Source organism: Streptomyces krungchingensis, assembly GCF_054729265.1.
In genome coordinates this window covers 8,513,370-9,366,663 of sequence record NZ_JBPUKY010000001.1, presented here as the reverse complement: position 1 = coordinate 9,366,663, position 853,294 = coordinate 8,513,370, and the positions used below count along the sequence as shown (strand labels likewise).

Sequence of the window (853,294 nt, the reverse complement as noted above, 5' to 3'; positions counted from 1 at the left end):
AGACACGTCGCACACTACCATGTCGACCTGTGCCTCGAAGATCTCCTGGAGCCGTTCCCGGATGGACTCGGTCTGGTTGCTCATCTCCAGCGTGAGGTTCCCGAACATGCAGCCCGACACGGTGCCGCAGCTCTGCTGACCGGCGCGCTGGGTGGCCTCCGTCTCCTCGAACAGCGTGCGGAGCCGTTGCAGCGGTTCCGCGTCGCTGCCGAGGATCCGCGTCCAGGCCTGCTTCTGCGCGGCCCAGTGCTCGTCGATCACGGCCAGGGCCAGGGCTTCCTTGGAATCGAAGAAGTAGTAGAAGCTGCCCTTCGGCACACCGGCCGCCTTGCAGATCTCGGCCACGCCCAGGGCCGAATAGCCGCGCAGCTCGATGAGCGTCTGCGCGGCACTGAGGATCTTGTTCCTGGCATCGCTGGTGCGTCCCATGAGAGCAGTGTACGACCGGTCGTCTATCACCGACCTGTCGTCCGTCGGTTTCCCGGGTCGCGCATGGTTTTCCCCGCTCGGGGCGCCGGGCCGTGCGGGGCGAGCTGCCGGGCGCAGGCGTCCCGTGCCGCGGTGGACAGCAAGGGGCCCGCGCCGTCGAACAACCGGTAGAGAGCGGGGCCGTACCGCTCGGCGAGCTCCTCGTTGTGGGCCAGTACGTCGAGCTCGTTGGCCGCGGTGATCTCCAGGAACGCGCGCAGGTCGGCGTCGTCGACGGTGTGCTCGCGACCGGTGAAACGATCACGGAAGGCGACGGGCCGGCCGGGGTCGATCCGGGGGTAGACGGTGCCGCGGTCGCAGCTCCCGTAGAGGTGGACCAGAGCCTCGGCGCGGTCGCCGATGACCTCGGCCAGGGTCGCTCGCTCGGCGACGGGCAGCAGGTGCCGGTCGAAGCCGTCGGTTCCGTAGGCCGCGTGGCACATCCCCGCGGCCTGGACCGCTTCGTCGGCCCCCCAGTCCGCCAGCAGTTCCCGGACACGGCACAGGTGTGCCAGCAGGGTGCCTCCCGGGTGGGGGATCCCGGCGGCCCCATGAGCGCGCAGGAAGGACTCGACGCGGGACCAGCGGGGTGCGGTCTCGGCGGGGTCGGCCGTGTCGGCGTGATGGGTCATGTCGGCCGCATCGGTCCTGTCGGCCGCATCGGTCCTGTCGGCCGCATCGGTCCTGTCGGCGGCATCGGTCCTGTCGGCCGCATCGGTCCTGTCGGCCGCATCGGTCCTGTCGGCGGCATCGGCGTCGTCGGTCACCTCATGAGTCTTAGTCGTGGCCCGGCCGCGGAGGCAACCCCTGCGCCAGTTGGGCGGCGGCGCTGTCCAGCAGCATGTCCAGGGCCGTCGGATAGGCGCTGGTGACCATGCGGGTGGCGAGCAGAGGTGCGGCCTCGGCGATACGGGGGTGAGTGGCGGCGGGCAGTCCGGCGTACGTGGAGCGCCACATGGCCTCGTCGGCGCGCAGCGCGGCGCTGGGCAGGGCGAGGGAGGCGGCGTCGAGCGCGGCGAAGGCGAGCGTCTGGTCGATGAAGGCGTGGTAGATCCGCACCGTGTCGGGCAGCGGGAACCCTGCGGTGCGCAGCACCTCCAGCACCGCCTCGTCGGCCGCCAGCTCGTTCGCCCGGCCACTGACACGGCTGGCGGTCAGCTGGGCGGCCTGAGGGTGGGCGACGTACGCGGCGTGGATGCGCAGTCCCACGGCGCGCAGGTCGGCCCGCCACTGCCCCGTCGGCCGCCAGCCCCGCAGGGCCCGCCCGATGAGGGCGTCGCCGATGGCGAGCGTCAGGTCGTCCATGCCCCGGAAGTAGCGGTAGAGCGTGCTCGGGTCGCAGTCGAGTGCCAGGCCGAGGCGGCGTGCGGTGAAGCCGGCGCTGCCGTGCTCGCGGAGCATGCGCAGCGCGGTCTCGACGATCAGCCGCTCGGACAGCACGGTGCCGCTCCGGGTGGGGCGGCGGCGTCGCCGCTTCTCCTCCGGCACCACGGGTTTCGCCACGGCGGCCTCCTCAGCGGACCTCTTATGCCAACGCCATTGACCTTACGGGACGCCGGGGCGTTGTATCTGCCGCGAGGGGCGCGCCTCGTTCTCCGTAGGACCGACAGGGAGTTCTTGCCATGCGTGTACTGCTCGTGGGCGCCGGTGGCGTGGGCACCGCGATCACCCGGATCGCGGCCCGGCGCACCTTCTTCGAGGCGATGGTGGTCGCCGACTACGACCCGGCCCGGGCCGAGGCCGCGGTCGCGGCCGTGGGCGACGACGGCCGGTTCGTGGCGGCCCGTGTCGACGCGGGTGACACCGCGGCGGTCGCGGAGCTGCTGGCACGGCACCGCTGCGACGTGCTGCTGAACGCCACCGACCCGCGCTTCGTCATGCCGCTGTTCCAGGCGGCACGGGCGGGCGGCGCGGCCTATCTCGACATGGCGATGTCGCTGTCCCGCCCGCACCCGGACCGGCCGTACGAGGAGTGCGGGGTCAAGCTCGGGGACGCCCAGTTCGCGGAGGCCGCCGACTGGGAGAAGGCGGGCGCGCTCGCACTCGTCGGCATGGGCGTCGAGCCGGGCCTGTCCGATGTGTTCGCACGGTACGCGGCCGACGAACTCTTCGACGAGATCGAGGAGATCGGCGTCCGCGACGGCGCGAACCTCACCGTGGACGGCTACGACTTCGCGCCGTCCTTCAGCATCTGGACCACCATCGAGGAGTGTCTGAACCCGCCCGTCGTGTACGAGGCCGGGCGCGGCTGGTTCACCACCGCGCCGTTCAGCGAACCCGAGGTGTTCGACTTCCCCGAGGGCATCGGTGAGGTCGAGTGCGTGAACGTGGAGCACGAGGAGGTGCTGCTCGTGCCGCGCTGGGTCGACGCCCGCCGCGTCACCTTCAAGTACGGCCTCGGGCGGGAGTTCATCGAGACGCTGAAGACACTCCACCTACTCGGGCTCGACCGCACGGAACCGGTGACGGTGCCGGGCGCCGACGGCCCGGTCTCCGTGTCGCCCCGGGACGTCGTCGCGGCCTGTCTGCCCGACCCGGCGACGCTGGGCGAGCGCATGCACGGCAAGACCTGTGCGGGCACCTGGGTGCGCGGCAGCAAGGACGGCGCACCGCGCGAGGTGTACCTGTACCACGTGGTCGACAACCAGTGGTCGATGGCGGAGTACGGCTGCCAGGCGGTGGTGTGGCAGACGGCGGTCAATCCGGTCGTCGCCCTCGAACTCGTCGCCACCGGCGCCTGGACCGGTTCGGGCGTCCTCGGTCCGGAGGCCTTCCCGGCCGCCCCCTTCCTGGACCTGCTGACGGCGTACGGCTCTCCGTGGGGCATGCGCGAGCAGTGACCCGTACCGGCGGTGGCAGCCGGCGGTCGGACGTCCGGCAGGGCCGGGCGTCCGGTGCGGTGGTGTCCCGGCAGGCCTCGGGGGTGACTCAGAGGTCCGCGGAGCGCGGGGTGTGCACCCAGGCGTCCGCCTCGACGGCGTCGCGGACGTCGGCGGGGCGTGCGGTGCGTACCCAGCCGTCCGGCGGGATCCGGCCCCGCCGCTTCAGGGCGTGACCGTGGCGGGCACGGGCGCCCGCCGAGGCCTCACGACGCGGTACGCGCGGCCCGCAGGTGCTGTGCCGTCTCCGCGGCCCGGTACCCGGGCGCGACACCGTCGACCAGCAGGAGGTCGCCGTCGATGTGCCGGGTGCGCAGGGGCAGCAGCTCCTGGTACGCGGGCGAGTCGTACCAGGCCCGCGCGTCGGCGAAGGAGGGGAAGACGAGGATGACGATCGCGTCCGGCCAGCTGCCTTCCCGGACCTCGCGCTCCGGTGCTCCGTGGACGAGGAACCGGCCGCCGAACGGGTCGAGGGTGTCCTGCACGCGCTCCATGTACGTCAGGACCTCTTCTTGGGGCTCGGCGGTCGGGCGCAGGTTGGCGATGGCGTAGGCGGGCATGCGCTGTCTCCTCTTGTTCGCGGCGCTCCGCACTCGAGCACCGAAGTCCGGTGCGGATCGCGGCACTTGGCTGCCGCTCCGCACGGACAACACTGCCGGGTCGTACCGCGACGGTCGATTACCCGGGGGGTAATGGGCGCCGGAGTCAGGCGGTCACCTTGGCGATGAACGCGGCCAGGTTCACCACCGTGCGCTCGATCTTCTCCTCCAGCGTGAGCGACTCGTGGAGCCTGGCGCCGAGTCCGGCGTCCTTCTTGCCCCGCACGTAGAGCGAGCAGCAGAGGTCGCTGCACATGTAGATGCCCACCGAATTGCCCTGTTGCCCGGCCTTGCCCGCCCTGGGGGCGACCATCAGGGAGACGCCTCCGGTGTGGGTGGTCAGGCATATCGAGCACATGCTGCGCCGCGTCTGCCCGAAGGCGGGGCTGCCGGCCCGCAGCCGGACGGCTCTCGGCCGGCCGTCGAGCTCGGTGACGAGGTAGGCGCGGTCGGGGGCCTGGGGGTCACGCCAGCCGAGGTGGTCGAGGTCGTCCCAGGGCGTCTCGGCCAGCTCACGGGGGACGGACAGGCGCTTCGCCTCGCCCTTGGTGCAGTTCACGAACGCGGCGCGGATCTCTTGCTCGGTGAGTGGCTTCATGAGACGTACGCTAATTTGCCTAAAGCTTTTAGGCAAATGCATAATGGCCTCAGGCTCGTGAAGGGATAGTCATGGCAGGACGTGTAGGACTGACCACCGAACGACTGGTCCGGGCAGGGGCCGAACTGGCCGACCGCGAAGGCTTCGACCAGGTGACGGTCTCGGCGCTGGCCAGGCAGTTCGACGTCAAGGTCGCGAGCCTGTACTCGCATGTGAAGAACTCGCAGGACCTCAGGACCAAGATCGCCCTGCTGGCCCTGGAGGAGCTGGCCGAACGGGGGGCCGATGCCCTGGCCGGGCGCGCCGGCCGGGAGGCGCTGGCCGCGTTCGCGAACGTCTACCGCGACTACGCCCGCGAGCACCCCGGCCGGTACGCCGCCGCCCAGCTGCGGCTCGACCCGGAGACGGCGGCGGCGAGCGCCGGGGTCAAGCACGCGCAGATGATGCGGGCGATCCTGCGCGGTTACGACCTGACGGAGCCGGAACAGACGCACGCGGTACGTCTGATGGGCAGCGTCTTCCACGGCTACGTCAGCCTGGAGACGGCCGGAGGGTTCAGCCACAGTGCTCCCGACTCGGAGGAGTCCTGGTCATGGGTGCTGGACCACCTCGACGGGCTGTTGCGGAGCCGGCCCGCGTCTTGAGCCGGCCTGTTTCTTGAGCCGGCCCGTTTCCTGAGCGGTCCCGGGGCCGGGCCGGAGTCCGCCCGCCCCTCGCCGTACCGCAGATCCCGACATCCGCACCACCGAGATCCACACCACCGGGCAGGAACGATGAACAGCAAGCACCACTGGATCAGCACGCCCATCACCGCGGAGATCGTGCGCGGCGCCCTAGAACTGGAGCACACCGCGCACGGTGTGCTGCCGCACCGGCTGCCGGGCTGGGCCCGTGCCCAGTGCTCCGACGGGCAGCTCGCCATGGCCGAGTCCCAGCCGTCCGGCGTACGGCTGGCCCTGCGCACCCGGGCCACCGCCCTGGAGCTGGACGTCCTGCCCACCAAGCGGGTCTACACCGGCGCCCCGGCCCGTCCGGACGGGGTGTACGACCTGCTCGTCGACGGACGTCTGACGAGCCAGGCGTCGGTGAGCGGCGGCAACGTCCTGACCATCGATCTGACCACCGGAACCGTCGATCACCGGCCCGGCGCGGCGGGAACGCTCGCCTTCACCGACCTGCCCGACGGCGTCAAGGACGTCGAGATCTGGCTCCCGCACAACGAGAGCACCGAACTCGTCGCGCTGCGCAGCGACGCCCCCGTCGAGCCGGCGCCGGACCCGGGCCGCAAGGTGTGGCTGCACCACGGCAGTTCGATCAGCCACGGCTCCGACGCGCAGAGCCCGACCGGCACGTGGCCCGCGCTCGCCGCCGCGCGCGGCAGGGTGGAACTGATCAACCTCGGTCTGGGCGGCAGCGCGCTGCTCGACCCCTTCACCGCCCGCACCCTGCGGGACACCCCGGCGGACCTGATCAGCGTCAAGATCGGCATCAACGTCGTCAACGCGGACCTGATGAGGCTGCGCGCGTTCACCCCGGCCGTGCACGGCTTCCTCGACACGATCCGGGACGGTCACCCCACTGCACCGCTCCTGGTCGTGTCGCCCATCCTCTGCCCCATCCACGAGGACACCCCCGGCCCGTGCGCCCCGGACCTCAGCACACTCGGTACCGGACGGCTCCGGTTCGCGGCCATGGGAGACCCGGCGGAGACGGCGAGCGGGAAGCTGACCCTCACCGTCATCCGCGCGGAACTCGCGCGGATCGTGCGGGAACGCTCGGCCGGCGACCCGCATCTGCACTACCTCGACGGCCGTGACCTCTACGGCGAGGCCGACTTCGCCGAACTGCCCCTGCCCGACCGGCTCCACCCGGACGCCGCCACGCATCGGCGCATCGGTGAGCGCTTCGCCCGGCTGGCCTTCACCGGCGACGGAGCCTTCGCGGACGGCACGACCTGACAACGGCGGGCCGTCGGTCGCGCGTTCCGCTACGCCGTCGGATCCGCGTCGCGCGCGGCGTCCCGTGCGCGCAGCCAGGTCTCGAACTCGCCGGCGACGATGCGCTCGTCGTGCACGCCGGTGGCGGCCTCGGACGCCAGCCAGACGATGGGCGGCCCCATCACCTCGGGCTCCAGGAACTGCCGTCCCTCGGGCACGGAGTCCAAGGGCAGCATCCCCGTCACGGTCGGCCCTCCGGGCAGCAGTTGGTTGACGGTGACACCCGTGCCGCGCAGGTCCGCCGCCATGATCCGGGACAGGGCCTCGCTGCCGGCGCGCGAGGGTCCGTAGGGGACAAATCCGGCCCGGTGCATGGTCGATTCGCTCACCGAGATGTTCACGATGCGGCCACCGCCGACGGCCAGCATCCGCGGGGTGACGTCGCGTGCCACGAGGAAGTAGCCGGTCAGATTGGTGTCGATCACCGCGCGGAAGCCGTCGGCCGACACGTCCCAGAAGCCCTGCGGGTGTGTCATGAAGCGCGGGTTGACCGTGCGCATGCCGATTCCGGCGTTGTTCACGAGCATGTCGATGCCGTCGAGCCGGGACCAGGCCAGGTCGACCGCCTCGGCCACCGAGGACTCGTCGCGCACGTCCATCTCGATGCCGATCGCCCCGGCGAGCCCGGCGGCGACCTCGTCCGCCCGCCTGCCGGACCGGCCGGTGAGCGCGACCGCCGCCCCGGCCTCGGCCAGGGCTGAGGCCATGGCACGTCCCAGCCCGCTCGTCCCGCCCGTCACCAGCACCTTCATCGGTTGGTCTCCGTCCCACGACCCGCGTGTCGGCCCGCGCGCCGCGGGCGCTCCGGCACCGTCGACGCGCTCGTGAAGGCGACGCTAGATCTTGGAGCGCCCTCCAAGTCAAGCGACGGCGCGGCGGGGGCCACACGCTCGTGCGCGCCCGCTCGGCCCCGGTCCCGTCGACCGGACCGGGGCGGCACGCACCACCGAGCCGACTTCCCCCGCCGAGACGGCGTCCCGTTCATCCGGACGGGCGGGAACAGGGCCAAGGTGTTCCGTCGAGGAGGGCCGCGCCCTCCGGCTCCGCGGCCGCCGCCTCCGACAGGGCCGGGTCCGTCCTCGGCCCGACCCCCTTCGCCGGTGTGCCGTCAGCACCCCGCTCGATCTTCGGCGGGACGAACAGGTAACCGACGTTGCGTACGGTGCCGATCAGCGACTCGTGCTCGGGTCCGAGCTTCGCGCGGAGCCTTCGTACGTGGACGTCGACCGTCCTCGTGCCGCCGAAGCAGTCTCACTCGCTTGCGTCCGCCCAGGACGTGGAACAGATACTCCCCCACCCCAAGAGATTCCTGCGGCACGGTCGAAAGCGTCGGACGAGGCCTCGCAGAGGCGAACACCCACGCGCCGGCGCCGCCCGGATGCGGCGCTCGTGTTTCAGCCGGAGACCCATGGGAAGTCGTGACGAGTCGGACATCAGGGTCACCAAGAGGGAGGTGCGACCCCATGTCAACAGGGACAATCCTCGCCATCGTCATTCCCGTGGTGGTGGTGATCGCCCTGCTCGCCGTGGTGGTGTCGATGCTCATGCGCCGCAACCGGCTGCGCGAGCGTTTCGGCCCGGAGTACGAACGCACGGTGGAGGAGGCCGACAGCCGCACGGCGGCCGAACGGGAGCTCAGGGCCCGCGAGAAGCGGCACGACTCGCTGGACATCAAGCCCCTGGACCGAAACGTCCGGGACCGGTACGCGCGGGACTGGACCAGCGTGCAGGAGGAGTTCGTGGACCGTCCCGAGGACTCCGTGCACGACGCCGACCGCCTGGTGACGTCCTTGATGCACGAACGCGGTTACCCCACCCAGGACTTCGACCAGCAGCTCAAGGACCTCTCGGTCGAACACGGCCGCACACTCGAGCACTACCGGGCCGCCCACGAGGTCGACGCGCTGAGCACCGAGCACAGGGCGACCACCGAACAACTGCGGGGCGCAATGGTCCACTATCGCGCCCTGTTCGAGGAGCTGCTCTCCGACGGCGGCGGCGCCCGCCACGCCCGGGTCTGAGTACCCGCCGCACGGACCGCCACCGTCCGAGACACCGAGGCTTCCGGAACGGAGAAGACATGCGACGCGCACGCACACCCGACAGCGCCCGAAAGAGCGGCCTGTCGACCGAGGATCTCGCCAGGCCCCGCGAAGAGAGCACCGAGGAGGCGACCGACGCCCGACGCGACGCGCCCATGTTCCCCGGCGAGAGCACGGGCTCGGCGGACAGCGCCCCGGTCACCCCGGCGGGCAGCTCCTCGGAGTCCCCGGCAGACAGGTCTTCGGAGCCACCTTCCGCCACGCGCTCGGACACACCTACGCGTACGCCCCCGGACACCGCGACGGACAGGACCCCGGACTCCGCGACGGACGCGGCGGACGCGGGGACCGCGCCCACGGCGACGGCCCCCGCCGCACACCCCGACACCCGCACGCGACCCGAAGAGGCACACGCTCCGCGGGAGAACGGCGACGCTCGGGGCGACGACGACGTACAGCTCCTCAGCCGGCAGGACGAGGAAGGGTTCCGCGCGCGCTGGCAGGAGACGCAGAGTCAGTTCGTCGACGACCCGCGCGATGCCGTGCACAGCGCGGACGCTCTCGTGGCCGACGTGATGCAGGAGCTGGCCTCGACGTTCGCCGATCACAAGCGGGAGCTCGAGGACCAGTGGAACCGGGGTGAACAGGCCGACACCGAGGATCTGCGGCTGGCCCTGCACCACTACCGCTCGTTCTTCAACCGTCTCCTCGCGGCCTGAAGCGTCCCGTCGCCTCAGCGTTGGGGGTGCTCCGTGGCCCCCGCGGCGCCGAGGCGACCCGCGCGAGGGGCACCGGTCCAGCGGGTGAGGGCGGCGGTGGCTTCGACACGGTCGGCCGGGGACAGTTCCGCGATGGTCGCGTGATGGTTGCCGCCGTCCGCCCACAGGACCCGGGAGTCGCGGGGGCCGGGGCGGAAGGCCTCCGCGACGGAGGGGTCCTGGGTGCCGTTGACGAAGAGCAGACGGGTGCCGTGACGGCGGACCCAGCGGTCGATGTCGGGCATGGCCTCGGCGTCGAAGGTCATGGGGATGTCGCGGGGGACGAAATTGCGGGGTTCGATGGCGCCCGGGTGGCGCAGGAGCCCGGCCAAGTGCCTCTGGGGGACGTCCAAGTACCCGAGTTGGGTGCCCAGTTGGTAGAAGTACGGGATGAAGTCCTGTGCGACCGTGTCCGTGTAGAGGGCCAGCCCGGCGACATCGTCCAGCCACGCGTACAACTCGTCGGTGGTCGCGGTCGCGGTGGGGATGACGGCCGCGTCCGGGGCCTCGGAGTACTGCCAGAACATGAACGGCGCCCGCAGGACGGCGGTTTCGAGGGCCTTGTCGGCGCTGCCGACGATACGGAAGGTCCTGCCGGTGGAGGCGGCCCAGGCCTCGTACCGGGCGACCATGCCCTCGCGGCGCAGCAGGATCTGCCGCTGCGCCTCCTTGAGGGCGTCGCGGCACTCGCGGGTGCCCACCGTCTCCAGGAAGCGGACGTACGCCGAGTCCTCGCGGTCGTCGACGTTGTTCGGGGCGGAATACACCACGCTGCCGTCCACGTCGTGGGGGTGGAACCGGCGGTGGTACACGGTGGCCATCCCTCCCTTGCTGCCACCGGTGGAGATCCACGCCCCGCGGTGCAGGCCGCGGAAGAGACGCACGACGCGGTGGTGGTCGTCAGCCGCCTGACGGATGGTCAGGAAATCGTAGCCGTGTGCCGCCGGGCGCGAGATGCCGAAGTACCGGTGCTCCACCTGGATCTGGTTGCCGCCGAGCAGCACGGCCGGCTCCGTCCGCCTGGGCTTGAGCACGGCCTCGTAGCCGGTGGTGAACAGCACGGTGGGCCGGTCCACGGAGGTGTGCAGGAGCGTGAGGCGCTGCTCGAACGAGCCTGCCGAGGGGTCCGTGTGGTCGACGGGCTGGCGCAGGCCGAGGACGAAGAAGCGGTAGCCCGGCTCCGCCCCGGCCAGTTCCTCGATCACCCTGAGTCCCGGCAGGGCCCGCAGGGCGTCCAGTACACCGTCGCCCGTGGGACCGGCCGGACGTGCGGCCGCGGCCGCCGGGTTCGCGGTCACGGTCGCCGCGGCGGTGAGGGCCGCCGCGGAAGCCGTCGAAGCGAGCAGATGCCGTCTCGTCCACGTACGCATCCTGAGTCCTTCCCGAGCGGGGCGGCGCCGGTGTCACCAACTCCCCGGCGCGGCACCACGGTCTGTGTCGCTGACCGCTTCAGTACATCCGCCGGACCGGTGCGCGAAGATCCCGCTCGTTGGGGAAGTGCCTCCCTCTGACGGGGGAGACGACGCTCCCGTTCCCCCGCTCCGTCGACACCGCTGCGCGGCTGTCAGCGGCATTCACTTGAGCGCACCGTCACCTCAACGCACGTTCGCTCGACGCCCGTTGGCCGGTCCCTCCGTGCCGACCCGGCCGTAAGGAGGGGCCGGTGGCGGTCGTGCCGAGAACGGCACCGTCTCAGGCGGCGACCCGCTCGGGCGAGATCAGCCACCGCCAGCGTGGACGCTCCGCCAGAAGCGTGGCCGCTGCCATCGCGCTCACCACGAGCGCGGCCCAGAGGGGCCAGGCCACCCAGGACGAGACCACGGCGGCGGCGAGTTGCAGGAGCACGAGCAGGATGGTGACCGGACCCGGCACCGCGACGATCACGTTCGCCTTGTCCCCCGGGGTGGAGAGGACCGTCGGAAGCCCGATCAGCACGACCACGGACAGCACAGCGAGAAGCCAGGAGTAATCCGCCAGCGCCCAGGGGGTCGCCACCCAGGCGACGATCTCCGTCGCGAAGCGCAGCACGGACGCCGTCCGGTCGTCCGGTCGCCCCGAGGTCGTTCCCCCACCCGCAGCATCGGTCACACCGGGACCCTCTCACGGCACACCGCCCACTGTCACCGGTCCGCCGAGCGCACACCCGGCTCCCGCCGCGGCGAGACACCTCGGGGTGCGCCACACCCCTCCCCGCCCAGCACACTCGCCACCGCCGACAGCCCCTCCCGCCCCACCGCACAGCAGCAGGTCACGACCGCCTCCGCCCTTGCCGACAAGGTGTACGCGCCTGCCGCGAATGCTCCCGCGGGCCGTGTCCGCACGCTTCCTGCGCGCCCTCCGCGCGGACACACTGGGGGGCTCGGAAGACGGTTCCGAGTGTGCAGGGGGGATACGACCGTGACCGATCCGAAGAAGCCCGCGCAGCAGCCGGCCGCCGAGAAGAAGGCGCAGGGAGCGAAACCGAAGCAGACGGCACCGCAGCGGAGCACCGCCGTGGAGAAGCATCCCGTCGCCGAGGGCCTGGTCGAGGCGCTCAGGAGGCAGGACGTCCTCCTCGCCGCGCAGGCCGCCGACCAGGAGGTCGCGGCGGAGTCCGACGTCACCGACGAACTGGCCAAGGGCGGGCCGGCGTTGGGGTCGTTCGTGGAGGCCGTCGGGCTCGCGGTCGCCAAGGCCCAGAGCGAGCTGGACAAGTCGCTCGTCAAGACGGCGCAGGCGCTGTCCGAACAGAAGATCCGTGTGATCTCGATCTACGAACAGGTCCTGAACGACGACGGCGTCATGACCCAGGGAAACGCCCTGGAGTCGGAACTGCCGCTCATCAACTTCCTGATGCCGACGGCGTACGCCTGGAAGCGGGTGTACCTCGAAGCGGACATGAGCGTCAGCGAGTTCAACGGCAAGAACGGCCTCAACATCCAGAGTTCCTCGCTGTACGCGTATGCCGCGGCCAACGCGAATTTCGGGCTGTTCAACGTCACCGGATCGGTCAGCGGCGGGTTCGGCTACAGCAACACCAACCTGAACGTCGGCTCCACCGTGAGTCGCGACACGGCGGCGGGCAGCCTGCACCTGGAGGCCACTCTGGAACCGCGCGCCGATGTGCAGCTGCCCCGGCCCTTCGTCATCCAGAAGGGGCCCCGGCTGGTCCTGTCCAGCGGCACGGTCACGGACATCGCCGGCAAGGATCCCGACAACAGGCCGGTCGTGATCGGACGGCAGACCACGCTGACCGTGGAGTGCAGGCGCCCGGACGGGTCCGCCAACTCCGGGAGGACGCTGAGCATCCGGGTCGATCCCGCGGGGCTCGCCTACGAGCTCAGCTCCACGACGACCGGGGCGGACGGCAAAATCACCGTCACGCTCAAGCGGACGGGCGCCCTGTACGACAACGGCGCACCCCCGGTGGACGCGACGATACGGGTGTCGCTCGGCCTGGTCTCCGAGTCGATGTCCCTGCGGTTCTGAGCCGTGGCGGCGACGAATCTGCTGGACTGGCACCGCCCGTTCGCCGACGGCGTGCGCTGGCGACTGACCGATCTGGGTGTGGAGGTCGAGGGTGCGGGTGTGGAACGCACCAAGGGCGAGCCCGCGACCGTGACCCGGGTGTGGAGACTGTTCGGCGCCGCCATCAACCAGACGACCCGCCGGCGCAGGTTCCCGGCGGAGCTGGTGGTGGCCACGATCTGCACCGAGTCCGGTGGCCGGGCCGATGCCGTGCGTCTCGAACCCGGTTACGTGAGCGACGAGCAGACACCCCACAAGGTCAGCCCGGGGCTGATGCAGACCCTCATCAGTACCGCGCGCGAGGCGTTGCGGACGACGGTGGACCGCGCCTGGCTGCTCGACGGCGCCCATTCGATCGAGGCGGGGTGCGCCTACCTGGCACGGCAGTCGGCGAAGACGTCGTACGATCCTCCGCTGGTCGCGGCCGCCTACAACTCCGGCGGAATCCACCACCAGACGGGCAGTCAGAATCGTTGGAAGCTCCGCCAGTTCCCCATCGGCACGGGCGAGCACTGCGACCGGTTCACCCGCTTCTACAACGACGCGGTGGTCGTCCTGGGAGGCTCGCCGCTGCGTCCGGCGATGTCACACCAGGACCTGCTGCGGGAGCAGGTGCGCCCATGACCGGACTTCCGGCCCTGCTGGGGGCGATCGCCGGCTCTCTCCGGCGCACACAGCGTGTCCTGGACGAGCACACCCGGGCGTCGCTGGAGGCGTTCGGGGAGACCGGACAGCCGCCGAACGGGCTTGCCCTGACCCGCACACGCATCGAAGTACACACGCGGGGAGCCCGGTTGACCGTGTCCGTGGTGTTCCGGCCCACGGCCCTGGTCGACTTCGCGGACGCGCTGGACGACGACGGCATGCCTCTCGGCGGTCCAGCGGCGGGGGTCCGCCGAGCGGGGCTCACCGGCGCGGCGGCCCCCGGCAACGCGGGGGCCCGCGGAGCGGGGTTCGTCGGCGCCGCGGTCGGTGGTGCGGCCGAGCACGGAGCGAGAGTCGGCGGCACGACGGTCGGTGGCGCGCTTGCGGGACCCCCGCGGTGATCGTCTCCGTACGGGGACAGGTGCGGATGCCCGGAGGCGCGTCCGCCGAAGGGTGCACCGCCTCGCTCTGGCAGCACCATGCGGGCGAACTGCTGGATCGGGGGCGTGCGGCCTGCTCCAGGGAGGGCGGCTTCAGCGCCGAGGTCTCCCTGCCGGACGACACCGTGTGGCCACCCGTCGTCCTCGTGCAACTCGACCGGGCCGGACGGGTTCTGCCGACGCGCCCGGCTCTCGTCCGCTTCCCGCCGCGCCCGACGGCAGGGCCCGGCGTCATCGACGTCAGCGTGACGGAGGCGTTCACGACCGAGCCGACCCTCGGTGAGGTCGCGGCGTCCGTCGCCACGGCCGCGGGGGCCATGCAGCGGGAGCTGTCGCACTATCCGGTACCGGGCGGCGCGTTCAACGCCGAGGTCGAGATCGCCCTGCCGGTCGCCACCGGGGTGGACGAGTTGGGCCGCTTCCGGGTGCGCGTCGTGGACGCGGCGGCCCCGGAGGGGCAGCCGCTGCGGCTGACCGTGCGGCCCGCCCCGGGCGCGCCGGCCGCGACGCCCGCGCCGCCACCGGTCGATCTGGAGCCACTCGGACTGCTCAACTCGTACCAGCTGCGCAGGCTTCGAGACCTGAGGATCCATGACCTGGCCGAGCTGGCGACGCTGCTGGGGCGTCCGGCGGCGCGGCTCGCCCTCGTCCCGCTGGACCTTCCCGAGACCCCGATCGCCGACTGCCACACCCTGTTGTTCGGGTCCGGTCTGCCGGTGGCCCTCGCGCTGGCCCTGGTCCAGGTCGGTGTGCGTTCCGTGGCGGTGTTCCTCGCCGCCGACCCGAAGGATCTTGCGGAGCGGATCAGGACGCGCTGGCCGACGGACGCGGAGGGTGTCGCCCGCTGGCAGGAGCGGGTCCGTGCCCTCATGCTTCCGCGCGGACCCGACTGAGCGGGCCACGGCCCCCACTCGGTCACCCCCGCACGACCCCGGTGATCCCGTCGGCCCCGCACGGCAGCGGCGATCCCGTCAGCCCCGCACGGCCCCTGCGATCAGGAGGTGAAGCTCCTCCGCCGTGTCGTCGAGGGGCTGTGTGCTGCGTTTGGCACGGCACATGGCCACGGTGCCCTCGACGGCCGCCACGACGAGGGTCGCGAGCCGTGCGGCCCGTGCGGGTTCGACGCCGTGCTCGCGCAGGGACGCGGCGAGGAGGCGCTCCCAGCTCTCGAAGACCTCCTCGGCCGCGGCGAGTGCGGGAGGGATCTCGGTGTCCGGGGGCTCCTCGATCGAGACGGCCGGCACCGGGCACCCTGCGTGCCTGCGGGCACTCACCGCGCACCGCACGAGGATCGCGCGCGGCTACGGCGCCACCACCGCCGAGGAGATCGAACCCGTACGGCACGGCTTCGACATCGCCGTCGAAGCCACCGGGCGCGTCGACCAACTCGCCCTCGCCGTACGGTCGCTGGTGCCGGAGGGTGTCTGCGAGTCGGCGGGCAATCACTTCCGCGCCGGCGAGCTGCCCGTGCTCGACATGTACCTCAGCGGCGTCACCCTGCGCATCGCGCGTGACAACGTACGCCACCACATCCCCGACGCCCTCGAACTGGCCCGCTCCGGACGCGTCGCTCCCGAGCGGGTCGTCTCGCACGTCCTCGACTGGGAGCAACTCCGCGACGCGCTGCCGGAGAAGCACCTCAAGCCCGTCTTCGTGCGCTCCTCCGTCTGACCGCCGGACGGACGGCGCTCGCGCCGGGCACGACGCCCGTCACGTTCCGGCGCGATGGGCGGAGTCCAGGAGGGCCAGATCGTCCTCGGACAGACGCAGCGCGCCGGCGGCCACGTTGTCGACGAGATGGCCGGGGTCGCCGGTGCCGGGGATGGCCAGCACGTGCGGCCCCCGGTGCAGCGTCCATGCGATGCGGACCTGTGCCGTGCTCACTCCGTGCGCGCGTGCGACGGCGCGCACCTCGTCGCTGTCGGTGCCGATCGCACCGGCCTGCCGTCCCGTGCCGGCGATGGCGTAGAAGGGCACGAACGCGATGTTCCGCCGCCCGCACGCGCGGAGGAGTTCGTCGTGTTCGGGCCCTACGCCGATGCCGTACATGTTCTGGACGCAGACCACCGGCGCGATCGCGCGGGCCTCGGCGAGGTGGTGCGGCTGGATGTTCGACAGGCCGAGGTGTCGGACGAGGCCCGCCCGGCGGAGTTCGGCCAGCGCGCCGAAGCGTTCGGCTATCGAGTCGTTTCCGATGATGCGCAGGTTCACCACGTCGAGGTGGTCCCGGCCGAGTTGACGCAGGTTCTCCTCGACCTGGCCGCGCAGGCGCTCGGGGGTGGCGGGTGGCAGCCAAGCACCCGACGGGTGACGGCCGGGACCCACCTTGGTGGTGATCACGAGATCGTCCGGGTACGGGGCCAGGGCCCGGTTGATCAGTTCGTTGGCGGAGCGCAGCGAGGAGAAGTAGAACGCGGCGGTGTCGATGTGGTTCACGCCGAGCTCCACCGCGCGGCGCAGCAGGCCGATGGCCTGGCCGCGGTCGCGGGGCACGGCGTCGTGGGTGAGGGCCGCACCGGTCTGTGTCAGGCGCATCGCGCCGAAGCCGATGCGGTTGACGGTGAGGTCGCCGAGGGTCCAACTGCCCGCTGCCGCAGCCGTGATGGTCGTCGAGGTCATGCCGGGATGTTCTCGGCGCTGTAGGCTCCGGGCCATTGATTAAGACATGGGTGAATCCTCGGAGTGGCCGTGCTGGCGGAGCTGGCGTTCTCGGTGGGCGATCTGGCGCGTGTGCGGTTCGTCGTCTCGCCGATGTGGGAGGTGGGGCCCAGCGTGCGGCTGCTGCGCTCCGGCAGCGCGCACCCCGTGCACCGGACCTGGGCCTGGCAGGTGGGACCACGGCTGGCCGCCGCCGGGCTCGACCGGGGATGGCTGGCCGCGCTGATCGCGCCGTCGGGGTACGTGCCCGACTTCCTCAACCCGGCACCGGACGGCCCTGCTCCCACACTTCACGAGGAACTGGCCGCGATCCGGGCCACGCCGGACGACCGGGTCCGCGAGGAGCTGGACCGGCTCCGTCAGGTCCGAGGCCGACTCGGGCCGCGGCTCGGCCACTTGTACGCAGAGCCGAGCGTCCACCTGGTCCGGGTGACGGAGGAGATCGCCGCGTACTGGGACCTGGCGCTGGCTCCCTACTGGGCGCGACTGCGCACCTGCCTCGACGCCGACGTCTACCACAGGACCCGCCTGGTCGCCGAGCACGGCGTCGGCCGCCTCTTCAACGACCTGCACCCCTCGCTCTGTTGGGACGACAGCGCGCTGCGGCTGTCCTCCCGGCCGCGTCCGCTCTCCCGGCGGACGGCCGGCGCCGGGCTGCTGCTGATCCCGTCGGTCTTCACCGGACCGGGACTGTTCACCAGGGTGACACCACCGGATCCGCCCCAGCTGGCCTATCCCGCCCGCGGCACGGGCACGCTGTGGGCATCGCGGCCCGTCGCCCGCACCGATGCCGTCGCCGCCGTGCTCGGCCGCTCACGAACCCTGCTGCTGGCCGAGCTGCAATCCCCCGCGTCCACGACCGAGCTCGCCCTGCGCACCGGGCTCTCGGCCCCGGCCGTCTCGCAGTGCCTCACCGCGCTGCGCGACGCCGGACTGGTCAGCGCGCACCGGGCGGGCCGGTCCGTGCTGTACGCGCGCACCTTCGCGGCCGAGACCCTGCTCACCGCGTCCTCCCCTTCTCCTCACCCCTGAAGCGCAGCCTCGGCGCATCTTCCGGCCGGGACGTCCCGTGTCCTGTCTCGCCGCATCTTCCGGCCGGGACGTCCCGTGTCCTGCCGACAGGACTACAGGTCACCGGCCCGGTTGCCGGCGCCGGCCGTCGTATTCGGACGACAAGTCCGGCCCCCGCTGGGATCATCGACCCCATGGAGACGCTCAGCACCCCGGCCGTCCTCGCCGCCGTCGCGGACGGACTCGGCGACTGGCGCAAGCTGGCCCAGTCCCTCACCACCCGTTATCCGGTCGCGGACATCGTCGCAGGAGCCGCGTTCGTGGCCGCCGTCGCGGAGGCCGCGGCGTCCGCGGGGCGCGACCCGGAGGTCCGGCTGGGCCACGGATGCGTCGACGTGGCCCTGTCGTCCGAGGACGACACCCGGGGCGGTCGGTGGATCACCGCGCAGGACCTCGATCTGGCCCGCACGATCAGCGGGATCGCCCGGGAGCACGACCTCACCGCCACCCCGGGTGCGGTGGCGCAGGTGGAGCTCGGCCTCGACACCGCCGACGACACGGCTGTCGGCCCGTTCTGGTCCGCGCTGCTGACCGGCGACCCGGGCAACACCGTGTTCGACACGGTCCTCGACCCGACGAACCGCGTACCCAACGTGTGGTTCCAGCGGACCGACGCGCACGACACGCCGCGCCAGCGCTGGCACATCGACCTGTGGCTGGCTCCGGAGGTCGCCGGGGAACGCATCGCGGCCGCCGTGGCCGCGGGTGGCACGGTGGTCGACGCCTCCGAAGCACCGTCCTTCACCGTGCTCGCCGACGCCGACGGCAACAAGGTGTGTGTCTGCACCGCCCTCGACCGCGGCTAGGGGGTTTCGTTCGGATCAGGTCGGATCAGGCCGCGGCGTCCGGTGCGGTGCATCGCACGGCGGAGGATCACCCGCGTACTGGGCGTACTCGGGTGGTCCGACAACGCGGCGAGGTGCCGTGCCGGGCGTCGCGGACCCGGGCTGATCCAAAACGAAACCCCCTAGGGCCCCGTGACGGGCGCGCGGGTGCCCGGGCCACTCGTCGCGCCGACCGTCGCGGTCACCCGGTACGGCGCCGGCCGGTGGGTAGAGTCGCCGCTCATGAGCGACGAGTGGCGCAAGGACCGGATCGGCAGCGCGCTGCGGGGTGAGAACCCCGCGGTGCTGCGGCGTCTGGACGCGGGGTTCGCGGTGATCGGGGACGTCCAGTTCCTGCCGGGGTACTCGGTGCTCCTGGCGGACGATCCCGCGGTGCAGCGGCTGTCGGACCTGCCGAAGGGCAGGCGGCTGGCCTTCCTCTGCGACATGGACCGTCTCGGCGAGGCCGTCGAGCGCGCCTGCCGACGGCTGGACCCGGCCTTCCGCCGGGTGAACCTGGAGATCCTCGGGAACACCGACGGATTCCTGCACGCTCACGTGTGGCCGCGGTTCGAGTGGGAGCCCGCGGACCTGGTGGGCCTGCCGGTGTGGCTCTACCCGCGGGAGATGTGGAGCGAGGAGGACTACGCCCTCGGACCGCGGCACGCCGACCTGCGCGAGGCGATCGGTGACGAACTCGACCATCTGGCACGGTCGCCGAGCTGAACACCGAGCCCGCGTCACCGGCCCCGCCGGACTGCCACAGGTCCACAGGTCCACAGCCGCCGGGCAGCCGCCGGTCCGCCGCCGTCAGGCAATGATCAGTTCCGACGCCGTCGGACGATGGCCACGTCCGACACCACCGGACGATGGCCACGTCAGACACCACCGGACGGAGATCACATCCGGCAACCCCGGACACCCTCCAGGTACGGCACCACCCGGCAGCGCTCGGTCCGGACCCCTGCCGGGCCTTCCTCACGCCCGTACCGCAGAGCCCCGCTCACTCATCCGTGGCGCGCACAGGATCCGCTTCCGGCGCACCCGTTTGCCCTCGATCGCCGCGACGGTCAGCCGTGCCGCCTCCGCGGCGATCTCGGCCAGCCCCCAGTCGACGGTGGTCAGCGGCGGTGTGAGCACGCGTGAGACGGGGTGGTCGTCGAAGCCGACCACGGAGACGTCCCGCCCGACCGTGAGCGAGGCCTCCGCCGCGGCCGCGTACACCCCGTAGGCCAGCGAGTCGGAGAAGCAGAAGACGGCGGTGGTGCGCCGTCCGCCGTCCAGGACGCCCCGCGCCACTGCCGTCGCCTCGCTCAACTCCTGTGGACACGGGACCAGTTCGGCCTCCAGGCCGAGCCGGTCGGCCGCCTCGCCGACATAAACGTCGGCGGGCCGGTCCGGTGTGCTCGGCCGAGTGGGCGTCAGCACCGTCACCCTGCGGTGGCCGAGCCGGTGCAGATACTCCAGTACGGCGTCGATGCCGGCCCTGTTGTCGAAGATGACCTGCCCCGCCGTGCGGGCCCGGTTCAGCGAGTCCCCCACGGCCACCACGGGCAGCGCGTCGGCGATCGCCGCCCAGTCCTCCGCCGAGGGGTTCACGGGAGACACGAGCAGCGCGTCCACCCGCTGGTCGCGCAGCTGTTTGGCGAGTGCGAGCTCCCGGTCGGGGTCGCCGCCCGCGTCCACGATGAGCGCGTACCGGTCGCCGACCAGCAGCTCTCGTCCGATGGCGGCCATCAACTGCTGCTGCCAGAGGTCCTGAAGGTCACCCGCGAGGACGCCGACCATGCTCGTACGGCCGCTCGCCAGGGCGCGCGCAATGGGGTCGGCCTCGTAACCCAGCTCGGCGGCGGCCCTGCGCACCCGTTCCTCGGTCTCCTTGGAGACGTGCTGGCCCCGCAGGGCGTAGGAGACGGCGGCGGTGGAGAGGCCCGTGGCCTCGGCCACCTCCCTGAGGGTGGTGCGTTTGTTGGGCCTGGCCATGCCGGGAAGCCTACCGGGACCTGTCCGATCCGTGGGCGAAGGCTTGACACGCCTTCTTGTTAAGCGGTTAAGTTAAACGCATCACTGAAGCGCTTAACCTCGCCTCTCCCCCAGCCCCCGCAAGGATTTTCCCGAGGATCCAGCGTGCTCATCGACGTCCACCAGCACTTCTGGCCGCCCGCCTTCGTCGAGCTGCTGCGGGCCCGCACCACGCCGCCGCGTCTCGACGGCTGGACCCTGCACCTGGCGGGAGAGCCGCCGTACGAGGTCGCCCCGGCCGATCACGACCTCGCGGCCCGCGCCGCTCTCGCCGCAGCCGACGGCCTCGATCTGGCGCTCGTCTCGCTCTCCAGCCCGCTGGGCATCGAGCTGCTGCCGGCGGCGGAGGCCACGCCACTGCTGGACGCCTTCCACGACGGCGCCCTCGCCCTCCCCGCACCCTTCGGCGTCTGGGCCTCGGCCTGTCTGTCCGAGCCGGACCCGGAAGCCGTCGAGCGCGCGCTGCGCCGCGGCTGCGTCGGCCTCCAGCTCCCCGCCACCGCACTGCTCGACGCGGCGGGCTGGCGGGAGTGCGCCCCGCTCCTGGACACCCTCGTCCGCCTGGACAAACCCCTGTTCGTCCACCCGGGCCAGGCTCCGCCCGGCGCCGAGGCCCCACCCTGGTGGCCCGCCCTGGTCCCGTACCTCCAGCAGCTGCACGCGTCCTGGTTCGCCTTCCGCGCCTTCGGCCGCGCGCGCCATCCGGGCCTGCGCGTCTGCTTCGCCGCACTGGCCGGTCTGGCGCCCCTGCACGGCGAACGGTTCGCGACGCGCGGGGGCGGGCGCGGCGAGGTCGACTTCGGCGTCTTCTACGAGACGTCCTCGTACGGGACGCGCGCCGTGGACGCCCTCGTCCGGGCCGTCGGCATCGACGTGATCGTCAACGGCAGCGACCGCCCCTACGCCGCGCCCGTCGTGCCCGACCTCGGCGCGGACGCCGCCCGGCACGCCCTGCGCACCACCAATCCCCTCCGTCTGCTGCACGGGAGCTCCTGAGCCCCGCGCGGGACGGACGACACCTCGAAGGAGGAACAGCATGACGTACGACTCCCTCCCGGACCGCACACTGGACAAGCGTGAGCTCCAGGAACTCGTCGACACCCTCGCGGCCCGCCCCGACCTCTGGCGCGAGCAGGTCGCCTTCTCCGACGAGGCACGGCACTACGCATCCCTGCACCGTGACGAGTACGTCGACGTGTGGCTGCTGTGCTGGACCCGGGCGAACGACACCGGCTGGCACGACCACGACATCTCGTCGGGCGCCGTCAACGTTGTGCAGGGCGCGCTGAGCGAGTCCAATCCGCGCATAGGCGGCAGTCATCTGTCCGTCACCGTCGGGGCCGGCGAGTCCTTCTGCTTCGGCCCCGAGCACATCCACCGGCTCACCGGGGCCACGGACGACGCGGTGTCCATCCACGCGTACTCGCCGCCGCTGTGGCGTCTGGGCCAGTACGACATCACCGAGGACGGCCTGATGCGCCGCATCTCCGTCTCGTACGCGGACGAACTGCGCCCCCTGGGCAACCCGGCCGCCTGACACCCGTCCGCGCCACGACGACCGGCGCGTCAGGGTGAAACACGCACGTTCGAACCGTGCCATTCGTCGAACACCGTGCGTGATTCATCAGACGCGCCGTCGGAATTCCCGCATATATCATGCCAAAAAGTGTGTTATTCACCCATGCACACACCTTCGCGCCGCACCGTGCTCGGTGCCTCGATCGCGGCCGCCACGTCGGGAGCCCTGGCCGCCTGTTCCGGGTCGGACTCACGCCCGCAGACCGTCGACCGTCCGAGGCCCGCGTCACCACCGAGGACCGTCGCCCGCCCGGGACCCACCTCACAGCCGGGAACCGGTGACGGCCATGGATCCGCCCAACGCGGCGGTGACGGTTTCGTCCCCGAGGGGCCACGCGGATACGTGAACCCGTCCGGTCCCGAGGTCATCGCCGCGGAGAAGCGGCGCGGGTCGGGTCCCGTCCGCACCTTCCGGCTGACCGCCACCGAGACCACCGTCGACCTGGGCGGACGATCGGTCAGAACATGGGCGTACGGAGACGATCTGCCGGGCAGAGAGGTGCGCATCAAGTCGGGCGACATCCTCGACCTCACCCTCGCCAACCACCTGCCGACCGAGACGACCCTGCACTCGCACGGCGTGCGCATGCGCTGCGACATGGACGGCGTGCCGGGGCTCACCCAGTACCCGATCCGGCCCGGCGCCGACTTCCGGTACCGCTTCGCCGTGGACCACCCGGGCACCTACTGGCTGCACTCCCACTCGGGCATGCAGCTCGACCGCGGCCTGTACGCCCCGCTCATCGTGGAGGACCCGCGAGAGCCCTTGTCCTACGACAAGGAATGGGTCGTCGTCCTGGACGACTGGCTCGACGGAGTGCAGGGCTCCACCCCGGACAAGGTGCTCAGGCAGTTGCACGGCAACGAGCGCCGGGCGCCGATGGACATGGGCACGGGCAACGGGGAGGAGCACTCGGGCCACGAAGGGGAGGGCGACCGGTCGAGCGGCCCCAACCGTGTCCTGCACGGCAGCCACAGCCGCATCCTGGAGAGCGAGGGCGGCAGCGTCGACTACCCGTTCTACCTGATCAACGGGCGTCTCCCCGGTGCCCCCTCGGTCTTCCGGGCCCGCCCCGGCGAGCGCATCCGCCTGCGGATCATCAACGCCGGGGCCGAGACCCCCTTCCGGGTGGCGCTCGGCGGCCACAAGATGACCATCACCCACACGGACGGCTACCCCGTCCAGCACACCACCACGGACGCCCTGCTGCTCGGCATGGCGGAACGGTACGACGTCCTGGTCACCGTCAAGGACGGGGTGTTCCCGCTGGTCGCGCTCGCGGAGGGCAAGAAGGCCAGGGCCCTGGCCGTGCTGCGCACCGGCCAGGGCAGGAAGTCCCTGCCGCAGGCCGACGTGCACCCGAAGGAACTCGACGGGCGGATCGTGCCCGCCCGCCGGCTCGTGCCCGACGACTCGGTCGCCCTCTGCCACCGCAAGCCGGACCGGGAGATGCGCGTCACGCTCACCGGCAACATGCGCCAGTTCAACTGGGGCTTCGACCACCACCCCTACTCGATCACGCAACGCCACCCCGTGCGTGAGGGCGAACGCGTCCGCATCACCATCATCAACGCGACGAACATGTGGCACCCGCTGCATCTGCACGGCCACACCTTCGCCGTCAGCGGCATCGACTCCGCCCGGGCCCGCAAGGACACCGCGATCGTGCACCCGCACCGCAAGCTCGTCGTGGACTTCAACGCCGACAACCCCGGCCTGTGGATGCTGCACTGCCACAACCAGTACCACTCCGAGAGCGGCATGATGACCATCCTCGGATACCGCACCTGACGACGGCGTCCCGGGCCGCCGAGGTGGCCCGGGACCGCCCCGCGCGACCCCGCCGGACGGAGCGGGGACGGCGGCCCGGCCCGGCCCCGCCCCCGGTGCCCGCGCAGACCCGCGCGGGCGCCCGGAGCGACGTGCCTCAGCCGTCGAGACCGTCGCGGATCAGCCGGCGGGCCACCGCGGTGCGCGCCGCGGCGAGTTCACTGGCGATCCTGCGGTCCCGGTCGTCGTCCGGCGCGACGGCCGCGTCCCGGGGCACGTCGGCGAGCAGGCGGGCGCGTCTGAGATGGGTCGGCGGGTGGGTCGCGTCGACACTGTGCCCGCGCAGGCTCCCGGCACGGCGCTGGCGTTCGTACTCGTGTTCCGGGATGGACGCCATGTGCGCGGTGAGCCGCTCCCACACCTCGTCGGCGCGGTGCTCGGCCTCGCGGGCGGAGCGCGGCCCCGACATGGCCAGGGCGTTGACCTCGCGTCGCAGCAGGATCTCGGCGGAGTCCACCACCAGCATCCGGTCCATGAGACCCACGGCGGCCTCGGAGGACCCGGCGTGGGCGGCCTCGCGGTCGGCGAGGTACTCGGCCCGCTGAGCGGCGCGCAGCGTCAGCTGGTCGAGGAGCATGAGCAGGCCCTGCACCAGCAGACCCGGCACGATGTAGACCACGTTGACGAGGATCTCGATCCCGGTCGGCTGCGGGACGGGGGCGAAGACGTAGCGCCAGGTGGTCAGCGACCGCAGGGCCGTGTGCACGACGGCGGCGTGGCGGACATCGCCGTTGCCGTAGTGGCCGAGTTCGTGGCCGAGCAGGGCGATCCGCTGTCGGGGGGTGAGGATCTCCCACAGGGGCAGTCCCAACGTCAGCAGCCGGCGCCCGCGCAGACCGTACGGCATGACGCTCGCGTTGATCTCCGTGTCGACCGCGATGGCGTGCACGCCCCGGGTCCCGGCCACCTGGGCGATCTCGTCGACGAGGGCGAAGAGGGCCGGTGCGTCGGCGCGGAGCAGTACGGGCTTGTTCTCGGGCAGCCGGGCGAAGCGGGGCCGGAGCGCCGTCGCCGCCAGGAGGAGGGGGATGCCGAGCAGCATTCCCGGCCCGCCCCAGTACCGTACGAGGAACCAGACACCGCCGAGCGCCGCCGCGAGGGTGACCCCGTGGACCGCGAGGGCGATGACGTGGGCGAGGATCGCGGCGGAGTCCCGCCGTGCGCGCAGCGTGCCCCCGCCCGTCACCTCCGCGAAGAGCTTCTCACCGTGTCGCCGGGCGAGAGCGCGTCGTGCCCGCTCCACCCTTCCCTCCTCGGCACGCGGTCCTTCCGGATCCACGTTCCAGTCGCAGGCGGCACACCAGACGGTGAACCGGCTGTCGCCGCGTATCCCGGCCCCGCACTCCGGGCACGGCTGTGTCGTCTCTCCTGCGGTGCTCCGCATGGAACGCCCCTCCCTCGCGCCCCCTCCCCAGAAGTCGCAGACATGACAAAGGGGAAGCTGATCATGCGGCCTTCTCCGGGTAAAGAGGATTTCCCCATGCGGTCCGCGAGGTGATCGAAACGCAACGTCCCAGGCCACCGCCGCGCTCAGACACGCGGACACGAAGCGAGCCACGGAAACGCTGCAGAAGGAAAAGGAACAATCTCCGACTTCCGGCACACCGGGTATTCCGGCCCTGAGACCATCCGCGCATGCGTCCCTTTCGTCCCTGGCATGCGGCCGTCATCCCCTGTGTCGCGATGGTGTCTCTCTCCGGCTGCGCCGGATCCTCGACCGGCCCGAAGGACGGGGCCTCCGCTGCGGGCCCCGCACACTCCGGCAGCGCTCTGCCGTCGGACACGGCGGGCGGCGGACGCGTGGTGGTCACCTTCACCGGGACGTCACCACTGAGCGCCGACGCGGTACGCCGGACCGCCGACCGCATGCGCAAGCGCGCCCGACACCTCGCCGGCGCCGAGGTCGAAGAGCGGGGCGACGCCGTCGTCGTCACCGGACGAGCAGCCGACAGGACACGTCTGGAAGCGCTGGGCGACACCGGTGAACTCCTCTTCCGCCCCGTCCTGGCCGTGGACGTCGCCGGCCCGCCTCAGCCGTCCGGCAGTCCGACACCCTCTCAGGGCCGGGCCCTCACCCGGGGGCTGGGGCTTCGCACCGATCCCTCGGCCGTCCCGAGCGCCGGAGCGGACGCGAGCGGCGCGGCCGACGCCGCGCTCCAGAAGCGGTTCACCGCACTCGACTGCTCCGGGAAGCAGGACCCGGTGGACCGGCAGGACCGCCCTCAGGACTCCGTCGTGGCCTGCGGTGACGAGGACGACGCCACCGGCCGGGATTCCAAGTACCTGCTCGGCCCCGCCGCGCTGGGCGGCTCCGACATCAAGTCGGCGAAGGCGGAGTTCGGCAAGAACGCGAGCGGATGGCTCGTACAGCTCGACTTCACCTCGGCCGGCAGCGCCAAGTTCGCCGACGTCACCGGCCGGCTCTCCGCCAACCAGTCACCGCAGAACCAGTTCGCGATCGTGCTCGACGGCACGGTGATGAGCGCCCCCTACGTCAACCAGAGCATCACGGGCGGCAAGGCCGAGATCGCCGGCAGCTTCGACCGACACTCGGCCGAGCAGCTCGCCGCCACGCTCGACACCGGCGCGCTGCCTGTCGACCTGAAGGTTTCCGAGGTGACCACCCTGCCCGCGGGCTGACACCCGAAGCGACCGGCCCCGGACCGATCCGCGAGCGCCGCGGGGCCCCGGGACACCCGTACTCGACGACGGCCGCGCAGCGCCTGACATGCCCTGATCTGGAGCAATCAAGGCGATGCGGCGGCCGGGCGCAGCAGGCTGGTCGCCCTGATCATTTCTCGCCGGGAGTCCGTGTGCACAGGCCGCAAGAGTGGAGCCTTCCCGGGTGTGGTGCACATGCGGGCCACGCCCGGACGGGCCCGACCGGTGCGGCGGTACCCCTTCTCGTCATGTCCGCCCCGTGCCGGAGCGGGCTGTGAGGTGGCCGGGACGCGCCGGGACCGCGGCGCCCGACGCGACACAGCCCGGCGGCATCGACCGGCTCCGGGTGCCCGCACCGCCGGCGTGGATGCGCTGGCTGCCCGCCCTCTACGTCGCGTTCGTCCTGATCCTCGAACCCCTCACGCCGGTGCAGTGGCCGGTGAGCTTCCTGATCATCGCCCTCCCGGTCATCGCCGCCTTCGCCCACGGCCCCACCGCCGTCGCCGCGATCACCTTGGCCGCGGTCGGACTGGAAGGGGTGCTGGCCGGCACTCCGTGCTGCGCGGGCCGCGAGGTGGGCTACCTGTGGGACCGCCACTACGTCGCCACCTACGTGTGCACCGCCGTCGTCGGCGTACTCGGCACGATCCTGGCCGCCCACCGGGAGCGACGGGAACGGACGCTCGCGACCGTGCGTTTCGTGGCCGAGATCGCGCAGCGGCTCCTGGTCAGGCCCGTCCCGCAGCGCATCGGACGCATTCTGGTCGACACCTTCTACCTGGCGGCCGCGGCCGAGGCACGGATCGGCGGCGACCTCTACGAGGCGGTCCCCACCCGGCACGGCCTCCGTCTCCTGATCGGCGACGTCCGCGGCAAGGGCCTGCTCGCCGTGGAGACGGCCGCCACGCTGCTCGGCGCCTTCCGCGAGGCCGCTCATGACGAAGCGGACCTCGCGGACCTCGCGCGCCGTGTCGAGACGAGCATGAGCCGCAGGGCCGCCGAGCTCCCCGGCAGCGACATGGCGGAGCGGTTCGTCACGGCGGTCTTCGCGGAGATCCCCGACGGCGACGCCGTGGTGCGCATCGTCAACTGCGGCCATCCGCCGCCCGTCCTCATCAGCGGCGACAAGGTCGTCGAACTGGAGACGAACGACCCGGCACCGCCCCTGAACCTGGGCATGCTGCTCGGGGACACCTACCACGTCGAGGAGCATCCGTTCGGTCCCGGGGACCAGTTGCTGCTCTACACCGACGGTGTCACCGAGGCCCGCGACCCGTCGGGAACCTTCTATCCCCTCGTCCATCGCATCCGCTCGTGGGGGCCGCTGCCGCCCCACCGACTCCTGGAGCGGCTGCACCGCGATCTGCTCATCTACAGCGACAACCACCTCCACGACGACACGGCCGCCCTCACCGCGTATCGCCTCCCGGACGATGCGGAGGCCGAGGACGGCACGCGCTCTCGGGAGTTTCGGGAGCGCTGACGGGGGCCGCCGGCCGTCCGGGCGATCGGGCTGCCGGGTTGCCCGGCCGCCGCCTCAGGAGGCAGCCGTGCTGTCGGGCCGCCGGGCTGTCAGGCCGCGAAGCCGATGTTCGTGACGTACTCGTACTGGCCCCACTGAGAGCCCAGGTCGACGACCACGTCACTGATCCAGGCCTCGTCGAGTGCGGCCTCGTCGCCCACGGCCCATGACTCGACGATGCGGTCCCAGCGCCGGACGTTGAGGGTGCGGTACTCGACCACGCGCTGCTGGGGGCGGGACACCTGGGACTGGTTGAGCGGGTGGAACTCGACGCGGGTGCCGCGGCCCTCGCGGTTCAGGCGGGCGAGCAGATAGCGGGCCACGTTGTGGCGGCGCACGGTCCGGTAGGCGGTCTCGATGCGTTCGAGGTTCCTCTTCGAGGGGCTGCGCCTGCCGTCCAGCCACGCCGTGAGCGTGCGGTCGGTGACCGTCAGACCGGCCGCGCGGGCCGCCTCGCGGGCGTGTGCGCTCCGGGTGAGGTAGTGCAGCCGTGCCGCCAGGCCGCGCCGGGCCGTGATCGGTGTGACGACGAAGCCCGCGAGCGCGTCGAGTTGACGGGCGACGGCCTCGTGGCCCTTGATGCCGCGAGCCCCGAACTTCCCGAACTCGATGTTCCTCTCCGGCACTTCTTCCCCTCACCACCCACCATGTAGGCCCTTGACGGATTTTCGGCAGAGCGCACGTCGGTGCGCGGACATGCTACAGGCCGGGGCCCAGCCGACCGTGAACGGCGCCGACCGGCCCCACCGGCGGCGTGACCTGCTCATTCTCCGACCATGTAGGTGTCCTTGACCTTGACCTCGGCGACTCCCCGGCCCTCCGGGAACACCGCGCGCCAGTCGCCGGTGACGTGCAGTTCGTCGGTGCCCATGGCACGGACGACCATCAGGCCCTCGTCGTACGCCTTGTACGCCTTCATCCAGAGATTGGCGAACGCCTGGGAGCGGATCAGGTGCATCCAGTCCGGCCGGTACAGCTCCCGGTTGTAGTTCGACTCCCCCATCGTCGAGACGAACTTGGAGTACATCGCCTTCACGTACTCCAGGGTCACCTCGTCGTCCTCGGCGATCGCCCGGTCGCGGGCGTCCTTCAGGGCGACGCGGAACTTCTCCAGCAGCCCTTCCGTCGCCCCCGAGGTGAACGACTCGTGGATCTCCGGCGGGTCGCACAGTGCGTACTTCGGTCCGGACAGCCGCAGCAGCAGCCGCAAGGTCGGCTCCGTGACCCACAGAGGGCCGGGCTCGTCGCGACTGCCGAGCGGGTTGGGCAGGACCGCCTCGTGGTCCCACGCGGGCGGCGTGATCAGATGCACGCCGGAGCGGCGGCGGTCGTGGTCCCCTCCCGTCGAGTGCTCCAACTGCCCGATCGGGAGATACGTCTTCAGCGCGGACAGATAGGCGCCGTTGATGTCGAGCGCGGTCACCTCGTGCGGGCCCGCGGGGAGTTCGGGGCGGGTCCACTTGGGACGGGCCTCCCAGATCCGGTCCGGGCCGCGTGCGGTCTGCTTGCGCAGGACGTCCGGGATCCAGGGGTGGGCGACGACGTCGTACCGCCCGCCCTTGCGTGTCTCGTCGAGCAGCGCCATGGCGTCCGGGATGGCCCGCTTCACGAGTGCCGCCGTGGCCGCCTCCGTGTCGCCCCGGTGCGTCGTGAGCGCCTCGGCGACGGCCGCGCCGATCGGATCGGGCGTGTCGGAGGCCGCCCGCACACGGCGGCCGACAGGGACGACCGCCACCGGCTCGCCCCGGCTGCCGGAAGCCGCGGCCCTCGGGGAACGGGCCGGCGGCTCCGTCGGCTCCGTCGGCTCCGCGGGCGCGGTTGCGGCCGTCCGCGCCTCCGCGGGCCCGGCCGATCGCGCCGGTGCAGGCCCGGCCGATCGCGCCGGTGCAGGCCCGGCCGATCGCGCCGACGCGGTGTTCGTCGGGTCCGCCGGTGCGTCCGGGGCGCACTCCGCGGGATCCAGGTGCTGCGGGAAACCCGCGACCTGATGGCGCGCGGGGCTGCCGCACAGGATGCAGGGCCTCGGCGTCGAGAGGACCTCGACCTCGTCCGCCGGGCCGTCGCCCGGCGCGTCCACGCCGTCACTGTCACCGGCGTCGGTACCCGTCCCGTCGGACGCCGCCGTGCCGGCCGCGGACGCGAGGGCCCGGGCCGCCTCCTCCTCGGCCCGGGCCCGAAGCCTGGCCCGCGCGCCTTCGAGGAAGTACGCGTACTTCTCGCGTACTTCGCCGCTCGGGTCCCGCCCCGACTCCCAGCCGCCGACCGTGGAGGGGCTGACGCCGAGGGCCTGCGCCACCTGGGTGCGCGAGAGGTTCAGCTCTTCGCGCAGGGGCCGCCGTGCCTCGGCGGGCGGCAGCGGAACCTCCTGCCTGGCGTTGGCCAGCAGCGCGTCGATCGCATCGAAGTCCGTCATCGTGCCACCTCTTTCGACCCGGCCGGAGCGGCGGCGGGGGCGCGGCGGCCGCTCGTACGGCGGCGGCCGACGGGCAGGCACTCGAAGGCCCGCGTCGGACCGGCCAGCAGGTCCAGTACGTCGATGCCGAAGTGCGCGGCCACCGCCTCGCAGTCCGCCAGGCTCCATGCGGCCGTGCCGGACTGACGACGGCTCACCTGGGCCTGGCTCACGCCCAGGGCCGTGGCGAGGTCGGTCTGCGACTCGCCGGTCGCGTGCAGGAGCGCGGCCACCGCCGATCGCGCGCGGTCCTCCAGACTCATCCCCATTCCGCCGAAGCTACCACCTGCAACCCATGAGATATGCGTAAGGCGCATGGAAGCTGGGTCGCGTGGCATCGGAGCGTGATCGCCGGGGCACATCGCGAGCGTCGCCGTACCGCGCCCCGTCCCGGTGCATCACGCCGGGACGGGGCGGTCCAGCTCACGCAGCCAGCATGGGCTGATGGATGTCCTCCACTGTATGAGGCGGCACTGACAACGCAGGTCCGCCGGCCTCCGGCGGCTCGCCTACGCTGGCCCGAGCGACGGCGACGTGCGGCCGTCGGGTCGCACGAGGTGAAGGGACCGCAGGTGGCAGCAGACCCGCAGGGACTGGGCGACGCGCAGCGACGGCACTGGCAGCGGACGTACAGCGATCATCCCGGCATGTACGGCGAGGCCCCGTCCGCACCCGCCGTCCACGCCGCCGCAGCGTTCCGGGCCTCGGGTGCCCGGGACGTGCTCGAACTGGGCGCGGGGCACGGCCGTGACACCTTGTACTTCGCCCGCGAAGGCTTCACCGTCCGCGCCACCGACTTCTCCGCCACCGGCCTGGAGCAGCTGCGCGCCGCCGCCCGGGGGCAGGGGGTGGAGGAACGCGTGACGACCATGCTGCACGACGTCCGAGAGCCGCTCCCCCTCCCCGATGCGTGTGTCGACGCCGTCTTCGCGCACATGCTGCTGTGCATGGCTCTGTCCACGAAGGAGATCCACGCCGTCGTCGACGAGGTACGCCGAGTGCTGCGGCCCGGCGGAGTCCTGGTCTACACGGTCCGCCACACCGGCGACGCACACTTCGGCGCCGGCACGGCCCACGGCGACGACGTCTTCGAACACGGCGGATTCGCCGTGCACTTCTTCGACTGGGCCCTCGTCGACGCCCTGGCCGACGGCTGGACCCTCGACGAGGTGCACGCCTTCGAGGAGGGCGACCTGCCGCGCCGTCTGTGGCGGGTCACCCAGACCGTCCGGACCGACGGAGCCTGACCCTCACGCGGCGTCACGCCGGGGTTACTCCGTACGAGTGGCGCATCACAGGACGTGGTCGTAGCGTCGACAAAGAGACGATCGCCGGCGAACGAGGGCGGCAGCGCTGCCCGGAGTCCGCCCCGCACGGTGGCCCGCACAGAGGTCGACGGGGCCGGCGACCGCGGGACCGGACACCGGCCAGGGGGCCGAGGACGAACGGCCGGGAGTGTACGGATGCGCAGACACACAGCAAGGACAGCGGCCACGCTCTGCGCCGCCGCGTCATTGGTGGCGGCTCTGGCGACGGCCTCCGCCGCCACACCTGAGCCGTCTCCGTCGGCGAGCACCACGGGCCGGCCGCCGACCCGGCCCGTCATCGTCGACTGCTTCTGGCAGGCCCAGGTGCGCCCCGCCGACTTCATGCTCGCCTGCGGTGACGGCAACAGCCGTCTCACCTCGCTCCGCTGGACCCAATGGGACGCGAACTCGGCGACGGCCTTGGGCGTCAACATGGTGAACGACTGCAAGCCGTACTGCGCGGCCGGCAAGTTCCATGCCTACGAGGTGATCGTGCGCCTGGAGAACCCGCAGTCGTGGAAGAAGCAGCCGGAGATGCAGCACTACACGAAGATGAGCCTGCACTACCCCGAGAGCCGGCCGGACGGCTACACGCAGGTGATGACGTACCCCCTGTGGAACTGACCCACGTGCCCCCGTGGGGCCGACCCCGCCAGGGCTGCGGTGGCGCCACCGGATTCCGTGCCGTCGCGGCACGGCCGGGCCGCCGTCCGGGCGACCGTGACGGGCAAGGCGACCGTGACGGGCAAAAAGGCGACTGTGACGGGCAAAAGGGGTGCCGGCCGTCGAGCGGGGTGTCAGCTGACGCCAGGGGTGTCAGCTGACGCCAGGGGTGTCCCCGGGCGGCCCGGCGTCACACCCGCCGACGCCCCGCACTTGTGCTTCCCCGTCCTTGTCCGCCGAGCCGTGCCACCCGCGCCGTGGCGTCCTCGGCACGCCGCCGGGCGTCGCGCAGGGCACGGTCGGCCGCGCGCGCCTCGTCCCGGGCCGTCCGTTCGGCGGCGCGGGCCTGGCGTTCCTCGTCTTTACGGCTCTTCAGCTCCGCCGTCAGTTCGGCGACGCGATGCCCGAGCCCGTCGGCGTGCGCTCCCGCCTCGTCCGCCGTGCGCGCCGCCGTGGCCGCTTCGCCCTCCAGGGCGCGCAGTTCCCGCTCGGCCGCCTCGGCCTCCTTCCGCGCCTCGGCGAGAAGGCGACGCGCCTCGGCACCGTCGCTGTCGTCCCCGGCCCGGTGGCGGGGCGCGGCAACAGGTCGGGCCGGGGGACGGGGTACGGCCGCGTCGTCGACGGCGGGGAAGCCGACGACCTGGCCGAAGGGTCTGACGAGCCGGCCCGTCCGCCACTCCTCGGCGGCCCGCGGATCGGCGAGGACGGCGTGCAGGATGTCCTCGACCTCGCGCCGGACGTCCTCGCCGACCGCGTGGCCCGCCCGCCCGGCCAACTGCTGCGCCTGCCGCGCCAGCTCGCCGACCAGGACCCGCTGCCGGCGGCTCGACTCGCGCAGCCGGGCACCGTCGAGTGCACGGTGCGCCTCCCGCAGCGTCTCGCCCAGCCGGAGCAGCGGCTCGATCTCGTCGGGGTGCTCGCGTACCAGGAGGTTGCTGGCCCAGGCCGACAGGCCGGGGCGGCGCAGTGCGCGGACCGCGTCCGCGAGGGCACGGTCTCCGGCCTTGCGCGCCTCGGCCGCGCGGGCATCGCGGGCGGCCACGAAATCCTCCGGCCGCAGCCCGTACAGCTCGTCGGCGATCGCGTCCAGCTCCACCGGCATCCCTCTCCACGCGCGGACGCCCCTGTTCGAGCGTGCCATGTCCCGGTCGTCGGGGCGCGTGTGCGTCGCAGCGCGTGTGCGTCGCAGCGCGTGTGCGTCGCAGCGCGTGTGCGTCGCAGCGCGTGTGCGTCGCAGCGCGTGTGCGTCGCAGCGAGCGTGAGGCGTGGCGCGTGGAGTCAGGGCGCGTGCGAGTCATGGCGCGTGGAGCGCCGGTCCCGGCCTGCCGCGCGGTCGGGTCGTCGCCCGCCGGGCCGTGCCCGCGTGATCGGCACGGCCCGCGCACCGTGGGGAGCACCGGTCCGGGCACGTGGTGCCGGTGTCACCCGGCGGTGGCGACGGGCCGTCGTACGCCGGTGCCCCGCCTGCCGCGTACCCGTCGTACGAGATCGTCGGCTGCCGGGCGCCACTCCGGATGGCCGAAGGTGAAGCCCGCGTCCACGAGGCGGCCCGGGACGACGCGCCGGCTCTTGAGCAGCAGTTCGGTGTCCGAGCGGAGCGCGAAGGCACCGATCTCGGCCATCCATCCGGTCGCGGGCAGGCCCACCGGGACACCCCAGGCGGTGCGCAGCGCGTGCATGAACAGGCGATGCGGCAGCGGGGCCGGGGCCGCGAGGTTCACCGGTCCGGCGATGTCCTCCCGGTCGGCCAGGAACTCGACCGCGCGCACGAAGTCGCGGTCGTGGATCCAGGACACGTACTGCGCGCCGCCTGCGACCGGTCCGCCCAGGCCGAGCCGTGCCAGCCGCAGCAGCACGTCGAAGACGCCGCCCGGATCGGGGCTCATCACCATGGCCGAGCGCAGGGCCACCTTGCGGGTGCCGGGGGTGTCGGCCCGTTCCTGCTCCCGCTCCCAGGACTTGGCGATGTCGACGCTGTAGGCCCAGTAACCGGGGACGCCGGGTTCCGCTCCGCCGATCACGCCGTGCCGCTCGTCGTTGGGTGCGTCGTGGCGGTGGGCGTAGATGGTGGCGGTGCTCATCTGCATCCAGACGCGGGGAGGTGCGGCGGCCGCGGCGATCGCCTCTCCCACGACACGGGCGGAGTCCACGCGCGAGTCCATCATGGCGCGCAGGTTGGGTGCGGTGTAGCGGCAGCTCACGCTGCGCCCGGCCAGGTTGACGACGAGGTCGCTGCCGTCGATCACCTCGGCCCAGGGGCCCAGGGTCCGTCCGTCCCACGGGACTTCGCCCCGGCGCGTCGGCCGTCGCGTCAGGACGACCACCTCGTGTCCCGCGGCGCTCAGCGCGCGCCGCAGGACCGTACCCAGCTGCCCGGTCCCACCGGGTATGACGACCTTCACGGGCCTCCCCCTCCCTGTACGGTGCGAGCCTACGCCCAAGACTTGAACGTGTTCAAATCTATCGTCGGGGGGCGCGCCGCGGGCCGACGAGGTCAGGCGTTGGGCAGCGGGATGCGCAGGGAGACCGCGCCGCGCAGGTCGAGCCAGGCCTCCTCGGGGCCACGGACCAGTCGGAGGACGACCTGTTCGCAGTGCGAGCAGCGGGCCACCAGGCCCGGGGCGGGCCCGTAGACCCGCAGCTCGGCGAGCGGGCCGGTGCTGCCGCAGCCGGCGCAGCGGCCGGTCGCGGCGGTCAGGTCCACGGTGAAGATCTCCGAGAGGGGCCCGGCCAGGACGTTTCCGTCCTGGTAGGCGTCGGAGCCGGGAAATGCGTCCATGTCAGCCTCCACTCGGGCCGAAGCGCTCGGTACGGATGCGCCCCGGGTCGTGGCCCAGGTCGACCAGCAGATCCGCGGCGTGCTCCACGAAGCCGGTGGGTCCGCAGACGTAGACGGCGGGTTCGAACTCGGCGGGCCAGCCCGCCGCGGCCAGGTCCTGGATGCCCAGCCGCCCGGGCGGGCGCCGCAGGCCGTCCGGCGCGCTGCGGGTGTAGACGTACGCGATGTCCAGTCCGGGATCGCCCCGGCGCAGCTCCTGCGCGTAGATCAGGTCCTCGGGAGTGCGCAGCGAGTAGACGAGCCGGAAGGGGACCCGGCTGCCCACGGCACGGCGGGCGCGGATCATCGCCATCAGCGGGACGATGCCGGAGCCGCCCGCCACCAGCAGGACGGGCTCCGTCCGGTCGGCGCGCCACACGAACCAGCCCCCGACGGGCCCGCGCAGTTCCACGGCGTCGCCGACGGCCCAGTCGTCGGCCAGATACGGCGAGACCTCTCCGTTCCGCACGCGTTGGACGGTGAGTTCGATGCGGCCGGTGTCCGACGCCGAGGCGAGCGAGTAGCTGCGCTGCGTGCTGTAGCCGTCCTCGGCGGTCAGCCGTACGTCCACGTGCTGACCCGGCAGATGGCCGGGCCAGCCGGGCACGTCCAGGACGAGGGTGCTCGCGGCGGGCGTCTCCGGCCGCCGTTCGACGAGTGTGCCCACGCGCCAGCGCAGACGGTCGCCTAGTCTCCCTGATACCGCTGTTCGCGCCATGGGTCTCCGTAGTCGTGGTAGCCGGCGCTCTCCCAGAAGCCCGGTTCGTCGTCGAGCAGCAGCTGGATGCCGCGCACCCATTTGGCGGACTTCCACAGGTACAGGTGCGGGACCAGCAGGCGGGCCGGGCCGCCGTGCTCCGGGTGCAGGTCGTCGCCGTCGTAGCCGTAGGCGATCCAGGCCTTCCCGTCGAGAAGGTCTTCCAGGGGCAGGTTGGTGGTGTAGCCGCCGTAGGAGTGGACCAGGGCATAGTCGGCGGCCGTCTCCACGTCCTCCAGCAGCAGGTCCAGTGACACGCCCTGCCAGGTGGTGTCGAACTTGGACCACTTGGTGACGCAGTGCAGGTCGACGGTCGGCCGCTCGGCCGGGAGCCCCATCAGGTCGGCCCAGCTCCACCGGTGCCGTTCACCGGCCTCCGTGGTGACCGTGAACTCCCACGCATCCCGCTCGATCCGGGGGGTCGGCCCCGCCGAGAGCACTGGGAAGTCGTACGTCTCGTACTGGCCCGGTGGCAGCCGCCCGGCCTGAGGTCTCGATCGTCCGTGAAAGCCGCGGGAGACGATGGCCACGTGCTTCCCCTTCCGTTCCGGGGCGGTACTCTGCCCCAATTGTCCACCCGCACCGTGCCGGGCTGCTTCCTGAGCACGCCACCGCGGTCCCCTCCGCGGAAGGGTGCGGTTGCCGCCCGCGTCGACAGTAGAAAGATCCGCACCGGCGCGGGATCCGTCAGGTGACTGGACGCGGGCGGTCACGGAGCGAGGGTCGTGGGGTCTGCTACCGGGCGAGGGGTCGGCCGGTGCTCCTGTGGCGTGTGAGGACCGCGGCGCCGATCTGTTCCACCGACACGCATTCCAGCTCCGCGGGCGGCCCGTCGGCGGGGAAGAGGCGTTGTCCGGTGCCGAGGACCACGGGGAAGGTCAACAGCCGGTATTCGTCGACGAGTCGGTGGGACATCAGCCGGCGCACGACGCCGAGACTGCCGGTGACGACGACGTCACGCCGTTCGCTCCGCACGGCGTCCGCCAGGTCGCCGTCGAGGACCCGCGAGTTCTGCCACGCGGAGACGTCGGTGAGCGTGCGGGTCGCGACCAGCTTCGGTACGGCGTTCATCCGGGCGGAGAACGGGTCGTCCCGGCCGGGCCACAGCCGGGAGAACAGTTCCCAGGTCCGGCGCCCGAGCATCAGGACCCCGTCGTCCAGCGCGCTGCCGAGACGGAACTTGTCCCCGGCGACGGATTGCGGGCCATATCGGAACGCCCAGCCGCCCGACGGCGTGCCCGCGGATCCGTCCGGGTCGGACACGACTCCGTCCAGGGTGATGAACTCGATGACGATGACGCTCATGATGCGAAGCCCTTCGATTCGGTGTCACCAGTACGTACCGGCGACACCGGCCCGATTCATCGCCGCGGACGCGATCAGCCGACGGGGAGGTGCGAGGGCAGGCCGAAGGAGTCCAGGACGCCCGGGTCGGCGAACACGACGTTGTGCGTGACGCGGCCCCCGGCGACGGTGAGGACCTGCATCGTGTGCAGCAGGTGTCCGCCGCCGGGGCGCGGGGCGTAGGCGGCGAGGGCGGGCTGCCCGTTGGCGGTCAACTGCCGCACGGTCCAGCTCTGGCCCCTCATCCGGAACACGCGCTCCATGAACCGGCCGTAGTCGCCGCTTCCCCGGAACCACAGCGGCACCGGCGGCATCTCCAGCACCGCGTCCTCGGCGAGCAGCCGTACGAGCGCGGGAACGTCGGCCGCCTCGAAGGCCTCCACGTATCGCTGGACCACCGCCCGCACCTCGGGGTCGGCCGGTTCGCCGACGGCGGCCGCGTCGTCGACGTCGCGGAGGGCGGCGCGGGCGCGTTGGAGCGCGCTGTTGACCGCGGCGGCCGTGGTGTCCAGTTGCCCGGCGACCTCGGCTGCCGTGAACTCCAGGACGTCACGGAGGACGAGGACGGCGCGCTGGCGCGGTGGCAGCAGTTGGGTCGCCGCGATCCAGGCCAGCCGCAGATCTGCCCGCGACTCGGTGTCGAACCGTCCGTCGGGGAACGGCTGGAGCCAGCGGATGTCGGTCGCGGGCGTGAGCGGCGCCTCCGGGTCGCCGTCCGGCGCGCCCAGCCCCGAGGGCAGCGGCCGCCGTCCGCGGCCCTCCAGGGAGGTCAGACAGACATTGGTCGCGATCCGGTACAGCCAGGTCCGCATCGAGGCGCGGCCGGGGTCGTACCGGTCCCGGGCCTTCCAGGCGCGCAGCAGTGTCTCCTGCACCATGTCCTCGGCCTCGTGGAACGAGCCCAGCATCCGGTAGCAGAACGCCACCAACTCACCCCGGTACGGTTCGAATTCCACGACGCTCATCATGCCCTGGGCCGGGCGCCGGAGGGCCGGCGACGGGCCGCCGGGGCGGCGACGGTGGCCGGGGGTGCCGCGTCCGTCGCCGCAACGCACACACCCCACCGTCCGGTCGGACGATGGGGTGTGTTCCGGAGCGCCGGGCAGGCCTTGCACCTGCATCTCCCCGCAGGAAGCGGGACGTCTTTCCTTGGACCACCAACGCATAGCCTGGCACCGACAGTTGCGGTGACCTGCTGTGGAACAATCATACCTCAAGCCGGAGGTGGCCCGAAGCGGCCTCCCGTCCGGTCGCGGCACTCGGGAGGTCAGCTCGGCGAGGGGCCGTTCTCCGGCTCCGCCGGATTCGCCGCGCTGACGAGCGGAACTCCCGTCGCCGGTCTCAGCCGGACACCTGTCCGCTGTCCCGGAAACCGCCCCAGCCGTGCCAGCGGTCGATCTCGATCCAGGCGCTGACGCGCTTGCGCCCCCGCTGCACGTACGGGTGTCCCACGTAGTGCTGCGACAACTGGTCGATGGCCGCCAGCCCTTCGTCGTCGCGCATCTCCACCACGCGTCCGATCAAGGTGACGTGCGTGTACCAGCTGTCGGCGTCGAGGATCGTCAGGGTGACGCGGGGGTCGTTGCGCAGGTGCTCCAGCCTCTTGCGGCCCTCGTCCATGTTGACGAGCACCCGGCCGTCGTCCCAGAGGTACCAGGTGGCGGCGGACACCGGCTGCCCGTCGGACCGTACCGTGGCGATGACGGCCGGATTGGGCTTCTTCAGCATCTCTACGGCACCCTCGGGCAAGGGGGGCTTCGACATGAGTCACCTCTTCGTCGTCGTGTTCCGGTCCCCGTGGTGGCGGATCGCCCCCCTGTGATCCACGGGGCGACGACCCCACGCTGCCACACTCCTGGCCCAACAGCCCCCTCCGCCACGGCTGTTGGGCATCCGGGCACACGCATTCCGTCACCTGCGCGCGCCGGGGCCGTGCAGTCGCCCGGTCCGCCGCCGGCTCAGTACCTCTTCGCACCCGCCACGATCGCCTCCCGAATGCGGTGGTAGGTGCCGCAGCGGCAGATGTTGCGGATCTCGTCCAGGTCCGCCTCCGAGATGTCGCGGCCCTCCTCCCTGGCCTGGCGGACCTTGGCGACGGCGGTCATGATCTGGCCGGGCTGGCAGTAGCCGCACTGCGCGACGTCGTACTCCAGCCAGGCCTCCTGCATCGGATGCAGGTCCTTGCCGACCGTGGCGGGCAGGCCTTCGATGGTGGTGATCTCGTCGTCCCGGCCGATGTCCTTCACCGGCACCGAACAGGGGTTGAACGCCTTGCCGTTGATGTGACTCGTACAGGCCTGGCACACGCCGAGACCGCATCCGTACTTGGGCCCGGTGACGCCCAGGACGTCGCGGAGCACCCACAGCAGGCGTACGTCGTCCTCGATGTCGACGGTCACGGGCTTGCCGTTGAGGATGAAGGTGCGTTCGGGCACGGGGGCTCCTAGAAGGCGCGGCTCAGGCCGTCGGTGGGGGACGCGGGGATCGGCGGTGTGGTGGGCAGCGGCTCGAATCCGAGCGGCCCCGCGTGGTTGACCGGGAAGACGGTCGGCATGGTGCCGGTCGCGCGGCCGTAGGCACAGGCCACCGCCGCCATCGCACCGGCGACGGCGAGTTCACCGGCGCCGCCGGGTTCACCGGTGGTCGGGGGCATCACGACGATCTCCAGCTGCGGAGGCGTGTTCCACTGACGGGTGTAGAAGTAGTTGTCCCAACTCCCCTCCTGGAAATGACCGTTCTCCAGGTGCAGTCCGGAGGTGAGGGTGATGGCGATGCCGTCCATGATGCCGCCCATCATCTGGGCCTCCAGGCCGCGGGGGTTGACGGCGAGACCCACGTCGACGGCGCACACGACCTTGGTGACGCGTGGTCCGGTGAAGGCGTCGGGGATCTGCCGGCCGGTCGTCTCCGGCCGGCAGTCGATCTCGGCGAGGACCGCGACGTAGGAGTGGTACTCGGGGTGGAGCGCGATGCCCTGCGCGGTGCCTGCGGGCATGCTCCGGCCCCAGCGCCCCACCTCGGCGACCTTGTCGAGGACCGCCCGCCCCCGCTCGTCCTTCAGGAGCCCCCGGCGGAACCGGTAGGGATCCTTGTCCATGCGTCTGGCCAGCTCGTCCACGACCAGTTCCTGCGCGCACCGCACATTGGGCGAGTAGATGTTGCGCATGGAGCCGGTGTTGAAACGCTTGTCGGTCTCGCTCAGCAACTGGGTCACGAGACCGAAGTGGTACGGGGTCTGCTGGGTCAGCGTGAAGATCGTCTCGGAGAAGGTGAGGTCGCCGACGGGCAGCCGGGCGGCCTCGGCGGTGATGATCTCGCCGACGCCGTGTCCGAAGTCGGTGGCCACGGAGGTGTGCCGCTGGTCGTAGGCGAGCACTTCTCCGAGCGCATACGTGGCGCGCACCCGGGACGTGGACATCGGGTGGGTGCGGCCCTGACGGAAGTCGTCGGTGCGGTGCCACATCAGCCTGACCGGCTTGCCCATCGCCCGGGAGATCTCGGCGGCCTCGGCGGCGGCGTCGTGGAAGAGTTTCCGCCCGAAGGACCCGCCGCCCTCGGTGACATGCACCTTGACCGCGGACACGGGCAGACCGAGCTTCAGCGCGATCTCCTCCTGGGCCACGATCGGGGACTTCAGGCTCGCCCAGATCTCCGCCGAGTCCGCGCGGACGTCGGCGACGGCGCAGTTGGGCTCCAGGGCGCTGTTGCTGGCGAAGTGGAAGGTGAAACGCGCGTCGACGGCCTTCGTGAGCAAGTTGAGCGCGGGCAGAGGCAGTTCGGCCCGGCGCAGCTCGTCGCGGACGCTGTCGTCGGAGGCGCCGTCGGCGGTACCCGGGCCCCAGTTCGCCCTGAGCGCGCGGACCGCGTCGATGCACTGGCCGAAGGTACGGCCGCGGACGGCGACACCGGTGGAGATCGTTACGACGTCGGTGATGCCGGGCATGGACCTGACCTCGTCGAGGTTGTCCACCGACCGGACCGTGCCGTTGATCGTCGGCGGCCGGCACACCATGGCCGGCAGGGCGCCGGGGACGTGCAGGTCCATGGCGAACTTCTTGCGTCCGGTGACCGCCTCCAGGGCGTCGATGCGCCGCTGCGCGGTCCCGACGACCTTGAACTCGGCGGGCTTCTTGAGCGCGACGGACACCTGACCGGTGCTCACCGAAGCTGCCTTCGCGGCCAGTTCGCCGTAGTCGAGACTCCTGCCCGTCACGGAGGAGACGACCGCCCCCGCCTTGGTGGTCAGAATGCCGACGGCCTCACCGAGTTCGAGTGCGGCGGCCTTCAGGAGCCGCTCGCGGGCGACGGCCGCGGCCACCCGGATCGGGGTGAACGTGGAGACGGTGGTGTTCGACCCGCCGGTGAGCTGGTTGAACAGCAGCTCGGGGCGCGCGTCGGCGAGCGTCACCCGGATCCGGTCCAGCGGCACGTCCAGTTCCTCGGCGATGAGCATCGCGCTGGACGTGGTGATGCCCTGCCCGACCTCGGCCCGGGGCAGGGCGAAGGACACCGTTCCGTCGGCCTCGACCCGTATCGTGATCAGGTTCGCCGTGGGCAGCGCCGCATGGGTGAGCATGTCGTTGAGGTCGTAGATCTCGGCCGGACCCGGCACCGAGGGGACCACCGCCGCGGCCTCGTCGGGGGCGAGGACCGACTCCCCGAGCTGGGCGGCGACGGTCAGCGTCGACGCGGCCACCACATAGCCCAGGAACCTTCGACGGCCGATCCCGTCCGCCACGGGCCCCGCCGCCTCCGCTGCCGCCCGCGCACGGTGGTGAGCTCCCATCAACAGTCCTCCCGACGAAGTCGCACACGCCGTTTCACGACGGCTCCCGACTGTGCACGGCCGGGGGGCGATGCGGAAGATCCCTCGCGTGTTTCCGCACGCAAGGACCATGAGGTGCCGCATACGTGAAGCTCCTGGAAGCACCCGGCATCCGAGGCCTCTCGGCCCCGGGTGCCGGGCTCCTCTCATCGCCAGGTCATGTTGATCTCGCCTCCGAAGTCGGCGTATCCGCCGCGCCGGAAGGCGTTCGCCATGGGGATGTTCCCGAGGTCCGTGGAGGCCCGGACGCGGGGGACGTCCTGCCCGGCGAGGATGCGGGTGCCCTCGGCGAGGATGTCGTCGATGTGGCCGCGCCCGCGGTGTTCGGGCAGGACGCCGAGGTAGGCGATGATCGGGTTGTACCCGTTGTGGGCCGGGACCACGAATCCCACGGGATCGCCCCCGGGCAGGGTCGCGACACGCCACCAGTCCCGCGGGCTGGCGTACTTGGCCAGTTCCCCTTCGTAGTGCGACACGGCGGCCTCGCGCGGGGACATCCGGGTCAGGTCGTCGCGGCTGTGCGCGTCGAGGGTGCCCTCCAGCACCGAGGTCATCAGGGCGAGCAGTTCCTCGCCGTCCCGGACCGGCCGGAACACGAGTCGTCCGCTCGGCTCGGGGACCGGGGTGCCCGGCCGCCACTCCAGGCGGAGCCGCTCGACGAAGAGCCGGGCACCGGCGCGTTCCAGGATGGTCATGCGGTCCTCGACGACGCGCCGGGCGTCGCCGTCGTCGCGCCAGCCGGGCGGGACGTAGCGCGCGTACTCGGGCGGGCGGGAGCCCTCGGGCAGGGTGGCGGCCGTCGCGGTGCGCAACAGCCGGACGCCGATGTCCACCCGGTCGGTGTCCGGGAGGCCGTCGTCGACGTCGACGAGGTCGAGAAGGAGCGGCGTGTCGCTCCCCGGGCGGCTCCACCAGGCGGCCCTGGCCAGCAACCGGTCGCCGCGCAGCGCGACCCACATCCACGCGGGCCGGCGGCGGCCGTGGGTCAGGTCGTCCGCCAGTTCGTCGTTGAGGGTGTAGGGAAGTCGGTTGAAGAGGTCGATCTCCTCGCGTCCGGTGATCGGGCGCATGGTCGGTTCGTTCGGTTCCACGGTCTCGGCACACTCCGGTGAAAGTGCCTGTCCCGTCCTGGGGTCAGCTGCGTCGCACGCCCCGGGAGACGACAAGCGCGACGGTCATGGGATTCATCGGCCTATCCCTCCTCTCGTCGTCACGGTCCTCGTCCCTGGTGGCCGGGATCCGGAGATCACTTGTAGCCGACGCCGGTCGTGTCCGCAACGGAGTATCGGCGGCCCGGTGAGCGGCCTCCGGTGCGCGCCGGCCGCTGTTCTCCGTGCCGCCGCGCCGCCCGGTCGCCCCGACACCCTGTCGTCCCTGCCGCCCCGGCACCGTGACGAGCGCCTACGCTGCCCTGTGGAGATCACTGTGGAAGGAGGCCGCGGACCGTGCTGAAGGACAGCGAACTGCCGTACCTGCGCCGTTGTGTGGAACTGGCGGCCGAGGCGCTGGAGGCCGGTGACGAGCCCTTCGGATCCGTCCTCGTGGGCGCGGACGGCACCGTCCTCGCCGAGGACCGCAACCGGGTGGCGGGCGGTGACCACACCCGCCACCCGGAGTTCGAACTGGCGCGTTGGTCCGCCGCGCACCTGACGCCCGAGGCGCGCGCCGCGGCGACCGTGTACACCTCCGGCGAACACTGCCCGATGTGTGCGGCCGCCCATGCGTGGGTGGGTCTCGGACGCATCGTGTACGTCGCCTCCTCCGAGCAACTTGCCACATGGCTCGCGGAGTTGGGGGTGCCCGCCGCTCCGGTGCGCCCTCTCCCGGTCAACGAGGTGGCCCCCGGGGTGATCGTCGAGGGCCCGGTGCCCGAGCTGACGGAGCAGGTGCACGCACTGCACCGTCGCCTGCACGCGGGCTGACTCCCGCCGGCCCGGGCCCGCTCCCCGCCGGCGGGCGCGTATTCGGTCGCGGTCGTCGATCCGGAGGACGGCGGGCTCGACGGACGGACACAATGCGGCCTTGGACGACCGTCCGCGGTTCACCTCGAGCGGCGGCGTCCCCGACACGCGGACCGCGACCGGTGCCGCGTTCCCCTCGTACGGGAGGTGCAGGACGGTGGACTCCGCGGCGGTCGACGCCGAAGCGGTCAATGCCGAGGCCTGGCAGGCCTATGGCACGCATCACCTGGGCCGGGCCACGGTCCTCGCGGAGGTGGACCGCATCGACTGGGGGATCGGCACGGACGCGGCTCCCGGGTCCGAGGTGCTCGGTGAACTCGCGGGCCGGCGTGTGCTCGATCTCGGGTGTGGTCCCGCCCGGCACGCGGCGCACCTCGTGCGTGCGCACGGAGCGCTCGTCGACGCGGTCGACGCCTCGGCCTCCCAGATCGACCGGGCCCGCGCCCGGTACGGCGAACTGCCGGGCCTGCGGCTGGTTCTCGGCGACGCCGTCGAGCACCTGCGCACGGCCGAGCCGTACGACGTGATCTACTCCATCCACGCCGTCCCGTACATCGATCCTCGTCGGCTGCTGCCCGCCCTGGCGGGGGCGCTCAAACCCGGCGGGAGGCTGTGCTTCACGGTGCTGCACACCAACTCCGCCGGAACGGGGCCCTCCACGGCGGTCGCCGCCCGTGCGGAGACCCTGCGGCCGGCGGGCGGCGCGGACCTCACCGTCCGGATGTGGGTCCTGACCCCACAGACCTGGGAGGACCTGCTCGTCGCGCACGGACTGCAGGTGGAGCGGGTCGACGTGTTCGACGTGCCCGGTGCCGACAACCACGCCTCCTCTCTGCTGTTCCAGGTACGCAGGCCCGCCCGCCGCACGTCCCGGCCCCGCACCGACAAGCCCCCGGTCGCGCACGCGGCGCTCGGTGTGGGCGCGATCCTGCACGGACCCGACGGCCTTCTGCTGGGCCGCCACCGGCACGGGACCTGGGAGCTGCCCGGCGGAACCGTGGAGCCCGGGGAATCCCTCGAGGAGACCGTCGTACGCGAACTCGCCGAGGAGACCGGACTGCGCGCGCCCCGCCGACGTGCGCCTGCTGGGCACACTCCTCGACCACGCCGGCGGAGTCCCGCGCGTCACCGTCGGCGCCGTGGTCTCGCACTGGCGCGGCGAACCGGCCGACCAGCCGGGGGAACGCGTCGGCGACTGGCGCTGGTGGGCCCTGGACGCGCTGCCGGACGGACTGTTCGTGTGCTCCGCCCAGATCCTCACGGCCTGGCGGCCCGGCCTGCCCGTCGACCACACACCGGCAAACTACACGGCGTACGCCGGCCCGGGCGGGCCCGTGGTCTGACGACGGAGCGGCCTGCCGGGGACGACGCCGGCCGCTTCGTCCGCGCACCGCAGGGGGCGGGGCCGGCCCGGTCGACCGGGTGCCTCGGTGCGTGCACCGCACCGTCACTCGTACGGTCGCACACCCGGTACGGGAAACGCCCGCCGTCGTCCCTCGCCGCGTGTGCGAATCATGTGTCGACCCCTCGCACAACTGTTGCCCTGCCGGTCGCGCTGTGACGTAATCGGAGAACCCGCAGGACGGATCTCGGCGGTGCCCTGCCGCGCCGGAAGGAGCGGCTGGGATGCACGGATATGCCACCGGTGAGGACGACGGGATCACCGCGGCGCCCGGCGGGCTGCTGGATCAGCTGCAGGTGGCGGCGGTGGTGCTCGACAGCGACGGCCGCATCGTGCTCTGGAGCCCGGAAGCGGAGCAACTGCTCGGCTACCGCGCGCACGAGGCCCTGGGCCACCGGGCCGACGACCTGCTGGTGTCGCCGGAGAACCGGCAGCGCGCCCGTGACCTGTTCGCACAGGTGCGCTCCGGAGCACGGTGGGCGGGTGTGTTCCCGCTCCAGCACCGGGACGGCAGCGAACGCTCGGTGGAGTTCCGCACCATGCGGCTGCGGGACAGTGAGGGCCAGGCCCATCTTCTGGGGCTGGCCGCGGACGCCACGACGGTACGGCGCGTGGAGCGGGACCTGGCCCTGTCGCACAGCCTCGTCCATCAGACCCCCGTCGGCATCGCCGTGTTCGACACCGATCTGCGCTGGGTGGGCGTCAACCCGGCGATGGAACGGATGAACGGCCTGCCGGAGGAGGCGGTCCTGGGCCGCCGCGTCCGGGAGATGCTGCCGGACCTGGACACGGAGGCCGTCGAGGCGCGCATGCGTCTGGTGCTGGCGAGCGGGAGGTCCCTGCTGGACGAACTGACCGTCGGCAGGACACCGGCGGACAAGGAGGACCGCGCCTACTCCGAGTCGTACCACCGCATCGAGGACGCCGACGGCCGCGTACTCGGACTGGCCATGGCCGTCATCGACGTGACCGAACGACAGCAGGCGGCCGCCGAGATCGCGCAGGCCCGGGAGCGGCTGTCCGTGATCGCGGACGCGGGCGTCCGCATCGGCACCACGCTGGACCTCCAGCAGACGGCCCGGGAACTGGCCGACGTGGCGGTGCCCCAACTGGCGGACCTGGCCGCGGTCGACGTGCTCGAATCCGTGGTCACCCACGGCACCACCGCCTCGGTCAGCCCCGACGCGTACGCCGAGTTCAGGGCACTGGCGGTGGCGGCCGGCTACCTCACGGACGCCATTCACGCCGCGGACCCGGTCGGGGAACTGGCCACCTACGGCTCCACCCGCATCATCACCGAGTGCGTACGGGAGGCCAGGCCCATCCTTGTGGAACACGTGGATTCCGGGATGATGCGCCGCATCGCCCGGGACTCGCACGCCGCGCAGACCCTGCGCACGGCCGGCGTCCACTCCTACCTGGCGGTCCCGCTCGTGGCACGCGGCGAAGTGCTGGGCACGCTCAGCCTGTACCGCACCGTCAACTCCCGGCCGTTCGACGAGCAGGACCGCGTCCTCGCCTCCGAACTCGCCGCGCGCGCCGCGATCAGCGTGGACAACGCCCGCCTCTACGGGCGCGAACGCAGCGCGGCCCTGACCCTGCAGCGCAGCCTGCTGCCGCCCGCGCCCGTGGACCACGAGGGGCTCGACATCGCGTTCCGGTATCTCCCGGCGCTGAGCGAGGTCGGCGGGGACTGGTACGACGTGCTGCACCTGAGCGGAGGCCGGACCGGCCTGATCGTCGGCGACGTGATGGGCAAGGGCGTCCAGGCCGCGGCCGTCATGGGGCAGTTGAGCACCGCGACCCGTGCGCTGGCCCGTCTGGACCCCTCGCCCGCCGAGCTGATGCACCATCTGGACGACATCGCGAGCTCCCTCGGCGACACCATCGCCACCTGCGTGTACGCGGTGTGCGATCCGCGCGAGGGCACCTGCGAACTCTCCAGCGCCGGGCATCTCCCGCCCGTCTTGATCCGCCCCGACGGCGGCGCGGAGCTCCTCGAAGTCCCCGGTGGCGTGCCCCTCGGTGTCGGCGGCATCCCCTTCGCCACCATGGAGCAGGAGATGCCGCCCGGATCCCTGCTCGCGCTCTACACGGACGGGCTGGTCGAGAACCGCGCCGAGTCCATCGACACCGCGCTGGACGCGATGACGCGGCTCCTCCAGCAGGCGCAGCGCTCCCGGCACTCCCTGGAGAAGACCAGCGACACCCTGATCAGCGCGCTGCACCCCGAGCCCGACGACGACGTGGCGCTCCTCCTCGTCCGTACGCTCGACCGCTCCCCGGCTCCCGGATGACCCGCGGTCCCGAGCCCGGGGCGCTGCCGCCACCGGCGGCGGCAGCGCCCCGGCCCGGGCACAGTGGAGCCATGGACGCAGACGAGCAGAACGGACTGGCCGGTGGACGCGTGGCGACCAGGCTGCCCGCCCGGGACCTCGACCGGGCGCGGCGCTTCTACGCCGAGAAACTCGGTCTGGAACCCGTGGACGAGCGTCCCGGCGGGCTGCTGTACCGGTGCGGCGGGACGCACTTCGTGGTGTTCCGGTCGACGGGCTCCTCACCCGGCACGTTCACCCAGATGGGGTGGGAGGTCGAGGACATCGAGGCCGTCGTGACCGAACTCAAGGGGCGGGGCGTGGTGTTCGAGGAGGTCGACGTGCCCGGGTTCCGTACCCGGGACGGCATCGCCGAGATCGAGGGGAACTATCCGAGCAAGGACGCCCGCGGGGAGCGCGGCGCCTGGTTCCGCGACAGCGAGGGGAACCTGCTGGGCGTCGGGCAGCCGGTCGTCTGAGAGAACTCCGCGCGCGGCTGTTCGCGGGTCCCGGAGCCGCGGCCGCCCGCGGCCGCGGTTCACCCGGCCCGGGGCCATCCCGCGCAGCGGCGGCGTTCGCGTGGCATGGTCGCTTGCGGGGGTGTTCACGTCCGCACCGGGCACGGGCGGACATGCCGGCGACGGGAGGTGTGCGGGGCGGTGCGGAGACCCGGCCGGATCCATCGCGACGGCTCGGCCGCTTCGTGGCTGCGTGCCCACGATCCCGAGCTCGCGGCGACGCGTCGCGCCGGGCGGGCCGCCCTCGTGATGCCCGCCCTGTTCGCGCTGTGCACCCAGGTCATCGGCTCGCCGACGATGGCGACGTACGCCGCCTTCGGCTCGCTGGCGATGCTCCTGTTCGTCGACTTCACCGGACCGATGACGCAGCGGCTGCGGGCGCACGTCGGCCTCGCCCTGGCCTGGGGGGTGCTCATCTGCCTCGGCAGCCTGGTGGCCTTCCAGATCTGGCTCTCGGTGACCGTCACGGTCGTGATCGGCTTCCTGGTGCTCTTCTCGGGCGTGGTCAGTTCCGTCCTCGCCGGCGCGTCGACCGCCCTCCTGCTGGCCTTCATCCTCCCGGTGACCTCGCCCGAGCCGCTGTCCGTGCTGCCCGCGCGGCTCGCCGGAGCCGGCATCGCGTCCGTCGCCGCCATGCTCGCGATCTCCCTGCTGTGGCCCCGGCCGGTCAGGGACCCGCTGGCCGAACCGGCCGCGCGGGTGTGCCGCGCCGCCGCCGAGCAACTGCGCACCGACGCGTCCCTGCTGGCCGGCGGGCCCGACGCGGCGAGCGGCCCGCGGTGCCGGGCCACCGCCGACCTGGCGGCCGCCGCGGCGGCCGACCTGCGGTCCGTCTTCGACGCCACGCCCTACCGGCCGACCGGCCTCTCGGCCGGCTCACGGGCCATCGTCCGCCTGGTCGACGAGCTGACCTGGCTCGGCGACATCCTGGCCGACAGCGTGCCGCCCGAGAAGGAACGGGTGCTCTGCGACGACGACGCCCATGCCGTACGGCGCGCCGCCGCCCGTCTGCTCGACGCATCGGCCGAGCTGCTCGACCGCCCGCGCGACTCGCCAGACCCCCTGCGCGCCGCCCAGGGAGATCTGCGCACGGCCATGAGCGACATGGAGACCAACGCCACCACCCGGCTGCCCGCGCACCACGACGGGACGGCCACCCGGACGCAGGTGCACCCCTTCATCGGCGTGCTGGATCTGTCGTTCCGGGCCCAGGAGCTCGGCTTCGCGACGCTGCAGATCGCCCGCAACGTGGACCTGGCCGCCGCCGCGGACCGGCGCAGCTGGCCGGAGGCACTCCTCGGCCGCGAGCCCGGGGCCCTGACGAAGCCACTGGCCGCGGCCCGGGAACGGGCCGCCGCCTACCTCCAGCCGCAGTCCGTGTGGCTGCACAACAGCCTCCGCGGCGCGCTCGGCCTCGGCATCGCGGTCAGCCTCGCCAAGGTGACGACGCTCCAGCACTCCTTCTGGGTGACCCTGGGCACCCTGTCGGTGCTGCGCTCGAACGCCCTCAACACCGGGCAGAACGCCGTTCGCGCCGTCGCCGGCACCATCGCGGGCTCGATCATCGGCGCGGGGCTGCTCCACCTCATCGGCCACCACGGCACCGTGCTCTGGTTCCTGCTGCCCGTGGCCGTACTGCTCGCGGGCATCGCCCCCTCGGCCATCTCCTTCGCCGCCGGCCAGGCGGCGTTCACCGTCACCCTGGTCATCCTGTTCAACATCGGCCACGACCCCAACTGGCGGATCGTGCTGCTGCGCATCCAGGACATCGGCCTCGGCTGCGCGGTGAGCGTGGTCATGGGCCTGTTCTTCTGGCCGCGTGGCGCCGCCGCCGCGGTCAGCCGCGCGCTCGCCGAGGCGTACACGGAGAGCGCCCGCTATCTGGCCGGGACCGTGGAGTACGCGGTCGGGCTGTGCGGCGCCGGGCCCGTCTCGGCGGACGCTCCCCTCAAGGAGCGGCGCGACGCGGCTGCCGCCGCCCGCCGGCTCGACGACACCTTCCGCAGCTACCTGGCCGAGCGCGGCCCGAAGCCGATGGCACTCTCCGACATGACCGCGCTGGTCACGGGCATCGTGGGTCTGCGGCTCGCCGCCGACGCCGTACTGGGTCTGTGGAAGCGGTCCGGCGGACAGGACACCGCCGCGGACCGGGCGGACGCGCGGCTCGTCATCGTGGGAGCGGCGGGCCGGATCACCGACTGGTACCGGGACCTCGCGGCCACCCTGAGCCGGGGCGCGGCCGTCCCGGACCCGCTGCCCCGCAGCCCGGCGGTGGAGGCACGGCTGGTCGACTGTCTGCGCCAGGACCTGTCCGACACGGGCGGCCGTGGCCCGGCCACCGCCGTCCGCATCATCTGGACCGCCGACCACCTCGATGTCGCCCGCCGCCTCCAGCCGAGCCTGGCGGAGGCCGCGCGGCCCCTGCGCCACCGCACCTGACGGCACGGGGGACCTGGCACGACCGGACCCCGGCCCGGGGGCCCTGCACGCGGTCCGGTCGGGTGCCCGTGCGACTCCCCCGCGGGCGAGAGCGTGGAGCCGGTGCGGGCAGGGCCGAACGGCCCCCGGAAGGGTCCGGGCGGCCCGTGGTACCCGGTCCCGCCCGGGCAGAGGCTGGGACCACGGGCACAGGCTGGGAGCAGCAGCCCTCCCCCACCCCCGAAGGGCACGACGCACTCACCGAACGGCTGCGGGCACAGGGAAGAAGGGAGCCGGAGCCATGACCTCCGCCACCACCATGACCGCGGCTCTCGGGACCGAGCACCGCGAACAGTTGATGCGTCTCGCCCGAGAGGTCTCGTTCCCGTCCGGCACGCGGCTCTTCGAGGAGGGCCGGCACGCCGACCGCTTCTGGATCATCCGCAGCGGGACCGTCGCGCTCGACCTGCACGTTCCGGGACGGCGCGCCGCCGTCATCGAGTCCCTCGGCCACGGCGAACTCGTCGGCTGGTCCTGGCACTTCGCGCCGTACGTGTGGCAGCTGGGCGCCGAGGCCGCGAGCCCGGTACGGGCGCACGAGTTCGACGCCGACTCGGTGCGGGCGATGTGCGCCCGCGATCCCGAGTTCGGGCGGGCGGTGGCGACCTGGGTCGGCCGGGTGGTCGCTCAGCGGCTCCAGGCCTCGCGCAACCGGCTCCTGGATCTCTACGCCCCGTACGGCAGCGGCGTCCGCGGCTGACCCGGGGCCGGTCTCGGCTCAGCCGGTCCCGGGGCGACGCGGCCGGTCCCGGGGCGACGCCGATCCCGGAACGCGGTCCGTCACCGGGACCGGGCCGTACCGGAACGCTTCCGTCACCGGGCGACGGCGGCCGGCTCGTACGGTCGGTCCCCGTACGGTCGGCCTCCGTACGGTCGGTCCCCGCACGGTCAGCCCTCCAGCTGCTCCCGTTCCGCCAGCGGTACGCGCCACACCAGCGTGCTCCCGCCACCCTCGGGCGTGCTCAACTCCAGCTTGCCGCCGAGCTGTTGCGCGCGCTCGGCCATGTTGCGCAGACCGCTGCGGCGGCCGCCCGCCGGGATGCCCACGCCGTTGTCGGTCACGGACAGCAGCACCTCGCGTCCGTCCGTCCTGAGGACCACGTCGGCACGGCCGGCTCGGGCGTGCCGGGCGATGTTCGTCAGGGCCTCGGAGAGCACGGCCACGACGTGGTCGGCGATCTCGCGCGGCACCTCGGTGTCCACCAGCCCTTCCATGCGCACGCCGGGGGCGAAGCCCAGCACCGGCGCGGCCTCGCCCGCGAGCCGCACGACTCGTGCCCGCAACCCGGATCCCGTGGTGGCCCCGTGCGTGCGCAGTCCGAAAATGGTCGAACGGATGATCTTGATGGTCTCGTCGAGGTCGTCCACGGCCCGCAGCACCCGCTCCGAGGCCTCCGGGTGCTCGATGAAGCGGCCCGCGCTCTGCAGCGTCATGCCGGTGGCGAAGAGCCGCTGGATCGCCAGGTCGTGCAGGTCCCTCGCGATCCGGTCGCGGTCCTGGAGCACCGCGATCTCCTCGGCGTCGCGACGGCGCTCCGCCAGCTCCATCGCGATCGCCGCCTGCGCCGCGAACACCTGGAGGGACTCGGTCTCCTTGGCCGAGAACGGCATGCCGTCGCTCTCCCTCACGAGGAGGACCACGCCCCGGACGCCGTCCGCGCCGGTGCCGATGGGAACGGCCACGGCCGGGCCGAGTCCGGTGGACCGCAGCGGCCCGGTCATGACCCGCTCCTCGTGGGTGACATCCGCGCTGGTGGCGGCGGTCCCGGTGGAGAACGCCTCGCCGATCAGGGTGTCGTCGGCCGGCAGCACCAGCCCTCGGAGCTCCTCCGCCTCGCGTCCGAGGGCGAGTTCGACGGTGAGCGAGCCGGTATCCGCCATGGGCATCGCGACGAGGGCCAGGGCGGCCCCGGTGATCTCCCGGGCCCGGTCGGCGATCAGCCCGAGGGTCTCCGTGCGCTCCGCCCCGGACATCAGGCTGTGGGTGATCTCCGCGTTGACCCGCAGCCACCGTTCGCGCAGCCGGGACTCCGCGTAGAGCCGGGCGTTGTCGATGGCGACGCCCGCGGCCACGGCCAGCGTCAGGGTGACCGAGACGTCCTCCTCGTCGAAGGGGCCGCCGCCGCGCTTCTCCGTCAGGTACAGGTTGCCGAAGACCTGGTCGCGCACCCGGATCGGGACGCCGAGGAACGTGTTCATCGGGGGGTGGTGGGGCGGGAAGCCGTAGGAGGCGGGGTGCTCGGAGATCTTCTCCAGGCGCAGCGGCTCGGGGTGGCGGATCAGCTCTCCCAGGATGCCGTGCCCCTCCGGATAGGCGCCGATCCGGGCGATCTGCTCCTCGGTGACGCCGACCGTGTGGAAGGCCGACAGCCTCCTGCCGTCGGGGCCGATGACACCGAGCGCGGCGTACTCGGCGTCGACGAGCGCCGCCGCGGCCTGGACGATGCTGCGCAGCGCCTGCTCCAGATCCAGCTCCCGCCCCACCGCGAGCACGGCCTCCAGGAGGCTGTGCACCCGGTCGCGCGTCCCACGGGCCGCGTCCAGCCGTGCCTGCAGCTCCTCCAGCAGTTCGTCCAGCCTCAGCTGAGGCAGCCGTACGCGGGCCTGTCGGGCCTCTTCGGGGCTTCCCACCTGCGCTCCTCCGGGTGCGCTCGACGCGCGGACGGTGATCCTCGCGGTATGTGCCACGGTAGTGGGAGGGGGCCGGGGGTGCCGAGGGCGCGTGGCCGGTTCCGGCCGTCCGCACGGAGCCCGGTGCCGGCCCTCACCTGGTGCCCGACACCGTCACGGCCGCCCACGCATGACCGGTGACGGCCGTGCCCGCGTGACCCGTGAGGGCCCGTGCCCGTACGACTGGTGACACCCCGTGTGAACAGTGACGGCCCCGCATGACCTGTGACCGCCGTTCACACGGTGAAGGGCACCCCCTCGGCCGTCTCGTCCCCGACGAGTTCACGCCCGGTGACCAGCTCCGCCGCGATGCGTACGAAGACCTCCCGCGGCGCCGACACCCAGGAGCGCGGCCCGGTCCGGACGAGCCGCGCGTGCTCGTCCGGATCCGTGACCACGGTGGCGGCCCCGGTGACGACGACGCTCCAGCCGGACCTGGCGGCCGGGTCGACCTGGTCGGCCTCGAAGGCGACGACCGAGTCGTCGATCGCGCGCACCAGCTCGGAGGACGCGGAGGTGCACAACAGCACCGCACCGTCGGTGTCCAGGCTGAAGTTCACCGGCAGGACGGCGGGCAGTGCCTGACGGGTGTGGACGATGCGTCCCACGGGCACCAGGGCCAGTCGGCGCAGGCACTCCGGCCGGTCGAGCTCGCGGAATCCGTCGTGTGGGTACATCGGCCCGTCCCGTCTCTCATGTCGTGCCGCCGCCCTGCGTGCCCCGGGCCGGTCTCAGGCCGCGCGAACGGCGAGCTCGTGCAGCTCCCCGCCGAGCACCACCTTGAGGGCGCCGGTGTCGGCGGCCCCGGCGAAGACGTCGTACGCCTCCTCGATGCGGTCGAGCGGGAAGGTGTGGGTGACGAGATCACCGGTCGGCAGCCGGCCGGCCGTCGCCATCCGCAGCAGGGTCGGCGTGGAGTAGGTGTCGACCAGACCGGTGGTGATGGTCACGTCCTTGATCCACAGGTCTTCGAGGTGCAGGGTCGCGGGTTTGCCGTGCACTCCGACGTTGGCCACGTGGCCGCCGGGCCGGACCATGCGGGTGCAGAGCTCGAAGCTCTCGGGCATCCCCACGGCCTCGATGACGACGTCGGCGCCCAGTCCGTCGGTCAGGTCGGCGATCAGTTGCTCGGGGTCCTCGCCGACGAGTGCCACGGCGTCCGCGCCGAGGCGCCTTGCCGCGTCGAGCCGGGTGGGGGCCAGGTCCACGGCGACGATCCGCTCGGGCGCGAACAGCCGGGCCGTGGCGATCGCCGCGAGTCCGATGGGACCCGCCCCGACGACGGCCACGGTGTCGCCTGGCCGGACCTGTCCGTTGAGCACACCCACCTCGTAGGAGGTGGGGAAGATGTCCGCCAGCAGCACGGCGTCCTGGCTCGCCATGGCGCCGGGCAGCGGATGCACGGAGAGGTCGGCGTACGGGACCCGCACGTACTCGGCCTGGGTGCCGTCGATCAGATGGCCGAGGATCCAGCCCCCGCCGCCCAGGCACTGGCCGTACATCGCCTCACGGCAGTAGCGGCAGCGTCCGCACGCGCTGATGCAGGAGACGAGCACGCGGTCGCCCGGCCGTACGGTCCCGACGTCGCCGCCGATCTCGACGACCACGCCGACGGCCTCGTGGCCGAGCACGGTGCCGGGGCGCACCTCGGGCACGTCGCCCTTGAGGATGTGCAGGTCCGTTCCGCAGATGGTGACGACGCCGACCTGCACGATCGCGTCGGTGGGTGCCTTGATGTCCGGGTCGGGGACGTCCTCCCAGGCGGACTGTCCGGGACCGTGGAAGACGAAGCCTTTCATGACGCTCCTACTGTCCTTGGTCGGCACGGAAGCCGGGGCCGGCGGCCTCTGCACGGCCGGTGCGGTCCGGGCTCCGGTGGGGCACCCGGACCGGCCCCACGGATCCAGTCTGGCCCGCTCTTCCGTCGCGCGCTTGGGCCGACCGGCCCCCGTGGCCCGCCGGGCGGCTCGCTCCGCGTCCCCGCGGACTGCCGACTCGGCCCGAGCGCGCTGCAATGGAAGGGGAACGGTTCCCGTGGGGTGCGGGCGCGAGGAGGTGCCGTATGCGATTCGAGGACCGTACGGATGCCGGGCGCCGTCTGGCCGAGGACCTGGAGCATCTGCGGAGCGAGAACACGGTGGTGCTCGGGCTGCCGCGGGGCGGCGTCCCGGTGGCCCATGTGGTGGCTGCGGCGCTGGGCGCGCCGCTGGACGTGCTGGTGGTGCGCAAGCTGGGCGTCCCGTGGCAGCCGGAGCTCGGTTTCGGCGCGATCGGCGAGCACGGCGTCCGCGTCCTGAACGAGCGGGTGATCCGCGCGACCGGGGTGGACTCCGCGCAGCTGGCCGCCGTGGAGGAGGCCGAGCGGGCCGAGCTGGCACGGCGCGTACGCCGTTACCGCGCCGACCGTGCGCCGGTGCCCCTGGCCGGGCGGACGGTCGTGGTCGTGGACGACGGCCTGGCCACCGGTGCCACCGCCGAGGCCGCCTGCCGGGTGGTGCGGGACCAGGGGGCCGCCCGGGTCGTGCTCGCCGTCCCGGTCGCGCCGGAGGAGACCCTTCCGCACCTGCTGACGGTGGCCGACGAGGTCGTGTGTCCCGCCCCCCAGCGCTGGTTCGGCTCGGTCGGCGCCTGGTACCACGACTTCGCCCAGACCACCGACGACGAGGTCACCGCGCTGCTGGCCGACCCGGCCCCGCCCGCGCCGGATCCGCCACCGCCGAACCGGGAGGTCGAGGTGCCGTCGGGCCGGGAGCGGCTGGCAGCGCGCTTCGTGCTCCCGGAGTCCGCCCGTGCCGTGGTCGCCTTCGCGCACGGCAGCGGCAGCGGCCGGCACAGCCCCCGCAATCGGTACGTCGCCGGCGTCCTCAACCGCGCCGGCCTCGGGACGCTGCTGCTCGACCTGCTCACCGAGGAGGAGGAGGGCGACCGGGACAACGTGTTCGACATCGCCCTGCTGGCCGGCCGCCTCCAGTCGGCGGCTGCCTGGCTGCGCCGTGAAGCCGCCCTGCCGGTGGGCTACTTCGGGGCGAGCACGGGCGCCGGGGCGGCGCTGGAGGCCGCGGCCGACGACCCCGCGATCGGTGCGGTCGTCTCCCGCGGCGGCCGCCCCGACCTGGCCTCCCCCGCGGCGCTGGCCCGCGTCCGGGCCCCGACCCTGCTCATCGTCGGCGGTCTCGACACGCAGGTGCTCAGCCTCAACCGGCTCGCCGCCGACCGGATGCGCTGCGAGCACCGCCTCGCCGTGGTCCCCGGAGCGGGCCACCTCTTCGCCGAGTCGGACACCCTGACCACGGTCGCCGAACTGGCCCGCGACTGGTTCACCACGCGCCTCGCCCCTCCGGAGGCCGGCACTCCGCCGCTCCGATCCGCCTGACCACCGCGGACCGCGGGCCCCTGAAGTCACTCCTCCGCTGCCGCAGCCGGACCCACGTGGCAGCGGAGTTGTCACCGTAGGCACCGCCGACGGCCGGTTTCGACCGTTGTGGGGTCACTAAGCGACATGTCCGTGTGGCGGGGCACGCGGTGCGCTGAGATGGCCGACTCATGATGAGCCGCGGATCGGGGATGGGCATGAGCGACTTGGCCGAATCAGTGGCGTCCGGTTCCGCCGGCATGGTGGACCGGCCGGGGTGCCGGTGCAACGACGGCACGGACACGAGCGCACCCCGTGCCGCGGAGGAACGGTTCCGCGGGCTTCTCGAGGCCGCGCCGGACGCCATGGTCATCGTCGACGACACCGGCACCATCAGACTCGTCAACGCCCAGACCGAAGCCCTCTTCGGCTACCACCGCGAAGAACTCCTCGGCCGCCCCGTCGAACTCCTCGTCCCCGGCCGCTTCCGCGCCCACCACACCGCCCACCGCAACGGCTACGCCCACAACCAGCAAGTACGCCCCATGGGCGCCGGACTCGACCTCTACGGCCTGCGCAAGGACGGCACCGAATTCCCCGTCGAGATCAGCCTCAGCCCCCTCGAGACAGCCGACGGCCTCCTCGTCTCCGCCGCCGTCCGCGACGTCAGCGAACGCAAGGCCGCCGAGGAACGGTTCCGCGGACTCCTCGAGGCCGCGCCGGACGCCATGGTCATCGTCGACGACACCGGCACCATCAGACTCGTCAACGCCCAGACCGAAGCCCTCTTCGGCTACCACCGCGAAGAACTCCTCGGCCGCCCCGTCGAACTCCTCGTCCCCGGCCGCTTCCGCGCCCACCACACCGCCCACCGCAACGGCTACGCCCACAACCAGCAAGTACGCCCCATGGGCGCCGGACTCGACCTCTACGGCCTGCGCAAGGACGGCACCGAATTCCCCGTCGAGATCAGCCTCAGCCCCCTCGAGACAGCCGACGGCCTCCTCGTCTCCGCCGCCGTCCGCGACGTCAGCGAACGCAAGGCCGCCGAGGAACGCATCAACGAACTGGCCGCGCTGGTCGAGTCCTCGCAGGACGCGATCCTCGCCAAGACCCTCGACGGTCGCATCACCTACTGGAACGCGGCGGCCCACCGGCTGTACGGCTACACCTCGGCGGAGGCGGTGGGCCAGCACGTGTCGATGCTGGCGCCCGGCGACCGGCACGACGAGATCGGCACGCTCCTCGACCGGCTCTGCCTGGGCGAGAAGGTCGAGCACTTCGAGACCCTGCGGCTCACGCGCAGCGGTGACATGCTCGACGTCGACGTGACCCTGTGGCCCACCCGCGCGCCGGACGGCACGGTCATCGGGGCGTGCGCGATCGTCCGCGACATCAGCGACCGCAAGCGCGCCGAGGCGGAACTGACGGAGCTGTACGAGCAGCAGCGCCACATCGCCCTGACCTTGCAACGCAGCCTGATGGGGACGCCGCCGGCCATACCCGGGCTGGTCACGGCGAGCCGCTATCTGCCCGCCACCCAGGGCGCGGGCGTGGGCGGCGACTGGTTCGACCTGATCCCGCTGGGCGCGGGCCGGGTCGGGGTGCTGATCGGTGACGTGATGGGGCGCGGCCTGGAGGCCGCCGCCGTGATGGGCCAACTGCGGTCCGCCGCCCACGCGCTGGCCAAGACCGGGATGCAGCCGCGACAGCTCATGCAGGCCCTGGACGCCGTGGTCGCCGACCTGGGCGTGCCCGATCAGCTCGTCACCTGCTGCTATCTGGTCGTCGCCGCCGACGCGGGAGAGGTGATGATCTGCTCCGCGGGCCATCTGCCCGTGCTCGTGACCGTCCCGGGGCAGGGCGCCCGGACGATTCCGGCCCCCGTGAACGCGCCGCTCGGCGTCGGCGACATGATCTACGAACAGTGCAGCACGACGATCCCGCCGGGCGCCACGCTCGTCCTCTACACCGACGGCCTGATCGAGACGCCCGGCAGCGACATCGAGGACCAGCTCTCCGAGCTCATCCGGACCCTGGACAAGCTCGCGGGCGACACGCCCGACCTCGAAGCCGCCGCCGACCATGTGCTGACGACCCTGCTGCCCGACGCCGACGGCCACGACGACGTCACGCTGCTGCTGACCCAGTTGCCGGCGGCGCCCCTGTCCACGGCCACGACCGATCTGCCCGCCCGGCCGGAGTCGGTACCGGCCGGGCGCGGCTTCCTCGGCGCCGCGCTGGACTCGTGGGGTCTCAAGGACAGGACGGACGACGCGTGTCTGCTGCTGTCCGAGATCCTCACCAACGCGGTGCAGCACGCGCAGGGCCCGATCGGGCTGCATGTGTGCCGCACGGACACCGAGCTGACCGTCGAGATCAGTGACCGCAGCACCCATCTGCCGCAGCCCCGCGTCGCGTCCGAGGACGCGGAGTCCGGGCGGGGCCTCCTGCTCGTCCGTGCCCTCGCCGACGCCTGGGGCGTGCGGCCCACCGACGAGGGCAAGACGACCTGGTTCAGTCTCAAGGGCAAGCCCCTGGACCCCCGGAAGGCGGCCGGGACGTGAGGTCAGGAACTCCAGGTCCAGTCGGCCACTTCGGGCAGGTCCGTGCCGTGCTCGCGGATCCAGGCGTGGTGGCGGGTGCGCGCGTCGGCCATCGTCTGGCGTACCGCCGCGGCCCGTACCGCGAGGCCGGGGACGCGGTCGATGACGTCCATGACCAGCCGGTAGCGGTCCAGGTCGTTGCGGACCACCATGTCGAAGGGCGTGGTCGTGGTGCCCGACTCCTTGTAGCCGCGCACATGCAGGTGCCGGTGGCCGGCGCGCCGGTAGGCGAGGCGGTGGATCAGCCAGGGGTAGCCGTGGTACGCGAAGATCACCGGCTTGTCCCGGGTGAACAGTCCGTCGTACTCGAAGTCGCTCATCCCGTGCGGATGTTCGTCACCCGGCAGGAGTCGGGTCATGTCGACGACGTTCACGACACGGACGGAGAGCTGCGGGAGGTGTCGTCGCAGCAGTTGTGCCGCCGCCAGCACTTCCTGGGTGGGCACGTCGCCGGCGCAGGCCAGGACGACGTCCGGTTCGGCGCCGTTCTCCGTGCCCGCCCAGTCCCAGATGCCCGCGCCGCGCGCGCAGTGGTTCCGGGCCTGGTCCATGGACAGCCAGTCGAAGCAGGGCTGCTTGCCCGCCACGATCACGTTGACGTAGTCGCGGCTGCGCAGGGTGTGGTCGGCGACGGACAGCAGCGTGTTGGCGTCCGGCGGCAGGTACACACGGACGACCTCGGGACTCTTGTTGAGGACGTGGTCGACGAATCCGGGGTCCTGGTGGGAGAAGCCGTTGTGGTCCTGGCGCCACACGTGCGAGGTCAGCAGATAGTTGAGGGAGGCGATGGGAGCACGCCACGTCAACTGCCGTGAGGTCCTGAGCCATTTGATGTGCTGGTTGACCATCGAGTCGACGATGTGCACGAACGCCTCGTAGCAGGAGAACAGCCCGTGCCGGCCGGTGAGGAGATAGCCCTCCAGCCAGCCCTGGCAGAGGTGCTCGGAGAGGATCTCCATCACGCGTCCGTGCCGGTCGAGGTGTTCGTCCACGGGCAGTCGGCGTTCCTGCCAGGCCTTGCCGCTGGCCTCGAAGACGGCCTGCAGCCGGTTGGAGGCCGTCTCGTCGGGGCCCACCAGACGGAAGTCCCGGCGCTGCGCCGTGTCCTGCATGATCCGTTCGAGGAAGTCGCCGAGCACCCGGGTGGGTTCGTGCAGTGTCGCCCCCGGCTTGTCGACGGGTACGGCGAAGTCGTCGAGCGGGGGGACCGGGAGGTCGCGGACGAGGACGCCGCCGTTGGCGTGCGGGTTGGCGCCGAGCCGCCGCGCCCCGTCGGGGACGCAGGCGAGCACGTCCGCGACGGGCCGGCCCTCGGCGTCGAACAGTTCCTCGGGCCGGTACGAACGCAGCCAGGCCTCCAGCTGCCGCAGATGGTCCGGGTTCTCCCGGACGCCGGGCAGCGGCACCTGGTGGGCACGCCAGGTACCCTCGACCGGCACGCCGTCCACCTCGGCGGGACCGGTCCACCCCTTCGGCGTGCGCAGCACGATGACGGGCCAGTGCGCGCGCTCGGTGACGCCTTCCTCGCGTGCCCCGCGCTGCACCTCGGCGATGCGCTCCAGCGCCTCGTCGAGGGCGGCGGCCATGTCCCGGTGCACCTGGGCGGGGTCGTCGCCGGTGACGTGGAGGGGCTCGTGACCGTATCCGCGCAGCAGTGCGTCGAGCTCGGCCTCCGGGAGTCGGGACAGCACCGTCGGGTTGGCGATCTTGTAGCCGTTGAGGTGCAGGATCGGCAGGACGGCGCCGTCGTACACCGGGTCGAGGAACTTGTTGGAGTGCCAGGAGGCGGCCAGCGGCCCGGTCTCCGCCTCGCCGTCACCGATCACACAGGCGACCAGCAGGCCGGGGTTGTCGAGGGCGGCGCCGTAGGCGTGGGCGAGCGAGTAGCCGAGCTCGCCGCCTTCGTGGATCGAGCCGGGGGTCTCCGGGGCGACGTGGCTGGGCACGCCGCCCGGGAACGAGAACTGCCGGAAGAGCCGTTCCATGCCCGGGGCGTCCCGCGACACGTCCGGGTAGGTCTCGCTGTAGCTGCCCTCCAGCCAGGAGTTGGCGACCACGGACGGTCCGCCGTGTCCCGGCCCCCACACGCACACCGCGTCCAGTCCGCGTTCCTTGATCACGCGGTTGAGGTGGGTGTGCACCAGGTTGAGGCCGGGCGAGGTACCCCAGTGCCCCAGCAGCCGCGGCTTGATGTGCTCCGGGCGCAGCGGCTCGCTCAGCAGCGGGTTGGCCAGCAGGTATATCTGTCCTGCCGCCAGGTAGTTGGCGGCGCGCCAGTGGGCGTCCAGGGTGCGCAGTTCCTCGTCGGAAAGTACGGTGGCGTCCTGGTGTTCGACCTTGGGCATGGGTGACCCTCCGGGAGTCATCGACTAGGTCATCGGGTGGTGGAGGCGGCATGGCCGACGATGAGGCGGCAAAGCTGCCGCGCAAGGTGTACGAGCGGGAACTGCTCCGTCTTCAGACGGAGTTGGTGAAGCTGCAGGAGTGGGTGCGGGCCGAGGGGGCCCGGCTGGTCGTGGTCTTCGAGGGGCGCGACGCGGCGGGCAAGGGCGGCACGATCAAGCGGGTGGCCGAGCACCTGAATCCGCGCTCGGCGCGGATCGCGGCGCTGCCCAAGCCGACCGAGCGCCAGCGCACGCAGTGGTACTTCCAGCGGTATGTGGAGCAGCTGCCGGCCGCCGGGGAGATCGTGCTGTTCGACCGGTCCTGGTACAACCGGGCCGGTGTCGAGCACGTGATGGGCTTCTGCACGAAGGAGGAGCACCAGCGCTTCCTGCGCCAGTGCCCGATCTTCGAGCGCATGCTGGTGGAGGACGGCATCCTGCTGCGCAAGTACTGGTTCTCGGTGAGCGACGCCGTGCAGCAGGAGCGCTTCCGGCGCCGGCTGGAGGATCCGGTGCGGCGCTGGAAGCTGTCGCCGATGGACCTGGAGTCGCTCACCCGCTGGGAGGCGTACTCGCGGGCCAAGGACGAGATGCTGGTGCACACCGACGTCATTGAGGCGCCCTGGTACGTCGTGGAGAGCGACGACAAGCGCCGGGCACGTCTGAACATGATCGCCCACCTGCTGGGTTCCCTGCCGTACCACGAGGTCCCGCCGCCGGTCCTCGAACTGCCGGAGCGGCCGGCGTCGACCGGGTACCAGCGCCCGCCGCGCGATCTGCAGACGTACGTGCCGGATCACACGGCGACCCTCTGAGGGGCCCGTCGCCGCGTTCACGACCGCTCGGGCACGACGGCCACGGGGCAGGCGGAGTGGTGCAGGACGCCGCGGGCGACGCGGCCCAGCCGGAGCCTCGCGTGTCCTCGCTCGCGCCGGGCGCCGACCACGAGCAGGTCCGCGTCCTGCGAGGCGGCCAGGAGCACGGGGCGCGGGGCGCCCTGCACGGCGTGCCGGTACACCTCCACGGCCTTCGGGACGTCGTGCACCGCCGCCTTCAGCGCCTCCACGGCCTGCTGCTCGTGCGTGGGTGCCGGACCCTCCTGGGGCGCCGAAGGAGCGGGCCGTGCGTGCCCGTGCGCGCGCCAGGCCCGTACGGCTTCCAGGGGCACTCCGCGCAGCTCCGCCTCCTGGAGCGCGAACCGCGCCGCCGCCGAGTCGGCCGCCGCCTCTTTGACTCCCAGGACGACGAGGCCGGGCTCGTCGGCGAGGTCCCGGTCGTCGGCGCTGCCGCGCAGCACGATCACCGGGCAGCTCGCCCGTTCGGCCACGCTCAGGCTGACGGAGCCGAGGAGCAGTTCGGCGAGGCCGCCGCGGCCGTGCGTGCCGAGCACGACGGCGGTGGCGTTCCGGCTCTCCCGCACGAGCGCGGAGGCCGGCTCCTCGGGCAGCACGTCGGTGGACGTGGGCACGCCGGCCTGGCGTCGGTGGGCGCGCTGCGCCGCTGCCTCGACGATGTTCTCGGCCATCACCTGCTCCGCCGGCTTCTCCGCCAGGCCGGCGGGCGCGGCACCCTCGAAGCGCTCCCACAGCGAGGCGTGCACCAGCCGCAGGGGCACCTTGCGGCGGGCGGCCTCGTCGGCCGCCCAGTCGACCGCCCACAGGGTGGCCTCGGAACCGTCGACACCGACCACGAGCGGGCGGGCCACCGTCCTCACCGCCCGGTGCGGACGGCGACACGGACGCCGCCTCGGCACGGGCCCGGGCGTGGTGCCTCGACCGGGTGCACGCCGACGGTTCGTACGACCGCTGCCTTCATCGGTGCCTTCTCCTCGTGGGTCGGTCAGCCGTGGGACACGACGGCGACGGGAGCGGTGGAGTGGTGCAGGACGGCGTGGGTGACGTGACCGATGTGGGCGCCGAAGGCGCTGCGGCGGGCCTGCCGTCCGACGACGACCAGCGAGGCCTCTCGGGAGGCCTCGACCAGGCACACCGCGGGGCTGCCGCAGCGGGACTCCTCGACGACGTCCACAGCCGGGAACTTCTGCCGCCACGGGCCGACGGTCTCGGCCAGGGCGGCGGACTCGTACGGCGCCGTGGCCGCGCGCGGACCGGCATCGGCCGACGTGCCGTAGGCGTGGTACGGCGCCGGCTTCCAGCATCGCACGATCCGCAGGGTCGTGGCGCGGCGGACGGCGGCGTCGAAGGCGAACCCGATCGGCGCCCCGTCGGGGTCCTCGGTGTCGACGCCGAGGACGACGGGCCGGAACGGTGCGGCGGTGGACGGTACTCCGGCCGGGTCCTTCTCGTGCTCGTCGGCGGCCTGTTCGCCGGACCGGACGAGCACCACGGGCCGTTCGGCGCGCGCCACGACGGCCATACCGACGGAGCCGAGCACGTGTCCGCCGGTCCCGCCGAGCCCGCGGGTGCCGAGGACGAGCAGGTCCGCCGTCGCGGCGGCCCCGCACAGTACGTGGACGGGGTGGCCGGTGACGTTCTCGCCGGTCACCTCGATGCCGGGGTGGCGCAGCCGGATGCCCTCGACGGAGTCCCGGGGGACGCGTTCGGCCCAGTGCTGATGTGTCTCCGCTCCGAGGAACGGGGCCCGGGCCATGGTGTGGGGTGCCGGCTCCGAGACGTGCAGGACCTTCAGCGGCAGGCCGCGCAGCCCGGCCTCGCGGGCCGCCCACTCGGCGGCGGCCCGGCTCTCCGGCGAGCCGTCGAGGCCCACGGTGACGGTGCGCGGCATGACCTCCACCTCCTGCGACGGGGGATCCGGCTCCAGCGTCACGTTCCGGGGGCCCGCGGGTGCAGGGGCCACTGGTCCCGGGCCGGGACCGTCCGGCCCATGGGCCTTGTGGACGGGGCCGGGCAGAGTCGGCCCGACGGGACCGTCCGGGGGACCGAACGGCCCGGTTGGCACGGCCTGTTGGTGCGGCGGTGCGGGCGGGATCGGCGCGCGTCTCGCGGTGCGGGGCACCTCGGTGGATGCTGATGTCACAGGACGGAAGGCGGCACATGACCCACGATGCGCCCGGGAGCGTTCGGGAGTGGAGACGTCTGCTGCCCGGCCTCGGCGTCCTCCTCGGCTACCGCCGCTCCTGGCTGAGGGGGGACCTGCTGGCCGGCGTGACCGTGGCCGCGTACCTCGTGCCGCAGGTCATGGCGTACGCGGGTGTCGCCGGGCTCTCTCCGGTCGCCGGGCTGTGGGCGATCCTGCCGGCCCTCGGGCTGTACGCGCTGCTCGGCTCCTCACGTCTGCTCTCGGTGGGGCCCGAGTCCACCACCGCCCTGATGACCGCCACCGTCGTCGGTCCGCTCACCGCCGGATCCCCCGGACGCTACGCCACGCTGGCCGCGGCCCTCGCGGTCACGGTCGGGCTGCTGTGTCTGGTGGCGCGGGCGGTGCGGCTCGGCTTCCTCGCCGATCTGCTCTCCCGGCCCGTCCTGATCGGCTATCTCGCGGGCGTTGCGCTGATCATGATGGTGGATCAGCTGCCGAAGCTGACCGGCGCGGGCACGACCGGCACCGAGTTCTTCCCGCAGCTGTGGTCCTTCCTCGGGAACCTGCCCGACGCCCGGCCGGCGACCGTCGTCCTGTCCGCGGCCACGCTCGTCTTCCTTTTCGTGGTGGCACCGCGGTTCCCCGCGGTGCCCGGACCGCTGCTCGCCGTCGTGCTCGGCACCGCCGCCGTGGTGGCCTTCGATCTCGACCACCGGTTCGACGTCCAGGTGATCGGCGAGGTTCCGTCGGGGCTGCCCGGCCTCGCCGTGCCGGACCTGGGCGAACTGCCCCAGCTGGTGCTGCCCGCCCTCGGTGTGCTTCTCGTCGGGTACACCGACTTCATCCTCACCGCCCGTGCCTTCGCCGACCGCGACGACGAGGGGCCCGGGCTGGACGCCGACCAGGAGTTCCTCGCGCTGGGCGCGGCGAACCTGGGTGCGGGGGTCGTGCACGGCTTCCCGGTCAGCAGCAGCGCCAGCCGCACCGCCCTCGCCTCCTCGGCGGGCGCCCGCAGCCAGGCGTACTCCCTGGTCGCCGGGGCGGTGGTGCTGGCCGTACTGCTCCTGCTCAGCCCGCTGCTCACCCGCACCCCGTCCGCCGTGCTCGGGGCGCTCGTGGTCTACGCGGCGATCCGCATGATCGATCTGGCGGGCTTTCGCCGGCTGGCCTCCTTCCGGCGGCGCGAACTCATGCTCGCGCTCGGCTGTCTCGCGGGCGTCCTCGCCCTGGACATCCTGTACGGGGTGCTGGTCGCCGTGGGGCTGTCCGTGGCGGAGCTGCTGACCCGGGTGGCACGCCCGCACGACGCGGTGGAGGGGCTGGTACCGGGGATGGCCGGCATGCACGACGTCGACGACTACCCGCAGGCGCGCACCGTTCCCGGCCTCCTCGTCTACCGCTACGACTCGCCCCTCTTCTTCGCCAACGCCGAGGACTTCCGCCGCCGGGCCCTGGCCGCCGTCGACGAACAGACCGAGCCCGTCCGCTGGTTCGTCCTCAACACCGAGGCCAATGTCGAGGTCGACATCACCGCGCTCGACGCCGTCGACGCCGTACGCCGCGAACTCACCGACCGGGGGATCGTGTTCGCCCTGGCCCGCGTCAAGCAGGACCTCCTCGACGATCTGACGGCGTACGGACTCGCGGAGTCCGTCGGGCCGGACCTCGTCTTCCCGACGCTGCCCACCGCGGTGGCCGCCTACCGGACATGGTGCGGCGACCGGTGAGCGCCCGGGGTCCGCGCTGCGGGTGGGGCCGGTCGGCCCTGGTGCATCCGGCCCACGCGAGCAATGATCGTGAGGGAGGGGCCACAGTCCGTCCGCCGTCGGGGAACCAGGGGTCGTCATGACCGAGCCAGGCACTTTCACGGAGCAGAACCCGATCCGCGTGTTCCTGCTGGACGACCACGAGGTCGTACGACGCGGACTCACCGACCTGCTGGACTCGGAGCCGGACATCTCGGTGGTCGGCGACGCCGACACCGTCGAGCACGCGCTCACCCGCGGGCCGGCGCTGCGCCCGGACGTCGCGGTGCTGGACGTGCGTCTCCCGGACGGCGACGGCATCACGGTCTGCCGCGAGCTGCGCAGCCGGATGCCGGACCTGGCCTGCCTGATGCTGACGTCGTTCGACGACGAGGACGCCCTGCTCGACGCGATCATGGCGGGGGCCGCGGGCTATGTCCTCAAGCAGATCAAGGGCTCCGACCTGGTCTCGGCGGTGCGCACCGTCGCCTCGGGACAGTCGATGCTGGATCCCGCGACGACGGCCCGCCTGATGCGCTCCCTGCGCGCCGATCCGGCCGAGAGCCCCGGTGTGCCGCCCGAGCTGGCGAGTCTGTCCCCGCGCGAGCGGGAGATCCTCGTCCTGATCGGTGACGGGCTCACCAACCGTGAGATCGGCGAGCGGCTCTTCCTGTCGGAGAAGACGGTCAAGAACCACATCTCCCGGCTGCTGGCCAAGCTGGGGGTGCAGCGCCGGGTCCAGGCCGCGGTGCTCGCCTCGCATCTGGAGCAGCAGCCGCACGCCGTCGACCGCCCGGCCAGGTGAGGCGGGACCGCCACGCACCCGCAGGCACCGTCACGTGACGTCCGCGGGGCGGTTGACGCGGTACACGTCGCGCACGCAGAGGTTGAGGACGGCGGCCACGACGACGAGTCCGGCGCACGCCACGAGGATCGTCCGGTTGTCCCACACGCCGGACGCGAGAGCGGTGATGAGGTAGCCGAGCGGGATGGCGAGGAGTTCGCCGACGCTGTTGAACGCGCTCATCCGGCCCTGCTCGGCCTGCGGCACGTGGTGCTGGAAGGCGGTGGTCCACGCGACGATCGCGACGTCGAGCCCGATCCCGGCGAGCAGGGCCGCCGACAGCACGAACGGCAGCGGCAGCCCCCATCCCAAGGCGAACAGCGGGACGGCGAGCACGGAGCTCGCCAGGACCGCCACGGTGAGCAGGCGGTACGGCTTCCAGCGCAGGCACACGAGCGTTCCGACGAGCAGGCCCGAGGCGAAGGCCGCCTGGACGAGTCCCCAGTCGCGGGCCCCGCCGTACCCTTCCGCCGCGACGAGCGGCCCGAGGAGCTGGAAACCGGCCAGCCAGGCGGCCACGAGGACCGTTCCGGCGGCCGTGTAGGTCCACAGCCAGGTACGCGACCAGAAACCGCGCCACCCCGCGCGCAGATCGTCCAGGGCGCTGTGCGCGGTCGGCGGCGCGTCCAGCCGCAGGCCGCGCAGGAGCAGGGCGGCGACGGCGAAGGTGAGCGCGTCCCACGCCAGGGCCCAGGCCGGTCCCGCCGTCGCGACGACGAGACCGCCGACGACGGGTCCGAGCACCTTGACCGCGTTGCTCGGCAGTCTGAGCAGGGCGTTCGCCTGCTGGAGGTGCTCCGCGGGGATGATCTGACCCACCGCGCCCTGGGCGGCCGGCCTGGTGAAGGCCACGGCGGTTCCGGACGCGAAGCCGCAGAGGGCGATGGACGTCGTGGTCGCGTGGCCGGTGGCGACGGTCGCGGCCAGTGCTCCCTGGGCCGCGGCGGCGAGCAGATTGCCGAGGAAGAGGATCCGGCTCCGGGACATCCGGTCCGCGAGGACTCCGCCGATCAGGAGGAAGGCGACGGTCGGAACGGTGTTCATGGCGAGCACGACGCCGAGGGCTCCGGCGCCGCCGCCCTGCTCGATCACGGAGTAGGCGAGCGCGAGGGGAGCCATCGCCGAGCCGGTGACGGAGATCAGGTTGGCGAGGACGAACCGCCGGAAGGCCGGGACCCTCAGTGGGGCGCTGCGGATCGTCGGTGAGTCTGCCGCGGTCTTCATGATCTCCCTCGTGCTCGGCGCGGCGAGCACCTTAGTGCAGCGCCTGGCCGACGGGACATCGCACCCCGGCAGGGACGACGGTATCCGGCCGCCCTCGGCGGACCGCGGGCACGGCTACGGCCCTCCGGCTCCCCTTCGGACCGCGAGCACGGCGACAGCCGTCCTTCCCCTTCGGACCGCGGACACGGCAACAGCCCTCCTTCCCCTTCGGACCGCGGACACGGCAACAGCCCTCCTTCCCCTTCGGACCGCGGACACGGCAACAGCCGTCCGGCCCCCATCGGACCGCGGGCACCACGACGGCCCTCCCGCCCCTTCGGTCCGCGCGGCCGGCATCCCCGTCCCGCCCCGCCGGGCATCCCGCCCCGAACAGGCGAGTCCCCGACGGGGATTCCGTCGGGGACTCGTCGTGCCACCGGACCGCGCCGTGCCGGGGACGCGGGGATGGGTGAGCCGGCCGGGTCGGCTATTCGACCGTGGCCCAGTCGAGCGTGCGCTCCACCGCCTTCTTCCAGTTGGCGTATCCCTCCGCCCGTTGTTCGTCCGACCACTGGGGCTCCCAGCGCTTGGACTCCTGCCAGTGGGTGCGCAGTTCGTCGGTGTCCCGCCAGAAACCGGTGGCGAGCCCCGCCGCGTAGGCGGCGCCGAGCGCCGTGGTCTCGGCCACCACGGGACGGCTGACCGGTACACCGAGGACGTCGGCCTGGATCTGCATGCACAGGTCGTTGGCCGTGACACCGCCGTCGACCTTGAGGACGTCCAGGTGGACTCCGGAGTCCTGCTCCATGGCCTCGACGACGTCGCGGCTCTGGTAGCAGATCGCCTCCAACGTGGCCCGCGCCAGATGGCCGTTGTCGTTGTAGCGGGCGAGCCCGACGATCGCGCCGCGGGCGTCGGAGCGCCAGTACGGGGCGAACAGGCCGGAGAACGCGGGCACGAAGTACACACCGCCGTTGTCCTCGACGGTGCGGGCCAGGGTCTCGCTGTCGGCCGCGTTCTTGATGATCTTCATCTGGTCGCGCAGCCACTGCACCGCGGACCCGGTGACCGCGATGGAGCCCTCCAGGGCGTAGACCGCCGGGCTGTCGCCGAACTGGTAGGCGACGGTGGTCAGCAGACCGTGCTGTGAACGGACCAGCTCCGTACCGGTGTTGAGCACCAGGAAGTTGCCGGTTCCGTAGGTGTTCTTGGCCTCGCCCGGCGAGTAGCAGACCTGTCCGACGGTGGCCGCCTGCTGGTCGCCGAGCACTCCGGTGATGGGGATGGCGGCCTGCAGCGGCCGGGTGGTCCGCGTCACGCCGTAGGCCTCGCGGTGGGACGAGGGGTTGATGGTCGGCAGCATCGAGCGCGGGACGCCGAAGAACCCCAGCAACTCGTCGTCCCAGTCGAGGGTTTCCAGGTCCATCAGCATGGTGCGGCTGGCGTTGGTCACGTCGGTCGCGTGGATGCCGCCGTGCGGGCCGCCGGTCAGGTTCCACAGCACCCAGCAGTCCGTGTTGCCGAACAGGGCGTGTCCCTGCTCCGCCGCCTTCCGGACGCCGTCGACGTTCTCCAGGATCCACTGGATCTTGCCGCCCGAGAAGTATGTCGCCGGCGGCAGCCCCGCCTTGCGGCGGATGACGTCGCCCTGGCCCGAGCGTTCCAGGGCCGCGGCGATGGAGTCGGTGCGGGTGTCCTGCCAGACGATGGCGTTGTAGTAGGGACGGCCGTTGCGCGGGTCCCAGACGACGGTGGTCTCGCGTTGGTTGGTGATGCCGATCGCCGCCAGGTCCTCCGGGGCGAGGTTTCCGTGCCGCAGGGCGTTCTGCATCACCGAGTTGGTGCGTTCCCAGATCTCCACCGGGTCGTGCTCCACCCATCCGGAGCGCGGAAGGATCTGGGCATGCTCCAGCTGGTGCTTCGCCACCTCGTTGCCGGCGTGGTCGAAGATCATGAATCGAGTGCTGGTGGTCCCTTGGTCCACCGCGCCCACGAAGTCCGCCATGGTGTGCCGCCTCTTGTGTGGGGGTCAGTCCTTGGAGGCCGGGACGCGTCCGGGGGGCTCCGGCTCAGCCGTGGGCAGGAACCTGCCGATGAAGAGCTTGTACACGCCCGCGCCGAGCAGGCCACCGATGAACGGACCGACGATCGGCACCCAGAAGTAGATGGCGCCGTACTGATCTCGCCAGGCTCCGCCGTATCCGGTGATGAAGCTGGCCAGCCGGGGACCGAAGTCACGCGCCGGGTTGATCGCGTAGCCCGCGAGGGTGCCCCAGGCCATACCGATGGCCACCACGACCAGGCCGATGATGAACGGGGCCATGTTCGCGCCGGGCGGCTGGTTGAGCAGGTCCGTGATCGCGAAGATCAGCAGCAGGAGGATGGCGGTGCCGATGACCTGGTCACGGAAGGCGCCCCACTCGTGGACCGGCAGGTTGGTGTTTCCGTTGGCGGGCAGCGTCGAGAACACGAACTGTGTTTTGACGGTGTGCCCGGGGTCCACCTTGGCCAGTGCCTCGGAGTAGTTCCAGCGCACGATGAGGGCGGCCACGAAGGCCCCGGCCGTCTGGGCGACCACGTAGGGCGCCACCTTCTTCCAGGGGAACCCCTTGAAGGTGGCCAGGGCCACGGTGACCGCCGGGTTGAGGTGCGCGCCGCTCAGCCGGGCCGCGACGTAGACACCCATCGTGACACCGATGCCCCACGCCCAGGCGATGCTGTCGTGATTGCCGAGGCCGCCCGGTGGCACGGTGAGCCCTCCACCGGCGACCACTTGGGCCACCACGCCGACGCCGAAGAGGATGAGGATCATGGTGCCGAGGAACTCGGCCGACATCTCGCCGACCAGCCCCAGCCTTTTAAGTCGATCAGCCATGGAAGCCCGCTTTCCCGCCGGCCACATGTGACCAGCCGTCGACTGCCGGAGCTCTGACGGCATCAGGATAGGGCGATTCATAATTAACCGCACAAGAGGTGAAATTCCTTCTAAAGCGGACGCCTGCGTGTGTGTGGCCGGTCCGGGGGCCTCCACCGCACCCGGAGCACCGGGAGTTGCACAACTCGACCGGAACCGCCGGTCGGCCGGCGGACCTCTCCATGCGTATACGCCAACCAGGTGACGACTCGGGCGGCAACCCGACCGGCCGGGGCACCGGCCCGCCTCGCGCCACACGCCGGTCCCCTCGTCCGCGCGGTGCGAGCTCCGGAGGTCCGCGCGCACCGCGTCGTACATCCGCGCCCGTGTCACCCGGAATGCACCCCGGGCCTGAGTGTCCGTCAGTACCTCTGCCTGTGCATCTGCCTGTGCCTCTGCCTGTGCCTCTGCCTCTGTCCGTAGGTGTGCCGTCAGGCAACCCCGCCGTCTCCGCTCCCGTCCTCGTGGGGCGGAGAGCGTCCCGCGATGTCCCCGGGACGCACGGGGAGCAGACCGACCACGAGGAGAAGCAATTGATCCGATTCCGGCGAACAGGGGTCGCGGCTGCCGGGTTACTAGCGGCGCTCGCGGGATCGCCCGGACCTGCACAGGCACAGGCGCAACAGCCGTCGGCCGGTTCCGTACGCCCCGCAGCCACCACGGCCACCACGGATTCCGGCCGACGGCTTCCGGACGGCTGGCGGATCATCGGGGAGGGTGCGGCGGCGCACCTCGTCTGGCGCGCGGACGCGCCGGTGCCGCCCAGCGACTCCGGTGTCATGTTCTACAGCGGCGACGAGACCCTCGGCAGGCCCCACGAGTCGCGGGACGGACGGACGTTCCGGCTCCCGCTGCGTGGCATCGGCACCGAGCGGCTGACCGACCTGCGGGCCAGATCCGGCGAACGCCGTCTGGACGCCCCGGAGGAGGCGAAGGGCGGGCACGACCGCCGGCCGGGCCTCGCGGCGACGCCGCCCGTCCGGCCTCCGGCCGACCCGGTCGACCCCGGCAGGCCGGGCGCGTACCGGACCGTGACGGGAGAGTACGCGCTCCACCCGATACGGCTGCCCGGATTCGCCGCGCCGGTGGAGATGCGCGCGGTGGTGGTCGCACCCACCGCGACGGCCCCGGGGCACCGCCCCCTCGCCCTGTTCCTGCACGGCCGCCACGGCACGTGCTTCACGGGCCGCGACGACATCACCGGCGACTGGCCGTGCCCCGCGGGTGCGAAACCGGTCCCCAGCCACCGCGGCTATCTGCGGGCGCAGAAACTGCTGGCCTCGCAGGGATACGTGACGGTGTCCGTCTCCGCCAACGGTGTCAACGGGCAGGACCACGTGGCGGAGGACGGTGGCGCGCAGGCCCGGTCGTCGCTCGTGCGGCAGCACCTGGCCCGCTGGGCGGACTGGGCCGCGCACCGGTCCTCGGCCCCGCGGATCGTGCGGAGCGCGGCGCCCGCCGATCTCTCACGCGTCCTGCTGGTGGGCCACTCGCGCGGCGGTGAGGGAGTGAACCGGGCGGCGACCGACAGCCTGTACCGCGCGCCGGCCGCCCAGGACGGCTACCGGGGCCCGGTGCGCTGGCACATCCGCGGCACCGTGTTGATCGGCCCCACCCTCTTCGGGCAGAACCCGGCCCCCGACGTCCCCTCGATGACGATATTGCCCGGCTGCGACGGCGACGTGTCCGACCTCCAGGGCGAGATGTACGTGGACGGCACGCGCGGTGTCGGTCGCGGCGCGGCCCTGCACAGCGCGGTCTACATGGTCGGCGCCAACCACAACTACTTCAACAGCGAGTGGACACCGGGCCAGGCGCAGGCACCGGCCGAGGACGACTTCTGGTCCGGGGACGAGCCGGACCGGGTGTGCTCGCGCTCCGCCTCGACCAGGCTGACGGCACGGCAGCAGCAGGCCGCCGGTGCCACGTATCTGGCCGCGGCGGCACGCGTGTTCGTCGCCGGTGACGACCGGGTGCGGCCGCTGCTCGACGGATCGAACCGGCGCGCACCCTCGGCCGGCCCCGCACGGGTGCTCACGCACGCGGTCGGCGGACGCCGCATACCGGCGTTCCTGCCGGACGCCGGGGTCACCGTGGACGGCGGACGCCTCTGCAACCAGGTGGACACCGACGTGGACACCGCCTGCCTCGGACCCGGCGCGCGGGGCGGCTCCCCGCACTTCGTGATGTGGGAGACCTCGAAGGAGCCCGGCCGGCACGCCGTGGCACTGCGCTGGACGGCGCCCGGCACCACGACACGCGTCCGTGCGGCGCGCGCCGTGGACGTGGCCGGGTCCGACGCGCTGGCGCTGCGGGTGATCGTGCCGCCCGACAGCAGGGACACCCGGCTCGACGTGGCGGTGGCCGACGCCTCGGGCCGCCGGGCCGTCCTGGGGCGGCTGGAGCTCGACGGACTGCCGGGGACGGACCGCACCGCCTCCCTCTGGGGGCAGGAGGCCCGCCTGCCGCTGGCCGCCGCCACCCGCGCCGGGCTCGATCTGCGCAGGGTCACGGTCCTGGAACTGGTGCCGCGCAGCCGGACGGGACGGGCGTGGCTGATGGACGCGTGGGGCTGGCGTGCCGGGCTGCCCGCCGTCAGGGCGGCCGAGATGCCCCGTGTCGACGTGGGCCGGCTGTCGGTCGCCGAGGGCGACTCGGGCACACTGACCTATCACGTGCCGGTGTCCGTGTCCGGGCACGGCAGGGGAACCGTCCGGCTGTTCGTCGCCGATCCGGCGACCGGCGAGACGAGCGCGCGCGAGGTGACCGTGCGGCCCGGCGGCCACGCCATCGACGTACGGGTCCGGATACGGGGCAACACCCGCTTCGGCTACGACGTCGCGCACGACGTGTTCGTGAAGGCGGTCCGGGGTGCGGTGGTCGGCGCGCACCTGGGCGGCGTCGTCGCGGTGAACGACGACCCGGCGCCCGCCGTCCGGGTGACTCCGGTCGCCGACCAGGTGACCGAGGGCCGGAGCCTGAGATGGAAGGTGTCCCTGTCCGAGGTGGCCGACACGGACGTCCAGGCCTCCTTCGCTGTCCTTCCGGTCGCGGGCGGCACCGAACTGTCCACCACGGACGTCGACCCGCGGTGGCTGCGGGACCACTCCGGCGCGGAACCTCTGCCGGCACGACCGTTGTCGTCGGTGGAGGAGCTGTACGTCTTCGTCGACGTGCCCGCGGGGCACACCGCCGCCGAGCTGACCCTTCCCACCGTCGTGGACCGGGTGGCCGAGCCGGAGGAGACGGTGCGTCTGCGGTCGACGGTCCACGACGACACCGGTGAGCCGCACGAGGGACCGCCGTTCACCGGGACGGTGCGCGACGCGTCGTAGGACCGCCGCCGCTCGCGCGGCCGGCCGGGCCGCACACCCGGGCCGGCCGGCCGCGCGAGGACACCTCGGTGTGCGGGCCCCGCGCCGGTCAGCTCGGCGTGCGGCGCAGGACCAGGCAGACGAACCCGAAGCAGTCCCGGTAGACACGCAGCCACTCGGTCCGTCGCTCGGTGGCCGTGGCCAGCGCCTGGGCGCTGTCCGGATCGGCGGGGTGGTCGAGGGCCCACGAGGCCAGCGAACCCCAGCAGGCCCACTCGTAGTCGTCCAGCTCCCGGCGGGTGCTGACGTGTCCGTGGACCGGGGTCCAGCCGTCGGCGACGACCCGGTCCACCGTGGTGGCCAGGTCGTCGTACTCCCCCAGCATCTCGACCGCTTCCGGGGAGGGCGCCCGGTCCCAGAAGGCATCGCCGATCAGCACCCGGCCGCCCGGCGCGAGGTGTTCGCGCGCCGCGGCCAGGGTGGGCAGCAGGCCGCCGAAGGCGTGGGTGGCGCCGACGCTGAGCACGAGGTCGAACGGGTGCGGCGAGGAGAAGTCCGAGGCCGGCAGGTGGTGGAGCGCCAGACGCTCCCCGACGTCCCGCGCGGTCGCACCCCGGCGCGCCTGGGCCAGTGCCTCCTCGGACGTGTCGACGCCCTCGGCACGCAGCCGCGGGTGGCCGGCCAGGGCGCGCAGCAGCCATTCGCCTCCGCCGCAGCCGAGGTCCAGCACGCGTTCGTCGCCGCGCGGCAGGGCTTGTTCCAGTAGTCGGCGCACGGATGCGTCGTCGAGGGGCGCCTTGATCGGGTGGTCGGTGTGGGCGATGCCGGACAGTTGTTCGCGATTCACCGGCGCAGCCTGTCAGCGGTCGGCGCCGCGCGCACCCGTATTTCCCGCACGTGCCGTACGCGGGGCGGCCTTTCCGCACGTGCCGTACGCGAGGCCGCTGTTGCGCACGTGCCGTACGCGGGGCCGCTGTTCCGCACATGCGGTACGCGAGGCCGCTGTTCCGCACGTGCCGTACGCGGGGCGGCGATCCGTCGACGGGAGCAGGCGACGGGCGCGGGAGTTCTACGGGGTCGGGGTCCTCGGGGCCACGACGGTTCCGGGCGGGGAGGACGGTTCGAGGGGGATCGCGAGGGTGAACGCCGTGCCACCCGGCCGGCTGACGAGTTCGAGGGTGCCGCCGTGGGCGGCGACGAGCGAACGCGCCACCGCGAGGCCCAGGCCGCTGCCGCCGCGATCGCGGCTGCGGGCCTTGTCGACGCGGTAGAAGCGGTCGAAGACGCGTTCCTGGTCGGCGGCCGGTATGCCGGGTCCCGCGTCGGAGACGCGCACCACCGCGGTGCCGGAGGAGACGGACAGTTCCAGGTGCACCTCCGTGCCGGCCGGGGTGTGCACGGCGGCGTTGGTGAGCAGGTTGTCCAGCACCTGCCGGACGCGCAGCGGGTCGAGTCTCAGCGGCACCGGGGCGGGGCCGACCACCGCGGTCAGCTTGTGGTCCGGGTGCCCGGCACGGAAGGTGTCCGCCGCCTCCCGGGTGAGCTCCGCCAGATCGGCCTCCTCCAGACGCAGCGGGGTCTCCACCTCGGCTGCGTCGAGGCGGGCGAGCAGCAGCAGGTCGTCGAGGAGCACGCCCATCCTGGCCGCCTCGGCGCGCAGCCGGGCCAGATGCCCGTCCCGTTCCTCGGGGGCGTTCGCGGCGGCGTACTGGAAGAGGTCGGCGTAGCCGCGCACCGACATGAGCGGGGTGCGCAGTTCGTGCGAGGCGTCGGCGACGAACCGGCGCAGCCGCTGTTCGGCCTCGGTGCGGACGGCGAGGGAGTCGTCGATGTGTTCGAGCATGGTGTTGAGGGCGGTGCGCAGCTCCTCGACCTCCGGGCCGCCCTTGCCGCCGCCGGCGCGCACCGGGAGACGGGCGGAGCCGGTCAGGTTGTGCGAGGTGATGGCGCGGGCCGTGTGCGCCATGTCGCTGATCGGCCTCAGTCCGCGGCGCAGCACCGCCCGGCCGAGGACGACGAGCGCCAGCAGCGCGAGCGCGAAGGCGACGACCTGGACGGCGATCAGCTGGCGCATGGTGCCCTGGAGGTCCGTCATGGGCGCCGCGGTGACCAGCACCACGCCGGGTTCGACCTCGCAGGCGCGCAGTTTGTAGGCGCCCTCCCCCGCCAGCCGCACGGTGCGGACGATGTGCTCGCTGCCCTTGGGCGGGAGCGACTGGGCGGCGGCGGCAAGTTCGGCGGTGTCGGCGGGCACGTCGGCGGGCCTGCGGAGGACGGCCGTACCGTCGGAGACGTCGTACACGGCGGTGAACCAGCCGTAGTAGGGGCGGCGCTGGACGGTGCCGTGGGCGGCGGCGTCCTTGGCCTGGGTGACCTGGACGAGCTGGAGCTGCTCGGCGAGCTGGCGTTCCAGGTAGTCGCTCATGTACGTCGTCAGGGCCGTGCCGACGACGGCGAACACCACGAGGGACAGCACGCCCATGCCCAGGGCGAGCCGGGTGCCGAGGCGCAGCCGGCGGTAGGTGTCGCGCAGCCGCCCGGCAGCACCGCGCCCGGGGCGGGTCACTCCGCGACCTGCCGCAGCACGTACCCGACGCCCCGCACGGTGTGGATGAGGGGCGCGCCGCTGTCGTCGAGCTTGCGGCGCAGCCGGCTGACGACCAGCTCGACCACGTTGGAGCGGCCGCCGAAGCCGTACTCCCAGACGTGGTCGAGGATCTGCGCCTTGGTCAGCACGGTCGGCGACTTGCGCATCAGATAGCGGAGCACCTCGTACTCGGTCGGGGTGAGGGTGAGCAGCCGGTCGCCGCGCCGCACCTCGCGGGTGTCCTCGTCCATCGTCAGGTCGGCGACCCGCAGCACGGAGCGCTGGAATCCGGGGCCCGCGCTGCGTCGCAGCACGGTCCGCAGCCGTGCCATGAGTTCCTCCACGGCGAACGGTTTGACCAGGTAGTCGTCGCCGCCGCGGGTGAGGCCGGCGACCCGGTCGGCGACTCCGTCGCGGGCGGTGAGGAAGACGACGGGCACCATCGTCCCCGACTGCCGGAGCCGGTCCAGGACGGCGAATCCGTCCAGGCCGGGCAGCATCAGGTCGAGGACCACGATGTCGGGGTGGAACTCGGCCGCCCTGCGCAGCGCGTCCTCGCCGGAGTACGCCGTGACGGCGTCCCATCCCTCGTAGCGGGCGACCGTCGCGACGAGGTCGGCGATGGGCGGGTCGTCGTCCACGACCAGGAGGCGCACTTTTTCCACCCGCTCATACTGCGTCACGCGTCCGGCGGCGCCATACCCCGGGCCTGCGGTGATCCACATCGATAAGGAGTTGAAAGTCGGCCGACAGGAAAACGACAGGGTACGCGCGGCAGGCTCGGTGTCTCCCCACCTGAACGAGGAGCTGCCCCGTGACCACGGTCGATCGTGTCCAGCCGCCGCCGACGGCGGTGCGCCCGAAGGCGGTGGCCCGCACCGGCCTGTACGCCCTGCTGGCGGTGAACGCGGTCGTGGTCGCCGTGTTCTTCGTCCGGGCCGGGTTCGCGTCGAACGCGCTGATCGTGCTGGGCCGGCTGGCCGGGCTGTACGGCGCGCTGCTGATGGCCTTCCAGCTGTTCCTCGTGGCCCGGCTGCCGTGGCTCGACCACCGCATCGGCATGGACCGTCTGACGTCCTGGCACCGCCGGATCGGCTTCGGGCTGGTGTGGACGCTGTCGGCGCACGTCGTGTTCATCGTCCACGGCTATGCGCGGCCCGCGTCGACGGGGCCGGTGGAGGAGCTGACGGAGCTGGCGACGACGGCCGAGGGCGTGCTGCGCGCGGTCGTCGCCCTGGTGCTGTTCCTGGTGGTCGGCGCGGTGTCCGCCCGTTTCGCGCGGCGCCGGCTCGCCTACGAGACATGGCACTTCGTCCACCTCTACACCTACGTGGCGGTGGTCCTGGCGTTCACGCACCAGGTCGCGGTGGGGACCACCTTCACCACCTCGTCCGTGGCGACCGCCTACTGGTGGGGGTTGTGGGGCGCGGCGCTCGGTTCGGTGTTCGTGGGGCGGCTGGTCCTCCCGGTGCGGCGGAACCTGCGGCACCGGTTGCGTGTCTCGGCCGTCGTGCCGGAGTCCGACGACGTGGTCTCCGTCTATGTCACGGGGCGGGATCTGGACCGGCTGCCCGCGCGGGCGGGCCAGTTCTTCCTGTGGCGGTTCCTCACCGAGGATCGCTGGTGGCAGGCCAATCCGTTCTCGCTGTCCGCCGCGCCCGACGGCAGGCAGTTGCGGCTGACCGTGAAGACGGCCGGGGACGGCACCGCGGCGCTGCGGGATCTGCGGGTCGGCACGCGGGTGTTCGCCGAGGGCCCGTACGGCGCGTTCACGACCCTGCACCGCACGCGTGCGGACACCCTGCTCGTCGCGGGCGGTGTGGGCATCACCCCGATACGGGCTCTGTTGGAGGAGTTGCACGGGCATGCCGTCCTCCTCTACCGGGTCGGCGCGGAGCGGGACGCGGTGCTCCTCGACGAACTGCGGGAGATCGCCGCCGCCAAGGGTGCCGAGCTGTATGTGATCAGCGGTCCGGCCACTCCGGACAAGCTGTCCGCGGAGACGATCGCGCGGCTCGTGCCCGATGTCCGCGACCGGGACGTCTTCGTGTGCGGCCCGCCCGGCATGACGGCCGCCGTCCTGCGCACCCTGCGCGAACTGCGGGTGCCCGGGCGGCAGATACACGCCGAGCGTTTCAGCCTGGCCGGATGAGGGAGACGTCGTGAAGCGAGCGGTATCCGCGGTGGTCCTGACCGTGGCGGGCCTGGTCCCGCTGTGGCGTTACGAACCGGGCGGCGGGGCGACGGCCGGTGAGGCGGCCGGGCCGGTCCCGTCGTCCTCGGCCCCCTCCTCCTCGTCCGCGCCGTCCTCGCCGTCCTCGTCGTCCGGCGGCGCGACGCGGGTCGTGCGGGGCTCCGTCGTCGACACGGAGAAGGGCGCCGTGCAGGTGGAGGTGACCTTCCGGGGCGACCGGATCAGCGCGGTGCGCATGCTGCGCCGGCCGAACCATCCGCAGACCGCGGCGGCCGTGCCGAAACTGATCGAGGAGACGCTCCAGGAACAGAGCGCCGACATCGACACGGTGACCGGAGCCACGGTCACCAGTGAGGGATACGTCCACTCCCTCCAGGCCGCGCTCGACGCGAAGGGGGCGTGAGGTGCGCCGCGTCGAACACGTCATGGGGTTCCCGGTCTCGGTCACGGTCGACGACGAGGGCGTCGGCGACGACGTCGCGGACCCGGTGTTCGCCTGGCTGCGCGAGGTCGACGCGCGGTTCAGCCCCTACCGGCCGGACAGCGAGGTGTGCCGGCTGGACCGGGGCGAGCCGGCCCCGCACGAACCGAGCGCGGATCTGGTGGAGATCCTCGACCTGTGCGAGCAGTACCGGGAGGCGAGCGGTGGAGCGTTCGACGTACGGCTGCCGGGGCGCGGCCTCGACCCCTGCGCGCTGGTCAAGGGCTGGTCGGTGCAGCGAGCCGCGGACCTGCTGAGGGCTGCGGGGGCCCGCCGGATCTGTCTCAACGCGGGGGGCGACGTGGTGACGGCCGGCGGACCGTGGCGGGTGGGGGTGCGCCATCCCGAGCGGGCCGACCGCCTGTGCACGGTGCTGGAGCTCACCGACGGCGCCGTGGCGACCTCCGCGCGCTACGAACGCGGCGATCACATCCTCGACGGCCGCACGGGCCGCCCCGCGACGGGGCTGCTGAGCGTCACGGTCGTGGCGCCGTCGCTCACCGAGGCGGACGCGACCGCCACGGCGGCCTTCGCGATGGGCGCGGAGGGCGTCGAGTGGGCCGCGGCGCGGGACGGCTGCGAGGTGTTCGCGGTCGACTCGGACCGTCGGGTCTTCCGCACCCCCGGGCTGCCGGTGGCCGGTCGACCGCCGCACGTGTGACGTGGGCGGCCGGAACCACGGTCCGCGCCGGGGCCGCCCGCCCTCGGCAGGGGCGGCTCCGGCGCGCCGGAGCTCAGAAGGGGTAGTGGGCGTGCTGGGTGGCGATGGTGACCCAGCGGGTGCTGGAGAAGGCCTCGATGCCCCAGCGTCCGCCGAAGCGCCCGTAGCCGGAGGCCTTGACGCCGCCGAAGGGCGCGTGCGGTTCGTCGGCCACGGACTGGTCGTTGATGTGCACGATGCCGGTGCGGACGCGACGGGCCACCGCCAGGCCGTGGGTGGCGTTCTCGGTGATGATGCCGCAGGTCAGGCCATTGTCGGTGTCGTTGGCGAGGGCGACCGCGGTGTCGTCGTCGGCGAACGTCTCGACCACGCAGACCGGGCCGAACGCCTCGGCGTAGTACAGGTCCGCCTCCTTCGGCACATCGGTCAGCACGGTCGCGGGGTGCACCGCCCCCTCGGGCGCACCGCCGCCGACGAGCGCCCTGGCGCCCCGGTCCACGGCTTCCCGGACCAGTCCGGCCACGCGCTCGGCCGCCGCGCGGGTGACGAGCGGCCCGACGACCGTGTGCGGGTCCGACGGGTCACCGGCCCGGAGCGCGGACACCTTCGCGGCCAGTTTGGCGGTGAACTCCTCGGCCAGCGACGCGTGGACGAGGATGCGGTCGCCGGACATGCAGATCTGCCCGGCGTTCATGAACACGCTGAAGGTGACGGCGTCGACCGCGTAGTCCACGTCGGCGTCCGCGAGCACGATGACGGCGTTCTTGCCGCCCAACTCCAGTACGGCGGGCTTGAGATGGCGTGCGGCCTGCTCGCCGATGATCCGGCCGACGCCGGTCGAGCCGGTGAAATCGACCGCCCGCACACGCGGGTCGGCGATCAGGGTCTCGGCGATCTCGGCGGCGTCCTCGGGGGCGTTGGTGACCACGTTCAGGACGCCGTCGGGCAGCCCGGCCTCGCGCAGTACGTCGGCGACGAGGAGCCCGCAGGCGATCGGGGCGTCCTCGCTGGGCTTGACGACGACGGTGTTGCCCGCAGCGAGCGGTGCCGCCACGGCCCGTACGCCGAGGATGACGGGCGCGTTCCAGGGGGCGAACGCGGCGACCACGCCCAGGGGTTCACGCACGGCAAGACCCAGCACGCCCTCCTCCTGGGCGCTGAGCACTTCGCCGCGCGGCGCGGTGATCGCGGCCGCGGCCTCGCGCAGGATGTTGGCCCCGAGCGCCACGTTGAAGTGCGCCCAGGGCCGGGTCCCGCCGGCCTCGCGGGCCATGATGTCGGCCACCTGCTCGCCGCGCGCGTCCAGCAGATCGGCGGCCCTGAGGAAGATCGCGCGACGTGCGAACGGATCGAGCGCGGCCCACTCGGGGAAGGCGGCGTCCGCCGCGTCCACGGCCCGCCGCACGTCCTCGGGTCCGGCGGCGGCCACGGACGCGTACACCTCGCCCGTGTAGGGGGCGACGTCGTCGGTGGTGCGGCCCGACGCGGCGGGCACGTCCTTGCCGCCGATCAGCAGGTCTCGGGTGATGCTCATGTGCGGGTTCCTTCGGTACGTGGCTTCGACGGCACGCGCTGGTCCGTGCGGCAGGTTCACCTGTCTGTTCGCTCAGTGAAATTTCATTCACGATTCTCCGACCCGGATTCTGCTACCGCACGGGCGGAGTATCAAGGGGTCCGGGCGGTTCGCCGTCCGGAGCCCGGAGCCGGGCCACCGCGCCCGGCGTCCCACCGTGGTCACCTGCCACAATGGCAACAAGGCAGATGTTCGGCGGAACCTGCCGCGGACGACGGAGGAGCCTCGTGCCACTGCCCTCACAGCCCTTGCGGAAGCTCGGATTCCTGACCATCGGGCTGTTCGACGCCGACGACCCTGCCCGCGGTCACGAGTCGACGCTCGGCATCATCGAACTGGGCGAGCGGCTGGGCCTCGACAGCGCCTGGCTGCGCCACCGCCACCTCCAGTACGGCATCTCCTCCCCCGTCGCCGTCCTGGCGGCGGCCTCCCAGCGCACCAGCCGCATCGAACTCGGCACCGCCGTCACCCCGCTGGGCTGGGAGAACCCGCTGCGGCTCGCGGAGGACCTGGCGACCGTCGACGTGCTGTCCGGGGGCCGGCTCAATCCGGGCATCAGCGTCGGCCCGCCGATGCACTACGACCAGGTCAAGGACGCGCTGTATCCCGGCACCGCCGACGCCCAGGACTTCGGCTACGAACGCGTGGCACGCCTGCTGGACTTCGTGCGCGGCAAGCCGGCCGGCGACTTCAGCGGAGTCGAGGGGTTCGAGGTGTTCACCGACCGCGTCCAGCCGCACTCCCCCGGCCTGGGCCGCCGCATGTGGTACGGCGGCGGCAGCCTGAGTTCGGCGCGCTGGGCGGGCGAGCACGGGATGAACTTCCTGACCAGCAGCGTGGTGAAGGCGGAGGAGTCCGAGGACTTCGCCGAGGTGCAGCTCTCCCATGTGCGGGCCTTCCGCGCCGCTCACCCCGACGGCGACCGCGCCCGGGTCTCGCAGGGGCTCGTCGTGATACCCACCGACAGCGCCTCTTCGGCGCAGCGGGCGAAGTACGAGGAGTACGCGCAGAAGCGGCTGCCGCGCACCGCCGCGCCGCAGGGTCCGGCCCGCCTGATGTTCGCGCCCGATCTCGTCGGGACGTCCGACGAGATCGCCGAACGGCTCTACGCCCAGGCCGCGTTCCGGGAGATCGACGAGGTCGCCTTCGCCCTGCCCTTCACGTTCGAGCACGAGGACTACGTCCAGATCCTCACCGACATGGGGACCCGGCTCGGCCCCGCACTCGGCTGGCGGCCGACGGCCTGATCACTCGTCAACCGGCCCTCGGCGTGCGCACATCGGCCTGCGCAGCGCCTGCGGACGATGCCGGGGGCGGCGACGGCCTGCCCCCTCCTCCCGCGCCCGGGAAGATCGTTGTTACCGTTCACCGATGTCCGACTCTTCACGCGACACCGCCCGGGGCGCCGGCTGGGGCACTCCGGAACCCGGCGACTACCGGCGCCTGATGCCCTCCCGCGTCGAGAAACTCTCGTGGCTCGACCCGAGGACTCTGTGGCCCGCGCGCAACGGCGTGCTCGCCTCGTGGTTCGGGGACCCCACGGGCCGTACCCGCGCCCGCTGGGTGGAGCAGCGCAGAAGCGCCGGCGCGCCCGCCGACGCGGTGGTGCGGCGCGACGATCCCGACCACTTCTCCTTCATGGTGATCGGGGACACCGGAGAGGGCGACGCGCCTCAATACGCCGTCGTCCCCGGCTTTCTGAAGGCCAGTCAGGGGTCGAGTTTCGCGGTCCTCGCCAGTGACGTGATCTATCCGGTCGGCAGCACCGACGACTACGGCACGAAGTTCCACGGTCCGTACCGGGACTACCCGGCCCCCATATACGCCATACCCGGCAATCACGACTGGTACGAGGACCTGCACGGCTTCATGCGGGTCTTCTGCGACGCGCCACCCCTCGCACCGGAAACCGGGCGGCGCCGGACGCTGCGGGCCCGGCTGCGTTCGCTGCTGTGGCACACGCCGCGCACAGTGGACGAGCAACGGCTCGCCGAGGCACGATCGTTGCACTCGGCACCGGCCCAACAGGCCGTCCAGCCGGGGCCGTACTGGGCCGTCGACGCCGGTCCGGTGCGGATCATCGGCATCGACACCGGTCTCCTCGGGACGATCGACGCCGAGCAGGGACGCTGGCTGCGCGAGGTGTCCGCGGGTGACACCCCCAAGATCCTGATCACCGGTTCGCCTCTTTACGTGGACGCGGAGCACCATCCGTGCGAGATCGAGGGCGGCGGCACCGTCGACGACATCGTGCGCGACCCCGCGCACCACTACGTCGCCGCGATAGGCGGCGACATCCACAACTACCAGCGCTATCCCGTACAGGTCGGCGACCGCACCCTGCAGTACGTGGTCGCCGGTGGCGGCGGGGCGTTCATGCACGCCACGCACACCATCCCGCGCGTCTCCGTCGCCCGGGTCACCGAAGCGGACTTCCGCTGCTACCCGCTGCGCGGCGACTCGCTCGCCTTCTACAGCAGGCTCTACGGGCGCCGGCTGCGGATGCGCCGCTTCTTCACCCTCACCGAGGAGCAGGCCATGACCGTCATGGCGGAGCGGCTCGGCATCCCGCCCACCCGGTCCGCGGGTGCGCCCGTCCGGGTCACCCGGCGCACCCGGCTGGTGGCTTCCCTGCTGGGAGCGGGCGGGCGCCCCGACCGCACCTCGCGTTTCCGCCTCCCGGTGCGCAAGGCGTACACCCAGCTCTTCTCGCCGGGTTCGGCGACCTACAGCCCGCCCTTCTTCAAGTCGTTCCTGCGTCTGGACGTCACCCCGTCCTCGGTCCGGTTGCGCTGCTTCGCCGCCACCGGCAACCGGGAGCAGGAGATCGACCCGCCGGTCGAGGACGAGGTGGTCATCCCGCTGCCCTGACCCGGTGCCGCCGGGCCAGGGTGTCCCGGGGCCCAGGGAGTGTCGTTCGGACCCGGGCCGATCCGGACGACGCCCCCTAGGGTCCGGGCGCGACCGTCGCCCCTGCGAGGACGCCCGCGCTCCCGGCGTGCAGTTCGGAGCGGACGAGTTCGAGGAGACGTCCGGTCCAGTTGCGGCCCCGGCCGCCCTGGTCGCCCCAGAACGCGGAGTCGCTGTCGTCGTAGACCAAGGTGGCGTCGCCCGTGGCCAGCAGGGCCCGGGCCAGGGCCGGGTGCTGCGCGTACTTGGCGCGCAGCAGAGCGGTCAGGACGGCCGTGCGGGCGTGCTCCCAGCCGTCGTGCAGCGGGGCGCCGACGGCCAGCTTCCGGGCCTCGAACACGCTGCTCTCCGCCGTGATCGCCGAGCCGACGGCCGCGTCGGCGATCGACAGTGCCCAGTACGCGTGGGCGACGGACGGGTAGGTGACGCCGTCGACCGTGATGGGGGCCGGATAGTCGTTGCGCAGCCCCTTGGTGCCGGGGTCGTCCGACGGCTTGAGCGGATAGCTCTGGTAGAGGTGGATCGCGGGCGCCACGGGCTCCGCGGGACCGTCGGCGAGGACCCGTGAGGGCCGTTCCGCGATCCACCGGTCGCGCTCCTCGAAGTAGGCGATCGCCTCGTCGTGGGCCTCCTGGGTGACCTCCACCTCGGGGCGTCTCTCCATGTGTCCGCCGACTCCGGCCACGAGGACCTGGAGCGGCCAGTCCTTGCGGTCCATGTCGCCGAGCGCGTAGTGGCGCTGCGTCGCGGGGATGGCGAGGTAGGCGGCACGGGCGGCGGCCCGCTTCTCCTCGGTCCGGTCGGCGAGGAAGGCGTCGACCGCGGCCAGGCACCGGTCCGTCGAGTCCGGACGCCCGTTGAGCTCGTCGATGGTGTCGCGCACCTCGGCGAGCAGCAGCTCCGGCGTGTGCCAGCTGCGCGGCTCGCCGAACTTCCAGGCGGCCAGCCCGAAGCCGGACGCCCGGGCGCCGTCCGGGAGTTCGGTGGCGACCCAGCCGCTGCGCAGTTTCTCCTCGAACTCCTCCAGGGTGACCAGGCCCCAGCAGTCGATGAGTCCGTCCGCGTAGATGAACAGGTCGGTGAGGTGGTAGTCGCCGTTGCGGATGAATGCGTGCCGCCAGGTGCCGGGTACGCGTATGCCGTCCGCCATGCGGTAGGTGGTCCGTCTGCCGATCATCCGGTCATTGTGGCGGACCCGCCCGGGCGGTGCCGCGACGGCCGCGGAAGGTGCGGCGCAGGTCGTCGACCCAGGCGTCGGGGACCTCCCAGGGGATGAAGTGGCCGCCCTCGTCGTGTGCCGTGAGGTAGACGTGGTGGTACCAGGCGGCACGGTCCGTGGCGAGCCAGTGCTCGACGCGCTGCCCGGTGGAGACGCCGGGCGGGTTCTCGTAGCCGACGAACGTGATGCCGGTGGGGGCCTCGACAGCCGGGGCACGGTCGTCGGAGGGCGCCCGCGTCGTCGGACCATCCGGTCAGCCGCAGGCGTGCCTTGAGGTCGTCGAGGACGGCGTCGGGGACATGGAGGGGCGCGGGTTCCAGCGGGAAGCGCGCGGTGGCTGCCATGGGTGGCCTTCCGGGGTGGTCCGGGCGGACAGGGGCCGACGCTCCCGGTGCCGCCCGGCAGGTCAGTCGGACAGTGCGGCGATACGGTCGAGGGCCTGCCGGATGTCGTCCCGCGAGACGTCGCGGTGCGTGATCAGGCGCAGGCGGCCGCCCAGGGAGAGGGCGAGCACACCGGCCCGGCGGAGCCGCCCGACCGCGCCCGCCGGGTCCGGCACCTCGGCCATGACGATGTTCGTCTCGGGTGCCGCGGCGTCCCAGCCCAGCTCGCGCAGCCCGCTCGCCAGGAACTGCGCGTTGTCGTGGTCCTCCGCGAGCCGGTCGACGCGCTCCAGCGCGACAAGTCCGGCCGCGGCCAGCACACCGCCCTGGCGCACTCCCCCGCCGAGCATCTTGCGCACCCGCCGGGCTTCGTGCACGAAGTCGGCGCTGCCGCCGACCACCGATCCGACGGGGGCGCCCAGCCCCTTGCTGAGGCACGCCTGGACGGTGTCCACACCGCGGGTGAGCTCGGCGGGTGCGGTCTTCAGCGCCACCGCCGCGTTCCAGACGCGGGCGCCGTCCAGATGGACCAGCAGTCCCGTCTCCCGGGCCGCGGAGACCAGTTCGGCGTGTTCCTGCGGCGAGGTGGTGGTACCGCCCGCCGCGTTGTGCGTGTTCTCCAGGCACAACAGCCGGTTGCGCAGGGCGAAGTACGCTCCGCCGCCGACCGCCGAGGCACGGATGTCCTCAGCGGTGATCCGCCCCGGACCCGCCGTCCAGGGCAGCGGCTGCGGCATGCCCCCGGCGAGCCAGGACGCCGTGCCGACCTCGCTGTCGAGCACGTGCGCGCGCTGCGGGGCGAAGAAGCGGTCGCCTCTGCGCAGGTGGAGGAAGAGCGCGACGAGGTTCCCCATGGAGCCGCTCGGCACCCACAAGGTCGCTTCCACGCCGAGGAGTTCGGCGGCCCGGTCCTCCAGGGCGCGCATCGTGGGGTCGCCGTCGAGGACGTCGTCGCCGACCTCGGCGGCGGCCATCGCGGCACGCATCTCGGCATCGGGCCGGGTCACGGTGTCGGATCGCAGGTCGATCGGTGCTGCGCTGCTCATCTCGGCTTTCTCCGGGCGGTGATCAGGGCGTCGGGGTGATGCGGGCGCGGCGGCCCGCTCAGTCCTTGAGGCGGTCGATCTGCCTGATCTTGTTGGTCGCGTCCAGGGCCGCGACCTTGTACGACTCGGCGAGCGTGGGGTAGTTGAAGACGGCGTCCACCAGGTAGTCGACGGTGCCGCCGCAGCCCATCACGGACTGGCCGATGTGGATGAGTTCGGTGGCACCGGTGCCGAAGCAGTGGACGCCGAGCAGCTTGCGGTCGTCGGGCGAGACCAGCAGCTTGAGCATGCCGTGCGAGTCTCCGATGATCTGCCCGCGGGCCAGTTCGCGATAGCGCGAGATGCCGACCTCGAACGGCACGCAGTCGTCGGTGAGCTGGTCCTCGGTCCGGCCGATGAAGCTGATCTCCGGGATGGTGTAGATGCCGATCGGCTGGAGGTCGTGCATCCGGCTCACCGGTTCGCCGAAGGCGTGGTACGCCGCCGTCCGTCCCTGCTCCATCGACGTCGCCGCCAGCGCGGGGAAGCCTATGACGTCGCCCACGGCGTAGATGTGGGGCACCTCGGTGCGGTAGTACTCGTCGACCTTGATCCGGCCGCGCGCGTCGGCGGTCAGGCCCGCCTTGTCGAGGTCGAGTTCGTCGGTGAGGCCCTGGCGGCCCGCCGAGTACATCACGGCGTCCGCGGGGATCTTCTTGCCGCTCTCCAGGACCGTGAGCGTGCCCCGCGGATGGCGCTCCACCGCGGCCACGGTCTCCCCGAACCGGAAGGTCACGGCCAGGTCCCGGAGGTGGTACTTCAGTGACTCGATGACCTCGACGTCGCAGAAGTCGAGCATCCCGGGCCGCTTCTCGACCACCGTGATCTTGCTGCCGAGGGCCGCGAACATGGAGGCGTACTCCATCCCGATCACGCCGGCCCCGACGATGACCATGGAGCGTGGCACCCGCTCCAGGTTCAGCACGTTGTCCGAGTCCAGGATCGTCCGGCCGTCGAACTCGACGCTCGCGGGCCTGGCCGGGCGGGTGCCGGTGGCGATGACGATGCGATCCGCGGTCAACTGCTTCTCGTCGCCGTTCGCTTCGCGCAGGCCGATGGTGTGGTCGTCCAGGAAGCTGCCGGTGCCGGCGAAGAGGGACACGTGGTTGCGTGACAACTGGCTGCGGATGACGTCGACTTCACGGCTGACCACGTGCTCGGTGCGCGAGGTCAGATCCGTGACGGTGATGTCCTCCTTGAGCCGGTAGCTCTGGCCGTACAGGTCGCGCTGGGTGAGGCCGGTCAGATAGAGGACCGCCTCGCGCAAGGTCTTCGAGGGGATGGTTCCGGTGTGGATGGAGACCCCGCCGACCATGTCGGGGCGGTCGATGACGGCGACCCGACGGCCGAGCTTGGCCGCGGCTATGGCGGCCTTCTGGCCGCCCGGGCCGGATCCGATGACGAGCATGTCGAAGTCGGGCACGCTCCGGAGTCTTGCAGCCCGAGGCCATCCCTCGGAAGGGTGAACGGAGGATCATTCACGTGACTTGACCCCGATGCCACCGCGCGCCGTCGTCCCGGCAGGTCATGGCACCCCGCGCGGCGCCGCCGTCCCGGCACGCCGCCCCGGTGCCCTGTCGCCGCCACGCTCCGGGTACGGCTGCCGTACCGCAGGAGTTGAAGCACCCTCGGCGAGGGAGGCCGGAGGGCAGTGGCATCATCGGAAGGGAGGGCCGCGCTCGCCGCGACCGGCCGGACCTCACGGAGGCGTTGATGCACACCGCCGCACTGCCCTACGTCGATGAGCACGCGACCGTCGTCGACGCGGAGACCGACGCCGTCTGGCGCGGACTCGACGCCGTGCTGAGCCGGACGTTCTCCCGTCCGGGGGCCGCCGGATACGCGAAGCTCGTGCGCTGCGCCGACAGCACCTCCCGCGGACCGCGCCCCCTCGCCGAGGGCTCGGCGTTCCCCGGCTTCCGGGTGGTCGCCGCGGTGCCGGGGCGCGAACTCGTGCTCGCCGGCCGCCATCGCTTCTCCTCGTACGCCCTGATCTTCCGCCTGGAGGACGCCGGCCCCGGACGGTCACGGCTGAGGGCCGAGACGCGGGCCGCGTTCCCCGGACTCGCCGGCGGGCTGTACCGACGGCTCGTCGTGGGGACCGGCGGCCATGCGGTGGGGGTGCGGCGCCTGCTCTCGGCCGTCCGCCACCGCTCGGAATGAGACGCCGGGGAATCCGCGCCCTCCCCGTCGCCGCCGGCCAACTGCGCACCGGTGTGGACGTGTTCGGCGGCCGCTCGCCGTCCGGGGCGCCGGGGGGCCGCTGCCGGGTGGACTGTCAGTGGCGCGTCGTAGTGTCCCGACCATGAGCATTCCCAGCATCGAGGACTCATGGGCACGGATCGACGCCTGGCTCGCCGCGCACGCCCCGGTGAGCCACGCCCGGCTCCGGCCTCCGGCGTCACAGGCCGACATCGAGGCCGCCCAGCGCACGCTCGATGTCGCGTTCCACCCCGACCTGAAGGCCTCGCTGCGCTGCCACGACGGCGTGGAGCCGGTGGACGGCACCCCCGTCCTCGCGTACTACGGACCGCTGTCCTCCGTCACCGACATCGTCCGCAGCACGGAGTTCCTGCGCGGCATCGGCGCGGACCTCGACGAAGACCTCGCCGAGGACGAGCCGCTCGACGAGGACGACGAGGACTACGACGAGCTGGCGTCGTACTGGCACAAGGACTGGCTGCTCATCACGCTCGGCATCGGCCGGCAGTCCTCCGACGGACTGTTCCTCACCTGTCACGCGGGCGCCCACTGGGGCCGTGTCGGGCGCTATTTCGACGAGGACGCACCGTCGTTCACCTCGTGGCCCAGCCTGCGGCACGTCCTCGCGGACTACGCCGACGCCCTGGAGCGGGGCAGCACGTTCGGCGGCCGCACACCGGTGGTGGCGGACGGCACGCTGCTGTGGGACGACGAGACGTCCGTCGTGCCGCAGCCGCGCTCGCCGCTCGCGCTCGCCGCCGCGGCCGGCGAACCCCGACCGGCGCCGCCCGCGCCCGCCGCGCCTCCCGCGGAGCCCCCGCAGGCGGACGGTCCGCGTCTCGTGTTCGTCCGGGTACGGCAGAGCGAACCGCCCGCGCCACCGCCGTACCAGCCCGACACGATCTTCGTCGAGGGCATCGGCGCGGACCAACTGCTGGAGAGGCTCGGCGCGGTGCCCGGGACGGTCCTCGCCCGCACCCGCGAGCACGCGGAGGAATCCGCCGAGTCCCTCTGGGCGGCGCACCGGCCGCTGGTCCGGGCGGGCACCGCCGGCGCATGGGCGTACGCGGTGCAGGAGGCCGGCGCCGCGCAGTTCGGCCGGCCCGAGGTGCTGCGCCGGGTCTCCGCGCGCACCCGGGCGGTGGCCCTGACGAAGCGGGGCCCGGAGGTGACCGTCACCCTGGCCGAGGACGGCATGGCGCGGCCGAAGGCCCTGCACCACGTCCTGTCGCCCCGCGAGGACCGGGTGGACATCCCCGGCACGGACCAGCCCGCCCGGCGGGTCGGTACCGACCCCTTCCCCGGCTCACAGGCCGCGTACGTCCGGGTACTGGCCGCGCTGGAAGGGGAGTTCGGCATCGTCCACCGGCCCGCCGACGTCGTTGCCGCGGAGCTGACGAGCGCACTGCTGCTGCCGGTGCTCGACGACATGCCCGAGACCGGCAGTCCGGTCACGTTCGTACGGGACTTCGATCTCGCGGCCCTCGTCGGGCGGACGCCCGCGGACCGGCTGCGCGCGGCCTTCGCCGCCCAGTTGGCGCGACTGGCCGCGGAGACCCACATCGACACCTACCCCGAGGTCGCCGACGCGCTGGAGCTGATCGGCCGGGGCGAGCGCGTACCGCTCACGGCGGACGACGCCCTGGACCTGCGTCTGCGCACCCTCGCCGCCGAGGCGTGGGCGGCCCGGCAGTCGGTCCGGCCCTCGTGGCGCGACGACGGATCGCCGCTGTCGCAGGACGACACGAACGCCTGGTGGATACGCCACGGCGCGGCCGGGGCGCTGCGCGCGTTCATCCTGCGACCGGTCCCCGAAGCGGCCGCGAGCATCATCCACCAGCGGACGACGGCGCATTGGAGGTCCGAACTCGCCGAGGACCTGGCCTCCTCGTGAGACGCGGCCGTGGTCGTCCCGCGGCAGCCGGACAGGGGGTCCGGTGAGCGGCGAACGCCGCTCCCGGCCGGGTGCCCGACCACCCGGCTCCGCGGCCGGTCCGTACTGCTGACCGAATCGCGCACGATGGCCGCCCGTGTCGGCTACATTCGGGATTCCTCGGCACCGGCGCCTGGGTGAGGCCACGTCGAGGAGAATTGCGGAGCGGCGAAATGCACCAGTCCGAAGTTTCTCCACCGGCCACGGCATTGATGCAGGGGGGACTCGCCGACAGTCTCTTCGACACGGCACGCCGTACGCCCGGCCTGCTGCAGATCGCGCGGCGCGCCGACTCGGCGTCCGGCGCGCAGTGGATCCCGTTCACCGCCGCCGAACTGCGCGACGAGGTCGTCGACCTCGCCCGTGGGCTCGTCACGTCCGGTATCCGTCCGGGCGACCGCGTGGCCATCATGGCGCGCACACGGTACGAGTGGACGGTGCTCAGCTTCGCGCTCTGGTCGGTGGGCGCCGAGATCGTGCCGATCTACCCGACCTCGTCGCACGAACAGGTCGCGTGGATCCTCAAGGACGCCCACTGCGTCGCCGTGGTCGTCGAGGACGAGCAGGGCGTCATGACGGTCGGCTCCGCGTGCGCGTCGCTCCCGTTCCTGCGCCATGTCTGGCAGTTGGACACCGGGGCGCTGGCGCAGCTCGCCGAGCGGGGCCAGGCGATACCGGCGACGACGGTCGACTCGCTCCGCCGGATCGTGCTGCCCGACTCGACCGCCGTGATCGCCTACACCTCGGGCACGACGGGACACGCCAAGGGCTGCGCCCTGACCCACCGCAGCCTGGCCAGCCCCTGCGACACACTCCTCGCGGGCTGGGGACACACGGCCGCTCCTCCCGGGGAACAGCCCGCCATCCTCGCCTTCCTGCCCTTCTCCCATGTGTACGGGCTGATGATCCAGGGGCTGTGTCTGCGCGGCGGCATCATGATGGGCCACGAGCCGGACCTGCACGAGGAGGCGCTCTCCGCCGCCCTCCTGTCCTTCAGGCCGACCTATCTGTACGCCGTCCCGTTCGTGTTCGAGAAGATCTTCAAGAACTTCCTGCGGACCGCCCAGCAGGCCGGCCGCGGCGCGCTGTTCGAGCGTGCCGTGCGCACCGCACAGGACTTCGCGCACGCCGAGGAGCGGCACCGGCTGGGCACGGGGCCCGGCCCCGGATTCGACCTGCGGCTGCAGCACTCCCTCTACGAGAAGACGGTGTACCGCAAGATGCGTGCCGCGCTCGGCGGACGCGTCTGCGGCGCGGTGTCGGGAGGCTCCCCCCTCAACCGCGAACTCGCCCTCTTCTACGCGGGGATCGGCATCTTCGTGCACGACGGATACGGGCTCACCGAGACCAGCGGCGGCATCACGGCCCAGCCGGTGGGACGGGAGAAGTTCGGCACGGTGGGACGCCCGATGCCGGGGGTGGAGGTCCAGGTCGCGGACGACGGGGAGATCCTCGTGTGGGGGCCTTCGGTGTTCCAGGGGTACATCAACGATCCGCACGCCACGCAGGCCTCGTTCCGCAACGGCTGGCTCGCCACGGGGGACATCGGCCGGATCGACGACGAGGGGTATCTGACCATCACCGGCCGCAAGAAGGACGTCATCATCACCAGCGGCGGGAAGAGCGTCGCGCCCGCCGCGCTGGAGGAGCGTCTCCGGGTCCACCCGCTCATCCACCAGGCCGTGGTCGTGGGGGACAACCGGCCCTGTGTCGGAGCCCTGATCACCCTGGACCCCGAATTCGTGGCGCACTGGCGGGGATCCCGGGCCGGGAGTGAGCCCTCGGCCCGGGACGCCCGCGAGGAGAACGAGCTCCGGGAGGAAGTCAGACGCGCGGTCGCGGCGGCCAACACCACCGTGTCCCGCTCGGAGTCCATTCGGGTGTTCCGCGTCCTCCCGGAGCCCTTCGACCTGGCCAACGGGCTGCTGACGCCGTCGATGAAACTGCGTCGCGACGCGATCGTCAGCCGCTTCGCCGCCGAGATCGACGCGATGTATCAGACGTCGTCGCGGGTTCCGCGGGAGTACGACTCGACCGAGCCGTCGATCTGGGAGGACTCGGACAACGTGTTCCGGTGAACCCGGAAGGGGCGGGCCCGGTCGCGGCCCGGGAGGTACGTGCCGCCCAGGAGGGACCTCAGAGGCGTCACTCGGCTCCTGACTGCCGGCTGCTTGGTGATCTGGTTCATGCGTACACCTTGCGCGATGCGCGTCACCGCAACCAGATCACTCCTGAGCGGGGGAACACCGGTCCTGGTACCAGAAACACCAGCCTCGCCGGGAATACGCGCCTCACGGGCCGCATCGGTCTCGCAGGCCCGGACTCGGCCAAGTGGCTGTCGGGGCCCGGACTCGGCCAAGTCGCAGCCGGGGCACGGAGCACAGGCTAACCGCTGCTCGTCCCCGGGCCCAAGGGGGGACGCTCCCGTTCCGGGCGCGGGCGGGACGCCCTCCGTCACCCGACGGCGACGCCGCCTGCGCGCGGACGTCCGCGCAGCCATGTCCACAGGGCCACCGAGCTCACCGCCGCGAACGCGCACCACGTCGAGACGAACTCCAGCCGCCACAGCGCCCAGCAGATCACCGCGCCGACGGCGACCACGGCGCCGAGCCGCAGCAGCCCGCGGTCCCCGGACACCAGCAGCGCGCCGACGGTGGCGACGAGATAGCCCGCGACGACGAGTTCCGCGTGGGGCAGGTGCACGGAGTACCCGACGGTGTGGCCACGGATCTCGGCCGTCACCGGCCGGGTGGCGAGGGCATGGGCGAGAACCACCGCCGTCGCCACTCCCGCCGCGAGCGGGACGGCCGCCCGTGGCCGGGCCTCGCGCGGCACCGCGCACACCACACCCAGCGGCACCCAGACCGCGAGCAGGGGAAGGGCCATCACGGCCCAGGCGAGTGCGGCGGGACCGCTTCCCCCTCCCGAGTCCCAGACCACGGACTCGACGATCTGATGGGCACCGAGCAGCAACGGCAGTGCCGCCAGCGGAAGATCGCCCCAGCGGCGCACCCGCGCCACGCACGCCACCCCCACGGCCGCCACACCGGTGCCCGCCACCAGGTCGGCCGTCGCACTCCAGCACATCGCGCCATCCCGGGTCCGTCGACATGAACCTGCCCACCGCACCCCAACGCTACGGGGCCGCGCGACGATGCCCACCGCGGACACGGAAGCCGCCGTACGGCCGAATGCTCCCCGCCTGCTCCGTACGGCGGGTCGGCACGGCCGTCCCCTGGCATGCTGCCCCCATGTCGACTCCCATGCAGCCGAGTCCACCCGTCACCGCGGACGGCCCCGCCCCCCGGGTCGAGGGCCTGCTCGTGCAGGCACGCCGGCTCGGCGTGGAGGTGCGCGGGGCGGGGCGTGTGCTGCACGACGTGTCGTGCGACGCGGCACCCGGACGGCTCACCGTGATCGCCGGCAGCAGCGGAGCGGGCAAGACGGTCCTGCTGCAGGCGCTCGCGGGACTGCGTGTCCCCGCCGACGGCGAGGTGCTGCACGACGGAGCGCGGCCCGGCCCGCCGGGGCCGGAGTTCGGGTTCGTGCCGCAGGAGGACATCATCCACCTGGACCTGCCGCTGCACCGCACACTGGCGTACGCGGCGGGCCTGCGCCTGCCCGCCGGTACGCCCGCCGAGGCGGTCGCCGCGCGGGTGGACGCGGTCCTGGAGACCCTGGGGCTCTCCCACCGGGCCGCGACCACGGTACGCGCGCTCAGCGGAGGAGAGCGCAAACGGGCCTGTGTGGCGGTCGAGTTGCTCACCCGGCCCCGGGTGCTCTTCCTCGACGAGCCGACGTCGGGCCTGGACCCGGTGACCGGGGCGGCGCTGCTGCGGACGCTGCGGGAGCTGGCCGAGGGCGGCACCACCGTGGTGCTCACCTCGCACGTCCCGGCCGATCTGCTCCGCTGCGACCACGTGGTGCTCCTCTCGCCCGGCGGCGAGGTGGCCTGCTCGGGCCCGCCGGGCTCCCTGTGCGAGGCGTTCGGCGTCGGGACGGTCGAGGACGTGTACGAGGCCGTGGCGGCCGGCGCGCGTGCCGAACCCGGCGTGCTCGGGGCGGTGCCGGCTCCCCGGCCCGACTCGGTGCCGGCTCCCGGAAAGCCGGGACGGATCGGGGCCGTACGCCAGTGGGCCCTGCTGACCTGCCGCGGTACGGCGCTGCTGCTGCACAACCGGCTCTCCGTCGCCGTACTGGCCGGTTCACCGGTGATGATCGTGGCGATGTTCGCGGTGCTGTTCCGCGCGGGCGCGTTCGACCCCGCGGCGCCGGACCCGGGCTCGACCGCGATGATCATGTTCTGGATCGCGTTCGGCGCGTTCTTCTTCGGGCTGACCTACGGGCTGCTCCAGATCTGCACCGAGCTGCCCGTACTGCGGCGCGAATGGCTGGCGGGCCTGCGCATCGGACCGTACGTCGCCTCCAAACTCACCACCATGCTCCCGGTGCTCGCCGCCGCGGACGCGCTGCTGCTCGTCGTGCTGCGCGCGCTGGACCGGCTGCCCCCGGCCGGCTGGGGCACCTACGGTTCGCTGTTCGTGTCGAGTCTGCTCGCGTCGGCGGCGGCGCTCGCGCTGGGACTGCTGGCGTCGGCGGCGGTGTCGGAGCCCGGTCAGGCCACGCTCATGCTGCCCCTGCTCTGCTTCCCCCAGGTGCTGTTCTCCGGAGCGTTCGTGCCGGTGCCCCGGATGGCCGCCGCCGGGGAGGCGATCAGCTGGGCGATGACCAACCGGTGGGCGTTCGAGGCCCTGGGCAGCGGGGTCGGCCTGGAGGCCCTGTGGCGCGGCGGCGGCTCCCCTCTCGGCCCGCCCCTGCTGGCCTCGTACGGGGACTCGTTCGCCCACCCGGCGAGCCGGGGCTGGCTGATCCTGGCGGGCTTCACGCTGGTGTTCATGGCGGTGACGTGGGCCGTGCTGGTGCGCAAGTGCCGTGAGGGAACGGCCCGGAGCCGCGACGGGCGCTGACGGGGTCCCGGTACGCGAGGCGCGGACTCCCGCCTCAGCAGCCCACCCGCGCGGCCAGCCCCGCGACCCCCGGCACCCGGTCCCGGTACGTCTCCGTCACGAAGTCCAGGAACGTCTCGATGTCCCTGGGCTGCGACGACACGCCCAGGGAGACCCGGACGGCGCCGGCCGTCGGCAGGCCGAGCAGGTCCAGGTAGTCCTCCAGCGAGCCGAGCCGCCGGCGGGCGGCCGAGCGCAGCCGGCGGAGCGGCAGGGCGAACGCCGCCTCCCCGGCACCCGGGTTGCAGAAACAGCCGGTGCGCAGGGAGATGCCGCGGGCGGCGCTGTCGCGGGTGACGATGCGTTCGTCGACGATCCGGCCGTCCGCCCCGAGCAGGTTCAGCGCGACCGTTCCACCGCGGGCCGCCACGCTCTCGGGGCCGTACACGCGGACCATCGGGGAGCCGTCGCTGTGCCGCAGCCCGCGCAGGCCGGCCAGCAGCCGGCCGGTCAGGGCGGTGACGTGGGCGTGCACACGGTCCATGCCGATGCGGTCGATCCACTCCAGCCCGGCCGTCACGTCGGGGATGGCGAGGAAGTTCACCGTGCCGTCCTCGAAGGCCGCCTCGTCGTCGGCGAGGACGTGCCACTGCGCCTGGGCGCTGACCGCGTAGATGGTGCCGCCGGAGAACCAGGGGCGGTGGAGCCGGGCGAGCGCCTCCCGGCGGGCGATCAGACTGCCGACACCGGTGGGATGCCCGAAGACCTTGTACCAGCTGACCACCGTGAAGTCCGGACGGAACCGGGCCAGGTCGAGGGTGTTGGCCGGGACGAAGGCGGCCGCGTCCAGGAGGACGTCGTAACCGCGCTCCTGGGCTCGTTCGATCCACTCCAGGGGATGCTGCACCCCGTTGAAGTTGCTCTGCGCCGGGTACGCGAACAGGCCGCGCGGGCGGGTGCCCTCCGCCCCGCCCCGCAGCGGCGGGCGCCGCCGGGTCCCGGCGCGTTCCCGCGACGGGCGGAGCCTGCCGGACGGTAAGCCGAGCCCGCGCCCCGCGGACAGGGCGGCCCGCATCCGCTTCTCGTCGAGCTGCATGCCGGGCCCGCTCACCGGCACGTACGTCGTCGCCGCGCCGCGCGCCCGCGCGTACTCCCGCAGCCCGTTCACCGAGTTGTGGTTGTCCAGCGACATCACGAGTCTGCTGCCGCGCGCGAAGGGATACGCCTCGCCGACCAGCCGCAGGGCCCCCGTCGCGTTGGGCGTGAAGATCACCGCGTACTCGGCGGGATCGGCGTTGAAGTGCCGCAGCACCGCTCGTCGGGCCTCGGCCAGCAGCCGGCCGGAGGCGCGCGAGGCCGGGCTCTCCGAATGCGGGTTGCCGAACAGCCCTCCGGTGATCCGCCGCGCGCTTCCCGTCACGACCGAACGCGGCGGGAGCCCGGCACCCGTGTGGTCGAGGTAGGTGTGCCCGCCTTCGTCGAGATAGCCGAACTCGCGCTCCCGCAGCCGGGCGAAGGTGCCGCTGCCGTCGTCGCCGGAGGCGGTCGTGGTGTCCGTGGTGCCCGGTGCGCGGCCGGGGCCGTCCCCGGCGTCATGTGTCCGTTCCGGGGTTCCCCCGGCGCCCGGTATGTGGCTGCTGGTCCGTGACTCTTCCATGTGTCCCCCTCGGTCAGGCCGGTCGGACGCGTGCCGCGGCCCGGCACCGCGTAAGGCTTCACCCAAGGTATGCGTGCGCGCCCGGTCCGGCTCTGTGCCACGGCGCGCAGGCGTGGTTGGGTGGGCCCGGTCATACCGCCCGACACGCAGGAGAACACCTCAGCCATGAGCAGCCCGTACACCTACGAGTACAAGGTCGTCACCTTCCGTGAGTCGCTGATCGGTGACGCGCTGGACAGCGACAAGCTGGAGAAGGTCCTGAACAAGCACGCCGGGGACGGGTGGGCGCTCAAGGCGATCACCTCCGCCGACGTCAAGGGCCGGATAGGTCCCGGCGCGGTCGAGGGGCTGCTCCTGACCTTCGAGCGGCCCCGCGGATAACGCCGCGTGGTGCGCGTGGAGCCGAGGCGGGGGATGCTGGAGTCGATGGGACAGCGGATCCGCAGGTGCTACTGACACAGTCGAGGCCTTCCGCGCGGAAGGCCTCTCACGGCTGGGCTGACGCCGCACGGCGCACCGAAGGCCTCGGCCGGCGCAGGCCGGGGACTTCGGCCCACGTGTGCCGGGGCCTCGGCCGGCACCGCCCGCGACCGCTGCCGGCCAGTGAGGTCAGGACGGTACGGCATGAAGAGCGACGGAACACTCAAGCGTGAGGTCGTCACCAGTCGGTCGGTGTTCGGCGCACCGTGCTGGGTCAGCCTGACCACACGCGATCTGCGGGCCGCCGAAGCCTTCTACCATGCCGTGCTGGGCTGGGAGTGGCGCTCCGGTACCCGGATGGGCGATCAGTACCGGGTGGCCCGGGTGAACGGGATTCCCGTGGCGGGCGTCTCCGAGGTCGACTTCGTGGCGAAGACGGCCGTCGCGTGGATCCCGTACTTCGCCGTGTCGAGCGCGGACGAGACGGTCTCCCGCAGCCAGGAACGCGGGGGTACGACCGCGGTGGGGCCGATCTCGCTGCCGCCCGGGCGGGCCGCGCTGCTGGCGGACCGGGACGGGGCGGTCTTCGGCATCTGGGAGGGCGAGCTCGTCTCGGGCTGGGAGGCCTGGCGCCACGCGGCTCCGGCCTTCGTACGGCTGCACACCAGGGACGCCTTCGACGCCGCGATCTTCTACGGGGAAGTACTGGGCTGGGCGTCCGCCTCCCCGGGTTGCTGCGAGGTCGACTACGAGGAGAACGAGGTCGTGCTGCGCAGTCGCGGCGACATCGTGGCGCGGATCCACTCGGGGGCGGTGGGCGCCGCACCCGATCCCACCATCCGGCCGCACTGGCAGATCCACTTCGCGGTCTCCGACGTGGAGGCGTGCGCGCGGGCGGCACGTGCCAACGGAGGCACGGCCCACCAGCAGGGCCTCGGCTCGACGGAGGCGGTCCTCACCGACCCGGACGGCGCGCACTTCACGGTGACGTTGCGGGGCAACGTCTAAGGGTTCGTCTAAGGGCTGTCCCGTGATCCCCGGTGGATCGGCGCGCGGCGTCGGATGCGGTGCATCGCGAGGCGGTGGGGGTCTCCCCGCCGACGTCAGGGGGCGGTCGTCCTCGTACCGGGCGTATGCGGGCGGCCCTCCGACGCGGCGAGGTGCCGTAGCTGTCGTCGTGCGCCCGCCGGGGATCACGGGACAGCCCTGAGGAGGTCGTGGCCTGCCGCGAGGGGTTCAGGCCCCGGCCGCCAGCGCCTCGCCGAGCGTGGTGCGCGCGTAGAGGACGTAGTAGCCCCGGCGGTGCGGCACCACGAGTCCCGCCTCCCGCAGGACCGACAGGTGGGCGGAGACGGACGAGGGCGCCAGCCCGTGCCGCCCGGCGAGGTCCGTCGTCGAGGCGGGCGTGGCGAGCCCGGCGAGGATCGCCGCCCGGTGCGGTCCCAGCAGCCGGGCCAGGGCGCGTGGTGCCTCGACGCCCGCCGGTCCGGGACCGGCCGCGCCGCGTGCCGGATAGATCACCGTGGGCTGCCAGGGCCGGGCGAAGCCGCTCACCACGTCGGGGCGCACGAACACGCTCGGCATCAGCAGGACGCCGCGGCCGTCGGCCCCCTGTGCCTCCGCGTGATCCGGGTAGGTGCGCAGCGTGAGGGTGTCGTCGGCCCAGCCGATCTCCGGGTGCAGGTCGCCGAAGAGCGCTTCGAGGCCGCCGTCGGCCCATTGCCGGGTGCGGTGGGCGATGTCGGCCTCCAGGAGGGCGCGGTGGCGTGCCCAGTGCGGTGCGAGCAGCGCCTGCCAGGCCCGTTCGGTGAGGTCGGCGAGCCGGCGTACGGCCGCCGCCGGGTCGTCCAGCGCCGCGCGTCCGTACGGGGTGCGGGCCGCGCCCGGCGTGCAGGCGAGGGACCGCGCCAGCTCCGTACGGGCCATGGCCGGGTCGGTGGCCCGCATCCGCGCCAGTTCCTCCTCGATGGACCCGTCCGGTGCCTCGGGCGGCGGTCCGAGGAAGTCCGGGGTGTAGCCGCCCTTGCGGGGGAAGTAGAGCCACAGCTCGGACAGGTCCAGGCCGGCGACGACGCCCCGTGCGCGCCGGAGCCAGTCCCGGTGGAAGGCGTGCCGCGCCGGCCGCCGCAGCAGGCGGAGCGCCTCATGGGTCTGGCAGAGCGGGGACACCGCGAACCGGCACCGGGTGAGGTCGTCGGTGCCCAGGCGCAGGGTCAACGGCAAGGGGGCCTCCCGTGTACCGGTGAGCCCCCTCGGCGGGGCTCGCGGATGCTTCGGCCGCCGTCCACGCGTGCGGCCCGCCCGCGCCCGGGGGAAGCGGGAGGCCGCATCCGGAAGAGGCGACACGGCGGCCTCCGGCAGGAGCGATTCGGCTGCACCCGAAACAGTAGAGGGCCGTGCGAGCGGCCCGCACGCTTGCCCTGGCCGCAACGGCCCCGGTCCTCGGCAGTCTCCCGCAGAAAGGCCCGTGGATGGCGAGCGCACGTCCCACCCCCCGGCGCAGGTCCGTCGTCGTCGCGGCGCTCATGCTGGCCGCCTTCACCTTCAACACCACGGAGAACCTGCCGGTCGGGCTGCTGACCCTCATCTCGGAGGACCTGCGGGTGCCGGCGGCGTCCGTCGGGCTGCTGGTCACCGGCTACGGACTGACCGTGGCCGTCGTCTCGCTGCCCGTCGCGCTCGCCACCCGTTCGCTGCCGCGCCGTCACGTGCTCGCGGGCCTGCTCGGGCTGCTCGTGCTGGCCAGCTGGGTGTCGGCGCTCGGTGCCGTCTCGTACGGAGTCCTGCTCACGGCCCGGGTCGCGACCGCGCTCGCCCAGGCGCTGTTCTGGGCGGTGATGGGCCCCGTCGCGGTGGGACTGTTCCCGCCGGAGCGGCGCGGCCGCGTCATCGGGCTGCTGTCCGTCGGCGGGTCCCTGGCCACCGTCCTCGGGGTTCCGGCGGGCACCTGGCTCGGCGGGCACAGCGGCTGGCGCGTGCCTTTCCTGGTCCTCGGCGCCCTCGGTCTCGCCTCGCTGGTGGCGATCGCCGTCGCGCTGCCCACCTCGCGCCCGGAGGAGGGGCACGCAGCGTACGGAGCCGCTCCCGACGCCCGGCGGTTCGCCGTGGTGCTGGCGACCACGGCGCTCTCCGTCACCGGGGCCTTCGCGGGCTTCACCTACGTCGCGGTCTTCCTGGACGACGTGGCCGGCTTCCCGGAGGGCTCGGTGGGCGCGCTGCTGCTGGTGTTCGGGGCGGCCGGGATCGTGGGGGTGACGGCGGCGGGGCCGCTGCTCGACCACTTCCCGCGCGCCACGCTGACCGTGCCGGTGGCGGCCCAGGCCGCGGCGCTGCTGGGCCTGTACGCGGGAGGCGGGCACAGCCGGGCGGTGACGGTCGGCATGCTGATGCTGCTCGGCGCGTCGGTGGGCCCCGCGTTCATGGCCACGCAGAGTCAGGTGCTGCGGTACGCGCCCGGGCGTACCGAACTCGCGCTGGCCGCGAACTCGGCCGCGTTCAACGCGGGCGTCGCCGCGGGCGCGCTGGCCGGCGGCGCCCTCCTCCCCCATGTCGGGGTGCGCGGAACGTTCCTGGTCGGCGGGGTGCTGACGCTCCTGGCACTCACGGTGCTGACGTGGCCGGTGCGGGCCCCTCACGACGGGTCCGCCGCCTCCACGGCGCGACGGAATCCGCGGATCGGGCTCCAATAGAGGGTGACGGGACACCACCGGTACGACACGGGCCGCCGCACCCGTCGGTCGCGCGGCGGCGCGATGGAGGTCCGCGATGCCCAGTGCTCTCCGGCTCCTGCCCGCCCTCTCCCCCGCCCATCGCGAACAGCTGATGGGGGTGGCCCGCGAGGTGTCGTTCCCCGCGGACGGGCGGATCTTCGAGGCAGGGGGAACCGCCGACCGTTTCTGGGTGGTCCGCTCCGGAACGGTCTCCCTCTTCCAGCAGGTCATCGCGGGCAGACGGATCTCGGTCGCGACCCTGGGCCCCGGTGACCTGCTCGGCTGGTCGTGGCTCTTCCCGCCGCACACCTGGGACTTCGGTGCCGAGGCCTTCAGCCCCGTACGCGCCTACGAGTTCGACGCGGCGGAGGTACGGGCCCTGTGCGACGCGGACCCGACGCTGGAGCTGTCCTTGACCCGGACGATCGGCGCGATCCTGGCCCACCGGCTGGAGACGACACGCGCGGCACTCATCGAGCACTACGCGCGCCACGGCGGCGGCCACTGAGCACGGCCGGGCGGGCGCGCGGTCCGATCGGGCCCGGCTCGGCCGGGGGGCGGGTCGGGCCGGGCCGCGCCGGGCCCGGCTGCGATAGGAATCTCGTATGAACGACACCCTGAGCACCTCGGACCCGACCGCCTCCCGCGGCACCCCGGCCCCCGCCCAGGGCCCGGACACACTGGACGCCCCGGCCCCCTTCGAGCTCCTGCCCGGCGCGGCCCACTCACCCGTGATCCTGCACGTGCCGCACTCCTCGCGGCGCGTTCCGGCGCAGGTGCGCGAGGGCATCGTCCTCGACGACGAGGCGCTGGAACGCGAGTTGGACCACATCACCGACGCGCACACCGCCGAACTGGCCGCCGCCGCGGCCGAGTCGGCGCAGCTGACGCCGTGGCGGTTCGTCAACCGGCTGTCCCGCCTGGTCGTCGACCCGGAGCGCTTCCCGGACGAGCGGGAGGAGATGCTGGCCGTCGGGATGGGCGCGGTCTACACCCGCACCACGCACCGGGCACCGCTGCGCCGCGCGGACGTCGATCCGCGGCCGCTGATCGACCGCTGCTTCCACCCGTACGCGCGGGCGATGACGGCGGCGGTGGCCGACCGGCTGGCCGCCACCGGACGCGCGGTGATCGTCGACGTCCACTCGTACCCGACCGCCCGGCTGCCGTACGAGCTGCACGGCGACGGCCCGCGCCCGCCGGTCTGTCTGGGCACCGACGCCTTCCACACGCCGCCGGAGCTGGTGGCCCTGGCGGAGAAGGCGTTCGCGGGCCTGGGCGGAGTGGGCATCGACAGCCCGTTCTCAGGCGCCTATGTGCCGCTGCGCCACTACGAGCGGGAGCCCGACGTCACCGCGCTGATGGTCGAGATCCGGCGGGACGTGTACATGAGCGAACCGGGAGGCCCGGCGGGCCCGGGGTTCGCCCGGGTGGCCTCGGCGCTGACGGCGCTCGTGGACGCCGTGGGGCGGTAGCCGGGAAGCGCGCCCGCCCCCTAGGGTCGGGGTGAGCAAACGCTTGGTCACGGATCGGGGAGGCACGGGACATGCCGGTCGTGGACGTGTGGATGCAGCACCCCACACTGCGTCACTCCAACCATGAGATGTTCGAGTCGCTGCGCCGCTGGACGGGCATGGAACGGCTGGCGGAGCCCCTGCCGGTCGAGGTGACGGTGGCCGCGATGGCGGCGGCCGACGTGGAGACCGGCCTGTCCGCGGCCTGGTACGGGCCGCAGGGTCCGCTGATCGACAACGACGAGGTGGCCGCCTTCGTGGCCAGCTCCGAGGGGCGGCTGCGCGGGGTCGCGGGCGCCGACCTGACCAGGCCGGTGGCGGCCGTCAGGGAGCTGCGCCGGGCGGTCGAGGAACTGGGCTTCGTGGCGCTGCGGATCGTCCCGTGGCTGTGGCAACTGCCGCCCACCGACCGGCTGTACTACCCGCTGTACACGGCGTGCGTGGAACTCGGCGTCCCGTTCTGCACCCAGGTCGGGCACACCGGGCCGCTGCGCCCCTCCGAGACCGGCCGGCCCATCCCGTACATCGACCAGGTCGCGCTCGACTTCCCCGAACTGGCCATCGTCTGCGGGCACATCGGCTACCCGTGGACCACGGAGATGATCGCGGTGGCCGACAAGCACGCCAACGTCTTCATCGACACCAGCGCGTACACCGCGCGCCGCTATCCGCCCGAGCTGGTGGAGTACCTGCGCGGCCGGGGGCGGCACAAGGTCCTCTTCGGCTCCAACTACCCCATGATCACGCCCGCTCGGGCACTGGAGCACCTCGCGGCCCTGGGACTGGACGACGAGACGACCGGGCTGTTCCTTTCGGGCAACGCCCGCTCCGTCTTCCGTCGCCTGGATCATTCGTAGATGCTGGGGCCGGAACAGTGTTCGACCGTGAGGTGAGGGCAGCCCAGCGATGGCTTTCCAGATCAGCGCCACCAATCCGGAGCACCCCGCGCTCCTGCTCGAACTGCCCTGGCAGCTCCCTCTGGAGGAGTGGCCCGAGCACCTCCTGGTGCCCCTGCCCCGCGGCATCTCCCGGCACGTCGTGCGCTACGCGCGCGCCGGGGACGAGGTGGTGGCCGTCAAGGAGCTCGCCGAGCGGCCGGCCGTGCGCGAGTACGGGCTGCTGCTCAGCCTGGACCGGCTCACGATCCCCGCGGTCGACCCGCTGGCCGTCGTCACGGGCCGCACCGACGCGGCGGGCGAGCCCCTGGAGTCCGTACTGATCACCCGGCACCTCGGCGGCTCGATGCCGTACCGGTCGATGTTCGAGACGACGATGCGGCCGGCGACCATGCACCGCCTGATGGACGCCCTCGCCGTGCTGCTCGTGCGGCTGCACCTGGCCGGATTCGCCTGGGGCGACTGCTCGCTGTCGAACACGCTGTTCCGGCGCGACGCCGGTGCGTACGCGGCGTACCTGGTGGACGCCGAGACCGGGGAGCTCCATCCGCAGCTCAGCGAGGGGCAGCGGGAGTACGACCTCGATCTCGCCCGCGTCAACATCAGCGGTGAGCTGCTGGACCTGGAGGCGGCCGGGGCGCTGCACCCGTCGGTGGACCCGATCGAGTTCGGCATGGAGATCTGCGCCCGCTACCGGGACCTGTGGCAGGAGCTGACCCGTACCTCCGTGTACCCGGCGGGCAAGCACCACTACATCGACCGGCGCATCCGCCGCCTGAACGACCTCGGGTTCGACGTCGCCGAGATGCAGATCGCGAGTTCCGGCAACGGCGACACCGTCACCTTCGTGCCCAAGGTCGTCGACGCGGGCCACCATCAGCGGCAGTTGCTGCGGCTGACCGGCCTCGACACCGAGGAGAACCAGGCGCGCCGGCTCCTGAACGACCTGGAGAGCTGGATGGCCACCCAGGACGACTACGCCCCCGGTGATCCCCTCGCGGCCCGGCCCGAGGTGCTCGCCCACCGCTGGGTGAGGGACGTGTTCCGCCCGACCGTGCGGGCCGTGCCGCCGGACCTGCGCGGCTCCATGGACGCGGCGGAGATCTACCACCAGCTCCTCGAACACCGCTGGTTCCTGTCCGAGCGCGCACAGCACGACATCGGCCTGGACACCGCGGTCGAGGACTACGTCACGAACATCCTGCCCAAGGTCCGCGAGGGGCTTCCGACGCAGGCGGACACCGCGCAGTCCGGCCACGCCCTCCCTGTTCCCGAGCAAAGGTGACCGATCGTACATACGATTGGGCGTGTATCGGCCACCGGCACCCCTGGGGCGTCCGCGCGGCCGGAGACATGGAACCTGCTCGGGGTGGGAGACGCATGGCACAGGCCGCCAGTCCAGCGCGGACCGTCATTATGACCGTCGATGACGATCCCGGGGTGTCGCGCGCCGTCGCCCGCGACCTGCGGCGCCGCTACGGCGAGACGCACCGTATCGTGCGCGCCGAGTCCGGGGACGCCGGTCTCGACGCGCTGCGGGAGCTCAAGCTGCGCGGCGACCAGGTGGCGGTGATCCTCGCCGACTACCGGATGCCGCAGATGAACGGGATCGAGTTCCTGGAACAGGCGCTCGACGTGTATCCCGGCGCACGCCGGGTGCTGCTGACCGCGTACGCCGACACGAACGCGGCGATCGACGCGATCAACGTGATCGATCTGGACCACTATCTGCTCAAGCCCTGGGACCCGCCGGAGGAGAAGCTCTACCCGGTCCTCGACGACCTGCTCGACGCCTGGCGGGCCAGTGACTACCGCCCCGTGGCGACCTGCAAGGTGGTCGGACACCGGTGGTCGGCGCGCACCTCCGGGGTCCGCGAGTTCCTCGCCCGCAACCAGGTGCCGTACCGCTGGTACTCGTCCGACACGCCGGAAGGGCAGCGGCTGCTGAGCGCGGCCGGGCAGAACGGGGACCGCCTGCCGCTCGTGATCACACCGGACGGCACGCCGCTGGTGGAGCCCGCGGACCCGGATCTCGCGGCACAGGTCGGGCTGGCCACGACACCGACCGCGGAGTTCTACGACCTCGTCGTCATCGGCGGTGGCCCGGCCGGGCTCGGCGCCGCCGTGTACGGCGCGTCCGAGGGACTGCGGACGGTCCTCGTGGAGCGTTCGGCGACCGGCGGCCAGGCGGGGCAGAGCTCCCGGATCGAGAACTATCTCGGCTTCCCCGACGGCGTGTCCGGTGCACAGCTCACCGACCGGGCGCGGCGGCAGGCGGCGAAGTTCGGCGCGGAGATCCTCACCGCGCGCGAGGTGACCGCCCTGGAGGTCACCGGGGCGTCGCGCACCATCCGGTTCTCGGACGGCTCCGCGATCTCCGCGCACTCGGTGATCCTCGCCACCGGCGTGTCCTACAAGCAGCTGGAGGCGCCGGGACTGGACGACCTGACGGGCTGTGGTGTCTTCTACGGTTCGGCGCTGACCGAGGCGGCCGCCTGCCAGGGCCACGACGTGTACATCGTGGGCGGCGCGAACTCGGCGGGCCAGGCCGCGATGTATCTGGCACGGGGCGCGAAGTCCGTGACGATCCTGGTGCGCGGCGACTCGCTGTCCGCGTCGATGTCGCACTACCTGATCCAGCAGATCGACGAGGCGCCCAACATCAGCGTGCGCACCGGCACGGTCGTCGAGGCGGCGCACGGCTCGGACCACCTGGAGCAGCTCACGCTGCGCGACGTGGCGAGCGGGCACACCGAACTCGTCGACGCCCAGTGGATGTTCGTGTTCATCGGCGCGGCCCCGCTCACCGACTGGCTGGAGGGGACCGTGCTCAGGGACGACCGCGGGTTCATCATGGCCGGCCCGGACATGACGCCCGACGGACAGCCGCCGCGGGGCTGGGAGCTGGACCGGCCGCCGTACCACCTGGAGACCAATGTGCCCGGCGTGTTCGTCGCGGGAGACGCCCGCGCCGAGTCCGCGAAGCGGGTCGCGTCCGCCGTCGGAGAGGGAGCCATGGCCGTCATGCTCGTCCACCGTTATCTGGAGCAGTCGTGAGCGGGCGGCCGCTGCCGTGCGACGCGGCGGAGCTGGGCACGCTCTTCCTGTTCGAGAAGCTGAGCCCGGAGCAGTTGGACCGGCTGTGCCGGGAGGGCCGGGTCGAGGAGTTCGAGCCCGGTTACGTCTACCGCGAGGGCGAGCCGGCCACCTGCTTCTTCGTGCTCCTCGAAGGCACCCTGGTGATGTCGCGCCGGGTCGGCGGCGACGACGTGGAGATCAACCGCAGTTCCCAGCGGGGTGCGTACTCGGGGGCCATGCAGGCCTATCTGACCGGCGGGGAACAGGCCCGGTACAAGGGCTCCGTGCGCGTCACGGAGCCCTCGCGGTTCTTCGTGCTGCCCGCGGAGACGTTCGCGGCGGTCCTGCGGGACTGGTTCCCGATGGCCGTCCATCTGCTGGAGGGGATGTTCTTCGGCACGCAGAACACCCAGCGGACCATCAATCAGCGTGAGCGGCTGCTGGCGCTCGGCTCACTGTCCGCCGGCCTCACGCACGAGCTCAACAACCCTGCCGCGGCGGCCGTGCGGGCCACCTCGGCGCTGCGGGACCGGGTCGCGCACATGCGGCACAAGCTCGGTGTCATCGCCGCCGGGCCCTACCAGCGCGACGCGCTGAAGACGCTCGTCGAGATCCAGGAGCGGACGGCCGAGCGGGTCGCCAAGGCGCCGTCCCTGAGCCCGCTGGAGGCCTCCGACCGGGAGGACGCGCTCACCGACTGGCTCGACGACCACGGTCTCACGGGCGGCTGGCAGATAGCCCCGACGTTCGTGCAGGGCGGCCTCGACGTCGACTGGCTGGAGCAGGTCGCCGCGGCCGTCGAGGAGGAGATCCTTCCCGGGGCCATCGGGTGGCTCAACTACACCGTCGAGACAGAGCTGTTGATGAACGAGATCGCGGACTCCACCACACGCATCTCGCACCTCGTCGACGCGGCCAAGCAGTACTCGCAGCTCGACCGGGCGCCCTACCAGGTCGCCGATGTGCACGAACTGCTCGACAGCACACTGATGATGCTGTCCGGGAAGATGGGTTCCGGCATCAAGGTCGTCAAGGAGTACGACCGCGGCGCGCCCAGGGTCCCGTCCTACCCCGGCGAGTTGAACCAGGTGTGGACCAACCTCATCGACAACGCCGTCTCGGCGATGGACGGCGAGGGCACGCTGACGGTGCGCACCGCGCACGACGCGGACCAGTTGCTCGTCGAGTTCGGCGACACCGGGCCCGGGGTGCCGGCGGAGATCCGTGACCGCATCTTCGACCCGTTCTTCACCACCAAGCCGGTGGGTGAGGGCACCGGGCTCGGCCTGGACATCTCGTGGCGGATCGTCGTGAACAAGCACCACGGGAGCCTTCAGGTGCAGTCCGTGCCCGGCGACACCCGCTTCCAGGTACGACTGCCGCTGACGGCATCGGACACCTCACAGGAGTCATCATGACCACGCCGAACGGAATCGACCCGTCCGTCCCGCCGAGCGGCACCGGCTGCGGCGACTGCGACGCCGTGGGCGGATGGTGGTTCCATCTGCGGCGCTGTGCCCAGTGCGGCCACATCGGCTGCTGCGACGACTCACCGTCCAAGCACGCCACCGCGCACGCGCAGGCCACCGGGCACCCCGTCATCCGCAGCTTCGAGCCGGGCGAGGGCTGGTTCTGGAACTACGACACGTCGGAGCTGTACGACTCGGGGCCCGAGCTCGCTCCCCCGGTGTGCCACCCGGCGGACCAGCCGACGCCCGGCCCCGCCGGACGCGTTCCCGCGAACTGGGCCGAGACGCTGCGCTGAGTCGGTGGTGTGCCGCGCTCCCCGGTAGAGCCGGGGCACGCGGCACACCGGAACCCGTCGCGCCTCAGAGGACCGAGGTGCCGTACATCTCGCCGAGCGGTTCGGCGAGCAGTTCGACGCGGACGCCGTCGGGGTCACGGAAGTAGACCGAGGTACTGCTCTCCTCGGCGTACTCGACCCCGGCGGCGTCCAGCCGCTCGCGCAGCTGCCGCCAGGTGGCGGGATCGACCGAGATCGCCAGGTGGTGGAGTCCGCCGAGCACCTCCTGGTACGGGCCGAGATCGAGACCGGGGAAGTCGAAGAAGGCCAGCAGATTGCCGTGGCCGAGGTCGAAGAAGAAGTGGGTGGAGCCCTTGTAGTCGCGGTTCTCGATCATCTCCGTGAGGGGGAAGCCGAGGACGCCCTGGTAGAACCGGACCGTCCGCTCGACGTCCGAGGAGAGCAGCGCGACGTGGTGCACGCCCCGGGCCGAGCTGGCGGGCCTGTCCTCCTTCAGATGCGCGTCCCTGATCCGTCGGCGTTCCGCCTCGATCGCTGCCAGGTCCACCGCGCTCATCGGAAGCTCCTCACACGGGAAGTAACCACGAGTTGTTGGGCAATTCAACCACTTTGCGCCTACTCTAGACCTCCGGCCCTCCCCGTCAAGAACGCGCCGCGGGGCGTGCTGAGGACTCCGTCCGGATGCGGGCGGCGGCGCACGGGACGATCCTGGAAACATGTCCGGACGGGCTCCTTTGATCGTGCACCCGGCCTTGGGTACCAGCGGCCGCCAGGTGACCGCGCGGGGCGAGAATCTGGGCGTGGCCTTCTCGGACGAGGACCTCATGGAACTGCTCGGCAGGGCCGGCCTGCCCGACGCGGAGGACGTCCTCGACGACCCGTCGTGGGTGCAGTGGCGCGGGGGCCAGGCCCACTACTACGGGGCCGCGTAGCGACTCGGCACCGCGAGGCAGCGGGGAAGCGCGCCGCTTTCCGATGGGCCGCGCACCGCCCGGGCCGGCGTGTCGCGTGACGGGTACGGCCGACAGGGTGGTCGCGTTGCTCCGAACGGGGGGCACGCTCACCCGACCCGGTGGGCGGTGCCACCGTCGCGTACCAACGGCGTGTACACGCGCGTTGCCCCCCACATGGACAGCACTCACACAGCCCTGCGGCGCGTCCCGACCGGTGGTCGCACGGCCCGCCCGTACGCCGAGGCGATCGACGACCAGCGCGGCCATCCGCCGATCTACGCCCAGCTCGTCGCGGAATGGCGGGCCGAGGGCCGGGGGGTGCCGGAGCGGCGTGCGATCCACCAGGTGGTGTGGGCCACCTTCGCCGCACCGGCCCCGGAGAAGGACGAGGCCGAGTCCGTGCCCGCGGTGGCCACCGTGCCCGCCGTGCCCGTCCCCCGGGGTCTGCCCGGCTGGTGACCCTAGTCCTGGCCGAGGGGCTCCAGTACGGCGAGGGTCCCGTTGGCCTGACGCAGCGCCAGCTCCAGCGGGACGGCGAGGTGCAGCGCGCCGGTCCCGTCCGGAGGAATGATCCACTCCAGCGGTCCCGCGGACCTGTACGGCGGTGGCACGGCGATCCACGAGCTGCGGCCGAGGTGGCGCAGCCCGTCCCCCACCCAGTGGCTGGCCGGATCGGGCGGCAGGAAGAAGCCGACCCGGCGGGCCGCGGAGTCCACCAGGGTGGGTCCCGGGACCCGCAGCGGTTCGCACCACAGGATGTCCAGGGCGAGCAGCCCCAGTGGTTCCGGCACGCTGACCACGTCCCAGAAGCGCCCGGCCTCCAGCAGCACGCCGCCGTTGCCCTGGTCCCACTCTCGTTTGCAGGCCCGGGGATCCGTGGCCGCCGCAGCAAGCCACTCCACACTCTGCATCCACATCGCGTTCGTCATGGACCACCCCCGGGACGTGCCGCCGCACTCGCGGAGCGCGACGGACCAACATGACCTGGCGGCCCGCGGTCGCCCATCAGGCCCTCGGCATATGCATGTTGGTAGATATTTCTACCTGGCGGAAGGGGTGGCGCGGCCTGGCGTTTTCGCCGGGCCGTCAGGGTGCGGTCACGGGGGCGCGCAGCGACCGCAGCCGGCCGCCGCCCAGCGGGGTGGTGTGCCAGCGCGCGGTGAAGGTCCGTTCGGGAAGCGAACAGGTCAGCGTCAGACGGTGCGGGGTCTCCAGGAACAGCACGTCGGCCACGAGGGTGTTCCGGTCGGCCCATCCCCCGCTCACCGCGGTGGGGACCCGGCCGGTCTCGACCCGCCAGCCGTCGGCACCGAGCCGCAGTCCGAGCGGCCTGTCCCCCTCGGACAACGTGAGGCACCAGTCGACCCCGTCACGCTCGACGGCGACGGCGGTCAGGCTCCACTGGGCCGCGCAGGTGCCGCCCGCCGGGGCGAACACCGTCCCCGCCCAGGCGTCCCGCTCCGGGGGTTCCGGATGCGCCTTCACCGGCGGCAGGGCGAGCCGCGCGAGGCGTCGCGTCAACCCGTCGTCCTCCCCGCCCGGAAGCGGGGCAGGGCCGAACGCGGGCAGCAGGTGCCGCCACATCAGGTTGAGCAGGTCCTGCATCTGCTCGGTCGCCGCGGTCGTCGCGATCACCACGTCGTGCTCCGGCAGGACGACACAGAACTGTCCGAACGCCCCGTCCCCGCGGTAGCCGTGCCGGGATCGCCAGAACTGGAACCCGTACCCCTGCTGCCAGTCGGACCGCGCCCCCTCGGCCGTACCGTCCGCGTTCGGGACGTGCGCGCGGGTGGCCTCGGCGATCCACGAGGCCGGGAGCAGCCTCCGCCCTTCCCAGACGCCGTCCTGCAGGTACAGCTGGCCGAGGCGGGCGATCGCGTCCGTCGTGGCGTGCAGGCCGCTGAAACCGAGGTCACGGCCCGCGGGGTGCTGCTGCCAGGCGACCTCGCCGATGCCGAGCGGGTCGAACAGCCGGGGCCGCAGGTATTCGGTCAGTGTCCGGCCGCTCACCCGCTGCACGATCGCGGCGAGCGTGTAGGTGGCGGGCTGGTTGTACGCGAAGACGGTGCCGGGGTCGCGGTCCGGCGGGATGCGCAGGAAACCGCGGACGATCTCCTGTCGGTCGTTCCGCACCGCCTCGTCGTGGGTCTCGGCCAGGTGGCCGCTGGCCATGGCCGCGACATGGCGCACGAGCATGGCCCGGCTGCGTGGGTCCGTGATCTCCGCCTCGAACTCGGGGAAATACGAGACGACCGGGGCGTCGAGGTTCAACAGCCCCTCGGCGACGGCGAATCCCGCGGCCGTGGACGTGAAGCTCTTGCTGACCGAGTAGAGCAGGTGGAGGCGGTCGGGCGTGAACGGCGCCCACCAGCCGGAGGCCACGACATGACCGTGGCGCAGGATCATCAGGCCGTGCGGCTCGATGTCCGGGGCGGCCTCGACGGCATCGAGGAACGCGTGGATGCCCGCCGGGTCGACTCCCTGTTCGGCGGGCGTGCTGACAGGCAGTGGACGGGCGCTCATACGGGCGGCCTCCGGTCTCGGGACGGTGGGCTGGGTCCAGGTGCGGGAACCGCGACATGATGAAGCGGCACCGCGTGCATGCCACATCTTTCCGGGGCGGGCTCGGACCTGTCCATGGCAGGCGAGGATCCCGCCGCCCCCGGCGCGAGCGCCGCCGAGGATCCCGTCACCGGCGCCGCAGGCCCCGCCGACGATCCGCCCACCCGCAGCGCGAGCCCCGCCGAGGATCCCCCCACCCGCGGGCGGGCGAGGCCGGACACGTCATCGTGTCAACTGGGGCCACCGCCCGGGGGGATGACGGCGCTTGACGGGCCACCGTCATAATGCTGGGGTGATTCCCCCCTCCCCCACATCCGTCACATCCGTCACATCCGTACAGAGCGTCCCCGTCGTCATCGTCGGCGCGGGACCGGCCGGACTCACCCTCGGCAACATCCTGCGCGCCGCCTCGGTCGACTGCGTGGTCCTGGAGACCGAGAGCCGTGAGTTCATCGAACAGCGGCCCCGGGCCGGCTTCATCGAGGAGTGGGCGGTCCGCGCCCTGCAGGAAAGAGGGCTCGCCGAACCGCTCGTGCAGCGGGCGCAGGCCCAGGGCGAGTGCGAGTTCCGCGTCGACGGCGAGCGCCACCGGTTCCGCTACGCCGAGCTGACCGGCGACCGCCACTTCGTGTACCCGCAGCCCCTGCTGGTGACCGACCTGGTGCGCGAGTACGCCGACGTGCGGGGCGGCGACATCCGCTTCGGCGTGCGGGACGTGGCCCTGCACGGCCTCGACGGCGACCGGCCCTCGGTGCTCTACACGGACCCGGAGACGGGCGAACGACGCCGCTTCGACTGCGAGTTCGTCGCCGGCTGCGACGGCGCACGCGGAGTGACCCGGGCCAGTGTGCCGCAGGAGCACGGATCGCTCGCCCGGTACGACTACGGCGTCGGGTGGCTGGCGCTGCTCGCCGAGGCGCCGCCGTCCTCCGACTGTGTCGTCTTCGGCATCCACCCGAACGGCTTCGCCGCCCACATGGCCCGCAGCCCCGAGGTGACCCGCTACTACCTGGAGGTCAGGCCCGGCGAGGATCCGGAGAACTGGCCGCACGCACGGGTGTGGTCGGAGCTGCGGACCCGGCTGTCGGTGGCGGGTGCGCCGGCGCTCACCGAGGGCCGGCTCATCGAGAAGCGGGTGCTGGACATGCACAGCTATGTCGTGGAACCCATGACGTACGGCCGGCTTTTCCTGGCGGGCGACGCCGCGCACCTGGTGGCACCGATCGCCGCGAAGGGCATGAACCTGGCGCTGCACGACGCCCTGCTCCTGGCGGACGCGTTCGTCGCCCATTTCACGGCGGGCGACGACAGCGGGCTGAGCGCGTACTCGGGTGCGAGCCTGCGGCGGGTCTGGGAGTACCAGGAATTCTCGCAGTGGTTCGCGGAGTTGCTCCACGGGCCGTCGTCCGGCGACGCCTACCGGGCCGGATCCGCGGGCGCGCGGCTGAAGCGGATCCTGGGCTCGCCCGCCGCCGCGACCACCTTCGCGAACTCCTACATCGGCAAGGGCGTGGCACGGTGAACCACCGTGCGGCGGTGGCCTGAACTCTTCGCACGCGCGGACGGCAGCACCGGTCCGCGGAAGAAACCGGGCTCCGAAGCCGCCCACCGTTGAACACTCCATGTCACACCCGCCGTACTTCCGGGAAAGGGACGGCCCGGTGTGCAGCGAGGGATGACGATGGTCGAGGTGCAGGACTCCACGGGCGACTTGGTCGCCGGACGGTACCGGCTGATCGAAGTCGCCCACGGGGAGGAGGGCCGCGTCGGCTGGCACGGCGAGGACGTCGAGTTCCGGCGGCCGGTCACCCTGACCCGGTCGCGGCTGCCGGAACACCGACGCGAGGAGGCGGAGCACCGCACCGCCCGTCGCGTCCTGCGCGAGTCCGAACTGCTGGCGACGGTCTGTCCGGGCCGGGTCGCCACGGTCCTCGACGTGTTCGAGGAGGACGACTGCGTGTGGACGGTCACCGAGCGCACCGAGGGCACCGTGCTGTCCGAGCTGCTCGGACACGGGCCCGTGAACTACGTCCGGGCGGCCCGCATCGGACTGAGCCTCCTCGACGTCCTCACGGCCGCCCACCGGGAGGGCGTGACGCACGGGGATCTCAGCCCCGGGCAGGTGTGCCTGCACGAGCGCGGCACCGTCACGCTCAGCGGGTTCGGGCTGATGGGCGCCACCGGCTCGCCGCGTGTCACGGCACCGTCGTACGCCTCTCCGGAGCAGGCTCGCGGTGAGGGCACCGGGCCGGCCGCGGACCTCTGGGCCCTGGGCGCGATCATGTACGCGCTGGTCGAGGGGCGGCCCGCGATCCGGGACCGGGGACGGCTCGAGGCCACGCTCCGTGCGGTGGACCGGCTCCCGATCAGGGCCCCGCTCAGTGCCGGCCCGCTCGGACCTGCCATCCAGGGGCTGCTGCGCAGGGATCCGCTGGAGCGGGTTCCCGAGCCGGTCGTACGCGAGTCCCTGACCCGCGTCCTCAAGGACGAGGGCGACACGGCGACGCAGTCGGTCCCGCCGCACGTCTTTTTCAGCCCACCGGGTCCGCTCCGCAGCAGTGCGGGATGGACGGTCCGCGGCCATCGGGTGAGCCGGCCGGTCCTGCTGGGCGCGGCGCTCGCCGTGACCGTCGCCTGCGTCGCCGCGCTGGCCGCGGCGGGCGGGCTGCCCGGCGGCGACACGTCGGCGTCCGGTGCCGCTCCCGCCCGGTCCGCGTCCGGCAACCCGTCGGGGCCACCCTCGGGAGGCTCCTCGTCCCCCGCCCGGCCGGCCTCGCCGTCCCCGTCCGCCACGGCCGGCGCGAAGACGCCGGCCGGCTTCGCCACGTACCGGGCGCCCCAGGGGTTCGCCGTCGATCTGCCCGAGGGGTGGAAGCCGCGCGGCACCGAGAAGTCCACCGACGGGTCCTACCGGGTCACCTTCGGAGCGAGCGGGGACCCGCGCACCCTGGCCGTCACCTACAGCACCCGCCTGGGCCCCGATCCCGTCGCGGTGTGGAGCGCGCTGGAGCCGTCGCTGCGCGGCGACTCCAGCGGCTACGCCCGGGTGGGTGACATCCGGGCCGTGGACTACCGCGGCCGAAGGGGCGCCGACATGGAGTGGTTCTCGGAGTCCGACGGGGTCCGCGAGCGCACGTTCGGCCGGGGCTTCCTCCTCGGCGGGCGCATGGGTTTCTCCCTGAGGTGGACGACCCCCGCGAACGACTGGGAGAGCAAGGCCAACCGGCGGGCGCTGGAGGTCTTCCTCCAGTCCTTCCGGCCGGCTTCACCGTGACCCGGGCACTCCGGCACGCTCCCGGCACACGTGCCCCGGCCGGGACTCCTCGGACGTGGGCCCTGCCCGAGGAGTCCCGGCCGGGGCCCACGGCCGAGGTGCGTCAACGCGCCTTGGACGTACGCGGATCGGGTCGTCGCTGCGACAGCCACAGCGCGACCTCCTCCGCGATGGGCTGACCGCTCTCCAGCTCGACGAAGCCGAACTGACCGCCCTGGTTGCACTCCAGGAACCACCAGACGCCGTCCTCGTCCTCGGCGAAGTCGAAGGCCGCGTAGGCGAGTCCGGTGAAGGCCAGGTAGTCGTGGACCGACCGGGCGATGCGCTCGGGTACCGCGGTGGTCTCCCAGGTGTGCCCGGTCTCGCCGAACCGCCCGTCGACCTGTCCCGGCACCGCCGCCTTGCGAGCGGCGAACAACCGGGTGCCCACACCGGTCAGCCGGATGTCGGCACGCTTGGGGATGTACTGCTGCAACAACGCCGGTCCCGCCGCGACTCCGGTGAAGTCCGCGCCGGGACCGACCAGGGTGGTCGGCAGCGCCACCGGCGGCTCGCCGGGAGGCGGGCCCGAGGCGGACTTCACCACCACGTCCCGGTACTCCTCGACGAACTGCTTCGCCACCTTCGGTGCCGTCGTGATGATGGTCGCCGGCACCGCGAAGCCGCTGCTGTGGGCGACCCTGAGCTGCCAGGGCTTGTGCCGGGCCTGCTCGGCCCGGCGCGGGTGGTTCATCCACCGGGTCGACGCGGAGTAGAGCATGCCGAACAGCGCCTGCCGCGTCTCCGCGGTGAGCCACGCCGAGGGTTCGGGCGCGTGCGCCGCCGGCTCGCCCGGCCTGCGCACCCACACCGACCGCAGGCCGCCCATGCTGAGCACGTGGCCGTTGACCGACAGATAGCCGTCGAAGTCGCCGTGGGCGTAGTCGGCCGACAGCACCGCCTTGCCGGGCACGTCGGCGGGGTCGAGGCGCACCATCGGCACGCCCCGTTCGTGCAGTCTGGCCACCACCATGTCGGCGGTGACGTCCTGCTCTGCCGTGAGAATGAGGACCGTCATGCGCGCGGGCGGCCGTCAGTCGTCGAAGTGAGTCTGTGAACCGGCCGTGGACGTGGTGGTTCCGGTGGCCATGAGGAGCGCGCGGTCGCTGACGGCGGGACGGCCGTCGGGCAGGACGTTCAACTGCAGGGACACGTCGAAGTGGTAGGGGGGCACTGCGGCCGACTGCCCTGTGGGCAAGGCGTAGTTGAGGGTGAACGGTCGCACGAAAGATCCTCCCGCCGTTTCACAATGCTCGACGCCCACCCGTACGTGTCATGACCGTAAGGAATTCATCACTTTCTGCCACATCGGGGTGAAGGCCATCACATCGCGTCGTTTCCGGCTTGCTCGTTTCCGTTTTGCTGGGTTTGCCGCTTGCTTGTCACTCGAGGGTCCGCCCGGATCCGGTCTGCGCGTGCGCTTCTCACACCCAAACCTTCGGCCAAAGCTTCATCCTCAGTGACATGAACGCAGCACCCTCCCAGAACAGTTCCCGCTTCGGGGAACTTTTCTTGAGTCCGGAAAATCAGCTGTCCATCGACATGTCCCGCTGTGTGATGGGGAGTTGGCGCACCGTCACACCGACTCGTGCCGGTACGAGTTCATCCGGGCGACGAGGGCCCGCGGGTTGTCCGGGCCGAAGCAGAGCGCGAGGTTCGCCGCGGACTCGTGGGCCGCCGACTCGGACCGCGGGAAGAGCTCCGCCTCGTACGCGGTCAGCGCCTTCTCGATGTCGCCGGGGTGGTCGCCGACGGCGCGGGCGAGTTCGGCGCCGTCGAGCATGGCGAGGTTGGCACCCTCTCCCGCGAACGGGGACATCAGGTGCGCGGCGTCGCCGAGCAGGGTGACACCGGGCACGCGGTCCCAGCGGTGACCGACGGGCAACGCGTGGATCGGCCGCGGGACGAGCGCGCCGTCCGCGTCCGCGACGAGCGCCCGCAGACGGTCGTCCCAGCCGTCGAAGTGCTCCAGCAGACCCTTCCTGGCCGCCGCGGGGTCGGCGAAGTCGAGGGCACCGGAGGCGGCCCAGTCGGCAGGCACCCTCAGAGCGGCGTAGACATGGAGCGAGCCGTCGGGATCGCGGTGGCCGAGGAAGCCCTTCTCGTCGCCGAGCGCGAAGAGCATGCCGCCTCCGACGACGGCGGCGCTCGCCGGGTGCCGGGTGTCGGCGTCGCGGAGGTGCAGTTCGACGAACGAGACCCCCGCGTACTCGGGGACGGCGTCCGAGAGCAGGGGGCGCACCCTCGACCACGCGCCGTCGGCGCCGACCAACAGGTCGGCGGTGAACGACTCGCCGTCGGCGAGCGTCACTTCGTGGCGGCCGTCGTCGAGCGTCCGGACGCCGGTGACCTTGGCGCCCCAGCGCACCGTGCCTTCCGGCAGGGAGTCGAGCAGCAGGTCGCGCAGGACGCCCCGGGAGACCTCGGGCCGCTCGCCCTGCGCACCGTCGTCCTCCATGTGGACGGTGGCGTTCTTGTCGAGGATGCGCATCGCCTCGCCGCCGGCGTGCACGGCCGCGAGGAACTGCTCGTGGAGACCCGCGGCCCGCAGTGCGGCCTGTCCGGATTCCTCGTGCATGTCCAGCATCCCGCCCTGCGTGCGGGCGGTGGGCGAGGCGTCGAGATCGAAGACGGCGGCGGCGATGCCGTACAGGTGCAGGACGCGGGCGAGCGTGAGACCGCCGAGACCGGCGCCGATCACGGCTATGGGGTGATGACGAAGTTCGGGCATGACAAAGCTCCTTGTGAGGGGTGACCGCCGGAACGAGGCGACGGTGAAGCGTGACGAATGGCGACGACGGCCGGGGGCGGCGCGGTCAGGGCGCGTCCGGCGTCCCGGGCCTGGACGTGTACAGGACGCCGTTGATCAGGACCTGGAAACCCCAGTCCAGGCGGGCCTCACCGGGCCCGGAGAGCAACTCGGCGCCGAGCGCGGCGACATGGGGGTGACGCTCTCCCGAGGCGCCGCGCAGCGCCGCGGCCAGCGCCGCCCATTCACCCTCCGCGTCCGCGGGGTCCTTCTCCCCCGGGGCGTGCTCGGCCGCCGTCGAGGTCGCGAACTGGAGCAGCAGATCGACCGCCCAGGCGGCCCGCTCGCCGGGGACTCCGCCCTCGCCGAGCAGGGCGAGCAGAGCGTCCAGCAGATCGAGGTAGCGCGCACCGGACGGGCGGGCCACCAGTGCCGAGCGGGCCAGGCCCGGGTGCTCGAACAGCACGTGCGTGTAGGAGGTGAGCACCCGCACGAGCCGGTCGCGCCAGTCACCGCTCGCGCCCACGGGGGTCAGGTCGACGGCGCCGAGCAGGTCGTCGAGGACCGCCGCGTGCAGCTCGGCGGTGTTGCGCACGTAGACGTAGAGCGAGGCCGGTCCGGTGTCGAGCTCCTGCGCCAGACGGCGCATGGTGACGCGCTGGAGGCCTTCGGCCCGCATCAGCGCGACGGCGGTCTCGATGATCCCGTCCCGGGTGAGGGCCGGTTTCGCCGGGCGCTCGCGACGGCTGGGGCGTGGGCTGTGCTGTCCTGTCACCCTTCCAAGGTACCGAACATGTTCGTCGCGAACAAGTACGTGACGAACATGTTCGTTCCGTTCTGGACAGCGCGTCCGCACCGTGTTCCCGCGGGGGTGCGGAGCGCCGGCGCCGGCGCTCCGCCGCACAGGTCCGTGCTGAGTAGCCGTACTCATGCCCCCGCCGCCGCGCTCGACCACCATGGGGCCACCTGGAACCCAAGGAGCCCACGCATGCCCGGTTCTCTTCTCGCCCTGCCCGCCCGCCGACCGGAATCCGGCGAACGCATGCCGCGCGGCACGCTCCCCGCCGTGCTCGTCGCGGTCGTCGTGGCCGGCCTGACCCTCTCCGGCCTGCGTCCGCACGACCGGACGACCTGGCTGCTGGAGACCGTGTGGGTGCTGGTCGGGCTGCCGCTGGTGGTACTGACCCGGCGCCGGTTCCCGCTGACGAACCTGCTGTGCTGCCTGCTCGCGGCGCATGCGCTGGTGCTCGCCGTGGGAGGCCACTACACCTACGCGCAGGTGCCGTTGGGCGACTGGGTCCGGGACGCGCTCGGCCTCGACCGCAACCCGTACGACCGGTTCGGGCACCTCATGCAGGGCTTCGTGCCGGCCGTCCTGGTGCGGGAGTTGCTCAGCCGGACCTCACCGCTGCGCGGGAGTCGCTGGCTGGCGCCGCTGACCGTGTGCGCCTGTCTCGCCTTCAGCGCGGTCTTCGAGATGTTCGAGTGGGCGGCGGCCGTGATCGGCGGGCACGCGGCCGACGACTTCCTGGCCACCCAGGGCGATGTGTGGGACACCCAGTGGGACATGTTCTGCGCCCTGGTCGGCGCCACCGTCTCGGTCCTGATGCTGAGCCGGCTGCACGACCGCCAGCTCACCGCCCTCGCGAAGCCGCGAGGACGGTGAGGGAGACGGGGTGGCCGGCTCGCCGCGCAAGGCCCTCAGGACGGTGAGCGCGGCCGGGCGTACGGCGGACCAGCGGTACGGCTACTTCTCGATGGGCTGGGTGAACCGCAGGAGGTTGCCGGCGGGGTCGCGGAACGCGCAGTCGCGGACGCCGTAGAACTGGTCCATCGGCTCCTGCAGCACCTCGCCGCCCGCGGCGCTGATCCGCTCGAAGGTGGCGTCGCAGTCGTCCGTCGCGAAGATGACGCCACGCAGCAGGCCCTTGGCCATCAGCTCGGCCATGGCCTGCTTGTCGGCCGGTGAGGCGTTCGGGTCGGCGACCGGCGGTTCCAGGACGATGTTCACGTCCGGCTGTGCGGGCGCCCCGACGGTCACCCAGCGCATCCCCTCGTACCCGACGTCGTTGCGCACCTCCAGCCCGAGCACGTCGCGGTAGAAGGCGATCGCCTTGTCGTGGTCGTCGACGGCGATGAAGCATTGGGAGAGCCTGATATCCATGGCGCTCACGCTACGGCCGGGCGGCGGGGCTCGCTTGTCCGTTCCTGACGGGCCTCGTGTGGATCTTGACCATGCACGCCGGGATGGGGGCCGCGTGGTCGTGGCTGCGGCCGCGGTAGGCGCTCGGGCTCTCGCCGACCAGCTGGGTGAAGCGCGTGCTGAACGACCCCAGCGAGGTACAGCCGACCGCGAAGCAGACCTCGGTCACCGTGAGGTCGCCGCGCCGCAGCAGCGCCTTGGCCCGCTCGATGCGGCGGGTCATCAGATAGCTGTACGGCGTCTCGCCGAAGGCGGCGCGGAAGCTGCGCGAGAAGTGGCCCGACGACATCAGGGCGTCGCGTGCGAGCGCGGGAACGTCGAGCGGCTCGGCATAGTCGCGGTCCATCCGGTCGCGCGCCCTGCGCAGCCGGACGAGGTCGTCGAGATCCTGCCGTTTCACCTGATGAGTGTGCCACAGCGCCCCGGTCGGCGACGGAGTCGTACGGACCACGCGGCGGGCGTGCGGGAGCAGCCGGCCGGACCGGTCAGGAATGGAGAAGCCCCGGTCACCGTGTTGCGGCTAGCGTGATCGCCATGGCCGTCGCGCACCACGACGACGTCTTCCGGCGGGTCCCGACCACCGGCCGGACCGGTCCAGGAGCCGACCGGGCAGCCGTACGGCGTCCGTGGCCGTGCCGCCCGCGACTGGGCGGGCGACCCGACGTGCTGCGGCGTGCCGGGCCGAGCCGCCCAGCGATCGCGGCCCGCCCGTAGCGCCCCCGCGGACGGCGCGGATCAGGTAGACAGGGGGACGTCGCCGCGACCACGCCGACGGAGGACGACCGGACGTGCTGCTCGAAGAGGGTCGGATCGAGCCGGGCGACGCCGACGGAGCCGCGCAGGCGGCTCCGCCCGACAGATGGAGACACCATGAGCAAGGCCACGAGGACGGACACGCCGTCGCCTGCCCAGCACACCGCCGACAGCCACGACGTGATCCGCGTGCACGGGGCGCGCGAGAACAACCTCAAGGACGTCAGTATCGAGATCCCGAAGCGCCGGCTGACGGTGTTCACCGGCGTCTCCGGCTCGGGCAAGAGCTCGCTGGTGTTCAACACGATCGCCGCCGAGTCGCAGCGGCTGATCAACGAGACCTACAGCGCCTTCGTGCAGGGCTTCATGCCGAACCTCGCGCGGCCCGAGGTCGACGTCCTCGACGGTCTGACCACGGCGATCACCGTGGACCAGCAGCGGATGGGCGGCGACCCCCGCTCCACGGTCGGCACCGCCACCGACGCCAACGCGATGCTGCGCATCCTCTTCAGCCGGCTCGGGAAGCCGCACATCGGGCCGCCCAGCGCGTACGCCTTCAACGTCCCCTCGGTCCGGGCGAGCGGTGCGATCACCGTGGAGCGCGGCGCGAAGAAGGCCGTGAAGGCCACCTTCACGCGCACCGGCGGCATGTGCCCACGCTGTGAGGGGCGGGGTTCGGTCACCGATCTCGACCTGACCCAGCTCTACGACGACTCCAAGTCGCTCAACGAGGGCGCGCTCACCATCCCCGGGTACACGACGGGCGGTTGGAACTACCGGCTCTACAGCGAGTCGGGCTTCGTCGACCCGGACAAGCCGATCAGCAAGTACACCAAGAAGGAGCTGCACGACTTCCTCCACCACGAGGCGACCCGGATGAAGATCGCGGGCATCAACATGACCTACGAGGGTCTGATCCCGCGGATCCAGAAGTCGATGCTCTCCAAGGACCAGGAGTCGATGCAGCCGCACATCCGGGCCTTCGTGGACCGGGCGGTCACCTTCACCACCTGCCCCGAGTGCGACGGCACCCGCCTCAGCGAGGGGGCCCGGGCGTCGAAGATCAAGAAGATCAGTATCGCCGACGCCTGCGCGATGGAGATCAGGGACCTCGCCGAATGGGTCCGCGCGCTGGAGGAGCCGTCGGTGGCGCCGCTGCTCACCGCGCTCGGGCACACCCTCGACTCGTTCGTGGAGATCGGACTCGGTTATCTCTCGCTCGACCGGCCGGCGGGCACCCTGTCGGGCGGTGAGGCGCAGCGCGTCAAGATGATCCGCCACCTCGGCTCCTCGCTCACCGACGTGACGTACGTGTTCGACGAGCCCACCGCGGGCCTGCACCCCCACGACATCCAGCGGATGAACGATCTGCTGCTCCGGCTGCGGGACAAGGGCAACACGGTGCTCGTCGTGGAGCACAAGCCGGAGGTCATCGCGATCGCCGACCACATCGTCGATCTCGGCCCCGGCGCCGGGACGGCGGGCGGCAGCGTCTGCTTCGAGGGCAGTGTCGAGGGGCTGCGGACCGGCGGCACCATCACCGGCCGGCACTTCGACGACCGGGCCGCGCTCAAGGAGTCGGTACGGACACCCTCCGGCAAGCTGGGCGTCCGCGGTGCGCGCACGAACAACCTGCGCGACGTCGACGTCGACATCCCGCTCGGGGTGCTCGCCGTCATCACCGGTGTCGCCGGATCCGGCAAGAGCTCGCTCGTGCACGGTTCGATCCCCGCCGAAGCGGGTGTGGTGTCGGTCGACCAGAGCCCGATCCGCGGCTCACGGCGGAGCAACCCGGCGACGTACACCGGACTGCTCGACCCGATCCGCAAGGCGTTCGCGAAGGCCAACGGCGTGAAGCCGGCCTTGTTCAGCGCGAACTCCGAGGGCGCCTGCCCGACCTGCAACGGCGCGGGCGTCATCTACACGGACCTGGCGATGATGGCCGGCGTCGCGACCACGTGCGAGGACTGCGAGGGCAAGCGGTTCGACGCCTCGGTGCTGGACTACCACCTCGGTGGCCGCGACATCAGCGAGGTCCTCGCGATGTCGGTGACCGAGGCCGAGGAGTTCTTCGGCAGCGGTGAGGGCCACACTCCGGCCGCGCACCGCATCCTGGAACGGCTCGTCGACGTCGGGCTCGGCTATCTCACCATCGGCCAGCCGCTGACCACACTGTCCGGAGGCGAGCGCCAGCGGCTCAAGCTGGCCACGCACATGGCGGACAAGGGCGGTGTCTACGTCCTCGACGAGCCGACCACCGGTCTGCATCTCGCCGACGTCGAGCAGCTGCTCGGTCTGCTCGACCGGCTCGTCGACTCCGGCAAGTCGGTCATCGTGATCGAGCACCACCAGGCGGTCATGGCCCATGCCGACTGGATCATCGACCTCGGCCCCGGTGCCGGCCACGACGGCGGGCAGGTCGTCTTCGAGGGCACGCCCACCGACCTGGTCGCCACGCGCTCCACCGTCACCGGTGAGCACCTCGCGGCCTACGTCAACAGCTGAGCGGGGAACGGCGGACACGGTGGGACGGGTTCCGGGCCGCCCGGCCCGTCCCACCGGACCGGGACGAGCCGAGTCCGACCGCGCGGCCCGTCCCACCGGATCGCGACCGGCACCGGGCCACCCGGCCGGTCCCCGATCGCCGGTCCCCGATCGCCGATCGCCGGTCGGCGGTCGGCGGTCGGCGGCGCTACCAGCGGCTCTCCACCTGGTCCTTGATCCGCCGCTCGTAGAGGTCGTCGATCGCCGCCAGCGTCTCGGCGGTCAGCTCCGGGAGCTTCGCGGCGGCCGCGTTCGCACGGGCCTGCTCGGGTGACCGGGCGCCCGGGATCACGGTGGTCACCCCGGGCTGCTGGATGATCCAGCGCAGCGCCAGCTGAGCGGGCGTGAAGCCCTCCGGGGCGAGCGCGGAGAACTCGGCCGCCGCCTCCACGCCGGTCACGAAGTCGACGCCGGAGAACGTCTCGCCCTGGTCGAAGGACTCCCCCTGGCGGTTGTACGTCCGGTGGTCGTCCGCGGCGAACACCGTGTCCTTGGTGTACTTGCCGGACAGCAGGCCGGAAGCCAGCGGTACGCGGGCGATGATGCCGACGCCCGCCTCCCGTGCGGCCGGGAGCACCTGCCGCAGGGGCTTCATGCGGAACGGGTTGAGGATGATCTGGACGCTCGCCACGTTCGGGCGGGCGATCGCCGTCAGTGCCTCCTCGCACGTCTCGACGCTCACACCGTACGCGGCGACGCGCTCCTCCTCGACGAGGGTGTCGAGGGCGTCGTACACCGCGTCAAAGGAGTAGACGGGGGTCGGCGGGCAGTGCAGCTGCACCAGGTCGAGGCGGTCGACGCCCAGGTTGCGCCGGGAACGGTCGTTCCACGCACGGAAGTTGTCGAGGACGTAGTTCTCCGGGATCTGTTCGACGCGGCGGCCCATCTTCGTCGCGATCTCCACATGGAGGTCGGGCCTGCTCTGCACGAACGTGGCGATGATCTCCTCGCTCCGCCCGTCGCCGTACACGTCGGCCGTGTCGAAGAAGGTGACGCCCGACTCGGCCGCCGTCTCCAGCACGGCCAGGGCGTCCCGTTCACTCACCTCGCCCCAGTCGGCCCCCAGCTGCCACGTGCCGAGGCCGATGACCGAAGCATGCTGACCCGACCTGCCGAATTCGCGCTCTTCCATGCCGCCAGTCTGACACCTCGTCCCTGGGACGCCGGAGCACCCACCCGGTCAGCGCGTCCGCGCGGTGGTGCGGGAAGGAGCCTGTGCGTCCGCGAAGCCTGCCGCCCTGCCTCGCCCCCGGCCTTCGTGCAGCGCCCGGGCAGGCGGCTGAATCGTGTCAACGCCTGACCGGCGGGCGGGCTCTGACCGATGTTCAAGAAGTGAATGGCATCTCCCCCTTCACTCCCCCACGCCTCCCACCGTTCGCCCGGACTCACGAGCATGACCCGCTGAGCAGGCCGTTCGCCCGAGCCGGAAGCGCGCCGTGACGAGGCCGCTCTTCAACTCCTTGCGCAAGTTCAGGAATTGAAGAGTGTTTCTGCTTCATGTCTTGACGTGTCTGGTTCAGACCTTTAGGTTCACCGATCACCAGCGCTCCATGAATACGCCCCACGTTCAAGAACATGAACGCTCGCGCCTCCCCGCGCGCCCACGGGCATGCGTGCGCATCCGCGTACGCATGCCCGTACACCCCCCCACCGCCACCCGTGAAGGGCTGTGATCCCGCTGATGGCCAGACGATCCCTCCTGCGCTCCACCGCGCTGCGCACCACCCTCACCACCGCAGCCCTCGCACTCTCCGCCGGCGCCCTGAGCGCGGCACCCGCCTCCGCCGCCACCGGCACCATCACCGGCCTGGGCGGCAAGTGCCTCGACGTGGCCGGGGCGAACTCCGCCAACGGCACCGCCGTCCAGCTCTACGACTGCAACGGCACCGCCGCCCAGCAGTGGACCGTGGGCTCCGACGGCACCGTCCGCGCGCTCGGCAAGTGCCTTGACGTCACGGGCAATTCGACCGCCAACGGCGCCAGGCTCCAGCTGTGGGACTGCACGGGCGGAGCGAACCAGAGGTGGACCGTCTCCGCGGCCCACGACCTCGTCAATCCGCAGGCCGACAAGTGTGCCGACGTCACCGGCAACACCTCTGCCAACGCCACGCCGGTGCAGCTGTGGACCTGTACCGGCGCCGCCAACCAGAAGTGGAACGCCCCCACCGGCGGCGGCCCCGCCCCCGCCGCGCCGATGGCCGTCGCCCCGTACCTGTACAACGGCTGGGGCAACCCGCCGAGCCCCACCACCGTCATGAACGCCACCGGCGTCAAGTGGTTCACCCTGGCCTTCGTGCTCAGCAACGGCTACTGCAACCCGCAGTGGGACGGGAGCCGTCCGCTCACCGGCGGCGTCGACCAGCAGACCGTGAACACCGTGCGGGCGAACGGCGGCGACGTCATCCCGTCCTTCGGCGGCTACAGCGGCAACAAGCTGGAGAGTTCGTGCTCCAGCGCCGGGGAGCTCGCGGCCGCCTACCAGAAGGTCATCAACGCCTACGGCCTCAAGGCGATCGACATCGACATCGAGGCCGACGCCTACAGCAACCCGACGGTCCAGCAGCGCACGGTGGACGCCCTCAAGACCGTCAAGGCGAGCAATCCGGGCCTCAAGGTGTACGTCACCATAGGCACCGGCCAGAGCGGGCCGGACACGAGCCTCATCAACCGCGCCGCCAACTCCGGTCTGTCCGTGGACAGCTGGACCATCATGCCGTTCGACTTCGGCGGCGCGGGCCAGAACATGGGGACCCTCACCACGCGAGCCGCGGAGGGCCTGAAGACGGCGCTCAAGAACGCCTACGGCTACAGCGACGACCAGGCGTACCGCGGCATGGGCATCTCCTCCATGAACGGTGTCACCGACCAGAACGAGACCGTCACCGTGGCCGACTTCCGCACCATCCTCGGCTACGCGCAGCAGCACCACCTGGCCCGGCTGACCTTCTGGTCCGTCAACCGCGACCGGCCCTGCACGGGCGGCGTCGCCGACAGCTGCTCCGGCGTGAGCCAGCAGAACTGGGACTACACGCGCGTGTTCGCCCAGTACACCGGCTGACCTTCCCACCCCCCACCAGCGCAGGAGAACACCCGTGTCCAGATCCAGCAGACACTCCGGCCGTCACCGTACGGCGAAGGTGCTGTCCGTCTTCGCCCTCCTGGCGACGACGGTGTCCGGTGTGGCGGTCGCCGCGCCGGGCGAGGCGACCGCCCGGGCCGCGGCGCTGCCCACCGGATGGGCCACCGTGGTCAGCGCCGCGAGCGGCAAGTGCGTCGACGCGCGTGCCGCCGGGACGGCGAACGGCACCGCGGTCCAGCAGTACGCGTGCAACGGCAGCCAGGCCCAGCAGTGGCGCGTCACCGCCACCTCGGGCGGCTACAGCCAGGTAGGCAACCGCGCCGACAGCACCAGGACCTGGGACGTCACCGACGTCTCGACGGCCGACAGCGCCCTCGTCCAGCTGTGGACGTACAGCGGCGGCCTCAACCAGCAGTGGCAGGCCGTGGCCGAGGCCGGCGGGACCTACCGCTTCGTGAACCGCAACAGCGGGAAGTGCCTCGACGTCCCGGGCGCCTCCACCGCGGACAGCGTGCAGCTCCAGCAGTACACCTGCAACGGCACGGCGGCCCAGTCCTTCCGCGTCGACGCGGTCGACGTGACGCCGCCGCCCGGTACCCCCGACCTCGGCCCGAACGTCACGGTCTTCGACCCCTCGACTCCGGCCGCAACCGTCCAGAGCAGCCTGAACGCGGCCTTCGCCCAGCAGGAGACCAACCAGTTCGGCACCGCGCGCAAGGCCTTCCTCTTCAAACCGGGCACCTACGACGCCAACGCCGACGTCGGCTTCTACACCCAGGTCGCGGGTCTCGGTCTCTCTCCGGACGACGTGACCGTCCGGGGAGCGGTGCACGCGGAGGCGGACTGGTTCCAGGGCAACGCGACCCAGAACTTCTGGCGTTCGGCGGAGAACCTGTCGGTGACCCCGACGAACGGCTCCGACCGCTGGGCGGTGTCGCAGGCGGCGCCGTACCGGCGTATGCATCTGCGCGGCAACCTCGCGCTGGACGACGGCGGTTGGTCCAGCGGCGGCTACATGGCCGACACGAAGATCGACGGCCAGGTCAACTCCGGTTCGCAGCAGCAGTGGCTGTCGCGGAACACCGAGTGGTCGAACTGGACCGGCTCCAACTGGAACATGGTCTTCGTCGGGGCGAGGAACGCTCCCGCCAACAGCTTCCCGAACCCGCCCTACACCACGGTCGCGCAGACACCGGTCTCCCGTGAGAAGCCGTTCCTGTACGTCGACACGGCCGGCGCCTGGAAGGTGTTCGTGCCCTCCGTGCGTACCGCCTCCTCCGGCACCACATGGAGCGGCGGCACACCGGCGGGGACGTCCCTGCCCCTGTCCGATTTCTTCATCGTGAAGCCGGGCGCGACGGCCGCGCAGATGAACGACGCGCTCGCCCAGGGGAAGAACCTGCTGGTGACGCCCGGTGTCTACCATCTCGACCAGACACTGCGGGTGACCCGTGCCGACACCGTGGTGCTGGGCCTCGGCCTGGCCACGCTCATCCCGGACAACGGCATCACCGCGATGACCGTCGCCGACGTCGACGGAGTGCAGCTGGCGGGACTGCTGATCGACGCCGGGACCACCAACTCGGCGCAGCTGCTGGAGATGGGACCGAGCGGCTCCTCCGCCGACCACAGTGCCGACCCCAGCTCGCTGCACGACGTGTTCTTCCGGATCGGCGGCGCGGGCGTCGGCAAGGCGACCACGAGCCTGACCGTCAACAGCGACGACGTCATCGGCGACCACCTGTGGCTGTGGCGCGCCGACCACGGCAGCGGCGTCGGCTGGACCAGCAACACCGCGGACACGGGCCTCGTCGTCAACGGTGACGACGTCACCATGTACGGCCTGTTCGTCGAGCACTACCAGAAGCACCAGACCATCTGGAACGGCAACGGCGGGCGGACGTACTTCTACCAGAACGAGATGCCCTACGACCCGCCCAACCAGGCGGCCTGGATGAACGGTTCGACCCAGGGCTACGCCGCCTACAAGGTCGCGAACTCGGTGACGAGTCACCAGGTGTACGGCTTCGGCAGCTACTGCTACTTCAACGTCAACTCCTCCGTCGCCGCCGAGCACGCCATCGAGGCGCCCGACAACGCGAACGTCCGCTTCAAGGACATGGTGACCGTGTCCCTGGGCGGCACCGGGACGATCCGGCACGTCGTCAACGACCGCGGCGGACCGTCGAACTCCGCCACCAATGTCGCCAACCTCGTCAGCTACCCCTGACGCGTACGGAAAGGACCGTCCGATGCGCATCAGCAGATCCGGGCCGGCACGCGCGGCCCTGCGGGTCCTCCTCCTGCTGGCGACGCTGCTCGGCCTCGCCGCTCCTCCCGCCGCCCACGCGGGCACCGCGGCCGCGCCGTTCAAGGTGCTCGCCCTCTACAACGGGACCTGGGACGCCGCGCACATCAGCTTCGTCCACGAGGCCAACGAGTGGTTCCCGCGGCAGGCCGCGCAGAACGGCTTCACCTACACGGCCAGCAACAACTGGAACCTCCTCGCCGACGGCGGCGTGAACGCCTACCAAGTGGTGCTGTTCCTCGACGACCTGCCGCAGACCGCCGCCCAGCGGGCCGGCTTCGAGCAGTACATGCGCGGGGGCGGCGCCTGGATGGGCTTCCACGTCTCCGCCTTCACCACCGACGCGCAGAGCTGGCCCTGGTACCACAACCAGTTCCTGGGCAGCGGCAACTTCAGGTCCAACACGTGGGGCCCCACCACGGCCGTCCTGAAGGTCGAGGACCGCACGCACGCCGCCACCAGGAACCTGCCCGCGACGTTCACCTCGTCGGTCAGCGAGTGGTACAGCTGGTCGAACGACCTGCGGCAGAACCCCGACATCAAGATCCTGGCCTCCGTCGACCCCAGCAGCTTCCCGCTGGGCACCGACCCGAACCAGACCTGGTACAGCGGCTACTACCCGATCCTGTGGACCAACACGAAGTACCGCATGCTGTACGCGAACTTCGGCCACAACGCCATGGACTACGCGACGAACACCACGCTGTCGTCCACGTTCGCGAGCGCGACGCAGAACCGGTTCCTGCTGGACGGCCTGAAGTGGCTGGGCGGGGCCGACGGCACGGTGCCACCGGCGGACCCGATCTCGGAGACGTCCTGGTACACACTGACCAGTGCCGCCAATGGCACCTGTGTGGACGCCCGTTCGGCCGCCACGGCGAACGGGACACCGATCCAGCAGTACGCCTGCAACGGCACCCAGGCACAGCAGTTCCAGTTCCGCTCGACGGACGGCGGCTTCTCGCGGATCGCCATCCGGGGCAATCCGCAGCAGGTCGTCGACGTGACCGACCGCTCGACCGCGGACAACGCGCTGCTCCAGCTGTGGAGTTGGTCGAACGGCCAGAACCAGCAGTGGCAGCCCGTACGGGAGAGCGGCGGGCGCTACCACTTCACGGCCCGGCACAGCGGCAAGTGCCTGAGCGCGGCCGGCTCCGGAGCAGGCGGTGTGCAGCTCACCCAGCGCGCCTGTGACGGTTCCCCGGCGCAGAGTTTCACGCTCACCGCGCAGCCCTGACCGGACTGTCCGAGGTGCCCCCGCGGCCTGCGCGCCGCGGGGGCACCTGTCCGTGCGGGTGGAGTCAGGAACGGGCGAGACGGGCGAGTTCGGTGCCCGCGAGCAGGAACGCGCCGACGCCGAAGTTCGCGGTGCTGTCGTAGGTGACGGGCTGACTGGACTCCGGGCGGTCGCCGACGTTCTGGACGTAGCCGAGGAAGCCGTCGGGGTGCACGGCGGTGGCGACGAGGCCGTTCCAGGCCCGGACCGCGACCGGGAGGTGGGTGTCCCGGCCGACCAGACCCGCGCCGATCGCATAGGCCGTGCCGTACAGGAAGAAGGAGGTGCCACTGGTCTCCGGACCGGGCAGATGGGTGTCGTCGGCGAGGTTGACGTTCCAGAAGCCGTCCGCACGCTGCACGGCGGCGACGGCCTGCACCAGGCGCACCAGCGTGTCGCGGTACTCGGCGGTGTGCCGCGCGCCGCGCGGAAGTGCCCTGAGGGTCTTGGCGTGCCCGCCCGCCACCCAGCCGTTGCCGCGGGACCACAGGACCGGCCTGCCCGCCGGCGACGTGATCCCTCCCGGGAGGAACCGCTTGTCGCGGTACCACAGGCCGGTCGCCGCGTCGTACAGGCCGGGGCCGCCCTCGGCTCGCTTGGTGTGGTCGTAGAGGGCGTACAGCTTCTCCCCGTACGCGGGGTCCCCGCGCAGGACGCCGATGCGGGCGAAGGGAGGCATCGCCATGTGGAGGGCGTCGTCCCACCACCAGTCGTCGTTCTTGTCCGGCTGGTCCTCGTGGATCATGCGGTGCAGGGAGGTCTCGATCGCGGCGAGCTTCTGTTCCTCGGGTTCCCTCTCGTACAGGTCGAGGTAGGCCTGCCCGGCGCAGTGGTTGTCGGCGTGCCGGGTGGTCACTCCGCCGTTGAGGCCGTAGGCGTGCTTCTCCGCCCAGCCGCGGGCGTAGGCGAGGTAGCGGGTGCTGCCCGTCAGCCGCTGGAGGGCGAGGAGTCCGCTGAAGAAGGTGGCGTTGGCCCAGCCGTTGTCGCCGGGGTCCGTGTGCGCGCCGATCCACTGGTCGGCCACGCGCCGCAGGACGGCCGTGATCTCGGCCCTCCGCGGAACGTCCGGGGGCACCGCGCGGGAGGCGGCCCGCGCGGTGCCCGGCAGGGTGGGGGTGAGGGCGGCCGCGGCGGTGAGCGCGGCAGCGCCGGAGAGCAGGCGTCGTCTATGCATATGAACAACTCCTACGGATGGGGAATCCTCATCCTCAACTCCCGTCTCCCGCACTGTCCATGGCGCATCGTCAAGTTGTCGCGAACTGGTAGGTGTTCACACTTCCGCTCCACAGTCAGGATGCGGAACGACGTGCATGGCTCGCCGGTCGCTCCGTCACACCTTGCGCCAGCGGGCCAGCGCCCAGGAGAACACCCCGAACAGGACGAGGCCGGCGGCGACGCAGGCCAGCAGCACCGGGCCCATGGGGGCGTCGGAGAACGCACGCAGCGTGTCGTCCAGCCCCTTCGCCTTGTCCGGGTCGTAGTCGACGGCGGCCCGCACCGCGAAGGCCCCGGCCGCGGCGAACACCACGCCGCGCGCCGTCCCGCCGCCGACTCCCGCGGTGTCGACCGCCCGGCGCACCCGGCGCGACATCTCGCCGAGCTTCAGATGCTTGTGGTACTTGCGCAGGACGGCCCGAGCGGCGATCCACACGCCCGCCACCGCCAGCCCCGAGCCGGCGACGGCCACGAGCCACTGACCGCCCGGCATCTTGAGCACCTGGGCCGTCACGTCGCGGGACTGCTCGTCGCTCGAACCACCACCGCCCGAGCCCGCGGCGAACCGGAGCACGGAGTAGGCGACGAACGCGTAGAACACGCAGCGCGCGGCCGACATGAGCCGCTTGCCCGCCTTGCCGCCGTCCTGCCCGGCCGCGCCGAAGACGGCCTCGGACAGGCGCCACAGCGCCATGCCGGCGACGCCGATGCCCAGCGCCCACAGCAGCGTGGCCCCGAAGGGCTTCGAGGCGATCTCCTCGAGCGCGCCGCCCCGGTCCGCCTGCCGTCCGCCGTCGCCGAACGCGATGCGCAGGGCCAGTACGCCGACCAGGGCGTAGATCACCCCGCGGGCGACCAGCCCCGCCCTCGCGGCCGTCTCCCGTACCGAACCCGTCGCCGCGCGGCGGGCACGGAGCCCGCCGTCACGGGCGACCGCCCCGGCGTTCACACCGGTCGCGTCTCGTGCGCAGCACCCGATTCCAGCCGCAGTTTCATCTGTACCTCCTGGTCTCCGGCTTCCACGCCCAACTCGTGCACGGTGAATGCGTCACCGAGGGCCTCGCGCAGGTGCCGCACCTCGCAGGGGCCGCCCTGTGCCTCGACCGTCGGTTGCCCCGAAAGTTCCGCGGCAGGCATGCCGCGGCCTGACGGAACACCGGAGGCGTCGAAGTCCGCCGTCCACACCGTCGGGCGGCCCGCACCGGACTCCCGGGGCTCGTCCCCGGCCTCCCGGTCGGCCTCGAAGGCGTCGGAAAGGACCGCGAGAACGCTCCGGGCATCGGCCGCCGAGCAGTCGCCGAGCATCACGTGGACCATGGACGCGGGCATCTGTTGCACGCTCATGAAAACCCTCTCCCGTCGCGTCGACGCACCGGCGTGCGCCTCGCGCGCGGCGATGAACCGGCACGTCGTGATGGTCTGGCGGGTACCCCGCGGGCGCCTGTGAAACAGAAACCGCACGCATCGCATGCGCCGATACACGCCCAGGTCAGCACGGTTGGTGAGCTATGTTGAGTTCTTGTGGGACAAGAAGGAGGCGCACCGGTGCCATCGCCGCAGCAGGCACGTGCACAGGCGTCAGCGATCACCTCGGGAAAGACCGCCCCGGAGGCGGGCGCGGCACCCACGTCCCAGCTCAGGGAGCTGTTCGACGGGCCGCGGCTCTCGCCGGGCCAGCGGCGCATCGCCCAGTACCTGATCGAGAACATCACCGAGGCCGCGTTCCTGTCGATCACCGACCTGGCCGAGCGGGTGGGCGTCAGCCAGCCCTCGGTGACCCGGTTCGCGGCGGCGGTGGGCTTCAGCGGTTACCCCGCGCTCCGCGAGAAGCTCCAGTCGATCGCGCTCAGCACCCTCGGCAGCACGCCGGGCACGCCCGCGGAGGTCACGAGCAACGAACTCCAGGCGGCGGTGGACGCCGAGATCGAGAACCTGGAGAACCTGCGGCGCGACTTCGCCGACCCGGACCAGATCATCCGCCTCGGCCGGGCGCTGTCGGAGTCGACGCCCCTGACGGTCCTGGGCCTGCGCATCTCCGTGTCGCTCGCCGAGTACTTCGCCTACGCCGCGCGCCGTATCCACCCCGACGTACGGCTGGTGACCCGGGGCGGCAGCGTCTCCTACGACGCGATCCTCCAGTCGCGTGAGGCGGGCGGCACCTGGGTGCTCGCCTTCGGGATGCCCCGGCACGCGCAGGAGACGCTCACCGCCATCCGGGTCGCGCACAGCGCGGGACTGCGGGTCGCGCTGATCACCGACCTGGCGCTCGGTCCGCTGGCCGACGAGGCCGACGTCACCTTCGCCACCGGCACCGGGTCACGGCTCGTCTTCGACTCGTACGCCGCGCCCGTCGTGCTGTCGGCGGCGCTGCTCCAGGCCATGACGGACGCCGATCCGGAGCGCACCCAGGCGCGCCTGGAGGAGTACGAGCAGGTCGCCGAGCAGCACCAGTTCTTCCTCAGGGACTGAGCCCCGGGGTTCTCCCGGGCCCGGTCGCGAGGAGACCCGGACGGAGCACGCCGCCCCGGAACGGCGCCGGATCAGGCACCGCGGGACCGGCCCGCGCCGGGTCCGGCGGCATCGGGACGGACCGCTCCGGGACCGGCCGGGACCGGGACCGGCGGTGCCCGAGCGGACCTGACGGGCCCCGTCCGGCGGACGGCGAGTCGTACCGACGGGCCGGTATCTCCGACGAAACGTGCAAACCGCTCTCACGCGCACCGCGCGTCACCACGGCATCACGGGATGATTCACATCAAAGCGCGCATGAATGTTTTCATGTTCTTGCGTATCCGGCGGTATATATAAATACTTCTCGCGGATCGTGACCGGGAGGACCCCGGCTCACGCACCAGGACCACCCGGGGCCGTCCGCTCCTACCCGCATCGGGCCCCGGGTGTACAAACGGGCCCCGCCTCGTGCGAGCGCCCGTGGTGGCGGCCCCGGCCATCCCCTAGACCGGGGCCGCCCCAGAACCCGCGACCCCTTACCGCCGACGTGACCCGGAAGCGATGAACATGGCCCTGACGTACTCCCCGATCACCTCGGACTGGCCGTGCCAGGTCAAGACCCCCGGCAGCTTCGACTGGGAACGCTCGGCGGTGAAGTGGCTGCGCGAGCTGGTGCCGGCCCGCTACGCCAGCTACCCCGTCCTGCTCAAGCACCCCGTCCTGCTGGCCCGTCACGCGCAGCTCCAGGTGCAGCACGAGATCCGGGTGGCCCGGACGGCCCTGCAGACCGCCCGCGCCGAACTCCCCGCCCTCGGCCTGCACGAGGGCGTCATCGAGCACACCATCAAGCTGTACGCCGCCGAGGTCATGCAGCTCCAGCACATCGCGCGCAGCATCCGCGCGGTGACCCAGGCCCTCGTGGACAGTCCCCCGCGGACCTGAACCCGGTCGGTGGACAAGGGCGGTACGTACGGCCCGGGCGGGAACACGTAGGGGGCAAAGGCCGCGCCGTGAGGCCGGCCGCCCTACCAGAGCCCTGGACGGACCGATGGATTCCACGACCTGGAAAGTGGTGCTCGTCGTCGCGGTCCTGGGCGCCGCCGCTCTCGGCGTGGCGGTCGCCCTGCTGCTCAGGCTCGTCCGCACCCGCCGCCGGCTGCAACGGGCCGGGCTTCCGGCCGGGTCACGCTGGGTCTTCTGGGGCGCCGTCGCCTACCTGGTGCTCCCCACCGACCTGCTGCCCGACCCCGTCTACCTGGACGACATCGGCGTCCTGCTGCTGGCACTGCGCTCCCTGCGCGCCGCCCCTGACGACCGGCCCGCCGACCGGTCCGCCGACCGGGGCGGGAACCCCCGCACACCGGCGGGCCGTTGACGGTCCGACGGCCCGCGGCGCGAAACCCGCGCCCGGCGCCGCCACGGACCACGACGTCGACGGGCGGCACATGAGCGAACTGGTTCCCGGGGGCAACATGCCTCTGCCGGACGGCACCCTGACCCTCAGGGTGCCGGGTCCCTTCGACGTGTCCGCCCTCGTCACCGACGACAGCGGACAGGTGCGCGGCGACGGCGACTTCGTCTTCTACAACCAGCCCACCGCGCCCGGCGCCCGCCTCGCGGGCGAGCGGCTCACCGTGGATCCCGCCGCGCTGAGGCCCGGGGCGAGCCGTGTCACCGTGGTGATCAGCCCCGCCGATCCCGCGACACCCCTGGGCCGGCTGCCCGTGCCCACCCTGCACATCACCGCCGCCGACGGCCGTCCGCTCGCCCGGTTCACCCCACCCCGCCCCGAGCGGGAGACGGTGCTGCTGCTCGCGGAGCTCTACCGACGCGGCACCGGCTGGAAACTGCGCGCCCTGGGCCAGGGATACGCCGACGGGCTGGCGGGCATCGCACGGGACTTCGGAATCGATGTCACCGACGACGGCACGGCACCCGGCGCGCCCGCGGCCGGCACGCCCTCCGGAGCGGCACCCCGCGCCTCCCGCTCGACGGCACCGGGCACCGCGGTCCGCGCCGCGGCGCCCGCAGCGACCCGGACGCAGGGGGTGCCCCCGGGGACGGCGCCCGACCCGCACGGCTTTCTCGGCCCGGTGAACGCGGCCCGCGCCGCGGCCGGTTCCCCGCCCGTGTCCCTCGACAGTCGCCTGACGGCGGCGGCTCACGCCCATGCCGGTGCCATGGCCGCGCTCGGACAGCTCGGTGCCGACGGCCCGGACGGCCTCTCCGTCTACCAGCGCGTCACAGCCGCCGGATATCCCTACCTCACCATCGGTGAACATCTGGTCTCCGGCCCGCGCACCCCGGCCGAGTTCGTGGAGTACTGCCTGTCCTCCGAACGGTCCCGGCGCACCCTGTGCGACCCCGCCTTCAGCCAGGCGGGCCTTGCCCGCGTCGCCGCGGAACGACCCGGCGGACCGTACTGGACGGCCTTGTGGGCACTGCCCTTCAGCCCCGCCGGCCTGGAGCGCACCGCGCGTGAGGTCATCACGCTCACCAACGCGGAACGGGCCGCGGCGGGACTGCGCCCGCTGTCCGGCGACGCCCCGCTCACCACGGCGGCCCAGGCGCACAGCGCCGACATGGTGGCCCGCGCCTTCTACTCCCACACCACTCCCGAGGGCGGACAGCCCTGGGACCGGGCCGCGGCCGCGGGCTCCTCCCGCCGCACCATCGGGGAGAACATCGCCTGCGGACAGCGCTCCCCCGCCGAGGTCGTCCGCGGCTGGATGAACAGCCCCGGCCACCGCGCGAACATCCTCAAGCCCGACTTCACCCACATAGGCATCGGCTTCGCGGGCGGCGGCCCGGCGGGCACGTACTGGACGCAACTGTTCGGCGGCTGACCGCCGGACCCCCGGCACGTACCCGACACAGCCGTTCCGCGCCCGTCCCGTGGGACGGCCGGATCGGGCCGTCCCACGGGCGGGATCAGGCCGTCACCCGGCCGCGATTCACCAATTCGGGTTCACCGTCGCCGGTTCACCCCCGGGCAATGCAACCCGCGCGCCCTCGCGGCGCGTAGAGATGGAGCCGACGTCCGCATCCGCGGCGTGCGGTTCGTGCCGGGCTTCCGCACCGGCGAGAGCACTCGGGAGAAGAATCAGATGGTCTCAGCAACGGTGGGCACGGGTACGGCGCTGGGCGCGGTCCTGGTGTCCCTCCTGGCAGCCCCGGCACAGGCCGCGACACCGACGCCCACGGGCGGCGCCACGGCGGGACGGGCCGTGGCGTCGGACGCGTCCCCCGCGCCCGACGACGCGGGGCTGCGCAAGGTGCTGCGCACGGCGATCAGCCAGGGAGCACCGGGCGCGATGGCACGGATCGACGACAACGGCACGGTGCACCGGATCGCCGAGGGCATCGCGAACCGGACCACCGGACGGGCCATCAGCACGAACGACCGCTTCCGCGTCGGCAGCGTCACCAAGACCTTCTCCGCGGTCGTGCTGCTCCAACTGGTCGACGAGGGAAAGCTGAAGCTCGACAAGTCGGTCAACACCTATCTGCCGGGCCTGCTCCCCGACGACCGCATCACGGTCCGTCATGTGCTCAGCCACCGCAGCGGTCTGTACGACTACACCAACGACATGTTCGCCCGCACCGTCCCGGGCTTCGAGGCCGTCCGCAACAAGGTGTTCGGCTACCGCGACCTGGTGAAGCTGTCCCTCCAGAAGCCGCGCACCAACGCGCCCGGGGCGGCCTACGCGTACTCGAACACCAACTTCGTCGTCGCGGGCATGCTGATCGAGAAGCTCACCGGACACGCCGTGGGCACGGAGTACCAGAAGCGCATCTTCGCGCCGCTCGACCTCACGGACACCCTGTACGTCCACCCCGGCACGACGATCCCCGGTTCCCACGCCCACGGCTATCTCACCCCCGACGAGGCAGGTGCGACCCTGGTCGACTCCACCGATCAGACGGCGTCCTGGGCGCAGAGCGCGGGAGCGATCATCTCCACCACGCACGACCTGGACACCTTCCTGTCGGCACTGCTGCGCGGGAAGCTCATGTCGTCCGGCTCGCTGACGCAGATGCGGAAGTGGACGCAGGTCAACAGCACCACGGCGTACGGACTCGGGCTGCGCCGCCGCGACCTGTCGTGCGGGGTGTCCGTGTACGGGCACACGGGCACCGTGCAGGGCTACTACACGTACGCGTTCACCTCCAAGGACGGCAAGCGCAGCGTCAGCGCGCTGGCGAACACCTCCAACAACTCGGCCGTGCTGAACACCATGGCCGGCACGCTCGAATCGGCGTTCTGCGGCAAGCCCGCGGCCAGGACGACGCTGCGCCGTGCCGCCCCGGTGGAGCGGCACGAGGACATCGCGCCGGCCGTCACCCGCGACTGACCGTGCGGGCCGCGCCTCACCCCTGACGGTTGGGCCGCCGGTGCGGCGGCTGGTCGGGGGCGGGGCGCAGTCTCGGCGCCGGTATGGCGAGGCGGTGGGGCTTGTCGCCGTCGACGGTGTACGGCTCGCGGTGGTGACGGATCTCCAGCGGTTCACCGGTCGCGAGCGTGTACGTGGCGGCGTCCGGCTCTATCTCCACGCGCAGGCGCCGGCCGAGGAGTTCCAGGGAGAACGCGAGGCGGCTGAACCTCTCCGGCAGCCGGGGGGCGAACTCCAGGGTGTCCCCGTGGTGGCGCAGGCCGCCGAACCCGGCGACCAGGGCCGTCCAGGTGCCGGCGAGCGAGGCGATGTGCAGGCCGTCGCGGGTGTTGTGCTCCAGATCCTCCAGGTCCATCAGGGCCGCTTCCACCAAGTAGTCGTAGGCGAGGCCCGGATGACCGGCCTCGGCCGCGATCACGGCCTGGCAGCAGGCGGACAGGGAGGAGTCGCGGACCGTGAGGGGCTCGTAGTACGCGAAGTTGCGTGCCTTGTGCTCCTCGTCGAAGTAGGGGCTGCACTTGTACATCGCGAGAACGAGGTCGGCCTGCTTGACGACCTGCTTGCGGTAGATGTCGAAGTACGGGAAGTGCAGCATCAGCGGGTACTGGTCGGGCCGGGTGGCCGCGAAGTCCCACCGCTGGTAGCGGGTGAAGCCGGCGTGCTGTTCGTGGACGCGGAGTTCGTGGTTGTAGGGGACGTGCATGGCGTCGGCGGCGTCGCGCCAGGCCGCGCTCTCCTCCTCGTCGACGCCGAGTTCGGCTGCCCGCGCGGGGTGGCGGTCGACCACGTCCGCGGCGGCCAGGAGGTTCGCGCGGGCCATGAGGTTGGTGTAGGTGTTGTCGTCCGCGACCGCGCTGTACTCGTCCGGCCCGGTCACCCCGTCGATGTGGAACTTGCCCTGGAAGTCGTGGTGTCCCAGCGAGCGCCACAGCCGTGCCGTCTCGACCAGCAGCTCGACGCCGGTGTCCCGTTCGAACCCTTCGTCACCGGTGACGGTGGTGTAGCGGACCACGGCGTCGGCGATGTCGGCGTTCACGTGGAACGCGGCGGTACCGGCCGGCCAGTAGGCCGAACCCTCCGAGCCGGCGATGGTCCGCCACGGGAAGGCAGCCCCCCTCAGGCCCAGTTGGGCCGCCCGCTCGCGCGCGGCGGGCAGGGTGTTGTGACGCCAGCGGAGCGCCTCGGCGACGGCTCCCGGAGAGGTGTAGGTGAGCAGCGGGAGAACGAAGGTCTCGGTGTCCCAGAAGGCGTGGCCGTCGTACCCGGAGCCGGTCAGCCCCTTCGCGGGTATCGCGCGCTGTTCGGCGCGGGCGCCCGCCTGGAGGACGTGGAAGAGGGCGAAGCGCACCGCCTGCTGGATCTCCTCGTCACCCTCCACCTCGACGTCGGCGCGCTCCCAGAAGTCGTCCAGGTAGGCGTGCTGTTCGTCGACGAGCGCCTGCCATCCGCCGTGCTCGGCGGCCGCGAGCGCCGCGTCGACCTGGTCGCGCACCGCCGGCAGCGACCGGGTGGCGGACCAGCCGTAGGAGACGAACTTCTCCAGGCGCAGCCGCTGTCCCGGGGTCAGCACGGAGGTGACGGTGAGCCGGGCGACGTCGTCGCTGCTCTCGCTGCTCGTGACGGTCCCGTCGGGTCCCACGACCGCGTGGTCGGCCGCCGCGGCGACCCGCAGTCCGCTCTCGCTCGTGCGGTGCACGAGCCGCAGCCGCCGGCCTGCCGCGAAGTGCTCCTCGGCCTTCAGCGGCGACTCCAGCGCGATCGCGGCACGCGGGTCGCCGTCCCGCCCCGGCAACTGCTCGTTCGCCACCAGCTCCGACTGGACGACGACACGGACCCGGCCGTCGACGGCCTCCACCTCGTAGGCGACGGCGGCGATCGCCCGCTGGGTGAAGGAGACGAGCCGGGTGGACCGCACCCGGACCGTGGATCCGGCCGGTGAGGTCCACTCGCAGGTCCGGGTGAGCAGCCCGGTGCGCAGATCGAGGACGCGTTCGTGGGAGCGCAGCCGGCCGTAGCGCAGGTCGAAGGGTTCGTCGTCGACGAGCAGTCGGACGATCTTGCCGTTGGTGACGTTGATGACCGTCTGCCCGGACTCCGGATAGCCGTATCCCGCCTCCGCGTAAGGCAACGGGTGCACCTCGTGGACGCCGTTGAGGTACGAGCCCGGCAGGCCGTGCGGTTCGCCCTCGTCGAGGTTGCCGCGCCAGCCGACGTGGCCGTTCGAGAGGGCGAACACGGACTCGCTCTGCGGCAGCAGATCCAGGTGGAGTTCGTGCTCGCGCAGGGTCCAGGGGTCGACGCCGTAGGAACTGTGGGTGATCATGCCTGCTCCCCCAGTTCCGACAGATCCTGTACGACCGTGTCCGCGCCGTGCGCGCGCAGGGCGGCGCCCTGTCCGACGCGGTCGACGCCGACGACGTACCCGAAGTGGCCCGAGCGGCCCGCGTCCATGCCGGCCAGCGCGTCCTCGAAGACGGCGGCCTCGGCGGCCTCGACGCCCAGGTCGCGCGCGGCGGCCAGGAAGGTGTCCGGCTTCGGCTTGCCGGGCAGACCGCGCTCCGCGGCGACGACCCCGTCGATCCGCACGTCGAACAGGTCCTCGGCGCCGACCGAGCGCAGGATGTCACGGCAGTTGGCGCTGGAGGAGACGACCGCGGTCCGCAGTCCGTGCGCGCGCACCGCCTCGACGTAGCGCAGGGTGCCGTCGTACGCCTCGACTCCGCCGGTGCGGATCATCTCCAGCAGCAGGTCGTTCTTGCGGTTGCCGAGGCCGTGCACGGTGGCCCGGTCCGGCGGGTCGTCCGGCGCTCCCTCGGGCAGATGGATGCCGCGGGAGGCGAGGAAGGTGCGGACGCCGTCGGCGCGCGGGAGTCCGTCGACGTACTCGGCGTAGTCGTGGGAGTCGTCGAACGGGCGGAAGTCCTCGCCGTCGCGCTGCCGCAGGAACGCGTCGAACGTCCGCTTCCAGGCGGCGGCGTGGACGACGGCGGTCTTGGTGATGACGCCGTCGAGGTCGAAGAGGCAGGCCACGATTTCTTTCGGAAGACCGAGCTCTGTCATGAGGGCAGTGTGCCCCGAGATCATCCGGCCAACGGGTGGCGAGCACCACACCGCGAGTAGTTCGTCGGGTCGGGCCCGCCGGACACCAGGTCGGCGGGGCCGGGCGCCGCGCCCTGCGCGGGCGCGCCGTGCTGCCCGCCCATCGTCGTCCACCGCTTCTCGCCCGCGGCTTCTCATCTGCGGCTTCTCATCTGCGGCTTCTCATCCGCGGCTTCTCATCCGCGGCCGGACACGGATACTGGGGCCATGGAACGCGCCGTCTTCACGCCCCTGACCGACCGGGTCGCCGGAACCGCCGCATGACCTTCGACGACCTGCTCGATCGCGCGGCCGCACTCGTCCGTCCCGGACGGCGCGCCCTGCTCGGCCTCGCCGGAAGCCCCGGGGCGGGCAAGACGACCCTCGCCGAGCGTCTGGTCCGGCGGCTGAACGGTGCCGGGCCCGACTGGGTCGCGCACGTGCCGATGGACGGCTTCCATCTCGCGGACGTCGAGCTGGACCGGCTGGGGCGCCGCGACCGCAAGGGCGCCCCGGACACCTTCGACGCGGCGGGCTACGCGGCGCTGCTGCGCAGGCTGCGCGCGGACGAGGACGAGCTGGTCTACGCGCCCGGCTTCGAGCGGACCCTGGAGCAGCCGCTCGCGGGTGCCGTGCCCGTGCCGCGGACCGCGCGGCTGATCGTCACCGAGGGCAACTACCTGCTGCTGCGCGACGACGCCTGGGCGCGCGCGAGGTCGCAGCTGGACGAGGTCTGGTTCTGCGAGCTGGACGAGGCCGCCCGGGTACGACGGCTGGTCGCCCGGCACGAGGAGTTCGGCAAGGACCACGACACGGCGGTGGCGTGGGTGCTGGGCACGGACCAGCGCAACGCCGACCTGGTGGCCGCCACCCGGGACCGGGCCGACCTGGTCGTCGGGCCGGAGATCACCGCGGACGCGGCTCCGGTGCGGGTGCCCGGCGCACATCGCCCGTCGGAGCGCTGATCCGCGCGGTCCCGCGCGGCCCGGCCGGGCGGTGCCGGATCCTGCGGTGGAGCGGCGGGCCGGGCGGTGGCCGCGTCCTCGGCCCGCGCAGCGAGGCGAGCAGTGCCGGCACCCTCCACCTGAGGCCCGAGCATCAGGCGTCAGGCGTCAGGCGTCAGGCGTCAGCCGTCAGCCGTCAGCCGTCAGCCGTCAGCCGTCAGCCGTCAGCCGTCAGCCGTCAGCCGTCAGCCGTCAGCCGTCAGCCGTCAGCCGTCAGCCGTCAGCCGTCAGCCGTCAGCCGTCAGCCGTCAGCCGTCAGCCGCGGACGGAACGTCCCGCGCGTGCGGTCGGTTCCCCGTCCGTGCGCTCGCAGGAGGGACCGAAGGGGCCCTGCGCAACGCGGCGCGCGGCTCACGCCCCGCTCCAGGTACGTGTCCGAATCCCGCCGGACCGTGCGCACGGCAGGCGGCAGAATTGCTGGTGAAGCGACGCCGGTACCGCTTGAGGCACACTCACGAAGGGACACTTCCGATGACGGTCTACACGACCCTCGACAGCCCACTGGGCGAGCTGCTGCTCGTGGGCGAGGAGTCGGCCACCGCGCACGGCGGCACGGCACTGGCCTCGCTCTCGATGCCCGGCCAGAAGAACGGCGCCGTCGTCCAGGACGGCTGGACCGAGGACACGGAGGCGTTCGCCGAGATCACCTCCCAGCTGCGCTCCTACTTCGACGGCCGGCTGACCCGCTTCGACATCGAGTACGTCACGAGCGGCAGCGACTTCCAGCGGCGGGTGTGGCAGGCCCTGGAGGACATCCCGTACGGGACCACGCTCAGTTACGGCGAGATCGCCTCCCGGATCGGCGCCTCGAGGGCGGCGGTACGGGCCGTGGGCACGGCGATCGGCGCCAATCCGCTGCTGGTCGTGCGGCCCTGCCACCGGGTGATCGGCGCGACCGGCGCCCTCACCGGATACGCCGCCGGCCTGGAACGCAAGCGCACGCTCCTGGACCTGGAGGACGAGGCGTCCTGACCTGCCGCCGGTGCCCCGCCGCGGCGTGCCGTCACACCCGCGCCGCGGGGCCCCGCAGGGCCGGCGCCGCGCCGAGCTCCTGCCCCGCGGGCGGCTCGTCGAGATCGACGACCGTGGCACGCTCGTCCCGCTGGACCGGGCGGAGGCCCTCGCGCGGGCCGTCGGGGAGTTCACGGCTACATCCCACGCCGGCTAGGGAAGTTGTCGGACCTCTGCGCTACGTTGCGAGCATGACGGAATTCGTACTGGTGGCAGGTGCGTGGCTGGGCTCCTGGGCGTGGGACGAGGTGGTGCCGGAGCTGCGAGCGGCCGGTCACGGCGCTCATGCGCTCACGCTCTCCGGCCTCGCGGACAGGCAGAGCACGCCGGTCGGACCGCAGACCCACGTCCGGGACATCGTGGGCGAGATCGAGCGACTCGATCTGCGTGACGTCGTCCTGGTCGGGCACAGCTACTCGGGCATCCCGGTCGGTCAGGCCGCCGCGCGGATCGGCGACCGGCTGTCCCGCGTGGTGTTCGTCGACGCCAATGTCCCGACGGACGGCGAGTCGTTCGTGTCCACGTGGTGGCAGGGGCCGGAACGGCTGGAGGAGGTGATCGAGGAGAACCAGGGCTTCTGGCCGCCGCTGACGGCCGCGGACTACGACGGGCAGGGGCTCACGGACGAGCAGATCTCACGGATCGCCGGCGGGTCGACGCCGCAGCCGGGCATCACGCTGACCGACGCGGCGGTGCTGGACCGTCCGCTCGACGAGCTGCCGACGACGTACGTCAAGTGCCTGATGGACGGCGAGGACCCCAATGACGACGTGGCCGAGCTGCTGAAGAGCGCGCGGTGGGACCTGGTCGAGATGGAGACCGGTCATTGGCCGATGTTCTCCCAGCCGCACGAGATGGCGCGGGTCCTGCTCAGGGCCGCGGCACGCTGAGGGCTGTCCCGCGATCCCTGGTGGATCGGCGCGCGGCGTCGGATGCGGTGCATCGCAAGGCGGAGGGGCGTCCTCGGACTGGGCGTGTTCGGGCGGTCCGACAACGCGGCGAGGTGCCGTAGCTGTCGTCGTGCGCCCGCCAGGGACTGCGGGACATCCCTCAGCGCGGCGTGCGGGATTCGAGGGCGGCGCGCGTGTCGTCGCCGTAGACGCCGGTCTCGTCGCCCCGGATCCCGTACCAGAGCTGGAAGCGGGCGACGGCCTCGGTGAGGGCCGCGTCGTAGCTGCCGCGGGCGCCTGAACCGTCGTACACGAGTACGGGTGTCCGGGCCCGGATGTTCAGTGCGCGCATCCATGCACCGAACGATCGATACGCTCAATTCGGTAAGAATTATTGAGCGTTTGAACGTGAGCGTGCTAGAAACCGCCGTCATGACGACTCGTTGGTCACGCCGTGGCTTCCTGGCCGCGGGCAGCGGCACCGCTCTCGCGCTCGGGGTGCACACCACCGCCGGCGCCTCCCCCCTCACCTCAGCCGGGATCACCGACACCGCCGAGGCCGCGGACGAGTTCGCGGCCCTGCGCGCGAAGTGGCGCACCCTGATCCTGGGTGACGGATTCAGCCCCACCGCCGAACCGTTCCGGACCCGCCTCGCCGACCTGGGCACGACGGCCTCCTCATGGCGGTCCACCATGGCCCCCGCCGCCGGCTCGCTGTGGCCGGACCTCGTGTACGCCGACCCGGAGCCCGACACCGACCAGGAGTCGTACGGCCACTCCGGAAACATGAACACCAGCTACAGCCGGCTCAACACCCTCGCCCAGGCGTACTGCCTGCCGGGCACCGGGCTGACCGGCGACACCGGGCTGCGCGACGACATCCTCACCGGCCTCGACCACCTCCACTCCGAGGTCTACAACGCGGACCAGACCCGCTACGGCAACTGGTACAGCTGGCAGATCGGCGCCCCGCAGGCCCTGCTCGACGTCTGCGTCCTCATGTACGACGCCCTGCCCGCGGCACGGATCGCCGACTACCTGGCCGCGGTCGACCACTTCGTGCCGGACTCGGCGGTCGCCGCCTACAGCGGGACGAGCACCGGCGCCAACCGGGTCGACCTGTGCCGGGTGCTGGCGCTGCGCGGCGTCGTGGGCGCGAACTCCGCCAAGGTGGCGCTGGCCCGGGACGCGCTCACCCCCGTCTTCCCGTACGTCACCACGGGCGACGGCCTGTACACCGACGGCTCGTTCATCCAGCACACCACCGTCCCGTACACGGGCTCGTACGGCTCGGTGATGCTCGGCGGGCTCGGCATGCTCTTCGCCCTGCTCGCCGGCTCGGCCTGGGAGGTCACCGACGCGGGCCGGCAGATCGTCTTCGACGCGGTGGAGAAGGCCTGGGCGCCGTTCCTCTACAACGGTCTGGTGATGGACGGCGTGTCCGGCCGGGCCGTCAGCCGGGGCCTGTCCGCGTCGGACGCCAAACACATCCAGCAGGACGACCATCTGCGGGGCCATCCGGTCCTCGCCTCGATCGTGCTGCTCGGACAGGGGGCGAGCAGCACCGAGAACGCGCGCTGGCGCGGGCTGGTGAAGGGCTGGATGCAGCGCGACTACTACAGCCCGCCGATGGACGATCCCGCACTGAGTCTGACAAGTCTGGCCCGGCTCAAGGGAGTCCTGGACGACACGACGGTCTCGCCGATCGCCGAGCCGACCGGGCACCGGCTGTTCACCAGCATGTCCCGGGCCACCCATCGCCGCCCCGGCTGGGCCGCCTCGATCAGCATGGCCGACCGCAGGATCACCTACTACGAGACGGGCAGCGGCGAGAACCTGCACGGCTGGCACACCGGCTCCGGGATGCTCTACTGGTGGGGCGACACCTTCTGCAACGGCCAGTACAGCGACGCCTTCTGGCCCACCGTCGACCCCTACCGGCTGCCCGGCACCACGGCCTCGCGCAAGGTGCTCGCGGACGCGGCGGGCGGCGACTGGGGTGCGTCCCTGCCCGACGTGAACTGGGTGGGCGGCGCGACGGACGGACAGCGGGCCGCGATCGGCCAGTACCTCAAGGGGCTGCAGAGCTCCCTGCTGGCGAAGAAGTCATGGTTCTGCCTGGACGACGCGATCGTCTGTCTGGGCGCGGGCATCCGGTGCGCCGACGGAGCGGCCGTGGAGTCGACCGTCGACAACCGCAATCTCGGGCCCACCGGCGGCGCGGCCCTCACCGTCGACGGTACGGCGAAGCCCACCGCGTACCCGTGGTCGCAGACGCTGACCGCCACCCGGTGGGCGCATCTCGCGGGCCACGGCGGCTACGTCTTCCCCGGCGGCGCCACCGTCAAGGCCTTGCGCGACAGCCGTGACGGCACGTGGAGCGCCGTCAACAAGGGCGGGGCAACGACGGTCCTGAACCGCAAGTACCTGACGCTGTACGTCGATCACGGCACAGATCCGGCGGACGCCACGTACGCCTATGTGCTGATGCCGGGCGCGAGCGCCGCCGCGACACAGGCCCGGGCCGACGCCGCGGGCTGGCTGACCGTGCTCGCCAACACCGACGACCAGCAGGGCGTGAGCGTTCCCTCGCTCGGTTTCACCGGGGTGAACTTCTGGTTCGGCGGCACGGTGGGCGCCCTCACGGCGAGCGACCCGTGCTGCGTGATGATCAGCGAGAAGGGCGACGGCAGCGCCGTGATCTGCGTCAGCGACCCGATGCGCATGCGGACCGGCCTGACCCTCACCTGGAACAGGGCCGTCGCCTCGGTGACGTCCAAGGCGTCGAGCGTCACCTCGGCGACCACCGGCTCCTCCCTCACCCTCACCTTCGGCGATCTGAGAACTCTGGCGGGGGTCACGCAGAAGGTCACGGTCAGGCTCGGCTGACCGCGGCACCGGTCACGCCGGCGCGAACGGCCGCCCGTCGAGCGACCAGTGCCGGTCGGCGGCGCCGCCCAGCGACGCGAACACCTGGGCGGCGACGTCGACATGGCGCGGCGCGGCCGGGGGTGTGGTGCCGACGCCGGGGCCGGCGGCGATCAGCCAGGCGGTCCGTTCCTCGGGGGAACGGCCGCCGTGGCCGCCCGCGTCGACGTGGCCGTGGTCGGTGACGACGAGGACCGTCCACCGCTCCGCCGAGTACGAGGCGCGTGAGCGCACGGCGTCCAGCAGGCGGCCGACCCGGGCGTCGGCACGCACCACCGCGGTCTCGTACGCGTCGCCGCAGCCGAGGACGTGCGCGGTCTCGTCGGGGGCGCCGAGGTACACGAACGAGGCGTCCGTGTCGTCGTCCGCCAGGACACGCGCCGCCTCCGCGGTGATGTGGTCGTCGCAGGTCTCCCAGGCCTCGGGGGTGTCGGCCACCGGCGAGACGTACGCCGTCCTCGACGGGGCCCGGAACAGGGGTCCGCCGTCCCGTACCTGCATGAGCGGCCGCCAGCCCGCGGCGACGAAGGTGCGGCGGCCGTACTGGTCGGCGAGGCGGGTCGCGAAGTCCGGGAAGACGTCGAGGCGGTGGCCGCCGAAGTCGTTGCTCCACACCCCGTGCTTGTCGACGCCCACGCCGGTGACGATCGTCGCCCAGCAGGGGCCCGACATGGTGGGGGTGCGGTCGTCGACCTCGACCGGGGCGAGGAAGCCGTCCGCCGCGAGCGCGTCCAGGTGCGGGGTGGGCAGGCGGCGCAGGGTGTCGAGGCGTACTCCGTCGATGCCGACGACCAGGACGCGGTGGACGGCGTCCGGCATGGGCGCTCCTCTCATGATGGGGCGGGGGCTGTCGTGCACGGCGGTGTCATGCCGAGCGGGTCAGCTCGTCGGGTCCGACGCCGTGGACGAAGGGAAGTCCCTGGGCGTAGCGGCGCACTTCGTCGACGGCCCAGTGCGTCATGCGGCCGAGTTCGTCGCCCAGGGACCCCGCGATGTGCGGGGTGAGCAGGACGTTGGGCAGCGTGTAGAGCGGCGAGGAGGCGGGCAGCACCTCCGGCTCGGTCACGTCGAGCACGGCGTGGATGCGTCCGGAGACCAGTCGCTCGGTCAGCGCGTCGGTGTCGACGAGCGAGCCACGTGCCGTGTTGACGAGTGTCGCGCCGTCCATGAGGAGCGCGATCCGGCGCGCGTCGAACATGTGCCGTGTCTCGGGCAGTTGGGGTGCGTGGATCGACACCACGTGGCTGCGCCGGACGAGTTCGTCGAGGCCGACCGCTTCGACGCCGAGGGCGCGGGCCTCGGACTCGTCCACGTACGGGTCGTGGAGGAGGACGTGCAGGTCGAAGGGGCGCAGCAGTTCGACGACCCGGCGGCCGACGCGCGAGGCCCCGACGATGCCGACGGTGCGGTGGTAGTTGCCGTGTCCGGTGAAGTACGGCAGCAGCTCGGGCTGTCGGCGGGTCCGCGCGTAGTCGTGGGCGATGTCGAGGACCCGCTTGTTGGCGAAGAGGATCGCGGCGAGGGTGAACTCCGCGACGGGCAGGGCGTTGGCCGCGGCGGCGGAGGAGACGCTGATGCCGCGGTTCCAGACGGACTCGGTGACGTGGTGCTTGACGGATCCCGCGGCGTGGACGACGGCGCGCAGCCGCGGCATGCGGCGCAGTACGTCCTCGGTCAGCCGCGGGGCGCCCCAGTGGGTGAACAGCACCTCGACGGCGGCGAGTTCGGTGGCGTCCGCCGTGGCGAAGTCGGTGATCGGGCCGGAGCCGTCCAACCGGGCGACCGTGCTCAGGCGGTCGAGTGCGCCGTCGGCGAGCAGGGAGCCGTGGATCTCGTGGCCCATGGCGAGGGCGGTGCGCGGGCGGCGGGTCCCGGCCGGTCGTGGCGAGCTGTTCAGGAGGGTGCCTTCCGGTACGGGCATGGTCACTTCACCGCGCCGGCGGTCAGCCCCGAGCGCCAGAAGCGCTGGAGGCAGACGAAGGCGGCGATCAGCGGGACGACGGCGACGAGGGAGCCGGTGATCACGAGCGAGTAGTACTCGGGCTGCTGCTGGGTGACGCTGTTCCACATGAACAGGCCGAGGTTGACGGGATAGAGCTTCTCGTCGTTCAGCATCACGAGGGCACCGAAGAAGTTGTTCCAGCTGGAGGTGAACGAGAACAGGAAGATGGTCATGAAGCCGGGGGCGAGCATCGGCAGGGCGATCCCGGCGAAGGTGCGCAGCTCGCCGGCGCCGTCGACACGGGCGGCCTCCAGGACCTCGTTCGGCACGTATCCCTCGGAGAAGACGCGGGCCAGGTAGACGCCGAAGGGGTTGACGAGTGCGGGCAGCAGCAGGGCCCAGTAGGTGTTGACCACCCCGGCTTCGGTGGCGAGCAGGTACATGGGCAGCTGGATCACCGTGGTGGGGACCAGGACTCCGCCGAGCACCGCGCCGAACAGCTTCTCCTTGCCCTTGAAGTCGTACTTGTCGAAGGCGTATCCGGTGGCGACGCACAGGAGGGTGGAGGCCGCCGAGCCGACGACCGAGTACAGGATGCTGTTGCCGAACCAGCGCAGGTAGATGCCGTCGTTGAAGGTGAACACGTGGTGCAGGTTGGCGAGGAGGCTGAAGTCGCCGAAGGAGAACCCGGACGTGCCGAACAGGTCGCGGTCGTTCTTGGTGGCGGCGACGACCAGCCAGGTGACGGGCATCAGGGTGTAGAACGCGGCGACGATCAGCAGGCCGTTGACGACGGCCTTGGAGAGCAGGGCGTCGGTCCGTGCGCGGGGCCGGACGGCGACCCGTGTGCCGCCCGGCGCGGCCGGTGTCCGCGGCGGGCTCGAAGGACGGGTGAGGATGCTCATGAGGCCGCCTTCCAGCGGTTGCCGAGCCGGGTGACGAGGTAGGACAGGACGACGCCCAGCAGGGCGAGCAGCAGGGAAGCGGCGGCGGCGAGCCCGTAGTCGTGCTGGACGAAGCCGGCCTTCCAGATGAACAGGGTCGGCGACCATTCGGTGTCGACGGAGGGCGCTCCGCGCTGGTTGAGCAGCTTGGGCTCGGTGAAGATCTGGATGGCGCCCACGCAGGTGAACAGCACGGTCATGACGAGCGCGGAGGCGATCAGCGGCACCTTGATCCGCAGGGCGGTGCGCAGGGCTCCCGCGCCGTCGACGACGGCCGCTTCGATCACTTCGCGCGGAACGGCCTGGAGCGCCGCGTAGAAGATGACCATGTTGTAGCCGATCCACTGCCAGGCACAGAGGTTGACCATGGACGACAGCACATGGTCGTTGCTGTAGAAGTCCCAGGAGCCGCCGAGCGCGCTGATCCCGTCGAGCACGGGGCTCAGGCCCGGGGTGTAGAGGTAGATCCAGATGAGCGAGGCGATCAGGCCCGGGATCGCGTGCGGCAGGAACAGCGCGAGCTGGAAGAACCGCTTGGCGCGGGCCATCGCGGAGTCCAGGAGCAGGGCCAGCAGCAGGGAGCCGCCGATCATGACGGGGATGTACAGGGCGCAGTAGAGCGCGATGTGTACGAAGGAGTCCCGGAACCCGGCGTCGGAGAGGGCCTTGGTGTAGTTGCCGATTCCGGAGAACACCCGTCGGGTGCCGCCGAAGCCGAGTCCCGAGGAGTGTTCCTGGAAGAGGCTCATCCAGACGGCGTAGCCGATGGGTGCCACCATGACCGCGGCGAACAGGACGAAGAACGGGACGACGAAGAGGGCCGCGGCACGGCGTTGACTGCGCCGCAGGGCAGAGGTGGCGGGCGGCTTCGTCGTGGGTCGGGGCCGGGTCTTCACGGCCGGGGCGGGAGGTGCTGCCACGGTGGCTCCTTGGCGGACTGGACGCTGCGGGGGGCGGGTGACGGGGTCCGGCCGCCGGGCGGCCGGACCCGGAGGGTCACCGGGCGAGCTTCAGTCCGCGCTCCGTGATGCCCGACTCGGCCTTGCGCTGGCCGGCCGTGACGCCGCCGCCGAAGCCGGACTTGGCCGTGGCGTCCTGGACGGCGGTGTAGACGTCCAGCTGGTTCGGTCCCCACGTCCAGCCGGGGACGATCGTGTCGACCTGCTCGGAGGCGAGCTTGTAGAGGTCCTGGCCGCCGAGGTACGCGGTGTCGAACTTCGCCGCCGCGACGGCACGCATCTGCGGGTCGGCCGGCAGGGCGCTGCTCGGCGACTCCAGGTCGGCGAGCCGGGCCTCGACGCCGGCGCGGTTCGTGGTGAGCCACTCGATGAACTCGGCCGCTGCCTCGGCATGCCTGCTGCCCTTGAGGACGCCGTAGGAGGTGCCGCCGTAGTTGCCGCTCGCCGCGGTGCCCCAGTTCGGGAGGGGGGCGACGGCCCACTTGCCCTTGAGGTCGGGCATGGCGGTCTTCATGCCTCCGGCGGACCAGGAGGCGCCGAGGAAGGAGAGGGTCCGGCCGGAGGCGCGGGCCTTGGTCTCCTCGGGGCTGTAGGCGGTGAAGGACTGCACCAGGTCGTCCTTGATCAGTCCGTCCCAGTAGGCGGCGACCTTCTTGCTGGGCGCGTCGTCGACGCCGGGCTTCCACGCGTCGCCCTCGGTGGTGAACCACTTGCCGCCGGCCTGCCAGGACAGGGCGGCGAGGAGCGCCGGGTCGGACTTCGGCATGGAGGCCAGCCGGACGTTCTTGTCGGCCTTCTTCACCGCGGCCGCGGCGGTCCTGAACTCGTCCCAGGTCTTGGGGACTTCGATGCCGTACTTCTTGAACAGGTCGGTTCGGTAGTAGTACAGCTGCGGCGCGACGTCGTAGGGGACCGTCCATGTCCTGCCGCCGAAGGTCACCAGGCTCTGGACGGACGCGGGGAACTTCGACTTGACCGTCTCACCGGCGTAGTCGGTCAGATCGATCAGGTTTCCCTGGCTCGCGAACTCCGGGACCATCTGGTACTCGATGGTGGCCACGTCGGGGGCGTTGCCGGCCTTCACGGCGTTGGCGAGCTTGCTGTAGCCCTCGGTCGAGCTGGGGATCTCGGTGAACTCGACCTTGATGTCCTTGTGCGTCCGGTTGAACGCCTCCACCGTCGACTTGGCCCCGAGCGTCCAGGTCCAGTACTTGATGGTGACCGGCTTTCCGTCCGATCGGGAGTCGGTCGAGCCGCCGTCGCCGCCGCACGCGGTGGCGAGCATGCCCAGGGCGGCGACGACGGCGATGGCGGCTGTGCGGAACGAACGTGAAGTGCGCGACATGGCACGGCTCCTACGAGACCTCGTACGGGCAGAGGCGGATGCAGGACATCTTTTGTGCGCACACGATCAGAGTCAAGAGCGTTCGACCAAATCAATCAAAACGATCGCTCAATGTTCAGGAAGTGAGTGACTCGCCGCCGCAGGACGACCGGACCCTGAGCTCGGGCAGGAGCTCCAGGTGCTGGCGGGGCGCGGCGCTCCGCCCGTCGGCGCGCTCCGCGAGCCGCTGGAGCAGCAGCTTCGCGGCCAGCTCCCCCACCGAGCGCTTGGGCGGGGCGACGGCCGTCAGGGGCACGTCCGCGAGGGCGGCGACCTCGTCGTCGTACGCGATCAGCGCGAGGTCCTCGGGCACCCTGATGCCGCGCGCCTGGAGCTTGGGCACCAGCACGATCGCGTCCTCGTCGCTGTGCACGAGCGCGGCCGTCACCCCGCGTTCCGCCACGGCCTGCGCCAGATAGTCGATGCTCGCCTCGTAGTCCCCGTGCTCGCGGACCGACGGCGCGCCGGAGTCGACGTCGAGCCCGAGCGACTGCACGGCCGCCAGGTATCCGGAGGAGATCTGTGCGGCGTGCGGCCCTTCCTGGAGCACCGCGGTGATGCGGCGGTGCCCGAGGGCGGCGAAATGGCCCACGGCCACGGCGGCCCCGTGCGCCCGGTCGGTGCGCACCCGGTCCAGACCGGCCGCCGGGTTCCCGGCCGGCGCGGACCGCTCGACCAGGACGGCCGGCACCGCGCAGTCCAGGAGCCACTTCTCCTGACCCCCGAGCGGCACGCCGCCGAACCAGCTGGGCGCGACGAGGAGACCCTGCGCGCCGCCCGCGATCAGGTGCTCCGCCTGCACGGCGTCCTCGGAGTCCACGTAGCCGGTCATCCCCAGGACCAGCCGGCCGCCCTGGGCGCCGACGGCCTCGCGGGCACCGCGGACGACGTCCGCGAAGATGGAACCGGTGGTCGGCACGATCATCCCGATCACGGCGCCCTCGGCGGCCTCGCGCCCGGGCCGGGGCTCGGCCGCGGTGTCGCCCGGCCAGACCACCGCGCCGTGCAGCCGGTGCACCCGCCCCTGGGCGGCCAGCGTCTCCACGTCGCGTCGCAAGGTCACCGCGGACACGCCGAGTTCGGCCGCGAGGTCGGACACCCGGAGGCTGCCACGCTCCCGGACGAGTTCGAGCACCCGCTCATGGCGCTGGTCGACGTGCAGTCGCATGGGCTCCCCCTGGGGCAAGGCCGGACGGACGAACTGAGGGCGGACGCGGAGCGTGATCCCCTGCGCCAACTGTACGCCCACAGTCGTATCGATCGTTTGCGATCGATACGGTCAGCCGGTTCGCCGAAACCGCGGCCCGGTCATGCGGCGTGAAGAATGGGCATGACGGGGTAAGACCACCTTCGGGAAGCGGAGAGGGTCGTAGTGGGTGCGAGCGAGGAACGGGACGTGTCGGCGCGGCGGCGCTTCGACATGGCGGACGCCGCGCCACTGCTGCTGGACGCCCGGATGACGGTGACCAGCTGGAGCGCCGACGCGGAACGGCTGCTGGGGTACCCCGCCACGGAGGTGCTGGGCCGCCGCGCGGCCGACCTGCTCCTCCCCGAGGACGCGGCGCGGGTCCGGGACCTCACCGAGCGGTGCGACGCGGACGGCGGCTGGTCGGGGCTGCTGTCCGCACGGCACCGCGACGGGCGCGCCCTCCGGCTGATGGTGCGGGTCGTTCCCGCGGAGCACCGCGACGGCCCGGCGCGGTGGGTGGTGCTGCTCGCGGATCTGGGCGACGGACCCGGCTGGGACATGAGCCGGCAGGTGCTGGAGAGGATGGCCGCGCACTCGCCGGTGGGCATCGCGATCGTGGACACGGACCTGCGGTACGTGTGGTCGAACACGGCACTGGAGCAGTTCGGCGGCGGTCCGGCCCGGCAGCGGCTCGGCCGGCGGCTCGCCGAGGTGCAGCCCGGTCTGGACGCCGAGCGGCTGGAGGCACAGATGCTGCGGGCGCTGACTACGGGCGAGCAGGTGGTCGGCTACGAGCACGTGGGCCGGGTCCGCTCCGCGCCGCACCGCCAGTCGGCCCACTCGATGTCGTTCATCCGGCTGGAGGACGATCTCGGTCGTCCCATCGGCGTCTACTACACCGTCGTCGACGTGTCGGAGAGCTACCGCGCCCGTCGGCGGCTCGCCCTGCTGGACCGGGCCGGCGAGTCCATCGGACGCAGCCTGGACGTCGTGCAGACCGCGCAGGAGCTGGCCGACGTCGCGGTCCCGGGACTCGCCGACTTCGTCACGGTCGACCTGCTGGAATCGGTCCTCAAGGGAGCGGAACCCGCACCCGGTCCGCGGGACGACGCGGACGCGGTGCCGCTGCGCCGGGCCGGCCAGCAGTCGGTCAGGGCCGGAGTGCCCGAGACCATGGTGCGGATCGGCGAGCCTGCCGCCTACCTCGCCGGGTCTCCCCCGGTCCGGTGCCTGGCGGACGGCCTGTCCTGGTCCGAGGAGCGCCTCGACCCGCTGTCCACCGTGTGGACGGCCGGCTCGCCCGGCGACCGCCCCACGTCCTTCCTCGACCTCGGGCTGCACAGCGTGATGATCGTGCCCGTCCGCGCCCGCGGCATCACCCTGGGCATCACCACGTTCTTCCGGCGCACCCGCGAGGACCCTTTCGACGAGGACGATCTGAGCCTCGCCGAGGAATTCGTGGCCCGGGCGGCCCTCTGCATCGACAACGCCCGCCGCTACAGCCGCGAGCGGGACGCGGCCCTCGTGCTCCAGCGCAATCTGCTCCCGCACCGCTTCCCCGAACTGGACGCCGTGCAGGTCGCGGCCTGCTACCGGCCCGCGGACGAGCTGACCGGCCTGGCCGGCGACTGGTTCGACGTCATCCCCCTGTCCGGGGCCCGCGTCGCCCTCGTCGTGGGAGAGGTCGCGGGTCACGGCATCGACGGGGCCGCGGCCATGGGACGGTTGCGGGCCGCCGTGCAGACCCTCGCGGATCTCGACCTGACCCCCGAGGAGGTGCTCGCCCATCTCGACGATCTCGTCAGCCGCACCGCCCGGGAGGAGGGCACCGGCGCCGACACCCGGACCAGCGGAATGCAGGCGCTCGGCGCGAGTTGTCTCTACGTGGTGTACGACCCGGTCAGCGGCGAGTGCGCCATGGCGGGCGCGGGCCATCCGGCGCCCGCGCTCATCTCCCCCGAAGGACAGGTGTCGTTCGTCGAGCTGCCCCGCGGTTCCGCGCTCGGCGTGGGTGGACTGCCCTTCGAGTCGGTCGAGTTGGAGCTCGCGGAGGGCACGGTGCTCGCGCTGCACACCGACGGGCTCCTCGCCACCCCCGGCGCGGCACGGGACCAGGAGGCCGGCCGGGAACGGCTGCGCCGCGCCCTGGAGGCGCGCGGGCAGCAGTTGGACGACCTGTGCCGCACCATCGTGGACGAACTCGTGCCGACGCGGCCGTACGACGACGTGGCGCTGCTGATGGCCCGTACCCGGCGGCTGGGTGCCGGTCAGGTCGCGACCTGGGAGCTGCCCGTCGACCCGGCGGTCGTGGCCGACGCCCGCAAGGCGGCGGCCCAGCAGCTGAACGCCTGGGGTCTGGACGAACTGACCTTCACCACCGAACTCGTCGTGAGCGAGCTCGTCACCAACGCCATCCGGCACGCGGCCGGGCCCCTCAAGCTGCGGCTCATCTCTGAACAGGCCCTGATCTGCGAGGTGTCCGACGGTGGCGCCACCGCTCCGCACCTGCGCCACCCGAAGACGACCGACGAGGGCGGCCGGGGGCTGTTCCTGATCTCCCAGTTCACCCAGCGCTGGGGCACCCGTTACACGGACGAGGGAAAGATCATCTGGGCGGAGCAGTCGCTCCGGGCGCCGCAGGTGTAGCGCCGCCCGACGGCCGTGCGCGCAGGCCGAGTTGGTGGAACGTTGACCAATTCTCTGGAGATCGCTGAATCACTCATCTATATCGTCGGCCGCATGCCCCCACACCCGCCGAGGACGCCGGCGCTCCCGGTTCTGCCCTACCGCAAACCCACCCGCGACCGGGACTACTGGGTCTTCGACGACGTGCTGCCCGACGTCGACGCGGTCCGGGCCCGGTGCGTCGCGAAGGACGACTGGGTCGAGGGTCATCCGTACACCTCGGAGAGCTGGCCCGGCCTGCGCACGATGCCCGGACTCGAACCGGACGAACTGACGCGCGTGGAACGCCTGGTGAAGAAGGCGACGGGCGCGCGGGAACTGTGGCAGCGGTCGACGCCGACGGGGGCCACCCTGAACCACAACTGCATCCAGGTGGTCGGCAAGGACGAGGGCGAACCGCGCCCGCACACGGACTCCCGCGCGCTGTGCCGTTACGCCGCCGTCCTCTATCTCAATCCGAACGTGCCCAAGGACTGCGGGACCAGCTTCTTCCGGCAGAACCTGCCCGGCGGCCGGCTCGGCGGGAACACGGTCGCCGCGCCGCACAACAACCTGGTCGAGGCCCTGGGCACGCGATTCGTCGCACCGGACTCCTTCGTGGAGGACGTCCGCGTACCGCACCGGTACAACCGCCTGCTGCTGTACCACGCCAATCTGATGCACAGCGCCACGGACTACTGCGGCAGCACGATGGAGGACAAGCGGATGACCGCGGTCTTCTTCTGGATGGCGTGATCCCCCGGAATCGCGCGGATCCCGTGCCACGACGGGGACGAGCCCCGGCACCTCGGTACGGACGACGGGTGCCGGGGCTCGTGGACGGGGACGCCGACGGCCGGTCTCGACGGGGCGGTGACCGGTCACCTCGGGGGAGTTGATGACCGGTCACCGCGGACCTGGCGCCGGCGCCCCGTCATCGGGGGGCGCTGACGGCGAGCGTCATGAGCGGGCGCCCGTGGAACGGCGACGCCGGGTGGCGACGGTGATCGCGGCGCCGGCCGCGAGGACGGCCGCGGCACCGGCCGCGATCGTCAGGGTGTTGCCGCCGCCGGTCTCGGCGAGGTCGCCCTCCTTCGGCGACGCACCGCCGTTCGGGGTGGCGGCAGGCGGGGCGGACTCGGGGGCGGTGGGGGTCGCGGACGTCTCGGGCGCCGACGGCGTCTCCGGGCCCGCCGACGTCGCGGGTGCCGACGGCGAGGGGGTGCCCGGCGTCCCGGCGGGCGGCGTGGAGGCCGGCGTCCCGGGGGTGGTCGGCTGCGCCGTGCAGTCCTTCTTGCCGCCGTTCCACGCCATGATCAGCTTGTCCTTGATGACCGCGTGGTCCGGTCCCGCGGGCAGGTCACCGTGCTCGAAGCCGTCCTCGGCGTCGTGCTTGCCGTCGAACTTCACGGCGCCCCGGTAGAGGTCGATCTGCGCGAAGCAGCCGGCGTCGGGCACCGAGATGTCGAGGGAGTCGGTGGCACCCGGCTTGACCGTCACGGAGTCGAAGTCGTGGAAGACCTGCACACCGGAGGTCTTGAAGGTGGCGCCGTGGGTCCGGTAGGCGGCGAGCGAAGCGGTGCAGGTGCCGGCGTCGTCGGCCGCGCGGACCTTGATGTGGACCTTGCCGTCGTCGGTGGGCTTGAGGCTCTCGTCGTCGACGCGGACCGAGTCGTAGAAGTTCGTCCCGTCCAGGGAGAACTGGCAGCGGTCGCTCGCGGTCGCCGTGCCGGCGCCCTGGCCCGGGGCGTAACCGCCCGCGGTCTTGTCCCAGCCGTCCCCGCCCGGCTCACCCGTCGCCCAGGCGGTGGTGGTGGCCGCGGAGAGGGCGAGCGCCGCCGCGCCCGTTCCCAGCAGGCAGCGCAGGGTGACACGTCTCGCTATGGACATGCGGATCCCGTCTCGATGGTGCGGTGCCCCGGTCGGCGGCAGCGGGCAGCACGAGGCAGCCGGGGGCCGCGCCGGGGGTGAGTGGTCGAAGAAACACCGGGCTCATCGGTCACATGGGCCACGGCGCGACCACATAGTCGATCACCGTGGAGAGGCTGTCAACCTCGTTGAACAGACAAGCACTTCATGCGTGATCACATTTCAGCCACATGAGGAATCACAGGGTCCGCCCCGATTTCGGAGGCTCTCCGGCACCCCTCGCCACACCATCGCACCATGGAACTCAGTTCCCTCTGGAGAGTGCACTCAGTGCCACATCACCCGGTTCGGTGTTAGTTTCCGTTCATGAACGACGGACCCCGGCGCCGCGAGCCCTCCGACGCGACGGCCGCGAAGCCGCCCATGCGGGACGCCCTGGTCGCGGCGGCCTTCCGGCTCTTCCTGGAGCACGGCTACGAACGGACCACGATCGACGACATCGTGACACTCGCCGGCGTCGGCCGCCGCTCGTTCTTCCGCTACTTCCCCTCCAAGGAGGACGTGGTCTTCCCGGACCACGAACGCTGCCTGGCGGACATGAGGGCGTTCCTCGACGACACCTCCGACGCGGACGACGACCCGGTGCAGCGGGTGTGCGACGCCGCCCGGCTGGTCCTGCGCATGTACGCCGAGAACCCGACGTTCTCGGTCCAGCGCTACCGCCTCACCAAAGAGGTCCCGGGCCTGCGCGCCTACGAGCTCTCGGTCGTCCGGCGTTACGAGCGGGCCCTGGCCGAGTATCTGCGCGGACGCCTGGCCGCCCGGCGCGACGGCACCCTGCGGGCCGAGGTCGTCGCCGCGGCCGTGGTCGCCGCACACAACAACGGCCTGCGGTCCTGGCTGCGTTCGGACGGACAGGGCGACGCGACCACGGCGGTCGACCATGCGCTCGGGTACGTGCGAGCGACGTTCGGCGACCCGCAGGAGTCCCCGCGCGGCGGCCCGAGGGCACAGGAGTACGACGACGTGGTGGTCGTGGTCTCCCGGCGCGACGCCCCGCTGTGGCGCGTGGTCCAGGAGATCGAGTCCACGCTCGGACGGGACTGACCGTCGCGGGGGCGGACCCCGGTCCGGCCATATTGAGGGTACCGAGTGCCTTTACCTGTGACACTCAGTGCCATACTCTGTCGTCGTGCACGGTGATCCGGGCACCTCAGATTCCGGCCGAGCGCAGGGAGATGACATCGTGTACCAGCCAGGAATCGCCCTTCATCCGGGGCCCGTTCCCGCGACGGACGTGCTCGGGACCGCCCGCGACGAGCAGCCCGGGGACATCCTCCTCTTCCAGCGCTGCCATTGGTGCGGCACGGCGATGTACCAACGCCTCCTCTGCCCGGTCTGCCAGGGCAGCGACCTGCGGACGGAGTCGAGCACGGGATCGGGCATCGTGCGTCATTCCACCGTGATCCACCGCAACACCCCCGCCGCCCGCAATGTCTCCCTCATCGAGATGACGGAGGGGTTCACCGTCCGGGGACGGGTCATGGGGTCGCCCGCCACCATCCACAGCGGCGACCGCGTGCAACTCTCCACCGCCCAGGACCCGGTGCGCAGGCAGCCGGTCTTCCAGCTCGTCGACGGCCCCTACGGCGGCTGGGGCTGAGGGCCGGGTCGGTCCGGCCGTCCCTGCCCACCGGACCGGCGCGAGGGCCCGATCGGCCCCGCCGGCAGACCGGACCGGAGAACGCGGTCGGCCCCCGCAGCCCGGCCGGGACGACATCCGCGCCCGTTCCGGCCGGCCCACGGGCGCGCCCTCAGCCGTAGGTGATGTCGGACGTCGCGTACTTGCAGTACGTGCCGTCCGGGCCGCTGCCGGTCTCCTTGGGCTCCGCACCGGTGTTGTTGCCCGTGTAGCGGACGCACGGCTTGATCTTCTTGCTGCTGTCGCCGTGGATGCGGATCTTGCTCAGCGTGGCCGTGTCGCCGTAGTTGGTGTTGATGCCGACGATCGACTTGCCGGGCGCCGTGACATCCACGTCGCTGACCACGATGGTGCGCTTGTACTGCGTCGAGCAGTTGCCGCAACTGCGCACCAGTTTGCCGAAGTCGGACACCTGGAAGCCGGTCACGGTGAGTTTTCCGGCGCCGTTGAACTGGAACACCTTGTCCGAGGCGGACTTGGCGCCGCCGCCGGTGACGGTGTACGTGGCGGACGACGACTTGCCCTTGAACGAGGCCGCGTCCTCGCCGACGTCCTCCCACCACACGTTCTGCAGGGTGCAACTGCCCGCGCAGTGGATGCCGTCGGCGCCCGGCGAGCCGATGACGACGTTCTTGAGGACGGCACCGTCCGCCAGGTTGAACAGGGGGTCCTGGTCCTCGGACTGACCGCCGTCACCGAGGTCACCGCTGCCGTAGAAGCGCTGGAGCTTGCCGTCGTAGGTGCCCGAGACCGAGATGGTCGAGCTGACGGGCACGCTGCTGGTGGGGGTCGGCCAGGCCGCGGCCGCGTCGGCGGTGCCCGCCAGCCCGCTCGCCAGGAACGTGGTGGAGGTGAGGCCGAGTGCGGCCAGGGTGCCGATGAGTGCGCGCCGACGGGCGCGCGGACGTACCGAGGGAGTCATGTCCCGATTCCTTCTTCCGGGTGTGGGGGTCAGAGCTTTCCGGTGCCGGTGCCGGCGCCCGCGGACTGCGGGAGGACCAGGACCGTGGCGGCGGCCAGTGCCGCCGCCGTGGCCGCCACGAGCACCGGCCGGCGGGAGCGACATCGTGGGGGGCGAGTACGCATGCGGGTGTGTCCCTTCAGGAATGCGAGGTCATACTTGTGTACGTCGTGCGCATTTCTGAACATCGTGCGGCGCGTGACATGTCCGTACGGGACTCACCGAAGGTCAAGTGCCCTCGACTTATGCAGGTGGTGCGCCTCGGAGATCTGATGTCTCGTATATGAGATGTCACGTGCGGGTCATGCTGCTGAACGGGAACGTATGGGGTAAGCGCTTTCTAGTCAACGCCTCACACAGAACACTTCCGGCCAACTCCCGCACCACGCACACCCGCACGAGCGCGACCGGGCCCAGGTGTTCGCGTCATGCACCTGTCAATTCTCTGACCGGTCGACGGCGGCTCCCGCCGTGTCGGGGGCCCGGGCCCCGCGCGAACGGCAACAGGCGTGGGGGCCCGGAGAGTGCGGGCCCCCACGCCTGTGAAGGTCAGGACGCCAGGGTGATGCGAATGCCGATCGTGCCGCTCTCGCCGCGGCGCAGCCGGCTGCCGAAGAGGGTGAGACGGCCGACGACACCGTACTTGCGGGCGATGAGCTGCCGGTAACGGACGGTCGCCTCGGCGTCGACGATCTCGGCCGTGGCGGGCACCTGGTCACCGGTCGGCCTGCCGCGCGCGTCGCAGGGGCCGACCAGGACGTCGCCCCGGTTGCGGATCCGCTTCACCTTCCAGGAGTCCGCGGCGGTCCACGCGCCCAGTGCCGTGCCGTCGCGCACCACCCACACGGGCGTCGCGACACCGGTCCCGTTCTTGCGGTAGCTGGTGATCAGCAGGTACTTGCCCGAACCGAGCTTGTCCAGCGAGGCCTCGTCCATGGGCGGCAGTCTATGCCGCCGCCACCGGGCAGCCCCCTCCGCGCGCGAACTGCCCGGCCCTCGGCGACCGCCCTTCGGCCGCGAGGTCAGGACAACTGACCGTCGTAGTCGGGGAGCTTGAACGTGCGCTCGGCGTGCCCGCCGACGAGGTCGGTGGTGTTGTTGCCGACGTTGGCGATGATCGTGTACCCGAGGGCCTCTATCTGTGCCCGCTTGCCGGTCTTGTAGGCGCTGACCTCGTCGAAGAGGTCCGGCAGATCGCGGACGTACAGACCGGAGACCGGGTAGCCGACGGCCTTCAGGTTCCACTTCGTCTCGCTCGCGATGATGCCGGGGCGCGCGGTGACGAAGAAGATGTCGACGCCCCGTGAGCGCGCGTAGCGGGCGAGTTCCAGCGAGGGCGCGACCGCCGGGGTGGGCAGCTGGTACCAGGGGTGGAAGTCGGTCTCCAGCGTGGTGTTGTCGATGTCGAAGACGATCGCGAGCTTCTGCCCGTCGGCGTGCGCGGTGCGCTGCTCGACGTACGGCACGGCCTGGTCGATGACGGCGCGGACGTCGCGCTGCCAGGTGGCGTAGTCGACCGACGCCGTCGTGGCCGCCGTCGTGCTCGCCGTCGCCCGGGCCGGCGCCGCGGTGGCGGATCCGGCCGCGGTGACGGTTCCGCCGATCCCCAGTGCCACGACCGCCGAGACCGCGACCGTCCTGCGCCCCACGCCACGTCCTGCCATGCCCGTCCCCTGACTCGTGTCGGAGCGGCGGGGATACCGGGACCCCCGCGCTGCTCGTGTCGGAACGGCGGGGGACCGCTGTCGCCCGCCGCTGCTGCCACGGTGGCGGGGTCACTGCCCCGTCGCCGCGGCAGTGATGATCGTGCCTGAGGATGTACGAAGGGGGAAGCGTCAGTTACTGATCGGTAGAGAATCGCGTGCGTCTCTTCTTCCCTCAGGGAGCACCGCCTCTCCCTCACGGATCGTCCGCCCCTCCCCCGCCGGTCGCCCCTGCCGCCCCACCGGTCCCGTGCGACGCGGGGTGGCATGTGCGGCCGCCGCGTGTGAGCCTGGGCTCGCGGTGTCCCCACAGGGAGAGAGGCGCTCGGATGGACACACCGAACATCGTCGTCGTCGGCGGAGGTTTCGCCGGTGTCGAGGCCGCGCGGGGACTGGAGCGGTCGCTCGCCCCAGGCGACGCCCGGATCACACTCGTCAGCCCGACCGACTACCAGCTCTATCTGCCCCTGCTCCCGCATGTCGCGGCCGGTGTCGTCACGCCGCAGTCCGTGGCGCCCTCGCTGCGCCGGATCCTGCGCCGCACCGCACTCCTGCCGGGCAGCGTGATCGGCGTCGACCCCGAGGCCAAGGTGTGCGTCGTCCGCAAGATCACCGGCGAGCTGGTCGACGTGTCGTACGACTACCTCCTCCTCACCCCCGGCAGTGTGACGCGCACCTTCGACATCCCGGGCCTGCTGGACGAAGCGCGCGGGATGAAGACACTCGCCCAGGCCGTGTGCCTCCGCGACCACGTCATCGGCCAACTCGACCTGGCGGCGGCCACGTCGGACGAGGCGGAGCGGACGGCACGGCTTCAGTTCGTGGTGGTCGGGGGCGGTTACGCGGGCACCGAGACCGCGGCCTGTCTGCAACGCCTCACCACCGCCGCGGCCAAGCGCTACCACCCACGTCTCGACCCCGGCCTCATCCAGTGGCATCTGGTCGACGTCGCCCCCAAGCTGCTGCCCGAACTCGGCGACCGGCTGGGCGCAAGTGCCCTGCGCATGCTGAGCGAACGCGGGGTGCGCATCTCCCTGGAGACGTCCGTCGCCTCCGTCACCGAGGACAAGGTCACCCTGACCGACGGCCGGGTGCTGCCCTCGCGCACCTTGGTGTGGACGGCCGGTGTCGCGGCGAGCCCCCTGGTCGACTCGCTGGGCGCGGAGACCGTGCGCGGACGGATCCTCGCCGGGCCCGACTTCAAGGTGCCGGGGCTGGACGGAGTGCTCGCGCTGGGCGACGCGGCGGCCGTGCCCGACCTCGCCAAGGGCGACGGCTCGTACTGCGTGCCGACCGCCCAGCACGCCGCACGGCAGGGCCGGCACGCGGCGAGGAACGTCACGGCGCTGCTGCGCGGACAGCCGACGACCCCGTACCGGCACAAGGACCTCGGGCTCGTCGTCGACCTCGGCGGGCACGACGCGGTGTCCAAGCCGCTCGGCATCGACCTGAAGGGCGTGCCCGCACAGGTCGTGGCCCGCGGGTACCACCTGTACGCCCTGCGCACCGGCACCGCCCGGTTCCGGACCGGGGTGAACTGGCTGCTCAACGCGGTCGCGGGCGACGACTTCGTGCGCACCGGGTTCCTCGACGACCGTGAGGGCACCCTGCAGGACTTCGAGCACACGGACATGTATCTGACGCGGGAGGAAGTGACCGCCCGCGTCCGCGGCTAGTGTCCTGAGTTGGGAATTCGCTGCGTAAGTCTGGGTGGGTTCGGCATGATGGCCGGGTGGCGAGGACGGGACGGCCGAAGGCCGAGCTGGTGCTGACCGATGACGAGCGTGAGACGTTGAGCCGCTGGGCCAGGCGTCGGACTTCTTCGCAGGCTCTGGCCCTGCGGTGCCGGATCGTGCTGGAGTGCGCAACTGGTGCCTCGAACAGAGACGTTGCCGCTCTGCTCGGCGTCGAGGAGCACACGGTGAGCAGGTGGCGGGCCCGCTTTGTGCGGGACCGGCTTGAGGGCCTGACCGACGAGCCACGCCCAGGTGGGCCCCGGAAGATCACCGACGCCCAGGTGGAAGAAGTGGTCGTCAAGACACTGGAGACCACGCCGAAGGACGCCACACACTGGTCGACGCGGTCGATGGCCAAGGAAGTGGGCCTCTCCCAGTCGGCCGTCACACGTATCTGGCGGACCTTCGGCCTCAAGCCGCACCTGGTGGACACCTTCAAGCTCTCGAAGGATCCGCAGTTCATCGAGAAGGTCCGCGATGTGGTCGGCCTGTATCTCGCCCCGCCCGAGCACGCGCTGGTGCTGTGCGTGGACGAGAAGACACAGATCCAGGCCCTGGACCGGTCAGCTCCGGTGCTGCCGATGATGCCGGGCATGCCAGAACGCCGTACTCACGACTACGTGCGCGGCGGCGTCACCACACTGTTCACGGCGCTCAATACCGCCACCGGCGAGGTGATCGGGCAGATCCATCGCCGGCACCGGGCCGTGGAGTTCAAGAAGTTCCTCGTCCGGATCGACAAGGAGGTGCCCGCAGACCTGGACGTGCATCTGATCTGCGACAACGCCTCGACGCACAAGACCCCGGCCATCCAGCGATGGCTGACCGCACACCCCCGCTTTCATGTGCACTTCACACCCACCAGCTCCTCCTGGCTCAACCAGGTCGAGCGGTGGTTCGCGCTACTGACGGACAAACAGATACGGCGAGGCGTCCACAGGAACGTCCAGACCCTGGAACGCGACATCCGCAACTGGATCAAGACTTGGAACGAAGAACCGAAACCCTTCGTCTGGACGAAGACCGCAGACGAGATCCTTGAACGCCTCGCCGGATATCTGAAGCGAATTCCCGACTCAGGACACCTGGGGGTTTCGTTCGGATCAGGTCGGATCCGGCCGCGGCGTCCGGTGCGGTGCATCGCAAGGCGGAGGACCACCCGCGTACCGGGCGTACTCGGGTGGTCCGACAACGCGGCGAGGTGCCACACCGCACTCGGCGGCCAGCCACCGATCAGCCGCGTGAACAACGCTGCGGGCCAATACACCTAGCGCCCGTCCGCGTCCTGGAGGAGGGTGAGGAACCGGCGGCCGAAGAGGTAGGCGTCCCCCGGCCAGCGGGCCGAGAGGTAGTGGCCGTCCCGGACGACGAAGGCGTGCGTGTCGTCGCCGGCGGTACCGCGTCGTGTCAGCGTGCGCGGGCCGCGCGCGAACTGGGTGCCGGGGTCGGTGAGCGCCGACCTGACCTCGTCCTCCACGTAGGCGGGGTAGGTGCGGTAGTAGCGGCCGAGGCGCCAGGCGGTGGTGAAGTAGGCCGTCCGTTCCATGTACTTGGGCAGACAGGTCGTGCGGCGGTCGGCCAGGACGCTGCGTCCGGTGGCGGGATCCTGGGCGCGGGCGAGCACGAGGACGCCGTGGCAGATCGCGCCGACAGGGCGCCGCAGCGCCCAGAAGTCGGCGATCCGCCGCTGGAGCACGGACGAGCCGAGGTACTGGCGCATGCCGGGCGCGTGTCCGCCGGGCAGGATCAGGCCGTCGAACTCCGCCACGTCCAGGTCCGCCCAGGAGACGGTGCGGCGGAACTCGGGCGCCTCGGTGAGCTGCCGGTAGAACGTCCGGGGTTCCGGTTCGGCGCCGAGCTGCCCGAACAGCACACCGGTGAGCAGTCGCGGGTCGGCCGCGGGACGGGTGCCCGCGTGCTCCGTCGCGAGGACGACGTCGTGTCCCGCCTCGGTCAACAACCGCCAGGGCACGGCGACTTCGGTGACGTCGAAGTCGTGGTCGGGGACCGGCATCAGCACGCGCATGGCCTCATCATGGCAGCGCGGCACCGGGTGTGGTGTGAAGGGCGGCGGGGCCGGGCCGGTGAGGGCCGGCCGGGTCGGTGCCCCGCCCGGGGTGCGCTCCGTGGTGAACACGCGGGCGTGCCCGCACGTATGAGGGGAGGGCTCTCGACCGGGGCCCTCGGCGGCGATGACGCCGTGCCGTTCGGCTTCGGGAGCCCATGGATGAGGCACGCACGACGACGGATCGTCCGACGGGGGGCGCGACTCGCGGCCGTCGGCGGGCTGCTCTGCGGAGGGCTGATGGTGACGCAAGCGATGGCGAGCGAACCCTCCGACACGTCGCGTGCCGCGGGAAGCCGGGCCCAGGCGGCCGTGGACACGGGCACCGCGCTGGTGTCACGGCTCGGCAGCTCGCGCACCGCGGGCAACTGGATCGGCTCCGACGGCCGGCCCGTCGTCGCGGTGACCGATCCGGGTGCGGCGGCCGAGGTCACGGAGGCAGGCGCCCGCGCGAAGCTCGTACGGCACAGCATGCAGGACCTCAAGTCGGCCACGCGGACGCTGAGTTCGGCGCCGCGGGTGGTGGGCACGGCGTGGGCCGTGGACTACACGACGAACGAGGTGGTGGTGCGGGCCGACAGCACGGTCTCCTCCTCCGACTGGTCACGCATGACGAAGGTGGCCGACGGGATCGGGGACGCCGTCCGCATGCAGCGCACCCAGGGCGCGTTCACCACCCGGATCAACGGCGCGCAGCCCATGTTCTCGACCGGCGGGCGCTGTTCGGCCGGCTTCAACGTGACCAACGGGCGCACCGAGTTCATCCTGACGGCGGGGCACTGCGGACCGGCCGGATCCGTCTGGTTCGCCGACAACTCGGGCCGGCAGCAGCTCGGACGCACCGTCACCACGGCGTTCCCCGGGAGCGACTTCTCGCTCGTGCAGTACGACGACGGGCAGCAGACCTCGGCGGGAGCCAATGTCGTCGCCATCGGCGGGGGCAACGGCGTCCGCATCACGGGTACCGCCGATCCGGCGGTCGGGCAGCGGGTGTTCCGCAGCGGCAGCACCAGCGGGCTGCACGACGGGAAGGTGACCGCGCTCAACGCGACGGTCAACTACCCCGAGGGCACGGTCACCGGGCTGGTCGAGACGACGGTGTGCGCCGAACCGGGCGACAGCGGCGGCCCGTTGTTCTCCGAGGGCATCGCGCTCGGTGTGACCTCGGGCGGCAACGGTGACTGCCGGACCGGCGGTACGACGTTCTTCCAGCCGGTCACCAAAGCGCTGACGGCGCTGGGGGTTCGGCTCGCGGGGCAGCCCCAGGCGTCGTCGGGCGCCCCTGCGTCTCCCTCGCCGACGGGTTCGACGGCGGCTTCCGGCGCACAGGGCGCGGCGGCCTCGCCGGGGTCGGCCGCACCGGGCGCCGTGGAACCGGTGGGCGGTGCCGCCGAGAACGCCGAGACGCTGGTGTCGCGTCTGACCGACCCGCAGAACGTCGGGCCGGGACTGCTGGTCATCGCGGGCAGTCTCGTCGCGCTGGTGGCGACGCGGTTCATCCGCACGGAACAGGACCGCAAGGCCTATCGGCGGCAGTACGCGCAGAGTTGGGGATGAGGCCCGAGGCGGTGGCTCCCCGGTGACTTCGGGGAGCCCCGTGCCGGGACGCGAACCGTCAGGCCGCCCGGGTGGGCGACGGCGGGGCGGCTTCCGCCCATTCGAGGACGAGCCGCTGGTACTCCCGCCGCTCCTCCATGCTCAACGTCCCGCCCGCCCGGAACCAGAGGGCCCGGATCTCCTCGTTGACCTCGGCGGCGGAGCGCCGAGTGTCGGCATCAGGAGTGGTGGACATGGTGTGAAGCATACGGTCCTTGACGTGAAGACGTTGTGAGTAAAGGTACAGCGAACGACATTACGGACCGTGAAGCTCATCACTCACGTGCCGGGCTTGCGGCCGTACACGAACACGTCGTCGCCGTTCTTCAGCAGCGACCAGTACTTCTTGGCCGTGGTCGTGGTCATGTTGACGCAGCCGTGCGAGCCCGGCGGGTTCCACATGCTGAGGCCGACCGAGTGGAAGGCCTGCCCGCCGTCGAAGAACTGGCTGTACGGCATCGGCACGTTGTAGATGCTGGAGACGTGGTCGATGTCCCGCCAGTAGATCTTCTTCAGACCGGTGCGGGTCTCGTACCCGTTGCGGCCCGTGCGCACCGGCACCGGCCCGTAGACCAGTCGGTCGCCGTCCTGGATCCAGCTGAGCTGGAGCGTCAGGTTCACACAGGCGATGCGCCCCTTGTTGACCGGGCACTTGCCGTCCCTGTTGGGGTTGCTCCCCACGGCCTTCTGCTTGTTCATGAGGTCCATCACGCCCCAGGTGACGGGCCCCGCGTAGCCGATGTTCGGGGTGATGCCGTGCTTGTTCTGGAAGGCCTGGATGGCCTTGCAGTCGGTGGTCGACTGCCGGCCGTCGACGGGCCGCCCGAGGAACTTCTCCACCTGCTTCTGGTACGGGCCGGTCTGCGTGGTGCAGCTCGCGGCCTGCGCGGGCGCGGCGCCCAGCGCGAGCGTCAGCGGCGCGACCAGTCCGGTGATCCCGAGCGCGACGGCGCCCCGTCTGCGTATGTCCCCCATGGCGGGCCTTCCTCTTCCTGTTCTCTCTTGTGTCGTCCGCCTGCTAGACCCTCGTCGGGGGGCCTACGTTGTGCGGCCGGCCGCACTGGGACCAAACGGTGACATTCCTCGTCGCCGCCCCGGCCCGTCGGGGGCGGCGGGCGCGTGCGGAACGTCGCGCGTCACACGTCACACGTCACACGTCACACGGAGCCGGAACGCGAAGGCGCGACACCGCGTCGCCACGGTCACCGGGTCACCGCGTCAGCAGCCGCACCGCCCGGGTGAGGACGTCCGGTGTCGCCGTGAACGGCAGCCGCAGGTGGTGCGCCAGGGTGGCGCGGTCCGCGGCGAACCACGGCCCGGGCGACACCGCCAGCCCTCGTCGCGCGGCCCGCGCCGCGAGCTCCGTGGCCAGGGTGTCGGGGCCGAGGTGCAGCCAGAGCGACAACCCGCCGTCCGGCACCGTGCACGACCAGCCCGTCCCGGTGAGGAGTTCCACGAGACGGTCGCGCTGGGTGCGCAGGCGGGCGCGCCGGTCGGCGAGCACCGCGGCGAGGCCGTCGGTGTCGCCCAGCAGCTCGGTGGCGATCAACTGCTCCAGGGGCGGCGGCGACAGCTGGGCCTGGAGCGGGTTGCGCGCCAGTTCGGCGACGAGTGCCGCGCGCGCCCTGATCCAGCCGACCCGCAGTCCGCTCCACAGCACCTTGCTCGTCGAACCGATCTGGATCGCCGCCGCGCCGCCGAGGTGCGGCTCCGGGCGCGGCGGCGTCCGCAGATCCAGGTCGCGCATGGTCTCGTCGACGACCACCGTCAGGGCGTGCCGCTCGGCGAGGGCGGCGATCTCCCCGCGGGTGTGGGCGTCCATGTGCGCGCCGGTGGGGTTGTGGAAGTCAGGGATCAGGTAGGCGAGCCGGGGGCCGCGGTCGCGTACGGTCCGCGCCAGCCGCTCGACGTCCCAGCCGTGCGCGGCCGTCACCGGCACGGGCAGCAGCCGTGCGCGTCGCCGGCGGAGGATCGCGAGCGCCCCCGGGTAGGTGGGGCTCTCCACCAGGACCGGGGACCTGCGGTCGGTGTGCAGGTGGTCGGTGAGCAGGGTCAGCGCGGCCTGGGCTCCGGAGGTGACGAGGATCTGCTCGGGGCGGGTGGCCAGTCCGGAGCGGGTGTAGCGCTCGGCGAGGAGTTCGCGCAGCCGGGGCAGGCCCGAGGTCGCCACGCCCGAGTCGACGAGCAGCGCCGCGCTGCGCTCGACGGCGCGGCCCAGCGCGGCGAGGTAGGCGTCGTGGGGTGCCGCCGTGACGGCCAGCCTCAGATCGAGGTCGGCGTCGCCCGCTCCGCCCCGGTCCAGGGACCACGGGGTGGTCCGTTCGGTGAGGTGGGCGGGGAGCCGGACGACGCTGCCGCTGCCGTGCCGGGTGTGCAGCCAGCCGTCGTCCCGCAGCAGGGTGAGGGCGGCGACGACGGTGCCCCGGCTGACGTCCAGCGTGCGGGCCAGTTCCCGTTCGGACGGCAGTCGGGCCCCCGCGGGCAGGCGGCCGTCGATCACCGCCTCGCGGACGGCCGCGGACAGCGACCCGGCGAGCGGGCCCCGCCGGTCGCGCCAGCCGGTGAGCGTCGCCGCGAACCCTGTGTCCATCGGTCCAGTTTTCCCCAAGTGGACCAGGACCTGCCGCCCGGGTCCTGCCTACGCTGCCGTCATGCACCGCATTCTCGCCGACGATCTCCAGCGGCTTCCCGATCTCCTCCAGTCCGCCCGCGACTTCGCCGCGCGGGAAGTGGGCGGGCTCGCCGAACGTCCTGTCGCCCGCCCCGACGCGGCACCCGCACGTGCGTCGCTTCCCGAGGTGGGCGTGGGCGCCGAAGGGGCGCTGACCCGGTTCGCGGACCGCTGGTCCGCGGGCTTCTCCGGCTCCGCGGGCCCGCGTTACCTCGGCTTCGTGACCGGTGGCGCCACGCCCGCCGCGCTGGCCGGGGACTGGCTGACGGCCGCCTACGACCAGAACGTGTCGGGCGGCGGCGACTCGTCGGCGACCGCTCTGGAGCGGGAGACGCTGAGCTGGCTGCGCGAGCTGTTCGGGCTGGGCGAGGACCATGCCGGAGCCTTCGTGAGCGGGGCGACGGCCTCCAACACGGTCGGGCTGGCCATCGCGCGGGAATGGCTCGGCGAACGTCTCGGGGTGTCCGTCTCGCGCGAGGGCGTCGGCGCGCTCGGTCCGGTCGAGGTGCTGTCGGGCAGCCCGCACTCCAGCATCGGCAAGGCGCTGTCCGTGCTGGGCATCGGACGGGACCGGCTGCGTACCGTGCCGGTGCTGCCGGGCAACCGCGAGGCCGTCGACGTCGACCGGCTCGCCGAAGCCCTCGACGCGCTCGGCGGGCGCCCCGCCGTCGTGGTGGCGAACGCGGGGACCGTCAACACCGTCGACTTCGACGACCTGCGGGCGATCGCCGCGCTCAGGGAGCGCTACGACTTCTGGCTGCACGTGGACGCGGCGTTCGGCGGTTTCGCCGCCCTGTCGCCGTCGTACGCCTCCCTGGTCGACGGGCTCGACGCGGCCGACTCCGTCTGCGTCGACCTGCACAAGTGGCTGAACGTCCCCTACGACGCGGCCGTCCAGTTCACGCGCCGGCAGGACCTCCAGGTCCGGGTCTTCCACAACGCGTCGCCCTACCTCGGACCGCCCACCGGTGACCCGGACTTCCTGCACCTCACACCGGAGAACTCCCGTCGACTGCGCGCCCTGCCCGCCTGGTTCTCGCTCACGGCGTACGGGCGCGAGGGTCACCGCGAGATCGTCGAACGCAACGTCGCACTCGCCGGGCGGCTGGGCGAGGGGATCGCACAGATCCCCCAGCTGCGGCTCCTGGCTCCGGTCCGGCTCAACGTCGTCTGCTTCACGCCGGCCGACGACCCCTCCGAGGAGCGGGTCCACGCGCTGGCGAAGGCGGTCGCCGCCTCCGGCGAGGCCTTCGTGACTCCGACGTCGTACGGCGGAACGCCCGCCCTGCGCGCGGCGTTCAGCAACTGGCGCACCACCGCGGGCGACGTCGACCGGGTGCTCGCCGCCCTGCGCCGCCATGGCGCCGACCTCGGGCCGCGGGGCTCCTGACACCCGGGCTCCCGCTACGGGGTGCCGTCGAGCAGGGTGAGGGCATGCCGGAAGCCGGTGTTGACCGCCAGCAGGCCGCCGTCCACGGGCAGCGTCGTACCGGTGATCCAGGCCGCGTCGCTGGAGGCGAGGAACGCGACGGCGGCGGCGATGTCCTCCGGCCTGCCGACCCGCTCCAGCGGATACAGCCGTGCCAGCGCGGCGAGATGGTCCTCCCGGCCCTCCCAGGCCGTGGTGTGCACGGTGCCCGGTGCCACCAGGTTGACGCGGACGCCCCGCGGCGCGGCGTGACCGGCGAGCGTGCGGGTCAGCGACATGAGGCCCGCCTTGGCGGCGCTGTAGGCGTGGTTGCCGAAGTCCTGGATGCCGTTGACGGAACCGATGGTGACGATGGCGCCCCGGCCGGAGGCCACGAGGTGCGGGAGGGCCGCCCGGGAGCAGCGGTAGGCGCCGGACAGGGTGATGTCGAGGTCGCGGTCCCAGACGTCGTCCGGCTCGTCCTCGAAGAGCGGGGCGTCGGGGGTGCAGTGGTAGGCGTTGTTGACCAGGACGTCGAGCGAGCCGAAGGCCTCCGCGGCGTGCGCGACGGCCGTCTCGACCGATGCCCGCTCCCCCACGTCGCAGCGGAACGCCTCGGCGTGACCGCCCGATTCACGCAGTGCGGCGGCGGTCTTCTCCGCCTCGACGACGTCCACGTCGGTGACGAGCACCCGGGCGCCTTCCTCGACGAAGCGGCGGGCGGTGGCGGCGCCGATGCCGCGCGCCGCGCCCGTGATCAGAACTCCGTGGCCCTCGAATCGCATCGTCGCAGTCATGGCAGGGAAGGTACTGCCATGATCGTCACGGCGACAGATACCGTGCGCGCATGTCCGCCTTCATACAACAACTCCCGGCGCTGATCGGCGTGGTGATCGGCGCGCTCGGCTCATACCTGGCGATCGTCCGGGGAGACCGGGCCCGCTTCCGCCGCGAGCAGACGGCGCGATGGGAGGAGCGGCGGCTGACGGTGTACGCGGACTACGCGCGCTGCCTGAAGAAGTCGGTCACGCTGACGTACCGGGTCGCGGCCCATCTCGGCAACGATCCGCATCCGCATCCGCTGTCGCCCGGCGAAGCGGCTCCCCTGCTGGCCGAGGCCGCGGAGGCCGGCGACCCGGCCGGTGAGGCCCTGCTGCTCCTGGGCACCCCGGTGGTGGTGGAGAAGGCCCGGGCGTGGGCCGTCGTGGTGATGGAGATGGAGCGGTTCCTGAACGACGGGACACATGACCCGGACGCCTGGCAGGCCCTGCTCGAACGCCAGCGCACCGTGCGCGAGGCGTACTACGTGGCGGTCCGCGCCGACCTGGCCCTCACGACGGCCCGTCCGGCCGGGTGGCAGGTCCCGCCGCTCCACGGGCGCCTCTGACCCCGCCGTCGGGGCGGCACCGCCGCCCGGACGACTCGGAGCCGGGCGGCAGGGCGCGGCTCACCGGTAGCCCGTGGTGTCGGCCGGCTTGTCCGCGTCCTGGACCTCGACGAGGTAGCGCCATGCGTCGGGGCGGCTGCCGTCGCGGTCGGTGAAGCCGTACACCTGGGCCAGTTGCCCGCTGGAGAGCGACTCACCGTTCCAGCGCGCCACGTCCGGGTCGGCGGCCAGGGCGGCGACCGCGCGGCCCACGTAGGACGGTGTCTCGGAGATGCCGAAGTGCGGGACGCGCTCCAGGGCGTCGCGCCAGTTGTCCTCGGTCACGCCGAAGGTGTCGAGCATGATCTCCGAGCGCAGCCACCCGGGCGTGAGTGCCACCGCGGTGGCACCGCGCGGCCCCAGCTCCTGCCCGAGGGCGAACGCCATGCGCAGCACTGAGGACTTGGCGAGGTCGTAGAAGAAGGACACGCGGTACCTGTCCCGGTTGTACTCGGCGGTGCCGTCGGTCATCTCCACGACGAGGCCGCCGGGCCGGCGCAGCAGCAGGGGCATCGCGAAGTGGCTGGTGACGGCGTGCGTCTCGACGGCCAGGCGCAGCAGCCGCAGGCCCTTGTCCAGGTCGTGCTCCCAGACCGGGGTGTCCCACTGGAAGAGGTGCTCGCCGCCCCAGATGTCGTTGACGAGGACGTCGAGACGGCCCTGCTCGTCCGCGATGCGGGCGACCAGGGCCTGGACCTCGGAGGGCACGAGGTGGTCGGTGGGGACGGCGATGCCCCGGCCGCCCGCGGCCGTCACCAGGTCCGCGGTGTCCTCCAGGGTCTCCGGGCGGTCGTACTCCGAGCGCCGCTGTCGGGTGCTGCGCCCGGTCACGTAGACGGTCGCGCCGGCCGCGCCCAGCTCCACCGCGATCCCCCGTCCCGCGCCCCGGGTCGCCCCGGCGACCAGGGCGATCCTGCCTCGCAGCGTGTCCTGCAGTGGCTCCGGCATGTCCGACCTCCGTACGCGTGGTTCCGGCGCCGCCTTTCGCGCCGGTGCTGCTCCGAGCGTCTCCCGGAAGCCGGACATCTCCTGTCTGGATTCGCCGGGACCTTTCGCCTGCCTCTGTGGGGAGGCGTCGGCGGCGGGCCACCGGCGTCGGTCCGGGCACCGGCGTCAGTGGCCGCGCGCGATCCACTCCTTCAGGTGCGGGGCCTCCGCCCCGATCGTGGTGGAGTCGCCGTGCCCGGTACGCACCACGGTGTCGGGCGGGAGGCCCAGGAGCCGTTCGCGGATGGACTCGACGATGGTCGGGAAGTGGGAGTAGGAGCGGCCGGTGGCGCCCGGGCCTCCCTGGAAGAGGGTGTCGCCGGTGAAGACGGTGCCCAGGCCTGGGTCGTACAGGCAGACCGCGCCCGGCGCGTGGCCCGGCGTGTGCAGGACCGTCAGATCGGCGCCGGCCGCCTCGATCACCTGGCCGTCCTGGAGCCAGGCGTCGGGGAGGCGGTCGGGATGGGTCAGCTTCCACAGCGGCAGGTCGTCCGGGTGCAGCCAGATGGTGGCGCCGGTGCGGTCGGCGAGGGCGGGGGCGGCGTCGATGTGGTCGTTGTGGGCGTGGGTGCAGACGATCGCGGTGAGCCGCCGGTCGCCGACGGCCTCGGCGATGGCGTCGGCGTCGTGGGCGGCGTCGATGACGATCGCCTCGTGGTCGTCGGCCACGATCCACACGTTGTTGTCGACGTCCCAGGTGCCGCCGTCGAGCGAGAAGGTGCCCGAGGTGACGAGGTGTTCGATGCGGGTGGTCATCACAGCATCACCACCGAGCGCAGCACGTCGCCCTGGTGCATCCGCTCGAAGGCCGCTTCCACCTCGTCCAGCGCGATCGTCTCGCTCACGAACGCGCCGAGGTCCAGGCGCCCTTGCAGGTGCAGGTCGATCAGCATGGGGAAGTCGCGCGAGGGCAGGCAGTCGCCGTACCAGGACGACTTGAGGGCGCCGCCGCGCCCGAAGACGTCGATCAGCGGCAGGTCCAGCTTCATGTCCGGGGTGGGCACTCCGACGAGGACGACGGTGCCCGCGAGGTCGCGGGCGTAGAAGGCCTGCCGGTACGTCTCCGGGCGGCCGACGGCCTCGATGACGACGTCGGCGCCGAAGCCGCCGGTGAGCTCCCGGATCGCCTCGACGGGGTCGGTCTCGCGGGAGTTGACGGTGTGCGTGGCGCCGATCTCGCGGGCGGTCGTCAGCTTCCGGTCGTCGATGTCCACGGCGATGATCTTCGCGGCGCCCGCGAGGCGGGACCCGGCGATCGCCGCGTCGCCGACGCCTCCGCAGCCGATGACCGCGACACTGTCGCCGCGGCCGACGTTCCCGGTGTTGATGGCCGCGCCGATGCCGGCCATCACGCCGCAGCCGAGCAGGCCGGCGACCGCCGGGGACACCGCGGGGTCGACCTTGGTGCACTGCCCCGCGGCGACCAGGGTCTTCTCCGCGAAGGCGCCGATGCCCAGGGCGGGCGAGAGCTCGGTGCCGTCCTTGAGCGTCATCCGCTGCTTCGCGTTGTGCGTGTTGAAGCAGTACCAGGGCCGGCCGCGCAGACACGCCCGGCACTGCCCGCACACCGCACGCCAGTTGAGGATGACGAAGTCGCCGGGCGCGACGTCCGTGACCCCGTCGCCCACCGACTCCACGATCCCGGCCGCCTCGTGGCCGAGCAGGAACGGGAAGTCGTCGTTGATGCCGCCCTGCTTGTAGTGGAGATCGGTGTGGCACACCCCGCAGGCCTGGATCTTCACCACGGCCTCGCCGGGCCCCGGATCCGGCACGACGACGGTCTCGACGCGCACCGGCTCGTTCTTGCCCGGTGCGATCACGCCCCGCACTTCCTGCGCCATGTGATTGAGCCCTTCCGTAGGTCGACGTTCCGTCAACCGACCCTACGGGGTGACCGACCGGTAGAAGACCAGGTGACGCACGTCCGCCTCGCTCCGGGGTCGCGCCGGGTGGGCCGCTGAGGCGAACCACGCCCGGGCCCGAGAGGGGCCGGATACCCCCGGGGGTACTTCTGCTACCGTGAATATACCCCCGGGGGTACTCACCCTGCGGGTTCACGAGGAAAGGAGTGCTGCCGTGTTCTTCGTCGACACCATCGAGGTGCCGGGCCTGGGCAACCGCGGCTATCTGGCGGGCGGCCCGCGGGGCGCCGTGGCGGTCGATCCGCCCAGGGACGTCGACCGGCTGATCGCGGCGGCGGCCCGACGGGACGTGCGCATCACCCACGTCGTGGAGACACACCTGCACAACGACTACGTGACCGGGGGGCTGGAACTGGCCCGGCTGACCGGCGCCGCCTATCTGGTGCCGGCCGGCGCACGGGTCGCCTTCGAGCGGGTCGCGGTGGCCGACGGTGACCGGTTCGACGTCGACGCCGGTCTGGTCCTGCGCGCCCTGGCCACCCCCGGTCACACCCCGCACCACACCTCCTACGTGCTGGAGGAGGGGGGACACGCGGTGGCGGCGTTCACCGGCGGCTCCCTGCTCATCGGCACGGTCGGGCGTCCCGACCTGGTCGAGCCACGGCTGACCGGGGAGCTGGCACGGGCCCAGCACGCCTCCGCGCACCGGCTCGCCACCGAGCTGCCCGACGACACCGCGGTGCTGCCCACCCACGGCTTCGGCAGCTTCTGCTCCGCCGGTGCCGCCACAGGCGAGGGCACGACCATCGGGCAGGAGCGCGCCGTCAACGAGGCGCTGGTCAAGGACGTCGACACCTTCGTGGCCGACCTGCTCGCCGGACTCGACGACGTGCCCGCGTACTACGCGCACATGGCTCCGGCCAACGCGCAAGGACCGGCGCCGGTCGACCTCACCCCGCCCGCACCCGCGGACGCCGGGGAGATCGCGGCGCGCCTCGCCGCCGGCGAGTGGGTCGTCGACCTGCGCAACCGCGTCGCGTTCGCGGCAGGGCACGTCGCCGGGTCCGTCAACTTCGAGGCCGACGGGCAGCTCGCGACGTACCTGGCCTGGCTGCTCCCGTGGGGCAAGCCGGTCACCCTGCTCGCCGAGTCACCGGAGCGGATCGCCGAAGCCCAGCGGGAACTCGTCCGCGTGGGCGTCGACCGTCCCGCCGCCGCGGCCGCCGGCACGCCCGCCGACTGGCTGCGCGAGGGGGAGGAACCTCGCTCCTTCCCGCGCGCCCGGTTCGCCGATCTGGCGGGGGCGTACGGCGGCGGGACGGTGGTCCTGGACGTGCGCCGGGCGTCCGAGCGGGCCCAGGGCCACATCGCCGGATCGGTGCACATCCCCGTCCACGAGATACGCGACCGGCTCGGCGAGATACCGGGCGGCACCGTCTGGGTGCACTGCGCCGGAGGCATGCGGGCCGCCATCGCCGCCTCCGTCCTCGACGCCGCCGGCCGTGACGTGGTCGCCGTGGACGACTCCTTCGCCGCCGCGGGCCCGGCCGGTCTGCCCATGGCGCGGATCGCCCCGGCGGAGGCGAGCGAGCGCACCGGCCCGGGGGCCGAGGCCGTCCTGCTGGACGTGCGCGAGGCGGACGAGTGGGCGCGGGGGCACGCACCGGGCGCGGTGAGCGCCCCGCTGTCCGCGCTCACCGCCGGAGGCGACCTGCCCGTGGCCGCGCGGCACCGCCCCCTCGTCGTGGTGTGCCGCTCGGGGGTGCGGTCCCGTGACGCCGTCGCGCTGCTCACGGCCCGCGGCCTCGACGCGGTCGACGTTGTCGGGGGCATGCGCGCCTGGGCGCGGGAAGGCCTGCCCTCGGTCCGGGAGCACGGGAACGGCGGCCCCACGGCGTGAGCGCTCTGATCCTCGCCCTGGCCGCCGGTGGCGTGATCGGGCTGGCGCTCGGGGCACTGGGCGGCGGAGGCAGTGTCCTCGCCGTCCCCGCCCTGATCTACCTGCTGGGCTTCACGCCCTCCGCGGCCACCACCGCGAGCCTGGTCATCGTCACGGTGACGTCGGCGACCGCGCTCGCCGCCCACGCCCGGCAGGGCACGGTCCGCTGGCGGGCCGGCGCGCTGTTCGCGGCGGCGGGGCTGCTGCCCGCCGCCGCGGGCGGGGCCGTCGCCGGACGGCTGCCGTCCTGGCTGCTGACGGCCGCCTTCGGGGTGGTCGCCGCGCTGGCGGCGGTGCGGATGCTGCGTCCGTCGTCGGGCGCACCGGACGCGCCGGCCCCGCGGCGCGGCCGGATCGCCGGGGCGGGCGCCGGCCTCGGTGCGGTGACCGGCGTCCTGGGCGTGGGCGGTGGCTTCCTCGCCGTACCGGCCCTGGTCGGTGTGGTGGGTCTGCGGATGCGGGCCGCCGTCGGTACGAGCCTGCTGGTGATCACCGTGAACTCGATGGCGGCACTGCTGGCGCGCGCCGGCACGGCGGAACGGCTCGACTGGGCGGTCGTCGCCCCCTTCGCGGGTGCGGCGGTCCTCGGCGCGTGGGACGGCAGACGGCTGGCGGCGAAGGTCCCGGGCGCCGCGCTGCGCCGGATCTTCGCCTGGGTCCTGCTGGCGGTGGCCGCGTGCATGCTGATCGACGCCGTCGCATGACCGGGGCCCGTCACGGGACGACCGGTTCGGCGGACCTCCGTACCGCCCGCGTCACCGCGGACCGCCGTACCACCGGCGTCGCCGCAGACCCCCGTACCGCGAGCGCCGCCGCGGGGCCCGCGGGTGGCGGCGAGGCCGCACGCCGGGCGGCGGACCGCCTCACGCCAGGGAGAGGAAGAGCTTCTCCAGCCGGGCACGCATCGCGTCCCTGTCCTCGCCGTTCTTCACGCCGTCCTCGACATCGGTCAGGCACTGCTGGAGACCGGTGGCGATGATCGCGAATCCGGCCCGGTCGAGAGCACGGGAGGCCGCGGCGAGCTGGGTGACCACGTCCTCGCAGTCGCGCCCCTCCTCGATCATCCTGATCACACCGGAGATCTGTCCCTGCGCACGACGCAGCCGGTTCAGCACCGACTTCAGCTCGGCACCCGCGAGATCCAAGTCCACGACAACACTCCTCCACCGATACCCCTAGGGGTATCGTACTCCGCCCTCCGGGGCACCCTCGAAGAGCAAGGATGACACCCGACATGACGACTTCCCCGGCCCTCGACGCCGACCAGGCCCGTACCCGCCTGTCCGAACTCACCGTCCTCGACGTCCGCACGCCCGGCGAGTACGCCTCCGGGCATCTGCCCGGCGCCCTGAACGTCCCCCTCGACCAGCTGCACCGCGCCCTGCCCGCCCTCAAGGAGATCACGTCCGGCCTGCTGGTCGTCTGCGCCTCCGGCGCGCGCTCCGACAGCGCCCGGAAGACGCTCGCCGAACACGGCGTGACGGCCGCGACCCTCACCGGCGGGACCAGCGCCTGGACCGCGCGGGGCCACGAACTGGACCGTCCCGCGACCGGGTCCCGCACCACCTGGTCCATGGAGCGCCAGGTCCGGTTCACCGCGGGCAGCGTGGTCCTGGCCGGGCTGGGACTCGGACTGCTGCACCCCGCCTGGCAGTTGCTCTCGGCGGGCATCGCCGGCGGCCTGGTCTTCTCCGCCCTGACCAACACCTGCGGCATGGCGGCCGTGCTGGCCAGGCTGCCGCACAACCGGCCCCGGGCCGCCGATCTGGACGCGACCCTCGCCGCGTTGGCGGCACGCTGACCGCGGTCTCCCGCAAGGCAGTTGGCCCGCTCCCGGTCCCGGCGGGCCCGGACGTAGCCTGAGTGCTCCGCACCGACTCACGCCAAGGAGCGCCGTGAGCCTCACCGACGCCCAGCCCGACGTGCCCGCGTGGCGCCTGCTGCTCGGCTACGTACGACCGCATCGATGGGCCCTGCTGGCCGGCGCGCTGCTGGCGCTCACGACCGGCGCCACCGGGCTGGTGCTGCCGCTGGTGGCGCGGGGCCTCATCGACGACCTGTCGCACGACCGGCCCATCGGGCAGGCGCTGCTCGGGATGGCGGCGCTGGTGGTCACCAACGCGGCGGTGGGGGCGACGGGTTCGTACGTCCTGCGGCGCACCGCGGAATCGGTGGTGCTGGGCGCGCGGCGCACCCTGTCCTCGTATCTGCTGCGGCTGCGCATACCGGCGGTGGACCGCAGCGAGCCGGGCGATCTGATGTCCCGCATCACCTCCGACACGACCCTGCTGCGCGAGGTGACGACCGACTCCCTGGTCGGCATCGGCACGGGCGGGCTCACCCTGGTCGCGACGGTGGTCATGATGGGCCTGGTCGACGCGGTGCTGCTCGGGGTCACCCTCGCCGTGATCCTGTGCGCGGGCACCGTGCTCGGGCTGATCGTGCCGCGCATCAACCGTGCCAGCAAGCAGGCCCAGGACGCCGTCGGGCTGATGGGCGCCGCTCTGGAGCGGATCCTCGGCGCGCTGCGCACCGTGAAGGCGTCCGGAGCCGAGCACCGCGAGGAGGCGGTCGTCCACGCGGCGGCCGAGGAGTCGTGGCGGCAGAGCGTCCGGGCCGCCAAGTGGTCGGCCGCGGCGGGCAACACGGCCGGGCTGGCGATGCAGATCGCCTTCATCACGGTGCTCGCGGTGGGCGGGGCCCGCGTCGCGACGGGCGCCGTGGACGTGGGCACCCTGGTGGCGTTCCTGCTCTACGTGTTCTATCTGATGTCGCCGATCCAGCAGGTGGTCGGCGCCGTCACCCAGTACCAGACGGGTGCCGCCGCGCTCGCCCGGATCCAGGAGGCGATGCGGCTGCCCGCCGAACCCGTGGGGCTGCCCGCGCCACTGCCCTCCCCCGGCGCCGAGCCCGCGTCGCTCGCCTTCGACGACGTCCGCTTCCGGTACGCCGACGACCTTCCGTACGTCCATCACGGTGTGACGTTCGCCGTCCCGGCGCGCGGCATGACCGCGTTCGTGGGACCCTCCGGAGCGGGGAAGACGACCGTGTTCTCGCTGATCGAGCGGTTCTACGACCCCGAGGCCGGGGTCATCACCGTGGACGGCCGGGAGCTGGACCGATGGGACCTGCCGCAGCTGCGGTCCGCCATCGGCTACGTGGAGCAGGACGCCCCGGTGCTCTCGGGCTCGCTGCGCGACAACCTGCTGCTCGGCAATCCACGGGCCGACGAGGCCGACATCGTCCGCGTGCTCAAGACGACACGTCTCGACGGGCTGGTCGCCCGGCTGCCGCGCGGTCTGGACACGCTGGTCGGCCACCGCGGCACCAAGCTGTCCGGCGGCGAGCGCCAGCGGGTCGCCATCGCCCGCGCGCTGCTGCGCCGTCCGCGGCTGCTGCTCCTCGACGAGGCGACGTCCCAGCTCGACGCCGTCAACGAGGCGGCACTGCGCGACACGGTCTCCGACGTGGCCCGGACGACGACGGTCCTGGTGGTCGCGCACCGGCTGTCCACCGTCACGATGGCCGACCGCATCGTCGTGATGGACGCGGGCCGCGTCCGCGCGGTGGGAACGCATCGCGAACTGGTGGCCGCGGACCCGCTGTACGCCGAACTCGCCGCCACACAGTTCCTCGCCACGGCCGGGTGACGCGGCGGGGCCCCGGGCACGAGAAAGAGGGCCGGCCGGTGGGCGAAGAGGCCTTCGCCCACCGAACCGGCCCTCAGTGCTCGTACGGGCCGGCCCCCGGTGCTCGTACGGGTAGGCCCTTGTTGCTCGTACCGGCCGGCCCTCGGCGCTCGTCTGGGCAGGCTCTCCGCCCGACTAGCCCTCGACGGCCGGGACGACGCCCATGACGGGCGCGGCGAGGTCGGTGAGCTGGTGCAGCTGGTTCAGGTCGTTCAGCCGGTTGAGGCCCGCGAGCTGGCGGGACGGCAGCGGCATGGCCGCCCGCTGCTCGGCGGGGACGGTGCTCAGGGCGAGGGCGTCGAGTTCGGCGACGGGGTTCAGCTTCCCCGCGTCCGCGGCCTCGGAGCCCGCCGCGCTCGCCATCGGCGCGGCGAGTCCGGTGACTCCGACGGCGAGACCAATGGCGGCGACCATACGTCGTGTTGAGATCATGCTTTCTGCAACGGCGCCGGTCCCCCGCGGACACGGCCGTCACGCTCCGCTCACCCGAGAGGCTCATCGGAGCGGCTGCGCTTGCCGAGGACCGTGCGGCGGAGGAGTCTCGGAGATGAGGCCCTTCGCGACCCGCTCCTCGACGGGCCGCGGCCTTCAAGGAGGTCATCATGGGCACCTCGCTAGGCCCCGCCTTCGACACCGAAGCGCTGCGCCGAGCCATTGAAGGACACACTGCGACGGATCTGCTGTCGCTCTACGCTGACGACGCGGAACTGCGCATCGTCGACCGCAACACCCAGCCCAGCCACCCGATGGTGAAACACGGTCGCGGCGAGATCGCCGAGATGCTCGACGACGTCTACAGCCGGGACATGACCCACAAGCTGGAGCAGTGCGTGGTCCAGGGCGACCACGTCGCCTTCTCCGAGTCCTGCGAGTACGCGGACGGCGTGAAGGTGCTGAGCACGTCGATGATGTCGCTGCGTGACGGCAAGATCGTCGACCAGACTCTGCTCCAGGCATGGGACGAGTAGAAAGGCACTGGCCGAAGGTCCAGATCACGTCGCGTCTGACCTGGACCTTCTCGGCGCGTGTGGGGATGGGCCGGTCGCGCCCCCGCCCCGCCCGGCTGCCGCGACCCGTCTCCGCGGCAGGTCTGCGGCTCTCCGCCTCACTGCTGGGCTCGGCCGTGCGCGCGGCCCGGTCCCGCCCGCGTCCTCCGGCACCGCGCGCCGTTCGAGGACTGCCCCTCCGGCGCCGGTGAGCCGCACCCGTATCCGGCGTGGGCCGCCCGCCTCACGGGCACGGGCGACGAGGCCCGCCTCCTCGGGCGGGCCGAACCGGCCGCGGGCGGATCACCCGCGGGAGTTGCCCTGGTCGGCGGGCCGTGACTGGCGCTGAGGTGGAGTACCACCGGGGAGCGGCCTGACGAACGGGTCTTTGCCGCGCGCCTGGGCGATCGTCAGCAGCGCTCAGGAGGAGCAGCTCATGTCCCAGGCCCAGCTCATGGACGGCACGGCTCTCGCGCGCCGGATCGTCGAGGACACCGCGAAGCGCGCCGCCGACCTGAAGGACCGCACGGGTGCGGCGCCGTGTCTGGCGACGGTGCTCGTCGGCGAGGACCCCGCCTCGGTCACCTACGTGCGGATGAAGCAGAACCGCTGCCGCAAGGCGGGGATCGAGTCCCGGCACGTCGCGCTGCCGGCCGCCACGACGACCGCCGAACTGGTCGGCACGCTCCGCGCGCTCTCCGAGGACCCGGCCGTGCACGGCATCCTGCTCCAGCACCCCGTCGGACCGCACATCGACGAGCGGGCGGCGTTCGAGGCCATCGACCCGCGCAAGGACGTCGACGGCGTGACGCTGAGCTCGTACTCGGCGATGAGCTTCGGCCTGCCCGGCTTCGTGTCCTGCACGCCCGGCGGCATCATGCGGCTCCTCGACGAGTACGACGTCGACCCGGCGGGCAAGCGGGCGGTCGTGGTGGGCCGCAGCGCGATCCTCGGCAGGCCGGTCGGCATGCTCCTCCTCGGACGGGACGCCACGGTGACGTACTGCCACTCGCGCACGAAGGACCTGGCGTCGGTCGTGCGCGAGGCGGACATCGTGGTGGCCGCGGTGGGCCGGCCCCGGCTGATCCGCGGCGAGGACGTCAAGCCGGGTGCCGTCGTGATCGACGCGGGCTACAACCCGGGCAACGTGGGCGACGTCGACTTCGACACGGCCGTCACACGGGCCGGGCTGATCACGCCCGTGCCGGGCGGCGTCGGCCCCATGACCATCGCGGTCCTGCTGGAGCAGACCGTGGCGGCGGCCGAACGCCGGCCGGGCGTCTGAGCGGCACGGTCAGCGCATCCACGCGCGGTAGGACAGCACGTCCCCGGACTTCACCCCGAACTCGGGGTCGTCCCGGGTGACGGTCTCCTCCAGGCCGAGGACGGCGCCGGTGTCCGGATCGAGCACCAGCATCCGCCGGACGGAGTGCGCCCGGTCGTCGTACACGTACGCCTGTCCCGCTCGGCCCAGCCGGTCGGTGACCGCACCGGCCGGGCGCAGGCCCTGCGCGTCGGCGAGGATCCGGACGAGCGCGGCGTTCTCCCGGGTGCCGAGCGTCCAGTTGTCCAGCAGTCCGGCGACGGCGTCGAGGAGTCCCGGGGTGTCCAGGGGGCCGGTGCGGTCGATCTCGTCCAGGTAGGCGCGCAGCCGTACGGCGTCGTGCGGCGGCCGGGCGACGGGCGGGGCGTCGCTCCAACTCGGCGGATAGGTCCGCCTGCTGAGGACGTGCCCGTCCTCGACGGTGCGGGGCACGGGGTCGGCGTCGGTGACGACCGGCTTTCCCGGGCGGCGCGGATCGGTGGCCACGACGAGTTCCGTGTGGCTGCCGTCGGCCTGCCAGCGGACGAGGCGTTCCTCGGGCAGGGTGACGGGCGGCCGGGCGCCGGGGCCGGACGTCATGGCGAGACTCCATGCCTGCAGATGGGTGCCCTGGACCAGCCGGAGGGAGTCCCCGGCGCCCGCCGCGCGATCGGCGATCCGGTCGAGCGGCACGGGGGCGGAGCCGGCCTCGACGACCAGCGGGCGCGGTGCGGCCACGGCGGGCGCGGTGGCCGAGCCCGAGAACATGAGGGTGAGGACGACCACGCAGGCCGCCGCCACGGACCCGAGGCCCCAGGTCCAGCCGCGCAGATGCCGGGGGCTCGGCCGGCGTTCGCCGCCGCGCGGGAGGCGGTCGAGCCGGCGTTCGCCGTCGTGCAGGAGCAGGTCGAGCCGGCGTTCGGCGTGCTGGTCGAGCGGGCGGTCGCCGAAGCGGGGGTCGGCGGACGGGACCGGGTTGGCGCGGCGCAGGAGTTCGAGTTCGTCAGCCACGGCCGGGCTCCTTCGGGATGTCGCGGCGGGGCGTTGCGGTGCCGGCGGCCACGGGGGTGATGTGCAGACGGTCGATCTCGGCTCTGAGCCGGCGGCGGGCCCGGTGCAGGCGCATCGCGGCGGCGCGGCTGCCGCAGCCGAGGACGACGGCGACCTCGTCGACGGCGAGTTCCTCCCAGGCCGTGAGGCGCAGTACTTCCTGGTCGGCCGGGGAGAGCCGGGCCAGGGCCTCGTGCACCCAGTCGCCCGGCGTGTCGGAGCCGGGGCCGGCCACCACCTGGGTGCCGTGCGCGCTCTCGTCGTTGCCGAGCCGGTCGAGCAGCCTGCGGCGGCGTCCGTATCCGCGTACCGCGTTGGCCAGGCAGCGGCGCGCCACCCCGTACAGCCAGGGAAGGGGGGAGGGCGGCAGGTCGGACCGGCGCCGCCAGGCGACGGTGAAGACCTCCGCCACCACCTCTTCGACATCACTGCCACGGCCGTCCAGTCGCCTCGCCACGTAGCGGCTGACCGCCCAGTAGTGCTCGCGATAGGCAGCGGCGAAGGTCTCGTCGTTGCTCATGATCCGTCTGTGTCCGGCAGGTGGGCGAACGTCACACCCTGCGGTGTGACGCTCGTCGCGTCGCTCCATTGTGACGGTGCGGCGAGGGCCGGACACAGGCGGGGCATGGAGAGCAACACGGTGACGGCGCCGCCCGCGTCCGCGGGCCCGCGCCCACGGCGTCCGGGACGGGCCGCGGTGAAGTGGCTGACGTCCACGGACCACAAGACAATCGGCACGCTGTATCTGGTGACCTCGTTCGCGCTGTTCTGCGTCGGTGGTGTCATGGCGCTGCTCATGCGCGCCGAGCTCGCCCGGCCCGGTCTGCAGATCATGTCGAACGAGCAGTTCAACCAGGCGTTCACGATGCACGGCACGATCATGCTGCTGATGTTCGCGACGCCGCTGTTCGCCGGCTTCGCGAACTGGATCATGCCGCTGCAGATCGGCGCGCCCGACGTGGCGTTCCCGCGGCTGAACATGTTCGCGTACTGGCTGTACCTCTTCGGCTCGCTGATCGCGGTGGGCGGATTCCTCACCCCGCAGGGCGCGGCCGACTTCGGCTGGTTCGCCTACTCCCCGCTGTCGGACGCGGTCCGCTCGCCGGGCGTCGGCGCCGACATGTGGATCATGGGTCTGACGTTGTCCGGCTTCGGCACCATCCTCGGCGCGGTCAACTTCATCACCACCATCATCTGCATGCGCGCTCCGGGCATGACGATGTTCCGCATGCCGATCTTCGTGTGGAACGTGCTGCTGACCGGTGTGCTGGTGCTGCTGGCCTTCCCCGTCCTCGCGGCGGCCCTGTTCGCGCTGGAGGCGGACCGTGCATTCGGTGCGCATGTCTTCGACGCGGCGAACGGGGGCGCGCTGCTGTGGCAGCACCTCTTCTGGTTCTTCGGGCATCCAGAGGTGTACATCATCGCGCTGCCGTTCTTCGGGATCATCTCCGAGGTCATCCCGGTCTTCTCGCGCAAGCCGATGTTCGGTTACATGGGCCTGATCGGTGCGACCATCGCGATTGCCGGTCTGTCCGTGACGGTGTGGGCCCACCACATGTACGTCACCGGCGGTGTGCTCCTCCCGTTCTTCTCCTTCATGACGTTCCTCATCGCCGTTCCGACGGGTGTGAAGTTCTTCAACTGGATCGGAACGATGTGGCAGGGCTCCTTGTCCTTCGAGACACCGATGCTGTGGGCGACCGGTTTCCTCGTCACGTTCGTCTTCGGTGGTCTGACCGGCGTGATGCTCGCCTCCCCGCCGATGGACTTCCCCCTGTCCGACTCGTATTTCGTGGTGGCGCACTTCCACTACGTCGTCTTCGGCACCGTGGTGTTCGCGATGTTCTCCGGCTTCCACTTCTGGTGGCCGAAGTTCACGGGGAAGATGCTCGACGAACGCCTCGGGAAGATCACCTTCTGGACGCTGTTCGCCGGCTTCCACGGCACGTTCCTGGTGCAGCACTGGCTGGGCGCCAATGGAATGCAGCGCCGGATCCCCGACTATCTGGCGGTGGAAGGACTCACGGCCCTGAACACGGTGTCGACCATCGCGTCCTTCCTGCTCGGACTCTCGTTCCTGCCGTTCTTCTACAACGTGTGGAGGACGGCCAAGTACGGCAAGCCGGTCGGCGTCGACGACCCGTGGGGCTACGGCCGTTCGCTGGAGTGGGCGACGTCCTGCCCGCCGCCGCGGCACAACTTCCTCACCCTGCCGCGCATCCGCAGTGAATCCCCGGCCTTCGACCTGCACCATCCCGGCACCGCGGCGGCGGACATGTCTCTGCCGTCGGCCGGGAGGGAACTCCGGTGACCGCCATGGACGACCAGCCGCTCGACGCGTCGCCGCTGATACGCGAGCTCGAAGGCCATCTGCTCGTCGAGGCCACCCGTGCCGAGGGGCGTGCCGAGGCGGAGCGTTTCGCCCGGTCGCTGCCCTGGCTGTCGGACACCCAGCGGACGGAGGTGCAGGAGCGCTACGCGGCGGAGCACGTGGTCCTCGCCCGGCGCTCCTGGCAGCACGTCGCGCGACGCGGTGGCGAGCTGCGGGCCGAGTACGAGGACAGATACCGCCGGCTGCGGCGGCGCTGGTGCGCGGGCGTCCTGACCTGCGCGGCCCTCGCCGTGGTGTCGCCGGCCGTCCTGCTGCTGACGGGGGCGAGGGGCTAGGGGGTTTGGTTCGGATCAGGTCGGATCAGGCCGCGGCGTCCGGTGCGGTGCATCGCAAGGCGGAGGATCACTCGCGTACCGGGCGCACTCGGGTGGTCCGACGACGCGGCGAGGTGCCGTGCCGGGCGTCGCGGACCCGGGCTGATCCGAACGAAACCCCTTAGAGGGCCATCGCGGTCCCGGTGAGGGCACGCGGCTGGAGCTGCATGACGGACGACCGGTCCACGAGGTCGCGCAGGACGGGCACGAAGGCCTGGTCGCCGCCCAGTTCGTCCAGAATGCGGTGGGCCCGGTGACGGAACTCGTCGATGTCCCGCGCGAAGCGGCGCAGCACGGCCGGCGCGAGCAGCACGTCGGTCAGTTCCGTCCGGGCCTGCGGCGATGTCCGCGCCGCGGTGTGCAACGCGAGGACGCGGGCGGTGGAATGCGGGGCGGTCTCTTCCAGCGCGCAGGCGAGCAGATAGGTCACGGTGCCGTTCAGGAGGTCCTCGTCGCGACCGGACAGGATGTCCTCCTGGTCGTTGAAGATCTGCCAGAGGATCCCGAAGACGTCGCCGAATTCGCGCCACAGCTCCACACGCGGCTTCGCGGCGCCGGCCAGCTCCGCGGCCATGGTGGTGATCATGCTGTAGGGGGCGCCGGACTTCCCCTGGTACGCCGCGGCCACCGACGCACGGGTGGCGGTGGCCGCGTCGCCGTGGAGGTCTCTCAACTGGCCCTCGGTCGCACCGATCCAGCACCGCACGACCTCCGCCGACAGGACCCCGCGCACCTGCTCCGGGATCCGCTCCGACCGGACGACGAGCAGGGGCAGCGGGATTCCGCCGATCACGGTGGCGAGCAGCGCGTCGCTCTCGTCGAGGTCGCCGGCGGCGAAGGTTCCCTGACCGTCGGCGAGGTCGTCGAGGCAGCAGGCCGAGGTCCACCACAGGTCATGGACGACGGCCAGCGGAAGGGCCGGTTCGAGCGCGCCGGTCTCGGCGGCGTGGACGATCAGCGGCAGCACCGACAGGGGGTACTTGAAGGTGCGGTGCCGCAGGAGCGCGGCCACGACGGCCCGGACGGAGGGGGCCGACGGGCCGAGCAGCCCGAGTGCCGCCTCCCGCTCCGCCTCGATCTCCGCGGCCATCCGCCGATGCACATCCACGTACGACACCGCAGTCACGCAAGCCCACCCCACCACTCTGTTCAATCGAGGACCGATTCGATCACCCGGTTCGCAGGGGAGCTAGAGCGATTTCGCGCCATGGCCGAATCAATTCATCACGTGACGGGTCGGCCGGGCCCGGCCGGCGGGCCGCGCCGGGGCCCTCCCGTTCGGCGTGCGTCGCGCTCGGACAGCCGCGCGCCGGGGCGCGTCGGGCGGCGTACGGTGCCGCATCGGGCGGGAAACGCCGCATCGGCCGGGAAGTGAGGGTCCATCGGCCTCGGACCCCGCCATACTGGCCGTCGTGCGAGTAGCGATCATGACCGCGGGGTCGCGGGGCGACGTGGCGCCCTACACCGGGCTCGGGCACGGACTGGCGCGCGCCGGACACGAGGTCACCCTGGTGACGCACGGGTGCTTCGAGTATCTGGTGGCCGGTTCGGGCGTGGGCTTCCATGCCCTGCCCGTCGATCCCCGCGCCGAGCTGGAATCCACCCGCGGACGGGGGCTGCACCGCAGCACCACGGGGGCCGGAAAGCTGATCCGGCTCGTCGGGATGGCGCGGGCGCTGGTCGGGCGGATGGCCGACGACCTCGTCGAGGCGGCCCGCGCCAGCGACGTGTTGCTGCTGTCCGGTTCGCTGGCTCCGCTCGGGCACACCGTCGCCGAGGGGCTGTCCTTGCCGAGCATGGGCGTCTACCTCCAGCCGCTGGCCCCCACGGGGGACTTCGCGCCTCCCGTGACCGGGGTCCGCTCGTGGGGCCCCGCGGTGAACCGGGCCGCGGGACACGGGGTGAACATGGCCGTGGAGCGGGTCTTCGCCGAGACCGTGCGCACCCTGCGGGGCCGGCTCGGCCTGCCGCGCCTCGGCCCCGGTGCCGTGCGCCGCGCCCGCGAACGGCAGAGCTGGCCCGTGCACCACGGCTTCAGCCCGCACGTCGTGCGCCGCCCGCGCGACTGGCGGGCCGGGCTCGACGTCGCCGGGTACTGGTGGCCGTACGACGGCGCCGACGCGCAACTGCCCGCCGCGCTGCTGGACTTCCTGGACGCCGGGCCTCCCCCGGTCTTCGTGGGCCTCGGCAGCGCGACGGTGCCCGACCCCGGCCGGCTGAGCGCACACGTCGTCCGCGCCCTGCGAGCGGCCGGGCTGCGCGGGGTGATCCAGCGGGGCTGGGGCGAACTGCACGCCACCGGCGACGACATGTTCACGGTCGGAGAGGTCCCGCACTCACGGCTCTTCCCCCGGATGGCCGCGGTGGTGCATCACGCCGGGGCGGGCACGACGGCGGCCGGTCTGCGGGCCGGGGTCCCGGCCGTGCCCGTGCCGATCCAGTTCGACGAGGGTTTCTGGGCCACGCGGCTCGTCTCACTCGGTGTGTCACCGGGCGCCCTGCCCATGCGGGGGTTCAGCGCGGCACGGCTCACGGCCGCGCTGGTGCGGGCCACCGGCGATCCGTCGTACCGGCGGCGCGCCACCGCGCTGGCCGCGCACATCGGCGCGGAGGACGGCGTGGGGCCGGTCGCCGACGCGATCGGCCGGCTGGCGCGCTGAGCGCCGGGTACGGCGACGGGCCCACCTCCTGAACCGACGGGTTCCTGGCCCGCACGGGCCGCGCGCGAGCGGTCTCCAGCGGGGAAGGGACTCCTCAGTCCTCGGTCGGCGGCCAGCCCGCCGGACGCAGGATGGCGAGGAGCTGTCGGACCAGCTCCTCGACCACCTCGTCGAGCGTGGCGTCCACCCAGCCCGCGCGCCAGTCGTGGAGCAGGCCGTTGACGCTTCCGATGAAGGCGGTGGCGGCGATGCGGTAGTCCCGCGCGGCCGCCTCCCCGCGTGCCGCGGCGGTGGCGGCCTCCGCGCAGATGAAGTCCACCCAGCGGGCGCGGCGGGCCAGTCGCTGCTCCTCCAGCCGCGGGCTCACACCGATGATCTCGACGAAGGTGATGCGGATACGGCGCGGGTCGCCCGTCACGTTCGCCGCGTACGCGCGGAAGATCGCGGTGGCCCGCTCGGCGAGCGGCAGGTCCCGGGCGTCGGCCAGCGCGGCCAGCGCCGCTTCCTCCGCCCAGTCGTTGACCTGGAGATGCAGGGCCGCCAGCACGTCCTCCAGGGTGCGGAACTCCTCGTAGAACTGGCGCGTGGACAGTCCCGCCGCCTCGCTCAGCGCGGCGACGGTGGTGGACCGGAAGCCGGGGCTGTCACCGAACAGCTGCAGTGCGGCGTCCATGAACCGGCGGCGCCGCTCGGCCTGCCGCTCGGCGGCGGTCCTGCCCCCGTAGCGGCCGGTCGGCTGTCTGAGCCTGCCCGTCATGCCCGCCTCCCAGCCGCTCCGGCACTCACAGCTCCAGCGTCCCCGCTCTCCGGCGCGCGGGTGCTCCCCTGTGCCGACGCGTCGTTCACTCTTGACGATTTTGTCGTGTACGGACCCTTGTGGAGAGAGCCGCCCCCTCCTTACTTTCCAGTAAGTCAACTCTGAACGCGGGCGTGTTCAGAATTTCCCTTGTCATGCCCAAGCCACCCGCACTCCCCACAACGACAAGGACCCAACCATGTCTGTCCTCAGACCCGGACACCTCTGTTCTCTGGCCGCCGCCCTCACGCTCACCTTCACGCTCGCCGGCTCGGCGACCGCCGCCGGCACGGACCCGGCCCAGGCGTCGGCCGCCGGCCTGCGTGAGGTGATGTTCGTCGGCAACAACTGGGACGGCACCGCCGACGTCATCCGCTCCACCGGCGACTTCGCGAAGATCGGCCGTGTCGACGTCATCCCGGACAAGGCCGAGCGGCTCGCGGCGATCAACGCCGACCCCATCAAGTGGATCTATTTCATGGCCATCCGCAACGGCGTCGGCGAGGGCCACGACCAGTTCGTCGACGACATGTACTCGACGCCCGACGGCAGGTCCGTGGTGGTCTCCCGCCCGAGCTTCGCCGACGTCGTCTCGATCGACCTGGCCAGCGGACGGATCAACTGGCGTTTCCCGGTGTCCGGTTACCGTTCCGACCACATGGCCGTCTCCCCCGACGGCACGCGCGTGGCGGTCTCGGCGTCGACCGCGAACACCGTGCACGTCCTCGACATCACCACCGGCAGGCAACTCGGCTCCTTCGCCACCGGGGACAAGCCGCACGAGAACATCTTCACGCGCGACGGCAAGTACATCTGGAACATGGCCATCGGCGACGTCAACACCGCTCTCGACGACCCGTGGCTGGACTGGACGAAGGGCGACCGGCGCATCACCGTCGTCGACGCGACCACGTTCCGGCAGGTCAAGGTCATCGACATGCGTGAGCGGCTCGACGCGATCGGGCTCAAGGACTACTCGGACGCGGTCCGCCCCGCGGTCTTCTCGCCCGACGAGTCCAAGCTCTACTTCCAGGTGTCGTTCTTCAACGGCTTCCTGGAGTACGACGTCGCCTCCGACCGGATCACCCGGGTGAAGACCCTCCCGAAGAACCCCGCCACCAGCGCGGACCGTACGACGTGGGTGAACGACTCCCGCCACCACGGCATCTCGATGAATCCCTCCGGCACCAGGCTGTGCGTCGCGGGCACGATGGACGACTACGCCACCGTCGTCGACCGCGACACCCTCCAGGAGGGCCCGCTCGTCACCGCGTCCAAGCCGTACTGGGCGACCGTCAGCGGCGACGGCAAGGACTGTGTCGTCTCCGAGAGCGGTGCCGACCAGGTCACCGCCATCGACTTCGCCACCGGGCAGAAGCGGGTGTCGGTGTCGGTCGGCGACCACCCGCAGCGCGTGCGCCTCGGCCATGTGGAGGCGCACTGGACCGGACCGTCGGCCGGTTGACCGTTCCGCCGGCCCCCGCACTCCTCATCCACCGACCCGGCGCGTCAGATTCAGCAGGTACTCCTTCCGGTCCAGCGGGTTGAGGTCGCTGCGCGGCCGGTCCGGGACCGCGCCGCGGGCGACCGGCGCGTAGTGGTCGAAGGCCGATTCCAGCTCGCCCTCGCCCCGTGTCAGACCCGGCAGTTGCTGCTCCAGTCCGTGCACCCGGGCGGCCGGGACGACGCCCTCCAGGACGCAGGCCGTACCGCGCACCTCCGTGGTCCGCGGGACGGCACGCCCGCTCGCCAACAGGGGCAGCACCGCCGCGAGCGTGTCCGCCGGGACCTCCAGGACGAACCGGTGCATCGGCTCGTACACCTGGCTGCCGGCCCGGCGCAGCGCGTTCATCAGCACCAGCGGGGTCACCCCGCGGAAGTCGGCGCCCGTGCTGGACATGCTCTTGTCGAAGCCCTGGTGTGCGTGGCTCTGCCGGGGCGAGTAGCCGCAGTGCGTCATGGTCACCGTGCAGTCGGTGACCTCCCAGCCGTGCAGTCCCTGCCCGAGCGTCTCGCGGACGGTGTCCTCGACCGCCTTGAAGAACGCGTAGGGCATGGCGCCGAGTTCGACCTCCAGGCCGAAGGAGACGCCGGAACCGACCGCCGCCGCGTCGATGCGCAGTCCGACGGTCGCGAGGAACGGATTGGGGTCCTTCTTGTTGAACTCGACGGCCGTGCCCGAGCCCACGGGCCGTTCGACGCACAGCGGCGTGGTCTCGCGGAACGTGACGTCGAGACCGAACTCGTCGGCCAGCGTGGCCTGGACGACCTCTTTCTGCACCTCCCCGTAGAGCGACACGGAGACCTCTGATCGCACCTCGTCGTGCCGCACGTCGATCAGCGGGTCCTGCTCGGCCAGCTGGGTGAGGGCGAGATGCAGTGCGCCGCGGTCGGCCGGGCTCGCCGGGACGACGACGGTCTCGAGCGTCGGCGGCGAGAAGTGGTGTCCGGCCGCCGTCGCGCGCGGCACGCCGATGGCGTCGCCGATCCGGACGCCACCGAGCCCCCACAGTTTGCCGATCCGGCCGGCGGCCACGGCGTCCTCACGGACCGCGGTCCCGTGGTCGAAGACACTGATGGCGGTGACCTTCGCCTCCGCGCCGCCGCCGACGGTCAGCCGGTCGCGGGTGCGCAGCGTCCCGGAGAACATCCGCGCGTACGCGATCTTCTCCCCGGCCGCTCCGCGTTCGACCTTGAAGACGGTGCCCGAGACCGGACCCCCGCCGTCGGCTTCGGCGGCGGGCAGCAACTCCTTGATCCCGCCGATCAGTTCACCGATGCCCGCGCCCGTCACGGCCGAGCCGAGGAACACCGGGTGGACCTGGGCCCGCCCGGTCTGCCGGACGAGATCGGCGCGCAGCCGGCCGGGCGTGACGTCGCCCTCGACATAGGCCGCGAGCAGGTCGTCGTCGTGCCGCGCCAGCAGGTCGAGCAGCGGGGTGCGCAGCCGGTCGTCGTCGAAGGGGGCGAAGCGGGCCGCGCGCGTGCCCGGGGCGACGGCCTCGCCCATCGGGACGATCGCCGGTGTGAGCCGCTCGGCGATCTGCTCCAGGACGTGCGCGCACCGTGCGCCGCTCCGGTCGATCTTGTTCACGAGGATCAGCGTCGGGATGCGCAGCCGCCGCAGCGTCCGCATCAGGACACGGGTCTGCGCCTGGACGCCCTCCACCGCCGAGACGACGAGGACGGCGCCGTCGAGGACGCCGAGCACCCGCTCCACCTCGGCGATGAAGTCCGGGTGACCGGGGGTGTCGATGAGATTGACGGTGACGTCGTCGATCGCGAAGGAGACGACGGCGGATCTGATCGTGATGCCGCGCTGTCGCTCCAGCGCGAGGGAATCGGTCTGGGTGCTGCCGTCGTCGACGCTGCCGATCTCGTCGATGACTCCGACCGAGTGCAGCAGCCGCTCGGTCAGGCTCGTCTTACCGGCGTCTACGTGCGCCAGAATTCCCAGGTTCAGCAAGTGCACCGGGTGTCATGTCCTTCGAAGTGGGAGTGATTCCTTCCTGGGTGGACATGAACGGTGTGCGCATCGCTGCTCCTCGATCCGGTGGACGCCTCCCCGGCAGTGCAGCAGGCGGCCGTGTGCGACGGCAACGGATTAACGCTCAACAAATGCCTGCCGCGACACTCCCCCGACCCGGAACACGGCCCTAGAGTGACGCCCATCACGTCGGCGGCCGATGTCCGCTCGGGCGGCTGCCGCCCCGCACCCATTCCCTCGCACGGTTCCCTGGGAGGGCACATGACCCGTATCTCGGTGAAGGTGGACGGCACGACGTACGAGGACGAGGTGGAACCCCGTCTCCTGCTGATCCACTATCTGCGTGACCGGCTGGGCCTGACCGGCACCCCGATCGGCTGCGACACCTCCAACTGCGGGGCCTGCACGGTGGACCTCGACGGGGAGACGGTCAAGAGCTGCTCCGTGCTCGCGGTCCAGGCCGACTCGGGCGAGGTGACCACCGTCCAGGGCCTGGCCCGGGACGGGGAGTGGCATCCGCTGCAGAAGGCGTTCCACGAGCGGCACGCGCTGCAGTGCGGCTACTGCACCCCCGGGATGATCATGGCCGCCCGCGATCTCCTGCGCGAGAACCCGGCGCCGGACCCGCAGGAGGTGCGGGAGGCCCTGGAGGGCAACCTCTGCCGGTGCACCGGCTACCAGAACATCGTGCGCGCGGTCCTCGCCGCCTCCGGACAGGAGGCCACGACATGAGCGACCAGGTCACCGAACGCGAGGTCGGCCGGTCCCGGCCGCGCAAGGAGGACGCCCACCTCGTCACGGGCCAGACCACCTGGACCGACAACATCGACGTCCACGGGCTGCTGCATCTGGCGATCCTGCGCAGTCCGATGGCACACGCCCGCATCCGGCGGATCGACGTCTCGCCCGCGCTCGAACAGCCCGGCGTCGTCGCCGCGTTCAGCGGCCGCGACGTCGCCGCGGGCCTCGGCTCGCTGCCCTGCGCCTGGCCCGTCACCGAGGACATGGTGCTGCCCGACCACCCGCCGATCGCGGTCGACGAGGTCCGCTACGCCGGTGACCCGGTGGCGGTCGTCGTGGCCCGGGACCGGTACGCCGCCGCCGACGCGCTGGAGGCCGTCGAGGTCGACTACGAGCACCTGCCGCCCGTCCTCGACCTGGAGGCCGCCCTCGCCGAGGACGCGCCGCTGGTCCACTCCGACAAGGGCACCAACCGCTGCTACGTGTGGCCGCTGGCCACCGGCGAGGAGTACCCGGCGGTGCGGCACCGCGCCGACGTCGTCCTGCGCCGGCGCTATGTGCAGCAGCGGCTCATCCCCAACGCGATGGAACCGCGGTCGGTCGTCGTCACGCCGCTCGCCGCGTCCGGCGAGTACACCGTCCACTCCGCCACCCAGATCCCGCACATCCTGCGGATCATGCTCGCCACGGTCACCGGGGTCCCCGAGCACAAACTGCGCGTGATCGCCCCGGACGTGGGCGGCGGCTTCGGCTCCAAACTCCAGGTGTACGGCGAGGAGGCCCTCGCCCTCGCCGTCGCCCGTCGCCTCGGACGGCCGGTGAAGTGGACCGAGTCGCGGTCCGAGGGCTATCTCGCCACCCACCACGGCCGCGGCATGATCCAGGACGTGGAGATCGCCGCCACCCGGGAGGGCAGGCTGCTCGGCCTCAAGGTCGATCTGCTCGCCGACATGGGTGCCTACCTGATGCTCGTCACTCCGGGCATCCCGATCCTCGGCGCGTTCATGTACCCCGCGATCTACAAGATGGACGCCTACGACTTCACGTGCACCGGCGTGTTCACCACCCGCACTCCGACGGACGCCTACCGTGGCGCGGGACGCCCCGAGGCGACGTACGCCATCGAGCGGATCATGGACGAGCTGGCCGTGGAACTCGGCCTGGATCCCGTCGAGTTGCGGCGCCGCAACTGGATCGGCCACGAGGAGTTCCCCTACACGGCGATCGCGGGGCTGACGTACGACAGCGGCAACTACGAGGCGGCCACGGACAAGGCGCTCGCGCTCTTCGGGTACGACGAACTGCGCGCCGAGCAGCGCAAGCGCAACGAGAGCGGCGAGACGGTGCGTCTGGGCATCGGAGTGTCCACCTACACCGAGATGTGCGGGCTCGCGCCGAGCCGGGTGCTCCGCGATCTGCGGTACGCGGCCGGGGGCTGGGAGGCGGCGAGCATCCGCATGCTGCCGACCGGCAAGGTCGAGGTGGTCACCGGCACCAGCCCGCACGGGCAGGGGCATGTGACCTGCTGGAGCCAGATCGCCTCCGACGTGCTGGGGGTGCCCTTCGAGGACGTCGAGGTGGTGCACGGCGACACCAGGGCGGCTCCGCAGGGCATGGACACCTACGGCTCCCGATCGCTCGTGGTGGGCGGGGCCGCCGTCCACCACGCCGCCGAGAAGGTGGTGGAGAAGGCGCGGAAGGTGGCCGCGCACCTCCTCGAAGCGAGCGAGGACGACCTGGAGTTCACGCACGGCGTGTTCTCGGTGAAGGGATCGCCCGAGGCGCGCAGGTCCATCCAGGAGATCGCCTTCGAGACGTTCTCCTCGCACGACCTGCCCGACGGCATGGAACCCACCATCAACGCCGAGCACCTCGTCGACCCGGACAACTTCTCCTACCCGCACGGCACGCACCTGTGCGCCGTCGAGGTCGACACCGAGACCGGGCGGACCACCATCCGTTCGTACGTCAGCGTCGACGACGTCGGGCGGGTCGTCAACCCGATGATCGTCGAAGGGCAGGTGCACGGAGGGATCGCGCAGGGCATCGCACAGGCCCTGTTCGAGGAGGCCGTCTACGACGACGAGGGCAACCTCGTCTCCGGCACGATGGCCGACTACCTCGTGCCCTCCGCGGCCGATCTGCCCGCCTTCGTGACGGACCGGACGGAGACGCCCGCGACGTCGAACCCCCTGGGCGCCAAGGGAGTCGGCGAGGCGGGCACCATCGCCTCGACGCCCGCCGTCGTCAACGCGATCGTGGACGCGCTGCGTCCGCTCGGGGTGAGCGAGGTGGCGATGCCCTGCACCCCGCAGCGGGTCTGGGAGGCCCTCCGTGCCGCGCGGTCCGACGGGCACTCCTCCGGCGGCCCCACAGCGTCCGCGGAGTCCGCGAAGGAGGCGTCGGCATGATTCCCCCGGCATTCGAGTACACGAGGCCCACGAGCGTCGACGAGGCGGTACGTACGCTCGCCGACGCGGGCGAGGACGCGAAGGTGCTGGCCGGCGGGCAGAGCCTGCTGCCCCTGCTGCGCCTGCGGCTGGCGTTCCCCGAACTCGTCGTCGACGTGGGGCGGATACCGGAACTGCGCGGGATCCGCGAGGACGAGGGCACCCTGGTCATCGGAGCGATGACCACCCACCACGAGGTCGTCCGCGACCCGCGGGTGCGCCGGCACGCCGGGCTGCTCGCCGCGGCCACCGCCACCGTCGCGGACCCGGCCGTGCGCCACCGCGGCACGCTCGGCGGATCCCTCGCGCACGCCGACCCGGCCGGCGACCTGCCGGCCGTGATCCTCGCGCTGGACGCGACCCTCGTCGCCGTGGGACCGGGCGGGCGGCGGTCCATCCCGGCCCGCGAGTTCTTCGTCGACTACCTCCAGACAGCGCTGCGGCCCGACGAACTGCTGCTGCAGGTGGAGATCCCGGCCCGCGACGGCTGGGGTTTCCACTACGAGAAGTTCCAGCGCGTCGCACAGGCGTGGGCGGTCGTGGGGGTGGCCGCGCTCGTGCGGCGGGACAACGGGCGGATCGCCGAGGCGCGGATCGGCCTGACCAACATGGGCTCGACGCCCCTGCGCGCCGAGGCCGCCGAGGAGGCGCTGGAGGGCGCCACCGCGGTGGGTGCGGTGCGTCGGGCGGCCGAGACGGCGGCGGACGGCACCCGTCCCTCGTCCGACCCGTCGGCATCCCCCGAGTACCGTGCGCACCTCGCCCGGGTGCTCACCCGGCGCGCGGTGCTCGCCGCCGCCGGGATGGGGTGAGGAGCCCATCGCCGCCATGACCACGGACGGCCCGAGCGGTCCGGACGAGGTACGGGCCCGCCTGGAGAAGACGGGGTATCTCGTCGACGACGGGCTGGCCGTGGCCTGCTTCCTGGCACTGCGGCTGCACCGGCCGCTGTTCTGCGAGGGCGACGCGGGCGTGGGCAAGACCGCGCTCGCGTCCGCCCTCGCCGAGGCGACCGGCGCCCCGCTGATCCGGCTCCAGTGCTACGAGGGCATCGACGCGTCCCAGGCGCTGTACGACTGGGACTTCCCGCGCCAGCTCCTCCATCTGCGGGCCGCCGAGACGGCGGGTGTCACGGACGCGGACCGGCTCGAAGCCGAGCTGTACGACCGGCGGTTCCTCCTCGCGCGGCCCCTCCTGCGGGCGCTGGAGACACAGCCGTCCGTACTGCTCGTCGACGAAGTCGACCGCGCGGACGACGAGTTCGAGGCGTTCCTGCTGGAGCTGCTGTCCGACTACACGGTCACCGTCCCCGAACTGGGCACGTTGCGCGCCGAGTCGCCGCCCGTCGTGGTCGTGACCTCCAACCGCACCCGCGAGGTGCACGACGCCCTGAAACGACGGTGCCTGTACCACTGGTTCGACCATCCCGGGTTCGCCCGCGAGCTCTCCATCGTCAGAAGGCGGCTCCCGGAGGTCACCGACCGGCTCGCCGAGCAGGTCACCGCGCTGGTGCAGGCGCTGCGCGCCGAGGACCTCCTCAAACCGCCCGGGGTCGCGGAGACGATCGACTGGGCACGGGCCCTGCACGCCCTCGGTGCGACCGAGGTGGACGCCGAACTGGCCGTCGTCACGCTGGGCTCCGCCCTCAAGTACCGCGAGGACGCGGACCGGGCACGGGGACTGGATCTCTCGGCGATCCTCGCGGCACGGGAGGGGTGAGACGGCGTGGACGGCACCGACCCGCGCTCCGGCCGCACCGGGATCCGACGGCAGGCCGTGCCGGGCTACGCCGCCGGCACACGGCCCCCGTACGCTCCCGGGGGCGGCGCCGGCTCCCCGCCGCCGTCCGCACCGGTCGGCGGTGCCGACGCCACCGCGGTGCTCGTGGGCTTCGCGCGGGCCCTGCGCGCGGCCGGGGTCGACGCGGGACCCGACCGTGTGCAGGCCCTGCTCGGCGCGCTCGCCCTCCTCGACCCGGCCGGCCGGTTCGACGTGTACTGGGCCGGGCGGCTCACCCTGTGCGGGAGCCGGGACGACCTGGAGCGCTACGACCGCGTCTTCGCCGCGTACTTCGCCGAGCGGGACACGAGCGGGCCGCCGCCTCGCCCCGTGCCGCCGGCCCGGCGACGGGCGTTCGTGCGGGCGCCCGGGGCCGTGCCGCGCGGGGCGACACGGTCCGGCCGGGACGCCGCCGTGCCCACACCCGTGCGGGCCGACCCGGCCGACGTGCTGCGCCATCGTGACATCGCCGGGCTGACGGCGGCCGAGCGGGACCAACTGCGCAGGCTGCTGGCCGCGTTCCGGCCCTGCGGCGAGACGCGGCGCTCCGCCCGGCGGCACCCGTCGCGGCGCGGCGACGTGGACCCGCGGCGCACGGTCCGGGAGCTGCTGCGACGCGGCGGCGAACCGGCCCGGCTGCTGCGGCACACCCGCCTGGAGCGCCCGCGGCGGATCGTCCTGCTCGTGGACGTCAGCGGTTCGATGGGCCCGTACGCGGACGCGCTGCTGAGGTTCGCGCACGCCGCCTCGCGCGGCACCCGCACGGAGGTGTTCACGATCGGCACCCGGCTGACCCGGGTGACACGGGAACTCGGGCACCGCGATCCCGACACCGCGATGGCGGCCCTCGCGGCGGCCGTGCCCGACTGGCGCGGCGGTACCCGGCTCGGTGAACTGCTGCGGGGCTTCCTCGATCGCTGGGGCAGCCGCGGCATGGCGCGCGGGGCGGTGGTGGTGCTGCTCTCGGACGGCTGGGAGCGTGGCGATCCGGCCCTGCTCGCGGGGCAGATGCGACGCTTGCACCGGCTCGCGCACCGGGTGATCTGGGCCAATCCGCGCAAGGCCCGCCCCGGTTACGCACCCCTGGCCGCCGGGATGGCGGCCGCGCTGCCGAGCGTGGACGCGTTCGTCGAGGGGCACAGCCTGGCCGCGCTGGAGCGTCTGGCGGCGGTGGTGAGAGGAGCGGACCCTTGAGGGAGACGTGTCCCACGGTGGAGGGAGCGCACGATGCGTGAGATCCTCCCGGCGCTGCACGAGTGGTACGCGGCCGGGTCACCCTTCGGACTCGCCACGGTGGTCGCGGTCAGCCGGAGCGCGCCCCGCGACCCCGGCGCGGCCATGGCGGTCGGCCCCGGCGACGAGGTCGTGGGCAGTGTGTCCGGCGGCTGTGTGGAGGGCGCGGTCTTCGAACTCGCGCGGGAGGTCGTCGCGTCGGGCGAGGCGCGGCTGGAGACCTTCGGATACAGCGACGAGGACGCGTTCGCCGTCGGGCTCACCTGCGGCGGCGAGATCACGGTGCTCGTACGCCGGGTGTCGCCGGCCGACGACCCGGCCTTCGCGGCGGTGGCCGAGTCGGTGGCCGCGGGCCGCCCCGTGACCGTCGCGACGGTGATCGACGGACCGGCGCCGCGCGGCGCCACGCTCGCCGTGTGGCCGGACCCCGAATCCGAACCGAGCCCGACGTCGGACTCGGACTCGGGCACGGGCGCGGGCGCGGGCACGGGCGCGGGCACGGGCGCGGCGGCGGGTGCGGGTTCAGGCACAGGCGCGGCGGCGGGCACGGGGTCGGGCGCGGGCGCGGCGGCGGGCGCGGGCGCGGCGGCGCAGGCTGGCGCGGCTACGCGGCCCGCCGAGGCGACGGCAGGGGCCGGCGGGGTGGCCGGCACGCTCGGCACGTCCGGCCTGGACGTCGCCGTCACCGCCGACGCGCGGGGCGAACTGGCCCTCGGCGCCACCGGACAGCGGCACTACGGCCCGCACGGCGAGCGCCGTGAGGATGCGGTGAGCGTCTTCCTCCACTCCTTCGCGCCGCCGCCGCGCATGCTGGTCTTCGGCGCGATCGACTACGCGGCGGCGGTCGCCCGCATCGGCGACTTCCTCGGCTACCGCGTCACCGTGTGCGACGCCCGCCCCGTCTTCGCCACGCCGAAGCGGTTCCCGCCGGGGGTCGAGGTCGTGGTCGACTGGCCGCACCGCTATCTGGGCGGGACGACGACCGACGCACGCACCGTGATCTGTGTCCTCACCCACGACCCGAAGTTCGACGTGCCCCTGCTGGAGGAGGCCCTGCGCCGGCCGGCCGCGTACATCGGGGCCATGGGCAGCCGCCGTACGCACGACGAACGCAGGGAACGGCTGGCCGAGGCCGGCCTGACCGAGCGTGAACTGTCCCGGCTGCGCTCACCCGTCGGTCTCGACCTCGGCGCGCGCACGCCCGAGGAAGTGGCCGTGTCCGTCGCCGCGGAGATCGTCGCGCTGCGCTGGGGCGGCACCGGGACGCCCCTCACGGCGACGGCCGGGGCGATTCATCCGAGGTAGCCGGGTCCCGGCGGGCTCCGCGCGATTCCGGTCCAGGAGGAAATGATGGAGCTGCACCACGAGTTCACGGTCCCCGTTCCGGTCGAGGAGGCGTGGCACGTGCTCCTCGACATCGAACGCGTCGCCCCCTGCATGCCGGGCACGACGGTGGAGGAGTACGACGGCAAGACCGTGACCGGCTCGGTGAAGGTCAAGGTCGGGCCGATCACCCTGACGTACCGGGGCAGCGCGGTCTTCGAGGAACAGGACGCGGAGGCCCACCGGTTGGTGCTGGTCGCCACCGGCAAGGAGACCCGCGGCCAGGGCACGGCACGGGCCCGGGTCACGGGCACGCTGGACGGACGGGCGGACGGCACGCTGGTGTCGGTCCGCACCGATCTGACGGTGACGGGGCGGCCGGCGCAGTTCGGGCGGGGCGTGATGGCAGAAGTGGGAGACAGGCTGGTCGGGCGGTTCGCCGACTGTCTCGCGGAACGGCTGGGCGGAGCCGAGCGGTCGCCGTTCGCGGGGCCGGCGGCCCCAGAGGCCGAGCTGAGCTCCGGGTCCGGGTCCGGGTCCGGGTCCGGGTCCGGGTCCGGGTCCGGGTCCGGGTCCGGGTCCGGGTCCGGCTCCGGGTCCGGCTCCGGGTCCGGGTCCGGGTCCGCGCCGCCCGCCGAGGCCGGGCGGCTCGACGGGCCGGCGGTGACGGCGCGTCCGGAGGCGGAGCCGATCGACCTGTTCGGCACGGCGGGGGTGCCGGTCGTCAAACGCCTCGCGCCCGTCGCCGCGGCCGTCGTGGCGGTCCTGGTGCTCCTGCGCGTACGACGGCGCGTGCGGCGCCGCTGACCGGTCGCCCGCCCTCACCCCGGGCGGTGCCGTCGGCCGGGTCGCACCCGGCATCCCGGCCCGCTCAACTCCCGGAGCCCGGCGTGCGCGGCGGCAGCCGGTGCAGGGTCACCTCATACAGCCGCCCGTCCGTGACCGTCGCGGTCATGTACGTGCACTCGGGCTGGCGGCGGCGGTCGGTCGGGGAGCCCGGGTTGAGCAGGCGCAGCCCCGTCGCGGCGGTCGTGTCCCACGGGATGTGGCTGTGTCCGAAGACCAGGACGTCGAGGTCGGGAAAGCGGTCCGCGCAGCGCTGCTCGCGGCCCTTGGCGGCGCCCGTCTCGTGGACCACTCCGAGGCGCAGGCCGCCCAGGTCGGCGCGGGCGACCTCGGGGAGGCGGGCGCGCAGGGCGGGTCCGTCGTTGTTGCCGTACACGCCGAGGAGGGTGCGGGAGCGGTCCTCCAGCAGGTCCAGGGTGGCGGTGTCCACCCAGTCGCCCGCGTGCACGACGACGTCGGCGCGCGGGAGTTCGGCCAGCAGGGCTGCGGGGAGTCGTCTCGCCCGCTTCGGGAGGTGGGTGTCGGACATCAGCAGGAGGCGCACGAAGCCAGGGTGTCACCCACCGGGAATCAGGCGCACACCGTCCACGGGTGACCCCACCCCGGGTCGAACGGCGGACCCGCCGTAAGGCACGCCCACGCCCACCACCTGCCGCCACCGGAAATCAGGCGCACACCGTCCACGGGTGACCCCACCCCGGGTCCGACGGCGGACCCGCCGTAAGGCACGCCCACGCCCACCACCTGCCGCCACCGGAAATCAGGCGCACACCGCCCGCGGGCCACCCACCGAGCTACAGGCGCACGCCCTCCGCCCGTCACTCGCCGAGCAGGATCTCGCTCCACACCTGTTTGCCGCCGCTCACCGGCACCGTCCCCCAGGCCGCCGACACGGCCTCGACCAGGAGGATGCCGCGGCCTCCGGTGGCCTCCCAGCCGATGCTGGTGGGCTTGATCGGGGTCCGCGGCGAGTTGTCGGCGACGGCGATCCGCAGCCGGTGGTTGATGAGGGTGAGGTCGAGTCTGACCTGACCGCCGGTGTGGACGAGCGCGTTGGTGACGAGTTCGGAGACGACGAGGAGCACGGCGTCGACCTCGTCGTCGACACCCCACGACCGCAGGGTCCGCTTGGTGAAGCGCCGGGCGTGCCGGACCGCTTCGGGGACGCGCCAGATGGTCCAGCTCTCGCGGAGCGGCCGCCGGGCCATGCCGTCGTAGCGCATCAGGAGCAGGGCGACGTCGTCGCTGCGGTTGGCGTGGGCCAGCAGTCCGTCGGCGACGAGCCCGAGGTGGCCGGGGTCGGACGCCGCGAGGCCGCCGGCCAGCCGGTCCAGGCCGTCCTCGATGTCGATCTCGACGGACTCCACGAGCCCGTCCGTGGTCAGCGCGACGATCGTGCCGGGCTGGAAGCGCAGCGGGCTCATCGGGAAGTCGGCCTGCGCGACGACGCCCAGCGGGGGCCCGGTCTCCGATTCGGGGACCTCGGTACTGCCGTCCGGGTGACGCAGCACCGGCGGGAGGTGTCCGGCGCGGACGTACCAGGCGGAGCCCTCCTCCATGTCGACGTCGACGTAGCAGCAGGTGGCGAAGAGGTCGGTCTCCAGGTCCATCAGGAGCCGGTTGGCGTGCGAGACGACGACGTCGGGGGGATGGCCCTCGACGGCGTAGGCGCGCAGGGCCGTGCGCATCTGGCCCATCAGGGTCGCGGCGGACGCGTTGTGCCCCTGGACGTCGCCAATGACCAGGGCGACGTGGTTGTCGGGCAGTGGGATCACGTCGTACCAGTCGCCGCCCACCTCCAGGCCCGCCGTGGTCGGCAGGTAGCGGGCGACGGCGACCGCCCCCGGCAGCCGTGGCAGACGGCGTGGGAGCAGGGTGCGCTGGAGCATGCCGATCAGTTCGTGCTCGGCGTCGAAGGCGTGGGCGCGCACCAGGGCCTGGCCGGCGAGGCCCGCGGACGCGGTGAGCAGGGCGCGCTCCTCGGGGCTGAACTCGTGCGGGGTGTCCCAGCCGATGAGGCAGGCTCCGGCCATGCGTCCGCCCGCGGGGAGCGGCAGCACGGCGAGGCCGCCGGGTCCGACCTCGGCGAGCGCGGGTTCCAGGGGTGCCCCGGCGGGCCAGACGGCGGGCCGGCCCTCGTTGAGGGCGGTCGCGAGCGTCGGCATCGCGCGGACCGGCGCGTCGGGCCACTCCGTGCGCCATTCGGTGCGCCACAGTTCGGGCCAGAACTCGGGCTCGGGCGGGTCGAGGACGGTGACGACGAGGCGGTCGCCCTCCAGCTCCGCGAGGGCGATCCGGTCTGCCTGGAGGGGTTTGCGCAGGGCCGCGACCACGGCCTTGCCGACGTCCCGGACGGTGCCGGCGGTCGCCAGGGCGGCGGCGAGCCGCTGGACGCGCGTCACGTCGCTGACGCCGGCCCGCAGTTTCGAGGCGTCGGAGACGGTGCCGACGAGGCGCGCGGAGCCGCCCTCGGCCGCGGGCAGCAGCCGTGCGCGCATCCGGAGCCACTTGTGCCCGCCGGAGGGCTGGAGGATGCGGAACTCCAGCTCCCGGTCGCCGATGGACATGTGGTCCGCCTCCACCGTGGACATCAGTGAGGGCAGGTCCTCGGGCACGGTCATCGACAGCAGCGTCTCGACCTTGCCGTCGAAGTCGGCGGGATCCAGTCCGAACAGGTGCAGCACGTCGTCGTCCACCTCGACGTGCCCGGTGTCCATGGAGAGGCTGAACTGGCTGGTCGGCAGTTCCTCGGCGCCCTCGGCCTCGGCGGGCGGCGGACAGACGGCGGCGTCCGCGACCAGGCCGAGGCAGTCGCGGTCCTCGCCGCCGAAGCCGTCCTGGTCCTCGGTGACGGCGATCAGACAGCCGCCGTCCCTCAGGGGGTGCGCGGCGAGCGAGATGTCCTGGGACGACAGCCGCGGAGCGTCGGCGCAGCGGGCGAGTTCCCCGGGCCCGAGGTGGCGGGGCCGGCCCGAGCGCAGGGCCTCGGCGGCCGGGGATCCGCCGGACAGGGGATAGCGGTCGCGCAGCCCGTACAGCGTCCTGGGCACGCCGGCGGACTCGGCGAGGTGCAGTTCGTCACCGCCCGGGCCCGGCGCGTAGACGGCGACGAAGGCCGCGGGGGTGAAGACGAGCGCCTGTTCGAGGACGCGGCGCAGCCGCTCCCGCGGGTCCAGGTCGGCGGCAAGCGTCTTGAGGGCAAGTTCGGCACGCGGCGTTCGCGTTCTGCGTCCCGTAGCGCCCTCACTGACCACGTCCGTCATTACAGCGCTTCCGGAGCGCTCGCGCAGCCCCTGTGACCGTTCCGGACCTGTCGGGCCTGCACGGGAACCCGGATGATCGAACGCGCTCGAACAGGTCTTGACGCATGCGTTCCGCACGGTGATCTGGTGACAGGCGTGACTGTCCGTGCCCCCCGGCCGGCTGGAAGGCTCGTCGGCACAGGGTCGAGGGGGACATGGCATGGACAAGAGGTACGAGGTCTACGCGCTGGCCGACAGACACTTCTACGAGACTCCGGACCGGATGGCGGGCGGCGAGAGCGCTCCTCCCGCGTACCGGACGGCGACGCGCGAGGTGCCGGAGGGCTGGCGCGCGGCGCGGATCGGCGACTGGCTGACGCTGACGCCGGTCGACCCGGACGGCGCTCCGCTGCCGGGGCCGGCCCAGGGCTGGAAGGTCCATGTCTCGGCCACCCGGGACAACGCGGAGAAGATCGCCCGGATCGTGTGGGACTACTGCGTGCCCCGGCTGATCCCTTTCAAGTTCGTGCCGGGTCCGCACCTGCTGCACCTGCGCAACGCCAAGTACGCCGCCCGTGACACGAGCGGGAAGTTCGTGACGGTCTATCCGGCGGACGACGAACAGCTCCACCGGGTGCTGCGCGAACTCGGCGACCTGCTGGAGGGCTTCGAGGGGCCGTACGTCCTGACCGACCTGCGCTGGAGCGAGGGGCCGCTCTACGTGCGGTACGGCGCCTTCGCGCGCTCCTTCGTCGTCGACGAGCGCGGCACGCTCGTCCCGGCCGTGCGCGACGGCGGAGGACGGCTCGTGCCGGACCGGCGGCAGCCCTCGTTCCAGGTACCGGAATGGGTGACCCTGCCCGCCTTCCTGGAGCCGCAGCTCGCGGCCCGGAACACGACGACCGTCGGCGAACTGCCGTACCGCATCGAGAAGGCCCTGCACTTCTCCAACGGTGGCGGGGTGTACGCCGGCACGGACACCCGTGACGGGCGCAAGGTCGTCCTGAAGGAGGGCCGGCCGCACGCCGGGCTCGCCGCGGACGGCGCCGACGCGATCGCCCGCCTGGAGCGGGAGAAGTACGCGCTGGAGCGGGTGTCCGGGCTGGGCGTGGTGCCGGAGGTACGGGACTGGTTCACCCTGGGCGACCACCGCTTCCTCGTCATGGACTTCGTCGAGGGGCGGCCCCTCAACGCGTACTTCGCCGAGCGGCACCCGCTGCTCACCCCGGAACCCGACCCGGCGGCCGTCGCCTCGTACACCGCGTGGGCGCTGCGCATCCACCGTGCCGTCGAGGAGGCCGTCGAGGCGGTGCACGGGCGCGGGATCGTCTTCAACGACCTGCATGTCTTCAACATCATGGTCGCGCCCGACGAGGAGTCCGTGCGCCTGCTGGACTTCGAGGCCGCGGCGCCGGTCGAGGAGAACGGCCGTCAGGTGGTCGCCCACCCGGGCTTCTTCGCGCCGCCGGACCGGACGGGCACGGCCGTCGACCGGTACGCGCTGGCGTGCCTGCGGCTCGCGCTGTTCATGCCGGTCACCACGCTCTTCGTGGTCGACCGTCACAAGGCCGCCCATCTGGCGGAGGTGATCGCCGGGCAGTTCCCGGACGTGCCCGAGGAGTTCCTGGCCGAGGCGGTCCGCGAGATCACCGGCGACGGTCACGGCCGTCGGGGCCCGGCGGAGGCCGTCTCCGGGATCACGGACGACGCTCGTGGCCGGCGCGCGCCGGGCGCGAGGAGCGGCGGTGGCCACGCCGGTCCGTCCACGCCGGTCCCCGGGGAGCAAGGGGCGGGCGCGCCTCCGTCCGCGGCCTCCCTCCGGGGACCGGTCTCCTCGCTCCCCGACCCCGGCGACTGGCCCCGCAGCCGTGACTCGATGGCCGCGGCGATCCTGGCGTCGGCCACTCCTGGGCGCGACGACCGGCTCTTCCCCGGCGACATCGCGCAGTTCTCCGACGGCGGCGGGCTGGGACTCGCGCACGGGGCCGCGGGCGTGCTGTACGCGCTGGCCGCTACAGGGGCCGGGCGCTACGAGGCGGGTGAGCGCTGGCTGCTCGACCACACCGATCCCCCGCCGGTCGGCACACCGCTCGGCCTGTACGACGGGCTCGCGGGCGTCGCGTACGTCCTGGAGGAGCTCGGCCACCGGCGGCGGGCGCTCGACCTGGTCGAGCGGATCCTCTCGGAGCGATGGCAGAACCTGTCGTCCGGCCTGCACGGCGGACTCGCCGGACTCGGCCTGGTCCTCGGCCATCTGGCCCGCGCGACCGGCGAACCGGAGCTGGGACGGCGCGCCGCCGAGGCCGCGGACCTGCTCGTCGGACGGCTCACCGAGGCACGGCCCGACGCTCCCCGCCGGCGCGCCGGACTGCTGCGCGGCGCGAGCGGCCCCGCGCTGTTCCTGCTGCGGCGGTACGAGGCCACCGGCGACCCCGGGCTCCTCGACGCGGCCGCCGCGGCGCTGCGGCTCGACCTGGACTGCTGTGTCGTCCAGAAGGGCGGCGGCCTGGAGGTCGACGAGGGCTGGCGCACGCTCCCCTATCTCGGGGACGGCAGCGCCGGGCTGGGGATGGTCCTCGACGACTACGCGGCGCTCGCGCCCGACGGGGCGCCACCGGAGTTCGAGCGGGCGCGCGCCGCCGTCCTGACCGCGGCGACCTCGCGGTTCTACGCGCAGCCGGGCCTCTTCCAGGGCCGCGCCGGGATGATCCTGCACCTCAGCCGCACCGACGTTCCGGGGGCCCGCCCCGAGCGGCTCGCCGAACAGGTGGCCGGGCTCGGCTGGTTCGCGATGGCGTACCGAGGCCGGCTGGCCTTCCCCGGACACCAGATGATGCGCCTCTCCATGGACCTGGGCACCGGAACGGCAGGGTGCCTGCTCGCACTGGGCGCGGCCCTGGGCGACGAGGTCCCCTCCGGACTGCCGTTCCTGCCGCCGCTCGACGGCGGCCCCCGCACGCGGCTCCGCGACACGACGGAGTCGTGAACCACACACGGCTGCGCGACATGGCGGAGCCGTGGCCCGACACCCCGTCCCCGACCAAGGGAAAGGACACGAGATGGCACTTCTCGACCTGCAGACGATGGAGTCCGACGAGCACACGGGCGGCGGCGGCGCGAGCACGGTGAGCCTGCTCTCCTGCGTCTCCGCCGCGAGCGTACTGCTCTGTCTCTGACGTCACTGCGCGGGCACGGCCCCGGGCGGCGCTCTCCCCTCCGCGGGGAGGGGCCGTCCGGGGTCCTTCGCCGCGCCGGAAACGGGAGGGGCTCCGCCGCGTGAGCACTCCGGACGACACCCGCACGACTCCGCCGGCCCAACTGCCGCGCGCGACGGTCCGGCAGAGCCGAGCCCGCTGCACGGCCCTCTTCCTCACGACCACGGCCGCCGCGGCCGCGAGCCTGCTGCTGCCGGCCGCGCTGGGCCGGGCCGTCGATCTCCTGCTCTCCGGACCGGGCGACGGCCGGGCCACCCCGTGGGTGCTCGTGTGTGCCGCCCTCGTCCTGCTGCTCGCCGTGCTCGACACCGTCGAGACCGTCCTCTCGGCGACCACGAACGCCCGCGGCACCGCTTGGCTGCGCAAACTGCTCACCGGGCACGTGCTGGCCGTCGGACCGCGGGCCGCGGGCCGGTTCGGGCCGGGTGATCTCGTGGCACGCCTGGTCGGCAACGCCGCCCACGCCGGGACGGCGCCCGCCACCGCCGCCGCGCTGCTGGCCGCGCTCGCCGCCCCCCTCGGTGCCGTCGTGGCGCTCTGGCTCGTCGATCCCCTGCTCGCCGCGGTGTTCCTCGCGGGAGCCCCGGTGCTCACGCTGCTGCTGCGCGCCTTCGCCCGCGACTCGTCGCGCTGCGTGGCTCGCTACCAGGAGGCCCAGGGCCGGATCGCGGCAGGTCTGGCCGAGGCGCTCGGCGGGTTCCGTACGATCGCCGCCGGCGGCACCGCCGGCCGGGAGACGGCCCGCGTCCTGCGCCCGCTGCCCGAACTCGCCCGGGAGGGCCGCCGGATGTGGCAGGTCCAGGGGCGCGCCGCCGCTCAGGCGGTCGCGGTCGCGCCGCTCCTGCAGATCGGGGTGCTGGCCGTCGCCGGTGTCCTGCTCGTACGCCACCGGCTGTCGGTCGGTGACGTCCTCGCCGCGTCCCGGTACGCGGTGCTCGCCACCGGAGTGGGCGTGCTGGTAGGGCAGTTGTCCGGGCTGATCCGTGCGCGCGCGGCCGCGCGACGGCTCGGTGAGCTGCTGGAGGAGCCGCCGATCCCGTACGGAAGCGGTGAACTGCCGTCGGGGGACGGCCGGCTGGAGCTGCGCGGGGTGAGCGTCCGGCGTGCCGGGCGTGTCGTGCTCGACGGGATCGACCTGGTCGTCCCCGGCGGGTCCACGCTGGCCGTGGTCGGTCGGTCCGGGTCCGGCAAGTCGCTGCTCGCGGCGCTCGCGGGCCGGCTGGCCGATCCGGACGACGGCGAGATCCTGCTCGACGGGGTGCCGCTGCGCGAACTGACCCGCGACGAACTGCGCGGAGCGGTCGGCCACGCCTTCGAACGCCCCGCCCTGCTCGGTGACACCGTCGCGGACACGATCGGCCTCGCGCTCTCCGCGCCGTCGCGGGAACAAGTGGTGGCGGCGGCGCGCACGGCCCGCGCGGACACCTTCGTGCGCCGGCTGCCCGAGGGGTACGCCACCCTCTGCGCCGATGCCCCGCTCTCCGGCGGCGAGGCCCAACGCCTCGGCCTGGCCCGGGCGTTCGCCCAGGACGCCCGCCTGATGATCCTCGACGACGCCCTGTCGAGCCTCGACACGGTCACCGAGCGCCACATCGCCGAGGTGCTGTTCCGGCCCGCGCCCGGGAGCAGCCGGCTGATCGTCGCGCACCGGGTGTCCACGGCCGCGCGGGCCGACGCGGTGGTGTGGCTGGACGGTGGCCGGGTCCGGGCGTGCGGGCCGCACGAGCGGCTGTGGCAACTGGCCGGATACCGGGCCCTGTTCGCGGCGGAACAGCAGCGCGACGGCGGTGCGCGCCGGACGTCCGTGGCGGCACGGGACGGGGAGGAGCGGCCGTGACCCCGTACTACCGGCGCGGGCTGCGGTTCCTGGGCGCCCGGTGGCCCGTGGTCGTGCGGCTGGCCGCCTGGTCGGTGGTGGAGACCGGACAGACCTTCCTCATGGGGTACGCGCCCGCACGGGCCCTGGACGACGGGTTCCTGGCGGGGCGCTCGGACGTCGGGCTCGGCTGGCTCGCGCTCGCCGTGCTCGCCGTGCTGGCCGGGGCGTACGGCACGAGCCGGGTGTACCGGGCCGTCGCCGCGCTCGTCGAACCCCTCCGGGACGCGCTCGTAGGGAACGTCGTCGGGCGGGGCGTGCGGGACGGGGACGGCGCGGCGCTGTCGGGGCTGACCCAGCAGGTGGAGATCGCCCGGGACACCTTCGCCGGTCTGGTGATGGTCTCGCGCTCGTTCCTGTTCACGTCCGCGGGGGCGCTGGTCGGGCTGTGCTCGCTCGACCCGTTGCTCCTGCTGATGGTCGCGCCGCCGCTGGCGGCCGGGGTGGCCCTGTTCGTGGTGACGCTGCGTCCGCTGGCGCGCCGGCAGCGGACGTTCCTCCTCGCGGACGAGGAGCTCGCGTCCCGGCTGGGCGTCGTGTGCGCGGGGCTGCGGGACGTCACGGCGGCCGGCGCGGAGGCCCGGGTGGGCGCCGAGTTGGGGGCGCGTGTCGACTCCGAGACGCGGGCGGCCCGTTCGCTGGCCCGCTGGGGCGTGCTGCGCGTGGCGTCCCTGACCGTCGGCGGGCAGCTTCCCCTCGTCCTGCTGCTCGTCACGGCACCGTGGCTGCTGGCGCACGGCGTCACCGCGGGCGCGCTCGTCGGCGCCCTCTCCTATGTCGCCCAGTCGCTGCTACCTGCGCTGCAGAATCTGGTCCACGGCCTGGGCACCAGCGGCTCCCGCCTGGCCGTCGTCCTCCAGCGCCTGGCCCCGCCGGCCGTGGCTGCGGAGCCCGAGCCCCCGGCCGCCCCGAACGCGACGTCCGCACCGGCCACCCCGGCGGCGCTCCCGCGGCCCCGCGGGCCCCGACCGGGCCCTGCCGAACCCACCGGGCCGGCGCGGCAGTGGCCGAGCCGCACCGCGCCCGCGCCCGCGCCGGAGGACACGAAGCGCGCCTGGTCCACGCGCATGGACACGAGCCGCACCGGGTCCGCGCCGGAGGCCACCACCGGGGCCGCCGCCCTCCACCTCACCGGAGTCACCTTCGCCTACGGTCCCGGCAGCGCCCCCGTCATCGAGAACCTCGACCTGCGGCTCCCCCACGGGGCGCATCTGGCCGTCGTGGGCCCCAGCGGAATCGGCAAGTCGACACTCGCCGGCCTCGTCGCGGGGCTCCTGCAGCCGGTGCGCGGCGAGATCCGGGTGCACGGCCACCGGGTGCCGGGCGAGGCGGCCACCGGGCGACGCGTCCTCATCCCCCAGGAGGCGTACGTCTTCACGGGCACACTGGCCGAGAACCTGGGGTACCTGCGGCCGGACCCGGTACCGGGCGCGGAGCTGCGGGCGGCGGCCCGGACCGTCGGGATGGAGCGGCTGCTGGACCGGCTGGGCGGTCCGTCGGCCGAGGTCGACCCGTCCGCCCTGTCCGCGGGCGAACGCCAGCTGATCGCGCTGACCAGGGCGTATCTCTCGTACGCACCGCTCGCGCTGCTGGACGAGGCGACCTGTCACCTCGATCCGGTGGCGGAGGAACGCGCGGAGCGCGCCTTCGCCGCGCGTCCCGGCGGCACGCTCGTGGTCGTCGCCCACCGTGTCAGCTCGGCGCGTCGCGCCGGGCGCGTGCTGGTCATGGACGGACGGCGCGTCGTCCTCGGGGCGCACGAGGACCTGCTGGAGCGCTCGTCGCTCTACCGCGACCTGATCGGCGGCGGGCCTGCGGGCTCACACCCACCCCTCGCCCCGCGAGATCCTGATGGCGTCGACGCGGTTGCGGGCCCCGGTCTTGCGCGTGATCGCCGCCATGTAGTTGCGCACGGTCCCGCGGGACAGATGGAGGCTGCCCGCGATCTCGGCGATGGAGGCTCCGGCGGCGGCGAGGGAGAGCACGCTCAGCTCGCGCCGGGTCAGCGGCATCTGTGCCGCCTTGAGGAACCCGAAGCCCAATGAGTCGTCGACGAAACGTTCCCCCTCGGCGACGCGGCGTATCCCCGACACCAGCCGCTCCGGCGAGCCCTCCTTGTCGACATAGCCGAGGGCGCCCGCCTCGGCGGCCCGCCTGAGCAGGCCGGGCCTGTTCGCACGGGCAAGCACGAGCAGCCGCGGCGCCGCGGGCCCCGCTCCCCGCCCGCACAGTTCGGCGAGCGGTGGTATGCCGTACGTGTCGGCGCAGTCCAGATCGGCGGCGCAGACGTCCGGCCCGAGCGAGCGGACGTGGCCGGGCGCGCTGCGCCACGGGGTGTCGTACACCCCGAGGTCGGGCGTTCGGCGCAGCCATTCCGCGAGTACCTGCCGCACCAGACACGCGTCGTGCACGAGTAGTACCCGGATCACGTCGGCTCCTCCAGGTGACCGATCGACGGCATTGTCGTCCTGAGCGCGTGCCCATTGTTGGCGTTCGCGACCGTTCATGGGCGCGAAGAACCGGCCAAGAGGGTGCGCGGGGGCGCATGGGGAGCACCCACGCGCCGCCTCCTGCTTCGAAGCAGGGGGCATGGCCGCGGCCGTCGTGGGTAGTGCCGCGCCCGCCCGCCGGGCACGCTCGCCGTGCGCGATACGGCGCCAGGAGAGAGCCTTGTGCCCTGAGCAGTCGTGCGGCCCCGCGAGGAGGTGGTCGGCGTGTCCGACTGGCAGGGGGCCAAGCAGGCACCGGCGAGCCGGCCGGCGCCGGTCGGACGCCCGCTGCTCTCGCTGACGCTGACCTCGATGCTGGACGACGTCCACGCGCACTCCGGAGCGGTGTACCTGCTCGCGGACCACGAGCCGGTGCTGGAGATGGCCGTGATGGCGGGACTGCCCCGGGCCTTCGCGGCGCCGTGGGAGCGGGTGGGGCTGAGCGCGCCGATCCCGGTGGCGGAGGCCGTGCGGAACCGGCGGCTGATCTGGGTGAGCGGCGAGGAGGAGATGGCCCGCCGCTATCCCCGGATCGCCGTGGTGCTCCCCTATCCCTTCGCGCTCGCCGCGATGCCGGTGGTGACCGAGCACACGGCGTACGGCGCGGTCTTCGTGACCTGGCCCGGCTCGCACCCGCCGGAGCTGTCCGACCGTGAGCGCGTCCAGCTCACCGCCGCCTGCGACCGGCTCGCCCTGCGTCTGGAGCGTGCCGCCGAGGAACGCCGGCCGGTGCCCCCCGAACCGGACCTGCTGACACCGTCCGCGGGAGCCACGGCCGGCACCCTGGGCACGCTGGAGGCGACCCGCATGGTGGCGCGGCTGCCGTACGGGCTGTGCGCGCTCGACCTGCACGGGCGGGTCAGCTACGCCAATCCGGCGACGGCGGAGCTGCTCGGCCTGCCGGTCGGCCGGCTGCTGGGCACCCAGCTGTGGGCGTCCGTGCCGTGGCTCAACGACCCCGTCTACGAGGACCGTTACCGTGCCGCGCTGCTCAGCCAGCAGGTGACCTCGTTCGTGGCGCTGCGGCCGCCGGGCGAATGGCTGTCGTTCCGGCTGTATCCGAGCACGACCGGTCTGAGCGTGCGGATCTCGCGGGCCCGCGCGGTGTCCGAGATGACCCGGGCCGGCCCGCAGCCCGGCGACGGCACACCGCGGCTGGTGACCATCTCCCACGTGCTGAGCCTGGCGAGCGCGCTCACCCAGGCGGCGGGCGTGCAGGACGTGGTGCAGCTGGTCGCGGACGAGATCGCGCCCGCGGTCGGCAGCCAGGCGCTGATCGTCCTCGCCGCACGGGCCGGGCGGCTGCACGTGCTCGGGCACCGGGGATACCCGGACCCGCGGGTCGTGGACCGTCTCGACGGGGTGCCGCTCACCGCCCCGACGCCGGGAACGCAGGCACTGAAGACCGGGGCTCCCGCGTTCTTCGGCTCGCGGGCGCAGCTGGAGCGCCTCTACCCGGCCCGGAGCAGGTCGCCCGACGGCATGGCCGCGTGGGCGTACCTGCCGCTGGTGGCCTCGGGGCGTCCGGTGGGCACCTGCGTCCTGGCGTACGCGCAGCCGCACCCCTTCGCCGCGGACGAGCGCGCCGTCCTGACCAGTCTCAGCAGTCTCGTCGCGCAGGCGCTGGAGCGTGCTCTCCTCTACGACGCCAAGCACCAGTTGGCCCACGGTCTGCAGGAGGCGCTGCTGCCGCACTCCCTGCCCGTGCTGCCCTCGATCGACGCGGCGGCCCGCTACCTCCCGGCGGCCCGGGGCATGGACATCGGCGGGGACTTCTACGACCTGGTGCCCTCGCAGGGGCGGGCCGCGGCGGTCATCGGCGACGTCCAGGGGCACAACGTGACCGCGGCGGGCCTGATGGGGCAGATCCGTACGGCCGTCCGCGCGTACACGACGGTGGGACAGCCGCCGGAGGAGGTGATGCGCAGCACCAACCGGCTGCTGATCGACCTGGGCGTCGACCTCTTCGCCAGCTGTCTCTACCTGAGCCTCGACCCCGCGCACGAGGTGGCCGTCATGGCGCGCGCGGGCCATCCGCCGCCCCTGCTGCGGCGGCCGGACGGGAAGGTGCGGGTGCTGGACCTGGCCGGCGGGCCCCTGCTCGGGATCGACGCCGACGCCAGGTACCCGACGACGGAGGTCCCCCTCGCACCCGGCTCGCTGCTCACGCTCTACACCGACGGGCTGATCGAGTCGCCCGGCGTCGACATCGAGGACGCCCTCGCCGACCTGGGCCGACGGCTCGGCGAGACCGGTGACCAGCCGCTCGACGCGCTCGCGGACAGCCTCGTACGGCACGGCGGGACGGAGTCCCGGGAACGGCTCGACGACGTGGCGCTGCTCCTGCTGCGGGCACGGGACCACGACTGAGGCGGCGGGCTCCGCGGGGTACCCGTACACGCGGCGGTCTGGCCCTCCCGCCGGAGGGCCGGACCGCTGTCACCGCCGGCCGGGACGGCTGTTCCCGGCCGGTCAGTGGTTCTCGTGTCCCCGGACGGTCAGGGGTGCCCGTGCTCCACGACCGTCGACCGTCAGGGGTTCTCGCGTTCCCGAACCGTCGGGGTTCTCGCGTTCCCGAACCGTCAGGGGTGCTCGCCGTCCGGGTCAGGGCTGCGAGCTCACCAGACCCGAGCCGTCGTCCATGCCGGTGCCGCTCTGGTCGGCGGCCCCGCCGGCGTGGTCACCCGCGCCGGCCTGTTCGCCGGCGCCCGTCTGGTCGGCCGCGCCGCCGGCCTCGTCACCGGCACCCGCCTGATCGCCGGCGCCCGCGCTCGGGTCCACCGCGCCGGCACCCGCGTCACCGGCACCCGCGTCGCCGGCACCGGCGTCACCGGCCCCGGCATCGCCCGCACCCGCGTCGCCCGCTCCGGCGCCGCCGGCGCCGAGGGTGGCGCCGACCGCCTGGAGCGCGGTCGTGACCGGCTGGAAGAAGGTCTCGCCGCCACTGGTGCAGTCGCCGCTGCCGCCCGAGGTCAGACCGATCGCGTTGCCGTCCTGGGTGAACAGGGAGCCGCCGCTGTCGCCCGGTTCGGCACAGACGTCGGTCTGGATGAGGCCGGTGACGGTGCCCTCCGGGTAGTTCACGGTGGCGTCCAGCCCCGTGACGTTGCCGTCGTTGAGACCGGTCGTGCTGCCCATCCGGAGGACCTGCTGCCCGACGGTGGCGTCGGCGGCCTGGGTGATCTCGACGGACTGGCCGTTGCCGACGTTGACCACGCTGTTGGCCTGCGTGTTGGGGTCGTCGTACTTGACGAGGGCGAAGTCTCCGTCGCCCGGGAACGTGGCCTGGTCCACGGTGGCGATCGGCGCGCCGTCCTGGGAGTCCGACCACTGGGCCGCGGCCACGCCGCAGTGGCCCGCGGTCAGGAAGGCCGGGCTGCCGTCGCCCGCGGTGACGTTGAAGCCGAGGGAGCAGCGCGCGCCGCCGCCGAAGATGGCGTCGCCGCCGTCGACGAACGTCTTGAAGGTGCCGGCGGACTTCTTGATGGTGGCGACGCCGGAGCCGAGACCCTTGACGGTCGACTCCAGGGTGTCCCACTTGCCGCCCGTGACGGTCGAGTCGGCGGTGACGCGGATCTCGTTGGTCTTCGGGTCGACGGCCCACGCGGTGCCGGGGATCGTCGCGTCCGCCTTGAGCGTTCTGGCGGCGGACTTCAGTTCGGCGGTGCTGTTCTGCACCTCGTTCGCGACCGCGCCGGCCTTCTCGATCCGGTTGACGACGTTGCTGTCGTTACCGACGACGTTGATGATGAGCTGCTGCTTGCCCGCGTCGTAGTACGAGCCCGCGAAGGACTGGCCCAGCTGCGCGGCGAGCTGCGAGGCGACGTCCGCGACGTCCCCCGCCTTGAACGTCTTCGGGGTGGCGTCGTCGCCGTTCGACTGGGACGCGTTGGCGTTGGGCAGCAGGAGGGCCGCAGCTCCGAGCGCCGCCACGCTTCCCGCCGCGATGGCGGCCTTGCGCTTGGGTATCCGTTTGTGACTCAACTCTTGACCTCCTGGGGACGGGGTCGATGCCGCCGTCCGGCAGCTGACTGGGGGGCGCCTGGATGGTGGTTGATACGCGTGTGCCGCCGGTGGCGTTCAACTGCCTTTGCAAATGGCAGGATCCAGACGACTCGATGGCGCGGAATGCCAGGCAAAGGGCCACTTCGGCCAGGGAGTCGGGGAACAATGCCCCGTATGACGCTGAACCTTGCCGAAGCCGACAAGATCCTCGACGACAACTTCGCCCCCTGGGTCCTGGATCTGGGCCTGTCCGTGGCGGAGCTGGGCGACCGCCGCGCCGTCCTGCGGCTGCCGTGGTCCGCACGGCTGTCCCGCGAGGGCGGTTCCCTGTCGGGGCAGGCGCTGATGGCCGCCGCCGACACGGCGACCGTGATCGCGGTGTCGGCGGCACGCGGCGCGTTCGTCCCGATGACGACGGTGCAGCAGTCCACGAGCTTCCAGCGGGCGGTGACGGACGCGGACGTCCTGGTCGAGGCGGTCCTCACCAAGCTCGGCCGCCGCATGGCCTTCGCCGACATCACGATGGCCGCCGAGGGGTCCGGGGAGGTCGCCGCACGCGCGAGCACGGTGTACGCACTGCTGGGCTGAGCACGCCGGCGGCCGGGAGCCCCGTCCGACACTCCGTCACGGGGCAGCCCGGCCGCCCTCGCAGAGTCACCCCCCTTCGCAGGGCAGCGCGATCCCTCTCACAGAGCCGTCCGTTGTCTCTCGCAGAGCCGCGTGGCACCCGTCAGGACGCTGCACGGCACACCGTCGCGAGGCCGCGCGACACACGCCCGTTCGCCCGGCCGAACGCGTCCGCGAGCCTGCTGACACGTTCCGCTACCGATCAGTAACGGATCGTCTTCGAGCACGAGCGGAATCCTGGCTTCAGCGAATCTGCACATCCATTACGCAACCAAGTCACCGTGTGCGAGGGATCTGCACAGCCGCGCGCCCCCCTCCGCGCCATTGCGACGGGACTGTCCCATTCGGCCCGTGGACGGCAAGCGCGTGCACGAATGGATGCCGCGCAGCATGTGAAGAAGTCGCCGCAAAGACGTGCGCACACCTGCACGGTTGAACCTGTCGTGCACTCAAGTTCCCAGGTGAGAGCCCTGGTTGATTGGAAGCGTGCCCCGCGGCCGTGCTTTGATCCGTTGCACCGCGGAGGTCGCATCACACGCCTGGAAACGGGTGTCGCAGCCCCGCGGCGGCGGCCGTCATCTGTCCCCAGAGGGGGCCGCTCCCCCCTTATGAAATATCCATACGAAGGGAAGTTCCACCATGAACTCCACCCCCCGTGTTGAGACCGCCGAGATCTCGGACGCCGACCTCGACAACGTCTCCGGCGGCCTGGCGCTGAACGCCGTCGGCACCGTCACCGGCCTGGTCGACGGCGTTGCCCCGGTCTCCGGCCTCGTGGGCACGGCCGTCGGCACCGTCGAGGGCGTGACCGGCCTGAACACCGCCCCGGTCACCGGCCTGGTCGCGGGTCTCTGATCCCGTTTCACACCGTTGAGTCCCGGAACCGCTTCCCGGTTCCGGGACTCTCGGATGCCGTGAACCTCTCGAACAGGTGAGGGAAGTCCCGTGCAGTTCCGCCAACAGGCCCTCGCCAAGCTGCAGTCGCCGGAGGAGCTCGACCTTCCGGTGCGCTTCGCCCGCCCGCAGGGCTGGCTCGTGCTCTCCGTGACCCTCGTCGCCATGGCGGCAGCCTCCGTGTGGGCCGTCACGGGCACCGTCACCTCCACGGTCGGCGCATCGGCCGTCCTCACGCACGGGCAGGGCAGTTACGTGCTGCAGAGCCCCGTCGCGGGCCAGGTCACCGCCGTCCTCGCCAAGGAGGGCGAACGGCTCCCCGCGAACGCCCCCGTGCTGAAGGTGCGCACCGCCCAGGGCGAGACGGCCGTCGTCCGCACCGTCGCCGCGGGCCGGATCACCGCGCTCGTCGCCACCATCGGAGCCATCATCTCGACCGGCGCGAACGTCGCGGCCGTCGAGAAGGTCGCCCACGCGGACGACCCGCTCTACGCGACGGTCTACGTCCCCGCCGAGAACGCCGCCACCATTCCCGCGGACGCCGCCGTCGACCTCACCGTCCAGTCGGTGCCGACCCAGCAGTACGGAGTGCTGCGCGGCCATGTGAAGTCCGTCGGCCGGACGGTGCAGACCCAGCAGCAGATCGCCGCCTACCTCGGCGACAGCCAGCTCGGCGAGCAGTTCACCAAGAAGGGCCGCCCGGTGGCCGTCCTGGTGCGTCTCGACCGTTCGTCCGCCACGAAGAGCGGCCTGAAGTGGTCCTCGGCGGACGGCCCGCCGTACGCGCTCACCTCCATGACCCTGGCCACGGGTTCGATCCGCATGGCCGATCAGCGACCCGTCGATTGGCTCCTGCCGTGACCGCTCCCCAGGACACGCTCCCCCCGCCGGTGCGGGGCAGACGCCGCGCGCCCGCGCCCAAGCGGCCGGTCCCCAAGGGGCGGCGCAAGACGGTGCGCACCCCCACCGTGCTCCAGATGGAGGCCGTGGAGTGCGGTGCGGCCTCCCTCGCCATGGTGCTCGGCCACTACGGCCGGCACATCCCGCTCGAAGAGCTGCGCATCGCGTGCGGTGTCTCACGCGACGGCTCGCGCGCCAGCAACCTCCTCAAGGCCGCCCGCAGTTACGGCCTGACGGCCAAGGGCATGCAGATGGACACGGCCGCGCTCGCCGAGGTGAAGGCGCCCGCGATCCTGTTCTGGGAGTTCAACCACTACGTCGTGTTCGACGGCATGGGGCGACGCTTCGGCCGGCGCGGCGTGCACATCAACGATCCCGGCAAGGGACGGCGTTTCGTCCCCATGGAGGACTTCGACACCAGCTTCACCGGTGTCGTCCTGGTCATGGAGCCGGGGCCCGACTTCCGCAGGGGCGGGCGCAGGCCCGGAGTGCTGGGCGCCATGCCGGCCCGACTGCGGGGCACCTCGGGCACGATGCCGGCGGCCGTGCTGGCCAGCCTCCTGCTGGTGGCGGTCGGCGCGGCGTTGCCCGCGCTCAGCCGGACCTACATCGACACGTATCTGATCGGCGGCCAGACCTCGCTGCTGGGCGTGCTGTTCGCGTCGATGGGCGCCTCGGTGCTGCTCACGGTGGTGCTGACCTGGCTGCAGCAGGCGAATCTGCTGCGCGGGCGCATCATCTCCTCGACGCTGAGCAGCGCCCGCTTCCTGCGGCACCTGCTGCGGCTGCCCGTCACCTTCTTCTCCCAGCGCAGTCCGGCCGACCTGGTGCAGCGGCTCCAGTCGAACGACGCGGTGTCCGAGACACTGGCCCGCGACCTCGCCGCGGCCGGCGTGGACGCGATCGTGGTCGTGCTCTACGCGGTGCTGCTCTACACGTACGACCCGCAGCTCACGGCCGTCGGGATCGGTGTCGCACTGCTCAACGTGGTGGCGATGCGCGTGGTGGTCCGGATGCGCGCGACCCGTACCGCGAAGCTGCGCGCGGACACCGCGCGGCTGACCAACACCGCCTACACCGGGCTCCAGCTCATCGAGACGATGAAGGCGACCGGCGGCGAGGACGGCTACTTCCGCAAGTGGGCCGGGCAGCACGCCACCACGCTGGAGGAGCAGCAGCGCCTCGGTGTGCCGAGCGCGTGGCTGGGCGTGGTCGCGCCGACGCTCGCGACGCTGAACTCCGCGCTGATCCTGTGGATCGGCGGGCTGCGCGCCGTCGAGGGACACATCTCCGTCGGCCTGCTCGTCGCCTTCCAGGCCCTGGTGACCCGCTTCACGGCGCCGATCACCCGGCTCAACGGTGTCGCGGGCCGCATCCAGGACTTCGCGGCCGACGTCGCCCGGCTCAAGGACGTGGAGAACTTCCAGGCCGACCCGCTCTACGCACGCCCCGGCACCGGTGAGTCCACCCGCCGGCTGCACGGCCACGTCGAACTGGAGAACATCACGTTCGGCTACAGCCCGCTCGACAAGCCGCTGCTCAGCGGATTCTCGCTGACGGTGGGGCCGGGCCAGCAGGTCGCGCTGGTCGGCGGCTCCGGGAGCGGCAAGTCGACGGTCTCCCGGCTGATCTCGGGCCTGTACGCCCCCTGGGAGGGCACGATCCGCATCGACGGGCAGCTGCTGGAGGACATCCCGCGCGGCGCGCTCGCCGCCTCCGTCTCCTTCGTCGACCAGGACGTCTTCCTCTTCGAGGGGACGGTGCGCGACAACATCGCGCTGTGGGACCCGTCGATCCCGGACGACGCGGTGGTGTCCGCCCTTCAGGACGCGGCGCTGTACGACGTCGTGACACGCCGGCCGGGCGGCATCCACAGCCGGGTCGAACAGGACGGGCACAACTTCTCCGGCGGCCAGCGCCAGCGTCTGGAGATCGCGCGGGCGCTGGTGCGCAGGCCCAGCATCCTGGTGCTCGACGAGGTGACCAGCGCCCTGGACGCGGAGACCGAGCAGCTCGTCATCGACAACCTGCGCAAGCGCGGCTGCGCCTGTGTGGTGATCGCGCACCGGCTGAGCACGGTGCGCGACAGCGACGAGATCGTGGTCCTCCAGCACGGCACGATCGTGGAACGCGGGCGGCACGACGCCCTGGTGGCGGCCGGCGGCCCGTACGCCGAGCTGGTCAAGGAGCGATGAGATGACCACGGTTCACGAGGGCGTCCACGAGGGGGACCTCGTCCTCGGCGCACTCGGCGGCATGGGTACGCCGATCGACTGCTCCGGTCTCAACCGGCTGGACCTGGAGGGTCCGCAGGTGCTGTGGCTGGTCGCGGCGGGCGCCATGGACCTGTTCGCGGTCGACGCGGTCCAGCAGGGTCACTGGCACCATCTGGGCCGGCTCGAAGCGGGCTCGCTGCTGCTCGGCCCGGTCGCGGGTCCCCAGCACACGCTCGTCGGACGGCCGTTGCGCGACTGCGTGGTGCACCGGATCGTGCTGCGCGAGCTGTACCAGCCCGTCAACACGGAGACCTGGTCCTACGACGAGTACGGCAACCCGCAGTACGTGCCTCCGACGTCCAGCCCGCTGGAGTACGCCCTCGCCCTCGGGGTCGGGCGCAGCCTGTCCATCCTCTTCCAGGCCCCGATGGCCACGGAGAACGCCGCCGCGCTCACGGACGAGGACGTCTTCTGGATGCAGGTGCCGCCCGGCAGCGTCCAGTACGGCTCGCTGTACGGCGCCGAGGCCGCGGCCGATCTGCTGATGGACCCCGGCGTGTGGCAGGGCATGGTCGACCAGCAGTACCGGCTGCTGGCCACGCTCGACCGCTGGATCGAGCAGCTGGAGGCGAGTCACGAGGACCGTACGGCGGCCGGCATCAAGGCCGGTGAGGCGGTCCGTGCCCAGGCCGACCGGACCCTGCTGGCCTCCATCGGCAAGTCGTCGGCGAAGCGTCCGACCGCCGCCGACGCGGACGCCACGTACACGGCGTGCAAGCTGGTCGCCCGCACCGCGGGCATCGACCTCGCGGAGCCCGCGCAGAGCGGCACCGAGAGCGACCGGCTCGACCCGGTCGAGCGGATCGCGCTCGCCTCGCGGATCCGCACGCGCGCAGTACGCCTGGACGGGCGCTGGTGGCGCGACAACATCGGCCCGCTGGTGGGCCACCGCGCCGTGTCCGGCGCGCCGGTCGCCCTGCTGTGGCGGCGCGGCGGCTATGTGGCCGTGCAGCCGTCCTCCGGGCGGGAGACCCCGGTCGAGAAGGCCAACGCGGCGGAGTTCGAGCCGCGGGCGGTGATGTTCTACCGGCCGCTGCCGGAGCGGACACCGAGCCCGTTCGGGCTGTTGCGGTTCTGTCTCCGCGGGACCGGCGGGGATCTGCGCGGCCTCGCGGTCAGCGGCCTGGTGACCGTCGCGATCGGTGCCCTGGTGCCGATCGCGACCGGCAAGGTGCTCGGCGAGTACGTGCCGAAGGCCCAGCACGATCTCATCGTGCAGGTGTGTCTGGCGTTGATGCTCACCAGCGTCGTGTCGGCGGCGTTCATGCTGCTGCAGAACCTCACGATCCTGCGGCTGGAGGGGCGGATCGAGGCGACGCTCCAGCCGGCGGTGTGGGACCGTCTGCTGCGCCTGCCGACGAAGTTCTTCACGTCCCGGTCGACCGGCGAACTCGCCAGCGCCGCCATGGGGATCAGCGGCATCCGCCGCCTGCTCGCGGGTGTCGGCCCGACGCTCACGCAGGCGGGCACGGTCGGCGCGATGAATCTGGGGCTGCTGCTCTGGTACAGCGTTCCCATGGCGCTGGCGGCGATCGCCATGCTCGTCGTCATCGCGGCCGGGTTCCTCGGCCTGGGGCTGTGGCAGGTGCGCTGGCAGCGCCGTCTGGTCGTGCTCGGCAACAAGCTCAACAACCAGGCCTTCCAGACCCTGCGGGGGCTGCCCAAGCTGCGGGTCGCGGCGGCGGAGAACTACGCGTACGCCGCCTGGGCCGGCGAGTTCGCGCGCAGCCGCGAGCTCCAGCAGAAGGTGGGCCGCATCAAGAACCTGAACACGGTGATGGGCGCGGTCTATCTGCCGCTGTGCACCCTGCTGATGTTCATGCTGCTCGCCGGCCCGGCTCGCGGCTCTCTGTCGGCGGCGGACTTCCTCACCTTCAGCACGTCGGTGACGATGCTGCTGACCTCGGTCACCCAGATCACCGGCGCGTTCGTCTCGGCGGCCGCCGCGCTGCCGATGTTCGAGGAGATCAAGCCGGTGCTCGAAGCGGCACCGGAGGTGCGCGCGGCGAACACGCGCCCGGGCGTCCTGTCCGGGGGCCTGGAGGCGCGGCGGCTCTCCTTCCGTTACGCCGACGACGGTCCGCTGGTCCTCGACGACGTGTCTTTCGAGATCCGGCCGGGCGAGTTCGTGGCGATCGTCGGCCCGAGCGGCTGCGGCAAGTCCACGCTGCTGCGCCTGCTCATCGGCTTCGACAGGCCGGTATCGGGCAGCGTCCTGTACGACGGGCAGGACCTGGCGGCTCTCGACCAGTCGGCCGTGCGGCGTCAGTGCGGTGTCGTGCTCCAGCACGCGCAGCCGTTCACCGGGTCGATCCTGGACTGCATCTGCGGCACCGAGCCGTACACGCCCGAGGAGGCGATGGCCGCGGCCGAGATGGCGGGTCTGGCCGAGGACATCAAGCGGATGCCGATGGGGCTGCACACGATCGTCTCCGGCGGCGGCGCGATCTCCGGCGGTCAGCGCCAGCGGCTGATGATCGCCCAGGCGTTGATCCGGCGTCCGAGGATCCTGTTCTTCGACGAGGCGACGAGCGCTCTCGACAACGAGACGCAGCGCACGGTCATCGAGAGCACCCGTGCGCTGCGGGCCACCCGTGTCGTGATCGCGCACCGTCTGTCGACCGTGATGGACGCGGACCGCGTCATCGTGATGGAGGACGGCCGGGTCGCCCAGCAGGGCCCGCCCGCGCAGCTGCTGGCGGACACCGGCGGGCGGCTGCACGAACTGGTGCGACGGCAGATGCAGTAGGCCGGGACGGCGCGGCTGCGGTGGCCCGCCCGTTCAGTCGAGCCCCGGGACGGGCGCGCCGGAGGGGACCCCGGCGTCGAGGTAGCCGCGGTAGAACTCCTTCCAGGGTGCTCCGGCGCCGGCATGCGGGCCCTCGGGGTGTTCACCGCGGGCCTTCGCGTCGAGGGCGGCGAGGCACACCTCCCAGCCGGCGCCGTTGCGCGCGGCGGTGTCCGCGGCCTCGAGGACGTCGGTGAGCGTGAAGCGGGTGCGCTTGTCGTCCAGGGCTTCGAGGTCGAAGTGGAGTTCGTCGCCGCCCCAGGCGAAGGAGAGGTGCCGGGGCGGGTCGACGGCGAGGACGCGGCCCTGGGAGTCCGCCGTGTTGGGGTCGCCGCTGAAGGTGACGGTGCCGCCCGGCCGCAGCTCGAACTCGGCGCGGGAGGGGAACCACCGGGCCAGTTCGTCGGGGTCGGTCACGAACTGCCAGACCCGGTCGACGGGGTGGTCGTAGGTCCTGCTGAAGCGGACGGCGGGGCGCCCGTCGTCCAGGGTGAGGTAGGTGCCGGTGAGGTCGGTGCGTTCGGCGGACATGGCGGTCAGTCCTTCGGGGAGAGTGTGTCGTGGTCGTCCGGTGGCTCCCCCGCCGCGGCGTCCAGGCGTCGGCCCAGGGCGTCGAGGCGCTCGTTCCACAGGGTGCGGTACGGGGCGAGCCAGGCGTCGAGTTCGGCGATCGGGGCGGGGTCGAGGGCGTAGACACGGCGTTGCGCGTCCTGGCGCGCCCGCACGAGCCCGGCGTCGCGGAGCACCCGAAGGTGCTTGGAGGTGCTGGGCTGGCTCAGACCGCATGCCTCGACGATCTCGCCGACGGCGCGCGGGCGCTCCAGGAGGAGCGCCACGATGGCGCGCCGGTGCGGGTCGGCGAGCGCGGCCCACAGGGATGCCTCGGACATGACCTCAATATGCCTCTTTGGTTATATGCCCGTCAAGGCATACGAGGGCGACCCAGGTCACTTAGCGAAACGTTGCCGTTTCGCTCGACGGGGTCTAGTCTCGGGATGTCGATGTGTACGAAACCGTTTCGTTTAGTGCACTCATCCCTGAGCGACCTTCCCCGGAGTGTTCTCCCATGTCTCAGACCGTGGCCGACGGCACCCGCGCGGGTGCCGTGGAAGCACCGCCCGCGCCCGCCTCGAACCGGCGCTGGTGGATCCTCGCGATCATCGGCATCGCGCAGCTGATGGTGGTGCTCGACGCGACCATCGTGAACATCGCCCTGCCGTCGGCCCAGGCCGACCTCGGCTTCTCGGACGGCAACCGGCAGTGGATCGTCACCGCCTACTCCCTGGCCTTCGCCTCCCTGCTGCTGCTCGGCGGACGCATCGCGGACCTGTTCGGCCGCAAGCCCGCCTTCCTCATCGGCGTCGCCGGCTTCGCCGCCGCCTCCGTACTCGGCGGCGCGGCGACCAGCTTCGGGATGCTCGTCACCGCCCGTGCCCTGCAGGGTGTCTTCGGCGCACTCCTCGCGCCCGCCGCGCTCTCGTTGCTGAACACGACGTTCACCGACGCCAAGGAACGCGCCAAGGCGTTCAGCGTGTACGGCGCCATCGCCGGCGCCGGCGGCGCGGTGGGCCTGCTGCTCGGCGGTGTGCTCACCGACACGCTCGACTGGCGCTGGACCCTGTTCGTCAACCTCGTCTTCGCGGTCGTCGCCTTCGCCGGCGGCTGGGTGCTGCTGGGCAACCACCGCGACGCGGCCGGGTCCAAGCTCGACCTGCCGGGCACGCTGCTGGTCTCCTCCGGTCTCTTCTCGCTGGTCTACGGCTTCTCCAACGCCGAGACGCACGACTGGAGCTCTCCCGCCACCTGGGGCTTCCTGGCCGCGGGCGTGGTCCTGCTGGCGGCGTTCGTCCGTCGGCAGAACGTCGCCGCGCACCCGCTGCTGCCGATGCGCGTCCTGCTCGACCGCAACCGTGCCGCCTCGTTCATCACCGTGCTCATCACCGGTGCCGGCATGTTCGGCGTGTTCCTCTTCCTCACCTACTACCTCCAGCTGAACCTGGGCTTCAGCCCGACGAAGACCGGTGTGGCGTTCCTGCCGATGATGGCGGCCCTGATGGTCATGGCCCAGGTCTCCACGACCGTGCTGGTGCCGCGCATCGGCCCGAAGGCCGTCATCCCCGCCGGCTTCGCGCTCGCCGCGCTCGGCATGGCCTGGCTGACCGGCATCGACATCGGCTCGTCCTTCTCGACCGCGGTCCTGCCGCAACTGCTGCTGATCGGCGCGGGCCTCGGCATGGTGATGCCGCCCGCCATGTCGCTGGCCACCAGCGGGATCGCCCCGGAGGACGCGGGAGTGGCCTCCGCCACCGTCAACACCATGCAGCAGGTGGGTGGTTCGATCGGTACGGCCCTGCTGAACACGCTCGCCGCGAGCGCCGCGACGAACTACCTGTCCGGCAAGGACGCCACCGACAAGCTGGTCCAGGCCCGGTCGACGATCGAGAGCTACACCACCGCCTTCTGGTGGTCGGCCGGATTCTTCGTCGCGGGCGCCGTCATCGCCTTCCTGCTCTACCGGCGCGGAAAGCCGGAGCAGGACCCGGAGGCCGCACCGGTCGTCCACATGTGATCGGTTGCCGACCGATCACCCCTGGTCCGAGGGGCCGCCGTCAGCAGGGAGACGGCGGCCCCTCGCGCGTCCGCCCCGGCCCGCCGTCCCGGCGGCCGGCCGCGCCTGCCGCGCCGCTTCGTCGTGCGACACCGCGGGCCGGTACACCACGAGCGCACCGGGTTCCTTCTCCAGGCTCAACGACGCCTCGGCCGCAGCGATTTCGCCGTCGAATGCGAGGGAGTCCGTACCCGTCACGTTCTCCAGCCGCACCCAGGGGACCTGCTCCGCGCCGTAGACCCGGGAGCGGTGCAGGGCCCCGGCGAGCGCGGAGAGGACGACGCGGGTGCGGGCGAGGCGGTGGTCGCCGTCCACCACGCGCAGGTCGAGCAGTCCGTCGTCCAGCCGCGGCCTGTAGGACGGGGCGAAGCCCTCGGGGACGTAGCGTCCGTTGCCCGCGAACAGCAGCCACAGGCGGCGCGGACGGCCGTTGAGGCTCAGCTCGACGGGGGTCGCGGTGCGCAACACCCTGACCAGGGCGACCGCGGCGGCGGGCCACTTGCCCCACCGCTCCTGCGCCCGCTCACGCATCCGGACGAGTTCGGGGTACAGGCCGATGCTGAAGGTGTTGAGGAACCGTACGTCCTCGCCGCCGGCCGAGCGTGCCACACCGATGTCCACGGACACCGCCTCGCCCCGGACCACGGCGTCCGCGGTGTCCTCGAAGTCCGGCACCCCCAGGTCCTGGGCGAAGTGGTTGAGGGTGCCGCCGGGGAACACCGCCAGCGCGAGGCCCCGTTCGGCCGCCGCGCGGGCTGCGGCATTCACGCTGCCGTCCCCGCCGCAGACGCCGAGGACTCCCCCGCTCCCCGCGGCCCGGCCGACGGCCTCGGCGAGCAGTGCGGCGAAGTCGTCGTCGGGGCCCCGCTCGATCAGCTCGGCCCCGGGAAGCAGCACGCGCAGCCGTTCGGCCGGGGGCCGGGACATGGCGGGGGCGTCGGAGCCGGCCCCGCTGTTGACGAACACGACCAGCCCCTCGCCCCGGGGCAGCGCGGGCGCGTCGGCGACCGGCCGCTGCCTCCCCGGCACGACCTGGCGGGGCGGCCACCAGCGGCAGGTGAGCGCCGCGGCGCCGACCCCGATCGCCACCCCGGCCAGCACGTCCCCGGGGTAGTGCACGCCCACATAGACACGGGAGAAGGCGACCGCGGCGGCGAAGGGCGCGACCAGGGCGCCGTACCGCGTGGACTCCAGGGCGACCCCGGTGGCGAAGGCCGCGGCGGAGGCGGAGTGCCCGGACGGGAAGGACGTGGTGTGCGGCTGGCTGCGCAGGTGACGGACCGTCGGCACCAGGTCGAGCAGCGGCCGGGGGCGGCGGGTGCTCCACTTCACGACCGTGTTGACGGTGAGCGAGGCGAGCGCGAGCGCGCCGACGCCCCGCAGGGCCGCACGCCGGGCGGTGCGTCCACCGGCGGCCGCGAGCCCGGCCGCCGTGCCGAACCAGAGCGCTCCGTGGTCGGCGGAGTGGCTCAGCCGCCGCAGCGCCGGATCGGCTCCGGGCATCCGCGCCCCCGCCACCCGTGTGAACAGCCGCTCGTCCAGCTCGCCCAGTGCACGCATGCTCCACCGCTACGGCGTCGCGTCCGTGCCGGCATCCCGGGCGACTCGGACCGGTGACGGAGCTGCGCCGTGCGGCGCAGCGGCTTCCCGGCGCGGGCCGCCGGGGCCATGGTGGGCGCGTGCGCAGATCCGCGGCGGCGGCCGGCAGTTCGTTCTTCCCGGCACTCGCGCCGGGCACCGTGGCCGCCCGAGAACCCGGGGAGATCCCGGGCACACGAAATGCCGAGGGCCGGCCGACGGCCCCACTCCGTCCGGCCGACCCTCGGTGCGAAATCGCGTGGTGTCCCCGCGACGTGGCCCGCACTCCCCAGTCACGGACCTCGGTCGCTCTTCACGGGGACTTCGCGATCCCGGTCTCTCAGAACGTGAAGACGGTCGTCCCGTAGGAGTTCTTCACGCACTCGTTGGCGAAGGTGCGTTCGTAGGAGACGCGCTTGCCCTGCCAGACACCCTCGACCGTGACCACCACGGGGTCGTATTGCCTGGTACAGAAGACGCCGTCTCTGAGCTTCAGGGCGCCCGGATCGCCGCCGGCGCCGCGCAGTTCGGCGCAGGCCTGCACGGCGGCGGGGTGGGTGCCGGAGGCCGTCGGGGCGCAGTTCAGCGTGACGGCCCGCTCCGGTGTGACGGTGGCCGCGGTGGCGCCGTGGCCCGTGGTGAGCACCAGGGCCGACGGGGCGTAGAGCCCGGACGGGCCGGCGGCGGGGGCGGCGTGGGCGGAACCGATGACGGGTCCGCAGACGGCGGTGGCCGTCAGAGTGAGAGTCGCTGCCCAACGCGCGGTGTTCGGCATTGTGTGCATCCTTCCGCTCGATCGAATCCGAAACCGGCTCGGTCGGGTGCCGGTTCGGCGAGCGCGAGTCTGCCGAGTCCTCACGAGAAACACACATCGACCCCACGCGTTTCAGTAACTTTGAGTGTTGAAGCAGTGGCGTGAAGTCACGGAATTCGAACGCCTGGGCCCCGCAATTGAGCCACCGTTGATCGCCCGCCGGGCCCTCATGGCCAGATTTCCGTGGCTCGGCAATAGGCCTGAAACATTCCGCTTCACCCCGCGCCGGAACCCCGCTGCGCCCCCGTGCACGCCCCCGGCGGGGCCGCGCACCGACCGCGCCTTCAGCCCACAGCGGACTTCGACCGGACCCTCTTGCCCATTTTTGCCCGCAGAGTAATGGTGATTACATGATTACATCGGAGCAACGCGACAAGCTGCGCGGCTGGTTCACCGGCCGCCTGCCCGACGATCTCTTCGAGAGCCTCGTGGAGGTCACGGTCGACCGGGAGGAGATCACGGTCGTCGGCCGTATCCCCGAACCCCGGCTCGGCGACGGCGCATCGGACGCCGAGAAGGAGGCTGCCGTCGAGGCACGCGTCCAGGAATTCAGGGAGCGCACCCGCGAGGACCGGATCGCGGTGGCGCGCGAGGCGGAGCACCGGTTCCGCAAGAAGGTGTCCTGGGGCGTGGAGTGCGGCGCCGAGCGCGCCCTGTTCACGCACGTCGCGGCGCCGGTCATGACACGGCTGCGCCAGCCCGAGCGCCAGGTGCTGGACACCCTGGTCGCCGCCGGGGTCGCCCGCAGCCGCAGCGACGCCCTCGCCTGGTGCGTGCGGCTGGTGCAGCGCCACACCGACGACTGGCTCGCGGAACTGCGCGAGTCGCTGGAGCATGTGCAGCGCGTACGGGCGCAGGGTCCGGACACCGGACCCGGGGAAACCGCCACCGACGAGGAGTGACCGGTTCTCCCTCCTCCCCCGCACGGACGGCCCCGCCTCGCGGCCGTCGCGCCACACTGGGAGCGGACACAAACGGACGTCCCCGTTCCGGCCGATCCGGCCGTTCCGACCGATCCGGGCGAGGGCATCCGGGCGAGGGCACGTCTGTACGCCGACGGCACGGCGGGCGTCGCCGGGACCCCGGGGATCTCGGGCACGCCGGGCCTTCGCCGGGACGTCGGGCCCCCGCCGGGGCATCGGGCCTTCGCCCGACAGGAAGGACCGGAGGCTCACCGTGCCGGACATGGACGAGACGGAGGCGCGACGCCGCTTCCTCACCGCGCGGGTGGCGCGGCTGGCCACCGTGGACGCCGAGGGGCGCCCGCATCTGGTGCCGGTCGTGTTCGCCGTACTCGGCGACGAGATCGTCACCGCGGTCGACGGGAAGCCCAAGCGGTCACCGCGGCTGAAGCGGCTGCGCAACATCGCGGCGCACCCGGCCGTCTGTCTGCTCGTGGACGCGTTCGACGAGGACTGGAGCCGCCTGTGGTGGGTCCGGGCGGACGGTGACGCACGCGTCGTGCCGCCCGCCGCACCGGAGGGGAGTGCGCGGGAGACGTACGGAACGGCGGTCGCCGCGTTGCGGGAGAAGTACGCCCAGTACCGCGGCGGGCCGCCGGACGGCCCGGTGATCGCGGTCGCCGTCCACCGCTGGCACGGATGGCTCGCCACTCAGGGCGAGGACCTGCCCGGCTGACCCGCGCTCCACGCCTCTGCCGACGGCGGCCGGCACGCAATGGACGAATGCTCCAGGGCGGCTGCGAGGGATGGATGATTCGCCCACTGGTGTGCACTTGACAGGCCGCCGTAGCGTCGGCACACCCCTTCAAGGAAGGCGTCCCCTCACGCCGCACACCCCAGCGGCGGCCACCGGCCTTCCTCTCACCGCGCCACAACGCGCTCCACCGCCCGTCCGGGTACAGGCACTTCGCTGGAGCACTCTTGTCCGACAACTCCCCGACCACTCCCCCGCCGTCCCTCACCGAGGTCGAGACCTACGGTGTCGAGCGCATCCCCGACGCGGACCGCACCGCGACGCCGCTCGACCTGTTCCGGGTCGCCTTCGGCGGTGCGAACACCTTCTCCACCTGCGTCCTCGGGGCCTTCCCCATCCTCTTCGGGCTCTCCTTCTGGCAAGGGCTCGCCGCGACGCTCCTCGGCGTGGTCGTCGGTGCGCTGATCCTCTGCCCGATGGCGGTGTTCGGGCCGACGAACGGCACGAACAACGCGGTCGCCTCGTCCGCCCACCTCGGCGTGCACGGGCGCGTCGTCGGCTCGTTCCTGTCGCTGCTGACGGCCGTCGCGTTCTTCTCCATCTCCGTGTGGAGCTCCGGCGACGCCCTGGTCGGCGGCGCGCACCGGCTGTTCGGCCTGGAACGCAGCACGCTCTCGTACTCCGTCGCCTACGCGCTCTTCGGCGGTCTGGTGCTCGCGGTGTGCGTGTACGGCTTCCGCTTCATGCTGTTCGTCAACAAGATCGCGGTGACCTCGGCGACCGTGCTGTTCCTGGTCGGCGCGATCGCCTTCGCCGGGGACTTCGACCCGTCGTACGCGGGTGTGTTCACGTCCTCGGCCGACTCGGCGACGCAGGCGCTGTTCTGGCCCTCCTTCATCGGCGCGGCGCTGATCGTGCTGTCGAACCCGGTGTCGTTCGGCGCCTTCCTCGGCGACTGGTCGCGCTACATCCCGGCGGCCACCCCGCGCCGCAAGGTCATAGGTGCCGCCTTCCTCTCCCAGCTGGCGACCCTGCTGCCGTTCGTCTTCGGACTCGCCACCGCCTCCATCATCGCGACCAAGGCGCCGAAGTACGTCGACCCGGCCGCCCCGGACTTCGTGGGCGGACTGCTCGCCATCTCGCCGAGCTGGTTCTTCCTGCCGGTCTGTCTGCTCGCGCTGATCGGCGGCATGTCGACGGGCACGACGTCCCTGTACGGCACCGGGCTCGACTTCTCGTCGGTCTTCCCCCGGCTGTCGCGGGTCCAGGCGACGTTCCTGGTCGGCGCGCTCTCCATCGCCTTCATCTTCATCGGTCGCTTCGGGTTCGACCTGGTGCAGTCGATCTCGACCTTCGCCACGATGATCATCACCTGCACCACCCCGTGGATGGTCGTGATGATCCTCGGCTTCCACACCCGGCGGGGCTGGTACGACCCCGACGCGCTCCAGGTCTTCAACCGCCGCCAGCGCGGCGGCCGCTACTGGTTCGCGCACGGCTGGAACTGGCGCGGCATGACGGCCTGGTGGGTCGCCGCGGTGGTCGGCGTGCTCTTCACCAACATCCCCGGCCAGTTCGTCGGCCCGCTCGGCGACCTGGCGAACGGCGTCGACATCAGCCTGCCGCTGTCGCTGGCCGTGGCCGCGGTGCTCTTCCTGGCCCTGCTGCGGATCTTCCCCGAGCCCAGGGCAGCGTACGGGCCCGAGGGCGCACGGTTCGCCCGTACCGTCGACGCCCCGGTGCCGCCGATCACCGGTCCGGGCGCGGAGGCGGCCGACCCGGCGCCGGCCCTCGCCGGCGAGGGCCGCTGATGGGGAGCTGGCTGGACCTGTCCGTCCCTCTGGTCACCGGGATGCCCGTGTATCCCGGTGACCCGGAGGTCGAGGTCTCGCAGGCCCTGCGGGCCTCGCGGGACGGGGTCAACGTCCAGCGCCTGCACCTGGGGTCGCAGTCCGGGACGCACGTGGACGCGCCCTACCACGTCGACGACGCCTGGCCCACGCTCGACGCACTGCCGCTGGACCGGTTCGCGGGCCGAGCCGTCGTGGCCGACGTCCGGGGGCTTCCGGCCCGGTCACCGATCACGCCGGAGCTGCTCACGCCCGCACTCAGCCGGCTGCGCCTGGAGCCCGGCTCGATCCTGCTGCTCGTCACCGGATGGTCGGCGCACTGGGGCACGGCCGGCTATCTGGACCATCCGTGGCTGACCCCGGCGGCGGCCGAGGCGATGGTGGAGGCGGGCGTCCGCACCGTGGCCGTCGACGCGCTCAGCGTCGACGCCACACCCCGGCCCGGCGACCCCGACGCGGACTTCGGCCTGCCTGCCCATCGCGTCCTGTGCGGCGCGGGAGGCGTCATCGCGGAGAACCTCACCGGCCTGGAGCAGCTGGTGGGCGCGCGGGAGGTCGAGGTCTTCCTCTTTCCGCTGCGGCTGCCCGCGGCCGACGGGGCGCCGGTGCGAGCGGTCGCGCGCGTCGGCTGACCGCACCACCCCGCGCGCCGGCCCTGCTCGCCGGCGCGCGGCTTCCCGGGTCAGGTCCGCGGCGCCGCGACGGTGCGCGCGACGTCGAGGGTCAGCCGGTGCCAGGGGTCGCGGGGGTCACGGGCCGTCAGTTCCCGGATGCGCCGCAGACGGTAGCGCAGTGACTGCGGGTGCAGGTGCAGGGCGCGGGCCGCGGCGCTCGCCGAACCCGTGTCGATGTACGCGGTGAGCGCCTCCAGGAGGTGGCGCTGGTCCGGGTCCGTGAGTGGACCGAGGACCAGGCGGGCGATGTGGTCGGAGGCGGCCGCGGGATGGCCGGCGAGCAGGGCGAGGACCTGTGCGTCGGCGTCCGTGAGGAGGCCGCCGGGACGGTGGGCGTGAGCGGGGGCGGTGTCCAGCGCGTCGGCGGCCAGACGGTGGGCGACGGCGACCCGGTCCAGGCCCTCGCCGGTGACGGCGCAGCCGCGCCAGGCCCGGCGCGCCAGCAGGGCGCCCGCCCGGCCGACGGCCGCGGCGGAGAACATCAGTACGGCGCGGGAGCCGCGGATCGTGGACAGTGAGGTGCCCGTGCCGCCGAGTTCGTCGAGCAGTCCCCTCGCCGCCTCGTACGACAGGTCCGGGCCGCCCGGGTCCTGTGTCTCCGCCACCAGCAGGCAGTAGGGCTCGGGGAGCTGGACGCCGAGCCGGGCCGACCGGTCCGTCAGCGCGCCCGCCGAGGCGTGCCGTCCGGCGATCAGGTCGTCGAGCAGCAGCCGCAGCGCCCGGTCACGGTCCCCCGCGAGGTCCTCGCTGGTCACGGCGTAGGCCGTGGCCATCTCCTCGGAGAGTGTGTCCAGGGCGGTCAGCAGCATGCGGGCGAGCGCGAACGCGTCGGCCGCCGCCAGCCCCGGAGCGCGGGCCGCGATCTCGTCCGTGAGGGCCGTCGCCGCGACGCGGTAGGCGCGCAGCACCGCCTGGACGGGACGCCCGTCCGCCGCGCGGGCCGCCGCGATGCCGCGAAAGCGCCGCAGGTCGGCGGGTTCCAGGGCGCCGTCGGTCACCCACAGGTGGAGCAGTCTGTCCACGCCCCAGGCCGCGATGGCGCGGACCTCCGGAAGCCGGCTGTCGTCCAGCGCCGCGTACACCGGGACCTGCGCGTGGACGGCCGCGACGACCGTCTCCACCACCCTCGGGTCGGCGACCATGTCGCGCCGGACCCGGGCCCGGGCCGCCGGGGACCCGCCCGTCGCGGTGTCCGGCCGCTCCTCGGACCCGGCCCCCGGCACGGGAGGGGAGCCGGCGTTCGTCCTGCTGTTTGTCACCTGGTGATAGTCCCAGTCGCGCGATGTGCGCACCATGGTGGACGGACCTTGTCACAGTCGCAAGGATCGTCGGCGTACAGCGCGGTCTCAGGGACGAGAGGCGGGACGTACGGATGGCGAAGCATTGGGCCGACTTCCAGTACGAGATCTATCTGAACGGAATGACGGGTGCCGTACCCCGGCTGCCCACCGATCTGACCCGGCTGGAGGAGCTCACCGAGCAGCGCCTCGGTCCCGGTCCGGTCGGCTATGTGGCGGGCAGCGCGGGCAGCGGCAGTACCGCACGCGCCAACCGGGAGGCTCTGGACCGGCGCCGGATCGTGCCGCGCATGCTGCGTGACGTGCACGAGCGCGACCTGTCCGTGGAGGTGTTGGGCCGCGCGCTGCCCGCGCCGCTGGCGCTCGCGCCGGTGGGCGTCCTGTCGATCATGCATCCGGGCGCCGAGCCGGCCGCCGCGCGGGCCGCCGCCGCGCAGGGCGTCCCGTACATCCTGTCGTCGGCCTCCAGTACCCCCATGGAGCAGGTCGCGGAGGCGATGGGCGACGGGGAGCGGTGGTTCCAGCTCTACTGGGCGAAGGACCGGGAGGTCACCCGGAGCTTCCTGGACCGGGCCAAGGCCTCGGGGTTCACCGCGCTGCTCGTCACCCTCGACACCCCCCTGCTGGCCTGGCGGCCGCGTGACCTCGATCAGGCGTACCTGCCGTTCCTGCACGGCGTGGGCACCGCCAACTACTTCTCCGACCCGGCGTTCCGGGCAGGTCTGGCGAAGCCGGTCCACGAGGACCCGAACGCGGCCGTGATGCACTTCGTGGGCATGTTCGCGGACCCCGGCAAGACCTGGCCCGACCTCGCCTTCCTGCGCGAGAACTGGGACGGTCCGATCGTCCTCAAGGGCATCCTGCACCCGGACGACGCGCGCCTCGCGGCCGACGCGGGGATGGACGGCGTGGTCGTCTCCAACCACGGTGGCCGGCAGGTGGCGGGGTCGGTGGCCGCCGCCGACGCGCTGCCCCGTGTCGTCGAAGCGGTGGGCGACCGGCTGACCGTCCTGTTCGACAGCGGCGTCCGCACGGGCGACGACATCTTCAAGGCGCTCGCGCTCGGCGCGCGGGCCGTGCTCGTCGGCCGCCCGTACGCCTACGGGCTGGGCCTCGACGGGCAGGCGGGCGTAGAGCACGTCATCCGCTGCCTGCTCGCCGAGTTCGACCTGACACTCGCCCTGTCCGGGCACGCATGCCCGGACACCATCGGCCCCGACGACCTGACCGAGGACAGCGCATGACCGACCCGAAGAACGTCCTCGCCGTCGTCTCGCCGCACGTGGGCGGACGGACGGCGGGCGCCGCGCTCGCCGGCGTCTTCCCCGGCGAGGCCCGGGTGACCGTGGTGGAGGCCACCGACGAGGACCCCGTCGCGCTCCGCGAGGCACATGTCGTCATCACCGGTCTGGCCCCGGTGACCGCCGAGCACATCGCCGCCGCACCGGCCCTGGAGCTGATCCAGTGCGCCAGTCACGGCTTCGACTACGTCGACCTGGACGCGGCGCGCGCCGAGGGCGTACCGGTCTGCAACATCGGCTCCAGCGGGGCCGAGAAGCAGAACGTGGCCGAGCAGACCTTCGCCCTGATGCTCGCCCTCGCCAAGCAGCTCGTCCCCGCGCACACCGCCCTCGTCGAGGCCGACTGGGCCCTGCCGCGGCTCCAGCAGTCGATCACCGAACTGTCCGGGAAGACGCTCGGCATCGTGGGGCTCGGGCACATCGGCGAGGAGGTCGCCCGCCGCGCCGTCGCCTTCGACATGACCATCGTGTACGCGGGTCCGCGGCCGCTCGACGCGGAGACGGCGGCCCGGCTCGGCGGGGCCCGCCATGTCGGGCTCGACGAACTGCTGCGGACCTCGGACTACGTCACGCTGCACGCACCCCTGACCGACGAGACCCGGCATCTGCTGAACGCCGAGCGGCTCGCGCTGCTCAAACCGACGGCGTTCCTGGTGAACACCGCGCGGGGCGCCCTGATCGACCAGGACGCCCTCGCGGACGCGCTGGAGGCGGGCGCCCTGGCCGGCGCGGGCCTCGACGTGTTCGACCCCGAACCGCCCACCCCGGCCCTGCGGTTGCTGAAGGCTCCGAACGTGGTGCTCTCCCCGCACGTCGCCGGTGTCACGCGCGAGACTCTGGTACGGATCGCGCTGGCGGCCGTCCAGAACGCGGCCGACTTCGTGGCGGGCAAACCGCCCCGGGACGTCGTCTCGTAGAGCTGTCGCCCCGGCACCGTGAGGCCGCGGCGCGGGATCCGGCACGGGGCCGGCGCGCCACGGCCCGACGCCGGCGTCGCGCCGCGACTCACGGTGTCGGCGCGCCGCGGCTTCGCGGTGCCGTCACTCCGCCGCTCTCACGGTGTCGTCATTCCGCCGCCCTCACGGTGCGGTCGCGCCGTCGCTCTCACGGTGCGGTCGCGGGCGCGGTTTCCCGGTCCTGGAGCCCCGTGTCGTCGACGAGTCCGGACAGGCCGAGGGGCAGCACGGGCTGCGGGTCCGCGTCGTCGTGGCCGTCGCCGACGGCCACCGCGCGCGGCTCCTGGTAGGGCTCCGCCGTGGTGGGCCCGGAGTCGGCCGACACCTCGGCGGACGGCTCGCCGTGTTCCTCGCCCGGCCGCGCGGGAGTGTCCCCGGCGGTGGGCTCGTCGCTCGCGGGCGGGGCCGACGGGCCGGACGTGCCCGCGACCGACAGCGACTTGGGGCGGTCCGACGGGGAGTCGGTGCGCCAGCGCTGCTCGTCGGAGCCGTCGCGGACCTTGACGACGACGTCGGTGTCGGGGTCGTCCGACGCCGGTGCGACGGCGAGCCCGTCACGTCGGCGGGGCAGCAACTCGCCCTGCACGGTGAGGTCGTAGCGCATGTCCTTGCCGCGCGCCGCGTTCTCGGCGACACAGCGCTGCAGCAGGACGACACCGTTGTCGGCGTGCGAGTCCAGGCACAGCCCGGGATCGGCGATGCTGCGCAGCAGTCCGTCGTACTCGTACGACCACTGCTGGGTCCAGGCCGACGAGCACACCGCGAGTTCGGTCTCTGCGCCGGGTCTCGCGCTGCCGCCCCTGATGTCCAGGCACAGGTCGGCGGCGAGGTTGCGCAGCCGGGTCTGCTCGATGCCCGTCGGCAGTCCCGCCGAGGTGGGCGGCGACGAGGCTGCGGGCGGGGTCCGGGAGCCGGGGGCCTCGGACAGGCTGTGGCTGCTGCCGGCGCCCGTGGAGGCCGTGGGGTCGGCGCCACCCTCGTCGTGCGGCCACAGGCCGGCCGCGAGGACCGTAGCGAGGAGGACGGCCGACAGTCCGGCGCCGGTCAGCAGGGCCTTGGGAGGGGCTTCGCCCTGCCGGGCCGCCCCGCGGCCCGGGGTGGGGAACTGTCCGAGCAGGCGGTGCCGCCCGCCGCTGCCCTGACGCCCGCCGGTTCCCGGCCGTCCGGCCGCGCCGTCCCCGCCGCGGCGGCCTCCGCCACCGGCACGCCCGCCGCTCGCCGGAAGCCGTCCGCCGAACGGGGTACCGCCACGGGGGCGCAAGCGCTGTCCCGCACGCCCGGGGCGTGAGTCGAGATAGCGCTGTGCGCCCCAGCCGAGCACGGCTTCGGCGATCAGTGTTCCCAACCTGCTCTCGAAATGGCCGAGTTGTTCTGCCGCGTGCCGGCAGTACGAGCACTCCGCCAGATGCTGCCGGACATCGGGAAGCAAGGCCCCGCCGCGGCGGATCGGCACGTCGAGGAGGCGGTTGTAGAAGCCGCATTCCTTGCTGGGCGCGAGTTCCCGGTGGGCGCGTACGCAGCCCTCGCGGAATTGCTCGCGGGCCTGCTCCAGGGCGGCCGACGCGATGTCGGTGTCCATGCCCGACAGACCGGCCGGTACGGATATGGGCTCCGCCTCGACCTCGGTGTGCCACAGAAGACACCGTGACAGTCCCGGCAGGGTATGGAAAGCACGTTCCGCCAGCTTGCGATTTTCGGCCGTCATGGACTTCGCGGCGCGCATGCCGCGGCCCCCCGCGGGTTTCCCCAGGTCCGGCAGAACTCCGGCTATCCGGTCGTCCGCGGACCACTCCCTGACGGTGTCGCGTACGTCCACGAGGAGTTCGGGCCGCAGGGCGATCGCGGAGTCGCCTTCCCCGAGGCGGTCGAGCGCCCGGTGGAAGGAGGTCGCCGTCACCATGGAGGCGGCGGGTGCCGAGGAGGCGAGGCAGATGACCGCGTAGTCGTACGCCGGCTGCCAGTGCCGGGCCATCAGCAGGGCTACGGGGTGGGCGGCGGCGTCCTGCGCCGCGCCACTCAGCCGGGCGGCGAGGCTCTCGTCGGATTCACCGGGAACGCCGCCGGGCGGATAAGGGGGACGAGGGGGGTGGGGGGTGCGCACGGAGCGGGTTCCTTCCGAGGTGCAAGGTGGCACACAGAATTCCTGACCGCCGAAAAGGAGCGTTGGTTGGTGCATACCTTTTTGACGGTGCGTCGGGAAAACGGCGAGGACGAAGGCCGTACGACGACCGCCGGTCAGGGGCTTTTCGAGCCCACCGACGACTCGGAATGGCGAACAGCGGTTCAGACCCGGCCATTGGCCCGGCGCAGGGACTTCACCCTCGCACAACACGCTCACGGCCAACAAGGCACTTGAGCAACATCAGACTCATTGAAATAAAGTCAGATCCTGCGGCAACTCGCCCCGCTCGCACCGGCTTTCGAAATTCGACGCGCCCCGTGTGAACCGGGCGCACGCGCCGGAGCCCCTCGCACGCTCCCGGCGCGCGGAACTCCGTAGTCCACTGGAATCGGCCCTTCTCGGAGGCCCCGCGCAGGACGGCGGCTCTCCCGCGCGAAACCGGCCGCCGGCCCCGATCCTCCCGCCCTCGGTCGGCGGCCCCGAGGGCGGGGCCCGGACCGGGCGGCGGCACCGGCCTCGCGGCCCCCTCGGGCACCGGAGTCTCAGATCTGCCAGGAGCGGAGGCGGTCGGCCGCGCCGTAGACGTCGGCCTTGCCGGAGATGAGGTCGCGGGTGAGATCGACGAGTGCGCCGTAGGGCGGGTCGATGCCGACGCCGCTGACGAACATGTACGCCACCGCCGCCGAGCAGGCGAAGCGGGCGTTGGCGGCCGGCAGCGGCTTGAGCAGCGCCAGGGTGTGCAGCAGCGCCGCGGCCCGCCAGGCCGGGTCGGAGTCGACGCCGAGGCGGGGCGGGTCCACGCGGTGCCGGGCGACGGCGGCGACGAGCGCGGAGAAGTCGTTGACCGTGGGCTGGTCGGGCAGTACCTCTTCGTGACGCTGGAGCAGCCAGGGCACGTCGATGTGGATGACGGGGGCCATCGGTCAGGCGACCCGTCCCTCACGTCCGGCGGGCGGCTCGTCCTCGGGGAAGGCCGCGGCGAACTCGTCCGCGTGCGCGGCGAAGAAGCGGCGGAACACCTCCGCGCCCTCCTGGAGCGCCCGGTACCGCACGATGTCGGCCGCGGCGGCCTCCCGGACGAGGGCCTTCATCGACGTACCGCGTTCCTTGGCGATCTGCCGCAGGTCCTCTAGCTCGCGGTCGCTGAACTCCACGTTGAGAGCTGGCATGCCATCACGGTACCGCTCGGGTACTTACTCGTAAATATCCCCTGGTCAGCGGCTATGGGCAGCGGTACCCGCAGGCCACCGGAACGGCGGGGCGCGGGCCGTGCTCGCGTGCCTCGTCCACGGCGTCGAAGCGGCGGGCGGCCGACGGTCCCGGCGCCGTCGGGCGCCCGCCCGTGAGGTCGTCGGGACGGGCGCCGGGCCCCTCAGGCGGCTTTCCGCCCGGTGAGGGCGAGCAGCCGCTCCAGTGGCGTCGCGTCGGGGGCGGCCTCGACCTCGGGGCCGAAGGCCCCGCCGGCGCGGGCACCGTCGGCGATCCGCGTGGCGACGGCCGTCGCGGTGGCGACCACGTCGTCGTCCGCGGCGAAGGGCTGACCGGTGGCGGTCGCCAGGTCCCAGCCGTGCACCGTCAGCTCCATGATGGTGATCATCCCGGCGAACGGGGCGGGGCAGCTGTCCGGGCCGAAGGGCGTCTCGCCCTGCCAGGCGTCCGGCTCGCTCCAGGCGGCGACGAGCCGGTCGACGAGCGGCGGGAACACCACCCAGGGCGGCTGGTTCAGCGTCGTCGGCGCGTCGGCGGGCAGCGGCTCCTTCGCCGCGGCGTGCTCGCCCATGACGAGCGCGCCGAGGAGGTGTTCGCCGAGCCGGTGGACGTCGAAGTCGGCGCAGGGCGTGGGCAGTTCGCGCTTGCCGTCCAGTGCGGGCCGCCCGGCGTGGGCCAGCAGTGCGCGGGCCGCGCGGGCGAGCTGGTCGCCGAGTACGGCGGGGTTCGCGTTCATGGGGTTGCTCCTGTTCGAAGGGTCGGCCGCCGGCGGGCTCGGCTCCGTCCGCATGACGGACCCGGGGCCGACGGCCGGACCGCCGGGAATCCGGACGGTCCTGCGCAGACGGACCGGGCTCGACCACAAATGGAATCGGACCCGCGCGAACGGGGCCACCGGGGGCCGCCCCGGGCGGGGGTGCCTGCCAAGCACAGGTCGCCGCCGGGCACGGACCCTGTCGGCCACCCGCCCCCCGTCACAGGGCGCCGCCGGCGCACACGGCCACCCGGCCCGCTGCGGCGGTCGCGGCAGACGCTCGGCGTGCGGAGCGTGCCCGGTGGCGGCCCCGCTGTTGGCGGTCGGAGGGAGCGGGCGTCCGACCGGGCCCGGCAGCTCGGGAGCCGGGGCCCGTCCGCCCCCGTGGGCCTCGGTCGGCACACGGTCCGGTCAGGTCTGCCACAGCCCGCGCCGGCGGTAACCGGCCTCCCAGAACAGGCGGTTGAGAACACGCACCGGTGGCGGCATGGTGCCGAAGAAGGCGGCGCGGTCGGCGGGCTGGGCGCCGTCGACGATCCAGGGCACGAAGAGGGCAGCCCCGCGCAGGCCCTGCGTCTGGCGGATGCGCCCGGTGAAGGCGCTCCAGTCGGCGGGGGTCAGCACCTCCTGGACGAGGGGCAGAGCGCTCCTCTCCTCGTGGGCCAGGTGATCGTCGAGGGTGATGGTCAACGCCCGTACGAGTTCAGGGAGTTCGTCCAGCCGGTCCATGAGGGCGGCGTCCACGGCGGCGAGCTGCGGGTCCAGCCGGCCGTGCTCCGCCTCCATCTCGGCGAGGAGCGCGAGGTCCTCGGGGCGCCCCTCGACCTTGCGCTGCACGCGCGGCCACAGGTCGCTGTCCTCGGCCGTGTGGTGGATGTGCAGCTGCTTCCTGAAGTTCTCCCAGCCGGCCCGGACCGGCGGCGAGAAGGCGGTGCCGTCCGCGGCCGCCTTGCCGAGCCGCTCCAGGTCGCGCCGGAAGGCGTCGTGCGCGGCGTACATCACGGTGAGGTCGATGCTCATGAGGTGGCTTCCTCCGGTTCGGGTGCGTACACGGGAAGGGCGTGCGGGTCGGCGGACGGCCCGCGATGACGGCGTACCGCCAGGCAGGAGAGCGCACCCGTCAGCAGGACTCCGGCGGAGACCAGGAGGGCCGGGCCCTGCGGCATGAGCAGCGCCGCGCCCAGCCCCTGGACCGCGCGGAACGCGATCAGTTGGGCGGGGTCCCGCGCGAGGGCGCAGGCCAGGCTGGCGAGCGTGAACACGGCGACGCCCGTCATGAACAGATTCCGCTTGCCGCGCAGATCGCCGAGCCGGCCCGCGGTGATCAGCAGGACGGCCAGCGCGAGGGTGTAGGCGTTGACGACCCACAGGATCTCGTCGAGGGAGGCGTCCAGGTCCTGGCCCATGTCGGGGATCGCGATGTTCACGATCGTGAGGTCGAGGAGGGTCATGAAGAACCCCAGGGAGAGCGTGACGAGGATCGCCCATGGGTTGCCGTGCCATTTCTTGAACACGATGTGTGTCTCCTTGTGCCGGAGCAGCGAACTCGCGTTCAAGAGGGCGCTGTCGCCGACGCGTGTGACGCCGGAGAGGCGTCCTGAGACATACGTCACGTTCGGCCCGTCGGGTGTCACATTCGGACCCCCTTCTCCCCTCGCAGTAGTGAGCACACCAAGGGAGGCGAGGCATGTCCGAGAGCCACCGAGCGGGGACCGGCGGCGTGGGGCCGGTCGCGGGTCGCGCGCCGGCCGGCGCCGTCGAAGAAGGGTCGCGTCCGCGTGGCGCGTCACCCGACGGCGCCGAAAGGTCCGGCACGCCCGACCGGGCGTCCCCGGGCCGCCGTTCGGGGACGCTCCCGGAGGACGGGCCGCGCGACACGAACGGCTGGGTGAGCGGCACGAACGGCGGGGCGGGCGGCACGCAGGACGGGGCGGGCGGCACGAAGGGCGGGCCGGACGCCGCAAACGGCGGGCCGAGCGACGCGGACGGCGCGACGCGGGTCTTCGTGGACCACCGCGAGCTGCTGTTCGCGATCGTCTACAACATGCTCGGCAGCGTCGCCGACACCGAGGACGTGCTCCAGGAGACCTGGCTGTCCTGGCAGGGCCGCGCCGGCCGCTCCCCGCTGGACGGGATCGCCAACCCGCGCGCCTACCTGGTCCGGATCGCCGTGAACCAGGCGCTGGCCCGGCGCGCCGCCATCACCCGCCGCCGGGAGACCTATGTGGGCCCCTGGCTGCCGGAGCCGCTGCTCGACGAGCCGGCCCCCGCCGGCGCCGCCGACGACCGGACCCTGCGCTCCGAGTCCGTGTCCCTGGCGATGCTCGTGGTGCTGGAGTCGCTGACCCCGCTGGAGCGCGCGGTCTTCGTGCTCAACGAGGTGTTCGGCTACGCGCACACCGAGATCGCCGGAGTCCTCGACCGCAGCCCCGCCGCGGTACGCCAGCTCGCCCACCGGGCCCGGCAGCACGTGCACGCGCGCCGGCCGCTGTACCGCGCCCACCCCCGGGTGCGCAGGCAGGCGACCGAACGCTTCGTGGAGGCCGCGCTGGGCGGTGACATCACCGCGCTGATGGAGATCCTGGCGCCGGACGTCACGGTGTGGACGGACGGCGGTGGCAAGACCCCGCGGGCCGGGCTGCGGCCGGTGCACGGGCGGGACAAGGTGGCGCGTCTGTTCGCCGGTTACGCGACCCGCCGCGCGACCGGTCTCGACATCCGCTACCGGCGGGTCAACGGCGACGACTCCGCCGTGATCTTCGAGGGCGATTCCCCGTACGCCGTGATGGTCATGAACCTCGCGCCCGACGGCGAGCACGTCTGCGACGTCTACATCGTCACCAACCCCGAGAAGCTCGCGCACGTGCGCCGCGAGGAGGAGACGATCACGCAGGAAGGCAGGCAGTCATGACGACCGGCGAACGGCACGGGACGGTCACCCGTGGACACGGAACAGCCGCGGACCCCGACGCCGGGCCCGCGGCACGCCCCGCGGGCCCGGCGTCGTCCGGCGAGCGCGTGGCGGACTGGTTCGACGGCCGGCTCGGCATCCACGCCTTCGGCGCCAAGTACCTGCGCAAGGTCTTCCCGGACCACTGGTCCTTCCTGCTCGGCGAGATCTGCCTCTACAGCTTCGTCGTGCTCGTCCTGACAGGGGTGTACCTGACGCTGTTCTTCCACCCGTCGATGAACGAGGTGGTCTACCACGGCAGTTACGTGCCGCTGAACGGCATCCGCATGTCGGAGGCGTACGCGTCGACCCTCGACATCAGCTTCGACGTGCGCGGCGGACTGCTGATCCGGCAGATCCACCACTGGGCGGCGCTGATCTTCCTGGCGGCGATGCTGACGCACATGATGCGGCACTTCTTCACGGGGTCGTTCCGCAGGCCCCGCGAGGTCAACTGGCTGTTCGGCTGGACGCTTCTGCTCCTCGGCATGTTCGAGGGGCTGTTCGGCTATTCGCTGCCGGACGACCTGCTGTCGGGCACCGGCATGCGGTTCGTGGACGGGGCGCTCCTGTCGGTGCCCGTCGTCGGCACGTATCTGTCGATGTTCCTCTTCGGCGGGGAGTTCCCGGGCCATGACATCGTGCCGCGCTTCTACTCGCTCCACGTGCTGGTGATCCCCGGCATCATGGCCGCGCTCGTGGTCGCGCACCTGATCCTGGTCGTCTACCACAAGCACACCCAGTTCGGCGGGCCGGGGAAGACCGAACGCAACGTCGTGGGAACGCCGTTCATGCCGGTGTACATGGCGAAGGCGGGCGGCTTCCTGTTCCTGGTGTCCGGTGTCATCGCGCTGATCGCGGCGGTCGCCAGTATCAACCCGGTCTGGGCGTACGGCCCCTACCGCGCCGACCAGGTGTCGACGGGCGCCCAGCCCGACTGGTACCTGGGCTTCGCCGAGGGCCTGGTGCGGGTCATGCCGGGCTGGGAGATCACGCTGTGGGGCCACACCCTCGTCCTCGGCGTGCTCATACCGATCGTCGTCTTCCCGCTGCTGCTGGTCCTCATCGGCGTCTACCCGTTCGTCGAGGCCCGGGTCACCGGGGACCGGCGCGAGCACCATCTGCTGGACCGGCCGCGCAACCGTCCGGTGCGCACCGCGCTGGGGGCAGCGTGGATCAGCCTCTATCTGGTCCTGCTCGCGGGCGGCGGCAACGACATCGTGGCGACGCGCTTCCACCTGTCGATCAACACCGTGACGTGGACGGTGCGGATCGCCCTGCTGGTGGTGCCGGCCGTCGTCTTCGTCGTGACCCGGCGCATCTGTCTGGGCCTGCAGCTGGGGGACCGTGAACTGGTCGCGCACGGCCGTGCGACAGGGGTCGTCAGACGCCTGCCGCACGGCGAGTACGTCGAGGTCCACCGGCCCCTCGACCGTGCCGAGCTCCACACGCTGACCGAGCACGAGCGCCGCGGGCTGCCGCCCGCTCACCCGGCCGGCCCGTCAGGCGGCGGGGACCTCCAGGCGGCTGATCCTGATCGCGCCGTCGGCCGCTCCCGGGTGGGCGCCGGTCATGACGAGACGCAGCCGTGAGCCGCGCACCGCGTCGAAGGTGATCACGGTCGGGGCGTCGGACGTGGTGGCGCGGTCGAGGACCGCCCCCTTCACGGGCACGTACCGTTCGCCGTCCCACACGGAGACCTCGACGGAGGCGGGCTGGGTGTGGGCCGCGTCGACGGTGAAGGACACTTCGACGCGGTCGACGGTGCGCGGGCGCGCCCAGGTGACCGAGACCCAGTCCTCGGCACGGGGGCCGTCGAAGGCGGGCAGCAGGGCCGTCGCCGACTTGTGGAAGGCGTTGGACCACCCGGTGGTGGCGTCGCCGTCGAGCATGGCGGCGGGCAGGGTGTCGGGGCGGCCCGAATAACTGGCGTCCGCGTACGGATAGTTCGGGGCCGCCGGATGGTCGGGCCCGAACACCGGCGCCGGAGTGGTCGCTCGCGACCCGGCCCGGGTGGTGCGCACACTCGTGGTCGCCCTGCGCAGGCCCTCCGCCCGGGCCGTCACCTTCAGGGTGCCCGTCTTCGTCCCGGACCGGAGGATGGCGAGCGCCTTGCCGTGGAAGGCGGTGCGCGTCGCGGCCTGGTAGCGCTCGGCGCTCTCCTGCCGGCCGTTGTCGAGTCCGGCGACCGAGCCGCCGTCGACGTCGAAGGCGATCCGGTGCTCCGCGTCCGGCACGACAACGCCATGGGCGTCGACGACCTCCGCGGTCACGAACACGAGGGAGCGCCCGTCGGCGGGCAGCGACGTGCGGTCCGGGGTGAGGCGTATCGCGTGCGGGGCTCCCGCGGTACGCAGGACGTCCGTCGCGACCACCTTGCCCGCGCGGCGGGCGACCGCCTTCAACTCGCCCGGCTCGTAGGCGACCTTCCAGGTGAGGTGGAGCTTGCCCGCGCTGCCGTTGGGGCTGGTGTAGCTGCCGGGGTAGGGGCCGTCGGTGAAGGTCTTGTCGTCGCCGGTCGCCTCGGTGGTCTCCAGGTACGTGCGGCCGTCGGTGGTCTTCTTGGTGTCGAACCGGCGTGTGCCGAGGGACCTGCCGTTGAGGAGGAGTTCGACGGTGTCGACGTTCGCGTAGGCCCAGACCTCGACCGTGTCGCCCGGCTCGTGGTTCCACGTCATGGGCACCAGATGGACCATGGGCTCGGTCGTCCACTGGCTCCTGAACAGGTGGTACATGTCCTTGGGGAAGCCCGCCGTGTCGACGGCGCCGAAGAAGGAGGCCTTCACCGGGAAGACGTCGTACGGGGTGGGCTCGCCGATGTAGTCGATGCCCGACCACAGGAACTCGCCCGCGAACCATTTGCGGTCCCGGTCCTTCTTGTGGCCGTACTCGCCGCTCATCGTCCAGGAGGCGAGGTTGTTGTCGTAGGAGGAGGTGGCCCGCCGGCCGGGGGTGTGGTTCTCCCCGGTGTTGAGGTGCTCGGGTTCCTGGTACTCGCCCCGGGTCGAGGTCTCGGAGGACGACTCGGACTCGAAGAGGAACAGGTGCGGGTAGGCGGCGTGCAGGTCGTCGACCGACTTGGCGGTGTTGTAGTTGAGGCCGAGCCCGTCCAGTTTGGCGAGCATGAGGTCGGCCGCCGAGCCCTTCGCCGGCAGGCGCCGGTACTTGTCCGAGCCGATCACCAGCGGCCGGGTGTCGTCGGCGGCCCTGACGGAGGCGATGATCCGGTCGGCCATGGCGAGTCCGGCCGTCGAGGTCGAGTCGGGGATCTCGTTTCCGATGGACCACAGAACCACCGCGGGTGAGTTGCGGGCGGCGAGGACCATCTCGGTGGCGTCCTTCTCGCACCACTCGTCGAAGAACCGCCCGTAGTCGTACTTCGTCTTCCCGGTGCGCCAGCAGTCGAAGGCCTCCACCATCATCACGATCCCCAGTTCCTCGCAGACCTGGATCATCTGCGGGGAGGGCGGATTGTGCGAGGTCCGGAAGGCGTTGACGCCCATCGACTTCATGACGGTCATCTGGCGGCGCACCGCGTCGAGGCTCACGGCCGCGCCGAGAGCGCCCTGGTCGTGGTGGAGGTCGACGCCCTTGATCTTGGCGTGGGTGCCGTTGAGGTGGAAGCCCTCGTCCGGGTCGAAGCGGAAGGACCGGATGCCGAAGGGGGTGCGGCAGGTGTCGACGGTCGTGCCGCCGGTGCGCAGTTCGGTCTCCAGGGTGTAGCGGTGCTGCGGCGTCGCGAAGTCCCACAACCTGGGGGCGGGCACGGAGAGTTCGTGGGTCTCGTCGGCCTGCTCGGTGACGGTCGCCGTGGTGGTCGTCCGGGCGGCCGTCCGGCCGTCGGGGTCGAGGATCCGGGAGATCACCTGGACCTCGGCCGGGGCGCCCGACGCGTTGACGACGGTCGTCCGCACCCGTACGAGCGCCCGCTCCTTCGTGATCTCCGGCGTGGTGACGTAGGTGCCCCACCGCTGGACGTGCACCGGTTCGGTGACGACCAGGCGTGCGTCGCGGTAGATGCCGCTGCCCGAGTACCAGCGGCTGCTGGGGAGTTGGTTCTGCACCTTCACGGCGATGACGTTCTCGGTCCTGCCGTCCGTGTGCAGCAGTCCGGTGAGGTCGAGGGCGAAGCCCGTGTAGCCGTAGGGGTGACGGCCGACCTCGGTGCCGTTGCAGTACACGTAGGAGTCCATGTACACGCCGTCGAACTCCACGGACACCCGCTTGCCGGCGTACCCGGGCGGCAGGGTGAACGAGGTGCGGTACCAGCCGAGCCCGCCGGGGAAGAATCCCGTCCCGCTGGTGGTGCCGTGCTCGGTGGTGGGCGTCTGCTCGATGCTCCAGTCGTGCGGTACGGCCACCTCGCGCCACGCCGAGTCGTCGTAGCCCGGCCGCGCGGCGTCCGCGTAGGCGCCGGTGGGGTCGGTGACGCCGCCCGGGTCGACCAGCGCGAAACGCCAGCCGTCGCGCAGTTCGACGGTGTGCCGCCCCGGAGTGTGCCCGGCCGCGGCGCGGGCGTCGGCGGCGCCCGCGAGTGCGCCGGCCGCGGGCACGGCCGTGCCCGCGATCAATACCGCTCTTCGTGTGACCGTCACGGCGGCTCTCCCTCATCAGGACCCAGAAGTCATCACAACTGATCGTGAACAAACAGATTCTGACGAGGCGACACACGCGGCCGTCAAGGGTGCGGAACTCACTTCCGACCCACCGAACACATCCGCCGGAAATACGCCCTCCGGATGTCGTCCCGTCGGCCCGTGTTCAGGGGTGCGCAGGGCGCCCACGCACTAGGCTGGAACCCGAGTGACGCGCTTGTTCACTGTGAGTGTGCGCAATGGAGTGGCGACGATGAGCCCGGTCCACCACCTCGACGAGGCAGCCACGGCACGGGCGGTCATCGACGAGCACGGAACCCTGATCCACTGGAGCGAGGGGGCCCGCCGACTGCTGGGGTACGCGCCCGAGGAGGTCGAGGGCCGAGCCGCGACGGCCCTGCTGGACCACGCCGTCGCCACCGCACCGTCAGTGCCCGCAGGCGACCGCTGGAGCGGCACCCTCCCGCTGCGCCACCGGGACGGACGCGTCCTGCCGGTCTGGCTGCTGGCGCACCGCCGCGACGAGGGCGACGGCTGGTTCGTCGTCACGCCCCTCACGGACGCGCAACCGCCGCCCCGGGACGACCCGCTGCTCCGGGCGGTCCTCTCCCAGTCGCCGTGCGCCACGGCCGTCTACGACACACGACTGCGGCTGCTCGGGATCAACGACGCGATGGCCGGCGTGCTCGGCCTCGTGGAGGACCGCATCCGGGGTCTGCGGATCTCCGAGATCGGCGGCAAACGGGCCGGCGAGCGGCTGGAGGAGGACATGTACGACGTCCTCGTCTCCGGACGGGGCCGTGATGTGGAGACCATCATGCGGACGGGCGGCGAGGGCCGCCCGCACGCCTGGCTGGCCCGGATGGCCCCGCTCACCGACGCCGACGGACAGGTGCGCGGCGTCTGTGTGGCCGCGCACGACTTCACCGAGCAGTACAAGGCCCGCGAGCGTCTGCAACTGGTCAACGAGGCGAGCGTGCGCATCGGCACCACCCTCGACGTCACCCGGACGGCCCAGGAGCTCGCCGATGTCTGTGTGCCCGTGCTCGCCGACTTCGTCCGCGTCGACCTGCTCGACCCCCCGGAACCGGGCACCGAGCCGCCGGCCGGCCGGCCGACCGCTCCGGTCACCCTGCGCCGGGCCGCCCACCAGTCGGTGCTCCCCGGCTCCCCCGAGGCGCTCGTCAAGCCCGGTGACCTCGACGTCTACCCCGCGTCCTCGCCCCAGGCGGACGCCGTGGTCACCGGCCGGACGGTCGTCACCGCGGACGTCGCGACGGCGTTGCGGACCTGGCTGTCCGAGGACGAACGGCGCGGGCGACGCGTCGCCGAGTACGGCATCCACGCCACGATGGCGGTGCCCATCCAGGCCCGCGGCCAGACGCTCGGCGTGGCCGTCCTGACCCGCTACCGGCGGCCCGACCCCTTCACCCCGGACGACGCCCTGCTCGCCGAGGAGGTGACCGCCAGGGCCGCCGTCTGCATCGACAACGCACGCCGGTTCTCCCGCGAGCGCGAGACCGCCCTCGCCCTGCAACGCAGCCTGCTGCCGCAGTCGTTGCCCCGTACCGCGGCCGTCGACGCGGCCTCGCGCTACCTTCCCGCGGCGCGCGCCGGTGTCGGCGGCGACTGGTTCGACGTGATCCCGCTGTCCGGGATGCGGGTCGCCATGGTCGTCGGCGACATCGTCGGCAACGGCATCCAGGCCTCGGCGACCATGGGGCGGCTGCGCACCGCCGTCCGCACGCTCGCCGACATCGACCTGGCCCCCGACGAACTGCTCACGCATCTGGACGACCTGGTCGTCCGGCTGTCCGTGGAGGCCGGGGCCGAGGGTGTCACCGGCGAGATGGGCGCCACCTGTCTGTACGCCGTGTACGACCCGGTGTCCCGGCGGTGCACGCTCGCGCGTGCCGGACATCCGCCGCCCGTCATCCTCCGCCCCGGCGGCCCGCCGCACCTCGTCGACCTCCCCGCCGGGCCGCCGCTCGGGCTGGGCGGACTGCCCTTCGAGGCGGTGGAACTCGACCTGCCGGAGGGCACGGTGCTCGCCCTCTACACCGACGGGCTGATCGAGGGCCGCGACCGGGACCACGACGCCGGACGACGGCTGCTGTTCCGGGCCCTGGAGCAGCCGTCGCAGTCCTTGGACGAGGCGTGCCACGCGATCCTCCAGTCCCTGCTGCCCGTCGGCGGCGCCACGGACGACGTGGCCCTGCTGCTCGCACGCACGCGCGGCCTGGCCGCGTCCCAGGTGGCCACCTGGGACATCCCGGCGGACCCCGCCCTCGTCGCCCCGATCCGCAAGCAGGTCGTCGAGCAGCTGGACCACTGGGGGCTGAGCGAAGTGACGTTCACCGCGGAGCTGGTGGTCAGCGAACTCGTCACCAACGCCATCCGGTACGGGGAACCGCCCATCAGGCTGCGCCTCATCCACGACCCCGACACGCTCATCTGCGAGGTCTCCGACAGCAGCCACACCGCGCCGCACCTGCGCCGGGCGAAGATCTTCGACGAAGGGGGTCGCGGGCTGCTGCTCGTCGCCCAGCTCACGCAGCGCTGGGGCAGTCGGCACACGCCGGAGGGCAAGACCATCTGGGCGGAGCTGACACTGCTCGGCGAGGAGTGACGGCCGCAGCGGGGCAGGTCACCGGGCGTTTGATGTGATGGTGGGGCGTCACGACCATCCTCGGAGGACCGAACTCTGAACAGCCCGCTCGGCCCGGGCGGCCCCGCCGCCGTCGGCACCCCGCTCGCCCAGGCCCTCTCCGCCCCTCTCGGCACCCCGCTCGCCCAGGCCCTCTCCGCCCCCCTCGGCAGCCCGTTCGCCGAGGCCCTCTCCGTCGCCCTGCTCGTCGTCGTCCTCGTCTGCGCGGTGGTCCGGCCCTTCGGCTGGCCCGAGGCCGTGGTGGCCGTGCCGGCCGCGGCGCTGGTGGTCGTCACGGGCGCGATCCCCCTGGACCACGTCTGCGCCGAGGCCGCCCATCTCGGGCCGGTGATCGGCTTCCTGGCGGCGGTGCTCGTGCTGGCCCGGTTCTGCGACGACGAGGGGCTCTTCCGGGCCTGCGGCGCCTGGACGGCGCGCTGGGCGAAGGCCCGTCCGGGGCGGCTGCTGACCGCCGTCTTCGCGCTCGCCTCCGCCATCACGGCCGTGCTCAGTCTCGACGCGACCATCGTGCTGCTCACCCCGGTCGTATTCGCGACGGCGGCCCGGATGGGAGCCCGCCCCAAGCCGCACGTGTACGCCTGCACCCATCTGTCGAACACGGCCTCGCTGCTCCTGCCGGTCTCCAACCTCACCAATCTGCTCGCGTTCACCACCAGCGGCCTCAGCTTCACCCGGTTCGCCGCGCTGATGGCCCTTCCCTGGCTGGTCGCGATCGGCGCCGAATACGTGGTCTTCCGGCGCTTCTTCGCCCACGACCTGGGCGCGGCGGCACCCGAGCCGCGTGCCGAGGAGCCGCCGGAGGTCCCGCTGTTCGCCCTGGTCACCGTGGGCTGCACCCTGGCGGGCTTCGTCGCCGCCTCCGCGCTCGGCATCGACCCGGCGTGGTCCGCGGCGGGGGGCGCGCTGGTGCTGGCCGGGCGCGCGCTCGCGCGGCGCCGGGCCACCCCGCTTTCCGTCGTGAAGGCCGCGGCGCCGTCGTTCCTCGCCTTCGTCCTCGCCCTGGGCGTCGTCGTCCGGGCGGTCGTCGACAACGGGTTGGCCGACGCGCTGGGCGGGCTCCTGCCGGACGGCAGCGACCTGCCCGCCCTGCTCGGCATCGCCGCGCTCGCCGCCGTACTGGCCAACCTGATCAACAATCTGCCCGCGGTCCTCGTCCTGCTGCCGCTGACCGCGGCGTCCGGCCCCGGCGCCGTGCTGGCCGTCCTCCTCGGCGTCAACATCGGGCCGAACCTGACCTACGCGGGTTCCCTCGCGACGCTGTTGTGGCGGCGTATCGTGCACCAGCACGAACACGGCGTCGATCTCAAGGAGTTCACGCGGCTGGGACTGATCGCCGTGCCCGCGGCGCTGGTGCCCGCCGTACTGGCACTGTGGTTGTCTCTCCAGGTCATCGGAGGCTGATGAGCATGCGGGTGGTCGTCTGGCTGGTCGAGGGGACGTGGCCGGCGTGCGTGGACGCCGTGCGCGGGCACGTGCCCGGCACCGCCGAGGTGGTCCTGCTGCACGTCTCGGAACCCGACGTGCCCGGTCTGGCGCACGGCGCGTTCGCCGGACTGCTCGGCCGCGCGCGCTCCGAGCCCGACCCGGGCGACCGGATGGAGACGCTCGGCTCCACCTCGGCCGCGCGGCTGCTCGACGCGGCGGCGCAGCGGCTGGACCGCCCGGCCACGAGGCTGGAACGCGCCGGGCGCGCCGAACGGGAGGTCGTGGCCGCCGCCGAGGGCGCCGACCTCCTGGTGCTGGCCCGCGACGGCGACCGGGCGCACCTCGGTCCGCGCAGTCTGGGACCGGCCGGACGATTTGTCGTCGACCACGCGCCCTGCCCGGTGCTGCTGGTGTGGCCCGAATCGCCGCCGGACGTCGCTACGTTGCCGCCGCCTCCCCCGCACCCGTGACCGCCGCGTTCCGGTAGGCGCCCGGCGGCATGCCGTAGCGCTGCCGGAAGACACGGTTGAAGTGGTAGGCGCTGGTGAAGCCGGAGGCCGCGGCCACGCGTCCCACGGGCAGTCCGGTGACTTCGAGGAGCCGGGCCGCGTGCAGCAGCCGCGCGTCGCGCAGCGCCCGCATCGGGGACCGGCCGAGCTGCTCCGTGAACAGGTGCGCGAAGCGGGACGGTGAGAGGGAGACCGCCGCGGCCAGCGACCGTACGGTGTGCGGCACGCTCGGGTCGGCGGCGATCAGGGACTCGGCGTGCCGGATCCGCGCGTCGACGCCGGGGCCGCGGTGCTCGGCCCGCGCCGTGACGAGCAGCACGATCTCCTCCAGCGAACAGAGCGTCAGCTCCCGTGCGGCGGTGCCGTGCGCCACCGCGACCGCGCCGGCGGCCGGACGCACCGGGCCAGGTGGCGGTCCGGCCCCCGTCCAGCGGGCGTCGGAGAACATCCGCCGGAAAGCAGCCTCGATACGGCTCCGACGCGGACCGGCGCCCGTCGCGTCCGGCCCACCGGGTCCCGCGCCGCCGGCGACCGGCCCACCGCTTTGCGCGCCGCCCGCGTCCTGCCCACCGGGTCCCGTACCGCCCGCCTCCGACCCGCCGGATTCCGTACCGCCGACGACCGGCCCACGCATGTCCGGGCCGCCGGGTCCCGGGCCACCGCCTTGCGCGCCGCCCGCGTCCGGCCCACCGGTATCCGTACCGCCCGCGACCTGCCCACCGGTGTCCGGCCCGCCGGGGCTCGTGCCTCCGGCGACCGACCCACGCCCGCCGAGTCCCGTGTCGTCCGTCTCCGGTCCGACCGCGTACAGCCCGTCGGTGAGCGCGTACGGCCGCAGTCGGGCCACCCAGGCGGGGCGGGCCTGGCAGTGCGCCCACCAGAACGCCCAGTGCCCGGCGCCCGGTTCAAGGGCGTAACGGTGCGCGGTGCCGGGCCCGAGAACCACCAGGTGCCCCGCACCGGCCACGGTCCGGGCCGCGCCCTGTTCGAGCAGCCCGTGTCCGCCGGTGGTCCAGGTGAACAGCCAGCTGTCCGAACCGCGCGGGCGGTCGACGCGGTAGCCGGGGCGCTGGTCGAAGCGGCCGATCGTCACCAGGCCGGGCGGCGGCGACGGGGCGGCAGCCCCGGACAACTCGTCAGCACGCACAGGCATCCTCCGGTGGAGCGCACCGGCCTAGCGTGGGGCACCTGGCACACCGGGCGGAAGGGGCGGTCGCATGGCAGTCGGGGACAACAGCGGGGTTCGGCGTTCCGCGAAGGCTTCCGGGCCGCGGCGGTGGGGGGCCGAGTTCGCGGAGCGGGGTTTCGTGGTGGAGCGCGGTCTGTTCGGCACCACCGAGATCGACGAACTGTGCGCCGAGTTCACCGCGCTGCACGCCGCGGGACCAGTCCCGGGGCATTTCGAACCCCGCGCCGCCGAGAGCGACGGCCCGGCCGACCCGCTGCACACCCATCCCCGCGTCATGCACCCGCACCGCATCAGCGCCCTGGCGCTGCGCCTCCTGCTCGACCCCCGGCTGCGCGAGGTGCTGGAGTCCCTGCTCGGCGAGGAGGTCCTTGCCGCGCAGAGCATGTTCTACTTCAAGCCGCCCGGCGCCCGCGGCCAGGCGCTTCATCAGGACAACTTCTATCTGCGGGTCGAGCCGGGCACCTGTGTGGCGGCCTGGATCGCCTGTGACGCGATCGACCGCGAGAACGGCGGTCTGGAGGTCGTGCCGGGCACCCACCGCATGGACCTGTTCTGTCCCGAGGAGGCGGACCCCGAGGTGTCCTTCGCGCGCGAGTACGTCGCGCCGCCGCCCGGCCTCGCCCCCGTACCCGTCGACATGGCCCCCGGCGACGTGCTGTTCTTCAACGGCAGCCTCGTGCACGGTTCCGGACCCAACCGCAGCACCGACCGCTTCCGCCGCTCCTTCATCGCCCACTACGCGGGCCGCTCCGCGCACCGCATCGGCCGCTTCTACCGGACGCTGACGATGAGCGGGTCCCCCGTCGCCCTGCCGGAGAGCGAGGGCGCGGGGCCCTGCGGCACCGAGTTCGCGCCGCCGGGCCCGCACTGACGGGTCAGGACGGCTCCTCGGGCAGCACGTCCCGCAGCTGCGCCCGCGCGGTGATGCCGAGCTTCGGGAAGATCCGGTAGAGATGGAAGCCGACCGTGCGCGGCGACAGGAAGATGCGTTCTCCGATCTCGCGGTTGGTCAGGCCCGCGGCCGCGAGGCGGGCGATCTGGATCTGCTGCGAACTCAGTTCGGCGAGCGCGTCGCGCGCCGTGGCCGACGGGGTGCCGGGGGTGACGCCCGCGGCACGCAGCTCCGCGCGGGCCCGCTCGGCCAACGGGCGGGTGCCGAGCCGTTCGAAGACCTCCAGGGCGGCCGTGTACAGCGGACGTGCCGCCGACGCGCGGCGCCGCCGGCGCAGCCACTCCGCGTAGTCGAGACGGACCTGGGCCCGTTCGAAGGGCCATCGGTCGCCCGCCGGATCCGCCAGCGCCGCGACGAAGTGCCGTTCGGCGTCGTCCGGTTCGGCGAGCAGGGCGCGGGCCCGGTGCACGATCGCGTCCAGCCGCGGGGACACCTCGCCCTCGGCGAGCCGCGTCAGCGTCGCGTCGAGGACCAGCCGCGCGTCCTCGGTGCGCCCCGTGCGCACGGCGGCGGCCGCGAGGTCGCCGAGGTAGTAGTCGGAGGCGTGGAAGTGCAGGGGAGCGGGCTGCGGGTCCTGGGTGTAGACGGCCCGGAAGCGGTCGTAGGCCGCAGCGTGGTCGCCCTCGGCGAGCGCGGCGGCGCCCAGCGCGTAGTGCGCGCGCACCTGGAGGCTGCGGCAGTGCGGCAGGTCGATGCCGTGCACGGCGCGCTGCACGGTGGCGCGGGCGGCCTCGGTGTCGCCGCTCAGCGCGAGGAGCGTGGCGCGCAGCAGCGGCGCTCCGACGGCCACGTTCTCCAGTCCGGCCTCCGCCGCCGTGCGGTACCCCTCGTCGAGCGCCGCGCGGCACTCCGCCCAGGCCCCGCTCTCGTGCAGGGCCAGCGCGAGCGCCTGGGCGACGGTCGCGTTGGCCCCGGAGGTCGGGGACCGGCGCAGGTGTTCCAGGGCTCCGCCGAGCAGGCGTACCGCCTCGGCGGTCTCGTCGAGCACCCAGGCTGCGCCGCCCGCGACGACCATGCGGGTCAGCGGGACGTCGACCTCGGCGCCCGCCTCGGGTTCGGGCAGGGGTTCGCTCCAGCCGTCGGCGAGCAGCGCGAGCGCCCGCCGCCGGTTGCGTACGGGGTCGCAGCCAGCGAGGACCCAGAGGCGGGCGGTCTCGTCCTGCTGGGCCGGCACCCGCTCCAGGGTGCGCAGGATCCGCTCACGGTGTTCGGGAGCGCCCGAGTTGTACGCGGGGGTGGTGGCGGTGCCGAGGGCGTCGAGGGCGAGGCCGGGATGCGTGTCGGCGGCCGCTTCGGCGACCGGCAGCAGGAAGCCCAGCGCGCTCGCGAACTGGGTAGTCACGGCGAGCGCCCAGCCCGCGCGCAGGGAGGCCTCGGCGAGCAGCTCGGGGTCGTCGGTGAGGGTGGCGACGCGGGCGCTGATCTCCCCCACCCAGCGGGGATGTCCGGCGTACATCGCCATGGTGGCGGCCCGTACCAGGCGGCGGGCGCGGACGGCGGGGTCGGGGCTGAGCCTGGCCGCGCGTTCCAGGGCCGTGGCGGCGGCCGCGTATCCGCCGCGGCGCTGCGCCCGCGCCGCGCTGTCCTCCAGTTCCCGGGCGGCGTCCTCGTCCACTCCGGACGCGGCGGCCGCGTGGTGCCAGGCGCGGCGGTCCGGGTCGCCCGCGAGCGCGTCGGCGAGCCTGCGGTGGGCGGTGTGGCGTTCGGCGTAGGTGGCGGCCTGGTAGACGGCGGAGCGGATCAGCGGGTGCCGGAAGCGTATGCGGCCGTCGTCGATGCGGACGAGTCCGGCGCGTTCGGCGGGGAGCCAGTCGTCCGGGGTGGCGGACTCCCCGGCGGCCGCGTGGATGGCGGGGAGTTCGGCGCTCTCCGCGGCGGCGGCGAGGAGCAGCAACCGCCGTGTGCTGTCGGGCAGTCCGGGCAGGTCGGCGGCGAAGATGGCTTCCAGCCGGTCGGTGAGGGGCAGCGCGCCGCCCTCGGCGGCCTCGGGGTCGCGCCCGACGGCCCGGGCGAGTTCGACGAGGGCCAGCGGTACGCCCGCCGCCTGTTCCAGGACGCGGGAGCGGGCCCGGCCGGACGGTGGACGCGGCTGGCGGTCGAGGAGCCGTCCGGCCGCCGCGCGGTCGAGCGGTTCCACCGTGACGCGGCGTATCTCGCGGGTGAACTGCGCGGGGACGAGGGTGTCGCGGGCGGCGACGAGCAGGGCGACCGGTTCGCCTTCCAGCCGCCTGGCCACGAACGCGAGGACGTCGAGCGTACCCACGTCCAGCCAGTGCGCGTCGTCGACCACGAGCAGCAGGGGACCGCGTTCGGCGGCGTCGGACAGCAGCGTCAGGGCGCCGAGCGCGGTCAGCATCGGATCGGACGCCGGGCCGGTGGCGTCGTCGAGTCCGAACACGCCGAGCAGTGCGGCCCGTTGGCGTACAGGCAGTCCGTCGGCCAGGTCGAGCACGGGCCGCAGCAGTTGGTGCAGTCCGGCGAAGGCGAGCTGCGACTCGCTCTCGCTGCCGCGGCAGCGCAGCACTCGTACGCCGGCCCGCCGGGCGAGCCGGGCGGCGGCGTCCAGCAGGACGCTCTTGCCCGCGCCCGGAGCGCCCGCGAGGGCCACGGAGGCCGTCCCGCCCGCCGCCAGCTCCTCCACCAGGCGGGTGAGCAGGCCGAGTTCGGGCTCGCGCCCGACGATCCATTCGTCACCGGCCGGCGTCATGCGGCACGCCCCGGGAACGTCTCGGAGGTGAAGCGGAGGACCGCGTCGGCGACCCCCCGGGGGTTCTCGAGGAGCATCGCGTGGGTGCCGTCGATGCCGGCCACGCGCACTCCGGGGCGCTCGGCGGCCAGGCGGTCGAGATCCCTGGCGAGCCCCCGGCCGTACGCGGCCATCAGCTCGTCGAACCAGTCCACGCCGGGGACCGGCGGTACGGGTCGCAGGGCGCGCCCCAGCAGCAGCGGTACGGGGACCCGCCGGAACAGGGCGAACAGGTCGAGCGACTCGATCGCGGCGAGCATCTCCAGTGCGCGGTCGCGTACCGGCCTCAACTCCAGTCGCCCGTCCGGCCGTTCGATGACGGAACGCCGGACGCCGGCCTCCAGCAGGTCGTAGGGGATGCCGAGCTGTCCGGACATCGTGCGCTGCCTGGCGAGTTCCTGCGCGAGTCCGTCGGCCGGCAGCGGACCGCGGGCCGACGCGGCCTCCGCCATCTGACGCACCTGGGCGAGCCGCTCCTCGACGTACGCCGGGTCGAGGCCCACGTACTGGTCGGGGCGGCCCCACGCGTAGCCGTCGAGGTTGACCGCGGCCGGTACGGCGTCCGGGTGGGCCAGCGCGTGCAGGACGGCGACCATCCCGCCGAGGGAGTGCCCGACCGGCAGCGCGTCCGGGATGTCGTGCTCCTCCAGCACCGCCTGGATGTCGGCGAGCACCCCGGGGAAGTTCCAGGGTCCGGAGGGCGAGAGACCGTGGCCGCGGAGGTCGACGGCGAGCACCCGGTGGTGACGGGCGAGCAGCGGGGCGGCGGCCGCCCAGTCCGCGAGGGTGCGCCCCGCGCCGTGCAGCAGGAGCAGGGGCGGCCCGTCGCCCCCGTGATCGTGTACGGCCAGTGAGATACGGTCTCCGGTCATGTCCTGACAATAAGCCCCGAATCAGGGCTCCATGACGAGGTGAAGGGTGGCCAGCGGGCCGCCGGGGACCTGCTGGAGCCGTCCGCCCTCGGCCAACGGGCCGAGATCCACGGCCGCCCAGCCCACCCGTCCGGCGATCCGCGCCACTCGGCCGTTGGCGCCCGGGTGGTTGCCGGAGAGAAAGATCACACGCCGTCCGGCCGGGGTCCGCGGGTCGGCGCCGAGGACGTCCGGCCGCAGCGTGTTGAACGCCTTCACCAGCCGGGATCCGGGCACCAGGCCGGCGACGACCTCGCTGGAGGTCCGGCCACCGGGGTCGTCGGGCCCGGAGCCGGGCGGACCGGGCGGGTGGCCGATCGGGGGGCCGGACGGGTTGGTGGTGTCGATGACGATCCGTTCCTGCCAGTCGGACACGGCGGCCGCGGCCACCGCCGCGCACAGCCGCCGCCACGGTACGGCGAGGACGACGACCTCCTCCTCGGCCGCCTCGGCGACGGTGCCGGCCAGCAGGCCCGGCCCCGTCGAGGAGACGAGCCCCCGCAACGACCTAGGCCCGCGGCTGTTGCTGATGACGACCTGCTCGCCCGCGGCGACGAACCGGCCGGCGAGGGCCCGGCCGACGGCTCCGGCACCGATGATTCCGATGGTCATGGTGTGCTTGCTCTCCTCGATGTGCCGCGTTCCGGTGAGGGGCGTCCCGGTCGCGAGGTGCGGCCAGCATCGGCCCCGGCGGCACCGCCGGGTATCCGTCGGGTGACCGGCGCGTTCCGATCGGCCGCCTTGACTCGGGCGCAATCACACGATTTGATCCTGCACGTGCCGTGGTGTCACCCGGCACACCAGAGGTGCGCCCAGCCGGTAGCGGACTCCGTTCAAGTCCGGCCCAAGTCGCCAGGATCGCGGGAAGCGTCCGAGGCGGGGTCGTACTCGCGAGTGCTGGAGCACCATGCCCGACACACGTGTTTCCCTCGTCAGGGGGACGGCCGCGGCTGCCCTGACGCTGGTGCTGGCGCTGGCCGGCTGCGGCGCGGGCGGGGACACCGATGCCTCCCCGAAGGGCTCCGCGCCGGCGGGGTCCGGCAAGGACGCGGTCGAACTCCCGCCGCTGCACGCGGACTTCGACTACCAGATCGGCGGCGCCTATCCCCCGCCCGCCGGGGTCCGTGTCGTCAGCCGGGACCGTGCCGCGTCCCCCGCACCGGGCCTCTACAACGTCTGCTACGTGAACGCCTTCCAGGCGCAGCCACAGGAGCGCGGGCAGTGGCCCGCCGACCTGCTGCTGCGGGACGCCCGGGGCAAGGTCGTCGTCGACGAGGACTGGGACGAGGCTCTGCTCGACATCCGTACGCCGGCCAAGCGCAAGCGGGTGGCCGAGCGGGTCGGCCGGTGGATCGACGACTGCGCCGACAAGGGCTTCGACGCCGTCGAGCCGGACAACTACGACAGCTACACGCGCTCGCACCGTCTGCTGACCGCCGGCGACGCGACCGCGTTCATCACGCTGCTGTCGGCCCGCGCGCACGCCCGGCACCTGGCCATCGGCCAGAAGAACACGGTGGAGCTGGCGGGCGTACGGGCACGCACCGGGCTCGACTTCGCGGTGGCGGAGGAGTGCGGCGAGTACGACGAGTGCGGGGAGTACGCGAAGGCGTTCCACGACCGGGTGCTGGTCGTCGAGTACACGGACAGCGGCCTGCGCAAGGCCCGTTCGGGCTACGGTGACCGGCTGAGCATCGTGCGCCGCGATGTGCTGGTGTCGACACCGGACAGCGCGGACTACGTACGCAGGACCCGCTGACGGAGGCCCGGGGCGAGGTACCTGATTCCTCGCCGGTCTCCGGCGCGCGGAGCGGCCCGTACGGAACCACCGTGTGCCGCACGCGCCCGGACGGGCCGCGGTGCATACTCGTCTCCCTGCCGTCCGTCCGGGCGGTCGTGGCAGGTCCGCGGACCGGTGCGCGCCCGAATCCGGGAGCTCCCGGATGAGCAGGCCCGTACGGAGCGGACGTAACCAAGGGCATGTCCACATTCTTGGCCGGCAGGCACGACGAGCAGCTCCCGGTGAGCGGTGCGGAGCTCCCTCGGCGACGGCGGCTGCCGCGGCGGCACCGGCGTCTGCTGTTCGTCCTGGCCGTGGTCGCGCTGCTGGCCCAGATGGCGGTGGCGATGGTCACGACGGCGGTGCAGCAGACCCCGACGATCGACGAGCCGGTCTACGTGGGTACGGCCGTGGTGTACACGCAGCAGCACAGCCTGCGCTACAACCCCGAGCACCCGCCGCTGGGCAAACTGATCATCGCGAGCGGGCTGGTCTTCGCCCACCCGCACCTGGACGAGGGGTTCACGGGTGATCAGACGGAGCTCGGGCGGCGCGTGCTGTACGAGTCGGGCAACGACCCCTGGCGGATGATGTTCTGGGCGCGGCTGCCGGTGATGGTGCTGACGCTGCTGTTCGGCCTGGTCGTTCTGGCGTTCGCCGGGGAACTCGTAGGCCCGGTGGGCGGGTTGACGGCGCTGGCGCTGTACGCCTTCTCGCCCGACGTGATCGCGCACGGCTCGCTGGCCACGCTCGACGTCCCCGCGTCGGGCTTTCTGCTGACCTCGGTGTGGCTGCTGTGGCGGGCCCGGCGGCGTCCGGTCCTCCACCTGCCGCTCGCGGGGGCGGCGCTGGGCGCGGCACTCGCCACCAAGATGAGCATGCTGCCCGCCGTCCCGGTGCTGCTGCTCCTGGCGGCATGGTCGGTGTGGCACGCGCGCCGGTCCGGCCCGCCGACCACCGGTCCGGCGGAGGACAGTGGGGCGGTCGACGGCCCGGCCGCGGACGGGCCGTCCGGCAGGCGGGGGTGGGTCCGGCTCCTCGGGTTCGGCGCGGCGGGCGCGGCCGGTACGGCGCTGGTGGCCGTCGCCGTGGTGTGGGCCGCCTATCTGGCGGTCGACCCGCGGCTGCGCTGGACGGCGCCCGCGGACCTGCCTCCGGTGCACGGCCTGCGCGCACTGCTCGTCGACGCGCTGCCGTTCCCTCGGCCGTACCGGGACGGCATGCGTGTGCAGTTCGGCTTCGAGAACGCGACCTGGCAGGGCTTCCTGTTCGGCCGTCTCTACGCGGGTTCGCTCTGGTACTACCTTCCGGCGGCGCTGCTGGTGAAGACGCCGCTCGGCATGCTCGCGCTGTGGGCGGCCGGGGCGGCCGCGCTGCTCATGGTGCCCCGGCTGCGGCCCACGGCCCCGTACGTCCTGATCCCCCCGGCGCTGCTGCTGGGCACGGCCATGCTGGGGTCCCGCGACCTCGGGGTGCGCTACGCCCTGTTCGTACCGGTGTTCCTCGCGGTCGCGGCGGCCTGCGTCGTGGCCTTCGGGCGTCGCTGGGCACGCGGGGTCACGGTGGCGCTGGTGCTGTTCGTCGCCGTCAGTTCGCTGGCGACCTACCCCTTCTATCTGCCGTACTCGAACGAGGCGTTCGGCGGGCCGTCGAAGACCCGGCTGCGCCTGCACGACTCGAACGTCGACTGGGGGCAGGACCTGGGGCGGCTCGCCGACCGGCTGCGCGAGCGGTACCCGCGGGAGAAGGTGTGGCTCGTCTACAAGGGTGCCGGCGTGCCGTCGGCGTACGGCATCCACGCGGCCGATCCCCGCACGGCGGACCCGGACGACGTGCACGGGCTGCTCGTCGTCTCGGACACCTCGGTCGCGAAGGCCGACGACCGGCTGGCGGCGCTGCTGGCCACCAGCCGGCCGATCGACGACGTCGGCCACTCGATCACCGTCTACCGCAGGCCCTGAGCCGCCGCGTTCTCGGGGGTGAGCAGGTCCAGCACCCGCTCCCAGCGGAACTCCGGGCGAGCGCCGTCCTGTCGGGGCTCACCGGAGTACGGGTCCCCGAAGCGGACACCCATCCCCCGCAGCCGCTCGACGCTCGCGCGGTAGGCGGGGTGTGACGCCAGCGCCTCGTTCACGCACGGGAGTACGGCGATCGGGACGCCGAGCCCGTACGCCTCGCACAGGGTGCCCAGGGCGAGGGTGTCCGATATGCCGACGGCCCACTTGTTCACGGTGTTGAAGGTGGCCGGGGCGACGGCCACCGCGTCGGGGGCCGGGAACGGACGCGGGTCGCCGGGGGCGCGCCAGGCGGAGCGGATCGGGCGGCCGGTCTGCTCCCGCACGGCGGTCGCGTCGATGAAGCCGAGGCCCTGCGGGGTGGCGATGACGCCGACCTCCCAGTCCCGCTCCTGTGCCGCGGTGATCAGGTCGCCGACGTCCTCGGCGATGCCGGCCGCGCAGACGACGACGTAGAGGAAGGGCTTTTCCGCGTGTTCGCTCACGCGGAAACCCTAAGGGCTGTCCCGTAGTCCTTGGCGGGCGCACGACGACAGCCACGGCACCTCGCCGCGTTGTCGGATCGCCCGAGTACGCCCAGTACGAGGACGGCCCTCCGCCTTGCGATGCACCGCATCCGACGCCACGCGCCGATCCACCAGGGACTACGGAACAGCCCTCAGTGAACGGGGAAGGACGCCCCGCGCTCCGCCTCCGGACGCGGACCGAGGATCCGGCGCTCCTTCTCCTCGATGCGCACGTCGTTGATGCTGGCCTCACGCCGCGTCATGAGTCCGTGCTCGTCGAACTCCCACAGCTCGTTCCCGTAGGAGCGCCACCACTGGCCCTCGGCGTCGCGCGCCTCGTACTGGAAGCGGACGGCGATGCGGTTGCCGTCGAAGGCCCAGAGGTCCTTGCGCAGGGCGTACTCGCGCTCGCGCGCCCACTTCGCGGTGAGCAGCTCCACGATCTCGGCGCGGCCGGTGACGAAGGTGTCGCGGTTGCGCCAGACCGAGTCCTGCGAGTAGGCGAGCGAGACCTTGTGCGGGTCCCGGGTGTTCCAGGCGTCCTCGGCGGCCTGGACCTTCTGGGCGGCGGTCTCCCGGGTGAAGGGCGGCAGGGGCGGGCGGTCCGTCATGGCGATTCCTCGGTTCGGTGTCGGGAACACGACTGAGAACGTCCGTTCTCACTCTGGCTGCTAACCTAGAGAACGACCGTTCTCACGTCAAGGAGACCTCCGCATGGACCGCACGACCGCCCGGGACCAGGCCCTCGCCCGCGCCCGGGAGCAGGCGCTCGACGCGGCCGAGGAGCTGTTCTACGGCCGTGGTGTGCAGAGCGTCGGGATGGACGACATCCGCGGCGCGTCAGGGGTCTCGCTCAAGCGGCTGTACCAGCTGTTCCCCGCCAAGGACCGGCTCGTGGAGGCGTACCTGGAACGGCGCGACCTGCGCTGGCGCGGGCGGCTGGCCGAGCACGTCGACCGCCACGAGCAGCCCGAGGAGCGCATCCTGGCCGTCTTCGAGTGGCTGGGACGGTGGTTCGCCGAGCCCGGCTTCCGCGGCTGCGCCTGGATCAACGCGTACGGCGAACTGGGCACCACCTCCCCCGGCGTCACCGACCGGGTCACGGCGCACAAGGAGGCGTTCAGGGACTACCTGGGCGGCCTCGTGTCCGACGCCGGGCTCCCCTCCGTGCTCACCGGCCGGCTCTTCCTGCTGGCCGAGGGGGCCATGGTGACCGCCGGCATCACCCGGAGCGCGGAGCCGGCGGGTCAGGCGGCGGACGCGGCGCGCGTGCTGCTGGCGGCCGGGCGGCAGGACGCCGCCGGCGGGGCACGGCACGGCGGCAGGGGATGAGGGTGCCGCTCAGGAGGCGAGTGCCGTGACCTCCGCCCGCGCCGCCGCGAGCGACGCCGCCGCGAGCCCCTCGAAGCCCGCGAGATGCGCTACCTCCCGCGCGCGGGTCAGCTCGGCGGCCACCGGAAGGAGCCGCTCGTCCGGCACTCCGAGACTGCGGAAGTAGGCCCGCAGGGAGGGCGTCTGGAAGTCGAGGCCCCCGCGGGGCGCGCCCGGTCCGTAGCCCCCGCCGCGCGCCATGACCACCACGACGCGCGTCTCCCGCAGCCCGATAGGTGTGTGCGTGAGCCGACCCCGTCACCGTGCCTGCCGGCACGGTGACGGTGGTCCGCGGCGCGCGGGCGGTCGCCGAGGAGACGGCGCTCCTGCGGGAGCGGGCGCGTCACGCGGCGACGGCGCTGGTCGACGGGACCGTGGGACTGGTCGTCGCCCCGCGCGGACGGCTGCTCATCGCCCTCACCCCGAGGGTCGAGGACGAACGGATCACGGCGTACGAGGTGATCGCCGATCCTGGACGCCAGCGCCGCCTGGAGCTCGCCCTCCTGGAGCGGTGACGGCCGGGGCGTCCGCCCTCAGGTCCCGGTCACCGTGATGGCGCCGACCGGGCAGGCCCGCGCCGCCTCCCGCACCATGGGGTCGCCGCCGCCGTCCTCGCGACCGGGCAGCAGCTCGCTGAATCCGTCGTCGTCCTGTGTGAAGACGTTCGGGGCGGCCAACGCGCACTGTCCGGCGCCGATGCACACGTTCTTGTCGATCGAGATCTCGATGCTCATGCCCGAAAGCCTCTTACCAGGTCACGGGGAGTTCCAGCATCCCCTGGATCGTGTCCCCGGGTTTGAACGCGATGGTGTCCGCCGGGGCGTCGAGCCGCAGCCCGGGGAAGCGGTCGAAGAGCGACAGCAGCGCGATCTCCATCTCGGCGCGCGCCAGGTTCTGGCCCAGGCACTGGTGGATGCCGAAGCCGAACGCGAGGTGCTGGCGGGTGGAACGGTGCCAGTCCAGGTCGTCCGGTTCCGGGAAGGTGTGCTCGTCGCGGTTGATGACCGAGGTGGAGAAGACGACGCCCTCGCCGGCACGGATGGTCGTCCCCGCCGTCTCGATGTCCTCGACGGCGACGCGCAGCAGACCGTCCGCGATGGACAAGAAGCGCAGCAACTCCTCGACGGCGGCGGGCATCAGGGCCGGATCGGCCCGCAGTTCGGCCAGCTGCTCGGGGTGCCTCAGCAGGGTGAACGTGCCGAGCGAGATCATGTTGGCCGTGGTCTCGTGCCCGGCGACGAGCAGGATCGTGGCCAGCGAGATCAGTTCCTCGCGGTCCAGCGCCCCCTCGCTCAGCCGCTCCCGGACGAGCTCGTCGAGGAGCCCGTCGCCCTGTCCGCCGTGCTTGCGGTCGATCAAGGTGCCGAAGTACGCGTCCAGGGCCTCGCGCGCCTTCTCGGTGTCGGCCGCGGTGGGCCCGCGCAGCAGCCTGCGGGACTGCTCCTCGAAGAAGTCGTGGTCTTCGTAGGGCACGCCGAGCAGGGCGCAGATGACCATGGACGGCACGGGCAGCGCGAAGGCGTCGACCAGCTCCGCGGGCGGGCCCTGCCGCTCCATCCGGTCCAGGAGGCGGTCGACGGTCTCCTGGATGCGCGGCCGGAGACCGGCGATCCGTTTGAGGGTGAAGCTCGGGACCAGCATCCGCCGCTGGGTGCGGTGCTCGGGGTCGTCGAGACCGAGCAGCGCGACACGGCGGTTGCGGACCTCGGCGAACCGTCGTGTCGGCGCCGGGAAGGCGGGCCGGGTGCGGTCCGACGACAGCCGCGGGTCGGCCAGCAGGTCGCGGGCGGCGCCGTGGCCCGTGACGACCCATACGGTCCTGCCGTCGAACAGGGAGACCCGTGAGAGCGGGCGAGCCTCACGCAGCGGGTCGTAGGCGGTGGGCGGGTGATAGGGACACGTGCGGTCCTGGGGGAAGGCAACCGGATCTGTCGTGAGGGGTTCTGTCATGGATGACCTCGCAAGCGCTGGTTCCCTCTTGCCGATCTTCATTAGATGCCCGGGGCATCTAGGCGGCCACGCGAAGTTCGGCCAGATGCCCCGGATCGGCGATCTGTCCGAAGCCCGTGCGGCGGACCTCCTGTTTCCTCGGACTTCCGGCCCGTGCGACGGGCCCGGCGCCTCCCGCGTGGCCTGATCTGCCTCGGCGCGGCCCCCGCGTAATTGGCTTGCGTGGGCGGATCCGGTGGCCCGAGGATCTGCCCATGCCCACGATCGAAGCCTTTCTGCCGCCGACTTCCGCCGCCGCTCGTCCGGTGCGGGTCCAGCAGCAGCCCGGCCGACCGCGGAGGCCCTCGCTCCCTCGGTCGTGACCGCCGCGCTCGTCGCGGGGCTCGTCGCGGGCTATGGCATCGCCATGCCCGTCGGGGCCGTCGCGACATATCTAGTGTCCCTCACCGCACGTACGTCCCTTCGGACGGGCGCCTGCGCGGCGCTCGGCGTCGCGACCGCGGACGGGCTGTACGCCTTGGTCGCCGCACTGGGCGGTGCGGCGCTCGCGGCCACGCTGCGGCCGGTCATGGTCCCGCTGCGGTGGGCCTCGGCGCTCGTCCTGGCCGTGCTCGCGGTCCGGGGTGCGACCGCCGCGGTCCGTCAGTACCGCGGGCGGCGATCGGCCGCCCGGACGGGACAGGACCCGCCCCGGCCGGCCCGCGCCTACCTGGCGCTGCTCGGCATCACGCTGCTCAACCCGACCACCGTCGTGTACTTCGCCGCGCTGGTGCTCGGCAGCGGCTCCGCCGAAGCGGCGGCTCCCCTGGAGCAGGGGGTGTTCGTGCTCGCCGCGTTCGCCGCGTCCGCGAGCTGGCAGCTCATGCTGGCCTGTGGCGGAGCGCTGCTCGGCCGCGCCCTGACCGGACACCGCGGACGGCTGGTGACGGCGCTCGCGTCCAGCGCGGTGATCACGGCGCTCGCCGTCCGCATGCTCCTGGCGGCACCGTGAACGGCCCGGGGCCGCCCGGCGACAGGACGCGCGGGGCGGCGTTGCGGACGATCGGCGTCCGCTCTGGTGTTGAATCGTGCCGACAGCACGACCCGGCTACGACACGACGATGGGACGGAAGCCATGCCGCTCGAGGGCGAGTACGAGCCCAGCCCGGCTCAGTGGGTGCGGGACCAGGTGGAGCTGTACGAGAGTTCCGGCGGGACCAAGGGGACGACGCTGCTCGACACGGGCCTGCCCGTCATCATCCTCACGACCCGTGGCGCCAAGAGCGGGAAGATCCGCAAGACGCCGCTGATGCGTGTCGAGCACGACGGGCGGTACGCCGTCGTCGCCTCGCAGGGCGGCGCCCCCAAGCACCCCGTCTGGTACCACAACGTCCTGTCCGATCCGCACGTGGAGCTCCAGGACGGCCCCGTGCGCCAGGACATGACGGCCCGTGAGCTCAGCGGCGACGAGAAGGCCCGGTGGTGGGAGCGGGCCGTCGCGGCGTACCCCCCGTACGCCGAGTACCAGGAGAAGACCGACCGGGTCATCCCCGTCTTCCTGCTGGAGCCGTCGGCCTGATCCCCACGTCTGCGGGGCCGGACCGCCGGGCCGTCACAGGGGTCCGTACCGCCGCCGGAAAATCTTGGAATCGGTGCGCATGATCCGCCGGGTGCCGGGCACCCGAGCGTCAGGCCCCGCCGCGCTCCCCCGTCGCGGCGGGGCTTTCCGCTGCCCGCGCGCCGCGTGCGGCCGCCCGTGCCGTCCGCGCGTCGGTGACGTCGAGGAAGATCTGGTCGGCATCCGGGAAGGTGTGGGCGACGGAGCGCTTGATGCGCACCGCGACGTCCTCCACCTCCTCGCTGTCGAGCCCGGGGACGAGGTCGATCCGCGCGGCGACCAGTGTCGAGTCCAGGCCCAGCTCCATGGTGAGCAGCGCCTCCACGCTGTCGATCTCGGGCTGCGCCTCCAGCAGGGCGCGGATCCTGCCGCGCTGCTCCTCGTCGGCTGCCCGGCCGATCAACTGGTCGCGTGCCTCGCGGCCCAGCCGGTGGGCGACGTACATGAGCAGCACCCCGATGCCGAGGGAGGCGGCGGCCTCCCACACGACCTGGCCGGTGACCATGTGCAGCGCCATGCCGGCCATGGCGAGGACCACGCCGAGCACCGCCGTGCCGTCCTCGGCGACGACCGTGCGCAGCGCGGGGTCCCGCATGCCGTCCGTGCCGCCCTGCCGGTGCGCCTGGTGGAGCGCCCGCCACAGGGAGGCGCCCTCGGCGAGGAAGGCCACCCCGAGGACCACGAGCCCGGCGCGGTAGCCCCCGAGGGACTCCTCGGCGCCGCTGCGCAGTGCCTCGATCCCCTGGAAGAAGGAGAAGCAGCCGCCCATGACGAAGATGCCGACCGCGGCCAGCAGGGACCAGAAGAACCGCTCCTTGCCGTAGCCGAAGGGGTGCCGGCTGTCGGCGGGGCGGCGGCTGCGGCGCAGGGCGGCGAGGAGGAACACCTCGTTCAGGCTGTCGGCCACGGAGTGCGCGGCCTCTGAGAGGAGGGCCGGTGAACCCGCGAGCAGGCCTCCTACCGCCTTGGCCGCGGCGATCAGTAGATTGGCACCCAGTGCCACCAGCACGGTGATCCGGGTCTTCCGGTCCGATCCGCCCGAGGAGGACGAACCGTCCGATGGAGCCGAGTGGTCCGGGGGAGCCGGATGGTCCGCAGGCGCCGGCCGGTCGGCGGAATCGGGGCGGCCCCGGGGGTCGGGGCGGTCCCGGTCTCGCGGAGGGGACGGCTGCTCCGGGCGGTCCTGGCCACGGGGAGGGGACGGCTGCTCCGGGCGGTCCTGGCCACGGGGAGGGGACGGCTGGTCCGGGTGGTCCGGGGGCGAGCCGTTCGGCCTGTTCGTCGGGTCGTTGCGCACCCCGTCCGGCTTCCCGGGTCCGCGTACCTCACACCGTGGTGGCGGCCTGAATCGAGCCCGTTCACCGGGGCACCCGTAGCAGGGCACAGCAGGGAGGCGAGACCCCATGGGCGAGAGCGCGGGCAACGCGAGTCTCGGCAAGAAGGCGTTCAAAAGGTCCCGGAGCCACTTCGCGGACCGCATCACGGCGGACGGCCGCGACGGCTGGCCGGTGGAGGCGGGGCGCTACCGGCTGGTCGTCAGCCGTGCCTGCCCCTGGGCGAGCCGCGCGCTGATCTCCCGGCGGCTGCTCGGTCTGGAGGGCGCCCTGTCGCTGGCGGTGGCCGATCCCGTCCAGGACGACCGGAGCTGGCGCTTCACCCTGGACCCGGACGGCCGGGACCCGGTGCTCGGCATCCGCTTCCTCGGCGAGGCCTACGACGCACGGGAGAAGGACTACCCCGGCGGTGTCAGCGTGCCGGCCGTGGTGGACGTGCCGAGCGGCAGGCTGGTCACCAACGACTACCAGCAGATCACGCTGGATCTCGCCACCGAGTGGACGGCCCTGCACCGGGAAGGGGCACCGGACCTCTACCCGGAACGGCTGCGGGGTGAGATCGACGACGTCATGGCGGGCGTCTACGAGGACGTCAACAACGGCGTGTACCGGGCGGGTTTCGCGACGGGACAGGAGGAGTACGAGGAAGCCTGCGCGGGGGTCTTCCGTCGGCTGGAGCAGCTGGCCGGGCGGCTGGCGGACCGCCGGTACCTGGTCGGCGACGCGATCAGCGAGGCGGACATCCGGCTGTTCACCACGCTCGTCCGCTTCGACGCCGTCTACCACGGCCACTTCAAGTGCAACCGCTGGAAACTGACGGAGAACCAGGTCCTGTGGGCGTACGCCCGTGACCTCTACCAGACGCCGGGATTCGGTGACACCGTCGACTTCGACCACATCAAACGGCACTACTACCAAGTCCACACCGGCATCAACCCGACCGGGATCGTCCCCCTCGGACCGGACCTGGCGGGCTGGCTGACGCCCCATCACCGCGAACGGCTCGGCGGGCGGCCCTTCGGAGAGGGAACCGCACCGGGCCCGGTGCCCGAGGACGAACGCGTCCCGGCACACGGACGTCCCTGACCGCACACGCAACGGAGAGACCCAGGTGTCCAGGAAGAAGCAGCAGAAGAAGCTCAAACTCGTCTACAAGCCGGTCGGCATGGCGCTGAGCTGGGCGGGCGGTGCCCTCGCCGGGCTCGCCTTCCAGCAGGCGTGGAAGGCGATACGGCACGAGGACGACGCTCCCGACGCCCTGGACAAGGACCGCGGCTGGGGCGAGATCCTGCTGGCCGCCGCGGTCCAGGGCGCGATCTTCGCCGTCGTGCGCAGCGCGGTGGACCGCACGGGCGCTAAGGCCATCGAGCGCTCCACCGGCGTGTGGCCGTCCGCGGACAAGGGCGGCCGGGACTGACACGCACCGGCCCGGCGGGGCGTGATCCGTGACGGAACTCCGTACGGACCACGCCCCGCCGGGCCGGCCCTGTGCGCCTCGGCGTTGCCCGCCTCAGCCCTGTTTGGGCGCCGTCGGGCGCGAGCAGCGCAGCGTGAAGGAGTGCCCGGCCGGGTCGGCATAGCCCCGCTCCTCGAAGGGGCCGGCCGCGTCCTTCGTCTCGATCGGCCGGCCGCCGAGGCCGATGATCCTGCGTTCGGCCTCGTCCAGGTCCTCCACGAGGAAGTCGAGGTGCACCTGGAGGGAGTTCTCGGGGCGCGGCCAGCTCGGCGGTGTCGCCGTCACGTCGCGGCGGAACGCCAGCCGGACGCCGTCGGCGCCGCGGATCTCCACGCGGTTCGCCGACGCGTCCGTCTCCTCGGCCTCGAGCAGTTGCTTGTAGAAGGCGGCGAGCTTCTCGGGCTCGACGCAGTCCAGCACCACGACGCCTGCCGTGACCAGTGCCATGTGTCCTCCGTAGGGTTCCGGGACGGCGCGGCGGCATCCGGCCGCCGCCGCGCCGTCTTCCCGGGTACCCCCGGATTCAGTCCGTCACGAGCCACTCGCCGTCGCGCATGAGGTCGCGGCCGGCGAGCTCCTCGACCTCGCGCCAGGCCTGGACGCGCTGCGGGGTGACGGTGAAGTACAGGTAGCGGGTGGTGAGTTCCCGCGGGTCGAAGCCGGTCTTGCGCGCGAAGGCGTCCCCGACTCCGTCCGGCAGCTCGGCGGCTTCCCGGGCCGTCACGGTGCCCTCGACGAGGACGACGTCGCGGGTCGCCCCGATGCCCAGGCGTGTCCTGCCGGTCGCCCGCAGGTTGCGGCCGGTGGGGCTCTCGGCCGGGGTGGCCACCAGCAGGGTCCTGCCGTCCCAGAGGTAGGACAGCGGGACCAGATACGGGGTTCCCCCCTCGCCGTCGGCCGTGGACACCCAGGCGTCGACGTCGTTCTCCAGCCGGTCGAGGGTGTCCTGCTTGCGCTGTTTCGCGGTGCGGGCGGGCGGGTTCATCGTCGGGCAGCCTCCTGGTGACGACGTGCGGAACGGTTCCGCGACCATCATGATCGAGCGCGGCGACGGGCACAGCTGTTCGCCCCTCTTTCCCGCTGTGCACGCCGGGTTCGCCCAGGGGGTGTCGTTTGGATCAGGTCGGATCAGGCCGCGGCGCATGGTGCGGTGCATCGCAAGGCGGAGCCTCACCCGCGTACTGGGCGTACTCGGGTGAGGCGACAACGCGGCGAGGTGCCGTGCCGGGCGTCGCGGACCCGAGCTGATCCAAACGACACCCCCTACGCCTTCGGCTGCCCCTCGATCTCCGCGAGCCGGGCCGCCGCGGCGGTCAGCAGCAGGTCCAGGGCGGCGGGGTAGGCGCTGCGCCGCATGTCCGCCACCAGATGACGGGCACTCGCCGCGATGTGCGGGTGGCTGTCGGCGGGCAGCCGGGCGTACGTCGCCCGCCACACGTCCGCCTCCGCCTCGCGGGCCGGCCGTGGCAGGGCGACGCTCGCCGCGTCGAGGGCGGCGAAGGCCAGGGCCTGGTCGACGAAGGCGTGGTAGGTCCGTACGGCCTCGGGGTCGGGGAAGCCGGCCCCGCGCAGGACGCCGAGGATCGTCTCCACCGCCTCGATCTCGTGGACGCGGCCCGTGACGCGGTAGGAGCTGAGCACCGCGGCCTGCGGGTGCGCGAGGTAGTCCGCGTGCATGCGCAGGCCCAGGTCGCGCAGGTCGGCGCGCCAGTCGCCGGTGGGCCGCCAGGTGCGCAGGGTACGGCCGATGAGTTCGTCGGCGATGGCGAGCAACAGGTCGTCGGTGTCACGGAAGTAGCGGTACAGGGCGGTGGGGTCGGCGCCGAGCGCGAGGCCGAGGCGGCGGACGGTGAGCGCGTCGGCCCCGTGCTCCTTGAGCAGCCGCAGCGCGGTCTCGACGATCAGCTCCTCGGAGAGCACGACCCCCGTCTTGGTGGGGCGTCGGCGCCGACGGGCGGCGGGCGGGACGACTCGGTCGTTCATGTGCTCTCCTTCCGGTGCCGGAACCTTATGTCAACAGCGTTGACCTGTTAAGTGCCCGAGCAGTTTCATTTCCGGTCATCGGGCCGGTCCCAGGCCCCGGGTGCGATCGGAGCAGGACATGTCGCAGCAGCCGTACGGCGGGGATCCCCCGTCCCTGCGCAGAACCCTCGGCGTCGTCGACGGCGTCGCCATCGCCGCCTCCAGCACGGCGGCGACCACCAGCATCGGCATCGGTCTCGGAGTGACCGCGGGAGTGGTCGGACTGCATCTGCCGGCCATCATGCTGCTGGCCTTCCTGCCCGTCCTCGGCATCGCCGGCGCGTACTCGCGGCTCAACCGGGTGGAGCCGAACGCGGGCAGCGGCTACACGTGGGTGGGCCGTTCGCTCACTCCCTGGCTGGGCTTCCTGGTCGGCTGGGTGAACATCGTGGCCACGGTGGCCTTCCTCGCGTACACCACGGCGGTCACGGGGTCGGCGATGCTCCAGCTCGCCGGTGACGCGGGGCTGCACGACCTGGGCGGTCTGCGGCTCGACCCGGGCTCCACCGCGCAGACCACCGCGGTCGGCATCGTGGTCCTGGCCGCCGTCACGCTCACCGCGGTCACCGGCGTGCGCACCGCGGCCCGGCTGCAGAGCGCGCTGCTGGTCTTCGAGTACGTGGTGCTGCTGGGCTTCTGCGGCTACGGCATCGTGACGGGACCGCATCCCTTCAGCCTGAGCTGGTTCGACCCGTTCGCCATCCCGTCCACGACCGCGCTCGCCCAGGGTCTGCTGCTGTCCGTCTTCTGCTACTGGGGCTTCGACGCGGCGTTCACGGTGAACGAGGAGGTGCGCGACCCGCGGGACGCCTCGCGGGCGGGGACGATCACGTTGGTGACGATGCTGGGGCTGTTCCTGCTGGGTTCCGTGGCCTTCCAGCGCGTCCTGAGCGAGCAGGAGCTGGCCGGGCACGGCGCGGAGGGGCTGGCGTTCTTCGGCGAACGGCTGGCCGCCCAGCCGCTGGCGGCGCTGCCTCTGGTGGCCCTGCTCTTCTCGGCCGTGGCCTCGCTGCAGTCCGGGGTGATCCCCACGGCGCGCGGGATGTTCGCGATGAGCCGGGACCGTACGCTCGGCCCCGTGTGGTCCAGGGTCAGCGCGCGGTACGGGACTCCGGCGACCGGCACCCTGCTGATCGGCGCGCTGGCGACGGCCGTGGCCGGGCTCGCCCTGGTGATCCCCCGGCTCGCCGACATGATCATGGCGACGGTCAACGCGGTCGGCATCGTCGTCGCGCTGTCGTACGCGCTCATCGCCCTCGCCGCCGCCGCGCGCTTTCGCGGGCTGCTGCGCGAGGACCTGCGGCAGGGCATACGGGCGGTGGTCCTGCCCACGGTGAGCGCGGTGGCGCTACTGGGGCTCGGCGGATACCTCGCGTACTCCTTCTACACCTCGGCCGACCATCTCGAAGTCAGCGCGGACAACGGCTGGTTCCTGCTGCTGACCCCCACTGTCATGATCGCCTCCGGCTTCGTGGCCGCCGCGTGGGCGAAGTGGGTGCGCAGGTCCCCCTACTTCGTCACGGGGCTCGGCACCGACGCCGACGCGCCCGGGCCGCTGATCCCGTCCGACCAAGGAACCGAACATGCACGCTGATCTCCTCTTCACCGGCGGCCCGGTCCTCACCCCCGAGGGCCGCACCGCCACGGCCGTCGCCGTGACCGGCGACCGGATCACCGCCGTCGGGAACGCGGAGGTCCACGACCTCGCGGGACCGGGGACCGAGGTCGTCGACCTCGCCGGACGCCTGCTCCTGCCGGGCTTCCAGGACGCACACGTCCACCCGGTCCCGGCGGGCCTGGAACTGACCCAGTGCGACCTCACGGAGGCGAAGACGGCCGAGGAGACGCTCGCCGCCGTCCGGGCGTACGCCGCCGCGCACCCCGACCGGGAGTGGATCACGGGCGGCGGCTGGTCCATGGAGGCCTTCGAGGGCGGTACGCCGACCAGGCAGCTGCTGGACGCGGTGGTGCCGGACCGGCCGGTGTACCTGCCCAACCGGGACCATCACGGCGCCTGGGTCAACAGCCTCGCGCTGGAGCTCGCGGGGGTCACCCGGGACACGCCGGATCCGGCCGACGGCCGGTTCGAGCGCGACGCCACGGGCGAGCCCACCGGCATGCTCCAGGAGGGGGCGATGCAGTCCGTCGGCCGGCTCACCCCGCCGGCCACCGCGGCGGACCGGCTCGCCGCGCTGCTGCACGCCCAGCGGCATCTGCACTCGCTCGGCATCACCGCGTGGCAGGACGCGCTCCTCGGGTCCTTCCTCGGCATGGACGATCCGTCCGAGGCGTATCTGACGGCGGCCCGGGACGGGTCGCTCACCGCTCGTGTGGTCGGCGCGCTGTGGTGGGACCGTGCGCGGGGCGCCGAGCAGATCCCCGAACTCGTGGAGCGGCGGGCCGCGTCGGCGCACGGCCGGTTCAGCGCCGGCAGCGTCAAGCTCATGCTGGACGGGGTCGCCGAGAACGGCACGGCCTCACTGCTCAGTCCCTATCTGGACAAGTGCGGTTGCGCGACGGCCAATCGCGGCACGAGCTTCATCGACCCGGACCGACTGCACGCGTACGTCACGGAGTTGGACGCGCTCGGCTTCCAGTGCCATTTCCACGCGCTCGGCGACCGGGCCGTGCGCGACGCCCTGGACGCCGTCGAGGCGGCCCGGAAGGCGAACGGCCCCAGCGACACACGTCCGCACCTGGCCCATCTCCAGGTCGTGCACCCGGACGACGTGCCCCGGTTCGCGCACCTGGGTGCCACGGCGAACATCCAGCCGTTGTGGGCGGCGCACGAGCCGCAGATGGACGAGCTGACGATCCCGTTCCTCGGCCCCGAACGCGCCTCCTGGCAGTACCCGTTCGGCGCGCTGCTGCGTTCCGGGGCACGGCTGGCGGCGGGCAGCGACTGGCCGGTGAGCAGCGCCGACCCGCTCCAGGGCATCCATGTCGCCGTCAACCGGGTGAGCCCCGACGAGCCCGGACCGGTGTTCCTGCCCGGCGAGCGCATCGGCCTGACGGACGCGCTGACGGCGTACACCGCGGGCTCGGCGTACGCCAACCACCTCGACGACACGGGCCGTGTGCGGGTGGGGGCGCTGGCGGATCTCGTGGTGCTGGACCGCGATCCGTACCAGGGCCCGCCGGAGGCGATCGGCGGGACCGGGGTGGCGCTCACCTATGTCGGCGGTGAGCGCGTGTACGCGGCACCGGACGCCTGATTCCGTACGGCCCGGCCCCCTGCCACACGGTGGGACGGGACGGGCGAGGGGCGCGTCACCTCTGCGGAGGGGCGCGCCCCTCGTCGTGAAGGGCGCGCCCCTCGTCGTGAGAGGCACGGCTCTCGCGTCATGAGGGGCGCGTCTCTGGTTTCACACCCGCATCACGCGTTACGGATGTCACACCATAGATCGTTTAGGCTCTGGGCAGTCTCGAAGCGCGCTTGAGTCGTCAACTACCGGCTCAAAAGGCACAGTTCGAGTCAGCGGGCGTCGAGAGCGATCGCCCGTGCACAGGGGCGGGGGCCTGTGAATCGCCTCAGGAAAGGACGCGAATGCCGCAGGACGTCAGGTTCGACCTCCCGTTCACGACCCCCGTCAGCGAGCACCTGGAGTACGCCCGAGAGCGCCACCTGCGCTGGGTGTGGGACATGGGGCTGGTGCGCAGCCAGGCCGGATTCGAGGAGTACCAGTCCTGGGACCTGCCCCAGGCGGCGGCACGGACCTATCCTCACGCCTCGGCCGACGACATGGTCGTCCTGATGAACTGGTTCTCGCTGGCCTTCCTGTTCGACGACCAGTTCGACACGGGACAACCGGACCGCGCGGACCGGATAGCCGAGGTCGCCAGGGAGTTGATAGCCACCCCGCTGCGTCCCGCGGGGACCGCTCCCCGCGTCAGCTGCCCGATCACCGTGGCCTGGGCGGAGGTCTGGGGCCATCTCTCGAATGGCATGTCCCTGACATGGCGGACCCGGTTCGCCGCCTCCTGGGGGCGCTTCCTGGTGGCCCACACCGAAGAGGTCGACCTCGCCGCGCGGGACCTGGCCGGCACACTGAGCCTCGCCGAGTACGCCGAGTTCCGGCGCCGGACGGTGGGCATCCACCACAGCATCGACGCCGGTGAGCGCAGCCGTGGCTTCGAGGTGCCGGCACAGGTCCAGGCCCATCCGCTGATGGTCCGGATGCGCGATCTCGCCGCCGACACCATCGGGTTCATGAACGACATCCACTCCTTCGAGCGCGAGAAGCGGCGGGGCGACGGGCACAACCTGATCGCCGTGCTGCACCGCGAGCGTGACTGCGGCTGGGAGGAGGCCGCCGCCGAGGCCTATCGGATGACCACCGACTGCCTCGACGAGTACCTCGCGCTGGAGGCGCGCGTGCCGGAGATGTGCGAGGAGCTCCGGCTGACCGCCGAGCAGCAGGCCCAGGTCCGGATGGGCGTAGAGGCCATCCAGCACTGGATCAACGGCAATTACGAGTGGGGCCTGACCTCGGGCCGCTACGCCGCTGCCAAGGAAGGCCCGGCGGCGACCGCCGAACTGGCGGGCAGGGGATCGCTGGACGACCTGCTCGCGGTCTGACGCGCCGCTGCCCGGCCGGAGCGGTCCGGCCGGGCAGCGCCGAGCGCGCGGTCAGACCGCCGTGGCCTGCGCGGCGAACTCGACCGGCAGCCGGTCGAGTCGGGCCTCCCAGGTGGAGGCGGTCGAGGTGAGCTCGTCGGCCGGCACGGCCAGGCGCAGGCCCGGCAGCCGGTGCAGGAGGACGTCGACGGCCGTCTCGATGATGGCCTGGCCGATGTTCTGGCCGGGGCACTCGTGGGCGCCACCGCTGAAGGCCAGGTGCGACTGGTTGCCCTGGACGGACACACCCGCGTCGGGCCGGATCTCCGGGTCGAGATTGCCGGCCGTGAGGCCGAGCACCAGGAGGTCGCCCTCCTTGATGTGGTGGCCGCCCAGTTCGAGGTCGACGGTGGCGAAGCGGCCCGGGAGGACGGCCAGCGGCGGGGTGTTCCACATGACCTCCTCCACGACCGCGGAGACGTTCAGCTGGCCGCTGACGAGTCCGGCGAGCCGGGAGGTGTCGGTGAGCACCAGCTGGAGCACCCGGGCCAGCAGGTTGCTGGTCGTGGTGTGCGCGGTGATCAGCACCAGCCGCAGATGGCTGAGGACCTCGTCGTCGTCGAGGTCCGCGTGGTGGCCGAGCAGTCCGGTGGTGAAGTCGGCGCCGGGCTCCTCCTTCTTGCGCTCGGCGAGCTCGGCGAGGATCTCCATGATGCGGTCGTTGTGCACCACGGCGTCCGCGCCGCCCTTGATGACCTGGGCGCAGGAGACGGCCAGATTGCGGCCCTCGCCCGCCGGCAGCCCGAAGAGCCGGGTGAGCACGAGCATCGGCAGGTACTCGGCGTAGTCGGCCACCAGATCGGCGCTGCCCTCGTCCGCGAACGCGTCGATCTGCTTGTTCGCGAAATGCGTGATGTGGCGCCGGATGCCGCGGCCTGCGACCGTCTGGAGGTTGTCGGTGACGGCTCCGCGCAGCCTGCGGTGCGGCTCGCCGTCCTGGGACACGCAGTCGGGGCGCCAGCCGAGCATCTGGATCAGCGGGGAGGTGGCCTCGATACGGCCGTCCTTCCAGTCCTGCCAGATGCGCGCGTCACGGCTGAACTGCCGTGCGTTGTCGAGCACCCGGCGGTTCTCCCGGTAGCCGAGGACCAGCCAGGCGGGGATGTCGCCCTCCAGGAGTACGGGTGCGACGGCCCCGTACTCCTTGCGCAGCCGCGCGTAGATCCCCTGCGGATCGAGAGCGGCGTCCGGGCCGTACAGACGGGTGGTGTCGCTCGCGCCGCCGTGCGCGACCGGGCAGCCGCGGGGGGCGTCGGGACCGTTTAAGGGCTGGTCGTTCATCGGGGCTCCATAGCGGCGGCAGAGCGTTCCTGCAGGTGGCGTATCAGGGCGATCAGCACGTCACGGCTGGAAGCACGGTCGCGGGCGTCGCAGGCCACGATCGGAGTGTGCGGCGAAATGTCCAGGGCGTCGCGGATCTCCTCGATCGGGTGGTCCTTGGAGTCCGGGAAGACGTTCAGGGCGATGACGAACGGCACGTTCTGCCGTTCCATCTCCTCGATGGCCCGGAAGCTGGAGGCCAGCCGCCGGGTGTCGACCAGGACCACCGCGCCGAGGGCACCCTTGAACAGGCCGTTCCACAGGAACCAGAAACGCTCCTGGCCCGGCGTCCCGAACAGGTAGAGCAGCAGCTGGTCGTTGATCCCGATCTTGCCGAAGTCGAGGCTGACGGTGGTCTCCTGCTTGTCCGCCACCCCGATCAGGTTGTCGACGTCCACGCTGGCCTGGGTCAGTGTCTCCTCGGTGGTCAGCGGCTTGATGTCGCTGACGGACCGCACCATGGTGGTCTTGCCGGTGCCGAAGCCGCCGGCGATCATCACCTTCACCGAGCGGGGGCCCCCGGCCGTCTGCCGGTCGGGGTGGTCAAAGCCTTTGAAGTCCACTGAGTACCTCCTCAAGGAGCGCGAGGTCGGGCCCGCTGCCGGCGCCTGACGCCGGGATGGGATGACGGGCTTCGACGCGGCCTGCGTCCAGCAGATCGGCCAGGAGCACCGCGAGAATGTTGAAGGGCAATCCGAGGTGGGCGCCGAGCTCGGCCACCGACAGCGGATCGCGGCAGCGCCGGATGATCTCCTCGTGCTCGTGCTGCATGCCGGGGACGGCAGCGGCGCGGGAGACGATCAGGGTCGCCACGTCGAGGCTCGACGCCGAACCGCCCGGTCCGCTGCGGCCCCCGGTGAGGACGTAGTAGCGCTCGAGACCGGACGGGTCCGTGGGCGGGCGGGGAGCACTCATCCAGAGTGCTCCTCCAGGCGCGGAGTGGTGCCCAGAAGCTCACCCATCCTGCGGGCCAGGTCTCTCATCTGGTGGCCGAGGAGACCCTGGTCGAGGCCTTCCTTGGCGAGCACTCCGAGGTACGTCTCCACGCCGGCGCGCACCACGAACAGGTGGCCGCCGTCGACCTCGATCATCGCGAGCCGCAACTGCCCCGCGTACTGGGGAAACTGCTCGGCCACGGGCTGGGCCAGCGCCTGGAGGCCGGCGACCACGGCGGCGAAACGGTCCACGTCGTCGGGGTCGTCGGCGCCGTAGGAGGTGATGGCCTTGCCGTCGCTCGATGCCACGAGGGCGAAGCGGATCTCCTGGATGCTCTCCGTCAGATCGCGGAGCGCCCAGCTCACGTCGGTTCCCTGTTGCGTCATGGGACTAGTCGCTCTCTTCAGTGCGGTGCTCGTTGAACTCGGGCCCGGCGGTCTGCTCGCCGCCGGCTGCCGGGTCCCGGTCCGCGGTCGTCTCGCGCGCCGGTTCGCTCTCGCGTCCGGCGGTGGCGAAGGCGGCGAGGCCGGCGAAGGACGCGTCCGGCGGTACGGCGGCCACGTTCTCCTCCGTACGTCCGGCAGGCCTCGGCCGGTCCACCGTCGTCGCGTCACTGCGCCTGCTCCTGCGCCGGGGCAGGCCGCCGGGAGTGGTGTCCATGTCCTCGGTGGTCGGTGCGGGCGTCGTGGACTCGGTGCTCGGCGCGGTCGCGGCGGCGGCCGGAGCCGGCTCGGTGACGGCGGCGGGCAGCGGGCTGAAGTACTTGTGCGGGACCACGACGACCACCGAGGTGCCGAGCCACGGCGAGTCCGCGAAGGTGACACGGATGCCGTAGCGGCGCGCCAGGGTGCCGACGACCCGCAGGCCGAGGTTGGCGTCCTCCGAGATGCCGCCGAGGCCGGGGCCCGCGGCGGTGCCCGTGAGGGACTGCTCGGCCTCGCGCTTCTTCTCCTCGCTCAGGCCCTTGCCCGAGTCCTGGATCTCGATGCCGACGCCGTTGGGGACCTCCTTGCCGGAGACGACCACGGGCTCGGTGGGCGGCGAGTAGCGCGCCGCGTTGTCGAGGAGGTGGGCGAAGATCAGCGTCAGATGGTCCACCAGGCCGCCGTCGACGCCCAGTTCGGGCAGGTGACGTACCTGGATCCGGTCGAAGTCCTTGATGCGGCCGATACCGCCGCGGACCACGCTGAGCAGCCGCTGCGGTTCCTGCCACTGGCGTCCGGGCCGGTCCGAGCCGCCGAGCACGCCGATGCTGGCGGCGAGACAGTCGGCCGGGCCGATCTCCTGGTCGAGCTCCATGAGGCCGCTGGCGACCGCGGGCAGCCGCCCGTGCTCGCCCTGCATCTCGTGCAGGCGTCCGCGCAGTTTGCTGGTCAGCACGTGGATGCGGCTGCCGATGCTGATGACGGCCTGTTCGGCCGAGGTGGAGCGGTCGAACTCCTCCTCCATGCCGATCAGTGCGGTGCGCAGGACCTTGCGCAGCTCGCCGCGCAGCTCGGGGCTCGCCTCGGACTCCCCGGCGAGCTCGGCCAGGATGTCGTCGATGGCTTCGCCCGAGCGCAGCCGCTTGAGCGCCTCGGGCAGCTGGACGTCGGCGAGTCGCGCCACGGCTGCCTGCTGGAGGGCGAGTTGCTCCTGCCAGACCTCGGCCTCGGTGGTGAGGCGTGCCTCGTAGCCCTGGCTCTCGGAGACGAGCCGGGTCTCGTACGCCTTCGCCTCTTCGGCCAGCCGGCTCTCGTAGGCCTGGGTCTCCTCGGTGAGCCGGGCCTCGAAGGCCTGGGCCTGCTCGGTCAGTCGGTGTTCGAGGCCGGATCGCTCGGCCGTGAACTTCCTTTCCAGACCGGCCACATGCTGCTGCCACTGCTGCGAGTGCTCGGCCTGCGAGGCGCGGAACTCACCGTTGGTGCGGCGCAGCTGGGACTGCGTGCGGACGAGGAGGCGTACACAGGCGGCGCCGGCCGCGGTGGCCGCGGCGCCGGCGAACGTGGCGGGTATCTGGACCTGGTCGGGGCCCGCGACGGCGGTGGCGACCGTGCCTGCACCTAAGGCGAGGGGCATCAGCCACCAGCTGTACCAGGCGACGGGTGCCCGCGCCGCCGGGGGCGGAGTGGCAAGTTCCATCTGCATCCTTCGAAAGCAACACGCTCGAACGGGGGGGTGTGCAGGCGCCGTACGCGTCAGGGAACGCCGGGCGAGACGACCGAGTGTGTTCGCGTCAACTCGCAGCGCCGCACGGGAGCTTATCGGGTTGGACACCTAAAGGATCAACTCCCCCACGTGGCACCCGTGAGTGTTCGGTCACGCTCCGGCAGGCACGTCCACGTCGACAAATCCCCACGCCGACAACGCGGTGGCAAACGGTACGGGGCGTCGAGGCCGCCGGATGTGACCGAGCACCAGGGATGCCGAGTGATCTTGATGGGCATGCATGCGGTGCTCGTCGCCTCACCGCCGCGCCCCCAGGCCGTCGTCACCGTCAAGCCGGACAGGCTGGAGATGACTCCGCTGCCGCGCGCGGCCTAGGCCGATGGCCTGTGCTCGCCGTCCGGGGCGGCGAGCACAGGGTCCCGCCCGGAGGCGGCGGAGGCCTGCTCACCGAACCAGTGACGGCGATGGCGCCAGCGGGGCGGCGGCACGTCCTCGATGCGGCCCGCGAGGCGTTCGCGCAGGTCCGGTACGCGGACGCCGTTGACGAGAAGGGTGGCCAGCGCGGTGCCGAAGGCGAGAGCGTCGTCGGTGTTCTCGCGCAGGGTGGGGACGACGAGCGTGCCGGCCGGCGGCTGCGGGCCCGCTGTGTCCGGGGTGACCTCCACGAAGACGCGGTGCCCGTCCTCGGCCGCCGCGCCGAGGGCCGCGGGCAGACGGGCGGGCCCGGTCAGGTTCGCCTCCCAGTGCGCGGTGTCGTACCGGGCGTTCCGGGGGTCGGCGAGCGAGGCCGAGTAGCGGGCGCAGCCCGGGGCGGCCGCCGGCAGTTCGCCCAGCTGTCGCGCGAACTCCCCTTCCATGCATGCGAGTCGGGGCTCAGACGTGCCGCTCGTGCCCCCTGTCGGCCGGCCGGACGTCGGGGTCGGTCCGTCGGACCTCGGCCCGGCGCGGAGCCGGGCGCGCGCGGCGACGATCCGCGCGCCGGTGACGGGGTCGACGGCCCCCGACACGACCGCCGCGGCGACCTCTCCCGCCGCGTGACCGATCACGGCCGCGGGTTCGAGCCCGAAGGAGCGCCACAGTGCGGCGAGGCCGAGCTGGAGACCGTAGAGGACGGGCATCGCGACGGCGGGTGAGGAGAGGTCGGCGTCCGCCCCCAGTCCCTCGGCCAGGGAGATGCCCGCGTGCCAGCGCAGCAGTGGTTCCAGGCGCTCGACGGCGTCCGCGAACGCCGGTTCCGTTTCCAGGAGTTCGTGGCCGGCGCCCGGCCATGGGCAGCCTTCGCCCGGGAAGATCCACACGGTCCCGGCGCCGTCGCGGGGATCCGCCGCTCCGGTCACCACGTGCGGGGACCTCTCGCCCCCGGCCAGACGGCCGAGCGCCTCCACGGTCGCGGCACGGCCCCGCGTCACCACGGCCGCGCGGTGGTGTCCGCGCCCGGTACGGCCGGCCAGGGTGCGGGACAGGTCGGCGTCACGCACCCCGGGTCCGGCACGGAGCCAGTCGGCGAGCTCACCGGCGTACGCACGCACGCGTTCCGCGCTCGGCGCGTCGAGCAGCAGCAGCGCGGGCCCGGTCCGGGGCCCCTCCGGCCGGGGGCGCGCGCGGTGCTCGGTGAGGACGACGTGTGCGTTCGTGCCGCTGAATCCGAAGGCCGACACGCCTGCGGTGGCCGTCCCCGAGTGGCGCGGCCACGGCTCGGCCGAGGTGACCACGCGCAGGCCCAGCGCCTCCAGGCCGCCGCCGGTGCCGGCCGGGGTGACGTGCGGGTGCGGCGGTATCTCACCGTGCTGGAGGGCCAGTACGGTCTTGATCAGCCCGGCGATGCCGGCCGCTGCCCTCAGGTGTCCCAGGTTCGCCCTGGCCGAACCGACGAGCAGCGGCCGGTCCGGGGTGCGCGCGGAGGCCAGCGCCGCGGCGAGGGCACACGCCTCGGCGGGATCGCCCTGCGGGGTGCCGACGCCGTGCGTCTCCACGTAGTCCACGTCCGCGGGGTCGGTGTGCGCCTCGGCGAGCAGGGCGCGCCGGGCGTCCGCGTTGGGGGCCGCCGGACCGCCGGTGCGCCCGTCGGAGTTGACGGCGGTCGACCGGACGACCGCCAGCACCCGGTCTCCGTCGCGTTCGGCGTCCGCGAGGCGCTTCAGCACGACGACACCGCAGCCCTCGCCTCGTACGGTCCCGTCGGCCCCGGCGGCGAACGCACCCCCGCGGCCGTCCGGCACGAGTGCTCCCGCACGGTGCGGGGCGCGGGGCGCGAGCAGCAGGCTCACACCGGCGGCGAGCGCGGTGTCGCTCTCCCCCGTCGCCAGACTCCGTACGGCGTGGTGCACGGCGACGAGCGCGGAGGAACAGGCCGTGTCGACGGCCAGGCTCGGGCCGCGCAGGTCCAGGGCGTGGGAGAGACGGGCCGCCGCGACGCCCGGCGCGGTGCCCGCCGCCGTCCAGGTGTCCGGCGCGCCCGCCGTGACCTGGGCGTACTCGCTGCCGCTGATGCCGACGAAGACCCCGGTGCGGCTGCCCGCGAGGCGGGTCACGGGCAGCGCCGCGTGGTCGAGGGCCTCGCGGGCGACTTCGAGGAGCACACGGTGCTGTGGGTCCATGGCGGCGGCCTCGTCCGCGCCTATACGGAAGAAGTCCGCGTCGAAACCCGCCATGTCGTCGAGGAAGCCGCCGTACGGCGGGCCCACGTGGGGCGTGCCGTCGTGGGGTGTGCCCACGTGGGGCGAGCCGTCGTCGGGCGGGCCCTCGTGCGGCGGGCCGTCGAGGGGTGTGCCGTCGTGGGCCGTGTCCTCGTGGGGCGGGCCGACGTGGGGCGCGTCCTCGTGCGGCGGGCCGTCGTGCGGCGAGCCCACGTGCGGCGGGCCCACGTGGGGCGAGCCGTCGGAGCGTGGTGCGGCGGCGAGGTGCGGGCCGGCGTCCCGGCGGTCGTCCGGGAGTGCGCCGACCGCGTCGCGGCCTTCCCTGAGCAGGCGCCAGTACGCGTCGGGGGTGTCGGCACCGCCGGGGAATCGGCAGCCCACACCGACGACGGCCACGGCGGCCCGGTCCATGTCCCGGTCCATGTCCCGGTCCGCTCGCGGGCCGTGCCACGGCGCCCCGTGTCCGTCGGGCCGTTCCCGCGTCAGCCGCTCCACGAGCGCGTCGATCGTCTGCGTGTCCCCCAGCAGGGTCTCCGGCAGCCGACGTCCGACGACCTCGCCGAGCAGGGCCGTCAGGGTCACCGCGTCGCGCGAGGTGAGACCCAGTTCGGCCAGCGGGCGGTCGTCGGCGATCTCGCCGGGATCGAGGGCGTACCAGGAGCGCAGCCGCCCGGCGACCACGGCCCGGATCTCGGTGCGCGAGGGACTCATCGGGGATCGAACCCCCCTTCCAGGAACCGTGCCCGGCCGGCCGCGCGCGCCGGCTTGCCGTTGCTGGTGCGCGGCACCGAGCCCGGGGGGACCAGGAGCAGCGACGCCAGGCGCAGCCCGTGGCGCGCCGACACGGCGGCACGCACGGTGTGTTCGGCTTCGCGCACTTCCTCCGGCGTGGGTTCGGTGTCCCGGTCGTACTCCGCGACGACGACGAGGTCCTCCCCGGTGCCATCCGCGCGGGGTGCCCCGAACGCGGCCAGCCGGTCCCGGCGTACGAGGTCCACGGTGGTGCGCACGGTCTCCTCGATGTCCTGGGGGTAGTGGTTGCGTCCGTCGACGACGATCACATCCTTGAGGCGTCCGGTGACCAGGAGCCGCCCGTCGTGCAGGGCGCCCAGATCGCCGGTGCGCAGGCGGCCCCGCGGGTCGAAGGGGGTGGGATCGGCCCGTTTCCAGTAGCCGCGCGCGATGTTGGGGCCGGCCAGGCGGATCTCGCCGACCTGGTCCTCCGGCAGCTCTTCGCCCTCGGGCCCGACGATCAGCAGTTCCTGTCCGGCCGGCGGGCCGCACGCGACGAGTTCGGCCACCGCGCCGTCGGCGGTCGGCCCTTCCGACGCCGCTTCGATGCGCCCCGCCGCGAGCGCTTCGGCGTCGCACCGCACCGTCGTGGGGGCCGTCGCGCGGGTGTCGGCCGTCACCAGCACGGTGGCCTCGGCGAGTCCGTACGCGGGCCGGTGGGTCGCCGGGTCGAGCCCCGCGGGCGCGAACGCCGCATGGAAGCGGTCGATGGTCCCCGGCCGTACCGGCTCCCCGCCGTTGATCAGGACGTGCACCCGGTCCAGCCGCAGCGTTTCGGCGGTGCCGGGACCGGAGCGGGCCACGCAGTAGTCGTACGCGAAGTTCGGCGCCGCGCTCACGGTGCCGTCGTACGAGCCGAGCAGGCGGAGCCAGCGTGCCGGGTCCTCCAGGAAAGCGACGGGGTCCATCAGGACGGACTGGAACCCGCCCATGACGGGAGCGACGACGCTGAGGACGAGGCCCATGTCGTGGAAGAGGGGCAGCCAGCCGACGGCCGTGGTGGCCCCGGGGTCGTCGACGAACGCGTGAAGGGCCGCGCGGGCGTTGGCGGCCAGGTTGGCATGGCTGATCATCACGCCGGCCGGGTCGCGGGTGGAACCGGAGGTGTACTGGAGGTAGGCGGTCTCGTCGGGATCCGGCACGGACTCGTACTCGTCGAACCCGAAACGCTGGATGGGCAGGTGGTCCACGGGCACGACCGGCACCGCGGGCAGGTCGTGGTCCAGCGCGAACGCCTCGACGGAGGTGAGGTCGGCGGAGTCGCAGAGCAGGACGGCGGGTTCGCAGTCGGCGAGCACGCCGGCCAGTCGGGCGTCGTGGCCCGCGAGTTGTGGCCTGGACAGCGGTACCGCGATCACCCGGGCGTAGAGACAGCCCAGGAAGGCGGCCGCGTAGTCGAGGCCCTGCGGCATGACCAGGGCGGCCCGGTCGCCGGGCGCCGCGAGGGTCACCAGACGGGCGGCGACGGCACGGGCGCGGGCGTCCATGGCACGCCAGCCCAGGGTCCGGTGCCGTCCCTCGAAGGCGGAGCCGGTGAACTCGACGTGCCGGAAGGCGCACTGCTGGGGGCGCCGGCGGGCCCAGTACCGCAGATGGTCCGTGAGCAAGGCGTCGGCCCCGGGCCGGGCTGCGGTCATGGTGGCTCCAACTCGTGGGTAGGGCAGTGCTGTTGCGCCCTGGAGGCGAGCGGTGGGTGGTCTCCCCCAGCCTCCGCCGACGGACGCCGGTCGAGTTAGACGGTCCGCTGACAGTTCGTCATGCCGCTTCTGTCAGCTCGCTGACAAAGGCGATGTGACGAACCGCACCCTTATGTCCGTCCGCGGCGGATGAGCCGGGACGGGTCGCCTGTCGTATCGTCTCGGAACCCCTGATCCCGTGCGCAGGAGGAGCCCGAGCCGTGGACGACGAGCCCAACGGTCCGTTCAAGGTGTTCCCTTCGGACCTGCACGACCACCTCAGGCCCTTCTTCGCCGACATCGCCGAAGAGGTCGTACGGGCCATCAGGACCGAGATCCCCGAGTACGCCCGGCCGACCGACGACACGTACATGCATGTCGTGCACCAGGGCGTGGAGCACGCGCTGCAGGGGTTCCTGGAGCGGATGGCGAAGCCGGACACCGACTGGGAGCCGGTGAAGGCGACGTACCTGAGGATCGGGCGGGGCGAGGCGGAGGAGGGGCGCAGTCTCGACTCGTTCCAGTCCGCGCTGCGCCTCGGCGCGCGGGTGACCTGGCGGCGGGTGAACGCGCTGGTCGACGCGGAGTTGCTGCCCCGCGAGGTGCTGGCCGCCCTCGGCGAGGCGCTGTTCCTGCACCTGGACGAGATGGCGGCCGCGACGACGGCGGGCTACACGGAGGCGCGGCTGCACGCGGCCGGGGAGCTGCAGCAGCGCCGCAGCCGGCTGATCGACCTGCTCACCGCGGATCCTCCCGCGTCGGCCGAGGCGATCAGCGATCTCGCGCACTCGGCGCGCTGGCCGGTGCCCCGGGCCCTCGCGGTCGTCGCCGTCGACCAGGGGTCACGGCCGGGGGCCGTACGGCCGATCGTGCCCGCGGAGTTCCTGGCACGGTTCGACGTCCAGCCCGCCGTCCTGGTCGTGCCCGACCCGGACGGACCGGGCAGGGCACGGGTGGTCGCCGGAGCGCTGCACGGACTGCGTGCGGCGATGGGTCCGACCGTGGCACTCCAGGAGGGCGCGCGGTCGTGGCGCTGGGCGACCGAGGCGCTGGATCTGGCGCGGCGCGGCATCCTGCCGGGCGCGGAACCGGTGCGCTGCCAGGACCATCTCGCGACGCTCCTGCTGTTCCGCGACGAAGCCCTGGTCGACGCGATGGCCGAGCGGCGGCTCGGGCCGCTGGTGGAGATGCGTTCGCCGCAGCGGGAGCGGCTGGCGGAGACGCTGCTCAGCTGGCTCCAGTGCGGGCACAACGCGAGCGAGGTGGCGGCACGGCTCGCCGTGCATCCGCAGACGGTGCGCTATCGGATGCGCCAGCTGGACGAGTTGTTCGGGGACCAACTGCACGATCCGGCAGCCCAGTTCGAGATGCAGCTCGCCCTTCGGGCACTGACCCTGCGCACCGCGGCCGAGTCCCGCTGAGCCGGGCGGTCACGGCGGCCGGGTCCCGCGTCTGCCGCGGTCGGCCGTCGCCGGCGCCCAGAAGCAGCGCCCCCGCGCGCAAGGTACCGATGCGTGAGGCGCCCGGTGGTCACGGCGACCGGGTCCCGCTCAGGCACGCGGGCCGTCACGCCCTGCGCAGGGTCCGGTTGGCGGCCGCCGCGGCCGTCGTCGCGAGCAGCCAGCCCAGGCACACGAGGACCACGGCCGCCCACTGGAGTCCGCCGCGCGGACTGAACCCCTGCTCCTGGCCGAAGTCGACGAGCGGCAGCACGAGGTCGAGGGTGTAGATCGCGGCCTGGAAGTGGGGCGGCTTGCCCGGGTCGACCGCCTGCGGGGGCCATCGGGTGAACAGCAGGCTGCCGCTGAGCATGATCGCGCACAGCCACCACACCGCCCGCATGGGCCGGTAGCCGTAGCCGAGGGTGATGTCCTGGAGGCCGCCCCACACCCGGCCCGGCCACGGCAGTGTGGTGTGCTGGCGCCGCTGTTTGGCGAGGAGCACGGTGCGGGCGTCGCCGTCGTGACCGTGCAGCCGGTAGGAGGCGGCCAGTTGCTCGTAGGGCTGCGGGGTGAACCCCTCGGGGTCGCGCGTGAGCAGCGGAAGCCGCTGTGCGGCCGGGAGTTGGGGCAGCAGGCTGTCGTAGACCACCCCCTCCATGCGCAGGGCCACGGGCCAGCGCGGCGGGGTGCCCTTCAGCACGGTGACCCGGGTGTGGCTGAGGTCGACGGTGCCCTTCACCGGCTCGCGGAAGCGCAGGTCGAGCTCGGAGGCGGTGGAGCGGCGGCTGATCAGGGCGGCCTGACCGGCGGGCGCCTCGATGAGGGCGTCCTTGAAGGACAGACGGCTGCGTACGGTGATGCTGCTCATGGAGACCCTGCCGCGCGCCGTGAACCCGTCGCACAGGTTGAACTCTGCGCCGACGTCTATGCCGTGGGCCCGCAGCGCGGGTCCGTGCGAGGAGTCGAGCTGGGCCTCCTGGAAGAGCGCGCCGCCGCCCACGCGGGCGTCGCACAGATCGACGGTGCCCTCGGCGACGAGGCCGCCCCGGCAGTTGAAGTCCCCTCCTATGTGCAGCCTGTTGGCCCTCAGGGCCGCGCCGGCCGGGTTGCGCAGTTCGGCGCGTTTGAGGACGACGCTGCCGCGGACGGAGGTGTCCCTGAGGTCGGTGCAGCCGTCGACGCGCAGCCCCGTGCCCGCCTGGACGTCGCCTCCGACGGTGGCGCACAGCAGTTGCAGGGCGCCCTCGCCCCGCCGCTCCCCGTGACCCGTCAGCCGGCTGCCCTCCAGGCGCAGGGTGCCGCCGATCGAGGCGCCGTAGAGGTCGATGGGCCCGCGCACCTCGCACCCGGCGATCTCGCACTTCCAGCCGATCGTGACGCCCACGGCCGACAGTCCGGGCAGCTCGCAGTCGCGCATCTCCAGCGCCCCGAGGGTGGCGCCGTCGAGGCAGGGAGCCTGCTCGAAGCGGCAGCCGTGCAGTCGCAGGGTCCCCGCGAGGACGGCCTCGGCCAGATCGAGCCGGCCGGAGATCGACACGTTCCTGAGCCGGAGCCGCGGCACGTGTCCCGCCTCGGCCTGCGGTGGCGCCAGCAGGAGTCTCCGCACGACGCGGGCCCGCACCTCACCCCGGTGCGTGAACCACTCCCCTCGCCGGAAGGCGGCCCACATCCTCCGCTCACTCCCGCTCCAGCCGGCCGGCGCGAGGCTGCCCGACACATCAACTCCCCCTCAGGTAACGGAAATCCCGTGCATCGCTACCCCGGCAGCGGACGCCACAACCGGAGGTGCCGTGTGACGTCCCCGGCATACTTCCTGGACGGTTGTCCAGCTATAGTGGACAGCTGTCCAAGAAATACGAGACGACGGAGCCCGCTGACGATGGAGACGGTCGCGAACGTGCTGGTGGGGCTGGCGGCCGCGCTGCACGCGTACATCCTGGTCCTGGAGATGTTCCTGTGGGAGCGCGCGCCGGGACGGGGCCTGCACGGGTTCGACCCCGGGATGGCCCGGGCCACCGCACCGCTGGCCGCCAACCAGGGGCTCTACAACGGATTCCTGGCGGCGGGGCTGGTGTGGGGGCTCGTCGCGGACGATCCGACCGGCTTCCGCGTCCAGGTCTTCTTCCTGGTGTGCGTCGTGGTCGCGGGCGTGTACGGAGCGGTCACCGCGAACCGCCGGATCCTCTTCGCACAGGCCCTGCCCGGCGCGCTCGCCCTGGCCGCGGTCCTGATCGCCCGGTGACGTCCGGGGACCCGCGGGCCGCCCGGACCCGCGCCAGACTGCGCCGGGCGCTGCTGGAGGAGTGCGCCGAGCGGCCGCTGACGGAGGTCGGCGTCGCGGCGCTGGTGCGCCGGGCCGGAGTCGGCCGGGCGACGTTCTACGTGCACTACGCGGACCTGGAGGCGCTCGCCGTCGACGCCTGCGCCGATGTCGTACGGGACGCCGTGGAGGCCTTGCACGCCTGGCGCGGGCGGCCCGATCCGGTGTCGGCGCCGCCCGCCCTGCTCGCTTTCTTCGCCGGCCTCGCCCCGCACGCCACTCTCTACCGTGCGCTGCTGAGTCCGGGCGGCGGCGGCCCGCTCGGCAGCGTGCTGCACCGCGACCTGCGGGCCCGCAGTCTGGCCGAACGCACCCTCGTGGGCGCCCCGGACGCCCCGCTCGTCGCGTCCGCCGTCGCGGCCACCTTCGCGGGGGTGCTCGCGGACTGGCTGCACGGGCTGCTGGAGGGCACCGCCGACGAGATCGCCCACCAGGTCTGGCAGTTGCTGGTCGCCCTGCACCGCAGCCGCTGACGGCTCACTTGCAGCCGACGCCCTCCTTCACCGCGGGCCACACCTCGACCCCGTCGGGTGTGCGGACGTACGCCTTCGACCCGCCGGCGGTCAGCCACAACTGCCAGTCGTGGAACCGGTAGCCGGTGTCGCGTGCCGCGGCCGGCAGGGTGCCGTCCGGGTCGTACGCGGAGGTGAGCATCCCGTCCAGGACCCTTCGGGATCGCGCGCGTAGAGCCTGCCGTCCTCGCCCCGGCCGATCGCGAGGAAGCGCGCGCTCTCCCAGTCGCAGTGCGCGGCTCCGACGGAGCTGTGCACCTTCGTGACCGGCACGCGCCGGCCGTCGCGGTCGGTCCAGATCTCGTACCAGGTCGAGTCGGTGAAGCTCGCGGGGAGTTCGGCCGGGTCGCAGGACGCGCTGGTCTCCGGGCCCCAGCCGGGGCGGTGCGGGCGGTCCAGCGCGACGACGACGGCGACCTTGGTGCGGCCGTCGACGTCGTACGAGAACAGCACACGTCCCTTCTCCTTGCGCTCCATCCGGTAGCCGGACTCGGGCAGTTCGGGCTGCTCCATGTCGAAGAAGGCCCGCAGGCCCTCCTCCGGCGTCGAGCCACCGTCACCCTTGCTCCACGGGTCGCTGCCGCCACCCGAGTAGATCTCCGCGTCGCACTCCAGGGCACGCCCGGCCGCACCCGACCGCGCCTGCACCGCACGGGGGCTGTCCTCGCCGTCGTCCTCGCCGGCCGCCTCCTTCACGGGCACGGTCAGCGGACCGGTGTACGGCGTCGCGGGCGGCGTCCCGGTGACCACGAGGCCGCCGCCGTTCCCGTCCCCGCAGCCCACCGCGGCCGCACCGAGCAGAACCATCGTCGCCGCGAGTCCCTTGCGCATGCCCACCCCTTGCCCTCCGGCTGCCGTCTCCCTCCTTCGACGCCGCGACGGCGCGGTTCGTTCGAGGGGCGACCTATCGGGTCGCCTGGAAGGTGCGCCGGTACGCCTGGGGCGAGACACCGATGGCCACGTGCAGGTGCTGGCGCAGCGAGGCGGCCGTCGCGAAGCCGACCTCGCCGGCGATCCGGTCCACCGAGAGGTCGCTGGACTCCAGCAGCCGGCGGGCGCGGGCCACGCGCTGCTGGATGAGCCAGCGGCCCGGGCTCATGCCCACCTCGTCGTTGAAGCGGCGGGCGAAGGTGCGCCGGCTCATCCGGGCGTGCTCGGCGAGTTCGGTGAGGGTCAGCGCGTCGCCGAGGCGGGTCAGGGCCCACGCGCGGGTGGCGGCGGTGCTCGTCGCGGCCGGGTCCGGCACGGGCTGCTCGATGTACTGGGCCTGGCCGCCCTCCCGCAGAGGCGGCACCACGCAGCACCGGGCGACCTTGTTGGCCAGCTCGCTGCCGTGGTCCTCGCGCAGGACGTGCAGGCAGGCGTCGATGCCGGAAGCGGCGCCCGCCGAGGTGAGGACGGTGCCGTCGTCGACGAAGAGCACGTCCGGGTCCAGCGGGACGTGCGGGAACATCTCGCGGAACCGGTCGACCAGCTGCCAGTGGGTGGTCGCCCGCCGCCCTTCGAGCAGGCCGGCCGCGGCCAGCACGAAGGCGCCCGTGCAGATCGACACGATGCGGGTGTCCGGGCCGATGAGCGCGAGCGCGGCGGACACCTCGCCGGAGAGCGACGCGGTGACGAACGCCGGGCCGATGGCGGGGATCACCACCGTGCCGGCCGTGCGCAGCACCTCGGGTCCGTGGTCGACGGTGACCGAGAAATCGGCGTTGGTGCGGACCGGCTGTCCGTCGACGGTGCAGGTCATCACCTCGTACCGGCCGTCCGCGGCGCCGAAGATCCGGCTGGGGATGCCCAGCTCGAAGGGGTACACGCCGTCGAGCGCGAGGACGACCACCCGCTCCGTACGGCCGCCGGCCCGCCGTCGCCGGTGTCCGGCGTCCTCGGCGCGTCCGGCACGGTCGTCCTGATGCCCGGCGAGGTCCCGCTCGCCACGGTGTCGCTCCACTGCCATGGCACGATTCTATCGATGATTGGCAATCGTGCCATTTTCCTGCCGCGCCGACCCCGGCACGCTGGGACACCATGAGCACTGTGAACACGATGCGAGCCATCAGCCAGGAGGTTCTCGGCGGTCCCGAGGTCCTCAAGGAAGTACGGGTGGAGCGCCCCGAACCCCGCGCCAACGAGGTACTGGTGCGGGTGCACGCCGCCGGCGTCAACCCGACCGACTGGAAGCACCGCGCCACGGGCGGCTTCCTCGGCGAGCCGCCCTTCGTCCTCGGCTGGGACGTCTCCGGCGTCGTCGAGGCGACCGGCGTCGGCGTCGCCCTCTTCAAGCCGGGGGACGAGGTCTTCGGCATGCTGTCCTACCCGTGGGGCCACGGCTCGCACGCCGAGTACGTGACCGCGCCGGCCCGCACCTTCGCGCACAAGCCGGCCGGCATCGACCACGTCCAGGCGGGGGCGCTCCCGCTGGTGTCCCTGACCGCGTGGCAGGCACTCGTGGAGACGGCGGACGTGCGGCCCGGACAGCGGGTGCTGATCCACGCCGCGGCCGGCGGCGTGGGGCACGTGGCCGTGCAGGTCGCCAAGGCGCGCGGCGCGTACGTGATCGGCACGGCGAGCGCGGGCAAGCACGACTTCGTGCGAGGCCTGGGCGCGGACGAGCTGATCGACTACCGGGACACCGACTTCGCCGAGGCGGTCCGGGACGTCGACGTCGTACTGGACACCATCGGCGGCGACTACGTGCAGCGTTCGCTGCGCACGCTGCGCGAGGGCGGAATCCTCGTGACGATCCTGCCGCGTGGCTCGAAGGAGCTCCCGGCCCAGGCCGAGAAGGCCGGGGTGCGCGCGACCGAGATGCTCGTCGACGCCGACCACGCCGGGATGAAGGCGGTCGCCGAGCTGGTGGAGGCGGGCAGGCTGCGCGCCTCGGTCGCCGAGACCTTCCCGCTGGCGGACGCCGCCGAGGCGCACGCGCTCGGTGACACCGGGCGGACGACGGGGAAGCTGGTGCTCGTCGTCGCCTGACCCAGGCCGGGCGAGCAGGTCGCGGTAGCGCGCCGCGCCCGCGACCTGCTCCTCCGGCACCAACGTCCGTGCCTTCAGGGCGACTTGGCAACCGTGGCGCGAGGGGCGGACGGAACCGCACCGTCCTCCCGCGCCACGCGTCCGCGGCGCGACTCGCCGATTAAATCGAAGACATATGTCAATCGAACATGCTGGAATTCACTCCATCGGGGGTAACTTGCAGAGCAAGGAAGAGCTCTGCAACCACCGGCGGCCCGGCAGCGTGTCCTCACGCGCCGGACGCCGTCGCCCGGCTCCCGGTCTCACTGGCCCCTGCCCTCGGCAGCGGGCCGGCTGCCGGTTGGAGGTGAAGTCTTCGTGCCGCACGACCCCGCACCCCCGACCCGGCATCTGCGTATCCACCAGGACCGCGGACATGTCGTCCTGGAGTTCCACGGGGAGATCGACATCCTCGCCGCGCTGGAGATCACCCCGGCCCTGGACGCCGTCACCGGCGGCCCGGCACCGCAGGTCGTCATCGACCTGCGGCCCGCCGACTTCTTCGACTGCTCGGGCCTGCGCCTGCTGTACCGCGCCAGGCGGCGCGTCCTCACCCGCGGCGGGCGGCTGCACCTCGTCTGCACCCAGCCGCTGACGCTGCGCGTCCTGCGGGCGACCGGTCTCGCACGCCTGCTGCCGCCCTCCCCGTCCCTCGACGAGGCGTTCAGCCGCGCGGAGGCTACTTCCGGATCCTTGTGACCTGCCCCGCGCCGACCGTACGGCCGCCCTCACGGATGGCGAACTTCAGCCCCTCCTCCATGGCGATCGGCTGGATCAACTGGACCTGCATGGTGGTGTTGTCGCCCGGCATGACCATCTCGGTGCCCTCGGGCAGCGTCACCACCCCGGTGACGTCCGTGGTGCGGAAGTAGAACTGCGGGCGGTAGTTGTCGAAGAAGGGCGTGTGCCGGCCGCCCTCGTCCTTCGAGAGGACGTAGGCCCGCGCCTCGAACTCCGTGTGCGGCGTGACCGATCCGGGCTTGATGACGACCTGCCCGCGCTCCACGTCCTCCCGCTTCACACCGCGCAGCAGCAGTCCCACGTTCTCCCCCGCACGCCCCTCGTCGAGGAGCTTGCGGAACATCTCGACGCCGGTCACCGTGGTCTTCGTCTTCTGCTCGTGGATACCGATGATCTCGACCTCGCTGTGCACCTTCAGCACGCCGCGCTCGATGCGGCCGGTGACGACCGTGCCGCGGCCCGTGATGGTGAAGACGTCCTCGATCGGCATCAGGAACGGCCGGTCCACATCGCGCACCGGCTCGGGCACGAACTCGTCCACGGCGGCAAGGAGTTCGAGGATGGAGACACTCCACTTCGGGTCGCCCTCAAGGGCCTTGAGCGCGGAGACCTGGACCACGGGCACGTCGTCGCCCGGGAATTCGTACTCGGTGAGGAGCTCGCGCACCTCCAGCTCGACGAGCTCCAGGATCTCCTCGTCGTCCACCATGTCCGTCTTGTTGAGCGCGACGACGATGTACGGAACACCGACCTGCCGTGCCAGCAGCACGTGCTCCTTGGTCTGCGGCATCGGCCCGTCGGTGGCCGCGACGACCAGGACCGCGCCGTCCATCTGCGCGGCGCCCGTGATCATGTTCTTGATGTAGTCCGCGTGGCCCGGACAGTCGACGTGCGCGTAGTGCCGGTGTTCCGTCTGGTACTCGACGTGGGCGATGGAGATCGTGATGCCGCGCTGGCGTTCCTCGGGGGCCTTGTCGATCTGGTCGAACGGCGTGAACGGGTTCAGGTCGGGGAACCGGTCGTGCAGCACCTTGGTGATGGCCGCGGTGAGCGTCGTCTTGCCGTGGTCGATGTGACCGATGGTGCCGATGTTGACGTGCGGCTTGGTCCGCTCGAATTTCGCCTTCGCCACTGCGAGCCCTCCTGATCACCTGGGTGACGCCGAGCGTTGCTCGCGGCTTCCCGGCCGGGCACCAGGCCGCTTCCCCGGCCCTGCGGACGGGCGGGAAGTTCCGCTCCCTCCTGTCTATTCGCTCTGGGGCGCGTCGAACAGGGCGCTGACGGACTCACCGTTGTGAATGCGCCGCACCGCCTCGGCGAGCGCCGGCGCGATCGACAGGACGCGGAGCTTCTCAGTGTGTTCCTCGACCGGGACCGGCACGGTGTTCGTGCACACGATCTCCAGGACGTCGCTCTGCTCGCTGAGCCGCTTGAGCGCGCCGGCCGCGAACAGCCCGTGGGTGCAGGCGACCCGGATCGACCGGGGGCCCAGTTCCCGCAGCCTGTCCAGGAGTTCGAGGACGGTGCTGCCCTTGGCGATCTCGTCGTCCAGCACGATCACATCGCGTCCGGCGATCTCTCCGATGACGGAACTGATGCGCACGCGGTCGTCGGCGAACCGCTGCTTGGCGCCGGCGGCCACCTGCGCCCCGAGCAGCCGCGCGAACGCCGCGGCCTCCTTGGCGTTGCCCAGGTCCGGCGACACCACGGTCGTACGCGACAGGTCGTGGCCGCGGAAGTGCGCCGCCAGCTCGCGCAGGGCGTGCAGATGGTCCACCGGGACCGAGAAGAAGCCGTGCACCTGCGGAGAGTGCAGCGTCATCGCGAGGACCCGGCTCGCCCCGGCCGCCACCAGCAGGTCCGCCACGAGCCGGCCGCCCATGGAGATCCGGGGCATGTCCTTCTTGTCCGAGCGGGCATACGAGTAGTGGGGCATGACCACGGTGATCCGGCCCGCCGACGCGCCCCGCGCCGCGTCGCACATCATCAGCAGCTCGACCAGGTGCTCCTGCACCGGCGAGACCAGCGGCTGCACGAGGAAGACGTCACGCTCACGACAGTTCGCCTGGAGCTGGACCTCCAGGCAGTCGTTGGCGAACCGGCTGACGCGGGTCGGGCTGAGGGGGACACCGAGATGGGCGCAGACCTCCGCGGCCAGCTCGGGATGGGCACTACCGCTGAACACGGCGATGTCACGCACGACCGCTCCTCGCATGATCGAACCGGGCCGTGGCGCCGTGCGGCAAGATCGGCCCGGGGTGCGTGTTTCATGCTACTGGGGACCTCCCGGTCACTCGACCGGGGCCAAATTCGGTTGCGGACGACCGCCCGGACCGCGCCATGATGACGGCGTCAGAGCCGCCCGGCCCCCAGGAGAACGACATGCGCCGATTCCTCGGAACACCTCAGCGCCCCCACCGGACGACTGTTCCCGAGGACTCGACCACACATGCACACCCTGAACATCGGAATTCTGGCCCACGTCGACGCGGGTAAGACCAGCCTCACGGAGCGGCTGCTGTTCGACGGCGGCTCCATCGACCGGCTCGGCAGCGTCGACGCCGGTGACACCCGTACGGACGACGGGGCGATCGAGCGGCAGCGCGGAATCACGATCCGCTCGGCCGTCGCCGCCTTCCGCGCCGGGGACGTCCAGATCAATCTGATCGACACCCCCGGACACTCCGACTTCATCGCCGAGGTCGAGCGCGCCCTGGAGGTCCTGGACGGGGCGGTGCTGCTGCTCTCCGCCGTCGAGGGCGTGCAGGCGCAGACGCGCGTCCTGATGAGGACGCTGCGGCGGCTCGGCCTGCCCACCCTGGTCTTCGTCAACAAGATCGACCGGGCGGGGGCGCGCGAAGGCACGCTCCTCGACGACGTACGGCGGCTCCTCACGCCGTACGTGGTCCCGCTCAGCCGTGTCAGCGCCCTCGGCACACCGGACGCCCGGGTCCTGCCCCGGCCGCTCGACGACGTCGCGGCCGGCACGCTCGCCGAGGTGGATCCCGGTGTGCTGGCGGCACTGGTCGACGGTCCGCCGCCGACCCCGGACGAGCTGGCGGCCGCCCTCGCCGCGCGGACCGTCGACGGCTCGGTCCATCCGGTCCTCTTCGGTTCGGCGATCGGCGGGCAGGGCGTGGCGGATCTGGTCGCGCAACTGATCCGGCTGGTCCCCGGCCCGACCGTGGTGCCGCCCTCCTCCGGTGAGCCGCGCGGCACGGTGTTCGCCGTACGGCCGGGGCCGGGCGGCGACCGCACGGCCTGGCTGCGCCTGTACGAGGGCGAGGTGACGCAGCGTCAGCGGCTCGTGTTCCGGCGGCGGGAGCCGGACGGCCGGACCGCGCAGGTGCCCGGCCGGGCGCTCGGCATGCAGGTGGTCGGACGGCCGGAGGCCGACCGCCTCACCCCGGGGAACATCGCCGTGCTCCGTGGTGCGGGCGCGCTCCGCGTCGGCGACCGGCTCGGCCCGTCCGGTGACCGGGCGCCGCAGTTCGCCGCCCCGACCCTGGAGACGCTGGTCCGGGCCAGGCGTCCCGAGCAGGCCGCCGCACTGCGCGCCGCGCTGCTGGCCCTCGCCGACCAGGACCCGCTGCTGCACGCCAGGCCCGCCGCGTCGGGCAGTACCGCGCTGCTGCTGTACGGGGAGGTCCAGAAGGAGGTCCTCGCGGCCACGCTCGCACAGGACTTCGGCATCGAGGCCGACTTCGAGCCGAGCCGGGTACGGCTGCTGGAGCGCCCGGTGGGCACCGGTGCGGCGTGCGAGGAGATCCAGCGACACGGGCACGTCGGGTTCTGGGCGACGATCGGGCTGCGGGTCGAACCGGGACCGCGCGGCTCCGGCGGAGTCTTCACGTACGAGACGGAACTCGGCGCGCTGCCCCGGGCGTTCCACCAGGCGATCGAGGACACGGTGCACGCCACGCTGCTGAGCGGCCCCCGCGGCCGGCCGGTGACGGACTACCGGGTCACGCTCGTCCGCTCCGGGTTCGCGGCGCCGATCAGCACGGCGGCCGACTTCCGGGGGCTGACCCCGGTCGTGCTGCACCGGGCCCTGGAACGGGCGGGGACCCGCGTCTACGAGCCGTACCACGCCTTCGAGGTGGAGATCCCGCTCGACGCCCTGGCCGCGGTGACGGCCCAGCTGGCGGCGTGCGGTGCGGAGTTCGGGGCCACGACCGGCGGCCGCACCTCGTGGCTGGTCACGGGTGAGCTGCCCGCCGGCAAGGTGCGGGACGTCGAGGTGCGGCTCCCGGGGCTGACGCACGGCGAAGGGGTCTGGTGGTCGCGTGTGTCCGGCGACCGTCCCGTCCGGGTCGCGCGCTGACCGATGCATCGTGCGGAGCGGGGGCTCCGGCCGGTGCCGTAGGTGGAGGCGGACACCGTGCGTCCGCGGCGTACGGCGAACCGCGGCGACGCCGGTTCCCGGCCCGACACGCGGGCCTGTCAAGGCAGTTGGGGGGTACCCGGGTCGTCGAAAGGAGGACCGTCGACATGACGACGTCCATCAAACGCATGCCCGGTTGGGCGAAGGTGGTCAGCGCCTTCGTGCTGGTGCTCGTGGTGCTGTTCGCCGGGGTGCGGCTGGCCCTTCTGCCGGGGCTGCACGACGTGTTCGGCACCGAGACCCACGACCGGTCGGGTCCCGCGCTGCTCAAGTCGATCCAGGACATCAGCCGTTACGACGCCGCGTCGGGCAACTTCCAGGTGGTCGTGGACCTGGAGAAGGACGCCAAGTATCTGCCCGACGCGATCCGCGGCACCCGCACGCTGTACGTGGGCGCCGGCACGGTCGACGCGTACGTCGACCTCGGCAAGCTCGGCGAGAAGGACGTGACGGTCGACAAGGACCGCACGTCGGCCACGCTCCGGCTTCCGCACGCCGCGCTGGGCAGGCCCGCGCTCGACCCCGACCACTCGTACGCCGTCTCCAAGCAGCGTGGCCTCCTCGACCGGCTCGGTGACGTCTTCTCGGACAACCCGAACGACGAGCGGGCGGTCCAGCGGCTCGCGGCCAAGCACATCGGTGAGGCGGCGAAGGACAGCCGCCTGACCGCGCGCGCCGAGGAGAACACCACCGGCATGCTCCAGGGCCTGCTGCGCTCCCTGGGCTTCGAGGAGGTGACGGTCACCTACGGCGCGTGAACCGGTCCTGCCGACGGCAGGCGGACGCCACGGCCTGGTCCGGCCTGGTCCGGAGGGCATCCTCTAGGAGAGGATGCCGGGCAGTGCCAGTGCGCCGATGAGGGTCGCGCCCGCCAGCGTCCAGGCCACGTAGTCACCGATGTGGCCCGACTGGAGGCGCCGCAGCGGCTCGGTCCACGGCTGCTCGCCGAACGGCTCCGGACGGGACACGGCGAGCGCGGCCAGGCCCAGCGCCAGCACGGTCGAGAGCAGTCCGAGGAGCGCACCGGCGGGTGTCCAGTGGGGCGAGGTGACCGCCCCGCCGGATCCCGCCTCGCTCACGGCGTGCCCCACCAGGCGCGCGACGCCCGGCACCGCGCCGACGGCGAGGGAACCGGCCAGCAGCAGAGCGGGAACCACGGTCATCGTGTCCGGTACCCGGCTCAGCCGGTGCCGGGTCTCCGGCTCCTCACGGATGCCGGTGGTCTCGTACGCGGACACGTCGCGGGGTTCGGGACCGGCCCCGAGGAACACGCGCGCGGCGACCCGCAGCACGGCGCCCGCGGTCACCGCCGACACGACGACGAACACCACGGTCAGCGGGCCGCCGACCGCCTCTTCCGTGACCGCCTTGCCCAGCCCGGTGCCGAAGGGCGGCAGTCCGGCGAGGCCGAGCGCGCCGAGGGCGAACAGCACGGCGACCCCGCGCAACGACCGGGCGCGGCCGTACAGCGCGTGCTCGTCGACGCTGCCGTACCGGTCGAGCAGGATGCCCGTGCAGGCGAAGAGGGCGGCCTTCACGCCGGCGTGCCCCAGGATGTACAGCGCGGTCCCGTCGTCGGCCTCGGGGGTGAGCGAACCGATGCCGATCACGAAGAGCCCCATGTGGGCGACGGTCGAGTAGGCCAGCAGTCGTTTGATGTGCCGCTGGTACCAGCACATGACGGCGCCGACCACCCCCGTGAGCACGCCGAGGACGACCAGTGCGCGTTCCACGTCGGCCGCCGGGATCCCGCCGGGTCCGTCGAACACCGTGCCGTACACCCGCCACACGCCGTACGCGCCCATTTCCACCAGCACCCCGGACAGCAGCATGCACACGGGCGTGGGGGCCACGGCGTGCGCGTCCGGCAGCCAGAAGTGGAAGGGCACGGCCGCGGCCTTGACCAGCAGGCCGGTCAGCACGAGCACGAAGGCGGCCAGGGTGAGGGCGTCCGGCCCTCCGTGCGCGTCGAGCCCCCGGCCGATCTTCACCATGGCGAGCTCGCCCGTGCGCGCGTAGAGCAGGGCGATGCCGAGCAGCATGGCGTACGCGCCCAGGGAGTTGACGACCCCGAAGGTCAGCGCGCCCTGCACGGCCTTCGCCTCCTCGACGCGATGTCCGGTGAGCGCGTAGGCCACGACGCTCATCAGCTCGAAGAAGACGAACGCGTCGAAGAGGTCGCCCGCGACGGCGAAGCCGCACATGCCGGTCTGGAACAGCAGCATCAGCGCGGGGAAGGAGCCCGCGTGGCGGCGCGGCGGTTCGTCGAAGTAGCGCCACGAGTACACCAGCGCCGCGAGGGTCAGCAGGGAGGCGAGCGCGGCCATGCCCAGCCCCGGTCCGTCCCCGACGAGGACGATGCCGACGCTCTCGCCGTCCTTCGGCGCCCAGCCGCCCACCCATTCGACCAGCGGGGGCGAGGAGTTGAGCAGCAGGACGATCGCGAGGGCCGCCGTGCCCGCGGAGACGAGACAGCCCACCGGTTCGGCGACGGGGCGCGGCAGCCGGCGGCCGCCCGCGACCAGCAGTGCGGCTCCGAGCAGCGGTGCCGCGACGAGCAGGGGAAGCAGGTGGTTCATCAGCCGCGCAGCTCCGAGAGCTCGTCGGGGTCGACGGTGCCGTGGCGTTTGGAGACCTGGATGACGAGGGCCAGCAGCAGCGCGGTGACGGTCGCACCGACGACGACGTCGGTGAGGGCGAGGGCCTGCACGACGGGGTCGACGACGGGGCGCGACCCCGGTTCGATGTCGGAGAAGACGGGCGCGGTGCCGCCGTCGCGATAGCCGACGGCGAGCAGCAGGACGTACGTGGCGGACTGGCAGACCGCGAGGCAGCCCACGGCGTGGATGAGGTTCCGGCTGGTGGCGATCCCGTAGCAGCCGATCAGGAAGATCCACACGGCGACGAGGTACGGCAGTACGGACATCACGAACCGCTCTCCTTCTCGATCTCCACGGCCTGGTCCAGGAAGCGGGCGAGCAGCACGACGACCGCGCAGGCGACCTCCATGCCGATGGCCGCGTTCAGGAGGGGGACGGTCCCGCCGGACGCCAGGGTGTTGAACGTGCCGTGCGGCAGGAGGGTGTTGGCGAGGAACGCCGTCCCGCCGAGCAGCCCCGCGAGGCCCGTGACGAGGTAGGCGGAGGCGGCGAGCGAGTCGCCCACCTCGTAGAGACCGATCGGGCGGAGGTTCTCCAGGGCGCGGTAGTCGGCTCCGAGGTACAGCAGATGCAGCGCGGTCGCGGCCACCACCCCGCCCTGGAAGCCGCCGCCGGGACTGAGTTGTCCGTGCGCGACGACGTACAGGCCGGTGAGCAGCGCGACGGGCAGCACGATCAGCGCGTACCGGCGCACCGGGAGGGCCACCGCGGCGGGTTCCGGTGCGGCGCGCCGCTCGTCGCGGGTCTGGCGCAGCAGGACGACCGTGCCGATCACGCAGGCGAACAGGATGCCCAGTTCGCCGAGGGTGTCGAAGGCACGCTGATCGAAGTTGACGGACGCGATGGTGTTGGCGGTCTGCCGGGCGAGCGACTCGCGGACCACCCGATCGCCGTACGGGTGCGTGGCACCGCCGAAGGGCGGCAGCGCCGGGCAGGCGGCGACGAGGAGCGCCGCCAGACCCGCGCCGCCGACGGCCAGGACCCACCGCCGCACGCGTCGCGTCACCGCGTCCTCCCCTTGCCGCGCTCGCGCCGTCGGACCTTGCGCACCGACAGCATCAGCAGCAGCGGTGTCAGCGCGGAGCCCACGGCCAGTTGCGAGAGGGCCACGTCGGGGGCCTGGAGCACGGTGAACAGGACGGCCAGGGCCGTACCGAGCACCGCGAGGACGAGGGCCTGGCGCTCGGGATCGCGCACGGCGACGGCCGCGGTGGCGCAGGCGGCGACGAGCAGCAGCGCCACCACGATCAGCGGGTCATCCATGACGGCTCCCGGGGAATCCGCCGGCCAGGGCTCGGGAGGCGACGAGGTTCCCGCCGACCAGCAGGGCGCCGGTCACCAGGAGCTTCAGCATCGCCCTGCCGGGCCCGGCGACCGCGCACAGGACGATCACGACGGCGGCCCCGAAGGCCGCGACCGCGTACGTCGCCGCCCGGGCGCCGGGCGGATCCGCTTCCAGGTCCTCGGCGAGCAGCCGGGCGAACACGAGGGTGCCGACGGGGCCGAGGAGGGCGAGGACCAGGGCGAGATCCACGTACGACGGCCTGCCGTACCCCTGGGCGAGGAGGAGAAGGACGGGGCAGGCCAGCGACGTGGACAGGTTCTGTGCCACGACCCGGCGGCCGAGCGGGCCCGTCGCGACGCCCCACACCGCGGCTCCGCCGCCCAGGGCGAGCACGGCCGTCGCCGTGGCCGTCCAGCCGTTCACCGGCCGCCCACCGCCCGGCGCGCGCCCCGGGCCGCGACCGCGCAGACGAGGGCCGCGGCGGCTCCCACGACCAGTTCGAGGGTGTCCACCGCGCCGATGAGGACCAGCCACAGCAGGAAGAGCACGGTCCACCAGGCCACGACTTCGAGCACGCCACGCAGCGCCGTACACGGCGTCACAGGTCACCTCCGCACTCCCTCGATCGCCCGTTTTTGGGTGGACATGTCCGCTGCGCCATCCAAGCATCGCCGCCCGTCCGGGCGGCGATGGCGCGCGAAGGGCCGACGCCCGAAGTGCCCCGGGAACACGGAAGGAAACCGGTCGCGTACGGGCCGGCGCACCGGCGCGCCCTCAGGGCCCGACCGTCCGCACGACGCTCCCCCCCGCGGCCCGGCATCGTTGCCGGGATCGCGGGTAACCGCGATTACCCAGAGGGCAGTTGAAAACGGGAGGATCGCATGGTCCGTACGGCATTTCTGACCGGTGCCGTCAGGTCCGGCAGGCGAGCGACGGCGTCGGCGTCCGGCTCCGCGCGCGGGAAGACGACGGCGAAATCGGACGGGAAGGCGTCGGCGAAGTCCGGCGGAGGGAAGGCGGCGAAGTCCGGCGGGGGAAAGGAGGGAAAGGCGGCGGCCAGGACCGGGCGCGGGAAGGCGGCCAGGACCGGCGACGCCACGTCCGGCCGGTCATCGAGGTCCGCCCGGTCCGGGGAGAAGGTCGATTCCTGGATGTGGGGGCGCAAGTCCGCGTCCAAGAAACCGAGTTCGGCCTCAGGCGGCCGGACACCGGCGGCGGCGCGGGACGCGAAGGTGCTGCCGCTGCCCGTGCGCCTGCTGGTCATGCTGCTGGCGTTCGCGGCCATGGTGGCCTTTGCCGCCGTGCTCGCCCGGCTGACCCTGGAGCCCTCCCCGGCCTCGGAGGCGCTGGTCCACAGCAATCTCCATCCGGGCCGCTCGCTGCACGCCTACCTCTCCCAGCCGGAGTTCCGCGACGCCGTGAAGCAGGTCGGCGGAAACCTGCTGCTCGGAGTGCCGTTCGGCATCCTGATGCCGACGCTGGCGCCGAAGACGCGGGGATTCCTGCGCGTACTGGTGCTCACCGCACTCGTCATGCTCCTGGTCGAACTGGCCCAGGGAGCGTTCGTCACGGGACGCGCCTTCGACATCGACGACGTCATCCTCAACACCTCGGGCGCGCTGGTGGGTTACCTGCTGCTCGGGCGGCGGCTCGGACGGGCGGTGCACCCCAAGCGCCGTCGCGCCTGAGAATCCGACCCCCCGACTATTGGTCCGGACCAGAGTCTTGACACGTCCTTACCTCACTTCTTAAATCAAGAGGCGAAGCATGCACCCCCCACCCCAGTCGGCCCACCCGTCACACGGGTCGCCGTACGGAAGGGAGAGTCATGGACTCCCCGCGCCTGCTCCGCAGATGTCTCCTCGCCGCCCTGTCGGGCGTGCTCGTCGCGTCCGCCGCCGTCGGCACCTCCGCGGCGGCGGACCCCGCCGCCGCCCCGGCGGCAGCCGCGGCGGCGGTGACGTTCCAGGACACCTTCGACGGCCCCGCCGGTTCGGCCGTCGACTCGTCCAAGTGGCAGATAGAGACCGGCGACAACGTCAACAACCACGAGCGGCAGTACTACACGTCCGGGAACAAGAACGCGGCACTGGACGGCCAGGGCCATCTGGTGATCACCGCCCGCAAGGAGAATCCGAGCAACTACCAGTGCTGGTACGGCACTTGCCAGTACACCTCGGCACGCCTCAACACCTCCGGGAAGTTCACCACGACGTACGGCCATGTCGAGGCCCGGATGAAGATCCCGCGCGGGCAGGGCATGTGGCCCGCGTTCTGGATGCTCGGCAACGACATCGGACAGGTGGGCTGGCCCGCCTCCGGCGAGATCGACGTCATGGAGAACGTCGGCTTCGAACCGTCGACCGTGCACGGCACCATCCACGGCCCCGGCTACTCCGGCTCCGGCGGCATCGGCGCGGGCTACTCCCTGCCGAACGGCCAGGCCTTCGCGGACGCCTTCCACACGTTCGCCGTCGACTGGGCACCCGACTCGATCACCTGGTCGGTCGACGGCACGGTCTACCAGCGCCGGACCCCCGCCGACCTGGGCGGCCGGACCTGGGTGTTCAACAAGCCGTTCTTCCTGATCCTCAATCTGGCCGTCGGCGGCTACTGGCCCGGCGATCCGGACGGCTCCACCGCCTTCCCGCAGCAACTCGTCGTGGACGAGGTGAAGGTGACCACCGGTGACAGTCCGGGCGGCGGCACCGGCGCTCCCATCAGGGGCCTCGCGGGCAAGTGCGTGGACGTCGCCGGGGCGAACTCCGCCAACGGCACCGCCGTCCAGCTCTACGACTGCAACGGCACCGCCGCCCAGAAGTGGACGGTCTCCTCGGACGGCACCCTGCGCGCACTGGGCAAGTGCCTGGACGTCACCGGCAACGGCACCGCGGACGGGACGACCGTCCAGCTGTGGGACTGCACCGGCGGCCCCAACCAGAAGTGGACCGTCACCGGGGCGCACGACATCGTGAACCCGCAGGCCGACAAGTGTCTGGACGTCAAGGACAACAACTCCGCCAACGGGGCCCGGCTGCAGATCTGGTCGTGTTCCGGCGCGGCCAACCAGAAGTGGACCGTGGGCTGACGGCCCGCCCGATTCTCGTCGCCTGTGCAGGGTGCGGCTTCCGGTGCCGATCACGGCACCGGAAGCCTCCGGGCTCACGGCGGACCCTTGGCGACTGCTTGCCACGGGTGAGCGGCAGCCCCTGATCAGTGCACGTGCGGCCCGGTCGGCCGAGGCCTGCCGCGCGGTACAAGGCCCAGGGCCACTACGGCGCCGGCGCCGGCCGCCACGGCGCACACCGTGAACGCGTCGCCGAAACCGCCCGCAGCGCCACGCTCGAAGCCGGAGGCGGCGACGGTGGAGACGACGGCGACACCGACCGAACCACCCACCTCGTGGAAGGTGTTGACGACGCCGGAGGCGAGCCCCGCCTCCTGGTTCTCCACCATGGCCAGTGCGGTCGTCGTGGCGGTGACGAAGACCGCACCGAGGCCGAGAGCGGCGACGGCGAAGCCCGGCAGCAGCCCGGCGTGGACGCTGCCGGTCTCCGACAGCCGAGTCAGCGGGATCGTTCCGGCGGCTGCGACGGCCATGCCGGCAGCGGCCGTAGGGCGGCTGCCGATCCGGCCGACGAGCCGGGACCCGAGGTGGGCGCCGATGCCGGTGGCCACGGCGACGGGCAGGAACACCAGACCTGTCTCCAACGGGCTGAAGCCGCGGATGTGCTGGAGATAGACGGACCCGAGGAAGAAGTACGCGATCAGCAGCGCGGTGGCGACGAGCATCAGGAACGCGCCCGCGAGCACCGGCCGCCGGGTGAACATCCTCAGGTCCATCAGCGGTGCCCGGCCGGTCCGTTCGACCACCGCGAAGGCCGTGTACGCGACCACCGCTCCGGCCAGCGGCAGCACGGTCGAGGCGTCCGCCCAGCCGCTGTCCCCCGCTTCCACAAGGCCGTAGATCAGTGCGGCGGTGCCCGCCGTCACGAGCAGTGCGCCGGGCACGTCGAGCCGTGCGGGCTGCGGGGTGCGGGCCGGGACGAAGGCGGGGAGTACGACCAGCAGGAGCAGCCCGACCGGCACATTGACGAAGAACACCCATGGCCAGCCGGGCCCGTCGGTCAGGGCTCCGCCGAGAAGCACCCCGGCCGCCGAGCCGATGCCGCCGATGGCCGCCCAGACGCCGAGGGCCTTGTTGCGTTCCGTGCCGTGGAAGGTCGTGGTGACGAGGGAGAGCGCGGCCGGGGACAGCAGGGCCGCTCCGACGCCCTGGCCGATCCGGCCGCCGAGCAGCGTCGTGGCGTTCTGGGCCAGACCGGTCAGCAGCGAGGCCGCGGTGAACAGGGCGAGTCCGGCGAGCAGGGTGCGGCGGGCACCGAGGGCGTCGGCGAGCCGGCCGCCGAGCAGCATCAGCCCGCCGAAGCAGAGGGTGTAGGCGGTGACCACCCAGGTCAGCGTCGACCGGCCGAGATCGAGGTCGGCAGCCATGTCGGGCAGGGCGACGTTCACGACGGTGACGTCGAGGACCAGCATGAACTGCGCGAGAGAGATGAGTGCGAGGGCTGCCCAGCGGCGAGGGTCGGCGGGCAGGGGGTGGTCATGTCGGTCCGTCTGCGGAGTACGGGCTGCGGAATGGGTCATGACGGGTCCTTCCGGCGTGTGTCGGAGGTCGGATCCGGCACCGCGGTCAGCAGGAGAAGGGAGGCAGCGGCGCGCCGGTCGCCACCCCAGCTGAACCGTACCGTTCAGTTCATATGAACTCAACAGTACAGTTCAGTTGGCTGCTAGGGTCGGCGCATGAGCGTGGACAGCGTCAAACAGCCCCCCAGCGGCCGCCGCGCGGAGATGAAGCGGCAGGCCATCGTCCGGGCCGCTCGCTCGTTGTTCCTGCGGGACGGCTTCGGCGTGGGGATGGACACCATCGCGGCCGAGGCGGGCGTGTCGAAAGTGACCGTCTACAACCACTTCGGCAGCAAGGAAGCCCTGTTCACAGAGGTCATCACGGACGCGCTCGACGAGCCGCTCGCCGGGGAATCGGCGGCCGCGCTGGAAGGCCTGACACAGGCCGAGGACCTGCGGACCGCGCTCGTCGACGCGGCCCGGACCTGGGTCCATGCCGTGCGTACGAACGACGAGGTCACCGCCTTGCGCCAGCTCGTCGCCGCGGAGGTCCACCGCTTCCCCGAACTGGGTGAGGCCTGGCGGCATCGCGGCGCGGAGAGCCACCACCCCGCTGTCGCGGGTGCGCTGCAGGGCCTGGCCGAGCAGGGTCGGCTGGAGATCCCCGACCTCCCGGTGGCGATCATCCAGTTCTACGGCCTGCTGGTCTTCCCCCACATGGTCTTCAGTTCCTATGGCACGCACATCGACGAGGACCTGACGGACCGTCTCATCGGTGACGGGGTCGCCATGTTCCTGGACCACTACAGCCCAGCGGGCACCTGACAGCGGGCACGGCAAAGGTGGGGCACCCTCGGCGCCCCACCCCTCGGTCCCACAGCCGGCAGGTCGGCCGCCCGCGAGGAGCGGCTCGCACATCGGGCTCCCTCCGGCCGGCCGCACGGCGGTCCGCAGGGGGCCGGGTCTCAGTGCGTATGCCCGGCCCCCTGCTCGGCGGGCTCGCCGTGCGAGGTCGCGGACTCGTCCGTCGCGCCGCCCACATGCACGGTGAAGGCCGCCGTGCGCACCTTGCCGTCGTGCCGGAAGTCCAGGAACAGGCGGTACGTGCCGGCACTGGGCGCCGTAGCGGTGAAGGAGACCTCCGGACCGGGCCTGGTCCTGCCGTCGCCGGGCCCGCCGTTGGGGTGGACGTGCAGGTAGGCGAGGTCACCGGAGCGCAGGGCGACCAGGTGGCCGTAGGAGCCCAGGTACGGCTGGAGGTCCCGGACCGGCTTGCCGTCCTTCGCCACCCTCAGCGTCAACTCCTCGGCCCGTCCCGGGACCAGGGTGCCGTCGAGCGTCACCTCGTAACCGTCGACCTCGGCGGTGGCGCTGCGTCGCGGCAGCTCGGCGGGCGCGTACGTTCCGGATGCCGCGAGGTCCGCGCCGAGCGTGAGCGCCTCGCCGCCCTCGGGCCTGAAGTCGGCGAACACGCGGTAGCCGCCGGCTTCGGGCAGTTCCACGGGTGTGGACCAGGTGCCGTCGGCGGCCCGGGTGGGATGCAGATGGCGGTAGACGGTGAGGTCGCGTGAGGCGAGGATCAGGTGAAGCTCCTTGCCGTGTTCACGCTGGTACGCGGTGACGTTGCGGCCGGTTCCGTCCCGCACCACGGCGAAGCGCAGAGCCGCCTTCTCGCCGGCTTCGACACGCGGGGTCCTCAGGTCGAGCGTGTAGCCGTTCTTCGAGACCTCGAGGCCCCCCGGGCCCGTCGCAGCAGGGCCGCCGCCGTGCTCCTCGTGACCGGCACCCGCGCGACCCTCATGCTCCTCGTGCGCACCGCCCTTCGGCTCGGGCGAGATCGCGTCGACCGCACCGCCCACGCCGTAGGCGGTGCCGAACGTCGCGGCGAGAGCGGCGGCGAAGACGGCGATCCGCAATCCGGTGTTCATGGCTCACTCCTCATCGTCGGGCCGCTCATGACGGACGGCCAACTCGCCTTCAACATACCCCCAGGGGGTATGAAGTCAAGCGTGATGAACGCTTGCCCTGAATACGGGTGGGGGGTATACATGGAGCCGTTGCCCGACATACCCCCGCGGGGTATACGACTCACCTACGTCCGCCAGTCCTGGAGAACCCATATGCCGAACTGCTGCACCCCTGACGGAAGCTGCCACACCGACGCGCAGGTCACGACCACCACCTACAAGGTCGTGGGCATCGGCAGCGCGCACTGCCAGGGCGTCGTCACCGACGCCGTGGGCGGCTTGGACGAAGTCACCGCGGTCGACGTCGAGATCGGCACCGGCCTGGTCACCGTGACGACGGCCGCCGAGCCCGACGAGGCGCTCGACGCCCTGATCGCCAAGACCGTCGACGAGGCCGGCTACGACTTCGCCGGACGCGTGACTGCCTGAGCAAGAGCCGGGAGGGGCTCCTGACTTCGTGGCCCCTCCCTGCCCCACCCCCTCGCACCGTCGAGGGTCCGTACGTTCCGAGGAGCAGACATGACCACCACCACGCCCGGTGCCGCCGCGGTCGAATTGGCCATCGGCGGCATGACCTGCGCCTCGTGCGCCGCCCGCATCGAGAAGAAGCTCAACCGTATGGACGGGGTCGAGGCCACCGTCAACTACGCCACCGAGAAGGCGAAGGTCACCTACCGCGAGGACGTCAGCGTGGGCGATCTGATCGCGACGGTGGAGGCCACCGGTTACACCGCGCGCGAGCCCGAACCCGTACGCACCGCACCGGAAGCGGACGGTGGCCCCGCACAGGACGACGCCGACGAGCTGCTTCCACTGCGCCGGCGGCTGACGGCCGCCGTGGTCCTGGCCGTACCGGTGATCGCGACGGCCATGATCCCGGCGCTGCAGTTCGAGTACTGGCAGTGGCTCTCGCTGACGCTGGCGGCGCCCGTCGTGACGTATGCCGCCTGGCCCTTCCACAAGGCGGCCTGGACCAACGCCAGACACGGCGCCGCCACCATGGACACGCTGATATCGGTCGGTACGTCAGCCGCATTCCTGTGGTCGGTGTGGGCGCTGTTCTTCGGTACGGCCGGCACGCCCGGCATGACGCACCCCTTCGAACTCACCATCGCCCGCACCGACGGTGCCGGGAACATCTACCTGGAGGCCGCGGCGGGTGTCACGGCCTTCATCCTGGCCGGCCGGTACTTCGAAGCGCGCTCCAAGCGCAAGGCCGGCGCGGCACTGAAGGCGCTGCTGGAGCTGGGCGCCAAGGACGTCACGGTGCTGCGTGGCGGCGGGGAGGAAATCGTCCCTGTCGGCGAACTGGCGGTCGGTGACCGGTTCCTCGTCCGGCCCGGCGAGAAGATCGCCACGGACGGCGTGGTGGTCGAGGGAGCGTCCGCCGTCGACGCCTCCATGCTGACGGGCGAGTCGGTCCCGGTCGAGGTCGGTACGGGGGACGCCGTCACCGGCGCCACACTGAACGCCGGGGGGCGCCTGGTCGTGGAGGCCACCCGGATCGGCACCGACACTCAGCTCGCCCGGATGGCGAAGCTGGTCGAGGACGCGCAGAACGGCAAGGCCGCCGCCCAGCGGCTCGCCGACAAGATCTCCGCGGTGTTCGTCCCTGTCGTGATCGCCCTGGCGCTCGGCACCCTGGGCTTCTGGCTCGGCAACGGCGCGGGCCTGACCGCAGCCTTCACCGCCGCGGTCGCAGTCCTGATCATCGCCTGCCCGTGCGCCCTGGGGCTCGCCACGCCGACCGCCCTCATGGTCGGCACCGGACGCGGCGCGCAGCTCGGCATCCTCATCAAGGGGCCCGAGGTGCTGGAGACCACGCGCAGGGTCGACACCATCGTCCTGGACAAGACCGGCACCGTGACCACCGGCAGGATGACGCTCCTCGCCGTGCACATCGCCGACGGCACGGACGAGACGGAGGTCCTGCGCCTGGCCGGTGCCCTGGAGCACGCCTCCGAGCACCCCGTCGCCCAGGCCGTCGCCTCCGGCGCCGTCGCCCGGGTGGGCACGCTCCCCGCCCCGGAGGACTTCGCGAATGTCGCCGGGCTCGGCGTCCAGGGCATCGTCGAGGGCCACGCCGTCCTCGTCGGCCGGGAGAAGCTGCTGGACGAGTGGGTCATCGCCCTGCCCGAGAAACTGCGGCGCGCCAAGGCCGGAGCCGAGGAAGCCGGACGTACCGCCGTCGCGGTCGCCTGGGACGGCGAGGCCCGTGCGGTCCTCGAGGTCGCCGACGCCGTCAAGGAGACCAGCCCGGAGGCCGTCGAGCGGCTGCGCGCCCTCGGCCTGACACCGATGCTGCTGACCGGCGACAACAAGGCGGTCGCCGAGGCGGTCGCGGCCGAGGTGGGCATCGCGCCCGGGCACGTGATCGCCGAGGTCATGCCTCAGGACAAGGTCGATGTGGTCAAGCGCCTGCAGAGCGAGGGCCGTTCGGTCGCCATGGTCGGCGACGGCGTCAACGACGCCGCCGCTCTGGCACAGGCCGACCTGGGTCTGGCGATGGGCACCGGCACGGACGCCGCGATCGAGGCCGGCGACCTGACGCTCGTGCGGGGCGACCTGCGGGTCGCGGCGGACGCCATGCGTCTCTCCCGCAGGACGCTGGCCACCATCAGGTCCAACCTCTTCTGGGCCTTCGCCTACAACGTCGCCGCCCTGCCGCTCGCGGCAGCCGGCCTGCTCAACCCGATGATCGCGGGAGCGGCCATGGCGTTCTCCTCGGTCTTCGTGGTCGGCAACAGCCTGCGACTGCGCGGCTTCCAGCCCGCCGACCGCTGAGGCGGTCGGCCCGGAGGAGGGGCGGCGAACGGGCCCGGGCGGACGTCTCCGAGGCGTCCCGGACCTTCACTCGGCTCGTACGGGTCCCACGACGAGTTCCGGGCCGGGCGGTTCGACCGCCCGGGCCCGGTTCTCTCCACGCCGGATCCGTCCCCCCTTCCCCCTTCCCCCTTCCCTCCTTTCGACCGCCCGCCCGCGGCCCCCACCGCGGGCGGACGGAGCCGGGTGGACCGGGTCAGCCGATCGAGCCGATCAGCCGATCAGCCGGTGAGCCGGTGAGCCGGTCAGCAGCTCATCGCCCAAGTGTGGGAGTCTCCACGGTCGTTGGCGACGCCGTTGTAGCCGACCTCCTCGCCGGGGGTGAGGCAGATCGTCATGTCACCGCCCTGATAGGCGTCCTCGTAGACCTTGACGTGGTCCTTGACCCCCGGAGCCGAGATGCCGTGATTGGCCCAGGAGGAGTCGGTGTCGGCGATCCAGCTCTCCCACCAGCCGTCGTCCCCCGACCAGTTGGCACGCTGGCCGGCGAAGTTGGCGTTCTCCCAGGCGCAGAACTCGCCGCTCGGGCAGTCCGCCGCGCCGGAGGGCGCGGCGAGGGCCAGTCCGCTGCCGAGGGCGAGAGCGACCGCGGCGGCGGAGGTGGCGAGGCGCTTCATGATCACGAGGTGGTACTGCCTTTCTGTCGGTTCACCGGGACGGTCCGCGCGGCGTACAGGGCCGCCGCGCGCTGCAGTGCGCGGGTGCGCAGCCGCTGGTAGGTGGTCAGCTGGTCGCGCCGGTCGGCGCGGACCTGGTTCAGCAGCGCCGGCTCCAGGCGGGCCCTGAGCCGGGCGAGGCCGCTCGCCCGGGCACAGCGCGCGGAGACGGCGGGGTCGGGCCGCTCGGGCCGGGGCCCGTCGGACGGAGTGACGCAGCGGGTCCAACGGGCCCGCGCCGCGTGGTAGTCGGGGTCGTGGTCCATGCGCTGCTGGGCCTCGGCACGGAGGTTGTTGACGACGACGCGGCTGCGGAACCAGAGCGGCTGGTCGCCGTACAGCTCGCGCTGCGCGGCGGCCAGGCATCCGTCGGTGTGACCGGTCACGGTGTATCCGGTGGCGAGGGTGACGGACAGCTCGGACCGGCCGGCGCCGAACAGGGCCGCCTGAAGCCGGCGGTCCCGCTCGGACGAGCCGTCGCGGCCGGACGGGACGTGACGCAGGGTCAGCCCCTGGCCGGCCAGGCAGCGTTCGACGAGGACCTGCTGGGCGGTGTCGATGAGGTCGTCCTTGCCGCGCTCGGTGGCCGGCAGCGTCAGCGCCCCGCGCGGGTCCTCGCCGGGTGCGGTCTCCGCGTCCGTGGCGCAGCCCGTCAGCGTCAGCGCCCCCAGCAACGCGAGGAGCACCGGCGTCGACGGCTTCGTGGTCCGTGGTGGGCTGGGACGGCTCACGTTTCAGCCGACCTCGCAGCCCATCGTCGTGTCCGCCACGCCGTCGAGGCGGGCTCCCCAGGGCCAGTTGTCGGCCAGGTCGCGGGCACGGATCAGCCGGTAGTGGCAGGTGTCGCGGCCCCAGTCGATGGCGTACACGGCGGTGTCCGCGGTGGAGCGGAAGGACGCGGCCTTGTCGTGCAGGAACTCGGGCACGTCCGTATAGCCCGGTGGTGTGTAGCACCAGGAACTGCCGTGCTGTCCGGCCGCGGTCCAGAAGCACACGTCTCCGGCGCGGCGGGCCTCGGAGGCGGTCGCGGACGGGGCCGCGAGGAGCGCCGAGGCCGCCAGGGCGGTGCCGGCGAGGGCGGCGGCGGGCACGGCGAAGCCACGGAACATGACGACTCCCGGTGGGACGAGGGGGCGCCGGGGTCGTCGTGATCACCCGGCGAGGTCAACGTGCCCTCGCGGGATCGGGGCCATGCACGGTTCCCACCGAATAATGATCTTTGGCGAGGTGTGGGGGCATTCGCGCTCCCCCGGCTCGCAACGGCGCGAAACCCGCAGGTCCGCGCGCTCCCCGCCGCCCTTCGGCCCGCCACGCCGCCCCGGCTCTCGGCCTGGGGGCCGCCTGGCCGGGGCGTGCCACCGCACGGCCGGTGCGTGCCGTCTCACGACTGGGGCGTGCCGTCTCACGGCCGGGCGGCGCTCTCGTCCCACGGCCGGGTGTCCCTGCCCGCTCGGCGTTTCCCGGTGCCCGATGCGCGAAGCCGGGTGCCGGGGCGGAGCTCGGGCGGCCTAGGTGTGCGGCGTCCAGGTGAGCTTGTCTCCGCCCACCCAGCGGACCACCTCGGGGTCGTCGAGATCATGGACGGTGATGCCGTAGGCCGCTGCGGTCTCCAGGACGTCGGTGATCGCCTTCGCCGAGCCGACGACCTCGCCGTCGATCTCCATGATCCGGAACGGCGGCGTTCCGGGCTGGACTCCGAGCACCATGATCCGCGGGTGGGAAATGTAGGGGCTCGCGATTTCGGTCATGAATAGAGCGTAGAGCGGTTCCGGCGGATCAGCGGCCGAGCGCCGCGGGCATCCGCGTCCGGACCGTACTCCCACGGGGCCACGGTGCGGCTCGGCGTGTTTCGCCCGGCCGGGTGAGCGGCCGGGCGATCAGCCGGTGAGCAGCCGGAGCGCCCACGGCGTACGGACGCCACGGCCGGCCGCACGCCCCGCCGTGCGGGGTCACGACGGCTGGGCAACGCTGGAGGAACCGCCCCGGGGGCGTGCGGCAGAGCCGGAGTGCGGATCAGGACCGGGGCTCGGACTGGACGCGCATCAAGGCCGATCCGGTGCGATCAGGAGCGAAGGAGGCGGCGAATGGACCCCTTGGAGGCCCTGGACCGCATCGCGTTCCTGCTGGAGCGGTCCCAGGCGCCCACCTATCGCGTCCGGGCTTTCCGGACCGCCGAGTCGGTACTCGCCGGCCTGCCTCCCGGGGGCGTGGCGGAGCGCGCGGCGACCGGGACGCTGGAGTCGCTCAAGGGCGTCGGCCCGAAGACCGCGCAGGTCGTGCGCGAGGCGCTCGCCGGTGAGGTGCCCGCCTACCTGGAACGTCTGGAGGGCGAGACCGAGCAGCCGCTCGTCCGGGGCGGCGAAGCACTGCGGGCACTGCTGCGCGGCGACTGTCATCTGCACTCCGACTGGTCGGACGGCGGCAGTCCGATCCGCGACATGGGCCGGACGGCGGCCCGGCTCGGCCACGAGTGGGCGGTCCTCACGGACCACTCCCCGCGACTGACCGTGGCCCGCGGACTCTCCCCGGAGCGGCTGCGCGAGCAGTTGGACGTGGTGGCGGAGCTGAACGAGCAGTGGGCGCCCTTCCGGCTGCTCACCGGCATCGAGTGCGACATCCTCGACGACGGATCGCTCGACCAGGAGCCGGAGTTGCTGGACCGGCTGGACGTCGTGGTCGTGTCGGTGCACTCCAAACTGCGCATGGACGCGCGCTCGATGACCCGGCGGATGGTGGCCGCCGTGCGCAATCCGCTGTCCGACGTGCTCGGACACTGCACGGGCCGTCTCGTCAGCGGGCGCGGCCGGCCCGAATCGGAGTTCGACGCGGACGCCGTATTCGCGGCCTGCGCCGAATCAGGGACGGCCGTGGAGATCAACAGCCGTCCCGAGCGGCTCGACCCGCCCCGCCGGCTGCTGCGCCGTGCGGTCGACGCGGGGGTGCTGTTCTCCGTGGACACCGACGCGCACGCGCCCGGGCAGCTGGACTGGCAGGGGTACGGCTGTGTGCGGGCCGAGGAGTGCGGGGTGCCCGCCGAGCGCGTGGTGACCACCTGGACCGTCGAGGAACTGCTGGCCTGGACCGGGGACCGGGTGACACCGGAGCGTGCGAGCCACGTCTGACGTGTGCTCCGGCGGCACCTGCGCCGGGCGTGGAGCCCGGCGGGGAGCGGTCCACCTGGACGGACCCCGCCCTGCGACCGGGCGCGGGCCATCGGGACGGAACCCGCCCTGAGACCGGGACGGGCCTCGCCTTGCGGCCGGACGCGGACCGCCGGGACGACCCCCCACTCTGCGATCGGGCACGGACCACCGGGACGACCCCGCCCTGCGACCGGGCGCGCGCCACCGGGACGGACCCGCCCTGCTGCCGGGCCCGCGTCCGGCAGCGGTCGCACTCCCCCGCGGTCCCCTGCCCCTGCCCCCGCCCGTCGATCCCTCGCGACCGGCCCCTCGGCCATGCACGACCGGCCCTTCGGCCTTGCACCACCGGCACTTCGGCCATGGACCACCGGCCCATCGGCGCTGCGCGACCGGCCCGTCGCTCCCTCGCGACCGGCCCCTCGGCCCCATGCGATCCGCCCGTCGAACGGGAGTACGTGCCGCATGCGCGGATTCCCGGGACGTCGTGATCACCGGGCGGCACAATGGCGGCGACGGTCGGGTGCCGCACGCGGCGGCCGGTCGGCGGCGACGGTCCGGTGCCGCCCACGGCGGCCGTACGCGCCCGGGAGGGACCGGGGCGCGCAGGGAGGAGAACGCGTGAGTGACAGCCAGAGCCCAACCGGCGGGTCCCCGCGACTGAACACCGGCGTGGCGCACAACGCCCGCGTCTGGAACTACTGGATCGGCGGCAAGGACCACTACGAGGTCGACCAGGCGGTGGGCGACCAGGTCGCGTCCATGTTCCCGGTGATCCGTGACGTGGCCCGGGCGGACCGGGCCTTCCTCGGCCGCGCCGTCACCCACCTGACGGCCGAGTGCGGGGTGCGGCAGTTCCTGGACATCGGCACCGGGCTGCCCACGCTGGACAACACCCATGAGATCGCGCAGCGCATCGCGCCGGAGGCGCGGATCGTGTACGTGGACAACGACCCGATCGTGCTGGTGCACGCCCGCTCGCTGCTGACGAGCACGCCCGAGGGAAGCACCGACTACATCGACGCGGACGTGCACCGTCCGGACACCATCGTCCAGGGGGCCGCCACGACCCTCGACCTCACCCGGCCCGTCGCCGTGATGATGCTCGGCATCCTCAACTTCGTCCTCGACACCGAGCAGGCGCGGGAGATCGTGCGCACGGTCATGGCCGCGGTCCCGTCCGGCAGCTGCCTGGTCCTGACGCACCCCACCACCGACTCGGACCTGGGCGGCGAGGGCAACGTCGAGGCGATGAAGTTCTGGAACGAGAACGCCACCCCGCCCATCACCGCGCGCAGCCGTGCGGAGATCGCCGCGTTCTTCGACGGCCTGGACCTGGTCGCGCCGGGACTCGTCTCGTGCTCGCGCTGGCACGCCGACGGGGACGCCGCGGCGGTCGTCCCCCAGTTCGGCGCGGTCGCGGTGAAACCGTGACGGTCCCGGAGACGGGGGCGCGTCCGGCAGCCGGGTCGGCGAGACACCGGCGCCGGTCCTGGGCGCGGTGAAACCGTGACAGGCCGGGCACCGGGCCCGTGACGTAGATCACCGCGGCCGGATTCGACCCCGGGGAACACTCGCGGGTAGTTTCCCGTTGAACGACTCGTGGGTGCGGATGGGACAGTGTCCCCGGGCCTCACCACATGCCCACAGGGACGATCGTTCGGCTGAAGCCCTGTGGAGCCTTTCGCCGAGAGGCGACCGCCATCCGGGCCCCCACATACGGCCCCGACCGAGATTCCCCCGTCCGGTCGGGGCCTTTCCCTTGCCCGGGCGGGCCGCGCTTGACTTCGAGTTCACTTCAATTCGTAGCGTGCGGAGCATGAGCACTGCACAGCACAAGATCGGTTCTGGTTTCGGCGCCCGGAGCACCGCCGACGACGTCCTGAACGGGATCGACCTCTCCGGAAAACTCGCGATCGTCACCGGCGGTTACTCGGGCCTCGGGCTGGAGACGACCCGCGCCCTCACCAAGGCGGGCGCCCGGGTCGTCGTCCCGGCCCGCCGCCCGGACACGGCGCGCGAGGCGCTGGACGGCATCGAGGCGGTCGAGGTGGAGGAGCTCGATCTCGGCGACCTGGAGAGCGTCCGCGCCTTCGCCGAGCGGTTCCTCGCCTCGGACCGCACCGTCGACCTGATGATCAACAACGCCGGGATCATGGCCTGCCCCGAGACGCGGGTGGGACCTGGCTGGGAGGCCCAGTTCGCGACCAATCACCTCGGGCACTACGCACTGGTGAACCGGCTCTGGCCGGCGATCGCACCGGGCGGCGCGCGCGTGGTGTCGGTGTCGTCCGCGGGTCACCACTTCTCCGGCATCCGCTGGGACGACGTGCACTGGGCGAACGGCTACGACAAGTGGGAGGCCTACGGGCAGGCGAAGACCGCGAACGTGCTGTTCGCGGTGCACCTGGACCGGCTCGGCCAGGAGTCCGGTGTACGGGCCTTCGCCCTGCACCCCGGCGGCATCCTCACACCGCTCCAGCGCCACCTCCCGCGCGAGGAGATGGTCGAGCGCGGCTGGATCGACGAGAACGGCGCCCCACTGAACCCCGAGGGCTTCAAGACGCCCGAGCAGGGCGCGGCCACCCAGGTGTGGGCCGCGACCTCGCCGCAGCTGGCCGGCATGGGCGGCGTGTACTGCGAGGACTGCGACATCGCCGAGCCCGCGCCGGAGGACGGCACCCGGGTCGGCGTGTGCGCCCACGCGACCGACCCCGAGCAGGCCGCGCGACTGTGGGAGCTGTCGGCGGAGCTGACCGGAGTGAACGCGTTCGCCTGATCTCCGTACGGCCGGGGCGCCCGGCCCGCCGGTCGGCGGGCCGCGCGCCCCGGAGGCTCAACGGCCTTCCGCGAACTCCTTGAGGTCCGCGGTCAGTCGGTCGCGGTGCGTGGCGAACAGCCCGTGGCCCGCGTTCTCGTAGACCTTGAAGGTGCTGTCGGGCGCGAGTTCCGCCGCACGGCGACCGGTCAGCTCGATGGGGGCCGACGCGTCGTGGGTGCCGTGGACGACGAGGACGGGCAGGTCGAGCTTGGCGATCTCGGGCGCCACGTTCAGGGTGACGACCAGGTCGCCCAGCGCCGCCCCGGCCCGGGCCGTCGCCCCGTGGCAGCGGTCGACCATCGACTGCACATAGGCCTCGGAGAGTTCGTTGCCGGGCAGGTCGAGGGCGAAGAACGCGCGGGCGCCGTCCGCGAAGAAGGCGGCCCGGTCGCGGCGGAACTCCGCGTTGCCGGCCTCGACGAGCGCGGGGTCCACGCCCGCCGGATGGTCGGCGGAGCGTGCGGGACCCGGCGCCATGCCCGCCACGAGCGCCACCCGGGCCACCCGCCCGGCGCCGTGCCGCGTCAGGCAGCGCACGACCTCGGCGGTGCCCAGGGAGTGCCCGACCAGCGTCACCTGCCGCAGGTCGAGATGGCGCAGCAGCCCGTCCACGTCGTCGGCGAGGCTGTCCAGGTCGAAGCCGCCCCACACGTCGTCGGACCGGCCGTGCCCGCGCCGGTCGAACCCGACGCACCGGAACCCGGCCTCGGCCAGCGGGAGCATCTGGTACTCCCACATCTCGGTGCCGAAGTAGGAGCTGTTGACGAAGACGATCACCTGTCCGGAGGCGGGACCGTAGTCGACGAAGTGCAGCCGGGTGCCATCGACGGGGCTCTCGAAGTACGGCATGGGAGTCCTCCCGGAGTCCAGGGGCGTGACGGGCGGTGCGCTGTGCCCTTCATGGTTCCGGGAGCGGGCGGGTGGGTCGATTACCTCACGGGTCATGGCCTTCGGGACACGGGGCTCCGTCGCCGGCGATCACTGCGGGGCGCGTTCCTCCAGGGCGGTGCGCCATGCGGGCGACGGGCCCTGCCGTACGGGCTCGGCGCGCCGTCCGCCCCGTGCGAAGAAGTCGGCGAGAGGCAGGATCGCGGCGCCGACCGTGACGGCGTCCGGGCCGAGTTTGCCGAGGTCGATGGTGACGCGTTCGGCGGGGTAGCGCAGGGAGTACGAGGCCGCGTACCGGCGGACGGCGGGCAGGAAGCGGGAACCGAGCTGGAGGCCGGCCCAGCCGCCGATGAGGATGCGCTCGGGCTGGAAGAGGTTGATCAGGTCCGAGAGACCGGCGCCGAGGTACTCGGCGGTCTCCTCCAGTACGGCGAGGGCCACGGGGTCGGGCGTGGTGTCCTCGGCGTCCTCGGGGGGATAGGCCGCGGCGAGCATCGCGGTGAGCGCGGTCTCCTCGTCGGTGTCCTCCGGCGGACGGCCGCCCTCCTCGCGCCAGCGGTCCAGGAGGGCCTCCGCACCCGCGTACGCCTCCAGACAGCCGAGGGCTCCGCAGCGGCAGCGGCGTCCCCGGACCCGTACGGTCAGATGACCCCATTCGACGGACCGGCCGTTGTCCACCTCTTCCGTGGCGAGGCAGGCGCCGACACCCGAGCCGAAGAGGACGACGACCGCGTTGCGGGCGCCGCGCCCGGCGCCGAACCACATCTCCGCCTGGCCCAGGGTCCTGGCTCCGTTGTCCGCGAAGTACGGGACGGTGTCGGGGAGTTCGCAGGTGGCGCGGAGCAGGGACTCGAGCGGGACGGCGTCCCAGCCGATCGTCTGGCCGTGCACCACGGCTCCGCGGTCCGGGGTGCGGGCGACGATGCCGGGGACGCCGATGCCGACGCCGAGGAGCTGCTCCGGCGCGATGTCCGTCGCGGCGAGCACCTCGGCGATGCCGTCGCGGATGTGACCGACGATGACCTCGACGTCGTAGCCCTGGCGCTCCAACGGTCTTTCGGTGCGCGCGAGTTCGGTGAGGGTGAGGTCGAAGAGCTCGACGCGGACGCGGGTCTCGCCGACGTCGACGCCGATCATGTGGCCGCTGCCGGGCGCGACGCGCAGCAGGGTCCTGGGACGGCCGCCGTCGGAGTCGACGCTGCCGGCCTCCTCGACCAGTCCGTCGGCGACGAGTTCGGCGACCACGTTGCTGATGGAACCGGAACTCAGTCCGGTGACCGGACCCAGTTCGTAGCGACTCATCGGCCCGTCGAAATACAACCGTTGTAGTACGGCGGTGCGATTGCCCCGCCGCAGGTCACGTACTGTGCGCCCGTTCCGCCCCGCCATGAGATTCCCTTCCGGCCTGCCCGACCTGCAAGATACCCCTGCGCGATCCCTTGACGCGACTTTCTTCCGGGTCTTAACTCACGTCCTAAATTAAGCCATGAGGGGCGTTCGAGAAGTGAACGCGGGCGCCCCTCGTGCCATCCCTCCGGGAAAGGGACACAAGCAGCCATGCGCAGAATCCGAGCCGCGGCCGCCGGTGCGGTCACCATCTCCCTGCTGACCGCCGCGACCGCCTGTGGCGGCGGCTCGTCGACGAGCGGCGGGTCCAACGACTCCCCCAAGACGCTCACCTACTGGGCCTCCAACCAGGGCGCCAGCATCGCGATCGACAAGAAGGTGCTCCAGCCCGAGCTCGACAAGTTCCAGAAGCAGACCGGGATCAAGGTGAAACTGGAGGTCGTCCCCTGGTCCGACCTGCTCAACCGCATCCTCACCGCGACCACCTCCGGTCAGGGCCCGGACGTCCTGAACATAGGCAACACCTGGAGCGCCTCCCTCCAGGCCACCGGAGCCCTGCTGCCGTGGGACGCGAAGAACTTCGGCAAGATCGGCGGCAAGGACCGCTTCGTCGACTCGGCCCTCGGCTCCACGGGTGCCCAGGGCAAGGACCCGGCCGCGGTGCCGCTGTACTCGATGGCATACGCCCTCTACTACAACAAGAAGATGTTCGCCGACGCGGGCATCGCCAAGCCGCCGGCCACCTGGGACGAGCTGATCGCCGACGGCAAGAAGCTCTCCAAGGGCGGCAAGTGGGGGCTGGGCGCCGAGGGCTCCAACCCCTCCGAGAACATCCACCACGCCTTCGTCTTCGCCAAGCAGCACGGCGCCGACTTCTTCACCGCGGACGGCAAGGCCGACTTCACCAACGACGGCGTGGTCGCGGCGGTCAAGCAGTACGTCGACCTGATGGCGAAGGACAAGATCATCGCCCCGGGCAACGCCGAGTACGCGCAGAACCAGTCCGTGGCCGACTTCGCCAAGGGCAAGAACGCGATGCTGCTGTGGCAGTCCGCCTCCGCCAACCTCAAGTCGCAGGGCATGAGCGAGGACTCGTACGGCATCGCCCCGGTGCCCGTGCAGTCCGGCACCCCCGGCACCGGCGCGAACGTCAACTCGATGGTCGCGGGCATCAACCTGGCCGTCTTCAAGAACACCGACAACCTCGACGGTGCCACGAAGTTCGTGAAGTTCATGACCAGCGACGCCGAGCAGAAGATCCTCAACACGGCGTACAGCTCCATCCCGCCGGTCAAGGCCGCCCAGTCCGACGCCACGTTCAACACCCCGTCGAACGCGGTCCTGAAGGACACCCTGGCGCAGAGTGCCGCCGCGCTGCCGCAGGTCGCCGACGAGTCCCAGTTCGAGACCGCCGTCGGCACGGCGATCAAGGAGCTGTTCGCCGACGCGGCCGCCGGCCGTCCGGTGACCGAGGCCTCGGTGAAGGCCAAGCTCGACAAGGCCCAGCAGCAGATGCCGAAGAAGTGAGTGCGAGCACCCACATGACCACCACGACCGCCACCGCAGAGGCGGCCGAGCGGACGGTGCGCAAGAACTCCCCCGGTGCGGCACGCGACCCGCGCCGCACCGGGCGGATCCGTCGCATCGGGCTGCCGTACCTGCTGCTCCTTCCCGCCCTGGTCCTCGAACTCCTGGTCCACCTGGTGCCGATGGTCATCGGCATCGTGATGAGCTTCAAGGAGCTCACGCAGTTCTACATCCGCGACTGGGGCACCGCGCCCTGGTCCGGCCTCGACAACTACAAGGTGTCGGTCGATTTCGACGCGCCCGTGGGCAAGGCGCTGCTCGACTCGTTCTTCGTCACCGTCACCTTCACGCTGCTGTCGGTGGGCCTGTGCTGGCTGATCGGCACGGCGGCCGCGATCTACATGCAGGGCACCTTCCGCGGCCGGGGGCTGCTGCGCGCGCTGTTCCTCATCCCGTACGCGCTGCCCGTGTACACGGCCGTGATCACCTGGGTGTTCATGTTCCAGCACGACAACGGCCTGGTGAACCACGTCCTGCACGACCAGCTGCACCTCACCGACAAGCCGTCCTTCTGGCTCATCGGCGACAACAGCTTCATCGCCCTGCTCACCGTGTCGGTGTGGAAGGGCTGGCCGTTCGCCTTCCTGATCGTGATGGCCGGCCTCCAGAACATCCCGCAGGAGCTCTACGAGGCGGCGGCCCTGGACGGCGCGGGCATGTGGCAGCAGATCCGCCGCATCACGCTGCCGTCGCTCCGCCCGGTCAACCAGGTGCTGGTGCTGGTGCTGTTCCTGTGGACGTTCAACGACTTCAACACGCCGTACGTGCTGTTCGGCAAGACCGCCCCGGAGGCAGCGGACCTCATATCGGTCCACATCTACCAGGCGTCGTTCGTCACCTGGAACTTCGGCACCGGCTCCGCCATGTCCGTCCTGCTGCTGCTGTTCCTGCTGGTCGTGACGGGTGTCTACCTCCTGCTGACCTCCCGAGGAAGGAAGACGGCCGATGTCTAGCACCGTGACCCGCAGCCGCTCCCCGATGGCGCCGCCCCGGTCCTTCCTCTGGTCCCGGCGGATCTTCCTCACGTTGCTCACCGGGTTCGTCCTGGTGCCGGTGTACGTGATGGTCTCCAGCTCGCTGAAGCCCCTCGCGGACGTCTCGGGGAAGTTCCGCTGGATCCCCAGCGGGCTGACGATCCGCCCGTACATCGACATCTGGTCGACGGTGCCGCTCGCGAAGTACTTCATGAACTCGCTGATCGTGGCGGGCGCCGCGACGGTGTGCTCGGTGGTGATCGCGGTCTTCTCCGCGTACGCCGTGAGCCGCTACTCGTTCCGCGGCAAGCGCGTCTTCACGGTCACCGTGCTGTCGACCCAGATGTTCCCCGGCATCCTGTTCCTGCTGCCGCTGTTCCTCCTCTACGTCAACATCGGCAACGCCACCGGCATCGCCCTGTTCGGGTCGCGCGGCGGGCTGATCCTGACGTACCTCACCTTCTCGCTGCCGTTCTCGATCTGGATGCTCATCGGGTACTTCGACTCGGTGCCGCGCGACCTCGACGAGGCGGCCCTGGTGGACGGCTGCGGACCGCTCGGGGCACTGTTCCGGGTCGTGGTGCCGGCCGCGATCCCCGGCATCGTCGCGGTCGCCGTCTACGCCTTCATGACCGCGTGGGGCGAAGTGCTGTTCGCCTCCGTGATGACCAATGACGCCACCCGCACGCTCGCCGTCGGGCTCCAGGGCTACTCCACGCTCAACGACGTGTACTGGAACCAGATCATGGCCGCCTCGCTGGTCGTCAGCGTCCCCGTGGTCGCCGGCTTCCTGCTCCTGCAGCGCTATCTCGTCGCGGGGCTGACGGCCGGTGCCGTCAAGTGACCGACTCCCCCCATTCCGAGAGGACTTCTGTGACCATCGACCTCGCCGCTCTCCCGCACGACTTCCTGTGGGGCACGGCCACATCGGCGTACCAGATCGAGGGAGCCGTGACGGAGGACGGCCGTTCGCCGTCGATCTGGGACACCTTCTCGCACACGCCCGGCAAGATCGACAACGGCGACGACGGGGACATCGCCTGCGACCACTACCACCGCTGGCGCGAGGACATCGAGCTGATGCGCCGGCTCGGCACCAACGCCTACCGGCTGTCCGTCGCCTGGCCGCGCGTGGTTCCGGGCGGTGACGGGCCCGTCAACCCGAAGGGCCTCGACTTCTACGACGCCCTGATCGACGGCCTGCTGGAGGCGGGCATCACCCCGTCGGTGACCCTCTACCACTGGGACCTGCCGCAGGTGCTCCAGGACCGGGGCGGCTGGCCCGCGCGGGACACGGCACAGCACTTCGCGTCGTACGCGGCTGTCGTCGCGGAGCGGCTGGGCGACCGCGTGAAGCACTGGACCACGCTCAACGAGCCGCTGTGCTCGGCCTGGATCGGGCACCTGGAGGGCCGGATGGCCCCGGGCCTGACCGACCTGGCGGTCGCGGTGCGGGCCTCGTACCACCTGCTGCTGGGCCACGGCCTCGCCACCCAGGCCGTCCGCGCCGCCGTCCCCGGCGCCGAGATCGGCATCGTCAACAACCTGGCGAGCGTCGAGCCGGCCACCGACCGTCCCGAGGACGTCGCGGCGGCACGCCGTCTGGACGGGCACACCAACCGCTGGTGGCTGGACCCGGTCCACGGCCGCGGCTTCCCCTCCGACATGCGCGAGGTGTACGGGGTCGAACTGCCCGAGCAGCCGGGCGACCTGGAGACGATGGCGGCGCCGCTGGACTGGCTGGGCCTCAACTACTACTTCCCGTCCACCGTCGCCGACGACCCCACCGGGCCGGCGCCGCGGGTCCGCACGGTCCGGCGTCTCGGCGTCAATCGCACGGGCATGGACTGGGAGGTCGAGGCCGACGGCATCGAGCGCCTGCTGCTCCGCCTGACGGAGGACTACGGCGCGCGCAAGCTGTACGTCACGGAGAACGGCTCCGCCTACCCCGACGTGGTGCGCCCCGACGGGACGGTCGACGACCCCGAGCGCGTCGCGTACCTGGAGCAGCACCTCGCCGCCTGCGCCTCAGCGGTCCGCAAGGGCGTTCCGCTCGCGGGCTACTTCGCCTGGTCGCTGCTCGACAACTTCGAGTGGGCGTACGGGTACGACAAGCGCTTCGGGCTCGTGCACGTCGACTACCAGACCCAGCGGCGCACGGTGAAGGGCAGCGGGCACCGCTACGCGGAGATCATCCGCGCGCACGGGGGAAGGGGGCGCAGCGCGGCGTAGGGCCTGTCCGTCCCGTGCCCGGCGTCTACCGCCGGCGGCCGGGACCGGTCACTGGGCCTGGCCCGCCTCGTCGAGGGCGGCGGTCAGCTGCGGCGCCACCACCTCGCGCACCCGGGCGACCTGTGCGTCACCGGGTGCGCGAGGCACCGTCTCCACGAGCATGATCAGGTAGAGGTAGCTGCGGTAGAGGGCCAGGCGCCGCCGCGTAACGGCGTCGAACACCACCTCACCGCCAGCTTCTTGATAGCCCGTCAGAAAATGCGGGTCGCGCTCGATGTCGTCGAGCAGGGCGAGGGAGACGAATTCGGCGAGCGGGTCGCCCCAGAACATGCGCTCCCCGTCGATCAGCCCGCCGACACGCGATCCGGAATCCGAGCGCTCCACGAGGATGTTGCCGCGCCACAGGTCGAAGTGGACGAGGCGGGGGACGGTGACCTCGTCCAGCAGGTCGTGGGCGGCCTTCGCCGTCCTGGCCACCTCGTCCACGGGCCGGGGCAGCCAGGCGCGAAAGCGGCGGGCGTCGTCGAGCACGGCCTCGTACATGGCGGTGAAGGCGGTGCGCCAGTCGCCGGCCAGGGGGCCGAGCGCGCCGGACGGGTAGCCGAACCCGGGGCCGGTCACCGTGTGCAGACGGGCCACCAGCCCGCCCAACTCCCCGCGCAGCTCGTTCTCTTCGCCCTCGGGGAAATCGCCCCACGCGGTACCCGGGCAGTGGGTGAGGAGGAGGTGGGCGTCGGAAAGGGGGCCGACGACACGGGGCACGGGAACACCGGTCGCCGCCGCGGCGCGGCAGAACTCCGCCTCGGAGACGACGAGCCGCCGTTCGTGGCTCAGGCCCGGTGCCGTGGCCGGCGGCGGGAACTTCACCACGTAGCGGCTGCCGTCGGTGAGACGCAGTTCCTCGACCTCGTTGTACGTCCCGCCCGTGAGGGTCCGGCGACCGGCGAGCAGGCCGGGCGCGAGGCCCGCCCCGTCGAGGACCTGCCGTGCCCGCTCCCAGCCGTCCACCACCGCCACCAGGGTCCCCCTCGTCGTCCGTGGGCCCCACTCTGCCAGGTGGGCCCGACGGCCTGAAACCCCTTTCTCCGGGGCCGGTCCGACGCCTCGCACCGGGCCACGGCGGTGTCGCCCGTCGTCAGCGCCGGTCGCCGGAACCCTCCGGCGCGCTCGCCTGCGCGGGGCCGGCCGACCGCACACCCGGCGCCCCGACAACCGGCGCACGGCCGTCCACCGCCGTGCCCGCGCCCTCCGGCGCACCGAAGCGGGCGAGGCAGTGCCACACCTTCTTCAGGTCCTGCGCCTCGTGGCGGCCCGAGCGGGCGGCGTCGCCGATGATCCGCGGATCGAGTCGTCCGTCCTCGGCGATGCGCGCGCCCAGTTCGACGAACTCCGGGCCGCGGAAGCCGGGGTGGCGCCGCAGTTCCTCGACGGTGAGCCGGTATCCGGGGTGGAACTCGACCGGGCACGGCAGCCGCCGGGCGGCCGCCTCGACGGGGGTGCCCCGGAAGGAGGCGTCGAGGACGAGTGCCTCCATGTCCCGGTCCAGCAGGACCTGACCGTGCACATGGGCCTCGATGTAGTCGTCGAGCGCGTCACGGCTGTCCGCCTCGGCCAGTTCGACGAGGTTCATGCCGGCCGCCACACCGAACGCCGCCGGTTCGGCCGCACTGTCGGGGTAGCAGAAGGTGGCGCGGCGCAGTGCTTCGCCGGTCATCCGGAAGTGCGAGGAGCCGAACCGGGGCGAGGCGCCGACCAGTTGGCGGCGGAAGTTCAGCCCGCCGTAGACCGGGCGCTCCCGCGGGGCCGCGGTGTCGTAGGCGCGGTCGAAGATCCTGCTCTCCCAGAGCCACCGGTCGCCGCCCGGGTGCGCGGTCAGGCCGCCGTTGCTGGTGCCGGTCACGAACTGCGAGCGGTACGAGCCGTCCCGGGCCATCGCGGCGAGGACCGGGACGCCGCCCACGAGCCGGTCCGGGTGGAAGTTCAGGGTCACCCGCAGCGCCGGGTCGACGGCCGGGCCGCTCGAACGGGCCGCGACATGGCGCAGGGCCCGTTCCTGCGGTGAGCGGCCGTTCTCGAAATGCATTGGTTCTCCCCCGCGCGACTAGGTAGCTTAGGGCTCTACCTAGTACCCCTAGGTTGTGTTTCCGCCCCGGAAGGCCTCCCCCATGAGATCACTCACCGAGCACGACATCCGCACCTCGTTCGTCAACTGCTCCAAGGGGGAGGCGAAGCGCCTCGCCACTCCGCGGAACCTCGACGAACTCCCCTGGGACGACCTGGACTTCCTGGGCTGGCGAGATCCCGGGGCGCCCGACCGCAGCCACCTCGTCACCGAGCGGGACGGGGCTCTCGTCGGCATCGCGCTGCGCCGCCCCGCCTCACGGCACGGATTCCTGCACCGCAGCATGTGCTCGCTGTGCCTGACGACCCATCCGGGCGGCGGCGTCTCGCTGATGACGGCCCGCAAGGCCGGCGCGGCGGGCCGCGAGGGCAATTCGGTCGGCGTCTACATCTGCACCGACCTGGCCTGCTCCCTCTACGTGCGCGGCAAGCGGCTCCCGCCGTCGGGGACCCGCCTGGAGGAGACCCTCACGGTTCCGGAGCAGATCGCCCGCACCGTGCACAACCTGTCGGCGTTCCTGGACCGGGTCACGGGCTGACGCGCCCTCACTCGGCGGTCTGCGCTCCCGTCGTCCCGTCGCCGCGGTGCGCGTCGTGCCGGGCCAGCAGGGCGAGCAGATCGGTCACGCTCAGGCCCGCGTCCGCGGGGTGACGCAGGATGGTCCCCGGTTCGATGCGGTAGATATTGGAGCGTCCCACACGGGTGCGGGAGAGATACCCCTCCTGCACCAGATCGGAAATGATCTTCTGGACGGCACGCTCGGTGAGCCGGCAGCGGGCGGCCATGTCGCGGATACGGGTCCGGGGGTTCTCGGCGATCGCGGCGAGCACGCGCGCATGGTTGGTGAGGAAGGTCCACCCCGAGTGCGCCTCCGGTGCTCCAGCCATGCCCCCAGGGTAGGACGACGCATTCACGTATACAAAAGGGTGAAACGCGTTTCCCGTATGCCGTGACAGGTGATGACGCGCCGCGACACCGGGCCCGGGGCGTGGGAGCGCGCCACGGAAGCCGACGGCTGCGAGGGCTCGCTCACGGAAGCCGGGGCCACGGGAGCACGCCACGGAAGTCGGCGGCCGCGGCGGCCCGGGACGTCCCTCCCGGGCCGCCGCGATCTCAGGACGCGGCGGGCGTCCAGTGCGGGTCCCGGCCCAGGAAGGCGAGCAGGGCCTCGGCCCGGCCGGAGCCCTCGGGCACCTCGCGCGCGGGGGCGAACACCCCGAACGAGTCGCGCAGGTGGTCGACGAGCCGCCGCGCGGCGAGCCAGATGCCGTCGGCCACCTCCTCGTCCAGCGGAGCGTCCTGCCCGGTGGCGACGGCGATGTCCCAGGCGTGCACGGCCGCGTCCATGGCGGCCGCCGCGGCGGCCAGGGGCAGCGGCAGCGGTCCCAGCGGGGTCGGCACCTCCGCGGCGTCGGCGGGCAGCTGCGCGTAGGCGTCCGCGACCCCGCGCAGGACCTTGTCCAGTTCCGCCTGCGCGTCGGCCGTCAGCCCGTCGACGGGCTGGAAGGGGTCCGACTCCGGCCGGCCGGCGCCGGTGATCGCGGCGCCGTAGGCCTGCTGGTCGAGCCGCGCGTGATTGAGGACCTGCCGGGCCGTCCACTCGCTGCACGGCGTGGGCGCTCCCCAGCCGCCGTCCGGCACGGCCGCGGCGACCTCCCGCAGGTAGGTGTGTGCCCGCGCGAGCAGTTCGACGCCCTGGACGTTGGTCATTCCGGTCCCCTCCTGGTCCCTCCGGCTGATGACACCAACCTAGGCTCGATTGCGGACAGGTTCGGTCCGCAATGAGGACGTTCGGCCCACCGGTGGAACGGGAACAGGCCAGAGATGCGAGAGGTACAGGGTGAGTGGGCGGCCGGCGTCGCCCGGATGGTGAAGCGGCGACGGGAGCCGGTGGTCCTGCAGACCTTGCGGTCGACCGCCGCGGCGACCATCGCGTACGTCGTGGCCGTGCACCTCAGTCCCGAGCCCGCGCCGCTCACCGCGCCCCTCACCGCGCTGCTGGTCGTCCAGGTGACCCTGTACTCCACGATCACCACCGGCGTCCGTCGGGTGAACTCCGTGGTGGCGGGCGTCGTCATCGCGATCGGCTTCAGCAGCCTGGTGGGGCTGACCTGGTGGAGCCTGGGCCTGATCATCCTCGCCTCGCTGATCGCCGGACACCTCGTCCGGGTCAGCGAGTTCGTGCCCGAGGTGGCGATCAGCGCGATGCTGGTCCTCGGCGTCACCAGAGTGGGCGACACCGCGTGGGCCCGCGTCGTCGAGACGCTGATCGGCGCCGTCGTGGGGCTCGGCGCCAACCTCGTCTTCCCGCCCCCGGTGTGGGTCGGCGCGGCCGGCGAGTCCATCGAGGACCTCGCGCGCCGGATGCGGCAGCTGATGCTGCGTGTCGGCGAGCAGGCGGCGGGCCGCACCCCCTTCCGGCTGGCCGCCGAGCGGCTGCACGAGGCGCGCCGCCTCGATCACGACATCGGCGGGGTGGACGCGGCGCTGCGGCAGGCCGAGGACAGCCTCAAGCTCAATCCGCGCGTGCGGGAGGGACTGCTGCACCGGGTCGTGCTGCGCACCGGTCTGGACACCCTGGAGATCTGCACCGTGGTCCTGCGGGTCATCGCGCGCAGCCTCACCGACCTCGCCAAGGAGCGTGAACCGGAGCCGCTGTTCGAGCCGCAGGCGGGAGCCGTCCTGGAGCAGTTGCTGGCCGAGGTCGCCGACGCCGTCGTCAGCTTCGCCGTGCTGGTGACCAGCGATGTGAGCCGCAGTGCCGCGTCCGCCGAGGAGCGGCTGAGCGCCGAGCTGACCACGGCCGCCTCCACCCGGGACAAGCTGGCGCAGCTGTTCCTGGAGGAGGTCCAGCGGGATGCCCGCCACTGGCAGCTGCGCGGCGCGCTCCTGGCCGAGGTCAACCGCCTCATCGACGAGCTGGACACCGAGCACCGCACCCGCAGGCTCCTGGAGGAGCTGGACCGCTGCGCACGCGAACAGCGTGAGCGCCGCCCCCGGCTCACTCGGCTGCGGCAGCGGCTGCGCGTGCCGCCGCGGCTGCGCCGCAAGCGGAACCGCCCCCCTGCTTCCGGACGTTCTAGCTGAGGACAGCGTGACGACGCCGGGGCGCTCCGGCGGCGGAGCGGTACGACGAGGAGGGGGCGGTCGAATGACCGAGGAAGCCGTACGGATCGACGGGAACACGCTGCGACTGCCGGGCGGGGTGCAGGTGCGGTTCATGCGGACCCTGCGACTGCCCGAGACCGGCACGCATGCCCTGCCGCCGGGGCTCGGCGAGTTCCCGGTGCGCCGCGTCGAGGACTATGCGGACACCGTGCCCGGCGCATGGCGGTCACGCGGCGGAGTGATGCTGCCGGTGTATCTGCGCGAGGCGATGTGGCTGAATTTCGCCGGCTCGTCGGAGCCCGCGGCGTTGCAGGTCGGCGTCGGCAAGGTGTGCGCGGTCTCGGGCAAGAAGTGGAGCTCCCGCCTCACGCGGAAGCCGCAGAACTACGTCGTACTGCCCCGCCAGCCGTGGCTGGACGGCATCAATTCCGGCAAGGGCACGGTCCGCCAGTTCGTGGCGGTGCCGCTGGGTCTGGGGGCCACGGTCGAGGGACAGGTCACCGGCGAGGAGGTGTGGGGCGGCGTCCAGCTCCAGTCCTTCCCGCTCAATGACGCGGAGCTGGCGGCGTGGCGCGAGGAGGAGCGCCGCCGGGCCCAGGAGCGCAGCTTCATGCCGCCGCCGCCCGGCGGTGCGTACGGCGCCGCCTACCCGATGGCCGCACCGGCGGCGCCGGGCGCGGCCCCCGCCCCCGCGGCGGCCCCGGCGGGGCGTGCGCGGAGCGCCCCGGCGATGGGGCTCGGCGTCGGCGGCTCGATGCGCCAGGAGGTCTACCGTGACGACCGGCCGCTCAAGGCCTGGGCCGAGGAACCGGCGGGGCGCGTCTTCGTCCACCTCGTGACGCCGCCCGAGTGGCGCCGGATCACCGGCGAGGCGGCCCCGACGTCCCCCGTCGACCGCGCCGCCTACACGCGCGCGGGGCTCCCCTGGTTCGACTACTACGACCAGGACGCTTCGGACCTGGCCCCGACGGACGCGCTGGGTTCGGTGCAGCCGGTGGGCGAGTGGCTGGGCGACGACCACGAGCCCTGGCAGCAGCCCTCGCCGCACCAGATCAAGCCGCTCGGGGACGCGCCGGGCAAGCCGGTCGAGGACGGCGACTGGTAGACGCCGCAAGGGACGGCCGCGCGTTGCGCAGTACGCAACGCTCATTGCCGGTCTTGCATGCGAAGGGTGCCGCACGCCAAGGTGGCTGTCACGGCCGAGGCAATCGACACCTGAGGTGCAGGCATGAGCAGTGACGCGCGACCGTCCCCGGGCCAGGGCGGCGGCTGGACCAGGCGCCGCTTCGTGGGCGTGCTCGCGGGAGCCGCCGCCGTGACGACGGTGCCGGCGCCGGCCGCCCCCGGGACAGGGACGACCGGCGCGGCGCCGGCTCCGGCCGCACCCGCGCCGACCGCCTCACGCTCCCCCTCGCACGGCTCCCGCCCCGGTCCGCGCCCGCTGTTCCTCGGCACCTACACCTCGGTCGACGGCGGGGGCACCGGGATCGGCATCGCCTCCTACGACCCGACGACGGGCCGTGTCACCGGCGCCGGCACCGTCACCGGCGTCGGCGATCCGTCGTACCTCGCACCGCACCCCGACGGCCGCACGCTGTACGCGGTCGACGAACGCGAGGACGGCGGCGTGACGGCCGTACGGCTGCGCGCCGGCGGCCAGAAACCCTCGGTGCTCGGCACGCGCTCCACCGGCGGTGCGGGCCCCTGCCACCTGTCCGTACATCCGAGCGGGCGCTGGCTGCTGAGCGCGAACTACCAGTCGGGCAGCGTGGCCGTGCACCCGATCGACGCCTCGGGCGCGCTCGGTGAGCGCACCGACCTGGTCACGCACTCCAGCCCGGCCCCCGGGCCGGGCCAACAGGGCCCGCACGCGCACCAGTTCATCACCGGACCGGACGGCGACCACGTGCTCGCCGTCGACCTCGGCACCGACACGGTCTACACCTACCGGCTGGACCGGTCGAAAGGCACGCTCACCGAGGTGTCGCAGGCACACACACGGCCGGGCGCGGGCCCGCGCCATCTCACCTTCCACCCCGACGGCCGTCACGCCTATCTGGCCAACGAGGTCGACAACACCGTCGCGGTCTGCGACTACGACCCGTCCACCGGGCGGCTCACGGTGGGCGATCCGCAGTCCACGGGCACGGGCGAGGGCACGAGTTACCCGGCCCAGATCCTGGTGACGGCGAACGGGGCGTACGCGTATCTCGCCAACCGCGGCCACAACAGCCTGACGCGCTACGCCGTCGAGGCGGACGGCGGCCGGCTGAGGATGCTGGACACGGTGCCGGTGGGCGGGGACTTCCCGCGCCACATCGCGTTCTCCCCGGACGGTCGGCTGCTGTTCGCGGCGAACCAGCGGTCGGGCACCGTCAGCGTGTTCCAGGTCGACGCCGCGGACGGCGCACTGCGGCTCGCGGGCGAGCCGTTCGCCTCACCGGTCGCCGTCTGCGCGCTGCCGCTGTAGGGGGCGCGGGCAGGAGGCCGAGCTCGCCTGTGTGAGCAGGACGTGCATGCGTTCGGTGAGCTCGGACACGTCGTCGGCGGGTGCGTGGAAGGGCAGGCGTACGTCGCCGTTGCCGCGCGCCCGCTCGATGCGCAGGGTCAGTCCGTGCCGGTCGACGGCGAGCGGCTGGACGCGCACCGCGCCGTGCAGGCTGTCCGGCTCGACCAGCCGGGTCAGCCGCTCGACCGCGTCCGGGTGGGCCTCGGCGAGGTGGGTGAGCAGCCGGGCCTCGGCGGTGGCGAGGGGGTCGGGGCGGGCGTCGGCGAACTCGTCGAGGTCGAGCACGACCGTCCCGGACGGGCGGCGCAGCACGGCGCGCGTCGGCCGGAAGGCCGGCTGCCCGTCCTCGGGGACGCACCATCCGGCGAGCCACAGCCGGGCGCGGATGCGGTTGCGCAGCGGTACGGGCGCGGCGTCGGCGAACTCCAGGACGGCGGACGGCTCGCCGCGCGGCGCGCAGACCGCGGCGGCGAGGAGTGCGCTGTCCTCCGGTACGTGCAGGAGCACCCGGCCGTCCGCGGCGACGGTGTGCGCGCCGACGAACTCCTCGCGGCCGCCGTGCGCGGTCACCGTGCAGGACCAGGCCGCGGCGAGCATCGACCGGGCACATTCCGCCGCGCTGGGCGCGGCCGTCCAGGCGTGACGGTCACCCATCAATTCCTCCTTAGGTAAGGCTTGCCTAACCTATCGAAGATCCGGGCGTACGCCAACCACGCCTCACCGTTCGTGGACCGCCCCTGTCCGGGCGCTGTCCCGTGAGGGCCGTACCGCCTCAGAGATCGATGGCGCCGAGCAGCGCCCGCGCGCACAGGTCGCGCACCTGCGCCCGGGTCAGATCCGCACCCCTCAGCCACTCCAGGCACACGGCCGTGGTGAAGGCCAGCCACCCGCGGACGGCGATCCGGAGTTCGGGGCGCTCCTCGGCCAGCCGGCCGAGCTCCGGGTCGGCGGCGAGCGCCTCCAGGATCTGCCGCTCCTGCGCGGCCAGCGCCTGCCGGTAGACCCTGCGCACCGCCTGGTCGCCCGCCGCGTCGGCACGGTGGAAGGCGCGGAAGCCGTGCGCGTGCTCCTCCACGTAGCCGAGGAAGGTGTCGAGGCCCGCGCCGAGCTGCTCGCGCACCGGAACCCCCGGCACGGCCGCGGTCATCCGCAGCATCCGGCCGCTCTCACGCTCGACGACGGCGGCGAAGAAGTCCCGCTTCGTCGGGAAGTAGTGGTACAGCAGTCCGCGCGACACGCCGGCGATCTCCGCGACCTGCTCGATCCACACGTCGTCGTACGGGCTCTCCGAGAACAGGCACGCCCCGACGGACAGGAGCTGCTCACGACGCTCCTCGGTGCTGAGCCGCCGCCGTGCGCGTTCCCCCTGTTTCCCCGCCATGCCCGCACTGTACTTGACGTCGGTTCAACAACGGGACCAGACTGAATTCCGCTATTGAACCCACGTACAACAGACTCAACCCGTCCCAGGCACAAGGGAGATGGCTGATGGCTCGGACGACGGAGGACGCGCTGCCCAGGGGGTTCCGCAGCGCTGAGCTGGGCTGGCCGGAGCTGCACCGCATCCCGCACCCGCCGCGCCGTGTCCCGCTGGCCGGCGACGTGCTGGGCGTGAGCCCGCGCTCCCCGGTCCAGGACTCCATGCGCTTCGGACACCTGCTCGGGCCGATCTTCCGGCGCAAGATCTTCGGCAAGGAGATCGTCTTCGTCTGGGGAGCGGACCTCGCCGCCGACCTGGCGGACGAGGCACGGTTCGCCAAGCACGTGGGTCTGGGCGTCGCGAACCTGCGCCCGGTGGCCGGGGACGGTCTGTTCACCGCCTACAACCACGAGCCCAACTGGCAGCTGGCGCACGACGTCCTCGCCCCCGGCTTCAGCCGCGACGCCATGGAGGGCTACCACCCGATGATGCTGGACGTCACCGGGCGGCTGACGGACCACTGGGACCGGGAGCAGGCGGCGGGGCGTGCGGTGGACGTGCCGGGCGACATGACGAAGCTGACCCTGGAGACGATCGCCCGGACCGGCTTCGGCCACGACTTCGGCTCCTTCGAGCGCTCCCGGCCGCACCCCTTCGTGAACGCCATGGTGGGCACCCTGACGTACGCGCAGCGGCTCAACAGCATCCCCGGCCCCCTGGCTCCCCTGCTGCTGCGCGGCGCCGCACGCCGCAACGAGGCGGACATCGCGTATCTCAACCGCACGGTGGACGCGGTCGTCGCGGCCCGTCGCTCCGGCGGCGGTGACGGCGACCTGCTCGACCGGATGCTGGACACCGCCCACCCCGAGACCGGTGAACGGCTGGCGCCGGAGAACATCCGCCGGCAGGTCATCACCTTCCTGGTCGCGGGACACGAGACCACGTCGGGCGCGCTGTCCTTCGCCCTGCACTACCTCGCGCTGCACCCGCGGGTCGCGGCGCGCGCCCGTGCCGAGGTCGACCGCGTCTGGGGCGACACGGACCGGCCCGGCTACGACCAGGTGGCCAAGCTGCGCTACGTGCGCCGCGTCCTGGACGAGGCACTGCGCCTGTGGCCGACGGCACCCGCCTTCGCGCGCGAGGCCCGGCAGGACACCCTGCTCGGTGACGTCCATCCGATGCGGCAGGGCGCCTGGACGCTGGTCCTGACGGCGATGCTGCACCGCGACCCCGACGTGTGGGGTGCCGACGCCGAGCAGTTCGACCCCGACCGCTTCGACGCGAAGGCGGTGCGGGCCCGGCCCGCGCACACCTTCAAACCGTTCGGCACCGGGGCGCGGGCCTGCATCGGCCGTCAGTTTGCCCTGCACGAGGCGACGCTGGTCCTCGGACTGCTGCTGCGCCGCTACGAGCTGCTGCCCGACCCCGGGTACCGGCTGCGGGTCGCGGAGCGGCTGACGCTGATGCCGCAGGGGCTGCGGCTGCGACTGGAGCGACGTGCTCCGGTCCGGCGGGAGGCCTCAGCCGCGGGCGGTCCAGTGGCCCGGGCGGGTGACTGACTCCGGAAGCCTGGTGCCCGCGCTGCCGCGGGCCGCGTTCAGCTGCGGCTGGGTCAGGAAGAACGCGCCGGTCAGATCGGCGTCCGTGAGATCGGTGTCCCGCAGGTCGGCGCCGATCAGGTCTGCGCCGCGCAGATCGGCGCCGGCCAGATCGGCGGCGATGAGGTACGCACCGCGCAGGTCGGCGCCCCTCAGGTCCGCGCCCTTGAGGCGGGCGCCCATCAGGTCGGCACCGCGGCGGTCCTTCTTCCGGCCCCGGCCCACTCCGGCGCGGGCGAGCTCGCTGACCCGCAGCAGAAGCACGTTGACCTCCTGGCGGTGGGCGCCCACGTCGAGGTCGGCCAGCTCCTGCGGGCTCAGGCGGGTGAGCCGCTCCGTCTCGTCGAGCGCGCGGCGCGCGTCCGCGTGGACCGGCCGGGCGGCGGGGAGCGTCAGGGACTCGGTCAGGTACCACAGGAGTTCGTGGAGCTGCCGGACGACCGGGAACACGTCGAACATCTGCCGGGCGTGCGCCGCGGAGCCCGAGCGCCAGTCCTGGCCGCCGAACGTGACCTGGGAGACCTTCTGGCCCGCGCCGAAGCAGTCGTACACCGTGCAGCCGGTGAAGCCCTCCTGGCGCAGCCGCGTGTGGATGCCGCAGCGGAAGTCCGTCTTCAGGTTCGGGCAGGGTCTGCCCGCGTCCTTGTCCAGGGCGAAGTCCGCGGAGCGTGAGAACGGCAGGGCGACGCAGCACAGCCCGAAGCACTCGTCGCAGTCGGCCTTCAGCAGTTCCAGCCGCCGCCCGGGGGCCGCTCCCCTGTCTTCTCGCATGCACCCAGCGTACTGAGCCGATCGGACCGCCCTGAACTGGGGCGACGCCCTCATCCGGACCACGCGTCCGCCCGGCCGCGGCGTGCCGTCACGGGGCCGGACGCGCCACCGCCCGTGCTCCGCGCACCGTGACGGGTGCCGAGCGGACCCCGGTCCGGCCGGAAGGCGTTCCCTGTCTCTGGAGATCTGGCGGCGCAGGCGGTATCGAGACGGCCATGGACGACACCTGCCTCCCCGGCCTGCCCGCCCCTCCGCCGCTCGGTGCGAGCGCGCTGCCCCCGGGCACGTACGACGGCTCCCTGGTCCTGGTCACCGGAGGCGGCACGGGCCTGGGCAAGGCGATCGCCGCCGAGTTCGCGCGACTGGGCGCCGACCTGGTGGTCGTCAGCCGCGGCGAGGAACATCTGCGGTCCGCGCGCGAGGAGCTGACGGCGCTCGGCGCACGGGTGACGACCGCCGTGTGCGACATCCGGGACGCGGGTCGCGTCGCCGAGGTGTTCGACCGGTGCGGCCTGCCCGATGTGCTGGTCAACAACGCCGCGGCCAACTTCCCCGTGCCCGCCGAGGACATGTCGCCCAACGCGTGGCGGGCGGTCCTCGACATCACCCTCACCGGCACGTTCCTCGTGACGCGGGAGTTCGGCCGCCGCCATCTCGCCGCGGGCACACCGGGCTCGGTCGTCGACGTCGGTGCGTCGTACGCCTGGACGGGCGGCCCCGGCTTCGCGCACAGCGCCGCGGCCAAGGCCGGTGTGAGCGCCCTGGTCCGGACGCTGGCCGTGGAGTGGGGGCCGTACGGGATCCAGGTCAACGGGCTGGTCCCGGGGCTCATGCCGCACGCGGACATGACCGGGGACATCCGCGGGCCGCTGGACCGGGCCGGCGCGCACGACGCGCGCCAGCCGGCACTCCGGGTCGGCGCGCCGAGGGAGCTCGGCTGGGCGGCGACCTTCCTCGCGTCCCCCTACGCCCGGTTCATCACGGGCCACACCCTGGTGGTGGACGGCGCGAACTGGCAGCGCCGGGAGCTGGTCAGCCCGCCGGTGGTACCGCTGCGGGACCAGTTGGGGCGGGGGCCCTTCACCGGTTGAACCCCAGGTCCCGGACGGTCACTTCCCCTCGAAGCGGACCGTGCGGCGCGCGCCCTTCGCCGCGTATCCCTCCCGGGCGTCCTCGGACGTGAGCGTGAGCGCCGCCGAGACGGCGGCGCGGTCGAGGGCCGCGCCGAGCCCGGCGTCGGTGTACGCGTCGATGTCGTGCTTCACGCCCTGCACGGCGAGCGGCGCGTTCGCCGCGATCTCCGCCGCGAGGCCGCGGGCGGTCGCCTCCGTCTCGTCGGGCGCGGTGACGAGCTGGACGAGACGGAGGCGTTCGGCCGTGACCGCGTCGATCCGGCGTCCCGTCAGCGCGAGGAGTTTCGCCCACCCCGCTCCGGCCTCGCGCGCGATCCGCAGGTCTCCGCCCGCGTCGACCGCGACGCCGAGCCGGGTCTCGGGCAGGGCGAACACCGTGTCGTCGGCGGCGACACGGACGTCCGCCATGAGGGCGAGTTCGAAGCCGAACCCGAGGCAGTGGCCGTGGACGGCCGCGACGACCGGCTGCGGCAGGCGGGCGAAGGCCGCGAACCGTTCGTGCGCCCAGCGGATGCCCTCGTAGTAGTTGCGGAACCGCTCGGCGCCGGTGCGGCCGGTGATCGCCCCGCCCGGCGCCGTGACGTCGATGCCCGCGCAGAAGGCCCGCCCCTCGGCCCGCAGCAGGACCACCCGGATCGACTCGTCGAAGCGGATCCGGTCGGCGAACAGGCCCAGCTGACGGGTGGATTCCCAGCTCCACGCGTTCAGCTTCGCCGGGCGGCAGAGGGTGAGGACGCCGATGCCGTCGTCCTCGACGTCGAGGCGCAGCCGCTCCTCGCCCTCCGGGATGTCCGTGCGCGTGGTGTCGATCACCGTGCCCCCTCGGAACTCCGACGACTTCTGACAGTCCGTCAGAATTCTAGGGGGGACCGGGGAATCTCAGACCTCGTCGCGCGCGAGCGCCAGCAGCCGGTCCAGGACGCGCGACCCGCCCGCGCGCACACCGTCGTGCTCGAACTCGTCCGTCACCCAGGTCCGCACGCCCCGGACGTCGCGCGCCGTGCGCAGGGAGTGCTCGGCGTCGACGTACATGTCGTCGTGGTAGACGGCCGCGGCGACCGGCACCTCGTTCGCGGCGAGGCGGGCCGGGTCGTACAGCGCCGGCCAGTCGGTGCGGGCGGCCAGTTCCTCGGCGGTCTCGCGCAGCGGCCGCAGGGCCGGGTCGGCCTCGAACGTCCAGGGGTGCACGGACTCCCCGGTGAACAGCACCGGGCCGTCGTCCGTGAGGGCCTTGGCCGCGTCGAACTGCGGGAACTCGGTGCGCACCCGCTCGGCGGACCAGGCGGTGGGCCGGTCGCCCTGGGCGTAACAGGCCTCGTGGACGAGCGCGTACAGGGGGTGTCCGGCGTACGACAGCAGGCTCTGGACGTCCTCCTGGAAGGCGTCGGAGAGCGCCGGGCCCTGCGGGGTGCGGACGAAGGCCTCCTCCAGCAGGTAGTGCAGACGGTGGCTGCCCTCGCTGCCGCCGAGCAGGATGCCGAGCGACTGGAAGGCCTCGACGGTCAGGCGGTAGCCGCCGTTCAGGACCGGTTCGTGCTGGAGCAGGTACTCCGCGATCCGGCGCGCCCGCTCGACGTCCTGCGGGTAGCGCGCGTAGTGCGCGGCGACCTTGCGCTCGATGCGCGGGTACGCCGCCCGGTACACGTCGTCCGCGTGCGCCTCCAGGGAGGGCAGGCCGCCGGTGATGAGGGCGGTGCTCAGCCCCTCCGGGGCGGCGGACAGGTAGTGGACCGTGCAGAAGCCGCCGAAGCTCTGGCCGAGGACGGTCCACGGGGCGCCGCCGGTGAGCCGGGGCCGGATGGCCTCGCAGTCGCGGACGATGGAGTCGGCGCGGAAGTGCGCGAGGTAGCCGGCCTGCTCGCGGGGGCCGCCGCGCAGCGGGAGGGTCTGCCGGTTGGCGGGCGTGGAGTGACCGGTGCCGCGCTGGTCCAGCAGCAGCACCCGGAACTCCTGCAGCGCGCGGCCGAGCCACGCCTGCTTGCCGATGAAACGGTTGGCGCCGAAGCCGGGCCCGCCCTGGAGGTAGACCAGCCAGGGGAGGTCCTGGTGCGCCTTGTCGCTCGCGACGACCTCGCGGGCGAAGAGCTCGATGCTCTCCCCCGTCGGGTCGTCGTGGTCGAGGGGCACGGCGAAGCGGTGGTCGGTGAGGACCACACCGGGCTGACGGTAGCTGACGGACAACAGGGCTCCCGAGACGTACGGATTCCAGGCCGTGTCCCAGTTGAGCACATGTTCCTGCGGCGGTGGGGCCCGGGGATCAAGAAAATCTACTGAACAGCCGCTCAGCCCGCACCGTCGCGGCCGCCGCCCGGCGGCAGCCCGGCAACTGAACGGCCGCTCAGCGCGCCGAGAGGCTGGAGCGGCGCACGACCAGCTCCGGCTGGAGGACCACACGGCGGTGCTCATGCGGAGCGGTCTCCGTCTCGATCTCCTCCAGGAGCAGCTCGGCGGCGAGCGCGCCCATGGTCACGGCGGGCTGGCGCACCGACGTCAGCGGTACGGCAGCGGCGGCGGCGAACTCGATGTCGTCGTAGCCGACGATGGCGAGGTCGTCGGGCACGCCGACGCCCGCCGCGTACATGGCCTGGAGGACGCCGAGGGCGAGCAGGTCGTTGGCGCAGAAGACGGCGGTGGGCCGCTCGGCGAGGCCGAGGAGCCGGGCGCCGGCGTCGCGGCCCGCGGACACGTCGAGGCGTTCGGTGGGCAGCTCGCGCAGACAGTCGGGGCCCAGTCCCGCCTCCGCCAGCGCGTTCAGGGCGCCCGTGCGGCGGTCCCGCACCTGGTTGAGTCCGGGCGGGCCGCTCACATAGGCGATGGACCGGTGGCCGGCGTCCACGAGGTGCCGTACCGCCAGGGCGCCGCCCGCGACGTCGTCCACCGAGACGGAGCACTCGGTGGTGCCGTCGGCGACCCGGTCGACGAGCACGAACGGGATGCCGTTGCGGCGGAACGCCTCGATGTTGCGCCCGCTCGCGTCGGTCGGCGTCAGCAGCACTCCGCGCACCCGCTGCTCGGCGAAGAGTGACAGGTAGTCGGCCTCCTCGCCGGCGCTCTGCGCGCTGTTGCAGACCATCACGCCGAGCCCCGCGTCGCGCGCGGCGCGCTCCGCGCCGCGCGCGACGTCGACGAAGAACGGGTTGCCCATGTCCAGGACGAGCAGGCCCATGATCCGGCTGCGCCCGGCCCGCAGCTGACGGGCGGACTCGCTGCGCACATAGCCGAGCCGGTCTATGGCGGACAGGACCCGCGCCCGGGTCTCGGAGGCGACCGTGTCGGGGCGGTTGATCACGTTCGAGACCGTGCCGACGGAGACTCCGGCGGCACGGGCGACGTCCTTGATACCCACCGACTGGGCCATCAGGCGGAAACCTCCAGGGAAACGAGAAGCGGCGGGCAGGCCCTCACATTACCCGCGCACGGGCCGGAACCAGTGGTCATGCGGACAGGCCGACGCCGACGCCGTGCGGTGCCGCGACGCGGTGACGAGGGCGTCGTCCCGCCGGACCTCTCCCGGAGGACCGGGAAGAGGGGTGCGTCCCGTGCGTCCCGCAAGACCGCCATGCCGTCGGCGACGGCTGTCCCGTCGGCGACGGCCTCGGCGTGGGTGTCGGACCCTGTGCCACCGTACGGCGGTGTCCGGCCGGTGCGCCCGAAGGACCGCGGGCCGTCCGTGCGGGCCGTCGTGGGCGGAGTGCGTCGTCTCATACGAGGGGTCCTGCTCAGGCGAGGTGGAAGACTTCGGTGAGCGGTTTCATGGCCTCGTCGGGTCGGGCGCCGTCCAGCGATTCGAAGAACGGCGCCATCTCCGCCTGCCAGCGGGCGTTGACGTCGGTGGCCTCCATGCCCGCCTGGGCCGCGGCGAAGTCCTCGGTCTCCAGGTAGCCGACGAGCAGGCCGTCCTCGCGCAGGAAGAGCGAGTAGTTGTGCCAGCCGGTGGCCGAGAGCGCCTCGCACATCTCGGGCCATACGGCGGCGTGCCGCTCGCGGTACTCGTCGAGGCGATCCGCCCTGACCTTCAGCAGGAAGCACACGCGTTGCATCAGCACCCCTTGGGAATCAGAAGTCGAACTGGTCGATGTTCTTGGCGTCGAACACGGTCGGCTTGCCCAGGTTGATCACGCCGTCCTTGCCGATGGTGAAGGTGCCCATGTCGCCGGCCTTGAAGGTCTCGCCCTCCTTGCCGGTGATCTGCCCGGAGGACAGGGCCACGGCCGTGCGGGCGGCGAGCTCGCCGAGCTTCGCCGGGTCCCACAGCTCGAAGGCGTCGACGGTGCCGTTCTTGACGTACTTGCGCATGTCGTTCGGGGTGCCGAGGCCGGTCAGCTTGACCTTGCCCTTGTACTTCGAGCCGGACAGGTACTGCGCCGCGGCCTTGATGCCGACCGTGGTCGGGGAGATGATCCCCTTGAGGTTGGGGTGCTCCTGGAGAAGGCCCTGGGTCTGCTGGAAGGACTGCTGGGCGTCGTCGTTGCCGTAGGCGACCTTGACCAGCTTGATGTCCTTGTACTTGGGGTCCTTCAGCTCGTCCTTCATGAAGTCGATCCAGGTGTTCTGGTTCGTCGCGGTCTGCGCGGCGGACAGGATCGCGATCTCGCCCTTGTAGTCGATCTGCTCGGCGAGCAGCTGCACCTCGGTGCGGCCCAGGTCCTCTGCGCTGGCCTGCGAGACGAAGGCGTTGCGGCACTCGGTCTTGGTGTCCGAGTCGTAGGTGACGACCTTGATCTTGTTCGTCATCGCCTGCTTGAGCGCCGTGCACAGGGCGCCCGGGTCCTGCGCGGACACGGCCATCGCGTCCACCTGCTGCTGGGTGAGCGTGTTGACGTAGCTGACCTGGCTGCTGGTGTCGGTGGCGCTGCTCGGGCCGACCTCCTTGTAGCTGGAGCCGAGTTCCTCGAGCGCCTTCTCGCCGCCCTTGTCCGCGGAGGTGAAGTACGGGTTGTTGACCTGCTTGGGCAGGAAGCCGACGGTCAGGCCCTTCTTGGTGGCCGCGTTCGGGTCGGCCTTGCCCGCGGTGGCGGCCGAGCCGCCGGAGTCCTTGACGTCGTTCTTGGTGGTGCCACCGCAGGCGGTGACGGCCAGGGCGAGCGAGGTGACGGCGGCGAGGGCCGCGCAGCTGCGACGGATCGACGACTTGCGCATGGCGGGTCCTTTTCGGGAGGGAGGGGGTGCGCCCCCGACGGGGCGCGGGACTGTCCGGGTGTGCGGCCCCGCCGCGTCGGCGCGACCGGCCGGGGACGGCCGGCGGCCGTCGGGCGGCCGGTCCGGCTGGTGCGCCGGGAACGTGCGGGTACGTCGTGAGCGGGTGGGTGAGTCGTGAGCGGGTGGAGCGGGCGGGGGCGGGGCGGCTACGTCTGTGTCGTGGCCGCCCTGCGGCCCGCCCGTGCCACGGAGATCTGCCGTGCGACCCGGGGGCCGAGCACGGAGACGACGAGCAGGACGCCGGTGACGACGATCTGCGACTGCGCGGAGACGTTCAGGAGGCTCATCACGTTCTGCAGGGCGCCGAGGAGGAAGACGCCGGCGATCGCGCCGCCGAGCGTGCCCTTGCCGCCGTCGAAGTCGATGCCGCCCAGCAGGACGGCCGCGACGACGGAGAGTTCGAGTCCGGTGGCGTTGTCGTACCGGGCACTGGCGTAGTGCAGGGCCCAGAAGACACCGGTGAGCGAGGCCATGAAGCCGGTCGCGACGAACAGGATCAGCTTCTGCCGCTTGACGCGGACGCCGGCGAACCGTGCGGCCTCCTCGTTGGCGCCGACCGCGAACGCGGAGCGCCCGAACGGGGTGGCGTGCAGGACGACCACGGCGACGGCCAGCAGCACCAGGAAGGGCAGGAACGCCTGCGGGAGGAACGTGTCGCCGATGCGTCCGGCCGCGAAGTCGAGGTACTGCGTGGGGAAGTCGGTGACGGCGTCCGAGCCGAGCACGATCTGCGCGACGCCCCGGTAGGCGGCGAGCGTGCCGATCGTGACGGCGAGGGAGGGCAGTCCGAGCCGGGTCACCAGCAGACCGTTGACCAGGCCGCACACCACGCCCAGGAGCAGGCACAGCGGGATGATCGTCTCGATGGACATGCCCTGGTTCCACAGGGCTCCCATGACCGCGCCGGACAGTCCGGCCGTGGAGGCGACCGACAGGTCGATCTCCCCCGCCACCACGAGCAGGGTCATCGGCAGGGCGATCAGCGCGATGGGCAGCGTGTTGCCGATCAGGAACGACAGGTTGAGGGCGTTGCCGAAACCGTCGACGAAGCCGAAGGAGAACAGCAGCAGGACGATGAGGAGGGCGCCGACGACCGTGTCCCAGCGGACGGCGCGCGCGAGGGGCGAGTCAGCCATGGCGGGCGTTCCTCTTCTTCAGTGCGGAGGCCACGCGCAGCGCGACGACCCGGTCGACCGCGATGGCGAGGATGAGCAGGATGCCGTTGATGGCGAGCACCCAGACGGAGCTGACGCCGAGGGCGGGCAGCACGCTGTTGATCGAGGTGAGCAGCAGGGCGCCGAGCGCGGCGCCGTAGACGCTGCCGGAACCGCCGGTGAAGACGACCCCGCCGACCACGACCGCGCTGACGACGGTGAGTTCGTAGCCGTTCCCGGTGCCGGAGTCGACATTGCCGAAGCGTGCCAGGTACAGGGCGCCCGCGAGTCCGGCGAGGCCTCCGCACACCACGTACGCGGTCAGGATGCGCTTGCGGACGGGGATGCCGGCGAGGCGGGCTGCCTCCGGGTTGGAGCCCAGCGCGTAGAGCTCGCGTCCGCTGCCGAAGTGCTTGAGGTAGTACGCGGTGACCAGCAGCACCGCCAGCGCGATCAGCGCGAGGTAGGGGACGGCCGAGATGCCGCCGGAGCCGAAGTCGACGAAGGAGCCGGGCAGGTCGGCCGCGGTGATCTGCCGGGAGCCGACCCAGATGGAGTCGATGCCGCGGATGATGTAGAGCGTGCCGAGGGTGACGACGAGCGCGGGTACCTGGCCGAGGCTGACGAGCGTTCCGTTGACCAGTCCGCAGACGATGCCGAGCAGGACCGAGAGGAACACGGCGACGACGGGGTTCCCGCCGCCCTGGAGGTAGGTGCCGGCCGCGAAGGCGCTGATGCCGAGCGTCGAGCCGACGGACAGGTCGACGTTGCGGGTGATGACGACGAGCGACTGTCCGGTGGCGACCAGGACGAGGATCGTCGCGTTCAGGAGCAGGTCCTTGATGCCCTGCTCGGACAGGAAGTGGCTGTTGCCCGCCTGGGTGATGGCGATCATCACCAGGAAGACGACCAGGATGGCCAGTTCGCGCATCTTGAAGACGCGGTCGACCAGCCGGGTGCCGCTCGACCTGGGCACCTCGGCGGCGGGGGCGGGGTTGGGAGCGGTCACCGTCATGCGGCCCTCCCGGTGGCTGCGGCCATCACGGTTTCCTCGGTGGCTTCGGAGCGTGGGATCTCGGCGGTGAGCCGGCCCTCGTGCATCACCAGCACGCGGTCCGCCATGCCGAGGATCTCGGGCAGATCGGAGGAGATCATCAGGACGGCCACCCCGTCGGCGGCCAACTCGCTGAGCAGGCGGTGCACTTCGGCCTTGGTGCCGACGTCGATGCCACGGGTCGGCTCGTCGACGATCAGCACCTTGGGGCCGGTGGCGAGCCACTTGGCGAGGACGACCTTCTGCTGGTTGCCGCCGGAGAGCGTGGAGACGGTGTCCGCGATCCTGGCGTACTTCACCTGGAGCTTGACGGCCCAGTCGAGGGAACGGCTGCGTTCGGCACCGCGGTCCATCAGGCCGGCCCGCACCGTGCTGCGCAGGCCGGTCAGGCCGATGTTCCGCTCGATGGACATGTCCATCACGAGGCCCTGGGCGCGCCGGTCCTCGGGGACGAGGGCCAGTCCGGCGGCCATGGCCGTCGAGGGTGCGCCGTTGGTCAGCTTCCTGCCGTCGACCTCGACCTCGCCCCCGTCCCAGCGGTCGACGCCGAACACGGCCCGCGCCACCTCCGTGCGGCCCGCGCCGACGAGGCCGGCGAGGCCGACGATCTCGCCACGCCGCACCTCGAAGGAGACGTCGGTGAAGACGCCCTCGCGGGTCAGCCGGCGCACGCTCAGGGCGACCTCGCCGGCCCGGACGTCCTGCTTCGGGTAGAGCTCGTCGAGGTCGCGGCCGACCATCCGGCGCACCAGGTCGTCCTCGGTCATGCCGTCCAGCGGCTCGCTCGCGATCCAGGCGCCGTCGCGCAGGGTGGTGACGCGCTCGCAGATCTGGAAGATCTCCTCCAGGCGGTGCGAGATGAACAGCACCGCCGAGCCCTGGTCGCGCAGGGTGCGCACGACGCCGAAGAGGCGGGCCACCTCGCTGCCGGTGAGGGCGGCGGTCGGCTCGTCCATGATCAGGACGCGGGCGTCGAAGGAGAGGGCCTTGGCGATCTCGACGATCTGCTGGTCGGCGATGGACAGGCCGCGGGCGGGGCGGTCGGGGTCGAGTTCGACTCCGAGGCGCGTCATCAGCGCCAGGGTCGCGGCGTGGGTCGCCTTGTGGTCGATGCGGCCGAGCGCGCGCCGGGGCCGGCGGCCCATGAAGATGTTCTCGGCGATCGACAGGTCGGGAAAGAGCGTGGGCTCCTGGTAGATCACCGCGATGCCCGCGTCGCGGGCGTCGGCGGGTCCGTTGAAGACGGTGGACTCGCCGTCCAGCAGCACCTGGCCGGCGTCCGGTCGGTGCACGCCGGCGAGTGTCTTGATGAGGGTCGACTTGCCCGCGCCGTTCTCTCCGGCGAGCGCGTGCACCTCGCCGGGAAACAGTTCCAGGGACACGTCCCGCAGGGCGCGCACGGCGCCGAAGGACTTCGAGATGTCCTTGAGCGCCAGCACGGGGGCCGGACCCGTATCGGACGGGTGGGTCATGAGGGGCTCCTCGACGACGCCGGCGGGACGGCCCCACAGCGTCGTGAAAGGTTTCAATTGGGTTGCCGGGACGTTAGGCATGTCACCCAGGTCACGTCAATGGGTTCGTGTCGAAATTTTTCGATGGTCAAAGGTCACAACAGAGTCACGGAGAACGGTCTGCGCCGCAGGGGTTGACAGCCCCTCGGACGGCTCATAGCTTCGCCTTCTGAATCGTTTCAGACAGTCGTCGCAGGTAGCCGTCCCACCAGCCCCTCAGGAAGCACCGCAAGACGCTCTTCGCACAGCCCGTCCCACGAGCCCGTCCGGACCCGTCCGGGGCCCACCCGAAGAGATCCGCCCCAGCAGTCCTTTCAGATCCGAAGTCGTAGGAGTCCCGAAGTGACCGAGCTCGCCGCGGTGAAGGCCGCGCTCAAGACCCAGGCCGTCGAGACGCCGTCGTGGGCGTACGGGAACTCGGGAACCCGGTTCAAGGTGTTCGCGCAACCCGGGGTCCCCCGCACTCCGCAGGAGAAGCTGGACGACGCCGCCAAGGTGCACGAGTTCACGGGCGCGGCCCCGACGGTCGCGCTGCACATCCCCTGGGACAAGGTCGACGACTACGAGGCCCTGGCCAAGCACGCGCAGGAGCGCGGCCTGAAGCTGGGCGCGATCAATTCCAACACCTTCCAGGACGACGACTACCGGCTCGGCTCGGTCTGCCACCCGGACGCGTCGGTGCGCCGCAAGGCCCTCGACCACCTCTTCGAGTGCGTCGACATCATGGACGCGACGGGTTCGAAGGATCTGAAGCTCTGGTTCGCGGACGGCACGAACTACCCCGGCCAGGACGACATCCGTGAGCGCCAGGACCGGCTCGCCGAGAGCCTCGCCCAGGTCTACGAGCGGCTCGGCGACGACCAGCGCATGCTTCTGGAGTACAAGTTCTTCGAGCCGGCCTTCTACGCGACCGACGTCCCGGACTGGGGCACGGCCTACGCGCACTGCCTCAAGCTCGGCCCCAAGGCACAGGTCGTCGTCGACACCGGACACCACGCCCCGGGCACCAACATCGAGTTCATCGTCGCCACGCTGCTGCGCGAGCGGAAGCTCGGAGCCTTCGACTTCAACTCCCGGTTCTACGCCGACGACGACCTGATGGTGGGCGCCGCCGACCCCTTCCAGCTCTTCCGGATCATGTACGAGGTGATCCGGGGCGGCGGCTTCAGCCCGGACGTCGCCTTCATGCTCGACCAGTGCCACAACATCGAGGCGAAGATCCCCGCGATCATCCGCTCGGTGATGAACGTCCAGGAGGCCACGGCGAAGGCCCTCCTCGTCGACCGCGACGCCCTGGCCGCCGCGCAGCGCGAGGGCGACGTGCTCGCCGCCAACGCGGTGCTCATGGACGCCTACAACACGGACGTTCGACCGCTTCTCGCCGAGGTGCGCTCGGAGCTCGGGCTCGACCCCGACCCGGTCGCCGCCTACCGCCGGTCCGGCTGGGCGGAGCGGATCGCCGCCGAGCGGGTCGGCGGGCAGCAGGCGGGCTGGGGGGCATAGCCCCCGCACCGTCGCCCACGACCCGCGGACCGCCTCGGCCCGGTCGCGCGGTCGCCCGCGCCCCTGAAGGGCGCCCTCCCCCGGGTGCGCACCCGGGCACGTCTTCTCACCTCCGAAGGATCAGGAACATGGCATCCCATCCCGAAGCCGCCGCTCTGCTGGCCCGGTCGCACCGGCTCGGCGCGGATCCCCGCAACACCAACTACGCGGGCGGCAACACCTCCGCCAAGGGCACCGACACCGACCCCGTGACCGGTGGCGACGTCGAGCTGATGTGGGTCAAGGGCTCCGGCGGCGACCTGGGCACCCTGGCCGAGGCCGGTCTCGCGGTGCTGCGCCTGGACCGGCTGCGCGCGCTCACCGACGTCTACCCGGGCGTCGAGCGCGAGGACGAGATGGTCGCCGCGTTCGACTACTGCCTGCACGGCAAGGGCGGCGCCGCCCCGTCCATCGACACCGCGATGCACGGCCTGGTGGACGCGCCGCACGTCGACCACCTGCACCCCGACTCCGGCATCGCGCTCGCCTGCGCGGCCGACGGCGAGAAGCTGACCGCCGAGTGCTTCGGCGACAGCGTGGTGTGGGTGCCCTGGCGGCGCCCCGGCTTCCAGCTCGGCCTGGACATCGCGGCGGTCAAGGAGGCCAACCCGCAGGCGATCGGCTGCGTCCTCGGGGGCCACGGCATCACCGCCTGGGGCGCCACCGCCGAGGAGTGCGAGCGCAACTCGCTGCACATCATCCGCACCGCGGAGACGTTCCTCGCCGAGCGCGGCGCGGCGGAGCCCTTCGGCCCGGTGGTCGAGGGCTACGAGGCCCTCGACGGGGCCGCCCGTCGAAACCGGGCCGCGGCGCTGGCGCCGTACGTCCGGGCGATCGCCTCCGAGGACCGCCCGCAGGTCGGCCACTTCACCGACGCGGACGTCGTGCTCGACTTCCTCGCCCGCGCCGAGCACCCGCGGCTCGCCGCCCTCGGCACCTCCTGCCCGGACCACTTCCTGCGCACGAAGGTCCGGCCGCTCGTCCTCGACCTGCCGCCGACCGCGCCCCTGGACGAGGCGGTCGCCCGGCTGAAGGAGCTGCACGCCGGGTACCGCGAGGAGTACGCGGCCTACTACGAGCGGCACGCGCTGCCCGACTCCCCCGCGATGCGCGGCGCGGACCCGGCGATCGTGCTGGTCCCCGGCGTCGGCATGTTCTCCTTCGGCAAGGACAAGCAGACGGCCCGCGTGGCGGGCGAGTTCTACGTCAACGCGATCAACGTGATGCGGGGCGCCGAGGCCGTCTCCACGTACGCGCCGATCGAGGAGGCGGAGAAGTTCCGCATCGAGTACTGGGCCCTGGAGGAGGCAAAGCTCCAGCGGATGCCGAAGCCCAAGCCGCTCGCGACGCGCGTGGCGCTGGTGACGGGCGCCGGCAGCGGCATCGGCAAGGCGATCGCGCACCGGCTGGTGGCCGAGGGCGCCTGTGTGGTCGTCGCCGACCTGAACGCCGGTAACGCCGCCGCCGTGGCCGAGGAGCTCGGCGGCCCCGACAAGGCGGTCGCCGTCACCGTCGACGTGACGTCCGAGGAGCAGATCGCCGAGGCCTTCGAGGCGGCGGTGCTGGCCTTCGGCGGCGTCGACCTGGTCGTCAACAACGCGGGCATCTCCATCTCCAGGCCGCTGCTGGAGACCACCGCGAAGGACTGGGACCTCCAGCACGACATCATGGCCCGCGGCTCGTTCCTCGTCTCGCGCGAGGCGGCGCGGGTGATGACCCGGCAGGGACTCGGCGGCGACATCGTCTACATCGCCTCGAAGAACGCGGTCTTCGCCGGACCCAACAACATCGCCTACTCGGCGACCAAGGCCGACCAGGCGCACCAGGTGCGGCTGCTGGCCGCCGAACTGGGCGAGCACGGCATCCGGGTCAACGGCGTCAATCCCGACGGGGTGGTCCGCGGGTCGGGGATCTTCGCGGGCGGCTGGGGCGCGCAGCGCGCGGCGACCTACGGCATCGAGGAGGAGAAGCTCGGCGAGTTCTACGCCCAGCGGACCATCCTCAAGCGGGAGGTGCTGCCCGAGCATGTCGCGAACGCGGTGTTCGCGCTGACCGGCGGGGAGCTGACGCACACCACGGGCCTGCACGTCCCGGTCGACGCGGGCGTCGCCGCCGCGTTCCTGCGGTGACGGCTGTGCACCGCGCGTACGCCGCGGTCGACCTCGGCGCGTCCAGCGGACGCGTCATGGTCGGCCGCGTGGGGCCCGACTCGCTGGACCTCGCCGAGGCGCACCGCTTCCCGAACCGGCCGGTCCGGCTCCCCGAAGGCCTGCGCTGGGACATCCTCGGCCTGTACGCGGGCGTCCTGGACGGGCTGCGCGCCGCCGGCCAGGTCGACTCGGTCGGCATCGACAGCTGGGCCGTCGACTACGGCCTGCTGGACGCGGACGGAGCGCTCCTCGGCAACCCGGTGCACTACCGGGACTCGCGAACCGAGGGTGTCGCGGAGAAGGTGTGGGCGACCGTGTCCGCCGCGGAGCTGTACGCGGCGACCGGGCTCCAGTACGCGCCCTTCAACACGCTCTACCAGGTGACGGCGGCCCGCTCCTGCGCCCAGTTCGCCCGTGCCGAGCGCCTGTTGCTCGTCCCGGACCTGCTGACGTACTGGCTCACGGGCGAGGCCGGGACCGAGCTCACCAACGCGTCGACCACACAGCTCGTCGACCCGAGGACGCGCGACTGGGCGTACGGGCCGGCCGAACGGCTCGGCATCGACCTCGGGCTGTTCGCGCCGCTGCGCCTGCCCGGCGACCCGGCGGGCCTGCTGCTGCCGCGGGTGCTGGAGGAGACCGGGCTGACCGGCCCGGTCCCGGTGACGACCGTCGCCTCGCACGACACCGCCTCGGCGGTGGCCGCGGTCCCCGCGTCCGGCGAGCGCTTCGCCTACATCTGCACCGGCACCTGGTCCCTGGCGGGCCTGGAGCTGGACGCGCCCGTCCTCACCGAGGAGAGCAGGGCGGCCAACTTCACGAACGAGCTCGGGCTGGACGGCACGGTCCGCTATCTGCGGAACATCATGGGGCTGTGGCTGCTCCAGGAGTGCCTGCGCGAGTGGGGCGACCCCGGCCTGGACGGTCTGCTCGCGGCCGCGGCCGAGGTCACGCCCCTGCGGTCGGTCGTGGACGCGGGCGACGCGGCGTTCCTGGCGCCCGGCCGGATGCCGCAGCGGATCGCCGACGCCTGCCGGGAGTCGGGCCAGCCGGTGCCCGCGTCCCCCGCGGAGATCACGCGCTGCATCCTCGACTCCCTCGCGCTCGCCCATCGCCGCGCGGTCGCCGAGGCCGAGGCCCTCGCCGACCACCCGGTCGACGTCGTGCACATCGTGGGCGGCGGCGCCCGCAACGATCTGCTGTGCCGGCTGACCGCCGACGCCTGCGGGCTGCCCGTCGTCGCGGGCCCCGCGGAGGCAGCCGCACTCGGCAACGTCCTGGTCCAGGCGCGGGCGCACGGCCAGGTGGGCGACCGCGCGCAGATGCGCCGACTGCTCGCCCGGACCCAGCCGTTGCGGCGGTACGAACCGCGCGGCGACGCCGCGGCCTGGCGTGCTGCCGAGGAACGGCTCGCCGCCCGCTGACCCCTGCCCCCCGCACGCGGCGGGTGCGCGGCGTCTCCCGCTCCGCACACCCGCCGCGTAGGCTGCACTCATCCGATGATCGACAACGAGGAGCTGCGATGCGTGTCGCTCTGTTCCTGACCTGTGTCAACGACACGCTGTATCCGGACACAGGCCGCGCCGTGGTGAAACTGCTGACCAGACTGGGTGTCGACGTCGACTTCCCGATGGACCAGACGTGTTGCGGACAGGCGCACTACAACACCGGATATCGCCATGAGGCAGAACCGCTCGCTCGTCATTTCTCCGATGTATTCGGGGAGTACGAGGCGATCGTGACCCCGTCCGGCTCCTGCGGGGCGATGGTGCGGGAGCTGTATCCGCGGATGGGTGAGCGGGCTCGGGCCGAAGGCCGCGGCGACACCCTCGCGACCACGCTGGCACCGGTCGTGCCGAAGACGTACGAACTGACGGAGTTCCTGGTCGACGTGCTCGGCGTGACCGACGTCGGCGCGTACTACCCGCACTCGGTCACCTACCACCCGACCTGCCACGGACTGCGGAGCCTGGGTCTGGGCGACCGGCCGCGCCGCCTCCTGAAGGCCGTCAGGGGACTGGAGTTGCGCGAGCTGCCCGGCGCCGACGAGTGCTGCGGCTTCGGCGGCACGTTCGCCGTCAAGAACTCCGACGTCTCGTCCGCGATGGGCGCCGACAAGGTGCGCAACGCCGCGTCGACGGGTGCCGAGATGCTGTGCGCGGCCGACAACTCCTGCCTGATGCACATCGGCGGCACGATGACCCGCCTCGACACGGGCATGCGTCCGGTGCACATCGCGGAGATCCTGGCGAGCACGGAAGAGGAGCCCTGGGCATGAGCGGGACGTTCGTCGGCATGCCGGCGTTCCCGAAGGCCGCGCACGAGGCCGTGCACGACGCCACGCTGCGCGGCAATCTGCGCCACGCCACGCACACCATCCGTTCCAAGCGCGCCAAGGCGGTCGCGGAGGTGTCCGACTGGGCGGCGCTGCGCGAGGCGGGCAAGCGGATCAAGGACCACACGCTCCGTCATCTCGACCGCTACCTGGTGCAGTTGGAGGAGTCGGTCACGGCGGCCGGCGGCACCGTGCACTGGGCCGCCGACGCCGACGAGGCCAACCGCATCGTGGCCGGCCTGGTCCGGGCGACCGGCGAGTCGGAGGTCGTGAAGGTCAAGTCGATGGCCACGCAGGAGATCGGCCTCAACGAAGCCCTGGAGGCGGAGGGCGTCCGCGCCTACGAGACCGACCTCGCCGAGCTCATCGTGCAGTTGGGCAAGGACCGGCCCTCGCACATCCTGGTCCCGGCGATCCACCGCAACCGCGGCGAGATCCGCGACATCTTCGCCCGGGAGATGAGCGAGTGGGGCCGCCCCGCCCCCGACGGGCTGACCGACACGCCCGCCGAACTCGCCGAGGCGGCGCGGCTGCACCTGCGCGAGAAGTTCCTGCGGGCCAAGGTCGGCATCTCCGGCGCCAACTTCATGGTGGCCGAGACCGGCACCCTCGTCGTCGTCGAGTCCGAGGGCAACGGGCGGATGTGCCTGACCCTCCCCGAGACCCTGATCTCGGTCGTCGGTATCGAGAAGATCGTGCCGACCTGGCAGGACCTGGAGGTGTTCCTCCAGACGCTGCCCCGCTCCTCCACGGCCGAGCGCATGAACCCGTACACCTCGACCTGGACGGGCACCACCGACGAGGACGGGCCCCGTGCCTTCCACCTGGTGCTCCTCGACAACGGCCGCACCGACACGCTGGCCGACGAGGTCGGCCGTCAGGCGCTGCGCTGCATCCGCTGCTCGGCGTGCCTGAACGTCTGCCCGGTGTACGAGCGGGCCGGCGGCCACGCCTACGGTTCCGTCTATCCGGGCCCGATCGGCGCGATCCTCAGCCCGCAACTCCGGGGCACCGCCTCGGAGATCGACGCGTCCCTGCCGTACGCGTCCTCGCTGTGCGGCGCCTGCTACGAGGTCTGTCCGGTCGCCATCGACATTCCCGAGGTGCTCGTGCACCTGCGGGAGCGGATCGCCCAGGGCGGCCCGGTGACCCGCGAGGGCAACAAGGTCGTCCTCAAGCCGGCCAAGGGGCACGCCGCCGAGCGGGCGGCGATGCGGGCGGCGCGCTGGGCGTTCAGCCACCCCGGCGCGCTGCGCACCGGCCAGCGGCTCGCCGGGCGGACACGCCGCTTCCATCCGCGGACGCTGCCGGGACCCGGCAGGGCGTGGAGCGCGAGCCGTGATCTGCCGCCGGTGCCCGCGGAGCCGTTCCGCGACTGGTGGCAGCGCACTCGGGGCGGAAAGGACGCGAAGTGAACAGCAGGGATGTGATCCTCGGCCGGGTGCGGCGCGCGCTCGCGGACACGGGCCATGACGACACGCCGTACGACCAGGCCGTGGAGCGGAGTTATCTGCGCGAGCACGGACAGCGGAGTGTCGCGGAGACGGTCGAGCTGCTCGCCGAGAACCTGGCCGACTACCGGGCGCTGGTGCACCGTTGCGACGCCGACGGACTGCCCGGTGTGATCGCCGGGCTGCTCGCGGAGCACGGTTCGGCCTCCGTGGTGGTCCCGCCGGGCCTGGACGAGGCGTGGCTGGCGGACACGGACGTCACGCGCGTGGCGGACCGTGCCGAGACCACCCCGCACGAGCTCGACCGGGTGGACAGCGTGGTCACCGCGTGCGCGGTGGCGATCGCCGAGACCGGCACCATCGTGCTCGACGGCGGCCCCGATCAGGGCCGTCGGCGGATCACGCTGGTGCCGGACCACCACATCTGCGTCGTGCGCGTCCCGGACCAGGTGGTCTCCTCGGTGCCGCAGGGGCTCGCGCGGCTCGCTCCTCAGCGCCCGCTGACCTGGATCTCCGGCCCCTCGGCGACCAGCGACATCGAACTCGACCGGGTCGAGGGGGTGCACGGTCCGCGCACCCTGGAGGTGATCCTGGTGGGCGCGGTCTGAGCCGACCTGGGGCGGGTCCGCGCGGTGAACCGTGCGGGCCCGCCCCCGTCCGTGTGTCCGCTCAGTCCAGGGCGGCCGTGACCTCGTAACCGCCCGACGGCAGGCGGTAGGAGGCGGTGCCGTCCTCGAATCCGAGGAACTCCACGCCGGGCACCCGAGCCAGCGGGGTCCGGCCCGCGCGCACCGTGGCGGCGTCGGCGGCCGGGATCCGCAGGGTGGCGGTGCTGTTGGCCGGGACCACGGCCCGGTAGGAGAGCGTCCGGCCCTTCACCGTCCACGCGCTGACGATCTCGCCGTACGGCGAGACGTGCGAGCCCGCCACCTCGGTGATACGGCCCGTGGGGTCGACGTGGGGCCGCAGGAAGAAGTGCCGGAACCCCGGGTGGTCGGGGTCCTTGGCGATGCCGGCCATGCTCTCGTACATCCACTCCATGATCGCGCCGTAGGAGTAGTGGTTGAAGGAGTTCATCTCGACGGGGCCGAAGCCGTCGTCCTCGGAGTAGGAGTTCCAGCGCTCCCAGACCGTGGTGGCCCCGTTCTTCACCGAGTACAGCCAGGAGGGCATCGCGTCCTGGTGGAGCAGCTCGTACGCGAGGTCGGCGCGGCCCTGGTCGGTGAGGACGGGGGCGAGCACGTTCACGCCGAGGAAGCCCACGGACAGGGTGTTCTCCGCGTACTGCACGCGGGTGCTGCCGGGGTGGGCCGCCTTGTAGGCCGCGTCGTTGCCGATGTTCTGCGCGAGCAGGTCGACGAGTCCGCGGCGCTGCGCGTCGGTGTCGTACAGACCGAGTCTGAGGACCCACAGCAGCGCGGTCTGGCTGTTGTCCTCGGGGTCCGTGCCGATGATCGGCTTGCCGCCCAGGCTGGAGCGCACCGTGAGCTTCCCGTCCTCGGTGCTCAGGTACTTGGCGATGAACGCCCGCTTGATGCGGGAGAAGAGCTGGTCGTACCGGTCGGCCTCGGTGTCCCGGCCGGTCGCGCGGGCCATCTGCGCCATCAGCCGGGTGCTGTGGCCGTAGTAGACGTCGCTCATGAGCTGGGTGCCGGTGCTCTGCGGCGCGAGCCAGTCGGCGAACAGGGCGCCCTGACCGGCGTAGCTGTCCCCGGTCCTGCGCTGGATCCAGTCCAGGTAGCGGGTCATGGCCGCCCAGCTGCGGTCGACGACGGTCCGGTCGCCGCTCATCTGCCAGACGGTCCAGGGCACCACCACACCGCAGTCGGCCCAACCGCTCACGGGAGCCGCCGCGTTGTACCGGTTGCCGGGCGAGACGGCGGTGAACTGGGCGCCGTCGAGGCCGTAGATCTGCTGCGAGTCGATCAGGTTGTCCTCGAAGTGACTGAGGAAGTTGACCGCGTCGGCGTTGTAGAGGCCCGTGTTGCAGAACAGCTGGGTGTCGCCGGTCCAGCCGAGGCGCTCGTCGCGCTGCGGGCAGTCCGTGGGCACCCAGAGGTAGTTGCCGCGCTGGCCCCAGCGCACGTTGCCGATCAGCTGGTTGACCGAGCTGTCGTTCGTGGTGACGCTGCCGGTCTCGCGGATCGCGGAGGTGGCGACCTTGCCCGTCAGTCCGGTGATCGTGACGGGGGCGCCGGAGGCCGTGACGGAGACGTAGCGGAATCCGTAGAAGGTGAGCGAGTCCTGGTGGGTCTCGCCGTGCGTGTCGCCCCGCAGCGTGTAGGTGCTGGTCGCCTTGGCGGAGCGCAGGTTGGCCCGGTAGACGGAGCCCTCGGGGCCGTCCGCGCCCGCGCTGTCGTCGTTGAGCATCTCGGCGAACCGGAAGGTGACTTCGGCGCCCGCGGGACCGCGCACGGTGTAGCGCGGCACCCCGACCATGTTCTGCCCGAGGTCGAAGACCGCGGTGTCGCCGTCGCCGACCGTGACCGCTGCCCGGGCCGCCGCGGCGGGGTCGGTCACCGACCGGGAGGCGTCGACGACGATGCGACCACGTCCGTTGGCGCTGCCCGCCTCGCCGGTCACCCCGGTGTACACGGTGACGGACCGCGGCCTGCGGTCCCACTCGGGCATCAGCCGTGCGCTCTCGCCGGGGTAGGCGACCAGTTTCGCGTCGGGGTACCGGCCGGCGAAGTCGACCTCCTCGGTCCCCGGCCAGCCGGAGTCGTCGAAGCCGTTCGCCGTCCAGCCCGGCATGTCCCCCCGCGCGTCGTAGGTCTGCCCGTCGTAGATGTCGTCGCCGCGGTAGGGGCCCGTGTCCGTGGCCCGCCAGTCGTCACCGGGCGTGGTCACCACGGTCTGCGTCGAGCCGTCGGTGTAGCGGATCAGCAGCTTGGCCTTCAGCGCCAGGCGGTTGCCGTCCTTGGAGTAGTAGGTGCTGCCGTCGGATATCCGGGCGTTGTACCAGCCGTTGCCGAGCACCGCCGCGAGCGTGACGGCCCGCTCCCCCGCGACCAGGCCGGTGACGTCGTAGCTCAGATAGCTGATGGTGCGGTCGTAGTTCGTCCAGCCCGGCGTGAGCAGTTCGTGCGTGGTGCCCTCGCCCTGCGGCACCGTGACCCGCCGCCCGTTGAGGTAGGCGTCGTACACGCCGAGGGCGGACACGTACAGCCGGGCCGCGCGCACCTTCCGCCCCTGGAGCCGGACCTGACGGCGCAGCAGCGGCGCCCCCGGGCTGTTCGGCTTCTTTCCCGCCATGCCGATCCAGCGGGCGCCGTCCCAGCCCGTCGTGCCGTCGGTGCTGCGCAGGCCCGTCTCGAAGGAGGCGGCCGGGGCGTCGGGGAGGGCGCGGCCGTCCTCGTCCCAGAGGCTCACCGACCAGAAGTAGCGCGTGGAAGGCCGCAGTGCGGCTCCCGCGTAGGGCACCGCCACGGAGTCGGCCGACGTGACGCGGCCGCTGTTCCAGACGTCGGCGCGGGTGCGGGTCAGCCGTTCGGGCGAGGTCGCCACCAGGATCCGGTACGCGCTCTGGCGCCGGCCGCGGGTCGCGGACGCCATGCGCCAGCCGAAGCGCGGTCTGTCGGCGTCCACGCCCAGCGGGTCGGTCCGGTGCTCCACCGTCAGTCCTGTGACGGATGCCCCGTCCGAGGCCGGTGCGGCCGCTCGCGCCGTGCCCGGCGCGCCGACCCCTCCGGCCATCGCCAGGGCCCCGGCACTCGCGGCCGTGGTGAGCACCGTTCTGCGTCGCACATTGCCCGTTCCTTCGTTCACGTCGTCATCCCTTCGGCTCTCGGAGCACGCTGGTTGTAACGTTTCACTCCGGCTGGCGGCGAACTTAGCGGCGTGCGCGACGGCTGTCCACCGCCTTAACAACGCAACTGTCAGACAGAATTCAACAGAAGCGCGCGACGGAACGCGCTTGCGGGAGGGGTGGCAACAGGGGATCCGGCCACCCTGATTGAAACTTTTCAAAAACGGAATCCATCATTCGACCCGCGGGGATGCCGCTGGTGGGCGATGATCGCGGCACGCGGATAGCGTGAGGGAATGATCCGGTTCGAGCAGGTCACCAAGCGCTATCCGGACGGCACGACCGCCGTGGACGGCCTCTCCTTCGAGGTGGCCGAGGGCGAACTCGTCACGCTCGTCGGCCCGTCGGGCTGCGGCAAGACGACGACCATGATGATGGTGAACCGGCTGATCGAGCCGACGTCCGGACGGATCTTCGTGAACGACGAGGACATCGCCACGGTCGACCCGGTGCGGCTGCGGCGGCGCATCGGGTACGTCATCCAGCAGGTCGGCCTGTTCCCGCACCGGACGATCCTCGACAACACGGCGACGGTGCCCACTCTCGTCGGCTGGAAGAAGGCGAGGGCACGGGCCCGCGCAGCCGAACTGCTCGACCTGGTGGGCCTGGACCCGGCGACGTACGGACCGCGTTATCCGGACCAGTTGTCGGGCGGTCAGCGCCAGCGGGTCGGCGTGGCGCGGGCGCTCGCCGCCGATCCGCCCGTGCTGCTGATGGACGAGCCCTTCGGGGCCGTCGACCCGGTGGTGCGGGAGCAGTTGCAGGACGAGTTCCTGCGCATGCAGGAAGCCGTGCGCAAGACGGTGCTGCTGGTCACGCACGACATCGAGGAGGCGGTGCGGCTCGGCGACCGCATCGCGGTGTACGGCCAGGGCCGCATCGAGCAGTTCGACACGCCCGGCGCCGTTCTCGGTACTCCCGCCACGCCGTACGTCGCCGACTTCGTGGGTGCGGACCGCGGCCTGAAGCGCCTGTCGGTGACCACCATCGAGGCCGACGACCTGGAGCAGCCGCCGATCGCGCGGCTCGACGAGAGCGCCGGACGGGCCGCGGAACGGCTGCGGGCCGAAGGCGCCCGCTGGGCCGTGGTGCTCGACGCCGGCGGCGATCTGCACGGATGGGTCGGCCGGGACGAACTCGGCGCGGGCGGCCTGGTCCGCGATCTGGCGCACCGGATGAACTCCTGGGTGCCCGTGGGCGCTCCCCTGAAGCAGGCGTTCGGGGTCATGCTCCAGCACGACGCGGGCTGGGTCGCCGTACTGGACGGGGCGCGCTTCCTCGGCGTGCTGACCCCGGCCAAGCTGCACGAGACGCTGCGCAGGTCGGTGGACGCGGACGCGCGGGGTGTGTCACGCGGTCAGGTGGACTTCGACTCGGTGGCGGACGCCTGAGCCGCGCCGGACCGATCCGGTCACCGCGTCCGGAGGGGTCGTGCGCCCGGCACCTGCCCGGTCGAGGCGGGGCCCGTCGGGTCAGGTCAGCAGCCCCTTGTCCCGCAGATAGGTGCGGGCCACGTCCTCGGGCAGCCGTCGCCAGCTGTCCACCTGCCGGTTCAGGGACGCCAGGTCGGCCGTGGTGAGGACGTCGTTGAGCTTGCCGAGCGCCTTGGTCACGCCCTCGCCGCCGGCCCGCGAACGGTTGACGACGGGCACGATGTAATCGGCGTTCTGCAGATGCTTGTCGTCGTCCAGCAGGACGAGCCCGAACTCGTCGAGGGTGGCGTCCGTCGTGGTGGTCAGCACCATCTGGTCCCGGCCGCTCTGCACGGCCCGCTTCGCCTGGGTGGTGCCGACGCCCTTCGGGTCGACGGCGACGACGTCGATGCCGTACGTCTTCTTCAGCCCCGGCTCGCAGTACGGCCGTTGCACGCACTCGTCGCCCGCCGCGAGCCGCACCTTCAGACCGGACCGCCCGAGGTCGCCGAGCGTCTTGAGGTGATGCTCCCGGGCGTACGCGGCGGACACCGCGAAGGCGTTCTGGTCGACGGCTCTGCCGGGATCGAGGACGGTGAGCCCGCGCGGCGTCGCCAGTGCGCGCAGCGCGGTCATGGTGGTTCCTAGGTCGGGCGAGCCGACGGGACGCGCGTCGGCACCGTGGGTCTTGGCGTTCAGCCAGTCCGCGAAGGTCGCCGCGTACTCGGGCACGACGTCGATCTGGCCCGATTCCAGGGCCGGTTCGTACAGTTCCCGGTTGGCGACGGTGATCGTCGACGTCTGGTAGCCGGCCTGCTTCAGCAGCAGCGCGTACATCTGCGCCAGCAGGTCGCTCTCGGTGAATCCGGCCGAGCCGACGACCAGATGCCTGCTGTCGCCGGGCGGGGCGGTGACCGAGCCCCGGTTCTCCAGCGACGGTCCGGTGGCGCAGCCGGCGAGCAGGAAGAAGGCGCCGGTCAGTACGGCGCGTCTCCTCACCGCGAGCCTCTCGCCCGGTGCGGTGCCACCCGCTCGACGACCTCGAAGACGCCCTCGACGAGCAGGGCGAAGACGGCGACGAGTACGGCACCGGCGACGACCTGGGGCGTGCTGGCCAGATTGAATCCCGCGGTGATGATCCGGCCGAGCCCGCCGCCGCCGGCGAGCGCGGCGATGGTGGCGGTCGCGACGAGCTGGACGGCGGCGATCCGCACCCCGGTCAGCACCATGGGGAGGGCGAGGGGCAGTTCGACCTGGATCAGGCTCTGCCGGCCGGTCATGCCCATTCCGCGGGCCGCCCGCACCACGTCGCGGTCGACCTCGCGCATCCCGACGTACGCGTTGGTGAGCAGGGGCGGCACGGCGAAGAGGACGAGCGCGACGACCGTCGGCCCTTCGCCCCATCTTCCGATCGGGGTGAGCAGGAGGAGCACCAGCACGGCGAACGTGGGCACGGCCCGGCCGACGTTGGAGAGGTTCACGGCGAGCGCGCCGCCCCTGCCGAGGTGCCCGAGGACGAGGGCGACGGGCAGCGCGATCAGGCAGCTGACGACCAGGCAGACGACCGTCAGGACGAGATGCTGGGCGAGACGGTGCCAGACGCCGTCGTCGCCCGACCAGTGCGCGGGGTCGGTGAGCCATCCCCAGGCCCCGGTCAGGGTGTTCATCCGCGGCTCGCCCGGGTCCAGGGGGTGATGAGCCGCTGCACCGCGAGGAGCAGGAGGTCCGCGGCGACGGCGATGACGACGCACAGCACCGACGCGGTGAGGACCTGCGCCTTGAAGAAGGTGTTCATGCCGGAGTAGATGAGATTGCCGAGCCCGCCGAAGCCGACGATGGCGCCGACCGTGACCAGGGACACCGCCGACACGGTGGCGATCCGCAGCCCGGCCATGCCCGCCGGCAGGGCGAGCGGCAGCTCCACGGTCAGCAGCAGCCGGACGGGCCCGTACCCCATGCCCCGCGCGGCCTGCCGGGTCTCCTCGGGGACGGCCCGCAGGCCCGCGAGGATGTTCCGTACGAGGAGGGTCAGCGAGTACAGGACGAGGCCCGCGACGACCAGCGCGGCGGACAGTCCGTAGACGGGCAGGAGGAGCGAGAACATCGCGAGCGACGGGATGGTGTAGAGGACCGTGGTCGCCGCGAGGACCGGGCCCGCGGCCACGCCCCAGCGACGGGCGAGCACGGCGAGCGGCACCGCGACGGCCAGTCCGATGAGGACGGAGACCGCGGTGAGCTGGAGGTGCTGGGCGACCGCGTCGAGGAGGATGTGCCGGCGGGTGCTCAGATACTCGCCGCAGATCCACTCGTTGCGCGCCAGGCAGTCGTCGGGGGGCGCGGTCACCCCTCCATTCCATCGGGGCGGGCGGCGCCCGGCGCGTTCTGGTGACCCGTACGGGGTGGCCCGCGTCCGGGGGTGTCGCTGGGTACACCCCGGAACAGGGGTCCTGCGGCCAGTGTGGGCGGACCCCGCTCTCCGTAGCGTCGTGGACGAGGCACAGGGCGTGCCGACGGAGGGTGATGACGATGTTTCACCGAGCGCGACGCACGAACGACCCGGGCCCCGCCGCCGAGGCGCTGCGGCTGGTCAAGGTCGGCAAGACCTACGGGACCGGGGCCGGTGCCGTGACCGCTCTGGACGGGGTGACGCTCGGTCTGGCACGCGGCACGTTCACCGCGGTCATGGGCCCCTCGGGGTCCGGGAAGTCCACGCTGCTGCAGTGCGCGGCGGGGCTCGAACGGCCCGACAGCGGCATCGTGAGGGTGGACGGGGCGGAGATGACCGGCGGCGGCGAGGCGGAGCTGACACGGTTCCGGCGCAGCCGGATCGGCTTCGTCTTCCAGCAGTACAACCTCCTGCCGACGCTGACCGTCGCCCAGAACACGATCCTGCCGCTCAAGCTCGCCGGCCGGCGCGTCGACCGGGCGCGGGTGCGGGAGGTGCTGACGGCCGTCGGGCTCGGCGGCCGGCTGGGACATCTGCCCGACCAGCTCTCCGGAGGACAGCGGCAGCGCGTGGCGATCGCCCGGGCGCTGGTGACCGAGCCCCGGGTGATCTTCGCGGACGAGCCGACGGGGGCCCTCGACACGCGCAGCGCGCGGGACGTACTGGTCCTGCTGCGGGAGGCCGTGCGGGTGCACGGCAGGACCGTGGTCATGGTGACGCACGACCCGGTGGCCGCCTCGTACGCGGACTCCGTCGTGTTCCTCGCGGACGGGCGCCTTGCGGGCGAGCTGCACGCGCCGACGGTCGACGCGGTGGCCGAGCGGCTGGCCCATCTCGGCGACGACGCCCTGCTGGAGGTGTGAGGGATGTTCGCTCTGGCCCTGCGTTCCCTGCGCAAGCGTCCCGCGCGCTGCACGGCGACCCTGCTGTCCGCGTTCCTGGGCGCGGCGATCATCATGACGTTCCATTCGATGCACGACACGGCCGGCCGGCCGGGCGTCGACCGGGTGAGCGCGGAGTCGCTGTCCACCGCGGCGAGCGTCGTCGGCGGGTACGGCACCTTGCTGGTGTTCTTCGCGGTGGCGTCGACGCTGACGGTCGATGTCCGTCGGCGCCGCGCCGAGATGGAGCTGTTGCGCTGCTCCGGGGCGACGCCCGCGCAGATCGGGCGGATGGTCGTCGGGGAGGCCGTCGTGATCGCGCTGGTGGGTGCGGTTCTGGCGATCGGTCCGGCGATGCTCGGCGGGCGCGCACTGCTGGGCGTCTTCCAGGACAGCGGCCAGGTGGCGCGGTCGGTGGACTACTCCTTCGGTCCCGTCGCGCTGATGTCCGGCATCGACATCACGGTGCTCGCGGCGGCGGGCGCGGCGTTCCTCGCGGTGCGCCGGGCCACCCGGCGGACCGTGCCCCGGCGCGGGGCACGAAGGTTCCTCGCGTACGGGGCGCTGGCCCTCGGCGCCGTGGCCGTCTGCTCGACCTTCGCCTTCTCGGCGCGGGACGCCGCCCTGATGGCGCCGCCCGCCTACGGCGCGATCCTGCTGTCCGTGGGGTGCGCGCTGGTGTCGCCGAAGCTGCTGACGGCCGTGCTGGACCGGCTGCCCCTGCCGGGAGCGAGCGGCTGGTTCGCCGTGCGGAACCTGCGGCGCCGCGCCGCGGAACTGTCCGCGGTCCTGATGCCGTTGATCCTGTTCACCTGCGTGGCGACGGCGACCCTGTACATGCAGGCCGTCGAGAACGACGCGATCGACGCCTCCGGTCTGCCGAAGTCCGTCGACGCCAAGAACCTGGAGACGCTGAATCTGGTGGTCGTCGGGATCATCGTGGTCTTCGCCTGTGTGATGCTGGTCAACTCCCTGTACGCGGCGACGACTTACCGGTCCGGGGAGTTCGGGCGGCAGCGGCTGGCCGGCGCGACACCGGGGCAGGTCCTCGCGACGGTCGGCGTGGAGAGCGTGGTCCTGACGGTGACCGGCGTCCTCTTCGGCACGCTGGCCGGGCTCGCCGGGATCCTCCCCTTCACGCTGGTCCGGTCGGACACCCTGCTGCCCGGCCGGGGACCGGGAATCTGGCTCGGCGTCGTCGCGGTCGCGGCGCTGGTGACGGTGGGCACGAGTCTGCTCACGGCCCGGCACGTCGTGCGGGCACCCGCGGTGGAGGCCGTGACCCTGGCCGCGTGATCGCGTACGGGCAGGGGCAGCCGCTCGTCGAGCGGCTGCCCCTGTCGTGTCGGGGGCGGGACGAGGGGCTCCGTACGGCGACTTGTCGGGCGGGACGCGGGCTCCGTACGGGGGCGGGTCGATGTCCTCCGCAGCGTTGGCACACGCCCGGTGCAGTGGCGACGATGGATCCAGGAGCCCTGCCCGACGACACACCCCGCCCGGAGGGGACGATGAGTCCAGACGCCCGTCCGGATGACGACGATCCGCGCAGACTGCGGGAAGAGATCGACCAGTTGAAGGAAGCGGTCACCTCGCACGCCGTCGTCGACCAGGCCATCGGCATGATGGTGGCGCTCGGCCGGGTGACACCCGAGCAGGGCTGGGCCGTCCTGCGGGAGGTGTCCCAGCACACGAACATCAAGCTGCGCGCCGTCGCGGAGATGATCATCGTCTGGGGGCAGGAGGGAGAACTGCCCGCTGACGTACACGCGGTCCTGGAGGAGACGCTCGACAAGTACGGGCCCACGGAGATCCCGGGTGCGCCACCGCCCCAGTGAGCCCGGACGCCCGGGTGCGCGGGTGTTTCGATCGCTCTCTCCCCGGTAGTCCGGAAGGAGCGAGGCACTGGCCAACCGCTCCCGGGAGGGTTCGGCAGTGAGCTCGCCACCGGCCGCCCTGCCGGGTCGACTCGGCAGGGCGGCCGGTACGGCGTACCGGGCACCGGGCACCGGGCACCGGGCACCGGGCACCGGGCACCGGGGTGCCTACGCCACGTCGGCGAGCGCCTGTTCCCGCACGGTGCTGCACGAATTGCTGATCAGCCGGGACACGTGCATCTGCGAGATGCCGAGCTGCCGCGCGATGCCGCTCTGCGTCATGCCGAGGAAGAAGCGCAGGTAGAGGATGGTCCGCTCCCGCTCGGGCAACTCGCACAGCAGGGGCTTCACGGCCTCCCGGTCGACGACCAGGTCATAGCCGGTGTCGGGCTCACCGAGGGCGTCGGACAGCGCGTACCCGTCGTCGGTGCCCGGCAGATCGGCGTCCAGCGACAGGGCGGTGAAGCTGTCCAGAGCCTCCAGGGCGGTCCGTACGTCGTCCTCGCACAGGTGGGCGCACTCGGCGATCTCGGTGACGGTGGGCCGCCGGCCCGGGATCGTCTGGGACAGCTCCTTGAGCGCGGCACGCACGCGGTTGCGCAGGTCCTGGACCCGGCGCGGCACGTGCAGGATCCACATGTGATCCCGGAAGTGACGCTTGATCTCGCCGGTGATGGTCGGGATGGCGTAGCTCTCGAAGGCGTGCCCCAGGGCGGGGTCGTAGCGGTCGACGGCCTTGACGAGACCCAGTGCGGCGACCTGGACGAGGTCCTCGACGGACTCGCCCCGGCCGCGGAACCGTCCGGCGATGCGCTCGGCCATGGGGAGCCAGGTCCTGACCAGTTCGTCGCGCAGGGCCTGCCGCTGCGGACCGTCGGGAAGGATGGACAGACGTTCGAAGGCTTCGGTGGTGTCGGGGGCGTCGTCGTGGGGGTGATGCGTCGTTCTCGCCGTGACGGACATGGTGCTCACAACTCCCTCAGGAGGTGCTGACTGAACAGTCACCATGGGAGAGCACGCACAGGGGCCGAGAGGAGACACCCGCGGTCCGGCACACCGGCTCCCACGGACGTGCCTCCTGTCCGAAGCACTCTTCTCCCAGTTTCCCTCTCTCGACACACGCAAACAAATTCGTGAATCATATGACGCCCGGCGATCGGGCGACGCTGGAGCGTGACCGGGTACGGACCCGGAGTCAGCCGCTGTGCCCGTGGCGTTCCCGCTCCCGCTTCCAGGACCACAGCCCGCGGGCCCGGTGGCCCTCGGCGAACACCGGCCCGAGCGGACCGACCCGCTCGATCGCCTCCGCCGTGCGCGGATCGTCGCGCCGGGCGAGCCCGTGGGCGGCCGCGAGGCGGACCGACCGGTCGTCCTCGCCGAGCAGGGCGGCCAGCGCGTCCGCGACGGCGCGTGTGTCGTCCCGGGACGCGGCCGGGCCTCCGCGGCGACGCCGCGCACGTCCGGGTGCGGGTCCCGCGCCGGCACGAGCAGTTCCCGGGTGGCGTCCGTCCAGGCCGGGGCCGTCCCACCCCGGCACCGCCTCGCCCGCGCTCCTCCGCACCTCGGGGTCGGGGTCCCGCACGAGGGCGAGCAGCGCGGCCGAGGCCGCGGGCGTGCGGGGCACTTCGTCTCCGGCGAGGACGTCCGGCACCCGCCGTCGGACGCGGGGTCCGGATGGCCGTGGTGGCGCACACCGCTTCGGCGTCCCCTGCCGCGACCGCCGACACGAGCCGGTCGCCGAGTTCACCGTCACCCATGGCCCGCCCCTCGCTTCGCTCGTCCCACTCCTTTCAGGGACGGACGCGGGCGGTCACGGGTTCAGCGGTGGCCGGGGTCGGGCGCGTCCGAGCGGCAGCCCGCGTCCCGTCCGGCGCGCTGGTGGGAGAGTCGCCTCGTGCCCTGGAGGTCTTACGGAGCCGTGACGTGACGGGCGCGCTGCTGCCGTGGAGCGGGGCCGCCGCCCTAGCGTGAGCCGCATGCGAGTACTGGTCACCGGCGACGCCGGGTTCATCGGGTCCCATGTCGTACGGGCGCTGCGGGCGCGGGGGCACGAGCCGCTCGCCTTCGACCTGCGCGACGGCCTCGACGTGCGGGACGCGGACGCGGTCGCCACCGCCCTCGCGACGGTGGACGCCGTGTGCCACCAGGCGGCGATGGTCGGTCTGGGCACGGGCTTCGGCGACGCGGCGGAGTACGTCTCGCGCAACGCCCTCGGCACGGCGGTGCTGCTGTCCGCGATGGCCGACGCGGGGGTGCGGCGGCTCGTGCTCGCCGGCTCGATGGTCGTGTACGGCGAGGGCGCCTACGCGTGCGGACGGCACGGCGCGGTACGGCCCGGACCCCGGGCCGTGACGGACCTGGACGCGGGCCGGTTCGAGCCCCGGTGTCCGCGCTGCGGTGCGGAGTTGACCCCGGGGCTGGTCGGCGAGGACGCCCCCGCCGATCCGCGGAACGTCTACGCCACCACGAAACTCGCCCAGGAACATCTGGCGGCCGCGTGGGCCCGGTCCACCGGCGGCAGCGCGGTGTCGCTGCGCTACCACAACGTGTACGGCCCCGGGATGCCCCGCGACACACCGTACGCCGGGGTCGCCTCCTTCTTCCGTTCGGCTCTCGCCCGGGGCGAGGCGCCACGCGTCTTCGAGGACGGCGGCCAGCGGCGGGACTTCGTGCACGTACGGGACGTGGCGGCGGCCAACGTGGCCGCTCTGGAGGCGGGTTCACCCGCGGGCGCGCTCACGGCCTACAACACCGGCAGCGGCGAACCGCACACGGTCGGCGAGATGGCCGAGGCCCTCGCCGCGGCGTCCCGGGGCCCCGAGCCCGTGGTGACCGGGGAGTACCGGCTCGGGGACGTGCGGCACATCACCGCCGACTCGACGCGGCTGCGGACCGAACTGGGCTGGAAGGCCGAGGTCGGATTCATCGAGGGAATGCGGGAGTTCGCGACCGCTCGGCTGCGTGGGGAGTAGCGGCGCGGGGGTACGCGACCGTGCGGCTGGGCGGGGACCAGCGGCACGGGAGTCGCACGCGCCGCGCGGGGACCAGCAGCACAGGAGCCGCGACCGCACGCGCCGCGCGGGAAGCAGCAGCACAAGAGCCCGCGACCGCAGACGCTGAGCGGGAAGCAGCGGTGCGGGAGTCCGTGACCGCACGGCTACGCCGGGAGCAGCGCCGCCGCACCTGCGCGGGGGCCCGCTCTCGCCCGCGTGTGCCGGTCACACCTCGGCCGTGGGCAGTCTGACCTCGAAGCGGCAGCCTCCGGGGACGTTGCGCACGGCCGCCCGGCCCTGGTGGGCCTCCACGATGCCCCGGACGATGGCAAGGCCGAGGCCGGCTCCGGCGGGAGGGGTACGGGCGTTCGTGCCGCGCCACCCCGTGTCGAAGACGCGCGGCAGGTCCTCCTCGGGGATGCCGCCGCAGCCGTCGGTCACGGACAGCACGACCCCCTCGTCCGACCGTTCGGCGGCGACCGCGACCGTACCGTCGGCCGGTGTCCGCCGGATCGCGTTGACCAGCAGATTGCCCAGGACCCGGCTCATCTCCTTGCCGTCCACCTCGACCGGGACCGACTCGACACGGTCGCCGACCAGCCGCACCCCGTGCTCGCGGGCCAGCGGGTCCGCGCCCGCGAGGGCGTCGCCGACGAGGTCGTACACACAGACGCGCGACGGGGAGAGCGCGAGTGCGCCCGCGTGGATGCGGGACAGCTCGAACAGGTCGCCCACCATGCCGTTGAGCCGTTCGACCTCGGTGCGCATCTGGCGCAGATAGCGCTCGGGGTCGGCCGCCACCCCGTCCTCCAGCGCCTCGGACATCGCGCGCAGTCCGGCGAGCGGGGTACGCAGGTCGTGCGAGATCCACGCGACCAGTTCGCGGCGCGAGGTCTCCAGGGCGCGCTCACGCTCACGGGACTTCGCCAGCTTCGCGCTGGTGGCCGCCAGTTCCCGTCCCAGGGCCTCCAGTTCGGCGGTCGCCGGGCCGTCGGGCGCGGCGAAGTCGCCGCCGTCGCCGAAGGAACGGGCGGCAAGGGTGAGCGCCCGGCTGCGCGCCACGACCCAGCGGCCCAGCAGCAGTGCGGTGGCCAGGGACACCACGGCCGCCATGGCGACGACCGTGGTCACCACGGTCAGGTCGTGCGAGGACAGGAACATCGCCCAGGCCACGGCGAGCGTCCCGGCGAGCATGGCGGTCACGGCGACCGCGGCCACGACGCCGAGCGACGCGGTGAGCGACCGTCGCCGCAGCAGCCACAGGGCGGCCGCGCCGAGCAGCCCGGCGGCCGCGGCTCCCAGGAAGGCGTACAGCGCCATGAGCAGTATGTCGTGCATGGTCAGGCCGCCTCCTCGCGCGGCAGGGCGGTGGTCATGGACGGACCGCCTCCTCACGGGGTGTGCCGTCGAAGCGGTACCCGACGCCCCACACCGTCTGGATCAGCCGGGGGCTCGCCGGGTCGTCCTCGACCTTGCCCCGCAGCCGGCGCACATGGACCGTGACGGTCGACAGGTCGCCGAAGTCCCAGCCCCACACCTCGCGCATCAGGTCCTCGCGGCTGTAGGCCCGGCCCGGATGACGCAGGAAGAAGGCGAGGAGGTCGAACTCGCGGATGGTGAGGGCGAGTTCCTCGCCGTGCTTGGTGGCCCGACGGGCCGCGGGGTCGACGGCCAGTCCGGCCGTGGCGAGGGGCCGGGCCACCGGGACGGGCCTGCTGCGACGCAGCACCGACTCCACGCGCAGCACCAGTTCGCGGGGGCTGAAGGGCTTGGTGACGTAGTCGTCGGCGCCGACCTCCAGACCGAGGATCCGGTCGTCCTCGTCACCTCGCGCGGTGAGCATGATGACCGGCACGGGGCCGTGGCCACGCATCCGGCGGCACACCTCCAGCCCGTCCATGCCCGGCAGCATCAGGTCCAGCACCACCAGGTCGGGCCGGTGCGCGGCGGCGCGGGCGAGCGCGGACGGCCCGTCCGCGGCACGGTCCACCAGGTATCCCGCGCGGTCGAGATAGCCGGAGACGACCTCGGAGACGGTCGGATCGTCGTCCACGACCAGGACACGGGCGGCCTCCCCGTACCCGCCGGGAACGCGCGCGGCGGGTACGGCCTCACGGAGCCCGGAGCCGCCGTGCGCACCGTCCTCCGAGCTGTGTCCACCGTCCTCTGAGCCGTGTCCACCGTGCCCGGAGCCCTCGTGTCCACCGTGCCCGGAGCCGCCGCGTACACCGTGCTCCGAGCCCTCGTGTCCCCCGTGCCCGGCCCCGTCGTGCGCACCGTGCCCGGAGCCCTCTTGCGTACGAGGTCCGGGGGCTGCGTCCGGTCCGGCGCCGGACGGACGGTGCGGTCCGGCCGTCACGGGATCGCGAGGTGCGCCCTCCGGTGAGGTCTTCGGCCCCGGTCCCGCGGGCTCGGCGGAGCCGCGCGATGCGGGGTCACGGCCGTCGGGAGCTCGGCCGTCGGGGCCTGGACCGTCGGGAGCCGGAGCGTCCCGGCGCCGCGTGCCTGCGGATTCGTACGGCTGCTGCATGTGTCCAGCCTCCCACCGGCCCGTCGCCGATGCCGCCGGCCCGGTCCGACGTCCGTGTTTCGTAAGGATCCGAAGTCCGATATCTCCCCTTCGCGTTCGTAGGGTGAACGCCGTGACGACCTCTCCCTCCCCGGACCCGGAAGTCGACGTGGTCCTGCCCTGCCTGGACGAAGCCGAGGCCCTTCCCTGGGTGCTCGCCCGCATCCCGCCCGGCTGGCGCGCCCTCGTCGTGGACAACGGTTCCACCGACGGCTCGGCGGAGCTGGCCCGCGCCCTCGGCGCGACCGTCGTGCGCGAGGAGCGGCGCGGCTTCGGCGCCGCCTGCCACGCGGGCCTCACCGCCGCCACCGCGGACATCGTGTGCTTCTGCGACTGCGACGCCTCGCTCGACCCGTCGCTGCTCGTGCCGTTCGTGCGCGAGGTACGCGAAGGCGGGTCCGACCTGGTGCTCGGACGGCGCCGCCCACGCGAACACGGCGCCTGGCCCGCGCACGCCCGCGCGGGCAACGCCGTGCTCGCCCGGATGGTGCGCCGTCGCACGGGGCTGCGGCTGCGCGACCTCGGGCCGCTCCGCGCGGCGCGCCGCGAACCCCTGCTCGCCCTCGGCCTCACCGACCGCCGCAGCGGCTACCCGCTCCAGATGGTCGTCCGCGCCGCCGACGCCGGCTGGCGCGTCACCGAGCACGACGTGCCCTATCTGCCGCGCACCGGCGCGTCCAAGGTGACGGGGACCTGGCGCGGCACCTGGCACGCGGTGCGGGACATGCGCCGTGTGCTGGCCGAGCCGCCCGGCGCCGTCCCCGCGGCCACCCCGTCCCCCGGAGGAACCAACCAGTGACCACGCTCCTCGTCATCGCCAAGGAACCACGGCCGGGACGGGTCAAGACCCGCCTGACGCCTCCGTTCACGCCCCGGGAGGCGGCGGCGCTCGCGGAAGCCGCGCTCGTGGACACCCTGCGCGCGGTGGCCGCGACGCCCGCGGCGCGCCGTGTCCTGGTGCTCGACGGTGCGCCGGGCGCCTGGCTGCCGCCCGGCTTCGACGTCGTACCGCAGTGCGCGGGCGGGCTCGACCAGCGGTTGGCCGCGGCCTTCGCCGGCTGCACCGGACCCGCGCTGCTCATCGGGATGGACACGCCCCAGGTGACGCCCGCGCTGCTCACCGTGGACTTCGCCGGCTGCGACGCCTGGTTCGGGCCGGCCGAGGACGGCGGCTTCTGGGCTCTGGGGCTCGCCGCACCCGATCCCGCGCTCCTGCGGGGCGTTCCGATGTCGACGCCCACCACCGGCGCCGTGCAGCGGGACCGCCTCACGGCCGCGGGACTGCGGGTGCGCGATCTGCCCCGGCTGCGGGACGTCGACACGGCCGCGGACGCGCGGGCGGTCGCCGCCTCGGCACCAGGTGGCCGTTTCGCGGCGGAGCTGAGCCGCCTCGGAGCGGCGGCCGGTGACCGATGAACGGCGCCCGCGAGACCACCACCGCCGAGGTCGCCGGTCCGGACCGGTCGGCGGCCGCCCCGGGCGCCGGCGCACCGGGCCCCTGGGGCGCCGACCCGTACTCGGATGCCCTGGCGCGCGGCCGGGGCCCGCTCTTCCTGCGCCGGACCGACGGCTGGCTGCTGCCCCTGGAGGTGGAACGCTGGTGCGCGCGGGCCGACGCGGTGGACCTCCAGCTCCTGGGGCGCTGCGAGGGCGCCGTGCTGGACGTCGGCTGCGGCCCCGGGCGGCTGGTCGCCGAGCTCGCGGCCCGGGGCCACCGCGCGCTGGGCATCGACGTGAGCGAGACCGCGGTGGCCCGGACCCGGCGGCTCGGCGGACAGGCGCTGCGCCGGTCCGTGTTCGAACCGCTCCCCGGTGAGGGACGCTGGGACACCGCGCTGCTCGTCGACGGCAACATCGGCATCGGCGGCGACCCGGCCGCCCTGCTGCGCCGGCTGTCCCGGCTGGTGGTACCCGGCGGCCTGCTGCTCGCCGAGACGCTCCCGGACGTGGACGTCGACGAACGCGTCAGTGTCCATGTCGTCCGGGCCCTCGACGCCCAGGGCGGCGGCGGGCCGGCGTTCCCCTGGGCCCGCGTCGGCACCCCGGCGCTGTTGCGGCACGGGGTGCGCGCGGGCTGGCGCCCGGAGGGTCAGTGGGCGGCCGGCGGGCGCTCCTTCGTCGCCCTGCGCAACCGGTCCGACCGCGCGGCGCGCCACGTCCGCAGGACGAGCAGCGCCGCCGAATCGCCGAACAGCACCGCCGTGATCAGCAGCCAGCGGGCGAGGAAGCCGTCGCCGGGCAGGCCGGTCGCGGACCGGTAGTGGTCCGCGACCTGCCCGGTGACGAGCGGGAACCACACGAGCAGGAGGAGCGCGGAGAGCGCCGCCGGGACACGGACGTGGACCGTCCACTCCCGGCGGCCGGCCCTGTCCAGGGCCCCGGTCAGCACCCGGTCGGCACCCGCGTACAGGGGCACCAGCACCAGGTCGTGCAGCACGGCCGCGCCCACGAACCAGAGCGCGACGGCGAACCAGTCGTCCGCGAGGAGCCGCACCCCCGCGTAGCCGGCGAGCGCGAACGAGCAGGCGAGCAGGAGGAGTTGCAGCGGGCTCCCGACGTACGAGCGGAGCGGGCGCCGCGTACCGAAGAGCGCGGGACCGGGCCACCGAAGTGCCGGTCGCCGCATCTCGGGCCACCGCATCGCTGATCGTTTCACTGCGGGTCGTCGCACCACGGGCCGCCTCATCACAGGTCCCCGAACGTCATTCGGGCCACCCATTTGGTGTTGAGCACACCGGGCGCCGCGGGGACGATGACGCGCGCCGGGTGGCCGTGATCGGGCGTCAACGGCGCGCCGTTGACGAAGAGCGCGAGCAGGGACCGCGGGTCGCGCACCTGGTTGTCGCGCAGCGCCGCGCTGCGGAAGGCGCCGTGCCGCTGGAGGGACTCGACCAGGACGTCGGGCGCTGCCTGGGGCTCGTACCCGACGAGTGCCGCCAGGTCACGCAGCCGTACCCCCCGCCACCACTGGTCGGAGGTGGACCAGCCCTCCACGCACGCGATGGGCAGGGCGGCACTGTGCTGCGGGAGTCCGAGCAGATCGGACCTGCTCAGCCGCACCGTGCGGCCACCTCCCCGCACGACCAGCCGCCACGCCTCCTCGGTCGTCTCGCTCGCGCTGATCCCCCGTGACACGGCCGTCTTGTTGATCTGGAACCCGGCGGGTCCGCCGCCCGGTTCGGGGCCACCGTGCGGCGTGAGCAGGGCGGTTCGGCGCAGCGGCCCGTCGAAGCTGCGGCCGGCGGTCGTGACGAACAGCAGCAGCGAGCCGCCGCCCACGACACCGAGGGCGCCGCGCCGCGAGACGGTGGGCTCGGCGGGGTCCGGCGGGACCAGGTCGCCCTGTTCGTCGTGCGGGTGGCGCAGCGCGCGCAGGGCCGCCCGCGTCTTGAGCACGGCGTGCGCCACGAACGCTGCGAAGAACACCCAGGCCCCGTAGAAGTGCAGCGGGTAGAACGAGCCGGGGAAGACGTAGTCCAGCTGGACGTTCAGGATCCCCGTGGTGAACTCGAACAGCCCGCCACCGACCAGCAGGAGCAACGAGATCCGCTCCAGCGCGTGGGCGAGCGACCGGGCGGGCGGCAGCGCGAACAGCTTCGGCACGACCGACCACAGCTTCGCGAGCAGGACGGGGACGAGCACGATGCCCAGCGTCACGTGCACGCCCTGGGTGAGGCGGTACAGCCAGACCGGGCCGGTCGGCCAGGAGAACAGGTAGAAGCCGAGCAGCCCCTTGTCCGGGGTCTTGTCGTTGACCGGCGACAGATCCGGGTTGTAGGCGGCGTACGACACGAGCCCGGTGACGAACAGCACCGTGATCCCGCCGAGCAGGACGACGCCGAGCACGGCGGTGAACCAGGGGCCGCGTACCGGGCTGCGCCAGAACGCGGGCGAGGAGGGAGACCGAGGCATGGCCCGACCGTAGGCCCGCGGCACCACCCGAAAGGGGCCGCGAACCATGACGAAACTCTGACGTCCGCACGAGCGGCGGCGGTCGAGGGGGTGCCGCGGCCTAGCGTGCCGGTGTGAACCGCGATCTTCTCCGTGACCTGTACGCCGTGCTGGCCGCCGCCCTGCTCGTCGCGGCCGCCGTCCTCATCGGCGACCGGATCGAACACCGCGACGGCACCCTGCACGTGTCCTGGCCACCGCTGTACGCCCACTGGGAACCACACGTGGGCCCCGGCACCGCCGCCGCGCTCGTCGTGGCGGTCGCCGTCGTCGCGTACGGTCCGCGCCTCGCCGCCCGGCTGCCCTGGCGCGCCCTGCTGTGGGCCGCCTGGGGCACGGCCCTGGCATGGACGTTCGCCCTGGCGCTGGTCGACGGCCCGCAGCGCGGGATCGCGCGGCGCCTCACGACCGAGTACGAGTACCTCCAGGTCATCGACCGTTTCCACGACATCCCGGGCACGCTGCGGGACTTCACCCACCACATCCTGATCCACTCGCCGGACCACTGGCCGGCCCATGTGGCCGGGCATCCCCCGGCCGCCACCGTCACGTTCGTCCTGCTGGACCGGATCGGGCTGGGCGGCGGCGCGTGGGCCGGGGTCTGGTGCATCGTCGTCGGGGCCGCCGCGCCGGCCGCGGTCCTCGTGGCCGTGCGGGTGCTCTGCGGGGAGGCACTGGCCCGCCGCGCCGCGCCGTTCCTCGTGCTCGCCCCGGCGGCCGTATGGATGGGCACCTCCGCGGACGGCTACTTCGCGGCCGTCGCCGCGTGGGCCGTCGCGTTCCTCGCCCTCGCCGTCACCGGGCACCGCCCCCGGGCCTGCGGTCTCGCCTCCGGCCTCCTGTTCGGCCTCACCTGCTACCTCTCCTACGGGCTGACACTGTTCGCGCCGATCGCCGCCGCCGCGCTGCTGCTCGGCTCCCGTCGGCTGCGCCCGCTGCCCTATGTCGTCGCCGGGGCCGCGGTCGTGCCGCTGGTGTTCACCCTGCTCGGCTTCGACTGGTGGGAGGCGTACCGACTGCTGGTCACCCGCTACTACGAGGGCGCGGGCGGCATCCGGCCGTACGGCTACTGGGTGTGGGCGAACCTCGCGTGCACGGTGCTGGTCGTGGGCCCGGCGACGGTGGCGGGGCTGCGACGGGCCTGCGCGACGCCCGTGCTCGGTGAGCTACGGGCCGTTCTCCGCAAGGGACCCCGGATGCCCGGCAGTGTGCCGGAAGCCCGTCTCGCGCTGCTCGTGCTCGCCGCCCTGCTCGCCCTCCTCGTCGCGGATCTGTCCGGGATGAGCAAGGCGGAGACGGAGCGGATCTGGCTGCCGTTCGCGATGTGGCTGCTCGCGGCGGGCGCGCTGCTGCCCCGGCCCCGCGGGTGGCTCGCCGCGCAGGCCGTGCTCGCCCTGCTCCTCAACCATCTGCTGCTGACCGGCTGGTGACACCGGAGCGTCCCGGTGTCACCGGCCCGACCGGGCGTCCGGCGGGTGCCCGGCGTGCGCCTCGGGCGGGTGCCCGGCGCGGGCGTCCGGCGGGTGCTCTGCGCGGGCGTGCGGCGGGTGCCCCGTGCGGGCGTCCGGCGTGGGCGCCGTCACAGGTGACAGAAGCTGTGAACAAGCGCTTAGATAGTGGGGCCCGACCTGGCCCGTGCCGAGCTGGAGGCCCCGTTGCTTTTCACGTCCGTCGACGATGTCACCGCGCGCCTCGCCGAGACCGGCTACCTCGCGTCGCCCGCCGTCGCCACCACGGTGTTCCTCGCCGACCGGCTCGGCAAGCCGCTTCTGGTGGAGGGCCCGGCCGGCGTCGGCAAGACCGAACTCGCCAAGGCCGTCGCCCAGGTCGGCGGGGCCCGGCTGATCCGCTTGCAGTGCTACGAGGGGGTCGACGAGTCCCGGGCGCTGTACGAGTGGAACCACGCCAAGCAGTTGCTGCGCATCAGCGCCGGGCGGGACGAGACGTGGGACGAGACGCGCACCGACATCTTCAGCGAGGAGTTCCTGCTGCCGCGGCCGCTGCTCACGGCGATCCGCGGGGACGACCCCAAGGTGCTGCTCATCGACGAGACCGACAAGGCCGATGTCGAGGTGGAGGGCCTGCTGCTCGAAGTGCTCAGCGACTTCCAGGTGACCGTCCCCGAGCTGGGCACCGTCACCGCGACCCGCCGCCCGTTCGTGGTGCTCACCTCGAACGCGAGCCGCGAGCTGTCCGAAGCGCTGCGCCGCCGCTGTCTCTTCCTCCACATCGGCTTCCCCGACGAGGAGTTGGAGCGCCGGATCGTACGGCTGAAGGTGCCGGGCCTCGACGCGGCGCTGACGGAGTCCGTGGTGCGGGTGGTCGGCGCGCTGCGCGAGATGGACCTGCGGAAGGTGCCTTCGGTGGCGGAGACCATCGACTGGGCCCGCACGCTCCTCGCGCTCGGCGCGGACACCCTGGACGAGACCGTCGTACGCGACAGCCTGGGCGTCATCCTCAAGCATCAGGACGACGTCCTCAAGGCGGCGGCCAAGCTCGACCTGGACTCCCTGTGACCTCTCCGGCGCCCGCCGCGGACCTCGCGGAACGGCTGACCGGCCTGGTCGGCGCGCTGCGCTCGCACGGTGTGCGCATCGGCACCGGGGAGAGCGTGGACGCCGCGCAGGCCCTGGAGGCGCTCGGCCTCGCCGACCGCGAACGGCTGCGCGAGGGGCTGGCCGCCACGCTGCTGCACAACCCCGGACAGCGGCGGGTGTTCGACCCGGTCTTCGACGTGTACTTCCCGCGCCGCGTCGGCGCCCTGGACGCCGACACGACGGTGGACCGGGAGGACCTGCGCGACCGGCTGGCCGAGGCGCTCGCCGCCGACGACCGGGCGATGCTGGCCCGGCTGGCCCAGGAGGCCGTGGCCGGCTTCGGCGGCTACGGCGCCACGCCGGGCGGTGACGGCTGGTCGTCGTACCAGGCGCTGGACCGGCTGCGTCCGCAGACCCTGATGGCCCGGGTCCGGGACACCGTCCGTGCCCGCGGCGACGCCTCCGGTTTCACCGACCGGCTGCTGGAGGACGAGATCCGGCGGCGCATCGAGGAGTTCCGGCGGCAGGTCGCCACGGAGGCGCGGCGCCGGGTGGCCGAGCGGCGCGGCCGGGACGAGATCGCGCGGCGGGCGGTGGCGCCGACCGCCGACCGGGTCGACTTCCTCTTCGCGGGGCGCGACCGGCTCGCCGAACTGCGCAAGGTGGTGCAGCCGCTGGCCCGCAAGCTGGCCACCCGGCTCGCCGCGCGCCGCCGCCGGGCCTCCCGCGGCACCATCGACCTGCGCAGGACGCTGCGCGGCTCGCTGTCGACGGGCGGGGTGCCGATGCGGCCCGTGCTGCGCAGGCGTCGCCCCGTCCGGCCGGAACTGGTCCTGGTCTGCGACGTGTCGGGTTCCGTGTCGGGGTTCTCCGACTTCACGATGCTGCTGGTGCAGGCGCTGCACGACCAGTTCAGCAAGGTGCGGGTGTTCGCCTTCGTCAACCGGATCGACGAGGTGACCGGCCTGCTGCAGCGCGGCGCGGCCGACTCGGACGGACTGAGCGCCCGCATCCGTGACGAGGCGACGCTGACGGGGTGGCACGGCAGCAGTGACTACGGTGTCGCGTTCGGGGAGTTCACCGAGCGGTACGCCGACGCCGTGGGCCCCCGCACGACCGTGTTCGTCCTCGGTGACGCCCGCACGAACATGAGCGACCCGAACCTGCCGGCCGTGCGGGACATCTCCGAGCGGTCCCGCCGCACCTACTGGCTGAACCCCGAACCACGTTCCCAGTGGGGCACCGGCGACTCCGCCGCACCCGCGTACGCCGGGCTCGTCGAGATGCACGAGTGCCGCAACGTACGGCAGCTCAGCGCGCTGATCGCCAGGCTGCTGCCGGTGTGAACGCGCACGCGAGCGGTGTCGCCCGCGACGATCCACCCCTCAGTCATGCCGCGAATCGGCGGAACGGTCGGTGGATTCGCAGTCGAGTCGGCCTGCTCCGACGGGCGGTCGATGAAGTCGGCGTCGGGTCAGTGTTCGGCCGGCCAGGGCCGACACCGCCGACCACGCCATGGAGTCACGGGCGTCTCCACAGGTCAGCGCACCCTGCCGCGCGGCTTCAGTGGCACCGGGGGCAGGTCCGGGGCGGACAGCGGGTCGCCGTCGTAGCCCTTGACCTCGCCGAAGCGTGAGCCGCCCATCCAGTCCTGCCGGGCCTGCTCGATGTCCTCGTTGGTCCGTCCGATGAAGTTCCACCACATGATCAGCTCCTCTTCGAAGGGCTCGCCGCCCAGGAGCATGAGGGCCGCGTCCGACTCGGCCCGCAGGGGGAGTTCGGTGCGGCCGCAGCCGAGGTAGAGCATCGAGCCGGGGAGCACCGGTACACCGTCGACATGGGCCTCGCCGGACATGGAGAGCACGGCGTACTCGAAGTCCGGCTCCAGGGGCAGCCGTACGTCGGCGCCCCGCGCGAGGGCCAGGTCGGCACCGACGATCGGCGTGTACGTCGTGCCGGGCGAGGTCGCGCCGTCGACCGAGCCCAGGACGATCGTGGCGTCGAGGCCGGGTGCCGTGACGACCGGCAGTTCGGCGTGGTGCTCGAACCGCGGGTCGGTGTGGCGGTGGCTGTCGGGGAGGGCGACCCAGAGCTGCGCGCCGTGCAGGAAGCGGGCGTGCGACCTGGGGCTCTCCTCGGAGTGGCTGATGGCCCGTCCCGAGGTCATCAGGCCGAGTTCGCGCGGGCGGATGGTCTGCAGGCTGCCCGTGGAGTCACGGTGCAGCACCTCGCCCTCGTGCAGCCAGCTGACGGTCTGCAGTCCCATGTGCGGGTGCGGCGGGACCTGCATGCCGGGCTCGTCCGCGATGTCGTCGGGCCCGTAGTGATCGACGAAGCACCATGCGCCGACCATGCGGCGGCCCAGGTTGGGGAGCAGACGGCGGACTTCGGTGGACTCGCCGAGCTTGACCCGGCGGGGGCTGAGGAGTTCGCGCACCGGCTCGGCCACCACGAACCCGCGGCCACCGCAGAGGGCGGGAACCGCCTCGCGATCAAGATTGCTCATGGGGCACAACCTAGCCCTGTCGAGGACCTGGCGTCAGGCCGTCGGACGGCCGTACGGGGGGTCTTGGCCGAGAAACGGCAGGGGTCCTAGGTCCTCGGTCGCAGGCGTCTACGCCATCGGGTGGACCCACGGGAAAATAGTAGCCATGTACATAGTAGCTATGTACGGTAACTGCCATGAGTTCGGTACCCGGCAAGGCGACGCCCGGCTTCCTCGTCTGGCGTCTGTCGATGAAATGGCGTGTGGCGGTCGACCGTGCGGTCGCCCCGCTCGGCCTGACCCACGCGCAGTACTCGCTGATGGCGTCGCTGTACGGCATGCAGCGGGACGGGCTTCGCCCCAGTCAGCGCCGCCTCGCCGATCACACCGGGCTCGAACCGCTCTACGTCTCGAAGCTGGCCCGCGCGCTGGAGACGGCCGGGTTCGTCGACCGCGTACGGGACCCGGCGGACCCACGGGCGGTCCAGCTGTCGCTGACCGAGGACGGGCGCGCTGTCGCCCGTCGCGCCGTCAAGGTGGTCCAGGGCCTCCTGGACCAACTCCTCGAACCCCTCGGCGGGCTCGACGGGGAACGCACACGGGCGTTCAGCGCCGAGCTGGCCGCCCTGCTCGACGTGCCTCTCGATCCGCGCGCGCCGGGCCGCCCTCCCGCCACGCGAGAGCCGTCCGCGCCAGGAGTGCCCGGCGCGAATGGGGAGCCCGGCACGTGGCAAGAGCCCGGCGCGCGCGGGGAGTCCGGCACATGGAAAGAGCCCGCCGCCTCCGATCCATCCGATCCGCATTCCGAGAAGGAGTCGTCATGACCACCACCACTCCCCCGGTCAACGGCCAGGTCATCGGCCTCGCCCACTACGCGAGCCGCGCCGCCCTGGAGAAGGTCCTGGCCCGCACCGGCACCACCTTCAACCAGTCCGTCGCCCTCCGCACGGTCTCCGACAACGGCGGGACCGTCGAACGCGACCGGCTCGTGGGCCGCCTGACCGGAGCCCTGAAGATCGACGAGTCGCTGGCCCGCGAGACCGTCGGGGAACTGACGGCACGGCAGCTGCTGGACGAGCCGGCGGCGGGCCAGGTGTCGCTCACGGACAGCGGCAGGGAGCTGTTCGAAGCGGTCCGCACGGGCGGCAACGCGATAGCGTCCCGGCTCTACGCCGGCATCCCGGCCGAGGACCTCGCGACGGCCGGCCGCGTGCTGGCACTGATCACGGAGCGGGCCGATGCCGAGCTGGCCGACGGGGAGTCGGCCGACGTCGAGGCGGTCGGGGCGTAAGGGGCACCCTCAGCAGGGTTGTGGAATATTCAACCAAACGCCTCGGTTGTGGAGCGTCGAAGGAGGTCAGCAGTGGAAACGACGTACTACGACCACGGAACGGCCGCGGAGCGCTGGGAGCGGGCGCGGATGTTCTTCGAGGCCAGGGACTACGCCGCCGCGGCGCGGATTCTCAGTGGGCTGGTCGAGGAGGTGCCGGAGCAGGTCGGACCCCGGCTGCTGCTGGCGCGCTCCTACTACCACTCGGCCCAACTGCGCCGCGCGGAGACGGAGCTGCGAGCGCTCGTGGAGCTCGACCCGGTCGAGCACTACGCCCGGCTGATGCTGGGGCGCACGCTCGAGCGCCAGGGGCGGCACGACGAGGCGGAGTCGCACCTGCGGATCGCCTCCGCGCTCGCGGGGGACTTCGAGCAGGTGTGACCGCTTGTCCGGCGGGGCCACTCGAAAGGTCCGCCGGAGACGCAGGGGCCGACCACCCGAGGTGGTCGGCCCCTTGTGTGTCCGCGGTCGCCGGTCACCGCGAGCCGCCGGCCGCTCGCCGGATCCCGCTACCCGGCGGGGGTTCGCCTCCCCCTGCGGTGGGCGATCTCGCCGAGGAGGACGTCCACGGCGACGAACGCGGCGAGCGTGATGCCGAGCAGCGGTACGAAGTAGCCGAGGACCGCGACGGCCGCCATGGCCGGGACCAGAATCTGCGGCGGGACCTGCTGCCACGCGCCGCGCGGAACGGGCCGCCCGAAAGCCGACTCCCGGCCGCGCAGCCACCACATGCGGTAGCCCCACACGATGAGCAGCACCAGCGAGAGCGCGAGGGCCATCAGGGCGATCTGGTTGACGAGACCGAACAGCGTGCCGGTGTGCGCGTCGATGCCCCAGCGGGTCAGCTTGGCCAGCAGGGGGTAGTCGGCGAACCGGAGTTCGTCGGTGACCTCGCCGGTCGCCGGGTCCACGGCCACCGAGTCCTGCTTCTCGGGCCAGCTGCGCTGGATCTGTTTCACGACGTACGCCGAGGAGGCGTCGGCGGGCGCGACGATCTCGACAGGGTCGCCGAGCCCCTCGGCCCGTGCCGCCGCGAGGACCGCGTCCAGGTCTCGCTCTGCCGCCTCTCCGGACTTCGCACCGCTGTGCGCCGCGTGGTCGCCGCCGGTCGTGGCCGAGACGGAGGGCGTGGCCTGGCCGAGCGAGGTCCTCAGTTCGTCGATGTTCGCCCCTGCGTACGCCGACCATGTCAGCCCCGTCGCGGAGAGGATGACGAAGCCGGTGGCCGCCCACACGCCGAGCGTGCCGTGCAGGCCGAGGGTGCGGCGCCGTCCGGTGGTGCCGCGCACCTTGCGCCGCTCCCTTCGGCGGCTGAACCACAGCACCAGGCCGCCGCCCGCGATCACCCACAGCCAGCTCGCGGCGAGTTCGCTGTAGAGCCGACCGTTCTCGCCGAGGTGCAGGTCCCGGTGGAGTCCGTCGATCCAGGTGCGCAGCGGGAGCGCGCCCGTGGAGCCGTACTGCTCCAGGGCTCCACGCACCTTCCCCGTGTACGGGTCGACGAACACGGCGAGGGTGTGGTCGGCGTCCACGCCCGGGACGCCTGAGAGCAGCACCCGGGTCGTCGCGTCCGCCTCCGGGGAGGGCCGCACGGCCGAGACCGCGCCCTCGGGGTGAGCCTTGCGGGCCGCGGCCACCTGCTCGGACAACGGCAGTTTGCGGTCGCCGGCCGGCACGGTCAGTTCGTGCGCGTACACGATCTTCTCGGCCTGGAACGAGGCGGCGTAGAGGAATCCGGTCACGGCGGCCACCAGCAGGAACGGGGCCACCAGTACGCCGGCGTAGAAGTGCAGGCGCAGGACCAGGGGGCGCAGCGTGGTCCGGATTCCTCGTGGCGGGGTCGATGTGACGGGCGTGGGGTCGTCCGTCGTGGTCGAGGGAGCGGTGGGCATCGGCGGGGTCTCCGGTCGGGCAGGGGACGGAAAGGGGCCACGGGACGGGGAGTTGGGATCCCCTTCGGGGTGGCGGTCCAGTAGTCGGGGGGTGGTCGCATCGAGTTCCCGACGCCTTGTGTGGCGTGGGTCACAGGTGCGTGGGGGAGGTGGTGCGGGAGAAAGGTCCGGGACTCGCCCGGCTCCGCCTCGCTCGGCGCGGTCCGTCTTGGCATCCTGGCGCGATGGCATCCGAACGTGACTCCAGCCTGTCCCGTCCTCTGAGTGACCTGGTCGAGGAACTCCTCGACCACGAAGGCCCGTTGCCGATCGTCGCGGCCGGCGACCCGGTCCTGCGGCAGCCGGCCGAGCGCTTCGACGGGCAGCTGGACGCCGGGCAGCTGGCGCGTTTCGTCGCCGCGCTGCGCGCGACGATGCATGCGGCGCCCGGTGTGGGGCTCGCGGCGCCGCAGGTCGGTGTGCCGCTGCGGCTCGCCGTGATCGAGGACCCGGCTCCTGTGTCCGAGGAGGTGCGGCTCGCGCGGGGGCGGGTGCCGCAGCCGTTCCGGGTGCTCGTGAACCCGACGTACGAGGGGGTCGGCGCGGGGCGGGCCGCGTTCTTCGAGGGATGCCTCAGTGTGCCGGGCTGGCAGGCGGTCGTGGACCGGCATGCCCAGGTGCGGCTGCGGGCGCTGGACGAGCGGGGCCGCGAGGTCGACGAGGTGTTCAGCGGCTGGCCCGCACGCATCGTCCAGCACGAGACGGATCACCTCGACGGGACGCTGTACCTGGACCGCGCCGAGTTGCGGTCCTTGGCGTCGAACCAGGCGATGGCGGAACTCTGGAACCAGCCGACGCCGGAACGGGCTGCGGAGGTCCTGGGCTTTTCGCTGCCCGGGTGAGGGAGCGGTGCTGCGCGGGGGGGGGTGTGTGTTGGTGGGTGCGGGCCGTTTCGCCGCCGTCGGTACGGTGGGCCTGGCCTCGCCGTCTGTCCGGTGGGTGGGGTGCGCCGTCTGTCCGGTGGGTGGGGTGCGCCTTCGGTCCGGTGGGTGGGTCGGGTCCGTGCCGGTGATCCGCCCGTTGCAGCCGTCGTGTGGTCCGGTGGTTCAGTGCGGTGGGTTCGTGTTGCCGTCCGCAACGGGCATTTGATGCACCGGCACGGCCCCTTCTGTGACAGGGCGACTGCGGGTGCGTTCGGGGTACGGCCCCTGCAGCGCGGGGGCGACCACGGGTGCGTCCGGGGTGCGGCCCCTGCAGAGCGGGGGCGACTGCGGGTGCGCCCATCGCGGGTCAGGCAGACCTTGAAAGCCGGGGCCGCACCCCTCAGCCCGTCCGGCGCTTGAGGACGAAGCCGTTCAGGCCGATCCCCACCAGCACCGGGCGACCCACGAGAGCCAACGCGCACACCCCCGGACGCCCGCAACCCTCTGAAGCCGGCGGCACCCCTCAAGCCCGTCCGGCGTTTGAGGACGAGGCCGTCCAGGCCGATCTCACCGGTACCGGGTGACCTACGAGATCCGGTACTCCTGACGACCGACACAGCTGCCGCTCGCGGAGCGAAAACCGGTGGCGGTCCGGAACCCGCGCTCGTTAGCCTGGGCCCATGTCTACGCCCCGAATCTCTTAGCTCAAGGACCCGCTTCCACGCCACACGTGTGTCCTTCTGCCGATTGATTCCCGGAGCGAATTCCCATGATCACCGTTCGCGGTGTCGACGTGCGCGCAGGTGCCCGTCTGCTGCTGTCCGACATCTCCTTCCACGTCTCCCCCGGCGACCGCGTCGGCCTGGTCGGCCGTAACGGCGCGGGCAAGACCACCCTCCTGAACACCCTCGCGGGGCAGGCGCGGCCCGCGGCAGGGTCCGTCTCCCGGACGGGGGCGCTCGGCTACCTGCCCCAGGACCCGCACGCCGCCGACCCCGCGGTCACCGTCACCGACCGCATCCTGTCGGAGCGAGGTCTGGACGAGGCCGTACGCGCGCTGCGTGCGGCCGAGGCCGCGATGGCCGACGGGTCGGAACGCGCGATGAACGCGTACACGCGCGCCGAGGCCGAGTTCCAGGCGCGCGGAGGCTACGCGGCGGAGGCCGAGGCGGCGCGGGTGGCCGCGGGGCTCGGCCTCCCCGACCGGGTCCTGGACCAGCCGGTCGGTGCCCTGTCCGGCGGACAGCGACGCCGCGTCGAGCTGGCCCGCATCCTGTTCGCGGACCACGGCACGCTGCTGCTGGACGAGCCGACGAACCACCTGGACGCCGACTCGATCGCCTGGCTGCGCGGCTTCCTGACGAACCATCGGGCCGGACTGGTGCTCATCAGCCACGACACCTCGCTGCTGGCCGACGTCGTCAACCGCGTGTTCCACCTGGATCCGCACCACGCCACGCTGCACGTCCACAACACGGGCTGGCACGCCTACCTCGCGCAGCGCGAGGCGGACGAGCGCCGCCGTGCCCGGGAGCGGGCGAACGCCGAACGGAAGGCGGCGGCGTTGCACGCGCAGGCCGACAGGATGCGCGCCTCTGTGTCGACGGCGGTCGCCGCGAAGAACATGGCCCGCCGCGCCGACCGGATGCTCGCCGGCCTGGAACCGGTGACCAGGGCGGAGAAGGTGGCCAGGATCCGGCTGCCCGAACCCGCTCCCTGCGGGCGGATGCCGCTCGGTGCGGTCGCGCTGTCCAGGTCGTACGGCGATCACCACGTCCTGAGCGGGGTGGACCTGGCCGTCGACCGGGGCAGCCGACTGGTGGTCCTCGGCCTCAACGGCTCGGGCAAGACCACGCTGCTGCGTCTGCTCGCCGGGCAGGACAGCCCGGACAGCGGGCGCGTGGTGCACGGTCACGGGCTGCGCCTGGGCTACTTCGCCCAGGAGCACGACACGCTGGACCCCGCCGGCACCGTCCGGGGCCATCTGGCCGCGGCGGCGCCGCACCTCACCGACGGCGAGGTGCGGCGGGTGCTCGGCTCGTTCCTGTTCACGGGCGACGACGCCGACAAACGCGTCGGCGTCCTGTCCGGGGGCGAGAAGACCCGCCTCGCCCTGGCGGGTCTCGTGCACTCCGGCGCCAATGTGCTGCTCCTGGACGAGCCCACCAACAACCTCGACCCGGCTTCCCGTGCCGAGGTGCTGGCCGCGGTGGGCACCTACCCGGGCGCGATCGTCATGGTCACCCATGACGAGGGCGCCATCGAGGCCCTGCGTCCCGACCGGGTGCTGCTGCTCCCGGACGCGGACGAGGACCTGTGGAGCGAGGAGTATCTGGAGCTGGTGTCCCTGGCCTGACCCCTCAGCCCCGGTACGCCTCCAGGAGGCGCAGCCACACCTCGCTGACCGTCGGGTAGGACGGGACCGCGTGCCAGAGGCGGCTGATCGGTACCTGCCCGGCGACGGCGATGGTCGCCGAGTGGATCAGTTCGCCGACTCCGGGGCCGACGAAGGTGACGCCGAGGAGGATCTCGCGGTTGATGTCGACGACCATGCGGGCCTTGCCGCGGTAGCCGTCCGCGTACAGGCCCGCGCCCGCCACGGACGCCATGTCGACGTCCACGGCGCGCACCCGGTGGCCGGCCTGCTCCGCCTCGGCCAGGGAGAGGCCGACGGCCGCGGCCTCCGGGTCGGTGAAGACGACCTGCGGCACGGCCGAATGGTCCGCGGTCGCGGCGTGCGCGCCCCAGGGGTCGGACTCCAGCAGGGGCACCCCGGCGGCGCGGGCGGCGATGGCAGCCCCCGCGATCCGGGCCTGGTACTTGCCCTGGTGGGTCAGGAGTGCGCGGTGGTTGGCGTCGCCGACCGCGTACAGCCAGTCGCTGCCGGTCACCCGCAGGCTGTCGTCGACCTCCAGCCATGAGCCGGGTTCCAGGCCGAGGGTGTCGAGGCCTATGTCGTCGGTGCGGGGCGCGCGGCCCGTGGCGAAGAGGATCTCGTCGGCCTCGATGCGGTCGCCGGCGCCGGTCACGGCGACCACGGTGGAGCCCTCGCGCGTCACCGATGCCACCGAGGTGCCGGTGCGCACGTCGACGCCCGCCTCGGTGAGCGCCTCGGCGACCAGTTCGCCGGCGAAGCTCTCCATGCGCGGCAGCAGGCCCTTGCCGCGTACCAGGAGGGTGACCTGCGAACCGAGGGCCTGCCAGGCCGTGGCCATCTCGGTGGCGACCACGCCGCCGCCCACCACGACGAGCCGTCCGGGCACGGCGTGCGCGCTGGTGGCCTCGCGGCTGGTCCACGGCTTGACCTGGTCGAGTCCCGGGAGGTCGGGCAGGAGGGCGCGGCTTCCGGTGCAGACGGCGACGGCGTGCCGGGCGGTGAGCACCTGGGTCCCGTCCGGCCCCTCCACCGTGACCGTGCGGGGGCCGGCGAGCCGGCCGTGGCCGCGGTACAGGTCCGCTCCGATGCCGTCCAGCCAGGCGACCTGGCCGTCGTCCTTCCAGTGGGACGTGTAGTAGTCGCGGTGCGCGAGGACCGCGGGGGCGTCGAGAGGGCCCTGCACGGCCTGGCGCAGGCCGGGCACGCGGCGGGCGTCGGCGCGGGCGATCACCGGGCGCAGCAGGGCCTTGCTGGGCATGCACGCCCAGTACGAGCATTCGCCGCCGACGAGTTCGCTCTCCACGACCGCGGTGGACAGACCGGCCGCGCGGGTGCGGTCGGCGACGTTCTCCCCCACGGGTCCGGCACCGAGCACCACTACGTCATAGGCGATGGATTCCGTTTCCGTCATGGGGGCCAGTCTGGTCGGTGGTGTGCGCCGTTTCCACATGGGTACGTGCGCGGAATACGTCCCTGGAAGGTGGCGTTGTGCACACCGGTACGATCCGGACCCGAGGAAGAAGGAAACGCGCATGAGCAGCACCGTGGAGCTCACCAAGGAGAACTTCGACCAGACGGTCGCGGACAACGAGTTCGTCCTGATCGACTTCTGGGCGTCCTGGTGCGGGCCGTGCCGTCAGTTCGCCCCCGTCTACGAGAAGGCCGCGCAGGCCAACCCGGACCTGGTGTTCGCCAAGGTGGACACCGAGGCGCAGCCGGAGCTGGCCGCCGCCTTCGACATCCAGTCGATCCCGACGCTGATGATCGTGCGGGACCAGGTGGCGATCTTCGCCCAGCCCGGGGCGCTGCCCGAGGCCGCCCTGGACGACGTCATCGGGCAGGCCAGGAAGCTGGACATGGACGAGGTCCGCAAGTCCATCGCGGAGCAGCAGGCCCAGCAGAACGGCCAGTGAGCCGACGACGGGCCGGCGGTCCCCCGGGACCGCCGGCCCGTCGCGCACGCGTCCTCAGAACGGATACGCCGCCACGTCGCCGCGCACCGTCGTCCAGCGCACGTCGGTGAAGGCGTCCAGGTTGGCCTCGCCGCCGAAGCGCGCGCCGGTGCCGGAGGCGGCGATGCCGCCGAAGGGGGCGACGGCCTCGTCGTTGACGGTCTGGTCGTTGATGTGGACGATGCCGGTCGGGATGCGCTCGGCGAGGTCGAGGCCGCGCGCGGTGTCCCGGGTGACGATGCCCAGTGAGAGGCCGTAGGGTCCCGCGGAGGCGAGGGCCGCGGCCTCTTCGGGTGTGCTGAAGGGACGTACGGGGGCGACCGGGCCGAAGACCTCCTCCGTGTACGCGGGAGTCGTGTCGTCGACTCCGGCGATCACCGTCGGCCGGTAGAAGAGCCGCTCGTGCGAGCCGCCCGCCGCGAGCTTCGCCCCGTGGGCCGTGCTCGACTCCACCAGCCCCTGGATCTTGTCGAGTTGGGCGCGGTCGATGATCGGTCCCAGGTGCACCTGCTCGCGGTAGGGGTCGCCGACGGCGAGGGAATCGGCCTTGGCGGCGAGCCGCTCGACGTACTCCTCGTAGAGCGAGGCGTGCACCAGATGGCGGCCCGTTGTCATGCAGATCTGCCCCTGGTGGAAGAAGGAGCCCCAGGCGGCCGTGGAGATGACCGCGTCGATGTCGGCGTCCTCCAGCACGATCAGGGCCGAGTTGCCGCCCAGTTCGAGGTGCGCCCGCTTGAGGTGACGGCCCGCGGCCTCACCGACCGCGCGTCCGGCCGCGGTCGATCCGGTGAAGGAGATCACCGGCACGTGCGGATCGGCGACGAGGGCCTGTCCGGCCTCGGGACCGCCGGGCAGGACCTGCAGCAATCCATCCGGCAGGCCCGCCTCGGCGAAGACGGCGGCGAGTGCCAGGCCGCCGCAGACCGCGGTGCGTGGGTCGGGTTTGAGCACGACGCCGTTGCCGAGGGCGAGCGCGGGGGCCACCGAGCGGATCGACAGGATGAGCGGGGCGTTGAAGGGGGCGATGACGCCGACGACGCCGACGGGCACGCGCCGCGTGTACGACAGACGGGGCGCCTCCGACGGCAGGATCTGGCCGACCGGGCGCGAGGCGAGCGCCGCGGCCTCGTAGCACTCCTGGGCGGCGACGTGCAGTTCGAAGTCGGCCTTGCCGGGGATGGAGCCGGACTCGCGGACGATCCAGTCGCGCAGTTCGTCGGCGTGCTCGGCGAAGAGGTCCCCCGCCCTGCGCAGTACGGCGGCGCGCGCGAAGTGCGGGAGCCCGGCCCATTCCGGCTGGGCGGCGCTCGCCGTGCGGGCCGCCGTGGCGACGTCCTCGGCGGTGGCGAGGGTGACGGCGCCGAGGGAGTCGCCGGTGGCGGGTTCGGTGACGGTGTGCCCGCCGCCCGAGAGGGGGCGGGACTGCCAGTTCGTGGGGTCGAGCAACGGCATGACGGCTCTCTCCGATCGTTCTCTGGTCACCGGTGGGTCCGGCGGGCTCACACGGTGAGCGGAAGTCCCGTGTAGTTGGCGGCCAGTTCGGCCGCCGCGGAGCGGGATGCCGTGATCCGGCGCAACCGTGCCAGTTGCACCTGGTGGTCGAAGGCGTCCCCGTCCGGCTGTGCGTGCAGCATCCTGGTCATGTCGTACGAGAAGCGGGTGGCCTGCCACACCCGTTCGAGACACAAGTCCGAGTAGGCGTCCAGGAGTTGGGGTGAACCGGTGCGGTAGAGCTCGGCGAGGCCGCGGGCCAGGACCCGCACGTCGGACACCGCGAGGTTGAGTCCCTTGGCGCCGGTCGGGGGCACGATGTGGGCGGCGTCGCCCGCCAGGAACAGCCGTCCGTACCGCATCGGTTCATGGACGAGGCTGCGCATCGGGGTCACCCCCTTGGCGGTGATCGGGCCGCGTTCCAGCCGCCAGTCGGCGTCGATCGCGAAGCGCGCGGCGAGTTCGTCCCAGATGCGGTCGTCGGGCCAGTCGTCGCCGGAGGTGCCGTTCGGGACCTGGAGGTACAGCCGTGACACCGACGGCGAGCGCATGCTGTGCAGCGCGAAACCGCCCGGGCCGCGCGCGTAGACGAGTTCCTCGCAGGAGGGTGGCACCTCGGCCAGGACGCCGAGCCAGGAGTAGGGGTAGTCGTGGGCGTACGTGCGGCTCACCTCCGCGGGGAAGGCGTCACGGGCGATGCCGTGGGAGCCGTCGCAGCCCACCACGTAGTCGCAGGTCAGGGTGAGCTCGCGGCCCTCGTGCACGAACCGCACGACGGGCGCCTCGCTCTCCGCCTTCTCGACGGCCAGCGCCCGCGCCCCGAACAGCAGTGGTGGCCCGTCGGCGAGTTGGAGGGCGACGAGGTCCTTCACGATCTCCGTCTGGGCGTAGATCGTGACCGTACGGCCGCCCGTGAGCGAGGGGAAGTCGACGCGGTGGCGCTCGCGCTCGAAGCGCAGCTCGATCCCGTGGTGGACCAGGCCCTCGGCGCCGAGGCGCGTACCGGCTCCGCTCTCGCGCAGCGCGTCGACCGTGCCCTGCTCCAGCATCCCGGCGCGCTGGCGCCGTTCGACGTAGGAGCGTGTCCTGCTCTCCAGGACGACGCAGTCGATCCCCGTCCGGTGCAGCAGCCGGGCCAGCAGCAGGCCTGCCGGCCCGCCGCCGATGATGCCGACCGTGGTCCGCATGACGTGCCTCCGGTGTCCGGTGTCCGGTGTCCGCGGGGAACAGCCCCCAGCCTCACACAGACCCGGGTGCGGGCCCAGCCTCTCTCAGCTCGAATCGCGGTGCACGACCCGCGCGCCGAGGACTTCGTGCGTCTCGGGCGCGGCACCCGGCCGGCGGACGGCGCGGTCGACCAGTTCGGCGAGGTCGCGGCCGGACGGCAACTCGATGTGGACGGTGCTCAGGCGGGGTCGCAGCAGGCGGCCGAGCATCAGGTCGTCGGCGCCGACGACGGCCGTCTCGTCCGGGATGCCGACGCCCTCGTCCTGCAGGGCGCGCATCAGCAGCATGGCGTACTCGTCGTTGTAGGCGAACACGCCGTCGAGGCCCAGGCTGCGCCAGCGCGCCGCGAGCCGGGCCGCGTCCTCCTCCGCGTACGCGAGGGGCAGTTCGGTGACGGACGCCTCGCTGCCGCGCAGGGCGCGGCGGACACCGTCGAGGCGGGGCCGGGAGAAGATCTCCAGTCCGGATTCGCCGGGCATCACTACGCCGATCCGGCGACGGCCGCGGGCCAGCAGGTGGGCGCCCGCGCTGTGGCCGACGCGGTCGTGGTCCATGAGCAGTGCGTGGGCGCCCTCGACACGTTCGGGCCCCAGGGTGACCACGGCGCGGGCGCCGGCCCGTTTGAGGACGGCCAGGCCCTCCGGGCCGAGGCCGCTGCCGGGCACCAGGACGGCGACCGGGCGGAGCTCCGCCCAGGCGCGGGCCGCCTCGTCACCGTGCAGGCCGAGACCGCCGTACTGCACGACGGTGTAGTCGAGGCGGCTCAGCGCCCATTGGAGTTCGTTGAAGAACTGGCTGTAGAGGGGGCCCACCGGGACGGTCGGGGCGGGCATGAGGACCATGCGGCTGTGTCCGGCGCGCAGGCTGCGGGCGGCGGCGTGCGGGACGTAGCCGAGTTCCTTGGCGGCCTCGTGGACGCGGCGGCGGGTGGGTTCGCTGATCCGGACGGCGCTGGTGTTGTTCAGGACGTACGAGACGGTCGCGCGGGACACTCCCGCCAGACGGGCCACATCGGCGCTCGTCGGCACGGGGCGCTGGGCGGGGGACGACGGGGCGGACTGCTTCGGTATCTGCACCATGACGTACGGCATCCTTGCAGAACGCCGGCGAGCCGCTCCGTGCCGGGGGTCCAAGGCCCCCGTGACGTGCGGAACTCCATTTGGCTCAATGGAAGTTGCCCTTCCCGTACCGCTCGGGGCGTCCGGAGGTTACCGTTCAGTAGACAGAGAGTTTCGGAGGTGTCCCGGATGGTTCCCGACCGTGCCGCAGGTCTGGCCGAATGTGCCCGCGCCCTCGCCGACGGCGAGGTGAGCGCGAGGGAGTTGACCGAACGTGCGCTGGCACGGATCGAGGCGACGCAGCCGACCCTGAACGCGTTCCGCGTGGTGCGCGCCGAGGCCGCCCTCGCCGAGGCGGACGCCGCGGACGCGGAGTTGGCGGCCGGGGTGCGACGGCCCCTGCTCGGGGTGCCGGTGGCGGTCAAGGACGACATGGACGTGGCGGGCGAGCCGACCGCGTTCGGCTGTCCGGGCGACTTCCCGCCGAAGGACCGGGACGGCGAGGCGGTCCGCCGACTGCGGGCGGCCGGAGCCGTCGTCGTCGGCAAGACCAACACGTGCGAGCTCGGTCAGTGGCCCTTCACCGAAGGGCCCGCCTTCGGCGCCACCCGCAATCCCTGGCACCACGACCACACCCCGGGCGGCTCGTCCGGGGGGTCGGCGGCCGCCGTGGCGGCGGGTCTGGTTCCCGCCGCGCTGGGCTCGGACGGTGCGGGCTCGGTGCGCATCCCTGCCTCCTGGACGCATCTGGTCGGCATCAAGCCGCAGCGCGGCCGGATCTCCACCTGGCCGCTTCCGGAGTCGTTCCAGGGGATCACGGTCAACGGCACGCTGGCCCGCACGGTCGCGGACGCGGCCCTTCTCCTGGACGCGGCGAGCGGCAATCACGACGGCGATCTGCACCGTCCGCCCGCGCTGCGTGTCCAGGACGCGGTGGGGCGCGACCCCGGACGGCTGCGTATCGCGCTGTCGCTGAAGCCGCCGTTCACGGCGCTGCCCGCCCGTCTCGACCCCGCCGTGCGCGCGCGTGTCGTCGCCCTGGCGGAACGGCTGGCGGAGCTCGGGCACGTGGTGGAGGAGGCGGAGCCGCGCTACGGGCGGATCGGCCTGACCTTCATCCCGCGTGCCACGGCGGGACTCGCCGAACACGTGCGCGAGGTGCCGCGGCGGGACCTGCTCGACCGGCGCACCCTCGACGCCGCCCGGCTGGGCAGGCTGCTCGGCGGCGCGCCCCTGCGGGCGGCCCGGAAGGCGGAGGCCGCCCTGCACCGGCGGGTCGGCGCGCTCTTCGACACGTACGACGTGCTGCTCGCGCCGACGACCGCCGCTCCCCCGCCGCGGATCGGTTCGATGGTGAACCTCAACGGCCTGGGCACCGACCGGGCCATGATCGCGGCCTGCCCCTACGCGTGGCCGTGGAACATTCTCGGCTGGCCCGGGGTCAACGTGCCCGCGGGCTTCGTCGGTGACGGACTGCCCGTGGGCGCGCAGTTGCTGGGCCCCGCGAACAGCGAACTCCTGCTGGTGTCGCTGGCCGCGCAGTTGGAGGCGGACGGGCGCTGGCACGAGCGGTGGCCGCCGCACCGGACTCCCGCGGACTCCGCGGACGCACCGGCGGCGTGAGGGAGTTCCGGCCTTACTCTGTGACCATGGGCGACGTGTCGATGGTCGGTTTGATGGGGCGGGTGACCGGCACGGTCGGGCCCGGGCTCGTCGGCGAGGTGATCGTCCGGGTGCGTGGCGGCGCCGAGCACTTCCTCGCGTATCCCGCCACGCCCAAGGAGCGCATCGAGCGGGGCACGGTCGTGATGGTGGTGGAGTACCTGCCGCCGCGCACGGTGTACGTGTCGGCCGCGTACGACGACTGACGCCGGTCGGCACCGGCGCCGACCGGGGCGCGCCGCAGGGGAGTTCGGCGTGCGGTGCCCTCCGTTGCACGGCATCGCTCCGCACCGCCCGCCGCGGGGCGTGAGCCGGTGACCGCGCCCTCCGGCATGCGCGGTGCACGGGCGACCGCGACCCGCACCTCGCGGGGATCGACCGGTGACCGCGCCCCCACCACGCGGGGATCGACCGGTGACCGCGCCCCAACGGCGCGGGGCGTGAGCCGGTGACCGCGCCCTCCGCCTCCCTGCGTGAACCGACCGCCGTGACGCGACGACCCGGCCGTCGGCGTGTGCCCCGCGCACCGTCGTCAACAGCTCGTATGTGAGGCCTTCGTCCCAGGTGAGAGCGGTATGCGTCAAGATTGCGACAAGGATCTGTCAGCGTCTGTACCCCGGCCTTGCGCAGGAGCACACTCCCGTTCGTTCGGTGCCGAAAGGGCACCATGCAAAGGGGGCGTATGCCGATGGTTGTCGGCGTCGTCGCGGGGGCAGTCGTCCTCGCGCTGATCTTCGTCGTTGTGGTCTTCAAGCTCATGTGGCGCGTCGCGGAGCCCAACGAAGCACTGATCATCTCCGGTTCGAAGCATCGGACCGAGGGCCTTGAAGAAGGCATGGGATTCCGCATCGTGACGGGCCGCGGCACGCTGGTGCTGCCGGGCGTGCAGGCGGTGCGCAAGCTGTCGCTCGACCTCAACGAGACCCAGCTGTCCGTGGACTGCGTGACGCACCAGGGCATTCCGCTCAAGGTGCGCGGCGTGGTCATCTTCAAGGTGGGCGACGACTTCGTGTCGATCGCCAACGCGGGCCGCCGCTTCCTCGACCAGCAGAAGCTGATGTCGGAGCGGGTGCACAACGTGTTCGCCGGTCATCTGCGGTCCATCGTCGGCGGGTTGACCGTCGAGGACATGATCCGCGACCGGGAGAAGCTGACCGGTCAGACCCGTGCCGCGTGCGGTACGGAGATGGAGAAGCTCGGCCTGATCGTCGACTCGCTGCAGATCCACGAGATCGAGGACCCGACCGGGTACATCAAGAACCTCGCCATGCCGCACGCCGCCGCCGTCCAGCGCGACGCGCGTATCGCGCAGGCCGAGGCGAATCGTCTCGCCACCGAGGCCGAACAGCAGGCCGCGGCACGGATGTCGGAGGCGACCCGGGACAGCGAGATCCTCCAGGCCGGCTATCAGGCCGAGCGGGACAAGGCCGCCGCCAAGGCCCAGCAGGCCGGACCGCTCGCCTTCGCGGCGGCCCAGCAGGACGTCGTCGTCCAGGAGACGCGGGTCGCCGAACTCGAGGCGCACCGCCGCGAGCAGCAGCTCCAGGCGGACGTCCGCAAGCCCGCGGACGCGAAGGCGTACGAGATCCGTGCCCGCGCCGAGGCCGACCGCGACGCGCGCATCTCGTCGGCCCAGGCCAAGGCCAAGGAGACCGAACTGGCCGCCGCGGCCGAGGCGAACCGGGTCAAGACGGCCGCCAACGCCGAGGCCGAGGCGACGAAGGCGCGGGGTGCGGCCGCCGCGACGGCGACCCGCGCCACCGGTGAGGCGGAGGCGGCCGCCGCTCAGGCCAAGGGTCTGGCGGAGGCCGAGGCGACGCGCGCACGGGGTCTGGCGGAGGCCGAGGCCATCAAGGCGAGGGCCGCCGCCCTGGCCGAGAACCAGGAGGCGGTGGTCGCCCAGCAACTCGCCGAGAACTGGCCGGAGATCGTCCAGGCGGGCGCGAGCGCGTTCGGCAACGTCGACCACATGGTCCTGCTCAACGGGGCCGACGGCATGTCGGACATGTTCGCCAAGGCGCTCACCATGGGCGGCACCGGCCTGGGTCTGGCCCGGCAGCTGCTCGCGTCGATGAACCAGAACGGCACCGCGCCGAACGGCACGGCCGCCGGGCTCAACGGCTTCACGGCGCCGCGCACGGAGAAGGTGGCCGTGGAGAACGACGAGGGGTGAGGCGCTGAACCTTCGGGCGTACGGGAGTTGGCTCCCGTACGCCCGAAGTCGCGTGTCCGCGGGCCCTCGTACCGGGGGCCCGCGGGCCGGCGTCCCGTCGGCGGAGGTCGGCCCTGCCCGTCGGTGCGCGCCCCGCAGGCTCTAACGTGGCCCGCGTGACTGCCTTTACCGACGAAGACGTACCCGGCCGCCACGGCCCCTCCGCGACCACCGAGGCCGAGCCCCGCGAGGTGGGCCGGGTGCGGACCGAGTACTCCCCCGCGCACGACGGGGACCCCGATCCCGGTGAGATCGTCTGGACGTGGGTGCCCTTCGAGGAGAACGACGGACGGGGCAAGGACCGTCCGGTACTCGTCGTCGCCCGCGAGGCCGTCGGCACGTTCCTCGCCGTGCAGCTCTCCAGCAAGCGGCACGACGGCGACCGTGAGTGGGTGCCGATCGGCAGCGGTCCGTGGGACCGGTCGGGGCGCGACTCGTGGGTGGACGTGGACCGGGTGCTGCGGCTGCACGAGGCCGGCATGCGGCGCGAGGCGTGCGCCCTGGACCGGATGCGCTTCAACCTGGTGGTGCACCGGTTGCGGGAGCGCTACGGCTGGCGGTGAGCGGATCGGCTACCGCGGCACGGCCGGCTCCGCGAATGCCCGTTCGAAAGCACTCAGGGTGACCGACCCGCGGGTGCGGTCGAGCACTCCGAACACGACGTGGGTGAAGGCGCCGGCGAATCGGCCGTCGCCGCCCAGCAGGGTGTGGAAGGCGTCCGCCACCTGTGCGGGGTCGTTGCGGAAGACGCCGCAGCCCCATGCTCCGAGCACCAGTCGCCGGTAGCCGTGGGCCGCGGCCGTCTCCAGGACCCGCTCGGCGCGCACCGCCAGGGCGCCCGGCAGATCGGCCGCGCGCTCGGGCGTCCTGCGCAGGATCACACCCGCGTTGGGCGCGGCGGCGGTCAGGAATCCGGCGTGGTACGGGGCGTCGAGGAGGGCGCCGCGGTCGTCGCGGAAGACGGGCACGGCGGGTGAGTGGATCACGCGGTCCGTGTAGAACGGATCGCGGTGGGCGCGGTGGTGGTCGTAGAACTCGCGGACCCCGGCCAGGCACGTGTACAGCGCGGAGGCCCGGCACAGGGCCTCCTCCTGGGCCTGCGCGCCGTTCAGGTAGCCGCCGCCGGGGTTGCGTGCCGAGGCGAAGTTCAGTACGGCGACGGGGTCGTCCCCGGTGAGCCTGCGGGCGGCCTGGAGGCTGCTCTCGCCGGTGACCTCGAAGACCGTCTCCCGCGGGGCGAGCGCAGGGATCTCCACCGGCTCCGGACCGTGCATCCTCGTGCCGGCGCGAGCGGCCGCCACGGCCGCGCCGATCGGGACCTCGCGTCCGTCGGAGGCGCGATAGGCCCCGGCCGCGACGATTTCCTCCGTCCGAAGTGCCGTCGCACGCAGGCGAGCGCTCATGGCGCGACCCCCGTACGTGCCGCGAGCGCTCCCTGCGTGATCTCCCCCGTCGTGCCCATGAACGCATCGTGAGCGATGCTGGTCATGCGGCGCAACAGAGTTTCGCGGCCCCGCAAACAGTGTTTGGCGGTCCCGAAAGCGGCGATCTGCACCCTTGTGCGAACCGCCGCGAGGGTCTTGGGTGGGACGGGTGATTGCCGGTCCGGCCCACAAGATCCCGGGCCGGCGGCATGCTGGAATCTCAGGAGGATCCCTACATGTCCGATTCGGTGAGTGACTGTACGGAGTCCCATTCCGTCGTCACCGAGGCCGAGGTCGACGCTCTGGTCCGAGGCATCTGCTTCAAGACCGGGCCGCCCCGGTACCTCGGTGTCGAAGTGGAATGGCTCGTCCATGAGCTGCGGCAGCCGCGGCTCCCCGTCCCCTCCGCACGACTCGAAGCGGCCTACGCCGCACTGCGGACCCTGCCCCTGCGTTCGGCGCTCACCGTCGAACCCGGCGGCCAGCTGGAGCTCAGTTCCGCTCCCGCCGCCTCCCTGATGGAGTGCATCGGGTCCGTCTCGGCCGACCTCGACGCCGTCCGCGCGACGCTGCGCGCGGCGGGTCTCGGCCTGATCGGCTACGGCCAGGACCCGTGGAACCCGCCGCGCCGCTTTCTTCATGAGCCCAGGTACGACGCCATGGAGAGCTATCTCGACCGCGCGGGGCCCGAGGGCCGGGCCATGATGTGCACCTCCGCGTCCGTCCAGGTGTGCCTGGACGCCGGCTACGAGGAGCCGGGCCCGCTCGGCCACGGGCGCCGCTGGTGGCTGGCTCACCAGCTGGGCGCGGTCCTGGTGGCCGCGTTCGCCCATTCCCCGATGGCCCGGGGACGGCGCACCGGCTGGCTCTCCACACGCCAGTCGCTGTGGACCGCCATGGACCCGGGGCGCACCGACGCCCCGACGCCGGGCGTCGAGCCGCGCGCCGCCTGGGCCCGGCACGTCCTGGACTCACCGGTGATGTGCGTACGGGCGTCGAGCGGCCCCTGGGACGTGCCCGAGAACATGACGTTCCGTGACTGGACGCGGTCGGACAGCCCGCCGCGCAAGGAGGATCTGGACTATCACCTGACGACCCTGTTCCCGCCGGTCCGGCCGCGCGGGCATCTGGAGCTGCGCATGATCGACGCGCAGCCGGGCGACGACGGCTGGATCGTGCCGCTCGCCGTGACGGCGGCGCTCTTCGACGATCCGGACGCGGCCGAGACCGCCTACCGGACGGTGAAGCCGCTCGCGGAGCGGGCCGGCCCCCTGGCCGCCCCGCGCAATCCGCTGTGGCGGGACGCCGCGCGGTTCGGTCTGGCCGATCCGGAGCTGCGGGAGGCCGCGACCGTCTGTTTCGCGGCGGCGGCCGAGGCGCTGCCCCGGCTCGGTGCCACGACGGACGTCCTGGACGCCGTCGCGGAGTTCACCGAGCGCTACGTGGCCCGCGGCCGCTGCCCCGCCGACGATCTGCTCAGCAGCCTCCAGGGGTACTCTCCGGCCCGCATCCTCGATCCTTCGCACAGTCGTTCGTACGGTCAGTTCCACGGGAAGGACATCCGCACATGACCGCCCCCGAAACGCTCACGGACCCGGAGTCGCTCAGGGAGCGTGCGCTGGACGCGCTCACCACGGCCCGCGACCGCACCGCGCTCCTCACGTCCTGCGTGGAGGACCCCGAGCTGACCGCACAGCACTCGCCGTTGATGTCGCCCCTGGTGTGGGACCTCGCGCACATCGGCAACCAGGAGGAGCTGTGGCTGCTGCGCGCGGTCGCGGGGCGCGACGCCATGCGCCCCGAGATCGACGGGCTGTACGACGCGTTCGAGCATCCGCGCGCCGAACGCCCGTCGCTGCCGCTGCTGCCGCCCGCGGAGGCCCGCAAGTACGCGGCCGAGGTGCGCGGCCGGGCGCTGGACGTCCTGGAGGGCACCGCGTTCCGCGGCACGCCTCTGACCGAGGCGGGGTTCGCCTTCGGGATGATCGCGCAGCACGAACAGCAGCACGACGAGACCATGCTGATCACCCATCAGCTGCGCCGCGGGCCGGCCGCGCTGACGGCGCCGGACCCCGCTCCCGTGCCTCGGTTCACCGGGCCCTTCGAAGTCCTCGTCCCGGGTGGCCCGTTCACGATGGGGACGTCCACCGAGCCGTGGGCGCTGGACAACGAACGGCCCGCGCACCGGCGTACCGTGCCGTCGTTCTACATCGACACCACGCCCGTCACCAACGCCGCCTACCTGGCCTTCATCGAGGACGGCGGGTACGGCGACGAACGCTGGTGGACCCCGGAGGGGTGGGACCACGTCCGGGGTCACGGCATCGAGGCTCCGCTGTTCTGGCGCCGCGAGGGCGGGCAGTGGCTGCGGCGCCGGTTCGGCGTCACCGAGGTCGTGCCGCCCGACGAGCCGGTGCTGCACGTCTCCTGGTACGAGGCCGACGCGTACGCCCGCTGGGCGGGGCGGCGGCTGCCCACCGAGGAGGAGTGGGAGAAGGCGGCCCGGCACGACCCGGCGGCCGACCGCTCCCGGCGCTATCCGTGGGGTGACGCCGACCCGACGCCCGAGCACGCCAACCTCGGCCAGCGGCATCTGCGCCCGGCGCCGGCCGGCAGCTATCCGGCGGGCGAATCCCCCCTGGGTGTCCGGCAGTTGATCGGCGACGTGTGGGAGTGGACGTCGAGCGACCTGGCGCCCTACCCCGGCTTCGCGGCCTTCCCGTACCGGGAGTACTCGGAGGTCTTCTTCGGGCCGGAGCACAAGGTGCTGCGCGGCGGCTCGTTCGCCGTGGATCCGGTGGCCTGCCGGGGCACGTTCCGCAACTGGGACTACCCGATCCGGCGGCAGATCTTCAGCGGGTTCCGCACCGCGCGCGACGCCGGACCCGGGAGTGCCTGATGTGCCGTCATCTGGCGTTCCTGGGGCCCGAGGAGCCCCTCGGCGCACTCCTCGTGGAGCCGGAGCACGGCCTGTTCCGGCAGGCGTGGGCGCCCCGGCGGCAGCGGCACGGGACGGTCAACGCCGACGGCTTCGGCGTGGGCTGGTACGCCCCAGGGGACCCGGTGCCCGCCCGCTACCGGCGCGCGGTGCCCATCTGGGGCGACCAGTCGTTCGCCGACCTGGCCCGTGTCGTCCGCGCCTCCGCGCTGCTCGCCGCGGTCCGGGACGCGACCGTGGCGGGCGCCGACGGGGAGGCCGCGGCGGCGCCGTTCGCCGCGGGCCCCTGGCTGTTCAGCCACAACGGCGCGGTCGCCGGGTGGCCCGGCACGCTCGCGCCGCTCGCCACGACCCTGCCCGCGCAGGACGTGCTGTCGCTGGAGGCCCGTTGCGACTCCGCGCTCGTCTGGGCGCTGGTCCTGCACCGGCTGCGCGGCGGCGACGACGAGGGGCAGGCACTGGCGGACACGGTCGTGGAGGTCGCCGAGGCGGCCCCCGGCTCCCGCCTCAACCTGCTGCTCACCAACGGCGAGACGATCGTGGCGACCGCCTGGGGCGACACCCTGTGGTACCTCTCCGGGCCGGGCCCCCGCACCGTCGTGGCCTCCGAGCCGTACGACGACGACCCGCACTGGCGGGAGGTCCCCGACCACACCCTGCTCACGGCGAGCCGCACCGAGGTGCTGCTCACCCCTCTCAAGGACATGAACGACGACATGGCACCCGCACAGCCGAAGGAGCCCCGTACGTGAGTCCGTTCCTTCTGACCCGCACCCTCCCCGAGGACGCCACCGACGCCGCGCTGCGCGCGGACGTCCTGCACGGCCTCACCGGTACGCCCAAGACGCTGCCGCCCAAGTGGTTCTACGACGCGCACGGCAGCGAACTCTTCGAGAAGATCACCGAGCTCCCGGAGTACTACCCCACGCGCGCCGAGCGGGAGATCCTGCTCGCCCGGTCGGGCGAGATCGCCCGGGCGAGCAGCGCGCGCACCCTCGTCGAGCTGGGCTCCGGCTCGTCCGAGAAGACGCGCCATCTCCTCGACGCGCTGCCCGGGCTGCACACCTACGTCCCCGTGGACGTCAGCGAGAGCGCGCTCACCCAGGCCGGCCAGGCGCTGGCCGCCGAACGCCCCGGCCTCGGCGTGCACGCGCTGATCGCCGACTTCACCGGTTCCCTCACGCTGCCCGACACTCCCGGGCCGCGGCTCGTCGCGTTCCTCGGCGGCACGATCGGCAATCTGCTGCCCGCCGAACGCGCCGCGTTCCTGGCGTCCGTACGGGCGCTGCTGTCGCCCGGCGACGCGCTGCTGCTCGGCACCGACCTGGTCAAGGACGAGTCGGTCCTGGTCGCCGCGTACGACGACGCGGCCGGGGTGACGGCCGCGTTCAACAAGAACGTGCTGAGTGTCGTCAACCGTGAGCTGGAGGCGGACTTCGATCCCGACGCGTTCGATCATGTCGCCCTGTGGGACAGCGAACAGGAGTGGATCGAGATGCGGCTGCGCTCGCGGGCCGCTCAGACGGTGAAGATCCCCGCCCTCGACCTCGCCGTGCACTTCGCGCGGGGCGAGGAGTTGCGCACCGAGGTCTCGGCGAAGTTCCGCGAGGACGGTGTGCGGGCCGAACTGGCCTCGGCGGGGTTCGCGTTGACCCATTGGTGGACGGACGCGGAGGGCCGCTTCGCGCTGTCGCTGAACGTCGCGGGCCAGGACCGCTGACAGGACCGCCGAAAGGGCCGGGGCGGGCGCGCCGACAGGGACCCGCCCCGGCACCGGCGTGCTCCGGCTCCACGCCACCCGAGGTCCCACGGCACCCGTCGCCCCGCGTCACTCGCCGTCGTCCGCCAGGGTCTTGGTGATGCGGGCGGAGGCGCGCCGGGCCTCCGCCTCCGGGTCGGCGCCGCTCAGCACCTTCGACATGTAGTCCTTGATCGGGTTGTCGGCTTCGACCGCGGCCCACCGAGGCGAGGAGGGGGTGGCGCGGCCGTGGGCGGCGCCGGCCGCCATCGCCGCGGCCCCTTCCTCGCCCGCGACGGCGTCGGCGAGGGTCGTCTTGTTGGGCACGTAGTTCATCGTGCGGGCCAGCTCGGTCTGCCACTTGGCGCCCGCGAGCGCGGCGACGACGGCCGTCGCGCCCTCCCGGTCGTCCGTGTTCTTGGGCACCACGAGGTCGGAGCCACCGGTGAAGACCGCGCCGGGAGCGGCGGCGGTCTTGCCGGGCACGGGGAAGAAGCCGAGTTTGCCCTTGAGCGCGGGATTGGTGCGCTCGATCGCCTGGACGAGTCCGGGGACGGCGACGATCTGCGCGACCCGGCCCTTGGCGAACACCCCCGACTGCGGCGGGTGTTCCTCGTCGGCGTCCACGGGCCCGTCGCCGAGCGTCTGGAGCCGCCGGTAGAAGTCCATGCCCCGCACGGCGGCCGGCGTCTGGAGTGTGCCCTCCCAATTGCCGCTGGTGGTCTCCTTGGCGAGGTCGCCGCCCTCGTCCCAGATGAACCCGGACAGGGTGTACCAGTCCTGTCCCGCCAGGTATATCCCTTGGTTTCCGCCGGAGTTGAGCCGCTCGGTGGCGGCGAGCCACTGTTCGCGGTTCTTCGGCGGCTGCTTGATGCCGGCCCGTTCGAACAGGTCCTTGCGGTAGATGACGACGCGGTTGGCCGCGTACCAGGGGACGCCGAACTGGCGGGTACCGAAGCGGCCGGGTTCGGCGAGACCGGGCAGCCAGGCGTTCATGCCCCAGTCCCGCATGGACTCGAGGGTCATGTCGCTCAGTCCGCCGCCGTCGACGTACTGCGCCACCTGGGTGTTGCCGACCTCGATCACATCGGGCGCGGACTTGTCCCGCTCCTTGAGGGCCGCCTGCACCTTCTCGCCGATGCCGGTCCACTCCTGGATGCGGATGTCGAGGCGCAGGGCGCCGTGCGTGCGTTCGAAGTCCTCGGTGAACCTCTTCAGGAAGTCCTTGGAGGCGCTGTCCTTCATCAGCCACACCGTGACCGTCCGCTGCCCCGATCCGCTGTCGGGCAGGGCTCCGCAGGCGGTGGCCAGGAACGCGGTGGCTGATACGACGGCGAGGAGGCGGAGTCTCACGAGGGGTCCTGTTCTGCCTTGCGGACAGGGGGAAGGGGGCCCGACGTGGGGGACGAGCATGGCGCTCGCACGGGTGTTCTGGATTTTGGTATGGACCAATCATTCCGTCAAGGGTCGACTACGGAAGGCTGCGTCCGGAGCCGGGCGCGGACGGCTCTCACCAGGCCCCACCGGGCGCGGCCGGGGAGCAACTTTCTCCGCAGTGCGCTCGGACATCTCGCGCAGTGCGCTCCGACATCTCGCGGACCGTCGCACCGTGGGGCACCGTGGAATGACGCGGGGCACACCCGCCACGGAGAGGAGCACCCGCATGTCCGAACACACGTACCGGGTCACCGAGATCGTCGGCACCTCCCACGAGGGGGTCGACCAGGCCATCCGCAACGGGATCACCCGAGCCTCGCAGACCCTGCGCAACCTCGACTGGTTCGAGGTCACCCAGGTCAGGGGGCAGATCGAGAACGGGCGGATCGAGCACTACCAGGTCGGCCTGAAGGTCGGCTTCCGCCTGGACGAGGGCGACTGAGAGCCCTCACCCGACCCGGTCCCGTCGAGCCGCCCCAGCCGGCCCCCCTCGGCCGGGTCCCCGACGGTTCGGTCAGGTCCGCCCTTCCCGCTCCTGTGCGTCCTTCAGCGCCGCCGACGTGGCCGCCCAGCGCGCCCGTACGACCCTGAAGCCCGCCCGCTCGGCGTCCGTGCAGACGAGTTCGTCGTCGTCGACGAGGACGCGGACCTCGCGGTCGCGGGCCAGCCGGCGCAGGACCTCCAGCTTGGTGCGGCGGGCGGGCCTGCGGTCGTCGTTGCGCCGCATCCAGATACGCCCGGCGGGCAGGCCCTGCGCGGCCAGCCAGTCGACGGTGTCGCGGCGGCACCGCTCGGGGCGGCCGGTGAGGTAGACCACCTCGCACTCGCGTGCGCTCTCCAGCGCCAGCGCGATCCCTTCGGGCAGCGGCGGGTCCTGCGGCGCCGCCGAGAAGAACGCGTCCCAGTCGCGGGGCGTGCGCTCCAGGAACCGCTGCCGGTGCGCGCTGTCCGCGAGCGTGCCGTCCAGGTCGAACACGGCGAGCGGTCTGCTGTTCGTCTCCTTCACGGGCCCACCCTATGCAGGTCCCCCGGCCGCGCCGCGCCCGCCCGCGGCCCCTGGCCCACCGACACGTCCGACGCCTCTGCCCTGCACCCGAATTGAGGCTTCGTCAGGAAGCTTCCGCCAGCCAGGGCCTGACCTGCTTGCGCGCCTCGTACAGCCGGGACTTGAGCGTGCCGAGGGGAATCCCGACGCGCTCGGCGACCTCGGCGTACTCCAGCTGGCAGATGTCCCGGTAGACCAACGGCGCCACGAGGTGCGGGTGTTCGCGCTCCAGACGCTCCAGCGCCTCCAGCAGGTCGACACGGGAACCGGCGATGACACTCGTGGTGCGCGGATCAACCTGCTGGGAGGCGTCGATCGCGACCGGCTGCTCGGCTGCCCGCCGCTTGAGTTCCCGGTACTTCTGCCGGGAGCAGTTCGCGACCACGGTGTAGAGCCAGGTGCCGAATCGGCTGCGGCCCTCGAACGTGGTGATCTTCCGGGCCACTTGGAGCAGGACGTCCTGGGCGGCCTCCTCGGCGTCCTCCCGGCAGGGCAGGAAGCGTCCGCAGCGCCGTACCACCTCGGGGCGGATCTCCTGGAGCAGTCCGTCCAGGGCCGCCTCGTCACCGGCCGCCGCCCGCAGGGCCAGCTCCTCGCTCCGCGCCGCGTCCCGCACCGAGTGCTCCCCTCACTGTCGATCAGAGGCCAGGCATGATAGTCGCATGCACTCCCTGGAGCGGATCGGCCGTTACCGTCTGGACCGGCGTCTGGGTGCCGGCGGCTTCGGCGTCGTCTGGCTCGCCCACGACGACGTGCTGGAGGCGCCCGTCGCGGTGAAGGTGCTCTCCGAGAACTGGGTCGACCACCTGGACATCCGGGAGCGCTTCCTCTCCGAGGCCCGGCTGCTGCGCCGGGCCGACTCCAGCCGGGTCGTGCAGGTCTACGACATCGGCGAACTCCCGGACGGCAGGCCGTACTTCGTCATGGAGTACGCCGACGGCGGCACCCTCGCCGACCGCGTCGGGACCGGTCCGCTGCCGGTCGCCGAAGCGCTGCGGCTGACCGCGCTGGCAGCCCGGGGAGCCGCCGCGCTGCACGAGGCCGGGATCGTCCACCGTGACATCAAGCCGTCCAACGTACTGCTGCGCGGCACGCCCGGCGGGGGCGACCGTGTCCTGCTCGCCGACCTCGGACTGGCCAAGAGCCTGGCCCAGGCGTCCGGCCTCACCATGGCGGCGGGCTCCGCGGGATACACGCCTCCCGAGCAGGCCGAGCCCGGTTCCGGCATCGACGCGCGGGCCGACGTGTACAGCCTGGGCGCCCTCGGCCACCACCTCGTCACCGGCTCGGTGCCGGGCCCGCCCGGCAAGGTCGTACGACCCGACCGGCTTCGCGCGGACCTCCCCGCGGACGTGGGGCGGGCACTCATGCGGGCCATGGAACCCGACCGTGAGCGGCGCTGGCCGACCGCCGCCGCATTCGCGGCGGAACTCGAACGGCTGGCCGCGGACGGTCCCGGCGGGACCCCGGCGGCACGACGGCGCGGCAGGCGCGGCCTGGTCGCCGCGCTGGCCGTCGCCGTCCTCGCGGGCGCCGTCACCGTCGCCGCCACGCTCGCGACGCGGGAACCCTCGGCGGGGACCGTCCGGGTCGAGGACGGCACGGGACGGGTCACCGCGCGGGTTCCGGACGCCTGGGGCCGTCAGATACGGGACTCCGGCTGGAATCCGCGCGCCCTGGGGCTCGGGGACGGGCGGGAGCCCGGACTCGCCGTCGCGGACGACCTCGCCCGGTGGCAGGACCTCCGGTCGGACGTCAGCGGCGCCTTCATCGGGCTCAGCGAGCAGGGCGACGTCGCCGCCGAGGTGCGGGCACTGGCGCACAGCGGATGCCACTACGAGGGCAGCCGCGCCTACAGCGGCGCCCGCTGGCACGGTCTGATCCGGACCTGGGACGACTGTCCGGGCAGCGGCGGCTCCGTCGTCGAGGCGGGGCTGAGCCCGGCGGGCGGCGGTGCGCGGCCCCAGGTCTACGTGCAGATCCGTCAGAAGCAAGCGGACCAGGACACGGCCGACCGGGTCATCGGGTCCGTACGGGTCGGCACCTGAACGGTCGCGTCCGGCCCGGCGCATTTTCCCCGCCGATCCCGCGAACTTTTCCGTGTGCCGGTGCATCGGACAGGGGTGACGGGGCACAACGCGCCGTGCGTACGCGTGAGGAACGCGTGCGGTGATTCCCAAGGAGTGGTGACATGGCGACCTTCCGGCGCGCGGCGGCGGACACGGACCCGGTCGACGCGGTTCCCGCGCACCGCACTTCGGCCCACACCCGACGGGCGGCGGTGCTCGCGGGCATCGCGGTGCTCGGCCTGCTCACGGGCTGCGGCACGGACGGCTCACCGAAGAGCGCGCCGCAGACGCTCTCCGGCACCGCCGAGCCCGCCTCGGGCGACAGGACCGCGGACAGCGGATCGAGCGGCACGGCCACCCCGGGCGGGGACGACACCTCGGCCGGGTCCGCCACCGCGTCCGGTACGACGTCGGGGGCGGCCCCCACGTCCTCGGGCAACTCCTCGGGCGGCGGCCGCTGCCACACCTCCGAACTGCGCGCGTCCGTGGGCAACAACGACCCGGGCGCGGGGCAGGAGAACTTCCCCGTCGTCCTGACCAACAAGTCGGGGCGCACCTGCACCGTGCGCGGCTTCCCCGGGGCCGCGTTCGTCGACGCGTCGGGCAAGCAGCTCGGCCCGGACCCCAAGCGCTCCCCGGAATCGCCGACGACGCTCACGCTGACGCCGGGGCAGAGCGCGTGGGCGGGTCTGACCTTCTCCAACCCCGAGATCAGCGGGGCGAGGACGGCGACGCCCGCCGCCCTCCTCGTCACTCCCCCCGACGAGAGGGACCCGCTCAAGGTGACGTGGACGCAGGGCAAGGTGCCGGTCTCCGGCAACGCCTCGACGGTGTCCCTGACGGTCGTCCGGGCGGGCACCGGCACCTGAACCCAGCGGCCCCAATTCCCCCTGCCCCGCCACCTGCCCCGCAGGTCGGCGGGGTTTGTCACGGAACGGCTACGTGTCCTGGATCACGCGACCCTTTCCGGATGGCCGCGCATCCCACCGATTGACGCACCCGGACAGAGCGGGGCGTCACAGGTACGGGGCTCCGGCCGCAGAGCGGGAGCCGTGGCGAGCAACCCGGGGGACGATCATGAGCGGTATCTCACGCAGGCGGCTGCTGACCGCGGCGGCATCGGCGGGCGCCCTGGGCGCGCTCTCCGCCTGCTCGGCGAACGACTGGTCGGTGGGCAATACCGGCGAGGGCGACGGAAAGGGGTCGCGGAGCAAGCCGCCCAAGCCGATCGGTGACGGTTCGACCGCCGACACCGGGGCCCAGCCCAGGCAGCCGAAGGCGCGGCGGCTGAAGCCGGGTGAGCGCCCGCCGCAGTTCGTCGTCTTCTCCTGGGACGGCGCGGGCGAGCTCAGCAACAAGCTGTTCTCCCGGTTCCGCAAGGTCGCCGCCGACCACGGGGCGTCCATGACGTTCTTCCTCAGCGGCATCTACACCCTGCCGGAGTCGAAGAAGCACCTGTACCGCCCTCCGCAGCACCCGGTCGGTGCCTCCGCGATCGGTTACCTCTCCGACCGGCACATCCACGCCACGCTCCAGCAGATACGCGCCGCCTGGCTGGAGGGGCACGAGATCGGCACCCACTTCAACGGGCACTTCTGCGGTACGGACGGAGTGCGCCTGTGGTCGCCCGCCGAGTGGCGCAGCGAGATCGAGCAGGCGATCGGGTTCGTCACCCGCTGGAAGACGAACACCGGCTTCACCGATCTCGAACCGCTGCCCTTCGACTACCACAAGGAACTGATCGGCGGGCGGGCCCCGTGCCTGGAGGGGCAGGCCAACCTGCTGCCGACCGTCGCCGACCTGGGATGGAAGTACGACGCCAGCTCACCCGGCGGGCTGCAGATCTGGCCCGGGAAGGTGCAGGGCGGCCGGATCTGGGACCTCCCGCTCCAGTCCATCCCGTTCCCCGGTCACTCCTTCCAGGTCCTGTCCATGGACTACAACCTGATGGCCAACCAGTCGAACGCGAATCCGCTCGGCGACCGTTCCCGGTTCGACGCGTGGCGTGCGCAGGCCCGTGACAGCTATCTCGCCGGCTTCCGCCGCGCCTACGAGGGCAACCGGGCGCCCCTCTTCATCGGGAACCACTTCGAACGCTGGAACGGCGGCATCTACATGGACGCCGTCGAGCAGGCCATCGCACGGATCGCCGAGCACGACGAGGTCAGGATGGTGTCCTTCCGCCAGCTCGTGGAGTGGCTGGAGGTGCAGGACCCGGCGGTCCTGCGGAAGCTGCGCACTCTCGATCCCGGGCAGTCCCCGCTCGGCGGCTGGGCGGAGTTCCTGGGCACGGCGTCCGGTTCGGGCACGCCGTCGTCCTGACGGTTCGGGCACGCCTCGGGCTGACGGCTCGGGCCCGCCGTCAGCCCGACGGCTCGGCGGTCTCCCGTACGGCGGCGGGGCGGGCGGGGTGTACCGGACTCACCGGCGGCCTCCCAGCCCTCCCTCGTGTCCGGAGCCGTATCCGTAGTCCCCGTAGCCGTATCCGGGGTCGCGGCCGGAACCGTACTGCCCGTCCCCGGGGCAGTAGGCGTACGGGGAGGTGCAGTACTCGTACGGCGGGGCGGAGGTCGCCGGAACCGGCTGCGCGGTCGACGGGGTGGGGGACGACCCGTGGGCGGCGGGCGGTGCGGATGCCGTGGGCGGTGCGGGGGTGGTGTCCGGTCCGCCGTCGGCGGAGCCCCAGTTGACCACCTCCATCTGGAGCGAGGGCGAGGAGGCGTCGAGTTCCCAGCGCTGGACGGCCCCGTCGTCGCGGACTTTGAGGAGCAGGGCCGCGCCGTCGTCGGCGGAGGCGGGCGCGAGGGCGAGGTCCTGGTTCCAGCGCGGCACCAGCGCGCCCTGGAGGGTGAAGTCGTAGCGCCGGTCCTTCGCGCCGGGGCCCGACACGCCCGGGCAGGCGGTCAGCCGGACCGAGTAGCCGAGGTGGGAGTCGAGGCACAGGCCGGGGTCCGCCGCGTCGCTCAGCAGTCCGTCGGCCTCGTACGTCCACCGGCGGGCGGACGCCGAGGTGCACGAGGTGAGCCGGGCCTCCACGCCCTTGGCGGGCTTGTCGCCCACGATGCCGACGCACAGTCCGGTCGCGGCGTTGCGCAGCAGTCCCCGCGCGGTCTCGCCCGGCCGGGCTCCGGTCCCGATCCACGAGGGCTTCGCACCGGGCGACCGGCTCGGACCGGGCGCGTCCGAGCGGCCGGTGCCGTCGGCCGTGCCGTTCTCGCCGCCGGAGCTCGTGCCGGCCGCCCAGACGACCAGCGGGACCAGGATCAGGGTGCTCACGGTGAGGACGGCGAGCGCCACCTCGCGGCGGCGCGGCGCCTGGCGGGGGGCCTTGTGCGTGCCGGCTCCCTGTCCCCGGGGGGCCCGGTGCGCGGGCGTACGCGTGTCGCCGGCGCCACGGCCGCGCGCGGCGGTGCGCGGGCGGAGTCCCGGCGGCAGCGGGACCTCGCGCACGGCGGGCGCGTCCGCGGGCGTCCCGGTCCAGGCAAGCACCCCCGTGTCGGCGGGAGTTCCGGTGAGGTCGGGTGCCGTGGCGGCGGCCTCGTCGGCCGTATGGACCCCGTCGGCCGCGGGGATCGCGGAGGCGCGTCCGGGACGGGAGGCGACGTAGTCGCGCGCGGCCCAGCCGAGCACGGCCTCGGCGAGCGGGAGTCCCAGCGGGCGGTTGAACTGGTCCAACTGTTCGGCGGTGTGGCGGCAGTGACCGCACCGGGCCATGTGATCGCTCAGATCGGGGTCGAGTCCGGCGCCGCGGCGGCGCAGGGAGACGTCGAGCATCCGGTTGTAGCGCCGGCACTCCTGCTCGGGGGCCAGCTCGCGGTGGATCTCCAGACAGCCCGCGCGCAGGCGTTCCCGGGCGCGCTCCAGCTCCGGCAGGACGTCCTCGGCCTCGAATCCCAGCAGGGCCGCGGGCACCTCCGGTCGCTCGGCCTCGACCTCGATGTGCCACAGCAGGCAGCGGGCGGGCTCGGGCAGCCGCTGGAACGCCCGGGACAGCAGGCGTCTGCCCTCCGGCGGGAGGAGCCGTGCCGCGGCCCGGTCCTCGCGGTCCGAGCCGGCGAGCAGGTTCGGGTGGAGCATGTCGCGCCGCTGGTCGGTGAGCCACTCGGCGGCCATGCGCCGGACGGTGACGAGGAGTTGGGGCCGCCATGCGGCGCCGGGCCCCGACTGGTCCAGGGATTCGCCGAACAGACGGGTGAATGCGCCCGTGGTGAGCATTCCGGCGGGCCGTACGCCGTGAGTGCACAGGCGTGCGTAGGAGTACACCGCTTCCCAGTGGCGGTCGAGCAGTTCGCCGACGGGATAGTGCACGGGTGCGTTCCCTTGGCTCTTCTTCATCTCGGCCGCGAGCCGTTCATCCGATACCTCGAACGACCGCGTCGGAGCCGGGGAATGAGGCAGCCTGGCATCATTCACGTCCGCTTTCCTCCCAAAGGCAACACGGAAATTAGTCCATACCAATGGGTATGTAGACCGCCCGGCAAGGCGGACGGCCTACCCACGGGGGCCGCGCCGCGCACGACCACCCCGGACCGCACCTGTGAAGCAATCCGGCCGCACTCGTGAAGCAAGGGGACGAACGGCCGCACCGTACGGGCACAGAAGGCAGCACAATATTGTCTGCACGCCGACAACGCACACCTTTGCACAAGCTCCCGAGACGGAACAAGCGGTCCGGCGATTTCCTTTTCCCCTGGCAGCCCGAGATATTGACAGAATGTCAGCGGGTCCCGGGAAAACGGAATTCACAAACCCCGCCGCCACCGAATCGCACGCGCGCTCGACCCATTGAGGCATCCCATTGGGAGCGCTCCCAATGGGATGCCGGGGCCACTCAATTCCGGGAACCAGGAATTCCGCTGCTCAGTGGCCGCTGATCGCCCTGGGCGTGTAGGCCCGCTCCAGTTCCTCGATCTCCTTGTCCGTGAGCTCCACCTCGACGGCGGCGACCGCGTCCTCGATGTGCAGCGGCCGGGTGGCGCCGACGACGGGCGCAGTCACGACGCTGCGGTGCAGCAGCCAGGCGAGGGCGATCCGCGCACGCGAGATCTCGCGTCCGGCGGCGATCCGGGCGACGGCGTCGACGATCTCGCGGTCGCCGTCCAGATAGAGGTTGCGGCCGAACTCGTCGGTCCGGCTGCGCGCCGTGGCGGTGTCCCAGTCCCGGGTCAGCCGTCCACGGGCCAGCGGGCTCCAGGGCAGCACGCCGACGCCCTGGTCCTCGCACAGCGGCAGCATCTCGCGCTCCTCCTCGCGGTACAGGAGGTTGTAGTGGTTCTGCATGGAGACGAACCGCGTCCATCCGTTCAGCCGCGCCGTGTACTGCGCCTTGGAGAACTGCCAGGCGTACATCGAACTCGCCCCGATGTAGCGGGCCTTGCCCGCCTTGACCACGTCGTGCAGCGCCTCCATCGTCTCCTCGACGGGGGTCGCCGGGTCGAAGCGGTGGATCTGGTAGAGGTCCACGTAGTCGGTGCCGAGGCGGCGCAGGCTGTTGTCGATCTCCGTCATGACCGCCTTGCGGGACAGGCCGCGGGCGTTGGGCCCGTCGTGCATCGCGCCGTTCACCTTGGTGGCGATGACGATCTCGTCGCGGCGCGCGAGGTCGCCGATCACCCGGCCGACGATCTCCTCGCTGGTGCCGTCCGAGTACACGTTCGCCGTGTCGAAGAAGTTGATCCCGGCCTCCAGCGCCTGGCGGATCAGCGGGCGGGAGGCCTCCTCGTCCAGGGTCCACTCGTGGACGCCGCGGTCGGGAAGACCGAAACTCATGCAGCCCAGGCAGATCCGGGACACGTCCAGGCCCGTCGAACCGAGCTTCACGTACTGCATGCTCACTCCTGCTCTCGCGCACCGTGGGATGGCGGCACTGCGGCCACCTGTTTCCCTGCCCGCCACAGGCCCGGTGAAGCCCTACTCGACGGGCGCCTCCACGTCGTCGTACACATGCACGGCCGAGATCAGGCCACCCTCGCCGCGTGTGCAGACGACGAGGCCCGCCTGGGGCGGAAGGTCGGCGTCGCCCCAGCGGTCGCAGACGTACTCGACGGCGCTGCGGGTGCCGTCGTCCGTGACGGTGCACAGCTTCAGCGGGACGCCCCCGCCCGCGGCGAAGAAGCCCTTGAACAGGTCGTTGAGCGCGGCGGTGCCGATGTACCGGTGGGTGTCGCCGGACGGTTCGCGGAAGTAGCCGTCGGGCGCGAAGGCCGCCACCACGGCGGCGACGTCCCCCTCCGCGAGGGCCGCCCGGTAGACGTCCACGACGTCGGAGGCGTGTGCGTCCGGGGCGTGCCGCACCAGCGGGGGCCGCACGACGTGGCGGCCGAGCAGCGGCCATCGGGAGTGGTAGATCCGCACCGGCATGGTGGAGGCCGGTTCCACCGCGACGGCCACGGGAAGCCCGATGCGTCCGCCGTCCGGTCCGTCGAGGCGCACGACCCATTCGCCGACGGCGCGCCGTCCGGTGACCGTGACGGCGGCCGGCTCCACGACGGCGGCGTGCTCCGTCCGCCACTGCTCCTGCTCGGCGAGCCAGGCGGCCAGGACACCCACGCCGCAGATGCGCCCGGCGCCGGGGTCGTCGAGCGCCACCGGCACCGTGGCCGTGTCCGGGTCGCGCAGGGCACCGGCGAGGTCGGCCGCTCCGAGCCGCTCGACGAGATCCGTGATCTGAGGAATCCAGACCATGAGTACTCCAGTGAAAAAGCGAGACGTTCGTCTTCGCATCGTGTGCCTGTACGCGTCCGGGCGCGACCGCAGCGGCCTGGCTCCGGGCGCGTGCGGGTGACGTCGCGGGGCGTCCGCGGTGCGGGGACGGCGAAGGAGCCTTCGCGTTCACATTCGCATGTACGTTCGACCCAAGCCCCCCCCGTGCACCGGGGGCGGGCGTGGCCGCTGTCGGAGTCGCAGCCGCAGTCGCGGTGGCAGTCGCAGTCGCAGTCGCGGTGGCAGTCGCAGTCGCAGTCGCGAGCACAGGCGCCGCTACCGGCACGGACAGCCGAGGCACGCACGGGCACGGGCACCGGCACGGGCACCGGCACCGGCACGGGCACCGGCACCGGCACCGGCACCGGCACCGGCACCGGCACCGGGAATCCTGAGGGCCCGCACGCGTTGAACCCCCTGTGAGCTCTGTGATCGCGGAAACCCGTTTCTCCGTACTCGACCGCTCGCGCACCCGGGAGGGGCACGAGCCGGCCGAGGCGCTGCGTGACACCGTGCGCCTGGCGCAGGACCTGGAAGCTCTCGGCTACCACCGGATCTGGGTCTCGGAGCACCACGGGGTGCCGGGGGTCGCCGGGTCCGCGCCCACCGTCCTGGCCGCCGCCGTCGCCGCGGCCACGCGCACGATACGGGTGGGCACCGGCGGAGTGATGCTGCCGAACCACCGGCCGCTCGTCGTGGCCGAGCAGTTCGGCGTGCTCGCGTCCCTGTTCCCCGGGCGGATCGACATGGGGCTCGGCCGTTCCGTCGGCTTCACGGACGGTGTGCGCAAGGCGCTCGGGCGGGACAAGGACGCGGCCGCGAGCGACGACTTCGCGGCGCAGCTCGACGAACTCCTCGGCTGGTTCCGCGGCACCTCCCCGACCGGCGTGCACGCGCGCCCGCCGGAGGGGCTGACCGTGCCGCCCTTCGTGCTCGCCATGGGCGAGGGCGCCGGCATCGCGGCGCGGGCGGGCCTGCCCATGGTCATCGGGGACCTCAGGAACCGGGACAAGATGCTGCGCGGCGTCGACCACTACCGCGCGGCGTTCCGGCCGTCCGTCTGGGCGCGGGAGCCGTACGTCGTCGTCTCGGGCACGGTGGCGGTCGCCGCGACCCCCGAGCGGGCACACCGCCTGCTGCTCCCCGAGGCCTGGTCGATGGCGTACTCCCGCACGCACGGCACCTTCCCGCCGCTGCCTCCCGCCGAGCGGGTGGAGACCCTCACGATGAACGGCAGGGAGCGCGCCTTCTACGAGTCCGGACTCACCGGCCACATCGCGGGCACCGAGGAGCAGGTCGCCGACGAACTGGCGACGCTGATCAAGGAGACCGGCGCCCAGGAGGTACTGGTCACGTCGAGCACGTACGACCGGGACGCCCTGCTCGACTCCTATCGCGGGCTGGCCCGGGTCGCGGGACTGACCCCGGCCTAGAATCGTGGGGTTTGCCCCGAGCCGCACCGCCGTACCGGCCCCAAGGCCCCCACAGGAGTCTCCCCGATGTCCAGCCCCCACGGTTCCCACGACCCGTACGTCCGCGTACGGGGCGCCCGCGAGCACAATCTGCGGGGCGTGGACGTCGACGTGCCGCGGGACGTGCTCGCCGTCTTCACGGGCGTGTCCGGTTCCGGGAAGTCGTCGCTGGCCTTCGGGACGATCTACGCGGAGGCGCAGCGCCGCTACTTCGAGTCGGTCGCGCCGTACGCGCGGCGTCTGATCCACCAGGTCGGCGCGCCGAAGGTCGGGGAGATCACGGGGCTGCCGCCCGCGGTGTCCCTCCAGCAGCGCCGGTCGACACCCACGTCGCGCTCGTCCGTGGGCACGGTCACCAATCTCTCCAACTCGCTGCGCATGCTGTTCTCCCGCGCGGGCGACTATCCGCCGGGCGCGGAGCGGCTCGACTCGGACGCGTTCTCGCCGAACACCGCGGCCGGGGCCTGCCCGGAGTGCCACGGGCTCGGGCGAGTCCACCGTACGACCGAGGAGTTGCTGGTCCCCGATCCGTCGCTGTCGATCCGTGAGGGCGCGATCGCCGCGTGGCCGGGCGCCTGGCAGGGCAAGAACCTGCGGGACATCCTCGACACGCTCGGCCACGACGTGGACCGGCCCTGGCGGGAACTGCCCGCCGGGGAGCGGGAGTGGATCCTGTTCACCGACGAGCAGCCGGTCGTCACCGTGCATCCGGTGCGGGAAGCGGAGCGGATCCAACGCCCTTATCAGGGCACGTACATGAGCGCCCGGCGCTATGTGATGAAGACCTTCTCCGACACGAAGAGCCCGACGCTGAGGGCCAAGGCGGAGCGGTTCCTGACCAGTGCTCCGTGTCCGGTGTGCGGCGGCAGCCGGCTGCGGGCCGAGGCGCTGGCGGTGACGTTCGCGGGGCACACCATCGCTGAGCTGGCGGCGCTGCCGCTGACCGAGCTGGTGCGGGCGCTGCACGGCAGCGGAGAGGCGGCGCGGGTCCTCACCGACGACCTCAGGTCGCGAGTCGCACCGGTCGTGGAGCTCGGCCTCGGCTATCTCAGCCTCGACCGGCCGGCCCCCACGCTGTCGGCGGGCGAACTCCAACGGCTGCGTCTGGCCACGCAGTTGCGCTCGGGGCTCTTCGGAGTCGTGTACGTCCTCGACGAACCGTCCGCCGGGCTGCACCCCGCGGACACGGAAGCGCTGCTCACGGTCATGGACCGGCTGAAGAGCGCGGGCAACTCGGTGTTCGTGGTGGAGCACCACCTCGACGTCGTCCGCGGCGCGGACTGGCTCGTCGACGTCGGGCCGCGCGCCGGTGAGCACGGCGGGCAGGTGCTGCACAGCGGACCGGTCGCGGACCTGGAGGGCGTGCCGGAGTCGGCGACCGCCCGCTTCCTCTTCGACCGGTCACCCGCGCCGGTACGCGAGATCCGCCCGGCCCGGGGCCAGTTGAAGGTCGGACCGGTCACCCGGCACAACCTGCGCGAGGTCACGGCCGAGTTCCCCCTCGGCGTGTTCACCGCGGTCACCGGGGTGTCCGGCTCGGGCAAGTCCACGCTGATCGGCGAGGTGACGGAGGAACTCGACGGGGTCGGGCGTCTGGTCACGGTCGACCAGAAGCCCATCGGACGCACCCCGCGCTCGAACCTCGCCACGTACACGGGGCTGTTCGACGTCGTGCGCAAAGTCTTCGCCGGGACGGACGGGGCCCGCCGTCGCGGCTACGGTGTCGGCAGGTTCTCCTTCAACGTCGCCGGTGGCCGCTGCGAGACCTGCCAGGGCGAGGGCTTCGTCAGCGTCGAGCTGCTGTTCCTGCCCAGCACGTACGCGCCGTGCCCGGACTGCGGCGGGGCGCGCTACAACCCCGAGACCCTCGAAGTGACATACCGGGAAAAGAACATCGCCCAGATCCTGGACCTGACGGTGGAGGCGGCGGCCGGCTTCTTCGCGGACACCCCGGCCGTCGCCCGCAGTCTGGCCACGCTGCAGGACGTGGGCCTCGGCTATCTCCGCCTCGGCCAGCCCGCGACCGAGCTGTCCGGCGGCGAGGCCCAGCGGATCAAGCTGGCCGGCGAACTCCAACGGGTGCGCCGCGGACACACCTTCTACCTGCTCGACGAGCCGACCACCGGCCTCCACCCGGCCGACGTCGAGGTGCTGATGCGCCAGCTGCACGGTCTGGTCGACGCGGGCCACACGGTCGTGGTCGTCGAGCACGACATGTCGGTCGTCGCGGGCGCCGACTGGGTGATCGACCTCGGCCCCGGCGGCGGCGACGCGGGCGGCCAGATCGTCGCGGCGGGACCGCCGGCGGAGCTGGCACGTTCCGCGGGCAGCCGCACCGCCCCTTATCTGGCACGGCAGTTGGTCAGCCCCGCTTGATCCGGCCGCGGACGGCGAGCACGGCGAGACCCAGGAACACCGGTTCGGTGAAGCGGCTGATCATCTCGGTGTAGGTGCCCCAGGTCGTGAGGTCCTGTCCGCTGGACCGGAAGATCACGGAGTTGAGCACGATCCGCAGGGTCTTCTCGAACCGCTCCGGGGTGAACCGGTCCGCGACGGGCAGGGTGAGCACCGGATCCGGGGTGTCGACCTCCAGCGTGACCTTGCCGCCGCTCGGGGGCAGATCTCCCGTGACGGTCTGGCTGGGACTCTTGTCCGGCAGGCCGAGCCCGAGCATCAGTACGACGGTGACACAGACCGCGAGCAGCAGCCAGGCGAGGGCCCGCGAGGCGCGCAGGCCGTAGCCGGAGAGGAGCCAGTAGGCGTGCAGGAGCCAGCGTTCGGCGCGGGTCGTCTCGGCCCTGTCGAGGCGCCGCATCTCCATCTCGCCGTAGTAGAAGTCGCCGGCTCCCGGTTCGTCCTTGCTGTCCTCCAGGGCCTTGCGGAGCTGGCGGTAGAGCTGGGCGACGTGGGCGGGCTCCATGACCGTGCCGGGGAGGTCGTCGTCGATGTCCGTCCAGGCCCGCCGATTGCGGTCGCTCGACTCCAGCCGCTGCCGGAGCAGGTGTTCGTCGGCCATGGCCCGTCTGTTGGTCCACCGCAGGGGTATTCCGCCGTGCACGCCCCAGCCCGGCCGCGGCGACCTGAAGAGGCTCTCGCCGGTGATGCGGATCTGGTCGAGATGGTGGGCCCCGAAGAACTGACAGGGACCCAGCCCCATGTCGACGACCGTGAGGAAGGAGACGTCCACGCCTCGCACCGAAAGCAGCTCGGCGAAGAAGGGGGAACCCCAGCCCAGTGGCCGCGTCTCCTCCATGTTCGTGCCGTCGGGGAGGTAGAAGGGGCCGAAGTGCTGGAGGATCGACACCTGGGCTGCGAGATTCGCGTCGGTCAGGTCCACCTGGGTCCGCCGTACACGCAGCGTCGACGGCCCGAGGAACGTCGTGTCCCGGCAGGTCAGACGAGGTGTGGCCGCGTACAGACGGGCAGGTCGTTCCAGGACGGCCCCGGTCAGGTGGATCTCGCTGCCGCTCACGATCATGGCTTCGAGCGGCCCGGAGCACCGTGCCATGTCCAGCCGCACGTCCCGCGCCACCCGGGTTCCCGTCAGCGAGACCCTGCCGCGGAACTCCGCTCGGGAGAAGTCCGCGGCCCCCTCGAAGTCGCCCCGGTCGAAGGTCACGTCGTCCTCGAACGCCGTCCGCCGGAAGTCGGCGTGGCCCCGCACTCCGATACGAGTGAAGTCCGCCGCCCCTTCGAACCGCGCGTCGCGGAAGTCGACCGGCCCCGAGAAGAGGAACCCGCTGAAGTCGGCGTCCCCGGTGAACACGGCCTGCTCGAACCGGGCCTCGTACAGGATGCGCTGACTCCTGCGGCGGAGCTCTTCGAGGAGTTCCGGGGTGAACGGCACCCCCCGGTAGTCGGCTGGGCTGCCCGCCGCGGTCGACAACAGGGAGATCTGCCGCCCCGCGGCGTCGACGTGCGCGAGGCAGCGCCCCCGCCGGGGGACGACGACACCGCGGCAGCCGCCGTGTCCGCAGATCGGCCAGGTCGGCGTCGGTGCAACCGTCATGGACGGATGATCGCCGAGTCACCGGTCCCCCGTCCCCGCTTCGGGTGAATCGACACCGAACCCATCGACTCCAAATCACCTTCTTCAAAAGGGAGTTGAGGCTTCAGGGGTGGACCGCCGTCTGCGCCCGCACCCAGTCCGGCGCTCCTTGCGCCGCCGCGGCCAGGCCCCGGCGGTCCGGGTGGTTGCGGGACGCGATCGGTGGCCGTACCTCGACCTCGGCCACCAGGCCGCGTGTGGTGGCGACCCGCCACAGTGACGCGAGGAGCGAGTCGTCGCCGACGAACGCGGCGGCGGTGCTCTCCTCTCCGCCGCTCGACCGGTAGTGGACGCGCACCGGCTGCACGGGCGCTCCCGAGTCCAGCGCGGCCTGGAAGACGGCCCGGCGGAAGCGGCCCTGGGCACGGCCGCACCAGGTACTGCCCTCGGGGAAGGCGACGACGGCCGCGCCGGCGTGCAGGGCCTCGGCGATGCGGGTCACCGTGCCGGGCAGCGCGCGGAGCCGGTCCCGCTCGATGAAGAGGGTGCCCCCGCGTGCGGCGAGGGCTCCCGCCACGGGCCAGGCCCGCACCTCGGTCTTGGCGAGCATCCGCGCCGGGCGGACCGCGGCGAGCAGCGGGATGTCCAGCCAGGAGATGTGATTGGCCACGAGCAGCAGACCGCCGGTGGGCACGGCGGTCCCGGTGATCCTGGTCCGTACCCCGCTCACCCGGACGACGGCCCGGCACCAGCGGCGGATCATCCGGTCCCGTCGCACCGCCCGCATCCGGGCGATCCCCGGAGCGAGCAGGACCCCGGTGAGGACGACGGCCAGGACCGCGGCGAGCCGCAGCACGGCGCGGGGCACCGCGGTCCAGGACGCCGTCGACTCCACGCAGGCCCCGGGAGAGCAGGGAGCGGTGGGCAGCCAGGCGCTGCCGGTGCCGGCGGGTGATGGTGCGGCGGCTCCGGCACCGCCTCGGTCCAGGGCGGCGGCTTCGACGCTGCCGCGGTCCGGGACGGCAGCTCCAGCACCACCCCGCTCTCGGACGGCGGCTCCGGCACCGCCTCGCTCCGGGACGGCAGCTCCAGCACCACCCCGCTCTCGGACGGCGGCTCCGGCACCGCCTCGGTCCAGGGCGGCGGCTCCGGCACCGCCTCGCTCCGGGGCGGCGGCTTCGGCTCCGCCCAGCTCCCGGGCGCCCGGCGGCGGGGCGCCCGGCCGGGACCGGGGCCCGGGTGCGTCGGCGTGTGGCCGGTCCGGGCTCCCGGCACCCGGCCGGGCCGGTCCCGCGCCGAGTGCCCCCGGGCCCGGTGCTCCCACGTCGTGGGTGCTCATCACGCCGGGACGAGGGAGAGGAAGTGCCGCAGATAGCGCGGGTTGACCCGGCTCATCGGCAGCAGCACGTACAGGTCGGCGACCCCGAAGTCCGGGTCGTGGGCGGGCTCTCCGCAGACCCAGGCGCCGAGTCGCAGATAGCCGCGCAGCAGCGGGGGAAGCTCGGTGCGGGCGGGCCGGGTGACGCCCTCGGCGCTCCACGGCAGCAGGGGACGTACGCGGTGCTCCTCGGGTGCCAAGTGCCGGGTGCGGACACGGTCCCAGGTGCCCGCGGCGAGGGTGCCGCCGTCGGCGAGCGGGATGGAGCAGCAGCCGGCGAGCCACTCGTGGCCGCCCTCGACCATGTAGCGGGCTATCCCCGCCCAGATGAGTCCGATGACGGTGCCGTCGCGGTGGTCGGGGTGCACGCAGGAGCGGCCCACCTCGACGAGCCCGGAGCGGATCGGGGCGAGCGGACCGAGGTCGAACTCGCTCTCCGAGTACAGCCGTCCGGCGATCGCGGCCCGCTCGGGCGGCAGCAGCCGGTAGGTGCCGACGACCTGGCCGGTCACCGTGTCCCGGACCAGCAGGTGGTCGCAGTACGCGTCGAAGGCGTCGACGTCGAGGCCCGGTTCCGGGGTGGACAGGAGGGCGCCCATCTCCCCGGCGAACACGTCGTGGCGCAGCCGCTGCGCGGCTCGCACGTCGGCCTCGTCGCGGGCCAGGGTGACGGTGTAGCGGGTGGGGGCGACGGACTGGGGCGGGGTGTCGAGGGTGGAAACGCCGGTCATGGCACTCTCCTGGTCACGGGCCGGTTCGGCGGCGCGGCGGGCGCGGACCAGCGGTGTTCGGTCCGTGCGCTCCTGTTCTTCCGATGCCGGTTGGCGTGCGCGTGACCTGTGCCAGGAGAGTGGATGTGGGGTTGTTGAACGCCGGGTCCCCGGCCCGGTCAGCCGTCCTTGGTCACGCACCCGGCGAGCAGGCGCCCGGCCTCCTCGGCGGCGAGCACCCGCTCCAGGACGAGGTCGCCCGTCATGTTCGGGAAGAACCGGCCCGAGGGCCAGCTCCGCTCGTAGGCCGGCGGGTCGAGGACGAGCAGCCGGACGCCGTCGACGACGGGGATGTCGCTGGGTGTGCCCTCGTTCCACACCCACTCCCCGGTGGGGGCGACGAGGTTGAAGGAGCCGGTGGTGTGCACCTGTCCGGGCTGGTCGCGGCAGACCGCGGCCTCCTGCGCGGACGGGGCGCGGCCGGGTATGTGGCCGCCGCCGACGAGGACGTCGGCGACCAGCGTGTGCAGCTGGAAGTTGTCGCCGATGCCCCGCATGCGCATCGCGTAACCGGTTCCCGTCGGGCGGTGCAGCACGATCAGCGGCTCGTCGAGGGCCAGCAGGGCGTACGTCAGGCACTTGAAGTGGTGTCCGGACGCCTCCTCGACGGTCCGCGTGGCACGCAGCAGCCGGTTGCGCAGGGCGCTGTCGAGGGCGCCGCGCACCCCGGCGTGGTTCAGCATGGCGACGGACGCCATCTCGAACTGGGGCAGCGTCATCCAGGCCAGGGCCGGTTCCGCCCCGACGCGGTCGAAGAGCGCCGGGTCCGGCGCACCGCCCTCCGGGTCGGGGAAGTCCCCTCCGCCGGTCTCCTCCCAGCGTTCGCAGAATTCACCGGCGGCGGCGAGTGTCTCGGCGAGTTCGGCGAAGACGTGCGGCGCGCAGGGCCCGGCGTCGGCGCCGCGCTCCACGCAGGCCCCGACGAGCACGGCGACGGTGCCGCGCGGGCCCGGGGGCACCTCGGGCAGCAGCGCGGCCAACAGCGGTGCCGCCCGGCCGACTTCGCGCTCCCCCGCGTCCCCGAAGTGGCGGTACAACTCTCCGAACGCGCGTTCCGAACGGTCGACGTCCCGTTCGCGCACAGCGGCCTCGAAGTCCGTGACGGCTTCGAGGAACCGCTCCCTCCCGTTGTTGTCGAAGATCATGCCGGCAGCCTACCGACGGCGGGGGTGCCTGGCGGGACCGGGGATGAGCACCACTCCCGGTCCCGCCCGTCCGCACCCTTACGGCGAACGACGTACGGCTAACGCTTGCCCGACGAGCGGGTCGCGCGCAGCCACTCCTTGTTCATGCTGGTGATGGAGAACAGCGGGATGCCCTTGGGGCACGCCGTCGCGCACTCCCCGGCGAGCGTGCAGCCGCCGAAGCCCTCCTCGTCCATCTGAGCCACCATGTCGAGCACCCGCGACTCGCGTTCGGGAGCGCCCTGCGGGAGCACGTTGAGGTGGTTGATCTTGGCGGAGGTGAAGAGCATGGCCGCGCCGTTGGGGCAGGCGGCGACGCAGGCACCGCAGCCGATGCACTCGGCGTGTTCGAAGGCGAAGTCGGCGTCCGGCTTGGGCACGGGCGTGGCGTGGGCCTCCGGCGCGGCGCCGGTGGGGGCCGTGATGTAGCCGCCGGCCTGGATGATGCGGTCGAAGGCGGAGCGGTCGACGACGAGGTCCTTGACGACCGGGAAGGCCGAGGCACGCCAGGGTTCGATGTCGATGGTGTCGCCGTCCTGGAAGGACCGCATGTGCAGCTGGCAGGTGGTGGTGCGTTCGGGGCCGTGCGCGTCTCCGTTGATGACGAGCGAGCAGGCGCCGCAGATGCCCTCGCGGCAGTCGTGGTCGAAGGCGACGGGGTCCTCGCCCTTGAGGATGAGTTCCTCGTTGAGGGTGTCGAGCATCTCCAGGAAGGACATGTCGGCCGAGATGTCGTCCACCTGGTACGTGGACATGGCGCCTTCGGCGTCGGCGTTCTTCTGTCGCCAGACGCGCAGGGTGAGCTTCATGCGTAGCTCCGCTGAGTGGGGTGGACGTACTCGAAGACGAGGTCTTCCTTGTGCAGGACGGGGGCCTGGCCCGTCTCGGTGAACTCCCAGGCCGCCGCGTAGGAGAACTCCTCGTCCTTGCGGGCGGCCTCGCCGTCCGGGGTCTGGGACTCCTCGCGGAAGTGCCCGCCGCACGACTCGGAGCGGTGCAGCGCGTCGAGGCACATCAGCTCGGCGAGTTCGAGGTAGTCGACGACGCGGTTGGCCTTCTCCAGCGACTGGTTGAACTCCTCGCCGGTGCCGGGGACCTTGATGCGCCGCCAGAACTCCTCGCGGATCTGCGGGATCCGCTCCAGCGCCTTGCGCAGTCCGGTCTCGGTGCGGGCCATGCCGCAGAACTCCCACATCAGTTCGCCGACTTCGCGGTGGAAGGAGTCCGGGGTGCGGTCGCCGTCGACGGCGAGGAGCAGCCGCAGCCGGTCCTCGGTCTCCGCCAGCACCTCCTGGACGGCCGGGTGTTCGTCGGTCACCTCGCCCGTGTGGGGGTTGCGGGCGAGGTAGTCGTTGATCGTCGAGGGCAGGACGAAGTAGCCGTCGGCGAGGCCCTGCATCAGGGCGGAGGCGCCGAGGCGGTTCGCGCCGTGGTCGGAGAAGTTGGCCTCGCCGATCGCGAACAGGCCGGGGACGGTGGTCTGGAGGTCGTAGTCGACCCACAGACCGCCCATCGTGTAGTGCACGGCGGGGTAGATCCGCATCGGCACCGTGTACGGGTCCTCGGCGGTGATCCGGGCGTACATGTCGAAGAGGTTGCCGTACTTCTCCTCGACCGCCTTGCGGCCCATCCGCCGGATGGCGTCCGCGAAGTCGAGGTAGACGCCCTGGCCGCCGGGGCCGACGCCGCGGCCCTCGTCGCAGACGTTCTTCGCGGCACGGGAGGCGATGTCCCGAGGCACGAGATTGCCGAAGGACGGGTAGATGCGCTCCAGGTAGTAGTCGCGCTCCTCCTCCGGGATCTCGCCCGCCGGGCGGGTGTCCCCCTTCGCCTTCGGCACCCAGATGCGCCCGTCGTTGCGCAGCGACTCGCTCATCAGCGTCAGCTTGGACTGGTGGTCGCCGGTGCGCGGGATGCAGGTCGGATGGATCTGGGTGAAGCACGGGTTGGCGAAGTACGCGCCGCGCCGGTGCGCGCGCCAGATCGCGGTCGCGTTCGAGTTCATCGCGTTCGTCGACAGGTAGAACACGTTGCCGTAGCCGCCGGAGGCGAGGACCACGGCGTCCGCGAAGTACGTGTCGATGCGGCCGGTGATCAGGTCGCGGGCCACGATGCCGCGTGCCCGTCCGTCGATCACGATCAGGTCCAGCATCTCGGTCCGCGGGTGCATCTCCACGTTGCCCGCGGCGATCTGCCGGGACAGTGCCTGGTAGGCGCCGAGCAGCAGTTGCTGGCCCGTCTGGCCGCGGGCGTAGAAGGTGCGGGAGACCTGGACGCCGCCGAAGGAGCGGGTGTCGAGGAGGCCGCCGTACTCGCGGGCGAAGGGCACGCCCTGCGCCACGCACTGGTCGATGATCTCCACGGAGATCTGCGCCAGCCGGTGCACGTTCGACTCCCGGGCGCGGAAGTCGCCGCCCTTGACGGTGTCGTAGAAGAGCCGGTGGACGGAGTCGCCGTCGTTGCGGTAGTTCTTCGCCGCGTTGATACCGCCCTGCGCGGCGATCGAGTGGGCCCGGCGGGGCGAGTCCTGGTAGCAGAACTGGACGACGTGGTAGCCCTGTTCGGCCAGCGTGGCGCCCGCGGAGCCGCCCGCGAGACCGGTGCCCACGACGATCACGGTGTGCTTGCGGCGGTTGGCGGGGTTCACGAGCTTGGCCTCGAAGCGGCGGGTGTCCCAGCGTTCGTCGACCGGGCCCTGCGGGGCCTTGGCGTCGGCGACCGGTTCACCGGTCGGGTACGCGGAGTATTCGGACGATACGGTCATGTCAGCTCACCACTCCGGTCATGACTCCGACGGGTACGGCGATGAAGCCCGCCGTCAGCACCAGCGCGAGGGCGTTCGCGCCGGCCTTGAGGGCACGGTCGCGGCTGCGGCGGCCGGCGCCGAGGGTCTGTGCCGCGCTCCAGAAGCCGTGCCGGATGTGCAGGCCGAGCGCGAGCATCGCGACGATGTAGACGACGTTGCCGTACCAGGTGGAGAAGGTGTCCACGACGTTCTGGTACGGGTGGCCCTCCTGGAAGCCGCCGGAGTGCACCGTGCCGGTCGTCAGGTCCAGCAGGTGCCAGACGATGAACAGGCCGAGGATGATCCCGCCCCAGCGCATGGTGCGCGTGGCGTAGCTCGCCCGGGCCTTCTTGTGCACGTACCTGCTGGGGCGCGCCTTGATGTCGCGGCGGCTGAGCTGGTAGGCGGAGACGGCGTGCGCGACGACCGCGACGACCAGCACCACGCGCAGCACCCAGAGGGTCCACTCGTAGTGCATGACGGGTTCGCCGATGGTGCGCAGCCAGTGGGCGTAGTCGTTGAACTCGCCGGCCCCGAAGTAGATCTTCAGGTTCCCGATCATGTGGGCGACCAGGTAGAGCAGCATGATCAGGCCGCTGACCGCCATCACGGTCTTCTTGCCGACGGAGCTGTCCCACACGGTACGCGCCATGGACGACCGTCGGTCCGTCCGCGTTGCCAGAGCCATGCCGTCGAAGCTAGGGCCCACAGGGCCGATCGGTCCAAGACATGGTCCAGCTTGTTTCCATAGGCATGGACTATCGTCGAGGTATGCAGTTCCAGCAGCTCCAGTACTTCGTGGCGGTCGCCGAGACCCGGCACTTCACCCGTGCCGCCGATCTCGTCCATGTCGCGCAGCCGTCCCTGTCCCAGCAGATCAAGGCGCTGGAACGGGAGCTCGGGGCGGACCTCTTCCAGCGGGCGCGGGGGAACATCACGCTGACGGACGCGGGCGAGGCGCTGCTGCCGCTGGCCCGGCGCATCCTCGCCGACGCGGACACGGCCCGGCACGAGGTGCAGGAACTGGCCCAGCTGCGCAGCGGCCGGGTCCGCCTCGGTGCCACCCCCAGCCTGTGCACCGGCCTGCTCCCCGATGTGCTGCGCGCCTTCCACGACCGGTATCCGGGCATCCGGCTGCTCATCGAGGAGGGCGGCTCGCACGACCTCGTACGGGAACTCGCGCGCGGCGCCCTGGACCTCGCCCTCGTCGTCCTTCCCCTCCCCACGCCGTCTCCCGCGCTGACCACCCTGGAACTGCTGCGCGAGGACCTGGTGGTGGTGTCGTCTCCGGACGCGCCCGCGCCGGGCACCGGCCGTACGGTGCGCATCGCCGATCTTGAGGGCGAGCGCCTCGTCATGTTCCGGCACGGCTACGACCTGCGGGAACTGACCGTGGCCGCCTGTCGTGCCGAGGGCTTCGAGCCCGACTTCGCCGTCGAGGGCGGCGAGATGGACGCCGTGCTCGGCTTCGTCCGCGCGGGACTGGGCGTGGCCGTCGTGCCGCGCATGGTCGCGACGCGGTCCGGGCGGGGGCTGCGGGTGACCCCGCTGGCCCGGCCCGGGCTGCACCGGACGATCGCGCTCGCGCACCGCAGCGACGTGGCTCCGCCGCGGGCGGCACGCGAGCTCCAGCGGATGCTGCTGGAGCGCTGACGGGCGGCCCTTCCACAGGCAGCGCGCCCGGTCGGGGGCTGGTCCGCGAGGGGCGGCGGGAGGGGCGGTCCTGCGGGACGGTCACGGGCCGAAGTCAGGCCGGTGAGGTCGGCGGGCCGGGGCGGTGAGCGGGACCGTCACCGGCCGAAGTCAGGCCGACGAGGTCGGCGGGCCGGGGCGGCCGGCGGGGCACGCCCACCGAGCGGTCACCCGGCCGAGACCGGATCCGCCGGGTCCGACGGGCCGGGCACGTCAGCGGGACCGTCACCGGCCCAAGACAGGCCGGTGAGGTCGGCGGGCCGGGGCGGCGGGCGGGGCACGCCCACCGAGCGGTCACCGGGTCGGGATGAACCCGCCGTCGATGACCAGGTCGCTTCCGGTGATGTTGCGGGCGCGGTCGCCCGCCAGGAAGAGCACGGTCTCCGCGACCTCCGAGGGCAGCGAGAAGCGGCCGGTGACCGTGGCGGCGGAGGCCTTCGCGACGACGTCGTCCGGCGTGATCCCGGCGGCCGAGGAGACGGTCGCGGCCACTCCGTCGCCGCCGAGCCACAGCTCGGTCTTCACCGGCCCCGGACTGACCGTGTTGACCCGGATGCCCCGCGGGCCGACCTCCTTCGACAGCGCCTTGGAGAAGGCGACGAGGGCGGCCTTGCTCGCGCTGTAGTCGATCACCAGGGGGTCGGGCAGGGTGGCGTTGACCGAGGCGACGGTCACGACGGAGCCCTCGCCAGCGTCCAGCATCACCGGCAGGGCGGCCCGGGTGACCCGTACGGCCGTCAGCAGATTGAGGTCGACGACACGCTGCCAGTCCTCGTCGGTCACGGACAGGAAGCCGCCGGTACGGGCCGGGGCGGCGCCGACGTTGTTCACCAGGACGTCGATCCGCCCGTCCGCCGCGGCGACCAGTCGCTCGGCGGCGTCCGGTTCGACGAGGTCGGCCGGGACCCAGACGACCGAGCCCTGCTCGACCAGCGCGTCCAGTTCCTTCGTCGTGGTCCGGGATCCGGCGACGACCCTCGCTCCCGCGCCGGCGAGCGCTTCGACGATCGCCAGCCCGATGCCTTTGCTGGCACCGGTCACCACGGCGGTCCGGCCCTCGAGTTCCTTGCCCATGCCGCTCAGCTCCTGCCCGTGGGGGTGTGCCGGGAGTCGGGGCGCCCGCACCGGTGGCGCGAGGCCGCCCCGTTCCAGGAGACCACGGCACGCCCGCGGTCTCAGCCCGTGGCGTCCACCAGCGCCAGCTCGTGCAGGCGCTCCGGCGGGCCCGGGCGGGCGTAGTACCAGCCCTGGGCGGTGTCGCAGCCGAGTATCCGCAGCTGTTCGGCCTGCGCGCCCGTCTCCACGCCCTCGACCGTGACCGCGAGGTCGAGGGAGTGGGCGAGGGACACGATGCCCTCGACGATCTTCAGGTCGACGGGGTCCGCGGGGAACTGCTGCATGCCCTGGGTGAAGGACCGGTCCAGCTTGAGGATGCTCACGGGCAGCCGGCGCAGGTTCGCGAGGTTCGAGTAGCCCGTGCCGAAGTCGTCCAGGGCGATGTCGACGCCCATCTCGGCGAGCCGGCGCAGCGGCTTCAGCAGGTCGTCGTCGGCGCCGATCAGCGCGGACTCGGTGACCTCCAGGCACAGCGCGTCGGCGTCGAGTCCCTCGCGCTCCAGGATGTCGACCGTGTCCTGCACCAGGCCGGGGTGGGTCAGCTGGCACGGCGACAGATTGACGTTGATCCGCAGCGGGCCGGCGTCGGCGTGGCGTTCCTGCCAGGCACGGGCCTGGCGCACGGACTGCTCCAGGACCCAGCGGCCGAGCGGCACGATCAGGCCGGTGTGCTCGGCGAGCGGGATGAAACGGTCGGGGCCGAGGACGCCGTGCTGCGGGTGCAGCCAGCGCACCAGTGCCTCGGCGCCGCGGACACTGCCGTCGCCGAGGTGCACGAGCGGCTGGTACTCGATGAAGAACTCGCCCCGGTCCAGGGCCGCGGGCAGCGCGGTGGTCAGTCCGTGCCGGGTGATGGCGCGGGCGTCGGCCTCGGGGTCCGCCAGCTCGAAGCGGTTGCCGCCCGCGGACTTGGCCCGGTACATCGTGATGTCGGCGCTGCGCAGCACCTCGGCGGGACCGCGTTCCCCGGCCGGGCCCTCGACGATGCCGATGCTGCCGCGCACGGTCAGCTCACGGCCGTCGATGCTGATCGGCGTGACGAGGGCGTTCATGATGCGCCCGGCGAGTTCGTCGACCTCGTGCTCGGTGCCGGGACCGGTGGTGAGCGCGACGAACTCGTCGCCGCCGAGCCGCGCGACCATCTCGCCGGGGGCGGTCGCGCAGGACTGCAGCCGGTCGGCGACCTCGACGAGCAGCCGGTCCCCGGCCGCGTGCCCGAGGCTGTCGTTGATGGTCTTGAAGCCGTCGAGGTCGAGGTAGCACAGGCCGAAGCGCTGGCCCTCGCCCGCGGACAGCGCCTTCTCCAGGCGCTCGAAGAAGAGGGTGCGGTTGGGCAGTCCGGTGAGCGCGTCGTGCGTGGCCTCGTAGCGCAGCCGCAGATTGAGCAGCCGCCGCTCGGTGGTGTCCTCCATCAGCGCCAGCTGGTACTGGGGTTCGCCGTCCGCGTCGCGCAGCAGGGAGACCGTCAGATTGGTCCACAGGGCCGTGCCGTCGGGCCGGTAGAAGGCCTTTTCGACGTGGTAGTGCTCGCGCTCGCCGCGGACCAGTTCCTCGTACAGCCGCCAGACCTGGGGAGCGTCCTCGGGGTGGGTCCACTCGGGGACCTTGCGGCCGAGCATCAACTGCTCGGAGCCGCCGAACATGCGCAGCAGCGCCCCGTTGACCTGGAGGACGTTGCCCTCCAGGTCGGCGATGCCGATTCCTATGGCCGCGCCCTCGAAGACCGCGCGGAAGCGGGCCTCGCTGGCGTGCAGCGCCTCGGCCACCGCGCTCCTCGCGCTCAGCGCCGCACGGGAGATGGCTTCCTGTTCGGAGAGGGTCCGCTCCCGCAGGGCCTGCGCGAAACCGGCGGCCATGGCGTGCTGGAGCCGTGCGGACCGGGTCCGCAGCGCCTCCTGGGGTCCGTCCTCTCCGCAGTACAGCACCAGGTAGGCGTCGACGCAGTCGAGTGCGCGGCTGAGCGCCTCCGGGTCCGTGCAGTGCGCGGCCACGAGCGCGGCGCCGACCGCCTGGCCCTCGGCCGCCTCGAAGGTCCGGGCCCGCAGCGCGTCGCTCAGCCGCCGGGCCAGCGGGATCAGCAGCTGTTCGAACTCGGGCCGGGTCAGCGACGTCGAGGTCACCGGGAACACCGCCCGGCTCCAGATCGTCGCGAACCGCCGCAGTCTGTCTTCCGGCCCGTCCGGCTCGGCGGTCACGCCGTGCGCCCCACGCCGCCGAACCCGGAGAAGGAATAGGGATCCTCGTCCTCCGATGCCGTGTCGGGCCTCCAGTCCGGCATCGGCACCAGTCCGGGTTCCACCATGTCGTACCCCTCGAAGAACCGCGCGATCTGTTCGCGCGAGCGCATGATCAGCGGATTGCGGATGTTCTTGTAGACGTCGACCGCGCCTTCGGCCCGCTCCGGCGGGAGCGGAATCCCCTCGTACGAGGCGTGCGTGACGATGAGCAGGCTGCCCGGCGCGAGTGCGTCGCGCAGCTCCGCCACCGCTCCGTACGGGTCGTCCGCGTCTTCCACGAAGTGAAGTATGGCAACGAGAAGCAGGGCGACCGGCCGGTTCAGGTCGATCAGCCGCTGGAGTTGAGGGCTCGCCAGGATCTCGTGGGGCTTGAGCAGATCGGCGGCGAGGACGTCCGCGTCGTCGTTGTCCCGCAGTACGGCCTCGCTGTGCGCGACCGCCACCGGATCGTGGTCGACGTAGAGGACGTGCGCGCCGGGCCTCGCCGACTGGGCGACCTCGTGGACGTTTCCGAAGGTGGGGATGCCCGAACCGATGTCCAGGAACTGGTCGATGCCCTCGTCCGCGGCAAAGCGCACGGCACGCCGCATGAACGCGCGGTTCGCCTGCATGATCTTGGGAAGTCCCGGCATGAACTCCATCGCCTTGCGTGCCGCTTCCCGGTCGACCTCGAAGTTGTGCGAACCGCCCAGGTAGTAGTCATACATTCGGGACACGCTCGGCATCGAGATGTCAATGCTGCGGGGGGCCCAGGCGGGACGCTCCATCTATCTCTCCAAGGCGTAGGCGACGGCGTAGGCGATCCGGTGTTCGAGCTGAGGCTACTGATCGCCCGCCAAACGGGCGAGCCAAAACGGAAATTGACCATCCGTTCCCGGTCACTGCCTCGGGCAAGTGCCGAATTGACGTCCCGCGAACCGCTCACGAACAAGCAGTGCGCCGCCCCTGCGAAATCGCCCCGAAGCATTCCAAAAAAGCTCGGAGGAGTGACGAAGCGTGGTCACGCGGACCGGAGAGTCGCCGTGATCGGCCGCTTCACCGACGGCCATTCACCGTCGGCCGGAGATCACGGAAATCTTTGAAATCCGGACGGACTCCGTCAACTTCCGCCAGCGTACGGGATCCGTCGGCACCCGGTGTCACCCGGCCGCCGTGGTGCGCTGCCCGGCACGCCGACCCCGGTCGCGCCGGTCCGGGCACACCGAACGGTCCGCCCCCTCCGTTGCGGTGCGGAGGGGGCGGACCGGGGTCGCGCGCGCTGTTCCGTTGGTCCGGCACACTTGCCTGTCTGCGTCCACTCCCTTCCGCGATCCGTGGCTGTCCGGGCGGGACGATCAACCCTGGGGAGATGATCAACTACTCCTGCGCGCCGACCGGCTTTCCGTCGGGGGCGACGGCGTACCACGTGCCGCCCACGCCCTGACCGTTGGTGTCACCGGGAGCCTTGTCCCCGGAGAAGGTGTAGATGGGCCAGCAGTTGACCGTCATCTGCTTGATGCCGTCGGGGCGGGTGAAGGGCATGAGGCCCTTCTTCTTGACGCCCTTGGTGTCGTTCTCGGCAACCGGCGCGACGGCCGGCCACTTCTCCAGGCAGGCACCGGTGCAGGCCGACTTGGAGACGGGCCAGGCCTGGTCCTTCATGAAGCGGTAGACGGTCATGCCGTTCTTGTCGACGATGATGTCGCCGAGCTTCGGGTCCTTGTGGACGGAGAGGCCGGGCAGGTCGGCCAGGGTCGCCTTCTTGCCGTCGGGGGCGGAGGCGTACCAAGTGCCTCCGACGGCCTGGCCGTTGGTGTCGCCGGCTTTGGTGTCCTTTGCATAGCGGTACATCGGCCAGCCGCCGATGGTCAGCTGCTTCGTGCCGTCCGAGCGGGTCACCTCGCCGAGCAGGGCCTTGTCCACGCCGGTCGCCGCCTCGGCGCCCTCGGCGGGAACGGGCGGCCATGCCTTCGCACAGTCGCCGTCACAGCTCGACTTGGGCGGCTCGGCCGTGTCCTTGTCGAAGCGGTACAGGGTGAAGCCGGCGCTGTCGGTGAGCACCTTGCCCAGCTTCGTGCTTTCGGTGACATCGAGCTGACCTGCGGATTCCGCCTGGGCCGCGGCACTCTGCTGGTCCTTGGAATCGGCGCCGTAGCCATTGCCGACGGTGGTGCCGGTCCCGTAATCACCCGCGGCGGCGGTCGCACCCACGTTCTGGCTGCCCGTCGACTGGGCGCCCTGATCCTGACCGCACGCCGTCGTGAGCGCCAGCACGGCCGCAGCTGTCGCTACGAGCGAGGCGCTCCGCCAGGAGGTCTTCATTGGTAACTCCCGCTGTTCGCATAAGTGTTGCAGCGCCCTGCTGCGCCGCGCATGGCCCTAGGTACGGGCGGGGGTGGCGGGAGTGTTCAACCGGCTCACAAAATTCTTTCCGGAACCTGTGACGCGGTGTGCGCCCCGGCGCGCGAGCGCGCACGTCACCGGCGCGCTCGGCCCGCGTTCCGCCGCAGGCGCGCGGACCCACAGCGCGCGCCCCGCCCGCGCCGCCCTGGCGCACGTGTACGGACCTGTCCGGCCCGCCCCCTGCCTGCCGTCAAACCGCGACGGGGCAGGCGTCCCCCCTTCGGGGCATTCCCCCGGCACTCCGGCGTGGCCGGGCCGCGATCGCTCCATGATCTCGGTCGTGCATGGACCTCCGCGGACCCGATCCGCCCTCGTCATACGGGTGCTGACGCTGCTGACGCTCACCTGGATCCTCGCCGGGGCGCCGAGCGGCACGGCCTCGGCCGACGCCTGTGCGTACGCCTCGACCGGCCCGGACGGCACCACGGCGGTGGCCGCCGCGGGAAGCGGCGCGGTGGCCGTGGCCGGGGACACCGCCTGGTGCCCGACCCCCACGCCGACGCCGCCCTGCCCGCCCACACCGACTCCGACCCCCACACCGAAGCCCACCCCGCCCCCGAAACCGACGCCTCCGCCGAAGCCGGCGCCTCCTCGTCCCCCGAAGCCCGACCCGCCGCCTCCGCCGCCCCCGCCTCCTCCGGCGCCCGAGCCACGGCCCGTCGTACGACGGGCCGCTCCCCCGCCGGCGCCGAAGCCGCCGCCCGAGCGCCCCAAGCCGTCGCCGACGCCGGTGAGTTATCCGGCGTACCACGCCGCGCCGCACAAGCACCCACCGCGCAGCGGGCCGTCGCTCGTCTCGCTCACCCTGCTCATCACCGCGCCCGCGGTGCTCGCCGTCGCGGCGCTGCGCCCGCGCTGACCCCCAGGAGGCAACCTTGTCGGATTGGCTTGTTCTCGCCCTCGCGATGGCGGCCGCGTGCGTCGTCGTACTCATCGTGGTCCTCGTACGCCACCGCAGGGCCCGCGAGGACGAAGATCCGTCCGAGACCCCGGACGTCATCGAGTACATGACGATGATGATCGGCGTGGTGTACGCCATCGTTCTCGGGCTGGCCATCGCGGGTGTCTGGGAGGCCCGGGGCGCCGCACAGGACCATGTGCAGGCGGAGGCCCAGGCCCTGCACGAGATCTCGGAGCGGGTCCGCGTCTACCCGCCCGAGGTGCGCGACCGCGTCCGTGACGACGTCAACGCCTATGCCGGCCACGTCGTCACGACCGAGTGGAAGGCGATGGAGAAGGGCCGGATGACCGCCGAGGGCGCCCGGCTCCTCGACCGCATCCGCCAGGACGTCACCGACTACGAGCCGAAGTCGGACTTCGAGGCACAGGCCTACCAGCCGCTCGTCGACCAGGTGACGGCGGCGGACGCCGCGCGCAGCGCCCGCGCCGACTCGACCGGGGCGACCATGCCGGGCGTGGTGTGGTTCGGGCTGATCACCGGCGCCGTGGTGACCGTCGGGATGGTGTTCGCGCTGCAGATCCGGCGCACCGCCCGGGAGCTGATCCTCGCCGGGCTGTTCTCCGCGCTGATCGCGTTCCTGCTCTTCCTGATCTGGGACTTCGACGCGCCCTACAGCAGGGGGATCGCCGCCTCGGCGGAGCCGTTCACCGCGCTGTTCCCGCACCTGACCGGGTGACGGGACCCCGATGACCACCACGCGGCCGGGGGCCGGGAGCCACGCCGCTCCCGTCCCCCGGCCGTACGTACGCCATCCCCCGTACGGCCCACACGACTGACCCGTTCGCGCGACTGCGATCGCGCCCGCGCGCACCCTTTCCTAGCGTTTCGTCCCGTCGAGGCGCATCTCCGACGCGAGCGGAACGGTCCGCAGCGAGGCTCCTCGGGACCCGGAGGCTTCCCCATGCACGCGATACGCGTCGCGTCGGCCGCACTGCTCGTCGTGACCTTCCTGGCCTGCGCGGCACCCGCCGCGCTCGCCGACGACGGCAGCGGCTCGGACATCACGCCGTTCGGCTTCGCCGTCCAGCCCTCGACGGTCGTCGCGGGCGGCCAGGTCTCGCTCCAGCTGAAGCGGGACAGCGGCGGCTGCAGCGGCGCGGCCACCGTCTCCTCGGGCGTCTTCGACACCGTCAGCATCCCCGCGGCGCAGTCCTCCGCCACCGTCGTGGTCGACCGGAACGCCAAGCCGGGTGCCGTGTACGAGGTGACGTTCTCCTGCGGCGGCACGACCGGTCACACGGATCTCGCCATCGCGGGCGGCGGTTCGGCCGACGTGACGACCGTCCCCGCGCAGCAGGGTGTCGACGCCGGTGTCGGCGGCAGCAGCGACGGCTTCGACCTCCGGAAGATCGGTCTGGGAGCGGCTCTCGTCACCGGTTCCATCGGCGCCGCGTGGTACGTGGCGCGCCGCCGCGCCACGCCCGACGACTCATGACGGGCTCCGAGGGCCCCACGGCCGGAGCGGCACGACCCTCCGCCCCGGCCGCCCTGTCGGGGGCATCCGGGGCGGAGGGCTGTCACATGCGGTCTCCGCGCGGGCCGACGGGTCCCGGAGGAGCACGGACGGTCTCCGAAGGGGGACGGGACCGGTTCTCTTCCGGGGGACGCCGGTCAGATCTTCTTCTCGGACCTGCGGCGCAGCCAGAAGACGCCGCCGCCGATCACCGCCGAGGCCACCAGAGCGCCGCCGATCGCCATGTCGGCGGGCGCCGCACCGGTGGTGCTGCCACCGAGGCCACCGCGCACACCGCCGATGACGGTGTAGGCGTTCGGGCGGGTCAGTGCGCCCACACCGACGCAGTTGACGGTGATGTCGTACGGGCCGGGGCGCGCGTCACGGTTCACGGTCGCCGTTCCGCTCGCCGTGTCGTTGTTGCCGGGGACCCGGGCGAGGGTGGCGCGCCCGAATCCGGGCGAGGTCATGGTGCCGCCGTTGCGGCATCCGTCGACCGTCACCGTCAGCCGGCCCCCGGCTGCGATGACGTTGGGCTGGGCGACGATGTTCCGCGAGCCGCCCCCGTGGTTGTTGCCGAACCCGTTGTTGTTCCCGAAACCGTGGTTGTTGCCGAACCCGTTGTTGTTCCCGAAACCGTTGTTGCCACCGTGGTTGTTGTTGAAGCCGTTGTTGAACCCGTTGTTGAACCCGTTGTTGAAGCCGTTGTTGTAGCCGTTGTTGAACCCGTAGTTGCCGAATCCGTTGTTGTACCCCGGCACGAAGCCGTTGCCCGGCACCACACCGGTGCCTGGCACGACGCCCACGATGGTGCCGTTCTGGGTGCCCGTGCCGCCGCCCACAATGGTGCCGTTCTGAGTGCCCGTGCCGCCGCCCATACCGTCGGCGAGAGCCGCCGGGGCGACTGTCCCGAGGAGTGCGGCCGCGGCGGCCGAGGCCGCCAGGGCGCGTGCGTTGCGCATGTGATCCTCCGCGGAAGACGCCCCGGGAACCGTCCCCGGTGGATCGGCGAGACAGCGCCTCCCAGACCGACCTTCAGATGCCGGGCACGGGCCCGCATTTCGAGAATGGTCCGTCCTGGTGAGAGGACACGCCGAAGGAATTCCACACAATCGGATATTGCCGCAGGTCACGGACCGTCAGAAAATTCCTGGTCCCGGGGACTCGGATGGCTCACGACCGATGTACTCCGCCACCCGTTCGCCCGCGTCCCGTCGCCGGACGGCCGTGCTGGAATTAGCGTTCTCATATGCTCGACGGACGTGGCGACGGCCATGTCGAGAGGGGATGACGAATGCTTGCGTCCGAACTGGCCGAAGAGGAGGAGAGGCGGAGGAAGCGCGCCCCTTGGGGCGTCATAGCGCTTGTTCTGCTGACCGGCCTCGCACTCATTCGAAATGGCTCCGGTGAGTTCGACGTGGGTCCTCCGCAGCCCGCTTCGGCGGCCGCGGCGGACAGTCGCACCTCGGCCGGCACCTTCTCGAACGGGCCGTCCGGTCTGCCGTTCTCCTCGGTGCAGCGGGTGAAGATCCCGGCGATCCAGGTCGACGCCCCGGCCGTGCCGGTGGGCCTGGACATCGGCGGCTGGGTCGACGCGCCGCCCCCGGACGACCCCAACCTGGCCGGCTGGTTCACCGGCGCGGTCTCGCCCGGCGAGAAGGGCACGTCGGTCATCGTCGGCCACGTGGACAACACGCAGGGCCCCGCGGTCTTCTACGGACTGGGGGCGCTCAAGAAGGGCAACAGGATCGAGGTCCTGCGCGAGGACCGGAAGACGGCCGTGTTCGAGGTGTACGGCGTCGACGTGTTCGAGAAGAGCAATTTCCCCGGAGACCGTGTGTACGGCAGCAAGGGCACCCCGGAATTGCGGGTCATCACCTGCGGCGGCGGTTTCTCCAAGCAGCACGGTTACGACGGGAATGTCGTGGTGTTCGCCCGCCTGGTCGAGGTTCGCTGAGCGTTCCCGGCCGGGCGGGCGAATGCCCGCATGCCGTCCCTACACGAATTTCCGGTGCGGCACGGTGATGTGGTAGCCGGAGTCCAGCAATTTTGGAAGGTATTCGCGCAGCGCCCGCACGCTCTGCGAACGGTCACCGCCCGCGTCGTGCGAGAGGATCACGACGCCCGGGGCGGCGCCCTCCTCGACCCGGTCGACGATGGTGCGGGTGCCGGGGGTCGTCCAGTCCAGCGAGTCGACCGTCCAGGCCAGCGGCTCCATGCCGAGTTCGGCGCCGATCTTGAAGATGTTCCGGTTCCATGCGCCGTACGGTGCGCGGAACCAGGCGGGCGGCTCTCCGTAGGCGTCGTCGATGACCTCGCAGGTGCGCTCGATCTCGCGGCGGATCGCGGAACGCGAGAGCTCGGTCAGCTGCGGGTGGGTCCAGGTGTGGTTGCCGACGATGTGGCCGTCGTCGGCCATCTCGCGCAGCAGGTCCTTGTTGTCGACGGCCATCTCGCCGCACACGAAGAACATGGCCCGCACGTCGTACTCGCGCAGGGTGCTCAGGATGTGCGGGGTGTACCGCGGGTCGGGACCGTCGTCGAAGGTCAGCACCATGCGGCGGCCGCTTCCGGACATCTGCAGGATCGGCTCGCGGCGGACGGCGGTCTTCACCGGCCTGTGCCGCGGCGGTCCGTATCCCGCCATCGGCTGCAGGCGGAAGGCGGAGGGCTTGAGCGCCGTGCGCAACTGCGGGCCCTGGCCCGGCGGGACACTCGCCGGCCGCGCGGCCGGCTCGGCCGTCAGGACTCGGGCCGTGCCCGCCGCCCCGGCCGCACCCAGGACGGCACCACCGGCGATCAACATCCGGCGCCGGGTGAACAGCTGATCCTTTTTCATGACTCATGAGTCACCCCGTGGAGGGGCGGCGCGGCTGAGCAACACCGGCGCGGACCCACGAAAACACCCGATGGGACTAGGGGGTTGCCGTTCAGCGGCGGCGCACCAGCGGGAACGGCAGTGTCTCGCGGATCGTCAGCCCGGTCAGGAACATCACGAGCCGGTCGACTCCGATGCCGAGACCCCCGGTGGGCGGCATCGCGTACTCCAGGGCGTCCAGGAAGTCCTCGTCCAGTTCCATGGCCTCCGGGTCTCCCCCGGCGGCGAGCAGGGACTGCTCGGTCAGCCTCCGGCGCTGTTCCACGGGGTCGGTCAACTCGGAGTAGGCGGTGCCCAGTTCGGTGCCGAAGGCGACGAGGTCCCAGCGTTCGGCCAGGCGCGGGTCGACGCGGTGCTGCCGGGTCAGCGGGGAGACCTCGGTCGGGAAGTCCTTGTAGAAGGTGGGCAGCCCGGTCCGCTCCTCGACCAGCCGTTCGTACATCTCCAGCACGACGTCGCCGCGCGAGTCCTTCGGCCCGTACGGCACATCGGCACGGTCGCACAGCCGCACCAGCGTCTCCAGCGGCGTGTCGGCGTCGACCTGCTCCCCCAGCGCCTCCGACAGGGCGCCGTACACCGTCTTGACGGGCCAGGGCCCGGAGATGTCGTACTCGGTGCCGTCCTTGCGTGCGACGGGCGTGCCGAAGGCGGCGGTGGCCGCGTGCTGGATCAGCTCGCGGGCGAGGTCGAGCATGACGTCGTAGTCGGCGAACGCCTGGTAGGCCTCCAGCATCGTGAACTCGGGGTTGTGCTTGTAGGAGACGCCCTCGTTGCGGAAGGTGCGGCCCAGCTCGAAGACCTTCTCCAGGCCGCCGACGCACAGCCGCTTCAGATACAGCTCGGGCGCGATGCGCAGATACAGGTCGAGGTCGTAGGCATTGATGTGGGTGGTGAAGGGCCGGGCGTTGGCGCCGCCGTGGATCTGCTGGAGCATCGGCGTCTCGACCTCCAGGTAGCCGCGGTCGAGCAGGCCCTGCCGCAGTGCCTGTACGGCCGTGGAGCGGGCCCGCACGACGGAGCGGGCGTCCGGGCTGGACACCAGGTCGAGGTAGCGGCGGCGGACCTTCGCCTCGGGGTCGGCGAGTCCCCGGCGCTTGTCCGGCAGCGGGCGCAGGCACTTGCCGGTGAGCTGCCAGGAGGTGGCGAAGACGGTCCGCTCTCCGTGGTCGCTGGCGCCGGCGAGACCGCTCGCGGTGATGTGGTCGCCGATGTCGACGTCCTTGCGGAACCGGTCGAGCGCGGCGCCCGACTCCGCCCGGGTGAGGGCGATCTGCAGGTCTCCGGACCAGTCGCGCAGCACGGCGAACAGGATGCCGCCGAAGTCGCGTACGAGGATCACACGGCCGGCGACCGTGACATCGGCGCCCTGCGGGACGTCGGCGAGGGTGTGGGTGCGGGGCGGGACGTCCACCGGGTAGGGGTCCGTGCCCTCGGCGCGGAGCCGGTCGAGGGTGCGGTGGCGGATCCGGACCTGCTCGGGCAGGCCCTGGTGCGGCTCCGCCGTCCCGGTTTCCTCCGTACCGCCCGCCCCGGGGGCCGACGGTGCGGGCAGGCCCTCGGCGGTGGCGGGTCCGGGTGCGCCGCGGGTGTGCCCGTTGCCCCAGAGCTTGCGCAGCGACGGCACGGAGACGAAGCCCTCGGCGATGCCGGAGGCGAGGCCGATCCGCGCGAGGGCGCCGGTCTCGCCGTAGCAGATGAAGCGGGGGTACCACTGCGGGTGGTACTTGGCGTTGGAGCGGTACAGGGCCTCCAGTTGCCACCACCGGGAGAAGAACAGCAGCAGCCGGCGCCAGAGCCTGAGCACCGGTCCCGCACCGATGCGGGCGCCCTCCTCGAACACCGAGCGGAACGCGGCGAAGTTGAGCGAGATCCGCCGTACACCGAACTTTCCGGCCACCGCGCACAGTTCGGCGACCATGAACTCCATGACGCCGTTGGGTGCGCTGCGGTCGCGGCGCATCAGGTCCAGGGAGATGCCGTCCGGTCCCCAGGGCACGAAGGAGAGCAGCGCGAGGAGCCGGCCGTCGGCGCCCAGCGCCTCGACGAGCAGGCAGTCGCCGTCGGCGGGGTCGCCGAGCCGGTCCAGGGCCATCGAGAAGCCGCGTTCGGTCTCCGTGTCGCGCCAGGCGTCCGCCTTGTCGACGACCTGTCTCATCTCCTGGTCGGTGAGGGTGGAGTGACGGCGTACGCGGCAGGTGGCGCCGGCGCGCCTGACCCTGTTGACCGCCTGGCGCGTGACCCGCATCTCCCGGCCGCCGAGGTCGAAGTCGCCGACGTGCAGGATCGCCTCGTCGCCGAGTTGCAGGGCGCCGAGGCCGCATCGGGCGTACGCCTTGGCGCCCTCCTCGGAGGCGCCCATGACCGCGGGCGCCCAGGCGTAGCGGCGGGCCATGTCGAGCCAGGAGCCGATGGCGTGCGGCCAGGCCTCGCGGTCGCCGACGGGGTCGCCGCTGGCGAGGCAGACGCCGGCCTCGACGCGATAGGTGACGGCGGCCTTGCCGCTCGGGGAGAAGACGACCGCCTTGTCGCGGCGGGTGGCGAAGTAGCCGAGGGAGTCGTCGGCTCCGTAGGTGCGCAGCAGCGCCCGGATGCGGGACTCCTCGTCGCCGCGCAGCGCCGCTTCCAGGCGCTGGGAGCGGAAGAGGGTGGCGGCGGCGTTGAGGAGGGCGAGGGCGCCGAAGAGCCCGAGGAGGAAGAACAGCCAGCGGGGCGGACGTCCGTCGAACGACTGCCCGGAGACGAGTCCGCCGCAGACCCGGTTGGCCGCCCAGAGCAGTCGCTGCCCGTGCGGCAGGGTGCCGGGGAACAGTTCCACCAGGCCCCAGCCCACCAGGATCGACACGGCCAGCCCGGCCAGCAGGACGACGAGGGCCCGGCGCACGGCGCCGTGCCGGGAGTCGGCGTAGAACGCGCCGCGGGCCACGATCAGCAGCGCCAGCAGCAGCGCGCAGACGACGAGGGAGGGGACCGACTGCGCGAACAGGCCCGCCGCGACGCCCAGGATGTCGACCAGGACCAGCAGGCCCAGGTAGACCACCACCAGCCACCAGGCGATCTTCTTGCGGGCGGCGGTCGCCGCGGCCAGCAGGAAGAGGAAGACGGCGTACGCGAGGTTGGCGCTGACCGGCACGATCAGCAGGTCCAGGAAGCGCACCACCGGGCGCAGCAGCCTGCGCAGCGGCGCGAAGAGGGCGAGCAGGAGGCAGAGCAGTCCGAGGGCGCCGAAGAAGGTGGCGAAGCCCTCCGGGACCCTGTCGAGGAAGCCTGCCCCGGGCCGCCTCGCCGCGCCGGCCGAGTCCTTCGGCGGACGGGCGTCCACGGTGGCACTCATGGTTCCGACTGTAGGAAGACCGACGCACCCCCGCCCGTCGAGCTCCCGCGGCCCGCCCAGCGGGCGCCCTCACCCCACCGGACGCCGCGCCTTCGGGCGGTGTGCGTCCGCCGGGGGCGGCTCCCGGGCGCCCGGCGCGCCGGACCCCTCGCACGGCGGGCGGATTCCGCTCCGCCGGCCGGGCAGGATCCCCCGGTCCCGCAATGCCTCCGGACCTGCAGATTCCGATAGCCTCACAGCCGTGACGGAACAGCAGCACTCACCTCAGTCCGAGCCGCATCAGTTCGAGCGGGGCACGGACGGGCCGAAGGTCATCCTGGTCGGTGTGGACGGCTCCGACTCGTCGCTCCGCGCGGCGGCATATGCCGGAGGCCTGGCCAGACGGCAGCGCGCGCTGCTCGCGGTCGTCTACGTCCAGCCGGTGATGGCGGCGGGTGCGGCGCTCGGGGTGCCGGTCGCGGAGACGACCGACGAGATCGCCGAGGACCTGGTCAAGTACATCCGTGACGCGACCGAACGGGTCAAGGGGATATTCGAGGTGCGCTGGGAGTTCCACACCTTCCGCGGCGACCCCTACAACGGCCTGGTGAAGGCCGCGGACGAGCTGAAGGCGGACGCCGTGGTGGTCGGCGCGTCCGAGCAGGCGGGGCACCGGATCATCGGTTCGGTGGCGATCCGGCTGGTGAAGGCGGGCCGCTGGCCGGTCACGGTCGTCCCGTAGACCGGCCGACGGCGAACGGCGCCCCGGCCGCGCGGGATCACTGCGCCATGACCAGCCCGGCCTGGGCCGCGCCCCGGCTCAGGACGACGTCCCGGATCCGGTCACGCATGTCGCCGACGTCGGCGCCCTGCTGCAGGGCGGCGTTGAGGTCGACGACACGGCCGGCGTCGACGTCGAACGCCTGCGGGACGAACTCGGCCCTGGCCACCGGCCAGCGCTCGCCCTCGTGCGCCGGGGGCGCGAACGTGAACCGCGCGATCGTGCTCTCGTTGCCCCGAGCGTCCCGGACCCCCCGGTCGTCCGTCTCGCCGGAGATCTGGTCGCCCAGGCCGTAGACGACCCAGGTGCCGTCGACCTTCTCGTACGCCTGCGGGACGTGCGCGTGGGTGCCGAGGATCAGGTCGATGTCCGCCCGCCCGTCGGTGCGGGACGCCGTGAGCTGCTTGGCCAGCTTCAGTTGCTGCTCGTCCGGCGCGTCCTGCCACTCGGTGCCCCAGTGCAGGGACACCACGACCACGTCGGCGCCCGCCCTGCGGGCCACCCGGGCGTCCTCGACGATCTTGTCGCGGTCGAGGAGGTCGAGCGCCCAGGGCTGCCCCTCGGGAAGCGACCGGCCCTTCGGGCCGACGGTGTAGGCGAGGTGCGCGACCTGGGCGTCGCCGGCGCGCATCAGGGTCACGGCCTTCGCCTCCTCCTGCGTGCGGGCCGACCCCGCGTGCCGTACGCCGGCGCGGTCGAAGGCGTCCAGGGTCCGCCGGATGCCGTCGGCGCCGTCGTCCAGGCTGTGCTCCGAGGCGGTGGCGCAGCCGTCGTAGCCGGTCGCGGCCAGCGCGTCGGCCATCTGCGGCGGCGCCTTGAGGTCCGGGGAGCCGGACGCGTCGGCGTCCCCGCCGTAGACCGCGTTCATGTGGCAGATCGCCAGGTCGGCACCGGACACCGCGGGTCCGGCCCCCGCGAGCATGGGTCGGAAGTCGTATCCCAGGCCGCCCGCGTCGAACTGCGCGCGCTCGATGATCGAGGTGTCGGGCAGCATGTCCCCGGAGGCGACGAGGGTGAACCCGGTCCTGGGCCCGGGCGCCGCCGGATGCCCGGCCGACGACGCGGCAGGCTGTCCTGACGACTGCCGGGACGGGGAGGCCTCGGAGGCCTGGTGCCGGGCCTGGCAGCCCGCGAGTGCCGTGACGACCACGGCCGCGAGGGTCAGGGTGGTCCGTCGTGTGCGTGCGTTCATCGAATCGCCCCGATGTAGTCGGATTTCCTTATGAACAGATATGAATTGAGAAGAATCCACGTATGGGGGCCGCCGGGAGTCAAGGAGCAACGCACGCCGGTAGCCCGTCCGGCGCTCCGGGACGGGCCCGTCAGAGCGACGGGGCGCCGGGGAGGGCGCGTCGCACCCGGCCCGGACTCCGGCTCCGGCTCCAACCCCGGCGGGGGCTCCGGGCTACGGTTCGGCGAACGCGGCCCGGGCCCCAGCCCCGCGCGCCCGTTCGGAGAATGCGGCCCGGACCCCGCGCGCCCGTTCGGAGAATGCGGCCCGGACCCCGCGCGCCCGTTCGGAGAACGCCGCTCCGGACCCGGTTGACCGTTCGGCGCACCGTTCACCGACGGCTTCGACCGCCCACCGCACAACCGTGTGACCGGCCTGTCCGAGCGGCGCGCATCGCGCTGGCATACGGGCCATGACGGCCGGAACCACCACCATCACGCACGGGACGACCGCCGAGCACGAGCTGGCCGCGCTGCAGCGCGAGCACGGCCGGCCCCTCTTCGCCCTGCTGCTCCGCCTCTCCGACGGCGACCGGCAGCGAGCCGAGGATCTGCTGCAGGAGACGCTCGTGCGCGCCTGGCAGCATCCCGAGGCACTGCGCGCCGACGACTTCGACTCCGTACGCCCCTGGCTGCTCACCGTCGGACGGCGGCTCGCGATAGACGCGCGCCGGGCCCGTCAGGCGCGCCCCGCCGAGGTCGGCGACGCGGTGCTGGAGAGCGCGCGGGTCTGCGCCGATCACGCCGAACGGTCGGCGGCGATGCTCGACGTACGGGAGGCTGTGAAGACACTCACTCCCGAGCACCGTGAAGTCCTGGTGCTGGTGTACTTCCAGGGGGCGAGTGTGGCGGAGGCCGCCGCAGCGCTGGGGATCCCGCCCGGTACCGTGAAGTCCCGCGCGTACTACGCGCTGCGCGCCCTGCGCCGAGTCCTTCCGGGATACGCGGCCGACCTGCGGTGAAACCGTGGGCTGAGTCAAACCTCCGTAAAGCGCCTTGCTGAGGACCATGGTTGAGCAATCAGCTTGCCTCATCCGTGTTCCGGACTGGGGGCCCGGGTTCGGGCGACGCGCACGTACCGGAGGAAGGCAGGAAGGGATGCTGCACAGAGGTCAAGAGAGCACGGACGGCACCGGCGGTGGCGAACTCACCGTCCCCATGGCTTGGTTGTACGCCGAGTACATCGCCGACGAGCTGCTGCGGACCGGCGACCTGATGCCGCCCACGTCCTTCGAGTTCCGCGCCGGGCGCGACGCCCTGGCGCTGACCATCTACCTCGCCGACAGCGGGGACGAGCTCTCCGGCATCCGGGTCGTCACCCAGCTCGACACCTGGCTCTCGCTGACGGCGTACGACCAGCCGTGGCAGGACTGGGTGCGTGAGCACATGGCGCGGCGGACTGCCGAGGCGACCGCGTCCGGCGCTCCCGCCCCGGACCTGGAGCTGGCGGCGGCGGCCTGGCGCTGGCTGGAGGAGACCGAGCTGCTCGCGCCCGACCTGGACGCGGTGCCGGGGGGCGGTTCCGTGCCCGGTGAGGACGACGGCCCGAAGGTGTGGACGCCGGCCTGGCGGCTGGGGCTGCCGCTCGGGCATCTGGCGATCCACCTCTTCTGAGACGGCGCCGGAACACCGCCGAGGCGGCGGTGCCGCACGCGCGGGCAAAGTTTTTTCGGCTCGCACCAATCCGCGGGGCCCCCCGCTCCGAATGTCTTGTCCGCGATTCCGGACGAGTCTTGAATGATTCGCCGGTCCGGTGCGTATCGGTGGGCAACAGCAACACCACCCCCACCCCGCACCATGGCCACGAGGATTCGGTATTCGGTATGAGGTCCCTGGAACGGCATCGCGACGTCGGCGCCTACGCGCTCGGCGTGCTGGACGAGGCGGAGGCTTTCCGTTTCGAGGATCACCTCATGGAGTGCCCCCAGTGCTCGGCGCAGGTGAGTGAGTTCCGCCCCGCCACACGGCAGTTGATGCTGTACCGACGAGCCACTCCGCGCTCCGTGCATCCCTTCGCCGCCCCCGGGCCCCGGCTGCTCGACCGGCTGCTCGGCGAGGTGGCCGCCCGGAACCGCACCGGGCGCAGGCGCCGGCTGTACGCCGTGGCGGCCTCCGTGGTGCTCGCGGTGGGCGGTCCCGCGGTCGCGATCGTCAGCTCGCACGAGCCGCGTTCGGACCAGATCTCCGCGACGGACACGCGGACCGGGGTGTGGGCCCAGGTCACGACCCAGGACCGGGTGTGGGGCAGCGAGGTCGACGTCCAGGTCAAGGACAGCGGCGGGCCGCGGGCCTGTCAGCTGGTCGTCGTCGGCATGGACGGCTCCGAGCAGACGGTGACCAGTTGGATGGAGCCGCCGAACGACGGCAGGACCACCAGCATGCAGGGCGGTGCGGCGATGCGGCCCAAGGACATCCGCCAGTTCGAGGTGCGCACGACCGACGGCAAACACCTCGTGACCCTCAAGCCCCGCTGACCACGCCTGCGCTCGCCGGAGCCCCCGGCCTCCGGCCGGGAGACCCAGGCCCCCACGGGAGCCACCCGTGAGCGCCGCTATTTGAGCAGCCGCGACATCCGGCGGTCCGCCAGCGGCTTGCCGCCGGTCTGGCAGGTCGGGCAGTACTGGAGCGAGGAGTCGCTGAAGGACACCTCGCGGATCGTGTCTCCGCACACCGGGCAGGCCTCGCCCGCTCTGCCGTGCACCCGCAGCCCGCTCTTCTTCTCCGCCTTGAGGCGCCCGGCGGCCAGCCCGTGGGACCGCTCGACGGCCTCGGTGAGGGTGGAGCGCAGCGCCTCGTACAACCGTCCCGTCTCCTCGGGTGTCAGCGAGGAGGCGAGCTTGAAGGGCGACATCTTCGCGGCGTGCAGGATCTCGTCGCTGTACGCGTTCCCCACGCCGGCGATCAGGCTCTGGTCGCGCAGCGCCCCCTTGAGCCGGCGCCGCTCCCCCGACAGCAGTGCCGCGAGGCGGGCCGCGTCGAAGTCGTCGGCGAGCGGGTCGGGACCGAGCCGGGCCACGCCGGGGATCCTGGCCGGGTCGTCCACCACGTACACCGCGAGGCGCTTCTGGGTGCCCGCCTCGGTGAGGTCGAAGCCCTCGCCGGTCTCCAGCGCCACCCGCAGCGCCAGCGGGCCCTTCCCGGGGCGGGGCGGCCCGTCGGGCAGGGTGTCCTTCCAGCGCAGCCAGCCCGCGCGGGCCAGGTGCGTCACGAAGTGCAGGCCGTCCGCCTCGATGTCGAGGAACTTGCCGTACCGGCGCACGGCCGTGACCTCGCGTCCCTCGAAGGCCGTGACCGGCGGGTCGTACGTCTTCAGGACACTGATGGCGACGGGCAGCACCCGCACCACCTGGCGGCCGACGAGATGGTCGGTCAGGAAGTCCTTGAGCGCTTCGACCTCGGGCAGTTCCGGCATAGGTCCAGAGTGCCATCCGGCACCGACAACCCACCGGCGCACCGGGCGCACGCGGCGGGTCCCGGCCCGGTCCGGGTCGGGCCGGTCCCGTCCGGGGCGGTTCAGCACCGTCCGGGTCGGTCCGGCACCGTCCGGGGCGATTCGGTCCGGGGCGGTCCGGTGGGGGCGGTCCGGTCCGGGGCGGTTCCGGTCAGTCCCGCTCCGGGACGATGAACTCGCACCACACGCACTTGCCGCCACCGCGGGCCTCCACACCCCACACGTCGGTGAGGCGGTCGACGAGGAGGAGCCCGCGGCCGGAGACCCCGGACTCGCCGGCCTCCCGGCGGCGCGGCAGGGCGCTGGACACGTCCTCCACCTCGGCGCGCAGCCGGCGGTCGGACCCGGTGAGCACGCGCAGGGTGACGATCGCCGGGCCTTCGGTGTGCATGAGGGCGTTGGTGATCAGTTCGTCGGCGACCAGCTCGATCTCGTCGGCGCGCTCGCCCGCGCCCCAGGCACGGACCGCAGCGCGGATCATGTGGCGCGCCTCGGTGAGGGCCTCGGGGTCGCCCGGGGCCACGTGTTGCTGGAGCCGTCCGCCCGACCGCTGATCCGTGAGGCCGCGGCGGCGCAGGAGCAGCAGCGCGACGTCGTCGTCGCCGCCGCGGTCCTCCGCCACGTCGATCAGCCGGTCGGCGAGCTCGCTGACGTCGTCCGGGCCCGAGCAGATGAGCTCGCGCAGGGTGTGCATGCCGTCGTCGAGGTCGGTGCCGGGCTGCTCGACGAGGCCGTCGGTGCACAGCAGGAGGGTGTGTCCGGGGTCGAGCTCGATGCTGGTGACCGGGTATTCCAGCCGCCCGAACTCGGCGGACAGGCCGAGCGGCAGACCTCCTTCGACGCTCACCCTGCGGCAGGTGCCTTCGGTGTGCCGGACCAGCGCGTCGATGTGGCCGGCCCGGACCAGCTGGACCACCCCCGTGGACAGGTCCGCCTCGGCGTACAGGCAGGTCGCGAAGCGGTCGGTGTCGAGCTCGTGCAGGAAGACCGAGGCACGGGCCATCACGGTGGCCGGGGTGTGGCCCTCGGCGGCGTAGGCGCGCAGCACGATGCGCAGCTGGCCCATGACGGCGGCGGCGTGCGTGTCGTGGCCCTGGACGTCGCCGATGACGGCGCCGACGCGTCCGCCGGGCAGCGGGATCAGGTCGTACCAGTCGCCTCCGATGTCGCGTCCGAGGGAGGCGGAGCGGTAGCGGACGGCGACGTCGGCGCCGGGGACGCTGGGGATGGAGCGCGGCAGCATCGCCTGCTGGAGGCCCTGCGCGAGGTCCTTCTCCTGCTCGTAGAACATGGCGCGCTGCAGGCTCTGCGCGATGCTGCTGCCGAGCGCGACGAGGACGTTGCGGTCCTCGGCCGAGAAGCCGTGCCGGTCGTTGTAGAGCAGGCCCATCGCGCCGATCGGGCGGGCCTGGGCGATGAGCGGCAGATACGCGGCCGACGTGATCCCGAGGTCGGTGATGTGCGGCCACAGCAGCGGGTAGGACTCGGCGAAGTCCTCGGGCGAATCGATGAAACGCGGGGAGAGGGTCCGTACGACCTCGCTCATCGGGTACTGCTCGTCGATGCGGGTGACCAGGGTGCCGGGGACGAAGCTGCCCGCGGGCCCTTCGGCGACCAGCCGGATGCGGCCCGCCTCCACCAGCCCCATGACCAGGCTCGTCGCACCGAGGTGGGTGACGCCGTGGGAGTCCTTCAGTACGTCGATGACGTCCTGGACGGTGCGGGCGTGGGCGAGCGCGGCGGTGGTGATCTGCACGACGTTGGTCTGCTGCCGGCGGGCCTCGTCCTCGGCGGCCTGCTCACGGCGTGCAGCGCTCTCGCTCAGCTCCTCGGTGGCGTCGCGCACGATGCCGATGATCCGGCGTGGCCGTCCGGTCTCGTCGCGGCGGATGCAGCCCTGGGTGTGCGTCCAGCGCAGGGAGCCGTCGCGGCAGCGGATGCGGAAGTAGGCGCCGTAGTTCTCGCTGCCGTCCTTGAGGGCCTGGGACACCATGGTGTCGAGTCGGTACGACTCGGTGGCGGGCACGCGCACGGACAGGGTGGCGGGGTTGCCGTCGTACTCGCCCGGACGCATGTCGAAGACCGCGTGGGCCTGGGCGTCCATGTGCATCAGACCCGTGTCCAGGTCCCAGTCGAAGCTGCCCATGCGGTTGAGCGCCAGGATCGGATCCGGGTGGGCGGGCCAGTCGTCCGGGAGTGACAGGGCGCTCGCTCCCCGATGAACCATGGAGCCACCTTGTCAGGGTTTGCCCGATTGTTCGACTTCTGGGGAGCCCGTTTCCGGGCTCCCCGGGCCGAGCGGACGGTCAGCCGCCGAACACGTCCGTCGCCGCGTCGAAGATCGTGTCCGTGTCTGCGGTCTCCTCGGGGACGAGCCCACCGCCGTCGGGGACGTCGGGATCCTCGGGCACCGTCTCGGGGCCCGTGTCCTCGTCGGGGGTACCCGGGTCGCTCGGCGGGGCGGGCGGTACCGCGGACGCGGACCGGCCGGGCGCGGCACTCCTGTCCGGCGGGCTCTGCGCGGTCCCGGATTCCGTCGCCGACGGCGTGGCCGTGGCGCACGCCACCGGGTCTCCGGCCGAGGGGGCACCCGTCGGGAGGCCGGACCGCGTGGGACCGGACCTCGCGGCGCCCGCCGCGGCCTGATCGGAACCGCTGTCCGCGCCGGGGGGCCGCGCCCCGGGAGTGACCGTCCCCGGGGTCCCGCCCGGGACGCTGCCCGTCGGCCGCGACGGCACGGGGGCGGCCGCGGTCGGCGTGCCGCAGTCCGGACCGGTGCCCCGCCCGTCCGGGCCGACTCCCGGGGCCGAGTCGTACGGACCGGGTGACGACCGGTAGGGGCGCTCCGTCGCGCCCGAACCGTCCGGCGCCGGTACGACGTGGTCGTGTCGGTGGCCGTCGTGCCCCGTCGGGCGCTCGATCCACTGGTGGTCGTCGACGTCCACGATCGTGAGGCCGGTGATCACCGTGGGCGCCGGGGCGACCTCGACGACCTGGGTCGGCCGATATCCCGACCAGGGCGTGCCGCGGGTGCCCGAACCGCTCCCGCGCGCGGCCGGCGTGCCGATCGGGTTGCCGCAGGCGCAGCGGACCCGGGGGACGCCCCGGTCGTCGACGAGGACGGCGGTACCGGTCTGGAGAACGGACTGGAAACTGGTCGCCCGTCCGTCGCTGAACCCGTGGTTGGTGACCCGGGTGTCGGCACGCAGCACGACCGAGGTCAGCCCGCGCAGGAAGTCCGGGACCGACGACCGGGAGATGCCCGCGACCCCGGCGAAGGCGCGCGCCTTGCTCCCGTCGGCGGCGAGGAAGCGGATCTCCTTCTCCACGTCGCAGCTCGCGGTGTTCCGGGTGCCGCCGTACAGGCCCGACAGGGAGCCCGGGACGACGAGCGTGCCCCGCGGGGCGAAGGCGCCGCCGCTCGCCGCCGGTTGCGGCGTTCGGGTGACACCCGGGTCGGCCCCGCCGCCGGTGGCGGTGGAGTCGGTGAAGGGGTCGGGCCCCCGGTCCGTGACGGGCTGGAGGTAGACGTCCTCGCCGGACGAGGCGCCGGACGCGCTGGCCTGGCCGCTGTCGCCGCCGCACCCGGCGACGAGGAGCGCCGCCGCGAGCGTGCAGGCCGTGACGAGGGCCCTGGTGGGTATGTGCACCACGTTCTCCCGTTCATCCCGGGCAATTCGACCACCATTGTCTGCGTCGCCCGCTCGGGTCACGCAAGCCGAAGCGGTCACCCAGCGTCACAATGGAAGGGAGAGGAGCGCTCATCGTGGAGTGGTTCGTCGCCCCCGAGTACTGGTGGAGCCGGCTGGTCTTCCAGCGGGCGCTGGCCGTCGTGTACCTGATGGCTTTCCTGGGCGCGGCGCTGCAGTTCCGCGCGCTGCTCGGGGAGCGCGGGATGCTGCCGGTCCCGCGATTCGTGGCGCGCGTGCCGTTCCGTGCCGCGCCGAGCGTGTTCCATCTGCGCTACTCGGACCGCTTCTTCGCGCTCTGGTCCTGGACGGGCTGCGCGGTGTCGGTGGCGCTGATCGCGGGGGCCGACTCGCTGCTGCCGCTGTGGGGCGGGATGCTGTTGTGGCTGGTCCCGTGGGCGCTGTACCTGTCGATCGTCAACGTCGGCCAGACGTGGTACTCGTTCGGGTGGGAGTCCCTGCTGCTCGAAGTGGGCTTCCTGGCGGTCTTCCTCGGCAACGACGAGGTGGCGCCGCCGATCGTCGTGCTGTTCCTGCTGCGGTGGGTGCTGTTCCGCGTGGAGTTCGGCGCGGGGATGATCAAAATGCGGGGGGACGCGTGCTGGCGGAAGCTGACCTGCCTGTACTACCACCACGAGACACAGCCGATGCCGGGCCCGCTGAGCTGGTTCTTCCACCATCTCCCCAAGCCGTTCCACCGGATCGAGGTGGCCGCCAACCACGTCACCCAACTCGTCGTCCCGGTGCTCCTCTTCACGCCGCAGCCGATCGCCACCGCGGCCGCCTCGCTGATGATCCTCACCCAGCTGTGGCTGGTGCTGTCCGGGAACTTCGCGTGGCTGAACTGGACGACCATCGTGGTGGCCCTGTCGGCGGTCCGGTTCCCCGGCACGGCCCCGCGCGTCGCCGGGCCACCGCTCTGGTACGAGGTCGTCGTGCTCGCCGTGGCAGCGGGTCTGCTCGCGCTCAGTTACCGGCCGGCCCGCAATCTGCTCTCCCGGCGCCAGGTCATGAACCGCTCCTTCGACCCGCTCCATCTGGTCAACACCTACGGGGCGTTCGGCAGTGTCAGCCGGGTGCGTTACGAGGTGGTCGTCGAGGGCACCGCGGACGATCTGCCGCGTGAGCACTCGCGGTGGCAGGAGTACGAGTTCAAGGGCAAGCCGGGCGACCTTCGCCACTGGCCGCGCCAGTTCGCGCCCTACCATCTGCGGCTGGACTGGCTGATGTGGTTCGCGGCGCTGTCGCCCGCGTACGCCGGCGCCTGGTTCGCGGGTCTGGTGGAGCGGCTGCTGGAGAACGACCGGGACACCCTGCGGCTGCTGCGCCGCTCGCCGTTCCCCGCCGACGCGCCGCCCCGCTACGTCCGCGCCCGCCTCTACCGCTACCGGTACACGACATGGCGCGAACTGCGGGAGACCGGCGCCTGCTGGCACCGCACGTACGTACGCGACTTCCTGCCGCCGACACGCCTGGAGACGGCCGCCGAGCGCCGCGTGCCGTACTGACGGCCCTCCGCGCGCGAAGGTGGGGTCCGCCCCTCGCTCGCGGGAACCGGTCCCGGTGGACGGCGGGCGCGTCAGACGCCGTAGACGCGCGTGGCGGTGCCGGAGAGGACCGCCTCGGTCTCCTCGCCGTCGAGGCCGGACAGCAGCTCCCGCGTGGCGTCGACGACCTGTCCGTAGGTCGCGGCCAGGGTGCACACGGGCCAGTCGGAGCCGAACATCAGGCGGGCGGGGCCGAAGGCGTCCAGGACCGTGTCCGCGTAGGGGCGCAGGTCCTCGACCGTCCAGTCGGCCGGGTCCGCCTCGGTGACGAGTCCGGAGAGTTTGCAGACCGTGTTGGGCAGGGCGGCCAGCGCGCGGACGGAGGCGGCCCAGGGCTCCAGGGCGCCCCGGGCTATCGGCGGCTTGCCCGCGTGGTCGAGCACGAAGGTCAGTCCGGGGTGGTCGGCGGCCGCCGCGGCGCACGCGGACAGCTGGTGCGGGAGCACGACCAGGTCGTAGACGAGTCCCGCCGCGGCGACGGCGGCGAGTCCTCGGCGTACGTCGGGACGCAGCAGCCACCGTGGGTCGGACTCGCCCTGGACCTGGTGACGGATGCCCTTCAGGTACCCGCCGCCCGGCAGCTCGCGCAGCCGGGCCAGCTCCTCGGCGACGTCGGGTCGGGTCAGATCGGTCCAGCCGACGACCCCCGCCACCAGTTCGCTCTCCCGCGCGAGGGCCAGGAACTCCGGGGTCTCCCCGGCCACGGTGACCGTCTGGACGAGGACGGTCCGGTCGACGCCCGCGGCGCGCGCCTCGGGCTCCAGGTCGGACATCCCGAAGTCCCGGCGCAGTGACTGGAGTTCCGGCCCGGTGATCCAGTCCTGGTCCCGGACGGACAGGTCCCACACGTGGTGGTGGGCGTCGACGGTCACGGCAGCTCCCACACCACGGGCAGTCCCGCGTCGGCGCCCGCGCCGGAGTAGTCGTGGACGACGTCGAGGAGTTCGGCCATGCGGGCCTGCCAGGCGATGTTGACCGGCAGCTTCTCCAGCTCGGCCAGCATGCGCCCGTAGTCCTCGCACTCCAGGAGGTGGAACAGGTCGGTGCCGCTGCGCCAGATCGTCCAGGAGGTGGCCCCGGCGGCGCGGATCGCGGCGGTCAGGTCCTCGGGGACCTCGCGGTGGGCGGCCTCGTACGCGGCGACCCGGTCGGCGCGGACCTTCGTGTGCAGGGCGACTCTCATGACGGCTCCGGTACGGGGACGGGGGCGCCTGCGGGCAGCAGGCCTTCCGCGCGCAGTTCGTGCCAGAAGCCGGCGGGCACCTTCGTGGTGAACTGTGCGACGCAGTCGCGGACTTCGTGCGCGGAGCGGCAGCCGACCAGGACACTCGCGACCGCGGGATGGGCGGCCGGGAAGGTCAGGGCGGCGGCCCGCAGCGTGGTGCCGTGCCGTTCGGCGACGGACTTGAGCCGCAGGGCGCGCTCCAGGACCTCCGCGGGTGCTGCGGAGTAGTCGTAGGTCGCACCCGGCCGCGGGTCGGCCAGCAGACCGGAGTTGAAGACGCCGCCGACGACGACGGAGGTGCCGCGCTGTCCGGCCGCGGGCAGCAGGTCGGCGAGGGCGCCGTGTTCGAGGAGGGTGTAACGGCCCGCGCACAGCACCACGTCGACGTCCGTGTCGGCGACGAAGCGGGTGAGCATCGCGGTCTGGTTCATGCCCGCGCCGATCGCGCCGACCACGCCCTGCGCGCGCAGGTCCTCCAGGGCCGGGTAGCCCTCGCGGAAGGCCTGTTCGGCGTGGTCGTCGGGGTCGTGCAGGTAGACGACGTCGACCCGGTCGAGTCCGAGGCGTTCGAGGCTGGCGTCCAGGCTCCGCCGCACTCCGTCGGCGCTGAAGTCCCAGACGCGGCGGTGGGTGGCGGGGACGGCGAAGCCGTGGGCGAGGTCGTCGCCGCCCTCGTCGGTCGGCTCCAGGACGCGGCCCACCTTGGTGGACAGGGTGTACGCGGCGCGCGGCCGGTCGCGCAGGGCCGCGCCCAGGCGCCGTTCGGAGAGGCCGATGCCGTAGTGCGGCGCGGTGTCGAAGGAGCGGATGCCGCACTCCCAGGCGGCGTCGACGGCCTGGTACGCCTGCTCCTCCGCGACCTCGGTGTAGAGGCCGCCGATGGCCGCCCCGCCGAAGGACAGCGCACCGACCTCGACCCCGCTGCCTCCCAGCGCGCTCACTGCCCCACCGGCCGCAGTCGCAGGCCCTGCATGCCCCCGTCGACGGCGAGCGCGGTACCGGTGGTGGCACCGGACAGGGGGCTCGCCAAGTAGGCGATGGCACCGGCGACTTCGGAGGCCGTCACGAGCCGGCCGGTGGGCTGGCGGGCCTCCAGAGCGGCTCGTTCGGCGGCCGGGTCCGCGGCGGCGTCCAGCAGCCGGCCGACCCAGGGTGTGTCCACGGTCCCGGGGTTCACGCAGTTGACCCGGATGCCTTCGCGGACGTGGTCGGCGGCCATGGCGAGGGTGAGGGACAGGACGGCGCCCTTGGTGGCGGAGTACAGGGCGCGCCGGGGCAGGCCCGCGGTGGCGGCGATGGAGCAGGTGTTCACGACGGCCGCGTGCGCGGACCGCCGGAGCAGGGGCAGCGCGGCGCGGCTGGTGCGCACGATGCCGAGGACGTTGACGTCGAGGACGCGGTGCCACTCGGCGTCGTCGTTGTCCTCGACGGTGCCCTGGGCGCCGATGCCCGCGTTGTTGACGAGGACGTCGAGGCCGCCGAGGGCTTCGGCGGCAGCGGCCACGGCGGCGCGGACGGAGGCGTCGTCGGTGACGTCGGCGCGGTGGCCGAGCAGTGGCCCCTCGACCGACGACGGGTCCAGGTCGAGCACGGCGACCCGGGCGCCGCGGGCGGCGAGCAGGTCCGCGGTGGCCCGTCCGATGCCGGACGCACCGCCGGTCACCAGCGCCTTGAGCCCGTCGAAGTCCTGTGCGTCCGTCATGCGGCCGCCCCCTTCCGGTCGGTTCGTGACTGCTGCGCGAGGTCGGCTGCCCAGAAAGTACCGCCGGGGTAGGTGAATTCCGCGATGGACTCGGGTCGCATGGTGGCCGAGAAGCCGGGCGACGACGGTGCCGTGTAGTGGCCGTCGCGGATCACCACGGGGTCGACGAAGTGGTCGTGGAGGTGGTCGACGTACTCGATCACCCGGTCCTCGGTGGTGCCCGACAGCGCGACGAAGTCGAACATCGAGAGATGCTGGACCAGTTCGCAGAGTCCGACCCCGCCCGCGTGCGGGCACACCGGCACACCGAACTTGGCGGCGAGCAGCAGGATGGCTAGGTTCTCGTTGACCCCGCCGACGCGGGCCGCGTCGATCTGGAGGACGTCGATGGCGCCGGCCTGGAGGAGCTGCTTGAACACGATGCGGTTCTGGACGTGTTCGCCGGTGGCCACCTTCACGGGTGTCACGGCCTTGCGGACGGCCGCGTGCCCGAGGACGTCGTCCGGGCTGGTCGGCTCCTCGATCCAGTAGGGCTGGAACTCGCCGAGCGCGTTGGTCCAGGCGATCGCCTCGTCGACGTTCCACCGCTGATTGGCGTCGATGGCGATCCTGATGCCGGGGCCGACCACGGAGCGGGCGACCCGGCAGCGGCGCAGGTCGTCGTCGAGGTCCGCGCCGACCTTGAGCTTGATCTGGCGGAACCCGGCCGTGACGGCCTCGGCCGCGAGCCGGGTGAGCTTCTCGTCGTCGTAGCCGAGCCAGCCGGGCGAGGTGGTGTACGCGGGGAAGCCGCGCTCCAGGAGGTCTGCCCGGCGCTGCTCGGCACCCTCCTTCCCGCGGCGCAGCAGGTCCAGCGCCTCCTGCGGGGTCAGCGCGTCGGTGATGTAGCGGAAGTCCACCTGGCCGACCAGCCATTCGGGGTCGGCGTCGGCGAGCAGCCGCCACAGCGGCTTGCGGGCGCGTTTGGCCGCGAGGTCCCAGACGGCGTTGAGGACGGCGCCGATCGCCATGTGCATCACGCCCTTCTCGGGTCCCAGCCAGCGCAGTTGGCTGTCGCCGATCAGGTCCCGGCCGAGCGATCCCGGGTCCGCGCACAGCTCGTCGACGGACCGGCCGATCACATGTCCGCGCAGCGCGTCGATCGCGGCGACCTGGACGTCGTTGCCCCGCCCGATGGTGAAGGTGAATCCGTGCCCCTCGGGAAGGTCGGCGTCGTCGGTGCGCAGTACGACGTAGGCCGCCGAGTAGTCGGGGTCCGGGTTCATCGCGTCCGAGCCGTCGAGCTCGCGCGAGGTGGGGAAACGGATGTCGTAGGTGTCGACCGCGGTGATACGGGCGGCAGTTGGGGACACGGGAGGCCTTTCGGTCCGGGACGGGGGCGTACGGAGGGCCCGTACGGAGTCGAAGGGGGTCAGTCCTGGGCGCGGCCCGTCGTCACGCGGGCGATCATGAGGGCGACCAGGATGATCCCGCCGTAGATGGCCTGGATCCAGAAGGACGGCACCTGGGCGAGCGTGAGCAGGTTCTGCACGACGCCGAGCAGCAGGACGCCGGTCAGGGCGCCGAACATGGTGCCCTTGCCGCCGTCCAGGCTGATGCCGCCGATGACCGCCGCCGCGAACACGGTGAAGATCATGTTGTTGCCCTGGTTGGCGCTGATCGCCCCCACGTAGCCGGTCTGCATGATCCCGCCGACCGAGGCGAGGACGCCCGCGACGACGAACACGCCGAGCATGACGCGCTCGACGCGGATGCCGGCCGCGCGGGCCGCGTCCGCGTTGCCGCCGATCGCGTACAGGGCGCGGCCGACGCGGTGGTACTTGAGGACCAGGCCCGCGACGCCGAAGGCGACGGCGGCCAGCCACACGGACATCGGGACGCGCAGGAAGGTGGTGGTGGCCAGCGAGAAGAACGCGTCGGGCATCCCGAACAGCGTCTTGCCCTTGGTCGCGCCGACCAGCAGCCCGCGCAGGATGATCAGCATGGCGAGGGTCACGATGAAGGCGTTGAGCTTGAACTTCACCACGAGGATGCCGTTGAAGGCGCCGATGGCCGCGCCCACCAGGAGGATCGCGAGAAGGGCGAGCGCCGCGGGGAGTTCGGTGCCCCAGCCGGACTGGGCCGCGGGCAGGACGAGCAGCGCGCCGACGGCGGGCGCGATGCCGACGACGGACTCCAGCGACAGGTCGAACTTGCCGGTGATGAGCACGAGGGACTCGGCGAGCACGACCATGGCGAGGGCCGCCGACGCGCCGAGGATCGAGATGAGGTTGCGCTCGGTGAGGAAGGAGTCGTTGACGAACGCTCCGAGCACCATGAGCAGCAACAGGGCCGGGACGAGGGCGAGTTCGCGGGCGCGGCGGAGCAGCATCGTCTTGGCGGCACGCGGGTCCGGGGCCCGGAGGGGGGTGAGCGGCGGGGCCTTGGTGTCAGCCATGGTCCACTCCTTCGATGGAGGCGATGAGCTCGTGGTCGTGCCAGCCGGCGGGGTGCTCGGCGACGACGCGGCCGTGGAAGAGGACGAGGACGCGGTCGCAGCGGCGCAGGTCGTCGAGTTCGTCGGAGACGACGAGCACGGCCGTGCCGTCCTCCCGGGCGCTGTCCATGCGTGAGAGCAGCGACTCCTTGGACTTCACGTCGACGCCCGCGGTGGGGTTGATGAGGACGAGGAGACGCGGGTCCGAGGCGAGGGCGCGGGCCATCACGACCTTCTGCGCGTTGCCTCCGGAGAGGTCGGAGACGGGTTGCTCCGGGCCCTCGGTGTGGATGTCGAGGCGCTCGATGAGGTCGGCGGCGAAGGCGCGTCTGCGGTCGGTGCCGATGAATCCGTGGCGCCCGAGCCGACCGAGGACGGTCATGGTGGTGTTGTCGCCGACGTTCATCGAGGAGACGAGCCCCTGGTCGTGACGGTCGCGCGGCACGCATCCGACGCCCGCCCGCAGCGCGGCCTGGACGTCGCCGAACGGCAGGCGCTCGCCGTCCAGCCGCGCGGTTCCGCCGGTCGGGGTGTGCAGTCCGGCGAGGGACTCGGCGAGCTCGATCTTGCCGCTGCCGCTGGAGCCGGCGAGGCCGAGGACCTCGCCGCGGCGGACGGTGAGGTCGATGTCCTCGTAGGCGCCCGAGGTGAGGCCCTCGACGTCGAGGATCACCGGCGCGTCCGCGGCCACCGTCCGGTCGGCGCCCCGCCGTTCGGCGATCGACTCGCCCGCCATGGCCTCCACCAGGGCCGGGCGCGGGAGTTCGGCGACCGGCGCGGTGGTGATCCAGCGGGCGTCGCGCAGGACCGTGACCGTCTGGCACACCTCGTACACCTCCTGGAGGTGGTGCGAGATGAACAGGAAGGTCACCCCCGACTCCTGGAGGGCGCGCATCCGGGTGAACAGCCGGTCGATCTCCCGGTTGTCGAGCTGGGCGGTCGGTTCGTCGAGCACGATGAACCGGGCGCCGAAGCTCAACGCCCGTGCGATCTCGACCATTTGGCGGTCCTCGACCTTGAGGTCGGCGGTCCGCGCGTCCGGGTCGACGTGCACGTCCCAGGTGTCGAGGACCTCGGCCGCCTCGGTCCTCAGCCGACGCCAGCTGATGAGGCCTCCCCTGCCGGTGGGCTGCCGGTTGATGAAGAGGTTCTCGGCGACCGTGAGTTCGGGGACGACGGTGGACCGCTGATAGACGCACGCCACCTTGCGGCGCCAGGCGTCCCGGTCGGCGAGGGCGGGCGCGGGCTCACCGTCGAAGAGGACGGTGCCCTCGTCGGCGGCCTGGAGTCCGGTGAGCACGTTGACGAGGGTGGACTTGCCCGCGCCGTTGCGGCCGACGAGGGCGTGCGACTCACCGGGAAGGACGGTGAGCCGGCCGTCTTGGAGAGCGACGGTGGGTCCGTACCGCTTGACGATCCCCCGCGCCTCGACCAGTGGTGTACTCATTTGACCGTGTTGCCCCACAGCTTGGGGTCGTCGACGTTGTCCTTGGTCACCAGCGGCGCGGGCAGCTGGTCCTCCAGGATGCCGCTGGGCAGCTTGACGATCTCCGAGTCGTGGTCCGTCGGGCCCGGCTGGAACGTCTTCCCCTGCATCGCCGCCTTGATGTAGTACATGCCGTACTTGGCGTACGCGTCGGCGGGCTGGGAGACGGTGGCGTCGATCTGGCCCTTGCGGATGGCGTCGAACTCCTGCGGGATGCCGTCGTTGGAGACGATCGTGATGTGGCCCGCCTCGCCCGCCTTCTTCAGCATCCCCTTGGACTTGAGGGTCTGCAGGGTCGGCGCGAGGTAGACGCCGCCCGCCTGCATGTAGATGCCCTTGATGTCGGGGTTGGCGTTGAGCAGGGTGTCCAGCTTGGAGGCCGCGGTGTCCGACTCCCACTTGGCGGGGATCTCCAGGACCTTCAGCTTCGGGTAGTTCTTCTTGACGCAGCTGCGGAACGCCTCGGAGCGGTCACGGCCGTTCACGGAGGCCAGGTCGCCCATGATCTGCACGACCTTGCCGGATCCGACCTGCTTGCCGAGGTACTCGCAGGCCTTCTCCCCGTACGCGACGTTGTCGGCGCGCACGACCATGGCGACCTTGCCCTTGTCGGGTGCGACGTCCACGGCGACCACCGGGACGCCCTTGCGTTCGGCCTGGTCGAGTCCGGCGGCGATCGCGGCACTGTCCAGGGGGGCCACGACGAGGCCCTTCACGCCCTGGTTCAGCTGGTTGTTGATGTCGGTGATCTGCTGCGAGGGATCGCTGTTGGAGTTGACGGTCTTGAGCGCGTCCACGTCCTCGGACTTCGCCATCTTGGGGACGTAGTCGTTGTACGACTGCCAGAACGGCGAAGTCAGCAGGGGCAGGATCACCCCGACCTTGCCGGTGCCGTCGCCTCCTCCGCCGCCCGGGGCGGCGGTGTCCTTGGTGCTGCCGCATGCCGCGAGCACGAGGGTCGCGCAGGTTGCCGCGAGGGCCGCACGTGCCGCTCGCGACGTGGTTCGCCTGTTCCGCACAGTTCTGCCGGCCATCTGACGGCTCCTCATCGAGCGTGATCGAGCAGGATGCGTGGCCGGAGGTCCCTCTTCCAGCCGGGACGAATATTTATCAGACCACTTCGGGGTCACAACACCCTCCGTCGCCAGATTTTCACGGTTTCCGGCCGTAGTGGTCGGACCACATGGCTGGTTAGACTGCGGCGCACCCGGCAACAGGAGGATGTGGCGTGGACGAGACCCTGGCCAAGGAGACGGAGTCGGCCGAGTCGGCCCCGCAGAAGGGCACCGTGACGCAGCGCGCCATCGAGCGGATCAAGGCGATGATCGGCGAGGGCCGCCTCGAACCGGGCCAGCGGCTGCCGACCGAGCGGGACCTCGCGGCGCAGCTCGGCATCTCGCGCAGCTCCATGCGCGAGGCGATCCGGGCGCTCACCGTCCTCGGCGTCCTGGAGGCGCGGCACGGCTCGGGCATCTACGTCACGCAGTTGGAGGCCGGGGACCTGCTGGAGACCTTCGGCGTGGTGGCCGATCTGTCCCGGGGACCGCGACTGGTCGAACTCCTGGAAATCCGCCGCATCCTGGAGTCGACGGCGACCGCTCTCGCCGCGGCCCGCATCACACCGGACCAGCTCGCCGAGGTGGAGGAGCACCTGGCGGCGATGAACGCGACGGACGACCCGGAGGAGATCATCGCCCACGACCTCGCGTTCCACCGTGCCATCGCGACGGCCGCGGGCAACGAGACGATGGCGGCGATCCTGGAAGGTCTGTCCTCCCGCACCTTCCGGGCCCGCGTCTGGCGCGGCTACCAGGAGGAGGGGGCGTTCGAGCGGACCCGGCGGGAGCACGCGGCGATCCACCGCGCCCTGGTGGCCCACGACCCGGAGGCGGCCCGGGCGGCGGCGGCCGCCCACGTGGGCGAGGTCGAGGAGTGGCTACGCAGCCAACTCGGTGCCTAGCAGGCCGTGCTCACGCCCCGGGAGCGCTCCTGGGCCCGCGCCTCGGTACGCTCCGGGCCGGGGTGCCCACCCCGCACCAGCCACGTCCGCCCACACCGGGCCGGGATGCCCGCACCGGGCCGGGCGCCCACCCCGCACCAGAACGTCCGCCGACACCGGGCCGGGGCGCATTCCTCGAACCCCGTGCCCGCGCGCATCCGCCCGCCCCGGGCCGACGTGCCGGCTCCGACCGCGCACCTCCTCCTCTCCGGACCGGGATGTCCGCCCCGGGCCTGATCCGGGACTGATCCGGACTTGATCGGGGCCTGATCCGGACTTGATCGGGGCCTGATCCGGACTTGATCGGGGCCTGCCCCGGCCACGGATCCCGTCCTGGACGTACGGGCAGGGCCCGCCGCGGCCGTGTCACGGTGCGGCGGGCCCTCCCCGTCACGTCAGGGCGTCCCCGTCCTCGCTCAGGCGCGCCGCAGCCTGAGCGTCACCAGCTCGAAGGGGCGCAGCGGGACGGTGATCCGGTCGCCGTCGCGGCCCGGTGCCGTCGCGTCGGCCAGCGGCCGCTCCAGGAGGTCGGTGACCGTGACGGTCGCGACGTCGAAGCCCGGTACGAGCGTGGCCCGGGTACGGCCGCCGCGCGATTCGTGGAAGCGGACGACGACGTCGCCCGTCCCGTCGTCGGCCAGCTTGACGGCGGTCACGACGACCGCGTCCTGCTCGACGCTCACCAACGGCGCGACCTCGTGCGCGCCGCTCACCCGCCGCTCCGGCAGGTTGATCCGCCACCCCTCGCGCACCGCGTCGCCGATCCCGGCGCCCGGCACGAGGGCGTGCCGGAAGCGGTGCACGCCCTGGTCGGTCTCGGGGTCGGGGAAGCGCGGGGCACGCAGCAGCGAGACACGTACCGTGGTGGTCGTGCCCCCGTCGGTGTCGCGTACGGTCCGGGTGACGTCGTGGCCGTATGTGGAGTCGTTCACCAGGGAGACGCCCCAGCCGGGCTCCTCGATGTGCACGAACCGGTGGTTGCACGCCTCGAACTTGGCGGCCTCCCACGAGGTGTTGGTGTGCGTGGGGCGGTAGAAGTGCCCGAACTGGGTCTCGGACGCGTACCGTTCGGCGTGCACGTCGAGCGGGAAGGCGAGCTTCAGGAACTTCTCCGTCTCGTGCCAGTCGACCTCGGTGTCGATGTCGAGGCGGGACTCGCCGGCTGCGAGCGAGAGCACCTGGGTGACCCGCGACGCGCCGAAGGACCGTACGATCCGGACGGACACGCCGTCCTCGCCGGGCGTGATCCCGTCCGTGCCGACCAGGTCGGTGACCGTGTTGCGGTAGAACTCGTCCACGTCCCAGGCGTCCCACATGTTCGGGAAGTCGGGGTGCAGCTGGAGCAGGTTCGCGGCGGTTCCGGGCGCGATCGTCTCGCGGTCGGCGGTGAGGTCGTACGCGGAGACGACGAGTCCCCGGCCGTCGATCTCGACGCGCAGCAGGCCGTTGTCCAGGACGTAGCCGCCCTGGACGCGCGGGGCGAGGGCTGCGACACCGTCGATCCGCGGCGTGCGGGCGCCGCCCGCGGGGACCCCGTCCCGGCCGTGCGGTGCGGAGTTGAACACGAGGTCGGTCGCGCCCTCACCGGCGAGGGCGCGCTGGGCGACGTCGATGATGCCGTCCAGCTCCTCGGCGACGCGGCGATAGGTGGCGCGCGCCTCCCGGTGCACCCAGGCGATGGACGACCCCGGCAGGATGTCGTGGAACTGGTGGAGCAGCACCGTCTTCCAGATCCGGTCCAGCGCCTCGTACGGGTAGGGCAGCCCGGTCCGTACGGCCGCGGTCGCCGCCCACAGCTCGGCCTCCCGCAGCAGGTGTTCGCTGCGCCGGTTGCCCTGCTTGGTGCCGGCCTGGCTGGTGAGCGTGGCGCGGTGCAGTTCGAGATACAACTCGCCGACCCAGACGGGGGCGTTGGGGTACTCGGCGGCGGCCTTGGCGAAGAACTCCCCGGGGGTCTCCCACACCACGGTCGCGGAGCCTTCCAGGTCACGCAGCCGGGCCGCCTTGGCGACCATCTCGCGCGTGGTGCCACCGCCTCCGTCGCCCCAGCCGGTGGGCGCGAGGGAGTGCCGGGCCACGCCCTTGTCCTTGAAGTTGGCCGCCGCGTGGGCGATCTCGCTGCCCTTCATGGAGCAGTTGTAGGTGTCGACGGGCGGGAAGTGCGTGAAGATGCGGGTGCCGTCGATGCCCTCCCACTGGAAGGTGTGGTGCGGGAACTTGTTGGTCTGCGACCAGGAGATCTTCTGTGTGAGCAGCCACTTGGAGCCGGCCGCCTTGATGATCTGCGGGAGACCGGCGGCGAAGCCGAAGGTGTCGGGCAGCCAGGCCTCGTCGTTCTCGACACCGAACTCGTCGAGGAAGAACCGCTTGCCGTGCACGAACTGACGGGCCATCGCCTCCGAGCCGGGCATGTTCGTGTCGGACTCGACCCACATGCCGCCGGCGGGTACGAAACGCCCGTCGGCCACGGCCTTCTTGACCCGGGCCCACACCTCGGGCCGGTGTTCCTTCACCCAGGCCCACTGCTGGGCCTGGGACATGGCGAAGACGAAGTCGGGCTCGTCCTCCAGCAGCGCGGTCATGTTGGAGGTCGTCCGGGCGACCTTGCGGACGGTCTCGCGCAGCGGCCACAGCCAGGCGGAGTCGATGTGCGCGTGCCCGACGGCGCTGATGCGGTGGGCGGAGGGCGCGGCGGGCGTGGACAGCACGTCGGTCAGCCGCTCGCGTGCCGCGGCCGCCGTGCCGCCGACGTCCTGGAGGTCGAGCGCGTCCAGGGCCCGCTCCACGGCGCGCAGGACGTCCCAGCGCCGGGCGGACTCCAGGGGTAGTTCGGCCATCAGCTCGCCGAGGACCTCCAGGTCGACGACGAGCTGCCACACGGTCTCGTCGAAGACCGCGAGGTCCATGCGCTCCAGGCGGTACTGCGGTTCGCTGCCGGCCGTCTCCCTGTCGCCGAGCCGGGTGGGCAGGAAGGGGTGGTAGTCGAGGATGACCGGGTTGGAGGCGGCCTCGATGTGCAGCCGGACCTCCTCCCCGCCCTCGACGGGCGCGCCGATGCGTACCCACTGGTTGCGCGGGTTCAGGCCCTTCACGGGTGTGCCGTCGGGGCGGTAGACGAGTCCCTCGCACTGGAAGCCGGGCATGTTCTCGTCGAAGCCGAGGTCCAGCAGCGCCTCGACCGTGCGGCCGGCCCACGCCCGGGGGACGGTGCCGGTGACGCGGAACCAGCTGGTGCCCCACGGAGCACCCCAGCGCGCGCCCGCCTCGATCGGCTCCACGCTCGCCGCGATTCCCTCGGCGACCGGTACCGGCTCTCCGGGCGCATGCCACACGGCCACGTCCAGCGGTACGGACTCGGGGTACACGGCGGGACGTATGCGCTCGTCCAGGACGCGCTTGAGGCGGGCTTCGACCAGGGTGCGGTCGTCATGCATGAGATTGCTCCGTGGGGTGAGGGTGCGGGCTACCAGGTGTGCGTGGTCGTGGCTGGGGTGGAGACGGTGAACAGCTCCCCCACCGCGCGCAGTTCGAACCGTGCGGCCGTCTCGCCCTGTTCGGGTGCGAGACCGCCGACGTGGAACGCGCGCTGACAGGTGCCGCCGAGGAAGCGGCGCGTGCCGTCGGGGAGGATCCGGTACAGCTCGTAGTGGCGTACGGGTCCGGGGGCGCCCTGCCAGGCGAGGCGCAGGCTGCCTCCGTCAGCGTCGGTGACGCGCAGGCCGGCCGGGGCGGCGGGGGTCACGGGCGCGTCCCGGACGGCGAGGGCGCCGAGGCGCCAGCGGACCGCTCCGCCGCCGGTCATCCGGACCCCGAGCGCCCGTACGGTGCCGGACAGGCCGGTGAGCCGCACGGTGGAGGTCTGCCAGCCGCCGCCGGGCGTCACCGGCAGCGGGAGATACGTGTACGGGGGCGCGCCGCCCGCGGTGCCCGGTTCGGCGGTGGCGACGGCCAGTTCCAGGGCGGGGTTTCCCGCGTCCGTGCGGTGGGTCACTTCGACCACTGTGTCCGGACCGATCGGCAGGCGCGTGGCGTACAGGTCCAGCGTGGTGGGCGCGTCCGGGGTGCCGGCGACCAGGACGCTGCTGCCGCCGCGCCAGGCGTCCGCGAAGTCGAAGGTGACGGCGGGGCGGCGGCCGGTGGTCCGCACCACCCAGCGGCGGGAGGGCAGCCGGTCCTGGAGACCCAGATGGTTCCAGGCGGAGTCCGAGGTGACCTTTCCGTCCTCGTACCACTTCAGCCCGTGGCCTGTGTTGAAGGAGGTGGCGAACGGGACGGAGGTGACGGTGGAGCGGTCGGCGACGGAGACGGCCGGGGCGCGCCAGGCGGCATGGGTGTCCGGTTTGGCGGGGTCGAGGGAGGCGCCGGTCCAGAACAGGTCGTCGGCGGCGTGGAAGTCGCCGGGCGTGCGGTTCGCGGGGAGGTGGTTGCGGGTCCATTCGGGCCGGTAGAAGCCGATGGAGGTGACGTGCGCCTTGCCGGTCGGCACGATGGCGTCCCAGTTCACGGACGCGCCGGTGCCGCTCGCTTCGACGTCGACGCCGGCCCACAGTTCGTAACGGCTGCGGCCGAGTTGCTGCGCGGTCGTCCCGGAGGAGGCCAGGCTGCCGGCGGACCAGCGGAAGTCCACGAACATCGAGTCCGCGGCCTGGAAGAAGGACTTGTTCTGGTTGTTCAGCGCGCCCTGCCAGCTCACCGAGCCGTTCACGGTCATGGCGTCGTACCAGGTGACGCGCTGTCCCCTGGCGGCGCCGAGGGACTTCAGTTCGCGCAGGAAGCCGAGCATGTCGGTGGCCAGCGCCGTGTTCCCGCCGCCGGTCTCGGCGTTGACGAACCAGCCGTCGAAGCCGTACGCCGCGGCGACGGCGACCAGTTGCGCGGCCAGCGGGTAGTGGCCGTTCGCGTCCTTCTGCACCAGGTCGCGGGTCCACTGGAGTTGTCCGCCGTAGGCGACGGGCGGCAGGAAGACGTTGCCGAGGACGGGGACCCCGTGCCGGTGGGCAGCGTCCACGATCGGGGCGTTGGGCGCGAGGATCAGGCCTTCGCCCGAGGAGCCGCCCCAGAAGACGAGTTCGTCGATGTACGCCCAGTGGGTGAGGGCGTAGTAGTCGGCGTCGGCCGAGCCCTGCGAGGGGTTGGCCGACGTGGGCCCGAAGGAGACCAGGGACTGGATGCGTGCCTGGCCGGAGCGGGCCGTGGTGTTCGCGGGGGTCGGGGTGAAGCGCGCGGCGAGCGGCACGGACGCCGCGTTGAAGGCCAGGTCGGCGTCGCTGTCCGCGCGCCAGCCCTTGAGGCTGCGCCAGGTGATTCCGGTGCCGGGGGTGCCCGACGGCAGTGAGTCGGGGTACCAGTACGACGCGTAGGGCTGGAGGTCCCGGGCGGCGGCCGTCGCCGCGGCGCCGCGGGGCGCCGCGGCCGCCGTACCGGACAGGCCCGGCACGAGTCCTGTCGCGGCGCCGGCCGCGGTGAGCAGGACGGTGCGTCTGCTGAGGTTCACGGTGTGCTCCGTATCGTTGGGGGACGGACTACGGTGCTTGCGGTGGTGCCACGGTCACCGGGTGACCTGGTCCGGAACGACCTGGTCCGGGGTGACGACCTCGGTGATGCCCCGCGCCGCGAGGTGTTCCGCGTCGGCGGCGCGGCTTGCGAGCACGGTGGTGGGCCTCGCCCCGTCGGCGGTCAGCCGGGCGAAGGCCTCGAAGACGGCACCGCCGGGCGCGCAGACCGAACGGCCCGGTGCGGTGTCGACGACCAGGGCGGTGGTGCGCGGTGCGGGTGCCTCCGGACGCTGTTCCTTGACGATCCGGGCGATGCTCTCGCCGGCGGGTTTGGTGCGCCGGTCGTTGGTCAGCAGGCCGAGGCTGTACTCGAGTTCGGGGAAGTCGGCGAGGCCGCGGCTGACGTCGTGCGAGCACCACCAGGTGACGCCCCACAGTCCGGGGCAGTCGAGGGCGTGCGCGACGGTCGCCTCGGTGAAGGCGGCGGCGTGCTCGGCCGGGATCAGCGGGGCGGGCGCGCCGACCTCCTGGAGCCAGACGGGGCGGTGCGGGTCGTCGGCCCAGGCCTTGGACAGCTCGATGAGGTAGGCGGCGTGGTGCTCGGTGGCGACCCCCGTACGCCCGTGGCGCTGCGCCGTGCCGTTGAACACCCACGAGTGCACGGCGGTGACCGCGCCGAGCCGTGCCGAGTGCGCGGGCGTGAACGGCTGGTCGTCCTGGTACCAGGCGGCGTCGTACGAGGCGTGCAGGTGGAGCTTGCCGGGGGCGCCGTCGGCGCAGGCGGTGAGCAGCCGGTCCAGCCAGCGGCCGGCCTGCTCGGAGGTGATCCGGTCGGGGTCGGGGTGGGGGCCGGCCGCGAACTGGTTGACCTCGTTGCCGATCGTCATCCCGATGAAGTTGGGCCGGTCCGCGAGTGCGGCGGCCAGGGTGCGCAGGTACTCCGCCTGTGCCTCGACCACGTCCGGGTCGGTGAAGATGTTGCGCCGGTGCCAGGTCTGCGTCCACGCCGGCAGGAAGTCGAAGCTCGACAGGTGTCCTTGCAGTCCGTCCACGTTGACGTCGAGTCCGCGCTCGGCCGCCGCGTCGGCGAGCGCGACGAGCTGTTCGACGGCGCGCGGCCGGATCAGCGTCCGGTTGGGCTGGAAGAGGGGCCACAGCGGGAAGACCCGGATGTGGTCGAGACCGAGGGCGGCGATCGAGTCGAGATCGGCGCGTACGGAGTCGAGGTCGAAGTCGAGCCAGTGGTGGAACCACCCCTCGCTGGGGGTGTAGTTGACGCCGAAGCGCACGGCAGGGGGCATGCGGGGTCCTTGCGGAATCGGTGGTACGGGAGGTCAGCCCTTGACGGCGCCCTCGCCCACACCGCGGAAGAAGTAGCGCTGGAGGCAGGCGAAGAGGGCGATCAGGGGTGCGACGGCGATGATGGTGCCCGCGGCGACGAGCCGTTCGTCGTTGGCGAAGGTGCCGTGCAGGTAGTTGAGTCCGATGGTCAGGGTGAATTTCGACGGGTCGCTGAGCACGATCAGCGGCCACAGGAAGTCGTCCCAGGCGCCCATGAAGGCGAAGATCGCGACCACGGCGAGGGTGCCCTTCACCGACGGGAGGGCGATCCTGAGGAAGCGCTGCCAGGCGTTCGCGCCGTCGACGAAGGCGGCCTCCTCGATCTCGTAGGGGAGGTTGAGGAAGGCGTTGCGCATCAGCAGGACGTTCATCGCGCCGATGCAGCCGGGCAGCACGACACCGATCAGCGTGTTGTTGAGGCCCAGCTCCCGCATGGTCGTGAACTGGGCGATGATGATGCTTTCCGCCGGCACGAGCATGGCGAGGACGAAGACCAGGGTGGCGAGTCTGCGGCCGCGGTAGCGCAGCCGGGCGAGGGCGTACCCGGCGAGTGCGGCGCCCACGCAGTTGGTCACCACGTTGGCCGCCGCCACCTTCAGCGAGTTGAGGGCGTAGTCCCACACGGGGATGGTGTCGGCGACGCGCTGATAGTTGTGCAGGGTCGGATCGCCCGGCAGGAACCGCGGCGGCGAGCTGAAGATGTCCTCGTGCGGACCCTTGAGCGAGGTGGACAGCTGCCACAGGAACGGGCCCACGGTGAGGGCCAGGACACCGAGCAACAGCGCGTAGCGCAGGACGAGTTCCCACACCCGGATGCGCCGGCCGTGCTCGTCCCGGATGCGGGGAGCGTGGACGGTGACGGGTGTCTCGGCGGGGCGTGCCTTCTCGGTGACGCTCACGTCTCCTCCTTCCGGTCGGCGCGCAGCACCAGCAGCATCAGGACGACGGTGACGAGGAAGACGACGACCGAGATGGCGGAGGCGTAGCCGACCCGGCCGGTCAGCCCGGTGCCGGTGCGCTGTACGAGCATCACGAGGGTGGTGTCCTCGCCCGCCGGACCGCCGTCGGGTCCCGCCATCAGGTAGACCTCGGAGAACACCTTGAAGGCGGAGACCGAGGAGAGCGCGGCGACCAGCACCATGGTGGAGCGGACGGCGGGCACGGTGACCGTGAAGAAGCGGCGCACGGCGCCCGCGCCGTCCACCTGGGCGGCCTCGTGCAGTTCGCGCGGGACGTTCGCGAGGGCCGCCAGGTAAATGATCATGTAGTAGCCGAGGCCCCTCCAGACCGTGACGGCCATGGCGCTCAGCAGGAGCAGCCACTGGTCGCTGAGGAAGCCGACCTTGCCGACGCCGATCGCCTCCAGCAGCGCGTTCACCAGGCCGCGTTCGTCCAGGAGCCATACCCAGATGAGCCCGACCACGACGATGGACGCGACCACCGGCGTGTAGAAGGCCGACCGGAAGAAGGTGATGCCGGGGATGTTCTTCTGGACGAGCAGGGCGAGCAGCAGCGGCAGCAGGACGAGCGCGGGGACGACCCCGAGGACGTACAGCGTGCTGTTGCGCAGCCCGGTCCAGAACATCTCGTCGTGCAGCAGCTCCCGGAAGTTGGCCAGGCCCACGTACTCGCCGGGCATCAGGGTCCGGCGGTCGGTGAAGGCGTTCACCAGGGTGGAGACGAAGGGGTAGAGGATGAAGACGCCGACGACCAGGATTCCCGGGGCTGCGAACAGCCAGGGGCTGGTGGGAAGTTGACGCCTCACCCGGGAGCCGGGCCGGGGCGCGCCGGGGCCCTGCTCGCGGGTCGCGGAGCCGGGGTGCCGCCCCCGCGCTGCGGAGCGCGGCACCCGTGCGGTACTGGAGGGACTCGCCATGCCTGATCAGCCCTGCTGCTGGAGCAGCCGGTCGGAGGCCTTGACAGCGTTGTCAAGTGCTGCCTTGGGGCTCTCCTTGCCCTGCAGCGCCTTGGCGACCTCGTTGCGCAGCGCCGTCTTCATCTGCTCGCTGAACAGGACCGGGGTGTAGTTCACCGCGTTCTTCAAGGACTTGGCGGCGGCGATGCGCACCCGCGTCTCGTCGGTCCCGTCCTCCTTGGTGAAGTAGGGGTCGTCGAGCGATCCGGCCGTGCTCGGGAAGATCGCGACCTTCTTGGCGAAGGACATCTGGTTCTGCGCGTCGGTGACGTAGTGCGCGAAGGCGACGGCGGCCGGCGTGTGCTTGGTGCGCGCGTTGACCATCACGCCCATGACGTACATGTTCACCTTGCCGGTGCTGGTGATCTGGTCCGTGATGCCGATGTTCCTGTACAGGTTCGGCGCCTGCTTCTTGAAGTTTCCGAGGTCCAGCGCGCTGCCCGGGTTCATGGCGACGGCACCGGTGAGGAACTTCTTGCCGGACGACTCGGGGGTCGCGGTCAGGGCCTGCGGGTCGAGCGCCTTGGCGTCGTACAACTCCTTGTACTTCGTGAGGAGTTCGACACCCTTGGCGTCGTTGAAGGCGAAGCCGGTGCCCTGCTTGTTCATGAGCTCGACGCCATAGCGGCCGAAGTCCTCGATGGTGGGCACGTTGGCGAGCGTGGCGACCTTGCCGTCGCTCTTCTTCGCCAGCTGGAGCGCCTCGGTGAAGAGTTCGTCGTACGTGGTGGGCGGCTTGGAGGCGTCGAGCCCGGCCTCCTTGAAGAGCGACTTGTTGTAGAACAGCGGCCCGGTGTTGAGGTACCAGGGGAAGGCGTAGGTCCCGTTCATCCCCGGGATCTGGTGGCTCGCCCAGGCGCCGTCGAGGTACTCCTTCTTGTACTGCGCGGCGGACTTGTCGAGGTCGAGCGCGAGGCCCGCCTTGGCGAGCGGCGCGACCAGGTCGGGCGAGACGTTGACCACGTCGGGCAGGGTGCCGCCGGCCGCGTCGGCGCTGATCTTGTCGGCGTAGCCCTCCGCGGGCTGGTCGATCCACTTCACGTGGGTGCCGGGGTACTTCTTCTCGAAGTCGGCGATCACGCCTTCGAAGTACGGCTTGAAGTTGGCCCTCAGGTTCCAGGTCTGGAAGGTGATGTCGCCCTCGATCTTGCCGGAGGCGTCCGTGGAGCCGCCGGCGTCGTCCCCGGAGCCGCAGGCACTCAGCGGCAGGACGAGGGCGACGGCGGCGGCGACGAGGGCTCTGCGGGGTATGGGCACGGTGACACGGCTCCCTTGCGGCGTCGGCGGGTGGTGCGCGGAGGTGGCGCCAGCGACCTTGCCCGGCACGCTTCGGGAAAGTCAATGGATTCGGGCGGACTAAATGAATCCGCAGAGCATTAGTCCAGGTCAGGGGTGTGCCACCACACACTTGCAGGTTCTCACTAATGCGCTTTAGGGTTGGATCACTCAAGCGCATTAGTGCATGGCTCGGAGAAATGGGGGGTCAGGTGCCAGCCAAGCGGTCACCCGCGCGCCGGCCGACGATGAAGGACATCGCGCGGCGCGCCGGGGTCTCCGAGAGCGCGGTCTCCTTCGCGCTCAACGACCGGCCCGGTGTCTCCGAGGTCACGCGCGATCGGGTGCGCCGGGTCGCCGAACAACTGGGCTGGCGGCCCAGCACTGCGGCACGCCAGCTGTCCGGTGAGGGAGCGGCCACGGTCGGCCTCGTGGTGGCGCGCCCCGCCGACACGCTCGGCGTCGACTCCTTCTTCCTCCAGCTCATCTCCGGCATCCAGGAGGTGCTGGCGGAGCGTCATCTCGGCCTCCTCTTCCAGGTGGTCGAGGACGTGGACGCCGAGTGCGGTGTCTACCGTCGCTGGTGGGCCGAGCACCGGGTGGACGGAGTGATGGTGGTCGACCCGCGCGTCGACGATCCGCGTCCGGACCTGCTCGACGAACTGGGCCTGCCCGCCGTGGTGATCGGCGGCGTGCCGGACGCCCGGCACCCCGGGCTGTCGACCGTGTGGGCGGACGACGCGGGTGCGATGGCCGCGGTCGTCGACGAGCTGTACTCGCTCGGCCACCGCCGGATCGTGCACATCGCGGGTCTGCCGGGGCTCGCCCACACCGAGCGGCGGATCCGTACGCTGCGCGCGGAGGCCGTGCGGCGCGGTCTGACCGAGGTCCGCTCGGTGCCCACCGACTACTCCGACTCGGAGGCCGCCGCGGTGACCCGCCGCGTGTTGGAGGGCGGCACCCCGCCGACCGCGCTCGTCTACGACAACGACGTGATGGCCGTCGCCGGCGTCGCCGCCGCCACCGAGCTGGGCTTCTCCGTGCCGGGCCAGGTGTCGGTGGTGGCGTGGGAGGACTCCGCGCTGTGCCGCATGGTCAAGCCCTGGCTGTCCGCGCTCTCCCGGGACACGGTGGAGTTCGGGCGCACCGCCGCGCAGGAGCTGACCGCGCTCCTCGACGGCGGTCCGGCGCGGACCGTGCAGGTCCCGGTGCCTCGCCTGATCGAGCGGGACAGCACGGGACCCTGCGGGGCGTGACCGGCCGGGGCGGCCCGCCGGCCCATCGGCCGCCCCGTCTCACCGCGCCGCCTGCGCCGTGCCCGTCCTGCCCGCACCCCGCGTCCCGCGACCGCCCCCGCATCCCGTACCACGCGCCCGTCCCGCATACGCCCCGCGTCCCGCGAGCGCCCCGCCCGCGCCCCGCGTCCCGTGCTCGTCCCGCCCGCGGCCCGCGCCTCGGCTGCTTCACTCCGCGCGCACCCTGCGTCCCGCCTGCTCCCCTCCGCACCCGCGCCCTGCGTCCGCGCCTTGCCTCGCCCCTCGCCCCCTCGCCCCTCGCCCCTCGCCCCTCGCCCCTCGCCCCTCGCTCCCCGCGATCTCACCCGTTCGGGGCACCCTCCGGGGCGGCTGCCTCCGTCCGCGTGCGTGCCCGCCCGAGTGTGCGCACGGTGGGACGTACGGACTTCGTGACGACGGTGAGGGGCGATGATCGTATCGGTGGTGTCGATGCCGGAGGGGCTCGTCACACACACGGACGCGGCGGAGGCACGTGCGCGGCTCGCCACGTCCGCCTTCGTGCTCGTCGACGTCGAGCTCCCCGAAGAAGCGGCACCCGACGAAGAGCCACTCGCCCCCCAGCTCGGCCTCGACGCCGGACGTTACGCCTGGTTCGGCAGGAAGGACGAACCCGTGCGGGCCGAGTACCAGGGGGACAGGGCGACCTTCGTCGTACCGATGTACCTGGAGGACCGGGTCGCCCATGTCCACGTCCTGGTCACCGAGCGGTACCTGGTCACGGCCCACCGGGGGCGGGTCGAGCCACTGGAGAACCTCACCTCGCAGATGCCGGAGGAAAGGCCCGACGACGCCGTGGCCGTGCTGTTCCTGATGCTGCAGGCGGCATTGGAGACCTTCCGACGGGCCGCCGTGGCGGCCCTTCTGACGGTGGAGGACCTCGAGGACGAGATGTTCGAGAACCGTCGCGCGGAGCAGGTCTACCGTCTCTCGCAGTTGCGGCGGCGCGCGGCCCTCCTGCACCACTCGCTGCTGCCCTACCTCCAGACGATGGACGAGATCATCACGCGGCGCATGCTGAGCAGCACCTTCCCCGAGGCACGCCAGCGGCTCGCCCGGGAGTTCCAGCAGGCGTGCAGGCTGGTGCTCACGGACATCGAGTCCCTCCAGGACGCCACCCGTCGCGCCTTCGCCAGCTACACGTCCCTGGTCTCCGGCGAACAGAACGGCGTGATCAACCGGCTGGCCATCGTGTCGACCATCTTCCTGCCGCTCTCCTTCCTCACCGGGTACTTCGGCATGAACTTCACCTATCTGACGGACGAGTTGGAGAGCGGAGTGGTCTTCTGGCTGCTCGCCGTCGGGTTGCAGGTCCTCTCCCTGGTCGGCGCCCTGTACGTACTGCACCGCACGAACCTCTGGCGACGCCTGCGCGACGAGGGCTATGAGGACCGGTGAGCCCGGGCGCGCGAGCGGGTGGCTCCCGTACCGCGCCGGGCCGCACGGAGCGCTCCGGGTGACGGCGGACAGGTGCGCGTGCCCGCGGAGCGGTGGCGGGCCGGTGGCCCGGCCGACCGGTTCGATGCCGAAGCGCACGCCGGACGGCCGCCCCCGGCGTCCGCGGTCCGTCGCGCTACAGGACCCCACCCGACTGGTGGCCGGTCCGGCTCCCGGCCGCCGGAGGCCCGGATGGACGTGATCCACTTCCGTATGGTCATGCCGACCGCGCTGACCCGGCCCGCACTCGACCTGCTCACCTCGGACGATCGCGTCCTCAACGTGGTGGTCGTGCGATCGGTTCGCGTCCCGGACGGCGACGCGGTCGAGTGCGACGTGCTGAAGGGCGCCGCCGACACGGTGCTGGGAGACCTGCGCGAGCTGGGCGTCGACCGTGCGGGGGCGATCGCCGTCGACGGCGTGGACCTGATGTTCTCGCGCGGTGCGGAGCGGATCGAGGCCTCCCGGCCCGGCGCGCACGCGCCGCTGTGGGCCGCGGTCGAGGCCCGCATCCGGGCCGAGGGGACCTACCCGCCGTCCTTCTACCTGTTCCTGGTCATCGCCGGGATCATCGGGGCCGTCGGCATCATGACGAACTCGCAGATCCTCATCGTGGGCGCCATGGTGGTCGGTCCCGAGTACCGGGCGATCACCAGCATCGCCCTCGGCCTCGACCAGGGCAACCGGCGCCTGGTCCGGGAGGGGGTGCGCGCGCTGACGGCCGGTTTCCTGCTGGCCATCGCGGTCACCCTGGTGTTCGCCGTGCTGTCGCGCGCCGCCCACCTCCAGTCCCAGGCCTACGAGCTGGGTCTGCGACCCGTCTCCCACCTCATCGACACGCCCGACTTCTTCTCCGTCGTCGTCGCCTTCCTCGCCGGCGTCGTCGGGATCGTCTCGCTGACCGAGTCCCGCGGCAGCGCCCTGCTCGGGGTTTTCATCTCCGTGACGACGATTCCCGCCGCCTCCGACATCGCCGTCTCGGTCGCCTTCGCCGAATGGCGCCAGGCCCGGGGGTCGCTGCTCCAGCTGCTGCTCAACGTGGTCGTCCTCGTGGGCGTCGGGGTGCTCACCCTTCGTCTCCAGCGTCGTCTGTGGCGCCGTGTCGCCGGCAGGACCGCCCGGCGTCCGAAGCGTCCGTAACGTCCGCGCGGGAGGCCGGGACGCACCCGCGCGGGAGGGCGGCGGGACGGCCGGGCCGCGCCCGTCCGGCCCCGCTCCGGGCCGGCGGGACGGAGTCCGGCCCTCGACTTAGGCTGATCAGGGGGGTGCGTTCGGGTGGATCCCGTACCGGAAGGGGCGCGCCGATGGACGACTACCCGCTGATCGAGAACCACGGCCTGCTGGGCGACCTGCAGACCGCGGCGCTGGTGACCGCCGACGGTACGGTCGACTGGTTCTGCGTCCCGCGGTTCGACTCCCCCAGCGTGTTCGGCGCACTCCTGGACAAGGAGAAGGGCGGGCACTGCACGGTGCGCCCGGTACACGCGATGTACGCGACCCGGCAGCTGTACCTCCCCGACACGGCGGTCCTGGTCACCCGGTTCATGACCGAGGCGGGCGCCGGCGAGGTGATCGACTTCATGCCCGTGACGGGGAAGACGGTCACGTCCCGCCACCGGCTGGTCCGCATGGTCCGCTGCGTACGCGGAAGCATGACGTTCGACGTCACCGTCGCCCCCCGGTTCGACTACGGCCGCCAGACCCACCGCATGCACCTCACCGAGCACGGAGCGGTGTTCGCCGCACAGGACGGCACGGAACTCACCGTGCACTCCATCCGCGAACCGGAGGACGAGCAGATGCTCGACGTCCTCATGGACCGGCAGGACGACCTGCACTTCGCACTGACCCTCGAAGCGGGCCGGCAGCGCGGGCTGATCCTGGAGTGGGGCGCCGACGGGCCTCCCCACGCGTTCCGTCTGGCCGACTACCAGCGGCTCTTCGACGACACCGTCACGTTCTGGCGCTCCTGGATGGGGCAGTCGCGGTACTCGGGACGCTGGCGGGAGGCGGTCGAACGCTCCGCGATCACACTGAAACTGATGACCTACGCCCCCAGCGGCGCGCTGGTGGCCGCCCCGACGGCGGCACTGCCCGAGCAACTGGGCGGCGAGCGCAACTGGGACTACCGCTTCACCTGGATCCGTGATGCCTCCTTCTCCGTGTACGCCCTGCTGGGACTGGGTTTCACCGAGGAGGCCAAGGCCTTCATCAGATGGCTGGGCAGCCGGGTCAAGGAGCGGGCCGGCAGCGACGGGGACTCCGGACCTCTCAACATCATGTACAAGGTCGACGGCTCCTCCGATCTGGAGGAGCAGGTCCTCGACCACTGGGAGGGCTACGCGCGTTCCGCGCCGGTGCGGATCGGCAACGGCGCCGCCACCCAGCTCCAGTTGGACATCTACGGCGAGGCGCTGGACAGCATCCACTTCGCGGACCGGCACGGAATCCAGCTGGGGCACCACGGATGGACGTCGCTGCTGACGAACCTCGACTGGCTGGCCGACCACTGGGACGAGGCGGGCGACGGCCTGTGGGAGAGCCGCGGCGGACGCAAGAACTACACGTACGGCCGTGTGATGTCGTGGGTGGCCTTCGACCGCGCTCTGCGGCTCGCCGAGTCGAACGGCCGGCCCGCGGCGGCAGCACGCTGGCACAGAGCGCGCGACGACATCTACGAGCAGGTCATGACCGAGGGGTGGAGCGAGGAACGCCGGGCCTTCGTCCAGCACTACGGCGGTGAGGTGCTCGACTCCTCGCTGCTGCGCATGGCGACGGTGGGGTTCATCACTCCCGAGGACCCGCTGTGGATCTCGACCCTCGACGCCATGGAGGAGGAGCTGGTCAGCGACAGTCTGGTCTACCGATACGATCCCGCGGCCTCGCCCGACGGGCTGCGCGGCACGGAGGGCACCTTCTCGCTGTGCACGTTCATGTACGTCGACGCGCTGGCACGCGCCGGGCGGACCAACAGGGCCCGGCTGGTGTTCGAGAAGATGCTGGGGTACGCCAACCATCTGGGCCTGTACGCCGAGGAGATCGACCTGACAGGCCGTCAACTCGGTAACTTCCCACAGGCGTTCACGCATCTCGCACTCATCGACGCCGCCATCACGCTGAACGCGTCGCTCGACCGGCGGTGACCGGAGCCGGTCAGCCGTGCACCGGCCCGCCCGGCACCGGCGCGGGTCCGAACAGGACGAGTGCGTCACCGGCCGCGGCGGTGACCGGCTGTGCCCCGGTGACCGGCTCCAGCCGCCCGTCGCGCCGTACGACGAACAGGGTCTCGTGGCCCGGCGGAGGCGGGTCCGTGGCGGGCCACACGTGGAACCGGGCGCCCCGCGCGTAGCGGGTCGCCACGTCGTGCCGGGCGAGTTCCGGGCCGAAGAGCGTGTCACCGACGGTGTAGGGGGCGACGACGCCCCGGCTGTCGGGCGGCGGGCCGATGCGGTGGACCGGTCCGTCGACGCTGTCCGCCATGACGATCGAGGCCAGCGCATTGAAATCGTCGTCGTCCGTGAGCAGGTAGAGCGATGTGACACCCTCCAGCCGGGCCTGCGGATCGGTGGCCGCGGACATGAGTTCGCCGGCGGCCGGCTCGATCCCGGCTTCCTCGATGCGGTTCCTGTCCTCGGCGGAGCCGGCCCACATCAGCACGTCGAGTCCCGCGCCGCGCAGTGTCCGGGCGAGATCGACCACCCACTGGGCGCCGCCCACCAGCAACGGGCGGGCGCGCTCGGGGCGGGCGATGCCGAGCTTGGTGGCCACCGGTCTCACCGTCAGCGCGTAGACCACGACCGTCCCGACGATGACCAGGAAGGTGACGGGGAGGATCTTGTCCGCGCCCTGCAGGCCGGCGGCGTCGAGCGACGCGGCGAACGTCGTGGCGGTGGACGCCGCGACGATGCCGCGCGGAGCCAGCCAGCCGATGAAGGCGCGCTCGGGCGCGACGACGTCCGTCCCCGCGGTGGACACCAGGGCGACCAGCGGTCTGACCACGAGGACGAGCACGGCGACGAGCACGAGTGTGGGCAGCAGGACCGGGAGGACCGCCTTCGGCGCCACCGTGGCCGAGATGGCGATGAACAGCAGGCCGATGATCAGCTGGACGAGCGTCTCGAAGAACGGCCGGCGGGCGGGCAGGTCGAAGCCGGGGAGGTTCGCGACCGTCAGCCCCGCGATGATCGCGGCGATGAGCCCGGTGTCGGCGAACACCATGTCGCAGCCCGCGGCCACCACGACGACGGTGCCCAGCTGGGCGAGCGTGCCGAGCGTCTCGCCGAGGCGGAGCACGCGCAGGGTGAACCACAGCAGTGCGGCGCCGACCGCGCCGCCGGCCAGTCCGACGGCGATGCCGGCGACGAACGCACCGAAGCGGAAATGACCGGCCTGGAGACCGCCGGAGACGATGGAGTGCAGGGCGACGGCGCCGAGGATGCCCCCGACGGGATCGATCAGGGACCCTTCCCACACCAGGATCCGCCGCACCTTGTCCGACGGCCTGACGTGGTCGAGCAGCGGTCCGACCACGGTCGGTCCGGACACCACGAGGACGACGCCGATCACGCTGGCCACGGCCAGGGGCACACCGAGCAGGGCGGGCCCCAGCGCGAGGACGGTTCCCCAGGTGAGCAGTACGCCGGTCACCATGAGCCGTACGACGACCTTGCGCGTGGCGCCCTTGAGATGGCGCAGGTCCAGCCCGAGACCGGCGTCGTAGAGGATGATCGCCACCGACAGCGACACCAGTGGTGAGAAGGCCTCGCCGAGGAGCCGGTCGGGATGGACCACGTCGGTGAGGGCTCCGGCGGCGAACCCGACGGGCAGCAGCACGATCAGGGCCGGGATCCGCAGCCGGCTCGCGAAGATCTGGGAGCCCACGGCGAGCAGGACGGTCAGACCGATGCCGAGCAGGATGTCGTCCTCGGTCATCGCGGCGTCGCTCCTCCGCGTGCCCCGTGCGCGGCCGCCATGCGGTCAGCCCTCGTCACCGCTGCCGCCGCTGCCGCCGCGGCGCAGATCGGCGTCGGTGAGGCCCTCCAGTTCGCCCTGGGTGTCCAGCCAGTAGAGCAGGGCGACCGCGGGGATGATCAGCAGGACCGCGACGAGGGTGACGAACGTCAGCCAGCGCAGTGTGGTGTGCGCACCGGCGCCCTCCGCGATCGTCATCGACGTCGGGATGAGGTAGGGGCGCTGTGCCATGCCCCAGGCGATGACGGACGACGCGACCACGGTGACGGCGCTCACCCGGGCCCAGCCTCCGGAGGGACGCATCAGCAGCCAGGCCGTCGTGAGCGTGCTCAGTGCGGCCACGACGACGAAGAACAGGCCGACGCCGTGGGTGAGCCCGTGCCACAGGTGGGGGGCGTCGCCGTGCGTGACGAACAGCGTGACCAGGGCGAGGACGGCGACGGCGGCCAGGGCGCCCAGGGCCCGCCGCCGGAAGTAGCCGTCGAGATCGGGGGCGTCGAAGCGCCGGGCGTCCGCCGCCAGGAAGACACCGCCGAGCAGTGCGGTCGTGGCGACGGCGAGGAGACCGAACAGGAGCGAGGTGGGGTTGGCCCACGCCTCGGTCGCCGCCATGGTCCCCGCCGTCACCCGGCCCGAGGCCACTCCCCCGGCCGCGGCGCCGAGGAAGAACGGCGTCAGCAGCGAGGAGACGGCGAACACGGCTCCGTACAGCCGGCGGCCCGCCAGCCGCCGGCTGGGTTTGCGCAGGGCGAAGCCGGCGCCGCGCAGGACGGTGCCGACGACGGCCAGCGCCAGGGGCAGCCACATCGCCGTGAACACCTGCTGGAAGAAGACCGGGAACCCCGTCCACATGATGACCAGCACGAAGATGAGCCAGACGTTGTTGACCTCCCATACGGGGGCCATCGCGTGGTCGATGAGCCAGCGGGGGCGCTTGCCGCGTTCGGCTCCGCCCGCGGTCAGGTCCCAGAAGCCGGCTCCGTAGTCGGTGCCTCCGGCGCAGGCGTAGGCGGTGATCACGAGCAGCAGGACGACGGCGACGACTCCGGCGATCACGGTCGGCCTCCCGGGGCGGAGGAGGGTCCGTCGCCGCCGGTGCGGGCGGTGTCGGCCGCCGCGACCGCGGACCGCGGCCCGTACGGGGTGTCCGTCTCCGGCGTCTCCCCGGGTGTGGCGGGGCCGGAGTGCTCGTCGGCGAGGCGCCAGCGGGTCCGCATCTTCAGCAGCACCACCAGGAACGACCCGAGGACGAAGACGTACACCGCGACGACGATGCCGAAGGTGATCCACAGAGCGGTGGAACGCGTCGACGTGACCGCATCGGCGACCCGCATGTTCTCGTACACGATCCAGGGCTGGCGGCCCACCTCGGTGGTGATCCAGCCGCATTCGACGGCGACGACGGAGGCCACGCCCGCGCACGCCGCGCCGCGGAAGAACCACGGGGAGGTGGGCAGCCGACGGCGCCACAGCCACAGGACGCCGTACCAGAGGGCGAGCAGGAGCAGCAGTGAGCCGATGAAGACCATGGCGTCGAACGCGAAGTGCGTGATGGTGGCCTGGGTGGCGGTGGGCCGGTCGCTCGCGGGGACGGAGGTCAGTCCGGTCACTTTCGTGTCGGGGCGGAAACCGGCGAGGATCGAGTCGAGTTGGGGGATCTTGATGCCGCCGGAGACCGTGCCGTCGGGGTGCAGCCGGCCGAACAGGTACTCCGGCACATGGGTGTCGGTGTTCCAGACGATCTCCATGGCGGCGAACTTCACCGGCTGTTTGTGGAACACCTGGCGGGCGATGGAGTCGCCGAGCATGAACTGCACCGGCGTGAGCACCGCGGCCACCGTGAACGGGACGGCGAAGCCGAGCCGGTGATACCGGTCCCGGCGCCCGCGCAGCCAACCGACCGCGTAGACACCCGCCACGACGTAGCCCGCCGTCACGAACATCGCCACGACGAAATGCCAGTACTGCGGGCCGAACATGGGCGTGAAGATCGCCTTCCAGATCTTCACGTCGACCGGGTTGCCGGCGGAGTCGAGGGTGAAGCCCCGCGGGGTGTTCATCCAGGAGTTGGCGGCCAGGATGCCGAAGGCACCCAGCAGGGCCGCGAAGGGCAGGGGCAGGCCGAGCAGGAAGTGGGTGCGGGGCGGAAGCCTTCGCCAGCCGTAGAGATAGATGGCGATGAGCACGGCTTCGAGGAAGAAGGCCCAGGCCTCGACGCCGAACCCGATGCCGAAGACATCGCCCCACCGGCCCATCATGCCGGGCCACAGCAGCCCGAACTCGAAGGACAGCACGGTGCCGGTGACGACCCCGATGGCGAACTGGACCGCCATGACCGCGGACCACCGCCGCGCCAGCAGCAGTGCGTCCGGGTCTCCTCGGCGCAGCCCGTAGCCGTGCATGACGAGTGTGATCAGCGGCAGCGCGACGCCCAGCGGCACGAGGATGATGTGCGAGGCCAGGGTGAAGGCCATCATCGATCTGGCCGGGAGCATCTGCGCCGGCGCGTCCGTCAGCAGGGCGACAGCGATGTGCATGTGAGTCTCTCCAGGGCCGGCACGACGAGGGGTGTCAGCCGCCGGTGGCGAAGCCGGGGAAGAGGGTCATGCCGCCGTCCACGTAGACGGTGGTGCCCACGACGTAGTCCATGAGGTCCGAGGCGAGGGCGACGACCGCGTAGGCGATGTCCTCGGGGTCGCCGATACGGTCGTACGGGATCAGCCGCAGGAGGTCCTCGCGGGCCTGAGGGGTCTCCCAGGCGCTGCGGTTGATCGGGGTCTTGATGGCGCCGGGGGCGACCGCGTTCACCCGGATCTTCTTCGGGGCGAGTTCCTGGGCCAGGGTCTGCATCATCATCTGCACGCCGCCCTTGGAGGAGGCGTAGTTGACGTGCCCGGCCCACGGGATGATCTGGTGCACCGAGCTCATGCAGATGATCTTCCCTGCGGCGCGTGACACCTCGGGGACGACGCCGCGCCGCAGGAACTCCTTCGTCGCCTCCCGGGCACAGAGGAACTGGCCGGTGAGGTTGACGTCCAGCACCTTCTGCCACTGGGCGACGGTCATCTCGGTGAAGGCGGAGTCACGCTGCAGCCCGGCGTTGGCGACGAGGATGTCGATGGTGCCGAACTCCTCGACCATCCGGTCCGTCATGGCGACGACCTGGCCCTCGTCGGACACGTCCGCCTCGTAGGCCGCGGCCCGCACCCCGAAGGCGGTGATCTCCTCGACCACCTTCTCGGCTTCCTCGCCGCCGGCCACGTAGTTCACGACCACGTCCGCTCCCGCCCGGCCCAGGGCGACGGCCGTGGCCCGGCCGATCCCGGAGTTGGCTCCGGTCACCAGTGCCTTCTGGCCCTTGAGCAGGTGGGCGGGGACCACGCCCTGAGGTGCGCCCTCGGAACTCACGATGACTCTCTCCTCGATCACGGGACCCGGTCGGCCGGGCCGCGGCCCGGAGGTTTCGGGTGTCACACGACCACCGTGAACGCGTGTGCGCATGTCGGGAGCCACGGTGTTGCGCTGGGCGGCTGAGGAACTTCGCCCGGTCGGAGGCGGGGCGTCCGCCGTGGTTCAGGACAGCCGTTCGACGATGTGGTCGCCGACCCGGAGGGCGTTGGCGATGGCCGTCAGGGACGGGTTGACCGCGCCGATGCTCGGGAAGAAGCTCGTGTCCACGACGTAGAGGTTGTCGAGGTCGTGGGCCAGTCGTGCAGGGCCAGGGTCTTCTGGAACCGGGTGTCGTTGAGTTCCTTCGAAATCGCCATCAGGGCAAGGTTGTTGTGGCGCATGTAGTGCCGGCCGACCACGTCCGAGCTGTTCGCCAGTCCGCCCGGGTGCCGGTCGTTCGCCGAGACCAGGAGCAGGATCGCGGAGTTGACCGCAACTGGAGTGGGTGGCCCCGCCGCTCGCGTCCTGGGTGAGGTCGACGCCGATCGGCAGGTGGAAGGGGTGCAGTCCCTGCTTCTCCAGGTCGTCGCTCAACTGCTGGATGCGCGACTCGTGTTCGACCGGCGGGTAGGCGTACTGACCGCTGTACGGGCCTTCCCACGGGTCCTCACCGTGCCGGCCGTGCACCAGGTAGAGGTGTTCGGCCTCGGTGTAGTACGGCTCCAGGTCCTCGTAGCGGATCGGCCAGGCGGGAGAGACGCCGTCGTGGTGGCGCAGTTCCCCGAAGTCCTCCGGACGCAGCCGGAACAGCGCGGCACCGTAGAACTTGGTGTTGCCGCCGACGTAGTGATTGACCTCGGGCGGGAACTCGTTGCCGTGGCCCGCGGCGGCGCGGCACCCGGAGCGCCGTCGGGTCCCGTCCGTCACAGGACGGCGATGGGGTTCACCGGAGAGCCCGTGGCGGACGGCAGCCGCAGGGGCGCGACCACGCACAGGAAGTGCCGGCGGCCCGACTCGTCGCACACCGGCACGAGTTCCTCGAAGTCCAGGTAGTCCATGAGGTGCATTCCCATGGCCTGCACGGCCAGTACGTGGACCGGGAACGCGACGTCGGCCACGACGCTCGGGGCCGTGTCGTTGTTGCCGTCCGATCCGAGGGCGGCGACGCCCCGCTCGGCCAGGAAGTCCATCGCGGTCGGATGCAGACCCGCACGCGCCCGTGCCGCGTCCCAGGGGCCGAGGCGGCGACGCCGCAGGCGGTGCCCCACCCGTACGAACAGCAGGTCGCCCGGGCCGACCGTGACGTCCTGGGCGGCCTCGGCGGCTGCCAGTTCGTCGGCGGTCACCGCGTCGCCGGGGTCGAGCCACGGCACGCCCCGCAGACGCGGGATGTCCAAGAGGACCCCGCGGCCGACGATGCCGTCCCGCACGAGGTCCACGGTCAGCGCGCCGGCACCGTCGGGGGTCACGGTGCTCGCCGGGACACCGCCGTAGAGCTCACCGTCGAAGATCACATGGCAGAGTGCGTCCAGGTGGCTGTCCGCGTCGCCGTGCACGTTCATGGCAAATCTGTCGAGGGCGAACCGGAGTCCGTGCCCGTCGGCGTCCCCGTCCGCCGGGGCGATCATCGAGTGGGACGCCGGGTGCGGGTCGTCCGGGCCCGGGCTGGTCTCGACGGGAGCGGCGAGCGACACGGTGCGCCCGGACCGGACCCCGGCCGCGGCGGCCACCACGCGTTCGGGCGTGAGACGGCTCAGCGTCCCGCGCCGCGGGTCCGTGCCGCCGTCGAGGGCCGGTGCGCGCAGCCGGTCGTACAGGGACCGGAATGCCGCCTCGGACATGGGCGGCGGCGCCGTCGCGTGCGACGGCGCCGGGTGGTGCCGGTCCGGGCTCATGACGACGACGGCGGGCGGGCGCCGGGGCTCACCGGGGCGTGGTCCCGGTTCCGTACGGACGATGCGTCACGTGAGGTCCTCCTCGTGAGCGCGGGCTGTGCTTCCAATGTCTGCCTCCGCGGGGCCCGGCGCATCCCGGGCCCCGCTCCCCCGCCCGTTACACCTGCTGGTCCACCTTGAACACCCACACGTACCGTCCCGCCCGGCGGGCGGTCTCCGGTACGTCGATCACCAGCGCGCCGTTGCGCACCGTCCAGCTCAGCGGCCGGTCGTGGCCCAGCATGGTCACCTTGTCCCCGGCGCGGACCGGCACCGGTGCCTCGACGGTCAGCCGGGCGCCGGGGGCGGCCAGCGAGTGGATGTAGAAGGCCTCGTTCTGCCGCACGGTGAACCGCAGGTCCTCGCCGAGCTGCGCCATCCGCGACCAGTACGTGGTGTCGTAGATCGCCTCGCCGTTGGTCCGCAGCCAGCGCCCGGTCTCGCGCAGCCGGGTCTGCATGATCTCCGGAATGGTGCCGTCGGCGCGCGGGCCGATGTCGAGCAGGAAGTTGCCGTTCTTCGAGACGATGTCGACGAGGCTGCGGACGACCTCCTCCGCGGTCATGTACTCGGCGTCCGGCGTGGCCCGGTTGTAGCCGTAGCTGAACGGGTCGAGTCCCCTGCTGGACTCCCACTTGGCGACGACGGTGTTCTCGTACGTCGTGTACTCGGGTGTCGTGAAGTCGTGGAAGCCGATGCCCGCACGGTTGTTGACGGCCACCTCGTACGGCTGCGGGCGGTTCTTGCCGTGGTTGAAGTACTCCGCGAGCACGTTCAGGCTGTCGTTGGCGCCGCCGATGTCGCACCACAGCACGGACGGGTCGTAGCCGTGGATCAGCTCCAGCATCTGCGGGGCCTGATAGTCCTTCACATAGTCCTTGCCCGCGGTGTATCCGGTGTACGGGACGGGCTCCTGGGTGTACGGATTGCGCGGGGCGTGGCCCATCCAGGGGTTGTCGGGGTTGAACCACTCGGGCATGGAGAAGTAGAGGCCCCGGTGCAGTTCCGGCGTGAACCGCTTGGAGGCGTCGAAGAGTTCACGGATCAGATCCCGCTTCGGGCCCATCCGCACGGCGTTGCGGTCGGCGACCTTGGTGTCCCACAGCGCGAATCCCTCGTGGTGCTTCGAGGTCAGCACGTGGTACTGGGCTCCCGCGTCGCGGAACAGCTCGACCCAGGCCCTGGGGTCGAACCGCTCGGCCGTGAACATCGGGATGAAGTCGTCGTAGGCGAAGTCCTCCCCGTACGTGTCCCGGTGGTACGCGTGGACGGCGTTGTCCGGGCTCTGCATGTGGTTCCAGTACCACTCGGCGTACTGCTTGCCGACGGGCGACCAGGCGGGCACCGAGTAGACGCCCCAGTGGATGAAGATGCCGAACTTGGCGCGGTGGAACCAGTAGGGGGCCTGGTGGCCGGAGAGCGACTCCTCGGTGGGCCGGTAGTCCGGGATCCCGAGCGTGAGGTCGGCGGCGGAGGAGGCGGCCCGGCCGCCGCGTCCGCCGACGGTGACCGTGCCCCGTCGGACGGTTCCCGGTGTCGTGCCCACGCGGTTGCGGATGCCGACCCTGACGCGTGCCTGCTCACCGGGATCGAGGCGGGTCACGTGCGCGGGCTCGACGGTGCGGGCGCCCGGTACGTCGACACCGACCGTCACCCGGTCCGCGGCGAGGAGGGTGACGGAGCCCGCGTTCACGACGGTGGCCTCGACGCTCTGGGCGCCGCTCGACTCCAGGAGCGAGAAGGTGGAGTGCGCGTCCCGCAGGGCCAGGGCCCGCCCCTGGGCGGCGGGTTGCAGGGACAGGGCGAAGACGTGCAGGGAGGTCTTGTTCTCCTCGGCGGGGTCGGTGGTGGGCAGGGTCAGGGCGACGGCCTCGCGCTGCGGGTCCATCCAGACCTCCGCCGTGCCGATCCCGACGGGGTGCGCGTCCTTGGTGCCGTCCGGCTTGTAGCGGTACGGCGCCGACAGGGAACCGCCGCCCGCGTACCAGTCCGAGCCGCCGAGTCCGGCGGTCGTCGTGGAGCCGTCGGCGTAGTGCACGGTGGCCTGGCCCGAGGCGTTGCCGTAGCTGCCCGCGGTGAGGAACAGGGCGGACAGGTAGCGCCCTTTGGGCAGGTCGATGCGCTGCCCGAGGGCGACCACGTTGTTCCGGGCGCCCGCGCCGGAGGAGGGGAACCGGAAGGCGGTGCCGTTCACCTCGACGGGGCCGGCCGGGAGCTCCTCACCCGGGAAGGTGTAGCCGGAGCCGTCGAAGTTCCCGCCGCGTGCCGCGGCGGTGTCGAGGCCGTCGTTGTCGAAGTGCGCGTCGAGCGGGACGGGGACCGGATCGGGGACCGTGACCCACTGGTCCGCGGCTGCCTCGCCGGCGGCCCCGGCCGGCTCAGGCCGTCCCTGTTCCGCGCTGCCCGCGTGTGCCGGGCCGGCGAGGGGAAGGGCGGCCGCCGCGGCGGCGCCCGCCGCGGCTCCCAGTACCTGACGTCTTGGATGCATGCTCATGAGCGGCTCCATTCATCGGATGTCTGATGATTGATGCGCCACAAAAAGCTGTCAATGGGGCCCGCAGGACCGGAAGTTGGAGCAGTGATCGGATGATCTCCCGGCTGCCGGACTCACGTGAGAGCTGCGCCAGGGGGGTCCGCGAGGTCCGCGCCGCAGGTCCGGGAGGCGGTACCTCTCGACGTGGCGCCCCGGCCCCGGCAGAGTGCTCCTCGCACTACTCACGAGTACGGACTCGTCGGCGTGCGGGGACGCCCCGCGCGCACGCGAGTTCGGGTGAGCGTTCGCGCACGAGCACCGGGAAGCGCGCACGCAACCACGAGACGCACACGTACGAGCCCTAGGAGCGCCCGTGACCACCTGGGTCGGCCGGACCGCCGCCGAGATCGCCGCAGCCGTTCGCGAGAAGCGGGTCACGCCCCGCGAGGTGGTGGCCGAGCATCTCGCGCGGATCGAACGCCTCGACGGCGGGATCGGCGCGTTCCGCACCGTCCGGGCCGGGTCCGCCCTCGCGGAGGCCGAGGCGCTGGCCGCGCGGGACCTCGACGGACTCCCCCTCGCGGGCGTGCCGGTGGCGGTCAAGGACAACCTCGCGGTGCGGGGCGAGTCGAACCGCAACGGCTCCGCCGCGACCCCGGACACGCCCGCGGCCCACGACCATGTGACGGTGGCCCGGCTGCGCGCCGCGGGTGCCGTGGTCGTGGGCCTGACGAACGTGCCCGAACTCTGCGTCTTCGGCACCACGGACGGCGTGCACGGCACCGCCCGCAATCCGTGGGACACCACGCGCACGGCGGGCGGCTCGTCGGGCGGCAGTGCCGCCGCGGTCGCCGCCGGGATGGTGCCGATCGCCCTCGGCAACGACGGCATGGGCTCGCTGCGCATCCCGGCCGCCCACTGCGGTCTCATCGGCCTGAAGCCGGGCCACGGGGTGATCCCGGCGGACATCGGTCACGGCGACTGGTTCGGCATGTCGGAGAACGGCCCGCTGGCGACGACGGTGCAGGACGCGCGGCTGATGTTCTCGGTCCTCGCCGACGGCGGGGCGGCAGAGCCCGGGGAGACCACCGCCCGGAAGGTCGCCCTCTCCGTGCGCAGCCCCCTGGCCGGAATGCGCGTCACCCGGCCGTATACGACCGCGGCCCGGCAGGCCGCGGAGGCGCTGGCCGGTGCGGGCCACCAGGTGCGGCCCGCCGAGCCGCCGTATCCCCTGTGGCTGGGCACGACCTCGCTCGCGCACTGGACGGCGGGCACCGCCGTGGACGCCGAGGACCTCGACCCGCGCCGGCTCACCCGGCGCACCCGTGTGCACGCCGCCGTGGGACGCCGCTTCGTGGCCGGGGTGCGCACCAGCGGGCGCCGCGAGGAACTGCGCCGGCGCCTGGAGCCGTTCTTCGAGGAGCACGACGTCCTGCTCACACCGGCGCTCGCCCGGCGCGGCCCGGCCGCCGCGGCCTGGCACGAGCGGGGCTGGCTGCGCAATCTGGTGGCCAACAGCGCCTGTTCGCCGATGACTCCGCCGTGGAACCTGACCGGCTGGCCGGCGATGTCGGTGCCCTTCGGCACGCTGCCGGGCGGCGCTCCGTGCGCGGTGCAGCTCGTGGGCCGGCCCGGCTCCGAGGCCCTGCTCCTCGACCTGGCGGGCCGGCTGGAACAGGCGCGCCCGTGGCGGCGGACCGCGCCCGTGGAGTAGCGCGCGGACGCGGGCGCCTCCCGTCGCGCGGACGACCCCGGGGCCTGTCCGGCCGGGAAGGCCCCGGATGGTCCGGTACACGCGTACGGACTCCAGAGGCCCCGGTACATACGGGATGCCCCTGGAGGATCCGACGCGTAAGGAGCAGCCCCAAAGATCCCCGTACATAGGGAGCGGCCCTGGAGATCCCTGTACAGAAGGAGCGACCCTAGAGATCCCGGTACATGATGTGCAGCCCCACCAGTCCGAACCGGGCGTGCTCGTACGCGTCCGGCACCGTGCCGAGGATCCGGAAACCGAGCGAAGTCCACAGTCCCACGGCGGGGTTGGTCTCCACGACGGCGTTGAAGACCATGCCCCGGTAGCCGTCGGACCTGGCCTCGGCCAGGATGTGCTCGGCGAGCGCGCGGCCGATGCCGCGTCCCGAGTGGTCCGGGTCGACCATGAAACCGGCGTTCGCGATCCGGGCGGCGGGGCCGCCGTAGTTGGGGGCGACGTAGGCCGATCCGACCACGGTCCCGGAGTCGTCCTCGGCGACGAACACGTGCTTGCCCGGCCCCGCCCACAGGACGCGGGCCGCCTCCTCGGAGGTGTCCGGGTCCCAGGCGTAGGTCTCGCGGGCGGCGACGATACGGTGCCAGAAGGGCCAGATGTTCGCCCAGTCGTCGGCCGTGGCTTCTCTGATCAGCATGGGCGTGAGTCCGGCACGCCCATGCCGACGATGATCTCGACGTGCATCCCGCGGAGCGTCAGTCGACGCTGGGCAGGATGTGCGGCTCGGCGAGGTCGTCCTCGTACCCCGCGAGGCGGATCGGGGCGGACCTGGCCCACACGTCCAGGCTGCCGAGCTTCTTCTCGGTCCCACGGCCCGTGCGCTCCGTCTGTTCCTTGGGGCGCTGATCGCGATTCTTCTCCGGTGTCACCGCGCACTCCTTATGTGTCGGGTCACCCTCGGGACGTCACCACCGTCGCTCCGGTCGCCTGACGCCCGCTCGGGTCTGAGTCGAAGGCAGTGAGAGGACGCGGTGGCGCCGGTAACTCGTGTGAGAGCAGGCCGTGGTGACCGGCTTGTCCCGGGACGGACCGTGGGTGTGGGTGGAACACCAGAAGGGCTGTCCGTCCGATACAGGTTAACCAAATGAGCGGGTGGCCGCTCGATGGGGCCGAAAACAAAACGTTACTGTCACAAGTCCTGGGGCACCCATCAGGCCCAGATCTGCGGCGATTTGAAACATGATGCCCTCTTCGCCACCACCCATTTGGCTCAATTCCGACCATCGATGGGCGACTCGGGAACCGGCAGCCGACAGGACCGGCACCGGAGCCGCTTCCGAACACGGGCGTGCAGTTCAGGTCCCGTTGGCCGAAACGCAAGGCGGCCATGATCTGCTGACGCACGGCAACGGCTTTTCTCGCGGGAGGACTGACGCATGGAACTGCGCAGCGTCGAGGAGCTGATGGATCTGCTGCACGCCTGCCGGGGTGCCTGGGACAGCCCGGACCGCAGCGGCGACCCTGTCGATCTGCATGATCACGCACTGCAGACCGCCGCGCTGCTGCGGCGCGGCCATCCCAGTGACAAGGAGCTCCAGGTGGCCGGCCTGGTGCACGACATCGGGCACCTGCTCAGGCCCGGGGACGACGCCGGGCACGCCGACCACGCCGCCGATGCGGTCCGCCCCCTGCTCGGCGAGCGGGTCTCCCGCCTGGTCCGCCTGCACGTGACGGCCAAGCGTTACCTCGCCGCCACGTCACCGGGCCGGGCACTGTCCCCGCAGAGCGCGCTGACGCTGACCCGCCAGGGCGGACCGATGACACCGCGGGAGGCGGCCGCGTTCGAACACGATCCACTGGCCGAGGACGCGGTGACGCTGCGGCAGGCCGACGACGCGGGCAAGGTGGTCGGTCTGGACGCCGGGGTCATGGAGGACTGGCGCACGGTCCTGGAGCTGGTCGCCGCACAGCACGCGCGGCTCGGGGCTGTCGACTGACGGTCCGTCATGAGACGGTACGCGGATGACGCCGACGTCTCCGTACGGGTTCGAGGGCCGGGTCGCCATCGTCACGGGCGCCTCGCGCGGAATCGGTCTCGCCGTCGCCGAGGCGCTCGCCGGGGCGGGGGCCCGGGTGTGCGTCACCGCGCGGGACGCGGACGCGGTGCACCGGGCCGCACGGCGGGTGGGCGGCATCGGGCTGGCCGGTTCGGTCGCCGACCCCGGGCACCTGCGGGAGCTGACGGACCGCACGCTCGCGGAGTTCGGGCGCATCGACGTCGTGGTGAACAACGCGGCCACCAATCAGCCCTACGGCCCCCTGATGGACGCCGACCCGGACCGCTGGCGCGCGGCGTTCACCGCCAACGTGGAGGCGCCGCTGCGTCTGGTCCAGCTCGCCTGGCGGGCGTGGATGGGCGAGCACGGCGGCGCGGTCGTCAACGTCTGCACGGAGGGCGCCGGCCATGTCGGCCCCCGGGTGGGCGCGTACGGCACCAGCAAGGCCGCTCTGCTGCACCTGACGCGCCAGCTCGCGGGCGAGCTGGCGCCGAAGGTCCGGGTCAACTCCGTCTCCCCCGGACTCGTCCGCACCGAGATGGCCCGCTTCGTGTGGGAGGGCTGCGAGGAGGAACTGGGGGCCGGACTTCCGCTCGGCCGCCTGGGACTGCCCGAGGACATCGCTCGCGCGGTGGTCTGGCTGGCCTCGGACGCGGCCGAGTGGATCACCGGCGCGGACCTGCTGGTCGACGGCGGAACCCGCGTCCGGGCCGCGTACGCCCCGGGCGGGGCGGGCGGGGCCGTCCAGGACCGCCTGCGGACCCGCACCCCCGACTCCGGGCCCGGCACCGGCTAGCCGCGACCGCGCACCCACGGCACCGGCACACCGGGGCCGCCCCCGCGGGCGCACGCCGAACGCCGCCCACCGACCCCGTGCGACAGGGGACGCCGGAGAACACGGGACACGGCCGAACAACCCCTTATCGCTGGGCTCTCGGCCCCGGGCTGCTCATCGCCCTGTGCATCAGCCGGGGCCGGCCCGGCTGGTACGTGGTCGGCGCCCTGTTCGCGGCGACGGGACTCGTGGCGCCCGTCGCCGTGCGCCGGGCGCTGCGGGCCGGAGCCCGGGAACCCGAGGAGGTACCCCGTCCGGCTCCCGGGACGTACGGCGTGTCACGCGGCGGAGGTCCGGAAGGCGGCGGCGTCCCGGAGCCCCCCGCCCGCGCTCACCACTTGCCCGGCTCGTAGTCCTTCATGAAGACGCCGAAGAGGTCCTCGCCCTGCTCGCCGCGGACGATGGGGTCGTAGACGCGGGCCGCGCCGTCGACGAGGTCGAGCGGGGCGTGGAAACCGGCCTCGGCGAGGCGCAGCTTGTCGTAGTGCGGACGCTCGTCGGTGATCCAGCCGGTGTCGACGGAGGTCATGAGGATGCCGTCGGTCTGGAACATCTCCTGGGCGCTGGTCCGCGTGACCATGTTCATGGCCGCCTTGGCGGCGTTGGTGTTGGGGTGTCCGGCGCCCTTGTAGCCGCGGCCGAAGACGCCTTCCATCGCCGAGACGTTGACGACGTAGGAACGGCCGCTGGCGGCCTTCTTCGCGGCGTCCGCCATCGCCGGACGCAGGGCGCTGATCAGGATGAACGGCGACGTGTAGTTGCACAGCTGGGTCTCGAGGAGCTCGACCGGCGAGATCTGGTCGATGGTCTGCACCCAGGTGTTGGTGTCGACGACGTCGGGGACGAGGCCGCCGGCGTCGATGGCGGTGCCGTCGAGGTGCCGGGCGACGCTGGCGTTGCCCGCGACGAGCGCGAGGTCGGCGACCCTCTGCGCGTCCAGTCCGCTGCTGCCGAGGGGCAGCGCGGCGATGCCGTCGACGGCTCCGGAGCCGAAGGCGCCGATGACATGGTGGGCGGGGAGCTCCCCGGCGGGCAGCGGGGCGCTCTCGCCGTCGACCAGGGCCGCGTACGCGGAGGGCAGACGGCGCACGGTCTGCGTCGCGTTGTTGATCAGGATGTCGAGCGGACCCGCCTCGGTGACCTGCTCGGCGAGTGCGACGGCCTGCGCCGGGTCGCGCAGGTCTATCCCGACGACCTCCAGCCGGTGGATCCAGTCCGCGGAGTCGTCCATGGCCTTGAAGCGGCGGATGGCGTCCTTGGGGAAGCGGGTGGTGATCGTGGTGTGGGCGCCGTCGCGCAGCAGCCGCAGCGCGATGTACATGCCGATCTTGGCGCGGCCGCCGGTGAGCAGGGCGCGCTTGCCCGTGAGGTCGGCGCGGGCGTCGCGCTTGGAGCGGTTCGTCCGGGCGCAGTCGGGACAGAGCTGGTGGTAGAAGTAGTCGACCTCGACGTAGCGGGCCTTGCAGGTGTAGCAGGACCGGGGGCGCTGGAGTATCCCGGCGACCTGGCCCGCCTCGGTGACCGACGACGGCAGGATGCCCTCGGTCTCGTCGTCGATGCGCTGGGCGGAGCCGGTCGCGGTGGCCTCGGTGACCGCCTTGTCGTGGGCGGTCTTGGCGGCCCGGCGCTCCTGGCGGCGGCGCTGCTTCACCGTGCGGTAGATGCCGGCGGTGGCCCGGCGCACGGTGATGGCGTCGGGGTGGTCGACCTCCAGCTTGTCGAGCTCGTCGAGCACGCTGAGGCAGACGGCCAGCCGCTCCGGGTCGATACCGGGGCCGTACGAGAACCCCGCCGCCTCTGCCGTGTCCACGGCGGGGGTCGCCTGGCCGTCCTCTGTCACCGTCATCGCCTTGGCCGTTCCTCGGGTCCGTGCGCCGCGTTCGAACCGCGCTCGCTGTCGAAGGCGGAATTTTACGGAGCAATCGTGCGCGGCGCCAAACCCGTGGTGATCAGGAACGGCAGGCGGTGATCAGGGTCTCCACCTCCTCGGACAGCGCACGCGCCAGCAGCCCCAGGTCGGGCACGGCTTTCGCGTCGGCGACGAGTCCGTAGTGAACTCGGCCACGGTAGGTCGAGACGGCCACCGCCAGCGCCTGTCCGCGGGCGAGCGGGGCGAAGGGGTAGACCTCGGCGAGCGGGCAGCCGCCGAGCCGCAGGCCGAGGCTGGGCAGCGGCACGCTCGTGACGAGGATGTCGAAGAGCAGCCGGGCCGCCTGTCCGACGACGGGCCCGCCGAGCCGGTGCCCGAGCGGCGGCACGTGGTCGGCCAGCAGCGCGACCGCGCCCGCTCCCCGGTTGGGCCCCGCGTCCTTGTTGCGGTCCATGGCCGTGCGCACCGCGCGCAGCCGTCCGAGCGGGTCGGGGTCGTCGACGGGAAGCCGTATCAAGTAACCGGAGAGTCGGTTGCCCTGTGGGTGCGCGGTGCGCGGCCGGCGCCGGGAGACGGGGATCAGGGCGCGCGGGGCGACCCCCTCGCTGCCGTCGCCGCGCTCGTCCAGCCAGCAGCGCAGGGCGCCGGCGACGACGGCGATCAGGACGTCGTTGACGGTGCCGCCGACGGTCTTGCGGACGCGGTGCACGTCGTCGAGGTCGAGGACCACGCCCGCGGTGCGGCGGGTCCCGGTGGGCTCGGAGGTGAGCGCGGGTGAGGACCGCACGTCCAGGGTGGCGCGGGCGACCGAGGTGCCGATGTCGAGGGCGCGGCCCACGTCGGTGAGGGTGCCGCGGACCAGGCCGGGCAGCTTGCGGACGTCGGGGAGGAGTCCCCTGGGGGCCTCCGCGGGGCGCTGGCGGGGCTCCGGCATGTCCATCGGGTCCATGATCGCGGCGGCGAGCATCAGCGCCCTGAGGCCGTCGGCGAGCGCATGGTGGAACTTGAAGAGGACGGCGAAGGAGACGCCGTCCGCGCCGGGCAGGACGTGCGCCTCCCACGGCGGCCGGCCGCGCTCCAGCGGACGCTCCATGAGCCGGCCCGCGGCGGCCTGGAAGTCGTCCGTCGGCGCGTGCAGCCGGACGTGGTCGAGCGGTTCGAAGTCGGGGGCGGCTTCGCGGGTCGCGCTGCCGAAGGCGAGCGGGGCCAGCGGCTGCCACACGTCGCGGATGCGCATGCGCAGCCCGGGCACCGCGGCGGCGCGGGCCGCGAGCAGGTCCGCGGCGTGCGCGCCCGCGGTGGGCGAGTGGGCGGTGAAGACGCCCAGGGCACCCAGATGCATGGGATGCTCGGCGGACTCGATGTTCCAGAACGCCAGGTCGAGTGGTGCCAGCGGATCTGAAGTCAAAGGTTTGCTCTCGCGTCGACGACGGGGGTGGAGACAAGCAGTCAAACCCCGACAGGCGATTACGGTCAAGTACGATCAAGCTACGCACAGTTAACAGCAGATTAAGTCCCGCCCCAAGAGTGAGGGGCGGGACATTTGCGCGACTGCTGAGCCTCGTGGGGCTCGTGGTGCGCGACCGGTGCTCCCGGCGCGGCGGCGGTCAGTTCAGGGCGGGCGGCGCGGCTCCGTCGGACGTCCCCCACTCGGACGGCTCGGCCCCCACCGTGAAGGCGAGCGTGCGCGAGTCCCGCAGCGTGTCGGTGGTCAGGTACGTCCGGTCGTACGGTGTCCCGTCGACCTGGGCCGACCGGATGTACCGCTCGCCGTCCGAGGTGCCCGGCGCCGTGACGGTCAGGGCGCCGCGCGGGTAGTAGCGCCGGTCGAGGGTCAGGTCCACCCGCTCGAACACGGGGGTCGACAGGCCCCAGGTGTCGTAGCCCGGCTGGACCGGGAAGATCCCGATGGACGAGAGCACGTTCCAGGCGGACATCGTGCCCAGGTCGTCGTTCCCGGTCATGCCCGTCGGCCCGTCGGTGAACAGGGTCAGGGCGGCGTGCACCACGTCGGTCGTCTTCCACGGCTGCCCGGTCGACAGGTACGTGTACGGGGCGATGAGGTCGGGCTCGTTCTGCGGGTTGTACTTGTCCGCGTTGTAGTAGTCGTACGGGCCGTTGACCCACACCTCCCGGGCGGTCTTCGCCGGGTCCTTCAGCAGCTGGTCGTACGCGAAGAACGAGTCGAGCCGGTCGTTCGCCGCCTGTTTGCCGCCGATCAGGCCGACCATGCCCGGCAGGTCCTGCGGCACGAGCCACTGGTACTGCCAGGACGTGCCCTCGTGGAAGCCCTCGCTCAGGGCGGGGTCCGCCGGTCCGGTGAAGGCGCCCGAGGCGTCCCGTGCGCGGAAGAAGCCGGTCGAACCGTCGTGGATCCTGCGGTAGTTCTGGGCCCGCGCGGCATAGCGGGCGGCGTCCGCGTCGTGGCCGAGGTCACGCGCCATCGCCCCGAGCATCGCGTCCGACAGGGCGTATTCGAGCGTCGCGGAGGCGCCGTGGTCGTAGTCCGAGTCGCCGGGCTTCGCGTGGGGGCGGTCCTTGACGTAGGGCACGAAGCCGTTCGCGACGTACTCCTTGTTCGCCTCGCGTCCCACGGCGGGCGAGTCGGCGGGCGGCACCCCGTCGGCGTTCTTCTTCAGGGCCCGGTAGGCCCGCTCCTCGTACCCCTTGAGCAGGCCCTGCTGGTAGGCGTTGGTGAGGAACGGGGTGACGGGGTCGCCGGTCATGATGTTCGTCTCGACCGTGCCGTACCCCCACTTGGGCAGCCAGCCGCTCTCCTCGTCGATCTTGATGACGGAGATCGCCATGTCCCGTGCCTCGCGCGGCGCGAGCAGGGACAGCAGCTGCGACTGGGTGCGGTAGGTGTCCCAGAGCGACCAGTTCTGGTAGTAGGTGAAGCCCCGGGCGCGGTGGATCTTCTGGTCCCAGCCGGTGTAGCGGCCGTCGGCGTCGCTGCCGATGTTGGGGGCCAAAAAGGAGCGGTAGAGCGACGAGTAGAAGGTCCGGCGCAGGGAGTCTGCGCCGCCCCGGACCCGTACGTCGTCGAGCCGGTCCTCCCACGCGCGGTGGGCGCCGGCGCGAACGGCGTCGAACGAACGGCCGCCCTCGGACCGGAGGTTGACCTCGGCGCCGTGCGCGTCCACGTACGACAGCGCGGTGGTCGCCTCGACCGTACGGTCCTTCGTCGTGTCGAAGCGGACGAAGGCGCCGGCGCGTCCGGTGCCCGCCGTGTTCTTGGAGCCCTCGGTGACGGTGTCGCCGTTCCACGTGCCGGAGGTCGTGAAGGGCCGGTCGAAGCGGGTGATCGTGTACACGGTGTAGGGCCGGGTGTCCTGGCAGAAGCCGCTGCCGGTGATCGCCGTGCGCACCGTGCGGTCGTCGAGGATCTCGACCTTGGTGGAGAGCGTCCTGTGCAGCGACTGGCCCGTGTTCAGCAGGACGTTGGCCTTGTCCGTGGCCGGGAAGGTGTAGCGCTGCACGCCGGTGCGCTCGGTCGCGGTCAGCTCGGCGTCGATGCCCGTCTTCAGGCCGACGCGGTAGTAGCCGGGTTCGGCCTTCTCGCTCTCGTGGCCGAACTCCGCCTGGTACTGCGCGTAGTCCGTCCGCGTGACGTCGCCCGTGGTCGGCAGCACGGGCAGGTCGCCGCCGAGGCCGCATCCGACACCGGAGAGATGGACGAGGGAGAAGCCGCGGATGTGGTTCTGCGAGTAGTCGTAGCCGGTGTTGTGGCCGGTGTCCGGCGAGAACTGCACCATGCCGAAGGGCACGGCGGCGCCGGGGTAGGTGTTGCCCTCGTTCTCGGTGCCGATGAACGCGTTGACCAGATCGGTGAGGCGGCCGTCGCTCGGTTCGGCGGCCTGTGCGGTGGGCAGGGCGAACAGCGCGGACGCTGTCACCAGCCCGGCCGTGAACAGGCGCAGGCGCCGGGTCCATCTCATGCGGGAGACCTCCGGTGGGTCGACGTCGTGATGCTGATGGTCGGGGGTGGCCGGCCCTTTTCCCGGCGGCCCGTGGGCCGTGCCGGGGCCGCGGCGCGGGCGGGGGCCCGCGGTCGGCCCGCGGCTCCGGGAACGGGTGCCGGCGGGGCTTGCCGGGCGGCCGCGCGGGCAGCCCGGCACGGGGGTGCGGCCGGGTTCCCGGGCGACCGGCGGGCCGCCCGGGAGGCTGCGCCGGATCAGGTTCCGGGGCAGCCCGCGGGCGCGGCCCGGGACGCGTCGCGGATGAGCGCCTCGTGCGCGGCACGCACCCGGGCGACGTCCGGCTTCACGACCCGGCGGTCATAGGTCATGAGGCCGTTGAGCTCGCCCTCCACGTCCGAGATCTGGGTGTAGACCGCGCCGTTGCCGCCGCGGCAGGCGAGCGCGCGCACCTCGTCGAGGCGGGCCAGATAGCCGTCGGTGTACGCCGCGGGGTCCACGTCCACGTACGACTGCTGGACGGACCAGGCGTGCCCGGGCACCGCCAGGCCGAGACCGCCGTACTCACCGCTGACGAGGGCGCGTTCACCGTCCGGGGAGGGCGGCAGCGCGGGACTCGGGTAGCCGTGCTCGTCCATGATGTCGCCGGTGCCGCCGTCCGCCCCGAGGTTGAGGCCGGACATGCCGTTCACGAGCCGCGTCGGGTCCCAGGCCTTGGCCTGGTCGGCGATCCGGGCCTCGTCGTACTGGCCCCAGCCCTCGTTGAACGTCACCCACATGACCACCGACGGGCTGCTGACGTGATCCTCGATCATCCGTTTCATCTCGCGTTCGTACTCGGCGCGCGACGCGGCGCTCGGGTTCACCCCGGCGGTCATCGCGGGCATGTCCTGCCAGACCAGCAGGCCCAGCCGGTCCGCCCAGTAGAACCAGCGGTCGGGCTCCACCTTGATGTGCTTGCGCACCGCGTTGTAGCCGAGCTGCTTGTGCATCCGCAGGTCGTACGCGAGGGCCTCGTCCGTCGGCGCGGTGTGCAGACCGTCGGGCCAGAAACCCTGGTCGAGGGTGGCCATCATGAACACGGGCCTGCCGTTGAGGAGGGTGCGCGGGGTGCCGTCGACCTTCTGCACGGCGATCGACCGCATCCCGAAGTAGCTGTCGACGCGGTCCGCTCCCACAGTGACCACCAGGTCGTACAGGAACGGGTCGTCCGGGGACCACAGGTGCGGCTCCGCGATGTCCAGGGCGAGTGGCCGCCCGGTGCGCCCGGTCGCGGTCGCGACCTTCCGCTTCCCGTCGTAGGCGGTCGCCGTGAACGGCAGTCCGTCGCGCACGCCCCTGGGCTCCACGGTGACCTTGCCGGCCGGGACGTCCGGTGTGAGCTTCAGCGAGTCGACGTGGTCGGCCGCCACCGGTTCCATCCACACCGTCTGCCAGATCCCGGACGACGGGGTGTACCAGATGCCGCTCGGGTCCAGGCGCTGCTTGCCGACGGGCGGGTTCTCCCCGTCGGACGCGTCGGTCGGGTCGTACACCCCGACGATCAGCTCCTGGGTGCGGCCCGGTTTCAGCGCGTCGGTGACGTCGGCGGAGAACTTGTCGTAGCCGCCCTGGTGTTCGGCCACCTCGACGCCGTTGACGTACACCTTCGCCTGCCAGTCGACGGCGCCGAAGTTGAGCCGCAGCCGCTTGCCGGAGCCGATCCGCCAGTCCGCCGGGACGGTGAACGTGCGGCGGTACCACATGCGGTCCTCGTGACGTTCGAGGCCGGAGAGCTGTGACTCCACGGGGTACGGGACGAGGATGTGCTCGCCCAGGGTCCTGCCCACCGGCGGCCGTTCACCGGCCGCGGCCGCCGCGAACTGCCAGCGGCCGTTGAGGTTCTTCCAGGCGGTGCGCGTCAGTTGGGGCCTCGGATACTCGGGCAGGGCGTTGTCCGGTCCGACGTCGTCGGCCCACCGGGTACGCAACTCGTACGTGGAGCGGTTGGGGCCGCTGCTCCAGAAGGCGCCGATCGCCTTCCCGCCGCCGGCGAGTCCGCCGTTGCCGTCGTAGCGGATGTCGGCGGTGCCGCGCGCGGTGCCGGTCTTGTTGCCGACGACGGGTTCCTTGAGCGCGACGAGCACGGACCTGGGGTCCGCGGGGTCGGACCGGGCCTTCCCGAGCGGCCATTCGGCGCCGCCGATGACCGCCTTGACGTGCTCGGTCAGGCCGCTGGGCAGGCGGTCCAGGGGGCGTGCGAAGTCGAGCTTGAGGGTGCGCCCGTCGGCGAGGACCGTCGCGGCGAGGGCGCCGTCGTAGTCGTAGCCGTCGGGCAGGCGGAACGCCGACTGCGGCACGGGCACCTTGCTGCCGCCCGGCTCGGTCCAGCGCAGATGGAGGTTGGAGCCGCCGTAGTGCTCGAAGTACTCCAGCTTGATGTCATAGGCGTGACCGGCCGTCAGGTCGACGGGCTGCGCGGTCTGTTCGCGGTCCCAGTCGTCCACCCAGTGGTCGATGACGAGCCTGCCGTCGATCCAGAGGCGGAAGCCGTTGTCACCGATGACGGAGAAGGTGGTGGGGCCCGTCTTCTCGGGCACGATCCTGCCGGTCCAGCGGACGCTGACATCGTTGTCCTGGCCCGTGGTGAAGCGCAGCCGGGGTTCGAGGTCGGCGAAGTCGAGCTGGGCGTCGAAGCCGGTGGCCTTGAGCTCGTGGAAGTCGAAGGCGCCGGGGGCGGACTGGGTGTAGTACTCGCCCTTCAGCCCGTGGATCTCCACGGGGTCGTCGGCCGCCGCCGGCGCCGCGGCCAGTCCGCCCGGGCCCAGGGCCACGGCGAGCAGCGCGGCGAGGCGCCCCCTGAGTCTTCCGAGTCTGGTGGTGCGCACGGATCCTCCTCGTCGAGGACGGGTGTGTGGGCACGTGCAGGTGTTGAACAACGTTGTAAACGAGAGCAGTTGGCATGACAACACGGGGTTCCGCTTCCTGTCCAGGGACCTGACAGGGCGGGACGGCGCCGCACGGCGCGACGGCGGCGGCCGGACCCGGCGCAGGCCCACGCAGCACGCCGGGATGGTGGCGGCGAGCGGACACGGCGACGGCCCCGGTGCCGGAAAGGCGCACCGGGGGCCGTGGGACCGGCGGGTCTACGACACGCGCTGGCCCTTGCCCAGCGCGATCACCCCGGCCTTGGAGACCGTGTAGAGGTCCGCGTCCCGCTCCGGGTTGACGCCGATCGTCGCCCCCGGCGGCACCTCGACGTTCTTGTCGAGGATCGCGCCGCGCACCACGGCACCCCGGCCGATGTGCACGTTGTCGTGCAGCACCGACCCCTGCACCACCGCTCCCGGGTCCACGACGACGCCCGGGGAGAGCACGGACCGGGTGACCTGCCCGCGGATCAGGCAGCCCGCGCTGATGATGGACTCCCCCGCGATGCCCCCGGCGTTGAATCTCGCGGGCGACAGCTGCCCGGAGTGGGTGTAGACGGGCCAGCTGCGGTTGTACAGGTTGAACGCCGGCCGCTCGGCGATCAGGTCCATGTGAGCCTCGTAGTACGCGTCGAGGGTGCCGACGTCGCGCCAGTAGCCCTGGTCCCGGCTGGTCTCACCCGGGACGTGGTTGTCGCTGAAGTCGTACAGCTGCGCCTCGCCCCGCTCGGTGAGCATCGGCAGGATCGAGCCGCCCATGTCGTGCACGGAGTGCTCGTCCTCGGCGTCCCGCTGGAGCGCCTCGATGAGGGCCTTGGTGGTGAAGATGTAGTTGCCCATGGAGGCGAACACGCACCCCGGGTCGTCCGGCAGCCCCGGCGGATCGGCGGGCTTCTCCAGGAAGCCCTGCACCGTCTGTCCGTCGGAGCCCGGACTGATCACCCCGAAGGACGAGGACTCCGCGCGCGGCACGCGTATCCCGGCCACCGTCACGCCCGCGCCGCCCTCGATGTGCTGGGCGAGCATCTGGCGCGGGTCCATGCGGTAGACGTGGTCGGCGCCGAACACCGCGATGTAGTCGGGCTGTTCGTCGTACACGAGGTTCAGGGACTGCAGGATCGCGTCGGCGCTGCCCAAGTACCAGCGCGGGCCCAGCCGTTGCTGTGCCGGGACGGGCGTGACGTAGTTGCCGAGCAGGCTGGACATCCGCCAGGTCGTCGTCACGTGCCGGTCCAGTGAGTGCGACTTGTACTGCGTCAGTACGCAGACGCGCAGGATGTCGGCGTTGACGAGATTGGAGAGCACGAAGTCGACGAGGCGGTACGTGCCGCCGAAGGTGACCGCGGGTTTCGCGCGGTCCGCGGTGAGGGGCATGAGCCTCTTGCCCTCTCCACCCGCCAGTACGATTCCCAGCACCGAAGGCCCACCGCGCCGCATGATCGCCGCCCCTCTACGCCCGGTCGGGCCGTGCCCGGTCCCGGACCGGCCCTGTCGCTGAACTGTGCCTGTCCGATGGTTACCCCGCTTTGAGGACTTCCTCGTACAACTGGACGGTCCGCCGGGCCACCGCGTCCCAGCCGAACTCCCGCACCGCGCGCACCCGTCCGGCCTCGCCCATGCGCCGGGCGGTGTCCGGGTCGGCGATCAGCGCGTCCAGGGCGCGGGCCAGCCCCGCCTCGAAGTCGTCGTCGACCGGCACGAGAACGCCGGTCGACCCGTCGTCGACGACCTCGGGAATGCCGCCGACCCGTGAGGCGACCACCGCGGTGCCGCAGGCCATCGCCTCCAGGTTGACGATGCCCAGCGGTTCGTAGACCGACGGGCAGACGAACACGGCCGCGTGCGTGAGGAGTTGGATGACGTCGGGGCGCGGCAGCATCTGCGGGATCCAGTGCACGCCCTCCCGCGCGGCGCTCAGCTCCCGGAAGAGCTCGCGGAACTCACGGTCGATCTCCGGGGTGTCGGGGGCGCCCGCGCACAGCACCACCTGCGCGGCAGGGTCGATGTCCCGTACGGCGCGCATCAGTTGGGGCACGCCCTTCTGCCGGGTGATGCGGCCGACGAACAGGACGTAGGGGCGGCCGGCGTCGACGCCGATGCGGTCCAGGACGTCCGTGCCGTAATCGGGCCGGTAGAGCGCGGTGTCGATGCCGTTGTGCACGACGCGGACCTTGGCCGGGTCCAGGGCCGGATAGCAGGTCAGGATGTCCTCGCGCATCGCGCCGGAGACGGCGATCACGGCGTCCGCGGCCTCGATGGCGGTGCGCTCGGCCCAGCTGGACAGGGCGTATCCGCCGCCGAGCTGCTCGGCCTTCCAGGGGCGCAGGGGTTCCAGCGAGTGGGCGGTCACCACGTGCGGGATGCCGTGCTGGAGCTTGCCGAGGTGGCCCGCGAGGTTGGCGTACCAGGTGTGCGAGTGGACGAGTTCGCGACCTTCGAGCGCGGCGGCGATGGAGAGGTCCACGGAGAACGTGCGCAGGGCGTCGTTGGCGCCGTCGAGCGAGGACCAGGGCCGGTGGCGGACGACCCCGCCCGCGCCTCCCTCGCCCCAGCAGTGCACGTCGAGTTCCGTGAGGCTGCGCAACTCCCGTGCGAGGAACTCGACATGGACGCCCGCGCCGCCGTACACGTCGGGCGGGTACTCCCGGGTCAGCAGTCCCACGCGCACACAGAACCCCCCATCTGGCGACTGGTGCCCTCATGGTCACCCAGTCGGGGCGGTTGGGGAAGACCGCCGGTCGGGGCTGTGGCGAACGACGGGCGCGCTCAGGGACCGGCGGGCTTCCTGCGCGGCGGGCGGTCGAAACAGCAGTCGCCGCACAGCCCGCCGCCGGGCAGCCGGTAGTAGAGGCAACAGCTGCGACGCCGGAGCGTCCCCGGGACGAGGGTGGCGGCGAGGCGGGGATCCGTGAGGAGCCGGGCGGCGAGGGACCGGGCCCGCTCGCCGACGTCACTGCGCCCGTGCGCCACGGCCCAGCGGTCTAGCTGGCGTGCCGCGCCGGCCAGCGCCGAGCCCGCGTTGCCCCACAGGAGACCTGGTGAGACGTGGTAGCGGGACTGCAGGACGGCTGCCAGCGGGGCGAGGTGGGCGTCCAGGACGAGACGGCCGACGGCGGTGTCGGGCAGGGGCCGCACCTCGGCCAGCCACAGGTCCTCCGGGGCGCTGCCGTCCGGGTCCCAGTGCAGCAGCCCCGGGTCGAGATCGGGTACCTGTCCGTACAGGGCCGCCGCACCGAGCGCGACGGACCACAGCCGGGCGGCCAGGGCCTGCTGGGCCACGGAGACCGCGACGCGCACCTCGGGCGCCCGGAGACTCTGCGTGATCTTGCGTACGCGGAAAGTTACCGGATCCCCGTAAACATCTTCCCGGGCATCTTCTGAGGTCGCCGTGTAGGCCTCCCGGAGGGTGGGGAGCGGGCCGCGCGGCGGTACGCCGGTGCGTAGTACGGAGAAGCCGCCGAGCGCGCCGAGCGCCGTGAGCCGGGGGTCGAGGTCCACGAAGAGCAGTAGTACCAAGCCCCCTAGGGGTGACCACCAGCGGGTCAGGGCCTCGTGTCGCCCACCTTGGGGAGGAGTGAGGGCGATTCGTACTCCATCGGCAGTAGGACCCAATGACTGCTCAGGGACGACGACGAGAACTAAATCACGGGGCATCGTTGTTCCCATGCAAGCCGACCGTTCGTCGCGCCGGGCCGAGCGCCCACGCCGTACGCAGAGGAGGGACCCATGAGCGCCCTCGCTTTGTCCGTGCTGCTCTCGTTCGTTTCCGCCGTCGCGTACGCAGGCGGTGCGATCGTGCAGGAGCAGGTCGCCCTGACCTCTCCGGGTCAGACCTACGCACCACTGCGCAGGCCGAGCTGGTGGGCCGCGGTGGCACTCAACGGCCTCGGCGGGCTGCTGCACGTGGCGGCACTCGCCTATGGACCGCTGAGCCTCGTACAGCCGCTGGGCGCGCTGACCATCGTCTTCGCGCTGCCGATGGCGGCCCTCTTCGTGGGCCGCAGGGCCGGGGCGACCGCGTGGCGCGGCGCCATCATGGCCACGGTGGGTCTCGCGGGCCTGCTGTCCCTCGTAGGCTCCTCCGACGCGCAGTCCCTGGGCGGTGCCGAGCGCGTGGCACTGGCCCTGGTCTCCGCCGGCGCGGTCGCCGCGCTGATGGTGGCGGGACGGGCCGCGCACCGGCACCCCGCGGTGCGCAGTGTGCTGCTCGCCGTGGCGGCGGGCGTCGCGTTCAGCATGTCCTCGGTGTTCACCAAGACGGTCGCCGTGGACTGGTCGCAGCAGGTCTCGCTCTCCGACCTGTCCAGCCTCGCCGTGATCGGCGTCTTCGCGACGGCCGGCATGCTGCTGTCGCAGGCGTCCTACCGCGGCGGCGGTCTGGCGGCGCCGCTGTCGACCCTGACGGTGGTGAACCCCGTGGTGGCGGCGGCCGTCGGCATCACGATGTTCGGCGAAACCTTCCGCTACGGCACGACCGGCACCGCCCTCGCACTGGGCTGTGGCGTCGTCGCCGCGGGCGGGCTGATCCTCCTCACGACCGAGCGGATCGGCGGCAGCCGTCCGGAGAGCGCGCCCGTTCCGGCGCAGCTCACGCAGGAAGCGACCCCGCGGGGTCTCGGCGGCGAACCCCTTGAGGTTTCCGTCGTCGCCGAAGCGGTGCTCCCGGCCGACCTGGCCCTGCCGGACCAGGTGCCTCTAGGGCTGGACGCCGACCTGGCGGTCGTCGCGGCCGCGGAGGCGGACTCGAGTCTCGCCGCCCTCACGGCGGGCGAGGCGGACGTCGAGGAGCTCCTGGCGGGGCTTCCGGAGCCGTCCGTCGTCGAGGACGTCCTCCTGCCGGCCCCGCGGCGGACGCCGGCGACCGCGGCGGCACAGGGCGCGTCGCAGGACTCCGCGGTCGACGAACTGCCCCGCTACACGGCCATGTACGGCGGGCCCTACCTGCCGATCCCGTTCGTGAACCACCACCGCACGAGGGTCAAATCCTGACCCCGCCCGCCCTCAGGTAGGCAACCGGGTCGATGTCGGACCCGAAGCCGGGCCCCGTCCGCACTTCGAAGTGCAGATGCGGGCCCGTGCTGTTGCCCGTGGACCCGGAGCGGCCGATCCGCTGGCCGCCGACGACGTTCTGCCCCGCCTTCACGGAGATCGCCGACAGGTGGCCGTACTGCGTGTAGCGGCCGTCGGCGTGCCGTATCACCACCTGGTAGCCGTAGGAGCCGCCCCAGCCCGAGCTGACGACGTGGCCCGCCGCGACCGCCTTCACGGACGTGCCAGTGGGCACGGGGAAGTCCACGCCCGTGTGGTAGCCCTTCGACCACGACGACCCGGCGGCGCGGTAGGGCGTCCCGGTCGCCGCGTTCACGGGGGCGACGACGGACGGAGTCTTCCTGGCCTTCTCCTGCTTGGCCTTCTCCTGCTTGGCCTTCTCCTGCTTGGCCTTCTCCTGCTTGGCCTTCTCCTGCTTGGCCTTCTCCTGCCTGGTCTTCTCCTGCTCGGCCCGCTCTTCCTCGGTCTTCTGCGCCTTCGTCCTGTCGGTCGTGGACCGGTGTGCGGGGGCGGGCGCCTGCTCCTTGCGGACGGGTGTGCGGCGAGCGCCGTGCAGGTCGAGGCGCTGACCGGGCAGGATCAGGTCGGGGTCGGCACCCACCGTCCCGCGGTTCGCGGCGTACAGGCCCTGCCAGCCGCCCCGGACGTGCCGTGAGTCGGCGATGCCGGACAGCGTGTCGCCCTGGACGACGGTGTACATCTCGGCGGTGCCCGCCTGCGACTGGGGCGTCGTCTGCGGCTTCACGTCCCGTACGGTGCGCTGCGCCGTCCGCGGCGCGGTACCGGCGGGGTGGATGTCGGGGGTGCCGCCGCCCCGGGTCAGCCCGGCGCGGACCGAGCACACCGGCCAGGCGCCGGGCCCCTGGCCTCTGAGCACCTTCTCGGCGACGGCGATCTGCTGGTCCTTGGTGGCCCGGTCGGCACGGTGCGCGTAGGCCGTGCCGCCGTACGCCTCCCAGGTCGACTGGGTGAACTGCAGACCGCCGTAGTAGCCGTTGCCCGTGTTGATGCTCCAATTGCCGCTGGACTCGCACGCGGCGACCTTGTTCCAGGTGCCGACGTCGGCCGCGTGGGCGGAGCCGGCCCCGACGAGCGGGAGTGCGATGCCCGCGCCACCCGCCGTGACGGTCAGCGACGCCCGGTTGATCCTGTTCGGCTGATACCGGCGGTGCCGACCGCGTTCGGCCATGAGCGAGCCCCCTCGACATGCGTCAGGAGCGGCAAAAGTAAGCGTGCGGAACAGGCCAGGACAAGACGGCAACCGGTCGCTCCGAAACGGCGGTTGAGCGGTGCAACGCAGGGGGCGGGCGCGTCGTCCCGGCACCGGGCGCGGGGGCGGGCGGAGCCGGTCCGGGCCGTACTTCGTGCAGTGGGCCACCGACCCGACGCAGTAGAGAGGGCGAGTCGGCCCGTTCCACGCCGCCCTCCCGCGGCGTCGCGGCGGGCCGGCCGGCCCGCGCGGAACGCCCGCGCGGGGCCCGTTCGACGGCACGGACGTCCGCTCGGCGGCGCGGCGCAAAACGTTCGACGGCCGTCGATGCGCCGATTCCCGAGGCAGCGACCGGTCCGGAGGCCGTCGACGGGCCGGCCGCGCCCCGGCCACGGCCTCCGGTCGCACGGACGGGTCCGTGCGACCTCCGCGGGCGGCGCACGACGCGGCCCGGCGTTCCCGTGCGCACCCACCCACCACACGTCAGGATGGCAGGGGGCAATACTGGCCGAGCAGGACCGGCAACACTGACGAGCACGACTGGCAACACCGATTCCAGGATCCTTAGGAGCCAACCGTATGAGCACTTCAGCCCAGATCGGCGTCACGGGTCTCGCGGTCATGGGGCGCAATCTCGCCCGCAACTTCGCGCGCAACGGCTACACGGTCGCCGTGCACAACCGCACCGTGGCGCGGACGAACGCGCTGGTCGAGGAGTTCGGCCACGAGGGCGAGTTCGTGGCGGCCGAGACCGCGAAGGACTTCGTGGCCGCGCTGGAACGGCCGCGACGCCTGGTGATCATGGTGAAGGCGGGCGATCCGACCGACGCGGTGATCGAGGAGTTCGCCCCACTCCTGGAGCCGGGCGACATGATCATCGACGGTGGCAACGCGCACTTCGCCGACACCCGGCGACGCGAGCGCGCCCTGCGCGAGCAGGGCATCCATTTCGTGGGCACGGGCGTCTCCGGCGGCGAGGAGGGCGCGCTGCACGGGCCGAGCATCATGCCGGGCGGTTCGAAGGAGTCGTACGCGTCGCTCGGACCGATGCTGGAGAAGATCTCCGCGAAGGCGAAGGACGGGGCGCCCTGTGTGACGCACGTCGGCCCCGACGGCGCCGGACACTTCGTGAAGATGGTCCACAACGGCATCGAGTACGCGGACATGCAGCTGATCGGCGAGGCGTACCAGCTGCTGCGCGACGTCGCCGGGTACTCCCCCGCGCAGATCGCCGAAATCTTCCGCACCTGGAACACCGGCCGGCTCGACTCCTACCTGATCGAGATCACCGCCGAGGTGCTGTCGCACGTGGACGCGGCGACGGGCCAGCCGTTCGTCGACGTCGTCCAGGACCGGGCGGAGCAGAAGGGCACGGGCCGTTGGACCGTGCAGATCGCCCTGGACCTCGGCGTGCCGGTGTCCGGCATCGCGGAGGCGGTCTTCGCGCGCTCCCTGTCCGGGCACGCCGACCTGCGCGCCGCCTCGCGCGGGCTCGCCGGTCCGAAGGCCGAGCAGCTCGACGAGGCGGAGGCCGCGGCCTTCGCCGACCGCGTGGAGCAGGCGCTGTACGCGTCGAAGATCGTCTCCTACACGCAGGGCTTCCACGAGATCCAGGCGGGCAGCGACGAGTACGACTGGAACATCGACCTGGGCGCCGTCTCGTCCATCTGGCGCGGCGGCTGCATCATCCGGGCGGCCTTCCTGGACCGGATCCGGGCCGCCTACGACGCCCGGCCCGACCTGCCCAGCCTGCTGTCGGACGAGACCTTCGCCCAGGAGATCGCCGCGGCCCAGGACGACTGGCGCGAGGTGCTCGTCGCGGCCACCCGCCAGGGCGTGCCCACGCCGGGCTTCTCCGCCGCCCTCGCCTACTACGACGCGCTGCGCGCCGAGCGGCTGCCCGCCGCCCTCACGCAGGGGCAGCGGGACTTCTTCGGGGCGCACACCTACCGGCGGACCGACCGGGAGGGTTCGTTCCACACGCTGTGGGGCGGGGACCGGTCGGAGGTCGAGGCGTAGCACGCGGGCATCGTCGCGGCAGCGCACGCCGGTGTGCCGCCGTCCGACGCCGGTGCAGGTGCACGCCGGTGCAGGTGCTGACGTCGGTGCCGGTGCAGGTGCCGGTGCTGACGCCGGTGCCGGTGCCGGTGCTCCAGGGTGCGCCGAGGGGCGCCGACCCGTCACGGAAGCCGTCACGTGCCTCGTCCCGGGGCCGGGGCGGCTTCTCCGCGTCCGGGGCCGGGGACGACCGAGGGGTTGACGTGGGCCACGGGGGCGGGGGCATCCGGTCCGATTGATCCGGCCGGGCCGGTCGGGCCGGATGCGCCGGATGTGCCGTACGCATCGGCCGAGTCGGCCGCCTCGGCCGAGTGGGCCGCCTCGGCCGAGTCGGTCGCCTCAGGCGAGTTGATCGCCTCACCCGCCCTCGCCGACTCATGCGGCTCGATCGCCTCAGGCGCCCCTGCCGGCTCGGGCGTGCCCGTCGGCTCGGGCGTGCGCGTCGGCCCGGGCGTACCCGTCGGCCCGGGCGTACCCGTCGGCCCGGGCGTACTCGTCGGCCCGGGCGTGCGCGTCGGCCCGGGCGTACCCGTCGGCCCGGGCGTACCCGTCGGCCCGGGCGTGCGCGTGGGCCCTGGCGAACCGGCCCGCTCGGGCGGCGCTGTCGGCTCCGGTCCCGTGGTCGGCTCCGGTGGGTTGGATGCGACCAGTTCAGCCAGGAGCCGGTTGCGGAGCGGCATCAGCCGGCTGTCGCCGGTGTAGCCGCGATGGCCCTCGATCGGCGGGAACACCGGCGCCTCCCGCGTACGCCGGTACGCGCCCGGCCCCCCGTCCGCGCCCTCCGCGTCGTCGGCCCAGCGGACGTCCACGTCCTCGATGCCGACGGGTCCGCCCAGCGGGTCGGTGTCGCGCCAGACGTTGATCCATCCGGCCAGCCCGGGGCGCTCACCGCGCGGGCCGAGCGCGTCGATCGACTCGACGCAGACGAAGGCGGGGTAGTTGCGGGAGAAGAACATGCCGACGGGACAGCCCGTGGTGATCAGCGCGATCCGCGCGCGCAACGCCGCGTCCAGCTGCCACACGGCCGCCATCACCAGGACGGTGCCCATGGAGTTGGCCCGGACGAGGACCCGGCCGCGCTCGTCCTTCAGCAGCACGTGCAGCCGGTGGACGAGTTCGGGGACGGCCCTGACCGTCCAGGACGGCGGCGCGAAGGGGTGCGCGGCGCGCGGCCAGAACGCCCCGAACGCCCAGGCGAGACCGGCGTTCTGACGCATGTCGGAGCGGATGGCCAGCGTCCGGAACGCCAGCAGCATCAGCGCGGCCAGCCCGGCGAGCAGGGGGATGCTCAGCGAGCCCAGCGCCCCGGCCGCGAGGTCGCGCGCGTCCCGCAGCCCCGGCCGGATCCCCAGCGGGAAGTAGAACGCTCCGGTGACGGCCACGACGAGGACCGCGGCGGTGCCCATCATCCAGTCCGCCTCGCGCAGCAGATAGGTGTGCTTACGCCGGGCGGCCCTGAGTTCGTGCAGGTGCCGCCGGTCGTCGCGTTCCTCCCGGGAGTCCGCCCGGTACGCGCGGACGAACCGCTTCACCAGGCCCGGCCCCGGCCGTCCGCCGGGCCCCGGAGCGGCGGGCCCGGCGACGTGGACGAACCAGACGAGGGCGAACACGACCGCGCCGCACACCGCACTGAGCACCAGCACGGGGGCGAGGACCATGCCCATGACGTCCACCGGCTGGGGCACGTCGGTACGCCTGCCGGGCCGTGCGAGCCAGGACCCCGTCCACTGGGAGGAGGCCGTCGTGTAGAGCCAGGCCACGAAGCAGGCCAGGACCGCCATGGCCGGTCCCCCGAGGCCGAGCAGCGCCATGCCGCGCCGTGTCCCGGCCACCGGCAGCACGACGGAGGCGAGGGTCAGCAGGCAGACGCCGAACGCCTGGACGAGCAGCAGCACCGTCGACTGCACCTGCATCCCGGGCAGCACCCGGTCCACGGTCCAACGCCGGTCGGGGACCAGGCAGTAGAGCACCGCGGCCACGTTGACGCAGGCGCAGAGGACGCCCGCGACGATCGGATAGTGCGTGGGCCACAACGGGAAGTACCGCCCACCGCCCCGGCGTTCGCCGATCTTCCCCCGGACGAGCGGGATCCGCTCCAGGAGCCGCGACCGGAGCGAGGACGGAGGCAGCGGCACGCAGGTCTTGCGGTGCACCCAGGGGACGGAGATCAGCAGGACCAGGGTCATGAACAGGATGACCGCGAACAGGGCGCGGCCGAGGCCCTCGGGGCCGTTCCCGCGGAGGTCCTGGTGCAGCGGGGTCCAGGTGAGCAGTCCCGCGGTGGTGAGGAGTCCGGCCCACACGTGCTGGGCGGCCATGCCGGGGTCGCGGCGGTTGTGCTCCCAGAATCCGGGCAGCTCCAGCGGGTGGCCGTCCTCGCCCTTCCCGGCCCGCTGCAGCCGGGCCCGCTCGGCCTCCTCCTCCGACACGGTCTCCAGTACCGGCAGATACTCCTGCTTGGTGTCGCGGGCCGCGAGCAGCAGGACGAACACGACGAGAGCGGGGGCCAGGGCGGCCACCACGAATCCCCACTGGGGTCCCGCGGTGTCCCAGGAGCGAAGGATGCGGACGGCCGGATTGTCGGCGGCGCACACGTCCTGGCCGGCCTGCGGGCTGCACTGCCAGGCGAACTGGTCCATCGCCAGCTGGCCGACCGTGCCCACCACCAGCACCGTGAGCGAGAGCGCCAGCAGCCGGGCGCCGAACTCGTAGACCCCGCCCGCCAGTTTGCGCCAGCGCTTGTCCTTGCCGCAGGGCCAGCGCGGCTGCATCCACGCCACGAGGTTGATGAGCAGGAAGGGCATCAGGAACAGCCACAGCGCGCGGGACGCGCCCCCGATGGTGAGCCGCGTCCAGTCGTAGACCTCGCGCACGACCTTGTGGGGTGCCTTGTTCAGGTCGACCACGGTCCGGTACAGGCCGGCCTTCTCGTCGCCGCTGACCCTCCCGACGGTCGCCGGAGGCCGGATCAGCCGCTCCCGGTCGACGGGTCCGAGTCCGGGCACCAGCAGCTCCACGACCTCCACCCGCGCCGGACGCCCCCGGGCCCCGCCTTCATGCCCGGCTTCCGCTCCACCGGCACCTTCATGCCCGGCTGCCGCTCCACCGGCGCCGGTGCCTCCATGCCCGGCTTCCGCGCGGGTGCCCTCCAGCCCCGTGACTCCGGCGCCGCTGGCCTTCACGCGGGCCGCTCCGGCCTCCGTCGCACCGGTGCCGTCGGCGTCCGTGACCTCGGCGCCCCCGGCCTCCGCACCGCCCGCGCCCGTGCGCGCCACGTCCCCCATCGCGGACCCCCGTCCCCGTACCACACGCCCCTCGGGGACACGTCGTACGCGCCCCTGGAGACCACGTTGACAGGGACCGGGCGGTCACGCAATGGAGTTGTGGGATGAGAAATACTCACCCTCTGTTAGGCAAGCCTCGGCTTCCGCCCCCGCTGCGGGGCGTCGGCCCGTGCCCGGGGCCGGACTCGGTTCAGGAGATCGGCCCGGGCTGCGGATCCGGTTCCGGTACCGGGTCGGGGCCCGGCGGTTTCGGGATCGGGGACGGGGTCGGCACGGGCTCGGGTCCGGGGTGCGGACCCGGGTCGGGGACGGGGTCGGGGAAGGGCTGCGGGCGGTCGGGGCCCGGCCCCGGGGTGGGTCCCGGCTTCACCGGGTCGGGGAACGGATGCGTCATGGTGTCCTCCAGCCAGTCGGTACGTCGGCCCTGGACTTGTCCCACGCGTACCCTGCACCGGCGCACCCACTCACCCCGTCGCGTGAGGGATGGGCAACCAGGTGGGTCTGGTCGGCGCCCGCTCAGCCGACACTCCGCGGGGCGCGCACGGCGCCCGCTCAGCCGACACTCCGCACGGCGCGCACGGCGCCCGCTCAGCCGACACTCCGCGCGGCCCGCACGGCGCCCGCCCCCGCGGCGAGACCCGGCCGCGGACTCGACAGCACGGGGACCGAGGTGCCGGTCAGCCGCTGGGCCGGGGCCATGGAGGCCTGGGCGAGGACGATCGCGTCGGCCCCGGTGACCGCGTCGGCGGCCCGGGCCACGGCGCCGGCGTAGCCGTCCGTGTCACCTGCCTCGAAGAGGGCCCACGCGTCCCCGGCGAGCACGGTGCGCACGTCCACGGGACGCCCGGCGCGGCGCGCCTCCTCCTCGACGAGGGCGACGGTCGGCGAGAAGGTGCTCTCCACCGTGGCGAGGACGACGATCCGGGCGCCCGCGGCGACCGCGGCGGCGGCCATCGGACGGTCGACGCGGAGCACCGGCAGCTCGGCGCCCGCGTCCTCCGCGACCGCGCCGATCGTCGAGCAGGTGCAGAGCACGGCCCGCGCACCGTCGGCGAGGGCCGCGTCGAGTGCGGCCCGCACCGCCGCGGCCACCGAGTCGGGCCCCTCGGCCCGGGCACGGGCCAGCAGTTCCTCGGACACCGTGTGCCGCAGCTCCAGCCCGGGGTGGTCCTGGTCGCGCAGCGCCTCGAACACGGGGATGTGCGCGGGCGAGGTGTGCAGCAGCGCGAGCGGCCCGGGCCACTCCGGCCCCGTAGCGAGCGGTCCGGGCCCTGCGCCGAGCGGTCCGGGCCGCGTCATCAGAACCGTCCCGGATGCGCCTTGAGCCACTGGACCGCCGACTTGAGCAGCTCCGGGTCGGCCGCCGGTGCCTCCTCGGGGTGCCGGGCCGCCCACTTCACGACGTACGGGCACAGCGGAGCGACGACCACGCCCTCACGTCCGGCGATCGTGTACAGCTCCCGGGCGAGCGAGCCCGCGATGCCCTTGCCCTCGTGCTCCGGCTCCACGATGGTGTGCACCGGGACGAGCGCCCGTGCGGGAGTCTCGAGGACGAAGTACTCGATGTGGCCGACCACTTCCTCCCCGGCGAACGCCTCCAGCCGGCCGGCCTCCCGGTCGTCGCGGATCTCGATGTCACTCATGGACGCTCCTCGGGTCGTCGCGGCCTCGGTCGCTCTGTCCTGCTGCCCTCGGCCGGGTTCAGGCGGAGACAGCCTGCGGGCTGCGCTCCTGGTCCGAGCCCGGCACCGGCGCCGACGGATCGGTGCCGAGGTCCACGATGCGGTTGTCGCCGTCCACGTGCACGACCCTCGGCCGCAGCGCCCGCGCCTCGGCGTCGGAGACCTGAGCGTAACTGATGATGATCACCAGATCGCCCGGGTGGACGAGGTGGGCGGCCGCTCCGTTGATGCCGACGACTCCGGAGCCGCGCTCCCCCTCGATGACGTACGTCTCGAGCCGGGCGCCGTTGGTGATGTCCACGATGTGGACGAGCTCGCCGGGGAGCAGATCGGCGGCGTCGAGCAGGTCGGCGTCGATGGTGACCGATCCGACGTAGTGCAGGTCGGCCTGGGTGACGGTGGCGCGGTGAATCTTGGACTTGAACATGGTGCGCAGCATTCAGAACTCCCGACATTCGCTCCCTGCCCGCTTTCTGCAGGTCAAGGGCTGTTCTTTGAGGCTACAACAGCGTGCTGCCCAGCTGAGGTTCGGCTGCGGGCCGGGCGTCGTCCCGACCGCCGGCCGGCCTAGTCGACACCGCGTCGGTCGCGGACCGTCACCTCACCCGCACACGCAACCGGACCAGGGTATGGACACCCCCGCCACAGCCGCACCGAGATCTGCGTCACGGACGCGGGGTCCGCGTCGGGCCCCGTCCGGGTTCACCCGGCGAACTCCCGTATCACCGTGTTCCGGAAGACGGCCGGCCCGCCGATGGTGAACAGCGCCAGCCGGTCGTCGATCAGGTACGGGAACACCTCCGACGAATGCACATGGCGCCCGTCGTCGACGAACATCTCCACGGACGTGCGGTCGACGAGGATCCGCAGCCGCACGGTGCGCGCCGACGGGTCGAAGGGGCTGTGGCTCTCCTGCCACCTGCCGGAGGCGTCGGGGTTCACCGTGGAGCGGCGGTTGAGGAAGGCGAAGTCGGTGTAGATCCCGGCGTCGACATGCCGTCCGCCGTCGGGGGAACGGCGCACCTGCACGCCCGCGCCGGTGAGCCGGTCCCAGGTGATCTCGCAGGACAGCTCGTAGGAGGTGCCCCGGTAGGTGAGGACCTTCGTGCCGTCGACCGCCACGTCGCCGAGGTCCACCGTGCGCGAGACCTGGGAGGCCAGCGCGGGGACGGGTCGTGAGGCGAGGTGGTAGGTGCCGCCGGTGTCCTTGCGCAGGGTGATCTCGCGGACGATCGAGTCGGTGCCGTTGAAGCCGTCGCAGTCGATGGTGGGGGTGGTGTTCGCGTAGTCCCAGTTGTTGAGCCAGCCGATGGCGTGCCGCGTCGTCTCGTCGAGCGTGCCGTGCGCGTCCCGCTTCTCGAAAGTGACGGCGCCGTACCAGTCCCAGCCGTGGTCCAGCCACTGGGGATCGCCCGCGTCGGCGGTGAACGTCGTGCCGTCGAACGAACCGGTCCAGTACGCGTAGGTGTTGGGAAGTCCCGAGCCCTTGCCGTTGGCGCTCGCGCCCAGCACCCATTTCCGGGTGCCGTCCTGGGCGGTGATGCGGAACAGGTCGGGGCACTCCAGCACGCCGAGACCGTCCTCGACGAAGCGGCCGGCGTATGTCCACGCCTTGAGGTCGTCGGAGTGGTAGAAGCCGATCCTGTCGTTCTCGGCGAGGGCCATCACCCACCGGCCGCGCTCCGCGTCCCGGATCACCTTGGGGTCGCGGAAGTCGCGCACGCCGGGGTTGGGCAGCACCGGGTCGGTGCCGTGCGGGGTGAAACTGCGGCCGCCGTCGGTGGAGTAGTACAGGTACTGCGCCTGGTCGGTGGGGCCGTCGTGCGGCGACATCGTCACGAGGACGACGACCGCGCCCGCTCCGAAGCCCGCCGTGCCCTCCGTGTCGACGACCGCGGAGCCCGACCAGACGTCGCCGTTGGGCGTGGTGTCCTTCGGTACGGCGATGCCGCGGTCCTTGAAGGAGACCAGGTCGGAACTGGTCGCCCGGCGCCACGCGGTGCCCACGGCGCCGGCGGTGTAGTCGGCGTTGTAGAGGTAGTAGTAGTGGTATTCGCCGTCGATCCAGACCGGCCGCTGGGGGTCGTTCTTCCACTGGTCGGGAACCGTGAAGTGGTAGCGGGCACGGTAGCTCGTACAGGCCGCGGCCCCGGGCTTCGCGGTCGCCGGGGTGGCGGGCAGCAGGGCGGTCGCCGCCCCCACGGCCGATCCGGCGAACAGGCCTCTCCTGGAGATTCCACGCATCACACATCGTCCTTTTCTGCGTGACGGCACGACGAAGGCACGTCACGGCGGTTCGTGAACGGTCGGTGCAAGTGGTCCGTGGCTCCAGGACTGTAGACCTAACTCGTTAAAGGTCAAGTGCCGCCGAGACTCTTGACAGGCGCGTGACGCGCTTTTCATCATCTGGGCATCACTTTCGGCTAACACGAGTTAGGCCCATTCGATGACCGACTCGCACCTCACCCGCCGGGCCCTGTTGCGGTACGGCGCCTACGGCGCGGGGGCCGCCGCCCTGACAGGCACCGCAGCCTGCTGGGACCGGCTCACCGGAGCTGACATCCCCGGCCGCGACGACGGCTCCCTCGTCGTCGCCACCCTCGGGTCCGCCTTCGACCCGGCCGCCGTGCGCGCGCTGCGGGAGGGCTTCCGGAGCGTCCACCCCGACATCGGTCTGCGCGTCAACGCGGTGCAGGCCGTGGACTGGTCGGACTTCTTCGCGAAGATCCTCACCCAGATCGCCGCCGGCACCGCCCCCGACCTGGTCTATGTCGCCACCGAGGGCGTCCAGCTGTTCGCGAGGCAGCTCGGCGTGCCGCTGGACCGCTGGGTCCGCAGGGACGCGGCCGAACTGCGCGAGTACTTCGCCGACGTCCATCCCGCACTGGTCGAGTCGATGATGTACGAGGGGAGCCTCCACCAGCTGCCGGTCGAGTTCAACGCGGCCGACATCTACCTCAACAAGCAGGTCCTCGCCCGTGCTGGCACCGGTCTGCCGCCCGCCGACTGGACCCGCGACGACTTCACCGCGCTGCTGCGGCGGATGAAGAAGTCCAGCGACTCGCACTTCACCCCGTACTTCTGGACCAACCGCCTGTGGGGCGGCGTCGTGCCCTGGCTGTTCGCCAACGGCACCAACCTGCTCGCCGAGTCCAAGGCGCCCGGCGGCGACTGGCTCTGGGACGCCTTCTACCCGGCCGCCGAACGCCGGGGCCGCGGCGGCGGATTCCGCTGGACCACCCCGCAGGCCACCGACGACCGCGTGGCGGAGGCGTACGACTACCTCGCCTCCCTCATCAGGGACGACCTGTGCACCCGCCCCGAGGGCGGCAACGGCAGCAACCTCGTCGGCGTGTTCTCCACCGGCCGGGTCGGCGTCACGCCCGCCGGCGGCTTCTGGGCGGGCGGACTGCATCTGGCCGGCATGAAGCCGGCCGACTACGACGTCCAGTACTTCCCTCGATGGCGCACCCGGCGCATGCAGTTCGGCGCCGCCGGCTACGCCATGCTGCGCACCTCGACGAAGCAGGACGAGGCCTGGGAGTTCATCAAGTACGCGGCCCGCAAGGACACCCTGACCCGGCTGTTCAGGGCCAACCAGACGACCCCGGCACGCAGGTCGATGCTGACCGCGGAGCGCTACCGGGAGTCCGGCCCCGCGCACTGGCAGGTCTTCTACGACACCCTCGACCGGTTCCCCGACACCGGGCCGATCCCCGCGCCGCCCCAGGTCGCCGAGGTCGAGCAGGTGCTGCTCAAGCACACGGGGACCGCGCTCGCCTCGTCCGGTGCGGTGCGTCCCGCGCTGCGCCGGATGCAGGACGACCTGGAGACGGCCATGGAGCGTGACGCATGACGAACACCCGCATACCCGCCGTACGGCCGGCGTCCGCCGCTGCCCGCACCGCCGTCGCCCCGGCACGGCGCGGTGGCCGCGAGCGGGGCACGCGGCTGCTGGCGTCCTTGTTCCTGGCGCCGACGGTCGTCGGGATCGTGGTCTTCACGGTCGTCCCGATCGCCGGTTCGGTCGTCCTGAGCCTCTTCCACTGGAACGTGATCGACGATCCGCGCTGGGCCGGTCTCGCCAACTACCGTGAGACGTTCGGCGACTCGACCGTCCTGGTCTCCTTCCGCAACACCCTCGTCTTCATGGTGCTGGCGGTCGCGCTGCAACTGCTGATCGCCCTGGCCCTGGCGCTGGCCGTGAACGGGCGGATGCCGGTGTGGCTGCGCTCGGTGTTCCGCTCGGCGTTCTTCTTCCCGCTGGTGCTGTCCGCCGCGTCCGTCTCGGTGGTGATGAAGTACCTCTTCAACCAGGACTTCGGCGTGGTCAACTGGCTGCTAGGCCTGGTCGGCGTCGCCCCCGTGCCCTGGCTGACGTCGGAGCACGGGGCGATGGCCACGGTCGTCCTGGTCTATGTGTGGCAGCAGTTCGGCTTCTCCTTCCTGCTGTTCGTCGGGGGTCTGAACAACATCCCCAAGGAGGTCCACGAGGCCGCCTCGCTCGACGGCGCGACCGGTCTGCGCAAGCACCTGCACGTCACGCTCCCGCTGCTGTCGCCGACCCTGCTGGTGGCGTGCGTGGTCGGCGTCATCAACGCGCTCCAGGTCTTCGAGCAGTCGTACGTCCTCACCGACGGCGGTCCGGGCGACTCCACGCGCACGGTCGTGATGGTGATCTACGAGACCGCGTTCGAGCAGCTCCGCTTCGGCACGGCGTCCGCGGTGGGCGTGCTGCTGTTCGTGCTGATCATGGCGGTCACCGCCCTCCAGTTCCGGCTCAGCCGGCGTTTCGTCCACTACCAGTGAGCCGGGTGAGCCTTCCATGAGCCGAGCGACCCTGACCTCCAGCCGCGTGCGGTACTCCCTGGCGCCCTGGGCGCGCGCCGCCGTGCTGGCCGTGTGCGCGCTGCTGACCCTCGGGCCGGTCGTCTGGACCGTCTCCACGTCCCTGCGCACTCCGGCCGAGTCCTTCGACCTGCCGCCGACGATCGTTCCGGCGCACCCCACGACCGAGGCGTACCGGGGGGTGTTCGACCAGATCGACGTGTGGCTGCTCGCCCTCAACTCCACGCTCGTGACCGCGCTGATCGCGGTGGGGCAGATGATCACCGCGGGGCTGGCCGGATACGCCTTCGCGCGCCTCGAATTCCGTTTCAAGAAGCCGCTGTTCGGCCTCGTCCTGGCGACCATGATGGTGCCGCTCCAGGTCACGATCGTGCCGGTGTTCCTGGTCCTGAAGTCGATGGGCCTGACGGACACGCTGCTCGGGCTGATCGTCCCGGCCTTCCCGACCGCTTTCGGGACCTTCCTGATGCGCCAGTACTTCCTGGGCATGCCCAGGGACCTGGGGGAGGCGGCCATGCTCGACGGCGCGGGTCCGTGGCGGATCTTCCGGTCCGTGTACGCGCCGCTGGCCGCGCCCGGTCTCGCGATCGTCGGCGTGCTGGCCTTCAACTACCACTGGAACGAGTTCTTCCGGCCGCTGATCCTGGAGACCTCCGGCCAGAACTACACGCTGCCCCTGGGGCTGGTCTCCCTCCAGGGCAATCTCGGCACCGGTTCCGTCTCGGTGGTCCTCGCCGGAGTCGTCCTGTCCATGCTTCCCGCCGTCGCCGTGTTCGTCGTCGGCCAGCGTCCTCTCCGTGAGGGCATCACCTCCGCAGGAGTCAACCGTTGAGCCCCGCCGCTCCGTCCCGTGACCCGCACGCCCCGCGCTTCCGGGTCCGTCCGCCCGCGAACTGGATCAACGACCCGAACGGGCCTTTCCGTTGGCGCGGTCGCTACCACCTCTTCTACCAGCACAACCCGGACGCCCCGGTGCACGCGAACGTGCACTGGGGCCACGCCTCCACCCCCGATCTCGCGCACTGGGAGCACCATCCGGTCGCGCTCGCGCCGACACCCGGCGGCCCGGACGAGGCGGGCTGCTGGTCGGGCTGCGTGGTCGACGACGACGGCGTTCCCACCGCCGTCTACACGGGAATCGACCACGCGCACACCGGACTCGGCGCCGTCTGTCTGGCCCGCGCCGCCGACCCCGACGACGACCGGCTGGTCGCGTGGCGGCCGCTGCCCGCGCCCGTGGTGCCCGGACCGCCCGCGGGACTGGACGTGGTGATGTTCCGCGACCCGTTCGTCTTCCGGTACGGCGGGCGGCGCTGGGCGCTGGTCGGGGCGGGCCACGCGGACGGCACCCCCTCGGTGCTGCTCTACGACTGTGACGACCTGACGGCGTGGCGGTTCGCCGGGGTCCTCCTGGACGGCAACGACCCCGTGGCCGCAGGCCTGTTCGGCGACGGTGCGGTCGGCTGGGAGTGCCCCCAGCTGTTCGCCGCCCGCGGCGGGGAGTGGGTGCTCGTCGTCTCGCTGTGGGACGGGGATCCGTGCGCCAGCGGCTATCTGACGGGTCGTCTGAAGGAGGACGGCGAGGGTGGTCTGCACCTGGTGACGCGTTCGGGCGGCAGGTTCGACCAGGGGCGCGACTTCTACGCGCCGGCCGTGCTCCAGGACGCGGGGCGGGTCCTGGTGTGGGGGTGGTCGTGGGAGGCACGCGGGCGGACCGACACCGAGCGGAGCGGCTGGGCCGGTGTCCTGACGGCGCCCCGGGTCGTGGACCTGCACCCCGACGGCTCCCTGCGGGTCGCCCCGGCGCCGGAACTCGAACTGCTGTGCGCGGACGAGCCGTTCGTCACCGGTACCGGAGGGCCGAGCCCGCTTCCCGAGGCGTACGACCTGAGCGTGTCGGCCGGTTCACGGGCCACGGTCTCGCTGCTGCGATCCGTCGCCGGAGCGGAACTGACGGTCCGTCTGGACCCGGACGAGGGCACGGTGGTCCTGGACCGCGGCGGCTGGCCGCGCCCCGGGAGCACGGCGCCCCTCGTGCTGGCGGCGCCGCATCCGCGGACCACCGTACGGATCCTCGTGGACGGCTCCCTGGTCGAGCTCTTCGTCGACGACCGTGCCGTGGCCACCGAACGGGTCTACCGGCGCGACGACGACACCGCCGAGCTCACCGTGACCGGGGCGGACGCCGACGTCACGGGGTGGGCGCTGGTCCCACCGACGCGCGGCTGATCAGCGGGCAGGCGAGCCGCCGTACGGTCGCCGGGGGCGTGCGTCCGGAGTCGATCGCGTCGAGGAGCAGCCGGGCCGCGGCCTCACCCATCGCCCGGTGCGGCAGCCCCACCGTGGTCAGAGGCGGGGTGAGGAAGGCCGACATGTGCTCCTGGTCGTCGTAGCCGATCACCGACAGCTCGTCGGGGACGGCGATCCCGAGCCGGGTCGCGGCGTGCAGGACGCCCGCCGCGACCCGGTCGTTGTAGCAGAAGATTCCGGTCGGCCGCCGGTCCCGGCCGGCGCCTTCGAGCAGTCGCAGAGCGCCCTCGTAGCCGCCGGAGATCTCCCCGCCGGTCCGTACCACCCACTCCTTGGGGACGGTGATCCCCTCGGCCCGCAGGGCGTCCCGGAAGCCGCGCAGCCGTTCGGTCGACGCGATGTCGTCGAGGCCGCCCACCAGGCCGACCCGGCGGTGCCCCTGGTCGAGGAGGAGCCGGGCCGCCGTGCGGCCACCGGCCCGCTCGGCGGGGACGACGGCGGGCAGGGAGTCGTCGTCCGGCAGGCAGTTGGCGAGGACCGAGTGGGTGCGGTGCAGGCCCTCGGGGACCCGGACCCGGCGCAGCGACATGGCGGCGTAGATGATGCCGTCCACGCGGCGGTCGAGGAGTTCGGCGACCGCCGCCTCCTCCTTGGCGGGGTCCCCGCCGGAGTCCACGGTCAGGACCAGGTTCTCGCTGCCCCAGGCGGTCTCCATGGCACCGCGCAGGAGCCGGCCCGCGAAGGGCGAGGAGGCGATCTCGTCGGTGACCAGGCCGAGCACCGAGGTACGGCGGCGGCGCAGGCCGCGTGCGACGGGGTCGGGGCGATAGCCGAGCTGTGTGGCGGCCTGCCGGATGCGTTCCTGGGTGGCGGGCGAGAGGTTGCCCTCGGCCCGGCCGTTGAACACGAAGGACACGGCGGTGTGCGACACGCCGGCCAGTCGCGCGACGTCCTTCGAGGTCGGTCGCGCGGGTCCCGTCGTGGTTCGCTCCTCGGCGCCGCCCATGCCGTCCGCCGCTCCTCCCCCGCCCAGCGTGTCGATCACTGCTCACCCTATCCGTGACGCCGGGCGCGGGACATGGGGACGGTGGGGTCGCGCCCCCGGCGACGGGGCGCGACCCCACACGGCCCGGCCGGTGCCGCGGCGGCCACCGGCTCACCCGCCGCGGCACCCGTGCCGGGGGCGGGCCGCCGCGGCGGTCACGGCCACTGTCCGCCGCCGGGACCGCGGGGCCGGCCGCTGCACCAGCAGGCCACAGTCCCGCCCGTCGCGGCACCGGTGCCGCGAGCCCACCCGTCGCGGCGGCCACGGCCACGGCCGTCCTTGTGCCTGAGCCACGGGCCGGCCGCCGTGGCGGTTACGCCACAGCCTCGCCCGCAGCCTCGATGTCCTGTACGTCCGCGTCCCGCGGTGCCTCGTTCACCGCGTGCTGGTCGAACTGCGTCCGGTACAGCTCCGCGTACCGGCCGCCGGCCTCCAGCAGTTCGTCGTGCGTGCCGCGTTCCACGATCCGTCCCGCCTCGACGACGAGGATGACGTCGGCGGCCCGCACGGTCGAGAGCCGGTGGGCGATCACCACGGCGGTGCGCCCTTCCAGCGCCTCGGCGAGCGCCTCCTGGACGGCTGCCTCCGAGGTGTTGTCGAGATGGGCGGTGGCCTCGTCGAGGATGACGACGCGCTGACGGGCCAGCAGCAGGCGGGCGATGGTCATGCGCTGGCGCTCGCCCCCGGAGAGCCGGTAGCCGCGTTCGCCGACCACCGTGTCCAGGCCGTCGGGCAGGGAACGGACGAGTGCGTCGAGGCGGGCACGGCGCAGCACGTCCCACAGTTCGTCCTCGCTCGCGGACGGGCGGGCCAGCAGCAGGTTCTCGCGGACCGAGTCGTGGAACAGGTGCCCGTCCTGGGTGACCATGCCGAGGGTCTCGCGCATCGTCACGGCGCTCAGGTCGCGGACGTCGACGCCGCCGACCCGGACGGCGCCGTCGTCGGTGTCGTAGAGGCGCGGCAGCAGCTGCGCGATGGTCGACTTGCCCGCGCCGGAGGAGCCGACGAGCGCGACGGTCTGCCCGGGTTCGGCGCGGAACGAGATGCCGTGCAGGACTTCGGCGCCGCCCCGGGTGTCCAGCGCGGCGACCTCTTCGAGGGAGGCGAGGGAGACCTTGTCGGCCGACGGGTAGGTGAAGCGGACGCCGTCGAACTCCACGGACGCGGGTCCCTCGGGCAGGGTGCGGGCGTCCGGTTTCTCCTCGATGAGCGGCTTCAGGTCGAGGACCTCGAAGACGCGCTCGAAGCTGACCAGGGCGCTCATGACCTCGACGCGTGCTCCGGCGAGCGAGGTGAGCGGCGCGTACAGGCGGGTCAGCAGCAGCGCCAGCGAGACGACGGCGCCCGGTTCCAGGGAGCCGCGCAGCGCGAACCAGCCGCCGAGTCCGTAGACGAGGGCGAGGGCCAGCGCGGAGACGAGCGTCAGGGCGGTGATGAACGTGGACTGCGCCATCGCCGTGCGGACGCCGATGTCCCGTACGCGCCGGGCGCGTGCCGCGAACTCGGTGGACTCCTCCTCGGGCCGCCCGAAGAGCTTGACGAGCGTCGCGCCGGGTGCGGAGAAGCGCTCGGTCATCCGGGTGCCCATGGCGGCGTTGAGGTCGGCCGCCTCGCGCTGGAGCCTGGCCATGCGGCCGCCCATCCGCCGTGCGGGCGCCACGAACACCGGCAGCAGCACGAGCGCGAGCAGGGTGATCTGCCACGACAGGGTGAGCATGACGACGAGGGTGAGCAGCAGCGTCACGAGGTTGCCGACCACTCCGGACAGGGTGTTGCTGAAGGCGCGCTGGGCGCCGATGACGTCGTTGTTGAGACGACTGACGAGCGCGCCCGTACGAGTGCGTGTGAAGAACGCGACCGGCATGCGCTGCACATGATCGAACACAGCCGTCCGCAGATCGAGGATGAGTCCCTCGCCGAGCGTCGACGAGAGCCAGCGGCCGAGCAGCCCGAGCGCCGCCTCGGCGACGGCGATGACCGCGATGAGCACGGCAAGGCGGATGACGGTGTCCTCGTCGCCGCCGGACACGATGGCGTCCACGACGTGCCCCGCGAGCACCGGCGTCGCGACGGCGAGCAGCGCGGTCACCACGCTGAGGCCCACGAACTGTCCGATGCGGCGGCGGTGCGGGCGGGCGAAGGCGCCGATGCGGCGCAGCGTCGCGCGGGCGAAGGGCCGGCGCTCCTGCTGCGCGGTCATGACGCTGTGCAGCTGTGTCCAGGCTGTGGTCTCCATGCTCATGGGAGAGACGGTAGGACCTCAAGCAATGTTGAGGTCAATGACCGGGCGAAGAATCCGCCACGTTGTGCGAAAAGCATCCCGCCTTGTACGAAGAAGTCCGCGGACTTCGCGGGGAAGTCCGGTGCCGGGTCCGCACGCGTCGCACGCGCGTCCGTCAGCACGAAGGAGCCCATGAGCCCTCAGCACCGGGAAGCGGCCCCTCCCGCACCTTGCCCGGCGTGTCAGCCGCCGTCTCCGCTCCCGCAACCCCACGTTGGTGCGGTGTGGAAAACCTCTCCCGATGTGACTGCGGTACGACTCCCCCAGGGACTCCCCCGACGCTTCCCCCTGCGGCCTGCCGTCCGGCCGGCCCTGTGTCTGCTCCCGCTCGCCCTGGTCCTGGTGGTCGGGGTACGCCATCGGTCGGTGCTCGCCGAGGGCTTCGGCCATCTGGAGTCCGCCGAGTGGCCCTGGCTCCTCGCCGCGGCCGTGGCGACCTGCCTGACCTGGGTCGCGGCGGCCGTCACCCGCCAGGGAGCGGTCGTGGAGCGGCTGCCCGCACGGCGGCTGCTCGCGACCCAGTTCGCGGCGGGCGCGGCCAACCACCTGCTGCCGACGGGCCTGGGCGCCAGCGCGGTCAATCTGCGGTTCATGACGGTGTGCGGCGTGCCCCTCGCCCGCTCGTCGGCCGCGCTCGCGCTGTACATGCTGGCGGAGTCCATCGCCCGGATCGGTCTGCTCGTGGGACTGCTGATCGCGTTCCCGGGCGCGCTGCGGCTCGGCAGCCTGCTGCCCGAGGGGGCGCTCGGCCCGCTGCTGCTGTGCGTCGGCGTGGCGGCGTGCGCGGCGGTGGCGGTCCTCGTCCTCGTACGGCGGCTGCGCACGGCCGTCCTCTCCTTCGTGCGCACCGCGCTCGCCGAGGCCCGTTCGGTGCACTCGCGGCCCGCCCGGGCGCTCGCCCTGTGGGGCGGATCGCTGGCCTTCCCGCTGCTCCAGGCGGCCGGGCTGGCGGCCGTGGGGCAGGCACTGGGGCTGCCGGTCCCGCCCGCGCACATGGCGGTCGCCTATCTGGCCGCGACGGCCGCGGTCGCACTGGTCCCGACGCCGGGCGGGATCGGTTCGGTGGAGGCCGCGCTGGTCGTCGCCCTCGTCGCGGCGGGCGGCCCGGCCGCCGTGGCGACGGCGGTGGTCCTGGCGTACCGGATCATCACGGTGTGGCTGCCGCTGCTGCCCGGGGCGCTGACGCTGGGCGCGCTGGTCCGCTGGAAGGTGATCTGAGCCGCCGGCGCGGGTAACCTCGGCCCGCACCGAACGCATCGTTCGAAGGAAGGGGTCCACCGATGGCCGTCCGCGTCGAACGTCAGGGGCACGTCAGCACGGTGGTCCTCTCACGGCCCGCCGCCCGCAACGCGGTGGACGGACCGACCGCCGCCGAACTCGCCGCCGCCTTCCGTGAGTTCGAGGCGGACGAGACGGCGAGGGTCGCCGTGCTCTGGGGCGAGGGCGGCACGTTCTGTGCGGGCGCGGACCTCAAGGCCATCGGCACCGAGCGCGGCAACGAGGTCACCGAGGACGGCGACGGGCCCATGGGTCCCACCCGATTGCGGCTGTCCAAACCGGTGATCGCGGCGGTCGCGGGCCACGCCGTGGCCGGAGGCCTGGAGCTGGCGCTCTGGTGCGATCTGCGGGTCGCCGAGGAGGACGCCGTCTTCGGCGTGTTCTGCCGGCGCTGGGGTGTGCCGCTCATCGACGGCGGGACGGTACGGCTGCCCCGTCTCATCGGCACCAGTCGCGCGATGGACATGATCCTCACCGGGCGGGCGGTGCCCGCACGCGAGGCGTTCGAGACGGGCCTCGCCAACCGCCTGGTCCCGACCGGCCGGGCCCGCGCGGAGGCGGAACTCCTCGCCGCCACGATCGCCGACTTCCCGCAGGCGTGCCTGCGCAGCGACCGCGCCTCGGTCCTCGACCAGGAGGGACTGGTCGAGAAGGCCGCCATGCGCACGGAACTCCTGCACGGCATGGGCGTGCTGGCCGAGAGCCAGGAGGGAGCCGCGCGCTTCAGCGCGGGCGCGGGCCGCCACGGTTCCTTCGACCCGGCCTGACACAAGCTCACCACCCCGATGTCCGGGGTGGGCGGGCACGGACCGGCCGGAAGCGCCGGGCCGTCGCCGGTGGCGGTCCGGACGCAGAAGCCGGTTTCCGCCCGGGTGTCGTCGCCCTGACGTCGAGGCCGGTAGCGTGCCGGGCGCTCCGGACATCGAGGCCGGTACCGTCCCGCACGCTCTGGACGTCAAGGCCGGTACCGTCCCGCGTGCTCCGACCGCCAAGGCCGGTTCCGTTCGGGGGTGGTGACGGGTGGACAGCCGGATGCGGCAGGATGAGCGCTCGCCCCGGACGGCGAACACCGGTCCGGGCGTGATCGTGCATTCCCGGATTCGAGCAGGTGGCAAGTGACGACACAGCGCATTCGGCCCGCGGGCCCTCTCCCCGGTCCCGGACACGAGGGAGGTCACCGGTGAAACGCGCCCTCACCCTGGACGACCTGATGGTCGCGGGCATAGCCGTCGCCGCCGGCCTGCTGGCGGCGTTCCTTCTACGAGTACTGCTGCGCTGGCTGGGCAAGCACGCCGAGCGCACGCGGTGGGGCGGCGACGACGTCATCGTCGACGCGCTGCGCACCCTGGTGCCCTGGGCGGCGTTCGCCGGCGGTGTCGCGTCGGCCGCCGCGGTGCTGCCGCTGACCTCGGTCGTCGGACGCAACGTCAACCGGTCCCTGACCGTGCTGCTCATCCTGGTCTCGACGGTGACGGCGGCGCGGGTGATCACCGGACTGGTCCGGGCCGTGGCGCAGTCCCGTTCGGGCGTCGCGGCGTCGGCGACCATCTTCGTCAACATCACCAGGGTGCTGGTGCTGGCGATGGGATTCCTCGTCGTCCTCCAGACGCTGGGCATCTCGATAGCCCCGCTGCTCACGGCGTTGGGCGTGGGCGGTCTTGCGGTGGCCCTCGCCCTCCAGGACACCCTCGCCAACCTCTTCGCCGGTGTGCACATCCTGGCGTCGAAGACGATCCAGCCCGGCGACTACATCCGCCTCAGCAGCGGTGAGGAGGGCTACGTGGTCGACATCAACTGGCGCAACACCACGGTCCGTCAGCTCTCCAACAACCTGGTCATCATCCCCAACGCCCAGCTCTCCGGCACCAACATGACCAACTTCACCCGGCCCGAGCAGCAGATGACGCTGACGGTCCAGGTCGGCGTCGGCTACGACAGCGACCTGGAGCACGTGGAGCGGGTGACCAGCGAGGTCGTGACGGAAGTGATGACCGAGATCACCGGTGCCGTGCCGGACCACGAACCCGCCGTGCGCTTCCACACCTTCGGCGACTCCCGGATCGGCTTCACGGTGATCCTCGGGGTGGGCGAGTTCAGCGACCAGTACCGGATCAAGCACGAGTTCATCAAGCGCCTGCACAAGCGCTACCGGGAGGAGGGCATCCGCATTCCGGCGCCCGCACGCACGGTCGCTCTGCAACCCGGTGGACCGGGCGTCCCCGAGGCCGGCATCCCCGAGGCGGGCATCCCCCACCAGCGCGAGGCCACGAAGCTGCCGTAGCCAGGACGTACGGCCACGGCACGGCCACGGAGCCGGGCGGAACGCGTCCGCCCGGCTCCTGTCCGCTCAGAGCGTGGCGGACGCGTCGTGGTAGTGGCCGCTCCCGCGGTTGCGGGGAGCGACGAAGCCCGGGATCACCGGGGTGACCGTCCAGTCGGGATGGTTCGGCATGCGCGGCGTCCTGGTGCCGTACAGCCAGTCCCCGAGGAAGCCGGTCTGGTCCTGGCCGGAGACCTCGGAGGCGACCGCCATGTAGTCCTGGGTGGTCGCCGCGGAGTTGCGGTGGCGCTCCAGGAAGGTGCGTTCGATGCGGTTGAAGACGTCCTCGCCGACGGCCTCACGCAGCGCGTACAGGACCAGCACGCCGCCCAGGTAGCGCTGGCTGTCGAAGAGGTTCGCGGCGTTCGGCGCGGCGACCGGCCCGGAGCTCTGCCGCCACTGGTCGCCCCTGGCGTAGGTGTCCTTCATGCGGGCTTCCATGGTGGTCAGGCCGAGGGAGTCGGGCCAGCCGCGCTCGTAGCGGTAGAGCAGCCCATAGAAGTCGGCGTGGCCCTCGTTGAGCCACAGGTCGGCCCAGCTGGCCGGGCTGACGCTGTTGCCGAACCAGGAGTGGACCAGCTCGTGCATCATGTGCGAGCCGATCTTCTTCTCCTCCTGGAGCAGGAAGTTCGGCTTGTAGAGCGTCAGCGTCTGCGTCTCCAGGCCGGTGAAGTCGAAGGCGTTCGGATCGTCCGAGTTGCACGGCAGCAGGCCGTACGTCTCGAAGGGGTACGCGCCGAGCCGCTGTTCCAGCCACTCCAGCAGGCCGGGGGTCAGGGCGAGCGCGGGTTCGAGCGCGGCGGCCCGTGCGGTCGGCACCACGTCGCGCAGCGCCAGGCCGTTCGGTCCCTGCCGTGAGGTGACGGTGTAGTCGCCGACCGTGATCTGGACGAGTTCGGTGGCGATCGGGGAGCGGGAGCGGTAGGTGTACGCGGTCCGGTCGCCGCCGAGGCTCTCCGTGCGCACCAGGGTGCCGCTCGCGACTCCGCGCAGCGTGCCGGGCACGGTGACGCGGAAGGTGAAGGACGCCTTGTCCGTGGGGTGGTCGTTGCACGGGAAGACGGTGTGCGCGGAGTTCGGCTGCGGGCACACGGCGAACCCGTCGGGCGTCGGGACCCACGCGGTGTGCGCGAGCTTCCTGGCCGGGTCGGCCGTGTACTCGACGCAGACGGTGACCCGGGCCCGGTCCGGCAGGATCCGGGCGGGCGTGACGCGCAGCTTCTCCTCCACCTGCTCGAAGACGGCGGGCGCGCCGCCGACGCGTACGGAGCGGATGTCCAGGCCGAGGGCATCGAGCGAGAAGCGGGTCAGGGCCTGGGTGGTGTGCAGCGTGAGGGTCGCGGTGGCGTCCACGAGGCGGGTGGCCGCGTCGTACGCGAGGTCGAGGTGGTAGGCCGCCACGCGGTAGCCGTCGTTGCCGAGCGCCGGGAAGACGGGGTCGCCGAGGGTCTCCGCGCCCGGGGATCCCGCGCCGTCACCCCGTAAGCCCGAGGTCCGCGCGTGGGCCGCGGGCCCCGTGGCGAGCGCGGCGGCCGTGCCTATCAGTGCTGCGGCCGGGGCCGTCACTCTGGTGCGATATCTCATGGTCCGCTTTCGTTCGGACGGCCCGGGTCGGGTGCCGCGCCGTCGGATGTGGTGATCGACTGTGCTGGTCGATCCACTTGCAGTACGCGTGAGAGGAGAGTGCGGTTGCCTGCGGCACGCCTTTTCTCTGTTCACTTCTCTGTTCACATGTGGTTACTGCTGTCACCGGTGTCCCGGCCGTCACGCTCGGTCGCCATGCGCGGCCGGCGGCCCGTGAAGGCTCCGCCGCGCGGCGGACCGGAGCGGACCCCTGTCGAACCGGGGTCGCTCACGAGATATCTTGATGTCGAGCAATGTTGCAGACGTGGAGCGGAGCACCCGGTGACTGACTCGACCATCATCTATACGCACACTGACGAGGCCCCGGCCCTGGCGACGTATTCGTTCCTGCCGGTGGTCCAGGCCTACGCCTCGCAGGCCGGCGTCGCTGTGGAGACCCGCGACATCTCGCTGGCCGGGCGCATCATCGCCCTCTTCCCCGAGTTCCTCTCGGAGGGCCAGCGCATCGCGGACGCCCTGTCGGAGCTCGGTGAGCTCGCCAAGACGCCCGAGGCGAACATCATCAAGCTGCCGAACATCTCGGCGTCCATCCCGCAGCTGAAGGCCGCGATCGCCGAGCTCCAGGGGCAGGGCTACGCGCTTCCGGACTACCCGGACGACCCGAAGTCGGACGAGGAGCGCGACATCCGCGCCCGTTACGACAAGGTCAAGGGCAGCGCCGTGAACCCGGTCCTGCGCGAGGGCAACTCCGACCGCCGCGCCCCCGCGTCGGTCAAGAACTACGCCAAGACCCACCCGCACCGCATGGGCAAGTGGACCCCCGAGTCGAAGACGAACGTCACCACCATGGGTGTCGACGACTTCCGCTCGACGGAGAAGTCCACGGTGATCTCCGAGGCGGGCGCGCTCCGCATCGAGCTGGCCGGCGACGACGGCTCCACCACCGTGCTGCGCGAGTCCGTACCGGTCCGCGCCGGCGAGGTCGTCGACGCGTCCGTGATGCACGTCGCGCCGCTGCGCGAGTTCCTCACCGCCCAGATCGCCCGCGCCAAGGCCGAGGGCGTGCTCTTCTCCGTGCACCTCAAGGCCACGATGATGAAGGTCTCCGACCCGATCGTCTTCGGCCACGTGGTGCGCGCCTTCTTCCCGAAGACGTTCGCGACGTACGGCCACACCCTGGCCGCCGCCGGCCTGACCCCGAACGACGGTCTGGGCGGCATCTTCAAGGGCCTGGAGTCCCTGCCCGAGGGCGCCGAGATCAAGGCCTCCTTCGACGCCGAGCTCGCCGAGGGCCCGGAGCTGGCGATGGTCGACTCCGACAAGGGCATCACCAACCTGCACGTCCCGTCCGACGTCATCGTCGACGCCTCCATGCCGGCCATGATCCGCACCTCGGGCCACATGTGGGGCCCGGACGGCCAGGAGCACGACACCCTCGCGGTCCTGCCGGACAGCAGCTACGCGGGTGTCTACCAGGTCGTCATCGACGACTGCCGCGCCAACGGCGCCTTCGACCCGTCGACCATGGGCACCGTCCCGAACGTCGGTCTGATGGCGCAGAAGGCCGAGGAGTACGGCAGCCACGACAAGACCTTCGAGATCCCCACCACCGGCACGGTCCGTCTGGTCGACGAGGCCGGCAACGTCGTCCTGGAGCAGACGGTCTCCGCGGGCGACATCTTCCGGTCCTGCCAGACCAAGGACGCTCCGATCAAGGACTGGGTGAAGCTGGCCGTCACCCGCGCCCGCGCCACCGGCGACCCGGCGGTGTTCTGGCTCGACGAGAGCCGCGCGCACGACGCCGTGCTCATCGAGAAGGTCAAGCAGTACCTGCCGGAGCACGACACCGAGGGCCTGGACATCCGCATCCTGTCCCCCGTCGAGGCGACGAAGCTGTCCGTGGAGCGCATCCGCCGCGGCGAGAACACCATCTCCGTCACCGGCAACGTGCTGCGCGACTACCTGACCGACCTGTTCCCGATCCTGGAGCTGGGCACCAGCGCCAAGATGCTGTCGATCGTCCCGCTGATGGCGGGCGGCGGTCTGTTCGAGACCGGTGCCGGCGGCTCCGCCCCGAAGCACGTGCAGCAGCTGGTCAAGGAGAACTACCTGCGCTGGGACAGCCTCGGCGAGTTCCTCGCGCTGGCGTCCAGCTTCGAGCACCTCGCGACGACCACGGGCAACGCTCGCGCCCAGGTCCTCGCCGACACCCTCGACCGCGCCACGGCGACCTTCCTCAACGAGGACAAGTCCCCGACCCGTCGCGTCGGCGGCATCGACAACCGCGGCAGCCACTTCTTCCTGTCCCTGTACTGGGCGCAGGAGCTGGCCGCGCAGACCGACGACGCGGACCTCGCGAAGGCGTTCGGCCCGCTCGCCGAGACGCTCACCGCGCAGCAGCAGGCCATCGTCGACGAGCTGATCGCGGCCCAGGGCTCCCCGGCCGAGATCGGCGGCTACTACCAGCCCGACCCCGCCAAGGCCGCCGCGATCATGCGCCCGTCGGCGACCTGGAACGAGGCGCTGGCGACCCTCGCCTGATCCACGCGCCCTGCCACGGACCCCGGTCCGTGACCGTGCAACGCGCACGGACCCTGTGCGGTCCGTGACCGTGACACCTCCGCGGACCTGGTCCGCGACGTGCCGCCCCGGCCGGATCCTCCGGCCGGGGCGGTTTCGTACTGTCGGGGGCGCACGCCGCGGCGCGACCGGGCGACTTCCTCCACGCAAGTGCGTCAGCCAAATGTCTCGAACCAACTGAAAGGGATGACAGGGGAGTTGGCGGGCGGGCACACTTGCGTCGAGCAAGAAGCCAGCACGTCCGGTGTGGGGAGGGACGATGGCCACAGCCGGTGGACCGACCGTACGACGCCGTCAGCTCGGGTCCGAGCTGCGCAGACTGCGCGAGCACGCGGGCAAGAAGATCGAGGACGTCGCGGCGCACCTGGAGTGCTCCATGTCCAAGATCAGCCGCGTGGAGACGGGACAGGCACCCATCAAGGCACGCGACGTCCGGGACCTGCTCCAGTGGTACGGCGTCACCGACCCCGCGCAGACCGAGACGGTCATGCAGATCCACAAGGACGCCCAGCAGCAGGGCTGGTGGGCGCACTACGGGGAGGTGCTGCCCTCGGGCATGGCCACCTACGCGGGCCTGGAGTCCGACGCCCGCGCCCTGCGCTCGTACGAACCCACGTTCGTCCACGGTCTGCTCCAGACCGAGGACTACGCCCGCGCGGTGATCGCCGCCGCCCGGCCGAACGAGCCCTACGAGGTGGACCAGCTGGTGCGCTTCCGCAAGGAGCGCCAGGCGCTGCTCACCCGCGAGCCCGAGCCGCTGGAGCTGTGGGTGGTGCTGGAGGAGAGCGCGCTGCGCCGCCCGGTCGGCGGCCGGGACGTCATGGCGGCCCAGCTCGCCCACCTGGCCGAGACGACGGCCCTGCCGAACGTGACCATCCAGGTCATGCCGACGGCGAAGGGCGCCCACGCGGCGCTCGCCGGGACCTTCTCCCTGCTGGAGTTCGAGCCCCGCACGCCCACCGTCGTCTACGTCAACTCCATCGCAGGAAACGTGTACCTGGAGAAGGAGCGCGACGTCCGCACCTTCATCCAGACCTTCGACCTGGTGCGGGCCGCGGCCCCCGATCCGCAGGAGACCTCCGCCACCCTGGAGAAGATCGCAAGGGAGATGTACAGCACATGAGCAGGCACGACGGACGGACGGGCCGGCAGGTCGACCTGAGCGGCGCCGCGTGGCGCAGGAGCCGTCGCAGTTCCGGGAACGGCGCGTGCGTCGAGGTCGCCTTCGTCGAGGGTCTCGTCGCCGTACGGGACTCCAAGGACACCGGCGGCCCCGCGCTCGTCTTCGCCCCCGCCGAGTGGACCGCGTTCCTGGACGCGGCGGACCACGGCGACGGGGGCCGTCCCTGATTCTTCGTCAGCACGGGACCGTCGGCGGGCCGGGGCGGTGAGGGAAGTACCGGAACGTTGCCGCACGTACGAATGGAGTACGACGCGCGGCCGGCCCCTCGGCGCGTCGGGCTGCCCGTGTACCACGTTCGAACCCTCGCGCCCGTCGCGTCCGGCGCCTTCTACACCGCGGAGACCTTCTGGACCGCGGCCGGAGTCGCCGTGGCCGTCCTCATGGGCGGCGGCGCGATCTGGGCCGCGCTGCGCGCCTCCCACCCCAGGCGGCGCCTGACGTACACGACGGGCCACGACCCGCTGGTCCACCAGCTCGTCGGCGGCCGTCTGGAGATCCGGCGCAACGGCACCCTGCTGACCGATCCGCACCTGGTGCGGCTGGTGCTCACCAACCCCGGCCGGCGCGACATCCCGAGCAGCGCGTTCGACCGGGGGCAGCCCATCCGCGTGGACCTCGCCGTGCCGTACCTCGAAATGGTCACCACGGAGTCGGAGCCGAGCGCGGCGCAGCCCCCGCCGGTCTCGGTGCTCGGCTCGGAGCTGAGCATCGGCCCCGGACGGATCGGCAGCGGCACGACGATCACGTATCTGCTGCTCGTCGACACCGTCCCCTCGTACCACTGCCGGCACTCGCTGCTCGACGTCCGGGTCGAGCAGTTACCGGTGCCGCCCGCCCGGCGCGTGCCGCGTCAGCTTCCCCTCGTCAGGCCGTGACCGCGCCGCGGGGACGGCCGAAGCCGCCCGGCACGGCGGCCCCCTGACACAGGGAAAGGCACGGCCGGCGGGCGGCGGACACGCGTACGGCCGAACCGCCCGCGCGGAAGGGCGACAAGCGCTGCCCACCTGGGGGATCAGCGGTGGCGGGCCGGAACACCCCCTCATAGCTTCGGCCTATGACCAAACGACAGATGGCCTACCTCGCCTGCACCGCGGCCGTCGTGGCATCGGGGCTGGGCGCCGCCGCCCCGTCCGCCGACTACCTGACGGTGCACCGGGTCAGCCCCGGCGAGTCGATCCAGAAGGCCGTGAACTCCGCCCGGCCGGGGGACACCGTCCTCCTCTCCCCCGGCACCTACCACGAGAGCGTCAGCGTCACGGTGTCGAACCTGACGCTGCGCGGTTCCGACGCCCGGTCCACCGTCATCGTGCCGAAGACGGCCGACAAGAGCAGCGCGTGCGCCAAGGCCGGCAACGGCATCTGCGTGACGGGCACCGAGCGCAACCCCGTCACCGGGGTCACCGTCAGGTCACTGACCCTCAGCGGCTTCGCCAAGCAGGGCCTGTGGGCGTCCGGCACCGACCGCCTGACCGTCCGGAACGTGACCTCCGAGAAGAACGGCCAGTGGGGCATCGCCCAGGAGCGGTCCGTCCGCGGCGTGTTCCGCCACAACACCGTCAGGAACAACGGCGACGCCGGACTGTTCGTGTCCAACACCGTCGACACCGAAGAGGGCGCCCGGGACGCCAAGGGCACGGTGATCAGCCACAACCTGGCCTCCGGGAACCGGATCGGTGTCACGGTGCGACGGCTGCGCAACCTGAGCGTCGACCACAACGAGGCCACGGGCAACTGCACCGCCGTGTTCGTCGTCGGCGACGAGAACAAGCCGCGCGTCGGAGCCCTGAGCGTCGACCACAACTACGTCCACGCCAACAACAAGTACTGCGCCAAGACCCCCCGCCTGCCCTTCCTCCAGGGCTCGGGCATCGTCCTGACCGGCGCCGAGGACGCACGCGTGACGAAGAACAGGGTCGAGGACAACGTGGGCAGCTCCCCGCTGTCCGGCGGCATCGTCCTGTTCAAGAGCTTCGTCGGCGCGCAGAACCAGAACAACGTGATCCGCGACAACGTCGTGCTGCGCAACGGCGCCGCCGACCTGGCCAACCGGGACACCGGCAAGGGCAACACCTTCCGCGGCAACCGGTGCGCTGTCTCCCAGCCCGCCGGCATGTGCTGACCGGCCCCTCCCCCCACCCCCCACAGAGCACGACAGCAGAAGCGAGGCAATGGATGACCACGGTTGAGCAGGCTCCCCCACCGTCCATGCGGTTCAGGGAGCTCGTTTTCGGTGCGGCCCGCGCCGCCGCCGTCCGGGCCGCGGCCCGCCTGGGCGTGGCCGACGCCCTCGACGACAAGCCCATGAGCGTGGAGGACCTGGCGGCGGCGGTGAAGACGCAGCCGAACACGCTGCGCCGGCTGCTGCGCGCCCTGACCTGCCAGGGCGTCTTCGCGGAGCGCCCCGACGGCACCTTCGTCCACACGGAGATGTCCCGGCTGCTGCGCGAGGACGACCCGCAGAGCCTGCGGTACATCGCCCTGTGGTGCACCGAGCCCTGGACGTGGAACGTCTGGCCGAAGCTCGACGAGGCGGTCCGCTCCGGCCACAACGTCTTCGAGGACGTGTACGGCAAGGAGTTCTTCGACTACCTCAACAACGACGCCCCCGAGTCGGCGCACGTGTTCAACCGGGCCATGACGACGTCCAGCGAGCAGTCGGCGCGCGACGTCGCCGCCCTGCTCGACCTGAGCGGCGTGTCCTCGGTCGCGGACATCGGCGGCGGCCAGGGCCAGGTCGTGGCCAGCCTGCTGGAGAAGCACCCCTCGATGCACGGCACGCTGCTCGACCTGCCCGGGGTGGTGGAGAACGCCGACCCGCGCCTGCGCGACTCAGGCCCGCTCGCCGACCGGGTGCGCATCGTGGCCGGCGACTGCCGCAAGGACATCCCGGTCCAGGCGGACGTCTACATCATCAAGAACATCCTGGAGTGGGACGACAACAGCACCCGCAGGGCGCTGGCGAACGTCCGGAAGGCGGCGCGGCCCGGTGCCCGTGTCGTCGTCATCGAGAACCTCGTGGACGACACCCCGTCGATGGGGTTCACCACGGCCATGGACCTGCTGCTGCTGCTCAACGTGGGCGGCGCGAAGCACACCCGGCAGAGCATGGTCGACAGGCTGACGGACGCCGGCCTGGTCATCGGCGAGATCCGCCCGGTCAACCCGTATCTGCACGCCTTCGAGTGCACCACCCCCGCCTGATCCTCCCCGCTCGTTCCCGGTAGACCCGAGGCCGCCGGTTCCGCTTCGTCGCGGAGCCGGCGGCCTCGGGTCTGTCGCTGCGTCGGGTCAGGTGGAGGCGGGCTCCCGCTCCCAGCGGTAGAAGCACTGCGCCATGGCGTCCTTGGGGCTGCGCCATGTCTGCGGGTCGTACGCGCTGACGTACGCCGACAGCTGCTCGCTGATGCTGCGGAACTCGGGGTGCCCGGCCACCTTCGCGATGGCCGGCGCGGGGTCCTGCTCCGACTCGATGAGGTGCAGGTACACATCACCGAACTGGAAGAGGCTGCGCCGGTCGACGCCGATCAGGTGCGGAAGCTCACCGCGGTCGGAGGCGGCGAACACGTCGGCGATCGCGGGCGCCGAGCCGGGCGCCATGCGGGCGACGATCAGGGCGTGGTGCATCGGGGGTCGTCCTTTCTCGTCCTGTGGTCAGCGGGGCATGGCGGGCGCGCTCTGGCGTTCGCGCGCCGCCTTTTCGATCTTGTCGCGGATGAGAGCCATCTGCGTGACGGAGTTGCGGTTGATGTTGTCCGTCATCCAGTCGTCGTCGACCGGAGCGTCGGGCTTCATCGCGAAGTCCTGCACCCAGTGCATGTGGACGCCGTCGGCGGTCTCCTTGTACTCCCACCGGATGTTCATGTGGGCGAAGGGGCCCGTCTCGACGCGGCGCGCCCGCACCGTCCGAGCGGCGCGGTCCACGGTGCGCTCCGACACCCAGCTCCAGACCGTGCCGTTCTCGTCCGGGTGCATGGTCAGGCGGAAGGTCGTCGAGTCTCCCTCGCGGGAGAGGACGTCGACGGACGCGTACTCGCTGAACAGGCGGGGCCAGTTCTCGATGTCGTTGGTCATGTCCCAGACCAGGTCGAGAGGGGCGTCGATGGTGATGCTGTTCTCGGTGTGTCCGGCCACTTCAGGCTCCAGTCTTGAGGGTGGTGTTCACGAGGTCGAGGAACTCCCGCGGTGTCCTGCAGCGCTCCGCGTCGACGGGCAGCGGCCGGCTGTACTGGTTCTCCAGTTCGCCGACGATGCCCAGCAGGCCGAGCGAGTCGAGTCCGAGGGTGCCGAACGGCGAGTCGGACGACTTCGCGAGCTCCATGGGGTCGACGGTGACACCGGCCGCCTTCTTCATCAGCGTGGCCAGTTCGCCGACAGTCACTTCGGTGATCATGTCTGTTCTCCCTTCCCGCCCGGTCCTACCGGGCAGAGTCGCCGCCGCGGCGCACGACCAGCGCCGCGTTGGAGCCCATGAGTCCCCGGGAGAGGACCAGGGCCGTGTGCAGTTCGGCGGGGCGAGCCTTGGAGGTCACCAGGTCGAGGTCGTGGCAGATGTCGAACACGTTCGGGGTGGGCGGTACCTGACCGTGTTCCATGGCGAGCACCGCCGCCGCCGTGTCCAGGACGGGTGCCGCGCAGTAGCTGCGCCCGATCCCGGTCTTGGGGGCCGTGACGGGCACGCGGGTACCGTGCGCGCCCAGCGCGTCGGCGATGGCCAGCGCCTCCGCACGGTCCGCCTCGGGTACGCCGAAGGCGTCGGCGAAGACGACGTCGATCTCCTCCGGCGCGCAGCCCGCTTCGTCGAGGGCGACCCGGATCGCCTGCGCGAGTCCCTCACGGGACTTGTCCCAGCGGGAGGCTCCGGTGAAGGTGGCGCCGTGTCCCGCCACGGTGGCCCGGACGGGCGTGCCGCGCTCGCGGGCGTGCTCCTCGTCCTCCACGACGAGGATGGCGCCGCCCTCCGCGGGTACGAAACCGCAGGCACCCGAGGTGAAGGGCCGGTAGGCCCGCTCGGGGTCCTGCACGGTGCTGAGCTCGGGGTAGCCGAGCTGACAGACCATCGAGTACGGGGCGAGGGGCGCCTCCGCGGCTCCGACGACCACCGCGTCCGTGCCGCGTCTCACCACGCGGGCCGCGAGGGCGATGGAGTCCAGGCCGCCGGCCTCGTCGCTGGCGACCACACCGCAGGGACCCTTGAAGCCGCTGCGGATGGAGATCTGGCCGGTGCTCGCGGCGTAGAACCAGGCGATGGACTGGTACGGGCCGACGAAGCGGGAGCCCTGTCCCCACAGCTTCTGGAGTTCCCGCTGCCCGAACTCACCGCCGCCGGACCCGGCCGCGGTGACCACGCCGATCGAGTAGGGCTCCGCGGTGTCTCCGTTTCCGAGCCCGGCGTCCTCGAGGGCGAGGGCGGCCGCGGCCATCGCGAAGTGGCTGAACCGGTCGGTCTGGACGAGGAACCGTTCCTCGATGAGGGCCGCGGCGTCGAAGGCCCGGACCTCGCCCGCGACGCGGAGCGGAAGGTGCCCGCATCCCTCGCGGGTGATCCGGTCGATCACGCCGAGGCCTTCCCTGACGGACTTCCAGTAGGCGTCGGCGCTCAGGCCGTTGGGCGCGATCACACCGATGCCGGTGATGGCCGCACCCCGGGGGCGCTCAGTGCTCATCTTGTCCTCCCGCTCCTCCCGCCCGGCCCGGTCAGGAGCACCGCGGACTGGAAGCCGCCGAACCCGCTGCCCACGGAGAGCACGTTGTTCAGCTTCCGCGGACGTGCGGTGCGCGGCACGTAGTCCAGATCGCACTCGGGGTCGGGGGTCTCGTAGTTCGCCGTCGGCGGCACCACCTGGTTCTTCAGTGCCAGGACGCAGGCGACCACCTCGATCGCGCCGATCGCGCCGAGCGAGTGCCCCACCATGGATTTGATGGAGCTCATGGGCGTGTCGTAGGCGTGGGCACCCAGGGACCGCTTGACCGCCGCGGTCTCGTGCCGGTCGTTCTGCCGGGTGCCGGAGCCGTGCGCGTTGACGTAGTCGATCAGGGTGGGGTCGAGACGGGCCTGGTCGAGCGTGGTGTCGATCGCCCGGGCCATCTCCAGTCCCTCACTGGTCAGACCGGTCATGTGGTAGGCGTTGCCGTAAGTGGCGTAGCCGCTTATCTCGCAGTAGATGTGCGCGCCGCGGGCACGGGCGTGCTCGTACTCCTCCAGGACGAGGACGGCGCCGCCCTCACCCATGACGAAGCCGTTGCGGTGCGCGTCGAAGGGCCGGGAGGCGTGCTCCGGGTCGTCGTTGTTCGGCGACGTCGCCTTGATGGCGTCGAAGCAGGCCATGGTGATCGGGGATATCGGGGAGTCGGACGCGCCGGCTATGCAGACGTCCGCACGGCCCTCCTCGATGGTGTGGAAGGCGTAGCCGACCGCGTCGAGTCCGGACGTGCATCCGGTGGAGACGGTCTGGACGGGCCCCTGGGCACCGAACTGCTCGGCCACGACGGAGGCGAGCGTGCTGGGCGAGAACGCCTTGTGCAGCTGCGGCTCGGCCGTGCGGTGGTCCACGTCCCACCGTCGGCCCCGCTCGCTGACCAGGACGTAGTCGTGTTCCAGGCGGGTGGTGCCGCCGACGGCGCTGCCCAGTGAGACGCCTACGCGCCAGGGGTTCTCCTGGCCGGTGTCGAGTCCGGAGTCGCGTACGGCTTCCCGGGCCGCGACCACGGCGAACTGTATGTACCGGTCGGCGTGGTCTCGCAGGTCGGGGTCGAAGCCCTGCTCGAGCGGGTCGAAGTCGCATTCGGCGGCTATGCGCGAGCGCAGACCCGCCGGATCGAACAGCGTGATGCCGCGGGTCGCGGTGCGGCCGTTGGCGAGGAGGTCCCAGAACGCCGTCGCTCCGGTGCCGCCCGGAGCGACCACACCGATACCGGTGACGGCCACCCGCCGGGTCACTTTATGGCCCCACTTCGCTCGGACGGCCGTCCGTTGTCTGGCGCGGACAGGTCCGCTCCGGCGGTGGCCATCGCGCGGCCGGGCACGGCGGCGTCGGTCTCTTCCGTGTCGACGTGGCCGAGGCTCGGGCGGGGAGCGAGCGGGCCCAGGTGGAAGACCATGCGGGCTTCGGTGTCGCCGACGTTGCGGAAGCGGTGCCGCATGTTGATCGGGATCAGGAGGCCCTGCTCGGGCTGCAGCGCGTACGCCTCGTCGTCCAGGTCCACCTCCAGCTTGCCGTTGACCACGTACACGAACTCCTCGGAGTACGGGTGGTAGTGCTCGCCGATGCGCTCACCGGGCTGGATGATGGCCAGCCCCATGAAGCCGCTGGTGGAGCCGGCGGTGGCGGGCGTCAGCATGGCCCGGATGTCGCCGCCGCGCCGGGTGTTGGGCTCTGTCTCGCTGAGGTCCACGATGCGTGGATGCTTCTTGATCATGGTTCTTTCCTCCGGTGTTGCAGTGACGGACGGGTGGGGCGGCCCCGTAGCGGGGCCGCCTTGTCCGTCAGGAGTCGGCCGAGCTGCGGTCGGTGATGGGCAGCATGTCGGCGTGCGACAGGAGGCGGTTGATGTTGCGCTCCGTCTCCAGGGAGCCCTCGACGCCGATGGCCGCACCGTCGAGGAGTCGCTCCAGCTCCGCCGCCTTCTTCTGGCCCTTGAGGCCGAGGGAGGCGACGGGGTCGGCGTCGAGGTCGCCCACGACGTCGATCAGACGGACGACGATGTCGTCCCGCTGGAACACGGTGCTGCCGTACACGGGGCTCTTCGGGTCGTCCGCCGCCGCCTCGTCCTGGTGGGCGAGGAGCCGGGCCAGGTCCATCCCGCAGCCCCGCTTGGCCGGGTAGAACAGCGCGTGGCGCCGCAGATCGGCCGGGGCCGGCCCGCCGGACACCACGTGGTGCACCGCCGGGAGCGCCGCCCGGGTGAAGAAGACCCGCGCCGAGTCGTCGTCGGTCAGGTCCCGCTCCTGCTCCAGGTACGGGTTGATGGCCTCCTCGACCGCCCGTACCTCCGGCTGCCGCGCCACGTGACGCAGGGCCACGAGCAGGTCGCCCTCGACCTCCACGGCACGCACGACACGGTTGCCGTGCATGAACAGAGAGGTACGGCGCAACCGGGTGGTGTCGTCGACCCGTGCCTCGGGGGACTGGTATCCGGCGAGGATCTCGGCGACCTTCGACTCCGAACCGGGCTTCACGGTGAACGTGAGGGCGTGGCGTGCCACACCGTCACCCACGCGGGCCTCCACCTGCATGTCCGACCTGCCCTGCGTCGCCTCGTGCGGCTGGCTCGGGCTGGTCTCCCGCAGAATGCTGTAGCGCATCGAACGGGTGTCCCGAACGCAGTTGTGCATCGGCCGTACGGTCTCGACGTGCTCCTCGCTGTTCACCCAGGCGAGGAAGGGCGGGGCGCTCTCCCACTCACTGGTGATGAGCCACTGCGAGGGATTCTCGATCGACTGGCAGAGCTGGTCGCTGATGTGGCCGGGGACCGAAGCGACCTGGTTGCGCATGTGCTCGTACGCGTCCAGGAATTGCTGCTGGGCACCTTCGTACAGGTCCAGCAGCAGGATCACCCGAAGCCTGGAGCCGTCGAACGCCGACTGCGATATGCGTCCCGAAGTGGTCATCCGGCACACCTCTTCTCTTCTTTCACGATTGGTCAGGAACGACCGCCGTACCCGAAAGGCCGGGGTCGCCATGAGCCGATCGTTAGTGGGAGTCCCGAAGTGCGCGAGCCCCACGGTGCGGACGAGTGAACCGCGTGTCATCCGGGTGCCCCGACCGCGCGAACGGGCCCGCACAGGGCATGGAACCTGCATCCCCAAACCTGACTCGTGTCGCAGGTGACACTGGAGGCGATCAATGAACCGATCGGAAGAGGCCGGCGAGGTCGGCCACCACACGCCCGTCCTCATCGTCGGCGGATCCCTGGTGGGGCTGTCCACCTCGTTGTTCCTGGGGCGTCTGGGTGTGCCCCACACACTTGTCGAGCGCCATTCGGGGACGTCGATCCATCCCCGCGGGCGCGGCAACAACGTGCGCACGATGGAGCTGTTCCGGGTGGCCGGGGTGCAACGGCGCATCGAGGAGGCCGCGTCGATCCTGGCGGAGAACCACGGCATCATGCAGACGCCGAGCCTGGTGGGCGATGCCGGCGAGTGGCTGTTCAAGCAGATCGACCCGGGTGGCGGGCTCGCCCGCTTCAGCCCCGCGGCGTGGTGCCTGTGCAGCCAGAACGACCTTGAGCCGGTGTTGCTGCGCAGTGCCCGGGAGCTGGGCGGAGACCTGCGCTACTCCACGGAGTTGATGTCGTTCGAGCAGGACTCGGACGGGGTCACCGCCCGGGTGAAGAGCCGCGAGACGGGCGAGCACACGACCATCCGCGCGGACTATCTCGTCGCCGCGGACGGTCCGCGCAGCCCGATCCGGGAGAGTCTGGGCATCGGGCACACCGGGCCGGGTGACCTGTTCCACAACGTGAGCGTCACCTTCACCTCGCGCCGCCTCGCGGACTTCGTCGGCGACCGGCGCTTCATCGTGTGCTATCTGACCAGTGAGAACGCCGACGGCGCCCTGCTTCCGGTCGACAACAAGGAGCACTGGGTCTTCCACGCCCCCTGGCACCCCGAACACGGCGAGACGCTGGAGGAGTTCACCGACGAGCGGTGCGCGGAGCACATCAGGCGGGCCGTGGGCGTACCGGACCTCGATGTGGAGATCACCGGCAGGGCCGCCTGGCACGCCGCCGAGCGGGTCGCCGAACGGTACGGGGAGGGGCGGGTGTTCCTCGCGGGCGACTCGGCCCACGAGATGTCCCCGACCGGCGCCTTCGGCTCGAACACCGGTATCCAGGACGCCCACAACCTGGCCTGGAAGCTGGCCGCGGTACTGGGCGGCTGGGCCGGTCCCGAGCTGCTCACGTCCTACGACGCCGAACGCCGTCCGGTCGCGCAGGCGACGAGCGCGCGGGCCTCGTCCCGTTCCGTCGAGCACAGCCACCCCGGCTACACGCCCGAGCCCGGAGTCGGCGGCCCCGCGGGCCCGGGCGGTCCCGGTGCGCCCTCCGGCCAGGGCGCTCCCGGCGGGCCCGGCGGACCCGGCGGACCGGGCGGACCGGGCGCGGCTGCCGGCCGCGGTCCGGGACGACCCGGCGGACCCGGCGGACCCGGTGCGGCTGCCGGCCGCGGTCCGGGTGGACCGGGCGGTCCCGGTGGACCCGGTGGCCCCGGTGGCCCCGGTGGCGGGATCCTCAACGTGGCGCTGGCCTACCGGTACCCGCGGGGCGCGGTCCTCGGTGCCGACCCGGCGCTGCCGATCGTGCCCGAGGGCATGCGTCTGAACGGCGAGCCCGGCAGCCGCGCGCCCCACATGTGGCTCGACAGCTCCGGCGCGAGGGTCTCCACCCTCGACCTGTACGAGCGGACGCCGGTGCTGCTGAGCGCGGCGGGCGGCGCCTGCGACTGGCACGCCGCGGCGAAGGAGGTCGCGCGGCGGATGTCCGTGCCGCTCGAGTCGTACCGGGTCGGCGCGGGCCCCGAGGCGGAGCTCATCCCCGAGGGCGACGCCGACTGGGCCGCGGTCCACGGCGTCACCGCGGACGGGGCGGTGCTGGTCCGTCCGGACGGATTCGTCGCCTGGCGCTCGGAAGGGGCGGTGGCGGATCCCGCGACGGCACTGCGTGAGGTTCTCGCGGCGGTCCTGGACCGCCGCTGACCCTCGGTCACGCCCCACAGCGTGACCAGCAACGGGAGGCCGTGCCGGAACAGTCCGGCACGGCCTCCCGTGTGCGGGCGTGCTGCTGCGGCCTTCCGTGTGCGGCCTCCGCCTCCCAAGGTCAGCGCAGGTCGGCGCGGGCCGGGCTGTCGTCGAGGAAGCCGCCCGACTGGTGCTGCCACAGCTTCGCGTACGCGCCCTCCGAGGCGAGCAGCTCCTGGTGGGTGCCCTGCTCCACGATCCGGCCCCGGTCCAGCACGACGAGCCGGTCCATCGCGGCGACCGTGCTCAGCCGGTGCGCCACCACGAGCGTGGTCCGCCCCTCCATGAGCCGCCACAGCGCCTCCTGCACGAGGATCTCGCTCTCCGAGTCGAGTGCGCTGGTCGCCTCGTCGAGCAGCAGGATCGGGGCGTCGCGCAGGATCGCCCTGGCGAGGGCGACGCGCTGGCGCTGACCACCGGACAGCTTGATGCCGCGCTCGCCCACCATCGTGTCGAAGCCGTCCGGCAGCGCGTCGGCGAACTCCGTCACGTGGGCCGCCTCGGCCGCGCGGCGCATCTCGGCGTCGCTGGCGTCGGGGCGGGCGAACACGATGTTGTCCCGCAGCGTGCGGTGGAACATCGCCGGGTCCTGCGGCACATAGGCGATCAGGCTCCGCAGGTCGGCCTGGCGCAGTCTGCTGATGTCCTGACCACCAATCAGGATCCGTCCGGCGTCGATGTCGGTCATCCGCAGCAGCAGCCGGGTGAGCGTGGTCTTCCCGCCGCCGGAACGGCCGACGAGGCCGATCTTCGCCCCGCTGTGCACGGCCAGGTCGAGGTCCGCGAAGAGCGGCTCCGCACCCGCGTGGGCGAACGTCACCTTCTCGAAACGGACGTCCGAGGGCCGGGACGTGAGCGGTTCCGGCGTCGCAGGGTCGAGCACGGTCGGCGGTGTCAGCAGCAGTGCGGTGAACTGCGCGGCCTCCGTCATCGAGCTCTCCAGGCGGCGGTAGATCTGGTTGAACTCGAACATGATCCGCGTCGCGTTGGTGTAGTACGTGAAGGTGACGACGACGGTCTCCACGCCCTGTCCGCTGCCGCTGAGCGTGACCGCGAGCAGCAGGCCCAGCGCGTTGGTCAGCACGGACATCGGCGCGACGAACGTGTCGATGCGCAGGTTGCCGTAGTCCCACGACCGCAGGGTGAGCCGTCGTGACGTCGCGACGCGGGAGCGGTGCTCGGCGGCCTCACGCTCCTCGGCGGCGAAGGCGCGGACCGTGTCCATGTTCATCAGGCTGTCGGCGACATGGCCGGACACCCGGGCGATCGCCTCCTCGCGCTGGTCGACGAGGGCCTGCCGGCGGCGGATGAGGGGCGCCGCGCACAGTGCCGTCAGCGCGATCATCAGCAGCAGCCCGACGACGAGCAGCGGTTCGTAGCGCCAGAGCACGACCGACCCGAACAGCAGCGGCACGAACCTGCCCACCACCTGGAAGGTCATCGTGTCGACGAACTCCTCGAAGCGGGAGGCGAAGCTCAGGACCCGCTTGGTCAGCGCACCGGCGAAGTTGTCGTGGAAGAACGCGGCGTCCTTGGCGAACAGCTCGTCCATGCCGATCACGTAGAGCCGCTCGACGCCGTGGGCGGCGAGACGGTTCAGGCAGTGCAGTCCGATGCGCCAGAACATCTCGGCGAGCAGCAGCACTGCGGCGAAGCCGAGGACGTAGGGCAGTGTGGAGCCGAAGCCGGTGTCGGCGTCGTCGGCGATCCGGCCGACGAGCTTCGCGACGACCAGCGGCGCCACGTAGTTGATGCCGATGTTGCCGAGCGCCGGCAACAGCATGGCGGGGAGCGTCAGCCGCCGGAGCCGGGCCAACTCCCGTCCGTAGTAGCGAAGGGCGAGGAGCACCGAGCCCCTGCCCGGGGAGACCTCGCGCGATTCAGGCGATCCCATCCCAACCCTGTGTCGTCGTGTGGCAGCCCGCCACGGGAGCTCCCGCAAAACTGCGGTCGCCTCGATGGCCGTGCGGAACTGCGGTCCGGGTGAGCACCCCTGCCCGGGGCGCCCTCCGACCGGCGGGGTACGTCGACGGACCCCCACGCGGTTCTCGGGGGCGGCGATGTGCGCGTACAGGCAGGTCGGAATTGGCATTTTCCCGCGAGGACACCTGGTCGGGCCAAGCGTTTTTCTCGGCCATCGGCACCTCGCACTCCGGTGCGTCCACCGGTGGACGGAGGCGGGTTCGCGGGTGTCCGGTGCGTCCGGCCGTCAGCAGTGCGCCGGACGGGGCGATCGCGGCGGGCCCGGGCGGTGCGACGGCGGGCTCGGCACCAGGCCGGATGACGACGTGCGAAGGGCCCCCGCGGACTTTTGCCCGCGAAGGCCCTTCATGCTGTCGGGACGACAGGATTTGAACCTGCGACCCCTTGACCCCCAGTCAAGTGCGCTACCAAGCTGCGCCACGTCCCGATGCGTCCCACCCGGGCTGCCCCGGGTGATCGTGCAGGTAAACCCTACCGCACGTGCGTGGATGGCCGTGCACGCGTCGTGACGGCCGCCTTGGCCGGTCCGGGGCGCGGAACCGGGCGGGCGGCGGGCGGTCATCCCCGCCGTGCAGGTCGGCGGCCGCGGCCCGCAGTGCGTCGGCCAGGCGTGCCGCCGGTTCCGGCAGGGGGCGCGGAAGGCGGGCCAGGACGAGTCGGCGCCGTTCCTCGGGACCGCCGCGCACCGTCACGATCCGTACGCCCGGGGGCGGGCGGCCGGAGCCAGTGAGGCGGGCACGGTGGTCAGGCCGCAGCCGGCCGCGACGAGGTGCAGCTTGGCCGGCCCGTCACGGGCGGTGTCGGCTGCGCCACTTGTTCGACGGTGCGTCGCTGGACGAGGTCGAGGCGGCGGTCGCGTCCTGGCGGGCGGCCGTCCACGACGGCACCGCGGAGGACCTGGGCCGGCCCCGCAGGATCGACGTGCCGTCGAAGGTGGCCCAGGTCGCCGCGGTACGGGCGGTGGCGGCGGAGCGCCGGGACGCCGACCCGGCGCTCGGCATGCTGGTCGCGGCGGTGTGCCCGGGACTGGTGGACACGGCGCTCTCGCGGCCGTGGTTCGCCGACTTCAGCCAGGTGCAGACCCCAGCGCAGGCCGCGGTCGCGGTGCTCGACCTGCTGCTCGCCGAGAAGGCCGATCCGTCGGTGTACGGCGAACTCGTGCGGTTCGGGGAGGTGCTCCCCCGGCGTGCGGGAAGTCCTCCGCGGCACCAGGAGGGGCTCCTGCGCCGGTGACCGGGGTGCGGCCCCGTGACCAGGGGCCGGTGGAGGGGGCGCCCGAGGCGCCGACCGCCACCGGCCCCGCCGGTCAGGCGTTGGGGTCGAAGGGGATACCGGCCGGCTTGGCCTTCTCCAGGTGGGAGTTGAAGTTGCCGTCCTTGAGGCCGAAGTGGGCGCTGCCGAAGTCGTAGGCGCTCAGCTTGTCGCGCAGTCCGGCGGGGTAGCCGTTCCAGCCGACCAGGGTGGGGAACTGCCAGGTGTGCTTGTGGTTCTCCGGCGGTTCGTCGTTGGAGTTGGCGGGCCGGAAGCAGTGGGTGCCGATGCCGTCCTTGTGGTAGACGACCTTGGGGTGCGTGCCGTCCCAGCGGATCTGGTCACGGCCGTAGACGTTGAAGTCACCGTGGGCCGAGGTGGACACGTACTTGGCCTCGTTGTCCTGGACCCACACCACGACGTGCTCCCAGTCGTTGCGGTGTCCGCCGAGGCCGCTGCCGGCGACGGCCTGGTCCTTCTCGAAGTAGAGGCCGTACATGATGGCGCACCAGCCGTTGTTGCACTTCTCGCGGGAGTAGCCGTTGGTGTTGTCCAGGTCCCAGGAGTCGTGGCACTGGCCGTTGAGGGCGCCGGACGGCTTGAGCCCGCCGTTGACGGTGCCGTCGGGGCCGATGGCGGGGGTCGGGTAGCAGCCGTCGGTGTCGTAGTCGTAGGCCGGCTGGAACGTCTGCTCCAGTCCGTCCGCGTTCGCGGGCAAGGACGTCGGGGGGTCGGCGAGCGCGCTGCCGGGGACGGCGACGACCAGCGCGACGGCGCTGCCGAGGATGAACGAGGCCTTGCGGATCCGCGAGCTTCTCTTCACTGCGTCCTCCTGATGGACCGCGGCGTGGGGGCAGGCAGGCCAGGCGGTCGTGTTGGCATGCCCAGATCAGCTTTCCAGGGTGCATGCGGAGAACGCCAGCGTCGGGAGGTGTCACAGCGATGAAGGGAGGACCAATTGACAGACGGGGCAGTCCGGTTGGCCGTGCGACGACGTCCCGGCCCGGGGCTGTTGCACCGCCGGACCGGGACGTCCGCAAGGACCCTTCCGGCTACGCCCTGCCCTCGGCGAGCGTCCACTCCCGGTGCAACGTGCCCAGGGGGATGCTGCGTTGCAGGATCGGGGTGCCGAACACACCCAGCTGGACACGCAGCGTGCCGGTCAGGTCGACGCCGCCGTGCACGGACCACGATCCGCCGGACCCGGCACCGGCCTTCGCCGCGGAGCCCGCCGAACCCCCGGACGCCGCGGCGGAGTTGCTCCCGAAGGCACCCGCGGCCTCGGCGCGGAGATACGGCGCCAGATCGGCGGTGACGCCCACCGTGCCGTACAGGCCGACCGTGGCCTCCGCCCCGAGGGACGCCTTGACGCGGCCCGTCGCCGTGACGGAGGTGCGCACCGGACTGCTCGTCATGTGCGACTCGTCGACGGGAGTCCACCCCTTGGCCGTGCCGAACGTGCCGCCCGCCTTGAAGTCGCCCTTGAGGTCCTGCTCGACGTCCACGGTGACACTGCCGTCGGCGGCGATCTGGAAGTAACAGGTCAGATCGAGGTTCACCACGACGGGGATCGGGCCGACCTGAAGCACGGGGTCGGCGTGCAGCTTGGCGAACGGCACCCGGACCGGGTCGGCGGACGCGGCGGCCCGCCCCTTCAGCGCCCACTTCGAGGTCCAGTCCCCCGAGACACCGAGGTACGCGGCGCCGGGCCCGGAGCCGGCCGCCCCGCCGCCGTAGGAGAAGTCGACCTCGGGCGCGACCTGGACGAAGCCGGAGACGGATGCCGAGGCCTCGGCGGGCGCGCCCGCCGCCGTGCCGAGCCGGGCCCCGACGTCGATGCGCAGGCTGCCGAGCGGGACCTTGGCACCCTCGGGGCCCGCGTGCACGTTCCCGGTCTTCGCCCACGAGACCTTGACGTCGGGCAGCAGCCGGTCGACGTCGAAGGACGCGGGGTCGACGGGCACGGAACCCTTGGCGTCGTCGTCGCCGAGGAGGGCGTCCAGGGTCGTCGGCGCCGTCTGGACCTCGGCGCCGTCCCCGCTCTCGGCGATCACCCTGGTGACCTTCGCGAGAAGTCCGTCCGGGGCGCCCGGCACGGGGGCACTGGCGATGACGTCGCCGACGGCGGCGCGGTGCGGACGCTCCGGGCTCCCGCCGGTCGGGGACGGCGAGGACGTGACCTTCCCGCCTGAACCTCCCTTGTCCGGAGTTGATATGACGGCCCGTCGGGTACGGCTGTCGTAGGACCTCACCTTCATCGAGGTCTTGCGGGCCTTGCCGCCGGCACCCGCCCGCGCGACGGCGGTCGAGGTGGCCGATGGTTCGGGGGCGGCGACCACGGCCGCCGCCGGGCGGTCGGCGTCCGCGGCCGCGGGGCCGGAGGTGCCGGCGTCCCGGGAGTGTCCGGGTGCCGGGGAGGCCGCGGGCTCCGAGGAGCAGCCGGCGGCGAGGAAGAGGGCGGATGCGGCGAGTGCGGGCATGACGGCACGCAAGGGCCGCTTGCGGATACGCAAGTTCAGTCCTGAGGGGGGTGGGGGGTGGCAGTGGATTACCAGCGGGTAACCAGTGGTGAGCCTGTCATGAACCTGTGAAGCACCGCTTCACCTTCGGTCCGTTCGCGGGGTGATGTGCGCCACGCCCCCGACGACGTACGGCCGAACGGCCCCTGTCGCACCAACCACACCCGCGCGGACGGCAGTTGACGGCCGTTCAGGCCGACTTCGACGACCACTCGGGCCGAGTGGCCGACGACCGCTCGGGCAGGCTTCGCCGCGCCCTCAGGGCGACGGCTCGCTCCGCGGGTCCCAGCCCTCGTAGGCCGCCGTCAGCAGCCCCAGCACGCCGTTCGCGGTGACCTCACGGGGGTTGGGGTACGACTGGGCGGCGGTCTGCGCGGCCGCCACCGTCAAGTCCGCTTCCTTCAGGCCGAGTTCCGCGAGGGACTGCGGAGCGCCCAGCGTCGCGGCCAGTTCGCGCAGGGCGCGGGGCACGTCGTCCGTCCCCAAGGCGCGGGACAGCGCCGTGAGCGCGCCGGGCGCCGCGGAGGCGTTGTAGGCGAGCACGTACGGGAGGACCACCGTGTGGGTCGCGGCGTGCGGCAGGCCGAAGGTGCCGCCGAGCACGTGGCACAGCTTGTGGTGCAGCCCCATCGTGGTGGCGCCCAGGCACGCGCCGCACAGCCAGGCTCCGTACAGCGCGCGGCCGCGCGCGTCGAGGTCGCCGGGCGCGGCGGCCACCCGGGGCAGCGCTGCGGCCATCGCCCGTACGCCTTCCTCGGCCATGAGGGAGACGAGGGGCGAGGCGTCGGGCGCGTAGAGCGCCTCCGCGGCGTGGGCCAGCGCGTTGATGCCGCTGGTGACGGAGAGCGGGACGGGCAGCCCGAGGGTGAGTTCGGGGTCGTAGACGACGCTGCGGGGCAGCACGGCGAGGTTGCGGCCGGTGCGCTTGGCTCCGTGTTCGGTGAGCCCCCAGACGGAGGTCATCTCGGATCCGGCATAGGTGGACGGTACGGCGACCAGCGGGAGACCGGTGCGCAGGGCGATCGCCTTGCCCAGGCCGATCGCCGAGCCTCCGCCCACCGCGACGCATCCGTCGGCGCCCAGCTCGCGTGCCACCTCGACGGCCCGGTCGGCGACCTCCACCGGCACGTGCATGAGCGCCTCGGCGTGCACCCCCACGCAGTCGCCGCCCAGCGCGTCCGCGACGGCCCGCGCCGTCGCCTCGCCCCTGCTGCCGCAGACCACCAGCACGCGGTGCAGTCCGAGCCGCGCGACCTCTCCCGGCGTCGCGGTCACCGAGGCGCCGGGCCGGAAGACGACGCGCGCGGGCCTGGTCTCGTACGAGAAGTCGAGGGGGGTGCTCATCGCGGCTCCAGTACCAGGTCGAAGCAGGCGTGCCGGACGGGGCCCACCACCCCGGACTTCTGCGCCGCAGCGACGGCGCGTTCCCGCTCCCCCGTCGTCAGGTCCGTCCCGCGGGCGAGCTCGTGGAGGGGCCGGGTGAGCAGGCTCAGGAGCTCACGCGGCCGCGGATCGGCCGTACGGTCGAGGCTCGTGACGACCGCGCGGGTGATGTCGGTGGTGAATGGCGTCATACCGCTCCCCTGGTCCGGCAGGCCATCCTGCCAGGCATGTGCCGCGGGCACGAGACCGTCCGCGCGCGCAGTTCGAGGACCAGGGGTCCGTCCTCGCGTGCGGCGCGGGGCGCCCGGCGCGGTCGTGGGCACGGTGCGGCCGGAGCAGGGTGCGCTCGTGGTCACCGCGCGGCCGCGGCACTTCCCGAAGGCGGTGACGTCCGGCGGATCACGATGACATGCTGTTCCGAGCGGCACACGTGACACGGAACACACGAAGCAGGGCACGCTGAAAGTATGATCAACCAATGTCTGACATGACCGAAACCACGCCCGGCTGGCTGGCTCCCGACGAGCTGGAACTGGCCCGCGCCCGCATGCCGATCCTGTACGTCGAAGCGGTACCGGTGCGCGTCGACGACAGCGGCGAAGTCACCCACATCGGGCTCCTGCTCCGCATCGGTCCGGACGGGACGGTCAGCCGCACCCTCGTCTCCGGTCGGGTGCTGCACCACGAGCGGGTCCGCGACGCCCTGCTGCGTCACCTGGAGAAGGACCTCGGACCGGTGGCGCTCCCCCGGGTCCCGGCCTCCCTCCAGCCCTTCACGGTCGCCGAGTACTTCCCGACACTGGGGGTCACCCCGTTCCACGACCCGCGCCAGCACGCCGTGTCGCTCGCCTACATCGTCCCGGTGACCGGCGACTGCCGCCCCCGGCAGGACGCCCTCGACCTGGTCTGGTTCAGTCCCGAGGAGGCGTCGTCGCCGCTGGTCATCGACGAGATGCCGGGCGGGCACGGGGTCCTGCTGAGGCAGGCCCTCGCCCACGTCGGCCGGCTGTCCTGAAGGAGGCAACGGAAAAGGCCGTCTTCCCATCGCTGAGAAAACGGCCTCCGACCGGCTCAATGCTGGTCGGGACGACAGGATTTGAACCTGCGACCCCTTGACCCCCAGTCAAGTGCGCTACCAAGCTGCGCCACGTCCCGGTGCCTTCACCCACGGTGACCCGCGTGATCGTGCGAACAGAACTTTACCCCACACCGGGGGCTGCTCCGAAGGGGGCGCGGAACGCGCGACAATCGGGACATGAGCGGAACATCCGAGGGCCGGCAGGACGACGGGCGCGACCGGGACACGGAGGGCCGCGCGCGCAGCGCCCGGCCGCGCGACGGCCTCGGACGGCCGCTGCCGTACGGCGCGGACGGGGTCGAACGGCAGCCGGAGGGCGTCGTGCGCACCCCCGAGGAGACGGTCGCCGAGGCGCAGGCGCTGCTCGACGCGGGCAAGCCCTTCCACGCGCACGAGGTCTTCGAGGACGCCTGGAAGTCCGGCCCCGAGGAGGAGCGCGCGCTGTGGCGCGCTCTGGCCCAGCTCGCGGTGGGGCTCACCCACGCGGCCCGCGGGAACGTCACGGGCGGGGCCCGGCTGCTGCGGCGTGGCGCCGGGGGCACCGCGGAGTGGTCGGCGCTGACCGGCCGGGAGCGGCCGTACGGAATGGACCTCGGGGAACTGGGCGCCTGGGCGCGTGGCGTGGCCGCCGCGGTGGAGCGTGAGGGCGCGGCGATCGACGCGCGGGAATCGGCTCCGCGGCTGGCCGGGCGGGCCGCCTGACACCCGCGCCGGACCGGCGTCCGGCCCGATCCCAGGTGCGGTGCGTCCACGGTCGGTGGCGTGCGGCAGACTCTGGGTGTGCGAAAGATTCATGTCATCGGGATCGGGGCGGGCGACCCCGATCAGCTCACGTTGCAGGCGGTCAAGTCGCTGAGGAGCACGGACGTGTTCTTCATCCTGGACAAGGGCGAGGTGAAGTCGGACCTCGTCCGGCTGCGCCGTGACATCCTCGACACGCACATACCGGACGGGGCGTACCGACTGGTCGAGGCCCGCGACCCGGACCGCGACCGGTCCGCGGGAGGCACGGCGTACTCGCCCGCCGTCGGCGACTGGCGCAGTGCCCGCGCCGCCATCTACGAGCGGCTGATCGCCGAGGAGCTCGGCGAGGACGAGAGCGGCGCCTTCCTGGTGTGGGGCGATCCCGCGCTGTACGACAGCACCATCGGCATCCTGGAGGAGATCCTGGAGCGCGGCTCGGTGCCGTTCACGTACGACGTCGTCCCCGGTGTCAGCAGCGTCTCCGCGCTGGTGGCACGGCACCGCACGGGGCTGAACCGCGTCGCCCGGCCCGTCCAGATCACCACGGGCCGCCGCCTCGCCGAGGGTTTCCCCGACGGTGTGGACGACGTGGTCGTCATGCTCGACGCGCACCAGACCTTCCGGCAGTACACCGACGAGGACATCGACATCTACTGGGGCGCCTACATCGGCACGCCCGACGAGATCCTCGCGTCCGGTCCCCTCGCCGAGACGGCCCCGCGCATCGAGCGGCTGCGGGCCGAGGCCCGGGAGCGCAAGGGATGGATCATGGACACCTACCTGCTGCGCCGGAACCCGCGGGACTGAGGGCTGGACGCCGGCACCGGGAGGGCCGCCGGGTCGCCGAGCGGCCGACGGAGCGGGCCGTCGGTATCGTCCAGACATGGAGTCGGTACGCGCGGTTCTCATCGACATCGACGGGGTGCTCACGGTGTCGTGGCAGCCGCTGCCCGGCGCGGTCGGGGCCCTGCGCCGGATCCGCGACGCCGGTCTCCCCGTGGCGCTGGTGACGAACACGACCTCGCGCACGCGGGCGTCGATCGCCCGGACGCTGTCGGACGCGGGTTTCGCGGTGGCCGCCGAGGACATCCTGACCGCGCCCGCGGTGACGGCCGCACACCTCGCGGAGCACTTCCCGGGCGCGCGCTGCACCCTGCTCAACAGCGGCGACATCCGTGAGGACCTGGCCGGTGTCACCCTGGTCGACGATCCCGGCGTGGTGCCCGACGTCGTCGTCCTCGGCGGGGCCGGTCCCGAGTTCGACTACGCCTCCTTGAACCGCGCCTTCGGGGACCTCCAGCGCGGTGCCCGGCTGGTCGCCATGCACCGCAATCTGTACTGGCGGACCGACGAGGGTCTCCAGCTCGACTCGGGGGCCTTCGTGACGGGGCTGGAGGCCGCCGCCCGCACCGAGGCCGTGATCACGGGAAAGCCGTCGGCCGCGTTCTTCGGGGCGGCGCTCGCGCGTCTCGGAGTGAGCGCGCGGGAGGCGTTGATGGTCGGGGACGACATCGAGTCGGACGTCCTCGCGGCGCAACGGGCCGGGGTGACCGGGGTGCTGGTCAGGACCGGCAAGTACCTGCCGAAGACGCACCGGGCCGCGAGCGGCGAACCCGACCACGTCATCGACTCGTTCGCCGGCCTTCCGGAGCTTCTCGGGCTACCGCAGTAGGAGTTGCACGCCGCCCACGACGGTCGCCGCGATGACGAGCTGCTCGAACAGGCGCTGGTTGATCCTGTTCACGGCCCACTTGCCGAGGAACGCACCCGGGACGACGAAGATCACGAGGGCCGCGTCCAGCAGCAGCGAGCGGCCGTCGATCAGACCGAGTCCGGCACTGAAGGGCACCTTCGAGACGTTCACGATCAGGAAGAAGAAGGCGGACGTGCCGAGGAAGCCGAGCTTGCGGAAGCCCGCCGACAGGAGGTAGAGCGACATCACCGGGCCGCCCGCGTTGGCGACCATCGTGGTGAAACCGCCGAGGACTCCGTAGGAGCGGGCCTTGATACGGCCCGCCCGGGTCGTGACGGCGTCCGGTTCGTCCTCGGTGCCGGCCCGGCGCCGCCGCCACATCGTGACGCCGGCCATCAGCAGCAGGATCGCGCCGATCGAGGTCCGTACGACCGCGTCGTCCGCCCACACCAGGAACAGCGTGCCGACGACCACTCCTGCCGCGACCGCCGGGAACAGCCGCCACAGCGTGGGCCAGTGGGCGTGGCGCCGGTAGGTGAGGACCGCGAGGACGTCCCCGGCGATCAGGATCGGGAGCAGCACGCCGGTGGAGGCGCGGGCGGGCAGGACAGCCGCGAAGACGGCGAGGCTGACCGTGTTGGCCCCGCTCACCGCGGTTTTCGAGAAGCCGACGAGCAGGGCCGCGAGGGCGAGCGCGGCGAACTCCCAGCCGGATATGTGCCAGAGCGTCATCGTGTTCATGCGGGAACCGATGCTATGCCCACCTATCCGGCCGCCGTAAGGAGCGTCTCGACAGGTGGCACCTGCGCCGGCGGTTCAGCCGGTGTATCGGGCCCGCAGCTCCCGCTTGAGCACCTTCATGCTCGGACCGAGCGGCAGCGCCTCGGTGAACTCCACGCGGCGCGGGTACTTGTGACGGCCCAGGTGTTCCTTCGACCACGTGGTGATGTCGTCGCCGTCGGCGGCCGGGCCGGGTGCGGGGACCACGACCGCGCACACCTCCTCCCCGTGCAGCTCGTCCGGCAGTCCGATCACCGCGACCTGGGCGATGCCGGGGTGCCGCATCAACACCTCCTCGACCTCCCGCGGGTAGACGTTGTAGCCGCCGCGGATGATGACGTCCTTCTTGCGGTCGACGATCCGCAGGAAGCCCTCGTCGTCCTTGGTCCCCAGGTCGCCGGTGCGGAACCAGCCGTCCACCACGGCCTCCGCGGTCGCCTCGGGACGGCCCAGGTAGCCGGAGAAGACGTTGTGGCCGCGGACGACGACCTCGCCGACTTCGCCCGCGGGCAGCAGTTCGACACGGTCCTCGGCCTCCGCCCGCGCGATCTCCACGTCCACGCCCCACAGGGGGTGGCCGATGGTGCCGGGCTTCGTGCCGAACAGGGGCTGGTTGACGGTCGCGGCCGGCGAGGTCTCCGACAGCCCGTACCCCTCGTAGACCTTGGCTCCGAACGCCATCTCGAACCGCTCCAGGACGGCCACCGGCAGCGAGGCTCCACCGGAGACGCAGACCCGCAGCTCTGGCAGTACGTCCGCGTCCGCCGCGGCGGACGCGAGGGCGACGAACATGGTGGGGACGCCGTGGAAGGTGTTCACCCCTTCCTTCACCATCAGCTCGATCGCGCGCGCCGCGTCGAAGCGCGGCAGCAGGACGAGGGTGGCGCCCGCCCGCCAGGTGGAGTTGAGGGAGACGGTCTGGCCGAAGGCGTGGAAGAGCGGGAGCGCGCCGAGCGCGATGTCGTCGGGGCGGACGTCGTTGGCGTCGAAGGCGTTCACGGTCGCGTTCATCACCAGGTTGAAGTGGCTGAGCACGGCGCCTTTGGGGACGCCGGTCGTGCCGCTGGTGTAGAGGACGACGGCCGGGTCGTCGGCGTCGCGGGTGACGTAGGACGGGAGCGGTTCGGCGTCCGCCGCGAGCTGCTCCAGTTCGGCGCCCAGCATGACGACGCGGACGCCGAGGGCGCGCGCCGCCGCGGCGCCCGTCCCGGCCTGAGCCGGGTGACACAGCAGCAGGGTCGCGCCGCTGTCCTTCAGGACGTGCTCGACCTCGGACGCCGACAGCAGGAGGTGGACGGGGACGACCACGCCGCCCGCCGCCGCGACGGCGTAGTAGGCGTGCGGGAAGTCCGCCGTGTTGGGGGCCATCAGTGCCACCCGGTCCCCCGGCCGCACACCGAGGCCGGTCAGGGCGCCGGCTTCGGCCAGGGCACGCCGCCACACCTGGGCGAAGGTGAGGCGCAGGTCGCCCTCGACGAGCGCCGCCCGGTCGGGACGGCGGCGGGCGTTCTCGGCGAGGATCGCGGCGAGGGACAGGGTGGCCATGGAGGGGTGCTCCGTTTCTGATCTCCGCCGGGGGGCGGCTGGTGTTCGCTGGTCTCGGACGGGTCACCGCGGCTCCACCCCCGCCGGAGCCGCGTACGGGGCTTCAGCCGCGCTCGACCAGGACCGCGCTGCCCTGCCCGACCCCCACGCACATGGTGGCCAGGCCGCGCGCGGCGCCGGTGCGGCGCATGCGGTGCAGCAGGGTGGTGAGGATGCGGGCGCCGGAACAGCCGAGCGGGTGGCCGAGGGCGATGGCCCCGCCGGTCGGGTTGACGAGTTCCGGGTCGATCCCGAGCCTGTCCACGGAGGCGAGGGCCTGGGCGGCGAAGGCCTCGTTGAACTCGGCCTCCTGGATGTCGCCGATGCCCCAGCCGACGCGTCCCAGCGCCTTCTGCGTGGCGGGGACGGGTCCGATGCCCATGACATCGGGGTGGACCCCGGCGGACGCTCCGGCGACATAGCGTCCGAGGGACTCCAGCCCCAGGTCGTTCAGGGCGTCCTCGCTGACGAGCAGCAGGCCGGCCGCGCCGTCGTTCATCGGGGAGGCGTTGCCCGCGGTGACCGTGCCGCCTTCGCGGAACACCGGCCTGAGGCGGGCGAGCTTGTCGAGCGAGGTGTCCTCGCGTACGCATTCGTCGGTGTCGACGACGACGCCGTCGGGGCGTTCGACGGGGAGCAGTTCGGCGTCGAAGTACCCGTTCTTGCGGGCGTCCGCGGCACGCTGGTGGCTGCGCAGCGCGAACGCGTCCTGGCGCTCGCGCGGGACGCCGTACCGCTCGGCGACCTCCTCGGCCGTCTCTCCCATCGACAGGAGACCGTGCAGGTCCTTCATCGCGGGGTTGACCAGGCGCCAGCCGAGCCGGGTGTCGACCGTCTCGATGCGATGGGGAAGCGCCTCGTCCGGGCGGGGCAGGACGAAGGGCGCCCGGCTCATCGACTCGGAGCCGCCCGCGAGCACGATGTCGGCCTCACCGGAGGCGATGGCGCGGGCCGCGGTCGTGACGGCCTCCAGGCCGGAGGCGCACAGCCGGTTGACGGTGGCGCCGGGTACGGATTCGGGCAGGCCCGCGAGGAGCGCGGCCATGCGGGCGACGTTGCGGTTGTCCTCGCCCGCCTGGTTGGCGGCGCCCCAGTAGACGTCGTCGATGCGGGCCGGGTCGAGCGTGGGCAGTCCGGCGACCAGTCCGCGCACGACGGTCGCGGCGAGGTCGTCGGGCCGCACGGAGGACAGGGCTCCGCGCAGCTTTCCGATGGGGGTGCGGCGGGCGGCCGCGAAGTGGACGGGACGCACGACAGGACTCCTGAGGGACGGCGGATCACGCGATCACGGTGTGCCGCGGGCGCGGATCACGGGTCGCCGGTCTCGCGAGCGCGGGATCTCCGGATCGCGGGGACCGGCGAAGGGGCGGGAATTAATTAGCACTGCTAGTTTTCGACTATAGCCCCGCGACCGGCCGTCTGGGAAGATCCCGCTCCCCCGACCCCGCAGCGTCACCCGGACACCCGGCGCCCCTCCGGGATGGCACACTGCTCGCACGTACTGCCGAACACCCCCTGGCAGGGCGAACAGGCAGGTCTAGCAAAGGAGTTGCCGCATGACGGGGCCCGAGTCCACCGTGGACCGGATCGACACCAGCAGGCCGCATCCGGCGCGGGTGTACGACTGGTACCTCGGAGGCAAGGACAACTACCCGGTCGACGAGGAGCTCGGCCGGCACATCATGTCCCTCGATCCGGGCGCCGAGCGGGCCGCCCGCAGCAACCGCTGGTTCATGCAGCGCGCCACCCGCCATCTCGTCGGCGCGGCGGGAATCCGGCAGTTCCTCGACATCGGCACCGGCATCCCCACGGAGCCCAACCTCCACCAGATCGCGCAGCGCACCGCCGCGGACGCGCGGGTGGTGTACGTCGACAACGACCCGATCGTCCTCGCCCACGCCGGGGCGCTGCTGCGCGGGACCCCGCAGGGCGTGACGGAGTACATCCAGGCCGATCTGCGCGAGCCGGAGAAGATACTCGCCGAGGCGGGGCGCGTCCTCGACTTCGACCGGCCCATCGCCCTGTCCCTGATCGCCCTGATGCACTTCATCGCGGACGAGAGCGGCGCGTACGAGCTGGTGGAGACCCTGGTCGACGCGCTGGCGCCGGGCAGCTGCCTGGCACTGTCGGCGATGACCGCCGACTTCGAGCCCGAGAACGTACGGCGCGGCATCGAGATGTACGCGAAAGGCGGGGTCACCCTCGTCGGCCGCTCCCACGCCCAGGTCGGCCGCTTCTTCAAGGGCCTCGACCTGGCCGAACCGGGCATCGTGTCCGTGAAGGACTGGCATCCCGAGCTCGCGGAGGACGAGACCTCCATCGGCGACGCACCGGTCTCCCTGTACGGCGGGGTCGGCTTCAAGGCCTGACGGGCACCGGTCCGGTCGGCCGCCGCCGTCGGCACCGGTCCGGCCAGCCGCCCGCCGACGGGCGGCTGACGAACGCGCGGCGGGGAGCGGAGGGTGACCACGCGGCCGGGCGCGCCGGGCGGGTGCCGGGCGACCGCGCGACGGGCGGAGGCGGCGAGAAGCCGCCGGGTGAGCCGTCGAGGGGAGGACGGTGAGCAGCCGCACCGGGTTAGCGGTCGCAGGGAGGGCAGTGAGCAGCCGCACCGGGTGAGCGACCTCGCGGCAGGCGACAGGCGACAGGCGACAGGCGACAGGCGACAGGCGACAGGCGACCGTACCGGGCGAGCGACCTCCCGGCGGGCACCCGCGCCGGGCCGGTACGAATCGCCGCGTACGAGCCTGACCCGCGCGGGCACTTCGCGACTCGGGGCCGGCCCCGGCACGCCGGAGGGCGCCTGCCCGCACCGTGACCCGCGGCCCGGGCGCAGCCGTCAGCAGGACTCCGTCGACTCCTCGCAGGGCGCGTCGACGATGCCCAGCGTGACGAAGGCGCGGGTGAAGGCGGCGAAGCCCTCCTCCCCCAGGGGTTCCACGACACGACGGCGCACCGCGTCGGCGAACACCTTCGCCGCGGTCGTGGCCGTCTCCCGGCCGAGCGGAGTCAGCACGGCATACGTCACCCTGCGGTCCGAACGGGACGGGCGGCGCTCGACGAGACCGGCGTCGGCCAGCCGGTCGACCACCCCGGTCGTCCCCGCGGTGGAGAAGCCGAGCGTCTGGGACAGCAGCCGCATCGGAGCGGCCCGGTCCGGCGAGGCGACCAGGAAGCAGAGCACTTCGAGGGACGAGGGCGGCAGCCCCACCTCGCGCTGGGCCTCGGCGAGCAGTTCGTCCGTGAGTTCACGGAACCCCGTCGCCAGGCCGTTCCACCGCTGCAGCAGGTCGGTCTCCTCGGCGCTCGGACACTGGTCCGCCGCGCCGGGACACCCGGCCCGCTCCACTGGCTGCTGGGACTCCCCCATGCGCTGGCTCCCGTATTCCGATCCCGAGTCCTGACCCACTTGCCGAGAATACCCCGCCCATCTATTATCTCGCGAGCTACCTAATAGCTGACGTAGTAGTAGCTGGCGATGTAGTAGCTGGCGATGTATTCATCATTCAACCGATCGGCACCGGACCCGACCGCGGCCACCCGGGCCCGGACCCACCCGCACCCCACCGGCTCCGGCGCCGCCAGGGCACCGGACCGCTCACGAAAGGCACGGACGACCATGTCCCACACCACCCCCTCCTCCCGGCCCGGCGCGCTCCCGGACGTCTCGGCGGGTCACTGGACCCTCGACCCGGCAGGCACCACCGTCGGCTTCCAGCACCGCACGTTCTGGGGCCTGTTGAACGTCAAGGGGGTGTTCACCGAGGTCGGCGGCGACGGCGAGGTCGTCGCCGGGGGCGGCGCGCACGGCAGCGTGACCATCGGCGCCGCGTCCCTGGACACCAGGAACGCCAAGCGCGACAAGCACCTGCGCTCCGTGGACTTCTTCGACGTCGAGAAGCACCCCTCGCTCGCCTTCACCGCCACGGAGGTCAAGCCGTCCGGCGACGCGACCGTCCATGTCACCGGCGACCTGACCGTGCTCGGCGTGACGCGCGCGCTGTCCTTCACCGCCAAGGCGTCCGAGATCTCCGCCGACGCGGTCACCCTCACCGCGGAACTCCCGGTGGACCGCGGAGACTTCGGCATGTCCTGGAACCAGGCCGGCATGCTCAAGCCGCTGACCCGCGTCACGATCGCCGCGCGCTTCACGCGCCGCGCCGACTGACCGGAAGCGCCCGCCCGCGCCACGAGTTCGGCCGGGGCCCCGGCCGGCTCACGCCCACAACCGTCACCCGTCGCCGTCACTCGTGACCGTGGACGTCGCCGTCGCCGTCGCCGTCGCCGTCGCCGTCGCCGTCGCGGGGAAACGCAAAAAGGGCCCCGCGGGCTCTTGCCCGCGAAGACCCTTCGCACCGTCGGGACGACAGGATTTGAACCTGCGACCCCTTGACCCCCAGTCAAGTGCGCTACCAAGCTGCGCCACGTCCCGGTGCCCGTCTGACCTGGGGTTTCCCCGGGCCGAACGTGCACGGAAACAATACCGCACTCGTGCCTGTGGTCGCGCACCCGTTTACGCGGGTCCGCGCCCGGGACGGGTGCGGGTTGACCTGAAGTTTGGTTGAGGTTGCACGATCGTCGGCATGACGATCACAGCGACGCAGCGGTACGCGTACACGGACCTGCCCCGTCTGATGGGGCTGATGACCGGCGACGAGAAGCACGGACCTGCGGCGACGTCGACGATGGACGCCCTGTGGGTGCTGTACGACCGGGTGCTGCGGGTCGCGCCCGACCGCGTGGACGATCCGGAACGGGACCGGTTCCTGCTCTCCAAGGGACACGGACCCATGGCGTACTACGCCGTGCTCGCGGCCAAGGGGTTCGTGCCCGAGTCGTGGCTGCCCGGATTCGGCTCCTACGCGTCGCCGCTGGGCCACCACCCCGACCGTGTCCTCGTACCGGGCGCCGAGATCGGCAGCGGATCCCTCGGGCACGGACTGCCCATCGGCGTCGGAACGGCTCTCGGGCTGCGCGCGCAGGGACTGTTCGAGCCCCGCGTATGGGTGCTGACCGGCGACGCGGAACTGGACGAGGGGAGCAATCACGAGGCGATCGCCTTCGCCGGTCCGGCCGGTCTGGAACGGCTCCACACCGTGGTCGTCGACAACTCGTCCGCCAGTCACGCCCGCCCCGGCGGCATCGCGGCCCGGTTCGAGGCGGCCGGCTGGTCCGCCGCGACGGTGGACGGCCGCGACCACGAAGCCCTGTACGCCGCCTTCACGGCCCCCCATCCCGGACGTCCGCGCGTGGTCGTCGCCCAGGTCGAACCGAAGTCGGCCTGAGCCGACGGAAGGACACACATCCCATGGACACCATGCGTGACCGTTTCGCCCCTGTCGTCTCGCGACTGCTCGACGAGGACCCCCGTGTCGCGGTCGTCCTGGCCGAGATCGGCAAGGACGGCTTCGCAGAGGCCCGGAGCAGGCATCCCGACCGGGTCGTCAACGTGGGCATTCGCGAGCAACTGCTGATCGGCACGGGCGCGGGCCTCGCGCTGACCGGGCTGCGTCCCGTGCTGCACACCTTCGCGAGCTTCCTCGTGGAACGGCCCTTCGAGCAGGTCAAACTGGACCTCGGGCACCAGGACGCGGGCGCGGTGCTCGTCAGTGCCGCCGCGTCCTTCGACTGGCCGGCCGGCGGCTTCACCCACATGTCGCCCGGCGACGTGGCCCTTCTCGACACACTGGACGGCTGGACGGTGCACGTCCCGGGCCATCCCGACGAGGCCGAGACGCTGTTGCGCCACGCGGTCGCGGCCGGGGACGACAAGGTGTACGTCCGCCTGTCCGTGCAGTCGAACGCGCAGGGGCTGCCCGTCGACGGAGCGCGCTTTGGCACCGTGCGCGAGGGGCACGCGGGCGTGGTCGTCGCGGTCGGTCCGATGCTCGACGCCGCGCTGGCCGCCACGGAGGGGCTCGACGTGACCGTGTTGTACGCGACCACCGTCCGGCCCTTCGACGCGGCGGCGCTGCGCAGGGCCACGGAGACCGCGGGCACCGATGTGGTCCTCGTCGAGCCGTATCTGGCGGGCACGTCCACGAAGGAGGCGGCCGACGCGCTCGCCGACGTGCCGCACCGGGTCCTGGGCCTCGGCGTGGGCCGCCGCGAGCTGCGCCGGTACGGGACGGTCGAGGAGCATGTCGCCGCGCACGGTCTGGACCCGGCGTCCCTGCGGGAGCGGATCGGCGCCTTCCTGGGAGCCCGGGTCCACGGATGACCGAGCGCCCGGCGGCACGGGTCGACGGGTGAGCGGCGCGCCGCCCGCCGATGGGTTCACACGGCCGGGCGGTCCTCCCGCCCGGCCGCGGCGGACACGGGTTCCGTCGCGGCGGGCGGGCGGGGCAACGGCGCGGGGCCGTCGACACGGACCAGGTTGCGGATCGCGGGCACCGCCAGCAGGGCGGTCGAGACGACGAGGGTCATGGCGCCGGCGATGAGCAGCACGTGGTCGGCGCCGAGCGCCGCGGCGGCCGGTCCGGCCAGTGCCTGGCCGACGGGCATCATGGCCAGGGAGCCCGCGACGTCGTACGCGTGGATGCGGTTGAGGACGTCGGGTGCCACCTGTGTCTGCACGCTCGTCGCCCACATCACGCCCCACAGCGACATGCCCGCGCCGGCCACGACCGCGCCGGCCGACATGGCCGCCACGCCGAGTCCCCATCCGACGGTCGCCGGGAAGAAGGCGAAGGCGAAGAGGGCGAAGGCTCCGGCCCGCAGCATGCGGCGGGGGCGCAGCCGCAGCGCGATCAGTCCGCCGATGACGGTGCCGGCTCCGAGGGCCGAGTTGACCAGGCCGTAGGCGCGCGGGCCGTGCTCCTGCACCACCTCGGTGGCCACCAGGGGGACGGTCGGCCCCCAGATGGAGATCATGTAGACGCACCAGATGACGATGACGCCCCAGAGCCAGGTGCGGGATCTGAACTCCCGCCAGCCCTCGGCGAGATCGGCCCTGAAGCTGCCGCTGTGGGACCGGCTCCCGGGGGCGGCCGGGGGCAGCCGGAGCAGGAGCAGGCACAGGGCGCTGAGCGCGTAGGTCGCCGCGTGGGCGGCGAAGACCCCGCCGGCGGAGGAGAACGCGACCAGCAGGCCCGCCAGCGCGGGGCCGGCGAGCTGGGCGGCGGACTCGGCGATCCGTATGGCGCCGTTGGCCCCCTGGACGTCGGTGGCGAGGCGCGGCACCGTACTGGCGACGCCGGGCTGGAACACCGCGCCGGCCACGCCGTTGACCGCGCCGATCACGCAGATCTGCCAGAGCACCACGTGGCCGGCGAAGAACAGCGCGGCGGCGAGGGACTGGGTGACCAGCCGCACCAGATCGGCGCCGATCATGAGCTTGCGTGTGCTGAACCGGTCGGCGATGACCCCGCCGAAGATCACCAGGCCCGCGAACGAGGCCGCCGACGCGGCCATGGCCAGGCCGACCGCGCCGACCCCGTATCCGTACCGCAGCAGTCCGGCGGCCAGCGCCACCGGGAGCATGGTGTCGCCGAGCCGGGCGAGGGCACGTGCGACGAAGAAGAGGGCGAAGTCCCGCGACCAGACGGGCGAGGGCGCCCCGGCGGCAACGATGTCGCGACGCCGCCGCTCTCCGGGACGCTCCTTCCCCGCGCGGTCCGACGGTTCGTCCCGTCGTTCGCCGCCCGGCTCGTCGCCCTGTGGTGTCCCGCCCGATGACGTCCCGGCCATCCCGCTCGATCCCCTCCCCTGACTGCCCATGCCCCACCCGTCCCCCGCGGAACCGGGCGCCGTGCGCCCGGCTCACGCTTCCGGATCATGCCACGGGGCACGGACGGCGCCGGAGCCGTTTCAGTCGGCGGACGGGAGGCCCAGCTCCGGGTAGGCGTCGATCAGCCGGGGCGGTGCCGCCTGGCGCCAGGAGTCGGCGAGGATGTCACGCAGTTCGTCGTCGTCCTCCAGGGCGGCGAGGCGCACCCGCACCCAGGCGAAGCCCGCTTCGTGGTCGGCGATCCAGAACTTGCCGGGCTCGGCCAGGACGAGTTCGTCGCGCTCCTCCTTCGGGCAGCGCACCGCGATGGAGGTCTCGTCCTCCGGGAGCGTGGCGAACATCTTGCCCGAGACCCTGAAGGTGGGCATGCTCCACGCGATCTTCTCCGTCGTGTCGGGCAGGGAGAGGGCGACACGGCGTACGTCTTCGGCTTCCGGCATGGGACGCACCGTAGCCAAAGGCACTGACATTCACGCCTGGCTACGAGGGCGAAGCGGCGATGCGGGCACCACCGCTCCCACCTGCTTGTAGTAGATCGTCGTCGCGCGCAGTTCTCCGGACGGGGCCGCCGCGTAGTCGGGGATCGCGCCGATCCGGGTCCAGCCGGCGGAGCGGTAGAGGGACTCGGCGGGGCTGTCGGTCTCCGTGTCCAGGTGCAGCAGGGTGACCCCGGAACGGACGGCGGCGGCCTCGGCGGTGGTCAGGAGCGTGCGCCCGACGCCCTGTCCCCGGCCGTCGCGGTGGACCATCAGCTTCACCAGTTCGGCGCGGTGGCGGCTGTTGGGCTTGTCCGGGAAGGCGAGCCCGACCGTGCCGAGCAGCCGGTCCGCGTCGCGGGCCACCCACACGGCGAGCCGGCCCGCCGACACCGCGGCGGCGCGCTCCTCCCACCAGGCGACGGCTGCCGCCCGGTCCAGCGGCGCGAGGAAGCCGACGGAGGCTCCCCCGAGCACGGCGTCGGTGAGGAGCTCGGCCAGCTCTCCCGCGCAGGCGAGGACTTCGGAGGCGTCCAGGCGGGCGACGGCGGTCATGGCAGCACCACCACCAGGGCGTATCGCACGGCCTCGGGGCCGGGACAGCGAAAGCGTGTCGGCCCCCACACCCGCAGCCGGAGGCAGTCCCCGGCGCCGAGCCGCTGCACGACGTCCTGAGCGGTCACCTCCAGGGTTCCGTCGAGGACCCAGATGTGCTGTTCCAGGCCGGGTACGGGGGGCCGGTCGTAGTCGACGGCCGCGCCCGCCGCGAGCCGTCCCTCGACGAGTTCGCCGCGCAGCCCGGCGTGCGGCGGCGACACCGAGCGTCGTACGAAGCCCGAGGACGTGTCCTCCCAGATCGCCTGGTCGGCCGCCCGGACCAGCAGGGCGGGTTCCGGCTCGATCTCGCTGAGCAGCTGCGACATGGTGCGTCCGTAGACCGCGCACAGGCGGTTGAGCTGCGACGCGGTGGGGCTGATCTCGGCGCGCTCGGTGCGGGACAGGGTGGACCGGCTCACTCCGCTGCGCTCCGCCAGCTCGCCCAGGGACCAGCCGCGCTCGGCCCTCAGCTCGGCCAGCCGGGCACCGAGCCGGACATCGACCTCGTCGCCCATGACGCCTCCCTCGCGTGTCCCTCATTCGGGATGCTATCCCACATCCGGGACGGCGGCTTGCTCAATCCGCGGTCGCGGCCTCGGTGAGCGCGTCCAGGACCGGCCGGATCAGCGGATGTCCCTCCGCCCCGCGGCGTACGGCGGCGAAGACACGGCGGGTGGGCGCGACGCCGTCGACGGGGCGTACGACCACGCCCGTGAGGTCCATGCCGCGCAGCGCCGAGCGGGGCACGAGTGCGACACCAGCGTCGGCCGAGGCGAGCGCGACAACGGCACGGAAGTCGTCGGAGGAGTGTTCGAGACGGGGCTGGAAGCCGGCGTTCTCGCAGGCCAGGACGACCACGTCATGACAGGGGTTGCCCGGATAGGGGCCGATCCACGGGTCCTTGGCCAGCTCGGCGAGCGGCACCTCGTCGGCGTCCGCGAAGCGGTGGGCGACCGGCACGACCGCGTCGAAGGGCTCCGCGTAGAGCGGGACGTGGGTCAGGCGGGGGTCGTCGGCGTCGGGGGCGCCCCGGTACTCGACGGCGACGGCGATGTCGATCTGCCGGTCGAGCACCATCGGCAGACTGGCGTCGCCCTCGGCGTCCTGCACCCGGACGTGGATCCCGGGGGCCGTGCCGGACAGGCGCGCCAGTGCGGGCGCGACCACCAGACCTATGCCGGTCGCGAACGACGCGATGGTCACCGTGCCCGCCGAACCCGCGCCGTACGCGGCCAACTCGGCCTCCGCACGCTCCAGTTGGGCCAGCACCGCATTGGTGTGGCCGAGCAGGATCTCACCGGCGGGCGTCAGTCTCACGCCCTTCGCGCCGCGCTCGACGAGGCGATGGCCCGTCTCCTGCTCCAGGGCGGTCAGCTGCTGGGAGACCGCCGAGGGCGTGAGGTAGAGCGCGGCGGCAGCCGCCGTGACCGTGCGGTGGTCGGCCACCGCACGGAGGATGTGGAGCCGCCGCGCTTCGATCATGCGACCGATTCTCTCAGGTCGCTGGGGTTCCTCAGCCGTCGAGTTCCGCGCGGGCCGCCACGAAGGCGTCCACCGCGCGGTTCACGTCCTCGGTCGAGTGCGCGGCCGACAGCTGCACCCGGATACGGGCCTGGCCCTGCGGAACGACCGGGTACGAGAAGCCGATCACGTAGACACCCCGCTCCAGCAGGAGCTCCGCCATGCGTCCGGCGACGGCCGCGTCCCCGATCATGACAGGGGCGATCGCGTGGTCGCCGGGAAGGATGTCGAAACCCTCCTCGGTCATCCGGGAACGGAACAGCGCGGTGTTCTCGGCGAGCCTGATCCGCAGGTCGTCGGCCGACTCCAGCAGGTCGAGCACCTTCAGCGAGGCCGCCGCGATCACCGGGGCGAGCGTGTTCGAGAAGAGGTACGGGCGCGAACGCTGGCGCAGCAGCGCGACGATCTCGGCGCGGGCCGCCACGTAGCCGCCGGAGGCGCCGCCGAGCGCCTTGCCGAGGGTGCCCGTGATGATGTCGACGCGGTCCATGACGCCGTGCAGCTCGGGCGTGCCGCGCCCGCCGGGGCCGACGAAGCCGACGGCGTGCGAGTCGTCGACCATGACCATGGCGTCGTAGCGGTCGGCGAGGTCGCAGATCTCCTGCAGCGGCGCGACATAGCCGTCCATCGAGAAGACGCCGTCGGTGACGATCAGCCGGCGACGGGCGTCCGAGGCCGCCTTGAGCTGGGCCTCCAGGTCGGCCATGTCACGGTTCGCGTACCGGAGGCGGCGCGCCTTGGACAGCCGGATGCCGTCGATGATCGAGGCGTGGTTGAGGGCGTCGGAGATGACCGCGTCCTCGGCGCCGAGCAGGGTCTCGAAGACGCCGCCGTTGGCGTCGAAGCAGGAGGAGTAGAGGATCGTGTCCTCCTGGCCGAGGAACGCGGACAGCCGCGCCTCCAGCTCCTTGTGCACCTCCTGGGTGCCGCAGATGAACCGCACGGAGGCCATGCCGTAGCCCCAGCGGTCGAGCGCCTCGTGGGCGGCCGCGACGACGTCGGGGTGGTCGGCGAGGCCGAGGTAGTTGTTGGCGCAGAAGTTGAGGACCTCGCCGGGGCGGCCGCCGGCGGTGACATTCACCGTCGCGGACTGCGGGCTGCCGATGACCCGCTCGGGCTTGTGCAGGCCCGCGGCGCGGATCTCGTCGAGGGTGGCGCGGAGATCGTCGCGTACGGAGTCGAACATAGGGGGCTCCATCAAATGCAGGGGGCGCTGGTGCGGGGGGCGAGTGGGCCGAAGGGGCGCGCCTGTGTCGAGAGGGCGAGCGTGCGGCGGCCCGGAGGGCTGGGCACGGTCGGGCTCTCGGCACAGGCGCGTGCGCCCCGGAGGCGGACCGATCCGGAGATCAGGCAGTCCAGTCGAGGATGACCTTGCCGCCGCGGCCGCTCGCCGCGTCGGCGAAGGCCGCCTCGTAGTCGCGGAAGTCGTAGCGGCCGGTGATCACGGGGGCGAGGTCGAGTCCGCCTTCGAGAAGGACCGACATGGCGTACCAGGTCTCGAACATCTCGCGGCCGTAGATGCCCTTGATCGTGATCATGGAGGTGACGATCCGGGACCAGTCGACCGGGAACTCCTGGGACGGCAGCCCGAGCATGGCGATCCGGCCGCCGTGCGTCATGTTGGCGATCATGTCGCGCATCGCCTCGGGGCGGCCGGACATCTCCAGGCCGATGTCGAAGCCCTCGCGCAGACCGAGCTCGCGCTGGCCGTCGCCGATCGTCGCCTCCGAGACGTCGAGGGCCAGGCTCACGCCGATCTTGCGGGCGAGTTCCAGGCGCTCCTGGCTGACGTCGGTGATCACGACGTTGCGGGCTCCCGCGTGACGGGCCACGGCGGCGGCCATCAGTCCGATCGGGCCCGCGCCGGTGATCAGGACGTCCTCGCCGACCAGCGGGAAGGACAGCGCCGTGTGCACGGCGTTGCCGAAGGGGTCGAAGATCGCGGCGACGTCGAGGTCGACGGGGACGCGGTGCACCCAGACGTTGGACGCGGGCAGGACGACGTACTCGGCGAACGCTCCGTCGCGGCCGACGCCGAGGCCTACCGTGGCCCGGCAGAGGTGACGGCGTCCGGCCAGACAGTTGCGGCACTTCCCGCAGACCAGGTGGCCCTCGCCGCTGACCCGGTCGCCGGCCTTGATGTCGGCGACGTCACGGCCGGTCTCGACGACCTCGCCGACGAACTCGTGGCCGAGCACCAGGGGCGTGCTGATGGCCTGCTGCGCCCAGCCGTCCCAGTTGCGGATATGCAGGTCGGTGCCGCAGATACCGGTCCTGAGGACCTTGATCAGTACGTCGCCGGGGCCGGCCTGCGGCTCCGGAACGTCCGTGAGCCAGAGTCCGGGCTCCGCCTTCTCCTTGACCAGCGCCTTCACGCGACGGCTCCTGTGGGTGAGGTTCCCGGGTCAGGGCACGCCGAAGGAGCCCGGTCCGGGGAGAGGGGTGAATTCCCCGAGAAATCTGCCGTACGCAGGTGCTCGCGGTCCATCGAGGTTTTCTTAAGCGCGGCCCCAGCTTTCCTTCACGCCTCCTCGCGGACCTGCCCCCGCTCGAAGTAGGCGACCAGTTCCGGGTCGAGCGAGGGCACGTCGAGCGGGGTGCCGCCGTCCCGCAGCGACTGCGTGGCACGGAATCCCGCCGCCACCGCCATACGCGCGGCGACCGGGGAGGTGTCGGTACGCCCTCCGTCGCGGACGAACCGCAGGAACTCGTCGATCAGCAGGGGGTCCGCGCCACCGTGCTCGGCGTCCTCGTCCACCGCGGGGACGGGGTACTCGGCGTCGGCCCGGTCCCGCTGACCGGAGCGCATGCTGTTCCAGACCTTCACCACGGCGCCGGGGCCGTCCCCGAAGTTCTCCAGACGCCCGGCGTCGCCGATGACGGTGTAGTTGCGCCAGTAGTCGGGGGTGAAGTGGCACTGCTGGTAGGCCGCCAGCACTCCGTTGTCGAGGCGCATGTTGACCAGCGACACGTCCTCGACGTCGATGACCGGGTTCAGGGAGCGCTGGGTGTGCGCGGGCCAGTGGCCGTCCTTCGTGTACCAGTCGTCGGTCTTGGGTTCCCCAGGGGCCCGGCGGTGCGGGTTGTCCCCGTACACCATGAGGTCGCCGAGCGCCTGCACCCGTTCGGTGAAACCGTCGGCCAGCCAGTGCAGCACGTCGATGTCGTGGGCGCCCTTCTGCAGCAACAGGCCGGTGGTGCACCGCCGTTCGGCATGCCAGTCCTTGAAGTACCAGTCCCCGCCGTAGCCGACGAAGTGGCGCACCCACACGGTCTTGACCGTGCCGATCTCGCCGCGCTCGATGATGTCGCGCATGAGACGGATCACCGGCATGTGGCGCATGTTGTGACCGACGTACAGGCGGGTGCCCGTCTCGAAGGCGGTACGCAGGATCAGGTCGCAGCGCTCGATCGTGATGTCCAGCGGCTTCTCGACGAGGACGGGCTTTCCGGCGCGCAGCGCCCGGCAGGCGATGTCGGCGTGCGTGTGGTCCGGGGTGAGGACGAGCACGGCGTCGACGTCGGGGTCCTCGACGACCTTGTGGTGGTCGTCGACGGTACGGACGCCGGGAATGTGGTCGGCGGCGCGGTCCCGCTGTGCCGGATCGTGCTCGGCGACGACGGTCACGCGCGAGCCCCGGCCGGGGCGGTGGGCGAGGCGTGCGAGGGAGCCGCGCAGTCCGAAGCCGAGGGCACCGAGACGCAGATCGGTCATGGTGTGCCTTTCCGTGCGGTGTCGAGGAGGTCCGGGCGCAAGCGTTCCTCGGCGAGGGCACGCTCAACCTCCCGCGGGGCGCCGGGATTCGACCGCTGTGGGCCGCGGAGCGCCGGGATTCGACCGCTGCCGGGCCGCGCCTCACCCGCGTCCTTCGTGGGCCGTGTCCCCGACCGGCTCCGGGCCGCGACGCCGGAGCACCCTCACAGGGACCGCCCGTCCTCCCGTCGTCCGATCTGCTCGACGAGTTCCGCGGCCATCGCCTTGATGGTCTCCAGGCCCGCCTTCCCCCATGGGCGCGGCTCGACGTCGACGGCGCAGATCGTGCCGAGGGCGATGCCGGTGCGGTCGATGAGCGGGGCTCCGAGGTAGGAGCGGACGCCGATCTCGTCGACGACCGCGTTGCCGGCGAACCGCGGGTAGTCGCAGACGTCCTCCAGGACGAGCGCCTTGCGGCGGACCACCACGTGGGGGCAGTAGCCGAAGTCGCGGCTCCGGTAGCGTCCGGCGGCGGGGTCCGTGCCGGGCTCGGCGGCGGCCGTCGCGCCCGTGGTCGTCGCGACGCCGTCCCCGGTGTCCGGCACGGTCGGCGCGACGCCGGTCACATTGCCGTCCGGGGTGTGCAGGCCGGCGAAGAACTGCCGTTGTTCGTCGATGAAGTTGACCATGGCGTACGGCACCGCGGCGACGTCCGCGAGGCGGTCGGCGAAGGCGTCGAAGGCAGGTTCCGCGTACGTGCCCAGCCCCAGCAGACGCAGCCGCCGCACCCGGGCCGGCGCGTCCTTGTCCTCCGGCGTCAGCAGCAGACGACCGGCCGGACGCGGCGGGTCGTAGCTCATCTGCGTGCTCCGTGGCTCGGGAATGGCGTCATGCGTGGGCTCCGTGACGTGGCGGGTGCGTCATGTGTGGGCCCCGTGGCTCGGGGCGTGGGAGGGGGCGTGGGCGAGCAGGTGCCGGACCAGGGTGAGCAGGGTCTGCACGCCCGAACTGGAGATCCGGGCGTCGCAGCGCACCACGGGGATCTCGGGGTCGAGGTCGATGGCCGCGCGCACCTCCTCGGGGTCGTAGCGGTAGGAACCGTCGAACTCGTTGACCGCGACGATGAATCCGAGACCGCGCTGCTCGAAGAAGTCGACGGCCGCGAAGGAATCCTCCAGACGGCGCGTGTCGGCCAGGATCACCGCGCCGAGCGCGCCTTCGGAGAGCTCGTCCCACATGAACCAGAACCGCTCCTGCCCGGGGGTGCCGAACAGGTAGAGCGTGTGTTCCGGGTCGAGAGAGATGCGCCCGAAGTCCATCGCGACGGTCGTCTCGACCTTGTTCTCGATGCCGTCGAGATTGTCGGTCGCGGCACTGACCGTGGTGAGCAGCTCCTCCGTGCTGAGCGGTGCGATCTCGCTCACCGCTCCGACGAAGGTCGTCTTGCCGACCCCGAACCCTCCCGCCACCAGGATCTTCAGCGCGGTGGGGAACGGGTCAGAGCTGTCGTCGTAGTCCATCGAGCACTGCCTCCAGAAGAGACCGGTCAGTGGGGTTGTGGTGGAACTCCGGGGGCTTCGTGGTGAGCGCCCCGCAGTCGACGAGGTCGGACAGCAGCACCTTGGTGACCACTGCCGGAAGCCGCAGGTGGGCGGCGATCTCCGCGACCGAGACGGGTGCCCGGCACCGTTCCAGTGCCTGGGTGTGCTCGGGGCCGAGGTAGCCGAGGGGGGTCGCCCCGGTGGCCATCACCTGGGACAGGAGATCGAGCGCGGTCGTCGGCCGGGTCCGGCCGTTGCTGACCGTGTAGGGACGCACCAGGCGTCCGGCCGCGTCGTCGAGCCAAGGCCCGTCCCCGGCCGCGGCCACGCTCAAGGCCTCATCGCCGGCGGTTCGACGGAGTGCTGCCGGGGCGCGGTCATCAGGTAGGGACGGACGCTCTTGACCAGCATGGCCATCTCGTAACCGAGCACCGCCGCGTCGGCCTCGCGTCCGGCGAGCACGGCGAGACAGGTGCCGGAGCCCGCGGTGGAGACGAACAGCAGGGTCGAGTCGAGTTCGACGACGACCTGTCGTACGTCGCCGCCGTCCCCGAAGCGGACGCCGGCGCTGCGGCCGAGGGAGTAGAGGCCGGAGGCGAGCGCCGCCATGTGGTCGGCGCTGTCCGGGTCGAGACCGTGGACCGACTTCACGAGGCCGTCGCAGGACAGCAGTACGGCGCTCGTGGTGTGGGGCACGCGCTGTACGAGTCCGCTCATCAGCCAGTCGAGGTCGGACACGAGGCCGGTCGGCGCATCGCTCGCCATGGTGGATCGACTCCTTGGGGTACGAAGGCCTGCGGGAGCGCAGGAGGTGGGGGTGGTGAGGGGGCTGGTCATCCGGCCGGAGCGCTCCCGTCGTGCCGCGGAGCGAGGTCGTGTCCGGGCGTGGGCGGGGTGTGCCGTGTCCCCTGTGTCTCGTGCGGTGCCGGCGCGTACGTCGTGTGTCGTGTCCCGTGCGGTGCCAGACCGTGCGTCGTGGGCGCTTCGGCCATGTGTGCCGTGGCCGGTTCGTCCGCGAATCCGCTGCGGGTGCTCGCGGACTCCGCATGGCCGGTGCGCGCGGACTCCCCATGGCCGGTGCGCGCGGACTCCGCATGACCGGTGTCCGCGTTTCCGTGGTGCGGGTGGCCGGGGCCGATGCTCCCGAGCCCTGCGTGGCCCGCGCCCGTGTTCCGGAGGTCCGTCGGGCCGGCGCCCGTGTCCCCCAGGTGCGGGTGGCCGGCAGGGGTGCTCTCGAGATCCGCGGGACCGGCGTCCCGGACCCAGCGGCCCACGTTCCCGACGTGCGCGAGGCCCGCGCCCGCGTTCCCGAGCCCCGCGAGGTGCTCGCCGTCGCTCCCGGGACCCACACCGGCGAGGCCCGCGAGGTGGTCACCGCCGTTCCCGGGGCCCACGCCGGCAAGGCCCGCGAGGTGCTCGCCGTCGCTCCCGGGACCCACGCCGGCAAGGCCCGCGAGGTGCTCGCCGTCGCTCCCGGGGCCCACACTGCCGAGGCCCGTGTGGTGGGCGTCCGCGCTGCCGGGGTCCGCGTGGCCGGGACCCGCGCTGCCGAGACCCGCGTAAGGGGAGCCACCGTTCCCGGGACCCTGGCTGTCGAGACCCGCGTAAGGGGAGCCGCCGCTCCCTGGACCCTCGCTGCCCAGACCCGTGCCTCCGAGGCTTGCGTCGTGGTCGCCGCCGTTCACGGGATCCGCGGTGCCCGCTGCCCGCGGCGTCGGCAGGTCCGTGGGGACCAGGTCCAGGTGCGGCCGGTCCGCGGGCGGTTCCTGCCCGCGTGCCGCCTCGGCGTGCGCGGCCTCCGCGAGCCCGATGCCCCGCTGGAAGGCGGCCATCAGCCCCGGGTCGTGGCCGGCGACGAACTCGGGGTCCTGGCGCGGGGCCGGCCCGTCACGCAGCTGGGGCGCGATGTGCTCCTGGGCCCGCCGCCTGGGCAGTTGGGGCTTTCCCATGGTGCCGCGCACGGTCCCGACGCGTGGCGTGGGCGGCGCGGTCACGTTCTCCGCGACGGTGTGCCGGTCCTCCGGCCGGATGCCGGGCACGGCGTCCGCCGGATTGGACCGCGCCGCCCGGGTCCCACGTACGGGGAGCGGTGCGGGAGCATCGCCGGGCCGGGCCTGCGGGACGCGCCGGGGCGCCTGCTCCCGCTGTGCCTGCCGGGGCACGGGCGCCACCACCCGGGCACCCGCGGATGCGGGCACGGGCCGCGCGGCCGGACCCGCCGGCGCGGGACGCGGATTCGGGTCCGTCGGCGCGGGACGCGGATTCGGGTCCACCGGCGCGGGACGAGGTCCCCTTCCCGTCGCGTCGGGCCGCCCCTGCGGCAGCGCTCCGGGCTCGCCCGGAGGGCTGCCGAGCAGTTCCTGCGGGACGACGAGCACGGCCTGGACGCCGCCGTAGATGTTGCTCTGGAGGCGGACGTGGATGCCGTGCCGCCGGGCCAGTTGGGAGACGACGTACAGGCCGATCCGGCCGTCCTGGAGCAGGCTGGCGACGTTGACCTGGTCGGGGTCGGTGAGGAGCGCGTTCATCTTGTTCTGCTCGTCCACGGGCATGCCGAGGCCGCGGTCCTCGACCTCGACGGCGAGGCCGGAGGTGACGAGGTCGGCGCGCAGCAGCACTTGGGTGTGCGGTGCCGAGAACACCGTGGCGTTCTCGACGAGTTCGGCCAGCAGATGGATGACGTCGGCGACCGCGTGCCCGCGCAGGGTGCCGTCGATCGGGGGCACCAGTTTCACCCGGGAGTACTGCTCGACCTCGGCGATCGCGGACCGCAGCACCTCGGTCATGGAGACCGGGTTGCTCCACTGGCGGCGTGAGACGGCGCCGCCCAGCACCGCCAGGTTCTCGGCGTGGCGGCGGATGCGGGTGGCCAGGTGGTCGACATGGAAGAGGCCTTTGAGCAGGTCAGGGTCCTCGATCTCGTTCTCCAGCTCGTCGAGGATCGAGATCTCCCGGTGCACGAGCGACTGGAGGCGCCGGGCCAGGTTGACGAAGACCTCGACCTTCTGTTCGCTGCCCGTCCGGCTGGAGAGCTGGGCTGCCTGCACGACGGCGGCGACGGCACCGTCGTGGGCGCGGGAGAGGTCGGCGGCGAGCAGTTCGAAGTCGTCGGCGTGCGCGGGGGGTTGGCGGCGCGGCTTGCGCGCGGGCGGGCTCTCGCCACGGCGCAGTCCTTCGACGAGGGCGCGCAGTTCGTTCTCGGTGCGGGCGCTGCTGCGCCGCAGTGCGCCGACGCGGTCCCGTACGGACCTGGCGGCGCGGCCGGCGGCCACGGCGGCGATCAGGATTCCGGCCAGGGCGACGCCGCCGGCTCCCGCGAGGACGGCCCACAGGACGAGGCCGGGCCGGGTTCCGGTGGAGCGCACGATGAACAGGACGGCCGCGCACGCGCTGAGGGCCACGGCGGTCGGCGGCAGCACCGCGAGGCGCATCAGCTGGGGCCGCAGATGCGTCTCGGGCTGCGAGGGAGCGGTGTGGGCGACCGGCCGTCCGTGCCGCCCGCCGCCCTCACGACGGTCTGCGCGTGCGGCCGGTGCGCGTAGGTGAGACATCGGCGTCCTCGTACTGGTACGTCGGGGCATGGGGCTCCCGCGGGTCCGCGACTCGGGCATGGGCCATCGCGGTGTCGGTCGGGAGAGCCGAAAAAATCGGCCCCGCGTCGCCCGACGGCAACTGACAGTAGTCGCCAAGCCATCATGTGCGGTGGGCAGTTGACAAAGTCCCCCGGCCGAGGTCCCGCTCTGGTATGAGGCGTCGCACGACCGACCGATAACCCTCTCGGACACGCGTTCCCCTGGCGCCTCGATTCGATCGGACCTGGTCAGAAGCGGTCGCAAACAAACGGCGAGGGCCGGGGAGCGGTGCGCTCCCCGGCCCTCGCCGTCGATACGAATGTCAGCCCGCGGGCACCGTCTCCGGCTCTCCGCTGCCCTCCGCCGCACCCTCGGCGACGTCACCCGGCGTATCGGCGCGCTCGGCTCCGACCGCGGGCCAGCCACCGGCCGGCGCGGCGGCCACGCCCCGCCACCAGGGCTCGGCCGGAACCGTCTCGGCCGTCGGCTCGAAGGGCTCGCCGGGGCGGGGCAGCGCGGCGCGCGCGCCCATCGCGCGCGCGGCGGCGATCGTCCCCTCACCGGGCTCCGCCCACGGGTGCGGCGCCAGGTTGAACGTAGCCCAGTGGATCGGCAGCATCACGCCGGTGGGCTGCCCGCCCTGGAGATCCAGGTGGGCCCGCATGCCCTCCTCGGGCGTCATGTGGATGTCGGGCCAGAACTCGCTGTACGCGCCGATCTGGATCATGGTGGCGTCGAACGGGCCGTGCTCGGCGCCGATGTCCTTGAAGCCGTCGAAGTACCCCGTGTCGCCGCTGTGGTAGATCCGGTGCGCGTCGCCCTCGACGACCCAGGAGGCCCACAGGGTGTGCTGCGTGTTGCGCAGGCCACGCCCGCAGAAGTGGCGCGCCGGAGTGGCGGTCAGGGTGATGCCGCCGACCTTCGTCGACTCCTGCCAGTCCAGCTCGCGCAGCCGGTCGGGCGACACCCCCCAGTGTTCGAGATGCGCTCCGACGCCGAGCGGCACCGCGAACAGGGTGTCCGTGCCGGCCAGGGCCTTGATCGTGGGCAGATCGAGGTGGTCGTAATGGTCGTGGGAGATGACGACCACGTCGACCGGGCCGAGCGCGGCCAGCGGCAGCGGCACGGGGTGCAGCCGCTTGGGGCCGGCGAAGGCGAAGGGGGAGCAGCGCTCGCCCCAGACGGGGTCGAAGAGCACGCGGTGCCCGTCGATCTCGGCGAGCACGCTGGAATGCCCCATCCAGGTGAGCCGCAGCCCGCTCGGCGCGGGTCGCGTGAGGTCGGCGAGCGTCGTCGCGTGCACCGGCACCGTCCCGGTCGGGGTGCGGTGGACACGCTCCTCCGAGCGGAAGTAGACCTTCGCGAACTCCAGCATCGAGCCGTCGGGGCGGGTCCGGGCACGCTCCGGATTCTGGAAGACACCGTCCGCGAAGTTCGGGGACCGGCGGATGCGCTCCAGGCGCTCACCACCCGGATCCGCGCCGAAGGCGGCGGGCCGCAAGGTGCGGAGCCCGGAGCTCAACGTACGGAAACCGGTCACGGATACCTCCAGATGGAGTCGGTCAGGCTTTTCATTATGGTCGTCGCCTCTGACAGCGCCGGGTCGCCCCTGTCACGGCGCGATGTCCGCCGGCCTCGTTCTGCATCCCTCAACCCCACCGCGCACGCACTTCTTCCGCGCGAGGGAACCGTACTCGACCACGGGCCGGCGAAGTCGCCCCCGAGGCATCGCACCGCGTACAACGTGAAGTCACCGGACCCCCACCCGCCGCACCGCCCGCCACCCGGGCCGCGAGGGACTCTTTTACTGATTCATCGTTCAGTACGTTGACACGGCACGAGGTCGCTTCCGATACTGACTGACGATTCAGTAATCGTCCGCCGGGTCCCAGGATCACGGTCCTCAGGTCCTCCGGACCCCCGATCCCTCCCCGGCCCCGCCCCCATCGCCCCGTCCGCACCTGGAGGCACCATGTCCGACCTCCCCACCGAGCTGGTACCGCTCAGCGCGCAGCAGCGCGACATCGTGGAGCTGACGCGTTCCTTCGCGCGGGACGAGATCCGTCCGCGGGCCCGCGCGGTCGACGAGGCCGACGTCGAGACGCCGTGGGACCTGTGGCGCAAGGCCGCCGAGGTCGGGATCACCGGCTTCATGCTGCCCGAGGAGTTCGGCGGGGGCGGCTTCACCGACGTGTTCACCCAGGTCCTGGTGCAGGAGGAGCTGTGCGTCGGTGACCTGGGCATCGGCAATCTGCTGTGCTCGAACGGCTTCTTCGCCGATCCGGTCGTGGAACTCGGCACCGAGGAGCAGAAGCGGGAGTGGCTGACGCCGCTCACCGGCCCCGGCACCCCCATGACGGCGCTGGCGACCACGGAGCCGGGAGCGGGCTCCGACGCCGCTTCCATCGTCACCACCGCACACCGCACCGACACCGGCTACCGCCTCAACGGCCAGAAGGCGTGGATCTCGAACGCCGGCGAGGCGGAGCAGTACGTCGTCTTCGCCAAGACCGACCCCGCGCGGCGCGCCGACGGGGTCACCGCGTTCCTGCTCCGCAAGGACACCGAGGGCGTCTCCTTCGGGGAGCCCATGCGCAAGATGGGGCAGCGCGCGATCGTCTGCCGCGAGATGTTCCTCGACGACGCGCACGTCCCGGCCGAGCACCGGCTCGGGGCGGAGGGCGAGGGCTTCCGCGGGCTGATGCGCACCTTCGACATCTCCCGCACGGTCCTCGGTGCGGCGGCGACCGGGGTGGCGCGGGCGGCGTACGAGTACGCGCGCGACTACGCCCGCACGCGTCACCAGTTCGGCAGGCCGATCATCGAGCACCAGGCGGTCGCCTTCCGCCTCGCCGACATGCGTACGCGCGTGGAGCAGGCCCGGCTGATGACCTGGCGGGCCGCCAAGCGCCTCGACGCCGGACTGGACGCGACCGCGGAGGCGGCGATGGCCAAGCTGACGGCGTCCGAGACCGCCGCCTGGTGCACCTGGGCCGCCGTCCAGACGCTCGGCGGCTGGGGCTACTCACGGGAGTACCCGGTCGAGCAGTGGATGCGTGACGCCAAGCTGGAGGAGATCGAGGAGGGGACCTCGGACATCATGCGGCTCGTCGTCTCGCGGAGCCTGTGATGACCGGACCCCTCAGCGGCGGCGAGGCCCCCGGCGGCGCAGCGCCCGTCCCCGTCGCCGCGGGCGAAGCACCCGTCACCGGCGGCGTGGCACCCGTCCGCCTCACCGGCGGCGAGGCGCTCGTCCGCGCTCTGTCCGCGCACGCCGTGACCCACGTCTTCGGCATCCCGGGGACGCACAACCTGGAGATCTACCGCCACCTGTCCGCGTACGGCATCCGGCACAGCCTGCCGCGCCACGAGCAGGGCGCCGGGTACGCCGCCGACGGGTACGCGCGCGTGACGGGGCGCCCCGGCGTGGTGATCACGACGACCGGGCCCGCGCTGCTGAACGCCGCGGCCGCCGTGGGGCAGGCCTACTCCGACAGCGTGCCGCTGCTGGTCGTGTCGCCGGGGATGCCCCTGCGCCACCCCCGGCTCGCGACCGGTCTGCTGCACGAGATGCGCAGCCAGACCGAGGCGATGCGCGGGGTGGCGGCGTTCAGCCACCGGGTCTCCTCGGTGGCGGAGATCGACGCGGCGGTGGCACGGGCCTTCACGCTCTTCGCCGCGCGGCGGCCCCGCCCCGTGCACATCGAGGTGCCGCTGGACCTGCTGGAGACCGCGGAGGAGACAGGGCCGACGCGCGTCGCTCCGGTCGTCGCGCCCGCCGCGCCCGGCGCGGAAGCCGTGCGGAGGGCCGCCGAGGCGCTGGCCTCGGCACGTCGTCCGGCGCTCGTCCTCGGCGGCGGGGCACGCGCCGCCTCGGCGCCGGTCCTCGCGCTCGCCGAGCGGCTCGGCGCGCCCGTCGTCACGACGGCCAACGGCAAGGGGATCGTCCCCGAGAGCCACCCGCTGTCCCTCGGCGTCTCGCTGCACAGCCCGTCCGTCCAGGGCTGGCTCACGGCGTGCGACGTCGTCCTGGCGGTGGGGACCGAGCTCGCCGAGTCCGACCTGTGGTCGCCGCCCCCGGCCCTGGGCGGCACGCTGGTCCGTGTCGACGTGGACCCGGACCAGATGTACGCCGGTGCGGCCGCCGACGTGGAGGTCGTCGGCGACGCACAGGTCTGCCTGCGCGCGCTGCTGTCCGAGGTGACCGCACTGCTCCCCGTCTCTCGCGGGCACGCGCGCGTGCCCGTCGGTACGGTCCGCGACCCCAGCGGCGACCCCAGCGACGACGGCCGCGGGCGCCCGGACCGCCGTCGCATCGCGGTCCCCGACGACGCCGTCCGCGACGACACGGAGCCCGCCCGCGCGGCGCGGCTCCTGCGAGCGGCCCGCGACGCGGAGACCTCCGCACGCGACGCCCGGTGGCTGCCGTACCTGCGGGCGGTCCGTGCCGTCCTCGCCGACGACGCGGTCGTCACCTCGGACAGCGCCCAGTGCTGCTACTACGGAGCCCTCCCCCACCTCCCGCTGGGCCCCGAGGGCCGCTATCTTCACCCGACCGGCTTCGGCACGCTCGGATACGCGCTGCCCGCGGCGATCGGCGCCAAGGTGGCGTGCCCGGATCGCCAGGTGGTGGCGCTCAGCGGCGACGGCGGCCTCCAGTTCACGGTGCAGGAACTGGCGACCGCGGCGCAGCTCGGGCTTCCCCTGCCGGTACTGGTGTTCGACAACGGCGGCTACGGAGAGATCCGCGACGAGATGGCCGCACGGGGCGACACCCCCACCGCGGTGGATCTCGCGCCGGTCGACCTGCCCGCCCTGGCCCGCTCCTACGGAGGGCAGGGCACGCGCGTGCGTGACCCGCGGGAGCTGACGACCGCGCTCACCGAGGCACTGCGCACCCCCGGCCCCACCCTGATCACCATCCCCGAGGAGACCCCATGACCGCCCCCCTGATGTCACTCACCTGGACGGACCACGTCACCGGCCGCCAGGGTTTCCTCGTGGTCGACCGGCTGGTGCGGGGCGTCTCCAGCGGCGGCCTCCGCATGCGCCCGGGATGCACGCTGGACGAGGTCGCCGGGCTCGCCCGCGGCATGACCATGAAGGAAGCGCTGCACTACGACCCCGCAGGGCGTTACGTCCCGCTGGGCGGCGCGAAGGGCGGCATCGACTGCGACCCGCAGGACCCGGACGCGTACGGCATCCTGGTGCGCTACCTGCGCGCCATGCGCCCGTACATCGAACGCTTCTGGACCACCGGTGAGGACCTCGGCCTCACCCAGGACCTGGTCGACCGTGCCGTCGAGGAGGCGGGGCTGGTCTCCTCCATCCAGGCCGTGTATCCGCTGCTCGACGACGAGGCCACGGCCCGCCGACGGCTCGCGGACGCCTTCGCGGTCGAGGTCGACGGCATCGGGCTCGACGAACTGGTGGGCGGCTGCGGTGTCGCGGAGTCGGTGCTCGCGGCGCTGGACCGCGCGGAGGTGCCGTACGCGGGCACGCGGGTGGCCGTGCAGGGGCTCGGCACCATGGGCGGCGCCACGGCGCGCTTCCTGTCCCGCGCGGGGCTGCGCGTGGTGGCCGTCGCCGACGTCAAGGGCACGATCGCCAACCCCGAGGGCCTCGACGTCGAGGCGCTCCTCGCGGCCAGGGACGTGTACGGGACGGTCGACCGCTCCGCGCTGCGGCCCGTCGACCGTGAACTGCCGGGCCACGCCTGGCTGTCCGTCGACGCGGAGGTCCTGGTGCCCGCGGCCGTCTCGTACGCGATCGACGGCGCGAACCAGCGGCGGATCACCGCGCGCTGGATCGTCGAGGCGGCCAACATGCCCGTGCTGCCGGAGGCGGAGGAGTCGCTCGCCGCGCGCGGGGTCACCGTCCTCCCGGACGTCGTCGTCAACTCCGGCACGAACGCCTGGTGGTGGTGGACGCTGTTCGGCGACATCGGCGCCGACGCGGACGAGGCGTTCACGTACACACGACGTTCCATGCGCGCCCTGATCGACCAGATGCTGGCCCGCGCCGAGGCCGACGGGACGACGCCGCGGGCCGCCGCGCACGCCATCGTCACCGAGCGGCTGCCGGTGATCGCCGAGCGCTTCGGGTGGTACGGATGACGGCGAAGGCGCCGTTGGCCGCCCTCTTCGACCCGGCCTGCGTCGCCGTGGTCGGCGCGTCAAGCGACCCCGGGAAATGGGGTTACTGGCTGGCGAAGGGGGCCCTGTCGGGCCGTGGCCGCCGGTCGGTCCACCTGGTGAACCGGCGCGGCGGCAGCCTGGACGGAGTGCCGTTCCGGCCCGGTCTGACCGGCCTGGCGGACGTGCCGGAGCAGGTCGTCGTGGCGGTGCCCGCCCCGTCGGTACGGGCCGTCGTCGCGGAGGGACTCGCCGTCGGCGCCCGTTGTTTCACCGTCATCAGCGCGGGCGGCGCCCGCTCCGAGGAGCGGGCGCTCGCCGAGCTGGTCACCGGGGGCGGGGCCCGGCTGCTGGGCCCCAATTGCATGGGACTCGTCGACGCGAGCACACAACTCCGGCTCAGCTGGGGCGAGTTCCCGGTAGGAGCCGTCGGCCTCGTGTCGCAGAGCGGGAACCTCGCCCTGGAGATCGGCCGTCTCCTGGCACGCGCGGGGCAGGGCTTCTCCCGCTTCGTCTCGCTGGGCAACCAGCGAGACATCGACGTGGCGGATGCGCTGGAGGCCCTGGTCGCCCATGAGCCGACGCGCGTCATCGCCGCGTATGTCGAGGACTTCCGCGACGGGCGCCGCCTCGCCCGCGTCCTCGCGGCCGCGCATGACGCCGGCAAGCCGGTGCTCCTGCTGACGGTCGGCCGGAGCGCGGCCTCGGCGAGCGCCGCCGCCTCCCACACCGGCGCGCTGGTGAGCCCGTACGCCACGGTCGCCGCGGTGTGCCGGGACGCGGGCGCCCTGCTGCTGGACTCGGCGGGCGAGCTGGTCGACACGGCGGTGTGCCTGCTGTCGGGGGCCGCCCGCCGATCCGGCACGCACGCGTACCGGGTCGCCGTGGTGGGCGACAGCGGCGGTCAGGGCGCTCTCGCCGCCGACGCGTGCGCCGTACGCGGCCTCGACGTGCCCCCGCTGTCCGCGGCGACGGCGCAGGAGGTGTCGGCGGTGCTGCCGCCCGGGGCCGGCCGTCTCAATCCCGTCGACCTCGCGGGCGCCGGCGAGGCCGATCTCGGCACCTACGCGCGCGTGGCCCGTGCCCTGCTCCACGGCGGAGACGCCGACGCCGTCGTCCTCACCGGGTACTTCGGGGACTACGCGAGCGCCGACCCGGCCCAGGCCGGGCGGGAGTGCGAGGTCGCGGGTGAACTGGCCGACGCCGCCGACGCGTCGGGCCGCGCCCTGCTCGTGCACACCATGGCCCGGGACACGCCCGCGCTGGCCGTGCTGCGCGGGCGGGGCGTGCCCGTGTACGAACGCATCGAGCAGGCGGCGACGGCACTCGCCGGGGTCGCCCGTCTGAGGGCGCCGTGGGCGGCCCCGGAGGCACCTCAGGATCCACCCCCGGCCGCGCCCCCGGTGCCCGATGGTTCCTACGAGACCGTCCGCGCGCTCCTGTCCTCGTACGGACTCCGTTTCCCGGCGGCCCGTTTCGTCACGTCCGCCGACGAGGCGGTCGCCGCGGCGCGCGGCATCGGGTTCCCGGTGGTGCTCAAGGCGATGGGCCCGGCCCACAAGACCGAGGCGGGCGGGGTGGCCCTGGGCCTCGCCGACGCGGACGGCCTGCGAGGAGCCTTCCGCCGGATGCGGACCGCCACCGGTGCCGGCCGCTACGCCGTCGAGGCCATGGTGGCGCCCGCGCACGCCCATGAGCTGATCGTCGGGGTGCGCCGGGACCCGGCCTTCGGTCCCGTGGCGATGGTGGGCGTCGGAGGCGTCACGGCGGAGCTGCTGGCCGACACGGCGCTCGCGCCGACGCCGCTGACGGCCACGCGCGCGCGTGCCCTGCTCGCCGAACTGCGGCACGCACCCCTGCTGACCGGCTGGCGCGGTGCGCCGGCCGTGTCCCTCCGGGCCGTCGCGGACGCCGTGTGCGCGGTGGCCCGAGCCGCCGCCGAGCATCCCGAGCTCGCCGAGCTGGAGGTCAACCCACTGCTGGCGCACCCCGGCGGGGCGATCGCCCTGGACGCCCACGGAGTCCTGGCCGAACGGCCATTCCCTGGCGGGAATTGAGGCGCGGGCGGGCCCCGAGCAGAGTCGGTGACATCACGAAGACCCGCCGGCCGCGGGGGACACCGCGGCCGGCACACCGACCCGCAGGAGGAGCATCGTGCCCGCCTTCGACGCGCAGGACCTGATCGAGCGCTACATCGGCGTCTGGAACGAGCCCGACCCCGAGATCCGCCGCAAGACCGTCCACGACCTCTGGGCGGAGGACGGTCTGCACCTCCTCCGCCCTCCGCAGGAGATGCACGACCGTGCAGTGGCCCTGGGCTTCGGCACCGCCGTCCTGGAGGCCCGCGGTCACGAGGAACTGCATGCGCGCGTGACCCGCGCGTACGAGGAGTTCGTGGCCCCGGGGACGTACCTCTTCAGGATCCAGGAGCCCGCCCGCGTGCTCCGGGACGTCGTCACGTTCCGCTGGGAGTCCTTCGACCGGGGCGAGAACCGGGTGACGGGCGGCGGCCTGGAGTTCCTCGTCCTCGGCGAGGACGGCCGCATCGAGGCCGACTACCAGTTCGTCGACTGATCACGCGGAGCCGCCGGAACCGGCCGGTTCCTCAGCCCTTCTCCCGCCGGGTCCGCGCGCCCGCCGCGTAGCAGGCGAGCCCGATGCCCACGAACAATACGAGCGGCACCAACTGGCTGAGCGTGTACTGCAGCCGCTGCCCCGCGAAGGACTCGGGGAGCGAGTCCGCGGCGCTGCCCGTCGTGCCGAACCAGCCGACACCGAAGCCGGGCCAGACGAGCACCACCACCGTGAAGGCCACGAACACGGTGGCCAGCGCGCTGACCAGCCGGGCGCCGAACAGCCCGCCCGGCACCGCGTACGGCCGGGGAACCGAGGGGTACTTGCGGCGCAGCACGGCGAGGCTCGGGAAGGTGATCACGTACGAGATGAACGTCGTGCAGATGGTGAGTCCGAGGCCCGCCGCGAAGTACTTCTCGCCGTCGCCGCCCGTGAGGTTGAGCGCGACCACGAAGAGGACCGAGGCGAGGACGGCGGAGAGCAGGTTCACCCGGACCGGCGTGCCGTGCTTCTCCGAGATGTGCCCGAGCCAGGCCGGTCCCGCGCCGTCCGCGCAGGCCACCGCCTGCGCCCGGTGGGCGCCCATGGCCCAGGTGACGCCGGACGTGAGCAGACCGACGACGAGTCCTGCCGCCGCGATGCCGCCGCAGACCGCACCGGCCCCGGTCAGCGTGACGGTGCCGTCCGCGGCGATGGAGCCTCCGTAGACGGTGAACACGGCCTTGCAGGCGTCGATGAACCCGCCGAGGCTGCCGATCCGTTCGCCCGGCAGGACGAAGAGGATGCCGAGGACGGGACCGCCGTAGAGCAGCAGCGCGGCCAGCCCGGAGCGCAGGATGGACAGCGGTATGTCGCGCCGCGGGTTCCTCATCTCCTCCGCCGCCGAGCTGGGCAGTTCGAAGCCGACGTAGTTGAAGATCAGGACGGGGACGAGGGCGACGAATCCGGTGTACGTGGGGGTGAAGTCACCGGCGGGCAGGGCGTGGACGCCGTGCCGGACCGCGTACACCACGACGGAGACGAGGAAGAAGCCGAGCAGGACGATGCGGGCCACGGCTCCGGCGATCGGCACCCACTTGCCGATCCGCACCGACTGGACGACGGCGAGGGCGCCGCCCCAGATGAACAGCATCCCGGCCGCGTACTTCCAGAGCCCGGGCAGCGGCGTGAAGAACTCCTCCCAGGTCGTCAGCGCGATGATGCACAGACTGCCGCCGACCCACACGGGGTTGGAGATCCAGTACAGGAGCTGGTTGACGCCGGCCGCCAGCCGTCCGAAGGCGAGGCGCGTCCAGACGTACGGGCCGCCCTGCACCGGGAAGGCGGAGCCGAGTTCGGCGACGAGCAGGCCGTACGGGAGGAAGAAGGCCGGCGCGAGGATCGCCATCCAGGTCAGGCCCTCGGGCCCCTGGGCGGCGACCGAGCCGATCGTGTCGAGGCCGACGAGGGTGCAGATGAGGAAGAACAGCACGTCGAGTCGGCGCAGGTCCTTGCGCAGTCGGGAACGCTGTTCGCCCCAGCCCTCGGAGAGGTCGGGCAGGTCGGGTTCGGGCCGGGGCATCGGGGTGCTCGGTGCTTGGGTCACGGTGGACTCCTGCGGCGCTACGGGGACGTACGGACGGGTCACACATCGCCTTGACACACGCCTACTGACTGAATGGACAGTCAGTAGTTGCCGTACTGTGGTCCCCGCCGCGCGACGGTGTCAAGGGGTCCGGCATCGGCCCGCCGGGCGGGCCCGCGGGCCGCGGTGCGGGCGCCGGGGCGGGCGACGCCCGGCCGGGCATGCCTCGTTCGCACTCCTGAAGGGGCCCCGCAATACCGCCCTGCTCCCGCATCACCGGGGGCGAGGGACTAGGGTTGCGGCGTGGCGAGAGTGCGGTTGAGCGTGGCGGAGCGGCGCGAGGAGTTGCTGCGGGCCGCCGTCGAGCAGATCGAGGCGCGGGGTGTGGCGGCGGTGCGGATCGCCGATGTGGCCTCGGCGCTCGGGGTGAGCAACGCCCTGGTGCTGTACCACTTCTCGACGAAGGAGAAGCTGGTCGCCGCCGCCTTCACCTACGCGGCCGAGGACGACCTCTCCCATCTGCGCAAACTGCTGGGCCGGCGCACGACCGCGCTGCGTCGGCTGCGGACCGCGGTGCGCTGGTACGCGCCGACCGGGCAGGCCAAGGGCTGGCGGCTGTGGATCGAGGGCTGGGCCGCCGCGCTGCGCGAGCCGGCGCTGCGGGAGGTCACGCGTGACCTCGACAAGCAGTGGAAGGCCGCGCTCACCGAGGTGATCGCGGAAGGCGTGGCCGCGGGCGAGTTCCACTGCCCGGACCCGACCGGTGCGGCCCTGCGGCTCACCGCGCTGCTGGACGGTCTGGCCGTTCAGATGACGGCGTACGCGGGAGCGGTGTCACGGGCGCGCACCCACGAGTGGGTGGACGAGGCCCTTGCGCGCGAACTGGGCCTGGAGCGGGCCGCGTTGGTGGCGGCGGTGCGCTGAGCCCCGCACTCTTCGGGAGCGGTCGCCGCTGCACGCACCACCCGGGCGCACGGCTGCGCCCGGAGCGCGCCGGCCGCGGTGTCCCTGCCGGAGCGGTCCGGGCCGAGCGGTTCCCGGCGCCGGCTCAGCCGAGTTCGTACACCGCCGTGACCGTGATCGTGTCCCGGATCTCGCCGGGCGCGACCGGCACCGTCCCGCCCTGGTCGAAGGCCGCCGCCGCGATCGGTACCGGACGGGAATCGCCACTGCTGTCCTCGGTGAGGGACACGAGGCGGCCGAGCCGGTGGCCGCCGAGGCGCGCGTACTGGAGTGCCTTCTCGTGGGCGTCCTCGTACGCGGCCTCGCGGGCGGCGGTGTGCAGCGGGGCGGGGTCGGCCACGTCGAAGACGACGGACTGGATGCGGCCCGCGTCCCCGGTCGCGTCCGTGACCGCCTGGAGGACCCTGCCCGTGGCGGAGATGTCGCGGACCTTCACCGAGAACGACTGCGCCGCCTCGTAGCCGGTCAACTCGGAGGTCCCGTCGTGGATCTCGTGGACCGGCGACAGCGAGAGGCTCTCGGTGCGGATGTCCCGTTCCTCCACGCCTTGGGCGCGCACGGCGGCGAGCAGGGCGTTCGACGCGGTGGTCTGTGCGGCGAGCGCCTCCTTCGCCGTCTTCGCGGTGGCCGCGACGCCCACGCCGAGGACCGCGACGTCCGGTGTGGCGGTTGCGCTGCCCTGTCCGGTGACGGTGACCGTGGACGGGGTGGCCTCGGCGGCGGCTCCGGGGCGGGCCTCCAGCGCGAGGGCGGGGGTCGCGGCGGCCTGCGGGAGGGCGAGGGCGAGGAGGGTCACGGCGACTGCGGTGGACACGCGGCGGGCGGGCATGGAGGTCTCCTTCGGGCCCCGCCCCTCGGGACGCGGGGGCGGTTCGCGGTCATCCCAGCACCGCGTGCCGCGCTCCGCCCCACGCCACTCCCGTGCTGTCACCTCACTGGTCGAGCCGCCGCCGGCGGACTCCGCCGGCGTCGGCGCGGCTCAGGCGACCGCCTCTATGCGCATCTTGATGTCGTCCGGGGAGAGGGCGCCCTTGGCGGCCACGTGGTCTCCCGACGACTCGCCGCGCAGCCGGCGCCCGATCCACGGGACCAGGTACTCGCGCGCCCAGTGGATGTCGTCGCGCCGCACTTCGAGCGTGCCGCGGGGCGGCAGCGGCGGCCAGGGCTGGTCCGGGTCGGCCGGCACGTCGATGCCGAGGACCTGACCGGCGCGGAGCGCCACCCGGGTGTGCCCCTCGGGCGAGAGGTGCAGCCGGTCGCCGTCCCAGGCGCGGCGGTCCTGAACCGTCTTGAGGGACCAGAGGTCGAGGACGGGGCACCCGTAGCGGTCCGCGATGGCACGCACATGTCCGTTGTACGTGGCGATCTTGCCGCGCAGGTGCTTGAGCACGGGCACGCCGCGCGTGTCGAAGCCGGTGGTCACCATGACGGTGCCGACGGCGGAGGTGAGGTCGGCGATCGCGCGCTCGAAGCGCTCCGCGACCTCGTCGGGGTCGGTGCCGGGCCGGATGATGTCGTTGCCGCCCGCACAGAAGGAGACCAGGTCCGGGGCGAGTTCCTTGGCGCGCCCGAGCTGGTCCGCGACGATCTGGTCGAGCAGTTTCCCGCGCACCGCGAGATTGGTGTAGTTGAAGTCGCCCTCGGCGCGCCGGTCCGCGAGGAGCACCGCGAAGCGGTCGGCCCAGCCCACGAAGGCCCCGTCCGGACCGGGGTCGCCGACGCCCTCGGTGAAGCTGTCCCCCACCGCCACGTACGACCCGATCACTGATCTGTTGTCACTCTTCGAATCGTCTGCCACGTCGGACCATGATTCACCTTTCGATGTGAGCTACGCGACCGTAAGGAAGGGTTGACGGATGGTGAGATAAGACACTCGTCAAGTATTGGTCAATCCGGAATAGGGCCCTGATCAGGAGCGTTGACCGAGTCCGCACGCGGAGGGCCGCAATCCGGCACCGGTGACGCGGTATTGACGTGTCGACGCACCGAAGGCCGGACCCCGGGGATCGGGGGTCCGGCCTTCGGAGGCGGTCCTGCCTTGCGGACGCAGGGTCCCGCCGTCAGGAGCGGGACCCTGCGTCCGCGGCAGGAAGCGGCGGGCGCCGAGGACTGCGGGAGGTGTCAGCCGACGGCGACACCGTGCGAGCGCAGGTAGGCGACCGGGTCCACGTCCGAGCCGTAGTTCGGCGTGGTGCGGATCTCGAAGTGCAGGTGCGGTCCGGTGACGTTGCCCGTCGCGCCGGAGAGGCCGATCTGCCGGCCGGCGGTCACGGTCTGTCCCGCCGACACGGACAGGGCCGACATGTGGGCGTACTGGGAGTACTTGCCGTCGGCGTGCCGGATGACGACCTGGTTGCCGTAGGCGCCGCCCCAGCCGGCGGAGACGACGGTTCCGGCGGCGATGGACTTGATGGTGGTGCCGGTCGGGACCACGAAGTCCACGCCCGTGTGGTAGCCGCTGGACCACATGCTGCCCGCCACCTTGTAGGAGGTGCCGACGCTGCCGCCCGCGACCGGCAGCGTGTAGCCGGCGGTGCTCTTCGCGGCGGCCTGGGGCGCGGGGGCGCTGTCGGCCTTCGCGGCCGGGGCGGGCGCCTGGGCGGAGGACTGGGTGGCGCCACCGGACACGGCCTTCGCGCCGACCGTCAGCTTCAGACCCGGGTGGATCAGCGCCGGGTCGCCGCCGATGACCGAGCGGTTGTCGGAGTACAGCTTCTTCCAGCCACCGCGGACGCTCTGCTCGGCGGCGATCTTCGAGAGATAGTCGCCGGTCTTGACGCGGTAGGTCTTGGTCCCGACGACCTTCTTCGCCGCGACGGGAGCGGCGGTCACGGCCTTCTCCGCCTTCTGCGCGACGGCGGCGGCGGGGGCCGCGGCGTGGGCGCCCGTGGCGCCCAGCAGGGGCAGCGCGAGTGCGGCGCCACCGGTTCCGGCGACGGCGATCGAGCGGGCGAAGCGGGGGGACTTGGGACGGCGGTGCTTACCCTTCGCGGGCATGACGAGTTCCTCTCCGGCGCCTGCGAGGTGAGCTGTCGGGTGCGGGCTGGAGATGCCCGGCCACGCGTCGGCGTGGCTGTACCCCGAGCCGTTCCGGAGACCGGAACAGGCATGGAACCTTGGGTCCCCCGCTCCTGCCGTGTGCGGGTCTGTGTGCGGATTCCGGCCGGCGGCAGGATTGGGCGTCCGTCCGGAGTGAGGGCGAACGTAAGCGAGACGAGAGCGCGGCCACAAGCAGGTGATTTTTTCGCGCGACCGCCTTTCTTGATCCATGTCGGAAATGCCCGTCACACTCCGTGAAGAGATGATCTTTTCACCGGCTCAACCAGCCCGTGGATACGGGAGCGTTGCGAAAAGCAGGCCGCGACGCATCGTCACGAATATGACGCTGCTCACGCGGCCCACCGCACGATGCCCCAATCCAGGGCCAGTTGGAACGAAGGTCCCGATTCCGGCATAACAGTCATATACGGCGCAGCCGGATGACTGCGGCATCGAGGTCGCCTCGCAGACTCGTCCGCAGTCCGTGGTGCAGCAGCACCGCACCTCGGTGAATTTCGCCCGTTTCGCGGCATTCATACGCTTGCGTCGGATCGAGTCCGCGCAGCCGGAGCGGAGCCGCCGGCTCGCCGTACCGCTGGGCCTGGAGCCAGGCGAGCACCACCGTCTCGTCGCCGTGGACGTACTGCACGGCGCTCAGGCCGCCCTCCGGAGGGCGCAGACGGTAGAGGTCCCCGCGCTGCACGACGGGGCGGATCTCCTTGTAGAGGCCGACCCATTCCCGCGCCTCGGCGAGCTCCTCCCCGCTCCACGCGGACAGGTCCCCACCGATGCCGAGCACGCCGGCCATGGCGCTCACGAACCGCAGACGCAGGGAGCTGACCCGGCCGTTGAGCTGGGTGTTCGGGCTGTCGGTGACCCAGGCGGCCATGATCCGCGCGGGATGGATCTGACTGATGCCGTACTGGATGGCGAGCCGGTCGAGCGGGTCGGTGTTGTCCGACGTCCACACCTGGTCGGTACGGGCCATGATGCCGAGGTCGATCCTGCCGCCACCGCCGGAGCAGGACTCGAAGGCGACCGTGGGGTGCGCGGTCCGCAGCCGGTCGAGGAGGGCGTACAGGGCCCGCACGTGCTCGACCCACAGCTTCTGCGGATAGGACTCGCCGGGCCAGCCCGCGTCCGTGAAACAGCGGTTGAAGTCCCATTTCACATAGTCGACCGGCGCGCCGGAGAGCAGCCGGTCGAGCTGCTCCCACAGGCACTCCTGGACGTCCGGGCGCGCCAGATTGAGTACGAGTTGATTGCGATACTCCGTCCTGGTCCGTCCCGATTGGAACTGGACCCAGTCCGGGTGCGCACGGTAGAGCTCGCTGTCCGGATTGACCATCTCCGGTTCGACCCAGATCCCGAACTCCATGCCGAGTGCGTGGACATGGTCGGCGAGCGGCTTGAGCCCCGCGGGGAAACGGTCCGGGTTGGGCGTCCAGTCGCCGAGCCCGGCCCGGTCGCCGGTGCGCGCGCCGAACCAGCCGTCGTCGACCACGAACAGCTCGACACCCATCTCCGCGGCCCGCTCCGCCAGCGCCATCTGCTGGTCCTCGGCGATGTCGAAGGTGGTGGCCTCCCAGGAATTGAAGAGCACCGGGCGGTCCCGGCCGGTGTCCGGGACGACGTGCTCCCGCTGGTAGGCGTGCCAGGTCCGGCTCGCCCCGCCGAAACCGCCGTCGCTCCAGAGCCCGGCGAAGACCGGCGTGGTGAACGACTCCCCCGCCTCCAGGCGCAGCAGCCCGGAGTCGTCGTACCCGGCACCGCCGGTGATCTGCACCCGGGCGTCGGGCAGCTGGGCCACGGCGATCCGCCAGGACCCCGACCAGCCGAGGGCGCAGCCGTACACCTCGCCGCTCTCCTCGGTGGCCTCGCTGTCCAGCGCGACCCAGGGCAGGTGCTGGTGCCCGGTGTGGCCGCGCCGGCTGCCGATGACCTTCTCCCCGTAGGTGAGGGGGGAGCGCACCAGCCGGGACTCGGCCGCCCACCGGCCGTGCAGCTGGGACAGCCGCCAGCCGTCGCGCTCGGGCAGCGTCCAGGTCGCCGAGTCGGCGCGCAGCAGCTCCACGGGAGGTCCGTCGTTGTCCAGGGCGGCCCAGCGCTCGACGACGTCGCCGCGCATCCGGTAGTGCAGCGTGATGCGGAGCCCGGAGTCCGCGAAGCGCAGCGCCAGCTCGTCGCCTCCGTGGCCGTGACCTGCCTCACCGGCCCCCTCGAACCGCCACTCGGTGCCCCGGCGTTCCTCGGTCCGCACGGAGAGGGCGGGGCGCACGAAGCGGGGCCCGCCCTCGACCGGGTACTCCTCGCGGCCGTCGAGCAGCGACTCGAAGGGGCGGTACGGCGGCGCGGGCAGCGCTGCCAGCGACTCGGCGTCGGCGAGCGAGATCCGCGGGCCCCAGTGCAGGTGGAGCAGTTCGTCGAGGTCGGTGAGCCGCAGCGCGTAGCTGCTCGTCGGCCCCGAGAGCAGCCAGGTGCGACCGTCCGCGCCGGTCTCGATCATCGGTCCCCCACAGATCCGAACGGCCCCGATCAGACACCGACATGGTCCTGGCGTCCATGCCCCGGGGGCAACGCCTGTGGACAACTCATTGCCTCAGGAACCCATGTCGTATGGTCGAGAGCGCAACCCGTCGACACACGCCACCGGGCAGGACCTGGGCGGCGCCGGCGGCCGAATGTGAGGAGTCCACGTGACGCAGCAGGTCCCGTCGACCGAGCCCGAGCTGGCCGGAGTGCGCAACTTCCGGGACGTGGGCGGCCTGCCCACCGTGGACGGCCGGCGGGTGAAACAGGGTCGGCTGTTCCGCAGCGGCCACCTCGCGCACGCGACCGAGAAGGACACCGCGTTCCTCTCCTCACTGGGCCTGCACACGATCTTCGACTTCCGCAACGCCTCGGACCAGAAGCTGGAGGGCCCCGACGTCGACCTCCCCGGCGTGCGGAACGTGAACCTTCCGCTCACCGACCCGGCCGACGGCGCCGAGTTCTGGAAGATGGTCCGTGACGGCGACCTCGACCAGCTGCGCTCGATCCTCTCGGACGGCAAGGCCGCGAACCGGATGATCGTCTCCTACCGCACGATCATCAAGGAGCGCACGACCGAGCACTCCCAGGTGCTGCACGCGCTGGCCGAGGACAGCGTGCCCGCGCTGATGCACTGCGCGGCGGGCAAGGACCGCGCGGGCCTGTCCATAGCCGTGACGCTGCTCGCCCTCGGTGTCGAGCGGGACGCGATCGTCGCCGACTACCTGGAGTCGAACGCCAAGCACCGCCGCTACAAGGTGCACCGCAGCAGTTCCTCCCCCTCCGCGTACTCCCCGGAGGTCATGGAGCTGCTCAGCCCCCTGTTCGACGCGCGCGCCGAGTACCTCACGGCGGCCTTCGAGACGATCGAGGAGAGCTGGGGCGGCGTCGACACCTACCTGGAGCAGGGGTTGCGGGTCACCCCGGAGCTGCGGGAGCGCCTGCGCGAGCGCCTGCTGGACTGACGCGGCCCTGGGCCGGCCCGTCGGACGCCCGCCGGCCCGGCACGTCTACTGGCCCTGCGCGCCCAGCGTGAAGAGCAGGTAGATGAAGGCCGCGAAGAGGTGGCCGACGGCGACGTAGATGATCAGCCGCACCCACAGCGCACGGGGGAACTTGTCCTCCATGGACTTGCGGGGCCTGGGCGAAGTGGGTTCGGTCATGACGGCTCTCCCGGGGTGAGGTGTCCCGCCACCGGGCCGAGGCACAGCGCGGCGGTCGGACTCTGAAGCAGGGTGTGTACGAAGAGGAGCTCGGCCCCGCCGGGGTCGGCGGCGGCGATGCGGTGCGGGGTGAGCGAGTCGAAGTGCGCGCTGTCCCCCGGCGCGAGCAGGTGCGCGGTGTCCCCGAGGCGCAGTCTCAGTCGCCCGGTGAGGACGTACAGCCACTCCTCGCCGGGGTGGACGCGCACGATGTCGCCCTGCGAGCCGTGCGGGACGTGCACCCGCAGGGCCTGCATCCCGCGGCCCGGGGCTCCGGCCTGCCAGTACGTCCAGCCGCCGGCCGGTGTCGGCTCCATGTCGGCGGCGCGTACGATCGCGTGCCGTTCGGCGACCGTCTCGCCGAGGAGCTCGGAGACCGTCGTACCGTAGACACGGGCGAGCGTGAGCAGCATCGGGAGCGAGGGCTGGCGCTGCCCGGTCTCCAGACGGGAGAGATGGGCGGGTGAGAGCCCGGCCGCGCGGGACGCGGCCTCCAGCGTCAGAGCGGCACGGCGGCGCAGTTCGCGCAGCTGGGGCGCGACGGCGGGGAGCTCGGCGGCAGGCCCCTCCGCCGCCGGCGGAGCGGAAGGGTCGCTACCCTCGACAGGGTTCATGCCCTCCATTGAGCCGCACTGTTACCTCTGGGGCAAATTTCTTGCCTGAGAGGCAAAACACGCTCGGGCCGGCCCCGCATACCGGCGGCGGGCCCGTCGAGGGAGCCCGCCCCGGTGCGGGGCGCCCGGCGCGATACGGCGACGACGCCTCCTAGCGGTTCGCCACCGCCTGCTTCACCAGCGTCTTGCCGAAGTCCCACATCAGGCCGCCGCCACTGTGCGCGTCGTCCATCACCGCGGTGAAGGCCTCCACGAAGCGGTCCACGTCCCGCTCGTCGATGATCAGCGGCGGGATCAGTTTGATCACCTCCAGATGATCGCCCGAGACCTGTGTGAGGATGCGGTGCCGTTGCAGCAGCGGCACGACCACCATCTGGGCGAACAGTCCCTTGCGGGCGGCCTGCAGCATGGTCCAGCGGCTGCGCAGCTTCAGCGACTTGGGGCGGCCGAATTCGATGCCGATCATCAGCCCCCGGCCGCGTACGTCACCGAGCAGTTCGTACCGGTCGACGAGCGCGCCGAGCCGGGACTTCAGCTGCTCCCCCGTGGCACGTGCGTTGGCCACGATCTGCTCGTTCTCCATGACGGACAGGACCGCCAGCCCCGCGGCCATGGCCTGGGCGTTCGCCCCGAAGCTCGCCGAGTGGACGAGGACCCGGTCCATGGACGAGTAGACCTTCTTGAAGATCCAGTCCTTGCCGAGGGTGGCGCCCACCGGTACGTATCCGCCGGACAGGGCCTTGGCCACGCACACCAGGTCGGGCTCGACCCCATCCTCGTGCTGGTAGGCGTAGAAGTCCCCGGTCCGCCCGAGCCCGGTCTGCACCTCGTCGGCGATGAGCAGCGCCTTGTGCTTGTGCAGCAGCTCCTGGGCGGCGCGCAGGTAGCCGGGCGGTGCCTCGTGGACGCCCTTGCCCTGGATGGGCTCGACGATCAGCGCGGCGACGTCGCCCTTCTTCAGCTCCCGGGCCAGCGCGTCGAGGTCGCCGAGCGGGACGGCCGTGTCGGGCAGCAGCGGTGCGAAGCCGTCGCGGAAGCCGTCCTCGCCGTTCACCGACAGTGAGCCGGTGGTCAGCCCGTGGAAGGCGTGCGAGCAGTAGAGGACCCGCGGCCTCCCGGTGGCGTAGCGGGCGAACTTCAGCGCGGTCTCGACCGCCTCCGTGCCGCTGTTGCCGAAGAACACCCGGTCCAGGTGCGGACTGTGGACGAGCAGCCGCTCCGCGAGCAGGCCCGGCAGCGGCTGGCAGTCGAAGCGGGTCAGGTCGGCGAGCGAGGCGTCCAGGACGTCGTGCAGCGCCTTGCGGACCACGGGGTGGTGGCGGCCCAGGCCCATCACCCCGAACCCGGCGAGCATGTCCAGGTAGTCGTTGCCGTCCGCGTCCCAGAAGTGCGCCCCCTCGGCACGTTCGTAGACCTTGTCGAAGCCGATGGTGTGCAGCATCCGGGGGAGCTGGTGGTTCAGGTACTTGCCGTGCAGCTCGTAGCGCTCGGCGCCGCGTTCGGCGAGGAGCGCGCCGAGGTCGAACTCCCCCTTCGCCGCTGGTTCGGTCATTCCTGTTTCTCCTTGGAGAGCTCTTCCTTGACGGCCAGGCCCGCGCTGATCCGCCCAGCGATCTCGACGGGCGTCAGGCCTATGTCGGCCAGCACCTCACCGCGCTTGGCGTGCGCGAGGAACTGCTCGGGGATGCCGAACCGCCGCACCGGGACGTCGACCTCCGCGTCCCCGAGCGCGAGCGCGACCGCCGCGCCGACCCCGGCCGCCCGGCTGTTGTCCTCGACGACGGCGACGAGCCGGTGCTCGGCGGCCAGCCCGGGCAGCGACGGGTCGACGGGCTTCACCCACCGCGGGTCGACGACCGTGCAGCCGATGCCGCGGGCCTCCAGGAGTTCGGCGGCCTGGAGGCAGACCGGTGCCATCACCCCGACGGCGACGAGGAGGACCTGCGGTGTCCCCTCGGACCGGTGCAGGACGTCGAGCCCGCCCACATGGCCGACCGCGGGAATTGCGGGGCCGACCGATTCCTTGGGGAAGCGGACGAGCGTCGGCGCGTCGTCGACGGCGACCGCCTCGCGCAGCTGGGCCCGCAGCTGGTCGGCGTCGCGCGGCGCGGCGATCCTGAGGCCCGGCACGACCTGGAGGATCGACATGTCCCACATGCCGTTGTGCGAGGCGCCGTCGACCCCGGTGACGCCGGCCCGGTCGAGGACGAACGTGACACCGCAGCGGTGCAGCGCGACGTCCATGAGGAGCTGGTCGAAGGCGCGGTTGAGGAAGGTGGCGTAGACGGCGACGACGGGATGGAGACCGCCGGTGGCGAGTCCGGCCGCGGACACCGCGGCATGCTGCTCGGCGATCCCGACGTCCCACACCCGGTCGGGGAACCGCTCGGCGAACTTGCCGAGTCCGACGGGGTGCAGCATGGCCGCCGTGATCGCCACGACGTCGGCGCGCTCCTCCCCGATCCGCGCGATCTCGTCGCCGAACACGGAGGTCCACGACGGCCCGTTGGAGGGGGCGAGCGGCTCGCAGGTGAGCGGGTCCATCACGCCGACCGTGTGGAAGTGGTCCTCCTCGTGTGCGAGCGCCGGCTCGTAGCCGCGGCCCTTCTCGGTGAGGCAGTGGATGAGCACGGGGCCGTGGAAACGTTTCGCGCGGCGCAGCGCGGACTCCACGGCGCCCACGTCGTGCCCGTCGATCGGCCCGACGTACTTCAGGCCGAGGTCCTCGAACATGCCCTGCGGCGCGAACGCGTCCTTGAACCCCTTCTTCGCGCCGTGCAGCGACTCGTAGAGGGTGTTGCCGACGACGGGCGTGCGCTGCAGCACGTCCTTGCCCCAGGCGAGCACCTTCTCGTAGCCGTCCGTCGTGCGCAGGGTCGCGAGGTGGTTCGCGAGGCCGCCGATGGTCGGTGAGTAGGAGCGCTCGTTGTCGTTGACGACGATGATCAGGGGGCGGTCCTTGGCCGCGGCGATGTTGTTGAGTGCCTCCCACGCCATACCGCCGGTGAGCGCGCCGTCTCCGATGACGGCGACGACATGGCCCTTCTCCCCCTGTACCTGACGGGCCTTGGCGAGCCCGTCCGCCCAGCCGAGCGCCGTGGAGGCGTGGCTGTTCTCGATGACGTCGTGCTCGGACTCCTCGCGCGACGGATAGCCGGACAGGCCACCCTTGCCGCGCAGCTTGGAGAAGTCCTGACGTCCGGTCAGCAGCTTGTGCACATAGCTCTGGTGTCCGGTGTCCCACAGGATGCGGTCACCGGGTGACTCGAAGGCCCGGTGCAGCGCGATGGAGAGCTCCACCACCCCCAGATTGGGCCCCAGGTGACCGCCGGTCCTGGCGACCGCGTGCACCAGGAACTCCCTTATCTCTTCGGCCAGTTCACCGAGTTCCGCCTCGGACAGCGCCTTCAGGTCGCGTGGTCCCCGGATGTTCTCCAGAATCGTCACGCTCGGGCCCCCTCTCGGTCCGTGCTGATCAACTCACGGTGACGGCCGGTTCCCCGGACCCGACGCCGTCGTTCTCCATCTGTTCGGCGATCTTCATCGCCTCCTCGATGAGGGTCTCCACGATCTTCGACTCGGGCACGGTCTTGATGACCTCGCCCTTGACGAAGATCTGCCCCTTGCCGTTGCCGGAGGCGACCCCCAGGTCCGCCTCCCGCGCCTCGCCGGGGCCGTTGACGACGCAGCCCATGACCGCGACGCGCAACGGGACCTCCATCCCCTCCAGACCGGCCGTCACCTCGTCGGCCAGCTTGTACACGTCGACCTGGGCCCTGCCGCAGGACGGGCACGAGACGATCTCCAGGCGGCGCTGCCGCAGCCCGAGCGACTCCAGGATCTGGATGCCGACCTTGACCTCCTCGGCCGGCGGCGCGCTCAGCGACACCCGGATGGTGTCCCCGATGCCCTCGCTGAGCAACGCCCCGAAGGCGACGGCCGACTTGATGGTCCCCTGGAAGGCGGGCCCGGCCTCGGTCACACCGAGGTGCAGCGGGTAGTCGCACTGCGCCGCCAGCTGCCGGTAGGCGTTGACCATCACCACGGGGTCGTTGTGCTTCACCGAGATCTTGATGTCGCGGAACCCGTGCTCCTCGAAGAGCGACGCCTCCCACAGCGCCGACTCGACGAGCGCCTCGGGGGTCGCCCTGCCGTACTTCTGGAGCAGTCGCCTGTCGAGCGAGCCGGCGTTGACGCCGATGCGGATCGGGGTCCCCGCGTCCTTCGCGGCCCGCGCGATCTCCTTGACCTTGTCGTCGAACTGCTTGATGTTGCCGGGGTTCACCCGAACCGCCGCGCAGCCGGCGTCGATCGCGGAGAACACGTACTTGGGCTGGAAGTGGATGTCCGCGATCACCGGGATCTGCGACTTGCGGGCGATGGTCGCGAGGGCGTCCGCGTCGTCCTGCGTGGGACAGGCGACGCGGACGATCTGGCAGCCGGACGCGGTGAGTTCCGCGATCTGCTGCAAGGTGGCGCCGACGTCCGACGTACGCGTCGTCGTCATCGACTGCACCGAGACGGGCGCTCCGCCCCCGACCGCCACCGGTCCGACCTGGATGCGCCGTGAGACACGGCGCTCCGCGATCGCCCGGACCGGCACCTCGGGGAGGCCCAGGGATACGGCGGTCACGTCGTCACCCGCGGCTTTCCGTGAAGGTCTCGCGGGCGGCACGCAGGGACTCCTTGAGGGAGCCCATGGTGGCGAGCACCGCGGTCGGCTCGTAGCCGCAGTGGGCCATGCAGTTGGCGCACCGCTCGTCCCTGCCGCGGCCGTAGGCGTCCCAGTCGGTCTCCTCCAGGAGCTGCTTGTACGTCTGCACGTACCCGTCGCTCATCAGGTAGCAGGGCTTCTGCCAGCCGAAGAGCGAGTAGCTGGGGATCGCCCAGGCGGTGCAGGGGAAATCGACCTTGCCTTCCAGGAAGTCCAGGAAGAGCGGGCTCTGGTTGAGCCTCCAGCGGCGCCGGTTGCCGCCGGCGAACGCCTTCTTGAACAGCTCCCGGGTCTGCTGGACGCCGAGGAAGTGCTCCTGGTCGGGCGCCTTCTCGTAGGCGTAGGCGGGCGAGAGCATCATCTCGTCCACCTTCAGGTCGTCGTTGAGGAAGTTGAGGACCTCGATGACGGTCTGCGGGGTGTCCGTGTTGAAGAAGGTGGAGTTGGTGGTGACCCGGAAGCCACGTCGCTTGGCCTCCTTGATCGCCTCGACCGCCTCGTCGAAGGTGCCCTCCTTGGCCACGGACTCGTCGTGCCGCTCCCGCAGCCCGTCGATGTGCACGGCCCAGGCGAAATAGGGCGAGGGCTTGAACTTGTCCATCTTCTTGCGCATCAACAGCGCGTTGGTGCAGAGGAAGACGAATTTCTTCTTCGCCACCAACTGCCGTACGATCTCGTCGATCTGAGGGTGCATCAGCGGCTCTCCGCCGGCGATGGACACCATCGGCGCGCCGGACTCCAGTACCGCACCCACCGCCTGTGCCACGGGCATGCGCTGCTTGAGCACACCCGCGGGATGCTGGATCTTTCCGCAGCCCTCGCACTTCAGGTTGCACGCGAAGAGCGGTTCCAACTCGACGAGCAGGGCGAACTTGTCCCGCTTCCTGAGCTTCTGTTCGAACAAGTACGCAGCGACCTTCATGGACTGCCGAAGCGGCATGGCCATCTGGCTCACCTCCGAGGGAGCAGCAAAGAACGGTGCCATTCAAAAAAAGCGGGAAGAAGGGCACGAAGAACACGGAAAGCTGATATTCCACCGCGCACCGTGCCGATACGGACGAGTTCATGTTCCGGAGCGTCCACGACCACCCGGACGGCCGCAACCGGGCGCACACCCACCCGAACGGCGCTGAGCAGCGTCGACGCAGACTCCATGTCGACCGCGATGGAGCCGGTCGCGAGCAGATCCGACCGCTCGTGACCACGGACGACATGATCGGAGCCGGTGAGCGGCCCCGTGTGGACGGTGCGCCCCGGCACGGCGCGCACGAGTTCCCTGACGAGCAGGTCGGTGCCCACGCACGGGGTCGTGCCGTGCGGGTCCCGGGTCTCCTCGGCGACGACCAGGTCACCGGGGTGCATACCGGGGGCGAGCCCCGCGCAGAAGCCGGTGGCCAGGACGGCGGCCCCGCGCAGCGCCGGATCGGCGAGGACGCGGGTGACCGACCGTTCGGCGGCCTTGGGCCCCATACCCGTGCGCAGCACGGTGACGGGTCCGGCGGCCCCGGTCCGGTCGCCGCTGCGCAGGGCGAGGTGCTCGATGCCGAGCGCGCAGGCGATCAGCAGCGGTGCCGGTCCGGACGTCGTCGCGCTCATCAACCCCCCTGGACACCGGCGAACGGTTCGCCGTGGACATAGCGGCCGAGCGCGGTGAGGGGGAAGACCTGTCGGTAGAGGTGGTAGTTGATCGAGAAGTCCCACGGGAAGCCGGTGCCGGTGAAGTACGGCTCGTCCCAGGAACCGTCGGACAGCTGGGTCTCCGCGAGCCAGGCGACCCCGCGCTCCACCGCCTTGGAGTCGCGCTCCCCCGCGGCCAGCAGGGCGAGCAGCGCCCATCCCGTCTGGGACGCGGTGGACGCGCCGCGACCGCTCCACTCGGCGGCCTCGTGGTAGGAGCGCAGATCCTCGCCCCAGCCGCCGTCGTCGTTCTGGACGGTTTCGAGCCAGGACACGGCCCGGCGGATCGCCGGGTGGGAACCGGGCAGCCCCGCCGCCACGAGCGCCGGGACCACCGACCCGGTGCCGTAGACGTAGTTGACGCCCCAGCGCCCGAACCAGGAGCCGTCCGCCTCCTGTTCCGCGAGCAGCCATTCGATGCCCCGGCGGGTGCGCGGATCGTGCGCGAGACCCTCGACGGCGAGCATCTCCACGACGTGCGCGGTGACGTCCGCGGACGGCGGGTCGATGACCTCACCGAAGTCGCAGAAGGGCAGCCGGTTGGGGAAGGAGCTGGTGTTGTCGACGTCGAAGGCTCCCCAGGCGCCGTTCTTCGACTGCATGCCGAGGTTCCAGCGGACCCCCCGCCCGATGGCCTTCTCCACGCGCTCCGGGTCGTGATGCCTGACGCGGCGCAGTGCGAGCACGACCTCCGCGGTGTCGTCGATGTCGGGGTAGTTGTCGTTGTGGAACTCGAACGCCCAACCGCCAGGCGGCAGTTGGGGGCGCTTGACCGCCCAGTCGCCGGGCCGGACGATCTCCTCGCCGAGCATCCAGTCGGCGGCCCTGACGAGCTGCGGGTGATCGGCGGGCAGCCCCGCGTCGGCGAGCGCGATGGTCGCCAGGCAGGTGTCCCACACGGGCGACTGGCAGGCCTCGATCATCCGGGCACCGTCGTCGCGCCACACGGCGAAACGGTCCAGCGAAGCGAGCCCCTCGCGCATCACCGGGTGTTCGAGGTCATAGCCCAGCAGGTGCAGGGCGATGACCGAGTACACGGCGGGCGGCTGGATGCCTCCCCAGCAGCCGTCGTTCTCCTGCCGCTCGATGATCCAGCGCGCGGCGCTGTTCATCGCGGCGCGGCGCAGCATGCGCGGTGCGACCTTGCGGTACTGGTGCAGGGCCTTGTCGAGGCGCTGGAAGGCGCCGTCCCAACTCGCCACGGGGGCAAGGGGCCTGACGGGATTGGGGTCGCCGGGGTCGGTGTGCAGCTCGTCGAGCGGGAACGGCGCGGGCCGCACCGGCCGCTTGGCCGACACGATGGTCAGCGGCACGATCGTCTGCCGTGCCCAACAGCCGAAGTCGTAGATGTTGAGCGGCATCCACTTCGGGAAGTAGATCAGCTCGGGCGGCAGTTCGGGCAGGTCCTCCCACTTCCACCAGCCGAACAGGGCCAGCCAGATCCGGGTGAAGACCCGGGCCGAGGCGATCCCTCCGCGCTCACGGATCCAGGCGGAGGCCTTCGCCATGTGCGGGGCGTCGGGGGCGTCGCCGGCCAGCCGCAGGGCGACGTACGCCTCGATGGTGGTGGAGAGTTCGCCGGGGCCGCCGTAGAAGGTGGCCCAGGTGCCGTCCTCGCGCTGCTCGCCGCGGATGAAGAGCCCGGCGGCGTGGGTGGTGGGCTTGTCCAGGATGCCCAGGAATTGACGCAGCAGCAGGTCTTCGGCGTCCATGGTGACGTTCGTCTCCAGGTCGCCCTTCCACCAGCCCTCGGCGTCCTGGCGTGCGAGCAGGAAGTCGGTGGCGCGCCGCATCGCGCGCGTGGCGGCGTCTCGGGTCTCGACTGTCCCGGCCGCCTCGGGAGTCGTCTCGTGCTGGATTTCGCTGGCCGAGGCAGCGCGGGGCGGCAGGGCCCCGGTGCTTCCGTCGGTCGTCGCTGTCATGGCTTCCCCTTCGTGCAGTGGTACGTCTCTGCTGTGGGTCCGCCGTCGGCCGGTGCGTCGCTCCATGGCGATGCCCCTGCCCAAAAGATCACTGGGCTCGGGGTCGCACCGGCCGGCGACTACGCGAGGTGTGTTCGACCGATAATGATCATCTCTTCCGTACGACGACGAAGTCGGCGAGCGCCACGAGCTGGGCCCGGACCTCGTCGGGCATCTGGACGGCGTCCAGCGCCTGAATGGCGATCGTGTGCTGGCGGCGCGCCTCCTGGGCCGTCCACTCGCGGCCGCCCGCCTCCTCGATGAGGGCCGCGCGGGCGGCGAACTCCTCCTCGGAGAAGTTCTCGAAGTCGCTGGCCTTGGCGTCCTCGGCGAGGAGGCGGCCGAGTCGCTCGGAGGCGGGTCCGCCCGCGGCGAGCGCGGCCACCACCGGGAGGGACTTCTTCCGCTGGCGCAGGTCGCTCCAGGTCTGCTTCCCGGTGGCCTCCGGGTCGCCCCAGATGCCGAGGAGGTCGTCGACGGCCTGGAAGGCCAGGCCGAGGTGGTAGCCGTACTTCTCCAGCGTGTCGGCCGTGAAGTCGTCGGCGCCGCCGAGGACCGCGCCGATGGAGCAGGCACAGGCGAGCAGGGCGCCCGTCTTGTTGCCCTCCATCTCCAGGCACTCCTCGACGCTGACCCGGTCGCGGTGCTCGTACGAGATGTCCTGGGCCTGACCGTCGATCAGGGCCCGGGTCGCCGTGGTCAGACGGCGGGTGGCACGGCCAGCCTCGACGGTGCCGAGCTCCAGCAGGATCTCGTTGGCCAGGGCGAACAGGGCGTCGCCGACCAGGATGGCCTGGGCGGGGCCGTGCACCTTCCAGACGGTGTCCCGGTGGCGGCGCTGCTCGTCACCGTCCATCAGGTCGTCGTGCAGCAGCGAGAAGTTGTGCACCAGCTCGACCGCGACCGCGCCGGGCACGCCCACCTCGGGGGCGGCGCCGGCCGCCTGGGCGGAGAGCACGGCGAGCGCGGGGCGCACGGCCTTGCCGCCGTCGCCGTCCGCGGGGTTGCCCGCGGCGTCGATCCAGCCGAAGTGGTAGGCGGCGACGGTGTCCATGGGCGCCGCCAGGCGGTCGACGGCCGCCCGGAGGACCGGTGTGGCCAGGGTCCGGCCGCGCTCCAGGAGCGCGGTCACGTCCACCGCGTCGGCAGCCGTCTCGGCCGGGGGCACAGTGGGCACAGTCTCTCCTCTTGTTGCGGTACCGGAGGTGCGGGGACCTGCCGTGCTCTGGTCGAGCTTCATGCCGCCTCCTCGAAGACTCCGAGGAGGTGATCGCGGGGCCGGCCCAGGGCGCCGAGCGCGGCGCCGGCCGCAGTGGCACCGCTGCGGACCGCACCCTCCATGGTCGCGGGCCACCCGGTGGCGGTCCACGCTCCGGCCAGGTACAGGCCGGGTGCCTTGGTGCGGGCGCCGGGCCGCAGGCGGCCGACTCCCGGGGTGGGGGCGAACGTCGCGGTCCGCTCCCGGGTCACGAAGAAGTCCTTGACGCCGGCGCCGCGTGTGGCGGGGAGCAGCCGCTCCAGCTCGGGCAGGTAGCGCTCGCGCAGGTCGGCGACGGGCGTGTCGATCTCCTCCTGGGCGGCCGACTGCGACAGCGCGAGGTACTGGCCCTCACGCAGTCCCGACGCCTCGGTCCGGTCGAAGACCCACTGCACCGGGGAGCCGAGCGCGGCGAAGAACGGCTTGCCGAGCACCTTCCGGTCGTAGACGACATGGACGTTGAGGATCGGGGCGGTGCCGATCTCCAGGAGCCGCTCGGGGGCGTCGAGCGCTCCCTCGGGCAGCAGATCGTGGGTCTCGCGCTGCGGCACGGCGAGGACGACCGCGTCGGCCTCGATCCGCTCGCCGGGAACCTGAACGTCCCAACGCCCGTTTTCGTTAGGGGAGATGGAGGTGACGCGTGTACGGACTTCGGTACGCACGCCCGCGGAGTCGAGCGCCTTGCGGGCCAGGGTGTCGTGCAGTTCGCCCAGCGGGACGCGGGCCCAGCCGATGTCGGCCGCGCCCGGGTCGGACAGCAGACCCGTCTTGAACACCATCGCGGCGAGCCCGAGCGAAGCGTCCTGGGCCACCGCGTTGAGGGTGGCGACCCCCACGAGGTCCCACAGTGCCTCGACGGCACGCCGCGACTGACCGTGCTCGGCGAGCCAGCCGCCGAAGTTCTGCGCGTCGAGCGCCGGATCGGCGAGGTCCAGGCCCTTCAGCGCCAGCGCGGCACGCCCGACCTTGGCGCGCTCGGCGAGTGACAGATGCGGGTAGGTCGCGAGGCTGCGCGCGAGATGCAGGGGCACGGGCAGCGCGGTGCGGCCGAGTCTGCCGAGCCGTCGTCCCGGCTTGCCCTCGGCATCGAGAACGGGCACGTCGAGACGATCCTGCAGGGGTGCGAGCGAGGCGGCGTCGACGCGGTCGAGGAACCAGCGGTAGGCGGTGCAGCAGCGCAGGTACACATGCTGTCCGTTGTCCACGGTCAGATCGCCGCGCTGGAAGGAGAAGGCGAGCCCGCCGAGGCGCGGGCGCCCTTCGAGCAGGGTCACCCGGACCCCCGCGTCGGCGAGCGCGAGCGCGGCGGTGATCCCGGCGAGCCCACCGCCGACCACTACGGCGGCCGCCCCCTCGGGGCGGCCTGGAATGTCCGCGGACTGCGTGACGTCGCTCATCGTGCCCCCTCCCCTGCGGCCGCGCCGCGATGGTTGAGCGGTGCACGGTCGGCCGTCTCAGTCAGGGACGCCACCCGGCTCCGGAGGGTTGCGCGCCGCTTTTCGCCGCCGGCGTCACCTTGGCCCAGTTTGTCCATCAGGCACGCCTCCTGACGGCGCGCCGGGACACATGGCGGGCGTCGAGGCCGGACAGACCGCGTACGGCGACGTACGCCTTCTCGCGCCCGGGGAGCGAGACCCGGCCGCGCAGCACCGCCTCGGGCTCGCGCTCGATCCGGTCGAGGAGCCGGCGGTAGATGCCGGCCATGGCGGCGACACACGCGCCGCTGCGCCGGTCCAGCATGGGCAGCAGCCGGTATCCCTCAGCGAAAAGGGTGCGGGCCCGACGCACTTCGAAGTGCACGAGGCCCGCGAAGTCGGAACCCTCCGGTGGGTTCGGTCCGTCGAACCCGGCCGAGCAGCCGAACTTGGCGAGGTCGTCGGCGGGCAGATAGGTGCGTCCTCCCGCGGCGTCCTCCCGGACGTCCCGCAGGATGTTGGTGAGCTGGAGCGCGAGCCCGAGCGTGTCGGCATACTCCGGCGCGCGCTCCGCTCCGCGCGCCCCCGGTTCCGTACCGAACACGCCGAGCGAGAGCCGCCCGATCGCCCCGGCCACGCACCGGCAGTAGACCTTGAGGTCGTCCCAGGTCTCGTACGTCTCGCCGCGCACGTCCATCAGCACGCCGTCGATGAGTTCGTCGAGGCCGCCGAGCGGCACCGGGAAGGCCTCGGCGGTGTGGGCGAGCGCCACCGCGACCGGGTCGGTGTCGTCCTCGTCCACGGACCCCGCGCGGACCCGCGCGAGCAGCGCCCGGGTCTCCTCCAGGCGCGCGCTCTTCACGTCGGGCGCGAGCGCGCCGTCGCCGATGTCGTCGACGCGCCGCGAGAACGCGTAGAGCGCCGACATCGCGCGGCGCTTGGGCGTCGGCAGAAGCCTGATGCCGTACGCGAAATTACGGGCCTGCTGACCGGTCACTGCCTCGCAGTAGCTGTACGCGGCGAGTACCGGTGCGGACACGTGTTGTTCCGACTCCACGGTCCGGATCACCCCTCTCCTCGCAGAGTCACTCCCACCTCGCGCAGCAGCTGGAGCTTGCCGGGCTTGGGCGGGCCGGGAAGTACGTCGTATTCGGCGGCGGCGATCGCACGGATCGCCGCCCTTCCCCCCGCAACGAACCCCGCGAGCAGCAGCTTCAGCCTGCCGTGGACGCTACCCACGAGGGGGGTGCCTTCATTCAGGAGGTTCATGGCGCGTTCTGCTTCGTATGCAACCAGTGCGCGCACCGATGCGCCTGCTGTGGGTGCGGCGAGGTCCGCCTCCCGCACGTGGAACCGCTTCATGTCCTCGGCGGGCAGGTAGACACGGTCGCGGCCGAGGTCCTCGGCGACGTCCTGGAGGTGCTCGACGATCTGCAGCGCGGTGCACACCGCGTCGGAGCGGCGCACCCGCTCCGGCGTCGACGTGCCGGTGACGGAGAGGACCAGGCGGCCGACGGGGTTGGCGGACAGTTCGCAGTAGGCGACGAGGTCGTCGTAGGTCTCGTACCGCGCGACGAGCTGGTCCTGGCGGTTGGCCGCGATCAGGCCGAGGAAGGGCTCGGGGGTGAGGGCCGCGCGGCGGACGGTCGGCTGGAGCCGGCGCAGCAGGGGATGGCGCGGGGTCGAGTCGAACACACGGTGAAGATCGTCCTCGAAGGCGTCCAGCATGCGGAGCCGGTCCCCGGCGTCCTCGGGCGACACGCCGAGCAGGCGGGCGTCCGCGCCGCCCGGGGCGAGGTCGCCGTCACCGATGTCGTCGACGAGCCGGGCGAAGCCGTACACGGCCATCAGGTCGACACGCCAGGCCTTGGGCAGGAAGAAGGGCGCCACGGGGAAGTTCTCGTCCGCGGCCTTGTCGAGGGTGCCGCGCTCCGGGTCTCCGGTACGCGCCGTCCCGGCTTCGGTCACCGCTCGCCACCCGGCGCGGAGACGGCACACGCGTCACGGAGCTGGAGAGTTCCCGTAGCCATTGCCGTCACATCTCCCGTTCTACACTGCCGACCCAACACTGCCCATTTCGGACACGCCGCCCGGGGGTCCGCTCGGCGCGCCGGTGCCGGGTGTCGCGCATTATCGCCCCACTTGCCGCGAATCAGCACCCGTACAGCTTACGTTGTACAACGCTGCATCGTCCGTCGGGGTGTCCTGCACATCACAACAACACACCGATTGGTGTCAAGATTCCTAAGCCCAGGCGGAGTTGACGTTTCCTTTGCAGACGCAGGACCCCGCCGAAGAGTTCCGGCGGGGCCCTGGGCGAAATGGGCTACTTGCCCGTGAACTTCTCGTACTCCTTGAGGACCTCTTCGGTCGGGCCGTCCATGCGCAGCTCACCGCGCTCCAGCCACAGCACACGGTCGCACGTGTCACGGATCGACTTGTTGTTGTGACTGACCAGGAAGACCGTGCCGGCCTCCTTGCGCAGCTCGCGGATGCGGGCCTCGGAGCGCTTCTGGAACTTGCGGTCACCGGTGGCGAGGGCCTCGTCGATCATGAGGACGTCGTGGTCCTTGGCCGCCGCGATGGAGAAGCGCAGGCGGGCCGCCATGCCGGACGAGTAGGTGCGCATCGGCAGGGTGATGAAGTCACCCTTCTCGTTGATGCCCGAGAAGTCGACGATGTCCTCGTAGCGCGACCTGATCTGCTCACGCGACATGCCCATCGCGAGCCCGCCCAATATGACGTTGCGCTCGCCCGTGAGGTCGTTCATCAGGGCCGCGTTCACACCGAGCAGCGAGGGCTGGCCGTCGGTGTAGACCTTGCCCTTCTCGGCGGGCAGCAGGCCGGCGATGGCACGCAGCAGGGTGGACTTGCCGGAGCCGTTCGAACCGATCAGACCGATGGCCTCGCCGCGGTAGGCGACGAAGGAGACGCCGCGGACGGCGTGCACCTTGCGGACGCCGCGCTCCTCGCCCCGCTTGAGGATGCGGCTGAGGGCGGCGGTGGCGCTGCCCTTGCCGGTCTTGGCGCCGTTGACCCGGTAGACGATGTGCAGCTCGTCCGCGATGACGGTCGGGATGTGGGAGGTCTGCTCAGCCACGGCCGTACCTCTCTTCAGCCTTCCAGAAGTACACGAATCCGCCGACGGCGACGATGACGGCCCAGAAGACGGCGATGGCCCACACGTGCGGGGGCAGGTTCGAGGAGCCGTACCCGTCGATCAGCGCGAAGCGCATCAGGTCCATGTAGACCGCGGCCGGGTTGGCCTGGAGGGCCCGGGCGATCCACTCCGGACGCCCCTCCAGCATCGTGCTGATCGAGAACATGACACCGGACGCGTACATCCACGTGCGCAGGATGAACGGCATCAGCTGGGCGAGGTCCGGGGTCTTCGCGCCCATCCGCGCGACGATCAGGGCGAGCCCGGTGTTGAAGAGGAACTGGAGGCACAGCACCGGGACGATCAGCAGCCAGGACAGGCCGGGGTAGCTGCCGAAGCCGATCGCCACGACGAACAGCACGATCATCGAGAAGAGCAGTTGCTGGAGCTGCTGCAGCGCGAACGAGATGGGCAGCGAGGCCCGCGGGAAGTGCAGTGCGCGCACCAGCCCGAGATTGCCGGAGATCGCGCGGACGCCGGCCATGATCGAGCTCTGCGTGAAGGTGAAGACGAACACACCCGTCACCAGGAACGGGATGTACACGTCGTGCGACAGTCCGCGGTTGGCCTTCAGGATCAGACCGAAGATCAGGTAGTAGACGGCCGCGTTGAGCAGCGGGGTCGCCACCTGCCACAGCTGGCCGAGCTTGGCCTGGCTGTACTGCGCGGTGAGCTTCGCCTGCGAGAAGGCGAGGATGAAGTGACGCCGTCCCCAGAGCTGGCGGACGTACTCGACGAGCCCGGGCCGGGCACCGCTGACCGCGAGCCCGTACCGGGCGGCCAGCTCGGCCGCGGAGAGCCCGTCATCGGGCGACGGTCGGTCGCTCACCGCGACTCCGCCGTCATGCGTTGTCTCACTCACAAGTGGAAACTTTCGTCTTCAAGATGCGCACGCTGGTCGGGCGTAGGCATGAGCCAGGGACCGGAGTACGGCCCGAATGCTCTCAGGAACGAGCTTGTCAGATGACAGGAGGTCGGCCCAGTCGAGTCAGCCGCCACACCGTACGCCACTTCATGGGCCGCCGGGACCCGCACGGACTGGTCCAGCCTTCCCTGAATCCGCCGAACCAGGCCTTGAGCGCCGGCCCCGAGGGGCGGCGGGCCAGCGTCAGCAGCATCCAGACGCCGAGATAGACCGGGACCAGGGGCGCGGGAAGGTTTCGGCGTGCGAGCCAGACACGGTTGCGGGCCACCATGCGGTGGTAGACCGCGTGCCGCGAGGGCGCGGTCGTCGGGTGGTACAGCACCATGTCCGACCGGTAGTCGATCATCCAGCCCGCGTCGAGCGCCCGCCAGGCCAGGTCGGTCTCCTCGTGGGCGTAGAAGAACTCGTCCGGCAGCCCGCCGACCTCGGCGACGACCTTCGTGCGCACCGCGTTGGCGCCGCCCAGGAAGGTGGTGACGCGCGAGGAGCGCATCGGGTCGGAGGCGCGCAGCCGCGGCACGTGGCGGCGCTGCGTCTCCCCGGTCTCCGGGTCGGCGATGCGGAAGCTGATGATGCCGAGCTCGGGGTCGGCCGCGAAGGCCTGCCGGCACAGCTCGGCCGTGTCGTGGCGCGCCAGCAGGCCGTCGTCGTCCAGGAAGAGGAGGACGTCCACGTCGGTGCCGCCGGGACCGAAGGCCTCGATGCCGACGTTGCGGCCGCCGGGTATGCCGAGGTTCTCGGGCAGCTCGACCGTCCGTACGCCCGCGGGGACGTCGGGGACGGGCGAGCCGTTGCCGACGACGACGACCTCGACCCGGTCGCCGTCCTGCTTGGCGACGGAGTCCAGCAGGGCCCGGAGCTCGTCGGGGCGGTTGCCCATGGTGATGATCACCGCGCCGACCTTCATCGCCGTACTCACTTCAGCCTGCTGGAGGCGAGGATGGACACGAGGTGCAGCACGGTCTGCAGGAGCGCGATCCCGGCGAGCACGGCGGTGCCGAGGCGGGTGAAGAAGAGGTCGCCCCTGACCTGGTCCGCGATCGCGAGGACCAGGATCAGCAGGGACGCCTCGATGCCGAGGATCAGCCGGTGGAACTTGAGCGCGCCGGCGGCCCTGCGGGCCAGTGCCATGCCGGAGGACCGGGGCTCGGAGGCGGCCTCCTTGACCGGCGGCAGCCCGCCCTGGTGACGGGCGACCCCGACGAGGTCGGTCTCCGCCTTGACCAGGATCGCGCCGAGGGCGGCCAGGGTGCCGAGGAAGGCCCACAGCCAGTCGATCCGTCCGTCGCCCCACAGGTCGGCGGCGCGCAGGCCGAGGCCGACCAGGACCGCCGCGTCCGTCAGATAGGCGCCGACCCGGTCCAGGTAGACCCCGCCGAGCGAGTACTGCTTCTTCCAGCGGGCGATCTCGCCGTCGACGCAGTCCAGCAGCAGGTACAGCTGGACCATCACCACGCCGAGCACCGCGCCGGCGATCCCCGGCACCAGCAGGGCCGGGGCCGCGAGCACGCCGCATACGGTCATCAGGTACGTGAGCTGGTTGGGCGTGATCCTGGTGTTCACCAGGTAGCGGTCGACCCGCAGGGACACCTCACGCATGTAGAGGCGTCCCATCCAGTGCTCACCGCTGCGCCGGTCCTTCACCCCTGGGGGGTGGACGACGGGGCGGAGTTCAGCTACCGATGGCCTTGGCATAGTCGGAGTAGATGTCCTTGATCTGGTCGGTCTTCAGGTCGAGGTGTTCGAGGATCGTGTAGCGGCCGGGCCTGGTCCGGGGAGCGAACTCCACGACCTGGACGAACTCGTCCACGGTGAAGCCGATCTCCTCGGGCAGCACCGGCAGCCCGTGGCGGCGCAGCACCTCGGCCATGTACACGGCTTCCTCGGTCGCCCCCCGCAGGTGCATCGCGAAGGCCGCACCCAACCCGCACTGCTCGCCGTGGCTCGCCGCGCGCTTGGGGAAGAGGAGGTCGAAGGCGTGGTTGATCTCGTGGCAGGAGCCCGAGGCGGGCCGGGAGTCACCGGAGATCGACATCGCGATGCCGGTGAGGACCAGCGCCTCCGAGAGGACCTGGAGGAAGCCGTTCTCCCCGATGCCGCCGGGGTGCCGCAGCACGGCCTCGCCCGCCTGGCGTGCCATGGCCGCGGCCAGACCGTCGATCTTCTCGCCGGTGACCCGGTTGGACAGCTCCCAGTCGGCGATCGCGTTGATGTTGGAGACGGCGTCACCGATGCCGGCCCGGACGAACCGGACCGGGGCCTCGCGGATCACGTCCAGGTCGATGACGACGGCGATCGGGTTCGGCACGCCGTACGAGCCGCGGCCCGCGTCGTTGTCGAGGGTGGCGACGGGCGAGCACAGACCGTCGTGCGCGAGGTTCGTCGGCACGGCGACCAGCGGCAGGCCGACGCGCGCCGCGGCGAACTTGGCGCAGTCGATGATCTTGCCGCCGCCCAGTCCCACGACCGCGTCGTAGTGCCCGGCCCGCATGTCACCGGCCAGCCGGACCGCGTCGTCCAGGGTGCCGCCGCCGACCTCGTACCAGGTGGCTCCCGGCAGTGCCGGGGCGATCCGCTCGCGCAGGCGCGCCCCGGAGCCGTTGCTGACCGCTACGGCCAGCTTGCCGGAGTGTGAGATGCGCTCGTCGCTGAGCACACCGGCGAGGTCGTCCAGGGCACCCGGGCGGATGTCCACGACGACGGGAGAGGGGATGAGCCTCGTCAGTACTGGCACGCGATCTCACGCCCCTTGGCGAGGTCGTCGTGGTTGTCGATCTCGACCCACCGGACCTCACCGATCGGTGCCACGTCGATCTTGAAACCGCGGTTCACGAGCTCCTGGTAGCCGTGCTCGTAGAACTGCTGCGGGTCGGTCTCCCACACCGTCTTCAGCGCGTCGGCCAGCTCGGCGGCGGCCTCGCCCTCGATGAGGGTGACGCCGATGTACTCACCGGTGGCCTCGGACGGCTCCATGAGCTTGGTGATCTTCTGCACGCCCTTGTCGGGGTGCACGACGACCTTCATCTCCTCGTCGGCGAGCTTCTTCACCGTGTCGAGGGCGAGGATGATCTTCTTGCCGTCGCCGCGGGCGGCGAGCAGAGTCTTCTCGACCGAGACCGGGTGCACGGTGTCGCCGTTGGCGAGGATCACACCGTCCTTGAGGGCGTCACGGCCGCACCACAGGGAGTAGGCGTTGTTCCACTCCTCGGCCTTGTCGTTGTCGATCAGCGTGATCCGGAGGCCGTACTTCTCCTCCAGGGCCGCCTTGCGGTCGTACACCGCTTCCTTGCGGTAGCCGACGATGATGCCGACCTCGGTCAGACCGATCTCGGCGAAGTTGCCGAGGGTCAGGTCGAGGACGGTGATGCTGTCCTCCGTGCCCGCAGGGCCAACCGGCACGAGAGCCTTCGGGAGGCTGTCGGTGTAGGGGCGCAGACGCCGTCCGGCGCCGGCGGCCAGCACGAGGCCGATCATGCGGGTTCTCCTTCATCGTGTACGGCGGGGGCCCCGGAGGACACCCAGAAGCGGATGCTCTCGACGAGCACAAGCAGGGCGACGGCCACGGCGAGCGCCGTGAGCGCGATCTTGAACTGTGTGGCGGCGAGGAGCGCGGCCAGTACGGTGACCAGCAGCGTCCTGCCTTCGTGCCCGCCGATCGCCCGGACCAGCCAGTGCGGGGGCGCGCCGGCGTTTCCGCGAATGCGGTACACCGTGTCGTAGTGATGGTAGGCGACGGCGGCCACCAGGCCGAAAGCCGCCGGAAGTGCTCCGTTCACGTCGGCTTTGGCGGCCAGTACCAGAACGGTGAGGTATTCGGCGGCGCGGTAGAAGGGCGGGACCAGCCAGTCGAGGGCGCCCTTGAGGGGACGGGCGAGCGCCACGGGCGACAGGAGCACGTAGATCACGGCGCCCAGGACCGGCCACCAGCTGCCGTACGGCGCGAGTGCGGCGCCGAGGACGACGAGGGCGCCGGCGGCGAAGGCGACGGCGGCGGGGCCGCGGCGCACCGCCCCGCGGGAGAGGCGGTTCAGCACCTCGGCGAGCGGGCCGGAGTCGGTGAGGTCGGCGAGCGCCCGGGCCGCGCGGTCCGTGCGCCGCGCCTTGCGGGTGAGCGAGCGCAGCACGCGGCCCGCCGTGGTGTAGCTGGCGGCGAAGGCGCAGCCGACGAGCAGGGCGTAGAAGGTGATCCGCGGGGTGGTCAGGGCGGTGAGGACGGCGATCATCGCCCAGCGCTCGCCGATGGGCAGCACTATCATCCGGCGCACCCAGACCGTCCAGCCGACGCTGTCTAGGCGGTCCGACAGGGCCGCGGTGGGGCTGGTGTTGGCGGTGGCGTCGTGGTTCGCCTCGTTGAAGGAGAAGTCGACGACGTGGCGGCAGGTCTGCAGGATCATCGCGCCGAGGGCGAGCGCCCAGACGTCGTCGCCGCCGCGGGCCGCTCCGAGGGCGAGGCCCGCGTAGTACGCGTACTCCTTGGCGCGGTCGAAGGTCGCGTCGAGCCAGGCGCCGAGGGTCGAGTACTGCAGGGAGTAGCGGGCGAGCTGTCCGTCCGTGCAGTCGAGGACGAAGGAGAACAGCAGCAGCAGACCTGCGGCCACGAAGCCGGCTCGGGTGCCGGTGGCCGCGCAGCCCGCGGCGATCAGGGCGGTGATCAGTGAGGCGGTCGTCACCTGGTTCGGGGTGAGGCCGCGGCGGGCGCACCAGCGTGCGATGTAACGCGAGTACGGGCTGATGCAGTAGGTGGTGAAGAAGCCGTCGCGGGCCTTCACGGCGCTGCGCAGCCGTACGGCCTCGTCGTCCACCGCGGAGACGGCCTGGCGGGCTTCGTTGCGCTCCTGCGGGTCCGCGGGGACGGCGGCGACGAGCGTGCCCAGTTCCGGGCGGTGCAAGGCGACGCCGTCGGCGTCCAGCGCGGCGGTGAGGCGTTCGGCGAGGTCGTCGGTGGCGACGGCGAGGCCGCCGCTGGCGGAGCTCTCGCGGGCCACGGCCCGGGTCAGCGCGCGGCGGGCCTCGGGCTGCACGGATATGGCCCCGGGCAGCGCGGCGGCCGCGAAGCGCGGGTCCGTGAGGCCGAGCCGCAGGGCGTGCAGGTGCCCGACGAAGCGGGCGTCGACGACGGCCACCCGTTGGTCAGCCGGCACGGCGGCGAGCAGCGTCTCGGCTTCGCCCGCGTCGGAGGCGAGCCGCACGTCGAAGCCGAGCGACCGCAGATCGCTCTCGAGCGACGATCCGGGGACCGGCTGGCCGGTGAGGATGGCGGTCGACAGCGAACTCACTCCCTGGGTGCCGGCGCGGGGGCGCCGGGCAAGTGCGTGATGGGATGGCCCTGCCTGCGGCGGCCGGGCGGCATGTCGGCAGAGGCTATCGGATGAATGGAAGCAGGCGTTCATCGCCCGTTCACGGCCCGATCAACCGGTTCTGCCTGGCCGCCTCCGCCGCGATCATCATGGGTGATGCGGGGGTCGTGCCACAAACCGTGCCGGCGGACCGGCGCATTCCGGGTAGTGCGTGCGGCATGCGGCGCACCGCCCCGGAGCGGGACGAGCCGGGCGCCGCGGGGGGACGGGGCAGGACCGGCGCCGGAGGGGTCCGCATAGGGTGGGCGTCCATGACATGGCTGATCACAGGCGGAGCCGGATACATCGGGGCCCACGTTGCGCGGGCGATGGCGGAGGCCGGGGAGCGCGTCGTCGCCCTCGACGACCTCTCGGCCGGAGTGCCGAGCCGGCTTCCGGAAGGCATACCGCTGGTGCAGGGCTCGTCGCTGGACGGGGATCTGCTGAAGCGGGTGCTCGCGGAGTACGCGGTGACGGGTGTGGTGCACCTCGCGGCGCGCAAGCAGGTCGGCGAGTCCGTGGCCCAGCCGACGCGTTACTACCAGGAGAACGTGGGCGGTCTCGCCACGCTGCTCGACGCGGTCGCCGGGGCGGGCGTGAAGAGGTTCCTGTTCTCCTCGTCGGCGGCCGTCTACGGCAACCCCGATGTGGACCTCATCACGGAGGACACGCCCTGCGCCCCGATGAGCCCGTACGGCGAGACGAAGCTCGCCGGGGAGTGGCTGGTCCGGGCCGCGGGGCAGGCGCACGGGATCGCCACGGTGTGCCTGCGTTATTTCAATGTGGCGGGCGCCGCCGCACCGGAGCTGGCCGACACCGGCGTCTTCAACGTGATCCCGATGGTCTTCGACCGTCTCACCCGCGACGAGGCCCCGCGGATCTTCGGCGACGACTACCCGACCCCGGACGGCACCTGCGTCCGTGACTACATTCACGTCGCCGATCTCGCCGAGGCGCACCTGGCGGCGGCCCGGCGGCTGACGGGCGACGTGTCCGGCGACCTGACCGTGAACATCGGGCGCGGTGAGGGCGTCTCGGTCCGCGAGCTGGTCACCCTCATCGGCGAGATCAGCGGGGACGACCGGGCGCCGGTCGTCGAACCGCGCCGCCCCGGTGACGCCCCGCGCGCGGTCGCCTCGGCCGGGCTGGCCGCGCGGGAGCTCGGCTGGACCGCCCGCCGCGGGGTGCGCGAGATGGTCGAGTCGGCGTGGCAGGGCTGGGTGCTCCACCACCCGCGGACGCCGTCCGAATGATCACGTCAGTGCTCTGACCTGCGTATCGTTTACGCAGGTCAGAGCACATGACAACGGTGTTCAGTGCCGCGTTGCCCGATGCTCCTCGCCCGTAGTTCACTGTGATCCCGGGCAGAGCACAGGAGGCAGACCCATGGGGGCCGGACACGATCACGGGCACACGCACGGCGCTCCCCCGACGGGGACCGCGGCAGCGGCGTACCGCGGGCGACTGCGCGTCGCGCTGTCGATCACGCTCACCGTCATGGTGGTCGAGATCGTCGGCGGCGTCGTCGCCGACTCGCTCGCACTGATCGCGGACGCCGCGCACATGGCGACGGACGCACTGGGCCTCGGCATGGCGCTGCTGGCGATCCACTTCGCCGCCCGGCCGCCGAGCGAGACCCGCACCTTCGGCTACGCGCGCGCCGAGATCCTCGCCGCGCTCGCCAACTGTCTGCTGCTCCTGTGCGTCGGCGGATACGTGCTGTACGAGGCGATCCAGCGGTTCCTGACGCCCGCCGACACCGCGGGCGGCCTGACCATCGTGTTCGGCACGATCGGCCTGGTCGCGAACATGATCTCGCTGACGCTCCTGGTACGCGGCCAGAAGGAGAGCCTGAACGTGCGCGGGGCCTTCCTGGAGGTGGCCGCGGACGCGCTGGGCTCGCTGGCCGTCATCCTCTCCGCCGTGGTGATCATGACCACGGGCTGGCAGGCCGCCGACCCGATCGCCTCGATCCTCATCGGCCTGATGATCGTCCCGCGCACCTGGAAGCTGCTCCACGAGACGCTCGACGTGCTGCTGGAGGCGGCCCCGAAAAATGTCGACATGGCGCAGGTGCGTGCCCATATCCTGGCGCTGCCCGGCGTCGAGGGCATCCACGACCTGCACGCCTGGACCATCACCTCCGGCATGCCGGTCCTGTCCGTCCACGTGGTCGTCAGCTCCGACGTCCTGAACGCGATCGGCCACGAGAAGATGCTCCACGAGCTCCAGGTCTGCCTGGGTGACCACTTCGACGTCGAGCACTGCACCTTCCAACTGGAGCCCAGCGGACACGCTGAGCACGAGGCGAGGCTCTGTCATTGACCAGCACTGGACCCGCCTCCGTCTGGCGCACGCGCCGGGAGACCGCCGCCGACCGCGCCGAAGTGCACGCCGTGAACGCGACGGCGTTCGAGCGGGCGGACGAGGCCGACCTGGTGGACGCCCTGCGCGCCGACCCGCAGGCGTGGCTGCCGGACCTGTCGTACGTGGCCGAGGCACCGGACGGCACGATCGCGGCGTACGCCCTGATCACCCGCTGTCATGTCGACGCCGGTGAGGCGGCGGCGCTGGCACCGGTGGCCGTACGGCCGGAGCACCAGCGCGGCGGCGCCGGATCGGCCGTCGTACGCGCGGTGCTGGAGGCGGCACGCGCGCGGGGAGAGCGGCTGGTCCTCGTACTGGGGCATCCCGGGTACTACCCGAGGTTCGGTTTCGTGCCCGCTTCGGAGTACGGCATCCGGCCCGGTTTCGACGTGCCGTCCGAACATCTGATGGCCCTCGTCCTGGACGGTTCCTCGGCGGTGGCACCGGGCACGATCAGGTATCCGGCCGCTTTCGGCGTCTGACGCGTGTCGGCCGCGGGTCCGGCTCCGCCGCCGCGGAGCGGGACATGCGGGAGGCGCGAAGTGCCGGGAGTGCCGGTTTCGTACGGCAGACTTGGGGCTCGAAGACCGATGCGAAGGATGGGTATGCCGATCACACCTGCCACCGCGACGCACAGTTCGTCGAACGGCACCGTTGAAGCGATCTTGCTGGAGCTGGTCGACGAGGACGGCAACACGATCGGTACGGCGGAGAAGCTCGCCGCCCACCAGGCGCCCGGACAGCTGCACAGGGCGTTCTCGGTGTTCCTCTTCGACGAGCGGGGCCGGCTGCTGCTCCAGCAGCGCGCCCTCGGCAAGTACCACTCCCCCGGTGTCTGGTCGAACACCTGCTGCGGCCACCCCTATCCCGGGGAGGCGCCGTTCGCGGCGGCGGCCCGGCGGACGTTCGAGGAGCTCGGGGTGTCCCCGTCGCTGCTCGCCGAGGCGGGCACGGTCCGTTACAACCACCCGGACCCGGCGTCGGGGCTGGTGGAGCAGGAGTACAACCACCTCTTCGTCGGCATGGTGCAGTCGGCACTGCGGCCCGACCCGGAGGAGGTCGGCTCGACGGCCTTCGTGACGGCGGCCGAGCTGGCGGAGCGGCACGCGAAGGACACGTTCTCCGCCTGGTTCATGACCGTGCTGGACGCCGCCCGTCCCGCGATCAGGGAGCTGACGGGCCCGTCCGCGGGCTGGTGACCAGGAGGGCGCCGTTCGGATCGGACCGGGTCCGCCCTGATCCGGACGACATCCCTAGACGACGCTGGGAGTGAGCGGCAGGGCGGCCCAGATCACCTTGCCGCCGCTCGCCGTGTGCTCGACGTCGCACACCCCACCCGATTCCCGGGTCACCTCCCGCACCAGCAGGAGACCGCGGCCACCGGTCTGCCCGTGGTCGGCCTCCAGGGCGGTCGGGCGGTACGGGTGGTTGTCCTCGACGGAGACGCGCACCCACTCGGCACCGACGGCGACCTCCACGGCCAGCATCGGCGACAGCAGGGCCGCGTGCCGGACCGCGTTGGTGACCAGCTCGGAGACGATCAGCAGGAGTCCCTGGACGAGGTCGTCCGAGACGGGTACTCCCTGACGGAACAGCAGATCACGGACGGCGTGCCGTGCCTGCGGCACCGAGGCGTCGACGGCGGGAGCGGTGAACCGCCACACGCCCTCGTACGGCAGCGGGACGGTCGCTCTCCGGTCCGGAGACACGTTTCCGCCGGCTTCGGGGCTCGGGTCGGACCCCCGCCCGAGGTTGTCCATCGTCCGGTCGCCACCCTTGCGCTCGATTGTCACCACGCATCGAGTGTTGAGAGCGCACCAGTCCATACCTGATGACTGAACAGAAGTCAGCAAGTATCGACGGTTTCTGACCGTCGGCGTATGACACGGTCAGTTGTGAGACTGCTCCTGTCCCCGTTGTGCCGACTTCGCGAACTATTCGGGTTGTACGGGTTTGGCACCGCTCGCGGGGCCCGTTCCGGGTGATCGCACCGTTTCGCGGGCGCCCCGGAGCCGCCCCCCCCTTCTTGATCGCGCGCCCGGGGAGTGCGGTTAGCATGCGGCGTATGGAGCCGCAGCTGTTGCACCACGTCGGCGACGGCGTCGCCACCGTCGTCGTCCACCATCCGGCGAAGCGGAACGCCATGACGACCGGCATGTGGCGGGCGCTGCCGCCCCTGCTCGACGCCCTGAGCGCCGACGACGGCGTACGCGTCCTCGTACTCACCGGTGAAGGCGGGACGTTCTGCGCCGGGGCCGACATCTCGACGCTGCGCGGCTCCCCGGACGAGGCGCAGGGGCTGGCCGTGCGCGCCGAGGAGGCGCTCGCCGCCTTCCCGAAGCCGACGCTGGCCGCGATCCGCGGCTACTGCGTGGGCGGCGGGTCCCAGCTCGCGGCGGCCTGTGATCTGCGGTTCGCGGAGGAGGGCGCGCTCTTCGGAGTGACCCCGGCGAAGCTGGGGATCGTCTACCCCGCCTCCTCGACCCGTCGGCTGGCCTCGCTGGTCGGCCCGGCGGCCGCCAAGTACCTCCTGTTCTCGGGCGAGTTGATCGACACGGAGCGGGCACTGCGCACCGGTCTGGTGGACGAGGTGCTGCCCGAGGGGGAACTCGACAAGCGGGTCGGCGAGTTCACCCGCGTCCTGGCCGGGCGCTCGCTGCTGACCCAGGCGGCGGCCAAGGAGTTCGTGAACGGACGCACGGACCGGGACTCCCACTGGACGGAGCAGGCGCGCCGCGGCGGCGACACCGCGGAGGGGGTCGCCGCCTTCCTGGAGCGCCGGCAGCCGCACTTCACCTGGACCACGCCGGGATGACGCGGTTCTGCACGCATCGGGTCGGTCTTTGACTACATCAGGCTGAAACGGCTGTTCGTACGGAACTCCTCGACCAGATGCGCGGGCGCCTTGTGCGGGGCGCCGGCGTCGTAGGGCGGCTGCGGGTCGTACTCGGTCAGCAGCTGCACGGCCTGGGCGTGTTCGTCGCCCGCGATCCGGCCGAGCAGGGTGAGCCCCATGTCGATGCCGGACGAGACGCCGGCCGCGGTCACGTACTTGCCGTCGAACACGACCCGCTCCCCGGTGGGCTCGGCGCCGTACTCCTTGAGGAAGTCCAGGGCCAGCCAGTGGGAGGTGGCCCGGCGGCCGTCGAGGAGGCCGGCCGCGGCGAGCAGCAGGGAGCCGGTGCACACCGAGGTCGTCCAGGTGCTGGTGGCGTCGGCCGCGCGCAGCCAGTCCAGCAGGACCTCGTTCTCCATCTGCGAGAACTGGCCCGGGCCGCCCGGCACCACGACGATGTCCGGTCCCGGCACCTCGGCCAGGGTCCGGTCCGCGGTCAGCGCCAGCGCACCGGTGTCGCTGCGCACGGGTCCGGTGCGCTCGGCGACGAACACGACCTCGGCGTCGGGCAGCCGGCCGAGGGTCTCGTAGGGGCCCACGGCGTCGAGGGCCGTGAAACGGTCGTAGAGGACGATGGCGATCTGCATCGGGATTCCTTTCGATGGGCCGGCCGGATCAGGTCGATGGGCCGGCCGGATCAGGGTGCGGAGGCCGGGCGGAAGCGGCGCCGGTACTCCGCGGGTGCCGAGCCGAGCGCCTTCACGAAGGCGCGGCGCATCGCCTCCGGCGTGCCGTAGCCACAGGCGCGCGAGATCTCCTCGACACCGTCGCCGGTGTCCTCCAGGAGGCGCCGGGCCTGTTCCAGGCGTACGCGCTCGACGTACCGGCCGGGTGTCGTGCCGGTCTCGGACTGGAAGGCGCGGGCGAAGTGCCGGGGCGAGAGCCGGGCGCGGGCGGCGAGCGACTCGACGCTCAGGTCGTCGTCGGGATGCTCGGTGATCCACTGCTGGACCTCGCGCAGGGGTTCGCGGCGTGCGGTCTGGGCGGCGAGCTGTGCGCTGAACTGGGCCTGGTTGCCCGGCCGCCGCAGGAAGACGACCAGATGCCGGGCGATCGCGAGAGCGGTCTCGCGGCCCAGGTCCTCCTCCACCAGGGCGAGGGCCAGGTCGATGCCGGAGGTGACGCCCGCCGAGGTGGAGACCCGGCCGTCGCGCACGAAGATGGGATCCGGGTCGACCTCCACGGCGGGATGGTCGCGGGCGAGCTTGTCGCAGTAGGCCCAGTGGGTCGTGGCCCGGTGCCCGTCCAGGAGGCCCGCCCCGGCGAGCAGGATGGCACCGGTGCAGACGGAGACGAGGCGCTCGGCCCGCGGGCCGTGGCCGCGCAGCCAGTCGGTCAGCCGGCGGTCCGGGTGCCGGGTGCCCCGGCCGCCGGGCACGAGGAGCGTGTGCGGGGCGGGCGCGTCGTCGAGCGCGTGGTCCGGTACGAGGGTGAGTCCGCTGGAGGTGCGGACCGGCGCGCCGTCCGGGGACGCGGTGAGGACACGGTACGAGCCGCCGTGCCAGGCCTCGGCGCCCGCGAAGACCTCCAGGGGGCCCGTGACGTCGAGGCTCTGCACGTCGTCGAAGAGGACGATCAGAACGGTTCGCATGTCTTCGATTCTTGGCCCGCCGGGACATGGCCGCAATGACGGGCACCCCACCATTCCTGCCATCGCGCCCTCAGCGGTTCCCTACGTACCGACCAGTCGGTAACCTGCGGGCATGACCACTCCACTGCCGGAGCGCGCCGGGCGGCGCTGCCACAACGTCCTCAACCCTCTGCACTCGACCCACTACTTCTCGCCCGACCTGGGCCGGGAGATGTCCGCCGTCGGCGTCGAGGACGGCAGGGCCGCGTACTTCGCGGTGCGCGCCGCCGCGATGGGAGCGGTCGGTCCGGGGACGGTGACGGCGACGTTCTACAACTTCAGCCACGAACTGGTCGCACGGCATCTGCCGCAGGTGTGGCGCACCGTCTCCCCCGAGACCGTGCTCGCGGCACGCGCGCGTGCCGTCGACGCCACGCTGCGGCGGCTGCTCGGCGAGGAGCTCGTCGCCTCCAAGGAGATGGCCGAGGCCGCCGAGCTCGCCCTGCGCGCCACCGAGGCCTGCGTCAGGACCGCCCGCCCGCTGTACGCCGGCCACGCCGATCTCCCCGTGCCCGACGCCCCGCACCTCGCGCTCTGGCACGCGGCCACACTGCTGCGCGAGCACCGCGGCGACGGCCATCTCGCGATCCTCCTCGACGCGGAACTCGATCCTGTCGAAGCCCTGGTGAGCCACACCGCCACCGGCAAGGGCATGGCCCCGAAGTGGGCCCTGTCCACGCGCGGCTGGTCCCGCGGCGACTGGGAGGCCGCCTCCGCGCGCCTGCGCGACCGGGGACTCCTCGACACGGAGGGCGAGTTGACGGAATCCGGCGTGGCACTGCGCCAGGACATCGAGGCACGGACCGACCGGCTCGACCGGGCACCGTACGAGCACCTGGGCGCCGCGGGCGTGGAGCGGCTCACCGAGCTGGCCAAGGGGATCCTCATGACGGCCCTGGCCGCCGGCGCCTTCCCGGGGGACATGATCGGGAAGGCCTGAGCGCCGGTCGCCGTCGGCCCCGCACGGCGCCCGCCGCCCGGACGCATCGCGTGCGAACACTCCCTTTCGCGACGCGGTACGCGGCACGACCCTGCCCTGATCCCCCGTTGTCGGCGCCACCTGCCACAATTGCCGCGCAACCTCAGTGGAGAAGGCGGTACGGGATCGTGACGACACCCCTCGTAGGGTCCATCGAAGGCAGGATCGCCGAGGAACTCGGCGTACGGGAGCGGCAGGTCAAGGCCGCCGTCGACTTGCTCGACGGCGGATCGACGGTGCCCTTCATCGCCCGCTACCGCAAGGAAGCGACCGAGATGCTCGACGATGCGCAGCTGCGCACCCTCGAGGAGCGGCTGCGCTATCTGCGGGAGCTGGAGGAGCGGCGCGCCGCCATCCTCGACTCGGTGCGCGAGCAGGGCAAGCTCACCGCCGAGGTCGAGGCGCAGATCAGGGGCGCCGAGACGAAGGCGCGCCTGGAGGACATCTACCTGCCGTTCAAGCCGAAGCGGCGCACGAAGGCGCAGATCGCGCGCGAGGCCGGCCTGGAGCCGCTGGCCGAGGGCCTGCTCGGCGACCCGACGGTCCAGCCGGTCGCCGCCGCCGCGGCCTTCGTCGACGCCGACAAGGGCGTCGCCGACCCGCAGGCCGCCCTGGACGGCGCGCGGGCCATCCTCACCGAGCGGTTCTCGGAGGACGCCGACCTCATCGGCGAGCTCCGCGAGCGCATGTGGGTGCGGGGACGGCTCGCCGCGAAGGTGCGCGACGGCAAGGAGGAGACCGGCGCCAAGTTCGCCGACTACTTCGACTTCGCCGAACCGTTCAAGGAGCTCCCCTCGCACCGCATCCTGGCCATGCTGCGCGGCGAGAAGGAAGAGGTCCTCGACCTCGTCCTGGAGCCGGAGGAGCCCACCGACGGACCGTCGTCGTACGAGGGGATCGTCGCCGGGCGGTTCGGCATCGCCGACCGGGGCCGTCCCGCCGACAAGTGGCTCACGGACACCGTCCGCTGGGCCTGGCGCACCCGCGTCCTCGTCCACCTCGGCATCGACCTGCGGCTGCGGCTGCGCACGGCCGCCGAGGACGAGGCGGTGAACGTCTTCGCGGCGAACCTGCGCGACCTGCTGCTCGCCGCCCCTGCCGGCACCCGCGCGACGCTCGGCCTCGACCCCGGATTCCGTACGGGCGTCAAGGTGGCCGTCGTCGACGCCACCGGCAAGGTCGTGGCGACCGACGTGATCCACCCGCACGTCCCGGCGAACCGCTGGGACGAGGCCATCGCCAAGCTCGCGCGGCTCGCCGCGGAGCACTCGGTCGAACTCATCGCCATCGGCAACGGCACGGCGTCCCGCGAGACCGACAAGCTCGCCGGCGACCTCATCACCAGGCACCCGGAGCTGAAGCTCACCAAGGTGATGGTGTCCGAGGCGGGCGCGTCCGTGTACTCGGCCTCCGCGTTCGCCTCGCAGGAACTTCCCGACATGGACGTCTCCCTGCGCGGCGCGGTCTCGATCGCCCGCCGCCTCCAGGACCCGCTCGCCGAACTGGTGAAGATCGACCCGAAGTCCATCGGCGTCGGGCAGTACCAGCACGACCTGTCCGAGGTGAAGCTCTCCCGTTCGCTGGACGCGGTGGTCGAGGACTGTGTGAACGGCGTCGGAGTGGACGTGAACACCGCCTCCGCGCCGCTGCTCGCCCGGGTCTCCGGCATCACCTCCGGGCTCGCGGAGAACATCGTGGCGCACCGCGACGCCCACGGCCCCTTCCGCGCGCGCACGGCGCTCAAGGACGTGGCGCGGCTCGGCCCCAAGGCGTACGAGCAGTGCGCGGGCTTCCTGCGGATCCGCGGCGGGGACGACCCGCTCGACGCGTCCAGCGTGCACCCCGAGGCCTATCCGGTGGTGCGGCGCATGGTGAAGACGGCGGGCAGCGAGGTCGCTGCGCTGATCGGCAACACCGGAGCGCTGCGGTCGCTGAAGCCCGGGGACTTCGTGGACGAGACGTTCGGTCTGCCGACCGTCACGGACATCCTGAAGGAGCTGGAGAAGCCCGGGCGCGACCCGCGGCCCGCCTTCAAGACGGCCACCTTCAAGGAGGGCGTCGAGAAGATCTCCGACCTGGCGTCGGGGATGGTCCTGGAGGGCGTCGTGACGAACGTGGCCGCGTTCGGTGCGTTCGTGGACGTCGGTGTCCACCAGGACGGGCTCGTGCATGTGTCCGCCATGTCCAAGACCTTCGTCAAGGACCCGCGGGACGTCGTGAAGCCCGGCGACATCGTCAAGGTCAAGGTGCTGGACGTCGACATCCCGCGCAAGCGGATCTCGCTGACCCTGCGGCTCGACGACGAGGCCGCGCCTCAGGGCGACCAGCAGGCCGGTGGCCGGCCCCAGCGGGGCGGGCGGCCGCCGCAGCAGCGGGGACAGCAGCGTCAGGGCCGCGGCGGCGGTGGCGGCGCCTCCCGCCAGGCGCCGGCACCGGCCAACAGCGCGATGGCGGACGCGCTGCGCCGCGCCGGGCTCGTGGACCCCAAGCGGGGGCGGGGCTGAGGGTTGCCGGTACCGGGGGCCGCGCTGACGGTTGCCGGTACCCAGGGGCCAGCTGACGGTTGCCGGTACCGGGGGCCACGCTGACGGTTGCCGGTACCCAGGGGCCAGCTGACGGGTGCCGGTACCGGAGGTGTCCGAGGCGGGGCCCGGCGGTCGTGCGGGGCGTGCCGTGCCGGGGCCTGCTTGGCGTAGGCCGCCCGGTGCGGCTGAGGTGCGTGCCGGGGTCTCCCTGCTGGGGCCCCGCGCCGATGCGAACCGTGCCGGGGCCTGCTGCGTAAGGCGCCCGGCACTGCTGCGGTTCGTGCCGGCGCCTGCATGCGGGGGCACCCCGCGCTGGTGCTCGGGTCGGGGCCTGCTGCGCACGGGGTCCGGCACTGGTGAGGTTGGTGCCGGGGTCTGCTTCGGTCGGGCACCCCGCGCTGGTGCTCGGGTCGGGTTGGTTGCGCGGCTCGGCGCTGACGAGGTGCCGCTGCGCCCACCCGTGCCGCCCTGGCGGCACGATTGCCCGCAGTTGACGGCGCGGGGCGCCTCGGCCTCCTTGTTCGGTGCTGCTGCCCGCAGCCGGGGGGTGCGGGGCTGCGCGCGTGGCGGTACTCCCGCCGAGGCAAGTCTCAGGGCGGCCGGGTGGGCAAGCCGAGGTCGACTGCAACGGGCGTGCGGCTGCTAGCGCCGGTGGGTGGGCGAGCAGCGGCCCACGGCAGCAGAGCCGCGGCTGCGAACGCCGGGGCACCGGTACGACCCTGGACCGCAGCCCACAGCCAGGGCGGGCCGGTGGGCGAACAGAGCCCCGCGACAGCCGAGCCGCGGCAGCGAACGCCGGGGCACCGGTACGACCCTGGACCGCAGCCCACAGCCAGGGCGGGCCGGTGGGCGAGCAGAGGCCCACGGCAGCGGACCCGCGGCTGCGAACGCCGGGGCACCGGTACGACCCCGGACCGCAGCCCACAGCCAGGGCGGGCCGGTGGGCGAGCAGAGGCCCACGGCAGCAGACCCGCGGCCGCGAACGCCGGCGCACGGGCACGACCCTGGACCGCAGCCCACAGCCAGGGCGGGTGGGTGGGCGAACAGAGCCCCGCGGCAGCGGACCCGCGGCTGCAGGCGGCGGCGCCGGTGGGCGAACAGAGCCCCACGGCAGCGGACCCGCGGCTGCGGGCGGCGGGGCTCGTGGGCGAGCAGAGCCCCGCGGCAGTGGGCCCCGACTGCAAGCGCCGCGGAGCGGTTACGCGGGGAGCTCCGTGACCTTGCCGGCGGCGACCTCCAGCCGCCGATTCGTACGCACCGCGTCCAGCATCCGCCGGTCATGAGTGACAAGAAGCAACGTGCCCTCGTACGCGTCGAGCGCGGACTCGAGTTGCTCGATGGCCGGGAGGTCGAGGTGGTTGGTCGGCTCGTCCAGGACGAGGAGGTTGACGCCCCGCCCCTGGAGGAGGGCCAGCGCCGAGCGGGTGCGCTCGCCCGGGGACAGCGTCGCGGCGGACCGCAGGACGTGATCCGCCTTGAGACCGAACTTGGCGAGCAGGGTGCGGACTTCGGCCGGCTCGGTGTCGGGCACGGCGGCACAGAACGCGTCGAGCAGTGACTCGGAGCCGTGGAAGAGCTTGCGGGCCTGGTCGACCTCGCCGACGACCACGCCCGATCCGAGCGCGGCATGCCCGGCGTCCAGCGGGACGCGGCCGAGCAGCGCCCCGAGCAGCGTCGATTTGCCCGCGCCGTTCGCTCCGGTGACGGCGACCCGGTCGGCCCAGTCGATCTGCAGTGTCGCGGGGCCGAAGAGGTAGTCGCCGCGCCGCACCTCCGCGTCGCGCAGGGTGGCGACGACCGCGCCGGACCGCGGCGCCGCCGCGATCTCCATGCGCAGCTCCCATTCCTTGCGCGGCTCGTCGACGACGTCGAGCCGTTCGATCATGCGCTGGGTCTGCCGGGCCTTGGCGGCCTGCTTCTCGCTGGCCTCGCTGCGGAACTTGCGGCCGATCTTGTCGTTGTCGTTGCCGGCCTTGCGCCGTGCGTTCTTGACGCCCTTGTCCATCCAGGAACGCTGCATCTGGGCGCGGCCCTTCAGCGCGGCCCGCTTGTCGGCGTACTCCTCGAAGTCCTCGCGGGCGTGCCGGCGCGCGGTCTCGCGCTCCTCCAGGTAGGCCTCGTACCCGCCGCCGTAGAGGGTGATCTGCTGCTGTGCGAGGTCGAGTTCGAGGACCTTGGTGACGGTGCGGGTCAGGAACTCGCGGTCGTGGCTGACGACGACGGTCCCGGCGCGCAGCCCGCCGACGAAGCGTTCGAGCCGCTCCAGGCCGTCCAGGTCGAGATCGTTCGTGGGCTCGTCGAGCAGGAACACGTCGTAGCGGGAGAGCAGCAGCGAAGCGAGTCCGGCCCGGGCGGCCTGGCCGCCGGACAGGGAGGTCATCGGCTGGTCCAGGTCGACGGCGAGGCCGAGGGAGTCGGCCACCTCCTCGGCCCGCTCGTCGAGGTCCGCGCCGCCGAGTGCGAGCCAGCGCTCCAGGCTCGCCGCGTAGGCGTCGTCCGCGCCGGGCGCTCCGTCGACGAGGGCCTGCGTCGCCTCGTCCATCACCCGCTGGGCCTCGGTGACCCCGGTGCGACGGCCGAGGAACGCGCGGACGGTCTCGCCCGCGCGCCGCTCGGGCTCCTGTGGCAGGTGCCCGACGGTCGCGGACGGCGGCGACAGGCGCAGCTCGCCCTGTTCCGGGGTGAGGAGTCCGGCGAGCAGCCGCAGCAGGGTGGACTTGCCCGCGCCGTTGGCGCCGACGAGTCCGATCACGTCGCCGGGCGCGACGACGAGGTCGAGTCCGGCGAAGAGGGAGCGGTCGCCGTGGCCGGCGGCGAGGTTCTTGGCGACGAGGGTGGCAGTCATCAGGACGCCGATCCTAACGGGCCGTCCTGCCGTGGCGCGCCGGAGATCTCAGTGGGCCATCGCCTCCACCAGCACGCTTCCCGAGGTCCTGGCCACGATGAACGACTCCCCCTTCACGGCCTTGGCGTCCAGTGCGACTCGATGGCGGCCCGCCTCCAGGATGCCGTCGAAGACGTCGTGCGCGTGGGTGCGGGAGAGCCGGTCGAGCCGGTACGCGGTGAGCTGGACACGGCAGGTGGAAGTGACCTCGATGCCTGCCTCGCCGTCGGCCGCGACGAGCCGGGTGAGCCGGCGCTGTTCCCGCGGGCTGCGGTCGAGCGCGTGCTCGATCTGGGCGACGAGGAGGGGGACGATGGGGGCGAGTCCGTCGACGTAGGCGACGTCGACGGAGGCGTCGCGGAACGACGCGCGTACGGCGGCCCGTTCGGGTTCGCCGACGGTCCGGCCGAAGACCACGGCGCCGTAGCCGCGCAGTTCGTCGGCGGGGACGTCGGCGGCGTCGCGGGTGATGTCGGCGCCGATGCCGATGGTGCGCAGGGCGGCGGCAAGCCGGGCGAGCAGGGCGACCCGGGCGCCGATGAGCAGGACGCGGCGGCGGGGTTCCGACTCGCCGCCGAGGAGGGAGTGCAGTGCGCTGCGGTATTCGGCGCCGCGGAAGCGGAACGGCCCTATGCCGTGGTAGCCGTTGAGTTCGAGATCGGCGGGTTCACCGGTCTGCCAGGCGAAGTCGCGCCACACGTAGTCGTCGCCGTCCCGCTCGATCACGGCGGTGACGGCGCCGCATTCGAGGCTCGCGCACTCGGGGCAGCCGTAGATGATGTAGCGGTCCCCGTCGAGCGGGGCCTCGGCCTCCAGGAGGAGGCTGCGCACCTGGGCGGTGAAGATCGCGGGCGGCACGTCGGAGGCGAGCGGGGACACCGCGTCGAGGTCGGAGAGGCGGAACAGCAGCGGGCGGCCGTCGACGATGAAGTCCACGAAGTCCCGGTGCACTTGGTAGTCACCGTTGGCGAGGACTCCACCGGCACGCATCGCCGGTGCCAGGCCGAAGGTCGCGTACTCGGCAGACATGCTGTGAGTATTCCCGCACCGAGGGTGATGTGAGCACGGCATGACGTATTCCGCTAACGTCCCCGCGTGGAGAGCGCTCGCAGTGGTGATGTGATCGTGGTCGGCAGCGGGGTCGTCGGTCTGACGACGGCGGTCGTGCTGGCCGAGGGCGGCGCACGGGTACGGGTGTGGGCGCGGGAGTCCGCGCAGCGGACCACCTCGGCCGTTGCGGGCGCCCTGTGGTGGCCGTACCGCATCGAGCCGAAGGAGCTCGCCCGCGCGTGGGCCCTGCGATCGCTGTCGGTGTACGAGGAGTTGGCGGGGCGTCCGGAGGAGACGGGCGTACGGGTGGTCGAGGGTGTACTCGGTGAGACACGCCTGGACGAGCAGGCGCCGTGGGCCGCCGGGCGGCTCGCGGGGCTGCGGGCGGCGACGTCCGCGGAGTACGCGGGGCAGGGGCTGTGGGCCCGGCTGCCGCTGGTCGACATGCCGGTGCACCTGGGGTGGTTGCGCGAGCGGTTCCTGAGGGCGGGCGGGGTGATCGAGGAACGCACGGTGACGGACCTGGCGGAGGCGGCAGCTCCGGTCGTCGTGAACTGCACGGGGCTGGGCGCTCGGGAGCTCGTGCCCGATCCCGCGGTGCGTCCGGTGCGGGGGCAGCTGGTGATCGTGGAGAACCCGGGGATCCGCGAGTGGGTCGTGTCGACAGACGCGTCCGCCGGGACGACGACGTATGTCTTCCCGCAGCCGGACCGGGTGGTCCTGGGCGGCACCACCGACGAGGACGACTGGTCCCTGACGCCGGACCCGGAGGTGGCGGCGTCGATCGTCGCGCGATGCGCGGCGCTGCGTCCCGAGGTCGCCGGGGCGCGTGTGCTCGACCACCGGGTGGGGCTGCGGCCGGTGCGCGACGAGGTACGGCTGGAGCGCGAGGTGCTGCCGGACGGCAGGGTCCTGGTGCACAACTACGGGCACGGTGGCGCGGGAGTGACGGTGGCGTGGGGGTGTGCGTGGCAGGCGGCCGGGCTCGCGCACCCGGCCGCCTCCGCGTGAACGGCCACTTCGTGGGAAGCGGGCACCTCCCGGGGGGAACGGCCGCCTCCGCAGGGGAACAGCCGCCTCGTAGGAGGACGGCCGCCCCGTAGAGGAACAGCCACCTCGTAGGAGGACGGTCGCCCCGTAGGAGAACGGCCGCCTCGTAGAGGAACAGCAGCTCCGTAGAAGCGGCCGCCCCCGTAGAAGCGGCCGCCCCCGTGGAAGCACCCGTTCTCAGCAGTCCGGCGCGGGTTCCGCGGCCGTGAGGTGGTACGGCGCGCGCTCGTCGAGGAGCAGGGGGACGAGGGCACGCAGGGACTGGCGCAGCGGGACGAGCACGCCGTCGGCCCCGCGTCGTACGCGTACGCCGTGCAGGGCGAGTTCGTCGCCGACGTCCGCGTACTGGTCCGCGGTGAGCCGGTACCCGCAGGGCGGGTCCTGGATCACCTCGGCCGGTTCGGCCGGGTCGTTGTCGGCGCCGCCGAGGTAGACCGGGCCGGTGTCGCCGTGGCCCGCGGCGCGGGCGGCGGCAGTGGCCTCCGCGACCTGCCCGCCCCGCTCCCGGGTGAATCGGAACAGTCCGCCCAGTGCGGCGAGCTGCGACTGGACCCGGCGACGGTTGTTCGCGGGTGCCGCGCTGCCGTCGAGCGGTTCCACCCGGCTCTCGATGAGCAGGCCCACGGAGTGTTTGACGCCGGACATGTTCCGCAGGATGCGTTCCTGTCCGTCGCCCGCGGTCTGCTTGACGGGATCGCCGGTCACGGGGTCGGTCCAGATGCCGTACGTGCCGGTCGAGTACCCGCCTGCCCGGGCGGCGGGCCGTACGTACTTTCCCGACAGGGTCTGCGCCTCGTCGTGCACGGCCGCGTCCGTGTTGAGGTTGCGCGGCCAGAGGTCGAAGAGGTCCTTGTCGTAGTACTTCGGGGTGGCGCCGTACTCGTGGAGGTCGTAGACGACGTCGGGTCCGCGGTCGCGCAGGACCGCTGCCGTCGCGCGGGCCTCGGCGGTCGTGAGGGCGAGGTGGTCCCGGTTGATGTCGACGCCGTCGGCGTTCCCCCGGGTGTCGGCGGCGCGGCCGTCGGGGTTGGCGGTGGGCAGGACCAGCACGGTGGTGCGATCGAGCAGGCGCCGGGTCGGCCCGTCCTCGGCGAACGCCAGGTCGCGGACCGTGCTGAGGCACGCCTCGCGGCCCGCGGGTTCGTCGCCGTGCTGGCTGCACACCAGCAGGACGGTCGTGGGCGTGCGATGCGTGCCGACGCGGACGAGCCGGAGGGGGCGGCCCTGTCCGGTCGTCCCGATCCGGGTGACGGAGACCCTGTCGCTCGCCCGGTCGACGGCGGTGAGGAAGTCCCGCTCCTCACGCTCGCCGGTCCAGCGCGCTCCCCCGCTGCGTTCGAATCCGGTGCGCGGCGGGGTGTCCGCCGCGTGTGCCGGCGCGGTCAGCGGGGGCGCCGCCAGGGCCGTGGCGGTGACCGCCACGGCCAGGGCTCGTGCGCGTAAGGCGCTCAACGGGCCTCCCCGGGCACCGGGAGTGCGGTGCGGGGTGCGCCCACCCCGTCGAGGACGGACGGGCGGGGTGCCGCTGCCGTCGCGCCCGCCGTCGCCCGCTCGAAGGCGTCGGAGCCGCCGACCAGCGGGACCCTGGCCGAGGTGCGGGTCAGGTCGAGGGTCAGGGTCGGTGTGCTCGACGGGGGGTCGATGAGGTCCTTGTCGGTGCCCGCGATGATCAGTGCGAGCCGGTGGCCCTCGGGCACGACGTGGTCGGTGGCCGCCAGGTCGAGCGTGATGGTGTAGGCGCGGCCGGGGGTCAGCGGGACGCCCTTCGTGTCCGAGGCGTGATGGCCGAGGTCGGCCCAGCCGCGGCTGAACACCGTGTAGTCGACGTCGGTCTTCTTCGCCTCGGTGTCCTTGAAGCAGGCGCTGTCGCCGGCCGTGCTCGCGCCCCAGCAGGTGCGGTCGGTGAGGGTGGTGATGCCCTCACCGCCGGCCGCGTAGTCGCGGATGGTGTCCGGTCCGAGGTCGACGAGGACGGCGGAGAGGTGGGCCGTGGACGTGGTGGGGGTGGCGGTGACGGTCACCTTGGAGGAGCCGGAGAGCCGCAGGTCCCGGGTGAGCGGCTCGGTGACGAAGCCGGCCTTCTCGGCGGTCGGCGCGTCGATGTGCGCGGCCCAGTCGGTCTCGCTCAGCGCCGGGTTGTCGGTGAAGGTCTCGGTTCCGGAGCCCGTCCGCAGGCCGAGGGTGCCGACGCCGGCCTGGGTGCCGGTGTCCGGCCGCAGGGTCGTCGTGCTCGTGGCGCGCGGCGGCCAGACGCTCGACGTGACCCACTGGTCGGGGTGCCGTTCGATGTCGGCCATGGGTTCGTCGTCGATGCCGTTGTCGTAGCCGAGGAGTTCGTGGTCGAACCAGCGGTGCAGGGTGTCGGTCCAGGTGGCGCGGCGGAAGTCGAAGGGGTCGACGTGGCCGGTCTGGGAGAGCCAGATCTTGCGCTCGACGCCGTTCCTGGCGAGGGCGTCCCACCACTGGCCGAAGTGCTTGGTGCGGACGTTGAGGTCCTGCATGCCGTGGATCAGGAAAACGCTGGCCCTGACCTTGCTCGCGTCCTTCACGTAGTCGCGTTCGGTCCACAGCGGCGTCCAGTCGCCGGTGCGCGGTGCCTGGTCGACGAGCTTCTGCTGCACGGCGGCGCACTTGGCGCGGGCGTCGGGGCTGTCGACGTAGTCGGAGAGCCAGTCCGGGCCCGAGTCGTAGAGCGGGGCGCCCTTGGCGAAGTAGTAGTCGTACCAGGAGGAGATGGCGCTGATCGGCACGATGGTCTTCAGGCCCTTGACGCCGGTGGCGGCGACGCCGTTGGCGATGGTGCCGTCCCAGCTCTTGCCGATCATGCCGGTTCTGCCGTTGGTCCAGGTGGCCTTGGCCGAGGTGGTGCCGGTGCGCGTGGTGTACGCCCTGGCCCGGCCGTTCAGCCAGTCGACGACCGCCTTGGCCGACTGGATGTCGGAGCGTCCGCCGACGTCCACGCAGCCGTCGGAGCGGTTGGTGCCGGCGAGGTCGACGCCGACGAAGGCGTAGCCGCGCGGGACGAAGTAGTTGTCGTAGAAGAGCGGCATCTGGACAACGTTGCCGTTCGCGTCGTACGTCTTCTTCTGGCTCTCGTTGCCGCGTCCGCAGCAGGAGTAGTACGGGCTGGCGTCCATGATCACGGGTATCTTGCGGCCCTGCCGGGCGAGTTCGCGCGGCCGGACGACGTCGACGGCGACACGGTCGGTCTTCCCGTCGCCGTCGCCGTCGAGTCCGGTGTCGACCCACACCGATTCGCGGATCGCGTTCTCGTACGAGTAGACGGGGGTGCTCTCGCGCGGGGCGCTGTGTGCAGCGGCGGGGGCGAGGAACGAAGCCATCAGGGCGGCCGTGGCGGCCGTCGCGAGCGATCTCCAGGTCGTGAAGCGCATGCGGCGCACTGGTATCGGCATGCGCGGAAGGTACCCCGGTCGACTCCCGCGCAAAAGAGGGTCGGTGAAAGGTCCATGAGGCACCGTCAGTCATGTCGGCCGAATGGCGATCGTGTGACAGGGGTGGCTGTGGACACGCCTCGGGGCACAGGGACTCAATAGGCTCCGGACAGACTTCATGCCCCTACCACTTGGAGCTTGACGTGCACCGCAGACTCATCGCCCCGGGCGCGCTCGCGGCCCTCCTGCTGCTGGCGATCCCGGCATCGGCGGCCGGCAGTTCCCCGGGAGCGCCGGGCATCGGCGACCCCTACTACCCGGCCTACGGCAACGGCGGATACGACGTCTCGCACTACGATCTGCGGCTCACCTACCAGCCGCGGACGGACGAACTGGAGGGAACGGCGACCCTCCTGGCCACCACCACGCAGGACCTGTCGCGGTTCGACCTGGACTTCCTGCTCGACGTGAGCGAGGTGCGGGTCAACGGCGCGAAGGCGTCGTTCGCGACGTCCGGGCAGCACGAGCTGGAGATCACCCCGGCGAAGCCGCTGCCCAAGGGGACGCCGGTCACGGTCGTCGTCCGGTACAGCGGGGTGCCGTCCACGAAGAGCGCGTACGGCTTCTCGACCTGGCACCGCACCCCCGACGGTGCGGTCGCGGCGGACGAGCCCGAGGCGGCCTGGTGGTGGTACCCGAGCAACGACCATCCGCTGGACAAGGCGACGTACGACGTGTCGGTGGCGGTGCCCGACGGCACGCAGGCGATCTCCAACGGCACGCTCCAGTCGACGAGTTTGCGCCTGGGCTGGACCCGCTACAACTGGCGCTCGAACAAGCCGCAGGCGACCTATCTCACCACGCTCGCCGTCGGGAAGTTCGACATCACCACCAGCACGTCCGAGGGCGGTGTTCCGGTCGTCAACGCGTACAGCAAGGACCTCGGCGACAACGACGGCGCGGCGCGGGCCAGTGTGGAGCGGACCGGGGAGCTCGTCGACTGGCTGAGCGGCTACTTCGGGCCGTATCCGTTCAGTTCGGCGGGCGGTTACGTGCCCAACACGACGACCGGGTACGCGCTGGAGACGCAGACCCGCGTGTACTACAGCCCCAAGCAGTTCGCGAACGGCTCGAACACGTCCGTCGTCGTGCACGAGTTGGCGCACCAGTGGTACGGCGACGACGTGTCGCTGAAGGGCTGGAAGGACATCTGGATCAACGAGGGCTTCGCCCGCTACGCGCAGTGGCTGTGGTCGGAGCACGAGGGCGAGGGCACGGCCCAAGAACTCGCGGACTACGTGTACGCCTCGCACCCGGCGGACGACGCGTTCTGGACGGTCGAGCCCGGTGACCCGGGCCCGGAAGACCAGTTCGACATCGCGGTCTACGACCGGGGCGCCCTCGCCGTGCAGGCGCTGCGCAACGAGATCGGGGACGACGCCTTCTTCGCCGTCCTCAAGGGCTGGCCGAAGAAGCACGCGTACGGGAACGCGTCGGTCGACGACTTCCGGAAGTACGCCGAGCAGGTGTCCGGCACGTCGCTCGCCGCGTTGTTCGACACGTGGCTGTTCCAGCCGTCGAAGCCGGGTGTGTCCGCGGCGCGGAGTGTGTCCGTCGCCCGGGGCGAGGGGGTTCCGGCGCGGCCGCGGTCGTGGAAGCGGATCGCTGCGACGGACTCCGTCCATGTCCGCTGAGTGACGTCGGGCCGGTCGGTCCGGCGTCGGCGCTGCCCGTCCGTCCCTCTGCGGGCGGACGGGTGTGCGCGCCGCGCCGTGGCGCCCGGTGTCCTTCGCGCCCGGCTGGGGGTGACCGGCCGGACACGCGTCTGCGGCTCCGTGAAAGCCGAGCGCGCCGTTCCCCGCGCCCCTGGCGGGGCACACCTGCCGGACACGCGTCCGCGGCTCCGTGAGGGCCGAGCTCGCCGTTCCCCGCGCCCCTGACGGGGCGCCCCAGGAGCGCGACAGACGGGGCCGCCGGGGGACTCACGCGCCGGGGACGGCTGCCGGGGTCGTGGTGGCGCCTCGCTTCTCCAGTTCCGTGACGCGGGAGAGGAGTTCGGCGCGGCTGATGGCGTCGGCCCGGGTCGAGGGCACCGTGCAGGCGTACGCTCCGGCCACCACGCCGTACAGCCCGCACCGCAGCGGTGGTTCCCCGGCGAGTCGGCCGAAGAGGAAGCCGGAGGCGAAGGCGTCGCCCGCGCCGTTGGAGTCCACGACCGGTGCGGGAGGGGTGACCGCAGGGATGTGGGTCACCTCGCCGTCCACGAGCAGGTACGCGCCGTCCGCTCCGGCGGTGGCCGCCACGACCTCGGCCCGGCCCCGTTCGACGATCCGGCGCATCGTCCGCTCGGGGTCGGCCAGCGCGGTGGTGGACAGGAAGACGACGTCCGCGGCATGGGCGAACGGCTCGTGGTACGGGTTGTCGCCGTCCCAGTTGTGCAGGTCGGTCGAGAGCGTCAGGCCCGCTTCGCGCAGTACCGGCAGGGTGGCGGCGCACGGGTGGGTGATGACGACGTGGGCGTGGCGGCTCGCTCCGGCCAGCGCGCGCACCGTCTCCTCGGGCAGCCGGTCCGTTTCCCCGGAGCGGCTGTCGTCGTACAGCGACAGCCTCCGTCCCTGCGGGTCGACGAGGTTGACCGCCCGCTTGGTGCCGCCGGGCTGAAGGACGTCGGTGAGCGGGATCCCCCGGTCACGGTGGAGGGTCCGGACGAGTTCGCCCTCGTGGTCGTCGCCGATCATGTCGAGGTGGTGCGTGCGCAGGCCCAGGGCGTGCACACCGAGCGCGACGAAGTCCCCGCTCTGTCCGGCCCGGGTCTCGATGCCGGGCCGGATCATGTAACTGTCGGCGAACGGGAGCGGCAGTTCGGGGACATGGACGATCGTGTCCACGCCCGCGCCTCCCAGGACGAGGACGTCGATCTCGGGGCTGCTCATGGGTGTTCCTCTCGGCTCCGCGCTCGGTCGGCTGCGCCTGTCGGCACGTGAGTCAAGCAGCGCCGCGACGCCCCTGACAATGCCTTGCAGCATCTTTCTGCAAGGCATTGCAGACGGAACGTGCCTGCTGGGAGCAGGAGTTGGGCAGACGGGCGGTCGCGGGCGGTCGCGGGCGGTCGCGGGCGGTCGCGGGCGGTCGCGGGCGGTCGACGGTACGAGAAATGGCGCCGTCCCGCACAGGGAAGATGTGCGGGACGACGCCATCACGGGGGGCCACCGTCGGTGGCCGCCGGGCCGCTACTTCATGAGTTCGCCGAGCTCCCGGTCCTCGGCCTGCGAGACGCGACGCCGGACCGCGAACCAGCCGCCGACCAGCAGGGCCCCGATCACCGGGATGAGCAGGAGCGTCTTGCGGCCGACCTCGGGGTCGTTCCACATCAGGCCGAGCACGGCCACCAGGAAGACCACGGTGACGATCTCGGTGAACGGGCTGCCCGGCAGGCGGAACGAGGGACGCGTCACCAGCCCCTCCTTGGCCCGGCGGACGAACATCAGGTGACAGATCATGATGATCACCCAGGTGCTGATGACGCCGAGCGACGCCACGTTCAGGACGATCTCGAAGGCCTGGCTCGGCATGAGGTAGTTCAGCCCGACACCGAGCACGCACACCGCGCAGGTGAGCAGGATGCCGCCGTACGGCACCTGGCTGCGGTTCATCCTCGCGGTGAACCTGGGGGCCGAGCCCGCCGAGGCCATCGAGCGCAGGATGCGGCCGGTGGAGTACAGGCCGGAGTTCAGCGAGGACATGGCGGCCGTCAGGACGACCAGGTTCATCACGTCGCCGGCGGCCGGGATGCCGACCTTGGAGAGGACCGTGACGAAGGGGCTCTCGCCGGCGGAGTAGACGGATCCGGGCAGCAGCAGCGCGAGGAGCACGACCGAGCCGACGTAGAAGAGGCCGACGCGCCACATGATCGAGTTCACCGCGCGCGGGACGACCTTCTCCGGCTCGGCGGTCTCGCCCGCGGCGACACCGACCAGTTCCAGCGCCGCGTACGCGAAGATCACGCCCTGCATGACCAGGACGACCGGCATCACACCGTGCGGGAGGAGCCCGCCGTGGTCGGTGATGACGCCGACCCCGGGCGTCCGGCCGCCGACCTGGTGCTGCGTGGCGAGCAGGAAGATGCCGATCAGCATGAACGCGACGAGCGTGGCGACCTTGATGATCGCGAACCAGAACTCCATCTCACCGAAGATCTTCACCGAGATCAGGTTCACGGCGAGGACCACGGCGAGGGCGATGAGCGCCAGCACCCACTGCGGGATGTCGGTGAAGAAGCTCCAGTAGTGCGTGTAGAGCGCGATCGCGGTGATGTCCGCGATACCGGTCGTCGACCAGTTCAGGAAGTACATCCACCCGGCGACGTAGGCGCCCTTCTCGCCGAGGAACTCGCGCGCGTACGACACGAAGGATCCGGAGGAGGGCCGGTAGAGGACCAGCTCACCGAGGGCGCGCACCACGAAGAAGGCGAAGACGCCGCAGACGAGGTAGGCGATGGCGAGTGCGGGGCCCGCGCTGTGGAGGCGCCCGCCGGCTCCGAGGAAGAGTCCGGTGCCGATCGCGCCGCCGATGGCGATCATGTTGACGTGGCGGGCCTTGAGGTCCTTGCTGTAGCCGGCGTCGCCCGCGTCCGCGGGCGCGCGGGTCGCATCGGTGAGGGATGCGGCCTTGGCCGTGTCTACGGCTTCCTTGGTCACGGGTGGGTCTACTCTCTGGTGCGCCCGACGCACCGGGGCTCGGGTGTCCGGATATGTCACGGTCCGCCCTTCATGAGGTGGTACGGACCAAGACGACACCTTCCCCGAGAGATCACGGGCATGCGATGACGCATGCCACACAGCGGAACATCTCACATGGTGATCAAGGGCTGTACGGGACGCGATCAAGGCGATATCAGGCCTCACGGGCACTTTCACAAGGTTGGTGAGACAGTAATACTGTTGCACCGTGTCCTCGTCCGTCCCGGAGGGCGGGCGCCGCACCACCCGGAAGGTGAGGACCTGCCATGACCACGGACACCGAGGAGTCGACGTTCACCGTCGACGAGCTGGCCGCGCGGGCAGGCGTCACGGTCCGGACGATCCGCTTCTACAGCGCGAAGGGCCTGCTCCCGCCGCCCGTGATCGGCCCGCGGCGCGTGGGGCACTACAGCCGGCAGCACCTGGCCCGGCTGGCTCTCATCGAGGAACTGCAGCACCAGGGCATGACGCTGGCGGCGATCGAGCGCCATCTGGCACAGCTGCCGCCCGGCCTGAGCGCCCACGACCTGGCCATTCACCGCGCCGTGGTGGCCTCCTGGGCACCCGACGCGGTGGAGGCGGTGTCGCGCGAGGAGCTGGAGCGGAGGGCCGGCCGGCCGCTGGAGGACGAGGACCTGGACCGGCTGACCGCCATGCAGGTCCTCGAGCGGACCTCGGACTCCTTCCGCGTGGATCCGGCGCTGCTGCGACTCGGTGTCCAGCTGCTGGACGTGCCCATCGCCCACGAGGCGGTCCTCGCGGCGCGGACGGTCCTGCTGGAGCACTCCCGCGCGGCGGCCCGCGAGCTGTCCGCGCTGCTGCGCGAGGCGGTGGGCGAGCAGGAGTCCGTCGCGGCGGTGAAGTCGCTGTCCGCGCACATGGAGCCACTGGTCGTGCAGGCCCTGCTCACCACGTTCCAGCGCTCGCTGAAGGAGGAGCTGCGGGAGTGGCTCAAGCAGTCCTGACCTGCCCCTGCTCCCCCGCCCGGAGGTCCTGTCACAGGTAGGCGGACCCACCGGCCGCATTGAGGGTCTGGCCGGTCGGGAAGCCGCTGCCCCGGTCGACCACGTACAGCAGCGTGGACAGCAGGTCGGACGGTTCCTGGGTCCTCGGCACGACCTGCCGGGCGCGGACGTGCTCGAAACCGCCGACCGCTCAGGGGGGCCGCGCGGCGGTGGCCGTGCGCACCGTGCTCGGCGCGATCGCGCTGGCCGTGGTGCCGTACGGGCCGGGCGCCGACGTCGGCGCGCGCGTGAAGCCGACCCTCGGTGGGGGCGGGGACCGGTTCGCGGTCGGCGTCCGGTCCCCGCCCCCGGGGAGCAAGCCCCGCAGACCACTCAGCGGTACGTCGGGTACGGCCGGGGAGGCGGGTGTGTGCGGTTACTTGTCGCTGAACCGCTCGCCCTTCTCCGCCTTCTCGACGAGCAGCGCGGGCGGCGTGAACCGCGTTCCGTAGCGGTCGGCGAGCTCACGCGCACGGGCCACGAAGCCGGGCAGGCCGCCCTCGTAGCCGTTGATGTACTGGAGGACGCCACCGGTCCAGCCGGGGAAGCCGATGCCGAAGATGGAACCGATGTTGGCGTCGGCGACGGACGTGAGGACGCCTTCCTCCAGGAGCCGGACGGTGTCCAGCGCCTCGGAGAAGAGCATGCGCTCCTGCATGTCCCGGAAGGGGATCTCGTGTCCCGCCTTGGTGAAGTGCTCGCGCAGGCCGGGCCACAGCCTGCCGCGCCTGCCGTCCTCGCCGTACTCGTAGAAGCCCGCTCCGCCGCTGCGACCGGTGCGCCCGAACTCGTCGACCATGCGGTCGATGACGGCCTCGGCCGGGTGCGTCTCCCAGGTGCCGCCGGCCTCCTCGACGGCCTGCTTCGACTCCTTGCGGATCTTGCGCGGCAGGGTGAGCGTGAGCTCGTCCATCAGGGAGAGGACCTTGGCGGGATAGCCGGCCTGTGCGGCGGCCTGCTCGACCGACGCGGGCTCGATGCCCTCGCCGACCATCGCGACGCCCTCGTTGATGAAGTGGCCGATGACGCGGGAGGTGAAGAATCCGCGGGAGTCGTTGACGACGATCGGGGTCTTCTTGATCTGGCGCACCAGGTCGAAGGCGCGTGCCAGTGCCTCGTCGCCGGTCCGCTCGCCCTTGATGATCTCGACGAGCGGCATCTTGTCGACGGGCGAGAAGAAGTGCAGACCGATGAAGTCGTCCTGCCGCTCGACGCCTTCGGCGAGGACGGTGATCGGGAGGGTCGAGGTGTTGGAGCACAGTAGTGCGTCCGGCTCGACGATGTTCTCGATCTCCTGGAACACCTTGTGCTTGAGCGAGGTGTCCTCGAAGACGGCCTCGATCACGGCGTCGCAGCCGGCCAGGTCGTTCGGGTCGGCGGTCGGCGTGATGCGGGCGAGCAGCTCGTCGGCCTTCTGCTGGGTCGTACGTCCCCGGGAGACGGCCTTGGCGCAGAGCTTCTCGGAGTAGGCCTTGCCCTTGGCCGCCGCCTCCGCCGAGACGTCCTTGAGGACGACGTCGATGCCGGCGCGGGCGCAGGAGTAGGCGATGCCCGCACCCATCATCCCGGCGCCGAGGACGGCGACCTTGCGGACCTGGCGCGGCTCGATGCCCTGGGGCCGGTTGGCGCCGGAGTTGACCGCCTGGAGGTCGAAGAAGAACGCCTGGATCATGTTCTTCGAGGTCTGGCCCGTCACCAGCTCGGTGAAGTAGCGGGCCTCGATGACGAGCGCGGTCTCGAAGTCGACCTGGGAGCCCTCGACCGCGGCGGCGAGGATGTTGCGCGGGGCCGGGTAGGGGGCGCCGCCCAGCTGCTTGCGCAGGTTGGCCGGGAAGGCGGGCAGGTTGGCGGCGAACTTCGGGTTGGACGGCGTGCCGCCCGGAATCTTGTAGCCCGGCTTGTCCCAGGGCTGCTGCGACTCGGGGTTGGCGTCGATGAAGGCGCGTGCCTTGGCGAGCATCTCCTCGGGGGTGGCCGCGATCTCGTGGACCAGGCCGTTCTCCTGGGCGCGCTGCGGGGAGTACTGGGTGCCCTGGAGCAGCACCTTGAGGAGGGCGTCGGTGATGCCCATGAGGCGGACGGTGCGGGTGACGCCGCCGCCCGCGGGCAGCAGGCCGAGGGTGACCTCGGGCAGGCCGATCTTGGAGCCGGGCGCGTCGAGGGCGACGCGGTGGTGGGAGGCGAGGGCGATCTCGTAACCGCCGCCGAGCGCGGCGCCGTTGATGGCGGCGACGACCGGCTTGCCGAGGGTCTCGATGCGGCGCAGGCAGCCCTTGATGTCCGTGCCCAGGTCGAAGGCCTGCTGGGCGTCCTCCGGACCGGCCTTGATCATGTCCTTGAGGTCGCCGCCCGCGAAGAAGGTCTTCTTCGCGGAGGTGTAGATGATGCCTCGGATGGAGTCCTTCTCGGCCTCGACGCGGTCGGCGACGGCCGCGATCGATTCCTTGAAGGCCTGGTTCATCGTGTTGGCGGACTGGTTGGGGTCGTCGAGGACGAGGGTGACGACGCCGGTCTCGTCCTGTTCCCAGCGGATGGTGGTGCTCTCGGTCATGGGGAGGGTCTCCGGTCTCCGTTGAAGTCTGGTGGTCCGCTGGGGAGTTACAGGCGCTCGATGATGGTGGCGATGCCCATACCGCCGCCGACGCACAGCGTGGCGAGGCCGTAGCGCTTGTCCTGGCGCTCCAGTTCGTCGACGAGGGTGCCGAGGATCATCGCGCCGGTCGCGCCGAGCGGGTGGCCGAGGGCGATCGCGCCGCCGTTGACGTTGACCTTGTCCAGGGACAGGCCCATGTCCTTCACGAATCGCAGCACGACCGCCGCGAAGGCTTCGTTGATCTCGACGAGGTCGATGTCGTCGATGGTGAGTCCGGCCTTGGCGAGCGCCTTGCGGGTGGCGGGCGCGGGGCCGGTCAGCATGATGGTGGGCTCGGATCCGGAGACCGCCGCGGAGACGATCCGCGCGCGCGGGGTGAGTCCGTAGCGCTCGCCGACCTCCTTCGAGCCGATGGCCACCAGGGAGGCTCCGTCGACGATGCCGGACGAGTTGCCCGCGTGGTGGACGTGGTCGATCTCCTCGACCCAGTGGTACTTCTGCAGGGCGACCGCGTCGAAGCCGCCCAGTTCGCCGATGTCCGCGAACGACGGCTTCAGCTTGGCCAGCGAGTCGGCGGTGGTGCCGGGGCGCAGGTGCTCGTCGTGGTCGAGGACGACGAGCCCGCTGCGGTCCTTCACGGGGACGACGGACTTCTCGAAGCGGCCGTCCTTCCAGGCGGCGGCGGCGCGCTCCTGGGACAGCGCCGCGTACTCGTCCACGTCGCGGCGGGAGAAGCCCTCGATGGTGGCGATCAGGTCGGCGCCGATGCCCTGCGGCACGAAGTTGGTGGCCATGTTGGTCATCGGGTCGGCGAACCAGGCGCCGCCGTCCGATGCCATGGGCACGCGCGACATCGACTCGACGCCGCCCGCGAGCACCAGGTCCTCCCAGCCGGAACGGACCTTCATCGCGGCCATGTTCACGGCTTCCAGGCCCGAGGCGCAGAAGCGGTTCTCCTGGACGCCGGCCACGGTGTCGGGCAGTCCGGCGGCGATCGCGGCGATGCGGGCGATGTCGGAGCCCTGGTCGCCGACGGGTCCGACGACGCCGAGCACGATGTCGTCGACGGCGGCCGGGTCCAGGCCCGGGAAGCGCCGCTGGACCTCGTGGATGAGCCCGACGACCAGGTCGATGGGCTTGGTGCCGTGCAGGGCGCCGTTCGCCTTGCCGCGGCCGCGCGGGGTGCGGATCGCGTCGTACACGTACGCTTCGGTGCTCACTGATAAGCCTTTCGAGGAGGGTTAGCCGAGCAGGGAACGACCGATGATCTCCTTCATGATCTCGGTGGTCCCGCCGTAGATGGTCTGGATACGTCCGTCGGTGAAGGCCTTCGCGACGCGGTACTCCGTCATGTAGCCGTAACCGCCGTGCAGTTGGAGACAACGGTCAGCTACCCGCTTCTGCAGCTCGGTGGCCCACCATTTGGCCATCGAGGCGTGCACTGCGTCGAGTCCGCCGTTCGAGTGGTCGACGATGCAGCGGTCGAGGAAGGTGCGGGTGACGGCGCACTCGGTAGCCATCTCGGCTATCTCGAAGCGGATGTGCTGGAGCTTGGACAGCGGCCTGCCGAAGGCCTCGCGTTCCTTGACGTACTCCGTGGTGATCTCCAGGAGGTGCTCGGCGGCGGCGATCCCGGCGACGGCTATGGCCATGCGCTCCTGCGCCAGATTCGTCATCAGGTGGACGAAGGCGCCGTTCAGCTCGCCGAGGAGGTTTTCCTTGGGCACGCGTACGTCGTTGAAGAACAGTTCGGCCGTGTCCTGCGCCTTCTGGCCGATCTTGTCGAGGTTGCGGCCGCGCTCGAAGCCCTCCGTGCCGCGCTCCACGACGAGCAGGGACAGTCCGTGGGCACCGCCCTCGGGGGTCGTCCTGGCGACGACGACCACGAGGTCGGCGAGGATGCCGTTGGAGATGAACGTCTTGGAGCCGTTGAGCAGCCAGTGGTCGCCGCGGTCCTCGGCGTGGGTCTTGATGCCCTGGAGGTCCGAGCCGGCGCCCGGTTCGGTCATGGCGATCGCGGTGATCAGCGAACCGTCGCAGAAGCCGGGCAGCCAGCGCCGCTTCTGTTCCTCGGTGGCCAGGCCCGTCAGATACGGTCCGATGATGTCGTTGTGCAGTCCGAGCGCGAGTCCGGAGGCGCCCGCGCGCGTGAACTCCTCGGCGAGCACGGCGCTGTAGCGGAAGTCGGTGTTGCCGCCGCCTCCGTATTCCTCGGGGACCGCGAGTCCGAGCAGGCCCTGCCTCCCTGCCGCGCGCCAGGCGTCGCGCGCGACGATGCCGTCCTTCTCCCACTGTTCGTAGTGGGGCAGCACCTCCTTGGCGAGGAAGGTGCGCACGGTGTCGCGGAACGCGTCGTGCTCGGCGGTGAAGATCTGCCGCTTCATGCGGGAAACGCCCTCCTAGAGCCAGCTCTTGACGGTTTCGATGAGGCGGGCCGGTTCCGGGCCGACGGGGATGACGTTGAGCATGGTCACCCCGGCCTCCCGGAAGGCCTCGACGCGCTCGCGGACGTAGCTCTCGGGCCCGCACAGCGACATGAGTTCGCAGAACTCGTCGGGGACCGCGGCCTCGGCCTCCTTCTTCCGCCCGGACAGGTACAGCTCCTGGATGAGGCGGGCTTCCTTCTCGTAGCCGTAGGCCACCGCGAGGTCGTTGTAGAAGTTCTTCCCGGGTGCGCCCATGCCTCCTACGTAGAGGGCGATCCTGGGGCGTGCGAGGTCGCGGGCGGCCGCCGCGTCCTCGCCGATGGCGAGCAGTCCGCCCGCGACGGTCAGCAGCGGGCCGAGAGCGGGATCGCGGCGCGCGGCACCCTCGGCCAACGCGGTGCCCCACACCTGGTGGGCCTTCTCGGGGATGAAGAGCGTGGGCAGCCAGCCGTCGGCGATCTCCGCGGTCATCCGTACGTTGGCGGGGCCGAGCGAGGCGACGTACAGGGGAACGTCGGGCCGTACGGGCTTGGTGAGGATCTTCAGCGGCTTACCGAGGCCGCCGGGGCGGGGCATGTCGGTGATGCCGTGGTGGTCGATCACCTCGCGGCGCAGGATGCGGCGGGTGAGTTCGACGGCCTCGCGGGTCCGGCCGATCGGCTTGTCGTACGCCTTTCCGTGCCAGCCCTCGACGACCTGCGGGCCGGAGGCGCCCAGTCCGATGGCGGCGCGCCCTCCGGAGATCGCGTCGAGCCCGGCGGCGGTCTGCGCGATCAGCGCGGGGGTGCGCGAGTAGACGTTGAGGATCGCGGCGCCGATGGTCATGCGCTCGGTGCGGGCGGCCAGGTAGCCCATGATCGTGGGCGAGTCGAAGCCGTAGGCCTCGGCGACCCAGACGGCGTCCAGGCCCGCGGACTCCAGGGCGGCCACCTCGTCCACGGCCTGCCGGGGGTCGCCCGCGTAGTCGAGCGGGAGGGAGAGCTCCATCAGTCGCCGTCCTTCATGAGGTGGGGCAGGCCCCAGTCGCGGGCCACGTCCGCGGTGTCGGCGCCCGGCTGGGCGGGACCTCCGCGGACGGCGGTGTGGGTGAGGGAGAAGCGCGGCGCGGGCGCCGGCTGGGTGATGCCGGCGTGGTCGACGAAGGTGCCCCGCGCGGCGAGGTGGGGGTGCGCGGGTGCCTCGCGCAGTGAGAGGACCGGTGCCACGCAGGCGTCGGAGCCCTCGAAGACGGCGGTCCACTCGTCGCGCGTGCGGGTCCGGAAGCGGGCCGCGACCTCTTCGCGCAGTTCCTCCCAGCGGGCCAGGTCCTTGTGGGCGCCGGTGAGTTCCCCGATGCCGAGCAGGGTGACGAACTCGTCGTAGAACTGCTGCTCCAGGGCGCCCACCGCCATGTACTGGCCGTCGGCCGTCTCGTAGGTCCCGTAGTAGGGGCAGCCGCCGTCGAGGAGGTTGGCGCCGCGGCGGTCCTGCCAGCCGCCCGCGGCGAGCATGCCGTGGATCATCGCGGAGAGGTGCGCGGTGCCGTCGACGATGGCCGCGTCCACGACCTGTCCGGTGCCGGTCGCGCGCGCGTGGTGGAGGGCGGCGAGGACGCCCACGACGAGGTAGAGCGAGCCGCCCGCGTAGTCCCCGACGAGGTTGGCCGGGACCGCGGGCGGCTCGCCCGGCGCGCCGATCATGCCGAGGGTGCCGGTCAGGGCGATGTACGCGATGTCGTGGCCGGCGCGCTGGGCGAGCGGGCCGTCCTGTCCCCAGCCGGTCATGCGGCCGTAGACCAGTGCGGGGTTGCGGGCGTGGCAGGCCTCGGGGCCGACGCCGAGGCGTTCGGCGACGCCGGGGCGGTATCCCTCGACGAGGACGTCGGCCCGCTCGACGAGATCGAGCACGTGGGACGGGCCGTCCTCGGTCTTCAGGTCGACGATCACGGACCGTTTGTTGCGGTTGGTGATGTCGTACTCCGGGTTGATCGCCAGTCCGGGGCCGCCCGGCCGGTCGACGCGGACGACGTCCGCGCCGAGGTCGGCGAGGAGCATGGCGGCGAACGGTCCGGGACCGATACCCGCCAGCTCGACCACGCGCACCCCGGTGAGCGGACCGTGTCCCGGCCTTCCTGCCTCTGCCATCGAGCCCCCAGCACTGTGACACCACTGATGTGACATCAGCGATGTTAAGAACGTGTTCCACGTCGGGCAAGCCCCTGACGAGCAAGCGCTTAGTCTAGTTTCTCGGTGCCCGATCATGACGCAACGGGACAAAAACACCCACGCTGGGCGGCGTCGTGGCGGCGAGGGGCCGCCCGGAGAGCCGTACGGACAGGTCCGCGGGCGCAGTGCCGGCGGTGTGCGGCGCCGTCAGCGCCGGTCCAGCTCCGCGACCAGCTTCTTCGGTGCGACGACCCGGTAGCTCTCCTCGACCCAGTCGCACAGCAGCCCCGCCGCGGGGGCACCGGACTCCTCCAGGGGTATGCGCACCCACCCCGATCTCCCGAGGCCGTACGCCGCGGGTCCGGCGCCCGGGGAGGTGAGGGCATGCGCGTGCGCGGTGTCGTCCGTGAGCTTGAGCGTGAGGCCCAGTGGGTGACTGCCGTCGTCCGTGCCGAGGAAGACGAACACCTTCTTGCCGGCCTTCGCCACGGCCTCGCCCCAGGGGAACTCCTCCACGGCGCCCGGCAGTCCGAGGGCGAACTCGCGCACCTTCTCCCACTTTTTCAGGGCGCTTTTCGGAACGGCCACGGTCACCTCCGGCCTCTTCGCCCGACCTCGTCGTCCGGCTGCTCGTTCCTCACGCTAGCCTCAGCCACCGACAACGGCGCTTCGCGTACGGCAGCGGGGGCACCGCCCGCTCCGGTGCGGCCGAGAGTGGGGAATGTCATGAGCAGGCTGAACGGAACGGAGCGGACCTACGACGTCGTGCTCTACGGAGCGACCGGGTTCGTCGGGACGCTGACCGCGGAGTACCTGGCCGCCCATGCGCCGGAAGGGCTGCGCTGGGCGATCGCCGGGCGCAGCGCCGAGAAGCTGGAGCGGCTCCGGGAACGGCTCGGCGGGGGCCCCGACGTGGTGCGGGCCGACGCGGACGATCCGCAGGCGCTCAGGGAACTCGCCCGGCACGCGCGCGTGGTCGCCACGACGGTGGGGCCGTATCTCCACCACGGCCAGGAGCTGGTGGCGGCCTGCGCGGACACCGGGACCGACTACGTGGACCTGACCGGTGAACCCGAGTTCGTGGACCTGATGTATGTCCGGCACGACGCACGCGCGCGGGAGACCGGCGCACGGCTCGTGCACGCCTGCGGCTTCGACTCGGTCCCGCACGACCTCGGCGCCTACTTCACCGTGCGGCAATTGCCCGAGGGCGTGCCGCTGCGGGTCGACGGATTCGTCCGCTCCGAGGCGATGTTCTCGGGCGGCACCTTCGCCTCCGCCCTCAACCAGTTCGCCCGCGGGCGGCACATGGCCGCGGCGGCGCGCGACCGCCGGCATCACGAGCCGCGGCTGATGGGCCGGCGGGCGCAGGCGCCCCTCGGCGCACCGCGGTTCGCCAAGGAGGTCGGAGCCTGGGCGCTGCCGCTTCCGACGATCGACGCGCAGGTGGTGAAACGGTCCGCGCGCGCCCTGGAGCGCTACGGGCCCGACTTCCGCTACCGCCACTACGCGGCGGTCGAGCGGCTGCCGTTCGTCGTGGGCGGCGTCGCCGCCGTGGGCGCGGTCTTCGCGGCGGCCCAGGTGCCGCCCGCCCGCCGCTGGCTGTCCGACCGGATCAAGCCGGGCGAGGGGCCGAGTGCCGCGCGCCGCGCGAGGAGCTGGTTCACGGTGCGGTTCGTGGGCGAGGGCGGCGGCCGTCGCGTCTTCACCGAGGTATCCGGCGGCGACCCGGGCTACGACGAGACCGCGAAGATGCTCGCCGAGTCCGCGCTGTCGCTCGCCTTCGACGAACTGCCGAAGACGTCCGGGCAGGTCACCACGGCGGTGGCGATGGGCGACGCGCTGACGGAACGGCTCCGCCGCGCCGGGATCACCTTCCGCGTCGCGGCCACCCGCTGACCGACGGCCCGGACCTGGACCGATCCGTCCGCCGTCCGGGACCGGATCGGTCCGGCCCGTCCGGACCCGGATCGGTCCGAACGGTTGCCGGGGCCAGGCTCGGTCGGGCCGACGGCCGCAGCCGGATCGATCCGCCGCCGTCCAGGACCGGATCGGCTCGGCCCTCGTCCGGACCCGGATCAGCCTGCCCCGTCAGGACCCGGATCGATCCCGACGGTTGCCGGGCCGGGCTCGGTCGGACCGACGGCCGGATCCCATCCGTTCCGTGCCGTCGGTCGCCGGCCCGCGGGCCGGGGAGCGGTCAGAAGGTCCACCCGGTGACCGTGTAGATCATCCCGCCGATCCAGGCGAGTCCGGCGACCGCGGCGAGGACCAGTGCGGCCGTCACCGCCCGCTCGACGGGCTGGGCGGGAGCGGCGGCGGGCTTCGGTGCACGATGCGTCGTCATGCGCCCGAGCCTGCCGGTCCCGCGGGGCCGAGACATCCGTACAGGTACTCAGACGGACCCCGGGCGGGTACTGGGTACGGTCACCGGGAAGGCCCGGGGAAGCCGCCGCGCCGACGCGGCCGGCCGGACGGCCGTGCCCCGTCAGGGAGTTGCCTCCTTCAGGGCCCTCCGGCAGAGGGAGTCCGCAAGCCGTGTGGACTCCGGCAGGCGGTACTCGGGCGTGAGCGCGAGCGTGTGCGCGCACGCGGTGTCGAGACCGACCCGATGGCCCACGGACACGAACACCGGTTTGACGCCGTCGCGCGTGCGCAGGGCGCGGCCGACCTCCTCCTCGCCCGTGGGTCCGTGCGCGAGCAGCGGGGACGAACTGCCGCGGGGAGCACCCGGTTCGTCGTAGGAGAAGGTGAAGGGGTTCTTGGCGACGCCGATCGTGGGCAGCCCGGTGAGGACGCCGAGGTGGCTGGCGAGGCCGAAGCGGCGCGGGTGGGCGCGGCCGTATCCGTCGCAGACGACGAGGCCGGGCGCGCAGGGCAGGGCGTCCAGCGCGGCGAGCACCGTCGGGATCTCGCGGAAGGCCAGCAGCCCGGGGACGTACGGGAAGGAGACCTGCCCGACGGCGGTGGCCTCGGCGACGACGTCGAGGCTCGCCGCGTCGAGCACGACGGCCGCCGCGACGACGAGGTCACGCTCGTCGTCGTAGGCGACGTCGACGCCCGTCACCCTGCCGGTGCCCGGCGGTGGCCCCGCCTCGTCGAGCACCACCCGCTCCCGCAACTCGTCCTGCACCGCACGGGCTTGCTCCTCGGTGGCGGGCCAGCCCGCGGGAATCCTCACACTCGTCATGGTGGTGACGAGCCTAGGCGGCCACCGGGCGGCCCGGGCGTTCAGGGGTGCGCCCGGCGGCCGACCCTCCGTCCGTCGTGCCGGCCGCGCCCCGGGCCGCTCCCGTGCGTCACCGGACCGACTCCGGTGCGCGGCCCGCCTCGTGGCACGGCTCAGTGCTCCAGCCGGGCCACCCGTCCCTTCTCGCCGGAGGCCCAGCAGCCCCGGTCGGGGGTGCAGTCCACGGTGTCGTACGAGCCCGTGTCCACGGTGCGCCAGGTGCGGCCGCCGTCCGTCGTCAGGTCGGTGCCGGTGGGGCCGACCGCGAGCGCGGCGGTGCGGCTGTGCGGGAGCCAGGTGACGCCCGAGCGGTAGGCGGGCGGAGGGTGCGCGGCGGGCGTCCAGGTCCGGCCGCCGTCCGGAGTGGTGGCAGCCGCCTGCGGTGAGGCCTGGTCGGCGCGGTAGTCGCCGCCGACGGCGAGGCCGTGGGTGCGGTCGCGGAACGCGACGGCGAACACCCCACGCGCCGGGTCCCCGGCCGGGATCGGCGTGTCGGCCGCGGTCCAGGTCAGTCCGCGGTCCCGGGAGTGCAGCACGCGCGCACGTGCGCCTCCGCCGGTGGCCAGCCACACGTCCCGCGGCCCCGAGCCGACCAGGCACTGCCCGCTCGCCGCGAAACCGGCCTCGCCGTCCTGCGCGGCGGGCATGCCGTCGGCGGGCAGCACCTTCCAGGAACGGCCGCCGTCACTCGTCGACAGAATGCGGAAGCGGCCGTCAACCGGGTCACTCATCGCCAGGCCGTGGCGCCGGTCGAGGAAGGTGATGCAGTCGTAGAAGGCCTTCGCGTCGGTGTTGCGGAAGGACTCCGTCCAGGTCGCGCCGCCGTCGTCGGTGCGCAGCACCCGGGACGCCTCGCCCTCGCCGATGGCGAGCACCACCGCACGGCGCGAGTCGAACGCCTCGATGTCCCGGAACTCCAGGTCCGCCGCGCCGGGCGGCGACACGTTCCGCCAGTGGGCGCCGCCGTCGGTGGTGCGCAGCACGGTGCCCTTGGAACCGGCCACCCAGGCCGTGTCCCGGCTGACGGCCGAGAGCCCGCGCAGCCGCACGTCGGTGCCGCTGTCCTTGAGTTCCCAGTGCGGCGTCTTCGCGTCGCCCTGTGCCTGAGCGGGCACCGCCCCCGCGAGCGCGGCGGCGAGTGCCGCCGCGCACAGTCCCACGGTGACCGTCCGACTCGTACGCCTCGACTTCCCCAAGCCCCTCATGGCGGGCGAAGCTAGCCCACTCCCCCGGTGCCGTCCAGATGGCCTTCCGCGGGAACCTCGGGGCCCGGACCGAGTGTCCTCTCGGTTGTCCGGTGAGCGCGTGCCGGAGCCCGGGGGGCCAGGGCGACGGGGAGATCACGGGGTGGGCCGCCACAGCACATGGATTCGGTGACAGAGGTCACTCGGGTCCCAGGTGCACGCAGTGGCTCATTTCTTCGTCTCTTTCAATGACCGGCCTCATTCGCCCGCAGTCCGTCCAGTCGTCACAAGGGAGCAAGGCGTTGTCCACCCTCATCGAGCAGCCCGTAGAGGCCCGCCTCGTCGCCGCCGCGCCGCGGATGCCGAGCATTCCCGCCACGCTCCACTACGACCGGAGCGATCCCTTCGCCGTGCGCATGTCCTTCCCCGCCCCCGCCACGCTGGAGGGCGTGGACGTGTGCTGGATGTTCGCGCGCGAGCTGCTCGTCTCCGGGCTCGAGGAGTCGGTGGGTCACGGCGACGTGCGGGTGCGGCCGTACGGCTACGACCGCACCGTCCTGGAGTTCCACGCCCCCGAGGGCACCGCCGTGGTGCATGTGCGCTCCGGCGAGGTGCGGCGCTTCCTCCAGAGCACCATGGAGCTGGTGCCGCTGGGTCTCGAACACCTCCAGGTGGACTTGGACCACGATCTGGCGGAGCTGATGCGCGGCACCTGCTGAGACCGGCACCCCGCATCGGGGTGCCGACCGCCGGGCGGTGTACCGCCCTCAGCGGCCCCCGCTCATCAGGGCATTGAGCTCCGCGTAGTCGAAACCGCCGGTCAGCGAGTCGTAGGTCCCCGCGCCCAGCAGCTCCCGCGCGGCCCGGAGGACCACGGCATGTGCCGCCTGCGCGATGCTCGAACCCGCGCTGACCCGCGCCACGCCGAGCGCGGCCAGCTCGGACACCGTGGGCGCCCCGGGCCCCACCAGGATGTTCAGCGGGCCGTCGACGCCGTCGACGAGCGCCTTGACGGTCACCGGGTCGGCGGCTCCCGGTACGAAGACACCGTCGGCCCCGGCGGCGAGGTAGGCCGCGGCCCGCTCCAGGGTCTCGTCGATACCGCCCGCGCCCCTCAGATACGTGTCGATGCGGGCGTTGACGTACAGGGGGACGTCCGCCGCGTCGGCGGCCGCGCGGGCCGCCGCGATGCGTTCCGCCTGGTCGCCGACCGGGCGCAGCGGGGCGGCGCCCTCGTACAGCGCGTCCTCGATGTTCACGCCCACGGCACCCGCCGCGAGCACGGCGCGGACCGTGTTCCCGACGTCCTGCGCGTCCCGGGCGTATCCGCTCTCGATGTCCACGCTGACCGGTACCCGGACCGCGGCGCAGACCCGTGCGACGGCGCCGAGCGCGGCGTCCCTGTCCAGCCGGTCCCCGTCCGGCCTGCCCAGCCCCCAGGCGAGCCCCGCGCTGGTCGTCGCGACCGCCGGTGCGCCCGCCTCCTCGACGATCCGGGCACTCGCCGCGTCCCAGGCGTTCGGCAGGACGAGCGGGCGGCCGGGCACGTGCAGGGCGCGGAAGCCCGCGGCGGTCTCGCGCAGGGAACCGAGCTGCTCACCGGTGAGGTTCGTGTTCGTCATGACGGCAACTCAAACACGGGGAGCGACAGCGGAGCTGGCAGGAATTCGACATGTACGTGAAGGCCGGAGGCCGGGCGCCCGGAGCGTGCGGCGGCCTCAGCGCCCCGGCGCCGGCGACGCGACGGCCAGCGCGTCACGGACCTCCCGGACGGCTTTCATCAGGGCCGGCGTCTCGGCGCCGGCGCGGCCGGCCAGTTCGTCCACGCGGCCCGAGGGGACCTGCCGGCCGTCCGGCGGTGCCAACATGCGCAGCCCGGCCGCGGCGGCGAGGACGACGAGCGCCGCGTCACGGCCGGGGACCTCGGCCGCGGGCAGCGGGCCCGCCAGCACCTGCCGGGCCCGGGCGTGCAGCGCCTGCACGGCGGGCACCCGCTCCAGCCCGTAGTCCACCGAGGAGAAGAGGCCGAGGACCCGTCTTCGCTCGGCCCGCAGATATCCCTCGTCCGCGAGCTGCGCGCGTACGGCGTCCAGGGTGAGGCGTGCCCGCGACGACACCCACTCGGGCCATGTCCGCGGGCGCGACTCCGCGACGAGTTCGAGGAGCTCGTCGAGGACGGTGTCCCCGGTGCGGGAGTCGGCGTCGGCGGGGGTGACGATGCCGTCGTCGTCGACGAGCAGTCCCCGCCCCGCGAGGTCGGCGAGGGCGCCGGCGCGCACCAGGCGGTCGAGGCCGGGGGCGTCGCCGAGGCCCGGTTCCCCGGGGTCCTGGGCGAGCAGGTAGAGCCGGGCGGGCAGCGAGAGGGGGCCGTTCGGCACGGAATCTCCCTGGGTCGTCGGGGCGACGTTAATCCTTTGACAGCGTCCGCGGCCGCCCCTACGGTGTACAGCGGTTCTGTTGCCGTCGATCGGAGAAGGACGTTGCTCGTCTGAGGTCAGAGACACCGCGTCACACACAGCCGCCTTCTGCCGGCATCCGTGTGCGCAGCGTGCGACCTCGGCGTTCGAGCCGTCCTCCGGTACGGGACCTTCCCTGATCTCTCCTGAGCGGGGCTCCCTCCGAACCGGATCGTCGTCACCTCGCGGTGTCCCCACGCGTACCCACGACCGCATCCAGCAACCGCGAGGCCCTCATGTCTACTTTCCCCGCTTCCATCACCTGTACCTCCCTCTCCTTCGCCTGGCCCGACGGCACCACCGTCTTCGACGGCCTCCAGGTCGCCTTCGGCCCGGGCAGGACGGGACTCGTCGGTGTCAACGGGTCAGGGAAGTCGACCCTGTTGAAGCTGATCGCCCAGCAGCTCTCCCCCACGGACGGCACCGTCCGGATCGCGGGAGAGGTGGGCCATCTGCCGCAGAACGTCACCCTCGACACCGGCCTGCGGGTGGACGAGGCGCTCGGCATCGCCGAGATCCGCGCCGCGCTGCACGCCATCGAGGCGGGCGACGTGGCCGAGAAGCACTTCGACACCGTGGGCGACGACTGGGACGTCGAGGAGCGCGCCCGCGCGACCCTCGGCGAACTCGGTCTCGGCCACATCGGGTTGGACCGCACGATCGGCGAGGTCTCGGGCGGCGAGTCGGTGCTGCTGCGACTGGCCGCGCTGCTGCTGCGCCGCCCCGACGTCCTGCTGCTCGACGAGCCCACCAACAATCTCGACCTGTACGCGCGACGGCGGCTCTACGCGGCCGTCGAGGCCTGGTCGGGGGTGATGGTGGTGGTCAGCCACGACCGCGAACTCCTCGAACTGGTCGACCAGATCGCCGATCTGCGGTCCGGAGAGGTCGCCTGGTACGGCGGGAACTTCTCCGCCTACGAGGCGGTGCTCGCCGGCGAACAGGAGGCGGCGGAGCGCATGGTGCGCGTCGCCGAGGCCGATGTGAAGAAGCAGAAGCGTGAACTCGTCGACGCACAGGTCAAGTTGGCCCGCCGCAAACGGTACGGCCAGAAGATGTTCGAGCAGAAGCGCGAGCCGAAGATCGTGATGGGTGCGCGCAGGCGGGCGGCACAGGAGTCCGCGGGCAAGCACCGCATCATGCACGAGGAGCGGCTCACCGAGGCGAAGGAGCGTCTCGACGAGGCGGTGGAGGCCGTACGGGACGACGACGAGATCCGCGTCGACCTGCCGTACACGGCCGTGCCGCCGGGCCGCGACGTACTGACCCTCCAGGACCTCCGGATGCGGTACGGCGCGCGGGTCGACGGCGGGCTCGACCTGCGCGGGCCGGAGCGGATCGCGCTGATCGGACGCAACGGCTCGGGCAAGACGACGCTGCTGCGCACGATCGCCGGGGAGCTGGACGCGGTGTCCGGGGAGGCGCGTGCCCATGTGCCGCTGCGGTTCCTGCCCCAGCGCCTGGACGTGCTCGACGACGAGCGGACGGTCGCCGAGAACGTGGCCCGCTACGCACCGGCCGCGACCAACAACCGGATCCGGGCGCGGCTGGCCCGGTTCCTGTTCCGGGGGGCGAAGGCCGACCAGCTCGCGTCGACGCTCTCCGGCGGCGAGCGTTTCCGGGCCGCGCTCGCGGCCCTGATGCTGGCCGAGCCGGCCCCGCAGCTCCTGATGCTCGACGAACCGACGAACAACCTCGACATGGCGAGCGTCCGGCAGCTCACGACAGCCCTGGAGTCCTACGAGGGCGCCCTGATCGTGGCGAGCCACGACATGCCGTTCCTGGAGTCGGTCGGGATCACCCGCTGGCTGCTGATGGAGGGAGGCGAACTGAAGGAGCTCACACGGGATTCGGTCGGGTACTCCGCCGGATACTCCGTGGGGGCGGAAGCGGACGAGCGGAGCGAGACCCACTGACGGCCCCCGCGACGGCCGGGCGGGCGGGCGGCACCGCCTGCCCGGCCGTCGCGGCCTGGCCTGGCACGGTCACCGCGCCCCTGCGTCGTCGGGTCGCGGTGGCCGGCAGCGGTACGGGCCGGAGCCGGGCACCGGGTGCCCCCGGACCGGTGGCGGAGCCCACCGGTCCGGGCGAGGAGGCCGGCCGGGCCGGCACAGGGGGCGGACCGGCCCGATGTCAAGGGGTTTCGTGCCGCCGGACCGGCGCTGCATGATGTGCGCCGACACCCCCTGCCGATTCGGAGACCCCACGTGCCGAGCCAGAAAGCTCTGATCCGCCGACCCGGCCCTCGCCTCGCCGAGGGCCTGGTGACGCATGTCGAGCGCACGGAGGTGGACGTCGATCTCGCGGTCGAGCAGTGGGAGGCGTACGCGGAGGCCCTGCGCACGCACGGCTGGGAGACCGTCGAGGTGGACCCGGCCGACGACTGTCCGGACGCCGTGTTCGTCGAGGACACCGTGGTCGTCTGTCGCAACGTCGCCCTGATCTCCCGTCCGGGCGCCGAGTCCCGGCGCGGCGAGACCGCCGGGGTCGAGGAGGCCGTGGCCCGCCTGGGCTGCTCGGTGAACTGGGTCTGGGAGCCGGGCACCCTCGACGGCGGTGACGTCCTCAAAGTCGGCGACACGGTGTACGTGGGCCGCGGCGGGCGCACCAACGCGGCCGGACTCCAGCAGCTGCGGGCCGCCTTCGAACCGCTCGGCGTCCGTGTGGTCGCCGTGCCCGTGAGCAAGGTGCTGCACCTGAAGTCGGCGGTCACCGCACTGCCGGACGGGACGGTGATCGGGTACGAGCCCCTGGTGGACACACCGTCACTTTTCCCCCGTTTCATGCCGGTGCCGGAGGAGTCCGGCGCGCACGTCGTGCTCCTGGGCGGCGGCAAACTGCTCATGGCGGCGAGCGCCCCGAAGACGGCGGAGCTGTTCGCCGACCTCGGCCACGAACCGGTCCTCGTCGACATCAGCGAGTTCGAGAAGCTCGAAGGCTGTGTGACATGTCTCTCGGTGCGGCTTCGGGGTCTGTATGCCTGACGGGTGAACAGAACACCCTGACGCCGCCGGGACCTGGGCATCCGGAACGGTTCGGGCATACGGCGGGGAGCACGCTCCCCTCGGGACACCCCCGCTGATCAGCGGTCTTTACGACGAACTTAACCTACGGCTTCGTAACCTACGGAGTCGTAGCCTACGATGCCGTAGGTTCCGTCCCCGCTCGCTGTACACGTCCCCCTGGAGCACCCGTGACGATCACTTCTCCCCACCTCGCAAGCCCGTCGGCCGCCTGGACCGACGCCCGCCTGCTGTACGCGCTGGAGGAAGTGGTCGAAACCGAGCTCAACCGCCACCTCAAGGTGGCCAAGGACTGGATGCCGCACGAGTACGTGCCCTTCAGCGACGCCCGTAACTTCCCCGGCATCTTCGAGGACGGCGAGGCCTGGGACAAGGAGCAGTCCAAGGTCACCGAGATCGGCCGGATCGCCCTCGTCGTCAACCTCCTCACCGAGGACAACCTGCCGAGCTACCACCACGAGATCGCCACGCTCTTCGGCCGCGACGGCGCCTGGGGCACCTGGGTGCACCGCTGGACCGCCGAGGAGGGCCGGCACGGCATCGTGATGCGCGACTACCTGCTCGCCTCGCGCGCCGTCGACCCCGACAAGCTCGAGGCGTTCCGCATGGCGCACATGAGCGAGGGCTTCGAGTCGGACAACCGCCACTCGATGCTGCACTCCGTCGCGTATGTCGCCTTCCAGGAGCTGGCGACCCGCATCTCGCACCGCAACACCGGCCACCAGTCGGGCGACCCGGTCTGCGACCGCATGCTGGCGCGCATCGCGACCGACGAGAACCTGCACATGGTCTTCTACCGCAACCTCCTGAAGGCCGCGTTCGAGCTGGCCCCGGACCTGACCATGCAGGCCGTGCGCGACGTCGTCGTCAACTTCCGGATGCCCGGTCACGGCATGCCCGGCTTCGAGCGCGCCGCCGCCCAGATGGCGATCGGCGAGGTCTACAACCTGCGCATCCACCACGACGACGTGATCCAGCCCGTGCTGCGTCACCTGAAGGTCCTGGAGATCGACGGCCTCGGCCCCGAGGGCCTGCAGGCCCAGGAGGAACTCGGCTTCTTCATGGGCGGTCTGGACGCGGAGGCCGCGAAGTTCGACGAGAAGCTCGCCGCCCGCAAGGCCCGCATGGCGGCCCGGGCGGCGGGCTGACGCCTTCCGCTCCCGCGGACTCCCGGCTCACGGTCGTGCCCCGGCACGGCCGTGAGCCGTGGTTTTTCCCGGTGCGGACGCGCGCGTCCCTCGGGCATCATGCGGCCATGCATGACGACAGCGCGCCGGACGGGCCGGTCGGGTTCCTGCTGGGGCTGATCGAGGACGAGGACGCCGCACGGGTGCGGCGACGGATCGGCCGCCCGCAGCCGGCCGCCCCGCAGGCCACTCCGGGCTGGAAATCCCTCGGCGCGCCGCGCGCCCACTCCTCCTGGTGGACACAGACACCCGTCCCGTCCTCCGTGCTGCTGTGGGTCCTCCAGGAGGACGACCCGGAGCTCAACGCCCTCGTGTGGCGGCACGTCTCGGCGGACGACGCGATGCGCCGGGCGATCGTGCACGGGATACCGCACGGCCCCGGTCGCACCCACGCCGTGGACGTGGCCGAGCCGTTGAGCCGGAACGACGAACCTCCGGTGCCCCGAGCCTTCAGCCTGTTCGGTCTCGTCGGCGCGCTGCGCGCGGCCACCGCGATGAAGCCGGCCAGGCAGGCGGCCTCCATGGTCCTCGGTACCCCCGGCTGGCAGGCGGTCGCCGGGGCGGACGCGGAGCGCCCTCTGCCGGGTTACACCCGCTGGGCCCTCTCCGTACGTCCCGACTGCCCGCCGGAGCTGCGTGCCCGGTTCGGTTCGCACGCCAGGTTCACCCACCGGCTCAGGCAGTCCGGTGTCATCGACGGACCGGCGCGGTACGCGACCGAATGGCGCCCGGCTGACCGGGTCCTGCGCGTGCTCTCCCTGGGCCGGACGCTGTTCCCGACACGGCTTGGTGAGGCCGAGGACGCCCTCCGGCCGCTCGTGCGGGACCATCTGGGCGGCAGGGAGGACGCCTGGGCGGTCCTGGCGCAGCTGGTGGGGAACTACCACGGGACCGTTCCCGAGCTGGTCGTCATGGCCGGCGCCATCGCCTGAACCGGGCCCCGCCGGGCGGGCCTTGGCGGACCTGCCGCGCGGGCGGAGCGGGTGGCACGCGGGCGGCCGCCGGCCGAGAAAGGGGGGCGGGGCGGCCGGATTCGAACCGGCGTGTTCCGGTTCTGGAGACCAGTGCGCCTGCCTCTGCGCTACGGCCCCGCCCTTGGCGCCGAGCTTAATGCCTTGGCCGTGTGTCAGTGGGACCTGGTACCAAGGAGGCACGGGGGAAGATCGGACACGGGGGCGGGCATGGCGTACGGAGAGCGCGGGCGGCGGCCGGTCGTCGACCTGGCCGACCGCAGGGCACTGGAGCGGTTCCGGCCGGCCGACGCCGAGACCGTCGCGGAGGCACGTCGGCTCAAGGAGGCCGCCCTGCTGGACTTCGGACTGACGGAGTCGGCGGTCGCCTCGTGGCTGTACGCGAAATGCCACCACCAGCTGGCGACGACGGCGGTGGACACCGCGGCCGTGGTGGCCTCCGGGGACGGCTCGTGCCTGCTGCTGTACAACCCCGACTTCTTCGTCCGCCTCGGCCTGGACGGCGTGAAGTTCGTCCTCTTCCACGAGGCCCGCCATCTGATGCAGCGCCATCTCTTCGCCGATCCCGAGCTGCGGGCCGACCCCGTGTTCGAGGTGGCCACCGAGGTGTCGGTCAACCATGTGGCGCTGGTACGGCTCGGCGGCCCCGGGCTGCCCCTCGTGGACGGCCGGCCGACCGGCGTCGACCCGCGCGCGGTGCACGCGTCGTACCGTGCGGACCTGCTCGCGCAGGAGCTGGAGCCCGTCTCGTACGAGGACTTCACGCGGACCGACATGACGGTGTACGGCGAACTGAAGCGCATGCGACAACCGCCCGTCCTGGCACCGTCGTTGTGCATCCACCTGGAGTGCGCGGTGCCCGCCGACCAGGGGACCGTCGACGAAGTGGCCTCGTCGGCACTGCTCAACGCACTGCTCGCGGCGCGCCGCGGTCATGCGAGTGCCGAGCAGGAACTGCTGGACCTGATGGGCCGCACCGAGGACGGCTCGGCGCGGACCGCGAAGATCTGGGGGCAGCTCGGCGCCGGTGTGCTGCGCGGCGAGACCGTCGCGACGCGGAAGATCGACTGGTGGCAGCGCTGGCTGGTCGATGTACTCGGCTCCAGACTCCGCGACGGCGAGCGGCTGGTGTACCCGAAGAAGCGCGGTGCGCTGCTCGCCGCGCTCGGTCAGGACCCGATGCTGTCGCGGCGCGGCCCCGTCCGCGACAAGGTCCTCGCCATCGCCTACGACACGTCGGGTTCCATGCCCGACAGGGTGGTCGAGTGGCTCACCGACCTCGTCGGCAGGATCGACGGGGTCGAGGCGCACTGGCTGTCCTTCGACGCGGTGGTCATGCCCTTCGAGCCGGGCAGCCGCGTGCTCGGCGGAGGCGGCACCAGCTTCCAGGCCGTCATGGACTACGTGGAGGGCCGCACCGAGGTCGGCGGCCGGCGCTTCGAGGCCCGCCCGGACGCCGTGGTGATGCTCACCGACGGGTACGCGCCGCCGATCACGCCCGCCGAGCCCGACAAGTGGATCTGGCTGATCACCGAGGGCGGCAGCGAGTGGCCGGACAGCCACACCCCCGCGATGGCCTGCCATCGCGTCACGACCGGATCGTGGTAACCCACCAGCACAGGACCAGGACTGATGACGACTGCCACCCATCCCGACCCCGGCTCCGCCGACCGCACCGTACCCGCGCGCTCGGCCGTGCCGGCTCCCGTGGACTCCGGCGTGCCCGCGCCCACGCCTTCACCCTCGTCCTCGCCCTCGCCCTCGCCCTCGCGCCTGGAGTCGTTCATCGACGCGATGATCGACATGGGGCAGACGGGCCAGATCTTCGGCGAGCACGGCATCGGGAAGACGGCGACGTTCTTCTCGCACATCGCGCGCGCCCACCCGGACACGACGCTGGTCTACGTGCCCGCGGCGAACCTCACCCCGGACGATCTCCTCGTCAACGCGCCGGTGCGGGACCCGCGGACCGGCGAACTGGTGCTGCGGCAGCTGGTGATGAGCCAGCTCAAGCCCGGCAAACCCTTCGTGCTGCTCATCGACGACTCGCTCCAGGCCGGTGAGACGATCCAGTCGCAGCTGATGCAGATCGCCTGCAACTGGACGCTCGGTGAGCACGATCTGCGCGCGCTGGGCTGCGTCGGTGTCTTCCTCACGGACAACGAATCGCTGGCGGAGACCTCGGCGCGGCGCAGCGACCTCGCGCTGCTGGACCGCATGGTCACCATGCGGATCACCGCGAACGACACGTCGTGGCGGCGCCATCTCGCGGCCAAGTACCGGGCGTGGGACCTGGCTCCGGTCTTCTCCCTGTGGGCGTCCCTGTCCCCCGCACTGCGTGAATCCCTGTCGCCGCGCACCCTGGACCACGTCCTGGCCTGCGCCGAGGAGGGGTTCCCGCTCCGCTGGGCCCTGCCGCTGGTGGGCGGCGAGCGGCTGCGCCTCGTCGAGCCGCGCGCCGACGGCACCCCGGGTCAGAACCGCACGGCGGAGATCCTGAACCGGATCGCCGAGTACGTCGGTGTGTCCAACCCGGCCACGCTCCCCGACCCCGTGCGTCAGGTGGTGCGGGCCGCGCTGCGCAACCGCTGGACCGTGCTGCTCCAGGGCCCGCCGGGCTGCGGCAAGACGGAGCTCGTGCGGGAGACGGTGCGCGACGGGCTCGGCCGGGAGCCGCTGTACTTCTCGCTGCCCGTGACCAATGTCGAGGACCTGTGCGCTCCGGTGCCGTCCGCGGACGGCACCCTGGACAACCTCCTCGCCGCGAACTTCACCGGTCCCGAGCCGAAGGCCATCGTCTGGGACGAGTACAACCGCCCCAAGGACAAGGCCGCGTTCGCCAAGCTGATGGAGATCACCCAGGAGTGGTCGCTCGCGGGGCGCCGGATCGAGAATCTGCGGGCCCAGATCGCGGTCCAGAATCCGCCGTACCACCTGGGCCGCAAACTCCTGGTCTCCCGCAACAACATCGCGCAGGCCAGCCGGTTCACGGTCTCGTTGACGGTGGAGCCCGAGGACATCCCGGCCAACGAGTGGCTGCTCGCCCGTTACGGCGCCGACGCCGAGACCGTCCTGGAGTGGTGGAAGCACGACATCGACGACGATGGCCGCGCCTGGATCACCAAGCGGACCCTGGAGCGGCTCGTCAAACTGCACCGGCACGGACTGCCGTTGGAGATGGCGACGGTCTACCTGGGCGACGGCGAGTACGCGCCCGTGCCGCTGACGGCGCTCGTGGACCGGCTGCGCGGCCGTCCGGTGACCGGTCTGCGGGAGCTCGCGCGCGAGGCGGACGCCTGGGAGGCCCGGCTGCGCCGCGCGGCGGACCGCTCGGACGAGGGGGCCGACGACAGCGACGTCGTCCACCAGATCCTCGCCAACGCCGAGCTGTCGCAGCTCAAGAAGCACCGCGCGGTGGTGGCCCGGCTGGTGCCGCTCCTGCCGCCGAAGCTGCGCGCCACCTACCTGGTCGGGGCGACGGCGGATCAACAGCGGTTCTGGACGGGGATATTCGTGTCGATGAGCCGCTGAGCACCGGCCGGGCCGGTGCTCACCACTCCGCCTCCCGGTAGTCCTTCAGGAACACCCCGGACACGGGCGCGCCGGCCTCGCCGCGCACGATCGGGTCGTACACCCGGGAGGCGCCGTCGACGATGTCCAGCGGTGTACGGAACCCGGCCCCCGCGATGCGTTCCTTCTTGGGGGCGGGGTTCTCGTCGGTGATCCATCCGGTGTCGACGGCGCACATGTGCACGCCCTGCTCGGCCAGTTCGGCGGCGCTGGTGCGCGTGAGCATGTTCAGGGCCGCCTTCGCCATGTTCGTGTGCGGATGGCCCGCCGTCTTGTTGCGGACGGCGAAGCGGCCCTCGACGGCGGTCACGTTGACGACGTAGCGGCGGGGGTGCGGCGAGGCGAGCAGCAGGGGCAGCAGTCGGTCGCAGAGCAGTGCCGGGGCGAGCGCGTTGACGAGTTGCGTCTCCAGGACCTCGGCCGGGTCGAGTTCCCCCAGCCGCGCGGACCAGGAGTTGTCGGGTGAGGGATCGGGAAGGAGCCCGGCCTCGTCGGCCTCGCGCAGGATCACCGGCAGGGCCGACGGGCCGCCCTCCAGGGCCGCCATCGGTGTGAAGCCCGGTGCCGCCCGGACGCCCTCGGGCAGCCCGGGGCGCTCCCCGGCCGCCAGCAGCGCGTAGGACTCGGGGGGACGGCGTACCGTCTGCGCGGCGTTGTTCACCAGGATGTCGAGCGGCTCGCCCTCCTGCCTGAGCTGCTCGCACAGGCCGAGGACCTGTCGTGGGTCTCGCAGGTCGACGGCCAGCACGGTGAGCCGGTCGAGCCATGTGGCGCTGCCCGGTTCGGCCCGGAAGCGGCGCACCGTGTCATGCGGAAAGCGGCTGGTGACCAGGAGTTCGGCTCCGTCGCGCAGCATCATCAGGGCCAACTGGAAGCCGATCTTCACCCTGCCTCCGGTGAGCAGCGCGCGGCGGCCGCTCAGGTCGGTGCCGAGCGTGCGCCGGGCGGTGTTGTCGAGGGCGCAGTCCGGGCAGAGCCGGTGGTAGAAGGAGTCGACCTGTCGATAGGGCGTCTTGCAGACGTAGCAGGCACGGGGCCGGACGAAGACACCGGCCGAGCCGTCGGAGGTGAGCGGCGCGTCCTCCCTGCGGTCGAGCGCGCCCATCGCGGTGGCGGCCATCACGGCGGCGTCGGCGGCGGACAGTTCGGCGCCGCGCGCCTTCCGTCGCCGGGTCCGGCCGTCCCGTGCGAACGAGGCGGCGACCTGTTCGGCCCGCAGCCGCACCGGATCGTCGACGGGCAGCGCGCGCAGCCGCCCGACCGTGCGGTGGAACCCCGCCAGTTCCTCGTCGGTGATCCCGCCGCCGTCCATGTGTTCCCGCCCCGCGTGTCCTGCGTTCCGTGTGGTCCCGGCCGGATTCGAACCGGCGTATCCGCCTTGGCAAGGCGGCGAGTCTGCCTCTGCTCTACAGGACCCCGTGTGCGCTCGTCCCCTTCCGGGGACTGCCCCGTCCCCGGCCGTGTCCGCAGGCCTGGCGCCGCGGCCCGTGGCGGAGGACGCCACCCGGACGACCGGATTCGAACCGGCGTATCCGCCTTGCCAAGGCGGCGAGTCTGCCTCTGCTCGACGTCCGGGCGCGCCCTCCGGATCCTAACCACAACGGCGCCCGGACAGCGCACCGATGAGCGGGCCTGCCCGCCCGGCGGGCCGCGGCCTCGTGCGGACCCGCCGAACGCGTCCGGGGTCGTGCGGCCGCACAGGCGACGGGCCGTCTTCCCGTCGCTGTCCCGTGAACCGGGGCGGCACGACAGGATTCAGCCAGCGGGCCACCCATTCCCTCGTCGCATGAGTCAGCTTTTGTCAGTTTTGATCAGCATCACGATGCCCCCCAGGATGTTCCCTTCGGGCCAATTCCCCTGCAGAGTGAGGTCGGATTTGGCATAGCCTGCTGGCTGACCGTCCTCAGGCCCGCCGGCCGCGGGCGTCGGCCATAAGCTGACGCGACGGGTGGCAGGGGTGGGTCCGTCATCGGTGTGCACAGTTCTGCGGACGTCGGCAGGCACAGCGCGAGGAACTCCGGCACGTCGCCGAGGAGTCCCCGCACGTGAGGTTCTTGGGGAGAACAGTGCGCAAAGCGAAGGTCATGCGTCGCCTCATCGACGAGCTCGTCGGCGACCTCGATCTGCCGGTGCCGGCGGAGCCGGATGATCTGTTCGTCGCCCTGGTCGATCTGGTGAGCAGGCGGACGGGACGGGAACTCGTGCTCCTCCAGGAGGAGTTCCCGTACCGCACGGCCAGCGGCCTGTGGCTCGACCTGCCCGACCGGGACGTCATCGTGGTCGACAAACGGGCCACCCCGCTGCACAGGCTGGCCATCTTCTTCCACGAGGTCTGGCACATGCTGGACGGCGCGTGCGGCCATCACGCCCCGGGCGGGACCGTGGCCACCGGGCTCCTCCCGGCGCGCGCCGACCTGCCCCGGCTCGACGAGACGGTGCGCAGGGTGGCGGCGCGTACCGAGTTCGACCACCGCGAGGAAGCCGCCGCGGAGAAGTTCGGGCTGCTGGCGGTCACCCGGTTCCGCGTCTGGCTGGAGGGGGAGCCCGATGGCACGCCTCCCGACCGCGGCGACATCGCCGGGCGTATCGACGCATCACTGGGCAACCGGCGCCGGAAGGCCTGAGCCGTGGACTCCTCGGACTACTACATACCGGCCGCCGCCCTGTGGCTGTGCCTGGCCGTCAAGCTCCCCGCGCTGCTGAAGGCCTGGCGCGACCCGCTCGTACGGACCGTCTGCCTGGTCATCGCCCTGGGAGGCGCCGGTTTCGTCTTCGCCGCTCCCCCGACCATTGCCGCCGTGAACCGCATCAGCGGTGTACCGAACGCCTCCAGCCTGCTGGTGTACGTCATCATCAGCACGTTCAGCGCCTCCTGCCTGCTGCTCATCGTCCACTGGCGCGGCGGTCCGCCCGAGTACGTCCAGCGCGTCTCCCGGCGCTGGCGGATCGGCTACATGCTGGTCATCACCGCTCTGGTCGCCCTGTTCCTGCTCGGTGACGCCCCGGTGGAGCGCCGTACCGACTTCGACACGTACTACGCGTCGGCGCCGTTCATCGGCGAGATGATCCTGCTGTACCTGCTGGCGCACATGACCGCCGCCCTCGTCACCACCGTGCTGTGCTGGCGCTGGGCCCTCCAGGTCCACGGGTGGCTGCGCGCGGGCCTGTGGACCCTGTGTCTCGGCTGGCTGCTGAACCTCTCGTTCAGCTCCCTCAAGCTCGCGGCGGTGGCCGCCCACTGGAGCGGCCAGGACTGGGACATGCTGAGCACCACCCTGTCCCCGCTCTTCTCGGCGCTGGCCGCACCCTGCGCCACCATCGGGTTCCTGCTGCCGCTGATCGGGCCCAGGACGGCCGCGGCCGGACGTGCCGTCGCCGCGTACCGCCGGCTCGGGCCGCTGTGGAGCGAACTCAGCAGCGCCTCACCCCGCTCGTCGCTTGCCGCGCCCATCCCCTGGTACGCGTCTCCGCACGTGCACCTGACCCGGCGTGAGGCCGGCATCCAGGACGGGCTGAGCCTCGTCCGGCCCCACCTCGACGACGCGGTCCGCGCCTGCGCGCGGTCGACCGCCGAGGCCGCCGGGAGCAGCCGGGAGGAAGCCGATCTCGTGGGCCTCGCCGCCATGGTCTCGGCGGCGGCCCAGGCCACCCGCCTCGACCGCGCGCAGACCCCGCTCGTCCCCGGCGACTCCGCCGTCGCGGCGGTGCGTGCGTCCCTGGTGGGCGTCTCGCGCACGCTGCGCACCTCACCCGTCGTCGCGGCGGTGCGTTCCGACGCCGCGAAGTCGTCGCCCCTCTCCGTCGAGGACGGCGAGAAGTCCCCCACATGACCTCACGAGTCGGCACGGCCCCCTCCGACGCCGGTGTCCTGTCCGACCCGCTCCGCTCCGGTGCCCCGTCCGAGCCGGGGGACTCATCGGTGCCGGGCGTCCCGCCGACGCCCGGCGCCCTGGGCCCGGACCGCCCGGCCTGCACCCCGGAGGGCCGGTAGGCGGCGGACGGCGGCGTGCTGTTCCGCGTGCCGAGTGCTGCTCCTCGTGCCCGCCCCCGACGGCGGCTGAGAGCCGGCTCCTCGAACCGGCCGGCCCCGCCCGCGCCGGCTGACCGCGCGGGGCGGGCGACCTGGCGCGTCCGGCGGGAGTGCCAGGTCCCACGGCCGACTCGACGTAATCCCAAGGGGACTTGACCGGTTCCTCACCGAATGCCCCGATGACGCCTCAGGGGAAAGCCACAAGTGCGCGTGGTGTGGGTCATCCCGATGTGTACACGGCCTCTCCAGCCTGATCATGAGCCCTGTACGGACCGAAGGGACTGGTGACGATGGCCCGAGCAGGAGGCGGCACGTCCGACGACCTCCCGTGCCCGGGCCCGGCGACACCGCACGGAGACGGCGCCCTCTCTCCCGCCCGCGACGCACGGGCTCTCCTCCCGCCGACGCGATGTCCGCCCGCTTCCGCCCGCGACGGCCGTCACCGTGACGGACATCATCCGCACCATTCCGAACTCCTGCGCCCCTGCTGGCGTTTACTGCCTTCCAGGGGCCTTCACGGCCGAACGGCCGACAGAGAGGGTGCTTCCGCCAATGCCTGAGAGAACGTCCGGTCCACGGCCGTCCGCGCTCGTGATCGGAGGAGGGACGACCGGCATGCTCGCCGCCGCCGTGCTCTCCGACCTCGCGCACGTCACGGTCGTCGAGACCGACGTCCTGCCCGAACAGCCCGCTCCGCGCAAGGGACTTCCGCAGGCCCGCCACGCCCACGTGCTGTGGTCCGGCGGCGTACGGGCCCTGGAGGACCTCCTGCCCGGCGTCACCGAGGAGCTGATCGCCCGCGGCGCCCGCCGTGTACCGATCATGTCCGGCATGGTCAGCAAGGCGCCCTCCGGCCAGTGGTTCCGGCGGTTCGGCAACTCCCACCACGTCAACATCGTGTGCAGCCGCGACCTGCTCGACGCCACGATCCGCGCCGCCGTGCTCCGAAGGCCCGGGCTCACGGTGCGCGAACGGACCGAACTCGTCGGCCTCGAAGGCAGCACCGACCGCGTGACCGGGGCGCGCGTACGAGGTCCCGAACAGGAGGAGACCCTCACGGCGGACCTGGTCGTCGACGCGAGCGGCCGGGGCAGCCGCGCGCCGGTCTGGCTCACGGAGCTCGGTCTCCCGCCCGTACGGGAGAAGGTCGTCGACGCCGGAGTCGGTTACGCGAGCCGGATCTACCGGGCGCCGGCCGCCGCCGGGGACGACTTCCCCATCGTCAACGTCCAGGCGGACCCGACGCGGCCGCCGGGCCGCGGCGGCATCATCCTTCCCATCGAGGACGGCCAGTGGCTCGTCACCCTGGCGGGCACCAGGGGAGGCCAACCCAGCCGTGACGCCGGTGAGTTCGTCGCATTCGCCCAGTTGCTGGCGCATCCCGTCATCGGCGATCTCCTCGCGAAGGCCGAGCCCCTCTCCGACGTGGTCACCACACGGAGCACGGCCAACAAGCGGCGCTACTTCGAGAAGATGCCGGTCTGGCCGGCCGGGTTCGCCGTGCTCGGCGACGCCGTCGCCGGGTACAACCCCGTCTACGGGCACGGTCTGACGGCCGCGGCGCAGAGCGTCGTCGCGCTCCGGCAGGTGCTGGCGGACCACGGCCTGGCCTCCGCCGGGACGGCGCGACGGATTCAGCGAAGTGCCGCGCGCCCCGTGGGTCAGGCCTGGGATCTGGCCGTGGGCCAGGACGCCTTCTATCCGGGCGCCACCGACGAACCGCCCAGCAGGGCCGAGCGCTTGGCCGCCGCGTTCATCGACCGCGCCGTGGATGCCGGCGCACGCAACCCGCACGCCCTGCGGGCGCTTCTCGACGTGATGAGCATGGAGCGGGCTCCGGCCCGTCTGCTCGCCCCCGACATGCTCTTCCGCGTCCTCCTCGGCAGGAAGAAGCCGCTGCTGGACGCTCCCCCGCTGACGGATGCCGAACGGCAGGCGGCCGGTCTCTGATCACGCCCGGGCGGCGCGGCGCCGTACAAGAGGAGGCGCGGCGACAGTCGTGCCGGTACGCCGGGCAGCGCGTCCGCTCCCTGGTGGACGGGTCGCCGTTCACTCCCGGGTGCGCCGGAGCCCGAGGCGTTCCTTCTCGGAGAGGCCTCCCCAGACGCCGAAGCGTTCGTCGTTGCTGAGCGCGTAGTCGAGGCACGCGGGGCGCATCTCGCACATCGCGCAGATGCGCTTCGCCTCGCGCACCGAGCTGCCCGGCTCGGGAAAGAAGAAGTCGGCCCCGGTCTGCGCACACAGGGCCTGCTCCTGCCAGTCCAGGTCGGCCGCGGTGATCGTTTCCAAGTGCATGGGCATGATCGTGCCGCGGGACGAAAAACGTTCGATCAACGCGGGATCAACGACTCGTTCCAAGGCACCTGGCGGCCTTTGATGATGGCCCCGTACGGCGTGAAGAGCACGGCGGCGCGCGGGGCCGGCGGCGAGCCGCACGAACTTCGAGGAGCCGTCCACGGCGGCGGAAGGAGCCGCCCGTAGCCCGGCGTGCGCGTCCCGGCGGCGATTGTCAGTGGGCGGTGCCAGACTCGGCAGAGCAGGCAACGGGACCCCTCAAAGGAGGGCATGATGCTCACCACCCGTTTCGTCACCGGCGCCCCGAACTGGCTGGATGTCGGCACATCCGACATCGACGGCGCCACCTCCTTCTACGAGGGCCTCTTCGGCTGGCAGTTCCAGTCGGCGGGGCCCGATGCCGGGGGCTACGGCTTCTTCCAGCTCGACGGGAAGACCGTGGCCGGCGGCATGCAGACCACCGCGGAACAGGGCCCGCCCTCCTGGACCGTCTACTTCCAGAGCCCCGACGCGGAGGCCACGGCCAAGACGGCCGAGCAGTCCAAGGGCGCCGTGCTCGTGCAGCCCATGGACGTGATGGGCGAGGGCCACATGGCGATCCTCGCCGACAAGGCGGGCGTGCCGTTCGGCCTGTGGCAGCCGGCCCGAACCAAGGGGCTCGACCTGGCCGGTGAGCCGGGCTCGCTGTGCTGGGTCGAGCTGTACACGCCGGACATCGCGGCCGCCGCGGCGTTCTACGACTCGGTCTTCGGATGGGAGACCTCGGCGATGCCGTACCCGGGCGGTGTCTACACCTGCATCAACCCCGCGGGCACCGAGGAGGAGGCGATGTTCGGTGGCATGGTGCCGCTGGCCGACGATCCCACCGAGGCGGAGTCCGGGGCGTACTGGCTGCCGTACTTCGAGGTCGAGGACACGGACGCCGTGGTGAGCAGGGCCCAGGAGCTCGGCGGCAAGGTGCGCATGCCCGCGACGGACATGGAGGGCGTGGGCCGCATGGCCAAGCTGGCCGACCCGTACGGGGCACGCTTCGCGGTGATCAAGAGCGCTCCGCAGCAGACGTGACGGCCGCGTCGGGAATCCCGTCGGGCCCCGGCGGCTCCGGCGCGCCGCGAGCGGGTCCGTCGGGGCCCGACGCGTCGACGGCCCCCTGGGCTTGACGGGTCGGTCCCGGTGGGACCACCGGGACCGACCCACCGACCCACCGACCCACCGACCCACCGACCCACCGACCCACCGACCCACCGACCCACCGACCCACCGACGTCAGCCGAACCACACCTCGGCGACGGATTCGGCGAGTGCGACGGCCTGGGCGTGGCCGGCGCGGGCGGCGGCCGGGCGGCGGGAGTCGTCCAGCATGTTGCGGCCCATCGCTCGGCGGGCGGCGCGGTCCGGCACCAGGAGGCTCACCCGCGCACCGTGCCCCGCCAGTTGGGCCGCCTGGAGCCCGGCACTCGGGTGCGGGCCCACCGCTCGCGGAATCGGGGCGACCGCGACGACGCGCCGGTGGTCGCGGGCGAGGTGGAGATTGGCCGTCGAGCGGCTGCCGCCGTCCATCCAGCGGCGGCCCCCCGCGGTGACCGGCGGCCAGACCACCGGCACCGCGCAGCTCGCCGCGACCGCTTCGAGGAGCGTCAGGCCCGAGGAGGCGTCGAAGGCCTCCAGACTCCCGGTCCGCGCGTCGACCGCCGTGATCCTCAACTCCCGCTCGGGCCATCGCCGTACGTCGCCCAGCAGGGTGCCCACCGTGTCGTGGACCACCGACTCGGGGCCGGTGCGCGCCGTCAGCGCGGCCCTGCCGAGGCGCTGGACCGACCGCCGTGGATCGCGCGAACCCAGCGCCGCCCACAGGAAGCGTGCCGTCTGTCCCCAGGTGACACCGACGTCGACGGGGTCGGCCCCGGCGAGCTGCCCCCCGTACAGCTCGCCGGGGCCGACGCCCGAGGTGAGCCGGGCCGCGTGGACGGCGCCCGCGGAGGTGCCGATGACGGTGTCGGCGCCCGACACGTCGACTCCGGCCTCGGCGAGCCCGGCCAGCACACCGGCCATCCATGCTCCGCCGACCGCCCCGCCGCCGCCCAGCACCAGTGCCGTGTCCGCCATCACCGCTCCTCGTCCACCCCGGGCGGAGAGTGCTCCCCAAGCGGGGAACGCCTCCCAAGTGGGGAGTGCTCCCCACTTCTCCGGTCGACGATAACATCAGTACCGGGGAGTGCTCCCCGGTACTACCGAAGGGTGAGGTCATGACCGTCGACGGGAAGGGACCCGGTGCGGCACGGCGCAGCGACGCCCGGCGCAATCGGGAGCGGCTCGTCGAGGCGGCGCGCGACCTCTTCGCCGAGCAGGGCCTCGACGCGCCGCTCGACGTGATCGCCCGTCGGGCCGGCGTCGGCAACGCCACGCTCTACCGGCACTTCCCGAGTCGTGCGGCGCTCGTCGACGAGGTGTTCGCGGACGCCCTCACCGCCACCATGGCTGCGGGCGAACGGGCCCGCACCGCGGCCGACGCCTGGACGGGGCTGGTGGACTACATGGAGTCCGTCTTCGCGGGGCTGGCCGCCGACCGCGGCGCCATCGACCTGATGACCACCGGCCTGGAGGGCGTCACCACGCTGGAGGCCGTCCACGCCCACAACCGGGAGACGGTGGACGCGCTGCTGCGACGAGGCCGTGAACAGGGCACGGTGCGCGGCGATCTCGGCACCGAGGACCTCCTCTTCGCGCTGGCCGCGCTCGGCCGTGCCGTCCCCTCGTTGGCGGCGACCGCACCGGACGCGTGGCGCCGCCCCCTCGCGCTGCTCCTCGACGGACTGCGCGCCTCGCCCGCCTCCGCGCCGCTGCCCGAGCCGCCGCTCTCGGCAGGCCAACTCGACGACGTGCTGCGGAAGCTGGGCCCGCACCGGCAGTGACGCGTACGGCAGCGGGGTCCGTCACCAGGGCCGCGCGATGATCCCGGGCGCCCGCACCCGACACCACGTCCGGCAGGGCCCGGGAAGCGGGCGCCGCCCGGATGCGCACGAGGACCACGCGGAGACCCGTCGCACCAAGGCGGCCGGCAGGACTACGCGGAGGCCCGTCGCACCAAGGCGGTCGGCAGGACCATGCCGCCGGACGAGTCCTCCGGTCCGGGCTCGGTGACATCGCGGTCGATGCGGCGCAGCAGCAGCCGGGCCATCAACCGTCCCATTCCCTCTATGTCCTGACGGACCGTCGTCAACGGCGGTTCCGTCTGTTCGGCCACCGCCAGCATGTCGTCGAAGCCGATCACGGCCACGTCGTCGGGCACCCGCCGCCCGTGCTCGCGCAGGACGCGCAACGCCCCGGCCGCGGTCAGGTCGTTCGCGGCGAACACGGCGTCGACGTCGGGGCAGCGCTCCAGCAGTCGACGCATCGCCCGCTCGCCGCCCGCGGGCGTGAAGTCGCCCTCCACGACGAGCTCCGGACCGGCGTCGGGCATGACGTCGCGGAACCCGTCCAGCCGGTCGACGGCCGACGTCTGGTCGAGGGCACCGGTGATGTGGGCGATCCGCGTGCGCCCGAGGCCGACGAGGTGCCGTACGGCCTCGCGGGCTCCGCCCCGGTTGTCGCAGTCGACGTACACGGCGGGCACGGCGTCACGGGGGCCGTCGCCCCAGCCGGGCCGGCCGCCGAACACCGTGGGCACGCCCGCGCCGTGGATCAGGCCGGGCAGCGGGTCGTCGAGGTGCAGGGAGAAGACGAGGGCGCCGTCGACGTGTCCCCCGGCGAGATAGCGGCCGACCCGTGCGTGATCGTCGCGGCCCTCGGTGAGCAGCAGCACGAGCTGTGAGTCGTGCGCGGTCAACTCCTTGCTGATCCCGCGGAGCTGGAGGGCGAAGAAGGGGTCCGCGAAGACCCTGGTCTCCGGTTCCGCGATCACGACGGCCACGGCGTCGTGGCGCCGGGTGACGAGACTGCGTGCGGCCTGGTTCGGCACGTAACCGAGTTCCTCGACGGCTCGTCTCACCCGCTCGGCGAGCGGCTCCCGCACGCCGTCACCGCCGTTCACGACGCGTGACACGGTGGCCCGGGAGACCCCGGCCCGCTCGGCCACGGCCTCCAGCGTGGGGCGCGACGCTGTCCCGGTCACCTCTGGGCACCTCCTCGGCGGTTGCGGATCAGGATAACCGCGCCGCCGTGGCACGGTGCGAGCGCTCCGCGATCACTCGGATCGGCCCGCGTCCGGAGTCCCCACGGCACACCCGAATCGGCCTCGGCGGCGAGGTGGACCCACCTGAGCCGAGGCGCCCAACACCCCCGCGACACGCCCGCATCCGGGCCGGTCCGAGGCCCCAACACCCCTGCGTCACCCGTGGATCGGCCCGACCGAGGCCGGGGACGCGTCACCGCGCGCGAAACCGGTTGCGCCCGTGCCCGCGGCGGGCCGAGGATCGCCTCATGACCATGAGAAAGGCCCATGACGCCTGACCGCCCGGCCACCCCGCTGGCTCCCTACGCCCGGCTTTCCCGCGCCCACCGGGACCTGAGCGTCCTGCACAGTACGGTCGACGCCTTCGGCCGCGCGCACTGGCTGCTGTCCGGCGATCCGACCGCCGGGCGCCGCGCGAAGCCGTACGACGCCGTGGTCGTCACGGTCGAGGACGGTCTGCCCCACGAGACCCGGCTGGGTCCGCTGCGCGCCCGGTTCCCGTTGCTCGACGCCCTCCCGGACGGCGGATTCGTCGTCGCGGACGCCCGCAGCCGCCCCGGCGACGAGCAGGTACAGGTCCTCGACGCCCTGGGACGCCCCTCGTGGACGTTCCGCGTGGGCGACGCAGTGGAGCATCTGCTCACCGACGAGAGCGGTGACCTGTGGGTGGGCCACTTCGACGAGGGCGTGTACGGGGACGACGACCTCGCCCGGCCGGGTCTGCGGCGCTGGAGCCGGACCGGGGAGCCTCTCTGGTCGTACCACCCGGTGCACGGCGGCGGTGAGATCAGCGACTGCTACGCACTCAACGTCGGGGCCCGTTCGGCATGGGCCTGCGCCTACACCGACTTCGCCCTGCTGGAGATCGCTCCCGGACGGGAGGCGAGAGCCCGCGCGAACCAGGTCTCGGGAGCGCAGGGACTGGCCGTGCACGCCGGCAGGGCGGCCTTCGTCGGCGGCTACGGCGACGCACACGACCGGCTCGTGGTCGGCCGCCTCACGCACGAGGACTTCGTCGCCGTCGAGGAGCGCCGGCTCGTCCGCCCCGACGGAAGCCCGCTCGGCCGTCGCCGGATCGTGTCCCGGGGCCCCCGTGTGTACGTCCAGGAAGAACCGTTCACGGAGTGGACGGTGTTCGACCTCGACGCCTTCTAGGGCCCCTCCTCGAACGGATCCTGCCGGTCGGGGCCGGCCGGAACTCCCGTTGCCCCTTGGCGGCAGCTGCGTCGGGCACCCCGGCGAACTGCTCGGCCACCGCAGCTGGTTTGGCGTCACGGCGGACGGCACTCGGACCGCCGTGGCTGACCTCACCGGCGACGGCGGCCGGGGTGCGCAGCAGCCCATGAGCACCCTCGCGGGCGAGGAACGGTGCCGGACCCGGCCCCGGATCCCGTGCGCGGCGTCTCCTAGTGCTCGTGCGCCGTGTGCTCGTGGGGGTCGTACCCCGGGATGGTCCCGTCCGTCTTCTTCACCAGGAACAACCCCACCATTCCCATGTCGGAATGGCTCTGGACGTGGCAGTGGTACATCCAGGCCCCGGCGCCGACGCCCTCCCCCGCGATCACCTGGAAGCCGAAGGAGTCCGCGGGACCGACGATCTTGTTGTCGACGACCCGGCTCGGATCGTCGGGGCCGGTCAGCAGGCCCGTACGGTTGTCGGCCCAGCGATGACCGTGCATGTGGAACGTGTGGTAGTACTCGCCGTGCGTGATCATGACGAACTCCACGCGGTCCCCCACCGTGGCCTCGAAGTCGGGGCCGGAGTGGGCGGGTCTGTTGTTGATCGTCATGTCGTTGAAGACGATCGTGAAGGTCCGGTCGGGGAGGATGTCGCCCTTGCGGCGGACGATGACGGGGCCGTAGAGACCCTTGCGGATGCCGCCGGTTCCGTGTTCCGTGCCGACCACGTGGTCGTGGTAGTGCCAGTAGCCGGCGCTCCCGGGACGCCAGGTGCCGTCCTTGCGGCGGCCGGGTGCGTGGGTGCGCCAGGTGTAGGTGCGGGTACCGCCCGGCTCGACGTCGCTCCTGTTCAACTTCGTGCCGTCGCTGGAGACTTCGTAGTCGAGGCCATGGACGTGCAGGCTCGCCGGCACGTCCATGGTGTTCTCGAACTCGATGTGCAGGGTGTCCCCCTCGTCGAGTTCGATCAGCGGCCCCGGCACCGAGGCCTTGCCCTTCTCCAGGCCGTACCCCATCTGCCCGTCGGCGAGTTTCTCCGCGTACAGCTTGATGTGCCGGACCTCGCCGCCGGCCGGAGCGGTCCGCACATCGTCCGCGGCGCTCACGGCTCGTGGAGCCGCCGACAACGATGTCGCGGCGGTCGCGACCGCCGCCCCGCCGAGCAGCATCCGCCGGTTGAAACCGCGTCGGTCCATGCCGAACTCCCCACCCTGGTACGGAATTTACTGAGGCGAACCTGTGAGACGGTAGCCGCACCATCGTCGTTTATCCACAGTCAGGACAAAGTTCGTTGAATCGCGGTCATACCTATTGGCGGGCCGCGAAAAGAGGTCTAGCTTCCTTGGCGTTTGCTGTGACCGACGAGGAGTGGGTGACCACATGCGGCTCACATCGCATCAAGAGCCATCAGTCCTACGAGGGTTGAGCGCGAAAAGACGCAGAAGCAGGCGCCGGGCCTGGGCGTCGGCGCTGGCCGCCGGGGCCGTCGTCGCGGGGGCGCTCTCCGCGCCCGCCGCGAGCGCACGCCCGGCCCCGGACCCGTCCCTGACAACGATGTCCATCAAGTCGCCCCCGGGCGGCGCAAATGTGCGAGTGCTGATCTTCTACGGTTCGGCGGCGTCCGGGGACGAGTCACCGGTCGTGAACGCCGGCATCGAGGCCATCGAGAAGATCGGGCTGTCCGGCCCGGCCGCACAGCGCTTCAAGGTCGAGACGACGGACGACGCCTCGGTCTTCACCGATGACGCCCGGCTGGGCCGCTACAACGCCGTCGTCTTCCTGACCGGCGGCGGCGACGTGCTCGATCCCGAGCAGGAGGCCGGTCTCGAGTCCTACATGGAGGCGGGCGGCGGATTCGTCGGCATCCACGACGCGGCCCGCGCGGAGCCGTACTCGGACTGGTTCACCGGGCTCATCGGGGCCCGCCCGGCCGGTACCAGCCCTACTGACGTACAGCGTGCCACCGTCGAGGTGGGCGACCGGCAGAACCCCGCGACCAAGGATCTGCCGGTCCAGTGGAAACGCCCCGACCAGTGGCTCAACTGGGTCAAGAACCCGTCGGGCGACGTCCACACGGTGGCCCGGGTCCGCGAGTCGACGTACCGGCCCGGCGCGAGCGCCAACGGCTGGGACCACCCGGTGAGCTGGTGCCGGGACTACGACGGAGGCCGCTCCTTCTACACCGGGATGGGCGGCACGGTCTCCTCGTACGACGAGACCGACTTCCGTACGCACCTGCGCGGCGCCCTGCTCTGGACGACGCGTCTGGCGCAGGCCGACTGCAAGGCGGCGATCAACTCCAACTACAAGGCGGAGCGGCTCACCCAGCCCAACCAGCCGGGTCAGAACGACCAGATCGGCGAGCCGCACGGCCTGGTCACCGCCCCCGACGGCCGCGTCCTCTACATCGGCCGCGGTGGCGCCGACTCCTCCCAGCCCGTGATCACCGACTGGAACAACCCCGACGTCGGCAAGGGCAAGGGCGAGATCCACGTCTACGACCCGAAGACCAAGAAGGTCACCCTGGCCGGCGCGCTCACCGTGTTCGGCAACAAGGGCGGCGGCGACGAGCTGATCAAGGTCGAGGAGGGGCTCCTCGGCATCGAGCTCGATCCGCACTTCGAGCAGAACGGCTGGGTGTACCTGCACTACACGCCGCATTCCCAGATCAACCGCGACACCCAGATGGCCGAGCGCCGGGTGTCCCGGTTCACGCTCGACCTCGCCACGAACAAGCTCGACCTGAACAGCGAGAAGGTCCTCCTCAAGTGGCCGGTGCAGATCCACAGCTGCTGCCATGCGGGCGGCGGGATGGCCTGGGACTCCAAGGGCAACCTGTACATCGCGACGGGTGACAACAACTCCAGCCGCTTCAGCGACGGTTACTCGGGCAACAACCCGGAGCCCAACTACAAGGGCGTGTCGTTCGCGGACGCGCGCCGCACCGCGGGCAACACCAACAACCTCAACGGCAAGATCCTGCGGATCCACCCGGAGCCCGACGGCACGTACACCCTGCCGGAGGGCAACCTCTTCACCGGAAAGGAGACCGCGGAGGGCGGCGGCAAGACGCGCGGAGAGATCTATGTGATGGGCGTCAGGAACCCCGCCAGGATCTCCGTCGACAAGAAGACCGACACCCTGTACGCCGGCTGGGTCGGCCCGGACGCCGGGGCGCCGTCGACGACATGGGGGCCGGCGAAGTACGACACCTTCGCCGTCATCACCAAGGCGAGCAACCGCGGCTGGCCGTACTGCATGGGCAACAAGCAGCCCTACCGGGACCGCAACCTGCCCGATCCGACCAAGCCGCTCGGCTGGTACGACTGCGACCACCCGAAGAACGAGTCCCCGAACAACGACGGGCTCGTCAACCTGCCGCCGGTCACCGGGAACAACATCTGGTACTCGCCCCAGGGCGGCGCGCCGGACTACCCGCGCGACGCGAACGGCGTCCCGTCGTACAAGCAGGAGGAGGCCACCTACCTGCTGCCGTGGCTCAAGGGCGGCGGCCAGGCGGCCATGGACGGGCCCGTCTACCGCTACGACGCCTCGATCGCCGACTCCGGCAAGTGGCCCGCCTACTGGGACGGCAAGTGGTTCGTCGGCGACTTCTACGACTCCGACCAGCCCCGCAACGCGGTCCTCACCGACCCGAGGACGGCCGGGGACGGGGGCCTGCCCGTGCACTCGGAGTCGCTGAAGAAGATCGTGCCGATCGGCAACGACGGCATCAAGAACCTCATGGACTGGAAGTTCGGACCGGACGGCGCGCTGTACGTCCTCGACTACGGCCGCGGCTTCTTCACCTCCGACACCAAGTCGGCGCTGTGGAAGGTCACTTACACCGGCGGCGGTCCGACTCCGGCGGCCGGCCGGCTGGCCAGGAAGGCGGAGTGATGTTCGCACGACGAAGAACGGCACGTCTGTGGACGACCCTGGTGGCGTCCCTGCTGATGGTGCTCGGACTGACGTCGACGTCCGCGACGGCCGTGACGGCCGCCGTCGGGCGGTCCGAGGCACCGAAGGAGGCCGCCGCCCAGGTCCTCACCTGGACCGCCGGCGACGACATCACCCAGTACGCCTCGGTGCCGCAGACCGCGGTCGCGGGGCCCACCACGATCGTCTTCGAGAACAGCGCGGCGACCGGCAACACCACGGGGATGCCGCACACGCTGACGTTCGACGTGTCCGACCCGGAGTACAACAACGACGTCCCGCTCAACATCCTGGCCAACCCGAACGACGACCAGGGCGGCAGGCACACCGCCGAGGTGACGCTCACTCCCGGCCGTTACCGCTTCTTCTGCACCATGCCGGGCCACGAGCGGATGCAGGGCATCCTCGTGGTCACCGAGGGCGGGGGCTCGGACACCACGGCACCGGAGACCTCGGCGTCCGTGACCGGGGCGCAGAACTCCGCGGGCGCGTACGTCGGTTCGGCCACGGTCGCGGTGAGCGCGACGGACGCCGGCTCGGGCGTCGACCGGATCGAGTACGCGATCGGTGACGCGGGCGCCTGGCAGCCGTACACCACACCCGTGGTCGTCGACCAGGTCGGCACCCACAAGGTCCGCTACCGTGCCGTCGACAAGGCGGGCAACACGGCCGCCGAGAAGAGCGTGGACTTCACCGTGGTCGCGCCACCGACCGACGACACCACGGCGCCGGAGACCTCGGCGACGGTGAGCGGTGAACGCGACGCCGTCGGGGCGTACATCGACATGGCGACGGTCACCGTCTCCGCCTCCGACACCGGTTCCGGCGTCAACACGATCGAGTACGCCGTCGACTCGGGCGGCTGGCAGCCGTACACGGCGCCCGTGATGGTGCACGCGCTCGGTGCACACCAGGTGCGCTACCGGGCCACCGACAAGGCGGGCAACACGGCCGCGGAGAAGAGCGTCGACTTCACCGTGGTCGCGCCACCGGCGTCGGACACGACACCGCCGGTGACCGGGGCCACCGTGGACGGGACCAAGAACTCCGACGGCGCGTACGTGAAGAGCGCCGAGGTGACGGTCAGCGCCACGGACGAGGGCGGTTCGGGCGTCGCCGCGATCGAGTACTCGCTGGACGGCGGCCCCTATCTGGCCTACTCCGCACCGGTCGTGGTCGACCGGGTCGGGGCGCACACGGTGGCGTACCGGGCGAGCGACAAGGCCGGCAACACGTCCGAGGCACGGACCGTGAGCTTCACCGTCGCCCCGGGCGGTGGGGTGCCCCCGCCGAACTGCCCCGAGTACGACGAGCGGTCGACGGTGATCGTCGGATCGGTCGACTCGGGCGTGCCGAACCGGGTCACCGAAAACCGCTGCCGCATCAACGAGTTGATCGAGGACGAGAAGGAATGGACGTCCCAGGCGCTGTTCCTCAAGCACGTCAGGACCGTCCTCGACCGGCTCCTGAAGGAAGGGGTCGTCGACCAGCGCGAGTACAACAGGATCAACAGGGCCGCGAAGCAGTCCGGCATCGGCAAGCCGGGCCAGACGGAGGGCTACCGCAAGATCTTCGACGGCTCGACGGAGTCCTTCGCCAAGTGGGAGCAGGTGGGCGGCGGTTCGTTCGGGCTGAACGCGGACGGGTCGATCACCTCCGGCACCTCGACCGGCGGGCTCGGCATGCTGTGGTTCCCGCAGCGCAAGTACGGCGACTTCTCGCTGAAGCTCCAGTGGCGTGACGACGCACCCGGCACCGGCAACGCCAACTCCGGTGTGTTCGTGCGCTTCCCCTGGGTCCACGACCACCCGCAGGAGTCGCGCCCCGAGTGGGTCGCCATCGAGTACGGGCACGAGGTGCAGGTGCTCGACCGGCCCGACGGCGACATGTACAAGACGGGCTCGATCTACGGCTTCGACCGGGTGGGCCTCGCCGGTGCCGGCGTCACCCAGAAGGGCACCTGGAACGACTACGAGATCCGTGTGGTCGACCAGCACTACTCGGTCTACCGCAACGGCGTACTGATCAACGAGTTCGACAACACCGGAGGCCAGGAGTTCTATCCGCCGCGCTCGGACGACCCGGGCACGGACGGCCGGCGGTTCGCCTCCGGGTACGTCGGACTCCAGGTGCACAGCACGACCGATGTGATCTCCTACCGGGACATCCGGATCAAGGAGCTGTGAGGAGGTCCGGGGAGCCCGGATCCGCCTGAGCCGTTGTCAGCGGCGTGCGGCATGCTGTGATCAGCGGCAGCCGTACGCCGCTGACGACGGGGAGGTCTGTGTGTTCACGGGGATCGAAGAGGTCGACTGGGCGTCGATGGGCCATGCCTACACCGACTCGGCCACGGACGTGCCCGACCTGTTGTGGGGCCTGGCCTCCGACGACCCGGCCCGCCGCGACATCGCCCTGGACGGCATGTACGGCGCGGTGCACCACCAGGGCGACGTGTACGACAGCACGGTCGCCTGCATCCCGTTCCTCTTCGAGCTGGTCGAGACGCCCACGGTGGCCGATCGGGACGCCGTCGTCCGCCTGCTGCGCAGCATCGCGGGCGAGAAGGAACCCGACCCCGAGGAGCTGGGCGGCATCTTCGAGGACGAGGAGGAGGACGCCGCGTGGATCCAGCCGTTCCTCGACGCCTCGCGGCTGATCCGAGGGCGCGCCGACCTCTTCCTCGGACTGCTCGACGATCCCGACGCCGAACTGCGCGCCGCCCTGCCGGGCGCGCTCGCGCATCTGCACGCCGAGCCCACGAAGGTGTTCTCCGTCCTGCGTGACCGGCTGCCGGTCGAGACCGACAGCGAGGCCGCCCACGGCCTGGCGCGCGCCATCGGCACCCTGGCCGTCGACCACGCCGAGACGCTCGGCTCCCAGGCCGGACCCGTCCTGCGGGACGTCCTCGACCGCACGGCCGACCCGCAACTGCGCATGACGGTCCTCGCGCAACTGGCCCGCTGCGCCCCGGACCTGCTGCCGGACAACACCGCGGAAGCGGCTCTGGAGATCATGCGCCTGGCGTGCGAGGCGCGACACGGCGAGTCCGAGGAGGAGCCGGAGCCCGCACCGGAGCGGCCGCGCACCCCCACGATGGTGTCGTATCTGCGGGACCTGGAGGCGGCGCACCGCAAGAGCGTCGACGCCGACCGGGCCGACGATCTGCTGGAGGAGCTGCACCGGGCCCTCGGAGACCGCGTCGATGTGCGTTTCGACCTGCTGAACGGGCAGTTGTGCTCCCAGGACTGGGGACAGCGCGTCGCGGCGGTCCGCATGAGCGGCCTGCTGCTGACGGGCTGGCGCGCAGCGAACGACCTGCCGGTGACCCTGCTCGCCCGGCAGCTCGTGGAGGAGGAACCGGACCTGTCCGAACGAGCGCTGAACGAGCTGTCGTACGTGGCGCCGATCGCCCATGTCGTCGCGGAGATCCTCGCCGTCTGCGTGCGGGAGTGGGACGACGAGTGGGAGCCCGACGGCTGGGAGCGGACGCTCTACGGCAGGGCGCTGGCGGCGCTGGCGCTCCAGGGCGACGAACGGGCCGTGCCGGCGCTGATCGACGTCATGGCCGAGGGCGGCGACCCACCGGAGTATCTGGCCCGGTGGGTGAAGGCGATCGGGGCCGAGGCGGCGGCGCCGCTCGGCCCGGTGCTGCACCGCCGTCTGACCGCGCTCGCGCCGGGAGCCCACCGCGACAGGAGCCGTCTGATCGACGCGCTGGGCGTCATCGCGCCGGCCCCGTCGCTGGAGCTGCTCATCTCGATGCTCGGGGACGAGCAGGGCCGGCAGGCGCGCTGGTCGGCCGCCCAGGCTCTCACCCGGTACGGCCGTGCGGCAGCTCAAGCAGCGCCGCGACTGCGGGAGTCGGTGACGGACGAGGCCACCCCGACGGAGATCCGGCTGGACGCGGCCGAGGCGCTCTGGGCGGTGACCGGTGAGGCGGATCTGGTGCTCCCCGTCGTCCGTGACGGCCTGGACTCGACCCACTGGTACGGACGGTCGGCCGCCCTGCGCATCATCGGCGCGCTGGGCCCCGCGGGCGCCGCCCTGGCCCCGCGCCTGCGCGAACTCGCCGTCACAGGCACGGACGTGCCGGCGGCCGTGGCCCTGTGGAAGGTGACGGGCGACGTCGAAGCGGTCCTCCCGGTACTGCTGGACGAGTGGACGGCCACGCCCAGGAGCCGCCCGGCCGCGGCGGCCTGTCTCGCGGGGATGAGCCGGGCGGCCGCTCCCGCCCTCCCGCTGATACGCGCGGAGCTGGCCTCGCCCCGCCGCCACAACAACGACGGCACCACGGGCAATGTGCGCTACGACGTGGCCGAGGACGAGGCCCTGCTGAGGGACTGCCGGACGATCGAAGCGGCGTTCACGGCGCTCGACGGCTAGAGGGCTTCGTTCGGATCAACCCGGGTCCGCGACGTCCCGTGCCGCGAATCGGCGGAGGGATCTAGTCGTCCTTCTGCCTGGCGCGGCTCGGCTGCACCCGCTTGGGCTCGCCCGGCATCTTCGGATACTCCGGCGGGTACGGCAGGTCACCCAGACCGTGGTCGTGCTCGTCTCGGCCGGCGAGTTCCAGCAGGGCCTCCAGGGAGAAGGCGTGGTCGTCCATGTCGGCGTGCACATCGCCCAGTTCGGCGAAGCGGGCCGGCATGGTCGCCAGGTCGAAGTCGCGCGGCTGGGCGTCGTCCACCTCGTCCCAGCGCAGGGGTGCGGAGACGGGGGCGTGCGGTCGGGGGCGGACCGAGTAGGCGGAGGCGATGGTCCGGTCCCTCGCTGTCTGGTTGTAGTCCACGAAGATCTTCTCACCTCGTTCCTCCTTCCACCAGGCGGTGGTGACCCGGTCCGGCATACGGCGTTCGAGTTCGCGCCCGGCGGCGATGGCGGCCCGGCGCACCTGGGTGAACGTCCAGCGCGGCTGGATGGGGACGAAGACGTGCAGTCCGCGTCCGCCGGAGGTCTTGGGCCAGCCCGTCAGGTCGCCGTACTCATGGAGGACGGCGCGCAGTTCGTGGGCGGCGCGCACGGCGTCGGCGTAGTCCGTGCCGGGCTGCGGGTCGAGGTCGATGCGCAGTTCGTCGGGGCGGTCGACGTCGTCGCGGCGGACCGGCCACGGATGGAAGGTGAGCGTGCCGAACTGCGCGGCCCACAGGACGGCGGCGGGCTCGGTGGGGCACATCTCGTCGGCGCTGCGTCCGCTGGGGAAGGTGATGTGGGCGGTCGGAATCCAGTCGGGCATGTTCTTTGGCGCCCGTTTCTGGAAGAAGGACTCGCCGGTCACGCCGTCCGGGTAGCGCTCCAGGGTGGTGGGGCGGTTGCGGAGGGCCCGCAGGATGCCGTCGCCCACGGCGAGGTAGTACTGCGCGAGGTCCAGCTTCGTGAACCCGCGCTCCGGGAAGAAGACCTTGTCCGGGCTGGACAGACGTACGGTCCTCCCGGCTGCCTCGAGTTCCACCGCATCGCCCATGCGAGCCACGGTAGGCGCAGGGCGCACGGCTCGCACACCGGGCGAAGGGCCGCGGTACCGCGCAGAATCGGAGCATGGATCTGCCGGTGATGCCGCCCGTGAAGCCGATGCTCGCCAAGTCCGTGGCGAAGATCCCGCCCGGCATGCACTACGAGGCGAAGTGGGACGGGTTCCGGGCGATCGTGTTCCGCGACGGTGCGGAGGTCGAACTCGGCAGCCGCACCGGCAAGACACTGACCAGGTACTTTCCGGAGCTGGTGGCAGCGTTGCGGGAGCGGTTGCCGGAGCGCTGTGTGATGGACGGCGAGATCGTGATCGCCCGGGAGGGGAGGCTCGACTTCGACGCGCTCACGGAACGCATCCACCCGGCCGACTCACGCGTGCGCATGCTGGCGGAGAAGACGCCCGCGTCCTTCGTGGCCTTCGATCTGCTGGCCCTGGCCGACGAGTCGCTGCTCGACGTCCCGCTGAGCGACCGTCGGGCCCTGCTCGTGAGGGCGCTGTCCGGGGTGACGGCCCCGGTGCACGTGGCCCCGGCGACCACCGACAGCGAGGTCGCACAGCGTTGGTTCGAGCAGTACGAGGGTGCGGGGCTCGACGGTGTGATCGCCAAGCCGCTCACGCTGCCGTACCGGATGGACGAACGCGCCATGTTCAAGATCAAGCACGAGCGGACGGCGGACGTCGTGGTCGCCGGTTACCGCTTCCACAAGAGCGGCTCGGTGGTCGGGTCGCTACTGCTCGGCCTGTACGACGACGCGGGCACTCTCCAGCACGTGGGGGTGAGCGCGGCGTTCTCGATGAAGCGACGCGCGGAGCTGGTCGAGGAGTTGGAGCCGCTGCGGATGACGGACGCCGGGGAGCATCCGTGGGCGGCGTGGACGGACGAGGCGGCGCACGAGACGGCCCGGCTGCCGGGCGCGCCGAGCCGGTGGTCGGGGAAGAAGGACCTGTCCTGGGTGCCGGTGCGACCGGAGCGGGTGGCCGAGGTGGCGTACGACCACATGGAGAACGGCGTGCGCTTCCGGCACACGGCCCGCTTCCGCCGCTGGCGCCCCGACCGGACCGCCGAGAGCTGCACCTACGGCCAGTTGGAGGAGCCGGTGGGCTACGACCTCGCGGAGATCTTCGGGCCGCAGGACTGACCTCGGACCGCGGGCCCGAGCCGCGGGATCCGGAATCTGCCCGCCCCGGCCCGAACTCCGGAGCTTCCTGGCGCCCACCGCAAGTCCCCGGCATCCGCGATCCGCCCGCCCACCGGGCCCGAGCTCCGGCATCCACCCGGCCGCCCGCCGCCAAGCCTCCGAACCCCGGAATCCGGAAACCACCCATCCGCCCACCGGCAAGCCCTCGGAATCCCTGACTCCGTCCGCTCCCCGACCCGCGGCACGCTTCACGCGCCCATCTCTCTCGCCTTTTCACCGACTTCGCTGAGCCGATCAGCTGATTTAACGCGCACAATCAGAATCGATCGGGTATGGCCATCGATGAACGTATGAACGCACAATCGATGACACAAGACTGGGTGGCACGGTGGGCATGCGACAGACGGCGCCGCTGCGGCGCGGCGCGATGACGGCGGCACTGCTGGCGGCGGCGGTGACCGGCTCCTTGCTGACGGGCTGCAGCGGGGGTGGCCACGCGCGCAGCGGGGGTGCCCTCGACGACGGGCGCGCCCCGACGCCGAGCCCGAGCCCCAGCCCGACCGCGAGCCCGAGCCCCGAGGTTCCGAAGAGCGCCGGTCCGGTGCTCGCCGTGAAGATCGACAACGTGCGTGCGGCCCGGCCGGCCACCGGCCTCGACGCGGCCGACGTGGTGTACGCGGAGCAGGTCGAGGGCGGTCTGAGCCGGCTCATGGCGGTCTTCGCGACCACACTGCCGAAGGCCGTCGGACCGGTTCGCAGCGCACGCGAATCGGATCTGGAGCTGCTGGGCCAGTTCGACCGGCCGACGCTCGCCTTCTCCGGGGCGCAGCACAAGCTGCTGCCGCTGATCGACAAGGCGCCGTTGCACGCGCAGTCCGCGGACACCACCCCCGGCGCGTACTACCGGGCGGCGGACAGACCGGTGCCACACAACCTGTACCTGCGCCCGGAGCGGCTGATGGAATCGGCACCGGGCGGCGACGCGCTCACCACGGGCTTCCACTTCGGCGCGCCGCCCGAGGGCGGCACCAAGGAGAACTCGCGCACCGTGCGCTACCCCGCGGCCCGGTTCACCTTCACCTGGTCCGACAGCAGGAAGCGCTGGCTGGTGGACATGGACGGGACGCCGACCGTGACCGCCCAGGGCAGGACGGTCGCGCCCGCGACCGTGGTCGTGCAGTACGTGAAGGTGCGCAAGTCCCAGTTCCACGACTTCCTCGGGAACAACACCCCGTACACGGAGACGGTGGGCTCGGGCACGGCGAAGGTGCTGCGCGACGGCCGGTCCTACGACGTGAACTGGTCGCGCCCCGACGCGGAGGGCGGCACGGAGTTCACCACGAAGGACGGCACGCCGATGAACTTCGCCCGGGGTCAGGTCTGGGTGGTGTTCGCCAAGGCGTGAGCGGCCGGGCGCCGCAGGACCCCGGCGACGGTGTCAGCCCTGTGCGGCGAGGGGCTCCGAGGGGTTGCGGAGCCCCTCCGCGGCGTCCGAGACCCGCTGGATGAGGTCGAAGAACACGCTCTGCTCCTCGGCGGAGAGCGGGGCCAGGAAGACCTGGTTCATGCGCGCGGTGCGGACGGTCAGCTTGCGGTGGGTGCGCATCCCCTCGTCCGTGAGACGCAGCAGGAAGCGGCGGCCGTCCTGCGGATCGCGCACCTTGTCGAGCAGCCCGCGCCGGCCGAGCCGGCTGATGACCTCGGCGATGGTGGACCGGTCGAGCCCCACCCTCTCCCCCACCGTGCGCTGGTCCAGGCCGGGCTCCGCGACGAGCGCGTTCAGCACGGCGAACTGCGGCGAGGTGATCTCCTCGGAGACCATCGTGTTCCACAGCAGGTAGTGCGCCTGCTGCAGACGCCGGGCCAGGTGCCCGGGGTGGGTGGAGAGATCCACCGCGGCCATGTCCGCTCCTCAGCTCCGCGTACGCGCGGCCGACCGCGCCATACCAGGGTCGATATTCGTTGGTGCACTGAACAATACCCGGAGACCCCCACACCTGTCTCGCTCAGCGGCAGCACCCTCACCTGCACGTATCAGCGGGGTCTTGACGGACCCCGGTCCGGGTGGCAGCGTGTTCGAAACCTCAAGGAAATAATCAGTGCCCTGACTAACTGGGGCACTGGACGCCCGGGAGAGATGAGGCTTCACGCATGGACAAGGTGGTCGCCACGGCCGTGGAGGCGGTGGCCGATGTGCCGGACGGCGCGACGCTCGCGGTCGGTGGCTTCGGCCTGAGCGGTGTGCCGAACGTGCTGATCGAGGCGCTGTACGAGCACGGCGTGGGCGGCCTCGGCGTGGTCTCCAACAACTGCGGTGCGATGGACTCCGGCCTCGCGGTCCTGCTCGCCGCGGGACGGATCGCGCGGGTGACCGGCTCCTACATCGGCGCGAACAAGGAGTTCGCCCGCCAGTACCTGGGCGGTGAACTGGAGGTCGAGATGATCCCGCAGGGCACGCTCGCCGAGCGGCTGCGCGCGGGCGGCGCCGGGATCCCCGCCTTCTACACCCCCGCCGGGGTCGGCACGCAGGTCGCCGAGGGCGGACTGCCCTGGCGCTACGACGGCCAGGGTGGCGTGTCACTGGCGTCGCCACCCAAGGAGGTCCGGGAGTTCGACGGGACCGAGTACGTGCTGGAGCACGCCATCCGTACTGACTTCGCCCTGGTCCGGGCGGCGCGGGGCGACCGGCACGGCAACCTCGTCTTCAACAAGGCGTCCCGCAACTTCAACCCGCTGGCCGCCATGGCCGGCCGGGTCACCGTCGCGGAGGTCGAGGAGCTGGTCGAGCCCGGCGCCATCGACCCCGACGCGGTGCACCTGCCCGGCATCTTCGTCCAGCGTGTCCTGGCGCTGACCCCCGAACAGGCCGCGGACAAGAAGATCGAGCAGCGGACGGTCACGGCGCCCGCGACGGACGGAACGGTGAACCGCTGATGGCCTGGACACGTGAGGAGATGGCGGCCCGCGCCGCCCGCGAGCTGCGCGACGGCCAGTACGTCAACCTCGGCATCGGACTGCCGACCCTGATCCCCAACCACCTGCCGGCCGGCGTGGAAGTGATCCTGGAGTCGGAGAACGGCATCCTGGGCACCGGGCCCTACCCCACCGAGGACCAGGTCGACCCCGACCTGATCAACGCGGGCAAGGAGACGGTCACCGTCCTGCCCGGCGCCTCCTGCTTCGACTCCGCGCTGTCGTTCTCCATGATCCGCGGCGGGCACATCGACGTGGCGGTCCTCGGCGCCATGCAGGTCTCCGCGCACGGTGACCTCGCCAACTGGGCCGTCCCCGGCAAGATGATCACCGGGATCGGCGGTGCGATGGACCTCGTCCACGGTGCCCGCACCGTCGTCGTCGTGATGACGCACACCGCCAAGGACGGCTCCCCGAAGGTCCTCCGCGCGTGCACGCTGCCGCTGACCGGCAAGGCCTGCGTCGACCGGATCGTCACCGACCTCGGTGTCCTGGACGTCACCGCCGACGGACTCGTCCTCGTGGAGACCGCGCCCGGCGTCACCGTGCCGGAGATCCTCGCCAGGACCGACGCCGAAGTGCGCGTCGCGGGCGAACTCACCGCGCACCACGGCGAGGAGGTCACGTCGTGAGGGACGTCTACATCGTCGACGCGGTACGCACCCCGATCGGGCGCTGCAACGGCTCGCCGGCGCCGGTGCGCCCCGACGACCTCGCCGGCACCGTCGCCCACCAGCTCGCCCGCAAGGGCGGCGGAACGGGCGTCGCCACCCTCTGCATCGGCGTGGGCCAGGGCCTCGCCCTCGTCCTGGAACGATAGGAAGTCGACCATGGCACTCACTCAGTCGGACATCGACGTCGAGATCAAGGATCTCCAGGACGCCTACGACAAGGCGGTCGCCGGCGGTGCCCCGATACACCACCATCCGGTGCGCGAATACGCCCCGTACCGCAGTTCCGTACTGCGTCACCCCAAGCAGCCCCTGGTCGCGGTGAACGGCGGCGACCCCGAGACGGTGGAACTGTCCGGCCCGGTCTTCGGCGTCACCGACATCACCGAGATCGACAACGACCTGACGCGCCGCCACCGCGGCGAGCCGATCGGCGAGCGCATGACCGTGTCGGGCCGGCTGCTCGACCGCGACGGACGTCCGGTGCGCGGCCAGCTCGTCGAGATCTGGCAGGCCAACGCGGCCGGCCGCTACGCGCATCTGCGCGAACAGCACCCGGCGCCGCTGGACCCGAACTTCACCGGCGTGGGCCGGACCCTGACGGACGACCAGGGCCGCTACAGCTTCACGACCATCAAGCCGGGCCCGTACCCGTGGGGCAACCACACGAACGCGTGGCGGCCCGCGCACATCCATTTCTCGGTCTTCGGCACGGCGTTCACCCAGCGGCTCGTGACCCAGATGTACTTCCCGAGCGACCCGCTGTTCCCCTACGACCCGATTCTTCGGTCCGTGACCGACAGGGCGGCCCGCGACCGTCTGGTCGCCCGCTACGACCACGCTCTCTCCGAGCCCGAGTTCTCGCTCGGCTACGCATGGGACATCGTCCTCGACGGTCCCTCCGCCACCTGGATCGAGGAAGGCCGTTGAGCATGACCGAGCGGTTGCTCCCCACCCCGTCCCACACCATCGGCCCCTTCTATGGCCACGCCCTGCCCTTCCCCGGCGGCGGGGAGGTGGCGCCCCCGGGCCACCCGGACACGATCACCCTGCACGGATACGTGTTCGACGGCGCGGGCGAGCCGATTCCCGACGCCCTCCTGGACTTCTGGCAGGCCGCCCCCGACGGTTCCCTCGACGGTGCCGCGGGCTCGATGCGCCGCGACCCGTCGACCGGCGGCTTCCTGGGCCGCAACGGCACCGATTTCACGGGCTTCGGGCGCGTCGCCACGGACGCCGACGGGCACTACGCGCTGCGCACGCTGCCGCCGGGGAACAGCGGGCTGCCGTACATCAGCGTGTGCGTGTTCGCGCGTGGTCTGGTGCACCACCTGTTCACCCGGGCCTACCTCGCCGACGGCGCCGACCCGCTGCTCGACTCGCTGCCGCGGGAGCGGCGCGCCACGCTGCTCGCCGCCGAGGGCACGCACCGCACGTACCGTTTCGACATCCGCCTGCAGGGTGAGGGCGAGACGGTCTTCCTGGAGTTCCGGTGACCGGCTCACCCGCCGGGCGGGAGGCACCCCTCGGTGACCCCGGGGCGCTGCTCGCCCCGGGCCGGGCGGACTCCCCCACGTCGTCCGCGACGTCGGACCGGGCCGTGCTCCAGGCGCTGCTGGACGCGGAGGCCGCGCTGACGCGGGCCTGGGCGGACTCCGGGGCGGTTCCCGCCGCCGCCGCGGCGGCGGTGTCCGCGGTCCGCGCCGACGACCTCGACGCCCGGGCCGTCGCCCGGGCGGCCCGGGACGGCGGCAACCCGGTGATCCCGCTGGTCGCGCGGCTGACGGCGGCGGTCGGCGAGGAGCACGGACCGTACGTCCACCGTGGCGCGACCAGTCAGGACATCCTGGACACGGCGCTGATGCTGGTCGCCCGGCGCACCCGGGACCTGACCGTGGCGGACCTGGAGCGCGCCGCGACTGCGCTGGGCCGGCTCGCCGCGACTCACCGGGACACGGTGCTGCCCGGGCGGACGCTGACCCAGCACGCCGTGCCGACGACCTTCGGCCTGAAGGCGGCGGGGTGGCGGTCCCTGCTGCTGGACGCGCGGGACCGCCTCGCCGGCGTCCGGCTGCCCGCCCAACTGGGCGGAGCCGCCGGCACCCTGGCCGCCCTCACCGCCTTCGGCGCCGAGGACCCGCAAATCCTGACGGCCGCGTACGCACGCGAACTCGGTCTCGCCGAACCGGCGTTGCCCTGGCACACCCTGCGGACACCGGTCGCCGACCTCGCCGGGGCCCTGGCGTTCACGGCGGGCGCCCTCGGCAAGACGGCGGCGGACGTCCTCACCCTCTCCCGCACCGAGATCGCGGAGCTCGCCGAGGGCTCGGGCGGCGGTTCCTCCGCCATGCCGCACAAGGCCAACCCCGTGACGGCCACACTGATCGCCGCGGCGGCCCGGCGCGCGCCGGGCCTCGCCGCCACGCTCTACGCGTCCATGGTCGCGGAGGACGAGCGGCCGGCCGGCGCCTGGCACGCCGAATGGGAGCCGCTGCGTGATCTGCTGCGGCTCGCGGGCGGCGCCGCGGAGCAGGCCGTCGACCTGGCGGAGGGGCTCCGGGTGAACGCGGACGCCATGCGTGAACACCTCGGCCTCACCCACGGGTTGATCGTCTCCGAGCGGCTGGCCGTCGAGCTCGCCCCGGTGCTCGGCCGGGCGCGCGCCAAGGAACTGCTGACAGCGGCCGCGCGGCGCGCCGTCACCGAGGGACGGCCCCTCGTGGAGGTGCTCGGCGAGGAGCCCGATCTCAAGGTCCTCGACCTGGCCGACCTCACCGACCCCACTCGTTACACGGGCTCCGCCGGGGCCCTGACCGACCGTGCTCTGGAGCGACGTTGACCGACCCACTCCTCAATCACCGCGCCGAGGGCCCCGGCACAGCTCCCGCGCTGCTCCTCGGACCGTCGCTCGGCACGTCGTACGCCCTGTGGGACGCCGTCGCGCCCGAACTGTCCGTCGACCACCGCGTGGTCCGCTGGGACCTTCCCGGACACGGCGGTTCACCCGCCGGACTCGTCCACCCCGGCCAGACGGTCGGTGAACTGGCCGCGCTGGTGCTGGCGCTGGCGGATGCCCTGGGCATCGAACGGTTCGCGTACGCCGGGGTGTCGCTCGGCGGTGCGGTGGGCCTGCATCTGGCGGTGCACCATCCCGAGCGGCTCTCCTCGCTGGCGGTGATCTGTTCCTCGGCGCACTTCAACGGCGCCAAGCCGTGGCAGGAACGTGCCGAACTGGTGCGCAGGGAAGGTCTCGCGCCGGTGGCCGCGACCGCCGACGCCCGGTGGTTCACGTCCGGCTTCACCGTGCCCCGGCTGGTCGCCGACCACCGTGCCGCCGACCCGGAGGCGTACGCCGCCTGTTGTGACGCCCTGGCCGCCTTCGACATCCGGGACCGGCTGGAGTCCATCGCCGTGCCGACGCTGCTGATCGCCGGGCGCGAGGACCCCGCGACGCCGCCGGCGCATCTGCGGGAGATCGCGGACGCGGTGCCGGGTGCCGCGCTCGTGGAGATCCCGGGAGCCTCCCACCTGGCACCCGCGCAGTGCCCGGAGGCGGTCCTGACGGCCCTGCGCGCCCACTTCTCGGGTGGCGCCCGGCGCGGCATGGAGGTGCGTCGCGAGGTGCTCGGCGACGAGCACGTGGACCGCGCGCAGGCCCGGCAGACCCCCTTCACCGCCCGCTTCCAGGACTTCATCTCCCGGTACGCGTGGGGCGAGATCTGGACCGATCCCACGCTGGCGCGCCGTGAGCGCAGCATGATCACGCTGACCGCGCTGGTGGCCCACGGCCACTACGACGAGCTCGCGATGCACGTCCGCGCGGCGCTGCGAGGCGGACTCACGCCCGAGGAGATCGGCGCCGTGCTGCTCCAGACGGCCGTGTACTGCGGTGTTCCGGCCGCCAACTCGGCGTTCGCGGTGGCGCAGCGGGTGCTGGCCGAGGAGGAGACGGCGGAGGGGACCGCCGGGTCGGGGTGACACCGGCAGACGTAGTGACAGCGGCACCACGTACGCCCGGCCGCGGCTGCCTAGGCTGAAGGCAACCACCTGCGCGCATCTGCGAACGGAGTCGTCGTGCCCACTGTCCTGATCACCGGCGCCACCTCCGGCCTCGGCCGTCACGTCGCCTTCGAGCTGGTCCGCTCCGGGCATGTCGTCCTCGCGCACGGACGTGACCCGGAGCGGACGCGGGCGCTCGTCGCGGAGCTGCGCGCGGAGGGCGAGGCGCACGGGTTCGTCGCCGATCTCGCCTCGACGGCGCAGGTCCGGCGGCTGGCCGAGGAGGTCGCCGCCGCACATCCCCGTCTCGACGTGCTGGTCAACAACGCGGGTGTGGGCGCCGGTGCGCGGGGCTCCGGACGCGAGGTGAGCCTCGACGGCCACGAGCTGCGGCTCGCCGTCAACCATCTGGCACCGGTCGTCCTGACCCGTGCCCTGCTGCCCACGCTGCGCGCGAACGCCCCCTCGCGCGTCGTCAACGTCGGCTCGGCGGGACAGGAGCCGCTGGACTTCGCCGACCCGGAGTTCACCCGGGGCTACGACGGTGTGTCGGCGTACTGCCGCAGCAAGTTCGCCCTGGCCGCGCACACGTTCACGCTGGCCGGGGAACTGGCGGGCAGTGGCGTCTCGGTGAACGTCCTGCATCCGGCCACCTACATGGACACGGCGATGGTCCGGGAGGCCGGTGTCACTCCCTGGTCGACGGTGGCGGACGGCGCGGCGGGCGTGCTCGCCCTCGCGACGCGGGAGCTGGGCTCGGGCGGGTACTTCGACGGGACGAAGCCGTCCCGGGCGCACGCGGCGGCGTACGACCCGGAGGTCCGCGCGCGGCTGGAGGAGACGACGGAGCGACTGCTCGGCGCCTGACCGGGCGGGGGTGCCGTCCGGCCGGGCGCCGAGGCCGTCCGACGGGCTACAGGGTCCTCAGGGCGTGCTCCGCCTGGGTCACGAGTCCGTCGGCGCCGCACGAACGGGCCAGTGTCAGGCCCTTGTTGAGCTCCGTGACGGAGCGGGACAGGATGCCGTACTCGACGCGGGCCGCCGCGTGTTCGTACTGGCACGGGGAGGCCTCCAGATAGGTGACCGCCTGGGCGGCCAGCCGCACCGCCCGCTGGCCGGTCTCCAGGGCGGCGGCACAGCGTAGCGCCTCGCCGATGGCCGTGTCGGTGCCGAACCGCTCGGCCTGCCGCCGGGCGTCCGCCGACAACGCGGCGGCGCGTACCGGGTCCTCGGTGGCGAGGGCCCGGGCGAGGTCGAGTGCCCAGGGAGCGAGCACGGTGTTGTGGTGACCACGCGCCCCGGCGGCCTTCTCCGCCGCCTCCAGTTCGTTGACGCCTTCCTTCGTACGGCCGGCGGCGATCAGCAGACGGCCGCGTACCGAGCGGGTGTCGGGCAGCACGATCGTGGACGGGTAGGGCGGGGCGAAACCGTAGCGTTCGGCGATCTCGGCGGCCTCCTGGACATGGCCGCGGGCGAGCAGCGTGTCGATGAGCCCGCAGGTCGCCGACCAGTACAGGGGAAGACCGCGGCCGACGCGCTCGGCGAGGCGGAGCGATTCGCGCTGGTAGTGCTCCGCGTCGGTCAGGCGGCCCCGCCTGCGGTGCGCGAGTCCGAGGTAGGCGTTGGCCAAGGACTGGTGGCCGCCGCTCCAGCCGGACTTCACATAGGCGCGCAGGGCCTCGCTGAAGAGGCTCTCGGCACGGTCGAGCCGGTCGGCGTACGCGTAGGCGCTGCCCAGCATCAGGAGGAGTTCGACGCCCCACTCGGTGTCGGTCCAGCCGAGGCCCGGTGCGAGGCGGCCGTTGACGAGGGCGCGGTCGCACAGCTCCACGACCTCCTCGGCGTTCTCGCCGCGGGTCATCGCGTCGAAGCCGCGCAGTATCAGCAGTGCCCGTTCGGAGTTGTCGCGTCCGGTGCAGGTCTGGACGAGTTCGGCGAGTCCGCGGGAGTGTCCGGAGCGTTCCTCACCCGCGTGGATGCCTTCCCACATGTAGTGGACGGCCTGGAGCCGCATCCGGGCGGGACCCGGAGGGAGCCGGTCGGCCTCCGCGTCGACCGTGCGGACCGCCTCCTCCAGCTGGTCGTTGTGGAGCAGCGCCTGGGAGAGCCGGAACACGGCGTCGACCCGCATGCCGTCGTCGAGACCGGGCCGTTCGAGGGCGGCGCGCAGATGGCCGATCGTCCTGGCGGGGGCGGTCAGCAGGGTGGCGCAGCCCAGTTCGTAGAGGACGCGGGCGTGCACCTCGGGGAGCGGGGGCTCCTTCAGGGCCCGCTCCAGGCAGCGCCTGGCCGCGTCGGGCGCGCCGACGGCGAGGTGTTCGCGGGCCGCCTCACGCATCTGCTCGACGAGTTCGGGGTCGTCGTCGGGGTGCACTTCGAGGAGGTGGCGGGAGGCCGCGGCGGCGCCGCGCCCGGACTCGGTGACCGCCCAGGCGGCCTGGCCGTGCATCGCGGTGCGCAGGGCGTCCGGGATGGAGCGGTAGACGGCGGTCGCGATGAGCGGGTGCACGAACTCCAGCTCGCCGTCGCCCACTTGGCCGTTGGCGGGGTCGACCCTGGTCAGGATGCGGGCGGCGCCGAGCAGTTCGGTGCAGCGATGGGCCTCGTCGGTCTGCATGCCGGCGAGCTGGGCGGCGAGGTCGAGGGAGATGCCGGTGCCCAGTATGGCCGCCGCCCAGGCGAACCGGGTGGCGTCGATACCGAGTCCTTCGAGGCGGGCGACGAGCCCGCGGCCACGGGCCGAGCGGTTCAGGTCGCGCAGTTCGGCGGCGGAGCCCTCGGCGGGCTCCAGGTCGCTGTCCTGCACCTTGGCGAGCAGTTCGACGGTCTCGTAGGGGTTTCCGCCGGTGACCGCCCACACCTCACGGCAGAACGGCGCGTCGGCGTGTTCCCCGAGGGTGGCGCGGGTCAGTCCGGCGGCAGCGGCCGGGGTCAGCGCGTTCAGTGTGGCGATCGGGAGGGCCGTCGCGGCGACGGCGTCGAGCAGCCGGGCGCTCTCGCCGCTCACCCCGCCGGGCCGGCGGGCGACCACGACGAGGACGGAGAGGTCGTCGAGGCGTTCGGCGAACGCGGCGAGCCAGCGCAGGGTCTCCTGGTCGGCCCAGTGCGCGTCGTCGATGAGCAGCACGAGCGGCCAGTCGCGCCTGGCGAGCCGTCGTACCGCGGCGACGAGCCCGTCGCACACGCCCTGCGGGTCGGGCTGCCGGTCGCCCGGTTCCGTTATGCCGAGGGCGGGGCCGGCGATGTCGTACCAGTCGCCGAGATACTCGCGCGCCTCCTCCGGCAGCAGCGAGACGAGGGCGGGCTGGAGCAACTGCCGTACGACGTTGAACGGGACGGACGTGACGGTCTCGCCGCCGCGTGCCGACCACACCGTGCAGCCGCTGCTCTCCGCGATCCGGCGGGCCTCGGCGAGGAGGGCGGTCTTGCCGAGGCCCGCCTCGCCGCTGAACACCAGCAGGCTCCCCGAGGACGCCGAATCGGCGCGCAGCGCACCGATCGCCTCTTCGAGGGTGGCGACTTCCTCGTCGCGCTCCCACAGGGAAGCCGAGGCGACCGCTCCGGGTCGTGCCTCCGTCATCCCGCTACCTCCCCAGGTCGCCCAAACGACGTGCTGGAAACGAGCGTAGCCGCCTGGAAGCCCCGGTGGAGGCGGCTCCGCGGAGCTGTTCCCGAGACGGGTGACGGTGGGGTTCCGGAGGCGACGCCACGGGTCGTCCACCAGCACGTGTGAAAGTTATTGACAGCCGGCGGGCCCGGAAATGAAGCTAACTTTCCAACATCAGTCTCCGCCTCCGGCCGGGACCGCCCGGCCCCGGCACGCCCCCGGGAGGAACCGGCATGAGCGCCCCCGCGCACGACCCGGACCTGCGCGCCGCGCAGCCCGAGCACTCCCGCAGAGCGCTGCTCGCGGGTTCCGTGGGCAACTTCATCGAGTGGTACGAGTTCGGGGTCTACGGCTACTTCGCGACGGTCATCGCGGCCCGCTTCTTCACCCCCGAGGGCGGCAGCGAGGTCGAGGGCCTGGTCAAGACGTACGCGTCGTTCGCGCTGGCGTTCTTCTTCCGTCCGGTGGGAGCGGCGCTGTTCGGGCGGCTCGGGGACCGGATCGGGCGGCGGCCGGTGCTGATCCTGGTGATCACGCTGATGACGGCGGCGACGACGCTGATCGGCGCGCTCCCCACGTACGCCACTGTCGGCGTCCTCGCCCCCTGGCTGCTCACCTTCCTGCGGGTGCTCCAAGGGCTGTCCGCGGGCGGCGAGTTCGGCGGCGCGGTCTCGGTGATGACGGAGTTCGCTCCGCCGGGCCGGCGCGGACTGTACGGGTCGTGGCAGTCGTTCACGGTCGCGCTGGGCCTGCTGGGCGGCGCGGGCGTGGCCGCGCTGCTGGCCACCGTCCTGGACGCGCGGGAGCTGGAGGCATGGGGCTGGCGGCTGCCGTTCCTGCTGACGCTTCCGCTGGGCCTCGGCGCGCTGTGGCTGCGGCTCGGGCTGGACGAGACTCCCTCCTTCCGGCGCGAGGCGGCGGACGAGGGAGCGCGGGAACGGCCGCCGCGCGGCGAGGTGGCCCGGGCGATCACGCTCGGCGCCGCGCGCGTCATGGGCTGGGCAGCGGCCGGCTACACCTTCCTCGTCGTCCTCCCCTCCTATCTGCAGAGCAGCCTGAACGCGAGTTTCCGGCAGGCGCTGCTCGCCACGGTCCTTGCCAACCTCGGTTTCGCGGCCACGATCGTCCCGGCGGGTCTGCTCAGCGACCGCGTGGGGCGCCGCCCGGTGATGCTCACGGGCGCCGTCCTGGTCACCGTGCTCGCGGTCCCGCTGCTCAACCTCCTTCAGGACCCGGGGGCGTCGAACGCGGTGAAGGGGGCCGCCGTACTCGTGGCGGGCGCCGTCGTCGGGCTGATGGCGGGGCCGGGGCCCGCGATGCTCTCCGAGATGTTCCCGACGAGCGTCCGCTACACGGGCCTGGGACTCGCCTACGCCTTGTCCAATGCGGTGTTCTCGGGCTGTGCGGGGCTCATCATCACGGAGACGATCAAGCGGACGGGGAGCGTGGACATCCCCGGGTACTACGCGGCGGCGACCTGCGCCGTCAGCGTCCTCGCGCTCGCCACCCTCGGCGGGCGCCCGCGTACGCTCGTCAAGGGCCAGGAGATCCAGAGGAGTTGATCAGGTGCGGGTGATCGGCCTGATGTCCGGCACGTCGTACGACGCGATCGACGCGGCGGCGGCCGAGCTGACGCTCGACGGGGACGGTCTCGTCCTGCGCCCGCTCGGGCTCGTCGGCGAGAAGTACGACGCGGCCCTGCGCGAGACCCTCGCGGCGGCGCTGCCCCCGGCCGCGACCAGTCTGGCCGAGGTGTGCCGGCTGGACACCCTGATCGGGCGGTCCTTCGCGGCGGCGGCCGTGCGCGCCGACCGTGAACTGTGCGACGGATCGGCCGAGTTGGTCGCCTCACACGGCCAGACGGTCTACCACTGGACCGAGGACGGGCAGGTCCTCGGCAGCCTCCAGCTCGGTCAGCCCGCGTGGATCGCCGAGGCGACCGGGCTGCCCGTCGTGGCCGACTTCCGCCCCCGCGACATCGCCGCGGGCGGTCAGGGCGCGCCGCTGGTGAGCCTGATCGACCTGCTGTGGCTGCGCGGCAGGCCGGGCACGCCGGTCGCCCTGAACCTCGGCGGCATCGCCAACCTCACCGCCCCCGACGGCACCGCCTTCGACACGGGCCCGGCGTGCGCGCTCGTCGACGCGGCCGCCCGGGGACTGAGCGGAGGGCGCCTGGCCTACGACGTGGACGGAGAGCTGGCCGCCCGCGGCAGCGTCCACGAACCCCTGCTGCGCCGCCTGCTCGACGAGCCGTACTACGCGCTGCCCGCGCCCAAGACGACCGGCAAGGAGCTGTTCCACCTCGGCTATCTGCGGGACGCCCTGGCGGGTTTCGGCACGCTCACCGCCGAGGACGTCATCGCGACCCTCACCCGGCTCACCGCCCGCACGGTCGCGGACGCGGTGCGCGGGGTCGGGGCCACCGAGGTGATCGCCTCCGGCGGCGGGACCCGCAATCCCACCCTCATGGCGATGCTGGACGCGGAACTGCCGGGTGTGCCGCTGCGCACCTCCGACGAGCTGGGGCTGCCGTCGGACGCCAAGGAGGCGTACGCCTTCGCCGTGCTGGGCTTCCTGACGCTGCACGGGCTGGCGGGCACGGTACCGGCGAGCACCGGGGCCCGGCACCCCAGCGTGCTCGGGTCGATCACCCCGGGCCGCGGCGGGCTGCGGCTGCCGCCGCCCGCCGACCGGGCGCCGGTCCGGCTCGTGCTGAAGTGATTCCCGGGGCACCCTCTCATCCGCCTTTCACCCGGGGCTCATACGGTGGGCACCATGACGCAGGCGACTCCTCCCGGCTGGTATCCCGACCCGGGGCAGACAAGTGACGCTCCCGCCACCGAGCGCTGGTGGGACGGTATGGCATGGACGGACCAGACCCGCCCGGTCGGATCGGCCGCCCCCTGGGGTCCTCCGGCGTACCCCGCGGCCGGACCGTACCCGGCCCCGCCGCAGTCCCGGCCGCGGCGCGGGCTGCGCACGGCCATAGCCGTCGCCGCCGCGATCGCGGTGCTGGCGGGCATCGGCGGCGGCGTGTACGCCCTCACCAAGGACGACGGCGGCAACTCGAACTCCCAGGGCTCCGCCGGGCCGAACGGCCCGGGCGGCAGCGGCGGACCGGGGGACGGCCAGGGCGGACCCGACGACGGCCGGGGCGGACCCGAGGGCCGGTCACCGGCCCCCGACCCGTCCGGACAGCCGCAGACCGAGGACGGCTACGCGACCGACGGGCTCAGCGGCATCAGTCTCCCGGTGCCGGACGGCTGGACGGGCCGGAGCATGCAGGCCGGGGCCTCGGTCTCCACGAAGGACACCTACAAGTGCCCCGGCGACACCTCGCAGAACTGCCAGCGGGGCGGCGCCTACTCGGCTCCCGCCCTGGCGCAGGGCCTGAAGGCGACCACCGCGGAGGCGGCGGCCAAGGAGGACATCTCCAAGAACGCCAAGGAGTCGTACGGCGAGGGGTACGGCACGATCACCTCGCACACCGAACTCGCCTCCAAGGCGGTCACGGTGGCGGGTCAGAAGGGCTACCTGGTCCGCTGGAAGGTCGTGACGAGCAAGGGCGACGACGGCTACGTCGAGTCGCTCGTGTTCCCGTCCCCGGTGGTGCCCAAGAGCCTCGTCGTGGTGCGCTTCGGCATCGACGTCAGCTCCAAGGCGCCCGAGCTGTCGGTGATCGACACGATCACCAAGGGCATCAAGGCCGCGCCGGGAGCCGGCGGCAACGGCCAGAACGTGTGACCCTCACCGCTCCGGGGACCCCGCCGGGTCCCGGGAGCGGTGCGGGCTTCGATCGGCCGGGTGGAGCGCCCCTCCGCTCAAGGGGAGCCCCACCCGGCCGGGGGGTGCGCGCCGCCCCCGTCCCCACGGTGCGGCGCGGTACAGGCCGACGTCCGGTCATCCCGCGGACGGCGACCTGAGTCTCAGGTCAGGCCGAGTGCGGGTAGCACGACGGCCTCGACGAATTCTGTGAGATACGCCTCGTCGGCGTACTGGCCCTCCAGGAGAGGGCGCACCCGCAGCACGCCGAGCAGCTGCGCGGGGATGAACTCCAGTGCCGGATGGTCGGCCGCGATCTCGCCGCGGTCCACCCCGCGCTGGATCATCTCCCTCAGCTCGGCGACCTCGGGTTCGACCAGCGCGTCGCGCAGCGCCTGCTGGAGCTCCCTGTCCTGCGTCACGGCGTGGCCGAGGCCCTGGAGGAGCTGGGTGCTGTCACGCCCCGACCACTCGCCCGCGGCGCGCGCCGCCGCGCGCAGGTCCCCGGCGAGCGTTCCGGTGTCGATGCCGGAGAAGCGCGGACAGCGGTTGGCGCGCAGCGCCGCCGCCACGAGCTGGGGCTTGGTCCGCCACTGCCGGTAGAGCGTGGACTTGCTGCACCGGGTGCTCGAGGCCACGCCCTCCATCGTGAGCGATTCGTACCCGCAGGCCCGGATGTGGTCGAGCACGGCGTCGTAGAACTCCTGCTCACGCTCGGGCGTGATCTTGGAGCGGCGCGAGGCGACGACCGAGTCCGGTCCGTCCGCGGCCTGCGACGTCATGGCTCTTCTCCTCGTTGGATCCGGGCTGGCCCGAAACGGGTCCGGACGGAATCCGGCTCGTCTCGGTGGTCGGCTTCACACAGTCTAATCGATACGCCACTGTACCGGTACGGCCTCGTATCGGTACAGTGGCGTATCGGTACACGCCCGTATCGGTACACCAACGTATCGGTACACTCTCGTATCGATGAGCCTTGGACAGGACCCACTTGTCTGTCGAGTGGATCCTGTCCTGGGCTCACCGCGCACCACCCAGTAAGACCGTCAGCAAGGGGGCCGGGGGATGAATTCCCGAACCGAGCCTGGAGAGTCCGCCGCGGAACCGGAGCCGCCCGACGCGGCCATACGCCGGGCGGTGCCCACGGGCACCGCCACCAGGGCGTACGCGCGCGTCGCGGCCGCGCTGCCGCGCCCCCGCGAGGGCGGCCCGCGGGTGCACGCGGGCACCGCGCGGGCCGGGGCGCGCCGTCCCGCGCAGCCCGACGACGCCTCGGCCCGACCGCCGCTGCTGCGTGAGCTGCTGCTCGTCGTGGGCCTGTTCGTCGTCTACAAGGTCGGGCGCCAGCTCGCCACCGGCCACACCGCCGAGGCCTTCCGCAACGCCGGCCACGTATGGGACCTGGAACGGGCCCTCCACCTCCCCGGCGAGGGCGGCGTCCAGGGCGCGCTGCTGCACAGCGACACCCTGGTGCACCTCGCGAACACCTACTACGCGACCGTCCACTTCCCGGCGACCGCGGCCTTCCTGATCTGGCTGTACCTGCGGCGCCCCGTCCACTACGTGTGGGCCCGCCGGATCCTCGCCGCGATGACCGCCGCAGCGCTCGTGGGACACCTCGCCTTCCCGCTCGCCCCGCCGCGCCTGCTCGACGCCGCGGGCCTCGTGGACACCGGCCAGGTGTACGGCCCCACGGTGTACGGCGCGCACCCGGCGACCGACGCGATGGCGAACCAGTTCGCGGCCATGCCGTCGCTGCACTTCGGCTGGGCACTGATGGTGGCGATCGGGCTGATCGCGGCCACCCGCTCCCGGTGGCGCCTGCTCTGGCTGCTGCACCCGCTGCTCACCCTGCTGGTGATCGTCGGCACGGCGAACCACTACTGGCTCGACTCGATCGTCGCGACCGCGCTGCTCGGCGGCGCCCTCGCGGTGATCCACCGTCCGCACCGGACGGCGACGACCGCGGGACGCGCCCAGGAGCGCGCCGGTGAACCGGTCGCGGACCTTCCGGAGCTCGTGGGGGCGGGGCGATGAACGCGACCGTCACCGCCGTCGTCCTGTCCCTGTTCTCGGCCGTCGCCTACGCCGCGGCCGCCGTCGCCCAGGAGCGGCTCGCCGCCCGGTCCGCCGGTTCGAGCACACTGCGCCTGCTGGCCGGCGGCGCCTGGTGGTGGTCGGTCGTGCTCAACGCCTCCGCCGCGCTGCTGCACGTCGCCGCGCTCAAGTACGGCACGCTCACCCTGGTGCAGCCGCTCGGCGCGCTCACGCTCGTGGCGGCGGTCCCGCTCGGCGCGCGCATGGCGGGGCGCCGGGTCAGCACGGTCGAATGGCGGGGCACGGCGCTGACCCTGATCGGTCTGGCGGCACTGCTCGTCACGGCGTCAGGCCCCGCGCCCGACGACGTGCTGAGCGTGCCCGAGGCGCTGGCCGTCGCCGGTACGACGGCCGTGCTGATCGGCGGGCTGTCCCGTCCCGGCACCCGGCCGGGCCTGCGGCACGCGACCGCCTCCGGATTCGCCTCGGGCGTCGCGTCGGCCCTCACCCAGACGGTGACGGTGGCGGCGACGGACCGCTCGGACTCCCTGCTCAGCGCCCAAGTGATCGTGGTGGCGCTGCTCGTGGCGGCCTTCGCGGCAGGCGGACTGCTGCTGTCGCAGACCGCGTACCAGGGCGGTCTCGGCGCTCCGCTGGCCGTGGTGACGCTCGCGAATCCGGTGGCGGCGGTGGTGATCGGACTGTCCCTGCTCGGCGAGCGGCTCCAGGGCGGCGCCGCCGGGTTGCTGCTGGCGCTCGCCGGAGCCGGGATCGCGGCGTGGGGCGTGGTGACGCTGTCGCGCTCGGCACCCGAGCCCGCGGCCCCGGCGCCGGCCCACGACGCGGTGGACGACGAGCACCCGGTCGCGGCAGTGCTGGCACTGGAGTCCGGACCGGCCGCGTACGAGCCCTCGTTGGTCCCGAAGCAGCCCGACCCGGGACATCTGACCACGCTCTAGCCCCCGGGCGCCGGAAACGGCGGAAGGGCGGTTGCGGGACCCCGCAACCGCCCTTGCGCGTATCGGACTCAGCCCAGACCGCGGGAGTCCTGCTTGAGCGCCGTGTCCACGGTCAGCGCCGTCGCCACGACGAGGCTCAGCAGCGGCTCCGGGAGCTGGAAGTGGATCTGCAGGACGTAGTTGTCCGCAGTGGTGAACATCGTCTTGGCGAGGCCTTCCCAGGTCTTGGTGATCCGGGCCACCTCGTTGTCCGCGTGGTCGACGATCGCGAAGTTCCAGGCACGCCAGTTCTCCGCCTTGATCGCGCCGACCTGCTGGCCGTTGACGTTCATCGCGAAGTTGATCTTGCCGATCATGTTCTGCTGCACGATCTCGCCGACGGGCGAGCCGTCCGGACGGGACACGATCACCCGCGACTTGAGGAACTTCGCGGGACGGGTCAGCAGCAGCTGCGGCTGACCGTGGGCGTCACGGATCTCCAGCCGGTGGGTCATGAACTGGTCGAGGCTGGAGACGAAGCGCAGGACCTTCTTCAGCGCGCTCTGCCCGACCTCGGTGACCGAGCCGAGCTGGTTGCCGTGCTGATCCATGACCTTGTACTCGTTGGTCAGCTCGATCAGCTTGGCCTTCTGGTTCACCACCAGGACCGGCTCGGTGAACAGGCTGCCACCACCGGCGGCGTTGGGCGCCACACCGGCCTGCTGCTGCACCTGCTGCTGCACACGCGGGTCGGGTGCGGCCGCGGGCTGCTGGCCGTAACCCTGCTGCGGCTGGGCCTGGTGCGGCACCTGCGGCGCGGCCTGGGCCTGCTGGTCCGCATTCGTGTGGTCCGTCCACTGCGAGCCGTCCCAGTAACGCAACGTCTGGGGCGCCCCGTGCGGATCCGGGTACCAACCTGCAGGAGTGTTCGAATGCGTGGTCACCGGGGCACACTACCCTGAGATGGCCGGAATTCAACCGGCGCCGGGGTGACCATCAGACGGTCAGGATCGCCGGGTCGCTGACGCCGGGTCGGCCATTCTCGACATGTCCGGCGAATCGCCGCAGGAAGCCCGCGTCGGCGTCCGACACCACCGTCAGGTCGTACCAGCGCTTGCTCGACCGCAGGTCCACCGTGTGCTTCACGGTCACGCCGGGCCGCACCTTGAACGACCGCGGACGTGCGCCGTAGCCGTCGGTGAGCTTCAGAGTCACCGTGCCGGAGCCCTTGTTGCTGAAGGTCAGCTCCACCTCGTCGCCCACGTGGCGGGCGGTGACCTCCGGGCCCGCCGTCCGGCCGGGACCCTTGAAGGTGCGCAGGAAGCCGTTGGGGCCGTGCACCGTGAGGTCGTACGAACCGTTCGAGTAGGCCGAGTTCCAGGTGTCCGAGACCGTCCGGCCCGCCTCGGTGGTGTACGTCCAGGGGCCGTCGGTGCGGTTCCCGGAGGTCACGAGGAAGGCGGCACCGGCCTTGGCGCCCGAGCCGAAGGTGAGCGTGAAGGTGCCGGCCGCCGTGTCCGCCGCGCCGTCCACCAGGGGCGCGTACTTGAGCGGGCGGGCCGGGCGCGAGCCGCGTTCCTGCTTGGGCAGCGCCGGGTTCGCGGGCGGCGTGGGCACGTAGTCGGGGTGACGGTCGTGGTCCGGCGGGCGGTAGCCCTCGGTGTCCGGCAGGGCCACCGGCTTGGTGTCCCTGCGCGAGAAGTCGAAGGCGGAGGTGAGGTCACCGCTGATCGCGCGCCGCCAGGGCGAGATGTTCGGCTCGTGCACCCCGAAGCGGCGCTCCATGAAGCGGATGACCGAGGTGTGGTCGAGCGTCTCGGAGCAGACGTAACCACCCTTGCTCCAGGGCGAGACGACCAGCATGGGCACCCGCTGGCCGAGACCGTACGGTCCGGCCGCGTGGCCCGCGTCGCCCTTGAAGAGGTCGGGACCGACGTCGACGGTCGACTTGCCCTGCGCGGCCGACTGCGGCGGGTACGGCGGCACGAGGTGGTCGAAGAAGCCGTCGTTCTCGTCGTACGTGATGAACAGGGCCGTCTTCGCCCACACCTCGGGCGCGGAGGTGAGCGCGTCCAGGACCTGGGCGATGTACCAGGCGCCGTAGTTGGCGGGCCAGTTCGGGTGCTCGGTGAAGGCCTCGGGCGCGACGATCCAGGAGATCTGCGGCAGCTTGCCGCCCTTCACGTCGGCCTTCAGCTGGTCGAAGAAGCCCTCGCCCTTGCGGGCGTCGGTTCCGGTGCGGGCCTTGTCGTAGAGGGGGTCACCGGGCTTGGCGTTGCGGTACTGGTTGAAGTACAGCAGCGAGTTGTCGCCGTAGTTGCCGCGGTACGCGTCGGAGATCCAGCCCCAGGAGCCGTTCGCGTCGAGGCCGTCGCCGACGTCCTGGTAGATCTTCCAGGACACCCCCGCCGCTTCGAGGCGCTCCGGGTAGGTGGTCCAGTCGTAGCCGGCCTCGTCGTTGCCGAGGACGGGCCCGCCGCCCTTGCCGTCGTTGCCGGTGTATCCCGTCCACAGGTAGTAGCGGTTGGGGTCGGTGGAACCTATGAAGGAGCAGTGGTACGCGTCGCAGACGGTGAAGGAGTCGGCGAGCGCGTAGTGGAACGGGATGTCCTCGCGGGTCAGGTAGGCCATCGTGGTCGCCGACTTGGCCGGCACCCACTTGTCGTACTTGCCCTTGTTGAAGGCGGTGTGTCCGTCGCTCCAGCCGTGCGGCAGGTCCTGGATGAAGGCGAGCCCCAGGTCGTCGGCCTCCGGCCGGAAGGGGAGCACGTCCTTGGTGCCGTCCGACTGGTGCCAGACCGACTTGCCGCCCGACGTCGTCGCGGGCCGCGGGTCACCGAAGCCGCGGACGCCTCTCAGCGAGCCGAAGTAGTGGTCGAAGGAGCGGTTCTCCTGCATCAGGACGACGATGTGCTCGACGTCCTCGATCGTGCCGGAGCGGTGATGGGCGGGCAGCGCCGCGGCACGCTGGATGCTGTCGGACATCGCGGTGAACGCCGCGGTACCACCGGCGAGTTGGAGGAATCGGCGCCGATTCACTTGGCTCATGAGTGGGTGACCTCTTGTCCTGACGGGCCCGGTCGGCCGAACGGTGAGTGATGGTGCGCGGTTGGAGTGTTCCAAGAGCACCAAACGTCAGGGAAGGGCCCCGTGGCTCCCATGTGAAAGTCGGCGGTACGTGAGGCGAACGGTTTCGGACAGGGCGTCAGACCGTCGTCCCGAGCGGTCCATGACCTCGCGGAAGACTCCGGCCGACGGCCGGTCGACGAACCCTTCCGTCTGACGGAAGAACCCTTGCCGCACTGTGGCGGGCGTCACGAATCTGGTGCGCAGGCGGGGCGACGAGGCCCCGCGTCTCAGGGACGGGAACGCCATGCCTCACATGACCGCTTTCGCCAGGAACCAGTGGTACGTCGTCGCCCATGCGCACGAGGTCGGACGCGAGCTGCTCGGCCGGACCGTCCTCGGTGAGCCCCTCGTCCTCTACCGCACCGAGGACGACGGGACGGCGGTCGCCCTGTCCGACCGCTGTGTGCACCGCCGTTACCCGCTCTCGGAGAGCCGGCTCGACGGCGACCGGATCGTGTGCGGGTACCACGGGTTCACGTACGACACGACGGGCGCCTGCGTGTACGTGCCGGGCCAGAAACGCATACCGCGTACGGCCCGGGTCGCCTCCTACCCGCTGGTCGAGCAGGACTCCCTGATCTGGGTCTGGATCGGCGACCCGGCGCTCGCCGACGCGGGGACGATCCCGCGCGCCCGGCACCTCGACTCCCCGGGCTGGGTCACGGTCCACGGGATGGAGCCCATCGACGCCGACTACGGTCTCCTCGTCGACAACCTGCTCGACCTCTCCCACGAGACGTATCTGCACGGCGGCTACATCGGCACGCCCGAGGTGGCCGAGACCCCGATCACCACCGAGGTCGACGAGGGCGCCGGCATCGTACGGGTCAGCCGGCACATGGACGACGCCGAGTGCCCGCCCTTCTACGCCCGCTCCACCGGGATCGAGGGGCGCATCACCCGCTGGCAGGACATCGAGTACCACGCCCCGTGCCTGTATCTGCTGCACAGCCGGATCGCACCGGTCGGCGTGCTGCCGGAGGCGGACGGGAGCGACCCGAACGGCTTCCACACCGAGATCACGTATGCCATCACACCGTCCGGCGACGGCAGCGTGTACGACTTCTGGGCGGTCTCCCGGGACTTCGCTCCCGACGACGAGGAAGTCACCGCCTTCCTGCACGACTTCAACCACACGGTCGTGATGCAGGACGTGGACGCGCTCAACCTGCTGCAGAGGACCCTGGGTTCGGAGCGCGCCGGCTATCAGGAGCTCAGCATCAACATCGACACCGGCGGACTCGCGGCCCGCCGCATCCTCGCCCGGCTGGTCGAGGAGGGCGACAAGCCGGTGGAGCAGGTCCGGTGACCGGTCCCACCGGGCAGATCTACCGCATCGACTGGCTGCCGGGCACGGACCTGCTGCACGGCACCTGTCACTGCGGCGCCGAGCACACCGCGCACGACCCGGTCGAGATGTGGGAGTGGATGCTCGCCCACCCCGACGGACACACCCTCCGAGGAAACGAGCGATGACCTTGTACGAAGCGGAACTCGTCGTCGGACTGCGGGAGTCCGTGGCCGACGGCGTGCTCGCGCTCACCCTGCGCCACCCCTTTGGCGCGGAGCTTCCCGCCTGGCGGCCGGGCGCGCACGTCGACGTCGTGCTCGGGCCGGGGCTGGAGCGGCAGTACTCACTGTGCGGTGATCCGGCCGACCGCGGCACCTGGCGGATCGCGGTGCTGCGCGAGGCCGACGGCCGCGGCGGATCGGCCTACGTGCACGGCCGGCTGGCCCCGGGCGACCGGGTCCGGGTGCGCGGACCGCGCAATCACTTCGCGCTGGAACCCGCGCCCCGGTACCGGTTCGTCGCCGGTGGCATCGGCATCACACCGATCCTGCCGATGCTCGCCGCTGCGGAGGCGGCGGGCGCGGAGTGGACACTGCTGTACGGCGGGCGGAACCGGGCGTCGATGGCGTTCGTCGAGGAGCTCGGCCGGTACGGCGACCGGGTGCGGATCGCGCCCCAGGACGAGACCGGGCTGCTGGACCTCGGTCCGGTGCTGGCCGCGCTGCCCGCGGGCACGCTCGTCTACTGCTGCGGCCCGGAGCCGCTCCTCGACGCGGTGCAGGAACGCTGTCCCCCGCGGCTGCTGCGTATCGAGCGCTTCCGGCCCAAGGAGGCGGAGCCGGGCGGGAACACGGAGTTCGAGGTGGTCCTCGAACGTTCGGGGCGCACGCTCGTCGTGGCGCCGGACGTGTCCGTCCTCGACACCGTGCGCGCGGCCGGGGTCGAGGTGCTGTACTCCTGCGCCGAGGGCACGTGCGGCACCTGCGAGACGGACGTCCTGGAGGGGGTGCCCGACCACCGGGACTCGGTGCTGACCGAGGCGGAGCGGGAGGCGGGCGAGACCATGCTCATCTGTGTGTCACGCTGTCGCGGGAGGCGGCTCGTGCTGGATCTGTGATCCGCAGGTCGGCCTCGATCGCCGCCACCGTGGCCAGCAGGTGCGGCAGCAGGTCGCGGCGGACGGACTCGACGGAGTTGCGGCTGGCGTGCACGGGTATGTTCACGGCCGCCACCACCTCGCCGTCCCGGTCGCGCACCGGGGCGGCGACCGAGCGCAGCCCCTCCTCCAACTCCTGGTCCACGATGGCGTATCCCTGACGCCGTACGCGGCGCAGTTCGGCCCTCAGCGCGTCGGCCGACACGATCGTGCGGGCCGTGAGGGGCCGCAGGTCGGCGCGGGCGAGCCGGGCGTCGGTCTCCTCGTCCGCACGGTGCGCGAGGATCACCCGGCCCACGGAGGTGACATGGGCCGGGAATCGGGTGCCGACGGTGATGGCGGCGGTCATGATGCGCCGGGTGGGCACACGGGCCACGTACACGATGTCGTCGCCGTCGAGGACGCACAGCGAGGACGACTCCCCGACCCGTTCGGCGAGTTGCTCCAGGTGCGGCTGCGCGATCTGCGGCAGGGAGAAGCCGGACAGATAGGCGTAGCCGAGTTCCAGCACGCGCGGGGTGAGCCGGAAGGTGCGGCCGTCGCTGTGGACGTACCCGAGGTCGACGAGGGTCAGCAGGAAGCGGCGGGCCGCCGCCCGGGTCAGGTCGCAGGCGCGGGCCACTTCACTGAGCGTCAGTTCCGGCTGGTCGGCGCCGAAGGCGCGGATGACGGCGAGGCCGCGTTCGAAGGACCGGACGAAGTGGGGCGCGCGGGAAGCTGCAGGCATGGTCGCCTCCAGGGGGACGTCGGGGCACGCTCGCCGCGCAGGGACGAGCACACTCCACTAACTGTCAACAATATTGTCAGCCAGAGCCATTGACCCGGCCGTACGAGCGTTCTACCTTCGCGCTGAGCACCATTGTGCGGTGTGCGCACAGCCTGTCGGAACACCTCGTCTGCACAGGAGGAGCCATGCGTCGTCTGCTTGCCGCGCTCGCGGCCGGAACCTTCCTGGTCGCCGCGTCGGCCTGCGGCTCGTCCGACGGCGGTGGCGCCTCGGACAAGAACGCCTCGTCCGACGGCACCACGACCGTCAAGGTCGGCATCATCCCCATCGTCGACGTCGCACCGGTCTACCTCGGCCAGCAGAAGGGCTTCTACGCCAAGCGGGGACTGAAGCTCTCCATGACGACAGCTCAGGGCGGCGCGGCCATCGTGCCGGGCGTCGTCTCCGGCCAGTTCCAGTTCGGCTTCAGCAACATGACGAGCCTGATGATCGCCCAGTCCAACAACGTGCCCGTGCAGGCCATCGCCAACGGCGTCGCCTCAACAGGCGTGGCGGGCAAGGACTTCGGCGCCATCACGGTGAAGAAGGGCAGCTCCATCAAGTCGGCCAAGGACCTCGAAGGCAAGAAGGTCGCCGTCAACACGGTGAAGAACATCAACGAGACGGCGGTGCGCGAGTCGGTGCGCAAGGCCGGCGGGGACCCGTCCCAGGTGAAGTTCGTCGAGCTCGCCTTCGACCAGATGCCCGCCGCCCTGGACAGCGGGCAGATCGACGCCGCGATGGTGGTCGAGCCGGCGCTCGCCACGGTCAAGAGCCAGGGCGGCACGGAGATCGCCTCGTCCCTGGTCGACGTCGCGCAGAACCTCACCGTCGCCATGTACTTCACCTCGGCGCAGTACGCGCAGAAGAACCCCGGCGTGGTGAAGAAGTTCCAGGAGGCCACGGCCGAGTCCCTGGCCTACGCCGACGCCCACCCGGACGAGGTCCGGCAGATCGTCACCACGTACACGAAGATCCCCGCCGCGGTGCTGGAGAAGGTGACGCTGCCCAAGTGGCCGGCCGAACCGAATCGCGCCTCGATCGAGACGCTGGAGAAACTGGGCGCGCAGGACGGCCTGTTCAAGACGGAGCCCGACCTGGACAAGCTGCTCCCGTGAGGGGAACGAACACCGCGCTGGGCGCCGCCGGGCTCGCGGCCTTCCTCGCCCTGGGCGAGGCGGTGCCGCGGCTCGGCCTCGTCAAGGAGCAGTACTTCCCGCCGACGAGCCGGATCGCGGGCGCGCTGCGCGAGGAGTTCGCCGACACCGCCTTCTGGACCGCGCTCGGTGACACCCTCACGGGCTGGGCGCTCGGCCTGGCGATCGCGGTGAGTGCCGGGATCCTGGCCGGCGTGCTGGTCTCGGTCGTGCCCCATCTGCGCGAGGCCACCGCCTCGACGGTCGAGTTCCTCCGACCCATTCCCTCCGTCGCACTGATCCCGCTGGCCGTCCTCCTGTACGGCACCGGTCTGCGCTCGGTCCTGCTGCTCGTGGTCTACGCGGCCTTCTGGCAGGTCCTCGTCCAGGTCCTGTACGGCGTCCAGGACGTCGACCCGGTCGCCGACGAGACGGCCCGCTCGTACGGACTCGGCACCTGGGCGCGGGTGCGGCACGTGCTGTGGCCGACGGCGCTCCCCTATGTCATGACGGGCGTCCGGCTGGCCGCGGCGGTGGCGCTCATCCTCACCGTGACCGCCGAACTCGTCATCGGCGCACCGGGGCTGGGAGCCCGCATCGCGGTCGCGCAGACCTCGCAGGCGGTGCCCGAGATGTACGCACTGATCGTGGTGACCGGTCTGCTCGGGCTGCTGATCAACGTGGGTGCCCGCACGGTGGAACGGCGGGCGCTGGCCTGGCACCAGTCGGTGCGCGGGGAGGTGACGGTGTGAGCGAGGTACCCGTCGGCCGGGCACGGCCGGGAACCTGGCGCAGGGTCCTGCTCCGACTGCTGTACGCCGTCGCCCTGCCCGTGCTCCTGGTCGTGCTCTGGTGGTTCGCGTCCGACGACAGCACCGACGTCTACTGGCCGCCGCTGCGCACCATCCTGAAGACCTTCCCCGACGTCTGGACCGGCGAACGGCTCCGCGGCGACCTGCGGCCCAGCCTGCTGCGGCTGTTCGGCGGCTACACGGCGGCGGCCGTCGCCGGGGTGGCGCTCGGCACGCTCATCGGCTCCTACCGCCGGGTGCGGGCCGTGTGCGAACCGGTCCTGGAGTTCCTGCGGGCGATCCCGCCGCCCGTCCTCGTCCCGGTCATCATGCTGTTCGCGGGCATCGGCGACGGCATGAAGGTCGCCGTGATCGCGAGCGGCTGTGTCTGGCCGATCCTGCTCAACACGGTCGAGGGCGTACGGGCGGTCGACTCCGTGATGGCGGAGACGGCACGTTCGTACGGCATCACGGGCGCCGCCAGGCTGCGCGCCCTGGTGCTGCCGGCGGCGAGCCCGCAGATCTTCGCCGGACTGCGTCAGGCCCTGTCCATCGGGATCATCCTCATGGTCATCAGCGAGATGTTCGCGGCCAGCAACGGCCTCGGCTTCACCATCGTCCAGTTCCAGCGCGGTTTCGCCATCCCCGACATGTGGACCGGGATCCTCGTCCTTGGCCTGCTCGGCTTCGTCCTCTCGGTCGTCTTCCAGCTGATCGAACGCCGGGTGCTCGGCTGGTACCACGGTCTGCGCGCGTCCTCCCGGCGGTCACCGTGATGCTCGCGAAAGGGCGGTCCATGCAGGAGCTTCTGGTCGTCTCCGGCCTGCGGAAGGTCTACGAGGGGCAGGGCCGCCGGGTGGAGGCGGTTCGCGATCTCACGTTCACCGTCGCGGCGGGCGAACTCGTCTGCCTGGTCGGCCCGTCGGGGTGCGGCAAGACCACGCTGCTGAAGTGCGTGGGCGGACTGCTGGCGCCGACGGCGGGCGAGGTGTCGCTGGCCGGCAGCCCGGTCTCGGGTCCGCCGCCCGGGATGGCGTTCGTGTTCCAGGAGTACGGGCGCAGCCTCTTCCCGTGGATGCGGGTCCGCGAGAACGTCGGGCTGCCCCTGAAGCAGAAGGGGCTGAGCAAGCAGCGGCGCCGCGAACTGGTCGCGGACGCGCTGGAGTCGGTCGGGCTCACGGACGCCGCGGGCGCCTATCCCTGGCAGTTGTCCGGTGGTATGCAGCAGCGCGTGGCCATCGCGCGCGCACTGGCCTACGAACCGGACGTGCTGCTGATGGACGAGCCCTTCGCGGCGGTCGACGCGCAGACGCGTGCCGATCTGGAGGACCTGGTGCGCGGGCTGTGGCGGCAGCGCGGGATCACCGTCCTGTTCGTCACGCACGACATCGACGAGGCCGTCTACCTCGGGCAGCGGGTGCTGATCCTGTCCGGCTCCCCCACGGTCGTCCAGGAGCAGTTGAAGGTCGATCTGCCGGACGAGCGGGACCAGTTGCACACACGGGTCTCCCCGCGCTTCGCCGAACTGCGCACCCATGTGTACGAGCAGATCCAGGCGGCGAAGCGCGGGGAGCCGGACGACCTCAGGAAAGATACGCCTCCACTTCGCTGAGCTGGGCCGCGGGCCAGCCCGTGTTGGCGGTCACCTGGATGCGCAGATGGCGCAGGTTCGTGCCGGCGGGCAGCGTCACGGTGACGGTGTTGCCGGTCGCCGGGTCGAAGCGGTAGGCCTTGGACGCCACGACCGTGGAGTACGCCGATCCGTCGGTGCTGCCCAGCACGGACAGGGTCTGGGTGCGGGCCTGCCAGGCGGACGCGGGCGGCACCTTGAGGACGAGACGGCGGGTGGCGAAGGTGGAGCCCAGATCGGTCGTCCAGGACTGCGGGAAGGCGTTGTTGGTGGATTCCCAGTAGCTGTTCGCGTCGCCGTCGACGGCCTTCGCGGGCGTGTAGACGTCCTGCGAACCGGTGGCGGTGGCCGGGCGTCCCTCGGCGAGATTGCGTGCCGGATCGGGGTCCGGGTTCCCGGTGCCGGGCTGGGGCCAGGTGGAGCAGTCGTTCCAGGTCGAGTCCCAGCCGGAGTTGCCGCCGCCGTCGGTCAGGGCGAAGGTGCCGGAGCCGGTCGGGTAGGGGCAGTTGTAGATGCCCGCCGAGCCGACGCCGGTGGCCTTGACGTTGCTGAATCTCGCGGCGCCCTGGGACTCGGTCTGGACGACCACCGTGCCGGTCCGGTCGACCGTGGCGCCGTCGACCCTGATGTTCTTCGTCGCGTATCCGCGCCCGCCGCCGGACACGAACTCGAAGGCGCTGTACGGGCTGTCGGTGATCGTCGTGCCGGTGATGTCGACGGTCGCCTCGATGGCGCTGTCGTAGGAGTCGACGCGCAGCGCGCCCATCGGATGGTTCCAGTTGGGGTTGATCGCACCCGTGCGGACGAGGGTGTTGCCGGAGACGGTGATGGTTCCGGCGAGCGGGGAGAACGGGTCGAGGAACTTCTGGTTGGAGATGGCGATGCCGCTGCCGAGGGCGTTGGTGTCGGAGACGAGGTTGTTCCTGACGGCGATGTCGGTGCCGCCGTAGACAGCGATGCCGTTGGCGAGGTTCGGCTGGCTGATGGTGTTGTTCTCGAAGCTGCTGTCGGTGTCGGGCGCGTACAGCGACCACATGGCGAGTGCGTCGTCGCCGTTGTTGCGCAGGAAGTTGTTGCGGACGCGGACTCCGCGCGCGTTGCCGTTGAGGTTGAGTCCGTCGGCGGTGGTGTCGAGGATGCGATTGTTCTCGACGACGAGGTTGTCGTTGTTGCCGGTCAGCCACAGGCCGACCTTGAGGTGCTGGAGCCACATCCCGGAGACGCCGGAGCCGGGGCCGAGCGAGCCGTTGACGAAGTTGTCCGGGTCGGAGTCCACGCGTTCGGTGACCTCGCCGATGACGGCGAAGTCCTTGAGGTGGACGCCGCCCGACGAGCTCGTCTGGTCGATGAAGCGCGAGGTGCGGACGACGGAGTACCAGCTGCCGGCGCCCTGGAGGGTGACGTTCTGGACGCCGCTCAGCGAGGACGTGATCCGGTAGTCGCCCGGCGGGATCCAGACGACGCCGCCCCGCGCCGCGGAGATCGCGTCCCGGAAGGCCTGGGTGGAGTCGCCCTGGCCGCCGGGGTCCGCGCCCTTGTCGGTGACGGACACCGATCCCGCGGGCCGGGCGCCCGCCGCCGCGACCTGCTCGAAGTCGGCGACGTCCACGGTGACCTGGGTGGACGTCGCCTGGAAGGCGACCTTGTCGCCCGCCTGCACGTTCTGCCCGAGCAGCAGGCGCGCGTTGTCGAACAGGTGGTGCGTCTTGGCGCCCGCGATCCAGGGGGTGTCGACGTAGGAGTACTTGGAGGTGACGGGGAGCGTCCTGGAGATCTTCGTGCCGTTGACGTACACGTCCAGCGAGCCCGACTGGCCGTCGGGGACGCTGTAGGAGACGTTCACCGCGTTGGCGGCCCGTGGCACGGTGAACTCGACGCGCCGGCCGGCGGTCAGCCGTACGGCCTGCCGTCCGGACGCCTCCGAGGCCAGGGTGCCCTGGGTGTGGTCCGGGCCGATCCTCGTGCCCGTGGAGCTCGCGGACTCGGCCTCCACGGAGGTGAAGGGCAGGTCGGCGCCCGCCGCCGCCACGGCGGAGTGGGCGGCGGTGGCGCTGAGCAGGCCCGCGGTGAGCGCGACGGCGGCGGCGCAGGCCAATGGCATGCGCCTGACAGTTCTGTTCCTGTGCATGTGCTGATCCCTTCGAGGTGGGGGTGCGGGGACAGCGGTGCGCCGTCCGGCGGCCTCAGGCGCGCAGCCAGGCCGCCGTGTCCTGCGGAAGCAGCCCGTCCGCGTCGAGCGGACCGCTGCCCAGCAGCAGGCGGGTGTGCGGGGGGAGGGCGACGGGTCGGGCGGTGAGGTTCACGACGCAGAGCAGCCCGTCGGTGCGGGCGAAGGCGAGGACGCCGTCGGGTGCGGGCAGCCAGTTGAGCGGTCCGTCGCCGAAGCCCCGTTCGCCGCGGCGGATGCGGAGCGCCGCGCGGTAGAGGCTCAGCATCGACCCGGGGTCCTCGGCCTGGCGGTCGGCCGCGTACGCAGGCCAGTCGGCGGGCTGCGGCAGCCACGGTTCGCCGCCGAAGCCCGCGTGGGGTGCCCCGGCGGTCCAGGGCAGCGGCACCCGGCAGCCGTCCCGGCCCGGGTCGGTGCCCCCGGAGCGGAAGTGCATCGGGTCCTGGATGCTGGCCGTCGGCAGTTCCACCTCGGGCAGGCCGAGTTCCTCGCCCTGGTAGAGGTAGACGGAGCCGGGCAGGGCGAGCGAGAGCAGGGCCGCGGCCCGCGCCCGCCGGGTGCCGAGGGCGAGGTCGGTCGGGGTGCCGAAGGCCTTGGTGGCGAAGGCGAAGGCGGTGTCGGTGCGGCCGTAGCGGGTGACGGTGCGGGTCACGTCGTGGTTGCACAGCACCCAGGTGGCGGGCGCGCCGACCGGGGCGTGCTCGGCGAGGGTCTCGTCGATGGAGGTGCGCAGCCGTGCCGCGTCCCAGGGGCAGGACAGGAAGGAGAAGTTGAAGGCGGTGTGCAGTTCGTCGGGGCGCAGATAGCGGGCGAAGCGCTCGGTGTCGGGCAGCCAGACCTCGCCGACGAAGACGCCGTCGTAGGCGTCGGCGACCGCGCGCCAGGAGCGGTAGATGTCGTGGAGTTCGTCGCGGTCGACGAACGGGTTCGGATCGCGGCCCTCGACGAAGTCGGGCAGCTCCGGGTCCTTGGCGAGCAGCGCGGCCGAGTCGATGCGCACGCCCGCGACGCCCCGCTCGAACCAGAAGCGCAGGATCTCCTCGTGCTCCTGACGGACGGCGGGGTGCGCCCAGTTGAGGTCGGGCTGCTCGGGGGTGAACAGGTGGAGGTACCAGTCGCCGTCGGGGAGCCGGGTCCAGACGGGTTCGGCGGAGCCGGCGAACTGGGACGGCCAGTCGTTGGGCGGGACGTCGCCGTGCTCGCCGCGTCCGGGACGGAAGTGGAACAGCTCGCGTTCGGGGCTTCCGACGGGGGCGGCCCGGGCGGCCCGGAACCAGGGGTGCTGGTCGGAGACGTGGTTGGGCACGATGTCGACGAGGGTGCGGATGCCGAGTTCCCGTGCCTCGGCGATGAGCTTCTCCGCCTCGGCGAGCGTCCCGAAGGCCGGGTCGATGGCACGGTAGTCGGCGACGTCGTAGCCCCCGTCGGCCATCGGTGAGAGGTACCAGGGGTTGAACCACAGGGCGTCCACACCGAGTTCGGCGAGGTACGGCAGTCTGGCGCGCACGCCCGCGAGGTCTCCGGTGCCGTCGCCGTCGCCGTCCGCGAAGCTGCGGACGTACACCTGGTAGATGACGGCGGAGCGCCACCAGTCGCTTCGCGTGCGGGCAGGGGAAGGCTGTCCCACGGTGAATGCCTTTCTGGAGGGGGTGTCGTCAGCCCTTCGTGCTGCCCGCGCTGATCCCGGCGATGATGTGCCGCTGGAACACCAGGAACATCGCGACCATGGGGATGCTCGCGATCACCATCGCGGCGATGAGGACGGTCAGCGGGATGTTCTGGGACAGCTGGACGAGTGCCACGCTGATGGGCTGTTTGTCGGTGTCGGAGAAGACCATCAGCGGCCACAGGAAGTCCTGCCAGACGGCGACCAGGGCGAAGATCGACACGACTCCCAGGACGGGACGGGACATCGGCAGCACGATCGACCACAGCGTGCGCAGCCGTCCGGCGCCGTCGATCTCGGCGGCCTCCAGGACATCGCGCGGAATCTGGTCGAAGAAGCGCTTGAGCAGGTAGAGGTTGAAGGCGTTGGCCACGGCGGGCAGCCAGATGCCGAGCGGGTCGTTGAGCAGGCTGGTGTGGATCAGCGGCAGGTCCGCGACGGTCAGGTACTTCGGGACCACGAGCGCCTGCGCGGGGACCATCAGGGTGGCGAGGATGCCGCCGAGGATCACCCTGCCGAAGGCGGGCCGCAGTTTGGACAGGGCGTACGCCGCCGCCGTGCAGAACACGAGTTGCAGCAGCCAGGCCCCCGTGGCCTGCACCACCGTGTTCCACAGGTGGGTGGGCAGGTCCATCAGGTCCCACGCGTCGGTGTAGCCGCTCAGGTGCCACGCGTGCGGTACGAGGGTCGGCGGGGTCCGCACCACCTCGTCCGGCGACTTCATGGCGCCGGTCACCATCCAGTACACGGGGAAGAGGAAGGCGAGCGCGAACAGCAGGACGACGCCCGTGAAGACGGTCCAGTAGACGGCCCGGCCGCGCGGACGGGCCAGGGTGAGCGGCGAGACCAGCGTACGAACGCTCATGCGTCCTCCCCGGTGGAGCGCGTCAGCCGCAGATACACCGCGGAGAAGACGCTGAGCAGCGCAAGGAGCATGACGCTCAGGGCGCACGCCCCTCCGAAGTCGTTGTAGAGGAAGGCGTACTTGTAGATCAGGTAGAGCACCGTGACCGTCGCGTTCTCCGGGCCCCCGCCGGTGATCACGAACGGCTCGGTGAAGACCTGCATGGTCGCGATGATCTGAAGGAGCATCAGCATGAGGATGACGAACCGGGTCTGCGGGATCGTCACATGGCGCACCCGCTGCCAGATGTTCGCGCCGTCCAGTTCGGCCGCCTCGTACAGCTCGCCGGGGATGCTCTGGAGCGCGGCGAGATAGATGAGGACGGTGCCGCCGAGGTTGGCCCAGGTGGCGACGATCACCAGGGAGACGAGGGCGGTGTCGGCGCCGTTGGACCAGTTCGAGGTGGGCAGGTGCGCGAACCGCAGCGCCTCGTTGGCGAGGCCGGCGCCGGGATCGTAGAACCACTTCCACAGCAGTGCGCTGACCACCGGCGGGATCATCACCGGCAGATAGACGACGACTCTGAAGAAGGCCTTCGCGTGCCGCAGTTCATTGAGGACGAGCGCCATCAGGAAGGGGACGGCGAAGCCGATGAGCAGAGCGAGCAGGGTGAAGGTCAGGGTGTTGCGCCAGGCCGCGCCGAACTCTGGGTCGTGGAAGACCCGCGTGAAGTTGGCGGTGCCGACCCATTCGCCGCCGGAACCGGGCGTGTACTTCTGGAAGGCGATCACCACCGCACGGATCGCCGGGTACCAGGAGAACAGGGCGAAGCAGAGCAGTCCGCCGATCAGGAAGGCGTACGCCCGGGACTGGTCGGCCAGGCGCCGGCGCCACGTTCCCCCGGTCCGGCGCCCGGCCCGGCGCGGCTCCCCCTCCGGCACGCCGAGGACGGCCGGAGGGGGTGCCGCGGGCTTCGATGCGGTCTTCATGGACGCGGTCAGCCCCGGGCCAGGATGGAGTCGATCTTGCCGGAGGCGTCCTTCAGCAGCTGGTCGACGTCGGCGTCCTTCTTGGTGAGGACCGCGGAGACGGCACCGTCGAGGACGGAGTAGATCTGCTGGGCCTGCGGCGGCTCGATCTTCATCTGGAGGCTCTGGTTGCCGTCGAGGAAGGCCTGGTAGTTCTCGACGGGGACGTTGGCGTTGGCCTTCTTGACCTCCTGGTCCTTGGCGTCCGCGGCGCCGGTGAACAGGCGCGGCTCGGGCAGGCCGACCGGCGCGTCGTTCCGCTTGGCGCGGGCGTAGTCGCCGAGGAAGCCCTTGCCGGGGGTCAGGAACATGTGGTCGAGCCACTTCAGGCCGGCCCGGATCTGCGCCGGGGTGTCCTTCTTGTTGAACATGTAGCCGTCGCCGCCGATGAGCGTGCCCTTGCCGCCCGGCATCGGGGCGAGCGCCAGGTCCTTGTAGTTGCCGCCCTTCTCCTTGACCAGGATCGGGATGTTGTCCGGGGCGGAGAGGTACATGCCGAGCTTTCCGGAGCCCATCATCTGCTGCACGTCGTTGATGACGAGGAGCTGCTTGCTGCCCATGGAGTTGTCGCTCCAGCGCATGTCCTTGAGGTTCTGCAGGACGGCCTTGCCCTCGGGGGTGTCGATGTTCGCCTTCTTGCCGTCGGCGCTCACCACGTCACCGCCCTGCGAGTAGAGCTCGGCGGTGAAGTGCCAGCCTCCCTGGTTCTGCGCGCTGTAGTCGGCGTAGCCGACGGTGCCCTTGCCGAGCGCGGCTATCTTCTTGGCGTCGGCGCGCAGCTCCTCCCAGGTCGCCGGGGGCTTGTCGGGGTCGAGGCCCGCCTGCGCGAAGAGCTTCTTGTTGTAGATCAGGCCCATCGAGTAGCCGGTGCGGGGAACGCCGTAGATCTTGCCGTCGACGGTGTAGATGTCACGCAGCTGCTGCTGGATGGTGCTGTAGCTCTTGAGCTCCTTGACGTAACTGGTGATGTCGGCGGCCTGGTTGACGTCGACCACGTGCTTCGCGTCGGTGAAGTACGTGTAGAACACGTCCTCCATCTGGCCGCCGGCCAGCTTGGCGTCGAACGTCTTGGGGTCCTGGCACGGGAACGCGTCGTGCGTGACGACGTCGATGTCCGGGTTGGCCTTCTCGAACGCCTTGACGTCGGCCTCGAAGAACGAACGGTCGACCTTGGCGCTCTTGGGCGGCATGCAGTTGACCGTGATGCGGGTCTTGCCACCCGCGGATCCGTCGTCGTCGCTTGAGCCGCAGGCCGTGATCGCGGTCAGGGCGAGGGCGGAGGCCATGAGCGTGGTACTGGTGCGGCGGAACCCGGGACTTCTCATCGGTGGACCCCTCTTGGGCAGGCGCAGGGAAGGCCCACGGCGCCGTACCCGAGTGGTGCGGCGTCCGTGTCTGGCGCCGCACACTCAAGCACCACCGACATTGCGGCGCAAGATCTCGCGCAGAATCTGTAATTATTCGACAGCCACGTGGCTCTCAGTCGCGAGGTACTTGCGCAGTGGACCCTCGCACCACCAACTCCGGCTCGAACAGCAGCTCTTCGGGAGTGACACTGGTCCCGCCGATCTGCGCGTTCAGCAGTTCCACGGCCGCCCTGCCCATCGCCTCGATGGGCTGGCGGACGGTGGTCAGCGGCGGCTCGGTGCAGTTCATCAGCGCGGAGTCGTCGTAGCCGACGACGGACACCTGCGCCGGCACGTCGAGCCCCTTGCGCCGGGCGGCCCTGACGACACCGAGCGCGAGCGGGTCGCTGGCGCAGATGAAACCGGTGACCCCGCGGTCGATGAGCCGGGAGGCCGCCGCGTGCCCGCCCTCGATCGAGAACATGGCGCGGGCGATGTGCTCGTCGGGCAGATCGGGGGCGAGTGCCCGCGCCGCCGCCAGCTTGCGGCCCGAGGGGATGTGGTCGGCGGGTCCGAGCACGAGGCCGATCCGCTCGTGCCCGAGCGAGACGAGGTGCCGCCAGGCCTGTTCGACCGCCACGGCGTCGTCGCAGGACACGCCGGGGAAGCCGAGGTGCTCGATGGCGGCGTTGACCAGCACCACCGGGATGTTGCGGTCCGCGAGCTGCCGGTAGTGGTCGTGCGGGGCGTCGGCCTGCGCGTACAGGCCGCCGGCGAACACCACGCCGGAGACCTGCTGCTGGAGCAGCAGGTCCACGTAGTCCGCCTCGGAGACCCCGCCCTTGGTCTGCGTGCACAGCACCGGGGTGAGGCCCAGTTGTGCGAGTGCCCCGCCGATCACCTCGGCGAACGCCGGGAAGATCGGGTTCTGGAGCTCGGGCAGGACGAGGCCGACGAGCCGGGCACGCTCGCCGCGCAGTTGGGTGGGCCGCTCGTAGCCGAGGACGTCCAGCGCGGACAGCACCGCCTGCCGGGTGGCCTCGGACACCCCGGGTTTGCCATTGAGGACCCGGCTGACCGTGGCCTCACTGACCCCGACCTTCTTCGCCACCTGAGCAAGTCGTCGCGTCATGCGCGCAAGAATAGCGCAAGAAATGCAAACGGTTTGCGTGGAGGGGGCGGATGCCGGTCCGGCGGAGCCGCCTCGGCTCCGGGCCTCCCACGGGGCGGGCTACCGGCTCAGCGAGCGGCCCACAGCCCGCGGACGTGCCCGAGGTGACGTGTCATCACCTCGCGCACGGCGGCCTCGTCACGGGCGAGCAGCGCGTCGAGGAGCTCCAGATGCTCCTCCGCGGACGCCTCCAGACGGCCGCTCTCGGCCAGGGCGTTCAGGCCGTAGAGCCGGGAGCGTTTGCGCAGGTCGCCGACGACCTCGACGAGATGGGCGTTGCCGGCGAGCGCCAGCAGGCCCAGATGGAAGCGGGTGTCCGCCTCCACGTAGGCGACGAGGTCGCCGGCCGCCGCCGCGGTCACGATCTCCCGGGCGGCCGGGCGCAGGGCGTCCAGGGACACCGGGTCGGCGCCGGCGGCCAGCCCCACCGTGGTGGGGATCTCGACGAGCGAGCGGATGTGGGTGTACTCGTCGAGCTGCCGCTCGGAGACGACGGTGACCCGGAACCCCTTGTTGGGCACCGTGTCGACCAGGCCCTCCTTGGCGAGATCGAGCATCGCCTCCCGCACCGGCGTCGCCGACACCCCGAAGCGGGCGGCCAGCGTGGGCGCCGAGTAGACCTCTCCGGCGCGCAGTTCACCGGCGATCAGCGCGGCCCGCAGCGCGTCGGCGACGCGCTCGCGGTAGCTGCTCTTCTTCCCGCCGAGCGTGGGCAGGACGGGAGCGGCGGAGGGTGCGCTGCTGCGCCGGTCGGCCATGGGTTCTCCTCGTACGGGCCGAGCGTCCTCCGCCGGCTGGTGCCATGTCACGTACTACGCCCCCAGTATCTACGCGGCGGCGGGTGCCGCGACGGCGAGGGGCCCTCTTCACAGGACGAAGCCCGCCGGGAAGGGGTCGGTGGGGTCGAGCAGGTACTGGGCCGTTCCCGTGATCCAGGCGCGGCCCGTGAAGCTGGGCAGCACCGCGGGGATCCCGGCGACCTCGGTCGTGGCGAGCAGCCGTCCGGTGAAGCTGGTCCCGATGAAGGACTCGTTCACGAACTCGGTGTGCAGCGGGAGTTCGCCGCGGGCGTGCAGCTGGGCCATGCGCGCGCTGGTCCCCGTGCCGCAGGGCGAGCGGTCGAACCAGCCGGGGTGGATCGCCATCGCGTGCCGCGAGTGACGCGCGGTGGCTCCGGGCGCGTACAGATGGACGTGGTGGCAGCCCCGGATCGACGGATCCTCGGGGTGCACGGGTTCGCCCTCGGCGTTGATGGCGTCCATCAGCGACAGGCCCGCCTTCAGGATGTCGTCCTTGCGCGCCCGGTCGAAGGGCAGCCCGAACTGCTCCAGCGGCAGGATCGCGTAGAAGTTGCCACCGTACGCGAGGTCGTAGGTCACCGTGCGGCCGTCGGCGAGGGTGGCCTTGCAGTCGAGGCCGACGGAGAACGACGGCACGTTCCTCAGCGTGACCGCGCGGGCCGCGCCGTCCTCGACCGCCACCTCGGCCACGACGAGGCCCGCCGGCGTGTCGAGCCTGATCGTCGTGACCGGTTCGACGACCTCGACCATGCCGGTCTCCACGAGCACGGTGGCCACCCCGATGGTGCCGTGCCCGCACATCGGCAGGTAGCCCGAGACCTCGATGTAGATCACGCCGTAGTCGCAGTCGGGCCGGGTCGGCGGCTGGAGGACGGCCCCGCTCATCGCCGAGTGGCCCCGCGGTTCGTTCATCAGGAGCTGTTTGATGTCGTCGCGGTGTTCGCGGAAGTACAGCCGCCGCTCGTTCATGGTGGCGCCGGGGACCGTGCCGATCCCTCCGGTGATCACCCGGGTGGGCATGCCCTCGGTGTGCGAGTCGACGGCGTGCAGGACGAGTGTGCTGCGCATGGCTCTCCTCGGGGTCGGGGCTCAGCCGTGGGCGCGGACGAGTCCGGCGGCGACGGCCTGCTCGGTGGCGGAGCGCACGGCGGCCTCCTGCTCGGGCAGCAGCGGGACGCGCGGCGGACGGACCGGGCCGCCGTGGCGGCCGACGACGTCCATCGACAGTTTGATCGCCTGCACGAACTCGACCCGGGAGTCCCAGCGCAGCAGCGGGTGCAGCAGGCGGTAGAGCCGGCCCGCGGTGTCGAGGTCGCCGTCGACGGCGGCGCGGTAGAGCTCGACGCTCGCCGCGGGCAGCGCGTTCGGGTAGCCGGCCACCCAGCCCTTCGCCCCGGCGACGGCGAGCTCCAGCAGGACGTCGTCGGCCCCGATCAGCAGATCGAGCTCCGGGGCGAGTTCGGCGATCCGGTAGGCGCGCCGCACGTCTCCGGAGAACTCCTTGACGCCCTGGACGAATCCGGCGGCGTGCAGCTTGGCGAGCAGTTCGGGCACCAGGTCGACCTTGGTGTCGATCGGGTTGTTGTACGCGACGACCGGCAGGCCCGCCTCGGCGACCGCCTCGTAGTGGGCGAGGACGGACCGCTCGTCGGCGCGGTAGGCGTTCGGCGGCAGCAGCATCACGGCCCGGCAGCCCGCGTCCTTGGCCTGCTCGGCCCAGCGGCGTGCCTCGGCGGAGCCGTAGGCGGCGACGCCGGGCATCACACGTTCGCCGCCGATCGCCGCGACCGCGGTCTCGACGACCTTGGCGCGCTCCTCGGGCGTGAGCACCTGGTACTCCCCGAGCGAGCCGTTCGGTACGACGCCGTCGCAGCCGTTCTCGACGAGCCAGGCGCAGTGGTCGGCGAACTTCGCGTAGTTCACGGAGAGGTCGTCGTTCAGCGGGAGCGCGGTGGCGACGAGGACTCCGCGCCAGGGACGGTTCTCGGTGGAGGTCATGAACAGGTCCTCTCTCTGTACGGTGTGACATTTCACTGACTCTCGGGCCCATGGGTCGCCCGCGGCCGTCTTCCTGGGCACCGGCGGGCGGCGGAGCGCCGCCGGAAGCCGGCTCTCGGGCTGCTGACCCGCGCGGGATGACGGCGGCTCACCTGCCGTGGTCCACCCCCGGATCACCGCCACGGGCTTCCCCCGGCTCTCCGTCACGGTCTTCGTGCGGCTCACCGTCGTGGGCCTTCTGCGGCTCGCCGCCGTGCGCCTCTTGTGCCTCACCACCGCGATCCACCCCCGGATCACCGCCACGGGCTTCCCCCGGCTCTCCGCCGCGGTCCTCCTGTGGCTCGCCCGCCCGGGCGAGAACTCCGAGCGGCACCGGCCGGGCCAACAGCCGCCGTGCGGGGGTCTGTTCGCACGCGGCGAGTCCCGCGACGGCGGGTTCGCACATCCGGCCCTGGCACCAGCCCATCCCGGCACGGGTGAGCAGCTTCACCGTCCGGACGTCACCCGCGCCGAGTTCCGCGACGGCCGTGCGGATCTCCCCGGCGGAGATCTCCTCGCAGCGGCACACGACGGTGTCGTCGGTGACCTGGTCCGTCCAGTGCGCCGGGGGCGCGTACAGGGTGCCGAGCAGCGTGGAGAACGCCCGCAGGCGCCTGCGGGACCTCGCCGCCGGGGCCCACTCCCGCGGGTCGGGCACCCGGCCGGTCAGGCGGGCGGCGATCGAGCGGCCCGCGATGTGTCCCTCGGCGAGGGCCAGCGCCGAGCCGCCGACACCGGTGGTCTCGCCGGCCGCCCACACACCCGGCACATCGGTGCGCTGCTCGTCGTCGGCGTACACCCGCAGTCCCTCGACGCGGCAGCCGAGCGACTCGGCGAGGTCGGTGTGCGGCAGCATGCCGTGCCCGACGGCGAGCGTGTCGCACGGGATGCGCCGTTCGCTGCCGGCCGCGACCCGCCCCTCGCCGTCGAGCGCGGCGACGGTCACGGCCTCGACCCGCCGCTCGCCGTGGGCCGCCACCACGGTGTGCCGGGGCATGAGCGCGACACGGTGCCGCAGGAGGCGGGCGGTGTACCCGGCGGCTTCGGCGACCTTGCCCGGCAGGGCTGCCAGCGCCCCGGCCCGGCGCGCGAACGCCCTGGGGTCGGCGGACTCGACGAGCGCGGCCACCTCGACGCCCGCCGCGGCCAGTCCGGTCGCCACGGGCAGCAGCAGCGGACCCGTCCCGGCGACGACGGCGGTCCGTCCCGGGACCACGAGTCCCTCCTTGAGCATGGCCTGCGCCCCGCCCGCGGTGACCACGCCGGGAAGCGTCCAGCCCGGAAAGGGCAGGACCTTCTCGTATCCGCCGGTGGCGAGGAGCACGGCGTCGGCGCGCACGGACTCGGACTCCCGCTGGTCGGGGCCGAGCAGGGCGTGCACGACGAAGCCGTCGGACCGCCTTTCCACGCACCACACATGACGGTCCGCCAGGTGTGCCACGGAATCCGCCGCGGCGAGCCCGTCGCGCAGCCTCTCCCAGGTGCGCCACTCGTGGTGCAGCGCCTGGGGCCGCAGCGCGCCCAGTGCGGCCGCGGGCCGACGGTAGAACTGTCCGCCCGCCCGCGCCGCCGAGTCGACGAGGGTGACGTGGATACCGCGGGAGGCGGCGGCCAGGGACGCGGCGAGGCCCGCCGGGCCGGCGCCGACGACGGCGAGGCGGGGGCGGTCAGTCATCGTGGCCCGTGCCCTCCTGCGTACGGATCTCGTCGCCGGGACGCACCGGGACCAGGCAGGCCCGCTGGTTGGGGCGGCCGTTGACGGTGACCAGGCAGTCGAAGCAGACGCCGATGCCGCAGAAGACGCCGCGTGGTCGGCCCGCGCCGCGTGTGCTGCGCCAGGACGTGACGCCCGCCGCCCACAGCGTGGCGGCCACGGTCCGGCCGGGGAGCGCCTCGATCTCCCGGCCGTCGAGGGTGACGGTGAAGGCGGGCTCCGGCCGGGCCCGGGCCAGTCGCAGCGGATTCACACGGCCTCCTCGGAAAAGCGGTCGGGCCGGAACGGGGTGAGGTCGAGGGCGGGTGCCGCGCCGGTCAGGACCTGCGCGATCAACTGCCCGGTGCCGGTGGCGAGTCCGATACCCGCCCCCTCGTGCCCGCAGGCGTGCAGGAGTCCGGGGACCCGGGGGTCGGGGCCGATCGCGGGCAGGTGGTCGGGCAGGTACGGCCTGAAGCCCAGGTAGGTCCGCAGCGCGCGGACCTCCGACAGGAAGGGGAAGAGCCGGGTCGCGCCCTCGGCCAGTGCCCGGACGACGGGCAGCGAGAACGAGCGGTCGAATCCGACCCGTTCGCGGCTCGCCCCGATCAGGACCGGCCCCGCCGCCGTCCCCTCGACGACGGGCGACGTCTGGAGGGCCGCCGAGTCGCTGGCCACGTCGGCGACGTAGTCGGCCGCGTACACCTTGTGGCGCACCCGGCGCGGCAACGGCTCGGTGACGAGGACGAATCCACGCCGGGGCAGCACGGGCAGCGGAGCGCCCGCGAGACCGGCCACGTCCGCGCCCCAGGTCCCGGCCGCGTTCACGACGGCCGGGGCGTGGATGTCGCCCCGGTCGGTCCGTACGCCGCGGACCGCTCCGGCCGGCGCGCGTAGCACCGCGGTCACGGTCCGCCCGGTGAGCACGCGCGCTCCCGAGGCACGTACGAGGTGGGCGGCGGCGAGGGCCGGCATCACCTGGGAGTCCTGCGGGTAGTGCACGGCGCCCGCCAGGTCCGGGGCCAAGTACGGCTCCAGGTCGTGGAGCCGGTCCGCCGCGACCGGGTCCGCCGTGACCCCGGCCGCCCGCTGGCCGTCCGCGAAGACCTCCAGGGCGGCCAGTTCCCGGGGTGTGGCGGCCACCACCACGCCGCCCTTGGCCTCGTACTCGACGGCCGGTCCGAGTCCGTCCTCCGCGGCGAGCTCGCCCCACAACCGCCCGGACAGCAGGGCGAGATCGAGTTCGGGTCCTGGCTCCTTGTCGGAGACCAGCAGGTTTCCCTCGCCGGCGCCGGTCGTGCCGCCGGTCACCGGGCCGCGGTCCACCACGGTGACGTCGAGGCCCGCGCGGGCCGCGTACAGCGCACAGGCGGCGCCGACCATTCCGGCTCCGACGACCACGACATCGCAGGCAACTGGCTTGGCCACGCCAGTACTATGTCACATACTTCTGTGCGCGCACAGGGTGCCGTGGAGAGGATCCCCACGGCACCCTCAGATCCTGCTCCCGGTCGCCGTGTCGGCCGACAGCCGCTGCGCCGCGTAGATCGGGACCACCGAGAGCAGGACGAGGACCGCCGCCACGACGTTGACGACCGGGGCCTGCTGAGGCCGTGTCATGTTGTTGAAGATCCAGATGGGCAGGGTCTCGATGCCGGGTCCCGCGGTGAACGTCGTCACCACGATCTCGTCGAAGGAGAGCGCGAAGGCGAGCATTCCGCCCGCGAGCAGGGCGGAACGCACCAGGGGGAAGGTGACGTCCGCGAAGGCCCGGAAGGTGTTCGCGCCGAGGTCCATGGCGGCCTCCTCGTACGATCCCGCGGTGCGCCGCAGCCTGGCCACCACGTTGTTGAAGACGACCACGATGCAGAAGGTGGCGTGTCCGACGATCACGGTGAACATGCCGAGGCCGACACCGAGGGGTTCGAGCACCGTACCGAAGGCCGAGTTGAGGGCGATGCCGGTGACGATGCCGGGCAGCGCGATCGGCAGGACGACCACGAAGGAGATCGCGTCGCGCCCGAAGAACCGGTGCCGGGCCACCGCGAAGGCGATCAGCGTGCCGAGCACCAGGGCGATGGCCGTGGCGCCGAGACCCGCCTTCACCGAGACCCACAGTGCCGCGCGGGCGCCCTCGTTCTGCCAGGCGGTCGACCACCAGTGGGTGGTGAGGCCGGGCGGGGGCCAGCTCGCGCTGCGGTCCGGGTTGAAGGAGTTGACCAGGACGAGCGCGAGCGGCACGTAGATGATCGCGAAGCCGAGCCCGGCGGCGACGCGCAGCGCGATGCGCGCGGGACGGGAGAGTTGCACTGCGGGCTCCTCAGAGGCTGCTCAGGGCGCCCGTGCGGCGCATCGCGAGCAGGTACACCACGATGACCACGACGGGGACCGTGCCGAGCGCGGCGGCCATGGGCAGGTTCAGTTCGATGTTGGAGTAGACGAGGTTGCCGATGAGCTGGGTCTTGCCGCCGACGATCTGCACGGTGATGTAGTCGCCGAGGCTGAGGGAGAAGGTGAAGACCGAGCCCGCCGCCACGGACGGCAGCACCATCGGCAGCACCACCGAGCGGAAGGTGCGCGCGGGGCGCCCGCCCAGGTCCGCCGACGCGTCGAGCAGGTTGTCGGGCAGCTGCTCCAGCGCCGTGTGGATCGGCAGGATCATGTACGGCAGCCACAGGTAGGTCAGGGCGATGACCGCCGCGGGAAGTCCGAAGCCGGGGCCGCTCAGCCCGAACGGCTCCAGCATCCAGTCGGCGAGTCCGCCCTGGGAGAGGATCAGCCGCCAGGCGTACACCTTGACGAGGTAACTCGCCCACAGCGGGGTGAGGATGGCGACGACGAGCAGCGGACGCCACTTGGGCCTGGCGATCCGGGCGGTGAAGAAGGCGACCGGGAAGGCGATCAGCGCGCACAGGGCGGTGACGGCGAGGGCGACGCCGATGCTGCGCAGGATCACCTGCCGGAAGACCGGCGTGGTGAACAGCTCGTGGAAGTTGTCGGTCGACCAGACCTTCACGACCTCGGAGGTGAAGGAGTCGGTCGTCCAGAACGCCGAGACGAACAGCACCGCCAGCGAGCCCAGGTAGAGCACGGCGAGCCAGAGCAGGGGCGCGGTCAGGAGCAGGGACAGCCTGAGCCGCGGCCGGCGGTGCAGGGTCCCGGCGAGCCGCCGGACGGGGGACCGTCCGGCGGTCTGCGCGGTGGAGGTCATGGGTGTCTCTCAGCCCTTGATCTCGGTCCAGGCCTGGACCCACTTCGCGTACGGGACGCACTTGACGTCGGTGCGGCCGTCGAGGCACTGCTCGATGGGCGTGTTCCAGAAGGCGATGTTCTTCCAGTAGCCCTCGTCGGCGGCGTGGAAGGTGTCGCAGAACGACTTGTCGCTGGTCTCGGCGCACGCCTCGGTGTTGGCCGGGGCCTCGCCGAAGTACTCGGCGACCTGGGCGTTCACCTTCGGCGAGATGATCCAGTCCATCCACTTGTACGCGCAGTTGGGGTGCTTGGCCTCGGCGGAGAGCATCCAGGTGTCGGACCAGCCCGTGGAGCCCTCCTTGGGCACGAAGGCCTTGACCTTGGCGCCCTCGTCCTGCGTGAGGTTGGCGATGACCTGCCAGGTCGTACCGATCACGGAGTCGCCGCTCTTGAACGCGGAGATCTCCTTGAGGTAGTCGCTCCAATACTCCCCCACGTTCGCGCTCTGCTTCTTCAGCAGGTCGACGGCCGCGTCGAACTGCTTCTGGTCGAGGGCGTACGGGTCCTTGATCTTCAGCTCGGGCCGGGCCGACTTCAGGTACAGCGCCGCGTCGGCGATGTAGATGGGCGAGTCGTACGCGGTCACGTGGCCCTTGTGCGCGGCGGCGTCGTCGAAGACGGCGGACCACGAGGTGGGGGCGGGCGTGACCTTCTCGGTGTTGTACATCAGCAGGTTGGCGCCCCGGCCGTGCGGAATGCCGTACATCTGGCCGTCGACGGAGTTCCAGCCGCCGTTCTTGAGGCCGCTGAACACGTTCTTGTAGTTCGGCACGAGGCCGGTGTTGACCGGGGCCGCGTCGCCGGAGGCGATGAGGCGCAGCGAGGCGTCGCCGGAGGCGGAGACGGCGTCGTACTGGCCGGTCTTCATCAGCTTGACCATCTCGTCGGAGCTGGCCGCGACCTTGGAGTTGACCTGGCAGCCGGTCTGCTTCTCGAAGTCGCTCACCCAGTCGACCTTCGGGTCGTTGGAGCCGTCCTCGACGTAGCCGGCCCAGGCGATCAGGTTGACCTGCCCCTCGGTCTTGCCGAGCTTCGTCTGCGCCTTCAGGTCGGGCGGGTTGAGTCCGGTGGACGAGGAGGAGCCGCCCGAGTCGGACGACCCGCAGGCGGTGGCCGCGAGGAGCACCGCGACGGCGGCGGCTGCTGGGAGGGTTCGGGTGAGGCGCACGACGTACTCCATACGTGACGGGGACTGAGCGTGGGGGTCAGCGGGGGTCGGGGACCTTGAAGGCGTGACGGCGGTGCCACTGGAGCCGGACCCGGGTGCCGCGCAGGGCGGCGACGTCCTCGGAGGAGGTCTCCAGGTTCTGCTGGAGGGCGGTGAGGCGTCCGCCCGCGTCGAGGTCCACGAGGAAGCGGGTGGAGTCGCCCAGGTAGACGACCTCGACGACGGTGCCCGTGGCGGTGGAGTGCTCCGGCTCGTCGGCTTCGGCGGACTCCTTGAGGACCCGGATCTTCTCGGGCCGGATGCTGTAGGTGCCGGGAGCGCCGACGACCTGCTCCGCCGAGGCCCCTTCGACGAGGTTGGAGGTGCCGACGAAGCCGGCGACGAAGCCGGTGGCGGGGCGTTCGTAGATCTCGGCCGGGGTGCCGACCTGTTCGATGCGGCCCTGGTTGAAGACGGCGATGCGGTCGCTCATCGTCAGGGCCTCCTCCTGGTCGTGGGTGACGAAGACGAAGGTGATGCCGACCTCGCGCTGGATCGCCTTGAGTTCGACCTGCATCTGCTCGCGCAGTTTGAGGTCGAGGGCGCCGAGCGGCTCGTCGAGCAGCAGCACCCGGGGGCGTCCGACGAGGGCACGGGCGAGTGCCACGCGCTGGCGCTGGCCGCCGGAGAGCTGGGCGGGGCGCCGCTTGCCGAACCCTTCGAGCCGTACGTCGGCGAGCGCTTTGCGGGCCCGCACCAGCCGCTCCGGCTTGGGCACCTTGCGCACCTTGAGGCCGTAGGCGACGTTCTGCTCGACGGTCATGTGCGGGAACAGGGCGTAGTCCTGGAAGACGGTGTGCACGTCCCTCTCGAAGGGGGCGAGGCCGGTGACCTCCTGTCCCGCCAGTTCGATGCGGCCGGCGGTCGGGGTCTCGAAGCCCGCGATCATCCGCAGCACCGTCGTCTTGCCCGAACCGGACGGGCCGAGCATCGAGAAGAACTCGCCGTCGGTGATGTCCAGATCGACTCCGGCCACGGCGGTCGTCTCTCCGAACGCCTTCCGCAGGCCCTGGAGCCGGATCGCCAATCCCTGCATGGGTGGGGAACCTTTCTGGTCCATGTCCACGTTCAAACACTGACCGGAAAGATATGAAGTCATAGTTCAAAGCTCAAGACCCCCTTAGAGTAAAGGTTGAGTCAACGCACAAGGTGGTGACCGTGAAGCAACACATGGGCGACGGTGTCCGCAGAGCCGTCTTCACACCCGTGGACAACCGCGCCCGGGTCGAGACGGTGGTCCGCAGGCTCGGCGACGCCATCGAGCTCGGACTGCTCGCCGACGGGGAGCAGCTGCCCGGCGAGATGGAGCTGGCCGGGCAGCTCGGCGTGTCCACGGTCACCCTGCGCGAGGCGCTGATGGCGCTGCGGCAGCAGGGACTGGTCACCACCCGCCGGGGCCGCGGCGGCGGCAGCTTCGTGTCGCTGCCCGAGGTCCCCGGCGAGGAGCGGCTGCTGGCCCGGCTGGCCGGCTGGAGCACCGAGGAGCTGCGCGATCTCGGTGACCACTGGGCGGCCGTGACGGGGGCGGCGGCCCGGCTCGCCGCACAGCGCACCGAACCGGCCGACCTCCAGCCGCTGCGACGCTCCCTGGAGGAGTTCACGTCCGCCGAGGACGCCGCCGCGCGCAGCCGTGTCTACGGCCGCTTCCACGTCGAACTCGCCGCCGCCGCGCAGTCCGCCCGGCTCACCCGCGAACAGGTCGCGCTCCAGACGGATGTGGGCGCACTGCTGTGTCTCGTGCTCGGGGACGACGAATATCGTGAAGAAGTCGCCGACCGTCACCGCTCCGTAATCTCGGCGGTGCAAGATGGGGCCCACGAATCGGCCAGAGCGCTGGCCGAGCGGTGCGTCCAGGACTCGACGGCGCGGCTCATCGCCCTCCGCCTCGCGATGCCGCGCACCGCGTCCGGTCCCCGTCCGCTGGAGGGCACCCATGAGCAGGAGCCCCGGCCAGGTCGGCGCCACGGCGACGCTTGACGCGACACCGCGGGCGGCCGTCGCCGCACAGGTCCGCTCCACGCTGGAGGCCGTCTTCGAGGCGGTCGCCGAGACCCGCGCCGACACCACGGCCCTGCTCACCCGGGTCGCCGCGCGCGGCGACCGGCCCGCCACCGTCGACCTGGCGGCACTGCGCCCGGGACTCCATCTGCGTCTCGCCCGGCAGGAGTTGGTGTCGGGCGCCGGGTTCGTCGCGGCGCCCGGGCTGCTCGCCGACGTACCGGCGTGGCTGGAATGGTGGCAGACGGGCCCCGACGGCGACGTACGACCGCTGCTGCTCGACCTCGACCCGCGGCACTCGGCGTACTCCGACTACACGCACTGGGACTGGTTCGCCCTCCCCCGCGACACCGGACAGCGCGCCGTCGCCGGGCCCTACGTCGACTACCTGTGCTCCGACGAGTACAGCCTGACGCTGTCCGCGCCCGTGCACGTGGAGGGTCGGTTCGTGGGGGTGGCCGCGGCCGACGTGTATCTCCGGCACTTCGAGGCGGCCGTGGTCCCGCTGCTCCAACGGCTCCCGGGTCCCGCCCACTTGGTGAACGCCCGCGGCCGGGTCGCCGCCTCCGCCGACCCCGACCACCTGGCCGGCTCCCTCACCCGGGGACCGGACTTCGGGGCCGTCCTCGCGGCCGGGCGGAGCGCGCGCTTCGAGCGGCTGCGGCTGGTGCCGTGCGACGGCGTACCGCTGGTGCTCGTGACACCGGCCGGCTGAGCGCTCAGACCGCCCGCAGCTCCGCCGCGCCGTTGCGCGTGGTGCGCGACTTGCGCGGCCCGCCGGCCGGCATGGACCGGGCCGCGTCCCGCAGGACCAGGGTCATCCGCGTGTACCCCATGTCCCGCAGGGTCTTGGGGGTGTCGTCGACGATCCGGCAGTCCGTGCGGCCCCAGCGGGGATCGGGGTGCACCAGGGGGCGTACGGCGCCGTCGTGCTCGACGGCGTCCGGGCCGACCGCGCGGATCCAGTGGGGCAGCCCGTGCCGGAAGGCGGCGTCCATGATGGGGTCCTGGGCGATCTCCCGGCGGATCGACTGGAGGCCGCGGTCCTGGCCGTGCCGCTCCACGGCCGCGGCGAAGTGCGCCAGCATCGGAAGACACCAGCTCGACTCGTGCTCGCCGAGAACCGTGCTCGCGTCCGGGTGAAACAGCACGAACCGGAGGAAGTTGTCACCCGGCATGGCCGTCGGATGGGCTCCCACACCGCCGAAAAGTGTCTCGAAGGCGGCGTTCGACAGGACGACGTCCCAGCGGTGGTCGAAGACGACGGAGGGGAACTGAACGGCTTCGAGGAGGGCTGCGTAGTCCTGGAGGTACGCCTGAGCTTCGACGGTCTCGGGGACAGGTCGCGGCTGGGACCGCTGCCTTCCTGCCTGGTACGCCATCGGGAGGTCACCCCTCTTGCCTCTGCGGCCTTCACGCGGCGCCCCGATCCTGCTGCCCAGGGCACAGGCGTGTCAACTATCGTGGCATTTGGCGACCGTTGACGGCTGAATCTCGCCACAGTTGTGGCGAGACCTGGATGCGAGTTCGACCGAGGGGCTAGTCTCCCGATGGTTCCTGACCTTCTTGAGAGCGACCTGTAGAGAGACGTAGGAGATCTGTCGGTGACGGATGGCTTCGAGGTTCCGGGCGCCACGGCGACGGTTCTGCTGCAGGCCGTCGTGACGCGGGTCAGCGACCTGGCCAACAGGCTCGGCGTGCAGCTCTCCGAAGTCTTCGACATCCAGCGCCTGTCCGCCGGTTCCGGCGTCCCCGAACCCGTGGTGAAGGCCCTGCTGAGCGGCCGCCACGCCGGAGAACCCGACCTCCAGGCCCGCTTCCTGCAACGGCTCGACCTGCTGCGCCGCACCCGCCTGAAGCCCAACGGACGCCGCTACACCCAGCAGGAGATCGCCGACGGCGCCGGCATGTCGCGCCAGCAGGCCGGTGCCCTCATCAACGGCGACCGCCGCCCCACCATGGAGCACTGCGACGCCATCCAGCGCTTCTTCCGGGTCCACGCCGGATTCCTCACGGCCGAGGACTCCGAGGCCCTCGTGGGCGCCCTCCAGCGCTCGGAGCAGGAGCTCCTGCAAAGACTCGCCGACCGCGAACGCGCGGCGGCCGCCGCCGACCCGCTGGAGCGGCTGCTCCTGGACCACGGCGTCCGCGGAATCGCCTGGCGGGCCGCGCAGTTGCCCACCGACCAGCACCGGGACAAGGTCGCCGAGTGGCTGGACATGCTCCTGGAGAGCGTCAAACGGCCAGAGTCGTGAGCCGGGGGAGAGCTGTGGGCATCGGAAGGGAAATGCGCCGCCTGTGCGGCGAGTTGGTAGCGGAGCTGTCGCTCCCGGCACCGGCGGAACCCGCCGAGCTGTACGCGGCGCTGTGCGGCGCGATGAGCAGACGCCGGGGCCGCCCCGTCCAGTTCCGCACGGCCGCCTTTCCGCCCGGCACCGCGAGCGGGCTCTGGCTCGACATGGCCGAACAGGACCTCGTCGTCATCGAGGAGCGCACCGCGCCGGACCACCAACTGGTCATCCTGGGCCACGAGCTGTGGCACATGAAGGCCGGGCACTGCAGCCACCACGTCGAGGGCGCGGCCGTCGCCGCCCGGCTGCTGAGCGACGGCGCCGACCTCCAGGAGACCGTCCTGAAGGTGGCCGCGCGCACCCGCTTCGACATGGACGACGAGAAGGAGGCCGAGAGCTTCGGTCTGCTGCTCGCCAGCAAGTGTCGTACCTGGCTGGCCGGTTCACCCCTGCGCGGACCCGTGCAGCGTGACGGCCTGGCCGGCCGCATCGAGGCGTCGCTGGGCTACCGCGGACCGCAGGGCTGAAGGTCCCGGAACATGGACGGATCCAGCTACTACATCCCCGCCGCCGCCATGGGGGCCGCCATCGCCTTCAAGGGCCCGGCGCTCCTGCGCGGCTGGCGCGATCCGCTGCTGCGCTCCGTCGGTGTGCTCCTGGCGCTCGCGGGCCTGGTGTTCCTCTTCGCGGCCCCGCCCACCATCGGCAAGGTCAACGAGGTCACCGGGATCCCGAACGTCTCGGCGCCACTCGTCTACTGCCTGCTGAGCGCCTTCAGCGCCTCCTGCCTGGTGCTGATCATCAACTGGCGTGGTGGCCGGCCCGAGGTGACCCGCCGTCTCTCGCGCCACTGGATCGCCGGATACAGCCTGGTGGGTGCGTCGCTGATCGTGCTCTTCGCCCTCGGGGACGCCCCCGAGGAGCGGCTGCGCGACTTCGACACCTACTACGCGAACACGCCGTTCCTGCGCGAGATGATCGTGCTGTACCTCGTGGCGCTGTCCGCCGCGGGCATCGCGATGAACATCATGTGCTGGCGCTGGGCGCTCCAGGTGCACGGCTGGCTGCGGGCCGGACTGGTGATCATCGCGTTCGGCTCGCTGTGCAACATCCCCTATTCGGCCGCCAAGTTCATCGCCGTGGTCGCCCGCTGGAACGGCGGCGACCTGGACGGCCTGAGCACCAACGTGGCTCCGGTGCTGGCCTCCGCCGGAGCCCAGATCACCGCGGTCGGCTTCTGTCTCCCGCTGGCCTGCCAGCGCATCGGGGACAGCTGGAACACCTGGTCGACGTACCGCAGGCTGGGTCCGCTGTGGCGCGAGCTGAAGCCGGTCGCCGTGGACGAGGACCGGGCGGTGCGCATCTCCTGGTGGTCCTCCGCCGAACTCCAGGTCACCCAGCGGGAGTCCGACATCCACGACGGCATGCTGAGCCTGTACCCCTATTTCGACTCCGAGGTGCGCTCCGACGCCTACGACGCGGCCGTGGCGGCGGGATCGCCGCCCGACCGGGCGCAGGCGGAGGCGGACGCGGTGATGGTGACGGCCGCGGTGCGGGCCAGGGCCGCCGATCCCGAGGGCAGGGTCATCGACTCGGCGGAGGCCGCCGGGGGGCCGGCCGCCCAGGTCGCGTCCACCGACGGCCCGCGCGACCTGGTGGGCATGTCCATCGCCCTGCGCGAGTCCCCGGTCGTGGCGGCCGCCCGCGGGCGGGCCGCGAGGCGTCCGGAGCGCGACGTCCGGGAGCGTACCGGCTGAGCGCGACGTCCGGGAGCGTACCGGCCGGCGGAATTCATGTCGCGCTGCGTTCGCTCGCCTCGCGCAGGTCCCGCTCCACCGCGCGGTTCTGGGGTGTGTCCGGCCGGCCCACGCTCGTGCCGGAGCGGCCCGCGCGCAGCAGCTCGCGCCAGTGCTCACGGCTCCAGTCCGCGGGGGCCGTGGTGGTGGTGAACTCCTCCACCAGGGCCAGGAAGCGCGCCGGGTCGCTGTGGAAGGGGAAGTGGCCCGCGCCCTCGAAGACCTCCAGCCGGCTGCCCGGCATGGCCCGGTGCGCGCCGTGGGCGTGTCTGACGGGGACCACGCTGTCCCGGTCGCCCCAGAGCAGCATCGTGGGCATGCCCTCCGTGAGGTAGCAGCGGTCGAGCATGGTGACCGCCTGGCCGCGCCAGTCGACGACGGCCCGCAGGGTGCGGATGAAGGCGCTGCGGGACGTCGCGTCGGGCAGCGCGTCCACCAGGGTCAGCAACTCGGGTGCGTCCTGGCCGAGATCGGTGTCGAGCAGGCTCATGAGCCGGGCGAACAGGCCGACGTGCAGGCGCATGCCGGGCAGCCGCAACGCGGAGAGCATGAGGTGCGCACCGGGCAGCGAGACCGCCCGCAGGACGGGGTTGACCTCGCCGCCGACACCGCCCGCGCTCACCAGGACGAGCCGTTCGGTGCGCTCGGGGTACTGGTAGGCGAACTGCATCGCGACGCCGCCGCCCAGCGAGTGGCCGACCAGGGTGGCGGACTCGATGTCCAGCGTGGCCAGCAGATCGCGTACGCCGTTGGCGTAGGCGGCGACGGAGTAGTCGGCCCGCGGCTTGTCGGAGGCACCGTGGCCGAGCAGGTCGGGTGCGATCACCGTGTGGGTGCGGGCCAGATCGGGGATCAGCTCCGCCCAGGTCGCCGACGAGTCGCCGATGCCGTGGATCAGGACGAGCGCGGGACCCTCGCCGGCCATCCGGTAGGCGCGCCGGTAGCCGTGCACGACGCGGTGGTGCAGGCGCAGTTCCCCGTCGCCCACGGAGCGCAGGCGCACGGTTCTGTGCGGTCGTCCGAGCGGTGCGTCGGCCACCGGCCACCTCCTGTCGCCACGCCGCCGTGCGGCGGCTCCCACGCCCTTCGTACGGGCGGCTCCGGTCCTCCTCGGCACACCGTCCGGGCGGCCGGCCGGGCCGCGCGGGAAGCGGCACCCGCGCCGCCGGTCGCGGCCGGCCCCGCCCACGTCGCGGGCGGCCGGCTCGGTCCCGGGCAGGCGCCGTCCGGCCGTCACGAGGGCGGCCCCGAAGCTCTGCTCTCCAGCCTAGGACCCCTGTTCCACAAGGGATTTCCGTGATGTTTCGCCTCCGCTAAGCGGGCGAACCTCCACGTACCGAAACGGGATTGTCAGTGGCGGACGGCAAGCTGGAGTCAGGCAGCACCTGACACGACCAGCCGACCCGGGGAGAGCCGTCCGATGCCGACCGCCGTACTGACCGATCACGAACGCGCCGCCGTGCAGGCCTACCTCCGCCTCCTCCAGACCGTACGAGCCGCCTTCGACGGTCCGCCGGACGGGCGCCGACCATCCGTGGTGCCCCCCGCCGTGCTCGCGGAGGCGGAGCGGGCCCTGGCTGCGGCAGGTCTCGCGGGCAATGAGGAGGCGTTCTTCCGGCTGTTGCAGACCTGGTGCCCGGAGCCCACTCAGGCGTGAGGCACGGTGACGACCGTGCCGACCAGGCCCCGTCGGACGGTCCAGCGTCCGTCGAAGACCTCGACGCGCCGGCCGTCCAGCAGAGGCCCGGGGACCAGCAGCCGGGCGCGCAGGCGACCCGAGGGGCCCTGGCCCGCGGAGCCGGGGTCCGGGAGGAGGTCGATGTCGGCCTCGGAGAAGTCCAGCCACTTCCCGGTGAGCGGGAACCACGCCTTGTAGACCGACTCCTTGGCGCTGAACAGCAGCCGGTCCCAGTGGACTGCGGGGTGCTCGGCGGCGAGCCGGTCGAGGCGGCCCCTCTCCGCGGGCAGGGCCACGGCCTCCAGGACGCCCTCCGGGAGCGGCTGATGGGGTTCGGCGTCCATGCCGAGGGAGGCCAGGTCGGTGGCGCGGGCGAGCGCGGCGGCGCGATAGCCGTCGCAGTGCGTCATGCTGCCGATCAGGCCGGCCGGCCACTGGGGTGCTCCGCGCTCGCCCGGCAGGACGGGGGCGGGGGGTACTCCGAGCTTCTCCATGGCGCGGCGGGCGCAGGCACGCACGGCGGTGAACTCCCGCCGCCGCTTCTGCACGGCCCGTGTCAGCAGCGCCTGCTCCTCGGGGTACAGGCTCGCGCCCTCGGCCCAGTCGTCACCGTAGCTCTCCACTGCCACGGCCGACTCCGGGAGCAGCTCCTCCATCACCGGCTCCGACCTCCATCGGCAGAATGCGGCGCAGCGTGCCCGGCTGTCCGGGGCGCTTGCGCCATTCTCGGGGATAACCCACGGACACCTCTTCGAAGCGCACGCCCTCGTGCCAGGTGGTCCGGGGGATGTGGAGATGACCGTAGACCATGGCCTCCACACGGAACCTCCGGTGCCAGTCGGCGGTCCGCCGGGTGCCGCACCACATGGCGAACTCGGGGTAGCGCAGGATGTCCGTCGGATGGCGGTCCAACGGATAGTGGTTGACGGGGACGGTCGGCAGGTCGTCGGGCAGTTCGGCGAGCCTGCGCTCGGTCTCGGCGACCCGGGCGTGGCACCAGGCGTCGCGGCTGGGGTAGGGGTCGGGGTGCAGCACGTGCTCGTCGGTGCAGACCACGCCCGTTCCCTCGGCGTAGGTCAGCCCCTGCGCCTTGGTCACGCAGCCCTGCGGCAGGAACGAGTAGTCGTAGAGCAGGAAGAGCGGTGCGACGACCACGGGACCGCCGGGCCCCTCCCAGACCGGGTAGGGGTCCTCGGGGGTGACGACGCCCAACTCCCGGCAGACGGCGACCAGATGCTCGTAGCGGGCGACGCCGCGCAGCTGCACGGGGTCCTTCGGGTGGGTCCACAGCTCGTGGTTGCCGGGCACCCAGATCACCTTGGAGAAGCGTGCGGCGAGGGTCTCCAGGGCCCACCGGATGTCGCCGACGAGCTCTGCGACGTCACCGGCGACCAGCAGCCAGTCCTCGTCGGTCTCCGGGTGCATCTTCTCGACCAGTGCGCGGTTCTCGGGGTATCCGATGTGCAGATCGCTGATGGCCAGCAGATTCCCGTGCCCGGCGTCCATCGACCGCACTCTCCGCACCCCCGTAGAAGACGAATGGCAACACAAGAACACATACGCCCGGCACGGGACAAGGATGCCCGGACACGACACCCGGGAAATCCGTAACACGCCCGTAGCCGTACGGGGGGTGCGCGCCCCTTATGATCGCCCCAACACGGCTGCCACGAACCTTTCTTGGCGTACGGCGGCTTGGTGTTCCTCCCTCTCCCCTGGCCGGGCACGGCCCGCTCCGCCGTGCCCGTGAACCCCCGAAAGGCGGCCTGGATGGATTTCCGCGTACGCGTCTGGCTCAACCGCACGTACGCGGAGAACGTGTTCTTCATGGATCAGCTGCGAAGTAATCCGCAGGGCCGCCCGGTCGAGATCCATGCCACGCACGGCGACCCGGACTCCCCCGTGCTGGCCGCCGCCGACACCGCCGAGCTGGAGCCCGAGGGCCTGTCCCCGCGCGCCTACGTCGAGTACGCCCTGGACCAGTGCGCGCGTCACTCCATAGACGTGTTCGTGCCGGTGCTGCACCAGGCCGCGATCGTGGCGCAGCGCGCCGAGTTCGCCGCGCTCGGTACGGCTCTGCTGGCGCCGCCCCCCGAGGCGGTGGCCGTCTTCCAGGACAAGGCCACCGCCTACCAGGCGGTGCAGGCGGTGGGTGTGCCGGTGCCGCCGTGGTGGCGGGTGCGCACCGAGGAGGAGCTCCTCACGGCCGTCGAGACGCTGGAGGCCGCGGGTCACAAGGCCTGCTTCAAGCCGGCGGCCGGAGCGGGCGGAGTGGGCTTCCGCGTCATCACGCGGGCTCCCTTCTCGCTCATGCACCTCAACGGCTTCCCGAGCCCCTTCGTGCCGCTGGACCTGGTCGTGGCGGCGCTGCGCGAGGCGGACGAGCCGGTGGACTGGCTGGTGATGCCGCGGCTGGAGCAGCCCGAGGTGTCCGTCGACTGTCTGACCGCACCGGACGGGCGGGTCCGCATGGCGGTGGGCCGCACGAAGAACGGGCGGCGCCGCGGCTTCACGCTGCACCCGTCGTGGACCGAGCCCGCGCGGCTGCTCGCGGAGGCGTTCGGGCTGCACTATCTGTCGAACATCCAGTTCCGCATGTTCGGGGACCAGCCGGTCCTGATGGACGTGAACACGCGTCCGGCGGGCGGTCTGCACCAGCTGGCGCTGTGCGGGATCAACGCGCCCTGGGCCGCGGTGCGGCTGGCGCTCGGCGAGGAGACGGGCGAGGTGGTTCCGGCGTCCCTCGGAAAGGACTACACGGTGGTCTCGGGGCCCCGTGCGGTGCGTCCGGTGTCGCTGCCGCAGCAGCGGACCGAGTCGCCCGCGTCGTCGCTGCCCGCCGTGCCGGCCCCGGCCACGGAGCCGGCGGTTCCCTCCCCCGGCGGCCCGTCCACGTCGGCGGCCGCCCCCACGACGGCGGCCATCCAGCCCGCCTAGCCTCCTCCCCCTCGCCCCCTCGCCCCTTCGCCCCTTCGCTCCTTCACCCCCGTTCCGTCTACCGGTCTGGACCAATTTTCGCGCAGCGTCTTGACAGCGAGATTGGTCCATACCAACTTGGTTGCGCACCTCTCAGCACTCCCGAACACCCCCATTTCTTCAGGGAGATCGCGTGCGCATCGCAGACCTCAGACGTTCCAGACATCGCTTCCTGGCCCTGCTCGGCACCGCCGCGCTGGCCCTGGCCGGGGCGGTCGCCCTCCCCGGCACGGCGCAGGCCGCCAACATCCTGTCCAACCCCGGCTTCGAGACCGGAAGCCTCTCCCCCTGGTCCTGCTCCGGCAACCTGGGCTCCGTCGTCTCCAGCCCCGTGCACGGCGGCTCCAAGGCGCTCTCGGGAGCGGTGAGCGCCAGTGACAACGCCCAGTGCACCCAGACCGTGTCGGTCCAGCCGAACACGACGTACAGCCTCTCGGGCTGGGTGCGCGGGAGCTATGTGTACCTCGGCGTGGACGGCGGCGCCTCCACCTGGACGACGTCCCCCTCGGCCTACAGCAAGCTGACCGTGTCCTTCACGACCGGCGCCTCCCAGACCAGCGCCAAGATCTACGTGCACGGCTGGTACGCCCAGGGCACCTACTACGCCGACGACATCAGCCTGGACGGGCCGGGCGGCGGCGGTGGCTCCGACACCCAGGCGCCGACCGCCCCCACGAACCTGACCTCCACCGGCAAGACCTCGTCGAGCGTCTCCCTGTCGTGGGGCGCGTCGAGCGACAACGTCGGCGTGACCGGCTACGACGTCTACAGCGGCTCCAACCAGGTGCTCACGGTGTCCGGCACCAGCGCCACCGTCAGCGGACTGTCCCCGAGCACCGCCTACACCTTCACCGTCAAGGCGCGGGACGCGGCCGGCAACACCTCCCCGGCCTCCAACGCCGTGTCGGTGACGACGAACGCGGGCGGTGGCGGCGGTACCGGCTTCAAGCAGGCGGCACCGTACCTGTTCGAGGGCTGGGGCGACCCGCCGAGCCCGACCACGGTCATGAACGCGACCGGCGTCAAGTGGTTCACGATGGCGTTCGTGCTCGACTCGGGCGGCTGCAACCCCGCCTGGGACGGCAGCCGGGCGCTGACCGGCGGCGTCGACCAGACCGCCATCAACCAGATCCGCTCCGCGGGCGGTGACATCGTCCCCTCCTTCGGTGGCTGGCAGGGCAGCAAGCTCGGCGCCAACTGCTCCTCGGCCAGCGCCCTGGCCGGAGCGCTGCAGAAGGTGATCGACGCCTACAGCCTCAAGGCGATCGACATGGACATCGAGAACACGGACGAGTTCGAGAACGAGGCCGTGCAGGCGAAGATCCTGACCGCGCTGAAGACGGTCAAGGCCAACAACCCCGGCCTGAAGACCATCGTCACCTTCGGCACCTCGACGACCGGCCCGACGTACTACGGCAACCGTCTCATCGAGCAGGCGCAGTCCCTGAACGCGGGCATCGACGTCTTCACGATCATGCCGTTCGACTTCGGCGGCGGCTCCGACATGTACGGCAACACGGTGAACGCCACCGAGGGGCTGAAGGCCAAGCTGAAGTCGACCTTCGGCTGGGACGACGCGACGGCCTACTCGCACATCGGCATCTCCGGCATGAACGGCCTGTCCGACCAGCAGGAGAACACCACCCCGGCGATCTGGACGCAGATCCGCGACTGGGCCAACTCCCACCACATCGCCCGGCTCGCCTTCTGGGCGGTCAACCGTGACCGGCCCTGCCCCGGCGGCGGCGTGGTGAGCAACTGCTCCGGCATCAGCCAGAGCACCTGGCAGTTCACCTCCATCACCGCGGGCTTCACCGGCTGACCGACCGCCAGGAGGACGGAGCAGGAGACACAGGTGGGCCGCCCGGACACCCGGGCGGCCCACCGCCGTCCGCACGACGGCCCCGAGCCGGGGGTCCGGGCAGGTCACGCGTTACTCTCGCCGCGACACCGGAACCGTCGGAAAGGCCCGTGGCGATGACGACACACCCCGAGGACGACACCTCGCCACGCGCCTCGCTGGGCACCTGGCCCACCCCGCTCGAACCCGCGCCCCGGCTGGCCCGCGCGCTCGGCCTCGGACCCGAGGACCTGTGGGTCAAGCGCGACGACCTCACCGGCCTCGGCGGCGGTGGCAACAAGATCCGCAAGCTGGAGTGGACGTGCGGCGCGGCCCTGGCCGAGGGCGCGACGACCCTGGTGACCACGGGTGCGCCGCAGAGCAACCACGCGCGCCTGACCGCGGCGGCCGGTGCCCGGCTCGGGCTCCGCGTCGTCCTCGTGCTGGCCGGGGCACCCGGCGGGACGGCCTCCGGCAACCTGGCGCTCGACGGACTCCTCGGCGCCACGGTCGTCTGGGCCGAGGACGGCGAGTCCCTGGATTCCCGCGCCCGCAAGGTGGTGGAGGAGGAGCGGGCGCGCGGCGAGGTCCCGGCGCTGATCCCCTTCGGCGGATCGAGCGCGCTCGGTGCCCGCGGCTACGTCGAGTGCGCACGCGAACTCCTCGGCCAGGCACCGGACCTGGCGACCGTCGTGGTGGCGCTCGGCTCGGGCGGCACCATGGCCGGCCTGGTCGCGCACCTCGGGTCCTCCCGCGTCCTCGGTGTGCACTGCGGCGCCGTCGCCGATCCCGCCGGGACGGTGACACGGCTGGTCGGCGAGCTGTCCGGGACGCGGGACGGCGCCGAGGCCTTGCGGCTGCGGCTCGACCAGGTCGGCAAGGGATACGACACGCCCGGCGAGCCGGTGATGAACGCCCTGACCCTGGCCGCGCGCACCGAGGGCATCGTCCTCGACCCGATCTACACGGGGCGGGCGATGGCCGGGCTGATCGCGGCCGTCGCGGACGGTGACATCACTCCGGGCCGGCGCACCGTCTTCCTGCACACCGGGGGGCTGCCCGGCCTCTTCGGTCATCCGGCCACGCTCGCCCGGGCGGGCGCCGCGCTGCTCAGTCCTGCGGATAACCCCAGGCCCGAGCCAACTGCCTGAGTTTGGGCGGGAGTTCGACCGAAGGATCGGCGGCCCGGGCGGGCTGCACGCGGCCGGACCTGATGGTCTCGCTCCAGTCGCCGAGCTGGGGTCGGAAGGTGCCGTGGTCCTGGGCCCCGTAGTCGAGCATGGCGGGCTCCCAGGGGACGTCCAGGTAGCCGCAGATGCCGCGGGTGGTGCTCTCCGGGTCGGCGGTGAGCCCTTCGTAGGTGATGACGTGGGCGTCGAGGTTCCGGCGGGCCTCCTCCAGCTTCTCGCTGTAGTCGAGGACCTCGGCGGTGATCTCCGCGTGGTCGGGATCGGTGCGCCGGTTCGTGAGGGAGGTGATGACGGCCCCGGGGTGGCGGAGCAGCACGATGTAACGGGCGCGCGGCCAACATCGGTGCAGGCGCGGCCAGACGAGCGTGTTGGGCGGGGTCTTGTCGACGATGATCCGCTTGCCGCTGCGGGTCAGTTCGAGGTGCAGCAGCCGGTCCCACAGGGCGTGCTCCAGCTCGGTCTTGTCGAGTTCGAGCGCCCGCATCGCGTCCGCGGTGAAGTCGCGGGACAGGTGGACGTGGACGGTGCGCAGATGCATCTCGTGCGGGGCGCGGATCTGGCTGTGGCTGTTCAGCAGGACGCGCAGCAGAGTCGATCCGGAGCGCACGGACGACAGCACGAACACCGGCGATTCGACCAGGCGCGGGGCGGGCGGGGCGGTGTACCCGCCGTCGGCCGGATCGCCCGGCCCGCGGGGCGAGGGCACCGCGTCCAGGGCCCTTCTGGGTGGCCGTACCGCCTCGGCCATCAGCCGCCCCCGACGCCTCAGGCCCTTGCCGATCGCGGACATACGCGGGTCTCGCACCGTGCCACCTCTTTCTCGTCGTTCCCCCGCATCACAGGGGGGAAGGGCGAACTCCAGGTGTCGCGTGGGGAACGGGCCGTGGTCACGGCGGGCGTCGGACCCACCGTGACCAGGCCTCTTACCTCTTCCTTAATTCTTCATGGGAAGTGCTGCCGGATTCCTGTCGCCTGCGGTCACTTCCTCTCCACGGCCAGCCGCAGCGTCAGCACCTCGAAGGGCCGCAGGGTGAGCGGGACCGCGTTCCCGTCGGTGTCCGCACGGGAGAGCGGGCGCTCCAGCAGGTCGGTCACCTGCGCCGCGGCGAGCGGGAACCCGGTGCGCAGGGTGCCGGTGGCACGGCCGCCGCGGGACTCGTAGAGACGCACGACGACATCGCCGGAGGCGTCGTCGGCGAGCTTGACCGCCTCGACGGTGACTCCTTCCCCGTCGACGGAGACGACGGGTTCGGCGGGGCCGTGCGCCTCGGCCGGCCGCAGCGGCAGGTTGAGGGCGTAGCCCTCGGCGACCGCGTCCTCGATGCTCGCCCCGGGCAGCAGGGAGTACGTGAAGCGGTGGCGGCCCTGGTCGGCCCCCGGGTCGGGGACGCGCGGGGCGCGCACCAGGCTGAGCCGGACCGTGGTGGTCGTGCCCCCGTCCTCGCGGACCGTGCGGGAGACGTCGTGGCCGTACGTCGAGTCGTTGATGACCGCGACGCCGTAGCCGGGTTCGCCGATGTGCACCCAGCGGTGGCCGTACACCTCGAAGCGTGCGGCCTCCCAGCTGGTGTTCGTGTGGGTGGGGCGCTGCACGTGGCCGAACTGGATCTCGGCCGAGGAGTGCGGGGCGCGGATGTCCACCGGGAAGGCGGCCTTGAGGATCTTCTCGCTCTCGTGCCAGTCGATGTCCGTCTCGAAGTCGATACGGGGGCTGCCGGCCCGGACCGTGATCGTCTGGGTGATGGTCGAGCCCTTGCCGAAGGAGCGGGTGACACGGATCGCGCCGGCCAGCGGATCGTCCTCGACGACGGTGACCGAGTCGGACTCCAAAAGGTCCGTGTACCGGTTCTTGTAGTGCTTGTCGATGTCCCAGGCGTCCCAGTAGTTGGGCAGGTCGGTGTGCAGGCGGAGCAGGTTGCCGCGGTCCGCGAGGACCTCGCGGTCCGCCCGAAGGTCGCGCACGGACGACAGGGTGCCGTCCTCCCCCACCCGGACCCGGACCAGCCCGTTGTCCAGGACGCGGCCGGACACCGTCACCGGCTGCGGGGGCCGGGCGTCGGCCAGGGGCGCGCTGCCGTTCGCCGGCACCTGTACGTACGCCGGCGTACCGTCCGTCGTGCGGACCACCTCGGCGCGGTCGTACGGGCTGGTGTTGAAGACATGCGTCCCGCCGGAGCCGAGGGCGGTGATCGCGGCCGCCGTCAGCTCCTCCAGTTCCCGCCCGACGCGGGCGTACTCGGCCTCGGCCTCGCGGTGCACCCAGGCGATCGACGACCCGGGCAGGATGTCGTGGAACTGGTGCAGCAGCACCGTCTTCCACAGCCGGTCGAACTCCTCGTACGGGTAGGCGTAGCCCGGCGCGTGCAGGGCGGCCGTGGTGGCCCACAGCTCCGCCTCGCGCAGCCGGTGCTCGCTGCGCCGGTTGCCCTGCTTGGTGCGGGCCTGGGAGGTGTAGGTGGCGCGGTGCAGTTCGAGGTAGAGCTCGCCCACCCACACCGGGGCGTCCGGGTACTCCGCGCGTGCCTTCGCGAAGAACGCGTCGGGGTGTTCGACCTCGACCTTCGCGGAGCCCTCCAGGTCCTTCAGCCGGCGGGCCCGCTCCATGATCTCGCGGGTGGGGCCGCCACCGCCGTCGCCCCAGCCGAAGGGGGCCAGGGAGCGGGTGGCGCCGCCCTTCTCGCGGTAGTTGCGCACCGCGAGGGCCATCTCCTCGCCGCTGAAGCGGGCGTTGTAGGTGTCGACCGGCGGGAAGTGGGTGAAGATGCGGGTGCCGTCGATGCCCTCCCACCAGAACGTGTGGTGGGGGAACTTGTTCGTCTGGTTCCAGGAGATCTTCTGGGTGAGGAACCATTCGTTGCCGGCGAGCTTGGCGAGCTGCGGGTAGGCGGCGTTGTAGCCGAAGGAGTCCGGCAGCCACACGCCCTTGGTCTCGACGCCGAAGTGCTCGATGAAGAACCGCTTGCCGTGCACGAGCTGGCGGGCGAGGGCCTCGCCGCCGGGCAGGTTGCCGTCGGCCTCGACCCACATGCCGCCGACCGGGGCCCACTGGCCCTTCTTCACGGACTCCTGGATGCGGGCCCACACGTGCGGATAGTTGTCGCGCACCCACTCGTACTGCTGGGCCTGCGAGCAGGCGAACACGAACTCCTCGTACTCGTCGGCCAGCGACGTGACGTTGGAGAAGGTCCGGGACGTCTTGCGCTTGGTCTCGCGGATCGGCCACAGCCAGGCCGAGTCGATGTGCGCGTGGCCGACGCCGGAGACGATGTGGGCGCTGGCGTGGGCGGGCTTCGACAGCACCGGCTCCAGGGCCGCGCGCACGGCGGGCGCCGAGCCGGAGATGTCGTCCAGGTCCAGCAGGTCGAGGGCCCGGTCGAGCGCGTGCATGATCTCGTGCCGGCGCGGGTCGTGCTCGCCGAGTTCCAGCATCAGTTCGCGCAGCACCTGGATGTCGAGGTCCAGGTGCCAGACGTCCTCGTCGAGCACGGCGATGTCGGCGCGCCGGAAGGTGTACAGCGGTGTGTCGCCCGCGGTGAGCACGTCGCCGAGCGGGGTCGGGCCGGCGAAGTCGCCGGCGAGGATGTCGGGGTTGGAGGCGGCCTCGACGAGGTATTCGACCGGCTCCCCGCCGACCGCCTGACGGGCGATGGGGACGTACTGGTTGAGCGGGTTGACCGCCTTCAGCGGTGTGCCGTCGGCGAGGTGGACGAGCGCCTCGGCCTGGTTGCCGGGCCAGTCGCCCACGAAGCCGAGGTCGATGACGGCCTCGACGCGCCTGCCCGCGTACTCGGCCGGCACCTGCCCGCGCATCCGGAACCAGGTCGTCCCCCACGGCGGGCCCCATGGGGTGTCCATCGCGAAGGGTGCGTACGGGGCGGCCGCGGCCTCCTCGAAGGGGACCGGCTCCCCCGGGGCCTGCCAGGCCTCCACCACGAGAGGGACGGTGGCGGCGTAGGTCGCGGGCTTGATGCGCTGGTCGTGGATGCGCTCGACGCGCTCCTCGATGCGGCGGCGTTCGTCATGCATGGCCGTACGTCTCCTCGCTCGGTCTCTACTTCAGGTAACCCAGGCCGGGGTGCACGGCGGTGTAGCCGTCGACCAGCCGGTGTGCCACGTTCACGGAGTCCACGAGGGGATGCAGCGCGAAGGCCTTCACCGCCGTCGTGCGGGACCCCGACTCGGCCGCCGACAGCACCTCCCGCTCCACCGCCTTCACCGCGCACACCAGGCCGGTGGCGTGGTCCGGCAGCGGTTCGACGGCGACCGGATGCGCGCCGTTGGCGTCCACCAGGCAGGGCACCTCGATGACGGCCGCGTCGTCGAGGACCGCCAGGGTGCCGCGGTTGCGGACGTTGAGGATCAGCGTGGTGCGCTCGTCGCGGGCGATGGCCCGCATGAGGGCGAGCGCGACCTTCTCGTAGCCGCCGGAGAGGTCGTCGGCGTCGCGTTCGCCCGCGCCCGCCGCGTCCCGGTTCTCCGCCATGTAGGTGGCCTCGCGTTCGGCGCGCGTACGGTTCCACGCGCTCAGCGCGGCGGCGTCGGGATGCGTCATCTCCTCGTAGAACCCCGCCTGCTGGTCGCGCAGGAAGGCGCCGCGCGTCCGGTCCGCCTGCTGGTAGGCGCGGACGGTCTCGCGGTTGAAGTAGTAGTAGTGCAGGTACTCGTTGGGGACGGCGCCCAGGGACCGGAGCCAGTCCGGGCCGAAGAGCCGCCCCTCCTCGAAGGAACCGAGCAGCTGCGGGTCGGCGAGCAGGCGCGGGAGTTCGTCCCGGCCCGCGATCCGCAGACCCCGCACCCAGCCGAGGTGGTTGAGCCCGACGTAGTCGATCCACGCCTCGCGCGGGTCGGCGCCGAGTACCTTCGCGATCCGGCGGCCGAGGCCGACCGGCGAGTCGCAGATGCCGATGACGCGGTCGCCGAGGTGCCGGGCCATCGCCTCGGTGACGAGGCCGGCCGGGTTGGTGAAGTTGATGACCCAGGCGTCGGGGGCCAGCCGTGCGACGCGGCGTGCGATGTCGTCGGCGACGGGCACGGTGCGCAGTCCGTACGCGATGCCGCCCGCGCCGACCGTCTCCTGGCCGAGGACGCCTTCGGCGAGCGCCACGCGCTCGTCGTCCGCGCGTCCCTCCAGGCCGCCGACGCGGATCGCGGAGAAGACGAAGTCGGCGCCGCGCAGGGCTTCGTCGAGGTCGGTGGTGACGGTCACCTCGGGCGCGTCCGGTACGCCCTCCGCCTGTTCGGCGAGCACCCGCGCGACGGCGGACAGCCGTGCCGGGTCCAGGTCGTGCAGCACGACCCGGGTGACGCGTCCCTCGGCACGGTCCCCGAGGAGCGCCCCGTACACGAGCGGCACACGGAATCCTCCGCCGCCGAGAATGGTCAGCCTCACGCGATTACCACCTTTGCGAGTTCTGCGAGTTCTGCGCGCCGGGCACGCTCGGCGTGCCGCGCGCCTTCCTGCCGGTACGACACGTTCGGTGCGGGGCGCGCGTCGCGCGCGTACGGAGCGGGGCACGCTTGGCGCCCACGCGGTCCGGGCAGCGCGCGGCGCCCGAATGGTGTGGTCCATGCATGGCGCCCGTACCCTGCGAGCCGCGCAAACCGCCCGCACGGTGCGCCGCGCGCGTGATGCCCGAACGGTGCGGGCCGCGCGTGGCGCGCGTGCCGTGCGGGGCACGCTTGGCGCCCATTCCGTCTGGGCCGCGCGCGGCGCCCGAATGGTGTGGTCCATGCACGGCGCCCATACGGTCTGGGCCGCGCGTGATGCCCGTACGGTGCGCCGCGCGCGTGACACCCGTGCGGTGCGGGCCGCGCATGGCGCCCGTACGATCCGCCGCGCGTGTGACGCCCATGCCGGTCGTCGGGCGCGTTGGCGCCGTGCCGACCGTCCGGCGCATGCTGCCCACGCCGGCTGCCCGACGCGCGACGCCCGAACCGGCCGTCCGGCGCATGCCGCCCGCACCAGGTGGGCCACGTGCCGGGCACGCCGTGCGCCTCGCCCGCGTCGGGCGCGTAGGGCGCGCAGGGCATGCCCGGCGCCGTACGCGCGGGCCCGCGGCGGGCGTTCACGGCCGGGCCCACGTGGCGGGTCCGTGGCCGGGGCTCATGCCACGACCACCCGCACGCCCGCCTCCTCCAGCGCGGAACGTGTCGCCGCGTCCACCGGCGCGTCGGTCACCACCATGTCCAGTTCCTCGGGGCCGCAGACCTTGGCCATGCCCGTGCCCGGGAACTTGGCCCGGTCGGCGAGCAGGACCACCCGCTCGCCCGCCCTGATCATGGCGCGCTTGACGGGCACCTCGACGACGGTCGTGTCCATCACCTGGCCGCCGGGCCGCACTCCGCTGGTGCCGAGGAAGAGCCAGTCGGCGTGCAGCTGGCGCAGGTTGTCCTCGGTGAGGAAACCGACGAGCGAGCGGTACTCGCGCCGGACCATGCCGCCGAGCAGCACCAGCTCTATGTCCTCGTCGTCCGCGAGTTCCTCGTAGACCACCAGGTTGCTGGTGATGACGGTGATCCGGCGGCCGTGCAGCTGCCGGGCCAGCCGGTAGGCGGTGGTGCCGATGTCGAGCAGCACGGACTCGCCGTCCTGGATCATCGACGCCGCCTGCACGGCTATGGCGTCCTTCTCGGGCACGCGGACCTCGGCCACCTCGGCGAAGGGCTGGTCGCCCTCGTCCACGACCGCGCCGCCGTGCACCCGCGTCAGCAGGCCCTCCTCCTCCAGCTTCACCAGGTCGCGGCGGACCGTGGCGGGGCTCACGCCCAGCTGTTCGGAGAGGTCGGTCACGGCCGCGGGACCGCCGGAACGCAGGGCCCGCAGGATGAGTTGATGTCGTCGCTCTGCCAGCACGCCCTGAACAATAGTCGTCATCTTTCTTCATTTCCATGCTCTGTTCTGCTCGACTCTTGCCAAATTCCTTGGCGGCGCGCACGATCCTGTGCACCGCTTGCAGACTTTTGACGAGAGGACTGACCCGTGGGCGACGAACGGCCCGATGTCCTGCTGACCGGTCTGCTCTTCTACGACCTCGTCCTGACCGGCCTGGGCAAGCCGCCGACGCCGGGCGAGGAGATCTGGACCGAGGGCATGGGCGTCAGCCCCGGAGGCATCGCCAACCTGGCGGTCGCGGCGGCGCGTTACGGCCTGCGCACCTCCCTGGCCACGGTCTTCGGCGACGACGCCTACGGTGCGTACTGCCATGACGTCCTCGCCGGCCAGGAGGGCGTCGACCTCGCACTCTCCCGTACCGCGGACGGCTGGCACACCCCGGTCACCGTCTCCCTGGCGCTCCCCCGGACCGGGCCTCCCGCCCCCGCGGGACACACCCCCGTCCACGACCGCGCCCTGGTCACCCACGGCCAGGAACCGCCCCACTCGCAGGACGCGCTGATGAGCGACCCGCCGGCGGCGCGCACCGCGCTCGTGCACATCGAGGCGGAGCCGCGCGCCTGGCTCGCCAAGGCGGCGGCGAACGGCACGCAGATCTACGCCGACGTGGGCTGGGACCCCACCCAGCAGTGGTCGCGGGACCTCCTGGACCAGCTCGCGCTGTGCCACGCCTTCCTCCCCAACGAGGCCGAGGCGACGGCCTACACGCGCACCGGCAGCGCGGCCGCCGCCCTGAGCCGGCTGGCCGAGCTGGTGCCGGTCGCGGTCGTCACCCGCGGCGGCGACGGCGCGATCGCCGTGGACCAGACGACCGGCGAGTACGCCGAGGTGCCGGCCCTCGACATCGATGTCGTCGACCCGACGGGCGCCGGAGACGTCTTCGGCGCGAGCTTCGTCGCGGCGTCGCTCGGCGGCTGGCCGCTGGAAGATCGGCTGCGCTTCGCCGTGCTCGGCGCCGGGCTCTCCGTGCGACGGCACGGCGGCGCCCTGGCCGCCCCCGGCTGGTACGGCGTCGACCGCTGGTGGCGCTCCGTCGAAGACCCCGCACTGCGGCGCGCGTACGGCTTCCTGACGGACCGGATCCCTGCCGACCCGGGCCCGCCCCTCCCCTGCGCACCCGTGACCCCGCCCGGCCCCGCCCGGCGGCACTGACCCCCTCATGCGAAGACCCGAACAGATCCGAAAGGCGGTGGGAGCTGTGCGGCTCTCACGAAGAGGCCTGCTGCGCGCGGGCCTGGCCGGTACGGCCGCCACGGCGCTCGGCGGCCTGGCGACCGGCTGTGCCGTTCCGACCGGCTCGACCGGCCGGAACATGGTCCTGTGGTACTGGAGCGGCGGGCTGAGTCCGAAGGTCGTCCAGAACGCCAAGGCCCGCTACGACGACTCGATGAACCTCCAGGCCATCCAGATCGGCGGTTACTACCGCTCGAAGCTGATGACCACGATGACCGGGCGCGCCCACATCCCGGACATCGCCGGGCTCAAGGGCGAGGACATGGCCTCGTACCTGCCGAACTCCGACCAGTTCGTGGACCTGCGCACGCTGGGCGCGGCGCGGTACCGGGACCAGTACCTGCCCTGGAAGTGGGATCAGGGCATCGCCCCGGACGGCTCGATGGTGGGCTTCCCCATCGACTGCGGCCCGGTCGCCCACTACTACCAGCCGGCCGTCTTCGAGAAGGCGGGGCTGCCCCACGAGCCGGCGGACGTCTCCGCGGAACTCGACACCTGGGAGAAGTTCTTCACCGCGGGCGAGCAGCTCAAGAAGCGTCTGCCCGGCACCTTCATCCTCACCGACGCGCTCAGCGTCTTCGGCATCTCCGTCAACCAGTCGACCCGCCGGTACGTCGACGAGGACCGGCACTTCATCGGCGACCAGGAGCATGTGCGCACCGCCTGGGACCGGGCGGTCGAGGCCACCCGCCGCGGACTGGTCTCGAAGATCGTCAACGGGACGCCGGACAACATATCCGCCACGGAGCGGGGCCTGCTGCCCAGCCAGCTCAACGCCTCCTGGGCGGCCGGCGACATCAAGCTCAACACACCGCGGACCAAGGGCAAATGGCGGGTGGCCCAGTGTCCGGGCGGACCGTCGAACATCGGCGGCTCCTTCCTGTCGATCACCAAGGCCTGCCGGGAGCCGGAGCGCGCCTTCGAGCTGATCACCTGGATGCTCGACGCCGAGAACCAGGCCCAGGGCTTCGTCGACTCGGTGCTCTTCCCGTCGACCCCCGCGTCGTACGGCATGAGCAAGTTGCGCGAACCCGACGCGTTCTTCGGCGGCCAGATCACGATGGACGTCTTCGGCCCGGCCGCGCGGAAGATCCCCGTCGCCTTCAACAGCCCCTACGACATCGCGCTCGGCACCCCGATCAGCGACGAGCTGCGGAACTTCTCCGTTCTCGGCAAGGACCCGGACAAGGCCTGGAAGGACGCCATGAGCAGCTGCCGGCGCATCGCGGACCACGTGGGGGTGAGCTACTGACATGGCTACCGCACCCGTGGTGGAGACGCATCCGGCGCCCGTGGCCGCCGCACCCGCTCCGCACCCCAGGAAGGGCGTGCTGAGCCACTGGCGGCTGTACGCCGCGATCTCCCCCTTCTATCTGCTCTTCCTCGCCTTCGGTCTGATCCCGGTCGGATTCTCGCTCTATCTGTCGTTCCACCGCTGGGACGGGCTGGGCTCGATGGAGTACGCGGGGCTGTCGCAGTACCGGTACCTGCTGGCGGACGGCCAGTTCTGGAGCGCGATCGGGAACACCGTCGTCATCTGGGCGCTGGCCACCTTCCCCATGATCTTCCTGGCGATGGTCACGGCCGTGATGCTCAACTCCGCGGTCCGCTTCAAGAACGTGTACCGCTTCGCCTTCTTCCTGCCGAACGTCACGTCGATCGTGGCCGTCGCGATCATCTTCGGTTCGGTCTTCTCCACCAACTTCGGCCTGGTCAACGCCCTGCTGCAGGCCGTCGGTCTCGACCAGGTGGCCTGGCTGAACACGCCCTGGGGCATCAAGGTCGCCATCGCCACACTGATGACCTGGCAGTGGACCGGCTACAACGCGATCATCTTCCTCGCCGGCCTGCAGACCATCCCGGGCGAGCTCTACGAGGCGGCCCGGATGGACGGCGCCGGGCCCGTGCAGACCTTCTTCCGGATCACGCTGCCGCTGCTGCGCCCGGTGCTGCTCTTCGTGCTCGTCATCTCGACGGTCACCGGGCTGCAGAGCTTCTCCGAGCCACAGGTGCTGCTCCAGACCACGGACAACAACTCGTCCTTCGCGGGCGGCCCCGGACACGCGGGCCAGACCATGGTCCTCTACTTCTTCCAGCAGACCTTCGACAACAACGACTTCGGGTACGGCGCCGCCGTCGCCTGGGGCATCTTCCTCGTCGTCGTCCTCTTCTCGATCGTCAACTGGCGCCTGGTGCAGCGCCGGGGCGAAGATTAGGAGCCCGCCACCATGGCATCCATCAAGGGTTCACGGAAGCGGGGCGTCGCGCTCCATCTGGTCCTGGTCGTCGGCCTGCTGGTCTCGGTCTTCCCGTTCTACTGGGCCGTGATCATGTCGACGCACGCCTCGACGGAGATCTTCTCCTACCCGCCGAAGCTGCTGCCCGGCTCGCACTTCACCGAGAACGTCCGCCACCTCTTCGACAACGTCGACTTCTTCGGATCGATGGCCAACTCGCTGCTGGTGGCCGGCACGGTGACCGTCCTGGTGCTGTTCTTCGACTCCCTGGCGGCCTTCGTCTTCGCCAAGTTCCGGTTCCCCGGCCGCCGGTTCCTGTTCGCGCTGATGATGGCGATCTTCATGGTGCCGGCGCAGCTCCAGGCGATCCCGCAGTTCGTGATCATGGCGAAGCTGGGCTGGATCGGCTCGATGACCGCGCTGGTCGTCCCGGCGGCCGCCAACGCGTTCGGCATCTTCTGGATGCGCCAGTACATGCGGAGCGCCATCCACGACGAACTGCTCGACGCCTCGAAGCTAGACGGCGCCGGATTCCTGCGCCAGTACTGGCACGTGGCGCTCCCGGTCGTCCGGCCCGGCCTCGCCTTCCTCGGCATCTTCACCTTCATGGGCCAGTGGAACGACTACGCCTGGCCGCTGATCGCCCTCACCGACCCGCACAACGTGACCCTCCAGGTCGCCCTGTCCCAGCTCAACGGCGTCCACGGCACGACCGACTACGGGATGGTCATGACGGGCGCGCTGCTCGCCCTCCTCCCGCTGCTGGCCGTCTTCGCGATCGGCGCCAAGCAGATCATCGGCGACCTCGGCAAGGGGGCCATCCGTTGATGCCCGGTCCGGCGACCGGCGGCGCGCACGCCCTCGATCCGCTGATCGCCCTGCGCCCTTGGGAAGCACCCGAGGTGACCTCCTGGGGGCGGCTGCCGATGAACGCCGTGGACCGGCGGCCGGGTGCGCTGTCGCTCGACGGCGACTGGCGCTTCCAGCTGCTGCCGGCCCCCGACGCGCCCGACGGCGTGTGGGCCCGGGCCGAGGTCCCGGGCGCCTGGACCCTCCAGGACACCGACGACCTGCCGCAGTACACCAACTTCCGGATGCCGTGGGGCGACGTCCCGCCCGCGTCCCCCGCCGCGAACCCGACGGGCGTGTACGAGCGCGAGGTGGACGTGCCCGCCGAGTGGGCCGGCCGCCGGATCGTCCTCCATGTCGGTGCCGCCGAGAGCGTGCTGCTCGTCCATGTGGACGGGCGGCCGGTGGGGATCTCCAAGGACTCGCACCTGGCCGCCGAGTTCGACCTCTCGCGGGTGGTGCGTCCGGGGCGGCGGGCCACCGTGCGGCTCACCGTCGTCAAGTGGTCGGACGCCTCGCACATCGAGGACCAGGACCAGTGGTGGCACGGCGGGATCACCCGCTCCGTCCTGCTGTACGCCACGGACCCGCTGTACCTGGCCGACGTGACGGCGCGTACCGGGCTCGACGGGGAACTGCGGGTGGACTGCCAGGTGCGCCACGCGGCCGGCACGCTGCCCGAGGGCTGGTCCGTGTCCGGCGAACTCGACGGCCGGCCCCTGACGCCGGACACCGCGTTCGACCGGGCCAACGCGGAGGACGGCCGTGTCTCCGGCTTCCTCGGCGAGGCGCGCCTCGGCACGGTCGTCCCCGGCGTCCGCCTCTGGAGCGCGGAGACGCCCGAGCTGTACGGCCTGACCGTGCGGCTGCACCGCGCCGACGGCTCGGTCGCCGACTCCACGCACCACCGGGTGGGCTTCCGCGAGGTCGAGGTCCGCGGCCGGGACCTGCTCGTCAACGGCGAGCGGGTCTACTTCCGGGGCGTGAACCGGCACGACTTCCACCCGCTGACCGGACGCACGGTGACGTACGCGGAGATGCGCGCGGACCTGGCGGTGCTGAAGCGCTTCGGCTTCAACGCGATCCGCACCGCCCACTACCCGAACGACCCCTCCCTGCTCGACCTCGCCGACGAACTCGGCTTCTACGTGGTCGACGAGGCGAACATCGAGGCGCACGACCACGCCCACGAACTGGCCGACGACCCGCGCTGGACGGCCGCCTACGTGGACCGTGTCACGCGGATGGTGCTGCGCGACCGGAACCACCCGAGCGTCGTCGTCTGGTCGCTCGGCAACGAGTCCGACTACGGCGCCAACCACGATGCCGCGGCGGGCCGGCTGCGCCGCCACGACCCGACCCGCCCGGTCCAGTACGAGGGCGCGGCCAAGCAGGGCTGGGCCGACCCCACGGTCGCCTCCGACATCGCGTGCCCCATGTACGCGCCCGTCGAGGAGTGCGTCGCGCACGCGCTGTCGGGCGAGCAGACGAAGCCGCTCATCCAGTGCGAGTACTCCCACGCCATGGGCAACAGCAACGGCACGCTCGCGGACCACTGGGCGGCCATCGAGTCCACCCCGGGGCTTCAGGGCGGTTTCATCTGGGAGTTCTGGGACCACGGCATCCTGCAGCGCGTGAACGACGGACGACCGGCCGGGCGCGGTGGCGCCGGGCAGTACGCCGACGGTGTCGCGGCGCCCGGCCACCGCTGGGCGTACGGCGGCGACTTCGGCGAGACGATCCACGACGGCGCCTTCATCGCCGACGGGATCGTCTTTCCCGACCGGACCCCGAAACCGGTGATGTACGAGCACCGCGAGATCGCCGCGCCGGTGCGGCTGGAACGCGCGGGCGACGGACTGCGGATCACCAACCGCCGGCACTTCCGGGGCCTCGACCGGCTGGCCGCCGAGTGGCGCCTCGCGCTCGCGGACGGCGGCACCCTGACCGCTCCGGCCGAGCTGCCCGACGTACCACCGGGCGGGTCCGCCGCGTTGCCGGTCCCCTTCGACCTGCCGGACGACGGCGGCGAGGCGTGGCTGACGCTGCGTGTGACCACGGCGGTGGACGAGCCGTGGGCGCCGCGCGGCACCGAGGTGTGCGTGCCGCAGGTCCGGCTGCGCCCCGCCGTCGCGGCGCCGGACGCCGGCGTGGACGGCCCGCCCGTCGAGGTCGACGAGGACGGGCTGCTCGTCCATCCGCTGCTGGCCGCGGCCCCGGTCCTCTCCCTGTGGCGGGCACCGACCGACAACGACGAACTCGGCGGGATGGCCGCGCGCTGGCGCGCGTGGGGCCTCGACCGGCTGACGCGCGAGGTCGTCTCGGTGCGCCGTGCGGGCCAGGACGTCACCGTGCTCGCCGAGTACGGCACACCCGCGGGTGTCATGCGTCATGAGCAGGTGTTCACACGTGTCCCGGGCGGGGTGCGGGTCGAGGAGTCGGCCGAACTGCCGGACGGGCTCGACGACGTGGCACGCGTCGGGTCGGTGTTCGAGACCGTCGCGGGGCTCGACGTCCTGGAGTGGTTCGGGCAGGGCCCCTGGGAGTCGTATCCGGACCGGAGCGCGGGCGCGCCCGTGGGCCACCACCGGGCCCGCGTCGACGACCTGTTCACCCCGTATCTGCGGCCCCAGGAGAGCGGAGGGCGGCACGGCGTACGGAACTTCACGCTGTCGGGGCCGGACGCCACCGGCCTCGCCGTCGCCCTGGACGCGCCACGCCAGGTGTCCGTGACCCGCTTCGGCGCCGAGGACCTGGCCGCCGCCGCCCACCACGACGAGCTGGTGCCGCGGGCGGGCTGCGTCGTGCACATCGACGCCGCCCACCGGGGCCTGGGCACCGCCTCGTGCGGACCCGACACGTCCGCCGCGTATCTCGTCCGGGCGGGCACGCACCGCTGGTCCTGGACGCTGCGCCTGCTCTGAGGCGGCCCCGTCCGTCCCGCGCCGCCGCCTCGCCCTCCCGCGGGGCCGGCGCGGCGGCGCGCGGACCGTCGAACGTGCCCTTCCCGTCACGCCGTTCGTGAACCACTGACCCGGAGGACCCCACACCGATGACCGAGCAGCGGCTGCCCGCCTGGGCCGATCCGTCCGTCTCCCCCGCCCGCCTGGACGCGCAGGGCGTGTCCCGGCGCGGACTCCTGCGCCGTGCGGGCCTGTTCGGCGCCGCCTTCGCGGCCGCGGCCGGTCCGCTCGCGGCGCCCGCCGCGGCCGGCGGGCGGCGGTACGGCGGCGACGACCCTCGTCTCGCCCACCTCGTCGGCGACCATCACGTGCACTCCGTCTACAGCCACGACGCGAAGTACACGTTCTCCCAGCTCGCCCGGGCGGGGGCCCGATACGGCCTCGACTGGATGGTCTTCAACGAGCACTCCAACGTCGGCCACGCGCAGTACGGCGCCCGGCTGGAGCACCGGGAGATCGTCGCGGCGCGCACCGAGAACCCGCGGCAGCTGATCTTCCAGGGTCTGGAGTGGTACATCCCGGCCGCCGAGCACGCCACGGTGTTCTCGGCGCCCGGCCCCCACGAGGTGGACCTGCTGACCCGGTTCGAGCTCGCCTACGACGGCAAGCTGCTCGGCTACACGGACGGGGCGGCCTCGCACCCGGACACGGCGCGCAACGAGGCGCACGCCGTCGAGGCGATCAAGTGGCTGGCCGAGCAGCGCCGCACGGGTTACGTCGACGACGTGCTCGTCCTCGCCAACCACCCGCTGCGCCTGGGCATCGACTCCCCGCACGAGATGCGCAACTGGCGCGACGCGGCCCCCGAGATCATGATCGGCATGGAGGGCGCTCCCGGCGCCCAGGGCGGCGGCATACCGGGCTGGGTCGGCTCCGGGCAGCAGCGCGGCGAGTACGTCAACAAGCCGTCCCCGAACTCCTTTCCCGGATACCCGGAGGACGCGTACGTCCTGTACGGCGGCTTCGACTGGATGACGGCGACCGTGGGCGGCATGTGGGACGCCCTGCTCGCGGAGGGCAGGCTCTTCACCGTCACCAGCAACTCCGACGTGCACCGCGTCGTCTTCGACACCTGGAAGAACGGCGACTGGGCGCCGGGTCGGAACTTCGACAACACCGGTCGCCTGCCCGACCCGGTGAACACGGACACGCAGCAGCCGGGCGGTGACTTCTGGCCCGGGCAGTTCAGCCGTACGCACGTGGGCGTGACCCGGTACGGGTACCGCGCGGTGATGGCGGGGCTGCGGGCCGGCCGGGTCTGGGTCGACCACGGGCACCTGCTGGACGGGCTCGACGTCCGGCTCAAGCGGGACTGCGACCACGGCCGGGGCGTCACGACGGGCGGGCGGCTGCGCGTGCGCAAGGGCGACCGGCTCACGCTGTCCGTCACGGTGACGTCGGCCTCGCGCCCCAACCCGCAAGGAATCCTGCCCGAGTTGGCCCACGTCGACGTGATCCGCGGTGCGGTGCGCGGACCGGCCGCCGACCGCGACGACTGGCGGGCGCCCGACACCCGGGTCGTGCGGACCCTCGACGTGAGCGGCAGGAGGGGCACGTACACCCTGCGGGTCCCGCTGACCGCGGGCGAGGAGTCCTTCTACGTCCGGCTGCGCGGCAGCGACGGCAACCGCAACGGCGCCGGATACCTCGGAGCCTCCGTCGACCCGCACGGACCGGTCCCGCACGTGCCCGGCGACGGTGACCCCTGGGCCGATACGTGGTTCTATGCCAACCCGGTGTTCGTCGACGTGGCAGGTGATTGATGAGACGTCAGCTTCTCGCACTGGCATTGCTGTCGGGCGTGGTGGCCGTCATGGCGGGCACCACGCCCGCCGTGGCCGCCGAGCCGCGCTGGACCGAGACCGGCACGGCGTACGTGGAGCGTGCGCTGGACGGCGGGCCGGTCACCGGACGGGGGACGAGCCTGTTCGCCCTGCCGCAGCGCAGCCTGTGCACGGGGACGTACGAGGCGGAGGGCGTCGACTACGACACCGCGCGCGGCACGCTGCGCGCCGAGGTCGTCCAGCCCGGCGCGTGCGTCGTCGCCACCACGGTCCACTCCTACGAGCTCAGGTAGCGGGAACCCGCCGCATGTCCGCGCAGTCCGCGCCCGGCCGTCTGCTCGCCGTGCTCGCCGCCTTCGACCACGAGCACACGGCGTTGTCCCTCACGGCGATCGCCCGCCGGGCCGGACTGACCCTCACCACGGCCCACCGGCTGGTGGGCGCCCTCACGGACTGGGGCGCCCTGGAGCGCGACGAGCACGGCGTGTACCACGTGGGCCTGCGCCTGTGGGAGGTCGCGGCGCTCGCCCCGCGCGGCCTCGGGCTCCGGCAGACCGCCCTGCCGTACCTGGAGGACCTGTACGAAGCCACCCACGAGAACGTGCAGTTGGCGGTCCGTGACGGCTCCGAGGTCGTCTACATCGAGTGGATCTCGGGGCGCTCCGCGGTCGGCGTCCGCATCCAGGTCGGCGCGCGCTGGCCGCTGCACGCGACCGGCGTGGGGCTCGCGCTGCTCGCGCACGGCGAGCCAGGTCTCCAGAAGGCGTACTGCGAGGGCCCGTTGGCCACGTTCACCCCGTACACCGTGACGGATCCGGCGGAGCTCCGCCGCGAGCTGGCCGAAGTGCGCCGCACGGGAGTCGCAGTGAGCAGCCGTCAGGTCACGGACGACGCCCTGTCGGTGGCGGCCCCGGTGCGCGGCGCGGGCGGCGCGGTCGTGGCGGCGGTCTCGGTGGTGGTGCCCGAAGCCGACGCGCAGGTGCCGGCGTTGGTCCCGGCGGTCCGGCTGGCCGCGCGCGGCATCTCCCGGGCGCTCGGCTGGCAGCCCGACGCACGCCAGGAGCCGGGCCGCTGAGTGGGCCGTGCGGGTCGCCGGAGCTCCGGATATCCCTCTCGTCGGTGAGGACTTCGCCATCGCGGGGTCGGAATACTGGGACGGCCCGTGCCCGGAGGAGCCGCGTATGCCCGCCCAGTCCTGGTTCGCCCCCGCCGTCTCCCGATGGCGGTCGGTCCGCTCGCGCTTGCGGACGACGCATCCGTACGTCGTCGACACCGCGCTCGCCGTGCTCGTGCTGTTCGCGGCCTCGCTCCAGTGGATGTTCCCCGACGAGGGCGACGACCGGCTCACCTGGCAGGGTTTCCTGCTGGCGGCCGGCACGGCGGCACCACTGGTCTGGCGGCGCCGCGCGCCCTTCCTGTCCGCCTGCGCGGTGTCGGTGTGCACGCCCGCGATGGCGCTCTACCACGCGCCGCCGCCGAACGTCGCGTACGGCGGACTGGTGGTCCTCTACACGGTCGCCACGCTGTGCCCGCCCGCGCAGCGCCGCCTCACGCTGGTGACCTGGCTGGTCGGCGCCTCGCTCACGATGATGGCCAAGGAGCACGCGCAGCCCTTCGAGTACGCGTTCCACCTCACGAGCTTCCTGAGCGCCTACGCGCTGGGCATCCTCACCCGCGTGCAACGCGCGTACACCGCCGAACTGGAGGACCGGGCCCGTCGTCTGGAACGGGAACGCGCCTCCGACACGGCGCGGGCGACGGCGCAGGAACGCGCCCGGATCGCCCGGGACATGCACGACATCCTGGCCCATGCGGTGAGCCTGATGGTCGTCCAGGCCGAGGCCGGTCCGGTGGTGGTGCGCAGCGATCCGGAGCGCGCCGAGGCCGCCTTCGACGCGATCGCGACGAGCGGACGGGACGCGATGACGCAGCTGCGGCGGATCCTCGGGGTCCTCAAGGAGGAACCGGCGGAGGGGACTTCGGCCCGGGTGCCGCAGCCCGGCACCGCCGCCCTCGCCGAACTGGTCCGCCAGGTCACGGAGTCCACCGGGCTGCGTGTCGACCTGCGCACGACCGGCAGCCCCCGCCCGCTGCATCCCGACACCGAGGTCGCCGCCTACCGCGTGGTGCAGGAGGCGCTCACGAACACCGTGAAGCATGCGTACGCTTCCACGGCGCGGGTCGAACTCGACTGGACGGAGGACGCGTTGACGCTCACGGTGACGGACGACGGCCGGGGGCCGGTGCGTTCGCCGGGCCCACGCGGTCCGGCGGCCCCGGCCGGCGGTCACGGGCTGATCGGCATCAGGGAGCGGGCCGTGGCCTGCGGGGGCAGCGCCGACACCGGCGGCGGTCCCGACGGCGGCTTCCGTGTCGCCGTACGGCTGCCCGCCGCCGTCGACCGGCAGGCGGCCCTGGGGTGAGCATCCGCGTGGTGGTCGCCGACGACCAGGAACTGGTCCGCAGCGGCTTCAGCATGATCCTGGAGGCGCAGCGCGACATCGAGGTGGTGGCGGAGGCCGGGGACGGCGTCGAGGCGGTGGCCGCCGTGCGGCTGCACACGCCCGACGTGCTGCTGCTGGACATCCGTATGCCGCGCATGGACGGCCTGGAGGCGGCCCGGCTGGTGTGCGCCGAGTCCGGCTGCAAGGTCGTCATGCTGACCACCTTCGATCTCGACGAGTACGTGTACGAGGCCCTCTACGCGGGGGCGAGCGGCTTCCTGCTCAAGGACGTCCGGCGCGACGACCTCGTCCACGCGGTCCGGGTCGTCGCGGCGGGCGACTCGCTCCTCGCACCCTCGGTGACACGTCGTCTCGTCGCCGACATCATCCGGCGGCGCCGCGCCGAGTCCGCCCCCGAGCCGGCGCCCGCCCGGCTCGACGTGCTCACCGCCCGCGAGGAGGAGACCCTCCGGCTGCTCGCCCGCGGGCTGTCCAACGCGGAGATCGCGACGACGCTGTTCGTGAGCGAACACACCGTCAAGACCCATGTCAGCAACGTGCTGAGCAAGCTGGGGCTGCGGGACCGGGTGCAGGCGGTGATCTGCGCGTACGAGACGGGCCTGGTGACGCCCGGCTCCGCCCCGTAGCGCCGCGCCGGCCGGGGCAGGGCCCCGCACGGTGCCGTCGCGGGCGATGCCGCGCCCGGGTCAGCCCTGTCGGGGCGCCTGGATCGCGAGGACGCGGTCGCGCAGGACGGGGAGTTCGGAGCGGATCCGGGCGACTTCGGCCATGTCGACGTCCACGGTCGCCGTCTCCTCCCCGGCGCGGGCCTCGCCGAGGACGGTCCCCCACGGGTCGACGACCACACTGTGTCCGGCCTGCCGCATGCCGCCGTGGGTGCCGGCCGCGTCGCAGGCCAGCAGGAAGACCTGTTCCTCCAGCGCTCTCGTACGGGTGAGGAGCTGGAAGTGGTTCAGCCGCGCCGCGGGCCATGCGGCGGGCACCACGACGAGTTCGGCGCCCGCGTCGAGCAGCCCCCGGAAGAGTTCGGGAAAGCGGAGGTCGTAACAGATGGCGAGGCCGACGACACCGAAGTCGGTGGGCACGGTGACGATGTCCCGGCCGCCGCCCATCAGGGTCGCCTCGCCGGTGTCGAAGCCGTACCGGTGGATCTTGCGGTAGCTGCCGCGCAGATCGCCGGTACGGTCGAAGAGGAGGGCGGTGTTGTACAGCGTGCCGTCCCGGTCCCGCTCGACGATCGTCCCGGCATGGAGCCAGGTCCCGGCCGCACGGGCGGCGGCGGACATGATCTCGGCGGTGGGGCCGTCGATCCCCTCGGCGTCGCGCTGCCAGTCGTCGTAGGCCCAGGCTCCGGCCGTCCACAGTTCCGGCAGGACCACCAGGTCGTCGCCCGCCCGGCCGCGGACCAGACAGGCCGCTCTGTGCCGGCGCTCGTCGGCCGTGTCGGACGCGTCCACGGACAGCTGGATCAGTGAGGCACGCATGGCTGTCTCCTCCGGGACCGTTGTCGTACGGCCCGTTGTCGCACGCCCCGAGAAACCTGTTCCCTTACGAGCGTAGGGAGCCGTGCGCACATCTGCGCCCCGTGCGCGGGTGCCTCCCGGGCGGCCCCGTGTCGTCCCGGGGCCGCGGGAGGCCGGGCGGGGCCTCGCTCATCAAGGTGACGCCCGTGCCACCCCCTCGGGTCATGACCGTTTTCTCCCGGTCCGGGGGCATGATGGCAGCCCACGACCGCCCGCTTCCCGTAGCCGCAGCCCAGAGGGGTCCAGCTTGTCCGCACCCGCCCGTCGACCCCGGACCGTGACCGGATCCGCACTTGTCGTGCTCGCCCTGGCGGCGGGCTGTACCGGGCACACCGGGACGAGCACCCACGGCCGCGCGACGGCGTCGACCGTCCCGCTGGCGAGCCTGTCCCCGTCGCCGGCCATGACCGCGAGGGCCACCGAGGACCTGCGCGACCCGCCCCAGATCGTGAGCAAGGACGGGCTGCTCAGGACCAGGATCGTCGTCGAACGCAAGAAGGTCCGCCTGGCGGGCAACGACGTGTGGGCGCTGACGTACAACGGCATGTACGCGCCGCCGACGCTGCGCCTGCGGCCCGGCGACCGCATGGAGGTCGCCTTCGAGAACAAGCTGGACCAGCAGACGAACCTCCACGTGCACGGGATGCACGTCTCGCCCGTCGGCCGCTCGGACAACGTCTTCCTCAAGATCGGACCGGGGAAGAAGTTCACCTACGAGTACACCTTCCCCAAGAGCCTGGAACCGGGCACGTACTGGTACCACCCGCACCCGCACACGCTGTCCGCCGCGCAGACCGCCGGCGGCATGGCCGGCCTCGTCGTGGTCGACGGCCTCGACGACTACCTGCCCGGCCCGCTGCGCGGCATCACCGAACGCGTCGTCGCCCTCAAGGACTTCCAGCTGGTCGGCGACGAGATCAAGACCGCGCACCTGAAGATGGGCGCGCCCACCACACGCACGGTCAACGGACAGCTGAACCCGCGGATCAGGATCAGGCCGGGCGAGACACAGCTGTGGCGGCTCGCGAACGTCGGGGCCAACATCTTCTACAAGGTGGCGCTGCCGGGCACCAAGTTCCACGTCGTCGCCCAGGACGGCTACCCGGTGAACAAGGTGTACGCGGTCGATTCCCTGGTCATCCCCGCCGGTGCCCGCTACGACGTGCTCGTCCAGGGACCCGCGGCCGGCACGTCGGAACTGCTGACCCTGCCGTACGACAGCGGAAAGGCCGGCAACCGGTTCCCCCGGGCGACGCTGGCCACGGTCCGCTCCGAGGGCGAACCGATGCGGCCCGCCACCCTGCCCACGGAGTTCGCCCCGGAGGACGACCTCGGCAAGGAGACCGTCGCGGACCGCAAGACGATCACCTTCACGGAGAACAAGGCGGGCACGCTCTTCTACATCAACCACAAGCAGTTCGACCACAACCGCGTCGACTTCCGGGCCAAGCTCGGCACCGTCGAGGAGTGGACCGTCAAGAACGACAGCGACGAGGTCCACTCGTTCCACGTCCACACCAACGACTTCCAGGTGATGAGCATCGACGGCAAGCCGCAGACCAACTACGGCCTCCAGGACACCGTCGACGTCCCGCCCCGGGGGAACATGGTCGTCCGCATCCGGTTCCTCGACTATCCGGGCAAGACGGTCCTGCACTGTCACATCCTCAACCACGAGGACGCGGGGATGATGTCGGTGCTGCAGATCGAGAAGTGACCGCACGCGGGCCGGCCGCTCCCTCCCGCGCTCCCTCCCCGGAGTGAGCCGGCGACCCGTATCCGTCGTACGGGGGAGCCCTCGATACCGCTCCCCCCGGCGATCCGCCGGCCCCTCCCCCGGCACGACGCTGAGTGGCGATGTCATTCACCGTACCGACCGCCGGGAGGCGTACCGTGCTCGCCACGATCTCCCGGGCGGCGACCCGCCGCCCACTCACCGTGATCCTCGTCTGGCTCCTCATGCTGCTCGTCGGCTTCGGCCTCGGCACGGGCGTGTTCGGCCGGCTCGTCGACTCGGTGCCCGACGTCCCGGGCACCGAGTCGGACCGGGCTGCCGCCTACCTCGACCGCGTCGACACCAGCGGTGAGTCGATCACCGCCGTCATCTCCGGAACGGCGGTCGCCGACCCGGCGCTGCGCTCCCAGGTGGGCCGTGCCGTCGCCGACCTGCGCACGGTCACGGGGGTCGCCTCCGTGCCCGACCCCTACACCACCCGCGGTCTCACCGCCGGGGACGGCAGGGCCCTGGTCATCCCGGTGACGTTCAAGGGCGACATGAAGTTCAAGGACGAGAAGAAGGCCGTGGACACGGCGGCCGACCGCATCCGGCAGATCGACGCGCCCGAGGTCCACGTCAGCGGCGGCCCGCTGCTCGGGCAGCAGATGGGCGGGCGCGCCCAGGAGGACGTGCAGCGGGCCGAGTTGATCTCCCTGCCGGTCGTCCTGGCGCTGCTGCTCGTCGTCTTCGGCGGGCTGCGGGCCGCCGGGCTGCCCCTGCTGATCGCCGTCAGCGGCGTCGCGGGCGCGTTCCTTGCGCTCTTCCTCTTCAGCCAGGTCACCGACATCTCGGTGTACGCGATCCAGATCACCACCATGCTGGGTCTCGGACTCGCCGTGGACTACGCGCTGTTGATGGTGGTCCGGTTCCGGGAGGAGCGACGGCACACGGACGACGTCCTCGACGCGGTGCACCGCACGGTCGCGGGAGCCGGGCGGACCGTCCTGTTCTCCGGGCTCACGGTGGCCGTCAGCCTCTCCGGACTGCTGGTGTTCCCCAGCCCGTTCCTGCGCAGCATGGGGCTCGCCGTCGCCGCCGTGGTCGTCGTCGACATGCTCGCCGCGATCACCCTGCTGCCCGCGCTCCTGGCGCGTTTCGGCGCACGGATCGCACCGGCCAGGAGCAAGGACACGGCAGCGGCCGGGAGCGGCGACGCGGCGGCCGCCCCGGTGGGTTCCCCCACGGACACCTCCGCCGAGGAGGGCCGCGTCTTCGCCCGCCTCGCCCGCTTCGCGTCCCGCCGCCCCCTCGCCGTACTGGCCGTCCTCGTCCCGGCCCTGCTCGTCGTGGCCCTTCCCGCGGCCGGGATGAGGATCGGCATCGGAGACGCCAGGCAGCTGCCCGCCGACACCGAGGCGCGGCAGATGTACGACACGCTGGAGGCGCATTTCCCGCCGGGCACCGGGGTCTCGCCGGTCACCGTCCTGGTGCGGCCCGGCGCGGGGCCGGACACGGTGCCCCGGATCCGCGCCCTGTCGGACACGAGCGACGCGCGTGCCCTGCCGGACGGCTCCACCCTGGTGCACCTGCGGCCGGGCGGCAGCGTCGACGGCACTGCGGCGACCGACCTGGTCGAGCGCGTACGGGAGGTGCGCGGAAGCGAACCGGTCGAGGTCACCGGCGTCGCGGCCCGGCTCGTCGACTTCCGTTCGATGCTCGCGGAGCGGGCACCCTGGGCGGCGGCCACCGTTCTCCTCGGCATCTTCGCCCTGCTGTTCGCGTTCACCGGTTCCGTGCTCATCCCGCTGCGGACGATCGTGACCACCCTGCTCAGCCTGGGTGCCGCACTCGGCGCGGTGGTCTGGGTCTTCCAGGACGGACATCTGGCCGGGCTGCTGGGCGCCGACGGCCTGGGTTCGCTCAGTCTGACGGCCCCTCCGCTGATCATCGCGATCGCCTTCGGACTCGCCATGGACTACGAGCTGTTCATCCTGGCCCGGATGCGCGAGACCTGGCTGCGCACCGGTGACGAGCACGACGCCGTGGTGACCGGTCTGCGCCGCTCGGGCCGTGTCGTCAGCTGTGCCGCGCTGCTCCTGGCGATCGTCTTCGGCGCCTTCATGACCGGCGGCTTCTCGCCCATCCTGCAGATCGGTCTCGGGCTGACCCTGGCGGTCCTGATCGACGCCACCGTCGTCCGCATGCTCCTCGTACCGGCCACGATGGCGCTGCTCGGCAAGCGCGCCTGGTGGGCGCCGGCCGCGCTGCGGCGGGCGCACGACCGGTTCGGGGTGAGCGAGGAGGCACCGGCCCCCCGCCCCCAGCTGACGGGCGTCTGAGGACCATCCCCCGGGGGCCCGTCCGGTCGTCTCCCCCCGAACGGCCGGACGGGCCCTAAGGGGCTGTCCCGTAATCCCTGGTGGATCAGCGCGCGGCGTCAGATGCGGTGCATCGCAAGGCGGAGGGTCGTCCTCATACTGGGCGTATTCGGGCGATCCGACAACGCGGCGAGGTGCCGTAGCTGTCGTCGTGCGCCCGCCAGGGATTACGGGACAGCCCTTAAGCTTGATCTTTAACGCTCGATGTCGAATGGTGCGTCGAACTTGATCACTCGGTTCGGTAACCGCCGTACGCAGAAGCGGCCTTCGGCTGAACATGTGTTCCGACCAAGGAACACACACGTCCAGCACGAAGGCCGTGAGGATGAGTCTGCTGCATCACAACGCCCGATCGGAGGCATTGGCACAACTGTCATGCTTCCGGGGCGAGTTCTACGCCTGTCTGACCGCTCGTTCGGACACGTTGTTCGAGCTGGCTGATGCCGTTCTGTGCGGCGACGGGCCGGTGAGATCGCTGGCCGAGCTGTCACTGGTGGGTGAACACCGCCGCGGCCATGGAGGGCTCTACGCGGCAGTGGCCCGTGGACGCATCGATGCCGGCGGGCTGCGACGGGCACTGGCCGCAGTGCCACTGCCGCGGGCTGCCGACGGCCGGCTGGTCCTGGCTGTCGATGTCACCTGCTGGCTGCGGCCCGACGCCCACACCTCACCGGAACGCATCCTGTGCCACACCTACGGCCGGGGCAAGGACCAGCACATCCCGGTCCCCGGCTGGCCCTACTCGATCATCTGCGCGCTCGAGCCGGGCCGCAGCTCATGGACCGCACCGCTGGACGCACTGCGTCTGAGGCCCGGGGACGACACCGCCACGGTCACCACCCGGCAGTTGCGCGATCTGCTTCAGCGACTGATCACCGCAGGGCAGTGGCAGACGGGCGACCCGGACATCCTCATCGTCGCGGACGCCGGATACGACGCACCCCGCCTCGGCTTCCTCCTGAGTGACCTGCCGGTCCAGGTGCTGGCCAGGATGCGCTCCGACCGCGTCCTGCGCAGGGCTGTCCCACCGCGGCTCCCGCACACCCAGGGCCGACCGCCGCGGCACGGCGGCGAGTTCGTCTTCGGGCAGCCTGACACCTGGGGCACCGCGGACACCGATACGGTTACCGACACACGTCTCTACGGCACCGCCAGGGCCCGTTCCTGGGACCGACTGCACCCCAGACTGACCCACCGCTCTTCCTGGGCAGCCGCCGACGGCACCCTCCCCATCGTCGAAGGGACGGTGATCCGCCTGGACATCGGCCACCTGCCCAGCGGAGCAACCCCGAAGCCGGTCTGGCTGTGGTGGTCCGGCACCGACGCCACCCCGGCGGACGCCGACCGTCTCTGGCAGGCATACCTGCGACGCTTCGACATCGAGCACACCTTCCGCCTGTTCAAGCAGACCCTCGGCTGGACCTCCCCGAAGATCCGCAGCCCCGAGGCGGCCGACCGATGGACCTGGCTGATCCTCGCCGGCTACACCCAACTGCGGCTCGCCCGAACGCTGGCAGCCGACCTGCGTCGGCCCTGGGAGCAGCCGACCCCGCCGGACAGGCTCACCCCCGCCCGAGTCCGCCGCGACTTTCGGCACATCCGCCCCAAGACCAGCTGCCCAGCCCAAGCACCGAAACCCTCCCGCCCCGGCCCCGGACGACCTCCAGGCAGAAAGAACACCCGGCCCACACCCCGCCACGACGTGCACACACCCCGCAAAACAACGGCGGCGAAGCAGCGGACGAAGAAGCCAACCACCCCACGACCCCGCCGCACAGGTTAAAGATCAAGTTAAGCGAAGCATTCCGTCCCCGCCGTCCTGCGGCGGGTGACGGAATGCTTCGTGAGCTGCGCGCGGAACTCGTAGCAGCCGAGGGCCACCCGCTGCGTGTCCAGCGGGTTGACCTTGGCGAACACGACGACCTCGGCGGGCGAGCGCTCCACGCTGACGGGCACGGCGACCGGCGAGGGGTACCCGACGATCTCCCTCCCCTCGTCCGTCTGCTGCATCGCGAGGGCCCGTCTCAACTCGGTGTCCCTGAGCGTCCCGTCGGCGACCGCGTGGTCGAGCCGGCGGACGATCGCCGTGGAGCTCGCGTCGAGCACGGCCCGTTCCTCGTCCTCGGCCTGCTTCTCGCGTTCACGCTGAAAGCGCCGGCAGTCGTCCACGGTCGACTGCTCGGAGGTCACGGTGTCCGTGTCCCGCCGCGCCCGGAACTCGTAGCAGACCTGCTCGTTCGTGCCCGCGTCCAGCAGGACGAGCTCGGTCAGCAGACCGCCCGTCACCTTCTGGTCCGCGCGGTGGACGCCCTCGGTCTGCCAGACCTCCGCCCCCTGGACGGCCATGAAGCCGCCCCGGGCCAGGGCGGCGCGCAGTTCCACCGCGACGTCCGCGGCGACCGCCGCGGGACTGCGCGGAGCCCGGGACGACAGCAGCTCCCGGCAGGTCGCGTCGGGCAGTTCGTGTACGGAGACGGGCGGTGGTGAGGACGCCTGGACGACCTCGAAGCGGTAGCAGCCCCTGACCGGGGCGGCGTACCAGCCCGACCCCTGATGCGCGAACCTCGCGGTGACCGTGACCCGCCGTCCGCGCCGCCGGACGTCGGGCATGCCCTCCTTGCCTCTGCCGGCGCCCACCGACCGGTCGATCTCGGTCCCGAGGAGGGCTCCGTCCCCCGCCGCCCGGGACAGCCGGTCCCGCGACACGTCCACGCTCTCCTCCATCGCGTGCCGTGCCCGGTCGTCGGCACGTCCAGGAGCCGTACTGAGCCGCCACATCCCGAACAGCACCAGGACCAGCGCCGTCGTCAGCACGGCCAGACAGCCGTTCAGCATGCATCCCCCGCGTCTCGCCATGTCCGCAGACTGCCCGGCCCGTGCTCCCGCGAGGGCCCTCGTGTCCGACACGTGATCGAACAGGGCCCACCACGAGACGACCGCTCAGCCTGGCAGCGCGGCGAGCAGACGGCGATCGCGCGGCGCGGACCCGCGGTCGAGGCGGGCGTCCAGGAGCCGCCGGGCGGCGTCACAACGGCCCGCCGCGACAAGGGCGTACAGCAGGGTCTCCTCGACGACCTCGCGCTGCGCCGCGCTGCCGCCGACCCTGCGCAGCGCCGGCAGGAGCGCGTCGAGTCCGCGTACGGCCTCGTGGAACCGCTCCTCGACGAGGGCGGCGAAGGCCTCGCACAGCGGGACGACGACCTCGCGCTGCACCGGGTCCGCGCCCGCGGCGTGGTCGCGCAGCCGGCGCAGCGCGGCGAGGTCCCCGGCGGCGGCGAGGGCGACCGCCGCGTGCAGTGCGGTGAAGGCGGTCGCGGGCCGCTCCACGATCTCCCGGCCGACCGTGCCGAGGACGTCCTCGGCGGGCACCCGGCCCCGCCAGCTGTCGCTGAGCCGGGCCCGCCACAGCAGGGAACCCGAGTCGACCAGCGCCCGGATCCCGGTCACCCGGCCCGGCGCGAGCTGCGCGTACCAGCGTCTGCGGACGGCCGCGCCGTCGTCGAGGGCCAGTTCGTGCAGCGCGACGTGCCAGGAGAAGTGCGCCCGGTGGACAGCGCCCCGGCCCTGCCCGGACACCCAGGCGTCGAGCCAGTCACGGCCCGTCTCGTGGGCGCCGGACTCGTAGTGGACGTGGGCCAGCGCGTGCACGGCGTGCCCGGAGGCGGGTTCGGCGGCCAGGGCCCGGTGGGCCAGTTCGGCGGCCTCGTCGTAGCGGCCCTGCCCCTGGCGCAGGAAGGCGAGGAGGGAGGCGGGAAACCAGTGCCCGTGGTAGGCGGGTGCCGTCCGCTCGACCAGGCGCAGCGCGTATCCGTCGTCGAGGTCGTGCAGGCCGGAGAAGGCGATGGTGGGCACGGCGGTGGACAGCGCGAGCGCGTCGGCGGGGTAGGCGTCGAGGTGTCCGAGCAGGGCGCCGGCGCCGTGGTCCGCGTCGTCGCCGTGGATGCGGCGTGTGACGACGTCGACGAAGGAACGCTCCCGTTCGTCGGCCCGGTCGCGGGCGGACCGCTGGGCGTCGGCCAGTTCCCGCGGCACGTCGACGGCGGCACCGCACTCGTGGCCGAGCAGGGCGAGCGCCGCGTGTCCGAGCGCGAAGCCCGGGTCGAGGGCGACCGCGCGCTCGAAGGCGTCCTCGGCACCGGCCCTGACCCTGAGGACCCGGTCGAGTCCGGTGCGGTAGGCGGAGGCGGCCTCGGCGTGGGTGGACAGCGCGAGCCCCTGCGCGTCGACGGGCCGCCGGCGGGCGCCGCGGCGCGGCCCGGGGACGGGGGCGAGGAGCTGTCCGGCCAGCGCGGCCGCCTGGGCGCGGATCTCCGGAACGGCGGTGGTCTCCCACAGCTCCCCGCGGCGCGGGGCGCCGAGCGTGAACAGCGGGCGCTCGGCGCGGCCTTCGGCGTCCAGGAGGCGGCCGTCGCGGGTCGCCACCCCCATGCCGAGCGGGCCGGGGACCGCGGCGCCGGAGTCGAACAGCGAACGCCACAGGGGGTCTTCGGGACGGGGCCCGGGCCCGGTGCAGTCGACGACCCAGCCCACCTGGATCCGCGTGCCGTCGGAGAGCGCGACCAGCACGTCGTCGTCGCGGACCACGGCGCCGGTGACGGCGCCGGAGTGCACGCGCAGCCGCCGGGCGGTACGGGCGCGGGCCACCGACTCGGCGGTCACGGGTGCCATCCGGTGGCGGTGGGTGTTCCACAGCGCGCCCTCGCGTTCCAGGAACGCGGCACGCTCGTCCGGCGTCAGGCTGCGCCACAGCCGGGCGGTGTGCGGCCGCAGGCTGTCGAGGGCGGGACGCCAGTCGCCCCGGGTGCGCACGGCGCGGCCGATGTGGCGGTAGACGGTCCTGCGCAGCGCGGCCAGCGAGGGCGTGTCGAGGCCGTCCGGCGCGGGCATGGCCGGGGCGGGGCTGAGCGCGTGCGGCTGGGGCAGCAGTCCGTTGCGGGACGCGGCGTGCACGGTGCGTCCGGGCCGGTCCAGGCTCAGGGCGAGGTCGACGGCGGTGAGCCCGGTGCCGACCAGCAGGACGTCGGCACAGTCGGCGAGCGGTCCGTCGAGGGCGCCCGGCGCCCACGGCGCCGGTACGAAGCGTGCGCTGCCGCGCAGCGCGGGCGGGACCCGGTCGCCGCGCGCGGGCGCGGGCCCGGTGGCGAGCACGGCGCTGTCGGCCCGCAGCAGGCTCCCGTCGGCGAGGTGCAGCTCGACCGCGTCTCCGGGCGCGCCGGTGCAGGCGTCCGCCCGGGTCCGCAGCCGGCGCACGGCGACCGTGCCGTGGGCGCGGACGATCGCCCCGGCCAGGGTGTCGGCCAGGTAGGCGCCGTAGCGGTAGCGGGTGGCGAAGTCGGTTCCTCTGACGTCGGGTTCGCCGTGGCGGCAGAGCCACCGGGTGAAGTGGCCGGGATCGTCGGGGTAGCAGCTCATGCCGCTCGCGGGCACGTTCAGGCGGTGCCGCGGGTCGGGGGTCGCGTACGCGGTGCCCCGCCCCGCCTCCGGGGCCGGGTCGACCAGCACGAGGTCGAGCGGCGCCCGTCGGCGGGCGGCCGTCTCGCACAGGTGGACGGCGGTCAGCGCGCCGGCGGCGCCCGCTCCGACGATGGCCACGGTGTGCCGCTTGCGGGCTGGGTTCACGGATACCTCCGGCGGGTTCTGCGGCGGGCTCGGTGTGCGGTTCTCCTTCTTCACCGTCCGGCCGGAAGGGTGTGGGGAGGGCTTCCGGGGCGGGGATCTCACCGGAAACTCAGGGTGCCGGTCGGCTGCTCATACTGTGTTCACCTCCGGGGGTGGCCGGACAACCGGGGTTTCCGGCCGTCTGTTGCCGTGTCTTCACAGGAATCTCAGGTGGCGGCCCTCGGATTCAAAGAATCAACCCAGGTAAGGGGCGCAGGATGCACGCGTCGTGGCGGTGATCGAAGAACCCAGGGAAGGCGTGCCGTGAGCGTCCCTCAGATATCGAACCGGTCGGGTCGGACGGCGTGGTCGCGGCGCGGGGTCCTGGCCGCGCTCGGTGCCGCCGTGCCGGCCGCGCTGACGGGGTGCGCCGGCGCGGCCGGCGCGTCGGAGGGGAGCGGCGGCTCGCCGACGGCGCAGGCGAGCGGCAGCACCGGGGCCCGGACGCCTACCGTCACCGTCACCCCGGCCGACGGGACGCGGAAGGCCGCCTTCACCAGCCCGGTCGAGGTCACCGTGGCGGACGGCACCTTGTCGGACGTGAAGGTCGCCGGGAACGACGGCAGCACGCTGAGCGGGTCGTTCGACGATGCCCGTACGAGGTGGACGTCCGACCGGAACCCGTACTCGGGCACCAAGTACACGGTCACCGCGAAGGTGCCGGGTGCGGGCACGCACAGGGCGGGCTTCGTCACCAGGGCGCCCGGCGAGACATTCGTGGGGTACTTCACCCCCGAGGCGGACTCGACCTGCGGGGTCGGCATGCCCGTGTCCCTCGGCTTCACCCACGCCGTCTCGGACCGGGCCGCCGTCGAGCGGGCGATCACGGTCACGGCCGAACCCGCCGTCGAGGTGGTCGGCCACTGGTTCGGCGACACCCGGCTCGACTTCCGGCCCGAGGAGTACTGGGCCGCGGGCACGAAGGTCACGCTGAGCCTGCGCCTGAAGGACGTCGAGGGCGCGGACGGGGTGTACGGCACGCAGTCCAAGGACGTCACCTTCACCGTGGGCCGCCGTCAGGTCAGCACCGTGGACCTGGCCGAGAAGACGATGACGGTGGAGCGGGACGGCGCGACGTACGCCACCTATCCGGTCAGCGGCGGCGACGCCGAGCACACCACCTGGTCCGGGATCATGGTGATCAGCGAGCGGTTCGAACAGACCCGGATGCAGTCCTCGACCGTCGGTCTCGGCGACGAGTACGACATCAAGGACGTCCCGCACGCCCAGCGCCTGACCACCTCGGGCACCTTCGTCCACGGCAACTACTGGGCGTCCCCGTCGGTCTTCGGCGGCAGCAACACCAGCCACGGATGCATCGGTCTGCGCGACGCCAAGGGTGCGGCCGACCGCTCCGTGCCGGGCTACGAGTTCTACGCGAGTTCGATGCTCGGCGACGTGGTCGTGGTGCGGAACTCGGGCGAGCGGACGGTGGACCCGGCCAACGGCCTGAACGGCTGGAACCTGTCGTGGACGGAATGGAAGGCGGGCAGCGCCCTGCGCTGACGGGTCCGGCGAAGTACCCCCTTCACCTCATGAACTCCCTTGCACGGAAAGGAGTTTCTGGGCTTTACCTCTTGACGACCGGAGTGACAGAGAGCACATTGGCCGCGCAGCTGATCTGAGAGCGCTCTCAAAAAACTCGCACACCCCACTCCGTACCCGAAGAGGCCCCCCATGAGAGAAACGCCCGGCAGACCTCGCCCCCTCAGGCGCGTGCTCGTCGCCGTGTTCAGCACACTCGGCCTGGCGGCCGCCGCCGCCACGGCCGCCACCCTCCCCGCGAACGCCTCCGCACCCACTCCCCCCTCCGGCTGGTCCCAGGTCTTCCTCGACGACTTCAACGGCTCCGCCGGGACCGGCGTCAACACCGCCAACTGGCAGTACGACACCGGCACCAGCTACCCGGGCGGCGCCGCCAACTGGGGCACCGGCGAGGTCGAGACCATGACCTCCAGCACCAGCAACGTCGCCCTCGACGGCAACGGCAATCTGCTGATCACGCCACGGCGCGACGCCTCCGGCAACTGGACCTCGGGCCGGATCGAGACCAACCGCACCGACTTCCAGCCGGCCGCCGGCGGCAAACTGCGCGTCGAGTCGCGGATCCAGATGCCGAACGTGACCGGCGACGCGGCCAAGGGCTACTGGCCCGCCTTCTGGATGCTGGGCGCGCCGTACCGCGGCAACTACCAGAACTGGCCGGGCGTCGGCGAGCTGGACATCATGGAGAACGTCCAGGGGCTCAACACCGAATGGGCGACGATGCACTGCGGCACCAACCCGGGCGGCCCGTGCAACGAGACGTCCGGCATCGGCGGCAACACCCCCTGCACCGGGACGACATGCCAGGCGGGCTTCCACACCTACGCGATGGAGTGGGACAAGTCGACCAGCGTCGAGGAGATCCGCTTCTACCTCGACGGCGTCAACTTCCACACCGTGCGGGCGAATCAGGTCGACGCGACGACCTGGGCGAACGCCACCAACCACGGCTACTTCATCATCCTGAACGTGGCGATGGGCGGCGGCTTCCCGGGAGCCTTCGGCGGCGGCCCCTACAGCAGCACGGAGCCCGGCCACCCCATGGTCGTGGACTATGTCCAGGTGCTCCAGTCCGATGGGAGCGGTACCACACCTCCTCCGACCGGCAACCGTGACGCCTACGCGGCCATCCAGGCCGAGTCCTACGACAGCCAGTCGGGCACCCTCACCGAGAGCACCACGGACACCGGGGGCGGTCAGAACATCGGCGCCCTGGCGAACGGCGACTGGGCCGTCTACAAGGGCGTCAACTTCGGCTCCTCCGCTGCGCACCAGTTCTACGGCCGGGTGTCGAGCGGCGCGGCCGGCGGGGTCAGCGGTCTGGTCGAGGTGCGCCTCGACAGCCGTACGAGCACGCCGATCGGCAGCTTCGCGCTGGCCAACACGGGCGGCTGGCAGTCCTGGAGGACGGTTCCGGCGAACATCGGTGCCGTCACGGGCACCCACGACGTCTATCTGACCTTCACCAGCGGCCAGCCGGCCGACTTCGTGAACGTCAACTGGTTCGACTTCGGTCACTGACGCACGACGGTCGTACGGCGACCGACGCACCACCGGCATGACCGGCGCACCACGGGCATCCGTCACCGGCGGATGCCCGGCTCCGGGAGGGGCGGGCCGTGCGGCCCGCCCCTCTCAGCGCAGTTCGGCCCGGAAGGCCACCGGAGTCGTGCCGGTGTGCTGATGGAAGAACTTGGAGAAGTTGGCGGAGTCGGGGAAGCCCACGGCGACGCCGATGCGGCCGATGGGCATCTCCGTGTGCGCGAGGAGACGCTTGGCCTCCAGGATCACGCGCTTGTCGATGAACCCCTTGGGCGTCTCGCCGGTGGCGGCGCGCACCGCGCGGACGAGGGTGCGGCGCGAGTAGCCGAGGGCGTCGGCGTACGCGCTGACGCTGTGGACGGTGGCGAACCGCTTCTCGACCGCGTCGCGAAAGCGGGTGAAGGTGGTGTCGGTCTGCTCGCGGGCCGCCTCGGCGGAGCTCGCGGCGAGATGGGCGAGGCGCAGCAGGAACGCGGTGAGGGAGTGCCGGAGCACCGAGGTGTGCAGGCTGAGCGGCAGGGTGGTCGTGTCGACGTACTCGCGTTCCAGCTGGGCCAGCGCGTGCTCCAGGGCGGCCAGCTGGGCGGCGTCGGGGTGCAGCAGCGGGGGCAGGTCGTAGCGGTAGAGACCGGTGGCCTCGACGATCGCCCGCGGCAGGAAGCCGGGCTGCATGGTCAGGACGGTGCCGCGGTAGCGGTCCGTCGAGGAGAAGCGGTGCACCTGGCCGGGCCGGATCCACAGGACGTCGCCCGCGCCGGCCTCGTACTCGGCGAAGTCGACCATGTGCCGCACGGGGCCCGAGTCGAAGAGCATCACGACGTGGAAGTCGATGCGGTGCACGCGCTCCAGCGGCGCGTCCACGTGCCAGGTGCGCTCCGGCCCCATCGAGCCGATCTGCATTCCGACACCGGAAAGGCTCAGGTCGACCGGGAAGGGGAAGGTCTTGATCCCGTCCCGGGACCCGTCGGCGCCCCCGGCAGCGCCTTGGGTGGTTCTGTCTGGCATGTCCTTCTCGCGGCGGCTCGGTGCGGCTCTGTGCGGCCCTGCGTGTCCCACTTTCACCGAAGGCTGACACACGGGCACCTTCCCGAGCAAAAGTCAGACTTTTAGGTTTGAACGCGTCCGAGCAGTTACGACGCTTCGATCGAGGACTTCTTGAAGATGAGCACGCAGCAGAGCACCCCGACACCCGACGGCTCCCCGGACGGTCCGGAGTGGACCGAGCTCGACCGGCGTGCCGTCGACACCGCACGTCTCCTGGCCGCCGACGCCGTCCAGCAGGTCGGGAACGGCCACCCGGGCACCGCGATGGCGCTCGCTCCGGCCGCGTACACGCTCTTTCAAAAGGTGATGCGACACGACCCCGCGGACCCCGAGTGGACCGGCCGTGACCGCTTCGTCCTCTCCCCCGGCCACACCTCGCTGACCCTGTACACCCAGCTCTTCCTCTCGGGCTACGAGCTCGAACTGGACGACCTGAAGGCGTTCCGCACGCACGGTTCGAAGACCCCGGGGCACCCCGAGTACGGACACACCGCCGGTGTGGAGACGACGACCGGGCCGCTCGGCCAGGGTGTCGCGAACGCCGTGGGCATGGCGATGGCCGCCCGCTACGAGCGCGGCCTGTTCGACCCCGAGGCCCCCGCGGGCGAGTCCCCCTTCGACCACACCGTCTGGGCGATCGTCTCCGACGGCGACCTGGAGGAGGGCGTCTCCGCCGAGGCCTCCTCCCTCGCGGGCCACCAGAAGCTCGGCAACCTCGTCTTCGTCTACGACGACAACCACATCTCCATCGAGGGCGACACCGCGACCGCGTTCTCCGAGGACGTCCTGAAGCGGTACGAGGCCTACGGCTGGCACGTCCAGCGGATCGAGCCGTCCGCCGACGGCGACGTCGACGTGCACGCGCTGTACGCGGCGCTCAGGGCGGCGCAGGCCGAGACCGGGCGCCCCTCGATCATCGCGATGCGCACGATCATCGCCTGGCCCGCCCCGAACGCGCAGAACACCGAGGCCTCCCACGGCTCGGCGCTCGGCGCCGAGGAGATCGCCGCCACCAAGCGGGTCCTGGGATTCGACCCCGAGCAGACCTTCCAGGTCGAGCCCGAGGTGCTGGCGCACGCCCGCACCGCGCTGGACCGGGGTGCCGAGGCGCACGCCGCCTGGGACAAGCGGATCGCCGAGTGGCGCACCGCCTCCCCGGAGCGCGCGAAGCTGTTCGACCGGATCGTGGCCGGGCAGCTCCCCGAGGGCTGGGAGGCGCAGCTTCCCGTCTTCGAGGAGGGCACGTCCGTGGCGACCCGTGCCGCCTCCGGCAAGGTCCTCCAGGCGCTCGGCGCCGTCATCCCCGAGCTGTGGGGCGGCTCCGCCGACCTGGCCGGCTCCAACAACACGACCATCGACAAGACGTCGTCGTTCCTGCCGGCGGGCAACCCGCTGCCGGAGGCCGACCCGTACGGCCGTACGGTCCACTTCGGCATCCGCGAGTTCTCCATGGCCGCGGAGATGAACGGCATCGCCCTGCACGGCAACACCCGCGTCTACGGCGGCACCTTCCTGGTCTTCTCCGACTACATGCGCAACGCCGTCCGCATGTCGGCCCTGATGCAGCTCCCGGTGACGTACGTGTGGACGCACGACTCCATCGGCCTCGGCGAGGACGGCCCCACCCACCAGCCGGTCGAGCACCTCGCCTCGCTGCGCGCCATCCCGGGCCTGAACATCGTCCGTCCCGCGGACGCCAACGAGACCGCCGTGGCCTGGGCCGAGATCCTCAAGCGGCACGCCACGAACCCGGCGCCGCACGGCCTGGCGCTCACCCGTCAGGGTGTACCGACCTACCCCGTCAACCCGGACGCGGCACGCGGCGGTTACGTGCTCGCCGACTCCTCCACCGAGACGCCCGACGTCGTCCTCGTCGCCACCGGCTCCGAGGTCGCACTGGCCGTCGAGGCACGGCAGCTGCTGGAGGCCGACGGCGTCGGCACCCGTGTCGTGTCGATGCCGTCGGTCGAGTGGTTCGAGGAGCAGCCCGCCGAGTACCGGGAGCAGGTCCTTCCGCCGTCGGTGAAGGCCCGCGTGGCGGTCGAGGCGGGCATCGGTCTGACCTGGTACCGGTACGTCGGTGACGCCGGACGCATCGTGTCGCTGGAGCACTTCGGTGCCTCCGCCGACGCCAGGACCCTGTTCACCGAGTTCGGCTTCACGGCCGAGAACGTCGCCGCCGCCGCGCGGGAATCCCTTGCCGCCCTCCGCGGTTGATCCGTTCGCACGAAGGAAGATGATCACTGTGACCGAAGCGACCGCGACCGCGGTACCCCTCAAGCGCCTCTCCGGCGAAGGCGTCTCCATCTGGCTGGACGACCTCTCGCGCAAGCGCATCGCGTCCGGCAACCTCGCCGAACTCATCGCGTCCAGGCACGTGGTGGGCGTGACGACCAACCCGTCCATCTTCCAGGCCGCCATCGGCTCCGGAGAGGGATACGAGGAGCAGCTGGCCGACCTCGCCGAGCGCGGCGTGACGGTCGACGAGGCCGTCCGCATGATGACGACCGCCGACGTGCGCGCCGCGGCCGACATCCTGCGCCCGGTGTACGACGCGACCGGCGGCCGGGACGGCCGGGTCTCGATCGAGGTCGACCCCCGGCTGGCCCACCGCACCGCCGCGACGATCGCCGAGGCCAAGCAGCTCGCCTGGCTGGTCGACCGCCCGAACGTGATGATCAAGATCCCGGCGACGAAGGCGGGCCTCCCTGCCATCACCGAGGTCATCGGCCTCGGCATCAGCGTCAACGTCACGCTGATCTTCTCGCTGGAGCGCTACCGCGAGGTGATGGACGCCTACATCGCCGGCCTGGAGAAGGCCCGCGAGCGGGGTCTGGACCTGTCGGAGATCCACTCCGTGGCGTCCTTCTTCGTCTCCCGCGTCGACAGCGAGATCGACAAGCGGCTGGCGAAGGTCGGCACGGACGAGGCGCTCGCGCTCAAGGGCAGGGCGGCGCTCGCCAACGCGCGGCTCGCCTACGAGGCGTACGAGGAGGTCTTCGGCGGTGCCCGCTGGACCGCGCTCGCCCCGTCCGGCGCCCACAAGCAGCGCCCCCTGTGGGCCTCGACGGGCGTCAAGGACCCCTCGTACAAGGACACGCTGTACGTCGACGAGCTGGTCGCGCCGGGCACCGTCAACACCATGCCGGAGGCGACGCTGGACGCCACCGCCGCCCGCGGCGACGTCCGCGGCGACACGGTGACCGGCGGCTACGCCCAGGCCCGGGCCGACCTCGCGGCCGTCGAGCGGCTCGGGATCTCGTACGACGAGGTCGTGGGGCAGCTGGAGGACGAGGGCGTCTCGAAGTTCGAGGCGGCCTGGGAGGACCTGCTCGAAGCGGTGACGGAGTCGCTGCGCGGCAAGGGAGTTGAGGGGGAATGACCAGGAGTCGACAGCGTGCCGAGGGTACGACGGCGGATGCGGCCGCCGCGCCGGAGGGATCCGGTGACCAGGCCGTGGAACCGGGTGACGTGACGACGGCACAGGGAGCCCCGGCCGCGGAGCCGGGCACGGGCACGGGCGACGCGACGCACCAGGACGTCGCCGAGGCGCTCGGCCTCGCGGGCGCCGACTGGGACAACCCGCTGCGCGACCCGCGCGACCGCCGCCTCCCGCGCATCGCGGGACCGTCCGGCCTGGTCATCTTCGGCGTCACCGGCGACCTGTCCCGCAAGAAGCTGATGCCGGCCGTCTACGACCTCGCCAACCGCGGGCTGCTGCCGCCGGGCTTCTCGCTCGTCGGATTCGCCCGCCGCGAGTGGGCCGACCAGGACTTCGCCCAGGTCGTCCACGACTCGGTGCGCGAACACGCGCGCACCGAGTTCCGCGAGGAGGTCTGGCAGCAGCTCGCCGAGGGCATGCGGTTCATCCCGGGCGACTTCGACGACGACACGGCGTTCAAGCAACTGCGCTCCGCCGTCGACGAGTTGGACGCCTCGCGGGGCACCAGCGGCAACTACGCCTTCTACCTGTCCGTGCCGCCGAAGTTCTTCCCGAAGGTCGTCCAGCAGCTCAAGAAGCACGGGCTCGCGGACGCGCCGGAGGGTTCCTGGCGGCGCGCGGTCATCGAGAAGCCCTTCGGTCACGACCTCGCGAGCGCGCGCGAGCTGAACAAGATCGTGCACGAGGTGTTCGACCCGGACCAGGTGTTCCGCATCGACCACTACCTCGGCAAGGAGACCGTCCAGAACATCCTGGCGCTCCGCTTCGCGAACCAGATGTACGAGCCGATCTGGAACCGGTCGTACGTCGACCACGTCCAGATCACGATGGCCGAGGACATCGGCATCGGCGGCCGTGCGGGCTACTACGACGGCATCGGCTCCGCCCGTGACGTCATCCAGAACCATCTGCTCCAGCTGATGGCGCTGACCGCCATGGAGGAGCCCGCCGCCTTCGACGCCGAGTCGCTGCTCACCGAGAAGCTCAAGGTCCTCAAGGCCGTGAAGCTGCCGGAGAACCTGGGCGAGCACACCGTGCGCGGCCAGTACGCGGCGAGCTGGCAGGGCGGCGAGCAGGTACGCGGCTACCTCCAGGAGGACGGCATCGACTCCGCGTCGACGACCGACACCTACGCGGCCGTCAAGCTGGAGGTCGACAACCGCCGTTGGGCGGGCGTCCCCTTCTACCTGCGCACCGGCAAGCGTCTGGGCCGCCGGGTCACCGAGATCGCGGTCGTCTTCCAGCGCGCCCCGCACTCCCCCTTCGACTCCACCGCCACCGAGGAACTCGGCGCGAACGCGATCGTCATCCGGGTCCAGCCCGACGAGGGCATGACCGTGCGCTTCGGTTCCAAGGTGCCGGGTACGTCGATGGAGATCCGGGACGTCACCATGGACTTCGCGTACGGCGAGTCGTTCACCGAGTCCAGCCCGGAGGCGTACGAACGGCTGATCCTGGATGTCCTGCTCGGCGACGCCAATCTCTTCCCCCGTCACCAGGAGGTGGAAGAGTCCTGGAAGATCCTCGACCCGATCGAGGGGTACTGGGACGAGCACGGCAAGCCCGCGCAGTACCCCTCGGGAAGCTGGGGACCCGAGGAAGCCGACGAGATGCTCGCACGAGACGGACGGAGCTGGCGCAGGCCATGAAGATCGATCTGACCGACACCACGGCAAGCAAGATCAACAAGGCGCTCGTGCAGGGGCGCCGGGCCATCGGCACCCCCGCCGTGGGCATGGTCCTGACGATGGTCATCGTCACCGACGAGGAGAACGCCTACGACTCGATCAAGGCGGCCGAGGAGGCCTCGCGCGAGCACCCCTCGCGCACCCTGGTCGTCATCAAGCGCGTCGCGCGCACGCCGCGCGACCGGACCAACTCCCGGCTGGACGCCGAGGTCCGCGTCGGCTCGGACGCGGGCACCGGGGAGACGGTCGTCCTGCGGACGTACGGCGAGGTGTCCGACCACGCCGACTCCGTGGTCCTGCCGCTGCTGCTGCCGGACGCACCGGTCGTCGTGTGGTGGCCGGTGGACGCGCCCGAAGTCCCCGCCAAGGACCCGCTGGGCGCGCTCGCCCAGCGCCGGATCACCGACATGTACGCCGTCGAGGCCCCGCTCCAGGCCCTGGAGGCCCGCGCCGCCTCGTACGCGCCCGGTGACACCGACCTCGCCTGGACCCGGCTGACGCCGTGGCGGTCCATGCTGGCCGCCGCGCTCGACCAGGCCCGTACCAAGGTGATCTCGGCGGCCGTCGAGAGCGAGGCGGAGAACCCGAGCGCCGAACTGCTGGCCCGCTGGCTGGAGGCGCGCCTCGGCGTCACCGTCGAACGCGTCGTCACCGCGGGGCCCGTGGTCACCGCCGTACGGCTGGGCACCGAGAACGGCGAGATCGTCATCGACCGCCCCGAGGGCCCGCTGGCCACGCTCACCCTGCCGGGACAGCCTTCGCGCACCCTCGCGCTGAAGGTGCGCACCACCGCCCAGCTGATCGCGGAGGAGCTGCGCCGCCTCGACGCGGACGAGATGTACGCCGTCGCCCTGCGGGGCGAGGGCACCAAGGAGACCTCCCGTCATGTCTGACCACCCCAAGCTCACCCGGCGCCCCGAGTGGGTTGCCCTGGAGGACCATCGCGCGGGCGCTCTGCTGCACCCGCGGCTGCGTGAGCTGTTCGCCGCCGACCCCGGTCGCGCGGAACGGTACGTCGTGCGGGTCGGCGATCTGCGCATCGACTACTCCAAGCACCTCGTCACGGACGAGACCCTGGCCCTCCTCCAGGAACTCGCCACCGCGACGGACGTGTTCGGGCTGCGGGACGCCATGTTCCGGGGCGAGAAGATCAACGTCACGGAGGGGCGGGCGGTGCTGCACACCGCGCTGCGTGCTCCGCGGGACGCGGTCGTCGAGGTCGACGGTGAGAACGTGGTGCCGGCCGTGCACGCGGTCCTGGACAAGATGGCCGGCTTCGCCGACCGGGTCCGCTCGGGTGAATGGACCGGTCACACCGGCAAGCGCATCAAGAACGTGGTGAACATCGGCATCGGCGGCTCGGACCTGGGCCCCGCGATGGCCTACGAGGCGCTGCGCTCGTTCACCGACCGCGACCTCACGGTCCGTTTCGTGTCCAACGTCGACGGCGCCGACCTGCACGAGGCCACCCATGACCTCGACCCGGCCGAGACTCTGTTCATCATCGCCTCCAAGACCTTCACCACCATCGAGACCATCACCAACGCCACCTCGGCGCGCTCGTGGCTGCTCGACGCACTCGGCGACGACGAGAAGGCCGTCGCGAAGCACTTCGTGGCGTTGTCGACGAACGCGGGGAAGGTGTCGGAGTTCGGCATCGACACCGCCAACATGTTCGAGTTCTGGGACTGGGTCGGCGGGCGGTACTCCTACGACTCCGCGATCGGCCTGTCCCTGATGATCGCGATCGGTCCGGACCGGTTCCGCGAGATGCTCGACGGTTTCCACCTGGTCGACGAGCACTTCCGTACCGCGCCCGCCGAGGCCAACGCGCCGCTGCTGCTGGGCCTGCTGGGCATCTGGTACGGCAACTTCCACGACGCCCAGTCGCACGCCGTGCTGCCGTACTCGCACTACCTGTCCAAGTTCACCGCGTATCTGCAGCAGCTGGACATGGAGTCCAACGGCAAGTCCGTGGACCGCGACGGCAACCCCGTGCAGTGGCAGACCGGCCCGGTGGTCTGGGGCACCCCCGGCACCAACGGCCAGCACGCCTACTACCAGTTGATCCACCAGGGCACCAAGATCGTCCCCGCCGACTTCATCGGCTTCGTCAACCCGGTCGATGAGCTGAACGACGAACTCGCCGCCCAGCACGACCTGTTGATGGCGAACTTCTTCGCGCAGACCCAGGCGCTCGCCTTCGGCAAGACCCCCGACGAGGTCCGCGCGGAGGGCGTGCCCGAGGAGTTGGTGCCGCACAAGACGTTCCGCGGCAACCACCCCACCACCACCATCCTGGCGCGCGAACTCACCCCCTCCGTGCTGGGCCAGCTGATCGCCCTCTACGAACACAAGGTGTTCGTCCAGGGCGCCGTCTGGAACATCGACTCCTTCGACCAATGGGGCGTCGAACTCGGCAAGGTCCTCGCCAAGAAGATCGAACCCGCCCTGACCGAAGGCACCGACGTCCCCGGTCTCGACCCCTCCACCGCCGCCCTCGTGGCCGCGTACCGCACTCTCCGGAAGAAGTGAACTGACATGCAGCTCGGACTCATCGGCCTCGGCAAGATGGGCGGCAACATGCGCGAGCGGATACGCCGCGCGGGCCACACGGTCGTCGGCTACGACCGCAACCCCGACCTGGCCGACGTGAGCAGCCTCGCGGAACTCGTCGGCAAGCTCGAAGGCCCGCGCGTGGTCTGGGTGATGGTGCCCGCGGGTGCACCCACCCAGTCCGTCGTCGACGAACTCGGTGATCTCCTGGAGCCCGGCGACACCGTCGTCGACGGCGGCAACTCCCGCTGGACGGACGACGAGAAGCACGCCGAGCAGCTGGCCGCCAAGGGCATCGGCTTCGTCGACGCGGGTGTCTCCGGCGGTGTGTGGGGCCTGCAGAACGGCTACGCGCTGATGGTGGGCGGCGACGCCGAGCACATCGCGAAGGTCCAGCCGATCTTCGACGCGCTCAAGCCCGAGGGCGACTTCGGCTTCGTGCACGCCGGCAAGGTCGGTGCGGGCCACTTCTCGAAGATGGTCCACAACGGCATCGAGTACGCCATGATGCAGGCCTACGCCGAGGGCTGGGAGCTGCTGGAGAAGGTCGACTCCGTCACGGACGTGCGCGAGGTCTTCCGCTCCTGGCAGGAGGGCACCGTCATCCGCTCCTGGCTGCTCGACCTCGCGGTCAACGCCCTGGACGACGACGAGCACCTGGACAAGCTGCGCGGCTACGCGGAGGACTCCGGCGAGGGCCGCTGGACGGTCGAGGCGGCCATCGACAACGCGGTGCCGCTGCCGGCGATCACCGCGTCGCTGTTCGCGCGCTTCGCGTCGCGGCAGGACGACTCGCCGCAGATGAAGATGATCGCCGCACTGCGCAACCAGTTCGGCGGCCACGCCGTCGAGTCGGCGAAGTAGGACCGCCATGGGCGACCTCATTCTGGTCCGCCACGGGGAGACCGAGTGGAGCCTGTCGGGCCGGCACACCAGCTGGACCGATCTTCCGCTCACCCCGCACGGCGAGGAGCAGGCCAAGTCCCTGGCCCCGTTCTTCGCCGGGCAGTCCTTCGCCCGTGTGCTGACCAGCCCCCTCGGCCGTGCCGTGCGCACGGCCGAACTCGCGGGCCTGACCGGGGCGGTGACCGACCCGGACCTGCACGAGTGGGACTACGGCGGCTACGAGGGCGTCACCACCCGTGCGATCCACGGGACCCGGCCGGACTGGGTGCTGTGGACCGACGGGGTGCCGCCGGGGCCGGACGGGCATCGAGGCGAGTCGCCGCGGGAGATCGGAGAGCGCGCCGACCGTGTGCTCACCCGGGTGGACGCGGCGCTCGCCGAGGGTCCGGGTGACGTGGTGCTGGTGGCGCACGCCCACTTCCTGCGGGTGCTGACGGCCCGTCGGCTGGGCCTGCCCGCGGAGTCCGGGCGGCTCTTCCAGCTCGCGACCGCGACGGTGAGCCGGCTCTCCACGGAGCACGGCGCCCCGGTGATCGCCACCTGGAACCAGCCGGGGGTCTCGCCCGCGGCGCACTAGGGGGTTTCGTTCGGGTCAGGTCGGATCGGGCCGCGGCGTCCGGTGCGGTGCATCGCACGGCTGAGGATCACCCGCGTACCGGGTACTCGGGTGGTCCGACAACGCGGCGAGGTGCCGTGCCGGGCGTCGCGGACCTGGGCTGAACCGAACGAAACCCCCTTGGTCCCGGACCACCGCGGCACCGACGGGGGCCGACTCGCCCATCAGGGCGGGCCGGCCCCCGTTCGCGTACGCGGTCCGTCCCGCGGTCCCGGGCCGGTCACGCCCCGCGCGACGGCCGCTCGCGCCACCGCACGAACTCCCTCTCCGGGTCGCCGGTGCAGGACCACGGCGTACGGCTGGCGCGGCGCCCGATCATCCCGAACAGCGCCTCGGCGATGTCCGGCGTACCGGCGTAACAGGCGGCGTGCGTCAGATGGTTGAGGTCACGGACCTCCTCCGGGGCGACCGGTCCGTCCGGGCGTGCCGTGATCCAGCGCTCCCAGGTGCGCCGTACGTCGTTCACGGCGGCGTCGTGGTTCCAGTGCTGGCCGAGCCCCACGACGGCGTCGCGCTGTCCCTTCGCGCCGTCGAGGACGTAGCGGTACTCCTCGACGCGGGCGAACTGCACCAGGACGGGCAGGGCGCAGCCGGCCGGAGCCACACCGGCCGCGTCCCGCGCGAAGTCGTACATCAGGCCGTGGGTGCCGTGCCAGCGCGAGGAGTAGTAGTGGAGGATCTGCAGATGGCCCTCCATGCTGTACGGGTCGCGGCTGTGCAACTCGTCCCACCAGCGGCCCAGTTCACGGCGGCGCACACCGGTCGGGTAGAGGCGGGCGACCGAGATGAGCGAGATCCAGGGCGTGGGGTCGTCCGGGTACGCCTCGGCGGCCTGGAGGCAGGCGAGCACGGCCCGGTCGATGCGCTGCTGGTCGATGGGCACGCCGCGGCCCGCCGCGATGGCCACGTTGAAGGCCCTGGCCACGTCGGTCGCGGCCCGCAGCACCAGCGCGTCGGCGCTGCGCGGTTCCGCGGCCAGCCACGACTCGGCCGTCGAGTTGCCCGCGCAGGCCGGTGCGAGCAGCCGGACACGGTGGCCGCGCACGGCCCAGTCGGGGCCGGTGGCCCGCAGGAGTTCCCGCAGTCCCTGCCACCGGCCGATCACGATGTCCTGGCGGGCGGAGGTGAGCGGGGCGTCCCCGAAATCGGGGTCGAAGTCCGGGGTGAAGCGGTCTCCCGCCATCGGGTCCCTCTCAGAAGTCGGTGGGGAGACCCTCGTGGGCGGGGGAGCGTTCGGCCGCCGCGGTGGCGTAGCCGTCGGGGACGTACTCGGTCTCGACGACCTGGGTGGCGTCCAGCCTGGCGGGCCGGTAGTAGTCGCTGCCCTGCTTCCAGTACCAGAGCATGGGGACGAGTCCGACGGCGATGCCGCCGATGCCGATCGTGACGGACGCGCCGCTCAGCTCGCCGAGCGACTCGACGAAGATCCAGAACATGAACAGGGCGCCGAGGAACGGCCACAGTCCGCCGAAGAGGAAGTTGGCCGGGGACTTCAGCAGCATCTTGCGGTAGGCGACGACGACCGCGATGCCGGCGAGTCCGTAGTAGACGGCGATCTGGAGGCCGATGGCGGCGATCGCGTCCGCGAGGATGTCGCCGACCGAGCCGAGGGCGTTGGAGGTCACGAACATCAGCAGGGCGACCGCGCCGACCACGACGATCGCGACCCACGGGGTGTTCCACGTGCGGTGCACGCGGCCCAGCGCGGTCGGCATGGTGCGGTCGCGGCCCATGGCGAACAGCGAGCGGGTGACCTGGATGAGCGTGGTCTCCAGGGTGGCGATGGTGGACAGCATGACGGCGACGATGAGGAGTTTCCCGCCCCAGCCGGGCCAGATCTCCTCGCCGAGGACACCCAGTACGTTGGCGTCGTTCTCCTGGATCTGCCGGTCGGTGAGGATGACGTTCACCGCGATGGTGAACACCTCGAAGAGCAGGAAGACGATGCCGACGCCGATGAGGCCGGCGAGGCCCGTCGTGCGGCGGCTGTCCCTGGTCTCCTCGCTGAGGTTGCTGGTGACGTCCCAGCCCCAGTAGTAGAAGGCGGCGATGAGCGCGCCGGACGCGAAGCCTCCCAGCCCGTCGAAGTGGCTGAAGCCCAGCCAGGACCACTCGAAGGAGCGGGCGGTGCCGCCGTGCAGCACCGCGCCGACGGCGAAGACGGCCAGGATCGCGAGCTCCACGCCGGACATGATCAGCTGGGCGCGGACGGTCAGGCGGGCGCCGCCGAGCACGACGACCAGCATGATCAGGAACCAGCCCGCGCCGACGGCGGTGGCGAGTGCCGTGTTGTCGGCGAGCCCCTCGTCGAACAGGGACAGGGTCATCGCGCCCGCGGGCAGCGAGCCCGCGACCATGAAGATGGTCGCCGAGATCACCAGGGCCCAGCCGCTGATGAAGCCGAGGAAGGGGTGCAGCGTGCGGCCGACCCAGGAGTAGCTGGCGCCCGCGTTGACGTCGATCCGGCCGAGATAGCTGAAGGCGAGCGCGATGCCCAGCATGGGTATCGCGCAGTACAGCAGCGCCGCGGGGCTGGCCAGGCCGACCGCCCCGACGAGGACGGCCGTGGTGGCGGCCAGGGAGTACGCGGGGGCGCTGCCCGCCACCGCCATGACGACCGTGTCGAACGTGCCGAGGGCGTTGGCCTGGAGCCCTCTGCCCCTGTTGTTGCTCATGCTCGCGCTGCTTTCCGTCCTGCACGGCGCGCAGGCACGCCCGACAACGCCGTGTGAGAAGTGGGGGGTGTGAAGGTCGATGCCGTACAACCGCCGTCATCGGGCAGAGGGTCGCTCCGCGGGTGGTGTGATGATAGCGGTGGTCGTTCCGCTTTCCAGGTCAACTGGCCGGTAATTTAAGGCCGTCGGCGCCCTGACCTCGCGCCGCCCGGGCCCTTCGGCTCCCCGGTGTCCGGCGCGCCCACTTTCGGATCCGCCTCTCGGGCCACAACGCGATCCCGCACGGCACCCGGGGGCGCCCGGGGGCCCACCTCCCCGCACGGAGCCCCTCGCCGGGACTTCCCTCCCGATTCATTGACATGAACCTGACTGGACGTGCACCCTTCATGCTTGAACATGCACGATCCGACGCTGTTTCAAACACCTGCGAACACAACGCCGTTGGTTTTGAGTGGAGATGCGTACCGTGCGAAGACTCCGACACCGTTTCTGGGCCATGGCGGGGCTCGCCACCGCCCTGACCGTCACCCTCCTGGGCTCCCCCTCGACGCCCGCGCTCGCGGCGACCCCGGCCGGCGCCGTCCTCGACGACACCCACCAGAGCGTCGACTGGCAGAGCCCCGTCTACGCCAAGGGCACCTCGGGCGGCACCGAGAGCTGTCCGTCCGCCGCCGACGACCCGGACGGCAAGGTGTGCGACCGGTTCGACCTGTCGGTCTCGGTGCCCGACGGGTACTGGGCCGACAACCCCGAGGGCGGCGTGCCGGTCTCGATCGAATGGCAGCACCCCACCGACGACTTCGACCTGTACATCTACGACGACGCGGGCAAGCAGGTCGCCAGCAGCGCCGGCACCGCCGACCCCGAGGCCACCGTGATCCCCGACGCGTCGGGCACCTACCACGTACTCGTCGTGCCGTACGACGTGCACGACAACGCGTACACGGGGAAGGCCTACCTGCCGAGGACGACGGACGCCGGGGACCTCACGTCCTTCAGCGGCGGCGACGGAAGCTACACCGTCGAAGCCGGGCAGCTGACGGCACGCGCCGACTTCCTGTCCGGGGGCCGGCTGCGCCTGCAGGCCGACCCGTCCGGCACCCTCACCGACCCGGTGGGCACCGCCATCGTCCGCACCCCGCCCGCCGCGCAGCGGCACACCACGTCCTTCGACGCGGGCTCGTACTACGGCATCCGCTCCCCCGACGCGGTGCTGCGCGTCTACAAGAAGCCGCTGCGCTTCGGCCTCTACAAGGCCGACAACCGCACCCCGTTGTGGCAGGAGGACCGTCCCCTGCGCTGGTCCACCTCGGGCATGCGGCAGAGCCTGACACGCGGCGCCGACGAGCAGTTCTTCGGCGGCGGTGAGCAGAACGGCAGCTTCTCGCACCGCGACCGCACGATGCACGTGGCGAACAGCTTCGACTGGAACGAGGGCGGTTACAACAACTCCCAGCCCTTCTACCTCTCCAGCGCCGGCTACGGCGTCTTCCGCAACACCTTCGCACCGGGCGTCTACGACTTCGGCTCACCGGTGCGGACCGGACAGCAGGAACGCCGCCTGGACGCCTACTACTTCATCGGTGACGCGAAGCAGGTGATCGGCAAGTACACGGCACTGGTGGGCAAGCCGTTCATGCCGCCGGTGTACGGACTGGAACCGGGCGACTCCGACTGCTACCTCCACAACGCCAACCGCGGCGAGCGCCACACCCTCGACGCCCTCAAGATCGCCGACGGCTACACCTCCCACGACATGCCGCTCGGCTGGATGCTCGTCAACGACGGCTACGGCTGCGGCTACGAGAACCTCGCGGAGACGGCCGCGGGCCTCCAGGACCACCACGCCCAGCTCGGGCTGTGGACCCAGGACGGCATCGACAAGCTCGCCGACCAGGTGAAGGCCGGCCAGCGTGTCGCCAAACTGGACGTGGCCTGGGTCGGCAACGGCTACGGCTTCGCGCTCGACGCCTGCGACCGGGCCAAGGCCGGGATCGAGGAGAACAGCGACGCGCGCGGCTTCGTGTGGCTGCCGGTGTCCTGGGCCGGTGCCCAGCGTTGCGGCGTCCTGTGGAGCGGCGACCAGAAGCTGTCCTGGGACTACATCCGCTGGCAGATCCCGACGTACGCCGGGGCCACCATGTCCGGCATCGCGTACAACACAGGTGACGTGGGCTCCATCTACCGCCACGACGCCAAGATGTACACCCGCGACCTCCAGTGGAAGGCGTTCCTGCCGGCCGTCATGACGATGGACGGCTGGGCCTCCGACATCACCACCGGCAAGCCCGCCGACCAGCAGCCCTGGCTGGACGGCGAGCCGTACACCTCCATCAACCGCAAGTACCTCCAGCTGAAGGAGCGTCTGCTTCCCTACATGTACACGCTGTCCGCCGAGGCCACGAAGACGGGCGTCGGAGCGGTGCGCCCGGTGTGGCTGGAGTACCCGGACGACCCCGCGGCCCTGGGCCCCGACGCCAAGTACGAGTTTCTCGTCGGCCGTGACTTCCTGGTCGCACCGGTCTACGAGGACTCCGAGACCCGTGACGGCATCCATCTGCCCGAGGGCACCTGGACCGACTACTGGACCGGCCGCACCTATCAGGGGCCGACGACGATCGACGGTTACCACGCCCTGCTCGACACCCTCCCGCTCTTCGTGCGCGGCGGCGCCGTCGTCCCCATGTGGCCCAAGGGCACGACGAGTTGGCAGACCCGTGACCGGCACGAGCTGGACTGGGACCTCTACCCGAAGGGCGACAGCAGCTACACGCTGTACGAGGACGACGGGGTGACGCGGCGTTTCGCCGACGGCGCTTCGGCGACCCAGCGCGTCACCGTGCACGCCACCGCTCGCACCACGGAGGTCGGCGTCGGTGCGGGCAAGGGGAGTTACGCGGGCAAGCCGTCCGCGCGCGCGTACCGCTTCACCGTGCACGGCGAGTCGGCGCCGCGGCAGGTCCTCCTCGACGGACGGCCGCTCGCGCGTGACGCCTGGTCGTACGACACGGGCTCCGGGGTGACGACGGTCGTCACCCCGGACCGGCCGCTGGACCGCGCGTTCTCGCTGCGGCTCGTGCGGTGACGTGACGCGGGTCGCGCACGCGTACGGCGCGTGCGCGACCCGCGGGCTCAGCGTCCCGGGCGCACCGCGTGCTGCGCGGCGAGGCGCACCGGGGCGTTCTGCGCTCCGTACCCCCGGTATCCGCCGTCGCGCTGGACGAGTTCGAAGAAGACGCGGCCGACGGTCCCGGTGTAGCAGTGGCGGAACTCCCCGGCCTCGTCACGGTCGTACAGAATGCCGAGTTCGCGGTAGGTGTCCAGCTCGCCGTCGCGGAACTCGAAACGTGCGGCCAGGTCGTCGTAGTAGTTCGCGGGGATCGGCAGCAGCCGGCCGCCGGACGCCCGGAAGCGGCGGGCGGCACCGACCACGTCGTCCGTGGCGAGGGCGATGTGCTGGGTGCGGGCCGCGTCACCGGAGGGGGCTGGACCGACACCGAGCGCGATGCGGACGCTGCCGTCGGCGCTGGTGACGGCCCGGCTGCGGTGCAGGCCGTAGGGGTCGGCGACGTCGACGCTCTCCTGAGCGCTCAGCCCGAGCACGCTGCGGTGGAAGAGGGCGGCCTCGTCGAACTGGTGCCAGGGCTGGGTGAGGGCGAGATGGTCGATCCGGGTCACTCCGCCGCCGCCCGGCATGTCCCCGACGGGTTCGAAGTCGCCGGTCCAGCCGAGCGGTTCGCGAGCGTCTCCCTCGTCCGGAGGCGCGGGCGACCCTGAAGGGCCGCAGAAGAAGAGTTCGGTGCCGTCCGGTGCGGCGACCGCGTCGAGCGGCGCGTCCTCGAGCGCGCGGCGCCGCGGCAGGACGGGGGCGAGCAGCGACTCGGCGCGGCGGGCCGCGCCCGCCGGATCCGGCGACTCCAGGCCGACGGCGGCGAGCACCGTGCCGTCGCGCCTGGCCGCGGGGCCCGTGTTGACGAGGACACGGGCCTCGCCCTGCTGCCAGAGATCCACCGGCTTGCTGCGGTGCCGGGCCGTGCGGGTGAAGCCGAGGGCGCCGAGGATCCCCGTGACGGGCGCGGCGTCGGGGGTGACCAGTTCGGCGAAGGCCACCCCGGTGGGCACCACGGGGGCCGGCGGCCCGGCGAGCCCGGTCGCCTCCTGGAGGACGAGCAGGGAGCGCCGGGCGTCCACGGCGGTCTCCCCCGCTTCGGCCTGACGGAACACGTCGTTGAAGACTTCGAGGGAGAGCGGCCCCCGGTATCCCGTGGCGATCACGTGCCGCAGGAGACCGGCGAGGTCGAAGCCGCCCTGGCCGGGGAAGCACCGGTAGTGGCGGCTCCACTGGAGGACGTCCATGGCCATCAGCGGGGCGTCGGCCAGCTGCAGGAAGAAGATCTTCTCGCCGGGGATGTCGGCGATGCCCTTGGGGTCGCCGCCGCGGGCGAGGATGTGGAAGCTGTCCAGGCAGGTGCCGAGCGCCGGATGGTCCGCCGCCTGCACGATGCTCCAGGCGTGGTCGTACGTGTTCACATGGCGTCCCCAGGCCAGTGCCTCGTACGCGACGCGGATGCCGAAGTCCTGGGCCAGATCGGCGAGTTCACGGAGCTGCTCGGCGGCGAGGGCGTCGTCGTCCACGGCGAGCGGGGAGACGCTGGAGCACACCAGGACCGTGTCGGCGCCGAGGCGGCGCATGAGCTCGAACTTGTGCCGCGCCCGGCGCAGATTGCGGGCGAATTCCTCCGAGGGCACGGCCTCGATGTCACGCATCGGCTGGTACAGGTCGATGGAGAGCCCGAGGTCGGCGGTGCGGGCCCGGATCTCCTCGGGTGCGAGAGGGCTCGCGAGCAGGTCGTTCTCGAAGATCTCCACACCGTCGAAGCCCGCCCGGGCCGCGGCCGTGAGTTTCTCCGTCAGGGGTCCGCTGAGCGAGACGGTGGCGATGGACGTGCGCACGGGGTGCTCCTTCGACGCTGCTTCGGGACGGTGGGCGGCCCGGGGGCCACGGCGGTGCGCCGGCCCCGCGACCCCGCCGGGGTGACGGACCTCGGCCGGGACCTCGCCCGGACGGGGCGGACGCGATGCGGCCGGACGGGGTCGGCCGGTGTCAGTGCCGGGCGGGCTCCGCGCCCGCGAGTTCGGTGATGTCCGCGAGCATCCGGGCGCTGTCGGGTTCCCGCCCGGTGAAGAGCCGGAACGCGTCGGCCGCCTGGAAGGCGGCCATGCCCCCGCCGTCGAGGGTCGCGCAGCCGAGCGCGCGGGCGGTGCGCAGCAGCTCGGTCTCCAGGGGCCGGTAGACGACCTCGGCGACCCAGAGCCGGGGGTGCAGCAGCGCGGCCGGGAGCGGAAGTCCGGGGTGGGCCGCCATCCCGGTGGGGGTGGCGTGCACGATGCCGTCGGCGTCGGGAAGGAGACCCGCGAGCGCGTCCGGCGACGCGGCGGCGGCCCGGCCCGCGCCGAAGTGGGCTTCGAGGGCGGCGGCGAGGACGGCGGCACGGTCCGGCACCGCGTCGACGACGGTGACCTGCCCCGCGCCCAGGGTGAGCACCGCGTGCGCGACGGCCGCGCCGGCGCCGCCCGCGCCCAGTTGCACGACCCGCTCCAGGGAGACGTCGGGCAGACCGCGGGCGAAGGAGGCGGCGAACCCCGTGACGTCGGTGTTGTGCCCGATCGCCCGGCCGTCCTCGAAGACGACGGTGTTGACCGCGCCGAGCGCTCGCGCCTGCGGGGCGAGTTCGTCGAGGTGGTCGATGACCAGCTGCTTGCAGGGATGCGTGATGTTCAGGCCGTCGAAGCCGACGTCGCGGGCGGCGCGGACGAGTTCGCCCACCGCCTCGGGGCCGACGCCGAGCTCGTCGATGTCGATCAGCCGGTACAGACAGCGCAGTCCCTGCCGGTCGCCCTCCCGTTCGTGCAGTGCCGGGCTGAGCGAGGGGCCGATGCCGGCTCCGACGAGGCCGACGAGATACGAGGTCTGGGACACGGCGGAGCCTCCAGGGGCGAGGACGGTGACCGGTCGGTGGACGGTGTCGGCGGACGACCGGCCGGGCGACGGCAATGCTGGCTAATGTACGAACTGGTTCGTTAGTCATATCAAGCCTCACGCCCGATGGGAAGGGGCCCGCCGGCGGCGCCCGCGACCGGGACGGCGGGCCGGCGGTCCCTGCTTCTACAATCGCGGGCACCTGCCTCTCGCCCGAAGGAACCCGATGACCAGCGTCGAAGAACCGGCACGACCCAACGGGCGGATCCGCGACGCCGCCCGCACCAAGGCCGAGATCCTCGACGTGGCGACCAAGGAGTTCGCGCGCGCCGGCTACACCGGCGCCCGGGTCGACGAGATCGCGGCCCGCACCCGCACCACGAAGCGGATGATCTACTACTACTTCGGCGGCAAGGAGCAGCTCTTCACCGCGGTCCTGGAACGCGCGTACTCGTTGATCCGGGAGGCCGAGCAGGAGCTGGACGTCGAGCACCTGGACCCGGTCGCGGCCATCCGCCGGCTCGCCGAGCTCACCTTCGACCACCACGAGGCGCACCCCGACTTCATCCGCCTGGTGAGCATCGAGAACATCCATGAGGCGGAGCACATCACCGCCTCCGAGGAGCTGGGCAGGATCGGTTCGCCCGCGCTGGACGTGATCGGCCGCATCCTGGAGACGGGCCGCAGGTCGGGCCTGTTCACGGCCGATGTCGACGCGGTCGACCTGCACGCGATGATCAGCTCGTTCTGCTTCTTCCGGGTCGCCAACCGGCACACGTTCGGGGCGCTGTTCGGCCGGGACCTGGTCGCCCCGGACCAGCGCGAGCACTACCGCACCATGCTCGGCGACATGGTCATCGCCTATCTCACCGCCGACCGCGCGGCGGACTGACACCCCGCGGAAGGCATCCTCCGGGGCCCGCGGACCGCGGACTCCTCGCGCACACCCTCTTGACACCCGGGAAACGCGGGCGCACCATCCCTAGCCATCCGCTACTAACTATCCAGTGGGTTAATTAGCCGGGGTGCGTCATCATCGGAGAGCACCCACTCGGCACCGCCGACCCGTACACCCCCAGGGCCCCGGCACCTCTCCCCCGCCCGCACTCCCGTCCCCGGAGTTCCCTCGAAGGAGCACGCCGTGTCCGACCCCGCCGCCCCGCTCGACGCGCCTCCCGGCCAGCCCCGGAAGGCGGCCATGGCCGCCTGGATCGGCAGCGCCCTGGAGTACTACGACTTCTTCATCTACGGCAGTGCCGCCGCCCTGATCTTCCCGAAGGTCTTCTTCGACGAGTCGGACCCGGCGACCGCGACCCTGCTCTCGCTGGCCACGTTCGGTGTCGCGTACGCCGCCCGCCCCGTCGGCGCCCTGTTCCTCGGCCACTTCGGCGACCGGCTCGGCCGGAAGAAGATCATGGTCTTCACGCTGATCCTGATGGGACTGTCCACGTTCCTCATCGGCTGTCTGCCCACCCGCGCCCAGGTCGGAGGCCTCGCCCCGGTGCTGCTGGTGCTCTGCCGGGTCCTCCAGGGCATCTCGGCGGCCGGTGAGCAGGCGAGCGCCAACTCGATGACGCTGGAGCACGCGCCGCAGGACCGGCGCGGCTTCTTCACCAGCTTCACCCTCAGCGGCACCCAGGGCGGCCAGCTCCTCGCGACGCTCGTCTTCCTTCCCGTCGCCGCGCTGCCCGAGGACCAGTTGCTCTCCTGGGGCTGGCGCCTCCCGTTCTGGCTGAGCGTCGCGGTCGCCGTCGTCGGCTACGTCATCCGGCGCACCCTCGAGGAGACCCCGGCCTTCACCCGTCAGGCCGCGACCGAGGGCGTGGTCAAGCTGCCCCTCGCCGTACTGTGCCGCGACCACTGGGCGGACGTCCTGCGCGTGGTGGCGGGCGCCCTGATCGCCTCGGTGAGCACGATCTTCACGGTGTGGGCCCTGGCCTACGGCACCAGCGACACGGTCGGCCTGTCCCGTACGCAGATGCTGTGGGTGGGCGCGCTCGCCAACATCGTCGCCCTCGGCGCCATCCCCGCCTGGGCCACGCTCTCCGACCGCATCGGCCGGCGCCCGGTCTATCTGATCGGCGCGGCGGGCAGCGCCGTCCTGATGTTCGCCTACCTGTGGGCCATCTCGACGGGCTCGTACCCCTTGGTCCTGCTCTTCGGCGTCCTCGCCTTCGGTGTCGTCTACAGCGCCGCGAACGGTGTCTGGCCGGCCTTCTACGGCGAGATGTTCTCGACGCGCGTGCGGCTGTCCGGTGTGGCGATCGGCACCCAGATCGGCTTCGCCGTCGCCGGGTTCGCCGTCACGTTCGCCGCGCAGATCGCCGGGCCGGACGGTGCGGACTGGTCGTCCGTGGCCCTGTTCACCACGGCACTGTGCGTCCCGCCGGTGCTCGCCGCGCTCTCCGCGCGCGAGACGCACCGTGTGCCGACGGACCGGCTGGGAGAGTCCGCGACGGGGGAAGCCGCGCGGCACGAGACCGTGACGGTCTGACCCGCGGCCCCGGCGCGGGCCTTCCGCGCCACCGCCTGGCGTGATCCCGGGCAGGCGCAAGTCCCCGTCCGCGCACCGCGGTTCGGGGACTTGTGCGTGCCCGCCCCGGCAGGGGCACTGTTGACAGGTGACGTCTTCGGCAAGAACATCGGCCGCAACGAGCACGAAGTGACAGTACGGCCGCGTGGCACCGCCGCGCGGCGAAGGGGGCGGGCAGGCGACACGGGCGCGCCGGTGGCGCGCCCGCACGCGAGGGAACCGCTCAGCACACCCCGGCCGGGTTCAGGGGCGGCCGGTGTGCGCGGAGCGCCCGTCGCGTGACGCCGCCCGACCACCCGCCCCGTGGCCTGTCCGACAGCTCCCGGCGCCGCCCGCCGGGCAGGCGGGAATTGTCGGGGCCTCAGCGTCCCCGGGGAATGCCGTACGCCCGCTCGACCCGCAGCCGCAGCACGAGCCGGCGGTCGCGGACCATCGCGGCCCGGTAGTCGTCCCAGTCGGGGTGCTCGCCGAGGACGTCCCGGTAGACGCGGACGAGTTCGTCGACGGTCTCGTCGTGCGGGTCCGCCGCGACGGGCGTCAGGTCCGCCGTGCCCTCGGCGACCGTGTAGGCCCACCGGTCGTCGCTGGTCACGTGGTACGAGGCGCGCGGATCCCGGCGCAGGTTGCGGGTCTTGGCGCGGTCGTCGGTGAGGGAGACCCGGATGACCCCCTCGTCGGGGTAGTAGGCGTGGCTGACGTTCGACAGCTGGGGCCGTCCGTCCTTCTTGAGGGTGACGAGCACCCCGCCCTTGTACTCGGAGAGCAGCTTGAGCAGTGCGTCCTGTGTCGCGTCCTGAGGCGCTTCCTGAGTCATGCACTGATCAACGCCCCGTCCGCGCCCGGCATTCCGTGCCGGGGCCGCCCGTGTCCGTCGTGCACCCGGGCGACGGCCACTCGGCGCACCCGGGCGCCCGGCACTCGGCACTCGGCACTCCTTCCGGCCCCACCACCGCGTAGACACTGTCTACGCTGCGGTGGTAGACAGTGTCCATGAGCGAGCAAGAGACCACCGGACTGCGCGAGCGGCTGATCGAGGCCGGCGTCGACCTCGTCGCCGAGGAGGGGGCGCAGGCACTGTCCCTGCGCGAGATCGCCCGGCGGGCGGGCGTCTCGCACGGCGCTCCCCGCCGCTACTTCCCGACCCATCTGGAGCTGCTGTCCGCCATCGCCCACCGGGGCTTCGCCGATCTGCAGGCCCGCGCGACGGCGGCCGTGGGTTCGCCGGAGACGGCGGTCGGCGCCGGCGCGCACCCCCGGGCCCTGCTGGCCACGCTCGCCGGGGTCTACCTCGACTTCGCACTGACCCGGCGCGGGATGTACGAGCTGATGTTCCGTCACGACCTGCTGGAGAGCAATCGACTGGGGCTCAGGGAGACGAGCCTGCCGATGTTCGCCACGCTGGTGGACCTGGTCGCGCGGGCTCGCCCGGGAGCCGACGCCCCCGTCGTCGCGGGCGCGCTGTGGGCGAACCTGCACGGCATCGCCCAGCTGTGGGGCTGGGGCAGCCTCCAACTCACCACCGGTTCGGACGACTTCACACCCCTGCTGCGCGCGGCACTGGACGCCCACCTGGGACCGGAGGATCCGGACGCCCCCGTGCACTCGGGCGATCCGGGCAGCCGCCAAAGCCCGGAGGGGCCGGACGCCCGCCTCCGCCCGGAGCATCCGGGCGGCTGCTTCGGGAAGGACGACGCGTGAACCCGGCCGTGTCACCGGGCCGTCGACGGCTCACGCTCGCCGCCAGTGTCGTCGGCGCCGTGATCGTCGCGCTGGACGGCACCGTGCTGACCGTCGCACAGCCCGCGCTCCAGCGCGATCTGCACGCCTCGTTCGCAGAGGCCCAGTGGACCAGCACCGGCTACCTCATCGCGGTGGCCAGCCTGCTCGTGTTCGCGGGACGCGTCGGGGACCGTTACGGCCACCAACGGGTCTTCGCCGTCGGCGTCCTGGGCTTCGGCGCCGCGTCGGCGGGCATCGGTGCCGCACCCGGCATCGGCTGGGTGATCGCACTGCGGGTGGTTCAGGGCGTGTTCGGGGCCCTGCTCCAGCCGGCCACGCTCGGGATGCTGCGAGCCGCGTATCCCCCGGACCGACTGGGCATGCCCATCGCGCTGCGGACGAGCGCCATCGGCCTGTCGGCGGCCGCCGGTCCCCTCGTCGGCGGGGCGCTGGTCACCCATCTCGGGTGGCGGGCGGTCTTCTTCCTGAACGTCCTGCCGGCGCTCGCGACGGTCGTCGCGGCGCTCGCCGTCCGCGCCCCGGCCCGCCGCGACGGCACCACGCCGGCCGGCGGTCTGGACGTGCCCGGCGCCTGCCTGCTCGCGGTGGCCCTGGTGGCGCTGGTGCACACGCTGACCGGGTTTCCGGGGACGGACCGGCCGGCCGCGACCGTGCTCGGCGCCGCCGTGTGCGCGGCGGCAACAGTCGTGTTCGTGCGCCATGAACGCCGCGCCACGCATCCGCTGCTGCCGCCCGGCGTCCTCGGACCGCCGGCCGTCGGCCCGGCACTCGGCCTGCTGGCAGCCGCGTCGGCGGCGATGCTCGGCTCGCTCTTCGTCGGCAGCTATTTCCTTCAACGCACCCTGGGGCTGAACCCGTTGGAGACGAGTCTGCGGGCGCTGCCGGGCGCCGTGGCCATGGTGGCCGGCGCCCCCGTCGCCGCGATGCTCGCGCGCCGATTCGGTCCCCGCCGGACGGCCGTCGCCGGGACGGGCGTGCTCACCCTCGGAGTCCTGCTGCTCTCCCGGCTCGACGAGACGTCGACGGCTCTGTCCGTCGGCGTCGGCTTCCTGCTGCTGGGTGCCGGCTTCGCCACCGTGATGGTCACCGCCACGGAGGTCGTCGTGCGGCACGTCCCGGCAGAGGCGGCGGGCGTGGCGGGCGGGCTCCAGCAGACGGCGATGAACGTGGGCCCCACCTTCGGGGTCGCGACGGCGGCCACGCTGATGACGCTCGGCACCGGCGTCGAAACGGGGCCGCCACTGACCGTGCTCGCCGCGGTGTCCGCCGTCGGCGTGCCGCTGGCCCTGCGGTTTCCGGGGCACAAGAGGGACACGACCGCCGATCGGGGTCGGCGCGGACAGCACGCTCCACCGGTCCGTACGAGATCATGAACGCCAACAGCCGCGGCGCGGAGGGAAACGATGGGACACCTGCGAAAGGAGGTCGAGCCGGGCGAGGCCGGACTCGACCGCAAGGCGCTGGACCGCCTCGACGGGCACTTCGCCGGGCTGGTCGACGAGGGCCGGCTGCCCGGCTGTCTCGTGGCACTGGCCCGGCACGGCCGCGTCGCCCACCTCACCACGTACGGCCTGCGCGACCGTGAGGCAGGACTTCCAGTGGAGGACGACACCCTGTGGCGGATCTACTCCATGACCAAACCGGTCACGACGGTGGCCGCGCTGATGCTCCTGGACGAAGGGCGCCTGCGTCTCGACGACCCGGTGGCGGACTTCGTCCCGTCCTTCGCCGACATGCGGGTGTACGTCGACGGGTCCGGCCCCGGCACCCGGACCCGCCCCGCGCGACAACCCGTGCTGCTGCGCCATCTGCTGACCCACACCGCCGGGCTGACCTTCGGCTTCTACCACGCCCACCCCGTCGACGCGCTCTACCGGGACGCCGGACTGACCCCGTCGGTGCCGCCCGGCGCGGACCTGGCCGAGACCGTCGACGTGTACGCCGGGCTGCCGCTCCAGTTCGAGCCGGGCACCGGGTGGAACTACTCGGTCGCCACCAATGTCGTCGGCCGCGTCGTCGAGGTGGTGTCCGGTGTCGGCCTCGACACCTTCCTCGCCGAACGGATCTTCCGCCCGCTCGGGATGACCGACACGGGCTTCCAGGTCACGGACGAGCAGTCCGGCCGGCTCGCCCAGCTCTACGGGGAGGGCGGCGACGGAGGGATCACGCCGGTCCCCGGTCTCCCGCTGCACGGCCGCCCCCGCTTCCTGTCCGGCAGCGGCGGCCTGGTCGCCACGGCGTACGACTACCACCGCTTCATGGAGATGCTGCGCCGCCGCGGCGAACTCGACGGAGTACGGCTGCTCGCCCCCGGGACCGTGGACCTGATGGTCTCCAACCACCTGCCGGGCAATGCCGACCGACGCACCTTCGGCGCCCCCGTCCACCAGGAACCCGGCAACGCGGGCCTGGGGTTCGGGCTCGGTGTCTCGGTCGTGGTGGACCCCGGGATCACCCGGTCCCCGTCCTCCGAAGGCGCGTTCGGCTGGAGCGGGGTCGCCACCACGACGTTCTGGGTGGACCCGCGCCGCGACCTGACCGTGCAGTTCCTGAGCCAGGTCCGCCCGGCGGGCTCGAACCCGCTGTTCCCCGAGCTGAAGCGGCTCGTGCACGAAGCGGTCCTGGACTGACACGTGGCCCGCACGGCCATGCCGAGCGCCCGGTGCGGCGGCACGGTCAGACGACGTTGACCTCGCGGCGCGGGGCGTCCGCGGCGAACCGGTCGGCGCTCAGCGGGCCGACGTCGACGAAGGGGGCACGGCCGAGGTACAGGTCGCGGACGACCTCGCCGACGGCCGGCCCTTGCAGGAAGCCGTGGCCCGAGAACCCGGTCGCGTACAGGAAGCGGGAGAGCGAACGTGCCTCGCCGATCAGCGCGTTGTGGTCCGGCGTGACCTCGTACAGGCCCGCCCAGCCGCCCGTCCTGCGCAGGTCGAGCAGAGCCGGAGCCCGGTGCCGCATGGCCTCGTACAGGCGGGGGATCCAGCGGTCGTGCGTCCGGATCGAGAAGCCGGGCGTCTCGTCCGGGTCGGACATGCCGAGGAGGAGGCCGGGGCCCTCCGCGTGGAAGTAGAGACTGCTGGCGAAGTCGATGGTCATGGGCAGGCCGGGGGGCAGGCCGGGGACGGGTTCGGTGACGGCGATCTGACGGCGCAGCGGCTCGACCGGGAGATCCACGCCGGCCATCGCGCCGATGCCCCGTGACCAGGCGCCCGCGGCGCACACCACCGTGTCGGTGGCGATCCGCCCGAGGTCGGTGAGCACGGCGGTGACGCTGTCGCCGTGCGTCTCGATGCCGGTGACCTCGCAGTGCCGCAGCAGGGTCGCGCCGTGGCGGCGGGCCCCGGCCGCGTACCCCTGGACCACCGCCTCGGGTGTGCAGTGCCCGTCGTCCGGCGAGAAGGCCGCGGCCAGCAGCCCGTCGGTGCTGATCAGCGGGGACAGCCGGCGCGCCTCCGCCGGGTCGATCAGCCGGCTGGGCACGCCGAGCGCGTTCTGCAGCCGCACCCCGGCCCGGAACGCCTCCACCTCCTCGGGCGTGGAGAGCAGGAACAGATAGCCGACGCGGTGCAGTCCGATGTCGTGGCCCGGCTCCTCCGCGAAGCGGGCGAACGCCTCCAGGCTGCGGGCGCCGAGCTGGATGTTGAGCTCGTCGGAGAACTGCGCCCGCACGCCGCCGGCCGCGCGCGAGGTCGACCCGGAGGCGAGTTCGTCGCGCTCCACGAGCACCACGTCCGGCACTCCGGCGCGGGCCAGGTGGTAGGCGATGCTCGTGCCGATCACACCGCCCCCGACGACGACCACGCGCGCGGTCCCGTTCACGGCCGTGCCCCGTGGGCCCGGGCGACCTCGATCACGGCCCAGGCCGCGGCGGCGTCCTGGACGCCGAGTCCGACGCTGTTGTAGAAGACGATGTCGTCGCGCCGGGTGCGTGCCGTCCGCCGGCCGGTGAGGACGGCGCCGAGCGGGATCAGGTCCTCGCGGTCGAGCCACCCCTCCCGTAGCGCCCCGACCACCGGCCCGGCGTGTTCCGCCGCGGTGCCGGGATCGTCGACGACGACCGCGGCGGCCCGTCGCAGCACGTCCGCGTCGACCTCGCTGCGGGTGGGTTCGAAGGACCCGACGCTGACGACCGTGCAGCCCGCCGCCAGCCGTGCGCCCCGCACGACGGGCGTGGCGCTGAGGGTGCAGGCCGCCACCATCGGCAGACCGGCCACGGCCCCCTCGGCCGAGTCGACGGCCTCGACGAGGATGCCCAGCTCGGCCGCGAGGTCCCGGGCGGCGGCCTCCCGGCGTCCCGGGTGCGGACTCCACAGCCGTACGGACCGCAGGTCCCGGACCTGCGCGACGGCCCGGGCGTGGGCGAGGGCCTGGGTGCCCGAGCCGAGGATCCCGAGCTCCGTGGCGTCGCGGTGGGCCAGCACGTCGAAGGCGACGGCGGAGGCCGCGGCGGTGCGCAGCGTCGTCACCGCGGTGCCGTCCATGACGGCGACGAGCTGACCGGTGACCGGGTCGAGCACGGTGATCACCGCGTGCACGGTGGGCCGTCCGGCCGCCGCGTTGCCCGGGTTGACGCTGCCGATCTTGGCGACGGCCCCGGTGCCGGCGGACAGCCGCGCCAGATACGCGAAGACGACGCTGTCGTCGAAGCGGCTGGGGTGCATGATCTTGCCAGGCAGCTCCGCGGTGCCGTCACCGAGCGCGGTGAAGGCCGCCCGCTGCGAGGCGATCGCCGCGCCGGGGTCCAGCAGCCGGGTCACCCGCGCACGGGACAGGTACAGCGGGCCCGCCTCGTCGATGTCGTCCTCGGCGTGTTCGGTCATTCCTCAGTGATAACCGTCTTCGCCGATCCGCAAAAGATCGCGTCCGCCCAGCCGTCCCCGTCAAGGTGGGGCAGGTAGTGGTCGAGGCGCTCCCGCTTGGTCAGCAGATAGGCGAGGTTCTCCTCGCACGGCGGGATCAGCAGGGGGACCTGCTCGGCGACCTCGATGCCGTGCCGCACCAGGGCCTCCCGCTTGCGGGGGTTGTTCGACAGCAGGCGCACCGAGCGCACCCCGAGGTCGTGCAGGACGTCCGCCGCCACCCGGTAGTCGCGGGCGTCCACCGGGAAGCCGAGGGCGAGGTTCGCCTCGACGGTGTCCAGCCCCTCGGCCTGGAGCTTCATCGCGCGGAGTTTGCCGATCAGGCCTATCCCGCGCCCCTCGTGGCCGCGCAGATAGACGAGGACGCCGCGGCCCTCGGCGACGATGGCGCGCAGCGCGGCGCCGAGTTGGGGGCCGCACTCGCAGTGGGTCGACCCGAAGGCGTCTCCGGTCAGGCACTCCGAGTGGAGCCGCGTCAGCACGTCCCCTTTCTTCAGGGAGGCCAAGTCCCCGTACACGAGGGCGACTTGTTCTTCACCGCGGTCGTGGTCGAAGTAGCCGACGGCCTGGAAATCGCCGTACTTGGTGGGCAACGGGGCAATCACGGCTCGTTCGACACCTGAGAGAGGGGCATTCCCGTCGAGTACGCCAAAGTTGTCTGTCATGATCTGGTTCCTAAGCAGAGTCGAAAGGGCCGTGGAAATATGAGTGGTTCGGGAACGCGCTCGACGGTATCCGGTCTGTTGCCGCTGGACACCACCCAGGACGTGAAGGAACGGGGGGCCGGTGTCACCCGTCAGGTCGCCGTTCTTCCCGTCGGCAGCTTCGAACAGCACGGCCGGTTCCTGCCGTTGGCCACCGACACGCTCGTCGCGTGCGCCGTGGCGCGGGAGGTTGCCGCCGCCTATCCGGTCCATCTCCTTCCTCCGGTGACGATCTCCTGCTCGCACGAGCACTCCGCCTGGCCCGGGACCGTCAGCATCTCCGCGGTCACCCTGCACGCGATGGTCCGGGACATCGCCGAATCGCTGCGCCGTTCCGGCGTCGACACCCTGGTGGTGGTGAACGGACACGGCGGGAACTACGTCCTCGGCAATGTCGTCCAGGAATCCGCCGGCACCGGTACCCGCATGGCGCTTTTCCCGGCCGTGGAGGACTGGGAGGCCGCGCGTGAACGGGCCGGTGTACAGACCTCGTTGCTCAGCGACATGCACGCGGGAGAAATCGAGACCTCCATTCTTCTGCACGCCCATCCGGAATGCGTGCGGGACGGTTACGCATCCTCGGATTTCCTCGCGGACGACCGGCGGCATCTGCTCACCCTCGGGATGTCCGCCTATACCGATTCCGGTGTCATCGGCCGTCCTTCGCTGGCTTCTGCCGAGAAGGGGAAGGAAATACTGGCCGCGCTGACCGACGCGTTCGGAGCGTATTTCTCGCTGCTGACCTCGCCGACGGCGTCCTTCGGCGAAGAGGCTCCGGCGGACGGGACTTCGGCGGTCGACGGGCCGTGAGCGGTGGTTGATCGTCGGCATCGGTCGCGCCCTCCTGCGCTCTCCTCCCGGGGGCGCCGGAGGGCGGCGGCCCACCGGACGACCAGGACGACGAGGCCCGGCAGGCTCGCCGCGAAGCTGAGCACTCCGTAGACCACGGCGACGGTCAGGCCCATGCTCGCGCCGAGCCCGGCGGCCCCGAACGCCCACGCGGTGACGCCCTCCCTGGGGCCCCAGCCGCCGACGTTCAGCGGCAGGCCCATGGCGAGCAGGGCCAGCAGCGCCAGCGGCACCAGCCGGACGGTGGACGCCCCGGATCCGGCGACCCGGGCGGCCACCACGAACATGGCCACGTGCCCGGCGAGCACGGCGAGGGACGAGAGCAGCACGCCGGGCCAGCTTCCCCGGGCGAGCAGGGCGTCCCGCGCCTGAGCCAGGGTCGTGCGGGCGGCCCGGAACCGCTCGGTGCGACCGGACGCCCGGCGCCTGCGCACGGCGCCGACGGCCACCGCACCGCACACGGAGACGATCGCCAGCAGCAGTGCCAGCCGTCGGGTCTGCGTGAGGACGGGGGACGGCTGCGTGGCCAGCACCGCCGCTCCCACGGCCACCAGCACCAGCTGTCCGGCGGTCCGTTCGAGGACGACCGCCCGCACGCCGCGGCCGATGTCCCCGGCGCTCTGCCCGTGCCGTACGGCGCGATGCACGTCGCCGAGGACTCCGCCGGGCAGCGCCGCGTTCAGGAACAGGGCGCGGTAGTAGTCGGCGACGGCCGCGCCCAGCGGGAGCCGGATGCGCAGCGCGCGTGCCACCACGGACCAGCGCCAGGCGCTCAACACCGTGGTGAGCAGGCCGATTCCGAGTGCGACGAGCAGCGTCGTCGCGTCGATCCGCCGCAGTCCGTCCAGGAAGACGCCGGTCCCGAGTCGCCAGAGCAGCACGGCGAGGATGACGACTCCGGCCGTCGTGCCGAGGTGCGTACGTATCCGGGGGGAGCCGAGGCGGGCGCGGACGGCGGCCGGAACTCCGCGCCGCCGCAGGGCCCCGCGGCCGCCGTCGCCCGGTGCCTCGTTCGCCGCGCCGCCCTCCGGGACGTCGACACCGGCGCGGATCGGGACGACATCGGCACCGGCGTGCTCACCGAGCGCCTCGCGACGGGCGCGGATCAGCTCCGCGCGGGCCTCCTTGACGCGGGTCCGGTCGGCTATCGCCTCGATCCCCACCGACTCCAGTCCGGCGCTCACCGCGCACCGCCCGGCAGCGCCAGGAGGTCGCTGTGGTGGACCACCGCCCTCAACTCGCCCGCCGCACAGGCTTCCAGGCGAGACGTCAGATACGACTCCGCCCGGGGTGCCAGGTCGGGACGCTGTTCGACGGCCGCGCCGACCCAGCCGCGCAGCCACTCCTGGGCGAGCTCGGCGTCGTCGGGGCCGAGCCGCCAGGGGCTCGGGTGCACCCGTACCGTCGCGCCGTACCGCCCGAAGGCTTCGCAGGCCGTCGTGACGGCGTCCGGGCCGGTCAGTTCGTCACGGCGCTGGTGGGCGTTGAACGCCTCGGCGATCTCGGCGTCGAGCGGGTCGGCGGGCGTGAGTTCGACCCGTCCGACGACGGACAGCGTCAGCAGGGCGGGGACGCCGGCGCCGGCGCAGGCCGCGGCGAGCCGGTCGATCTCGTCGGCGGTCAGCACGTCCAGCAGGGCGGAGGCCGTCACCAGCGAGGCGCCTTCGAGCGCGTCCGCGGTGAGCCGGCCGATGTCGCCGCGCTGCGTGGTGACCGAGACATGGCTGCCGTCGGCCGCCGCGCGGGGCGCTCCGGCGGTGGCGAAGTGCAGCAGGTAGGGGTCGCGGTCGTGGAGCACCCAGTGCTGGGCGCCGTCGATCCGGGGAGCGAGCCAGCGGCCCATGGAGCCGGTGCCGCAGCCGAGGTCGTGCACCACCAGGTCGCCGCGCCCCGGCCGGTTCGCGAGCCGGATGCGCAGCGGGTCGAGCAGGTCGTGCGCCCGCGCCGAGGCGTCGGCCCCCTCCCGCAATCGGAGCCACTGCGGTGCGTATCGAGTCACGTCGTCGGCGTCGGCCGTACGCGCGCGCTGACCGGGCACAGCGGTCCTCCCCGTCGTCTGAGGCACCCCGGGCACGGCCGTGCCCGGTTCGGGAGCCCCCGCGGGGCTCGTCGCCGTGCTCATGCCGCCCTCCGGGGTTCCCTGGGCAGCCGGGACAGCACGCCGGCGAGACTGCGGGCCGTGGCGGCCCAGCCGTCGAGCGCGGCGCGCCGGCTGCGGGCGGCGGCCTTCAGCCGGCGGCGCACGTCGGCCTCGCCGAACCAGCCGCGCAGTTCCACGGCGAGCGCCGCCGGGTCCTCCGGCGGTACCAGGATTCCGGGCACCCCGCCGTCGGGTGCGCGTCCGACCGCTTCGGGAAGGCCGCCGACATCGGTCGCCAGTACGGGGATCCCGCGGGCGAGCGCCTCGGTGACGGCCATGCCGTAGGTCTCCGCGTAGGAGGTGAGGACCATCAGGTCGGCGGCGGCGTAGCTCGCGTCGAGTTCCGCGCCGGCCTGCGGTCCCGCGAGGTGCAGTCGGTCGCCGAGGCCGTGCCTCTCGATCAGGGCGCGCAGTCGGGCGACGTACGCCGGGTCCTGGGTGAGTCCCCCGACGCAGACGCAGCTCCAGGGCAGGTCGGTGACGGTCGCGAGGGCCTCGATCAGCCGGTGCTGTCCCTTGCGCGGGGTGACGGCGGCGACGCACAGCAGGCGGGAGACTCCGTCGGTGCCGGGTGCGAGCGGCGCGATGTCGGCGCCGGGCGCCGCGACATGGACGCGGTCCGGGGCGAGGCCGTGGTGGGAGACGAGGCGGCGTACGGCCCAGTCGCTGGTGGCGACGACGGCCGGTACGGCTCGCAGCGTCGCGCGTTCGAGGGCGTCGAGCTCCGCGGCGACCGCCGGCGGCAGCCCGGTCTCGTCGCCGAGCGGCAGGTGCACCAGCACCGCGAGGCGCAGCCGTTCGGCCTCGGGCACGACGATCTCGGGGACACCGCAGGCGACCAGGCCGTCCAGCAGGACGACGGTGCCGTCCGGGAACTCGGCCAGTGTCCGGGCGAGTTCGGTGCGGGCGGCTGCCCCGGGCCGGGGCCAGTCGCCCGGCACGGCGTGCCGGTGCACCTGCCAGCCGAAGCCGGGCAGGTCCAGGCAGAGCCGGCGGTCGTAGGCGTTGCCGCCGCTCGGCGCGGCCGGGTCGTCGACACCGCCCGGCATGACGAAGTGCACGGAGCGCAGGGACATGGGGATGATCTCGGCGTTCTTGAGTGCCGTGTGCCGCACGGGCCGGTAGGTCAGGGACATCTGGTCCCTGGGCCCGGACGCCGGGCCCCGGTTCGGGATGGCCTGGTCGAGGGTCGTGTCGGTCACAGCGCACGCTCGTAACTCGCCCAGGCGATGTGCGACTCGTGCAGGGTGACGGTGATGCCGGACAGGCCGTGGGCGCCCTCGCCCAGGGCCCCGGCGTGCACGCGGTCGGCGAGCCGGTCGGCGATGACCTTGGCCAGGAACTCCGTCGAGGTGTTGGTGTCCTTGAAGTCGGCTTCGTTGTCGAGGTTGCGGTAGTTCAGTTCGCTCACGACGGCGCCGAGTTCCTGCGTGGCCAGTCCGATGTCGACGACGATGTTGTCGTCGTCCAGCTCGGCGCGACGGAAGGTGGCGTCCACCAGGAACGTCGCCCCATGCAGGCGCTGCGCGGGGCCGAAGACCTCGCCACGGAAGCTGTGGGCGATCATCAGGTGATCGCGGACGGTGATGCTGAACAACGGACGACCCTCCAGGTGCGGTGCGTCTGATCCCCTGCCGGGGCACGTCGTGTAGTACGGCTGCCTGGTTCTCCTTGTTCAGCCGCCCGTTCCCCTTTCTTCGGAGTCCTCGGAGGTCAGGCAGCTTGCCGCGGGCTCAAACGTCGTCGTAGACCACGCGGTGGCACAGGCCGGGTATGGATCCGGCGGCGAGCTTCGCCATGACGTCGGGGAGTTCACCGAAGGCGCACTCGCCGGTGACGAGCGCGTCGAACGCCGGCTCGGCGAGCAGTTCCAGGGCGAGCGCGAGCCGGTCGGCGTACGTCCTGCCGGCGCGGCGGGCCGGGGAGACGGAGCCGACCTGGCTGCTGCGGACGACCAGGCGGCGCGAGTGGAAGGCCTCGCCGAGCGGCAGGCTGACGCGCCGGTCGCCGTACCAGCTCAGTTCGAGCACGGTCCCCTCGTCGGTGAGGAGTTCCAGGGACCGGGTGAGCCCGGCCTCGGTGGCGCTGGCGTGCACGACGAGGTCGCATTCACCGGCGGCGTCCCCGGGCAGCGCGAAGTCGACGCCGAGCGCCCGGGCGATGTCCGCCCGCGACGGGTCGGCGTCGACGAGCTGCACCCGTACGCCGGGGAAGCGGGCGAGCAGCGCGGCGACCGAGCAGCCGACCATGCCGCCGCCCACCACGGCGATCCGGTCGCCGACCAGCGGAGCCGCGTCCCACAGCGCGTTCACCGCGGTCTCCACGGTCCCGGCGAGCACGGCGCGCGGGGCGGGCACGGTGTCCGGTACGACGGTCACCGCCTCCACCGGGACGACGTAGTGCGTCTGGTGCGGATACAGGCAGAAGACGGTCCGGCCGAGCAGCGACTCGGGTCCTTCCTCCACCTGGCCGACGCTCAGATAGCCGTACTTGACCGGCGCGGGGAAATTCCCCTCCTGGAACGGTGCACGCATCGAAGCATGCTGGCTTTCCGGAACGCCGCCGCGGAAGACGAGGGTCTCGGTGCCCCGGCTCACCCCGGAGTAGAGCGCGCGCACCCGCACCTGCCCCTCGCGGGGCGCGGGCACGGTGACTTCGCGGATCTCGCCGTGTCCGGGAGAACCGAGCCAGAAGGCCCGGGCTGTGAGTTCCATGAGCGTCCCCCTGAACGATTCAGCAGATCTTCACGTACGGAGCGGTGACAAGCCGCGCACTGTACGCGGCGTTGATCGACTCTGTCATACGGCCGGAGGATGTGCGGTGGCCCTGAACAACACGTACGACGCGAGGCTTCCCCAGCAGGAGACCATCGTGGGAGCCGGTGTGCAGCTCGTGCTGCTGGCTCTGCTGGGCACGGCGATCGGTATGGGGCCCGCGGGCTGGCTCACCGGTCTGGCCTTCGCGATCGCCACCTGGGCGGTGCTGACCCGGGCCCTGCGCCGTTCACGACCGCGCTCCTTCGGTCCGGCCAACCGGGTGACGCTGGGCCGCGCGATCCTGGTGGGCGGGGTCACCGCGCTGGTCGCCGACTCGTTCCAGAGCTCTCCCCCGGTGAGCCTGCTGGTCGGTCTGACGGCGGTCGCGCTGATCCTCGACGGCGTCGACGGCAAGGTGGCCCGGCGCACCGGCACCTCCTCCGCCCTCGGTGCCCGCTTCGACATGGAGGTCGACGCGTTCCTGATCCTGGTGCTGAGCGTGTACGTCGCGATGTCGCTCGGCCCGTGGGTGCTGCTGATCGGCACGATGCGCTACGCGTTCGTCGCCGCGGCCCGGGTGCTGCCCTGGCTGAACGCCGCGCTGCCGCCGAGCATGGCGCGCAAGACGGTCGCCGCCATGCAGGGGATCGTGCTGCTCGTCGCGGGCGCCGGGATCCTGCCGCGCGCGGCGGCCGCGGCGGCGGTGCTGCTGGCCCTGGCGCTGCTCGTGTGGTCGTTCGGCCGGGACGTCGTGTGGCTGTGGCGCCGGGGCGGCCGGACGCCCGCGGCGGCGGACCGCGGCGCCGGGGCGGGCCGCGACGACCGGAACGCCGGCATGGACCGGCCCGCCACCAGGGTGCTCGCGCTGTCGGTCAGCTCCGCTTCCCGGCCGGCACCGGCGCGTTCCGAGGGTTGATGACGTGCCAGAACAGGTCGACCCCGTTGGTGTCGGCCGGCTGGACGTCGTCGGTGTACCAGTACAGCGGGAAGCCGTCGTACGTCACCTGGTTCCCTCCGTCGGGCCGGGGGACCGTGCCCAGCGTCCCGGCGATGCCGGGCGGCAGGCGGAGTTCGACGCCGGGCGGGCTGAGCAACGGCTTGCGGGTGTCCGTGCAGGGGCCCACACAGGTGACGGTTCCGGAGCCCTCCGGGTCGAAGCGGTAGAGCGTACGGCCGTTCGGGTCCGTCAGCACGCGCCCCATCGTGTCGGTCTCGGCGACCATGACGGTCAGCCGGGGCGGCTCGGGCGCCGCCATCGCGGGGTAGGGCAGGCCGAAGCAGGACGCGAACGCCACCGCGGCCAGCAGGGGGGTGACCGGTCGACGCATGATGCTCTCCTCGCTCTGTCGCGGCCTCGGGACCTGTCGCACGTGCCGCACGGGCCTCGGCGGTCGTCCCGGCCGCAATTTCAGTAGGTGATCTTGACTCCGTTGACCGTGTGGTTGTCCGTGCGGCCGCCGTTGGCGCCGCCGAACCCGGTCAGCACGTTCTGCGGCAGCTTCACCGCGGTGTCGATGACCTGTGTTCCGTCCACGCTCACCAGCAGGTGCCCGGCGGTCGTGACGCTCACGTCGACGACGTGCCGGCCGGAGCGCAGGCCGGGCACGGCGGTCGAGGTGGCGGCGTACGTGAACGGCGCGCCCGTCCCTCCGGTGGCCACGCCCACGAAGTTGGCCGACGGGTCGCCGGTGTTGCGGAAGGTGTCCAGGGTGACCGCGATGCCCGGCAGTCCCGCGTAGCCGAGGCCGCCCCCTCCCCCGCCCAGCGCCGTGGGCTTCGCCTTGGACGCGTCGAGCAGCATGAAGGCCAGGCCGTCCGCGCCGGTGCCGCCGCCGATGGTCGCGGTGAAGCTTGCCTTCAGCCGCGCCGACGGTACGGCGGTGCCCTGGATCCCGGATCCCTTGGTGTTCTGCGCGGTCTTCGTGAGCACGAGGTCGGTGCCGGACAACGCGGCGGAGCCGTTCAGGGTCCAGCCGTTGGGCCCGGGCGGCGGTACCGCGTAGGAGGTGGCGGTGATCACCGCGTCCCGGACGGTGTGGATGTCGGTCTTCCCGCCGTTGGCGCCGGTGAAGGCCAGCAGGGCTGTCGGGGGCAGTGAGGCGACCGTCGTCGTGAGCAGCCGGACGCCGTCCACGGAGACGGTGAGGGTCTTCCCGGCGACGGAGACGGAGACGGCGTGCGGGCCCGAGCGCAGGTCGGGCACGTTCGTGGCGGTCGCCGCGTAGGTGAGGGTGCCGCCGCTGGTGGCGGCGGTGATGCCGACGAAGTTCGCGGACGGGTCGCCCGGGTTGCGGAAGGTGTCGAAGGTGATGGCCACGCCCGGCCTGCCCGCCCAGCCGAGGCCGCCGCCGTCGGTGCCCAGGGCGGTGGGGGTGGCCTTGGCGGGATCGAGCAGGCCGAAGGTGAGGCCGTCGGCGCCGCTGCCGCCGCCGATGACGGTGGTGAACGCCGCCTTGAGCCCGTCGGTGGCCACCGGGACGGGGAAGACGCCCGAGCCCGCCTGGTGGGCGCCGGTCTGGGTGAGTTGCAGGTCGTTGCCCGACAGGCGGGCGGAGCCGTTGAGCCGCCAGCCGCCCGCGCCGGGTGCCGGCACGGTGACCCGGCCGGGTGCGGTGCCCGTGCCCTTGACCGTCTCGTTCTGCGGTCCGCGCCCGTCGTCGGAGGTGATCTGGTACGTGCCGGAGGCCGCCCCGACCGCGGTCGGGGAGAAGGTGACGGACTGGTGGATCACGTCCTCCGGGCCGATCACCTGGCCTTCGCTGAGCGGGTTCGTCACATGGAACGGTGCCGCGGGCGGCGCCGCCTTGGTGATGGTGAGCGGGATGTTGCCGGTGTTGCTGATGTCGAAGGTCTTGGTGACCGACTTGCCGACCGCGACACTGCCGAAGTCGGTGGACGTCGGAGTGACCGTCAGATGTGCCTGTCCGGTCACGGCGGAGCCGGTGAGAAGGACGTTCGCGGTGCCGTTCGCGCCGGTGACGGTGAGGCTTCCCGAGTCGTCGCCGGTGGCCGTCGGGGCGTACGTCACCTGGACCGTGACGGACTGCTGGGGTTGCACGACGGTGCCGTCGGCGGGCAGACCCTCGGCGCCGAACGGGCTGTCGGGCGGGCCGGTGCCGGTGATCGTCTCGGGCTCCGTGCCGGTGTTGGTGAAGCTGACGCCGAGGGTCTTGGCCGTGCCGGTGGCCACGGTGCCGAAGGCGAGTTCGGTGGGGAAGGCGGTGAGACCGGGCCGGGTGCCGTAGCCGGTCAGGCCGAGGCCGACCGACCCGGCGTCGGTGGCGAACGTCAGCACGGAACTGTCCGCCCCCGGCGTCGTCGGGGAGAAGGACACCGGCACCGAGTACGTGTCCCCCGCGTGCAGGGTCACCGGCAGCCCGGTGGGTGCGGCGGAGAACTGGCTGCCGGCCGGTGTGTTCACCGCGGTGACGGTCACGTCCTGGGTGGCGGTCACCTTCGCCGTGGCCTGCCCGGTGTCGCCCACGGCGACCTTGCCGAGGTCGACGGGCCCGCCGCTGAGCGCGGTGGTGGACGGCCGCCCGAAGGCGATGACATGGCCGTCGCGGGTGCCGACGTAGACGCGTCCGCCGTCGGTGGCGGGCACGGAGAACTTGGACGCGGTGCCGATGGGGGCGGAGAAGCGCAGATTCAGCGTTCCCTTGACCGGCACGGCGTCGTACGCGCGGAGCTGGGCGTTGGCTCCGTTGGAGCCGTCAGAGTAGATCGCCCAGACGAGGGCCGATCCCGGTGTGGTGCCGGTGGAGGTGACCACGGGCGAGCCCGAGGTGTACCCGAAGGTGCCGGAGCTGGTGCCGGTGTTGGTCAGTGAGGGCAGGCCCGCGCCGTTGACGCCGTAGGTGAACGCCCGCAGCGGTCCCCGGCTGCCGATCGTGTAGACGAGGCCGCCCTCTCCGCCGTAGGCGGCCGGATGTCCCCAGACGCCCTCGTACGGGCCGAAGGTGCCGAGCACCGCGTCGGTGCCGCCGGGGCCCTGACTGCGCCCGCCGAGGTGGTCGCGGTCGAGGAGGAAGAGCCGGCCGTCCTTGCCGATCTCCACCAGGAGACGGGGATGACCGCTGGTGCCGAAGGCCGGACCGGGCAGGGCGACCGGGGCGCCCGAGCCGAGGTCGGTGTCGTTCGTGTCGAGGGTCGGGGCGTTGGCGGGGCTGAAGAAGTCCTGCGCGGACATGGTGCCGTCGCTGTTGACGCCGAGACGGACCACGGATTCGGCGAGCTGGCCCGGGGGGTTGGAACCGGGGCCGGGCGCCGGGGAGATGCCGTTCCCGGTGGACAGGAACATCCGTCCGGGACCGTCGGAGACCAGGCCGCCACCGCTCATCCAGATGCCGGCCATGCCGTTGGCGGACGAGTCCTCGCTCGCCCACAGGGTGGTGGCGCGGCTGGTGGTGTTGACGCCCAGCACATAGCCGACGTAGGGGCCGATGTCGCAGTGCGAGGCGAAGGCGGCGTAGACGGAGCCGCCCATCAGGAGCAGGCCGGGGCGCTGGGCGGCGGTGAAGGCGTTGAAGGGGCGGCCGGGGTCGTTGACCGGGGCGCCCTGCACCTTCACCGGCCAGCCGCTGCGTTCGGTGCCGGTCGACGCGTCCAGCGCGTGGACGTACCAGTCGGGGTGGCTGGTGTCGGGGCCGTCGTTGATCTTCGCGGTGAGGTAGACCGTCCGGGTGGCCGGGTCGTACACGGGGGTCGAGGTGACCCCGAAGTTGGGCACCAGGTCGCCGCAGCCGATCGCCGAGGCGGGCCAGGGGTCGCCCAGGGTCTTCGTCCAGTTGATCTTCCCGGTGGTCGAGTCGAGGCCGTACACCTTGGCGTTCTCGGTGGCCGCGACGACCGTGTTCCCGGCCACCAGCGGCTGGGCGTAGACCTGGCCGTCCACGGCGGTGGAGAACCGCCGGCCGAAGTCGGAGGCGGCCACCTCCGAGGGAGCGAGGCCGGGTTCGTCCGGGTCCCAGCCGGTGCGCAGGTTGTCGACCGAGACCGTGGTCGCATCGGCGGCGCGGGTGCCCACGGTCGCTGCCTGGGCGGGCGCGGTGCCTGTACGGGAGGGTGCGCTGACGGTGGGCGTGGTGGCGGCACGAGAGGGTGCGCCGACGGTGGGCGTGGTGGCGGCACGAGAGGGTGCGCCGACGGTGGGCGCGGGCGGGGTGTCGCCCCGGGCCGGCTCCGCGGCCTGTGCCGGCGAGGGCGCGCCCAGGCCCAGCAGGAGACCGCTCGTCAGCAGGGCGAGCAGCCGTCGTCCGGCCCGTGGTCCGCGCCTGACGCGCATGTCTCCACCTCGGTGCGTGAGTGTCGAGGGCGGAGACCGGCCCGTCCCGCCGGCGATCATCGTCTGCGGGACGGGCCGATGTTCGTACGATTTCGGGGCGCTGCCCGGTGGTGTTCACCCCGACAGGCCAAGGCAGGGCACGGACGGGGGTCCGGGCGGCCGGGGGGTTTCGTTCGGATCAGGTCGGATCGGGCCGCGGCGTCCGGTGCGGTGCGTCGGACGGCGGAGGATCACCCGCGGGCCGGGCGTACTCGGGTGGTCCGACAACGCGGCGAGGTGCCGTGCCGTGCCGGACGTCGCGGATCCGGGCTGATCCGAACGAAACCCCCCAGGTCAGCCGTGGCTCTTGATGAAGGTCTTCACCTCGTCCCACACGGACGGCTGTTGCTGCAGGATGTCGCTGCCGTGGGCGGCGCCCGCGACCATCTCCAGCTTTTCGCCGTGCGACTTCTTCGCCAGCTTGTGCAGCGTGCGGGCGTCGTCGGCGAACTGCCCGTCGCCCGAGGCCGCGAGCAGATACACGGGCATGGTCAGCTTCGGTACCGCCTCGGTGGCGTCCATGCCGCTGTACAGACCCGGGCCCGACAGCGACACCACCGCCGCGACGGCCGGTCTGATCCTGGACGCGGCGACGAGTGAGGCGGTGCCGCCCTTCGAGGCGCCCATCAGGACGACCTTCTCGGCTCCGTCCTCGCGCAGCCGGGCGGCGGCGCCCTCGATCTCCGGGACCTCGGAGGAGTTGCTGTTCACGGCGAGCACGCGGTAGCCCGCGGCGGCGAGTTCGTCGGCGGACGGGATCCAGGAGCACACGTCGTTGTTCGACTGGTGGGACAGGACGATGCCGGTGGTGCCGGTGCCCGTCTCGTAGCCGTCGACCTCGTTGCCCTCGGTGTCCTCGAACGTCGTGGACTTCTTGAGCTGCTTGCCCGCGAGACAGCCGAAGTCGTTCGCCGCCGACTCCGCGGGGCTCGCCGTCGTCCCTCCGGCGTCGGCGTCGTCTCCTCCGTCCCCGCCGCCTCCGCAGGCGCTGAGCGCCAGTACCCCCGCGCACGCCAGTGCGCGGGCAGCCCGGACCGATCCGTTCATGCGTCGCTCCCCCGTCTTCTCGGTGAGGACTTGCCTGGCCCGCATCATGGCAGCTGGTCCAGACAAAGGGACCGGAGTGCGCGGAAGTCGATCCGCGCACTCCGGTCCTCGGCCGAGGGTGCCCCCGTCAGGAACGGAGCCGTCGGTCTCAGGACGCGACGCGCTCGCCCGGTGCCTCCGCGTCGGGGTGGTCGAGACCGAGGTGGTCGCGCAGGGTGGTGCCCTCGTACTCGGTGCGGAAGACGCCGCGTTCCTGGAGCAGCGGGACGACGGTGTCGGCGAAGGCGTCGAGGCCGCCCGGCGTGATGTGCGGGACGAGGATGAAGCCGTCGGCGGCGTCGGCCTGGACGAAGGAGTCGATGGTCTCGGCGACGGTCGCCGGGGTGCCCACGAAGGACTGACGGCTGCCGGTCTCGATGACCAGGTCGCGGATCGACCAATTGTTGGCGGCCGCCTTCTCGCGCCATTCGCGGGCGGTGGCCAGCGGGTCGCGGTACATCCGTACCTGGGCGCGGCCCCGGGCGACGGTGTGCTCGCCGAGGTCTGGGTCGATGTCGGGCAGCGGGCCGTCCGGGTCGTAGGCGGACAGGTCCCGGTTCCAGACGAACTCCAGGTGCTTGATCGCGGTGGCGCCGCTGACCTGCAGGCGCCGTACCTCCCGGGCCTTCTCCCCCGCCTCCTCGTCGGTGTCGCCGAGGACGAAGGTGGCGGCGGGCAGGATCAGCAGCTGGTCGTGGCGGCGGCCGTAGCGGGCGAGCCGGTTCTTGACGTCCGTGTAGAACGCCTGGCCCTCCCGGAGCGTGCTGTAGCGGCTGAAGATGGCGTCGGCGTCGGCCGCGGCGAACTCGCGGCCCTCGTCGGAGTCCCCGGCCTGGAAGATCACCGGCCGGCCCTGGGGGCTGCGCGGGACGTTGAACTGCCCCTCGATGTCGAAGTGCTGTCCCCGGTGCACGAACGCTCCGGCCCGCGCGTCGCGCAGGAAGGTGCCGCTCGCCTTGTCGGCGACGAGCTCGTCGCCGCGCCAGGAGTCGAAGAGCTCGTGCGCGGTGCTCAGGAACTCCTTCGCCCTGGAGTACCGCTCCTCCTGCGGCAGGAAGCCGCCGCGGCGGAAGTTCTCGCCGGTGAAGGCGTCCCAGGAGGTGACGACGTTCCAGGCGGCCCGCCCCTCGGAGAGGTGGTCGAGGCTGGCGAACTGGCGGGCCACCTCGTAGGGCTCGTTGAACGTCGAGTTGATGGTGCCGGTGAGGCCGAGGCGTTCGGTGACGGCGGCGAGCGCGCTGAGCACGGTGAAGGTGTCGGGCCGGCCCACGACGTCCAGGTCGTAGATCTCGCCGCCCTGTTCACGCAGCCGCAGCCCTTCGGCCAGGAACAGGAAGTCGAACTTGGCGCGTTCGGCGGTGCGCGCGAAGTGGGCGAAGGAGCTGAACTCGATGTGGCTGCCGGCGTCCGGGTCGCTCCATACGGTGGTGTTGTTGACGCCAGGGAAGTGGGCGGCCAGATGGATCTGCTTCAGGGGCTTGCTCATGGTCGTACGGTCCCTCCGGCTCAGGCGGTGACGGCGTAGCGGTTGGCGGGGCGGGCGAGGTCCAGCAGCCCGCGCAGGGTGGCGGCCTCGTACTCCTTCCGGAATGCGCCGCGGCGCTGGAGTTCGGGGACCAGGCCCCGGGTGATCGCCGGGAGGTCGTGCCCGGCGACGGCGGGCCGCAGCCGGAACCCGGACAGGCCCGCCTCCCCCAGCTCCTGGAGAAGATCCGCCAGTTGAGCGGGGGTGCCGGTGAAGATGCGGGCGTCGCTCGTGTACGGCTGTCCCGCGAGCGAGTCCAGGCGCTCACGGCGGGCCACCGCGGTGGACTCGTCGTCGTCCAGGAACACCACCAGGTCGCCGAAGAGATGCAGGGGCTGCGCGGCGCGGCCGGCCGCGTGCTGTTCGGCCCGGACCGCGGCGACGACGGCGCGCGCCTGTCCGGCGTCGTGCGGGGTGACGTAGCCGAGATCGGCGGAGCGGCCCAGCAGCCGGAACGGCGCGCCCGTCCCGGTTTCGTGGGCCAGCGCGCTGACCAGGGGCTGGCCCTGCGGCGGGCGGGGGGTGACGGACGGGCCCTTGACGCTGAAGTGCCTGCCCTCGAAGTCGATGTAGTGGAGTCTGGCGCGGTCGATGAAGCGGCCGGTGGCGGCGTCGCGGATCTCCGCGTCGTCCTCCCAGCTGTCCCACAGCCGTCGTACCACCTCGACGTGGTCGGCGGCCTCGTCGAAGAGTTCGGTGCTGAGCTCTCGGACGGCCGGGCTCTCCAGGTCCTCGAAGCGGAACGCGGGGAAGGCCCGGCGGCCGAAGTGCGCGGCCTCGTTCCGGCGCGCGGACACCTGCACCCGCAGGCCGGCGCGGCCGGTGCTCACATGGTCGAGGGTCGCGATCGCCTTGGAGATGTGGAACGGCTCCGTGTGTGTGGCCACCACGGTCGGCACCAGTCCTATGTGGCTGGTCAGGGGTGCGACGCGCGCCGCGATGAGCACGGCGTCGAGACGGCCGCGGACCTGGTCGGTGCGCGCGTCGGGTTCGGAGAAGCGCGAGGACTGGAGCCCGAGGGCGTCCTCGATGGTCACGAAGTCGAGCAGGCCGCGCTCGGCCTCGGTGACCAGGTCGGTCCAGTACGAGGCGGTGAGCAGGTCCCGCGGGCGGGCCACGGGTTCGCGCCAGGCGGCGGGGTGCCAGCCCGCGCCGTCGAGCGCGACGGCGAGGTGCAGCACCCGCGTGCCTTCGGAGGAGCCGGCGACGGGTGCGGAGAGGGCGGGGGAGACGGAGGGAGCGGGCAACGAAGACGCTGAGGACACGGAGGGGTGCCTTCCTGATCGACCGTACGAGATCACCGGGCCCGCGGCGGCGCGGGCCCGGCGGCTGGGTGACAGGTCAGGGACGACAGAGCGCGGCGGCCACGCGCTGGAGGTCGATGTGCGGCCGCGAGTGGAGGCGCACGCGGCGGCGCGGGGCGATCACCGGCGTACGGAGACGGGACGTCCCTGGCATCTCCGTCGCCTCCGTCCTTCCGGTCCGGCGGGCCCGGGGCCGCGCCGGCATCGTGTCGTCGTGGTGCTCAACACCGGGATCGCGCCGTCTGTTCCGCGACATGTGCGCCCCTGCTCAGGAGTTGTCGAGGGGCAGTCCGGGCGGGTTGACCTCGGAGGTGGTGACGGCTTCGTTCGAGAGGTTCCAGGCGGACAGCCACTTCGCGTACTGACCGTTCTCGATCAGGTGGTTGACGGCGTCGGCGATCGGCTCGGCCAGACCGCTGTCCTTCTTCGTCGTCGCGGCGATCAGGCCCTGGAGCGATGCCCCGGCACCGGAGAACGTGCCGGCGCTGCGCGTCGGGGTGGGCGACTTGGCGGTCTGGGTCACGTGGTAGGCGACACCGGGGTTGGCCGCGAAGTAGGCGTCGATCTTCCCGCCGCTGAGCGCCAGATAGGTGCTGTTCTTGCTCGCGAAGTGCTTGACGGTGAGCTGCTTGCCCTCCTGCTTGAGCTTGGTCTGCCACTCCAGGAGGATCTTCTCCTGGTTGGTGCCGTTGTCGACGGCGACCGTCCTGCCGGCCAGGTTGCGGTAGTCGCCGTCGAAGTTCCACTTGCTCGACTTGAGGACCTCGAAGCCGACGTCGTCCTTGCGGTAGGAGGCGAAGTCGTACTTCTTCTTGCGCTCCTCGGTGTCGGTGATGTTGGCGAACGCGACGTCGACCTTGCCGCTGTCGATGCCGACGAACATGTTCTCCCAGGTGGAGTTCTTCAGTTCCGGCTCCAGCCCGAGCACCGCGGCGACCAGACGGCCGAAGTCGGGTTCCGCGCCGGTGAGGGTCTTCTGGTCCGAGCCGACGTAGGCGAGCGGCGGGAAGCCGTCGGGCAGGGCGCCGACGCCGATCGTCAGCCTGCCGCTGCGGCGGACCGACGCGGGCAGCTCCTTGCTGATCGACTTCACCTCGGTGACCTTCAACTCGGCTGTCTTCGCGGCACCGTTGGACAGCCGGCCCACGGTCACCGTGCCCGCGGCGTCGGTCGTGGTCGCCGCGTCGCTGTCGCCTCCGCAGGCGCTCAGGGAGGCGGCCAGGGAGACGACCGCGGTGGTCGCGGTGACCCCGCGTACGAGGATGCGTCGGGAGAAGTGCGTAGGCATGGCTGTCCTTGTCGCTGGGTGAGGGTGGGCGTGACGTGACGGTGAGAGGGGCCTGACGCCGGGTGGTGCGAGGGGGCGGTGGGGCACGCCGGGCGTGTCAGGGAGGGGTGCGGGGGTGCGGGTCAGAGCACCTTGCTGAGGAAGTCCCGGGTCCGCTCGTGGCGCGGGGCGTCCAGCACCTGGCCGGGCGGCCCCTGTTCGACGATGCGGCCGCCGTCGACGAAGACGACCCGGTCGGCGACCTCGCGGGCGAAGCCGATCTCGTGGGTGACGATCACGAGGGTGGTGCCGCCGGCCGCCAGGTCCTTGATGACGGCCAGGACCTCGCCGACGAGTTCGGGGTCGAGTGCCGAGGTCGGTTCGTCGAACAGGATGATCCCCGGGCGCAGCGCGAGGGCGCGGGCGATCGCCACGCGCTGCTGCTGGCCGCCGGACAACTGGCGCGGATAGGCGCCCGTCTTGTCGCCGAGGCCCACCCGGCCGAGGAGTTCGCGTGCGAGTTCCTGGGCCGCGGGCCTCGTCAGCTTCCCCGTGGCGACGGGTGCGGCGGCCACGTTGTCCAGGACGGTCAGATGGGGGAACAGGTTGAAGTTCTGGAAGACGAAGCCGATCCGGCTGCGCTGGGCCAGGATCGCCCGCTCGCCGAGCTCCTTGAGTCGCCGGCCGTGGCGGCGTACGCCGATCAGTTCGCCGTTGACGCTGACATGGCCGACCTCGGGCTTCTCCAGATGGTTGATCACCCGCAGCAGCGTCGACTTGCCGGAGCCGGACGGGCCGAGGATCACGATGACCTCGCCCGGACGGACCGTCAGGTCGATGCCGTCGAGGACGCGTTGGGTGCCGTACCACTTGTGCACGTCGTGCACCTCCAGGGCGGCGGGGCTCGCTTCGAGGGTCGATGCGGTGGTCATACGGCGGCCTCCTTGCGCAGCCGGGCCCGCAGGTCACCGAGGCCGGCGCGCGCCTTCTGCAGGGGGGTCGGCGGCAGGGTGCGCGTGGCGCCCCGGGCGAAGTGCCGCTCGACGTAGAACTGGACGACGGACACGGCGCTCGTGAGGATCAGGTACCAGACCGTGGCGACCAGCAGCAGCGGCACGATGTCGCCGGGATAGGTGCTGCCCATCGTCTGCACCGAGCCGAACAGGTCGAGCAGCGAGACGTAGAAGACCAGGGACGTGCCCTTGATCAGGCCGATCAGCTGGTTGACGTAGTTCGGGGTGATGGACCGCAGGGCCTGCGGGAGCACGATGCGGGTGAACTGGTAGCTCTTCGGCAGGCCGAGCGCCGCGGACGCCTCGTGCTGGCCCTGGTCGACGGAGAGGATTCCGCCGCGGACGACCTCGGAGGCGTACGCGGCCTCGTTGAGGCCGAGGCCGACGACGGCGACCGCCATGTCGGTGGCGAGCCGCGACTCGTCGAAGCTGACGAAGGCCGGGCCGAACGGGACGCCGAGGCTCAACGTCTTGTACAGGGCACTGAAGTTGTAGAGGAAGATCAGCACGACGATCAGCGGCACGGAGCGGAACAGCCACGTGTACAGCCAGCTCACCGCGCGCAGCACCGGGCTGCCGGAGAGCCTGGCCAGGGCGAGCAGGACCCCGCCGAGCAGTCCCAGCACGGCGCTGAGCGCGGCCACTTCGAGGGTGATGACGAGGCCGTCGAGGATCGTGGGGCGCAGGAACCAGTAGCGGAAGCGGTCCCACTGGTAGAAGGGGTTGATGGCCAGGCCGTGGACGATCTGGGCGACCAGGACCAGGACGACGGCCGTGCCGATCCAGCGGCCCGGCCTGCGCAGCGGCAGGACCCGCTGGGCCGTGAGCGGTTTCGGCGGGTGGTGGGCGGGCGGTGCCTCGGCGAGAGACACGGCGGCGCCGGGGGGTTCACTCATGAGTGCTCCAGCAAGGAGGGACACCCCGGGGCGGGCGTGCGGGCGCGACGTCGGCGCGGCGCCGTGGGACGGCCGCGGACGACGGACAGCGGGAGGACGCCGGTACCGGGGGCTGGGCGGATGGTGGGCACACCGCTGCGGCGGTGCGCGTCAGGAGTTCAGAACGCCGTCAGCCTCGACAGCGGGCACAGCCCGGGGCGCTACACAGGGCGCTGTTGACACGGAGCAGGTCGACGCAGCGGTCGGCGCACAGCAGGACGCAGCCGCGGGGCCGCCGTGCGGCCTCCCTCGAAGCTGTGTGCATCGCCGTCTCCATCGCTGTTCCCGCCCGTGGGCGCTTCGCGCTTACCGAAGGTCTTCCGGTCCGGTCCTCACCTGGGGCACCCCACCGCGACAGGAGGGTTGCCGGACAGCGAGCCAGGGCTTGTCGCTGACACTCATGACCGATCTGCGGCGTAAGTTAGGCACTTCCGGAAACCGATGTCAACGCCGGGCGGCCAGGATGACCACCTGGTGAGACCGGGTCCACGCCTTCTTGACGGCTTCGGGGAGCCCGCCGAGACTGACGGGGACGGTCACGATTGTCAGCGCCTCGTCACTCGGTTCTTCCGTGCGACGCGGTGATCGGCCCCGGCCCGCTGACAGGCAACCCTTCCACCGCGACGGGGTGCCCCGGGTGACGACCGGGTCCCGCCGGCGTGGTGGGGCAAGCGTGGTCGCGCAGGAGCGCGGACCCTGGAGCGGGACCGGTGGGAATGCCCAGGAACGATCTGACGAGACGTCTGCACATCGATCTGCAGCGGGTCTCCAGCGCCTACTAGACCGGCCGCGTCGAGCCGGTACGCAAGCGCAGTCACTCCGTTCCTCCACGGCCGCCGCCCACGGGCGGGGCCGGGACCTCGTCGTTCCCAGGGAGAGTCATGCCCAAGACATCGTCGCGCGCTTCGGATTCAGGGATCTCCAGCACATGCGGCGGCGCCGCGGCCGACGCGAGCACCTCCAACCCCGGTGCCCCGGCGCCCTGTTGCCCGCTCCCCGGGGACCCGGGCCCGGCCGCGTCCCTGCCCGGCCTCCGTCCCCGGGGCGGGGCACCGTCCGGGCCGGCCCGTGCGCCGCGCATCCGCAGCCGCATCGGAGTAGGAGCCGCCGGAGGTTTCTACCCGGTGCCCCACCGCTACGAGTTGTACCTGTCGCAGGGCTGTCCGCGGTCGCTTCGGCTGTCCGTGACCGTGCGTCTGCTGGGCCTTCAGGACTCGGTGGCGACCACGGTCCTCGTCGATCCCGCCGCGACGCCAGGGGCGTTCACCGCGCTGCGCCGTGCCTACGAGGCCACCTGGCACCACTACGAGGGCCCGTTGACCGCCCCCACGCTGTGCGACCGCTGGAGCGGACGCGTCGTCAGCAATCACACCCCCGACATCCTGCGCGATCTCGCGGGCCTCCCGGGCGGGTCCGACGCCGCCCACGTCACCACACTGCGCCCGGCCGCGCTCGCCGCGGACATCGACGCGCTGTCCCGGCTCCTCGACCGTGACGTCACACCGGCCGCCTCGGCGGACGTCCTGTGCGCGGCGCTGGAGCCGCTGGACCGCCGACTGTCCGCGCACCCTTATGTACTGGGCCGTCGGCTGACCGCCGCGGACGTGGATCTGTGGGCTGCGCTCACCCAGGCCGGCCCGGCCGGCGTCCTGGCCGACACCCTCGCCCTGCACCCCCGCCTCGACGCCTATGCGCGCCGGCTCGGCGGGCACCCCGCCTTTTGGGGTGCCCGGTGCCAGCTCACCCCGCGATCCCGGCACGACGGGTGACGGAACCCGCCCCGCCCGGCGATCCTTCACCTGCGGCAATCGCGATCGAACATCAACTGACTAGACTACGCACCCTCGTACACACGATCGCGCCACGTGCGAGCGAAGCCGTTCCCGAAGGGTTCCGACTCTTGATAGCCATCGAAGATGTCAGCAAGCGGTACGCCGACGGCACGGTGGCCGTCGACCGCCTCTCCCTCCAGATACCGGACCACTCCATCACCGTTCTCGTCGGACCCTCGGGCTGCGGCAAGACCACCACGTTGCGCATGATCAACCGCATGGTCGAGCCCAGCAGCGGAACGATCCGGGTCAACGGCGAGGACATCCGCAGCCGGCCCGTCAACGCACTGCGCCGGTCCATGGGTTACGTCATCCAGAACGCCGGGCTCTTCCAGCACCGCACGATCCTGGACAACATCGCCACGGTGCCGCGGCTCCTCGGCTGGTCCAAGGAGCGCGCCCGCGCCCGCGCCGCCGAACTCATGGAGCGGGTCGGCCTCGACCCGGGCATGGCCCGCCGTTATCCCTACCAGCTCTCCGGCGGCCAGCAGCAGCGCGTCGGCGTCGCCCGCGCGCTGGCCTCCGACCCTCCGGTCCTGCTCATGGACGAGCCGTTCTCCGCGGTCGACCCGGTCGTCCGGCGCGGCCTCCAGGAGGAGTTGCTCCGCATCCAGGAGGAACTCGGCAAGGCCATCGTGTTCGTCACCCACGACATGGACGAGGCGATCACCGTCGGGGACCGCGTCGCCGTGATGCGCACCGGAGGCAGGCTCGCCCAGTTCGCCTCGCCCGACGAGCTGCTCTCGTCGCCCGCCGACGCGTTCGTGGAGGAGTTCCTCGGCGCCGACCGGGGCATCCGCGGGCTGTCCTTCCTGTCCACCCGCGAGCTCACGCTCGACCGCACACCGGTCTTCCCCGTGGGTTCCGACTGGCAGGAGATCGCGGGCCGCGCGGACGCGCCCGCGCAGGTGCTGGTGACCGACGCCGGCGGCAGGCCGCTGGGCTGGGCCGACCCCACGGCGTGGGACGGCGAGGCCGAGGCGTTGGAGCCGCACGGGCAGACCTTCGAGGTGGGCCGCGACTCGCTGCGGGTCGCACTGGACCGGGCGGTGCTGTCGCCGACCGGCCAGGCGGTCGCGGTGGACGGCGCGGGGCAGGTGCTCGGGGTCGTCGGGCAGGAGACCATCGCCGCCGCGATCCGTGCGGCGCGCCGACAGCGGGCCGCGGACTCCGAGCCGGGCCCGTCCCAGGTCAAGGCCGTGCGATGAACGGCTTCTTCGACATACCGAGCGACCTCCAGCACAGCTATCTCGGCCTGATCTCCTGGCACATGCAGGAGGCTCTGATCCCGGTGCTGGTCGGTCTGCTGCTGGCCCTGCCGATCGGTCTGCTGTGCGTCCGCTTCAACTGGGTCTACGCGCCGGTGCTGTGGGTCACCACCGTGCTCTACGCGATCCCGTCGCTCGCCTTCTTCGTGGTGCTCATCGACTACACCGGGCTGAGCCGGCTCACGGTGATGATCCCGCTGTCCCTGTACAGCCTGGTGATCCTCGTCCCGTCGGTCGTCGACGGCGTCCGGTCGGTCCCCGAGGAGACGAACGCGGCCGCGGCCGCCATGGGCATCGGCCTCGTACGCCGCTACTTCCAGGTCCAACTGCCCATCGCCGTACCGGCGATCACGGCGGGGCTGCGCGTGGCGACCGCCTCCAGCATCAGCCTGGTCAGCGTCGGCGCGCTGATCGGCAACCAGGGGGCGCTCGGCAATCTGCTCACCACCGCGATGTTCTACCACCGGCCGGTCCTGGCGGTGAACTCGGTGGTCACCACCGCGGTCCTCGCCGTCGTGGCCGATGCCCTGCTGGTACTGCTGCGACGGGTGCTGACGCCCTGGCAGCCGCCGTCCGCGCGCAGGGCGGGCCGCGGCAGGGCCACGACCGCGGGCGCCGCCCGCACCCCGGAGAGCGTCTCGTGAACGTACTCGAATTCATCCGGTCGTTCTTCACCGACGGCTCCCACTGGCACGGCTACGACGGCATCCCGCAACGCGTCTGGGAGCACGTCCAGTACTCGGCCTCGGCCCTCGCCATCGCCACGGCCATCGGCCTGCCGGTCGGTCTGGTCACCGGGCACACCGGCCGCGGCGGCAACGCGCTGGCCTTCGTGTCCTCCGCGGCCCGCGCGCTGCCGACCTTCGGCCTGCTGGTGCTGATGTTCGTCTGGCTCGGCATCGGCGTCACGCCGGTGATGATCCCGCTCGTGGTACTGGCGATCCCGCCGGTGCTCATCACCACCTACGAGGCGGTCCGCAACGTGGATCCCTCCCCCGTCGACGCCGCCCGCGGCATGGGCATGCCGGAGGGGAAGATCCTGCTCCAGGTGGAGGTCCCGGCGGCGCTGCCGCTGATCCTCAGCGGTCTGCGCTCGGCGGCGATCCAGATCGTGTCGACGGCGACGATCGCGGCCTATGTGAGCCTCGGCGGGGTCGGGCGCTACATCGTGGACGGCCTGTACCAGCGCAACTACGAGAAGGTGGTCGGCGGCGCCACTCTCACGGCCGTCCTCGCCCTGCTCGTGCTGGTGCTGTTCTGGGCGGTGGCCCGGGTGGCGGTCTCCCCCGGCGTGCGCAGGCGTCGTACGGCCTGAGGCCGCGCTCGGCGGCGCCGTACGCTTCGGCCGGCGCGGGGGGCGCACCTGTGGGGGCGGGCTGTGGCCTCGCCCCCGGGTATCGGAGGGGACGGGTCGCGGCCCGTCCCCTCCTCACTGTTCCGCGGTGGCCAGCGCGTGTTCGAGGACGACGAGCAGCGCGTCGCGCACCGAACCGCGTTCGCGCGCGTCGAACACGGTGAGGGGCACGTGGTCGGCGACGTCCAGGGCCCACCGCACGTCGTCGAGATCGTGCTCGACCTTGCCGTCGAAGGCGTTGACGGCCACCGCGAAGGGGATCTCGCGGTGCTCGAAGTAGTCGACGGCCGCGTAGCAGTCGTCGAGCCGGCGGGTGTCCACGATGACGAGCCCGCCCAGCGCGCCCTCCACGAGGTCGTCCCACATGAACCCGAACCGCTCCTGGCCGGGCGTCCCGAAGAGATAGAGCTTCAGGGTGGGGTCCAGGGTGACGCAGCCGAAGTCCATGGCGACGGTCGTCGTCATCTTCTCCGGGGTGTGGGTGAGGTCGTCGACCCCCGCGGCGACCGAGGTGATGGACGCCTCGGTGGTCAGCGGCTCGATCTCGGATATGGCGCCGACCGTGGTGGTCTTGCCGACACCGAAACCGCCCGCGATCACCATCTTCACGGGCAGGGGCGGCTGGGGCCGCTCGCCGTCAGCCCTCACGGATCGCGCCCCTGGAGTCGGGGACAGCTCGGAGACCATCGATAACCCTTCGCAGTACGGTGACATCGCGGTTGGAGTGGGCCGGTGCGTACAAGGCCAGTTGGCCGTCGGCGCGCAGATCGTCGGCGAGGACCCGGATCACGTTCAGGTGCATCCGGAGCTTCGCCGCGATCTCCGCGAGCGACTGCGGCTCCCGGCAGAGCGCGATGATGTCGCGGTGCTGCTCGAAGACGAACGCGTCCAGTGCCGCCAGCCCCAGATCGGTCGCGACCACCTGGGTCTCGATCGGGATCGGCGGTACGAGACTGTCGCCCCCGGCGATTCGCCCCGCGGTCAGCAGGAACGGCCGGACGAACGACGCGGGCGGTTCCGCTTCCCACCCGGCGTCGTCGATGGCCGATGGCTCACCAGCCGTCATCACGTCGTCCCCCTTCACCTCTCGGGGCCGTCACCGGTCGACATGAGGCCCCGTCGGACGTCAGCCGGCCGGCGTGACGCCCACCGTGTTCTTCAGTTCCATGACCAGCTGCGGGCTCAGCACCGCACCGGCCCGGTTGGCGAAGAGGGTCATCTCGTACGCGATGTTGCCGAGCTTCGCCTCCTTCGAGGCGACGACGCCGAGCACCGCCCCGGCGCCGAGGGCGGACACCAGGACGTGGCCTTCCTCCAGGTCGATGATCACCTTGTTGAGTGCGCCGAGGCCGTAGTTGCCCGACGCGCCCATGGCCAGGCTGGTGATGCCGGAGACGATCGCCGCGAGCCGCTCGGAGTCGGCCTGGCCGCGCTGCTGGGACACCGCGATGAGGAGTCCGTCGGAGGAGACGCCGATCACGTCGACGACACCGGCCGTCTCCGTGGCGAAACGATTGAGCAGCCAGTTGAAGTCGGCAGCGGCGGCCTTCACGTCGGTCGCCGGTTCCGCGGTCCGGGGCTCCGGCTCGCCTGTCCACATGGTCACTTGCTCGTGCCTTCCGGGAATGAGGGTCTGCTGTTGTCCGTGCTGGGGTCGTTCGGGGCGCCGGGCCGGTCCCCCGGCCCGGCGCCCGTGCCGAGGTCCTGGGCGGCGGTCTCGCGGTGGGCCCGCAGGACGGCGGCCTCGAACTCGTCGATCTCGGACCGTGCCGCCTCCGCGTCCGAGGGCTGCCAGGCGGGCGGGCGCGGGTTCGTGACGGGAGGCCGTTTGGGCAGCCGGCTGGACGCGGTGGTGGCCGACAGGGTCGCGCCGCGCACTCTGCGGCGCAGCGGGCCGGCCTGGTCAGGCCGCAACGGGGAGCCTGTCCCCGGCGCGGGGTCCGCGCCGGGGACGGGGCGCGCGGCGAATCCGCCGTCCGCGCCCGGTGCCGTACCCCGGCCGCCGGGTCGGGACGCCTCGGCGCCCCTGTGCGGGACGCCCGTGCCGGCCACCCGGGCTCCGGCGTCCGGGACGGGGGATCCGGGGGCCCTGCCGCGGGTGTTCGGCGCAGGGGTTCCGGGGGTGCCGGCTCCCGTGACCGGCCCGCCGGTCCCGAGGCGCGCGGCTCCCGCGCCCGGCGCGGCCGTTCCCTGACCGCCGCTGCCCGGCCGGGGCCGGGAGGTGCCGGTGGCGCTCCCGGGGTGGGCCAGTGCGCCCTCGCCTCCCATGTGGCCGGCCGGTTCCGTGTGGCGCGCGTGACCGGGGGCCTCGCCGGGCCGGGGCCGTGCCGGAATCCTGCGCGGCAGCCCCGAGGAGCCGGACGGCGTCTCCGTCCGCGCGGGGCGCGGTTCGCCCGCGCCGGAGCGGCGGGCGGGCGGCAGGATGTGCGCCGCGCCCTGTGCGGGGCCGGCGAGCAGCAGGTGGGACGCGGGGATGGCGACGGTGGCCGTGACACCGCCGCCCGGAGTGCGGGACAGGGCGACTTCGATGCCCCAGCGGCGTGAGAGTCCGCCCACCACGAACAGGCCGAGCACCTCGGTGGGTGCCAGGTCGAGCCGTTCACGGCGGATGAGGCGGGCGTTCTCCTCCACCAGGCGCTCGGGGCTCATGCCGAGGCCGTGGTCGATGATCTCGACGAGGGCGCCGCCGGTCCCGTGCCGGGGACGGATGACCACTTCGACGCCGCTGGTCGCCGGGGAGAACATCACGGCGTTCTCCAGCAGTTCGGCGAGCATCAGCGTGAGGTCGCCGACGATGTCGGGCACGACGGTGACGTCGCCCTCCGCGTGCGGGGTGACCCGCTGGTAGCCCTCGATCTGGCCGAGCGAGGCCCGCACGATGTTGCTGAGCCGCACCGGGTCGGTGTTCTGGCCCGTCTCGCTGATCCCGGCGAGCAGCATGAGGCTGTCCGCGTTGCGCTGGAGACGTACGGCGATGTGGTCGATGCGGTAGAGCCGGTCGAGGACCTCGGGGTCGGTCTCACCGCGCTCCACCGAGTCGATCAGGGCGAGTTGACGGGCGGTCAGGTTGCTGACGCGGCGCCCGACGTTGCCGAACATCTCGGCGATGTTGCGGCGGCTGACGACCTGGCGCTCCAGCAGGGCGGACGCGGTGATCTGAACCTGGTTGAAGGCCTCGGCGAGTTCGCCGATCTCGTCCCGCACGGGCACCGGCACGGCCTCCAGCCGCGGGGGTCCCGCGTCGTCGGCGTCGTCGTCCGCGACCCGGGCGAGCTCGGTCTCGGCGGCGGTGGCCACGTGCTGGGCCGCACCGGTGAGGGTCCGCACCGTCCGCACCACCGAGCGGCGCACCAGCACGGAGAACAGGAGCCACGCCCCGAAGGCGAACAGCGTGCCGGCGATCAGCCAGGCCACCTGCCACCAGGCCCTGTTCGAGGCGTCCTGGGTGTCGGCGGCGATCTCGTCGATGAGCCCCTGGACGACCTTCAGCCGGTTCTGCGCCTGACGCTCGTACGTCGGGTCGGCGCGCAGGGCGTCGTCGAGTGCGGCGCGCAGCTGGGTCGGGTTCTCGGCGACCAGGGCGCTGGGGTCGACCTGGAGGGCGGCCCAGTGCTGTGTGATCACGCTCTGGTACGGGCTGTGCTCGATCTCGGCGAGGTCGTTGCTCTGCTCCTGGTCGGCGAACCGGGTGAACCGCTCGGCCTGGTAGGTGTACTGGTCGTAGTCGCCGACGGCGCCGGTGAACTCGATCAGCGCGTTGGGGTCCCGGGTGCGGGCGGCGAAGACGCTGGTCTCGAAGGAGGCGTGGGCGGTGTCGGCGCGCAAAAGCGCGTCGAGCAGATTGCCCGCGGACGAGGACGACTCGTTGCCGGACTGGCCGAGGCCGAGGCCGTTGATGAGGCCTTCGATGACGGACCCGTACGCGGGGTCGATGTTGTCCGCGGGGATGGGGCCCTGTTCCACGGTCTTGCGGAGGCTGTCGAGGCCCTCCAGTTCCTTGAGCGCCTGCGCCTCGGCCTCGGGCAGCCGGTCCCCGTAGGCCGACCGGACGGCCGCGATCTGCGCGGTGACCTTCTGCTGCGACTGGAGATAGGCGGCGGTGTCGGGCGCGCTGTCGCCCGTGCGGGCTGCCTCGTGGCGCAGGGAGACGAGGAGCGCCTGGCGGTGCTCGGTCTGCACACCGTCGATGAGCTTGGTCACCTGCACGCTGTCGCGGGCGAGTCGGGCGGTGTCGGCGGCGGAGCGGGCGCGGTCGATCTGCCCGTAGACGACGTAGGAGAGCATCGCGGAGACGACCGCGAGCGGGACGATCACCAGGACGTTGAGCTTCCGGCGGAAGGGCCAGCGGTCGAGGAGGGGCGGCGTCCTGTCCGTGCGGGGAGCCTTCGACGCCTGTGCCGGGGTGACGGCTCGTCTGTGCGCGGGCACCCAACCTCCTTGACTTCGTTCCCCGTGGAAGCCCGTTCGCCAGGGCAGTGTGGATCAACGGTCGTGACGGCATGGTCAGGCCGACAAGTGGAACAAGGCCCTCGACGCGGCCCACACTAGCCGCTGCCGCAAGAGTGCGGCCATGATCAACCAAAAAGTGACATGTGAACGCGCCTGTTTCACACGCTTATTGACCGCGTTGCGCACACGGGGCGAAGCCGCTCGGTCCCCTTCGGTGATCTATTCGTGTCTTGACGGTCCGCGAGACGGCTCGATTGGATCGTCTGGACCGTCCACACCCCTGCGCTCCGGCCAAGACCGCCCCACCACATGCCAAGTCTGGATGACCAAAGTGACCATCGCCAGAAGCACCAGAAAATCCGCAACGTACGCTGTCTCCCTGCTGGTTGCGGCCTCGGCCGTACTGACGGGCTGCGGTTCCTCCGACGACTCCGGCAAGAGCGACCCGTTGAAGGGTGACACCGCCAAGGGCGGCACGGTCGTCGTCGGTTCGAACAACTTCCCCGAGAGCATCCTGCTCGCCGACATCTACGGCGAGGCTCTCAAGTCCAAGGGGATCAAGGTCAGTTACAAGCTGAACATCGGTAGCCGCGAGACGACCTACGGTCTGATCAAGAACGGCACCATCACGGTCCTGCCCGAGTACAACGGCGCCCTGCTCGCCTACCTCGACGCCAAGGCGACCCCGAAGACGGTCGACGAGACCACCACGGCGATCAACGCCAAGCTGGACTCGAAGCTCACCTTGCTGAAGCCGTCCACGGCCGAGGACAAGGACGCGGTCGCGGTCAACGAGGCCACGGCGAAGAAGTACAGCCTGACGGACAAGTCGACGATCGCCGACCTCGCCGACGTGGCGAAGGACATCGTGATAGGCGGCTCGCCCGAGTTCCAGACCAGGCAGCAGGGGCTGAAGGGTCTGAAGTCCGTGTACGGGCTGGACTTCAAGTCCTTCAAGGCCCTCGACGCGGGTGGCCCGCTGACCGTGGCGGCGCTCAAGGGCAACAACATCCAGGCCGCGGACATCTTCTCGACGGACCCCGGCATCGCCAAGAACAAGTTCGTGGTGCTCCAGGACCCGAAGAGCCTCTTCGGCTTCGAGAACGTGACGCCGCTCGCGTACAAGAGCGGTCTGTCCTCCGAGGGCGTCTCCGCCCTCAACGCCGTCTCGGCGAAGCTCGACACGGAGACCCTGGTCAAGCTCAACGGCCAGGTGCAGAACGACAACAAGGACCCGCTGGACGTGGCGAAGGAGTGGCTGTCCTCGGCCGGCCTGTCCTGACGCCCGCCTGACCCGACGTCTGCCGGACCAGTTGTCCGCCTGACCGGACGTCCGCCGGACCTGGGGCCGGAGCGTACGTTCGCTCCGGCCCCAGGTCCGTTTTCCGCTTCCGCGCGCCGAGCCGGGGCTCCGGCTCGGCGCGTCGGCCGTGCCCTCTCAGCTCCGCACGCCGACCGGGGCGGTCTCCGCCTCGGCGCCCGAGGTGTCGCCGGAGGCACGGGGCGTGCCGGCGAGACGGCGGGCACGCTGCGCGGGCACGAGGAGCGCGGCCAGCGCCGCGGCCAGGCACAGCAGCGCGAGCAGGCCGAACCCGTGGGTGTATCCGGCCTCGTACGGCAGCCCGGACGGCTGGAGGCGGCTGGTCACCAGCACGCCGGTCAGCGCGGCACCGATGGATCCGCCGATGGTCCGGATGTTGGCGTTCATCCCGGTCGCGGCACCGGTCTGCTCGGGCGGGACGCTGCCGACGATCAGATTGGCCATCGAGGCGAAGGCCAGTCCGATCCCGAGGCCGAAGACGCCCGCGGCGAAGGCCACATGCCACTGTTCGTCGTGTTCGAGGGTCAGGAAGCCACAGGCCACCGCACCGAGCGCGACACCGGCGACGAGCAGCTTCTTCGCCCCGAGGACGGGTTCCAGACGGCCGCTCAGGACGCCCGAGCAGAACATCGCGATCAGCATCGGCAGCATGAGCAGTCCGGCGCCGGTGACGCTCGTCCCGAAGCCGTACCCGGCGGTGCCGGGCGTCTGCACGAAGCCGGGCAGGAAGGACCAGATCGCGTACATGCCCGCGCCGAAGAGCAGCGCGGCGGCGTTCGTGGTCCACACCGCGGGCAGCCGCATGATGCGCAGGTCGATCAGCGGGCTCTGCGAACGGGCCTCGGCGGACAACCACAGCGCGAACAGCAGCACGGCGGCCGCGAACAGTCCGATCACCCGGGCGGAGCCCCAGCCCCAGTGGGTCGCCTGGCTCAGCGGCAGCAGCAGGGCCACCAGCCAGCCGGACAGCAGGACAGCGCCGAGCCAGTTGACTCGGCCCTCCGCGCGGCGCGGCGACTCGGGCACGTAGCGCAGGGCGATCAGCGCGGTGAGGGCGACGACGGCGACGGGCAGCCAGAACAGCCAGCGGTAGTCGAGCGCGGTCACGATGGGACCGGCCGCCACGATGCCCACACCGCCTCCCGCGGCGATGACCGCCGACAGGTTGCTGATGCTGCCGCTCACCTCCGACGGAGCGAATTCGTCACGGATGATGCCGAAGGACAGCGGGAACAGCGCGCCGCCGATGCCCTGGATCACGCGGGCGACGATGAGCACGCCGATCGTCGGCGCGAGCGCGGCCAGCAGACAGCCGGCGAGCACCGCGACGAGGACGGCCACGAGGGTGCGTTTCTTGCCGACGAGGTCGCCGACCCGGCCGAGGATCGGTGTGAAGACCGAGGCGGACAGCAGATAGGCGGTCATCACCCAGGTCACGGTGGACTGCGAGGTGTGCATCGCGTTCTGGACGGTCGGCAGTGCCGGTGCGATCAGCGACTGCAGCATGGCGAACACGCCCGCACCGGTCGCGAGGACCGTGAAGGTGAGGCGAGTGGATTTTCCGGGCATGAGGAGCCTCTCCGAACAAGCGAACAGGTGCGGCCGGGGTCGTCGGACCGCGATCGTGGGGACGGGGCACGCCGCGGGGCGGCGCGCAGCACGCCGACGAGCACACGGAGCGGTCCCCTGAAGGACGTGGAGTGTGGGTGATGCGGGCGGCGGACGACTCGGGCGTCGCGGGGCCCGCGCCGGTGGCCGACGTCTCGGCACCGGGCCGCGGTACGGGATGCTGTCGCTCCGGCGCGGTGCGCGGCCGCACACCGCCGAGGCGAACGCACCCCGCACTGCTAAAGTGGAGGTACCCCTCCACTGTACCGGAGGCTCACCTCCGCTTCAACCTGGTCCCTTCAGGGAGGCACCCGTGACGGCACAGCCGTTCCCCGTCAGCGATCTCGTCGCGTCCCGGCGCCCGCACCGCAAGGACGCCGCGCGCAACTACGACGCGCTGCTCGCGGCCGCGCGCCAGGCCTTCGCGGAGAACGGCGCGGAGGCGTCACTGGAGGACATCGCCCGTCGCGCGGGCGTCGGCATCGGCACGCTGTACCGCAACTTCCCCACCCGCCGCCATCTGTTCGAGAGCGTGTACGCGGACGAGGTGAACGACCTGTGCCGGGTGGCCCAGGAGGTCGCCGGGCAGGAACCGTGGGAGGCGCTGGCCTCGTGGCTGCGTCGCTTCGTGGACTACACGGTCACCAAGCGGGCCATCCGCGAGGCGCTCAACAACGAGTCGGAGATCTTCCTGGCCTGCCGCGAGTCCATGTACCAGGCCGGCGGCCCGCTCTTCACCCGCGCGCAGGAGGCCGGCGCGGCGCGCACGGACATCGGCTTCGACGACCTGCTCCGCATGGTGGCGGGCATCAGCGCCACCAACTTCCTGGACGACGATCAGCGCGACCGTGTGCTGGCGGTCGCCCTGGACGGGGTCCGCACGACGCGCTGACGCTCACCGGTCGTTGCCCGACGACCCCCTGCGCTGTTCGGGCCGGGCGGGCGCGATGATCGTGGCGGCCGTCCCCGGCGCGCCCGGACTGTCACCACCGAGCACCTGACAGCGCTCCCGCCCGTGACGCACCCACAGGGCCGCCGTCCAGGCGCACACCAGCGCGTCGACCAGGTCCTCGCGGTGCTTGTACGCGGCCGACGCCAGGGGCGAGGGCTCGTCCGCCAGCCGGCGGGACACCGGGTGGGAGGAGATCCGCAGCGGTGGATCGGCCACCGCCAGACCCGCCAGGCGCCCGATCAGCCGGTCGCACTCGGCGGCGCGCACCGCCCGCCAGTCGGCCGCGGGCACCCCCGCGGGCCTGCGTTTGTACGTGGGGCGCTGCTCCGCGTATCCCCACTCGGCCGCCCCGACGAGGGTCGTGTACGGATAGCACTCGGACATGACCCGCCCGGTGCTCGGCGGCCCGCCCCGTCCGTCGTCGTAGACCCAGCCGGCCGCCCGCAGCCGCTCTCGCAGCACCACGCCGGCGAGGCGGGGCGAGGCCAGATTCGTACTGTTCGCGCTCACCTTCCAGCGGCCGTACCGGCGCCCCACCTCGCGCTCGCACGGACGCTGTCCGGACGGGTTGTCCACGACCAGCGGCGCGTCGACGAATGCCAGCGCCGGGCCGCCCGCGGCCGCCTCGCCGAGCCAGGCCACCGTCTCGTCGATCCCCCGGGTCCAGCCGCAGTCGAGCACCTCGCCCGAGGCGTCGACGACGGCGACGCCCGTCTCGTTGGGCCCGGACCGGGGGCCGCCCTCGGACCAGGCGAGGTCGATGCCGATGTACCGCTCGATGGCCATGGACGCTGTCCTACCAGAGGCGCGACGGCGTCCGGAGCGGAAAGGGCCGGGGGGCGACGGTCCGCCGACGAGGCGGAACCAGGCGGCGGGCTCGCGGCCCGCCCGTGGACGCCCGGGTAAAGAGATTGCATGGTCTAGTCCAAAGTGGTGTTTGGTCTAGTCCAACTCATTGACGTGATCGCGACAGCGCCCGGAAGCTGGGGCCCTTCCCCCACTCCCCTGGAGGCACAGTGAGACGTCTTCGCGCATGCCTGGGCGCCGCGGCCGCGGTGAGCCTGGCCGCCGTCGGCACGACCGCACTCGTCGCGGGCAACGCCTCGGGCGCGACCACCGCGCTCAGCAACCGCTGGTACGCCGCCGCCCCGTATCTGATGCCACTGGACAACGACCCGCCGGACGCGGGCGCCATCATGGACGCGACCGGCCTCAAGGCCTTCCAGCTGGCGTTCATCCTGGCCCCCAACGGCGGTGGCTGCTCGCCGACTTGGGACGGCACCGCGGCGGTCTCCTCGGACACCGCCGTGCAGTCGGTCGTCAACGCCATCCGCGCCAAGGGCGGCGACGTCTCCGTGTCCATCGGCGGATACGGCGGCACCAAGCTCGGTCAGGCCTGTTCGGACCCGGCGTCCACCGCGGCGGCGTACCAGCAGGTCATCACCAAGTACGGCCTGCACGCCATCGACTTCGACCTGGAGGAGCCGGAGTACGAGAACACGGCGGCCATCAGGAACGAGATCGGCGCCGCCAAGATCCTCCAGCAGAACAACCCGGGCCTCTACATCTCCGTCACCACGGCGGGGACGGCGGACGGCACCGGCTGGTTCGGCAAGCAGATGCTGCTGGAGGCGAAGTCCCAGGGGTTCACGCCGAACAACTTCTCCATCATGCCGTTCGACGGCGGCTTCAACGGCGCCGCCTCCCAGACCAGCGCGCTCACCAACTTCAACGCGATCCTCCAGTCCACCTTCGGCTGGGACCAGGCCACCGCCTACGCCCACGAAGGCTTCTCCGGCATGAACGGGCGCAGCGACACCGGCGAGTACTTCTCGCAGGCCGACTTCCAGACGGTGCTGGACTACGCCACCAGCCACAACATGGACCGCTTCACCTTCTGGTCCCTCAACCGCGACCGTCAGTGCACCCCCGCCGACAACGGCGGCCGCACATCGGGCACTTGCTCCAGCGTGGCGCAGAACGCGTGGGACTTCGCCAAGTACTCGGTGAAGTTCGCGGGCGTCACCCCGCCCACCGGCACTCCCACGCCGACCCCGACGCCGACCCCGCCGAACACCGCGTGCAAGACGGCCTGGAGCTCGACGGCGGTCTACACGGCCGGCAACGAGGTCTCGTACAACAAGCACAACTGGAAGGCCAAGTGGTGGACCCAGAACGAGGCGCCGGCAGCCTCGGACTGGGGCCCCTGGCAGGACGAGGGGGCCTGCTGACGGCGGGCGCGGCGGTCGGAGCCGTGCGAGGCGGAGCCGTGCAGCACGGAGCCGTGCGAGGCGGAGCCGTGCGGCTCGCGGCCGTCCGGCGTGGGGCCGGGCACCCAGTCCTCCGGGTGTCCGGCCCCACGCCGTGCCACGCGACGCGCGGCGCAGCGCGTCAGCCGGTCAGCGGGCCAGCCGGTCAGCGGGCCAGCCGGTCAGCTGGTCACAGGGCCGTCATCACGTGCTTGATGCGCGTGTAGTCCTCGAAGCCGTACGCCGACAGGTCCTTGCCGTAGCCGGACTTCTTGAAGCCGCCGTGCGGCATCTCGGCGACCAGGATCATGTGGGTGTTGATCCACACGCAGCCGAAGTCGAGGCGCTTCGACATGCGCATCGCGCGGGCGTGGTCCTTGGTCCACACGGAGGAGGCGAGGGCGTAGTCGACACCGTTCGCCCACTCGACGGCCTGGTCCTCGTCGGCGAAGGACTGGACTGTGACGACCGGGCCGAAGACCTCGTTCTGGACGATCTCGTCGTCCTGCTCCAGACCGGAGACGACGGTCGGGGCGTAGAAGTACCCCTTCTCGCCGACCTGGTGGCCACCCGTCTCCACCTTGGCGTGCGGGGGAAGCCGGTCGACGAATCCGCTCACCTGGGCCAACTGGTTGGCGTTGTTGAGGGGGCCGAAGAGCACGCCCTCCTCGTCGACGCCACCGGTCCTGACGCCGGCGGCGGCCTTCGCGAGAGCGGCGACGAACTCGTCGTGGACGGACTCGTGCACCAGCACGCGGGTCGCGGCCGTGCAGTCCTGTCCGGCGTTGAAGAAGCCGGCGGTGGTGATGCCCTCGACGGCCTGGGCGAGGTCGGCGTCCTCGAACACGACGACCGGCGCCTTGCCGCCGAGTTCCAGGTGGACGCGCTTGAGGTCCTTGGCGGCGCTCTCGGCGACCTGCACGCCGGCGCGCACCGAACCGGTGATGGCGGCCATGGCCGGCACCGGGTGCTCGACCATCAGCTGCCCGGTGGTGCGGTCGCCGCACACGACGTTGAGCACGCCCGCGGGCAGCCCCAGCTCCTCCAGCACGCCACCGACGATCTCGGCGAGCAGCACCGTGGAGGCGGGAGTGGTGTCGGAGGGCTTGAGCACCACGGTGTTGCCGGCGGCGATCGCCGGGGCGAACTTCCACACCGCCGTCATCATCGGGTAGTTCCACGGCGCGACCTGCGCGCACACCCCGATGGGCTCCCGGCGGATGATGGAGGTCAGACCCTCCGCGTACTCCCCCGCCGACCTTCCCTCCAGCATTCGCGCCGCGCCCGCGAAGAAGCGCAGCTGGTCGACCATGGGAACGATCTCCTCGGTCCGCGTGACGGCGCGGGGCTTGCCGGTGTCGCGGCACTCCGCCTCGACGAGTTCCTCGGCACGCGCCTCGACGACGTCGGCGACCCTCAGCAGGAGGCGCTGCCGGGTGCTGGGCGTGGAGTCGCGCCACACGGCGAAGGCCGCCGCCGCGGCCGTCATCGCCGCGTCCACGTCCGCCGCCCCCGACAGCGGTGAACTGGCGTACACCTCGCCGGTGGCGGGGTCGACGACCGGCAGCGTGCGCCCGTCCTCGGCGTCGACGAACCGTCCGTCGATGTAGTTGCGCAGCGTGCGGATCTCGCTCACGACGTTCTGTGCTCCTCGTGGCAGCTCGGGGAAAACGGGTATGGGGAAACCGCCGTCGCGGCGGCTCGCAGGGCGACGCAGTCGGGCAGCGCTCGGGAGGTCCAGCCTCACGCGCGGGCACCGACCCGAGCGACACCTGACCGACGGCCTCATACTGAGGGGTACGCGGTAGGCCAGCGTCTGCGACCCGGGAGTCCTGACCAGGCCGACTCTCTCGCTCTGGAACACAGACGCTAGCCACCATGCGAGGCGCCATGAAGTGGCAGAATCATCCACTACTTAGGTAGCACAAGGATGTTCTGCACACCCTTAGGGACTGGGAGGAGGGAGTTTCCCCTGTTCCGCCACACAGTCGCCATACCACCACACAGCATTCCACGCATGCCGAATTTTCATGAACCTGCACTCATAGGATGAGATTTCCTTCAGGGTAATTGTTGTGCGGCTGCGCTCGCCGCGAGCAAGACCTGAACGGCTCCAGAATCCCAATGCCAATAGATATCAACGCCTAGTGCCCTGAGTCGGGAATTCGCTACATAAGCCTGGGTGCGTTCGGCATGATGATCAGGTGGCAAGGACGGGACGGCCGAAGGCCGAGCTGGTGCTGACCGATGACGAGCGTGAGACGTTGACCCGCTGGGCCAGGCGTCGGACCTCTTCGCAGGCCCTGTCCCTGCGGTGCCGGATCGCGTTGGAGTGTGCAACCGGTGCTTCGAACAAGGATGTTGCAGCCCTGCTGGACGTCGAAGCACACACGGTGAGCAGATGGCGGGCCCGCTTCGTGCGGGACCGACTGGAGGGCCTGACCGACGAGCCTCGCCCGGGTGGGCCCCGCCGATACCCAAGTGGAAGAAGTGGTCGTCAGGACGCTGGAAACCACGCCGAAGGACGCCACGCACTTGTCGACGCGGTCGATGGCCAAGGAGGTGGGCCTCTCTCAGTCGGCCATCACGCGCATCTGGCGGACCTTCGGCCTCAAGCCGCACCTGGTGGACACCTTCAAGCTCTCGAAGGATCCGCAGTTCATCGAGAAGGTCCGCGATGTGGCCGGCCTGTATCTCGCCCCGCCCGAGCATGCGCTGGCGCTGTGTGTGGACGAGAAGACACAGATCCAGGCGCTGGACCGGTCGGCTCCGGTGCTGCCGATGATGCCGGGCATGCCGGAGCGCCGTAGTCACGACTACGTGCGCGGCGGCGTCACCACGCTCTTCGCCGCACTGAACACCGCCACCGGCGGGGTGATCGGCCAGATCCACCGCCGGCACCGTGCCGTGGAGTTCATGAAGTTCCTTGTCCGTATCGACAAGGAAGTACCCGCCGGCCTGGACGTGCATCTGATCTGCGACAACGCCTCGACACATAAGACCCCGGCCATCCAGCGATGGCTGACTACACACCCCCGCTTCCATGTGCACTTCACGCCCACCAGCTTCTCCTGGCTCAACCAGGTCGAGCGGTGGTTCGCCCTGCTGACGGACAAACAGATACGGCGAGGCGTCCACAGGAACGTCCAGTCCCTGGAGAAGGACATCCGCAGCTGAATCAGGACCTGGAACGAAGACCCGAAACCCTTCATCTGGACGAAGACCACAGACGAGATCCTTGAACGCCTCGCCGGATATCTGAAGCGAATTCCCGACTCAGGACACTAGATCCGGTTCTGCGGAACTCCGTTGACCGACAAGTCGGAGTCACGCCCCGGCGACCCGAGCACCTGAGGAAATCGAGGAACGGTGGAGGGTATATTTATCGCCTCGGCCGTCGCGGTTTCACCGCCACCCCCACCGACAAAGGATACCTCTGCGTGGGCGAGCAGACGGGCCAGTTCCCCCTCCAGGCCCTGCTGCAGCGGCGTCCCGTCCTTGCCGAATGAGTCGATCTCCTGCTCCATCAACACCCGCTTGGTGACTTCGTGCGTTACCTTCACTCGCAGGATGCCGCTGTGGTCATATCTGAAATCAACGATCACAGCGTTTCGCTCGGGATCCCGCTCCGGCTTGGGGAGGCGGACTTCAAGCGTTCCCAGAGGAAAAGATCGATCGCTATCGGCCGCGTATCCCGCCTCACCTTCTATGATCTCTACGTTGACGGATCCCGCGTTCGGCCTTGCCGGGGTAAAGCGCCCTTCGCCGCGAGCAGCCAAAGTGCGGTTGCGCTTGATGATGGGGACAAAGCCCTTACGAGCACCAGCTGCGATGGCTGTTCCGAGATCGTAGTTAGTCACCAGGCTGAACCTCGCGCGGTCCATATGGTTATCGAGGGCAGCCGAATAGACAGCCGCGCCCCTGGCCACCGCGGTCATGGGGTGGCAGAGTCCCGCGTCCACGATGCGGTCGGCACCGAGAATGGTCCCAACCGCGTCTCGCGCCTCAGGGATCTGCGACGTCCCACCGATCATGAGCACTGCATCGATCTCGCCCGGACCGATGCCAAGGTCGTCGAGACACTGCTCCAGCGGCTGCATCGCCCGCTCGATTAGAGGAGCCACGGCGGCGGCGTACTCGTTGCGAGATACCGTCAGGCTTGTTCCATACGCCGGCAAGTCGAAGGGAACTTCTCCAATATCCCGCCGGGACAGGGCAATCTTGGTCAACTCGACATCACGTCGCCAGCGGTTACGTTCTTGCAATGTCAGCTTTTCAGGTACCTGTCCAAGTTGCCTCAGGAAGATCCGTGCCAGCGCCTCATCGAACTCCAGCCCACCCAACGCAGCGATACCCCGGGAGGTGAGCTCCTCAAAGTACTTCCCGTCGTAGTGGAGGACGGTGACATCAATGGTGCCACCACCCCAGTCAAAGATGAGCAGTCGGCCTGGGATATCCACGTCCGTGGCATACGAGATAGCTGCAGCTGTCGGCTCATTGAGCAGCGCCTTCACCTTTATGCCCGCAAGACGGGCGGCTGCTCGCGTCCGGTATCTTGCACCGCCTGTCGCGAGAGCAGGCACGGTGACAACCGCCTCAGACAGGTCGAGAAGATGCCTTGACGCGGCTGACTTCATCTGTGCGAACAACGTAGCTGCGGCAGCTGTGCTCCGGAACGGTTCACCTCCGATCCAGACATGATGCTCTTCAAGGAACAGGGATTCCTCGTCGATCTGTTCAGTCCCTGCGGAGCGGGTTCCAAGCATGCGCTTCACCGCATCAACGGGCTCACCCGTTGTCGTCTTGGCAGCCCAGCCAAAGCACAGGGTGCGATCGAAATCCCGGACGGACAGAACGGAAGGAAAGAGGTCCTCGAACTCTGGTTCCCGCCACTGGGCTGGCACATTTCCGCCGTCGACGGGCAGGACCTCGGTCGTTTCTCCGTTGTACCGAGCGACCACCGAGTTACTGGTGCCGAAGTCAATTCCGTACGTCAACTGCTCCTCCGCGGCGGCTGACCGTTGTCGGCTGGGTCGCCGAGCAAGCGTCTGACAATGAATGAAGACGCGATCCGTGGTGCGTCTCGCGCCGCGGGATCACGCCTCGTCGCCTTTCCAGCAACCCTCTCAGGACCGGGCTGACGCTTACTACTTGACTCGCGTCCGGCCGATTCCGAGGGGCCATCCTGTCCAGAAGGATCAGCGCCATCCTCTTGTGAGCCGGGCCGACTGTCGTGCCTCGGCGCCCGGTCGGCTGCGTCTGCGGCACGGGAGAACTCCAGGTCTTTCCCGTGCTGGCGCTGCTTGCGCTGTCCACTCTGCCGCTGATCCGCCTCGCCCGGTGCCAGCTTCATGCTCTTGCGAACGGACTCCGTAGTGACGTACCCATCTGCGTCACCATCCGGCCGCTTTTCCTGCGAAGCCCCCTCGCACCTCTCCGCGGGTGCGTCATTGCGCAGGTTATCCCCACCTGATATCGGCTGCGCCAACGGCGCGGCGCTCTGCTGCGTATGAGTGCTCTCGCCGACCTCTGATGCGCTGGTTCCATCGAGGTCACCCAGACGACCACTACTTCTATTACTTCTGTCCTTCTTATCCTTGTTCGGGTGAGAGGCTCTGCCATACCTCTTTCCCTGAGGCTGCGAGGACTCCGCCGAAGGCAACCGGCGCACCCAGCCGCGTTCGACCACCTGCCCCGTGTCAGCGTCAACGTACGCGGGCGTCACCAGTTCCAAGGCGCCACGATCGGCGTCCTCTTCCGGAGGAAGACCAACGCTGTCCGCCAAGTTGAACAGCGACAGGTCCGTAAGGTCCACCACTCTGCGGAGCCCAGCCCTTGCGAGTTCGGTCCCAATGCGTTCCTGGAGCCGTACCAGTGCGTCGGTCTGCGCAGCTGCGCGGTCGATGACCACAAGCTGCGCGAGGTGCCGCTCCCTGATTCTCATTCCCTCGATCACCGCCGAACGCACGGCCTCGGCGATCTGGCGTTCTACGCCTCGTAGGAACTGAGCATGAAGCTGCGCCTCAGCACCGGCCTCCCCTTGTGCTTTCAAAAGGGCCTCTTCGAGAGACCCCAGCCCTTTCATGAGCGTTGGTTCGACAACCGCGAGGACGGACTTGAGCAGCGCAGCGGCGTCAAAGGTGCCCGGAGCACAGTGGGGATGACCGCTCTTGGTGCAGACGACAACGGGGGCCTGCTTCCTGCCTTCGGCGGGGGAACCGCCACCAGATCCGGCAGGCTTGCTTTGTACCCCCGGGCCGGCCCGCTTCGCCTTGTTCTTACTGGCAGGCGGATTGTTCTTACGGGCAGCCGGGCGCCCATGGCTCTTCGGGTCAGCCTGACGTCCTTTGTTCCCAGCCCTGTTCCCTTTCGGCGCGGGCCGGGCGGTATCTGAGCCCTTCTTCTCGGTCACTCTCTGCCGCTCTCTTGGAAGGGGTATTCGGGGGTGGTCTCACCCACGGGAGGCAAACCCACATTGTCGCACGCAGTCCCAACGATGGCCGCCGCTGCCTGCTGTCTGGCGAACTGACGCTCGTCTTCAGTTGCGGAGGCGGTCTGGCGAGGCAGCGGCAGCGCTCCCCTGCTCAATTCAGGAGCCTCAGTACGTGGGTTCGCCCACTTCTCGGGCATGAGAAGCACGGTGTAGGACGGGACAGACGCATGACCCCGTTCCAAGGCCTCGATGGCGTCCTTCGCCTCGTTGACCAGGGACTCACCGTCCATGTCTAGCGTGCGGCGCAGCTCCCGCCACCGGCCTTTCCAGTCCTCTGCCCCGTCTGTCACGCCAAGGACGAGATACGGGTTCAGGACATGGCTCCGGTCGCGCTGCCGCATCAGTTTGCGCAACACATCGCGGTTGGTTTCCAGGCGGTAACGCGCTTGTCCGGACAGTCTGTCCTCGCGCAGACCACTGCCCGGCTCCGGGCTCAGAGCGTCAAGCGCGTCTTCGTACCGGGGACCGGTGTCGCCGTGCAGGGCGAGGAGGTACGCAATGACGTTCTTTGCCTCCCAGCCCGCGAACGTCCAGGAGCCTTGAAGAGCGTTGGCGTCGTTCCAGGCGGTCCGGAGCATCGTCTCGTACTTCTGGTCCTCGCCCCTGATATGTGCCTGGTGAGCCATTCGGAGAGCCCGCTGGATACGTCGTACCAACAGCCACGGCGCGAACGTCTTGTCCCGGCGCAAGTTGATTGGAGTCTGGGGCGCCAGACGTTCCAGCGCACGCCACAGCCACCTTTTGTCCGCGAGATGTGGTGTGACCCGACCGCTCCGGCTGACTTCCTTGAGGGCACTGATCAACTCTCGCTGGCTACGCGTGAGCCCTGTGTCCTGTTCGAGTACAGAGATGTCACCGTCCGCCAGCCGTGTGTGGAACTCGCGTCGTGCCAGTTCGTCGTGCCAGCCGAGCTCTTCCAACCCCTCTCGATCGACGTCCGACGGAGTCAGCCTGGCTTGGAGGTAAAGACGGCGAGCGCCGTCGTCCGGTATGGCCCGGGCCGTCAGACGTCCGGCGTCGATCAAGTCATCGATCACAGGCAGCGGGAGATATTCCAGCAGCTCCCGCTGCTCATCTGTCCCGACGGTCGAGTACCGCAAGCGCTCGGAATCGGCATACAAACGCCATGCGTGTTCAACGACGCTATCCGGCTCCCGTCCCTCTGGTGGTCTTTGGCCACCCGATTCCTTGTTCGGCAGTCCCTCAAGGAGCAACTGTGCGCGCCTTGCCTGCTCATCGGGAAGTACGGGCATCTGCGCCTGGTGCGCCGCTGCCAGGAGCCTCACTCCTTCAAACGGCGGCAGGAATCTCACAGCCTCCACGACCTCTCTGGCGAGGTCGTCAGCCTTGAGTTCATGCCGATCCCGCTCAAGCGCATCACTCGGGTGACCCGCTTGGCGTGCGGCGCCCGCGATGTCGGCCGCCACTGTCAGGGCGTCCTGCCAGCGCTCCTCGGTTTCGAAGCCCGCGGGGAGCGCGGACTTCGGCGGCGTCGTCCCACCCTCGCCGGCCGAGGCTGGAGGTTCATTTGCGGCTGCTCCGCCGCGCGTTCTGTCCGCGATCAGCGCCATGCGCCGGCTGCGTTCGCGTTCCAGCAGCTGCTGGCGGGTGAGCGTCTCCCGCGCTGGCGTACCGCCGGTCGCCTGGTCGGCGTGGGAGAAGAGGGACTCAGCGGTCACAGCTCCCCCTCTGCGAACTTAACGAGATCGGTGGTCACCGCCGCCGGGATCCGGTCCAGGCAGTAGGCGTCGACGAAGGCCACATGCCGGGCAAGGCCGTTGTCGCTGACGTGGTCAGAGATTCTCTTCAGACGCGGCGCCATACAGTCAGCGAGAGCGGCCTCCAGTGGATGCTTCACGACGACGGCTACGGCCTCCTCACCGAAGTCTGCCTCCGCCAGAGCGATTTTGCCCAGCGGCGTCTCCAGGATTCGCGCTTCCAGTTCCGACCGGTCTTCAGCCCACCGCTCCAAGAGCTTCCCGTGAAGTCCGCAGTCAACGAAGAGCGGGATGCCTCGAAGTACACCGATGAGATCGCGCGCGAGCCTCCAGTCCAGCAACGGGTGGATGCGCATGTTGGAGTAGTCGCGCAAGCACCGGTAGCAAGATCCTCCGCATGTGTCAGCGTGCTCCCCGCGGAGGGCGTTCGTGTACTCGTCTACGGCGTCCAGGAACTCCTCGATATGCTCCGCCGAACCGAGGTGGGTACTGAAGCCCGCGCCGTTTTCCAGGCTGTCGGCGAGGTACGCCATGACAGGTGAGGCCGCGGAGGCGGAACCATGAATGCCGGAGAGGAGTTCCTCTGGCTGCACATCCAGGAGTGGTGCGGCAGCGCGGCGCAGCAGGGCAGCCAGGGAATACCAGGCAGCACGACGCCCGTGGTAGGTGTCGGGGAATCCGCTGGGCTGCTTGGACTGCGACATGTCGAATCTCAGGCCGCGCGCGGAGTCGAGTGCTTCCCGCGCCCCGACGAACACCATGTCCGTGTGTTCGGTCGCTCCCAGCGCGGTTTCAATGTCGGACGACGCACGCGGACTGTTGACGACGTGGTACCCCTTCCACGGGAACCCCGCCTTCTTGAAGCGGAAGAGACGGCCGTTGTTGCTGTTCACCGTGTACCGGTCGCCGGTGCCCGAGTGGACCACAAGCCAGTCGTCAACCGACCGTACGACCCGGGGCGCGTCAGTCTCCAGGTTGGCAGCAGTGCGCGGCGTCGCACTGCTGCTGCCCCACTCGCGGACTCCGTCGTAGTCACGGGGCTCGCCAGCGCGGAAGCCAGCCGGCTCGCGTACCGGGAACGCGGTGTAATTGCGACCGCTCGCCCCGCACGCGGGGCATGTCTGTGCTTCCGTTCCGTCCTCCACGACCTGGATGTGAGCGCACAGGCGGCACATGGCAAGCGTTCTCTCGGGCCCGAAGGGTTCCTCCGCCGCTTTGGGCGAGCGAAGACCCGGCGTGAAGTCGACAACACCCATGGACTGGTACAGACGGCCGTCCCGCGGAGTCTCCGATCCCGGAGCGAACTTGGTCAGCGCAACGGTGAGATTGCGGTTCACCGCGCCGGACGGCGGCCAGGGGAAGTTCTGCCGCGGCAGCTCCGTGTACAGCAACCGGGCCCGGGTCGGGAAGCCGAACATGGGGAGAAGTCCTGACTCGGCAAGGCGCTGGCTGAGATCCGGATGGCCGGTGACCGTCCCGGCCACGTCGTCAATCTCGTCCAGCATTTCTTTGACGCAGGCGATCGGGTCGATGGAGGCCACAGGTTCGGGGGTGTGGGACTGCAACGCCTTCGACGCGGCTGCCACCGCTTCCCGATTGCGGTCAACCCACCTTCGGACAGCCTCTCGGTGTCCCGGCCAGGCGCTGGCGAGACCGAACTGACCGTGGACGTTGCGGGTCATGTCGGAGTCGGCCTTACCTCCTCCGCCCGTCACGGCACCGAATGCCTGGCGGAGCACTTCGCCGAGAAGTACGCGCTTGTAGATGGACCGCATACCAAGGGCGAGATACGGGGGCGGGGTCGGTGCGTTCGTGATCTCCTCGGGTTTCGCGAAATAGTGCTCGTCATGGCTACGTCCCCGGCACACCGTCAGGGCCGTTGCGGTGACGGTGTCACGACGGCCCGCCCGGCCAACGCGCTGCTGGTAGTTGAACCGCGTAGGCGGCATGTTTGCCAGGAGAACGGTGTTGAGCGAGCCGACGTCCACGCCGGCCTCCATCGTTGTCGTCACGGACAGCACCTCGATGCCGTCCGCTTCGCGAACATCATCCTCGCCGATGTAGACGTCCTGGAATCGGGCCTGCCGCGACTGAGCCTCCAGCCGGTCGGTTTGGCCAGTGAGTTCAACGGCGCGCAGCGGAAAGTTGCCCGTACCGCTCTCCGCTTTCCAGGCGTAGTAGTCGTCGTTGAGCGCCCCGCTGAACTTGGCAGGCTCAGCGGGCAACTCGGTGCGGCACTTGGTGCAGCTCAGGGTCCCCTGGTGGAGGTGCGGCCGGCGGCAGCTCGGGCAAATCCACACCCTCCCGTCACCGGAGCGCAGAGCAACCTTTGACGGGTCAACGGTGTACTGGATCACCGCCTGACCCCACACGGCCAGTACTCGGTCCTTAATCGCCTCGGCGTCGCCGCCATAGCGCTGGGCAAGATGCTGCCAGTAGCGGAACAGCGGCGCCGGGGGCTTCTCGGATCCGGCACGAAGGCCCGTGAAGCGCCGCATATGACCGAGAATGCGCAAGCTGGTACGGGCTAGCGCCATGTCGGAGTCCGGAGTCAGGTCCGGCGGCAGCCGGTCAGTCGCCAGGCTGAGCCAGCCCAGTCCCAGGGATTCGAAGTCCCGTCCCGCGCTGGAGAAGAGCCCTAGCAGGAATTCCCGTCCGAGACGGTCTTCGAGCCGCTTGAGCAACTCTTCCTGTGCAGGCTCGAGGCCGCTGCGGATCCCCTTGTCACCTTTCCAGTCAAAGAGCGAGGTCCACCGTATTCCGTCGGCTTCCTGGAGAGAGGCGGCTGGACCGCCTGGATTGATCCCGTGCTCAAGGACGAGTCCACGAAGGTCATACCGCAGGTCCGTAAGCGACGGCAGGCGGCCGAGAACGGACTCCAGCTCGGGCTGTCGGTCGGGCTGCGCCATGGGGTCGTCCGTCAGGATGTCCTTGAGTTCGGCGAACTCGCGCGGGTGGCGATCACGCAGCCTCCCAGCAGACGCGATGAACCGATCCCGGTCGGCCGTCTGACCCGCGTAGTGGGCTTTGACAAGCTGAAGGTCGGCGAACGGCTCCCCCTGCTCCGCTACAGCCCGGGCGGTCAGCAGCCGCAAAAGGTCCTGGTAGTGACGCAGCGCGAGACCGCTGGCGAGCTCCGAAGCGTCGTCACGGCTGTCGGAGAACGCGATGACGTTGCGCTCGTCCTCGGGCATGTGTCCGATCGCTTCGGAAGTCAGCACCTGGTTGATCTTGTCGAAGCCGGTACGCATCCGGCGTACTGGGGCACTGCGCAGGCGCTCTTCGAGATCAAGCCACTTCCCATCCCTGCCTCGCCGCGTCTCCCAGTCATCGCCGCAGGCCGGGCAACGAGTGGGAAACGCGCGCATGCCGCGCAGGTCGAGCTGTGACTTGCCGTCTTTGGCGCGGTCAGGAACCACATGGAACGACCATCCCGTGGGGGCGGCCTTGTCGTTGGCGAGACGGCCGGTTCCCGGGTGGTACTTACTAGCCCGGAACTCGAAGGTGGCTGTGGGTCCTTGGTTAAGCCGCGACACCTGCCAGTTGGAGCTGTCCAGGCCGAGCGGATTCTTGCTTGGCCAGTAGACGATGTAGTTACCCGCGTTCGGTGCACCGGTGGCCGTATCAGGCAGCTGGTCGAACTCCGGGTAGTCGGTGTGCAGGGCGCCTCGGAAGGAGTCCTTGCCAAGAAGGGAGGGCGCGGTGTATCCGCCGAGCATGACGTCGCCGCAGTTCTGGCAGTAGAGCAGTTCAAGCACGCGGGCACCGCAGGTGCAGCGGGAGGTCGGTTCCCGGAAGAGGCGTCCTACTCGGCGGCCCTCTTCCTTCTCTACCGGCACATGGGGGCACTCCGGATCTGAGCAGGCCCAGATGCCGTCGATGTTGCGGAAGAACATGTGTGCGCGGAGCTTGGGGAAGGCGCCGCTGTCGGCCCTGCTGAGGGCGCGCAGGAGTCCGTGCAGTGCCTTGCTCTGCGTGTCAGCGCTCTTGAGTTCCGGGAACAGGTCGGCTGCAATGGCGGGCATCGGGACAGCCCTCGGCTTGCCTTCTGGCGCGAGAACGCGTGCCAGGGCATCTCCTGCGGCGGATCGCGACAGCAGCGCGACCGCTTCGTCCTTGTCGAGGTCCTGTTCAGCGGCCTCGGCCAGCTCACTCGCGTGCGCGGACAGGTCGACGGGGCCGGCCGGGGGAAGTTGAAGCGCCCCCGGGATCACCCGGTGTCGTCCTTTCGGCAGCGCGAAGAAGGACTCCAG

At 72.2% G+C, this 853,294-nt stretch carries 714 protein-coding genes, 6 tRNA genes, 15 pseudogenes and 4 riboswitches (1 of these 739 running past the window's edge); of the genes and pseudogenes, 339 read left to right on the top strand and 396 right to left on the bottom strand.

Features of this window, described 5'->3' with window-relative positions; translation table 11 throughout:
• The 3 genes from ACSYGO_RS40635 to ACSYGO_RS40625 form a co-directional block, all read right to left on the bottom strand.
• Positions 1 to 429 (bottom strand): TetR/AcrR family transcriptional regulator (locus ACSYGO_RS40635; RefSeq protein WP_460389647.1); only part of this gene is annotated, 429 nt, incomplete at its 3' end.
• Between the two features lie 26 nt (positions 430 to 455).
• Positions 456 to 1,235, bottom strand: coding sequence for a DUF6817 domain-containing protein (locus ACSYGO_RS40630; RefSeq protein WP_460389646.1), 780 nt, complete (start codon positions 1,233 to 1,235; stop codon positions 456 to 458).
• 10 nt (positions 1,236 to 1,245) lie between these two features.
• Complete coding sequence (locus ACSYGO_RS40625) at positions 1,246 to 1,971, bottom strand: TetR/AcrR family transcriptional regulator (RefSeq protein WP_426676441.1); 726 nt, start codon at positions 1,969 to 1,971, stop codon at positions 1,246 to 1,248.
• 119 nt (positions 1,972 to 2,090) lie between these two features.
• Between ACSYGO_RS40625 and ACSYGO_RS40620 the strand changes: the two genes are divergently transcribed.
• On the top strand, positions 2,091 to 3,308 hold the full coding sequence (locus tag ACSYGO_RS40620) for a saccharopine dehydrogenase family protein (RefSeq protein WP_432173187.1): 1,218 nt from the start codon (positions 2,091 to 2,093) through the stop codon (positions 3,306 to 3,308).
• A gap of 245 nt (positions 3,309 to 3,553) precedes the next feature.
• Here ACSYGO_RS40620 and ACSYGO_RS40615 read toward each other — a convergent pair whose 3' ends face one another.
• Both ACSYGO_RS40615 and ACSYGO_RS40610 read right to left on the bottom strand, forming a co-directional pair.
• Positions 3,554 to 3,907: a DUF1330 domain-containing protein gene (locus tag ACSYGO_RS40615; RefSeq protein WP_426676443.1), complete on the bottom strand. Its 354-nt coding sequence runs from the start codon at positions 3,905 to 3,907 to the stop codon at positions 3,554 to 3,556.
• 145 nt (positions 3,908 to 4,052) lie between these two features.
• Positions 4,053 to 4,544 carry an FBP domain-containing protein gene (locus tag ACSYGO_RS40610; RefSeq protein WP_460389645.1) on the bottom strand — a complete coding sequence of 164 codons (492 nt, stop codon included), beginning with the start codon at positions 4,542 to 4,544 and terminating at the stop codon, positions 4,053 to 4,055.
• Positions 4,545 to 4,615: 71 nt separating this feature from the next.
• Between ACSYGO_RS40610 and ACSYGO_RS40605 the strand changes: the two genes are divergently transcribed.
• Together ACSYGO_RS40605 and ACSYGO_RS40600 are read left to right on the top strand one after the other, a co-directional pair.
• Positions 4,616 to 5,188: a TetR/AcrR family transcriptional regulator gene (locus ACSYGO_RS40605; RefSeq protein WP_432173190.1), complete on the top strand. Its 573-nt coding sequence runs from the start codon at positions 4,616 to 4,618 to the stop codon at positions 5,186 to 5,188.
• A 129-nt stretch (positions 5,189 to 5,317) separates the two neighbouring features.
• Positions 5,318 to 6,502: a GDSL-type esterase/lipase family protein gene (locus ACSYGO_RS40600; protein WP_460389644.1), complete on the top strand. Its 1,185-nt coding sequence runs from the start codon at positions 5,318 to 5,320 to the stop codon at positions 6,500 to 6,502.
• A gap of 29 nt (positions 6,503 to 6,531) precedes the next feature.
• On the opposite strand, the gene ACSYGO_RS40595 is transcribed toward ACSYGO_RS40600, so the two are convergent.
• Together ACSYGO_RS40595 and ACSYGO_RS40590 are read right to left on the bottom strand one after the other, a co-directional pair.
• On the bottom strand, positions 6,532 to 7,293 hold the full coding sequence (locus ACSYGO_RS40595) for an SDR family NAD(P)-dependent oxidoreductase (protein ID WP_460389643.1): 762 nt from the start codon (positions 7,291 to 7,293) through the stop codon (positions 6,532 to 6,534).
• Positions 7,294 to 7,522: 229 nt separating this feature from the next.
• A pseudogene (locus ACSYGO_RS40590) lies at positions 7,523 to 7,792 on the bottom strand (winged helix-turn-helix domain-containing protein); the annotation flags it as partial.
• A gap of 212 nt (positions 7,793 to 8,004) precedes the next feature.
• Between ACSYGO_RS40590 and ACSYGO_RS40585 the strand changes: the two are divergent.
• Both ACSYGO_RS40585 and ACSYGO_RS40580 read left to right on the top strand, forming a co-directional pair.
• The gene (locus ACSYGO_RS40585) at positions 8,005 to 8,562 is read left to right on the top strand and encodes a hypothetical protein (RefSeq protein WP_426676448.1); all 558 of its coding nucleotides are present in this window, start codon (positions 8,005 to 8,007) and stop codon (positions 8,560 to 8,562) included.
• Between the two features lie 59 nt (positions 8,563 to 8,621).
• Positions 8,622 to 9,302 carry a hypothetical protein gene (locus ACSYGO_RS40580; protein ID WP_460389642.1) on the top strand — a complete coding sequence of 227 codons (681 nt, stop codon included), beginning with the start codon at positions 8,622 to 8,624 and terminating at the stop codon, positions 9,300 to 9,302.
• Positions 9,303 to 9,316: 14 nt separating this feature from the next.
• Here the strand turns inward: ACSYGO_RS40580 and ACSYGO_RS40575 are convergent, their stop codons facing one another.
• Both ACSYGO_RS40575 and ACSYGO_RS40570 read right to left on the bottom strand, forming a co-directional pair.
• Positions 9,317 to 10,711 (bottom strand): S28 family serine protease, encoded by a 1,395-nt coding sequence (locus ACSYGO_RS40575; RefSeq protein WP_460389641.1) that lies wholly within the window; start codon positions 10,709 to 10,711, stop codon positions 9,317 to 9,319.
• A 322-nt stretch (positions 10,712 to 11,033) separates the two neighbouring features.
• Entirely contained in the window at positions 11,034 to 11,429 is a 396-nt protein-coding gene (locus tag ACSYGO_RS40570; protein WP_460389640.1) for a hypothetical protein, read from the bottom strand.
• A 309-nt stretch (positions 11,430 to 11,738) separates the two neighbouring features.
• Between ACSYGO_RS40570 and ACSYGO_RS40565 the strand changes: the two genes are divergently transcribed.
• The 4 genes from ACSYGO_RS40565 to ACSYGO_RS40550 are packed head-to-tail and all read left to right on the top strand — an operon-like array spanning position 11,739 to position 14,826.
• Positions 11,739 to 12,809: a hypothetical protein gene (locus tag ACSYGO_RS40565; RefSeq protein ID WP_460389639.1), complete on the top strand. Its 1,071-nt coding sequence runs from the start codon at positions 11,739 to 11,741 to the stop codon at positions 12,807 to 12,809.
• 3 nt (positions 12,810 to 12,812) lie between these two features.
• Complete coding sequence (locus tag ACSYGO_RS40560) at positions 12,813 to 13,472, top strand: transglycosylase SLT domain-containing protein (protein WP_426676453.1); 660 nt, start codon at positions 12,813 to 12,815, stop codon at positions 13,470 to 13,472.
• On the top strand, positions 13,469 to 13,894 hold the full coding sequence (locus ACSYGO_RS40555) for a hypothetical protein (RefSeq protein WP_460389638.1): 426 nt from the start codon (positions 13,469 to 13,471) through the stop codon (positions 13,892 to 13,894). The genes ACSYGO_RS40560 and ACSYGO_RS40555 overlap by 4 nt, the downstream gene beginning before the upstream one ends.
• Positions 13,895 to 13,920: 26 nt before the next feature.
• Complete coding sequence (locus ACSYGO_RS40550) at positions 13,921 to 14,826, top strand: hypothetical protein (protein ID WP_460389637.1); 906 nt, start codon at positions 13,921 to 13,923, stop codon at positions 14,824 to 14,826.
• Between the two features lie 78 nt (positions 14,827 to 14,904).
• Here ACSYGO_RS40550 and ACSYGO_RS40545 read toward each other — a convergent pair whose 3' ends face one another.
• Positions 14,905 to 15,177, bottom strand: a complete 273-nt coding sequence (locus tag ACSYGO_RS40545; RefSeq protein WP_460389636.1) for an LmrA/YxaF family transcription factor — start codon at positions 15,175 to 15,177, stop codon at positions 14,905 to 14,907.
• A gap of 49 nt (positions 15,178 to 15,226) precedes the next feature.
• Here ACSYGO_RS40545 and ACSYGO_RS40540 point away from each other — a divergent pair.
• Positions 15,227 to 15,604 (top strand): annotated as a pseudogene (locus ACSYGO_RS40540) (zinc-dependent alcohol dehydrogenase); the annotation flags it as partial.
• Between the two features lie 39 nt (positions 15,605 to 15,643).
• Here ACSYGO_RS40540 and ACSYGO_RS40535 read toward each other — a convergent pair.
• Positions 15,644 to 16,552, bottom strand: coding sequence for an aldo/keto reductase (locus tag ACSYGO_RS40535; RefSeq protein WP_460389635.1), 909 nt, complete (start codon positions 16,550 to 16,552; stop codon positions 15,644 to 15,646).
• Positions 16,553 to 16,621: 69 nt separating this feature from the next.
• Here ACSYGO_RS40535 and ACSYGO_RS40530 point away from each other — a divergent pair, with 69 nt between their 5' ends.
• From ACSYGO_RS40530 to ACSYGO_RS40520, 3 genes are all read left to right on the top strand, one after another.
• Positions 16,622 to 17,623, top strand: coding sequence for an ArsR/SmtB family transcription factor (locus ACSYGO_RS40530; protein WP_460389823.1), 1,002 nt, complete (start codon positions 16,622 to 16,624; stop codon positions 17,621 to 17,623).
• Between the two features lie 173 nt (positions 17,624 to 17,796).
• Entirely contained in the window at positions 17,797 to 18,468 is a 672-nt protein-coding gene (locus ACSYGO_RS40525) for a VOC family protein (RefSeq protein WP_460389634.1), read from the top strand.
• Positions 18,469 to 18,729: 261 nt separating this feature from the next.
• The gene (locus ACSYGO_RS40520) at positions 18,730 to 19,212 is read left to right on the top strand and encodes a diadenosine tetraphosphate hydrolase (RefSeq protein WP_426676458.1); all 483 of its coding nucleotides are present in this window, start codon (positions 18,730 to 18,732) and stop codon (positions 19,210 to 19,212) included.
• A 252-nt stretch (positions 19,213 to 19,464) separates the two neighbouring features.
• On the opposite strand, the gene ACSYGO_RS40515 is transcribed toward ACSYGO_RS40520, so the two are convergent.
• Complete coding sequence (locus ACSYGO_RS40515) at positions 19,465 to 20,469, bottom strand: LacI family DNA-binding transcriptional regulator (protein WP_345658888.1); 1,005 nt, start codon at positions 20,467 to 20,469, stop codon at positions 19,465 to 19,467.
• Between the two features lie 144 nt (positions 20,470 to 20,613).
• Here ACSYGO_RS40515 and ACSYGO_RS40510 point away from each other — a divergent pair, with 144 nt between their 5' ends.
• The 3 genes from ACSYGO_RS40510 (at position 20,614) to ACSYGO_RS40500 (ending at position 23,878) form a co-directional block, all read left to right on the top strand.
• Entirely contained in the window at positions 20,614 to 21,504 is an 891-nt protein-coding gene (locus ACSYGO_RS40510; protein WP_432173201.1) for an amidohydrolase family protein, read from the top strand.
• Between the two features lie 40 nt (positions 21,505 to 21,544).
• Complete coding sequence (locus ACSYGO_RS40505) at positions 21,545 to 22,045, top strand: cysteine dioxygenase (RefSeq protein WP_426676460.1); 501 nt, start codon at positions 21,545 to 21,547, stop codon at positions 22,043 to 22,045.
• 144 nt (positions 22,046 to 22,189) lie between these two features.
• Entirely contained in the window at positions 22,190 to 23,878 is a 1,689-nt protein-coding gene (locus ACSYGO_RS40500) for a multicopper oxidase family protein (RefSeq protein ID WP_426676461.1), read from the top strand.
• A gap of 136 nt (positions 23,879 to 24,014) precedes the next feature.
• On the opposite strand, the gene ACSYGO_RS40495 is transcribed toward ACSYGO_RS40500, so the two are convergent.
• Positions 24,015 to 25,301 (bottom strand): M48 family metallopeptidase, encoded by a 1,287-nt coding sequence (locus ACSYGO_RS40495; protein WP_460389633.1) that lies wholly within the window; start codon positions 25,299 to 25,301, stop codon positions 24,015 to 24,017.
• A 251-nt stretch (positions 25,302 to 25,552) separates the two neighbouring features.
• Here ACSYGO_RS40495 and ACSYGO_RS40490 point away from each other — a divergent pair, with 251 nt between their 5' ends.
• A complete protein-coding gene (locus ACSYGO_RS40490; protein WP_460389632.1) occupies positions 25,553 to 26,557 on the top strand; it encodes a SecDF P1 head subdomain-containing protein in 1,005 nt (334 codons plus the stop codon).
• Between the two features lie 295 nt (positions 26,558 to 26,852).
• A complete protein-coding gene (locus ACSYGO_RS40485; protein WP_432173204.1) occupies positions 26,853 to 28,061 on the top strand; it encodes a PP2C family protein-serine/threonine phosphatase in 1,209 nt (402 codons plus the stop codon).
• Between the two features lie 89 nt (positions 28,062 to 28,150).
• On the opposite strand, the gene ACSYGO_RS40480 is transcribed toward ACSYGO_RS40485, so the two are convergent.
• The 3 genes from ACSYGO_RS40480 to ACSYGO_RS40470 all read right to left on the bottom strand — a co-directional run bounded on the left by ACSYGO_RS40480 (position 28,151) and on the right by ACSYGO_RS40470 (position 30,821).
• A complete protein-coding gene (locus ACSYGO_RS40480; RefSeq protein WP_426676464.1) occupies positions 28,151 to 28,726 on the bottom strand; it encodes a transcriptional regulator in 576 nt (191 codons plus the stop codon).
• Positions 28,727 to 28,863: 137 nt separating this feature from the next.
• Positions 28,864 to 30,513: a helix-turn-helix domain-containing protein gene (locus tag ACSYGO_RS40475; protein WP_460389631.1), complete on the bottom strand. Its 1,650-nt coding sequence runs from the start codon at positions 30,511 to 30,513 to the stop codon at positions 28,864 to 28,866.
• Positions 30,510 to 30,821, bottom strand: coding sequence for a helix-turn-helix domain-containing protein (locus tag ACSYGO_RS40470; RefSeq protein WP_426676466.1), 312 nt, complete (start codon positions 30,819 to 30,821; stop codon positions 30,510 to 30,512). The genes ACSYGO_RS40475 and ACSYGO_RS40470 overlap by 4 nt, the downstream gene beginning before the upstream one ends.
• A gap of 303 nt (positions 30,822 to 31,124) precedes the next feature.
• On the opposite strand from ACSYGO_RS40470, the gene ACSYGO_RS40465 reads away from it, so the two are divergent.
• Complete coding sequence (locus tag ACSYGO_RS40465) at positions 31,125 to 31,799, top strand: class I SAM-dependent methyltransferase (protein ID WP_460389630.1); 675 nt, start codon at positions 31,125 to 31,127, stop codon at positions 31,797 to 31,799.
• Positions 31,800 to 32,015: 216 nt separating this feature from the next.
• Positions 32,016 to 32,483, top strand: a complete 468-nt coding sequence (locus ACSYGO_RS40460) for a hypothetical protein (protein WP_426676468.1) — start codon at positions 32,016 to 32,018, stop codon at positions 32,481 to 32,483.
• A 229-nt stretch (positions 32,484 to 32,712) separates the two neighbouring features.
• Here the strand turns inward: ACSYGO_RS40460 and ACSYGO_RS40455 are convergent, their stop codons facing one another.
• The 11 genes from ACSYGO_RS40455 to ACSYGO_RS40405 all read right to left on the bottom strand — a co-directional run bounded on the left by ACSYGO_RS40455 (position 32,713) and on the right by ACSYGO_RS40405 (position 43,336).
• Positions 32,713 to 33,624: a hypothetical protein gene (locus ACSYGO_RS40455; RefSeq protein ID WP_460389629.1), complete on the bottom strand. Its 912-nt coding sequence runs from the start codon at positions 33,622 to 33,624 to the stop codon at positions 32,713 to 32,715.
• Positions 33,625 to 33,943: 319 nt separating this feature from the next.
• On the bottom strand, positions 33,944 to 34,924 hold the full coding sequence (locus ACSYGO_RS40450; protein WP_432187383.1) for a DUF1731 domain-containing protein: 981 nt from the start codon (positions 34,922 to 34,924) through the stop codon (positions 33,944 to 33,946).
• Between the two features lie 92 nt (positions 34,925 to 35,016).
• Complete coding sequence (locus ACSYGO_RS40445; RefSeq protein WP_432173210.1) at positions 35,017 to 35,301, bottom strand: DUF6510 family protein; 285 nt, start codon at positions 35,299 to 35,301, stop codon at positions 35,017 to 35,019.
• Position 35,302: 1 nt separating this feature from the next.
• Entirely contained in the window at positions 35,303 to 36,058 is a 756-nt protein-coding gene (locus tag ACSYGO_RS40440; protein WP_460389628.1) for a ferredoxin reductase, read from the bottom strand.
• Positions 36,028 to 36,627 (bottom strand): sulfite oxidase-like oxidoreductase, encoded by a 600-nt coding sequence (locus ACSYGO_RS40435; protein ID WP_432173211.1) that lies wholly within the window; start codon positions 36,625 to 36,627, stop codon positions 36,028 to 36,030. Before ACSYGO_RS40435 ends, ACSYGO_RS40440 begins: the two co-directional genes overlap by 31 nt.
• 205 nt (positions 36,628 to 36,832) lie before the next feature.
• Entirely contained in the window at positions 36,833 to 37,402 is a 570-nt protein-coding gene (locus ACSYGO_RS40430; protein WP_460389627.1) for a dihydrofolate reductase family protein, read from the bottom strand.
• Positions 37,403 to 37,476: 74 nt separating this feature from the next.
• Positions 37,477 to 38,406 carry a sigma-70 family RNA polymerase sigma factor gene (locus ACSYGO_RS40425; RefSeq protein ID WP_460389626.1) on the bottom strand — a complete coding sequence of 310 codons (930 nt, stop codon included), beginning with the start codon at positions 38,404 to 38,406 and terminating at the stop codon, positions 37,477 to 37,479.
• Between the two features lie 376 nt (positions 38,407 to 38,782).
• Positions 38,783 to 39,205, bottom strand: a complete 423-nt coding sequence (locus tag ACSYGO_RS40420) for a PPOX class F420-dependent oxidoreductase (protein WP_028799686.1) — start codon at positions 39,203 to 39,205, stop codon at positions 38,783 to 38,785.
• Between the two features lie 194 nt (positions 39,206 to 39,399).
• Positions 39,400 to 39,876, bottom strand: a complete 477-nt coding sequence (locus ACSYGO_RS40415; protein WP_345658863.1) for a (2Fe-2S)-binding protein — start codon at positions 39,874 to 39,876, stop codon at positions 39,400 to 39,402.
• Positions 39,877 to 39,884: 8 nt separating this feature from the next.
• Positions 39,885 to 42,227, bottom strand: coding sequence for a molybdopterin cofactor-binding domain-containing protein (locus ACSYGO_RS40410; RefSeq protein WP_460389625.1), 2,343 nt, complete (start codon positions 42,225 to 42,227; stop codon positions 39,885 to 39,887).
• 185 nt (positions 42,228 to 42,412) lie between these two features.
• Positions 42,413 to 43,336: a GNAT family protein gene (locus ACSYGO_RS40405; protein WP_435221601.1), complete on the bottom strand. Its 924-nt coding sequence runs from the start codon at positions 43,334 to 43,336 to the stop codon at positions 42,413 to 42,415.
• A 375-nt stretch (positions 43,337 to 43,711) separates the two neighbouring features.
• Here ACSYGO_RS40405 and ACSYGO_RS40400 point away from each other — a divergent pair, with 375 nt between their 5' ends.
• The 6 genes from ACSYGO_RS40400 (at position 43,712) to ACSYGO_RS40375 (ending at position 51,640) form a co-directional block, all read left to right on the top strand.
• Positions 43,712 to 44,188, top strand: a complete 477-nt coding sequence (locus ACSYGO_RS40400) for a nucleoside deaminase (protein WP_460389624.1) — start codon at positions 43,712 to 43,714, stop codon at positions 44,186 to 44,188.
• Between the two features lie 100 nt (positions 44,189 to 44,288).
• Complete coding sequence (locus ACSYGO_RS40395) at positions 44,289 to 45,788, top strand: bifunctional class I SAM-dependent methyltransferase/NUDIX hydrolase (RefSeq protein ID WP_460389623.1); 1,500 nt, start codon at positions 44,289 to 44,291, stop codon at positions 45,786 to 45,788.
• Between the two features lie 65 nt (positions 45,789 to 45,853).
• Positions 45,854 to 47,926 carry a SpoIIE family protein phosphatase gene (locus tag ACSYGO_RS40390; protein ID WP_460389622.1) on the top strand — a complete coding sequence of 691 codons (2,073 nt, stop codon included), beginning with the start codon at positions 45,854 to 45,856 and terminating at the stop codon, positions 47,924 to 47,926.
• Between the two features lie 71 nt (positions 47,927 to 47,997).
• A complete protein-coding gene (locus ACSYGO_RS40385; RefSeq protein WP_460389621.1) occupies positions 47,998 to 48,423 on the top strand; it encodes a VOC family protein in 426 nt (141 codons plus the stop codon).
• A gap of 180 nt (positions 48,424 to 48,603) precedes the next feature.
• Entirely contained in the window at positions 48,604 to 50,901 is a 2,298-nt protein-coding gene (locus ACSYGO_RS40380; RefSeq protein ID WP_432187390.1) for an FUSC family protein, read from the top strand.
• Between the two features lie 280 nt (positions 50,902 to 51,181).
• Complete coding sequence (locus tag ACSYGO_RS40375; protein WP_426676483.1) at positions 51,182 to 51,640, top strand: Crp/Fnr family transcriptional regulator; 459 nt, start codon at positions 51,182 to 51,184, stop codon at positions 51,638 to 51,640.
• A 188-nt stretch (positions 51,641 to 51,828) separates the two neighbouring features.
• Here the strand turns inward: ACSYGO_RS40375 and ACSYGO_RS40370 are convergent, their stop codons facing one another.
• From ACSYGO_RS40370 to ACSYGO_RS40360, 3 genes are all read right to left on the bottom strand, one after another.
• Positions 51,829 to 53,571, bottom strand: a complete 1,743-nt coding sequence (locus tag ACSYGO_RS40370) for a sensor histidine kinase (RefSeq protein ID WP_460389620.1) — start codon at positions 53,569 to 53,571, stop codon at positions 51,829 to 51,831.
• Positions 53,572 to 53,846: 275 nt separating this feature from the next.
• Positions 53,847 to 54,287 carry a pyridoxamine 5'-phosphate oxidase family protein gene (locus ACSYGO_RS40365; RefSeq protein WP_028805925.1) on the bottom strand — a complete coding sequence of 147 codons (441 nt, stop codon included), beginning with the start codon at positions 54,285 to 54,287 and terminating at the stop codon, positions 53,847 to 53,849.
• A 54-nt stretch (positions 54,288 to 54,341) separates the two neighbouring features.
• On the bottom strand, positions 54,342 to 55,409 hold the full coding sequence (locus ACSYGO_RS40360; RefSeq protein WP_426676485.1) for a zinc-dependent alcohol dehydrogenase family protein: 1,068 nt from the start codon (positions 55,407 to 55,409) through the stop codon (positions 54,342 to 54,344).
• Between the two features lie 263 nt (positions 55,410 to 55,672).
• On the opposite strand from ACSYGO_RS40360, the gene ACSYGO_RS40355 reads away from it, so the two are divergent.
• Entirely contained in the window at positions 55,673 to 56,983 is a 1,311-nt protein-coding gene (locus tag ACSYGO_RS40355) for a phosphoribosyltransferase family protein (protein WP_460389619.1), read from the top strand.
• Positions 56,984 to 57,180: 197 nt separating this feature from the next.
• Positions 57,181 to 59,529 carry a SpoIIE family protein phosphatase gene (locus ACSYGO_RS40350; RefSeq protein ID WP_460389618.1) on the top strand — a complete coding sequence of 783 codons (2,349 nt, stop codon included), beginning with the start codon at positions 57,181 to 57,183 and terminating at the stop codon, positions 59,527 to 59,529.
• Positions 59,530 to 59,531: 2 nt separating this feature from the next.
• Here ACSYGO_RS40350 and ACSYGO_RS40345 read toward each other — a convergent pair whose 3' ends face one another.
• Complete coding sequence (locus tag ACSYGO_RS40345) at positions 59,532 to 61,913, bottom strand: phosphoketolase family protein (protein ID WP_432173222.1); 2,382 nt, start codon at positions 61,911 to 61,913, stop codon at positions 59,532 to 59,534.
• A gap of 50 nt (positions 61,914 to 61,963) precedes the next feature.
• On the opposite strand from ACSYGO_RS40345, the gene ppk2 reads away from it, so the two are divergent.
• Positions 61,964 to 62,767, top strand: a complete 804-nt coding sequence (gene ppk2 / locus ACSYGO_RS40340) for a polyphosphate kinase 2 (protein ID WP_432173223.1) — start codon at positions 61,964 to 61,966, stop codon at positions 62,765 to 62,767.
• A 17-nt stretch (positions 62,768 to 62,784) separates the two neighbouring features.
• Here the strand turns inward: ppk2 and ACSYGO_RS40335 are convergent, their stop codons facing one another.
• Together ACSYGO_RS40335 and ACSYGO_RS40330 are read right to left on the bottom strand one after the other, a co-directional pair.
• On the bottom strand, positions 62,785 to 63,657 hold the full coding sequence (locus tag ACSYGO_RS40335; protein ID WP_426676490.1) for a universal stress protein: 873 nt from the start codon (positions 63,655 to 63,657) through the stop codon (positions 62,785 to 62,787).
• 134 nt (positions 63,658 to 63,791) lie between these two features.
• On the bottom strand, positions 63,792 to 64,697 hold the full coding sequence (locus ACSYGO_RS40330; protein ID WP_460389617.1) for a universal stress protein: 906 nt from the start codon (positions 64,695 to 64,697) through the stop codon (positions 63,792 to 63,794).
• A gap of 269 nt (positions 64,698 to 64,966) precedes the next feature.
• Here ACSYGO_RS40330 and ACSYGO_RS40325 point away from each other — a divergent pair, with 269 nt between their 5' ends.
• The gene (locus tag ACSYGO_RS40325; protein WP_460389616.1) at positions 64,967 to 66,679 is read left to right on the top strand and encodes a SulP family inorganic anion transporter; all 1,713 of its coding nucleotides are present in this window, start codon (positions 64,967 to 64,969) and stop codon (positions 66,677 to 66,679) included.
• 118 nt (positions 66,680 to 66,797) lie between these two features.
• Positions 66,798 to 67,502: a response regulator transcription factor gene (locus ACSYGO_RS40320; protein WP_345652076.1), complete on the top strand. Its 705-nt coding sequence runs from the start codon at positions 66,798 to 66,800 to the stop codon at positions 67,500 to 67,502.
• Positions 67,503 to 67,532: 30 nt separating this feature from the next.
• Here the strand turns inward: ACSYGO_RS40320 and ACSYGO_RS40315 are convergent, their stop codons facing one another.
• The 3 genes from ACSYGO_RS40315 to ACSYGO_RS40305 form a co-directional block, all read right to left on the bottom strand.
• Complete coding sequence (locus tag ACSYGO_RS40315; RefSeq protein ID WP_460389615.1) at positions 67,533 to 68,765, bottom strand: MFS transporter; 1,233 nt, start codon at positions 68,763 to 68,765, stop codon at positions 67,533 to 67,535.
• Between the two features lie 466 nt (positions 68,766 to 69,231).
• On the bottom strand, positions 69,232 to 70,749 hold the full coding sequence (gene glpK, locus ACSYGO_RS40310) for a glycerol kinase GlpK (RefSeq protein ID WP_460389614.1): 1,518 nt from the start codon (positions 70,747 to 70,749) through the stop codon (positions 69,232 to 69,234).
• A gap of 24 nt (positions 70,750 to 70,773) precedes the next feature.
• On the bottom strand, positions 70,774 to 71,619 hold the full coding sequence (locus ACSYGO_RS40305; protein ID WP_426676495.1) for an MIP/aquaporin family protein: 846 nt from the start codon (positions 71,617 to 71,619) through the stop codon (positions 70,774 to 70,776).
• Between the two features lie 572 nt (positions 71,620 to 72,191).
• Between ACSYGO_RS40305 and ACSYGO_RS40300 the strand changes: the two genes are divergently transcribed.
• A complete protein-coding gene (locus ACSYGO_RS40300) occupies positions 72,192 to 74,993 on the top strand; it encodes an alpha/beta hydrolase (protein ID WP_460389613.1) in 2,802 nt (933 codons plus the stop codon).
• Between the two features lie 88 nt (positions 74,994 to 75,081).
• Here the strand turns inward: ACSYGO_RS40300 and ACSYGO_RS40295 are convergent, their stop codons facing one another.
• From ACSYGO_RS40295 to ACSYGO_RS40285, 3 genes are all read right to left on the bottom strand, one after another.
• On the bottom strand, positions 75,082 to 75,819 hold the full coding sequence (locus ACSYGO_RS40295; RefSeq protein ID WP_432173229.1) for an SAM-dependent methyltransferase: 738 nt from the start codon (positions 75,817 to 75,819) through the stop codon (positions 75,082 to 75,084).
• Between the two features lie 222 nt (positions 75,820 to 76,041).
• Positions 76,042 to 77,538, bottom strand: a complete 1,497-nt coding sequence (locus ACSYGO_RS40290) for a HAMP domain-containing sensor histidine kinase (protein WP_435221629.1) — start codon at positions 77,536 to 77,538, stop codon at positions 76,042 to 76,044.
• Complete coding sequence (locus ACSYGO_RS40285; protein ID WP_426676499.1) at positions 77,535 to 78,224, bottom strand: response regulator transcription factor; 690 nt, start codon at positions 78,222 to 78,224, stop codon at positions 77,535 to 77,537. Before ACSYGO_RS40285 ends, ACSYGO_RS40290 begins: the two co-directional genes overlap by 4 nt.
• A gap of 149 nt (positions 78,225 to 78,373) precedes the next feature.
• Here ACSYGO_RS40285 and ACSYGO_RS40280 point away from each other — a divergent pair, with 149 nt between their 5' ends.
• From ACSYGO_RS40280 to ACSYGO_RS40270, 3 genes are read left to right on the top strand one after another with little or no spacing between them, the layout of a single operon-like run.
• On the top strand, positions 78,374 to 79,711 hold the full coding sequence (locus tag ACSYGO_RS40280) for a ferredoxin reductase family protein (protein ID WP_460389612.1): 1,338 nt from the start codon (positions 78,374 to 78,376) through the stop codon (positions 79,709 to 79,711).
• A 10-nt stretch (positions 79,712 to 79,721) separates the two neighbouring features.
• Positions 79,722 to 80,156: an FMN-binding protein gene (locus ACSYGO_RS40275; RefSeq protein ID WP_460389611.1), complete on the top strand. Its 435-nt coding sequence runs from the start codon at positions 79,722 to 79,724 to the stop codon at positions 80,154 to 80,156.
• A gap of 1 nt (position 80,157) precedes the next feature.
• Positions 80,158 to 80,895 (top strand): FAD:protein FMN transferase, encoded by a 738-nt coding sequence (locus tag ACSYGO_RS40270; RefSeq protein WP_460389610.1) that lies wholly within the window; start codon positions 80,158 to 80,160, stop codon positions 80,893 to 80,895.
• Positions 80,896 to 80,968: 73 nt separating this feature from the next.
• Here ACSYGO_RS40270 and ACSYGO_RS40265 read toward each other — a convergent pair whose 3' ends face one another.
• Positions 80,969 to 82,429 carry an aldehyde dehydrogenase family protein gene (locus ACSYGO_RS40265; protein ID WP_460389609.1) on the bottom strand — a complete coding sequence of 487 codons (1,461 nt, stop codon included), beginning with the start codon at positions 82,427 to 82,429 and terminating at the stop codon, positions 80,969 to 80,971.
• Positions 82,430 to 82,695: 266 nt separating this feature from the next.
• Between ACSYGO_RS40265 and ACSYGO_RS40260 the strand changes: the two genes are divergently transcribed.
• Entirely contained in the window at positions 82,696 to 83,715 is a 1,020-nt protein-coding gene (locus tag ACSYGO_RS40260) for an LLM class flavin-dependent oxidoreductase (RefSeq protein ID WP_460389608.1), read from the top strand.
• Between the two features lie 124 nt (positions 83,716 to 83,839).
• Positions 83,840 to 85,339 carry a metallophosphoesterase family protein gene (locus ACSYGO_RS40255; RefSeq protein ID WP_460389607.1) on the top strand — a complete coding sequence of 500 codons (1,500 nt, stop codon included), beginning with the start codon at positions 83,840 to 83,842 and terminating at the stop codon, positions 85,337 to 85,339.
• A 76-nt stretch (positions 85,340 to 85,415) separates the two neighbouring features.
• On the opposite strand, the gene ACSYGO_RS40250 is transcribed toward ACSYGO_RS40255, so the two are convergent.
• The 3 genes from ACSYGO_RS40250 to sthA all read right to left on the bottom strand — a co-directional run bounded on the left by ACSYGO_RS40250 (position 85,416) and on the right by sthA (position 89,488).
• Positions 85,416 to 86,555: an NADAR family protein gene (locus ACSYGO_RS40250; protein WP_460389606.1), complete on the bottom strand. Its 1,140-nt coding sequence runs from the start codon at positions 86,553 to 86,555 to the stop codon at positions 85,416 to 85,418.
• 448 nt (positions 86,556 to 87,003) lie between these two features.
• A complete protein-coding gene (locus ACSYGO_RS40245) occupies positions 87,004 to 88,026 on the bottom strand; it encodes a threonine aldolase family protein (protein ID WP_460389605.1) in 1,023 nt (340 codons plus the stop codon).
• A gap of 58 nt (positions 88,027 to 88,084) precedes the next feature.
• On the bottom strand, positions 88,085 to 89,488 hold the full coding sequence (gene sthA / locus ACSYGO_RS40240; RefSeq protein WP_426676508.1) for a Si-specific NAD(P)(+) transhydrogenase: 1,404 nt from the start codon (positions 89,486 to 89,488) through the stop codon (positions 88,085 to 88,087).
• A 290-nt stretch (positions 89,489 to 89,778) separates the two neighbouring features.
• Here sthA and ACSYGO_RS40235 point away from each other — a divergent pair, with 290 nt between their 5' ends.
• From ACSYGO_RS40235 to ACSYGO_RS40225, 3 genes are all read left to right on the top strand, one after another.
• Positions 89,779 to 90,228, top strand: coding sequence for a hypothetical protein (locus ACSYGO_RS40235; protein WP_426676509.1), 450 nt, complete (start codon positions 89,779 to 89,781; stop codon positions 90,226 to 90,228).
• Between the two features lie 142 nt (positions 90,229 to 90,370).
• Complete coding sequence (locus ACSYGO_RS40230; RefSeq protein ID WP_460389604.1) at positions 90,371 to 92,161, top strand: SMI1/KNR4 family protein; 1,791 nt, start codon at positions 90,371 to 90,373, stop codon at positions 92,159 to 92,161.
• Between the two features lie 212 nt (positions 92,162 to 92,373).
• On the top strand, positions 92,374 to 94,278 hold the full coding sequence (locus ACSYGO_RS40225) for an AMP-dependent synthetase/ligase (RefSeq protein WP_426676511.1): 1,905 nt from the start codon (positions 92,374 to 92,376) through the stop codon (positions 94,276 to 94,278).
• Between the two features lie 376 nt (positions 94,279 to 94,654).
• Here the strand turns inward: ACSYGO_RS40225 and ACSYGO_RS40220 are convergent, their stop codons facing one another.
• Positions 94,655 to 95,287, bottom strand: coding sequence for a DUF6629 family protein (locus ACSYGO_RS40220; protein ID WP_426676512.1), 633 nt, complete (start codon positions 95,285 to 95,287; stop codon positions 94,655 to 94,657).
• Positions 95,288 to 95,451: 164 nt separating this feature from the next.
• Here ACSYGO_RS40220 and ACSYGO_RS40215 point away from each other — a divergent pair, with 164 nt between their 5' ends.
• Complete coding sequence (locus ACSYGO_RS40215; protein WP_460389603.1) at positions 95,452 to 97,167, top strand: ATP-binding cassette domain-containing protein; 1,716 nt, start codon at positions 95,452 to 95,454, stop codon at positions 97,165 to 97,167.
• 34 nt (positions 97,168 to 97,201) lie between these two features.
• Here the strand turns inward: ACSYGO_RS40215 and ACSYGO_RS40210 are convergent, their stop codons facing one another.
• The gene (locus ACSYGO_RS40210; RefSeq protein WP_432173243.1) at positions 97,202 to 98,803 is read right to left on the bottom strand and encodes an aminotransferase class V-fold PLP-dependent enzyme; all 1,602 of its coding nucleotides are present in this window, start codon (positions 98,801 to 98,803) and stop codon (positions 97,202 to 97,204) included.
• A 165-nt stretch (positions 98,804 to 98,968) separates the two neighbouring features.
• On the opposite strand from ACSYGO_RS40210, the gene ACSYGO_RS40205 reads away from it, so the two are divergent.
• Both ACSYGO_RS40205 and ACSYGO_RS40200 read left to right on the top strand, forming a co-directional pair.
• Positions 98,969 to 99,184 carry a DUF4177 domain-containing protein gene (locus tag ACSYGO_RS40205; protein WP_028804134.1) on the top strand — a complete coding sequence of 72 codons (216 nt, stop codon included), beginning with the start codon at positions 98,969 to 98,971 and terminating at the stop codon, positions 99,182 to 99,184.
• A gap of 243 nt (positions 99,185 to 99,427) precedes the next feature.
• Positions 99,428 to 100,231: a VOC family protein gene (locus tag ACSYGO_RS40200; RefSeq protein ID WP_426676515.1), complete on the top strand. Its 804-nt coding sequence runs from the start codon at positions 99,428 to 99,430 to the stop codon at positions 100,229 to 100,231.
• Between the two features lie 228 nt (positions 100,232 to 100,459).
• Here the strand turns inward: ACSYGO_RS40200 and ACSYGO_RS40195 are convergent, their stop codons facing one another.
• Entirely contained in the window at positions 100,460 to 101,446 is a 987-nt protein-coding gene (locus ACSYGO_RS40195; RefSeq protein WP_460389602.1) for an ArsR/SmtB family transcription factor, read from the bottom strand.
• A 248-nt stretch (positions 101,447 to 101,694) separates the two neighbouring features.
• Between ACSYGO_RS40195 and ACSYGO_RS40190 the strand changes: the two genes are divergently transcribed.
• The 8 genes from ACSYGO_RS40190 to ACSYGO_RS40155 all read left to right on the top strand — a co-directional run bounded on the left by ACSYGO_RS40190 (position 101,695) and on the right by ACSYGO_RS40155 (position 110,186).
• Positions 101,695 to 102,912 carry an MFS transporter gene (locus tag ACSYGO_RS40190; protein ID WP_460389601.1) on the top strand — a complete coding sequence of 406 codons (1,218 nt, stop codon included), beginning with the start codon at positions 101,695 to 101,697 and terminating at the stop codon, positions 102,910 to 102,912.
• A 76-nt stretch (positions 102,913 to 102,988) separates the two neighbouring features.
• Positions 102,989 to 103,441, top strand: a complete 453-nt coding sequence (locus ACSYGO_RS40185; protein WP_426676518.1) for a Crp/Fnr family transcriptional regulator — start codon at positions 102,989 to 102,991, stop codon at positions 103,439 to 103,441.
• 97 nt (positions 103,442 to 103,538) lie between these two features.
• On the top strand, positions 103,539 to 104,408 hold the full coding sequence (locus tag ACSYGO_RS40180) for an N-formylglutamate amidohydrolase (protein ID WP_432173245.1): 870 nt from the start codon (positions 103,539 to 103,541) through the stop codon (positions 104,406 to 104,408).
• A gap of 71 nt (positions 104,409 to 104,479) precedes the next feature.
• Positions 104,480 to 105,304: an amidohydrolase family protein gene (locus ACSYGO_RS40175; RefSeq protein ID WP_426676520.1), complete on the top strand. Its 825-nt coding sequence runs from the start codon at positions 104,480 to 104,482 to the stop codon at positions 105,302 to 105,304.
• A gap of 49 nt (positions 105,305 to 105,353) precedes the next feature.
• Positions 105,354 to 106,628: a DUF4032 domain-containing protein gene (locus tag ACSYGO_RS40170; RefSeq protein ID WP_460389600.1), complete on the top strand. Its 1,275-nt coding sequence runs from the start codon at positions 105,354 to 105,356 to the stop codon at positions 106,626 to 106,628.
• A 95-nt stretch (positions 106,629 to 106,723) separates the two neighbouring features.
• A complete protein-coding gene (locus ACSYGO_RS40165; protein ID WP_460389599.1) occupies positions 106,724 to 108,400 on the top strand; it encodes an NAD(P)/FAD-dependent oxidoreductase in 1,677 nt (558 codons plus the stop codon).
• On the top strand, positions 108,397 to 109,839 hold the full coding sequence (locus ACSYGO_RS40160) for an ATP-binding protein (protein ID WP_426676523.1): 1,443 nt from the start codon (positions 108,397 to 108,399) through the stop codon (positions 109,837 to 109,839). Before ACSYGO_RS40165 ends, ACSYGO_RS40160 begins: the two co-directional genes overlap by 4 nt.
• Positions 109,836 to 110,186, top strand: coding sequence for a UBP-type zinc finger domain-containing protein (locus ACSYGO_RS40155; RefSeq protein ID WP_426676524.1), 351 nt, complete (start codon positions 109,836 to 109,838; stop codon positions 110,184 to 110,186). Before ACSYGO_RS40160 ends, ACSYGO_RS40155 begins: the two co-directional genes overlap by 4 nt.
• Before the next feature lie 64 nt (positions 110,187 to 110,250).
• On the opposite strand, the gene ACSYGO_RS40150 is transcribed toward ACSYGO_RS40155, so the two are convergent.
• Positions 110,251 to 110,742 (bottom strand): VOC family protein, encoded by a 492-nt coding sequence (locus ACSYGO_RS40150; protein WP_432173247.1) that lies wholly within the window; start codon positions 110,740 to 110,742, stop codon positions 110,251 to 110,253.
• A gap of 160 nt (positions 110,743 to 110,902) precedes the next feature.
• Between ACSYGO_RS40150 and ACSYGO_RS40145 the strand changes: the two genes are divergently transcribed.
• On the top strand, positions 110,903 to 111,118 hold the full coding sequence (locus ACSYGO_RS40145; RefSeq protein WP_028804144.1) for a hypothetical protein: 216 nt from the start codon (positions 110,903 to 110,905) through the stop codon (positions 111,116 to 111,118).
• A 195-nt stretch (positions 111,119 to 111,313) separates the two neighbouring features.
• Positions 111,314 to 111,598 (top strand): hypothetical protein, encoded by a 285-nt coding sequence (locus tag ACSYGO_RS40140; protein WP_426676526.1) that lies wholly within the window; start codon positions 111,314 to 111,316, stop codon positions 111,596 to 111,598.
• Between the two features lie 2 nt (positions 111,599 to 111,600).
• Here the strand turns inward: ACSYGO_RS40140 and ACSYGO_RS40135 are convergent, their stop codons facing one another.
• Both ACSYGO_RS40135 and ACSYGO_RS40130 read right to left on the bottom strand, forming a co-directional pair.
• Complete coding sequence (locus ACSYGO_RS40135) at positions 111,601 to 112,068, bottom strand: hypothetical protein (protein ID WP_460389598.1); 468 nt, start codon at positions 112,066 to 112,068, stop codon at positions 111,601 to 111,603.
• A gap of 157 nt (positions 112,069 to 112,225) precedes the next feature.
• Positions 112,226 to 113,662: a serine hydrolase domain-containing protein gene (locus tag ACSYGO_RS40130; RefSeq protein WP_460389597.1), complete on the bottom strand. Its 1,437-nt coding sequence runs from the start codon at positions 113,660 to 113,662 to the stop codon at positions 112,226 to 112,228.
• 331 nt (positions 113,663 to 113,993) lie between these two features.
• On the opposite strand from ACSYGO_RS40130, the gene ACSYGO_RS40125 reads away from it, so the two are divergent.
• Both ACSYGO_RS40125 and ACSYGO_RS40120 read left to right on the top strand, forming a co-directional pair.
• Positions 113,994 to 115,223, top strand: a complete 1,230-nt coding sequence (locus ACSYGO_RS40125) for a 4-hydroxybenzoate 3-monooxygenase (RefSeq protein ID WP_460389596.1) — start codon at positions 113,994 to 113,996, stop codon at positions 115,221 to 115,223.
• A 153-nt stretch (positions 115,224 to 115,376) separates the two neighbouring features.
• A complete protein-coding gene (locus ACSYGO_RS40120) occupies positions 115,377 to 116,975 on the top strand; it encodes a serine/threonine-protein kinase (protein WP_460389595.1) in 1,599 nt (532 codons plus the stop codon).
• Between the two features lie 103 nt (positions 116,976 to 117,078).
• On the opposite strand, the gene tgmB is transcribed toward ACSYGO_RS40120, so the two are convergent.
• The 4 genes from tgmB to ACSYGO_RS40100 all read right to left on the bottom strand — a co-directional run bounded on the left by tgmB (position 117,079) and on the right by ACSYGO_RS40100 (position 120,538).
• Positions 117,079 to 118,032 (bottom strand): ATP-grasp ribosomal peptide maturase, encoded by a 954-nt coding sequence (gene tgmB / locus ACSYGO_RS40115; RefSeq protein ID WP_426676530.1) that lies wholly within the window; start codon positions 118,030 to 118,032, stop codon positions 117,079 to 117,081.
• A 15-nt stretch (positions 118,033 to 118,047) separates the two neighbouring features.
• Entirely contained in the window at positions 118,048 to 118,239 is a 192-nt protein-coding gene (tgmA, locus tag ACSYGO_RS40110) for a putative ATP-grasp-modified RiPP (RefSeq protein ID WP_028804150.1), read from the bottom strand.
• Between the two features lie 351 nt (positions 118,240 to 118,590).
• Positions 118,591 to 119,745, bottom strand: coding sequence for an FAD-dependent oxidoreductase (locus tag ACSYGO_RS40105; protein ID WP_460389594.1), 1,155 nt, complete (start codon positions 119,743 to 119,745; stop codon positions 118,591 to 118,593).
• Positions 119,746 to 119,830: 85 nt separating this feature from the next.
• Complete coding sequence (locus ACSYGO_RS40100) at positions 119,831 to 120,538, bottom strand: TetR/AcrR family transcriptional regulator (protein ID WP_460389593.1); 708 nt, start codon at positions 120,536 to 120,538, stop codon at positions 119,831 to 119,833.
• A 267-nt stretch (positions 120,539 to 120,805) separates the two neighbouring features.
• Here ACSYGO_RS40100 and ACSYGO_RS40095 point away from each other — a divergent pair, with 267 nt between their 5' ends.
• The gene (locus ACSYGO_RS40095; protein WP_460389822.1) at positions 120,806 to 121,429 is read left to right on the top strand and encodes a DUF2238 domain-containing protein; all 624 of its coding nucleotides are present in this window, start codon (positions 120,806 to 120,808) and stop codon (positions 121,427 to 121,429) included.
• Between the two features lie 81 nt (positions 121,430 to 121,510).
• Here ACSYGO_RS40095 and ACSYGO_RS40090 read toward each other — a convergent pair whose 3' ends face one another.
• Both ACSYGO_RS40090 and ACSYGO_RS40085 read right to left on the bottom strand, forming a co-directional pair.
• Positions 121,511 to 121,927, bottom strand: a complete 417-nt coding sequence (locus tag ACSYGO_RS40090; RefSeq protein ID WP_028804154.1) for a VOC family protein — start codon at positions 121,925 to 121,927, stop codon at positions 121,511 to 121,513.
• Positions 121,928 to 121,937: 10 nt separating this feature from the next.
• The gene (locus ACSYGO_RS40085; protein WP_460389821.1) at positions 121,938 to 122,312 is read right to left on the bottom strand and encodes a helix-turn-helix transcriptional regulator; all 375 of its coding nucleotides are present in this window, start codon (positions 122,310 to 122,312) and stop codon (positions 121,938 to 121,940) included.
• 524 nt (positions 122,313 to 122,836) lie between these two features.
• Between ACSYGO_RS40085 and ACSYGO_RS40080 the strand changes: the two genes are divergently transcribed.
• Positions 122,837 to 125,224, top strand: a complete 2,388-nt coding sequence (locus ACSYGO_RS40080; protein ID WP_426676534.1) for an ATP-binding cassette domain-containing protein — start codon at positions 122,837 to 122,839, stop codon at positions 125,222 to 125,224.
• A 187-nt stretch (positions 125,225 to 125,411) separates the two neighbouring features.
• On the opposite strand, the gene ACSYGO_RS40075 is transcribed toward ACSYGO_RS40080, so the two are convergent.
• Entirely contained in the window at positions 125,412 to 126,395 is a 984-nt protein-coding gene (locus tag ACSYGO_RS40075) for an aldo/keto reductase (protein ID WP_426676535.1), read from the bottom strand.
• A 549-nt stretch (positions 126,396 to 126,944) separates the two neighbouring features.
• Between ACSYGO_RS40075 and ACSYGO_RS40070 the strand changes: the two genes are divergently transcribed.
• The 3 genes from ACSYGO_RS40070 to ACSYGO_RS40060 all read left to right on the top strand — a co-directional run bounded on the left by ACSYGO_RS40070 (position 126,945) and on the right by ACSYGO_RS40060 (position 131,887).
• Complete coding sequence (locus ACSYGO_RS40070) at positions 126,945 to 128,321, top strand: ricin-type beta-trefoil lectin domain protein (protein WP_426676536.1); 1,377 nt, start codon at positions 126,945 to 126,947, stop codon at positions 128,319 to 128,321.
• Positions 128,322 to 128,433: 112 nt separating this feature from the next.
• Entirely contained in the window at positions 128,434 to 130,572 is a 2,139-nt protein-coding gene (locus ACSYGO_RS40065) for an RICIN domain-containing protein (RefSeq protein ID WP_432173278.1), read from the top strand.
• A 22-nt stretch (positions 130,573 to 130,594) separates the two neighbouring features.
• A complete protein-coding gene (locus tag ACSYGO_RS40060; RefSeq protein WP_460389592.1) occupies positions 130,595 to 131,887 on the top strand; it encodes a ThuA domain-containing protein in 1,293 nt (430 codons plus the stop codon).
• Between the two features lie 64 nt (positions 131,888 to 131,951).
• Here the strand turns inward: ACSYGO_RS40060 and ACSYGO_RS40055 are convergent, their stop codons facing one another.
• The 3 genes from ACSYGO_RS40055 to ACSYGO_RS40045 all read right to left on the bottom strand — a co-directional run bounded on the left by ACSYGO_RS40055 (position 131,952) and on the right by ACSYGO_RS40045 (position 134,485).
• Entirely contained in the window at positions 131,952 to 133,100 is a 1,149-nt protein-coding gene (locus tag ACSYGO_RS40055) for a glycoside hydrolase family 88 protein (protein ID WP_432187414.1), read from the bottom strand.
• A gap of 156 nt (positions 133,101 to 133,256) precedes the next feature.
• Positions 133,257 to 134,090 (bottom strand): DUF1206 domain-containing protein, encoded by an 834-nt coding sequence (locus ACSYGO_RS40050; RefSeq protein ID WP_432173257.1) that lies wholly within the window; start codon positions 134,088 to 134,090, stop codon positions 133,257 to 133,259.
• Entirely contained in the window at positions 134,087 to 134,485 is a 399-nt protein-coding gene (locus tag ACSYGO_RS40045; protein ID WP_345652228.1) for a hypothetical protein, read from the bottom strand. The genes ACSYGO_RS40050 and ACSYGO_RS40045 overlap by 4 nt, the downstream gene beginning before the upstream one ends.
• A 201-nt stretch (positions 134,486 to 134,686) precedes the next feature.
• Between ACSYGO_RS40045 and ACSYGO_RS40040 the strand changes: the two genes are divergently transcribed.
• From ACSYGO_RS40040 to ACSYGO_RS40020, 5 genes are all read left to right on the top strand, one after another.
• On the top strand, positions 134,687 to 135,610 hold the full coding sequence (locus tag ACSYGO_RS40040; protein ID WP_028804163.1) for a MurR/RpiR family transcriptional regulator: 924 nt from the start codon (positions 134,687 to 134,689) through the stop codon (positions 135,608 to 135,610).
• A 543-nt stretch (positions 135,611 to 136,153) separates the two neighbouring features.
• Complete coding sequence (locus ACSYGO_RS40035; RefSeq protein ID WP_426676541.1) at positions 136,154 to 136,534, top strand: hypothetical protein; 381 nt, start codon at positions 136,154 to 136,156, stop codon at positions 136,532 to 136,534.
• Positions 136,535 to 136,640: 106 nt separating this feature from the next.
• The gene (locus ACSYGO_RS40030) at positions 136,641 to 136,967 is read left to right on the top strand and encodes a DUF1232 domain-containing protein (protein WP_426676542.1); all 327 of its coding nucleotides are present in this window, start codon (positions 136,641 to 136,643) and stop codon (positions 136,965 to 136,967) included.
• Positions 136,968 to 137,037: 70 nt separating this feature from the next.
• Positions 137,038 to 138,438, top strand: a complete 1,401-nt coding sequence (locus ACSYGO_RS40025) for a CAP domain-containing protein (protein WP_460389591.1) — start codon at positions 137,038 to 137,040, stop codon at positions 138,436 to 138,438.
• 261 nt (positions 138,439 to 138,699) lie between these two features.
• Positions 138,700 to 139,947 (top strand): serine hydrolase domain-containing protein, encoded by a 1,248-nt coding sequence (locus tag ACSYGO_RS40020; protein WP_460389590.1) that lies wholly within the window; start codon positions 138,700 to 138,702, stop codon positions 139,945 to 139,947.
• A 16-nt stretch (positions 139,948 to 139,963) separates the two neighbouring features.
• Here ACSYGO_RS40020 and ACSYGO_RS40015 read toward each other — a convergent pair whose 3' ends face one another.
• The gene (locus tag ACSYGO_RS40015; RefSeq protein ID WP_426676545.1) at positions 139,964 to 142,309 is read right to left on the bottom strand and encodes a glycoside hydrolase family 65 protein; all 2,346 of its coding nucleotides are present in this window, start codon (positions 142,307 to 142,309) and stop codon (positions 139,964 to 139,966) included.
• Entirely contained in the window at positions 142,306 to 143,046 is a 741-nt protein-coding gene (locus ACSYGO_RS40010) for an HAD family hydrolase (protein ID WP_426676546.1), read from the bottom strand. The genes ACSYGO_RS40015 and ACSYGO_RS40010 overlap by 4 nt, the downstream gene beginning before the upstream one ends.
• Positions 143,047 to 143,345: 299 nt before the next feature.
• Here ACSYGO_RS40010 and ACSYGO_RS40005 point away from each other — a divergent pair, with 299 nt between their 5' ends.
• Complete coding sequence (locus ACSYGO_RS40005) at positions 143,346 to 144,029, top strand: nucleoside/nucleotide kinase family protein (protein ID WP_460389589.1); 684 nt, start codon at positions 143,346 to 143,348, stop codon at positions 144,027 to 144,029.
• Between the two features lie 510 nt (positions 144,030 to 144,539).
• Positions 144,540 to 145,040, top strand: coding sequence for a methylated-DNA--[protein]-cysteine S-methyltransferase (locus ACSYGO_RS40000; RefSeq protein WP_426676548.1), 501 nt, complete (start codon positions 144,540 to 144,542; stop codon positions 145,038 to 145,040).
• 31 nt (positions 145,041 to 145,071) lie between these two features.
• Here the strand turns inward: ACSYGO_RS40000 and ACSYGO_RS39995 are convergent, their stop codons facing one another.
• A complete protein-coding gene (locus tag ACSYGO_RS39995; protein ID WP_460389588.1) occupies positions 145,072 to 145,227 on the bottom strand; it encodes a hypothetical protein in 156 nt (51 codons plus the stop codon).
• Positions 145,228 to 145,270: 43 nt separating this feature from the next.
• On the opposite strand from ACSYGO_RS39995, the gene ACSYGO_RS39990 reads away from it, so the two are divergent.
• Entirely contained in the window at positions 145,271 to 145,969 is a 699-nt protein-coding gene (locus tag ACSYGO_RS39990; protein WP_432187421.1) for an alpha/beta fold hydrolase, read from the top strand.
• Between the two features lie 160 nt (positions 145,970 to 146,129).
• Here the strand turns inward: ACSYGO_RS39990 and ACSYGO_RS39985 are convergent.
• Positions 146,130 to 146,282, bottom strand: a pseudogene (locus ACSYGO_RS39985) (peptidoglycan-binding protein); the annotation flags it as partial.
• Positions 146,283 to 146,401: 119 nt separating this feature from the next.
• On the opposite strand from ACSYGO_RS39985, the gene ACSYGO_RS39980 reads away from it, so the two are divergent.
• Complete coding sequence (locus ACSYGO_RS39980; RefSeq protein WP_460389587.1) at positions 146,402 to 148,858, top strand: polysaccharide lyase 8 family protein; 2,457 nt, start codon at positions 146,402 to 146,404, stop codon at positions 148,856 to 148,858.
• 12 nt (positions 148,859 to 148,870) lie between these two features.
• Here ACSYGO_RS39980 and ACSYGO_RS39975 read toward each other — a convergent pair whose 3' ends face one another.
• The 6 genes from ACSYGO_RS39975 to ACSYGO_RS39950 all read right to left on the bottom strand — a co-directional run bounded on the left by ACSYGO_RS39975 (position 148,871) and on the right by ACSYGO_RS39950 (position 155,294).
• Complete coding sequence (locus ACSYGO_RS39975; protein WP_432173266.1) at positions 148,871 to 149,716, bottom strand: alkaline phosphatase family protein; 846 nt, start codon at positions 149,714 to 149,716, stop codon at positions 148,871 to 148,873.
• A gap of 46 nt (positions 149,717 to 149,762) precedes the next feature.
• Entirely contained in the window at positions 149,763 to 150,818 is a 1,056-nt protein-coding gene (locus ACSYGO_RS39970; protein ID WP_460389586.1) for a hydroxyacid dehydrogenase, read from the bottom strand.
• Positions 150,819 to 150,820: 2 nt separating this feature from the next.
• Positions 150,821 to 151,744, bottom strand: a complete 924-nt coding sequence (locus tag ACSYGO_RS39965; RefSeq protein WP_432173268.1) for a carbohydrate ABC transporter permease — start codon at positions 151,742 to 151,744, stop codon at positions 150,821 to 150,823.
• Complete coding sequence (locus ACSYGO_RS39960; protein ID WP_460389585.1) at positions 151,741 to 152,703, bottom strand: carbohydrate ABC transporter permease; 963 nt, start codon at positions 152,701 to 152,703, stop codon at positions 151,741 to 151,743. The genes ACSYGO_RS39965 and ACSYGO_RS39960 overlap by 4 nt, the downstream gene beginning before the upstream one ends.
• A gap of 76 nt (positions 152,704 to 152,779) precedes the next feature.
• Positions 152,780 to 154,087 carry an ABC transporter substrate-binding protein gene (locus tag ACSYGO_RS39955; protein ID WP_426676556.1) on the bottom strand — a complete coding sequence of 436 codons (1,308 nt, stop codon included), beginning with the start codon at positions 154,085 to 154,087 and terminating at the stop codon, positions 152,780 to 152,782.
• Positions 154,088 to 154,202: 115 nt separating this feature from the next.
• Positions 154,203 to 155,294 carry a substrate-binding domain-containing protein gene (locus tag ACSYGO_RS39950; RefSeq protein ID WP_426676557.1) on the bottom strand — a complete coding sequence of 364 codons (1,092 nt, stop codon included), beginning with the start codon at positions 155,292 to 155,294 and terminating at the stop codon, positions 154,203 to 154,205.
• A 204-nt stretch (positions 155,295 to 155,498) separates the two neighbouring features.
• Between ACSYGO_RS39950 and ACSYGO_RS39945 the strand changes: the two genes are divergently transcribed.
• Both ACSYGO_RS39945 and ACSYGO_RS39940 read left to right on the top strand, forming a co-directional pair.
• On the top strand, positions 155,499 to 157,961 hold the full coding sequence (locus ACSYGO_RS39945) for a SpoIIE family protein phosphatase (protein WP_426676558.1): 2,463 nt from the start codon (positions 155,499 to 155,501) through the stop codon (positions 157,959 to 157,961).
• A 93-nt stretch (positions 157,962 to 158,054) separates the two neighbouring features.
• The gene (locus ACSYGO_RS39940; RefSeq protein WP_426676559.1) at positions 158,055 to 158,735 is read left to right on the top strand and encodes a DUF6445 family protein; all 681 of its coding nucleotides are present in this window, start codon (positions 158,055 to 158,057) and stop codon (positions 158,733 to 158,735) included.
• Positions 158,736 to 158,939: 204 nt separating this feature from the next.
• On the opposite strand, the gene ACSYGO_RS39935 is transcribed toward ACSYGO_RS39940, so the two are convergent.
• On the bottom strand, positions 158,940 to 159,869 hold the full coding sequence (locus ACSYGO_RS39935; RefSeq protein ID WP_432187431.1) for a dihydrolipoyllysine-residue succinyltransferase component of 2-oxoglutarate dehydrogenase complex: 930 nt from the start codon (positions 159,867 to 159,869) through the stop codon (positions 158,940 to 158,942).
• Between the two features lie 402 nt (positions 159,870 to 160,271).
• Between ACSYGO_RS39935 and ACSYGO_RS39930 the strand changes: the two genes are divergently transcribed.
• Together ACSYGO_RS39930 and ACSYGO_RS39925 are read left to right on the top strand one after the other, a co-directional pair.
• A complete protein-coding gene (locus ACSYGO_RS39930; protein ID WP_432187483.1) occupies positions 160,272 to 160,955 on the top strand; it encodes a TetR family transcriptional regulator in 684 nt (227 codons plus the stop codon).
• A 190-nt stretch (positions 160,956 to 161,145) separates the two neighbouring features.
• Positions 161,146 to 161,511 (top strand): Zn-ribbon domain-containing OB-fold protein, encoded by a 366-nt coding sequence (locus tag ACSYGO_RS39925; RefSeq protein ID WP_426676906.1) that lies wholly within the window; start codon positions 161,146 to 161,148, stop codon positions 161,509 to 161,511.
• 151 nt (positions 161,512 to 161,662) lie between these two features.
• Here ACSYGO_RS39925 and ACSYGO_RS39920 read toward each other — a convergent pair whose 3' ends face one another.
• The 4 genes from ACSYGO_RS39920 to ACSYGO_RS39905 all read right to left on the bottom strand — a co-directional run bounded on the left by ACSYGO_RS39920 (position 161,663) and on the right by ACSYGO_RS39905 (position 164,175).
• Positions 161,663 to 162,472 carry a pectate lyase gene (locus ACSYGO_RS39920; RefSeq protein WP_426676561.1) on the bottom strand — a complete coding sequence of 270 codons (810 nt, stop codon included), beginning with the start codon at positions 162,470 to 162,472 and terminating at the stop codon, positions 161,663 to 161,665.
• A 29-nt stretch (positions 162,473 to 162,501) separates the two neighbouring features.
• Entirely contained in the window at positions 162,502 to 162,636 is a 135-nt protein-coding gene (locus tag ACSYGO_RS39915) for a hypothetical protein (protein ID WP_460389584.1), read from the bottom strand.
• 424 nt (positions 162,637 to 163,060) lie between these two features.
• Entirely contained in the window at positions 163,061 to 163,447 is a 387-nt protein-coding gene (locus tag ACSYGO_RS39910; RefSeq protein ID WP_426676563.1) for a PPOX class F420-dependent oxidoreductase, read from the bottom strand.
• 86 nt (positions 163,448 to 163,533) lie between these two features.
• Positions 163,534 to 164,175, bottom strand: coding sequence for an HAD family acid phosphatase (locus ACSYGO_RS39905; RefSeq protein ID WP_426676564.1), 642 nt, complete (start codon positions 164,173 to 164,175; stop codon positions 163,534 to 163,536).
• 368 nt (positions 164,176 to 164,543) lie between these two features.
• Between ACSYGO_RS39905 and ACSYGO_RS39900 the strand changes: the two genes are divergently transcribed.
• Complete coding sequence (locus ACSYGO_RS39900; RefSeq protein WP_426676565.1) at positions 164,544 to 165,890, top strand: NAD(P)/FAD-dependent oxidoreductase; 1,347 nt, start codon at positions 164,544 to 164,546, stop codon at positions 165,888 to 165,890.
• A 56-nt stretch (positions 165,891 to 165,946) separates the two neighbouring features.
• Positions 165,947 to 167,008, top strand: a pseudogene (locus tag ACSYGO_RS39895) (IS630 family transposase); the annotation flags it as partial.
• A gap of 209 nt (positions 167,009 to 167,217) precedes the next feature.
• Here ACSYGO_RS39895 and ACSYGO_RS39890 read toward each other — a convergent pair.
• A complete protein-coding gene (locus tag ACSYGO_RS39890) occupies positions 167,218 to 167,976 on the bottom strand; it encodes a type 1 glutamine amidotransferase domain-containing protein (protein WP_460389583.1) in 759 nt (252 codons plus the stop codon).
• 201 nt (positions 167,977 to 168,177) lie between these two features.
• On the opposite strand from ACSYGO_RS39890, the gene ACSYGO_RS39885 reads away from it, so the two are divergent.
• Complete coding sequence (locus ACSYGO_RS39885; RefSeq protein WP_460389582.1) at positions 168,178 to 169,572, top strand: S1 family peptidase; 1,395 nt, start codon at positions 168,178 to 168,180, stop codon at positions 169,570 to 169,572.
• Between the two features lie 58 nt (positions 169,573 to 169,630).
• On the opposite strand, the gene ACSYGO_RS39880 is transcribed toward ACSYGO_RS39885, so the two are convergent.
• From ACSYGO_RS39880 to ACSYGO_RS39870, 3 genes are all read right to left on the bottom strand, one after another.
• A complete protein-coding gene (locus tag ACSYGO_RS39880) occupies positions 169,631 to 169,819 on the bottom strand; it encodes a hypothetical protein (RefSeq protein WP_095938253.1) in 189 nt (62 codons plus the stop codon).
• Positions 169,820 to 169,890: 71 nt separating this feature from the next.
• The gene (locus tag ACSYGO_RS39875; RefSeq protein ID WP_432176107.1) at positions 169,891 to 170,586 is read right to left on the bottom strand and encodes a L,D-transpeptidase family protein; all 696 of its coding nucleotides are present in this window, start codon (positions 170,584 to 170,586) and stop codon (positions 169,891 to 169,893) included.
• Positions 170,587 to 170,821: 235 nt separating this feature from the next.
• Complete coding sequence (locus tag ACSYGO_RS39870; protein ID WP_460389581.1) at positions 170,822 to 172,201, bottom strand: aminotransferase-like domain-containing protein; 1,380 nt, start codon at positions 172,199 to 172,201, stop codon at positions 170,822 to 170,824.
• A gap of 61 nt (positions 172,202 to 172,262) precedes the next feature.
• Here ACSYGO_RS39870 and ACSYGO_RS39865 point away from each other — a divergent pair, with 61 nt between their 5' ends.
• The gene (locus tag ACSYGO_RS39865) at positions 172,263 to 173,672 is read left to right on the top strand and encodes a pyridoxal phosphate-dependent decarboxylase family protein (RefSeq protein WP_435226228.1); all 1,410 of its coding nucleotides are present in this window, start codon (positions 172,263 to 172,265) and stop codon (positions 173,670 to 173,672) included.
• A 14-nt stretch (positions 173,673 to 173,686) separates the two neighbouring features.
• Here ACSYGO_RS39865 and ACSYGO_RS39860 read toward each other — a convergent pair whose 3' ends face one another.
• Positions 173,687 to 174,487, bottom strand: a complete 801-nt coding sequence (locus tag ACSYGO_RS39860; RefSeq protein WP_460389580.1) for an SDR family NAD(P)-dependent oxidoreductase — start codon at positions 174,485 to 174,487, stop codon at positions 173,687 to 173,689.
• A 50-nt stretch (positions 174,488 to 174,537) separates the two neighbouring features.
• Between ACSYGO_RS39860 and ACSYGO_RS39855 the strand changes: the two genes are divergently transcribed.
• Positions 174,538 to 175,077 carry a hypothetical protein gene (locus ACSYGO_RS39855; RefSeq protein WP_460389579.1) on the top strand — a complete coding sequence of 180 codons (540 nt, stop codon included), beginning with the start codon at positions 174,538 to 174,540 and terminating at the stop codon, positions 175,075 to 175,077.
• Positions 175,078 to 175,137: 60 nt separating this feature from the next.
• On the opposite strand, the gene ACSYGO_RS39850 is transcribed toward ACSYGO_RS39855, so the two are convergent.
• The 3 genes from ACSYGO_RS39850 to ACSYGO_RS39840 all read right to left on the bottom strand — a co-directional run bounded on the left by ACSYGO_RS39850 (position 175,138) and on the right by ACSYGO_RS39840 (position 177,944).
• Positions 175,138 to 176,064 carry an SDR family oxidoreductase gene (locus ACSYGO_RS39850; RefSeq protein WP_435226222.1) on the bottom strand — a complete coding sequence of 309 codons (927 nt, stop codon included), beginning with the start codon at positions 176,062 to 176,064 and terminating at the stop codon, positions 175,138 to 175,140.
• A 165-nt stretch (positions 176,065 to 176,229) separates the two neighbouring features.
• A complete protein-coding gene (locus tag ACSYGO_RS39845; RefSeq protein ID WP_426676574.1) occupies positions 176,230 to 176,859 on the bottom strand; it encodes an MBL fold metallo-hydrolase in 630 nt (209 codons plus the stop codon).
• Positions 176,859 to 177,944: an S-(hydroxymethyl)mycothiol dehydrogenase gene (locus ACSYGO_RS39840; protein ID WP_432176113.1), complete on the bottom strand. Its 1,086-nt coding sequence runs from the start codon at positions 177,942 to 177,944 to the stop codon at positions 176,859 to 176,861. Before ACSYGO_RS39840 ends, ACSYGO_RS39845 begins: the two co-directional genes overlap by 1 nt.
• A 235-nt stretch (positions 177,945 to 178,179) precedes the next feature.
• Between ACSYGO_RS39840 and ACSYGO_RS39835 the strand changes: the two genes are divergently transcribed.
• Positions 178,180 to 179,865 carry an MBL fold metallo-hydrolase gene (locus ACSYGO_RS39835; protein WP_426676576.1) on the top strand — a complete coding sequence of 562 codons (1,686 nt, stop codon included), beginning with the start codon at positions 178,180 to 178,182 and terminating at the stop codon, positions 179,863 to 179,865.
• Complete coding sequence (locus ACSYGO_RS39830) at positions 179,862 to 180,608, top strand: sulfite exporter TauE/SafE family protein (protein ID WP_460389578.1); 747 nt, start codon at positions 179,862 to 179,864, stop codon at positions 180,606 to 180,608. Before ACSYGO_RS39835 ends, ACSYGO_RS39830 begins: the two co-directional genes overlap by 4 nt.
• A 159-nt stretch (positions 180,609 to 180,767) precedes the next feature.
• Here the strand turns inward: ACSYGO_RS39830 and ACSYGO_RS39825 are convergent, their stop codons facing one another.
• Positions 180,768 to 181,055, bottom strand: coding sequence for a metal-sensitive transcriptional regulator (locus tag ACSYGO_RS39825; RefSeq protein ID WP_426676578.1), 288 nt, complete (start codon positions 181,053 to 181,055; stop codon positions 180,768 to 180,770).
• Between the two features lie 83 nt (positions 181,056 to 181,138).
• On the opposite strand from ACSYGO_RS39825, the gene ACSYGO_RS39820 reads away from it, so the two are divergent.
• Positions 181,139 to 181,705: a rhodanese-like domain-containing protein gene (locus ACSYGO_RS39820; RefSeq protein WP_426676579.1), complete on the top strand. Its 567-nt coding sequence runs from the start codon at positions 181,139 to 181,141 to the stop codon at positions 181,703 to 181,705.
• Between the two features lie 94 nt (positions 181,706 to 181,799).
• Positions 181,800 to 183,554 (top strand): ABC transporter ATP-binding protein, encoded by a 1,755-nt coding sequence (locus ACSYGO_RS39815; protein ID WP_460389577.1) that lies wholly within the window; start codon positions 181,800 to 181,802, stop codon positions 183,552 to 183,554.
• A gap of 174 nt (positions 183,555 to 183,728) precedes the next feature.
• Here the strand turns inward: ACSYGO_RS39815 and ACSYGO_RS39810 are convergent, their stop codons facing one another.
• Complete coding sequence (locus ACSYGO_RS39810) at positions 183,729 to 184,025, bottom strand: hypothetical protein (RefSeq protein WP_426676581.1); 297 nt, start codon at positions 184,023 to 184,025, stop codon at positions 183,729 to 183,731.
• 170 nt (positions 184,026 to 184,195) lie between these two features.
• Between ACSYGO_RS39810 and ACSYGO_RS39805 the strand changes: the two genes are divergently transcribed.
• Both ACSYGO_RS39805 and ACSYGO_RS39800 read left to right on the top strand, forming a co-directional pair.
• A complete protein-coding gene (locus ACSYGO_RS39805) occupies positions 184,196 to 184,561 on the top strand; it encodes a nuclear transport factor 2 family protein (protein ID WP_426676582.1) in 366 nt (121 codons plus the stop codon).
• Positions 184,562 to 184,904: 343 nt separating this feature from the next.
• Positions 184,905 to 184,991: riboswitch (ZMP/ZTP riboswitch) on the top strand.
• 24 nt (positions 184,992 to 185,015) lie between these two features.
• Positions 185,016 to 185,864 (top strand): bifunctional 5,10-methylenetetrahydrofolate dehydrogenase/5,10-methenyltetrahydrofolate cyclohydrolase, encoded by an 849-nt coding sequence (locus ACSYGO_RS39800; RefSeq protein WP_426676583.1) that lies wholly within the window; start codon positions 185,016 to 185,018, stop codon positions 185,862 to 185,864.
• 9 nt (positions 185,865 to 185,873) lie between these two features.
• Here ACSYGO_RS39800 and ACSYGO_RS39795 read toward each other — a convergent pair whose 3' ends face one another.
• A complete protein-coding gene (locus ACSYGO_RS39795; protein WP_432187443.1) occupies positions 185,874 to 186,893 on the bottom strand; it encodes a CU044_5270 family protein in 1,020 nt (339 codons plus the stop codon).
• Positions 186,886 to 187,452, bottom strand: a complete 567-nt coding sequence (locus ACSYGO_RS39790) for an RNA polymerase sigma factor (protein WP_426676585.1) — start codon at positions 187,450 to 187,452, stop codon at positions 186,886 to 186,888. Before ACSYGO_RS39790 ends, ACSYGO_RS39795 begins: the two co-directional genes overlap by 8 nt.
• Before the next feature lie 105 nt (positions 187,453 to 187,557).
• Between ACSYGO_RS39790 and ctaD the strand changes: the two genes are divergently transcribed.
• Complete coding sequence (gene ctaD, locus ACSYGO_RS39785; RefSeq protein ID WP_460389576.1) at positions 187,558 to 189,243, top strand: aa3-type cytochrome oxidase subunit I; 1,686 nt, start codon at positions 187,558 to 187,560, stop codon at positions 189,241 to 189,243.
• Between the two features lie 5 nt (positions 189,244 to 189,248).
• Entirely contained in the window at positions 189,249 to 189,599 is a 351-nt protein-coding gene (locus ACSYGO_RS39780; protein WP_460389820.1) for a hypothetical protein, read from the top strand.
• 160 nt (positions 189,600 to 189,759) lie between these two features.
• Here the strand turns inward: ACSYGO_RS39780 and ACSYGO_RS39775 are convergent, their stop codons facing one another.
• On the bottom strand, positions 189,760 to 190,764 hold the full coding sequence (locus ACSYGO_RS39775) for a polyprenyl synthetase family protein (protein WP_460389575.1): 1,005 nt from the start codon (positions 190,762 to 190,764) through the stop codon (positions 189,760 to 189,762).
• Positions 190,765 to 191,065: 301 nt separating this feature from the next.
• On the opposite strand from ACSYGO_RS39775, the gene ACSYGO_RS39770 reads away from it, so the two are divergent.
• Positions 191,066 to 192,298 carry a glycosyltransferase gene (locus tag ACSYGO_RS39770; RefSeq protein WP_460389819.1) on the top strand — a complete coding sequence of 411 codons (1,233 nt, stop codon included), beginning with the start codon at positions 191,066 to 191,068 and terminating at the stop codon, positions 192,296 to 192,298.
• A gap of 94 nt (positions 192,299 to 192,392) precedes the next feature.
• On the opposite strand, the gene ACSYGO_RS39765 is transcribed toward ACSYGO_RS39770, so the two are convergent.
• The gene (locus ACSYGO_RS39765) at positions 192,393 to 193,055 is read right to left on the bottom strand and encodes a TetR/AcrR family transcriptional regulator (RefSeq protein WP_432187444.1); all 663 of its coding nucleotides are present in this window, start codon (positions 193,053 to 193,055) and stop codon (positions 192,393 to 192,395) included.
• Between the two features lie 238 nt (positions 193,056 to 193,293).
• On the opposite strand from ACSYGO_RS39765, the gene ACSYGO_RS39760 reads away from it, so the two are divergent.
• The gene (locus ACSYGO_RS39760; protein WP_460389574.1) at positions 193,294 to 194,559 is read left to right on the top strand and encodes a YncE family protein; all 1,266 of its coding nucleotides are present in this window, start codon (positions 193,294 to 193,296) and stop codon (positions 194,557 to 194,559) included.
• Positions 194,560 to 194,583: 24 nt separating this feature from the next.
• Here ACSYGO_RS39760 and ACSYGO_RS39755 read toward each other — a convergent pair whose 3' ends face one another.
• The gene (locus ACSYGO_RS39755) at positions 194,584 to 196,566 is read right to left on the bottom strand and encodes a GTP-binding protein (RefSeq protein ID WP_432187446.1); all 1,983 of its coding nucleotides are present in this window, start codon (positions 196,564 to 196,566) and stop codon (positions 194,584 to 194,586) included.
• Positions 196,567 to 196,842: 276 nt separating this feature from the next.
• Here ACSYGO_RS39755 and ACSYGO_RS39750 point away from each other — a divergent pair, with 276 nt between their 5' ends.
• The 7 genes from ACSYGO_RS39750 to ACSYGO_RS39720 all read left to right on the top strand — a co-directional run bounded on the left by ACSYGO_RS39750 (position 196,843) and on the right by ACSYGO_RS39720 (position 204,914).
• Positions 196,843 to 197,313 (top strand): (2Fe-2S)-binding protein, encoded by a 471-nt coding sequence (locus ACSYGO_RS39750; RefSeq protein ID WP_095938229.1) that lies wholly within the window; start codon positions 196,843 to 196,845, stop codon positions 197,311 to 197,313.
• Positions 197,310 to 199,733: a xanthine dehydrogenase family protein molybdopterin-binding subunit gene (locus ACSYGO_RS39745; protein WP_460389573.1), complete on the top strand. Its 2,424-nt coding sequence runs from the start codon at positions 197,310 to 197,312 to the stop codon at positions 199,731 to 199,733. The genes ACSYGO_RS39750 and ACSYGO_RS39745 overlap by 4 nt, the downstream gene beginning before the upstream one ends.
• The gene (locus tag ACSYGO_RS39740; protein WP_426676592.1) at positions 199,730 to 200,584 is read left to right on the top strand and encodes an FAD binding domain-containing protein; all 855 of its coding nucleotides are present in this window, start codon (positions 199,730 to 199,732) and stop codon (positions 200,582 to 200,584) included. The genes ACSYGO_RS39745 and ACSYGO_RS39740 overlap by 4 nt, the downstream gene beginning before the upstream one ends.
• 16 nt (positions 200,585 to 200,600) lie before the next feature.
• On the top strand, positions 200,601 to 201,491 hold the full coding sequence (locus ACSYGO_RS39735) for an AAA family ATPase (RefSeq protein ID WP_460389572.1): 891 nt from the start codon (positions 200,601 to 200,603) through the stop codon (positions 201,489 to 201,491).
• Positions 201,492 to 201,650: 159 nt separating this feature from the next.
• Positions 201,651 to 202,745, top strand: a complete 1,095-nt coding sequence (locus ACSYGO_RS39730; RefSeq protein WP_460389818.1) for a vWA domain-containing protein — start codon at positions 201,651 to 201,653, stop codon at positions 202,743 to 202,745.
• Positions 202,746 to 202,778: 33 nt separating this feature from the next.
• On the top strand, positions 202,779 to 204,089 hold the full coding sequence (locus ACSYGO_RS39725; RefSeq protein WP_460389571.1) for an XdhC family protein: 1,311 nt from the start codon (positions 202,779 to 202,781) through the stop codon (positions 204,087 to 204,089).
• A gap of 42 nt (positions 204,090 to 204,131) precedes the next feature.
• Entirely contained in the window at positions 204,132 to 204,914 is a 783-nt protein-coding gene (locus ACSYGO_RS39720; RefSeq protein ID WP_460389570.1) for an SRPBCC family protein, read from the top strand.
• Between the two features lie 64 nt (positions 204,915 to 204,978).
• On the opposite strand, the gene ACSYGO_RS39715 is transcribed toward ACSYGO_RS39720, so the two are convergent.
• Both ACSYGO_RS39715 and ACSYGO_RS39710 read right to left on the bottom strand, forming a co-directional pair.
• Positions 204,979 to 205,497, bottom strand: coding sequence for a metallophosphoesterase family protein (locus tag ACSYGO_RS39715; RefSeq protein ID WP_432187450.1), 519 nt, complete (start codon positions 205,495 to 205,497; stop codon positions 204,979 to 204,981).
• A gap of 274 nt (positions 205,498 to 205,771) precedes the next feature.
• Entirely contained in the window at positions 205,772 to 208,216 is a 2,445-nt protein-coding gene (locus ACSYGO_RS39710) for a SpoIIE family protein phosphatase (protein ID WP_426676596.1), read from the bottom strand.
• Positions 208,217 to 208,415: 199 nt separating this feature from the next.
• Between ACSYGO_RS39710 and lanKC the strand changes: the two genes are divergently transcribed.
• The 4 genes and pseudogenes from lanKC to ACSYGO_RS39690 all read left to right on the top strand — a co-directional run.
• Positions 208,416 to 211,181 (top strand): class III lanthionine synthetase LanKC, encoded by a 2,766-nt coding sequence (gene lanKC / locus ACSYGO_RS39705; RefSeq protein WP_460389569.1) that lies wholly within the window; start codon positions 208,416 to 208,418, stop codon positions 211,179 to 211,181.
• A 73-nt stretch (positions 211,182 to 211,254) separates the two neighbouring features.
• Positions 211,255 to 211,371, top strand: a complete 117-nt coding sequence (locus ACSYGO_RS39700; protein ID WP_010988897.1) for a SapB/AmfS family lanthipeptide — start codon at positions 211,255 to 211,257, stop codon at positions 211,369 to 211,371.
• 100 nt (positions 211,372 to 211,471) lie between these two features.
• The gene (locus ACSYGO_RS39695) at positions 211,472 to 213,247 is read left to right on the top strand and encodes an ATP-binding cassette domain-containing protein (RefSeq protein ID WP_460389568.1); all 1,776 of its coding nucleotides are present in this window, start codon (positions 211,472 to 211,474) and stop codon (positions 213,245 to 213,247) included.
• A 101-nt stretch (positions 213,248 to 213,348) separates the two neighbouring features.
• Positions 213,349 to 214,830 (top strand): annotated as a pseudogene (locus tag ACSYGO_RS39690) (ATP-binding cassette domain-containing protein); the annotation flags it as partial.
• A gap of 276 nt (positions 214,831 to 215,106) precedes the next feature.
• On the opposite strand, the gene ACSYGO_RS39685 reads toward ACSYGO_RS39690, so the two are convergent.
• Positions 215,107 to 215,715, bottom strand: coding sequence for a LuxR C-terminal-related transcriptional regulator (locus ACSYGO_RS39685; RefSeq protein WP_460389567.1), 609 nt, complete (start codon positions 215,713 to 215,715; stop codon positions 215,107 to 215,109).
• Positions 215,716 to 215,991: 276 nt separating this feature from the next.
• Between ACSYGO_RS39685 and ACSYGO_RS39680 the strand changes: the two genes are divergently transcribed.
• Positions 215,992 to 218,145, top strand: a complete 2,154-nt coding sequence (locus ACSYGO_RS39680) for a SpoIIE family protein phosphatase (RefSeq protein ID WP_426676911.1) — start codon at positions 215,992 to 215,994, stop codon at positions 218,143 to 218,145.
• Positions 218,146 to 218,379: 234 nt separating this feature from the next.
• Here ACSYGO_RS39680 and ACSYGO_RS39675 read toward each other — a convergent pair whose 3' ends face one another.
• A complete protein-coding gene (locus ACSYGO_RS39675; protein ID WP_460389566.1) occupies positions 218,380 to 219,759 on the bottom strand; it encodes a S1 family peptidase in 1,380 nt (459 codons plus the stop codon).
• A gap of 195 nt (positions 219,760 to 219,954) precedes the next feature.
• Here ACSYGO_RS39675 and ACSYGO_RS39670 point away from each other — a divergent pair, with 195 nt between their 5' ends.
• The 5 genes from ACSYGO_RS39670 to ACSYGO_RS39650 all read left to right on the top strand — a co-directional run bounded on the left by ACSYGO_RS39670 (position 219,955) and on the right by ACSYGO_RS39650 (position 227,226).
• Entirely contained in the window at positions 219,955 to 220,368 is a 414-nt protein-coding gene (locus ACSYGO_RS39670; RefSeq protein WP_028798595.1) for a PaaI family thioesterase, read from the top strand.
• Positions 220,369 to 221,046: 678 nt separating this feature from the next.
• Entirely contained in the window at positions 221,047 to 221,262 is a 216-nt protein-coding gene (locus ACSYGO_RS39665; RefSeq protein ID WP_345652421.1) for a type A2 lantipeptide, read from the top strand.
• A 90-nt stretch (positions 221,263 to 221,352) separates the two neighbouring features.
• Complete coding sequence (locus tag ACSYGO_RS39660) at positions 221,353 to 222,162, top strand: HlyD family efflux transporter periplasmic adaptor subunit (RefSeq protein WP_460389565.1); 810 nt, start codon at positions 221,353 to 221,355, stop codon at positions 222,160 to 222,162.
• The gene (locus ACSYGO_RS39655) at positions 222,159 to 224,396 is read left to right on the top strand and encodes an NHLP family bacteriocin export ABC transporter peptidase/permease/ATPase subunit (RefSeq protein WP_432176130.1); all 2,238 of its coding nucleotides are present in this window, start codon (positions 222,159 to 222,161) and stop codon (positions 224,394 to 224,396) included. Before ACSYGO_RS39660 ends, ACSYGO_RS39655 begins: the two co-directional genes overlap by 4 nt.
• Position 224,397: 1 nt before the next feature.
• Positions 224,398 to 227,226 (top strand): NHLP bacteriocin export ABC transporter permease/ATPase subunit, encoded by a 2,829-nt coding sequence (locus ACSYGO_RS39650; RefSeq protein ID WP_460389564.1) that lies wholly within the window; start codon positions 224,398 to 224,400, stop codon positions 227,224 to 227,226.
• A 33-nt stretch (positions 227,227 to 227,259) separates the two neighbouring features.
• Here ACSYGO_RS39650 and ACSYGO_RS39645 read toward each other — a convergent pair whose 3' ends face one another.
• A complete protein-coding gene (locus ACSYGO_RS39645) occupies positions 227,260 to 227,796 on the bottom strand; it encodes an SRPBCC family protein (RefSeq protein WP_460389563.1) in 537 nt (178 codons plus the stop codon).
• 5 nt (positions 227,797 to 227,801) lie between these two features.
• Positions 227,802 to 228,155: an ArsR/SmtB family transcription factor gene (locus ACSYGO_RS39640; RefSeq protein WP_460389562.1), complete on the bottom strand. Its 354-nt coding sequence runs from the start codon at positions 228,153 to 228,155 to the stop codon at positions 227,802 to 227,804.
• 176 nt (positions 228,156 to 228,331) lie between these two features.
• Between ACSYGO_RS39640 and ACSYGO_RS39635 the strand changes: the two genes are divergently transcribed.
• Complete coding sequence (locus ACSYGO_RS39635) at positions 228,332 to 229,834, top strand: MFS transporter (protein WP_432187457.1); 1,503 nt, start codon at positions 228,332 to 228,334, stop codon at positions 229,832 to 229,834.
• A 15-nt stretch (positions 229,835 to 229,849) separates the two neighbouring features.
• Here ACSYGO_RS39635 and ACSYGO_RS39630 read toward each other — a convergent pair whose 3' ends face one another.
• Both ACSYGO_RS39630 and ACSYGO_RS39625 read right to left on the bottom strand, forming a co-directional pair.
• Entirely contained in the window at positions 229,850 to 231,433 is a 1,584-nt protein-coding gene (locus ACSYGO_RS39630; protein WP_426676606.1) for a bifunctional phosphatase PAP2/diacylglycerol kinase family protein, read from the bottom strand.
• Positions 231,434 to 231,791: 358 nt separating this feature from the next.
• Positions 231,792 to 232,226, bottom strand: a complete 435-nt coding sequence (locus ACSYGO_RS39625; protein WP_426676607.1) for a protease inhibitor — start codon at positions 232,224 to 232,226, stop codon at positions 231,792 to 231,794.
• 389 nt (positions 232,227 to 232,615) lie between these two features.
• Between ACSYGO_RS39625 and ACSYGO_RS39620 the strand changes: the two genes are divergently transcribed.
• From ACSYGO_RS39620 to ACSYGO_RS39605, 4 genes are all read left to right on the top strand, one after another.
• Positions 232,616 to 233,167, top strand: a complete 552-nt coding sequence (locus tag ACSYGO_RS39620) for a hypothetical protein (RefSeq protein ID WP_460389561.1) — start codon at positions 232,616 to 232,618, stop codon at positions 233,165 to 233,167.
• Positions 233,168 to 233,441: 274 nt separating this feature from the next.
• The gene (locus tag ACSYGO_RS39615; RefSeq protein ID WP_460389560.1) at positions 233,442 to 233,903 is read left to right on the top strand and encodes a TIGR03668 family PPOX class F420-dependent oxidoreductase; all 462 of its coding nucleotides are present in this window, start codon (positions 233,442 to 233,444) and stop codon (positions 233,901 to 233,903) included.
• A gap of 245 nt (positions 233,904 to 234,148) precedes the next feature.
• Entirely contained in the window at positions 234,149 to 235,732 is a 1,584-nt protein-coding gene (locus tag ACSYGO_RS39610) for a purine-cytosine permease family protein (RefSeq protein ID WP_460389559.1), read from the top strand.
• Positions 235,732 to 236,403: a cyclase family protein gene (locus ACSYGO_RS39605; protein WP_426676611.1), complete on the top strand. Its 672-nt coding sequence runs from the start codon at positions 235,732 to 235,734 to the stop codon at positions 236,401 to 236,403. Before ACSYGO_RS39610 ends, ACSYGO_RS39605 begins: the two co-directional genes overlap by 1 nt.
• Positions 236,404 to 236,453: 50 nt before the next feature.
• Here the strand turns inward: ACSYGO_RS39605 and ACSYGO_RS39600 are convergent, their stop codons facing one another.
• The gene (locus ACSYGO_RS39600; protein ID WP_432175903.1) at positions 236,454 to 237,740 is read right to left on the bottom strand and encodes a PucR family transcriptional regulator; all 1,287 of its coding nucleotides are present in this window, start codon (positions 237,738 to 237,740) and stop codon (positions 236,454 to 236,456) included.
• Positions 237,741 to 237,817: 77 nt separating this feature from the next.
• On the opposite strand from ACSYGO_RS39600, the gene ACSYGO_RS39595 reads away from it, so the two are divergent.
• The gene (locus tag ACSYGO_RS39595; RefSeq protein WP_426676613.1) at positions 237,818 to 238,987 is read left to right on the top strand and encodes a lactate 2-monooxygenase; all 1,170 of its coding nucleotides are present in this window, start codon (positions 237,818 to 237,820) and stop codon (positions 238,985 to 238,987) included.
• Positions 238,984 to 239,961, top strand: coding sequence for a 2-hydroxyacid dehydrogenase (locus ACSYGO_RS39590; RefSeq protein ID WP_460389558.1), 978 nt, complete (start codon positions 238,984 to 238,986; stop codon positions 239,959 to 239,961). The genes ACSYGO_RS39595 and ACSYGO_RS39590 overlap by 4 nt, the downstream gene beginning before the upstream one ends.
• 187 nt (positions 239,962 to 240,148) lie before the next feature.
• Here ACSYGO_RS39590 and ACSYGO_RS39585 read toward each other — a convergent pair whose 3' ends face one another.
• The 6 genes from ACSYGO_RS39585 to ACSYGO_RS39560 all read right to left on the bottom strand — a co-directional run bounded on the left by ACSYGO_RS39585 (position 240,149) and on the right by ACSYGO_RS39560 (position 245,599).
• The gene (locus tag ACSYGO_RS39585) at positions 240,149 to 242,101 is read right to left on the bottom strand and encodes an RICIN domain-containing protein (RefSeq protein ID WP_426676615.1); all 1,953 of its coding nucleotides are present in this window, start codon (positions 242,099 to 242,101) and stop codon (positions 240,149 to 240,151) included.
• A 563-nt stretch (positions 242,102 to 242,664) separates the two neighbouring features.
• The gene (locus ACSYGO_RS39580; protein WP_345652473.1) at positions 242,665 to 243,042 is read right to left on the bottom strand and encodes a toxin Doc; all 378 of its coding nucleotides are present in this window, start codon (positions 243,040 to 243,042) and stop codon (positions 242,665 to 242,667) included.
• Positions 243,043 to 243,045: 3 nt separating this feature from the next.
• On the bottom strand, positions 243,046 to 243,291 hold the full coding sequence (locus ACSYGO_RS39575) for a hypothetical protein (RefSeq protein ID WP_426676616.1): 246 nt from the start codon (positions 243,289 to 243,291) through the stop codon (positions 243,046 to 243,048).
• Between the two features lie 203 nt (positions 243,292 to 243,494).
• Complete coding sequence (locus tag ACSYGO_RS39570; protein ID WP_426676617.1) at positions 243,495 to 244,067, bottom strand: TIGR03086 family metal-binding protein; 573 nt, start codon at positions 244,065 to 244,067, stop codon at positions 243,495 to 243,497.
• 429 nt (positions 244,068 to 244,496) lie between these two features.
• Positions 244,497 to 245,105 carry a hemerythrin domain-containing protein gene (locus ACSYGO_RS39565; protein ID WP_432175900.1) on the bottom strand — a complete coding sequence of 203 codons (609 nt, stop codon included), beginning with the start codon at positions 245,103 to 245,105 and terminating at the stop codon, positions 244,497 to 244,499.
• Positions 245,102 to 245,599 carry an MFS transporter gene (locus tag ACSYGO_RS39560; protein WP_460389557.1) on the bottom strand — a complete coding sequence of 166 codons (498 nt, stop codon included), beginning with the start codon at positions 245,597 to 245,599 and terminating at the stop codon, positions 245,102 to 245,104. Before ACSYGO_RS39560 ends, ACSYGO_RS39565 begins: the two co-directional genes overlap by 4 nt.
• Positions 245,600 to 245,973: 374 nt before the next feature.
• On the opposite strand from ACSYGO_RS39560, the gene sigJ reads away from it, so the two are divergent.
• Together sigJ and qcrB are read left to right on the top strand one after the other, a co-directional pair.
• A complete protein-coding gene (sigJ, locus tag ACSYGO_RS39555; protein ID WP_460389817.1) occupies positions 245,974 to 246,996 on the top strand; it encodes an RNA polymerase sigma factor SigJ in 1,023 nt (340 codons plus the stop codon).
• The gene (gene qcrB, locus ACSYGO_RS39550) at positions 246,993 to 248,627 is read left to right on the top strand and encodes a cytochrome bc1 complex cytochrome b subunit (RefSeq protein WP_426676620.1); all 1,635 of its coding nucleotides are present in this window, start codon (positions 246,993 to 246,995) and stop codon (positions 248,625 to 248,627) included. The genes sigJ and qcrB overlap by 4 nt, the downstream gene beginning before the upstream one ends.
• On the opposite strand, the gene ACSYGO_RS39545 is transcribed toward qcrB, so the two are convergent.
• Complete coding sequence (locus tag ACSYGO_RS39545) at positions 248,538 to 251,630, bottom strand: glycoside hydrolase family 2 TIM barrel-domain containing protein (RefSeq protein ID WP_460389556.1); 3,093 nt, start codon at positions 251,628 to 251,630, stop codon at positions 248,538 to 248,540. The genes qcrB and ACSYGO_RS39545 overlap by 90 nt on opposite strands.
• 253 nt (positions 251,631 to 251,883) lie before the next feature.
• On the opposite strand from ACSYGO_RS39545, the gene ACSYGO_RS39540 reads away from it, so the two are divergent.
• The 3 genes from ACSYGO_RS39540 (at position 251,884) to ACSYGO_RS39530 (ending at position 256,193) form a co-directional block, all read left to right on the top strand.
• A complete protein-coding gene (locus tag ACSYGO_RS39540) occupies positions 251,884 to 254,259 on the top strand; it encodes a SpoIIE family protein phosphatase (protein ID WP_460389555.1) in 2,376 nt (791 codons plus the stop codon).
• A gap of 219 nt (positions 254,260 to 254,478) precedes the next feature.
• Positions 254,479 to 255,699 carry an SLC13 family permease gene (locus ACSYGO_RS39535; protein ID WP_460389816.1) on the top strand — a complete coding sequence of 407 codons (1,221 nt, stop codon included), beginning with the start codon at positions 254,479 to 254,481 and terminating at the stop codon, positions 255,697 to 255,699.
• Positions 255,700 to 255,704: 5 nt separating this feature from the next.
• Entirely contained in the window at positions 255,705 to 256,193 is a 489-nt protein-coding gene (locus ACSYGO_RS39530) for a universal stress protein (protein ID WP_426676914.1), read from the top strand.
• Here ACSYGO_RS39530 and ACSYGO_RS39525 read toward each other — a convergent pair.
• A complete protein-coding gene (locus ACSYGO_RS39525) occupies positions 256,162 to 257,385 on the bottom strand; it encodes an AraC family transcriptional regulator (protein ID WP_460389554.1) in 1,224 nt (407 codons plus the stop codon). The two genes, ACSYGO_RS39530 and ACSYGO_RS39525, sit on opposite strands and share 32 nt — an antisense overlap.
• Positions 257,386 to 257,449: 64 nt before the next feature.
• On the opposite strand from ACSYGO_RS39525, the gene ACSYGO_RS39520 reads away from it, so the two are divergent.
• A complete protein-coding gene (locus tag ACSYGO_RS39520; protein WP_435223902.1) occupies positions 257,450 to 258,292 on the top strand; it encodes a phytanoyl-CoA dioxygenase family protein in 843 nt (280 codons plus the stop codon).
• A 4-nt stretch (positions 258,293 to 258,296) separates the two neighbouring features.
• On the opposite strand, the gene ACSYGO_RS39515 is transcribed toward ACSYGO_RS39520, so the two are convergent.
• The 3 genes from ACSYGO_RS39515 to ACSYGO_RS39505 are packed head-to-tail and all read right to left on the bottom strand — an operon-like array spanning position 258,297 to position 262,642.
• Positions 258,297 to 261,080 (bottom strand): helix-turn-helix transcriptional regulator, encoded by a 2,784-nt coding sequence (locus tag ACSYGO_RS39515; RefSeq protein ID WP_460389553.1) that lies wholly within the window; start codon positions 261,078 to 261,080, stop codon positions 258,297 to 258,299.
• A complete protein-coding gene (locus ACSYGO_RS39510) occupies positions 261,077 to 261,991 on the bottom strand; it encodes an alpha/beta fold hydrolase (RefSeq protein WP_426676626.1) in 915 nt (304 codons plus the stop codon). The genes ACSYGO_RS39515 and ACSYGO_RS39510 overlap by 4 nt, the downstream gene beginning before the upstream one ends.
• A gap of 21 nt (positions 261,992 to 262,012) precedes the next feature.
• Positions 262,013 to 262,642 carry an NADPH-dependent F420 reductase gene (locus ACSYGO_RS39505; RefSeq protein ID WP_460389552.1) on the bottom strand — a complete coding sequence of 210 codons (630 nt, stop codon included), beginning with the start codon at positions 262,640 to 262,642 and terminating at the stop codon, positions 262,013 to 262,015.
• A 295-nt stretch (positions 262,643 to 262,937) separates the two neighbouring features.
• On the opposite strand from ACSYGO_RS39505, the gene ACSYGO_RS39500 reads away from it, so the two are divergent.
• Positions 262,938 to 263,789 carry an endo alpha-1,4 polygalactosaminidase gene (locus ACSYGO_RS39500; RefSeq protein ID WP_460389551.1) on the top strand — a complete coding sequence of 284 codons (852 nt, stop codon included), beginning with the start codon at positions 262,938 to 262,940 and terminating at the stop codon, positions 263,787 to 263,789.
• 221 nt (positions 263,790 to 264,010) lie between these two features.
• Complete coding sequence (locus tag ACSYGO_RS39495) at positions 264,011 to 265,771, top strand: phospholipid carrier-dependent glycosyltransferase (RefSeq protein ID WP_460389550.1); 1,761 nt, start codon at positions 264,011 to 264,013, stop codon at positions 265,769 to 265,771.
• Here ACSYGO_RS39495 and ACSYGO_RS39490 read toward each other — a convergent pair.
• Positions 265,756 to 266,310 carry a flavoprotein gene (locus ACSYGO_RS39490; protein ID WP_460389549.1) on the bottom strand — a complete coding sequence of 185 codons (555 nt, stop codon included), beginning with the start codon at positions 266,308 to 266,310 and terminating at the stop codon, positions 265,756 to 265,758. The two genes, ACSYGO_RS39495 and ACSYGO_RS39490, sit on opposite strands and share 16 nt — an antisense overlap.
• A 173-nt stretch (positions 266,311 to 266,483) precedes the next feature.
• A complete protein-coding gene (locus ACSYGO_RS39485; RefSeq protein WP_426676631.1) occupies positions 266,484 to 266,942 on the bottom strand; it encodes a DUF1348 family protein in 459 nt (152 codons plus the stop codon).
• A 103-nt stretch (positions 266,943 to 267,045) separates the two neighbouring features.
• Here ACSYGO_RS39485 and ACSYGO_RS39480 point away from each other — a divergent pair, with 103 nt between their 5' ends.
• The gene (locus ACSYGO_RS39480) at positions 267,046 to 267,663 is read left to right on the top strand and encodes a TetR/AcrR family transcriptional regulator (RefSeq protein WP_460389548.1); all 618 of its coding nucleotides are present in this window, start codon (positions 267,046 to 267,048) and stop codon (positions 267,661 to 267,663) included.
• Positions 267,664 to 267,672: 9 nt separating this feature from the next.
• Here the strand turns inward: ACSYGO_RS39480 and ACSYGO_RS39475 are convergent, their stop codons facing one another.
• Entirely contained in the window at positions 267,673 to 267,912 is a 240-nt protein-coding gene (locus ACSYGO_RS39475; RefSeq protein ID WP_460389547.1) for a hypothetical protein, read from the bottom strand.
• A 53-nt stretch (positions 267,913 to 267,965) separates the two neighbouring features.
• On the opposite strand from ACSYGO_RS39475, the gene ACSYGO_RS39470 reads away from it, so the two are divergent.
• Positions 267,966 to 268,217 carry a hypothetical protein gene (locus ACSYGO_RS39470; protein WP_460389546.1) on the top strand — a complete coding sequence of 84 codons (252 nt, stop codon included), beginning with the start codon at positions 267,966 to 267,968 and terminating at the stop codon, positions 268,215 to 268,217.
• Positions 268,218 to 268,235: 18 nt separating this feature from the next.
• On the opposite strand, the gene ACSYGO_RS39465 is transcribed toward ACSYGO_RS39470, so the two are convergent.
• Positions 268,236 to 268,430, bottom strand: a complete 195-nt coding sequence (locus tag ACSYGO_RS39465; RefSeq protein ID WP_028798621.1) for a ferredoxin — start codon at positions 268,428 to 268,430, stop codon at positions 268,236 to 268,238.
• Positions 268,431 to 268,449: 19 nt separating this feature from the next.
• Positions 268,450 to 269,652, bottom strand: coding sequence for a cytochrome P450 (locus tag ACSYGO_RS39460; protein ID WP_460389545.1), 1,203 nt, complete (start codon positions 269,650 to 269,652; stop codon positions 268,450 to 268,452).
• A gap of 358 nt (positions 269,653 to 270,010) precedes the next feature.
• Here ACSYGO_RS39460 and ACSYGO_RS39455 point away from each other — a divergent pair, with 358 nt between their 5' ends.
• Positions 270,011 to 270,643, top strand: coding sequence for a LysE/ArgO family amino acid transporter (locus ACSYGO_RS39455; RefSeq protein WP_426676636.1), 633 nt, complete (start codon positions 270,011 to 270,013; stop codon positions 270,641 to 270,643).
• Positions 270,644 to 270,766: 123 nt separating this feature from the next.
• A complete protein-coding gene (locus ACSYGO_RS39450) occupies positions 270,767 to 271,210 on the top strand; it encodes a nitroreductase family deazaflavin-dependent oxidoreductase (RefSeq protein ID WP_426676637.1) in 444 nt (147 codons plus the stop codon).
• A 109-nt stretch (positions 271,211 to 271,319) separates the two neighbouring features.
• Here the strand turns inward: ACSYGO_RS39450 and ACSYGO_RS39445 are convergent, their stop codons facing one another.
• Positions 271,320 to 272,264, bottom strand: coding sequence for a cation diffusion facilitator family transporter (locus ACSYGO_RS39445; RefSeq protein ID WP_426676915.1), 945 nt, complete (start codon positions 272,262 to 272,264; stop codon positions 271,320 to 271,322).
• A 388-nt stretch (positions 272,265 to 272,652) separates the two neighbouring features.
• On the opposite strand from ACSYGO_RS39445, the gene ACSYGO_RS39440 reads away from it, so the two are divergent.
• Positions 272,653 to 273,669: a glutathione S-transferase family protein gene (locus ACSYGO_RS39440; protein WP_426676638.1), complete on the top strand. Its 1,017-nt coding sequence runs from the start codon at positions 272,653 to 272,655 to the stop codon at positions 273,667 to 273,669.
• A gap of 25 nt (positions 273,670 to 273,694) precedes the next feature.
• Complete coding sequence (locus ACSYGO_RS39435; protein ID WP_345652540.1) at positions 273,695 to 274,000, top strand: DUF4235 domain-containing protein; 306 nt, start codon at positions 273,695 to 273,697, stop codon at positions 273,998 to 274,000.
• Positions 274,001 to 274,093: 93 nt separating this feature from the next.
• Here the strand turns inward: ACSYGO_RS39435 and ACSYGO_RS39430 are convergent, their stop codons facing one another.
• The 3 genes from ACSYGO_RS39430 to ACSYGO_RS39420 form a co-directional block, all read right to left on the bottom strand.
• Positions 274,094 to 274,486 carry a VOC family protein gene (locus ACSYGO_RS39430; protein WP_426676639.1) on the bottom strand — a complete coding sequence of 131 codons (393 nt, stop codon included), beginning with the start codon at positions 274,484 to 274,486 and terminating at the stop codon, positions 274,094 to 274,096.
• A 76-nt stretch (positions 274,487 to 274,562) separates the two neighbouring features.
• Complete coding sequence (locus tag ACSYGO_RS39425; RefSeq protein WP_432187479.1) at positions 274,563 to 275,024, bottom strand: pyridoxamine 5'-phosphate oxidase family protein; 462 nt, start codon at positions 275,022 to 275,024, stop codon at positions 274,563 to 274,565.
• 278 nt (positions 275,025 to 275,302) lie between these two features.
• A complete protein-coding gene (locus ACSYGO_RS39420) occupies positions 275,303 to 276,022 on the bottom strand; it encodes a TetR/AcrR family transcriptional regulator (RefSeq protein ID WP_426676641.1) in 720 nt (239 codons plus the stop codon).
• 118 nt (positions 276,023 to 276,140) lie between these two features.
• On the opposite strand from ACSYGO_RS39420, the gene ACSYGO_RS39415 reads away from it, so the two are divergent.
• The 3 genes from ACSYGO_RS39415 to ACSYGO_RS39405 all read left to right on the top strand — a co-directional run bounded on the left by ACSYGO_RS39415 (position 276,141) and on the right by ACSYGO_RS39405 (position 280,640).
• Entirely contained in the window at positions 276,141 to 277,655 is a 1,515-nt protein-coding gene (locus tag ACSYGO_RS39415) for an APC family permease (protein WP_426676642.1), read from the top strand.
• A complete protein-coding gene (locus tag ACSYGO_RS39410; RefSeq protein ID WP_426676643.1) occupies positions 277,645 to 279,276 on the top strand; it encodes an amidohydrolase in 1,632 nt (543 codons plus the stop codon). The genes ACSYGO_RS39415 and ACSYGO_RS39410 overlap by 11 nt, the downstream gene beginning before the upstream one ends.
• A gap of 332 nt (positions 279,277 to 279,608) precedes the next feature.
• Positions 279,609 to 280,640, top strand: a complete 1,032-nt coding sequence (locus tag ACSYGO_RS39405; RefSeq protein WP_426676644.1) for a 7-epi-alpha-eudesmol synthase — start codon at positions 279,609 to 279,611, stop codon at positions 280,638 to 280,640.
• Between the two features lie 51 nt (positions 280,641 to 280,691).
• Here the strand turns inward: ACSYGO_RS39405 and ACSYGO_RS39400 are convergent, their stop codons facing one another.
• The 7 genes from ACSYGO_RS39400 to ACSYGO_RS39370 all read right to left on the bottom strand — a co-directional run bounded on the left by ACSYGO_RS39400 (position 280,692) and on the right by ACSYGO_RS39370 (position 290,148).
• Positions 280,692 to 281,960 (bottom strand): cytochrome P450, encoded by a 1,269-nt coding sequence (locus ACSYGO_RS39400; protein ID WP_432175878.1) that lies wholly within the window; start codon positions 281,958 to 281,960, stop codon positions 280,692 to 280,694.
• Positions 281,957 to 282,562 carry a GTP-binding protein gene (locus tag ACSYGO_RS39395; RefSeq protein WP_460389544.1) on the bottom strand — a complete coding sequence of 202 codons (606 nt, stop codon included), beginning with the start codon at positions 282,560 to 282,562 and terminating at the stop codon, positions 281,957 to 281,959. Before ACSYGO_RS39395 ends, ACSYGO_RS39400 begins: the two co-directional genes overlap by 4 nt.
• Positions 282,543 to 282,914 (bottom strand): DUF742 domain-containing protein, encoded by a 372-nt coding sequence (locus tag ACSYGO_RS39390; protein ID WP_028798636.1) that lies wholly within the window; start codon positions 282,912 to 282,914, stop codon positions 282,543 to 282,545. Before ACSYGO_RS39390 ends, ACSYGO_RS39395 begins: the two co-directional genes overlap by 20 nt.
• Positions 282,911 to 283,321 (bottom strand): roadblock/LC7 domain-containing protein, encoded by a 411-nt coding sequence (locus tag ACSYGO_RS39385; RefSeq protein WP_028798637.1) that lies wholly within the window; start codon positions 283,319 to 283,321, stop codon positions 282,911 to 282,913. The genes ACSYGO_RS39390 and ACSYGO_RS39385 overlap by 4 nt, the downstream gene beginning before the upstream one ends.
• A gap of 4 nt (positions 283,322 to 283,325) precedes the next feature.
• The gene (locus ACSYGO_RS39380; RefSeq protein WP_460389543.1) at positions 283,326 to 285,056 is read right to left on the bottom strand and encodes a sensor histidine kinase; all 1,731 of its coding nucleotides are present in this window, start codon (positions 285,054 to 285,056) and stop codon (positions 283,326 to 283,328) included.
• Positions 285,057 to 285,454: 398 nt separating this feature from the next.
• Entirely contained in the window at positions 285,455 to 288,430 is a 2,976-nt protein-coding gene (locus tag ACSYGO_RS39375; protein ID WP_460389542.1) for a beta-ketoacyl synthase N-terminal-like domain-containing protein, read from the bottom strand.
• On the bottom strand, positions 288,427 to 290,148 hold the full coding sequence (locus tag ACSYGO_RS39370; protein ID WP_460389541.1) for a fatty acyl-AMP ligase: 1,722 nt from the start codon (positions 290,146 to 290,148) through the stop codon (positions 288,427 to 288,429). The genes ACSYGO_RS39375 and ACSYGO_RS39370 overlap by 4 nt, the downstream gene beginning before the upstream one ends.
• Positions 290,149 to 290,408: 260 nt before the next feature.
• On the opposite strand from ACSYGO_RS39370, the gene ACSYGO_RS39365 reads away from it, so the two are divergent.
• Positions 290,409 to 291,608 (top strand): PucR family transcriptional regulator, encoded by a 1,200-nt coding sequence (locus tag ACSYGO_RS39365; RefSeq protein WP_426676650.1) that lies wholly within the window; start codon positions 290,409 to 290,411, stop codon positions 291,606 to 291,608.
• A 145-nt stretch (positions 291,609 to 291,753) separates the two neighbouring features.
• Here ACSYGO_RS39365 and ACSYGO_RS39360 read toward each other — a convergent pair whose 3' ends face one another.
• A complete protein-coding gene (locus ACSYGO_RS39360) occupies positions 291,754 to 293,235 on the bottom strand; it encodes an oxidoreductase (RefSeq protein WP_426676651.1) in 1,482 nt (493 codons plus the stop codon).
• Positions 293,236 to 293,508: 273 nt separating this feature from the next.
• Here ACSYGO_RS39360 and ACSYGO_RS39355 point away from each other — a divergent pair, with 273 nt between their 5' ends.
• Complete coding sequence (locus tag ACSYGO_RS39355; RefSeq protein WP_426676652.1) at positions 293,509 to 293,871, top strand: DUF1304 domain-containing protein; 363 nt, start codon at positions 293,509 to 293,511, stop codon at positions 293,869 to 293,871.
• Positions 293,868 to 294,422: a TetR/AcrR family transcriptional regulator gene (locus tag ACSYGO_RS39350; RefSeq protein ID WP_426676653.1), complete on the top strand. Its 555-nt coding sequence runs from the start codon at positions 293,868 to 293,870 to the stop codon at positions 294,420 to 294,422. The genes ACSYGO_RS39355 and ACSYGO_RS39350 overlap by 4 nt, the downstream gene beginning before the upstream one ends.
• A 4-nt stretch (positions 294,423 to 294,426) precedes the next feature.
• Here the strand turns inward: ACSYGO_RS39350 and ACSYGO_RS39345 are convergent.
• Positions 294,427 to 295,292, bottom strand: a pseudogene (locus tag ACSYGO_RS39345) (hypothetical protein).
• 73 nt (positions 295,293 to 295,365) lie between these two features.
• Positions 295,366 to 296,412, bottom strand: coding sequence for a GlxA family transcriptional regulator (locus ACSYGO_RS39340; RefSeq protein WP_426676655.1), 1,047 nt, complete (start codon positions 296,410 to 296,412; stop codon positions 295,366 to 295,368).
• A gap of 71 nt (positions 296,413 to 296,483) precedes the next feature.
• Between ACSYGO_RS39340 and ACSYGO_RS39335 the strand changes: the two genes are divergently transcribed.
• A complete protein-coding gene (locus tag ACSYGO_RS39335) occupies positions 296,484 to 297,434 on the top strand; it encodes an NADP-dependent oxidoreductase (protein WP_426676656.1) in 951 nt (316 codons plus the stop codon).
• A gap of 357 nt (positions 297,435 to 297,791) precedes the next feature.
• Positions 297,792 to 298,172 (top strand): anti-sigma factor antagonist, encoded by a 381-nt coding sequence (locus ACSYGO_RS39330; RefSeq protein ID WP_426676657.1) that lies wholly within the window; start codon positions 297,792 to 297,794, stop codon positions 298,170 to 298,172.
• Here ACSYGO_RS39330 and tuf read toward each other — a convergent pair.
• Both tuf and ACSYGO_RS39320 read right to left on the bottom strand, forming a co-directional pair.
• On the bottom strand, positions 298,153 to 299,346 hold the full coding sequence (gene tuf / locus ACSYGO_RS39325) for an elongation factor Tu (protein ID WP_460389540.1): 1,194 nt from the start codon (positions 299,344 to 299,346) through the stop codon (positions 298,153 to 298,155). The genes ACSYGO_RS39330 and tuf overlap by 20 nt on opposite strands.
• 114 nt (positions 299,347 to 299,460) lie before the next feature.
• Complete coding sequence (locus ACSYGO_RS39320) at positions 299,461 to 300,414, bottom strand: ribose-phosphate diphosphokinase (protein ID WP_028798646.1); 954 nt, start codon at positions 300,412 to 300,414, stop codon at positions 299,461 to 299,463.
• 249 nt (positions 300,415 to 300,663) lie between these two features.
• Here ACSYGO_RS39320 and otr(A) point away from each other — a divergent pair, with 249 nt between their 5' ends.
• Together otr(A) and ACSYGO_RS39310 are read left to right on the top strand one after the other, a co-directional pair.
• A complete protein-coding gene (gene otr(A), locus ACSYGO_RS39315) occupies positions 300,664 to 302,538 on the top strand; it encodes a tetracycline resistance ribosomal protection protein Otr(A) (RefSeq protein ID WP_460389539.1) in 1,875 nt (624 codons plus the stop codon).
• Positions 302,539 to 302,705: 167 nt separating this feature from the next.
• On the top strand, positions 302,706 to 303,356 hold the full coding sequence (locus ACSYGO_RS39310) for a DUF4230 domain-containing protein (protein WP_426676660.1): 651 nt from the start codon (positions 302,706 to 302,708) through the stop codon (positions 303,354 to 303,356).
• 63 nt (positions 303,357 to 303,419) lie between these two features.
• On the opposite strand, the gene ACSYGO_RS39305 is transcribed toward ACSYGO_RS39310, so the two are convergent.
• From ACSYGO_RS39305 to ACSYGO_RS39275, 7 genes are all read right to left on the bottom strand, one after another.
• Positions 303,420 to 305,177: a complex I subunit 5 family protein gene (locus ACSYGO_RS39305; protein WP_460389538.1), complete on the bottom strand. Its 1,758-nt coding sequence runs from the start codon at positions 305,175 to 305,177 to the stop codon at positions 303,420 to 303,422.
• Positions 305,177 to 305,524: a sodium:proton antiporter gene (locus ACSYGO_RS39300; protein ID WP_426676662.1), complete on the bottom strand. Its 348-nt coding sequence runs from the start codon at positions 305,522 to 305,524 to the stop codon at positions 305,177 to 305,179. Before ACSYGO_RS39300 ends, ACSYGO_RS39305 begins: the two co-directional genes overlap by 1 nt.
• Positions 305,524 to 306,264, bottom strand: coding sequence for an MnhB domain-containing protein (locus ACSYGO_RS39295; RefSeq protein WP_426676663.1), 741 nt, complete (start codon positions 306,262 to 306,264; stop codon positions 305,524 to 305,526). Before ACSYGO_RS39295 ends, ACSYGO_RS39300 begins: the two co-directional genes overlap by 1 nt.
• Positions 306,261 to 306,521, bottom strand: a complete 261-nt coding sequence (locus tag ACSYGO_RS39290) for a Na(+)/H(+) antiporter subunit B (protein WP_432175864.1) — start codon at positions 306,519 to 306,521, stop codon at positions 306,261 to 306,263. Before ACSYGO_RS39290 ends, ACSYGO_RS39295 begins: the two co-directional genes overlap by 4 nt.
• Entirely contained in the window at positions 306,514 to 306,966 is a 453-nt protein-coding gene (locus ACSYGO_RS39285) for a monovalent cation/H+ antiporter complex subunit F (RefSeq protein ID WP_460389537.1), read from the bottom strand. The genes ACSYGO_RS39290 and ACSYGO_RS39285 overlap by 8 nt, the downstream gene beginning before the upstream one ends.
• On the bottom strand, positions 306,963 to 307,145 hold the full coding sequence (locus ACSYGO_RS39280) for a hypothetical protein (protein WP_426676666.1): 183 nt from the start codon (positions 307,143 to 307,145) through the stop codon (positions 306,963 to 306,965). The genes ACSYGO_RS39285 and ACSYGO_RS39280 overlap by 4 nt, the downstream gene beginning before the upstream one ends.
• Positions 307,146 to 307,390: 245 nt before the next feature.
• A complete protein-coding gene (locus tag ACSYGO_RS39275) occupies positions 307,391 to 307,807 on the bottom strand; it encodes a hypothetical protein (protein WP_460389830.1) in 417 nt (138 codons plus the stop codon).
• Between ACSYGO_RS39275 and ACSYGO_RS39270 the strand changes: the two genes are divergently transcribed.
• Both ACSYGO_RS39270 and ACSYGO_RS39265 read left to right on the top strand, forming a co-directional pair.
• Complete coding sequence (locus ACSYGO_RS39270; RefSeq protein WP_460389536.1) at positions 307,695 to 308,231, top strand: VanZ family protein; 537 nt, start codon at positions 307,695 to 307,697, stop codon at positions 308,229 to 308,231. The two genes, ACSYGO_RS39275 and ACSYGO_RS39270, sit on opposite strands and share 113 nt — an antisense overlap.
• A 140-nt stretch (positions 308,232 to 308,371) precedes the next feature.
• On the top strand, positions 308,372 to 309,631 hold the full coding sequence (locus ACSYGO_RS39265) for a lectin (RefSeq protein ID WP_435226754.1): 1,260 nt from the start codon (positions 308,372 to 308,374) through the stop codon (positions 309,629 to 309,631).
• A 125-nt stretch (positions 309,632 to 309,756) separates the two neighbouring features.
• On the opposite strand, the gene ACSYGO_RS39260 is transcribed toward ACSYGO_RS39265, so the two are convergent.
• On the bottom strand, positions 309,757 to 311,190 hold the full coding sequence (locus ACSYGO_RS39260; RefSeq protein ID WP_460389535.1) for an MFS transporter: 1,434 nt from the start codon (positions 311,188 to 311,190) through the stop codon (positions 309,757 to 309,759).
• Positions 311,191 to 311,346: 156 nt separating this feature from the next.
• Between ACSYGO_RS39260 and ACSYGO_RS39255 the strand changes: the two genes are divergently transcribed.
• Positions 311,347 to 311,994 carry a TetR/AcrR family transcriptional regulator gene (locus ACSYGO_RS39255; protein WP_432175860.1) on the top strand — a complete coding sequence of 216 codons (648 nt, stop codon included), beginning with the start codon at positions 311,347 to 311,349 and terminating at the stop codon, positions 311,992 to 311,994.
• A 140-nt stretch (positions 311,995 to 312,134) separates the two neighbouring features.
• Here the strand turns inward: ACSYGO_RS39255 and ACSYGO_RS39250 are convergent, their stop codons facing one another.
• A complete protein-coding gene (locus ACSYGO_RS39250) occupies positions 312,135 to 313,097 on the bottom strand; it encodes a hypothetical protein (protein WP_460389534.1) in 963 nt (320 codons plus the stop codon).
• A gap of 192 nt (positions 313,098 to 313,289) precedes the next feature.
• Here ACSYGO_RS39250 and ACSYGO_RS39245 point away from each other — a divergent pair, with 192 nt between their 5' ends.
• Positions 313,290 to 313,565 carry a heavy-metal-associated domain-containing protein gene (locus ACSYGO_RS39245; RefSeq protein ID WP_426676672.1) on the top strand — a complete coding sequence of 92 codons (276 nt, stop codon included), beginning with the start codon at positions 313,290 to 313,292 and terminating at the stop codon, positions 313,563 to 313,565.
• Positions 313,566 to 313,655: 90 nt separating this feature from the next.
• On the top strand, positions 313,656 to 315,920 hold the full coding sequence (locus tag ACSYGO_RS39240) for a heavy metal translocating P-type ATPase (protein WP_460389533.1): 2,265 nt from the start codon (positions 313,656 to 313,658) through the stop codon (positions 315,918 to 315,920).
• A gap of 284 nt (positions 315,921 to 316,204) precedes the next feature.
• Here the strand turns inward: ACSYGO_RS39240 and ACSYGO_RS39235 are convergent, their stop codons facing one another.
• The 4 genes from ACSYGO_RS39235 to ACSYGO_RS39220 form a co-directional block, all read right to left on the bottom strand.
• On the bottom strand, positions 316,205 to 316,576 hold the full coding sequence (locus tag ACSYGO_RS39235) for a peptidase inhibitor family I36 protein (RefSeq protein WP_426676916.1): 372 nt from the start codon (positions 316,574 to 316,576) through the stop codon (positions 316,205 to 316,207).
• A gap of 2 nt (positions 316,577 to 316,578) precedes the next feature.
• Positions 316,579 to 317,346, bottom strand: coding sequence for a hypothetical protein (locus ACSYGO_RS39230; RefSeq protein WP_460389532.1), 768 nt, complete (start codon positions 317,344 to 317,346; stop codon positions 316,579 to 316,581).
• Between the two features lie 3 nt (positions 317,347 to 317,349).
• Positions 317,350 to 317,724 (bottom strand): hypothetical protein, encoded by a 375-nt coding sequence (locus ACSYGO_RS39225; protein WP_432175855.1) that lies wholly within the window; start codon positions 317,722 to 317,724, stop codon positions 317,350 to 317,352.
• 399 nt (positions 317,725 to 318,123) lie between these two features.
• On the bottom strand, positions 318,124 to 318,363 hold the full coding sequence (locus ACSYGO_RS39220; RefSeq protein WP_426676676.1) for a hypothetical protein: 240 nt from the start codon (positions 318,361 to 318,363) through the stop codon (positions 318,124 to 318,126).
• A gap of 336 nt (positions 318,364 to 318,699) precedes the next feature.
• Here ACSYGO_RS39220 and ACSYGO_RS39215 point away from each other — a divergent pair, with 336 nt between their 5' ends.
• The 3 genes from ACSYGO_RS39215 to ACSYGO_RS39205 all read left to right on the top strand — a co-directional run bounded on the left by ACSYGO_RS39215 (position 318,700) and on the right by ACSYGO_RS39205 (position 322,534).
• Entirely contained in the window at positions 318,700 to 319,737 is a 1,038-nt protein-coding gene (locus ACSYGO_RS39215) for a PHP domain-containing protein (protein ID WP_460389531.1), read from the top strand.
• A 639-nt stretch (positions 319,738 to 320,376) separates the two neighbouring features.
• The gene (locus tag ACSYGO_RS39210; RefSeq protein WP_460389530.1) at positions 320,377 to 321,189 is read left to right on the top strand and encodes an SAM-dependent methyltransferase; all 813 of its coding nucleotides are present in this window, start codon (positions 320,377 to 320,379) and stop codon (positions 321,187 to 321,189) included.
• Between the two features lie 385 nt (positions 321,190 to 321,574).
• A complete protein-coding gene (locus ACSYGO_RS39205; RefSeq protein ID WP_426676679.1) occupies positions 321,575 to 322,534 on the top strand; it encodes an SDR family NAD(P)-dependent oxidoreductase in 960 nt (319 codons plus the stop codon).
• Positions 322,535 to 322,591: 57 nt separating this feature from the next.
• Here ACSYGO_RS39205 and ACSYGO_RS39200 read toward each other — a convergent pair whose 3' ends face one another.
• On the bottom strand, positions 322,592 to 323,425 hold the full coding sequence (locus tag ACSYGO_RS39200) for an alpha/beta fold hydrolase (RefSeq protein ID WP_460389529.1): 834 nt from the start codon (positions 323,423 to 323,425) through the stop codon (positions 322,592 to 322,594).
• 129 nt (positions 323,426 to 323,554) lie between these two features.
• A complete protein-coding gene (locus ACSYGO_RS39195) occupies positions 323,555 to 324,853 on the bottom strand; it encodes an ROK family transcriptional regulator (protein WP_345656842.1) in 1,299 nt (432 codons plus the stop codon).
• 168 nt (positions 324,854 to 325,021) lie between these two features.
• Here ACSYGO_RS39195 and ACSYGO_RS39190 point away from each other — a divergent pair, with 168 nt between their 5' ends.
• The 4 genes from ACSYGO_RS39190 to ACSYGO_RS39175 are packed head-to-tail and all read left to right on the top strand — an operon-like array spanning position 325,022 to position 329,604.
• Entirely contained in the window at positions 325,022 to 326,338 is a 1,317-nt protein-coding gene (locus ACSYGO_RS39190; protein WP_432177034.1) for an ABC transporter substrate-binding protein, read from the top strand.
• Between the two features lie 14 nt (positions 326,339 to 326,352).
• Positions 326,353 to 327,351, top strand: coding sequence for a carbohydrate ABC transporter permease (locus ACSYGO_RS39185; protein WP_460389528.1), 999 nt, complete (start codon positions 326,353 to 326,355; stop codon positions 327,349 to 327,351).
• Positions 327,344 to 328,216 (top strand): carbohydrate ABC transporter permease, encoded by an 873-nt coding sequence (locus ACSYGO_RS39180; protein WP_078628812.1) that lies wholly within the window; start codon positions 327,344 to 327,346, stop codon positions 328,214 to 328,216. The genes ACSYGO_RS39185 and ACSYGO_RS39180 overlap by 8 nt, the downstream gene beginning before the upstream one ends.
• A gap of 29 nt (positions 328,217 to 328,245) precedes the next feature.
• On the top strand, positions 328,246 to 329,604 hold the full coding sequence (locus tag ACSYGO_RS39175) for a GH1 family beta-glucosidase (protein ID WP_460389527.1): 1,359 nt from the start codon (positions 328,246 to 328,248) through the stop codon (positions 329,602 to 329,604).
• 48 nt (positions 329,605 to 329,652) lie between these two features.
• Here ACSYGO_RS39175 and ACSYGO_RS39170 read toward each other — a convergent pair whose 3' ends face one another.
• Entirely contained in the window at positions 329,653 to 330,615 is a 963-nt protein-coding gene (locus ACSYGO_RS39170; RefSeq protein WP_460389815.1) for a phosphotransferase family protein, read from the bottom strand.
• A gap of 124 nt (positions 330,616 to 330,739) precedes the next feature.
• Complete coding sequence (locus ACSYGO_RS39165; RefSeq protein ID WP_460389526.1) at positions 330,740 to 331,687, bottom strand: DUF3626 domain-containing protein; 948 nt, start codon at positions 331,685 to 331,687, stop codon at positions 330,740 to 330,742.
• An 82-nt stretch (positions 331,688 to 331,769) separates the two neighbouring features.
• On the opposite strand from ACSYGO_RS39165, the gene ACSYGO_RS39160 reads away from it, so the two are divergent.
• The gene (locus tag ACSYGO_RS39160; protein ID WP_426676684.1) at positions 331,770 to 332,264 is read left to right on the top strand and encodes an FBP domain-containing protein; all 495 of its coding nucleotides are present in this window, start codon (positions 331,770 to 331,772) and stop codon (positions 332,262 to 332,264) included.
• 7 nt (positions 332,265 to 332,271) lie between these two features.
• Here the strand turns inward: ACSYGO_RS39160 and ACSYGO_RS39155 are convergent, their stop codons facing one another.
• Positions 332,272 to 332,613, bottom strand: coding sequence for a helix-turn-helix transcriptional regulator (locus ACSYGO_RS39155; protein ID WP_426676685.1), 342 nt, complete (start codon positions 332,611 to 332,613; stop codon positions 332,272 to 332,274).
• Between the two features lie 226 nt (positions 332,614 to 332,839).
• Positions 332,840 to 333,436 (bottom strand): TIGR03086 family metal-binding protein, encoded by a 597-nt coding sequence (locus ACSYGO_RS39150; protein ID WP_432177036.1) that lies wholly within the window; start codon positions 333,434 to 333,436, stop codon positions 332,840 to 332,842.
• Positions 333,437 to 333,550: 114 nt separating this feature from the next.
• Here ACSYGO_RS39150 and ACSYGO_RS39145 point away from each other — a divergent pair, with 114 nt between their 5' ends.
• The 3 genes from ACSYGO_RS39145 (at position 333,551) to ACSYGO_RS39135 (ending at position 337,304) form a co-directional block, all read left to right on the top strand.
• Entirely contained in the window at positions 333,551 to 334,813 is a 1,263-nt protein-coding gene (locus tag ACSYGO_RS39145) for an FUSC family protein (protein WP_426676687.1), read from the top strand.
• Positions 334,814 to 334,877: 64 nt separating this feature from the next.
• The gene (locus tag ACSYGO_RS39140; RefSeq protein WP_460389525.1) at positions 334,878 to 335,939 is read left to right on the top strand and encodes a hypothetical protein; all 1,062 of its coding nucleotides are present in this window, start codon (positions 334,878 to 334,880) and stop codon (positions 335,937 to 335,939) included.
• A gap of 123 nt (positions 335,940 to 336,062) precedes the next feature.
• Positions 336,063 to 337,304, top strand: a complete 1,242-nt coding sequence (locus ACSYGO_RS39135; RefSeq protein ID WP_426676689.1) for a lactonase family protein — start codon at positions 336,063 to 336,065, stop codon at positions 337,302 to 337,304.
• On the opposite strand, the gene ACSYGO_RS39130 is transcribed toward ACSYGO_RS39135, so the two are convergent.
• A complete protein-coding gene (locus ACSYGO_RS39130) occupies positions 337,272 to 337,997 on the bottom strand; it encodes a DUF2470 domain-containing protein (protein ID WP_426676690.1) in 726 nt (241 codons plus the stop codon). The genes ACSYGO_RS39135 and ACSYGO_RS39130 overlap by 33 nt on opposite strands.
• A gap of 118 nt (positions 337,998 to 338,115) precedes the next feature.
• On the bottom strand, positions 338,116 to 338,724 hold the full coding sequence (locus ACSYGO_RS39125) for a TetR/AcrR family transcriptional regulator (protein ID WP_426676691.1): 609 nt from the start codon (positions 338,722 to 338,724) through the stop codon (positions 338,116 to 338,118).
• A 107-nt stretch (positions 338,725 to 338,831) separates the two neighbouring features.
• On the opposite strand from ACSYGO_RS39125, the gene ACSYGO_RS39120 reads away from it, so the two are divergent.
• A complete protein-coding gene (locus ACSYGO_RS39120; protein WP_426676692.1) occupies positions 338,832 to 340,322 on the top strand; it encodes a cytochrome P450 in 1,491 nt (496 codons plus the stop codon).
• Here ACSYGO_RS39120 and ACSYGO_RS39115 read toward each other — a convergent pair.
• A complete protein-coding gene (locus ACSYGO_RS39115; RefSeq protein WP_432177041.1) occupies positions 340,284 to 341,132 on the bottom strand; it encodes a pentapeptide repeat-containing protein in 849 nt (282 codons plus the stop codon). The genes ACSYGO_RS39120 and ACSYGO_RS39115 overlap by 39 nt on opposite strands.
• Positions 341,133 to 341,347: 215 nt before the next feature.
• On the opposite strand from ACSYGO_RS39115, the gene ACSYGO_RS39110 reads away from it, so the two are divergent.
• A complete protein-coding gene (locus tag ACSYGO_RS39110; RefSeq protein WP_460389524.1) occupies positions 341,348 to 342,223 on the top strand; it encodes an SDR family oxidoreductase in 876 nt (291 codons plus the stop codon).
• 18 nt (positions 342,224 to 342,241) lie between these two features.
• Here ACSYGO_RS39110 and ACSYGO_RS39105 read toward each other — a convergent pair whose 3' ends face one another.
• The 8 genes from ACSYGO_RS39105 to ACSYGO_RS39070 all read right to left on the bottom strand — a co-directional run bounded on the left by ACSYGO_RS39105 (position 342,242) and on the right by ACSYGO_RS39070 (position 351,144).
• Positions 342,242 to 343,078 (bottom strand): enoyl-CoA hydratase/isomerase family protein, encoded by an 837-nt coding sequence (locus ACSYGO_RS39105; RefSeq protein ID WP_432177042.1) that lies wholly within the window; start codon positions 343,076 to 343,078, stop codon positions 342,242 to 342,244.
• Between the two features lie 66 nt (positions 343,079 to 343,144).
• On the bottom strand, positions 343,145 to 344,446 hold the full coding sequence (locus ACSYGO_RS39100; protein WP_426676918.1) for an alpha/beta fold hydrolase: 1,302 nt from the start codon (positions 344,444 to 344,446) through the stop codon (positions 343,145 to 343,147).
• Positions 344,447 to 344,603: 157 nt separating this feature from the next.
• Positions 344,604 to 345,623, bottom strand: a complete 1,020-nt coding sequence (locus ACSYGO_RS39095; protein WP_432188834.1) for a LacI family DNA-binding transcriptional regulator — start codon at positions 345,621 to 345,623, stop codon at positions 344,604 to 344,606.
• A gap of 361 nt (positions 345,624 to 345,984) precedes the next feature.
• On the bottom strand, positions 345,985 to 346,305 hold the full coding sequence (locus ACSYGO_RS39090) for an L-rhamnose mutarotase (RefSeq protein ID WP_345656825.1): 321 nt from the start codon (positions 346,303 to 346,305) through the stop codon (positions 345,985 to 345,987).
• Between the two features lie 16 nt (positions 346,306 to 346,321).
• Positions 346,322 to 347,404 (bottom strand): rhamnose ABC transporter substrate-binding protein, encoded by a 1,083-nt coding sequence (gene rhaS, locus ACSYGO_RS39085; RefSeq protein WP_426676697.1) that lies wholly within the window; start codon positions 347,402 to 347,404, stop codon positions 346,322 to 346,324.
• A 206-nt stretch (positions 347,405 to 347,610) separates the two neighbouring features.
• Complete coding sequence (locus tag ACSYGO_RS39080; protein ID WP_028798687.1) at positions 347,611 to 348,600, bottom strand: ABC transporter permease; 990 nt, start codon at positions 348,598 to 348,600, stop codon at positions 347,611 to 347,613.
• Positions 348,593 to 349,633: an ABC transporter permease gene (locus ACSYGO_RS39075; RefSeq protein WP_426676698.1), complete on the bottom strand. Its 1,041-nt coding sequence runs from the start codon at positions 349,631 to 349,633 to the stop codon at positions 348,593 to 348,595. Before ACSYGO_RS39075 ends, ACSYGO_RS39080 begins: the two co-directional genes overlap by 8 nt.
• Positions 349,630 to 351,144, bottom strand: coding sequence for a sugar ABC transporter ATP-binding protein (locus ACSYGO_RS39070; protein WP_435223772.1), 1,515 nt, complete (start codon positions 351,142 to 351,144; stop codon positions 349,630 to 349,632). The genes ACSYGO_RS39075 and ACSYGO_RS39070 overlap by 4 nt, the downstream gene beginning before the upstream one ends.
• A 381-nt stretch (positions 351,145 to 351,525) precedes the next feature.
• Here ACSYGO_RS39070 and rhaI point away from each other — a divergent pair, with 381 nt between their 5' ends.
• The 6 genes from rhaI to ACSYGO_RS39040 all read left to right on the top strand — a co-directional run bounded on the left by rhaI (position 351,526) and on the right by ACSYGO_RS39040 (position 359,269).
• A complete protein-coding gene (gene rhaI / locus ACSYGO_RS39065; RefSeq protein WP_435223770.1) occupies positions 351,526 to 352,686 on the top strand; it encodes an L-rhamnose isomerase in 1,161 nt (386 codons plus the stop codon).
• Positions 352,687 to 352,814: 128 nt separating this feature from the next.
• Entirely contained in the window at positions 352,815 to 354,854 is a 2,040-nt protein-coding gene (locus ACSYGO_RS39060; RefSeq protein ID WP_460389523.1) for a bifunctional aldolase/short-chain dehydrogenase, read from the top strand.
• Positions 354,855 to 354,910: 56 nt separating this feature from the next.
• Positions 354,911 to 356,299, top strand: a complete 1,389-nt coding sequence (locus ACSYGO_RS39055; RefSeq protein WP_435223780.1) for a rhamnulokinase — start codon at positions 354,911 to 354,913, stop codon at positions 356,297 to 356,299.
• Positions 356,300 to 356,397: 98 nt separating this feature from the next.
• On the top strand, positions 356,398 to 357,153 hold the full coding sequence (locus ACSYGO_RS39050; protein ID WP_460389522.1) for a (Fe-S)-binding protein: 756 nt from the start codon (positions 356,398 to 356,400) through the stop codon (positions 357,151 to 357,153).
• Positions 357,150 to 358,625, top strand: coding sequence for a LutB/LldF family L-lactate oxidation iron-sulfur protein (locus tag ACSYGO_RS39045; protein ID WP_426676703.1), 1,476 nt, complete (start codon positions 357,150 to 357,152; stop codon positions 358,623 to 358,625). The genes ACSYGO_RS39050 and ACSYGO_RS39045 overlap by 4 nt, the downstream gene beginning before the upstream one ends.
• The gene (locus ACSYGO_RS39040) at positions 358,622 to 359,269 is read left to right on the top strand and encodes a LutC/YkgG family protein (RefSeq protein ID WP_426676704.1); all 648 of its coding nucleotides are present in this window, start codon (positions 358,622 to 358,624) and stop codon (positions 359,267 to 359,269) included. The genes ACSYGO_RS39045 and ACSYGO_RS39040 overlap by 4 nt, the downstream gene beginning before the upstream one ends.
• A 61-nt stretch (positions 359,270 to 359,330) precedes the next feature.
• Here ACSYGO_RS39040 and ACSYGO_RS39035 read toward each other — a convergent pair whose 3' ends face one another.
• Positions 359,331 to 362,357, bottom strand: coding sequence for a family 78 glycoside hydrolase catalytic domain (locus ACSYGO_RS39035; protein ID WP_426676920.1), 3,027 nt, complete (start codon positions 362,355 to 362,357; stop codon positions 359,331 to 359,333).
• 348 nt (positions 362,358 to 362,705) lie between these two features.
• On the opposite strand from ACSYGO_RS39035, the gene ACSYGO_RS39030 reads away from it, so the two are divergent.
• Complete coding sequence (locus ACSYGO_RS39030) at positions 362,706 to 363,860, top strand: ABC transporter ATP-binding protein (RefSeq protein WP_432173975.1); 1,155 nt, start codon at positions 362,706 to 362,708, stop codon at positions 363,858 to 363,860.
• 81 nt (positions 363,861 to 363,941) lie between these two features.
• Here ACSYGO_RS39030 and ACSYGO_RS39025 read toward each other — a convergent pair whose 3' ends face one another.
• The 3 genes from ACSYGO_RS39025 to ACSYGO_RS39015 are packed head-to-tail and all read right to left on the bottom strand — an operon-like array spanning position 363,942 to position 366,225.
• On the bottom strand, positions 363,942 to 364,880 hold the full coding sequence (locus tag ACSYGO_RS39025) for an ABC transporter substrate-binding protein (protein ID WP_460389521.1): 939 nt from the start codon (positions 364,878 to 364,880) through the stop codon (positions 363,942 to 363,944).
• Positions 364,877 to 365,548 carry an ABC transporter permease gene (locus ACSYGO_RS39020; RefSeq protein ID WP_432173977.1) on the bottom strand — a complete coding sequence of 224 codons (672 nt, stop codon included), beginning with the start codon at positions 365,546 to 365,548 and terminating at the stop codon, positions 364,877 to 364,879. Before ACSYGO_RS39020 ends, ACSYGO_RS39025 begins: the two co-directional genes overlap by 4 nt.
• Positions 365,545 to 366,225 (bottom strand): ABC transporter permease, encoded by a 681-nt coding sequence (locus ACSYGO_RS39015; protein ID WP_460389520.1) that lies wholly within the window; start codon positions 366,223 to 366,225, stop codon positions 365,545 to 365,547. The genes ACSYGO_RS39020 and ACSYGO_RS39015 overlap by 4 nt, the downstream gene beginning before the upstream one ends.
• 176 nt (positions 366,226 to 366,401) lie before the next feature.
• Here ACSYGO_RS39015 and ACSYGO_RS39010 point away from each other — a divergent pair, with 176 nt between their 5' ends.
• From ACSYGO_RS39010 to ACSYGO_RS39000, 3 genes are all read left to right on the top strand, one after another.
• Positions 366,402 to 367,190 carry an ABC transporter ATP-binding protein gene (locus tag ACSYGO_RS39010; protein ID WP_426676709.1) on the top strand — a complete coding sequence of 263 codons (789 nt, stop codon included), beginning with the start codon at positions 366,402 to 366,404 and terminating at the stop codon, positions 367,188 to 367,190.
• A gap of 3 nt (positions 367,191 to 367,193) precedes the next feature.
• Positions 367,194 to 368,504 carry an FtsX-like permease family protein gene (locus tag ACSYGO_RS39005; protein ID WP_432173980.1) on the top strand — a complete coding sequence of 437 codons (1,311 nt, stop codon included), beginning with the start codon at positions 367,194 to 367,196 and terminating at the stop codon, positions 368,502 to 368,504.
• Between the two features lie 212 nt (positions 368,505 to 368,716).
• Positions 368,717 to 369,043 (top strand): ANTAR domain-containing protein, encoded by a 327-nt coding sequence (locus tag ACSYGO_RS39000; protein ID WP_460389519.1) that lies wholly within the window; start codon positions 368,717 to 368,719, stop codon positions 369,041 to 369,043.
• A gap of 207 nt (positions 369,044 to 369,250) precedes the next feature.
• Here the strand turns inward: ACSYGO_RS39000 and ACSYGO_RS38995 are convergent, their stop codons facing one another.
• Complete coding sequence (locus tag ACSYGO_RS38995; protein WP_426676712.1) at positions 369,251 to 370,045, bottom strand: SigB/SigF/SigG family RNA polymerase sigma factor; 795 nt, start codon at positions 370,043 to 370,045, stop codon at positions 369,251 to 369,253.
• Between the two features lie 232 nt (positions 370,046 to 370,277).
• Positions 370,278 to 370,706, bottom strand: a complete 429-nt coding sequence (locus ACSYGO_RS38990) for a hypothetical protein (RefSeq protein ID WP_460389518.1) — start codon at positions 370,704 to 370,706, stop codon at positions 370,278 to 370,280.
• Positions 370,707 to 371,058: 352 nt separating this feature from the next.
• Between ACSYGO_RS38990 and ACSYGO_RS38985 the strand changes: the two genes are divergently transcribed.
• Positions 371,059 to 372,054 (top strand): NAD-dependent epimerase/dehydratase family protein, encoded by a 996-nt coding sequence (locus ACSYGO_RS38985; protein ID WP_460389517.1) that lies wholly within the window; start codon positions 371,059 to 371,061, stop codon positions 372,052 to 372,054.
• A gap of 246 nt (positions 372,055 to 372,300) precedes the next feature.
• Here ACSYGO_RS38985 and ACSYGO_RS38980 read toward each other — a convergent pair whose 3' ends face one another.
• A complete protein-coding gene (locus tag ACSYGO_RS38980) occupies positions 372,301 to 373,413 on the bottom strand; it encodes a sensor histidine kinase (RefSeq protein ID WP_426676715.1) in 1,113 nt (370 codons plus the stop codon).
• A 34-nt stretch (positions 373,414 to 373,447) separates the two neighbouring features.
• Positions 373,448 to 374,134, bottom strand: a complete 687-nt coding sequence (locus tag ACSYGO_RS38975; protein WP_460389814.1) for a response regulator transcription factor — start codon at positions 374,132 to 374,134, stop codon at positions 373,448 to 373,450.
• A 574-nt stretch (positions 374,135 to 374,708) separates the two neighbouring features.
• Between ACSYGO_RS38975 and ACSYGO_RS38970 the strand changes: the two genes are divergently transcribed.
• From ACSYGO_RS38970 to ACSYGO_RS38960, 3 genes are read left to right on the top strand one after another with little or no spacing between them, the layout of a single operon-like run.
• Complete coding sequence (locus tag ACSYGO_RS38970; protein WP_460389516.1) at positions 374,709 to 375,443, top strand: glycosyltransferase family 2 protein; 735 nt, start codon at positions 374,709 to 374,711, stop codon at positions 375,441 to 375,443.
• Positions 375,440 to 376,060: a TIGR04282 family arsenosugar biosynthesis glycosyltransferase gene (locus ACSYGO_RS38965; RefSeq protein WP_426676717.1), complete on the top strand. Its 621-nt coding sequence runs from the start codon at positions 375,440 to 375,442 to the stop codon at positions 376,058 to 376,060. Before ACSYGO_RS38970 ends, ACSYGO_RS38965 begins: the two co-directional genes overlap by 4 nt.
• Entirely contained in the window at positions 376,057 to 376,905 is an 849-nt protein-coding gene (locus tag ACSYGO_RS38960) for a class I SAM-dependent methyltransferase (protein ID WP_460389515.1), read from the top strand. Before ACSYGO_RS38965 ends, ACSYGO_RS38960 begins: the two co-directional genes overlap by 4 nt.
• Before the next feature lie 424 nt (positions 376,906 to 377,329).
• On the opposite strand, the gene ACSYGO_RS38955 is transcribed toward ACSYGO_RS38960, so the two are convergent.
• Entirely contained in the window at positions 377,330 to 378,556 is a 1,227-nt protein-coding gene (locus ACSYGO_RS38955; RefSeq protein ID WP_460389514.1) for a molybdopterin-dependent oxidoreductase, read from the bottom strand.
• Between the two features lie 113 nt (positions 378,557 to 378,669).
• On the opposite strand from ACSYGO_RS38955, the gene ACSYGO_RS38950 reads away from it, so the two are divergent.
• The 3 genes from ACSYGO_RS38950 (at position 378,670) to ACSYGO_RS38940 (ending at position 382,478) form a co-directional block, all read left to right on the top strand.
• Positions 378,670 to 380,025, top strand: a complete 1,356-nt coding sequence (locus ACSYGO_RS38950; RefSeq protein ID WP_432173986.1) for a hypothetical protein — start codon at positions 378,670 to 378,672, stop codon at positions 380,023 to 380,025.
• 225 nt (positions 380,026 to 380,250) lie between these two features.
• Positions 380,251 to 381,111: an AAA family ATPase gene (locus ACSYGO_RS38945; RefSeq protein WP_359504227.1), complete on the top strand. Its 861-nt coding sequence runs from the start codon at positions 380,251 to 380,253 to the stop codon at positions 381,109 to 381,111.
• A complete protein-coding gene (locus tag ACSYGO_RS38940) occupies positions 381,108 to 382,478 on the top strand; it encodes a VWA domain-containing protein (protein ID WP_432173987.1) in 1,371 nt (456 codons plus the stop codon). The genes ACSYGO_RS38945 and ACSYGO_RS38940 overlap by 4 nt, the downstream gene beginning before the upstream one ends.
• A 194-nt stretch (positions 382,479 to 382,672) precedes the next feature.
• Here ACSYGO_RS38940 and ACSYGO_RS38935 read toward each other — a convergent pair whose 3' ends face one another.
• Positions 382,673 to 383,638 carry a pirin family protein gene (locus ACSYGO_RS38935; protein WP_432173988.1) on the bottom strand — a complete coding sequence of 322 codons (966 nt, stop codon included), beginning with the start codon at positions 383,636 to 383,638 and terminating at the stop codon, positions 382,673 to 382,675.
• 176 nt (positions 383,639 to 383,814) lie between these two features.
• Here ACSYGO_RS38935 and ACSYGO_RS38930 point away from each other — a divergent pair.
• The 3 genes and pseudogenes from ACSYGO_RS38930 to ACSYGO_RS38920 form a co-directional block, all read left to right on the top strand.
• A pseudogene (locus tag ACSYGO_RS38930) lies at positions 383,815 to 384,267 on the top strand (MarR family winged helix-turn-helix transcriptional regulator); the annotation flags it as partial.
• Between the two features lie 170 nt (positions 384,268 to 384,437).
• Complete coding sequence (locus ACSYGO_RS38925) at positions 384,438 to 384,908, top strand: MarR family winged helix-turn-helix transcriptional regulator (protein ID WP_432173989.1); 471 nt, start codon at positions 384,438 to 384,440, stop codon at positions 384,906 to 384,908.
• A 72-nt stretch (positions 384,909 to 384,980) separates the two neighbouring features.
• On the top strand, positions 384,981 to 385,328 hold the full coding sequence (locus ACSYGO_RS38920) for a tetratricopeptide repeat protein (protein ID WP_426676724.1): 348 nt from the start codon (positions 384,981 to 384,983) through the stop codon (positions 385,326 to 385,328).
• 128 nt (positions 385,329 to 385,456) lie between these two features.
• Here ACSYGO_RS38920 and ACSYGO_RS38915 read toward each other — a convergent pair whose 3' ends face one another.
• Complete coding sequence (locus ACSYGO_RS38915) at positions 385,457 to 386,839, bottom strand: PepSY-associated TM helix domain-containing protein (RefSeq protein ID WP_432173990.1); 1,383 nt, start codon at positions 386,837 to 386,839, stop codon at positions 385,457 to 385,459.
• 224 nt (positions 386,840 to 387,063) lie between these two features.
• Here ACSYGO_RS38915 and ACSYGO_RS38910 point away from each other — a divergent pair, with 224 nt between their 5' ends.
• Positions 387,064 to 387,720 (top strand): peptide deformylase, encoded by a 657-nt coding sequence (locus ACSYGO_RS38910; RefSeq protein ID WP_432173991.1) that lies wholly within the window; start codon positions 387,064 to 387,066, stop codon positions 387,718 to 387,720.
• Positions 387,721 to 388,510: 790 nt separating this feature from the next.
• Positions 388,511 to 390,097, top strand: coding sequence for an ABC-F family ATP-binding cassette domain-containing protein (locus ACSYGO_RS38905; protein WP_460389513.1), 1,587 nt, complete (start codon positions 388,511 to 388,513; stop codon positions 390,095 to 390,097).
• Between the two features lie 4 nt (positions 390,098 to 390,101).
• On the opposite strand, the gene ACSYGO_RS38900 is transcribed toward ACSYGO_RS38905, so the two are convergent.
• The gene (locus tag ACSYGO_RS38900) at positions 390,102 to 391,529 is read right to left on the bottom strand and encodes a dihydrolipoyl dehydrogenase family protein (protein ID WP_426676728.1); all 1,428 of its coding nucleotides are present in this window, start codon (positions 391,527 to 391,529) and stop codon (positions 390,102 to 390,104) included.
• A 121-nt stretch (positions 391,530 to 391,650) separates the two neighbouring features.
• Between ACSYGO_RS38900 and trxA the strand changes: the two genes are divergently transcribed.
• Positions 391,651 to 392,031, top strand: coding sequence for a thioredoxin (gene trxA / locus ACSYGO_RS38895; protein ID WP_028798720.1), 381 nt, complete (start codon positions 391,651 to 391,653; stop codon positions 392,029 to 392,031).
• 54 nt (positions 392,032 to 392,085) lie between these two features.
• Here trxA and ACSYGO_RS38890 read toward each other — a convergent pair whose 3' ends face one another.
• The 3 genes from ACSYGO_RS38890 to ACSYGO_RS38880 all read right to left on the bottom strand — a co-directional run bounded on the left by ACSYGO_RS38890 (position 392,086) and on the right by ACSYGO_RS38880 (position 395,867).
• Positions 392,086 to 393,522, bottom strand: coding sequence for a benzaldehyde dehydrogenase (locus tag ACSYGO_RS38890; RefSeq protein WP_460389512.1), 1,437 nt, complete (start codon positions 393,520 to 393,522; stop codon positions 392,086 to 392,088).
• A gap of 47 nt (positions 393,523 to 393,569) precedes the next feature.
• Positions 393,570 to 394,748, bottom strand: coding sequence for a 4-hydroxybenzoate 3-monooxygenase (locus ACSYGO_RS38885; RefSeq protein ID WP_426676730.1), 1,179 nt, complete (start codon positions 394,746 to 394,748; stop codon positions 393,570 to 393,572).
• 84 nt (positions 394,749 to 394,832) lie between these two features.
• Positions 394,833 to 395,867, bottom strand: a complete 1,035-nt coding sequence (locus ACSYGO_RS38880) for a LacI family DNA-binding transcriptional regulator (RefSeq protein WP_426676731.1) — start codon at positions 395,865 to 395,867, stop codon at positions 394,833 to 394,835.
• A 168-nt stretch (positions 395,868 to 396,035) separates the two neighbouring features.
• On the opposite strand from ACSYGO_RS38880, the gene ACSYGO_RS38875 reads away from it, so the two are divergent.
• The 4 genes from ACSYGO_RS38875 (at position 396,036) to ACSYGO_RS38860 (ending at position 400,283) form a co-directional block, all read left to right on the top strand.
• A complete protein-coding gene (locus ACSYGO_RS38875) occupies positions 396,036 to 397,469 on the top strand; it encodes an amidase (RefSeq protein WP_460389511.1) in 1,434 nt (477 codons plus the stop codon).
• Positions 397,470 to 397,495: 26 nt separating this feature from the next.
• Positions 397,496 to 397,714 (top strand): hypothetical protein, encoded by a 219-nt coding sequence (locus tag ACSYGO_RS38870; protein ID WP_426676733.1) that lies wholly within the window; start codon positions 397,496 to 397,498, stop codon positions 397,712 to 397,714.
• Between the two features lie 476 nt (positions 397,715 to 398,190).
• Positions 398,191 to 399,681, top strand: coding sequence for an SPFH domain-containing protein (locus ACSYGO_RS38865; protein WP_432173995.1), 1,491 nt, complete (start codon positions 398,191 to 398,193; stop codon positions 399,679 to 399,681).
• Positions 399,682 to 399,836: 155 nt separating this feature from the next.
• A complete protein-coding gene (locus ACSYGO_RS38860; RefSeq protein WP_432173996.1) occupies positions 399,837 to 400,283 on the top strand; it encodes a type II toxin-antitoxin system PemK/MazF family toxin in 447 nt (148 codons plus the stop codon).
• 9 nt (positions 400,284 to 400,292) lie between these two features.
• On the opposite strand, the gene ACSYGO_RS38855 is transcribed toward ACSYGO_RS38860, so the two are convergent.
• Positions 400,293 to 401,123: a TIGR02452 family protein gene (locus ACSYGO_RS38855; RefSeq protein WP_460389510.1), complete on the bottom strand. Its 831-nt coding sequence runs from the start codon at positions 401,121 to 401,123 to the stop codon at positions 400,293 to 400,295.
• A 257-nt stretch (positions 401,124 to 401,380) separates the two neighbouring features.
• On the opposite strand from ACSYGO_RS38855, the gene egtA reads away from it, so the two are divergent.
• Genes egtA through egtD form a run of 4 tightly spaced genes read left to right on the top strand, consistent with a single transcriptional unit; the run spans position 401,381 to position 405,802 of the window.
• Positions 401,381 to 402,715, top strand: coding sequence for an ergothioneine biosynthesis glutamate--cysteine ligase EgtA (gene egtA, locus ACSYGO_RS38850; RefSeq protein WP_432173998.1), 1,335 nt, complete (start codon positions 401,381 to 401,383; stop codon positions 402,713 to 402,715).
• Entirely contained in the window at positions 402,712 to 404,043 is a 1,332-nt protein-coding gene (gene egtB / locus ACSYGO_RS38845) for an ergothioneine biosynthesis protein EgtB (RefSeq protein WP_460389509.1), read from the top strand. Before egtA ends, egtB begins: the two co-directional genes overlap by 4 nt.
• The gene (gene egtC / locus ACSYGO_RS38840; protein ID WP_426676738.1) at positions 404,043 to 404,834 is read left to right on the top strand and encodes an ergothioneine biosynthesis protein EgtC; all 792 of its coding nucleotides are present in this window, start codon (positions 404,043 to 404,045) and stop codon (positions 404,832 to 404,834) included. Before egtB ends, egtC begins: the two co-directional genes overlap by 1 nt.
• Positions 404,831 to 405,802: an L-histidine N(alpha)-methyltransferase gene (egtD, locus tag ACSYGO_RS38835; RefSeq protein WP_460389508.1), complete on the top strand. Its 972-nt coding sequence runs from the start codon at positions 404,831 to 404,833 to the stop codon at positions 405,800 to 405,802. The genes egtC and egtD overlap by 4 nt, the downstream gene beginning before the upstream one ends.
• A 108-nt stretch (positions 405,803 to 405,910) precedes the next feature.
• On the opposite strand, the gene ACSYGO_RS38830 is transcribed toward egtD, so the two are convergent.
• Positions 405,911 to 407,173: an extracellular solute-binding protein gene (locus tag ACSYGO_RS38830; RefSeq protein ID WP_426676740.1), complete on the bottom strand. Its 1,263-nt coding sequence runs from the start codon at positions 407,171 to 407,173 to the stop codon at positions 405,911 to 405,913.
• A gap of 310 nt (positions 407,174 to 407,483) precedes the next feature.
• On the opposite strand from ACSYGO_RS38830, the gene ACSYGO_RS38825 reads away from it, so the two are divergent.
• Positions 407,484 to 407,699, top strand: coding sequence for a dodecin (locus ACSYGO_RS38825; protein ID WP_426676741.1), 216 nt, complete (start codon positions 407,484 to 407,486; stop codon positions 407,697 to 407,699).
• A gap of 72 nt (positions 407,700 to 407,771) precedes the next feature.
• On the opposite strand, the gene ACSYGO_RS38820 is transcribed toward ACSYGO_RS38825, so the two are convergent.
• Positions 407,772 to 408,263: a phosphatase domain-containing protein gene (locus ACSYGO_RS38820; protein ID WP_426676742.1), complete on the bottom strand. Its 492-nt coding sequence runs from the start codon at positions 408,261 to 408,263 to the stop codon at positions 407,772 to 407,774.
• A 103-nt stretch (positions 408,264 to 408,366) separates the two neighbouring features.
• Complete coding sequence (locus ACSYGO_RS38815) at positions 408,367 to 408,918, bottom strand: RNA polymerase sigma factor (RefSeq protein ID WP_460389507.1); 552 nt, start codon at positions 408,916 to 408,918, stop codon at positions 408,367 to 408,369.
• A gap of 46 nt (positions 408,919 to 408,964) precedes the next feature.
• Here ACSYGO_RS38815 and ACSYGO_RS38810 point away from each other — a divergent pair, with 46 nt between their 5' ends.
• The 3 genes from ACSYGO_RS38810 to ACSYGO_RS38800 all read left to right on the top strand — a co-directional run bounded on the left by ACSYGO_RS38810 (position 408,965) and on the right by ACSYGO_RS38800 (position 412,693).
• A complete protein-coding gene (locus tag ACSYGO_RS38810) occupies positions 408,965 to 410,350 on the top strand; it encodes a serine/threonine-protein kinase (protein ID WP_432188714.1) in 1,386 nt (461 codons plus the stop codon).
• A gap of 143 nt (positions 410,351 to 410,493) precedes the next feature.
• Positions 410,494 to 411,240, top strand: coding sequence for a DUF4232 domain-containing protein (locus ACSYGO_RS38805; protein ID WP_460389506.1), 747 nt, complete (start codon positions 410,494 to 410,496; stop codon positions 411,238 to 411,240).
• 208 nt (positions 411,241 to 411,448) lie between these two features.
• The gene (locus ACSYGO_RS38800; RefSeq protein WP_460389505.1) at positions 411,449 to 412,693 is read left to right on the top strand and encodes a polysaccharide deacetylase family protein; all 1,245 of its coding nucleotides are present in this window, start codon (positions 411,449 to 411,451) and stop codon (positions 412,691 to 412,693) included.
• A gap of 99 nt (positions 412,694 to 412,792) precedes the next feature.
• Here the strand turns inward: ACSYGO_RS38800 and ACSYGO_RS38795 are convergent, their stop codons facing one another.
• From ACSYGO_RS38795 to ACSYGO_RS38785, 3 genes are all read right to left on the bottom strand, one after another.
• Entirely contained in the window at positions 412,793 to 414,679 is a 1,887-nt protein-coding gene (locus ACSYGO_RS38795; protein ID WP_460389504.1) for a ricin-type beta-trefoil lectin domain protein, read from the bottom strand.
• A 552-nt stretch (positions 414,680 to 415,231) separates the two neighbouring features.
• Complete coding sequence (locus tag ACSYGO_RS38790; RefSeq protein ID WP_460389503.1) at positions 415,232 to 416,200, bottom strand: aldo/keto reductase; 969 nt, start codon at positions 416,198 to 416,200, stop codon at positions 415,232 to 415,234.
• A gap of 81 nt (positions 416,201 to 416,281) precedes the next feature.
• Entirely contained in the window at positions 416,282 to 417,055 is a 774-nt protein-coding gene (locus ACSYGO_RS38785; RefSeq protein WP_426676749.1) for a nuclear transport factor 2 family protein, read from the bottom strand.
• 437 nt (positions 417,056 to 417,492) lie between these two features.
• Between ACSYGO_RS38785 and ACSYGO_RS38780 the strand changes: the two genes are divergently transcribed.
• Both ACSYGO_RS38780 and ACSYGO_RS38775 read left to right on the top strand, forming a co-directional pair.
• A complete protein-coding gene (locus tag ACSYGO_RS38780; RefSeq protein WP_460389502.1) occupies positions 417,493 to 418,506 on the top strand; it encodes an LLM class flavin-dependent oxidoreductase in 1,014 nt (337 codons plus the stop codon).
• Between the two features lie 66 nt (positions 418,507 to 418,572).
• Positions 418,573 to 420,921: an ATP-binding cassette domain-containing protein gene (locus ACSYGO_RS38775; RefSeq protein WP_460389501.1), complete on the top strand. Its 2,349-nt coding sequence runs from the start codon at positions 418,573 to 418,575 to the stop codon at positions 420,919 to 420,921.
• Here the strand turns inward: ACSYGO_RS38775 and ACSYGO_RS38770 are convergent.
• From ACSYGO_RS38770 to ACSYGO_RS38740, 7 genes are all read right to left on the bottom strand, one after another.
• Complete coding sequence (locus ACSYGO_RS38770; protein ID WP_426676752.1) at positions 420,908 to 422,554, bottom strand: pentapeptide repeat-containing protein; 1,647 nt, start codon at positions 422,552 to 422,554, stop codon at positions 420,908 to 420,910. The two genes, ACSYGO_RS38775 and ACSYGO_RS38770, sit on opposite strands and share 14 nt — an antisense overlap.
• A 103-nt stretch (positions 422,555 to 422,657) precedes the next feature.
• Complete coding sequence (locus ACSYGO_RS38765) at positions 422,658 to 423,428, bottom strand: lysophospholipid acyltransferase family protein (protein ID WP_460389500.1); 771 nt, start codon at positions 423,426 to 423,428, stop codon at positions 422,658 to 422,660.
• Positions 423,429 to 423,871: 443 nt separating this feature from the next.
• Positions 423,872 to 424,642: a GNAT family N-acetyltransferase gene (locus ACSYGO_RS38760; RefSeq protein ID WP_432188706.1), complete on the bottom strand. Its 771-nt coding sequence runs from the start codon at positions 424,640 to 424,642 to the stop codon at positions 423,872 to 423,874.
• A 158-nt stretch (positions 424,643 to 424,800) separates the two neighbouring features.
• Complete coding sequence (locus tag ACSYGO_RS38755; RefSeq protein WP_460389499.1) at positions 424,801 to 425,826, bottom strand: hypothetical protein; 1,026 nt, start codon at positions 425,824 to 425,826, stop codon at positions 424,801 to 424,803.
• Between the two features lie 98 nt (positions 425,827 to 425,924).
• Positions 425,925 to 426,674: a succinate dehydrogenase/fumarate reductase iron-sulfur subunit gene (locus tag ACSYGO_RS38750; RefSeq protein ID WP_345656752.1), complete on the bottom strand. Its 750-nt coding sequence runs from the start codon at positions 426,672 to 426,674 to the stop codon at positions 425,925 to 425,927.
• Entirely contained in the window at positions 426,671 to 428,629 is a 1,959-nt protein-coding gene (locus ACSYGO_RS38745; protein ID WP_460389498.1) for a fumarate reductase/succinate dehydrogenase flavoprotein subunit, read from the bottom strand. Before ACSYGO_RS38745 ends, ACSYGO_RS38750 begins: the two co-directional genes overlap by 4 nt.
• 1 nt (position 428,630) lies before the next feature.
• Positions 428,631 to 429,302: a succinate dehydrogenase gene (locus ACSYGO_RS38740; protein ID WP_426676923.1), complete on the bottom strand. Its 672-nt coding sequence runs from the start codon at positions 429,300 to 429,302 to the stop codon at positions 428,631 to 428,633.
• A gap of 119 nt (positions 429,303 to 429,421) precedes the next feature.
• Between ACSYGO_RS38740 and ACSYGO_RS38735 the strand changes: the two genes are divergently transcribed.
• Positions 429,422 to 430,303: a LysR family transcriptional regulator gene (locus ACSYGO_RS38735; RefSeq protein WP_028798751.1), complete on the top strand. Its 882-nt coding sequence runs from the start codon at positions 429,422 to 429,424 to the stop codon at positions 430,301 to 430,303.
• Positions 430,304 to 430,636: 333 nt separating this feature from the next.
• On the opposite strand, the gene ACSYGO_RS38730 is transcribed toward ACSYGO_RS38735, so the two are convergent.
• The 4 genes from ACSYGO_RS38730 to ACSYGO_RS38715 form a co-directional block, all read right to left on the bottom strand.
• Positions 430,637 to 431,416: an SDR family NAD(P)-dependent oxidoreductase gene (locus ACSYGO_RS38730; RefSeq protein ID WP_460389497.1), complete on the bottom strand. Its 780-nt coding sequence runs from the start codon at positions 431,414 to 431,416 to the stop codon at positions 430,637 to 430,639.
• Positions 431,417 to 431,517: 101 nt separating this feature from the next.
• Positions 431,518 to 433,653: a putative bifunctional diguanylate cyclase/phosphodiesterase gene (locus ACSYGO_RS38725; protein WP_426676757.1), complete on the bottom strand. Its 2,136-nt coding sequence runs from the start codon at positions 433,651 to 433,653 to the stop codon at positions 431,518 to 431,520.
• Positions 433,650 to 434,462 (bottom strand): SAM-dependent methyltransferase, encoded by an 813-nt coding sequence (locus tag ACSYGO_RS38720; RefSeq protein ID WP_426676758.1) that lies wholly within the window; start codon positions 434,460 to 434,462, stop codon positions 433,650 to 433,652. The genes ACSYGO_RS38725 and ACSYGO_RS38720 overlap by 4 nt, the downstream gene beginning before the upstream one ends.
• Positions 434,463 to 435,051: 589 nt before the next feature.
• Positions 435,052 to 435,996 (bottom strand): SCO0930 family lipoprotein, encoded by a 945-nt coding sequence (locus ACSYGO_RS38715; protein WP_426676759.1) that lies wholly within the window; start codon positions 435,994 to 435,996, stop codon positions 435,052 to 435,054.
• 361 nt (positions 435,997 to 436,357) lie between these two features.
• Here ACSYGO_RS38715 and ACSYGO_RS38710 point away from each other — a divergent pair, with 361 nt between their 5' ends.
• The 3 genes from ACSYGO_RS38710 (at position 436,358) to ACSYGO_RS38700 (ending at position 438,473) form a co-directional block, all read left to right on the top strand.
• On the top strand, positions 436,358 to 436,936 hold the full coding sequence (locus tag ACSYGO_RS38710) for a hypothetical protein (protein WP_460389496.1): 579 nt from the start codon (positions 436,358 to 436,360) through the stop codon (positions 436,934 to 436,936).
• A 16-nt stretch (positions 436,937 to 436,952) separates the two neighbouring features.
• Complete coding sequence (locus ACSYGO_RS38705) at positions 436,953 to 437,714, top strand: bestrophin-like domain (RefSeq protein ID WP_426676761.1); 762 nt, start codon at positions 436,953 to 436,955, stop codon at positions 437,712 to 437,714.
• 225 nt (positions 437,715 to 437,939) lie between these two features.
• Complete coding sequence (locus tag ACSYGO_RS38700; protein ID WP_460389495.1) at positions 437,940 to 438,473, top strand: hypothetical protein; 534 nt, start codon at positions 437,940 to 437,942, stop codon at positions 438,471 to 438,473.
• 176 nt (positions 438,474 to 438,649) lie between these two features.
• Here ACSYGO_RS38700 and ACSYGO_RS38695 read toward each other — a convergent pair.
• Positions 438,650 to 439,042: pseudogene (locus tag ACSYGO_RS38695) on the bottom strand (hypothetical protein); the annotation flags it as partial.
• 743 nt (positions 439,043 to 439,785) lie between these two features.
• Here ACSYGO_RS38695 and ACSYGO_RS38690 point away from each other — a divergent pair.
• Positions 439,786 to 440,448 (top strand): class F sortase, encoded by a 663-nt coding sequence (locus ACSYGO_RS38690; RefSeq protein WP_426676763.1) that lies wholly within the window; start codon positions 439,786 to 439,788, stop codon positions 440,446 to 440,448.
• Positions 440,449 to 440,487: 39 nt separating this feature from the next.
• On the opposite strand, the gene ACSYGO_RS38685 is transcribed toward ACSYGO_RS38690, so the two are convergent.
• Positions 440,488 to 441,330, bottom strand: coding sequence for a polysaccharide deacetylase family protein (locus ACSYGO_RS38685; RefSeq protein WP_426676764.1), 843 nt, complete (start codon positions 441,328 to 441,330; stop codon positions 440,488 to 440,490).
• 91 nt (positions 441,331 to 441,421) lie between these two features.
• A complete protein-coding gene (gene lysX / locus ACSYGO_RS38680; protein ID WP_432174012.1) occupies positions 441,422 to 444,700 on the bottom strand; it encodes a bifunctional lysylphosphatidylglycerol synthetase/lysine--tRNA ligase LysX in 3,279 nt (1,092 codons plus the stop codon).
• 241 nt (positions 444,701 to 444,941) lie between these two features.
• Here lysX and ACSYGO_RS38675 point away from each other — a divergent pair, with 241 nt between their 5' ends.
• Positions 444,942 to 445,421, top strand: coding sequence for a universal stress protein (locus ACSYGO_RS38675; RefSeq protein WP_095938018.1), 480 nt, complete (start codon positions 444,942 to 444,944; stop codon positions 445,419 to 445,421).
• A 37-nt stretch (positions 445,422 to 445,458) separates the two neighbouring features.
• Here ACSYGO_RS38675 and ACSYGO_RS38670 read toward each other — a convergent pair whose 3' ends face one another.
• A complete protein-coding gene (locus tag ACSYGO_RS38670; RefSeq protein WP_460389494.1) occupies positions 445,459 to 446,652 on the bottom strand; it encodes a CapA family protein in 1,194 nt (397 codons plus the stop codon).
• A gap of 451 nt (positions 446,653 to 447,103) precedes the next feature.
• Here ACSYGO_RS38670 and ACSYGO_RS38665 point away from each other — a divergent pair, with 451 nt between their 5' ends.
• The 3 genes from ACSYGO_RS38665 to ACSYGO_RS38655 all read left to right on the top strand — a co-directional run bounded on the left by ACSYGO_RS38665 (position 447,104) and on the right by ACSYGO_RS38655 (position 449,164).
• Positions 447,104 to 447,652, top strand: a complete 549-nt coding sequence (locus ACSYGO_RS38665; protein WP_095938016.1) for a sigma-70 family RNA polymerase sigma factor — start codon at positions 447,104 to 447,106, stop codon at positions 447,650 to 447,652.
• Between the two features lie 136 nt (positions 447,653 to 447,788).
• On the top strand, positions 447,789 to 448,304 hold the full coding sequence (locus tag ACSYGO_RS38660) for a hypothetical protein (RefSeq protein WP_028798764.1): 516 nt from the start codon (positions 447,789 to 447,791) through the stop codon (positions 448,302 to 448,304).
• Positions 448,305 to 448,513: 209 nt separating this feature from the next.
• A complete protein-coding gene (locus tag ACSYGO_RS38655; protein ID WP_426676767.1) occupies positions 448,514 to 449,164 on the top strand; it encodes a zf-HC2 domain-containing protein in 651 nt (216 codons plus the stop codon).
• Positions 449,165 to 449,241: 77 nt separating this feature from the next.
• Here ACSYGO_RS38655 and ACSYGO_RS38650 read toward each other — a convergent pair whose 3' ends face one another.
• From ACSYGO_RS38650 to ACSYGO_RS38640, 3 genes are all read right to left on the bottom strand, one after another.
• The gene (locus ACSYGO_RS38650; RefSeq protein ID WP_426676768.1) at positions 449,242 to 450,102 is read right to left on the bottom strand and encodes an Fpg/Nei family DNA glycosylase; all 861 of its coding nucleotides are present in this window, start codon (positions 450,100 to 450,102) and stop codon (positions 449,242 to 449,244) included.
• A 190-nt stretch (positions 450,103 to 450,292) separates the two neighbouring features.
• Positions 450,293 to 452,368 carry a SpoIIE family protein phosphatase gene (locus tag ACSYGO_RS38645; protein WP_426676769.1) on the bottom strand — a complete coding sequence of 692 codons (2,076 nt, stop codon included), beginning with the start codon at positions 452,366 to 452,368 and terminating at the stop codon, positions 450,293 to 450,295.
• Between the two features lie 79 nt (positions 452,369 to 452,447).
• The gene (locus ACSYGO_RS38640; protein WP_426676770.1) at positions 452,448 to 453,791 is read right to left on the bottom strand and encodes a DUF6777 domain-containing protein; all 1,344 of its coding nucleotides are present in this window, start codon (positions 453,789 to 453,791) and stop codon (positions 452,448 to 452,450) included.
• Positions 453,792 to 453,907: 116 nt separating this feature from the next.
• Here ACSYGO_RS38640 and ACSYGO_RS38635 point away from each other — a divergent pair, with 116 nt between their 5' ends.
• The gene (locus tag ACSYGO_RS38635; protein ID WP_426676771.1) at positions 453,908 to 455,338 is read left to right on the top strand and encodes a lipase maturation factor family protein; all 1,431 of its coding nucleotides are present in this window, start codon (positions 453,908 to 453,910) and stop codon (positions 455,336 to 455,338) included.
• Positions 455,339 to 455,409: 71 nt separating this feature from the next.
• Here ACSYGO_RS38635 and ACSYGO_RS38630 read toward each other — a convergent pair whose 3' ends face one another.
• The 8 genes from ACSYGO_RS38630 to ACSYGO_RS38595 are packed head-to-tail and all read right to left on the bottom strand — an operon-like array spanning position 455,410 to position 463,300.
• Entirely contained in the window at positions 455,410 to 456,249 is an 840-nt protein-coding gene (locus tag ACSYGO_RS38630) for an amidohydrolase family protein (protein ID WP_432174016.1), read from the bottom strand.
• Positions 456,246 to 456,560: an L-rhamnose mutarotase gene (locus tag ACSYGO_RS38625; protein WP_426676773.1), complete on the bottom strand. Its 315-nt coding sequence runs from the start codon at positions 456,558 to 456,560 to the stop codon at positions 456,246 to 456,248. Before ACSYGO_RS38625 ends, ACSYGO_RS38630 begins: the two co-directional genes overlap by 4 nt.
• Positions 456,557 to 457,543, bottom strand: a complete 987-nt coding sequence (locus ACSYGO_RS38620; protein ID WP_426676774.1) for an aldo/keto reductase — start codon at positions 457,541 to 457,543, stop codon at positions 456,557 to 456,559. Before ACSYGO_RS38620 ends, ACSYGO_RS38625 begins: the two co-directional genes overlap by 4 nt.
• Entirely contained in the window at positions 457,540 to 458,304 is a 765-nt protein-coding gene (locus tag ACSYGO_RS38615) for an SDR family NAD(P)-dependent oxidoreductase (RefSeq protein WP_460389493.1), read from the bottom strand. The genes ACSYGO_RS38620 and ACSYGO_RS38615 overlap by 4 nt, the downstream gene beginning before the upstream one ends.
• A complete protein-coding gene (locus ACSYGO_RS38610) occupies positions 458,301 to 459,656 on the bottom strand; it encodes an L-fuconate dehydratase (RefSeq protein ID WP_426676775.1) in 1,356 nt (451 codons plus the stop codon). Before ACSYGO_RS38610 ends, ACSYGO_RS38615 begins: the two co-directional genes overlap by 4 nt.
• A gap of 59 nt (positions 459,657 to 459,715) precedes the next feature.
• Positions 459,716 to 460,741: an ABC transporter permease gene (locus ACSYGO_RS38605; RefSeq protein WP_095938006.1), complete on the bottom strand. Its 1,026-nt coding sequence runs from the start codon at positions 460,739 to 460,741 to the stop codon at positions 459,716 to 459,718.
• The gene (locus ACSYGO_RS38600; RefSeq protein WP_460389492.1) at positions 460,734 to 462,227 is read right to left on the bottom strand and encodes a sugar ABC transporter ATP-binding protein; all 1,494 of its coding nucleotides are present in this window, start codon (positions 462,225 to 462,227) and stop codon (positions 460,734 to 460,736) included. Before ACSYGO_RS38600 ends, ACSYGO_RS38605 begins: the two co-directional genes overlap by 8 nt.
• Positions 462,224 to 463,300: a sugar ABC transporter substrate-binding protein gene (locus ACSYGO_RS38595; protein WP_460389491.1), complete on the bottom strand. Its 1,077-nt coding sequence runs from the start codon at positions 463,298 to 463,300 to the stop codon at positions 462,224 to 462,226. The genes ACSYGO_RS38600 and ACSYGO_RS38595 overlap by 4 nt, the downstream gene beginning before the upstream one ends.
• Before the next feature lie 194 nt (positions 463,301 to 463,494).
• On the opposite strand from ACSYGO_RS38595, the gene ACSYGO_RS38590 reads away from it, so the two are divergent.
• The gene (locus tag ACSYGO_RS38590; RefSeq protein WP_460389490.1) at positions 463,495 to 464,226 is read left to right on the top strand and encodes a FadR/GntR family transcriptional regulator; all 732 of its coding nucleotides are present in this window, start codon (positions 463,495 to 463,497) and stop codon (positions 464,224 to 464,226) included.
• Between the two features lie 455 nt (positions 464,227 to 464,681).
• Here the strand turns inward: ACSYGO_RS38590 and ACSYGO_RS38585 are convergent, their stop codons facing one another.
• From ACSYGO_RS38585 to ACSYGO_RS38560, 6 genes are read right to left on the bottom strand one after another with little or no spacing between them, the layout of a single operon-like run.
• Positions 464,682 to 467,699: an alpha-mannosidase gene (locus ACSYGO_RS38585; protein WP_435224790.1), complete on the bottom strand. Its 3,018-nt coding sequence runs from the start codon at positions 467,697 to 467,699 to the stop codon at positions 464,682 to 464,684.
• A 29-nt stretch (positions 467,700 to 467,728) separates the two neighbouring features.
• Entirely contained in the window at positions 467,729 to 469,759 is a 2,031-nt protein-coding gene (locus tag ACSYGO_RS38580) for an endo-beta-N-acetylglucosaminidase (protein WP_460389489.1), read from the bottom strand.
• 54 nt (positions 469,760 to 469,813) lie between these two features.
• The gene (locus ACSYGO_RS38575; protein WP_426676781.1) at positions 469,814 to 471,061 is read right to left on the bottom strand and encodes a glycoside hydrolase 5 family protein; all 1,248 of its coding nucleotides are present in this window, start codon (positions 471,059 to 471,061) and stop codon (positions 469,814 to 469,816) included.
• 33 nt (positions 471,062 to 471,094) lie between these two features.
• On the bottom strand, positions 471,095 to 472,000 hold the full coding sequence (locus ACSYGO_RS38570; protein WP_432174025.1) for a carbohydrate ABC transporter permease: 906 nt from the start codon (positions 471,998 to 472,000) through the stop codon (positions 471,095 to 471,097).
• Entirely contained in the window at positions 471,997 to 472,977 is a 981-nt protein-coding gene (locus tag ACSYGO_RS38565) for a carbohydrate ABC transporter permease (protein ID WP_345656717.1), read from the bottom strand. Before ACSYGO_RS38565 ends, ACSYGO_RS38570 begins: the two co-directional genes overlap by 4 nt.
• Positions 472,978 to 472,983: 6 nt before the next feature.
• Positions 472,984 to 474,273, bottom strand: coding sequence for an ABC transporter substrate-binding protein (locus tag ACSYGO_RS38560; RefSeq protein ID WP_426676783.1), 1,290 nt, complete (start codon positions 474,271 to 474,273; stop codon positions 472,984 to 472,986).
• A gap of 230 nt (positions 474,274 to 474,503) precedes the next feature.
• On the opposite strand from ACSYGO_RS38560, the gene ACSYGO_RS38555 reads away from it, so the two are divergent.
• From ACSYGO_RS38555 to ACSYGO_RS38540, 4 genes are all read left to right on the top strand, one after another.
• Positions 474,504 to 475,547, top strand: coding sequence for a LacI family DNA-binding transcriptional regulator (locus ACSYGO_RS38555; RefSeq protein ID WP_432174026.1), 1,044 nt, complete (start codon positions 474,504 to 474,506; stop codon positions 475,545 to 475,547).
• Positions 475,548 to 475,994: 447 nt separating this feature from the next.
• A complete protein-coding gene (locus tag ACSYGO_RS38550; RefSeq protein ID WP_426676784.1) occupies positions 475,995 to 476,981 on the top strand; it encodes a magnesium transporter CorA family protein in 987 nt (328 codons plus the stop codon).
• A 231-nt stretch (positions 476,982 to 477,212) separates the two neighbouring features.
• Positions 477,213 to 478,160, top strand: coding sequence for a DUF389 domain-containing protein (locus ACSYGO_RS38545; RefSeq protein ID WP_432174028.1), 948 nt, complete (start codon positions 477,213 to 477,215; stop codon positions 478,158 to 478,160).
• Between the two features lie 164 nt (positions 478,161 to 478,324).
• A complete protein-coding gene (locus tag ACSYGO_RS38540; RefSeq protein WP_460389488.1) occupies positions 478,325 to 480,163 on the top strand; it encodes a glycoside hydrolase family 15 protein in 1,839 nt (612 codons plus the stop codon).
• A gap of 10 nt (positions 480,164 to 480,173) precedes the next feature.
• Here ACSYGO_RS38540 and ACSYGO_RS38535 read toward each other — a convergent pair whose 3' ends face one another.
• The 7 genes and pseudogenes from ACSYGO_RS38535 to ACSYGO_RS38505 form a co-directional block, all read right to left on the bottom strand.
• Positions 480,174 to 481,952: a cation:proton antiporter gene (locus ACSYGO_RS38535; RefSeq protein WP_460389487.1), complete on the bottom strand. Its 1,779-nt coding sequence runs from the start codon at positions 481,950 to 481,952 to the stop codon at positions 480,174 to 480,176.
• Between the two features lie 45 nt (positions 481,953 to 481,997).
• A complete protein-coding gene (locus tag ACSYGO_RS38530; RefSeq protein WP_426676788.1) occupies positions 481,998 to 483,047 on the bottom strand; it encodes a cytochrome d ubiquinol oxidase subunit II in 1,050 nt (349 codons plus the stop codon).
• On the bottom strand, positions 483,044 to 484,528 hold the full coding sequence (locus tag ACSYGO_RS38525) for a cytochrome ubiquinol oxidase subunit I (RefSeq protein WP_460389486.1): 1,485 nt from the start codon (positions 484,526 to 484,528) through the stop codon (positions 483,044 to 483,046). The genes ACSYGO_RS38530 and ACSYGO_RS38525 overlap by 4 nt, the downstream gene beginning before the upstream one ends.
• A 34-nt stretch (positions 484,529 to 484,562) precedes the next feature.
• Positions 484,563 to 485,357, bottom strand: a complete 795-nt coding sequence (locus ACSYGO_RS38520; RefSeq protein WP_426676924.1) for an SDR family oxidoreductase — start codon at positions 485,355 to 485,357, stop codon at positions 484,563 to 484,565.
• 207 nt (positions 485,358 to 485,564) lie between these two features.
• A pseudogene (locus ACSYGO_RS38515) lies at positions 485,565 to 486,260 on the bottom strand (GMC oxidoreductase); the annotation flags it as partial.
• 44 nt (positions 486,261 to 486,304) lie between these two features.
• Positions 486,305 to 487,222, bottom strand: a complete 918-nt coding sequence (locus ACSYGO_RS38510; RefSeq protein WP_426676790.1) for a cyclase family protein — start codon at positions 487,220 to 487,222, stop codon at positions 486,305 to 486,307.
• A gap of 211 nt (positions 487,223 to 487,433) precedes the next feature.
• Positions 487,434 to 489,809 carry an alpha-L-fucosidase gene (locus tag ACSYGO_RS38505; RefSeq protein WP_460389485.1) on the bottom strand — a complete coding sequence of 792 codons (2,376 nt, stop codon included), beginning with the start codon at positions 489,807 to 489,809 and terminating at the stop codon, positions 487,434 to 487,436.
• A gap of 352 nt (positions 489,810 to 490,161) precedes the next feature.
• On the opposite strand from ACSYGO_RS38505, the gene ACSYGO_RS38500 reads away from it, so the two are divergent.
• Positions 490,162 to 491,502 (top strand): amidase, encoded by a 1,341-nt coding sequence (locus ACSYGO_RS38500; RefSeq protein WP_460389484.1) that lies wholly within the window; start codon positions 490,162 to 490,164, stop codon positions 491,500 to 491,502.
• 208 nt (positions 491,503 to 491,710) lie between these two features.
• On the opposite strand, the gene ACSYGO_RS38495 is transcribed toward ACSYGO_RS38500, so the two are convergent.
• A complete protein-coding gene (locus ACSYGO_RS38495; protein ID WP_432174036.1) occupies positions 491,711 to 492,193 on the bottom strand; it encodes a GNAT family N-acetyltransferase in 483 nt (160 codons plus the stop codon).
• A 58-nt stretch (positions 492,194 to 492,251) separates the two neighbouring features.
• Positions 492,252 to 492,425, bottom strand: a complete 174-nt coding sequence (locus tag ACSYGO_RS38490; RefSeq protein WP_179332661.1) for a hypothetical protein — start codon at positions 492,423 to 492,425, stop codon at positions 492,252 to 492,254.
• Between the two features lie 507 nt (positions 492,426 to 492,932).
• Between ACSYGO_RS38490 and ACSYGO_RS38485 the strand changes: the two genes are divergently transcribed.
• The gene (locus tag ACSYGO_RS38485) at positions 492,933 to 493,493 is read left to right on the top strand and encodes an HD domain-containing protein (protein WP_460389483.1); all 561 of its coding nucleotides are present in this window, start codon (positions 492,933 to 492,935) and stop codon (positions 493,491 to 493,493) included.
• Positions 493,494 to 493,518: 25 nt separating this feature from the next.
• Positions 493,519 to 494,349 carry an SDR family oxidoreductase gene (locus ACSYGO_RS38480; RefSeq protein ID WP_426676795.1) on the top strand — a complete coding sequence of 277 codons (831 nt, stop codon included), beginning with the start codon at positions 493,519 to 493,521 and terminating at the stop codon, positions 494,347 to 494,349.
• A 370-nt stretch (positions 494,350 to 494,719) separates the two neighbouring features.
• Here ACSYGO_RS38480 and ACSYGO_RS38475 read toward each other — a convergent pair whose 3' ends face one another.
• From ACSYGO_RS38475 to ACSYGO_RS38445, 7 genes are all read right to left on the bottom strand, one after another.
• Complete coding sequence (locus tag ACSYGO_RS38475; RefSeq protein WP_460389482.1) at positions 494,720 to 496,234, bottom strand: SDR family NAD(P)-dependent oxidoreductase; 1,515 nt, start codon at positions 496,232 to 496,234, stop codon at positions 494,720 to 494,722.
• A 103-nt stretch (positions 496,235 to 496,337) separates the two neighbouring features.
• The gene (locus ACSYGO_RS38470) at positions 496,338 to 497,666 is read right to left on the bottom strand and encodes a wax ester/triacylglycerol synthase family O-acyltransferase (RefSeq protein WP_460389481.1); all 1,329 of its coding nucleotides are present in this window, start codon (positions 497,664 to 497,666) and stop codon (positions 496,338 to 496,340) included.
• Between the two features lie 199 nt (positions 497,667 to 497,865).
• A complete protein-coding gene (locus ACSYGO_RS38465) occupies positions 497,866 to 500,196 on the bottom strand; it encodes a GH92 family glycosyl hydrolase (protein WP_460389480.1) in 2,331 nt (776 codons plus the stop codon).
• A gap of 236 nt (positions 500,197 to 500,432) precedes the next feature.
• On the bottom strand, positions 500,433 to 503,042 hold the full coding sequence (locus ACSYGO_RS38460; protein ID WP_460389479.1) for a PA14 domain-containing protein: 2,610 nt from the start codon (positions 503,040 to 503,042) through the stop codon (positions 500,433 to 500,435).
• A 258-nt stretch (positions 503,043 to 503,300) separates the two neighbouring features.
• Positions 503,301 to 504,521 (bottom strand): glucose-1-phosphate adenylyltransferase, encoded by a 1,221-nt coding sequence (gene glgC, locus ACSYGO_RS38455; RefSeq protein ID WP_426676800.1) that lies wholly within the window; start codon positions 504,519 to 504,521, stop codon positions 503,301 to 503,303.
• A 79-nt stretch (positions 504,522 to 504,600) separates the two neighbouring features.
• Entirely contained in the window at positions 504,601 to 505,752 is a 1,152-nt protein-coding gene (gene glgA, locus ACSYGO_RS38450) for a glycogen synthase (protein WP_460389478.1), read from the bottom strand.
• A gap of 98 nt (positions 505,753 to 505,850) precedes the next feature.
• Complete coding sequence (locus ACSYGO_RS38445; RefSeq protein WP_460389477.1) at positions 505,851 to 506,600, bottom strand: (2Fe-2S)-binding protein; 750 nt, start codon at positions 506,598 to 506,600, stop codon at positions 505,851 to 505,853.
• A gap of 210 nt (positions 506,601 to 506,810) precedes the next feature.
• Between ACSYGO_RS38445 and ACSYGO_RS38440 the strand changes: the two genes are divergently transcribed.
• Complete coding sequence (locus ACSYGO_RS38440) at positions 506,811 to 508,073, top strand: DMT family transporter (protein WP_460389476.1); 1,263 nt, start codon at positions 506,811 to 506,813, stop codon at positions 508,071 to 508,073.
• Here the strand turns inward: ACSYGO_RS38440 and ACSYGO_RS38435 are convergent.
• The gene (locus ACSYGO_RS38435) at positions 508,063 to 509,322 is read right to left on the bottom strand and encodes a transglycosylase family protein (protein WP_460389475.1); all 1,260 of its coding nucleotides are present in this window, start codon (positions 509,320 to 509,322) and stop codon (positions 508,063 to 508,065) included. The two genes, ACSYGO_RS38440 and ACSYGO_RS38435, sit on opposite strands and share 11 nt — an antisense overlap.
• Positions 509,323 to 509,922: 600 nt before the next feature.
• Between ACSYGO_RS38435 and gndA the strand changes: the two genes are divergently transcribed.
• On the top strand, positions 509,923 to 511,362 hold the full coding sequence (gndA, locus tag ACSYGO_RS38430; RefSeq protein WP_460389474.1) for an NADP-dependent phosphogluconate dehydrogenase: 1,440 nt from the start codon (positions 509,923 to 509,925) through the stop codon (positions 511,360 to 511,362).
• Between the two features lie 173 nt (positions 511,363 to 511,535).
• On the opposite strand, the gene ACSYGO_RS38425 is transcribed toward gndA, so the two are convergent.
• The 6 genes from ACSYGO_RS38425 to ACSYGO_RS38400 form a co-directional block, all read right to left on the bottom strand.
• Positions 511,536 to 514,685, bottom strand: a complete 3,150-nt coding sequence (locus ACSYGO_RS38425) for a hypothetical protein (protein ID WP_460389473.1) — start codon at positions 514,683 to 514,685, stop codon at positions 511,536 to 511,538.
• Between the two features lie 190 nt (positions 514,686 to 514,875).
• Positions 514,876 to 515,079 (bottom strand): hypothetical protein, encoded by a 204-nt coding sequence (locus tag ACSYGO_RS38420; protein WP_460389472.1) that lies wholly within the window; start codon positions 515,077 to 515,079, stop codon positions 514,876 to 514,878.
• Positions 515,080 to 515,273: 194 nt separating this feature from the next.
• Positions 515,274 to 515,984: an aspartate/glutamate racemase family protein gene (locus ACSYGO_RS38415; RefSeq protein ID WP_426676807.1), complete on the bottom strand. Its 711-nt coding sequence runs from the start codon at positions 515,982 to 515,984 to the stop codon at positions 515,274 to 515,276.
• Positions 515,984 to 516,328 (bottom strand): GNAT family N-acetyltransferase, encoded by a 345-nt coding sequence (locus ACSYGO_RS38410; RefSeq protein ID WP_095937973.1) that lies wholly within the window; start codon positions 516,326 to 516,328, stop codon positions 515,984 to 515,986. Before ACSYGO_RS38410 ends, ACSYGO_RS38415 begins: the two co-directional genes overlap by 1 nt.
• A 58-nt stretch (positions 516,329 to 516,386) precedes the next feature.
• Positions 516,387 to 516,806 carry an aspartate 1-decarboxylase gene (gene panD, locus ACSYGO_RS38405; RefSeq protein ID WP_028798813.1) on the bottom strand — a complete coding sequence of 140 codons (420 nt, stop codon included), beginning with the start codon at positions 516,804 to 516,806 and terminating at the stop codon, positions 516,387 to 516,389.
• Between the two features lie 263 nt (positions 516,807 to 517,069).
• A complete protein-coding gene (locus tag ACSYGO_RS38400; RefSeq protein WP_460389471.1) occupies positions 517,070 to 518,611 on the bottom strand; it encodes a glycoside hydrolase family 32 protein in 1,542 nt (513 codons plus the stop codon).
• Between the two features lie 202 nt (positions 518,612 to 518,813).
• Here ACSYGO_RS38400 and ACSYGO_RS38395 point away from each other — a divergent pair, with 202 nt between their 5' ends.
• The 4 genes from ACSYGO_RS38395 to ACSYGO_RS38380 are packed head-to-tail and all read left to right on the top strand — an operon-like array spanning position 518,814 to position 523,444.
• The gene (locus ACSYGO_RS38395; protein ID WP_426676810.1) at positions 518,814 to 520,223 is read left to right on the top strand and encodes an extracellular solute-binding protein; all 1,410 of its coding nucleotides are present in this window, start codon (positions 518,814 to 518,816) and stop codon (positions 520,221 to 520,223) included.
• Positions 520,220 to 521,176: a carbohydrate ABC transporter permease gene (locus ACSYGO_RS38390; RefSeq protein ID WP_460389470.1), complete on the top strand. Its 957-nt coding sequence runs from the start codon at positions 520,220 to 520,222 to the stop codon at positions 521,174 to 521,176. The genes ACSYGO_RS38395 and ACSYGO_RS38390 overlap by 4 nt, the downstream gene beginning before the upstream one ends.
• A gap of 16 nt (positions 521,177 to 521,192) precedes the next feature.
• Positions 521,193 to 522,047 carry a carbohydrate ABC transporter permease gene (locus tag ACSYGO_RS38385; RefSeq protein WP_426676812.1) on the top strand — a complete coding sequence of 285 codons (855 nt, stop codon included), beginning with the start codon at positions 521,193 to 521,195 and terminating at the stop codon, positions 522,045 to 522,047.
• Positions 522,044 to 523,444, top strand: coding sequence for a glycoside hydrolase family 32 protein (locus ACSYGO_RS38380; RefSeq protein WP_460389469.1), 1,401 nt, complete (start codon positions 522,044 to 522,046; stop codon positions 523,442 to 523,444). Before ACSYGO_RS38385 ends, ACSYGO_RS38380 begins: the two co-directional genes overlap by 4 nt.
• On the opposite strand, the gene ACSYGO_RS38375 is transcribed toward ACSYGO_RS38380, so the two are convergent.
• Both ACSYGO_RS38375 and ACSYGO_RS38370 read right to left on the bottom strand, forming a co-directional pair.
• Complete coding sequence (locus tag ACSYGO_RS38375) at positions 523,407 to 524,471, bottom strand: LacI family DNA-binding transcriptional regulator (RefSeq protein WP_426676925.1); 1,065 nt, start codon at positions 524,469 to 524,471, stop codon at positions 523,407 to 523,409. The genes ACSYGO_RS38380 and ACSYGO_RS38375 overlap by 38 nt on opposite strands.
• A gap of 352 nt (positions 524,472 to 524,823) precedes the next feature.
• The gene (locus ACSYGO_RS38370) at positions 524,824 to 526,746 is read right to left on the bottom strand and encodes an ABC transporter ATP-binding protein (protein ID WP_460389813.1); all 1,923 of its coding nucleotides are present in this window, start codon (positions 526,744 to 526,746) and stop codon (positions 524,824 to 524,826) included.
• Positions 526,747 to 527,034: 288 nt separating this feature from the next.
• Between ACSYGO_RS38370 and ACSYGO_RS38365 the strand changes: the two genes are divergently transcribed.
• From ACSYGO_RS38365 to ACSYGO_RS38355, 3 genes are all read left to right on the top strand, one after another.
• Complete coding sequence (locus ACSYGO_RS38365) at positions 527,035 to 528,009, top strand: lysylphosphatidylglycerol synthase transmembrane domain-containing protein (RefSeq protein ID WP_426676814.1); 975 nt, start codon at positions 527,035 to 527,037, stop codon at positions 528,007 to 528,009.
• Positions 528,010 to 528,071: 62 nt separating this feature from the next.
• The gene (locus tag ACSYGO_RS38360) at positions 528,072 to 528,836 is read left to right on the top strand and encodes a crotonase/enoyl-CoA hydratase family protein (protein WP_460389468.1); all 765 of its coding nucleotides are present in this window, start codon (positions 528,072 to 528,074) and stop codon (positions 528,834 to 528,836) included.
• A gap of 413 nt (positions 528,837 to 529,249) precedes the next feature.
• Positions 529,250 to 530,350 (top strand): mechanosensitive ion channel family protein, encoded by a 1,101-nt coding sequence (locus tag ACSYGO_RS38355; RefSeq protein ID WP_426676816.1) that lies wholly within the window; start codon positions 529,250 to 529,252, stop codon positions 530,348 to 530,350.
• Between the two features lie 66 nt (positions 530,351 to 530,416).
• Here ACSYGO_RS38355 and ACSYGO_RS38350 read toward each other — a convergent pair whose 3' ends face one another.
• Positions 530,417 to 531,973 carry a M1 family metallopeptidase gene (locus ACSYGO_RS38350; RefSeq protein ID WP_426676817.1) on the bottom strand — a complete coding sequence of 519 codons (1,557 nt, stop codon included), beginning with the start codon at positions 531,971 to 531,973 and terminating at the stop codon, positions 530,417 to 530,419.
• Positions 531,974 to 532,294: 321 nt separating this feature from the next.
• On the opposite strand from ACSYGO_RS38350, the gene ACSYGO_RS38345 reads away from it, so the two are divergent.
• The 6 genes from ACSYGO_RS38345 to ACSYGO_RS38320 all read left to right on the top strand — a co-directional run bounded on the left by ACSYGO_RS38345 (position 532,295) and on the right by ACSYGO_RS38320 (position 538,937).
• On the top strand, positions 532,295 to 534,514 hold the full coding sequence (locus ACSYGO_RS38345) for an NADP-dependent isocitrate dehydrogenase (RefSeq protein ID WP_426676818.1): 2,220 nt from the start codon (positions 532,295 to 532,297) through the stop codon (positions 534,512 to 534,514).
• A gap of 298 nt (positions 534,515 to 534,812) precedes the next feature.
• Positions 534,813 to 535,676: a helix-turn-helix domain-containing protein gene (locus ACSYGO_RS38340; RefSeq protein WP_426676819.1), complete on the top strand. Its 864-nt coding sequence runs from the start codon at positions 534,813 to 534,815 to the stop codon at positions 535,674 to 535,676.
• Positions 535,673 to 535,903, top strand: coding sequence for a DUF397 domain-containing protein (locus tag ACSYGO_RS38335; RefSeq protein ID WP_460389467.1), 231 nt, complete (start codon positions 535,673 to 535,675; stop codon positions 535,901 to 535,903). The genes ACSYGO_RS38340 and ACSYGO_RS38335 overlap by 4 nt, the downstream gene beginning before the upstream one ends.
• Before the next feature lie 117 nt (positions 535,904 to 536,020).
• Positions 536,021 to 536,611: a hypothetical protein gene (locus ACSYGO_RS38330; RefSeq protein ID WP_426676820.1), complete on the top strand. Its 591-nt coding sequence runs from the start codon at positions 536,021 to 536,023 to the stop codon at positions 536,609 to 536,611.
• A gap of 179 nt (positions 536,612 to 536,790) precedes the next feature.
• The gene (locus ACSYGO_RS38325) at positions 536,791 to 537,855 is read left to right on the top strand and encodes a right-handed parallel beta-helix repeat-containing protein (protein ID WP_460389466.1); all 1,065 of its coding nucleotides are present in this window, start codon (positions 536,791 to 536,793) and stop codon (positions 537,853 to 537,855) included.
• Between the two features lie 53 nt (positions 537,856 to 537,908).
• Entirely contained in the window at positions 537,909 to 538,937 is a 1,029-nt protein-coding gene (locus ACSYGO_RS38320) for a methyltransferase (RefSeq protein ID WP_426676822.1), read from the top strand.
• Between the two features lie 87 nt (positions 538,938 to 539,024).
• Here the strand turns inward: ACSYGO_RS38320 and ACSYGO_RS38315 are convergent, their stop codons facing one another.
• The 7 genes from ACSYGO_RS38315 to ACSYGO_RS38285 all read right to left on the bottom strand — a co-directional run bounded on the left by ACSYGO_RS38315 (position 539,025) and on the right by ACSYGO_RS38285 (position 544,344).
• Positions 539,025 to 539,360, bottom strand: coding sequence for a TcmI family type II polyketide cyclase (locus tag ACSYGO_RS38315; protein ID WP_095937955.1), 336 nt, complete (start codon positions 539,358 to 539,360; stop codon positions 539,025 to 539,027).
• Positions 539,361 to 539,387: 27 nt separating this feature from the next.
• Positions 539,388 to 539,867, bottom strand: a complete 480-nt coding sequence (locus tag ACSYGO_RS38310; protein WP_426676823.1) for an SRPBCC family protein — start codon at positions 539,865 to 539,867, stop codon at positions 539,388 to 539,390.
• Between the two features lies 1 nt (position 539,868).
• On the bottom strand, positions 539,869 to 540,126 hold the full coding sequence (locus ACSYGO_RS38305; RefSeq protein WP_359487939.1) for a phosphopantetheine-binding protein: 258 nt from the start codon (positions 540,124 to 540,126) through the stop codon (positions 539,869 to 539,871).
• Positions 540,127 to 540,151: 25 nt separating this feature from the next.
• The gene (locus ACSYGO_RS38300; RefSeq protein ID WP_426676824.1) at positions 540,152 to 541,399 is read right to left on the bottom strand and encodes a ketosynthase chain-length factor; all 1,248 of its coding nucleotides are present in this window, start codon (positions 541,397 to 541,399) and stop codon (positions 540,152 to 540,154) included.
• Complete coding sequence (locus tag ACSYGO_RS38295) at positions 541,396 to 542,673, bottom strand: beta-ketoacyl-[acyl-carrier-protein] synthase family protein (RefSeq protein WP_426676825.1); 1,278 nt, start codon at positions 542,671 to 542,673, stop codon at positions 541,396 to 541,398. The genes ACSYGO_RS38300 and ACSYGO_RS38295 overlap by 4 nt, the downstream gene beginning before the upstream one ends.
• On the bottom strand, positions 542,670 to 543,152 hold the full coding sequence (locus tag ACSYGO_RS38290) for a cupin domain-containing protein (protein WP_426676826.1): 483 nt from the start codon (positions 543,150 to 543,152) through the stop codon (positions 542,670 to 542,672). The genes ACSYGO_RS38295 and ACSYGO_RS38290 overlap by 4 nt, the downstream gene beginning before the upstream one ends.
• Positions 543,153 to 543,219: 67 nt before the next feature.
• Complete coding sequence (locus tag ACSYGO_RS38285) at positions 543,220 to 544,344, bottom strand: SchA/CurD-like domain-containing protein (protein ID WP_426676827.1); 1,125 nt, start codon at positions 544,342 to 544,344, stop codon at positions 543,220 to 543,222.
• A gap of 235 nt (positions 544,345 to 544,579) precedes the next feature.
• Here ACSYGO_RS38285 and ACSYGO_RS38280 point away from each other — a divergent pair, with 235 nt between their 5' ends.
• Positions 544,580 to 546,430, top strand: coding sequence for an FAD-dependent oxidoreductase (locus ACSYGO_RS38280; protein WP_460389465.1), 1,851 nt, complete (start codon positions 544,580 to 544,582; stop codon positions 546,428 to 546,430).
• A gap of 121 nt (positions 546,431 to 546,551) precedes the next feature.
• Here the strand turns inward: ACSYGO_RS38280 and ACSYGO_RS38275 are convergent, their stop codons facing one another.
• The 3 genes and pseudogenes from ACSYGO_RS38275 to ACSYGO_RS38265 all read right to left on the bottom strand — a co-directional run.
• Entirely contained in the window at positions 546,552 to 548,366 is a 1,815-nt protein-coding gene (locus ACSYGO_RS38275) for an ABC transporter ATP-binding protein (protein WP_460389464.1), read from the bottom strand.
• Between the two features lie 442 nt (positions 548,367 to 548,808).
• Positions 548,809 to 548,882, bottom strand: a tRNA-Pro gene (locus ACSYGO_RS38270).
• 154 nt (positions 548,883 to 549,036) lie between these two features.
• A pseudogene (locus tag ACSYGO_RS38265) lies at positions 549,037 to 549,260 on the bottom strand (LysR family transcriptional regulator); the annotation flags it as partial.
• Positions 549,261 to 549,268: 8 nt separating this feature from the next.
• Here ACSYGO_RS38265 and ACSYGO_RS38260 point away from each other — a divergent pair.
• Positions 549,269 to 549,688 carry a hypothetical protein gene (locus tag ACSYGO_RS38260; protein WP_426676830.1) on the top strand — a complete coding sequence of 140 codons (420 nt, stop codon included), beginning with the start codon at positions 549,269 to 549,271 and terminating at the stop codon, positions 549,686 to 549,688.
• Positions 549,689 to 549,761: 73 nt separating this feature from the next.
• Here ACSYGO_RS38260 and ACSYGO_RS38255 read toward each other — a convergent pair whose 3' ends face one another.
• From ACSYGO_RS38255 to ACSYGO_RS38240, 4 genes are all read right to left on the bottom strand, one after another.
• Positions 549,762 to 550,529 carry an NPP1 family protein gene (locus ACSYGO_RS38255; RefSeq protein ID WP_426676831.1) on the bottom strand — a complete coding sequence of 256 codons (768 nt, stop codon included), beginning with the start codon at positions 550,527 to 550,529 and terminating at the stop codon, positions 549,762 to 549,764.
• Between the two features lie 229 nt (positions 550,530 to 550,758).
• Complete coding sequence (locus ACSYGO_RS38250) at positions 550,759 to 552,186, bottom strand: hypothetical protein (protein ID WP_460389463.1); 1,428 nt, start codon at positions 552,184 to 552,186, stop codon at positions 550,759 to 550,761.
• 297 nt (positions 552,187 to 552,483) lie between these two features.
• Positions 552,484 to 553,569, bottom strand: coding sequence for a maleylacetate reductase (locus ACSYGO_RS38245; protein ID WP_426676832.1), 1,086 nt, complete (start codon positions 553,567 to 553,569; stop codon positions 552,484 to 552,486).
• Complete coding sequence (locus tag ACSYGO_RS38240) at positions 553,566 to 553,799, bottom strand: hypothetical protein (protein WP_426676833.1); 234 nt, start codon at positions 553,797 to 553,799, stop codon at positions 553,566 to 553,568. The genes ACSYGO_RS38245 and ACSYGO_RS38240 overlap by 4 nt, the downstream gene beginning before the upstream one ends.
• A 287-nt stretch (positions 553,800 to 554,086) precedes the next feature.
• Here ACSYGO_RS38240 and ACSYGO_RS38235 point away from each other — a divergent pair, with 287 nt between their 5' ends.
• Entirely contained in the window at positions 554,087 to 554,623 is a 537-nt protein-coding gene (locus ACSYGO_RS38235) for an NUDIX hydrolase family protein (protein WP_095937919.1), read from the top strand.
• Between the two features lie 63 nt (positions 554,624 to 554,686).
• Here ACSYGO_RS38235 and ACSYGO_RS38230 read toward each other — a convergent pair.
• Positions 554,687 to 554,763 (bottom strand) — tRNA-Pro (locus tag ACSYGO_RS38230).
• Between the two features lie 100 nt (positions 554,764 to 554,863).
• On the opposite strand from ACSYGO_RS38230, the gene ACSYGO_RS38225 reads away from it, so the two are divergent.
• The 3 genes from ACSYGO_RS38225 to ACSYGO_RS38215 all read left to right on the top strand — a co-directional run bounded on the left by ACSYGO_RS38225 (position 554,864) and on the right by ACSYGO_RS38215 (position 557,102).
• Positions 554,864 to 555,388 carry a DUF309 domain-containing protein gene (locus ACSYGO_RS38225; protein ID WP_432175095.1) on the top strand — a complete coding sequence of 175 codons (525 nt, stop codon included), beginning with the start codon at positions 554,864 to 554,866 and terminating at the stop codon, positions 555,386 to 555,388.
• A gap of 78 nt (positions 555,389 to 555,466) precedes the next feature.
• The gene (cobF, locus tag ACSYGO_RS38220) at positions 555,467 to 556,237 is read left to right on the top strand and encodes a precorrin-6A synthase (deacetylating) (RefSeq protein WP_426676835.1); all 771 of its coding nucleotides are present in this window, start codon (positions 555,467 to 555,469) and stop codon (positions 556,235 to 556,237) included.
• Between the two features lie 76 nt (positions 556,238 to 556,313).
• Positions 556,314 to 557,102 (top strand): HAD-IIA family hydrolase, encoded by a 789-nt coding sequence (locus tag ACSYGO_RS38215; RefSeq protein WP_426676836.1) that lies wholly within the window; start codon positions 556,314 to 556,316, stop codon positions 557,100 to 557,102.
• Here the strand turns inward: ACSYGO_RS38215 and ACSYGO_RS38210 are convergent.
• The 3 genes from ACSYGO_RS38210 to ACSYGO_RS38200 all read right to left on the bottom strand — a co-directional run bounded on the left by ACSYGO_RS38210 (position 557,091) and on the right by ACSYGO_RS38200 (position 560,739).
• A complete protein-coding gene (locus ACSYGO_RS38210) occupies positions 557,091 to 557,864 on the bottom strand; it encodes a sulfite exporter TauE/SafE family protein (RefSeq protein ID WP_426676837.1) in 774 nt (257 codons plus the stop codon). The genes ACSYGO_RS38215 and ACSYGO_RS38210 overlap by 12 nt on opposite strands.
• A gap of 75 nt (positions 557,865 to 557,939) precedes the next feature.
• Entirely contained in the window at positions 557,940 to 559,448 is a 1,509-nt protein-coding gene (locus ACSYGO_RS38205; RefSeq protein ID WP_460389462.1) for a long-chain-fatty-acid--CoA ligase, read from the bottom strand.
• A 103-nt stretch (positions 559,449 to 559,551) separates the two neighbouring features.
• Complete coding sequence (locus ACSYGO_RS38200) at positions 559,552 to 560,739, bottom strand: thiolase family protein (RefSeq protein ID WP_426676839.1); 1,188 nt, start codon at positions 560,737 to 560,739, stop codon at positions 559,552 to 559,554.
• Positions 560,740 to 561,043: 304 nt separating this feature from the next.
• On the opposite strand from ACSYGO_RS38200, the gene ACSYGO_RS38195 reads away from it, so the two are divergent.
• Positions 561,044 to 561,856 (top strand): SAM-dependent methyltransferase, encoded by an 813-nt coding sequence (locus tag ACSYGO_RS38195; RefSeq protein ID WP_460389461.1) that lies wholly within the window; start codon positions 561,044 to 561,046, stop codon positions 561,854 to 561,856.
• A 470-nt stretch (positions 561,857 to 562,326) separates the two neighbouring features.
• On the opposite strand, the gene ACSYGO_RS38190 is transcribed toward ACSYGO_RS38195, so the two are convergent.
• The gene (locus ACSYGO_RS38190; RefSeq protein WP_460389460.1) at positions 562,327 to 562,857 is read right to left on the bottom strand and encodes a MarR family winged helix-turn-helix transcriptional regulator; all 531 of its coding nucleotides are present in this window, start codon (positions 562,855 to 562,857) and stop codon (positions 562,327 to 562,329) included.
• Positions 562,858 to 562,937: 80 nt separating this feature from the next.
• Entirely contained in the window at positions 562,938 to 563,117 is a 180-nt protein-coding gene (locus tag ACSYGO_RS38185; RefSeq protein WP_460389459.1) for a hypothetical protein, read from the bottom strand.
• On the opposite strand from ACSYGO_RS38185, the gene ACSYGO_RS38180 reads away from it, so the two are divergent.
• Complete coding sequence (locus ACSYGO_RS38180) at positions 563,107 to 563,655, top strand: YceI family protein (RefSeq protein WP_435227222.1); 549 nt, start codon at positions 563,107 to 563,109, stop codon at positions 563,653 to 563,655. The genes ACSYGO_RS38185 and ACSYGO_RS38180 overlap by 11 nt on opposite strands.
• Before the next feature lie 190 nt (positions 563,656 to 563,845).
• Here ACSYGO_RS38180 and ACSYGO_RS38175 read toward each other — a convergent pair.
• Positions 563,846 to 563,919: transfer RNA gene (locus tag ACSYGO_RS38175), tRNA-Pro, on the bottom strand.
• Positions 563,920 to 564,070: 151 nt separating this feature from the next.
• Here ACSYGO_RS38175 and ACSYGO_RS38170 point away from each other — a divergent pair.
• Positions 564,071 to 564,772, top strand: a complete 702-nt coding sequence (locus ACSYGO_RS38170) for a transketolase (protein WP_460389458.1) — start codon at positions 564,071 to 564,073, stop codon at positions 564,770 to 564,772.
• Between the two features lie 23 nt (positions 564,773 to 564,795).
• Positions 564,796 to 565,707: a transketolase family protein gene (locus ACSYGO_RS38165; RefSeq protein ID WP_432175100.1), complete on the top strand. Its 912-nt coding sequence runs from the start codon at positions 564,796 to 564,798 to the stop codon at positions 565,705 to 565,707.
• A gap of 56 nt (positions 565,708 to 565,763) precedes the next feature.
• Here ACSYGO_RS38165 and ACSYGO_RS38160 read toward each other — a convergent pair whose 3' ends face one another.
• The 14 genes and pseudogenes from ACSYGO_RS38160 to ACSYGO_RS38095 form a co-directional block, all read right to left on the bottom strand.
• On the bottom strand, positions 565,764 to 567,176 hold the full coding sequence (locus tag ACSYGO_RS38160; RefSeq protein ID WP_460389457.1) for an MFS transporter: 1,413 nt from the start codon (positions 567,174 to 567,176) through the stop codon (positions 565,764 to 565,766).
• 120 nt (positions 567,177 to 567,296) lie between these two features.
• Complete coding sequence (locus tag ACSYGO_RS38155; protein WP_460389456.1) at positions 567,297 to 567,656, bottom strand: MmcQ/YjbR family DNA-binding protein; 360 nt, start codon at positions 567,654 to 567,656, stop codon at positions 567,297 to 567,299.
• Positions 567,657 to 567,686: 30 nt separating this feature from the next.
• The gene (locus tag ACSYGO_RS38150; RefSeq protein ID WP_426676848.1) at positions 567,687 to 568,247 is read right to left on the bottom strand and encodes a GNAT family N-acetyltransferase; all 561 of its coding nucleotides are present in this window, start codon (positions 568,245 to 568,247) and stop codon (positions 567,687 to 567,689) included.
• Positions 568,244 to 568,804, bottom strand: a complete 561-nt coding sequence (locus tag ACSYGO_RS38145) for a helix-turn-helix domain-containing protein (protein WP_432175103.1) — start codon at positions 568,802 to 568,804, stop codon at positions 568,244 to 568,246. Before ACSYGO_RS38145 ends, ACSYGO_RS38150 begins: the two co-directional genes overlap by 4 nt.
• A gap of 61 nt (positions 568,805 to 568,865) precedes the next feature.
• Complete coding sequence (locus ACSYGO_RS38140; protein WP_095937905.1) at positions 568,866 to 569,771, bottom strand: LysR family transcriptional regulator; 906 nt, start codon at positions 569,769 to 569,771, stop codon at positions 568,866 to 568,868.
• Between the two features lie 31 nt (positions 569,772 to 569,802).
• Positions 569,803 to 570,996: a glycine C-acetyltransferase gene (locus ACSYGO_RS38135; RefSeq protein ID WP_426676849.1), complete on the bottom strand. Its 1,194-nt coding sequence runs from the start codon at positions 570,994 to 570,996 to the stop codon at positions 569,803 to 569,805.
• Positions 570,997 to 571,156: 160 nt separating this feature from the next.
• Positions 571,157 to 572,185, bottom strand: a complete 1,029-nt coding sequence (gene tdh / locus ACSYGO_RS38130) for an L-threonine 3-dehydrogenase (RefSeq protein ID WP_432175104.1) — start codon at positions 572,183 to 572,185, stop codon at positions 571,157 to 571,159.
• A 146-nt stretch (positions 572,186 to 572,331) separates the two neighbouring features.
• Positions 572,332 to 573,525 carry a Gfo/Idh/MocA family protein gene (locus tag ACSYGO_RS38125; RefSeq protein WP_460389455.1) on the bottom strand — a complete coding sequence of 398 codons (1,194 nt, stop codon included), beginning with the start codon at positions 573,523 to 573,525 and terminating at the stop codon, positions 572,332 to 572,334.
• A gap of 203 nt (positions 573,526 to 573,728) precedes the next feature.
• A complete protein-coding gene (locus ACSYGO_RS38120) occupies positions 573,729 to 574,364 on the bottom strand; it encodes a GAF domain-containing protein (RefSeq protein WP_426676852.1) in 636 nt (211 codons plus the stop codon).
• A gap of 60 nt (positions 574,365 to 574,424) precedes the next feature.
• Positions 574,425 to 575,024, bottom strand: coding sequence for a GTP-binding protein (locus tag ACSYGO_RS38115; protein ID WP_095937900.1), 600 nt, complete (start codon positions 575,022 to 575,024; stop codon positions 574,425 to 574,427).
• Positions 575,002 to 575,373 (bottom strand): DUF742 domain-containing protein, encoded by a 372-nt coding sequence (locus tag ACSYGO_RS38110; protein ID WP_028798869.1) that lies wholly within the window; start codon positions 575,371 to 575,373, stop codon positions 575,002 to 575,004. The genes ACSYGO_RS38115 and ACSYGO_RS38110 overlap by 23 nt, the downstream gene beginning before the upstream one ends.
• Before the next feature lie 2 nt (positions 575,374 to 575,375).
• Entirely contained in the window at positions 575,376 to 575,810 is a 435-nt protein-coding gene (locus ACSYGO_RS38105; protein ID WP_095937899.1) for a roadblock/LC7 domain-containing protein, read from the bottom strand.
• Between the two features lie 1,010 nt (positions 575,811 to 576,820).
• A pseudogene (locus ACSYGO_RS38100) lies at positions 576,821 to 578,596 on the bottom strand (sensor histidine kinase); the annotation flags it as partial.
• Positions 578,597 to 578,939: 343 nt separating this feature from the next.
• Positions 578,940 to 580,157, bottom strand: coding sequence for an MBL fold metallo-hydrolase (locus tag ACSYGO_RS38095; RefSeq protein WP_426676853.1), 1,218 nt, complete (start codon positions 580,155 to 580,157; stop codon positions 578,940 to 578,942).
• 432 nt (positions 580,158 to 580,589) lie between these two features.
• Between ACSYGO_RS38095 and ACSYGO_RS38090 the strand changes: the two genes are divergently transcribed.
• The 5 genes from ACSYGO_RS38090 (at position 580,590) to ACSYGO_RS38070 (ending at position 587,325) form a co-directional block, all read left to right on the top strand.
• Positions 580,590 to 581,747 carry an acyl-CoA dehydrogenase family protein gene (locus ACSYGO_RS38090; protein WP_426676854.1) on the top strand — a complete coding sequence of 386 codons (1,158 nt, stop codon included), beginning with the start codon at positions 580,590 to 580,592 and terminating at the stop codon, positions 581,745 to 581,747.
• Complete coding sequence (locus tag ACSYGO_RS38085) at positions 581,747 to 583,558, top strand: thiamine pyrophosphate-dependent enzyme (RefSeq protein WP_460389453.1); 1,812 nt, start codon at positions 581,747 to 581,749, stop codon at positions 583,556 to 583,558. The genes ACSYGO_RS38090 and ACSYGO_RS38085 overlap by 1 nt, the downstream gene beginning before the upstream one ends.
• Positions 583,555 to 584,733, top strand: a complete 1,179-nt coding sequence (locus ACSYGO_RS38080) for a glutamate dehydrogenase (protein WP_460389451.1) — start codon at positions 583,555 to 583,557, stop codon at positions 584,731 to 584,733. The genes ACSYGO_RS38085 and ACSYGO_RS38080 overlap by 4 nt, the downstream gene beginning before the upstream one ends.
• Positions 584,730 to 586,808 carry an acetate--CoA ligase family protein gene (locus ACSYGO_RS38075; RefSeq protein ID WP_460389449.1) on the top strand — a complete coding sequence of 693 codons (2,079 nt, stop codon included), beginning with the start codon at positions 584,730 to 584,732 and terminating at the stop codon, positions 586,806 to 586,808. Before ACSYGO_RS38080 ends, ACSYGO_RS38075 begins: the two co-directional genes overlap by 4 nt.
• Before the next feature lie 97 nt (positions 586,809 to 586,905).
• Positions 586,906 to 587,325, top strand: coding sequence for a hypothetical protein (locus tag ACSYGO_RS38070; RefSeq protein ID WP_426676858.1), 420 nt, complete (start codon positions 586,906 to 586,908; stop codon positions 587,323 to 587,325).
• A 31-nt stretch (positions 587,326 to 587,356) separates the two neighbouring features.
• Here ACSYGO_RS38070 and ACSYGO_RS38065 read toward each other — a convergent pair whose 3' ends face one another.
• Positions 587,357 to 588,910 (bottom strand): APC family permease, encoded by a 1,554-nt coding sequence (locus tag ACSYGO_RS38065; RefSeq protein WP_432188566.1) that lies wholly within the window; start codon positions 588,908 to 588,910, stop codon positions 587,357 to 587,359.
• Between the two features lie 282 nt (positions 588,911 to 589,192).
• Here ACSYGO_RS38065 and ACSYGO_RS38060 point away from each other — a divergent pair, with 282 nt between their 5' ends.
• Positions 589,193 to 589,813: a TetR/AcrR family transcriptional regulator gene (locus ACSYGO_RS38060; RefSeq protein WP_426676860.1), complete on the top strand. Its 621-nt coding sequence runs from the start codon at positions 589,193 to 589,195 to the stop codon at positions 589,811 to 589,813.
• A 124-nt stretch (positions 589,814 to 589,937) separates the two neighbouring features.
• Here the strand turns inward: ACSYGO_RS38060 and ACSYGO_RS38055 are convergent, their stop codons facing one another.
• From ACSYGO_RS38055 to ACSYGO_RS38040, 4 genes are all read right to left on the bottom strand, one after another.
• The gene (locus ACSYGO_RS38055) at positions 589,938 to 590,681 is read right to left on the bottom strand and encodes an SIMPL domain-containing protein (protein ID WP_460389446.1); all 744 of its coding nucleotides are present in this window, start codon (positions 590,679 to 590,681) and stop codon (positions 589,938 to 589,940) included.
• Positions 590,682 to 590,831: 150 nt separating this feature from the next.
• On the bottom strand, positions 590,832 to 591,617 hold the full coding sequence (locus ACSYGO_RS38050) for an SGNH/GDSL hydrolase family protein (RefSeq protein WP_426676928.1): 786 nt from the start codon (positions 591,615 to 591,617) through the stop codon (positions 590,832 to 590,834).
• 356 nt (positions 591,618 to 591,973) lie between these two features.
• On the bottom strand, positions 591,974 to 592,849 hold the full coding sequence (locus ACSYGO_RS38045; RefSeq protein WP_426676862.1) for a M23 family metallopeptidase: 876 nt from the start codon (positions 592,847 to 592,849) through the stop codon (positions 591,974 to 591,976).
• A gap of 4 nt (positions 592,850 to 592,853) precedes the next feature.
• Positions 592,854 to 593,005, bottom strand: a riboswitch (cyclic di-AMP (ydaO/yuaA leader).
• 307 nt (positions 593,006 to 593,312) lie between these two features.
• Positions 593,313 to 595,397 (bottom strand): alpha-galactosidase, encoded by a 2,085-nt coding sequence (locus tag ACSYGO_RS38040; RefSeq protein ID WP_432175115.1) that lies wholly within the window; start codon positions 595,395 to 595,397, stop codon positions 593,313 to 593,315.
• Between the two features lie 190 nt (positions 595,398 to 595,587).
• Here ACSYGO_RS38040 and ACSYGO_RS38035 point away from each other — a divergent pair, with 190 nt between their 5' ends.
• A complete protein-coding gene (locus ACSYGO_RS38035; RefSeq protein WP_426676864.1) occupies positions 595,588 to 596,385 on the top strand; it encodes a tyrosine-protein phosphatase in 798 nt (265 codons plus the stop codon).
• 45 nt (positions 596,386 to 596,430) lie between these two features.
• Here the strand turns inward: ACSYGO_RS38035 and ACSYGO_RS38030 are convergent, their stop codons facing one another.
• From ACSYGO_RS38030 to ACSYGO_RS37935, 20 genes are all read right to left on the bottom strand, one after another.
• A complete protein-coding gene (locus ACSYGO_RS38030; RefSeq protein WP_460389443.1) occupies positions 596,431 to 596,583 on the bottom strand; it encodes a DUF6126 family protein in 153 nt (50 codons plus the stop codon).
• Positions 596,580 to 597,236 (bottom strand): helix-turn-helix domain-containing protein, encoded by a 657-nt coding sequence (locus ACSYGO_RS38025; protein WP_460389441.1) that lies wholly within the window; start codon positions 597,234 to 597,236, stop codon positions 596,580 to 596,582. Before ACSYGO_RS38025 ends, ACSYGO_RS38030 begins: the two co-directional genes overlap by 4 nt.
• A gap of 151 nt (positions 597,237 to 597,387) precedes the next feature.
• Complete coding sequence (locus tag ACSYGO_RS38020; protein WP_426676866.1) at positions 597,388 to 598,788, bottom strand: aspartate aminotransferase family protein; 1,401 nt, start codon at positions 598,786 to 598,788, stop codon at positions 597,388 to 597,390.
• On the bottom strand, positions 598,785 to 600,683 hold the full coding sequence (dxs, locus tag ACSYGO_RS38015) for a 1-deoxy-D-xylulose-5-phosphate synthase (protein ID WP_426676867.1): 1,899 nt from the start codon (positions 600,681 to 600,683) through the stop codon (positions 598,785 to 598,787). The genes ACSYGO_RS38020 and dxs overlap by 4 nt, the downstream gene beginning before the upstream one ends.
• 28 nt (positions 600,684 to 600,711) lie before the next feature.
• Positions 600,712 to 601,869, bottom strand: a complete 1,158-nt coding sequence (gene ispG / locus ACSYGO_RS38010; RefSeq protein WP_460389438.1) for a flavodoxin-dependent (E)-4-hydroxy-3-methylbut-2-enyl-diphosphate synthase — start codon at positions 601,867 to 601,869, stop codon at positions 600,712 to 600,714.
• Between the two features lie 4 nt (positions 601,870 to 601,873).
• The gene (gene hpnH, locus ACSYGO_RS38005) at positions 601,874 to 602,896 is read right to left on the bottom strand and encodes an adenosyl-hopene transferase HpnH (protein WP_028798885.1); all 1,023 of its coding nucleotides are present in this window, start codon (positions 602,894 to 602,896) and stop codon (positions 601,874 to 601,876) included.
• A gap of 5 nt (positions 602,897 to 602,901) precedes the next feature.
• The gene (locus tag ACSYGO_RS38000) at positions 602,902 to 603,546 is read right to left on the bottom strand and encodes a phosphorylase family protein (protein WP_426676869.1); all 645 of its coding nucleotides are present in this window, start codon (positions 603,544 to 603,546) and stop codon (positions 602,902 to 602,904) included.
• A complete protein-coding gene (gene shc / locus ACSYGO_RS37995; protein WP_426676870.1) occupies positions 603,546 to 605,549 on the bottom strand; it encodes a squalene--hopene cyclase in 2,004 nt (667 codons plus the stop codon). Before shc ends, ACSYGO_RS38000 begins: the two co-directional genes overlap by 1 nt.
• A 148-nt stretch (positions 605,550 to 605,697) precedes the next feature.
• Positions 605,698 to 606,765: a polyprenyl synthetase family protein gene (locus ACSYGO_RS37990; RefSeq protein ID WP_426676871.1), complete on the bottom strand. Its 1,068-nt coding sequence runs from the start codon at positions 606,763 to 606,765 to the stop codon at positions 605,698 to 605,700.
• A 59-nt stretch (positions 606,766 to 606,824) separates the two neighbouring features.
• Positions 606,825 to 608,243 carry a hydroxysqualene dehydroxylase HpnE gene (gene hpnE / locus ACSYGO_RS37985; RefSeq protein ID WP_460389435.1) on the bottom strand — a complete coding sequence of 473 codons (1,419 nt, stop codon included), beginning with the start codon at positions 608,241 to 608,243 and terminating at the stop codon, positions 606,825 to 606,827.
• Positions 608,240 to 608,380, bottom strand: coding sequence for a DUF6380 family protein (locus ACSYGO_RS37980; protein ID WP_432175122.1), 141 nt, complete (start codon positions 608,378 to 608,380; stop codon positions 608,240 to 608,242). The genes hpnE and ACSYGO_RS37980 overlap by 4 nt, the downstream gene beginning before the upstream one ends.
• A complete protein-coding gene (hpnD, locus tag ACSYGO_RS37975) occupies positions 608,380 to 609,330 on the bottom strand; it encodes a presqualene diphosphate synthase HpnD (protein ID WP_095937879.1) in 951 nt (316 codons plus the stop codon). The genes ACSYGO_RS37980 and hpnD overlap by 1 nt, the downstream gene beginning before the upstream one ends.
• Positions 609,327 to 610,229 carry a squalene synthase HpnC gene (gene hpnC / locus ACSYGO_RS37970; protein WP_426676874.1) on the bottom strand — a complete coding sequence of 301 codons (903 nt, stop codon included), beginning with the start codon at positions 610,227 to 610,229 and terminating at the stop codon, positions 609,327 to 609,329. The genes hpnD and hpnC overlap by 4 nt, the downstream gene beginning before the upstream one ends.
• Positions 610,230 to 610,587: 358 nt before the next feature.
• Complete coding sequence (locus tag ACSYGO_RS37965; RefSeq protein WP_095937877.1) at positions 610,588 to 611,361, bottom strand: ABC transporter ATP-binding protein; 774 nt, start codon at positions 611,359 to 611,361, stop codon at positions 610,588 to 610,590.
• Positions 611,354 to 612,283, bottom strand: a complete 930-nt coding sequence (locus tag ACSYGO_RS37960) for an ABC transporter permease (protein ID WP_426676875.1) — start codon at positions 612,281 to 612,283, stop codon at positions 611,354 to 611,356. The genes ACSYGO_RS37965 and ACSYGO_RS37960 overlap by 8 nt, the downstream gene beginning before the upstream one ends.
• 97 nt (positions 612,284 to 612,380) lie before the next feature.
• Complete coding sequence (locus tag ACSYGO_RS37955) at positions 612,381 to 613,265, bottom strand: glycosyltransferase family 2 protein (RefSeq protein ID WP_426676876.1); 885 nt, start codon at positions 613,263 to 613,265, stop codon at positions 612,381 to 612,383.
• Entirely contained in the window at positions 613,262 to 614,041 is a 780-nt protein-coding gene (locus ACSYGO_RS37950; protein ID WP_432188573.1) for a CDP-alcohol phosphatidyltransferase family protein, read from the bottom strand. Before ACSYGO_RS37950 ends, ACSYGO_RS37955 begins: the two co-directional genes overlap by 4 nt.
• A complete protein-coding gene (locus ACSYGO_RS37945) occupies positions 614,019 to 615,080 on the bottom strand; it encodes an iron-containing alcohol dehydrogenase family protein (RefSeq protein ID WP_095937873.1) in 1,062 nt (353 codons plus the stop codon). The genes ACSYGO_RS37950 and ACSYGO_RS37945 overlap by 23 nt, the downstream gene beginning before the upstream one ends.
• On the bottom strand, positions 615,068 to 615,820 hold the full coding sequence (locus ACSYGO_RS37940; RefSeq protein ID WP_426676879.1) for a phosphocholine cytidylyltransferase family protein: 753 nt from the start codon (positions 615,818 to 615,820) through the stop codon (positions 615,068 to 615,070). The genes ACSYGO_RS37945 and ACSYGO_RS37940 overlap by 13 nt, the downstream gene beginning before the upstream one ends.
• Positions 615,817 to 617,613: a DUF5941 domain-containing protein gene (locus ACSYGO_RS37935; RefSeq protein ID WP_426676930.1), complete on the bottom strand. Its 1,797-nt coding sequence runs from the start codon at positions 617,611 to 617,613 to the stop codon at positions 615,817 to 615,819. The genes ACSYGO_RS37940 and ACSYGO_RS37935 overlap by 4 nt, the downstream gene beginning before the upstream one ends.
• Positions 617,614 to 617,954: 341 nt before the next feature.
• Here ACSYGO_RS37935 and galE point away from each other — a divergent pair, with 341 nt between their 5' ends.
• The 4 genes from galE to idi all read left to right on the top strand — a co-directional run bounded on the left by galE (position 617,955) and on the right by idi (position 621,248).
• Positions 617,955 to 618,935 carry a UDP-glucose 4-epimerase GalE gene (gene galE / locus ACSYGO_RS37930; protein ID WP_460389430.1) on the top strand — a complete coding sequence of 327 codons (981 nt, stop codon included), beginning with the start codon at positions 617,955 to 617,957 and terminating at the stop codon, positions 618,933 to 618,935.
• Between the two features lie 133 nt (positions 618,936 to 619,068).
• Positions 619,069 to 620,007 carry a cation diffusion facilitator family transporter gene (locus tag ACSYGO_RS37925; protein ID WP_426676881.1) on the top strand — a complete coding sequence of 313 codons (939 nt, stop codon included), beginning with the start codon at positions 619,069 to 619,071 and terminating at the stop codon, positions 620,005 to 620,007.
• Positions 620,004 to 620,531 (top strand): GNAT family N-acetyltransferase, encoded by a 528-nt coding sequence (locus ACSYGO_RS37920; protein WP_426676882.1) that lies wholly within the window; start codon positions 620,004 to 620,006, stop codon positions 620,529 to 620,531. Before ACSYGO_RS37925 ends, ACSYGO_RS37920 begins: the two co-directional genes overlap by 4 nt.
• A 123-nt stretch (positions 620,532 to 620,654) precedes the next feature.
• Positions 620,655 to 621,248, top strand: a complete 594-nt coding sequence (gene idi, locus ACSYGO_RS37915; protein ID WP_028798902.1) for an isopentenyl-diphosphate Delta-isomerase — start codon at positions 620,655 to 620,657, stop codon at positions 621,246 to 621,248.
• 54 nt (positions 621,249 to 621,302) lie between these two features.
• Here the strand turns inward: idi and ACSYGO_RS37910 are convergent, their stop codons facing one another.
• Complete coding sequence (locus tag ACSYGO_RS37910; protein WP_095937941.1) at positions 621,303 to 621,809, bottom strand: ATP-binding protein; 507 nt, start codon at positions 621,807 to 621,809, stop codon at positions 621,303 to 621,305.
• A 305-nt stretch (positions 621,810 to 622,114) separates the two neighbouring features.
• On the opposite strand from ACSYGO_RS37910, the gene ACSYGO_RS37905 reads away from it, so the two are divergent.
• Complete coding sequence (locus ACSYGO_RS37905; RefSeq protein ID WP_426676883.1) at positions 622,115 to 622,864, top strand: enoyl-CoA hydratase/isomerase family protein; 750 nt, start codon at positions 622,115 to 622,117, stop codon at positions 622,862 to 622,864.
• A gap of 32 nt (positions 622,865 to 622,896) precedes the next feature.
• Here ACSYGO_RS37905 and ACSYGO_RS37900 read toward each other — a convergent pair whose 3' ends face one another.
• Positions 622,897 to 623,532 (bottom strand): DJ-1/PfpI family protein, encoded by a 636-nt coding sequence (locus ACSYGO_RS37900; RefSeq protein ID WP_345655794.1) that lies wholly within the window; start codon positions 623,530 to 623,532, stop codon positions 622,897 to 622,899.
• 50 nt (positions 623,533 to 623,582) lie between these two features.
• Positions 623,583 to 624,536 carry a GlxA family transcriptional regulator gene (locus ACSYGO_RS37895; protein WP_426676884.1) on the bottom strand — a complete coding sequence of 318 codons (954 nt, stop codon included), beginning with the start codon at positions 624,534 to 624,536 and terminating at the stop codon, positions 623,583 to 623,585.
• Positions 624,537 to 624,648: 112 nt separating this feature from the next.
• On the opposite strand from ACSYGO_RS37895, the gene ACSYGO_RS37890 reads away from it, so the two are divergent.
• Positions 624,649 to 625,515: an SCO6745 family protein gene (locus tag ACSYGO_RS37890; RefSeq protein ID WP_460389426.1), complete on the top strand. Its 867-nt coding sequence runs from the start codon at positions 624,649 to 624,651 to the stop codon at positions 625,513 to 625,515.
• Between the two features lie 167 nt (positions 625,516 to 625,682).
• On the top strand, positions 625,683 to 628,058 hold the full coding sequence (locus ACSYGO_RS37885) for a Tex family protein (RefSeq protein WP_460389424.1): 2,376 nt from the start codon (positions 625,683 to 625,685) through the stop codon (positions 628,056 to 628,058).
• A gap of 1,219 nt (positions 628,059 to 629,277) precedes the next feature.
• Here the strand turns inward: ACSYGO_RS37885 and ACSYGO_RS37880 are convergent.
• Positions 629,278 to 630,924: an ABC-F family ATP-binding cassette domain-containing protein gene (locus ACSYGO_RS37880; protein WP_460389422.1), complete on the bottom strand. Its 1,647-nt coding sequence runs from the start codon at positions 630,922 to 630,924 to the stop codon at positions 629,278 to 629,280.
• 48 nt (positions 630,925 to 630,972) lie between these two features.
• The gene (locus tag ACSYGO_RS37875; RefSeq protein WP_432175130.1) at positions 630,973 to 631,992 is read right to left on the bottom strand and encodes an oxidoreductase; all 1,020 of its coding nucleotides are present in this window, start codon (positions 631,990 to 631,992) and stop codon (positions 630,973 to 630,975) included.
• Between the two features lie 66 nt (positions 631,993 to 632,058).
• Here ACSYGO_RS37875 and ACSYGO_RS37870 point away from each other — a divergent pair, with 66 nt between their 5' ends.
• Complete coding sequence (locus ACSYGO_RS37870) at positions 632,059 to 633,024, top strand: FAD-dependent oxidoreductase (protein WP_460389420.1); 966 nt, start codon at positions 632,059 to 632,061, stop codon at positions 633,022 to 633,024.
• Between the two features lie 216 nt (positions 633,025 to 633,240).
• Here ACSYGO_RS37870 and ACSYGO_RS37865 read toward each other — a convergent pair whose 3' ends face one another.
• On the bottom strand, positions 633,241 to 634,515 hold the full coding sequence (locus ACSYGO_RS37865) for a M14 family metallopeptidase (RefSeq protein WP_460389419.1): 1,275 nt from the start codon (positions 634,513 to 634,515) through the stop codon (positions 633,241 to 633,243).
• Positions 634,512 to 636,476 (bottom strand): Xaa-Pro dipeptidyl-peptidase, encoded by a 1,965-nt coding sequence (locus tag ACSYGO_RS37860; RefSeq protein ID WP_432175132.1) that lies wholly within the window; start codon positions 636,474 to 636,476, stop codon positions 634,512 to 634,514. Before ACSYGO_RS37860 ends, ACSYGO_RS37865 begins: the two co-directional genes overlap by 4 nt.
• Before the next feature lie 182 nt (positions 636,477 to 636,658).
• On the opposite strand from ACSYGO_RS37860, the gene ACSYGO_RS37855 reads away from it, so the two are divergent.
• The gene (locus tag ACSYGO_RS37855; protein WP_460389417.1) at positions 636,659 to 638,149 is read left to right on the top strand and encodes a M1 family metallopeptidase; all 1,491 of its coding nucleotides are present in this window, start codon (positions 636,659 to 636,661) and stop codon (positions 638,147 to 638,149) included.
• A 288-nt stretch (positions 638,150 to 638,437) separates the two neighbouring features.
• Here ACSYGO_RS37855 and ACSYGO_RS37850 read toward each other — a convergent pair whose 3' ends face one another.
• Positions 638,438 to 639,388: an adenosine kinase gene (locus ACSYGO_RS37850; protein ID WP_432188584.1), complete on the bottom strand. Its 951-nt coding sequence runs from the start codon at positions 639,386 to 639,388 to the stop codon at positions 638,438 to 638,440.
• Positions 639,389 to 639,685: 297 nt separating this feature from the next.
• Positions 639,686 to 641,152, bottom strand: a complete 1,467-nt coding sequence (locus tag ACSYGO_RS37845) for an amino acid permease (protein ID WP_426678465.1) — start codon at positions 641,150 to 641,152, stop codon at positions 639,686 to 639,688.
• Positions 641,153 to 641,460: 308 nt separating this feature from the next.
• Between ACSYGO_RS37845 and ACSYGO_RS37840 the strand changes: the two genes are divergently transcribed.
• Complete coding sequence (locus ACSYGO_RS37840) at positions 641,461 to 642,159, top strand: MerR family transcriptional regulator (RefSeq protein ID WP_432175135.1); 699 nt, start codon at positions 641,461 to 641,463, stop codon at positions 642,157 to 642,159.
• A 415-nt stretch (positions 642,160 to 642,574) separates the two neighbouring features.
• On the opposite strand, the gene ACSYGO_RS37835 is transcribed toward ACSYGO_RS37840, so the two are convergent.
• The 6 genes from ACSYGO_RS37835 to ACSYGO_RS37810 form a co-directional block, all read right to left on the bottom strand.
• Positions 642,575 to 644,749, bottom strand: a complete 2,175-nt coding sequence (locus ACSYGO_RS37835; protein WP_432175136.1) for a 3-hydroxyacyl-CoA dehydrogenase NAD-binding domain-containing protein — start codon at positions 644,747 to 644,749, stop codon at positions 642,575 to 642,577.
• A gap of 47 nt (positions 644,750 to 644,796) precedes the next feature.
• Positions 644,797 to 646,011, bottom strand: coding sequence for an acetyl-CoA C-acetyltransferase (locus ACSYGO_RS37830; RefSeq protein ID WP_095937853.1), 1,215 nt, complete (start codon positions 646,009 to 646,011; stop codon positions 644,797 to 644,799).
• A gap of 21 nt (positions 646,012 to 646,032) precedes the next feature.
• On the bottom strand, positions 646,033 to 647,175 hold the full coding sequence (locus ACSYGO_RS37825) for an acyl-CoA dehydrogenase family protein (RefSeq protein ID WP_426678468.1): 1,143 nt from the start codon (positions 647,173 to 647,175) through the stop codon (positions 646,033 to 646,035).
• Positions 647,176 to 647,190: 15 nt separating this feature from the next.
• Positions 647,191 to 648,204, bottom strand: coding sequence for an LLM class F420-dependent oxidoreductase (locus ACSYGO_RS37820; RefSeq protein ID WP_460389413.1), 1,014 nt, complete (start codon positions 648,202 to 648,204; stop codon positions 647,191 to 647,193).
• A complete protein-coding gene (locus ACSYGO_RS37815) occupies positions 648,204 to 649,340 on the bottom strand; it encodes a CaiB/BaiF CoA transferase family protein (RefSeq protein WP_460389411.1) in 1,137 nt (378 codons plus the stop codon). The genes ACSYGO_RS37820 and ACSYGO_RS37815 overlap by 1 nt, the downstream gene beginning before the upstream one ends.
• A gap of 228 nt (positions 649,341 to 649,568) precedes the next feature.
• Positions 649,569 to 649,949 carry an MmcQ/YjbR family DNA-binding protein gene (locus tag ACSYGO_RS37810; protein WP_426678470.1) on the bottom strand — a complete coding sequence of 127 codons (381 nt, stop codon included), beginning with the start codon at positions 649,947 to 649,949 and terminating at the stop codon, positions 649,569 to 649,571.
• Positions 649,950 to 650,087: 138 nt separating this feature from the next.
• Here ACSYGO_RS37810 and ACSYGO_RS37805 point away from each other — a divergent pair, with 138 nt between their 5' ends.
• Positions 650,088 to 651,260: a saccharopine dehydrogenase family protein gene (locus ACSYGO_RS37805; protein WP_432175139.1), complete on the top strand. Its 1,173-nt coding sequence runs from the start codon at positions 650,088 to 650,090 to the stop codon at positions 651,258 to 651,260.
• A 301-nt stretch (positions 651,261 to 651,561) separates the two neighbouring features.
• Here the strand turns inward: ACSYGO_RS37805 and mmpA are convergent, their stop codons facing one another.
• From mmpA to ACSYGO_RS37790, 3 genes are all read right to left on the bottom strand, one after another.
• Positions 651,562 to 651,708 (bottom strand): morphogenic membrane protein MmpA, encoded by a 147-nt coding sequence (mmpA, locus tag ACSYGO_RS37800; protein ID WP_426678472.1) that lies wholly within the window; start codon positions 651,706 to 651,708, stop codon positions 651,562 to 651,564.
• A gap of 141 nt (positions 651,709 to 651,849) precedes the next feature.
• Positions 651,850 to 652,551 (bottom strand): endonuclease V, encoded by a 702-nt coding sequence (locus ACSYGO_RS37795; RefSeq protein WP_426678473.1) that lies wholly within the window; start codon positions 652,549 to 652,551, stop codon positions 651,850 to 651,852.
• Positions 652,552 to 652,703: 152 nt separating this feature from the next.
• Positions 652,704 to 653,795, bottom strand: a complete 1,092-nt coding sequence (locus tag ACSYGO_RS37790; protein ID WP_435223798.1) for a WD40/YVTN/BNR-like repeat-containing protein — start codon at positions 653,793 to 653,795, stop codon at positions 652,704 to 652,706.
• Between the two features lie 281 nt (positions 653,796 to 654,076).
• Between ACSYGO_RS37790 and ssgD the strand changes: the two genes are divergently transcribed.
• Positions 654,077 to 654,493 carry a spore wall synthesis regulator SsgD gene (gene ssgD / locus ACSYGO_RS37785; protein ID WP_028798927.1) on the top strand — a complete coding sequence of 139 codons (417 nt, stop codon included), beginning with the start codon at positions 654,077 to 654,079 and terminating at the stop codon, positions 654,491 to 654,493.
• A 48-nt stretch (positions 654,494 to 654,541) separates the two neighbouring features.
• On the opposite strand, the gene ACSYGO_RS37780 is transcribed toward ssgD, so the two are convergent.
• Together ACSYGO_RS37780 and ACSYGO_RS37775 are read right to left on the bottom strand one after the other, a co-directional pair.
• Positions 654,542 to 655,396, bottom strand: coding sequence for an isocitrate lyase/PEP mutase family protein (locus tag ACSYGO_RS37780; protein WP_460389408.1), 855 nt, complete (start codon positions 655,394 to 655,396; stop codon positions 654,542 to 654,544).
• 96 nt (positions 655,397 to 655,492) lie between these two features.
• Positions 655,493 to 656,152: a GOLPH3/VPS74 family protein gene (locus ACSYGO_RS37775; RefSeq protein ID WP_432188592.1), complete on the bottom strand. Its 660-nt coding sequence runs from the start codon at positions 656,150 to 656,152 to the stop codon at positions 655,493 to 655,495.
• A gap of 314 nt (positions 656,153 to 656,466) precedes the next feature.
• Between ACSYGO_RS37775 and ACSYGO_RS37770 the strand changes: the two genes are divergently transcribed.
• From ACSYGO_RS37770 to ACSYGO_RS37755, 4 genes are all read left to right on the top strand, one after another.
• Complete coding sequence (locus ACSYGO_RS37770; protein ID WP_426678477.1) at positions 656,467 to 658,146, top strand: ABC-F family ATP-binding cassette domain-containing protein; 1,680 nt, start codon at positions 656,467 to 656,469, stop codon at positions 658,144 to 658,146.
• 291 nt (positions 658,147 to 658,437) lie between these two features.
• A complete protein-coding gene (gene ddaH / locus ACSYGO_RS37765; RefSeq protein ID WP_432177065.1) occupies positions 658,438 to 659,214 on the top strand; it encodes a dimethylargininase in 777 nt (258 codons plus the stop codon).
• A 209-nt stretch (positions 659,215 to 659,423) separates the two neighbouring features.
• Positions 659,424 to 660,401 carry an acyl-ACP desaturase gene (locus tag ACSYGO_RS37760; RefSeq protein WP_426678479.1) on the top strand — a complete coding sequence of 326 codons (978 nt, stop codon included), beginning with the start codon at positions 659,424 to 659,426 and terminating at the stop codon, positions 660,399 to 660,401.
• Positions 660,402 to 660,508: 107 nt separating this feature from the next.
• Complete coding sequence (locus ACSYGO_RS37755; protein WP_460389405.1) at positions 660,509 to 661,372, top strand: hypothetical protein; 864 nt, start codon at positions 660,509 to 660,511, stop codon at positions 661,370 to 661,372.
• Positions 661,373 to 661,457: 85 nt separating this feature from the next.
• Here ACSYGO_RS37755 and ACSYGO_RS37750 read toward each other — a convergent pair.
• A tRNA-Trp gene (locus ACSYGO_RS37750) sits at positions 661,458 to 661,533 on the bottom strand.
• An 88-nt stretch (positions 661,534 to 661,621) separates the two neighbouring features.
• On the opposite strand from ACSYGO_RS37750, the gene ACSYGO_RS37745 reads away from it, so the two are divergent.
• Entirely contained in the window at positions 661,622 to 663,019 is a 1,398-nt protein-coding gene (locus ACSYGO_RS37745; protein WP_460389403.1) for a vWA domain-containing protein, read from the top strand.
• 186 nt (positions 663,020 to 663,205) lie between these two features.
• A complete protein-coding gene (locus ACSYGO_RS37740) occupies positions 663,206 to 664,942 on the top strand; it encodes a P-loop NTPase family protein (RefSeq protein WP_460389812.1) in 1,737 nt (578 codons plus the stop codon).
• Positions 664,943 to 664,961: 19 nt separating this feature from the next.
• On the opposite strand, the gene ACSYGO_RS37735 is transcribed toward ACSYGO_RS37740, so the two are convergent.
• The 3 genes from ACSYGO_RS37735 to ACSYGO_RS37725 form a co-directional block, all read right to left on the bottom strand.
• Positions 664,962 to 666,293: an SDR family NAD(P)-dependent oxidoreductase gene (locus ACSYGO_RS37735; RefSeq protein ID WP_460389401.1), complete on the bottom strand. Its 1,332-nt coding sequence runs from the start codon at positions 666,291 to 666,293 to the stop codon at positions 664,962 to 664,964.
• Between the two features lie 32 nt (positions 666,294 to 666,325).
• A tRNA-Gly gene (locus tag ACSYGO_RS37730) sits at positions 666,326 to 666,397 on the bottom strand.
• 87 nt (positions 666,398 to 666,484) lie between these two features.
• Positions 666,485 to 666,556 (bottom strand) — tRNA-Ala (locus ACSYGO_RS37725).
• A 491-nt stretch (positions 666,557 to 667,047) separates the two neighbouring features.
• On the opposite strand from ACSYGO_RS37725, the gene ACSYGO_RS37720 reads away from it, so the two are divergent.
• From ACSYGO_RS37720 to ACSYGO_RS37705, 4 genes are all read left to right on the top strand, one after another.
• Complete coding sequence (locus ACSYGO_RS37720; protein ID WP_426678484.1) at positions 667,048 to 667,605, top strand: toxin-antitoxin system, toxin component; 558 nt, start codon at positions 667,048 to 667,050, stop codon at positions 667,603 to 667,605.
• Positions 667,606 to 667,608: 3 nt separating this feature from the next.
• Positions 667,609 to 668,811 carry an MAB_1171c family putative transporter gene (locus ACSYGO_RS37715; protein ID WP_426678485.1) on the top strand — a complete coding sequence of 401 codons (1,203 nt, stop codon included), beginning with the start codon at positions 667,609 to 667,611 and terminating at the stop codon, positions 668,809 to 668,811.
• Positions 668,808 to 668,972, top strand: a complete 165-nt coding sequence (locus tag ACSYGO_RS37710; protein WP_460389399.1) for a hypothetical protein — start codon at positions 668,808 to 668,810, stop codon at positions 668,970 to 668,972. The genes ACSYGO_RS37715 and ACSYGO_RS37710 overlap by 4 nt, the downstream gene beginning before the upstream one ends.
• A 591-nt stretch (positions 668,973 to 669,563) precedes the next feature.
• Positions 669,564 to 670,961 carry an FAD-dependent oxidoreductase gene (locus ACSYGO_RS37705; protein WP_460389397.1) on the top strand — a complete coding sequence of 466 codons (1,398 nt, stop codon included), beginning with the start codon at positions 669,564 to 669,566 and terminating at the stop codon, positions 670,959 to 670,961.
• Between the two features lie 99 nt (positions 670,962 to 671,060).
• On the opposite strand, the gene ACSYGO_RS37700 is transcribed toward ACSYGO_RS37705, so the two are convergent.
• The gene (locus tag ACSYGO_RS37700) at positions 671,061 to 671,306 is read right to left on the bottom strand and encodes a WhiB family transcriptional regulator (protein WP_095937834.1); all 246 of its coding nucleotides are present in this window, start codon (positions 671,304 to 671,306) and stop codon (positions 671,061 to 671,063) included.
• Between the two features lie 273 nt (positions 671,307 to 671,579).
• On the opposite strand from ACSYGO_RS37700, the gene ACSYGO_RS37695 reads away from it, so the two are divergent.
• Entirely contained in the window at positions 671,580 to 672,371 is a 792-nt protein-coding gene (locus ACSYGO_RS37695; protein ID WP_426678560.1) for a VOC family protein, read from the top strand.
• 201 nt (positions 672,372 to 672,572) lie between these two features.
• Here ACSYGO_RS37695 and ACSYGO_RS37690 read toward each other — a convergent pair whose 3' ends face one another.
• Positions 672,573 to 673,412 (bottom strand): patatin-like phospholipase family protein, encoded by an 840-nt coding sequence (locus tag ACSYGO_RS37690; RefSeq protein WP_432177069.1) that lies wholly within the window; start codon positions 673,410 to 673,412, stop codon positions 672,573 to 672,575.
• A 140-nt stretch (positions 673,413 to 673,552) separates the two neighbouring features.
• Between ACSYGO_RS37690 and ACSYGO_RS37685 the strand changes: the two genes are divergently transcribed.
• Positions 673,553 to 674,218 (top strand): TetR/AcrR family transcriptional regulator, encoded by a 666-nt coding sequence (locus ACSYGO_RS37685; protein WP_426678488.1) that lies wholly within the window; start codon positions 673,553 to 673,555, stop codon positions 674,216 to 674,218.
• Positions 674,219 to 674,370: 152 nt separating this feature from the next.
• Here the strand turns inward: ACSYGO_RS37685 and ACSYGO_RS37680 are convergent, their stop codons facing one another.
• Positions 674,371 to 675,417 (bottom strand): LacI family DNA-binding transcriptional regulator, encoded by a 1,047-nt coding sequence (locus tag ACSYGO_RS37680; RefSeq protein WP_432177071.1) that lies wholly within the window; start codon positions 675,415 to 675,417, stop codon positions 674,371 to 674,373.
• 327 nt (positions 675,418 to 675,744) lie between these two features.
• On the opposite strand from ACSYGO_RS37680, the gene ACSYGO_RS37675 reads away from it, so the two are divergent.
• A complete protein-coding gene (locus ACSYGO_RS37675) occupies positions 675,745 to 676,632 on the top strand; it encodes an SH2 domain-containing protein (protein ID WP_460389394.1) in 888 nt (295 codons plus the stop codon).
• Between the two features lie 251 nt (positions 676,633 to 676,883).
• Here ACSYGO_RS37675 and ACSYGO_RS37670 read toward each other — a convergent pair whose 3' ends face one another.
• Complete coding sequence (locus ACSYGO_RS37670) at positions 676,884 to 677,852, bottom strand: multicopper oxidase domain-containing protein (protein WP_432189100.1); 969 nt, start codon at positions 677,850 to 677,852, stop codon at positions 676,884 to 676,886.
• 274 nt (positions 677,853 to 678,126) lie between these two features.
• Between ACSYGO_RS37670 and ACSYGO_RS37665 the strand changes: the two genes are divergently transcribed.
• The 3 genes from ACSYGO_RS37665 (at position 678,127) to ACSYGO_RS37655 (ending at position 684,978) form a co-directional block, all read left to right on the top strand.
• Complete coding sequence (locus tag ACSYGO_RS37665) at positions 678,127 to 680,556, top strand: ThuA domain-containing protein (protein ID WP_460389811.1); 2,430 nt, start codon at positions 678,127 to 678,129, stop codon at positions 680,554 to 680,556.
• Complete coding sequence (locus ACSYGO_RS37660) at positions 680,556 to 682,781, top strand: OmpL47-type beta-barrel domain-containing protein (protein WP_460389393.1); 2,226 nt, start codon at positions 680,556 to 680,558, stop codon at positions 682,779 to 682,781. Before ACSYGO_RS37665 ends, ACSYGO_RS37660 begins: the two co-directional genes overlap by 1 nt.
• Before the next feature lie 100 nt (positions 682,782 to 682,881).
• Positions 682,882 to 684,978 (top strand): HEAT repeat domain-containing protein, encoded by a 2,097-nt coding sequence (locus tag ACSYGO_RS37655; RefSeq protein WP_460389391.1) that lies wholly within the window; start codon positions 682,882 to 682,884, stop codon positions 684,976 to 684,978.
• A gap of 61 nt (positions 684,979 to 685,039) precedes the next feature.
• Here ACSYGO_RS37655 and ligD read toward each other — a convergent pair whose 3' ends face one another.
• Positions 685,040 to 686,056, bottom strand: a complete 1,017-nt coding sequence (gene ligD, locus ACSYGO_RS37650) for a non-homologous end-joining DNA ligase (protein WP_426678495.1) — start codon at positions 686,054 to 686,056, stop codon at positions 685,040 to 685,042.
• Positions 686,057 to 686,130: 74 nt separating this feature from the next.
• Here ligD and ACSYGO_RS37645 point away from each other — a divergent pair, with 74 nt between their 5' ends.
• Entirely contained in the window at positions 686,131 to 687,201 is a 1,071-nt protein-coding gene (locus ACSYGO_RS37645) for an ATP-dependent DNA ligase (protein ID WP_460389389.1), read from the top strand.
• 394 nt (positions 687,202 to 687,595) lie between these two features.
• Positions 687,596 to 688,606, top strand: coding sequence for a DUF3048 domain-containing protein (locus ACSYGO_RS37640; RefSeq protein WP_460389388.1), 1,011 nt, complete (start codon positions 687,596 to 687,598; stop codon positions 688,604 to 688,606).
• Positions 688,607 to 688,639: 33 nt separating this feature from the next.
• Here the strand turns inward: ACSYGO_RS37640 and ACSYGO_RS37635 are convergent, their stop codons facing one another.
• Positions 688,640 to 689,104, bottom strand: coding sequence for a MarR family winged helix-turn-helix transcriptional regulator (locus ACSYGO_RS37635; protein ID WP_460389386.1), 465 nt, complete (start codon positions 689,102 to 689,104; stop codon positions 688,640 to 688,642).
• Positions 689,105 to 689,352: 248 nt separating this feature from the next.
• Between ACSYGO_RS37635 and ACSYGO_RS37630 the strand changes: the two genes are divergently transcribed.
• The 8 genes from ACSYGO_RS37630 to ACSYGO_RS37595 all read left to right on the top strand — a co-directional run bounded on the left by ACSYGO_RS37630 (position 689,353) and on the right by ACSYGO_RS37595 (position 695,711).
• Positions 689,353 to 690,135: a CoA transferase subunit A gene (locus ACSYGO_RS37630; protein WP_460389384.1), complete on the top strand. Its 783-nt coding sequence runs from the start codon at positions 689,353 to 689,355 to the stop codon at positions 690,133 to 690,135.
• The gene (locus tag ACSYGO_RS37625) at positions 690,135 to 690,806 is read left to right on the top strand and encodes a CoA transferase subunit B (protein WP_460389382.1); all 672 of its coding nucleotides are present in this window, start codon (positions 690,135 to 690,137) and stop codon (positions 690,804 to 690,806) included. Before ACSYGO_RS37630 ends, ACSYGO_RS37625 begins: the two co-directional genes overlap by 1 nt.
• Positions 690,803 to 690,994 carry a hypothetical protein gene (locus ACSYGO_RS37620; protein ID WP_432176785.1) on the top strand — a complete coding sequence of 64 codons (192 nt, stop codon included), beginning with the start codon at positions 690,803 to 690,805 and terminating at the stop codon, positions 690,992 to 690,994. The genes ACSYGO_RS37625 and ACSYGO_RS37620 overlap by 4 nt, the downstream gene beginning before the upstream one ends.
• A gap of 10 nt (positions 690,995 to 691,004) precedes the next feature.
• On the top strand, positions 691,005 to 691,775 hold the full coding sequence (pcaH, locus tag ACSYGO_RS37615; protein WP_426678500.1) for a protocatechuate 3,4-dioxygenase subunit beta: 771 nt from the start codon (positions 691,005 to 691,007) through the stop codon (positions 691,773 to 691,775).
• A gap of 2 nt (positions 691,776 to 691,777) precedes the next feature.
• Positions 691,778 to 692,341 (top strand): protocatechuate 3,4-dioxygenase subunit alpha, encoded by a 564-nt coding sequence (pcaG, locus tag ACSYGO_RS37610; RefSeq protein ID WP_460389381.1) that lies wholly within the window; start codon positions 691,778 to 691,780, stop codon positions 692,339 to 692,341.
• Positions 692,338 to 693,684: a 3-carboxy-cis,cis-muconate cycloisomerase gene (gene pcaB, locus ACSYGO_RS37605; protein ID WP_460389379.1), complete on the top strand. Its 1,347-nt coding sequence runs from the start codon at positions 692,338 to 692,340 to the stop codon at positions 693,682 to 693,684. Before pcaG ends, pcaB begins: the two co-directional genes overlap by 4 nt.
• Entirely contained in the window at positions 693,681 to 694,823 is a 1,143-nt protein-coding gene (gene pcaDC, locus ACSYGO_RS37600) for a bifunctional 3-oxoadipate enol-lactonase/4-carboxymuconolactone decarboxylase PcaDC (RefSeq protein WP_460389377.1), read from the top strand. Before pcaB ends, pcaDC begins: the two co-directional genes overlap by 4 nt.
• Before the next feature lie 96 nt (positions 694,824 to 694,919).
• Positions 694,920 to 695,711: an SDR family NAD(P)-dependent oxidoreductase gene (locus ACSYGO_RS37595; protein ID WP_426678504.1), complete on the top strand. Its 792-nt coding sequence runs from the start codon at positions 694,920 to 694,922 to the stop codon at positions 695,709 to 695,711.
• 46 nt (positions 695,712 to 695,757) lie between these two features.
• Here ACSYGO_RS37595 and ACSYGO_RS37590 read toward each other — a convergent pair whose 3' ends face one another.
• On the bottom strand, positions 695,758 to 698,424 hold the full coding sequence (locus tag ACSYGO_RS37590) for an ATP-binding protein (protein WP_435223244.1): 2,667 nt from the start codon (positions 698,422 to 698,424) through the stop codon (positions 695,758 to 695,760).
• 260 nt (positions 698,425 to 698,684) lie between these two features.
• Here ACSYGO_RS37590 and ACSYGO_RS37585 point away from each other — a divergent pair, with 260 nt between their 5' ends.
• The 3 genes from ACSYGO_RS37585 to ACSYGO_RS37575 are packed head-to-tail and all read left to right on the top strand — an operon-like array spanning position 698,685 to position 702,195.
• Positions 698,685 to 700,013, top strand: coding sequence for an MFS transporter (locus tag ACSYGO_RS37585; RefSeq protein WP_460389376.1), 1,329 nt, complete (start codon positions 698,685 to 698,687; stop codon positions 700,011 to 700,013).
• 4 nt (positions 700,014 to 700,017) lie between these two features.
• Positions 700,018 to 701,172 (top strand): anhydro-N-acetylmuramic acid kinase, encoded by a 1,155-nt coding sequence (locus ACSYGO_RS37580; RefSeq protein WP_435223248.1) that lies wholly within the window; start codon positions 700,018 to 700,020, stop codon positions 701,170 to 701,172.
• Between the two features lie 54 nt (positions 701,173 to 701,226).
• Positions 701,227 to 702,195 carry a DUF2510 domain-containing protein gene (locus ACSYGO_RS37575; protein ID WP_460389373.1) on the top strand — a complete coding sequence of 323 codons (969 nt, stop codon included), beginning with the start codon at positions 701,227 to 701,229 and terminating at the stop codon, positions 702,193 to 702,195.
• 182 nt (positions 702,196 to 702,377) lie between these two features.
• Here ACSYGO_RS37575 and ACSYGO_RS37570 read toward each other — a convergent pair whose 3' ends face one another.
• On the bottom strand, positions 702,378 to 702,995 hold the full coding sequence (locus tag ACSYGO_RS37570) for a TetR/AcrR family transcriptional regulator (protein ID WP_426678509.1): 618 nt from the start codon (positions 702,993 to 702,995) through the stop codon (positions 702,378 to 702,380).
• Between the two features lie 283 nt (positions 702,996 to 703,278).
• Here ACSYGO_RS37570 and ACSYGO_RS37565 point away from each other — a divergent pair, with 283 nt between their 5' ends.
• The gene (locus tag ACSYGO_RS37565; protein WP_460389370.1) at positions 703,279 to 704,250 is read left to right on the top strand and encodes a phosphatase PAP2 family protein; all 972 of its coding nucleotides are present in this window, start codon (positions 703,279 to 703,281) and stop codon (positions 704,248 to 704,250) included.
• Complete coding sequence (locus ACSYGO_RS37560) at positions 704,247 to 705,209, top strand: DMT family protein (RefSeq protein ID WP_426678511.1); 963 nt, start codon at positions 704,247 to 704,249, stop codon at positions 705,207 to 705,209. The genes ACSYGO_RS37565 and ACSYGO_RS37560 overlap by 4 nt, the downstream gene beginning before the upstream one ends.
• 68 nt (positions 705,210 to 705,277) lie before the next feature.
• Here the strand turns inward: ACSYGO_RS37560 and ACSYGO_RS37555 are convergent, their stop codons facing one another.
• Positions 705,278 to 706,132, bottom strand: coding sequence for a phospholipid scramblase-related protein (locus ACSYGO_RS37555; RefSeq protein WP_426678512.1), 855 nt, complete (start codon positions 706,130 to 706,132; stop codon positions 705,278 to 705,280).
• A gap of 52 nt (positions 706,133 to 706,184) precedes the next feature.
• Positions 706,185 to 708,236, bottom strand: a complete 2,052-nt coding sequence (locus tag ACSYGO_RS37550) for a phosphocholine-specific phospholipase C (protein WP_460389368.1) — start codon at positions 708,234 to 708,236, stop codon at positions 706,185 to 706,187.
• Between the two features lie 325 nt (positions 708,237 to 708,561).
• On the opposite strand from ACSYGO_RS37550, the gene ACSYGO_RS37545 reads away from it, so the two are divergent.
• Genes ACSYGO_RS37545 through ACSYGO_RS37535 form a run of 3 tightly spaced genes read left to right on the top strand, consistent with a single transcriptional unit; the run spans position 708,562 to position 710,725 of the window.
• Positions 708,562 to 709,626, top strand: a complete 1,065-nt coding sequence (locus tag ACSYGO_RS37545; RefSeq protein WP_460389366.1) for an aromatic ring-hydroxylating dioxygenase subunit alpha — start codon at positions 708,562 to 708,564, stop codon at positions 709,624 to 709,626.
• Positions 709,623 to 709,793, top strand: a complete 171-nt coding sequence (locus ACSYGO_RS37540; RefSeq protein ID WP_359488204.1) for a hypothetical protein — start codon at positions 709,623 to 709,625, stop codon at positions 709,791 to 709,793. Before ACSYGO_RS37545 ends, ACSYGO_RS37540 begins: the two co-directional genes overlap by 4 nt.
• A complete protein-coding gene (locus ACSYGO_RS37535; protein ID WP_460389365.1) occupies positions 709,790 to 710,725 on the top strand; it encodes a PDR/VanB family oxidoreductase in 936 nt (311 codons plus the stop codon). The genes ACSYGO_RS37540 and ACSYGO_RS37535 overlap by 4 nt, the downstream gene beginning before the upstream one ends.
• Here ACSYGO_RS37535 and ACSYGO_RS37530 read toward each other — a convergent pair.
• Positions 710,676 to 711,491 (bottom strand): IclR family transcriptional regulator domain-containing protein, encoded by an 816-nt coding sequence (locus ACSYGO_RS37530; RefSeq protein WP_460389363.1) that lies wholly within the window; start codon positions 711,489 to 711,491, stop codon positions 710,676 to 710,678. The two genes, ACSYGO_RS37535 and ACSYGO_RS37530, sit on opposite strands and share 50 nt — an antisense overlap.
• Before the next feature lie 185 nt (positions 711,492 to 711,676).
• Here ACSYGO_RS37530 and ACSYGO_RS37525 point away from each other — a divergent pair, with 185 nt between their 5' ends.
• From ACSYGO_RS37525 to ACSYGO_RS37510, 4 genes are read left to right on the top strand one after another with little or no spacing between them, the layout of a single operon-like run.
• A complete protein-coding gene (locus tag ACSYGO_RS37525) occupies positions 711,677 to 712,648 on the top strand; it encodes an ABC transporter substrate-binding protein (RefSeq protein ID WP_432176205.1) in 972 nt (323 codons plus the stop codon).
• A complete protein-coding gene (locus tag ACSYGO_RS37520; RefSeq protein ID WP_432176206.1) occupies positions 712,645 to 713,418 on the top strand; it encodes an ABC transporter permease in 774 nt (257 codons plus the stop codon). Before ACSYGO_RS37525 ends, ACSYGO_RS37520 begins: the two co-directional genes overlap by 4 nt.
• Complete coding sequence (locus ACSYGO_RS37515; protein ID WP_426678519.1) at positions 713,415 to 714,233, top strand: ABC transporter permease; 819 nt, start codon at positions 713,415 to 713,417, stop codon at positions 714,231 to 714,233. The genes ACSYGO_RS37520 and ACSYGO_RS37515 overlap by 4 nt, the downstream gene beginning before the upstream one ends.
• Before the next feature lie 20 nt (positions 714,234 to 714,253).
• Positions 714,254 to 715,069 carry an ABC transporter ATP-binding protein gene (locus ACSYGO_RS37510; protein ID WP_460389360.1) on the top strand — a complete coding sequence of 272 codons (816 nt, stop codon included), beginning with the start codon at positions 714,254 to 714,256 and terminating at the stop codon, positions 715,067 to 715,069.
• Here ACSYGO_RS37510 and ACSYGO_RS37505 read toward each other — a convergent pair.
• The 16 genes from ACSYGO_RS37505 to ACSYGO_RS37430 all read right to left on the bottom strand — a co-directional run bounded on the left by ACSYGO_RS37505 (position 715,041) and on the right by ACSYGO_RS37430 (position 733,334).
• The gene (locus ACSYGO_RS37505) at positions 715,041 to 717,188 is read right to left on the bottom strand and encodes a discoidin domain-containing protein (protein WP_460389358.1); all 2,148 of its coding nucleotides are present in this window, start codon (positions 717,186 to 717,188) and stop codon (positions 715,041 to 715,043) included. The genes ACSYGO_RS37510 and ACSYGO_RS37505 overlap by 29 nt on opposite strands.
• Before the next feature lie 82 nt (positions 717,189 to 717,270).
• Positions 717,271 to 718,881: a glycoside hydrolase family 13 protein gene (locus ACSYGO_RS37500; protein ID WP_426678522.1), complete on the bottom strand. Its 1,611-nt coding sequence runs from the start codon at positions 718,879 to 718,881 to the stop codon at positions 717,271 to 717,273.
• 28 nt (positions 718,882 to 718,909) lie between these two features.
• Positions 718,910 to 719,785 (bottom strand): carbohydrate ABC transporter permease, encoded by an 876-nt coding sequence (locus tag ACSYGO_RS37495; protein ID WP_426678523.1) that lies wholly within the window; start codon positions 719,783 to 719,785, stop codon positions 718,910 to 718,912.
• Complete coding sequence (locus ACSYGO_RS37490) at positions 719,782 to 720,753, bottom strand: carbohydrate ABC transporter permease (RefSeq protein WP_435223271.1); 972 nt, start codon at positions 720,751 to 720,753, stop codon at positions 719,782 to 719,784. The genes ACSYGO_RS37495 and ACSYGO_RS37490 overlap by 4 nt, the downstream gene beginning before the upstream one ends.
• A gap of 8 nt (positions 720,754 to 720,761) precedes the next feature.
• On the bottom strand, positions 720,762 to 722,117 hold the full coding sequence (locus ACSYGO_RS37485) for an ABC transporter substrate-binding protein (protein WP_460389356.1): 1,356 nt from the start codon (positions 722,115 to 722,117) through the stop codon (positions 720,762 to 720,764).
• Between the two features lie 154 nt (positions 722,118 to 722,271).
• Positions 722,272 to 723,270, bottom strand: coding sequence for a LacI family DNA-binding transcriptional regulator (locus tag ACSYGO_RS37480; protein ID WP_426678526.1), 999 nt, complete (start codon positions 723,268 to 723,270; stop codon positions 722,272 to 722,274).
• Between the two features lie 107 nt (positions 723,271 to 723,377).
• The gene (locus ACSYGO_RS37475) at positions 723,378 to 724,067 is read right to left on the bottom strand and encodes a GntR family transcriptional regulator (protein ID WP_460389354.1); all 690 of its coding nucleotides are present in this window, start codon (positions 724,065 to 724,067) and stop codon (positions 723,378 to 723,380) included.
• 108 nt (positions 724,068 to 724,175) lie between these two features.
• On the bottom strand, positions 724,176 to 725,177 hold the full coding sequence (locus ACSYGO_RS37470; RefSeq protein ID WP_460389352.1) for a proline racemase family protein: 1,002 nt from the start codon (positions 725,175 to 725,177) through the stop codon (positions 724,176 to 724,178).
• A gap of 21 nt (positions 725,178 to 725,198) precedes the next feature.
• Positions 725,199 to 726,107, bottom strand: a complete 909-nt coding sequence (locus tag ACSYGO_RS37465; protein ID WP_426678529.1) for a dihydrodipicolinate synthase family protein — start codon at positions 726,105 to 726,107, stop codon at positions 725,199 to 725,201.
• Positions 726,108 to 726,255: 148 nt separating this feature from the next.
• Complete coding sequence (locus tag ACSYGO_RS37460) at positions 726,256 to 727,821, bottom strand: FAD-dependent oxidoreductase (RefSeq protein WP_460389350.1); 1,566 nt, start codon at positions 727,819 to 727,821, stop codon at positions 726,256 to 726,258.
• Complete coding sequence (locus ACSYGO_RS37455; RefSeq protein WP_426678530.1) at positions 727,814 to 728,113, bottom strand: (2Fe-2S)-binding protein; 300 nt, start codon at positions 728,111 to 728,113, stop codon at positions 727,814 to 727,816. Before ACSYGO_RS37455 ends, ACSYGO_RS37460 begins: the two co-directional genes overlap by 8 nt.
• The gene (locus tag ACSYGO_RS37450) at positions 728,110 to 729,267 is read right to left on the bottom strand and encodes an NAD(P)/FAD-dependent oxidoreductase (RefSeq protein WP_460389348.1); all 1,158 of its coding nucleotides are present in this window, start codon (positions 729,265 to 729,267) and stop codon (positions 728,110 to 728,112) included. The genes ACSYGO_RS37455 and ACSYGO_RS37450 overlap by 4 nt, the downstream gene beginning before the upstream one ends.
• Positions 729,268 to 729,333: 66 nt before the next feature.
• A complete protein-coding gene (locus ACSYGO_RS37445; protein WP_426678532.1) occupies positions 729,334 to 730,149 on the bottom strand; it encodes an ABC transporter permease in 816 nt (271 codons plus the stop codon).
• A 10-nt stretch (positions 730,150 to 730,159) separates the two neighbouring features.
• Positions 730,160 to 731,050 carry an ABC transporter permease gene (locus tag ACSYGO_RS37440; RefSeq protein ID WP_426678533.1) on the bottom strand — a complete coding sequence of 297 codons (891 nt, stop codon included), beginning with the start codon at positions 731,048 to 731,050 and terminating at the stop codon, positions 730,160 to 730,162.
• A gap of 9 nt (positions 731,051 to 731,059) precedes the next feature.
• Complete coding sequence (locus ACSYGO_RS37435; RefSeq protein ID WP_426678534.1) at positions 731,060 to 732,259, bottom strand: ABC transporter substrate-binding protein; 1,200 nt, start codon at positions 732,257 to 732,259, stop codon at positions 731,060 to 731,062.
• A 37-nt stretch (positions 732,260 to 732,296) separates the two neighbouring features.
• Positions 732,297 to 733,334, bottom strand: a complete 1,038-nt coding sequence (locus tag ACSYGO_RS37430) for an ABC transporter ATP-binding protein (protein ID WP_460389345.1) — start codon at positions 733,332 to 733,334, stop codon at positions 732,297 to 732,299.
• 134 nt (positions 733,335 to 733,468) lie between these two features.
• Here ACSYGO_RS37430 and ACSYGO_RS37425 point away from each other — a divergent pair, with 134 nt between their 5' ends.
• Together ACSYGO_RS37425 and ACSYGO_RS37420 are read left to right on the top strand one after the other, a co-directional pair.
• Complete coding sequence (locus tag ACSYGO_RS37425; RefSeq protein WP_435223333.1) at positions 733,469 to 734,275, top strand: FadR/GntR family transcriptional regulator; 807 nt, start codon at positions 733,469 to 733,471, stop codon at positions 734,273 to 734,275.
• Positions 734,232 to 735,011, top strand: a complete 780-nt coding sequence (locus ACSYGO_RS37420; protein WP_426678536.1) for a cache domain-containing protein — start codon at positions 734,232 to 734,234, stop codon at positions 735,009 to 735,011. Before ACSYGO_RS37425 ends, ACSYGO_RS37420 begins: the two co-directional genes overlap by 44 nt.
• Positions 735,012 to 735,015: 4 nt before the next feature.
• Here the strand turns inward: ACSYGO_RS37420 and ACSYGO_RS37415 are convergent, their stop codons facing one another.
• Entirely contained in the window at positions 735,016 to 735,678 is a 663-nt protein-coding gene (locus ACSYGO_RS37415; protein WP_426678537.1) for an MmyB family transcriptional regulator, read from the bottom strand.
• Between the two features lie 222 nt (positions 735,679 to 735,900).
• On the opposite strand from ACSYGO_RS37415, the gene ACSYGO_RS37410 reads away from it, so the two are divergent.
• Genes ACSYGO_RS37410 through ACSYGO_RS37400 form a run of 3 tightly spaced genes read left to right on the top strand, consistent with a single transcriptional unit; the run spans position 735,901 to position 738,344 of the window.
• A complete protein-coding gene (locus ACSYGO_RS37410) occupies positions 735,901 to 736,551 on the top strand; it encodes a helix-turn-helix domain-containing protein (protein WP_028798984.1) in 651 nt (216 codons plus the stop codon).
• Positions 736,552 to 736,583: 32 nt separating this feature from the next.
• Positions 736,584 to 737,114, top strand: a complete 531-nt coding sequence (locus ACSYGO_RS37405; protein ID WP_095937784.1) for a toxin-antitoxin system, toxin component — start codon at positions 736,584 to 736,586, stop codon at positions 737,112 to 737,114.
• 12 nt (positions 737,115 to 737,126) lie between these two features.
• Positions 737,127 to 738,344: an MAB_1171c family putative transporter gene (locus ACSYGO_RS37400; RefSeq protein WP_460389343.1), complete on the top strand. Its 1,218-nt coding sequence runs from the start codon at positions 737,127 to 737,129 to the stop codon at positions 738,342 to 738,344.
• Between the two features lie 34 nt (positions 738,345 to 738,378).
• Here the strand turns inward: ACSYGO_RS37400 and ACSYGO_RS37395 are convergent, their stop codons facing one another.
• Complete coding sequence (locus ACSYGO_RS37395) at positions 738,379 to 739,422, bottom strand: alpha/beta fold hydrolase (protein ID WP_426678539.1); 1,044 nt, start codon at positions 739,420 to 739,422, stop codon at positions 738,379 to 738,381.
• A 381-nt stretch (positions 739,423 to 739,803) separates the two neighbouring features.
• On the opposite strand from ACSYGO_RS37395, the gene ACSYGO_RS37390 reads away from it, so the two are divergent.
• Positions 739,804 to 740,040, top strand: coding sequence for a hypothetical protein (locus tag ACSYGO_RS37390; protein ID WP_426678540.1), 237 nt, complete (start codon positions 739,804 to 739,806; stop codon positions 740,038 to 740,040).
• Here the strand turns inward: ACSYGO_RS37390 and ACSYGO_RS37385 are convergent.
• Positions 740,031 to 740,720, bottom strand: a complete 690-nt coding sequence (locus ACSYGO_RS37385; protein WP_426678541.1) for a 4'-phosphopantetheinyl transferase family protein — start codon at positions 740,718 to 740,720, stop codon at positions 740,031 to 740,033. The two genes, ACSYGO_RS37390 and ACSYGO_RS37385, sit on opposite strands and share 10 nt — an antisense overlap.
• Complete coding sequence (locus ACSYGO_RS37380; protein WP_460389340.1) at positions 740,668 to 741,567, bottom strand: metallophosphoesterase family protein; 900 nt, start codon at positions 741,565 to 741,567, stop codon at positions 740,668 to 740,670. The genes ACSYGO_RS37385 and ACSYGO_RS37380 overlap by 53 nt, the downstream gene beginning before the upstream one ends.
• Positions 741,568 to 741,831: 264 nt before the next feature.
• On the opposite strand from ACSYGO_RS37380, the gene ACSYGO_RS37375 reads away from it, so the two are divergent.
• From ACSYGO_RS37375 to ACSYGO_RS37365, 3 genes are all read left to right on the top strand, one after another.
• Complete coding sequence (locus ACSYGO_RS37375) at positions 741,832 to 742,998, top strand: ATP-grasp domain-containing protein (protein ID WP_460389338.1); 1,167 nt, start codon at positions 741,832 to 741,834, stop codon at positions 742,996 to 742,998.
• Between the two features lie 172 nt (positions 742,999 to 743,170).
• Positions 743,171 to 744,859, top strand: coding sequence for a carbohydrate binding domain-containing protein (locus ACSYGO_RS37370; protein ID WP_460389336.1), 1,689 nt, complete (start codon positions 743,171 to 743,173; stop codon positions 744,857 to 744,859).
• Between the two features lie 155 nt (positions 744,860 to 745,014).
• A complete protein-coding gene (locus tag ACSYGO_RS37365; RefSeq protein WP_460389810.1) occupies positions 745,015 to 746,028 on the top strand; it encodes a D-cysteine desulfhydrase family protein in 1,014 nt (337 codons plus the stop codon).
• Here ACSYGO_RS37365 and ACSYGO_RS37360 read toward each other — a convergent pair.
• From ACSYGO_RS37360 to ACSYGO_RS37345, 4 genes are all read right to left on the bottom strand, one after another.
• Positions 745,988 to 746,872, bottom strand: a complete 885-nt coding sequence (locus tag ACSYGO_RS37360; protein WP_460389334.1) for a sulfotransferase family protein — start codon at positions 746,870 to 746,872, stop codon at positions 745,988 to 745,990. The two genes, ACSYGO_RS37365 and ACSYGO_RS37360, sit on opposite strands and share 41 nt — an antisense overlap.
• A gap of 173 nt (positions 746,873 to 747,045) precedes the next feature.
• Positions 747,046 to 750,093, bottom strand: a complete 3,048-nt coding sequence (locus ACSYGO_RS37355) for an alpha-mannosidase (RefSeq protein ID WP_460389333.1) — start codon at positions 750,091 to 750,093, stop codon at positions 747,046 to 747,048.
• A gap of 25 nt (positions 750,094 to 750,118) precedes the next feature.
• Entirely contained in the window at positions 750,119 to 751,456 is a 1,338-nt protein-coding gene (locus ACSYGO_RS37350; RefSeq protein ID WP_432176223.1) for a 6-phospho-beta-glucosidase, read from the bottom strand.
• Positions 751,457 to 752,170: 714 nt separating this feature from the next.
• Entirely contained in the window at positions 752,171 to 752,920 is a 750-nt protein-coding gene (locus tag ACSYGO_RS37345; protein ID WP_028798993.1) for a DeoR/GlpR family DNA-binding transcription regulator, read from the bottom strand.
• Positions 752,921 to 753,046: 126 nt separating this feature from the next.
• Here ACSYGO_RS37345 and ACSYGO_RS37340 point away from each other — a divergent pair, with 126 nt between their 5' ends.
• The 10 genes and pseudogenes from ACSYGO_RS37340 (at position 753,047) to ACSYGO_RS37295 (ending at position 765,116) form a co-directional block, all read left to right on the top strand.
• A complete protein-coding gene (locus tag ACSYGO_RS37340; RefSeq protein ID WP_460389331.1) occupies positions 753,047 to 754,111 on the top strand; it encodes a carbohydrate kinase family protein in 1,065 nt (354 codons plus the stop codon).
• Between the two features lie 46 nt (positions 754,112 to 754,157).
• Complete coding sequence (locus tag ACSYGO_RS37335; RefSeq protein ID WP_426678562.1) at positions 754,158 to 755,444, top strand: ABC transporter substrate-binding protein; 1,287 nt, start codon at positions 754,158 to 754,160, stop codon at positions 755,442 to 755,444.
• Position 755,445: 1 nt separating this feature from the next.
• On the top strand, positions 755,446 to 756,408 hold the full coding sequence (locus ACSYGO_RS37330) for a carbohydrate ABC transporter permease (protein ID WP_460389329.1): 963 nt from the start codon (positions 755,446 to 755,448) through the stop codon (positions 756,406 to 756,408).
• A gap of 12 nt (positions 756,409 to 756,420) precedes the next feature.
• The gene (locus ACSYGO_RS37325) at positions 756,421 to 757,257 is read left to right on the top strand and encodes a carbohydrate ABC transporter permease (RefSeq protein WP_432176225.1); all 837 of its coding nucleotides are present in this window, start codon (positions 756,421 to 756,423) and stop codon (positions 757,255 to 757,257) included.
• On the top strand, positions 757,257 to 760,202 hold the full coding sequence (locus ACSYGO_RS37320) for a glycoside hydrolase family 2 TIM barrel-domain containing protein (RefSeq protein ID WP_460389327.1): 2,946 nt from the start codon (positions 757,257 to 757,259) through the stop codon (positions 760,200 to 760,202). Before ACSYGO_RS37325 ends, ACSYGO_RS37320 begins: the two co-directional genes overlap by 1 nt.
• A 128-nt stretch (positions 760,203 to 760,330) precedes the next feature.
• Positions 760,331 to 762,004, top strand: a complete 1,674-nt coding sequence (locus ACSYGO_RS37315; RefSeq protein WP_460389325.1) for a histidinol-phosphatase — start codon at positions 760,331 to 760,333, stop codon at positions 762,002 to 762,004.
• A 119-nt stretch (positions 762,005 to 762,123) separates the two neighbouring features.
• Positions 762,124 to 762,318: pseudogene (locus ACSYGO_RS37310) on the top strand (hypothetical protein); the annotation flags it as partial.
• A gap of 14 nt (positions 762,319 to 762,332) precedes the next feature.
• On the top strand, positions 762,333 to 763,100 hold the full coding sequence (locus ACSYGO_RS37305) for an IclR family transcriptional regulator (RefSeq protein WP_460389323.1): 768 nt from the start codon (positions 762,333 to 762,335) through the stop codon (positions 763,098 to 763,100).
• 106 nt (positions 763,101 to 763,206) lie between these two features.
• Positions 763,207 to 764,448, top strand: a complete 1,242-nt coding sequence (locus ACSYGO_RS37300; RefSeq protein WP_460389321.1) for a sensor histidine kinase — start codon at positions 763,207 to 763,209, stop codon at positions 764,446 to 764,448.
• Entirely contained in the window at positions 764,445 to 765,116 is a 672-nt protein-coding gene (locus ACSYGO_RS37295) for a response regulator transcription factor (protein WP_345655580.1), read from the top strand. Before ACSYGO_RS37300 ends, ACSYGO_RS37295 begins: the two co-directional genes overlap by 4 nt.
• 60 nt (positions 765,117 to 765,176) lie before the next feature.
• On the opposite strand, the gene ACSYGO_RS37290 is transcribed toward ACSYGO_RS37295, so the two are convergent.
• Positions 765,177 to 765,974 carry a carbon-nitrogen family hydrolase gene (locus tag ACSYGO_RS37290; RefSeq protein WP_432176232.1) on the bottom strand — a complete coding sequence of 266 codons (798 nt, stop codon included), beginning with the start codon at positions 765,972 to 765,974 and terminating at the stop codon, positions 765,177 to 765,179.
• 316 nt (positions 765,975 to 766,290) lie between these two features.
• On the opposite strand from ACSYGO_RS37290, the gene ACSYGO_RS37285 reads away from it, so the two are divergent.
• From ACSYGO_RS37285 to ACSYGO_RS37275, 3 genes are all read left to right on the top strand, one after another.
• Positions 766,291 to 767,730, top strand: a complete 1,440-nt coding sequence (locus tag ACSYGO_RS37285; RefSeq protein ID WP_460389319.1) for a multicopper oxidase family protein — start codon at positions 766,291 to 766,293, stop codon at positions 767,728 to 767,730.
• Between the two features lie 176 nt (positions 767,731 to 767,906).
• Positions 767,907 to 770,069: an MMPL family transporter gene (locus tag ACSYGO_RS37280; RefSeq protein ID WP_460389317.1), complete on the top strand. Its 2,163-nt coding sequence runs from the start codon at positions 767,907 to 767,909 to the stop codon at positions 770,067 to 770,069.
• Positions 770,070 to 770,433: 364 nt separating this feature from the next.
• On the top strand, positions 770,434 to 771,891 hold the full coding sequence (locus ACSYGO_RS37275; protein WP_460389315.1) for an NF041680 family putative transposase: 1,458 nt from the start codon (positions 770,434 to 770,436) through the stop codon (positions 771,889 to 771,891).
• Positions 771,892 to 771,899: 8 nt separating this feature from the next.
• Here the strand turns inward: ACSYGO_RS37275 and ACSYGO_RS37270 are convergent, their stop codons facing one another.
• Complete coding sequence (locus ACSYGO_RS37270) at positions 771,900 to 772,964, bottom strand: hypothetical protein (RefSeq protein WP_460389314.1); 1,065 nt, start codon at positions 772,962 to 772,964, stop codon at positions 771,900 to 771,902.
• An 84-nt stretch (positions 772,965 to 773,048) separates the two neighbouring features.
• Complete coding sequence (locus ACSYGO_RS37265) at positions 773,049 to 775,727, bottom strand: FAD/NAD(P)-binding protein (RefSeq protein WP_460389312.1); 2,679 nt, start codon at positions 775,725 to 775,727, stop codon at positions 773,049 to 773,051.
• A 303-nt stretch (positions 775,728 to 776,030) separates the two neighbouring features.
• Between ACSYGO_RS37265 and ACSYGO_RS37260 the strand changes: the two genes are divergently transcribed.
• Positions 776,031 to 777,272, top strand: coding sequence for a L,D-transpeptidase (locus ACSYGO_RS37260; protein ID WP_460389311.1), 1,242 nt, complete (start codon positions 776,031 to 776,033; stop codon positions 777,270 to 777,272).
• A 171-nt stretch (positions 777,273 to 777,443) separates the two neighbouring features.
• The gene (locus ACSYGO_RS37255; RefSeq protein ID WP_432190392.1) at positions 777,444 to 778,832 is read left to right on the top strand and encodes a glycoside hydrolase family 16 protein; all 1,389 of its coding nucleotides are present in this window, start codon (positions 777,444 to 777,446) and stop codon (positions 778,830 to 778,832) included.
• Positions 778,833 to 778,946: 114 nt separating this feature from the next.
• Here the strand turns inward: ACSYGO_RS37255 and ACSYGO_RS37250 are convergent, their stop codons facing one another.
• Positions 778,947 to 779,858: a helix-turn-helix domain-containing protein gene (locus tag ACSYGO_RS37250; RefSeq protein WP_426682767.1), complete on the bottom strand. Its 912-nt coding sequence runs from the start codon at positions 779,856 to 779,858 to the stop codon at positions 778,947 to 778,949.
• 156 nt (positions 779,859 to 780,014) lie between these two features.
• Between ACSYGO_RS37250 and tkt the strand changes: the two genes are divergently transcribed.
• The 7 genes from tkt to ACSYGO_RS37215 are packed head-to-tail and all read left to right on the top strand — an operon-like array spanning position 780,015 to position 789,066.
• Positions 780,015 to 782,114 (top strand): transketolase, encoded by a 2,100-nt coding sequence (tkt, locus tag ACSYGO_RS37245; protein ID WP_426682766.1) that lies wholly within the window; start codon positions 780,015 to 780,017, stop codon positions 782,112 to 782,114.
• A gap of 19 nt (positions 782,115 to 782,133) precedes the next feature.
• Positions 782,134 to 783,279, top strand: coding sequence for a transaldolase (tal, locus tag ACSYGO_RS37240; protein WP_460389308.1), 1,146 nt, complete (start codon positions 782,134 to 782,136; stop codon positions 783,277 to 783,279).
• Entirely contained in the window at positions 783,276 to 784,988 is a 1,713-nt protein-coding gene (gene zwf, locus ACSYGO_RS37235) for a glucose-6-phosphate dehydrogenase (RefSeq protein ID WP_460389306.1), read from the top strand. The genes tal and zwf overlap by 4 nt, the downstream gene beginning before the upstream one ends.
• On the top strand, positions 784,985 to 785,920 hold the full coding sequence (gene opcA / locus ACSYGO_RS37230; protein ID WP_426682763.1) for a glucose-6-phosphate dehydrogenase assembly protein OpcA: 936 nt from the start codon (positions 784,985 to 784,987) through the stop codon (positions 785,918 to 785,920). The genes zwf and opcA overlap by 4 nt, the downstream gene beginning before the upstream one ends.
• Positions 785,913 to 787,562 (top strand): glucose-6-phosphate isomerase, encoded by a 1,650-nt coding sequence (gene pgi, locus ACSYGO_RS37225; RefSeq protein WP_460389304.1) that lies wholly within the window; start codon positions 785,913 to 785,915, stop codon positions 787,560 to 787,562. Before opcA ends, pgi begins: the two co-directional genes overlap by 8 nt.
• A 6-nt stretch (positions 787,563 to 787,568) precedes the next feature.
• Complete coding sequence (gene gnd, locus ACSYGO_RS37220) at positions 787,569 to 788,447, top strand: phosphogluconate dehydrogenase (NAD(+)-dependent, decarboxylating) (protein WP_432174055.1); 879 nt, start codon at positions 787,569 to 787,571, stop codon at positions 788,445 to 788,447.
• Between the two features lie 7 nt (positions 788,448 to 788,454).
• Positions 788,455 to 789,066 carry a histidine phosphatase family protein gene (locus ACSYGO_RS37215; protein WP_432174056.1) on the top strand — a complete coding sequence of 204 codons (612 nt, stop codon included), beginning with the start codon at positions 788,455 to 788,457 and terminating at the stop codon, positions 789,064 to 789,066.
• Positions 789,067 to 789,325: 259 nt separating this feature from the next.
• Here the strand turns inward: ACSYGO_RS37215 and ACSYGO_RS37210 are convergent, their stop codons facing one another.
• Both ACSYGO_RS37210 and ACSYGO_RS37205 read right to left on the bottom strand, forming a co-directional pair.
• A complete protein-coding gene (locus ACSYGO_RS37210; RefSeq protein ID WP_432174057.1) occupies positions 789,326 to 790,288 on the bottom strand; it encodes a hypothetical protein in 963 nt (320 codons plus the stop codon).
• A 10-nt stretch (positions 790,289 to 790,298) separates the two neighbouring features.
• Entirely contained in the window at positions 790,299 to 791,780 is a 1,482-nt protein-coding gene (locus tag ACSYGO_RS37205) for an APC family permease (protein WP_426681572.1), read from the bottom strand.
• Positions 791,781 to 792,246: 466 nt separating this feature from the next.
• On the opposite strand from ACSYGO_RS37205, the gene ACSYGO_RS37200 reads away from it, so the two are divergent.
• Positions 792,247 to 794,865 (top strand): glycoside hydrolase family 31 protein, encoded by a 2,619-nt coding sequence (locus tag ACSYGO_RS37200; RefSeq protein WP_460389301.1) that lies wholly within the window; start codon positions 792,247 to 792,249, stop codon positions 794,863 to 794,865.
• A 47-nt stretch (positions 794,866 to 794,912) separates the two neighbouring features.
• On the opposite strand, the gene ACSYGO_RS37195 is transcribed toward ACSYGO_RS37200, so the two are convergent.
• Together ACSYGO_RS37195 and ACSYGO_RS37190 are read right to left on the bottom strand one after the other, a co-directional pair.
• Positions 794,913 to 796,733 carry a bifunctional sugar phosphate isomerase/epimerase/4-hydroxyphenylpyruvate dioxygenase family protein gene (locus tag ACSYGO_RS37195; RefSeq protein WP_460389299.1) on the bottom strand — a complete coding sequence of 607 codons (1,821 nt, stop codon included), beginning with the start codon at positions 796,731 to 796,733 and terminating at the stop codon, positions 794,913 to 794,915.
• A gap of 151 nt (positions 796,734 to 796,884) precedes the next feature.
• Positions 796,885 to 797,760 (bottom strand): shikimate dehydrogenase, encoded by an 876-nt coding sequence (locus tag ACSYGO_RS37190; RefSeq protein ID WP_460389297.1) that lies wholly within the window; start codon positions 797,758 to 797,760, stop codon positions 796,885 to 796,887.
• Positions 797,761 to 797,986: 226 nt separating this feature from the next.
• Here ACSYGO_RS37190 and ACSYGO_RS37185 point away from each other — a divergent pair, with 226 nt between their 5' ends.
• Together ACSYGO_RS37185 and ACSYGO_RS37180 are read left to right on the top strand one after the other, a co-directional pair.
• Entirely contained in the window at positions 797,987 to 798,652 is a 666-nt protein-coding gene (locus ACSYGO_RS37185; RefSeq protein ID WP_460389295.1) for a TetR/AcrR family transcriptional regulator, read from the top strand.
• Between the two features lie 306 nt (positions 798,653 to 798,958).
• On the top strand, positions 798,959 to 800,254 hold the full coding sequence (locus ACSYGO_RS37180; protein ID WP_432174145.1) for an MFS transporter: 1,296 nt from the start codon (positions 798,959 to 798,961) through the stop codon (positions 800,252 to 800,254).
• A 400-nt stretch (positions 800,255 to 800,654) separates the two neighbouring features.
• Here the strand turns inward: ACSYGO_RS37180 and ACSYGO_RS37175 are convergent, their stop codons facing one another.
• On the bottom strand, positions 800,655 to 801,107 hold the full coding sequence (locus ACSYGO_RS37175) for a PPOX class F420-dependent oxidoreductase (RefSeq protein ID WP_426681576.1): 453 nt from the start codon (positions 801,105 to 801,107) through the stop codon (positions 800,655 to 800,657).
• A 176-nt stretch (positions 801,108 to 801,283) separates the two neighbouring features.
• On the opposite strand from ACSYGO_RS37175, the pseudogene ACSYGO_RS37170 reads away from it, so the two are divergent.
• The 3 genes and pseudogenes from ACSYGO_RS37170 to ACSYGO_RS37160 all read left to right on the top strand — a co-directional run.
• A pseudogene (locus tag ACSYGO_RS37170) lies at positions 801,284 to 801,874 on the top strand (TetR/AcrR family transcriptional regulator); the annotation flags it as partial.
• A gap of 113 nt (positions 801,875 to 801,987) precedes the next feature.
• The gene (locus ACSYGO_RS37165) at positions 801,988 to 803,406 is read left to right on the top strand and encodes an MFS transporter (RefSeq protein ID WP_460389293.1); all 1,419 of its coding nucleotides are present in this window, start codon (positions 801,988 to 801,990) and stop codon (positions 803,404 to 803,406) included.
• 30 nt (positions 803,407 to 803,436) lie between these two features.
• Positions 803,437 to 804,663: a serine hydrolase domain-containing protein gene (locus ACSYGO_RS37160; RefSeq protein ID WP_460389291.1), complete on the top strand. Its 1,227-nt coding sequence runs from the start codon at positions 803,437 to 803,439 to the stop codon at positions 804,661 to 804,663.
• Positions 804,664 to 804,709: 46 nt separating this feature from the next.
• On the opposite strand, the gene ACSYGO_RS37155 is transcribed toward ACSYGO_RS37160, so the two are convergent.
• From ACSYGO_RS37155 to ribA, 3 genes are read right to left on the bottom strand one after another with little or no spacing between them, the layout of a single operon-like run.
• A complete protein-coding gene (locus ACSYGO_RS37155; RefSeq protein WP_432174064.1) occupies positions 804,710 to 805,855 on the bottom strand; it encodes an NAD(P)/FAD-dependent oxidoreductase in 1,146 nt (381 codons plus the stop codon).
• Positions 805,852 to 806,856, bottom strand: a complete 1,005-nt coding sequence (locus ACSYGO_RS37150; RefSeq protein ID WP_460389289.1) for an ornithine cyclodeaminase family protein — start codon at positions 806,854 to 806,856, stop codon at positions 805,852 to 805,854. The genes ACSYGO_RS37155 and ACSYGO_RS37150 overlap by 4 nt, the downstream gene beginning before the upstream one ends.
• Positions 806,853 to 807,560, bottom strand: a complete 708-nt coding sequence (gene ribA, locus ACSYGO_RS37145) for a GTP cyclohydrolase II (RefSeq protein WP_426681581.1) — start codon at positions 807,558 to 807,560, stop codon at positions 806,853 to 806,855. The genes ACSYGO_RS37150 and ribA overlap by 4 nt, the downstream gene beginning before the upstream one ends.
• A 39-nt stretch (positions 807,561 to 807,599) precedes the next feature.
• Between ribA and ACSYGO_RS37140 the strand changes: the two genes are divergently transcribed.
• A complete protein-coding gene (locus ACSYGO_RS37140; RefSeq protein WP_426681582.1) occupies positions 807,600 to 808,409 on the top strand; it encodes a creatininase family protein in 810 nt (269 codons plus the stop codon).
• A gap of 161 nt (positions 808,410 to 808,570) precedes the next feature.
• On the opposite strand, the pseudogene ACSYGO_RS37135 reads toward ACSYGO_RS37140, so the two are convergent.
• The 5 genes and pseudogenes from ACSYGO_RS37135 to ACSYGO_RS37115 form a co-directional block, all read right to left on the bottom strand.
• Positions 808,571 to 809,329: pseudogene (locus tag ACSYGO_RS37135) on the bottom strand (lysylphosphatidylglycerol synthase transmembrane domain-containing protein); the annotation flags it as partial.
• A 299-nt stretch (positions 809,330 to 809,628) separates the two neighbouring features.
• Positions 809,629 to 810,570 carry a methyltransferase domain-containing protein gene (locus ACSYGO_RS37130; RefSeq protein ID WP_435228503.1) on the bottom strand — a complete coding sequence of 314 codons (942 nt, stop codon included), beginning with the start codon at positions 810,568 to 810,570 and terminating at the stop codon, positions 809,629 to 809,631.
• Entirely contained in the window at positions 810,567 to 811,790 is a 1,224-nt protein-coding gene (locus ACSYGO_RS37125; protein ID WP_426681584.1) for a glycosyltransferase family 4 protein, read from the bottom strand. Before ACSYGO_RS37125 ends, ACSYGO_RS37130 begins: the two co-directional genes overlap by 4 nt.
• A complete protein-coding gene (locus ACSYGO_RS37120; RefSeq protein WP_028805644.1) occupies positions 811,787 to 812,185 on the bottom strand; it encodes a 6-pyruvoyl trahydropterin synthase family protein in 399 nt (132 codons plus the stop codon). The genes ACSYGO_RS37125 and ACSYGO_RS37120 overlap by 4 nt, the downstream gene beginning before the upstream one ends.
• Before the next feature lie 136 nt (positions 812,186 to 812,321).
• Complete coding sequence (locus tag ACSYGO_RS37115; protein ID WP_432174066.1) at positions 812,322 to 813,302, bottom strand: zinc-dependent alcohol dehydrogenase; 981 nt, start codon at positions 813,300 to 813,302, stop codon at positions 812,322 to 812,324.
• A 106-nt stretch (positions 813,303 to 813,408) separates the two neighbouring features.
• Here ACSYGO_RS37115 and ACSYGO_RS37110 point away from each other — a divergent pair, with 106 nt between their 5' ends.
• Positions 813,409 to 814,260: a CDP-alcohol phosphatidyltransferase family protein gene (locus ACSYGO_RS37110; RefSeq protein WP_426681586.1), complete on the top strand. Its 852-nt coding sequence runs from the start codon at positions 813,409 to 813,411 to the stop codon at positions 814,258 to 814,260.
• On the opposite strand, the gene ACSYGO_RS37105 is transcribed toward ACSYGO_RS37110, so the two are convergent.
• The 9 genes from ACSYGO_RS37105 to ACSYGO_RS37065 all read right to left on the bottom strand — a co-directional run bounded on the left by ACSYGO_RS37105 (position 814,217) and on the right by ACSYGO_RS37065 (position 825,758).
• Positions 814,217 to 814,672 carry a COG4315 family predicted lipoprotein gene (locus ACSYGO_RS37105; RefSeq protein ID WP_345648814.1) on the bottom strand — a complete coding sequence of 152 codons (456 nt, stop codon included), beginning with the start codon at positions 814,670 to 814,672 and terminating at the stop codon, positions 814,217 to 814,219. The two genes, ACSYGO_RS37110 and ACSYGO_RS37105, sit on opposite strands and share 44 nt — an antisense overlap.
• 80 nt (positions 814,673 to 814,752) lie before the next feature.
• Complete coding sequence (locus tag ACSYGO_RS37100) at positions 814,753 to 818,628, bottom strand: choice-of-anchor D domain-containing protein (protein ID WP_460389285.1); 3,876 nt, start codon at positions 818,626 to 818,628, stop codon at positions 814,753 to 814,755.
• Between the two features lie 333 nt (positions 818,629 to 818,961).
• Entirely contained in the window at positions 818,962 to 819,714 is a 753-nt protein-coding gene (locus tag ACSYGO_RS37095) for an alpha/beta hydrolase (RefSeq protein WP_460389284.1), read from the bottom strand.
• Between the two features lie 148 nt (positions 819,715 to 819,862).
• Entirely contained in the window at positions 819,863 to 821,239 is a 1,377-nt protein-coding gene (locus ACSYGO_RS37090; RefSeq protein WP_432174068.1) for an NtaA/DmoA family FMN-dependent monooxygenase, read from the bottom strand.
• Positions 821,240 to 821,259: 20 nt separating this feature from the next.
• Positions 821,260 to 822,456 (bottom strand): LLM class flavin-dependent oxidoreductase, encoded by a 1,197-nt coding sequence (locus tag ACSYGO_RS37085; RefSeq protein WP_460389809.1) that lies wholly within the window; start codon positions 822,454 to 822,456, stop codon positions 821,260 to 821,262.
• Positions 822,457 to 822,619: 163 nt separating this feature from the next.
• Positions 822,620 to 822,736 carry a putative leader peptide gene (locus ACSYGO_RS37080; RefSeq protein ID WP_432189007.1) on the bottom strand — a complete coding sequence of 39 codons (117 nt, stop codon included), beginning with the start codon at positions 822,734 to 822,736 and terminating at the stop codon, positions 822,620 to 822,622.
• Between the two features lie 114 nt (positions 822,737 to 822,850).
• Positions 822,851 to 823,870 (bottom strand): ABC transporter substrate-binding protein, encoded by a 1,020-nt coding sequence (locus ACSYGO_RS37075; protein WP_460389281.1) that lies wholly within the window; start codon positions 823,868 to 823,870, stop codon positions 822,851 to 822,853.
• Between the two features lie 122 nt (positions 823,871 to 823,992).
• On the bottom strand, positions 823,993 to 824,781 hold the full coding sequence (locus ACSYGO_RS37070) for an amino acid ABC transporter ATP-binding protein (protein WP_432189005.1): 789 nt from the start codon (positions 824,779 to 824,781) through the stop codon (positions 823,993 to 823,995).
• Positions 824,778 to 825,758 carry an amino acid ABC transporter permease gene (locus tag ACSYGO_RS37065; RefSeq protein ID WP_460389279.1) on the bottom strand — a complete coding sequence of 327 codons (981 nt, stop codon included), beginning with the start codon at positions 825,756 to 825,758 and terminating at the stop codon, positions 824,778 to 824,780. The genes ACSYGO_RS37070 and ACSYGO_RS37065 overlap by 4 nt, the downstream gene beginning before the upstream one ends.
• 336 nt (positions 825,759 to 826,094) lie before the next feature.
• Positions 826,095 to 826,203: riboswitch (SAM riboswitch) on the bottom strand.
• A gap of 128 nt (positions 826,204 to 826,331) precedes the next feature.
• A riboswitch (SAM riboswitch) is annotated at positions 826,332 to 826,477 on the top strand.
• 36 nt (positions 826,478 to 826,513) lie between these two features.
• Between ACSYGO_RS37065 and ACSYGO_RS37060 the strand changes: the two genes are divergently transcribed.
• The 5 genes from ACSYGO_RS37060 (at position 826,514) to ACSYGO_RS37040 (ending at position 830,212) form a co-directional block, all read left to right on the top strand.
• Positions 826,514 to 826,579 (top strand): putative leader peptide, encoded by a 66-nt coding sequence (locus ACSYGO_RS37060; RefSeq protein ID WP_425589259.1) that lies wholly within the window; start codon positions 826,514 to 826,516, stop codon positions 826,577 to 826,579.
• Positions 826,580 to 826,921: 342 nt separating this feature from the next.
• Entirely contained in the window at positions 826,922 to 827,566 is a 645-nt protein-coding gene (locus ACSYGO_RS37055) for a glutathione S-transferase C-terminal domain-containing protein (protein WP_460389277.1), read from the top strand.
• A gap of 131 nt (positions 827,567 to 827,697) precedes the next feature.
• Positions 827,698 to 828,837 (top strand): ABC transporter ATP-binding protein, encoded by a 1,140-nt coding sequence (locus ACSYGO_RS37050; protein ID WP_432174073.1) that lies wholly within the window; start codon positions 827,698 to 827,700, stop codon positions 828,835 to 828,837.
• On the top strand, positions 828,834 to 829,541 hold the full coding sequence (locus tag ACSYGO_RS37045; protein ID WP_432189001.1) for an ABC transporter permease: 708 nt from the start codon (positions 828,834 to 828,836) through the stop codon (positions 829,539 to 829,541). Before ACSYGO_RS37050 ends, ACSYGO_RS37045 begins: the two co-directional genes overlap by 4 nt.
• Positions 829,538 to 830,212 carry an ABC transporter permease gene (locus ACSYGO_RS37040; RefSeq protein ID WP_345648850.1) on the top strand — a complete coding sequence of 225 codons (675 nt, stop codon included), beginning with the start codon at positions 829,538 to 829,540 and terminating at the stop codon, positions 830,210 to 830,212. Before ACSYGO_RS37045 ends, ACSYGO_RS37040 begins: the two co-directional genes overlap by 4 nt.
• Positions 830,213 to 830,326: 114 nt before the next feature.
• Here ACSYGO_RS37040 and ACSYGO_RS37035 read toward each other — a convergent pair whose 3' ends face one another.
• From ACSYGO_RS37035 to ACSYGO_RS37020, 4 genes are read right to left on the bottom strand one after another with little or no spacing between them, the layout of a single operon-like run.
• Positions 830,327 to 830,938 (bottom strand): GTP-binding protein, encoded by a 612-nt coding sequence (locus tag ACSYGO_RS37035; protein ID WP_078629515.1) that lies wholly within the window; start codon positions 830,936 to 830,938, stop codon positions 830,327 to 830,329.
• Entirely contained in the window at positions 830,889 to 831,317 is a 429-nt protein-coding gene (locus ACSYGO_RS37030) for a DUF742 domain-containing protein (RefSeq protein WP_426681597.1), read from the bottom strand. Before ACSYGO_RS37030 ends, ACSYGO_RS37035 begins: the two co-directional genes overlap by 50 nt.
• Positions 831,318 to 831,377: 60 nt before the next feature.
• On the bottom strand, positions 831,378 to 831,851 hold the full coding sequence (locus tag ACSYGO_RS37025) for a roadblock/LC7 domain-containing protein (RefSeq protein ID WP_051371572.1): 474 nt from the start codon (positions 831,849 to 831,851) through the stop codon (positions 831,378 to 831,380).
• Positions 831,852 to 831,853: 2 nt separating this feature from the next.
• The gene (locus tag ACSYGO_RS37020; protein ID WP_460389274.1) at positions 831,854 to 834,679 is read right to left on the bottom strand and encodes a sensor histidine kinase; all 2,826 of its coding nucleotides are present in this window, start codon (positions 834,677 to 834,679) and stop codon (positions 831,854 to 831,856) included.
• 343 nt (positions 834,680 to 835,022) lie between these two features.
• Here ACSYGO_RS37020 and ACSYGO_RS37015 point away from each other — a divergent pair, with 343 nt between their 5' ends.
• Entirely contained in the window at positions 835,023 to 835,982 is a 960-nt protein-coding gene (locus tag ACSYGO_RS37015; RefSeq protein WP_359503809.1) for an ABC transporter substrate-binding protein, read from the top strand.
• A gap of 156 nt (positions 835,983 to 836,138) precedes the next feature.
• Here the strand turns inward: ACSYGO_RS37015 and ACSYGO_RS37010 are convergent, their stop codons facing one another.
• Positions 836,139 to 837,590, bottom strand: a complete 1,452-nt coding sequence (locus ACSYGO_RS37010; RefSeq protein WP_426681599.1) for an MFS transporter — start codon at positions 837,588 to 837,590, stop codon at positions 836,139 to 836,141.
• Positions 837,591 to 837,942: 352 nt separating this feature from the next.
• Here ACSYGO_RS37010 and ACSYGO_RS37005 point away from each other — a divergent pair, with 352 nt between their 5' ends.
• Entirely contained in the window at positions 837,943 to 838,521 is a 579-nt protein-coding gene (locus ACSYGO_RS37005) for a TetR/AcrR family transcriptional regulator (RefSeq protein WP_426681600.1), read from the top strand.
• A 3-nt stretch (positions 838,522 to 838,524) separates the two neighbouring features.
• On the opposite strand, the gene ACSYGO_RS37000 is transcribed toward ACSYGO_RS37005, so the two are convergent.
• Entirely contained in the window at positions 838,525 to 839,367 is an 843-nt protein-coding gene (locus ACSYGO_RS37000; RefSeq protein WP_426681601.1) for a DUF429 domain-containing protein, read from the bottom strand.
• A 230-nt stretch (positions 839,368 to 839,597) separates the two neighbouring features.
• Here ACSYGO_RS37000 and ACSYGO_RS36995 point away from each other — a divergent pair, with 230 nt between their 5' ends.
• Positions 839,598 to 840,812: a chitinase gene (locus ACSYGO_RS36995; protein WP_426681602.1), complete on the top strand. Its 1,215-nt coding sequence runs from the start codon at positions 839,598 to 839,600 to the stop codon at positions 840,810 to 840,812.
• A 208-nt stretch (positions 840,813 to 841,020) separates the two neighbouring features.
• On the opposite strand, the gene ACSYGO_RS36990 is transcribed toward ACSYGO_RS36995, so the two are convergent.
• Positions 841,021 to 842,466 carry a gamma-aminobutyraldehyde dehydrogenase gene (locus tag ACSYGO_RS36990; RefSeq protein ID WP_432188997.1) on the bottom strand — a complete coding sequence of 482 codons (1,446 nt, stop codon included), beginning with the start codon at positions 842,464 to 842,466 and terminating at the stop codon, positions 841,021 to 841,023.
• Between the two features lie 568 nt (positions 842,467 to 843,034).
• Here ACSYGO_RS36990 and ACSYGO_RS36985 point away from each other — a divergent pair.
• Positions 843,035 to 844,118: pseudogene (locus tag ACSYGO_RS36985) on the top strand (IS630 family transposase).
• On the opposite strand, the gene ACSYGO_RS36980 reads toward ACSYGO_RS36985, so the two are convergent.
• The 4 genes in view from ACSYGO_RS36980 to ACSYGO_RS36965 are tightly spaced (each overlapping or abutting the next) and all read right to left on the bottom strand, a layout consistent with a single transcriptional unit that may run on beyond the window.
• Positions 844,115 to 845,827 carry an Hsp70 family protein gene (locus tag ACSYGO_RS36980; protein WP_460389271.1) on the bottom strand — a complete coding sequence of 571 codons (1,713 nt, stop codon included), beginning with the start codon at positions 845,825 to 845,827 and terminating at the stop codon, positions 844,115 to 844,117. The pseudogene ACSYGO_RS36985 and the gene ACSYGO_RS36980 sit on opposite strands and share 4 nt — an antisense overlap.
• Complete coding sequence (locus ACSYGO_RS36975) at positions 845,824 to 847,242, bottom strand: hypothetical protein (protein WP_460389269.1); 1,419 nt, start codon at positions 847,240 to 847,242, stop codon at positions 845,824 to 845,826. Before ACSYGO_RS36975 ends, ACSYGO_RS36980 begins: the two co-directional genes overlap by 4 nt.
• Positions 847,239 to 849,002, bottom strand: coding sequence for a hypothetical protein (locus ACSYGO_RS36970; protein WP_460389267.1), 1,764 nt, complete (start codon positions 849,000 to 849,002; stop codon positions 847,239 to 847,241). Before ACSYGO_RS36970 ends, ACSYGO_RS36975 begins: the two co-directional genes overlap by 4 nt.
• On the bottom strand, positions 848,999 to 853,294 hold the 3' portion of the coding sequence (locus ACSYGO_RS36965) for a DEAD/DEAH box helicase (RefSeq protein ID WP_460389265.1). 1,140 nt of this gene lie beyond the right edge of the window; only the last 4,296 of its 5,436 coding nucleotides appear in the window; its start codon lies off the right edge, out of view; the stop codon is at positions 848,999 to 849,001. Before ACSYGO_RS36965 ends, ACSYGO_RS36970 begins: the two co-directional genes overlap by 4 nt.

Excerpts from the sequence above, each read along its gene's own strand:
- ACSYGO_RS37570 (WP_426678509.1), bottom strand. The coding sequence starts at position 702,995 with ATGACGTCGCAGGCCGCGGACGGACCGGACTCGGTCGTCGCCTCGCGC.
- ACSYGO_RS40215 (WP_460389603.1), top strand. The coding sequence starts at position 95,452 with ATGTCGACTCCCATGCAGCCGAGTCCACCCGTCACCGCGGACGGCCCC.
- ACSYGO_RS40130 (WP_460389597.1), bottom strand. The coding sequence starts at position 113,662 with ATGAGCGCCCGTCCACTGCCTGTCAGCACGCCCGCCGAACAGGGAGTC.
- ACSYGO_RS39440 (WP_426676638.1), top strand. The coding sequence starts at position 272,653 with ATGGGCGAGAGCGCGGGCAACGCGAGTCTCGGCAAGAAGGCGTTCAAA.
- ACSYGO_RS38775 (WP_460389501.1), top strand. The coding sequence starts at position 418,573 with ATGTCCAGCCCCCACGGTTCCCACGACCCGTACGTCCGCGTACGGGGC.
- ACSYGO_RS37140 (WP_426681582.1), top strand. The coding sequence starts at position 807,600 with ATGAGTGGTTCGGGAACGCGCTCGACGGTATCCGGTCTGTTGCCGCTG.
- ACSYGO_RS40610 (WP_460389645.1), bottom strand. The coding sequence starts at position 4,544 with ATGAAGCCACTCACCGAGCAAGAGATCCGCGCCGCGTTCGTGAACTGC.
- ACSYGO_RS39425 (WP_432187479.1), bottom strand. The coding sequence starts at position 275,024 with ATGAACCCGCCCGCCCGCACCGCGAAACAGCGCAAGCAGGACACCCTC.
- ACSYGO_RS40245 (WP_460389605.1), bottom strand. The coding sequence starts at position 88,026 with ATGAGCAGCGCAGCACCGATCGACCTGCGATCCGACACCGTGACCCGG.
- ACSYGO_RS37485 (WP_460389356.1), bottom strand. The coding sequence starts at position 722,117 with ATGAGAAGTCCCGGGTTCCGCCGCACCAGTACCACGCTCATGGCCTCC.
- ACSYGO_RS39305 (WP_460389538.1), bottom strand. The coding sequence starts at position 305,177 with ATGAACCACCTGCTTCCCCTGCTCGTCGCGGCACCGCTGCTCGGAGCC.
- ACSYGO_RS39510 (WP_426676626.1), bottom strand. The coding sequence starts at position 261,991 with ATGACCGGAGACCGTATCTCACTGGCCGTACACGATCACGGGGGCGAC.
- ACSYGO_RS39000 (WP_460389519.1), top strand. The coding sequence starts at position 368,717 with ATGAGTCCAGACGCCCGTCCGGATGACGACGATCCGCGCAGACTGCGG.
- ACSYGO_RS39920 (WP_426676561.1), bottom strand. The coding sequence starts at position 162,472 with ATGACTCCCTCGGTACGTCCGCGCGCCCGTCGGCGCGCACTCATCGGC.
- ACSYGO_RS37705 (WP_460389397.1), top strand. The coding sequence starts at position 669,564 with ATGCCTGAGAGAACGTCCGGTCCACGGCCGTCCGCGCTCGTGATCGGA.
- egtC (WP_426676738.1), top strand. The coding sequence starts at position 404,043 with ATGTGCCGTCATCTGGCGTTCCTGGGGCCCGAGGAGCCCCTCGGCGCA.
- ACSYGO_RS40505 (WP_426676460.1), top strand. The coding sequence starts at position 21,545 with ATGACGTACGACTCCCTCCCGGACCGCACACTGGACAAGCGTGAGCTC.
- ACSYGO_RS39935 (WP_432187431.1), bottom strand. The coding sequence starts at position 159,869 with ATGTCCATAGCGAGACGTGTCACCCTGCGCTGCCTGCTGGGAACGGGC.
- ACSYGO_RS37130 (WP_435228503.1), bottom strand. The coding sequence starts at position 810,570 with ATGAGCACGGCGACGAGCCCCGCGGGGGCTCCCGAACCGGGCACGGCC.
- ACSYGO_RS39905 (WP_426676564.1), bottom strand. The coding sequence starts at position 164,175 with ATGGCAGGACGTGGCGTGGGGCGCAGGACGGTCGCGGTCTCGGCGGTC.
- ACSYGO_RS40075 (WP_426676535.1), bottom strand. The coding sequence starts at position 126,395 with ATGGAAGAGCGCGAATTCGGCAGGTCGGGTCAGCATGCTTCGGTCATC.
- ACSYGO_RS39710 (WP_426676596.1), bottom strand. The coding sequence starts at position 208,216 with ATGACGGACGTGGTCAGTGAGGGCGCTACGGGACGCAGAACGCGAACG.
- ACSYGO_RS40575 (WP_460389641.1), bottom strand. The coding sequence starts at position 10,711 with ATGCGTACGTGGACGAGACGGCATCTGCTCGCTTCGACGGCTTCCGCG.
- ACSYGO_RS39020 (WP_432173977.1), bottom strand. The coding sequence starts at position 365,548 with ATGAACACCCTGACCGGGGCCTGGGGATGGCTCACCGACCCCGCGCAC.
- ACSYGO_RS37910 (WP_095937941.1), bottom strand. The coding sequence starts at position 621,809 with ATGGACAACCTCGGGCGGGGGTCCGACCCGAGCCCCGAAGCCGGCGGA.
- ACSYGO_RS38870 (WP_426676733.1), top strand. The coding sequence starts at position 397,496 with ATGGGCGACGTGTCGATGGTCGGTTTGATGGGGCGGGTGACCGGCACG.
- ACSYGO_RS37035 (WP_078629515.1), bottom strand. The coding sequence starts at position 830,938 with ATGGTCTCCGAGCTGTCCCCGACTCCAGGGGCGCGATCCGTGAGGGCT.
- ACSYGO_RS38660 (WP_028798764.1), top strand. The coding sequence starts at position 447,789 with ATGCTGCACAGAGGTCAAGAGAGCACGGACGGCACCGGCGGTGGCGAA.
- ACSYGO_RS40345 (WP_432173222.1), bottom strand. The coding sequence starts at position 61,913 with ATGCCCAAGGTCGAACACCAGGACGCCACCGTACTTTCCGACGAGGAA.
- ACSYGO_RS37790 (WP_435223798.1), bottom strand. The coding sequence starts at position 653,795 with ATGAGGGGCTTGGGGAAGTCGAGGCGTACGAGTCGGACGGTCACCGTG.
- ACSYGO_RS39390 (WP_028798636.1), bottom strand. The coding sequence starts at position 282,914 with ATGAGTGCTCCCCGCCCGCCCACGGACCCGTCCGGTCTCGAGCGCTAC.
- ACSYGO_RS37390 (WP_426678540.1), top strand. The coding sequence starts at position 739,804 with ATGCCGACCGCCGTACTGACCGATCACGAACGCGCCGCCGTGCAGGCC.
- ACSYGO_RS37070 (WP_432189005.1), bottom strand. The coding sequence starts at position 824,781 with ATGACCACCGCATCGACCCTCGAAGCGAGCCCCGCCGCCCTGGAGGTG.
- ACSYGO_RS40390 (WP_460389622.1), top strand. The coding sequence starts at position 45,854 with ATGCACGGATATGCCACCGGTGAGGACGACGGGATCACCGCGGCGCCC.
- ACSYGO_RS39075 (WP_426676698.1), bottom strand. The coding sequence starts at position 349,633 with ATGACGGTGACCGCTCCCAACCCCGCCCCCGCCGCCGAGGTGCCCAGG.
- ACSYGO_RS40495 (WP_460389633.1), bottom strand. The coding sequence starts at position 25,301 with ATGCGGAGCACCGCAGGAGAGACGACACAGCCGTGCCCGGAGTGCGGG.
- ACSYGO_RS38170 (WP_460389458.1), top strand. The coding sequence starts at position 564,071 with ATGACGATCACAGCGACGCAGCGGTACGCGTACACGGACCTGCCCCGT.
- ACSYGO_RS37530 (WP_460389363.1), bottom strand. The coding sequence starts at position 711,491 with ATGCCTGCAGCTTCCCGCGCGCCCCACTTCGTCCGGTCCTTCGAACGC.
- ACSYGO_RS38925 (WP_432173989.1), top strand. The coding sequence starts at position 384,438 with ATGACCACCACCACTCCCCCGGTCAACGGCCAGGTCATCGGCCTCGCC.
- ACSYGO_RS40010 (WP_426676546.1), bottom strand. The coding sequence starts at position 143,046 with ATGACAGAGCTCGGTCTTCCGAAAGAAATCGTGGCCTGCCTCTTCGAC.
- ACSYGO_RS38140 (WP_095937905.1), bottom strand. The coding sequence starts at position 569,771 with ATGATCGAAGCGCGGCGGCTCCACATCCTCCGTGCGGTGGCCGACCAC.
- ACSYGO_RS39620 (WP_460389561.1), top strand. The coding sequence starts at position 232,616 with ATGATTACATCGGAGCAACGCGACAAGCTGCGCGGCTGGTTCACCGGC.
- ACSYGO_RS38905 (WP_460389513.1), top strand. The coding sequence starts at position 388,511 with ATGATCACCGTTCGCGGTGTCGACGTGCGCGCAGGTGCCCGTCTGCTG.
- ACSYGO_RS37470 (WP_460389352.1), bottom strand. The coding sequence starts at position 725,177 with ATGCGCAGCACACTCGTCCTGCACGCCGTCGACTCGCACACCGAGGGC.
- ACSYGO_RS38135 (WP_426676849.1), bottom strand. The coding sequence starts at position 570,996 with ATGTTCGACTCCGTACGCGACGATCTCCGCGCCACCCTCGACGAGATC.
- ACSYGO_RS40325 (WP_460389616.1), top strand. The coding sequence starts at position 64,967 with ATGACCCACGATGCGCCCGGGAGCGTTCGGGAGTGGAGACGTCTGCTG.
- ACSYGO_RS39255 (WP_432175860.1), top strand. The coding sequence starts at position 311,347 with ATGAGCGTGGACAGCGTCAAACAGCCCCCCAGCGGCCGCCGCGCGGAG.
- ACSYGO_RS37330 (WP_460389329.1), top strand. The coding sequence starts at position 755,446 with ATGGCTACCGCACCCGTGGTGGAGACGCATCCGGCGCCCGTGGCCGCC.
- ACSYGO_RS37065 (WP_460389279.1), bottom strand. The coding sequence starts at position 825,758 with ATGAGTGAACCCCCCGGCGCCGCCGTGTCTCTCGCCGAGGCACCGCCC.
- ACSYGO_RS37355 (WP_460389333.1), bottom strand. The coding sequence starts at position 750,093 with ATGCATGACGAACGCCGCCGCATCGAGGAGCGCGTCGAGCGCATCCAC.
- ACSYGO_RS40030 (WP_426676542.1), top strand. The coding sequence starts at position 136,641 with ATGGATTCCACGACCTGGAAAGTGGTGCTCGTCGTCGCGGTCCTGGGC.
- ACSYGO_RS40175 (WP_426676520.1), top strand. The coding sequence starts at position 104,480 with ATGCCGGTCGTGGACGTGTGGATGCAGCACCCCACACTGCGTCACTCC.
- ACSYGO_RS37925 (WP_426676881.1), top strand. The coding sequence starts at position 619,069 with ATGGGGGCCGGACACGATCACGGGCACACGCACGGCGCTCCCCCGACG.
- ACSYGO_RS38435 (WP_460389475.1), bottom strand. The coding sequence starts at position 509,322 with ATGGCCGAACGCGGTCGGCACCGCCGGTATCAGCCGAACAGGATCAAC.
- ACSYGO_RS37980 (WP_432175122.1), bottom strand. The coding sequence starts at position 608,380 with ATGGACAAACTGGGCCAAGGTGACGCCGGCGGCGAAAAGCGGCGCGCA.
- ligD (WP_426678495.1), bottom strand. The coding sequence starts at position 686,056 with ATGGGCGATGCGGTGGAACTCGAGGCAGCCGGGAGGACCGTACGTCTG.
- ACSYGO_RS39240 (WP_460389533.1), top strand. The coding sequence starts at position 313,656 with ATGACCACCACCACGCCCGGTGCCGCCGCGGTCGAATTGGCCATCGGC.
- ACSYGO_RS38145 (WP_432175103.1), bottom strand. The coding sequence starts at position 568,804 with ATGGGCGACGAGGTCGATGTCCGGCTCGGTGCCCGGCTGGCCGAGCTG.
- ACSYGO_RS38190 (WP_460389460.1), bottom strand. The coding sequence starts at position 562,857 with ATGGGGGAGTCCCAGCAGCCAGTGGAGCGGGCCGGGTGTCCCGGCGCG.
- ACSYGO_RS37640 (WP_460389388.1), top strand. The coding sequence starts at position 687,596 with ATGCGACAGACGGCGCCGCTGCGGCGCGGCGCGATGACGGCGGCACTG.
- ACSYGO_RS37420 (WP_426678536.1), top strand. The coding sequence starts at position 734,232 with ATGAGCAGGAGCCCCGGCCAGGTCGGCGCCACGGCGACGCTTGACGCG.
- ACSYGO_RS37010 (WP_426681599.1), bottom strand. The coding sequence starts at position 837,590 with ATGCCCGGAAAATCCACTCGCCTCACCTTCACGGTCCTCGCGACCGGT.
- ACSYGO_RS38055 (WP_460389446.1), bottom strand. The coding sequence starts at position 590,681 with ATGCCCGCCCGCCGCGTGTCCACCGCAGTCGCCGTGACCCTCCTCGCC.
- ACSYGO_RS37250 (WP_426682767.1), bottom strand. The coding sequence starts at position 779,858 with ATGCCAGACAGAACCACCCAAGGCGCTGCCGGGGGCGCCGACGGGTCC.
- ACSYGO_RS38080 (WP_460389451.1), top strand. The coding sequence starts at position 583,555 with ATGACCGCCCCCCTGATGTCACTCACCTGGACGGACCACGTCACCGGC.
- ACSYGO_RS37795 (WP_426678473.1), bottom strand. The coding sequence starts at position 652,551 with ATGACGAGTGTGAGGATTCCCGCGGGCTGGCCCGCCACCGAGGAGCAA.
- ACSYGO_RS39265 (WP_435226754.1), top strand. The coding sequence starts at position 308,372 with ATGGACTCCCCGCGCCTGCTCCGCAGATGTCTCCTCGCCGCCCTGTCG.
- opcA (WP_426682763.1), top strand. The coding sequence starts at position 784,985 with ATGAAGATCGATCTGACCGACACCACGGCAAGCAAGATCAACAAGGCG.
- ACSYGO_RS39915 (WP_460389584.1), bottom strand. The coding sequence starts at position 162,636 with ATGCGTACTCGCCCCCCACGATGTCGCTCCCGCCGGCCGGTGCTCGTG.
- ACSYGO_RS37180 (WP_432174145.1), top strand. The coding sequence starts at position 798,959 with ATGGCCGCCTGGATCGGCAGCGCCCTGGAGTACTACGACTTCTTCATC.
- ACSYGO_RS38510 (WP_426676790.1), bottom strand. The coding sequence starts at position 487,222 with ATGTCCGAGGCGGCATTCCGGTCCCTGTACGACCGGCTGCGCGCACCG.
- ACSYGO_RS39745 (WP_460389573.1), top strand. The coding sequence starts at position 197,310 with ATGAGCGACCAGGTCACCGAACGCGAGGTCGGCCGGTCCCGGCCGCGC.
- ACSYGO_RS39220 (WP_426676676.1), bottom strand. The coding sequence starts at position 318,363 with ATGACCGAAATCGCGAGCCCCTACATTTCCCACCCGCGGATCATGGTG.
- ACSYGO_RS38410 (WP_095937973.1), bottom strand. The coding sequence starts at position 516,328 with ATGAGTGACATCGAGATCCGCGACGACCGGGAGGCCGGCCGGCTGGAG.
- ACSYGO_RS37460 (WP_460389350.1), bottom strand. The coding sequence starts at position 727,821 with ATGACTGACCGCCCCCGCCTCGCCGTCGTCGGCGCCGGCCCGGCGGGC.
- ACSYGO_RS39850 (WP_435226222.1), bottom strand. The coding sequence starts at position 176,064 with ATGCCGGAGCCACTGCAGGACACGCTGCGAGGCAGGATCGCCCTGGTC.
- tgmB (WP_426676530.1), bottom strand. The coding sequence starts at position 118,032 with ATGACGGTCCTCATTCTCACGGCAGAGCAGGACGTCACCGCCGACATG.
- ACSYGO_RS38865 (WP_432173995.1), top strand. The coding sequence starts at position 398,191 with ATGCCGATGGTTGTCGGCGTCGTCGCGGGGGCAGTCGTCCTCGCGCTG.
- ACSYGO_RS40535 (WP_460389635.1), bottom strand. The coding sequence starts at position 16,552 with ATGACCTCGACGACCATCACGGCTGCGGCAGCGGGCAGTTGGACCCTC.
- ACSYGO_RS39070 (WP_435223772.1), bottom strand. The coding sequence starts at position 351,144 with ATGACCCACCCGTCCGATACGGGTCCGGCCCCCGTGCTGGCGCTCAAG.
- ACSYGO_RS39130 (WP_426676690.1), bottom strand. The coding sequence starts at position 337,997 with ATGGGTGACCGTCACGCCTGGACGGCCGCGCCCAGCGCGGCGGAATGT.
- ACSYGO_RS39800 (WP_426676583.1), top strand. The coding sequence starts at position 185,016 with ATGTCCCAGGCCCAGCTCATGGACGGCACGGCTCTCGCGCGCCGGATC.
- ACSYGO_RS39480 (WP_460389548.1), top strand. The coding sequence starts at position 267,046 with ATGGACCGCACGACCGCCCGGGACCAGGCCCTCGCCCGCGCCCGGGAG.
- ACSYGO_RS39300 (WP_426676662.1), bottom strand. The coding sequence starts at position 305,524 with ATGTCCGTACTGCCGTACCTCGTCGCCGTGTGGATCTTCCTGATCGGC.
- ACSYGO_RS39885 (WP_460389582.1), top strand. The coding sequence starts at position 168,178 with ATGAGGCACGCACGACGACGGATCGTCCGACGGGGGGCGCGACTCGCG.
- ACSYGO_RS38550 (WP_426676784.1), top strand. The coding sequence starts at position 475,995 with ATGATCGTATCGGTGGTGTCGATGCCGGAGGGGCTCGTCACACACACG.
- ACSYGO_RS38090 (WP_426676854.1), top strand. The coding sequence starts at position 580,590 with ATGTCCGACCTCCCCACCGAGCTGGTACCGCTCAGCGCGCAGCAGCGC.
- ACSYGO_RS38240 (WP_426676833.1), bottom strand. The coding sequence starts at position 553,799 with ATGACGCCATTCACCACCGACATCACCCGCGCGGTCGTCACGAGCCTC.
- ACSYGO_RS40190 (WP_460389601.1), top strand. The coding sequence starts at position 101,695 with ATGGCGAGCGCACGTCCCACCCCCCGGCGCAGGTCCGTCGTCGTCGCG.
- ACSYGO_RS39770 (WP_460389819.1), top strand. The coding sequence starts at position 191,066 with ATGACCGCGGGGTCGCGGGGCGACGTGGCGCCCTACACCGGGCTCGGG.
- ACSYGO_RS38855 (WP_460389510.1), bottom strand. The coding sequence starts at position 401,123 with ATGAGCGCTCGCCTGCGTGCGACGGCACTTCGGACGGAGGAAATCGTC.
- ACSYGO_RS39375 (WP_460389542.1), bottom strand. The coding sequence starts at position 288,430 with ATGAGTCCCTCGCGCACCGAGATCCGGGCCGTGGTCGCCGGGCGGCTG.
- ACSYGO_RS39990 (WP_432187421.1), top strand. The coding sequence starts at position 145,271 with ATGACGGAATTCGTACTGGTGGCAGGTGCGTGGCTGGGCTCCTGGGCG.
- ACSYGO_RS38390 (WP_460389470.1), top strand. The coding sequence starts at position 520,220 with ATGACGAACACCCGCATACCCGCCGTACGGCCGGCGTCCGCCGCTGCC.
- ACSYGO_RS37080 (WP_432189007.1), bottom strand. The coding sequence starts at position 822,736 with ATGCCAGGGACGTCCCGTCTCCGTACGCCGGTGATCGCCCCGCGCCGC.
- ACSYGO_RS39930 (WP_432187483.1), top strand. The coding sequence starts at position 160,272 with ATGCGGGACGCCCTGGTCGCGGCGGCCTTCCGGCTCTTCCTGGAGCAC.
- ACSYGO_RS38935 (WP_432173988.1), bottom strand. The coding sequence starts at position 383,638 with ATGAGCAATCTTGATCGCGAGGCGGTTCCCGCCCTCTGCGGTGGCCGC.
- ACSYGO_RS37625 (WP_460389382.1), top strand. The coding sequence starts at position 690,135 with ATGGCCTGGACACGTGAGGAGATGGCGGCCCGCGCCGCCCGCGAGCTG.
- ACSYGO_RS40405 (WP_435221601.1), bottom strand. The coding sequence starts at position 43,336 with ATGCGCCCGATCACCGGACGCGAGGAGATCGACCTCTTCAACCGACTT.
- ACSYGO_RS37630 (WP_460389384.1), top strand. The coding sequence starts at position 689,353 with ATGGACAAGGTGGTCGCCACGGCCGTGGAGGCGGTGGCCGATGTGCCG.
- ACSYGO_RS39110 (WP_460389524.1), top strand. The coding sequence starts at position 341,348 with ATGGACGACACCTGCCTCCCCGGCCTGCCCGCCCCTCCGCCGCTCGGT.
- ACSYGO_RS39205 (WP_426676679.1), top strand. The coding sequence starts at position 321,575 with ATGAGCACTGCACAGCACAAGATCGGTTCTGGTTTCGGCGCCCGGAGC.
- ACSYGO_RS40220 (WP_426676512.1), bottom strand. The coding sequence starts at position 95,287 with ATGTGCTGGAGTGCGACGGCCGACCTGGTGGCGGGCACCGGTGTGGCG.
- ACSYGO_RS40440 (WP_460389628.1), bottom strand. The coding sequence starts at position 36,058 with ATGGCGCGAACAGCGGTATCAGGGAGACTAGGCGACCGTCTGCGCTGG.
- ACSYGO_RS37535 (WP_460389365.1), top strand. The coding sequence starts at position 709,790 with ATGACCTTGTACGAAGCGGAACTCGTCGTCGGACTGCGGGAGTCCGTG.
- ACSYGO_RS40170 (WP_460389600.1), top strand. The coding sequence starts at position 105,354 with ATGGCTTTCCAGATCAGCGCCACCAATCCGGAGCACCCCGCGCTCCTG.
- ACSYGO_RS38400 (WP_460389471.1), bottom strand. The coding sequence starts at position 518,611 with ATGCGTGGAATCTCCAGGAGAGGCCTGTTCGCCGGATCGGCCGTGGGG.
- ACSYGO_RS39165 (WP_460389526.1), bottom strand. The coding sequence starts at position 331,687 with ATGCATTTCGAGAACGGCCGCTCACCGCAGGAACGGGCCCTGCGCCAT.
- ACSYGO_RS39140 (WP_460389525.1), top strand. The coding sequence starts at position 334,878 with ATGACCGAGGAAGCCGTACGGATCGACGGGAACACGCTGCGACTGCCG.
- ACSYGO_RS37545 (WP_460389366.1), top strand. The coding sequence starts at position 708,562 with ATGCCTCACATGACCGCTTTCGCCAGGAACCAGTGGTACGTCGTCGCC.
- ACSYGO_RS40525 (WP_460389634.1), top strand. The coding sequence starts at position 17,797 with ATGGAGACGCTCAGCACCCCGGCCGTCCTCGCCGCCGTCGCGGACGGA.
- ACSYGO_RS40120 (WP_460389595.1), top strand. The coding sequence starts at position 115,377 with ATGACGATGGTCGAGGTGCAGGACTCCACGGGCGACTTGGTCGCCGGA.
- ACSYGO_RS38160 (WP_460389457.1), bottom strand. The coding sequence starts at position 567,176 with ATGGCCGGGACGTCATCGGGCGGGACACCACAGGGCGACGAGCCGGGC.
- ACSYGO_RS40360 (WP_426676485.1), bottom strand. The coding sequence starts at position 55,409 with ATGAAAGGCTTCGTCTTCCACGGTCCCGGACAGTCCGCCTGGGAGGAC.
- ACSYGO_RS39890 (WP_460389583.1), bottom strand. The coding sequence starts at position 167,976 with ATGCGCGTGCTGATGCCGGTCCCCGACCACGACTTCGACGTCACCGAA.
- ACSYGO_RS38985 (WP_460389517.1), top strand. The coding sequence starts at position 371,059 with ATGCGAGTACTGGTCACCGGCGACGCCGGGTTCATCGGGTCCCATGTC.
- ACSYGO_RS39805 (WP_426676582.1), top strand. The coding sequence starts at position 184,196 with ATGGGCACCTCGCTAGGCCCCGCCTTCGACACCGAAGCGCTGCGCCGA.
- ACSYGO_RS37490 (WP_435223271.1), bottom strand. The coding sequence starts at position 720,753 with ATGAAGACCGCATCGAAGCCCGCGGCACCCCCTCCGGCCGTCCTCGGC.
- ACSYGO_RS38120 (WP_426676852.1), bottom strand. The coding sequence starts at position 574,364 with ATGAGCTACGACCCGCCGCGTCCGGCCGGTCGTCTGCTGCTGACGCCG.
- trxA (WP_028798720.1), top strand. The coding sequence starts at position 391,651 with ATGAGCAGCACCGTGGAGCTCACCAAGGAGAACTTCGACCAGACGGTC.
- ACSYGO_RS39055 (WP_435223780.1), top strand. The coding sequence starts at position 354,911 with ATGGTCGGCCGCGTGGGGCCCGACTCGCTGGACCTCGCCGAGGCGCAC.
- ACSYGO_RS37510 (WP_460389360.1), top strand. The coding sequence starts at position 714,254 with ATGCAGGAGCTTCTGGTCGTCTCCGGCCTGCGGAAGGTCTACGAGGGG.
- ACSYGO_RS39340 (WP_426676655.1), bottom strand. The coding sequence starts at position 296,412 with ATGGCAGTGGAGCGACACCGTGGCGAGCGGGACCTCGCCGGGCATCAG.
- ACSYGO_RS37805 (WP_432175139.1), top strand. The coding sequence starts at position 650,088 with ATGAGCAGGCTGAACGGAACGGAGCGGACCTACGACGTCGTGCTCTAC.
- ACSYGO_RS37900 (WP_345655794.1), bottom strand. The coding sequence starts at position 623,532 with ATGCAGATCGCCATCGTCCTCTACGACCGTTTCACGGCCCTCGACGCC.
- ACSYGO_RS38280 (WP_460389465.1), top strand. The coding sequence starts at position 544,580 with ATGAACCGATCGGAAGAGGCCGGCGAGGTCGGCCACCACACGCCCGTC.
- ACSYGO_RS37675 (WP_460389394.1), top strand. The coding sequence starts at position 675,745 with ATGACGCCTGACCGCCCGGCCACCCCGCTGGCTCCCTACGCCCGGCTT.
- ACSYGO_RS38600 (WP_460389492.1), bottom strand. The coding sequence starts at position 462,227 with ATGAGTACACCACTGGTCGAGGCGCGGGGGATCGTCAAGCGGTACGGA.
- ACSYGO_RS40375 (WP_426676483.1), top strand. The coding sequence starts at position 51,182 with ATGACCTCCGCCACCACCATGACCGCGGCTCTCGGGACCGAGCACCGC.
- ACSYGO_RS39840 (WP_432176113.1), bottom strand. The coding sequence starts at position 177,944 with ATGGCGCAGGAAGTGCGGGGCGTGATCGCACCGGGCAAGAACGAGCCG.
- ACSYGO_RS38335 (WP_460389467.1), top strand. The coding sequence starts at position 535,673 with ATGAGCAGGCACGACGGACGGACGGGCCGGCAGGTCGACCTGAGCGGC.
- ACSYGO_RS38790 (WP_460389503.1), bottom strand. The coding sequence starts at position 416,200 with ATGCAGTACGTGAAGCTCGGTTCGACGGGCCTGGACGTGTCCCGGATC.
- ACSYGO_RS38395 (WP_426676810.1), top strand. The coding sequence starts at position 518,814 with ATGACCGACTCGCACCTCACCCGCCGGGCCCTGTTGCGGTACGGCGCC.
- ACSYGO_RS39665 (WP_345652421.1), top strand. The coding sequence starts at position 221,047 with ATGAACTCCACCCCCCGTGTTGAGACCGCCGAGATCTCGGACGCCGAC.
- ACSYGO_RS37840 (WP_432175135.1), top strand. The coding sequence starts at position 641,461 with ATGACCACGGACACCGAGGAGTCGACGTTCACCGTCGACGAGCTGGCC.
- ACSYGO_RS37185 (WP_460389295.1), top strand. The coding sequence starts at position 797,987 with ATGACCAGCGTCGAAGAACCGGCACGACCCAACGGGCGGATCCGCGAC.
- ACSYGO_RS39150 (WP_432177036.1), bottom strand. The coding sequence starts at position 333,436 with ATGACCAACGTCCAGGGCGTCGAACTGCTCGCGCGGGCACACACCTAC.
- ACSYGO_RS39135 (WP_426676689.1), top strand. The coding sequence starts at position 336,063 with ATGAGCAGTGACGCGCGACCGTCCCCGGGCCAGGGCGGCGGCTGGACC.
- ACSYGO_RS40600 (WP_460389644.1), top strand. The coding sequence starts at position 5,318 with ATGAACAGCAAGCACCACTGGATCAGCACGCCCATCACCGCGGAGATC.
- ACSYGO_RS39310 (WP_426676660.1), top strand. The coding sequence starts at position 302,706 with ATGACGACGTCCATCAAACGCATGCCCGGTTGGGCGAAGGTGGTCAGC.
- ACSYGO_RS39495 (WP_460389550.1), top strand. The coding sequence starts at position 264,011 with ATGTCCACATTCTTGGCCGGCAGGCACGACGAGCAGCTCCCGGTGAGC.
- ACSYGO_RS37215 (WP_432174056.1), top strand. The coding sequence starts at position 788,455 with ATGGGCGACCTCATTCTGGTCCGCCACGGGGAGACCGAGTGGAGCCTG.
- ACSYGO_RS38575 (WP_426676781.1), bottom strand. The coding sequence starts at position 471,061 with ATGCCCCCTGCCGTGCGCTTCGGCGTCAACTACACCCCCAGCGAGGGG.
- ACSYGO_RS39185 (WP_460389528.1), top strand. The coding sequence starts at position 326,353 with ATGACCACCACGACCGCCACCGCAGAGGCGGCCGAGCGGACGGTGCGC.
- ACSYGO_RS40055 (WP_432187414.1), bottom strand. The coding sequence starts at position 133,100 with ATGCATAGACGACGCCTGCTCTCCGGCGCTGCCGCGCTCACCGCCGCG.
- ACSYGO_RS37940 (WP_426676879.1), bottom strand. The coding sequence starts at position 615,820 with ATGATCGGCCTCGTGCTGGCCGCCGGCGCCGGACGGCGTCTGCGCCCC.
- ACSYGO_RS40430 (WP_460389627.1), bottom strand. The coding sequence starts at position 37,402 with ATGAGCGTCATCGTCATCGAGTTCATCACCCTGGACGGAGTCGTGTCC.
- ACSYGO_RS37270 (WP_460389314.1), bottom strand. The coding sequence starts at position 772,964 with ATGGCGAGACGCGGGGGATGCATGCTGAACGGCTGTCTGGCCGTGCTG.
- ACSYGO_RS39955 (WP_426676556.1), bottom strand. The coding sequence starts at position 154,087 with ATGTCGCGCACTTCACGTTCGTTCCGCACAGCCGCCATCGCCGTCGTC.
- ACSYGO_RS38340 (WP_426676819.1), top strand. The coding sequence starts at position 534,813 with ATGGCCACAGCCGGTGGACCGACCGTACGACGCCGTCAGCTCGGGTCC.
- ACSYGO_RS39725 (WP_460389571.1), top strand. The coding sequence starts at position 202,779 with ATGCGTGAGATCCTCCCGGCGCTGCACGAGTGGTACGCGGCCGGGTCA.
- ACSYGO_RS40350 (WP_460389618.1), top strand. The coding sequence starts at position 57,181 with ATGAGCGACTTGGCCGAATCAGTGGCGTCCGGTTCCGCCGGCATGGTG.
- ACSYGO_RS38595 (WP_460389491.1), bottom strand. The coding sequence starts at position 463,300 with ATGGCCGGCAGAACTGTGCGGAACAGGCGAACCACGTCGCGAGCGGCA.
- ACSYGO_RS39410 (WP_426676643.1), top strand. The coding sequence starts at position 277,645 with ATGCACGCTGATCTCCTCTTCACCGGCGGCCCGGTCCTCACCCCCGAG.
- ACSYGO_RS40135 (WP_460389598.1), bottom strand. The coding sequence starts at position 112,068 with ATGACGAACGCGATGTGGATGCAGAGTGTGGAGTGGCTTGCTGCGGCG.
- ACSYGO_RS37740 (WP_460389812.1), top strand. The coding sequence starts at position 663,206 with ATGATCGACATGGGGCAGACGGGCCAGATCTTCGGCGAGCACGGCATC.
- zwf (WP_460389306.1), top strand. The coding sequence starts at position 783,276 with ATGACCAGGAGTCGACAGCGTGCCGAGGGTACGACGGCGGATGCGGCC.
- ACSYGO_RS39970 (WP_460389586.1), bottom strand. The coding sequence starts at position 150,818 with ATGCCCGTACCGGAAGGCACCCTCCTGAACAGCTCGCCACGACCGGCC.
- ACSYGO_RS40020 (WP_460389590.1), top strand. The coding sequence starts at position 138,700 with ATGGTCTCAGCAACGGTGGGCACGGGTACGGCGCTGGGCGCGGTCCTG.
- ACSYGO_RS38655 (WP_426676767.1), top strand. The coding sequence starts at position 448,514 with ATGAGGTCCCTGGAACGGCATCGCGACGTCGGCGCCTACGCGCTCGGC.
- ACSYGO_RS38275 (WP_460389464.1), bottom strand. The coding sequence starts at position 548,366 with ATGGGATCGCCTGAATCGCGCGAGGTCTCCCCGGGCAGGGGCTCGGTG.
- ACSYGO_RS39525 (WP_460389554.1), bottom strand. The coding sequence starts at position 257,385 with ATGCCTGTGCGTGCTGACGAGTTGTCCGGGGCTGCCGCCCCGTCGCCG.
- ACSYGO_RS37590 (WP_435223244.1), bottom strand. The coding sequence starts at position 698,424 with ATGACGGAGGCACGACCCGGAGCGGTCGCCTCGGCTTCCCTGTGGGAG.
- ACSYGO_RS37565 (WP_460389370.1), top strand. The coding sequence starts at position 703,279 with ATGAATTCCCGAACCGAGCCTGGAGAGTCCGCCGCGGAACCGGAGCCG.
- ACSYGO_RS38195 (WP_460389461.1), top strand. The coding sequence starts at position 561,044 with ATGACGGGGCCCGAGTCCACCGTGGACCGGATCGACACCAGCAGGCCG.
- ACSYGO_RS40420 (WP_028799686.1), bottom strand. The coding sequence starts at position 39,205 with ATGTCGAAGCCCCCCTTGCCCGAGGGTGCCGTAGAGATGCTGAAGAAG.
- ACSYGO_RS38700 (WP_460389495.1), top strand. The coding sequence starts at position 437,940 with ATGCACGCGATACGCGTCGCGTCGGCCGCACTGCTCGTCGTGACCTTC.
- ACSYGO_RS37380 (WP_460389340.1), bottom strand. The coding sequence starts at position 741,567 with ATGGACGCCGGGCACGGGAATCTGCTGGCCATCAGCGATCTGCACATC.
- ACSYGO_RS39195 (WP_345656842.1), bottom strand. The coding sequence starts at position 324,853 with ATGGCGGGGCGGAACGGGCGCACAGTACGTGACCTGCGGCGGGGCAAT.
- ACSYGO_RS38250 (WP_460389463.1), bottom strand. The coding sequence starts at position 552,186 with ATGCCCGCACTCGCCGCATCCGCCCTCTTCCTCGCCGCCGGCTGCTCC.
- ACSYGO_RS38205 (WP_460389462.1), bottom strand. The coding sequence starts at position 559,448 with ATGGCCACCCTGTCCCTCGCCGCGATCCTCGCCGAGAACGCCCGCCGC.
- ACSYGO_RS37255 (WP_432190392.1), top strand. The coding sequence starts at position 777,444 with ATGAGAGAAACGCCCGGCAGACCTCGCCCCCTCAGGCGCGTGCTCGTC.
- ACSYGO_RS40005 (WP_460389589.1), top strand. The coding sequence starts at position 143,346 with ATGACCTTCGACGACCTGCTCGATCGCGCGGCCGCACTCGTCCGTCCC.
- ACSYGO_RS38350 (WP_426676817.1), bottom strand. The coding sequence starts at position 531,973 with ATGAGATATCGCACCAGAGTGACGGCCCCGGCCGCAGCACTGATAGGC.
- ACSYGO_RS39235 (WP_426676916.1), bottom strand. The coding sequence starts at position 316,576 with ATGAAGCGCCTCGCCACCTCCGCCGCCGCGGTCGCTCTCGCCCTCGGC.
- ACSYGO_RS38650 (WP_426676768.1), bottom strand. The coding sequence starts at position 450,102 with ATGCCGGAACTGCCCGAGGTCGAAGCGCTCAAGGACTTCCTGACCGAC.
- ACSYGO_RS38180 (WP_435227222.1), top strand. The coding sequence starts at position 563,107 with ATGTCCCACACCACCCCCTCCTCCCGGCCCGGCGCGCTCCCGGACGTC.
- ACSYGO_RS37315 (WP_460389325.1), top strand. The coding sequence starts at position 760,331 with ATGACCGAGCAGCGGCTGCCCGCCTGGGCCGATCCGTCCGTCTCCCCC.
- ACSYGO_RS37825 (WP_426678468.1), bottom strand. The coding sequence starts at position 647,175 with ATGAAGCGGCAGATCTTCACCGCCGAGCACGACGCGTTCCGCGACACC.
- ACSYGO_RS40105 (WP_460389594.1), bottom strand. The coding sequence starts at position 119,745 with ATGCCCGAACTTCGTCATCACCCCATAGCCGTGATCGGCGCCGGTCTC.
- lanKC (WP_460389569.1), top strand. The coding sequence starts at position 208,416 with ATGGACAAGAGGTACGAGGTCTACGCGCTGGCCGACAGACACTTCTAC.
- ACSYGO_RS37160 (WP_460389291.1), top strand. The coding sequence starts at position 803,437 with ATGGGACACCTGCGAAAGGAGGTCGAGCCGGGCGAGGCCGGACTCGAC.
- ACSYGO_RS38805 (WP_460389506.1), top strand. The coding sequence starts at position 410,494 with ATGGCGACCTTCCGGCGCGCGGCGGCGGACACGGACCCGGTCGACGCG.
- ACSYGO_RS37320 (WP_460389327.1), top strand. The coding sequence starts at position 757,257 with ATGCCCGGTCCGGCGACCGGCGGCGCGCACGCCCTCGATCCGCTGATC.
- ACSYGO_RS39275 (WP_460389830.1), bottom strand. The coding sequence starts at position 307,807 with ATGACCAGCAGGCGCACGGGCAGCGGCAGCACCTTCGCGTCCCGCGCC.
- ACSYGO_RS37090 (WP_432174068.1), bottom strand. The coding sequence starts at position 821,239 with ATGAGCAAGCCCCTGAAGCAGATCCATCTGGCCGCCCACTTCCCTGGC.
- ACSYGO_RS37660 (WP_460389393.1), top strand. The coding sequence starts at position 680,556 with ATGTTCGCACGACGAAGAACGGCACGTCTGTGGACGACCCTGGTGGCG.
- ACSYGO_RS38040 (WP_432175115.1), bottom strand. The coding sequence starts at position 595,397 with ATGATCGAGACCGGCGCGGACGGTCGCACCTGGCTGCTCTCGGGGCCG.
- ACSYGO_RS39790 (WP_426676585.1), bottom strand. The coding sequence starts at position 187,452 with ATGAGCAACGACGAGACCTTCGCCGCTGCCTATCGCGAGCACTACTGG.
- ACSYGO_RS38155 (WP_460389456.1), bottom strand. The coding sequence starts at position 567,656 with ATGCCGGAAGCCGAAGACGTACGCCGTGTCGCCCTCTCCCTGCCCGAC.
- ACSYGO_RS38565 (WP_345656717.1), bottom strand. The coding sequence starts at position 472,977 with ATGGCGAGTCCCTCCAGTACCGCACGGGTGCCGCGCTCCGCAGCGCGG.
- ACSYGO_RS39335 (WP_426676656.1), top strand. The coding sequence starts at position 296,484 with ATGAGCACTGTGAACACGATGCGAGCCATCAGCCAGGAGGTTCTCGGC.
- ACSYGO_RS40225 (WP_426676511.1), top strand. The coding sequence starts at position 92,374 with ATGCACCAGTCCGAAGTTTCTCCACCGGCCACGGCATTGATGCAGGGG.
- ACSYGO_RS40615 (WP_426676443.1), bottom strand. The coding sequence starts at position 3,907 with ATGCCCGCCTACGCCATCGCCAACCTGCGCCCGACCGCCGAGCCCCAA.
- panD (WP_028798813.1), bottom strand. The coding sequence starts at position 516,806 with ATGCTGCGCACCATGTTCAAGTCCAAGATTCACCGCGCCACCGTCACC.
- ACSYGO_RS38715 (WP_426676759.1), bottom strand. The coding sequence starts at position 435,996 with ATGAAGACCTCCTGGCGGAGCGCCTCGCTCGTAGCGACAGCTGCGGCC.
- ACSYGO_RS39415 (WP_426676642.1), top strand. The coding sequence starts at position 276,141 with ATGTCGCAGCAGCCGTACGGCGGGGATCCCCCGTCCCTGCGCAGAACC.
- ACSYGO_RS39035 (WP_426676920.1), bottom strand. The coding sequence starts at position 362,357 with ATGGCCGGAGGGGTCGGCGCGCCGGGCACGGCGCGAGCGGCCGCACCG.
- ACSYGO_RS40410 (WP_460389625.1), bottom strand. The coding sequence starts at position 42,227 with ATGGGAGCTCACCACCGTGCGCGGGCGGCAGCGGAGGCGGCGGGGCCC.
- ACSYGO_RS39200 (WP_460389529.1), bottom strand. The coding sequence starts at position 323,425 with ATGCCGTACTTCGAGAGCCCCGTCGATGGCACCCGGCTGCACTTCGTC.
- ACSYGO_RS38540 (WP_460389488.1), top strand. The coding sequence starts at position 478,325 with ATGGACGACTACCCGCTGATCGAGAACCACGGCCTGCTGGGCGACCTG.
- ACSYGO_RS38225 (WP_432175095.1), top strand. The coding sequence starts at position 554,864 with ATGAGCGGAACATCCGAGGGCCGGCAGGACGACGGGCGCGACCGGGAC.
- ACSYGO_RS37105 (WP_345648814.1), bottom strand. The coding sequence starts at position 814,672 with ATGCGTCGACCGGTCACCCCCCTGCTGGCCGCGGTGGCGTTCGCGTCC.
- ACSYGO_RS38475 (WP_460389482.1), bottom strand. The coding sequence starts at position 496,234 with ATGACGGTGACAGAGGACGGCCAGGCGACCCCCGCCGTGGACACGGCA.
- ACSYGO_RS40150 (WP_432173247.1), bottom strand. The coding sequence starts at position 110,742 with ATGAGCGCGGTGGACCTGGCAGCGATCGAGGCGGAACGCCGACGGATC.
- ACSYGO_RS39640 (WP_460389562.1), bottom strand. The coding sequence starts at position 228,155 with ATGTCCGAGGCATCCCTGTGGGCCGCGCTCGCCGACCCGCACCGGCGC.
- ACSYGO_RS37780 (WP_460389408.1), bottom strand. The coding sequence starts at position 655,396 with ATGACGAACACGAACCTCACCGGTGAGCAGCTCGGTTCCCTGCGCGAG.
- glpK (WP_460389614.1), bottom strand. The coding sequence starts at position 70,749 with ATGGCGGACTTCGTGGGCGCGGTGGACCAAGGGACCACCAGCACTCGA.
- ACSYGO_RS38210 (WP_426676837.1), bottom strand. The coding sequence starts at position 557,864 with ATGAACACGATGACGCTCTGGCACATATCCGGCTGGGAGTTCGCCGCG.
- ACSYGO_RS37850 (WP_432188584.1), bottom strand. The coding sequence starts at position 639,388 with ATGAGCAGCCCCGAGATCGACGTCCTCGTCCTGGGAGGCGCGGGCGTG.
- ACSYGO_RS38235 (WP_095937919.1), top strand. The coding sequence starts at position 554,087 with ATGTCTGACATGACCGAAACCACGCCCGGCTGGCTGGCTCCCGACGAG.
- ACSYGO_RS38750 (WP_345656752.1), bottom strand. The coding sequence starts at position 426,674 with ATGAAGCTCACCCTGCGCGTCTGGCGACAGAAGAACGCCGACGCCGAA.
- ACSYGO_RS38585 (WP_435224790.1), bottom strand. The coding sequence starts at position 467,699 with ATGCATGACGACCGCACCCTGGTCGAAGCCCGCCTCAAGCGCGTCCTG.
- ACSYGO_RS39385 (WP_028798637.1), bottom strand. The coding sequence starts at position 283,321 with ATGACGCAACAGGGAACCGACGTGAGCTGGGCGCTCCGCGATCTGACG.
- ACSYGO_RS40140 (WP_426676526.1), top strand. The coding sequence starts at position 111,314 with ATGGACAGCACTCACACAGCCCTGCGGCGCGTCCCGACCGGTGGTCGC.
- ACSYGO_RS39810 (WP_426676581.1), bottom strand. The coding sequence starts at position 184,025 with ATGATCTCAACACGACGTATGGTCGCCGCCATTGGTCTCGCCGTCGGA.
- ACSYGO_RS39400 (WP_432175878.1), bottom strand. The coding sequence starts at position 281,960 with ATGAACGACCAGCCCTTAAACGGTCCCGACGCCCCCCGCGGCTGCCCG.
- ACSYGO_RS39590 (WP_460389558.1), top strand. The coding sequence starts at position 238,984 with ATGACCGACCCGAAGAACGTCCTCGCCGTCGTCTCGCCGCACGTGGGC.
- ACSYGO_RS39975 (WP_432173266.1), bottom strand. The coding sequence starts at position 149,716 with ATGCCGGACGCCGTCCACCGCGTCCTGGTCGTCGGCATCGACGGAGTA.
- ACSYGO_RS39355 (WP_426676652.1), top strand. The coding sequence starts at position 293,509 with ATGGAGACGGTCGCGAACGTGCTGGTGGGGCTGGCGGCCGCGCTGCAC.
- ACSYGO_RS39880 (WP_095938253.1), bottom strand. The coding sequence starts at position 169,819 with ATGCTTCACACCATGTCCACCACTCCTGATGCCGACACTCGGCGCTCC.
- ACSYGO_RS39570 (WP_426676617.1), bottom strand. The coding sequence starts at position 244,067 with ATGAACGCGAACCCCGCCGTACTCGGCGACCAGCTCGCCCGCGCGGCC.
- ACSYGO_RS38115 (WP_095937900.1), bottom strand. The coding sequence starts at position 575,024 with ATGGACTACGACGACAGCTCTGACCCGTTCCCCACCGCGCTGAAGATC.
- ACSYGO_RS39965 (WP_432173268.1), bottom strand. The coding sequence starts at position 151,744 with ATGAGCATCCTCACCCGTCCTTCGAGCCCGCCGCGGACACCGGCCGCG.
- ACSYGO_RS37710 (WP_460389399.1), top strand. The coding sequence starts at position 668,808 with ATGACCTCACGAGTCGGCACGGCCCCCTCCGACGCCGGTGTCCTGTCC.
- ACSYGO_RS40180 (WP_432173245.1), top strand. The coding sequence starts at position 103,539 with ATGAACGACACCCTGAGCACCTCGGACCCGACCGCCTCCCGCGGCACC.
- ACSYGO_RS39630 (WP_426676606.1), bottom strand. The coding sequence starts at position 231,433 with ATGCGTGCACTGGGCGAGCTGGACGAGCGGCTGTTCACACGGGTGGCG.
- ACSYGO_RS37880 (WP_460389422.1), bottom strand. The coding sequence starts at position 630,924 with ATGACTGCCACCCTCGTCGCCAAGAACCTCGCCGCCGGCCACGGCGAC.
- ACSYGO_RS38360 (WP_460389468.1), top strand. The coding sequence starts at position 528,072 with ATGGCCGTCCGCGTCGAACGTCAGGGGCACGTCAGCACGGTGGTCCTC.
- ACSYGO_RS39215 (WP_460389531.1), top strand. The coding sequence starts at position 318,700 with ATGGACCCCTTGGAGGCCCTGGACCGCATCGCGTTCCTGCTGGAGCGG.
- ACSYGO_RS37695 (WP_426678560.1), top strand. The coding sequence starts at position 671,580 with ATGCTCACCACCCGTTTCGTCACCGGCGCCCCGAACTGGCTGGATGTC.
- ctaD (WP_460389576.1), top strand. The coding sequence starts at position 187,558 with ATGGAGAGCAACACGGTGACGGCGCCGCCCGCGTCCGCGGGCCCGCGC.
- ACSYGO_RS39120 (WP_426676692.1), top strand. The coding sequence starts at position 338,832 with ATGGCTCGGACGACGGAGGACGCGCTGCCCAGGGGGTTCCGCAGCGCT.
- ACSYGO_RS39760 (WP_460389574.1), top strand. The coding sequence starts at position 193,294 with ATGTCTGTCCTCAGACCCGGACACCTCTGTTCTCTGGCCGCCGCCCTC.
- ACSYGO_RS38745 (WP_460389498.1), bottom strand. The coding sequence starts at position 428,629 with ATGACCGTATCGTCCGAATACTCCGCGTACCCGACCGGTGAACCGGTC.
- ACSYGO_RS40515 (WP_345658888.1), bottom strand. The coding sequence starts at position 20,469 with ATGGCCAGGCCCAACAAACGCACCACCCTCAGGGAGGTGGCCGAGGCC.
- ACSYGO_RS40015 (WP_426676545.1), bottom strand. The coding sequence starts at position 142,309 with ATGATCACCCACAGTTCCTACGGCGTCGACCCCTGGACCCTGCGCGAG.
- ACSYGO_RS39845 (WP_426676574.1), bottom strand. The coding sequence starts at position 176,859 with ATGACCACCCGCATCGAACACCTCGTCACCTCGGGCACCTTCTCGCTC.
- ACSYGO_RS39580 (WP_345652473.1), bottom strand. The coding sequence starts at position 243,042 with ATGGCCCCCGTCATCCACATCGACGTGCCCTGGCTGCTCCAGCGTCAC.
- ACSYGO_RS39595 (WP_426676613.1), top strand. The coding sequence starts at position 237,818 with ATGGCGAAGCATTGGGCCGACTTCCAGTACGAGATCTATCTGAACGGA.
- ACSYGO_RS37860 (WP_432175132.1), bottom strand. The coding sequence starts at position 636,476 with ATGCCGATACCAGTGCGCCGCATGCGCTTCACGACCTGGAGATCGCTC.
- ACSYGO_RS38730 (WP_460389497.1), bottom strand. The coding sequence starts at position 431,416 with ATGGGCAAGGAACTCGAGGGCCGGACCGCCGTGGTGACCGGTGCCAGC.
- ACSYGO_RS40315 (WP_460389615.1), bottom strand. The coding sequence starts at position 68,765 with ATGAAGACCGCGGCAGACTCACCGACGATCCGCAGCGCCCCACTGAGG.
- ACSYGO_RS40235 (WP_426676509.1), top strand. The coding sequence starts at position 89,779 with ATGCACACCGCCGCACTGCCCTACGTCGATGAGCACGCGACCGTCGTC.
- ACSYGO_RS40185 (WP_426676518.1), top strand. The coding sequence starts at position 102,989 with ATGCCCAGTGCTCTCCGGCTCCTGCCCGCCCTCTCCCCCGCCCATCGC.
- ACSYGO_RS40605 (WP_432173190.1), top strand. The coding sequence starts at position 4,616 with ATGGCAGGACGTGTAGGACTGACCACCGAACGACTGGTCCGGGCAGGG.
- ACSYGO_RS39260 (WP_460389535.1), bottom strand. The coding sequence starts at position 311,190 with ATGACCCATTCCGCAGCCCGTACTCCGCAGACGGACCGACATGACCAC.
- ACSYGO_RS39115 (WP_432177041.1), bottom strand. The coding sequence starts at position 341,132 with ATGCGAGAAGACAGGGGAGCGGCCCCCGGGCGGCGGCTGGAACTGCTG.
- ACSYGO_RS39950 (WP_426676557.1), bottom strand. The coding sequence starts at position 155,294 with ATGCGACTGCACGTCGACCAGCGCCATGAGCGGGTGCTCGAACTCGTC.
- ACSYGO_RS38645 (WP_426676769.1), bottom strand. The coding sequence starts at position 452,368 with ATGGTTCATCGGGGAGCGAGCGCCCTGTCACTCCCGGACGACTGGCCC.
- ACSYGO_RS37560 (WP_426678511.1), top strand. The coding sequence starts at position 704,247 with ATGAACGCGACCGTCACCGCCGTCGTCCTGTCCCTGTTCTCGGCCGTC.
- ACSYGO_RS40025 (WP_460389591.1), top strand. The coding sequence starts at position 137,038 with ATGAGCGAACTGGTTCCCGGGGGCAACATGCCTCTGCCGGACGGCACC.
- ACSYGO_RS40060 (WP_460389592.1), top strand. The coding sequence starts at position 130,595 with ATGCGCATCAGCAGATCCGGGCCGGCACGCGCGGCCCTGCGGGTCCTC.
- ACSYGO_RS37670 (WP_432189100.1), bottom strand. The coding sequence starts at position 677,852 with ATGGACCGACGCGGTTTCAACCGGCGGATGCTGCTCGGCGGGGCGGCG.
- ACSYGO_RS37875 (WP_432175130.1), bottom strand. The coding sequence starts at position 631,992 with ATGTCTGCCGAGTACGCGACCTTCGGCCTGGCACCGGCGATGCGTGCC.
- ACSYGO_RS39370 (WP_460389541.1), bottom strand. The coding sequence starts at position 290,148 with ATGACCGCAGCCCGGCCCGGGGCCGACGCCTTGCTCACGGACCATCTG.
- ACSYGO_RS39500 (WP_460389551.1), top strand. The coding sequence starts at position 262,938 with ATGCCCGACACACGTGTTTCCCTCGTCAGGGGGACGGCCGCGGCTGCC.
- ACSYGO_RS39190 (WP_432177034.1), top strand. The coding sequence starts at position 325,022 with ATGCGCAGAATCCGAGCCGCGGCCGCCGGTGCGGTCACCATCTCCCTG.
- shc (WP_426676870.1), bottom strand. The coding sequence starts at position 605,549 with ATGACAGCGACGACCGACGGAAGCACCGGGGCCCTGCCGCCCCGCGCT.
- ACSYGO_RS37425 (WP_435223333.1), top strand. The coding sequence starts at position 733,469 with ATGGGCGACGGTGTCCGCAGAGCCGTCTTCACACCCGTGGACAACCGC.
- ACSYGO_RS37465 (WP_426678529.1), bottom strand. The coding sequence starts at position 726,107 with ATGACCTCCACCGAGAACCGTCCCTGGCGCGGAGTCCTCGTCGCCACC.
- ACSYGO_RS39095 (WP_432188834.1), bottom strand. The coding sequence starts at position 345,623 with ATGGCCCAGTCGGTGGGTATCAAGGACGTCGCCCGTGCCGCCGGAGTC.
- ACSYGO_RS38770 (WP_426676752.1), bottom strand. The coding sequence starts at position 422,554 with ATGACGGTTGCACCGACGCCGACCTGGCCGATCTGCGGACACGGCGGC.
- ACSYGO_RS40500 (WP_426676461.1), top strand. The coding sequence starts at position 22,190 with ATGCACACACCTTCGCGCCGCACCGTGCTCGGTGCCTCGATCGCGGCC.
- ACSYGO_RS40520 (WP_426676458.1), top strand. The coding sequence starts at position 18,730 with ATGAGCGACGAGTGGCGCAAGGACCGGATCGGCAGCGCGCTGCGGGGT.
- ACSYGO_RS38480 (WP_426676795.1), top strand. The coding sequence starts at position 493,519 with ATGACGCCGACGTCTCCGTACGGGTTCGAGGGCCGGGTCGCCATCGTC.
- ACSYGO_RS37415 (WP_426678537.1), bottom strand. The coding sequence starts at position 735,678 with ATGGCGTACCAGGCAGGAAGGCAGCGGTCCCAGCCGCGACCTGTCCCC.
- ACSYGO_RS37400 (WP_460389343.1), top strand. The coding sequence starts at position 737,127 with ATGGACGGATCCAGCTACTACATCCCCGCCGCCGCCATGGGGGCCGCC.
- ACSYGO_RS37375 (WP_460389338.1), top strand. The coding sequence starts at position 741,832 with ATGGATTTCCGCGTACGCGTCTGGCTCAACCGCACGTACGCGGAGAAC.
- gnd (WP_432174055.1), top strand. The coding sequence starts at position 787,569 with ATGCAGCTCGGACTCATCGGCCTCGGCAAGATGGGCGGCAACATGCGC.
- ACSYGO_RS39625 (WP_426676607.1), bottom strand. The coding sequence starts at position 232,226 with ATGCCGAACACCGCGCGTTGGGCAGCGACTCTCACTCTGACGGCCACC.
- ACSYGO_RS40305 (WP_426676495.1), bottom strand. The coding sequence starts at position 71,619 with ATGGCTGATCGACTTAAAAGGCTGGGGCTGGTCGGCGAGATGTCGGCC.
- ACSYGO_RS38995 (WP_426676712.1), bottom strand. The coding sequence starts at position 370,045 with ATGTCCGTCACGGCGAGAACGACGCATCACCCCCACGACGACGCCCCC.
- ACSYGO_RS39670 (WP_028798595.1), top strand. The coding sequence starts at position 219,955 with ATGACGCTGAACCTTGCCGAAGCCGACAAGATCCTCGACGACAACTTC.
- ACSYGO_RS38030 (WP_460389443.1), bottom strand. The coding sequence starts at position 596,583 with ATGACCGAACCCACTTCGCCCAGGCCCCGCAAGTCCATGGAGGACAAG.
- ACSYGO_RS40085 (WP_460389821.1), bottom strand. The coding sequence starts at position 122,312 with ATGGACCGCGACTATGCCGAGCCGCTCGACGTTCCCGCGCTCGCACGC.
- ACSYGO_RS39380 (WP_460389543.1), bottom strand. The coding sequence starts at position 285,056 with ATGGAACTTGCCACTCCGCCCCCGGCGGCGCGGGCACCCGTCGCCTGG.
- ACSYGO_RS39460 (WP_460389545.1), bottom strand. The coding sequence starts at position 269,652 with ATGACAGAACCCCTCACGACAGATCCGGTTGCCTTCCCCCAGGACCGC.
- ACSYGO_RS39780 (WP_460389820.1), top strand. The coding sequence starts at position 189,249 with ATGGACGACCAGCCGCTCGACGCGTCGCCGCTGATACGCGAGCTCGAA.
- ACSYGO_RS37325 (WP_432176225.1), top strand. The coding sequence starts at position 756,421 with ATGGCATCCATCAAGGGTTCACGGAAGCGGGGCGTCGCGCTCCATCTG.
- ACSYGO_RS37735 (WP_460389401.1), bottom strand. The coding sequence starts at position 666,293 with ATGGACGGCGGCGGGATCACCGACGAGGAACTGGCGGGGTTCCACCGC.
- ACSYGO_RS40460 (WP_426676468.1), top strand. The coding sequence starts at position 32,016 with ATGCGCAGACACACAGCAAGGACAGCGGCCACGCTCTGCGCCGCCGCG.
- ACSYGO_RS38215 (WP_426676836.1), top strand. The coding sequence starts at position 556,314 with ATGGAGTCGGTACGCGCGGTTCTCATCGACATCGACGGGGTGCTCACG.
- ACSYGO_RS37100 (WP_460389285.1), bottom strand. The coding sequence starts at position 818,628 with ATGCGCGTCAGGCGCGGACCACGGGCCGGACGACGGCTGCTCGCCCTG.
- idi (WP_028798902.1), top strand. The coding sequence starts at position 620,655 with ATGCCGATCACACCTGCCACCGCGACGCACAGTTCGTCGAACGGCACC.
- mmpA (WP_426678472.1), bottom strand. The coding sequence starts at position 651,708 with ATGACGACGCATCGTGCACCGAAGCCCGCCGCCGCTCCCGCCCAGCCC.
- ACSYGO_RS40475 (WP_460389631.1), bottom strand. The coding sequence starts at position 30,513 with ATGACGGACTTCGATGCGATCGACGCGCTGCTGGCCAACGCCAGGCAG.
- ppk2 (WP_432173223.1), top strand. The coding sequence starts at position 61,964 with ATGGCCGACGATGAGGCGGCAAAGCTGCCGCGCAAGGTGTACGAGCGG.
- ACSYGO_RS38755 (WP_460389499.1), bottom strand. The coding sequence starts at position 425,826 with ATGATCTTCGACAACAACGGGAGGGAGCGGTTCCTCGAAGCCGTCACG.
- ACSYGO_RS38685 (WP_426676764.1), bottom strand. The coding sequence starts at position 441,330 with ATGAAAAAGGATCAGCTGTTCACCCGGCGCCGGATGTTGATCGCCGGT.
- ACSYGO_RS38955 (WP_460389514.1), bottom strand. The coding sequence starts at position 378,556 with ATGCCTCGGTCTCCCTCCTCGCCCGCGTTCTGGCGCAGCCCGGTACGC.
- ACSYGO_RS38605 (WP_095938006.1), bottom strand. The coding sequence starts at position 460,741 with ATGGCTGACACCAAGGCCCCGCCGCTCACCCCCCTCCGGGCCCCGGAC.
- ACSYGO_RS39225 (WP_432175855.1), bottom strand. The coding sequence starts at position 317,724 with ATGTTCCGTGGCTTCGCCGTGCCCGCCGCCGCCCTCGCCGGCACCGCC.
- ACSYGO_RS39010 (WP_426676709.1), top strand. The coding sequence starts at position 366,402 with ATGACGATGTTTCACCGAGCGCGACGCACGAACGACCCGGGCCCCGCC.
- ACSYGO_RS38285 (WP_426676827.1), bottom strand. The coding sequence starts at position 544,344 with ATGACCACTTCGGGACGCATATCGCAGTCGGCGTTCGACGGCTCCAGG.
- ACSYGO_RS38385 (WP_426676812.1), top strand. The coding sequence starts at position 521,193 with ATGAGCCGAGCGACCCTGACCTCCAGCCGCGTGCGGTACTCCCTGGCG.
- ACSYGO_RS38880 (WP_426676731.1), bottom strand. The coding sequence starts at position 395,867 with ATGGTGCAGATACCGAAGCAGTCCGCCCCGTCGTCCCCCGCCCAGCGC.
- ACSYGO_RS37550 (WP_460389368.1), bottom strand. The coding sequence starts at position 708,236 with ATGAGCCAAGTGAATCGGCGCCGATTCCTCCAACTCGCCGGTGGTACC.
- egtB (WP_460389509.1), top strand. The coding sequence starts at position 402,712 with ATGACCGCCCCCGAAACGCTCACGGACCCGGAGTCGCTCAGGGAGCGT.
- ACSYGO_RS38825 (WP_426676741.1), top strand. The coding sequence starts at position 407,484 with ATGTCCGAACACACGTACCGGGTCACCGAGATCGTCGGCACCTCCCAC.
- ACSYGO_RS37305 (WP_460389323.1), top strand. The coding sequence starts at position 762,333 with ATGTCCGCGCAGTCCGCGCCCGGCCGTCTGCTCGCCGTGCTCGCCGCC.
- ACSYGO_RS37685 (WP_426678488.1), top strand. The coding sequence starts at position 673,553 with ATGACCGTCGACGGGAAGGGACCCGGTGCGGCACGGCGCAGCGACGCC.
- ACSYGO_RS38875 (WP_460389511.1), top strand. The coding sequence starts at position 396,036 with ATGGTTCCCGACCGTGCCGCAGGTCTGGCCGAATGTGCCCGCGCCCTC.
- ACSYGO_RS40490 (WP_460389632.1), top strand. The coding sequence starts at position 25,553 with ATGCGTCCCTTTCGTCCCTGGCATGCGGCCGTCATCCCCTGTGTCGCG.
- ACSYGO_RS37205 (WP_426681572.1), bottom strand. The coding sequence starts at position 791,780 with ATGAGCAACAACAGGGGCAGAGGGCTCCAGGCCAACGCCCTCGGCACG.
- ACSYGO_RS37905 (WP_426676883.1), top strand. The coding sequence starts at position 622,115 with ATGGAGCCGCAGCTGTTGCACCACGTCGGCGACGGCGTCGCCACCGTC.
- ACSYGO_RS39430 (WP_426676639.1), bottom strand. The coding sequence starts at position 274,486 with ATGGCACTGGTCACGGCAGGCGTCGTGGTGCTGGACTGCGTCGAGCCC.
- ACSYGO_RS38125 (WP_460389455.1), bottom strand. The coding sequence starts at position 573,525 with ATGACCGATCTGCGTCTCGGTGCCCTCGGCTTCGGACTGCGCGGCTCC.
- ACSYGO_RS38810 (WP_432188714.1), top strand. The coding sequence starts at position 408,965 with ATGCACTCCCTGGAGCGGATCGGCCGTTACCGTCTGGACCGGCGTCTG.
- ACSYGO_RS38440 (WP_460389476.1), top strand. The coding sequence starts at position 506,811 with ATGAGCGCCCTCGCTTTGTCCGTGCTGCTCTCGTTCGTTTCCGCCGTC.
- hpnE (WP_460389435.1), bottom strand. The coding sequence starts at position 608,243 with ATGAGCGACGTCACGCAGTCCGCGGACATTCCAGGCCGCCCCGAGGGG.
- ribA (WP_426681581.1), bottom strand. The coding sequence starts at position 807,560 with ATGACAGACAACTTTGGCGTACTCGACGGGAATGCCCCTCTCTCAGGT.
- ACSYGO_RS38505 (WP_460389485.1), bottom strand. The coding sequence starts at position 489,809 with ATGAGCATGCATCCAAGACGTCAGGTACTGGGAGCCGCGGCGGGCGCC.
- ACSYGO_RS40585 (WP_426676448.1), top strand. The coding sequence starts at position 8,005 with ATGTCAACAGGGACAATCCTCGCCATCGTCATTCCCGTGGTGGTGGTG.
- ACSYGO_RS38910 (WP_432173991.1), top strand. The coding sequence starts at position 387,064 with ATGGCATCCGAACGTGACTCCAGCCTGTCCCGTCCTCTGAGTGACCTG.
- ACSYGO_RS38740 (WP_426676923.1), bottom strand. The coding sequence starts at position 429,302 with ATGGCGCGTACCGTGTGGGACAGCTCCGTCGGCAAGAAGACCGTGATG.
- ACSYGO_RS39820 (WP_426676579.1), top strand. The coding sequence starts at position 181,139 with ATGACGACTTCCCCGGCCCTCGACGCCGACCAGGCCCGTACCCGCCTG.
- ACSYGO_RS37700 (WP_095937834.1), bottom strand. The coding sequence starts at position 671,306 with ATGCACTTGGAAACGATCACCGCGGCCGACCTGGACTGGCAGGAGCAG.
- ACSYGO_RS37755 (WP_460389405.1), top strand. The coding sequence starts at position 660,509 with ATGCATGACGACAGCGCGCCGGACGGGCCGGTCGGGTTCCTGCTGGGG.
- ACSYGO_RS39635 (WP_432187457.1), top strand. The coding sequence starts at position 228,332 with ATGTCTCAGACCGTGGCCGACGGCACCCGCGCGGGTGCCGTGGAAGCA.
- ACSYGO_RS40045 (WP_345652228.1), bottom strand. The coding sequence starts at position 134,485 with ATGAGCGTGCAACAGATGCCCGCGTCCATGGTCCACGTGATGCTCGGC.
- ACSYGO_RS39520 (WP_435223902.1), top strand. The coding sequence starts at position 257,450 with ATGGCAGTCGGGGACAACAGCGGGGTTCGGCGTTCCGCGAAGGCTTCC.
- ACSYGO_RS39530 (WP_426676914.1), top strand. The coding sequence starts at position 255,705 with ATGCGGGTGGTCGTCTGGCTGGTCGAGGGGACGTGGCCGGCGTGCGTG.
- ACSYGO_RS38535 (WP_460389487.1), bottom strand. The coding sequence starts at position 481,952 with ATGACCGAGGACGACATCCTGCTCGGCATCGGTCTGACCGTCCTGCTC.
- ACSYGO_RS37480 (WP_426678526.1), bottom strand. The coding sequence starts at position 723,270 with ATGACGCGACGACTTGCTCAGGTGGCGAAGAAGGTCGGGGTCAGTGAG.
- gndA (WP_460389474.1), top strand. The coding sequence starts at position 509,923 with ATGAGCACTTCAGCCCAGATCGGCGTCACGGGTCTCGCGGTCATGGGG.
- ACSYGO_RS38890 (WP_460389512.1), bottom strand. The coding sequence starts at position 393,522 with ATGCCGTTGCTCGACCCCACGAACTGGCAGTCCCGCCCCCTCTCGGGC.
- ACSYGO_RS40200 (WP_426676515.1), top strand. The coding sequence starts at position 99,428 with ATGAAGAGCGACGGAACACTCAAGCGTGAGGTCGTCACCAGTCGGTCG.
- ACSYGO_RS38305 (WP_359487939.1), bottom strand. The coding sequence starts at position 540,126 with ATGATCACCGAAGTGACTGTCGGCGAACTGGCCACGCTGATGAAGAAG.
- ACSYGO_RS38485 (WP_460389483.1), top strand. The coding sequence starts at position 492,933 with ATGGAACTGCGCAGCGTCGAGGAGCTGATGGATCTGCTGCACGCCTGC.
- ACSYGO_RS40210 (WP_432173243.1), bottom strand. The coding sequence starts at position 98,803 with ATGGAAGAGTCACGGACCAGCAGCCACATACCGGGCGCCGGGGGAACC.
- ACSYGO_RS38415 (WP_426676807.1), bottom strand. The coding sequence starts at position 515,984 with ATGACGCGGCCCGGACCGCTCGGCGCAGGGCCCGGACCGCTCGCTACG.
- ACSYGO_RS37505 (WP_460389358.1), bottom strand. The coding sequence starts at position 717,188 with ATGCCATTGGCCTGCGCCGCCGCCGTCGCGCTCACCGCGGGCCTGCTC.
- ACSYGO_RS38000 (WP_426676869.1), bottom strand. The coding sequence starts at position 603,546 with ATGAGCGCGACGACGTCCGGACCGGCACCGCTGCTGATCGCCTGCGCG.
- ACSYGO_RS39515 (WP_460389553.1), bottom strand. The coding sequence starts at position 261,080 with ATGACGCCGGCCGGTGACGAATGGATCGTCGGGCGCGAGCCCGAACTC.
- ACSYGO_RS39870 (WP_460389581.1), bottom strand. The coding sequence starts at position 172,201 with ATGGACACAGGGTTCGCGGCGACGCTCACCGGCTGGCGCGACCGGCGG.
- ACSYGO_RS39910 (WP_426676563.1), bottom strand. The coding sequence starts at position 163,447 with ATGGACGAGGCCTCGCTGGACAAGCTCGGTTCGGGCAAGTACCTGCTG.
- ACSYGO_RS37365 (WP_460389810.1), top strand. The coding sequence starts at position 745,015 with ATGACGACACACCCCGAGGACGACACCTCGCCACGCGCCTCGCTGGGC.
- ACSYGO_RS37690 (WP_432177069.1), bottom strand. The coding sequence starts at position 673,412 with ATGGCGGACACGGCACTGGTGCTGGGCGGCGGCGGGGCGGTCGGCGGA.
- ACSYGO_RS39865 (WP_435226228.1), top strand. The coding sequence starts at position 172,263 with ATGCACCGCATTCTCGCCGACGATCTCCAGCGGCTTCCCGATCTCCTC.
- ACSYGO_RS38900 (WP_426676728.1), bottom strand. The coding sequence starts at position 391,529 with ATGACGGAAACGGAATCCATCGCCTATGACGTAGTGGTGCTCGGTGCC.
- ACSYGO_RS40035 (WP_426676541.1), top strand. The coding sequence starts at position 136,154 with ATGAACATGGCCCTGACGTACTCCCCGATCACCTCGGACTGGCCGTGC.
- ACSYGO_RS39180 (WP_078628812.1), top strand. The coding sequence starts at position 327,344 with ATGTCTAGCACCGTGACCCGCAGCCGCTCCCCGATGGCGCCGCCCCGG.
- ACSYGO_RS40255 (WP_460389607.1), top strand. The coding sequence starts at position 83,840 with ATGTCCGACTCTTCACGCGACACCGCCCGGGGCGCCGGCTGGGGCACT.
- ACSYGO_RS37835 (WP_432175136.1), bottom strand. The coding sequence starts at position 644,749 with ATGACCGAGAGCACCACCATCCGCTGGGAACAGGACGAGACCGGCGTC.
- ACSYGO_RS39650 (WP_460389564.1), top strand. The coding sequence starts at position 224,398 with ATGACCACGGTTCACGAGGGCGTCCACGAGGGGGACCTCGTCCTCGGC.
- ACSYGO_RS38545 (WP_432174028.1), top strand. The coding sequence starts at position 477,213 with ATGGACGTGATCCACTTCCGTATGGTCATGCCGACCGCGCTGACCCGG.
- ACSYGO_RS37095 (WP_460389284.1), bottom strand. The coding sequence starts at position 819,714 with ATGAACGGATCGGTCCGGGCTGCCCGCGCACTGGCGTGCGCGGGGGTA.
- ACSYGO_RS40595 (WP_460389643.1), bottom strand. The coding sequence starts at position 7,293 with ATGAAGGTGCTGGTGACGGGCGGGACGAGCGGGCTGGGACGTGCCATG.
- ACSYGO_RS38785 (WP_426676749.1), bottom strand. The coding sequence starts at position 417,055 with ATGGTCTGGATTCCTCAGATCACGGATCTCGTCGAGCGGCTCGGAGCG.
- ACSYGO_RS37645 (WP_460389389.1), top strand. The coding sequence starts at position 686,131 with ATGGATCTGCCGGTGATGCCGCCCGTGAAGCCGATGCTCGCCAAGTCC.
- ACSYGO_RS39145 (WP_426676687.1), top strand. The coding sequence starts at position 333,551 with ATGCGAGAGGTACAGGGTGAGTGGGCGGCCGGCGTCGCCCGGATGGTG.
- ACSYGO_RS39405 (WP_426676644.1), top strand. The coding sequence starts at position 279,609 with ATGCCGCAGGACGTCAGGTTCGACCTCCCGTTCACGACCCCCGTCAGC.
- ACSYGO_RS39155 (WP_426676685.1), bottom strand. The coding sequence starts at position 332,613 with ATGGCTGGAGCACCGGAGGCGCACTCGGGGTGGACCTTCCTCACCAAC.
- ACSYGO_RS37115 (WP_432174066.1), bottom strand. The coding sequence starts at position 813,302 with ATGGAACTCACAGCCCGGGCCTTCTGGCTCGGTTCTCCCGGACACGGC.
- ACSYGO_RS38425 (WP_460389473.1), bottom strand. The coding sequence starts at position 514,685 with ATGGGGGACGTGGCGCGCACGGGCGCGGGCGGTGCGGAGGCCGGGGGC.
- ACSYGO_RS39980 (WP_460389587.1), top strand. The coding sequence starts at position 146,402 with ATGACGACTCGTTGGTCACGCCGTGGCTTCCTGGCCGCGGGCAGCGGC.
- ACSYGO_RS37075 (WP_460389281.1), bottom strand. The coding sequence starts at position 823,870 with ATGCCTACGCACTTCTCCCGACGCATCCTCGTACGCGGGGTCACCGCG.
- ACSYGO_RS40620 (WP_432173187.1), top strand. The coding sequence starts at position 2,091 with ATGCGTGTACTGCTCGTGGGCGCCGGTGGCGTGGGCACCGCGATCACC.
- ACSYGO_RS38300 (WP_426676824.1), bottom strand. The coding sequence starts at position 541,399 with ATGAGCACTGAGCGCCCCCGGGGTGCGGCCATCACCGGCATCGGTGTG.
- ACSYGO_RS38495 (WP_432174036.1), bottom strand. The coding sequence starts at position 492,193 with ATGCTGATCAGAGAAGCCACGGCCGACGACTGGGCGAACATCTGGCCC.
- ACSYGO_RS37495 (WP_426678523.1), bottom strand. The coding sequence starts at position 719,785 with ATGAGCGTTCGTACGCTGGTCTCGCCGCTCACCCTGGCCCGTCCGCGC.
- ACSYGO_RS39575 (WP_426676616.1), bottom strand. The coding sequence starts at position 243,291 with ATGCCAGCTCTCAACGTGGAGTTCAGCGACCGCGAGCTAGAGGACCTG.
- galE (WP_460389430.1), top strand. The coding sequence starts at position 617,955 with ATGACATGGCTGATCACAGGCGGAGCCGGATACATCGGGGCCCACGTT.
- ACSYGO_RS38075 (WP_460389449.1), top strand. The coding sequence starts at position 584,730 with ATGACGGCGAAGGCGCCGTTGGCCGCCCTCTTCGACCCGGCCTGCGTC.
- ACSYGO_RS37950 (WP_432188573.1), bottom strand. The coding sequence starts at position 614,041 with ATGCCAAGGCCATCGGTAGCTGAACTCCGCCCCGTCGTCCACCCCCCA.
- ACSYGO_RS38615 (WP_460389493.1), bottom strand. The coding sequence starts at position 458,304 with ATGACGGACGCACAGGACTTCGACGGGCTCAAGGCGCTGGTGACCGGC.
- ACSYGO_RS39080 (WP_028798687.1), bottom strand. The coding sequence starts at position 348,600 with ATGGCTGACTCGCCCCTCGCGCGCGCCGTCCGCTGGGACACGGTCGTC.
- ACSYGO_RS38025 (WP_460389441.1), bottom strand. The coding sequence starts at position 597,236 with ATGAACCCTGTCGAGGGTAGCGACCCTTCCGCTCCGCCGGCGGCGGAG.
- ACSYGO_RS39270 (WP_460389536.1), top strand. The coding sequence starts at position 307,695 with ATGTGGGGGCGCAAGTCCGCGTCCAAGAAACCGAGTTCGGCCTCAGGC.
- ACSYGO_RS37475 (WP_460389354.1), bottom strand. The coding sequence starts at position 724,067 with ATGGCCGACCGGCGCAGCAGCGCACCCTCCGCCGCTCCCGTCCTGCCC.
- ACSYGO_RS38085 (WP_460389453.1), top strand. The coding sequence starts at position 581,747 with ATGACCGGACCCCTCAGCGGCGGCGAGGCCCCCGGCGGCGCAGCGCCC.
- ACSYGO_RS37635 (WP_460389386.1), bottom strand. The coding sequence starts at position 689,104 with ATGGCCGCGGTGGATCTCTCCACCCACCCCGGGCACCTGGCCCGGCGT.
- ACSYGO_RS37440 (WP_426678533.1), bottom strand. The coding sequence starts at position 731,050 with ATGACCTCCACCGCGCAGACCGCCGGACGGTCCCCCGTCCGGCGGCTC.
- ACSYGO_RS39855 (WP_460389579.1), top strand. The coding sequence starts at position 174,538 with ATGTCCGCCTTCATACAACAACTCCCGGCGCTGATCGGCGTGGTGATC.
- ACSYGO_RS38245 (WP_426676832.1), bottom strand. The coding sequence starts at position 553,569 with ATGAGCACCCCCCTCGACTTCTCGTACGAGACCAGGCCCGCGCGCGTC.
- ACSYGO_RS38320 (WP_426676822.1), top strand. The coding sequence starts at position 537,909 with ATGACCACGGTTGAGCAGGCTCCCCCACCGTCCATGCGGTTCAGGGAG.
- ACSYGO_RS40155 (WP_426676524.1), top strand. The coding sequence starts at position 109,836 with ATGACCACGCCGAACGGAATCGACCCGTCCGTCCCGCCGAGCGGCACC.
- egtA (WP_432173998.1), top strand. The coding sequence starts at position 401,381 with ATGTCCGATTCGGTGAGTGACTGTACGGAGTCCCATTCCGTCGTCACC.
- ACSYGO_RS37210 (WP_432174057.1), bottom strand. The coding sequence starts at position 790,288 with ATGGCGGGAGACCGCTTCACCCCGGACTTCGACCCCGATTTCGGGGAC.
- ACSYGO_RS40070 (WP_426676536.1), top strand. The coding sequence starts at position 126,945 with ATGGCCAGACGATCCCTCCTGCGCTCCACCGCGCTGCGCACCACCCTC.
- ACSYGO_RS40165 (WP_460389599.1), top strand. The coding sequence starts at position 106,724 with ATGGCACAGGCCGCCAGTCCAGCGCGGACCGTCATTATGACCGTCGAT.
- ACSYGO_RS39250 (WP_460389534.1), bottom strand. The coding sequence starts at position 313,097 with ATGAACACCGGATTGCGGATCGCCGTCTTCGCCGCCGCTCTCGCCGCG.
- ACSYGO_RS37405 (WP_095937784.1), top strand. The coding sequence starts at position 736,584 with ATGCGCCGCCTGTGCGGCGAGTTGGTAGCGGAGCTGTCGCTCCCGGCA.
- ACSYGO_RS39290 (WP_432175864.1), bottom strand. The coding sequence starts at position 306,521 with ATGGATGACCCGCTGATCGTGGTGGCGCTGCTGCTCGTCGCCGCCTGC.
- ACSYGO_RS40230 (WP_460389604.1), top strand. The coding sequence starts at position 90,371 with ATGAGCATTCCCAGCATCGAGGACTCATGGGCACGGATCGACGCCTGG.
- ACSYGO_RS37300 (WP_460389321.1), top strand. The coding sequence starts at position 763,207 with ATGCCCGCCCAGTCCTGGTTCGCCCCCGCCGTCTCCCGATGGCGGTCG.
- ACSYGO_RS38525 (WP_460389486.1), bottom strand. The coding sequence starts at position 484,528 with ATGCACATCGCTGTCGCCCTGCTGACGGACGCGCCGGCGCAGATGCTC.
- ACSYGO_RS37525 (WP_432176205.1), top strand. The coding sequence starts at position 711,677 with ATGCGTCGTCTGCTTGCCGCGCTCGCGGCCGGAACCTTCCTGGTCGCC.
- ACSYGO_RS40455 (WP_460389629.1), bottom strand. The coding sequence starts at position 33,624 with ATGCCGGTGGAGCTGGACGCGATCGCCGACGAGCTGTACGGGCTGCGG.
- pcaH (WP_426678500.1), top strand. The coding sequence starts at position 691,005 with ATGGCACTCACTCAGTCGGACATCGACGTCGAGATCAAGGATCTCCAG.
- ACSYGO_RS39700 (WP_010988897.1), top strand. The coding sequence starts at position 211,255 with ATGGCACTTCTCGACCTGCAGACGATGGAGTCCGACGAGCACACGGGC.
- ACSYGO_RS38165 (WP_432175100.1), top strand. The coding sequence starts at position 564,796 with ATGGACACCATGCGTGACCGTTTCGCCCCTGTCGTCTCGCGACTGCTC.
- ACSYGO_RS39485 (WP_426676631.1), bottom strand. The coding sequence starts at position 266,942 with ATGACGGACCGCCCGCCCCTGCCGCCCTTCACCCGGGAGACCGCCGCC.
- ACSYGO_RS37770 (WP_426678477.1), top strand. The coding sequence starts at position 656,467 with ATGTCTACTTTCCCCGCTTCCATCACCTGTACCTCCCTCTCCTTCGCC.
- ACSYGO_RS38735 (WP_028798751.1), top strand. The coding sequence starts at position 429,422 with ATGCAGTTCCAGCAGCTCCAGTACTTCGTGGCGGTCGCCGAGACCCGG.
- ACSYGO_RS38420 (WP_460389472.1), bottom strand. The coding sequence starts at position 515,079 with ATGACGCATCCGTTCCCCGACCCGGTGAAGCCGGGACCCACCCCGGGG.
- ACSYGO_RS37575 (WP_460389373.1), top strand. The coding sequence starts at position 701,227 with ATGACGCAGGCGACTCCTCCCGGCTGGTATCCCGACCCGGGGCAGACA.
- ACSYGO_RS40580 (WP_460389642.1), top strand. The coding sequence starts at position 8,622 with ATGCGACGCGCACGCACACCCGACAGCGCCCGAAAGAGCGGCCTGTCG.
- ACSYGO_RS39005 (WP_432173980.1), top strand. The coding sequence starts at position 367,194 with ATGTTCGCTCTGGCCCTGCGTTCCCTGCGCAAGCGTCCCGCGCGCTGC.
- ACSYGO_RS37000 (WP_426681601.1), bottom strand. The coding sequence starts at position 839,367 with ATGGCCATCGAGCGGTACATCGGCATCGACCTCGCCTGGTCCGAGGGC.
- ACSYGO_RS40320 (WP_345652076.1), top strand. The coding sequence starts at position 66,798 with ATGACCGAGCCAGGCACTTTCACGGAGCAGAACCCGATCCGCGTGTTC.
- ACSYGO_RS38760 (WP_432188706.1), bottom strand. The coding sequence starts at position 424,642 with ATGACCGGCGTTTCCACCCTCGACACCCCGCCCCAGTCCGTCGCCCCC.
- ACSYGO_RS40000 (WP_426676548.1), top strand. The coding sequence starts at position 144,540 with ATGACGGTCTACACGACCCTCGACAGCCCACTGGGCGAGCTGCTGCTC.
- ACSYGO_RS38465 (WP_460389480.1), bottom strand. The coding sequence starts at position 500,196 with ATGAGATGGACCCGGCGCCTGCGCCTGTTCACGGCCGGGCTGGTGACA.
- ACSYGO_RS40090 (WP_028804154.1), bottom strand. The coding sequence starts at position 121,927 with ATGGATATCAGGCTCTCCCAATGCTTCATCGCCGTCGACGACCACGAC.
- ACSYGO_RS38290 (WP_426676826.1), bottom strand. The coding sequence starts at position 543,152 with ATGATCAAGAAGCATCCACGCATCGTGGACCTCAGCGAGACAGAGCCC.
- ACSYGO_RS38960 (WP_460389515.1), top strand. The coding sequence starts at position 376,057 with ATGAACGGCGCCCGCGAGACCACCACCGCCGAGGTCGCCGGTCCGGAC.
- ACSYGO_RS37745 (WP_460389403.1), top strand. The coding sequence starts at position 661,622 with ATGGCGTACGGAGAGCGCGGGCGGCGGCCGGTCGTCGACCTGGCCGAC.
- ACSYGO_RS39765 (WP_432187444.1), bottom strand. The coding sequence starts at position 193,055 with ATGACGGGCAGGCTCAGACAGCCGACCGGCCGCTACGGGGGCAGGACC.
- ACSYGO_RS37025 (WP_051371572.1), bottom strand. The coding sequence starts at position 831,851 with ATGTGGACAGGCGAGCCGGAGCCCCGGACCGCGGAACCGGCGACCGAC.
- ACSYGO_RS37030 (WP_426681597.1), bottom strand. The coding sequence starts at position 831,317 with ATGACGGCTGGTGAGCCATCGGCCATCGACGACGCCGGGTGGGAAGCG.
- lysX (WP_432174012.1), bottom strand. The coding sequence starts at position 444,700 with ATGAGTGCCACCGTGGACGCCCGTCCGCCGAAGGACTCGGCCGGCGCG.
- ACSYGO_RS40470 (WP_426676466.1), bottom strand. The coding sequence starts at position 30,821 with ATGGGGATGAGTCTGGAGGACCGCGCGCGATCGGCGGTGGCCGCGCTC.
- ACSYGO_RS39060 (WP_460389523.1), top strand. The coding sequence starts at position 352,815 with ATGGCATCCCATCCCGAAGCCGCCGCTCTGCTGGCCCGGTCGCACCGG.
- ACSYGO_RS39645 (WP_460389563.1), bottom strand. The coding sequence starts at position 227,796 with ATGTCCGCCGAACGCACCGACCTCACCGGCACCTACCTCACCCTGGAC.
- ACSYGO_RS37175 (WP_426681576.1), bottom strand. The coding sequence starts at position 801,107 with ATGACTCAGGAAGCGCCTCAGGACGCGACACAGGACGCACTGCTCAAG.
- ACSYGO_RS39720 (WP_460389570.1), top strand. The coding sequence starts at position 204,132 with ATGATGGAGCTGCACCACGAGTTCACGGTCCCCGTTCCGGTCGAGGAG.
- ACSYGO_RS39900 (WP_426676565.1), top strand. The coding sequence starts at position 164,544 with ATGGACACACCGAACATCGTCGTCGTCGGCGGAGGTTTCGCCGGTGTC.
- pcaG (WP_460389381.1), top strand. The coding sequence starts at position 691,778 with ATGACCGAGCGGTTGCTCCCCACCCCGTCCCACACCATCGGCCCCTTC.
- ACSYGO_RS39450 (WP_426676637.1), top strand. The coding sequence starts at position 270,767 with ATGCCGCTCGAGGGCGAGTACGAGCCCAGCCCGGCTCAGTGGGTGCGG.
- ACSYGO_RS40265 (WP_460389609.1), bottom strand. The coding sequence starts at position 82,429 with ATGAGCATCACCCGAGACCTGCTGATCGGCGGCAAGGACGTGCCCGCC.
- ACSYGO_RS38150 (WP_426676848.1), bottom strand. The coding sequence starts at position 568,247 with ATGACCGCCGTCGCCCGCCTGGACGCCTCCGAAGTCCTCGCCTGCGCG.
- ACSYGO_RS39750 (WP_095938229.1), top strand. The coding sequence starts at position 196,843 with ATGACCCGTATCTCGGTGAAGGTGGACGGCACGACGTACGAGGACGAG.
- ACSYGO_RS40425 (WP_460389626.1), bottom strand. The coding sequence starts at position 38,406 with ATGAGCGTCGTGGAATTCGAACCGTACCGGGGTGAGTTGGTGGCGTTC.
- ACSYGO_RS37015 (WP_359503809.1), top strand. The coding sequence starts at position 835,023 with ATGACCAAAGTGACCATCGCCAGAAGCACCAGAAAATCCGCAACGTAC.
- ACSYGO_RS38980 (WP_426676715.1), bottom strand. The coding sequence starts at position 373,413 with ATGCACGACATACTGCTCATGGCGCTGTACGCCTTCCTGGGAGCCGCG.
- tkt (WP_426682766.1), top strand. The coding sequence starts at position 780,015 with ATGAGCACGCAGCAGAGCACCCCGACACCCGACGGCTCCCCGGACGGT.
- ACSYGO_RS38370 (WP_460389813.1), bottom strand. The coding sequence starts at position 526,746 with ATGGAGACCACAGCCTGGACACAGCTGCACAGCGTCATGACCGCGCAG.
- ACSYGO_RS40385 (WP_460389621.1), top strand. The coding sequence starts at position 47,998 with ATGGACGCAGACGAGCAGAACGGACTGGCCGGTGGACGCGTGGCGACC.
- glgC (WP_426676800.1), bottom strand. The coding sequence starts at position 504,521 with ATGCGGCGCGGTGGGCCTTCGGTGCTGGGAATCGTACTGGCGGGTGGA.
- ACSYGO_RS39875 (WP_432176107.1), bottom strand. The coding sequence starts at position 170,586 with ATGGGGGACATACGCAGACGGGGCGCCGTCGCGCTCGGGATCACCGGA.
- ACSYGO_RS39125 (WP_426676691.1), bottom strand. The coding sequence starts at position 338,724 with ATGGCGGGGAAACAGGGGGAACGCGCACGGCGGCGGCTCAGCACCGAG.
- ACSYGO_RS38720 (WP_426676758.1), bottom strand. The coding sequence starts at position 434,462 with ATGGAGCGTCCCGCCTGGGCCCCCCGCAGCATTGACATCTCGATGCCG.
- ACSYGO_RS39565 (WP_432175900.1), bottom strand. The coding sequence starts at position 245,105 with ATGAGCATCGACCTCACCGTGATGTACGCCGCGCACGACGCCTTCCGG.
- ACSYGO_RS39740 (WP_426676592.1), top strand. The coding sequence starts at position 199,730 with ATGATTCCCCCGGCATTCGAGTACACGAGGCCCACGAGCGTCGACGAG.
- ACSYGO_RS39420 (WP_426676641.1), bottom strand. The coding sequence starts at position 276,022 with ATGAACGACCGAGTCGTCCCGCCCGCCGCCCGTCGGCGCCGACGCCCC.
- ACSYGO_RS39245 (WP_426676672.1), top strand. The coding sequence starts at position 313,290 with ATGCCGAACTGCTGCACCCCTGACGGAAGCTGCCACACCGACGCGCAG.
- ACSYGO_RS39050 (WP_460389522.1), top strand. The coding sequence starts at position 356,398 with ATGCGTGTCGCTCTGTTCCTGACCTGTGTCAACGACACGCTGTATCCG.
- qcrB (WP_426676620.1), top strand. The coding sequence starts at position 246,993 with ATGACGACCGGCGAACGGCACGGGACGGTCACCCGTGGACACGGAACA.
- ACSYGO_RS39860 (WP_460389580.1), bottom strand. The coding sequence starts at position 174,487 with ATGACTGCGACGATGCGATTCGAGGGCCACGGAGTTCTGATCACGGGC.
- ACSYGO_RS38915 (WP_432173990.1), bottom strand. The coding sequence starts at position 386,839 with ATGCCCACCGCTCCCTCGACCACGACGGACGACCCCACGCCCGTCACA.
- ACSYGO_RS39605 (WP_426676611.1), top strand. The coding sequence starts at position 235,732 with ATGGGGAGCTGGCTGGACCTGTCCGTCCCTCTGGTCACCGGGATGCCC.
- ACSYGO_RS40355 (WP_460389619.1), top strand. The coding sequence starts at position 55,673 with ATGCGATTCGAGGACCGTACGGATGCCGGGCGCCGTCTGGCCGAGGAC.
- hpnH (WP_028798885.1), bottom strand. The coding sequence starts at position 602,896 with ATGGCCATGCCGCTTCGGCAGTCCATGAAGGTCGCTGCGTACTTGTTC.
- ACSYGO_RS37045 (WP_432189001.1), top strand. The coding sequence starts at position 828,834 with ATGAACGGCTTCTTCGACATACCGAGCGACCTCCAGCACAGCTATCTC.
- rhaS (WP_426676697.1), bottom strand. The coding sequence starts at position 347,404 with ATGCGCAAGTCGTCGATCCGTCGCAGCTGCGCGGCCCTCGCCGCCGTC.
- ACSYGO_RS39940 (WP_426676559.1), top strand. The coding sequence starts at position 158,055 with ATGCCCCCACACCCGCCGAGGACGCCGGCGCTCCCGGTTCTGCCCTAC.
- tal (WP_460389308.1), top strand. The coding sequence starts at position 782,134 with ATGATCACTGTGACCGAAGCGACCGCGACCGCGGTACCCCTCAAGCGC.
- ACSYGO_RS37430 (WP_460389345.1), bottom strand. The coding sequence starts at position 733,334 with ATGCAGGGATTGGCGATCCGGCTCCAGGGCCTGCGGAAGGCGTTCGGA.
- ACSYGO_RS40205 (WP_028804134.1), top strand. The coding sequence starts at position 98,969 with ATGAGCAGCCCGTACACCTACGAGTACAAGGTCGTCACCTTCCGTGAG.
- ACSYGO_RS39160 (WP_426676684.1), top strand. The coding sequence starts at position 331,770 with ATGAGATCACTCACCGAGCACGACATCCGCACCTCGTTCGTCAACTGC.
- ACSYGO_RS40550 (WP_460389637.1), top strand. The coding sequence starts at position 13,921 with ATGCCCGGAGGCGCGTCCGCCGAAGGGTGCACCGCCTCGCTCTGGCAG.
- ACSYGO_RS38045 (WP_426676862.1), bottom strand. The coding sequence starts at position 592,849 with ATGCCCGCGAAGGGTAAGCACCGCCGTCCCAAGTCCCCCCGCTTCGCC.
- ACSYGO_RS40555 (WP_460389638.1), top strand. The coding sequence starts at position 13,469 with ATGACCGGACTTCCGGCCCTGCTGGGGGCGATCGCCGGCTCTCTCCGG.
- ACSYGO_RS39090 (WP_345656825.1), bottom strand. The coding sequence starts at position 346,305 with ATGCAACGCGTGTGCTTCCTGCTGAAGGTCAGGGCGGATCGCCTCGAC.
- ACSYGO_RS38625 (WP_426676773.1), bottom strand. The coding sequence starts at position 456,560 with ATGAGAGTCGCCCTGCACACGAAGGTCCGCGCCGACCGGGTCGCCGCG.
- ACSYGO_RS38105 (WP_095937899.1), bottom strand. The coding sequence starts at position 575,810 with ATGGCGAGCGATGCGCCGACCGGCCTCGTGTCCGACCTCGACTGGCTG.
- ACSYGO_RS38315 (WP_095937955.1), bottom strand. The coding sequence starts at position 539,360 with ATGCACCACGCCCTGATCGTCGCCCGCATGGCGCCCGGCTCGGCGCCC.
- ACSYGO_RS40095 (WP_460389822.1), top strand. The coding sequence starts at position 120,806 with ATGCCGCGCGGCACGCTCCCCGCCGTGCTCGTCGCGGTCGTCGTGGCC.
- ACSYGO_RS38665 (WP_095938016.1), top strand. The coding sequence starts at position 447,104 with ATGACGGCCGGAACCACCACCATCACGCACGGGACGACCGCCGAGCAC.
- ACSYGO_RS38020 (WP_426676866.1), bottom strand. The coding sequence starts at position 598,788 with ATGACCGAACCAGCGGCGAAGGGGGAGTTCGACCTCGGCGCGCTCCTC.
- ACSYGO_RS39030 (WP_432173975.1), top strand. The coding sequence starts at position 362,706 with ATGATCCGGTTCGAGCAGGTCACCAAGCGCTATCCGGACGGCACGACC.
- ACSYGO_RS39045 (WP_426676703.1), top strand. The coding sequence starts at position 357,150 with ATGAGCGGGACGTTCGTCGGCATGCCGGCGTTCCCGAAGGCCGCGCAC.
- ACSYGO_RS38325 (WP_460389466.1), top strand. The coding sequence starts at position 536,791 with ATGACCAAACGACAGATGGCCTACCTCGCCTGCACCGCGGCCGTCGTG.
- ACSYGO_RS38670 (WP_460389494.1), bottom strand. The coding sequence starts at position 446,652 with ATGAACGCACGCACACGACGGACCACCCTGACCCTCGCGGCCGTGGTC.
- pgi (WP_460389304.1), top strand. The coding sequence starts at position 785,913 with ATGTCTGACCACCCCAAGCTCACCCGGCGCCCCGAGTGGGTTGCCCTG.
- ACSYGO_RS40080 (WP_426676534.1), top strand. The coding sequence starts at position 122,837 with ATGAGCAAGGCCACGAGGACGGACACGCCGTCGCCTGCCCAGCACACC.
- ACSYGO_RS38375 (WP_426676925.1), bottom strand. The coding sequence starts at position 524,471 with ATGGGCGGCGCCGAGGAGCGAACCACGACGGGACCCGCGCGACCGACC.
- ACSYGO_RS39600 (WP_432175903.1), bottom strand. The coding sequence starts at position 237,740 with ATGGTGCGCACATCGCGCGACTGGGACTATCACCAGGTGACAAACAGC.
- ACSYGO_RS37150 (WP_460389289.1), bottom strand. The coding sequence starts at position 806,856 with ATGACCGAACACGCCGAGGACGACATCGACGAGGCGGGCCCGCTGTAC.
- ACSYGO_RS37290 (WP_432176232.1), bottom strand. The coding sequence starts at position 765,974 with ATGCGTGCCTCACTGATCCAGCTGTCCGTGGACGCGTCCGACACGGCC.
- ACSYGO_RS37815 (WP_460389411.1), bottom strand. The coding sequence starts at position 649,340 with ATGGCAGAGGCAGGAAGGCCGGGACACGGTCCGCTCACCGGGGTGCGC.
- ACSYGO_RS39540 (WP_460389555.1), top strand. The coding sequence starts at position 251,884 with ATGAGCCCGGTCCACCACCTCGACGAGGCAGCCACGGCACGGGCGGTC.
- ACSYGO_RS38885 (WP_426676730.1), bottom strand. The coding sequence starts at position 394,748 with ATGCGGACCACGGTCGGCATCATCGGCGGCGGGCCGGCAGGCCTGCTG.
- ACSYGO_RS40445 (WP_432173210.1), bottom strand. The coding sequence starts at position 35,301 with ATGGACGCATTTCCCGGCTCCGACGCCTACCAGGACGGAAACGTCCTG.
- ACSYGO_RS40365 (WP_028805925.1), bottom strand. The coding sequence starts at position 54,287 with ATGTACCCACACGACGGATTCCGCGAGCTCGACCGGCCGGAGTGCCTG.
- ACSYGO_RS38800 (WP_460389505.1), top strand. The coding sequence starts at position 411,449 with ATGAGCGGTATCTCACGCAGGCGGCTGCTGACCGCGGCGGCATCGGCG.
- ACSYGO_RS37275 (WP_460389315.1), top strand. The coding sequence starts at position 770,434 with ATGAGTCTGCTGCATCACAACGCCCGATCGGAGGCATTGGCACAACTG.
- ACSYGO_RS40330 (WP_460389617.1), bottom strand. The coding sequence starts at position 64,697 with ATGCCGCGCACCGTCACCGTGGGCCTCGACGGCTCGCCGGAGAGCCGG.
- ACSYGO_RS40145 (WP_028804144.1), top strand. The coding sequence starts at position 110,903 with ATGTCCGGACGGGCTCCTTTGATCGTGCACCCGGCCTTGGGTACCAGC.
- ACSYGO_RS37820 (WP_460389413.1), bottom strand. The coding sequence starts at position 648,204 with ATGGAGCTCTCCCTCCCGCTCGACTACGCGGGCGACCCCCGGCAGGCC.
- ACSYGO_RS37890 (WP_460389426.1), top strand. The coding sequence starts at position 624,649 with ATGACCACTCCACTGCCGGAGCGCGCCGGGCGGCGCTGCCACAACGTC.
- ACSYGO_RS39735 (WP_460389572.1), top strand. The coding sequence starts at position 200,601 with ATGACCACGGACGGCCCGAGCGGTCCGGACGAGGTACGGGCCCGCCTG.
- ACSYGO_RS37585 (WP_460389376.1), top strand. The coding sequence starts at position 698,685 with ATGAGCGCCCCCGCGCACGACCCGGACCTGCGCGCCGCGCAGCCCGAG.
- ACSYGO_RS37895 (WP_426676884.1), bottom strand. The coding sequence starts at position 624,536 with ATGCGAACCGTTCTGATCGTCCTCTTCGACGACGTGCAGAGCCTCGAC.
- ACSYGO_RS40250 (WP_460389606.1), bottom strand. The coding sequence starts at position 86,555 with ATGATCGGCAGACGGACCACCTACCGCATGGCGGACGGCATACGCGTA.
- ACSYGO_RS39505 (WP_460389552.1), bottom strand. The coding sequence starts at position 262,642 with ATGACCATCGGAATCATCGGTGCCGGAGCCGTCGGCCGGGCCCTCGCC.
- ACSYGO_RS38690 (WP_426676763.1), top strand. The coding sequence starts at position 439,786 with ATGCTTGCGTCCGAACTGGCCGAAGAGGAGGAGAGGCGGAGGAAGCGC.